A 922746-nucleotide genomic window follows, 5' to 3' on the forward strand; every position below is an offset into this window, starting at 1 on the left:
GTATCTACCCCAACGTAGGCAATCGCTCCACGAATGAGTGTTCCCGCTTGTGGGATGGTGAGTAGGCCTGCTGTATCAACAACATGCTTACGAGTTTCTTCATCAAGCAATGACAGAATGTCTTTATTGAGTTGTAGATCTTGCTTAGCAGGAGATGCACTCAGTGCAACTTGCCAATCCTGCTTCACAATCCACGTCAGTAAAGACTGCCAATAAGCCAGCGGCCAGCGCTTATAGGCAGTCAAGGGTCCAGGATGTACTACTACATAAGGCGAGTGAAGTTGAGCGGCAATGCTAGGGGTAATCGGATCGCCTGCTGGTGCGGTTACTGAGATTGGCTTACTAAACAAATCTCGGGGATTGCGATAAAAGATTTCTATTAAGCGAAGCTTTTCAGTAATGACATGCTGTGCAAAATAATCTACATCAACAGTATGTAAGCTGATGGCCTTTTTCCAGGCATTTTGCTTATCGCTTTTACTTTTCTTGGCTTTGTCTTTTTCTGTGAGGCCTTGAGGGTGTCCGCCCAATACGCCTATGCGTTGATGAGCAGCAATTAAGCCATACAAATAGGCGCGATCACTCGGTTGCGTAACAACAGCTAGGTCGTACCGTTGAAAGAGTCTAAAAAATAAGGAAAGATATTCTTTGAGTTTGGGGCGATCTGAAGTTTCAATTGTCTGAGCAATTTCGGGATTACCTTTGAGCATCTCGAGCTTACCGCGGTAGCCCAAAAAGTGAAACTCAGCATCTGGCCAAAGTTCACGTGCTTGTGAAATAAGTGGCGTAGTTACAAGGACATCTCCAATTTGGCGAGTCGCAATGAATAAAACTTTTTTAGGATTTAGTACAGAGAATGCAGTCATTGGGCTAATGTAACTCAATCCTACTGAGCCTTAGCTAGAATTTTTTCGCGGACGCGACGTGCATTTTCTGCAGCATTGGATTGATCATTGATGCGGTGGTAGAGATGTAGCACTTCAGTTGCCCAGGATCCAGATTTACGAATCAACCCCCGGTTTTGCAGTCTGAAAACAAAATCCGCGTCCTCGTGCCCCCAGCCTGTCATAGTTTCGTCAAAGCCACCAATAGCTTGCGCATCGGATCTCCAGCAGGCCATATTGCAGCCCTTGATACGGCGCCAGACAAATTTTTTATAGTTACGCCAGGCGCCGTCACCTAATTTGATTTTGAGGGGCCAGAACTTATTGATGCCGTCAGAGAGTCGATAGCTCAACAACTTGTCGATAAATTTTTTGAAATCCCAATGAGGCCACAAAAGTAATTGTTTACTGAGTTCATCATTCAGCAAAACGCGACTACCTGTAACCAAGTGGTTTGGCTGGGATAGTTTTCGATGTTGGGCGATAAAGTCTGGCTGTACAAGGCAGTCGCCATCTAAAAATACGAGATAGTCGCCGCGCGCTGACTCGATCGCTTGATTGAGAATACGAGTCTTGCGAAAGCCTTGATCCTCTTGCCAGAGATGCGTGATGTTTACTGGGAAATGTTTCCGAGTTTCTTCGATGAGGCTCTTGGTATCTGAGGTGGAGCCATCATCAGCAATGATGATTTCAAAATTGAGATCTGTTTGAGTGCCAAGTGACTCAAGACAGAGTTTGAGTGCTTGTGGCCAGTTATAGGTCGCTAAAAGTACAGAGATCATTTACTGTGAAGTTGATGTTGAGCAGCTTCTTGATGTAGTTGCCATAATTTCATATAGCGATAGTATGTCCCTTGCCCGTTAGAAATCGCTAAAGCAAAGCCCTGGGGGCCGTCCAAGAAACCAAGGCGAATGAAGTAAGTTCGGGTAAAGGCCCAAATGCCATGAAGTACTGCTTTTAATGGACTACTCTTTTTCCCTTTGGCAAAGGCCTGTTCGGCCGATGCTGTTGAATAGCGATCAAGCTTCTGTAGGACTTGGGAGTAGTTCATGAAGCTGAAGTGCAATAGGGGGTTCTCTAGTCTCGCCACTTGCCCATTCGGAATTAGCCGTTCATGAACAAGGTCATCCGAGAAGCGGGCAGTGCCGCGTTTAAATAATCGATCAACATAATCGGGATTCCAGCCGGAATGGCGAATAAAGCGTCCGCAATACCAAGAAAGGCGCGGGATTGCAAAACAGTCAACATGGGCCGAATGATGGATGGCCGTCAGAATTTCACTTCTGAGGGCAGGGGTCAGGCGTTCATCGGCATCTAATGAGAGAACCCACTCACCCGTTGCAAGGTCTAGAGCGCGGTTCTTTTGAGGTCCAAATCCAGGCCAATCTGCTGGCTGACTAATGATCGCCCCATGGTTTTTAGCGATTTTTAGGGTGCTATCGGTGCTATCGGTGTCGACCACCACGACTTGCTGGGCAATCCCCTCGAGGGAGGCCAAACAATCGGCCAAATTGGCCTCTTCATTGCGAGTGATGAGTATGACGGATAAGGTGGGCATAATTCATTATATGAATGCTCAAGACCGTACCGCCCTAAATCGCTTAATTCAGTATCTCAAGCCCCATATCGGCTTGATTATTGGGTCTTTATTGGCCATGGCACTGGTTGCTGGTGCTGAAACCTCTATTCCGGCCCTAATGAAGCCCTTGCTGGATCGTGGATTCACTGGGCAGATGGATGGCAAGCTTTGGCAAGTACCAGTTTTCCTGGTGGGCTTGGCTTTTGTCCGTAGCTTAGCCCAATTCCTATCAAATTATTTGCTGACTAGAGTCATCAACTCCGTACTGCTGAAGCTTCGTCAACAGATGTTCCAAACATTGCTAAACGCATCAACTACTTTTTTTCAGAAGAACTCCGCATCTAATCTGATTAATGCAGTTGTTTTTGAGGTGAATAATGTTCTCTCTATTATGGGCGGAATGTTGATTAGCTTGGTGCGAGATTCGCTCACTGTGGTTGGTTTAATTGGCTATCTGATTTATTTGAATTGGAAGTTGACTCTAGTAGTGCTGGTGATCTTCCCAATCATTGCCTTCATCATGAGCAAGATTAATAAACGTCTGCGATCTTTAAATCGTGAGCAGCAAACACTTACTAGTGAGCTTGCTTACATAGTTGAAGAATCTGCTGCTGGATACAAGATCGTGAAGGTCCATGGTGCCGAAGAGTATGAGATGCGGCGCTTTATGGAAAAAGCTGACCGTCTTCGCCAATTTGCCATGAAGTCAGCAGTTGCTGGCGGGCTGAATCAACCAATTACGCAACTCATTGCTTCCATGGCATTGTCGATTGTGTTGGTCATTGCCCTGATGCAATCAGCCTCGGAAGGGACTACTGTAGGCGGCTTTGCTGCTTTTATTACGGCGATGATGCTGGTGATTTCGCCTATTAAGCATCTTGCTGATATCAATCAACCATTACAGCGAGGTTTAACTGCTGCTGAGATGATCTTCTCTCTTATGGATCAGCCTTTTGAAGAGGATGAGTCGCGTAAAGAAAATATGAAGTCCTTGGGCAAAGCCAAGGGCGGAATTCGGTTTGAAGACGTCGGCTTCTCTTATCAGCAAGAAGCTGGGCGAAAAGATGCTCTCACTGGTGTGAACTTAAACATCAAATCTGGCGAAGTGGTTGCCTTTGTCGGGCCATCTGGAGGTGGTAAATCTACTTTGGTGAATTTATTGCCCCGCTTCTTCAAGCCAACCAGTGGGCAAATTTTCTTGGATGATATTCCGCTTGAGGATATTGTTCTTGCGGATGTGCGAAGGCAAATTGCATTTGTAAGTCAGGATGTGATTTTATTTAATGACAGCATTGCGGCAAACGTAGCCTATGGTGCTGTTGGTCCTGAAGGCATTGACCGTGGGCGCGTGATTGAGGCGCTTGAGGCGGCCAACTTATCCGCACTCATGAAAGAAATGCCCGAAGGAATTGATACTCAAATTGGAGATAACGGCAACCGCTTATCCGGCGGACAACGCCAGCGTTTAGCAATTGCGAGAGCGATTTATAAAGATGCGCCTATTCTGATTTTGGATGAAGCAACCTCGGCGCTCGATTCTGAATCTGAGCGTCAAGTGCAAGATGCATTAGAGCGATTGATGGCGGGTAGAACTACTTTGGTTATCGCACATCGTTTATCAACTATTGAGCATGCTGACCGAATTGTTGTGCTAGAGCATGGTCATGTGATTGAGAATGGCTCACACGAAGAGTTGATTGCTAAAGATGGGATGTATGCCAACTTGCATCGTATCCAGTTTTCAAATGCTTAATCAATAATTAACTGAGAACGATGTCGTACTGCTCTTGGCGAAAGCTACCTTCCGCCTGGAGTTTAATAGGCTTCCTGATGAAATCACCAAGCTGAGCTAAGAATTGATTTTCTTCCTCTAGGAAGAGGTCAATGACATCGGGTGCAGCAACAATCCTAAATTCTCGGGGATTAAACTGGCGATGCTCACGCACAATTTCTCGCAAAATCTCATAACAAATGGTTTGTGCTGTTTTGACTTCGCCCTTGCCTTGGCAAGTAGCGCAAGGCTCACAGGTAATATGGGCAAGAGATTCGCGCGTACGTTTGCGCGTCATCTCTACCAAGCCTAGCGAGGAAAAGTCGCTCACTGAAGTGCGAGCATGATCACGATCAAAATTGCGATTGAGTTCATGTAAAACTGACTCTTGATGATCTTTACTTAGCATGTCAATAAAGTCGATGATGATGATGCCGCCAAGATTACGTAAACGGAGTTGACGGGCAATGGCCTGAGCAGCCTCAAGATTGGTTTTAAAAACGGTGTCATCAAGATTGCGTGCGCCAACATAACTTCCGGTATTCACATCAATCGTAGTCATCGACTCTGTTTGGTCGATCATTAGGTAGCCACCCGATTTGAGATCCACTCTTCTGCCGAGTGCTTTATTAATTTCAGCGTCTACATCAAATAAATCAAATAGGGCGCGCTCACCGCGATGAAGTGTGAGCTTATCCAAAAGATTGGGCATGTAGAGCGTAGCGAACCCTTTGAGTTTTTCAAAGTTCTCCGCAGAATCGACCCGGATTTGGGTGGTTTCTTCACCAGCAACGTCACGTAATACGCGTTCAGCTAAGCTGAGGTCCTGGTAAAGGAGGCTGGGGGCGGCCTTATGATTTACGCCTTCCCGAATTTTTTCCCAAGTGGTGCGTAGGTAATGCATATCGTGTTGCAGCTCAGCATCACTAGCATCTTGCGCACTGGTGCGAACAATGATTCCACCTTTTTCATCGGCAGGCATGAGTCCTGCTAGGCGAGCTTTGATGGCTTCGCGTTCCTCAGGCTGATCAATTCTTTGGGATACCCCAATATATTTCTCAGTAGCTGCATCAGTACCAGCTGGAGGTAGGTAAACCAAGTTGCGGCCAGCAATACTCAATTGGGTTGTAAGGCGTGCACCTTTAGTTCCTAAAGGATCTTTAAGAACTTGGACTAAAACATTTTGCCCTTCAAAGAGCAGCTTTTCGATTTGGGCTTGAGGATTATTTTGGGTGATATCGGCAACGTGCATAAATGCAGTGCGCTCTAGGCCGATTTCAATGAAGGCGGATTGCATGCCAGGTAGTACGCGTACCACTTTGGCTAAGTAGATATTGCCGACGATACCGCGTTGGCGGGTACGCTCAATTTGTAGTTCTTGAACAGCGCCTTGCTGGATTAATGCCACCCGCGTTTCTTGGGGGGTGATGTTGATCAGAATTTCTTCATTCATATGCGGGCAACTTTAGCGAAATCCAATAATTGCTTAACTTCGAAAATGGGTAACCCCATGATACCGCTATAACTACCTTTAATTGAGGGAATAAAAGCCCCTCCAAGACCTTGAATGCCATACGCACCAGCTTTACCAAAGGGCTCACCACTCTGAATGTATTTATCAATTTGTGATGGTGTGAGGTGGGCAAATTCCACCTCAGACACTTGAACCAGACAAAGAGGCTTAGTTTTAGGATCGATTATCAGAACAACTGCGGTAAGTACTTCATGCACTTTACCGCTCAGCATTTCTAGAATGCGTTCAGCGTCGGCAGCATCGTTTGGTTTTCCCAGAATCTCGCCATCGGAGCTGTTAGGTAAGCTGACAGTGGTATCTGCACACAGAATGGGTGCCCAAGGTTTTCCACTGTTTTGCCATCTTGCTAATGCAATGGCACTTTTGGCAAAGGTGACTCGCTCAACGTATTGACGTGCTTTTTCATTGGGGAGGGGAACTTCAAGGGTCTCCGTATCTTCATCCGGAGCCGCAATCAACATCTCAAACTGGATGCCAATTTGTTTGAGCAACTCTTGGCGTCGTGGACTTTGTGATGCAAGATAAATATAAGAAAACATCAATGACTTACTCGCGGTGGTAGGGGTGGCCTTGCAATATAGTCCAAGCTCGATAGAGTTGCTCAACCAGCAAGACTCTTGCCATGGCATGGGGTAGGGTTAGGCTCGAAAGGCGCCACATTGCTTGTGCATTTTCTTTGAGGCTGGAGTCGAGTCCGTCAGCACCACCAATTAAAAAAGTGATGTCAAATCCTTCTTGACGCCAGTTTGCTAAATGGGTAGATAGATTTTGTGTGGTTTGATCCTTACCGCGCTCATCAAGCGCTATGACACGCGAGCCCTTCGGAATAGCGGCTGCAATTTTGATAGCCTCTTTGGCCGGGTTGAGATCGGGTTTAATCTCTTTGATTTCAATGCTGCAATCTGCAGGCATACGCTTGATGTAATCATGGGTTGCAGTTGCAACCCATTCTGGCATTTTGTGACCAACAGAAACAATCGTTAAGCGCATTGTTAAAACATTAATCTTCGTCGTCGGGTTCGCTGGCCTTCACAAGCCCCTTGTCTGCTGCTAATTTGACCCGAACAGGCTTAGCGCCCCACATACCCTCTAATTGATAGTAAGCGCGTAGTGCTGGTTGCAGAATGTGCACCACGATATCGCCACAATCAACGAGCACCCATTCACCAGTCTCTAAACCTTCGACCGAGATGACTTCACCACCCTTAGCATTGACTGCCTCTTTAACTGACATGGCCAATGATCTGGTCTGTCGATTGGATGTACCGGTGGCAATGATCACGCGATCAAATAACTCACTGAGCTTAGTAGTGTCATAAACGCGAATATCTTGCGCCTTAACATCTTCAAGGGCGTCGATCACGACGCGTTGTAATTTCGTTAAGTCCATAGTTTCTTAAGTATTTTTCTGAGATTTTTGTATATAGGAGTGATCTTAGCCTGATTATTTGTACAGACCCAGATTTGTAATGATTTCTAAAGCATGAGATGGAATGTGCTCTGAAGCAATATCGCTACGAGAGGGGCTTTTAAGCTGATTTCGAAGCTCGGTGGATGAAAGGTCTACTGAAAGACTGTTATCTAGATAGATGCGGCCAAATGGGCTTTTTTCAAGGGTATCCGCATCAATACATTGATGCTTTTCCAATAAAGTTACGATTTCAGCGCCCATTTGCTCTGAAACTTCATAGTGGGGTCTGCTAGCTACGGCGAAATTCACAAAGCTCAGTAATTGATCCCAAGAGTTCCAGGTGGGGAGATTCAGAAGGGAATCGGCTCCCATTAGCCAAGTTAAGCTGACATCAGGCCGAAAACGTTCTCTCAGTGCTTTAGCAGTATCGATAGCATAGCTAGGGCCTGCTCGATCAATTTCGATGCGATCAATGCCAATCTGAGTTGATATCTTTAGATACAGAAATGCTCGAGCTAGATCAATGCCTGCTGCTTCAGTCAGCTGCAGGCGGATTTCCGCAGGAGTGATGCCAAAGTCTTTTTGCCAAGGTTCACCGCTTGGTACGAGAAGTAGGGCATCAAGATGCAAGACCTTTGCAAAATGCGTAGCCAATTTGAGATGACCAAGGTGTGGTGGGTCAAACGTACCACCTAGGATGCCAATTTTTTTTGGAGTATCCAAATGCACTGAGCTCAACTTAGGCTAGCCAGTCACGCGGCTTAAGGTAGTAGTCGTAGAGCTTAGCTTCTGGCGTGCCGGGTTTTGGTTGCCAGTTGTACCACCACTGAACTACCGGTGGCATGGACATCAGAATGGACTCAGTGCGTCCACCAGAGTGCAAGCCAAAAATAGTGCCCCGGTCGAATATTAAGTTGTATTCCACATAGCGGCCACGACGGTATTCTTGAAACGCTTTTTCTTCGGCGGTAAAGCTATCTTTGTAGCGGCGCTCGACAATCGGCAGGTAAGCATCAATAAAGGCATCGCCAACAGCGCGTGTCATGGCAAAGCTCTTCTCAAAACCAAGCTCATTAAAGTCATCATAGAAAACGCCACCAATACCCCGGGGTTCTTCGCGATGCTTTAGATAAAAATATTCATCGCACCATTTTTTAAAGCGTGGATACAGATCCTCACCAAATGGATCTAAAGCATCTTTGGCTGCTTGATGAAAGTGCTTGCAATCCTCATCAACGCCGTAATAGGGGGTGAGATCAAAGCCGCCACCAAACCACCAGACCGGCTCTTTACCAGGAGCTTGCGCAATAAAGCAGCGCACATTCATATGGGTGGTGGGAACCTTAGGGTTGTTTGGATGAAAGACTAAGGAAACACCCATGGCTTCAAAGCTGCGTCCCGCAACCTCTGGGCGATGGTGTGATGCGGATGGAGGCATTTGATCGCCACGAACGTGCGAGAACCCTACACCACCTTTTTCTAAAATATTTCCACCATCCAAAATGCAGGTGCGTCCATAACCTTTTAACTTGCTATCTTCTGGTTTTTCCCAGGCATCCACCATAAAAGTTTTGCCATCAAGTGCACTCATTACAGTCGTGATGCGATCTTGCAGCCCTAAAAAGTAATTTTTTAATTCTGCAATATTGATTTGAGTATGTTCAGTTGATGACAAGGTTCAAAGATCTTCGTAGTGGATGTTATGAATTGCTCAAGTTATTTAACTGCGCGATAGCCAATATCTTTTCGATATTGCATGCCATCAAATTGGATCTTAGAAATGGCGTCGTATGCTTTTTGTTGTGCACCACGAACCGTATCGGACAAGCCTACTACACACATTACGCGACCGCCTGAGGTAATTAGCTTGCCGTCTTGCAGCTTGGTGCCAGCATGAAAGGTCAACTGATCTTCGGTATCGGCAGGAATACCGGTGATGACATCACCATTGCGCGGAGTATCTGGATAGTTATGGGCTGCGAGAACTACGCCTAATGCAGTGCGACGATCCCAATCTAATTCCACTTCATTTAGAGTGCCATCAACTGCATGATCTAATGCGTTGACTAAATCACTACGCAGGCGCGCCATGATCGGTTGTGTCTCTGGATCACCCATGCGGCAGTTGAATTCCAAAGTCTTAATCTTGCCGTCGGGGGAAATCATCAAGCCTGCATAGAGAAAGCCGGTGTAGGGAATGCCATCAGCCTCCATCCCCTTGACTGTGGGCATGATGACTTCACGCAAAGCGCGCGCATGAATTTCTGGGGTAACTACTGGAGCAGGGGAATAAGCACCCATGCCGCCAGTATTAGGGCCTTGATCAGCATCGAGTAAACGCTTGTGATCTTGGCTGGTAGCTAAAGCTAAAACATGTTTACCGTCTACGAGCACAATAAAGCTGGCTTCTTCGCCGGTTAAGAATTCTTCAATGACTACCCGTGCACCTGCATTACCGAGCTTGTTGTCGGCGAGCATCATGTCGACAGCAGCATGCGCTTCTGCTAAATCCATAGCTACAACTACACCCTTTCCTGCAGCAAGTCCATCCGCTTTAATAACGATCGGCGCACCTTTAGCATCAATGTAAGCATGCGCCTCTAATGTATTTGAGAAAGTTTGGTATTCCGCTGTTGGGATACCGTGGCGTTTCATGAATGCTTTGGAGAAATCTTTTGAGGATTCCAATTGAGCTGCCAGTTGAGTTGGTCCGAAGATGCGCAAACCATTATTGCGAAACACATCTACGATGCCGGCAGCTAATGGAGCCTCAGGACCCACTACGGTTAAATGAATTTTTTCACGTTTAGCAAAGTCTGCTAATTCTTGAAGATCGGAGATAGGGAGATTTTCAATTCCGGCTGCCGCTTGTTTTGCGGTGGCAGTGCCGCCATTTCCTGGTGCTACATATACGGTTTGCACTTGTGGGGATTGAGCAAGCTTCCATGCTAATGCATGTTCACGGCCACCGGATCCAACTAAAAGAATTTTCATGACGAGCTAAGAAATAAGTTAATGAATGGGATTTATCAATTCGATGGTTTACAAGGATGCATTCGTAAATACTTCTTGAACATCATCTAAGTTTTCAAGTGCATCCAAAAGTTTTTGCATGCTTTCAGCTTGTTCGCCTTCAAACTCGGTTTCAGTTTCTGGGCGCATAGTGACTGTGGCAAGTTCAGCCTTTAAACCTGCTTGGGTGAGCGCGTCTTGCACTTTAGAAAAGTCAGGAACTGGTGTGAGTACCTCGAGTGAGCCATCATCATGGGTGATGACATCTTCGGCGCCGGCATCCAGCGCGATCTCCATGAGTTGATCTTCATTGGTGCCAGGTGCAAACAGCATCTGTCCGCAGTGTTTGAACATGAAAGCAACAGAACCTTCTGCACCCATGTTGCCACCATTTTTTGCAAATGCATGGCGCACTTCAGCAACGGTGCGGGTACGGTTATCTGTTAAGCAATCAACGATGATGGCGGCACCATTAAGACCGTAACCTTCGTAACGAATCTCTTCGTAGTTCACGCCCTCGAGTGAGCCTGTCCCCCGCTGAATTGCTCGCTGCACATTGTCATTCGGCATATTGGCATCTTTAGCCTTATCAATTGCCAGACGTAAACGCGGGTTCGTAGCGATATCGCCGCCGCCTAATTTAGCTGCAACCGTAATTTCTTTGATAAGTTTGGTCCAAATCTTGCCGCGCTTTTCGTCTTGACGTCCTTTGCGGTGCTGAATATTGGCCCATTTCGAATGGCCGGCCATACGGGTAAGTCCTTTTGAGTAATATCGCTTGAAGACCTCATTTTAAGGGCTTCTGAGGTCAAGAATTGGGAGTAGTACAACTTTTTTGTTACACTCTCACCTCTTAGTAAGCTTCAATGCAGTTTTTCCACTGCAAACACCTGCCCCGGTGATGGAATTGGTAGACGTGCCGGACTCAAAATCCGGTGCCGCAAGGCGTGGCGGTTCAAGTCCGCCCCGGGGCACCATCTCAAATTGGCTGATTTCTACACCTTTGTGATGCTCTCAATCTCAAATCTCATAAGTTTCTGATTCGCTATTCATAGCTTGCTCAACAATTTTCTTAGTGAGCGTTGGTGAGAACAATTCGATAAAGGTGTAGACGAAAGATCGCAAATAAGCACCTTGCTTAACACCCAAATGCGTCACGTTATTGCCAAATAAATGTCCAACCGGAATGACTCGTAGATTGCGATCTCGATCTGTGTCATAGGCTAATCCAGCAACAATCCCTACACCCATGCCTGTTTCAACATAGGTCTTAATGACATCGGCATCAATCGCTTCCAAGATGATGTCGGGGCTGAGATTGCGTTGCGCAAATGCGGCATCAATCTTGCTACGACCAGCAAACGCTTTATCGTAGGTGATAAGTGGATATTTCGCAATCTCTTCTAGGGTGATTGTTGACTGATTCAGTAGTGGGTGACTGAGCGGCACCATCACAACGTGTTGCCACTGGTAACCTGGAAGCGCCAGTACACCAGGAGTATTGGCAATGCCTTCGGTTGCAATTGCGATGTCAGCACGATCATGAATGAGCAGCTCTGCAATTTGCCCTGGGCTTCCCTGTTGAATGCTGACCCGAACCTTTGGAAAGCGTTTAGTAAATTCAGTAAGGACTTTAGGTAAGGCGTAACGGGCTTGTGTATGCGTAGTGGCAATCACAAAATTACCCTGATCCTGGCTGGCAAAGTCTTTGCCAACTCTTCTCAATGTTTCCACTTCGTCCAGAATGCGCTCAATCGAGGCAAGGATGCGTTTACCTGGCTCAGTCAGCGAGCGAATACGTTTGCCATGGCGTCGGAATATTTCTACTCCAAGCTCATCCTCAAGCTCAATAATGGCTTTCGAAACTCCTGGCTGAGAAGTGAAGAGCGCCTTAGCTGCTGAAGTGAGATTGAAGTTCTGCCTTACGGCTTCGCGAACAAAACGAAATTGATGCAAATTCATATGGATTCCATTCTTTATATCAACTGCGATATATCAACAGAATTCTATATGATTTTGGGGTATTAAGCTCTAGATACCCAACGTAAACCCACAATCGCCAAAATGAAATAGAGCAATGGAGGTGTGAGGGCGGTAAGTAGGGTTGGCCATGAACCCAGAAGCCCCACATTCGAGAAGAGGGAGTTGAAAAGCTGGAAGCTCATACCCAGCATGATGCCTCCGAACACCTTGATGCCGACACTACCGGCGCGAACCTTGAGGTAAGCAAACGGCAGGGCCAGTGCCAGCATGACGAAGATCGTGAATGGGTAAATCACTTTTTTCCAGAATGCAATGGAATGCCGCTGCACATCTTGTTTGTTATCTCTTAAGTGAGAAATAAATCGACCCAAACTAAAGATCGACATTTTTTCTGGGCTGACCAACAGTACGCTCAAAATTTGAGGTGTGACTTCAGAATCTAGGCTCACGATTGGGTGCACGAATGTTTGCGCTGAGTAGACTGGGTTTAGGGGGTCAGCCTGCTTAGCTTCTTTAAAGCGAGTTTCTGTGACGTCATCCAGAATCCAGGTTCCAGTTTGATCAAAGCGCCCGGAAACAGCGCTTCGAATAGAGAGCAAGCGGTACGCATCGTCAAACTCGTACATGCGGATATTTTTAATTTCGTTATCTTGCTCAATCTTGCCAACGTTGACATAGCGCACCCCTGGCCTCACTGGCCCGCTACCGTCCTCATCGCGTAAACGATCTTTTACCCACACGCCCGTTTTAAATTGCGAGCTATAGGATGAGCCCAAAGCCTTCATACGAATTTGGTCGGACAAGTTTTCGGTATAAGGCCCTAGCCATTCGCTCATCACAAGCGTAACAATAATTAAGGGTAATGAAATCTTTGCGAGGGTGGTTAAACCTTTGCGCATATCTAATCCAGCAATGCGAAGAATCGTGAATTCAGATTGACTAGCCAACATGGCAAATACATAAATACTTCCAATCAAACCGGCGATTGGAATAATTTCAGAAATGCGACTGGGCGCTTTTAATAAAACATGCAAAAGGGCTAGAGGTAAGGTGTACTGGCCCTTGACTGAACCAAGTTCGCTGAGGATGTCAAAAAATAAAAATAGCGCCACTAAAGCAAAGAGGATGAAACCAAAGGCAGCATAGATCTGCTTAGCTAAGTAGCGTTCATAAATATAAGGGAATAGATATTTCATCTATTTGCCAAGAAGGAGGGAAGTTGACGGCGCCACCATTTCAACGAGGGGTTGATGCGGTTGCGAATCAGTAAAAAAGCAATGCTAAAGGCTAGGGCATGTATAGGCCAAGCTGCAACAAAAACATTCACCTTGCCTTGTGATACAAAGTTTTGAGTGAGATTGAGTAGGTTGCTGTAAATCAAATAAATGAGTACGGCATAAAACATCGCAGTGTAATTGCCTAGCCGGGGATTGACATAGGCTAGTGGAATGGCAATCAATACCAGACCTAAAGCCATTAAAGGTAAACCGATACGCCAGAGTAATTCGGCGTAATTCGCATTGAGGGCAGCTGGATTGGGATCATTCAACAACTCCAAAACAGTTTTTTCTCGGTCACGCGGCGCTGGATCCAGCGCGCTTTTGCTATGAATGTGGGTGCTGTACTCGGCAAATTCTAAAATTCTGAAATCCGGTTGCGTAGGGAGTCCTTCATAGCGACGGCCATTATTCAAGACGATTGATTTTCCGCCACCCTCTGCATTTTCAATAAAGCCGGTGGAAGCAACGGCAACACTCAGTCGTCCATTTTTGGTTTCTGCGGCAAAGATATTTTTCACTTCACTTTTATCTACATCCAACTCTTCAATAAAAAATACGCGCTCTGCTTTAGCTGACTCTCTAAATTGGCCTGCGGCAACCATGGAGACATCGCTGCGTTGTTGAAAGCGCTGACTAATGATGGTCGATTCGCGGTTAGCCCAAGGCCAAACAAACAAAGCTAGGAGGGTGATGATGACGATGAGGGGTGCTGCGAAGCGCAATATTGGTCGAATCAGGCTAGCGATACTAAGGCCGCTAGCAAACCATACAATCATTTCTGAGTCTTTATACCAACGCACTAGCACTATTAAGACGGCGACAAACAGGGAGACGCTCAGTAGAACTGCCATATAGCCAAGGGTGGCCAACGCTATCAAAACTAGAGCATCCTCTGGATTAACAGCCCCATTGGCTGCAAAGCCCAGAATACGGATTACTAGAGTAGTGATCATGATGGTGACCAAGACCAAAAAAACGCCACCAGTCGTAAAACTGAGTTCGCGGCGAAGGGCTTGGTGAAAAATCATGAGTAAATAGTAGGCTGGCTGTTATTGGCTCACTCAAGATGTGAACCTGCATCTCGGAGGATAATGGATAAACACCCATTTTTTTCCGTGAATTGACTTAAAAAATACCTCAAGACATCATGACTATTCAATTTAGCACCAAGAATTTCGCGCAAGCCGATCTGAATAACCCTAAGCAGCTCAAGGCGAGCTTAGCTACGCTATTGGCGCAGAGCTCTGATTGCTTGGTTTTGGCCTATTTAAAGACAGATTTAGGCGCCTTAGCGGCTAGCAAATCCAAGTCTGGACTGTTGGTTGAGTTGGATCGATTGCTTGGTGGTTCGGTCACCCATGCAAATGTGGTGGGTGATCTCGACAGTCAGTTAGCCTCTACCTGTGTAATCCGTGCTGAAAAATCCTGGGCTAGCTCCGGGGTAAAGGTGAAACGCATTCTCTTGGTCTCTTTGGGTGACACTGCTCCAGCTGATGCGCGCAACCTGATCTCCTATTCAAAAATTGCTCGCGCTGCTTTGAAGCAATTAAGTGGCAACTCAATCCAAAATGCATTGTGGTTCATTCCAAGTTTTGCCTTGGGTCATTGCGCTGAGTTTATTGCCGAAGAAGTACGTTTAACAATTCAATATGCTGGTGATCAAGCCTATCGCTTTGGTGTCCGCCAGCCCACCATGAAATTCAAGGCTAAGGACAAGGCTGATACTTTTAATCACCTCATCTTTGCTGGTAATGACTCTTGCGCTAAGGAGCTTAAGCTCGCTGTACCAGAGGGTGCGGCCATGGTTGAGGGGATGAACCTAGCTAAAGACTTAGGTAATTTGCCCCCCAATATTTGCACCCCAACTTATTTAGGTAAAGCAGCGCAAGGCTTAAGCAAGAAGACTAGCCTAAAAGTTGAAGTCTTGGGCCGTAAGCAAATTGAAGCTTTGGGCATGGGCTCCTTTTTATCAGTGGCTCAAGGCTCAGATACGCCGCCACAATTTATTGTCATGCGCCATCAAGGCGGTAAAGCCGGTGAAGCCCCGATTGTCTTAGTTGGCAAAGGAATCACCTTTGATACCGGCGGTATTTCTCTGAAGCCTGGGGAGGCGATGGATGAGATGAAATACGACATGTGCGGTGCCGCCTCCGTGATCGGTGCAATGTACGCGACTGCTTTAATGAAGTTGAAAAAGAATGTCATCGGCGTGATCCCGACTTGTGAAAATATGCCTTCCGGTAATGCTACTCGCCCTGGCGATATTGTGAAGAGTATGTCTGGGCAAACGATTGAGATTCTGAATACCGATGCAGAAGGACGCTTAATTTTGTGTGACGCTTTAACTTACGTTGAGCGTTTCAAGCCTAAGGCCGTGATTGATGTAGCTACCTTAACAGGCGCTTGCATCATTGCATTGGGTCATGTGCATAGCGGGGTGTTCTCTGATGATGAAGGCTTAGTCAGTGCTCTCACTAAAGCGGGCCATGCCTCTTTAGATACTGTATGGCGCCTACCTTTAGACGCTGCGTACCACGAGCAATTGAAATCAAACTTTGCTGATGTAGCCAATATTGGCGGACGTCCAGCAGGCAGTGTTACTGCAGCTTGCTTCTTATCGCGTTTTACTGAAAAATATAAATGGGCTCATTTAGACATCGCTGGTACCGCCTGGAAGAGTGGCGCTGCCAAAGGCTCAACCGGACGCCCAGTGCCATTACTTGTGAACTACTTGTTAGATCAAAAGTAATTACAGAAAGTAATTCATGGCCCGTATCGATTTTCATAGCAACGTGAGCGATAAGCTGGAATATGCTTGTCGCTTAACACGCAAGATCTGGAGTGCTACAGCTGCTGGTGAGTCTGTGCGCAATATCGTGATGGTGGGCGAGAAAGCTGATCTCAAAAGACTGGATGAATTGTTGTGGACATTTAGCGCAACGGATTTATTGCCGCATTGCTTCATTGATGATGAGGCAGCAGCTGATACACCTATTTTGCTGACAGAGCATTTTTTATCGCCTGCGTTGGCTCAACTCCCCCATGCGGATGTATTGATTCATCTGGGAATGCGCATGCCCTCCGATGTTCCAGGATTGCTTGCGCGCTTTCCTCGCATCGTTGAGGTTGTGACTATTAATGAAGCGGAGCGTCTCGCTGGTCGCGAGCGATATAAAGCCTATCGTGATTTAGGTCATGAGCTGCATAACTTCGACCAATCTAAATCTTGATTTTTATTCCCCTCCAAGTATGTTGATTCATCCAGAATTTGATCCTGCTGCAATTCGGATTGGCTCGTTTGCCATTCATTGGTATGGCTTGATGTATCTCTTAGCCTTCGCCCAGTTTTTGTTGCTTGGTCGTCTGCGCATACGTGCTGCCCGATATCAATCTTTGGGATGGTCATATAAAGACCTTGAAGATCTTTTGTTTGCTGGTGTTCTAGGTGTTGTGCTTGGTGGCCGCTTGGGTTACACGCTGTTTTATATGCCGGGCTACTACCTAGCAAATCCTCTCAGCATCTTCAAGATTTGGGAGGGCGGCATGTCCTTTCATGGTGGGCTGCTTGGCGTTTTGCTGGCGCTGCTTTGGTTTGGGTATCGTCGCAAGGTTTCATTCTTTGTGGTGAGTGACTTGGTTGCGCCACTCGTGCCGTTTGGTTTGGCATTTGGCCGACTGGGTAATTTCATCAATGGTGAGTTGTGGGGTAGACCAACAGACTTGCCTTGGGCGATGGTGTTCCCCATGGTCGACGCTATTCCTCGTCACCCATCTCAGATTTACCAGTTCCTTGGAGAAGGCGTTTGCTTGGGCATCATCCTTTGGATCTATTCCAGCAAACCCCGCAGGGTCGGACAGGTTTCTGGGTTGTTTTTGCTAGGCTATGGCATTTGCCGCTTCTTAGCAGAATTTGCTCGCGAGCCCGATGCCTTCTTGGGCCTCTTGGGTCTCGGTCTATCGATGGGGCAATGGCTCTCTGTGCCCATGATAATTTTCGGAATTTACCTTATAGTGAGAGTGAATTCAAAAAAGGTAGGTATCAGTAGTTAAAAATCGAGTTTTCTGGGTCTTTTGTAGTTAATTTCTAGAAATTAACCCAATTCCCTGGAAAAGCATTCATTTTTTACTGAAATTACCCATTTTTTGACTACATTTACTTCAATTGAGGGATATACATGCTGGAGAAGCTCACTAAAGCGCGAAATTTGTCCAAGGCAAATAACGCTATTAAGCGTTTGATATCCGAGCGGGGTGAATCTAATGCGCTCAGCATGGCTGATGATGTGGTCAATAACTATCGCAAATTAGCAAAAGATCAACATGTTTCATTCTTTGCTTTTCTATTCGAGAAACTCAATCCCCAAGCTGACGCGGTGTTAAAGGCGGCACAAAATTTTGTAGCTGATTCTAGTGCTCGAAATTACATCCAGCTTCAAAAGGTTTCTGAGTCACCCCGCCAAGAATTCTTCCGTCGCTTAAATCGCGCCAGTCAAGGAACTGCAGCAGTAGTTCAAATGCGTCGAGACTTACTTCAGTTGCTGGATAAAAAACCAGAATTGGCTGCTGTGGATTTTGATATGCGCCACTTGCTGTCATCTTGGTTTAATCCTGGCTTTCTTAAGATGCATCGAGTTGACTGGAAGTCGCCGGCAGAGGTGTTGGAGAAATTGATTCAGCATGAAGCAGTTCATGCAATTGATGGTTGGGATGACCTACGCCGCCGTCTACAGCCTGATCGTCGTTGCTTTGCCTTCTTTCATCCGCAACTACCTAGCGAACCCCTCATTTTTGTGGAAGTTGCACTCTTGCCTGAGATCCCTACGGTGATCACCCCCTTAGTAGATAAAAAAGCAGAAACAGTAGATCAGGCTTCTCAGTACAAAGTTGCGGTCTTTTATTCCATTAGTAACTGCGAGCCTGGTCTTCGTGGCGTATCTATGGGTAACTTTTTAATTAAGCGGGTAGCCGAGCAATTGCATGCTGAGTTCCCTGGCATCAAAACCTTTGTCACTTTGTCACCTATTCCTGGGTTTATGGATTGGGTGGCTGGTGGTGCAAATTTAGGTGAGGGCGTTCCTGCTGAGCGATTGAAGCCAAACCTCAAGCTAGCGCGAGATACTGCCCTGACAGTTCTGAAGTTGGAGACTCAGTCTTGGAGTGAGCGATTGGCGGGCGGTTGGCATCCTGACCAAGCTACTGAAAAAGAAAAAGAAGCCTTGCTTTCATTGGCAAGCATGTATTTGGGCTTAGCTTCTACTGGTCGCGATGGAAATCCAGTGGCGAAGTTTCATTTGGGCAATGGAGCTAAGTTACACCTGGTTAACTGGGCGGGGGATTTATCCCGCAAGGGGTTGCGTCAATCCGCTGGTCTGATGGTCAACTATCTATATGATTTGGCTAGCGTGGAGGATAATCATGAGCGCTTTGCCAATGGTGAAATTGTTTATTCCAGGGCAGTTGGCCGCTTAATGGCTCCCTAGTGTTTTCCCTTGTGTGGACTTATGCACCAAGTGTTAAGTACCCTTAAAATGATGCGGTAACTATAAAAACGACATCAATCACAGATTGATCAAAAGGAGACGAAGATGTTTAATCAAAAACTTAAGGCATCACTTTTTTCTGTAAGCGCCTTGAAGAAATCATTGTTTCTTCTCTGTGCAGCACCTTTGGCGGTTATGGCACAAGAATGGCCAGCCAAGCCAGTGACTTTTTTGAATCCATTCCCTGCAGGCGGTGGAACAGATGCTTTTGCTAGACCATTAGCAGCTCAGTTAACAGAGCAAATGGGTAAGCAGTTCATTATTGATAATCGTGGTGGCGCCGGCGGCACCGTGGGCGCATCAGTTGCGGCAAAAGCAGCGCCAGATGGTTATACCTGGTTCATTGGTGCAACTCACCACACTATTGCGCCTTCGATGTACAAAAATCTTGATTACGATATTGAGAAAAGCTTTATTCCTGTAGCGATGGTGGCTAACGTGCCTCAAGTCTTGGTTGTTAATCCCCAGCGCGTGAGTGCGCGCAATGCCAAGGAGTTCGTTGCGCTCATGAAGCAAAACCCAGGTAAATATAACTTTGCAAGTGCGGGTAGCGGCACCGTCCATCACTTGGCGGGCGAGCTATTTAAGATACAAACAGGTACCTTTATCACCCACATACCATATCGTGGTGCTGGTCCGGCGATGAATGACTTGTTAGCAGGCCAGATTGACTTGGAGTTTGATGGTCTTGCGACCTCTGCGCCACAAATTAATGCAGGCAAGTTGGTTGCGATCGCTGTAGCATCAAACAAGCGCTCACCTGCGATTCCGAACGTACCCACTTTCAAAGAAGCTGGCTTGCCAGACTATGAAGTATCTACTTGGTACTCGATATTTGCACCAGCCGGAACTCCAAAGCCAATTGTTGACAAAATGATTGTTGAAGTTCAAAAAGCACTGAATACTCCAAAGCTCAAAGCAATTTGGGAGAAAAACGGATCAGATACGCCGAGTCTATATGGAGATGCTTTTGGCAAGCAGGTTCGTGCTGACGTTGCTCGTTGGTCTACTGTAGTTAAGAAATCTGGCGCTTCGTTAGATTAATTAAGTATTTAATGAATTGGTATTTGAGGCTCGAATGAATTTATATTCCTTATTGGAAAAAGGTTTTCCAAAAGATAAGCAAGCATGTGCACTTGAAACGCATGATGGGCTGTACTACTCCTGGAGTGATCTAGAGCGTGCTACGGCTAAGATGGCAAATTTGCTTAAGGGTCTCAAATTACCCGCCGGATCAAGGGTTGCAGTTCAGGTTGAGAAGTCGCCTGAAGCCCTGTTTCTGTATCTGGCTACGGTAAAGGCAGGATATGTTTATCTGCCCCTCAATACCGCCTATCAAGCAGCTGAGATTCAATACTTTCTTGAGAATGCTGAGCCAGCGGTCGTAGTTTGCAGCAGTAAGAATTTCTCTTGGGTATCCAAAGTTGCTTTTAAGGCTGGCACTAAACATGTCTTTACTTTGGATGAAGATCGCAAGGGCACTTTATTAGAGCGTGCAGCCAACCAAAGCGATAAGTTCAAGACGGTCGCCGTTAAGGACGATGATTTAGCGGCAATCTTGTATACGTCCGGTACAACGGGTCGTAGCAAGGGTGCAATGCTGACTCATAAGAATTTGGGTAGCAATGCACAAGTTCTGCAGAAGTTTTGGGGTTGGAAAAAAGGTGATGTTCTATTACATGCTTTACCAATCTTCCATGTCCATGGTTTATTTGTAGCTGCTCATGGGGCCTTAATTAATGGCAGCAAAATGATTTGGTTGCCGCGTTTAGATACTGCGCAATTAATTCATCACATGCCCAATTCCACTGTGATGATGGGTGTGCCAACATTCTATGTGCGCCTCCTTGCAGATAAGAACTTTAATAAGAACGTCACGCGCAATATGCGCTTATTTGTTTCTGGCTCTGCGCCCTTGCTCACTGAAACCTTCAATACTTTCAAAGATGTGATTGGACAACCGATTCTTGAGCGTTATGGCATGAGTGAGACGGTGATGTTGGTTTCCAATCCATATAAGGGCAGTCGCGTAGGCGGATCCGTTGGCTTGCCTTTGCCGGGCGTAAAAGTTCGTGTAGTGAGCGAAAGCAATAAACCTTGTGGTGTTGATGAAATCGGCAGCATCCAGGTTAAAGGACCAAATGTATTCAAGGGTTACTGGCGCATGCCAGAAAAAACCGCTGAAGAATTTACTGCAGATGGTTGGTTTAAGACGGGTGACGTTGGTCGTTGGGGTGGTGATGCCAATGGCGGCAAAGCACCTAAGGATTACCTCTGCATCGTTGGCCGCAGCAAGGATTTAATTATTTCTGGTGGCTACAACGTCTATCCAAAAGAAATCGAAAGCTTCATCGATGACATGGATGGCGTTGATGAAAGCGCTGTGATTGGTATTCCGCATCCAGATTTTGGTGAAGCAGTAATGGCGGTGGTAGTGCCAAAAGCGGGCGCCACACTGGATGCTCAGGCTATGATTGCTACGCTCAAAACTCAGATCGCAAACTTTAAGATTCCAAAGCGTTTAGAGATTGTTTCTGACTTGCCGCGTAATGCAATGGGCAAGGTGCAGAAGAATATTCTGCGTCAACAATACACAAGCTAACGCTAGTAAAAACTACGTTAAAAACCGAATGCCTTGCGGCTTTCATTAAACATGAAGGCTGCAAGCAAAAACAGCATTACTCCAAAGATGCGCTTTAGTTGCGCGACATTGAGTTTCCTGGCCATCTTGGCGCCAAGCGGGGCGGTGAATATGCTGACCACCACAATACACAGCACTGCTGGAAGATAGACAAATCCTAATGAGCCCGCTGGAAGGTTGGGGTTGCCCCAGCTTCCATACATATAGCCGATCGTGGCTGCAGCTGCAATCGGAAATCCTAATCCTGAAGAGCTAGCCATTGCAGTATGCGGTTTGACATTGCACCAAAGCATGAATGGCACGGTAATAAATGCCCCACCTGCGCCAACTAGGCTAGCAATGACACCCGTCAACGCCCCGAAAGAAAATAATCCAAGGGCGCCTGGTAATTCTCGTCCAGCACTAGGCTTTTTATTGATGATCATTTGGATCGAGGTGTAGACAATAAAAATGGCAAAGAATAAAGAAAGCCAAGAAGTATTAATTGCTTCGAAAATTTCGCTGCCACCAACAAGGCTGCCGATGACCAGTCCAGGGCTTAATGCGGCTACCAATTTCCAATCGATGGAGCCATGTTTATGATGTGCCCAGATGGCTGAGGTAGTTGTAAAAAGAATCGTTGCCATACCAGTTGCGATGGCCATATGGACGATGACATTTTGACCAAACCCTAGATGATTGAAAACCACAATCATGAAAGGAACCAAAATCATCCCACCACCAATTCCAAGTAAACCCGCTAAGAAGCCAGATATGCTCCCGCACAACATGAGCATCAGAATATCGGCTATTGACATGAATTCCCCGCCTTAGCCGCTAGGCCGTCATCCTGAACCCTAAGGTTCAAGGTGGAACGGCTACTCTGCTTCGGGTGCATTAAGAAGTTCAGGGAGTGAACAGCTCGAGGCTGCCACTGTGAAGGTTCGAAACGCTCACGCCCACAAGGTAAAGATCGTTCCTGATGCTTGCGCATCGGTTCAAGGAACTATTGGCCTTGGCGAACCAGGCAGGGAAAGGGTTTGCATTAGAGCATCCACTTGATCTTCTAGTGAATGGATTTCATTCTGGAGTCGAGTAATCTCTTCTGTATTGGAGGCAGATGAGGCACTCTGCGCAGCAGAATGCTGAGACGCAGTTTGCAGTTTAATGAGATCACCTGCAATCTTTAATGCAGCCATCATGCTTGCACGTTCAATGCTGCGATTACCACCACTAATTGCAAGTTGGATTTGTTCATCGACTAAGGTGCACGCTGCGCGAAGTAGTGGCTCATGTTCAGCGCTTGTGGCTAAAGTAATTTTTTGACCAGCGAGGGTTACTTCAATGCGTTGTTGGCTCATTGTCATCCTCTGGATTGGTTGGTGGCGCGGGGTCACCAAGTAAATTTAATTGGCGACCATCACTTTGCTCTGGCAGGCGACTCAAAATATGTTGAATCCGTTTTTGCGCATCTTCAATTTTAGTTTCAAGCTGAATACGATCTTGATGCAGTGACTTCACGGCATCGGAGATCAGCTGAATTTTTTTCGATAGCCTTTGCAAAGATTCAGCTACCGAATCGGATTCAGTGGGGTCGCTGGGGACATGAGGGTTGTACTCGGTCATATAGGCATTGTAGCCTCAGGAAAATGCTTTGTGAAACTCCTGATTTTTGGCTTCAATTGGGTAAAGCTATCCAATCATTGCCCAGCTTCTCTAGGCGAACACGGCCATCAAAAAGCGCTATCAGAGCTTGATGAGTTCTGGGATCTTGACTGGGACCTTGGAAATGCAGTTTTCCATCCTTAAGCATCACTACAAAGTCTGCTCGCAGTGCAAAATGAATTTCATGCAAAACCGTCACCAGGGTTTTTCCCTGAGTTAGTAAATTACCTTGCCACTTCAAAAAATCGGCTTGATGAGGGGGGTCTAGATTAGCTAAGGGCTCATCCAGGAGAAGGATATCTGAATCTACTGCGAGAAGACGAGCTAATAGGACCCTCTGACGCTCGCCTCCGGATAGTTGCTGCAGTGGGCGATGGCGTAAATTCCAAGCATCCGTTTGTTGCAAAGCTTGCTCAACCAAGATGTGATCGGTTTTAGAGGGTAGGTGTAGCCATCCTTGATGGGGTAGTCGCCCCAACATAACGGCGTCATAAACGCTGAGAGAGTCGTTCAGTTCATCGGGTGAGCTTGAAGTTTGATCAAGCCAAGCAATTTTCTTTGCCAGATCTTTACGGGCAAATGAGTTGAGATTGATTTCATCAACTGTAATGGATCCACTCCACTTTAGTAAGCCAGCCATTGCTTGGAGTAGAGAGGATTTGCCTACGCCGTTGGGTCCAATAACGCTAGTCCATTTATTCTGCGGAATATCCAAATTGAGGTCAGAGAGGATGGCGCAAGGACCCCTATAGACAGTAAGTTGGCGGGTTTTCATGAGTGCGCCCCAAAAGAGGTTCGCCTCAGTAGGGTTAGTAGATAAAGGCCGCCTAAAACTGCTGTCACGACACCAACAGGAATTTCAATTGGTGCAAAGAGGGTTCGCGCAATCAGATCCGAGCTGAGCAATAAGATTCCACCGCCTAAACAGGAAAATAAAATCTGCACTCGTTGTCGTCCACTGGAAAGCTTTCTTACTAAATGCGGAGCTGCTAGTCCAACAAAAGCCACTAAACCAGTTTGGGCCACTGCGCACCCTGTCGCAAGTGCAAGAATGCCAATCAATACCAAGCGAAGTTGATCTAGTGGCAAACCTAAAGTGCGGGCCGTATTTTCTCCAAGTGATAAAGCATCCAGGACGGGGCTAATGATGAGGGTAATGAGCAGGCAAATCACTAAAGCGATGGCCATGATCGCAACACCAGACCAACTCAGGAGTGTGGTGTTACCCAACATAAAGGATTGAATGCTTTGAAACAGATCAGGGCGAATAAATGTGAATAAAGAGTTTGCTGCTCCTAAGATGACGCTGATGACCACTCCGGATAATAAGAGTCGTAAGGAACTTTTATAGCCGCCTGCCAAGAGTAGGGAGGCCAGTACACCAATCAGAGCCCCAAAAAAAGCACCGCCATTCAGACCAATGATGTCTAGCCAAGAGTTACCAAGATAGGCAAAGCAAAGGATGCTGCCAACACCAAGGAGTGCACCGGATGCGCTTCCTAGAAGGTAGGGGTCGGCCAAAGGATTGCGAAATAGGCTTTGGGCGATACCGCCGGCAAGACCTAATAAAGCTCCCGCAAGATAGGCGCCCAATGAGCGGGGAAGTCGAATATCAAATAACACCGTTTGATCTGATCCTGCCATGTTCCAACTGGCACCGATACTTCCAAGTAAGGTTCCAAGCAATACCAGAACCGCACTCAGAATGAGTAGTCCGGATAACTTGCCTAGAAAATAGTTTTTTTGCATTACCGAGATGATGACATCTTCTCTTGTACGCATTGAGAAATAATGAGTGCTGCTTCTCCCATGCGTGGGCCAGGGCGCACCAGGACATCATTTTGATCGCCATTAAATACACAAATCTGATTTTTAGAAACTGCTGGAATGGAATTCCAGCCCGGACGTTTCTGAATGTAAGCAACAGTTGATTCGGTCAGGAGGATGACATCAGGCTTTGCTTGCACCACAAACTCAGGATTGATTTTTGGAAAAGGCCCAAGTGATTTTGGAATGATATTTACTAAATTCAACTGAGTCAGAATTTCACCAATAAAAGAAGTGCCTCCAGCGGCAAAGGGCGCGGGATTGACTTCAAAGTACACGCGAATATTTCTATTGCCCGAGGATAGCTGTTTACCAGCACGCATGATTTCTTTTTGAATTTGATTCCACACACGAGTGCTCTCAGATGTGCCCAGTATGAGATCTAGTTTCTGAAGGGCGCGTTCCTCGTCAGCTATAGATTTCACATCCAATGAAAAAGTCTTAATGCCTAACCCATTTAGTCGTGCGACCACTGGAGAGGCTTTTTCAAGCAGTACGACATCTGGCTTGAGTTGCACGATCCGCTCGATATTGATATCACCCATTCCGCCAAGCTTAGGCAAACCCTGGATTGATTGAGGCCAATTAGAAAATCGATCAACACCCACCAAAGCGCTGCATTTGCCCAAAGCGCAAACAGACTCAGTGAGTGATGGCAGAAGACTCACAATGCGCTGCGGTGGCTTATCAAAAGCCACCGAAACCCCTCTGTCATCTGTTACAGAAATCGGGGTGTCTGCAAGAATGGCTAAAGAGAAAAAAAGTAAAAATAAAGCAACGCCGATTGTCAGATAGCGAGCGCGCGTTGAGGGCCATATAAGCTTATCCATATTTATTTACTGGATTAGAAGTTGTATTTAGCGCTAAGAAAAATTGACCTAGGGTCATTTGCGTAATAGTAGTAACTATTTCCGCTACTATTGCTTGGGAACTGAACGTAACCGTAACCCCCATAAGTTGAGTACTGTGCATTACCAACATTTTTCACGGTTAAACGAGTATCCCAATTTCCCGTTCTATAGTTCGCATAAATGTCACCTACTGCATATGACGGCATGACGTTAAGACTGCTGTAGTAGGAGGGGGCGGCATCATAGCGCTGATTACTAACGTAATTCACTACACCACCAAGAGACCAATTATTGTTCAGTGCGTAAATAGCTCTAGCATTTAGTAATAGGTTTGGTACCTGTGCAATAGCCTGATTTTGATATGGTCCGTTCGCATAAAAAGCATTCTGCACTGTACCGCCGCCACCGATAGAAAGTTGAGAAGTCACGGCAGAGAGGAAATTTAGATTTGCACCAGTTCTATTGATGTTGTAAGGCGAATTAGAATTGTTATAAGTTGCAGGGTTGTACAAAATTTCATTTTGGGAGACTGAGCTAAAAACTGCTGCAGTCAAATTTGTTTTGAGTAGCTGCCAATTGCCACCAAGTTCATAGGTTTGAGCAGTTTGCGGTTTTAGAATGCCGCCAAATGATGGACTTCCTCCAGCGCTAGACCAAGTCCAAAATTCATCTACATTGGGAAAGCGATAGGATTGATTCCATTTGATGTAAATCCGCTGTCCTTCAAGATATTTGAAATTAAATGCGATATCTCCAGCATTTGCTGAGTATGTTTGATTTGGGTTGGGATTGGCTGAACCATTCCAGATACTTACGCCATTGGCACTGGCGCTCTGTGTTTGATATCTATAGCCTCCAGCAAAATCTATGACTCTAGTTAGCGGATTTCTTTGAATTAAATACACGGATTGGTTGTAAAGGCTTGCATTGGCGGAGCTGGCTATAGGGTTGATTACTGCGCCTTGTGCTTGGGCGGATTGATTCATGATGCTGCTATAGCTAGCAGCAGATGATTGATTTGCTTTATTGAACTCGTAGCCAACAATGCTCGTTCCAAATTTACCAAAGTCACCTTTTATTCGAGGGCTGAAGTTGGCTTGCCATCCCTCATATTTTGTAAAGGATGGGCTTATAGTTGGAAAGGCTCCAACACCCGAAGCGGTAGTGGAGTAATAAGGCTGAGTAAAGAAGGTAGTTTTGGCGCTGTAGAAACTATCAACTTCTAAATTAAAAGTATCGCTTAATGCTTTAGCCAGACCCATTCTGATTCCAGAATTGTCGACAGCAGTGCCCGATCCAATGTTATTAAATTTTGCAAGTTGTGGATTACCTTGCCCTACTTGTCCAAGCGTACCTCCTGGCATTTGCTGATTAGAGTAGCTATAAAACAGATCGGCATAAACATTATCCCTCCCCCCTAATGACTGCGTTACTTTGCCATCAAATGAATAAGCATTAGCAGCCGAGTTTTGACGCCAGCCATTCGTATTGGAGGTATTGGCACTTAATTGGACAGTTGTTTGATCTATGGTATTTCTAAAGATGGCATTATTTACTAGGGTGTTGAAGCTACCATAGCTAGTTGATGCTTGATTAAGAGTTTTACTTCCACCATTTGTGATGATGTTAATGACACCCCCTAAGGCACCATTACCATATTGAACGCTGGCTCCACCCCGCAATATTTCAATACGGTTAATTGAGTCGAGTGGAATTGATTCCCAAGATATCCCCGATGAATCAATGGGATTGATGCGTTGCCCATCAACTAGAATAAGAGTTGTATCTTTAGCTGTGGGACCATACCCACCCATGTCCACGGTTGCGCCAAGGTTTAGTTGCCCGCCTGCAGTACTTCTTATATTCAAGCCGCCAATCTGCGACAAAATGTCTGGAATATTAGTGGACGTAGATTCCGCAATTTCTTCGCGGGTAATCACTTGAACATTCGCAGGAACTTCGTTGAGGTTCTCCTCAAAGCGTGAGCCTGAAACAATGACCGTTGATTGCGAGCCTTGAGCTGCTGAGTTAAGTGTGATGGCTGCACCGCAAAGAAACGCGACTAATGATTTACTGCTGAACTGCTGTTTCATGATGAACCTTCTGCCTTCGAATCACCTAGCTAACTTCCCCGTAAGCTGGGTCGAACAGAATTTCACTTTTTGAGAGTTCAGGCGTCAATTGGGCACCTCGCCAGTTTGGCAGGGGATGCTTCATCGGCGCGCGAAGATCCCCGTCCGCAAAATTCCACCTGTCTTGGCCGGTATCCGGGCTAGTAAATCTCAGAATCTGGCCTTCCCATGCAATTGACTCGCACAGTGGCTTACTCAGACTCCTGACACCTTCACCTTGAAGTTGGGGTGTATTTACTTACCGTTGCGGGGGCAGCACACGTTTAGTGTTTCCCGTTTAACTTTATTGCACTGCAATAAAGCACCACGACCCCGCAATTCTATCTCAGGCTGGACCCAAATCGGCCTAAAAAGCCAAAAAAGCCTACAATAAGGGCTCTAGGATTAAGGATTCATGACAGCATTAGACAAGCACCCCGAAAAAAATCTGATTCGTTTGCAGCTGAGCCAAAACTCGGTGTTAAAAAGCTTGGATCCTGAAGCAATGGCTGATTTAGAGCGCCACCTAGTCATCTCAGACCTCAAAAAATCAGAAATCCTGCTGCATCAAGGTGATCACCAGATGGAGCAGTACTTTGTGCTGGATGGAATCCTGAAGCGTATTGTTTCTAGTGCAGATGCAAAAGAGATGATTTTGCGTTTTGCCATCGAAAAAGATATTGAAACAAGCTATGCAGCTTGGCGTCTCAAAACAGCAGCCCCATATAGCATTGCCTCCGTAACCAAGGCTCGTGTTGCCCGCATGCCCCTCAAGAAGTGGGCTGAGTTTTTGAATGTCCACAAGCCTCTCAAGGAAAGCTTTGAGTTTGAAGTCATGCGCCTCATGAGTGAGATCATGGCCCATACGATTACTTTACATATGCTCGATGCGCCAGGCCGGGTAGAGCGGTTTCTACGTAAATACGAAGACTTATTTGAGTTGCTCCCTAAAAAAGAGCTGGCTGCCTATCTCAACCTCTCTCCAGAGACTTTAAGTCGCCTCAAAACCAAGCACAAAGAGCTTTTTGTCTAGTTAGAAACCCCAGTTGGTTCTAGATTTAAGGGGAAATTGACCGAAGTCAATGATGAACCCCATCCCCAAGCCTAAGATTCATCTCAGCCTCAACGGGAACGTCGATAGTTACCCGTGGCATTACTAATAACTTAATTGGAGACAGTTGGCGAAAGCTAAATTGCACTGAACATGTACTTCGTTCGGGCAGTGTAATTAACTATAAATTTCTATGACAACAGACAATCAAAATACACAAGTTACCGATGGTTTCCATCTCGTCATTGATGCCTTAAAAGCAAATGACCTAGATACTATTTTTGGTCTCGTTGGTATTCCAATTACCGACTTGTGCCGTTTGGCTCAAGCTGAAGGATTGCGCTTCATTGGTTTCCGACATGAGCAGCATGCAGGTAATGCTGCAGCGATTGCAGGTTACATGACTCAAAAGCCTGGTATTTGCATGACTGTGTCAGCGCCTGGTTTCTTGAACGGCTTAACGGCTTTGGCAAATGCCACCGTGAACTGTTTCCCTATGATTTTGATTTCCGGTTCAAGCGAACGTGAAATCGTTGACTTGCAGCAGGGTGATTACGAAGAGATGGATCAGCTTAATGCTGCTAAGCCTTATTGCAAGGCTGCATACCGTATTAATCACATTGAAGACATCGGCATTGGTTTTGCTCGTGCAATTCGTGCAGCTGTTTCTGGTCGCCCAGGTGGTGTGTACTTGGACTTGCCTGCACAACTATTGGCTCAAACAATGCCAGTAGAAGAAGCGAAGAAGTCTATCTTCAAAGTAATCGATCCAATTCCACGTCAAATCCCTGCGGCTGATGCAGTCGAGCGTGCATTGAATGTATTGAAGGGTGCTAAGCGTCCTTTGATTCTCTTGGGCAAAGGTGCTGCTTATGCTCAAGCCGATAAAGAAATTCGTGACTTGATCGAAAAATCTGGCATCCCTTATTTGCCAATGTCGATGGCCAAAGGTTTGCTGCCAGATAACCATCCACAATCTGCTTCTGCAGCACGTTCATTTGTATTGGCCGAGGCTGATGCGGTGATGTTGGTTGGTGCGCGTTTGAATTGGTTGCTTGCGCACGGCAAGGGTAAGACATGGGGCAAAGATCCTAAGAAATTTATCCAAATTGACATTCAGGCAAATGAAGTTGATAGCAACGTGCAAATTGACGCACCATTGATCGGTGATATTGGCTCTGTTGTTGGCGAGCTCCTCAAAGGTATTGCTGCCGTTCCTAAGCCAAGCGCTGAATGGATTGGCGCAATTAATGAGAAGAAAGATAAGAACTTGGCTAAGATGGCCGAGACTCTTGCTAAGGAAGCTTCACCAATGAACTTCCATGGTGCATTGCGCGCTATTCGTGATGTGATCAAGAAGAACCCAGACGTGAACTTGGTTAACGAGGGTGCAAACACACTCGACTACTGCCGCGCAATTGTGGATATGTACAAGCCGCGCAAACGTTTTGACTCCGGTACTTGGGGAATTATGGGTATTGGTATGGGCTACGCTATTGGCGCTGCGGTAACAAGTGGTTTGCCTACAGTTGCAGTTGAGGGTGATAGTGCTTTTGGTTTCAGCGGCATGGAATTAGAAACTATTTGCCGTTACAACTTACCAATCACTACAGTTGTATTTAATAACAACGGTGTCTACCGTGGTACTGACGTTAACCCAACTGGTGGCGCCGACGTTGCTCCAACAGTATTTGTTAAGAATGCACGTTACGACAAGATGATTGAGGCCTTTGGTGGTGTTGGTTATTACGTAACTACTCCTGCTGAATTGGAAGCGGCATTGACTAAGGCAATCGCCGAGGGCAAGCCAGCCTTAATTAATGCGGTAATTGATGAAACAGCTGGTACAGAGAGTGGTCGTTTAACTAACTTAAACCCATCCACTGCTGCCGGTAAGAAGTAATACGCAGGTAATAAACTCGTAATTTTTTAAGAATATATTTAGTAATACACAAGAAAGACTTAAAGGAGAATCAAACATGACTAAACCATTAGACGGCATTCGTATCATTGACTTTACACACGTACAGGCAGGCCCTGCATGTACTCAGCTATTGGCTTGGTACGGCGCTGACGTAATTAAAGTGGAGCGCCCAGGTTCTGGTGACGTAACACGTAGCCAGTTGCGCGATATCCCAGGTGCAGATGCTTTGTATTTCACGATGTTGAACGGTAATAAGCGTTCTTTGACTCTGGATACCAAGACTCAAGAAGGTAAAGAAGTTTTAGAAAAGATGATCAAGACATCTGACGTGATGGTTGAGAACTTCGGTCCAGGCGCTTTGGATCGTATGGGCTTTAGCTGGGCGCGCATTCAGGAATTAAATCCAAAGATGATCATGGCATCTGTAAAAGGCTTTAGCGATGGCCACTCATATGAAGACTTAAAAGTGTATGAGAACGTTGCTCAGTGCGCCGGTGGTGCAGCTTCTACAACTGGTTTCTGGGATGGTCCTCCAACAGTTTCTGCTGCCGCTTTGGGCGATAGCAACACTGGTATGCATTTGGCAATTGGTATCTTGACCGCATTGATGCAGCGTCAAAAAACTGGCAAAGGTCAAAAGGTATCTTGCTCAATGCAAGACGCTGTATTGAACTTGTGCCGCGTGAAGTTGCGCGACCAACAACGTTTGGACAAAGTTGGCTACCTCGAAGAATACCCACAGTACCCACACGGAACATTCTCTGATGTTGTTCCACGTGGTGGTAACGCTGGTGGTGGCGGTCAGCCAGGTTGGGTGTTGAAGTGTAAGGGTTGGGAAACAGATCCAAACGCTTACATCTACTTCACTATTCAAGGTCACGCTTGGGAGCCAATTACCAAGGCTTTGGGCAGACCAGAGTGGGCAACTGATCCAGCGTACATGACTGCAGAAGCGCGTCAAGATAAGATTTTTGATATCTTTGCAACGATTGAAGAGTGGCTCAAGGACAAGACCAAGTACGAAGCTGTGGACATTCTCCGCAAGTTCGATATTCCTTGCGCACCAGTGCTCTCAATGAAGGAATTGGCTGCATCACCTGACTTGCGTAAGAGCGGTTCTATCGTTGAAGTGGATCACAAGGTTCGCGGTAAGTACTTAACAATCGGTAGCCCAATCAAGTTTTCTGATTTGAAGATCGATGTTGGTCCATCACCAGTATTGGGTGAGCACACCGATGAAGTATTGAAAGATCTTGGCTATAACGCTGACGACATTGCTAAGTTACATGCAGCAAAAGCGGTTTAATAACAATAAACAATATTTGTTTTAGTTTCGAAGGCGCTCCTAGTGAGCGCCTTTTTTATTCTTACTGTTTCCGAGAAAGTCTTTAGACTGATAGCATGAAAACAAATATAGATTTAAACCAATTACTTGATTGTGTTGGTGATGCGGTGATTGTTGCTGATGCGTATGAAAAGATCGTGTTATGGAATGCGGCTGCTACCAGAATTTTTGGCTATTCCGAAGAAGAGGCGCTTGGAAAGACTTTGGATTTAATAGTTCCTGAGCGTCAGCGCCAAAAACATAATGAGGGCTATAGCAAGTCTATGGAGACCGGCACTACCCGTTATGGCACTTCATTATTGAAAGTCCCAGCTAAGCACAAAGATGGAAGTACTTTATCGATTGCCTTTACTGTGGGAATGTTATTTGATGAGAAACATCAGGCCAATGGTGTGGCAGCGGTAATTCGGGACGAGACCGCACGTTTTGCTGAAGAACGAGCACTTCAAAAGCGACTTTCAGATCTTGAAAATCAATAAATCTGCACCCAAATAGCGAATATGGGGCATCCCTTGTTGGTTGTGCCCAAAAAATAGGCATGCCATGTTGCACCGCAATCTGTCGCTGGTAAAATTGCCCTAATTCAAAATTTCAATCTTATTAGGACTTTAATCATGGCAAAAGCATTAGAAGGAGTCAAAATCCTTGACTTCACTCACGTTCAATCTGGCCCAACTTGTACTCAGTTGCTGGCTTGGTTCGGCGCAGATGTAATCAAAGTAGAAAAATCCGGTGAGGGCGATGCCACTCGTGGTCAATTGCGCGATATCCCTGATGCAGATAGTTTGTATTTCACAATGTTGAACCATAACAAGCGTTCAATCACTGTGAATACTAAAACTCCAAAAGGTAAGGAAATTCTGGAGCGCTTGATTAAAGAATGTGATGTTCTCGTTGAGAACTTTGCTCCTGGTGCATTAGATCGTATGGGCTTCTCTTGGGAGCGTATTCAAGAGCTCAACCCTATGATGATCATGGCCTCAGTCAAAGGTTTCGGCCCTGGCCCTTACGAGGATTGCAAGGTTTATGAAAACGTAGCCCAGTGTGCTGGCGGTTCAGCCTCTACCACTGGATTTGATGACGGTCCTCCGATGGTGACTGGTGCTCAAATTGGCGATAGCGGAACTGGTTTGCATTTAGCGCTCGGTATTGTGACTGCACTATATCAACGTACTCACTCTGGCCGCGGTCAAAAAGTATTGGCAGCAATGCAAGATGCGGTATTGAATTTATGTCGTGTGAAGTTGCGCGATCAACAGCGCCTAGAGCGCGTTGGTTTGATGCAAGAGTATCCCCAGTTCCCGAATGGTGAGTTTGGCGACTCTGTACCCCGTGCTGGTAATGCCTCTGGTGGTGGTCAGCCTGGCTGGATTGTTAAATGTAAAGGCTGGGAAACGGATCCTAATTCCTATATGTATGTCATCGTGCAAGCTCCTGTTTGGGAAGCCATTTGCAAAGTGATCGGCCGCGAAGATTGGATTACGGATGTGCGTTTCGCATCACCAATGGCTCGCTTGCCACATTTAATGGAAATTTTCGGTGAAATCGAAAAATGGACAATGACAAAGACGAAGTTTGAAGTCATGGATATTTTGAATAAATACGATATTCCTTGCGGCCCAATTTTGTCGATGAAAGAGATTGCTGAAGAGCCGGCATTACGTGCTACTGGGACTGTTGTTGAAGTAGATCATCCAATTCGTGGCAAGTACCTTACTGTGGGTAATCCAATTAAGATGTCTGATAGCCCAACCGATGTGACTCGTTCACCGTTACTAGGTGAGCATACCGACGAGATCCTTCACGAACTTGGCTATTCAACGGATGAGTTGATTAGTCTTCGTCACGATAAGGTGATCTAAGATGCGTGTTGCGCTGATTGGGAGTGCGGATTTTGGTAAGGCGGCATTAGAGGCTTTTTTAGATCGCGGCGATGAAGTGGTAGCTGTGTTTTGCCCGCCGGATAATCCAAAATCTAGTAAACCTGAAGTGCTGAAAGAGGCGGCGATTGCAAGAGGCTTAACTCCCTTGCAGTTTGCCTCGCTTAAAGGTCCTGAGGCGGCGCAAGCAATGATTGATGGCAAGGCCGATATCTGTGTCATGGCCTATGTGATTCAGTTTGTACCGCAAGAGCTTTGCAAGATTCCAAAGCATGGAACTATCCAGTATCACCCTTCGCTTCTACCAAAGTATCGTGGTCCAAGCGCCATTAATTGGGCGATTGCATTGGGCGAAGAGAAAACCGGCTTAACCATCTTCCGTCCATCCGATGGCTTGGATGAGGGTGAAGTGATTCTTCAAAAAGAAGTGCCTATTGCTCCTGATGACACTCTGGGTAAAGTCTACTTTGATAAATTATTTCCATTGGGCATTCAGGCTCTACTTGAGGCTGCCGATCTCGTGATTGCCAATCAACATCAAGAAGTCATTCAAGATGAATCGCAGGCAAATTACGAGGGTTGGTTTGATGCGAATGCTGCTCAAATCCATTGGGCTACTCATATTAGCCAAATCTACAACGTGATTCGTGCATGCAATCCTGCTCCTGGAGCTTGGACTAAGTTTGGCGAGCAAAAAGTGCAGATTTACGATTGCCATAAGCATGTAGCGGCTACCTTTGGATCCGTTAAAGGTAAGCCTGGTGAAGTGACTCAAATTACTTTGGATTCATTCTTTGTCGCCTGTCATGGCGGACAGATTGAAGTCCTCAAAGCAAAGGGTGCCGCTGGAAAAGTAACTGGTGCTGAATTGGCTAAAGAGTTGAACTTAGAAGTGGGTCAGTTCTTTACCTTGTAAATTAGAGCGTATCAAGTACCTAGAAATTAAACCTCTAGGTTATCAATTAAGCGTGTTTTACCAAGCTTGGCAGCCGTGAGAATGACTAATGGCTCGCCAGCTTGCAGACTTTCATTGGAGGCTGGCGCTAAATCACTTTGCTGGCGAATGGCAATGTAATCCGGTTGCCAGCCACGTCCAGTGAGAAGTTCTACTGCTAGTTTTTCAATCTCGATCAATGAATGTGTATTGCGCTCGCTTAAATCTAGTACTCGTGCGCGGACTTCCTTCAAAGCCTTTTGCAGTTCAGGCGCTTCTGCGCGTTCTTCAATGGAGAGGTAGCCATTGCGAGAGGAGAGGGCAAGGCCATCTTCAGCACGAATAGTTTCACCAGGAATGATTTCAACGGGCAATGCAAACTGCTTAGCCATCTGACGAATGATCATCAGCTGTTGATAATCTTTTTTCCCAAATACGGCGACTTTAGGCTGCACGCAAGAGAGAAGCTTCAGTACGACAGTGCAAACACCCTTAAAGAAGCCAGGGCGGAACTCCCCTTCAAGAATATCTCCAAGCTGTTGTGGAGGGTCTACTCGGTACTCTTGGGGCTGCGGGTAGAGGTCTCGTTCAGTTGGTGCAAATAGGATGTACACACCTTCTTTTTCAAGCTTATCAATGTCTGCCTGCATGGTGCGCGGATAGCTATCAAAATCTTCATTGGGGCCAAACTGAAGGCGGTTAACAAAGATGCTGGCTACTACTGGATCACCGTGCTGCCTGGCAAGGCGCATGAGAGATAAATGACCTTCATGGAGGTTGCCCATGGTAGGAACAAAGGAAGCGCGATTCTGTCCACGCAAGTGGTCACGCAACTCTTGTATGTCGCTAATAATTTTCATGCAACAGGGGTGTAGGCGAGACGCACATAAATTGGTGCATATGGTTCAGCCTGGGTAATTTCTACTAATGCTTCACGAGAGAGCTCTAACATCGCGATGAAGTTCACGATCACTATCGGAATACCTTTGCCAGATTTAATGGCTTCCTCGAATAACTCACCGAACTCTACGAATTTAGTGCTTTGCAAGCGACGCAAAATCCGTGTCATGAAGTCACGTACGGAAAGTTCCTCGCGAGTAATGGTGTGGTGCTGATTGAGTTTTGCACGATGCAAGACGTCACGCCAAGCCATTTGTAAATCATCTTGGTTGACCTCGGGCCAAGTGACAGCAACAGTAGTGTCAACATAACCGTGAGCGATTTGGAAGTCACGCCCATGCTGCGGAATTTGATCCAGTTCTTGTGCGGCTAGTTTCATACGCTCGTACTCTAAGAGGCGGCGAACCAGTTCAGCGCGTGGATCTTCTACCTCTTCATCGCTATCAGCCTTCTTCATTGGCAATAGCATGCGAGACTTAATTTCGATCAACATGGCGGCCATCAATAAGTACTCAGCGGCGAGTTCTAGGTTGTGATGACGAATTTGATCGATGTAGCTCAGGTACTGTTGGGTCACCTGTGCCATCGGAATATCAAGTACGTTGAAATTCTGTTTACGAATGAGGTAAAGCAGGAGATCAAGAGGGCCTTCAAACGCCTCTAGAAAAACTTCTAGAGCATCAGGCGGAATATAGAGATCTGTTGGGAGTTTAAATAATGGCTCACCATAGAGCTTGGCGAATGCTGAAGACATCCCATCGGTAACCGACGGGGTGCTATCGAGCAACTCGGTTTGAATGCTTGGCTCAGATCCCAGCGAATTACCAGAGTTAGTCATTCGAGTAAACGTAAGCGCGTTGCTTTAATTTTGCTGCTTTAGCGCGACGTTGATCTTCCGTAGTCAAAGGCTCTTTGTCCCAAAGGAGTGCACGACCAGCTTGCTGGCCTGCTTCGAGGTGTGGCTTCTCGGACTTGAGCTCATTTAAGAACTGGGTGAATTCGGATGTATATCTAGCCATCATATTTCCTAAAATTCTTAATTAATTCAATAACTTAAAAAAATTACTGCGCAGTAAGAAACTGCCTAGCCCATCATTATTAACGATTTTTCCTAAAAACCTGCCGACTTTTTGGCCAATTCCTAGAAATTAGCCTATTTGGACTCGTTTTTAGAGGTTTGCCGCTAATAAAGCCTCGATTTGAGGCGCTTCAACCCGGGTCATAAGGTGTTTATAGGCTTTGATCGGATTTTGGCTGGAGAGCGGTGTTTTAACGTCATTCCAGGACATGGCTGGCACTGAGAGAAAGTCCTCAACTCCGGCTGTAACTTGAGGAAGTACTGGCTTGAGATAGAGGCTCAACAAACGGAATGCCTCCAAGGTGACGCTACAGACTCTCTGTAAGTCAGCTTCACGCTCAGGATCTTTGGCAATTTCCCAAGGTTTGTTTTCATCAACAAAGGCATTGACCCTGTCCGCTAACTCCATGATGGTGCGCAATGCTTTTGCGTATTCACGAGCCTCATAAAGTTCAGCAATCTTTTCGCTTGCTGCTGCAATATCAATGAGCAGTGGATTATTCATGGCCGCATCGGAAACAATGCCACCAAAACGTTTCACCAAGAAACCGGCGCTACGACTGGCGATGTTGATGTACTTGCCCAATAGGTCACTGTTAACGCGTGCAACAAAGTCTTGGAGATTTAAATCTAAATCTTCCATGCTGTCATTGAGTTTGGTTGCAAAGTAATAGCGGAACCATTCTGGATTAAATCCGGATTCAATCACGCTATGCGCAGAAATTAAAGTACCACGTGACTTACTCATCTTCTCACCATCAACGGTGAGGAAGCCGTGAGCAAATACATTAGTTGGTGTACGGTAGCCCGCAAAGTGCAGAGTTGCTGGCCAAAAGAGTGTGTGGAAATACAGAATGTCTTTGCCAATGAAGTGGTACTGCTCGGTAGTGGTATCGGGTCTGACCCATTCCTCAAAGTTCAGACCTTTGCTCTGGCAGTAGTTGAGGAAGCTGGCGTAATAGCCAATTGGCGCATCAAGCCATACATAGAAATATTTTCCTGGTGCATCGGGGATTTCAAAGCCAAAGTAGGGCGCATCACGAGAGATGTCCCAATCTCCAAGCTTGCTATCTCCTGGCTCTCCAACCCATTCCTTCATCTTGTTACGTGCTTCAGGTTGTAACGGGGTTTTGACTTGAGTCCACTCGCGCAAGAAAGTTTCACAACGAGGATCGGATAATTTGAAGAAGTAATGATCAGAAACTTTTTTAATGGGTGTTGCACCGCTTACTACAGAGAACGGGTTCTTCAAATCAGTCGGTGAATAAGTTGCCCCACATTTTTCGCAAGAGTCGCCGTACTGATCTTTGGCGCCACACTTAGGGCACTCACCTTTAATAAAGCGATCTGGCAAGAACATCTCTTTAACAGGGTCGTATGCTTGCTCAATCGAGCGCATTTCAATTAAGCCTGCATCGCGCAACTTGAGATAGATGCTTTGAGAAAGTGCTTCATTCTCAGGGCTGTCTGTGGTGTAGTAGTTGTCAAACGAGATTAAGAAATCATCGAAGTCGCGTTTGTGCTCTTTCCAAACATTGGCGATGAGCTCTTTAGGAGTCAGACCCTCTTTTTCAGCGCGCAACATAATCGGTGTGCCGTGAGTATCGTCAGCGCCGACATAATGCACCTCGTGACCACGCATTCTTTGGAAGCGCACCCAAATATCCGTTTGGATGTATTCCACCAAATGTCCAATATGAATTTGGCCATTGGCGTAAGGCAAGGCGGAGGTAACTAGCAGGCGACGTTTGGGGCTACTCATGCGAACTTAATTAGAAATAATTTCAACAAATGGGAATACAAGATTATGGGGCTTAGGGCCTCACTTCAGCACCAATTTTAGTCTGCGGTTAAAGTAAATACCGATTTGAACCTTTTTAAGAGGCGTTTTATGGCTTTGCCCCACCACATTCAGATGACTCACGCTTCCGTGCCTTTGGTGCACGAAGTGCAGGTCATGGATGAGGCAGGGCGTATCAAGACCACCCATATCCCCGGGGAACGTCCTTTAACCATTTATCTGGATAAGCGGGAAGTTGTCACCCTGATGACCTTGGGAAGCGCCCCCGAAGCCTTAGTACTAGGCTATTTGCGTAATCAGCGTCTGGTTGAGTCGCCAGATGATATTGCCAGTATTCAGGTGGATTGGGAGACGGATTCTGCAGCGGTCAAGACCCATCGCAGCACGGTGGATATCGATGCTCTCACCAGTAAGCGTGTAGTAACTACGGGTTGTGGGCAGGGCACGATGTTTGGTGGCTTGATAGAGGAGATGGCGGAGATTAGATTGCCAGATGGCCCTCAATTAACCCAAGAGGCAATAGTCGCCCTCATCGACAGTATTCGAGTTCATGACACCATCTATAAGAAATCCGGCTCGGTGCATGCTTGCGCTGTATTTGAGCGAGAAGGTAACAACAGCGTCCGCCTACTGCACTTTATTGAGGACGTTGGACGCCATAATGCTGTTGACTCTATCTCCGGTCTCATGTGGCTCGCTGACAAGCCAGGCAAAGATCTGATCTTTTTCACTACCGGACGCCTCACTTCAGAGATGGTCATTAAAGGCGCTCAGATGGGCATTCCTTTTTTGATGACCCGTTCTGGCATGACCTTAATGGGTCTCGAGCTAGCCCGCAAAACCAACCTTACCCTTCTGTCCCGCTGTTCTGGGAAGCATTTTGAGATTTTCAATGCCCCCGAGAGGGTGATTTTTACCTCCCCGCCTGCTGCCTCGTAAATTCGTGGTCATATGGCCTGCGATGGTTTTACAATTCGGCCATGACTATTAAATCTGACCACTGGATCCGCCGCATGGGCGAGCAAGGCATGATCAGCCCATTTGAACCTGGGCAGGTCCGCCAAGACGCCGCCGGACAAAAAATTGTGAGCTATGGCACTTCAAGCTATGGCTATGACATTCGTTGCGCTGACGAGTTCAAGATTTTTACGAATATCAATAGCACCATCGTTGATCCTAAGAATTTCGATGAGCAATCCTTTGTAGATTTCAAGGGCCCAGTCTGCATCATTCCCCCAAACTCATTTGCTTTAGCCAGAACGGTTGAGTACTTCAAAATCCCACGCAGTGTGCTAACTGTTTGCGTTGGTAAGAGTACTTATGCGCGTTGCGGAATTATTGTGAACGTCACTCCATTTGAGCCGGAGTGGGAGGGCTACGTCACACTCGAGTTTTCTAATACAACTCCATTGCCAGCAAAAATTTATGCCGGTGAGGGATGTGCTCAAGTTCTGTTCTTTGAAAGCGATGAAGTGTGTGGCACATCGTACAAAGATCGTGGCGGTAAGTATCAAGGCCAAGTCGGCGTAACTCTGCCGAAGACTTAATCTATTTAATCGCCGTATTGGCGAATTTAAAGGGTACTCATGAAATTTCGTTTTCCAATCATCATTATTGATGAGGACTTTCGCTCTGAAAATATTTCAGGTTCGGGTATTCGTGACTTAGCGGAGGCTATTGAAAACGAGGGCATGGAGGTTATCGGCTTAACCAGCTATGGTGACCTCACATCCTTTGCACAACAAGCCTCCCGTGCCTCTAGTTTTATTGTGTCAATTGACGATGAAGAGTTTGTGTCTGACTCTGAAGACCATGACTTGCCTGCATTAAATAACTTACGCGCATTTATTACAGAAGTGCGTAAGCGCAATGAAGATATTCCAATTTTCTTGTATGGCGAGACCCGTACTTCACGCCATATGCCGAACGATATCTTGCGTGAACTGCATGGCTTTATTCATATGAATGAAGATACGCCTGAGTTTGTGGCGCGTCACATTATTCGTGAAGCCAAGGTTTACCTAGATTCATTGGCCCCACCATTCTTCCGTGCGCTGACTAATTACGCCTCTGAAGGTTCGTACTCTTGGCATTGCCCAGGTCACTCTGGCGGTGTAGCTTTCTTAAAGAGCCCAGTTGGCCGTATGTTCCACCAGTTCTTTGGTGAGAATATGCTCCGTGCTGACGTCTGCAATGCAGTGGAAGAGTTAGGTCAGTTGTTAGATCACACTGGACCAGTATTGCAAAGTGAGCGCAATGCTGCGCGCATCTTTAATGCCGACCATTTGTTCTTTGTAACCAATGGCACGTCGACCTCAAACAAGATTGTTTGGCACTCAACCGTAGCCCCTGGCGACGTAGTGCTGGTAGACCGTAATTGTCATAAATCGGTGATTCATTCGATCACGATGATGGGCGCGATCCCGATCTTCTTGATGCCAACACGTAATCACCTTGGCATTATTGGGCCGATTCCAAAAGAAGAGTTTGAGTGGAAAAACATCAAGAAGAAAATTGATGCCAACCCATTTATTAAAGACAAGAGTGTGGTGCCTCGCGTTATGACGCTCACACAAAGTACGTATGACGGCATTATTTATAACGTTGAAATGATCAAAGAGATGCTTGATGGCAAAGTGGACTCATTACATTTTGATGAAGCTTGGTTGCCACATGCTGCATTCCATCCGTTCTACAAAGACATGCACGCCATCGGCTCTGACCGAAAGCGCACCAAGAAGAGTTTGATGTTTGCGACGCAGTCAACTCACAAGTTATTAGCTGGCCTCTCACAAGCTTCTCAAGTATTGGTACAGGATGCCGAAGAGCATAAACTCGATCGCGACTGCTTCAATGAAGCTTATTTGATGCATACCTCTACTAGCCCACAGTACGCGATCATCGCTTCTTGTGATGTGTCTGCTGCCATGATGGAATCCCCTGGTGGCACAACGCTGGTTGAGGAATCAATTGCTGAAGCGATGGACTTCCGCCGCGCAATGCGAGAAGTGGATGATAAGTTTGGTTCGGACTGGTGGTTTAAGGTTTGGGGTCCAGATCATCTAACTGAAGAGGGTATCGGTGAGCGCTCAGATTGGATCCTAGAGCCGAATGCGAGCTGGCATGACTTCGGCAAGGTTGCCAAAGACTTCAACATGCTTGATCCAATCAAGGCGACTGTTGTCACCCCTGGTTTAGACATCGAGGGCAACTTTGGATCTATGGGCATCCCTGCAAGTATTGTTACTAAGTACTTGGCCGAGCATGGTGTGATCGTAGAGAAATGCGGTTTGTATTCCTTCTTCATCATGTTCACCATTGGTATTACTAAAGGTCGTTGGAATACTTTGGTAACTGAGTTGCAGCAATTCAAAGATCACTTTGATAAGAATGCTCCACTTTGGAAAGTATTGCCAGAGTTTGTTGCTAAACATCCTCGCTATGAACGCGTTGGCCTAAAAGATATCTGTCAGCAGATCCATGAGTTTTATAAGAGTCGTAACGTTGCCCGCATGACTACGGAGATGTACACATCAGATATGGTGCCGGCGATGATGCCATCAGAAGCTTGGGCGAAGATGGCGCACAAAAAAGTGGATCGCGTTCCTTTGGATCAACTCGAAGATCGCATTACTGCAATGCTAGTAACCCCGTATCCTCCAGGTATTCCATTGTTGATCCCGGGTGAGCGCTTCAATAAACGCATCATTGACTATCTCTACTTTGCTCGAGACTTCAATGAGCGGTTCCCAGGCTTCGAGACCGATATTCATGGTCTTGTTAAAGGGGATATCGATGGACGCAGCGAGTACTACGTTGATTGCGTAAGACAAGAGCCGGATATTACTTTGTAATTCCTGTATGCATATCTACTGAATAAAAACCACCTACGGGTGGTTTTTATTTGCCTGGTTTATCTAGCTGAAAGACTACCGGTGCATCTTCATCCACCTTGCTTGGCGATGAGTCTGGTTTTGTTTCTTCACTGCCAGTGAAATTAAAGTCCTGGCTCTGCACTAAGGCTGCAGGCTTATCTAAGAAGGTGGTGACTAGCGCAGGGAAGGCTGCAACCACGACAACCATGATCAGTTGTAGTGCTACCCAAGGTAAGGCACCCCAATAAATATCGCTACTCTTTACTTCTTTCGGTGCAACGCCGCGTAGATAGAACAGCGCAAATCCAAATGGTGGATGCATAAATGAGGTTTGCATGTTCACGCAGAGCATAACTCCGAACCATACTAGTGCAGCGCTGGCTGCAGCTTGAGGATTGCCATTCATAGAGGCAAGCAGCACTGGTGCCAGCAGCTTGACTGCAACTGGCGCCAGCATGGGTACAACAATGAAAGCAATTTCAAAGAAGTCCAAGAAGAATGCCAAGAAGAAAACAAATAAATTCACAACTACCAAGAATCCAACCCAACCGCCTGGCAGATTAGAAAACAACTCTTCTACCCAGTGACCACCGTCAACACCCTGGAAGACGACTGAGAAGCAGGTTGAGCCAATCAAAATGAATACCACCATCGCAGTAATGCGCATGGTGTTTTGATAAGCCTCTTGTATTAATCCTCTCAGGTTGGGAATGCTTGTCCTGCGTATCCAGGCTAAAAGCAATGCACCCATCGCTCCCATGGCACCAGATTCGGTTGGAGTTGCAATGCCCGTCATGATGGTTCCTAAAACCAAGAAAATCAGCACTGCTGAAGGAATAATCCCCATAAGGCATTTTTTCCAGAGTGACCAGCCTGTGAGGGTGAGTTCGTTCTCGGGGGCGGCGGGTAAATAGTCGGGCCTAAAGCGAGAGAGGAAAAAGGTGTAGAGGGCAAAAAGACCAATTTGTAGTAGGGATGGACCCCAGGCACCTAGATACATGCTGCCCACATCAGCGCTACCACTCTGAGTTTTTAGCTGGTCAGCCAGTACGATGAGCACCAAAGAGGGTGGCACCAGTTGTGTAATGGTCCCAGAAGCCGCTAAAACGCCTGTAGCGTAGCGCATGTTGTAGCCGTAACGCATCATCACGGGTAGAGAGATCATCGCCATAGCGATCACCTGGGCGGCCACAGTGCCGGTAATTGCCCCCAGAATAAATCCCACAATAATCACCGAGTAACCAAGACCACCCCGAATGCGTCCAAAGAGTTGGCCCATAGAGTCCAGCATCTCTTCTGCAAGGCCGCAGCGCTCCAAGATGGCACCCATAAAAGTGAAGAAGGGAATGGCTAACAGCAGGTCATTTGCGAGGACGCTACCAAAGATGCGCTGAGGAATGGCTTGCAAAAACGGCATACCAAAGAAATTCTCAGCGATCGCAATGCCGGCAAAAAATAATCCCGCAGCCATCAAAGAGAATGCCACCGGAAAGCCGATTAACATAAACACAATGAGTCCACCAAACATCAGTGGAGGCATCCATTCAAGTGGAATCATTGCATGGGTTTTTCATAATGGAGATCGGCGGCAGGTAATGTCACTTCACCATTGAGGGCGCCAACACGTTTAATGATTTCCGATAAGCCTTGCAGGCTCAGCATAAAGAAACCAAAAGGCACAACAAACTTAATGGGATAGCGTGACAAGCCGCCAGCATTGAGCGAATGCTCTGAGACGAGCCATGAGGGATAAAACAAGGTAGTCCAAGACAGCCAGGTAAATAATATGCAGGCTGGCATTAAAAAGACAATTAAACCAAAAAGATCTATGTAAAGACGCCCGCGATCTGAAAGCTGTGAGTAAATTAAATCAACCCGCACATGTTCGTTGCGTTTGAGGGTGTATGCGGCACCTAGCATCACAGCTGCAGCAAATAGGTACCACTGCAATTCCAGTGGCCAGTTATTGCTCATGTCTAAGCTATAGCGGAGTACGGCGTTGGCAGCAGACACTACACAAGACAGCAAGATCATGACGCTAGCAATCTTGCCCAGGAATTGATTTAGGCGGTCAATTCCTGTTGAGAGCGTTCCCCAAAAGCCCATGCAGTTTAGAGATCTGCACGACCCCGTTTAATTGCAGCAAGCACTTGCGCTGGAGCGGTACCACCAGCGTGTTGACGTGAGTTCACGGATCCATCAACGGTTAACAGGGCAAATACATCATCACCCATCAGTTCGGGGCGATTATCTAAGCCGCAAGCAAAACGTAATTCAGGAAGTGTTAAATCGGTGAGCATACAGTTACGACCAACACACGCCTTCACAGCATGAGCTACTGCTTCATGAGCATCACGGAAGGCCAGACCTTTTTTGACTAAGTAATCGGCTAGGTCAGTCGCGGTTGCGAAGCCTTCTTCAGCAGCAGCCTTCATTACATCGGCTTTCACCTGAATATGTGGAACCATATCAGCGAAGATGCGCAAGGTATCCTGCACGGTATCAACCGCATCAAACAAAGGCTCTTTGTCTTCTTGGTTATCTTTGTTGTATGCCAACGGCTGGCTCTTCATCAAAGTTAACAAAGAAATCAAGTCGCCATACACACGACCAGTTTTTCCACGAGCCAATTCAGGAACATCTGGATTCTTTTTCTGCGGCATGATCGAGCTGCCAGTACAGAAGCGGTCTGGCAAATCAATAAAGCCAAAGCGCGGACTCAGCCACAGCACTAACTCTTCAGATAAGCGTGATACATGCATCATCAAGATGGATGCAAAGGCGCAGAATTCAATCGCAAAGTCGCGATCAGATACGGCATCCAGTGAGTTATTGCAGATCCCATCAAAACCTAGAGTCTTGGCAACTTGCTCGCGATCGATCGGATAAGTCGTTCCGGCTAAAGCAGCTGCACCGAGTGGCAAGCGATTGAAGCGGGCGCGTAAATCAGTCAAGCGGCTGGCATCACGACTAAACATTTCGTAATAGGCCATCAAGTGATGACCGAAAGTAATGGGTTGCGCAACTTGCAAGTGAGTATGTCCAGGCATGATCGTAGCAGAGTGAGTCTCAGCTAGATCAAGCAAGGCAATACGTAAAGTTTTGAGAGTGCTTGCGATTTCATCAACGCTGCCACGTAACCAAAGGCGTAAATCTGTTGCAACCTGGTCATTGCGTGAGCGGCCAGTGTGAAGACGCTTGCCGGCATCGCCAACCAATTCAGTCAGACGAGCTTCAATATTCAGATGCACATCTTCCAGTGCGAGTTGCCAGTTAAATTCACCTGCCTCGATTTCACCTTTGATCTGAGCCATACCCTTTTGAATATCCGCCAAATCTTGAGCGCTAATAATCTTTTGGGTGGCCAGCATTTCAGCATGAGCCAAAGACCCGGCGATGTCGACCAAGGCAAAACGTTGATCAAAGCCAATAGAGGCGGTATAACGCTGAACTAGTTCGTCAACGGGTTCGTTAAAACGGGCCGACCAAGCTTGGGCTTTGTTGGCAAGGGAATTTTTTGATGAGCTCATAAACGCAGTATATTGGTGTAGGTCTTTGATTATTTTAAATGTTATGTCCCAAACCCCCATTTCTAGCTCTACATCCCCTATCTCTGCCACTCCTCAGCGCCTGGTAATCGCCTCCCGTGAGAGCCGTCTTGCGATGTGGCAGGCTGAACATGTCCGGGATTGCCTCAAAAAGCTCTATCCAGCGTGCGACGTACAGATTCTGGGAATGACTACCCGGGGTGACCAAATATTGGATAAAGCCCTTTCTAAAGTCGGTGGCAAAGGCTTATTCGTGAAAGAGCTCGAAACAGCCCTGGAGGATGGTCGGGCTGATTTGGCCGTGCACTCCCTGAAGGATGTGCCTATGGTCATGCCCGAGGGTTTTGATTTGTCCTGCGTAATGCCGCGGGAAGATGCCCATGATGCATTTGTCTCTAATGATTACGCCAGCCTAGAAGATTTACCAAAAGGCGCTGTAGTGGGCACCTCTAGCTTGCGCCGCGAGTCGGTCCTGAGATCCAAATTCCCACATTTAGTGATTCAACCTTTGCGTGGAAATTTAGATACCCGTATGGGCAAGCTCGATCGCGGTGAATATCAAGCCATTATTTTGGCTGCGGCCGGTCTCAAACGATTAGGTCTAGAAAGTCGTATTCGAGCGCTACTACCGATTGATCCATACACGCCAGCTGCTGGGCAGGGCGCGCTTGGCATCGAAACTTTGAGTAATCATCCCAATATTAAAGCGTGGCTTGCGCCACTCAATGATTTGCCAACTCTTTATGCGGTCACTGCTGAGCGCATGGTATCTCGCCAATTAGGCGGTTCTTGTGAAGTGCCTTTAGCGGCTTATGCCACATGGGATCAAGATCACATGAACATCCGCTCTTTTGTTGCTAGCGTTGATGGCACTGCAAGTTGCTTGGCTAGCGCTCAAGGTGCGGTAAAGAGTTTGGAAGATGCAGAGGCTCTGGGTCTCTCAGTTGCACGCGATCTGATTGCTCAAGGCGCTGAGCATTTATTGCCCAACGGTTTGCCGAAATAATCATTAGTAAAGTGATTGGCTAATGAGCAATAAGACCATTGTCATTACCCGTCCAAGCGGACAGGCGCGCCAATTGTCAGAAGCCCTTCAGGCAAGCTTGCTCAAGAGTGGCTTTACTCCAGATGTCACTCCTCAGATTATTTCCTTACCTCTGCTAACGATTGCTCCCAAGGGCGATGATGTTTTGCGGGGGCAGATTGCTACAGCACTCAAAACTGCAGACTTAGCCATTTTTGTGAGTCCAAATGCGATTGAATGCACGATGCGTTTACTCGAGCAATCGTGGCAGGGTTTCTCTGACAAGCCCATGCCTATTGGGGTTATGGGCGGCAGTAGTATGGCAGCTCTCAAAAATCATGGAATCGGTGTTGAGAGCCATCCCACGAAAATCATTCTTCCCCAGAACAATGCGCAATGGGATTCAGAAGGCTTGTGGGCAGAATTGCAAAAGCTGAATTGGGATTGGTCTTCTAAGACAGTCATCATCTTTAAAGGCGAGGGTGGGCGCGACTGGCTAGCTGACACCTTAAAAAACGTTGGCGCACAAGTTGAGACTTTTTCAGTTTATGCGCGCGTTCCATTAGATCTCAATAGCCCCGCCTGGGACGATATTCATGAGATGGATTTTGCTAAATCACTTTGGCTTCTCACATCGTCTGAAGCAGTGCGCTATTTAGGTCAAGCAAAATTACCACTTGATATCGCAACAGCCATTTGTCCGCATCACAATATTGCAGATGCCGCTGAGCAGATAGGTTTTGGTGAGGTATTTACTTGCGAACCAGGTGATGAAGCTTTAATTGCAGCATCACAAGCTTGGTTGTCTATTTAATTACTAGGGTAGTCCAGTAGCGCCGGCAGAAATACTTCGCTTACCAAGAGTGGTCGACCTTTGAGTTGATACAAAGTCCGTCTTGCCCAACTAACCGAAGGCAACTCTGGATATTGCCTGAAACATTTTTTCCATAAGGCGCTTTGCTTATCTAGGCGAGCAATTTCTCGGGGAGGCTTCTTCTTAGAGTGCATGCGTGTTTTAGCAAACAACACTGCCCCTAATGGTTTCTTGCCTAAACGTAAGACCCCATGATTACTTCCGCTTGAGCTACTGCTGGGAATAATGCTGTGAGCCATGACGAGGGGGACACCGTTAGTACATAGGAGCACTTCTCGGATACGACAACGTTTAATCTCGAAATGAAAATAGCGACTCTCGTCGCTATTAAGGTTTTGTCGGCAATCTCGTAAGACTATTACTTCTAGTTTTTGTCCAATTGCACGTTCAATTTTTTGGGTTAAAGAACCGGTATCGCTGAGCCAAGATTGCCACTTACGTGGCGCTTGATGCAATTCACCGGAATCGACTCGATTCCATGCAGAACGGAGACGACGACGGTGAATCATTTTTAGCTACCGCTAAAGTTTCTACGTTGACCGCCAGATTTTGGTTTAGCAAAACGTGGACCAGCGGACGGGCGTGAATCTCCAGAACGTGCTGGACGTGAGTCTGCAGAACGTGGAGGGCGTGAATCAGCAAAACGATTGGCACCGGCAGGGCGTGAGTCGCCAGATGGACGGGAATCACCAGAGCGAGATTCGAAATGATTGCCTGAGCGATTACCACCGCCTCCGCCACCAGAACGAGACTCTGAACGAGCGCCAGATCCATAACGACCACCACCGCCACCAGAGCGATTACCACCACCAAAGCCACCACCAGAGCGACCGCCACCTGGACGACCACCGCCACCACCAAAGCTAGGCTTGGCTTGTGGCTCAAGGCCAGCGATTACAGAGGCAACGATGTCTTGCTGTGTAAAGCGCTCGATGTTGCGAATCTTGGCGCGATCACGATGTTCAACCAAAGTGATAGCAACACCATTGCGACCAGCACGACCAGTACGACCAATGCGGTGCGTGTAGTCCTCTGGTTTCATTGGCAAGCCAAAGTTAATCACGTGACTGATACGTGGCACATCAATACCGCGTGCCGCTACGTCAGTCGCAACCAAGATCTTGGTGTGACCCTTACGCAAAGACTCAAGGCGACGCATACGAACAGCTTGAGGCATGGCACCGTGTAAGGCACTCGCTTCGTAGCCATTAGCACGTAATGTGTCAGCGATCTTTTCGCTTTCAATTTGAGTGCTTGCAAACACTACTGCTTGATCCAAAGAGGCGTCAGCCAAAATGTGCTCAAGCAATTTATGTTTGTGTGACATGCTGTCAGCCCAGTGGAGCTTCTGCTCAATGTTTGCATGCTTTTCGCCAGCATGAGCAAGCTCAATACGTTTAGCGTTAGTCGTCAACTCATTAGCCAAAGACATAATCTTTGGTGCAAAAGTTGCAGAGAACATCAAAGTTTGGGTGCGAGCAGCGCAACGCTTATCAATCGCCTCGAGGTCATCAGCAAATCCCATGTCGAGCATACGATCGGCTTCGTCAATAACGAGTTGTTTGACATCATCTAAGCGAATTGCTTTGCTATCGGTCAAGTCGAGTAAACGACCAGGAGTTGCGACAACTAACAATGCACCTTTCAGCGCTTGGATTTGCTTGCCATAAGGCATGCCACCCATGACGGTTGCAATACGGATACCTTTCATGCCACGAACTAAGTTCACTGCATCTGCGGCAACCTGTTGAGCTAATTCACGAGTAGGGCAGAGCACTAACACTTTAGGTTGTGCGCGGCCTGGTACAGGTGAGCCGTTAGGGTTGTCTTCGATGAGTTGATTAATCAAAGGCAATAAGAAGGCTGCGGTTTTACCGCTACCGGTTTGGCTGCTGACCAATAAGTCACCGCCAGCAAGAGCTGCAGGAATAACCTGAGCTTGCACTTCAGTGGCTTGGGTGTAACCCAGCTCAGCAACGTTTTTAAGGAGTGGCGCCGCGAGGGCGAAATTCTGGAAATCATTTCCAGAGGGATTAGTTTCTTTAGAAAAAGTCATGCAATTACACATCCCCTTTAAGGGATGTCTCCGTGTATACACTCTTAGTTTTTTTGAGTGTGATGGTCAAAGGCATCGACCATCAGACAGGCGGCAGCGCGATTATGAACTTCTGTGTTTATGACTTCTAAACGATGCGCTGAAATATAGCTGGGGGGCGATGAATCAAATTGCTTTAAAAAGCCTCCTATTATGGCATTTCCAGAGGCTTATTACAAGGGTTTTCCCGAATTAATTACAAGTAATGGCATCAACGTAGCCAGCGCAATAGGCGCTGAACATTTTTGCCATAGGGTGGTCTGGCTAATTTAGTGCCTCTTAAAGGGCTCAAGCCAAACAAGCTGCCAACTTGTAAAACAGATTTGCGATGGCTAAAGGCATCAAAGCCTGCTTTGCCATGATAGGCACCCATGCCGCTTGGGCCAATACCGCCAAACGGTAAATCTTCTACTGCTGCATGCAATAGGGTGTCATTGATCGTCATACCACCGGAGCGGGTCTCATTCAGAATGCGCTGCATCACTTTTTTATCTTTACCAAACCAATACAGGGCTAATGGCTTAGGGCGTTCATTGATGTAGCGAATCACTGAATCAATATCACTGATTGCTAGGATCGGCAGAATGGGTCCAAACACTTCTTCTTTCATGATGAGTGCATCTTCAGGAGTATTTAGGAGTGCTACTGGCGTGAATGACGGCGCCGTATTTTTAGATGGGGTAATCAAAGGGATTGCTTGCGCGCCACGGTCTACTGCATCTTGAACTAATTGATGCCATCTTGCCAACTGATGCTCATCAATGGCCCCCGTCAATTCCTCTGGGTTGGAAAATTGCTCTTGGGCTGCATTACGTAGCTCTTGAACAAATGTATTGCAATCACTCGCGTGCACTACTGCGTAATCAGGGGCAATACAGGTTTGCCCGCCATTTACCAACTTACCGTAAATAATGCTTGCAGCAGCATCTTTCAGTTTGGCTGAAGAGTCGACAATTGCTGGGGATTTGCCGCCCAACTCTAGGGTGATTGGTGTCAGGTGCTCTGCAGCTGCCCGCATCACCTTTTTTCCGATGCCCGCTGAACCAGTAAAGAAAAGATGATCAAACGGAAGTGCTGCAAAAGATTCGGCTACTTCGGTACCGCCTGTAGTGACACAAAACTCGCTAGGGTGGAAATATTCTTGAATTAATGTTGCTAAAAATCCAGAGGTACGCGAACTTCTCTCTGATGGCTTGAGCCAAACACGATTGCCGGCAGCAAAAGCGGCGATAGCTGGAACTAGCGCTAGTTGGACTGGATAATTCCAAGGGCTCATGATTCCTATGACGCCCATCGATTGCATTTGGGTCCACGCATGAGAAGAGCCCAGGAATCCTGGTGTTGGGACTAGCTCAGGCTTCATCCATTCTTTAAGGTGCTTGCGAGCATGTTTGCAGGCCTGATAAACCATTTGGAACTCGAGCAACCGACTCTCAACGACATGCCGATTGCCGAAATCAGCAGTCAATACTTTGCAGATTTTTTCTTCATTGGCGCTAATCATGCGTTCGATGCGTCCAATTCGCTCAAGGCGAACCTCTAGCGTAGGGTTGGGTTCTGCGGCATAAGCAGCCTTGATTTCATCTAATTGGAGTGTGAAGCGATTTATCGACATGGTTATTTGTGAGTGGCAAGCAAACGATTGAATAAGGTATTAGGATAAAGGCATGATCGAAACTATCCTTAAAAACTATCCAAGTCTTGAGCGCGCCACTTTAGGAGGCGGGTGTTTCTGGTGTCTGGAGGCTGTTTACCAGCAAATCACAGGTGTGAGTGCAGTGGTTTCAGGGTATGCCGGAGGGGCAATGGCCAATCCTGACTATGAATCTGTTTGCTCGGGTCAAACGGGCCATGCAGAAATCGTTGATGTCTATTTTGATCCAGCCGTAGTGTCCTACCGAGATTTATTAGAAATCTTTTTTGTTATTCATGATCCAACTACCTTGAACTACCAGGGCAATGACCACGGTACGCAATATCGTTCAGTCATCTTTACTCATAGCGATAGTCAAAATGTCACGGCACATGAAGTAGTTAAAGAATTGGAGGATGCAAAGATCTATTCCAATCCAGTGGTGACTCAAATTGATGTTGCACCTGTTATTTATCCAGCCGAGGATTATCACCAGAATTACTTTCGTCAGCACCCAGGTCAGGGCTACTGTATGGCAGTCGTTGCGCCTAAATTAGCGAAATTCAGATCGAAGTTTCAATCGCTCATTTCGCCAGAGTTTCGTTAAGGAAGTCCGATTAAGCCTACCTGAGCTTACTAAGGGGCTAAGCGAGCAATACGCCATTGAGCTCCATCGAGCTGATAGTGAATGCGGTCATGCAAGCGCGAAGGGCGACCTTGCCAAAATTCAATCTCAGTAGGGTGTAGACGATAGCCTCCCCAATGATCAGGTCTTGGAGGTTTATCTCCAAAGTCAGCTGCGAAGCGCTTTTTAGCTTCCTCGAGAAATTCACGATTTGGAATCTCGGCACTTTGTGGCGAAGCCCAGGCCCCAATACGGGAAGCTGCTGGGCGGGAGTGAAAGTATTCATCACTCTCTGTGGGACTGACACGCTCAACCAACCCCTTGATGCGCACTTGACGTTCTAGCTCGTGCCAATGAAATAACAGGGCAGCCTGAGGGCGAACGGCTAAGTCTTTGCCTTTTTGGCTTTCATAATTGGTAAAGAAGGTAAAGCCTGCTTCATCAGCGCCTTTTAGTAAGACAATACGGGCTGATGGATTTCCCGCTGCATCTCCTGTTGCCAAAGTCATGGAATTGGGTTCAGGGCATTCCGCTTTGACGGCTTGATCAAACCAAAGCTGAAATAAGCTCAGTGGATTGGGTGGAACCTCAGTCTCTGAAAGCTGGCCAAAGGTATAGTTTTTGCGGAGTTGAGCGATAGAGTCCATTTTTTCAGTATAAAGAGAAGCTATGACAGAAGACAAGTTGGAAGACAGCGCTGGAGATCGTCGGTTTGGAGGTGTAGCTCGGCTATACGGACCAGAGTTGCGTGAGCGTTTCCGTCAAGCCACTGTCGTCGTAGCTGGATTGGGCGGAGTAGGTTCTTGGGCCGCCGAAGCTTTGGCTCGCACTGCCATCGGACATCTTGTTCTTATTGATTTTGACCACATTGCCGAAAGTAATACCAATCGTCAGCTGCACGCCTTGGAAGGTGAGTACGGCAAGGCAAAAGTACAAGCCATGACTGATCGCATTCGACTCATTAATCCCGAGATCACACTCACTACCCACGATGCTTTTTTGGAGCCAGAAAATCTGGATGTATTCATTCCTCAAGGTGCGATTGTTTTGGATGCTACTGATTCAGTGCAAACCAAAATTGCTTTAGCGGTTTGGGCTAATAAAAATCAGCGCGCTCTTGTGATGTGTGGTGCGGCTGGTGGAAAGTCAGATCCGACTTCCGTGAGATGTGATGATCTATCTCGAACAGAGCAAGATGCTTTACTGGCGAAGGTACGCCAAGGACTCAGGCAGGATCACGGCTTCTCAAGAAACCTCAAGAGAAAAATTGGTATTCGCGCGATCTACTCTCATGAGCCTCGCGCCGGAGTTGCTAGTGGTGGGCTGGCTTGTTCTGGCTATGGCTCAACCGTGATGGTGACTGCGGCCTGCGGTTTGGCTGCTGCTGCTGAAGTCTTAAATCTCATCGCCACTCAGTAGATTTTCTTAAATCCATCAATAAATCCTTAAGGGGAATCCCTGTAGGAAATTACGGATTCTGATGTCATCCCAAATTCATTCATTGCGCCTTGAGTCCATGCTTGGCTAGCTTCCCCATTTTTGACGCATCACATTTATTTGTTTAAGCACTTTGTGCATTTTCATCCCCTAGTGTAGAGGCGCAGTCCTCCCTAGACTTTGCCTCGTTGGTGATTTACCAACGACAAATCGAAAGGAGGTCTCTTTTGCAGACTGAACAAACTGGTTTACAGCGCCACCTCAAGGTGCGGCATATTCGCCTGATGGCTTTGGGGTCTACTATCGGTGTTGGATTATTTCTCGGGTCGGCAAGCGCGATTCAAATCGCGGGACCCTCCATCTTGTTGGGATATTTGCTGGCTGGTATCGTCGCTTTCATCGTGCTTCGCACCTTGGGCGAGATGGCGGTGCATGAACCCGTCGCAGGTTCATTTGCGGCTTATGCCAATACCTACGTCGGACCGCTTGCGGGATACATGGTGGGTTGGGGCTATTGGACTTACTGGATCGTCGTTGGAATAGCTGAAGTCACTGCCGTGGGTATTTATATGGGAATTTGGTTCCCTGAAACGCCACAGTGGATCTGGGCTTTGTCTTCCATTCTCATGATGGGACTGATCAACCTCATTGCCGTCAAAGTATTTGGTGAGTTTGAGTTTTGGTTTGCTCTCATTAAGGTGGTCGCAATTGTTGCCATGATTGCCTTAGGTGGTTCAGTCATTTTCTTTGGCTTTACCAATGACTGGAATCCGATTGGTTTAAGCAACCTATGGCAGCACGGTGGCTTCTTTCCCAACGGTATTAGTGGCATGTTGCTTTCCTTGCAGATGGTCTTATTTGCATACGTTGGTATTGAGATGATTGGTTTATCTGCTGGCGAGGCAGAGAACCCACGCAAAACTATTCCGATGGCAATTGATTCCTTGGCATGGCGCATCTTGATTTTTTACATGGGCGCGATCCTCGTCATCTTGGCGATCTTTCCTTGGAATGAAGTTGGCCAGCAAGGCAGTCCATTTGTCGTGATGTTTGAGCGAATTGGTTTGCGTGAAGCCGCTGGAATTATTAACTTTGTAGTCATTACTGCAGCCTTGTCATCCTGTAATGCCGGCATCTTCAGCGGTGGGCGACTCTTATATGCACTCTCAGTCAATGGCTATGCGCCGTCACCATTTGCCAAATTATCCAAATACGGTGTTCCACATCGTGCGGTGATGGCAACAGTCGCAGTTTGTATGACTGGCGTGGTACTGAACTACTTCGTTCCGGACAAGGCATTCCAATACATCATGGCCGCAGTGACCTTTGTCGGCTTGATGGTGTGGATCGCTATTGTGATTACTCAAATTCAGTTTCGTCGCTCGCTTACTAAAACCCAGGTTGCCGAGTTGGCATATCGAACACCTTGGTGGCCCTATTCCTCATGGTTTGCATTGGCATTCATTGCTCTGGTAGTGGTGTTGATGGGCTTTCATGAGGATTCACGGGTTGCCTTGGTCTTAGGCCCGTGCTTATTGGGCGTATATCTCGCCATGTTTTACATCGTTGGCTTGCATCGCAAAACAAAACTAAGTAGTGAATTCAAATAAGGAGATAGAAATGATTGTTGGCGTACCTCAAGAAGTCAAGAATAATGAATTTCGTGTTGGCTTAACCCCAGGCAATGTAAGGGGTTTATGTAAGCAGGGTCACTCCGTTTTAGTGCAGCGTGGGGCTGGTGAGCAGATTGGTCTGAGTGATGAGTCTTATCGTTTGGCAGGAGCTACTTTAATTAACAGCGCTGCTGAAGTTTTTGCAAAAGCAGAAATGGTGGTGAAGGTAAAAGAACCTCAGCCACAAGAGTGCGCAATGTTGCGTGAGGATCAGATCCTCTTTACCTATTTACATCTGGCTCCAGATCCTCAGCAGACCAAGGCGCTGCTTGCTTCAGGCGCAAGTTGCATCGCCTACGAGACGGTAACTTCGTGCAATGGCGCTCTTCCTCTTTTGGCGCCAATGAGTGAGGTCGCTGGCAGGATGTCGATTCAGGCGGCTGCCGCACATTTAGAAAAAACCAACGGAGGTTTAGGCATCTTGATGGCGGGTGTGCCGGGCGTAGCGCCTGCAAAGGTGGTCATATTGGGCGCAGGCGTAGTGGGGCGTAACGCTTTACAAATGGCCGTTGGTTTGGGTGCAGATGTTTGTATCTTCGATCGCAATATTGATTGCTTAAGACAGATTGACATACTTTATGGCAATCGCGTGAGAACCTTCTATGCCGATCCTCTCTTGGTAGAGTTGGAGGTGTGTGAGGCCGATGTGGTGATAGGTGCTGTGCTCTTACCAGGTGCGGCAGCGCCAAAGTTAGTCACTCGGGAGATGGTGCGCAAAATGAAGTCGGGGGCAGTAGTGGTAGATGTGGCGATAGATCAAGGTGGCTGCTTTGAGACTTCGAAACCTACTACGCACACTGATCCTACTTTTATCGTGGATGGTGTACTGCACTACTGCGTTGCTAACATGCCTGGTGCGGTTGCCAGAACCTCAACCTTTGCTTTGACTAATGCAACTTATCCATTTATTGAGGCATTGGCAAATCGAGGAATGATAAAAGCGCTCTCGCATGATCATCATTTGCGTAATGGCTTAAGCGTGCATCGAGGCAATCTGACTTCTGAGCCAGTTGCTAAGGCTCAGAAAGTGGATTTTGTGTCCGCAGAGGAGTTGTTGGCAGCCTAGTAATTTCCATGAAGTGGCGAAGATGAATGTCTTGGGGGCTTAGGTTCCCAAGCTTTCCTCTATCATTCCAGGAATGGACTTATCTGCATTAGCACTTTCTACCGGCGTAGTCGCTTTGGCCGAGATGGGTGACAAAACCCAATTACTCTCCCTGATGTTGGCTGCCCGTTATCCAAAACAGGCTTTAGCCATTATTGCTGGCATCTTGATCGCGACCATTGCCAATCATGCTTGCGCAGCTTTACTGGGGCACTGGCTCACCATATTTATAAGTCCAGATTTACTCAAGTGGATTTTAGGTTTAAGTTTTCTAGGAATCGGACTTTGGCTCTTAGTGCCTGATCACATTGACGATGCCGCAGGATCCAAGGTGGCCGATAAAGCCTTTCAGGTGTTTATCCTGACCGTTGGACTCTTTTTCTTGGCTGAGATGGGGGATAAGACCCAAATCGCTACGATTGCCCTGGGCGCTAAATATTCGGATGTCTTCTCGGTAACGGTTGGCACCACATTGGGGATGATGTTAGCTAATGCCCCAGCCGTTTGGATTGGACAGAAGTTCACTAAACGTATGCCGATTAAGTGGGTCCATGCGGTAGCTGCTGTGACCTTCATCGCCATTGGTGTCGCTACCCTCGTCTGGGCTTAGGCCAAAATTTTCCTGGGGGCTTAAAATTGCCCTATGAAAACTGATCTGCCACAGAGCTTTCGTAGGCTCGAATACCGCGCTCCCAATTACACCTTTTCACAGGTTGAGTTAGACATCGCTTTAGATCCTGCTAGGACGATTGTGAAGAGTCGTCTGGATGTTCTGCCTGGTGCTGGGCATGAGGCTGGTGCACCTTTGGTATTGCAGGGCCATGAACTCGAGTTTGTAAGCTTGCGCATCAATGGCGAGGCCCATCGCCAGTTTGAGCTCACCCCTGAAACACTGACGATCCATGCGTTACCGCATGAGGGTAAACAGGCTTTCGTGGTTGAGATCATCTGCGTTTGTGTGCCTGAGAAAAATACCTCCCTCATGGGTCTATATGTTTCTAATGGAAATTTCTTTACCCAGTGTGAAGCTGAGGGTTTCAGAAAGATTACCTACTTCCTTGATAGACCGGATGTCATGGCGCGTTATCGCGTTACTCTCCGTGCTCGTGAGGCGCAGTACCCGGTGTTGCTATCCAATGGCAACCTCATCAGCAATGAGAAGTTATCGAATGGCTGGCATAGCGCTGTTTGGGAAGATCCATTTCCAAAGCCTTCGTATTTATTTGCTTTAGTTGCCGGTAAGTTGGAATGTATTGAAGAAACTATCACCACCAGTAGCGGTGCTAAAAAGTTGCTCCAGATTTGGGTTGAGCCGCATGACTTAAAAAAGACCCGTCATGCCATGGATTCCTTGATTGCCTCAATTCATTGGGATGAAAAACGCTACGGCCTTGAGCTTGATCTTGAGCGTTTCATGATTGTGGCGGTAGGTGATTTCAATATGGGCGCAATGGAAAATAAGGGCCTCAATGTTTTCAATACCAAATATGTCCTTGCTCAAGCAGAAACGGCAACGGATGCTGACTTCGCCAATATTGAAAGCGTAGTAGCCCATGAGTACTTTCATAATTGGACTGGTAACCGAGTTACTTGCCGTGATTGGTTTCAGCTTTCTCTCAAAGAGGGTTTAACTGTATTCCGTGATCAAGAGTTCTCCGCCGATCAAATGGGTAGTGAGTCTGGCAGGGCAGTGAAGCGTATTGAAGATGTCCGTTTATTGCGTCAACTACAGTTCCCTGAGGATGCGGGTCCAATGGCGCACCCAATTCGTCCAGACGAGTATCAAGAGATCAATAACTTCTATACCGTGACCGTCTATGAGAAGGGTGCTGAAGTCGTTCGTATGTACCAAACGCTCTTAGGTATAGATGGTTTCCGCAAAGGCATGGATCTCTACTTTAAGCGCCATGATGGTCAGGCGGTTACTTGCGATGATTTCTTGGCTGCTATGGCAGATGCCAATGGTCGAGATCTTACCCAATTTAAAAACTGGTACAGCCAGGCAGGCACACCTAAGGTCAAGGTAGAAGAATTTTACGACGCAGATAAAAAACAATATCAAATTACCTTAACGCAATGCCCTTCAGTAAATACGGCGCACAAAGATAGCAAGCCTTTTCACATTCCATTGAAGATGCGTCTACTAACACCTGCAGATGATCAGGTGGAGACTTTATTGGAGTTAACTCGAGACCAGCAAACTTGGACCTTTGATCAAGTGACAAGTCACCCGGTGCTGTCGATCAATCGTAATTTCTCAGCCCCGATCAATTTAGATTTTGATCAAAGCGAGGCCGATCTACTGACGATGTTCTCGAGTGATGACGATGCTTTCAATCGCTGGGAAGCCGGTCAGACAATTGCAATGCAAATGATTCTGGGCAATCGTTTACCTGATCAGGCGCTAATTGAGGCTTATCGCACTCTCTTGACTGATTCAGAGTTAGATCCTGCATTCAAAGAGTTGGTGCTAACCCTTCCTGCAGAGACGTATTTATATGAACAGTGCACCAGCGTTGACCCTCAGCAGATTTATGCTGCCCGTCGCGCCTTCCGCCACGCTATTGCCAGTGAGCTGCGTATCGAGTGGGCCGCCCTCTATCAACAGATGCAAACGCCAGGACCTTTTAGTCCTGATGCAACAAGCGCTGGTAAACGCGCTTTAAAGAATTTGGCATTAAGCATGCTGCTCGAAGCGGACCCCTTGATCTGGGCGCCCATGGCGGTTAATCAGTATCAGAATGCTGACAATATGACCGATCGTTATGCAGCATTAGCGGGGTTGGTGATTCATGGAAGCAAATCTGCAGCAGCTTGTCTGGAAGATTTTTATACTCGATTTGCGGATGATGCTTTAGTAATTGATAAGTGGTTTGCATTGCAATCAAGCAGGCCTCCAGTAGCGAATGCTGAATCCACCTTGAGTGAAGTCAAACGTTTGCGTGAACACGAAGCTTTTAAGATGAATAACCCCAACCGGGTTCGTAGTGTGATTCATGCTTTCTGTATGAATAATCCCGCCAGCTTTCATCAAGTGGATGGCAGTGGTTATGCTTTTTGGGCTGAGTCTGTTTTAGCCTTAGACCCCATCAACCCACAAGTTGCTGCTCGTTTAGCTCGGGGATTAGATCGCTGGCGTCAGTTTGCCCCGATTTATCAGGAGCAGATGCTGTCAGCCCTAAGGCAGGTTGCTGCGTGCGAAACCCTTTCTGCAGATGTCAAAGAGGTGGTTTCTAAGGCTTTAGGTAATTAGGTTCACTGGAACAAGGCAAAATAGAGCCAATACAGAAATAAACCCATTTCGGAGAAATTCCTTTTGAGCACTTCAAGTACTTTTAATACCAATTTCAAGCAATATCTGACCTCTGCCAAGGTGAAGGGTGCAGATATTCCTGCGGGCCTACAAGAGTTGTTATTGGCGGTTGCTGATACCTGCTCAACTTTGAGTCATGAAGTTGCTCAAGGCGCCTTGATTGGCTTATTAGGTTCTGCTGGTACCGGCAATGTCCAGGGCGAAGTCCAACAAAAGCTGGATGTGATTGCCAATGACTTATTAATTGAGGGTGTACAGGGCTGCAAATCTTTAGCTGGTCTAGCCTCCGAAGAGATGGAGTTGCCGCTTCCAGTACAGGGCGCTGGTGACTACTTATTACTGTTCGATCCATTGGATGGCTCTTCAAACATTGATGTGAATGTATCCATCGGCACGATTTTTTCTGTGCTGAAAAAACAAGATCCTGCGGCGCCATTGCAGACAGAAGATTTCTTATTGTCAGGTCGCCATCAGGTGGCTGCGGGTTACGTTGTCTATGGTCCGCAAACGACCATGGCTTTGACGCTTGGCGATGGTGTAGTGATGTTCACCTTAAATAAGGTGACTGGCGACTTTGTCTTAATTAAGCATGCGGTAGAGATTGCTCACTCAACTAAAGAGTTCGCTATCAATATGTCGAACATGCGCCATTGGGCTGAGCCTGTGCGTCGCTACGTCGATGAGTGCTTAGCTGGCGTGAGTGGAGAGCGTGATAAAGATTTCAATATGCGTTGGATTGCATCGATGGTTGCTGATGTGCACCGCGTCTTGTCGCGTGGCGGCATCTTTATGTATCCCTGGGATCAACGTGAGCCCCATAAGCCAGGCAAGCTTCGCCTAATGTATGAAGCAAATCCCATGAGCTTTTTAGTAGAGCAGGCTGGTGGTGCATCGACTAATGGTAATCAACTGATCATGGATATGGTGCCTACAGAACTACATGAGCGCGTGTCAGTCATGTTAGGTTCTAAGGAAGAGATCGAGCGTTTGCAACATTACCATTCTCAGGTCTAACGCATTTACTGAAATCAGAGTTAGCAGGATTAAAAAAGCCCAATCAGTGATTGGGCTTTTTTGTTTCAGGAGGAGCGCCTGAAAAATACATCAAATGACTAAGGCTGAACCTTTTCTTTAAGGTAGGCCAAAGACTCCTCTACCTGGTCAATCAGAATCAAGCAGATATCTCCAGCAGATAAATCATTGAGAGCGGTATCAATAGCAAGGAATTCACCGGTGATTTCTTTAACTTGTTTAGCCCTCTTGGTGCCCACTAAACCCTCTTGTAGAAGTTTGAGGACCTCTCCATCCTCACGACCACGCTGACACTGGTCTTGATAGAGGATGACATTGTCAAAGGTGTTACCCAGAATACGGGTCAGATCACGAATATCGTCATCACGACGATCGCCTGCACCACTAATGACTACGTGACTTTTCTTGGGTTTCATGGCCTCAATAGCACTTGCTAATGCACGCATAGCGTCTGGGTTGTGACCATAGTCAGCAATCACAGTGGCGCCCTTGTGTTGGAATTGATTAAAGCGTCCAGGCACTGCATTGGCTGAGCTCTCAAATGAATGGAGTCCACGCGCAATCTTTTCAGCATCCAAGCCTAAAGCCCAGCCAGCCCCAATCGAAGCCATGGCGTTTTCAATTTGGAATCCTAAAACACCATTTTGAGTCAATGGAATTTCACTTACGGGGAAGCGGAAAAGTACTCGCGCACCCTTAGAGCAAACAATATAAGTGCCATCAAAGTAGATAACTTTTTTATTCTTAGCGCGATGGGCTGCAATGACAGGGTGGTGTTGATTCTGTGCAAAGAAAATTACACGACCAGTGCAAACATCGCCCATCTTCACGACGATTGGATCGGCAGCATTGAGAACTGCGGCGCCGGTTGGTGCAACGTTCATCACAATGACGCGTTTCAAGATGGCCAAGTCTTCAACGCTGGTAATGTAGTTGAGCCCCAAGTGATCGCCTTCGCCAATATTGGTCACAACAGCAACTTCGCAACGATCGAAGCCGAGACCTTCACGCAACATTCCGCCGCGAGCTGTTTCTAATACGGCAGCATCGACATCGGGATGCATGAGGACATTACGCGCACTCTTAGGGCCGCTGCAATCACCAGAATCAATTAGTCGATGGTTGATATACACGCCATCAGTAGTCGTCATGCCAACGCGTAAACCAGTCTCATTTAATAAATGAGAAATCAGGCGAACAGTCGTAGTTTTACCGTTAGTCCCTGTTACAGCCACTACAGGAATGCGGCCATCTTCACCTAATGGATACATCATGTTGACAATATCTTCACCAACAGGGCGGCTCTTGCCATAAGAAGGCTTCAAATGCATCCGTAGGCCAGGGGCAGCATTGACTTCAACAATGCCGCCACCTTGAGTCTCCAAAGGTTTGTAAATTGCTTCACACAGGATGTCGACACCAGCGATATCTAAACCAATCATTTGTGCAGCTGCGATTGCGCTAGCAGCCACATCAGGGTGAACATCATCTGTCACATCGGTTGCGGTGCCACCAGTGCTCAGGTTGGCATTATTGCGGAGCAAAACCCGCTCACCAGTCTTGGGCACATATTGTGGGCTTAAGCCATTGCTTGCTAAATGGGCAAGAGCAATGTCATCAAACCGAATTTTGGTTAATGCGGTTGCATGGCCATCGCCACGCAAGGGATTTTTGTTTTCTAGTTCAACCAGTTCGGCGACGCTATGCTTGCCATCGCCAACGACTTGAGCAGGTTCACGACGTGCAGCGGCGGATAAGCGATTGCCAACTACTAGCAGGCGATAGTCAGCTCCGGGTAGGTAACGCTCAACAATGGTTTCACGTCCAAAGGCTTGGGTAACTACAAAGCCAGCGCGAACCTCTGCTTCCGTTTGAATATTGGCAACAACACCTTTACCTTGATTGCCATCTTTAGGCTTCAGAACAATCGGGCCACCAATCTTTTGAGCGGCGCGCCACGCATCATCTGCCGTTGTCACGACTTCGCCAATGGGAACTGATACGCCTGCAGCAGCTAACAAGTTCTTAGTAAGCTCTTTATCTTGTGCAATCGCTTCTGCAATCGCACTGGTGTCACTGGACTCAGCAGCTTGAATACGTTTTTGTTTACTTCCCCAACCAAACTGAACCATGCTGCCTTCAGTCATGCGGCGATAGGGAATATTTCTTTGTACGGCAGCATCCACTATGGATCCAGTGCTTGGCCCTAGGCGAACATCTTCATATAACGCTTCTAATTCTGAGAGGGCGGCTGCCAAATCAAATGGCACGTCACTCAGTGTTGCTTGAGTCAGTCCAAAGGCAAAGTCAAAAGCCATGCGCCCAACAACTTCTTCGGTGTATTCCACTACGACTTGATAAACACCAACATCAACAGTTTGTACGGTGCGACTAAAAGTCACTGGACAACCTGCTTGTGATTGAAGACCTAATGCAGCATGTTCAAGAGCGTGTGCGAGGGAGAGGATTTCATTATGTCCACCACGACGCATGCTGCCCAATTGGGGAAAGCGTTCGCGAATCTTGATTTCAAACTGAGGAATGGAATCGATGGAGCGTTCTGTTTCATCGCAAGAAACAATGGCTTCTAAGGCGGTATGGCGGCTCCATAAATTTGGGCCACGCAACATGCGAATACGGGTGATTTCCAATTAAGCCCCTACTGGAATGCTGGCGTCTGAAACAAAGGTTTCGGCACCAGCTTCAATTACGTTGAATGGAATGTCTAAGGCCCATGCTGCAGCAATCGCGGCACCAAGATTCATGGCCTTCCAAGGCTCACTAGCACTAGGCTCGGAATTACGTGGGACCGGAATACTCTTTTGATCATGCTTGGCAGACTTTAGGGTAATTTGTTGATTACCAATCATTACTACACGACCACCTTTCTTGAGGTGTTCTTGAGCAATCAAAGATGCAGAGTCTTGGGTAAAGAAGATGACTTCACCATCACATAACTCTTCCATGCTGGCAACCATGGGGTCATCAGCATTTAGAACAGCAACTCCCGTTGGTAATACGACATCCACTTGAGTTCTGACGATACTAAAGACTTGGTCTTCATCGTAAATAGCATATTCAGGAAAGTTGGCCTTAGGGTCCACATTCAAAACAACGCCCACTTGGCAGCGATCGTAAGCTAGGCCTTCTATCAACATTGATAGATTATTGTTTTCAATGACGGCTGCTTCAACTGCGCGATTTAATAAAGTGCGACGGGCATTTTCCCAGTTAGCAGCATTACTCTTTTGAATTGATCGATGACCAAAAAATAAACCCTTGCTGCAAGACAAGCCTACATACAAATTGGTGAGTCGTAAGAAGTGGGCAATCATTTCGGCAACAGGAGTTTTGCCGCGTGCACCGCAAACCCCAACTACTGGAATGCGGAAATCAGTTCCTGGCGGGAAAAGATGATTTGCAATTTCTTTACCGACTGGTTGAGGTTTGCCGCTAGCAGGTTTGAGGTGCATCAATAAACCAGGACCAGCATTGACTTCCACAATGGCAGCATTCTGCTCGTCTAGTGGCCTGCTAATGTCTTGCGCCACTAAATCAACACCAGCAATTTCTAGTCCAACTACGCGGGCTGCTAACGCAACTTGGCTAGCCACTTCCGGGTGAACTAAGTCGGTGACATCAAACGCAACGTTACCGTTGCTTTGAATCAGTACTTTTTGATCGATAGCTGGAACGCTGCTACCAGTTAATTTTTGACGTGCCAGCTCGAGCTCTACCGCTGAATCAATGCGTACTGGGTTGAGAGGGCACTCTTCCGTAGTACCACGACGCGGGTCAGAATTAATCTGAATTTGAATGAGTTCAAGTACGGTATGTTTGCCATCACCAGTAACCCAAACAGTTTCGCCTTTCGCAGCAGCAACTACTTTATTGCCCACTACTAGCAGGCGATGCTCATCACCAATGACGTGGCGCTCCACCAGTACTTCACTACCTTCATCAATTGCAACCGCATAGGCTGCTTCAATTTCTTGTTGGGTATACAGATTGATAAAGACACCACGACCATGGTTGCCATCAATTGGTTTGACTACTACTGGCAGCCCAATATCTTGCGCCGCTTCCCATGCATCATCTGCGCTGGTGACGGTGCGGCCTTCAGGTGTAGGAACTCCAGCGCTAGAGAGAAGACTCTTAGTGAGATCTTTGTCACGAGAGATCGTTTCTGCGATGGCGCTGGTTTGATCGGTTTCAGCAGTCCAGATACGACGCTGCTTGGCACCATAACCGAGTTGAACCAAATTACCTTCAGATAGGCGAATAGAAGGGATGCCGCGTTCCTCAGCCGCATTCACGATGCAGGCAGTGCTCGGTCCAAGCAATAGATCATCACCAAGCTCGCGCAGTTCTTCAAGGATCTTGCTTACAAGCGCAACAGGATCTTGGGTATCTTGCGCTAAGGCAAGATAAAGATCGCGAGCATATTTGAGGGCAGTGAGAGTAACTTCTTCATTAATTGCGCTCACCATCACCTTGTAAACACCGCGACGATCGCCGTCACGTGCTTTACCAAAGCCGCCAGGGATGCCCGCTAAATTCTGTAATTCGAGGGTAAGGTGTTCAAGGATGTGAGCAGGCCAAGTGCCTTCCTCGACTCTTTTCAGAAACCCACCTGCTTCGCCATAGCTGCAGCGGTGTTCTTGAAGGCTAGGGAGTGCTTTGACTAGGCGGTCATAAAACCCAGGGATGAGGTTAGAGGGAAATTCCTCTAATTCGCCAATATCGAGCCAAACCTCAATCACGGGATGGTAAGTCCACATATTAGGGCCGCGGAGATGCTTGACGCTCAAGATCTCAATGGTTTTATCTAGTAATTGGGGCATATGTGGAATGTGGGTCTCAGCGCCGCATCAAAAGGTGAGGGCGGGAATGTCTCAGACTATCTCTCTGGTTCTAGTAATTATTCAAAATCCACAAAATTAGCAAAAATACACAAAAAAGCCTACTTCAATAATTTAACGGTTTTCTGCCCCGTAAAGTTGACACAGTTACTAAATCTAAAAAATCTAGCTCCACTATACTTTTAGGACTAATGAAGCCAGAAATCTCCCTATCCGCTCCCCCCTCGCCAAGTCATTGGGCTAGCGCTTTAGAGGCCCCTCAATCTCCCGTAAAAGACCTGAACTCCATACTGGCATGGGTTGAGCCCGATTTAGATCGTGACATGCGCTTTGAAAAAAGCCTGCTGTGCTTGATCCCAACGGGTCTATTTTGGACTGATGGCAAGCATTCAGAATTTTGGCCCTTGAGCCCTGGGGCGCATCTTTTACATGGAGATCATGCTGGGGTAGGCCATCTCAAACTGGAGTCTGAGAGTAGTCTGCTGCGACTTTGGTACTTCACTTTGGCTGTTAACCCCCAAGTATTACGCCTGCAGAGTAGTTTTCGGCAGCTGATGAAGGGTGATCAAGTCAGTAATAAGTCTGAAGCTTCTGAGTACGACAAGCAGGTTTGCCCAGTATGTTTGAGCCCAAAACCTGCCAACTCGGATGCTTGCCCGACTTGCGATCCAGATGAAGATGTTCCGCCATCTACCTGGACTTTGTTTAAGTTATGGCGCTTTGCACGCCCTTATAAAAAGGAGCTATTACTTGGCTTTGTCCTGACATTGTTGTCCACGGGTGCCACGCTCATTCCGCCGTACCTGACGATGCCTTTAATGGATCACGTGTTGATTCCATATGAAAAAGGTAATCCGATTGATTTTGCTTTAGCCACTAAATACCTATTGGCTTTATTTGCTGCGGCAATCGTAGCCTGGGGTTTGGGCTGGTGGAAAACCTACCTCCTTGCCTTGGTGAGTGAGCGTATCGGTGCAGATTTGCGTAATACAACTTTTGAACACTTGCTTAAACTGTCCTTAGAGTATTTCGGTGGCAAAAGAACGGGTGATTTGATTGCGCGTATCGGCGCTGAGACTGACCGTATTTGTGTATTCCTATCGCTCTACGCTTTGGACTTCGCTACCGACGTCATCATGATCACAATGACGGCAGCAATTTTGGTGTCGATTGATCCTTTGCTGGCATTAGTCACACTAGCGCCATTGCCATTTATCGTTTGGATGATTCATGTAGTGCGAGACAAACTCCGTTTTGGGTTTGAAAAGATTGATCGCGTTTGGTCTGAAGTAACCAATATCTTGGCCGATACGATTCCGGGTATTCGGGTAGTGAAAGCCTTTGCTCAAGAAGACCGCGAGCTAAAACGTTTTGTCGATTCCAATAAACACAATTTACAAATCAATGATCGCGTCAATCGTGTGTGGGGATTGTTCTCACCAACAGTCACACTCTTAACGGAGACTGGTCTTTTAGTGGTGTGGGGCTTTGGTATTTGGCAGGTCGCACATCAAAAGGTCACCGTTGGTGTATTGATTGCATTCCTTGCTTACATAGGACGCTTCTACATTCGATTAGATTCCATGAGTCGCATCGTTTCGCATACGCAAAAAGCCGCTGCTGGAGCGAAACGCATCTTTGATATTTTGGATCATGTCTCAAGCGTTCCTGAGCCAATCAATCCAGCGCCTTTGAGGGAAGTCAAGGGCGGCATCTCCTTGCGGGGCGTGGGTTTCCGCTATGGTAACCGCGCCGTATCTAAAGGGATTGATCTGGACATCGCCCCTGGAGAAATGATCGGCTTAGTCGGTCATAGTGGTTCTGGTAAGAGCACTTTGGTGAACTTGATTTGCCGCTTCTATGATGTGAGTGCGGGTTCTATTGCATTAGACGGGCGCGACATTCGTAGCATCGGCATTGCTGACTACCGTAAGTGCATCGGTTTGGTTTTGCAAGAGCCGTTTTTATTCTTTGGCACGATTGCAGAAAACATTGCTTACGGTAAACCGGACGCCACTCGTGAAGAAATTATTGAAGCAGCGCGCGCCGCGCATGCCCATGAATTTATTCTGCGCTTGCCGCTTGGTTATGACTCACTAGTGGGTGAGCGCGGTCAATCACTTTCGGGTGGTGAGCGTCAACGCATTTCAATTGCGCGAGCGCTTTTAATTAATCCAAGCATTCTGATTTTGGATGAAGCTACATCTTCTGTTGACACTACAACTGAAAAAGAAATCCAGCGCGCTTTAGATAACTTGGTTAAAGGCCGCACCACGATCGCGATTGCCCATCGACTCTCCACCTTGAGAAAAGCAGACCGCTTGGTAGTGCTCGATAAAGGTGAGATTGTGGAAATTGGCTCACATGATGAGTTGATGGATACGCAGGGCGCGTACTACGCCTTGTATCAGGCTCAACTACGTCATGCTGCCGAATTGGTTGAAGGTGGCGCGATTGGTGAAAGTATTGAAGAGGGTGAACGCGAGCGTGATGAAGAGCGTCTGCAAGTGACCGCTAAAGAAACTGGGGGCGAGGTATGAGTCATTATCAAAAGCCACACACATTAGAGCGTGATGCTCTTGGTCGCCTGGTATTGATCGATGCTAGCGGCACTCGTCATGCAGGCGTCTATCCGGTGAGAGCCTTTCCAATTACAGCTCCAGGCAACGGCATCTCCATCATGGACCAGTCCGGTAAAGAGTTGTGTTGGTTTGATGGTATCAATGTTATTCCCGAGGGTGAGTTAGCCTTGATTGAAGAAGAGTTGGCTGCCCGTGAGTTCATGCCCGTGATTGAAAAAATCACCAAGGTATCTACTTTTGCCACTCCCAGTATTTGGGATATCGAAACCGATCGCGGACCCACCAGAATTCGCCTGAAGGGTGAGGAAGATATACGCCGAATTGCCGGCAATACGCTTCTGATTGCCGACTCCAATGGCCTCCAATTTTTGATCAAAGACTCCACTCAGCTCGATAAAGTCAGCAAGAAGCTATTAGATCGATTCCGTTAAGAATTTACTTGTTAAATCAATACTAGGGTTACTACTAATAAGCTAGTGTTACCCCTAACTAACCATTTGGTAAATATTGATGGTAATCAAGTATTCATGCTCCGAATTGGATAAAAATCCATGCATAACAAAGAGAAGCCAAAGTAATATTGGTATTCAATAATTTTTGGAGGAGCGTTCATGAAGATGAAGTTAAAAGGGGCATTGATTTCCACCGCATTAGTCCTCGGTGCTGCCAGTGTTTCACCCGCATTTGCTGCTTGGGAACCAACCAAGCCAGTTGAGTTCATCATCCCTGCCGGTCCTGGTGGCGGTGCTGACCAAATGGCCCGCATGATCCAAGGCATCATTACCAAAAATAACTTAATGAAACAGGCAGTTATTCCTGTGAACAAGGGTGCAGGCGCTGGAGCTGAAGGCTTCTTGGCAATGAAAGAAGCCAAGGGCGATCCAAATAAGATCGTGATTACACTTTCTAACTTGTTTACAACTCCATTGGCAACAGGTGTTCCATTCAACTGGCAAGACATCACTCCAGTGGCAATGTTGGCTCTGGACCAATTCGTTTTATGGGATAACGCTGACAAGCCCTACAAGACTGCTAAGGAATATATCGACGCAGCTAAAGCAGCCGGTGCCGGTAAATTTAAAATGGGTGGTACTGGATCCAAGTCTGAAGACCAGATCATCACTGTAGCGATTGAAAAAGCAACTGGCGCTAAGTTCACCTATATCCCATTCAAAGGGGGAGGCGACGTAGCTGTGCAACTCGTTGGTAATCACATTGACTCTTCTGTGAACAACCCAATTGAAGCGGTTGCTCAATGGCGTGCAAACAAATTACGTGCATTGTGCGTATTTGATGACACACGCATGCCTTACAAAGAAAAGATCACTACAACTCAGTCTTGGAATGACGTTCCAACATGTAAAGAGGCTGGCGTGTCAACTGACTACGTGATGTTGCGCGGCATTTTCATGGCTCCTGGCGTAACTCAAGAGCAAGTTGATTACTACATCAACGTGTTCAAAAAAGTACGCGAGACAGCAGAGTGGAAGAAGTTTATGGCTGATGGTGCATTCAATCAGACATTCATGACTGGTAAAGAGTTCAGAAATTGGCTCACATTAAATGAAGCATTGCATAAGCAATTAATGGCTGAAGCTGGTTTCATAGCTAAGTAATTTTGGAGAAATGAAATAGGACCCCTAAGAAGTGGGGCCCTATTTTTTGAGCAAGCGTATCTACTAACTTTATTAAAAAATATAAAAATGTCTGAACATACAAACAATTCAAATCAAGACTCAGTCATTAGCGTTAGAGCGATGGATATCATCACATCGATCGTGTTCTTGGCCATAGGCCTGACAGTGATGATTGGTAGTCTGAAGCTGGGTGCTAGCTGGGGTGTTGATGGCCCAGAAGCTGGTTATTTCCCTTTCTATATCAGCTTGATCATCATGTTATCCAGCACGGTTACTTTGTATCAATCTGTAATCGTGAATAAGAATAAGAAAACTGAATCCTTTGTTGATAGCGAGCCAGCCAAGCAGGTGATGGCGGTTTTGTTGCCGGCGATTGTGTTTGTGCTTGGCGTGCAATTGATTGGCATTTATGTTTCTGCCGCTCTCTACATCGCGGTCTTCATGGTGTGGTTAGGTAAATATCCAATTTGGAAGGCGGTTGCCGTCTCTGTTGGAGTGAGCGCGGCTCTTTACCTCATGTTCGAATACTGGTTCCAAGTTCCATTGCCACATGGCGCATGGTTCAATCCACTCGAGTTTGTGGGCGTAAATTAAAAAAACAATAACTATTAAAAAAGATTAAAAAAGGAGTCCAAGTTGGAAGAAATTAACGCTCTATTCAGCGGCTTTGCCGTTGCAATGACACCCTTTAACTTGCTATTAATGCTTGTCGGTGTAACTCTTGGTGTGATTATTGGTGTATTGCCAGGTTTGGGTGGCGCAAACGGTATTGCGATTCTGTTGCCATTGACCTTCACAATGCCACCAACATCCGCGATCATCATGCTGTCCTGTATTTACTGGGGTGCATTGTTTGGTGGCGCGATTACATCCGTGCTATTTAATATCCCAGGTGAACCATGGTCTGTTGCGACAACCTTTGATGGTTATCCAATGGCCCGTAATGGTAAAGCTGGCGAAGCATTGACAGCAGCGTTCACATCCTCATTTGTGGGTGCGTTCTTTGCGATTGTGATGATTACCTTCTTGGCACCATTGGTGGCGAAGTTTGCACTCCAATTCGGTCCGCCGGAGTTTTTCTCGGTCTACCTCCTGACCTTCTGTAGTTTTGTGGGTATGAACAAAGGTTCGCCATTCAAGACAATTTCAGCAATGATGTTGGGCTTTGCATTGGCTACTGTTGGTATGGATACCGTGACAGGTCAGTTGCGTTTAACTTTCGGTAACCCAGAGTTGATGCGTGGTTTTGACTTCTTGATCGCGGTGATCGGCTTGTTTGGTATTGGCGAGATTCTTCTTTCAATGGAAGAGGGCTTGGCCTTCCAAGGTGCTGCAGCGAAGATTCGCGGTAAGGTTGTTTGGGAAACTTGGAAGCAGTTACCTAAGTACTGGGCAACTTCATTACGCAGCTGCTTAATTGGTTGCTGGATGGGTATCACTCCAGGTGGCGCTACTCCTGCATCTTTCATGGCTTACGGTGTTGCAAAACGCGTATCTAAAGAAGGTGACAAGTTTGGTACTGGAAAGATGGAGGGTATTGTTGCTCCAGAAACAGCGGCTCACGCTGCTGGTACAGCCGCCTTATTGCCAATGTTGTCATTAGGTATCCCAGGATCACCAACAGCTGCCGTATTGCTTGGCGGTTTGTTGATCTGGGGTCTGCAACCTGGCCCATTGCTCTTCGTTGAGAAACCAGACTTTGTTTGGGGCTTGATTGCTAGTATGTACTTGGGTAACTTGGCAGGCTTGTTTGTTGTATTAACTTGCGTTCCATTGTTCGCCTCAATCTTGAGAATTCCGTTCTCCATCATTGCTCCAGTCATCATTGTGATTTGTGCGGTTGGTGCATACACCGTCCACAACGCGATGTTTGACGTTTGGTTGATGTTGGGCTTCGGTGTATTGGGTTATGTCTTCAAGAAACTCGATTACCCAATGGCTCCAATGGTCTTGGCCTTGGTATTGGGTGACCGTGCAGAAGATTCTTTCCGCCAGTCCATGTTGTTCTCACAAGGTAGCTTAGATATTTTCTTCTCTAACTACTTGGTAGGTGCGATCACTACTCTGGCTTTGGTATTGCTGTTCTGGCCATTAATTGGCAAGTTCATCGGCAAGAAAAAAGCTGCTGCAGCGTAAGCTAAAGCGCTAAATGAGTAAAGAAAAGGGGGCGCAAGCCCCTTTTTCTATTGGAACAAAAAATCCGATAAAATCACCACATCATGAATTTCCGCAAAAACCGCCTCATTCACTGGATTGCTGCTCTAGCAATCGCAATGAGTGCGCTTGCGCCAGCGGTTTCTCAAGCGGTATCGCTAGCGAAGCATGGTCAAGGTTTTGCCATGGAGATTTGTGCTGCAGATGGTACGAAGTCGCAGGTTAATGTGCAAAGTGAAGATCAAGCAGATCTCGCAGAAGCGCAACCATGCCCGTATTGCATTGCTCACACAGCCATCACACCGGCATTCAATACCAATCTCACATTCCAGGCGCCGCAAACACTTGCTTTGCTGCCACAGCTTTTCTATCAATCACCCAAACCTCTCGCTGTTTGGGTAACACCTCCCTCAGCAGCACCTCCTACACAAGCCTAAATCTTTTTAGGGCATAGCCTTGCTATGTAGTTGGCAACCAAGTTGCCGTGATGTTGTGTGGAGAAGCAAATGTTGTTTAAGCAAAAGAAGATTAGTGCATACATGGGTATGCTATTTGGATCAATGTTGATATCAAGTGGTGCTCAGGCTCAAATTGCACCCCCTCCTGACTATGATCAGAAATTAGCCGATATGGTAGTGACGGCCACAAAATCAGGTACTACCCTCAGGGATATGACTCAGAACACCACAATTTTGACGAAAGAGGAGTTGGAGATTGCGCCAGAGCAAACGATTGATCAGGTCCTCAAGAACCAATCAAGCGTATTTTTAAATGATCAACCTTATTATGAAAAAGATCCAACTGGGCAAAGCATTAATGTTCGTGGCCTAGGAAATGCTAGAACATTAGTTCTGATTGATGGCGTGCCTGCCAATGATGCGATGTATGGGACTGTGCAATGGAATCTTGTGCCAATGTCAGCAATCCAAGATGTTGAGTTTATTCGTGGTGGCGCTTCTAGTCTTTATGGAAATATGGGTATGGGCGGCGTGATTAATATTACAACTAAGCCAATCAGTGATAACAAGGGCGAGGTATCTGGGAGTATTGGATCCTATGCAACTGGTACGGCGGCAGTATCAAAGGAATTTGCAATAAGCGATTCCTTCAAGCTTAGGGCTTCAGCCGATTACTTTAGTACTGAGGGTTACCAAAATATCGCAACAATATCCCCTTCGTCGCAATCTGCCCTAAAGACTGGAATGGGAAATGAAAGTGCGGAGAGTGCCAACTATCGTTTGCAGGGCTCTCTAAAGGTTAGTCAAGATACCGATGGTTTTTTCAATTTCGGACTTCATTCAATGTCAAACCTGCCTACAGGTGGTTATAACTTCGCTAGAAAATCTACCAACGAGACAACAATTTCCGGTGGAACCACAACAAGGTTGAATTCTAGTGAACAGGTTCAAGTTAATGCATTTTATGAAAACACAACTTTGCAACAACAAAATGTGAGCTCAAGTAATCCATACATCAATGCCACTTTCCATAATCCTTACTATCAAGTTGGCGGCTCAGCTCAATATACTAATAATTTTCAAAACTCTCTGATTGATCAGGTGATCCTAAGTGCTGATGCAAAGCAGCTCTCAGCATCGAATTATCAAAATAACTATGCCTCTCCTGGTGCTGCAAATTATCAAACTAGTAAATTGGGAGCTTTAAGCTCTCAGGTTGTGTCAGAGGGCACACAAAACTTCTTAGGAATTTTGGGCCAAGCTAAATCAAACCTAACGGCCATTCCCCTTCAAGCTACGCTATCCGCTAGAGTTGATAATTGGACTAGTCAGATTCCGGTCAACTATACCCAAGCTGTTGGAGGGGCTCAAGTAAGTACGGCTGTTCCCAATCAATCTAAAACAAAATTAAGTCCAAATTTAGGCCTCTTATATCGAGCATCTAGGGAGTTGGATTTTAGGGCTGCTGCTTATCAGGCTTTCCATGCACCAGGGCTGAATAATTCGATACGTAGTTATGGGTCCGGTTCAAGCTATGTAAGTAATAATCCATTTTTAACTCCAGAGAATATGACTGGGTATGAAATGGGATCTGACTATCGCTGGAAATCCGGATTTATTCAAGTAACAGGTTTTAATGCGAATGTCACCAATGCTATCGCCACATACACCATGACTGCCGCCCAAATTGCGAGCACTTGTGCGCCAGTATGTTCGGCTGGAGCGAAATCTTACAGCAACGATCAGTCGCTAAGAAGCACTGGATTGGAGCTTCAAGCCCACTATGACATTAGCTCTAAATGGGCAACAGATTTGGGGTATACGCTCACTAAGGCTGTATTAACTTCAACGTATGGAGCAATTAGTCAGTCATTGAACCCAACGGGGGTTCAGATAGCCGGAACACCCAGAAATATGGGTAGTGCAAGCCTTACATACTTCCCAATACCAAAGGCTAGTTTGACAGCCTCGGTTCGCTATATTGGAAATTCTTGGTATGACACTGCGCACACCTCACCAATACCGGCTTATGCTGTAGTTGGTGCAAGGGCTAACTATGAGGTAACGCCAAATGCAACTGTTTATTTGAGTGCTGTGAACTTATTAAATCGTAATTACATTACATTTGGTTCTGGCTCACAATACACTGTTGGTCAGCCTCAAACAATCACCGTTGGTGGTCGGATAACATTTTGATAGTAATAAAAAACTCGCTTCATTTCAAGCCACATGACGTAGCCAAGGTTTTAATTCTGAGTCTCCTGGTATGGGGCGGGATTGATCTGGCCGTTGCTCAAATGGACCACTCATCCCATTCCGGAGCGAGTGCGCCTGCCAAGCCTTCTTCATCATGCAAGGGGTCGGGTTTAGATTGTGCGAATTCTGCAACGCCATTTTTGGGTAAGGATGGTAAGTTGCTTCTAACCTGGACTGGTGGTGGATTTGTTTCAGTTGCTAAATCTGATGATTTGGGAAAGACCTTTACATCTCCTATAGTTATTGCGGAGCATGGAAAATCTCTAGATGCTGGAAGCGATGCTCGCCCACAAATCGTTTCTGACTCAAAAGGAAATATATTTCTGGTTTATGCATTTTTCAAAGATGGTAATTGGAACGCACAGATTAATATGGCTCGATCATCCGACGGAGGTCTCAGTTTTACGACACCCATGCCGCTGATAAAAAATGGTTCTAGTGAGCGCTTTCCTTCAATGGTGATTGGTAAAGATGACTCCATATTCTTGGCTTGGATTGATAAGCGTTTAGTTGCTGATGCAAAGAAGTCGGGTAATCCGCATCTTGGTGGATCCATCGCTTACTCATTTTCAAATGATGCTGGGAAAACATTTCAGCCTGAGAAAATAGCTAATGAACAGAGTTGTGAATGCTGTCGTATAGGTTCTAGTATTGATCCAAAGGGTGGGGTAGCCATTGTTTATCGAGCTATTTTCCCTGGTGGTATACGTGATCACGCAACGCAGTTAATTAATGAATCCTCGTCAGGAAAAATTCGCAGAGTCTCTGAAGATGAATGGAAGACTGATGCTTGCCCTCACCATGGTCCTGCAATCGCAGTTTCTAGTACTGGAAAAATGCATGTGGCTTGGTTTACTCAGGGAGCTGCTCGATCTGGAGTGTTCTATGCCAACTCTAGCAATCAGGGCGAAAGCTACTCGAATCCAATCAGAATTGGAGGCGAACATGAGAATGTTTCGCGCCCTTATCTCCTCGCTCGGGATAAGTCCATTTGGTTGGTTTGGAAGGGGTTTGATGGGGTAAAGACATCTGTATACCTTAAGAAATCACCGGATGATGGTGTTACATGGTCGCAGGCAATCTTGATTGCGCAGACAAGTGCTTATTCAGATCACCCTCTGTTAATTAGTAATGGGGGCGATGTCTTTTTATCCTGGCTAACCCGAGCCGATGGCTATCAAGTCATTAAACTAAACGGCAAATGATGAAAAAAATACTTCTTACCCTTTCTCTATTTGTTCTGACAATGCACGCTGCCTTTGCGGATGCATCCACTATTCAGGCGTATCAGAAAGGGGATTGGGGCTCTTTATTAAAGAAAAATGCCGGCCAAGCAGTGGTCGTTCATTTTTGGGGCGTCACTTGTGCACCTTGCGCAAGAGAAATGCCTCAATGGGGCACGTTTCTCTCTGAGGATAGAAGTGCGAAGGTGATATTTATTCAGGTTGATGAAGTATCTCTCGAAGCGACTAAAAAAATGTTAGCTAAGGCCGGCTTGGATAAGGCTTCCAGCTATTACTTAAATACTCCCTTCGATGATTATTTTCGCCATGAAATTGATCCGCAGTGGCGTGGTGAAACTCCAATGACTTTGTTGATTGATAAAAATGGAAAGATAATCCGGAAAATAGGTCCGATAAATTTTGTTGAGTTAAAGAAGTGGTTCGCTAAAGGTGTTTATTAATTTAAGGAGAGTAATTTGAAAAATATTGTGATTAGTTTAATTTCTTTGTCTGCGGCAGCATTTACTGCTGGAGCCTATGCGCAAAACGCTAAAGTTGGTAGCGTACAAATTGAAAATGCTTATACGCGTTCTACTGTCCCAGGCCAAATGGCTGCCGGTGGTTTTATGAAGATTGAAAATAAAGGCGCTGCTGATCAACTCATTTCTGCAAGTTCACCAGTTGCCGGTGAAGTTCAGTTGCATGAAATGGCGATGGAAGGCAATGTGATGAAAATGCGTCAAGTAAAAGATATTCCGGTGCCAGCAGGTGGCGCAGTGGAGTTAAAGCCGGGTGGTTTGCATTTAATGTTTATGAACATCAAAGCACCTTTGGCTGCTGGTGAAACTGTTCCAGTTAAATTGAAGTTTGCTAAAGCAGGCGAAGTAGAAGTAAAGATGCCTGTCAATGCGATGGGCAATCCTGGTGCCGGTCACGGTGGAGCGATGAAGCACTAAGCACTCGCTTTAGTAATTTGTAGCAAAGGTATTAAAAAAGCCCCTAGTTTTACTTAGGGGCTTTTGTTTTGCTGTATTGGATTTGTTGTCTGCATTTAATCCAGATTTAGATCCGTTACCGCACCCTTACTTGCAGTGCTCGCAAGGTGTGCATACTTAGCAAGCAATCCACGGGTATAGCGTGGTTTAGGTTGTACCCAAGCAGCGCGACGCTTAGCAATCTCTTCATCGCTCACATTGAGTTGAATAAGTAGCTTATGGGCATCGATCGTGACAGAGTCACCTTCTTCGATGAGGGCGATAGTGCCGCCTACGAAAGCCTCAGGGGCAACGTGACCAACCACCATGCCCCAGGTACCACCAGAGAAGCGTCCGTCAGTAATGAGGCCTACTGTCTCGCCTAAGCCTTGGCCAACGAGGGCAGAGGTAGGAGCCAGCATCTCACGCATACCAGGACCGCCTTTAGGGCCCTCATAACGAATCACCATGACGTCACCGTCTTTGATCTTTTGCGCCATGATGGCAGCCATTGCATCATCTTCAGAATCAAATACACGAGCAGGGCCGGTAATGGATGGGTTCTTGAGGCCGGTAATCTTAGCAACGCAACCCTCAGGGGAGATATTGCCTTTGAGGATGGCTAAGTGACCTTGCTTGTACAGCGGGTTATCTAAAGTGCGAATGACTTTTTGATCAGCGCGCGGTACAGATGGAACATCTTTCAATGTTTCTGCAATAGTCTTGCCTGTGATCGTCATGCAATCACCATGCAAGAGTCCGCCATCTAACAAGATCTTCATGACTTGCGGAATACCGCCAGCTTGGTGAAGATCCGTTGCTAAATATTGTCCAGAAGGCTTCATGTCGACGATGACTGGAACACGCTTACGAATACGTTCAAAGTCATCAATCGTCCAATCAATCTCAGCAGCACTGGTGATGGCTAGGTAATGCAGAACAGCATTAGTAGAGCCACCCACTGCCATGATTACGCTAACTGCGTTCTCAATGGATTTTTTAGTGATGATGTCGCGTGGACGTAAGTTTTTCTTAATAGCCTCAACGAGAACAATGGCTGACTCATGCGCGCTCGCAACTTTCTCAGCATCCTCATTGGCCATCGTAGAAGAGTAAGGCAGGCTCATACCTAAAGCTTCGAATGAAGAGCTCATGGTGTTAGCTGTATACATACCGCCGCAAGAGCCGCTACCTGGGCAAGCATGTTGCTCTACGCCCTTGAGATCTGATTCACTCATGCGGCCGGAGGTGAATTCACCAACGGCTTCAAATGCAGAAACAATGTTCAGATCCTTGCCTTTGAAATGGCCCGGCTTAATCGTGCCACCATAAACATAGATACTGGGTACGTTGGTGCGCGCCATCGCCATCATGCCGCCTGGCATGTTCTTATCGCAACCGCCGATAACCACAACGCCGTCTTGCCATAAACCATTGACACAAGTTTCAATACTGTCAGCAATCACTTCACGAGAGATCAGGGAGTACTTCATACCCTCGGTGCCCATGCCGATACCATCGGACACGGTAGGGGTACCAAACATTTGCGCTTTTGCACCAGCCTCTTCGAGAGCGGTAACCGCGGCATCTGCGAGTTTTTGCAAACCGCTATTGCAGGGGGTGATAGTGGAGTGGCCGTTTGCTACGCCAACCATTGGCTTAACAAAATCCTTCTCTTCGTAGCCCATCGCGTAATACATTGAGCGATTAGGTGCGCGAGCAACCCCTTCGGTGACATTGCGCGAGCGTTCATTGAGGCGTTTCATGCTGATATGGACTCCAGAAAAGAATTTGTCGAAAAGCTCTATTGTGCCGTGAGACAAGGGCGAACGCAGGGGTTTATGCAGCCTTTCCTATGTTCATGTCATGCACTGCCACAAGCAGATATTCCTATTGTATTTGGTGAGTAAGGCTCAGTATTAGCTGTAAAGCTAATATCCTTCCTAAAAAAGCTGCAGTACATTGCCTTATCTATCACTTTTTCCTTCAAATTCAATGACTAAAGTTGGCCACATCTACCTAATTGACGATGATGAATCCATGCGCACCTCTTTAAGTAGGATGCTCAGGGACGTGGGCTATATCGTGGAAGATTTCTCCTCTGCAGTGACGTTTTTAGAGGATTCAATGCCGGTAGCGCCAGCGGTGATCCTGCTCGACATGCAGATGCCAGATATGACTGGGCTAGATTTGCAGGAAAAACTGGTCCAACTGGGTCGTAAAACCCCGATTGTGTTTGTGAGCGGCCAAAGCCACCCCCATCAAATCGTGAAAAGCCTAAAGCGTGGAGCACTTGATTTTCTATTCAAACCTTTCAATTTGGAGGATTTACTAAAAGCGGTTGCCGATGCCTTAGAGTTTGATAGACGTCAGCTCAAACGCATTTCTAAAGAGGTGGAAACCAAGAAAGACTATGCAACCTTGACGCCTAGGGAGAAGGAAGTCTGCTTTTGGCTCGTGAAGGGATTGCTTAATAAGGATATTGCCGTCAAACTAGGGACAACGGATGCCACCATCAAGGTTCATAAGGCTAGAGTGATGGATAAGATGAATGTGGAATCGGTTCAAACATTAGTCGCAAAGTACCTTGAATCTGATCTTGAAAATTTCCAAAATAACTAGCCCTTGGGCTAATTTCCCTAGGCTTGTTTCCTGACTATGATTTGTTATTAATTTATTTTGTTATTTCAAACACTTAAAGTACTTTTGTGAATTCAAACTCTAAGCCACCTGAGATTGTCAAAGAAGCCTTCACAGAGGCTAGGGAAAAGCTAGGCCTCTCTACCAAGGAGCTTGGTGTAAAAGCTTGCCTGTCTACACGTCAGATTGAGCAAATCGAAAGTGGCGAGATGAGCTCCTTCTACGGAGCTCAAATTAAATTTACTGCTGCTAAAAAAGTAGCAAAGCTGCTTAACTTAAGCGATGAGGATGCGTTTGACTATGGCATCCAAACGCAAGAGACATTTACTTCAAGTCCAGATGATCTGCCTATTGCAGAAGCTAAGGTAGTGCCAGCTCCAAAGCTTGAAGATGAGAAGCTGGTCGCACCTGTCAGAGTTGAGCTAGTGGAAGAAGTTGCTCAACCAAATGAATTGGTAAAAGAAGATCAAGTGCCGGCTAAAAAAGTTGAGGGCATAGAGAGCCCATCGCTTAGCGCTGCAGTTGAATCAAAACCTAAATCACAAAAGAACCTGTTTCTTTGGCTCAGCGTAACTGCCGCAGCAGTTTTTGCTGTGATCAATTTGCGCCCAATGTTCTTTGCGGAAAAGCCAGAGGAAATCATCCTTGTAAAAGAAGAGGTTATTGAGCCAGCCCCTGCGGTGGCCCCAGTAGAGCCTGCGCCCGTTACTCCAGCAACTCCAGCGGTCGCCGCACCGGTAGTTGCTTTGCCGGCAGTCGCTGCAGCTAGCACTGAAGCCTCAGCAGCCTGTCCTGCGGAAGAGGGCATTATTAGTTACAAGCCAGATGCGCCTCGTAAGGCTGCGGACATGGTTTATGTGCAAGTTAAATCTAAGCAAGTTATTTGCGTAAGTGATGCTTCTGGAAAGTTGCAGAACAAGATGGTTGAGCCTGGTGTGGGTGCATCCTTTTATGGCAAACCACCATTCAAAGTATTGACAGGTGGCCTTGCTCAGGCGGATGTATTTTTTCAGGGTGCAAAAGTGCGCCTAACAAATCCGAATTACAAAACCATCGTGTTGGAAGCTGCTGAAGTAGTAGTTCCATCCGCAGGGACGGATTCTCAGCAGCGCTAACCCTCTTGAGGATTAGCGCATTGAATTCTGATGCTTAAACTGCTGAGTCGTTAGTTTCGCCAGTGCGAATACGAATAGCCTGTTCGATTGGGCTAACAAAAATCTTACCGTCACCAATCTTGCCTGTACGGGCGGCTTTAGTAATTGCTTCGATTGCTGAATCTACGCTGTCATCGGCAACAACTACCTCTACTTTTACTTTAGGTAAAAAGTCGACAACGTATTCGGCGCCACGATAGAGCTCGGTGTGACCTTTTTGGCGACCAAAACCTTTAACCTCAGTAACAGTGAGTCCGGTAACGCCTACTTCAGCTAAGGCTTCACGAACTTCGTCAAGTTTGAACGGCTTAATAATGGATGTGATTAGCTTCATATATTCCCCTTAATACAGTAATCATACCTAGAACTGAAATCCAATGCCCAGTTACGCCCTAAATTGGGAGGTAATAGGATAGCGCCAGTCACGCCCAAAGGCTCTAGTGGTCACACGAACGCCCGGAGGCGCTTGGCGACGCTTATATTCGTTTAGCTTAATCAGGCGTGTAACTTTTTCTACACTTTCTGGATCAAAGCCGGCGGCAATAATTTGGGCGATGGATTGGTTTTGCTCCATATAGCGCTCTACGATGCCATCTAATACTTCATAGGATGGCAGGCTATCTTGATCGGTTTGATCGGGACGTAATTCGGCGGAAGGGGCGCGCGTCAAAATCCGCTCCGGAATGATTGGGGCAATGCTGTTGCGATAAGCGCACAAGCGATAGACCAAGGTTTTAGCAATGTCCTTAATTACTGCAAAGCCACCGGCCATATCTCCATAGAGAGTGCAGTAACCCACAGCCATTTCACTCTTGTTGCCGGTTGTTAAAACTAGACGACCGGTTTTATTGGAGAGTGCCATTAAGAGAGTGCCGCGGACTCGCGCCTGAATATTCTCTTCGGTGGCATCCAGTTTGAGGCCCTTAAATTGCTCAGCTAAGGCATGTTCTAAAGCATCCACTGGTTCACTAATTGGGATCTCATCGTATTGGACGCCCAAGTTCTGAGCCATCTCTCTAGCATCTATCCAGGAGATGTCGGCGGTATAGCGTGAAGCCATCATGACGGTGCGAACTTTGTCTGCACCTAGGGCGTCTACCGCAATCGCCAGCACCAGTGCAGAATCCACTCCGCCCGAGAGACCAATAATGACTCCCGGAAAACGATTCTTCTGAACATAGTCCCGCACACCTAAAACGAGGGCTTGATAAGCCTGGGCTTCTACGCTGGATGGAGCAACTAAGGCTCCTTGTTCTAAGTCAGCGGATGCATTGACATCAACATAGCCCAGAGCAGTTTCAAACTGCGGCATAGTCATCACCACTTTGCCTGCGCTGTTTAAAGCAAAAGATCCGCCATCAAAAACCAATTCATCTTGTCCGCCTACTGCGTTGACATAGACCAAAGGCATCTTACTTAAGGCAATCTGCTTGCGTAGCACCTCAATGCGTAAAGATTCTTTTTGAAGGTGATAAGGCGATGCATTGAGTACTAGAAGTACTTGGGCGCCGGCAGCATGAGCCTGCTTAGCGGGACCTTCATGCCAAGCATCTTCACACAGAATGAGCCCGTATTTGATACCGGCATTTTCAAAGACGCAAGCCTCATGACCTGGTGTGAAATAACGCACCTCATCAAATACTTCATGATTGGGTAATTCTTGTTTGGCATAGCCCGCAATAACTTTTCCATCACGAATGACGGAAGCATAGTTTTGTAGGCCAGCGGTGGTTTTTTTGGGGTGACCAACAATGACAGTTAGTCCTGGAAATTTCTGGAGCTCCAGCACTAAACAACTGAGCTCACGATCGGCGGCCTCAATAAAAGCAGGGCGCAAGAGTAAATCTTCTGGGGGGTAGCCGGTGAGCGAGAGCTCTGGCGTAAGAACTACAGTGGCGCCTTGTGCATAAGCATCTGCGGCGGCTTGAGAGATGAGCTGCGCGTTGCCAGGCAAATCACCCAAAAGAGGGTTGATTTGCGCTAAGGCGATTTTTTGCGAGCTCACTCCCAATGACTACGAAATTACTTCTGTGACTTAGCGTAACCTTCGATGCCATCCAAAATTTCTTTATGGGCACCAGCAACACCAGTCCAACCTTTAACTTTTACCCACTTACCTTTTTCGAGATCTTTGTAGTGCTCGAAGAAGTGTTGGATTTGAGCGAGGAGTAATTCGTTTACATCTTCAGGTTTTTGCAGATGCTTGTAGATTGGCAAAATCTTGTCTTCTGGAACAGCCAACAACTTCGCGTCTTGGCCGCCTTCGTCTTCCATCTCTAACATGCCGATAGCACGGCAGCTCACTACTGAACCTGGAACTAATGCAAATGGAGTGATCACGAGAACGTCAACAGGATCGCCGTCACCAGCAACTGTCTTAGGGATATAGCCGTAGTTGCATGGGTAGTGCATTGCTGTACCCATGAAACGATCTACGAAGAGGCAACCAGTTTCTTTGTCCACTTCATACTTCACTGGATCCGCATTCATTGGGATCTCAATAATGACGTTGAATGATTCTGGGATTTTCTTCCCTGGGCTGACCTTGTCGTAACTCATAAATACTCCGGTTAGTGATTAATGTGCGTTCGATCTTAGCAAACAGGCAGAGCCATACTGCTGAAGATTGAATCTATTGCCTGCTATTAAAGCCATGAATGCTTTATGGCCTCTAGTTTAAGGCTTTCTCTAGTGATACCTATAGATAAGTGCCCTAGGTTGCTTGACTAATGGTAGCCCATTGGCCTACCATTAGTCAAAAGGAATTGTTATGAAGAAAATCATTCGAATTAGCGTGGATCCAAGTGATCCTAGTAGCTTCCCCAAAGGCTTTGTTGATAAGAAATTGCTAGATGCAACATCAGAGCGTTTGATTAAATTGCATCAACAGCACGATGATGCAGAAGCTATGTTGGATGCCGCTCAATATGCAAAAGGTGTACGAGAGAGAATTGGTTTATCTCAGCAGGAATTTTCTAAACGTATTGAGGTTTCTTTGGAGACCATTCGAAATTGGGAGCAAGGCAAGCGAAGCCCCACTGGTGCGGCTAAAGCTTTACTGAAGATTCTAGACAGAGCACCCGAGCTTGCATTACTAGCTCTCAGTGTTTGATGATTGCCTTTGAAATAAAAATGCCTAGCATCGCTAGGCATTTTTATTTGATTCTGTTGCTTAATCCGGATTAATCCAAAGTCTCCAAGTAACGCTGGGCATCTAAAGCAGCCATACAGCCAGTACCTGCACTGGTAATTGCTTGACGATAAATATGATCCTGCACATCTCCGGCTGCAAATACGCCAGGGATATTGGTGGCGGTTGCATTACCCTCTAAGCCAGAATGCGTCTTGATATAGCCATTGTTCATATCGAGCTGACCTACGAACAATTCGGTATTGGGTTTATGGCCAATTGCAATAAAGGCGCCAGTGACAGCGATATCTTCTGTGCTGCCATCTGCCTTCTTAATGCGTACACCAGTAACGCCTTTTTCATCGCCAAGTACTTCATCAAGTGTCGAATTTAGTTTGAGTTCAACTTTGCCTTCAGCAACTTTGGCCATTAGGCGGTCATTGAGGATGGGTTCTGCGCGGAATTTGTCGCGACGATGAATTACGGTCACTTTCTTCGCAATGCCTGTCAGATAGAGGGCCTCTTCAACAGCAGTGTTACCGCCACCCACTACGCAAACATCTTGATTGCGGTAGAAGAAGCCATCGCATGTCGCGCAACCCGAAACGCCGCGACCCATAAATGCTTCTTCACTAGGAAGGCCAATATATTGAGCAGAAGCACCTGTAGAAATAATGAGGGCATCACAGGTGTAAGTACCAGAATCACCAACCAGACGAATAGGCTTTTCAGTTAAAGCGGCCGTATGAATATGGTCAAAGATGATGTTGGTATTAAAGCGCTCTGCATGCTTTAAGAAGCGATCCATGAGCTCGGGACCTTGAACACCATCTGGGTCTGCTGGCCAGTTTTCCACATCAGTAGTAGTCATTAATTGACCGCCCTGTGCCAGGCCAGTAATGAGGGTCGGGCTCAAATTCGCGCGGGCCGCGTATACGGCAGCTGTGTAGCCGGCAGGGCCTGAACCTAGGATGAGGACTTTGGAGTGTTTTGGGGTATTTGTAGTCATCTCCAAATTATAGGATTGCTTGATTACAATCGGTAGAACATGGCAAGAACCGTATACCCGAAGTCCAAAACCCCTTTAAGCTCCCAGCCCCCTGAGAATCATGGGCAGGGCAGGATGCCCCGCCTCTTGCTTGAGGCCCGCTGGTTCATCTCCCTTGGTCTCTGTTTAGGCTTATTAGCCATTTTGGTGACTTATTCCAAGGCGGATCCAGCTTGGTCGCATGCCAGTTTTGAGGCTCCGAAGAACCTCGGTGGTCGTTTTGGTGCCTATTTGGCCGATTTATTGCTCTACATCTTTGGTATTTCCGCATTTTGGTGGGTAGTGCTGGTTGGGCGTCGCGTCCTAAGTGGCTGGCGTGAGCTCTGGAGCATCCCCTTGCCACCAGATCCAGATGCCAAGCCAGACTCCTTAGTAATGCGTTGGCTGGGCTTTGGACTGACTTTAGTGAGCAGCATGGGCCTTGAGTCCATTCGGATGCATTCGCTCACCTGGGAGCTCCCAAGACCTCCTGGGGGCATTTTGGGCGAACTGATTGGTGACCCACTTCAAATGACCTTAGGCTTTACCGGCTCTACCTTAGTCTTGCTATTTACTCTCTGCGCTGGATTGTCTTTATTCCTTCACTTTTCTTGGTTGGATGTTGCAGAAAAAGTCGGTCGATCCCTAGAGCTTGCTTATGACCGTTTACGCGAACGTCGTGATAGCGAAGAGGACCGTAAATTAGGTGAAGCAGCTGCCGAAGAGCGCGAGGAGTTTGTGGAAGAGTTTCGCGGGCGCGTTGAAATTGCTAAGCCAATACAGATTGTTCGTGCTCCCATAGAGATTCCAAAGAGTGCACGGGTTGAGCGCGAAAAACAACAGCCTTTATTTGTGGATATTCCGGATTCAGAGTTGCCACCCTTGGCATTGCTTGATCCTGTACCAGAAGCGAAAGAAACCATCTCAGCTGATGTATTGGAATTTACTTCTCGTTTGATTGAGCGCAAGCTGGCTGAGTTCAACGTGGAAGTCAAAGTTATTGCAGCCTATCCAGGTCCTGTAGTAACCCGTTATGAGATCGATCCTGCTGTTGGCGTGAAGGGTAGTCAGATCGTCAATCTCTCACGCGACTTGGCTCGTTCACTCGGTGTAGTAAGTATGCGTGTGGTGGAAACTATTCCTGGTAAGACTTGTATGGCTTTGGAGTTGCCAAACCCATCACGTCAATCGGTTTACCTCTCTGAGATTTTGAGTTCGCAGGTATATAACGACAGTCATTCCAACTTGACCCTCTCTTTGGGTAAAGATATTTCAGGTAGTCCGATTGTTGCTGACTTGGCAAAGATGCCGCATTGCTTAGTTGCTGGCACGACTGGTGCTGGTAAGTCTGTTGGCATCAATGCGATGATTTTGTCCATCCTTTTCAAGGCGAAGCCGGATGAAGTTCGTCTGATCATGATTGATCCGAAGATGCTCGAGATGGCGATGTACGACAAGATCCCCCATCTCTTATGCCCAGTTGTGACTGACATGAAGCAGGCCTATAACGCGCTCAATTGGGCTGTGAATGAGATGGAGCGTCGCTACAAACTGATGAGTAAGTTTGGTGTGCGTAACCTCGCCGGCTTTAATAAAAAGATTCTTGAGGCTGAAGAAAAAGGTGAGAAGCTCACCAATCCATTTAGCTTAACCCCAGATGATCCAGAGCCAATTTATAAAGCACCAGTGATTGTGATTGTGATCGATGAGTTGGCTGACTTAATGATGGTCTCCGGCAAGAAGATTGAGGAGTTGATTGCACGTATTGCTCAAAAAGCTCGTGCTGCCGGCATCCATTTGGTATTAGCAACACAACGCCCGAGCGTGGATGTAATTACTGGCTTGATTAAGGCTAACGTCCCAACGCGCATTTCTTTCCAAGTGAGTAGCAAGATCGATAGCCGTACGATTTTGGATCAACAAGGCGCTGAAGCACTGCTTGGTATGGGTGACATGCTGTACATGGCTCCAGGTACGGGCTTGCCGGTCCGTGTCCACGGCGCCTTTGTTTCAGATGATGAAGTACATCGTGTGGTCGAGTGGCTCAAAGAGAAGGGCGAAGCCAATTACATTGATGGCGTTCTGGAAGGTGCCGATGAATCTACGATTGATGCATTGACTGGTGAAGGTGGTAGCGAAGCCGATCCTTTGTACGACCAAGCAGTAGCCATCGTTCTAGAGAACAAACGCCCATCTATTTCATTGGTGCAGCGCCACCTGCGCATCGGTTACAACCGCGCGGCCCGCTTACTCGAGGATATGGAAAAAGCTGGATTAGTTTCAAAGATGGGTAATGGCGGCAATCGCGAAATCCTCCATCGCTCTTCCGAATAAGGCCACCCCTTGCGTAGACTGATTTCAGTAGCAGCCTTAGGGCTCACAATTTTTTTATCTCCAAACATAGTATTGGCGGAAGGTGAGAGCGGTGCAGAGCAGTTGCGTCAGTTTGTGCGTAACTCTAAAACTGCGGAAGGCGACTTTAAGCAACAACAGTTGCGCGCACCTAAAGCAAATGAACCGCAAGACAAAGGTTTAAAAGTAATTCGCCAAACTCAAGGACGGTTTGTATTTCAGCGTCCAGGCCGATTTATCTGGGATACGCAAAAGCCGTATGAGCAAAAACTGATTGCCGATGGCAAACAACTTATTTTGTGGGACAGAGATTTAAATCAGGCGACATTTAGACCTGCCGGCCAAGCCTTAGCGGCTACACCAGCAGCAATTCTTTTTGGTGAGACTTCTTTGGACCAGCATTTTGAGTTAGTTGACGGTGAAGATCGCTTAGGTATGAAATGGGTTGCTCTAGTGCCCAAGAAAAATCCGAATGCAAAGAATGGTAATGACTTGCCTTACACCAAGATCTCAGTAGGCATGGTCAATGGCCTGCCTAAAGCGCTCGAGCTCATTGATGGCCTGGGTAGCGTGGTTCTGGTTACTTTAGACAAGATCCAGCTCAATATCAATTTGCCTGCCAGTCGCTTTACTTTCAATCCGCCGGCTGGCGCAGAAGTCTTACGCTTAAACTAACGTCTATACCCATTAACGAATAGAGCATCACATGATTGATCCGCAATTACTTCGCAAAGATATCGCAGCTGTTGCTGCCCGATTAGCCACTCGTAAATTCCAGCTCGATGTTGATAAGTTCAACACCTTAGAGTCCGAGCGTAAATCTTTACAAACTCGCACAGAAGAATTACAAGCAAAACGCAACCAATTGGCTAAAGCGATTGGTATGAAAAAAGGTAAGGGCGAGGATGCTACTGCTGAGATGGCAGAAGCAACGCAGATTAACGTCGATATGGAATCAGGTGCAGCTCGCTTAGCAGTTTTGCAGGCAGAGATTGCGGATTTCTTAATGGGTATTCCTAACCTGCCGGATGAAGCCGTTCCGGTCGGTAAAGACGAGACAGAAAATAAAGAAGTAAAGCGCTGGGGCGCGATCCCTGGGTTCTCATTTCCCGTAAAGGATCATGTGGACTTAGGCGCACCCTTGGGTCTTGACTTTGAATCCGCTGCCAAGATTAGCGGTTCACGCTTTGTAGTTCTTAAAGGACCTGTTGCCAGATTGCATCGTGCCTTAGCGCAATTCATGATTGATTTACATACAACTCAGCATGGTTACGAAGAGCTTTACGTTCCCCTGATGGTGAACTCAGCCTCCATGCGTGGTACCGGTCAGTTGCCTAAGTTTGAAGAAGATCTATTTAAGGTCCCTCGCCAAATGGGCGGCGAGGATGGAGCGGGCGAAGCCAAAATTGAAAACTTTTATTTGATTCCAACTGCAGAAGTGCCTGTTACTAATTTAGTGCGTGACACGATTACTGCGGCTGAAGAGTTGCCGCTGAAATTTGCTGCCCATACTCCATGCTTTAGATCTGAGGCAGGTAGCTATGGTCGTGACGTGCGTGGCATGATTCGACAACATCAGTTTGAAAAAGTAGAGCTCGTTCAAATTGCCAAGCCAGAAGAGTCAATGCAGTTACTTGAAGAGTTAACATCACACGCAGAAAAAGTATTGGAGCTGCTCGAGTTGCCTTACCGAAAAGTATTGCTCTGCACTGGCGATATGGGTTTTGGTAGTACGAAGACATATGACCTGGAAGTGTGGATCCCGTCGCAGAATGCTTATCGCGAGATTAGCTCCTGCTCCAATATGGGCGATTTCCAAGCTAGACGTATGCAGGCTAGATATAAAGCTGGCCAAGGTAAGCCTGAGTTAGTGCATACCTTAAATGGTTCTGGCTTAGCAGTGGGTAGAACTGGTGTAGCGCTGCTAGAAAACTGCCAACAGGCCGATGGCAGCATAGCCATTCCGAAAGCCTTGCGACCTTATATGGGTGGTTTGGAAGTGCTAAAACCAATTTAATGTTTCAGAAAACCAAAAGCGATCCCGCTCAAATGAATAAGCTCTCGTTGCCTTTATTTTTGCTTTGCTCAGTATTGATTTCTCCAGCTGTTTTGGCGACTGAAAAAACCTATCGCTGCGAGGTTTTGAATGATGCCTATATTAAAAGCAATGGAGAGTTAGATATAGTTAAAGATAGTCCCCGAGTTGGTCAAGAATTTGCAGTAATCAAGAAAACTGGAGAAGTTGTTGGAGATGTTATGGATTCTTTAGGAAAACCTAAGGTCATTGCATCTGGAAGCAAGGGCAACTCTTATAAAGTGATTTGGACGCAAAAGGCTGCAGGCAAAGATGGTGCCTTTGTAGACTATCTCAGCATCGAAGGGTTTGCAAAAGACGGTAAGAAGCCTTTTGGATTCTTTTCTGGTGCACTGCTCATGACAGGCGTTTGCGACCAATAGATTGAAAAGCTTTGGGCAGGATTGGCGTTTAAGTTTTATGCTGGATACACCGGAGAGGTGGCAGAGTGGTCGAATGTACCTGACTCGAAATCAGGCGTAGGGTCAAGCCTACCGAGGGTTCGAATCCCTCCCTCTCCGCCAACTTGCTCCGATGGATCTACTTAGAATTGCTATCTGAGGTTACCCACCACAATCTGAAGTACTTGCAGAATAAGTAGTAAGGCAAGGGGCGATAAATCTAGAGCTCCAAAACTAGGAAGTGTTTTTCTAATTGGTGCGAGTAGGGGTTCTACAAGCAGTGAAACTAAATACTGAATCTGAGAGCCTGCGCCAATCCACGACAGAAGAACGCTTGCAAATACTATCCCAACTAATCCTGAAAGCATTAGATCGGCTAAGTCAATCAAGGCCAGCAGTAGCCATGAGATGTTAGAGAGATCGGCTCCGGAGAGCAATAATAGTATGGCTGTTTTTCCCGCAACCAATAGGTAGGCAGCTAAAAAACTGGCGACATCAAATCGTCTAATGCTGGGGATTAGCCTACGCAGGGGAATCACAATCCAATTGGTGAGTGGAAGCACATATGCACCAATGGTGCGACTTTGGCCTGAACCTAGATTAAATGCAAGCCACTGTAAATAACACCTTAGCAAGCAGGCGCCAGCCACAATACTTACTAAGACCTGAAGAAGGAGATTCATGATTTGTATCAGCATAGGGCTATTGTATGGTCTTTAAGGTTTAATTTCAGGTCTGAATGCTTTGTATTCTAAGGAGGCCTTTTGATCCCTTAAAACAATATCGTTGTTCCATGCTCTAATGCACAGCAATATGATTACTGTCGTTATCGCATCTTATAAGTATGGCCATCTTGCTGCACATTGCATCGAGTCTTTGCTTTCTCAAACCTTAGCGCCCAAAAGAATTATTTTTGTAGATGATGGGGCTCACGACTGTAGTCATCTGCCTGGCCTATATCCTGATATTGAATATATTCTCAGACCTCACAATTTAGGTACTGTCGATAACTTTCACGACTTATTAATGATGGTTGACACGGAGTATGTTCTTTTTCTTGGGGCTGATAATTGGCTCAGATCTGATGCAATAGAGCTGTTGTCTGATTTCAGTGCGGATATTGTCACTTATGACATTGTTGTAACCGGTGAGCTTAAGGAAGAGATTCATGATCGCGTTCCGGGTGAGACCAATCCCTATCAAGGCGATCTGTATTGGGATCGGGAGGGCAAGCATCATGGCTCCATGATGTATCGCACCTCTTTGGGTCAGAAAGTAGGCTACAAGCAAAGGTATGCTGATGGTATTCATCCACAAGAGGATTGGAATCTTTGGGACAAAATGCGAGAGCAGGGCGCCTCAGTGGATAGCTTAAATGAAGGCCTACTGTTTTATAGAAGGCATCGTGAAAACTTTTTGAAGTACGACCACCTTGCAGATGCTCTAGGCGAGCAACCTTAGTTTGATGTTCTCAAGTTAGACCGGATTTCTTTCAGGGTGTCAGCATCGACAGATAGTCTGATACCCAGCATTCCTGAATTCTCAAGCACGGGCGTTTTTCTGAGGCTCGCTTCAATCGATTCCACTTCAGAGTGGCGAGCACAGGCCTCAACAATTCTGGTCAGCAATCTTTCTTGAGTTTCGTACTGGCCATCCTGAGCTAAGCGATTGATTTCAATAACGAGTGGATCGTAATCAAACACATGCTCCATGCCATCGCTTGCAATCAATATCAGGCTTGGATTAATCCATAGAATCAGATCCAGAAGATGTTGATTGGGAATGGTAGCCCCAGGAGCATAGGTTCCAATTGCAGTATTCAGTTGAAGGTCTTTTAGTTCTACACAAGCTATTGATGTCATGTGATGCTTTTCTTGCCTTTTGAGAATGTTGCTTTATTCGCTGAAGGTCACTACGTGATCAGCTACCAGGTGTATACCAATCTTTTCACCAATTGCATGATCATGGTGGCTAGGAACAAAGGCGTATATTTCAGTGCCCGATCCCAGTTTGAGCGTATATAAAAAGTCAGCACCCCTGAAGGTCTTGCGAACGACCTCCGCTAGCAAAGTGCTGTGGTCATCATGTTGAATATCATCGGCGCGCAAGAGCACATCAATTTCTTTTCCAAGATCGTTGCTGCGATCTTCCTCTAATTCCAGTTCACCCAACTCAATTTTGACTTTGTTGTTGGCTTGCACGATGCCCTTCACAAATACTCCGCGGCCAATAAAGTCGGCGACGTAACGATTAACGGGTTTGTGATAGAGCTCATAAGGAAGATCCCACTGAACTACTTTGCCTTCAGACATCACACCAATCTTATCGGCAATTGCAAATGCTTCATATTGATCATGAGTCACGAGCAGGGCAGTAATGTTGTTTGCCTTAAGAATTTCTCGGGTCTCCCCTGCAAGGCGTTCTCTCAGTTCAATATCCAGGCTGGAGAAGGGTTCATCTAGCAAAATTAAATCAGGCCCTGGTGCCATCGCTCTGGCTAAGGCTACACGTTGCTGTTGGCCGCCACTTAATTCATGAGGGTAGGCATTGGCCTTATCGGAGAGAGAGACTCGTTCGAGCCATTCCATTGCAACGCTAGATCTCTGTTGGCTGGGGAGATGCTGCAGACCAAAGGCAATATTCTCAAGAACATTTAAGTGAGGGAAGAGGGCAAAGTCCTGAAAGACCATACCTACTTTTCTTTGGTTGGGTGGGATCTGGATAGAGGCAGAGCTCACAACCTGATCTCGCAGGAGAATTTCGCCAGCTTTTACAGGCTCAAACCCACAGATCGCACGGAGAACCGTAGATTTTCCACAGCCCGAGGAGCCTAATAGGCAACCAATCTCACCTTGGGAAAGATCCAGATTCAGGCCGTTGACGGCTGTTACGCGTCCTTGACCATCTCGACTGGGGTAGTCAATTTCCAGCTGTTTGATAGAAAGCAGTGTGTGAGCGGAGTTCATCCCTATAATTTTCTCATTAATGCTAGTGGTTTAATACATAGCTAGAGTCTAAACGGATTGTGGATTTGATGAATCGTATTGTGGTGCCGCTTGCCCTGTTGTTATTTTTGCCCCTATTCGGCTTGGCAGCGCCATTCCTAATTCCTGGGAATAATCTTTTAGCTAGTGGCACGCTTAGCCATCTATGGCACTTTGTCTTGGGTGGTTACATTGCTTCGACCTTAGTGTTGATTCTTGGTGTCGGCGTAGGTGTATTTATTCTGGGGGTGGGTAATGCCTGGATTATTGCTAGCTATGATTTTCCGGGTAAGAAAATATTTGAGTGGGCTTTAATTCTGCCCTTAGCCGTACCCACTTATGTCATGGCTTATTTGTTTGTCGATCTTCTGCAATTCTCAGGCCCGATACAGAGCACACTGCGCGCCGCACTAGGAATGGATTCGCTATGGTTCTTCCCGGATCCACGCTCCTTGAGTGGCGCGATTTGGTCGTTCTCCTTCTGCCTCTTTCCTTATGTTTATCTCATAACGCGCACTGCTTTTTTGGAGCGCAGCGGTAGATTGATTGAGGTTTCAGAAACGCTGGGTTATAGCCCGCTTCAAGGATTTATAAAATTGGTATTGCCAATGGCAAGACCAGCCATCTTTGCCGGTATGGCTTTGGCGCTGATGGAGGTCTTAGCCGACTTTGGAGCTGTGTCTTATTTTGGTGTTCAAACTTTTGCAACGGGTATCTTTAAGGCCTGGCTTTCTTTTGGCGATCGCGTAGCAGCTGTGCAGCTTGCATTGGGTCTATTAAGTTTTGTTTTGCTTATCTTCTTTATTGAGCAAAGTAGTCGCTCAAAACTACGATATGCCTCCTCAACGCGAAGCAGACCGCTAGCAAAGACTCTACATGGCAAGAAAGCTTATTTGGCATTTGCTTTTTGTGGCGCTACCTTGCTATGCGGTTTTTTGCTGCCAGCATTTGCACTCCTGCAATTACTCTTTAAGCAAGGTCTCACAATCGATATTCGATATCTCGATTGGTTGGGTAATTCTTTATCTGTTTCGTTGCTGACTGCAGTAATTTCCGTTGCACTCGCTGTCTTTTTTGCGTATGCAGTGAGAATGAATACTCGCTTAAGCTGGGTTAATCGATTGCTGGGTTTTGGTTACGCATTGCCTGGCGCAGTACTGGCTATCGGCATCCTTTCCTTCTTGGAAATATTTCACCTTGCTTGGTGGATGTCTGCGAGCATGCTGGTGCTGGTCTACGCTTACTTAGTTCGATTTCTTTCATCGAGCTTGCAAAGCGTGGAAGCGGGGCTGGCACGCATTACGCCATCTATGGATGCCTCGGCGGCGCTACTCGGGCTTACTAAGGGGCAGATTCTGAAACGAGTTCACGTACCCTTGCTTAAGCGTAGCCTAATCACTGCCGGCCTCTTCGTCTTTGTGGATGTGATGAAAGAGTTACCAGCAACACTCCTATTGCGCCCCTTTAACTTTGATACCTTGGCTGTAGCAACCTACCAACTGGCTGCTGATGAGCGCCTCGCTGAACTGGCCTTGCCTTCCTTAACGATTGTTTTAGTGGGGCTATTCCCAGTTTTACTGCTTTCCAGGGTAATTTCTAAATCTTAATTGATAATCATTCGTATTTGTGATACATTGGATGTAATCTAATACTGATCGCAAATACAGCAATGACAAGTCCAACAATACGTAAATTCTTAGTTCCTACTGCTTTGATTCTGGGCACATTTATGGCATTGCCATTGCATGCTCAAGACGCCAAAGAGCTCAATCTTTATTCAGCTCGTCACTATCAAACTGATGAAGCGCTCTACAGCGATTTCACTAAAAAAACTGGTATCAAGATTAACCGTATTGAGGCTGATGACAATGCTCTGGCCGAGAGATTAAAAAGTGAAGGCGCCAATAGTCCGGCTGATGTGATTTTGATGGTAGATGCAGCACGATTATGGCGCGCTCAAATTGATGGATTCTTTAAACCAATTCACTCGAAGTATTTAGAGAGCCGAATTCCAGCAAACTTACGATCTAAGCCTGAGCCAGAGGGCTCAACTTGGTTCGGCTTCTCGACTCGAGCTCGTTTGGTGGTCTATAACAAAGCCAAAGTGAATCCACATGATGTTGATACTTATGAGAAGTTAGCCGAGCCAGTAAATAAAGGTAAGGTGTGCACGCGTTCAGGCGCTCATCCTTATATGCTGTCATTGATTGGCGCCATGATTGAGCGTCGTGGCGAGGCAGCGACAGAAGAGTGGGCAAAAGGTATGGTCAGCAATATGGCTCGCCCTCCAAGGGGTGGCGATACCGATCAAATCAAAGCGGTTGCGTCTGGGGAGTGCGGAGTTGCTTTAACGAATTCGTATTACCTAGTTAGACTTTTGCGTTCCACTAAGCCAGAAGATCAAGCCCTCGTTTCTAAGATTGGTTTTGTTTGGCCAAATCAGCAAACGACTGGCACGCATATCAATATTGCAGGTGGTGGCGTAGCGAAGAATGCACCGCACTCACAAGCTGCCATTCAGTTTCTCGAGTACTTGGCTAGCGATTCTGCGCAAGAATATTTTGCAAACGGTAATAACGAGTGGCCTGTGGTGAAGTCAGTCAAGATTGAAAATGAAGGCCTAAAAATGTTGGGATCATTTAAGGCTGAAAACATTTCTGTTGCTGCTATTGGCAAGAACCAGATTGCCGCTCAAAGATTGCTAGACAGGGTTGGCTACAAGTAAGTTTTATTAGGGAAAACCCTTGACTTTTAGAGGGTTTTCGTTTACATTAAGAATTCGCTGAAAGCCGGCTTTCAGCATAAGAAGCGTACAGACTAGAGTTTTACCGCAGTTGTGGAGACTGTCAGTACGCTTCTTAGAAATATTCCTTAAAAGCAATAGCCAAGTCACAACAGTGACCATCTGAAAATCAGCAATGGGCTGCAGCAAATCAAAAAGCATTTAAAAAGTAAATACCAATAACAGCAGGGTCTCTGCTCGTGTGCAATTTTCACATTGGGTCTTTGGTCGCCAAAGGTGACTAGAATGACTCTATTCCTTAAGAGATATGGATTCCCCTATGAAAATCGTCCTAAGCGCTTCAGTGCTTGCCGCCTCTCTTGTGATGTTGGCATGCGGAACACCGCCAAGTGAGTTTGGGGTCTATCGACAGTCTGATGGAACGGTTGGGGTTCATGCCCCAAAATCCGCTAAAGATACTGAGGCTCAGGCCGCAGCAGCAGAGGAGTGCAAAAAACTAGGAAAGCGAAGCGCCACTATTGTTGAGACTCGCAAAACAGTGAACGACCGCTTTCCTATGACCTACATTTTTGTGTGTAATACCTATTAAGTTACACCTGCTTAGCTAAGCAACCATTTCTTAATCGATTTATTGACACACATTGCATCTAAAGCCAGTCCAAAAAATTCAGAGCCATTGGTAACCATGCTCTCAATGGCCTCAACCTTGCCAGATTTCACGCCACGTAAATACGTAGCAGCGCGATAGCGTAAGAAGTGCTCATTCTGACCTTCCTCATTGTCCGTAGAGCAGATTTCTAAGCTGCCATAGCGGGTCTCTGGGTTGATATTCAGAATAGAGAGGCCTAATGCACCAATCAAATTTTCTGGGACGGGAATAGGAACATAAGAGTAGAGAGAGACCAGCTGCTCTTGTTCGTCAACCTCAATAATGTGGTCAACATCGAACACATCTTTTTCTGTCAACTCAGTTTCACCAGAATCGCCGCCACCAAAGGTGGATTCGAATTGCAGCATTGCTGTATTGCTATCTTTAGAGATATCAATCATGTCAGGATAGCCAAGTAAGCCTTTCCACCAGTACATGAGCGAGAAGGTGCACGGTTTTACTTCAACCAGACCTTTATTGGTTGATTTGGCAAAGTACAGGCCGTAGAACTCATCATCTTCCTCGAGTCCGTACTGATCAACCTTGAGTTTTTTTGGTGCAGCTGTCTTTGAAGACTTCTTGCTAGCTTTCTTAGGCACAGGTTTTTTGGCTGCAGGCTTCTTCGCCGCTACCTTTTTAACCGCCTTCTTCGCCGCTGGTTTTTTAGCAATCGCTTTTTTGGCGATAGGCTTTTTAGTTGCTGATTTTTTCACTACCTTCTTTACGGCCTTTTTAGCTACCACTTTCTTGGCGGCAACTTTCTTAACGGCTTTCTTTGCAGGGGCTTTTTTTACTACCTTAGTAGCTACTTTCTTTTTTGCTGGAGACTTCTTTGTAGCCATGGTCTATTACCCTTCCTATTGGTAGTTAATGTGCTTAGCGCACAAATGGATATTACTTCAGTTCTATCCACTTTTGCTGATACCTATATGGGGATTTACCTAGCAATATCAAGGATCAATCCCTAATTATTCTTTGGGCTTTGGAGGAAGGAGCGTGGTGCTTGAATTTAAATGCGAACTTGCTACACTGGAACGGTGCAGTTATGAATAACCTCAACCTAAAGAGAATTTATGTTCCCTGAATATCGCGAGTTAATTAGTAAGCTGAAAACATCAGATCGTCACTTTTCTCATTTATTTGATAAGCACAACAATCTCGATCAAAAGATTCAAAGAATGGAAGCTCATACTGAGCCTAGTACTCCGGAAGAAATCGAGAATCTGAAAAAGGAAAAGCTTTTACTGAAGGACCAACTGTACACAGTCTTGAAAAAAGCCAGCGCCACCTAATTGGCTCAGACCATCAGAGCCTCTATTTGGGTCCGATGGTCTTTTATTGATACCTACGCTTTCTTTAAAAAGCAGGCTTTGAGCAACATATTGCCTGCCTCTGTCTTGCAGTCCACCTCATGATCGCCAGATACCAGGCGAATACCCTTGATCTTAGTGCCAACTTTCAGGGTAGTGGATGATCCTTTGACCTTTAGATCCTTAATGAGGGTTACGGTATCGCCATCAGCCAGTAGATTGCCGTTGGCATCTTTCACAATCAGAACGCCTTCATCCTCTTCTGCAGTGGCTGTCATCGGCCATTCATGACCGCATTGAGCACAAACAAAGTTCTCACCATCCGGATAAGTCATGTCTTCTTGGCAGGCAGGGCATTTAGGAAGGCTGGCATTCGTGTTCATAGTGGGGCGCTATTAAAAGTGAAGTAGGCGCTAATTTTAGTCCACTACTAGCGGGGTAATTTAGAATCAATAGACAATGAGTAAATCAACCAAGATCATCATCGGTGTATTAGGCGGAGCGTTTATCCTAATTGCCGCCGGAGTTTGGTATGCGGCCTCAACAGTTGACCCTGCACAGCTCACTAAATTGCTCTCCTCTTCAGTCAAGACGGCTACTGGACGAGATTTAAAAATATCTGGGCCAGTTACTCTGAGCTTTTTCCCCAGAATTTCTGTGTCAGCAGAGCGCTTAAGTTTGAGTAATGCATCTTGGGCATCTCATCCTGAGATGCTTAACCTTAATCGCATTGAGTTAGATATTAAGATCTTGCCGCTACTCAGTCAGCGTATTGAGGTTGGAAGCATAAAACTCTCTGGCCTAGAGTTAATTCTCCAGAAAAATACAGCCGGTAAAGTCAATTGGGATATGAGTGCGGATGCATCAAATCCTGTTGCTACTTCTGATAGCGGTCAGGCTGATAGCGCTTCAGTGAGTGATAAGCTGATCTTCATGGATAGCATTGCGATTGTGGATACTCAGATTCAGTATCAAGATCCTTCTGCCTCAATCTCAAGCTATCAAATAAAGCGCTTATCCCTCCAGGAGGGTGGTGATGAGACAAGCATCTCGGTCAATATGCAAGCTCAGGGACAGGCTTTGGACCTCAGTGGAAAAGTTGGACCTCTTTCTCGCTCATTCAAGCAGTGGGATGTTTCTTCGATACGGTTCCCAGTTGACCTTAACCTTAATCTGAACGGTAAAACTCTGTTGATGAAGGGTGAGGTAAGTAAGGCTCCTAAGGCTATACCCACATTCAATTTAGCATTGAGCTCAAAAGCATTTGACTGGACCGGCTCGGGTGAGGCAGTTAACCAAGCCCCTCAATCCATCAGCACTGCTAAGCCGGTGCCAGCCGTACGCCAAACCCAAAAGCCGCAGCCTAATTTCTTATTTAGTAATGACATCATTCCTTTTGATGCGCTACCTCAAGCTAATGGGAAGGTGCTGATTAATATTGCTGAGTTGGGGTTACCAAAACGCAAGCCAATTGAAAATCTTCAGGCTACCTTGCAATTGGATGGCAGCAGTATTGAGATTCCAAGTCTGACGTTTCAAATGGGTAAAGGGAGCGCTGACATCCAGATCAATCTCTCCCAGATTAATAAAGCAAATCCTGAGCTAGCAGTTAAGGGTGTGACAAAAGATTTCGTGCTAGAGAACTTACTGTCCCGGCTTGATCCAAGTTCCAAGGTGAGTGGCGGCGCTATGAAGTTAGCATTTGATATCAAGACATCCGGAAACAGTCTTCACCAGATGGCAGCAAATTCCAATGGCAAGATTCAGTTGAGCATTAATCAGGCTCGTATGGGTACTAACTTTTTAAACGATGCTGGTGATTTTGTGGTCACCTTATTGGATTCCATGAATCCAATGCGTAAAAAAACGAGTGAAACAGTTTTGGAGTGTGCGGTTGCCTATCTGCCAATTAATAATGGCCAGGTCAATATAGCCAATACAGTTGGGGCGGAGACAGATAGATTGGATGTGGTCTTAGCTGGTTCTATCAATCTGAAAACGGAAGCAGTTAATCTGACTATTAATCCACGAGAAAAATCAGGCCTCACTACAGGTCTTGATTTGGCAGGGCTAGTAAAGATGGGTGGCACACTGACAAATCCTAAGGCGGGGATTAATCAGGCCGGGGTCGTCAATAGTGCCGTCTCGGTTGGGCTTGGATTTTTAACTGGTGGCGTAAGCATTTTGGCTGAGAATGCCAGATCAATGACTACAAAAGTGCACCCTTGTAGAGATGCACTGCACCCCTGGTCTGATATCTACCCTGGGGCACAGTAATTCTTAAAGCAGTATTCCGCTGATAAAGAGGCTGAATAGAGAAATAAAGATGCTGGCAAAGAAGGCGGTCCAGAAGCTGGAGATCGTGAAGCCACTAACTACTGCTGAAACCAGTATCAGCACCAAGGCATTCACTACCAGCAGAAACAATCCCATGGTGAGAACAGTTAGCGGCAGGGTAAGGAGAATTAATAAAGGCTTCACAACGGCATTGGCAAAGCCAAGCAGTAGGGCAGCAATCAGTAGTGAGCCGCCATCAGCAAAACGTAAGCCGCTAAAAAGATAGCTGGCGACCCAAAGGGATAAAGATGTTAAACCCCATTGAACTAAAAACGGAACCAAGTTACCCATTAAGAACATCCTTTTTCTTTTTTAGAATTCAGCTTTAATCGTAACTGATTTTAGTGGTGGATTAAGCCGCTATCTTTTGCTTTGAGTTTTTGATAGGTTTAAAGTGAATTTCAATGTGAGTATTGGTAGCGGCTGCAAGTTTTGTCAGGGTTCTCAGGGAGGGCAATCCTGCGCCACTTTCTAGTCTCGCGATCGCAGATTGAGAGGTGCTCATCAGTACGGCCAGCTCCTCTTGAGATAGCCCCCTTTTCATGCGCGCCTCAATAACCTCTTGTGCAATCTCAAATTCCACACGAGATTCATCGTAAGCTTTTTTGTATTCAGGATTCTTGATCCATTTTTTATGTAAATTAGAGATTTTGGTCATATTAAGTTTGCCTGTTTAGCTCTTCTTGTTGCCATTTCTAAAGCTGCCGGTGGAGTTTTCTGAGTCTTCTTAATAAATACATGCAATACGATCATTCTTTTCCCGCTGGCATGGATATAAATTCCTCGTGCAATCCCATCCTTACCGGAAACTCGTATCTCCCAAAATTTTGCACCTAAAGATTTGATGTGAGGCATTCCAACTTCTTGGGGTCCAAATTGCTCGAGTAAACCAGAAACCCTGACAAACCGACTTCTAATATCTGCTGGAAGATCTTCTAGCTCTTGGTCAACTGTTGAGTTTAGGGTGTGAACACTCCATGTTGTCATCCATAAATTATATCAATATTGATATATGTCAAAAATGATATAACTTAATCAGTAATAAAGCAAGGGCTTTAATAGTGGGGAGGGATTTCATCTTTTGGACTGCTGTTGCTTGCGCCGTCAGCACCATTGGCTTGCTCTTTGATGGACTTTAGTTCTCGATATAGAAACTCAATTTGTTGCTGTTGCTTATAAATGGTTTGATTCAGTTGATCAATCAAATCTTCAGTAAAGCTGAGTTTAATTTCAAGGTTGGTGATGCGATCTTCCGTCATTTCAATTCCTCTATTGATATCTTAAGCATCGACCAATTCAAAGCGACCATCTTCCATCTCCGCCTTTGGCCTTATCCAAAAGTCATGCGACTGGAGTGATTCGTAGACATAGGCTGGTTCAAGGTTGGCTTCAACATTGGCAAGTAGCACTACTTTATAAAAGCCACCGGTCTTAATGTGCCTTAGCTTGCTGCCTGGCTTAAAGAGGCCGTCGTCGGCATCTGCCATTTTTGGTTTATTCATGTCAAAAAAGTGCTTTCTCAGTATGATCTACGAATGACAAATGCTGTCCCGTACTCCATTCTAGATATATCTCCAATCCCACAGGGATTTACTGCTGGGGATGCATTGCGTAACTCACTAGATGTTGCTCAGCATGCGGAGGCATTGGGCTATACCCGCTATTGGGTGGCGGAGCACCACAATATGACAGGTAATGCCAGCTCTGCCACGGCAGTCTTGGTCGGATATATTGCTGGCGGTACCAAAACGATTCTTGTTGGATCTGGTGGTGTGATGTTGCCAAACCATGCCCCGTTAGTCATTGCCGAACAATTCGGCACATTGGCGTCCATCTACCCCGGAAGGATTGAGTTGGGCTTGGGCCGTGCGCCAGGTACAGATCAAATGACTGCCAGAGCCTTACGTCGAGATTTGCTCGGAAGCGATGACCGCTTTCCGCAGGATGTACGAGAGTTGCAGCATTACTTTGGCCCCATTCAAGAGGGGCAGGCTGTTAAGGCGATTCCAGGTGCGGATACCGAAGTACCGATTTGGATTTTAGGATCTAGCTTGTATGGCGCTCAATTGGCGGCTCATTTTGGCTTGCCATATGCCTTTGCTTCACACTTTGCACCTGAGCAGTTGCTTGATGCAATGTCGACTTATCGTGAATTATTTAAACCTTCCGATAAGCTAGCTAAGCCCTATTGTGCATTTGTGATGAATGTAGTGGCCGCTGATACTGATGAAGAGGCCGCTCATTTATTTACTACTTTGCAGCAAAATGTCATTCGTATGCGCCGTAATACCCGTGGGCAACTACCACCCCCGATTGATGATTTGGATGACTTCTGCGATTCGCACGAAAAGACTACTGCAGCACACACATTGCGCTGCTCTGCGGTTGGATCTTTGCAAACGGTAAGAAAAGGAATGCAGTATTGGCTCGACCAGACTGGCGCTAACGAAGTCATCATTACAGGTCAAATCTATGACCACCAAGCACGCTTAAGATCATTTGAGATTGCTGCTGAAGCTGCCAAGGGATTGCGCTTTAGCTCTAAAGCTTAAAGGCGTTGTAGTCGCTGGTAATCAGAATATCTTCTTGTGCAGCTCGACTGGCGATATTGAGTACAGCATTGTCTTTGCTGATGAGTATCGCCGGCCTCAGTCGATAGGCTAGATCTAAGAAGATTTGATCATTAGGATCTTGGCATATCCAGGGGGCAGGGGCTAAATCAGAATCATCATATTGCTGTGCTATTGATCGCCATTGGGATAGAACTGCCACTTGAGTGGCCTGGTCTAGCTTGAAGAGGGGGCGAGAGATGACGTCAGCAAACTCAAGCATGGTCTTTTGACTTGCAATCGCGACAATGCCTTCATTTACAGTTGCTTGCTTCAAATGAACGGCCCTTTCGTCATTAAAGACAAAAATATCTAGCAAGATATTGGTGTCTAAGACTACCGGTTTCATTGCTGCTGATTGCGCCAGATTTCTGGGGTAATGGTGACTTGGCCCATATCCGAGGAAACGTAAGCTTCCCCATCTTGAATATTCACATGCAAAACCATGCTGCGTTCCACTAGCTTGTTCAGTTCTTTAGCTTGTTCTGCTGGAATAGAAATCACTTGCAGGTTGCGCGCACGAGTCAGCTTATTCGCAATGCCATCCCACCAGATTTTGCTAGTCTGGCCACCATAGCAATAGACAATGACTTGATCAGATCGACCGCAAGCTTTCAGAATACGTCGTTCATCGGGCTGACCTACTTCAATCCAAAGTTTGATGGCGTCGGTGAGATCCTTAACCCAGAGGTCAGGCTCATCGGTATCACTCAAGCCCTTGGTAAAAGCCAAATCTTCTTGTGCTTGCAAAGCAAAGGCGATGATGCGAATCATCATCCGCTCTTCAGTCTCAGAGGGGTGCTTGGCGATGGTGAGGGAATGACTACCGTAATAGTGGCGGTCAGAGTCTGCGACGTGTAAGTCGGCTTTGTGGATAGTTGCGCGTAGAGCCATGGCGCATTATCGCCTTTAATAGGGGGCAAGTCGGATCTCCCAGTATTATTTAGAAAATTGCCCCGATTTACTGTGTATCGTAGAGTCCCATGATCCGTATTACTGAACTTCGTTTGCCTATTAGCCATGCCCCTGAGGCATTGGAGGAGGCGATTTTGAAGCGCTTGAATATCCAAGCTCAAGACTTGATCCGGACTGATGTCTTCAAGCGTAGCTACGATGCCAGAAAAAATGTTGCTCTAGCGTTTATCTACACCGTCGACTTATCGGTGAAAAATGAAGAAAAATTACTTGAGCAGTTTGCTAATGACATTCACGTAAGGCCATCCCCGGATACGAGTTATCACTTCCTTGCCAATGCCTCGCAATTAAAAAGTCAAAGATTTGAGCGTCCTGTAGTTATTGGATTTGGCCCTTGTGGGATTTTTGCTGCCTTGGTATTAGCGCAGATGGGTTTTAAGCCAATCGTATTAGAGCGTGGCAAACCAGTACGCGAACGCACCCAAGATACTTGGGGTTTATGGCGCAAAAATGTCCTCAACCCAGAGTCCAATGTGCAATTTGGTGAGGGTGGGGCAGGCACGTTTTCCGACGGCAAGCTCTATAGTCAAATCAAAGACCCAAAGTTTTATGGGCGTAAGGTCATCGCGGAATTTATTAAAGCGGGTGCTCCAGAAGAAATTCGTTATGTTGCTAAGCCACACATTGGAACCTTCCGCTTAGTTGGTGTTGTCGAAAGAATGCGCCAAGAAATTATTGAGCTGGGAGGGGAGATTCGCTTCTCGCAAAAAGTGATTGGCTTTGATATTCAGAATGATCACATTGCTGGAGTCAAGATTGAGGGGCATCCAGATTTACCGGCTAACCATGTTGTGCTGGCATTAGGTCACAGTGCTCGCGATACCTTCGAAGCGTTGCATGCTGCGGGCGTCTATATGGAAGCCAAACCATTTTCGGTAGGCTTTCGCATTGAGCATCCGCAATCCTTGATCGACAAAGCTCGCTTGGGCCCGCATGCAGGCAATGAACTGATCGGTGCGGCAGACTATAAGCTGGTTCACCATGCTAAGAATGGCCGCGCGGTTTATAGCTTTTGTATGTGTCCAGGCGGAACCGTAGTTGCCGCCACATCTGAACCTAATCGTGTCGTGACCAACGGGATGAGTCAATATTCTCGCAATGAGCGTAATGCCAATGCCGGTATTGTTGTGGGCATTACTCCTGAAGACTATCCTGGTGGTCCATTAGCTGGTATTGAGTTTCAGAGGGCGTTAGAGTCTAAGGCCTATGAGCTTGGTGGATCCACCTATGAAGCCCCAGGGCAACTGGTAGGAGACTTCCTGGCTGGTACGGCTTCAACCGATTTTGGTTCTGTAATGCCGTCTTATAAACCTGGTGTGCATCTGACAGATCTTGCCGATGCCTTGCCGGCTTATGCAATTGAGGCAATCCGAGAAGCGATCCCCGCTTTTGAAAAGCAGATCAAAGGCTTTTCAATGAAAGATGCAGTGCTGACCGGTGTTGAGACGCGGACATCCTCTCCTTTGCGCATTACTCGTGGCGCAAACTTGCAGAGCCTGAATGTCAAGGGGCTTTATCCAGCGGGTGAGGGTGCTGGCTATGCCGGCGGAATCTTGTCGGCCGGGGTTGATGGGATTAAAGTAGCAGAAGCGGTTGCGCTTGATTACCTATCCCAATAATTCAATAAGCTGATTACTGATGAGTTCTATAGTGTCTGCATCTACCTCCAATGAAAAAGAAGTCCTTTTTCATCCAGAGCTATTGCAGAAGTTCGATATCAATGGCCCGCGTTATACCTCATACCCTAGCGCCGATCGCTTTCATAATGAATTTAGTGAATCTGATTATTTAGGTGCATTACAGCGTGTAGCCAAAGTTGATGAGCCACTATCGCTGTATTTCCATTTGCCGTTTTGTCCAAATATTTGTTATTACTGTGGTTGCAACAAAATTATCACTAAGGACCATGGGCGAAGTGCAAAGTACATCAAGTATTTGGCAAAAGAGATGGCAATGGTTTGTGCTGCCATGGGCGCCCAGAAAAAAATACCCGTAACTCAGTTGCACTGGGGCGGTGGTACACCGACGTTTTTATCTCATGAAGAGATGATGGAGTTGATGCACCATACGCGTGAGCATTTCGAACTTCTTCCTGGCGGAGAATATTCTATTGAGATTGATCCGCGACGTGTCACCGAGGCTGATATTGCTCTGCTGGCTGAGTTGGGCTTTAACCGTATCAGCCTTGGCGTGCAGGACTTTAATCTTGAGGTGCAGCAAGCAGTCCACCGCGTACAGACGATTGAAGAGACCCAGGCGGTGATGGATTGGTCTAGAAAGTATGGCTTTAAATCTAGAAGCGTAGATCTCATCTATGGGCTACCAAAACAAACACCCGAAACCTTTAAAGAAACTGTTGATGCAGTCCTCAAGATGAGTCCTGATCGCCTCTCTGTATACAACTATGCGCATTTGCCGCATATATTCAAGCCGCAACGCAGAATCGCTGAAGCTGATCTTCCGGGTGCTGTAGATAAATTAGATATTTTGTCCAACACTATCGAAAGACTTGGCGAAGCGGGCTATGTCTTTATTGGCATGGATCACTTTGCTAAACCAGATGATGAGTTAGCGATTGCTCAAAAAGAGGGGAAGCTGCATCGGAACTTTCAGGGTTACTCAACTCAAGCTGAATGTGATCTATTGGCTTTTGGGATTTCTTCGATTGGTAAGGTCGACGATAGCTATTCCCAAAATGTTCGCACACTAGATGAGTACTACGCTGCAATTGATGATGGTCATCTACCCACCCTCCGAGGCCTGCAGCTGGATAAAGATGACTTGATGCGCCGCGAATTAATCGGTGAGCTTATGTGCCAATTTGCTTTGGACACCGAAATGTTTGCAAAATCTCATCAAATCCATTTCCCAAGCTATTTCAAGACAGAGATTGCAGAGCTGAAGCATTTAGAAGAAGCTGGCTTGCTGGAGTGGCAGGGCACGAAGTTGTTTGTACCGATCAAAGGCCGCCTCTTGGCCAGACGCGTGGCAATGACTTTTGATCGTCACCTCAGGGAGTCTCAAGCCAAAGGCACTTATTCCAAGGTGCTCTAAGCAGAATTAAGCTGCAATCCAAGTGCATTTGATTTAGATCAAAAACTAATCAAAACAGTGTTGCTTTAAAACCAATAAAAAATTTGCGCAGGCCTTGCATTTGATTTACATCAAATAGCTACCCCATCTTCAATTTGAAAATAGACTCATCAAATTGATAACAGAAAAGGGGTACATCATGCGCATTAAAACTCTAGTAGCTGCTATGGCAGCAGTAGCTTCATTAGCTCCAATCGCCGCTCAAGCTCAATCTTCAAGCGAGAACCCATGGATGATTCGTGTTCGTGCCGTTGATTTACTCTGGGCTAATGGTCAAACTGGCGCGGTTCAAACATTAGATGTGAAAGCTAAAGATCAAATCATTCCTGAGTTTGACGTTTCTTACTTCTTTACTAAAAATATTGCTGCTGAGTTGGTGTTGACTTACCCGCAAAGCATTCAGATTGATGCTGGTGGTAATAAATTGGGCACGATCAAAGCGCTTCCTCCATCATTAGTTCTTCAATATCACTTTACCGATTTTGGTGCCTTTAAGCCGTATGTTGGTGCTGGCGTGAACTATACATTGTTTAGTAGTCGCAATAACTTGGCCAATGGTACATATTCTGTTGATAGCTCTAGCGTTGGTGCTGTTGGTCAAATTGGTATGGACTATATGTTTGATAAGAACTGGGGTCTTAACGTTGATGTTAAATATGCGACTATGTCGACAAATGTTTCTAGTCCTGGATATGGCCCAACCGCAGGTAAGTTAACTCTGAACCCATGGATGCCAGCTGTTGGTGTGACTTATAAGTTCTAAGAATTCAGTTCTTAGTTCTTGAGATAGAGCTCCTGAGGAGCTCTATTTTTTTTTGTCTAGTCTTTACTGAATAAGGTGATCGATTAATTTCTCGAACTTGGCTTCATCAAAGTGAAGATTATCAAAACGTTGTATTGCGATATGTTCTGGCGGATCTACTCTGCGCTTGATGTATTGATCCCAATGCTTGAGCTTGTATTCATCTCTAGGATCTGCGCGCTTCTCCATGCGTCTCTTTGCCTCATCCTCTTCAAGATCAATCCAAGCAATTCTGATGCTGGATGCACTAGGTACTCCTAATTCTTCAGGATTGAACATTCGTCCACTTTGTATCTCGCTAGAAAATGGACCCACCAGGATCACGTTCACTCCTAGTTGTAGATTTTCTTTGGCGATAGCAATCAGTCCGGCATATTCCCAATCCCTGAGATTTTGAAGATAGAAAGGACTATCGCGATCATTGGGGTTATTGGTGGTGAGTTCCATGACATGGGCGCTATAGGCGCCATAGACTGTATCTTTATCTAAAAAGAAAAAGTCTTCACCAGTCTTTTCCACGATTAAGGGAAGTGCCTTTTTAGCCAAAGTACTTTTACCAGTGCCTGCATGGCCTGCAAAGAGGATCAGTCGAGGAGCGCTGGGGCTAAGCTTGCAGGTCATTTATCTCTTTATTTGGAGGTATTGCTTGAGTAAATTCTACTTCTCAATCCCATGTTTATTGGAAATATCACCACTTTGCTTGAAGTGACGATAATGTCGCCATGGCTTTAATCGTACTCACTGATGCAAAACTGGCTTTTGGCCACGTTGACCTCCTCGCAAACACTGCTTTCTCATTGGAATCTGGGGAGCGGGTTGGCTTAATTGGCCGCAATGGCACAGGCAAATCTTCTCTCCTGAAGATCTTGGCTGGCATAGAAAAAATGGATGATGGTTTGCTGCAATATCAGCAAGGCCTCCGAATTGCCTATGTACCTCAAGAGCCTATATTTGAGGCTGAAGAGACTGTATTTGATGCAGTTTCTAAAGGCGTGGCTGAAGCTAAGGCTCTTCGTGAGGAGTATGAGGCTCTTAGTGTCGGGGAGTGGGATGACGCAGCCCACCATCGTCTAGATGAAGTGCAATCCCAACTAGAGGCCTTAAGTGGCTGGAATTGGGAGCAACGTGTTCACGAAACATTAGACCGCCTACATTTGGAGGCCGATCTCAAGATCAATACCTTATCCGGCGGAACGAAGAAGCGTGTTGCATTAGCTCGTGCTCTGGTTGAAATGCCAGACGTTCTCTTACTCGATGAGCCCACCAATCATTTGGATTTGGATTCGATTTCCTGGTTGGAAGATTTGCTTAAAGAATATAAAGGCTCCGTCATTCTGATCACTCATGATCGCGCCTTCTTGGATAACGTCTGTACACAAATTGTCGAGCTCGATCGAGGTATCTTGCGCACCTATCCAGGCAACTTCTCAGCCTACGAAATATTAAAAGATCAGGAAATGAATTCAGAATCCTTGGCTAATGCGCGTGCGGATAAGTTGCTGGCGCAAGAAGAGGTCTGGATACGTAAGGGGGTTGAGGCAAGACGAACTCGTAGCGTTGCACGTATAGCCCGTCTCGAGGCGCTTCGTACAACCCGCTCACAAAGACGTGATGCTGTTGGCCAGGTCAAGCTTGCAGTTTCTGCAGGCGATAGAAGTGGCAAGATTGTTGCTGATCTCCAGAATGTCTCTAAGTCTTACGATCGCCCAATCGTGAAGGATTTCACGGCAACGATATTGCGTGGCGATAAAGTTGGTCTGCTCGGTCCTAACGGCGCTGGCAAGACTACGCTACTCAAATTAATACTGGGGACGATTGCGCCAGACTCAGGCACTGCAACGATGGGTACTCGTATTGAAGTGGCCTATTTTGATCAAATGCGCGAAGGCCTTGATCTCAATTCTTCACTCGAGGATTACATCAGTCCAGGTAGTGAGTGGATTGAAATTAATGGCAATAAGAAACATATCAAGAGTTATCTAAGTGATTTCTTATTCGCGCCAGAGCGTACGAATTCACCGGTAAGCACCTTATCTGGTGGTGAGCGTAACCGATTATTGTTAGCCCGTTTATTCGCGCGTCCTGCAAACGTCTTGGTATTGGACGAGCCAACCAATGACTTGGATATCGATACGCTAGATTTGCTCGAGCAACTACTCCAGGACTATAAAGGTACCGTGTTCTTAGTCAGTCATGATCGCTATTTCTTAGATAACGTAGTGACTAGCATCATCGCGAATGAAGGTGATGGATTCTGGCGTGAGTATGAGGGTGGGTATGAAGATTGGAAGATCCAGAAAGCGCGCTCAGACAAGATCCGTGCAGCTAATGGTGGCGCTAAGCCTGAGCCTAAATCAGAGGTAAAGATTGAGCCAAAGATCGAGTCTAAGTCTGTAGCTGTTAAGAGTGGGGTTCAAAAACTCAATGGCAAAGAGCGTCAAGAGTTAGAGGTTTTGCCGCTGCAGATTGAAACTCTGGAAACGGAGCAGGCGGATATTGGGATTGCAATGAGTAACCCAGATCTCTATAAGAACGAGCCTGAATTAGCAGCTAGCATGCAAGCGCGATTGTCTGAAATCACTGCCGATCTGGATATCAAATTACAACGCTGGGAATTACTCTTAAGTCGCTCAGAATCTTAGGGTAATTTAACTCGCTTGGCTTATGACTTGCTAAGCACCATCGTTAAAAATCTCGAGATATCCACTAGCTCATCTGGATGAAGAGAGTGCTCCATTGGATAGGTATTCCAGTCCACTTGGTAGCCTAATTTTTCTAGGGCATCGGCTGAGGCTTCCGCGCGCTCTGGAACGATCACGGCATCCCAAACCCCATGCGCCATAAAAATCGGAGTCTGGCTGTTAGCCTCACTTCTCTCAGGTGGCAATGACTTTGCTAGTGGCAAGTAGCCTGACAGCGCCATGATCCCGGCCAATCTATGTGGAAAGCGTAGACCGACCTGTAAAGACATAGCGCAGCCTTGCGAGAAGCCGGCTAAAACAATATTGTCATAGGCAATCCCGCGACTAGCCTCTCGTTCAATTAACTCTGAGATGGCTGCTGCTGATTTGTGGATACCAGCAAGATCTTCTCGGGCATTGATATCTCTTTCAGTGATGTCATACCAGGCTGGCATAACGTAGCCGCCATTGACCGTAACAGCAATAGAAGGCGCACTTGGAAAAACAAATCGAATGGCAGGGCACTCAGAAAGATGAAGTTGCGGAATGATGGGCACAAAGTCATTGCCATCAGCCCCTAGCCCATGCAGCCAAATGACGGAAGCGCTTGGATTGGGAGCGGTTTCAATTTCAATACAGGGCAATGCGGTCATTGATATTTCATCCTAGATTCTGACGAAGGAGTTTGCTGCGTAAGCGAGTGATTTCATCAAGGAGATCCAGTGCCAGAGCAACCCCAGGAGTATTGAGTTCGAGATCATGGGTAAGGTGAGCGGCAGTTTTTGCGCGCTTGAGAGAGTCTCCACTAAAGCGCCAATCTTCCGGAGAAGAGCCGGCAGGACTCAGAACACCCTCAGAGACCCAAGACATGATGAGATCTTCTGGTGCACGCGTAGCTTGTGAAATTTCCACAATACTCATATGTACTTCTTCTTCAACAAGACTACCTTCAATCCAGGTGATTTGTGTTTGTGTCATGTTCATCATCCCTTCAGGTGGGTTCTGGGGTTGAAATCAAAAGCTTTCTCTAGTGATTGATAGGCTTCTTTTTGTGCATCGGTTTCAGCAGGAGGTAGAACAATATTAGGTACTACGTATAAGTCGCCAGCCTCTTTACTAGGGATACCTTTTTCTTTAAGGCGCATCTTGCGCCCGCTTGCTGTACCAGCTGGAATCTTTAGCTCCAGAGTCGATCCTGCAGGAGTGGGGATATTGACGGTTGTACCCAGTGCAGCTTCCCATGGAGCTAATGGCAAATCAAGATAAACGTCTTTGCCGTCTACGCGATAAATTGGATTTGGATGGAAATCAATTTCAAGGTAAAGGTCACCCGCGCCACCAGATCCCATACCTGGACCACCTTGGCCGGCTAAGCGTAAATTCTGCCCAGCCTTAATACCCTTCGGAATGCTGACATCGAGCTTACGTTCCTGAGTGCTGACATGACCATTGGCATCTTGCGTTGGCATATGCAAAGCAATAGTGCGTTTCGCGCCGTTGTAGGCATCGGCGAGATCAATCAAGATTTTGGCGTGATGATCTTGACCTTTGAAGTCCATTCCTTGGCGTGGGTTACCGCCGCGACCACCTTGACGATGTCGGCCTCTGCCAAAGAGTGATTCAAAGAATTCGCTTTGATCACCTTCGTAGCCACCACCAAATCCACTATGACCGCCGCCAAAGTTTCCATCAGAATATTCAAATCCTTCATTCCAGTTTGGTGGAGGAGTGAAGTCTTGACCATTCTTCCAGTTGGCACCCATGCGATCGTAAGCAGCGCGCTTTTCAGTGTCCTTAAGAACAGAGTAGGCTTCGCCGACCGCCTTAAATTGCTCTTCGGCACCAGCTTCTTTGTTTACATCTGGGTGATATTTGCGGGCTAGCTTGCGGTAAGCCGCCTTAATTTCTGCTTCGGTAGCGCCACGTGCGACACCAAGTGTTTCGTAGTAGTCCCTGAATTTCATAATCCCAATGAATTCCTGATTAAATCAATAAGCTTAATTCTACAGTCCCTAATGATCATTCTTAGCATCTTTTAGATAAAGTAAAGCGGGCTAGATGCCCGCAAGTTACAGATCTGGATTCAAGGCTCGCTTTAGCTCATAACACCAATTTGCCAGGGCACGAACTCATAATCTCCCAGTCCTAATAGTTCACTTTTAGAGGCTTCCCCCGAGGCGGTTCTGAGGAAGAGCTCGAATATCCGTTGGCCCATCTCCTGAACTGAAACCGTGCCATCTAAAATCTCGCCGCAATTAATGTCCATATCTTCGGTAAGCCGCTCATACATCGGTGTATTAGTGGCAAGTTTGATGCAAGGCGCTGGCTTTGAACCAAACATGGAGCCACGTCCTGTAGTAAAGGCAATCAAGTTTGCGCCGCCAGCAATTTGTCCTGTCGCTGAGACTGGGTCAAAGCCGGGCGTATCCATAAATACAAAACCTTTAGCTGTTACTGGCTCCGCATATCGATAGACTTCCATTAAGGGGCCAGTGCCGCCTTTCATAGATGAGCCAAGCGACTTTTCAAAAATATTAGCCAGACCACCAATTTGATTTCCAGGGCTGACTTGACCATTGATTTGGACATCGCGACCTACTGAGTATTCGTCTTTCCACCAACGAATACGTTGGATTAATTTCTCACCAATAGCCTTGCTTGCTGCGCGACGGGTGAGTGTATGTTCGACACCGTAAATCTCCGGTGTTTCAGAAAGAATGCCGGTACCTCCATGGCGCGACAAAATATCAATAGCAGCACCTAAGGCTGGGTTTGCAGTAATCGAGGAGAAGCCATCAGACCCGCCACACTGCAAGCCAACACAGAGGTGGCTTGCAGAGACAGTCTGACGTTGCACTTTATTAGCCTCAGGCAGGAGTGCTTTCACTGCCTCAATACCCGCTTCAATCGTTTTGCGAGTACCGCCTGTTTCTTGCATGATGAAGGTATGTAGGGTGGAGTTTTCTTGCAGCGCCTCTTGCTCCATTAAGCCCTTGAGCTGATTGCGTTCGCAACCCAGGCCAATGATCAAAGCGGCAGCTAGGTTAGGATGCTGCGCATAGCCTGCCATCGTTCTGCGTAGGAGTTGCATTGGCTCGCCACTCATTTCCATGCCGCAACCGATGCCATGACTAAAGGCGACAACGCCGTCGATATTAGGAAAGTCTTTTAAACGCTCTGGCGTAAACCACGCTGCAATTTTATTGACGACGGTTGCTGAGCAATTGACGGTAGATAGAATGCCAATGAAATTACGTGTGCCTACTTTTCCATTGGCGCGCACGTAACCCTGAAAAGTCGCACGTTCAGCCTCTGGCAAAAGGTTGGTGGGCTGGTATTCGCTGGCATAGGCATAGTCACGATCGAATTCACGAAACTCGGTATTGTGACTATGAACCATCGTGCCAGCTTCAATATCGGTATTAGCAAACCCGACAGTCACGTTGTACTTCAGGATGGGTTCGCCCTTAAGAATTTTCTTAGCTGCAATTTTGTATCCGGCGGGAACTTGGCTACGACTCGTGAAATTTTCACTCGGTACTGCTTCACCAATTGCTACATCAACCCGCGCAACCACAATATTGTCATTTGGGTGGAGGCGAATAATGGGGCCTATCAAACGCTTTTCTGAAATTTCAATCATGGGATGTATTTTTGTATTTACCAAACACTCTTGATCGTAAGACTCTATCAAGCAATTTTTAATGACTCAGGTCAAAGATAATGACTTCAGCATCATTGCCCTTGCTGATAAGTAGCTTAGACTCATTCTCTATCAATAGGGCGTCACCACCAGATAGAGTCATACCATTGACATCCAAGGATCCCTTGATAAGGTGAACATAGGCCTTGCGATTTGGATCTAGATCCAGTTGCTGGTATTGAGACCCATCAAATAGCCCTGAGTATATTTTGGCGTCCGCATGAATTTTGACAGCGTGACCCGCACCATCTGGTGATGCTATCAAGCAAAGCTTGCCTTGCTTGTCTGAATGGGGAATTGATTTTTGCTCGTAACTAGGCGGGATTTCCATGACATTTGGCTCAATCCAAATTTGCAGGAAGTGAGTGGTCTGATCTTTGGCGTGATTAAATTCACTATGGGTGACGCCGGTACCGGCGCTCATGCGTTGAACATCGCCAGGCGGAATGCCTTTAATGTTCCCCATGCTGTCCTCATGTGCTAATTCGCCGGATAGAACATAGCTGATGATTTCCATATTGCGGTGGCCGTGCTTACCGAAACCCATTCCGGCAGCAACTCGATCTTCATTGATTACCCGTAAATTGCCCCAGCCCATAAATTGAGGGTCATGGTAGCCGGCAAAAGAGAAGGAATGAAAGCTTTTAAGCCACCCATGGTCTGCGTAGCCGCGTTCTTGGGATTTTCTGAGGGTCAACATCTTGGTTCCTTTTCGGAAAGCGAATAAGCCTATTATCATTATCTTTTGACCTATTTGCTGATTGGCCTTCCATGGGAAGTATCAAACAAGACATTAAAGAAACCTACTTAGGTATTTACGAGACCGCCCAGGAAAAGTGGAATGATTTCACTCAATTCATGGTGGAAGCGTGGCCCATATTAGCGGTCCTCTTTTTAGGTTTAATAGCGGTGTGGTTGTATGCAGACCCGCCGCCACCAAGACATGTGGTGATGGCAACAGGGCAACCCGGTGGATCCTACGATGTCTTGGGTAAAAAGTACGCTGCGTTTTTTGAGAAAAAAGGAATTACCCTTGAGCTTCTCCCGACCAAAGGCGCCGAAGAAAATATTGAATATTTAGCAGACCGCAAAAATCCTGTGCAAGCTGCTTTTGTTCAGGCAGGGGTCTTTAACCCGCATGGTGTCCATGGAGTTCAATCATTGGGAACGATCTCTTATGATCCTATTTGGTTGTTTTATCGCGGCCCCGAAGTAAAGGAAAATGATTTTCAGGAAATTAAAGCGCGCTCCCGTTATTTTCTGAATTCCAGAATGTCTGTGGGTGAAAAAGGAAGCGGCACCCATGCTCAAGCCATTCAAATTATGAAAGCCAATGGATTTGAAGAGGGCTCTCATTTCCTCTATCTCTCTGGCTCAAAATCAGTGGAGGCTTTGCAAAAAGGACAGATTGATGCTGCATTTATTGTGGATGCTTACGAGGCACCCAATGTTCAGACTCTCTTAGCGGATCCCAATTTACATTTAGCTGCGTTCCCAAGGGCAGAGGCTTACTCTCGTTTATTGCCTTACATGCAAATTCTCAAGGTTCCAAACGGTGGATTTAGCTTGATACGTAATTTCCCCTCTAAAGACATTCAGCTAATGGCATCCACTACCAATTTGCTGATTGATGACAGAATGCATCCGGCACTTCAATTTTTGTTTCTAGAGGCTGCTCGTGAGATTAATGGCAAGGCCACTTTCTTTTCGGAGCATGGTGAATTCCCGGCCTTCAAAAGTACTGGTCTACCGCAAAGTCCGGTTGCTTTGCATTATGAAAAAAATGGCTCACCCTTGCTGATGCTCTATTTTCCATTTTGGCTAGCCGAATTGATTAATCGCCTGGTGTTTGTATTGCTGCCATTCTGCGCTTTAGCTTATCCCGTTCTACTGACCTTGCCAGGCTATCGTAATAAGCGCATGCGTAGAAAGATCAATCAGTTATATGGAGTTTTAAAGACCTATGAACAAGAACTTACTGATAACTTCCAGCCTGAAGCGAAGGATGAGTATCTGAAGAAATTGGATCTACTGGAGTATCAAGCTCTTCAGCTCAAGGTTTCTAAGACTATGGCTGGCGATTACTATGCTTTGCGCACCAGTATTGATTACGTTCGTAACTGTCTAAATCGAGGTGTTCATCCTTACCAAGTCGAGGAGGCTGCTGGAGGCGTATAGTTAGTCGATATCAATTTATAGTAATTCCTATGAAACCTTACGATCATCCTGCTCGAAAACAGTTGCACGAAGAGGTGCACGCGAGGCCCCCAATTGCGCTTTGGCCAAATGAGCGGGTGCTCTCCCAATCCTTTTTGCTTGATGCGCATTCTCGCCAGACTCAAATTGAATGGATTAAAAAGCTTAGCGCTGCATTGAATGTACCTAACGATCTTGAGCAGGATCATTCTTTCAAAATATTGACATTAGCTCCAGAGCCGCAAAGAGTCCTCATTAAATGGGAGTTGCATGGAGAGTTTGCAACCATCGCGGCTATTACCCATAATCCCGTCAAAATTACCGGACCACTACTAGAGTCTCGTCTTGCGCTGGAAAAGAGCTTGGATCAATTATTCCAAAGCTTGGATTGCCCAACGATTGTTGAAGCAGGCGGCGAAAGAATTTCTGCCCTAGATCTTGCATTTGAGCATCGCCCTTTGTTCGCTGAGGCTCAAGAAGTATCGGCTATTTTTAGTGGAAATACCGTACTGGGGAGTTATATCCTTTCAAACAAGAAAGCGCAGCTGTGGACGGATTTGCGTTTGGATGAGGATGGTTATATTTCTTACTTTATTCCGCACGATATTCTCGGTTCACGACAAGCCGGACGCATAGCGCGAGCACTAGCCGAGGCTGAAACCTATCGCATGGCAGCGATGATTGCATTCCCGGTAGCTAAGAGTCTCTCCATGCCACTGAGGACCGCAGAGTCAGAATTAGCGGACTTATCTAAAAAAATCTCGCAGTTACAAACAGAGCCCGGCATTCATACTGAAAAAGACGGCCAGTTTTTAGGTGAACTTTCTCATTTAGCCTCTAGGGCAGAGCAGTGGATATCTGGTTATGGCTTGCGTTTTACTGCCTCCGAGGCCTATAGCCAATTGCTCAGTAAAAACTTATTCGAACTAGCAGAGTCGCCGATTCCGGGAGTGCAGTCTCTTTCAGAATTTATGGATCGCCGTTTTCAGCCAGCCATGGGGACCTGTATTTGGACGCAACGAAGATTAAAAGAATTATCTGATCGGATTTCAAGAACAACTCAAACCCTTAGAACACGCATTGAGTTTGTAAATGAAGAGCAGACACAAAAATTACTAGCAAGTATGGATCAAAGGGCGCGTCTGCAATTACGCCTGCAAGAGACCGTGGAGAGCTTGTCAGTCTTGGTGTTGACTTACTATGCTGTGAGTTTGTTGGCCTACGTTGCTAAGGGTGGCAAAGAGGCTGGCTTCGCTATTCATCCAGAAATTATTGCTGCTATTGCCGCCCCAGTAGTGGCGATCATCTTCCTGTTCATTAGCAAGCGACGACGCAAGCGTATCGTGGAGATGGGTAAATCTTTGTAGATATTAAAAAAGAGGCCGAGGCCTCTTTTTTAATAAGCGTAAATACTGCTTAGCCCAAGCTATCAGCCCAGATGTTGTGCGCCCAGCCCCAAGCATAAACACCCTCAAGGGTAGATGGTGCAGGTGATAAGCCGCCAGAACCTGGAACGGTCTTAAAGGTTTTCTCGGCAGCGTTGTATTGATGAACGCTAGCAACGTGAACCACTTCTCGATCATTTACAAAGCTGTAGCAAGTGTTAGTCAGAACCGGTGCTGGATTGACCTCCCAGCCACTCAATTCCGAGACGATAGCGGCAGCTGCTACTTTGGCGTGCTGGTTGGCCATGTGACCAGATTTCGGCATCGCTGGCGCAATCTGAATAGCGTCACCTAAGACGTGAATGTCTTTGCGTGCAGTTGATTCAAAGTTCAGGAAATTCACATTTACCCAGCGACCATTGGAATTGGCCAATCCAGATTTAACGGCAATTTCACCAGCAGCCATTTGCGGCAAGACGTTTAGAACATCTGCTTTGACATCATCCTCAACTTCGAGTTTGAGAGTCTTGGTTTTTGCATCCACGCCAACGACATTGCTCTTGGGGCGGTACTCAATGATTCCAGCATACTGTTCAGCCCACACCTTCTTGAACAAAGCCCCCTTAGATGTGACATCTTGGTTGGCGTCTAAGATGACGACCTTACCTTTTGGGTTATGGGTTTTGAGGTAGTTGGCAACCTGGCAAGCACGCTCATATGGTCCAGGAGGGCAGCGATACGGAGCCTCTGGAATGCTAATGGCAAAAGTACCACCTTCACGCATCGCGGCAATCTGCTTATGCAGAGCAACAGTTTCTGGACCAGCTTTCCAAGCTTGCAAAGTTACGCCATCTTTGTTCGCTTGTGCGAGGCCCTCAATGCTTTTGAAATTCAGCGAAACGCCAGGGGATACAACCGCTTTGTCGTAACGCAACGTTTTGCCTGAGGCGAGCGTAACTGTTTTCTTATCTGCATCAATGCTGGTGACACTATCTTGAATAATCTTGATGCCATGACGCTTGCTGAGAGTGTCATACGGAGAAGTAATTTCCGCTAAAGTACGTGAGCCACCAATGACCAAATTGGACATTGGGCAGGAGATAAATGAAGTATTCGGCTCAATCAGAGTCACTCGCGCAGTGTTATTCGAGAGCAGGCGCAGATACTTGGCAGCCGTTGCACCACCATATCCGCCACCAATAACGAGTATCTCTGCTTTTTGTAAAGTAGCTGCTTTGGTTTGGGTCGATAGCCCAGCAAGTAGACCTACTGCTGCAGCGCTCTGACCTATAAAATGTCGACGATCCATGGCGCCTCCTTATTGTTTCTTGCCAAGTTGATTGGCAATAGTAGTGAGTTGTTCATCTGTATAGCCTTTTGCTAGCTGGGGCATGATGGTGCCCTCTAGCGCGCCGCTCTTATATGCCTTGAGCTTGGCTAACATCTCTTGACTGGTGAGGTTGTTAATTAGTGGCATGCCACCATCAACCACGCCTTTGCCATCGGTGCCGTGACAATTAGCGCAGGTTGCGGCAAGGCCACGTTTATAGAGTTGGTCAGCGGTTTGTGCAAAACTGAGCCCGCTCCACTGGCTTAAGCCAATGAGGGTGCCGGCCACCAAAATGGGTTTTAAATACTTCACTTGCATAGGAATAGTCTCCGTCATACATGCAGCTGTTTTAAGGATGATGCTAATAAATCCTATCTTAATCAGATAGCGGCGGGATTAGTGGTTTTACTTAGAAGGATTTTCAATATGCTTAGATTAAAAGGCGGGGGTAGTGAGACTGATAGTTTGTAGTCTTTGGCCTCAAGCCCTATAAACTATCGGTATGCGAGGCTCTTTTACTTACCGAAATGCCATTTTCATCCTACTTTTAGGCGTATTTACCTACTTTTATGGTTTAGATAGTCGCTTTGCCCCAAAGAACGGGGATGAGTATCCCTACATGCATATTGTTCGGATGACTGCCGATGCTGGAGCTTGGTTACCCCTTCAGTCTGAGATGGATGGTATTAAAAACACCAAACCACCTTTGGTATTTTGGGAGGGTATTGTCAGTACTGGGTGGGGCAGTGACTGGACACTTTTTGCACTCCGTTGGCCTAGCGTTTTATATACGTTCCTAACGGCATTTTTCTTATTTCTGGCAGTCGCTCGGTATAGCGGAAAAAAACAGACTGGTTTATTAGCCGTCTTAGTGTGGCTATCTTTCTTTGCGACCTATCGCTATGGCCGCCCATTTTTGACCGATCCCCCTGAGGTATTTTGGTTAAGCTTGCCATTCTTTGCGTTGCTATATTGGGGTAGGGCTGCATTTGAATCTAAGCTCTTATTTCCGCTATTGGCAGGCCTCTGTTTTGGCATGGCCTTATTGTCAAAGTCTTTTGCTTATATTGTTCCTGCCACATTTGCCTTGGGCTTGTTCTACTGGCACTGGCGTGAGTGGAGTATTCCGAAGGTCTTGTTACAAGACTTATACAAGGTGATATTGATTGCTGTTCTGGCTCTAGGTGTATTTGCACTGTGGTTTGTGCTGGATCCATTTCCAGAGGCCGTCTGGAAAGAATTTGTTCTAGGTGAGAATGCTGGCAAGTTCGAAGCGCGTAGCTCTAACTATTTTTTAGATCTAGTGCGTGGTGGAGACAGCATTTGGATGTTGGCTCTAACAACTTTAGCTAATGCGGGGCTATTCACCTTCGTATTGATATCTGCCTTGATTCAAGCGTGGCGAGAGCGACGTTTTCTGTCTCTTGAAGAGATCTTGTTGCTATTGTTGGTCTGCGCGTTTTTTATTGTGTTTAGCCTGCCAAGTCAGCGCTCTGGTCGATATCTGCTGCCAGTCATGCCCGCATTGGCAGCTTTGATCGCAATGTACTGGGACCGATTACCTTGGTGGGGATTTCGAATTGCTTTGCTATTGCAGCTGGTAGTGCTTGCAGCATTAGCTTGGGTGGGTGGCAATTTACAAGTGTCGAATTTCTTGGGTCAGCCTGGAATCTGGAACTACTCCTTTTTGCATTGGGGTTTTATGACCTTCTCCTTTGCATTGGTATTACTGGGAATAATCAGTCGAGAGCGCTGCAAGGCAATCGCCTTGGCGGGATGCTTTCTTTGCTATTGCGCACTCACAAGTAGTTTGTCGCCGCTAGAGGGTTCATTGGGTCGGTATTCTCAAACCACGATTCAAGAGTTGGCTGGAAAAGATGTTTGGGTGCCTTGCGACTACCGTGCAAAGGATGAGGAGTACAGACTCTTGCTACCGGGGGCAAGCTTACATGGCTATTCAGCGAAAGATGCCAGCCAAATTGATTTGCTGAGCAGTACTTATCCATTGCTTGCGCTTCAGTCGCCGATAGGCGTTGATCCCAAACTCTGTGAGTCTTGCAAGATCGTAGGTAAGCGCATGGAGATGCGAGCCCGTCATTCTGAGGCAGAGATTCAGGCGATACTGAGAGGCCATATTGGAGAGCACTTATTTGTGAATGAATATCTAGTATCTACACCTGCAACGATTACATTGCCATTAGCAGGCAAGGATGCTTGTCGATGAGTCGTGTCATTGCCTTTTGTTTTTTACTACTGGCCTCAGTATTGGCTTACCTTCACATTGATAGTCTTCCAGCCTGGGCGCCTTTTGCAAGTGACTACCCAGTCAATATTGCCAATCAAGCAGATGATGCGCTGGAACCAACTGAAGGCAGAAGGCCGCTTATGCCCCTGAAAAATACTGCGCCTGTAAAAATGGCTCAACCAACTCTACAAATGGATTGGTTGCCGGATACGGGAGCGCCTTCAGTACATGCCGCGTCATTAATTACGCTGAAGGATGGTGCGGTAAGAGCATTTTGGTTTGCGGGAAGCCGAGAGGGTGCACCAGATGTAGTGATTAATACAGCAGTCTTTGATCCGCGGGCATCAAGATGGAGTGCTACAACTGTGGTGATGGATCGCGTTAGCGCTGAAAAAGGCCTGTCACGTTACATAGCTAAGTTAGGTAATCCCGTTCCAGTAAGAATGGCCGATGGTCGTATGCAGTTATTTTTTGTCACTGTATCGATTGGTGGTTGGGCAGGAAGCTCGATTTCTTCGGTGATTTCAGATGATGAAGGCTTAACTTGGGATCGACCACAGCGACTCATCAGCTCGCCATTAATTAATCTCAGCACTCTAGTAAAGTCCCCGGCCCTGGCGTTTACAGATGGGCGATTGGGCTTGCCGGCGTATCACGAATGGATTGGTCGCTTTGGTGAGTTTCTCAGAATCGATGCGAGTCGGGTGATTGATAAACGGCGCATGAGTTCAGGCAGGAGCGCGATTCAGCCAGTAGTATTTACTGATGGGCCGCAAGTAGCTAGTGCTTTTTTCCGTCAAACTCGATCCAGTTCACAGCTAAAGCAAATTCCCGTAAGTGAAACCAAAGATGCTGGACAGTCTTGGGTCGTATCAAAAGATCTTGAGATTCCAAATCCGAATTCCGCTATCGCCGCACTCACTTTGGCTAATGGTACGAGATTGATGGTGCTCAATAATATTGAGGCAGGGCGCTATCGCTTGGTGATGGTAATGCGTAAGGCAAACTCTGAACAGTGGCAGGTAGTTCAAGTGTTAGAAGATGACGAGTCTCTAATCAATGATCAGCATCGAGAGTTTTCTTATCCCTACTTAATTTCTGCCAATGGTGAAGATGCTCATCTTGCCTATACCTGGGACAGAAAAAAGATTCGACACATTTACTTCTCAGCCGCCTGGTTTAAGGATGCCATAAGCATTCTGAAAGAAAAGGAATCAGAATGATCACACCTTACTTGCAGCTGATTGCCCTTCTCGAGATGTCGTTGACTTGTGCGGTAGTACTTGTCATTCTCGCGCAGAAGCTTTCTTCAATCGACATTCCATTTTCGGTTCGACTGCTTGCAGTCTTGCTATTAGGCAATCTTTTCTTTTGGCCGCTTGGAATGTCGATGGAGCTCCCTTTAGCAGCTTATGTGCGTGGCGTCACTGGTGAGCTCAGTGTTGTGACGATGCTCTTATTGTGGAGCTCCGTGATTCCTTCTAACCAAAAGACGCCGCTCGGTTTTAAAGTTCCCTTAGCACTCATTGCCATTGCGTTTTATCCCTTAGCATTGGGCTTGGGCATGCTTGATCCATATGCATGGGGTTATGGTTCGATAGGGTTGCTGATTGCCGTCATTCTCTTCGCAATCATCTGCGGCCTTGCTGGCTGGATTAAAGGTGTTTGGATCATCTCTTTTGCGATGATTGCCTGGGCAGCCCATTGGCATGAGTCAGCTAATCTTTGGGACTATCTCCTAGATCCTTTCTTGGCCATCTGGGCTCTGATCGCTATTCCTAAAGCAATCTATCAGAAGCGTCGAGAAAAAGCCCAGTCAGGCTACTTGTTCAGAGCGGGTTAATTCTTAAAGTAAATGTTTAGACAACAAAAAAGCCAGCAGATCGCTGGCTTTTTTATTTGTTGCTATTCCGGAATTAATCTGGAATATTTGCTTTACGAATGACTGGACCCCAAACGTTGATTTCTTTCTCAAGGTGATCTTTGAGACCTTTTGCAGAAACCTTCTCTGCTGGAACAATATCAATGTTGGCATCTTCTAAACGTTTCTTCACATCAGGTGTATTCAATGCTTTCTTTAGAGCAGCATTGATTTTGTCTAAGATTGGCTGTGGAACGCCTTTTGGAGTGTAAACACCGTGCCACACTTTAACTTCAAAGCCTTTGAGGCCTTGTTCGTTCAAAGTAGGAACGTTAGGAATTGCAGGCAAACGCTTCATGGTTGTTGTGCCAAACGCTTTTACACGGCCATCCTTGATGTAAGGAATAGTTTGTGTAGTTTGATCGCACAAGAGATCAACCTGACCGCCTAAAAGATCTGTCAAAGCAGGGCCAGTGCCTTTATAAGGAATGTTGGTCAACTTAACGCCCATACGACTTTGGAATAAAAGACCGCACAGTTGTGACACGGCACCAGGACCGGCGTTAGCCATCGTCACTTTGGAGCCGTTTGCTTTGATGTAGGCTTCGAGTTCTTTAAAGTTGTTAGCTGGCAAATCCTTTTTACCGAGCAATACCATTGGTACGTCAGCAACTTGACCGATGTAATCAAAGCTAGTCATTGGGTCATACGGAAGTTTGTCGTACAGTGCATTTGCTGTAGCCATGCCCATATGATGAATATAGATGGTGTAGCCGTCTGGAGCTGCGCGAGCAACTTTAGTGGAGGCAATCGTGCCACCAGCACCAGGAACGTTCTCCACAACTACAGTTTGACCGAGGGCTTGACCCATTGGCACTGCAATTAAGCGTGCAATGGAATCCGTAGGACCGCCAGCAGCGAATGGAACAATCAAGGAAATGGGTTTTGTTGGCCAATCCTTTTGAGCGGATGCAATATTGCTGCCCAATAAAGTAGTGGCGCTAACAACCGCAGCAATTCCAGCGAAAAGGGTTTTCTTTAGTTTCATTTATGTCTCCGTTAATATGTAATGCATGCTGATTTTGCCACTTTTAAATATGATCGACCCTAGGGTTTTCCAGCAATGGCCAGTGTTCTTTGGGCTAATAAGACAACTGGTCGATCAATCATGCGCCCGTCTAACTTGACTGCGCCACCTTTTGAGGACTTATCAGCCTCGATAACGCGATGCGCCCAAGAGATCTCCGAGGCTGTTGGCATAAAGGATTCTTTTACTGGGGAAACCTGTTTTGGATGAATGCACAGCTTGCCCCCAAAGCCCATTCTCTTTGCGCGTTCAGCATCATCTGTGATTCGCTCGATGTCATCTGTGGAGGGAGTAACCCCGTCAATTGGAGGGGCAATTTGTGCCAAGCGCGAGGCCAGCACAATCTGAAAGCGTGCGGTTTGTAGTTCAGTTTCTTGTGCATCACAGACCATACCCAAGTCTGCTTGTAAGTCGATGTTGCCTAAGGCAAGACGCAAGACCTGTTCAGAGTTGGCGATTTCATTGAGGCGATCTAGGCCAATGGCAGTTTCAATCATCGGAATGATTGCTGTATTGGGCAAGATCTGTGCGGCACCATTGATTTGATCGAGAGACTCACTCTTGGGGATTAGTAGGCATGCCACATTGAGCTCTTGAGCCAAGATGAGGTCGGCCGCATAAAAGTGACTGCCTGGTGAGTTTGAGCGAATGATCAGACGCTTTTTTTGTTCCGCAGTAAAGGTAGGCCAAGCAGAACGTATCGCTTGACGTGCGGATTCTTTATCTTCTTCGGCTACTGCATCCTCTAAATCAATGATGACGCCATCGGCACCACTATCTAATGCTTTAGCAAAACGCTCTGGACGCGTGCCCGGAACAAATAAGAAGGTGCTGCTAAAGCCGATGGGTGTATCTAGTGGGTTCATATGTAAGGCTTTATTAGGTGTGATGCAAAAAGAAAATAAATGGCAAGAATTTACGAGATCAACAGGCCTATCTTGGACTGCTTGCGGATATTCCACAGTCGTTCAACGGCAGCGCTCATTTCGCTTGGTGTTGCACCACCACTAAATGCTGCCAGACGCATAGCTTTATCTGTGATTTCAGAGCGACTCAGTGTATTGCCGGGATCCCCTTTGGGCTCGTCAACGCGACCCTCTAATACTTTGCCATCATTTAAGTAGACTTTGACTTTACCAATCCAGCGTTGAGGATAAGCACCATCTACTTCCGGATCTAGGATCATGCTGACGCGATCGCGAAAGCCACAAATGACTTCATCATGAAAGTGCTGATCAAATTCTTGTAGACCGGCAAACTGATAGTGGGCTACTAGTGCAAGTACAGTGCCCATAGAGAATTTGGATTGATGCACTGTTGCAGGATCCGTCACTGGACCAAGCACATCAATTGCGCCTTGGTGAACTAGCGTTTCTACTTTAGCGATATCACTAGGCTTAAGTTGTTGCGCCTGCATGACTTGCAATAAAGCATCAGCGGCAGGATGGGTGTGACGACATGAGGCGTGATACTTGAAGCTGGTCTCAGCAATAGTCCAACGGCTACCTAATCGATCAACCAACTTGCTGGGGTCGGCATCACTCGACATACCAGCAGCTAAGCCTTGTTTTCCTTCTAGGATATGTTCTGCACCAGTAAATCCAGATTGCGCTAGGTAGGCTGACATCAAGCCGGTTGAGGCGGCATGCGCGGTGTGTAATTGCTTGGAGTCTGCGGCATCGCGTAGGAATTCCCAAAGGCCGGCAGATTGCGTGCCTGCTGAACCGAAGGCGTGGAGCATTTGGGTGGGGTCCAGTTTAAGTAGACGACCTACCGCAGCAGCCGCCGCTAAAGTGCCCGCGGTACCTGTAGTGTGAAATGTTTTGTAGTGTGAGCGGCCGAGAAATTCACCAACCCGAATCCCAACTTCATAGCCAGCAACAGCGGCTACCAGAAGCTCTTCTCCTGAGGCGCCAATCGTTTGTGCCGTGGCTAGTGCTGCGGGAAATACCACGGTAGCCGGATGAAAGACGGAGCCGTTATGAACATCATCTTGCTCAGCAACATGTGACGCTGCTGCATTAGCAAGCGCAGCCAAGAAAGGACTGGAGCTCGTGCGACTAATCAAAATTTCGGCCGAACCAGGATGAGCAGTATTAAAGCCGCCCATGTTTTGGGCAAACTGTGTAATGGTTTCTACTGGGCGAGATCCTTTACCTGCGATGGCCGAGCCGAACCAATCTACTAATAAGTCTTCAGCACGTGCAATCACTTCATCGGGGATGTCACCAATCTGTAATTCGGAAGCAAAGCTCGCTAAGGTCTTGGATAAGTGCGGGGTAGTCATTCCTAAATAGGCTCCTAGGCTAGAACTGCAGTAGCTTGCATGGTAAGCCAGCCTTCATGATCTTCAGCCCAAATAGAGATCGTTTTTCCTGAAGGATCTTTCTCTAGATCTGGCTTGGCACTCACCTTAAACAGATTGATATCAAAAGTAGGGCGAATGGCGCGGAACTCAAAGCTTTTTAACTTGCACCCTGGAATACTTTGGCGAACAAGATCAACCAAGAGTGTTGCGATTAATGGGCCATGAACAATTAAGCCTGGATAACCTTCAACTTCTGTAACGTATTTACGGTCGTAGTGAATTCGATGGCCGTTAAATGTCAGGGCTGAGTAGCGAAACAATAAAACATCATCTGGATTAATTGTTTTGGACCAGGTTGCTCCAGTAGGAGCTGGTGTTGGTGCAACTGGCTTGTCATCGGGCCCTGGAGCATCGCGATACACAATGTCATGCTCTTCAATTAAAGCTAAACCATTTTGATTGGAGATCGTATGTTTAACTAAGACAAAAATGAGATCGCCAGTACGGCCTGCCTTATGCGTAACCGATTCAATTTTGGAGACCCGTTCAATTTCATCGCCTACAGAAAGAGGTGCTAACCATTGAACTCGGCTACCGGCCCACATGCGACGCGGTAGTGGAACGGGTGGTAAAAATCCGCCACGCTTTGGGTGACCATCGGGACCGATTTCAGATTGAAGCGCGCATGGTAAGAAATAAAGCCAATGCCAAAGCTCCGGAAGAAAGCTGCCATCATTTGGCGCGGGATCTGGTCGATCGAGTGTTGCTGACAGCGCTCTGACAGGTGCTGCTGTGACGATGTCTTGAAGGGTCTCGGTTTTTCCGAGCCATTCTTGGAGATGGGTGATAGTTTGAGGTTCGATTCGCATAAGTCCCATTATGCCAATTTCAGCCTCAAATGCGGTGGAGCTAGATCAATAAACTCGCCAGTAAATAACTCAGTAAGCCGGCCAGTGCTGAACCAGTCAATACACTAATCACCCCTTTTTGAAACTTAAAGAGCGCTAAGCCTGCAAGAGCGGTGATGGCAATCGAGATCCAAGAGATTGAGCCACCTAGACCATGAGGAAAAAAGACGTGGTACGCAAAGAACAGACCGAGGTTAGCGATAACGCCAACGACTGCTGCAGAGATTGCGGTGAGTGGTGCAGTAAAACTCAACTTGCCATGTGTGGACTCAATCAGTGGGCCACCGACTAGTACTAAGAAAAATGAAGGTAAGAAAGTAAACCAGGTGGCAACGCAGGCTCCAAGCACACCAAACCAAAATGGATTGCTATGACCAATCAGATGTTGGATATGGCCAGCTAGATAGCCAACGAAAGCTACCACCATGATGAGTGGTCCAGGCGTAGTTTCTCCAAGTGCTAAACCATCCATCATTTGACCAGCACTGAGCCAGTGGAATTGATCGACTGCACCCTGATAGACGTAAGGCAGTACTGCATAAGCGCCTCCAAAGGTGAGGAAGGCGGCTTTGGTAAAGAACCAGGCAAGTTGTGGATAAAGCGTTTTCCAGCCAAAAATTAGAACTAGAGCTAGAAACGGAATGAGCCAGAGGGCTGTTACTACCGAACCATGTAAGGCCAATCGCTTTTTGGAAAACTTGGCGTGGTCTGGAGTTGGAGTGTGATCATCAATGATTGCGGGGACATGAGTCTCACTTGTTTGATTGTGAGTAGCAGTTTGCTGAAAATATTCAGGATAGCGTTTGCCACCCCAAATACCAATCAATGTAGCCAGGATCACAATGATGGGGAAGGCTAAGTTAAATACAAAGATCGCTAAAAAGGATGCCAGTGCAAGCCAACGCAAAGCTTGATTGTGAATTGTGCGCTTACCAATCCGCACTGCTGCATGGAGGATGATGGCAGTGACGGCAGGTTTAATGCCAAAGAAGATCGCAGCAATCCAGGGCACTTGGCCAAAGGTGAGATAGATCCAAGAAAGGCCAATCAAAATAAAAAGTGAGGGAAGGACAAAGAGGGTGCCGGCTAAGATGCCGCCCCAGGTGCGATGCATGAGCCAGCCAATATAGGTCACCAACTGTTGGGCTTCAGGCCCAGGTAAGAGCATGCAATAGTTCAGTGCATGTAAAAAGCGCCGCTCAGAAATCCAGCGACGCTTCTCAACAAGCTCTTGGTGAAGGACCGCAATTTGTCCTGCGGGTCCACCAAAGCTAATAAATCCAAGCTTGGCCCAAAACTTCAGGGCCTCGCGCAGCGGAACACTCAAACTTCTTCCATTCCGCCAACAACTTGGCTAAAGCCGTTATCAACATAAATGATTTCAGCAGTAATACCATTTGCCAAATCAGATAGCAAAAAGGCGGCAGTGTTGCCAACATCATCAATCGTGACATTGCGACGCATTGGTGCGGTTTGCTCAACTGCTTCCAAGATCTTGCCAAAGCCTTTGATTCCGGCAGCGGCTAAAGTTTTAATTGGGCCAGCAGAGATACCGTTAGCACGAATGCCCTTAGGTCCCACTGAGCCAGCGATATAGCGGACTGAGGCTTCGAGTGAGGCCTTAGCTAAACCCATAGTGTTGTAGTTAGGAACATTGCGCAAGCTACCGAGGTAGGTGAGCGTCAACAAAGAGGATTTGTCACGCAACATGGGTAAAGCCTCTTTTGCCATCGCAGGAAAGCTATATGCGGAGATGTCATGGGCGATTTTGAAACCTTCGCGAGAGAGGCCTTCTAAAAAATCACCGGCAATTGCTTCGCGTGGTGCAAAGCCGATCGCATGAACAAAGCCATCAAACTGGGGCCAAGTCTTCGCCAAGTCCTTAAAGAGGGCAGAAATCTGCTCATCACTACCAACATCGCAGTCAAATATGAGGTCGGTATTGAATTCTTTAGCGAAATCAACGATGCGGTCTTTAAAGCGCTCACCAACGTAGGTAAAAGCCAATTCAGCCCCTTCGCGGTGACATGCCTTAGCAATGCCATAGGCAATTGAGCGGTTAGAAAGAAGGCCGGTTATCAGAATTTTTTTGCCAGCGAGAAAGCCCATATTGTGTCCTTTGCTTCAAATGTGATTTGCTATCTACAATTGTTGCATATATGCCCATGCTCCCCGCCATCCGCCAAATCTCCAATTTGCTGTTCTTAGCCATTCTGGCTGGGGTGGGAGCCAATTTAGCCCATGGTTCTCAGGGGATCGCTCAGTACGGTAAACCCAAGTACGCCGATGGATTTAGCCATTTTGACTATGTGAACCCCAATGCGCCTAGAGGGGGCACGCTCACTTTACCCAACCCCGATCGCCGGACCAGCTTTGATAAGTTCAATCCATTTACCTTGCGAGGCGTGACTGCCCCAGGTGTAGCGCAGTTGATGTTTGAATCTCTAGCGGTAGGTAGTGCGGATGAGGTCTCGAGTGCCTATGGCCTCATTGCGGAAGATATTGCAGTGGCAGCGGACAAGATGTCGGTGGTGTTTTGGATTCGTCCAGAGGCCAAATTTTCGGATGGTAGTGCAATTTTGGCTGGCGATGTTAAACACAGCTTTGATACCTTGATGAGCTCGCTTGCTAATCCCCAATTTAAAACGGTGTATGCCGATGTGAAGCAGGCAGTAGTAGTTTCTGATCGCGTCATCCGTTTTGATTTTAAGAATCGCAATCCTGAATTGCCGGTGATGGTCGGCACTTTACCGGTGTTCTCGCGCAACTGGGGTAAAAAGCCCGACGGCACGATTACACCATTTGATAAGTTGACCTTTGAGTTGCCAATTGCAAGCGGTCCTTATGTGATTGAATCTTACAAAGCAGGTAAGACGATGATCTTCAAGCGCAACCCAAATTACTGGGCTGATCAAGGCGGCAAGACACTCAATGTTCGCGTTGGTTTTTATAACTTTGATCGCGTGAACTACAAGCTCTATAGCGATGATGCTGTTCGCCTAGAAGCCTTTAAGGCTGGCGAGTTCGACGCATTAGTAGAGTACCGCGCTAAGAATTGGGCGAAGAGTTATGTGGGCCCGAGATTCAATGATGGCACCCTAGAAAAGAAAGCTTTTCTGAATCACAACGGCGCAGGAATGCAGGGTTTTGCCATGAATGTGCGCAAACCGATTTTTCAAGATGCACGAGTAAGACAAGCTTTGGGTTATGCGCTCGACTTTGAGTGGTTAAATCGCCAACTGTTTTTTGAGCAATACAGTCGTATTAATAGCTTCTTTACAAACAGCGATCTCAGTGCGAATTTCGATGGCCCGCGCAAACCTACTGAGGCGGAATTGAAATTGCTCAAGCCTCTAAAAGCGCAATACCCTAAGTGGGTGCCTGATGCAGTCTTTGAGCCCATGCCCGCTGCGCCTTCAACCGTTCCCCCAGATAGCTTGCGTCAGAATCTGCGCAAGGCGCGTGATTTGTTGGCTCAGGCTGGCTGGCAGTACCGGGATGGTGCTTTACGAAATATGAAAGGTGAGCCTTTCCGTTTTGAGATGGTTGAGGATGGCCCCTTTTTCTTACGAGTGATCTCTTCCTACGTGCGTAATTTAGAGAAGCTGGGTATTCAGGTGGATATTCGAACGAGTGACTTTGCTTTGCATCAAAAGCGTATGGATGAATACGATTTTGATATGACGACCATTCGTTTCCCAGACTCACAAAGTCCCGGTAATGAATTGTGGGATCGCTTTGGTAGTCAGGCTGCAAAAGAAAAAGGTTCAGACAATGTGATTGGAGTTCAATCTCCGGTTGTTGATGCTTTGGTAGATGCAGTTGTCAAAGCGCAGACGCGTGAAGAGTTACGTGCAGCCACCAGAGCTTTAGACCGCGTTCTATGGAATAGTTATTACGTGATTCCGCAGTGGTACAACCCAACCCACCGAATCGCGTATCGTAAAGAAATGCGCTATCCAGAACCTCCTCTGTATTACACAGCCGAATCTTGGATTCTGCTCAATTGGTGGAAAGAGGGGGCGCGCTAATGCAAGGGCAAATGTGGTCTTATATCTTCAAGCGTATGTTGTTGATGATTCCGACTTTATTAGGTGTATTGACTCTGACATTTGCAGTGGTGCAGTTCGTACCGGGCGGCCCAGTTGAGCAGTTAATGCTCGAGCTCAAAGGTAAGGGTGATGCTGCAGTGAGCGGGGCAGAGTCCTCTGGCGGCGGAAGTAACTATCGTGGGCGTCAAGGCGTGGATGCTGAACGCTTAGCTGAGGTCAAGGCTTTATATGGTTTTGATAAGCCACCAGTAGAGCGCTACTTCATGATGCTGAAGCGTTTTGCGCAGTTCGATTTGGGTGAAAGTTACTACCAGCATCAAAGTGTTTGGCAATTGGTGGTTTCTAAGCTACCTGTATCTATTAGCATTGGTCTGTGGACCTTTTTTCTCACGTACCTAGTATCAATACCCTTAGGTATAGCTAAGGCGGTAAGGGATGGCTCCCGGTTTGATGCGATCACCAGTACGATGATTCTGGTGGGTTATGCCATCCCCGGATTTGTATTGGGCGTTCTCTTGCTGGTCATCTTTGGAGGTGGTAGTTTCTTGCAAATCTTTCCTCTACGAGGGCTGACTTCAGATAACTGGAGCGAGCTGAGCATGATGGGCAAGGTGATGGATTACATGTGGCATTTGGTTTTACCGATTACCGCTTCGGTCTTGGGAAGTTTTGCTGTGATCACGATGCTCACGAAGAATTCTTTTTTAGAAGAGATTCGTAAACAGTATGTTTTGACTGCGAGAGCTAAAGGTCTTACTGAGAAACAAGTGCTCTGGAAGCATGTGTTCCGCAATGCACTCTTGCCATTAGTAACCGGTTTTCCAGCGGCATTCATTGGCGCTTTTTTCACTGGGTCGCTACTGATCGAAACTCTATTCTCATTAGATGGACTTGGTTTGCTCTCTTATGAGTCGGTGATGCGCCGTGACTACCCAGTAGTTTTCGGAACGCTGTACCTCTTCACCTTAATTGGCTTGTTTACCAAATTGATTTCTGATCTTTGCTATGTCTATATTGATCCGCGCATTCAGTTTGGCGCAGGAGGCGGTTCATGAGTCGCTGGCATCGCTTTAAAAATAGTCGGATGGGTTATGCCAGCCTCTGGATCTTCATGATCTTGTTTGGTCTATCGATGTGCGCTGAACTGATCGCTAATGACAAGCCATTGGTAGTGCGCTACGAAGGTAAATTCTATTTCCCGATTGTGAAATCCCAACCTGAGCGCGTGTTCGGAGGTGACTTTGCGACGCCAACTGATTTTTTAGATCCTGATATTCGCCACAATATTACGAGTAATGGCAATTGGGCCATTTATCCGCTGATTCCCTATAGCTATGAAACACTGAACTACTTTTCAAAAGTTCCCAATCCTGCGCCACCATCTTTTGATAACTGGCTGGGAACTGATGATCGTGGGCGCGATGTCTTATCGCGTTTGATTTATGGATTCCGACTGTCGATTTTGTTTGGCTTGGCACTCACCATTGTTGGTGTGAGCGTAGGGATTATTACTGGCTCTTTAATGGGTTTCTTTGGCGGTAAGTTTGATTTGGTATCTCAGCGTTTAATTGAGATTTGGTCAGCAATGCCAGAGTTATATCTACTCATCATCTTTGCCTCCATCTTTAACCCGAGCATTTGGCTGCTGATTTTTTTGTTGGCTGCGTTTGGTTGGATGGGTTTATCTGACTATGTGCGCGCCGAGTTTTTTCGCAACCGTGCCTTAGAGTATGTGCGTGCTGCCAGGGCATTGGGCTTAACGAATTTGCAAATCATGCGCCGTCATATTTTGCCGAATAGCTTGACGCCAGTGATTACCTTTCTCCCCTTCAGAATGAGTGCAGCGATTTTGTCGCTCACGAGTTTGGATTTCTTGGGCTTGGGTGTTCCTCCGGGAACGCCAAGTCTGGGTGAGTTGCTCTCCCAAGGTAAAAGTAATTTAGATGCGTGGTGGATCTCGCTATCGACCTTTGTGGTTTTAGTGGCCACTTTGCTCTTGCTCACCTTTATGGGTGAGGCCTTGCGTGATGCATTTGACTCTCGTAAGTCAGGCGCCATGAGTGGAGGTCGCTCATGAGTTCAGCAAGCCCGCTACTGCGCTACGAAGATTTTTCAATCTCGTTTGGTTCAGGTCGCCGTGAGAGGTTTGCTGTTAGTCACCTTGATCTCGAGATTGGGGTGGGTGAACGAGTTGCCTTAGTTGGTGAGTCCGGTTCAGGCAAGACCTTGACTGCTTTAGCACCATTGCGTCTTGAGCCTGAAGGTGCAAAAACATCCGGTCGTATTATGTGGAGCGGCAAGAGTGCAGATGCTGGCAATCCACCAGTCAATTTACTGGACCTACCAATACAAGCGATTCGTGAGATTCGGGGTCGTGAGATTGCCATGGTGTTTCAGGAGCCCATGACTGCACTCAATCCATTGTTTACTATCGGCAATCAAATTGTTGAGGCGGTGCAGATCTATCAGCCCTTGATCTCTAAAGCGGATTGCATGTCTGCTGCAATTGATTTGCTCAAGAAGACTGGTATTCCAGAGCCAGAGAAGCGCTTCCATTCCTATCCTCATCAGCTATCTGGTGGCCAACGTCAGCGCGCCATGATCGCAATGGCATTGGCGTGCAAACCCAGATTGCTAATTGCAGACGAGCCAACCACTGCTTTAGACGTTAGTCTGCGTTTGCAAATTCTGGATTTGCTTAAAGAGTTGCAGGAAGAGTCCAAGGATCATGGCGGGATGGCGATTCTGTTGATCACTCATGATCTCAATTTAGTCAAACACTTTGCACAGAGGGTTGCTGTTTTAAATCAAGGCAATCTCATGGAGGTGGGACCTACAAAACAAGTGTTTGAGCATCCAGACAATGCCTATACAAAAGCTTTGGTGAATAGCGAGCCTGTTCGCGATCTAGCGCCAGTAATGCCATTGGCACCAGTCTTGCTCAATACGGTGAGCTTATCCGTATCGTATCCAGGCACCGAGTCTACTTCTTGGTTTAAAAAATCTCCGCGCCATCAAGTTTTGCGTAAGGTGAGTTTTGAACTCAAGCAGGGGCAGACCATTGGCGTCATTGGTGAGTCAGGTTCCGGTAAGACCACTCTAGGCATGGCAGTCTTAGGTTTATTAGGCGACTCTGCCGCAGAAATTACGGGCGATGTAGATGTGCTTGGTCATGAGTGGCAAAAGTTAAAGCCAGTAGAACGCCGAGCCATGAGATCTAGTTTGCAGGTAATTTTTCAAGATCCATTCGGTTCGCTCTCTCCGCGCATGAATGTGATGCAAATTGTTTCAGAGGGATTGGATGTGCATTTCCCCAATTTATCTGCAGCGGAGCGTGAGTCCCGCGTCTTGGATATTTTGAGAGAGGTCGGCATTGATCGCTCCGCTCTGACTCGTTACCCCCATGAGTTTTCTGGTGGGCAGCGGCAGCGTATCGCGATTGCGCGTGCTTTGATTCTGAAGCCGCAGATATTGGTGCTAGATGAGCCAACTTCAGCCTTGGATGTCTCAATCCAAAAACAAGTGCTTGCCTTGCTGACTGAGCTACAGAAAAAATACAACTTAGCCTACTTGATGATTAGCCATGATTTGGCTGTCATTCGGGCGATGTCTCATGAGGTTATGGTGCTTAAAGCGGGCAGAGTGGTGGAATTTGGCGATACCGAGACTCTCATTAAACATCCACGTCAGATCTATACAAAAGAGCTTTTTGCGGCTGCAGAGCTGACTTAAGTCCCGCCTAAATAGGCCACACAAGGCCTTAGATTGGTGCATTTCTGCCCTGTAATACCAAATTTTGCATTGAAAACAATGGCTTAGCCCTTGGTGAAATAGATCTTCTTTGCTAGAATCAAAAGATGTCACTTCAAAAAGACCTCACGTCAAAGTTTGCCAATCCAATGGCAATCGCTTTGTTGATTGCATGCGCACTTGCGATGCATCCAGTATTGGCGGCGGATACGGCGACTGATGCCGCAAAAGAATCCGCAAGTGAAGTGGCTAAAGAGACTCCGAAAGAGACTCCTAAAGAAACCATGTTTCAGGCAGGTAAGTCTTACTTTGCTCGCGTTTCTGATCGCTTGGCAGATTCCGTCACTGGTAAGTCTGATGAATTAATTAACCGCGCCATGGAAGTGATTGGTGTGCGTTATCGCTGGGATGCTGAGTTGCCGCAATCCGGTTTAGATGGCAGTAGTTTTGTTGGCTACGTTTTTAAAGATAAATTAGGTTTTTTATTGCCACGTAAATCTACTCAAATGAGTCGTGTTGGCAAGCCGATTACGCGCGAAGAATTGCAACCGGGTGATTTAGTGTTCTTCAACACCATGCGTTTAACTTTCTCTCATGTCGGCATTTATGTAGGCGACAATAAATTTATTCATTCCCCATCTAAGGGAACCAGTGTGCGTGTAGATGATCTTGGTAGTCTCTACTGGGATAAACGTTTTGATGGCGCTCGCCGTCTAGATGGCAGTGACAACCTGGGTGATGCTGAGCGTCAAGAATTGCTAAACGAAGTAAACAAACTTAAACGCAAATCTCGTAGCCTCTAATCTCCTTGCTTTAGAAGCTAGCGGCTAAGCCAATAGAGGTACCTCGGACGTTCTGTCCAAATTGATACCGGAATACTAATCGTACCCTGCTAAACATAGGGTCAGAAGCACTTCTGTCTATTTCAAATCCTGTGCCCACAGAGGAGAGCGAGTCAAATCCAAGGGCGCCACGGAGTTGCCCTAGAAACTCTGTGTGAGCCAATTCAAAAACTGCCCGCACAGGTCTTTCTAGCGCTGTTAGTCGAGTGGGGTATCTGGCGCGAGCCCACAAACCCAAGCTCTGTGAATCTGCAGATCCTTGAACCGCAGTAGAGCTGTCAAAGGTGTTGATGGCGATATTGGTGTAGCGCAATTCAGCATCGTATTCACGCTCAGGTTTGTAATCCTCATAGTCCAGCATTAATGAGCCACCAGTACCATAAGCATTCATACGGCCACCATTCAAGAACTGCAGGTCTACCCCTGTTTTATTTTCAATGATGCGACCCGCAATAGAGAGGTCGCTCTCTACATGCCCGAGCATGATGTTGGCAATTGGACGAATGCGTAAGTTATCCGTTAGCGGGAAGTCCCAACCAATGCCGCCTGTGCCAGTGATGCCATTCCAATTGACGGGTACCGTAATACTTGAGTTACCTATGCCATCAGTAAACGTTGGGTTGTAGCGATTGAAGGCAATTGTGCCTTCAAGATAGAGTGGAAAGTTGGCGCTAATGCGGTCACCACCCCCAAGAGAAATCATTTGCAAATTTTGATTTTCTCCGCCTTTGTCAGTGATCGATAGTGATCCGGTTGTGACGTCTGGGGTGAGTGAGTAACCCGTGATTGTCATGAACGCATCGGTGCGTTTTTTGAGGTAATTGTTGGCTGCGACTGTAAATTGGCCGCCTGCCTGTGCATGAGCGTAATGCACAGGCACCGTGATTGACATTGCAATCAATAACTTGAGTAGGGCAGGGATGGATTTCATAAACAATTGCACCGAATCCTAAATCAATCGCCTTCTCTTGGGAAGTTAGCTCTAGGGCTAGCCTCGGAGCTTTTCTTTCAAAGCTGTCATTTGTTCTTGGGCTGCCACTTCACCGGCGAGAATTGCTGCATTTCTAGATTTGAAATCACCGCTACTCATTTGCTTAAGGTGTGGGGTGATTACGATATCGGCGCTCTTGAGCTCGTATTGATTAATGCTTCGCTGCATGATCGAAATCGTTTGCTGCATGACACCAAAAGTTCCGCTGGCATCTTGATGCACTGGTTCCGAAGAAATGTTGACAGCAATCACAATGGTTGCGCCCATCTGCCGGGCATAACTAACAGGGACAGGCGCAACTAAGCCGCCATCAACATATTCCTTGCCGCTAATGACTGCTGGCTGAAATACGCCTGGAACGCTGCACGAGGCCCGCACTGCTAAACCTGTATTACCAGAGCGAAACAAAATGCCTTTGCCCGATTGCAGCTCCGTCGCCACAATTCCTAATGGAATGCGCATTTGCTCGATCGATTTATTTTGTACCTCACGGTTCACCATGTTCTGCAGGGCATCCCCTTTAATGAGGCCGCCAAATCTTCCGGCAAAAGGGAGCCCCCAGTCGGCAATGGTTGCCTCATCTAGATTTAATGCAAGCCTATTGAGGTCGTTGCCAGTAGCGCCTGAAGCAAGTAATGCGGCAATAACGCTGCCAGCGCTGCTGCCAACCACGATATCAGGCCTAATTCCTTGCGCCTCTAATGACTTAATGACGCCTATGTGGGCAAAACCTCGGGCTGCTCCCGCCCCCAAAGCCAAGCCAATAACTGGTTTACGACTGCTCATTAAGCTGCAACCGGTAAGGCTTGAACCCCCAATCAGGGCTCCCAAACCAAGACCTAAGCCCAGAAAACGGCGTCTTGTATCGGTTTCAGAGGATATAGCGGGGACTAAGGCTGTATTTTCTTGCATGTGGCTATTGTATTGAGCCTCCCTTATAATGATCAAACGGTGAGCGAAAAAGACTTCGTTTCAGCGCGGGTGGCTCTCCCAGGAGGATTTTCGGAGATGAATTGCCCGTAGTAGCTAAATAGCGCCACCAGAACACCACCAACCCATTACGGAAATACATTTTTATAGCCTCATCAGGTCCTTACCTGATAGCCCGAATTTTATGGATGATCACAATAAACGCGTAATTGAAACAGCCCTCTTGTGCGCGCAAGAACCACTCACCGTTGCTGATCTGACGCGCTTATTTGCTGAAGACATTGCTCCTGGCGAAATAGATGATGCTCTTTTAGAACTTCAAAAAGCCTGGGAAGATAAAGGTATGGAGTTGGTCCACATTGCAACTGGCTGGCGTTTCCAAAGCCGCTTAGCAATGCGTGAATACCTCGACCGCTTGACTCCAGAAAAACCACCGAAATATTCTCGTGCCGTAATGGAGACCTTGGCGATTATTGCTTACCGCCAACCAGTGACCCGCGGAGAGATCGAGGAGATTCGTGGTGTAGCGGTCAGTAGCAATGTGATGAAGCAGTTAGAGGATCGCGGTTGGGTTGAGGTCATTGGCCACAAAGAGACTGTTGGTCGCCCTGGTTTATATGCCACTACCAAACAATTCTTGGATGATTTAAGCCTTACCAATTTACAAAGCTTGCCAATGTTAGAAGATGCTGCGCCCATGGCTGCAGCAGAACACTTAGGTCAGGCAGTTATGGAGTTTGATCCTAGTGCGACTGTAGAAACCGTAATCGAATTAGATGAAAATGGTCAGCCCATTATTCAATCAACAGTTGAAGAATTGGCTAGCGAAGAACTCATCAGCGAAGAGACAAGTGCAGTAGAAGAAGAAATTACTCCAGAGTCTGAAGACAAATCAGACGAACAAAAATAATTATTAATGACAAGTCATAACGAAAACGATTCATCTCCAAGTAAGCCTACTTCGGATAACTCCTCTGGTTCAGAGTCTGCATCCAACCATTCAGAGGGTGCAAAGGGCGAGGGGCGCGAGGGCGGTCCACGTCGCCCACGCCGTCAAGGTGCTGGAGCTGGTAAGCATCCCTTTAATAAGAAACGCCCATTCAACAAAGACCGGCCTCGTCGTGAAGGTGGAGAGTCTAATGGGCCACGTGAAGGTGGCAATCATGCATCTGCCAAGCTCGCACCAAATCCCGCTGAGAGCGAGGCTTTATTTGCATCAGTAGTTTCTGGAGAGTTCGACGCCGCATTGGATGCGCCTGAAGTTCTTGAAGTTAAAAATCCTGATGGTCTAAATGAAAATGAGATTTCTCATCAGACCGGCGCTGAGCGTCGTGCACAGCGTGTGCGTCATGACGAAGACGCGGATACGCCTAGCGACGATGAGATGAGTAGTTTGCAATTTGCAAACATCGATGATTTGCCACTTAGCTTACGTGATGAAGTTTGGTCGGATTTAGATGGTTTAGACGACGACGCTGACGACGAAGACACTGTGAAGTTGCACAAGGTGTTGGCTGATGTCGGCATGGGTTCACGTCGCGATATGGAAGACTTGATTATTCAAGGACGCGTATCCGTAAATGGATTGCCAGCCCATATTGGTCAGCGCATTGGACCTACCGATCAGGTTCGCATTAACGGTAAGCCAGTGCATCGCAAGATTCAGACTAAGCCGCCGCGCGTGATCATGTATCACAAGCCAGCTGGTGAGATCGTGAGTCAATCCGATCCTGAAGGTCGTCCTACCGTATTTGATCGCCTACCAAAGCCACGCCAGGGGCGCTGGATTGCCGTAGGGCGTTTGGACTTTAATACTGAAGGTCTTTTGTTATTCACCACTTCTGGCGAGTTGGCCAATCGCTTGATGCATCCTCGGTACGGTGTGGAGCGCGAATACGCTGTCCGTATTCTGGGCGATTTGAGCCAAGAAAACATGTCTCAATTAAAGAGTGGCATTACCTTAGATGACGGCCAAGCTAAATTCTTGCGTCTTTCTATGGGCGGTGGGGAAGGTGCAAACCGTTGGTACCACGTAGCCTTGACTGAAGGTCGTAACCGCGAGGTTCGCCGGATGTTTGAGGCGGTTGGCCATACAGTTTCTCGATTGATTCGTACACGTTACGGTATTTTCTTGTTGCCTCCACGTTTGAGACGGGGTAAATGGGAAGAGATTGAGGCTGGCGGTATCTACAACTTAATGAAGTTTGCCGGCTTAAAAATGCCGCAGCCACAAGATAAAGGCCGTGGCCCAGCTTCTGGGGCTCACGGACGTGATCGCAACCCTGCGTCAGGTGGAGATTTCCAGCCTGATCCAATGCAAACCTCGGTTTCTTACTGGGGTTCGAGGGACGCCTTAACCCAGGCTAGTGGCCATGGTGCTCTGACCCATCAAAGCAGGGGTGGTAAACCTGGTGGCGGCGCTTCTGGCGAAGGTCGCGGTCCATTCCGGGGTCGTACTCAGGGTGGTCGTCCTGGTGCAGGTGGTCAGGGCGGCGGTCAGGGTGCTCAAGGCCAAAACCGTAATAAAGGTAAGAAAGTCCATCATGGGCAGTCAGCTTTTGTAACGGCAAGCCCTCAAAGTCCCGGTAATGGCCCTAAACGGGGAGCTCCAAAAGGGCGCAAACCTTTCAATAAAGGCCCTAGAAAACCGCGAAATCCTGGCGAAAGCTTCTGATTTTGATGAGTTTTCCTCTAAATCGGCTATAATTTTGGACTTACAGCAGTTCGCTGCTGTTTTAAGTTGTTACCGACTGATGTTGCGATCAACGTAAGTCGGCCTGTTCTGAATTTCGAGAATATGGGCTTTGAAGCCCATTTTTTTTTGCCGTTTTGGATTGAAGGGTGTTCGTGAAGGATCAGCGGATTATTTCTGCAGAGGTAGAAAACCTAGGGTACACGCTAGTTGATATCGAGCGTGAAGCCGGAGGTTTGCTGCGCGTCACGATTGAAAACCCGGATTACGAGCGTTTGATTAACGTCCAGGATTGCGAAAAGGTGAGTCATCAACTGAGCTACACATTGCCAGTCGAAAACATTCCCTTTGAGCGTCTAGAGATTTCTTCTCCTGGTCTAGATCGCCCTGTGAAGTCAGCGGCTGATTACGAACGTTTCTCTGGAATGGAAGTGGATTTGAAGTTGCGTGTTGCCGTTGGCGATCGCAAGAAGTTTCGTGGTGTGTTGCAAGGTTTGCTGAGTGGCGAGTTGGATTCGCCTGATGCGAAATTTGGTTTGTTGTTTGAAGGTGCTGATGGCACTGAATCTCAATTGGAGTTTTCTTTAGCCGAGGTCGATAAGACTCGGTTGGTCCCTGTTATTGATTTCAAAGGAAGAAAGTCATGAGCCGAGAAGTTCTCATGTTGGCAGACGCCTTAGCGCGTGAAAAGAACGTAGATCAAGCGATTGTGTTTGAGGCGCTAGAAATGGCGTTGGCATCAGCCACTAAGAAACGTTATCCAACGGAAGATGTGGATATTCGTGTATCGATTGATCGCGAGTCTGGTGAATACGAAACCTTCCGTCGCTGGTTGGTTGTTCCTGATGAAGCAGGTCTCCAAGAGCCGGATAAAGAAATCCTCCATTTTGAAGCGCTCGAGCAATTTCCCGATATGGAAGTTGGTGAATACATCGAAGAGCAAATCGAATCTTTAGCCTTTGGCCGTATCGGTGCACAAGCCGCTAAGCAAGTGATCTTGCAGCGTATTCGTGATGCTGAGCGTGAGCAGATTTTGAACGACTACCTTGAGCGTGGCGAAAAAGTCATGACCGGTACCGTGAAGCGTGCTGACAAAAATGGTTTGATTATTGAATCTGGCCGTGTAGAGGCATTGTTGCGTCGCGATCAAATGATTCCAAAAGAGAACCTCCGTTCTGGTGACCGTGTTCGCGCCTACATTCTGAAAGTAGATCGTGAAGCCCGTGGCCCGCAGATCGAACTCTCACGTACTTGCCCTGATTTCTTGATCAAATTGTTCGAGAACGAAGTTCCAGAGATGGAGCAAGGTTTATTAGAGATTAAGGGTGCAGCTCGTGACCCGGGTATCCGCGCAAAAATTGCCGTGATTACTTATGACAAGCGTATCGACCCAATCGGCACTTGCGTTGGCGTTCGTGGCACACGCGTTACTGCAGTGCGTAACGAAGTGGCTGGCGAAGCAGTGGACATTGTGTTGTGGTCTGAAGATCCAGCGCAGTTTGTGATCGGTGCTTTGGCTCCAGCTCAAGTGTCCTCTATCGTGGTTGACGAAGAGCGTCATGCTATGGATGTCGTAGTTGATGAAGAAAATTTGGCAATCGCGATTGGCCGTAGCGGACAAAACGTTCGTTTGGCTAGTGAATTGACTGGTTGGCAGATCAACATCATGACTCCAGAAGAGTCTGCTGAGAAAACTGAAAAAGAAGCTGCTTCTGTACGTCAATTGTTTATGGACAAATTGGACGTTGACCAAGAAGTTGCTGACATTTTGATTGAAGAAGGTTTCAATACATTGGAAGAGGTTGCTTATGTACCTCTTTCTGAAATGTTAGAAATCGATTCTTTCGACGAAGACACGGTAAATGAATTGCGTACTCGTGCACGTGACTCCCTCTTGACTATGGAATTAGCTAAAGAAGAGCGCGTTGGCGAAGTCTCACAAGATTTACGTTCCCTTGAGGGAATGACGACTGAGTTGATTGCCAAGCTTGCTGACAATCAAGTTCATACACGTGACGACTTAGCTGAACTGGCTGTTGATGAGCTAGTTGAGGCGACACAAATTGACGAAGAAACCGCGAAAACGCTCATCATGAAAGCGCGCGAACATTGGTTTACTTCATGAGAGGAAGTAGTACATGGCAACAACAGTAAAAGTACTCGCTAAAGAATTGAAACGTACTGCGCCTGACCTTCTGGAGCAATTGAAGGCGGCCGGTATTGAAAAAGGTTCTGAGGACGACAGCATCACTGAGAAGGACAAGACTGTCCTGCTCGAGCATTTGCAAAAAGAACATGGCAGTGCGGATACGGGTAGTCGTAAAAAGATTACTTTAATCAAGCGCGAAAACTCTGAGATTCGTCAGGCAGACTCTGCCGGACGCACTCGTACCGTTCAGGTTGAGGTTCGCAAAAAGCGCGTGCTAGTTAAAGCAGGGGACAAAGCTCCTCAAGAAGCTCCAGCTCCGGCGGCCAAAGAGGTTGCATCTGCGGCGCCTGCAAAACCAATCCTTTCTGCTGAAGAGTTAGAGAAACGCGCAGCTGAGGCGACTCGTCAAGCCGAGTTATTGGCTCGTCAAGAAGCGGAAATGAAAGCGGCGGAAGATGCTCGCCAAAAAGAAGCTGATGCTGTTGCTGCTGCAAGTGTGGCTGAGCCGGTTGTCGAAAAAGCCGCCAAGTCAGATGATGATGGTGTTGCTGCAGCCGCAAAAGCTGCCGACAAGAAAGCTCAAGCTGATAAGGCTGCCAAAGAGATTGCGGATGCCAATAAGGCACAGTTAGCAGATATTACTAAGCGACGTGCCGCTGCTGAAGCTGAAGCTTTAGCGATTCGCGACATGATGAGTACCCCAGCGCGTGTACTCAAGGCACCAAGTGAAATAGCTGCTGAAGAAGCTAAAAAGGGTACCTTACATAAGCCAGCTAAGGCTGAAGGTGCTGATGATAAGAAAAAAGCGGTTGCTAAGGTTGGTGGTAAGACAATTAAGTCTGCAGAGACTTCATCTACTTGGCAAGAAGAAGGTGCCAAGAAGCCTGGTGGCCTCAAGACTCGTGGTGACAGCTCTGGAGGTGTAGGTGGTTGGCGTTCTGGCGGTGGCAGAAGAAAGCAACGTCAAATTGCAGAAGCCAACGTCGATACCAACTTCCAAGTTCCAACAGAACCGGTTGTACGTGATGTTCATGTTCCTGAAACTATTACTGTTGCTGAGTTAGCTCATGCAATGGCCGTGAAGAGTGCAGAAGTAATTAAGCTCTTGATGGGTATGGGTCAGATGGTAACGATCAATCAGATCTTAGATCAAGATACTGCCATGATCATCGTAGAAGAGATGGGCCATACAGCCCATGCCGCTAAGTTAGATGATCCAGATTTAGATCTCGGTATTGCTGGTCACGATGCGGAATTATTGCCACGTCCACCAGTTGTTACGGTGATGGGTCACGTTGACCACGGTAAAACATCTTTGCTCGATAAGATTCGTGCGGCTAAGGTTGCTACTGGCGAAGCCGGTGGTATTACTCAGCACATCGGCGCTTATCACGTTGAAACACCACGCGGCATGATTACCTTCCTTGATACTCCGGGTCACGAAGCCTTTACGGCAATGCGTGCTCGCGGTGCTAAGGCAACGGATATCGTGATCTTGGTAGTTGCAGCTGATGATGGTGTGATGCCGCAAACAAAAGAAGCGATTGCACACGCAGTAGCTGGTGGCGTACCAATTGTTGTGGCTATTAATAAGATTGATAAGCCAGAAGCGAACTTAGAGCGCGTTAAAACTGAGTTGGTTGCTGAGCAAGTCGTTCCAGAAGAGTACGGCGGCGATGTGCCATTCATTGGTGTGTCTGCTAAAACAGGTGACGGCATTGATGCCTTGCTTGAGAACGTACTCTTGCAAGCTGAAATTTTGGAGCTTAAGGCAGCGAAAGACGCTCCTGCGCAAGGTCTCGTTATTGAGGCGCGCTTGGACAAAGGTCGTGGTCCAGTTGCTACTATTTTGGTTCAGTCCGGAACGCTCAAGCGTGGTGATATGTTGTTGGCTGGTTCAACCTACGGACGCGTTCGTGCGATGTTGGATGAAAATGGCAAGCCATGTAACGAAGCTGGCCCATCTATCCCTGTGGAGATTCAAGGTTTATCTGAAGTTCCTGCAGCTGGTGAATCAGTTCAAGTGGTGCCTGATGAGCGTAAAGCCCGTGAGATCGCACTTTTCCGTCAAGGTAAGTTCCGTGATGTGAAGCTGGCTAAACAACAAGCATTCAAACTCGAAACCATGATGGAAAACATGGAAGAGGGTGCGATTGAGGCGAAGTTGTTGCCACTGATCATTAAGGCGGACGTTCAAGGCTCTCAAGAAGCTTTGTCACAGTCATTGCAAAAACTATCTACTGCTGAAGTCAAGGTGCAAATCGTTCATGCGGCCGTGGGTGGCATTACCGAGACTGACGTTAACTTAGCAGTGGCTTCTAAAGCAGTCATCATCGGCTTTAACTCACGTGCAGATGGTGCAGCGCGTAAGTTGGCCGAGAACAATGGTGTAGATATTCGTTATCACAACATTATTTATGACGCGGTTGATGAAGTGAAGGCGGCCTTAAGTGGTATGTTGACACCAGATAAGAAAGAAGAAATCACCGGCATGGTGGAGATTCGTCAAGTCTTCTTGGTATCTAAAGTTGGCGCTATTGCAGGTTGCTTGGTGCTCGACGGCATCATTAAGCGTAACTCTAGTGTTCGCCTCTTGCGTGACAACGTAGTGATCTGGACTGGTGAGTTGGACTCTCTCAAGCGCTTTAAAGATGACGCAAAAGATGTGCGCGCCGGTGTTGAGTGCGGCCTGTCATTAAAAGGCTACAACGACATCAAAGAAGGCGATCAACTCGAAGTCTTTGAAGTGACTGAAGTTGCCCGCACACTCTAAGAGCTATTCAGTTCATGCATAAAACTAGCCCTCATCGTAACCAGCGTCTCGCCGATCAAATTCAGCGAGACCTGGCCGAGCTGATTCCTCGCGAATTACGTAGCCCAAGCCTAGGTTTGATTACTTTACAAAGTATTGAACTCACACCAGATTTGGCGCACGCAAAAGTTTTCTTTACTGTTTTGGGTGCTGAGCCTGAGGTAGCCTTGAAAGCGCTGCAAGATAAGGCGGGCTATTTGCATTCTTTATTGTTCAAGCGTTTGCATATTCATACTGTGCCAACCTTGCACTTCCACTACGACAGTTCTGTTGAGCATGGCATTGAGATGTCGCGCTTAATTGATCAAGCGGTGGATAGCGATCGCAAAGACGAGAACGCGTAAATAGCTATGTCTGTACGTATCGACGGCGTTGTCTTGCTTGATAAACCTGCTGGAATGAGCTCACAAGGCGCAGTCACTGCCGTGAAGCGCGCCTTCAATGCAGAGAAAGCAGGGCATACCGGCACCCTAGATCCCATGGCTACTGGCTTACTTCCCATTTGTTTGGGCGAGGCTACTAAGTACTCCCAGGATTTATTGGAGGCTGATAAAACCTATATCGCTCAAGTGAAATTCGGTCAGCGTACCGATACTGGTGATGCTGAAGGCTTAGTCATTGAAGAACTACCTTTACCTGTATTTGCTGATGAAGCAACTATCAAAGTTGCATTAAACGCTTTATTGCCGGCATTTACTGGTCCGATTAGCCAGGTGCCTCCAATGTATTCTGCGCTGAAGCGCGATGGCAAGCCTTTATATGAATACGCTCGCGCTGGTGTTGAATTAGAGCGTGCTCCACGAGATATTACGATTCATGCAATTCGTTGGACTAATGTTAATTGGCCTGAAGCCACTTTAGAAGTGAGCTGCAGCAAAGGTACCTACATTCGCGTGTTAGCAGAAGATATTGGTAAGGCATTAGGATGCGGTGCACATTTAGTTGGCTTGCGCCGTACCGAAGTAGGGCACCTCACTTTAGAGCAATCTTTCACAATCGAATCTATTCAAAATAGCTCGCAAGATAGCTCTAGTTACATCTTGCCGGTCGATGCCCTCTTGCAAACACTGCCCCACTTAACCGTGGATGAGCAACAGGCTAAACGTTTAGAAATGGGTCAACGAGTCCCGCTTAATATACCTTCTATAGAGGCGCTGGTGCGCATCTATCGCGCAACTGCTGCTCCACATAACTTTATTGGTACTGGTGATTGGCGCTCTGGGGTGTTGCATCCTAAGCGCCTGATTTCTTCGGCACATTAAATATATTTAACCCTCTTATTTATTAACCTTATTCTTAACTTCAGAAGCTTCACATGACTAAACGCGCACTTCGTAATATCGCCATCATCGCCCACGTTGACCACGGTAAAACTACTTTGGTTGACCAACTCTTGCGCCAATCTGGCACATTCCGTTCTAATGAAAAAATGACCGAACGCGTCATGGACTCAAATGACCTGGAAAAAGAGCGCGGCATTACTATTTTGTCCAAGAACTGTGCGGTTGAGTATGACGGCACACACATCAATATCGTAGACACACCAGGACACGCCGACTTCGGTGGTGAAGTAGAGCGTGTGCTCTCCATGGTTGACGGTGTTTTGCTCTTGGTTGATGCAGTTGAGGGCCCGATGCCACAAACCCGCTTCGTAACCAAAAAAGCTTTGGCTCTCGGTTTAAAGCCAATTGTGGTGATCAACAAGGTTGACCGTCCAGGTGCACGTTGTGATTACGTGATCAATGCCACTTTTGAATTGTTTGATAAGTTGGGCGCTACTGAAGAGCAATTAGACTTCCCAGTGATCTTCGCATCAGGCTTAAATGGTTATGCTGGTTTAACAGATGATGTTCGCGAAGGCGATATGCGTCCTTTGTTCGACACTGTATTGAAAAACGTTCCTGTACGTGATGACAATCCAGAAGGTCCATTGCAATTGCAAATTACCTCTATTGAGTACAGCACATACGTTGGTAAGATCGGCGTTGGCCGTATCAACCGCGGTACTGTTAAACCGCTGATGGATGTGGTGTATATCGATGGTCCAGAGGGCACTCCACGTAAAGGTCGTATTAACCAGGTATTGAAATTCCGTGGCTTAGAGCGTGAATTGGTTGATGAAGCACAAGCGGGCGACATCGTATTGGTAAACGGTATTGAAGATTTGGCGATTGGTACAACCATCTGTGCTCCAGATGTTCCAGAAGCATTGCCAATGCTCAAGATTGATGAACCTACTTTGACCATGAACTTTATGGTGAACACCAGCCCATTAGCTGGTCGTGAAGGTAAGTTCGTGACTAGCCGCCAGATTCGTGAGCGTTTAGATCGCGAATTAAAGTCCAATATGGCTTTGCGCGTTAAAGAAACTGATGATGACACCGTGTTTGAAGTGTCAGGTCGTGGCGAATTGCACCTGACTATTTTGGTAGAAACAATGCGTCGTGAAGGCTACGAGTTAGCTGTTTCACGTCCACGCGTGGTTTTCCACGAAGTAGACGGTGTGAAGATGGAACCGTATGAGAACTTAACGGTTGACGTAGAAGATACAACTCAAGGCGCCGTCATGGAAGACTTGGGTAAGCGTAAAGGTGAATTGCTTGACATGGTAAGTGACGGTAAGGGCCGCACACGTCTTGAATACCGTATACCAGCACGTGGTTTGATCGGTTTCCAAGGCGATTTTATGACCATGACTCGTGGTAACGGTTTGATGAGTCATACATTTGACTCCTATGCACCTGCAAAAGACGGTATCTTGGGTGAGCGTCATAACGGTGTATTGATCAGTCAAGATGATGGCGAAGCAGTTGCTTACGCTTTATGGAAATTGCAAGACCGTGGCCGTATGTTTGTAAGCCCGGGCGATCCTTTGTATGAAGGTATGGTGATTGGTATTCATAGTCGTGACAATGACTTGGTTGTTAACCCAATTAAAGGTAAGCAATTAACTAACGTTCGCGCCTCAGGTACTGACGAAGCAGTGCGCTTGGTAACACCAATCGCAATGAACCTGGAGTACGCTGTTGAATTTATCGATGATGATGAATTGGTTGAAGTAACGCCAAAGAGTATTCGTATTCGTAAGCGTTACCTTAAGGAGCATGAGCGTAAGAAGGCATCACGCGACTAAGCTACTCCTAGCTACACAACAAAAGTCACCTCCGGGTGGCTTTTGTTCTTCATTGAAATCCATATTCCAAAAATAATAGTAAAAATAGATCCTCATGCTGCCATCCATTGAACAACGCCTTGCCCAAGAGTTATCCGCTAAACCTGCCCAAGTGGCTGCTGCTATCGCATTGATGGATGAAGGTGCAACTGTTCCCTTTATTGCCCGTTACCGGAAAGAGGCAACAGGTGGTTTGGATGATACGCAGCTACGGTTACTAGAGGATCGCCTGGGGTATTTGCGTGAGCTAGAAGAGCGTCGTAAGGCGATTGTTTCTTCGATCGAAGAACAGGGCAAGATGACTCCAGACTTACTCAAGGCCATCATGTTGGCAGAGGATAAGACGCGCCTAGAAGACTTATACCTTCCTTATAAGCTCAAGCGTCGCACGAAAGCGCAAATCGCCTTAGAGGCTGGATTAGAGCCCTTGGCAAATGATTTATTAGCCAATCCCATGTTGGATCCAGAGACAGAGGCAGCTAATTACCTTAAAGAAGCATTTACCTCGGATCAAGGTGACAATCCCGGCGTAGCAGATATCAAAGCAGCTCTTGAAGGTGCTCGCCAGATTTTGATGGAGCGCTTTGCAGAAGACGCTGGGTTGGTGCAATCGCTCAGAACCTATTTGCAAGAGCACGGCGTGGTGGAGTCCAAAGTCATCGCAGGCAAAGAGCAAGAGGGCGAAAAATTCGCGGATTACTTTGACTACTCTGAGCCGATCTCTGCTATTCCTTCACACCGCGCCTTAGCTCTATTTAGGGGTCGTCGTGAACAGATGTTGATGGTGAATTTGCGATTAGATACTGAAGAAGAAAAGCCTAAGTGGGATGCGCCGCACAATCCTTGCGAATCCCGCATTGCCAATCAATTTAAGATTAAAAATGAAGGCCGTCCTGCTGACCAGTGGTTGGCAGAGACTGTGCGTTGGACTTGGCGCATTAAGTGCTCGATGCATTTGGAGTCTGAGCTGATGAGTGCGCTACGTGAACGCTCTGAGGCTGAGGCGATTAATGTCTTCGCTCGCAATTTAAAAGCCTTGCTGCTAGCCGCACCTGCCGGCCCTAAAGTTACGATTGGCCTAGACCCTGGTATGCGAACAGGGGTAAAGGTAGCTGTAGTCGACGCAACAGGCAAGGTAGTCGATACCGATGTCATTTACCCACACCAGCCAAAGAATGATTGGGACGGCTCATTGCATACACTTGCCAAGTTAGCTGAGAAGCACAAAGCAACGCTCATTTCAATCGGAAATGGCACCGCTTCACGTGAGACGGATAAGTTAGCGCAGGATTTAATCAAAGCTAAGCCTGAACTGAAGCTCACCAAGATTGTTGTATCAGAAGCAGGGGCATCGGTTTACTCCGCCTCTGAATATGCCTCAAAAGAATTGCCTGGTATGGATGTTTCTTTGCGCGGCGCAGTGTCGATTGCTAGAAGATTGCAAGATCCTTTGGCCGAGTTAGTCAAGATTGATCCAAAATCAATTGGAGTGGGCCAGTATCAACATGATGTGATGCAGACTCAGCTGGCTAAGTCATTGGTTGCCGTTGTTGAAGATTGCGTGAACGCAGTGGGTGTAGACGTAAATACGGCCTCCGCGCCATTGTTGGCAAGAGTTTCAGGTCTCAGTAGTACCGTTGCCGAAGGTATCGTGACTTACCGAGATAGCAACGGTGCCTTTCAGACGCGGGCAGACTTACGTAGCGTGCCACGCTTAGGCGATAAGACTTTTGAACAAGCTGCTGGCTTCTTGCGCATCATGAATGGCAAAGACCCATTGGATGCTTCAGCAGTCCATCCGGAATCCTATCCTTTGGTAGAGAAGATTCTGAAAGATATTCAGAAGGGCGTCAAAGAGGTCATTGGCGATGCTGCAATACTCAAGGGGCTTAATCCGGAAAAGTATGCCGATGAGAAGTTTGGTGTTCCCACTGTCACCGACATCATCAAGGAGCTAGAGAAGCCGGGTCGCGATCCACGACCTGAGTTCACAACAGCAACTTTTAAAGATGGCGTGGAAAAAATCAGCGACCTTAAGGCAGACATGATTTTGGAAGGTGTTGTGACAAACGTAGCAGCTTTTGGTGCCTTCGTAGATATCGGTGTTCATCAAGATGGTTTGGTTCACATCTCTGCTTTAGCTAACACCTTTGTTAAAGACCCGCACACCGTGGTTAAAGCAGGGCAGGTTGTGAAGGTCAAAGTGCTCGAAGTGGATGAGAAGCGTAAGCGCATTGCATTGACGATGAGGCTCTCTGATGAGGCTCCAAAAGTATCAGGCGAAAAAGCTGAGCAAAGAGCAAATAGGCCAGGCACCCCGAGAACTCAAGATGCGAGAAGACCACAGGAAGATAGAAGATCTGCGCCTCCAATCAATAATGCTATGGCAGATGCCTTACGTAAACTCAAAGGGTAAAACTCGCTACACTTAAGCAATGATGAGCAAGAGAGAAATTCAATGATCTTTGTTAAAAGTATTCTTATAGGCTTTTTCACTCTGTATGCCTCGATCTCTGTTGCCCAAACTACGCCAACGGTAGCTGCTGCATCCGACTTGAAGTTTGCATTAGAAGAAATTGCTGCTAACTATAAGGCTGATAAAGGTCAAGATGTGAAATTGGTGTTTGGCTCGTCGGGCGTCCTATGGCAACAAGTCAAAAATGGGGCACCATTTAGTTTGCTGATGTCTGCAGACGAAGCCTATATAGATGACTTATCTAAAAATGGCTTAACGGTCGATGGTGGAAGCCTATATGCAATTGGCAGAATTGTTCTTTTACAAAAGAAGGGTGGGCCTATCAAGCTCGGCATCGATAAGGAGAGTCTGGCCAATGCAATTCAAGCTGCCAAGAAGATTGCTATCGCCAATCCAGATCATGCCCCTTACGGTAGAGCTGCGAAAGAATATCTCACCAATATGGGGGTCTGGGATCTAGCTCAGCCTAAGTTGGTCTATGGGGAAAATATTTCTCAAGCAACGATGTTTGCCTTAACGGGCTCAGCTGATTTTGCTATCTCCGCCTTATCTTTAGCTTCATCACCTCAAATTCAGACTCAGTCTACGTCTGTGTCGATACCGGATAAGTTGCATAAGCCACTCAAGCAAAAGATGGCCTTAATAAAAAATGGCGCATCCAGCGCTAAAGATTTCTACTTGTATCTACAGGAGCCCAAGTCACAGCAAGTTATGGTGCGCTATGGCTTTGTCACGCCGTAGTCATTAATTTGTAATATAGTTCCATTATTATCGAATTATAAAAAATACCGAAGCAATACAGGCATTTATCGCCTTAGGACAAGAGTCGCGTTTAAACGTATACCGCCTGATTGTTCAGAAGGGGGATCTCGGACTGTTGCCCTCACAGATCCATGAAATGCTAGGCATTCCTAATGCAACACTCAGCTTTCATCTCAAAGAGCTTTATCAGGCCAATCTCATTACTGTCGAGCGCCAAAGTCGCAACCTCATCTACCGGCCGAATCCGGGAATGGTAGAAGAGTTAAGTCAATTTCTATTGGCTAACTGCTGCGGCGGTAAGTCATGCAAAACCGCAAAAATTATTAAAAAGGTGAATACTCAATGAAACAGTACAACATTCTTTTCCTGTGCACCCATAACTCTGCTCGTTCTGTTTTGGGTGAAGCTTTAGCATCTACCCACCCTAGTGGCAAGTTTGTAGGTTATTCAGCTGGATCAACCCCAGGTACAAGCGTTAATCCTATTGCAGCTGATATTGCAGAAGAGTTGGGTATGGACCGCACTCTGCTGAAGTCAAAAAGTTGGGATGTGTATGGGGAGCCCAATGCTCCAAAAATGGATTTCATCATCACAGTATGTGACAACGCTGCTGGCGAGGTTTGCCCTTTTTGGCCTGGTCAACCAGTTACCGCACATTGGGGTTTCCCTGATCCATCACAAGTCCAGGGGACTGATTTGGAGAAGCGGGCCGCTTTTAATCAAGTGAAGAATGGCCTTAAAAAGCGCCTAGATATTCTAGCGGCGATGCCATTAGAAAAGCTCGACTCCATTAGCCTTAAAGAGGTTCACACAAAAGCATGAGTTCTATTACTAAAAAACTCTCCTTTTTAGATCGTTATTTAACGGTTTGGATTTTTGCGGCAATGGCGCTGGGAATTGGCCTGGGTCATTTCATTCCTGGTATTGAGGGGTTTATTAATTCATTCCAGGTTGGTACAACTAATCTACCAATTGCGATTGGCTTGATATTGATGATGTATCCACCGTTTGCCAAGGTGCGTTACGAAGACTTGCCAGACGTATTTAAAGATAAGCGCATCTTTGGCATATCCATTTTGATGAATTGGATTGTTGCGCCAACTTTGATGTTCTTTTTGGCTATCACTTTTGTTCCTGACCAACCTGAATACATGGCTGGTCTCATTTTGATTGGTATTGCTCCTTGTGTTGCGATGGTCATTATTTGGAATGACCTAGCTAAGGGCTCTACTGAGTATGCTGCTGGTTTAGTGGCATTTAATGCGATCTTTCAGGTGCTGTTCTTTAGTGTTTATGCATATTTCTTTCTCACAGTGTTGCCGCCTTACTTTGGCCTTGCTGGCTCAAACGTCAGTGTAGGCATGGGGCAGATTGCTGAGAGTGTGTTTGTCTACCTAGGCATTCCTTGCATTGCTGGAATATTGACGAGAGTAGTAATGCTCAAGTTCATGACTAAGGAGGATTACCACGAGCATTTTGTGCCGCAAATTGGAAAGATCACTTTAATTGCATTGCTCTTCACCATCATCGTCATGTTTAGCCTCAAAGGCGGAGTAATCTTAACGCTCCCAATGGATGTGGTGACTATTGCGGTACCGCTATTGGTTTTCTTTCTCATCATGTTCTTGCTGACCTTCTTTGTCACTGGCAAGATGGGTATCGATTACAAGCGTTGCTGCACACTTTCATTTACAGCCTCTAGCAATAACTTTGAGTTGGCTATTGCAGTAGCGATTGCTGTATTCGGAATTAATTCTGGGGCAGCTTTTGCAGCCGTCATAGGTCCTCTAGTCGAGGTGCCCATCATGATTGGCCTAGTGACTGTGGCTTTGTGGTTTAAAGAAAGTTTTTTCAAAAAGGATATGGCTTAAGTGTTTGAGTCTCCGTTGCAATTTCCAGCTTTAGTAGAGGGACTATTCCAAATCCCCGGGATTGAAAAACTAAATACAAATTCTAGCGATCATGCACCTCGTTTCCTAATGCTCTATGGCTCACTTCGCGAGAGATCTTACAGTAGGCCTCTTACTTTTGAGGCGGCTCGATTGTTAACTGCCATGGGTGGTGAGGTCAAAATCTTTGATCCTATTGGATTGCCTTTGGTAGATAGCGTGCCTGATAGCCATCCAAAGGTGCAAGAACTTCGTCAACTAGCCATGTGGGCCGAGGGTATGGTTTGGACTTCCCCAGAACGACATGGCGCCATGACTGGTTTATTAAAAACACAGATTGATTGGATCGTTGTCTGAAGGGGCGGTTAGGCCAACCCAAGGTAAGACCTTGGCTGTAATGCAAGTATGCGGGGGATCACAATCCTTTAATGCCGTTAACCAAATGCGTATCTTAGGTCGATGGATGAGGATGATTACTATCCCCAATCAATCTTCAGTTGCTAAGGCTTTTACTGAGTTTGAGGAAGATGGTCGTATGAAGCCATCTGCCTTTTATGATCGGGTAGTGGACGTCATGGAAGAGCTCTACAAATTCACATTACTCACGCGTGGAATTAGTGAATATTTAACTGACCGATATAGCGAGCGAAAAGAGTCTGCCGAGGAGTTATCTAAGAGAGTAAATCAGCGATCAATTTAATCGGCAAATTCATTAGGCTCTGTATGGTCTAACGAGATCCTCTAAGCCAAAAGCATCATTCCTATCCCTAAGGATCTCAATCGATGCTCTGAGCGCTACCACCTCTTTACATTTAAGTTTTTGAAGTTTCTTACGATCCATGCCATAGGTATCGACTAGATAGCGAATTCTAGACAGGCAAATTTGAAGACGGATTAGCCAATAGATGGCAAAAATGCCTGGTGCAAACAAGAGAAGCAAAATACTCATTTCATAGCCCATAAAAAAGGCCGTCGCGATGACGGCCTATTGCATTAATCTAGCTATTAACCAGATTACTTACTTAATTAATAAAACAGGTTGCTTTGCTACGTTACTAATTTTTTGAGCTACTGAACCCATGAGGGTATCAACGATGCCTGTTCTACCCTTTGATCCCATAACGATTAGATCAAACTTCTCTTTATTAGCTAAAGCAATGATCTCATTAGCAACATTGCCGCGCTTAATCACCATGCTATGTTTCACGCCAGCTGTGTCGAGGGCTTTCTGGGCTCCCTTGAGTTCTTTTTCGCTCACTTCACGGAGGTAGTCATCGATTACGCTATTGGCTACGAATTGCTTAACATGACCCAAGCCGATATCGTCATGGACGCTGACCAGGGTTACCGTGCACTTGCTGCGCAAATCTTTTGATAACTTCACAACGTACTTGGCTGCATTAAGTGAAGATTTTGAGCCGTCAACCGGTAATAGAATTTTCATAGCATCCTCATTTTTATAGTAAAAAAAACTTAAATCCGACAAGTTCAATTTACTCTTTAAACACTTATAAAGCTATGAATAACCTACTAATTTATTTATCTATTGATTAAGTGGTCATTTAAGAAAAGCGTCATAGAAGGTTTTGATGATGAGGATGGTGACCAAAATAAAGAAGCCTTTGCGTATAAAGGTATTCCCATGCTTAATGGCAATCTTGGTACCAATTTGACCGCCCACAAGATTGGCGCTCGCCATGAGTAAACCAAGCTTCCAGTCAAAATAACCCAGATAAAAAAAGACACATAGTGCACCGAGATTTGAGGCGATGTTGAGAAACTTCGCAGGCGCTGCAGATCGTAAAAAATCAAATCCTAATATGCGGGTATAGAAGAGCTTATAAAAGGCTCCGGCTCCTGGACCTAGAAAGCCATCATAAAAACCAATGATGCCGGCACCAGTCGATGCGATCGCTTTTTGTTTATGGTGACCATGCTTTGGTGCATGCACTAGACCGGCACTGGATTTGATATTAAATATTAGTAGTGCCAGCAGCAGAAACGGTAGGGCGCCTCTAAGCCACTCGGTTGGTAATTGGGTAACTAGGTAGGCTCCTGCAACTGAGGCAAAGAAAGCAAACGCTGAGGAGATGATCACCAAGCCCCAAGGGCTCTTATTGGCTCGGCTGTACTGAATGGCAGAACCAATCGTCCCTACGATGGAGCCAAATTTATTTACTGAGAGCAGGGTTGCTGGTGGAAAACCTGGCAGTACGGCAAATAGCGCTGGAACCTGAATCATTCCCCCTCCACCAATAATGGAGTCGACTAGGCCAGCAAATAAAGCGCAAGCAAGCAATAAGCCAAGGTCGAATGCAGAGAGTTCAAGCATATTGTCTATTTATTTTTTTAGTTCTTTTGTATATCCCGGCCCATTTTAGAGCGGTTTCTTTCTGGATGCCTTTGGATTCAATTGTTTTCATGGGCGGGAGTGGATAATCTAGTCCAAATGAAAGTCAATTCAGAAGGAGTATCTTCGTCAAGGGTGTATTTGCCTGCTGGGCAAATTCACGCTTGCCTGCTGGATTTCTTTATTGCTACTTTTCCGCATATAGATGCAAGTGAATGGCGCTCTCGTTTTGATGAGGGATTGGTATTCAATCAAGAAGGGGAGGCCCTTCCTGCAAGCCATGCTTATATTCCCAATACGCATTTGCTGTATTTCAGGCGCTTGGCACGGGAACCAGATCTTCCTTTTGAAGAAGCCATCCTATTTCAAGACGAGCACATTCTAGTTGCAGATAAACCCCATTTTTTACCAGTAACACCAAGCGGTCTTTATCTGCATCAAACTCTACTGAATCGACTGAAGAAAAAAACGGGTATTCAAAACTTAAGCCCCATGCATCGCATTGATCGTGACACGGCAGGGCTAGTGATCTTTTCAGTTAATCCGCCTGAGCGGGCGCAATACCAAAATTTATTTAGAGATCGCGCAGTCAAAAAGGTCTATGAGGCGATCGCGCCTTACTCAGAAGAGCTCATCAATAAATTACCGATGACGTACCAGAGTAGGCTAGAGGAGTCTGAACATTTTCTGCAAATGCAGGAAGTGGAGGGCGAAGCTAATGCCGATACCTTCATTGAGTTGCTTGAGGTAAAAAAGCCCTGGGCTAGATATCGCTTAAGCCCTGGTAGTGGTAAGAAGCACCAATTGCGTTGTCATCTAAATAGCTTAGGCATTCCTATTCAGCATGACCAGATTTACCCTATTCTGACACCTTACCAAGGGTATGATTTGGATTTTTCCAAACCTTTGCAGCTCTTAGCAAAAGAGATTTATTTCAAAGACCCGGTAACGGGGCAGGAGAGATCTTTTTCATCCCAAAGAGTATTGGCTTGATATTCGTATGACTGTAAATACACCAAAGCGCTTAGCTGTTGCCCCAATGATGGAATGGACTGATCGCCATTGCCGTTCCTTTCATCGATCTTTAACTCAACAGGCCATCTTGTACACCGAGATGGTGACTACCGGCGCACTCATTCATGGGGATGTGCCACGCCATTTAGATTATTCAAAAGAGCAGCACCCAGTTGTTTTGCAATTGGGTGGATCCGAGCCTTCTGATTTAGCTAAGGCTGCAGAGTTGGCGCAGCAGTGGGGCTATGACGAGATCGATCTCAACTGCGGTTGTCCTTCAGAGCGTGTTCAGCGAGGTGCCTTTGGTGCTTGTCTTATGGCTGAGCCACAACTCGTAGCCGATTGCGTTAAAGCAATGAAGTCTGCTGTTGATACTCCGATTACTGTGAAGCATCGCTTGGGTTTGGATTCGATGGATGCCGCTAACTCTGAAGCGGATTATCAATTTGCACTCAATTTCATTCTTGCAGTGGCGGATGCTGGGGCTAGCCAAGTCACCATCCATGCGCGCAATGCCGTACTGAAAGGCTTATCTCCCAAGGAGAATCGTAGTAAACCACCACTACGTTATGAAGTGGCTGCAAAGCTGCGTTTAGATGCTCAGAAGGAGTTTCCGAAGCTCAAGGTATTGCTCAATGGCGGCTTAGAAACAAATGAGCAAATTGCAGGTCATTGGGATGACTTCGATGGCTTTATGGTGGGCAGAGCAGCCTATCATTTTCCAGCGCTTCTCTTAGGCTGGGATGACATGATCAACACCAATGGGGACGCTGCGGGCTATCTGTTTAGTGAGACCGAATGGCATCGCATCCAGATTGCATTGGTGAAGCAAGTCCAAGCTTGGTATGACGAATGTCGTGCCAAAGATAAGCCTTTTTATATTGGTGCATTTACACGTCATATCTTAGGGCTGGCTCATGGCAGGGCGGGGTCCCGTTACTGGCGCCAGCGTCTTTCTGATCACCATGCTCTAGCTAAGGTGCAAAGTAAGGCTGCGATTGTGGACTTCTTTATTGACGCTAGCTTAACCCTGGGTGATTGGGCTGCCTTTGAATTTGAGGGGGCCTAAAGCCTGTATCTAAGGCATTTTTGACAGGGTTTTGCCTCAAAAGCTATAATCTATGTCTTCAGTGGCGGACGTAGCTCAGTTGGTAGAGTCCCAGATTGTGATTCTGGTTGTCGCGGGTTCGAGCCCCGTCGTTCGCCCCACCGAATACTGCAGTATCCTAAGGCTCCCTGGTGGAGCTTTTTTATTTTCTAGATTTCATTCATGAAAAAATTCGACTTTCTTTCTATCCTCTTTGACTTACTGCTTTCTGTAATCGCGCTGTATTTTATGTTGCGACCATCGACAGCTACTAGCGCCCCTAAATCAACTATTCCTGTTGTGAAAGTGGGAAATCTTTCTTGGGATCAAACCGAGATGACGATTGCGGATGTCAAAACCTTTGCCGATGCTACTGGTTTCATCAGTCAGGCCGAGAAAAACGGCGGCGGTCTTTCTTATGAGTCTGGCTTTGTCAAAAAATCAGGTTGGACCTGGAAAACGCCATATGGTGTTCCTGCAAAAGCCAATGAACCAGCAGTGCATCTCAATCAAGCTGAGGCAGCATCTGTTTGCCGTTTCTACAGCAAGCGTTTGCCTACTGAAGCGGAGTGGACCTCCGCAGCATTTTTGGAGCAAAGAGAGATGCCTCCAGTAGGTTTCACCAAAGGACAACGTTATCCGTTTCCAGGTGGAGCTACACCAGAGGTTTCTCACTGTCTGAATGGTTGTGGCGACTACAAAGGTCTAGCACCCGCAGGCGCTTTAAACCGTGGTGCAGGTCATGTAACAGCAGGTACTACAAAGCCAGGCGTCAACGGTCTATTAGATATGGGTGGCAATGTCTGGGAGTGGACCGCTACTGAGCGCAATGGGGGCTTCATCACTCGTGGTGCTTCGTGGTGGTATGGTCCAGAGAGGCAAAAAGAGTCAGATGTAGAGTCTAAGCCAGCTGATATTGGCGTGGTATACATCGGCTTTCGCTGCGTTAGTTGATCCCATGAAACAATAGGGGATGACCAATTCTGTAGTCGATCCATCTGCCATTGAAATCACCCCTGAATATCAGGATGTAATCGACGCTATCGAGCGACATGACCCTTACATCTTTGTTAGCGGAAAGGCGGGTACTGGCAAGACAACCTTAATTGGTTATCTGCGCGAGCACATTCCTGGCAATGTAGTCGTGGTAGCGCCCACTGGCGTAGCTGCTCTGCAAGTAAAAGGGGTGACCATTCACTCTTTCTTTCGGTTGCCACCTCGCTTGATCTTTCCGGAAGAAGATATCAAGCCTTTAAAAGATAAGCGTCTCTACAAAGATATTCGTTTGCTCATCATTGATGAGATCTCCATGGTCAGGGCAGATGTTGTGGATGCGATGGATTTATTCCTGCGCGCTAATGGTCCCCATAAGAGTCAGTCCTTTGGCGGTATTCAGGTGATGTTCGTAGGGGACTTGTTTCAACTTCCCCCTGTAGTCTCCAATGCCGATATGCAAGTGTTATCTGAGCGCGGTTATGAGGGTCCTTATTTCTTCTGCGCCATGGCCTTGCATCGTAAAGATGTCACGATGGTAGAGTTATCAAAGATCTTCCGCCAAAAAGATGCTCACTTTGCAGGACTGCTGAATCAGATCCGCATCAATCAAGATATCGATGAAGCACTGGATACGTTAAATGCTGTTTGTTACGAAACTAAAAAAGAGGCTGATGAGCAGACTATCACCTTAACTACAACTAACGCACGTGCAGATCAAATTAATGGCGCAGGATTGCGAGCGCTCACCACTGATGCCAAAGTGTATATGGGCAATAGCACTGGTAAGTTCAATGTGGATGATCGTAATCTACCATCGCCTAATCAACTCACTTTAAAAGTGGGTGCAAAAGTCATGTTTACTGCGACCGATAGCAATTTCCCAAAACGTTGGGTGAATGGAACTATCGGAGTAGTTCGCGAGTTACTGCCTAATACCGTAAAAGTCATGGTTCAAAATGGACCTTACTCAAATACGGTTGAAGTAAAGGGTCATCAGTGGGAATCGTATCGCTATGACCATGACATGATGTCTGGAAAGATTTCGCCAAATATCATTGGCACCTTCGTGCAGATCCCGCTCATGTTAGCTTGGGCTGTAACCATTCATAAGAGTCAGGGTAAGACCCTTGATAAGATAAAAGTCGATTTATCTTCGGGGGCATTTGCGTCGGGTCAGGTCTATGTGGCCCTAAGTCGCTGCACCTCCATCGAAGGCATTACTCTAGAGCGACCAATCCAACCCAAGGATGTGAGTTGCGACCAAGAGGTGAAGCGTTTTTATCTCAATTGTTTGCCTGGTTAGCCTTTATCAGGCATTGACTTTGCAATAAAATGGTTATAACATTGTTATTACTATGAAGAAACAGTTGCACCTTCAAATCCGTCAAATAGGTAACTCTCGTGGAGTGGTTATTCCTAAAGCTATCCTTGAGCAGATAGGTTTTGATGATCACGCCGATTTGGTGATTGAGGGCGACAGGCTTGTATTAAGTAAACCCAAAAAAAATCCCCGTGAAGGTTGGGCTGAGGATTCAAAGGTAATCGCTGCGGCCGGTGAAGACCGACTGGTGTTGGGTGACTTGATGAATGAGGCTGATGAGGATTGGGTTTGGTAAAAAGTATCGTTTCACGCGGAGATATTTGGTTAATTAATCTAGATCCAACTATGGGTAGTGAGATTAAAAAGACTCGTCCATGCCTTGTTGTGTCTCCACAAGAAATGCATGACTACTTGCGAACTGTGATTATTGCGCCAATGACTACAAAAGGAAAGTCAGCATCCTTTCGCGTGCCAATTACGCATGATGGTAAAAAAGGTCTGATTCTTTTAGATCAGGTTCGTACTATAGATAAGGCTCGTCTAGTCAAGCGATTGGGAGCAGTCAGCAATAAAACACTGGCGGCTAGCCTCGATATTTTGCAGGCAACCTTTGTGCTTTAGTTAGAAGCCTGCAGCTAATCCATCACGGCGATGATCGCTACCAGCAATATAGGCATCTTTAGTATCTTCACCTAATAGCGCAATAGCTTGAGCACTGCCAAAGTCCAAGCTATTCGCTGGCATTACAGTGACTTCATGCCCCATGGCCTTTAGTCCTTCCACCACTAATGCTGGCATAGAAGCTTCAACAGTCAGCTTGCCCACATCATCAATTCTCCATCGCGGTGCGTCTGAACAAGCCTGCGGATTAAGATATTCATCAACAAAGCGCATGACGAACTGAATGTGACCTTGTGGTTGCATATTGCCACCCATCACACCAAAGGCCATGGCGGGTTGATTGCCTTTGGTAAGGAACGCTGGAATGATAGTGTGGAAGGGGCGCTTGCCTGGCGACACTTGATTGGGGTGACCATCAACTAGGCTAAAGCTCATGCCACGGTTATGAAATGCAATTCCACCTGGGGCCACGACGCCTGAGCCAAAGCCTTTGAAGTTGGACTGAATATACGAAATCATCATGCCGGACTCATCGGCGGCGCAAAGATATACAGTGCCTCCAGCATGCGGATCTCCTGCGCCATATGTTCCTGCTTGATTGTGGTTGATGAGTGCAGCACGACTAGCCAAATAGTCTCTATCCAATAAAGCGCTCGTTGCCACTCTCATTGTGCTGGCATCAGATACATGAGCGTATGCATCAGCAAAGGCAATGCGCATGGCTTCTACTTGAAGATGAATGCGCTGCGCAGAATTAGCAGGGTATTGTTTGACATTGGCGGCTTGCAAAATTCCAAGGGCCATTTGCGCAACGATGCCGGAACCATTGGGTGGAATTTCATGGAGGGTATATTCGCCATAATCAAAGGCTAATGGTTCTACCCATTCAGTTTGATTATTTGCAAAGTCAGCCATAGTGAAGCAACCACCAGTACTTTGCGCAAAGTCGACCATGCTTTGGGCTAACTTGCCCGTATAAAAAGATTCGCCTTCACTTTCCGCAATCTCGCGAAGTGTCTTGGCTTGAGAAGGGTGGCGCCAGATTTGGCCTGCAGTGGGTGCTTTACCTTCAATCAAAAATGACTCACTAAAACCTGGTTGATTTTTTAGAATCGGAATCGCTTCACGCCATTGGCGTGCGATGACTGGAGATACGGGGAAACCATTTTCCGCATAGTCAATTGCGCGTTTAAAGAGTTGCGCAAAAGGCAGCTTGCCAAACTTGCGAGAAAGTTCAATCCAACCAGAAACCATGCCCGGCACTGTGACGGTATTCCATCCAATCAAATCCATTGCCGCTTTGCCAGAAAAGTACTCTGGCGTCCAAGCTGCAGGAGCACGACCCGAGGCATTCATGCCATGGAGTTTCTTGCCATCCCAAATCAATGCAAAGCCATCACCACCAAGGCCATTCATGGTGGGCTCAACTACAGTGAGCGTAATGGCTGTAGCTAAAGCAGCATCAACTGCATTGCCACCATGTTGTAAAACTTCAATGCCGGCTTGAGTTGCTAGAGGCTGTGAACTGGCAACCGCGTTCTTGGCTAGGACTGGGGCACGACCGCCACCAAAAGGAGGGGATATCAACATAATCTGAAATTTTCTTAATTAAACACGTGATACAAAATTGGAATAGCTACAGCACTAATGACACCGTTCATGCCCATCGCAAGACTGGCATAAGTTCCCGCTTCCGGATGAATACTAAATGCGCGCGAGGTGCCAATGCCATGAGCGCCAATGCCAATTGCAAAGCCGCGTTGCCACCATGCTTTCATTCCTAGGGCATTCAGGATAAAGGGCGCCAAAATAGCGCCCAGAATACCGGTAGTCACAGCAAAAATAGCGGTCAGGGTTGGAGATACGCTGATACGTTCGGCAATACCCATGGCAATAGGCGCGGTCACTGATTTGGGATACATGGCCCCAGTAATGCTGGAATCGGCCCCGAATAATTTGGCAACGTTGACTGCGCTAATAATGGAGACCAAGCCACCGGCAAGTAAAGACGCCAGCAGCGGAACGGATCGGCCCTTTAGGCTACTTAAGCCTCTATATATCGGTATTGCCAAAGAGACGGTTGCTGAGCCTAATAAGAAGTGAATAAATTGCGCTCCTTCAAAGTAGGTCGAATAGGGCATTTCAATAAACTGGATGATGCTAGCCACAAGAATGATGGCAATGGCTACTGGATTGGCCAAAGGATTTTGCTTGCTCGTCTTATAAATCCAAAGACCGGTTTGATAAGCTGCCAAAGTAATGAAGAGGGCAAATAGGGGGCTACCTGAAAGGTAAACCCAAATCTCCACAATGGAGTGTTTTTCGCTCATGAATCAACCTCGTTAGGCTTGGCACTCAAGAAGCGGACAACAATTGCTGTTGTGGCGATTGTCAAAATAACGCTAACGACAAGAGCACTCAAGATAGCCAAGGCATTTGCCTTGAGTTGAGGTAGAAATAGAACAACACCGACCGCTGCGGGTACAAATAGAAGGCCAAGGTACTGGCTAAAGCCATCAGCCACCATGGCTAGCTCTTGATTAATGCCTTTACGCAAAACCAGCCAAACAATCAAGAGCACCAAACCAATCACTGGGCCTGGCAGGGTGGGGAGGGCGAACTTGGAAACAAGCTCACCTAGGCTTTGAAATAAGAGGATTTGAACCAGGCCGGAGATCATCCATTGATCTTACTGCCCGGCAATATATGTTGCAAAGCAATAACTTATTTCTTGGTTAAGATAAACACAACAAAAGCAGGGTCTTTGTATGTTTGTGAAGACTTGAATATAAAAACACTTAGGAGAGCGTTCATGGCTGACTTAAACGTCAACGGTAAAAAGTACAAGGTAGATGTTGATCCAGAAACCCCTTTGTTGTGGGTGATCCGAGATCATGTCGGTTTGACAGGTACTAAATATGGTTGTGGTGTTGGTCAGTGCGGTGCTTGTACTGTGCTGTTTGATGGCCAAGCAATTCGAAGCTGCATGATTCCAGTAAGCGCTGCAGAAGGCAAGAAAATTGAAACCATTGAGAGCCTCGAAAAGAATGGTCAACTCTCCAAAGTTCAAAAAGCATGGGTTGATAATCAGGTGCCTCAATGCGGTTACTGCCAGTCTGGCATGGTGATGGCAACTACTGCCTTATTACGCAACACTCCAAAACCTACCGATGCCCAGATTGACGCTGCAGTCACCAATATCTGTCGTTGCGGTACCTTCCAACAAGTGCGTGATGCTATTCATGCTGTGAGCAAGGCATAAGGAGCGATCATGACTAAAAATATAACAACTACCAATACTTCACGTCGCCACTTTATTGTTGGCTCAAGCGCTATTGCGACTGGGTTAGCAATCGGCTTTGATTTCTCTTTCATCTCATCAGCCAATGCGGCAATGGGAACAGGCACTACCTCCATGACACCCCTCGCTACCCCAGAGATTGGTGTTTGGGTAGTAGTGAAGCCAAGCGATGACATCGTTGTGCGTATCGTGCGCTCTGAGATGGGTCAGGGAACGATTACCGGTTTAGCGCAGATGGTTGCCGAAGAATTGCAATGTGATTGGAAAAAAGTTACTTACGAATATCCATCTCCAGCAGAAAGTCTGAAACGTAAGCAAGCGTGGGGAAGCTACTCCACTGGCGGTAGCCGTGGTATTCGTACTTCTGAGCAATATGTTCGCAAGGGCGGTGCAGCTGCTCGCATCATGCTGGTTCAGGCCGCTGCGAACCAATGGAATGTTCCAGCATCTGAGTGCGTTGCTAAGAACAGCGTCATTACACACACCCCATCTGGTCGCAAAACTACCTTTGGAAAAGTGTCTGTAGCTGCATCTCAGTTGGATGTACCAAAAGAAATCACTCTCAAAGATCCTAAAGAGTGGACTTTGATTGGTAAGTCAGTAAACCGTATCGATGGCACTGCTGATAAGGTCACTGGTAAGCAGGTTTACGCTATCGACTTAAAGATGCCTGGCATGCTAGTTGCAACTATTCAGGAGAGCCCAGTATTTGGTGGCAAAGTGAAGAGCTACGACGCTACTAAAGCCTCCAGTATGAAAGGTGTAAAGAAAGTAGTGCAAGTGGGTGACTCGGCTGTTGCAGTCGTAGCGGACACATTCTGGCAAGCCAAGATGGGTCTGGATGCTGTCAGCATCATTTGGGATAACGGCGCCAATGGCGAGGTTTCTAGTGCTTCGATTAAGAAGATGCTAGAAGAGGGCCTTACTGCGAGCGATACATTTGTAGGTAACTCGAATGGCGATGCTAAAGAAGCGATTAGCAAAGCCGCCAAAACTATTGAGGCAACCTACTTCTATCCATTCTTGAATCATGCAACTTTGGAGCCACAAACTGCGACTGCAAAGTGGACGCCAGATTCTTGTGAAGCTTGGGTTCCGACGCAAGATGGTGAAGCCACTCTTGCAGCTGTTATTGCGGCCTCTGGCTTGCCAGCTGAAAAGTGCAATGCCTACAAAGTAAATCTTGGCGGTGGATTTGGGCGTCGTGGAGCATTTCAGGACTACACAACCCAAGCGGTCAACATTGCTAAGCAAATGCCAGGCACTCCAATTAAATTGATTTGGACTCGTGCAGAAGATATGACCCAAGGTCGCTATCACCCGGTCATGATGTGCAAGATGACTGCGGCTATTGACGATAAGAAAAATATCACCGGCCTGAATATCCGCTTATCTGGCCAATCTATTTTGGCAACTGTGCGTCCAGCGGTCGTTGCTGCAAATAAAGGAAAGGATCCAGTGGTATTCCAAGGTTTAGATGCTGCTGGTGAACATGGCATTACCTATAGCTTCCCAAATTTGATGATTGATCATGCAATGCGTAACACCCATGTACCCCCAGGTTTCTGGCGTGGCGTGAACGTTAATCAAAATGCCATTTTTATTGAAACCTTTATGGATGAGATGGCGGAAGCAACAGGTGTAGATGCGGTGGAGTTCCGTCGTAAGCATATGGAGAAATATCCACGTGCGGTGGCTGTTCTCAATGCGGTAGCAGATGGCATTGGTTGGACGAAACCTGCAAAGCCAGGTGTATTCCGTGGTGTGGCTCAGATGCGCTCATTCGGTAGTTATGTTGCTGCTGCTTGTGAGCTCTCCGTCACCAATGGTAATGAGGTGAAAATTCATCGCATTGTGGCCGCAACGGATCCAGGTTATGTTGTGAACCCAGCGCAAGTTGCTCGTCAGGTTTCAGGTTCATTTGTATACGGATTGTCCGCTCTCTTTGAAGAGGAAATTACGATTGAGAAGGGCGCGGTTGTGCAGAAGAACTTTGATACCTTCAACTCCATTCGTTTATCTCAAATGCCTAAGGTAGAGACCATCATCATTCAAGGTGGTGGTAAAGACTGGGGTGGTGTTGGTGAACCAACGATTGCAGTTGCAGCGCCTGCTGTTCTTAATGCAATCTACCGTGCTACAGGTAAGCGTTTGCGCACCGTTCCATTGAAAAATAGTGGCATAAAGTTGGTATAAGTGAGGCAAGCAGGAATGAGGCGAATACTAGCGCCATTATTGCTAGGAATCTCGACTCTGTTCCTGCCTTGTTTGGTGCATTCTCAAACCTGGGTAGGGGATTCGATTGTGAATCCCCTTTCTTCTTCCCCTGGAGATGTAGGGAGGGGGCGAATCATTGTGGCTAGCCGTCAAGTTGGTTTATGTTTGCTATGCCATAGCGGGCCATTTCCTGAGGAGCGCTTTCAGGGCAATCTGGCGCCAGACTTGAGTGTCAGCGTTGCTCACTCCACTCCGGCTCAATTACGGGCGCGATTAGTAGACTCAAACCGCTTTAATCCAGCAAGCATCATGCCAGCGTATTACCGTACCTCAGGTTTGAATCGTGTAGCTTCTAAGTTTGCCGATCAAACCATTCTCTCTGGTCAAGAGATAGAAGATGTTGTGGCTTTTCTGGTGAGCCTTCAAGCTAAACCCCCTCAATAATGAATCGTAGATTAAAAAATTACTATGACTGAGTTAAATCAGAGTTCAAAAACCACTAAGTTAAGCCGGCGCATGTATTTGTCTGCGCTTGGTCTTCTGGGTATATCTGGTTGGATAGTTCCGAGTTTGACGGTAGCCAAAAAGTCAGAGGCTATGGATGCTATCGCCAAGATTGTCGGCTCAAATACTATCCGTGACGGTCGTGTCAAGTTGGTTATCCCGCCTTTAGTAGAGAGCGGTAATTTGGTAGTTTTGAAGCTCTCAGTAGAGAGTCTCATGACGGCAAATGACTATGTCAAAGCAGTGCATGTGATTGCCGAAGGAAATCCACTCCCCAATATCTTTGCTGCGTATTTCACACCCCGCTCCGGTCGCGCTGAATTAACTACCCGCGTGAGATTGGCTGACTCACAACGGGTATGGGCCATCGCGCAAATGAGTGATGGTAGTTTTTGGCAAGGCTATGCCGATACCTTAGTTACTCTCTCTGCTTGTACGGAGATGATATGAGCAAGACCTCTCGAACAGGCATCACCATGCCAACTCAGGCAAAAAAAGATTCCATTATTGAGATTAGGGCAATCGCTCAGCATGATATGGAGACAGGCTATCGATATTCAGAGGATGGTAGACGCATTCCTCGCGACATCATTCGTCTCTTTACCTGCCAATACAATGGCGAAGAAGTATTCAGAGCGGATTTTTATCCAGGCATTGGAGCAAACCCCCTGATCATCTTCACTACTGTGGCAGTAGCCTCTGGCACACTCGTCTTTAAGTGGGTAGGTGACGGCGGTTATGAGGCAGTAAATCAAGCTCAAATTACTGTCTCGTGAACCTGCTGGTTTTCTGCTGCCGCTTATTGGCGGCATGGATAGTCCTCTTGGGAGTGAATCCCTCTCTAGCGCTTGAGGTTTCAAAGGATGCTAGGCAATCAAGTTATCAGTTGATGACCCCTGAGAATCAAGCTATGCAAGATGATCCTAATCTCAATCCCGCCTTGTTCTGGGTAATGGATGGCCATAGCCTTTGGAAGGAAAGCGCAGGTAAAAAGAATGTCTCTTGTGCATCCTGTCATGGTGAAAGTGGGCAGAAGATGGCTGGTGTAGCAACACGCTTTCCTAAGGTCCAAAAAGGAAAGTTGCAGACCCTGGAAGGGCAAATTAATCATTGCCGAACATCAAAGCAGGATGCTTCAACACTTGCTTATGAAAGCAAGGAACTTCTGGCCCTAACGACATTTGTAGCAACCCAATCTAAGGGGCTGCCGATTGCAATTCAAGAAACGGCACAAAATAAAAAAGATTTACAACAAGGCCGACAGTTTTTTAATCAACGAATGGGTCAACTCAATTTGTCCTGCGCTCAATGTCATCAAGATCGCGCAGGATTAAAGTTGGGTGGAAGTCTCATTCCGCAAGGCCACCCTACAGCCTACCCAATTTACCGAATTGAATGGCAGACAATGGGCTCTCTGCAAAGACGCCTGCGTAACTGTATGAGCGGAGTGCGTGCTCAGCAGTTTGATTACGGTTCTTTAGAAATGGCTCAGCTAGAGTTATTTCTGATGTGGAGGGCAAGAGGAATGCCCCTAGAAACTCCAGGGGTCCGCCCTTGAGATACAGCTTAGTCTGAGAAGACTACAGAAGTTGCGCCATTAATCAAAACACGGTCATGCAAGTAGTAGCGCAATGCACGTGAGAGCACGGTGCGCTCTAAATCTCTACCCTTGCGCACCAAGTCTTCTGGTGTATCACCGTGAGTTACCCGAGTCACGTCTTGTTCAATGATTGGACCCTCATCCAAATCGCTGGTCACGAAGTGTGCTGTAGCACCAATTAATTTAATACCGCGTGCATGGGCTTGATGGTATGGCTTAGCACCTTTGAAGCTTGGTAAGAATGAATGGTGAACGTTAATACAGCGACCAGATAACTTGGTAGATAAATCATCTGACAGAATTTGCATGTAGCGCGCCAATATGACCATATCTACTTTTGAATCGGCCACAATCTCTAAAAGCTTAGCCTCTTGAGCTGGTTTGGTTTCTGGTGTTACTGGCAGGTGATAGAAGGGTATATCGGCAAAATCAATGCTGGAGTAGACCTCACGTGGATGATTGGAAACGATCCCGCAAATAATCATTGGCAATTCACCAATACGCCAGCGATAGAGAAGATCTACCAGGCAATGATCTAGCTTTGATGCCATGATCAAGACACGTTTGAGATCCTTGACTGCACGCAAGTCCCAGGTAAGATCAAAGCGCTTAGCAATTTCTACAAAGCCCGCTTTTAATGTTTTGCTATCAGCACCGCAGCTAAAGCTCACACGCATAAAGAAGCGTTTAGAGGCTTTGTCATCAAACTGCTGAGCTTCCTCAATATCGCCACCCAATTCAAAGATATAAGTTGAGACGGCGGCAACAATGCCTGGTCGGTTAGGGCAGGTCAGAGTGAGGTAGTAATTTTCTGTAGTCATGGCTTCGATCGAGGTAAAGATTGCTGATAAGGCTTAATTTTAGACTGCTTATTTGTTAGTGGGCAGGCTATCTGCCGGACCAAAATAGGGCTCGCTCATATCTTTGATTGTGGGAACCGGAATATCGCTACAAATGGGCTTTGGTCCTAGGGCATTTAGAAAATTACAATCTTGCTTGGTTGCCGCTGAGGCGGCATGCTCTAAGGGTGATTTTCCGGTGGTTACCGTAGAGACGGCGCTGGCAGCAGTTGAGGGGTTGGCGGCTGCCACTGATACAGCGGCAGTGCCCGCAGAGCTCGCCACGCTCGTTGCTGAGCTGCCCAGGGCTAATAATGGCGCTGCGCAGCCCGTTATATTCAGGCAAAGAGTGACACCCCCAAGGGTGACGATTAAATAAAAACAAAAAGCAGACCAGCCCGATGGGTTTGGTCTGCTTAGGCGGGTATTCAAGATCTGGTTTTTATTTACGCTGGCAGACAACGTTAAATACTCCTGCTGTCCAAGACTCGCTTATAACGGGTTCAAACTCACTGTCTGGAGTTTTGTTATCTGAAACTACCTTACCGCTACCTTTATTTCCAGCAAACTCTTTGTATTCGATTGGACGATAGCTAAGGGCTGGGCAGTTGTATTCATTAATACCGATGATTGAGCTAACGGGCTGTTTTGTTTTTGGATTAGCCCCAGGCTTTTTAAAATCTAGCATCGACATGATTTGCGCTTTTTCGCCAGAAGTACTGACGGTATCTAGGTCAACATAAACCACCATCACTGCATTCGATCCCAATTCTTTCCACTCAGCGAAACTGCTGGAGAAGGGCAATAAGGAAAGTGAAGCAAAGAGGGTAAGTGCGTGTATTTTTTTCATCATCAATGGCGTTGTCATTAAAAAGGTTAAGCCCGAGCTGGACCTGTAAAGCTTATTCTAAACTCCCCGAGCTCATTTTTCCTTAATATTCAGATCCAGCTGTCGACTAGTCTTTTGGGGTTTCATTTGCAAGGGGAGGTATTCATTACGAGCCCAAAGCGCGCTCATATTGCGGTAGAGCTTGTTCTGTACCCAGCCAGATTGTCCAGTTTGATTGATAAATAGGGATTGATCTAAATCAGACAGGTCGTAGATCGTGCGAAGGCTGGGAGCCTGCTTGGTTTCAAAAGGATTGTCTGCCCTGAGAAGTTCAAGGCGTCCCACATTGACACTAAAGCTATCTCCAGGAAAAGCTTGCGTTAGGTTGAAGAAACTTCCCAGTAGCGGGACCTTGCTCAAAGGACGATGCTCTGAAACTGCAATGTGCGCATTACCCCAAGCCCAATTTTTAGGATTGTTACCAAACTGCCCGCTCAGCTGCTCCAGGGCTTTACCAAATGCAGCATTGGAGGCATCGGCACAACTTTCGATCTGTTCAGTTTGGGGGTCGTTACACCAAGGGCTATTGGGATTTTGTATTTGCAATATCAGTGGATGCCTAAAGCTACGTGCACCATAATTTTCTGTAAACAAATAACCCAAACGTGAAAATAGTTTGCGAGACAACTGATCAGCCCAAGCATTAAAAATCAGGGCGCTAGCGCTGTCGATTTTCATATCGCCATCAAAGTTTTTGCTGAGTTCAATAGCTTCTTGCGCCAGAGGGTGGGTTGATTGAACCGACTTAAATAATTCCAATAATGGCGTTGCACCCAAAGAGAGGGTATCTGCTTGCATGGACTTCATGGAAGCAAAGTCATGTACTGATTTGCCTTTAATTAACTCCACAATTCTGTCGTAGCGAGTTGGTAGATCCCAGTCACCAGTGAGTGGATTTGGATCATTGTGGGCTAATATTTTTTGATTAGCAGTGGCAAGCCAATTTGTGTCTGGGTTATTGCTGCTAGGTAACTGGTCAAAGGGAACGTATCCAGTCCAGTCATATTGCTTCTCCCAGCCCAGTGCTGGTGCTACCCCATATAGCCCATGATGCAAAGTACGCTTGGGTGCAACACCTGCCACCTGAAAAGAAATATTGCCATCGATATCAGCCATCACTACGTTTTGCATTGGCGCGTAGTTTTTGCGGAGTGCTTGCTTGAATGTATCCAAGTCCTTGGCGTGATTCATATCCAGTAAGCCGGCAACGGATTGGTTTTCAACATCCAGCGCAGTCCAGCGCAAAGCCAGGACAAATCGATCAGTATCTATTGCCCGTTTGGCTCGTGCATAAGATTCAGAAATCACTGGGCCATGCCGAGTCTCTTTGACCAAAAAGCGAAGAGGAAGCTCGCCTTTGATATCGATCATTTCTTGGCGAACTTTAAAGGGGAGTGGACCTTCTGGGCCCCGATATAGACCGGGGTTTTTTGCATCTAACTCTTCTATATACAAATCTTGTACATCTGGGCCGGTATTGGTAAAGCTCCATACGAACTTATCAGTTCTGCCCAACACCACAGCCGGAATGCCAGGAAGGGTTGCGCCAATGACATTCAGACCTGGAGCCTCCAAATGAGCCATGTACCAAATTGCAGGTGCCGATAAGCCTAGATGAGGGTCGTTGGCCAGCAGAGGTTTTCCGGATGCGGTCAGCTTGCCGTTCAGAGCCCAGTTATTGGAACCAATGCCGTCCTTTCCACCTGGAACTTCGTTAATAGTCAATTCAGTGGCTGGTAGCTTCTTGGACTTTTGATCTCGTGTCAGTGGATTGGGATTAAAAACCTTAATGTCTTGATACATTTTGGCAAAGTCAACATTGCTCACTGGCTCATCTGGCGTATATGCCGGCATGACTTCCCATACTTGCTTCGTAGTTAAAAACTGGGAGAGCTCTAGACGTTGCAATTCTTTATGCCAATTACCACCCAGATCGAGTGCCATCATCAACATCCACGCTACGCTATCGGTGGGTGACCAATGACCTGGTTTGGATCCAGTTAAAAAGTATTCAACTGGAAGCGCCCACCCAAGGTGATTGTTGCCGGCATTGACCCCATCTGCATAGGATTGCAGCAAGCGCTTGGTAGCAATGGGGTAGCGATCAAACTGTTTCTCAGCGGCATTCTTAATGCCCAGCGTCCGAATAAATCGATCGATTGCCAAGGTTTCTTTTCCAAGAATTTCAGAGAGGCGACCACTTGATAGTCGGCGATTAATTTCCATTTGCCAGGAGCGTTCGCTGGCATGTAAATAGCCTAAGGCAAAGAGTGCATCAGTAGAGGTTTTTGCCTGAATGTGGGGAATATCGCTCTCATCAAAAGTGATCGAGACAGAATCCCCCAAAGTTTTGATAATTCGCTTGCCAGAAGGATTGGTTTGAGCCGAGAGCAAATAAAATAGGCTTACTCCAGCAATGAAGACAAAAGCCACTAAGCTTAGCCAAAAGACGGCTCTAAATAGGGTTTTAAGACCTGGATTTGCTGTGGATATTTTCATGGGAATAGTTTAGTGGGTTTGCCGGCGCAAGAGCCTAAGCTTGATGAAAACAGGCTTCCCGTCTGGGATAGGTCTCGCATGCTAAAATTTTGTTTGTCTTGATTTATTTAGTACGGCTTTATTGCTCGTGCGAGCCCGAGTGGTGAAATCGGTAGACACAGCAGATTTAAAATCTGCCGACTCAAAAAAGTCGTGCCGGTTCGATTCCGGCCTCGGGCACCAATCGATTGATTTCAGGCATCCTTGAAATATCTCCATTTCCTTTTCTTCTTTTTATTTGCTGCCCCCGGTTTGGCTGCAGAACCCTTGAGTTTTGTTTGCGAGCGTTCGGAAAAGAATTACACCGAAACCTACGAATTCAAAGTTATTCCCGCTTCAAAAAATCAGAAGGCTAAAGCCTTTGTTGATGATCGAGATTTGGATCAGTCTAATGAGTTAGGCAGGCAAGCCGTTAAAGGCGTTTTAATCACCGAATCTACAGTCTTGGTTTCTATAGACGCATATTTCCTACCAGAGAGTTTTGATGGTGTGCAGTATGGAGCGGGTACGGTAATCACGGTGATTGCGATCAATCGCGCCACTGGTCAGCTCAGAAAATCGGAGACCATCAAAGGCGGAATTCTCTCGGCATCGCTAGGAGAGGGTACGAAGACCTACCAAGAGCAATGCACAACTACTAAAAAACCTTAGTTAGGCTCTGTTACAAACCCCAACTTTGTTAAACCTGCTCGACGTGATGCAGCTAGGACTTGAGCAACGTATTCATACTTCACAGATTTATCTGCGCGCAAATTGATTTCAGGTTGCGGTTCTTTTTGAGCGGCTTTTTCAGCATAGCCATCAAACGTCTTCAAATCAATCGGCGTGCTATTCCAAAATATTTGACCTTTAGCATCAATCGAGAGTTGTACTGATTCTGGCTTTACTTCGTTACGTACGCTATTTGCTTTGGGTAGCTCAACCTTAACCGCCTGCTGAATCACTGGCAAAGTAATGATGAAAATAATTAAGAGCACCAACATGACGTCCACCATTGGTGTCATGTTGATTTCGGCCATGATGCCGCTTTCCTCTTGATCGTTCTGAAGATTAAAGGACATATTTATTCTCCGGACTTCACGCGGGCGCCAGTCACAAAGTAAGCAAGAAGGTCATTGCCAAAACGATTTAGATCGGCAAGCAATAATTTATTGGCGCGATTAATTGCATTAAAGCCCAGCACGGCTGGGATCGCCACCGCTAAACCCAGGGCAGTCATGATGAGTGCTTCACCAATAGGGCCGGCAACTTGATCAATTTGCGCGCTACCCGAACTGCTGATTGCAATCAAGGCGTGATAAATGCCCCACACGGTTCCGAACAATCCAATAAATGGTGCAGTTGCTCCGGTTGAGCCTAAAAAGGTAAGGCCTTTTTGAAGCTGGGCAGCAATGCCATCAATACTGTTCTTTAAGCTTCTTGCCATCCACTCAGAGTAATTCAATGTTTGCAGGAGTTCGCGATGATTAGTTGATTGGCTTTGATGGTGGGTAGAGGCGCCACTAGCAGCTTTGGCAATCTGGTAATAAGGATTGCTGGCGTGGCTAGTGAATGCACTGAGACCTTGGTCATATGAAGTGGCACGCCAAAATTGCTCGAGCTCAGGCTTCAGTTTTCGCAGATTGCGTAAGTCCCAAAAGCGGGATAGCAAAATTACCCAGGTCACAATCGAGCAAATGAGCAGTGCAATCGCCACAAAGCGAGTAATTGCATCGCCCTCGAGCCAGAGATTTGCTAAGCCAAATGGTGTGTTCATAATATTAATTCTTTAAATTAAATTTAATTAAAAGGTTGGTAGAAATTCTTTGGGGCGAGCCATTTACTACAAATGGTTTAAAGCGATAACGACGACCGATCTCAGTTGCTGCTCGATCCAATCTTGGAAAGGAGCTTGAGCGTAATAAAGCAACATCCTCAACACTACCCGACTCATCAATGATCAATCGAACTACTACTTCACCTTGCTCGCCTGATCTCTTCGAAAAAGAAGGGTAGTAGGCATCTGCGTCAGGCTGATAGACGACAACCAGTTTACCAATGTCAGTCTGAATGGGTGTGCCGCTCGATCCAGAGGTGGTTGCTGGTGCAACGGTGGCATTCGGAGCCTGTGACTCACTTTTAGATTGCTGAGGTGTGGGAGGGGTGGGAGCCTGCTGCTGAGTTTGTGGTGGAGTTGGTGCTTGCGTGGATTTCTCATCCACCGTTTTCTTCTTTTGCTCTTGTTTAGGTTTTGGTGGGGGCGCAGCTGGAGCGGCCTGGGGCTGTTTAGCCGCCTCTGGGCTCACGAGATTGGCCATTACTCGCGCATCATCTAAATTGTTATCAGTGTCCGGCTTCATACCACTTTGAAAGCCGATTAAAAAAAGCAGGTGAAGGGCAATAACAATGCCAATGATGATGCGATCGGTTTTCTCGAATGGTATTCGGGAGTTCAATTGATTTAAGAAAGTGCCCATTAAAAAGTGCTCACCAATTGAGACTCAATAGCGTGCTCATCTAAGTCGGACTGCATGAGCTCTTGCGCCATGTGATGTAAGAGTTCTGCATCTTTACTGCTGATAAATCGAATAGAGCCACATTTACCATCGGCCAAATGGGTGCCTTGTGCCTCCAACCTTCTTTTGAGTTGGCGCACTACCGCATCACTGGTGTCTATCAAATTGATCGAATCCCCTAGCAATTTACGTATCGCTTTTCGTAAGAAGGGGTAGTGTGTGCAACCTAAGACCAGGGTATCTGCCCCAGCATCCTGAATCGGCTCAAGATGTTCAGCAAGCAGCTCCAATGTTGCTTCACCGTTAGCTTGGCCTGCTTCAATTAGGGGAACCAAGCCCGCGCCAGCTTGTTTAATGAATTGACAGTTGGGAAGGGTGGCTAGTAGGGCGCTAAATTTATCACTCTTCAGGGTGGCTTCCGTAGCAAGAACGCCAACTACGCCATTTTCGGACTGCATTGCGGCTGGTTTAATTCCTGGCTCTACGCCGATGATCGGAATATGGCTAAGTTCATTGCGAATATGCGCTATGGCTTCAGCTGTTGCTGTATTGCATGCCACCATAATTGCATCACAACCTTGAGCTGCTAAGTATTGACAGAGCTCCATGCTGCGAGAGGCAATCCACTCGCTAGACTTTTCTCCATAGGGCGCATTAATGGAGTCTGCTAAATAAATATAGTCATGCTCGGGAAGCTGGCGCAGAGCCTCATCCAAAATGGATAAGCCTCCAACCCCAGAATCAAAAACTCCGATGAGTGCCAAGTAAAGTTCGCTTAACTAACGCTAGCCAATGAAATAAACGACTTAAGCAATCTTGACTGGAATTCCGCCAATCTTTGCTTGCCATTCTTTCGGGCCGGTCTCATGCATAGAGATACCTGCAGAGCTCACGGCTACCGTCACCGGCATATCTTTGACATCGAACTCATAAATGGCTTCCATACCTAGGTCAGCAAAGCCAACTACCTTTGCTGTCTGAATCGCTTTAGAAACTAAGTAAGCAGCGCCACCAACTGCCATGAGATAGGCGGACTTGTGTTTCTTAATTGCTTCGATTGCAGTTGGACCCCGTTCTGCTTTACCAATCATGGAGATTAAGCCTGTTTTCGCAAGCATCATCTCAGTGAATTTATCCATGCGGGTGGATGTAGTCGGGCCGGCTGGACCAACGGCTTCGTTGCCCACTGGATCAACTGGACCAACGTAATAGATCACTCGGTTCTTAAAGCTGACGGGCAATTCTTCACCCTTAGCAAGCATGTCCTGAATGCGCTTATGAGCAGCATCACGACCAGTCAAAATTTTGCCATTGAGGAGGAGTGTTTCACCTTCTTTCCAGCCGGCCACTTCTTCGGCAGTCAAGGTATCCAAGTTCACACGCTTGGATTTTTTGGTGTCTGGAGTCCAGGTCACATCTGGCCAGTCAGATAAGGAAGGCTTTTCTAAGATCGCCGGGCCATCGCCATGCAGGTGGAAATGTACGTGACGGGTCGCGGCACAGTTCGGGATCATCGCCACCGGCAAGGAAGCAGCATGTGTTGGGTATTCCATGATCTTGATATCGAGGACAGTAGCTAAACCACCGAGGCCTTGTGCACCAATACCGAGCTTATTGACCTTCTCATATAGCTCTAAGCGTAGTTCTTCGGCTCGAGTCTTGGCGCCGCGTGCGATCAATTCTTGAATATCTACTGGACCCATCAGTGATTCCTTGGCCATCAACATGGCTTTTTCTGGGGTACCGCCAATACCAATACCCAGGATGCCAGGAGGACACCAGCCTGCACCCATGGTTGGAACAGTCTTGAGCACCCAGTCCACGATGGAGTCGGAGGGGTTAAGCATGACCATCTTGGCTTTGTTTTCGGAGCCACCACCTTTGGCGGCGCAAATCACCTCAACATCATCGCCTGGGACGATTTCGTAATGAACGACAGCAGGGGTGTTATCCCCTGAATTTTTACGTTTACCAGCGGGATCCGTCAAAACTGAGGCGCGCAATGGGTTGTCTGGGTTCATATAAGCCCGACGCACACCCTCATTCACCATCTCAGTAACGCTCATGGTGGCGTCACCCCATTGGACATTCATGCCAATTTTGAGGAAAACGACTGCGATACCAGTGTCTTGGCAAAGGGGGCGATGACCTTCTGCGCACATCCGACTATTGGTCAAGATCTGAGCGATTGCATCCTTAGCTGCAGCTCCTTGCTCTAACTCATAAGCCTTACCCATGGCGGAGATGAAGTCCTTTGGGTGATAGTAAGAAATGAACTGGAATGCGTCTGCAACGCTTTGAATGAGGTCGTTTTGTTTGATATTTGTCATGGTTTTAGGCTTAATTTATAAGGTTTCTTCTATTTTAAGGGTTTGCCATAGAGCAAATCCAGCGTGTTTTCACTTATCTTATTAGCTCTTGGGGGTGTATTCCCCTAACTCTGCGCTTTTTTTGCGGAAAAAGACGACTGATTATTGAATAGAAGGGCTGTGAAGTATGGAACCATTGATGCAAGAAAACCGCGTATTTAACCCACCAGCAGACTTTGTTAAATCTGCCGCCATTCCTGGAATGGAAGCTTACAACAAGCTTTGTGCTGAAGCTAATAGTGATTATGACGGTTTCTGGGGTCGTCTTGCAAAAGAAAACATTTTCTGGAAAAAGCCTTTTACTAAAGTTCTTGATGAATCCAAAGCGCCTTTCTACAAGTGGTTTGAGGATGGCACAACCAATGCTTCGTACAACTGTTTAGATCGCCAAGTTGAAAATGGTCTTGGTAATAAGACTGCGATTATTTTTGAAGCTGATGATGGTTCAGTTACCAATGTAACTTACCAAGATTTGTTGGATCGCGTTTGCAAAATGGCAAATGCACTTCGCAAAATGGGCATCAAGTCTGGTGATAGCGTCATTATTTATATGGCAATGACTATCGAAGGCATTGTTGCGATGCAGGCTTGTGCCCGTATCGGCGCAATCCACTCTGTAGTGTTTGGCGGATTCTCTGCTCAAGCCTTGCGTGACCGCATTATTGACGTAGGTGCAGTTGCAGTGATTACTGCTGATGGACAATTCCGTGGCGGCAAGTCATTGCCCTTAAAAGCCATTTGTGATGAGGCACTCTCAACAGGCGAGTGCGGCAAGGTTAAGCATGTCATCGTAAACAAGCGTACTGGCAGTGATATCACCATGACAGCGGGTCGTGATGTTTGGATGCAAGAGATTGTTGCTAATGAATCCACTACTTGCGAGCCAGAGTGGGTTAGCGCTGAGCATCCACTGTTTATTCTTTATACATCAGGTTCAACAGGTAAACCAAAGGGTGTGCAGCACTCTACAGGTGGCTACCTCTTGTGGGCGATTCTCACAATGAAGTGGACCTTTGACATTAAGCCAAATGATGTCTTCTGGTGTACTGCTGACATCGGCTGGGTAACAGGTCACTCCTATATTACTTATGGCCCACTCGCAGTTGGCGCTACTGAGATCGTATTTGAAGGTGTTCCAACTTATCCGAATGCTGGACGTTTCTGGGACATGATCCAAAAACACAAAGCAACAATTTTCTATACAGCTCCAACTGCAATTCGCTCATTGATTAAGGCATCTAGCAATGATCCAGCAGTGCATCCAAAGAGCTATGACTTATCTTCATTGCGTCTCTTGGGTTCTGTAGGTGAGCCAATTAATCCAGAAGCATGGATGTGGTACTACGAGAATGTGGGTGGCTCACGTTGCCCAATCGCAGATACCTTCTGGCAAACCGAAACTGGTGGCCATATGATTTCACCATTACCAGGTGCGACTCCGATGATCCCGGGTTCTTGCACATTGCCATTGCCAGGTATTCAGGCGGCGATTGTGGATGAGGCTGGTGTAGATGTTCCGAATGGTCAAGGCGGCATCTTGGTTGTTAAGCGTCCTTGGCCTTCCATGATTCGTACAATCTGGAATGATCCGGATCGTTTCGTGAAGTCGTATTTCCCAGAAGAGTTGGGCGGCACCTTGTATCTAGCCGGTGACGGCGCAATCCGCAATAAAGAAACTGGTTACTTCACGATTACTGGTCGTATCGATGACGTGTTGAACGTTTCTGGTCATCGCATGGGCACGATGGAAATCGAATCTTGCTTGGTTGCTAACCCATTGGTTGCTGAAGCTGCGGTAGTTGGTCGTCCTGATGACATGACTGGTGAAGCAATTTGTGTATTCGTGGTGCTCAAAGGCGGTCGCCCAACAGGTGATGAAGCCAAGAAGATCGCGACCGAGTTGCGTAACTGGGTAGGTAAAGAGATTGGACCGATTGCTAAACCTAAGGACGTACGCTTTGGTGATAACTTACCTAAGACCCGTTCTGGCAAGATCATGCGTCGCTTGCTGCGAGTGATTGCTAAAGGTGAAGAGGTTACTCAAGATACTTCAACCCTCGAGAATCCAGCAATTTTGGAGCAGCTCAAAGAGTCTGTTTAAGCAACTCAGCATGCTTTTAGAGGCAAACCCTTCCGGCAAACGTATAATCAATGGCTGTACGGAAGGGTGGATGAGCGGTTTAAGTCACACGCCTGGAAAGCGTGCGTAGGTTAATAGCCTACCGCGGGTTCGAATCCCGCCTCTTCCGCCAGTAGTTTGAAACCACCTTCGGGTGGTTTTTTCATTGCTTTTTTCTGATTTTGGCCCTAAATCTGCAGCACTTATTCATTTATTTAAGTCTTCAACCCCCTGTTTTTAATCAAAAAATGGGGTTTTTGATATTTTTGTTGCATTGCCGCAAATAATTCTTGCAGTGCAATAAAAAACTTTTTACAATGGTGCATCGCAATAAATTTTATCAATTTAAAAAGTTAGGAAAAAATCATGTTCCAGAATCAATTAAACGACCAACTCTCACAAGCTCAAGCTAAAGCTGTTGAAAACGCTAAGTACTTGGCTCAAGTAGCTGTTGAAAGCGCAAAAGAATTAGCCGAAATCAACCAAGCTGCTGCTAAAGATGCTTTAGTTGTTGCTCAAGATGCAAGCGCACAATTGTTGGCAATCAAAGATGCACAACAGTTAGCAAAATTGGCTCAGCCAGAAACTGCACAAGAAGCTGCTAAGTACGCTGCTGCTTACCAAGCTAAAGTAAACAAAGTTGTACGTAACGGTAACAAAGAAGTTGCTCAAGTAGTTGAAGCTTCTATTGATGACGCACGTGCTGACATGGTTAAGTTTGTTAAAGAAGCTACTAAGACAGCTCCTGCTGGTTCTGAGGCATTTGTTTCTGCATTCAAAACTGCATTTGAAACTTCACTCCAACAGTTTGACCAAGTTCGCGCTTCAGCAACTGACGCTTTCGCAAACTTTGAGAAAAGTGTTGACGCTGCATTGGCTAACATGCAAGGCCAATACGCTGTAGCTAAGCCAGCTGCTAAAAGCCGTAAAGCTGCTTAATTCGTTTTAAAAGCTTTGCACGAGAAACCGCCTTCGGGCGGTTTTTCTATTTCTACTTGCCGTAAGATCACTGTACTCAATCAAGAATGGAGAAACACATGATCTTTGCAATCCTTTTAATGGATCGTCCTGGTACTGCAGAGTTACGCATCCAAGTGCGACCAGAGCATCGCGCCTATTTAGGTCAGCTGGCCGACAAGATGGCTTTTGCTGGCCCATTAACATCGGAAGATGGCAAGACCACGGTTGGTAGTTTGTTGGTGATGGATTTTCCGAGTAAGGCAGACGTTGAGGCCTGGTTGGCAAATGAGCCCTTCACTAAAGCAGGTGTCTACGAAAAACCAGTCATTCATGCATTTAATAATGGATGGACGCAAAAGGTGGGATTCCCGCCGGCAGTCTAAATACAATTTGGTATTTACTCTTGAGATCTAGGCGATTGCAATGATGATGTCCCCCCGGTTTTTAACAATACGCATTTGCTTACTCCGCATTGCTGGAGCGATGGGTGCGTTGATATTTTTATTCTGGGTCGCTTGCCATCTTTGGGTCCCAGGCGCCATCAGGAGTGCGACTGAGTCTTACAGCAAAAAGATCGGTTATGAAATTGGCTATCAAGATCTCAGTATTTCACCATTGCGATTACGCATTGAGATTGACGGTTTACAGATAGTAGATGGACAGCGGAGGCAGTTACTTGGGATCAAAAAATCAGTGCTCATGCTGAAGTGGTCCCGCCTCGTGATTGGTGAGGCGGGATTTGATGAGATTCTTTTTGCTGAACCCAGCATGCTGCTTGAGAAGCGAGGCACTAAAGGCAATTCATCTCAATGGAATTGGCAAGAATTCATTACTGCTATTACACGCAATTTACCAACAGCAGATCCAACTGCACCTAAAAAGAATCTCAAAATTTCAGTTGATGAATTCATGGTCTCGAACGGCTCATTCGAAGTATCGGATTCCAATTCCAATGTGCATGAGCGATTCAAGTCGTTTTCTATAGAGTTACGTGACATCGCAAACTACGATAAACAGGGCGATGTGAATGGGGTTCGTGGTGAGTATGGCTTAAACCTCGGCGCTCTGAGTTTTACTTTGCCTGGCCTGAATAAGAAGATCTCTTTTGGGCGCGTTGCCATCAAAGGGGCGTTGGATAATCCTTCGCCAGATGCGATCGGAGCTCAGATTGATTTAGAGATTGATCATGGGCGCATTCATTCCCGCTGGGACTTAAAGGCTGATAAATCAATCGTCGGTAAGGTGCAGGTAGAAAATCTCTCGATCACACCTTTTATTGGATTGCTGCCGGCCAATAAAGACCTGCAAGCTCAGGGCGGAGTGATTCAATCTGAATTAGAGGTTAGTTTGAAGGGTGATGAACTAACGATATCTGGATACTTGCACTTGCTGGATGTTGATTTGCTAGAGCAGGGACAAAAACAATCGCTGGTGAAGTGGAAGTCGGGGGATATTAATCAATTTACTTATCGAAGTTCCAAAGCCTCTGGATCTAGTCTTTCAATTAATGAGCTGTCAATAAGAGAGCCGATGCTCCAGTTTGAAATTGATGAAAAAGGCTTCTCCAACTTCAGGCGCTTATTTGCTAAGCCAATCACAGAGAGCCCTGAGGTAGAGAAGTCGCCTTTAGCGGTAAAAGAAAAATCATCTTTCGCTCTTGATATCAAGACATTCAGACTGAGTGAAGGTGAAATGCAATTTGCTGATCTAGCTATGAAGCCTAATCTCAAAATCAATTTGAGGGGCTTCAATGCCAATTTTGCAAACGTCAGCAACCTTCCCAATCATTTGGCGTCGATGGCTGTAAATGGGGTCTTAGCTGGATCTGGATCAATGCGGGGTCATGGTCGGATTGCATTTGATGACCCACGTCGTAACAACGACCTCACTCTGAGCTTTAAAAATGTTCCGCTAAATGCATTTAATCCTGCAGTCATGACCTTTGCTGGCTATCAAATTACTAGCGGTAGAGTGAATTTGAATTTGCATTACAGCGCAAAGGATGCTGAACTAAAGGGTAGCAACCAAATTGTTATCAAGAAGATCCAGCTTGGAGAAGAGGTGGCTGATTTTCAGGGCAAAAAACTACCTCTGGGTTTAGCAATTGCTTTGCTTGAAGATTCTGACGATACGATTGATATCACGATCAATATTGCTGGAAACGTAGATTCACCAGAATTCAGTGCAAGTGGTTTGGTATGGCAGGCAATTAGCAATGTGCTTACCAATGTTGCCACCGCACCATTTAGAGCCTTGGGCGCGCTCTTAGGGATGGGTGCCAATGATGGTGTTAATGCGGTTCAAGGTGAAGCGGTATTTTTGCCGCCAGATCAAGATCGCTTAGAAAAGTTTGGTGATTTTCTGGCTAAAAAACCTCATGCAACTCTAGAGCTCGCAGGAACTTATGATCTCGAGGCAGACAAAGCCGCTTTTGCGCGGGCTACCGCAAATTTTGCAATTCTTAAAGCGGCTGGAATCCCTATTTCTCCTGGTGACGCAATCCCTGCGCCTGATTTCTCTGATGTAAGAGTGCAGTCTGGCTTGAAGTCGGTTTACGCTCAATATCTCGGTAGGATCAAATTGGGTCAGCGTTTAATTACTCTGCCAGATGGTGAGGTACGTAATGAGCAACTGCACACAGAGCTCATCGCTAGCATTCCTGTAACGGATGAGGATTTAAAGGGTTTGGCCACCAAGCGAGCTAAGCTGGCGAAAAGTCTCATGGTGAAAGGCAATCCCGACCTCAACGATCGTATTGGTTTGGGCGAGGTCAAAATTGTTAGCGCGGGGAGGGATGGCATTCCTCTCGAAGTTGAGCTCAGAATCAAGTAGACTTGAGGTATGAATTCAACTACATTGCGCCCTTTAGCCATTCTTGCTACCGTTACCGCCATCTCATTAACTGGATGCGGCTCTATTGAGTCTGCCGCTCAAGATGACTGCACTTCCATTGGTTGGCAAATAGGTAGCAAAGGTTACAACGATTGCTTTAAGGCGCGTGTCTATGAGCGTAAGTTGGACTACTCCCTTCCTCCTGGCGATAAGCCTTCACCATCAGTCATTTAATCTAGGGTTTACCCTTAATAAATTCACTTGAGCTCCGTCAAGGACTTGAGTGTGGAAATAACCCAAAATCGAACGAGATTTTGGGAATTTCCTATATATAGCGCAATCATTCACCGCACGCTATTTCAGGCATTCTCATGCAGGGCCTTGGATATATAAAAACAGCATCATTATTGCGACTAGAAATTAGAGACTAAAACTATGAATCACCCAAAACCTTCCGGAGAAATCAAGGCCGTTGCTGTTGCAACAGCGGATGATTTAAGGGAAACCATTCGTCGCAAAAGCAAACTTAAAGGTCGTCAAGCAGATGACGCGTCATTAGCAGAGGTTCGCCAGTTGATTGGTGCTGCAGCGGATCGTCGCGATTTACTGATTGAAAATCTACACAAGCTGAATGATGAGTACCGTGCATTACATGATCGTCATTTAGTTGCCCTGGCAAAAGAAATGAATTTGCCGATGGCTGAAGTCTATGAAGTTGCCACCTTCTACCATCACTTTGAAGTGGTGCGTGGGAATGATCCTGTGGCTGATATCACTGTACGGGTATGCGACGGTATTGCTTGTGAGTTAGGTGGAGCACAAAACCTATTGGCAAAGTTGCCTGCAATCTTAGGGAATCCCAAGGTTAAAGTAATCGCTGCGCCTTGTGTGGGGCGTTGTGAGCAAGCTCCAGTGGCGGTAGTGCATCAGTACCCAGTATTGTTCGCAACTACCGATAAAGTTGCTGCCGCCGTCAAAAATAATCTGACTACTCAGCCGATGGCCAAGGACAGTGCTAACTTTGATCCTGCAGCATTAGCAGAAAAAGGTGTTTCTCCTCAAGGCGAGAATCAAGTTGTTTCGCCAGACTATGTTGGCTACGAATCCTATCGTGCACAAGGTGGTTATGCATTAGCAAAAGATCTAGCTGAAGGAAAGAAGGATGCTGAGAGCGTCATCAAGGCAATGGAAAGTTCTGGTCTGCGTGGTCTTGGTGGAGCGGGTTTCCCAGCAGGGCGCAAGTGGCGTATTGTGAAAGATCAAGCAGCGCCTAAACTCATGGCCGTCAATATTGACGAAGGTGAGCCAGGAACATTTAAGGATCGCACCTACTTAGAGCGTGATCCACATCGATTTTTGGAAGGCTTACTCATTGCTGCCAATGTAGTGGGCATTGATGCTTGTTATATTTACTTGCGTGATGAGTACCATGGTTGTCGTGAATTACTCGAAGTAGAGTTAGCCAAGCTCAAAGCTAATCCCCCATTTAAATTGCCATTGATTGAATTGCGTCGTGGTGCAGGTGCTTACATTTGCGGCGAAGAATCTGCCATGATTGAAAGTATTGAAGGGAAGCGCGGTGAGCCGCGTATGCGTCCCCCGTACATTGCTCAGGTTGGACTGTTTGGCCGTCCCACACTGGAGCACAACTTTGAAACTCTCTACTGGGTGCGCGATATTGTTCAGCGCGGTCCAGAGTGGTTTAGCTCTTATGGTCGCCATGATCGTAAAGGTTTGCGCAGCTATAGCGTCAGTGGTCGCATCAAGAATCCAGGTGTGAAGTTGGCTCCAGCTGGTATTACTATTCAGGAGCTCATTGATGAGTACTGTGGCGGTATGCAAGATGGCCACAAATTTTATGGCTACCTACCTGGCGGCGCATCAGGCGGTATCTTGCCGGCAACCATGAATGACATTCCACTCGACTTCGATACATTGCAGCCTTATGGCTGTTTCATTGGTTCTGCTGCTGTGATGGTGTTCAGCGACAAAGACAAGGCGCGCGATATGGCGCTCAATGTTATGCACTTTTTTGAGCATGAGAGTTGTGGTCAATGCACCCCATGTCGTGTGGGAACCAGTAAAGCTGCCAAGCTCATGCAATCTCAATCTTGGGATCAAGAAACTCTGGAGGACTTGGCAACTGTGATGGTTGATGCCTCTATTTGTGGTCTGGGCCAAGCTGCACCAAATCCTATTCGCTGTATTGCTAAATATTTCCCGGAAGAAGTTAAGTAAGGAAGTTTGCTTAATAAAAGTACATAAAAATCAGGGAACAACGAGACAAATATGAACGCACCAGTAAACCCAAAAGAACTTGAATTACAAACTGTCGAGTTCAAACTAGACGGACAAACCATCGTTTCTTACGAGGGTGAGACTATTCTCAAGGCTGCTAAACGACATGGCATCGACATCCCACATCTGTGCTTCAAGGATGGCTACCGTCCAGATGGTAATTGCCGCGCTTGCGTTGTAGAGATTAACGGTGAGCGTACCTTGGCTCCTAGTTGCTGCCGTAGCGCAACCCCTGGAATGGATGTGAAGGCGAATAGCGAGCGTGCCCTTAAGAGTCAAAAGCTTGTGCTGGAAATGTTGTTATCCGATATGCCTGACGAAGGATTTAAGTGGGTAGGCGATAGCAAAGAAGAAGAGCAAAAAAATCAACATGGCGAGCTCAGCACCTGGGCGGCTCGCATGGATGTCACAGTACGTCCAGAGTTAAAAGCTCTGCGCCGTGAAAAAGTCAGCAATGACGTCTCTCATCCAGCGATGGCCGTGAACTTAGATGCGTGTATTCAATGCAATCGTTGCGTGCGTGCTTGTCGTGAAGAGCAGGTGAATGATGTGATTGGCTACGCAATGCGTGGCGCACATAGCGAGATCGTATTTGATCTCAATGATCCAATGGGTGATAGCACTTGCGTAGCCTGTGGTGAATGTGTTCAAGCTTGCCCAACCGGCGCACTCATGCCAAAGGGATTAATTGGCTCACAAACTGTAGATCGCAAGGTAGATTCAGTCTGTCCTTTCTGTGGCGTCGGTTGCCAAATTACGTACAACGTAAAAGATGAAAAAATTGTGAGCGTTGAGGGTCGTGATGGCCCAGCTAATCACAACCGTCTCTGCGTTAAAGGTCGCTTTGGCATGGATTACATCCATAATCCACAGCGCTTAACCAAACCGCTGATTCGTAAAGCAGGTGTGGCTAAGGACGAAGCTTTGCTAGAAGGTAAGCAGGATTGGTCTGATATCTTCCGTGAAGCGACATGGGATGAGGCGCTTGAAGTTGCGGGTGGTGGTCTGAAAAAACTCAAAGACCAATACGGTAATAAAGTATTGGCTGGTTTTGGTTCTGCCAAAGGCAGCAATGAAGAAGCCTACTTATTCCAAAAACTCGTACGTACAGGTTTTGGTAGCAATAACGTTGACCATTGCACGCGTCTGTGCCACGCATCATCTGTTGCTGCGCTATTAGAGGGTGTTGGTTCTGGCGCTGTAAGTAACCAGGTGAATGATGTTGAGCACTCTAGCTTGATCATGCTCATTGGTTCTAATCCAACTGCAAACCATCCAGTAGCAGCTACATGGTTTAAGAATGCAGCAAAACGTGGCGCTAAGATTGTTTTGTGCGATCCACGTAAGACCGAAATCAGCAAGCACGCCTGGCGCACCATGCAGTTCAAGCCAGATACTGACGTAGCAATGCTCAATGCCATGATCTTCACGATCATTGAAGAGGGTCTAGTTGATAAAGACTTCATCAAGAACCGATCTAACAATTTCGAGGCACTTAAAGAAAATATCAAAGGCTATAGCCCCGAAGCTATGGCGCCACTCTGCGGCATTCCGGCAGAGACCTTGCGGGAAGTGGCTAGAGAATTTGCTACTACCAAATCCGCCATGATTTTGTGGGGCATGGGCGTCAGTCAGCACGTTCACGGAACTGACAATGCCCGCTGCTTAATTGCTTTAGTTAGCATCACCGGTCAAATTGGTAAACCTGGATCTGGCTTGCATCCACTGCGCGGACAAAATAACGTCCAGGGCGCTAGTGATGCTGGTTTGATTCCGATGATGTTCCCGAACTACCAACGCGTTGACAACCCAGAAGCGCATGCATGGTTTGAGAAGTTCTGGGATACGCCATTGGATAAGAAGCCCGGCTATACCGTAGTCGAAATCATGCATAAGATCACTGCGCCTGATAGCGATCCAGATAAGATTCGTGGCATGTATGTCGAAGGTGAGAACCCGGCGATGAGTGACCCTGATTTGAATCATGCACGCCATGCTCTGGCTTCACTTGATCTCTTGGTCGTGCAGGATATTTTCATGACCGAGACTGCTTTGCTGGCTGACGTCGTATTGCCAGCAAGCGCTTGGCCAGAGAAGGTTGGCACTGCAAGCAATACAGATCGAATGGTACAGATGGGTAAGAAAGCGATTAACCCTCCAGGAGATGCTAAGCCTGATCTGTGGATTATTCAGGAGATTGCAAAGCGCATGGGCTTGAACTGGAACTACCAAGGTCCAGATGATGGTGTTGCAGAGGTGTATGACGAAATGCGTCAAGCAATGCATGCAGCCATCAACGGTATCACTTGGGAGCGCCTAGAAAAAGAATCTAGCGTGACATACCCATGTTTATCTGCAGAGGACCCAGGCCGTCCAATCGTGTTTGATGATAACTTTGCCACCCCAGACGGTAAGGTGAAGTTGGTGCCGGCCGATATCATTCCTGCGAATGAGCGCCCAGATGCAGAGTACCCATTTGTGTTGATCACGGGTCGTCAGTTAGAGCATTGGCATACCGGCAGTATGACTCGCCGTGCCACTGTACTTGATGCAATTGAGCCAATGGCTACTGTGTCGATGCATGGTGAAGATATGACTCAACTCGGTGTATCTGCTGGCGATGTGATTACGGTTCAATCTCGTCGTGGAGAGGTAGGCATTCATGTCCGTAGAGATGATGGCACTCCACGTGGCGTGATCTTTATTCCGTTTGCTTATTATGAGGCTGCAGCCAACCTCATTACTAACTCCGCTTTGGATCCGTTTGGCAAGATTCCGGAATTCAAGTATTGCGCAGTCAAACTCGCTAAAGGCGGTCAGGCAGCTCCAGTAATGGGCTATGGTACCAATGACCCTGAGCGGCAAAAAACTGCCACGGCATCATAAGTAGCGTCTTGGCTAAATCAACAAAGCCCCTATTCCTAGGGGCTTTGTTGTTCTGGCCAGCTAAAAGTACCCATTTATAGATTGCCCTTTAGAATTAACCCTCTATGGCCAGTTCAAAACCCCAAACTTCAGCAGCTAATCCTAAGGCAGAATTACCCGTCCTAATTATTGGTGCGGGTCTAGCTGGCTTAACTGTTGCTCTGCATATGGCGGAGACGCAGCCAGTGATTGTGATGGCGAAGCGGGGGTTGGGAGAGGCTGCAACTGCTTGGGCGCAAGGGGGTATTGTTGGTGTAGTTGATAAAGAGCACGATAGCATCGATGCCCATGTCAATGACACCTTAGATGCAGGTGCTGGCCTTGTGGTGGAATCTACTGCGCGATACATTGCGGAAGAAAGTGCCGAAGCTATTCGTTGGTTGGTTGAGCAGGGCGTCCCGTTTACTGCTGATGAGGCCGGTCCAATGGGCCTACATCTTACGCGTGAGGGTGGGCATAGCCAACGTCGCATTGCTCACGTAGCTGATGCAACCGGTAAAGCGATCCATGAAGTACTCCTGGATAAAGCGCGATCCCATAAAAATATTCAGTTGCTTGAACATTGGATTGCTTTAGATCTGATTACCAATCGCCACTTAGATGCGAAGACGCAACGCACCAAGCCGAATCGTTGCTATGGAGTGTATGCCCTCGATATTAAAAACAATCGAGTAGAGACCATTGAAGCTAAGTCGGTGGTATTAGCTACTGGTGGTGTTGGTAAGGTCTATCGATATACCAGCAACCCTGATACCGCTACAGGCGATGGCATCGCTATGGCGTGGCGTGCAGGTTGCCGTGTCGGTAATATGGAATTTATTCAGTTTCATCCAACATGCTTGTATCACCCCAGTGACCGAACCTTTTTGATTACCGAGGCGATGCGTGGTGAGGGTGGTTTACTCAAGTTACCAAACGGTACTCGATTTATGCCAGAGCATGATGAGCGGAATGAGTTAGCTCCTCGTGACATTGTTGCTAGGGCGATCGACTTTGAGATGAAGAAACACGGCTTAGATTATGTGCATCTGGATGCTACCCATTTAGGTGAAGAATTTATTAAAGAGCATTTCCCGATGATCTATGCGCGCTGTATGAGCTTAGGTCTAGATATTACCAAAGAACCTATTCCGGTAGTGCCTGCTGCACATTACACCTGTGGTGGCGTGGTAACTGATCTCAAGGGGCGCACTGATTTGGCTGGTCTCTATGCAGTTGGTGAGGCAACCTATACTGGGCTGCATGGAGCCAACCGCCTAGCTAGTAACTCCTTGCTCGAGTGTGTAGTGATCGGCAAAGCCGCTGCCGAAGATATCTCATTGCTCAAGACTCCTGTGATGCCCAATTTACCTTTATGGGATGAAAGTCAGGTAGAAGATGCAGATGAGCAAGTGGTGATTGCCCATAATTGGGATGAGCTACGTTCATTGATGTGGAATTACGTTGGTATCGTGAGAACCAATAGACGCCTAGAGCGTGCATTACACCGCATTAAGCTGCTCAGATACGAAGTTCAAGAATATTACGCTAACTTTAAAGTGACGCGCGACTTAATTGAGCTTCGTAATCTTCTGGAATGCGCGGAATTGATTGTGAGATCGGCTCTGATGCGCAGAGAAAGTAGGGGGCTGCATTACAGCCGTGATTATCCAGGTACTTGGGCAGTGTCTTATCCGACTATTCTGACCCCTCAAGCTGAGGGTACATCGGAAAATCCTGAGACTTGATCATTTCTTGATGGCGGGTGCAGCATGAAGGCTTAAGCCCAATGCAGCAATAACTTTCAGTATGGTGTCAAAGCCTGGACTTCTCTCGCCAGAAAGTGATTTATATAAGCTCTCTCTTGTCAGGCCCGAATCTTTAGCAACTTGAGTCATCCCTTTGGCTCTTGCAATGTCACCTAGTGCCTTAGCAATAAAAGCGGCGTCACCATCTGCCTCTTCTATGCAAGCCTCTAGGTAGGCGGCCATTTCTTTTGGGGTGCGAAGATGCTCAGCGACATCATATGGGGTTGTGATTGTTCTTTTCATGATATTTATTTATAAATTTCTCGCTAAACGTTGAGCTAGTTTGATATCTCTGGCTTGTGTTTTCTTATCTCCGCCCAATAAAAGAATGGTGAGTGTCTGACCATGTTTGGTGTAATACACCCGATAACCAGGACCAAAATCAATCTTCATCTCGAATACCTTTTCACCTACAGATTCAGCATTACCTGGATTTCCTTCGGATAGCCTTTTGATTCTTGCCTGCATCTTTGCTCTTGCCAACAAATCAAATAAGTTATCTAGCCAAACTATGAATTCTTCAGTTTTTCTAATTTCGATCATGCGTTAGTGTATCCATTAGGATACACTAAGTCAAAGAATGGTCTTGATGTATACATGGAAATAGGGCGATTGGCTTACAAAACCCTCATTGAGAAATCTACCGCCTTAATATCTTTGGTTAGTTTTCCTAGAGAGATGCGATCAACCCCAGTGGCAGCAATGGCGCGCATTTGATCTAGGTCGATACCACCAGAGGCCTCTAGTAAGGCGCGACCATTGGTAAAAGCCGCAGCTTCTTTCATTTGCTCTGTGGTGAAGTTATCAATCAAGATACTTTTTGCACCTGCATCTAAGGCTTCTTTTAGCTCTGCAAAGTTTTCTACTTCCACCTGAATATCCACACCAGAATTTAAAGCTTGCGCAGCTTTTACTGCAGCTGCAACACCCCCTGCAGCAGCAATATGATTCTCTTTAATCAAGATGCCATGCCAAAGTGCAAGACGTTGGTTTTGACCGCCACCTACCCGTACTGCATATTTCTGCGCCTGACGTAAGCCGGGAATTGTTTTGCGTGTATCGAGCACTGCACAACCATTTGGATTTGGGCTGACACCTGCAATTGCATCAACGTGTTGACGCGCAATACTGGCAGTCCAGGACAGTGTTTGCAAAAAATTAATGCAGGGGCGCTCAGCAGATAGTAGCGCTCGAGAATTTGCTTCAATATCGCAGACCTTGGTATCGGGCTTCATCATGTCGCCCTCTAGATAATGCCAAGTCACTGTTGCCGAGGGATCTAATTTTTTGAGAGTGCCATCAAACCAGTCAACTCCACACAGCACAGCCTGCTCCCGAACAATTAGTTGAGCATGAACAGATTTACTGGGGACGAGTTGGGCAGTCCAATCACATTTACCAATATCCTCCATCAGCGCATCAGCAATATTGCGTTGACGCGCTTGCTCTAAGGTTTCGTTGTAATCAAACATGCTATTCAATCAAAAAAGGCTAATAAGAAAAATCCAGGCCCGCTTAGGCTGCGCCAATGTTCTTAACAAAACCATGTTGGGCTTTAGCAAGTAGGTCAGGATGATTTTGTGTGAAATCTAGCATACGCTCAATGCAGCCTAAGGCTTTAACTCGCACTTTTTCATCAATTGTGATTTCACCGGAAGCATTTTCAAGGCAATCCAAAATTCCTTGCAAGCCATTCATGGCCATCCAAGGGCAATGAGCACAGCTTTTGCAGGTAGCACTGTTGCCAGCAGTAGGAGCTTCAATCAGGATTTTATTGGGTGCGAGTTGGCGCATGCGATGCAAGATGCCATTGTCTGTAGCCACAATATATTCAGTGGCAGCGCCCTCTACTACAGCCTTAATCATTGCGGAAGTAGACCCAACTACATCTGCTAGATCTACCACTGCCTGAGGGGATTCAGGGTGCACCAAAATCATGGCATTGGGATGACCAGCTTTGAGCATTTCTAATTCAACAGCTTTAAATTCATCATGAACAATGCAGGCGCCATTCCACAACAACATATCAGCACCAGTTTGCTCTTGAATGTATCGACCTAAATGGCGATCGGGGGCCCAGAGAATTTTCTTACCCTCAACTTTAAGTTGATGAACGATCGCTAACGCGCAAGAACTAGTCACCATCCAATCGGCTTGTGCTTTAACTGCAGCACTTGTATTAGCATAGACAACGACAGTGCGATCGGGATGCAGAGCTCTAAATGCTGCAAAATCAACGGCATCACAACCTAAATCTAAGGAGCAAGTCGCATCGAGATCTGGCATGAAGACACCTTTTTCGGGACTCAGAATTTTTGCTGACTCCCCCATAAAGCGCACCCCAGCCACAATCAAATTCTTAGCAGGGTGATTCTTGCCAAAACGGGCCATCTCTAAAGAGTCGGCAACAAAGCCGCCAGTCTCCATGGCAAGATCTTGAATATCCCCATCGACATAGTAGTGGGCAACTAATGCGGCATCCTTCTCAATCAGCAATTGCTTGATGCGAGCAATGACAGCTGCTTTTTCAGTGCCATGAAGTTGTGGCGGTGTTTTAGCCCAAGCTTGGGCGGTGCAGGTAAGCCCGGCAGCATCTTGCTGAGGATAATCAAAAGCGATAGGGGAGCTAGCAGTGGAAGTCATGAGTCATTTTATCTTTAGTTGAGCAAGCGCATACCCTCAACTTACCGATCTAAAACGGCAGTTTTGCTTCTGGTTTAGCAGCTAGTAGTACAGCCTTAAATTCCGCCTGGATACGTTTAATAGCCACTTCGCTGTCTGCCTCAAAACGCATCACAACTACTGGAGTGGTGTTAGATGGTCTAGCCAGTCCAAAGCCATCAGCATATTCCACGCGTACACCATCAATCGTATTGATCGACTCTGATGTCGGGAACTTTGCATTGGCTTTAATAGTTTCTAGCAAGGCAAAGGGCTCACCTTCAGCACAAGCCAGTTGGAGCTCTGGAGTGCAAATCGCGTTTGGCAAATGATTGAGAGTATCGCTCGGATTATTTTCCTTACTCAGGATTTCTAGAAGACGAGCACCTGTATATAAGCCATCATCAAATCCAAACCAACGGTCTTTAAAGAAAATATGACCACTCATCTCGCCAGCCAATGGGGCGCCAGTTTCTTTCAGCTTTGCCTTAACCAGAGAGTGACCAGTTTTCCACATAATGGGCTCGCCACCATGTTCTTTTACATAGGTAGCTAAATTACGAGTGCACTTCACATCGTAAATAATTTGACCGCCAGGATTGCGGCTGAGAACGTCTTTTGCGAAGAGCATCATTTGACGGTCCGGGAAAATGACTTGACCATCTTTAGTTACTACACCCAGGCGATCAGCATCCCCATCAAAGGCAAGGCCTAATTCATTATCGGTAGTCTGTAGGTTCTTAATCAGATCTTGTAGGTTTTCGATATGCGCTGGATCTGGATGGTGATTAGGAAAATGACCGTCTACCTCACAGAATAATTCTTGAACTTCGCAACCCAAGGCTCTAAATAGTTTTCCCGCAAAAGCGCCACCCACACCATTGCCACAATCGACAGCAATCTTCATGGGTCGAGCCAGCTTGATATCCCCCACAATGTAATTTAAGTACATCGGGAAAATATCAAATGTGCTACGTGTTCCTTTACCGGTAGCAAATTGCTTGGCTTCAATGCGTTTGCGCAAATCCTGAATCTGTTCGCCGTAAATCGCAGATGTGCTCAGAACCATTTTGAAGCCGTTGTAATTTGAGGGATTGTGGCTGCCGGTAATCATGATGCCGGACTTCGGTGTTTTGCCATCAATAGTGTGATTGGCAGCAAAGTACACCATCGGCGTAGCCACCATACCCAAATCAATCACATTGATACCGGTGGAAAGTAAGCCTTCTGTTAATGCCTCAATCAAGCTAGGACCAGACAGGCGGCCATCGCGACCGATGACGATGTCAGTTTCACCAAGTTCCCGCATTTCAGTGCCAAAAGCTTGACCAATTAATCTGGCGATAGAGGGATCTAAGGTCTCGTCAATAATGCCGCGAATGTCATATGCTTTAAAAATGGATGGAGACAATTGCATTGCAGATCTTTCGGTAAGGATGCCCAAGAATTGCTTGGGTGATAACTAGTTATTTGAATTTAATAAATTAATGCGCGCGGCAGTTACAGCGTCAATATCTGCGCTAGCAGCAATGTCATTCTGATGACTTGCAAGGGCCTTTTCGATTGGCTTGGCCAGAACTTTGCCGTATTCCACGCCGGGTTGATCAAAGCTATTGATATTCCAGAGTGCGCCTAATGTTGCAGTACGGTTCTCGTAAAGGGCAAGCAAGGCGCCGAGATAAAAAGCATTTAGCTTAGGTAGCAATAAAAGGCTGCTTGGGCGCTTGCCTGGATAGACGTCATTTGGATTGCTGGCAGTCTTGCCATTGGCCAATGCTTGAGCCTGTGCCAAGCAATTAGAGAGCAGGATGCGGTGATGAGCTACCGCTTCTGGCCTATCACTCATAGGTTCACGCACAGCAATGAAATCAATCGGAATGATTTCGGTACCTTGATGGAAGAGCTGAAAGTAAGAGTGTTGCGCGTTACTTCCCGCGCTCCCAAATACAACGGGAGAAGAATGCTTAACGGGTTTACCGTCGCGATCAGCGCTCTTGCCATTGCTTTCCATGTCGAGCTGTTGCAACCATTTCGGAAACCAATCTAAAGCATCTGCATATGGAATTGCTGCATAGGCTTTGACATCATGTTTCTCTTGTTGATGCAGCAAAGTGAGCGCCATGATGACGGGCAGGTTTTCTTCTAAGGGGGCATTCTTGAAATGCAAATCCATGGCCTCAGCGCCGGCCAAAAACTGTTTGAATGTTTCAAAGCCATATTGCAAAGCAATGGGTAGGCCTACCGCCGACCACACTGAGTAGCGACCACCGACCCAGTCCCAAAAAGGGAAGATGTTGTCTTCGCTTACGCCGAATTCTTTGGCGGCAGGGATATTGGCAGTGACTGCATATAAGGCATGCTCAATTTGGCTAGCAGTGCAGCCACTCTTTTTAAGCCAAGCAACAACTGCTTTGGCATTCATAGAGGTTTCAAGAGTGGTAAATGACTTCGACACCACAATCACTCGTGTGCTGTGTGGCTGCGCTCGTGCCAGGATCCGCGCTAATTCAGCAGTATCAATATTGGCCAAGAAATGCATGCGCATGCCACGGCTTTCAATGCCGGGAACATGGGCTAAGGCTTCAATAGCTAGGCGAGGGCCAAAGTCCGATCCGCCAATACCAATATGAATGACATCAGTGACGCCAACCCATTTATTGCACAAGGCTTCAATGCGATGCCACACTTCAGAAACGGCAGGCATGACATCCTTGCCATCAATTAAGACTGGCGTTTTACTTAAATTGCGTAAGGCAGAATGTAGGGCGGGGCGATCCTCGCTGTTATTGATATGCTTGCCTGCAAATAAATCCCTAATGAACTGCTCCAAATGGGATTTACGGGCATTCGTAAATAACTTTGCCCAGCTGCTGTCATCAATTCCTTGATAGGCGGTATCGAGCACCACATCAATGGCAGAGTGAACACTTTTATTGGCTAATTGGGCTTGCAAAGACATTCCTAGATTTTATCAATAAGGGCATCAAAATCCCCCTAAAACGCTGAAAATGTTACGATTTCATCAATAACAAGGCTTTAGCTTAGGCAAAAGTCATTACAAAATTGAGACATCTCTGAAATCAGGTCAGGAATAGCGGAATGGAGCAGGTTGATTGCGTAGTCGTGGGCGCCGGTGTCGTCGGTTTGGCGGTTGCTCGCGAGATGGCATTGCAGGGTCGAGAGACCATCTTGCTAGAGCGAGAAGATTCTTTTGGAACCATTAGTAGCGCCCGCAATAGTGAGGTAATTCATGCGGGAATTTATTACCCAAAAGACTCCCTCAAGGCCAAGCTCTGTGTAGAGGGTAATCGTCTCTTGTATGAGTATTGCCGTAGTCATCAGGTGAGCACTCAAGCCTATGGCAAATTGATTGTGGCTACCGATGCAAACCAACTGGATGATTTGCAGGCAATTCTGTATAAAGCCCAAAACAATCAAGTGCCAGATATTAAGATGATCTCGGGTGCACAAGCTAAGTCTCTAGAGCCACAGCTGCATTGTGAGGCCGCAGTACTTTCGAGCTCAACAGGCGTGGTGGATAGTCATGGATTAATGCTGTCATTACTGGGCGGTTTTGAAGATGCTGGTGGCATGGTCGCCTATCAGTCACCACTACTCAGTGCGAAACCCATCGGCAGTAATGCGGAAGGGGGCTTTGAGCTTGCTATTGGTGGTGCTGATGGCATGACGATTCAGACCAAGTTGCTAATCAATTGCGCGGGACTCAGTGCACCAGCATTAGCTCAAAAAATTGAAGGCCTGTCTAAAGATCGGATACCCAAAGCCTATTTCGCTAAAGGCAACTACTTCTCCCTGTCTGGCAAATCCCCATTCAGCCATTTGATTTATCCCATCCCTGAGCCGGGCGGATTAGGCGTTCATCTCACTCTCGATATGGGAGGACAGGCAAAGTTTGGGCCTGATGTGGAATGGCTTGATATTGAAGAGGAAAGTCAGATTAACTACACGGTAGATCCAAAGCGGGGAGAGGGCTTTTATGCTGCAGTAAGACAGTATTGGCCAGGTCTTAAAGATGGCGCATTGCAAGCAGACTACTCCGGGGTCAGAGCCAAAATCGTCCCGCCTAATGTCCCAGCGGGCGACTTTTACTTTGAGGGCCCCAAGCAGCATCAGCTTCACGGGCTTTTTAATCTCTATGGCTTTGAGTCCCCAGGTCTTACCTCTTGTTTGGCTATTGCCCAGCATTTGGAGGCGCAAATCAAAAGTTCTTTATAATCTAGGTCTCAAATCGCAAAGGAAGAGTGGCAGAGCGGTTGAATGCACCAGTCTTGAAAACTGGCGAGGATGAAAGTCCTCCGTGAGTTCGAATCTCACCTCTTCCGCCAAATTAAAGTCTTACCAAAGCCATCCTGCGGGGTGGCTTTTTCTTTGGCTGCATAACCCATCATCAATCAAAATGCTACTCATAGGGGGTATCCCTATATGAACCGAGTTTCTATATTCTGAGTAAATAATTTCTAATAATAAAAACCTCAGGGTTTTATAGGGACTCAGATAAATATGTATGACGATCAATCACGCCTTGATTTGGGGCAACTTAATGTCGAGCGTGGAAGTTATTCTGCTGCATTTGATATCTTTTATGGTCTCGCTAAAGATCGAGCTAGTGAAGATGCGCTTTATGCATTAACTAAGCTGTGTTTTGATGGTCGCCTAAACCCCGAGCAAATCAATACGCTATTTACACTTCAAAATTCCAATAGTAGTTTGGGTAATGGTTATGCGCACTTTAATGTGGGCTTAATGTTTGAGCGCGGCATGGGTGATGTCAAGCAAGACTACAAGACAGCCGTTGAATATTATGAAAAAGCAATTAAAGAAGAAGTGCTCGATGCCTACTGTAATTTAGGCAATATTTACATTCTTGGTACAGGTATTGCACATGGCGTTGTGCCCAACCAAGAAAAAGGTATCGCCTTATTAAAAAAAGGTGCGGAGGAGGGTAGTAGACAGTCTGCTTTTACCTTAGGCTCTTTATATGCAACTGGCGATATTATTGAGCAAGACCTCAAGCAGGGATATCTCTATTTAACCCTGGCTGCATTTGCTAAGCATGACCAAGCAAAGCGAGTTCTTCTGATATTTGAACATGCTCACCCAGGTAACTACCGGGAGGAATTTGATACGGCTCAGCAGCAGTATTGGAAGATTGAAAATATGCGCAGGCTTTATAAGTGCGTTTAATGCCCTTGGACTTGCGCCAAATAAAAAACCCCAGCAATCACTTGCTGGGGTTTTGTCTTTCTAGTAACTAGAAAACGTTATTGCATTACTTCTTAGCCACTGGTGCACTTACTACTGCAGCAATTGCTTCTGTATAAACTACTTTTACTTGGTCGTTTACAGCAATATCTTTCATCAAGTCAGGATTCTGAACTTTAACTTTGAAGATATTTCCTTGTGGGCCTTTTAAAGAAACAGTGTTCTTAGTAGCATCAATCGCTTCAACATTAGCAGTAGCGGTAATGGTGTTAGTAGTGATCATGCCTGGCTTTTCGCCTTGTGGAGCAGTTGTAGTCGTAGTTGTAGTTTGCTCACCAGTTGTACCTGGGTTTTTCACTTTAACCAACTCAATAGCAACCGCGAGTTCGTAAACAACGTCAAAACGATCACCAACTTTAATTTCAGTGAAGTTCTTTACTTCAGGGCCTGCAACGATAGAAGTTTCACCATCCTGATTCTTGAGGGTAACAGTGCGTGTTGCAGGATCAATCTTGGTTACTTCGCCGTCATAAATGAGTGCAGACTCTTGAGCCGCTACAGCAGCTACTGGAGCTTGTGGCTTAGTGAGGAAAAGGTATGCGCCAACTGCGATAGCAGCAATGATGATGGCAATGATGATTTTTTTCATAACAGTAATAGTCCTTAAATATTTGGAGTGCACTACCAATAGGTGGTAAGGCGGTAATTGATAAATGCAGTTGTATTAGCATTTATAGAGATTGTATTACTCATGGGAAAGATTCATGAATTTTCGGGACTCGTCTTCTAAATAGGCCCAATACCTGACTATTTTGCTTATTTATCCAAATTTTGTGAAATATTCATGGCGCATACTAGAGAGATAGTGTTGATGAAGGGGTATATATGTTTTGGAAGTTATTTTCAGGATCAGTCTTAATGAGCTTGGGTCTTGCCGTTCTTGGTGCGACTCCCTCTGATCTACTGAAGACCTATGAATCGCAATCTGGGAAAGCATCTCCCACTCGAGGAGAGCAGTTCTTTAATGCTAAGCATGGAAAAGAGTGGAGTTGCGCGTCCTGTCATGAAAATCCCCCCAATCACGACACGAAGCATATTGTTACTGGCAAGGTCATTAAGCCCCTATCCCCCAACGCTAATTCCATGCGATTTACCGATGAAGCCAAAGCGGACAAGTGGTTTAAGCGCAATTGCAATGATGTACTCGGTCGAGACTGTACTGCGCAAGAAAAAGCTGATGTCCTCGCTTGGTTAATGACAGTCAAATAAATTAATATGAAAATTCAATTTCCTTATCTCTTCCCCCTTTGTTTGTTCTTAAGCGCATCATCCGCCTTCGCAGCAAAGATGCCAATGCCTGCCGATGCGCCAGCTTCTTATGAGGGTGAGTGCGCAAGTTGCCACATGGCTTATCCACCGGGATTATTGAGTGAGCAAAGCTGGAAAAATGTGATGTCTAGTCTTTCTAAGCACTTTGGTACAGACGCCAGCGTAGATGCCAAGACTCAAGCTGAAATTACAAACTGGCTAATTAAGAATGCCGCTACTCGGCAAAAATATAGTGAGACTGCTCCTGAAAATCGCATCACCAAAACATCATGGTTTATTCGGAAGCATGATGAAGTAAGGCCTGATGTTTGGAAGAGGGCTGGCATTAAGAGTCCAGCCAATTGTGGCGCCTGTCATATCGATGCTGCTCAAGGCATCTTTAGTGAGAAAAATATCAAGATCCCAACCAAATGAATAAACCTGTGAATGATGCAGTTGGCGCAACTGGAAAAACCCGGCAGCTGATTTTGGTATGGGATATGCCGGTGAGGGTATTTCATTGGCTATTGGTGATTTGTTTTGCTGGTGCGTGGCTCACTTCTGAGAGTGAGCGGCTTCAGATGATTCACTATGCATTTGGCTATTCGGCATGCCTACTTATTCTCATCCGATTGGTGTGGGGGCTGATTGGCACTCGCTATGCCCGATTTAGTCAGTTTCTGAAAAGCCTTAAGGCAGTCTCAGAGCATTTCCTTGCTATGCTACGCGGACATCCCCACCATGATGTTGGCCATAATCCAGCGGGCGGCTTAGTGATGTTTGCGCTGATGCTACTCATACTGCTGATTGGTTTAACAGGTTATCTTTCTGTTAAAGAGTTTTTGGGCAATTTCATGTCTGAAGCACATGAAGCAGTTGCTAGTCTTGCTTTAGCTGTAGTGATTCTTCACGTTGCCGCTGCAATCGTCATGAGCCTACTTGAGGGGCAAAATCTTGTGAAGTCCATGGTGAATGGCAAAAAGCTAGGCATGCCAGAGCAGGGGATCCGTTACCCACAATACCTTCTAGGCATGGTTTTGCTGTTTGCATCTCTTTATTTTTTCTACCTAGTCCTGTCTGGTGCTTTACCAAGTTTGACGCAATAGACTTGTTGGGCAGGCTGGATTAAGAAGGCGATCGTTGTACGATATCTCCTATGAAGCTGCTGATCGCCCTCTATTTTTATATCCTTGCCACCATTCAGTTGGGCTTGTTGTTGGGTGTCTACCATTACTACCGATCTCAAAACAGAGTAAGACCAAGCCCTTATTGGATGTGGTCTTTGGTAGTGAGTGTTTTTGCCTTGGCGACTTTTGGTACCGGAATTCTGACTATTGAAGATGTCGCAAAACCAGAGTTTAATTTCACAATAGCCAATTCTTTGTTCTATGTTGCTGCTATTTTGCAGCTACTCTTTTGCAGGTCTTTGAACAAGCCTATCAGCCAGCGTCTTAAATATGCCTTTGCTTTATCTGTTTTGATCTTTATTCCTTTTTTTGAGTGGATGCGTATTACTGGCACATTCGAAAGTCGAACCTCTGTGATCTGTTTGATTACTGGATCCTTTTTTATTTGGCAAATTCTTCAGCTACGCGAGAAGAGAAGGGCGACTCCTTCCCGGCAATTAATGTATCTGCAATATGCCACTACCGCAGAATTATTTTTTGCAATTGGTCGACTCTCCGTAGTAATTGCATCGGGATTTACGATACGCCAGGTAGAGCAGATCCCCCAGTTACTTATTCTTCTGACAATTACCCAAATCGTCATGAATACTTTGGCTTATATTGCCATTGGGGGATATTGGTCTGAACGAATTGCATTGGCAAGTGCTAATTCTCAGGTCGAAAATGAGGAAATTAAATCCTTGTTGTTGGAGCGTGAAAATCTCATCTCTAATTTACTCAAGGCTAATAAAACTGCAGCCACCGGCGCGTTGTCAGCTTCCATTGCACATGAGCTCAATCAGCCCTTAGGAGCTTCACAACTCAATATTCAGTTTCTACAGAAGAAGTTTTCAGAAGGTCATTTAAGTAACGAGCAAACCCAAGAAGTATTAAACGCATTGCTTGCAGATAATCGGCGTGCATCCAATATTATTCAATCCTTGCGCTCCATTTTTTCAGATGGAAAGATCGAGGTCGAACGAATTGATATCAAGCTATTAATTGAGGCAGTTCTTCAGATCACCAAGCCAGAAATTCAGGCGCAACATATTCAAGTTGTACTGCGACTGAACTCCAGCGCTTATGTCAATATTAATCGGGGCGAAATCCAACAGGTCCTGCTTAATCTCATCAATAACGCCATACAAGCCTTGAGTATTTCAACAAATGCGTCTCGTTCGCTGGAGATTCAGAGTGAGGATATGCCTGGCGGTATTCAATTCATCGTTAGGGATAGCGGCGATGGAGTTCCGCTTGATGCCCAGCCCCATTTATTCGAATTACTTTCCAGCACTAGTAAGTGCTCTGGCATGGGATTGGGTTTATGGCTATGTCACCACATCGTATCTCGTCATGGTGGCAGCATCCGGTATCAAGATGCCACTGGCGGTGGCGCTGAATTTGTTATCTTCTTACCCTCTAATTAGAATTAAGGTATTAGCTGCGTAGCTAATTGCCTATCCATGGCGCTCTCTTTACATTCATTAACTAGCTTTGCTAATAATTGCAATACCTCTAACTCACTCAGAATTCTATGAAAACCACCATCTCCCTTCTTGTCCTATCCTTTGCCTTCATTGTCGGTAACTCCGCCATAGCTGCTGGCGGTGGTGGGGTGGTAGCTGATCCTGGCGCAATGCGGGGTAAGCACTTTGATCCAAAGGGCAAGGCGCCTTCTACATTTACAGTTGAACTGCAAAATGGTTTGCGTAAAACCTTACCATTTGAAGATATCCGCGATTTTGAAGAGTCCAAGAGGGGATTCATTGCGGCGCCTGCTTATAAAACCATCATGGCTGATGCAGGTAACGTCGCTTGGGATATGGGAAGTTATGAGTTCTTATTGCAAGGTAGGGATTTTGATAGCGTCCATCCTTCTTTACAGCGCCAAGCGATTCTCAATATGGGCTACGGCCTCTATGAAGTTGTGCCTGGGAAGATTTATCAGGTTCGTGGATTTGATTTATCAAATATCAGTTTTGTCAAAACGAATACTGGTTGGATTGTCTTTGACCCATTGACCTCAAAAGAGACTGCGAGAGCTGCCTTGGAGTTGGTTAATGAGAAGTTAGGTAAACGCCCAGTTGTAGCAGTGGTGTATTCCCATTCTCATGCGGATCATTTTGGTGGCGTTCGTGGGGTGGTAGAAGAAGCAGATGTGAAGAGTGGCAAGGTTAAGATTATTGCTCCTGCTGGTTTTATGGATCATGCTGTTGCGGAGAATGTATACGCCGGTAATGCCATGACACGTCGTTTGTATTTCCAGTATGGCGTTTTGTTGCCGCGTAGCCCATTTGGCCACGTTGACCAATCGATTGGAAAAAATACGGCAGCTGGAAACCTCGGCTTAATAGAGCCAACCATTCTCATCAATGAGCCATTTGAAAAAATGACAGTAGATGGCGTTGAGATGGAGTTTCAAAATACCCCTGGTACAGAAGCGCCAGCCGAGATGAATACCTACTTCCCGCAGATGAAAGCATTCTGGGCTGCCGAAAATATTACCGGCACTATTCATAATATTTACACCTTGCGTGGTGCGCTAGTACGTGATGCCTTGGCATGGTCTAAGAACATCAATAATGCTTTGTATCGTTATGGCAATGAAGCACAAGTGATGTTTGCTTCGCATTCTTGGCCGCGCTGGGGTAATGATCGTGTACAAGAGGTGATGCGCACGCAGCGGGATAGTTATGCACACTTAAATAACGAAGTGCTGCATTTGGCGAATAATGGCGTAACCATTAATGAAGTGCATAACGTTTACAAACAACCGGAGAGCTTGAAGTCTCAATGGGCTGCGCATAGCTATCATGGCTCTGAGGAGCATAACAGCCGCGCGGTAATTAATCGTTACCTCGGTTACTGGGACGCCAATCCTGCAACTTTAATTCCGCTTTCACCAAAAGATTCTGCTCCGCTGTATGTGGAAATGATGGGCGGCTCTGCCAAGATTATGGCCAAGGGCAAGCAACTCTATAAGCAGGGTAAATATCGCGAAGCCATGGAGATTGTGAATAAATTGGTTTATGCAGAGCCAAACAACGCATCGGCCAAAGATTTGCTGGCGGATATTTTTGAGCAAATTGGTTATCAAAAAGAAAGTCCAAGTGTGCGCAATAGCTTCCTGGGTGCTGCATATGAGTTGCGCCACGGCATGCCCTCTGGAGCATCGCCAAAGACCAATGGTCCTGACATGATCAAAGCAATGACTACAGAGCTTTGGCTTAATGCCTTAGCCATCAGCATGGATAGCAAAAAAGCTGCCGGCATGAAGTTCACTATTAACCTAATCACTCCGGATAATGGTGAAAAGTTTGTTGTGGAAATGAGTAATTCTGCGCTAAGCAATATCAATGGTTACCAAGATAAAAATCCAAATCTGACGATCACTCTGAACCGTAGCGACTTAGAAAAAGTCATGGGTGGCCAAACTACGTTTGAGAAATTACAAGCTGAGGGTAAAGCTCAGTTTGATGGCGATCGCAAAGCGTTTGAGCAGCTACGCGGCACAATGACTAGCTTTACTCCAGACTTTGAGTTGATGCCTGGCACAAAAGCTAAAAAAGTACCGCCCGCTAAATCAAGTAAAGATCCGTTTGAGGCTCCTCCGATTGCCAATTCAGATGGTGCTTAACTATATTTAACTTGCGTTAACCTACGCAGTACTTAAGTATTTGAAAAATGGGCTCCTTGGAGCCCATTTCTTTTCCATAAAATAGATAAACAACTTAGGCCGCGAATGCCCCACCATCCGTGAGGGCCTTTAAGGCTTCACCATCAATGCCCAATTCTTTGAGCACCTCATCGGTATGCTCGCCGAGTAAGGGTGGGTGACGTGACACCTGCTGTGGTGTCCCCATCATCTTGACTGCAAATCCAATATTGGGAACCTTACCTTCAATTGGGTGATCGATCTCCATGCGCATTTTTCGATGCTGACCATGTTCGCTATCAAATGCTTGTGGGTAGGTATTAATGGGTCCAGCTGGAATACCTGCTGCTAGCAAGAGATCCACCCACTCTGCGCTGGTTTTTCTAACAAAGGTCTTTTCCAGCTCCGCTGCTAGGATCAATCGATTAGCTAAACGGAGTGGATTGGTTCTAAACAATGGATCTTCGAATAATTCCGGGCGATCAATCTTGTCGCAGAGGAGTTTCCAGAGTTTTTGATTGGTAGCGCCCATCACAAAATATCCATCGGCGGCTTTCATGGCCTGATAGGGTGCACTCATGTGATTTGCGGTACCAAGTTTATAGGGCTCAACTCCAGTGCCCCAGTATTGCGCTGTATCCCAGATTGAGAATGCCAATGCAGAATCAAATAGGGATGCATCAATAAACTGACCTTCACCCGATTTAGTCTTGCCGATATAGGCGGACAAAATTCCATAGACTGCAAAGAGGGCGCAACCAATATCCGCTACGGGCACACCTGCTTTTACAGGAGGTCCATCTGGATAGCCCGTTACACTCATGACGCCCGACATAGCTTGTGCCATCAGATCAAAACCTGGGCGGTCTGCCCATGGTCCGGTTTGGCCAAATCCAGAGATGCTGGCATAAACCAATCCTGGGTTGATATCTTTTAATGAAGGGTAATCAATTCCCAGTTTTTTCATGACGCCAGGGCGGTAGTTCTCGACCAAAATGTCAGCGGTCTTCACAAGCTCAAAAAAGACTTTCTTGCCAGCTTCAGTTTTGAGGTTGAGTGTCACACTGCGCTTATTGCGATTCATATTTAGAAAGCCCATGCTGTCAGAGCCCTTCATCTTGAATCCCATTGCCCCACGAGTTTGATCTCCCGTGCCTGGAGGTTCAATTTTGATGACGTCTGCACCCAGATCGGCAAGCAACATGCAGCAGTACGGTCCAGCCATTACTTGACTCACGTCAAGAACTCGGACGCCAGCCAGGGGCAAAGGCTTGCTGATAGGTGTTTTCATCATTGTCTCAATTGTTTTTATATGTTTATATTGCTCTACTAAATACTAGCCTTGAATATAAAACAAAAAATGGAGACCGTATGATCAATCAATCCCCTAAAAGGATTTTGCGTAGATTTGCTTTTTTGGCGCTAGGCATCTGCAGTGCTCTGCCACTCTCTGTAAGTGCGCAACAAGCCTTCCCGACTAAACCGATTCGTTTAATTGTGGGATTTGCTCCTGGTGGTGGAACGGATATCGTTGCTCGCGCTATCGCTCCAAAGATGGGCGAGATCCTGGGTCAAAGTGTGATCATTGAAAATAAATCTGGTGCCGCTGGAACGATTGGGGCAGACCTGGTTGCTAAATCTAATCCAGACGGTTACACCTTATTGATGGGGCACTCCAACTCGAATGCGATTTCCCCTTTTGTGCTCAAAAATGTTCCTTACAACCCTGCAACGGATTTCACGCCCATCACCTACTTGGGTTACGTCCCGAATGTGTTGGTGGTTAAATCTTCGCTACCAGTCAACTCAGTGGCGCAATTAATTTCTTTAGCCAAACAGAATCCCGGGCAGATGACTTATGGTTCATCAGGCATTGGTAGTACACAGCATCTAGCGGGTGCTTTGTTCTCAAAGATTGCTGGCGTAGAAATGAATCACGTTCCCTATAAGGGCAGCGGCCAGGCAATTGTGGATTTACTGGGTGGTCAAATTACGATGAACTTTGATACCTTGCCGCCAAATTTGCAGCAGATTCGTCAAGGCAATTTAAAAGCGTTGGCAATTTCCACGCCGAAGCGCCTGTCGCTCTTGCCTAACGTGCCTACTTTTAATGAGGTGGGTATAGTCGGTTTCGATGTGACTAACTGGTACTCCGTGATGGGCCCTAAAGGTATGGATCCAGCGGTCGTTAATAAGATCGACCAAGCAGTTAAGGCGGCTACGAATGATCCAGAAATTAAAAAGACATTAGATGCCCAGGGTCTTCAGCCTGAGGGCCCCGCAACACCAGCTGCTTTCAATTTGTTCTTGGCTGGTGAGCTGGCGAAGTATCAGCGCTTGGTAAAGAGTCTTAATATCAAGGCTGAATAATCAGAGCCTCTGCAATTCATTAAACTAGCTTATCTAATTCAGCTATAGTGCTTATTAACCCTCTCTCTTGAATGAGGGAGGGTTTTTTACTTTATGACCACAGACAAAGACTCCATTCCAGATCGTATTGCCGAAGTTCGCTTTGAGCTGCGAAACGGCATTGCATTTATTACTTTCGATCACGTTGCCGCTCGAAATGCGATGACGGTGGGGATGTATCAGAGCTTGAAGTCGATTTGTGAAGATTTGTCTAAGAGCTCGACTGCGAGAGTAGTTATTTTGCGTGGCGCTGGCGGCAAGTCTTTTGTCTCGGGTAGTGATATCGCGCAGTTCTCTGACTTTACTTCTGGCGATGACGGGATTCTGTACGAAGAGGGTATCGATGCTTACCTAGCTCCTCTAGCTAACCTGCCCATTCCAACCATAGCCGTCATTGATGGCATGGCAGTTGGCGGAGGTCTTGCGATTGCCAGTTGCTGTGATTTTAGAATCTCCACACAAGATGCTCGCTTTGGTGTTCCCATAGCCAAGACGCTAGGTAATTGCCTATCTGCAGGTAACGTTGCTTGGCTTGTTGCACACTTGGGAGTAAATATCGTTAAGCGCATGTTGCTATTGGCCGAACTCGTAACTGCACCAGAATTGCTCCAGCAGGGCTATCTCTTAGCCATGTATCCCGCCGAAGCACTCGAGAGTGAAGCAAATCAACTCGCTGAAAAATTAATGAAGCTAGCACCCATTACACAAAAATCCACTAAGCAGGTGTTAGCAAGAATCATCAAAAATAACTTACCCGATTGCAGTGATCTGATTCGGGAATGTTATGGCAGCGAGGACTTTAAGAATGGCGTCGCAGCATTTTTAGATGGTAAGCCACCTGTCTGGACCGGAAAATAATCCAGGCCCTCGATCGAAATTCTCAGCCTTACAAAAACATCTCTTGTAAATTATTGAGGTAGCGTAAGCCTTGTACTGTCGCCTTAAGTTGATTTGGGTTTGGATCTAGCAAACCTTTTTTGCTGGCTTCATCCAATCCTTTTGACACCACGCTAAGCGGCAATCCCGTGCGCTCGCTAAAGGTAATGGTATCGACACCATCAGTCAGACGTAATGTATTGAGCATGAATTCAAATGGAAGATCTTTAGCAGGGATTTCTCTAGCTTCAATTAAGGCATTGCCCTTGGTTTCCATGGCCTGCATATAGGTTTCTGGGTGGCGCTCTCGTACTTGGCGCGTAATTCTATCTGGGAAAGAAATCTTCCCATGGGCTCCCGCGCCAATTCCAATGTAATCACCAAAGCGCCAGTAATTTAGATTATGTTTGCACTCCTGAGCCTTTTTGGCATAGGCAGATACTTCATAGCGTCGATAGCCGACCGCCTCCAGAAGGGCTAAGTTCTGCTCAAAGATTGCATCAATTTCATCTTCATTTGGAAGCTTCGGTGGGAAGTTTGCAAAGTAGGTATTCGGTTCTAGCGTTAAGTTATAGAAGGACAGATGCGGAGTGTTAAACGAGAGGGCAGTTTCAATATCCGCTTTAGCGGCGGCAAGAGTTTGATTTGGTAATCCAAACATTAAATCGAGGTTGACGGACTTAAAGTGCTGTAAAGCAATCGCTATCGCGCGCTTGGCTTCTTCACCGTTATGAATGCGCCCCAAAGCTTTAAGCTGCTCATCCTGAAAACTCTGAATACCTAAAGAGACGCGATTGATCCCCGCTTTTGCAAAGCCAGCAAACTTCTCAGTCTCGACTGAGCCAGGATTGGCTTCCATGGTGATTTCACAATCAGGTTCTAAGTTCACACGCGCTCGAATAGCTGAGAGGAGTTCATTCATGCCATTAGCGGACATCAAGCTAGGGGTACCGCCACCAATAAAAATGCTATGAACTTGGCGACCCCAGATGCAAGGTAGCTCTGTTTCTAAATCCGCAATGAGTGCTTTGATATAGCGGGCTTCATCAAATCCCTGAGCTTTACTCTGATCACTGCCGACATCTTTAATTTGATGTGAGTTGAAGTCACAGTAAGGACACTTCTTTTCACACCACGGAAAATGAATATACAAAGACAGTGGCGGTAGGGCAGACAATTTTGGCTGTGTCGCCAAAGCGGGGTTAAGCAGATTGAGCACGGCTTTGAAGTTCTGCAATGAGTTCACGCAATGCTTGGCCACGATGGCTGATGAGATTTTTCTCGGATGAATCTAGTTCAGCGGCGGTGCTACCAAGCTCAGGTAGAAAGAAGTGAGGGTCATAACCAAATCCATGATCGCCTTTAGCCTCATCGATGATTTGACCGTACCAACGGGTTTGAACAATCAGTGGTTCTGGATCATTGGCGCTATCAACCATGACCAGGGCGCAGACATAATGTGCGCCACGATCAGCCTTACCTTGGAGCGCTGCAATCAATTTGTGATTATTGGCTGAGCTATCCCCATCGATACCTGCATAACGAGCTGAGTGGACGCCTGGCGCACCATCTAATGCATGAGCACAAATTCCAGAGTCATCAGCAAGTGCAGGTAAGCCGCTAGCAGCGCTGGCATGCCGTGCTTTTGCAAGCGCATTCTCAACAAAAGTAGGGTACGGCTCTTCTGCTGACGGAATACCAAGCTCGCCTTGGGGGATAACCTGAAAATGAAAGGGCGCTAAGAGCTCCTGAAACTCCCGAACCTTTCCGGCATTGTTAGAGGCGAGAACGAGCTTTTGCACCATCTACCTTTGATCTTTTATTTAAATGCTTCTATTTGTAGTTGGGTGAGGTCCTGAATTCCTTGCTCTGCCAAATCCAGCAGCGCATTTAATTCGGTGCGGGAGAAGGCTGCACCTTCAGCGGTGCCTTGTACCTCAATCATGCCGCCTTTGCCTGTCATCACGACATTCATATCGGTATCGCATGAAGAATCTTCTGGGTAATCTAAGTCGAGTACAGGAACGCCTTGGTAGATGCCAACAGAAATCGCTGCAACACTATCAATGATCGGATCAGTCTTGAGTGCACCACTCTTCAGGAGGGTATTAATTGCGTCACGTGCCGCAACATAAGCGCCGGTAATAGATGCAGTTCTCGTTCCACCATCAGCTTGCAAGACATCGCAATCCAAATGAATAGTTCTTTCGCCCAATACTTTCAAGTCAAAGACGCTGCGCATGGCACGACCGATTAAGCGCTGAATCTCTTGTGTGCGACCAGACTGCTTGCCTCGGGCAGCTTCACGATCACTACGAGTGTGGGTAGATCGAGGGAGCATGCCGTACTCCGCAGTAACCCAACCTTCGCCAGAACCTTTTTTATGCGGAGGTACCTTTTCTAGAACGCTGGCGGTGCAGAGTACCTTGGTGTCACCAAAGGCAATGAGAACTGAGCCTTCTGCATGCTTGGTAAACGCACGGCTAATGCTTACAGGGCGTAATTCGGTGGGGGTACGGCCACTAGGGCGAGTAATGTGGGGCTGAGTCATGGAGTGGGGTCCTAAAGATCTACAATGTCCCTATGATATCGAGCATGACTGGTTATGGCAGCGCTTCTCGCCAAGTCTCCCTAGGAGCTGGCGTTGTAGCTGATCTGCAAGTGGAATGTCGGGCTGTTAATAGCCGCTTTCTGGATTTGGGCTTTCGTCTTCCGGACGAGTGTCGTGGGGCTGAACCTGCCTTGCGCGAGATGGCTACTCAAAGCCTTTCGCGAGGCAAGGTCGAGTTTCGGGCTGCATGGCGCGTTAATTCGGGCGCTGCCGGGGCAGCCAAAGCCAACCCCCATGCCTTGGGAGCACTGAATAAAGATCGCCTAGACGCTCTCTACACCCTTCAAGAACATGCTCAGATAGCCTTTCCGAATGCTGAAGCATTGCGTATAGCTGATATTTTGCGCTGGCCAGGAATTGTTTCTGAGCCACGGGGCGAAGAGGAAGGCTGGCTTGCCGCTACGGTTGAGGCCGGTCGTGCCGCTTTAGCTGCCTTAATGGATAGTCGTCATGCCGAAGGTAAAGCCTTGGTTACGGTACTTACCAATATCACTGGCAAGATGCGTGAGATTGTGAAGACCATTGAGCCTAAGGTGCCGGAATACGTTGCTCAATATCAAGAGAAGCTTACCGAACGCTTGGCTGAGGCATTGGCTGCCCAAGAGCAAGGAAAAGGTAACAGCGGTTCCGGTACAGAGTTGATGGAGCGTATTCGTCAAGAGGTTGTGCTCTACGCAGTACGTATCGACGTGGCAGAGGAGTTTGCCCGACTTAAGACCCATCTTCAAGCTGTTGATACTGCGCTTGCGGGTAAAGGTCCGGTAGGTAAGCGTTTGGATTTCTTGATGCAAGAACTCAATCGTGAAGCCAATACCCTCAGCTCCAAATCTGTTTCTGAAGAGTGCACGCAGGCCGCCTTAGAGCTCAAGCTCTTGATTGAGCAGATGCGTGAACAAGTGCAAAATTTAGAGTAACCGTCATTTCCACCAATTACTATGGCCAGTCCTAAACCTAAAGCTAACTTATCTCCTGCCTACCAAGGCAGTATGTTGATGATTGTTGCCCCATCAGGCGCTGGAAAATCTTCCTTGGTAAATGCTTTGTTACAGGAAGATGCCGCCCTCAAGCTCTCTCTTTCCACTACAACACGTGCGCCAAGACCGGGTGAAGTAGAAGGTAAGGATTACCGCTTTATTCAAAGAGAAGAATTTATAGCTGAGCGCGATCAAGGTCATTTTTTGGAGCATGCTGAAGTGCACGGCAATTTTTACGGCACCTCCAAAGCCTGGATCGAAACCCAAATGAAAACCGGGCGCGATGTGATGTTAGAGATTGATTGGCAGGGTGCTCAGCAGATTCGTCAAATCATTCCTGAAGTCCAGTGGATCTTTATCTTCCCACCCTCATTTGAGGCGCTGGAAGAGCGCTTGCGTAAGCGTGGTCAGGATGATGAGGCAACCATTCAGAGAAGGTTAGCTGCGGCGCATTTGGAGCTCCAGCATGCCCATGAGGCAGATTTTATTGTGATCAATGATGTTTTTGAGCAGGCTTTAGTTGATTTGCGCCATGTCGTTGCTGCCAGCCGCCTGCGCTCAGGGCCGATTATGGCTCGCAACCCTGCGCTTTTAAGGCGTCTCGGGGTCTAATCAGTTATCCTATAGGTATTGAAGCTAAAGTTAAGTGAGTTCAGCATGGCCCGTATTACTGTAGAAGATTGTCTAAAAACTATCCCAAATCGTTTTGAGCTGGTATTGGCTGCGACTTATCGCGCACGTCAATTGGTTCAAGGTCACTCCCCACGTGTTGAGTCCAGAGATAAAGCAACTGTAGTTGCGTTGCGTGAAGTTGCTGCTGGTGTAACTGACCGTGACATGTTGACCAAAGTACCTTTGTAATTCAGGGGTTCCGTTGTGGAGCTCCCCTTAGGCGACTCAAACACATCGGAACACAAAGGCTTGGTCTCGCCTAAAGAGACCGCTAGTAGCGATAAGTCTTCCATCATCGCTACTTTGTTGGCCCAGTCAAGCCGACACTTATTTGGCCCTACCTCTGCGCCAACATTACCTCTAAAGCATCAAGTTGTTTCGATTGATGGACTTATCTCCAAATTGGGCTATCTCAAGCCTGAAGAAGTTAATCTTATTAAGCAGGCCTTTCACTTCGCAGATGCCGCCCATTTGGGTCAGTATCGCCATAGTGGCGAGCCTTACATTACTCACCCCGTATCAGTTGCTGAACTCTGTGCTACGTGGCGCCTAGATGCTTCATCCATCATGGCCGCCTTATTACATGATGTCATCGAAGATACTGGCTGCACCCAAGCAGACCTCGTTGGTAAGTTTGGTAGCAAAGTAGCTGAGCTCGTCGAGGGATTAACCAAGCTCGATAAGTTGGAGTTCCAAAGTCATGCTGAAGCGCAGGCTGAAAGCTTCCGTAAGATGTTTATGGCGATGGCGCGAGATGTGCGCGTCATTCTGGTAAAGCTAGCTGACCGTACTCACAATATGCGTACCCTTGATGCTGTCCCAATGGAGAAGCGTCGCAGAGTGGCTGCAGAAACGATTGAGATCTACGCGCCGATTGCACACCGTCTCGGCCTCAATATTATTTACCGCGACTTGCAAGATTTGAGCTTCCGTTACTCCATGCCAATGCGCTTCAGAGTGATTGAGGGTGCAGTCAAGCGGGCGCGTGGCAATCGCAAAGAAATGGTCGAGAAGATTTTGCAGAATGCACGCATGGCATTTGCAAAGGCCAATCTCGAGGTAGATCTGCAGGGCCGAGAAAAAACACTCTTTAGTATCTATAACAAAATGCGTAGCAAGCATTTGAGTTTTTCTCAGGTGCTTGATGTTTATGCCTTCCGGGTCACCGTTCATTCAATTGATGAGTGCTATCGTGCGCTCGGAATATTGCACGCGCTCTATAAACCTATGCCGGGCAAGTTCAAGGATTACATTGCGATTCCCAAGCTGAACGGCTATCAGTCTTTGCACACAACACTATTAGGACCTTCCGGTGTGCCGGTCGAGTTTCAGATACGAACTGGTGATATGCATGCCGTTGCAGAAGCGGGTGTTGCTGCGCACTGGGCATATAAAGATGGTGGTCCTGATATGAGTGAGGTGCAAAACCGCGCTCATCAGTGGCTGCAGTCCTTAATTGATATTCAAGATAGTAGCGGCGATTCGCAAGAGTTCTTGGAGCACGTCAAAATTGATTTGTTTCCAGATGCGGTGTATGTCTTTACGCCCAAAGGACAGATTAGAGCTTTGCCGCGTGGGGCTACCGCACTAGACTTTGCCTACTCCATTCATAGCGATGTGGGTAATACCTGTGTAGCCGTCAAGATCAATGGCATGCAGTTGCCCTTGCGCAGTGAGCTCAAGAATAGCGATATTGTTGAGGTAGTGACATCGGCGAACTCGCAACCAAATCCAGGTTGGTTGGCATTTGTGAGAACGGGTAAAGCGCGTGCTTCCATTCGTCATTCACTGAAGACCAAGCACTATGCCGAGTCTCTGCAATTGGGTGAGCGACTTTTGGCAAATGCTTTGCGTCAGCAGGGAGTAGATGCTGGGTTACTCTCCCCAGAAATCTGGGAAAAGTTATTGCATTGGACTGGCGATAAAACTCGTGAAGAGGCCTGTGTCAATATTGCCTTGGGACGCAGATCCGCTCAAGAGCTAGCAATTCGTTTAAAGATTTTGATTGATGATGAAGGTGGTTCAGAGCAAATGCGTTTGGGGGCAGCGGACTGGGTTTCGCCTCAGCAAGAGATTGCTTCACATCATCATCAGCGCCAAGCTATTTTGGTGGATGGGCGCGAAGGAAACTCAATTAGCTTTCAAACCTGCTGTCATCCGATCCCCGGTGACAACATCATTGGTTACCTTGGTAAGGGTGAGGGTTTGCAGGTTCACACCAATGACTGCCCGGTAGCGCTCCGTATGCTCTCCAAAGACAGTGATAAGTGGGTGGAGGTCGAGTGGGGCAAAGAGGTTAACCGAGAATTTGAGGTGGATCTTGCAATTGATACGCGTCAAGGTAAGGGCGTACTGGCTAGAGTGGCGAGTAGTGTGACTGCTGCAGATTCCAACATCCTTAATGTATCCATGGATGACCGCTATAAAGAAGATGCCGTCACCATTCGGTTCACCATTCAAGTATCAGATCGTTTGCATCTCTCCAAGGTGATGCGTAGTCTGCGAACCAATCACGATGTGATGCGTGTGACCCGAGTTCGAGTCAGCTAATTACACTCAAGTTCAATTATTGGTACTGAACGTCTAGAATTTCAATCTCGGTAGGTCCGGTTGGGGTCTGAATTTTGACGCAATCACCCAAGCGAGCCTTGATGAGCGCTTTGGCAATCGGCGAGACCCAGCTGACATGACCTAGGTCCAAATCAACTTCATCGACTCCCACAATCGTGATGGTTGTCTCCTTGCCTTCATCAGCGCCTTCTAGACTTGCATAGGTCACAGTAGCCCCAAAAAAGACCTGCTCAGCATCTGCGTCCCCGGTTTTTCGGGCTTGGTTGTCAACGACTACGGCAAATTCAAGGCGCTGATTTAGGAAGCGAATCCGGCGGTCTATCTCTCGAAGTCGCTTTTTTCCGTAGATGTAGTCCCCATTTTCAGAGCGGTCTCCGTTGGACGCAGCCCAGTGAACAACCTTGACAACCTCCGGCCGATCAAGGTTTAGGAGCTGTAAAAGCTCGCTTTTGATGCGTTCATGACCAGCTGGTGTGATGTAGTTCTTCTCTTCCATGGCATAATTATGGCTGTTGCGGCTGTAGCTCAGCTGGATAGAGTACTTGGCTACGAACCAAGGGGTCGTGGGTTCAATTCCTGCCAGCCGCACCAACTCTTATAGGGCCTAGTTGAAAAACTGGGCCCTTTTCTTTTTTTTGGTAGTTCATAGTAGTTTCATCTAGATCCCTTATAGTTTGTCTATGAGTATTTCAGACCCTAATTCCTCGCTTTCAATGGCTCCAGTAGCGGTTTGGTCGCAGGCCGACGCAAGTCATGCTCAAGTTAGCCTGAGTGGGGCAGTCAACGTCTATTCATTAGCTGGTGTCTGGACTGATATTCAGGAAAAACAAAGGCTTTGGCTGGGGCAAGGTAATGCCCAGAGTCATTCGCTTGTTTTCGATGCTTCAAAAGTTAGCTCTTTAGATGGATCTGCCTTTGCATTCTTAATTGATGTGCAGGAGGCGCAGCAAAAAGCAGGCGGGCAGTTTGCTATTCAGGGTCTAGATCCAAAGTATCAGCCGCTCCTGCACGAATTTGATCCAATCACCAATCTCTTCCCGGTTCCGACTCCAAAGCCAAAGTCTAGCTTTGTGGTGAGCGTCGGAATGGCCGCTCAAGACCTGATTGAGGATGCTCGCGGACTAGTGAGCTTTGTCGGCCATTTGTCAGCAGATTTAGCCTGGTCAATACGTCACATAAAACAAGTTCGTTGGGGTGACTTTGTCAATGCGGCTGTAGAAGCGGGGATCTCTGCATTACCTATTGTTGGCCTAGTTGCATTTTTAATTGGTGTGATTTTGTCTTTTCAGGCCGCTATCGGCATGCAGCAATTCGGTGCCGTTTCTTTTGTAGGGCCACTAGCTGCATTGGGCATTGTGCGCGAGATGGGGCCGCTGATTACGGCAATCTTGCTTGCTGGTCGATCGTCTGCTGCATTTGCTGCAGAGATCGGGACGATGACTGTCAACAGCGAAGTAGATGCATTAGTTACTGGCGGTTTAAGCCCGATTCGATTTTTGGTAGTGCCAAGAGTATTGGCAGGCATATTAGTGGCGCCTATATTGACCCTGTTCGCCGATATCGTCAGCATTTTTTCTTCCATGCTGACAATGCAAATTTATGGTATTCCCTTCATTAATTTTTATAACGGTATGTTGGCTGCCGTTGATGTTGAGGATGTGTTGTCAGGCCTTGTGAAGGCGACTCTATTTGGCGTAGTTGTCTCAGCCATGGGTTGCTTGCGTGGAATGCAAACGGGAACCGGTGCAGCTGCAGTTGGAATTTCTGCAACCCGTGCAGTGGTGAGCAGTATTGTCATGATCGTCTTGGTGGACGGCATCTTTGCTTATATCTCTTACAGGACAGGCTTCTGATGGACGCATTAGATAAGGCGATTGACGTTCAAAATCTCACTGTAGGCTATGGCTCTAAAGTGCTGCTTCAGAATTTAAACTTTTCTGTGGCGAACGGCGAAATCTTTGTCATTTTGGGTGGATCCGGTTGCGGTAAGTCTAGCCTCCTCAAGAATTTGTTCGGCCTGTATGAGCCCCTTGCAGGCGATGTATTGATTGAAGGTCAAAACATTACAAGCGCCCAAGGTACAGAGCGTCAAAAAATTATGACGAGTTTTGGGGTGATGTATCAGCAGGGTGCTTTGTTTGGTTCTATGAATCTTCTGGATAACGTAACTCTTTTTATGGAGGAGTACACCCAACTCACTAGAGACCAGATGAATCTATTGGCGCGCTGTAAGCTCGATTTAGTTGGTTTGCTTCCCTATGAAACGTATATGCCCAGCGAGATTAGTGGTGGCATGCAAAAACGCGCCGCAATTGCGCGCGCTATGGCCCTGGATCCAAAGATCTTATTTTTAGATGAGCCTTCTGCTGGTCTTGATCCGATTACCTCAGCCGATCTCGACAGTACGATTCTGGATCTCTCAAAAAATTTGGGATTTACCTTTGTGATCGTCTCCCATGAGCTAGCAAGTATATATTCCATCGCCGACAAGGTGATTATGTTGGATAAGGATGCCAAAGGCATTATTGCTGAGGGTGATCCAAAGACATTAAGAGACACCAGTAAGGACCCACGAGTACATCAATTCTTTAATCGCATCATGAGCAAGGACGCAGCATGAGTAACAACTCCAACCCCAACTATTTCCGCCTCGGTATTTTTGTCTTAGCGGCAATCGGTGCATTACTCACCATCATATTAATTTTTGGTTCCGGACAGCTCTTTAAAAAATCGTTCATGGTGGAAACCTATGTTAAGCAATCGGTGACTGGTCTAGATGCTGGTGCGGCAGTACGTTTTCGAGGTGTAAAAATTGGGCAGGTGACATCTATTGGCCTATCGGGGGACTTGTATGAAAAAGATATCCCGATGATTCAGAAGCAAGAGTATGTCGTTGTGAGAATGCAAATTTTTGGCGATGGTTTAGAGAAGAATCACCTAGAATCATTCGTCAAAGATAACTTACGTGCACGTATCAGATCCATGGGTATTACTGGTGTGAATTATGTGGAGTTGGATTTTTATCCTAAGTCTGATCAGAGTTACACCCTCAAATATTCATGGGAGCCTGAATATCCAGTAGTGCCATCGATGCCAAATCAGGCAGATGAGATTATTTCCGGTATTCAGAAGTTGATTGGCGCCTTAAATGGCCTAGATGTAGATGGAACTCAGAAGAAGTTTGATGCGCTATTAGGTAATTTGAATCATTTGATGGCTGGTGATGGCAAAGATAATGCTGGTCTGATTACTACAGTTAAAGACCTAAATGTTCTCTTAGACCGTATTGCTAAGGTGACCGATAAAGATCAGCTCAATATTCTGATGCGGGAATTGGTTGCCACTATGGTTTCTTTGCGTCAAACCGTGACTAGCGTGCAGGGTGATACCACTGCAACCCTGGAGAATCTGCGTCAAGCCAGTGAGCAGTTAAATGAGTTCACTCGCATCGCAAGCCAATCTCCGTCCACCCTGATTTGGGGTGAGCCACCCGCACGCATTACACCTCCAATGAATGGAGTTCAAAAATGACGCCTAAGAAAATTCAGATGATGAAAAATTCACGCCTGACCCAGTTCGCTGCTTGTGTATTCATCATGACTGCCTTGAGCGCTTGCTCCTTGCCTAAAAGACCGGCTTTGGAGACTACTAGTTGGATGGTTGCACCAGAGCGAACAGGGGCACCTTATAAACCGCGTAGTGATTTGTGGCTCAAGATGGGTTCAGTAACAACAACCCCTCCATTCGATGGCAAGTCTTTGGTTTATCGCTTAGGCGATCAGCGCTACGAAAAAGATTTTTACAATATTTATTCTACGCTACCAAATGAGATGGTTGGTAATGCAACTCGCCAGTGGCTCAATAAGGCGCAAATATTTTCGATGACAGTGGGGCAGGGTAATAGCTTCTTCCCTTATTACAATCTGCAAGTTTCTGTTGAAGAGTTTTATGGTGATTATCGTGTTCGTCCAGAGGCGGTTGTCACAGTAGAGTTTTTCTTGACTGCAACCGATCCTCAAAAGCGTAATCCTGTGATTGGTAAAAATCGTTACACAAAACGAATTGCTCTCAAAGACAATACACCTCAAGCTTTGGCCTTGGGTCAGCAAGAGGCTTTGGCGCAAATTTTGAAGGAGTATGAGGTGGTGGTTTATGGATATGCCGGAAATCTACCGCCGCCTTTAGGGCAATAGTCACTTTAGAATTGCAAAAAATATAAAAGAGTGGAGAAGACATGGATTTAGGACTCAAAGGCAAAGTAGCATTGGTGATGGCGTCTAGTCGTGGATTGGGGCAGGCGATGGCGGTTTCCTTGGCGCGTGAGGGTGTTAAGGTGGCCGTGACTGGTCGCAATCCCGAGGGGTTGAAGAAGTCAGTTGAGTTGATAGAGGCGGCTGGTGGAATAGCTTTGGCTCTCAGTTGGGATCTATCGGATCCATCGGTGATTGATGGCCTCGTTAGCAAAGTAGAAAAAGAGCTTGGCCCAATTGACATTTTGGTTAACAACACCGGCGGACCTCCTCCAACATTGGCCGCCGGCCAAGATCCTGCACTGTGGCAAAAGAGTTTTAATGACATGGTCCTTTCACTCATCAGTATTACTGATCGAGTTCTACCAGGAATGCGTCAGCGTAAATGGGGTCGCATTATTACGAGCACCACATCGGGTGCAATTGCTCCGATCAAAAATTTGGCTATCTCCAATACATTGCGCGCTGCACTGTTGGCCTGGTCTAAAACTTTGGCGGCAGAAGTGGCTGCTGAAGGCATCACTGTGAATGTGATCATGCCGGGCCGTGTGGCAACTGATCGCTTGCGTCAACTTGATGAGGCACGTGCTCAACGAGAGAATGTCAGTTATGACTCGGTTGTACAGGCTAGCCTGAAACAGATTCCGATGGGCCGTTACGGCGATCCTCAAGAGTATGGTGATACTGCTGCATTCTTAGCCAGTCAAAGCGCATCCTTTATCACTGGGTCCGTGATCCGTGTTGATGGTGGCCAGATTCAGGCAATTTAATCGCAGTGCTAGCCAGCTTTCTGCAAAGTATTCGGCGAGACATTCGCTCTAGCGAGCTACTTGCTCTACTGGTTGCCCTGACGCTCTCAGTGGCAGCCTTATCTAGTGTGAGTTTTTTGGCTGATCGGATGCAGCGGGCTTTTCAGTTTGATGCCCGTCAGCTTCTCGCGGCAGATCTCCTATTGGTTTCCGATCAGCCTTTGCCTGAGCGCTTTATTCAAGAGGTCAAGGCGCGACAACTCAATTCAGCTCAAACCATTGTCTTTCCAAGTATGGCTACGGTAGGGACGCAAAGTAAATTAGCCTCCCTAAAAGCTGTCAGTAGTGCCTACCCCTTGCGTGGTTCCTTAGAGGTTTTGCCTTCCCAGGCAAACTTAACTCCGCCGTCTGGTTCAGTTTGGGTAGATCCTGCCATGCTCAATGCCTTGCAGTCTAAAGTCGGCGATCAGATGCTCTTAGGAGATAAGACCTTCCTGATTGGTGGCATCTTGCAGCAGGAGCTTGATCGAGGCGCCGGTTTTATGAATTTCGCGCCTCGCGTCATGATGTCCCTGGATGATTTGCCGTCGACAGGTCTCATTGGTTTGGGAAGTCGCGTAACCTATCGTCTGCTCTTGGCGGGCAGTGACCAAGCTATTGCCGACTATGAAAAGTGGGCAGAGCAATGGATTGAATCTGAAGGTCTCAGGGGTTTGCGTATTGAAACTCTGGAAAACGCCCAGCCTGTAATGCGTAAAACTTTAGAGCGGGCAGAGCGATTTTTGTCTTTGGTTGCCTTGCTGACTGCAATGGTAGCCGCGGTGGCTATCGCCTTATCTGCGCGACGTTATGTATTAAAGCAGGCCGATGTTTGCGCAGTCATGAAATGCCTTGGCGCAAGTCAAAAGACCATCTTAGTAAACCAAATCAAAGTATTGGGTGCCCTGTGCCTATCCGCCGCCGTCATGGGCGCTGCTATTGCTTACGGGGTCCAGGAGATATTGATTCGGATTTTGGGTAACTTGGTTTTTACTAGTCTCCCAGCGCTATCTCTGTGGCCTTTGGCTTGGAGTGTTTTGTTCTCCTCCAGTTTATTAATTGGTTTTGCTGGCCCACCTTTATTCAGCTTGGTTATGATTTCACCGGTTCGACTCATTCGAAAAGAGTTGGGCGCACTAAATATCAAAGTACTTTGGGTTGCACTTTTAGGGTTGATTACTTGCCTGACCTTAATTGCTATCGCAGCTCAGGATTTGAAGTTGGCCTCTTGGGTTGCTGCAAGCTTTGGCTTGGCAGTGACACTTTTCGCTCTGCTGTCTTGGTGCGTTCTGCGTATTCTGAACCTCTTGTTTTCTAAATGGGGGAGTAAGAGCTTCGCTCTGCGTTTTGCGCTCACCGCACAAGCCCGTCGATCTGGATTTGCAGTCATGCAGATTACTGCATTGGGCATTGCCTTGATGGCGTTATTGCTCATTCTTTTGTTGCGACAGGATCTCTTGGCGACATGGCAGGGGAATATTCCAGTAGATGCGCCAAATCGTTTCATGATCAATATTCAGGAAGATCAAAAACAGAGTATTGCCCAGTCTCTAATTGATGCAGGCGTAAGTACGCCTAGCTACAGTCCGATGGTCCGTGCGCGCTTGACTGAGGTTAATGGAAAGGCTGTTGGCCCTAACGACTATGTTGATGAGAATGCCCGTCGCCTGGTTGATAGAGAATTCAATCTCTCTTATACCGAGCAATTACCTGATGGCAATCGCATTACTGCAGGCAAATGGATAGAAGGTAATACTCCGCAAGTTTCACTGGAAGTGGGTATTGCAAAGACTTTGAAGTTAAAGCTGGGGGATCAAATGACTTTTGAGCTCGCTGGAGAGAAAGTCACTGCACCCATCACATCTCTGCGTAAATTGGATTGGAGTTCGATGAAGGTGAACTTCTTCGTTGTCATGCCACCAGCCATGCTTGCTGGAATGCCTCAATCGTGGATTACCTCTTATTATCAAAGCCCTGCAATTGAAGGGCTGGACTACCGACTTGCACAGAGTTACCCCAATCTCACAATCGTGGATGTGGCGACCTCTTTACGGCAAATACAAGATGTATTGGACCGACTGTCCTCAGTGCTTGGTCTATTGTTTGCGTTCACAATCGCAGCAGCGATTCTGGTTCTAGTGGCTGCAATTGCAGCAACCCAAGACGAGCGCTTCAGAAGTGCAGCCTTGCTAAAAGCAGTCGGCGCATCACGCCATCTGCTTAGAAAAATTGCACTGGCTGAACTCGCAATTATTGGAATACTGGCAGGAGCATTGGCTGGCTTGGCTGCCGGTGCAGCTGCATGGGCTCTGGGCCGCTTTGTATTAGAGATTGAGTTCCATGCATTCGCCCAGTCTTTGATGATGGGTATTGGCCTTGGTTTACTTGCTTGTCTCTTGGCAGGCTTTCGCTTCCAGAGAAGAATTCAGACGGCTACTGCCATGGAATGTTTGCGTGAGATTTAGGTCTCATGCATTCTCGTGCTTACGAGAGTGTGACTAAGTTTTTGGGTAGCTCCACCAAGCGGGTTCCACCAAAACGATCTGGCAGGCTTTGACGTAGTAGAGGGCTAACCCGATCTAAGTAAATACTTAAGGGCCACAGAAATAAAGCCACCGCAAACAGCATCTCAATAATTTGCCATTTCTGTAGCTCGAAAAGCCACTGCAGGATAACGCAAGGAGCAAGCCATAATGATCCGTAGAAGTAGCGCCAGATTGCCTGCTTACGAGTCAGCTTAAAACCACCAGGCCCAATCATGCGTACGCGCCATGTTTGCATTGCGAGTGTTTGACCAGATTTGGTCCAGTACCAAACAAAGTAAATGCCCAAGACAGCATAGAGATAAAGAAAGGTTAGCCAACTCGGTAGGGAGATGCCAAACAGAATTCCTAGGCCTAAATTCGGGAGCAAGAAAGTAAAGGCAATGACGCCCAATAAAACTAATTGCTCATATAGGTTGCAAGAGACCCGCCGCCAAAATTGCGGAGCAGGAAGTACATTTAACTCGGCAGGGGTTATCACGACTTAGAAGTGCTTACTGATTGCTTGAGCTACTGTCGGAACTTGTGCTCGGGGCTGGAGCTTCTTGGGTGACGGTACTGCTAGCTGGCAGACTTGGAGAAAGATTATTTTTTTGTGTGATGGGATGTTGTTGCAATGTGGGTGCACTCGCAGCAGTAGGCTTTTTCTTATTCACTTCTGCTTGAGCCAACTTCTTTTTCTGCTCATCACTTAATTTCTGATATGCGCTCCAAGCCTCTGCTTTTTTCTCGGCTGGAAACTTCAAGCTAGTCAGGTAATTTTCTCGTGCAATGCGACGATCTTTTTGGGAGAGCTTGGACCAGCTTGTCATACGAGATTGCAGTCTTTGCTGGTCGACATCACTCATCTTTGGATAGAGGTTGGCAACCTGAATCCATTTTTTACGACTATCGGGCAGCATGTAATCCCAATCGTCCTCAAGGGGCGCCAGGATTTTCTGTTGTGCAGGCTTTAGACTTTCCCATGTACCGTCCGGCTTCTTCTCAGGAATGCCAGTAGCTTTGCTCTGAGCGTTCGATGGTGCTTGAGCCCATACGCTTGTTGTACCTAGGGCGCCAAGAGATAGCGCCAAGGCTAGACTCATGGTCAGTGCTACAACAATAGAGCGTAAGTTTTTTAGCATGCGCTAATTTGGCTCTGGTTTAGTTTTTAGGAGGGTGATTTAGATGAATCCAGACTATCTTGCTCTGCATCAGCTAAAGGCCCATTTTTAAGGAAGCCCATAAAGCCACTGTCAGCATATGCATCTGGCGGTACATCGTCAGTTAAGAGGGCAACATCCAATTCGGCAATATCGTTGATCCGAGAGTCTTGCTGCCATTGGGCAATGCCAATCAGACCAAAAACCAGCACGATTAGTGGGGCAATCCAGCCGACCTTATCCCAAAATGGACGCGAGCCTGAAGACCAGTTTCCGGTGATATTGGCTAAAACATGCTGCTGGATACGCACTTTTTCTGGTTTTTTGACAGAAATAGCCTTAAGGCGAGCTGCATACAGACGATCTTTGATACCTGCTGGCAAGGATTGGGACCCTTCGCGGAGCAGGGCGGCAGCAGTCAGACCAAACTGGTCAACTTCTGTAGGGTTGAGGATGTCTTGATTGCGGTTCACAGCATAATTCCTTTTAATTTCAATGCTTTAGCTAGAGCCTGGGTGGCTCTTGAGCAGTGGGTTTTGACGCTTCCCTCGCTACAACTCATGGCGAGGGCAGTTTCAGTAATACTCAGCTCATCCCAATAACGCATCAGGAAGGCTTCTCGTTGACGGGCGGGCAATTTTGATATTTCTGACTCGAGGGATTCTAAAAGCTGGGTACGCTCGAGCTTAAATGCCCCATCTTGGTGAATTTCACTGTCATCTGGGGCCGAAAGCGACTCTAGGGGGTCAAAATCATCGTTTTCATCCGATTTCTTACCCATATTGGAGAAGAGGGTGACCCAAGTATTGCGGACCTTTTGACGCCTAAACCAGTCATGAATGCGGTTTTGCAGAATTCTAGTGAATACCAGGGGTAGTTCAGATGCGGGGCGGTCACCATACTTTTCTGCCAACTTAATCATGGCGTCTTGAACAATGTCTAAGGCAGCATCATCATCTCGCACAGCATAGACCGCCTGCTTGAAAGCGCGCTGCTCGACACTGCTCAGAAAGTCAGAAAGTTCTTGGGGTGAAGCCATTCAGTAGATTAGACCTGAATCAGATGGAATTCGTCTATTTTAGGGGATTGCTATAGAATATAGGGCTTACTACCTAGAATCTCATTCAAGAAGTGGTTTTTTCCGGTAGCAGCGCCGTTCGAACTCAGGCCACAAGCAGGAGACAGAACAGACCAAACAATTTTTTGCCGAAAATTGCAAAGGACGAAAGAAAATGAATACAAGCAGCGCCGAATTTTTAGCTTCTAAAGCTAACCAAGACACAGCAAATTCCCATTCCACAGCGAATGCACCTGAAATGATTGGTGCAGAAATGTTGGTACAGGCTTTGCACAAAGAGGGTGTTGAATACGTTTGGGGTTACCCGGGCGGTTCTGTTCTCTTTATCTACGATGAAATCTTTAAGCAGGACAAGTTTGAACATATTCTTGTTCGCCATGAGCAAGCAGCAGTTCACGCGGCAGATGGCTATGCACGTGCAACCGGTAAGGTTGGCGTTGCTCTAGTCACATCAGGCCCAGGCGTAACCAATGCGGTTACCGGAATTGCCACTGCCTATACTGACTCCATTCCTATGGTGGTCATCAGCGGTAACGTGCCTACCTACGCAATCGGTGAAGATGCTTTCCAGGAAGCGGATACCGTTGGTATTACTCGCCCAGTAGTGAAGCACAACTTTTTGGTTAAGGATGTGAAAGATCTTCCTTTGGTGATTAAGAAGGCCTTCCATATTGCGCAGACAGGTCGTCCAGGTCCAGTATTGATTGATATCCCTAAGGATGTCTCTGCCGCCAAGGGACCATTTGTATATCCCGATACTTTGGAGATGCGTTCCTACAACCCAGTGATTAAGGGTCATAGCGGACAAATCCGCAAGGCAGTTTCTTTATTGCAAGAAGCGGAACGTCCATACATTTATACCGGTGGCGGCGTAATCTTGGCTGATGCTGCGCCCGAGTTAAAAGAGTTTGCAGATTTGCTAGGCTACCCAGTGACCAATACCTTGATGGGTCTTGGTGGCTTCCCTGGTACTAGCCCACAATTTTTGGGCATGCTCGGTATGCATGGTACTTACGAAGCCAACATGGCGATGCAGCACAGTGATGTGTTGATTGCAATTGGCGCGCGTTTTGATGACCGCGTGATTGGTAATACCACTCACTTTGCAAGTCATCCACGCAAGATCATTCACATTGATATTGATCCATCCGTGATTTCGAAGCGGGTGAAAGTAGATGTCCCTATCGTTGGCAATCTCAAAGAAGTGCTGCAAGAGATGACTGCTCAACTTAAGGCTGCAGGCCCACGTAAGAATGACGCGAAAGTTGCGGCATGGTGGGAGCAGATTAATGAGTGGCGTAAAAAAGATTGCTTGAAGTATGACGAAGCATCACAAATTGTTAAGCCGCAATACGTTGTTCAGAAATTGTGGGAACTGACTGGCGGTGACGCTTTCATTTGCTCTGACGTGGGTCAGCATCAGATGTGGGCTGCTCAGTTTTACAAGTTTGATAAGCCGCGTCGTTGGATTAACTCTGGTGGACTAGGCACTATGGGTGTTGGTTTGCCATATGCCATGGGTATTAAGAAAGCCTTCCCTGATAAGGATGTATTCACCATTACTGGTGAAGGTTCCATTCAGATGTGTATTCAAGAATTGTCTACTTGCAAACAGTACGACACACCAGTAAAGATTGTTTCTTTAAACAACCGTTATCTCGGTATGGTTCGTCAATGGCAGGAGTTGACTTATAACAAGCGCTATTCCAGTTCATACATGGATTCACTGCCAGACTTTGTCAAGTTGGCCGAAGCTTTTGGTCACGTTGGTATGCGGATTGAGAAGAAGTGTGATGTTGAGGGCGCGCTCAAAGAGGCGATTCGTTTAAAAGATCGCACTGTATTTATGGACTTCCAGACAGACCCAGAAGAAAACGTTTGGCCAATGGTTCAAGCGGGCAAGGGAATTACCGAAATGCTTTTGGGTAGTGAGGAACTCTAATGCGACATATTATTTCTGTATTGATAGAGAACGAACCAGGCGCATTGTCTCGGGTGGTGGGCTTATTCTCCGCACGCGGTTACAACATTGAAACCTTAAGTGTTGCACCTACTGAAGATCCATCGCTTTCTCGTATGACGATTGTCACAATTGGCTCTGAGGATGTAATTGAGCAAATCACTAAGCACTTAAATCGCTTGGTTGAAGTGGTTAAAGTTTTTGATTTGACTGAAGGCCCTCATATTGAGCGTGAACTCATGATGATTAAGGTGCGCGCGGTTGGTAAAGAGCGTGAAGAGTTGAAACGTACAACGGATATCTTCCGTGGTCGCATCATCGATGTGACTGATAAGAGTTACACCATTGAATTAACTGGTGATGGTGCCAAATTAGACGCCTTTATTGATTCGATTGATCGTGCATCGATTCTGGAAACTGTCCGTTCGGGTGGTTCTGGCATTGGGCGCGGCGAACGCATCCTCAAGGTTTAATTTTTTTAACTGATTACTGAATTAATTACATTTTCAAAACAAGGAAAGAGCATGAAAGTTTTTTACGATAAAGACGCTGATTTGTCCCTCATTAAAGGCAAAAAAGTAACCATCATTGGTTATGGTTCACAAGGTCACGCACACGCATTGAATCTCAAAGATTCAGGCTGTAACGTGACTGTGGGTTTGCGTAAAGATGGTGCTTCCTGGAGCAAAGCTGCAAATGCTGGTTTGACAGTAAAAGAAGTTGGCGAAGCAGTGAAAGATGCTGACGTAGTCATGATGCTCTTGCCTGATGAGCAAATCGCTGAGGTATACAACAAAGAAGTGCATCCTAATATTAAGCAGGGCGCTGCATTAGCATTTGCTCACGGCTTTAACGTTCACTACGGTCAAGTTCAGCCACGCGCTGACTTGGACGTAATCATGATCGCTCCTAAGGCGCCTGGCCACACTGTTCGTGGTACTTACGCTCAAGGTGGCGGTGTTCCACATTTGATCGCTGTGTATCAAGATAAATCTGGTTCTGCTCGTGATGTTGCGTTGTCATATGCAACAGCAAACGGCGGCGGTCGTGCCGGCATCATTGAAACTAACTTCCGTGAAGAAACTGAAACTGACTTGTTCGGTGAGCAGGCTGTTCTTTGTGGTGGCGCAGTTGAATTGATCAAAGCTGGTTTCGAAACTTTGGTTGAGGCTGGTTATGCTCCTGAAATGGCTTACTTCGAGTGCTTGCATGAGCTCAAGTTGATTGTTGATTTGATCTACGAAGGTGGTATCGCCAACATGAACTACTCCATTTCAAACAACGCTGAGTACGGTGAGTATGTGACTGGTCCACGTGTTGTAACTGAAGATACTAAGAATGCAATGCGTCAGTGCTTGAAAGACATTCAGACTGGTGAATACGCTAAGAGCTTCATCTTGGAAAACAAAGCAGGTGCACCTACTTTGATTTCACGTCGTCGTTTGAATGCGGAGCATGACATCGAGGTAGTTGGTGCTAAGTTGCGCGCCATGATGCCTTGGATTGCGAAGAACAAATTAGTCGATCAAACTAAGAACTAAGTAAGAACTCGCTAATCCGTATTTAGAAATTAATAGTAGTAATTAATAAGGCTCAGAATAAAGATGATGTATCCGCACCCCATTATTGCGAAAGAAGGTTGGCCGTATTTGGCTTTAGTGGGGGCTGTCACTTTGCTAGTCCACTATCTAGGTGGTATTGCATGGTCGTGGCCTTTATGGGTAATTCTTATCTTTGTTCTGCAGTTCTTTCGTGATCCGCAGCGTATTGCTGCCATCGGTCGTGACCTAGTGTTATCACCAGCCGACGGTCGTATCGTTGTGGTGGAAAAAGCCAACGATCCTTATGCAGGTCGTGAGGCTTTAAAGATCAGTGTTTTCATGAACGTTTTCAATGTTCACTCCAACCGCAGCGCAGTTAATGGCTTGGTAAAAGAGATTCAATATTTCCCAGGTAAGTTTGTCAACGCCGATTTAGATAAGGCTTCTACTGAGAACGAGCGTAATGCGGTCGTCATAGAGGCCAATGGCCAAATCGTGACACTGGTTCAGGTTGCAGGACTTATTGCCCGTCGTATTCTTTGCTATATCCATGTTGGCGATAGACTCAAGGCGGGTGAGCGCTATGGCTTTATTCGCTTTGGCTCCCGCGTAGATGTATATTTACCTTTAACGGCAGAACCTTTGGTGAGCGTTGGCGATAAAGTCTTTGCTACAAACACCGCTTTAGCTCGCGTACCCGGCTTAGATTAATTAAGTCGTTTTAACTGGGAATCTTCTTTGAGTACATTTCGTCGTCGTGGCCGCATAGACCGTAGTCGCCTTGCTCCCAAACGTGCCGAGCATTCACAGGCCGAATGGGCTGAAGAGCTGGGCGATGGAATTGATTTCGAGGTGGAAGAGTTGCATGCGGATAAGCCGCGTCAACGTAGCAAAGGCATTTACCTTCTCCCTAACGCATTTACTACTGCAGCTTTGTTCTGTGGCTTCTTTGCCATAGTCAATGCAATGAACCACCAGTTTGAGATGGCTGCGATTGCCATTTTCGCCTCTTTAGTTTTGGATGGTATGGATGGTCGCGTAGCCCGCATGACCAATACCCAGAGCGCCTTCGGGGAGCAATATGATTCTCTAGCCGATATGGTGTCATTTGGCGTTGCTCCAGCTTTAGTGGCTTATGAGTGGGCCCTGAAAGATTTGGGCAAGTGGGGCTGGTTAGCAGCGTTTACCTATTGCGCGGGCGCAGCTTTGCGTCTAGCTCGTTTTAATGTCAACACTGGTGTAGTCGATAAGAAGTTTTTTCAGGGTCTGCCAAGTCCTGCGGCCGGTTCTTTGATGGCGGGTTTTATCTGGTTGGCTGATGACAATAAGATTCCAGTACGAGACAGTGCCATTCCTTGGATTACCTTCTTCTTGGCGGTTTATGCCGGCTTGACCATGGTGTCTAACGCCCGTTTTTATAGCGGCAAAGCTTTGGATGTTCGCTACCGTGTTCCGTTTGGCGTGATGGTTTTGATGATTCTGACCTTTGTCTTGATCTCCTCCAACCCGCCATTAACCTTATTTGGTCTTTTTGTGGTGTATTCGATTTCGGGTTATGTTATTTGGGCATGGGAGCGACTGAGTGGTCGCCGTTTTAGCTAAAACCATATTTTTAGGTTATATTTAATCCATGTTGATGAATTTCTCACTTCTTTCTGGTCTTCTTCTACTAGCACTAAGCCTACAGCTTGGGGCGGGTAAGGCCTGAGTTAATGAGATCAAAGTAATTCATTAGCCACGACATACCAGCCCCAGCAAATTGCTGGGGTTTTTGTTTTTAGATTCGTAATTGAGTAGTGAACATAATTAAGCAATATTGAACCGGAGAGTAGTGATGAGTGACAAAGTAATCATTTTTGATACCACCTTACGCGATGGCGAACAATCGCCTGGCGCTTCCATGACTAAGGATGAGAAGGTTCGGATTGCTCGCCAATTAGAGCGTCTTAAGGTGGACGTGATTGAGGCTGGTTTTGCTGCAAGCTCTGAAGGTGACTTCCAGGCTATCTCTGCTGTGGCAGCTGCGGTAAAAGATTCCATTGTTTGCTCACTCGCACGCGCCAACGATAAAGATATTACTCGTGCTGCAGATGCCTTAAAGGCTGCGAACGCTAAACGCATTCATGCATTCTTAGCAACCAGCCCATTGCATATGGCTGTCAAATTGCGCATGTCTCCAGAAGAAGTATTGGAGCAAGCAAAACGTTCGATTCGTTTTGCCAGAAACTTGGCTGAAGATATCGAGTTCTCGGCGGAAGATGGTTATCGCTCTGAAATGGATTTCTTGTGCAGAGTGGTTGAGGCAGTGATTAATGAGGGTGCAACCACCATTAATATCCCTGACACTGTAGGTTATGCCACGCCAGAACTCTATGGTGAGTTCATCAAGACCTTGCGTACTCGTGTTCCGAACTCAGATAAAGCAGTGTGGTCTGTGCATTGTCACAATGATTTGGGCATGGCGGTTGCTAATTCATTGGCTGGGGTCAAGATTGGTGGCGCTCGTCAAATTGAGTGCACCATCAATGGCTTGGGTGAGCGCGCTGGTAATACGGCCTTAGAAGAAATCGTCATGGCCTTGCGCACCCGCAAAGACTACTTCGACATGGTATGCGGCATCGATGCGACTCAAATTGTTCCAGCATCTAAGTTGGTCTCACAAATTACTGGTTTTGTTGTTCAGCCAAATAAAGCAGTCGTTGGTGCTAATGCCTTTGCGCATACTTCCGGTATTCACCAAGATGGTATTTTGAAGAATCGCGATACCTATGAAATCATGCGCGCAGAAGATGTGGGCTGGTCTGCCAATAAGATTGTGTTGGGTAAGTTATCGGGTCGCAATGCATTTAAGCAGCGCTTGCAAGAGTTGGGTATTGCGATTGAAGCCGAAGCGGATTTGAACGAAGCATTTGTTCGCTTCAAGGCATTGGCCGATCAAAAATCTGAAATCTTTGATGAAGACATTATTGCCATCATGTCAGACTCTGCTGCGGCGGAAGAGGGTGAGTTTTATAAATTCATTTCCTTGAGTCAGCATTCTGAAACAGGTGAGCGTCCAAAGTCTAAGGTTACCTTCCGAGTGGGCGATAAAGAAGCGAGCTCTGAGGCTGAAGGCAACGGTCCAGTTGATGCCAGCTTGAATGCGATTGAAGAAATTGTGAAGAGTGGGGCGGAGCAATTGCTTTACTCGGTCAATGCAATCACTTCGGGTACGCAATCTCAGGGTGAGGTGACTGTGCGTTTGGCTAAGGGCGGCCGCATCGTCAATGGCGTTGGAACTGATCCGGACATTATTGCTGCGTCAGCGAAAGCGTATTTATCTGCACTGAATAAATTGCATGATCCTAGTCAGGCTAAGCTCAATGCGCAGATGACTCCTTAAACCATTCAGGGGCACCTGCAGCACTTCTTAGAATCGCTTATTTATCGAGATCTGTGTTCTTGTAATACTTGGTGCCCTTGCCGGTGATTTCAGCGGCAAGGCCTGAGTCAGTTAATTGGTACATCAGTACTCCTGGCGCAACGACTACTGCATCTTGGTAGGCATCACCATCTTTTTCATATTTGGCTGCCGCGGTCACTTGGCCGCCAAAGGTCCACCCCGAATTCACAAAGTCATTTAAGGCTGCTTTCGTCTGAAATACAAAGATGTTCTGGAATGACTTAATTCCAAAGCCAAGACCAGCTTGTACTTCAGCCATATTCATATAGATCGGCTTAACTCCGTCCTTTTGAATAACAACACCGCTACCCGTACCACCGCCTGCGATCAAAATCTTCATGCCAAAGTTGCTAAAGGTGGCATAGCCAGCTGACTTTTCAATAAGCTCTTTTGCCTTGGGCTGTACTTGGTAGAGCGCCTTTAGGGTGTCATTACTCGATTTAAGGATGCCCTCTTGTTGCTGAGCAACCGTCTGTTGAGGAGCGAAAGGATTGGAAAATTGGGCAAATGCAGTGTTGGTGAGGCAAAAAGCGCCCAAAACCAGGGTAAATATAGAGGGAGCAAGACGATGAATTTTCATAACTTATTGATTTTATTGAATATTTCTATTTTAACTAAGGCGTGATCCCCTAGAGGATAGCAAGCTCTGGGCAGAGTAGTCGATTTTAATGGCCTGCCTCTGCTACAATTCGAGGGCTTTGATTTTTAAAGCTTTTTTGTTTTATTTGATTAATAAATGCACGACACGAATTGGGTGAAAGCTCAGGTGTTCGCAAGTAAGGAGTATGAAAATGGCAGTTGCTGATATTAAAACGGCGGAAATCGTCAAAGAAAACGCGCGCAGCGCAAACGATACAGGTAGCCCTGAAGTTCAAGTTTCATTGCTAACAGCCCGTATCAATGAATTAACCCCCCATTTCAAAGCTAACGCTAAGGATCATCACAGCCGTCGTGGTTTGTTGAAGATGGTTTCACGCCGCCGCCGCCTTTTGGATTACCTCAAGGGTAAGGATTTGGGTCGCTATCGCGCATTGATCGAGAAATTAGGTCTCCGTAAGTAATTCTTATCGGTATTGCAATGCCATCTTTCTTAGGGTTGTTTCGTAACAGAATCAGTCCTAAGCAGATGGCATGTTTTTTGAGCGCTTCAAGATTATTTGTGTAGGGGATCGTGTCATTCCAATGAGTTTCTGGGTTGTGAAATCCAGTGCCTCCCTGGAATGGCATCCCTTGTGATCTTTAATCGCTCCAGTGTTGTCGTGACACTGCTTTATCCCACGACAAGCGTGAAATCCACGTGGCTTTCACGTGAACAATTTGGAGAAGATCAGAATGACGATGTTTAAAAAAGTAGTAAAAACGTTTCAATGGGGCAACCATCAAGTAACAATGGAAACAGGCGAGATCGCTCGCCAATCTGGTGGTGCTGTCATTGTTAATGTGGATGACACAGTAGTAATGGGCACAGTAGTTGCCTCTAAATCAGCCAAGCCTGGCCAGTCATTTTTCCCATTGACTGTTGATTACCTCGAGAAAACTTACGCTGCAGGAAAAATTCCTGGCGGCTTCTTCCGTCGTGAAGGTCGTCCATCAGAAGGTGAGACATTGATCTCCCGTTTGATCGATCGCCCATTGCGTCCACTGTTTCCAGAAGGCTTCTTAAACGAAGTTCAGGTAGTGGTTCATGTGTTGTCTATCAACCCAGACGTTCCTGCTGATATTCCTGCATTGATCGCTGCATCTGCAGCTTTGGCTGTTTCAGGCATCCCATTTGCTGGCCCAGTTGGCGCAGCACGTGTTGGTTACGCTAACGGTCAATACCTCTTGAACCCAACTCGTACAGAGCAAGCTACTAGTGAGATGGATTTGATTGTTGCTGGTACTCAAGCTGCGGTATTGATGGTTGAATCAGAAGCTAATCAGTTGTCTGAAGAAATCATGTTGGGCGCCGTTGTATATGGTCATGACCAAATGCAAACTGCAATCAATGCAATTAACGAATTAGTGACTGAAGCTGGCAAGCCAGAGTGGGATTGGACTGCTGCTCCTAAAGATGAGCCATTCATCGCTAAGGTCACCGCATTGGCTGAAGCGCCATTGCGTGAGGCTTATCAGATTCGTCAAAAAGGTGCTCGTTCAGACAAGCTCAAAGAAATTACTAAAACAGTTGTAGCTAAGTTGCAAGAAGAAGGTGATGTTGACGCTGTTGCCGTTAACGATATCTTGTTTGAAATCGAAGCGAAGATTGTTCGTAGCCAAATTTTGAATGGCGAGCCACGTATTGATGGTCGTGATACACGCACTGTTCGTCCGATCGAAATTCGTAATGGCGTATTGCCACGCACACACGGTTCAGCATTGTTTACCCGTGGTGAAACACAAGCTCTCGTAGTTGCTACTTTGGGTACTGCACGTGATGAGCAGATCATCGATGCGCTCGAAGGTGAGTACCGTGATCGCTTCATGTTCCACTACAACATGCCTCCGTTTGCAACTGGTGAAACTGGTCGTGTAGGTAGCCCTAAGCGTCGTGAAATTGGTCATGGTCGTTTGGCTAAACGTGCATTGATTCCAGTATTGCCAAGCGCTGAAGATTTCGCGTACAGCATTCGTGTGGTTTCAGAAATTACTGAGTCCAATGGTTCTTCATCCATGGCTTCTGTTTGCGGTGGCTGTTTAGCAATGATGGACGCTGGTGTTCCAGTTAAGGCTCACGTTGCTGGTGTTGCAATGGGCTTAATTTTGGATGGCAACCGTTTTGCTGTATTGACAGATATCTTGGGTGACGAAGATCACTTAGGCGACATGGACTTTAAAGTAGCGGGTACTGCTAACGGTATTACTGCTTTGCAAATGGACATCAAGGTTCAAGGTATCACTAAAGAAATTATGCAAGTTGCACTGGCCCAAGCTAAAGAAGGCCGTTTGCACATTTTGAGCAAGATGCAAGAAGCGATGGGTTCAGTTCGCACTGAATTGTCTGCACATGCTCCACGTATGGTTTCTTTCAAGATTCATCCAGACAAGATTCGTGAAGTAATTGGTAAGGGCGGCGCAACAATTCAAGCCTTGACCAAAGAAACTGGTTGCAGCATCGACATTAAAGATGACGGTACAGTAACAATCGCATCTACTTCTGCTGAAGGCATGGCTGAAGCGAAAGCACGCATCGAAGGCATTACTGCTGAAGCTGAAGTAGGCAAGATCTACGAAGGCCCAGTAGTGAAGCTGCTCGAGTTTGGTGCTTTGGTAAATATTCTTCCAGGCAAAGATGGTCTCTTACACATCTCTGAAATTTCTAATGAGCGTGTAAAAGAAGTTAAAGACTATTTGGCAGAAGGCCAAGTGGTTCGCGTGAAGTTGTTAGCTGCTGATGAACGTGGTCGTTTGCGTTTATCTCTCAAGGCTGCAATGGCTGATGAGGGTGGCACGATTGCTCCTTTGGCTGGCGCGTCTGCAAATGCTGAAGCAGCTCCAGCATCTGGCGAATCAGCTTAATTTATTCATTAAGTTATTTAGTCAGCGAGCGGAGTTCATATGCGCGTAATGGAAATCAAAGAATTTGGCGCACCAGAAATGCTGGTGTCTGCCACTCGTCCTGACCCAGTGGCTCCGGCTGCTGGAACAGGTGAGATTTTGATTAAGGTTATTGCTGCTGGAATTAATCGTCCAGACGTTTTACAACGTAAAGGCCATTACCCAGTCCCAGCAGGTGCATCTGATATTCCTGGTCTCGAAGTGGCTGGTGAAATTGTTGGCGGTGATTTAGCTCACGCCGATAATCTGTTTGGTCTTAAAGTTGGCGATAAGGTTTGTGCGCTGGTGCAAGGTGGTGGTTACGCTGAATTGTGTACCGCCCCCATTGCCCAATGCTTACCGTACCCAAAAGGATTTACCGATCAAGAGGCAGCTTCCTTGCCAGAAACTTTTTACACCGTGTGGAGTAACGTCTTCATGCGTGGTGAGTTGTCTGAGGGTGAAACTTTGTTGGTGCAAGGTGGTTCGAGCGGCATTGGTGTCACCGCTATTTTGATTGCAAAAGCTTTGGGCCATAAAGTGTTTGTGACTGCAGGTACCGATGAGAAATGCGCAGCTTGCGTGGCTTTAGGCGCTGATTTAGCGATCAACTACAAGACACAAGATTTTGCAGAAGAAGTGAAGAAGGCAACAGACGGTAAGGGTGTCAACGTTATTCTCGACATGGTTACCGGTGCTTATGTACAAAAAGAGATTGATTGCTTGGCTGATGATGGTCGTATCGTGATCATTGCGATCATGGGCGGATCAAAAGCAGAAGTGAATACGGGTCAAATTTTGCGTCGCCGTTTAACCATCACTGGTTCTACATTACGCCCACGTCCAGTGTCATTCAAGAAGCAAATTACACAGCAGTTACATGCACGTATCTGGCCTTTGCTTGATGCGGGTAAGTTAAAGCCAGTGATTTATAAAACATTCTCCCTAGATCAAGCGGCTGATGCCCATCGCCTGATGGAGTCTTCTGAGCACGTTGGCAAGATTGTGTTAACTGTTTAAGTATTGAGCTAGATTTAATGCGTCCACTCACTGTTATTGGCAACTTGAAAATGAACGGCAGTCTTGCAAGAAATGCAGACTGGTTCAAGATCGTTTGCCGTGGGATGGAGCAAGGTATGCCTGCTGGACGCAAGTATGCGGTGTGTGTCCCCGCCCCGTATTTGTCGCAGTGTAGTGATTTGATTCGTGATTGTTCTTTAGCATTTTTGAGCTTAGGCGCTCAAGATGTATCGGCTTATGCTGCTGGTGCTTATACCGGGGAGCTTGCTGCATCCATGCTCAAGGAATTGAATTGCACTTATGTGATTGTTGGGCATTCTGAGCGTCGCCAGTATCACCAGGAAACTGATGAACAGGTTGCCGAGAAAGCCCTTCAGGCGCTTGATAACGGCATGACTCCAGTCATTTGTGTAGGTGAGTCTGCGGACGAGCGTAACTCAGGTCGCGAAGTTGAGGTGGTGAGAGCTCAAATTTCAAAGCAGGTAGCGATCTTGCAAGACCGTTTAGCTGACTGCCTGATTGCGTATGAACCTATTTGGGCAATTGGCACCGGCAAGGTGGCAAGTGCGCAGATGGCTCAAGATATCCACCGAGCAATCCGCTTGCAGTTGGCGGAGTTTGATGAAGATGTAGCCTCCCATGTGGGAATTTTGTATGGCGGCAGTGTTAAACCTGACAATGCCGTTGAACTGTTTGCAATGCCAGATATTGATGGCGGATTGATTGGGGGTGCTTCTTTGAACCCGCAGGAATTTCTCGCTATTTGTCAGGCCTAGATTTTTTATTTGGAGATAAGCCATGGAATGGTTTAAGACTTTATTGATCGTGTTGCAGGTAATTTCAGCTTTGGCTGTGATCTTGCTTGTGTTGCTTCAGCAGGGTAAGGGCGCCGATATGGGCGCTGCTTTTGGATCTGGATCCTCCGGCAGCCTTTTTGGCGCTAGCGGTTCTGCCAATTTCCTTTCCCACACAACCGCGATTTTTGCGGCAATCTTTTTCGTCTGCACTCTGGGTATTACCTGGATTGGGAATAAGAAGGAAGTTAGCCCTGGTATTTTGTCTGGCACTGTAGCTCCTGTTGTGGCTCCAGCCCCAGCAGCAGCTGAGCCAGCACAGGATCCAACGAAGCCAGCGGTTCCAAAGTAAAAAAGTAGGTTTTAGGCTTTCCTACCCCTATTTTCGGGGTGGTTTAGTGGTGCAATGCGGTAGAATTGACGGGTTTTACAAGATGCCGACGTGGTGAAATTGGTAGACACGCTATCTTGAGGGGGTAGTGGCTTAGGCTGTGCGAGTTCGAGTCTCGCCGTCGGCACCAAATTGTAGGATTTGTAGGGGTTTATGCGGTAAATCAAGGCTTTATGTAGTGGAATAAATGATAATTTGCTGTCTCATTAGTTTTGTTGGACGAACGACTCAGGACCATTTTGAATCTCGCTAATTACTTTCCTGTTCTTCTTTTTATCCTCGTAGGTATTGGGGTGGGATTAGTCCCCATGTTCCTCGGAAAAATCTTGGCTCCTTCGAAGCCAGATGCGGAAAAACTGTCTCCATATGAGTGTGGTTTTGAAGCTTTCGAAGATGCACGTATGAAATTCGACGTGCGTTACTATCTCGTCGCCATCCTGTTTATCTTGTTTGACTTGGAAACTGCATTCCTATTCCCATGGGGTGTGGCTCTGCGTGATATCGGTTGGTTTGGTTACGCCTCCATGGTGATTTTCTTGTTGGAATTCATTGTTGGCTTCGTATATATCTGGAAAAAGGGCGCTCTCGACTGGGAGTGATAGATATGGCATTAGAAGGCGTTCTTAAAGAAGGATTTGTTACCACTACTGCAGACCAGTTAATTAACTGGACGCGTAATGGCTCTCTATGGCCAATGACATTTGGTCTGGCTTGCTGCGCAGTGGAAATGATGCATGCAGGCGCATCCCGTTATGACTTGGATCGATTTGGTGTGGTTTTCCGCCCATCCCCACGCCAATCCGACTTGATGATTGTGGCTGGCACCTTATGTAACAAGATGGCTCCAGCACTTCGTAAGGTTTACGACCAAATGCCTGAGCCACGTTGGGTAATCTCCATGGGTTCTTGTGCCAATGGTGGTGGTTATTACCATAACTCGTATTCAGTTGTTCGCGGTTGCGACCGTATCGTGCCAGTGGATATTTATGTTCCTGGCTGTCCTCCAACTGCAGAAGCGTTGATCTACGGGATTATTCAGTTGCAATCCAAAATCGCTCGCACCAGCACGATTGCGCGGAAGGCTTAAACCATGTCAGATCGTTTAGTTCAACTCGCCGCCAACCTGGAAAAAGTTTTGGGTAAGCGTGCGCAATCTATTGAGATTGCTTTGGGTGAAGTGACTGTAGTTGTAAATGCAGATACCTATTTTGAATCCGCTATGTTGTTGCGTGATGATCCTTCGTTGGCCTTTGAGCAATTAATTGATTTATGTGGCGTGGATTATCAAGATTTCCGCGAAGGGCAGTGGGGCGGTCAGCGTTTTGGCGTTGTAACCCATCTCTTGTCTTTGGCGCACAACTGGCGTTTGCGTGTACGTGTATTCGCGCCAGAAGACGCTTATCCAGTGGTTGCCTCTCTTACTCCAGTGTGGGCTGCTGCCAACTGGTTTGAGCGTGAAGCTTTTGACCTCTACGGCATCTTGTTTGATGGGCATGAAGACCTGCGCCGCATTCTGACTGACTATGGTTTCATCGGTCATCCATTTAGAAAAGATTTCCCAATTTCTGGCAACGTTGAAATGCGTTACGACCCAGAGTTAAAGCGTGTGGTGTATCAGCCTGTCACGATTGAAGCGCGTGAGATCACGCCACGTATCGTGCGCGAAGAGCAGTACGGAGGTCCGGTTTAAGTCATGGCACAAATTAAGAACTACACCCTCAATTTCGGTCCTCAGCATCCTGCGGCACACGGCGTATTGCGCCTAGTGTTAGAGCTGGATGGTGAAGTGATTCAACGCGCTGATCCACACATTGGTTTATTGCATCGCGCTACAGAAAAATTAGCAGAGACACGCACTTGGATTCAGAACGTTCCTTATATGGATCGTCTGGACTATGTATCGATGATGTCGAACGAGCATGCTTACGTGATGGCGATCGAGAAGTTGCTGCAGGTAGATGTGCCTTTGCGCGCGCAATACATTCGCGTGATGTATGACGAGTTAACACGTTTATTGAATCACCTTTTGTGGATTGGTTGTCACGGCTTGGACGTTGGCGCCATGGCCGTGTTCTTGTATGCCTTCCGCGATCGTGAAGATATTTTTGATATGTACGAAGCCGTTTCTGGTGCTCGTATGCATGCTGCTTACTATCGTCCCGGTGGTGTCTATCGCGACCTGCCAACACAAATGGCTCAGTACTCTAAGTCGAAGATTCGTAGCACCTCTGCCATTAAGCATTTGAATGAAAACCGTAGCGGTACTTTGCTCGACTTCATTGAGCAATTCTCAAATGGTTTTGATGCCAACGTAGACGAGTATTGCAATCTTTTAACGGATAACCGTATTTGGAAGCAACGCTTGGTAGGTATTGGTGTTGTTTCTCCTGAGCGCGCTTTGCAACTTGGTTTCACTGGCCCAATGCTACGCGGTTCTGGTGTTGAGTGGGACTTACGTAAAAAACAGCCTTATGAAACCTACGACAAACTCGACTTTGATATTCCAGTTGGCGTGAATGGTGATTCTTATGATCGCTATTTAGTCCGCATGGAAGAAATGCGCCAATCGAATCGCATCATTAAACAGTGCGTAGCTTGGCTCAAAGCAAATGATGGTCCTGTGATGAGCGACAACCATAAGGTATCTCCACCAAAGCGTGTGGATATGAAGACCAATATGGAAGAGCTGATTCACCATTTCAAACTCTTTACTGAAGGTATGCATGTTCCTGATGGTGAGGCTTACTCTGCTGTTGAGCATCCTAAAGGTGAGTTTGGTATCTACTTGATTTCTGATGGTGCTAATAAGCCATATCGCATGAAGATTCGTGCGCCAGGCTTTGTGCATTTGTCTGCAATGGATGAGATGTCACGTGGCCACATGTTGGCTGATGCTGTAACCATTATTGGTACCCAAGATATTGTGTTCGGGGAGATTGACCGCTAATACAGCGCGCCAAGGATTAATTCATGACAACAACCCTTCAACTTTCAGACAAAACGCTCGCAGACATTGCGCGCAATGTCGCGAAATACCCTCCAGAACAAAAACAATCTGCTGTGATGGCATCTTTGATTGCTGCCCAAACTGAAGTGGGTTGGGTTTCACCAGAGGTGATTGAAACAGTCGCACAAATCTTGGAAATGCCAACGATTGCAGTGGATGAAGTGGCTACTTTCTACAACATGTACGACACCAAAAAAATTGGTAAATACAAGTTGGTAATTTGCACAAACTTACCTTGCCAGTTAACCCATGGTGAAACTGCTGCAACGTATTTAAAAGAAACATTGGGCATTGGCTACAACGAGACAACTCCTTGTGGCACCTTCACCTTGAAAGAGGGTGAGTGCATGGGTGCTTGTGGAGATTCTCCGGTGATGTTGGTGAACAACAAGCGCATGTGCAGCTTCATGAGTAAAGATAAGATTGATGCTCTATTAAATGAGCTCCGTGCAGAAGGGAAAGCAGTATGACCAGCTTGCACGACAGACACATTAAGCCTTTGATCCTTGCTGGATTGAATGGCGAGAATTGGCGTTTAAAAGATTATGAAAGCCGTGGCGGATACCAACAGCTGCGTCGCATCATCAATGACAAAGTTGCGCCTGACGCAATCATTGCTGAATTAAAAGCTTCATCATTACGTGGTCGTGGAGGCGCAGGCTTCCCAACTGGATTGAAGTGGAGCTTTATGCCCCGTCAATTCCCCGGTCAAAAATACCTAGTTTGTAACAGTGACGAAGGTGAGCCAGGTACATTTAAAGATCGCGACATCATGCGTTACAACCCGCATGCCTTGATTGAGGGCATGATTATTGGTGCCTACACTATGGGTATTACTGTGGGTTACAACTATATCCACGGCGAAATTTGGGAAGTCTATTCCCGTTTCGAGGAGGCTCTTGAAGAAGCTCGTGCTGCCGGATATCTTGGCGACAAAATCATGGGAAGTGATTTCAACTTCCAATTGCATGCTGCCCCAGGTTGGGGTGCATACATCTGTGGTGAAGAAACTGCGCTACTAGAGTCACTTGAAGGTAAGAAGGGTCAACCGCGCTTCAAGCCACCATTCCCGGCAAGCTTTGGTTTGTATGGCAAGCCAACCACGATTAATAACACTGAAACATTTGCTGCTGTGCCATTCATTATGGCGATTGGTGGCCCAGCGTATTTGGAGTTGGGTAGGCCAAATAACGGTGGTACGAAGATTTTCTCCATCTCCGGTGATGTCACTTATCCAGGTAACTACGAGATTCCATTGGGCACTCCATTTGCGGAGCTGTTGAAGCTTGCTGGCGGTATGCGTGATGGCATTCCTTTGAAGGCCGTGATTCCTGGTGGATCTTCTTCTCCGGTGATTCCTGGAGCTGAGATGATGACGCTCACAATGGATTACGACAGTATTGCGAAAGCAGGTTCGATGTTGGGATCTGGTGCAGTCATCGTGATGAATGAAACACGCTGCATGGTTCGCGCCTTAGAGCGTTTGTCCTACTTCTATCACGAAGAATCTTGCGGTCAGTGCACACCATGTCGTGAGGGTACTGGCTGGTTGTGGCGCATCGTTCATCGCATTGAGCATGGCGAAGGTCGTCCAGAAGATTTGGATTTATTGAATGACGTAGCAGCCAATATTCAAGGTCGTACGATTTGCGCCTTGGGTGATGCAGCTGCTATGCCAGTTCGTGGCATGTTGAAGCATTACATGGATGAATTTGCGTATCACGTAGAACATAAGCGCTGCTTAGATTCTGCTAAACCTTTATAAGACATTGAGCACGGGACATCTTAAAGTGAGCATGGTTGAAATCGAATTAGATGGTAAGGCAGTAGAAGTTCCGCAAGGTTCGATGGTGATGCACGCCGCGAACAAGCTCGGTACTTATATCCCTCACTTCTGTTATCACAAGAAATTATCTATCGCCGCTAACTGCCGTATGTGTTTAGTGGAAGTGGAAAAGGCTCCTAAGCCTTTGCCAGCTTGCGCTACTCCAGTGACCCAAGGTATGAAGGTGTTTACGCATTCTGCTAAAGCAGTTGAGGCCCAGCGTTCTGTCATGGAGTTCCTACTGATTAACCATCCTTTGGATTGCCCAATTTGCGATCAAGGTGGTGAGTGCCAGTTACAGGATTTGGCCGTTGGTTACGGCAAATCGAATTCACGCTATGAAGAAGAGAAGCGTGTTGTATTTCATAAGAATGTAGGCCCACTCATCTCCATGCAAGAGATGACACGTTGTATTCACTGTACCCGCTGCGTTCGCTTTGGCCAAGAAGTTGCCGGCGTAATGGAGTTGGGTATGGTTAACCGTGGCGAGCATTCTGAAATCACTACTTTTGCAGGTCAAACGATTGATTCAGAGTTGTCTGGAAACATGATTGATTTGTGCCCAGTTGGCGCATTGACTAGCAAGCCATTCCGCTATGCTGCGCGCACTTGGGAATTGGGTCGTAAGCGCTCAGTCAGCCCGCATGACAGTCTCGGTGCGAACACCACTATTCAAACTAAAGCAAACAAAGTGATGCGTGTTGTTGCTTTGGAAAATGATGCAGTAAATGAGTGCTGGATTAGTGACCGTGACCGCTTCGCTTATGAAGGCTTAAATAGTGCTGATCGTGTAACCACACCAATGGTGAAGCAGGGTGGTCAGTGGCTTGAGACTGATTGGCAATCCGCAATGGATTATGTTGCCCATTCACTTAAAACCATTTCCGCTGAGAATGGCCCTGAAGCAGTTGCTGCTTTAGCGCATCCAATCTCGAGCACAGAAGAGCTATTCCTGCTCCAGAAAATGATTCGCGGTTTGGGTTCTAAGCAGGTTGAGACTCGCCTACGTCAAACTGACGTGAAGGGTGCGGCTTCTGCTCCCTGGTTAGGTATGCCAATTTCTAAAGTTAGTGAACTTGATCGTGTGCTGGTAATTGGTAGCTTCTTGCGTAAAGAGCAACCATTGATTGCCGCACGTCTACGCACTGCAACCAAGCGTGGCTTGCAAGTGTCACGGATTGATGCTGGTGGCGACGATTGGTTGATTCCAAATACTGCTATTGCTGCGACTCCAAGCACATGGCTCAACACACTGAGTGAAGTGGCATTGGCAGTGGCTAAAGCGAAGTCTGCTAGCGCCCCATCCGGTACGCCTAACTTATCAGTGTCCGCAACTGCGCAAAAGATTGCAGATAGCTTGCTCTCCGGTACATCCACTTCTGTATTACTTGGCTCTGCCGCGATCGCGCATCCACAAGCATCTGACTTGCATGTCTTAGCGCAATTTATTGCTGAGCAAACTGGTGCAACTTTAGGCTTCTTGCCAGTTGGCGGTAATGCTGTTGGTGCTAGCCTAGTGAATGCCAATGGTGTTGGTGTTGAGTCGGTGTTATCGGGTGATCGCCGCGCAGTCATCTTGATGAATATCGAGCCTGATGCAGATTTGCCAAATCCAGAGCAAGCCCGTGTTGCTTTGACTAAGGCCAATACAGTGATTGCCTTAAGTGCTTATAAGAGCGCTGATCTTCTTGAGGTGGCTGATGTGATTTTACCGACCTCGACATTTACAGAGACAGTGTCTACTTTTGTAAATGCAGAAGGTCGTGCGCAAACCATTCAGCCGGCTGTAAAACCTTTGGGTGATTCTCGTCCAGCATGGAAGGTTCTCCGTGTTCTTGGTGGATTATTGAATTTAGATGGTTTCCTTTACAACATGCCTGAAGAGGTGTTGGGTGAAGCGCTTGGTGAAAATTACTGCACTAAGCTATCAAATCAATCAACAGCTTCTGGCTTGACTAATAGCAATGCAGCTCCTTCAACAGGTTTAGAGCGCATATCTGATGTTGGTATTTATGCCGGCGATCAAATTGTTCGTCGTTCATCAGCGTTGCAGTTAACGCGTGATGCTAAGCGTGGCAATCAAGTTGGATTGGGTCAAGCGCTCTTTAATGAGTTGGGCTTGAAAGAGGGCGATGCTGTGCGAGTGACCCAAGGTGGTCATTCAATCGATTTGCCTGCCACATTGGAAGCGAACCTAGCTAAGGCTGCCGTCAGAATTTCTGCGGGCACTATGGCTAGCGCTAAATTGGGATCGATGTTTGGTCCAGTAACCGTTAGTAAGGCATAAGGGACGAGATGGATAATTTCTTGAACCTCGTTACCACCCAAGGTGAGGCCATCTTTGGCTCACTTTGGCCACTCGTTTGGGCTTTGGTGCGCATTGTGATCATCGTGTTGCCGATGTTTGGTGCTGTTGCTTACATGACTCTTTGGGAGCGTAAGTTAATCGGCTGGATGCATATTCGCCTTGGACCGAATCGTGTTGGTCCCTTAGGTTTGTTGCAGCCAATTGCTGATGCCTTGAAGTTATTGATGAAGGAGATTATTTCTCCAACCCAAGCAAGCAAGGTGCTGTATTTCATTGCACCAGTGATGGTGATCATGCCGGCTTTCGCTGCTTGGGCTGTGATTCCTTTCCAAGCCAAAATGGTCTTGGCTGATGTTAATGCTGGCCTTTTATATGTGATGGCAATCTCATCCATTGGTGTTTATGGTGTGATCTTGGCAGGATGGTCATCCAACTCTAAGTACCCGTTCCTTGGTGCTATGCGTGCTTCAGCTCAAATGATTTCTTATGAAATCGCTATGGGCTTTGCCTTAGTTACTGTGTTGTTGACCTCAGGTTCCTTAAATCTCAGCACGATTGTGGCCTCCCAAGAGCAGGGCTACTTCGCTAGCGTAGGTTTGAACTTCCTTTCATGGAATTGGCTGCCTTTACTCCCAATGTTCGTGATTTACTTTATCTCTGGTGTTGCTGAGACTAACCGCCATCCGTTTGACGTGGTTGAGGGTGAGTCTGAGATTGTTGCTGGCCATATGGTTGAGTACTCCGGTATGGCCTTTGCGATGTTCTTCTTGGCTGAATATGCCAACATGATCTTAATTGCTGCTTTGGCTGCCACGATGTTCTTGGGTGGTTGGTTGCCGATTGTCGATTTACCGATTTTGCGCGATATCCCTGGTTTCTTCTGGTTGTTCGCTAAAACATTCTTCCTCCTGTCTTGCGTCATCTGGCTACGTGCCACATTGCCACGCTATCGCTATGACCAAATCATGCGTCTAGGTTGGAAGATCTTTATTCCCATCTCCGTATTCTGGGTAGTTGTCGTTGGCGCATGGGTTGTATCCCCATTGAATATTTGGAAATAAGTTGACTAATCATGTTTAAGAAAATTTCCCAATTCCTCGATAGCTTGATGCTCAAAGATATTTTGACTGGTATGTCTATTACCGGTCGCTATCTCTTTAAACCAAAAATTACTGTGCAATACCCCGAAGAGAAGACCCCGCAGTCTGTTCGCTTCCGCGGATTGCACGCCTTGCGCCGTTACGAAAACGGGGAAGAGCGTTGTATTGGTTGTAAATTGTGTGAGGCAGTTTGTCCTGCTTATGCAATTACCATTGAAACTGCCGAGCGCGATGATGGCACTCGCCGCACTAGTCGTTACGACATTGATTTGACGAAGTGTATTTTTTGCGGATTCTGCGAAGAAGCTTGCCCAGTTGACGCTATTGTTGAAACCAATATTTTTGAGTATTTTGGTGACAAGCGTGGTGATTTGTATTTCACTAAAGAAATGCTTTTGGCAGTTGGTGATAAGTATGAAAAAGATATCGCCGCTAACCGCGCAGCAGATGCGCCTTATCGTTAATCGAATAGAGCACAACGACATATGACATTCGATACTTCTACATTATTTGCGGTCTTCTTCTACGCGTTTGCTGGACTTCTAGTGGTTTCAGCATTACGAGTAATTACTGCTCGCAACCCAGTACATGCTGCACTCTTTTTAGTTTTAGCATTCTTCTGTGCTTCTGGCCTATGGATGTTGCTAAAGGCAGAGTTCTTAAGCTTGGCCCTTATTCTTGTCTACGTAGGCGCTGTAATGGTGCTCTTCTTGTTCGTGGTCATGATGCTGGATCTGGATTTAGAGCATCTACGTCGTGATTTCAAAAAATTCTTGCCCGTAGCTTTTCTGATGGGTGCAGTCATCGTATTAGAGTTATCTATCGTTTTGATTCGTAGCTTTATCGGTACTAGTGCCCCAGTGCAGCAGATGCTTGAGGAAATGGCTACTAGCAATACACAAGCTTTGGGTATGCTGATCTTCGTTGATTATGTTTATGCCTTCGAGGTTGCCGGCGTCATTCTGTTGGTGGCGATTATTGCTGCTGTTGCATTGACACTACGTAATCGTAAAGATTCCAAATCCCAAAATATTCATGAGCAAGTGAATGTTAATTCAGCGGATCGTATGCGTATTGTCAAAATGGGTTCAGATATGGCCGCAAAGCAAGATGCACGCGGAGAGAAGAAATGACTATTACCTTAGCTCACTACCTAGTGTTAGGCGCAATCTTGTTTGCGACCAGCGTCATTGGTATTTTCTTAAACCGTAAGAATGTCATCGTGCTTTTAATGGCTATTGAATTGATGCTTCTCTCGGTGAACATGAACTTTGTGGCCTTCTCCCATTATTTAGGTGATATGGCTGGTCAAGTATTCGTATTCTTTATTCTGACCGTGGCTGCTGCTGAGGCAGCAATTGGCCTGGCAATTTTGGTTGTTCTCTTCCGCAAGGTGGACACCATCAATGCTGAAGACCTTGACCACCTAAAAGGCTAGTCATGCAATTGACCTTAACTCTTCCTGTTCTTTGCGCAATTCCGCTGGCGCCATTATTTGGTTCTGCTATCGCGGGATTCTTCGGTACCAAATTAGGTGGCAATCGCATTGGTAACGGAGCATGCCAATTCGTGACTATTTTGGGTGTGATGATTGCCTTTGTTTTGTCTTGCTTTGTGTTGGTACAAGTCATGGATGGCTTCTACTTCAATGGCACCGTGTATCGCTGGATGCAATTGGGTGAACTCAATTTAGATATTGGCTTCTTAATTGACCCGCTGACAGCTACGATGATGTGTGTGGTGACCTTTGTGTCTTTGATGGTTCATATCTACACCATCGGTTACATGCAGGGTGAAGCGGGTTACAACCGCTTCTTCTCTTACATCTCACTTTTTACCTTCGCTATGTTGATGTTGGTAATGAGTAATAACCTCTTGCAACTCTTCTTTGGATGGGAAGCAGTGGGTGTAGTTTCTTATTTATTGATTGGCTTCTACTTTGAACGTCAATCCGCTGTATTTGCCAATATGAAAGCCTTCTTAGTTAACCGTGTTGGTGACTTTGGTTTCATTCTCGGTATTGGCCTGTTATTGGCTAGCACTGGATCCATGAACTACGATGTGATCTTTGCTCAGAACACGGCTCTTGCTGCACAAACCTTGCCTGGCACTAGCTGGAATTTGGTTACCGTGGCATGTATCTGTCTCTTTATTGGTGCAATGGGTAAATCAGCACAATTCCCACTTCACGTATGGTTGCCTGATTCAATGGAAGGCCCAACCCCGATTTCTGCTTTGATTCATGCTGCAACGATGGTGACGGCTGGTATTTTTATGGTGTCACGTATGTCGCCGTTGTTTGAGTTGTCTGATGCAGCCTTGAGCTTCATCTTGGTGATTGGTTCGATCACTGCACTCTTCATGGGTTTCCTGGGCATAGTCCAAACCGATATCAAGCGGGTGGTGGCTTACTCAACGCTGTCTCAGCTGGGCTACATGACTGTCGCATTGGGCGTATCTGCATATCCAATTGCCATCTTTCATTTGATGACACATGCATTCTTTAAGGCGCTCTTGTTCCTTGCAGCAGGTAGTGTGATTTTGGGCATGCACCATGAGCAAGACATGCGCAAGATGGGCGGCCTCTGGAAGTACATGCCTATTACTTGCCTCATGATGTTGCTGGGTAACTTGGCATTGATCGGTACACCATTCTTCTCTGGCTTCTATTCAAAAGACTCCATCATTGAGGCGGTAGCAGCTAGCCATATCCCTGGTGCTGGCTTTGCTTACTTCGCAGTGATGGCTAGCGTATTTGTAACGGCTTTATATTCCTTCCGTTTGTATTTCTATGTATTCCACGGTAAAGCTCGCTGGGGTCATGCAGATGCTCATGCGCACGATCACCATCATGATCATGCGGAGCAGGGTGATGACCATGCCCATCATGGTTTAGCTCCTGGTCAAAAACCACATGAGTCACCTTTTGTTGTGACCTTGCCCTTGATCTTGTTGGCGATTCCTTCGGTCATCATTGGTTACTTCACGATTACACCTCTGTTGTTTGGTACCTACTTTGGCGATTCGATCTTTGTTGATATTGGCAAGCACCCAGCGATGAAAGAGCTTGCTGAAGAGTTCCATGGTCCGATTGCTATGGCAATGCATTCATTGACATCACCAGTATTGCTCCTAGTGGTACTGGGCGTATTAACTGCTGCGATTGGTTATCTCTGGGCTCCGAAGTTGCCTGGTGTAGTGGCGCAGGCATTCGCACCAATCAAGAAGCTTTTGGATAACAAATACTATCTCGACGATTTAAACCAAGCGGTATTTTCGAAGGGCTTGTTGTGGATCGGCGGCGTACTGTGGCATCGCGGTGATCAACAAGCTATTGACGGCTTCTTGGTTAATGGTAGTGCGCATGCAGTAGGGCGCTTTTCTACGGTTATTCGCCATTTGCAATCCGGTTATCTCTATCACTATGCCTTCGCAATGATTGCGGGCTTGGCGGTATTGTTAGCTTGGGTTTTGTACGCTTACCTGCCTTTTGTTCGCTAGGCCTTTGTTACTTAAGTAGCCATCATGATTCTTTCTTACGCCATCTGGATTCCGATTTGCTTCGGCATCATTATTTTGTTCTACGGTTCGGAGAAGCCGACTGCCGGTGTTCGCTGGTTGGCCCTCGTCGGTTCCGTTCTTGGTTTCATTGCAACTCTGCCACTGGTGATCGGCTTTGATATTGCTAATCCAGGCATGCAGTTTGTTGAAAAACTCAGCTGGATTCCTCGCTACGACATTAACTACCACTTAGGCATCGATGGCATCTCTGTGTGGTTCATTGTCTTGACCGCATTCGTCAATATTATTGTGGTGATTGCAGCCTGGGAAGTAATTGATAAGAAGGTGTCTCAATACATGGCTTCTTTCTTAATCCTCTCTGGATTAATGATTGGGGTATTCGCTGCTCTGGATGCATTGTTGTTCTATGTCTTCTTCGAGGCAACCTTAATTCCGATGTACATCATCATCGGTGTATGGGGTGGCCATAACCGTATCTACGCAGCATTTAAGTTCTTCCTGTACACCTTGCTTGGCTCATTACTTACTTTGATTGCCATGCTGTATCTGTACAACGTAACAAATACCTTTGATATCTTGGCTTGGCACAATGCTCGCCTTGATATCGTTGAGCAAATTCTCCTGTTCTTTGCTTTCTTCATGGCGTTTGCTGTGAAGGTGCCAATGTGGCCATTACATACTTGGCTTCCAGACGTTCACGTGGAAGCGCCAACAGGTGGCTCTGTAGTGTTGGCTGCAATTATGTTGAAGCTTGGTGCTTATGGTTTCTTGCGTTTCTCATTACCAATCGCCCCAGATGCAAGTCAGTATCTAGGACCGTTTGTCATCTTCCTATCTTTAGTTGCTGTGATTTATGTAGGCGCAGTGGCTTTGGTTCAGAAAGATATGAAGAAGCTGGTGGCTTATTCATCAGTAGCGCACATGGGTTTTGTAACCCTCGGTTTCTTCCTCTTTAGCCCACTGGGTATTGAGGGCGGTATTGTGCAAATGATTTCTCATGGTTTTGTAGCTGGCGCCATGTTCCTATCAATTGGAGTTTTATATGACCGCATGCATACCCGTCAAATCGCGGATTACGGTGGTGTTGTCCATCGCATGCCTGCTTTCACGGCATTTGCGGTTTTGATGGCGATGGCCAACTGCGGTTTGCCTGCTACCTCCGGTTTTGTGGGTGAATTCATGGTGATCCTCGCTGCGGTTGATTACGATTTCGTAATCGGCATCTTGGCGGCGACAGCGCTGATCTTAGGTGCCGCTTACTCCTTATGGATGGTGAAGCGGGTCTTCTTTGGCGCTATCACTAATCAGCATGTTGAGGAATTAAAAGATCTCAATGCGCGTGAGTATTTCATGATGGCAGTGTTGTCCATCTGTGTGATTGGTATGGGTGTATATCCAAAGCCGTTTACCGACATTATTCATCCAGCCGTGATTAATCTGCTGCAGCATGTTGCTGTTAGCAAACTCTGAGTAAAAGCTAATGCAAGCATTTGACCTATTCGCCGTCCTGCCGGAACTCGTTTTACTCGTAGTCGCCTGCCTCTTGTTGGTGGCGAGCGTTTATGTTCCTGAGCATCAGCCAGCAACCCCTGGTGTAGAGCAAGATATCTTCCACACACCACGCGGTGTTGGCTTTGTTTACTTCTTCTCCATCATTTTGTTGGTGTATTTGATCTTTGCATTTGTGGGTCGCATCGGTGATGTTTCTGTAGTTGCCATGAATGGCTTATTTCAGTCTGACCCCATTTCAAATCTACTTAAGGCCTGCTCTTGTGGGGCGGTATTGGTGAGCTTGCTGTATTCAAAGCAATACCTCACAGATCGTGCCATGTTCCGTCCGGACTTTATTGTTCTAGCTTTGCTGGCTTTATTAGGGCAGTGCGTATTGATTTCTGGTGCCAATCTCTTAACCCTGTATTTGGGTCTTGAGTTGATGGCTTTGCCTACTTACGCTTTAGTTGCAATGCGTCACAGTAATGAGAAGAGTGTAGAGGCTGCTATTAAGTACTTCATTCTTGGCGCCTTGGCGTCTGGTTTCTTGCTCTACGGTATGTCGATGTTGTATGGCGTAACCGGATCCCTCGATTTAATTGAAATCTTTAGAACCGTTGCCGACCCACGTGTCAACCATTTGGTAATGGCTTTTGGTTTGGTTTTCATCGTTTCTGGCTTAGCCTTTAAGTTGGGTGTTGTGCCATTCCACATGTGGGTTCCTGATGTTTACCAAGGTGCTCCAACAGCAGTGACCTTAATGATTGCCGCTGCACCAAAGATCGCAGCTTTTGCTTTGTTATTCCGCTTATTAGTCAATACCTTATTGCCGCTCTTAGGTGACTGGCAGCCAATGTTGGTCTTGTTAGCTGTTCTATCCCTGGTTGTTGGTAATGTGACCGCTATTGCGCAAACCAATATGAAACGTATGTTGGCTTACTCGGCGATTGCGCAAATGGGCTTTGTATTGTTGGGCATGCTATCTGTATTTGACGACCATGCTTTTAGCGCTTCGATGTTTTATGCCATCACTTATGTATTAACTACATTGGGAAGCTTCGGTCTCCTGATGATGTTGTCTCGCAAAGGTCATGACTGCGAAACTATTGATGATCTCAAAGGTTTAAATAAGCGCCATCCTTGGTTTGCATTTATTGGCTTAGTGATGATGTTCTCTTTGGCCGGTATTCCGCCGACAGTTGGCTTTGCTGCAAAATTGGGAGTGCTTGAGGCATTGGTGGATGGTGAGCACACTTTCTTAGCAATCATTGCCGTGATCGCCTCATTGATTGGAGCCTTCTACTACCTCCGAGTAGTGAAGGTTATGTACTTTGATGAGCCAAAAGAAGAGCATGCTTCTGAGGTCACTGGTTCAGCTTTTGCTCGTGGACTGTTGAGCTTGAATGCTATATTCGTTCTGGCTCTAGGCATCTTCCCAGCCGGCCTCATGGCCGTCTGCCTTGATGCAATGCGTCGCACTTTGCTGGGCTCATAAAACAATAGCTTCTTGGTTTTTGATGAAGGCTCCGAATAGGGGCCTTTTTCTTTTCTGTCATCCAGGTTTTGTATTATGGAAATTCAATCGATGAAAGATGCACTATGACTGAAAAATCATTTAAAGATCTACCTGAGGGTGATACCCACTTGAGGGAAGAGCGCCTATCTGGCGAAGATATTTACGGCGGTATCTTTTTAAATATGAAGCGTGATCAGGTGAGCTTGCCCGATGGCAATCAAGCGGTACGCGAATATTTGACCCATCCTGGGGCTGTCGCTATTGTGGCTATCTTAGATGATGGTCGAGTATTAATGGAGCGTCAATATCGCTACCCAGTCGCAAAAGCCTGCATTGAGATTCCAGCAGGGAAGCTCGATCCTAAAGAGGATCATTTGGTCTGTGCCCAGCGAGAATTAGCAGAAGAAACTGGCTACTCTGCAAGTAAGTGGAGTTTTATTCGACGCATTCATCCTGTGATTTCGTATTCGACGGAGTTTATTGATATTTATTTGGCTGAGGAATTGGTGTCTGGCAAAAGTCATTTGGATGATGAGGAGTTTTTAGATGTGTTTGCCGCCCCTTTGGAGCAATTATTGGAGTGGGTGGAGCAGGGCGAAATTACGGATGTCAAAACGACGATTGCCACATATTGGCTTGATCGCTATCGCCGTGGTTTGGTGAGTCCTACGCCTATCTCGGGCTAATTCCATAATCCTATTAAAATAGGGGTATTGAATTTAGTATTTTTGCCCCTATATAAGTTTTATGAAAGTTTATAACCTCGCTTGTCCACTAGACCATCGCTTTGAGGGATGGTTTGCCTCCGAAGAGGATTGCCTTGCCCAGCAAGACAAGGGGATGTTGGCTTGCCCAATTTGCGATAGCACTGAGATTACTCGGATGCCATCGGCCCCCCATATTGGTAAGTCAAGTTCGGGCAGAGAGGCTTCGACATCTACCGAAATGACTGTTGCTAGCCCTGCTGCAGTGGATAACAGCAGTGTTGGTAACGCCATTAGCGGGGATGTTGTTGCCTTGACTGGAAACGATCACTCCCAATTAGAGGCTCAGGTTCAAGCAGCCTTTTTAAAGGGCATGCGTGAGTTGATGGGGCGATCTGAAGATGTCGGCAATTCTTTTGCCGAAGAAGCTCGCAAAATTCACTATAAGGAATCTCCCGAGCGGAGTATTCGTGGCCAAACGACTGTAGATGAGGCAGAGGCTTTGCGGGAAGAGGGCATTGAGGTAATGGCTATGCCTATGCTGCCTGCCTTCAAAAACACCCTGCAGTAGCCAGTCCCCACCCAATTCCCCTATACTTGTTGTGCACCCAGATTCTGGGTATGACCAACTATCAGGATGGGAGAAGTATCCATGAAACGCTTTTTTCTGGCATTGTTTACCGCTGTTCTAGCGATCACTATTGTGGCTTGCTCCAAGTCCTCAGATACCAAAGAAATTAAGGTTGCCGTATCCCCCGCATCTCCACCAATGCTCTTTGACGCTAAGGGGCAAATTGTTGGTGTAGATATGGATATTTTTCAAGGCTATTGCCAGTCTCGTGGCTGCACCCTCAAAGTCACTCCCTATGACTGGGCTGGAATGTTAGGCGCCGTATCAAGCGGCCAAGCTGACGTTGCGTTTTCTGGAATTTCTATTACCGATAAGCGCAAAGAGGTAATGGATTTTTCACAGCCTTACTATGACAATGCTTGGCATTTGGTGAGCATGAAGAATAAAAATATTCAAATCACCGATTTAAATCAGCTCAAGAAATATTCAATTGGCTACCCACGTGGTATGGCTTACGACGATCTCATTAAGAATGAACTAGAGCCAAAAGGCTATTACTCATTAAGCAAGGTCAAACTCTATCCTTCTTATGCTGAAGTGATTACTGATCTTCAAAATGGCAATTTAGATCTCGCCTTCATTGAGGAGCCGGTATTTCTGAATTATGAAAATAAGATGAATCTACCGATCCAGAGTAGCTATGTATTTAAGGGATTTGATAAGCTTGGATTTGCTTTTGCCAAAGGATCTAAGTTACGTGATGACTTTGATAAATACCTCAATGAACTCGGTCCAGAAAAGATCAAGGCTATTCTGGATAAGTGGATGAAATAAGCGCTTCTCTTAAATACCTCAATCAGTAGTCGAAAGCCTGCCCTGTGACTTTTCTGGATATTCTTGCCCAGTTAGCCCAGGGCATTTCTTATACTGTTGTGGTGACGATTGTGTGTTCGCTCACTGGTTTGATAGTGGGCTTGTTCCTGGCAAGCCTACGTCGTCTTAATATCCCATGGCTTATCCCGATCATTGATTGCTATACCTATGTCTTTAGGGGTGTCCCAGTCTTAGTATTGCTGTTCATGGTCTACTTCGGCTTGCCGGGCATTGGATTAAAGGTGCCACCTCTGATGGCTATGGCACTGAGCTTAGGCTTAGTGGCTTCCGCCTATTTGGCTGAAGTATTTCGGGGAGCGTTTAACTCCGTCGACCCTGCCGAGGTAGTTGCTGCTCAGGCTATGGGCATGACGCGTATACAAGTTCTCCGGTTTATTGAGTTACCGCAGATGTTGCGATTTTCGATTCCAGGCATGGTCAATGAATTTACTTCGGTTCTAAAGTATTCACCATTTGCTTACACAGTTGGAATTCCCGAGATTACCAAGCAGGCCATGACGCTAACATCAACCACCTTGCGTGGCATTGAAGTGTACCTAGCGGTCGGCATTTTATATTTTGTGATTTACCGCATTTGCTTGCTTGGAGTTCAATTACTGAGTAAGCGTTTCCAAATTCCAGGAATGACTCCCGCATGAAAATCAACATAACATTATTTAAAGAGGCGATTTCGTGGCATTAATTCAAGTACGGGATTTAGTCAAAGAGTTCGATGGGCAGACCGTCTTGTCGAATATTAATCTCGATCTAAAAGAGGGCGATGTTCAGGTATTGATGGGTGCCTCTGGTTCTGGCAAATCCACCTTATTGCGCTGCCTCAATCGACTGGTCGAGCCTACCTCTGGATCAATTATTTTCAGAGGGCAAGAAGTATTGGGGCCCGGTGTTGATGTGCGTGAGTTACGTAAGCAAATTGGTTTTGTATTTCAGCAGTTTGCTTTGTACAGCCATTTAACTGTTTTAGATAACGTCGCCTTGGGGCTACGTAAGCTGCATAAGATGGGAAAGGCTGAGGCTAAAGAGAAGGCCTTGCTGGAGTTGTCTCATTTTGAAATGACGGCTCATCAAGATAAATACCCCGCACAACTCTCTGGTGGCCAGAAGCAGCGAGTTGCCATAGCTCGGGCGTTGGCGATGGATCCTGCAGTCCTTGTTCTCGATGAACCAACCTCTGCACTCGATCCAGTCATGTCTAGGGATGTGGCTGATCTCATTAATCGCTTGCATAGCGAAGGCATCACCATGATTTGCGTGACCCATGATCTCAACTTGGCCCGCAATATTGCGGATACCGTCATGTTCTTGGATCGCGGCGTGATTCGGGCTGATGATCGTATTGAGGTATTGAGTAAGCATTCTGATCCAGAAATTAAAGCCTTTTTTGCCTCCGAGGAAAAGCTCTAATGGGAGGGTGGCCATCTTTTATTCGTGATCTCACGGAGCAGATGCCCTTGATTTTGGCTGGGCTGGTGAAGACTCTGCAATTAGCAGGCTTGATTAGCGTATCTGGATTGCTGCTTGGAATTGTGGTGTTCTACCTCACGCTGAGTAAAAACAAGTATGTCAGCAGCGCAATTAATGGCTACATCTCTTTCTTTATTGGAATGCCCTTAATCGTTTTATTGTTCTTGATGTATTACGGCTTGCCGCAGTGGGGCATTCGGCTCTCACCATTTACGGTTGCCTTTATCGGCTTTACATTTAATGTCGCAGCTTATAACGCCGCCTATCTAAAGACTGCCTTTAATGGTTTGGATAATAGTCAATTGGAGGCGGCTAGTGCCCAAGGATTCAGCCCTTTCCAGATTTTTAAGTTGATTACCTTACCGCAAGTGATTCGTCTTTCTATTCCGGCGCTAACTAATCAAGTCATCGCTAACCTCAAAGATAGTTCAGTTGCTTTCTTAATTCAGTACACCGAATTCTTCGCTCGAGTCCAAGAGCTGGCAGCAACCAATTTCCAATTCTTTAAAGCGTATTTAATGGCCGCCTTGGTTTACCTGGCCCTGGTATCTCTGATTGTGTTGTTTGCCCGGGCTATTGAGAGGCGTTACTTCATTCCCGCTTAAGAACAAATGAGCTGGGCAAAAAAAATAGCGACCCGAAGGCCGCTATTTTTATTTGTAAGACTTAGCTCTGCGAATTACTTCGAAGTAGGCATTACAAACTCTGCGCCCTTAGCAATACTCTCAGGCCAGCGCTGCATCACACTCTTTTGCTTAGTGTAGAAGCGAACGCCTTCTTTGCCATAGGCGTGCATATCGCCAAACAGGGATTTCTTCCAACCACCAAAACCATGCCAAGCCATTGGAACCGGAATAGGTACGTTGATACCGACCATTCCAACTTGAACGCGGCGAGCAAATTCGCGAGCGATATTGCCGTCGCTGGTAAAGCAGGCTACACCGTTACCAAACTCACAGGTGTTCACTAGATTCAATGCCTCAGTAAAGTTTGCCACGCGCAAGCAAGACAAGACCGGTCCGAAGATTTCTTCAAGGTAAATCTTCATGTCAGGAGTAACGCCATCAAAGAGGGTGCCACCAATAAAGAAACCATTCTCATGGCCTGGTACTTTTAATCCGCGACCATCTACCAATAACTTAGCGCCTGAAGCAACACCGCTCTCAATGTAGCCGGTAATGCGATCTAAAGAGGCCTTTGTAACGATTGGACCCATTTCTGCATCGAGTTCCATGCCGTTCTTCACTACGAGCGTCTTGGTGCGCTCAATCAGTTTTGGCATGATTTTTTCTGCAACGTCACCAACCAATACTGCAACAGAGATCGCCATGCAACGCTCACCAGCAGATCCGTAGGCAGCACCAATTAAGGCATCGATTGTTTTATCGATATCTGCATCAGGCATGACCACCATGTGGTTCTTGGCACCACCCAAAGCTTGGGAGCGCTTACCGAAGTGTGCGCAACGCTCATAGATATAGTTTGCAATTGGAGTTGAGCCCACAAAACTCACCGCTTTGACATCCGGGTTCTCAATCAAAGCATCAACAGCTTCTTTGTCGCCTTGAACCACGTTAAATACGCCATCAGGTAAACCTGCTTCTTTTAAAAGCTTGGCCATGAACAGGGATGCTGACGGATCAGTTGGGCTTGGCTTAAGAATGAAGGTGTTGCCACAGGCAATAGCTACTGGGAACATCCACATTGGAACCATGACTGGAAAGTTGAATGGAGTAACACCAGCCACAACACCTAAAGGCTGACGCATCACCCAGTTATCAATGTCAGTAGATACCTGCTCGGTGTAATCACCTTTGAGAAGTTCAGGGATACCAGTAGCAAATTCCACGATATCGATGCCACGGCTAACTTCACCTTGGGCATCCGTAAATACCTTGCCATGCTCCGCAGTAATCATGGCAGCCAGTTCATCGCGATTGGCGTTTAGCAGCTCAAGGTACTTAAACATGATGCGCGCGCGTCGCAGTGGAGGGGTCAGACTCCAAGTCTGAAAAGCAGTTTGTGCCACAGCAACGGCATCATCAACCTCTTTACGGCTAGCTAAGGCAACCCGTCTTGCAACCGCTCCAGTAGAGGGATTAAACACATCGGCAAAGCGACCATCTTTTGGGTTGATGACGTTGCCGCCAACAAAGTGGCCAATATCTGCTTTTGAATCAAAGGCTTGTGGTGCGCTCATAGTATTTTGCTTAAATAATTATTGACTAGTTTCAGGTTCAATAGACTTGTGTTGCGACGGAATCGCACAAGTGTATGGTCTCGTTTATTCTACTGAATCTATTTTATCGCTTTCATCACTTTTACGCATTTTAGGATCCAAGGGCCATCCATGAGTCTTCTGTTCTCCAAGTACACGCTTAGCTCTCCTCAGGGCGATTTAACGCTTCCTAACCGCATTGTTGTGGCACCCATGTGCCAGTATTCTGCCGTCAATGGCGAGGCTCAGGACTGGCACTTAATGCACTGGGCTAACCTCCTTAATGGCGGAGCGGGCCTATTCATTATTGAGGCTACTGGAGTTACTCCAGAGGGCCGTATTACCCCTGCTTGCTTAGGACTGTGGGATGACCGTACCGAAGCTGCTCTGAAAGACAAGCTCAGCCGAGCCCGTAAGCTGGCTCCAGAAACCCCTGTTTTCATCCAATTGGCGCATGCTGGACGGAAGGCTTCGAGCGCAACCCCTTGGGATGGCGGTCAATTACTTTCTAAAGAGCAGGGTGGTTGGGAGACGCTTGCCCCTTCAGCCATTCCGCAGCTTAAAGATGAGCGATTGCCGCATGAGCTCTCCAAGACTGAGTTGCTAGAGCTGATTGACGCATTTGTTGTTGCAGCGCAGCGTTCTGAGCGAGTTGGTGTCGATGGTATTGAATTGCATGGGGCGCATGGCTACCTTCTCCATCAGTTCTTGTCGCCGATTGCCAATCAACGTACCGATGAATACGGTGGCTCATATGAAAATCGCATCCGCTTTCCGCTGGAATTATTTGCAGCAGTACGCAAGGCATATCAGGGTGTATTAGGCATTCGGATCTCTGCAAGCGATTGGATTGAGGGTGGCTGGACTCCAGAAGAAACTGCTGACTTTGCATCTCGCCTCAAACCCCTGGGATGTGACTTTGTCCACATCTCATCAGGAGGCATTTCACCACTGCAGAAGATCGCGATAGGGCCAAACTATCAAGTGCCATTTGCCAAGATCGTAAAAGACAGGTCAGGTCTGCCCACAATGACAGTTGGCTTGATTACCGAGCCACAGCAAGCCGAAGATATCTTGCAAAAAGGGGATGCAGATCTGATTGCTCTAGCCCGTGCGTTTTTATATAAGCCAAGGTGGGCTTGGGAAGCGGCTGCAGCTTTGGGTGGTACCGTACCTTCAAATGAGCGCTATTGGCGTTGCTTGCCGCGTGAAGCTCAAGCCATATTTGGCGACGTCAAAGTAGGGCAGCGATAATTCACATCAAACAATAAATAAAATTAAGTTACCGGAGACATATATGAAATCAATCAAACTCATTTCCCGTTCTTTAGTCATCCTTGGTATTGCATTAGGCTCTAACTTGGTTAATGCACAAGCATTTCCGGATCGACCAATCACTTTGGTTGTCCCCAATCCACCTGGAGGTCTTGTTGACACTTCAGCGCGTTTGTTGAGTGAGCCGCTAACTCGAGTGATTGGCCAGCCAGTCATTGTTGATAACAAGCCGGGCGCCAGTGGAAACACTGCTTACCAATATGTTGCCAAGGCTAAACCAGATGGTTACACCTTGCTGATTTCATATTCGGGTTATCACGTTGGCAATCCTTCATTGATGGATAAATTGCCATGGGATCCTATTAAAGATTTTTCTCCTGTAGCGCTCCTCACGGTTTCTACGAATGTGATTGCAGTGCATCCATCTGTACCCGTTAACAACTTAAAAGAATTTATTGCATATGCCAAAGCCAATCCCGGCAACCTCAATTACGCATCTCAAGGCAATGGCTCCGTATCGCATATTGGCACAGAAATCTTTAAGCAAAATACTGGTGTAGATATTGTTCATGTGCCATATAAAGGTTCTGGACCTGCAGTGCAGGACGTATTGGCTGGCCAGGTACAGTTATTTATTACGACTCCACCTTCAGTGATGCAGCACGTTCAGAGCGGTAAGCTCAAGGGTCTAGCTGTTACAGGAAAAAATCGCCATCCTGGTATGCCTAATGTTCCCACTACTGCCGAAGCAGGTTTACCTTCATTCCAGTTGGAATCTTGGGTTGCCCTCTATGCGCCAGCAGGTACTCCAGCGCCAGTAATTACTAAGCTAACTGACTCTGTTAAGAAAAGTCTTGCATTGCCTGAGGTAAAGGAGCGTTCTGATGCCGCTGGAGTTGAGCTACGTTACCTAACCCCAGTCCAAATGGATGCCTTGCTGAAAAAAGAATTGCCATACTGGGATAAGGCAATTAAATCAGCCAATATCAAGTTGGATTAAAGTCCAAATCAAACCACATTTAAATATTGAATTGAAGAAACATTGATGAAGCAACACTCCGTTAGAGAATCCTGGCTGGAAGACGCCGTAAGACATTTAGAACCCGTGTTCTCAAAAGCGGGGTATGCCATTCCGCCAGTGAGAGTGTCTTGTGGCTTTCCAGCTTCCAGCAGTCCTAGAACAACGCTAGGGCAGTGCTGGCCTCGTGAGCGTTCTGGCGGAGGTGTTAATGAGATCTTCATTTCTCCCAAGTTGGATGATCCCGTGCAGCTATTGGATACCTTGGTACATGAGTTATGCCATGCTGTAGATGATTGCTTTAGCGGTCATGGTGAAGACTTTAAAGGTATTGCCCAGACTGTTGGCCTAGAGGGCCCTGCCAGAATGGCACATGCTACCGAAGAGTTGATGGTGCGTCTGATGATGATTAGTCAAGAGCTTGGCCCATATCCACATCAAGCAATTGTTTTTCCGCCGCCAAGACCAAGCAATGCGAGTCGCAATAAAGCTAAATGCGCTCAATGTGGATACGAAGTCACACTGCTAAAGAAGTGGGCTACCTACGGAGCTCCGATTTGCCCTAAAGACAATATTCGGATGCAAGAGGCGGTTATCGAAACGATTGAAAATACGACTGAGCACGATACAGAGTCTGTTACCGGCTCTAAACCCAAGGCAGATGAAATCCGCCGGGCTATTAGCTAGTTAGAATTTAACTGGCAACAGCAGAAAGACTCCAAACGGGGTCTTTTTTACTTGCTTTGGCAATTTCACCCAAAATCTTTTCATGCAGCTCACAATCTTCTGGGCTGGCCGTCATAAGTTTAAGCTTCGTAGGTAGAGCTTTCATTTGGCCGGACGCATCTGTGCCAACGGTGTAATCAATCAGGTCAATCGAGAGATCCTCTTGACCACGTGTCATCGCTACATAGACTTCAGCTAATAGCTGGGCATCAAGTAAAGCGCCGTGCAAAGTACGGTGTTGATTGCTAATAGCAAATCGTTCGCAGAGTGCATCTAGTGAGTTGCGCTTGCCTGGAAACATTTGACGAGCATCCAAAAGGGTATCGGTCACTTTAGATGCAAGACCCCTAAAAGGAGGGCGCTTAAGCAAAGCAAATTCGTTATCCAAGAATCCCAAGTCAAATGCCGCGTTATGAATGACTACTTCAGCGCCATCAACAAACTCAATTAACTCTTCGACAATATTGGCAAATACCGGTTTGTCCGATAAGAATTCACGGGAGAGTCCGTGAACGGCAAAAGCACCCGCATCGATATCACGCTCAGGATTAATGTAGTAATGAAAGGTGCGATCGGTTAATCGACGACCAACCATTTCAACGCATCCGATTTCAATAATGCGATCGCCCGTAGCAGGGTTAAGCCCAGTAGTTTCGGTATCGAGAATAACTTGACGCATTAGGTGCCTTCTAAAACAGATGGGGGGATTTCCATGGGGCCAGTGCCCGCATATTTATCAAGATATAGATAAATAACTGGCGTAATAATCAGGGTCACAAATTGAGAGAAGATCAAACCTCCCGCCACGCTGATACCGAGCGGCTGGCGAAGTTCTGCGCCAGCACCAATTCCGAATGCAATGGGAAGTGCCCCCATTAAAGCGGCAAAGGTAGTCATCATGATGGGGCGGAAGCGCAAGATACAGGCTTCACGAATTGCTTTCTCTGGGGACATGCCTTGATTGCGCTGCGCATCCAAAGCAAAGTCGATCATCAAAATCGCATTCTTTTTCACAATACCAATTAACAGCAAGATGCCAATCGAAGCAATGATGGTGAGTTCAAACCCAAAGATGCGTAGCGCCAGGATGGCGCCAATCGCAGCTGATGGTAGGCCTGCCAGAATGGTGAGTGGATGAATATAACTCTCGTACAGAACACCCAGAAGAATATAAATTACACCCAGTGCAGCAAAAATCAAAATCAACTGACCCGATTGATTGCTCTTAAAGACGGCCGCATCACCACCGTAACTAGTGATGATGGAGGATGGCAGGTTAATTTCTTTGGTATAGGCTTCAATCTTTTTGGTTGCATCTCCCAAGAAGACATCCGGCGCCAAGTTAAATGACAGCGTTACAGCCGGAATCTGTCCTTGATGGTTTACGGCAGTAGGGCCGATTGTTCGTGTGAAGCTGGCCACATTGGAGAGCGGAATAAGCTTATCAGTAGCGCGACCACGCACAAAAATCTTGTTGAGATCGGTTTCATATTGTCGGTCTTCTTCTGCTGCCTCAAGAATTACGTAGTAGGTATTTACTGGTGTGTAGATTGTGGAGACTTGTTTTTCTCCAAAGGAGTTGTACAGGGCGGAACGAATATCGGTAATGGTGATACCGGCGCTCGCAGCTTTCTCGCGATCGATATCAATTTTGACATTCAAGCCTTTTAATTGAGAATCGCTGGTGACGTCGCGGAACATAGGGTCTGCACGTAACTTTTGCATCAGCTTATCTGCCCATTCATTTACGCCTTCAAAGCCAACGCTTTGCAATGTAAATTGATAGCGACTCTTGCTGCTTCTGCCGCCAAGCTGTAAGTTCTGTACGGGGCGCATGTAAACCTGGAGGCCTGGGATTTCTTTGAACTTAGCCCGAAGACCTTCCATAATCTTCGCCATCTTCGCTCTATCACTCTTGGGTTTCAGGATGATGAAGATTCGACCGGTATTGCTGCCCGAGCTATTGCCACCACCTACTATTGAGATGGAGCTGGCCACATTGGGATCTGTATTGACTAGTGCTGCAGCTTGATCCTGGAGTGTCAACATTGCCTTGAAAGAGATGTCTTCGGAGGCTTCGGTTGTTGCGAGGATTTGCCCAATATCTTCCTCTGGAAAAAATCCTTTAGGACTATTAACAAACAGAACAACTGTAATAACAAAGGTAGATAGGGCGCCCCACAATACTTTTTTGCGGTTCAGTAGCGCCAAGTCTAAATAATGAATATAGGTCTTGAGCATCCAATCAAAAAAGATATCAAACTTTTTATTGATCGCATATTCTTTTGCGTGCTGCCCAGGCTTTGGTAGGAAGCGACTGCATAACATCGGCACCACTGTGAGTGATACGAGCGCTGAAACCAGAATTGACAAGGACACGACTACTGCAAATTCTCTAAAGAGGAGGCCGATAGGTCCTGGCATAAAGAAGAGCGGGATGAAGACGGCTACCAAAGAGATCGAGATCGAGATAATCGTAAATCCAACCTCCTTGCTTCCCTTTAGCGAGGCTTTGAGTGGATCCATGCCTTGCTCAACGTAACGCATGATGTTTTCTAAGACTACGATCGCATCATCAACTACCAAGCCCACTGCAAGCGTAATTCCCAATAGGGAAATGTTATCTAGGCTATAGCCTAAGAAATACAGCAAGAAGAAGGCGCCAATCAAAGAGATCGGTAAACTGATCGAAGGAATGATAGTTGCTGAAATGTGCTTGAGGAACAGGAAGATCACTAAAACAACAAGTAATACAGTTAAAGCTAAAGTGACATTGACATCATGGATCGCTTCAATAATAGAAAGGGATCGGTCATTCAAAAGCTGTAGCTTGATGGAGTCAGGCATTTGCTTCTGAAGTTGGGGAAGTAATTCTTTGACTGACTTTACTACCTCAACCGTATTTGCATTTGGCTGACGCAGTACGGCAATCGCGATTGATCTTTCACCATTGGCGCTAGCCAAGGTCTTCACATCTTCATAACTCTCTACAACCTCGGCTACATCTTTGAGGTAAATCGGTAAACCATTTTTCTGGCTAATGATGAGATTGCCAAATTCTTCTGGGCGAACTAACTGGGGATTGGCATAAATAGTGATGGACTGGCGGGGGCCGTCCAACACGCCTACTGGACTATTAGAGTTTGCTTTATTAATTGCTGCAGCAACATCATCCATCGTTAAATTGCGATTGCCTAATGCGTCAGGATGAACGCGAACTCGCACGGCATATCGTTTGGCGCCATAAACTAGAACCTGCGCCACACCGCTAATGGTGGATAAGTTTGGCGATAGTAAATTTTCAGCATAAGCATTGAGCTCAGACAGGCTAATCGAAGGGGACTGCATTCTCACAACCAGAACTGGCGTGTCAGCAGGATTAATCTTCCGATAGGACGGCGGCACCGTCATTTCAATTGGAAGTCGTTTCTGTGCTCGCAGTAAGGCCGCTTGAACGTCAACGGCTGCCTTGTCAATGTCACGATCGTTATTGAACTCCAAGGTAATGCTAGTGCTACCCAAGGAGTTGGTAGAGCTAATAATCTTCACACCATCAATGGTGGAGAACTCTTTTTCTAAAGGCAGGGCAACTGCCGATGCCATATTTTCTGGTGATGCGCCTGGAAGAGATGCGCTAACAGAGATAACTGGCGTATTGAAGCTAGGAAGAGCCGCAACTGGAATATTGAGGTAAGCAACAGTTCCTGCAATGACAGTTGCCACAGAAAGGAGCACCGTCATTACCGGGCGGCGTATACATAATTCGGATAAGGTCATTTCTTGTCTACTGCAGTTGGTGCTGCGGGAGTTGCAGGTGCAGCTGTTGGAGCTGCACCTTTAACTTCTTTAGCCTCTTTGGTTTTGCTGCCTGGACGTAAATTCTGCTTGCCTTCAACCACCACGCGATCACCAGACTCAATCCCAGTGATGACTGAGGAGCCTTGGTATTCATAAACAACCTTAACTGGTTTTGAAACTGCTTTGCCGTCTTTATCTACCGTGTAGACCAGCTTGCCGCGTGGACTAATCACAATGGCCTGGGATGGAACAGCTAGTGCATCTTTCAAGTTATTGGCGACGAGTGACACGCGCGCAAATTGTCCGGGCAGAAGTGTCATTGCATCATTTGGAATTTGCGCCTTAACGCGAACAGCTGCAATTGAGGGGTCTACCTGGTTGTCGATAACTAGGACTTTGCCTTCATAGGTTCTTTTGCTGGCATCACCAACAGCTACTTTTACTGTGAGTGGTTCACCGTCCAATTGATTCTCCAGCAAGACGGGGATATCTTTTTCTGGAATGACGAATTGAACATTGATAGGGTTGAGCTGGGTAATGGTTACCATCGAACCAACGCTCGAGGTGGCGGTAGAGCTTGTAGCTGTTGTGACTACGTTGCTGGCCTGCACCAAGGATCCCGGGAATACGTTAATGATTCCGGCTCGACCGTCAATTGGTGAGCGGATCGAATCAAATGACAGTTGTACCTCAGCAGAGCGAGCAGCAGCTTGGGCTGATTTGGCATTTGCTAGAGAAGTTTCTAAGCCTGCCTTAGAAATAAAGTTTTTTGCTACCAATTCTTTGGCGCGCAAATACTGCTTTTGAGAGTCGTCAGCTAAGGCTTTTAATTTCTCATAGTTCGCCTTGTCATTGCGATCATCAAGAGTAAATAGGAGTTGACCTTGCTTTACCTCTTCACCATCTTTAATGTGAATCTTCGCCACCGTATTGGTCACCATCGGACGAATATCCACGATGCTGTTGCTCACAATCGTGCCTGTGGCTTCAATCACCAAAGATATCTCTTTTTTGTCCACCACGATTGTGCTTACGGTCACAGGGCCACCGGCCTTGTCTGCGGCAGGGAAAAAATAATCAATTGCCTTAGAGCCGGCATACAAAACAACCAACACCATCAAAATGCGCCACTTGTATTTAAGGGTGAATTCTTTCGCTGTCGCGTAGTCTATTTTTTTGACTTTATCGATGTAGGGGGAGAGCTTTTGCCAAAGCTTGCATAGGCGCGCCTTCACCGAATTTTTCAGTGCAGGTAATTTGGCAACTGCTTTGTCTAAGGCTGATTCAATTTTTGACACGGTCTCGGCGTTTTTCTTGGTTCTATATGGGTTTAGCGGTGAATTCTGTACCAGCTTTGAATCCGTTCATTCTCTCATAAGACCGTCAAAAACGGGCTTGCCGACACCCATCCAGCTTAAGGCAGAAATTCCTCAACGCCCTTGTTTGCTAGGAGGTCCGCAAGCTCATTTCCGGGGTGGCCATTGTGGCCGCGTACCCAATGCCAAGAGATCTTGTGGTCAGGGATAAGGGCATCCAATTCTTGCCACAAATCGGCATTCTTGACGGGATCCTTGCTGGCCGTCTTCCAGCCTCTTTTTTTCCAGCCCTCGAGCCACTCAGTGACACCTTTTTGGACATATTGGGAGTCAGTCCACAGCTCAACTGAGCTCGTTTGCTTAAGGGCTCTTAACGCATGAATCACGGCGCTAATTTCCATGCGATTGTTCGTTGTGTGCTCAGCACCCCCATGCAAATGCTTTTCATGACCACCAGAGCGCAAAACTGCACCCCAGCCCCCAGGCCCAGGATTACCTTTACAGGCACCATCGGTATAGATGACGATGTGGGGAAGTGATTTAGTGTGAGGCATATCGTTAATTTACTTGGTCTTGCTGATTCATCAAATTCTGCCGACTTTCAGCTGCAGGGCTTAGCTTAGTCATTGCTGGAATACGTAAGCCTTGAACCTGCCCAATCAGGCGGATGCCTTGCTGGCGTTTGATGGCAGAAACCAAGAAAACAGCCCCAAATATAGGCCACCAGCGGTTACCAGCGGGCTCCATAAAGTCCATTCTGGCCATGCCGGACTCGCTACTCAAGGGAAGCTTATAGCAACCAAAATGCCCTCGGTCTAATGAGAAGTTCAATAGTTGCAACCAATCTTTAATTCTGAGGAGGCCAATAAACTGCCCATCTCGGGGAAGATAGGGGCTACCAATCAAGCGGCTGAGATATTGACGCATACCCCAAAGACTGGCGGGATTAAAACCTGAGATGATTAAACGGCCCTCAGGGCGAAGAACGCGTTCAGCCTCTCGCAGAATTTGGTGAGGATCGGCAGCAAATTCCAAGACGTGTGGCAGCGCTAGGAGGTCGATGGTTTCAGAGGCAAAAGGCAGTTCGTTAGCATTGCCCTCTACCTGATGCCAGTTAAATTGACTAGCTTGTTTTTGGCGATCTTGAGAATGCATTAGCAGGGCATGCAAAGGCATGCGATTTTCTGCCAAGGTATTGATTTGCGGCAAACCGATTTGAACGGCATAAAAACCAAAGACATCAGCTACGATTTGATTGAAGCATTTTTGCTCCCAGGCCAGCACATAGCGTCCAGGAGGCGATTGCAGCCACTTTTCCCATGAACTCCATGGTGGTGCAGGCATCTGAGATGGGGAGGTAGGGATTGGTATCATCGGTCTATGGTGAAGAATACTTTATTGCAAGTTTGGCCGATACCGGCTTTTGATGACAACTACATCTGGTGCATCCATGATGGCCAATCAGCCTTGATCGTGGATCCAGGTGACGCTGCTCCTGTATTGCAATACCTCGAACAAAAAAACCTCACTCTGAAGGGTATTTTAATTACGCACCATCATGCTGACCACACTGGTGGAATCCTGGCTCTTCTGCAGGCTTCGGGTACTGTGCCTGTCTATGGCCCCGCTAATATCGACATACCAGGTCGAACAAATGTCATGATGGAGGGCGACAAGCTTGAGGTCGCTGCACCAAGAATCAGTTTTGAGGTCTACGAAGTGCCGGGTCATACCTTAAGTCACATTGCCTACTTTGCGAATATGCAGGCCAATGTAGTTGAGCCCATGCTGTTCTGTGGCGATACCTTATTCGCATCGGGCTGCGGTCGTTTATTCGAAGGCACACCAACGCAGATGAGCCAATCACTTGCTAAGTTCATTGCCTTACCAAAAAACACCTTGGTGTATTGCACTCATGAATACACCTTATCCAATATTCGTTTTGCATTAGCGGTCGAGCCCAACAATGCGAACCTCATCACTTGGGCTGAAACAGCTAAAGCTCTGCGGGATCAGCACCTGCCTACATTGCCAACTACGATTGGGCAGGAGTTACAAGTCAATCCATTTATGCGTTGTGATCAACAAGCGGTAATCGATGCAGCCCATGAGATCTCTGGTGAAAAAACTTTGCCATCACCAGCCCATGTATTAGCGGTGATTCGGGCTTGGAAGGATCGGTTCTGATGCTGTGGCGCTATGCGGCGATTGTGCTTATTGCCGTACTCTCAGGTTGCGCCAGCACTGGAGATTGGTCTTCTGACACCCCGACACGTCAAGATCCCCGTGCCTCCAAAGCAAAGCGTGTAAATCTTAAAGACCAATCCGTCAGCGATGCGTATGCACCATCAAGCAATCTTTGGATTCGTATTCGGGATGGCTTTCAGATGGAGCCCATGAATACGCCGCTCGAAATTGAACAAGTGCGCTGGTTGAGTGCTCGCCCTGATTACGTCAATCGCTCAATGGCTCGCTCCTCGCGCTACTTGTTTTATATCGTGCAAGAAGTCAATACGCGCAATATGCCAACGGAGATTGCTTTACTGCCTTTTGTGGAGAGCGCTTTTGTCACGAACGCAAAGTCCAGCGCCAAGGCGATGGGCTTATGGCAATTTATGCCAGCAACCGGTAAAGATTTTCGTTTGACGCAAAACGTCTTTAGAGATGAGCGTAGAGATGTATTGCAGTCAACCGATGCTGCGCTCGATTACTTGCAACGTTTGCATAAACAATTTGGTAGTTGGGAGCTTGCATTAGCGGCTTATAACTGGGGCGCGGGCAATGTAGCTAAAGCACAGAAGCGTAATTTGGCAGCAGGGCTTCCAACGGATTACCTGAGCTTGAAGATGCCCAATGAGACACGCAACTATGTGCCCAAGTTGATGGCTTACCGCCAGATTGTGTTGGATCCTCAGGCCTATGGCATTGTCTTGCCTGAATTAGAAAACCATCCTTACTTTGTAGCTGTAGATGTCGGGTCGGATATTGATGTGGCTTTGGTCATTCAGTTGAGCGAAATACCGGAAGATGAATTTCATAGTCTGAACCCATCCTTTAACAAGCCGGTCATTCTCAGTAATGCGAATCAGCAGATATTGCTGCCATTTGGTCATGCTGAAATATTCCAGGCCAATCTCAAGAAGTACACCAAACCACTTTCTTCATGGGCGGCGGTTCAGGTCACCAAGACCGAGTCGGTAGACCAATGTGCCAAGACACTTGGGGTTGACGCTGAGACCTTGCGGCAGGTGAATGGCATTCCAAAGGGGATGAGAATTCGTTCAGGATCTACAGTTTTGGTGCCTAAAACCAGTAGTCGCGTGGGAGACATCTCTGTGGCTATGGCGGAAAATGCCAGTCTGAATCTGGATAAGTCGGCTTCAGCGCCAAAAAAATGTGCAAAAGGGGCTAAATGTCCCGCTGTAAAACCCACGAAAGTGGCGTCTAAGGGTAATTCTTCTAAAAATAATGCTGCATCTCAGCATAAATCCGCATCGACAGACCTTGCAAAATCTGCGAAAAATGGTAGTTCTAAGTCTGCTAGCACTACAGCCAAGACATCCAATGGCAAAGGGGTTAGCAAGATTCAGTAAGTCTAGACACTTTAATTTACTTATTTAGGTTGACCATGTCCTACAAATCAGAACACGAACGCTCCATTAAAGACCCAGATGGATTCTGGGGAGAGCAGGCAAAACTCATTCACTGGGAAAAGCCATTTAATAAAGTTCTGGATTATGCAAACCCTCCGTTTGCGAAATGGTTTGAAGGTGGATTAACCAATCTTTGCTACAACGCAGTTGATCGTCATCTCAAAGATCGTCCCGATCAAATTGCGCTGGTTGCTGTGTCAACAGAAACCAATTTAGAAAAAGCCTATACATTTAAAGAGCTCTACGAAGAAGTCAATCGTATGGCGGCTATCTATAAAGCCAATGGCGTCAAAAAGGGCGATCGTGTTTTGATCTACATGCCGATGATTGCCGAGGCCTGTTTTGCAATGCTCGCTTGCGCTCGTATCGGTGCAATTCACTCTGTGGTGTTTGGCGGCTTCGCATCCCACAGCTTGGCATCACGCATTGATGATGCAAAACCAAAAATGATTGTGACTGCAGAAGCGGGCGCGCGAGGCGGTAAGGCGGTTCCTTATAAGCCTTTGCTCGATGAGGCAATTACTCTAGCTAGCTACAAACCTGAGAAGGTCTTGATTGTGAATCGCGGTCTCACTGAGTTCACCACTGTTGCAGGCCGTGATTTGGATTACGCCACTGAGCGTCAAAAACATCTCAATGATTTAGTGCCAATCGAGTGGGTGGATGCTACTCATACCTCCTACATCCTGTACACGTCAGGAACAACAGGCAAGCCAAAGGGCGTGCAGCGTGACACTGGCGGTTATGCGGTTGCTTTAGCTTCAACCATGAAGCACATCTTCTGCGGCAATCCTGGCGAAACCATGTTCTGTACCTCAGATATTGGCTGGGTTGTTGGTCATAGCTACATCATTTATGCGCCATTGCTTAACGGTATGGCCACCATCATGTATGAGGGCACACCATTGCGTCCTGATGCTGGTATCTGGTGGGAATTGGTAGAGAAGTACAAAGTGTCAGTGATGTTCTCTGCACCAACTGCGGTGCGTGTGCTCAAGAAACAAGACCCTGCATTTTTAACTAAATATGATCTCTCGAGCTTGCGTGCCTTGTTCTTGGCAGGAGAGCCTTTAGATGAGCCAACAGCAACATGGATTCATGATGCGATTAAAAAGCCCATCGTGGATAACTACTGGCAGACTGAAACTGGCTGGCCGATGTTGGCAATCCAACGTGGCGTAGAAGTGATGCCGCATAAATTTGGTTCGCCTGGTGTTCCTTCATTTGGTTACAACATGAAGTTGCTGGATGATGCGACGTCAGAAGAATTGGGTCCAGACAAGAAGGGCGTCATTGCTATTGAAGGCCCATTACCTCCAGGTTGCATGCAAACCGTTTGGGGTGATGACAAGCGCTTTGTCAGCACCTATTGGGAGACTATTCCTGGCAAGACCATTTACTCCACCTTTGATTGGGGTATTAAAGACGAAGATGGTTACTTCTTCATCTTAGGCCGCACCGATGATGTGATTAACGTGGCTGGACACCGTTTAGGTACTCGTGAGATTGAGGAGAGTATTTCTAGCCACCCTAATATTTCTGAGGTAGCAGTGGTAGGTATTGAAGATAAGCTCAAAGGTCAGGCTGCGATTGCCTTTGTAATTCCAAAGGATTCTTCCAATACAGCCACTCTAGAAGCAGAGTGCATGAAAACTGTGGACTCTACATTGGGTGCAATTGCACGTCCAGGCCGTGTTTATGTTGTAACCGCCTTGCCTAAGACCCGTTCTGGCAAGATTGTTCGTCGTGCACTCCAGGCGGTAGCGGAAGGACGCGATCCAGGTGATATCAGCACGATGGAAGATCAGACTGTTTTAGCTCAAATTAAGACCATCATTGAGCAAAGCGCCAAGTAGTAAAACTGGCTAAGTACGAGTCAAAATAAGCCCCTTGGTCGCAGGACTTTGGGGCTTATTCGCCTTCAAGCCTCACCGGCTGGGAATCCAAGGGTTTATACGCAAAACTGGTATCATTACTAGGTTCAAAACTTAATAAATTACCCTAGCGCTTAAAGACACTCACCTCCCGCACAAACAGTCCTGGGTTGGTCTTTTTGGGGTGTTGAGCGTCGGATGGAGCAGGGACTGGAGATGGTTTGTCACCCTTGCTTCCTTCTTTTCCTCCCGCCGTGTTGGCTCTAGCCGACGGCACCGTATTTCCTGGTCTTAGTATTGGCGCCCCTGGCGAAACTACCGGCGAAGTCGTTTTCAATACCGCACTCACGGGCTACCAAGAGATCATCACTGATCCTAGTTATTCACGCCAAATTGTCACTTTGACTTATCCCCATATCGGTAACGTTGGGGTGAATGCTCAAGATGCCGAGTCAGATCAAATTCATGCAGCTGGCTTGGTTGTAAAAGACCTCTCCAAGCGCGTATCCAATTTCCGGTCTGAAGAAAGCCTTGATAGCTATCTCACCACAGCAGGGGTAGTTGGTATCTCCGGCATCGATACCCGTAAGCTCACCCGCATCCTGCGTGACAAAGGCGCCCAGTCTGGTGCAATTGTTGCTGGCAAGATGGGTGATGACGTAGCGGCTCTTGGCAAGAAAGCTCTGGAGCTGGCTAAAGCCTTCCCAGGTATGGCCGGTTTAGATCTGGCTAAGGTGGTTACTGCGAAAACTCCATATCAGTGGCGCGAAGCTGAGTGGGATCTACATGGCCCTGACGGTAAGCCTGCATACCGAACTTTAGATGCCAGTAAGCCAATTAAAAAAGTTGTTGCTTATGACTTTGGTGTGAAGCGCAATATTTTGCGCATGCTTACTGAGCGTGGCTGCGAGTTAACCATTGTTCCAGCGCAAACTAGCGCTGCCGAAGTATTGGCAATGAATCCCGATGGTGTGTTCTTCTCGAATGGTCCTGGAGATCCTGGCCCTTGTGATTACGCGATTGCTGCAGCAAAAGAAATTATTGAAAAGGGTGTTCCAACATTCGGTATTTGCTTGGGCCATCAAATCATGGGCTTGGCTGCAGGTGCTAAAACATTGAAGATGAAGTTTGGTCACCACGGTGCAAACCATCCTGTAAAAGATTTGGATACTGGGCGCGTAGCGATTACATCCCAGAACCATGGTTTTGCAGTCGATGCGAATACTCTGCCTGACAATATTCGTGTCACGCACATCTCTTTATTTGACGGATCACTGCAAGGTTTGGCTTGGAAGGATAGGCCTGCTTTGTGTTTCCAAGGTCACCCAGAGGCCTCACCAGGCCCTCATGACATTGCCTATTTATTTGATCGTTTTGTGGAGCTCATGAATGCTGCCGCTGTTGGTAATAAGGGGGGCAAATAATGCCTAAGCGTAGCGACATTAAGAGCATTCTGATTATTGGTGCAGGTCCAATTGTGATTGGACAGGCTTGTGAGTTTGACTATTCTGGTGCGCAAGCTTGTAAAGCTTTGCGTGACGAGGGATACAAAGTTATTTTGGTGAACAGTAATCCTGCGACCATCATGACTGATCCTGAGATGGCGGATGTGACTTACATTGAACCAATCACCTGGGAAGTGGTAGAGCGCATTATTGCTACTGAAAAACCGGATGCAATTTTGCCAACCATGGGTGGTCAGACTGCCTTGAACTGCGCGCTCGACTTGCATCGCCATGGTGTCCTCAAGAAATACGGCTGTGAATTGATTGGTGCTTCACCAGAGGCGATTGATAAAGCAGAAGACCGCCAAAAGTTTAAAGATGCGATGACCAAAATTGGTCTGGGCTCTGCGAAGTCTGGCATTGCGCATTCGATGGACGAGGCGCATGAAGTTCAGCAACGTATTCAAAAAGAAACTGGCAGCTTGGGTTTCCCGGTCGTGATTCGTCCTTCATTCACTATGGGTGGATCAGGCGGTGGTATTGCTTACAACCGTGAAGAGTTTGAAGAGATTTGCAAACGTGGCTTAGATTTGTCTCCAACACGCGAACTCTTGATCGAAGAGTCTCTCTTAGGTTGGAAAGAATTCGAGATGGAAGTGGTGCGTGACCGTGCCGATAACTGCATCATTGTTTGCTCAATCGAGAACTTAGACCCAATGGGTGTGCATACTGGTGACTCAATCACCGTAGCCCCTGCACAAACATTGACGGATAAAGAGTATCAGTTGATGCGTAATGCATCGATTGCGGTATTGCGGGAGATTGGTGTTGATACTGGTGGTTCAAACGTCCAGTTCTCGATTAATCCAGTTGATGGTCGCATGATCGTGATTGAGATGAACCCACGTGTTTCACGTTCATCTGCTTTGGCTTCTAAAGCTACCGGCTTCCCAATCGCGAAGATTGCTGCGAAGTTGGCAGTGGGTTACACCCTAGATGAGTTGAAAAACGATATTACTGGTGGCGCAACTCCAGCATCCTTTGAGCCATCCATCGATTATGTAGTGACTAAGATCCCACGCTTTGCGTTTGAGAAATTCCCGCAAGCGGATTCTCGTTTAACAACCCAGATGAAGTCGGTTGGTGAGGTGATGGCAATCGGTCGCACCTTCCAAGAGTCATTTCAAAAGGCCTTGCGCGGTCTAGAGGTTGGTGTGGATGGTTTAGATGAAGTTTCTACAGATCTGGATGACATTATTCAAGAAATCGGCGAGCCTGGCCCAGATCGCATCTGGTATTTGGCAGATGCTTTCCGTATGGGCATGGGTCTGGATGAGGTTTATAACGAGACCAAGGTGGATCCTTGGTTCTTAGAGCAGATCGAAGAACTCATTACCATGGAAACCGAGCTTAAGCAACGCAAGATCGATAGCTTGTCAGCTCAAGAGCTGCGCTTTATTAAGCAAAAAGGTTTTTCAGATCGTCGCTTAGCAAAATTATTGGGAGTAGATGCTTCCTCAGTTCGTGCAGCGCGTCATCGTCTTCAGGTTGTGCCTGTGTACAAGCGTGTGGATACTTGTGCTGCTGAGTTCTCTACGAACACAGCATATCTGTATTCAACCTATGAAGCAGAGCATGGCGAGTGTGAATCTCAGCCAACCACCAAAGATAAGATCATGGTACTGGGTGGTGGTCCAAACCGTATTGGTCAAGGTATTGAATTTGACTATTGTTGCGTCCATGCTGCTCTGGCAATGCGCGAAGATGGTTATGAAACCATCATGGTGAACTGTAATCCAGAAACCGTTTCTACTGATTACGACACATCCGACCGCTTGTATTTCGAGCCATTGACTTTAGAAGATGTTTTAGAGATTGTTGCCATTGAAAAGCCTAAGGGTGTGATCGTGCAGTACGGTGGTCAGACACCGTTGAAACTAGCATTGGATCTCGAGGCTAATGGTGTACCAATTATTGGAACATCGCCTGACATGATTGATGCTGCAGAAGATCGCGAGCGCTTCCAGAAGTTATTGCATGAGTTGAACTTGCGTCAGCCGCCAAATCGTACTGCTCGTGCGGAAGATGAAGCGCTGAAGCTTGCTGAAGAAATTGGTTATCCATTGGTAGTGCGACCTTCCTATGTATTGGGTGGTCGCGCAATGGAAATTGTTCATGATGGTCGTGATCTAGAGCGCTATATGCGTGAAGCCGTTAAGGTTTCGCATGACTCACCAGTATTGCTAGATCGTTTCTTAAATGATGCGATTGAGTGCGATGTGGATTGCATTAGCGATGGCCAACGTGTATTCATTGGTGGGGTGATGGAGCATATTGAGCAAGCCGGTGTTCACTCTGGTGACTCTGCCTGTTCATTGCCACCTTATTCCTTATCTGATGAGACTATTGCTGAGATCAAGCGTCAGACAGCGGCAATGGCTAAAGGTCTGAACGTAGTTGGTTTGATGAACGTCCAGTTTGCGATTCAGAATGTCGATGGCAAGGATGTCATCTACGTTCTCGAGGTAAATCCACGCGCTTCTCGTACTGTCCCGTTTGTATCTAAGGCCACTGGTTTGCAGTTGGCTAAGATTGCAGCGCGCTGCATGGTTGGTCAGACTTTAGATCAGCAAGGCATTAAGGCTGAAGTGAAGCCTGCCTACTACTCAGTAAAAGAAGCGGTATTCCCATTCAACAAGTTCCCAGGCATTGATCCGATCTTAGGACCTGAGATGCGCTCTACTGGTGAAGTGATGGGTGTTGGTAAAACATTTGGCGAAGCGCTCTTTAAATCTCAATTAGGTGCCGGCATCAAGTTGCCAAAGAGTGGCACTGTGGTGTTGACTGTTAAAGACAGTGATAAGCCAAAGGCTGTTGAAGTGGCTAAGCTCTTGCATCAATTGGGTTTCCCAATGGTTGCCACTAAGGGTACTGCTGCAGCGATTGAAGCAGCTGGTTTACCCGTGCGTGTAGTGAATAAAGTAAAAGATGGTCGCCCACACATTGTTGATTTGATCAAAAATGGTGAAATCTCACTGGTCTTCACTACCGTTGACGAGACTCGTACTGCGATTGCAGATTCACGTTCCATTCGTACAAGTGCCCAAGCGAATAATGTGACTTACTACACTACGATTAGTGCAGCACGTGCGGTAATGGATGGTTTGATGGCTTCACAAAACGGTAACAAAGAGTCTCTTGAAGTGTATTCATTGCAGAACTTGCATAAGACCCTCAATTAATTTAAGTTAGGTAAGAAGCATGAACACAATCCCTATTACTAAACATGGTGCAGAACTTCTGAAGGAAGAGTTGCATCGCTTAAAGCATGTTGAGCGTCCATCAGTGATTAATGCCATTTCTGAAGCGCGTGCACAAGGTGATCTCTCTGAGAACGCCGAGTACGATGCCGCCAAAGAGAAGCAAGGCTTCATCGAAGGCCGCATTCAGGAGTTGGAAGGTAAGCTCTCTGCAGCACAAATCATTGATCCAGCAAGCTTGGATGTGAATGGCCGTGTGGTGTTTGGTGCGACTGTAGATCTTGAAGATTTAGAGGATGGCACTAAGCTGACCTATCAAATTGTGGGTGATGATGAGGCTGACATTGCCGTTAATAAGATTTCGATTAGCTCACCGATTGCCCGCGCTTTAATTGGCAAAGAAGAGGGCGACGTTGTTGCTGTTCAGGCTCCCGGCGGTAATCGCGAAGTGGAAATTCTTGCGGTTCGTTACATCTAATACAAGCCAGAATCTATATGCAGACTTTAGAGACTCCTAATCATTTAGGAGCTCAAAGACTCTTTATTTTGATTGCAGGTTTATGGGTTGGTAGTTTGCTAACCGTAGGCTACTTAGTAGCTCCAGCAATTTTCAGCACGATGACTGATCGCCAAGCTGCCGGCATGGTGGCTGGTAGCATTTTCAGAATAGAGGCTTACCTTAGCTTAATCGTGTGCATCGGCCTGATGGTTCTATCTAATCTATTGGTTAATCGTGGACTTAATCAGTTCAGATTGATTCGATGGATTTTATTGGCAATGCTGCTGTGTTCTGTTGCCGCTGCCTTTATCTTTATCCCCTGGATGAATACGCTCAGAGATAACGCTCTAGCTCAAGGGATGCCCGTGATGGTTTCTCCCTCAGCCACTTTGTTTGGCAGACTGCATGGTGTATCTAGCATCCTATTTATGCTGCAGAGTCTTTTGGGAATCTTCTTGGTTTGGCGTCTGACAAAGAGATAAAGCAAGGGATAGGTAATAAAAAACGCCGACTAGCGGCGTTTTTACTTGGAAGTAGTGCTTTCACACTGTTTCATTCTCTGTGCATCAAGAGCCCAATGATTTCTTCTTTGTACTGCTCATGCGTACTTTGCGTTTCTTAATTGGTGCAGGTGCTGCAACTGCTTTGCGGTAGCCGGGTGATGACCAACCAATCTTAGATTCGGCAGCATCAGCACGCAGAACACGTTTTTTAGGAGCAGCGCTTTTGACTGCAGCAGCTCTTTCAAAGGGCGACTTGCTAGCAGCAGAGCGTCGATCTGATCTTTCGGAAGTGCTGGTGCGTACGCCGGCTTTTGCCACAACGCGATTCGGTTGACGCTTAGTACGGGGGGCTTGCAATGATTTCTTCGTTTGCTTACTTGATCTTCCTAAGTTGGAGAGAGCTGCATCAACAATATCAATCGGTTTCCACAGCACCAGTAATTTCCCAATGTGCTGAACTGGCGCTGCGCCGAGCTTATCGCAAAGCTCCTCATAGATGTCAACACGTGCATCACGATCATCGCCAAAAACGCGAACTTTTATCAATCCATGATGGGAGATTGCTAATTTAGCCTCTTTAATGACCGCTGGAGTTAGGCCATCGCCACCAATCATGACGACAGGGCTGAGTCCATGAGCGTCGGCTTTAAGAGATTTTCGTTGTGCAGGGGTAATAGTAAGTGCAGTCATGGGCTCGATGATAGAGCATTAGGGCTTGTAAAACAGGGCTTTCGGCCTCATATAGACCCATATCAAGATGTTTTAAGTCGATTCCTTTTGCCTTGTAGGACATAAACAAGGAAAATGGACTCCGAAAGTGGGTAAGTTGTGGCAAAGAATAAATTTAATAAAAGTTGGTTGCAGGATCACTTGAATGATCCGTATGTGAAGATGGCTCAAAAAGAGGGCTATCGAGCACGAGCAGTCTATAAGTTGAGCGAAATAGACGAGCAAGACCGACTCATCAAAGCAGGTATGACCATCGTGGATCTTGGGAGCGCTCCCGGGAGCTGGTCTCAGTACGCCCGTAATCGCCTCACCGAGCTTGGCAAAAGTAATCCCAATATTGAATCCGGTAAGCCGGATGGAACCATTATTGCGATTGATATTCTGCCAATGGAGGATATTGCAGACGTTTCCTTTATTCAGGGGGATTTCCGTGAAGATGAGGGCCTTAAAGCCCTGGAGGCGCTATTGCCGGCTGATGCAGGTGGAAAAGTCGATCTCGTGATGTCCGATATGGCGCCAAATCTATCTGGCGTAGGGGTGGCTGATGCTGCTCGCATGGCCTTTTTGGCAGAAATTGCCCTGGATTTTTCGGTTCAGCATCTCAAGCCCGAAGGTGCATTGTTGATTAAGTGCTTTAACGGTAGTGGCTATAGCCAAATCGTGGAATCTTTTAAAAAGGTCTTCAAAACTGTTGCCTCTAGAAAGCCAAAAGCCTCTCGCGCGAAGTCTTCTGAGATCTTTTTATTGGGTAGAGATCTCAAACCACCTAAATAACCCCCCAAAAGCAGGGGTTTATTAAATAAATTGGCTCTCAGCCCTTGAAAAAGCCTAGTAGTAGAATCAAATACTTAGGTATAGCAATCCGCTTTAACTCCCGGATTAATCCGGCAAAGGTCTCCTTTTGAATAGCAATATGTTGCAAAAAATTGGCGTGTGGCTCATTGTGGGTCTGGTGCTGTTTACTGTTTTTAAGCAGTTTGACAAGCCTAAAGATCAGACACAAGTCACTTACTCTCAATTCATGGACGATGCCAAGGCTGGCAAAGTCAAACGAGTTGATGTGCAAGGCCGCACACTGCAAGTCACTCCAAATGACGGCAACAAATATTCCATCATCTCCCCGGGAGATATTTGGATGGTTGGTGATCTCATGAAATTCGGTGTTCAGGTCACTGGCAAGGCGGATGATGAGCCAAATATGTTGGTTTCTGCCTTGTATTACCTCGGACCAACCTTGTTGATTATTGGTTTCTGGTTCTTCATGATGCGTCAGATGCAAGGCGGCGGTAAGGGTGGAGCATTCTCTTTCGGTAAATCCAAAGCGCGCTTAATTGATGAGAATAGCAATACTGTTACTTTTGCTGATGTTGCGGGTTGCGATGAAGCGAAGGAAGAAGTCTTTGAGATTGTTGATTTCTTAAAAGACCCGCAGAAATTTCAAAAGCTCGGCGGTCGCATTCCGCATGGTGTTTTGCTAGTAGGCCCTCCAGGTACTGGTAAGACTTTGTTAGCACGTGCAATTGCAGGCGAAGCAAAAGTTCCATTCTTCTCAATCTCTGGTTCAGATTTCGTAGAGATGTTTGTTGGTGTCGGTGCATCACGTGTGCGTGACATGTTCGAGAACGCCAAGAAAAATTCTCCTTGCATCATCTTTATTGATGAGATCGATGCGGTTGGTCGCCATCGCGGTGCCGGCATGGGCGGCGGTAATGATGAGCGCGAACAAACCTTGAATCAAATGCTGGTGGAGATGGATGGTTTTGAAAGTAATAGCGGTGTAATCGTTGTTGCTGCAACCAACCGTTCTGATGTATTGGATCGCGCCTTATTGCGTCCAGGTCGTTTCGATCGTCAGGTACACGTTGGTTTGCCAGATATTCGTGGTCGCGAGCAAATTCTTCAAGTGCATATGCGCAAAGTTCCGATTGATCCAGATGTAGATGCTGCTGTATTAGCGCGCGGCACACCTGGTTTCTCAGGCGCCGATTTAGCAAACTTAGTAAATGAGTCAGCATTGTTTGCAGCACGTCGTAATAAGCGTGCCGTAGATATGAAAGATTTTGAAGATGCCAAAGACAAGATCTATATGGGTCCTGAGCGTAAGTCAGCGGTGATGCGTGAAGAAGAGCGTCGTAATACGGCGTATCACGAGTCTGGTCACGCTGTGGTTGCTAAGGTATTGCCTAAAGCAGATCCAGTTCATAAGGTTACTATCATGCCGCGCGGTATGGCTTTGGGCGTGACTTGGCAGTTGCCTGAGTTTGATCGTGTGAACCTATACAAAGATCGCATGATGGAAGAGTTGGCGATTTTGTTTGGTGGTCGTGCTGCTGAAGAAGTCTTCCTGCATTCCATGAGTACCGGCGCATCCAATGACTTTGAGCGTGCTACCAAAATGGCGCGCGATATGGTGACGCGTTATGGCATGAGCGATAGCCTGGGTACGATGGTTTATGTTGATACCGAATCTGAAAGTATGTTCGGTCGCACGAGCTCCAAGACAGTTTCTGAGTTGACCCAACAAAAGGTTGATGCAGAGATTCGTGCATTGGTCGATAGTCAGTACGCATTGGCAAGATCTATTCTTGAACAAAATCGTGACAAGGTTGAAGCCATGGTTACCGCTTTGCTTGAATGGGAAACCATTGATGCCGAGCAGATTACTGACATCATGGAAGGTCGTCCACCACGTGCTCCTAAGCCACCGCCAGCAACTCAGTTTGGCAACTCCGCTGGTACGCCAGGTCCTGCTGCGGGCGCCGCACCAGCGACTGCTTAATTAGCCCTAAGCTAATAGCAAGGTGATGAAGCAAACTCTGCCCGCAACATGGCGTTGCGGGCGTTTTCTTTTTGACTTTAGTAAACGTCAACGCCCTTTAGTCATGGGTATCCTCAATGCCACACCAGACTCCTTCTCGGATGGTGGTAAGTTCAGAACCCCAAGTGATGCGATTGCTCAAGCGCAGCGCATGATTGCTGATGGGGCAGACATGATTGATATCGGTGGTGAATCAACTCGCCCTGGTGCCGAGCCTGTATCTTTGCAAGAAGAATTAGATCGCGTTTTGCCAGTAATAGAAGCTTTAAAAGACTGTGGCGCCGCATTGTCTATTGATACCTATAAAGCTGAGACGATGCGTCAAGCGCTCCAGGCTGGTGTTGATTGTGTCAATGATATTTGGGCATTGCGACAAGAGGGTGCAGTAGATGCTGTCATCGAGAGCGATAAAAGCAATCCAAATAAGCAGTGCGGCATTGTTCTCATGCACATGCAACGTGATCCGCAAACAATGCAGTTTGATCCCGAGTATCAAGATGTGATTGCAGAAGTAAAAGAATTTCTGGAAGAGCGTACTAGTTTGCTAGAGAATCACGGCATCGCTAAAAACAGAATTGCCATCGACCCTGGCTTTGGATTTGGTAAAAGTCTTGCGCACAACCTCAAGATGCTGGCTGATTTTGATCAATTCTCCGAATTGGGTTACCCGGTGTTAGCTGGAATATCTCGTAAATCTATGTTGGGTAAGTTAACCGGCCGTGACACCAATGACCGTGTGGCACCCAGTGTGGCCGCCGCCATCCTGGCTGCTGATCGAGGGGCTCGCATCATCCGCGTCCATGACGTCCAGGAGACAGTCGACGCTCTCAAGCTCTGGGAAGCGATTCAAGGGTAAAAAAGCCCACAAGTTTTATAATCAAACCCATGAAAAAACAATACTTTGGTACTGATGGTATCCGCGGCGAAGTGGGGCAATTTCCGATTGTTCCGGAGTTTATTACTCGCCTTGGTTATGCTGCAGGCAAAGTGCTGAGTAGCCAAGCAAAACCCGGTGAACGTTGCAAGATTCTGATTGGCAAAGATACCCGTATTTCTGGCTATTTACTGGAGGCTGCCTTAGAGGCTGGTTTCGCTGCTGCTGGTGTCGATGTCAAGCTGTGCGGACCAATGCCGACTCCAGGAGTTGCCTACCTTACTAAGGCCTTGCGCTTATCTGCAGGAGTCGTGATTTCGGCATCACACAACGCCTATCAAGATAACGGTATTAAATTCTTCTCTGCTGAAGGCGGTAAGTTAAGCGATGAGTTTGAACTCGCCATTGAAGCTGAGCTTGCAAAGCCGATGGGCTGTGTGAGTTCAAAGGATTTAGGCAAAGCCTTTCGTATAGATGATGCTGCTGGCCGCTATATTGAATTCTGTAAATCCACTTTTCCTGGTGAGCTCAATCTAAAGGGAATGAAGTTGGTTGTCGATTGTGCGCATGGTGCTGCGTATCACACCGCACCCCATGTCTTTCATGAGCTAGGCGCAGAGGTAATTTCTATTGGCGTTCAGCCTGATGGCCGCAATATCAATGACGGCTTTGGTGCCACAGCACCAGAAGCATTGATTGCTAAGGTTAAAGAAACCAAAGCTGATCTTGGCATTGCTCTAGATGGTGATGCTGATCGTCTGCAAATGGTTGATGCCTCCGGTCGATTGTTTAATGGCGATGAGCTTTTATATGTATTAGCAAAAGACCGCATCGAGCGTGGTCAAGCCATCGGTGGCGTAGTCGGCACCCTAATGACGAACCTCGCAGTAGAGAACGCCATCAAAGGCTTGGGGATTGGATTTGAGCGCGCCAATGTAGGCGATCGTTATGTCTTAGAGTTGCTCAAACAAAAAGGCTGGATTATTGGTGGTGAAGGCTCAGGCCATCTCCTCTGCTTAGATCAGCACTCAACCGGTGACGGCACCATTGCCGCACTGCAGGTGCTAGCCGCTATGAGCCAGACCAAGAAGAGTTTGGCCCAACTCTTAGATGCCGTCAAAATCTTCCCCCAAGTGCTTTTGAATATCAAATTTAAGGCAGGTTACGACTGGAAGTCAGATACCAGCCTTAAATCCAAAATAAGCCAGGTAGAGAGTGATCTCAAGGGAACGGGTAGGGTGCTTATTCGTGCCTCAGGCACAGAGCCCGTCCTGCGAGTTATGGTGGAGGCCCAAGATGGCAGTCTAGCCATGAGCTCCGCTAAGAGTATTGCAGACCTGGTTCCAACATCCTAAGCTATTGAATCGTATAGATATTTTTTATATAATAGCATTGTCATAAAAGCGTCATACTCAAGTCGTATCGTTCTGATATCGCAATGTTGCGGTATTAATTTGAGGATCGATCCACATGAAATCTTTCTTGAAAAAAGCGTTAGTTATTAGCGCAATTTCAATTGCCCCAGTTGCTTTTGCAGCGGATATGACTGGTGCTGGCGCAACTTTCCCATACCCAATTTACGCTAAATGGGCAGAGGCCTATAAGGCAAAGACTGGTTCCAATATGAACTACCAATCCATTGGTTCTTCTGGTGGTATCAAGCAAATCAAGGCAAAAACTGTTGATTTCGGTGCAACCGACAATCCAGTGAAATTTGAAGATCTAGAAAAAGATGGCTTAGTACAGTTCCCGGCGATTATCGGTGGCGTAGTACCAGTCATTAATGTTGAAGGCGTTAAGCCATATGAGTTGAAGTTATCGCCTGATACTTTGTCAGATATTTTTCAGGGCGTTATCACAAACTGGAACGACAAGCGTATTGTGTTGAACAACCCTGGCATGAAGATGCCTGATTTGCCAATTACTGTTGTTCATCGTGCCGATGGTTCAGGAACAACGGCAATCTTTACAAACTACTTAGCTAAGGTTAGTCAGAACTGGAAAGATGCTGTTGGCGAGGGTGCTGCGGTTAAATGGCCTGCAGCTTCATCTGTTGGCGGCAAAGGTAACGAGGGTGTTGCGGCAAACGTATCACGTGTTAAAGGTGCAATTGGCTACGTTGAGTATGCATATGCCAAGAAAAATAAAATGACCAGCGTATCTTTGAAGAATAAAGATGGTCAATTTGTGCAGCCTGACGACATTACTTTTGCAGCAGCGGCTGCTGGTACAGATTGGTCAAAGATTCCAGGTATGGGTACATTCATTACCAATGCTTCTGGTGCTAAGTCTTGGCCAATTACTGGCGCATCTTTCATCTTGATTTACAAAAACCCAGAGAACAAGGCTAATGCGGCTGAAGTAATCAAATTCTTTGACTACGCATTCAAAGATGGCAAAAAGATGGCAGAAGAGTTGGATTACGTTCCGATGCCTGATGTGACCACTGATTTTATTCGTAAGAATGTGTTTTCTAAGGTTGTAACCAAGTAAAGTTAGGTTGTTGATTAACTTCACCTGACAATAAAACAGCTCCACTTTGGGTGGGGCTGTTTCAATATTTAAATAAGCGCAATATATGATAGAAACAACCCAGTCCCACTCGGCACCGACGCCACAGGCTCTTCGTATTGCTAAAGTGCAACGTGTTCAGGACTTTCTATTTCATGGAATCACACAGTTCTTTGCATTATCTGTTTTGATTGCACTGCTCGGCATCATGATTTCATTGGTGAGTAATGCTTGGCCTGCATTAAGTACATTTGGCCCAGGATTTTTCTTTACCCAAGAATGGGATATTGTGAATGGTGAGTTTGGCGGCTTGATTGCAATCTATGGCACCTTAGTAACTTCATTGATAGCTTTGCTAATCGCGGTACCTCTCAGCTTTGGTATTGCAGTGTTTTTAACTGAACTATGCCCAAGCCCATTACGTAGGCCATTGGGTACTGCTGTTGAGTTGCTTGCAGCAGTTCCATCCATCATCTACGGCATGTTTGGGCTCTTTATATTTGCTCCATTATTTGCCGATTACATTCAGCCTGCATTGGCTGGAACACTTGGACATATTCCAGGCTTAGGCATTTTATTTTCCGGTGCTTTTAACGGTATCGGCATCTTGTGTGCAGGTCTTATTTTGGCAATGATGATTCTTCCGTTCATTGCTTCTGTAATGCGAGATGTATTTGAAATTGTCCCACCGGTTCTCAAGGAGTCAGCTTACGGAATAGGCTGCACTACTTGGGAAGTGGTCAAGAATGTTGTTCTCCCCTATACCAAGGCTGGAGTAATTGGTGGTGTGATGCTTGGATTAGGTAGGGCGCTTGGTGAAACTATGGCGGTTACCTTTGTGATTGGTAATGCCCATCGCCTCTCCCCATCTTTATTTGCTCCTGGCACATCAATTGCCTCGACTCTTGCTAATGAGTTTGGCGAGGCCGAAGCTGGAAATCACTTATCTTCCCTTTTTGCCCTTGGTCTAGCGCTCTTTATTATTACCTTTGTAGTGCTGGCATGTGCGAAATGGATGTTGAGCAATATGGAGAAGAAGCAAGGATTAAAAACATGAATAACATCTCCAATATTGATCAGGCTATTTTTGCGAAACGTAAGCGAGCCAATAAGATTGGCTTAGCGCTGTCCACTGGTGCCATGGCCTTAGGCATGATCTTCTTGTTGTGGATATTGAGCGTATTGGTATTTAAGGGTTTCTCTGCTCTTAATGTCAGTTTATTTACACAAAGCACTCCAGCGCCAGGCTCGGATGGCGGTGGCTTGGCCAATGCTATTGTCGGCAGCTTAATGCTGGTGGGTTGCTGCACTTTGATCAGTACACCCATTGGGGTATTGGCAGGCTTATATCTCTCTGAGTATGGTGATCGTAGCCGCATTGCTGCTATTACCCGCTTTGTTACTGACATCATGCTATCGGCACCATCGATTGTGATTGGTTTATTTGTCTACGCATTTGTAGTTGCGCAGGTTCGTCATTTCTCAGGTTGGGCGGGAACAATTGCTTTGGCTTTAATTGCTATTCCAGTGGTAGTTCGCACCACAGAGAACATGTTGCGTTTGGTGCCAGGTAGTTTGCGTGAAGCTGCTTACGCCTTGGGTACTCCAAAGTGGAAGGTGGCGTTTATGATCACTTTAAGAGCCGCACAAAGTGGCGTAATGACTGGTATTTTGTTGGCGCTAGCGCGTGTTAGCGGGGAGACGGCACCTTTATTGTTTACAGCACTGAATAACCAATTCTTCTCAACCAATATGAATGCACCAATGGCTAACTTGCCGGTAGTGATTTTTCAGTTCGCAATGAGTCCTTACGATAACTGGGTTGAGCTTGCATGGGGCGGTGCTTTATTAATTACATTTGCAGTACTTGGTTTAAATATCCTGGCCCGAGTAGTGTTTCGTAAAAAGGTTCAGGGTTGATGAGTAATATGAAAACAATGTTTGACTTAAATCAGATTGATAGTCAAGGGGGTAGAGTGGATTTAAACAGTAATCAACAGGCATCAAAAGAGGTTGTTAATGCTCTTGAAGTGCGTAATCTCAACTTCTTCTACGGGGCTTTTCAAGGCCTGAAGAATATCAATTTAAATATTGAGGAGGGTAAAGTAACTGCTTTTATTGGCCCATCGGGTTGCGGTAAATCAACCTTGCTCCGTACATTAAATCGCATGTATGACCTCTATCCTGGTCAGCGTGCCGAAGGTGAGATTAATTTCTATGGCCAAAATATTCTTGAGTCTGGCCAAGATTTGAATTTATTGCGCTCACGTATTGGTATGGTTTTCCAAAAACCGACGCCTTTCCCGATGTCCATCTATGAGAACATTGCCTTTGGCGTTCGTCTCTATGAAAAGCTCTCACGATCCGAAATGGATGAGCGTGTCGAGTGGGCCTTAAATAAAGCTGCGCTTTGGAATGAGGCTAAGGATAAGTTAAATCAGAGTGGCTTATCGCTTTCTGGTGGTCAGCAACAACGTTTATGTATTGCTCGTGGAGTTGCCGTCAAGCCATCCGTTATTTTGCTTGATGAGCCAACCTCTGCTTTGGATCCAATTTCTACAGGCAAGATCGAAGAGCTAATCAATGAGCTCAAGCACGAGTATACGATTGCTATCGTTACTCATAATATGCAGCAGGCTGCGCGCGTATCCGATTACACCGCTTACATGTATCTTGGAAGCTTAATTGAGTATGGCAAGACGGATGAAATATTCATTAAGCCTAAGCGCAAGGAAACAGAAGACTACATTACCGGCCGCTTCGGTTAATTGGAGAAATAAATGCCAGATAAACACCTATCATCACAATTTGATGCAGATTTAAATTCCCTTTCTAGTCGTTTGCTTGAAATGGGTGGTCTAGTTGAGTCTCAAATCTCTACTGCTATGCGAGCATTTACGCAGATGGATATTGAGACCTGTAATGTTGTTATTCAAAATGAAAAACTTGTCAATGACCTAGAAATCCAAATTGACTTGGCTTGTACGGAATTGATTGCACGTCGTCAGCCTACTGCGCGAGATCTTCGCCTGGTGATGGCCGTATCCAAGGCAATCACTAATTTAGAGCGTGCGGGCGATGAGGCTGAGCGCGTTGCCAAAAGAACAAAGCGTTTAATCGAATCTGGTGCAACTCACAATATCAACGTTGCTGAAATTCGCTTATCTGGTCAGATGGCAATTTCATTGTTGCGCCGCAGTTTGGATGCATTTGCACGTCTTGATACTGTGGCAGCAGCGGAAGTGGTTCAAGAGGATCGTCAGATTGATGAGGAATTTAGGGCATTTGTGCGTAAGTTGATCTCGTACATGATGGAAGATCCGCATACTATTACTACTGGCCTTGATATGCTAACAATTGCTAAGGCGATTGAGCGCATTGGTGACCATGCTAAAAATATTGCAGAGTTTGTAATCTATATTGCCAAGGGTTCTGATGTGCGTCACCTCCCTCACGAAGATTTAATCCGTGAGGCGAACAGGGATTAACCATGAGTTTGACTCATCGTATCTTGATTGTTGAAGATGAACCTTCTATTGCAGAGCTTATTTCAATTAACTTAACTCACGCAGGTTATCAGGTTGAAAAGGCAATGCAAACAGATTTAGCTTTAAATATGATGAAGGATGAGTTGCCTAGCCTGCTGATTTTGGATTGGATGCTCCCTGGAAAATCAGGCGTTCAATTTGCTCGAGAATTGCGGGCCAATGAGCGAACTAGAGGCCTTCCTATCTTGATGCTCACCGCAAAAAGCGAGGAGTCAGACAAAGTATTGGGCTTAGATTCCGGCGCGGATGATTATGTTACCAAGCCTTTCTCGCCTAAGGAATTGTTAGCCAGGGTAAAAGCCCTTTTGCGTAGGCAGATTCCAGTTGAAGATACTGGACCCTTATCCGTTGGGCCAATACGGCTTGATCCGGCATCTCATCGCGTTCTTGCGGTATGGCCAAATGTTGAGCCAAAGCCAATTCTGCTGGGTCCAACAGAATATCGTCTGCTGCAATTCTTTATGTCCCATCCCGAGCGTGTTCACTCCCGCGCTAGTTTGCTTGACCAAGTATGGGGTAGTGACGTCTATATTGAAGAAAGGACGGTTGATGTTCATATCAAGCGCTTACGTGCAGCCTTGGCACCCATGGACTGTGATCGCTTTATAGAAACCGTTAGAGGCAGTGGCTATAGGATTACCAAGCTACCTACGGAAGTTTAATTGCCTATTTACTAGGCAGTTTTAAGGATTTTCTAGCAAGGTTTAAGGATGCTCTAAGATTGCACCATGCTATCTGTTTTAACTAGATTTACTCTCCTCATTTGCCTCGCATTCGTGGCAGCCTATATTGCACTTGCCAATTGGGGTCCTGATATTGCCATTCCTGCGGGCTTGGTTGTTTTAGCTATTCCTTTGGTGTACTCCTACATCAATTTAGCGCGCCTACGTAAGTATGTAATCCAGGATTCCGTTGAGAATATGCCGCTACCTAGTGGATTTTGGGAAGAGGTATTTTTTCGCTTGCAGCGTTTAGTTCGCAACCTTAAGCAAGAGATTAGAACAGTCGAAAAACAGCACGATCGCTTTATTGAGGCATTTCAAGCATCGCCAAACGGTATCTTGATGCTGGATGATCAAGATCAAATTGAATGGTGCAATTCGATTGCAGAACGTTTTTTTGGCCTCAATTTCAAACGCGACGTATTACAAAGAATTAATTTTTTGATTCGGCGTCCAGAATTTATTCAGTATCTTGCCAAGCGCCAGTTTGAAGATCCATTGTTATTGGAGCGTATGGGTGCGGATGCCAATCTAAGCTTGATGCTTCAGGCGTTTCCATTTGGGCAAAATAGACACCTTTTGCTGGTCCAGGATGTGACTGACTTGCAAAAAGCGGATGCTATGCGTCGTGACTTCGTCGCAAACGTCTCCCATGAAATGAGGACGCCTATTACGGTGCTGATGGGATTCTTAGAGACTATTCATACCTTGGATCTGGATAAAGCTCAACAAGACCAGTATTTTGAGATGATGATGTCTCAGGCTCAGAGAATGAAAAGCCTAGTTGAGGACTTATTAACGCTCGCAAACCTTGAGGCCAATACTTTGCCAGCGCCTATGCAGTCAGTCCAAATTCCAACTTTGATGGCCTTGCTCAAGAATGATGCTGAGGCACTTTCCCAAGGTCGACATGCATTAAATTTTGAAACTTCTTCACCTTGTGACTTGATGGGTGAGGAGCGTGAGATTCTCTCTGCTTTTAGTAATTTGGTTTCAAATGCAATTCGTTACACCCCAGATGTTGGTGCTGTTACAGCAAGATGGTCCGTTAATGCTCAAGGGCAAGGTGAGTTCTCAGTTACGGATACCGGGCCAGGCATCGCCTCTGAGCACCTATCGCGCTTAACAGAGAGATTCTATCGTGTGGATCGAAGTCGTTCTCGAGATACTGGTGGAACTGGTTTAGGCTTGGCTATCGTTAAGCATATTGCTAATCGTCATCAAGCACAGCTGATTATTGACAGTATGCCGGGCAAGGGCAGCACATTCACATTACGTTTTCCTAAAGATCGTGTAGCCTGTTGATCGGCTTATGGCACATCAATCCTTTTTCTTTTTCTTTTTCTTTTTCGACTCTTTAGGTAATTTTTCTAGTTTGCCATTTGCATAAAGACACCATACCTTGATCTCTTCAAGCAGCTCAACAAGATCCTCATATGGCAGTTTTTTAAAATCCGCCAAGCCTATTGCCCCAGACTCTTGAAGCTGTAGGATGGCGTCTTCATAGTGGTATTTGCTCATTTTTAAGACCCCAGTGATAGATTGAGTTCATCCTAACAAGTTAATGTGACATTCCCATGTCATCTGCGGACATCAAGTTGTCATATTGCTGCTAGATGATGTGGATGTGAACTCAAAAAACAACGAATTTCACTCAACAATTACTTGTCCCTTCTGCCTCCAATCAGAAACCTTGGGTATTCCTGTCGGTGGCTCTCAACACCTCTATCGCTGCAGAGCTTGTAATGCCATATTGAGGCCAAAGTCTGGTGATTGCTGCATATTCTGTAGCTTTGGAAATATTGATTGCTCCAGCTCGGAGCAAAATTTAGCGGCTTAGATATTTACTAGTAGACTAAGGCCTCGTTTCATGAATATGTCACGTAATTTTCATAAAATAGACATATTCAATTAACTTTGCTTAGCCGCTGGAAATATTTTGACCATCTTTAAAGACATCTCCGGAAAAAATTCATCTGACTTGGTTGCTGCTGTTGACCTTGGGTCAAATAGCTTCCGAATGTTAGTTGCTCAGGTGGTGCATACGCCTTCTGGTACGCAATTACGTCCTATTGACACCCTCCGCGAATCGGTTCGCTTGGCGGCAGGCTTAACTGATAACAAATTACTGGGTAATGATGCCTATCAGAGAGGCTTAACGGCTATCCGTCGTTTTGGTGAGCGAATTCGTGGATTTGATCCATCAAAGGTTCGTGCTGTTGCCACCAATACGCTACGGGTTGCTAAAAATGCCCCTAGCTTTGTCAGGGATGCAGAGGAAGCTCTAGGCTTTCCAATTGAAATTATTGCTGGCGTTGAAGAAGCGCGCTTGATCTATATTGGCGCTGCTCATGAAGTTTCGGCAGTCCACGGAAATCGCTTGGTTGTGGATATTGGTGGCGGATCTACAGAGCTGATTATTGGCAAAGGCTATGAGCCAAAGCTGATGGAGAGTCTTTATATCGGCTGCGTTTCTCATAGCCTACGTTTTTTCCCTAAGGGCAATATCGATGCGCATGCTTTTAAAGAGGCCGAGCTAGCCGCTCGTCGTGAGATCCAGGTGATTGCAGGCGCCTATTTAAAAAGCGGCTGGAAGCAGGTAATTGGCTCTTCTGGAACTGCTCGCGCCTTAGCAGACCTGATCTCAGAGAATAATTTCAATGGCCAGCTTGATGAGGGTCTAACTATGGGCCGTGTCAACGGCTCGAGTGGACTCATCACGCGCGATGGTCTCAGAGCCATGAAAAAGCATCTTCTCAAATATGAGCATATTAATGATGTTGAGCTACTGGGCCTGAAAGATGACCGCAGGTCTGTTTGGCCTGGGGGATTGGCAATTATGATTGCCGTTTTCGATGAGCTTGGTATTGATAGCATGGAAGTGACTGATGCCGCCTTACGTATCGGTGTTTTATACGATCTCTTAGGGCGCTCTCAGCATGACGATATGCGTTTTGTCACGGTCGAGCAATTTATGCAACGTTATTCAGTTGATCGAGAGCAGGCAAAGCGAGTAGGTCAACATGCTGCCGATTTTTTAGCGCAATTACCTAAGCCAGATGCCGAGAGTAGATCAGATAATATTGCCTTACTCCAATGGGCAGCAAACTTACATGAGATTGGGCTATCCATTTCTCATAATGGCTATCACAAACATTCTGCCTATATAGCCGGGAATGCCGATATGCCAGGTTTCTCAAAAAACGATCAAGCGAGGTTGGCTGCGCTACTAATTGGACATACTGGCAAGTTAGGCAAGCTGGCAAATAATCCTAGCTTCAAAGATTGGCGCATGCTGTTTTGCTTGCGTTTGGCCCAGGCCCTATGTCGCGGCAGAAGTGACGTTAACTTTCCTAAAGTGAAAGTATCAGAGCAAGATGGATCTTATTTGGTCAGTCTTTCAAAGGAATGGGCAAAGGAGCATCCCTTAACAGAATTTAGCCTACAAAAAGAAGCGGCCGAATGGGAGCGTATCGGCCGTCCTTATAAAGTCAATTTGAAATAATTTCATTAGGAGGTGTATTTCAAGCCTCCTAAACTACCTAGAGTCCCAAGAAGTGCTTAGCGTAGCGTGGGTTAATCTCTGAGAGGCGTAGCATGGTTAGAACATCTGCTGTATTGAAGTCTGGATCCCAGGCAGGCGCACTGCAAATCTTTGCACCAAGCTTTAGGTAGCCTTTAATCAATGGCGGCGGCTCAACTTCTAGGCCACCATTTAAGCGCTCTAGAGGGAGCGGCAGTCGTGGGAAAGCATGATTCTCTACCGGTGCCATTTGTTCATTGGTCAGGGAGTTATAGAGACTCGCAGCAAAGTGGCCGCCATCACCCATAGGGATGCTTGCGCAGCCGAGCATGATCTCATAGTCATGCTTTTGCATATATTGAGCTAAGCCACTCCAGAGCGCCATGATCACTGCACCGGATCGGTAATCAGCATGGACGCATGATCTGCCCAGTTCAACCATCTTTGGGCGCAAATGATTTAAACGGGACAAGTCAAACTCAGAGTCAGAGTACAGGCGACCAATTTCAAGCGCTTTATGAGGCGGAAGGACGCGATATGTGCCAACTACTTTTAATGATTCTTGATCGCGGATTAAGAGGTGGTCACAGTAGGCATCAAATTCATCAATATCCAGATTCTCCGCATTCTCTGGAAGTTTTGCTCCCATCTCTTCAGCGAATACCTTATAGCGCAGGCGTTGCGCTTCTTTGATTTCACTGGCGTTGCTAGCCCAGGTAATTTGAAAAGCAGGGCGCTTAGGTTTTGTCGTTGCCCTATCAATGGCTACAGGCTCAAGTGCACTCAATTCAGTGCGTGTACGTAAAGCAAATTTTTTCCCGAACAGTTTCTTGGCAATCTTTTTAGAGAATAACTTCTTGATTGCTTCGGCTTTATTCTTTTTTAACTTCTTTGGATGACCTTCAAAACGTGAGTTGAAGATATCAAATGCACCTAATGGGTTTGGAATATCAGACATAGTTTTCCTTAATGAATATATCTAAATCGTAAGCCTGCTGTATTACGAATTGATGACAAGTGGAGCGCAGATCGTTACCCAAAATGCTGTTGCTATAAGCAGGGATAGCATGACAGCTGCTGAGCCAAAATCTTTTGCTCTTTTAGATAGATCGTGATGATCAAATGAAATGCGATCGATCGCTGCTTCAACGCTTGAATTTAAAAGTTCAACTACTAGAACCATCACCAGAGAAGAAATAAGGACACATTTTTCTAATGGATTGATAGGCAGGAGTAGGGCGACAGGGGATAGCACTATTAGTAAAGTGAGCTCTTGTCTAAACGCGCTCTCTTCTTTAAAGGCATAAACAAATCCACACCAGGAATTTTTCGCTGCATACCAGGCCCGTGTGAGCCCGCGATTTCCTTTGTGTGGATTCTGATTAATGTTGTAAGGCGTAGTCAAAATAGTCCTTAAGCTAAAGCAGTCACATGCACTTCGGGCGTTGGAACTGGCTTGAGGTGATTAACAAACTGCTCGGATGCCGCACGCCATGAGAATTTCTCAGCATGTGCTCTTGCCACTTCACGAGGAATTTTGAGTGCCTGTAGGCAAGCTTCCCGTAAGTCTTCATTCATTGCGCCGGCTGTTGATTTGCCCAAGACATCAATAGGCCCAGTGACTGGATAGGCAGCAACTGGTGTTCCACAGGCCATTGCTTCGAGTAGTACCAAGCCAAAGGTATCGGTTTTACTTGGAAAGACGAACACATCTGCCGCTGCATAGACTTTAGCGAGCTCGTGCTGTTGTAGTACGCCAAGATAATTAATGTCAGGATACTTTTCTTTAATTCCTGCCATGGCTGGACCATCGCCAACAACCCATTTGGATCCTGGCAAATCAATCTCTAGGAAGGCATTAATGTTCTTCTCAACCGCAACCCGACCCACGTACAGAAAGATAGGGTGAGCCGTATTCAGTGCCTTAGAGTCTTGCATTTTGAAGATATCTAAATCTACGCCTCGAGACCACAATACGACATTGGATAGACCATACTTTTCCAGGTCATCCTTAACCACAATCGTTGGAGCCATTACTGCCATGGAGGGGCCGTGAAACCATCGAATGAAGGCATAAGTGATGGCGAGTGGGATGCCTGTGCGGGCCTTAACGTATTCAGGAAAACGGGTGTGATATGCAGTTGAAAAGGGGAGTTTGTTTTTGACTGCATATGAACGGGCTGATAAACCTAGGGGTCCCTCTGTAGCAATATGCATTGCATCTGGAGCAAATGCTTTAATGCGACGCGCTACTTCTTTACCCGGGAAAAGGGATAGGGCAATATCTGGGTAGGTTGGACAAGGAATAGATTTAAAGCCATTCGGTGTGATCATCTCCACTTCATGACCCATGCCGATTAATTCTTCACGAGTCTGCTTCAGCGTTCTTACAACACCATTTACTTGTGGATCCCATGCATCGGTGATGATCATAATTTTCATAAGGCGGCCTCTTTGATAAGTGATTCAACAGCAGGTTGAAGGGTAATTTCGGGTGTTGTAGCTGGATCACCCTTGATATGGGTCCAGTAAATAATCTTGAGTTCGCCGGTAGTAGTCTCTACTAGGGCAGAGAGGCTTTCTACCCAGTCACCATCATTACAGTAGAGTAGGCCGTCAATCTCTCTGATCTCCGCTTTGTGGATATGGCCGCAAACTACTCCATCACAGTCGCGCAAGCGGGCTTCTCTAGCCATGATGTGTTCAAAGTCGGCAATATAGCTCACTGCATTTTTAACTTGATGCTTCAAGTACTGAGAAAGCGACCAATATTGCAAGCCCATTTTGACCCGCAACATATTGAAGTAGCGGTTGATATACAAAATAAATGAGTAGAGAGAGTCTCCAACATAGGCCAACCATTTGGCGTATTGCATGACCCCATCAAATAGATCGCCATGGGTAACCCAAAGCTTGCGACCATCTAGTGTTGTGTGAATAACTTCTTCTTGAACCTGAATATCCCCGAAGGACATACCAAAATATTGCCTAGCTGCTTCGTCGTGATTGCCGGGAATGTAAATAACTTCAGCACCCTTACGCGCCTTACGTAATAACTTTTGTACTACATCGTTATGGGCTTGGGGCCAGTAGAAGGATTGTTTAAGTCGCCAACCATCGATAATGTCGCCAACTAGGTAGAATTTGTCAGCCTCGTTATGTTTGAGGAAGTCTAGAAGATAGTTTGCCTGACACCCTGATGTTCCTAGGTGTATGTCAGAAATCCAGATAGCTCTGTAATGCATCATGAGTAGACATTTAGCCTGTGCTTTATGAACCGCTCATGACAGTTTTGAGTCAGTTTGATGACATGATTTATATTGATGTCAGTTTATGAATAAATCTTTGCAAAACCACCGCGCCAATCGCATTTCTCGTACGCCAAGAATCTGGCGTTGGATGCAAATATGGATGCATGTCATTTGTGGCGTCTGCACACTTTCTTTTATTTTTCCTTTTTTGACCAGGGGCAATAAAGATAGAAAGATTCAAGACTGGTCAAAGCGTTTATTAAAGATATTTAATATTCAGCTCTCAGTGAGTGGTGCTAAGCTGTTGACTGACACCCCACACCTGATTGCATCCAATCACATTTCCTGGATGGACATTCATGTGATTAACGCCTTCAGGCCGATCCGATTTGTGGCTAAATCCGAAGTTGCAAGTTGGCCAATATTTGGGTGGATGGCTAAGCAGCTCGGCACGGTATTTATCCGCCGGGACAGTTCTCGCCACGCAAGGCAGGTCGTGGGCCAAATGGCTCAGGTTTTGCAGGCCGAGTCTATTTGCATCTTTCCTGAGGGCACCTCGACCAATGGGGAGTCTGTTTTACCTTTCAGGCCTAATTTATTTGAAGGGGCAATAGTTGCCCAGGCCCCTGTCTTTCCAATGGCGATTCGCTATATTGATAGATCGACAGGAATGCGTAGCGAGGCCCCAGCGTTTATAGGAGATATGGGTTTATTAGAATCCATGGCCAATATTCTCGATGCGCGTGATTTAGAGGCAACTTTGACAATTTTGCCTTCCTACCAGCATGATTTAGGGGCTCCCATCGACAGGAAAGTGCTTGCCACTCACGCTCAGGACTTAATAGCAAAGACCATTTAATACATTTGTAATAAAAGTGTCATATCCTTGGGATACAAAGCTAGTAATGGTTCAATGGACAAAATGACATCAAAACACAAAGAGATGGCCGAGTGGTATCGCCGTGCACAAGTAGAAATCTTAGATAGCATGGATGAAGAGCTCGAAATGGAGCTCGATGATGACCGCCTTTCTCCGGACAGTGGTAGTTCCTCAGTAATTCCGCGTCAGGTTTACTTTAAGGAATTATTTCGCTTGCAAGGCGAATTGGTAAAGCTCCAAGATTGGGTTGTAGAGAACAAGCTCAAGGTTGCTGTCATATTTGAGGGTCGTGACTCAGCCGGTAAGGGTGGAGCCATTAAGCGCATTACCCAACGACTCAATCCCCGTGTTTGTAAAGTGGTTGCGCTTACCGCCCCTAGTGAGCGTGAAAAGACCCAATGGTATTTTCAGCGTTACGTATCCAACTTGCCCGCAGGCGGCGAGATCGTTTTGTTTGACCGTAGTTGGTACAACCGTGCTGGCGTTGAAAAGGTAATGGGTTTCTGTACTGATGATGAGTATGAGGAATTTTTACGTACAGTTCCTGAATTTGAGCGCATGATTATCCGCTCCGGAATTATTCTCATTAAATACTGGTTCTCCATCTCCGATGATGAGCAGTACAACCGCTTCATGATGCGTATTCATGATCCTCTAAAACAGTGGAAGTTAAGTCCTATGGACCTCGATGCACGACGTCACTGGGAAGCCTATACAAAGGCAAAAGAGACGATGTTAGAGAGAACCAATATTCCTGAAGCCCGTTGGTGGGTTGTTGCTGCTAATGATAAGAAAAAAGCACGTTTGAACTGTATTACACACCTACTGGATCAAATTCCTTATAAAGAAATTGAGCATCCAGAGATTACTTTGCCTGCACGCGTCCACAATCCAGACTATTTGCGCGGTCCGGTTCCCAAGGATATGTACGTTCCAGAGATCTACTGATCTGCGCTAGAAAGTGTTAACCTCTCATCAATATGAGGGGTTAACCGTATGAAATCTAAGCCATTAATTACCAATCGAGAATTCAAACTTCTCATTAAGCCTCAAGGCCTTGATCGCCGAAGTAGGATCACTGCCTTAAGCGAACAAATCCTAAAGTTTTGTAAGAAAAGTAAAGTCGAGTTTTTCCATCTCGATAATGCCACTACCGGATTACGGAACATCTATTTTTACGATACACCTGGCGAAGACTTTCGACGCAACAACGTCATTCTACGAGTTCGTGAATCGCGACAAAACGTCTGGGTTGATGATTGGTGCGAAGTTACTCTTAAGTGCCGCACAGGGAGTCTTGCCCAATCTCATCAATTTGATCCATCGCCGAAAAAAAGTATTAAATCTAGATTGCGCCTGAAAGAAGAAATCTTAAGAGGTGATGCAGTTGGGTCTGTAAGATCGATCTATTCAAATAACGCCATTCTGGACGCCGTTCCGATTGATAGCTTATTTGATAAGTCTTTAGCTAGCGTTGGAAAATATTTCCCCGGGATAATGGCGCTACCAATTGATAAGAAAGCACCCATTCGGATTGTTGGGGGCCGTACCAATAAGATTCTGGAGGCATGCCTTCCAATCGGTAATTTAGTGTTTGGCGATGGTGTTCAGGCACATTGTGAGATTGCCATCTGGATGAAAAGCGTAGGTGATCCAATTATTGGCGAGCTTGCTTTTTCATATCGAGTGAATGACGCTAATAGAGGTCAAGCCAAGGCCCATAAGCGTGCAGATAAGTTCTTCAAAAAGCTCCAGCTGGAGTTAGCAAGTTGGCTAGAAATTGGCAGTACAAAAACAGCGCTGATTTATGGAAAGCCTGAGTGAGTCAACAGCTTCAATCTGATTCTGAGATGGCGAAGTCTCCGTACTTACGTGATGTCTTCATTCAGTTTTTAATTATTGGTGCTGTTAGTTTTGGGGGCGGCATTATTGCTTACGAACGCATCTTGTTGGTAGAGAAGCGTAAGTGGCTTAGTGCCGATGAGTTCATGGCTTATCTTGCGATTAGTCAAACCATGCCTGGGCTCAATTCAGTCAATATGGCCGTGCTTTCTGGGGATCACCTTAGAGGTGCTCTCGGCGCCATTATTGCTACCCTTGGATTGATATTCCCTGGTGGACTCTTTGTGCTTTGTATTGGCATGATTTATGCCAGTGCTGCCGATCATCCCTCAGTCAATCTGATCCTAGGTGGTATTGCTGCTGCGGCTACAGGTTTATTGGCAGCAATCACTTACAAAATTGGCGATAGTCATTGGCGCCACTTCAAATCCTTGGGCATTATTGTTTGCACATTTGCTCTGATGAGTATTCTCAAGCTATCACTGCCATACGTGATCCTGATTATGGCGCCGATTTCTATTTACCTATATCGACCAGGTAAGCAAGTATGAGTCTATTGATTCACTTAGCCCTGACCTTTGCCTTGCTTTCCGTCTTAGCGGTTGGCGGTGGAACGGCAGTCCTGCCTGAGATGCAGATCATATTGGCACATCAGTTTGGCATTGATCACACTCAATTTGTACACATCTATAGTATTGGCCAGCTAGCTCCGGGTCCCAATATGCTGATGGTCCTGGCAATTGGATATCAAATTGCTGGGCTGATTGGCGCTGGCATTGTCTTGCTGTCTTTCTTCTTACCTTCGAGTGTTCTCTGTTTTTATGTTGGTCGCATATGGAACCGCTTTGGGGAAAGTCCATGGCGACGATCTATTCAAAATGCACTAGAGCCAATTTCGATTGGACTGATGTCCTCCGGAGTCTTTGCTGTTGCAAAAGCATCTGTAGTGAGTGGTATTACTTTGATGCTTGCCCTCGTGACTTTGTACCTCATCCTCAGAACCAAGATTAATCCAGTCTTAGTCATTCTTGGCTCCGGAGGATTGGGTGCTTTATTGATGGCTTACCTAAAATAGTCTAAAGCTTAGAAAGTTCCTCGCAAGCCAACCATGAGACTTCTGCCGGGTTGTGGTGCAAACAGTCTCACAGCCATTGGAGTAGTTGCATATCGAATTTGCTCATTGAGTAAGTTCTTTAAGTTCATATACACAGTCCAATTCACATCCTTAATTTTTTCTGTGTATGAGATGCCCGCATTCAATAAGTTGTAACTCGGTGCAGGTCCAATTTCCCAGCTTGCCAATTTATTCTGTTGATAGCTGTAGATATACGTTGCATTAGTAAGCCAACCATTGCGTTGATGAGCAATTTCAGCGCCTAAGCGAGGAGCAGGTTGTAGGGGTAGATTGCCTCCAGCATCAAATGTACCTTGTGAAGCGTCACCAAATACGCGTCCACCAACACCATGTTGTTGCCAGTTATAAGTGAGCTCACCCTCGACGCCTTTGATGGTGGCCGCTGCTTGTTGCGCAACAACTACTGAGAAATTTTCTACAGCGGGCACATATTGACCGGTGTAGTAACCGTAGATGTAATTATTAAAACGGTTGGCATAGACGCTGGCTTTAGCTCGCATCAAGCCGCTAGTTTTTTGGATATTGAACTCAAGGTTATGCGAGGTTTCTTTATTGAGATTGGGGTTACCAATATCAAATGTTGCCGTAGATTCATGTGCGCCATAAGAGTAAAGCTCTTGAGCGCTAGGAGCTCGCTGAGAAACCGTATAAGCTACTCCAGCACCATGACCTTGCATAAAGTTCCACAAGCCACCGGCTGAGTATGACATTAAATTAAAGCTGCGATTTTGTAACAAAATGCTCGGTGTAGGATTGGCATTATTCATTGTTTGGGTTTCTAGTGCCGTACCGAGGTTAGGATTTTGTGCCACATTGTTGTAACGCAGTCCTAAATTTCCTTGTAGTGAATTCCATTTCCCTTCCTCAATCCAAAACAAGGCGTTGGAATTCGTTTTGGTCGGCGGCACAATTGCATAGCTACCTGACCCAACCTCTGTTGCATTCAAAGAGGCTGCAGATACCTGTGCTCCGAATGTGCCTTTCCATCCGGCAATAGGATTGTGGGCTAATTCAAAGCGGGCTTCATTGGCTATATTTTTCCAAAGGGACTGGGCTACACCAGAATTATTGAACTCAGTGTGGTTGTAATTGGAGTTAGCCGCGCTAAATTTGAATGAAGAGAAGCCTGAAAATGGATCGCGTGTCTGATGCTGTAAATCGTAGCGATTCTGTGACTGATTGATCGAGCCGCCTTCAGGTGTTGGGATGCCGTAATTATTATTCAGGCGCTCAACCGAAACACCGGTATAGCCGTTCTGACCAATATAAGAAACACCAACACCTAAATTATTTTGATTGCTAAAGGAGTTAGGTAGTTTTCCAGAGTATGGAACGCTTTGCGGCTGACCAGGATTTATAGACCACTCTTGATTTGGACCGCCTTGGTTAGCAAACCCTGGAATACGATAGTCATTAGCGTTATTGATGGCGGTATCAACATGCACTGCTACTGAACCAAAAGCGCCATCCACTTCAACTGCTCCAGCTCTACCATTATTTACAGTTTCATAGCTGGTATTGACTGCGCCTGTAGGCCTATCTGGCAGGTTAGTCAGGATACGATCATTAACAACGTTAACAAGTCCGCCACTAGAGCCTGAGCCGTAGAGTAGGGCGGCAGCGCCACGCAGAATCTCGACTTGATGGGTATTTTGCATATTGTTGCCAACAGCATGATCTTGAGAAATGTTCGAAACATCCCCAACTGATAAACCATTTTGCAAGATCTGCACCCGAGCACCCTCAAGACCACGAATCACTGGCCGCGATGATCCTGCGCCATATCCAGTTGCCGATACACCTAATTCATTAGCGAGGGTGGCGCCTAAGGTACTTCCTAATTTATTAAGTAACTCATCGCCTTGCAAAATTTTGGTCGGCGTCAAAATACTTTGGGTTGCTTCTTGAGATCCAGTAGCTGTGATTTCGAGAGAGGGCTGAGATTGCGCAAGAGCGGTAGTGCTAATGAATCCCAAGACTAAAACATAGATCAGCTTGCGCTTACCCAATGGTTTATTGATTTGATGCATGGTGTTTCCTTCTTTCCTAATGCGTGCCACTACTTGAGTGGAGCAATAAATCTCAATCCAAACAATTCAGCTTGGTGTGTCGGACGATTTATAGGATGAGGCTAGGTGGTGCTCTAGATTGATACAGCCCTACATGGATGCGGGCTGGTAAAGAATCATTGGATGCCAATTGCACTTCATGGAAGAAGTTGTTAGCAAGGAAAAGATTGGGTGTCGCTGCAACGAAGCCAGCTAGTGTGAGTGCATCCAGTAGATGGCAACTAGCAGAACTATGGTCGAGGGTGGGCGCTTGATCTGCACAACTCAGCTCAACATGATGAGACTGTAATCCGGAGTGATTAATGCTGTGGGTAAAGCCGATCCAGTGGGTGCCTATTAAGCTGGCAAGCAAAAAGCTCAGGGCGATCCATCCCCGGAATTGCTTGTTCAGTCTGCTTAAAAATAAGGCTTCCATGCACCGAATCTTACAGTATTTGCCCTCCTGGGCCTTCTCGGTGTAGAATATCGATTCCGTCGGAGTGTAGCGCAGCCTGGTAGCGCACCTGCTTTGGGAGCAGGGGGTCCAAGGTTCGAATCCTTGTACTCCGACCACTTTCTCTAAGTTTTACGAATTTTCAGTCCCAGTACACACTGCCTATAGCTCAGCTGGATAGAGCAACGCCCTTCTAAGGCGTAGGTCGCACGTTCGAATCGTGCTGGGCAGGCCAAATCCTCCTGTTGTATGCCATCTAATCAACTGTTCTAGAGCATGTAGGTCTTTACGACTGAACTCACCTAGTTGTCCAATATAGCCAAAACTTGTCCAAAACGCTAGAAACTTGTCCACTCTCTTGTCCAGATGGGGGGAGGGGGAAAATCTAGAAATTAAAAAATATATATAAGGGTGCTTGAGTCGATTACTAAACTTTTCAAATTTGAGAGTTATAGTTATAAGAGGTATAGGAGCTATGAATGGATAAAGACCAAAATATCAATCTAAAAATAGAAAATAAAGAAGTTGCTCAGTTTGGCACCATGGCCAAAATCCAAATGTTCTTTGAAACTATTATGAGCTTTCTTCGCCTAGTTTTTGCAATTATTGTTGTTGGTGTAATTGTTGTAGCTATTGGACTTATCGGGTGGGCAGTTTATACCGATAATCAAGCTAATCAAGTCAAGGCATCAAAGACTGCTCCCGCAAAGATTCAGCCAAGCAAGTCAACATCTTTACCAGCTTCCCAAAAGCCAGCGATTGATTTAACTGGCTGGCGACAGCTTCGTAAAGATTTGTCGCAGCCTGAAGTGCGAGCATTGTTAGGTGAGCCAGTAAGTATTCAAGGGGGTCCATTTACAGTTTGGAGTTTCTCTAAGAATGGTTCGGTGACCTTTTACAAGGAGATTGTCTACTCATGGACTGAGCCACAGTAACCCACTATATAGTGATGTTACTGATTTTCTAGCTGGGCTATGACATTCTCCACAACTGCAATTGCTTTCTCTGGTGGACAACTAAATACCTCTCCAAATGGAGCCTTTCTATCTAGGTAATTCTCCAATTTTAAATGTACATACTCCTCGGCTAAGTAAGCTGAATCAGTTTTGAATGAGGCCCGTAATTCCCAAACGCCTAATCTAGATGGATTTTCTTTATAGTTCTTGAGAATTTTTGTTAAATTTTTAATTCGTTTCGTTGCAAAATTCAAATCGCTATAACTTAGTGATTGAATCTGTTCTTGTAAATCTGCTAGTTGTTCCTCGGCTAACTGGGTGCCGTACTCGAGGGGTAGCTCCCCGCTTCCAGTGCATTGGACATGGTCTGGCATGCGACCATCAACCAGCATTCTCCAGTTAAGGCAAATTTGACAACGACCCTTAATCACACGCCACATCCTGCTGATATCTAAAAGGCGGTCATTGGGATGATTAACGGTCGCACCAATTTTGATGCGTCCTGCAACCTTATTTTCAAGTATATAAACATAAGCCATGAGAAATGATTTTATATGTTCTTATGCAGCTTTAAGATATTACCCAGTTTATGTTTTGAGGTGAAAGTTCGCATATAAATATGCATAGATATCGGGTTCAATTATTTTAATTTTGATTTGACTAAATTTATAGCCCAATTTATCAAACTAGAATTAATATAAATAACAAATTCCTATTTTTATAAAGCAATAACCACTGCTATGAAGAAAAAAACAATTCACGAAATGCAGGAGGTAGCAAACTCTAGGGGTGGATTTTGTCTATCAGATAAATATATAGATGCTAGGACTCCATTAACTTGGAAATGTTCGGCAGGCCATGAGTGGAGTGCATCCCCAGTTAACGTTACGAGTCGTAATTCTTGGTGTCCATATTGCGTTGGACAAAAGGGTGTTACGGCAAGTATTGACTATATGAGAAAAGTTGCCTCTGATAGAGGTGGCAAATGTCTGTCTGATTCATATAAAAATTCAAAAACTAAATTGTTGTGGGAGTGTATGAAGGGGCATCAATGGGAGGCAATTCCATTAAATGTCGTTCATAAAATGTCATGGTGTCCTGAGTGTCATCATCCCAAAATTAAGGAGTCTGAATTAAAGGTTAAAAGAAAAAAGGCCCCAAATGGATTTTGGGACGATTTAGCTAATTGCAAATCTGAAGCGTTGAAATATAAAAGTAGGGTTGAATGGATGAGGGGCAACCCTATGAGTCACAAGAGTGCATCTAAAAATGGATGGCTTGATGAGTGTGCAAGTCACATGATTCAAACAAAAATGCCAGATGGATACTGGACATTAGATAGATGCAAAGAGTACGCACTTAAATATCGCACCAAAGTGGAGTGGAGGGCGACACATAAAACATCATTCTCTAAGGCAAATAAGGAGGGCTGGCTTGAAGAGTGTTGTAAACACATGGAAACAAAAGGTTTATGGTTTGGCCCGGCCTCAATACTAGAAATATTGATTGCATACGATATCCCTTACTCAATGGAGCATCGCTTTAAGGAGTTTCCTGAGGTTGCAAGACGCCCGTTTGACTTTTATTTGCCTGAATTTAATTTAATCATTGAGTTTCATGGTGAGCAGCATTTGGTTGGGTGGGGTAGGCGGGCTGGTGACGCAAAGAGTATTCAGGAGAGAGATGCAATTAAGAAAAATTGGGCTCTCGCAAAAGGGATTGAATTTCTTGAAATTTGGCAAAGGGATGTGGCATCAAAGAAAGATATTCAAGATAAAGTTATCAATACATTGAAGCGAGTGGCCATCGAGAATAGGTTGAGCTTCGAGTTTCGCAAGCGTAGCCTCACATCTGATGAAATTAAGCTAACTAAAAACAGACTGAAATGGACTTTAGACTCTTGTATTGCTGATGCTAAGAAATACAAAACAATAAAAGATTGGTCTACAAATAGTCCTGGCGGATATCAGGCTGCATTTAAAAAAGGATGGCTTGAGTCTTGCTCCTCCCATATGGTGAGAATGTTAGCTCCTAAGAATCACTGGACTCTTGAGCGATGTATTGAGGATGCAAAAAAATATAAAACTAAAACAGAGTGGTCACGGGCTAAGCCTAGTGGTTATTCTGTCGCGGTAAGTAAAGGATGGGTAGTGCAATGTACTGAACATATGATTGATGGAAGAAGTAATCAATCTAAGCGACTTTGGACATATGAAAAATGTATTGAATTGGCTAAAACTTGCAAATCAAGGGCTGAGTTTAAGAAATTATCTGCCTCTGCATATACAAGAGCGAGAGTTGAAGGCTGGCTTGATGACTGTTTCGGTCATATGAATCGCTGAAGTCGATTTCTTTTTGATGATGAGGTTTAGAATTTATCTATCAGTCTCTTCAGCCACTTACTTGGCTCAATCTCAAGGGCTTCACAGTAGGATACAAACTCAATGATGTCTAAATTACGTTCCCCAGACTCAACTTTGGAGATATAGCTCTGTGGCTTCCTAAGCCTCTTGGCAAGGTCGATTTGAAGTAACTTAGCCTGAACCCTGGCACTTTTAAGCTCATCTCTAAGTAGTTCATAGCGTTGTCGTTCAAGCATGACCCCATGCTATGAGTTAACCCCAAATATCCCATATTAGGATATAGAATATCGACATAAGACAAGTAGGGGGGGGTGGTGATGACATTTCATCGATTATTAGGATTGGGATTTCTTGGGTTTGCAGTTTTTGCTGAGGCACAGAGTGGTTGCGGTACGCCTTATACGTCTCCATGTCAGGTGCAAATTCAAAGACAGAACTCTCCTCAGGATATCTACAACATGGTCAATTCATTTGACCCTGGTAAGGCTTTTAACGATGGATTCAACTCCTCTCAAAGATATGACCTTCAAGAACAAGAGCTACAACTTCGAAAGCAAGAAATTGAGCTAAGGAGATTGGAGATTGAAAAGAGAAAAAGGCAGTTGCAACAATGAGACTAATGTGCCTAATAATTACTTTATTGGTTAGCAATGTAGTACTTGCAGAAGATATCTCATTGAATTGCCAAATGAGTGGAACTAGTTCTGATAATGGAAAGCCAAAGCAGATAGTTTCAACTCCTTTTTTGGTGTCACTAACTTCGGGTACAAGTTATCTGACTATCAATGTGGATGACGTCAATGGAAAGGCCTTCATAAGTCTGATAAGTCAAAATTCAGCAGACTCAATTGCCTCAAATCAATCAAATGACAGTCAATACAATTTATCTGTGAGATATGAGAGTTATGGGGTAAAAGGATTTGAGAGGGTTCAAATTAATAGAAAAACAGGGGCGGCAGCCTTCGATAAGGAGCTTGTCTCTAGAGGTAATAAGGTTAATTTTCATCTCTCTGGAATGTGCAAAAAAATAGAGTCAAATAAGTTCTAACAAGAATTTATACAAATAACTTTTGATTGGCCCTATAGAGAATACTAACTGTAGATGTAAAAGGTCTATCTTGTGTAGACATATTTCATAATCATTCCTCTGTTCATATCCAGTCTCTCTCCTCACCTACATCATTAATTCATTATTTACCTTAGAGTTCTTCTCGGCCGCTCTCAAGAGGATGAATGCCTAATGCATCCATAAAGAGGAGGGGGTTAATTTTGAAAGCCCTCTCTAACTCCATCCTTCTTTCTGTTATTAACTCAGGAAATCGAGTAAGTACATCTGCTATGTAGGACGCCCCTTCAGCTCTTTGCTTATAGGACAGATTTCTATCGGCTCGTGGGTTGTAAAGGCCGTACTTACATCCGACATCCTTAAAAAAAGCATTGATTGTTTGATGTAGTTGACCTCTTGGGCCGTATACAGTCTTTGCAGATAATCTCCCATCTTGGTAGGGCACCATCAAAATATGAAGATGAGGGAACTTCTCATCATTGTGTATAACCGCACTAATAATAGGCACCCTAAGGTAACGTCCTATCCACTCGACCGAGTCACGGAATAACTCATCAAAATCACCCTCAAAATCAATACTTGGGGAGAAAACGGCCTCCATTAATCTAACTGCATCTGGTCGAATCTTTCTTTTGTAAGAACTTAGAATTTTTGCAAACTGCAGATTCAATGATGGAATATTATTTCCACCAATCAGAATCTTATTCAAGTTAGTTCTTGTAGCATCAATTCCGCTGTATCCACCCAATTCAGCACTTATCTTTCTTAAGTTATGTTTTAAACAAGTTTCAAGTGGATTTACCCCTTTGATTTTCTTTAGATTAAGTATTAGGCTAGGCATTCAAACTTCTCCCAGCAAGAATTCTTGAGCCTGTTTTTGATGCCTTCTGAACTGCCCTATATAGCTGGGAGTTTAGGTTTGGCCATCTATATATTTCATCCGTAACTCTAGCCATCAAATCATAGAGCTCAATACGCCCAGACCCCTCAAAAGTATCCTTAGAATCTCTTTTTTGGTATTCAAGCAAGTAAAAGCAGGACTTTTCATCCCTTAGTATTTTTTGATTTTGAATTGGTCTCCACAGTGGGCAAACGGGAGCAGAGCATGATTCAAACTTATCACAGTCATATATTTCCATTTATTTCTCACAAGTTGTCTACAAGAAGACTTCATTGTGAAAACTATGAGGAAATTAATAAACTATCCTGCTAGCACGGAGATATTTATTCTTTCTCCCATTGAAGGCAAAGTTTATTTATATACTTTTCGTGAAAAGGGTCGCCATACTTATCATTAACTTGTTTTTTGTTAAATAAATCCAAAATATGATGAACGAATGAAGTCTTATATCTTCCAACAACCTTTCCGCTCGACTTCCATTTCAACCATTCATCATGGACGAATGCTCTCTTCTGTTCGTTAATTGCCGATTTACCTCTCCCGCCTGCTGAAGGGACAAGGCTTTTAAGAATACTATCTCTTAAAATTTGCTCTTCTAGAGTTGGAATTGCATTCTTGAAACGAGATAATTCGACATTTAAGTATGCAACCCAACTTATTAGCTCAGCTTTGGTATGTTTCTTTGCTTGAATTTCTCTAATCCATGACTTTAGAAGGGCTAGACGAGCAGTATCATTTAATTTCCCCGCCATAAACTCTCCCCTTAGAAGTATTACGACCATTTATCAAGGTTTAAAACACTTTATCCAGCTTATTGTAAATAGCTTGATGTGATGGGTGAGTGTAGCGTCCCAACATAGCCAATGTCTTATGCCCGCTGATACTTGAGAGCTCTATTACATTGAGACCTAAATCTGACATACGGCTAATAGCTTCATGCCTTAGGTCGTGGAATCTAAGTCCTATAAATGGGTTGATTCCAAGCTCAATCCAATGCTCTTTTGAATATGCTCTAGCTCGCTCATATTGGTTCCTGAGGACATTTAAAGTCATCGGAAATACTTTGTCTTCATCCCCTTTATTAAGCCCCTGTAAGACCGCTATAGCCATCTTAGTAAGGGGCACTTGTCTTGGCTCTCCATTTTTAGAAGTATGCAAATATGCTCTTCGATTTGGTAGGTCAATATCAGTCCATTTGAGACCCATAAGTTCACCTCGTCTCATGCCTGTTTGAATAGCAAATTGAATAATGGATGAGAGTAGGGGCATCGATAACTCAAGACAAGATGCTAGTAAATGTTCTTCCATCGTTGAACTGACTCGCTTGGTTCTACCAAGAGGCTTAGGCATACGTTTAATACCTCTGATAGGGTTCGCTATAACTATGTCCCAGTCACCCTCAAGCATCTGAAATAACTTTGAGATGGTATTGAAGTAATGGTTTATTGTTTCCCCAGAACGACCCATTTTTAGTAAGTCATCTCTTAGGGTGAGAACTGCTAACTTATCTACCTTTTCAATAGGTAAGTCTCCCCAACGCTTAATGAGGATTTGTAATCGGTAAGTTTCAGAGCGAACAATCTTCTTGTGGATGGAGTGAGTTTTCATGTAATGAATCGCAGCATCCCTAAAGCTCGTCATAAGCGAATTAGATGGAATAGCCGGCTCTTGGTATAAACCTAGCTCTAGTTGAGCCTGGGTAACCTTTAGCCACTGAATTGCATCGGATTCTTTGGTAAACGACTTACAGATTGGATTCTGATTCTTGCGATAAATACGAACTCGATATGACCCGTTACGCCTTGTAATGGATGCCATTTTGTTAACCTCTTGTCCAAATAGTTGTCCAAGAGTTCTGCCGCGTAGCCTCAGTACCCGTTAAATCTTTGATTTATAAGGGTATTGCTATAGCTCAGCTGGATAGAGCAACGCCCTTCTAAGGCGTAGGTCGCACGTTCGAATCGTGCTGGGCAGGCCACCCCCACTTTTTCCTCTTCGTTTACCCTATTGGGGGATATCCATGCCTTCATTTTGATGGCTATGAATATACTGGTGCTGATATTTTGATGTTTATAGACGATAGGAGATATTCGTGAAAAGCAAAAGACTGAGCACTAATTGTTTAATCGCTGCAACATTCTTGTTGGGTGCCGTAAACGCTCATGCTGCAAGCCAGACGATGGATAAAATTAAATCTACCGGCACTGTAACTATGGGTGTTCGTGAATCGTCAATTCCAATGTCATACACAACCGGAGATAGTCGCTTTGATGGCTATCACGTTGAGGTTTGTCGCATGATTTTGGCTGACGTCAAAGACAAGTTGGGTTTAAGTACTCTGCGTATTAACTATCAACCCGTTACATCCCAGAATCGTGTGCCCTTGGTTCAAAACGGCACAGTGGATATTGAGTGCGGTACAACGACCAACAATACAGCGCGCGCTAAGGATGTTGGCTTTGCTAATACTCTCTACGTTGAAGAGGTTCGGATTGCGGTAAAGGCGAACTCTGGCATTACGTCAATTGCTCAGTTGGCGGGAAAGAAAGTGGCGACAACTACTGGTACTACATCAGTACAGCTACTACGCAAGCATGAAAAAGCCAATGGCGTTAATTTTGACGAGGTATTTGGTAAAGACCATGCCGACAGTTTCTTGCTCCTGGAGTCTGGTCGCGCTGATGCGTTCGTAATGGATGGTTCAATCTTGGCTGGCAATATTGCTAACTCCAAGAATCCAAAAGATTACAAGATTGTTGGCGAGGTTCTTGCAACTGAGCCTATTGCGATTATGGTTCCCAAGAATGATCCAGAATTTAAGGCTGCTGTGAATGCTGCTATTGCCAAGATTGTGACTAACGGCAATATGCCTAAACTATGGAATAAATGGTTTTTAGGCCCAATTCCACCAAAAAATATTGTTGTAGGTCTTGAGTTATCTCCAGCCACTAAAAATGCTTGGGCTAATCTCAACGACAAGCCTGCCGAAGATTACAACAAGAAGTAAACGGCAAGTACTCAACAGTTACGAGCTAATGATATGTTTTTAGACTTAGGTGTTTTTTGTAAAAACACCTTGGATGGGGAAGCGGTGGATCACTGCTTCTCCGCTCTTTTCGGCTTAGCCCAAAATAGCGATCCTAGCTACCTTGACTGGCTTATGAAGGCCTGGGGTTGGACCTTAGCTGTTGCTGGTCTAGGTCTGATTATTGCTTTATTTTTGGGGGTGGTGATGGGCACTCTACGTACCTTGCCAATCACTACCTCTCTTAATAGATGGTTAATTCGTATTTCTACTACTTGGGTCGAGTTATTTAGAAATATTCCCATCTTGGTTCAAGTATTTCTTTGGTATCACGTGATCCCATCCTTTGTATTGCCCCTAAAGTCTCTGCCATCTTATTGGTTGGTAAGTATTGCTCTGGGCTTCTTCACATCTGCCCGCATAGCGGAGCAGGTGAGGGCGGGTATCCAGGCATTGCCTAGCGGACAAACCGCTGCAGCAACTGCATTGGGCTTAACCACTGCCCAAAGTTATCGTTACGTGATCTTACCAATGGCATTGCGGATTGTGATTCCACCACTGACATCTGAGAGTATGAATTTAATTAAAAACTCTTCAGTTGCCTTTGCTGTTTCTGTGCCAGAGTTGACTTTATTCGCCATGCAGGCTCAAGAGGAAACATCCAAGGGCGTTGAGATTTATTTGGCAGTGACATTTTTATATGCCCTCTCAGCATTCGCAGTCAATAGAGTGATGACTTTGATTGAAAAGCGTAGCCGCATCCCGGGTTTTATTGTGTCTAATGACGCAAGCTTGGCTCACTAAGTGTTCATTGGGCAGATGACATGTTGAGCTTAGATCTGGGTTTCTATAATTGGGAGTTATTCACAAACTACATCTTGAAGGGTTTGTTGTTTAGTGTGCAGTTGACTGTTTTTGCAACGGTTGGTGGCATTCTTTTTGGAACTTTTCTAGCCTTAATGCGTTTGTCTGGACGGTCAGCCTTGATATATCCGGCTACCTTCTACGTGAACACGATGCGATCCATTCCCTTGGTAATGGTAATCCTGTGGTTTTTCTTGCTAATACCAATTTTGATCGGCAGGCCGATTGGAGCAGACCTTTCAGCAACAATCACCTTTATTGCATTTGAGGCGGCCTTTTTCTCAGAAATTGTCCGCGCCGGCATTCAGTCTGTGCCTAAAGGCCAAACCTATGCAGGAGAAGCATTGGGAATGACTTATGGCCAGAATATGCGATTGGTAGTTTTGCCCCAAGCTTTTAGAAATATGATCCCAGTATTTATGACTCAGACAATTGTACTGTTTCAAGATACTTCTTTAGTCTATGCAATTGGCGCATACGACTTACTCAAAGGCTTTGAGATTGCTGGCAAAAATTATGGCCGACCAATCGAAACCTATATCTTGGCTGCCGCTACCTATTTTTTAATTTGTTTCTGGCTTTCTAAATTGGTTCGCATAATCCAAGCTAAAGTTGCGATTATTCGCTAATTCCATCTAGACAAATTTTATAGATCATCATGATTCAACTTCAAAATGTTTCCAAATGGTATGGCTCATTTCAGGTGCTAACTGATTGCTCCACATCGATTAAAAAAGGTGAAGTCGTTGTGATTTGCGGTCCTTCAGGCTCAGGTAAATCTACGCTGATCAAAACAATAAATGCCCTCGAGCCTTTTCAGGCCGGCGAGATTGTGGTTGATGGTATAGCTCTTCATGATCCAAAAACCAATTTACCGAAACTACGCTCCCGTGTTGGTATGGTGTTTCAACACTTTGAACTATTCCCGCATCTGAGCGTTACTCAAAACCTCACCCTTGCGCAAATGAAGGTCTTGGGAAGGTCGGTCGATGAGGCTAAGGCTCATGGTCTTAAGTATCTTGAGCGAGTCGGCCTCATGGCTCAAAAGGATAAATTTCCTGGACAGTTGTCTGGAGGTCAGCAGCAACGAGTCGCAATTGCGCGTGCTTTAAGCATGGATCCGATTGTGATGCTCTTTGATGAGCCAACTTCAGCGCTTGATCCCGAGATGGTTGGTGAGGTGCTCGATGTGATGGTTAAGCTGGCAAATGAGGGCATGACAATGTGTTGCGTGACTCACGAGATGGGTTTTGCCCGCAAGGTGAGCCACCGTGTGATCTTCATGGATCAAGGCAAAATTATCGAGGACTGCAGCAAGGATGAGTTCTTTGGCAATCCCGAAGCAAGATCGCCGAGAGCCAAAGATTTCCTCTCAAAAATCTTGGATCACTAATTTAGATTCCCATTTCTGCAAAAACTTCTTTCGCACAGCGGAAGCTATCAATTGCTGCTGGAACACCGCAGTAAATTGCGGCCTGTAAAAATACTTCCTGGATATCTTCTTTGCTCAGGCCATTATTAATGGCGCCTCTCACATGAAGCTTAAGCTCATGAGGGCGATTTAAGGCGGTGATCATGGATAGGTTAATGATGCTTCTTGTTCTACGGTCAAGACCAGGTCGGTTCCAAATTTCATTCCAGCAATATTCAGTCACCAATTCCTGCATAGGCATGTTGAATGCATCGGCATTCTTAATGGAGTTATCTACATACTCAGCCCCCAGTACTTCACGACGTGTTTTTAAACCTTTTTCAAATGCTTCCTTATTCACATTGATCTCCTGTAGTGATGACGTATTAAATGGATTCCATATATTGCCACTATTCATGCTCGGCTGTTTAGCCTAGAATAGTTTGCATGAAAATCTCTCACTCGCTTCGCATTACCACTTTTTCTTTTATCATTTCATTGCTGAGCGCCTGTACTGTTGATAAGCTTGAAGCAAGATTACAAGCTGATCCTGAATGTAAACCAGTCATGAATGCCAAGACTGGTGCCTTGATGCCTTGCCCTGGGAGTGACAGGCAATTTTATAAATCGATTCCGGCCTTAAATGCGGCTGCGCCAAAAGTAAAGCAGGGTCAAGAGGTTCAGATGCCTAATGCCGCTGCAAGCTCGGTATCAGATTCAGCGTCAAAGCCCGCCTCAGTCTCGAAAGCTACTAGTGCACCAGTTGAGTGCAAGCCGCAACTCCATCAAAAGTCTGGCAGTCTCATGCCTTGCCCAGGACCATAAAGTAGGGTGGCTCTTAGCCATGAATGAAGCGTATGATCAGCTCAACTAGCTTAAGAGCTAATTCCCCCCACATCACGCATCGGATCTAAAAATGAACAAATTAGGCGCTTTAGTTGCAGCAATTTCTGCAGTAACTTTATTGGCAGCATGTAGCAACACCCCTAAGCTAGCAAGTCAGCCAATGCCAAAGTCTGGTTTCTTACCAAATTACTCCGTGCTCGTACCAATGGCTACTTCTGAAGCAGATACCCGTATTTGGAGATATCGTAAGGCGGGTGTAAATGCAAGCACCTACACTGCAGTAATTTTGGATCCAATTTATTTGAATCAGAATGCGACTAAAGAAATTTCACCGGAAGTAATTAGTCAAGCGCAGGTGGCATTACAGGACTCAATGGTCAATGCAGTCATTAGCCGCGGCAATATTAAGATCGTGAATCAAGCTGGTCCAGGAGTAGCTCGCATCTCTGTTGGTATTACTGGAGCAGAGAGCTCAGCAGATAGCTTGCAACCCTGGAATTTCACACCGATTGGTTTGGCAATGAATGCAGCTGCCTATGCTGGTGGTGTCAACTCCAAAACTCCTGCGATGCTAGTGGAAAGCAAGATTACCGATAGCCAAACTAAAGAAGTGATTGGCGAAGGCCTAGTAACAATTGAGGGTGAATCTTTCCGAACTGGTGGTGGCTCAGTTGAATCATTTGTGGCAATGGCCAAGAAGGTTGTAAGAGTTGCAATGGAAACTTCAGCAGATCCTAGGGCTACCATATCTAAATAAGGCGCCTCAGCCATAATCAAGAGGCGGGAAATGTATGAAAGGATTTGGGCGCAGGCTTGAGGGCTAAATTAGATTTATATATGTATCCAGAGATGGAAAAGATCGCTATGGCTAGTGACAAGCTCTACGCTATCGCCAACCTCACGCACTGCTGTAATGCCCGATGTCTTAGCATTCTTCTGGGCATCTTCTTCCAGATCTCGTTTTCACCTTTTACTTCAGCTAGGTACTCCCGCACAGTGGTGGGTACTTCACGATCTTTGCGATAGATTGAGCACTCGATCCATTCCGGTAGTCCATCAATGAGGGTATCGGCTTGAGTAAAGTGCAAGCCATTAAATTGGGGATGTTGATTGAGTAACTTAGCGCATCCTTCAATCGTAATCAATACTTGCCATTGCCCATCTTCATATTGAGTAAAGCCGATTTCTTCAGACAGGGGGTCTAAGTGCAGACTTTGCATCATTCTGAGTAATGTCAAAATCGACTTGGCAGGCACTTCAATTTGCAGATCTACCCAGGCATGGAGCTCTGCCTCATCAATGCCTAGTCCACTAGCTGCTCTAGCGAGTTCTTTTGTAATCAGGCTATTGAAGAGCTCAATGGATTGAGTGATATTTGTTTGACCGCTAGTTTGAATGACGGATCCTGCGCCAAAGGTGACTATCGTTGGGCTGTTAGCTGGGCTAGTTGCTTGTATCCTCGGCTCAATAAGATCTTCTGCAATATGTTCTAAGCCTTGCTTTTGCAGGATCCTCTTTAAAGCCTGAGAGCGCTTATTGGGTTTACTGGATCTCTCTAAATTGTTTTTCATGTGGGTCTCCTTGTATTGGCTAAGCAATCTGTTTAATAACTAAACGCCTGCTGTTCTGTACTGGCATCTTGTAGTTATTCGCAATCTCTGGATGCTCTAGTTCTAAGCGTTTGCTATCTAACCTGAAGGATGGCTTAGGAGCTTTCCAAGTTGCCAGTACCTTGCCTTGATGGGTAAGGGATTCCGCCTCTCCCATTTGATTCATGATGTTTTGTTTAATGGAGGAGATCTCTTGCTCACGAACATCGATCTCACTATTAAGTACTTGTAGGCGGGAAGTTAATTCCAGCGTTTGCGCTTTGGCCTCTACAGACCTGGCTGGATCGCCTTTACTAAAGAGGGCCTGACAATCGGCTTCGCTTTGTGCTGGTGGTGGTAGATCTTTTAAAACATAGTCATTCCAAAAGAGATTAGCCTTTTGCAATACGGCGCTCTCTAATTCTAGGTCTCTCGCGATCTCATAGATCCTAAAGTCGCTATTACCAAAGAGCACAGCCAGATCAACCTTATCGAGGTTAGTAATGGCCATATACCAAATGCACTGGCATAGATAACTCATAGGCACTTCATCTGATCCGACCTCTCCCCAGTCACCAGAGCTAAAGGGATTGGCTGTTTTACATTCCAAAATACGAGCAGGAGAAGGGGAGCCATTTTCTAATACAAAGCGATCCATGTGTGCGCTCATAAAAGCATGCTCGGGGTGGATGTAGATCGATTCATCGTGAACAAGTTCAAACCCGGTAGCGCGGGCATATTCGCTAGCAACAAACTCTTCGGCAAACGAGCCAAATCTCAAGGGTAGGGAATCTAGCCTCTTGTTTTCTTTGCCGGTCTTTTCCATCCAGACTTGTAATGGCGATCTAAAGCGGGATAGGCCCAAAATTGCTCCAATGTCACTGCCACCTATGTATTTGCTGCGATCTACGCTAAAATCTTGATTAATAAGCATTTATTTACAGTCCTTAAGTATTATTAGTAAGTTTATATAAACTATTAATAGTTCATAATGACTCATTATAAGGTCATTTTAAACTTGATTACAAGTGCTCAAATTCGTGCAGCTAGAGGCATGCTGGAATGGACTAGATCTGATTTGTCTGAGAAATCTGGGGTTGGGTTTTCTTCAATGCAAAGACTTGAGTCGGCCGATGGTGTTCCTGGGGCTCAATTTAAGACTCTTGAAGCAATCAAAGATGCATTCGAAAAAGCTGGGATTGAATTCATTGGTACACCAGAAGACGGCGCTGGAGTGCGCTGGAAATTGAAGTAACCAATTGGGATAGTATGGCCATTGCCAGCCCAAAAAATATTCGCCTTGAAATGCGTCGGCACATCGCTGGCACAAACATGCCATTTACTAAGAGGCGGAAGATCGAAGACCTACTAGTTAGGGCGGTGCGATATTTTCGAATAATGCGCTCTAGTCGACACAAATCAAGCTTTCCACGACCTGGCAATCTCCTAGTTAGACTGCCTTTGGCGCGTGGCCGACAGGATGAAACTCTATTGCGTGCTTATATTTTTTCCGCCTTGTTCCGTGCCTGGATGATAGGTTTTGATCAATACCCAAAGATCAACAACAAGGGCTATCCAGCAACAAATTTTGTGAACTTTGCAGATTATGTTTTAAAGCGGATTGGAATTGGAAAAGCGGAGGATCACCTTGAGGAGTTTCGGTCCTATCGAAAAAAGATATTGATCGCATCTGGGTTTAAGGTTGTGCGTGGCAAGGTGATTTAACGGGGGGTATAAATCCTTTTGTCGGCTTCAGCATGATGGAAGGTTTTCTCGTTGTGAGAAAGCCGTCAATCATCTATTAGGAGTCAGCCATGGCTAATACGAGTAATAAAGTAGTGAATCCGCAAACCGGCCCCAAAACAGCTCTCGGGAAAAGTATTTCTAGTAAAAATGCGCAAAAGGCATCCATTTTTGTTAGGGGTTATCTACCATCTGAAAACCCAGAGCAACGACAAGCTCAGTTTGAGCTGCTGTGCGAGCAATGGGGTGCCTCGGATCCCACTCGCCAGATTTTGTTACGAACAGTTGAGGAGGCCAATTTGGGGTGCGAGCGATTAATGCTTGCTTTACGACAGAAGATCGAAGGAAAAATGCAGTCGCTTGAAATCGCGCAGGAATTTGCCAAGCAAGCAGGGATGAGCGCATTAGACGGGTTGTCATTACCTAGTTGGTTTTTTAAAGAAAATTCTTCACAAAAATCGCATGCTACTAAATTGCTAAATGCTTATTCAGACGTTCTCGTTTTGCGGGATTGCTTCAGTGATCAGCTCACCGCTCAAATTGCACAGCAGTTCCCCAATCTTTATGCATATGTGATGGAAGGGCAACGTCAGGGAATGATTTTTTCAAGTGTTCTCGGTCAGCGCTATCGGCAAGCTACACCCTTACTTAATTACGCAGCTGTCCAAAAAGAAATTGAGGAGAAGTATCGCCATCACTTGACTTGGGCACAAGACGCAGATCGATATGAAGCAATCATTGCAGGCATTCGAGCCTCACAGATGATTGAGGCAATGGAATTGGATAAATATACGCGCTATATGACTAGTTTTCAAAACCGTATCTTTAAGGGCATTCATGGGCTTGCTGTCATAGATCAATATGAGGCCAAAACAGTTCAAACCCTTCCTAATGGCATATCTTTGAGTGAATCCGGCGATGCTGGCGCGGAAGTCACTGAAGAGTCTGATTAATACAGTCGGCATTCAAACTACGTTTTGCAAAACGAAATGGTTTTTACTTCACAAATATAAATAGGATGACTTATACCCGCACTGGCACTCATAAGTGCTAGTGCGGGTATTAAATTGATTTCGGGTTGCTAGCTTAGATGCAAAAAACATAATGCTTCCTAAGAAGATATTATTTTGCTTCTAATACTCCCAATAGGTGGTTACAGGTACAGCTTTGGCAACTTTTTAGAGTTAGCGGCCCATGTGAGGACAATCATCAGGTCGATCTTCAGAATTTTCTTATCTTTATCTGGGTAGTCAACTCGCGTCAATAGATCTGCAATCAGATTTAGGTGCGCAAGCCTCTTATCGTTCGCATTAATCACTGTCCATGGCGCATCTGATGAGCTCGTTTGCTTGAGCATGTTGTCTCTAGCATCGGAGTAGGCATTCCACATCTTCTGGGCTTTTTGGTCAATCGGGCTAATCTTCCACTGCTTTAAGGGATCTTTTGCGCGATCTTTGAGTCTTTTAGCTTGCTCTTCTTTGGAGATATCTAGGTAGTACTTCACTATTTGAATATTTGACTTTACAAGCAGTGCTTCGAAAGCATTGACCGTTGCCATGAACAATTTGTACTGATCATCAGTGCAAAAGCCCATCACCTTTTCAACGCCGGCACGGTTATACCAACTTCGATTAAAGAGTACGGTCTCACCAGCTGAGGGTAGTTGTGCAACGTATCTCTGAAAGTACCATTCATGCTCTTCAATAGATGAGGGTGCTGACAGGGCAACCACTTTAGTATCTCTGGGGCTTAAATTCTCAGTGATACTTTTAATGCTGCCATCTTTGCCTGCAGCATCACGTCCCTCAAAAATAACTAAGAGACGTTTACCTTTTTGAATAAGGTGACGCTGGAGTTTGACTAATTCAATTTGAAGGAGTCTTAAGTCTGCCTCGTAAGTATGTTCGGGAACTAAAGATTTACTCACGGGCAGTTCTTAACAATTTCTCAAAGATTATTGAGCGGGTGTTACTGGTGCAACTTTCTTAGCTACTGCTTTTTTAGCTGGAGCTTTTTTCGCAACTGCTTTCTTTGCCGGAGCCTTCTTGGCAGCAACCTTCTTAGCAACTGCTTTTTTAGCTGGAGCCTTTTTCGCAGCAGCTTTTTTTGCGGGTACTTTCTTGGCTGGAGCTTTCTTTTCCATCTTGTCTAAGGTCTTAGCAAGCTTGTCAATCAACTTCTCTCTTTCGGCTTCCAACTTATCCAATTTTTTCAATAATTGCTTCACTAACTTTTTTTGACTCATGATGTATTCCTTTGAAGAGAGTGCTATTTGTTAAAGCTTGGTAAAAGAGGCTTACGCCCCCTCTGATGCTACGTTTTATTGAGTTCAGTTTCAAGCGATTGTGACAGTCAGAGCCATATTTAATTTGGCGCTAGATTGAGTGAGTATGTTGAATACATTTATTTTCTCCTCCCTGAACCGTGTGGTTAACCGACCTCATTAGTTTTGTATCTGATCGATATAGTCACAAGAACTTTATTCTGATTGCTTGGACTGCTTTTACATGCTTTTATATCGCAATGAGTTTTTCTGGTATCACCTTATGGATGCTTTTTGGACTAGCTGAAATCTATGGATTGTTCAGGCTGCAACTGAAGGAGTGGAGTAGGTGCTGAGGCTTGATCTTGCCCCCAGAAACACAAAACCCCAGATAAAGACATCATCTGGGGTGATTGGCAGGCTAGAGCTCTAGAGCATTATTCCGGGTGGAAATTATTGCTGGCCATGAAGCTAATGGTGCGCTCAAAGCCCAAAATACGGATGTAGCGCCAGGCGATATCGCGGTATTTGCTGTCTAAATAGCCAATAGCGACTTCAGGCGTCCTTTTGGACAAGTCGATCTGTTGAATTGCACGGGCCCAACGTTTGAGTCTTGTTGACATATTTGCCACCTCCATGAGCATACAACGCCTGGAAAAGTGGCTGAGATGACAGGAATAAGTAATATTTTTAAAGAAATTAGCAAAAATCACTCAAATACCGCCCTTTTTGCCTTTTAAGCCTGTTTTTCAGCTGCAGCCTGCTCTTTTTTCAATGCTTTTGCTCTTGCTTTAATGGGTTTTAGGTACATCAGGAGGCAAACAAAGGCAACTGTTCCGATGGTGGTTTCAAACGCAGCCATCCAAAAATTAGCCCCAGTTTCTAGAATGCGGACCAAGCCCTCAGTGATGTAGAGCAGGATCAGCATGGAAGCCCATTGCATGGTGTAAACATTGCCTTTCCATAAGCCTGGAATAGCAAATAACAAGGGGATGGCTTTCAGGATCAGCCATGAGCCACCAGGCCGAAGTGGTGAGATAAACCATTCCCAGGCAATACACAGAATGAATAAATCCACAAAAGCTGCCGTAGCAATCAGTTGGTATGGATTTTTGGTGAGCCAGCTTTTGAACATGAATAACCTTAAACAAGTTTGAGTGCTGTGAGTGCCAGCCTCTTGCCTTGAGCAATTGCTAGGCGTTGCTCTTCAGCGCTAATAGGGGCTCGGCCATCAGCGTGGGCGAGATGGGTTACGCCGTATGGGCTGCCGCCACTCGAAGTGCTCATCAGATCAGGTTCGCTATACGGAATACCCATCACCATCATGCCGTGGTGAAGTAGGGGAATCATCATGGTGAGTAGGGTGCTTTCTTGACCGCCATGCAAGCTGCCGGTACTCGTAAAAACACAGGCTGGCTTGCCGATGAGCGCTCCATTTAGCCACTCTGAGGAGCTGCCATCCCAAAAGTATTTCATGGGAGCTGCCATATTGCCAAAGCGAGTAGGGGATCCGAGTGCTAAGCCGATACATTCTTTGAGATCCGCATATTCAACATAGGGAGCACCATCTGTTGGCACTGCCGCCTCAGTCGATTCGCACACGGTGGAGATTGCAGGGACAGTTCGCAGTCTAGCGTTGGCACCTGGAACGCTTTCAATGCCTTCAGCAATGAGACGCGCTAAGTCACGAGTTGCTCCGTAGCGTGAGTAGTACAAAACTAAAATGTCAGATTGGCTCATATTGATCTCTTATCTCTTATGATATGGGCGATGCGCCTCATTCAGAATCCTCAATTATGGCTCTCTCTTGGAAAAGAGATCTGGGAGCGTAATCGCGGTCAAAATCTTAAGCAAGTTGCGGCTAGTTTGGCCTTTACGACTACGCTCGCTCTGGTGCCAATGCTGACGGTAGCTTCTATTCTGATCGGCTATTTGCCAAGCGTGGTCCGGATTAAATATGCTTTCCAGGCCTGGTTACTTGATACCTACATGCCAGGCGGATTAAATCAGCAGGTCTTCAATTATCTTGATCAATTTTCGACCCAAGCCAAAGGCTTGACCTTAATTGGTTTAGCAGGTCTGGTCATTACTACGATTATGACGATGGCGGTGATCGAGAATGCTTTCAATCAGATCTTCCGCGTTACCCAACGTCGACCTATTTTGAAGAAGATTGCGATCTACTCGGCAGCAACCATTTTGGGCCCCATTCTCTTGGGTATTGGGACCTATTTGAGCGGTCTTTTGTTTAGTGCTGCAGAAGGGTGGACGGAGACCTTGAGCTTTGGCTTGAGCTTATTTGCCACGGTGGTACCGGTGCTTCTAGCGATGTCTGTATTCTCAGTGGCCTACAAGATGCTTCCATACGCCCAAATTCTATGGAGCGATGCCATGAGCGGAGCCTTTTTTGCTGCATTAACTTTTGAATTAATGAAGTTTGGTTTTGGTCTCTTTTTAACTAATGTGGCCTTCTATAAAACCGTCTACGGCGCTTTTGCCATCTTTCCTTTAGCGCTTACTTGGATTTATCTCACCTGGTGGATTACCTTGGCTGGAGCCGTACTGGTGGCCAACCTTCCTAGTATTCGGAGTGGGGTGGTTAGGGTTATTCGTTACTGAAATACCTCAAATGACCCTTGATTCCCTTGGGGCTTGGGAATATATTGTTTCTATAAGAACTCATTGCTGGAGATCAAATGAAGGTTTGTGACATATTGCGCGTAAAGGGCAGCACACTATTTACAGTGGCGCCAGACACTGCCTTGCAAACTGCCGTCATGGTCATGAGTGAGCACGATATCGGCTCTTTGGTAGTGATGGAGTACGACAAGCTCGTTGGCATACTGACATTCCGTGAGGTGATCGCCGCATTAGCTAAACATCGCGGTAAGTTAGACGACCTTAAAGTGCAAAGCGTGATGAATGCTAAGCCGCTGACTTGCAATATGGAAACCGAGATTGATGAAGTACGCCGGATGATGCTTGTTGAGCATGCCCGCTATCTGCCAGTCATTGATCAAAAAATGCTGATGGGTGTGATTTCTTTCTACGACGTAGCCAAATCGGTTGTCGAGGCCCAGGATTTCGAAAACACTATGCTCAAGGCCTATATTCGCGACTGGCCAGAAGAGACTGCAAAGGCGTCCTCCTAGGCAGCCTGACCTGTAGGCCCTGACAAATGACATAATGTCGATATGTCAGGAAATACTTTAGGCCTTCTCTTTACTGTCACCACTTTTGGTGAATCCCATGGTCCCGCGATCGGCGCTGTTGTTGACGGTTGCCCTCCTGGAATGTCCTTGTGTGAAGCAGATTTGCAGATTGATTTAGATCGTCGCAAACCTGGCACATCACGTCATGTGACCCAACGTCAAGAAGCCGACAAGGTTGAAATTCTCTCAGGTGTTTACGAAGGTAAAACTACCGGTGCCCCAATTGGCTTGCTCATACGCAATACTGATCAACGCAGCCAAGACTACGGCAACATTCTGCAAACATTTAGACCTGGCCACGCGGACTACGCATATCACAATAAATATGGTTTGCGTGATCCTCGCGGTGGCGGGCGATCTTCAGCAAGATTGACTGCGCCAGTAGTGGCAGCAGCAGCAATTGCTAAGAAGTGGCTTAAAGAGCAATACGGTACCGAGTTTTATGGCTACATGAGCCAACTTGGTGAGATTGAAATTCCATTTCAAGATGCGGCGCTCATTGAGAGCAATCCTTTCTTTGCTGCGAATGCCGATATCGTGCCTCAGCTAGAGACTTATATGGATTCACTGCGTAAGGCAGGGGATTCTTGTGGGGCAAAGATCGAGGTGAGGGCGCGCAACGTTCCCATTGGATTGGGTGAGCCTTTATTTGATAAGTTGGATGCCGATATTGCGCATGCCATGATGGGTATCAATGCGGTTAAGGGTGTAGAGATTGGTGCTGGCTTTAAGTCCGTTGCACAACGCGGTAGTGAGCATGGTGATGAGTTGCACCCTGATGGCTTTGCTAGCAACAATGCTGGCGGCACTTTAGGTGGCATCAGCACTGGTCAAGATTTACGTGTCTCGATTGCAATTAAGCCAACTTCCAGCATCTTGAGCCCAAAAGAATCGGTTGATTTGGATGGCAAGCCGATTACTGTGCAAACCAAGGGTCGTCATGATCCTTGCGTAGGTATTCGGGCAACGCCGATTGCCGAAGCTATGTTGGCTTTGGTATTGATCGATCACGCATTGCGTCATCGTGCTCAATGTGGCGATGTGAAACATACCGTTCCACCAATACCAGCATCACGTCCTGGCTCAGCTACAGACTAATCTAAGAAAAAGAAAATGACACCTTCAGTGCGTTGGGCCTTCGGGTCCTTTTTCTTTTTATATTTTGCTTACGTTGGTTTGGTTTCTCCATACGCCAGCCTCTTTTTTCTTGAGCGTGGTTTTAGCGTAATTGAGATTGCAGTTTTAATGTCCATGCTGCAAATTACAAGGATCGTAGGCCCATTTTCCTGGGGATGGTTATCGGATTATTTATCCGATCGCATTGGCATTATTCGCTTCTGTGCGTGCTTAGCAGCAGTGACTTTCTTATGCATCTTTTTTCTGCAAAGCTATATCGCATTCTTTATTTGGATGTTTGTGTTGCACACTATCCTCAGCAGCTTGATGCCCTTGGGTGAGTCAGCCACAGTACATGCTCTATTTAAAGATAATTCATTTGATAAGCGCTATGGCCGTTTACGTTTATGGGGTTCAATTGGTTTTATTGCCATGGTTTTATTTGCGGGCGAACTCTTTCAGCGAAAAGGGATTGAGCTCTATCCGATTGTGGGCGCGGTGATATTGACCTTCTTGGCTTTAGTTACCTTTCGCTTACACGAGCCGAAGATGGAACGCCGCAAGATGGTCAAAGGCGAACTTCTCATTGTTTTATTTAATCCGGACGTGCGCTGGTTCTTGCTCTCTGGTTTTTTTATGATCTTTGCACATGCCGCTCTATATGTGTTCTATTCACTCTACTTAGCGGATCTGGGTTACGACAAGTTCCAGATCGGTTTGTTCTGGGCTCTAGGAGTTGGAGCTGAAGTCATTTTCTTTTATTTCCAAAGTAAAGTACTCAGTCGCTTAGATGCTGCAGTGGTTTTACAAATCGCTTTTGGTATCGGTGTCTTCCGATTTATTTTGATCGCTTTTTTCCCAGTGACCTGGGTCCTGATTTTGGCGCAACTCATGCATGCTGGCACTTTTGGCGCGCACCACAGTGCTGCTACCAAGTTATTGCAACGTTGGTTTACCGGCCCGCTACAGGCGCGAGGTCAGGCCTTAATGGCAACCGTATCTTATGGCTTAGGTGGAACGCTAGGCGGCTTAGTTGCTGGCTGGTTATGGGATGCTACTCAGCCACGCAACGTATTTGTGATGTCAGCTTTAGCTTGTGGTCTAGCCGGTATGGCGATTGGGAAACTACGTCCTCGCCACTACCCGGCTAATTAACCAAAGACTTAAAACAACTACCCTTACATTGAACCGTAGTTAGGACCACCACCACCTTCAGGGGTAATCCAAATAATGTTCTGACTTGGATCTTTGATATCACAGGTTTTGCAATGCACGCAGTTTTGCGAATTAATTTGCAACTGTGCTTGACCCTCTTTTTCGACATACTCATAGACGCCAGCAGGACAGTAACGTTGCTCTGGTCCCGCATAGGTTTTGAGATTCAGGTTCACTGGTACCGATGCATCTTTTAAGGTGAGATGGATGGGTTGATTTTCAGCATGATTGGTATTGGAGATAAATACCGAGGAAAGCCTATCAAAAGTAATCTTGCCATCAGGTTTTGGATAATCAATTGCTTGATGTTGTGCTGCTGGTTCGAGGCATTCATGATCTGCATGCTTTAAATGAATCGTCCAAGGCATATTGCCACCTAAGAGCTTTTGCTCCAATCCAACCATCAGGGTACCAATGTAGAGCCCTTTAGACATCCATGGCTTGAAGTTACGTGCTTGATTGAGTTCGGTATGTAACCAACTATTCTTAAAGGCACTGGGATATGCGGAAAGCACATCAGCAGAGCGGTTATCAGCCAGTGCTGCAACAGCAGCTTCTGCAGCAAGCATGCCGGTCTTGATGGCAGCATGACTTCCTTTGATGCGTGATGCATTTAAGAAGCCAGCGTCACAACCAATCAATGCGCCACCCGGAAATACGGTTTTAGGCAAACTATTTAGGCCGCCTGCAGTGAGTGCACGTGCACCGTAGGCCAAGCGCTTACCGCCTTCAAAAGTCTCGCGAATCTTTGGATGTAACTTATAGCGTTGGAACTCTTCAAAGGGCGAGAGGTAAGGGTTCTTATAAGAGAGCCCAACTACAAGACCCACCGCAACCTTGTTATCACCTAAGTGATACAGGAATGATCCACCATAGGTATCACTTTCTAGTGGCCAGCCTGCGGTATGAACCACTAGTCCAGGCTTGCTCTTCGAAGGTTCAACTTCCCATAACTCTTTAATGCCAATACCGTAGCTTTGTGGGTCAGCATCTTTATCGAGCGCAAACTTAGCAATCAGTTGCTTGCCTAAATGTCCTCGTGAACCTTCGGCAAAGAGGGTGTACTTGGCACGCAATTCCATACCAAGCTGAAATTGATCGGTGGGCTGACCTTCTTTATCCAGACCCATTGCGCCAGTAATCACACCACAAACAGCGCCTTGCTCGTTGTAGAGAATTTCTGCTGCAGGAAAACCTGGGAAAATTTCTACGCCAAGATTCTCGGCCTGTTGACCGAGCCAGCGAGTGACATTGGCTAAGCTAACAATATAGTTACCTTCATTCTTGAAGCAATGTGGGAGCATCCAATTGGGTACTTGGAATGCACTTTCTTTGGTCAGAAATAAAAACTCATCTTGAGACACTTCTGTATCGAGTGGCGCACCTAACTCCTTCCAGTTGGGAAAGAGCTCTGTGAGTGCCTTGGGATCCATGACCGCACCAGACAGAATATGCGCACCGATTTCGGATCCCTTTTCAAGAACGCAGACGCTAATCTCTTTGCCGGATTCATTGGCTAATTGTTTAGCTTTAATGGCTGCGGATAGGCCTGCAGGACCACCTCCGACAATGACCAGGTCATAGTCCATGGATTCTCTAGGTCCAAACTGTTCTAGCAATTCTTGGGCAGTCATTTCATTTCTCCGGCATTACTTATCGATAGGGTGCACAAGCTATTTTTAGCATTTCTGCCATTTTCTCAGCCTAAAACTACACCTATAGTTTAGTTCCAAGCTAAATAAACCAAGTTAGTGCCCAATGCCAATGGGCTTAAGAGGCTAAAGCGTTATGATTGCTTTTTTACCCTTTTTGGCAATATTAGGACGAATTTATGAATAAAACTTACCCATCAGCTGTTGATGCCTTACGGGATATCTTGAAGGATGGCCAAAAGCTCGCCGTTGGCGGTTTTGGTTTATGTGGCATTCCTGAGGCTTTGATTCAGGCAGTTAAGGACCTAGGCGCACAAAATCTAACAGCAATTGCCAATAACGCAGGGGTGGATGGCTTTGGTTTGGGCTTGCTCTTGAATTCAAGGCAGGTAAAGAAGATGGTGGCTTCTTATGTAGGTGAGAACAAAGAATTTGAACGTCAGTTTTTAGCTGGTGAGCTTGAGCTGGAATTTACTCCGCAAGGAACTCTTGCTGAGAAGTTACGTGCAGGTGGTTGTGGTATTCCTGCTTTCTATACCAAAACTGGTGTGGGTACTTTAGTTGCAGAAGGCAAAGAAGAAAAAGAATTCGATGGCGAGCGTTACATCATGGAGCGCGCAATTGTCTCTGACATCTCACTTGTAAAAGCATGGAAGGCTGATAAATCAGGTAATTTGGTATATCGCTACACCGCCCGCAACTTCAATCCAGTAGTTGCTATGGCTGGCAAGATTACCGTTGCTGAGGTTGAAGAGATTGTGGAGAACGGAGAATTGGATCCTGATCAAATTCATACGCCGGGTATCTACGTGCATCGTCTAGTACTCAACACTACGCCCGAGAAGCGTATTGAGCAACGCACTTTATCAGTGGCTTAAGAAATATTACTTAGCTGCACTTACAGAATAGTTATTTAGGAAGATCGATATGCCTTGGAATAGAGATGAAATGGCAGCACGTGCTGCTAAAGAGTTAAAAGATGGCTACTACGTTAATTTGGGTATTGGTATGCCAACCCTAGTGGCTAACCATGTTCCAGAAGGAATGGAAGTATGGCTCCAGTCTGAAAATGGTTTACTGGGCATTGGTCCATTTCCAACCGAAGCAACCATTGATGCGGATTTGATTAATGCAGGCAAGCAAACAATTACTACCTTGCCAGGTTCTTCTATCTTTTCTTCTGCAGATTCATTTGGAATGATTCGAGGTGGAAAAATCAATATCGCCATTTTAGGCGCTATGCAGGTAAGCGAGCATGGCGACTTGGCCAACTGGATGATTCCAGGCAAGATGGTCAAGGGTATGGGCGGCGCTATGGATTTAGTTGCGGGAGTAAAGCATGTGGTTGTCTTGATGGAGCACGTTGCCAAGAAAAAAGATGGCACTGAAGAAATCAAGATCTTGCCTAAGTGCACGTTGCCGTTGACTGGCGTAGGTGTAATTAGCCGCATCATTACTGATCTTTGTGTGCTTGATATCACGCCTAAGGGCTTAAAGTTAGTTGAGCTAGCTCCCGGCGTGAGCAAGGAAGAAGTCGTATCCAAAACAGGCGCCCCTGTAGATACATCAGGTTTCTAACCTTTTTCATTGGATAGTGAAATAATGGGGTCGATGACCCCATTTCTATTTCTAAAGACCCTTATATGAGCGTTGTAGATCATTCCCTTCACGCACACAAGCAGGGTGATGCAAAGCACTCCCATGCTAAGGAAGTATCTAATCAGAATCTATTGCTGATTGCTTTAGTTTTGACTCTTGGCTTTTCTGGGGTTGAAGCTGCCGCCGCTTACTTTGCTGGATCGCTAGCCTTAATCTCAGATGCAGGTCACATGGTGACGGACGCAGCCGCATTGGGTCTGGCGCTCTTGGCGCAAATTATTGCTAGAAGACCGCCATCGCCAAAACATTCTTTTGGTTTTGGCAGAGCAGAGGCGCTCGCTGCATTTGTCAACGGTATTGCTATGTTGGCCTTGGTGGCCTGGATTGTTGGTGAAGCGCTAACGCGTTTTTTCACGCCCCATCAAGTAGATGGTTTGACTGTCACGGTAGTAGCCGCCGTCGGCTTGCTCATGAATATCTTAGTTGCGTGGGTTCTCTCACATGACAGAAAGAGTGTGAATACCCGCGCCGCTCTAGTGCACGTGATGGGTGATCTCTTGGGATCAGTTGGTGCGTTGATTGCGGGTCTCGTCATTCAATTTACCGGCTGGATGCCAGCCGATGCTTTACTTTCAATTTTTGTTTCTCTATTGATCCTTAAATCTACTTTCTCGATCTTGCGTGAGTCTTATCACTTCTTAATGGAAGGCGTTCCACTGCATATTGATTACTTGGAAGTTGGTAGTGATTTAAAAAAGGTTCCAGGTGTCTTGGCGGTTCACGACTTACATGTTTGGGAAATGACGCCTAGTTTTCCTGCGCTGATTGGACATATTGAGATTGCTCAGATGTCTGAGTGGCCAGAAATCATGTCGCGCATTAATGTGATGTTGCTTAATAAGCATGGCATTGATCATGTGACTCTGCAGCCAGAGGTTGCGGGTATGGTCGATGAGCATACTCACGATGAGCAGCTCAATGAAGAGATTAAGCAATCAGATGTCATCCATCGGGGCGATACTTTTTTTGTTACCTGCACTAGTCCTGATGGTCCGCATCGAATGGCGTATCACGCCTGGGGTAATCCCGCCAACTCAAAAGTATTAATTTGTGTTCATGGTCTAACCCGTAGGGGTAGTGATTTCAAAACTTTGGCTGAGGCCATGAGTCATGACTACTATGTTGTGTGTCCTGATGTCGTCGGGCGAGGAGATTCTGATCGATTAAAGAACCCCATGCTATACGCAGTCCCACAGTACGTCGCAGATATGGCGAGCCTGATCAAACAGTTGGGTGTTGCGCAAGTAGATTGGTTTGGTACCTCAATGGGTGGTCTCATTGGCATGGTCTATGCCTCGATGCCTAAGAATCCAATTCGTCGTATGTTGATTAATGATGTGGGTCCACGCATTGAACCTGAGGCTATTAAGCGTCTCGGCTCTTACGTTGGTCAGCCATTTGTATTCAAAGAGCGCCCCGATGCTCTGCAACGTTTGAATGAGATTTGCGCATCTTTTGGCAGTCATACTCCTGAAGAGTGGGAGGTTTATAACGGACCAATGCTGGTACAAAAGGATGGTCTCTGGGTTATGCACTATGACCCAGATATTTCTGTACCGTTTGCCTCCGTCAATCCAATCATGGCAAAGGCAGGGGAGATGGCTATGTGGCACGCCTTTAAACAAATTCACATTCCGATGTTGATTGTTCGTGGTGGCGAATCGGATTTGTTGTCAGCCAAGACTGTAGCGGAGATGTGCAGGGTCAATCCTCATATTCGGAGTATTGAAATTCCAGGAGTGGGGCATGCACCTGCTTTTGTGAAGCCAGAACAAGTTGCATTAGCAAAAGAATTCTTTAGCTAAGGATTTTAGTCGCCCATGTCAAATGCTGGTAATGCATCTGAGAGTATCAAAATTATTGATGGCTGGTATGGTGAGCCTTCAGAAGATCATGCTGCTGGCGTACTCAGCATTCTCAAGCAGCTTCACTTGGATGAAGCTACGCTAATCGCCGCAAATAATATTGCTCGTACCCATGGCAAAGAGGCGCTCACTAAGCTCATTGGTGATGAGTCAGCCAAACTCCTGATTGGATATCGCGGTCTCAGGCAAGCACAGGCAAAGCTAGTTCGTAATGATGGTGGTCTGAGCATCTCTGGGCAGGAAGAAATGCTTAGAAAGATGTTGCTCGCTTTTGGTGATGACTTACGTGTAGTCCTTATTTATCTTGCTTCTCGCCTTCAAACACTGCGATGGATTACCCATGAAAAAATGGAGATGCCAAAGGCCTGGGCGCAAGAGATTTTAAATATTGATGCCTCATTGGCTAATCGCCTAGGTATCTGGCAAATGAAGTGGGAGATGGAAGACTTGGCGTTTCGAGTGCTATCTCCAGAAACCTATCGTGATATCGCCAAGATGTTGGATGGCAAGCGTATTGAGCGTGAGTTTTTTATTGAGCAGATAGTCAGAAAACTCCAGGAAGAATTAACTGCTGCTCATATTCAGGGTGAAGTTCAGGGTCGCCCAAAGCACATCTACAGTATTTGGAAAAAGATGCAGGGCAAGTCACTGGATTTTGCCAATCTCTACGACGTCAGAGCATTCAGAGTTTTAGTGGCTGATGTTAAATCTTGCTACGCTATTTTAGGAATAGTGCATAACGTGTGGCAACCTGTCCCACGCGAGTTCGATGACTACATTGCGCGTCCTAAACCTAACGGCTATCAATCCTTGCATGCGGTGGTGATGGATGAGCATGGCACCGCATTTGAGATTCAAGTACGTACTAATGAAATGCATCAACAGGCTGAGTATGGCTTGGCTGCACACTGGCGTTACAAGGAGGGTGCTTATATTGGTGCTGCAACACCGCCAAAAAACAAGCCCACATCGAATGCTTCAAGTTCTCCAAACCCCAGTCATCAAACTGGCACTCATAGTGCAGCAGTAGCCTACGAGCGCCAAATTGCATGGGCTAGACAGCTCATCTCTTGGAAAGAAGATGCTTGGGAGCAGCTCAAACATCACGAGATTGATGATCATATTTATGTTCTCACCCCATTAGGAAAAGTGATTTCCTTGGAGAAGGGCTCATCCCCAATCGACTTTGCTTATGCGGTTCATACCGATCTCGGTCATCGCTGTCGTGGCGCTCGAGTTGATGGCGCAATGGTTCCATTAGATACGCCATTGCAGAATGGTCAAACAATTGAAATCATTGCTGTGAAGCATGGCGGACCCTCACGAGATTGGATTAGCGCGAACCGTAACTACTTGCGCTCGCAGCGTGCCCGCACGCGTGTGCGGACTTGGTTTAATGCATTGGACGATGAAGAGGCTGGCGCTAAATCTGCCGATACCAAAGCCGAGCAAAAGCCTGAAGCCAAGGCGGCTGCTCCAACTCCAGAGATTATTCTCAAGCAAAGCACTCGTAAGCAGGGTCAAGCGGGCGATGTTTTGGTGGTGGGGGTAGATTCTTTGCTCACCCAGTTGGCGCGTTGCTGTAGACCGGTACCTCCCGACGCCATTGCGGGTTTTGTGACCCAAGGTCGTGGCGTGTCTATTCATCGTCGATCTTGCAAAACTTTTAGAGGGTTGCTAGAGCGAGCTCCTGAGCGTGTGATTCAGACCGCTTGGAATGAGTCTGGTGTTGAACCTACGATTGGAAATGACGCTAAGCGTGTCTTCCCTGCAGATTTAGCAGTAACTGGTTTAGACCGTCCTGAGCTCATGCGCGAGTTGTTTGAAATATTGACTCGCCAGGGTGTTCACGTGATTGATTTGCGTAAATCCGCAAAGAGGGGCCTGGCTCAAATCCTATTGACTGTGGAAATTAAAGACTCAGAAGCCTTACGTTTGGTTCAAAACAGTCTTGAAGAGGTCAAAGGCGTGACCCAAGTGCGCCGCCGGTGATAAACTCTATGGCTATATAGGCTCGTAGCTCAGCTGGTTAGAGCACCACCTTGACATGGTGGGGGTCGTTGGTTCGAGTCCAATCGAGCCTACCAACGAATAAAGACCCAAAAAGTGCGCGGTTGCCGAAAAGCTCCCGCGCTTTCTTTTTGGTGGATGTTATGCAGTACATCAGTCAATCGGCTGAATCTTAATAAGATGGGGTGGTCATGCTTGTAGTTACTCTGCCAGATGGATCTAAACGTGAGTTTGATGCTCCCGTGCGTGTTCTCGATGTTGCTCAAAGCATTGGTAGCGGTCTTGCCAAAGCTGCCCTCGGAGGCATTGTCGACGGCAAGATGGTTGATGCCAGCTTCGTTATCGACAAAGATAGTCAACTGGCCATCATTACCGATAAAAGCCCAGAGGCTCTGGAAATCGTGCGTCACTCCACAGCACATTTGCTTGCATATGCAGTGAAAGAGCTCTTCCCAGAAGCGCAGGTCACTATTGGGCCGGTAATCGATAACGGCTTCTATTACGACTTTTCATTTCATCGTGCATTCACACCAGAAGATTTGGTGGCGATTGAAAAGAAGATGGCTGAGTTGGCTAAAAAAGATGAACCAGTCATTCGTACAGTGATGCCTCGTGATGAAGCGGTGAAGTTTTTTAAAGATCAAGGCGAAAACTACAAAGCAGAAATTATTTCCAGCATCCCGCAAGGTGAGGACGTATCTTTATATGCAGAAGGCAAGTTCACCGACTTGTGTCGTGGACCACACGTACCATCTACTGGCAAGCTCAAGGTATTTAAGCTTCTGAGCGTTGCTGGTGCTTACTGGCGTGGCGATAGCAAGAATGAGATGCTGCAACGAATCTACGGTACGGCTTGGTTGAAAAAAGAAGACCAAGATGCCCATTTGCATATGCTCGAAGAGGCTGAGAAGCGCGATCACCGCCGCCTCGGCAAGTTCTTGGATTTATTTCACTTTCAACCCGAAGCACCTGGTTTAATTTTCTGGCATCCAAAAGGCTGGTCCATTTGGCAAGAGGTTGAGCAGTACATGCGTCGTGTTTATCAGCGCGAAGGCTATCAAGAGGTGAAGGCCCCACAAATTCTCGATCGAGGATTGTGGGAGAAGTCTGGTCACTGGGATAACTACAAAGAAAACATGTTTACGACCGAGTCAGAGAATCGTGCTTATGCATTAAAGCCGATGAACTGCCCAGGGCATGTGCAGATTTTTAACTCGGGCTTACATAGCTATCGTGAGTTGCCATTGCGTTACGGTGAGTTCGGTCAGTGTCACCGTAATGAACCATCGGGCGCATTGCACGGCTTGATGCGCGTGCGTGGCTTTACGCAAGATGATGGCCATATTTTCTGTACAGAAGATCAGATTCAGTCAGAGGTAGCTGCATTTGATAAAGCAGTTCGTGATGTCTATAAAGATTTTGGATTTACTGAAGTGGCCGTCAAGCTAGCCTTACGCCCTGTAAAGCGCGTTGGTGACGATGCGATTTGGGATAAAGCCGAGGCCGCCTTACGTGGCGCCTTGACTGCTTCAGGCCAAGAATGGGAAGAATTGCCAGGCGAAGGTGCTTTTTACGGTCCAAAGATCGAATATCACCTCAAGGACTCCATTGGACGCACTTGGCAGTGCGGCACAATCCAAGTAGATTTCTCGATGCCGGCCCGTTTAGGTGCGGAATATGTCACCGAAGAGAACACCCGTAAGGCTCCAGTGATGCTTCATAGGGCAATTGTGGGCTCTTTAGAGCGTTTTATCGGCATTTTGATCGAAAACCATGCCGGAAACATGCCAGTTTGGCTTGCCCCGACCCAGGCTGTAGTCCTGAATATCTCTGACAATTCCGCTGCATATGCACAAAAAGTCCAGCAATCTCTGAAAAAACAAGGGTTTAGAGTCGAATCGGATTTGCGGAATGAGAAAATTACGTATAAAATACGCGAGCACGCATTACAGAAGCTCCCATTTTTGTTAGTTGTTGGGGATAAAGAAGCAGAAAGTAATTCGGTGGCCGTTCGTGCCCGTGGCGGAGTGGATTTAGGCGTAATGCCTCTTGATGCCTTCGTTGCCCGACTCCAGCAGGATATTTCCCAGAAAGTCGGACCCGAGCCTAGCTAGGGGTGGAATGGTTTTTATTGTTTTTTTAAAGGAATTAAGAAGATCGCTACTGATAAATCGCAGCGCATAAACCGGGAGATTACTGCTCCTGAAGTGCGTCTGATTGGACTGGATGGAGAACCCATCGGTGTAGTTAAGTTGAGTGAAGCCCTGGCTTTAGCAGAAGAGAAAGAGACCGATTTGGTTGAAATTGCTCCGACAGCTGTGCCACCTGTAGTCCGGATCATGGACTTCGGCAAATTCAAGTACCAAGAAGCCAAACGTTTGCATGAAGCTAAGCTCAAGCAAAAAGTGATTCAGGTGAAGGAAGTGAAATTCCGTCCTGGCACAGATGATGGTGACTATGGTGTGAAGCTACGCAATCTAATCCGCTTTTTGGAAGATGGCGATAAGACAAAGATTACGCTGCGGTTTCGGGGTCGTGAAATGGCCCACCAAGAAATCGGAGTCAGAATGTTGGAGCGTTTGAAGGCAGACCTGATTGAATATGGTCAAGTAGAACAGTTTCCAAAGATGGAAGGCCGCCAGATGGTGATGGTATTGGCTCCCATTCGTAAGGCTAAGTAACTAGGTTCTACCTGGTTCTTATGTAGGGAGGAGTCGCAAGACTCTGGTAGTTTGAAGTGCTTCTAGGTACAGGAAGCGTAACCGTCGGTTACCACCTATGTTGCACAAGCAATTGAAGGGGTGCTTTATGCCCAAGATGAAGAGCAAGAGTAGCGCTAAAAAGCGCTTCACGGTTCGCGCAGGCGGAACGATCAAACGAGGCCAGGCTTTTAAACGCCACATCCTCACCAAGAAGACCACAAAGAACAAGCGTCACCTCCGTGGTTCCACGGAAGTTGCGAAGGCAGACGTTAAGTCAATTCGCTCCATGCTTCCATACGCTTAACCTCAGACTAGATTAGGAGAAATAAATGCCAAGAGTCAAACGTGGGGTTACAGCAAGAGCCCGTCATAAGAAAATCACCGATGCCGCAACAGGTTATCGTGGACGTCGTAAAAATGTATTCCGTATTGCTAAGCAAGCAGTTATGCGTGCTGGTCAATATGCGTATCGCGACCGTCGCAATAAGAAACGTGTATTCCGCGCATTGTGGATTGCTCGTATCAACGCGGCAGTTCGTCAGCATGACATGACCTATAGCGTATTCATGAATGGCATGAAGAAAGCTGCGATCGAACTCGACCGCAAAGTGCTTTCCGATATGGCCATTGCTGACAAAGCGGCTTTTGCTGCTTTGGTTACTCGGATCAAATCCGTAGTAAGCGCTGCAGCTTAATTCTTAGTTTATTTAATAACTAAGCTGCAATGGTTTCTCTCGACCACATTGTCGAGGATGCTAAACGTGATTTCCTCGGAGCTGCCGATGCGGCGGCTTTAGAGGACGCGAAAGCCAAGTATCTCGGTAAATCAGGTGTTCTCACTGAGCGTCTAAAAGCGCTTGGTGGAATGTCGCCTGATGAGCGCAAGAGTGCTGGCGCCCAAATTAATCAAATCAAAACCCAAGTAGAAGCTGCATTACAAGAGCGTCGCCAAGCATTGGCTGATGCCGTATTGCTACAACGTCTTGCGGCGGAATCAATTGACGTCTCTTTGCCTGGCCGTGGCCAAGCAGTAGGTAGCTTGCATCCTGTGATGCGCACCTGGGAGCGTGTTGAAGAGATCTTCCGCTCCATTGGTTTTGATGTTGCAGATGGCCCTGAAATTGAGACTGATTGGTTTAACTTCACCGCCTTAAATAGTCCGGAGAATCATCCTGCACGTTCCATGCAGGACACCTTCTATATCGATGGTAAAGATTCCAATGGAAAGCCTTTGTTATTGCGCACCCATACCAGCCCGATTCAGGTTCGTTATGCGAGTGAGCATGTCAAGAAGTACGCCAATGCTGATGTGATGCCACCAATCAAAGTGATTGCACCGGGTAGAACATATCGTGTTGATAGCGATGCTACCCATTCACCGATGTTTCATCAGGTTGAAGGCTTGTGGATTGCAGAGAGCGTTTCCTTTGCCGATCTCAAGGGTGTGTATACCGATTTCTTGAGAACTTTTTTCGAGACGAATGAGTTACAGGTTCGTTTCCGCCCATCGTATTTCCCATTCACTGAACCTTCAGCTGAAATTGATATGGCCTTTGGTAGCGGTAAGCTAGCTGGCCGTTGGTTAGAGATTTCTGGGGCAGGGCAGGTTCATCCTAATGTATTACGCAATATGGGCATTGATCCAGAGCGCTATACCGGTTTTGCTTTTGGCTCTGGTTTAGAGCGCTTGACGATGTTGCGTTATGGCGTTGATGATTTACGTCTTTTCTTTGAGAACGATCTCCGTTTCTTAGCGCAATTTCCGGCTTAATTTGCCAACCTTCCAATAGTAGATAGCGCATATGCAATTTTCTGAATCTTGGTTACGCCAATATGTAAATCCTTCGCTCGATAGCAATGCATTAGGTCATGCAATGACTATGGCTGGGCTTGAGGTGGAGGAGCAGCATTCAGTAGCGCCTCCATTTACCAAGATTGTGGTTGCACAAATTCTTTCTGCTGAGCAGCATCCTGATGCAGACCGCTTGCGCGTTTGCAAGGTCGACGCAGGAACTGGCCAAGAGTTACAAATTGTTTGCGGTGCGCCGAATGCGCGTGCAGGTATCAAGATCCCTTGCGCCATGGTTGGCGCTGAATTGCCACCAGCAGAAGTGGGTGGCAAACCATTCATGATCAAAGTGGGTAAGTTACGTGGTGTCGAAAGCCAGGGGATGTTGTGCTCTGGTCGCGAGCTTGGTCTTGGTGATGATCACGAAGGTATTTTGGAGTTACCTGCAGATGCTCCAGTTGGCGAAGATATTCGTCAGTATTTAAGTCTGGATGATCAGATCTTTGTGATTAAGTTGACTCCTAATAAAGCGGATTGTTTGTCTCTAATGGGGATGGCGCGTGAAGTGTCAGCCATTACTGGTGCTCCATTGTGTGTACCCAAGTGGACCCCTGTTGATGTTTCTATGCAAGACAAGCTCAAAGTTACGGTTGAAAGCACTGATCTTTGCGGTCGTTTTGCTGGTCGCGTGATTCGTGGCGTCAATCCAAAAGCTGAAACACCAGATTGGATCATTCAACGACTTTGCAATGCGGGTCAAAGAAGCATTTCTCCTTTAGTGGATTTATCTAACTACGTCATGTTAGAAATGGGCCAGCCAACCCACGTATTTGACATTGATAAATTGACTGGCGACATCTCTGTTCGTTGGGCAAAGTCTGGCGAAAGTCTCGAGCTATTAAATGGCCAGACAGTCACTTTGCAAGGCCCGGATTCTGCTGGCAAGATTCAAGAGGCTGGCGTAGTTGCCGATCAAAATGGTCCCGTAGCATTAGCTGGCATCATGGGTGGCAATCATTGTGCAGTCACCGATGACACTAAAAATATTTATGTTGAAGCGGCCTATTGGCAGCCTGCGGCGATTCAAGGTCGTGCCCGTCGCTTTAATTTCAGTACGGATGCGGCACATCGTTTTGAGCGTGGCGTCGATCCACAAAATACGGCTCATTGCTTAGAGTACTTAACCGCCTTGATCGCTGAGGTGTGTGGTGGTCAAGTTGGCCCAATTGATGATCAGATATTAGCCATTCCTGAGCGTAAACCGGTGAGCATGCGTTTGGCTCGTGCCATGAAGGTTATTGGTATCCCCCTGACTGTTGAAGTTGTGGCAGATGTGTTCAAGCGCTTAGGTTTTGTATACAAACAAGAGGGCGATACATTTGTCGTTACGCCTCCAAGCTATCGCTTTGATATTGAAATTGAAGAAGATCTTATTGAAGAAGTCGCACGTATGTACGGCTTTGAAAATATTCCGGATGTGCCGCCTGTCTCTTCTTTGAAGATGAGTGCTAAAGCTGAAGCAAAACGCGGCGTTCATTTATTGCGCCAACGTTTGGCTCTGCAGGGTTATCAAGAGGCGGTCAACTTTGGTTTTACTGATTTAGAGAGCGAGCAACGTTTAGCTTCTGCTACAGATAAAGATCTCATTGCCGTGCTTAATCCGATTGCCAGTCAGTATGGCGTGATGCGGAGCAATCTCTGGGGTGGTTTACTGGGTAATCTCAAGTCCAATCTGAATCGCGGTGCTGGCCGTGTACGTTTATTTGAAACGGGTCGCGTCTTTAGGCGAGATTCCAATGCGCAAGAAGAGGCCGGCAAGGTGGTGGGCTTTCATCAGCCGCAGCAAGTTGGAGGTTTAGCTTACGGTTCATTTGTCCCCGAGCAGTGGGCAAGCGCTGATCGTACAGTTGATTTCTTCGACGTGAAGGGTGATTTAGAGCGTGTGCTCGATCCATTGCATTTCACGACTGAGGCTGCAGTCCATCCCGCCTTACATCCTGGCCGTAGCGCACAAATTCAATTACTTACCCCATCAGGTAAGAAAAATATTGGCTGGATTGGTGAGTTGCATCCTGGCTTACAACAAGCTTATGAGCTACCTCAAGCGCCAGTACTATTTGAATTGGATTTAGAGGCGATTCGCGATCTGGGTATTCCGCAGCCGGAAGAGCTCAGCAAGTTTCCTGCAGTGCAGCGTGACTTGGCGGTTGTAGTGAAGCAGGCCGTCTCTGCACAAGATTTGTTGGATGCTATGAAGGCAACTAAGCAGAACTTTGTTAAAGCGATTGAGCTATTTGATGAGTTCAAGCCTAAAGCCGGATCAAGTAGCATGGCTGATGATGAAAAGAGTTTAGCCTTCCGTGTAACTTTGTTAAATCCTCAGGAAACCTTGCAGGATGCACAAATTGAGCCAGTGATGGCAGCCTTATTAGCAGCCCTTGAGAAAAAATGTGCAGCTCGTCTGCGCTAGGTTTAATATTAGTCACAGTTAGAGCAAGAAGAGACTTCCGCCATGAATGAATTAGTTAGCAACGATACCGTTACCAAGAATGAGCTCTCGGAAGCCCTCTTTGATCAAGTTGGCCTGAATAAGCGTGAAGCTAAAGACATGATCGATGCTTTCTTTGATCGCATCGGACAGTCGCTAGAGACTGGTGTTGAGGTCAAGATTTCTGGGTTTGGTAATTTCCAGTTGCGCAATAAATCTGCACGACCAGGTCGCAACCCTAAGACCGGTCAAATGATTCCGATTGCAGCTCGTCGCGTTGTAACTTTTCATGCAAGTCAAAAGCTCAAGGACGTAGTTGAGTCACATGCTCGAGAAAACAGCATTTGATGCTGGGTCGGTGCTGCTGAGCTCGCAGCTCCCCCCAATCCCCGCTAAGCGTTATTTCACCATTGGTGAGGTCTCTGACCTCTGCGGTGTCCGCTCTCACGTGCTCCGTTATTGGGAGCAAGAATTTACCCAGTTAAGCCCTCAAAAGCGCCGGGGCAATCGTCGCTACTACCAACATCATGAGGTTGTTCTAATCCGTAAGATTAGGGCGCTTTTATATGAAGAAGGCTTCACCATCAGTGGAGCTAGAAATCGCCTAGAAGAAGCTCGTGGTGAGCTTCGCTTGCGCGATGAGTTGCAGGCTGTTTTGCAAATTCTCTCCAAATAGTTACTGATACAATTTTGTTTCTCGTCGGGGCGTAGCGCAGCCTGGTAGCGTACATGCATGGGGTGCATGTGGTCGGAGGTTCAAATCCTCTCGCCCCGACCATCACCTCAATTTCACACTTGCCATGACATCCAGCTCAAACGACATTACTTATTTTGGTCTAACCATTCCATTTTTAGCTCACTTAGGTGTGGTGCCTGAGTATGCTGAAGGCGGAAAATCTCGCATTAGTTTGGTCATCAAGCCAGAGTTTGAAAACAGTTTCCATATTGCTCATGGCGGTGTTGTGATGACGCTCTTGGATTTTGCGATGGGCGCAGCCGCTCGCAGCACTATAGATCAGCCCCTTGGCGCCATGACAATTGATATGAGCGTGAGTTTTCTGCGTCCGAGCGTGGGCAAGATCGTAGTGGAGGGCAGCGTTTTGAAGTCTGGGAAAACAATTAATTACTGCGAGGCTGTGGTTTTGAATGAGGCGGGTGAGGTTACGGCTAAATCCAGCGGTACATTCATGCTACGGAGATAAGCTTTTTATATCCTCAATAAATATAGTATTTATAATGATTATGTTGATTAATTAAATTAAAAAGGTTTAAAAAGCCTTATTTAAAGGCGGATATAGGCTGTATTTAAATATATACCCTAATAAATTAATATCTGTATATAATAAAGATTCAGGAATAACTAATTCTTTGTTATTCCATAAAACTAATATTCGGAGAAATTAATACATGTCTTCTTATAAAGAGCTTTTAGCCCAACGCGAGTTGTTGGATAAACAGATTAAAGAAGCGGTTCTACGTGAAAAGGCTGATGGTATTGCTAAGGCCAAACTCATTATTGAACAGTACGATCTAACAGCATCAGACCTATTTAGTCGTAAGGCTGGTGCGCGAAGCACTAGTGGCAAGGTTGCCCCTAAGTACCGTAACCCAGCTACTGGCGATACTTGGACAGGTCGCGGTAAGGCTCCAAAATGGATTGAGGGTAGAGATCGTAGTAACTTCTTGATATAAGTTATTGATTTAGTTAGACTTAATTATCAAAAAAAGGCTGCTCAGTACAAATTGAGCGGCCTTTATTTTTTGTGATCGATGAGTGCTGCTACGCGCACTTTCTATTGAGTGCCTGAATAAATATAGGCTCTAAGAGTTCGTGTCGATTTTTGTCTCCTAAGACTGTTTCTAGCTCTGGATTGGTTGCTGGATAGCCAATAATGAGTGGATTTTGATCAATTAAGCCGTTTTCAAGCTCTTCCTGCAGTGCCTCAGGGTATCGCGATCTCACCCCCACTGTATTTTCATCTGCTAGACCCATAACCCCAGGGTGAAGGCGTATAAATCCTTCATCTACTAATATAGGAATACGCTGTGTGTCCTTGTTTTTACTAAGATAATGTATTAAGTGTACCTGCTCAACTGGAGGGATCAGTGCATCTAGGAATATTAAGTCTGGGGTAATAGAAACAGCCTTCATGAGGCCCTCAAGACTGTCTACAGATACCTCCATATCTACTTTTAATTGCCAGTATTGAATAGATTCAATTAATTCATGGCTATTTTCAACTCTCCTGAATATCCCCATGGCAATACAGTTTTGGGTGCTTTTTTGGCGCATAGCCCTTTTGCGGCGGGCGAGCTGTTGATCAAGTGAGCTAGCCAGGATGCGACGATGGCCCCCGCGAGTTTTCCAGGCGATTAATTCGCCTAATTCAACCATTTTCTGGACTGTGCCTAGCGACACCTTTAATACTTTGGCGCTTTGACGAGTACTTAGATATTCCAAATCTGGGGTAATAGCTTTCATATATTCTTAATCTCATTAATTCATTTGAAGATTTAGAGAATACGAATCAAATCTATTGGAATCTGTCGGGAGGGGTTTAAATCTGAGTAGGAAAATTCTTATTCAGCGGCTAAATAGGGAAATACCCCTGAAACCCCCTAAATCAGGGAAAGCCCTTTATGAATCAATGGGTAATCGTGTTAAATTAGCACTGTTGTAAGAGTATTCGCACAGATCAATTCGTAAAGCGGTTAAGCCGCAGAGCGAATGGTTTTAACCACAGTTTTTATTCGGGAAACCCGATGAAAGGTGAGCATCATGATGCAGGATCAAAGAGATAATTCCTATCTCTTCGGTGGAAACGCCCCCTACGTAGAGGAACTCTACGAATCCTATTTGCACGATCCAGCTTCTGTAGCTGATCACTGGCGAGATTATTTTGATAATGTGAAGCAAATTCCTGCGGTCGACGGTTCGTCCAGAACTGATATTGCCCATGGACCCATTGTTGCTTCCTTTGCTGAGCGCGCTAAGCAAGGCCCTATTCGCACAGTCTCTGCTGATTCAGCGGACTCTGCCATGGGTCGCAAGCGTGTAGCTGTTCAGCAGTTGATCGCGGCATATCGTAACGTCGGCAATCGCTGGGCAGATATCGACCCCTTGAAGCGCACTGAGCGCCCCGATATTCCAGAATTAGATCCAGCTTTCTATGGCTTTGGTGATGGCGATATGGATATCGTCTTCAACACCAGCAATACCTTCTTCGGCAAGAACGAAATGACTTTGCGTGATTTATTGCAAGCATTGCGTCAAACCTACTGCGGCACTTTAGGCGCTGAGTACATGTTTATTGCTGACCAAAAGATTAAAAAGTGGTGGCAAGAGAAGTTAGAGTCCATTCGCTCAACCCCGCATTTCAATGTAGATCAAAAGCGCCAGATCCTAGACCGCGTCACTGCGGCGGAAGGTTTGGAGCGTTACCTTCAAGCCAAGTATGTTGGCCAAAAACGCTTTTCTCTTGAGGGTGGTGAAAGTTTCATTGCCTGTATGGATGAGTTGATCCGTGAGGCAGGCGCTAAGGGTGTTCAAGAAATCGTAATTGGTATGGCCCACCGCGGTCGTTTGAACGTACTGGTAAACACCTTGGGCAAGATGCCTACAGATTTATTTGCTGAGTTTGAGCACAAAGGTCCAGAGACATTGCCTGCAGGTGATGTGAAGTATCACCAAGGTTTCTCAAGCGATATTTCTACTCCAGCTGGCCCAGTGCATTTGTCGTTAGCATTTAATCCATCCCATTTAGAGATCGTGAACCCAGTGGTTGAGGGTTCAGCCCGTGCTCGTATGGAGCGCCGTGGTGATTTACTGGGTGAGCAAGTAATGCCAGTGTTGGTTCACGGTGATGCTGCGATCGCAGGTCAGGGCGTAATGCAAGAGACTTTGGCGATGGCAGAAGTTCGCGGCTATTCCACTGGTGGCACGATTCACATTGTGATTAACAACCAAATTGGTTTCACCACATCAGATCCACGCGACTTGCGTTCAAGCTTGTATTGCACCGACATCATGAAAGTGATTGATGCGCCGGTATTGCATGTGAATGGCGATGATCCTGAGGCGGTGGTGTTGGCAACGAAGTTGGCGGTTGAGTTCCGCAGCCAGTTCCACAAAGATGTAGCGATTGATATTGTTTGTTTCAGAAAACTAGGCCATAACGAGCAAGATACTCCGGCGATGACGCAGCCGTTGATGTACAAAATTATTGCCGCTCACCCTGGTACACGCAAGTACTACGCTGATAAGTTAGAAGCTCAAGGTGTATTGCCTGCCGGCACTGGTGATTTGATGGTGAAAGAGTACCGCGCCGCAATGGATGCCGGTAAGCAAACTTCAGATCCTGTATTGAGTAATTTCAAAGGCAAGTTCGCAGTAGATTGGTCACCATTCTTAAATAAGAAATGGACTGACGAAGCGGATACCGCTATTCCATTAACTGAGTGGAAGCGTTTGGCCGAGAAGATTTCTACTATTCCCGAAGACTTCAAAGCGCATCCATTAGTGGCTAAGGTTTATAACGACCGTGCCGCGATGGGTCGTGGTGAAGCGAATATTGACTGGGGTATGGGTGAGCATATGGCTTTCGCATCCTTAGTTGCAAGTGGATATCCGGTGCGTTTGTCTGGCGAGGATAGTGGTCGCGGTACCTTTACCCATCGCCATGCCGTTCTTCATAACCAGAACCGCGAGAAATGGGATACCGGTACTTACATTGCGCTTCAGCATGTGGCCAAAGATCAAGCCCCATTCTTGGTGATTGACTCGATCTTGTCAGAAGAGGCTGTCCTTGGTTTTGAGTATGGCTATGCGGCAGCAGAACCCAATACTTTGACTATTTGGGAAGCTCAGTTTGGTGATTTTGCTAACGGCGCTCAGGTAGTGATTGACCAATTTATTGCTTCAGGCGAAGTCAAGTGGGGTCGTGCAAACGGCCTGGTCATGATGTTGCCTCATGGTTATGAAGGTCAAGGGCCAGAGCATTCATCTGCCCGCTTAGAGCGCTTCATGCAGTTATGTGCTGATACCAATATGCAGGTAATTCAGCCAACGACTGCAGCGCAAATCTTCCACGTATTGCGTCGTCAGATGATTCGTCAGTTCCGCAAGCCGCTGATCTTGATGACACCAAAATCTTTGCTACGAAACAAAGAAGCTGCTTCTCCGTTAACCGAGTTCACGAAGGGTGGTTTCCAAACCATTCTGCCGGAGCGCGATGACAGTATTGACGGTAAGAAGGTAACTCGCCTAGTCATGTGTTCCGGTAAGGTGTATTACGACCTTGCTAAAGCGCGTACCGAGAAAAAACTTGAAGATGTGGCGATTATTCGCTTGGAACAGCTTTATCCGTTCCCACACAAGGCATTGACTGCTGAGTTGAAGAAGTATCCAAACCTAGAAGAGGTCGTGTGGTGTCAAGACGAGCCACAAAACCAAGGTGCCTGGTTCTTTGTTCAGCACAATATTTTGGAGAACATGTCTGAAGGCATGAAGTTGGCATATGCAGGTCGTCCAGCATCAGCTTCACCAGCCTGTGGATATGCCCATCTCCATCAAGAACAACAGAAGTCACTTCTTACTGCAGCATTCGCAAAATTAAAGGGTTATGTCATTACGAAGTAATCGTAGACGTCACTCAATATACAAACACTAAATAGGATTAATCATGGCTATTTTTGAAGTTAAAGTTCCCCAACTCTCCGAGTCAGTAGCTGAAGCTACTTTGTTGCAATGGAAAAAGAAAGTCGGCGATGCCGTCGGTCAAGACGAAATTTTGATTGAAATTGAAACAGATAAAGTGGTGTTGGAAGTTCCAGCACCATCTGCTGGGGTTCTCACAGAAATCGTGATCGCAGACGGTGGTACTGTTGTTGCTGAGCAGTTAATCGCAAAGATTGATAGCACAGCCGTTGCTTCTGCTGCTCCCGCTGCCGCAGCCGCTCCAGCACCTGCAGCAGCTCCAGCAGCCGCGCCTGCCAAAGCTGCGCCAGCTGCTAAATCAACCGGTGCAGCAGCCGCACCTTCAGCCGCAAAAATCCTTGCTGAGAAAAATATCGACGCTGGTCAAGTTGCTGGTTCCGGACGTGATGGTCGTATTACTAAAGGTGATGCGCTAAATGCTTCTGCCGGTGGTGCAAAATCTGCTGCACTGCCAAGTGCGCCAATTCCAATGGGTGATCGCCCAGAAGAGCGCGTACCAATGAGCCGTTTACGTGCTCGTATTGCTGAGCGTTTGCTCGAGTCACAAGCAAACAACGCTATTTTGACTACTTTTAATGAAGTCAACATGGCACCAGTAATTGCTATGCGTAACAAGTACAAAGATCAGTTTGAAAAAGTCCATGGCGTGAAATTAGGATTCATGTCTTTCTTCGTTAAAGCGGCTACTCATGCGCTGAAGAAATTCCCATTGTTGAATGCATCTGTTGATGGCAACGATATTGTTTACCACGGTTACTTTGACATCGGTATTGCCGTTAGTTCACCACGTGGCTTAGTGGTTCCGATTCTGCGTGACGTTGACCAAATGAATTTGGCTGATATTGAGAAGAAGATCGCTGAGTTTGGCGTTAAGGCTCGCGAAGGTAAGTTGTCATTAGAGGATTTAACTGGCGGCACATTCTCAATCTCTAACGGCGGCGTATTTGGCTCTATGCTTTCTACCCCAATTATTAATCCTCCACAGTCAGCAATCTTGGGTATTCACGCTACTAAAGAGCGTGCGGTGGTTGAGAATGGACAAATCGTAATTCGTCCAATTAACTACTTGGCTTTGTCATATGACCATCGCATTATTGACGGTCGCGAGGCAGTGCTTGGTTTGGTTGCAATGAAGGATGCGTTGGAAGATCCTTCACGTCTTCTCCTTGATTTGTAAGAGGGAAGAATATGAGCCAATCATTTGACGTATTAGTTATCGGCGGTGGCCCTGGCGGCTACATCGCCGCTATCCGTGCAGCACAACTCGGCTTCAAGGTTGCTTGCGCAGAATCGAATGCCTATGACGATCCAAAAGGTGAGCCACGCTTAGGTGGAACTTGCTTGAACGTGGGTTGTATTCCTTCCAAAGCCTTGCTGGCCTCTTCTGAAGAATTTGAGAAGATCAGTCATCACGTTGCCGACCACGGTATTACCGTAGGGTCAGTGAAGCTCGACTCCGGCAAGATGATCGCTCGTAAAGATGCGATTGTGACGAAGATGACTGCTGGTATTCAGTTCTTGTTTCGCAAAAATAAAATTACCTTATTGAAAGGTCATGCTTCTTTTGAAGGCAAGGGTGCCGATGGCTACCAAGTCAAAATTGATGGCAAAGATAAAGAAGTGGTGACCGCTAAAAATGTGATCATTGCAACCGGATCTAAAGCTCGTCATTTACCTGGTATTCCAGTTGATAACGTTTTAATTAGCGACAATGAAGGTGGCTTGAAGTTTGATTCCATTCCGAAGAAGCTTGGTGTCATTGGTGCTGGTGTAATCGGTTTGGAGCTTGGCTCTGTATGGCGCCGCGTTGGCTCTGATGTGACTATTCTGGAAGCGCTCCCCACTTTCTTGGGTGCTTGCGATCAAGGTATTGCTAAAGAAGCGCACAAGATTTTCACCAAGCAAGGCCTCAAAATAAATATGGGCGTCAAGATTGGTGAAGTCAAAGCTGACAAGAAGGGTGTTGTTGTTAACTACACCGATAGTGAAGGCAAGGCTCAGAAATTAGAGTGTGACCGTTTAATTGTGTCTGTTGGTCGTGTTCCAAATACTGAAAAATTAGGCCTTGATAAAATTGGCCTTAAGGTAGATGAGCGCGGATTTATTCCAATCGATGATCACACCTGTGCAACAGCAGCACCGGGCGTTTACGCTGTGGGTGACGTAGTGCGTGGACCTATGTTGGCTCATAAAGCTGAAGATGAAGGTGTGCTCGTTGCTGAGACAATCGCCGGTCAAAAACCCCATATTGATTACAACTGTATTCCTTGGGTTATTTACACCGATCCAGAAATTGCATGGGTTGGTAAAACTGAAGAGCAGCTAAAACAAGCTGGTATTGCTTACAAAGCAGGCCAGTTCCCATTTGCTGCTAACGGTCGTGCCCTGGGTATGGATCGTGCTGATGGTTTTGTTAAAGTCTTGGCTGACGAGAAAACCGATGAAATCTTAGGTGTTCATATCATTGGGCCTAATGCCTCTGACTTAATTGCTGAAGCAGCTGTAGCGATGGAATTCAAAGCAGCAGCTGAAGATATTGCTCGTATCTGTCACCCACATCCAAGCTTATCGGAAGTGGTTCGCGAAGCAGCATTAGCGACGGATAAACGTGCATTAAACATGTAATTGAAAGCATTAGAGTATTACCATCAAGAGTTAAAGGCGCGCGGGTATCACAGTGATCCCGCGCAGCTTGCTGCCATTGAGCGCTTACAGCGCTGTGAAGACGAGTGGATTGCTTATAAAGAAATCCGCAGTAATGGCTTAAAGAAGAAGCTGTTCAAACCAAAGTTACCTCGTGGGGTTTATCTATGGGGTGGAGTAGGTCGCGGTAAATCCTTTCTTATGGATTGCTTCTTTGCGGCATCCCCCTTAGAAAAAAAGATTCGCATTCATTTTCATGAGTTCATGCGAGAAGTTCACCGTGAGCTTCATGAGCTCTCTGGAATGGCTGATCCATTAGATGAGCTTTCCAAAAGAATTGCTAAGCGCTATCGACTAATTTGTTTTGATGAGTTCCATATCAATGACATCGCCGATGCCATGATTTTGTATCGCCTGCTCAGTGCGCTCTTTGAAGACCGCGTCCAGTTTGTGATGACCTCAAATTATCAACCTAGTCAGCTGTATCCTAATGGCTTGCATCGCGATCGTCTGCTACCTGCTATTAAATTGTTGGAAGAGCAGCTTGATGTGATGAACGTTGATGCTGGTAATGACTATCGCCGAGTGCAGATGGCTCAAGTTGAGGCCTATCTCACCCCAGTCAATGCAGAGACACATACCGTTCTCATGCAGATGTTTAAAACGCTCATTGGCAATCAAAAAGAAACAGCCAAGCCGGTGCTTCGTATTGAGTCTCGAGAGTTAAGGCCCTTGCACATGGCTGAAGGGGTAGTCTGGTTTGACTTCCAAACGCTGTGCTGCGGTCCAAGATCCCAAAATGACTATTTGGAGATTGCTAAGCTCTTTCATACGGTAATTTTGTCTGGCGTGCCTTATATGCCTCCTAGAATGACCAATGAGGCCCGTCGCTTTATTTGGCTGATTGATGTCCTATATGACCATAAAATCAAGCTAATCATCTCTGCAGAGGTCCCAGCTGTTGATTTGTACACTGAAGGTCAAATTACTAGTGAGTTCTCCAGAACGGTTTCTCGCTTAATTGAAATGCAGTCCCGCGATTACCTAGATGCGCCTCGCCGGGTAATCGATACCAGCTTGACCTAAAATAGGGTCATGACCAGTCATTCCGTCCTCAACGCAGACTTGCACTCCCATTCCGTTGTTTCTGATGGAACCCTTACGCCTGAGCAGTTGGCCGAACGTGCCTATGCGAATGGCGTACGTTTATGGGCCCTAACAGATCATGACGAGCTGGGAGGGCAGGAGCGTGCGCAAGCTGCCGCAAGTTCGCTTGGTATGGATTATCTTTCTGGGGTTGAGATTTCAGTGACCTGGATGGGGCAGACTATTCATATTGTGGGTCTAGGTATTGATGCTGCCCATGCAGGAATTCTCGAGGGATTGCGGATGACTCGCGAGGGTCGCGGTAATCGCGCTAAGCAGATGGCGGAGCAGCTGTTGAAAGCTGGTATCCCTGGCGCATATGAAGGCGCATTGCATTTTGCAGGCAATCACGAACTGATTTCACGTACACACTTTGCACGGTTTTTAGTTGAGCAGGGGGTATGTCGCGACACCGATCAAGTGTTTAAGAATTATCTGGTTGAAGATAAGCCTGGTTATGTGCCACACCTTTGGGCAACATTGGATAATGCCGTTGCTTGGATTAAAGCAGCTGGCGGGGCTGCTGTGATTGCGCACCCCGGCCGTTATAAGCTGAGTGCGATGCAGATGGATGAACTGTATAAACACTTCAAGGATATTGGTGGGATGGCTATTGAAGTGATTACCGGTAGTCATAGCCCGAATCAATATCAAACCTATGGCAAGATTGCCCAACACTATGGATTTATGGCTTCTCGTGGATCAGATTTTCATGATCCAGAAGAGAGTTATATTGATCTTGGTGTCTTACCGCATTTGCCTGACCACTTAACACCAGTATGGTCGCTCTTCCACTAATCGATTTCCTATTTGCTTAACCAGTTTTAATTACCCTTACAGAATAAAGATCAAGATGTTTGAAGAACGCGTTCTCTCTGGCATGCGACCAACTGGTAGCTTGCACCTCGGCCACTACCATGGCGTTTTAAAGAATTGGGTTCGCTTGCAGTCTGAGTATCCCTGCTATTTTTTTGTAGCAGACTGGCATGCCTTAACCACGCACTATGAAACCCCGGATGTCATTGAGCAATCCGTATGGGACATGGTGATTGACTGGTTGGCCTGTGGCGTTGATCCAAACCAAGCTACTTTATTTATTCAGAGCAAAGTCCCTGAGCATGCAGAGCTATTTTTATTGTTGTCCATGGGTACTCCACTGGGTTGGTTAGAGCGTGTTCCCACCTATAAAGATCAAATCGAGAAACTCAAAGAAAAAGATTTGCAGACCTATGGTTTCTTGGGTTACCCCTTGCTACAGGCTGCTGACATTCTCATGTATCGCGCTCAGTTTGTGCCGGTGGGCGAAGATCAGGTGCCACACGTGGAGATGACGCGTGAAGTAGCGCGTCGCTTTAATTATCTTTATGGCCGTGAGCCTGGCTTTGAAGAGAAAGCCCTAGAAGCGGTTAAGAAATTGGGTAGTAAACGCGCCAAGATGTACGCTGAACTACGCATAGCGTTTCAGGAGCGGGGTGATGATGAGGCGCTAGAAGAGGCCAAGGCATTGTTGCAGGAGGCACAAAGTCTCTCGATGGCTGACCGTGAAAGATTATTTGGTTTCTTGGAAGGCGCTCGCAAAATCATTCTGCCTGAGCCACAGGCTTTGCTAACAACAGCATCACGTATGCCGGGTATTGATGGGCAAAAAATGTCCAAATCTTACGGCAATACGATTTCCATTCGTGAAAAGCCTGAAGAGGTGATTCGCTCAATCCGTACGATGCCAACAGATCCCGCGCGAGTCCGCAGAACTGACCCGGGTGATCCTGCGCGTTGCCCAGTGTGGCAGTTGCATACCGTCTATTCGAATGAAGACACCAAGACCTGGGTGCAAAAAGAATGCCAGTCTGCTGGTATTGGTTGCCTAGAGTGCAAACAGCCTGTAATCGACGCTATTCTGGCAGAGCAACAGCCAATGTTTGAGCGCGCTCAGAAGTACCTCGATGATCCTAGCTTATTGCGCTCCATTATTGCGGATGGTTCTGACAAGGCTCGCAAGGTTGCCCAAGAAACCATGCGCGAGGTGCGCGAAGCTATGGGCTTGGCATACGACTAAGGCTGGTTCTTTAATGGCAAATCATGATGTCATTGCGGATGCCTCACCTTGGGTTAGGCGTTTTGCAGCGGCTATTCCAAAAGAAGGGGTCGTATTAGATCTCGCATGCGGAGCTGGCAGGCATGCAGCTTTACTCGCAGCTCAAGGTTTGACCGTTTTGGCTGTTGACCAGGATATTTCTGCACTGCAATCTCTAAAAGATGCCCGCATTCAAGCTCGAGAGCTTGATCTGGAAGGCTCTGATTGGCCCCTGCTAGGCCAGTATTTTTCTGGAATTGTGGTGACCAATTACCTCTATCGTCCATTCTTGGATGAGTTGCCTAATATGCTGAGCGAGGGCGGGGTTTTAATCTATGAAACCTTTGCCGATGGGAATGCTGAATTTGGTAAACCCTCAAATCCCAATTTCTTGCTAAAACCCGCTGAATTACTTGCTTTGGCGCAGCGTTCTGGCCTGAAAGTGATTGCTTATGAGGATATTTACCTTGATCACCCTAAACCAGCTATGGTTCAGCGGATTTGTGCCGTAAAAGGGCATTTAAAAGGGTTCATTCCGTTACAATTTGGTGGTTAACATTCAGATAATTCAGACACATTCAGTGACTACTAAAACATCTTCCCAAGCCAGTAAAAAGCCTATCGCAGGCAGTATGCCTGCCATTGTGACGCCGATGTTCGAGGATGGAGGTCTGGATTTTCCGGCCTTACGTTCTTTGCTTGATTGGCATGTTGCTGAAGGTTCTGATGGCATCGTGATTGTTGGTACCAGCGGTGAATCCCCAACAGTATCAGTTGAAGAACATTGCGAGTTGATCAAAGTAACAGTCGATCATATTGCTGGGCGTATTCCTGTGATTGCTGGTACTGGAGGAAATTCCACCACTGAGGCAATCGAGTTAACGAATTTTGCTAAGTCCGTTGGTGCTGATGCCAGCCTACAAGTAGTTCCTTATTACAACAAGCCAACGCAAGAGGGCATGTATGTCCACTTCAAGAAAATTGCTGAGTCTGTAGACTTGCCTGTGATCCTGTATAACGTCCCCGGCAGAACAGTGGCCGATCTTGCTGGAGAGACAACAGTCCGCCTGGCTGGCGTTCCTGGAGTCATCGGTATTAAAGATGCCACCGGTAGCATCGAGCGCGGTACTTTATTGTTAGCAGATCTCAAGCGCGCAGGACATGAAGATTTTTCTGTATTTTCAGGTGATGATTTGAGTGCCGCAATGCTCATGCTCATGGGTGGTAAAGGTAATATTTCTGTTACCGCTAATATCGCACCCCGATTGATGCATGAGTTGTGTCAGGCTGCAATGTCTGATGATGTTGTGCGAACACGCGCTATTCAATATCAATTACTGGCTGTTCATAAAGCCATGTTTACCGAGGCAAATCCAATACCCGTGAAATGGGCTCTGCACGAGATGGGCAAAGTCACCGCTGGAATTCGTTTACCTTTAACCCCTTTAAGTGTTGCTTTGCGTGAACCCTTGAAGACTGCAATGAAACAGGCCGGCTTACTATGATGAATTTGATGCAACTCTTGCGCCAACACTGCGCAGCTTTATTAATCCTATCTCTAACAAGCCTTGCTTTGCTTGGATGCAAATCATTAGGTACTAACGACACAGTTGATTACAAGACTACAGGTGCAGTGCGTGGTCCGAACTTATCTTATCCGCCGGATCTCATCACAGCGCAGGCTGATCGTCGCTACATCGTTCAGGATGGTTCTGCCACGATGTCTGAGTACAACGCTGCCGTTAAAAAATCAGTCCAGACCCGCAAGAGCGTGATGACCGGTATTCCGGGCATGCGTATTGCGCGTGATGGCGAGCGTCGTTGGCTTGTAGTTGAAAAGCCAGCCCCCGAACTCTACCCGCAAATTAAAGATTTTTGGCAAGAGAATGGTTTCCTATTGGTGATTGACTCACCATCAACCGGTATCATGGAGACTGATTGGGCAGAAAATCGTGCTAAGGTTTCTCAAGATTTTATTCGCAAAGCTCTTGGAAGTGCCTTGGACTCAATATATGATACCGGCGAAAGAGATCGCTACAAAACACGTTTGGAAGTTAGCGGTGCCAATCAGACGGAAATCTTTATTACCCAACGCGGTGCAATTGAGAAGTGCGTTAGCGATAACAGTGGTGCCTGCAACTACACTATCTGGGAGTCTCGACCGAATGATCCTGAGCTCGAGGCAGCATTTCTAGCGCGTTTGATGGAGCGTTTGGGTATGACTCAAGAAATGGCTAAGGCTCAAGTTGCTGCGCCATTGGGCCCTAAAACTCCAAAAGCAAAATTAGTTCAAGAGGGTGTGAATGCTGCCCATATTGAAATAGCCGCTGGCTTTGATCGTGCCTGGCGTGACACAGGCCTCGCCTTGGATCGCTCTAACTTTACTGTTGAAGATCGTAACCGTGCAAATGGTGTTTACTACGTGCGCTACGTGAATCCCAAAGACTTGGGTGATACCAAAGGATTCTTTTCAAACCTCTTTAGTAGTAAAGATGATTCCAGCCTGAAGGCTAAGAAATATCTCGTCCTGGTTAAATCAACTGGGGATAATTCTTCAAGCATCTACGTTCAAGACGCGGATGGTAAGCCAGAAAATACTGCAGCCGGTTTACAGCTCCTCACCTTGCTTACGGAGCAAATGGCTAGGTAAGTTATCGAGTTACACAAACTCTGGACGATAAAAAAGCCGCTATTAGCGGCTTTTTTCTCTTCAAGAAGAAGATTACTTCTTAGCGTCAGCAGCAGGAGCAGCAGCAGGAGCAGCAGGAGCAGCAGCAGGAGCGTCAGCAGCTGGAGCAGCAGCAGGAGCAGCAGGAGCAGCTTCTACAGGTTTTGCTTCTTCTTTCTTACCGCAAGCGGCCAAAGCGATTGCCAACATTGCTACGAGTGCGAGTGACTTCTTCATTTGTAATTTCCTCTAAAAAAAATCATTAATAACCGGTTATTAATACAAGGAAGGTACAGGGTTACCCCTTAAGTACTTTCTAGTATTCATTATAGCTATCTTCCGATCAGAGCTAGAAAACCAGCCAACCAGCTTCAAACGCCTCAAAAAGGCTATTATTTGCCACAATTTCGCCTATGGCACCCTTAAATTCCTTCTTTGCAGCCAGTGATTGCCAAGCCTTTTGTGTCTTGCCGGTTTGTCCGCTCGTTACTTCTTCGCCATTGCAATAAATCTGAGGACCCAAGGCGATCAATCTGGTTTGGGGGTGTGGTCGCAAGGATTGCTTACTCAGTCGGCGCTGAAATTCCTTAGCTGAAAGATCATTTGACGTGCCATCAAAGTAAGCTTGGGGTTTTGGCTCACTCAGATATGCGGCAATGCCAGGCAGAAACGTCTCTACACGATCTAGCTTCAAACCTTTTAATTTTTGTGACAGCTGTTTAATAATTTCTTCTGGTAGTTGCTCAGCTGAATCTGTCGCTCCTTGTTGTGGGTCGGCAAAACGCTTTTCTAGCCCTGGAATATCTTCAAGTGATTCAGCTAATCGCCACAAACCTTCTTGTAAGATTTCTTTATAACTTTGCGCTCTAAATCCAACTGACCAGGTTTGGCAACCAGCGTCTAAAGCAATGCCATCATGAGCAACATGCGGTGGTAAATACAGCATGTCTCCTGGCTCCAGATCCCACTCCTGCTCAACTTGAAAATGTTTTAGGATCTTCAGAGGCAAATCAGGGCTCAGGCTCAAATCCTTTTGTTCTGAAATGCGCCAGCGCCTGCGACCCGACATCTGAATGAGAAACACGTCATAGGAATCAAAGTGAGGGCCAACGCCACCGCCGCGACCTGCAATGCTAATCATTAAGTCATCTAAGCGCGCGTCTGGAATAAAGCGGAACCAGGAGAGAATTGTTGCAGCGGCAGGGTGTCTTGCTTCCATGCCTTGCAGTAGGAGGGTCCAGTCCCGTGACTCGAGTGAAGGGATGGATCTCTTTTTAAATGGACCATCTGAAAAGGACCAAGGATTAGCTTGAATTAATCTGGATTCAACTACGTCATTACCCGATATGTTGAAAAGCTCTTCTGCTGATATTGGGCTAGAGATGGGCTTCCCCGTCTGCTTGGCAAGTTCAAAAGCAGGGATGGCGCCGCGCACTAAAAGCGGTTTTTTATGCCAATAGGTTTTCATGAACTGTTGCGGGCTATTGCCCCCCAGAAGCGCCCATGGCTGATCTAGCAGAAGATTTTGGGGCGCCTGCGGTGGCTCGTAGGGCTTGCTCAAGTAAAATGCTGTCATATAAGTAAAAAGCTGTTTAAAACACAATGTCGAATGAATTACGCATGAAGATCGAAAAAAATACCGTTGTATCCCTGCGCTACAAATTAACAGATGCGCAAAACAATATTATCGAGGAACCGGATTCTCCGATGGTATACCTGCACGGCGGTTATGAGGGCACTTTTCCGAAGATTGAAACTTTGCTCGATGGTCAAGACGTTGGTTACGAAGCAACCATTCAACTTGAGCCTAATGAGGCCTTTGGCGAGTACGATCCCGAGTTATTGAAGATTGAGCCTCGTGCGCGCTTTCCTGAGCCCTTGGAAGTAGGTATGCAATTTGAGGGCGTGCCCGATGCTGAAGAGGAAGAGCTTGATCCTAGCGATGCCGATGATGAACCTTTGATTTATACCGTTACCGATGTGGCTGATAGCCAAGTAGTTTTAGATGGCAATCACCCGCTGGCTGGTATGGCCCTGCGATTTTGGGTACAAGTAGAAGACATTCGTGCCGCTACTGATGAGGAAATTGAAAATCGCCATCCTGAGGGCGCTGAAGCATTCGCATTTGGAATGCCAGATGATTCCGATGATGAAGATGAGGATGATGAAATCCTAGGCGGTATTACTGATGCCGGTAGTTCATCACCAACCTTGCACTAAATTACTCTTTAAGCCACTCTTTTAAGGCACCTAGATCGCGCGTGGTATCGCTTGATCCGCTGGCATCCGATGCTGGCATATTGCTGAGCTTTGCTAGCGCCTTTTCAAGGCTAGCAATTTTGGCCTCTTGCTCCAAAGTTGCATCAATCAAACCTTTTAGTGCCATGGAGACGGGATCATCTACATTTGGCGTTACACCATAAGCTGAAAAATATTCTTTAACTTTGCTGTCAGGCTTGCTTGCCTGAGGTAAGTCAGGATGCAAAATGCGTGCGGGTATTCCGACTGCAGTTGCACCAGCGGGGATTTCTTTTAGCACTACTGCATTTGATCCAACGCGAGCGCCGTCTCCCACGGTAAAGCCACCCAGAACTTTGGCTCCTGCACTAATGACAACACCTTTGCCTAAAGTAGGGTGACGTTTCACCCCTTTGTATAAAGAGGTTCCGCCTAAAGTGACGCCTTGATAGATGGTGCAGTCATCACCGATTTCAGTAGTCTCTCCAATCACAATGCCAAGACCGTGGTCCAAAAATACCCGACGACCAATCTTGGCTCCAGGATGAATTTCAATGCCGGTAATAAAGCGAGCCAGCATCGACAGGAGTCGAGCAATCCATTTCAGACCCATATTCCACAAGCCATGTGAGGCTCGATGTATCCATACGGCATGCAAACCTGGATAGCAAGTGATGACCTCGAGACGATTTCTCGCGGCGGGGTCGCGAACAATAATGGAGTCGACTTGGTCGAAAAGCGAATTAAACATGCATCGATTTTAACGGGTAAAGGCCAAATTTATTTTCTTAAGAGCATCTGCTTGGCAATGCCACGCAGAAGGTCGATTTCTTCTTTGTGAAGACGCGTTCTTGCAAATAGCGCTTGTAAGCGAGGCATGAGCTTCTTTGGATTGGATGGATCAAGGTAGCCAATCGCCTCCAGTCCTTCGCGCCAGTGCTCCAACATGGCAGCCACCGCTGCTGGGTCCGCAAAATCGACCGGTTCTAAATTGCCGCCCAAAGGTGCAGAGTCTGAATCTTCGCTTAGAGACTCTCTAAGTGTGAAGGCGCAAACCATCAGCGCTTGAGCAAGGTTCAGCGAGGGATACAGTGGATTTGCATCAAGCCATACTCGGTGAGTGCAAAGTGATAGATGGCGGTTATCGAGCCCGGTTCGCTCTGGACCAAATAGTAGGGCAACCCTCTGCTTACCTTCAATAGCCGCCTGTATTAGGGGGCGTGCATCTTGCCAATTTAAGGCCGGTGGCCCAAATTCACGATCGCGGCTAGTGAGCCCCAGGACAAGTGCACAGTCTTGCACGGCAGATTCTAGGGAGGCAGATTCTTGGCTAGATTCCAAGATATCAGCAGCTCCGCTGGCCAGGGCTATTGCCTCAGGTGCCTGGGCAACCCCTGTAATTTTTGGGGAAATTAGCCGCAGATCCTTAAACCCCATGGTTTTGAGTGCGCGTGCAGCCGAACCGACATTTCCGGGGTGGCTGGTTTCAACTAGGACCCAGCGAATTAACTGTGCTTGCGCGGTATTCATATCAACAGGAATTCTCTAGAGGCTTTGGAGATCAAATGAGCAATCGTTTAGAATCAGGGTGTTAGCTCCTTATTGTCCTGCAGTTTGCAATTTGGTGAGCTTGTTCTTATTTAATTTGTCCATCAATACTATGCATCCCATGTTAAATGTGGCCGTTAAGGCTGCCCGTCGTGCCGGAACCGTGATTAATAGAGCTTCTCTCAATTTAGAGCGTCTCCAGGTTGACCGCAAACAACATAATGACTTTGTAACCGAGGTGGACAGACAGGCTGAAGCGGCCATTATTGAAACGCTCAGCGAAGCTTATCCAACGCATGGCTTTTTAGCTGAAGAGACTGGTGCTCAAAATGCGGATGCTGAAAACGTATGGATCATCGATCCCTTAGATGGCACAACGAACTTTATCCATGGTTTCCCGCAATATGCAGTTTCGATTGCTCTGTCAGTGAATGGTGTAACCCAGCAAGCTGTAGTGTATGACCCAACTCGCGACGAACTTTTTACCGCTACACGAGGTGCGGGTGCCTATCTAGATCGTCGGCGTTTACGTGTCGCGACTCAAGATCGTCTAGCTAATTCTTTGCTGGGCACTGGCTTTCCTTATCGCGAAGATCAGGACTTGGAAAAGTATTTAAAAATCTTTGCAGACATGTCACGTAATTGCGCTGGTCTGCGTCGTCCAGGTGCCGCATCTTTAGATTTAGCCTACGTTGCAGCTGGTCGTTACGATGGATTTTTTGAGAGCGATCTCAAGCCATGGGATATGGCTGCAGGCGCTTTATTAATTACTGAGGCTGGTGGCCTAATCGGTAATTACCGTGGTGAAGAAGGTTTCTTGCAAAGCGGTGAAGTGATGTGTGCGAACCCACGCATCTTTGCACAAATGGTGCAGTGCCTGTCTAAATACTCAAGCTGCTAAATTCAGTAGGTGATTAAGCTTTAATCAAATCGGTGTAATGCACACCGTTTTGATTAATGAGTAATGCACTTGCGCGTGGTCGCCCACTCTCTGGGTGATCTAAATCCCAATCTGACAGTACCCAGCGTTGCCATGTTTGGTCTATCAGATGTTCCTCATGATGTTTGGGTAGATGGGTGTGACCATGAATCAACTGATTTCCGGCCTGATCTCTTAAGACTGCAGCACAGGCTGCAAGGGTGACATCTGTTTTGGCTTGTGCACCATCGACGGCAGAGTTCATCGCACGTTGGTATTGCACGCCACTATTGCTACGCAGTTGATTGGCAATCGAGCGACGCCAATTCAGAGGCAATCTCAAGAATAGTTTTTGGATCCATGGTTTGCGAACCCACCCGCGGAAAGCTTGATAGCCAATGTCAGCCGTACACAGTGAGTCACCGTGACACAGCACATACTCAGAGCCGGCAACATTGATTTTGCTTGGATCAGTCAATAAGGTCATGCCGGTTTTACTCAAGAAATGCTTGCCGACTAAAAAATCTCTATTGCCATGAAGGTAATAGGTTTTGACTTTGGTAGAAAGTGTTGCGAGCGCATGTTTTACTTCTTGTTGAAAGGGTGAGTGTAGGGCGGCATCGTCACCAACCCAATACTCAAATAAGTCACCCAAGATGAATACGGCTTCTACCTTAGGCGCATCTTTCTCACAAAAATCGAAGAATCGTTGCGCCGTCAAGGGCATTGACGGCGTGAGATGTAAATCCGAAATGAGCAGCGCGCTCGCGTATTGCGGAATCATTACTCGAGAACCGTTGCCTTTTCAATAACAACGTCTTCTGCAGGAACATCTTGATGAAATCCAGAGTTACCAGTCTTCACTTTGCGGATGACATCAACCACATCAAGACCATCAGTCACCTTGCCAAAAACAGCATAACCCCAGCCTTGGGCGTTTGGAGCGGTATGGTTTAAAAAATCATTGTCATTTACGTTAATAAAAAATTGGGCTGTTGCAGAGTGTGGGTCGCTGGTGCGGGCCATCGCCACTGTGCCACGTTCATTTTTGAGGCCATTATTTGCCTCATTCTCAATTTGAGCGCCAGAAGATTTTTCTTTGAGGCCAGCAGTCATGCCGCCGCCTTGAATCATAAAATTATCAATCACGCGATGAAAAATGGTGCCATCGTAGTGACCACTTTTTACATACTCTAAAAAGTTCGCTACAGTCTTTGGCGCTTTAGCCGCATCTAGTGTGAGGGTGATATCGCCCTTGTTGGTTTTGAGTAAAACTTGAGCCATGATGAATTAACTTTCTGGTGAGTTAGTAGATAAAAACAGTAAAAAATTATTTGGATTCTGGTGCCGCTGGAGCGGTTGGTGCGGCTGGCGCAGCCACCTTTTTAGGTGGCTTTAGTATTTCCATTAAAGCTTTTGCACGGTTGGTGTACTGGCGCTGATTCAGTGCTGCATCTTTTGCGGCATTGTCATAAGCCTGTGCCCCAAGCCGAATATAGACTTCGCCTAAGTTGGCTGAGGCAACTGTGTAAGTGGGGCGCAACTTTAAGGCGAGCTCTAAATAATCTCGCGCTTCAATCCAATTGCCTTGATTTGCTGCTAGTGCTGCCAAGTTGTTATAAGGCTCAGGTAGTTCTGGAAACTGCTGGGTAATTTCAATCAAGGTCTTTTTAGCTGGGCCCCACTGGCGGAGTTCAATCTGTATGCGCGCTTTAAGGTAACGAAGTTGAACATTGCCTGGGGTTTTCTTGAGGCGTTGATCAATTTGGTCAATGGCTTCTAGATATTTTTTAGCTTTAACAAGCTTTTCGATATCTGATGGAACACCATTTTTAGTGACCGGATCCGGCTCAATAATTAAAAACGAAAGAAATGGAACGGCTACAGAGTCTGAGAGCTCAGAGTTGAACTGATCATATCCAGCGTCATTCCCAGCTAGTCTCGGGGGGTCATTGGGACCATATGAGCCCAAATAGGGTGCTTGAGTACCTTGTGCTGTAGCAGGAGCGCTATTTAGAGCCTTGATTTCAGCGTCTGCCAGCTGTTGACCAGGGGTGCTGCAGCCCACAAGTGTTATGGCGGTAAATATAGTGCTCAAGCCAGCTAAATGGGCTGGACGTACTGAAAAAAGGTTAACTGGCATAGGGGGTGGGGTGAAAAACGGGCTCATTCGATATACTCAGCGCTCAGTCTAACAAATTGGCGCTACTTGCCCACCTTTATAGCCCCTATGCTGCAAATCTATAACACCCTCAGTCGTTCTAAACAGGCCTTTAAACCCATTGAGCCGGGTAAGGTGAAGATGTATGTCTGTGGGATGACGGTTTACGACTTTTGCCACATTGGGCATGCCCGTGTGATGATTGTGTTTGATATGGTGGTGCGCTGGTTAAGGGCGAGTGGCTACGAAGTCGTTTATGTCCGCAACATCACCGATATTGATGACAAGATCATCAATCGTGCAATTGAGAATGGCGAGCCAATCTCTGCTCTGACACAGCGTTTTATTGACGCTATGCATGCTGACTCAGACGAGTTGGGTTTGATGCATCCAGACCATGAGCCCCGCGCAACCGATTACATAGCGCAGATGCAGGGCATTATCGGCCGCTTGATTGAAAAAGAATTGGCCTATCAAGGCGAGGATGGGGATGTCAATTTCGCTGTTCGGCTATTCCCAGATTACGGTCGCCTTTCTGGAAAATCCCTTGATGAATTAAATGCTGGTGAGCGTGTTGCTGTTGGGGGTGGCAAACGTGACCCCTTGGATTTTGTTTTGTGGAAGAGCGCAAAATCAGAGGAACCTGCTGATACGCGCTTTAAATCCCCTTGGGGTGAAGGGCGTCCTGGTTGGCATATCGAGTGTTCTGCTATGTCTTGTGATTTGTTGGGCGAGCACTTTGATATACATGGCGGCGGCGCTGATTTGCAGTTTCCTCATCACGAGAATGAGATTGCTCAGAGCGAGGGAGCTCTCTATGGCCAAGACCATAAAGCAAGTGATGCACCATTTGTAAATTACTGGATGCATAACGGCCACATTCGGGTGAATGAAGAAAAGATGTCCAAGTCATTGGGCAATTTTTTCTTAATCCGTGATGTACTGAAAAATTTTGATCCCGAGGTTCTACGCTTCTTTATGTTGCGCGCACACTATCGCAGTCCGATTAACTATAGCGACGCTCAGCTTGAGGAGGCTCGCTCTGGTTTAGTGCGTCTTTACACAGCCTTAGCCCAAGCGCCGATTGGTAATCAGGCTGTGGACCCCCATTCATCATGGGCAAAGCGCTTTGCTGATGCAATGAATGATGACTTCAATACACCCGAGGCTATCGCAGCATTATTTGATTTGGCAAGCGAGGTCAATCGTGCACAGGGTGATGAGAAAGCGCATTTGGCTCGTACCCTGAAAGGTCTTGCTGGAACGCTCAATTTCTTGCAACGTGATCCAACTGTATTTTTGCAAGAGGGTTCTCGAGGTGGTGATGCAGCTTTATCTGCCATTGATATTGAGGAGCAGATTGCCGCCCGAATTAACGCCAAGCAGGCCAAAGATTTCGCAAAAGCAGATTTAATTCGTAAAACTTTATTGGAGCAGGGCGTAGTATTGGAAGACAAGCCGGGTGGTCTCACCGAATGGCGTAGAAGTTAAAGTTTAGTAATTCAAATTGTGATTGAGAATGTATTTTGACTAAGGTAGTTGAGCAAGCCATTTTTGAAGAAGTAGCTCCAGAGTATTGGGAGCATGCTTGTGCTGAGTTGATGAAGCATGACCGTATTCTAAAAAAATTGATTCCTAAACATGGTTCTGGTTTTTTGAAAACGCGTGGTGATGCATTTACAACTCTTGCACGAGCAATTGTTGGTCAGCAGATTTCTGTAGCTGCAGCTCAGACTGTTTGGAATAGGGTGTTGCTGGCTTCAAAAAATAAAGTAAACCCCAAAAATATTCTTTCCTTAAGTATTGAAGATTTGCGTGCAGCTGGCTTGTCCGGTCGCAAAGTGGAATATATCCGTGATTTGGCTGAACACTTCGACTCCGGTCGTTTGCATGCCAATCAGTGGAAAGGGATGGAAGACGAGGCCATCATTAAGGAATTGTGTGAAATTCGGGGTATTGGCCGCTGGACCGCTGAAATGTTCCTCATGTTCAACATGATTCGCCCCAATATCCTCCCCCTGGACGACGTAGGCCTCATAAAGGCCATTTCCCTCAATTACTTCAGTGGAGAGCCTGTCAGCAGGCATGAAGCCCGTGAAGTGGCTGCAAATTGGGCCCCTTGGCGCACGGTTGCCACCTGGTATATGTGGAGAAGTATCGACCCCGCTCCCGTTGAATATTAAAATCTAGCTATGAAAACGACTTTCCTGGATTTTGAGCAGTCAATCGCTGAACTAGAGTCAAAGATTGAAGAGCTGCAATTTGTGCAAGATGAATCATCTGTAGACATTTCTGATGAGATCAAAACGCTTACTGAAAAAAGTCAGCAACTAACTAAAGACATTTATGCCAACTTAAGCCCATGGCAGGTCTCGCAAGTTGCGCGTCATCCACAGCGTCCTTACACCCTGGATTACGTGAGTGCATTGTTTACGGATTTTCATGAGCTTCATGGTGATCGCAATTTTGCAGATGATCAATCCATCATTACTGGCTTAGCCCGTTTTGAGAATCAGCCTTGTGTAGTAATTGGCCATCAAAAAGGTCGCGACACTAAAGAGCGTGCTCTCAGAAACTTTGGTATGAGTCGTCCTGAGGGTTACCGTAAAGCAAAGCGGGTGATGCGCTTAGCTGAAAAATTTAAATTACCGGTGTTCACTTTTGTTGACACACCGGGTGCATTTCCGGGTATCGATGCAGAAGAGCGCAATCAATCTGAGGCGATTGGACATAATCTGTACGTTCAGGCTGAGTTAGAAGTGCCCATCATTGCCACCATTATTGGTGAAGGCGGTTCCGGCGGTGCATTAGCAATCGCCATGGGTGACGTGGTGTTGATGTTGCAAAACTCTACTTATTCTGTGATTTCACCTGAAGGCTGCGCATCCATTCTCTGGAAGACTGCTGATAAGGCGCCAGAGGCTGCTGAGCAGTTAGGTTTGACTGCTCAACGTTTAAAGGTACTCGGCTTGATCGACAAGATCGTTGCTGAGCCAACTGGCGGCGCACATCGTGACTATGACACCATGATGAGCAGCATGCGTAAAGCTTTGACTGAGTCACTCAAAACCTTCGATGGTATGAAAGTGGATGCGCTTCTTGAGCGTCGCCATGAACGCCTGATGAGCTATGGCAAGTTCAAGGAAATCGAAGCCAAGTCTTAAAGCAAAACCTAAAGCAGCCAAGCGTATTGGGCTTGCCTTAAGTGGTGGGCTTGATTCGGTTGTGTTGCTCGATACCGTTTGTATGGCAGTTCAATCAAATTCCGTTAAAGAGTCAACTGAGGTTTGGGTATTTCATATTCATCATGGACTTCAAAAGTCCGCTGATCAGTGGCTAGAGTTTTGTGAGAAGCTCGCCAAAAAATACCAAGTGCATTTTGATTTCCGTTTATTGCATTTCGCAGATCAATCGCAGGGCAATATTGAAGCCAGGGCAAGGGCAGAGCGCTATGACGCTTTAACTGACTTATGTGTTGAGCATGGCATTCAAGATTTGCTATTGGCGCACCACCAAAATGATCAAGCTGAAACCGTGCTCTTGCAACTCCTGCGAGGATCAGGTGTAGCGGGTTTATCGGGTATGCCGCTCAATCGTACCAATGCTAAAGACAATCAGTCCATTACCCTCTGGCGACCTTTGTTAAATCAAAGCAAGGCCGAGCTAGAGGCCTACGCCAAAGAGCACAAACTCAAATGGGTGGAGGATCCAAGTAATCAGAATACGCGCTATCGCCGCAATGCGCTCCGTAAAGAAATTATTCCAAGGCTAGAAAAAATTCAGCCGGGCGCAATTGCTAACCTGGCTCGTAGTGCAGATTTACTTGCCCAGTCGCAGTTACTGCTTGATCGCTTGGCGAAGCAAGATGGTAAAAATATCCTTCAAGGTAAGAACATAAAGTTAGAACCTCTTTTATTGCTTGCTAAGAGAGATAAACCCGCTGCTAATAATCTACTGCGTTACTGGCTCAAGTTGAATGATTTAGCCATGCCATCCCAGGAGCGTCTTGAGTCTTGGTGGAAAGATCTGATGGCTGTAAAGCCGGATTCAAGCCTGGAGTGGCGGCATGATGAAGCAAGCATTTATTTGTGGCGCGGCACTTTGCAAGCAACCGAGCGCAGAGTTGGACAATGGGTGTTTCAGAATGTGCCCGCACGAAGCAAGTCACTTGGTTTACCTGTCAACTGGGTTGAAGAGGCCCAAGCGCAAGGCCTTGTTGAGGAGAGATTGCGTCAAGGGGCAGAAAAGATCCAAATTAAGTCCAATACCCCACGCAAAACACTCAAGAATCTTTTTCAGGAGTCAGGCACGCCACCTTGGGAGCGTCAGGCGCCGCTGCTCTATATCAATGATCAGCTTGTAGCGGTTGCTGGAGTAGGGGTGAGCTACCCACATTTAGCGCTTACCGGCAAGCGAGTGCTTCCGGTATATCAATACAAGGCTTAGCACAGCCATAAAACCCTGTAAAATAAGCCCCTTTTAGACCCTAGGGAATGTAATTCCCAATAAATAGACAATACGACGGTTTTTATGGCTCTTATCGTTCATAAGTATGGTGGCACCTCAATGGGCTCAGTTGAGCGCATTCAGAATGTCGCTAAACGCGTTGCCAAGTGGATGCGTGCAGGTCACCAGGTAGTTGTGGTGCCCTCTGCTATGTCCGGCGAAACTAATCGTTTGCTTGGTTTAGCTAAAGATATCAATCCAGATGCAAATCCACGTGAACTCGATCAAATTGCCTCTACAGGCGAGCAGGTCAGCTCTGGCTTATTGGCCTTAGCATTGCTGCGCGAAGGTGTTGACGCGGTCAGTTATGCTGGTTGGCAAGTAACAGTCCACACGGATTCCTCATTTACTAAAGCCCGCATCAAGAGTATTGATGACAAGAAAATTCTTGCCGATCTCAATGCTGGACGTGCTGTTGTTGTCACTGGTTTTCAGGGTGTTGATCCAGATGGCAATATCACCACTTTAGGCCGCGGTGGTTCTGACACATCTGCTGTTGCAATGGCTGCAGCGCTTAAGGCTGATGAGTGCTTAATTTATACGGACGTTGATGGTGTTTATACGACTGATCCACGCGTATGTGAGGATGCTCGTCGCCTAGATAAAATTACTTTTGAAGAAATGCTAGAGATGGCAAGTCTAGGTTCAAAGGTGTTGCAGATTCGTTCAGTCGAGTTTGCTGGCAAGTACAAAGTTAAAACCCGTGTTCTGTCATCACTGACAGATCCGTTGATGCCCCTTGATCAAGAGATGAAGTCGGGCACCTTGATTACATTTGAAGAGGACAGCACTATGGAAGCCGCAGTTATTTCCGGCATCGCCTTTGCGCGTGATGAAGCAAAAATTACCGTTCTTGGGGTTCCTGATCGCCCAGGTATCGCTTATCAAATTTTGGGTCCAATTGCGGATGCCAATATTGATGTGGACATCATTATCCAGAACCAATCATTCGAAGGTAAGACTGATTTTACTTTTACGGTTCCACGCGCTGATTATCAAAAGGCCTTGGACTTGCTCAAGAACAACGTTCAAGCCCATATCGAAGCCAAAGAAATCACGGGTGACCCTAAGGTTTCTAAAGTATCCGTTGTTGGTGTTGGTATGCGTTCTCATGTTGGCGTTGCTAGCAAGATGTTCCGCACCTTATCGGAAGAGGGCATCAATATTCTGATGATCTCCACCAGTGAGATCAAGATTTCAGTAGTGATTGATGAGAAATATATGGAGTTGGCTGTACGCGCTCTCCATAAGGCTTTTGAGCTTGATCAGAAGTAAAAATACGCAGCAAACGCTTTAAAACCGCAGTAAAACCCTGCAGCCAACGGAATCCGTTAAACTGTGGGTCGTTGTAAAGGCATCAAGCAGGGAGACGTGGCCGAGCTGGTCGAAGGCACTCCCCTGCTAAGGGAGCATCGGGGCTAAAACTCTGATCGGAGGTTCGAATCCTCTCGTCTCCGCCAAAATCCTTGTGATTTAACTGCTTGAGCCGCTACGACAAATAACTAAGCCCCTTAACCGGGGCTTTTTTATTGTCTATTTCCTCTTTATGCCCACAGCTTCTTGTAGACGCATTTGCTAAATCCCATCTGATTCAAGCATTCGAGCCTTTTCCTCTGCCCGTTTAAATATTTATTACTAAAGTTCACAACTTCACAACTTCTGTGGTATAGTAGTTTTAAAGGAGGATAAATGAGAAGAGCGATACCAAAAACACATCAAGCTTTAGATTGGATAGGGAAGGGAATGACCGCAGCTCAAGCCGCTAGGAAGATGGAAATTTCAGAATCTAGCGTCTATGCCGCCTTAAGAAAAACAAAAGCAAAAGATTCAGGTTGTTGTCCAACATGTGGTCACAAATTAAGGAAATAAGATGAAAAAGACTCTATTAGCTGTTGTCTCAATCTCAGTAGCTGCATTTGCATATGCAAATACCTCGTCTGATTCTTCTGAATTAGTTAGCCAGCAATGCAAGATTTCAGCTGAAGCAGTTTCAACATTGAAGGATTTGCGTTACGGCAATACCGCTATTCGCAAGGACGTGGCTGGCCTGATCAATTTAAACCTCAAGGTTCAGGAGAATAAAGATGCTGCTCAAATGACCTTAAACCGCATGGTTGATGATCAAGTAAATTCAGCATCTGCTTTGGAAGCGAAATATTGCTCTTAAATTGTGATGAATGGGTTGTTACCCTATCAGCTGTAAAGGCGTTTGATGACCCATTCATTTGAGTGTCCAGAGTGCGGCAACCCTAGGGGTATGTTGGGCGAGTGTCGTCAATGCGGCAGCGAAGAGCTTCCTATTCCATATAGCGATACATTGGTTCTGAATCTAAAGTTTGATAGCCCAAGTGCTGAAGAGGCTTTGGAGCGATTAACTGTTGCACTCCGCCGTGCATCAGAAGTGGGCATCAAAGTAATTATCTTGATTCATGGCTACGGAGCTAGTGGTGAAGGCGGAAGAATTAAGCGGGCTGTCCATGACGCCCTGGAAAATAACTATTTCTCTGACCGTGTGGATGATTATCATTTTGGCGAACAAACAGCATTCGGTAGCGAGGCCTACCATGCACTGCTAGGAAGAAGGCCTGGACTTAAAGCCTATCTTAAGCATTTCAAGGAAGGTAATGCTGGGATGACAGTATTAATACTGTGAGGTTAGGGTGGAATTGCTTAGAATGAGTCTATTCATCCCAAACAAGAGCATTTGCAAGGAGTAGCAATGACTGCTAAAAAAACGACAACTTCACACGAAGAGGCGCAAATCAATTCTGAAAATTTGATTGGCGACTTCAAAGCGCTCATGGCCGATGCCGAAGATCTCATCAAGGCTACTGCAAGTCATGATGATGGCCCCCTTAGCGCTATTCGTTCAAAGGCCTTAGATACTCTTAACAATGCAAAAGAAAGCCTCTCATCTGTTGAGGGTACCGTGACTGAAAAGGCCAAGGTCGTTGCTGAGCGTGCTGATGAGTTTGTTCATCGCAATCCTTGGGAGGCAGTGGGTGTTGCTGCTGGCCTTGGTCTATTGATTGGCCTTTTCATTCGTCGTCGCTAGGTCCTTATGTCACAAGAAAATCTCTTATCTTCTCTTAAGAATCTGGTCTCCACTGGAGCTTCCATAGCCCAGACACGTTTGGAGTTGATTTCTACTGATGTCCAGATTGCGCGCACTAAGTTTCTCGGTTTGCTGGTCATGGCGATCTTCACATTATTTTTCTTATTTTTTGGTTTGATCATGTTGGCATTGCTGATTGTGATTTACAGCTGGGAGACCGATCGCATCTTGGCTTTAAGCTTACTAACAGCTGGCTTCTTAGCGGTTGGTTGCATTTTGGCACTCGTAGTGTTGCGCTCACTGAAGACCATGCCTAAATTATTTGAAGCGACGATTGCTGAGTTGGCCAAAGATCGTCAGGAGCTTGCTAAACGATGAGTCAAAAGCTGTCGGATCTTCAAGCTAGGCAAAAAGTCCTTCAGGAGCGGGCCGCGCAAGAGCGCGCTGATTTTGCCTTGCACTTTGAACCGATAGAAAAGCCGCTATCTTGGGCTGATAAAGGCGTAGACGCATTCAATTTGATAAAAAACACCCCAGTGTTATGGACTAGCGCATTTGCAGTTTTAGCTCACTACAAACCTAAGCTAGCGAGTAAAGTCCTGGCGGTTGGTTGGGGTGCCGTTAAATTACTTAAAAGCGCCAAAAAACTGGTGTAAATCGAGCCTCTAGGCTAGCAATACGGTTTTATTGGCAATGCCTTTTTGAGTTAGAAGGTCGCCGCCATTTAAACCGGCGATCTCTAAAAATGTTAAGGCGCCTGCTACTTCAAATCCTGCATTTTTAAGCAACTGACTAGCTGCAATAATAGTTCCACCAGTAGCCAAAACATCATCCACAATCAATACACGCGCATTTTTTGGTAGGGTAGATTGCTGAATTTCCAGGGAATCAGAGCCGTACTCCAAGCCGTAGGATTCTCGATGGCTAGCCAAGGGTAGCTTATTCGGTTTTCGGGCTAATGCGAGCCCTTTATGAGCCTGATGGGCTAGCGCAGTACCAAAAATAAAGCCGCGCGATTCTATGCCTAAAATGTGGCTATAGTCGAACTGCTTTGCAAGAGCCTCAAGCTGCAGGGTAGCCTCTTTAAAGGCGGCTGGATCGGCCAGAAGGGGGGAAATGTCTCTGAAGAGGATTCCGGGCTTAGGAAAGTCAGGCACTCCAGGTAGATAATCTAATAAATTCATTTTTGACTGATATGAAAACACAATTACTGATTATTACCGCATTAGAGTCTGAGCTCAACAAAAGCGTATTACCAGCTGGCGTGGATATTGTGTATTCAGGGGTTGGCAAGATTAACGCAACGGCCGCAACTATTCGGGCTATTCATGAATTTCAGCCCAAACGCATAGTGAACTTTGGAACTGTCGGAAAAATCAATGCTGGACTTCAGGGTCTGCTCGAGATCGGCAAAGTAATTCAGCGAGACATGATGACGGTGCCACTGGCACCAAGAGGTCAAACACCTTTCTGTCCTAAACCATCTCACTATCTATCTATGGGTGGTGAACATACTTGCGGTACTGGTGATAGTTTTGTAACCGCCCATGATCCTTGGCTGATTTCTCAGGGTGTGGATGTGGTGGATATGGAATTGTTTGCGATTGCAAATATAGCCTATCAATTTAATATTCCGTGGCAATCATTTAAATACGTAACTGACGATGCCAACGAAGACTCCGGTCATGAGTGGACTCATCGTGTTAACCATGGTCAAGATCTTTATTTGAATAAGCTCGGTGAGCTCATGAGAGCTTAAATCTAGCTATCCAATACTCCCCAGATGAATACCCCTAAACCCTGGCTAAAGAATTATCTTGAGGGCGTTCCTCATGAGATCGATTTGGCCGGCCATTCATCGATTGTTGAGCTTATCGAAGAATCGTTTAGGGCTTACCCCAATCGCATTGCAATAGAGTCAATGGGTCACACAATGAGCTACCGTCAGCTCGATGTGCTGTCAAAAGACTTTGCTGCATATTTGCAAACCTTGGGCCTAGATGCTGGCTCCCGAATTGGCATCATGTTCCCGAATGTTCCGCAATACTTGATTGCAATGTTGGGTACTCTACGAGCTGGCTATGTTGTAGTCAACATCAATCCACTCTATACCGCACGTGAGCTCGAGCATCAATTACAAGACAGCGGTGCATCCATACTGGTGATGCTAGAAAACTTTGCACACATATATCAAGATATTGCCAACCAAGATTTGGTAAAGAAAGTGATCGTCAGTAGTTTAGGCGAAACTCTGGGGCCTAAAGGTGTAATCGTTAATCTGATTGCCCGCCACATTAAGAAGCTTATTCCGCATTGGAATTTTCCATGCGTCAAATTCAACCAAGCACTTAAAGTTGGTGCTGGTCACGGCTTTACTAAGCCGCACTTGACGCCAGAGGATATTGCTTTTTTGCAATATACCGGTGGTACTACTGGGGTTTCGAAAGGCGCCGTTTTATTACACCGAAATATCTTAGCTAACCTGATCCAAATTGAGTCCTGGCTTGATCCTGCTTTAAAAAATCGGCAGCAGCAACAACTCGTTTTTTTATGCGCCTTACCAATGACCCATATTTTTGCATTGACTGCTTGCGGTCTTTTGGGGATACGCAAAGGCGCTAAATTACTATTGGTTGCCAATCCACGAGATATTGTTGGTTTTATTAAGCTCTTGATAAAGCATCCTGAAATCAATATTTTTCCGGGTGTTAATACACTTTTCCACGCACTCATTCATCATCCTGAATTTACAAAGGTGAAGTTGCCGAATTTATTGGTAACAATTGGTGGTGGCATGGCTGTACTCAAGAAAACTGCCGATCTGTGGCAAAAGCTCACCGGCGTTCCGATTGCACAGGGCTATGGCCTCTCTGAAACTTCGCCAGTAGTCTGCGTCAATACGCCGTTTGTAAAGGAATTTACTGGATCCATTGGTATGCCAGTGCCCAGTACAGACATCTTGATATTGGATGATGAAGGTGAAGAAGTTCCGTTTGGTACGCCTGGTGAGATTTGCATCAAGGGGCCACAAGTGATGGCAGGCTACTGGAATAGGCCTGAAGAGACCAAAGAATTTATGACCCCTGATGGCTATTTCAAGTCTGGTGATATTGGGATCATGAGCTCCGATGGTTATGTGCAGATTGTCGATCGTAAGAAGGACATGATTGTTGTTGCTGGATTTAAAGTATTCCCAAATGAAATCGAGGAGGTGATTTCTTTAATGCCGGGTGTGAGGGAGTGCGCGGTGATTGGATTCCCGCACCGCAAGCTTGGGGAGATTGTGAAAGCTTATATTGTCAAAGAAAAGTCGGAGCTAACCGAGGTCCAAGTCATTCAGTACTGCAAACAGCAAATGACGAGTTATAAGCGCCCCAGAAAAATTGCTTTTATCGATGAAATGCCAAAGTCCAATGTTGGGAAAATCTTACGCCGCCATCTGCGGGATTTATAAAAGACTACAAGCCGCCACCAAAGCGATATTGCCAAGAAACGCCATACAGGTCATAGCTGTTATTCGTTCTCGAATATGCGCCAGTACTGGCAGATAGTCGAATTGAATTATGTTTATTGACTGGGTAGGACATGGTTGTTCCAAAGCGCCAGTTTTCTTGACTGCCGCTAATGGGATTACCGTTTAAGTAAGATTGCCCACCAGTAAAGTAGGTTGCATCTACGGAGATCCAAGCAGTGTTTTGAAAGTAGTAAATTCCATGAGTTTGTGTAGAGTAAACCGGGTTCTGCGATAAAGAATTGCCACCCATAAAATTGGTATTGCTGGTGTAAAAAATCCCTGCGCCCGCCAGCTCTAACCTCCAGGGACCCAGCGCTTTAGATATACCTAAGCCAGGTTGAATAAACCAACGATTGGCACCCACATTGATTAATTGATTGTCATCATATTTGCCCCATGGCACAGATGCTGCCAGACTGGCGCCAATAATGAGATCTTGTTGATAGCTCTTAAATTGATCCAGTGTTAGTGCGGGCGCGCCATACAAATTAATTGCTGCCTTGATCAGTGGATCGGATAAGCCTTCGGTGCTGGCATTGACTGTGCGACCACCAATACTGCTCGATCCACTTAATTGGCCATAGGGGAGAACTAGGGTGAGCTTTCCGGATTGACCAAAAGCATCAAAGATATGGGTCAGCCCCATTACTTCACTAGTGAGCGTGTAATTTCCGGCTTTAGCTTGAGCAACCCCAGCGCTGATGAAGTTGATACCAATTGGTGCGTTGGAATAGGTGCGAGCCTCAATTTCTTGAGCATGCGTTAGCGTGGAAAAAAGAGTGCAAAAAGCCAGTAATAAATGGGGAAAGACTCTAGGAATCCAGCCATGTGAAATGATGGATGACTTGATCATCAAGACTTTCTTGTAACGGCTCTATTATTTTGATTTTGGCTTATTGCCAAACAAAATCTCCAAGGTGGCATTGCTACCTAGCATTAGTGTCATGCCCATCAATAGTAGATAGGGCCAGACAATTAACCAGTAAACAATCGACACAGCCACAACGCGCAATGGATTGGATCGACCAAACTCAGTCATCGATATAAAGAATTCTTTTCCATGAATAACGCCATCAATGCCGGCCTCCAAGTAATTTAAGCCCAATACAACGAGAAGATAAATCAAGGACTCCATGATGAGCGAACTGACAATGCCATTCTTTTTGTCCACTGTAATTGGAAAAAAAGCCTGGGCAACCAGCATGAACTTGGCACAAACTGCCGCCTTAAATAGGGCAAAGCCAAAGATTGATAAGGGAATAGGTCTTTCATCTAGTGAGGTTGCTGCTAAAAAGGCAAGAGCGCAAAACCAGACCCCAAAGTAAATAGTTAGTTGAAATGCTTTTACAAATTCTTCTTTGGCTTTTTCTTTAAACGTATGCGTGGGAACTGAATTTGAGGAAGTTGTGTTCATGAAAGCTTTCTAGGGAATATGATTAGCAATTGCTGCAAGAGCCGCCAGCTTCAACAGGAGCCGGTTCGTTGGTATACCGTGCAATAAATGCATGCTTGCTCTTCAGTGGTAGCTGAATCCACACAAAGTGACCTGATCCTGGGGCAACGTCAATGGGCTCACCTTTGAGATTCCACATGGCATCAAGCACCATATCCTGATTGCCCTCGGGCTCAATGATTTCTAATTTATCGCCGAGGGAAAATCGGTTCTTAACATCGACCTTGACGCGACCTGAGTCCTCATCAATCTCTAAGGTCTCGCCAACGTAGAGACTTCTACCTGATAGGGAGTGGCCGCGCATATAGAGTTGATATTCTTTATCGTGATGACGCTCATAAAAGCCATCGGTGTAACCGCGATTTGCAAGACCTTCCAAATTACCAATTAGAGACATATTCATGGGTCGACCAGCTACTGCATCGTCAATCGCAGTGCGGTAAGCCTGGCAGGTACGAGAAACATAGTAAGGTGATTTAGTACGCCCCTCAATCTTGAATGAATCCACGCCCATCTTCGTTAAGCGTTCAATATGCTCAATCGCACGTAGATCTTTGGAGTTCATGATGTAAGTGCCGTGCTCATCTTCTTCCATTGGCATCAAATCATCTGGACGACGCGCCTCCTGAAGAAGAACCACATCACCGCTGGTATTTTGTTGACCTGGTTTTACCTTGTAATCCCAGCGACAAGCATTGGTGCAAGCACCTTGATTGGAATCGCGATGTGACATATACCCGGATAGTAAGCAGCGGCCAGAGTAAGCAATACACAGAGCGCCATGAACAAAGACTTCTAATTCCATTTCTGGACAATCTTGACGAACTTCTTCGATTTCGTCAAAAGAAAGCTCACGTGAAAGAATGACGCGACTGATTCCAACGGAGCGCCAAAACTTTGCAGACGCACCATTCACTGTATTGGCCTGAACAGATAAATGAATCGGCATATCTGGCCAAGCTTCTCTAGCCATCATGATGAGACCGGGATCTGACATGATCATGGCATCAGGCTTCAATGCAACAACTGGATCCATATCTTTAATGTAGGTACGCGTCTTTCCACCATGAGGCAGTAGATTCGATACGAGGTAAAACTTCTTACCTAGAGCATGAGCGGTATCAATACCTTCCTTCAGCGTTTCCATTTTTCCGAAGTCGTTATTACGCACTCGGAGTGAGTAACGTGGTTGTCCGGCATAAATGGCATCAGCACCAAAGTCAAAGGCGGTGCGCAGCATAGAGAGGCTGCCGGCGGGGGCTAGAAGTTCTGGAATCTTAGTCATGGTGCTATTTTAGTGAATACAGGCATTCTTGTTGGATTTACGGCGAGATCAAGCTCTGGGAGCTACCAGTCAAGTATTTACCAAGCATTCTAGGTAATCAAACCTCCATGCAGAGTATCCTACGGGGTCTGTGGCCAGCATTTAAAAACGAACAAGGCGTCTTCCCTTGAGCTCTCCACCTGAAATCGAAGGCATTAACTAAAGAATGCAATGACCAAACTCACATCCAAACCCATCCTTAAAAAAGCCAGCGGTATTTTGGCGCAAGAGTTTGCTATTCCCAAAGACATCGCTTGGGCTTGGGTTACTTTGCTACTGTCACAAGAAGAACAAAAGCGCGATAGTGAAGAAAAACGTTATGCCCGTATCGCCGAATTTGAGGCCTGGATTGTGGAGCTCAACTTACCAACTGATCCAAAAAATCCCGGAAGTACTGCAATAAGTCCAGAGTCAGTAAAAAACTCAGCCAGAAATGTATTTGAGTGGCCGCATGAGTACATCTTTGAAGAACCTGTAGCAGCTAAGCATCCAGACTCTAAGATGACTTACAGCGATACGATCACCAAACCAATTTTGGATGCAATTAAGGATGCTGGGGGTTCCGATGATCGTCCTGCACTCATTGCCATTTTGGAGGGCTATGCAAAAGCAGGTAAAGAACCCTTTGCCAATGTCACTCCAGTGGGAATTGAGTGGAAAGGGAGTAATTGGGCTGAAGGTGACAAGCTGAATCTGCTCACCATCAAAACCCTCAATAACCGTCTCGCCAATTTAAGAAAGAAAGGGTTGATCTAGGCTCAATCACTTCACCTAGGTTGCAAAAGAAAAAACCACCTCGCAAGGTGGTTTTCTTATATTTGGCTCCTCGACCTGGGCTCGAACCAGGGACCTACGGATTAACAGTCCGGCGCTCTACCAACTGAGCTATCGAGGAATAAGCCGATATTATAGCAAGATGAAATCATCTACTCCAAGTTCTGTACAGATCCCTAAAGTATTGACCATCGCCGGGTCCGATAGTGGCGGCGGCGCGGGCATCCAGGCGGACCTCAAGGTCATTACAGCCTTGGGTGGATATGGAATGTCGGTCATCACCGCTATTACTGCGCAGAACACTTTGGGGGTGAGTCGCATTCAGGATATTGACCTTGATGTAGTTGAGGCTCAGATCGATGCAGTATTTATGGATATTGGGGTGGACATTGTCAAAATCGGGATGCTTGCCAGTCCAGAAATTGTCCGTACCGTGGCTTCTGCTCTCATGCGTCATGGGGCTAAGAGAATCGTTTTGGATCCGGTATTAAGAGCCACATCAGGGGCCAGTCTAGGTGGAGATGACACTGCCCAGGCAATCATTCAAGAGTTATTCCCGATGGCGACATTGGTAACCCCAAACCTGGAGGAGGCCTCCTTACTTTTGGGCCGAGAATTATTCGGTCCTGCGGATTTCAAGCTTGCCGCTGAGGAGTTGCTTGAGTTAGGTCCACAGGCAGTCTTGATTAAGGGCGGACATCTGGATGCTACCCATACTCAGCTGACGGATTTTCTGATGTGGCGAACGATGGAAGAGGGTCTTGAAGTGGTTCAGTCAAAAGAATTTAAACACTACCGAGTTAATACAGCTAATACGCATGGAACTGGATGCTCGTTAGCCTCTGCCATAGCCACCTATTTAGCGGATGGTCACGATCTCTCGCATTCTGTTGCAAAGGCCATCTCTTATGTAGAGGCCGGCTTAGAGGCTGGGCGTTTCTTGAGTATTGGCGAAGGCCCTGGACCCTTGTGGCATATGCATGATTTTTATCCAACCGCATTACCGAAAGAAGAGGGCAAGTATTAAAGATTCAGGATTGAAGATTAAGGCTTAAGTTTTCATCAGCTCTTGCAGTCGCTTTACTGCTGCTTTAGGATCGCTTGATCCACTGATTGCCCTAACAACGGCAACCGAGCCCACGCCGCTCTGTGCAACCGCATGAATGCTGCCCTCATCAATACCGCCAATGGCAACTAAGGGGTAATGATTCATCAACTGGGCATACTTATAAAGACGACCCAAACCCTGAGGCGCAGTTTCCATCTTCTTTAAGTTCGTTGGAAAAACAGCGCCCATGGCAATATAACTTGGGCAGAAGCGATCTGCGTAGGCCATCTCAGCATAGCCATGCGTGCTCAGCCCTAAGCGCAGTCCTGCAGACCGAATAGCATCCAAATCTGCCGTCTCCAAATCCTCTTGACCCAAGTGGATTCCGTAGGCTTCAGCTTCAATTGCCTCTTGCCAATAGTCATTAATGAAGAGCAAGGTTCTACTGCCCTCAACAGCCTTCACTGATTCTGCAATGTGTTTTCGAATCAGCTTTTTATCTTCGGACTTAAAGCGTAATTGCACCGTTGGAATTTCAGCATCAACCATGCGTTTTACCCATTCGGCATCTGGCATGACAGCATATAAACCTAAACGCTTTGGGCACTCTGCAAAGGCATTGGGATTCATATTCCGAGTCCAAGGCAGCAAATCAAAATGCTCAGGTCTGGATGGCCACTTAAAGGGATTAAATCCACCGTCTTGATGAACCATTCGAGACCAAGCTTTACCTAAGACATTGGCATCACGCTCAATGAAGCCCATTTGAATTGCAGCGACCATGCCAGCAAGTTCGTAATGATCTGCCGCATGCTCGTTATCAATTTTTGGAGGAGGTGATGACATGCTGTATGCCGGTATAGGCAAACACAAGTCATCCTTAATATGGGCTGCAACAATTTGATCTGCAAGATCGCGAACTAAGCTCATTCAGTATGGTTCTTTAAGTTTGATGCCAAAAAGGCGTACCAACCAATGGTGTACTGGCTTGAGCAGATTGCTGGGCTTTCATAGCTCCTGAAAGGTAGGCGGTACGACCGGCATCTACTGCCATCGAAAACGCTTTAGCCATTGCAACAGGATCATCGGCCAATGCAACTGCAGTATTGAGTAAGACGCCATCAAAACCCCATTCCATCACGCTACATGCATGGGACGGTAGACCTAAGCCGGCATCCACTAAAAGCGGAACCTTCAAACGGTCACGAAGTAGTTTTAATGCGTAGGGATTTAAAGGGCCTTGACCAGTTCCAATCGGTGCGGCCCAGGGCATGACAGCCTGACATCCTACATCCACTAAGCCTTGGCACAAAATCAGATCTTCGGTGCAATAAGGCAAGACCTTGAAACCATCTTTTATTAAAGTTTCTGCTGTAGAAACTAGCCGTAATGTATCAGGCTGCAATGTGTAGTCATCGCCGATGAGCTCTAACTTGATCCAGTTAGTTTCAAATACTTCACGAGCCATCTGCGCGGTAGCAATTACTTCCTTTGGGCTATGGCAACCGGCGGTATTAGGTAAAACCGGCACAGCCATTTTCTTTAGGAGATCCCAAAATCCAGAGTGCGCTTCTGTTGTGGAGGTGCCTTGCCTACGAAGACTAACAGTAATCATTCCAGGATTGGATTGCTTGACAGCATTTTCCAAAACCTGTGGTGATGGGTAACGCGATGTTCCTAACAATAAACGGCTAGCAAATGTCTCGCCATACAGCACTAAGGGGTCTGCGGTAGCTACAGGATTTGGTAAAGGGGCGGTCATGTGAATAGATGGATTACGTATTTTTCATTCATTGATAAGTTAGCCGCCAGTGACCGGTGCAATGACTTCCATTTCATCGCCTTCATGCAAGATTTCCTCGGCATGCCTAGTCTTAGGCACGAATTCATAATTGATTGCAACGGCAAAGGGTGGTTGCGCATCAATCATCACCAGTACATCATCAATCGTGCTGTTGTCTGGAACCTCATGAGCTACTTGATTCAACATTATGCGCATGCGCTTAACTCCTGATCGGTGGCGGCTGACACCTGTAAGTCTAAGTCGATTGCTAAAGGACTGGAGCCCGTGTTCAATATTTCTAGTGCGCAGTCCAGAATGGCTGGAGAGATCATGAAACCATGTCGATAGAGTCCATTGATCATCATGAGCTTGGCTTGATGCGGCTTTTGATCAACGCTAATCTCGGGCAAATTATCTTTTAGCGTAGGGCGACATTGGGTTGCCATCTCTAAAATGCGTGCTTCTGCAAAACCACTGTGCACGGTATAGACCGCACTGAGCAATTCCATTGCGGATCGAACGCTCATTGGAGAGAGATCTTCGGATTCAATCTCGGTTGCTCCAACAACATAAACATCATCTTCTTTTGGGGCGATGTAAATCGGGTAGCGCGGATGGATTAGGCGAGTAGGGCGACGCAGCTTCACTTCAGGTGCATGCAGACGAATGACTTCACCACGAACGCCACGTAAATCTTTTGAAGAGTTATCAAGTTGATTCCAGGAATCCTTTGCACCCAAGCCGCGACAATCAATTACCCAATCAAAGCCATTAGTAATATTGCGAAGCTGCTCGGGATCGGTGGATTGATTCCAATGACAAGGCACCTTCATTAAGGTGAGCTCGACTAATAAAGCTTCCAGTAATTGGCGGTTATCGAGCTGACCTTCATTGGGTAGATAGAGGCCTTGCGTAAAGCGCTCAGAAACCCCTGGCTCAATTTCCGCAAGTGACTGACTATCTAAATGAAGCGGATTAGACAACGTCCGATTGCGATCGCAGTTTCTTTCAAGATGGGAGGAAAAACGCTCTGCATCACTAGCATCTTGACGATGCCATAAGATCAAAGTGCCATCTTGTTGAAAGTAAACCGGCTTAGCCAATTCATCGATGAGTTGCTTCCATCGCGGCAGGCTATGAACACCCATACGCACGACGTTATCTTCAGTGATAGCAGATTCCGCCAGTGGTGCCAACATTGCAGCGGCAATACGCGCAGCTGCATTAGCGGCATCTGGGCCGCCTTTCTCAAACAGCTCAACCCGAGCGCCGCGCTTAGCAAGTGCGACCGCTAGCAACCGACCCATGAGGCCGGCGCCAACGATGGCGTATTTGCCGTTTGAGACTGACTTAGTCACTTACTGATAAATCTCGCTACCGCGCTTACGGAACTCTGCTGACATTTCTTCCATTCCTTTTTCTAGATCGGTAGAGGCTTCTGCAGTGATGGGGATTACTTTCGCCTTAGGGTTGCCATCGGCATCCAAGCTTGCCGCGTAATCACGCACTTCTTGAGTGATCTTCATAGAGCAGAACTTCGGTCCACACATCGAGCAGAAGTGGGCAATCTTGGCGCCTTCAGCTGGCAAGGTCGCATCGTGGTATTCACGAGCACGTTCAGGATCTAAGCCGAGATTAAATTGATCTTCCCAGCGGAATTCAAAACGTGCTTTGGATAAGGCGTTATCGCGTACTTGAGCACCAGGCAAGCCCTTGGCCAAGTCCGCACCATGGGCTGCGATCTTGTAAGTAATGATGCCGGTTCGCACATCTTCTTTATCCGGCAAACCTAAATGCTCTTTCGGTGTTACGTAGCAAAGCATTGCAGTGCCGTACCATCCAATTTGTGCAGCACCAATACCGCTAGTGATGTGATCGTATCCAGGAGCAATATCGGTAATCAAAGGACCAAGGGTATAGAAGGGCGCTTCTAAGCAGTGCTTTAGTTCCTCAGTCATATTTTCTTCAATGCGCTGCATTGGAACGTGACCAGGGCCTTCAATCATCACTTGAACATCGTGCTTCCAAGCCTTTGCCGTCAACTCGCCAAGGGTATGAAGTTCGCCAAACTGTGCGGCATCATTCGAGTCTGCAATACAACCAGGTCGCAAACCATCACCCAAACTAAATGACACGTCATAGGCTTTCATGATCTCGCAAATCTCATCAAACTTCGTGTAGAGGAAGTTTTCCTTATGGTGCGCTAAACACCACTTCGCCATAATCGAGCCACCGCGAGAAACGATGCCAGTGATACGGTCGGCTGTTAACGGAACGTAACGCAGCAATACACCAGCATGAATGGTGAAGTAATCGACACCTTGTTCAGCTTGTTCAACCAAGGTGTCGCGGAACATTTCCCAAGTGAGATCTTCTGCAATACCACCGGTCTTATCCAGCGCTTGATAAATTGGAACAGTACCAATGGGAACTGGTGAATTCCGAATAATCCACTCACGGGTTTCATGAATATGCTTACCAGTAGACAGATCCATGATGGTGTCTGCACCCCAGCGGATCGACCACACCATTTTTTCTACTTCCTCATTAATCGATGAGGTCACAGCAGAGTTACCTAGATTGCCATTAATTTTCACGCGGAAGTTGCGGCCAATAATCATGGGCTCGAGCTCAGGGTGATTGATGTTGGCCGGAATGATGGCGCGGCCTGCTGCGATCTCGGAGCGTACAAATTCACCGGTAACGATGTCTGGCAAATTGGCGCCATAGCTCTTGCCAGGATGTTGCTTGAGTAGTTGTTTGTATTCGGGATTCTTGCGTAATTGCTCTAAACCCATAGACTCACGCAAGGCAACATATTCCATTTCAGGAGTCACGATGCCTTTGCGGGCGTAATACATTTGACTTACGTTTTGTCCTGCTTTGGCAACACGCGGAGGATTGATATGAGCAAAACGTAAATTTTGAGTTGCTGCATCTTGTGAGCGGGCAACACCATACTCAGAACTCGGTCCAGCTAATTGCACTGTGTCACCGCGTTCTTCAATCCAGTTTTTGCGCAATAAAGGCAAACCTTTTTCCAGATTGATCACAATATCGGGATCACTATAGGGTCCTGAAGTGTCATAAACCGGTACGGGAGGATTAGGCACCATCTCTTCGCCTACTCGAGTCGATAGTTGCTCGATCATGCGAATCGGAGCTTTGATATCTGGACGCGAGCCCTCAAGATAGGTTTTGGTAGAAGCGGGATAGGCAAATTTCTGGCCAAAGTCACGCTCTAAGCTCTTTAAGCTCGGAATTTCTGGTTTAGATTTAGTGTTGGTATCGCTCATGTCCATCTCCTGACTGTAATTAGATGGACGAAACCGGGTGACGGTCTGATGGAAAACTCCCCACGCCAGCATTACCTGGATCGGGTTCTAGGGTCTTTCTCAGCACCTTGTGGCAAAAAACACCTCAAGGGCACCCCTGTTTCATCCTTAAAGCTAATTTAACCACGAAATGAGCGCAAGCTAGATGATCAACATCAAGCAGTCAAAGTCGGAAGGGTGGATTTAGCCTGTTTTGGTATTTCGCAAAATGAAATCCGCCGTCACAAAGGCAGCATCGCTGGTGAATTCATCAGCCAAAATACGCGCAGAAGCCTCTGAAAGGGAGATTTCGATAAAACCACTGACTTCACCATCATGATTTGTGGGGATAAAATTATCTGCGAGCTCTAGGTCATAGACATAGAGCAACTCATCATGAAAACCCCGCCCAGGAATGGGGCGGCGCATATGAATACGGCCCACCGGCTCAATTTGATCAGAAATCTGGCGCGGTACGCCGGCTTCTTCCCATAACTCTCGACGGGCGTTAACCCAGGGGGTCTCATCCGCTCCAATGCCGCCTGCAGCAAGGTTATCTAGGCGCCCAGGATCTGTGGGTTTGGACTCGCTGCGGCGTCCCAGCCAGAGATTGCCGGCCTTCGTATAGCCATTAATGTGGCTTGCCATGCTGCGAAACCCAAAAGTTCGAAAAGCGGAGCGCTCTAAACGGAAGTATTCGTGACCATTTTGGTCAATCCAAGCAAAATCTTCCTGCCTCCAGCCCGGAATAAACCCGCCTTGGTGCATGCGATCAGCCAATTTAGCCAGGCTTTCGGATAGGGCTAAGGGCCTGGCATGGCTAATACTGATCCGATCGTGCCCCATTTGAATATGAGGGATGGGATTTTTAGTAAGTGATTCTTGTAGGTAGGGGATAAATTCAGGGTTTAGATGACCAATCACTTGCCCAGATGAGGAGCCGCCTAAAAAGTGAATGGGTAAAAAATCTGGTGGTGCAGATCTTGCCGTGTTTTGAAGCATCTCTTCTAGCGCGGCAATTGTGCTGGTGGTGAGCTTGTGCATGCCTTAAGTGTAAGAGAAATTATGAATGCTGAAAAAAAGTAGTCTAAAAATCTATAAATGAATTTCAATTGTCAATAGATCTTTATTTATTTTTTTATCAGAGATAGATGCCCATAATTTAAGCAAGCTAGGTCTCTCTATACAAATCTACGACTTACGAAAACTTTTGGGTATTTATCCACAAAGCCTGTGGATAAGTTTTTCATTTTGAAGTGGTCCCGCCGACAGGAATCGAACCTGTATCCCACGCTTAGGAGGCATGTGCACTATCCATTGTGCTACGGCGAGTAAAAAAATAAAAAACTATTTTTTAAAAAGATGTTAAGGCAAGAAACATTATCCACTGATTACCAACCACACAAGGCCCAAACTGAATTGGTGATTGCCACCATCATATCGGGAGCAAAGTAAGCAGAAAAAATAATGCCTAAGAGTACCAATGAAAATGCGTAAAAAAATAAACGTACAAGTGACATTTTTATCGGTAAAAATTAAACAGAGGCAGCACGATGAATCGCGCGTTCTTTGACTGGTATGTTGACCAAGAATGCAAACAAGCCTAAGGCTATCGCAATGTTCCACACAATCAGATAGGAGCCGGTGCGATCAAATAGGTAGCCACCAAAATAAGCGCCGCAGAAGCTCCCCAATTGATGCGAGAAGAACACTAGACCTGAGAGCATGGTGAGGTATTTCACACCAAAGATCTGTGCCACGATGGCATTGGTAAGTGGGATGGTAGACAGCCACAGGAAGCCCATGATAGCTGCAAAGAGGTAGGTAGACATTGGGCTAAGAGGCAGCCAAATAAAGGCCATGATCGCAATAGACCTACCGATATAGATACCCGACAGGAGGTAGCGCTTTGGAAAACGTTGACCTAATATTCCGGCGCTATAGGTGCCAAAAATATTAAAGAGTCCAATGAGTGCTAATGCCGTTGTCGCGACTGCAGGTGCACCAACATCAGGATAGATCTTGGATAAATCTTTAAGGTAGGGTGCTAAGTGAACGGCAATAAACACTACCTGAAATCCGCACACAAAATAACCTAAGGTGAGTAATTTAAAACTAGGATTGTGGATCGCTTCTTTTAACGCTTCTTTAATAGTTTGATTATTACCTTGCTGCGCATTGGCAACATTTGGTTCGCGCAACATAAACGCAATCGGAATCATCAAGCTAGCCATGAGCGCTAACATGAGCAGTGCATCGTTTGCACCAAAGCTAGTGAGCAAGCCTTGCTCAACTGGAATCATTAAGAACTGTCCGAATGATCCAGCTGCTGCTGCAATACCCATTGCCCACACACGTTTTTCTGCAACAACATTGCGACCTAAGATTCCATAGATCACGCTATAGGTTGTTGCGGTTTGAGCAAGACCAATTAGTAATCCACCAGCTAATGAAAAGTTCAATGCGTCAGTGGAGATCGCCATGCCGGCTAAACCGAGTGCATAGAGTGCACCACCAGCAACCATGATTTTGAATGCACCGTAACGATCAGCTAAAGCGCCAGTGATCGGCTGAACTGCTCCCCAAATAAGATTTTGTAATGCAATAGTGAGTGCAAAAGTTTCGCGACCCCAGCCATTGGCCGAGGTAATGGGAAGATTAAATAATCCAAAACCATGGCGTATTCCCATGGAAAAAGTCACCATTAGCCCGCCAAAAATCAGCACTTGGATTAGTGATAACTTTGGGCTTGAGCTGTTGGATGACATTGGGTTTAGATGATGCCTTTTTCTTGGAGGGTGGCAATAGCCTGGGGGTCTAGATTGAGGCGTTCCCGCAAAATTTCATCCGTATGCTGACCCAAGGTGGGTGGTGCCATGCGCACCTCAACCGGGGTTTCTGAGAGTCGCATAGGGCTGCCAACCAGTTTCATATTGCCCGCGGTAGGGTGTGGAACGTCAATTTGGACGCCGCGCGCCTTAACTTGCTCGTTATCAAAGACTTCTTCGAAGTTATTAATAGGGCCGCAAGGTACGTTTGCCGCCTCTAAAAGCTGGATCCACTCCGCCTTGGTTTTGCGACGTGTCATGACCTCTAGTAATGGAATCAGGGACTTACGATTCTCTACTCGAATAGGATTATTAATATAAAGGGGGTTACTAGCTAAGTGCGCCTCACCACCAGCAGTCACAAAGTGCTTGAATTGACCATCATTGCCAACGGCGACGATCATCCAGCCATCTGAGGTGGGAAAGGTTTGGTAGGGAACGATGATCGGGGAGGCGTTACCCCAGCGACGCGGCACCTTATCAGAGCACAAATAGGCGCTAGAGACATTGGCCATTACTGCAATTTGAGTATCTAGGAGGGCCATATCGATATATTGACCCTGTCCCGTTTTATCTCGATGGACGACTGCAGCCAGGATGGCAGTGCTGGCGTACATGCCAGTAAAGATATCGGCAATCGCCACACCAGCCTTTTGTGGGCTAGCGCCTTCAAAGTCATCAGCCTCGCCAGTAACACTCATAAAACCACCCATTCCCTGGATGATGAAGTCATAGCCAGGGCGCTGAGCATAGGGACCATTTTGGCCAAAACCGGTAATGGAGCAGTAAATAAGGTCCGATTTGACCTTTTTGAGGCTTTCGTAATCCAGACCGTACTTGGCTAAATCCCCAACTTTGTAGTTTTCAATCACTACATCCGACTCTTTGGCGAGTTGCCGAATGATTTCTTGGCCCTCGGGCTTACTAATATCGACAGTAATGGAGCGTTTATTGCGGTTAATACAGATGAAATAAGCTGTTTCTGCAGTGTCATTGCCCTGCGGATCCTTTACAAAGGGAGGACCCCAATGGCGGGTATCGTCCCCAAGGCCTGGACGCTCGACTTTGATGACGTCTGCACCGAGATCAGCGAGGTTTTGTGCGCACCACGGGCCGGCAAGCACACGGCTGAGGTCTAAAACGCGAATATGACTTAAGGCTCCCATCCGGCAATTTTGGCATGAATATAGGGGTAATTCAGGAAAATTCGGGTTTTAGTTCAGACATGACTACAATTTGCGCGCATGGCTACCCGTAAAACATCCGAATACAGCGAATCATCGATTCAGGTCCTAAAAGGACTCGAACCCGTCCGTCAGCGGCCGGGAATGTACACCCGCACCGACAATCCCTTGCACATCATTCAAGAGGTGCTGGATAACGCTTCCGACGAAGCTTTAGGTGGATTTGGTAAGCAAATCATCGTGACTTTGCATACGGATAGCAGCGTGAGCGTGGAAGATGATGGTCGCGGAATTCCAGTGGGAATGCATCCTACGGAGAAATTACCGGTAGTCGAAATTGTATTTACCCAACTCCATGCTGGCGGTAAGTTTGAAAAAGGCACTGGGGGTGCTTATGCATTCTCTGGAGGTTTGCACGGTGTTGGTGTTTCAGTTACCAATGCCTTGTCCAAGCGTCTAGAAGTTACCGTATGGCGTGAGGGCCAGGTATCCACTTTGACCTTTGCAGATGGCAAGGTCATTGAAAAACTAAAAACCAGCGCCGCTGGTAAGGAAGATAAATCCCACGGTACGCGTGTGCGTGCATGGCCAGATGGTAAGTACTTCGATAGTGCGGCCATCCCTATGCCCGAGCTCATTCGCTTATTGCGCTCTAAGGCAGTTTTGCTGCCCGGCGTCAAAGTCACCTTAATTCAAGAGAGGTCTGGCGAGAGTCAAACTTGGCAATATGCCCAAGGCTTACGCGGCTACTTAAACGAAGCAATGGCACAAGCGGGCCATGGCGCAGAAGTTATCCCGCCATTTGAAGGTGAGCAATATGCAACCGGCAATGGTGATGATGACTCCTTTGCTGAAGGTGAGGGCGCAGCCTGGGTTGTGACCTGGACTGAAGATGGCCCTCCAGTGCGTGAGAGTTATGTGAACTTGATTCCAACGCCAGCAGGGGGCACTCATGAAAGTGGCTTGCGCGAAGGCCTCTTTAATGCCGTTAAAGGCTTTATCGAAATGCATGCATTACAGCCTAAAGGTGTGAAGCTTATGCCTGAGGACGTTTTTGCACGCGCCTCCTTCATTTTGTCTGCCAAGGTACTGGATCCTCAATTCCAAGGTCAAATTAAAGAGCGTTTAAATTCCAGAGATGCGGTACGTTTGGTATCTGGTTACGCTAAATCTGCTCTTGAGCTTTGGCTTAATGAGCACGTTGATTACGGTCGCAAACTCGCCGACTTAGTGATTAAGCAGGCGCAAGCAAGAACACGCGCTGGTCAAAAAGTCGAGAAGAAAAAATCCTCTGGTGTTGCAGTGCTACCTGGTAAGTTGACTGACTGTGAAAGCCAAGATATTGGCCTCAATGAAATCTTCCTGGTTGAGGGAGATTCAGCGGGCGGTTCAGCCAAGATGGGGCGCAATAAGGAATATCAAGCGATTCTGCCTTTACGCGGTAAGGTTCTCAATACCTGGGAAGCAGAGCGTGATCGCTTATTTGCGAACAACGAAGTGCATGACATTGCAGTTGCGATTGGCGTTGATCCGCACGGCGCTAATGACACTCCGGACTTATCAAACTTGCGTTATGGCAAGGTTTGCATCCTCTCTGATGCGGACGTGGATGGTGCGCATATTCAGGTATTGCTACTCACTTTGTTCTACAAGCATTTCCCTAAACTGATTGAGTTGGGTCATGTGCATATTTCAAGGCCGCCCTTGTTTAGGGTGGACGCCCCAGCACGCGGCAAAAAGCCAGCGCAAAAGATCTACGCACTAGATGCAAGTGAGCTGCAAGCGATTGAAGATAAATTGCGCAAAGATGGCGTCAAAGAGTCTGCCTGGCAAATTTCCCGATTTAAAGGCTTGGGTGAGATGAGTGCTGAGCAACTCTGGGATACCACTTTGAATCCAGACACCCGCCGCCTCTTGCCGGTGACTTTGGGCACTTGGACTGAAGATGAAACAATTAAGACAATGGATATGTTGATGGGTAAATCCGAATCCGGTGCGCGTCGTGATTGGCTGGAAGAGCGCGGTAATGAAGTGGAGGCGGATATCTAATGGCTATTAAAAAAACTCCAGGTGCTACAGGCCCCACTGATCAAGCTGACCTGTTTGCAGGTGAGCCTATTGAAATGAATATTGTGGAAGTCGATGAGTCCATCACTCCCCAAGCAGGTGGTCCTAGGGATCCACACGATCCCAAAAAAGTTGAGCTAAATGAAGATGATAAAGACAGCTTAACGCTAGCGGTCTACGCAGAGCGAGCTTATCTTGATTACGCAATTAGCGTAGTGAAAGGTCGTGCGCTACCTGATGTATCCGATGGTCAAAAACCAGTTCAACGCCGAATCTTGTTCTCCATGAGCGAGATGGGCTTGCGCGCTGACGCTAAGCCCGTCAAGAGTGCTCGTGTCGTTGGTGATGTATTGGGTAAGTTTCATCCGCACGGTGACCAATCTGCTTATGACGCATTAGTGCGTCTGGCGCAGAGCTTCTCCTTGCGCTATCCATTGATTGATGGCCAAGGTAACTTTGGTTCGCGTGATGGTGATGGCGCAGCGGCAATGCGTTACACCGAGGCGCGTTTAACCAAAATCGCTGGTCTTTTATTAAGTGAGATCGATGAAGGCACCGTAGACTTTGCGCCAAACTACGACGGCTCATTTCAAGAGCCTAAGTTGTTGCCGGCGCGCTTGCCATTTGTGCTCTTAAATGGGGCGTCTGGTATTGCCGTGGGTATGGCGACGGAGATTCCTTCGCATAATCTACGTGAAGTGGCGAGTGCAGCAATTGCTTTAATGAAGTCTCCTAAGATGAGCACTTCTGAGTTGCTCGAAATCATGCCTGGACCAGACTATCCAGGTGGCGGTCAAATTATTTCCTCTGCAGCCGAGATTGCGCAGATCTATGAGGCTGGTCGTGGCAGCTTAAAAGTGCGTGCCCGCTGGTCTATTGAAGAATTAGCTCGTGGCCAATGGCAAATTGTGGTGAATGAGTTGCCACCGTCTACTTCATCACAGCGTGTACTCCAAGAGATTGAGGAGATTACCAATCCGAAGGTGAAGGTTGGTAAGAAGACTTTAACCCCTGAGCAGAGCAACCTGAAATCCACCATCCTGAATGTGCTCGATGGTGTACGTGATGAATCTAGCAAAGATGCTGCGGTGCGCCTGGTATTTGAGCCAAAGAGTAAAAATATTGATGTCAATGAGTTTGCCAATCTTTTGCTTGCTCATACCTCTTTGGAATCCAATGCGCCAATGAACTTGGTGATGATTGGTACGGACGGCCGTCCTCGTCAAAAAGGTCTGAAAGAGATTATTTCTGAGTGGATTTCTTTCAGGGTTGCGACTGTTACTCGACGTACTCAACATCGCTTGGGCAAGGTCAATGACCGCATGCATATTTTGGAGGGGCGCTTAATTGTCCTTCTGAACATTGATAAGGTCATCAAGATCATTCGCAATAGCGATGAACCTAAGGCTGATCTTATTAAAGAATTCAAGCTCAGTGATCGCCAGGCAGAAGATATTCTAGATATTCGCTTGCGTCAATTGGCCCGTCTGGAAGGCATCAAGATTGAGCAAGAGCTAAAAGAACTTAAGTCTGAACGTGACGATCTTGAAGGTTTATTGCAGAGCGATACCGTGCTTCGCAAGCGCATCATCAAAGAAATCGAATCCGATATGAAGGATTTTGGCGATGATCGTCGTACCTTAATTCAGGAAGACAAGCGTGCCGTTGCTGAAACCAAGGTATTGGATGAGCCGGTAACGGTCATCGTGTCTCAAAAAGGTTGGGTGCGCGTACGCCAAGGTCATGAGCATGATGCAACGCAATTTGGCTTTAAGGCAGGTGATGCCCTCTACGGAACATTTGAGTGCCGCACAGTGGATGTGATGCAAGGCTTTGGTAGCGATGGTCGTGTCTATACCGTGCCAGTGAGCGAGTTGCCTGGTGCCCGTGGCGATGGTTCGCCATTGACTAGCTTTGTAAACTTGGCGGCTGGATCCCAAATGGTGGCTTACTATGCTGGCCAGCCTGATGACCTGGTACTCATTTCTACAAGATCAGGTAACGGTTTCCTTGCAAACGTCGCTGACATGACTACCCGTAATAAGGCTGGTAAATCATTTGTTGGCATCGACAGTAAATTCCCAGGCGGTGATGCACCTCTGGGCGCAGCTAAGGTGACGGCCGGCATGAAACAGGTAGCCTGTTTATCCGAAAACTCCAAGTTGTTGGTATTCCCATTAGATGAGCTCAAGCGTTTACCTACAGGTGGTAAGGGTGTGATTTTGATGGGCTTGGATGATAAAGAGAAGCTGGCTTCTGCCATCGCCGTTGGTCCTGATGGTGCTACCTATTCAGGTGCTGGGCGTGCGGGTAAACCTACTGAGTTGAGCCTTGATGCGAAAACGTTGAAATCATTTGCAGGGAATCGCGCTCGTAAAGGTCATTTCGTAGAGCCAAGATTAAAAGATGGGAAGCTGAAGGCCAATTAGGTAGTTGGGCTTGATTTAGGTAAATAAAAAACCCGGTCATCAACTGATCGGGTTTTTTATTGCCTCTTAAACTTTTGCCGGTATCGGCACTCCGTACTTCACGGCGATTACTTCAGCCAAAATGGACACGGCAATTTCAGGTGGGGTTAAAGCGCCAATGAATAAACCTACCGGGCCATGAAGTTGCTCCACCTGTTCCTGACTAACATCGAACTCCAGTATGCGAGCCTTCCGCTTCTGAGTATTGATTCTGCTGCCCAGAGCCCCAACATAAAAAGCAGGTGACTTCAATGCCTCCATTAAGGCCATGTCATCAAGTTTGGGATCGTGGGTTAATGCGACTACAGCTGTATGAGAATCAACGCCAATTTCCAGAAGCACATCATCTGGCATGCCTTTGATAAATTGAATATGTTCGCGATTAATTCCCTCTGCGTACTCTTCACGTGGATCGATCACAATGACCTCAAAGTCAGAGGCTAGGGCAAAATCAGCGGTATAGAGCGATAGTTGTCCTGCGCCAATAATGACCATGCGCCAACGAGGACCATAAGTGGTTTTCATCAGGCGCTCATCGCAAATAAATGCCTCATTACGATTACCAGCTTCTAAGGTAGATTTACCAGTAGATAGATCAACCGTACGAGAAGTAATTTGATGACTGGAGATAGAGGCCAGAATAGCTTCTAAAATCACCAGCTCAGGTTTTGGCTCGACCAGCAGTCGCAGTGTTCCACCACAAGGCAGGCCAAAGCGTGCAGCTTCTTGTTGGCTAACGCCATAGACCACCATTTCTGGAAGCTCTTTAGTGAGGATTTCGGTTTGTACTCGACGAATTAAGTCATCTTCGACACATCCGCCTGAAACTGAGCCGGTAACTTGACCATCATCTCTGATTGCCACCCAAGAGCCAATTGGTCTTGGTGCAGAGCCCCAAGTTTGAACAACTGTTGCGATGGCAACCGAATGGCCTGCTTTAAGCCAATCCACAGCGGCATTTAATACGCTTAAATCAGTACTGTTCATTTCGTGTCTTGAATATTCTTTTATTTATTTTTTTACTGCGAATGTATTTATTATCACTCTAATGACAAGTTCTAGCCCATTACTGCAAGCTTCACAATTGCGCCTAGCTGTATTGTTGCTAGCGGCAGGTGAGGGCAGTCGTCTCGGTAATCATCCTAAAGTCCTGCTCCGCAAGGAGAGTCAGACGTTATTGCAGCGATTTTCAAGCGAGATCCAGGCATTCAGTCCTGTTGAGTACATTGTTGTTACTGGCTTTCATGCCCAGGCAATTGAATTAGAAATCGCAAAGATAAACACCTCAATAGCGCTTCCTATAAAGTTTGCCCGAAATACCACTCCAGAAAAAGGCCAACCCTCGTCAGTTCGTTTGGGGCTTGAATCTCTTCAGGAAAAATTTGACGTCTTGTTAGTTGCGCTCTCAGATCAGCCTGAAATAGGCGCAAGTGAAATTCAAGAATTACTTGAGGCATTCCTCAAGCGAGAGGGTTGTGAAGAAATCATCTTGCCAATAGTGGCAGGGAGGCGTGGTAATCCGGTGCTGTTTTCTTATAAAGCAGTATTAGACGTACTAGAAACTCCCGGTATGGTTTGCCGAGAATATATGGATATCCATCCAGATAAGGTGAGAACGATGCCCACCAGTAATCAGGCATTTGTTATGGATGTTGACACGCCGGAAGACATCCAAGCACACAAATTAAGCCTGACTTAGTTTTTTAAATTTCAGCTATTAACTCGATTTCAACGCAAGCGCCTAAAGGGATTTGCGCGACACCAAAGGCGCTGCGTGCATGTTTTCCAGCATCTCCAAATACCTCAAAGAGCAGTTCTGAGCAGCCATTAATTACTAAGTGTTGCTCAGTAAATTCAGAGGTGGAATTCACTAGCCCCATGACTTTAACAATGCGCTTAACTTTGTCGAGCGAGCCCAAGTGATTTTGTAGTGTCGCTATTAAATCAATTGCAATCGACCTGGCGGCAGCTTTGCCGGTTTCCGTATCCATATCGAGACCAAGCTTACCAACCCAAGGTTTACCATCTTTCTTGGCAATGTGGCCTGATAGAAAAACAGTATTACCAGTCGTGGCAGCCATGACATAAGCAGCAGCAGGTGGTCCGGGTGGTGGTAAATCAATACCAAGGGTTTTCAGGCGATCGCTAATGTGATTTGTCATAGATTGTTAGTAAAAATTTAAAAAGAAAAAAGGAAAGATGGCTGAAGTAAATATTACTAGATTACTTTGAGAGTTGACGCATAGCATTCTCAAGACCGTTCATGGTCACGGGATACATACGATCTTTCATCAGGCCCCTCATGATGTCGATCGATTGGCGATACTGCCAAACTGATTCTGGCTCTGGATTGAGCCAGGCAAAGTGGGGAAAGTGATCAATGAGTCGATTGATCCACGCTGCACCAGTTTCTCGATTGTTGTATTCAACGGAACCATTGGGGCTTAGTATTTCATAAGGAGACATGGTGGCATCGCCAATAAAAATGAGCTTGTAGTCGGGTCCATACTTATTAATGATGTCTTGAGTAGCGGAGACTTGGTCTCGTCTACGGCGATTGCTTTGCCATAGATGCTCATAAACGCAGTTATGAAAATAGTAATACTCCAAGTGTTTAAATTCAGTTTTAACAGCAGTGAATAACTCAGAGATACGTTGAATATGATCATCCATGGATCCGCCAACATCCATTAACAACAGTACCTTGACCTGGTTGTGGCGCTCTGGTCGCATTTGAATATCAAGCATGCCTGCATTCGCAGCGGTGGAGTGAATGGTCTTATCCAGATCCAGCTCTAAATTGGATCCTTCTCTAGCAAATCGCCTCAAGCGACGTAAAGCCATTTTAATATTGCGTGTCCCCAGGCTCAGATCGCTGTCATAGTCTTTAAATTCACGGGCTTCCCAGACTTTGATGGCTGTGCGATTACCAGCGCTTTCACCTCCAATGCGTATGCCCTCTGGGTGATAGCCGCTATGACCAAAAGGGGATGAGCCGCCTGCGCCAATCCATTTATTACCGCCCCCGTGCCACTCCTTTTGCTCCTTCATGAGTTCTTGAAGACGCTTTTGCAATGCTTCGGGCCCGCCTAATTTTTTAAGGGCAGCTTTTTCTTCGTCAGTTAATACGCGCTGTAATTTTTTCTCTAACCAGTCCAAAGGAATATCTGGTGCCAAGGCCATGATTTGCTCTACACCATTAAAGTAGGAGCCAAAGACTTGATCAAAGCGATCAAAGTGTTGCTCATCCTTCACTAGGGTCATGCGCGCAAGTTGATAAAACTCATCAATCGAAGGTTCAATGACACCTTCTTTTAAGGCTTCTAGTAAGGTTAAAAATTCTCGAACAGAAACCGGCACTTTTGCCTCTTTGAGTTTGAGAAAAAATTGAATCAACATGATTCAGCTATTGCAATAGGATGTCGAATTTAGCGGTGATTGCGATTCATCATCACTAGACGTTCAAATAAATGAATGTCTTGTTCATTTTTAAGAAGTGCGCCTTGCAAGGGGGGAATCACTATTTTTTCATCTCCGCTATAAAGCGCTTCCGCTGGAATATCTTCAGCAAGCAATAGTTTTAGCCAATCGATTAACTCTGAAGTAGAGGGCTTTTTTTTGAGACCCGGCAAAGATCGGATTTGGTAAAAAGATTTCAGAGCAGCGTCCAGCAACTCCTGTTTGATATTTGGATGGTGAACATCAACAATGCTTTGCATAGTTTGGGCATCTGGGAATGAGATGTAATGAAAGAAACAGCGGCGTAAAAAAGCATCCGGTAATTCTTTTTCATTATTGGAGGTGATGATTACAAGAGGGCGATGCTTTGCTTTAATGAGCTCACGTGTTTCGTATACGTAGAACTCCATCCGATCAATTTCACGCAGAAGATCGTTGGGGAACTCGATATCTGCTTTGTCAATCTCATCAATTAATAAAACGACTGGTTCATCAGCCTCAAATGCTTGCCAAAGCACGCTTTTAACTATGTAGTTGCGAATGTCATTGACTTTTTCATCGCCGAGTTGGGAGTCTCTCAAGCGACTCACTGCATCGTATTCATACAGGCCTTGTTGAGCTTTGGTGGTTGACTTGATATGCCATTGCATCAAAGGCATATTGAGGGCTGCAGCCACTTCTTCCGCCAACATGGTCTTGCCCGTACCAGGCTCGCCCTTGATTAAGAGAGGGCGCTGAAGTGCAATCGCAGCATTCACTGCCAATTTCAGGTCATCGGTTGCTACATAGCTTTGGGATCCGTCAAAGCGGGATTTTGTCTTGGTCATCGTGAAGTCAATCAATTTGTCTGTAATCAGCGTTTAAGTATAGGTAATAGGGTGCTTATTTTCAGTGTTTTCACTAATTTCAGGGGGTGAAACGAGGTATATCAGTCCGTCTCCGCTATACTCTTCCCAAATTGATCTAAATCAAACTCGTTAATGATGATTTCTATGAAAAAACACCTCATTCTTCCCCAATTGACCCTCTGCGCAGGTCTAGCTTTTGCTGGGTTTGCAGTGCAAGCTCAAGATGTCAAAGGTTCGGCTCAGGCTGGCCAAGGCAAGGTTTGGCTCTGTATTGGCTGCCACTCCATTCCTGACTACCGTGCGGACTATCCTTTGGTTTACAAAGTGCCAATGTTGGGCGGCCAAAATGCTGCCTACATTTCTAGCGCTTTAGCCGCCTACAAAAAAGGCGAAAGAAAGCATCCAACGATGCGTTCTATTGCTGCCAGCTTGTCTGATCAGGACATGGCTGACCTTGGCGAATACTATGCTGCGCAAACTGCCAGCTCACCAAATAACCCATTGAAGTGATATTTAGAGGCACGTTTATGAAATTCGCACTAATTACCGCCATTTTGTTATCCAGTATCGGCGTTGCTCAAGCAGCTAATGCTGAAAAGGGTCAAGCACTCGTTGAGAAGGCCAATTGCGCCTCTTGTCATGGTGCTGGTCTGAATGCACCGATCTTGCCTGCTTATCCAAAGTTGGCTGGCCAGTACTCTGATTACCTCTTTTACGCTTTGAAGGCCTACAAAGTAGGCAACGGTAATGCTCAATACGGTCGCAATAATGCTGTGATGGGATCTCAGGTTCAGCCATTTACTGATGCTGATTTAGAGGATATGGCTGCTTACATCTCCAAATTACCTGGAAATTTCGTTATCAAGAAATAATCCAGAGATTCTGGCTGCAAAAGCAAAAAGGCTTAGGTGATGAACCTAAGCCTTTGTTTTTATGGGTTTATTTCACTCATAGCTGCTAGTTAGCGCTATTTAGTCGCCTCGAGGCCTCTGGTAAGGTGTTTGCGCATGGCCATTTCCGCCCCCAATGGATCTCGCTTAAGAATAGCCTGAAGAATCTCGCGATGCTCCACTAGTGAGCTCAATAGACGTCCATTTCGACTTAAAGAGTCACGCCTTTGAAGCTTGAGAACCTTGCGTAAGTCCTCAATCACACCATTCATCCATTTATTACCTGCGATTTCTTGGATCAAGTCATGAAATTTGACGTTAATTTCAAAGAATTGCTCGGTATCACGGTCGGCTGCAGCCTTTTCTAGTCGGTGATGCAGGTTATCAAGTTGCGTTAGCTGGGCTTCAGAAGCTTTTATTGCCGTCTCCTTAGCTGCTTGTCCCTCGAGCAGAGAGAGAACAGTGAAGATTTGTTCAAGATCACGCCGATCTACTTCTGTTACATAGGCTCCTTTGTTCATTTTGGTCGTCACAAGACCTTCAGAAGCTAATACCTTGATTGCTTCACGCATCGGTGTGCGACTAATTCCAAAGGCTATTGCCAGGCTTTGCTCGTCAAGCCAGCTTCCTGGCGCTAATTCGTGGGCGAAGATCTGCTCGCGTAGGCGCTCAGCTACGTCTTCGTATAAGGGTCGGTTAATTAGTTTTGTATTCATAATTATGTATACAGTATCTAGACAAAATAAAAAATGTCAAGCAAAATAGCCCTACAAATTTAGCAACAATGTAATAAAGCTAACCGGGAGTGCTTTATGAATACGAATGAAAAAAAGTCATCATCGAATGCATCCAATACTTGGCCTAATGTGCCGGATAGCAATTTAGACGCTTGGAAAAAATCAGCCCAAAAATCAGCACCTAATGGTGATGTCGATAAGTTAGGTTGGCAAACACCTGATGGCATCCATCTCAAGGCTTTATATACAGCCGAAGATACAGAAGGCCTTCAGTACACACATTCATTACCAGGATTTGAGCCATTTGTTCGTGGACCTCAGGCAACAATGTACTCAGTACGTCCTTGGACTATTCGTCAATACGCTGGCTTTTCAACGGCGGAAGAATCCAATGCGTTTTACCGCAAGGCGCTGGATGCAGGTGGTCAAGGCGTTTCTGTTGCATTCGATTTAGCAACCCATCGTGGGTATGACTCTGATCATCCACGTGTAACGGGTGACGTAGGCAAGGCTGGAGTAGCAATTGATTCTGTAGAAGACATGAAGATCTTGTTTGATGGCATTCCATTGGACAAAGTATCAGTTTCGATGACGATGAATGGCGCCGTGTTGCCAGTATTAGCGGGTTATATCGTTGCTGGTGAAGAGCAGGGTGTAAAGCAAGAATTGTTATCTGGAACGATTCAGAATGACATTCTGAAAGAGTTCATGGTGCGCAATACCTATATCTATCCACCAGAACCTTCTATGCGCATCATCGGTGACATCATTGAGTACACCGCCAAGCACATGCCGAAATTTAACTCGATATCCATTTCGGGTTATCACATGCAAGAAGCGGGAGCGAATCAAGTTCTCGAATTAGCATTTACATTGGCCGATGGTAAAGAGTACGTAAAAACTGCCTTAGCTAAAGGTTTGGATGTGGACGGCTTTGCGGGTCGCCTTTCATTTTTCTTCGCCATTGGCATGAACTTCTATTTGGAAGTTGCTAAGTTGCGCGCTGCACGCCTCTTATGGTGGCGCATCATGAAGTCCTTTGAGCCAAAGAATCCAAAGTCACTGATGTTGCGTACGCATTGTCAAACATCTGGCTGGTCTTTAACTGAACAAGATCCTTACAACAACGTTGTTCGTACAACAGTTGAAGCCATGGCTGCAGTATTTGGTGGTACTCAATCTTTGCATACCAATTCATTTGATGAAGCGATTGCTTTGCCGTCTGAGTTCTCTAGCCGAATCGCCCGTAATACCCAGTTGATCTTGCAAGAAGAGACTCACATTACTAGCGTGATCGATCCTTGGGCTGGCTCTTACATGATGGAGAACCTCACGCAAGAGATGGCTGATAAGGCTTGGGAAATCATTCAAGAAGTCGATGCCATGGGTGGCATGACCAAGGCGGTCGAAAGTGGTTGGGCTAAGCTGAAGATTGAAGCGGCTGCCGCTGAAAAGCAAGCCAAGATTGATTCTGGCTCTGATGTGATTGTTGGGGTTAATAAATACAAGCTCGGCAAAGAAGACTTAGTTGATGTCTTGATGATTGATAACGATAAGGTTCGTGAAAGCCAAGTTGCTCGATTGAAAGACATTAAGGCGAAGCGCGATTCCAAAAAAGTGGAAGCTGCATTAGAAGCACTAACAAAAGCTGCGGAAGAAAATACAGGCAACCTATTGGAATTGGCTGTGCAAGCAATTCGTTTGCGCGCTACGGTTGGCGAAGTTTCAGATGCATTAGAAAAAGTTTACGGGCGCCATCGCGCCGATACTCAAAAGGTGACCGGTGTGTATGCAGCTGCTTATGACTCAGCAGAAGGCTGGGAAAAATTGAAGGTCGAGATCGCTGATTTCGCAAAAGACTTTGGCCGTCGCCCGCGTGTAATGATTGCCAAGCTTGGCCAAGACGGTCATGATCGCGGCGCCAAAGTGGTTGCAACTGCTTTTGCTGACTTAGGTTTTGACGTTGATATTGGGCCTTTATTCCAAACTCCCGAAGAGTGTGCACGTCAAGCGATTGAAAATGACGTTCATGCTCTGGGCATATCTACTCTAGCTGCAGGTCATAAGACTTTAGTCCCTGCCATCATCGCTGAGTTGAAGAAGCAGGGTTCTGACGACATTATTGTCTTCGTGGGTGGCGTTATCCCTAGGCAGGATTATGACTTCTTATATGAGTCAGGCGTGAAGGGTATTTATGGTCCAGGCACTCCAATTCCAGCATCAGCCAAGGATGTGCTTGAGCAGATTCGTAAATCTGTAAAGCCTGAATAATTCAAAGCCAGAAGATATCAGCATGCTCAATGCAGTTGACCAAGCTTTGGTGAATGATCTCACTGGTGCGCCTTCATTGGCGCAGCGAAGGGCTTTGGCTAAGATTATTACCTTGCTAGAGTCCACACGCATGGATCATCGCAAGCGTGCCGATGATGTACTTAATACTTTATTGCCTAAGACAGGTAAATCCTTTCGTTTGGGTATCTCAGGTGTGCCTGGTGTTGGTAAGTCCACTCTCATTGAGACTCTGGGCTTATATCTGATTGATAGAGGTCATCGCGTTGCCGTTTTAGCCATTGATCCTTCCTCGAGCTTATCTGGCGGATCTATTTTGGGGGATAAGACCCGTATGGAGAAGCTGTCGGTCTTAGACAATGCCTTCATTCGTCCAAGCCCTTCATCTTGCACATTAGGCGGTGTAGCTGAGAAAACCCGTGAAGCGATGTTGGTTGCTGAGGCAGCAGGTTTTGACATTGTGATTGTGGAAACCGTAGGTGTAGGTCAAAGTGAAATTGCTGTGGCTGGAATGACCGATATGTTTCTGCTATTGCAATTGCCCAATGCAGGCGATGATCTACAGGCTATTAAAAAAGGTGTGATGGAGATTGCTGACCTGATTGTGATCAATAAGGTAGACATTGATCCTGATGCTGCAATGCGTGCGCAATTGTTTATTACAAGCTCTTTGCGCCTATTGGGCTTTCAAGGTAATCCTGACCATGCTTCGCACAATCAAGCGTATTGGCATCCTACTGTGATGACCTTAAGTGCTTTAGAGGGTAATGGCGTCCCGGAGTTATGGGAAAAAATTCTGCATTTTCAGAAACTCCAAAATTCAAATGGCTTATTGCAGTCACGCCGCAAACAACAAGCAGGGGCTTGGATGTGGGATCGCATTGATGCCGGTCTTAAGAATGCTTTTCAGAATCACCCAGCAGTACAAACACTTTTACCTGGCTTAAGTGCCGAGGTAAATCAAGGAACCATGGCCGCTTCTGTTGCTGCGAGACGTTTGCTCGAAGCAATGGGACACGAATTTTTCTAAGGGAGTAGTTATGAAGGAAATCATTCAACAGCTAGAAGCAAAGCGCGAGCTTGCCAGATTAGGTGGGGGGCAAAAGCGTATTGCTGCTCAGCATTCCAAAGGCAAGCTCACTGCACGTGAGCGTATTGAGCTCTTGCTAGATGCTGGCACCTTTGAAGAGTGGGATATGTTCGTTGAACATCGTTGCCACGATTTCGGCATGGCCGATCAAACTGTTCCAGGTGATGGCGTTGTTACTGGCTACGGCATGATCAACGGCCGTCTGGTGTTTGTTTTCTCTCAAGACTTTACTGTTTTGGGTGGATCACTCTCTGAAGCCCATGCTGAAAAGATTTGCAAGATCATGGATCAGGCGCTGAAGGTGGGCGCACCTGTGATTGGTTTAAATGACTCTGGTGGCGCGCGTATTCAAGAGGGTGTTGCTTCATTGGGTGGCTACGCTGAGATTTTCCAGCGCAACGTGACTGCCTCCGGAGTGATTCCACAAATTTCTTTAATCATGGGCCCATCAGCTGGCGGCGCTGTGTATTCCCCAGCCCTTACGGATTTCATCTTTATGGTGAAAGACAGTTCTTACATGTTTGTTACTGGTCCTGAAGTGGTGAAGACAGTAACGCATGAGGACGTCACTGCAGAGGAATTAGGTGGTGCCGTAACGCATTCGACAATTTCAGGCGTTTGTGATTTGGCTTTTGATAATGACGTTGATGCCATCATGATGCTCCGTCGCTTCTTTAACTATCTCCCATTATCGAATCGCGAAAAGCCGCCGATGATCAATGGTGCGATGCGCACTGAAGAGCCTGATTTCTCACTCGATACATTAGTGCCTAGCAACCCAAATCAACCTTACGATATGAAAGAGTTGATTGAGAAGATCGTTGATGATGGCGAGTTCTTTGAACTTCAACCTGATTATGCTAAGAATATCTTGATCGGTTTTGCTCGCATGGAAGGCCGTTCAATCGGTATCGTTGCTAATCAGCCTTTAGTGTTGGCAGGTTGTTTAGATATCAAGGCCTCCATTAAAGCGGCTCGCTTTGTTCGTTTTTGCGATGCCTTCAATATTCCAGTAGTTACTTTGGTGGACGTACCTGGATTTATGCCAGGTACATCACAAGAATACGGCGGAATTATTAAGCATGGTGCAAAGTTGCTCTACGCCTACGCAGATTGCACTGTTCCTAAAGTCACTCTGATCACCCGCAAAGCCTACGGCGGCGCCTATGACGTGATGGCTTCTAAACACTTGCGTGGTGACGTTAACTTTGCCTGGCCTTCTGCTGAAATCGCAGTAATGGGACCTAAAGGGGCTGTTGAAATTATCTTCCGCGAAGAGAAGTCGGATCCAGCAAAAATTACTGCACGTGAAGCTGAGTACAAAGCCAAGTTTGCAAATCCATTTGTGGCGGGTCGACGTGGCTACATTGATGATGTGATCTTGCCACATGAGACACGTAAGCGTATCTCACGCTCTTTGGCCATGCTCAAAGATAAAGAACTCACAAACCCACCGCGTAAACACGGCAATATTCCTCTTTAAGGCGCCGATAAATCATGACTACGAAAATGTTTAAGAAAATTTTGATTGCTAACCGCGGTGAGATTGCTTGCCGTGTGATGAAAACCGCCAAGAAGATGGGCATTAAAACCGTTGCCGTCTACTCTGAAGCAGATAAAGAGGCACGTCATGTGCAGATGGCTGATGAAGCTGTTTGCATAGGGCCTGCACCTTCACGCGAATCCTACTTAGTAATGGACCGCATCATTCAGGCATGCAAAGATACTGGTGCGGAAGCGGTTCATCCAGGCTACGGTTTCTTGTCTGAGAATGAGCAATTTGCACGTCGTTGCGAAGAAGAAGGCATTGTTTTTATTGGCCCTAAGCATCAGTCAATTGCAGCCATGGGCGACAAGATCGCCTCTAAGAAGCTTGCATTAGAGGCCAAGGTTAATACGATCCCTGGATTTAATGAGGCAATTGAGAGGGCTGAAGATGCCGTCAAGATTGCTCAAGGCATCGGCTATCCAGTCATGATTAAGGCATCTGCAGGCGGTGGCGGTAAAGGCTTGCGTGTCGCGTTTAATGACAAAGAGGCATTCGAAGGATTTACAGCATGTCGTACCGAAGCTCTCAACAGCTTTGGCGATGATCGTGTTTTCATTGAAAAGTTTGTTGAAGGGCCGCGTCATATTGAGATCCAGGTGTTGGGCGACGCTCATGGCAATGTGGTGTATTTGGGTGAGCGTGATTGCTCTATTCAGCGACGCCATCAAAAGGTGATCGAGGAGGCGCCATCCCCATTTATCGATCCCGCTACACGCAAGGCGATGGGTGAACAAGCCGTTGCATTAGCTAAGGCCGTGAACTATCAATCTGCGGGTACTGTCGAGTTTGTTGTAGGTAAAGATAAGTCTTTCTACTTCCTCGAAATGAACACGCGCTTGCAAGTTGAGCATCCCGTAACTGAAGGTATTACTGGCTTAGATTTAGTTGAGCAAATGATTCGTGTTGCTGCTGGCGAAAAGTTAGCATTTAAACAAGAAGATATTAAGCTCAACGGTTGGTCTATGGAATGTCGTATTAATGCGGATGATCCGTTCCGCAATTTCTTGCCATCTACCGGCCGTTTAGTGAAATATCGCCCTCCGGAAGAGTTAGATGGTGTGCGTGTAGATACCGGTGTCTATGAGGGCGGCGAGATTCCAATGTATTACGACTCGATGATTGCCAAATTAATTGTTCATGGCAAGGATCGTACGGAAGCAATTGAAAAGATGCGCGCTGCCTTGAATGACTTTGTGATTCGCGGCATTCATTCGAATATCCCTTTTCAGGCAGCCTTATTGCAGCATCCCCGCTTTGTGTCTGGTGACTTCACTACCGGCTTTATTGCTGAAGAGTATCCAGATGGTTTCAAAAAGGACTCCGTTCAGCCAGCAGACCCAAAACGTTTGGCAGCCTTGGCAGCATTTATGCGTTATCGCTACCTTGAGCATATAAAGATGATCGATGGTCAATTGGCTGGTCATGAGATGACGATCGCGAAGAAATTTGTCGTGGTGACTGGATCTCGTGTTGGATCAAATGAAGAGATCCAAGAGATTCCAGTTCGCGTTGATCTGAAGGAGGGTGTTTACTCTGTCTACATTGAAGAGGCGAGTGATGTCAGTCGCTACAACATTGTCAGCAATTGGCGCCCAGGCGAACTGTGTTTGCGTGCAACTATTAATGGCACCCATAAGATCACTGCACAAGTTGAGCGTAAGGGTGTTAAATACGCTCTTGTTTTGGATGGTGCGCATTACGAGTGTATGGTCTTGAGCCCCCTAGGTGCAGAGCTTCAACGTCGCATGTTAGTCAAAGTTCCACCAGATACTTCTAAGTTAGTTATGTCCCCAATGCCTGGCCTCTTGACCAATATTTCAGTCAAAGTTGGCGAAGCAGTTACTGCCGGACAGAAATTGGCTGCGATTGAAGCCATGAAAATGGAAAACACTTTAGTTGCCGCTCAGGATGGCGTGGTTGCAGAAATCTGCGCCAATGTGGGCGAAAGCTTAGCGGTTGATCAATTGATTATTCGCTTCGAATAAGGCATGCCATGACCAAACCATTCAAGATATTAGGTATTCAGCAAATTGCGATTGGAGGCGAAAATAAAGATCGCCTCCGTAAGCTTTGGGTTGACATGCTCGGCTTTGACTATAAGAGCACTTTTGTCTCTGAGCGTGAAAACGTCGACGAGGATATTTGCGCAATTGGTACCGGTGCGCATGAGATAGAAGTAGATCTCATGCAGCCTTTTGATATTGAAAAGAAGCCAGCCGTTCATCAAACACCTCTCAATCACATTGGCCTATGGGTGGATGATCTACCAAAGGCGGTAGAGTGGTTATCTGCGCAGGGCCTGCGCTTTGCCCCTGGCGGTATTCGCAAGGGTGCGGCAGGTTATGACATTACCTTCGTACATCCCAAAGGTAATGAAGAATTTCCTCTTTGCGGTGAGGGCGTGTTAATTGAGCTTGTTCAGGCTCCACCGGATATCATTGCGGGTCTGAGTTCATAAGAAGTTAGAGAGTCCAAATTGACACGTATATTGGCCATCGACACCTCCTCAGCTTGGTGTTCGGTGGCTTTATCTTTAGATGATGCGCCACCATTAGTTCGCCACCAAAAGGTGTCGGCTGGCGCTAGCCAACTCTTACTGCCATGGGTTGAAGAGTTGCTGTCGGAGGCTTCGATCGAACTTTCTTCCTTGGATGCGATTGCGATTGGGAATGGTCCTGGAGCTTTTACAGGGGTACGCTTGGGTGTCGCGGTTGTCCAAGGCTTGGCAATTGCTGCCAAGTTACCAGCACTTGCTGTAGCGAGTCTGGATGCAATTGCCAGTCAACTTGTTCTATCGCCTGCGTTTGTTTCTTCTGGTGCTCACTCTTTTGTTGTGGCGCTTGATGCCCGCATGGGTGAGGTTTATTGGGCTAGCTATAGAACTACACAGAATGCATTGCCTCAACGCCAGGGTGATATTCATTTAAGCGCTCCAGAAGGAATAGATCTGGCCAATATCGAATTTCTGGCAGGTAGCGCAATTACAGAATTTGGCGAGCGTGTATTTGCTTCTATACCCAAGACTTTAGCAAGCTCTCATTTGGATTCTGAAATTGGTGTGAATGCTTTGGGCGTACTAGCTTGTGCCCAAGCAATGTGGAGCCAGGGTTTGCAACAAGATGTACACCTACTAGAGCCTCTGTACATCCGCAATAAGGTTGCTTTCACCTCGTTTGAACGCAGTCAACAGCATGGTTAATACCTCTCCATCAGAAAAAGCCAGTACAGAGGGGGTTTCAGAACTCTCCTTTCTTCCAATGACTGTTGCTGATTTGGATTCAGTCTTGGCGATTGAATCTGTTTCTCATATTCACCCATGGACTCAGGGTAATTTCACAGACTCATTGGCTGCAGGTCATTGGGCTTATTGTGTAAGACCACAATTGTCAGATGCGGTAGAGGGAAGTTACTTGGATCCAGAGATTCTCTGGGCCTACTGTATTTTGTTTCCAGCGGTTGATGAGTTGCATCTGCTGAATATCACTGTTTCCCCAAAATTGCGTCGTCTAGGTATTGGTATCAAGATGATGAATGCAATCGAAGGGGTAGCAGCTCAACAAAATATGCCTCGAATCATTCTTGAGGTGCGCCCCAGCAATGCTGCAGCCTTAAAGCTCTATCAAAGCCTGGGTTATGAGCAGATAGGTATTCGTAAGAATTATTATCCAGTTGATGCCGCCAGTGGATTGCGTGAAGATGCTCTCGTATTAGCTAAATCGATTAAGCTTATGGCATGAATATGAGTACAAACTCCACATTTCTGAAAGAGATGGGCATCACCGAATGGACATCGCGTGATGTCGATCCTGAGCAAGCTCATGTAGTGGTTGCCGCTGAGATAGAGCAACATCATGCTAATCAAATGGAAGCTACATCACCGGCTGAGGTTGAAATCCATGAGCGTAGATCTGCTGGGGTATGGTGGTTCTTTGGCAATAAACCTCAAGGTGATGCAGAGGTGCTTTTCCAGAACACCATTCGGGTTCTGGGTTTAACTCCGCAGGAGTGGTCTTGGAAAAATCCTTCGGAAAAATTCAACCCAGAACATTTTCCACAAGATGGAACTCCTATTGTGGCTTTGGCATTTGGCGGGAGTGCTGCCCAGCGATTGTCGGGTGAGCGTGATGCGCTACCTGAACTGCGTGAAACTGTTTTGGCAATCAATGCCGACGGTGCAGAAGATCTCCCCTTGATTGCTACTTTTGAGTTAAATCAACTGATTGCCAAACCACAGGATAAGGCGCTATTTTGGCAAGATCTGTTGCTGGCTAAATCGGTATTGCAAAACATCTAAGCTTTTCGCTTAATGCTTGTGCTCACCAATTAAATGCATTGAGTCATATTCAGCTTGGTTGGCGCGGTGTCGTTTAATCACCAGCCACATGATTGCGCTGACGGCGACACCAAAACCAATGATTACCGCCTGAATAGGTGCATCTAGCCAAATCAATCCAGAGTAAATCAAAAGCATCATCAATACGGAAATATTTTCATTGAAGTTTTGCACTGCAATCGAATGACCAGCTGACATTAAAACGTGTCCACGATGCTGAAGCAGTGCATTCATCGGCACCACAAAGTAGCCAGCAAGCCAACCAACCAATATTAATAAGAAATAGGCTGGCACTAAATTGAGTGAGATTTCAAATTTGCCAATAGTCCAAATGGTTGTGTTGGGAAGCATGTCTGAGTTGTAGATCGCCATAACGCAGACCACTAGGCCCATGGCAATGCCATAAGGTAGGACCTTGAGGGAGTTGCGAAGCGGAATGCGCCAGGCAGCCCATACAGCTCCTCCAGCGACGCCCACAGCAGATATCGCCTGAAGGATAGCTCCTTGCGATAAGGTCATGTGTAAGGCAACCTGAGCCCACTTAATGACAATAAATTGCAAAGTAGCGCCAGCACCCCAAAACAAGGTGGTTACAGCTAATGAGATTTGCCCTAGGCGATCATCCCAAAGCGTCTTAAAGCACACTGCAAAATCCTTAACCAACTCAATTGGATTAGTCTTTTGGGACTCGTAGCGCGCTCCAGTATCTGGAATACGGAGGTTGATCAGGGCTGCCAGTACATAAATCATCATGATGATCAGGATGGCGGATTCAGCAGCAGTATCAATGCTGGTTTCTAGTACAGGCACATCAAAAGCTAAGAGGCTCTGAGATACCGATTTACTAATGAGGACGCCTCCAAGTACCGTGCCCATAATGATGGAGCCAACGGTCAGGCCCTCAATCCAGCCATTAGCTGCAACCAGCTTTTCTGGTGGTAGTAGTTCGGTCAGGATGCCGTATTTAGCTGGAGAGTAGGCGGCAGCACCTAGGCCCACAATGGCATAGGCCAGTAGGGGGTGACTGCCAAACAGCATAACCACACAACCAATAAACTTAATCGTATTGGTAATGAACATCACATTACCCTTGGGTCGCGAATCCGCAAAGGCTCCGACAAAGGCTGCTAGCAATACATAGGAAAGAACGAAGAATAATTTGAGTAAAGGAGTCATCCAGGCCGGAGCGCTAAGCTGTACCAAGAGGGCGATTGCTGCGATCAGCAATGCGTTATCAGCAAGCGACGAAAAAAATTGCGCCGCCATAATGATGTAAAAACTACGGTTCATTCGTACAATCTAGTCATTACTGTAATTAAAACATGAAAGGAGGGGTGGATATGAGTACGTCGGCTAATCGCTTGATTAAAAGGCCAATTCTGGCAACTATACACACTGACGCCTTTCGTCATAATTTAGGCCGTATTCGTGAACTCGCTCCTGAATCCAAGATTTGGTCGGTTGTAAAGGCTAAAGCCTATGGCCACTCTCTGGAGGCAGCTTACAAAGGGCTTGAGTCCACGGATGGCTTTGCTTTATTGGATATTGCGGATGCACAATGGTTAAGAGAGCATGGTTGGGAAGGTCGCATTCTTCTCCTGGAGGGCCTTTTTAGCCAGCAGGAACTGGAATTGGCTATAAAACTTCAATGCGATCTCGTTGTACATAGTGAGAAGCAAGTCGTTTGGTTGGAGTCCACCATGAATCACTCTGGCCATCCCATTAGCGTATTTTTAAAGCTGAATTCCGGAATGAACCGGATGGGTTTCAGGCCAGAGCAGTACCGCACTGCCTTTCATCGTTTGCATGCTGCTGGATATCACCTGCATCACATGACCCATTTTGCCAATGCCGATCAGGTAGATCATGCGCCATCAGTAGGCGAGCAAATGGAGTGTTTTGAGAAGGCTATTGAGGGATTACAGGCGCCGACTTCATTGGCTAATTCAGCGGCAATTTTGTGGCACCGTAATGCGCTAGGGGATTGGGTTCGCCCTGGGATTTTGTTGTACGGAGTTTCTCCAACTGGCGTACATGCTGACATTGTTCGATCTGAGTTTCAACCTGTAATGCAGTTACGTAGCGAAATCATTGATATTCAGGAACTAAAGAAGGGCGATCATGTTGGTTATGGTGGCCGCTATGAAGCTCCGGAAGATATGCGTATTGGTGTGATTGCCTGTGGGTATGCCGATGGCTACCCTCGTCATGCAGAAGATGGAACTCCGGTTTGGGTCGATGCTGCTGATGCCCAAGGTGAAGGCATAGTCTGCCCGGTTGTTGGACGTGTCTCCATGGACATGTTAACGATTGATTTGCGAGAAGCACCCAATGCCAAGATCGGGAGCGTAGTCGAACTATGGGGTCAGCAAGTGCCGGTAGATGATGTAGCTCAGATGAGTGGCACCATTGGCTATGAATTGATTTGCGCCTTAGCGCAGAGAGTGCCAGTAGTCATCAAGTAAAGCAGTGCTACTTGATGACTCTTGAAGTTTACTTATTCCAGATCTGCCACCAGCGACGTTCTTTTTGAACGCGTTGACCAGTAATCATCATCTGGCTGTCTGGGAAATTTAACTTAAATACACGCAGCGAGTCATTACTCAGATCAGTCATGCCCAGCTTCTCGTAAGACTTCGTGAGAAGGTAAAGCGCTTCTTCAACAGCAGGAGCGCGATCATAATCACGAATAACGAGTTGCGCTCTATTGGCGGCAGCAAGATAGGCGCCACGTTGATAGTAGAAGCGGGCTACGATCACATCTGCTTCCGCTAGCGAGTTCACGATATAACGCATGCGGTCTAAGGAGTCGGGCGCATATTTGCTATCGGGGAAACGCTCAACCACTACCTTGAATGACTCAAAAGCTTCTTTAGCTGCTTTTGGATCGCGCTCACTTAAATCTTGCCCAGTAAATTTACCTAACCAACCCAAATCATCATTAAAGCTGATTAAACCCTTGAGGTAGTAGCCGTAATCTAAATTGGGGCTACCTTGATGAAGCTTGATAAAGCGATCAATCGCCACTTGAGCCTGAGCTTGCTCTTGGGCCTTCCAGTAACAGTAGGCTGCATTAATTTGTGCTTGCTGTGAGTAGGGCCCAAAAGGAAAGCGACCCTCGAGTTTTTCAAAGTACTTACCGCACTTTGCATAATCGGCATCTTTAAGCTTGTCGGTTGCCTCTGAATACAGCTTGGTCTCAGACCAAATATCAGCATCATCTTTTTGGCCATCACTACCTGCACATCCACTGAGAACGAGGCAGGCAGCGCCAGCACCAATAAATAATGTAAGCAGGGATTTTTTGGAAGATACCCCAATGCTGGCAGCAAGCCTTAAACTGGCGTCTGTAATAACGTCCGACATAACTAAAAGGCTCTTTAAGCGTGGCATTGCCGCATACTCCCGATTCGAATCCCATTGATTATATCGATGATGAGGATTTCATAGCCTTAGAAGTTCCGCTTGAGGTCAACGGAGAGCGTTTGGACAAATTTCTAGGCGCTGCTTTACCGGATTATTCCCGCAATCGACTCCAAACCTGGGTTGAGACTGGAGCGGTCACGGTCGACGGCAAAGCCACTAAAGTGCGTCATTTACTGCGTGGGGGCGAGAGTATTAAGGTTTTTCCTCAAGAGATGCCTGAGCAATTTACTTTTGGCCCTGAAGAAATCCCCTTGGACGTGGTTTATGAGGATGACTCCATCATTGTGATTAATAAACCCGCCGGGCTTGTCGTTCATCCTGCTGCTGGTAATTGGACTGGCACCTTATTAAATGGGCTCTTGCATCGCTTTCCTGAGCTAAAACTGCTCCCGAGGGCTGGAATTGTTCATCGCTTAGATAAAGATACTTCTGGATTAATGGTGGTAGCCCGCACGGACATCGCTCAAACCTCTTTGGTTAGGCAGTTGCAAGAGCGTACTGTGGGTAGGCGTTACCTTGCTTGGGTATGGGGTGATGCCCCATCTCAAGGTAAAGTTTTGGCTAGCGTGGGTCGCGATCAGCGCGATCGACTCAAAATGGCGGCTGGCTCACCCCAAGGTAAACCTGCGGCCACCTTATTTCGCCGCCTGGCTAAAGGAGCTTTTGCTGAAAGCCAGCTTGCCCTGCTGGAGTGCCGTCTAGAGACCGGTCGTACACACCAAATACGTGTACACCTCGAATCCCTTGGTCTTCCACTGCTTGGTGACCCGGTCTACCGCAAAAGAACACCTGGAGCAGCTAAATCACTACCTTTTAGCCGCCAAGCATTGCATGCATATGCTTTGAGTTTGCAGCACCCAGCAACACAAGACGTCATGACTTGGTTTAGATTGCCCCCGCAAGATTTGATGGACTTGTTGCCGCAAGTTGGCATGAGTCCAGCTGACCTGCCTAAAGAAGAGGCATTAATGGCATCAATTAAAAATGATCAACGCAATTAAAAATATTGAGCCAAGTTGGGTTGTCCCTAAGCAAATTCAGGCTTTATGTAGCACTCGTGAGGGCGGGGTTAGTAAACCCCCATTTAATACTCTCAATCTGGGACTCAATGCTGGTGACAATTTAGAGGATGTTCTGCAAAACCGTAGCATCCTCAGATCACAACTTCCTGCTGAGCCAGTTTGGCTCAAACAGATTCATGGGGCTACTGTTAGTACGCCAAGCTCGAGGAATGCTTTTATAAGCGGGCCAATTGAGGCGGATGCCTCAGTTAGCAATAAACCAAACGAGGTTTTGGCGATTCTGACGGCTGATTGCATGCCGGTATTGTTCGCAAGCAAAAATGGCGACGTCATTGGAGCGGCTCATGCCGGCTGGCGCGGTCTGAGTAGCGGCGTTCTGGAAAATACCATCCAAGAAATGCTCGCATTATCACCAGTCCTGAGGCCGGAAGATATTGTGGCGTGGATGGGGCCAGCGATTGGCCCAAGTAAATTTGAAGTCGGTGATGATGTGTTGGAGGCTTTTAGTCCCCAAGGCCCATCTATTTTATCTAAGGCATTCGAGTCAATGGCTGGGAGTCCTGGAAAGTATTTGGCCAATCTCTATTTGCTCGCTCAAGATCGCTTATGGTCTTTTGGTATCGAGCAAATCTATGGCGGAGACTTTTGCACCTTCAGTGATTCAGACCGTTTCTTTTCCTATCGCAGGGATAAAGAAACCGGACGTTTCGCCTCCCTCATATGGATTTCTGAGCAATCCTAAGCTTGGGGTTACTACTAGCTTAGCCCTAGGGCTAGGGTTAGTGCGTATAACCCTTATAGCCTTATAGATGGAGAATGATCTTAATTAATTAACGAGATCATTATGTTTGCAGGTATGAATACAGGTGTTGCACCATCATTGGCGCCACACCATATGGCATTAATTCCACCAGAGCGTTTGGCGGAAATTCAAAAAGATTATTTCTCTGAGTTTGCTCAACTCGCAACAAATCCTGAAGCAATCGAAGTCAAAGATCGCCGTTTCTCTGGCAAGGCATGGCACTCCTCTTGGAGCAAGATGATTGCAGCAACCTATTTGCTCAACTCGAAGCATCTCATGGCGCTAGCTGAGGCTGTCGATGCCGATGACAAGATGAAGGCAAAAATTTTGTTCACCACTGAACAAATGATTGACGCTTTATCTCCTTCAAACTTTATTGCAACCAATCCAGAAGTTCTTGAAAATATTATTAGCACTCAAGGTCAGTCCATTCAAAATGGAATTGTGAACTTGTTAGGTGACTTGAAAAAAGGCAAAGTTTCACTGACGGATGAAAGTGCTTTTGAGGTTGGTAAGAACATTGCAACTACTGAGGGGCAAGTAGTTTTTCGCAATGAGCTCTTTGAATTAATTCAATACACGCCATTAACGGACACTGTCTATGAGCGACCATACTTAATGGTCCCACCTTGCATCAACAAGTACTACATTTTAGATTTGCAACCCGATAACTCAGTTGTCCGTTACATGGTGGAGCAGGGTCACACTGTTTTCTTGGTCTCCTGGAAAAATCCTGATGCATCCATGACAAAGGTGACGTGGGATGACTATGTTGGCAAGGGCGTCATTAAAGCCATTGAAGTAACAAAAGATATTGGCGGTACTGATCAAATTAATGTACTCGGCTTTTGTGTTGGCGGTACCTTAACCTCTACCGCATTAGCAGTATTGGCAGCGCGTAAAAAAGATTACGTTGCCAGCCTTACCTTACTCACTACCTTATTGGACTTTACTGATACTGGAATTCTCGATGTATTTATCGATGAAGGCATGGTGCAGTTGCGCGAGAGCACCATTGGTGGTGAGGGTGGTCATTTCGGAATGATGTCGGGCTTAGATCTGGGTAACACTTTCTCTTTCCTGCGCCCAAATGATTTGGTATGGAACTATGTGGTCGAGAACTACCTTAAAGGCAATTCACCGCCACCATTTGATTTGCTCTACTGGAATGGTGATTCCACGAATCTTCCCGGCCCAATGTACTGCTGGTACTTGCGTCATACCTATCTGCAAAATGAATTAGTTAAGCCAGGCAAGCTTACCGTTTGCGGTGAAAAGATTGACCTTGGAAAGATTGCGGTGCCAGCATACATCTATGCATCACATGATGATCACATCGTGCCATGGAAGTCGGCTTATGAGTCTACGCATATCTTGAAAGGCAAGAATCGGTTTGTCTTGGGAGCATCAGGTCATATCGCGGGTGTGATTAATCCACCAGCTAAAAATAAGCGCCATTATTTTGAAGGCAATAAGTTGGCTAAAACTGCAGATGAGTGGTTGGCTGCTGCTAAAGAAATTAAAGGTAGTTGGTGGCCCAACTACGCAACATGGTTAGAGCAATTTGGTGGCAAGAAAATTAAAGCCAGCAAGTCGTTTGGTAATGCACAGTACAAAAAACTAGAAGCGGCGCCTGGTAAGTACGTGAAAGAAAAAATATCCGCAGCTGCTCAATAATATTTCCATAAGGGGTAATACATGTCTCAAAAAATTGCATACGTAACTGGTGGTATGGGTGGCATTGGCACTGCTATTTGTCAGCGTCTCGCCAAGGATGGCTTTAAGGTCATCGCTGGTTGCGGCCCGAATTCCCCGCGTAAGGATCGCTGGATTGGAGAGCAAAAAGCTTTGGGTTATGACTTTATCGCTTCAGAAGGGAATGTTTCTGACTGGGATAGCACTGTCGCTGCTTTCGACAAAGTAAAGGCTGAAGTAGGGCGCGTAGATGTACTCGTAAACAACGCTGGCATTACTAAGGACAGCGTATTCCGCAAAATGACCCCAGAGCAGTGGAAGGCGGTGATCGATACCAACCTGAATTCTTTATTCAACGTCACTAAACAAGTGGTCGATGGCATGGCTGATAACGGTTGGGGTCGCATTATCAACATCTCCTCCGTGAATGGTCAAAAGGGTCAGTTTGGCCAATCTAACTACTCCACCGCAAAAGCTGGTCTGCATGGATTTACGATGGCCTTATCTCAAGAGCTGGCCTCCAAAGGTGTAACAGTCAATACGGTTTCTCCTGGTTATATCGGTACAGATATGGTTAAAGCGATTCGTGAAGATGTTCTAGAGAAGATTGTGGCGGGCGTGCCTGTTAAGCGTTTAGGCACTCCGGAAGAGATTGCTTCAATTTGTTGCTGGATTGCTTCTGCTGATGGTGGCTATGCAACTGGCGCAGACTTTTCTCTGAATGGCGGACTGCATACAGGTTAAACACCTCAAAAATGCAGTTTTAGTAGTGTGCTCATCGGCATATTTACCTTTAGGTCAAACTAGAGATAAACTATGCCGATGTTGCATTGCAGTATCGAGAGTTAGGAAAAATACATGGCCACACGTTCCAAAAAAGCAGGCGATAGCCGCTTAATTAAGAAGTACCCCAATCGTCGCTTATATGACACCCAAACCAGCACTTATGTCACGCTGGCTGATATTAAGAATTTAGTGATGGCCGGCGACGCTTTTAGCGTTGTAGACGCAAAAACTGAAGACGACTTAACACGCAATATCTTGCTGCAAATCATTCTGGAAGAAGAGGCTGGCGGAGCGCCGGTTTTCTCAACTCAAATGCTTTCTCAAATCATTCGGTTCTATGGCAACTCCATGCAAGGCTTGATGGGTAGCTATCTTGAAAAGACAATGCAATCTTTTGTGGATATCCACAATAAGCTGGGTGATCAAACTCAGGGCTTAGGCGCAGGTAGCACACCAGAGGCATGGGCCAAGATGATGAATCTCCAAAACCCAATGATGCAAGGTTTGATGGGCAACTACATGGAGCAAAGCAAAGACTTGTTCGTCAAGATGCAGGAGCAGATGCAAAACTCCCCAACAATATTTAAAGGTTTCCCGTTTCCAGGTCAGCCTAACCCAACAGAAAAAGAATAGTTGTGGCGGGTAAAGTTGGTTTTGTTTCCTTGGGATGTCCCAAGGCGCTGGTAGATTCTGAGCTTATCCTCACACAGCTAAGTGCCGAGGGTTACGAGACCGCCAAGGATTATTCTGGCGCGGATCTTGTGATTGTGAATACCTGTGGTTTTATTGACTCTGCTGTAGAGGAAAGTCTTGCGGCAATTGGTGAAGCTTTATCTGAAAATGGCAAGGTGATTGTTACGGGCTGTCTTGGTGCCCGAAAAAATGCTGATGGCAGTGATCTGATTCAGAGTATTCACCCTAAAGTCCTTGCAGTAACAGGCCCGCATGCCACTCAAGAAGTCATGCAGGCTATCCATTTGCATTTGCCAAAGCCCCATGACCCCTTTACGGATTTACTGCCTCCGATTGGCGTTAAGCTCACGCCAAAGCATTACGCCTATTTGAAGATCTCCGAGGGTTGCAATCATCGCTGTACCTTCTGCATCATCCCTAGCTTGCGCGGCGACCTAGTTTCACGTCCGATTGGCGAAGTGCTGCTGGAGGCAAAAAAATTATTTGAGTCCGGTGTAAAAGAATTATTGGTGGTGTCTCAAGACACTAGCGCTTATGGTGTGGACATTCAATACCGTACTGGTTTTTGGGATGGCAAGCCTGTCAAGACGCGGATGTTTGATTTGGTGAATGCTTTGAATCAAATTGCTAGAGAGCATCAAGCATGGGTTCGCCTCCACTATGTTTATCCTTATCCACACGTGGATGATGTCTTACCTCTAATGGCTGAGTTTGCGGACCATGGCTATGGCGTGCTTCCGTATTTAGATATTCCTTTGCAACATGCGCATCCAGATGTCCTCAAGCGCATGAAGCGTCCGGCGAGCGGAGAAAAGAATTTAGAGCGCATTCAGGCATGGCGAGCTGCTTGCCCCGATTTAGTAATTCGCAGTACTTTTATTGCTGGCTTCCCAGGCGAGACTGAAGAAGAGTTTGAGTATCTATTGAATTTTCTGGATGAGGCGCAAATAGATCGTGCCGGCTGTTTTGCTTATTCACCGGTTGATGGTGCAACTGCCAATGCCTTGGATAACCCAGTTCCAGATGCATTGCGCGAAGATCGCAGAGCCCGTTTTATGGCCAAGGCCGAAGCAATCTCAACAAAACGACTTGCTAAAAAAATAGGCAAGCGTATTCAGGTCATCATAGATCGAGTGGATGAATCCGGTGGAATCGGCCGAACAATTGGTGATGCCCCTGAAATTGATGGTTTGGTGAGGGTTTTAGCCCCTAGCAAGCCTTCTAAGCGCTATCGTGCTGGCGAAATCATCAAAGTAACGGTGATTAGCTCCCAAGGGCATGACCTAATAGCCGAAACTTGACTATTGGAATAAAAATAGTGTTTTGGCCTGGTATTGAGGTCAATATTTTGCCTATTTAGGTACCGTAAAGGGGATTGTTATGAGTCGTGATGTCGTCGTTTTAAGTGCTGTACGTTCTGCCATTGGCACATTTAATGGATCGCTAAGCAGCCTAGAGCCATCTGAGCTCGGCGGCATCGTGATGAAAGAGGCGGTTGCCCGCTCTGGCGTAGATCCAGCTTTAATTAATTACATTACTGTTGGTAACACCATTCCTACAGATAACCGTTACGCCTATGTAGCTCGTGTTGCCTCTATCCAGGCTGGTCTACCAATGGAATCGGTTGCAATGGCTTTAAACCGTTTATGCAGTTCAGGTTTGCAAGCGATTGTGACGACTGCTCAACAAATTATGTTGGGTGACTGCGATTACGGTATCGGTGGTGGTGTTGAAGTGATGTCACGCGGTATGTACGGTTCACCAGCAATGCGCAGCGGTGCTCGCATGGGCGATACCAAAATGATTGACTTGATGGTTTCTGTTTTGACTGATCCATTTGGTGTTGGTCATATGGGTGTTACTGCAGAGAACCTCGTTGAAAAGTGGAAGCTCACTCGGGAAGAGCAAGATGCTCTCGCAGTAGAGTCTCATCGCCGTGCAGCACACGCTATTAAAGAAGGCCGTTTCAAATCTCAAATTGTTCCAATCACCATTAAAACTCGTAAGGGTGATGTGGTATTTGATACTGATGAGCATTGCAAGCCAGATACCACTATGGAAACTTTGGCGAAGATGAAAGCAGTCTTCAAAAAAGAGGGCGGTAGTGTTACAGCAGGTAATGCATCAGGCATTAATGATGGTGCAGCATTCTTCGTTTTGGCTGAAGCTGAAGCGGCTAAGAAAGCCGGTCATAAGCCAATCGCTCGCCTGGTTTCATACGCTGTTGCTGGTGTTCCAAACCACATCATGGGTGAGGGCCCAATCCCAGCAACCAAGATTGCTCTTGAGCGCGCTGGCCTGAAATTAGATCAAATCGATGTGATCGAATCCAATGAAGCATTTGCTGCACAAGCTTTGGCAGTGACTAAAGGCTTAGGTTTAGATCCCGCTAAGACTAACGTCAATGGTGGAGCGATTGCATTGGGTCATCCAATCGGTTGCTCTGGTGCTGCAATTGCTACTAAGGCAATCCATGAATTACATCGCGTTCAAGGCAAATATGCTTTGGTGACGATGTGTATTGGTGGTGGACAAGGTATCGCAACAATTTTCGAGCGCCTGTAATCAGCGTTCACTTACTGCTGTAGCTTGAATCGGGTGATTTAAGCAAGCAGCAGTAAAGCAGCATCCAAGCCGACTCGGTCAAAAGCCGCGTCGGCTTTTTCTTTGACGATTGGTTTTGCTCTATAGGCAATGCTGATTCCAGAGCCATGCATCATCGGCAAGTCGTTTGATCCGTCACCCATGGTGATGGAATTTTTCTTATCGCAACCCATCAAGGAGCAAGCCTGCTCAAGATAGGCGGACTTAGCTGCACCATCAACGATATCGCCAATGACTTTACCTGTTAGCTTGCCGTCAATGATTTCTAAAGTATTTGCTTGGGTTTGCTTAAAACCCAATTCCTGTTGGAGCTTTTTAGTAAAGAAGGTGAAACCACCAGAAACTAAGAGCGTGTACAGCCCTCGCGCATTTGCTCCGGAAAGTAATTCAGTCGCGCCTGGGTTAGGTCGCAAACGCTCTTGATAGACTGACTCCAACACATCAGCAGAAACACCCTCTAACAGTGCTACACGTCTGCGCAAGCTTTCTTTAAAGTCTTTAATCTCACCGCGCATAGTTGCTTCTGTGATTTCTGACACAGCGGCCTTTTTGCCTGTGAAATCTGCAATCTCATCAATGCACTCAATATTAATGAGGGTGGAGTCCATATCCATGGCCAATACTTTCACCTCATTAGGTTTGAAGTCTGGCGAAAGAAAAGCCAAATCCGCATCGTGAGCAGCAGCAATATCACGCATGACCACTCTTGCTTCGGGCGGTAGAGCTTGGGAGCAAGTCCAGCGGGCGGTAAAGTATGTTGAGTTCGATTTTTCCGGCTTGCCTTTAGTCAACTCAATACCTAGTACTTTTGCATGTTTGATTAATGCAAGGTGTAGTTCGTCAGATACTACGGTATTAGCAAGGGCAACAAGTGTAAGGTGGCTAGACATAGTTAGTACGCAATAGGAAATTAATTAACTTCAACCGTGCTAAGCATGGCAGATTCATTCAGGCTTCTGAGAATTTTCCGAATATGGTCTAGACGTTGCTCTAGTTTCTCAAAATCCCGCTCTTTTTGGGGAAGAATCTTCAACTTATCTTGTCCATTGAGTTGAATGTATTTGGATGACTGAATTAATTGAATGATCTTCATCGGGTCAATCGGTGGATTAGGGATAAATTGAATCTGAATAGATGCTGGGCTAGCATCGATTTTCTTGATCCCGAAACCAGCCATCTCTAGGCGTAAGCGATGGGTTTCATAAAGTGATTTGGCTTGATCCGGTAAATCACCATAGCGATCTACTAGCTCCTCACGTAATCCCATGAGTTCAGAGAAGTCATTCGTACCAGCAAAGCGTTTGTACATGGAGAGTCGCTCATGGACATCCGGGCAATAGTCATTCGGGAAGAGGGCGGGTACACCTAAATTGACGTCAGTTGTAGCTTGAAGTGGTGATAGGAGATCAGGCTCTTTGCCGCTGCGTAAAGATTTCACTGCGCGATTGAGCATCTCGGTATACAACTGAAATCCAATCTCGTGGATTTCACCGGATTGCTTGTCACCCAAGACTTCGCCAGCGCCACGGATTTCTAAATCATGCATTGCTAAATAAAAACCTGAGCCCAACTCTTCCATCGCCTGAATCGCATTTAAACGTAGCTGCGCTTGCTTGCTGAGTGCTTCAGGATCTGGTACCAACAAATAAGCATAGGCCTGGTGATGTGAGCGACCAACACGGCCACGCAATTGATGCAGTTGCGCCAAGCCAAACTTATCTGCTCGATGCATGATGATCGTATTAGCAGTTGGAACGTCAATACCTGTTTCAATAATGGTGGTACACAATAAGATGTTGGTGCGTTGAGTCACGAACTCACGCATGACAGATTCCAATTCGCGCTCGTGCATTTGACCATGTGCTACGCTAATACTTGCTTCTGGTATCAGTTCTTGTAATGCATGCTTGCGGTTCTGAATGGTTTCAACTTCGTTATGAAGGAAGTAGACCTGCCCACCACGCTTTATTTCACGAAGCACTGCTTCATGAATCACGCCATCACCTTCACGACGCACAAAGGTTTTAATTGCCAAACGTTTCTGAGGTGCGGTCGCAATGATGGAGAACTCGCGTAGACCTTCCATTGCCATACCCAGTGTTCTTGGTATAGGCGTGGCAGTCAAAGTTAGGATATCAACCTCAGCCCGTAATGCTTTGAGCGCATCCTTTTGACGCACACCAAAACGATGTTCCTCATCCACAATCACCAATCCCAAATTAGCAAATTGAGTTTCTTTGGACAGCAACTTATGTGTGCCAATGATGATATCGGCCTCGCCTTTAGCAATCGCTTCTAGTGCGGCATTAATTTCTTTGGTGGTTTTAAAGCGAGACAACTCAACAATCCGAACTGGCCAATCAGCAAAGCGATCCTTCCAGGTGGCGACATGCTGTTCGGCGAGTAGGGTGGTAGGGGCTAAGATTGCTACTTGCTTACCACCCATGACCGCAACAAAGCTGGCACGTAGTGCAACTTCAGTCTTACCAAAACCTACATCACCACACACCAATCGGTCCATCGGTGTACCGCTGGTCATATCGCCAATCACTGCAGCGATAGCATTTGCTTGATCGGGCGTTTCTTCAAAGCCAAAGCTTTCTGCAAATGCTGCGTAATCATGGGCTGAGAATTCAAAAGCATGACCCTTGCGAATCGCTCTTGCTGCATACAGACTGAGCAGCTCTGCTGCAGTATCTCGAATTTGTTGTGCAGCTTTGCGTCTCGCTTTATCCCACTGTCCAGAGCCAAGCTGGTGAAGTGGTGCCGAATCAGGATCCGAACCTGCATAACGGGTTACCATCTGCAGCTGTTGAACTGGCACATAAAGAGTGGCATCTTTCGCGTAAATCAAATGCAAGAACTCTTCGAAAATAGGCTCTTCTTTAGGCGGTGCTAAATTAAGCAGAACCAATCCTTGATAGCGCCCAATGCCATGATCTGAATGAACGACAGGATCACCAATCTTGAGCTCAGACAAATCCTTGAAGAGCATGTCTGGATCAGCACTCTCACTTGCTTTACCTTTACGTCGTTGACGAGCGGTAGTCGTAAAGAGCTCAGCTTCGGTAACCACGATGAGGTTTTCAGCAGGCCAGGTAAAGCCGTTAAAGAGTTGCGCTGTAACTAGGCCAAATAGCGCATCACTCTTAATAAAATCAGCAACACCTTCAAAACCTTCAGGCTTTAATGGGTAGAGTGGCTTGCCGTTTTGGCCGGCAACTGAATTGCTCTCCTCAAATAGCTGGCGAATAGATTCTTTGCGACCATTGCTATCGCTACAAATGAGGATACGTATTTTTTCTTGAGAGACTAAAGCACGCAAGCGATTGATCGGATCAGTATCGCGACGATGCACCGATAAATCCGGAACAGCTAAAAATTGTGGAGCCTCACCATTTTCTTTGTCTGACTCTTTATTCAATGTCAAACGGGCATTGGGTTTAGCTGCCGTAAAGAATTGATCAACATCCAGAAATAAGTCAGCTGGCGGAAGAATCGGACGATCCAGATCGTGCTTTAAGAATTCATATCTCGAGAGCGTATCTTTCCAAAAGCCTTTAATAGATTCTTCAATGTCACCGATGCTTACTAGCCAGACGGGATCACCCGAGCGAGGGAAGTAATCAAAGACTGTCGACGACTCTTCAAAGAAGAGGGGCAGATAAGACTCAATACCAGCGCTGGGGATGCCCAGGTTGGCATCTTTATAAATTGAACAACGCGTTGGATCACCTTCAAATACTTCGCGCCACCTACCGCGGAAGGCCGTACGTGAAGTATCGTCAAACGGAAATTCATGGCCAGGAAGTAGGCGAACCTCTTTGACTGGATAGAGGCTTCGCTGAGTATCAGGATCAAAAGCTCGAATTTGCTCAATCTCATCACCAAATAGATCTAGGCGATACGGAAGGCTAGAGCCCATTGGAAATAGATCAATCAAGCCACCTCGAATACTGTATTCACCGGGGCGCATGACTGCGCTTACAGGGTCGTAACCAGCCTGTTGCAGTTGGAGTTTTAGAGCCGCTTCGTTGAGCTTATCGCCTTGTCGAAAGAAGAAGGTATGGCCAGACAAAAAGTTTGGCGGCCCAAGTCTCTGTAAAGCAGTAGTGATGGGCACCAAGACAATGTCGCAACTGCCGTTAAGTAATTCATAAAGAGTTGCCAAGCGCTCTGAGACCAAATCTTGGTGTGGCGAGAAATGGTCGTAAGGCAGAATCTCCCAGTCAGGCAGTAAACGTGTTTTAAGCTGCGGAGCAAAGGCGGGAATTTCTTCTAAGAGACGCTGAGCTTCTTGTGCCTGGGCACAGAAGATCACCATGACCGAGAATTCAGAGCGGTACCGCAGAGCGGATTGAGCGATTAATGCGGCGTCTGCTGAGCCAACGAGGCCTGAAAAGGTAAAGCGCTGCCCAGCCCGTGGTGCAGGTATGGGGGGTGCTAGTTTTAATGCATCAGACATCGAAGCTCATTATAGAATCAGGTATGCACGCTGGAAACCCATCTTCACAGTCTTTACCTCGATGTCATGCCTTGCTACCCACAGCTGGAACAGGATCGAGGCTTGGTGGAGTTTTGCCCAAGCAGTTTCAGGAGTTGGCTGGTAAGCCAATGCTGGCCTATGCGCTTGATGCCTTTAGGAACACCCCGGAGATTGCCTCCATCTGGGTGGGTATCAGCCCGGGTTTTATTGATCATCCGATCTTGAGCTCGCTCTCCAGTAACTCGAACTCTATTCATTTTTTACCGAGTGGCGGTCCCACCCGGCAGGAAACCGTCAGAAATACTCTCGCAGCGATGTTGCACTCAGGCATCCTCGAGACGGATTGGGTCTTAGTTCATGATGCTGCCCGCCCTGGAATCTCCCCAGAGCTGATTCAAAAGCTCATTCATGCTGTTAACCAAGCAGGCGAGGGCGGTCTCTTAGCGATGCCGCTCGCAGATACGCTCAAGATGGCTGATGCGAACTCTGCGATTGCCGGAAATCCCAATAGAGCCCTAAAGACGATTTCTCGGGATCACCTTTGGCAAGCCCAAACACCCCAGATGTTCGGTTTAAAGCGCCTGCATGATGCCATTGATGATGGTATTCGCCTCGAAGCGGACATTACTGACGAAGCCAGTGCCATGGAGTTGTCGGGTTCTAGCCCACTATTAATAGAGGGTGCAACACGCAACTTCAAAGTAACGCACCCAGCGGATTGGGATTTAATGCAGACCATTTTGCGAGCCTCCAATCAATAAGCCCCTCAGAACAGATATCGACAACTCAATGACCTCAAGCGCTCCTCACATCCCCCAGTTCCGTATCGGTCAAGGTTATGACGTACATGCACTGGTGACCGACCGTAAGTTGATATTGGGAGGTGTTCATGTTCCCAGTGATAAGGGTTTATTGGGGCATTCTGATGCGGATGCCTTATTACATGCTTTAACTGATGCCTTGCTAGGCGCCGCTGGATTAAATGATATTGGACAGCTATTTCCAGACACCGATCCTCAGTTTGAGGATATGGATAGCCGCATTTTGCTGCGGGCCGCTCTTCAAAAGGTCCAGGCAGCAGGGTTTCAGGTAGGTAATGTCGATGCAACGATTATTTGTCAAAAGCCTAAATTAGCCACTTTTTTACCGGAAATGATTCGCAATATCGCTGCTGATTTGGCTGTTACGCCAAGCCATGTGAACCTCAAAGCCAAAACCAATGAATCTCTTGGGCACTTGGGGCGAGGTGAGGGTATTGCAGTCCATGCGGTGGCTTTGCTCTACAAGCCCTAAATATCCTCCAAAACCGCTAAGCATTGTAGAATTACCGTCTTTAGAGTGAAGTTTAAGCTCGGTAGTGTTTGCGGAATTCGCGCGAGGATGGCGAAATTGGTAGACGCACCAGGTTTAGGTCCTGACGCCAGCAATGGTGTGGGGGTTCGAGTCCCCCTCCTCGCACCACAAGATAGCTACTTGGCTTGGGCTTCACATATCCGAATTTCAATTAAGAGACGAGAATGGCTGTGCAGATAGAAAATTTAGGTCAGTTAGACCGCAAAGTGACCTTAGAGTTCGCTCGTGCCGATTTGGCTAAGGCAAGAGACGAGCGTTTGGCTAAATTGGGTAAGACCATGAAGGCTCCAGGCTTCCGTCCAGGCAAAGTGCCTAAGAACATAGTTGAAAAACAATACGGTATGCAAGTAGATTTCGAACTCCAGTTTGATAAAGCTCAAGAGCTGTTCTATGACTTAGCTCAAAAAGAAAAAATTCTCTTGGCTGGTCAACCACGCCTCGACCCAAAATCAGAGCTAGATGCAGACAAAATTGTTTTTGATGCTTACTTTGAAGTATTGCCAGAAGTGAAGATTGGCGACTTCAGTAAAGCCGAAGTTACTAAATACACAACTGATATTTCTGATGCAGAAATTGACCGTGCTTTAGATGTATTGCGTAAGCAGCAAGTGCATTACCATCCACGCGGCGAAGCCGGTGCCCATGGTGATGGCGGCGCAAATACTGCCGCACAATCTGGTGACCAGGTCATTATCGATTTCGTAGGCAAGATTGATGGTGTTGAGTTTGCCGGCGGTAAAGCTGAAAACTTTGAATATGTTCTGGGTGAAGGCCGTATGCTCCCTGAGTTTGAAGCCGCAACATTAGGCCTCAAAGCAGGTGAGAGTAAGACTTTCCCTTTAAGCTTCCCAGCGGATTACCACGGTAAAGATGTAGCCGGTAAAACTGCCGATTTCACTATCACTGTGAAATCCGTAAATTGGGCGCACCTGCCTGTAGTTGATGATGCCTTTGCATTGTCTTTGGGCGTTACAGAAGGTGGCGTTGCCAAGATGCGCGCTGAAGTAAAAGAAAATTTAGACCGCGAAACTAAACGTCGTATTACTTCCTTGTTAAAAGGCGAAGTAATGGAAAAGCTGAATAGTATTTGTGAACTCGATGCTCCAAAATCTTTGGTTGCTCAAGAGCAGGAGCGTTTAGTTGAGTCTGCACGTCAAGACTTAATGCAGCGTGGCATTCCCAATGCTAAAGATGCGCCGATTCCTGCTGAGATGTTTGCTGAGCAAGCCCTTAAGCGTGTTCGCCTTGGTTTGATTCTGAGTGATTTAGTTAAGCAGCAAAATTTAGCCGCTACAGCTGATCAAATTAAAGCTGAGATTGATGAGCAAGCTGCTACATACGAAGATCCAAAAGAAGTAGTGCGTTGGTTCTACAGTAATCCAAGTCGCCTTAAAGATATCGAGAACTTGGTATTGGAAGATAACGTGATTAAGTATTTCACTTCACAAGCTAAGGTGATTGATAAAGCCGTTACTTTCGAAGAACTCAGCAAACTCAATTAAGCATTCAATTAATAAAGGTCTGATCACATGAACCAGAATCATTTCCAGTCTGAGAACCTAGAACCCCAAGGCTTGGGTTTAGTTCCCATGGTGATTGAAACCTCTGGTAGAGGTGAGAGGGCCTATGACATTTACTCTCGCTTACTGAGAGAGCGCGTTGTCTTCTTGGTTGGCGAAGTCAATGATCAAACTGCAAATTTAGTGATTGCCCAGCTATTGTTCCTCGAGAGCGAAAACCCAGATAAAGAAATTTCTCTGTACATCAACTCTCCTGGTGGCTCTGTATCTGCTGGCTTGGCGATCTACGACACGATGCAATTTATCAAGCCCCACGTCAGTACTTTGTGCATGGGTATGGCTGCGAGTATGGGTGCATTCTTATTGTGCGCAGGTGAGAAGGGTAAGCGTTACGCATTGCCTAATTCACGCGTCATGATTCATCAGCCATTGGGTGGCGCACGTGGTCAAGCCTCTGATATTGAAATTCAAGCTCGTGAGATTCTCTACTTACGTGAGCGCTTGAACAAGATTTTGTCTGATCGCACTGGTCAAACAATTGAAACCATTGCTAAAGATACTGATCGCGATAATTTTATGTCTGCAGAGCAGGCTCAAGAGTATGGCTTGATCGACAAAGTCATCGACAAGCGCCCTTAATTCGTACCCTTATTTAGATAGCTATCTTGAGCGATAACACTACCAATAGCGCAGAAAAAGTTCTGTATTGTTCCTTCTGCGGCAAGAGTCAGCATGAAGTGAAGAAGCTGATTGCTGGACCATCGGTATTTATTTGTGATGAGTGCATCGATCTCTGTACCGACATTATTCAAGAAGAGCTCTCTAAACTTCCCAAGGCCGAAGGTGACGACTCTTTGCCAACGCCGCATCAGATTCGTGAAAATCTAGATCAGTATGTCATTGGTCAAGATCATGCCAAGAAGACTTTAGCGGTAGCGGTTTACAACCATTACAAGCGCTTACAGCACTTGCCGAAGCCTAAGAAGGAAAAACTCGATAAAGACGGTAAGCCAGTTGAGGTTGCTGATAAGAAAGAATCTAAAGTTCCAGCTAAAGCAATGGTTGACGGTGTTGAATTGGCAAAGAGTAATATTTTGCTGATCGGCCCAACTGGCTCTGGAAAGACTTTATTAGCTCAGACGCTAGCGCGCATGTTAGATGTGCCTTTTGTCATGGCTGATGCAACCACATTGACCGAAGCTGGTTATGTTGGTGAAGACGTTGAAAATATTATTCAAAAGTTATTGCAGGCCTGCGACTACAACGTAGAAAAAGCACAACGTGGCATTGTGTACATCGATGAGATCGATAAGATATCTCGTAAGTCAGATAACCCATCCATCACACGCGATGTATCGGGTGAGGGTGTTCAGCAGGCATTATTAAAGTTAGTTGAAGGCACTATGGCCTCTGTGCCCCCGCAAGGTGGTCGCAAGCATCCTAACCAAGACTTCTTACAAGTAGACACAACAAACATTCTATTTATCTGTGGTGGTGCCTTTGATGGCCTTGAGAAGGTTATTCAGCAACGCACTGCTAAGACTGGCATTGGATTTAATGCCACCGTTCCAGGTAAGGATGATCGCGGTGTCAGCGACCTCCTGATTGAGGTAGAGCCAGAGGATTTAATTAAGTTTGGCCTCATTCCTGAGTTGATTGGTCGTTTACCAGTTGTCGCTACATTGGCCCAATTGGATGAAACAGCCCTAATCCAGATTCTGACTGAGCCTAAGAACGCATTGGTAAAGCAATATCAAGCACTTTTAACCATGGAAGGCTCTGAGCTTGAGGTTCGTCCAGCAGCCCTGTCAGCTATCGCCAAGAAGGCGATTGCACGTAAAACCGGTGCACGCGGCCTGCGCTCTATTCTTGAGGGGTCCCTCATGGATGTGATGTACAACTTGCCATCTTTGAAGAATGTTCAAAAGGTCGTGATCGATGAAAGTACGATTGCTGAGGGTGGAAAGCCCATTTTGGTCTACAAGCAAGCTGACGAATCCACAGAAATGAGCAAAAAAGCCTAATTTTTGGTATTTTTTGCTGTTTTCACAGGGTTTTTGCTCATTTTTCGCATATTTATCCCTTGTTTTTCACTTAGTGGCACCCATATAGGTAGTATCCTATTCCTAAATAATGTCCGTATCTAGTGGTGCGACATTTTTAGAGATTTTTACGGAATGACTATTTTGGAGGAATTGCCCCATGCCTGGCCACTTATTACTACCCTCTGAACCTATTCAACTTCCACTTCTCCCATTAAGGGATGTCGTGGTGTTTCCGCATATGGTTATCCCATTGTTTGTGGGCCGCCCTAAATCAATCAAAGCGCTAGAAGCTGCCATGGAAACTGGCAAAAATGTGCTTTTGGTGGCGCAAAAGACTGCTGCCAAGGATGAGCCTGGAGTTGACGACCTTTATGAGGTCGGTTGCATCGCTAATATTTTGCAAATGCTCAAGCTGCCAGATGGCACCGTCAAGGTTCTGGTGGAAGGTGTGCAGCGTGCAGATGTAAGTCAAGTTGAAGATAGCCAGAGCTATTTCTGCTGCGAAGCTACGCCCAGCCCCATGTCTGCATTAGATGCCCATGAAACTGAGGCACTACGTCGCGCCATCATGGCGCAGTTTGATCAGTACGTAAAACTAAATAAAAAAGTTCCTCAAGAAATTTTGTCTTCTTTGGGCGGCATTGATGATCCAAGCCGTTTGGCAGATACGATTTGCGCTCATCTCCCTGTTAAGCTCGAGCAAAAGCAACGCTTGCTGGAAATGACGGATGTTGTTCAGCGTCTAGAGAGTCTTTTGGCTGATCTCGAAAGTGAGATTGATATTCTGCAAGTGGAGAAGCGTATTCGTGGGCGTGTAAAACGTCAGATGGAAAAAAGCCAACGCGAGTACTACTTAAACGAGCAAGTGAAAGCCATCCAAAAAGAATTGGGTGAGGGTGAAGAGGGTGCTGACCTCGAAGAACTCGAAAAGCGCATTAAGGCCGCTCGCATGCCTAAGGAGGCGCTCAAGAAGGCTGAGTCAGAGCTGAAGAAACTCAAACTCATGTCACCGATGTCTGCAGAAGCAACAGTAATTCGCAACTTTATTGACACCTTGGTGACCCTGCCATGGAAGAAGAAAACAAAGATCAATAATGATTTGACCAATGCTGAAAAAGTATTGGATGAAGATCATTACGGACTGGATAAAGTCAAAGAACGCATCTTGGAATATCTCGCAGTCCAGCAGCGCGTTGATCGTGTCAAGGCTCCAATCTTATGTTTAGTTGGCCCTCCTGGAGTTGGTAAAACCTCGCTCGGCCAATCCATTGCCCGAGCTACAAATCGCAAGTTTGTGCGGATGGCTTTAGGCGGCGTACGTGATGAGTCCGAAATCCGTGGTCATCGTCGCACCTATATTGGTTCGATGCCTGGCAAGATTTTGTCTAGCTTGACTAAGGTCGGTGTGCGCAATCCTTTATTCCTCTTGGACGAAGTAGACAAGATGGGTATGGACTTCCGTGGTGATCCTGCGAGCGCTTTATTAGAGGTTCTAGATCCAGAGCAAAATCACACATTCCAAGATCACTATGTTGAGGTTGACTTCGATCTCTCGGATGTGATGTTTGTTGCTACATCGAACTCATTGAATATTCCTGGTCCTTTATTGGATCGCTTAGAAATCATTCGTCTTGCTGGCTACACCGAGGATGAGAAGACCAGCATTGCGACCAATTATTTAATTCCTAAACAGATTAAAAATAATGGCCTCAAGAAGGATGAGCTGAAGATTGAGGAGTCAGCTGTGCGCAGCATGATTCGTTACTACACTCGCGAGGCCGGTGTACGTTCCTTAGAGCGTGAAATCAGTAAGATCTGCCGTAAGGTGGTGAAGTTACTTCTTCTGAAGAAAGAGGCTGCTCCAGTCACTGTGAATGCTGACAATCTGGAGAAGTTCTTATCGGTGAAGATGTTTGACTTTGGTCTTGCTGCTAAAGAAAACCAAGTTGGTCAAGTTACAGGCTTGGCTTGGACCGAAGTTGGTGGCGATCTACTGACTATCGAAGCGGCAGTGATGCCTGGTAAGGGCGTAATTACTCGTACTGGCTCCATTGGCGATGTCATGAAGGAATCTGTCGAGGCTGCTAAGACTGTGGTTCGATCAAGAGCGCGTGCACTGGGCATTGCTGATGAGGCATTTGAGAAGAAAGATATTCATATTCACTTCCCAGATGGCGCCACACCAAAAGATGGTCCATCCGCAGGTATTGCGATTACAACTGCCTTGGTGTCGGTCTTTACAGGCATTCCGATTCGATCAGATGTGGCGATGACCGGTGAGATTACATTGCGTGGTGAAGTGTTGCCAATTGGCGGCCTTAAAGAGAAGCTATTGGCAGCTCATCGTGGTGGCATCAAGTTGGCTTTGATTCCCGAGGAAAACGTCAAGGATTTGATTGATATTCCTGACAACGTCAAGAATGCAATTGAAATCGTACCAGTCCGCTGGATTGATAAAGTCCTGGAATTGGCCTTGGAGAGAAAGCCCGTTGCTTTGCCGGATCCGACGCCTGAAGAGCTTGCTAAAAAGGCTGCTGAGGCTAGCAAAGCCAATGAAAAAATTTCTTCTGGAGAGGCCTTGAAGCATTGATGTCTAGTGATATTTGAGGGATTTTGAGTCAAATTAGGCGCTCTATTTAAGCGCTATTTGATGAAGAATCTCTCTTTTGCCTCCGCACTAGGTTACAATCTCGTCTGTATTAATTTGGGGCGCTTAGCTCAGATGGTAGAGCGTCTGCCTTACACGCAGAATGTCGGCGGTTCGATCCCGTCAGCGCCCACCAGTTTCCCGGATTGCATTTGTTTTTCTCCTTATAGGCTTTCTAGTTCCTCTAGACCTCCCGCCTAGTACACTCGCATCATTGACTTTATTTTCGAGCGACTAATTCATGTTTGATTCTGTACGTAAGCACCAAAAAATTCTGCAGTTTGTATTGATGCTGTTCATTGTTCCTTCTTTTGCCTTATTTGGCATATCTAGTTATTCCGAATTTATGGATAAGGAGACTGATATTGCCAAAGTGAATGGCAGACCAATCACAGCGCAAGAGATAGATATAGCTGCAAAGCGCCAAGCTGAGCGTGTTGGTGGAAACGTTCAAATTGCACAAAGCTTGCCGTTTCGTCAGGCCATCTTGAATGAACTGCTTCAAGAACGCATTTTAGGATTTGCAGTCAGCGACTTACGCCTGCAAGTGGGTAAGCAAGAACTTGTTAATAGCCTTCAAAAGATTCCGCAGATTCGTGCTTTATATCGTCAAGATGGCACATTCGATAATGTGCGCTTTAAGCAGTTACTCGCTAGTAACGGGATGAATGAAGAACAGTTTTATGCTAGCCAAAGTTTTGACTTAAAAATTCAGCAGTTGGTGAACTCTGTCGCTCGTACAGAGTTAGCTAGTCCAAAATTATCTGAAATTGTTTCCTCTTTATATGAGACTGAAAGACAGGTACAGACTTTACAGTTCAACGCCAAAGACTACTTATCTAAAGTAAACCCAAGCTCCGAAGAGCTGCAGGCTTTTTACGAAGCTAATGCCAAATTATTTGAGCGCCCTGAATATATTGATGTGGAATATATTGTTCTTAAGGCAGACCCTAAAGAAGACTCAAAAGCTTTTAATGAAAAAGCGGATCAGTTTGCAAATATGACTTACGACCAGTCTGATAGCCTAAAACCAGCAGCTGATAAGCTGAAACTCAGCATTCAATCTCAAAAAGGGGTGACTCGCGGTGGCGCACCTGGTGTTTCTAGAGATCATCCTTTAGCTAACCCCAAGGTAATTCAATCCCTCTACGGTGATGAGGCTCTGAAGAACAAACGCAATACTGAAGCTGTTCAAACCGCTCCAGGTGTATTTGTATCTGCCCGGGTGGTGACTTTGCATCCAGCACAGGTTTTGCCTTATCAAGATGTTGCCTCAGAAGTGAAGCGTCAAGTAACTCAGCGTGCTGCTGAGAAACTGGCGACTGCTGCTGCTGGCGAAAAATTAGCTGCGCTTGAAAAAGATCCTAAGAATGCTGCAGGCTTTGGAACGGCTAGCTGGATCTCACGCAACAAGCCTGGTAGCTTAGTTGGCCCATCTATTGATGAAGTGATGTCTATCAACCCAAGTAAATTACCAGCAGTGATATCCGTTTCTAATCCTGGTGTGGGCAGTACGATTTACCGTATTGATCAGGTTCGCGAGGCTCCAGCAGTGGATGCGAAGGCGCATAAAGCTCAAGCGCAACAGATTCAGGCATTGGCAGCGCAATCTGAATTTGCTGGCTTTATGGGTTACTGGCGCAATAGTGCTGGCGTTAAAGTTATCAATCCCCTGAAACAAGCAAGCTCCAATAGTGCAGGCAGCTAGAGCTAAGGCGCTTTCTTCAGTAAGTTACTGTATGGGGCCATTGAGCCCCATACGTTTTTAAAAATAATGCTTTGCGCTTCAACGTTGGGGTGCAAGCGATCAGCTTGAAATAACTCTGGCTTGGTGGCAACCCCCTCTAAGAAAAATGGCATCAGCTCAACACCTTCTTGATTTGCGATTTGAGGGTAAAGATTCTTAAATTGCGTGGTGTAAGTTTGACCATAGTTCGAGGGGATTTGTATACCGCAGAGCAACACCTTGGCGCCAGAGTGCTTACTCATTTGAACCATCTTACGTAAATTGGCTTCCGTTTGGTTTACTGGCAAGCCACGCAAGGCATCGTTCGCCCCAAGTTCAATAATTACTATTCCCGGTTTTTTTTGGGCCAACAAATTGGGTAAGCGACTGAGTCCGCCTGAGCTCGTCTCACCGCTAATGCTGGCATTAAATACGCTCCAAGGGCTCTTGCTCTTGGATAATTGATCTTCCATCAAGTTGACCCAGCCAGTCCCCCTTGGCAGTCCATACTCAGCCGAAAGGCTATCGCCTAAGACTAGGATGGCTGGTTTAACTTGCGCCCAAGAAGAAATGCTCATTAAGAGGCAAAATAGCCCTGTAATAAATGTATTGGCAGTTACAAGCTGATTCCGCATTTTTCCATTCTAGAAACTTTTTACATGAACAAACAGTCTAATTCCATTGTTGCCGATCAAGTGGGCAAGCTTGTGAATACGGCTGATGGTGATCTCAGCATTTTGCATGACTTGAGCTTTCAGATAGCGCAAGGCGAAAGTGTGGCAATCATTGGTGCCTCAGGCTCAGGAAAAAGCACCTTATTAAGTCTTCTGGCCGGCCTGGATCTGCCTAGCACAGGCCATATTGACTTAATGGGGCAAAGTCTTAATGAGTTAGACGAGGATGGTAGGGCACGTTTGCGTGGCCAGTTCGTTGGCTTTGTTTTTCAGTCGTTTCAGTTATTGCCTCATTTAACAGCTTTAGAGAATGTGATGCTGCCACTAGAAATGGCTGGGGTATCACAGTCGGTAGCAAAACAGACTGCTCTGGATTGGTTGGAAAAGGTGGAGCTGGGGCCTAGGGCTAAGCACTTTCCCAAAACTCTCTCTGGTGGTGAACAGCAACGTGTGGCCTTGGCTCGCGCCTTCATAAATAAGCCTGCAATTCTCTTTGCTGACGAGCCTACAGGTAGCCTAGATGAGGCCAGTGGAAATAGGGTGATTGAGCTCCTTTTTGAGCTAAATCGAGAGAATTCTTCAACCTTGGTTCTGGTGACCCATGATCCAGCCTTGGCTGCTCGGTGTGGACGTCAATTACGACTTCAGGGTGGGCGCCTAGCTTAATCAAAACCTTATAATCTTGGCATGTCATCATTCTGTTGCTTGCCCGGGGCAAACGCCCTTTCAGCCTTCCGCCAACAGCGACTTTTAGCTTCGCTCGCAGCCCAAGGAATTCAGCTTGAGTCCATTGTGGCTCAATACCTTCATTTCATTTGGTCTGAGTCTGAGCTCAATGCCAAAGACAAGGAGGTTCTCGAGAGTCTTCTGACTTACGGGCAGCCTTTTGTATCTCAGCTGAAGAGTGGTGGATTCATATTTAGTAAAGCTGTCGATAAACAATCAGCCATATCTATCCCTCGTTTTGGAACCGTTTCACCTTGGGCTAGTAAAGCAACCGATATTGCCCGTCAGTGTGGTTTACATGTTTTGCGGATCGAGCGTGGCGTTCAATATGCTTGGCAAAGCAAAAAATCACTCAGCCCAGAACAAGAGCAAGTCGTTTTGGCTGCCTTGCATGACCGCATGACTGAAGCAGTGATTTTTGAGGTCAAAGAAGCCAGTGCTTTATATCAATCCTTGCCGGATCAAGCTTTTGTCAGAATTCCCATCTTGACTGAGGGTAGAGCTGCATTAGATAAGGCTAATCAAGAATTGGGTCTCGCGCTTTCTGAAGATGAAGTGCTTTACTTGGTTGAAAACTTCATTCGTCTTAAGCGCAATCCAAGCGATGTTGAATTAATCATGTTTGCGCAGGCAAACAGTGAGCATTGCCGTCACAAGATATTTAATTCAAGCTGGACGATTGATGGCGATGATCAAGAAAAATCCCTATTTGCGATGATTCGCAATACGCATCAGCTTCAACCTGAGGGCACGATTGTTGCCTACTCTGATAACTCAGCTGTGATGGTGGGCGCAGAGTCTGAAACCTGGTCCCCGAAAGGTGAGTGCCGTCTTTACGAAAAAGATACTCGCCTAGTACATACCTTAATGAAGGTAGAGACGCACAATCATCCAACTGCAATTGCACCATTTCCTGGCGCCTCTACTGGTGCGGGTGGTGAGATTCGAGATGAAGGTGCAACTGGAGTTGGCGGGCGTCCAAAGGCAGGTCTTACGGGCTTCTCCGTTTCAAACCTGAATATTCCAGGCACCGATTTACCTTGGGAGTCTGAGAAGTATGGCAAGCCAGAGCGCATTGCCACACCTCTCCAAATCATGATTGATGGGCCATTAGGTGGCGCGGCCTTTAATAATGAATTCGGTCGGCCAATTCTCGGCGGTTATTTCCGTGTATTTGAGCAAACATTAGAAGGTGTTCGTCGCGGTTATCACAAGCCAATCATGATTGCTGGTGGTATCGGTAGTATTGATTCGATTCATACTGCAAAGAAACAAATTAAAGCGGGGCACTTGTTTATTCAATTGGGTGGCCCAGGTATGCGCATTGGTATGGGCGGAGCAACTGGTAGTTCTGTTGCAACTGGAACCAATACTGCAGATTTAGATTTCGATTCTGTGCAACGCGGCAACCCGGAGATGGAGCGTCGTGCACAAGAGGTCATCAATTCGTGTATTGCCATGGGACAAAGCAATCCCATTATTTCTATTCATGATGTTGGTGCAGGCGGTATTTCTAATGCATTCCCAGAACTAGCTGATGGTGCTGGCTTAGGCGCGCAATTTCAATTGCGTAAAGTTCCGCTTGAAGAGAGCGGTATGAGTCCTGCGGAGATTTGGTGCAATGAATCTCAAGAGCGTTATGTACTAGCAATCGAAGCCAAAGATTTAGAGTTATTCACATCACTCTGTGAGCGTGAGCGTTGCCCATTCGCTGTTGTCGGCGAAGCAACTACTGAGCGTCAATTGCAGCTGAATGATAGTAAAGAAGCTATCGGTAGCGATGCTGCCATGCCAATTGATATGCCGATGGAGGTATTGCTTGGTAAACCACCACGCATGCATCGTGATGTAAAACGGGTTGCTCAAGAGTTTGAGGAATTAGATGTTGCTGATGTTGATCTAGCTCAATCCATTGCCTGGGTGTTGCAACAGCCCACTGTTGCTAGCAAATCTTTCTTAATCACCATCGGCGATCGCACTGTCGGCGGCCTCAATGCCCGCGATCCATTTGTGGGCCCTTGGCAAGTGCCTGTTGCTGACTGTGCCGTGACTTTGATGGATTACAAGGGTTATCGTGGTGAAGCCATGGCAATGGGTGAGCGAACTCCATTGGCCGTGATTGATGCGCCAGCTGCCGCCAAGATGGCGGTAGGCGAAGCGATCACCAATTTATTGTCTGCAGATATTCGTCGCTTAGAAGATGTCAAACTCTCCGCTAACTGGATGGCTGCTTGTGGCGCCCCTGGTGAGGATGCCAAGTTGTACGACTCAGTCAAGGCCATTGGCATGGATTTATGTCCAGCCCTTGGAATTTCTATTCCAGTTGGTAAAGATTCTTTATCGATGGCGACTGCATGGCAAGACGATGGTCAATCTAAGAAGGTGGTTTCTCCCGTATCGCTCATCATCTCTGCTTTTGCTTCCGTTCAGGACGTACGTAAAACTACGACACCTTTGCTTAAACTTAAAGATGAGTCTGGCTCTGATCTAGAGACTGAATTAATCCTGATTGATTTGGGTCGCTGTAAGAATCGTATGGCTGGAAGTATTCTGGCTCAAGTGCTCAATCAGTCAGGCAAATCCGCCCCCAACGTAGATCATCCGGAAGATCTCAAAGCTTTGGCTGCCGCCATTATCGAGTTACGCAAGGCAGATCAATTACTCGCCTATCACGATCGCTCTGACGGTGGTTTATTTGCCTGCGTCGCTGAAATGGCATTCGCATCTCACACCGGCATTTCCATCAATGTCGATATGATTGCAGTCGATGTCGGTCAAGAAGCTGATTGGGGTGATGCTAAAAACTGGGCGCAACAAGTATCTGGCCGTCGTCATGAGCAAACATTGCGTGCGCTGTTTAATGAAGAACTTGGTGCGGTAATCCAGATTCATAAATCGGATCGGGATGCGGTCTTTGCTGTTCTGCGTAAATTAGGTCTTAGCGCCTATAGCCACGTGATTGCAAAACCCAATACCAACGGCCGTATTGAAATTTGGCGTGATGCTAAGAACATTTTTGCTGAGCCACGCGAAGTGTTGCAGAAGATGTGGGCCAATACCAGCTATCAAATTGCTCGTTTACGTGATAACCCAGATTGCGCTGATAGCGAATTTGCATTGCTCGAGAACATTGCTGATGCAGGCATGTCACCAAAGCTCACATTTGATATTGCAGATGATATTTCAGCGCCATTCATTAATAAGAACGCTAGACCTAAAGTCGCTATCTTGCGCGAGCAGGGTGTTAATTCTCATGTAGAAATGGCTTATGCCATGAATTGGGCAGGCTTTGATAGCTATGACGTTCATATGTCTGATTTGCTTTCTGGTAAATCTAAGCTTGATGATTTCCGCGGTCTGGTTGCCTGCGGGGGCTTTAGTTATGGAGATGTATTGGGTGCGGGTGAAGGTTGGGCGAAGACCATTCTCTTTAATTCTCAATTGCGTGAAGAGTTCTCCTCATTCTTCAACCGCCAAGACAGCTTTGCTTTAGGTGTTTGTAACGGCTGTCAAATGATGAGTAATCTCGCAGGCATTATTCCTGGAGCTGAGGCCTGGCCTAAATTTACGCGAAACCAGTCTGAGCAATATGAGGCTCGCTTGGTGATGACTGAAGTGATGGCATCGCCCTCCATCTTCACCCAAGACATGACAGGAAGTCAGCTTCCTATCGCTATTGCGCATGGCGAAGGCTTCGCCAACTTTAGCCAACAAGGCAATTTAGATGCTATCCAGAAACAGGGTTTAGCTGCCTTACGTTTTGTAGATCACCAAGGTAATCAAACTGAAACCTATCCAATGAACCCGAATGGCTCTCCTGGCGGATTGACTGGTGTCACAACACACGATGGTCGTTTCACAGTCATGATGCCGCATCCTGAGCGCGTATTTAGGGCCGTGCAAATGAGTTGGTCGCCAAGAGAGTGGCTTGATACTCCTGATGGTGCCAGCCCTTGGATGCGCTTATTCCGCAATGCTCGAGTCTGGGCAAAGTAATTCATGTCAGATTTATCTTTGGCTATGGAGCCAGTAACTTTTTCCGAGAGTGGTGGAGTGCGCTATTTGCACTTTGGTAGCGAATTAATTCAAGGCGCAATGCGTATTCGCGATCCAGATGAGATTTATCTGGAATACAACCAGCAAATGATGGCTTGGTTACTATTTTTGGAGACTAAGCCAGGGATGCGCATTGCTCAACTCGGCCTGGGTACTGGTGCCCTTACAAAGTTTGCGCATCGTTATTGCTCTGCTGTAAAAACGACCGTTGTTGAACTTAATCCTTCGGTCATTGTTGCAGCAAGAAGTATGTTTTTTACGCCTGATGATGATCGTCGCTTAGAAACTCTACAAACAGATGCCAAGGCTTTTGTACAAAGCGGCAAATATCAGAATCACTTTGATGCAGTTCAGGTCGATCTCTATGATGCTATCTGTGATGGTCCAGCTGTCAGCTCTCTCGATTTTTATAAAGGCTGTTACGACATTCTTAAATCGCCTGGCGTACTCACTGTCAATCTTTTCTCACGACACAAGAGTTTTGATGTGAACCTGAATAATATTTGTGAAGCTTTTGATGATAGAGTGCTCCTCTTTCCTGAATCACATGATTGCAATGTCGTGGCAATCGCCTTTAAAGGTCCGCTATTAGAGGTGGAGTGGAAAGAGGTCTCCAAGCGCGCCAAATTAATTATGGAGAAAACGGGCTTAGCGACAAATACTTGGGCTTCTGGTTTACATCGTGAGAATGCCCATCAAGAAAATAAACTGTCTATTTGATAGATGATGAATAAGAAAAAGGCGATCAACCGATCGCCTTTTTGTTGCCCCAAGCTTCAGGGCATATTGCTACTTAGATTGTTACTGTGTCAGCAACATCACTAAATGACTTGATCTTGTCGAAGTTCATGTATTTATAAACTTCTCCAGCCTTGGCATTCAAAGACTCAACTTGTTCGAAGTATTCCTGCGGCGTTGGTAGGCGACCTAAGAGTGCAGCAACCGCTGAAAGCTCAGCAGAAGCGAGGTACACCCGAGTATCAATACCTAAACGGTTCGGGAAGTTACGTGTGGAAGTTGAAACCGCTGTAGAGCCCTTGCGGATCTGCGCTTGGTTACCCATACAAAGTGAGCATCCTGGAGTTTCCATACGTGCACCAGTGGCGCCCAGAATGCCGTAATAACCTTCTTCAGTCAGAATCATTTGGTCCATCTTGGTTGGAGGAGCAACCCACAAACGGGTAGGCATATCCTTTTTACCCTGAAGAACTTGACCAGCAGCGCGGAAGTGACCGATGTTTGTCATGCAAGAACCAATAAATACTTCATCGATTTTCTCGCCAGATACTTCAGATAGGAACTTCACATCATCCGGATCATTAGGGCAAGCTAAGATTGGCTCTTTGATTTCGCTCATATCGATTTCGATAACTTCAGCGTAATCTGCGTTTGCATCAGCCTTGAGTAAATCAGGTTTAGCAATCCAAGCTTCCATTGCTTTAATACGACGACCCAGAGTACGCTTGTCTTCGTAGCCATTTGCAATCATCCACTTCATCAAAGTGATGTTGGAGCGCATGTATTCAATGATTGGCTCTTTGCTGAGGGCAATCGCGCAACCTGCAGCTGAGCGTTCAGCTGAAGCATCAGATAATTCAAATGCTTGCTCAACCTTTAGATCTGGCAAACCTTCGATTTCTAAGATACGGCCAGAGAAAACGTTCTTCTTGTTTTGTTTTTCAACAGTCAACAAGCCTTTCTTAATGGCATACAAAGGAATCGCATTAACCAAGTCACGCAAAGTGATGCCTGGCTGCATTTTTCCTTTGAAGCGTACCAATACAGACTCAGGCATATCCAAAGGCATTACGCCGGTAGCGGCAGCAAAAGCAACTAAGCCAGAGCCAGCAGGGAAGGAAATGCCGATTGGGAAACGGGTATGACTATCGCCACCAGTACCGCAGGTATCTGGCAAGAGCAAACGATTTAACCAGCTGTGGATCACGCCATCACCTGGACGTAATGCAACGCCGCCACGGTTCGTCATAAACGCTGGCAACTCATGGTGAGTGCGAATGTCTACTGGTTTTGGATAGGCAGATGTATGGCAGAAAGACTGCATTACCAAATCAGCAGAGAAGCCTAGGCAAGCCAAGTCCTTCAACTCATCACGAGTCATTGGGCCAGTGGTGTCTTGTGAGCCGACTGTAGTCATGTGTGGCTCGCAATAAGTGTCTGGGCGTACGCCTTGACCTTCTGGTAATCCACAAGCACGTCCAACCATCTTTTGCGCCAAGCTGAAACCTTTTTTGTTATCAGGCGGGCTAACAGGAATACGGAATTCTGTAGAGGCTGGCAAGCCAAGTGCTGCACGCGCTTTAGCCGTAAGACCGCGTCCCACGATTAAAGGAATACGACCGCCTGCACGAACTTCATCCAAAATTACTGGTGACTTAAGTGAGAATGCGGCAACTTCTTTTCCGTTCTTAAATGCTTTGCCCTCGTATGGACGTAATTCAATTTCGTCGCCCATATTCATGTCGGAAACATCCAACTCAATTGGCAATGCGCCAGCATCTTCCATGGTGTTAAAGAAGATTGGAGCAATCTTTGTACCCAAGCAAACACCACCAAAGCGCTTGTTAGGAACGAATGGAATATCTTGACCCGTCCACCACAACACAGAGTTTGTAGCGGATTTACGTGAAGATCCTGTACCAACAACGTCACCAACGTAGGCAATTTGATTGCCTTTCTTCTGGAGAGCCTCAATTTGCTTCATTGGGCCACGAACACCAGCCTCGTCTGGCTCAATGCCTGGACGTGGATTCTTCAACATGATGGTCGCGTGCAATGGAATATCTGGACGGCTCCACGCATCAGGAGCAGGGGACAAATCATCGGTATTGGTTTCACCGGTAACTTTAAATACGGTGAGCTTCATGCTTTCTGGCACGGCAGGGCGGCTTGTAAACCATTCAGCATCAGCCCAACTCTGCAGAACGCCTTTGGCCTCTGCATTGCCTTTTTCCGCTAATTCTTGAACATCATGGAAATAGTCAAACATCAACAAGGTTTTTTTCAAAGCTGCTGCTGCAGTAGCAGCGCACTCAGAGTCAGACAGTAGTTCAACTAAGGGCTTGATGTTGTAACCGCCGAGCATGGTTCCCAAAAGCTCGGTAGCCTTAATGCGAGAAATCAAAGGGGACTTTTCGGCTCCTTTAGCAACCGCATCTAAAAACTCAGCCTTTACTTTGGCCGCTTCATCTACCCCGGCAGGCACCCGGTTAGTAATGAGTTCAACTAATTCCGCCTCTTTACCTTTTGGAGGATTTTTAAGTAAACCAACCAGTTCAGCGGTTTGATCTTTAGTCAGGGGGAGGGCTGGAATTCCAAGGGCTGCACGTTCGGCAACTTGGGCGTTGTAGGCTTCTAGCATCGTATTTCCTATCGGGTAAGAGTTATCAACTTAAGGCTCTGCAGGGTGTAATTCCCTATCCAGTCTATTGTAATTGCTAATTCATGTCTTATATAAGACTTAATTACTGAAATAAGTTAAAAAATGTCCCAAAAAAAGGCTAAATAGGGGTTAATTCGGATCTTATGGTGGCTATATGTAATTCACCACAATCAATGGAGGGGGATTTAACTCCCGCAATGGTTGAATTCAATTGGGGACAAAACGATTCCACATTACAAAAAATGGCCTGTGAATAAGTCAATATTTTGATGATGTAGCCACAAGCCTATGGTTTATTGGGAGAGGCAATTATTTATATTGAAAGAGTCGCTATCGTTATAATTACTTTTTCCAACAGAGCTTAAGCGATGACCAAATACGTTTTTGTCACTGGTGGTGTGGTTTCTTCTTTAGGGAAAGGAATCGCAGCTGCCTCGCTTGCCGCGATTCTCGAATCCCGCGGCCTGAAAGTCACCCTCCTAAAATTAGACCCTTATATCAACGTTGACCCTGGGACAATGAGCCCGCTTCAGCATGGCGAAGTCTTTGTTACTGAAGATGGCGCTGAAACCGATCTCGATCTTGGCCATTACGAACGTTTTGTCTCTGCCAAGATGCGTAAAAGTAATAACTTCACTACTGGCCAGATTTATGAATCCGTCATTAGTAAGGAACGACGCGGTGAATATCTGGGGAAAACAGTTCAAGTTATTCCTCATATTACAAATGAGATTCAGGCATTTGTAGAGCGCGGGGCGAAAGCAAGTCACGATGGCAATGCTGACATCGCTATATGTGAAATTGGTGGGACAGTAGGTGATATCGAATCCCTGCCATTCCTTGAAGCAGCACGCCAGATGAGTATTCGCCTGCCAAAACACAGTTGCGCTTTTGTGCATCTCACTTTGGTGCCTTACATAGCTAGTGCAGGGGAGTTGAAAACTAAGCCCACCCAGCATTCAGTACAAAAGTTACGTGAAATCGGCATCATGCCGACTGTGCTCCTATGTCGAGCCGACAGGCCTATTCCGGAAGACGAGCGCTCCAAGATCTCATTGTTCTCCAATGTACGTGAAGAGGCTGTGATATCTGTATGGGACGTTGATACCATTTACAAGATTCCGGAAATGCTTCAAGCGCAGGGCATGGATGATTTAATTTGCCGTGAATTGGATATCGAAGCTAAGCCTGCAGATTTATCCGTTTGGGCAAATTTAGTTTATGAGTTAGCTAACCCGCAGCACGAAGTCACTATTGGTATGGTTGGTAAGTATGTTGAGCTAACCGAATCCTATAAGTCTCTTATTGAGGCTTTGCGTCACGCAGGTATTCACAATCACACTCGCGTAAACATTAACTATATCGATTCTGAAGTCATCGAAAAAGATGGCGTTGATTGTCTTCAGAATTTAGATGCGATTTTGGTTCCAGGTGGTTTTGGTAAGCGCGGCACCGAAGGCAAGATCGCAGCGATTCGTTATGCCCGTGAAAACCAGGTGCCATACCTTGGGATCTGCTTGGGAATGCAATTGGCTGTGATTGAGTTCGCTCGTCATGTTGCAAATATTGCTCAGGCAAACAGTACTGAGTTTGATCCAGAGACAGAGAGCCCAGTGGTTGCCTTGATCACTGAGTGGGTTGATCGCGAAGGTCGTGTTGAAAAACGCACTAATGATTCTGACCTGGGCGGAACCATGCGCTTAGGCTCACAACGTTGTCCAGTTAAAGCAGGTACTCTGGCTCATGAGATCTACGGCGCTGAGGTTAATGAACGCCATCGCCATCGCTATGAAGTAAACAATGTTTACGTACCGCGTCTAGAGAAATCTGGTCTGATTATTTCTGCTAGAACTCCAAATGAGTCTCTACCAGAAATGATGGAGTTGCCTAGCGCCATGCACCCTTGGTTCTTTGGCGTGCAATTTCATCCAGAATTTACATCAACTCCGCGCGATGGCCATCCATTATTTTCCGCCTTTATTAAAGCGTCATTGATTCATCAAGCTGCTACGCAAGAACAAGTCGCCTAGGAGACATAGATGAGTGCATTTAAATTATGTGGTTTTGATGTTGGTCTAGATCATCGATTCTTTTTGATTGCAGGTCCTTGTGTTATCGAATCCGAGCAATCGGCTTTAGATATTGCTGGCGAACTCAAAGAAATTACCGCTTCACTGGGTATTCCATTTATTTATAAATCCTCTTTTGATAAAGCCAATCGCTCATCTGGAACCTCGTTTCGTGGGCTGGGTATGGAGAAGGGTCTTGAGATTCTGGCGCGTGTAAAGCGTGAAATTGGTGTGCCGGTATTGACCGACATTCATGACATTAGCGAAATTGCGCCAGTTTCAAAAGTAGTGGATGTTCTACAGACTCCAGCCTTCTTGTGCAGGCAGACTGACTTCATTCGCGCTTGCGCTCAGAGTGGTAAGCCAGTGAATTTCAAGAAGGGTCAATTTTTATCTCCACATGAAATGCTCAACGTCATTGATAAAGCACGTGTAGCAGCAGCCGAGGTAAATCTTCCAGATCAGTTTATGGTTTGCGAGCGTGGCGCTTCATTTGGTTACAACAATTTAGTTTCGGATATGCGTAGTTTGGCAATCTTGCGCGAAGCAAAGGCACCGGTTGTATTTGATGCGACCCATTCAGTGCAGTTGCCTGGCGGTCAAGGTAATGCGAGCGGCGGACAGCGCGAGTTTGTTCCTGTATTAGCCCGTGCTGCTGTTGCAGTCGGTATTAGTGGCTTATTTATGGAGACGCATCCAGATCCAGCTAAAGCGCTTTCTGATGGTCCAAATGCCGTGCCGCTCAATCGCATGAAAGAACTACTGGAATCCTTAGTTGCGATTGATTCTGTTGTGAAGAAGCCTGGATCATTTTTAGAAGATAGCTTTAAGTAATACCCCCAAATTCATTTTTACTTAGGAGAAGGTGCATGAGCGCCATTGTTGACATCATCGGTAGAGAAGTTTTAGATTCACGCGGTAATCCCACAGTTGAGTGCGATGTATTGCTTGAGTCTGGCGTTATGGGGCGAGCAGCGGTGCCTTCAGGCGCATCCACTGGTTCACGCGAAGCTATTGAGTTGCGTGACGGTGACAAAGCACGTTACTTGGGCAAGGGTGTTCTTAAAGCAGTTCAAAATATCAATATTGAGATCGCTGAATCTATCCTCGGTCTTGATGCTAGCGAACAAGCATTCCTTGATCACACCTTGATCGAGTTAGATGGTACACATAACAAAGCGCGCTTAGGCGCTAACGCAACCTTAGCCGTTTCTATGGCTGTTGCTCGCGCTGCAGCAGAAGAAGCTGGCTTGCCTTTGTATCGTTATTTTGGTGGCTCTGGTGGCATGCAACTGCCTGTCCCAATGATGAATATTGTGAATGGTGGAGCCCATGCCAACAATAGCTTAGATATCCAAGAATTCATGGTGATGCCAGTTGGCGCACAAAGCTTCCGTGAAGCCCTACGTTGTGGTGCTGAAATCTTCCATGAGTTAAAGAAAATTTTAGGTGCTCAAGGTATGCCAACTACCGTTGGAGATGAGGGTGGTTTTGCACCGAACTTTAAGAGCAATCAAGAATGCTTGCAGACCATCATGAAGGCAATTGAGGGTGCTGGATATCAAGCAGGTGAAGATGTCTTGTTGGCTCTTGACTGTGCAGCCAGCGAGTTCTATAAGGATGGCAAATACCACCTGTCAGGCGAAGGTTTGCAACTCTCCTCTAGCGAGTTTTCAGACTACCTCGGAAATTTGGCTGATCAATTCCCAATCGTATCGATTGAAGATGGCATGCATGAGAGCGACTGGGATGGATGGGCTGACATTACTCAAAAATTGGGTAAAAAAATTCAATTGGTCGGAGACGATCTTTTTGTTACCAACACTCGTATTCTCAAAGAGGGTATCGAGAAGGGTATTGCCAATTCGATTCTGATTAAGATTAATCAAATTGGCACACTGACCGAGACTTTCGCTGCGATTGAAATGGCAAAGCGTGCCAATTACACAGCAGTCATCTCTCATCGCTCTGGCGAGACTGAAGACAGTACGATTGCCGATATTGCCGTTGGCACTAATGCAGGTCAGATTAAGACAGGCTCCCTATCTCGCTCTGATCGTATTGCTAAATACAATCAGTTATTGCGTATTGAAGAGGACTTAGGTGATGTGGCTACTTACCCAGGAAAATCTGTTTTCTACAACCTTAAACGTTAATATTTTTTAACTTATGCGGGTCGTCATCTACTCTATGCTGCTATTGCTGATTGCAATACAGTTCCCGCTCTGGTTGGGTAAGGGTGGATGGCTTAAGGTTTATGAGATGGAGAAGCAGCTTGAGTTGCAGCAGGCTAAAAATAGCCTGCTCAGCTTACGCAATGCCAAGCTTGCAGGCGATGTTAAGGATTTGAAGGACGGTACTCGCGCTATTGAAGAGCGAGCTCGTGTAGAGCATGGCATGATCAAAGAAGGTGAGTTCTTCGTTCAGATTTTGCCAACAGAAAAATCAGCTGCAAATGCTGCGGATGGCGTCAAGCCCTCAGCCGCTAAGTAATTCGCAGGGCTTAATGTCCGCTCGATGGCGGCCTTGTAGCATCTGCCAATAAATCAGTTTTAAATACCTGCCTGCAATCTACTGCATCAAAACGATAGGACTTGGCACAGAAATCGCACTCCGTTTCTACGGAACCTTGTTCGGCAAGAATGCTTTCAACTTCCTCTTCACCAAGCATGCGAAGAACATCAGCTACTTTGGTGCGTGAACAGCGGCATCCAAAGCGCACAGGGCGGGGCGGAAAGCTTCGAACGCCACTCTCGCTCGACTCTTCTAAAAAGAGGCGTCGGAGCGTAGTTCCAGGTGGGAGCGTTAACAACTCTTCATTGGTAATCGTTTCACCCAGAGTCTGAATTCTCGTCCATCCTTCAGCGGCAAGCTGAGGGTCGAGATGGACGTGACCCCCAGAATCGGGTAGGCGTTGTAACAGTAGTCCACCGACATGGGTGTCATTAGATGCCAACCATATACGCGTGTCCAATTGTTCAGAGTTCTGCATGTATAGGGCAATAGCTTCAGCAGCACTAGTAACGGGCTTGATGACGGTGCCACGATGCTCCTGAAGAGCCACAATGCCTTGATAGGGGGGTTGTCCAGGCTGACGGTCAGATGGATCCAGTGTAATGACAAGCCGGCCCGTATTATTCGCATCCAGTAGCTCACCCAGACTTGCATTGGGATCAATACTGTCGGCATCAACAGAAAGCTTTACGGTAGCCCGCATTGTCAAATCTGACTTGCACTCCACTACTAAAAGCTGAATGGGGCCCTTGCTTTGAGCTTGAATTATCAAGGTCCCATCAAATTTAAGGCTAGCGCTTAAGAGGGTCGCTGCACCGACGAAGTCCCCCAATAAGCGGCGCACTACAGGAGGGTCATTACGACGCTCTAAAACCGCCTGCCAGGCGCTACTAATGGAAACTATTTCCCCGCGAACCGGGGCGCCATCACACATAAATACAAGTAATTCGTTCATAGGTGAAAGTATCCACTTTTTTGTGAGTAGAGGTACTAAATGGCGAAATCCTAGGCCGACCTGAGATAATGTCATTTATGCATATACGTACACGTTTCGCCCCCAGTCCAACGGGCTTTATTCACTTGGGCAACCTTCGCAGCGCTTTGTATCCTTGGGCTTTTGCCCGCCATAACAAAGGTGATTTCATATTGCGTATCGAAGATACCGATGTGGAGCGCTCGACCCAGGAAGCTGTCGATGTCATCATCGAAGGTATGGCATGGCTTGGCTTAGATTTGGACGAGGGCCCAATCTATCAAATGCAGCGTATTGATCGCTATCGTGAAGTCGTGAAGCAGATGCTAGATTCCGGCCTTGCTTACCCCTGCTATATGAGCGAAGAAGAGCTCAATAAACTGCGAGATCAGCAGATGGCAAATAAAGAAAAGCCTCGCTATAACGGGCAATGGCGTCCAGAACCCGGTAAAACTTTGCCAGAAGTTCCGGAAGGTGTTTTGCCGGTAATTCGTTTTAAAAATCCCATTGGCGGATCCGTCATTTGGGAAGATGCCGTTAAAGGCAAGATAGAAATTAGTAACGATGAGCTCGATGATTTAGTGATTGCCCGTCCTGATGGCACGCCAACCTATAACTTCTGCGTTGTCGTCGATGACCTAGATATGAATATTACTCATGTGATTCGTGGTGATGATCACGTGAATAATACGCCTCGCCAAATTAACATCATGAAGGCGCTTGGCGGCACGCCGCCGGTCTATGCCCACTTACCAACTGTCCTGAATGACTCTGGTGAAAAAATGAGTAAGCGCAATGGCGCTATGAGTGTGCGTGATTACCAAAAAGCAGGGTATCTTCCTGAAGCTATTCTGAATTACCTGGCAAGACTTGGTTGGTCCCATGGCGATGCAGAGATTTTCACGAAAGAGCAGTTTGTGAATTGGTTTGACTTGGATAGCCTTGGTCGATCACCTGCACAGCATAATCCTGAAAAACTGCTTTGGTTGAACCATCAATATATTCAGAACGCAGACCCAGCTGTTTTGGCTGAGGCGACTAAGCCATTCGCTCATGCCATAGGCATTGATACGGAAAGAGGTCCAGACTTTGTGCAAGTCGTTGCACTTCTCAAAGATCGCGCGAATACCTTGATTGAAATTGCAGAGGGCGCAAAGCTGTTTTATTTGCCAGCACCGGTACATCATGCCGAACAAATTGCTGCAAATATTCCAGCTGAAATCATTCCAGCACTAAAAGATTTAATTGAAGCGGTTAAATCTGCAGAGCATACAAAAGCGGCCTATGGCGCAGCCTTTAAAGAAGTCTTAGCCAAGCATCAGATCAAAATGCCAGCATTAGCAATGCCTGTTCGTTATGCTTTATTTGCGACAACGCAGACGCCCGCTATTGATTCTGTCCTAGTTGTTTTGGGCAAGGCTGAAGCTGTAGAAAGGCTCTCTAAGGTCGTCTAAGGGCAGAATTTGCGTCCTCCTACAAAAATAGGATAAAATCTTGGATTGTTTTGAGTGTCTTGTAGATTTTTAGCGAGATTACGGGGGTATAGCTCAGCTGGGAGAGCGCTTGCATGGCATGCAAGAGGTCAGCGGTTCGATCCCGCTTATCTCCACCAAGCATTTAAAATAGCAGCATTAGTTTTAGTAGTAGTCCAGGTCCCCATCGTCTAGAGGCCTAGGACATCACCCTTTCACGGTGAGTACGGGGGTTCGAATCCCCCTGGGGACGCCAAAATTTTTGGCTAGTTGTGAGCAGTAAGAAGTGACACAAGTAGCATGCGATGTACTTGGAGCGGTAGTTCAGTTGGTTAGAATATCGGCCTGTCACGCCGAGGGTCGCGGGTTCGAGTCCCGTCCGCTCCGCCAAGTAAGTTTAAAAAGCCCCTGCAAAAGGGGCTTTTTTCATTTCAGGGAACTTATTAAAGCCTCTTTGTGGGCGGCGGTTTAGGCGCAGCTTTATACAAAGGCTCCACTGCAGGCATAAGAGCCGTTAACTGCTCAATGCGGGTTTCACCAGAAGGGTGGGTTGATAAGAACTCTGGAGAGCTTTTGTCTTTAGTTGCCTTCAGCATCTTTTGCCAAACACTAATAGCGCCCATGGGGTTATAGCCCGCTCTTGCGGCTAGCTCCAAACCGATTGCATCAGCCTCTGACTCGTTCTCCCTGGAGTTTGGTAAAACAATAGCGTATTGCGCCACTTGATTGGCTGCGTTCACAGCGGAACCATAGGGCCCAGCTACAGCCATAGCAATATTGACCAATACATTTTGCGCTGCAGCTTGAGATACTCGTTCTCTACCATGCTCTCGCAATGCATGAGCGATTTCGTGACCCATGATGGCAGCAATTTCATCATCATTCAGATTGAGTTGTTCAATAATTCCCGTATAGAAGGTGATCTTTCCTCCGGGTGCGCAGGTAGCATTCAGTACGGGAGCATCTATGAGGGTAAGACGCCAATCCCACTGCCTGGTGTCATCACGAAAAGCCTCGGTCTGTGGAATCAACCTATTCGCTATAAACTTCAAGCGATCATAAGTAGGTCCAGACGTAAGCAATATATTTTTTTCCTTTGCTTTTTGGTTTTGCTCGTTATAGCTGGCTGCTGAAAGGCGATTGACATCCTCAGAGGATGCCATCATGAATTGGGAGCGGTTGACGCCCACTGCTCCAGGGCGAGTAGTGCTAGCACATGCTGAGAGCAGTGCTAAGAGGGCAAGGACCCATAGAATACGAAAGCTCAAATGAAGTCCTTGCTAGTACTGCGTGTTGATTTCAGATTACTTCTTTTTAGGTGTTGTAATCGATGCGGCCATGGCATCAAAGTAAATCACCTTTACTTGTTCACCAACATTCACATCAGCTAACAATTGTGGGTTCTTAACGGTAACTACAGTAACTTTCCCGCTAGGACCCTTTACTGAAACTAGTTTCTTAGGGCGATCTACTGCAACGATATCGGCAATGATCGTGGTGGTATTTGTAATGGTGCGAGTTGGTTTTTCGCCTGGCTTGGAAGTAAGTTCAGAAGAAGTTTCAACCTTGCTGCGAATGCCATCACTCTTCGTTTTAATCAACTCAATGGCAACGGCCAATTCATAAGTAACGTTGAGGCGATCACCTTTTTTAATTTGATCAAAGTTTTTAATCTCAGGACCAGCTACAAACTTAGATTCACCTTCATTGTTTTTAAAGAAAATTGTCCGTGTTTTCTTATCAATCTTAGTAACAGTACCCTCATACAATTGATAAATATTATCGGTAACAGCTGCATCAACGACCACGGCATTCGCTGCGCTGGGTGCTTGAGCCATCACAAGTGCTGGACCAGATAATAGGGCGGCCGCTACGAGGCTAATTGGGGCGAATTGAATTTTCATAACTTTCCTTAATGTTGAGTGCTTCCATCAATATTAGCGTATTTTTATGCCCAATTTCGCCTAAAACACGGTCTCCGAGCCCCCAAGGAAATTTATAGGCTTCTTTGATAACATCAGTTCTTTTGCAGCACTTTGAATAAAAGGAATGAGATGCCCCGTTTTGCCGCCAACCTCACCATGCTTTTCAATGAAGTTCCATTCTTGGAGCGTTTTGCGCTTGCCAAGACGGGCGGGTTTAAAGCCGTTGAATTTCTTTTTCCTTACGATTTTGATGTGCAAGCAATTAAATCCGCTTTAGATAACAACGCGCTAAAGCTAGCGCTCCACAATCTACCAGCTGGTGATTGGAATGCCGGTGAGCGTGGAATTGCCTGCTTACCTGATCGTGTGACTGAGTTCCGCGCTGGGGTTGCTAAAGCCATTGAGTGCGCCACGATACTTGGGGTACCTCAATTAAATTGTCTGGCTGGTAAAGCACCATCAGGAGCAGATCCAATAGCTCTCTATGACACCTTTGTTGGCAATCTTCAATATGCGGCGAGCGAACTCAAAAAGGTAGGACTAAAACTGCTGATAGAGCCTATCAATACCTTTGATATTCCTAGTTTTTATTTATCTAAGACGGAGCAGGGCATTGCCATCTTAGATGCAGTTGCTGCAGATAACGCTTTTTTACAATACGACATTTACCATGCACAACGTATGGAAGGCGAATTGGCTAACACCATTCAAAAGTATTTCAGCAGGATTGCGCATATTCAATTGGCTGATAACCCAGGGCGCAATGAGCCGGGTACCGGGGAAATCAATTACGAATATCTGTTTGGACTGTTAGATCGCCTTGGATATGCTGGATATATCGGCTGCGAATATAAACCCCTTAAGACTACTGAAGCTGGTCTTGGGTGGATGAATCAATACGAACAAGAATAAAAAAAGGATTGCATGATGAGTAAATTAAAACTAGGTTTTATTGGTCTTGGAATTATGGGCGCTCCTATGGCGGGGCATTTGGTTGCTGCTGGTCACCAGGTATTTATTAACACTCGTAGCAAGATCCCCGAAGAGCTTGCAAATAGTGCCGCGACTCCATGCTCCAGCCCCGCAGAAGTTGCCAATAAGGCAGACATCATCATTACGATGGTGCCTGATACTCCCGATGTTGAAAAAGTTCTCTTTGGCGAAAGCGGTATTGCATCTGGATTGAGCAAAGGCAAAATTGTTGTAGATATGAGTTCGATCTCACCAATCGCAACTAAAGATTTTGCTAAACAAATTAATACGCTAGGATGCGAGTATCTAGATGCGCCCGTTTCCGGCGGTCAACTTGGTGCTAAAGGCGCAACTCTCACCATCATGGTGGGTGGCAGTGAAGAGACCTTTGCGAAAGTAAAGCCCGTATTTGAGTTGATGGGCAAGAACATCACCTTAGTTGGCGGAAATGGCGCCGGTCAAATCACGAAGGTTGCGAACCAAATTATTGTGGCTTTAAATATTGAAGCAGTTGCTGAAGCGCTGGTGTTTGCCTCGAAGGCTGGTGCAGATCCCGCCAAAGTTCGCGAAGCATTAATGGGCGGCTTTGCTAGCTCCAAGATCTTGGAAGTTCATGGCGATCGAATGATTAAGCGCACATTTGATCCTGGGTTTAGGATTGAATTACATCAAAAAGATTTAAGTCTCGCCCTCAGTAGCGCTAAAGCCTTGGGCGTCTCATTACCTAATACGGCGACTGCACAAGAGCTATTGAATTCTTGCAGCGCCCATGGAGGCAAAGCTTGGGATCATTCGGCGATGGTTAAGGCCTTAGAAAAAATGGCGAACTTTGAAATTGGTCAGAAGGCTTAAAAGAAACTTATGAGAACAACGCTGTTGGTTTATCTTCATGGTTTTCGCTCCTCCCCGAATTCAACTAAGGCAGTGATGACTGGTGAAGCGGTGAAAGCGCTTTCTACGTCTGAACATAGCTATGAATGGTATTGCCCCCAACTGCTGGCATCTCCTGGGCAAAGCGTGGATATGGTCGTTCAACATATCGATCAATCTAAAGCAGATCGCATAGTCATCATCGGATCTTCTTTGGGCGGCTTTTATACCAATTATCTTGCCGAGAAATATCAATGCAAAGGGATTGTCTTAAATCCTGCTGTTTACGCAGCAAGAGAATTAGAGCCTCATGTTGGCATGATGACTGCCTACGACAGTGAAGAGCCTTTTGATTTCAAGGCTGAATATATTGATGAACTGCGCGCATTGCAGGTTGAACGAATTACTGATCCAAAACGGTATTTTTTAATTGCTGCAAAAGGCGATGAACTCCTGGATTGGAAAGAAATGGTTGCCTTTTATCCTGGATCAAAACAGCTCATTCTTGAAGGAAGCGATCATGGCATTGCTGACTATGCCACCCATTTACCAGCTGTAATCGAATTTATCGAGCATTGATGCCTTGATTGAATCGCTAGGCAATTCATTTCACTTCATACGCAGAAGATCTCTGTGGATTCTGATTGCCGCCATTTTTCTATCGGTCCTTGGGCACCTGATTTTATTTTTTGGGATTCCATTTATTTCTTTTGGTAGCGCGCCACCCATAGCGGAAGATCTAATCATCAAAACGGATCTCCGTGTTGAACCCCCCAAGAAGATTCAACTCACTAGCAAACCAAAGAAAAAAACTTCACCCAGAAAAACCAATGCCGTAACAGCAGATCCATTGTCAGATCAAGACAGAGGGGAGCAGGGTGCATTAGGCAATCAATCCGGTCAGGCTTTTCGCCTTCCTGATTCAGGCACCTATTATTTTGATGCCTATGTTGATGGGCAGCTATATCAAACTGCCCAGTTAGATTGGATTACCGAGGGGAATAATTACCGCCTCTATATCAATATTCCTTATGCAGTTGTTGGCCCGTTTGTATTTGAATCGCGGGGTTCAGTTGATGCCTATGGGATAGCGCCATCAATCTACTGGACGCAGCGGGGTGCGAAGCCACCACGTTATTCTCGTTTTGACAGGGATCAGGGTGGAGGAGGGAGGATGTACTTCTCTGAAAAGCCTGAGTTCACACCTGATCTTTTGCCGGGAACCCAGGATCGATTTAGTCTTATGTTTCAATTTGCCTCGCTATTAAATGGTAGCGACAAGATCGACGATGCGGGAACCATCCGAGCGCTTCCCGTTGTTGACTACAACACGCTCGAAATGTGGCAATTTAAAAGCTATGGTGAAACTGAATCTGAGGATATTCCCAGCCTCGGTAAATCTGTGAATCGCCGCTATGCACTCATGCAACGTGAAAATGACCCATACAAGCGCCAGGTTGATATCTGGCTGGCAAAGGATCTTGATTGGCTGCCAGGGAGAATGCGCTCCCTAGAGTCCAATGGGCGTGTTTTAGAGTTAGTCTTTAAGCAGAAGGCACCGATCGATAAGGCAAAGTTCATTAACTAGCTTGGAAATCTGCTTAACTGGGCTTTCTACTAGAATCCGGCCCCAGACTTGGGGTTCTGATTTGAGCGGTTTAGTAAGGCGCCCATCATGGAGTACAAGGCTGCACCAGACATCGACACCGCAAAGATGCCAGAGAATGAAATGATGATGGGCAAGATTCTCCATTGCTCAGACAGGTTATATGTCCCAAATCCTACCGTGGTGTACATCTCGCCAGCAAAATAGAAAGTCTGCGGATTGGTTGGAAATACCTGCAAAGCTACGCAGAGATAGGCCCAAGCGACGATTTCTGCCAAGTGACTACCAATAATTAACAAAATAGCGATGAAATACGACAAGAAATTGGCCCCATAAACCCGTTTGTTTTCTAGCTTTTGATCTAACCAATGAAATGCTCCCGCGATCATCAGAACAGCCACACCATGAAAAGTGAGCATCAGGCAGGCTAGTACCAGCACAATCCAAATCTGGCTATTGCCCATATCCGTATTGATCTCAGCAAATAAGGTATTGAAACTTGGCAGATTTTGAAAGCCGGGGAGTTTGGTAATTTGGTCTAGTAGGTCCATGAAGCGCCTGTTTTAGTCTATTGCTTTACTTTGATTTCTTGTTTGACATAATAATGATTATACGCAATCAGCATATATATTAATTATGTAGGAGACTTCTTCGGACCACCTGGATACGGCTCTTTATAGAGCTTCTGCCATCTGGACTTCAGACCGTCACGAATATCGTCCTTACCAAAAAGCTGAGCAATATCTATGGCCGTGTAGCCTTCATGATTTCTCATACTTAAGTCGGCACCATTATCTAAAAGGTACTTAATCAGAAGCTCATTACCTGATCCAATAGCCATCATCAATGGGGTTGTCTCACTAGGACTTAAGGCATTTACCTGAGCTCCATTAGCCAACAGGAACTCAACAATCTGAAGATGTCCATTAGTAGCTGCGTAATGAATTGGCGACCAGCCAGGCTTATTAACTGCAGCCTTTTTATCTAATACCAAGACCTTGACAAAAGGCAGGTTGCCATCAAAAGCAGCCATCATTAGCGGGTTTTCACCGCTTTTATTGGCCAAATTAACCTGAATGGCTGGATTAGATAGCAATAAATCCGCAACCTTAAAGGATTTATCGCGGATGGCAACTGTCAACATGGGGTTGCCTTTCGGATCGAGTGTATTTGGACTTACTCCATCCTTCAGCAAAGACTTGACCTCAGAAACATCATCAAACTTTGCTGCTTTAGTGAAGTCAGTAATTTGATCGGGGGTTTGGGCAAGCACAACGCTTGATAAGGACAAAAAGGCAATGCTGAATGCCCATGTAAGTTTAAATGAATTTCTCATGAAAGCGATCTATTTATCTGAAAACATTGGAAAAAATTGCTTGAAGTTTGCTCAGCTAGTCTTTCAACTGGAACACCCTTCAAATCAGCAACAAATTCACCCACCTTGGAAACCCAGGCTGGCTCATTGGTCTTGCCACGATATGGAATCGGAGCCAAATAGGGAGAGTCTGTCTCAATCAACATGCGATCCAAAGGCACCTGCTTACAGGTTTCCTGAAGATCCTTGGCACTCTTGAAGGTCACAATCCCTGAAAATGAGATGTAAAAGCCCATTTCCATGGCGGCCTTGGCCACTTCGGTAGTTTCTGTAAAGCAATGCATGACCCCGCCAATTTGATCCGCACCCTCCTCTTTTAGGATTCTGAGGGTATCGGCTGAAGATGATCGTGTGTGAATGATCAAAGGCTTCTGAGAGGCAATAGCAGCCCTGATATGGGTCCTGAAGCGTTCTCTTTGCCATTCCATGGACTCGTAGCTACGATCACCCATTCGGTAGTAATCCAAGCCAGTTTCACCAATGGCAACGATTTTGGGGTGCTTAGCCTCGTTAACTAAAAATTCAAAGCTGGGCTCTTGCGTATCTTCATAATCCGGATGCACGCCAACAGAAGCATATAAATGGGCATGATCCTCAGCCAACTGTCGCACCTTAGGAAAATCAGGTATGTCCACCGATACACAAAGAGCATGACTCACCTTACAGGTGGCCATATTGGCCAGAACCTCAGGTAGACGGGTTTGAAATTCAGGAAAGTCGAGGTGGCAATGGGAGTCTATAAACATGACTCGCCATTTTAATCTTCAAATACCTGCTGGTATTGAGAAAGCAATGCTTCGAGTTGGATGCGCGTGGCTAAGGGGTGGTTTTCATGCCTTCGGGCTTGAATTAAAGACTTCCAAAAACGTAACAACTTCGGTAAACGGGCTTGTTGAGCGAGAGTCTTGATTGCAGACTCATGTTTTGGGTAATAACGAGGCGAACCCATTTGAGCGCAACTTTGCAAGTCTGAGACCCAGCGTTGCATAGTGGCTAATAAAACGGAATAGCGGGCTTTTTGCGTCTTATCTGCTGCATCTAACCAATTGATACGAGCACCTTGAGACATCGCCTGCAATAAATATCGGGATGCTTGAATAGCTATCGTCAGTTCATCTTTTTCATCTTTATTGTGACGGGCGATTAAGGACTCTAAAACTGAATAAGGAGCCCCACCCTGCTCATCGTAAATTGACTCCATATCAGCATCACTGATTTTCAAGTCGGCCATAGAGCTCAGTTGTTTTCGCAACCAAAGTAATCCACTCGCTCGATCTGGCCTTGGCGCTGATAGCAAGCGACAGCGCGAGCGTATGGTTGGCAAAACGCGATCCAAACGATCCGCCAGCAAAATAAAGATGGTATTTTTTGGTGGTTCCTCTAGAGACTTCAGCAAGGTGTTGGCGGAGTCTGGCCTCAGCATCTCTAAGGGATAAACCAGGATGACCCGATTTCCACCGCGGTGGGTTCCAATCGAAAGACCTTCAATGGCACTCCGAGCATCTTCAATTGCAATACTCTTCTTTTCTTTTTTCTCGGGTGCATCACTATCAACATCAGCTTGGCTAACTTTAGATTTTTTAGGTGATTCAGTCTCGGAATCAAAATCACCGTGTGGCAAGAGCTTACGGTGCGTCTCGGGAACGAGTGCAATAAAGTCAGGGTGATTAGCGGAATTGAACCACCTACAAGCTTCGCAGTGATTGCAAGGTTTACTACCTGCCGATGTCTCGCATAAGAGCGCTTTCGCCAATTCAATAGCAAATTCAAACTTACCAATACCAGATTGGCCATGGATCAGAACAGCATTTGGAAATTCATCCAGGCTCATGCCATTCCAAAGCGGCTCTAGCCAGGGGGCAATTTTCTGGCTACTCTCATGCGGAAACATCAGATCACTCATTTAGAGCTGAATCTCCAGGGACTGAATGTCGCTCCAAATAATTTCTGGGGTTCTGGTGGCATCTACTAGATAAAAGCGTTTTGGATCAGCCTTTGCTCTACGCAGATACTCTTGGCGAACCTTTTCAAAAAAATCTAAATCCATCTTCTCAAACTTATCGGGCACCCTCACCTTTGATCTCCTAGACTCTGCAATGGAGCCAGGTAAATCAAATAAGAATGTGAGATTGGGTTGTAGTAATGTGCCATCTGATCGGCCTTGCACCCACCGCTCTAGATCATTTAACTTCTCAAGGCTTAAACCGCGACCTCCACCTTGATAGGCAAAGCTAGCATCCGTAAAGCGATCAGAGATCACAACCTTTCCAGCGCTCAGTGCCGGCTCGATCACCTGAGCAATATGTTCACGACGGGCAGCAAACATCAGCAAGGCCTCGGTTTCTAGATTCATGGGGGCATCAAGCAATAAAGCGCGAAGTTGTTCGCCTAATTGAGTGCCCCCCGGCTCTCGAGTCATAACAACATCACGATCTGGATAACGCTCTTTTAAAAGCTTTCCAAAGGCGTCAATGTGGGTACTCTTTCCCGCACCATCAATGCCCTCAAAACTAATGAAATAACCTGGAAATGGAGTAGTCATAGTAATTACTGAGAAGTCGATTTAGTTTTCGCGTTACGTTTGCGTTGAAATTGATCAACAACGCTTTCATGCTCTTGTAAAGTTTTGGAGAAATGGCTGCTACCATCCCCGCGCGCGACAAAATAGATAGCGTCGCTTTTTGCTGGATGCATCACAGCCTGGAGAGATTCCTTGCTTGGTATTGCAATTGGGGTGGGAGGCAAACCTTTGCGCATGTAAGTATTGTAGGGACTGTCTTTCCGTAAATCTGTTTTTCGGAGATTGCCGTCAAATTGAGGTCCAATACCATAAATCACAGTTGGATCAGTCTGCAAGGGCATATTGACCTTGAGGCGATTCACAAATACTGCGGCTACCAGAGCGCGGTCACTGGAGCGCCCTGTCTCCTTTTCTACAATCGATCCCAAAATCAAAAGGTCGTAGGGTGTTTTTATGGGGGAATCAGGCTCTCGTTGATCCCAGGCAGCAGTTAGCTGCTTCTGCATTGCTTTGGATGCTCTGCGATAAATTGAAATATCGGAATCATCCGGATCGAAAATATAGGTGTCGGGATAAAAAAGGCCCTCGTCTCCAGGATATGAGAGATCAATAGCCTGTAACAGCTCCTTGGAACTCAACCCTTTAGTGTTGTGAATTAATGCTGGGTGACTATCAATCAGGCTTCTCAGCTGCCATATGGTCATACCTGGAATGATGGCCACACTTTCGCGAACCCGATCACCGCGCGCTATTTGCAACAGAATGTTGCCTAGGCTGGCACGGGGCGGTAATAGATAGGTGCCGGGCTTTAGCTTAGAGCCGATAAAAAGTGCTCTTGCTGCCAACTGAAAACTCAGTCCATTAACAGAAATCCCCTGCTCTGAAAGCTGACCTGCAATTGCTGATAGCCCGGATTGTGGATTAATTTTGATCTTGTAAGCTGTGTTTTCTGCAATATTTGATTTAGAGGGCACGACGGGCCATAAAAAGATGGCGCCATATAAAAGGATCAAAAAGACTATAAGGTAGATCGCAAGCGATTTCCACAGGCCGCCTTTTGAATGCTTTATAAAAAGAGTTCTTCTCTGAAATTTTCTGCTCATCAAGCTATGATAAAAGCACATGACCTTAAGCACAGAAAACACCATAATGCCCGCCACTAGCCTGAATCACGGATTGACCGCTTTACCCAATTGGGGGTTGATCCTAGTGGAAGGTCCAGATGCTGCCACCTTACTTCAAAGCCAGTTAAGTAACTCGGTTATTAGCTTGAAGCGCACCCACATAGGCGAAATCGCCCAGAGTTCCGAGGCTGTTCGCCTCGTTGGTTACTGCAACCCTAAGGGGCGCCTCTTAGCAAGCGCATGGCTTGGCCTCTTTCCTGAATCCGATGACTCCGATGATCGCTTCGCCCTTTTTATCTCAAAAGATATTGCGGCCAGCACGGCTAAGCGTCTATCGATGTATGTGCTGCGATCTAAAGTCAAAGTAATCGACGCTTCAAATGACTGGGATGTATTGGGCTCTTATCACAATGAATTTGGTCAACAGCAATTCCCGGCAACAAAGGAATCTATCGCATTACGACTACCGAACGTGCTCAGTCACAATCAAACATATCAGCGCACTCTTGTTGCACAAAGAAAATCTGAAACTAATCCATCTTCAGTGGATGAGAGCGCCCTCCTGCAGTGGAATTCTCTTGAGGTATTCAGTGCAATACCGCGCATTGTGCTGGCCACTCAAGAACAGTTTGTTCCGCAAATGATCAATTTTGAATCCGTAGCGGGTGTGGATTTCAAAAAAGGGTGTTATCCAGGCCAAGAAATTGTTGCTCGCAGCCAGTACCGTGGCGCAGTCAAGCGTAGGCTTCAACTTGCGCATACTGATTTCAGCGATACAGCACTCGACTTTGCAAAACCTGGCGTTGAGTTATTTCATGAAAGTGATGCTGCCCAGCCATGTGGCATGGTGGTTCTTGCAGCCCCCAACCCAGGCAATGGCAAGCGCATCGATCTTCAAGTCGAATGCAAGTTGGATGCCTTAGAGGCCGGAATGATTCATCTGGGCAGTAGCAATGGGCCTGTGTTACAAATAGATACCCTTCCCTACCCCTTATTAGAAATTTAATTTCTCAGTTACCACTTCATTTCTTATGTGCCTCATTCTCTTTGCCTGGAAATCCCATCCAGACTACCCTTTGGTGGTAGCTGCAAATCGAGATGAATTTTATGAACGTGATACTGACCCGATGGGCTGGTGGCCAGAGCACCCCCATTTATTGGCTGGCAAGGACCGAGCTGATGTTTTGGGTAGTCCAGGCACATGGCTTGGGTTTACGAAGACCGGTCGTTTTGCCGCCCTGACTAATGTGCGAGCTCCTAGTGAAAAAAATCCAGACGCAAGAACTCGTGGTGAACTGAGCTTACGTTATTTAACAGGGCAACATAAGCCACAGGATTACGTCCAAGAAAACGCAAAACGTTTTGAGCAATACAACGGCTTTAATTTATTAATGGCAGATCTGAGCGATCCGGAGAATGCCGAAATGCACTGGGTTAGCAATCGACTGATGATGGGCCAACAAATTCGTCAGCGTAAAGTGTTTCCTGAGCAAGCCTTGAGTCCTGGAGTTTATGGCCTATCCAATGCCATGTTAGATACTCCATGGCCCAAAGTGAATCACCGAGTTGCTGCATTTGCTCAAACTTTGGCGATGGATAGCGGCCAACTCAAAAATGCGGATCATTATTTACGCGTACTAGCGGACACACATGAGGCTAGCCCACAAGAATTACCCAATACGGGAGTTAATCCAGATTGGGAAAGAGCTTTATCTGCTGCATTTATCAAAACACCTTCATATGGAACGAGATCCAGCACGATTTTGCGCGTTCGTAAAGATGGACAGTTTGAAATGGTAGAAAGACGTTTTGACGCAAACGGTACCGTTGGTCATGATGTTATCACTGGAGAGCTGAGCGCTGCTCCAGGATCCAACCTCTCTGTTTAGCAAGTCAACAGGCTCGATAATTACTTTTTACGCGAGTCTTCGTTCACCACTCGATCACCATTGGCATCTTTGGCAGCTAGTCGCTTGAGAAACTGAAAAGTCCCAGTTGCCATGCAGCAGATTTCACCTTGATCGTTGTACAGCTTGGCTTCGCAAAATGCCATCGTGGCGGTACGTCTCACAGTATCAGCTTTTACACGCAAGATGCCATTGGCAGCCTGCATAAAGTTATTCTTCATTTCTACAGTGACAACACTACGATCACTTGGATCGCCTGAGCGAGCGGCAACTGCCATCGCTACGTCCATGAGGGTGAGCAAGACACCGCCATGAGCCACATCCCAAGTATTGGTGTGCTCAGGCTTGAGGGCTAGCAGAATTTCACCTTTACCCATTTCGGCGGTAATCAAACGCACGCCAAGGAGCTTTAAAAAGGGAACATTCAGTTCCTCGCCCAGATTGGCAAGCTGAGTTGCCGCATTCAGTTGTACTTTATTTGTCATAGGGTCATTTTAGAGGCTTCTGCGATGCTTGTGAATTACCCATAGAATACAAAACATGCCATTTACCCTCCGCGGCGATGATGTTTGCCAGCCAACGCCACCTACTCCCCTGCCCAATCCCTATTGGGTGGCATTTTCTGCTGATGCTGCAAATTTGATTCACATTAAGCTTGGAGCTAATGGCTTACCCCAAGATGAACACTGGCTTGATGTATTGGCAGGGAATGAATTGCATGTTGGTGAATATACTTTCTCAAACCCCATCTCAACAGCCTACAGCGGTCATCAATTTGGCTCGTGGGCCGGGCAGTTGGGTGATGGACGCGCTATTTTGCTCGGCGACATCCATCATCAAGAGCTCCAATTAAAAGGCGCTGGTAGGACGCACTATTCCAGAATGGGTGATGGCAGAGCTGTTTTAAGATCATCCATTCGTGAGTTTTTATGCAGTGAAGCGATGCATGCACTTGGCATACCCACTAGCCGTGCACTTGCTGTCGTCGGCTCAAAGCAAGCTGTTAGACGGGAAACTCTAGAAACTGCGGCAGTATGCTCGCGGATTGCCTCCAGCTTCATTCGCGTTGGTCACTTTGAGCATTTTGCTTCTCTTCAAAATAATGTCCGCCTGAAAGAATTGGCAGACCTTCTCATATCAGAGTTTTATCTAGAGTGCAGGAAAGAGAAAGATCCCTACTTAAATTTGTTTAAGGCAATTTCCTCTCGTAACGCCAAATTAGTTGCTCAGTGGCAATCAGTTGGATTCTGTCATGGCGTCTTAAATAGCGACAACATCAGTGCCTTAGGCCTCACCATTGACTACGGCCCCTTTGGATTTTTAGACCACTTTGAAATCGATCACATCTGTAACCATAGTGATCAAGGCGGCCGCTATGCCTATCATCGCCAGCCACAAATCATGCATTGGAATATGGCATGCCTTGCAAGTGCAATGCTGCCCTTGCTCGAGTTAGAGCACTCGCCAGAAGAGTCTCAGAATCTTTTGCGCTCAGCCCTCGAGGAGTTTCCCGTAATCTATGCCAAAGAATGGCAGCAGTTATTTCGCCTCAAACTGGGATTGCAATTAGCGCATGATGGTGACACCAAATTAATAGAGCGCCTCCTGCAAGCAATGCATGACTCTCAGGTTGATTTCACCAGCTTCTTCCGAAGCCTGAGTCATATTGGCAAGGACTCCAAGCCATCAGATATTGCCCAACGAGATCAATTTATTGATCGCGACAATATCGATCATTGGTTGAACGATTACATCGATAGACTTCAGCTTGAAGATATGAGCGATGAATCACGAAGAGAGTTGATGAATCACTCTAATCCAAAGTACATCCTGAGAAATCATTTAGCGCAAGCGGCAATTGAGAAAGCCCAGCAAGATGATTTTTCTGAAATAGAAAAATTACATCGGGTACTAAGCAAACCCTTCGATGAGCAGCTGGAATATGATGCGTACTCAAAACCTCCACCTCTCGATATGCAGCGCGTTGCAGTTAGCTGCTCCTCTTAACTTGAAATATTGATTGCCATGACTAAAAAAACAAATCAAGAATATAAAAATGTATTGAACGATATTCAATATCGAGTAACGCGTGAGGCGGCAACAGAGAGGCCATTTTCTGGGGAATATTGGGATCACTGGGCAAACGGTCAATATCGTTGCATCTGCTGTGATACCCCCCTATTTCAATCTACTACCAAATTTGATGCTGGCTGTGGTTGGCCAAGTTATAACGCACCAGAAAATACCGCAGCTATAACTGAAATTCGGGATATGTCTCATGGCATGATTCGTACAGAAGTACGCTGCACTGAATGCGATGCCCATTTAGGACATGTTTTTGATGATGGCCCACAACCAACCGGGCTGCGCTACTGCATTAACTCGGCATCCCTGAAATTTGAACCCTCCGAGAACGCTGCTCCCAGTAAAACTGAATAACTGATAAATAGCTGGATAATCACCGCATGAAATTTCTATTTGACCTTTTCCCCATCATTCTCTTTTTTATCGCCTTTAAATTTGGCGATATCTACACTGCGACTATCGTAGCTATGGTGGCTACCATCGGTCAGATTTTGTGGGTCTATTACCGTCATCGTAAAATCGACGCAATGCAGTGGGTTAGTCTGGTCATGATTCTGGTATTTGGCAGTCTAACCATCTTCTTGCATGACAAAACATTTATTCAATTGAAGCCAACGGCTCTTTACTGGCTATTTGCAGGGGCTCTTTTTATCAGCGCACAGTTTTTTCAAAAGAATTGGATTCAGGTTTTAATGGGTAAGCAAATTACCCTTAAAGAGCACAGCTCTAAATCAGTTTGGCATCAAGTGAATATGGCATGGGCAACCTTCTTCTTCTTTATGGGAGCTCTCAACCTTTACATTGCGTTTGAGTATTCAGAAGAAACGTGGGTCAACTTTAAGCTCTTTGGCAGCACTGGATTGCTCGTGGTTTTCGTCATTCTTCAAGGAGTTTGGCTCAGTCGGCATATGGAGCATCCGGCAGAATGAGTATCAATCAAGACCGAATTGCATTATTTGAGGCTGATCTCAAAACTGTATTTAAGCCGCTCCAGCTGCATATTGAAGATGAAAGCCATCTTCATGCAGGTCATGCAGGCGCGGCATCTGGTGGTGGCCACTTTAAGCTTACGATCGTCGCCCCTGAATTTGAGGGATTAACCAAGGTAGCTCGTCATAGGGCTGTCTATGCCGCCTTGAGTAAGCACTTTCCCGACTCGATTCATGCCCTTACCATCTTGGCATTCACACCTAGTGAAAGCACTAATTAGCCTTAGATTGCTTTAAGATTCTCTTTTACCCATTACTTCTATTGCCAAACTCATGTTGAATACACGCCAAATTTTGACCATTAGCGCTTTTAGTGCTGCACTTCTCTCCTCAGCCGTTTACGCACAAAATGCTGCCATTGTGAATGGCAAAGCAATTCCTAAAGCGCAATTGGATAAATTAGTACAAAAGTCCAACCAACCCGATAATCCGCAAGTGCGAGATCAGGCAAGAGAAATGCTGGTGACTCGCGAACTTATTTTGCAAGAAGCGAATAATCGTGGCGTGATGCAAAAAGAGTCCGTACGCGAGCAACTTGAACAATCCAAAATGGGTATTGTGATTGCAGCAGTATTTGAAGACTTTGTTGAAAAAGAAGGTGTTGCAGAGTCTGAATTAAAAGCCGCTTATGAACAGGTTAAAACTCAGTACACCGGCAAGGAATATCACGTCGAACATATTTTGGTAGAGAAAGAAGCAGACGCCAAAGCTATTACCGCTCAAATTAAAGCAGGTGGCAATTTTGAGCAAATCGCAAAAGAAAAATCCAAGGACCCTGGTTCCGCTCCGAATGGCGGAGATCTCGGTTGGGTAAGTGATAAAGCGCTCGTACCTGATTTCTCTAAAGCAATGGTCCAACTCAAAAAGGGTCAAATTACTGACAAGCCGGTAAAGACTCAATACGGCTGGCACATCATTAAATTAGATGATGTACGTGATGTCAAGGCGCCAAGTATGGAAGAAATTAAAGACCAGCTTAAGCAAATGATCACGGCGGACCAAAATTGGCAAAAAGCCAAATTTTCTGAGCTAATGCAAAAGTTGCGCGCTAAGGCAAAGATCCAATAACAACGAAAAGCTCTACCCCAAAACCCAGGCCAATCCCCTGGGTTTTTTCTTGCCCAACGAGAAACGACATTTACCTTTATATTTGAAAACATGATGATCCTTCACACCATGCTGAGAGTCGGCAATATGACTCGCTCGATTGATTTCTATACCAAGGTTCTGGGAATGAACTTGCTGCGCACTACTGAGCGACCAGAGCAGAAGTATTCGCTAGCATTTGTAGGCTTTGGAAAAGGCAATGCGGATGGCCAATCAGAACTTGAGCTCACTTATAACCATGGGGTCGATAGCTATGACTTAGGTAGCGCCTATGGACATATCGCAATTAGCGTTCCTGATGCTTATGCTGCGTGTGACAAGATCAAGGCCGCCGGTGGCAATGTGACTCGTGAGGCTGGTCCCGTGATGGGTGGTGACACCATCATTGCCTTTGTTACCGATCCAGATGGTTACAAGATCGAATTAATTCAGCATTGAATTTACATCTCAGTTGAAACAAGATGCTATCCAACTTCGAGTCATTCAGAGTCTTTCAGAGATTGGTGAGGATGCATGGGATGCACTACTCACGACTGATGCTGGCCCATTTGTAAAGTATGCGTTTTTAAATGCACTAGAAAAAACGGCTTGTGTTGGTGGTAATACCGGATGGCAAGTTGCTCATCTGCTGGTTGAGGATGCCAATTCCAAGCTTCTAGGTGCAATACCACTGTATTTAAAGCAGCACTCATATGGGGAGTTTGTCTTTGACTGGGCGTGGGCTCAAGCCTATGAGCAAAATAATCTGCCTTATTACCCCAAGGCGCTCTCCGCAATTCCCTTTACTCCAGTACGTGGACCCAGGTTGCTTGTATCGCCAATGGCTGATAAGGGCGCCATTCAAGAACTATTAGTATCTGGCTTAAAAACTTTAGTGACCCAAAACACACTGTCCTCCGCTCACATTCTTTTTCCAGAGGATGGTGAACTAGAGGAACTCAAGAGGCAAGGGTTTATGTTGCGTGACTCAGTGCAGTTTCATTGGCATAACGCGGGATATCAGGATTTTGAGCATTTTCTAGCTGCCTTAACCATGAAGCGTCGCAAGAATATTCGACGAGAACGTGCCGCAGTAGAAAGCCAACGAGTTCACTATCGGCATATTCCAGGTGCAGAAGCCACGACTGGTGATTGGAGCTTCTTTTATCGCTGCTATGAAAACACCTATCTTGAACATCGCTCATCACCCTACCTAACAGAAGAATGTATTCAATTGCTCGGCTCAACCATGCCCGAGAATCTACATCTGATTATTGCCACTCAGGAAGAAAGGCCGATTGCCTCATCATTACTAGTTGTGGATCAGCTTACAAAAACAGCATATGGGCGCTACTGGGGTGCTATTGAACACATCCCCTGCCTACATTTTGAGCTTGCCTACTACCAGACAATTGAGTATTGCATCAAGGCGGGCATTCAACTATTTGAGGGTGGCGCTCAAGGTGAGCACAAGATGGCTAGAGGTTTTTTACCTACTACCCTGCAGTCTGCTCATTGGATTGCGGATGCAGGTTTTGCCAATGCAGTAAAGCGATTCTTGGAACGCGAACATGAAGGTATGGCTGCTTATGTGGATGAGCTCGAACAGCACATTCCTCTGAAATCGACTAAAGTACTGCCATGACATCATCCAATATCAACCCGCCAGAGCAAGCTGGAGCCAATTCTTTAGCGGTTGGTGATGATGCGTCTGATTCTCCATGTATTGGAGTCTGCACTACGCTTTATGACGAAATTTGCCAGGGCTGTGGCCGCACTCTTGGCGAGGTCAGTAATTGGGTCTTTTTTAGCCAAGAAGAAAAAGACTCTGTATGGAAACGCATCCGTGCCGATGGCACTGCAATGCGATTCCAACGACAAGCCAAATAGAATTATTAGCCTGCTAAAGCCTGGCTGCGCAAATACTCTTCATAAGTTCCAGAGTAGTCAGCGATGGTTCCATCCATCTTCACTTCGAGGATGCGATTAGCCAAAGCTGAAACAAACTCGCGATCATGAGATACGAAAATGAGAGTGCCCTCATATTTCTCAAGCGCAATCTGCAAACTCTCAATAGATTCCATATCCATGTGGTTGGTTGGCTCATCCATTGCAAGAACGTTATATTTTTGAAGCATCAATTTGCCCCAAATCATTCTGCCCTTCTCACCACCAGATAGCACTTTGACGGACTTGCCAATGTCATCGCCTGAGAATAGCAAGCGACCTAATGTGCCACGAATTACTTGGTCATCGTCACCGCCATTACGCCAGTTATTCATCCAATCCATGAGCAATTCGTCTTTTGCAAACATCTCCGTATTGTCTTGAGGCATAACACCTACATTGGCGTTTTCTGCCCATTTCACATCACCACTATCCGCAGCAATTCCATCAAAGCGTTTGCTCAAGATGGTTTTCAACAGCGTCGTCTTACCAGCGCCGTTTTGTCCAATGATGGCAATCTTTTCACCCGCACGCACACCTAACTTAAAGTTTTTGAAGATAGTGCGGTCATAGGCTTTAGTGAGTGCATTGCACTCAACAGCCATGTTGTGCAGTTTTTTCTCTGCATCAAAACGAATAAATGGATTCTGGCGTGAAGAAGGTTTAACTTCAACGATCTCAATTTTCTCCAGCTGCTTTTGACGTGAAGTGGCCTGACGCGCCTTCGATGCATTTGCAGAGAATCGAGCTACGAAAGCCGCTAACTCGGCAATTTTTTCCTTGGCTTTAACGTTATTGCTTAATTGTTGTGTTCTTGCTTGAACGGACGCCAGCATGTAGGAGTCGTAATTTCCTGGGTACACCTTCAGTGTTCCATAGTCCATATCCGCCATATGCGTGCACACTTCATTAAGGAAGTGGCGATCATGGGAGATGATGACAATCGTGCTCTTGATTTGATTAAGAATATCTTCAAGCCAATGAATGGAGTGAATATCCAAGTTATTGGTTGGCTCATCTAAGAGCAGAACATCTGGATCAGAGAACAAAGCTTGCGCCAACAATACGCGCAATTTCCAGCCGGGAGCCACGGCGCTCATTGGTCCGTTGTGTTGCTCAATCGGAATGCCGATACCTAACAGCAGCTCCCCTGCTTTTGCCTCTGCCGTATAACCGCCGTACTCAGCATATTTGCCTTCAAGCTCAGCAGCCTTCATGTAATCTTCATCAGAAGCTTCTGGGTTGGCGTAAATAGCATCACGCTCAGCAGCTGCTTTCCACATCTCTTCGTGACCCATCATCACGACATCCAGCACGCGCACATCTTCATATGCGAACTGGTCTTGGCGCAATTTACCTAAGCGAATTCCGGGATCCAAGCTTACGTTTCCACTGGTAGGCTCAAGCTCGCCACCCAAAATCTTCATAAAAGTGGATTTACCGCAACCGTTGGCACCAATCAGGCCGTAGCGATTACCGCCGCCAAACTTTACGGAGATGTTTTCAAACAGGGGTTTTGCCCCAAACTGCATAGTGATATTAGATGCTGACAGCACGGATGTGTTCTTACTTTCTGATAGGTCGATACGAGGGTGCGGATGCAGGTTTTGCATCAAAGACCGTTATTTTAACGGCTAGCGTGCAAAAAAGTCCTAAATTAGACTTTGAGCTTAAATGGTGTGAAATCGGTATGGACGTCAAAGTGATCCTGGTTTTCCTTGCGCTTCAGGAAACCCACCACCCAATAGGTCAATGGGGTAGCCAGAACCTCCCAGGCGGTCTTCAAGACGTATTGAGCGGCAGCTACAGCCAGAACCTCATTAAGTGGCCAGAGGCCGTAAAAAGCCAGCATATAGAACAAGGATGAGTCGACCAATTCACCGCACGCTGTAGAGCCTATTGTGCGCATCCAAAGAAAGCGTCCTTGGGTCAAAATCTTCATTTTGGCTAAGGTATAGCTATTTACAAAACTACCGCACCAAAAAGCGATCATGGAAGCAAGGGCCACGCGCCAGGAGTTGCCAAATACGGTTTCCATTCCCTGCTGATAATTGGCCATATAAGACCCGGAAGCAACCGGTAGGGCAATTACGGCTTGAGCCATGATCGCGGCAAAAGCCAGAGCCATAAAACCTGCCCAAACCGCACGTCGGTCATAGGCATAACCATAGACCTCGGTCAAAATATCGCCAAAGAAATACGCAATCGGAAAAAAGAGGATGCCGGCACCAAAGGTCACTTGGCCAAAATAAGGCAAATCCAAAGTAGCAGCCTTACCAGCGCCAATAAAGTTGGAGCACAAGAGCACTACGACAAAGGCAGTCAATATCAGGTCGTAATAGCGATGGTGACGTCTAGGTGCGTCCATAAGTCGAGAAAAATGGATAATAGAAAGAGAATATCTGCATTCCTGGAAATTCACAGAGTGCACATTAAAAACCTAGACAGGACGACTAAGAACCATGAGCAAAGCTAGCTTCAACTGGGCAGACCCCCTACTCCTTGATACGCAACTGACCGAAGATGAACGCATGGTGCGTGATGCTGCAGCTGAATACGCTCAGGGGCGCCTAATGCCGCGCATTCATGATGCGTTTCGCAATGAAACTACTGATCCAGTCATCTTTCGGGAAATGGGTGAGCTCGGCCTCTTAGGCATCACTATTCCAGAGCAATACGGTGGCGCAAATCTAAATTACGTTTCTTACGGATTAATTGCCCGTGAAATTGAACGGGTAGATTCTGGTTATCGCTCCATGATGAGTGTGCAGTCGTCTTTAGTCATGGTGCCTATCAATGAATTTGGTAGTGAAGCCCAAAAACAGAAATACCTCCCAAAGCTAGCAACCGGTGAATGGATTGGTTGCTTCGGGCTTACTGAACCTAACTTTGGTTCAGATGCTGGCGGCATGATCACCAGAGCTAAGAAGGTTCCTGGTGGTTTTTCATTAACTGGCTCTAAGATGTGGATCTCCAATTCTCCAATTGCAGATGTATTTGTTGTGTGGGCTAAAAATGATGAAGGCTTGATTAGAGGCTTCATCCTTGAAAAAGGTATGAAGGGTCTGTCAGCCCCGAAGATCAGCGGCAAGATGGGTCTACGCGCCTCCATCACTGGTGAAATCGTGATGGATGAGGTCTTTGTCCCGGCTGAAAATGAATTCCCGGAAATTACTGGACTCAAGGGTCCGTTTACTTGCTTGAACTCAGCTCGCTACGGCATAGCCTGGGGCACGCTTGGCGCAGCTGAGTGGTGTTGGTACGCAGCACGTCAATACACCATGGATCGTAAACAGTTCGATCGCCCTCTCGCGGCGAATCAACTCATTCAAAAGAAATTAGCTGATATGCAAACCGAGATCACGCTAGCCCTTCAAGGCTGCCTGCGTTTAGGCCGAATGAAAGATGAAGGCATTGCTGCCCCAGAAATTACCTCCATGATGAAGCGCAACTCTTGCGGTAAGTCTTTGGATGTAGCGCGCCTGGCAAGAGATATGCATGGTGGGAACGGCATCTCAGATGAATATGGCGTAATACGTCATATGCTCAATTTGGAAGTCGTCAATACCTATGAAGGAACGCATGATATTCACGCTCTCATCTTAGGTCGTGCACAAACTGGAATTCAGGCCTTCAGTTAAAGACTGAGTTTTGCGATGAGGTCTCTTGCTGTTTTAGCAAAGGCTTCATCACTGTCATTCTCAAGCTCTACAAAATGATCTTCACGATAGCTTGGAAAATTGCGCACGATTGAGGATTGGTAGGATGGGTCGTAATGCATCACTAGCAACTCCTCGACCAAGCTTTCAAAATCACCTGCATCAATCGCCTCATGCCACTTTCTAATCTGGACTTTGCCATAGCGCGAAGTTAATAAACCCAGCTTTTGCTTAAAGCTTTCTGGGTTAGCTAAAAAGTGACGATACTCGCGCAGCAACCAAGAAACCCGTGTAGCCGTACTGGAGCGCAGTTCAATGCATTGACCTTCGCGAATTCGCTCCATCAGAGGGTCGGGAATATGTAAGCCGCCCACCTTCTTACTCTCAGACTCAACAAAAACAATCTTATTGGGATCCAATTGATTCAATGCATTCCATAGATTAGTCTCAAAGCCTTTTTGAGAGGGTTGCTCAGTATTCGGCTCATTGCCCAATACTGAGCCGCGATGAATCGCTAAGCCCTCAAGGTCCAGAATCTGCTGACCTAATGCGCCAATTTCCTGAAGAATGCGGGTCTTACCGCTCCCGGTCATGCCGGCAATCACCTGAAAAGAAAAATCTTTGGCAGCTTGATCGAGACCATCAATCACAACACGACGAAATCCTTGATAGCCGCTTTGTAGCTGCATGGCTTTCCAACCAACGCGATTAAGAATGTGGGTAAAGGCACCACTGCGTTCACCACCTCGCCAACAGTAGATTAAGGGACGCCATTCCCTTGGAAAATTAATTAGAGAACTTTCTAAGTGATTGGCAATATTGCGTGAGACATAAGCTGCTCCCAGTTTCTTTGCAGCAAACGGCGAGACCTGCTTATACAAAGTGCCAATCTCAATGCGCTCTTCATTATTTAAGACTGGGAGATTGATGGCGCCAGGAATATGATCCAAGGCAAACTCCGCCGGCGACCGAACATCAATAATCGCGTCAAACTCTGCCATCGATGAGGCTAATTTTTCAATACTAAAAATATGGGGATTGCTAGCTTGCAAACAATATCCTAGCGCAGCTTATTGATCACATGATCAGGCCAAGGCGCAGATTTTCCAGTCTTCAACTCAACCCAAACCATGGTTGCGCCTCCGACTGCCGCCATCGTATCGGGCTCAGTAGTCAAAGCCATGGTGGTGTAGACATCCAAGCTTGAACGTCCAATATTGCCGATATAGGTTTTAAGAACCAATTCACCTGGATAGGAAAGCTGTTGATAAAAATTGCAAAAGCCATTCATCATCAACATCGATTCATCGCCAGGAGCAACGCTATAACCAAGAGAGGTAATCCACTCCACCCTAGCCTGCTCCATGTAACGAAAGTACACGGTGTTATTGACATGACCAAATGCATCCATATCTCCCCAACGAATCGGCATGTTCATCTGATGAACAAACTTTTTCTCCTCGGGGATTTCAATACGCATGCGTTGTGAATTAAGGTATTAGCAAACTTGCAAAGCCATTTGATACAAATTGGTAGAGCGCGCACCAGAACGACAAAAAGCCAGAATTGGACCAGGCATTGTTTTTAGTAAACGCGCCATCTCAACAACTTGATCCTGAGTGAATGCACCTGGGATCACTGGCAAGAAGGCATAGTTCAAACCCAGCACTTCAGCTTGCGCCTGAATCTGTGCATTAGTAGGTTGGTCTGGACCACCTTCAAAATCTGGGCGGTTATTGATTATGCTTTTATAACCTTGTTTAACAATTTCGGCTAAGTGGCTTGGATCAATTTGACCCAGGGTACCGAACTGATCGGTATGGCAGGCGATAGGAAGGCTCATCAAAATCTCAAAAAAAGTAAAAGTATTTAAAAGCTAATAGCTTAGATTCTAAAGCAGGCTTACTTTTTGTGGCCCGTAAAGAAGCGATTGCAGAACGCCATGCCGATAAGCATAGACAGTATGAAGACCAAGGCCTTTAGATGGCCAGCGCCAAGAGCAACAATCGCAGGACCAGGGCAAAAACCAGCGATGCCCCATCCAGCCCCAAAAATCAAACTGCCAATCACGAGGGGTTTAGAGATGTCTCTTCGGGTTGGGATGTGTAATGCCCCACCAAAAAATGCTTCGGTACGTTTAGAGACCAAATAAAACCCACCCAAGCCAACCAGAATGGCCCCTAGCATCACAAACATTAAGGATGGGTCCCAGTTACCAGCAAGATCAAGAAAATTCAGAATATTTTGGGGATTGCTCATCCCAGAAATAATCAGACCAATTCCGAATAAAACGCCAATCAAATACTGGCTGTAAAAATTAAAATGTCTTCTCATGATTTATAGACCCAATACATGACGAATGACAAACACGATTAAAAATCCAGCACTCATAAAAGAGACGGTAGCAACTAAAGATCTTGGCGATAGGCGCGATAGACCACAAACACCGTGACCGCTTGTACAGCCGGAACCATAGTGGGCACCAAAGCCTACCAATAGACCGGCAACAATGATGGCAATCCAATCTGCATCAATGACTGTCGTAGTATGCAAATCAAAAAACAGACTCGCCAAAAATGGTGCGCTGAGCAAACCCAATAAAAGGCTAAGGCGCCAGCTCACATCACCTAATTTAGGGCTTAATAAACCTGAAATAATTCCGCTAATACCGAGAATACGACCATGCAAAATGACATACAAAGCTGCCGCTATGCCCAAGAGCATTCCCCCGAGAAATGCAGGTCCAGGTGTGAAGGCCAGCCAATCTATTTGCATATGATTAATCTAATTAAAAAATTTAACTGCAGGGATTAGGTGCATTACGTGACTCTAAATAACGAAGAGCCAAATACGCACCAAAAATGAATCCTGGCAAAGCCAATAAGGAGCCGATTGCCAAAGTTGAGATTCCGCTTAAACCTTGGCCAACTGTACAGCCGAGCGCAGTCACGCCACCGAAACCCATCAAAGTGGCACCAACTAAATGATTGGCTGTATCTTCAGTGTTGCGAAAACTCTCCCAGCGGAAAGACTTGGTCAGCAGAGCAACACAGGCAGATCCTGAAATCATCCCAACAACAGCAGCAATGCCAACAGTGATAATTTTTGAGGTATCGCTATACATCATGAGCCAATCTAAGGAGTAAGCATAAGGAGCAACAAACGATAGACTCTCCATGCGACCAGAATTGGTAACCAAAAAGACTTCCTCCAAAGTGTTTGGATCTTCGGCAACATAACCCAAGCTGCCTGACACCCACCAAATAGTACAAATAGCGAGGCCAACAAAGATGCCGGCAAATAGATTCTCTGCCGTCCAAAAGGCCTTGCTTGCCAATGCATAGGCAATAAAAGCAAAGCCAACAATTAATCCCAGAGCGAGGTGTAAGTTATTGCGGGCAATACCCGTAATTGGACTCAGAATGCTGGGCAAATCCTGTGGTGTATTCAGCGCAATAAATACAGAGTCCAAAGTATTGATACGAATTACGCCCAAGAAACCCCGCATGGTCATGTAAGCAGAAAGTCCCAAAACCATAAACACGATGATGGACTTTAAATTGCCACCACCAATACGAACTAAGGTTTTACTTCCACAGCCAGAAGCAAGCACCATACCAATACCAAATAAGGTGCTGCCTACTATGCTCGATAGCCACAAGAACTTAGTTCCGGTGTACATACTCTTCAATGGGTCAATTACTCCCAAGTAAGACATGAAGGCAAAGCCAACAATAGCAACGCCAATGGCGAGGAACCATTGCTTCAAACGACCCCAACTAGACATAATAAAAATATCGGAAACAGCGCCCATGCTACAAAAACCTGTTTTTTGCATGACAGCACCCAGCAAAAAGGTGATTGCAAAAGTAGCAGCTAAAACTGTTTTGCTAAGCGAGGAAATATCTACCGCATCCATAATCAAAATTCTTTACTGAAATTATTTAAATTTATAAAACTGTTTATTGAGAAAAGCGGTCACATCCGCCTCATCCTCAGGAAAAAGATCAAGACGCAGCTCTGTATTGCACCTAGCGACCATCGACTTTAAATTTTGAAGGTTCTTAACCTTGCTATCGCTACGGGTGTAGATCATATCGCCATTACCAAAACCGGATTTCTTGGCATGACACGCATAGCATTTCTGCTCATCAATTTTTTTTCCATTGGCTAGATCTGGCGTAGCGTATGCGGATAAATGTAGTCCGAGCACAGCAGAAACGGTAAAGCCAAGCTTAATTAATAGTAATTTCATTTGAAATCAGTCATTTAGCGAAGTAAACGACTATTTTAAAGCCCAGATGGCAAATTTGTACTATTCCGACTGAATTGACAGATAGACGTTATAGGCATTCATGCGATTGGCAGCCCTAAATAAGGGCATTCCTTCGTATTCAGACCAATCTGCTTGCTGATAGGCCTCGTCAAAAGGATCCATATTCACGGCTGATTTAGTCATGGATTCTCGTAAATACTTCAGATATTCCCTGGTAAATCGAATGTCTTCAGCAGGATTGATAGATTGGGCGCCATGGCCAGGAATCACGATGCCAGGCTTAAGGGCCTCAATTTCACCCAAGGCTTGCAACCAACCCTTGCTATCGGCATTTCCAACAAAAGGGATGCGTCCACGGAATACCAGATCCCCTGCAAAAAGGACCTTCTCCGAGGGAACATAAATAATGAGGTCTTCAGGCGCATGGGCAGGACCCACTCTACCAATCTGAAATTCAACGCCGCCAATGATGAGCTTATAAGATTGATCTACCCATACATCAGCCCCCAACAGCTTGGTTGAAGCATTGACCCAAGGAGCAAAATCAATTCGAGAAGCAATGAGCCGTTGTTTAGCTGTCTCAGAGGAAATGTAATTCCTACCCTCCCCTTGGGCATAAATTGTTGCACCAATTTTCTTAAACTCTTGAAGACCGTAAACATGGTCAGCATGGTAGTGCGTCACAATGAGGGCAACTATCTTCTGAGGCGTAATCTTTTTAATCTCAGCAATGAGTTTCTTTGCGAGAACAGGGGAACCCAGGGCATCCACTACCACTACCCCTTTTGGGGTGATGACAAAACCAGAATTTGAAATGAAGTTTTGATTCTTGCTGCTACCCATCTCGGCGAAACCCTGCACGAAATAAGTATGTGGCGCTACCTGGATAGGCTTAAGAATTAAATCATCCGAGGCATAAACCGAAGATATAGATAAGAAAATCGAGAACGCGCCAAGAAGAAGCGATCGCATATGAAAGGCCGTCACAGCTAAAAATTATGGCTTTATGTAAGCGAAATGGTTTTGATATTGAAGGTCAGCTACTCGAACAACTCCAGATGGCGTGAAATCAGTATCAAGAATAAATTGATCTTTCTTCAGATTGCGATTCTTCAAAGTAATCTCACAGACCTCAAAACGAACACCGCGGGATTTCAATGCGCCTACTAGGGGAGCATATTCAATTCCATTCTTCTTATCCTTGGCGCCTTCCATCATGATGTCTACGCCATTCGCATGAGTCACCACAATAATTTTTGTTTGCGGAGATACATCTAAATGATTGCGAATGTTACGCAAGCCTTTAATCCCTTGAGACTCAGCATCATCAATGTGATAAACCACTTCAGTCGGCCCGGCAGCATAGGCGCTCAGACCAAAAAGAGCAAAAGAAATTGCAAGACATTGAAGTAATTTTTTCATTATTTATCTCGAATTAAAAAAGTTAGAGTGAAACCATGCCGGGATTATTTTTTACACCCTTAATGATGGGCTCATTAAGCTTGACAGCCTTAACTACCTTCACATCACGTAAATGGCGCTCAATCACATCCCAGATTGGCTCGCCACCTAAATTCCTAGCCTCTTCGCTAACCGGAGCCCAGCCTGCCACTTTGTAGGTTTTGTTTGGATCAATTGCCTTACCGTTTAGACGCATATCGGTAATGCGCTTGCCGGCACTTTCAGCTGGGTCAATCGTATATTGCAGACCACCCACACGCACCATATCACCACCCTGCTGATAATACGGATCTGGATTAAAGAGATTGTCGGCAACGTCTTCCAGAATGGTCTTGATGGTTTCACCACTCATGTTTGTCACTGTCGTGTATGGATAAGTAATTGCCGTTTGATCAAGGAGATTTTCACGAGTAATTGGCTGTCCTGGCAATAAGCTAGTACCCCAGCGGAAACCTGGTGAGAATGCAATCTCTGCATTCTTCTGCGCCATGAGACCACCTAAGATTAACTGGTCAAAGCTACCATTGAAATTACCGCGACGATACAAGAGGCCTTCGGTAGTAGCCAATTTTTCATTCAATTTAGCCTCATACGGAGCCCGAACCTTCGCGATCAATTTATTCATCGCAGGATCTGCAGGAATCATATTGGAGAAGATCGGGAAGAGCTTGTAACGGAAATCAACCGCTTTACCGCCCTTGACATCAAAATCCAATACGCCTAAGAACTTGGTATTCGAACCAGCATTAGTAACCAAAGTTACGCCGCCCGAATTCTTGACCTTCACTGGAATTGGTACGCCATCATGCGTATGGCCACCCATAATCGCATCTAAGCCGGTAACGCGGGAGGCCATCTTCAGATCGACGTCCATACCGTTATGGGATAGTAGTACAACTACTTTTGCACCTTTGGCCTTTACTTCATTGATGGTCTTTTGTAGATTTTCTTCTTGGATGCCGAATGTCCAATCAGGCGTGAAATAACGTGGATTCGCAATTGGTGTGTATGGGAAGGCTTGGCCAATCACGGCAACTTGGATGCCATTCTGCACCTTCATTACGTAGGGGTTAAAGACGGAGTCACCAAAGTCAGCAGTCTTAATATTCTGAGCAACAAAAGAAACTTTGCCCTTGAAATCGCCATTGACGATTTCCATAACGCGCTTTTCACCTAAAGTCATTTCCCAGTGTGGAGTCATAACATCAACACCCAAGAGCAAGGCCGCATCAACCATATCCTGACCATTGGTCCAAAGCGAGGTACCGGAACCTTGCCAAGTGTCACCGCCATCCAATAGCAAAGCGCCTGGGCGACTTGCCTTCATTTGCTTAATCAGCGTTGCCATATGTGCAAAGCCACCAACTTTTCCATAGTTTTGGGCTGCCGCTACGTAATCAAGATAGGTAAAAGCATGGGCATCACGAGTACCTGGCTTAATACCGTTGGCCTTCAAGAAATATTCACCGACTAAGTGAGGTGTTTTCCCTTCTTGGTTTCCAATACCGAGGTTGACATTGGGCTCTCGGAAATAGATTGGCAGAAGCTGGGCATGACAGTCTGTGAAATGCAGAAAATGCACATTACCAAACTTCGGCAAATCATAAAATTTTTGTGCAGTAGTTTGAGCGCTAGCAAAATTGGATTGCAAACTCATACCGCCTGCGGAAGCGATAGCCAAAGCTTGCAAAAACTCGCGACGATTTAAAGACATAGTGTTTCCTTAAGAAAACAGGCCTTTCGGCCTGTTTAGATGTGTTATTTGTTTACAGGTGATTCTGGGTCAAGCAATAAGGCCATGACATCCTGAATTTGTTGCTCGTTTAATAATTTAAAATGGGCAAAACGAGGCATATTGCTGCAAGCGTTGTACGCCTTCGAATTATTAATGCGATTCCAGGTATAAGTCACAACTTCCTTGGAATAGCCGCGTAATTTTCCATAACCCGTCAATGATGGGCCGATATTTCCATAGGAAATTTCTTTAGGATCGATTTGGTGGCAGTTGTAGCAGCCACCACCAATTGGGGTATCTGCTTTATCTGTCCAAGTAGCACCTCGTCCACTTTGTGCAATTTTTTCTCCATTCTTCCAGTCGCCGATATACTTGCCATCAGACGGCTGTTGAATCGAGTCCATATTGATCTTCTGGATTTTCTCGCGCATCGCTTCGCCCTGCTTGCTATTGGCGAATTGAGGATCAGAGCAGAACTTCTGTGTTGCATCTTGATCAATGCGATTCAATCCGGCAATACCTTCAGCTCGGAAACTGTCCTGAATCATCTTATTAAATTTAGGATCATTCTTTTGCTGTGCCAGCGCAGGAGATTGCATCAAGCCAAACGCGGATAGAAATCCAGAAATAGCTAAGAGCTGTTTTAAGTGTGTCTTTTTCATATTCATCATCTCTTATCCATTAACGCTTTAAGCCAGGCGTTTCAACTGTTCCACCATTAGCGTTCTTGGCCATATACATAGACAAGGCCAAGGTAACATCTGAGCCATAAATTGGGAATGGGAAACGCTGTTGACGGAAGCAATCATTTAGACGTTGCTGCATTGTCCAAAACTGACCACTGGATACGCGATAAGCAGGCCAGTAACCCCAACCTAAAGCAGCGCCCTTTTGCTCCGTAATATTCGGCAAATCTTGTAAACGAATTCGTTTTCCAGTTTCGGCATGGCAGGATGCACAAGAAAAATCCATTGGACCACCCTGGTAGAAGAAGGCACGCTTACCGAGGTCATACATTTCTTTTTCTTTTGGATGCGCAGTGCTTACCTTAATCTTGTCACCCTTAGACTGGGTTACAACGAAAGCAACAATCGCTTCCATGTCCTTCTTAGGGCCCTTTTGGAATGGCGCATCGATCATCTCTAGTGGATCACGACCTTGTAGCACCTGCATACAGGTCATCAAACGAGATTCAAGATCCTGAACTTTATTTGTATCTTTAAAGTAGCGCGGCAGTTGTGCCGCAGCACCTTTCACTACGCCAGGGCCTAAACCTAAATTACATTTTTCCAGCGTGGCGTTTTTAGGGCCAGCCGGCTTCTTCCATAAATCTTCACCTGCCGCCTCGTAAAGCTCTGAAGGATTTCCATCGGCGATCATCTCGCGGTATTTAGCAATATCGTCTGTCGCACTTTTTTGTGCTGACACCGAAGATGTCATTGTTAATAAAGTTGCTACTAAACCAGTAGCTAACCCTAAGGTCAATTTACGCTGCATTTCCTACCCTTTCAGAACCACGGAGGCGGTAAAGATCTATTAAAGCAAGAAGCAATTAAGAAGCGGTTGCTTCGTCAGTACGTTTGTCACCCTTGCTATCGTTCCAAGTTACAACAATCTTGTCACCCTTAGCACCCTTGTACTTAAAGTTCAAGAATGGGTCTTTAGAAACTGCGGGGCCAAACTGACCATTGAAGACATCTTTGCCGTTCGCTTTTACATTGATTGTGCTGATAAACCAAGCTGGAATAGTTTTGCCAGAAGCGTCTTTACGCTGGCCAGACTCCATATCATGTTTCATCAAAATTTTTACATCTACAGTACCGCCGTTTTCAGCAGCTCTTACGCGCATTGGATCAGCCATTTTGGTTCCTCTTTTATTCTATATAAGTGAATTGTGTCTATTAAATCGCTTCGGAATTAACCGCCGCAACCACCAAGCGTTACTTTGACTTCTTTAACAGTCATCAGCCACTTGCCATCAGCCTTGACTAAACCATACACATTAGATGTTTGGCCCATCTTGATACGCGTTGTCACAAATGAATCAGTGCCAGCCGGAATGAAGAACTGAGCAGCCAAAGAGCTTGGGTTTTTCTCAACCAAGATAGCCAATTGCTCTGCTTTTAATGTTGTAGTGATGCCAACTGGAACAACAGCACCATTTTCAGCAATATCCGGAGCATTCAAAGTAACTGCAGATGACTTTTCTGGGCTACCAGCGCCCATGATCTTAAACACATCATCGATACCTTTACCTTCAAAGGCTGCTTTATTCCACTCTTGAGCTTGAGCAGTACTAATGAGACCTGCAGAAGCCATCAAGCCAAATACTGCTGAATACTTCAATACACTACGACGCTGCTGATTCATAAAAACTCCTTTATTAATCTTTACTTCTATCAATTTATTGCCTATTTTGCATGAAAACAATGCGCTTGCTAGCTAATAAGTCATTTTATTTGCCACCAGAAAGCACCCAAACAACTAAAGTCTTGCGATCCTCATCTGAAAGCTGAGCTTGTGGGGGCATTGGGATTGATCCCCACACACCTGCACCGCCAGCCTTTACTTTGGCCATCAGCTTATCAACCGCGCCACTTTGACCTTCATATTTCTTGGCGATGTCCGCGATCGACGGGCCAACTAACTTGGCATTTGGGGCGTGGCATGCAGAACAGTTTTCATTCTTGAATAGTGCTGCAGGGCCTTTAGCTGCCGATGAATGGGTATCAGCTGCATGGGCTAAACCAGCGCCTGAGGTACCTGGCAATGCCTTAATGGGAGGCTTGGTGGTGTCGGCACCACGATAGGGGCCATACATGCGATTTTGTTCTGCAATATTTTCATGCGCATTTCTAGCGAAATCAGGCAATGTTGAACCAATTTGCACAAAAGGCACGCAGTTATGCATGCAAGCGTTGCCATTTACATCCGGCTTATCTTTCACATTCCAGAAGCCGTGCTTAGTAGTCATACCATTGCGATTGGGCATTTTGACTTCTGCAATATTTGTATTGCTTAGAACAAAATCATCGGGAACGATCTCCCCAAGGCTCAAGATGAAAGCAACAACGGCATATGTGTCATCGGGTGTGAGTGATCTTGGTGCATTCCAGGGCATTGCACGATAGATGTAATCCCACAATGTTGAAACCGTCGGAACCTTCATTAAGGTTGTTCTCTGCGGCTGCTTCATATCCTTTAGAGATGCAACGCGACCTGTCTTCACATCATCTTTGGTCGTGCCGCCTGCAATAGGCGTAAAGATTTCATTGGATTCACCAAATGTACCGTGGCAGCTGGCACACTTTGCCTCCCAAATTACTTGCCCTTGCTCTACTGAGCCAGACCCCTTTGGTAAGCCTTTAAAGTCTGGACGTACATCAATATCCCAGGCCGCGACTTCAGCAGGCGTAGCTACTCGACCAATACCAGGAAATTTAGCAGAGCCAGATTGTGCAAAAGATGATTGGGCAGTGATGATGATGAGTGCTGCGAGCCCTAAATGGAGACTCAATTTATCCAACTTGAACATTGCTCACCTCGCCGTTTGAATCCAATTTCCATGATTGAATTGCATTGTTGTGATAGATCGATCTAGTGCCACGAACATTGCGCAGAGTCTTGATCGAAGGTTGAATATAGCCAGTGTCATCCATTGCTCTTGATTGCATAATGGCTGGCGAACCATCCCACACCCAATCAATATTGAAACGAGTAATTGACTTTGTCAGTACGGGTGTTTCCAAACGAGCTGTACGCCAGTTATTGCCACCATCAAATGAAACATCTACACGGGTAATTTTTCCTCGGCCTGACCAGGCCATACCGCTCACGTTGTAGAAGCCTTTGTCTAATAACTGCTGACCACCTGACGGTGTTGTGATCACAGATTTGCATTCCTGAATCGATGCGTACTGACGATGGCTGCCGTCTGGCATGAGCTCAATATAGTGAACCGCTTCATCTTTTGCATTCCATGGCATATCGCCTACTTCAAGGCGACGCAACCACTTGACCCAGCTAACACCTTGAACACCAGGTACTACTAGGCGCAATGGGAAGCCATTTTCAGGGCGCAGCATCTCGCCGTTCATTGCCCAAGCCACAATGGTGTCATTAAGACAGCTCTCAAGATTGATAGTGCGGGTCATGCCTGAGCCATCACCACCTTCAGCGAGCAAAAATTTACCCTTCTTCAGATCAGCGCCACACTCATCGAGCAATACCTTTAACGGCACACCAGTGAACTCACAGCAAGATAGCATCCCGTGGGTATATTGAACTGTTGGAACGGCTACGTTGCCCCACTCCAAACCAGTATTAGCACCACACTCAATGAAGTGGGTACGAGAAACCGATGGCAAGCGCATCAAATCATTCATCGTGAAAACACGTGGGTTTTTCACTAAACCATTCACCATCAAACGATGTGTCTCAGGGTTGAGGTTGTACCAACCCTGGTGATGACGCTCGAAATGCAAGCCGTTTGGCGTAATGGTTCCGAACAAACCTTGTAATGGAGTGAAGGCAACAGAAGCCGCAGAAACTCGAGTGAGGCCGGGAGACTCGCGACGAATTAAGTTCGACTCGTATACAGAGGGAAGTCCGTAAGGCATGGTTGCCACGTTCTTGCCGAGAGTTGTTTGCCACTCTTGTTTTTCCAGGATCGCAGGATCACCCTCTCCTGCTGCCATCGCATATGGGGCAACTAGACCTGCCGCCGCACCACCAATTGCGGACATGAATCCTTTGCGCAAGAAACCACGGCGTTTTTCATCTAAGCCGTTGGCATTAATGTCAGCGATAAGCTCCTGAGAAATAAAGTGCTCAGGCGCCTTAACCAGGCGCGCCTGATTAGCTGGCTTCTCGATAGCGCTAATATCCTGCGCACTAATCTCAATTTGTTTTTTGGTCATGTGATCTCTACTTTGATGAATAGATACTTCAAAAATTAATGCAAACTCTCAGCAATTTTGGCGCACACTGTTTGGCACATCTCGACAGTTGCGTTGTCTGCGATGGAATAAAAAACAGTCGTACCTTCTTTTCGTCTGAGCAAAATTCCTGCCTTATGCAGCGCTGTAAGGTGACGTGAAACATTAGCCTGACTGGAGCCGCATAACTCAACAACCTCAGAAACAGACTTTTCACCGCTACACACCGCATACATAATGCGTAGGCGTGCCGGCTCTGACAGGACATTGAAATATTCTGCAACCCGAGTGAAGACTTTCTCCATCTCTTTAGGAGAAAGATCTTTGGTGGCTTTTTTAACTTTGACTTTAAGATTCACTGGCTTTAACTATATATACGCATACGTGCATATATTGGACACCGAAGGCCTGCAGACTTATATAGTGGGATACCCTAGCCCGCAAAGGCAATACAATCAAAAAATGGATATTGATGCAATTCTGCTGTCCTTAAAACTCGCTTTTTGGACCATGGCCCTGATGCTGCCATTTGGAGTATGGGTCGCCCATAAGCTAGTGAAGCTCAATAGAAGTCGCCCCTGGCTAGAAGCTGCCCTAGCCCTTCCTTTGGTGCTTCCTCCCACTGTTTTGGGTTATTACTTTCTAGTTTCATTCAGCAATACCAGTATTTTTGGCACTCCCTTAGTGTTTTCATTTGCAGGCATCCTGCTTGCCTCGCTGATTGTCAATATCCCATTTGCCATTCAGCCCATCCAGAGAGCATTTGAGGCAATTGATCCACAAATTAGAGAAGCTGCACAAGTGAGTGGTTTGAGCAATTGGCAAATCTTCCGTCTTATCGAGCTACCGCTATGCTGGCGGGGCATTACTGGTGCAGCCGCCCTCACTTTTGCCCATACCCTTGGTGAATTTGGTGTCGTCCTGATGGTTGGGGGCGCAATACCAGGGGAAACGAAAACTGCTTCCATTGCCATTTACGACAAGGTTCAAAGCTTTGATACATCCGGTGCTGGCGCTATCGCACTCGTGCTCTTAGGCACATCGCTTGTCTGCATTGCGCTGTCATACGGGATATTTGGGCGCAACCCTAGTCGTCATAGGGGGCAAAGCTGATGCTGAAGGTAAAAATCACTCAAGCAACTCCTAACCCACTACAGATTACTTTGGAGTGCGCTCCCGGGGAATTGCATGCCTTGGTTGGCCCCTCTGGGAGTGGGAAGACTTCAGTTCTGAGAACTATAGCCGGCTTAAACAAACCAGCCAGCGGAAAAATTGAATGCAATAGTGAGGTCTGGTTTGAGTCTAATGACGTTGGTGACACAGTCCAGCAACTAACGCCAGCCGAACGCTCATGTGGGTTCTTGTTTCAGCAGTACGCACTCTTTCCACATTTAACTGCTTTGGGCAATGTATTAATCCCCCTTGAAAATTCTGAACTCAATAAATCAGAACGTAAAGTGATCAGCATGGATTTGCTCGATCGAATGGGTATAGCCAATCTGGCAGAACGCATGCCCAACCAACTATCTGGCGGACAACAGCAACGCGTAGCACTTGCTAGAGCGCTGGCCAGGCAACCCAAAATCCTGCTTCTGGATGAGCCATTTTCAGCAATTGATGCGCCAACACGCCAAGGGCTATACAAAACATTGGCAGAACTCAGATCAGACTTAAACATTCCCATGCTTTTGGTAACGCATGATTTGCGTGAAGCTGATCTTCTGGCCGATCGAATTACTGTCATAGATCAAGGCATTAGTTTGCAAACAGCAGCGCCGCAGGTGTTATTTCAGAAACCTAGAAATTCACGAGTCGCTGAATTGGTTGGGATCAGCAATATGTTCCACGGCATGTTTGATGCCGGCAGTCTAAGCTGGGATGGCTGCAAGCAAGTCTTTCACGTTGCTGATAAAGGCAAGATTCCGCCTAATGCTCGTGTTGCCTGGGTTATTCCGCAGAGCGGCTTAAGTGTGCACAACAACCCCAATGCTGCAAGCGTTCCGGCCGTGGTTGAAAAGATGAGTAGCCTTGGTCAGATAGCCGTCATTCAATTACGCATTCAAGATAGTGAAAATTCGATTGAATGGGAAGCCTCCTCAGCCGAAGTCAGAAGGTTAAACATGAATATCGGCAGTCAAATGCACCTGGAGTTAGATGGGAAGCAAATTCACATCATGCCTTTACGTCCAATTAATGATCCTCGTCGCTTTATTGATCGCTAAGTGAGGCTCGTCCTATGGACACAGCAATATTTCTGAATCACAGATGAGTAGCCCCAAAACCTTTCTCTTGGCTACTAGACCCAACTTCCTACTAATTACACTTTTAGGCTGCTTGATTGGGTTAGCAATTCCCGGCAATACTTACACATCAAATTCGTTTCTTAGCGCGCTAGCAATCTGCATAACTCTCTTTGCCCATGCCGGTGCAAATTTACTTAATGATTATTGCGATCATCGAAATGGGAGCGATGAAAATAACTCTGAACGAATTAGCCCCTATACAGGTGGCAGTCGATTTATTCAAAACAAAATACTAAGCGCTCAGCAAGTCCATACATTTGCTTGGACTTTACTTTTCCTCACTATCACTCTTGGCCTCTATATTTGCAGTCAGACTACTTGGGCACTCTTACCGATCGGCCTAATCGGTGTGTTGATGGCTTGGGGGTACTCATCAGCACCGCTTCAACTGATGTCCAGGGGAATTTGGGGTGTAATCGCAATTGCACTTGCATGGTCGACCGTAGTAGTTGGCATGGCAAGTCTAAAGTTAGGTCAATTTGCAGACAATGCAATTCCCGTGAGCATGGCATTTGGTTTCATGCTGGCGAACGTGCTTCTAGTGAACCAAATTCCAGATATCAATGCCGACAAGGCTGCTGGAAAAATTACCATAGCCGTTAAATACAGGAGTACAAGTGTTTGGGCTTGGTACCTGCTAATCTCCTTAAGCGCATATACCCTTCAACTGATAAGCATTCTTAACGGATCAATACCAAGCTTCAGCGTAATCACCTTGACCTGCATTCCGGGGTTTATCTACTGCGCAATTTTGCTTCACAGAGACCTTAACAAAAGCGGTCGCTTGAAGCTGGCAATTCAAGTCAATCTGATAATCGTGCATTTTTATGCAATCTTGTTATGGATTGGAATGCTGCTGCAGAAATAAAAAAAGGCACCTAGTAGATTTTCATCTAGCAAGGCGCCTTCATACAGAAAGAATTACTAACTGCAACTACTGCCAGTATTGATTCCCAATAATGGGTATGCGGGACAGAATCTAAATAATCCAGTTGCCAAAGGAACAGCCCCGATCCAGGCCCATACACCAGCTGTTCCAGTGATAGCGAGGCCAATCAAAACTAAACCAACAACTATGCGTAATACACGGTCAATACCGCCAACATTACATTTCATATCAACTCCTTTTTAAAATTACTGAAATCATATATTCACAGTAAGGAACAAAAAATCGTTGCTTACTAATTGAGAGGAACTCCTACTAATGGACGACCTTCTAAAGTCCAAAGATATAAAGAGCCATCGTAGAGCCTGGTTGATTTATTACCAACTAACTCAGACATTACAAACCAAGCACCCGCTGCTAAATGGCCGCTATTGCAGTAGCTAATTGCAGGTGACTTCGGGTTAATGCCATTAGCAGTAAGCAAGGCGTTATACGTATTTTTGTCCCAGAAATACAAAGCGCCTTTTGCAGGTTTTGCCAATAACTCAGGAGCCAACTCCTTGGCGCCTGCGATATGTCCATAAGAACCAACATAGTCTCGCTTGTTAAGACCAAAGTACTGAACTGGTTGGCGCGCATCAATCAATATGGATTTACCACTTTTTGAGGCTAAGGCTACTTGTTCGGAGTTAGCAATTAATTCTTTACGCTCCGCTTTGGCAACCCAAGTTCCATTTTGCTTTGTTGAGGCGGAGGTAGAGAATTCACGACCTTCAGAAAGCCAGCCAGCCATACCACCATCCAATACGGCAATGTTATCTTCGCCGTACACCTTAAATTGCCAGTAGGCGCGCAGAGCCTCATCAATATCTGAAATATCAAGACCAACTGGAATCAAGATGATTGGCTTATCTGAACTAATGCCAACTGACTGGATAATTTTTTCAAAGTCCACTTTTTCAGGAATGAGGTATTTAATTTTCTTTCCATCAATCATTCGATCAACGCGAACTTTTTTGAAATCAAGTAGCGTGGAATCCTGAATATGACCACCCACCTCAACTAAAAATTTCTTTCCAGTCTTTTTATCAATTTCAAACTCAGGGGTACGGGTATAGCTAGCCACATCCCCGCGAACCTCAAGTATCTGAACATCCGATTGATTGGATGCCAACCAATCAGAGCTAACTACTGGTCCAGGTAATGTCACAGCCTGAACGCTGGCGATAAATCCAGCGATAAATATAGCCAGAACTAATTGAATATGCTTCATTTGGGCTCCCTAATTAATTTACAAGCAACAAGTGTTGTGAAAGTCGATCCAACAGATCAATCTTGCACTCTGTTAATACATGGTGATTCTTTGACTCCAATGCCATCTCTCTGCTTCCAAGCTCATTTTCTAACCGAGCAATCTTAAGATCTCGGTTAATAATCAGCATTTCCATCTCAATGAAAAAAAGCTTTGTGAGTGCGCTAATCCAGCGGGTAACTGGAGCCATACGTCCTTTGGTAGCCATATCAAAATCCCGCAATTTACTTAGAACCAATTCTGCAGAGATAAACTTTTCTCCAGTTACCCACTGGTTCGTCGTAAATAGACGAACCGGCAGACCTTGTTGGTTTAATGCAATGCCAATGATGTGGTGAAAGCTATCCCCAACTCTTTTAAAAACATGGAAATGGCCATGTTCATCATCCAGCATCTCATCCGCTGAGTGTGCGTGGTAATAAAACTCATAACCACTGACTTCATCCACCAAGTCGTTTGCTGGGTAATGATTCCACTCAATAAACTCCTTGGCGCCACACAGCGCTACCTCGCTAAGAGTTAAACCCTTTTTCGCGTAGCGAGTTTGGATGCTAGCAATTTCTTGAGCAGCCAAACAGAGAGTAGATTGAATCAACACGTTAGTATATTAATCAGCTGATTTACGTTTTTTTGGGCCACAAGGATTGGCTGGTCCACAAGGATTGGCCGCTTTCTTCTTTGCGGGACCACATGGATTGCTTGAATCTTTTTTAGGTCCGCAGGGATTCTTTTGCTCAGCACCAGCTGGTGTTGCTGGAGCATCCGCTGAATTAGCCATTGGGGCTGATGCCAATCCTGCCAACGCCAAAGCTAATGCAACTACAGTTGATTTTTTAGACATTATTTTTTCCTTTTGAAGTATTAAATTTCTTGTGAGCTAACGGGACCGCGTGATTTCTTTTCCATCCAAGACCCCAATGCAAATACACCAACAGCCGCAATCACCATTGCAACATCAATGGATAGGCTGGAAACACTTAATAGCTCTGGCAATGAATCGGCATTGGCAATTTCACCAAGGGTTGTTAGGGATTCAATGCTTGGATAGATGCCAGCAAACATGATGGTTCCAATCAGTAATCCGATTAAAAAGATTCCAGCATCCATCCGACCTGACATGAGTCCAACCACTGAAGTTCCAGGACAATAACCTCCAATAGCAAATCCAGCTCCGACAAGAGCGCCACCCAAGGCCGCTGCACCCAAAAAGGATGGCGGTATAAAAAGGCTTCCACTATCGACAATTCCGAGTTGCTCCAGAATCAAGAGCCCTACCGCAGCAAATACGATGGCAGTAAACATCACTTTGAATACGGACCAATCAGTCAGACGAAATTGGCCGGTTAATTTATTAGGGTTTCCAAAACCGGCACGCTCCAAAACAAAGCCGAAGGCTCCGCCAAGCAATAGACCCGAAAGAATGTCTCCCATCTTATTTTTCCTCTTTCATAAAGCGGCTCGCAACTAAACCAACTGCGAAGAACGCACCTAAAAATGTAAATCCAGCTAGACTTAGCACAGCAGCACCCGATAGCCCTAAGCCGCTAGTACACCCAGCAGCAATCCGCGCACCAAAGCCAGCTAAGATCCCACCAAAGAGAGCTGTAACTGGTCGCTTAGATCCACCAAGAAATTTCTTCCCATCAAGTTTGATAGCAATTCTTCCAGCTAGAAATGCAGAGACTAATGTGCCAAAAGCAACCCCAACGACCTGCCAAGTTATCCAGGCATCCAGAGGCTTACCCTCTTCTACCATCCCACCTAGATACTCATTGGCATTTGTAGCAACTGGAAGCAAGTGCATTCCAAACCAGGCTGTCAGACGAGTTGTGAAGCCCGTTGCCCCTAAGCCATGCCCTGTCACAACAAAAGTTGATAAGAGCACGATTCCTAGCAAAATTCCTGCAATTAATGGATTCCAATATGGTGCTGGTTTGTCCTGCGTTTGCTTATTCATCCGTAATGATCACTATAGTTAATGTATTAATAATATATTTATTTATATATTATTACCTAAATAGCAAGTAGTCAAGAAAGAGATGGAATGTATTTGACATGGATCAAAAAAATGGGGCGATAAGCCCCATTAATCGTCAGGGCGATAAAAAACTCAGAACTCACCCTTAATAGTAGTTAAGCCCAACGCATCCCAATCAAGCATGCCGCCACGGTAGTAGTAGATCTTAGTTGCTGGAAAACCATCACGAGTCATTGCGGCCATCGCCATTGGGCTTTGCGGGCAAACTGGTCCATTACAGAAGGCATAAACCTTCTTGGCTTTAGAGCAATCCCATTTTGTAGATCCTGCAGCAGGCTTCTTGCAGCCCAGCTCATCCATACGCATTGCAACCTCTGTATAGGGAATGCCAACAGAGCCCGGGATAGTGCCCTTAACACGGTCGTCCACTACGCGCATGTCAACAACCATAGAATCTTTGTCATTAAGTGCATTCAATACATCAATCTCATCCACTGGAACTACGCCTCTAATCGGAATGAGCGGCTGCAACCAGCCCTTATTCTTGGCGCAGGATGTCATTACTCGAGTGATCTCAACTGGGCCCTTTGGCGTATTGACGACAAATTTGGTGGAATTGTCGATAATTTGGAGTAATTCAGGGCTTGGTGCCGCTGGTGATTGAGCAAAAACCACACCCGAAACGAACATGAGTGCATATGCAAAAAACTTTTTCATAAAAACCTCTTTTATCAATTTATAGCGAAATGGCTATTTAAATGCTTATATACGCATTAATGCATAGATTGATAGTGTCACCCCAATAGCGAACCAAAATAATACTGAGAAACCCCTATTGTTGGAGGCCACTTCGGTATTATCATGCCAAGAAGCTAGCCTCTAAAGCTACCCAAGATACCCTCAATTATGGAGTTTCAATGAAAAATAGTCGTCGCCAATTTATGATTTTGTCCGCTGCTGGTGCTTGCACCCTGGCTTTGAACGGTAAAGTTCAAGCCCAAGCAATGGTTTCCGAAACAGATCCACAGGCCGCCGCTTTAGGTTACAAGGCAGTTGCAACCGCTGTTGATAAAGCAAAGTATGCAAAATACGCAGCCGGCCAAGAGTGCGACAACTGCGCTTTGTTCCAAGGCAAAGTAGGTGATGCGACTGGTGGCTGCTCTTTGTTTGGCACTAAGAAAGTTGCTGGAAAAGGCTGGTGCTCAGCTTATGCTAAAAAGGCTTAATGCCAAATTAGCTTCTGTATTGAATAAAAAAGCTGCTTCGGCAGCTTTTTTATCGTCTAGCGGTTTATGGGCTAGCTTGTGAGAACGACTTCAGCTTTTCAATACTTGGTATTTGAATGCTCAGGCGCGAAACATTTGAAATGATTCCCTGGTCAGCCATAGATGCAAGAGCCCTACTAATAGTCTCAAATTTCACATCCATCATCAAACCCATATCCTCACGCTTAAATACAGGTGCGACAGCCATGTCACCGGAAACCTTGGCAACCCTTAAAAAGAAACGGGCTAAACGAACTTCAATACGACCGGTATTGATTTCAGAGAACCAAGACTCCGATTGTGCAAGAGCTTCACCCCATTTTTTAACAATCTGGCGATGTAAGCGCGGAGACTCCTCACCTAAGGATGAAATAATCCTTTTGGGAATGCGGCACAGATGAACATTCGACAGTGCAGCAGCTGAATGGGTATAGCTATCACCCAGCAATGATTCCATGCCAAATAAGTCACCAGGAACTACAAGACGTACAATTCTTCCAGAGCCATCTGAGTTGATATGAAGTAATTTGATATACCCATCCCTCAGGGTATAAACATATTCAGCTGCATCGCCTTGTGTATAAATTCCAGAGTTCGCCTCAAATCTCAAATCATCGATTGGCTCATGTATCTTAGAAAAGTCTTCTTCATTGAGTTCAGCAAAAAGAACGGAGCTACGTATTGAGCAAGAATTGCAGTCGCTGTTACCTTGCCAGGCACTCTTAATTTCAATGGTCTTCATGCACTCTTTTTAGCAACCATGCCGAGTAAGGCTGACATACCAGTATGCCTAGCGCCTTCGGACAACTCTTTTTCATAGCACTCTAGTTCGAGGATTTCAAATCCTTGACTGAGTTCACGAATCAGTTCTTCTGTGTAGAGGTGTTCGATCAAAGATGGGCCACCAGTTTTATATTCCAATTGCTTAGGTGTATAGCCTTGCAGGATAAATAGACCACCCGGCTTCAAGGTTTGATGCACTTGGCGGAAGATTCTAGCCCGCATCTCGGGGTCAGCAAATTGAATGAAGATGCCAACCACTGCATCATAAGCATTAACTTGCCAATCAAAGCTGTCGGTGTCACAAAGACTGTATTGGATATTGACATTATTGTCGACTGCAAACTGATTGGCTTTAGCAAGTGCAATGTCAGATACATCAAAACCAGTCACTTGCATATCTTGCTTAGCAAGCCAAACGCCATTGCGCCCTTCCCCATCTGCAATACAGAGAACGGAAGATTTTGGCTTTAGATATTGAGATGCTTGATCAACCAGATATTCATTTGGCTCTTTACCAAAGATGAACTCCTTCTTATCAAAACGCTCATTCCAGAACTGGGTAGCATCTGTAAAGCTCATGTAATTTTGGCCTTAGATTCAGAAATTACTTCTGTAAGCCACCGACGAGGTCATTCTTTAAATCAAGAACATTCTCTAAGCCAACTGCGATCCGCACCAAACCATCAGTAATGCCAGCCGCCTTACGGGCTTCTGGACTGACGCGACAATGCGTCGTGGTTGCTGGATGGGTAATCGTTGTACGAGTGTCGCCCAAGTTTGCAGTAATAGAGCAAAGCTTAGTTTGATTAATCAATTTGAAAGCAGCCTTCTTGCCACCTTTTAAAGTAAACGACAAGATAGCGCCACCTGCTTTTTGTTGTCGTTTAGCCAGCGCATGCTGAGGATGTGATTTCAAACCAGGATGGTAGACACGCTCTACCCCCGGTTGCTTTTCCAACCATTGTGCAATTTCTAAAGCATTCTGACTCTGTTGCTTCATACGCAATTCGAGCGTCTCTAAGCCTTTTAAAAATACCCAGGCATTAAATGCAGAAAGTGTTGGGCCAGCTGTTCGGACATATGGAAAAACTTTACCCATGATGAAATCATTGCTGCCCACAATAGCGCCACCGACAACGCGGCCTTGACCATCCAAATATTTAGTTGCCGAATGGATGACTACATCAGCACCCAGTGCCAGTGGCTTCTGTAAAGCAGGCGTGCAGAAGCAGTTATCTACAGCAAACAGAGCTTTAGCTTTCTTGGCAATCTTAGAAATAGCTTTGATATCCGCAATTTCAGTCAAAGGATTTGAAGGCGTTTCCAAATAAAACAGCTTGGTATTTTCTTGGACAGCATTCTGCCAAGCTTTGGTATCAGCTAAATCCACATATGTCGTTGTAATGCCAAAGCGTCCCAAAATATTGCTAAACAATTGAATCGTTGCACCAAATACTGAACGAGAGCAAATAACATGGTCGCCAGCCTGCAGATGAGACATTGCCATAGTCAAAATTGCAGCCATTCCAGACGAGGTTGCAATGCAAGCCTCTCCGCCCTCTAGGGCAGCGAGACGATCCTGAAACATACTTACAGTCGGATTGGTGAATCGAGAATAAATAAAACCCTGATCTGCATGAGCAAAACCATCGGCAGCTAATTCTGCACTATCAAAGCAGAAGCTAGATGTGAGGAACATCGCCTCAGAGTGCTCTTGATATTCTGCAGTACGACGAGTGCCAGCACGAACCGCCAGGGTTTCGAGCGCCAGCTTGGAGAAGTCAGGTTTTTTGCGTGTAGTTTTGCTCTTCATACCGCTATTTTGACACCGAAATGCAGAATTGCCTCAGACACGGATGCCTGAGGAACTTGATCGTTGTTTTTAGTCTTCTGTAGCGAGATGTAAATGCAGCTGTGAGCGGGCAAAGTCACTAGAGTCACGCTGACGATCCGCTTTCGCCTCAGAGGTATTACGAGCAGCCTCCAAAGCATCCAAATAGGATTCGTTGATATCACCCGTGATGTAGTGGCCATCAAAACAAGATGCCTCAAAGTTCTGGATATTAGGATTGATATCCTTTACAGCCTGCTTCATATCCTCAACGCTTTGATAGATCAACTGATCTGCACCAATCATCTTATTAATCTCTTCATCCGTGCGGCCATAAGCGACTAATTCACTGCGGGTTGGCATATCTATTCCGTAGACATTCGGGAAACGTACTGGAGGCGCTGCAGAGGCAAAAATGACTTTCTTAGCGCCAGACTCGCGCGCCATCTGGACAATCTCAAACGAGGTAGTTCCGCGGACAATAGAGTCATCCACAATCAATACAGTCTTATCTTTAAACTCAATGCGCATCGCATTCAGTTTTTGACGAACCGATTTTTTACGTACGGCTTGTCCAGGCATGATGAAGGTTCTACCGATGTAGCGGTTCTTGAAGAATCCTTCGCGGTAATCTACCCCGAGTCGTTTAGCAACCTGCATCGCTGCTGGACGACTCGAGTCTGGAATTGGCATCACAACATCAATCTCGCCCGGAATCGTTTCTTTACGAATCTTCTCCGCTAGATAGTCTCCCATACGCATCCGAACGTTGTAGACAGTAACACCATCAATTGTGGAGTCTGGGCGAGCCATGTAAACGTATTCAAAGATGCAAGGTGTTAGAACAGCATCAGCTACACATTGACGCGAAGTGAAGTTGCCATCTAAATCAATGTAAATCGCTTCGCCAGGATTAACGTCGCGTACAAATGTAAAACCAAGTCCATCCAGTGCAACAGACTCAGATGCAATCATCCACTCTGGACCCTTGGGTGTATCAATTCGGCCAATACATAAAGGGCGAATACCAAATGGATCGCGGAATGCTAATAAACCATAACCAGCAATTAATGAAACAACCGCATAAGAACCTTTAACGCGTTTAGTGACTTGAGTAACTGCGTTGAACATAGCACTCTCATCTAGTGCAGCGCTATTAGTTTCTTTTTGAAGTTCATCAGCTAAGACATTTAAGAGAACCTCTGTATCCGAACTGGTGTTGATATGGCGACGATCCCGATAGGCCATCTCCACACGCAGGCTAGCAGCATTGGTGAGGTTACCGTTATGCGCCAAAATAATTCCGTATGGTGCACTAACGTAAAACGGCTGCGCTTCCTCTTCACTACTGGCAGATCCAGCCGTTGGATAGCGTACTTGCCCAATGCCAGCATTACCTATCAAGCTGCGCATATTGCGAGTTCTAAATACATCTCGCACCAAACCATTGGCTTTATGCATTGTGAATGAGTTGCCATTCATCGTTGCCATGCCTGCAGCATCTTGACCGCGGTGTTGCAGAAGCAACAATGCGTCATAGATCAGCTGATTAACTGGGGAGTGGGAAACTGTTCCGACGACGCCGCACATAAGCCTAGATCCCTATGGTTAATGAAGGTGTTACTGTAGGATTAATTTTAGGCATTGCATCACCTAATTTTTTTGCCCAGTCAGCAGGTAGCCAACCTTTGATCAAACCAGTTGCCATATCAATTGCTGGACGAGTAATTGCTTTTTGCCAGGCTACACTTTGAGGTATCGGTGTCAGCGCTGCCAAAGTAGCCATCACAACTACAACCAAACCGCCGCGCGCCAAACCAAATACCAGACCTAAAAAACGATCCGTCATGCTCAAGCCAGCAGACAGGATGATTTTTTGAATTACATTCCCCACCAAGCCGCAAACAATCAAGGTCAAAATAAATAGAATCAGAAAGCTCACGCCCAAACTTAATAACTCATCCATGTGAAAGGTAGATAACCATTCAACCGAAAGATAGTTGGTGTAGTGATAAGCAACCCATGCTGCAACAAACCAAGAGGCAAGTGCCAGCACTTCTTTAAATAAGCCTCGAGAAATTCCAACCAAAGCAGAAACCAATAGCACTACCAGGGTGAAATAATCCACCGTAGTTAACTTCAGGGTGGATAAATATTCCATCAAGGCGCTCCAAGCTCAACTAGCTTTGGGGATAGGCCCATAGCTTTGACTTTTTTCTCAGCAGCTTCGGCTGCATCCTTATCAACAAATGGTCCCGCCCTGAGGACGTAAAGCTTAACGCCATCAGCACCCGTTTTATTAATCACGTAATTAGGGATCTTCTGATCCTTCATCTTGGCAATCCAACCCTTGGCACGCTCTTCAGAAGCAAAGGCGCCAATCTGAATGACGTATTTACCAGGGCCTACTTTTTTGGGAAGCTCTTCCGCCTTAGATTTGGAGGCTGCATTAGGTGCAGCAACTACCTCTTCGCCAGCAGCCAAACCAATGGTACTTGCTTTGCTTGGTGCAGTAGTCGACTTGATATCAGACTTAGCCTCAGGCTTTACATCTGGCGATGGCACAACTACCGCTTCCTTGACTTGAGCTGCTTCTTTTTCTTTTGCAGGCACTTCAGAGGTTGCAGCCGGCTTGGGCTTTTCGTCATTCGCAGGCATTGCAGCATTTGGTGCTGGGAGGCTGGTAACGATATTCACAGCAATATCGTTGTTCACAGATTTAGGCTTGTTATCCAAAATACGGGGTAAACCGACCACCGCAATTAAGACTAAGACAGCGGCGCCAATCAGACGATGGCGAGCGCGTTGTTGTTCTGGGTCTTCGGTAAAAGCCAGTTCTTCATTCTCTTGAGCGCGTTGAAAACTACGGGGGGCTAATTTATTAACGGTGCGACGACCCCTCACTGAACCTTGATCAAGGTCTTCAGCATCAGGGTTTCGCTTAAAAAGCTTCGATAAACGAATCATGGATCAATGCGCCTGGTTGTTTCGATATGCCATTACGCCGGCAACGGTATAGAAGGATCCGAAGATGACAATTCTATCACCCTCACCTGCCTTAGAAAGCGCTTTTTGATACGCTGCAGCAGGATCTGAGAAGCACTCGATACCCCCGTCGTCTCCATTTTTAACCGCTACACCAAGCTCAAGCAACTTCTCTGACAATGCCGTAGCGCTTGCGGCTCGAGCAGTCGGTAAATCACTGCAAAACCAGAAATCAACACTATCCAATAAAGGCTTAATGACGCCGGCAATATCTTTGTCCGCCATCGCACCAAATATGGCGTAGGTATAGGGGTGATAACCCATTTTTTCGAGGCCCTGCCCTAAAGTTGCAGCGGCATGAGGGTTGTGCGCAACATCCAAAACAACCGTAGGTTGACCTGGAAGTACCTGGAATCGACCAGGAAGTTCAACTAAAGCAAATCCATTCCGAATATCTTGTGCGCTAACCGGCAGTCGAAGATGTAAAGCCATCAAGGCAGCTATCACTGCCGAGGCATTCAGAATTTGGTTGGCGCCACGTAAAGCGGGATAACCAAGACCGCTAAAGCGCTTTTGACGTCCAGCCCAACCCCACTGTTGTTTATCGCCCTGGAAGTTGTAATCTCGGCCTTGTAGCCATAAGTCACAACCCAGTTCTTCAGCGTAATCAATCAGGGATTGTGGTGGCACTGGATCACCGCAAACGGCAATCGCACCCGCGCGGAAAATACCCGCCTTTTCTCGTCCAATCGCTTCACGAGTGCCGCCCAGAAAATCCGCATGGTCGATATCAATACTAGTCACAATGGCGCAATCCGCATCGACTATATTGACGGCATCCAAGCGACCACCCATACCAACCTCAAGCACCACCGCATCTAAATTCGCCTTGGAAAATAAATGCATGATCGCCAAGGTAGTGAATTCAAAATACGTGAGGGTTGGTGCATCAACCAAGCTAACTCGAGCATGTTCTACAGCGGTGAAATGCTCCAGCAAGAGATCATCTTTTACCTCTTCGCCATTGAGGCGGGCACGCTCGTTAAAGCTGAGCAAGTGCGGAGACATATGGCAACCCACCTTATAACCCGATGCCAACAAAATACTTTCAAGATAAGCGCAAGTGGAGCCCTTGCCATTGGTGCCGGCAACCGTAATTACAGGGCAATCAAAATGCAGACCCAAAGCTGCTTTAACACGATTGATGCGATCAAGCCCCATGTCGATGCCGACCGGGTGAGCCGTTTCGAGGTGACTAAGCCAAGCCTGTAGGCTGGAAAATAGGATGGGGGGTTGGTGTGCGGAACTCAAGCGCTTATACAGCTGCGCTACCCGCAATCGCAGGCTCAGGAAGCTGCTGGAGTAAGGCCAAGAGACGAGCGATTTCACCACGCATTTGGCGACGATCCACAATCATGTCAATACCGCCTTTTTGCATTAAAAACTCAGAACGCTGAAAGCCTTCTGGTAATTTTTCGCGAACCGTTTGCTCAATCACACGAGGACCAGCAAATCCAATTAAAGCTTTAGGCTCGGCCATAACGACATCACCCATAAAGGCAAAGCTGGCGGAGATTCCACCCATTGTGGGGTCTGTTAAGACGCTGATATAAGGCAAGCCTTTTTTAGACAGCAAAGTCAACATGGAATTGGTTTTTGCCATTTGGAAAAGAGAGAGCAAGCTCTCTTGCATACGCGCGCCACCAGTTGCGGTGATACAAATAAACGCACACTTCTTAGCAATTGCTTCTTGCACACCACGGGCAAAACGCTCCCCAACAACAGAGCCCATAGAGCCACCCATGTATTGAAATTCAAAGCAAGCAGCTACAACAGGAATCGTTTCAATCTTGCCACCCAACACGATAAGGGCTTCAGATTCACCAGAAGCATCATTAGCCTCTTTAATGCGATCGGGATATTTCTTAGAATCTTTAAATTTCAGCGGATCAGTTGGGTAGATATCAGCACCAATCTCGTAGCGGCCCTTTTCGTCCAAAAGACTATCCAAGCGTAAACGTGCTCCAATGCGCATGTGGTGACTACATTTTGGGCAAACCGATAAATTGGCCTCGATATCTGTGCTGTAGAGCACGGTTTCACAGCTGGGGCACTTAACCCAAAGACCCTCAGGTACGGATTTGCGATTAGCAGGATCCGTATGTTGGATTTGTGGGGGTAGTAATTTATCGATCCAGCTCATCAGTTTTTAACTATCCAGTGCATTAACTATCTAAAGCGACGCGAATTTCACGTATGAAGTTTTCAAGTGATTGTACCGCCTGGCCAGGGGCAGAATCCTCTAAAAGTCGAATAATTCGACTGCCAATGACGACTGCATCCGCGGTTTTTGATACCGCGCGGGCACTTTCTGCGTCATTAATGCCAAATCCCACTGCAATCGGGATGGCGGTAGCTTCGCGGATCTTAGGGATGATACTGGCCACATCCTGGGTATTAAGGTGAGAGGCACCTGTAACCCCTCGCATCGAGACGTAATAGATATAACCAGAAGCTATTTTGGCTGCATCCTTTATGCGTTCTGGTGATGAAGTGGGCGCTAGTAGAAAAATAGGGTCTACACCTGCCACCTTCATTCTGGCCGCAAAATCAACGCATTCTTCAGGCGGATAATCCACAATCAATACACCATCCACACCGGCTGCTTTAGCATCATTTGCAAAACGCTCTGCCCCCATCTGCTCAACAGGATTGGCATAGCCCATCAACACCACCGGGGTGTTGGCATCAAGCTTGCGAAACTCCTTCACCATATCCAAACAACCATGCAAAGTCACGCCTTGAGTAAGCGCTCTTTCAGATGAGCGCTGAATTACCGGACCATCTGCCATCGGATCAGAAAAAGGAACTCCAAGCTCAATCACGTTTGCGCCACCCCGGACCAATGCATGCATTAACTCGACAGTAAGCTTGGGATCTGGATCGCCTGCGGTAATAAAAGGAATGAGCCCCTTTTTTCCTGAAGCTTTTAGTTCGTTAAAGAGTGCAGTAATTTTTGACATGGGAATTCGTATAGATTGTGTTTTTATTTTTTATATCAGTGCTTGCTTAAGCCTTAGCCTTCGGAGCCAGTAGCTTGTGCAACGGTATGCATATCTTTATCACCACGACCAGACAAGTTCACTAAGATCGTTTTATCCTTAGAAAGTGTTGGCGCCAATTTACATGCATAAGCAATGGCATGAGAAGACTCTAAAGCAGGAATGATGCCTTCAATACGACAGCAATCATGAAATGCCTTCAGTGCTTCTTCATCCGTTACTGCCACGTAGTCAGCACGACCAGAATCTTTTAACCATGCATGCTCTGGACCGACACCGGGATAGTCCATGCCAGCAGATACTGAATGGGTTTCAGAAATCTGCCCGTTCTCATCTTGCAATAGATAAGTGCGATTGCCGTGCAATACACCTGGCTTACCAACACAAAGTGCCGCAGAATGCAGGCCGCTATTTAAGCCATGGCCTGCAGCTTCAACGCCAACCAACTTGACCTCTGGATAATCAATGTAGGGATAGAAAATACCCATGGCATTGGAGCCGCCGCCCACACAAGCCATGACATAGTCAGGCTGACGCCCAGTCATCTCAGGCATCTGTACTTTGCACTCTTCGCCAATCACACTCTGAAAATCTCGAACCATCATTGGGTAAGGATGTGGGCCTGCAACCGTACCGATGATGTAAAAGGTATCTTCTACATTTGTAACCCAATCACGCATCGCCTCATTAAGCGCATCTTTAAGGGTCTTGGTACCAGATTCAACAGGCACCACTTTTGCGCCCAATAATTTCATACGAAATACGTTTTGTGCTTGACGTGCAACGTCAACTGAACCTTGATAAACCGTGCAATCTAAACCAAAGCGCGCGCAAATAGTAGCGGTTGCTACACCGTGTTGCCCTGCTCCGGTTTCAGCAATGATGCGTGGCTTACCCATACGCTTAGCCAGCATCGCTTGACCTATCACGTTATTGATTTTGTGCGCACCCGTGTGGTTTAAATCTTCACGCTTGAGATAAATCTGCGCTCCACCCAACATCTCACTCCAACGCTTAGCGTGATACACCGGAGATGGGCGACCTACAAAATGCTTCAGCTCGTAATGAAATTCTTCTAAGAATTCGGGATCATGTTGATATTTTGCATACGCCGCTTTGAGTTCATCCAAAGCAAACATGAGTGTCTCAGAAACAAATACGCCACCGTAAGGACCGAAGTGTCCTCGTGCATCTGGCTTATCGTACATAAATACCTCTTTTGATTAGTTACAGCAAATAATTAGGGTGATGTGCTTGCATCTGCCGCGCGCACTGCCTCGACAAACTGCTTCATCAAGGCGTGATCTTTTACACCTTTGCTGATTTCAACGCCGCTAGAGACGTCAACCGCGCAAGGATGCAAACGAGCAATAGCTTCGCCCACGTTGTGAACGTTCAATCCACCACTCAAAACGACCCGAGGCGCGTTTGCGCTTATCCATGCTTGTGGAATTCCTGACCAATCAAAAGGAACGCCCCCTCCACCATAGCCCTCAACAAGGGCATCAAGCAAAAAGGCGTTTGCATGCCTATATTGTAGGGAAAAATCATCAAATGCGAAGTCAGCCCCAACACGCGCAGCCTTCATCCATGGCTGGCCTGCGGCAAGGCGCTCACACTCCTGCAAAGACTCATCCCCATGAAACTGCCATAAAGTGATTGAGGCGGCCGCCCGAATAGCCTCAAACTCAGCATCTGTAGCATTGACAACTAAGCCAACGGCATCTACCCCTGCTGGGAGTCTAGATATCAAAGCTGCGGCAATATTGGGGGTAACAGCCCTGGGGCTTGGTGGGTAGAACACGAAACCAACAGCATCAACCCCAGCGGCAATGGCAGCGTCGACGTCTGCGGGCGTCTTAAGACCGCAGATTTTGACCCTAGTACGGCCCGGAGAGTTGGTAAGTAAGCCCATAAGAGAAATGATAAGGCCTTAAGCAGATAAAGACCTGCTTAGGCAAAAACTGCCTTAGGTAACCAAGAATTCGCCAACCAAGGTTTTGGGATTTGAAACTCTTCTGGATACGCAATTTGAGCCAAATATAGGCCGGCTGGTGAGAATGTAGGCGCAGCAATACTCCGATCCTTGGCAGCTAAAACTTGAGCCATCCATTCCGACTTCTGCTTACCAACGCCTATTTGAATAAAGCTACCCACTAAATTACGGACCATGTGGTGTAAAAAAGCATTTCCTTTAATCTTGAAATACAGCCAAGGCTCATCTGAGAAGATCTCGATGGAATACATGGTCTTCACCGGAGTCTTGCTTTGACACTCGGAGGAACGGAATGAAGTGAAATCATGTTCACCAATTAAGCATTGAGCAGCCTGTCTCATGGCCTCAACATCAAACCAACGGTCTGCCGGCAACATGACATAACCAGCGCGATCAACTGCCATGGGAGATCGACATGGTCCAGCGTGTAATGCATAAATATAAGTACGCTCATGAGCAGAATACCGAGCACTAAACTCTTCAGAAACACTCTGAGCCCAATTGACCACGATAGACTCAGGCAAAAAAGTATTGACACCCCTCACCCAAGACCAATTTTCTCGCTCAACATCAACATCAAAGTGAACAACCTGCCCTAAGGCATGGACGCCAGTATCTGTTCGACCAGCGGTAATCACGCGAATGGCTTGGGATTTTGCGGCATCTGTTCCGACAAATGCGGAAATAGCTCTTTCTAGTTCATCTTGAATCGTGTTCTGATTAACTTGAGACTGCCAACCAGAATACGTACTGCCGTCATACTGAAGTCCAAGGGCAATACGCATCAAAGAATTTAGCTATTGCTATTTGAAATCTCAACCAACACACCTTTGGCTTCGACCACAATTTCCGGGTCGATTGATGCGCCAATACGAACAATCTCTTCAAGCGATTTTTTGGCAGCTGGAAAATCTTCAATGGTGATGTAGGCGCGGGCAAGATTTAATCGAACCCTCAACTCGTCAGGCGTTAGATCTGAGGTAGTAGGTTTGGCAACAGGCAGATCTAGGTTAATACTTCCGAAGAGCGCTTTGGCTTTATCGGACATACCATCATGATGATGCTCATGAGGCTTATGCTCAGCTGTGTGATGCACTGGTGATGAAGATTCAGGCTGATCGCTCTCATATGGATAATCGCGGGCTTGAATATCAGGCAAAGCACTTTTGCGAGACTGGCTCATAAAGAACCAGATCAATAGACCGGTTAATAGAACAAAAGCAATCAAGCCCAGAACAGCAGCTTTTACATTAAAGCCGCTCTTGCCAGCATCAATTACTTCGGGAACCCCTTGAACTTCAGCTAATAATTTTTTTAAGTCCGAAATATTCTTCTCTAACTCGAGGGATTTGGCATTGGTTTGTTCGAGGATTTTCTCTTGGGCAACTATTTCTTCTGTAATGCGTTTGGTATCCGCATCCTTGTCACCACTAGAGCCAATCTTTAAACGATTGGCGGGATTAACTACATCATCTACGCTAACCTCAACGCTAGCCTGATCACTCTTTTCCTCGACTAATTTTTGGGCAGCAGAATCTACAAATTTCTGAGCATCTTTTGAGTCAATCGCTTGCACGGCAGCGGGATCAGGAATCACAAGTTCAGCACCAGCCTGCAAGCGGTTGATGTTACCGCCAGCAAATGCATCTGGATTAGCTTGATATAAAGCCATCATTTTTTGATCAAGCGTAAATTCTGGCGAGCCAGGATCCATCTGTGAAGCAATTGAAGACAGCGTTTGTCCAGGCTCCACAATGAACTTGGGAACAGTACCATTTACAAATGTAAATATTCTGGTGATCGAACCCGATGACCAGTTTAAGGTCAGCAGCAAATCTACGAAGATATCTTCAGAGATTGGTACAGGCTTGACTGTTTCTACCAACACCATCAGTCGCTCATCTTTTGATCGATACACCATGACTTGAGCGTTGAAGTCTAATATCTTTGGTGAAATTCCAAGTCGCTCATACGCACTTACCGGCGGTATGGATGCTGATAAGGAGGATAAGAGGCCCTGCTCTTCAGCGGCCAGCTCGATTGGCACTTCAATACGAAGTGATTCTCCAGGACTGGATACCAAGTTTGCTTTGCCTAAACTAATGGCGAAGACACTACTGGATAGTGCTATACCAATGAATCCAGCAAAGATAAATTTGAGCATCGAAGTATTAGGCATTGCTATCCAATAAGATTCTGAGCATGCGGCGCAAGGGCTCAGCAGCACCCCACAAGAGTTGATCGCCTACTGTAAATGCACCAAGATATTCTGGGCCCATAGCCATCTTATGCAAGCGGCCAATAGGAACCGTCAAAGTACCACTGATAGCTGCGGGTGATAGCTCACGCTCAGTAGTCTCACGATCATTTGGAATGACCTTAACCCACTGGTTATCGTTCGCCAATATTGCTTCGATCTCTTGTAATGGAATATCTTTTTTGAGTTTGACTGTTAAACCCTGAGAATGGCAGCGCATTGCACCAACACGTACACACAGGCCATCAATTGGAATGCTTCCTGGAGTTCTAAATGCAGGACGACCTAAGATCTTATTGAACTCAGCGCCACCCTTCCACTCTTCCTTGGTTTGACCATTCTCAACAGGCACATCAATCCAAGGAATCAAACTGCCTGCCAAAGGCGTATTGCGGAAGTTTTTCTTTGGAAAATCGGGTGAACGCAAAGTCTCGGTAATTTTTCGATCGATATCTAAAATCCAAGAAGAGGGATCAGCCAATTCAGTTGCAACGCTGTCGCGTAAGGCGCCCATTTGCAAGAGTAGCTCACGCATATTTTGTGCGCCAGCACCAGATGCAGCCTGATAGGTCATCGCACTGATCCACTCAACCATATCAGCCTTCACTAAACCGCCCATAGCCATCATCATCAAACTGACAGTACAGTTACTGCCAATCCAGTTTTTTCCACCAGCTGCTAATGCTTTATCGATGACCGGACGATTCACGGGATCCAAAATCAGTACCGCGTCATCCTTCATGCGTAAGGCGCTGGCAGCATCAATCCAATGACCTTGCCAACCAGCGGCTCGCAATTGCGGGAAGATCTCATTGGTGTAATCACCGCCCTGACAAGTCAAAATGATGTCGCAACGCGAAAGCGCTTTGATGTCATTGGCATTCTGCAAAGTATTTTCGCTCTTAGTCACCTTTTGACCATTCAAGAGCGGCACTTGACCGCCTGCCTGGCTAGTACTAAAAAATATAGGCTCAATAAAATCAAAATCCTTTTCGGCCAACATCCTCTCCATAAGGACGCTGCCAACCATACCGCGCCAGCCGACTAAGCCTACTAATGGTGTTTTTGTATTTGCCATGATGAGTGATTTATTGAGTGTATTGATTTAAGGTGAGACGTTTTACTTGTAAGAAGTCTTATTTAGAAAGAGCTGCCACTACAGCATCGCCCATTTCAACAGTTGATACTTTTTTAGTGCCTTCGGTATAGATATCTGCAGTACGAAGCCCCTGAGATAAGACTTTTTGTACGGCCGCCTCAATACGATCGGCTTCTGCTGGCATGGCTAGTGAGTAACGCAACATCATGGCAGCAGAAAGAATTGTTGCCAATGGATTGGCAATCCCCTTGCCTGCAATGTCTGGCGCTGAGCCATGGCTTGGCTCATACAAGCCTTTATTGTTTTTATCTAATGAGGCTGATGGCAGCATGCCAATCGAGCCAGTCAACATTGAAGCCTCATCAGAAAGAATGTCACCAAATAAGTTACCAGTCACCACAACATCAAATGCTTTTGGCGCCTTCACCAATTGCATGGCGGCGTTATCTACATACATATGTGATAACTCAACGTCTGGATACTCTTTGCCTACACGAATCATGACATCACGCCATAGTTGGGATGTCTCAAGCACATTCGCCTTGTCGACGCTGCAGACCTTTTTACCGCGCTTACGTGCAGCCTCGAAAGCAACACGGCCAATACGCTCAACTTCTGGCTCGCTGTAATGCATCATGTCATAGCCTTCGCGCGCACCTTTAAATAAAGGAAGTTCAGACGTACGAATGCCTCGTGGTTGACCAAAATAGATATCACCATTGAGTTCGCGAATAATCAATATGTCCAAACCGCTCACAATTTCTGGTTTCAGACTGGATGCAGAAGTTAACTCGTCGTAACAAATAGCTGGCCTGAAATTGGCAAACAATTCCAAATGTTTACGTAGACCCAAGATGGCTTGTTCAGGACGCAGTTCACGAGCTAAGGTATCGTATTTCCAGTCACCAACAGCACCAAACAAAATTGCATCAGCACTTTTAGCAAGCTCTAAGGTTGCAGGTGGCAATGGATGACCAGCAACATCATATGCAGCGCCACCGACTGGAGCAGTCTCTAGATCAAATTTAGGGCCGAGCGCATTTAGCACCTTAACGGCTTCAGCAACGATTTCCGGGCCGATACCATCGCCTGGTAGGACTGCAATTTTCATGAAAGGCCTTTAACTCTGTAAAACTACGGCAGTTGTGTCGCAAGCCAAGGCATCTTGAGGATGCGCTCAGCTTCGTAAGCCTTGATTTTATCTGCATGCTGCAGGGTTAAACCAATATCGTCTAGGCCGTTTAGCAGGCAATGCTTTCTAAATGGCGCTACATCAAAGCTGTAAGCGGTGCCATCATGGGTAATCACTTGCTGGGCTTCCAAATCTACTGTCAGCTGGTAAGCGCTAAAAGCTAGAGTTTCATTAAATAAATGGTCTACCTGCAGCTCGGAGAGAGCAATCGGTAAGAGACCGTTTTTAAAGCAATTGTTGTAAAAAATATCGGCGAAACTAGGTGCAATCACAGCTCTAAAGCCGTATTGATCTAAAGCCCAAGGAGCATGTTCGCGGGAACTGCCGCAGCCAAAGTTCTTACGGGCCAACAGAATGCCAGCACCTTTATAGCGCGGCTGGTTTAAAACGAAATCTGGATTGATTGGTCGAGTGCTGCAATCTTGACCAGGTTCACCATGATCTAAATAACGCCATTCATCAAACAAATTCTGACCAAAACCGGTTTTTTTAATCGATTTTAAGAATTGCTTCGGAATGATGGCATCGGTATCCACGTTCTCACGATTGAGAGGGGCAACCAAGCCTTTGTATACCGTAAATTTTTCCATAATGATCTTTGCTAAATATCGACTGTGCGCTTACTTGACTGGCGTCACAACAACATCTTTCCCCTGAGTTTGGGACTGATTGGATGTATTGGAATTTTTGCTGCCACCCATGGAGTTGCCCATAGTTTGCAAATCTTTACCAACACCCTCCATCGTATTTGCACAAGCAGAAAGAATGATTCCTGCAATAGCAACGATAGTTAACTTTTTAATCATTGTGAAAGAAGACCAATTAAACACTGTATTTCCTTAAGAAATCTTACGAACATCAACAAAGTGACCTTCAATCGCAGCGGCAGCTGCCATTGCTGGGCTAACTAAATGCGTTCTTCCACCATTACCCTGGCGGCCTTCAAAATTACGATTCGAGGTCGACGCGCAACGCTCGCCTGGCTCAAGTCGATCGGCATTCATTGCCAAACACATAGAACAACCTGGTTCGCGCCACTCAAAGCCAGCAGCCTTAAATACACGATCCAAGCCTTCACGCTCTGCCTGAGCTTTTACTAAGCCAGATCCGGGAACCACCATTGCCAGCTTGACATTGGCAGCTACTTTTTTACCCAAGCGGTCTACCACCTTGGCTGCGGCACGAATATCTTCAATGCGGCTATTTGTACAAGAACCAATAAATACTTTATCAATTGAGATATTGCTTAACGGTGTATTTGGGACAAGATCCATGTACTCCAGCGCACGCTCCATTGCAGAACGTTTATTCGGATCACGCTCTTTCTCAGGATCTGGCACTCGGTCACTAATTGCAAGAACCATTTCTGGTGAAGTACCCCAAGTGACTTGAGGAGCAATTTCTTCAGCGCGTAACTCTACAACTGCATCAAATTTGGCATCCACATCTGAATGTAAAGTTCGCCAGTATTGCAGAGCGTGGCGTAAAGCCTCGCCTTTCGGGGCGTAAGGCCTACCTTGGATATATTCGATAGTTGTTTCATCAACCGCTACCAGACCAGCGCGAGCGCCAGCCTCAATTGCCATATTGCAGAGAGTCATACGACCCTCCATAGACAAATTACGGATAGCCTCACCTGCAAACTCAATGGTGTAACCAGTACCACCAGCAGTTCCAATCTTGCCAATCACAGCTAAGACGATATCCTTTGCAGTAGAACCTGGCTGAAGGCGCCCGTCAACCTTGACCAGCATATTCTTGCTCTTCTTCATGAGCAAAGTTTGGGTGGCCAATACATGCTCCACTTCCGATGTACCAATACCAAATGCGAGTGCACCAAATGCGCCATGAGTGCTTGTGTGCGAATCGCCACAAACAACTGTCATACCCGGCAAAGTTGCGCCCTGCTCTGGCCCAATGACGTGAACAATCCCTTGGCGCAGATCATTCATCTTGTATTGAGTAATGCCAAAGGCATCACAGTTTTGATCCAGCGTATCTACTTGTAGCTTTGAGATGGGATCGGTAATTCCCTCGGAGCGATCCGTCGTAGGAACGTTGTGATCTGAAACCGCCAGGTTTGCGGAAATACGCCACACTGGACGGCCAGCTAAATTCAATCCTTCAAAAGCTTGAGGGCTTGTCACCTCGTGCAATAGCTGACGATCTATATAAATCGTGGCGGTGCCATCTTGTTCAGAATAGACGACATGGTCATCCCACAATTTATCGTAAAGCGTGCGTGACATGTAAACCCTCTAAAGCTTTTATTTACGAACAGAAATGTTAGGAACCTTGCGTACAGTTTCTCCAACATATAACTGACGTGGACGACCAATCTTGTACTCAGGATCAGTGATCATTTCTTCCCACTGAGCAATCCAACCCACGGTTCTTGCCAAAGCAAAAATACAGGTAAACATTTCAGTTGGAACGCCTAAGGCGCGCTGAACAATTCCAGAGTAAAAGTCGACGTTTGGATAGAGCTTACGGCTAACAAAGTAATCATCTTCCAAAGCAATCTTCTCAAGCGTCATTGCCAACTTGAACAAAGGATCATTCTCAAGACCCATTTCTTTCAATACTTCGTGGCAAGTTTCCCGCATGAGTTTGGCGCGTGGGTCGAAGTTTTTGTAAACACGATGACCAAAGCCCATCAAACGAACGCTTGAATTCTTGTCTTTAACTTGAGCAATGAATTCATCAATCTTATCGACACCGCCATTTGCTTGAATCTCATTCAACATTTGCAAGCAGGCTTCATTTGCACCACCGTGTGCTGGGCCCCAAAGGCAAGCAATACCAGCAGAAATCGCAGCAAATGGGTTGGTTCCAGAAGAACCGCACAAGCGAACTGTAGATGTTGAAGCATTTTGCTCATGGTCAGCATGCAATGTGAAAATGCGATCCAAGGCGCGAACCAATACTGGGTTCACCTTGTATTCTTCACATGGTGTCGCAAACATCATGCGCATAAAGTTAGCCGTGTAGGACAAAGAATTATCAGGATAGATAAATGGCTGGCCAACAGAATACTTATAAGCCATCGCAACTAAAGTTGGCATCTTCGCAATCAAACGAATTTGCGCTACTTCACGCGCCTTAGGCTGACTGTAATCAATCTCATCATGGTAGAAGGCAGCCATTGCGCCAACCAAGCCAGTCAACACTGACATTGGATGAGCATCGCGACGGAAGCCACGCAAGAAGAACTGCATTTGCTCATGAACCATGGTGTGGTGCATGACCATTTCTTCAAAATCTTTTTTCTGACTAGCGTTTGGTAACTCACCGTTCAAGAGCAGATAGCAAACTTCCAAGAAGTCGCAGTTGTGTGCAAGATCTTCGATTGGGTAGCCTCGATAGAGCAACTCGCCCTTATCGCCGTCAATATAAGTAATCTTGCTATTACATGAGGCTGTAGAAAGAAAGCCTGAATCGTAGGTGAACTTTCCAGTTTGACCGTAAAGCTTACGAATATCAATTACGTCAGGACCAATCGTGCCTTTATAAATTGGCAAGTCGATATCTGGTGTGCCGTCCGAAAACGATAATTTTGCCTTGATGTCCGATTCAATCATTTCTAATCCTTAGTCATTCAAATTGATGATTAATACACTATTTGATCCTGTACCCACTCTGCTTCTACACCAAAATGCTGAATTATTTCTGTCTCAGCTTTTGTAAAACCGCCTTAAATGAGGCTTCTTGTGATTCTTTTTCTAATGCCGCCACAGAATCTTTTCGACCGATTAATAAATCCATCAGGTCATTGTCTTCTAAGGCCAGCAGTTGACTTAATACTATTCCGTCTTCTGCATTGAGTTGGGCACCGTAACGCTCAAAAAAACGCTGCAGAATTAAATCGTTTTCAAGCAAACCCCTGCGGGCATCACTCTTTAGGCGATATAACTCTGCATTGCTGAGGGTCATACTGCCCTGCGGACCATCAATTCCTTGATCTTTCCAATTGCTTTGGTCGGATTCAAATGCTTAGGGCATACGTCCACACAATTCATGATGGTATGGCAACGGAATAAACGGTACGGATCTTCCAAGTTATCCAAACGCTGCGCAGTATCTTGATCACGGCTATCAGCAATAAAGCGATACGCCTGGAGCAAACCTGCTGGACCAACAAACTTATCTGGATTCCACCAGAAAGATGGGCATGATGTTGAGCATGATGCGCACAAGATGCACTCATACAAACCATTCAACTCTTCACGCTCCTCAGGACTCTGGAGACGCTCTTTCTCAGGAAATGGAGTGTCATTAACTAAGTAAGGCTTGATAGATAAATACTGCTTGAAGAACAATGTCATATCGACAATCAAATCGCGCACGACTGGCAAGCCAGGTAATGGGCGCAATGTGATGACTTTTGGCAAGGTCAACATATTTGTTAAGCAAGCTAAGCCATTCTTACCATTGATGTTCATTGCATCAGAGCCACAAACACCCTCACGGCAAGAACGACGATAGGAAATGGTTTCGTCTTGTTTCTTTAAAGAAATCAAGGCATCTAACAACATGCGCTCACCAGTCAATTCAAGCTCGTAACGCTCCATGCGAGGAGCTGCATCGACATCTGGATCGTAGCGGTAAATTTCAAATATACGAATATCACTCATGTTTAATTTCTCTTCGCTTAGAAAGTACGTTCTTTAGGAGGGAAAGACTCAACCGTCAATGGCTTCAAAACAACCGGCTTGTAATCCAAGCGATTGCCTTCGCTATACCAAAGCGTATGCTTCATCCAGTTGTCATCATCACGATGTTGATGGTCATCATGTGAATGCGCACCACGACTTTCAGTACGCGCTGCAGCTGAAATCATTGTTGCGTTTGCTGCTTCAATTAAGTTAGCAACTTCCAAAGCTTCGATACGTGCTGTATTGAAAATCTCTGACTTGTCTTTGAGCCACAAGTGTTTAGCGCGCTCAGTCAGTTTCGCCATTTGACGAACACCTTCATCCATCAATTCCTGATTGCGGAATACACCAGCGTATTTCTGCATGGTTTTGCGAATGTCGTTCGCAACGTCTTGTGCATACTCACCAGATGTAGAGTTATCAAGAGCAGCAATACGAGCCATAGTTTGCTCACCAGCATTCGCAGGCAATGGCTTGAACTCACGATTCTTGAGGTCCATTGCAACGATGTGATTACCAGCAGCACGACCGAACACTAATAAGTCGAGCAATGAGTTTGTACCCAGGCGGTTTGCACCGTGAACGGATACGCAAGAGCACTCACCAATTGCATAGAGGCCATTAATGATTTCATTATGTTTGCCGTTAGCTGGCACCACAACTTGACCATTGATGTTGGTAGGAATACCACCCATCTGATAGTGAATAGTTGGCACAACCGGAATTGGCTCTTTAGTAACGTCAACGTTAGCAAAGTTGATACCGATCTCATAAACAGAAGGCAAGCGTTTCATGATGGTCTCGGCGCCGATATGCGTTAGGTCGAGAACAACATAATCGCCATTAGGACCGCAACCGCGCCCTTCTTTGATCTCTTGGTCCATGCAGCGTGAAACGAAATCGCGTGGAGCTAAGTCTTTATAGGTTGGAGCGTAACGCTCCATGAAGCGTTCACCATCTTTATTACGCAAGATGCCGCCTTCACCACGACAACCCTCTGTTAACAATACGCCCGCACCAGCTACGCCAGTTGGGTGGAATTGCCAGAACTCCATATCTTCCAAAGGAATACCTGCGCGTGCTGCCAGACCCATACCGTCACCGGTATTAATGAATGCGTTTGTAGAGGCATCCCAGATACGGCCTGCACCACCGGTAGCCATCATGACTACTTTAGTTTCCAGGATGTAAACCTGACCGGTTTCCATTTCGAGCGCAGTTACACCAACAACATCACCTGCGTCATCACGAATGAGGTCAAGTGCCAACCACTCTACGAAGAAGTTGGTTTTTGCACGTACGTTACGCTGATACAAGGTGTGCAACATGGCGTGACCAGTACGGTCGGCAGCTGCGCAAGCGCGTTGAACGGCTTTCTCGCCGTAGTTGGCAGTGTGACCACCAAAAGGACGTTGATAAATCGTGCCATCTGGATTGCGGTCAAACGGCATACCAAAGTGCTCGAGCTCATAAACAACCTTAGGAGCTTCACGACACATAAATTCGATCACGTCTTGGTCGCCCAACCAATCAGAACCTTTGATGGTGTCGTAGAAGTGATAGTGCCAATTATCTTCACTCATGTTGCCCAGTGATGCACCGATACCGCCCTGTGCAGCAACTGTGTGTGAGCGAGTTGGGAAGACTTTAGTTAATACCGCAACGTTCAGGCCAGCTTCTGCTAATTGCAAAGAAGCGCGCATACCTGAACCACCTGCACCAATAATTACCGCGTCGAAACGGCGGCGTGGCAATGCTTTTTTAATCGCGGTCATTGAATTACACTTTCCACAAAATTTGTACGGCATAGGCCGCACAGGCTACGAGATACAAAACAGTTAACACTTGCAGTGTTAAACGAATGCCGACAGGCTTGATGTAATCCATCCAAATATCACGGATACCAATCCAAGCGTGATAGAACAAGCTAATAAAGAATAAAAGCGTCAATAGCTTCATGAACTGATTGCCAAACAATCCAGCCCAACCTTCATACGTTGCGCTACCCGTAATGCAATAGTCAACTAGTAAAACGACTGTGAATACCACCATCACAATGGCAGTAGCACGCTGGATAATCCACTCTTTAAGGCCGTAATGGGCGCCAACAACTAAGCGCTTCGGTCCAATTTGATAAATAGGCATTCGATTTCCTTAATGAAGTAGTGCTTAGTACAAGCCAAATAGTTTGAGACCAACAACCGCAGTCAGAGCAAGACCCAAGAAAAATACAAAGATCGCTGAGCGATTTGCATCGGCCTTTTCAACACCAATCTCCAGATCTAACAAGAGATAACGGATCCCGGCGCAGAAGTGGTGCAAGAAAGACCAAATCAAGCCAAGCAGAATAATTTTTACAAGTACGTGACCAGTAATGGCTTGGAACTTTTCGTAACTCATCTCTGAAGCCAAGCTTTGGTCAAGGAGATAAAGCAAGAAAGGCAACATCAAAAACAGCGCTGCCCCACTAATACGATGAAGAATTGATACTTTTCCAGCCCAAGGAAGGCGGTATTTGATCAACTGGGCAAGACCAATATTTCGATAAACCGGTCTATCTTTTTTTACGTTTTGCTGTGCATCAACCATGGGCAATCTCAATCTTTCGGTGGAGGTTCAGTGTGGCTTTGTTGTGTTGCAACATATTCTATTGGAAACCTTGGGGGTGGTGGGGACTTTTTAGCGTTTAAAGGGGTTAAATAATGGTTTTTACTGATTTTTAATGTACCGCTTAGTTCAACTTATTGTCGTAGTGCTGATCAGAAGTGTCATACCTAGCGCGACGAATTTCTACTGGTTTATTCCCGTAGGTAAATGCAACACGTTCAACGGAAAGCAAGGGGGTGCCTTCGGGAAGTTCTAAATACCCAGCAAGCTCTGGATTTGCCAAAACTGCCTTAATCTTCTCCTCCGCCCTCACCATATGGGTGGCGTACTCACTTTCGTAAAAGGCATACATAGGGCCAGGCCAGGCATTGAGGGCATCTAAAGTGAGCCCCTTAAACCGCCCTTCCGGCAACCAAATCTCCTCAAAGACAATTGGGCGCCCTGCAGAGCTTTGAACTCGATCAATGCGAATCACGGGATCGCCCGCCTTTAATTTCAGCAGTTGGGCAATATAGGGGTCAGATTGGGTGTTTTCACAGGCTAAAAACTGGTTTTTTAGGTGTAACTTATCACCAGAATCAGGCTCTAAGCGTAAAAAACGGTACTGAAAGTCTTCCTCTTGGTGGGTAGCCACAAAAGTACCCTTACCTTGACGGCGAACCAGTAAATTTTGGGCCGCCAACTCATCGATCGCCTTACGGACAGTACCCTGGCTTACGGCATACCGAGCTGCAAGCTCCATTTCACTAGGAATAGCGTCACCTGGCAACCATTCGGAGGCCTGCAAACTAGCCAAAATCATGGCTTTAATCTGCTCATAAAGTGGGCTAAATGAGGCAATGGGTTCAGATATCAATGACAAATTAACTCCAGGGCAGCTTCTATTGGATAAAATTCAAGCTTATCTCATATCTTATATAAGACATGATTGACAGTGTAAATGGAAAGTCCATACACTTGAATGGATAATAGAAAAGATTTCATTAATTAACCTCAACTGGAGTTATTAGTAATGGCAAAAGCCCCAATGCGTGTTGCAGTCACCGGTGCAGCCGGTCAAATCGGATATTCCCTCCTCTTTCGCATCGCCAATGGCGACTTATTAGGCAAAGATCAGCCAGTAATCCTCCAGTTACTAGAGATTCCAGATGAAAAGGCTCAAAAAGCCCTGGCTGGCGTGATGATGGAATTGGAAGATTGCGCATTCCCATTGTTGGCCGGTATGACCGCCCATTCAGACCCAATGACTGCATTTAAAGACATTGATGTTGCTCTGTTGGTTGGTGCTCGTCCACGTGGCCCTGGCATGGAGCGTAAAGATTTGCTCTCAGCCAATGCTCAGATTTTCACAGCGCAAGGCAAAGCATTGAATGCTGTAGCTAAGAAAACTGTGAAGGTATTGGTTGTTGGTAACCCAGCAAATACCAATGCTTACATCGCCATGAAATCTGCCCCAGATATTCCTGCGAAGAATTTCACAGCAATGTTGCGCTTGGATCACAACCGCGCTCTTTCACAACTGGCTAACAAGTTGAACAAGCCAGTTGCTGATATTGAGAAATTGGTTGTTTGGGGTAACCACAGCCCAACAATGTACCCAGACTATCGCTTTGCAACTGTTGACGGTAAATCTGTAAAAGACAGCATCAATGATGCAGCGTGGAACAAAGATACTTTCATTCCTACAGTTGGCAAGCGTGGTGCGGCAATTATTGAAGCCCGTGGCCTTTCATCCGCAGCGTCTGCAGCCAATGCAGCGATCGACCACATTCGTGACTGGGTTCTCGGCACAAATGGCAAGTGGGTCACTATGGGTATTCCATCTAAAGGCGAATACGGCATTCCTGCTGAAGTAATCTACGGTTATCCAGTAGTTTGCGAAAACGGCGAATACAAGATGGTTGAAGGCTTGGAAATCGATGAGTTCTCACGCGAACGCATGAACCACACCTTGAACGAATTGCTTGAAGAGCAAGCTGGCGTTAAGCATCTCCTCTCATAAGGATTTATACACATGAAGCAAACTCTTCTCATCGTTAGCTTAGCTGCTGCAGGTCTTTTGGGATCAGCATCAGCGATTGCTAGCGAAGAAGTATCCACTTGGACTTGTAGCGAAAGCAAACAATTCAAAACTTCAGGAACAACGGAAACGGTTCGCCTTACTTGGGAATCCAAAACGTTTGAATTGAAGCGCGAAAATTCTCTTCCGGGAAGCTTACGTTACAAGAACACCAATACTGGTCACGATCTCGTTGTATTAGGTAACAAGGCAATGCTTTTTAATATTAAGTCTGGAACTCGTCTTGCTGATTTTTGCCAAACCGCAGAAATGAAAACAGGCAAACTTCCCCACTTGTTTGCTAATTCAGAGCCTTTTGTACAAAACTGATTGCAACCGCTTCAAAATAAAAAAGCCGAGACATTCTCGGCTTTTTTTATATCTATCTTTTTAAGATACCTGCTTTTGTTTAATGAAAAAGTGGTTGCTGTGTAGGTGCATCATCCGGTAACTCTGCATGCACAGCATCACCAGATCGATCAGGAAATAGTGGCGCGCCGCAATCATCGCACAGCTCCGGATCGAATAGCATTGCATGACGGAATACATCTTCAACACCCGCATCACGTAGTGCATCCGCAATGCGCTTCATCGGGCTCTCATCATCAGAAAGATCATTCAGCGCATCATTCGCAACACTCTCTCTGTCGTATAAGGGCCAAATGACACCATACACAACTTCAGAGGAACCTTTTAAGCTAAATGAGATTCGATACTCGTCAGCTTGATCCTCACCAAACGCTCCCACTACGCAGGACAATCCAGCAGGCAGAACGCCAAGCGTACTCTCGAGAAAGTTCACACCAGCCCGTATGCTTAAGGGACGCACTTGCTTATCCGCCAATCTACAGTTTGTGAAATAGGCCTCAGGCAATAAGAGCTCAAACTCACAGCCGGGTAAAAGTGCGGCAATTGGTTCTTGCATTGTGTTTTGCCACCCAATCAAACTCACGCCACGCTCTTGACGAGTTGGTGCTTCAGCTTGCCAACGGAAAAGCGGTGCACCGGATGGTGCTGCAACAGCGGCAATAATAAAGCGCGGGTCAGCCAATACTGCAATCGTCTCTGACATCTCACGGAGCTCTAACTTCACTTCGCCAGCAGTAATTGCGGCAGTTGCTAAAGCCACAGTCAGTATGCGTGTTTGACAATGTGAATGTGGCATTTGATCAATGCTGTAGAGCCAAGGAACAATTGCTAGGCGTGCATCGGTGGAAGCAATTGAGTTATGCAGTGCGGTAGCAGTAGATTCAATGACATTTACTGGTAAAGCACCCGAAGGAATCTGATAGCGGGTGTGGGCAACGATTGGCAAGGCCAATAAGAGCACATCCCAACTTTGTCCCTCATGCTCCATGGTGAGTGATTCAGCCAGCGTCTCCGCAGAATCAGCCAACACTTCAAAGGCTACAGTATTAATTCGGAAAGTTTGATCCAAGGCAGCATCAATCACGTTTTGATTCTGGCTTTTCAACAGACGCATCAAACGAAGGTTTAAGCGCTCTTCCCAGAAACGATCTTCTATCTGGCTGCCAGAGGCAGCTAAAGAAATCGCATCGGCCACCAAGCGCTCTACATCTGGTGAAGCACGTTGCGAGGATTTAGTGCGATGAACAGCCATAGTGCACTCTCCTATTTTCTTTCTGGACGTCTAAATACGGGTTTTTCTGGCTTCGATTCAGAGGCAACATATTTATAACCATCCAAATTGAAGCCCTTCAAATCCGCTGGATCGGTTATGCGATTCTCGACCAAATAGCGCGCCATTAAGCCCCTAGCCCGCTTGGCGTAAAAGGAAATAATTTTGAACTTACCGTCCTTACCGTCCTGAAAGACAGGGGCAATCACGGGGCAATCCAAATTCTTGGCCTGCAATACCTTGAAATACTCTTCGGAGGCTAAATTAAGCAGGACGGGCTTTTTTTGCTTCTCCAGAACCTTCTTCAGTGAATCAGTCACACGCTCACCCCAAAAAGCATACAGATCCTTACCTCGGGCATTTTGGAAAGAAGTGCCCATCTCTAGGCGGTATGGCTGCATTAAATCGAGGGGACGCAAGGCGCCATAAAGACCTGACAGGATGCGAATATGATCCTGCGCAAAATCCAGGGCTTTGGTATTCAGGGTCTTCACATCAAAACCATCATAGACATCGCCATCAAAGGCATAAATGGCTGGCTTGCTGTTTTCATCGGTAAATTTCTTGGACCAATCGCGATAACGACCTACGTTGAGAGCTGCCAACTGGTCTGACAAGCTCATCAACTTAGCAACATCTTGAGGTGAGAGCTTCTTTAGCTCAGCGATTAACTTTGCCGACTCCGAGGCAAACTCAGGCAAAGTAGGCGCCTTAACCTTAACGGGGGTTTTGTAATCTAGGGATTTAGCGGGAGAAAGTACGATCAGCATGGCACAATTTGAATATGAATTTCTACCATTCTAGCGACTACCTACCTTATTTGCCCTAAACCGCCTGCATGGAACAAAACCCTCCTCTGACTCCAGTATTTCCTAGTCGCCTACCCGAGGTGGGGACAACGGTCTTTACAGTCATGTCCGCCCTAGCAACAAAACATCAAGCGATTAACTTAGGTCAAGGCTTTCCGGATTTCCCCTGTGATCGAGAGCTCATATCCGAAGTCAATGCAGCGATGCTCGCTGACCACAATCAATACCCCCCAATGACAGGTGTTGCTGAGTTACGCGAGGGTGTGGCAGAAAAAATTTCAGATTTATATAGCCATCACTACGATCCTGATACTGAAATTACGATCACCGCAGGTGGCACTCAGGGAATCTTGACGGCAATCTTGTCATGCGTTAGTCCAGGTGATGAAGTTGTCATTATTGAGCCAGCCTACGATAGCTATCGCCCTTCTATTGAATTGGCCGGTGGAATCACCGTCGCAGTATCTTTACTTGCCAATCGCAACGATCATGGATGCGTCACTTCATATTCAATTCCTTGGGATGATTTAGCTAAAGCAATCAATTCAAAAACTCGCCTGATCATCATCAATACGCCACACAATCCAACAGGTATGGTGTGGCAATCAAGCGATTTGGATCGCTTAGCAAATTTAGTAAGAAATACCAGCGCACTCGTCTTGAGCGATGAAGTCTATGAACATATGGTGTTTGATGGACAAAGCCATATCAGCGTTGCCAACCATCCTGAATTAGCAGCACGTAGTTTCCTGATCTCTAGCTTCGGAAAAACCTTTCACGTTACAGGCTGGAAGGTAGGCTATGTGGCAGCACCCGCAGACATGATGAAAGAGTTTCGCAAGGTACATCAGTTCAACGTATTTACAGTCAATACACCCATGCAATATGGGATCGCCAAATACCTTAAAAAGGCAGATCATTACTTAGGCCTACCCTCTTTTTATCAAGCCAAGCGAGATTACTTCAGCAAGGGATTAGAGCAAGTTGGCTTTAAATTATTGCCGGTTGCGGCAACATATTTTCAGTGTGCAAACTATACGACATTAGATATCGCCCAATCCAAAATGAACGAAGCAGAATTTTGCACTTGGCTGACAAGCGAGATTGGCGTAGCGGCTATTCCTGTCTCGGCGTTTTATGCCAAGCCAATGGAGTCTGGCGTCATTCGTTTTTGTTTTGCAAAAAAAGAAGAAACGCTATCCGCAGCATTAGCGCGTTTACAAACCCTATCAAAAAGGAATTAACTATGGCTAGCAATAAACCGAGAAAAGACATCATCGATGTTTATAGTTGGCCAACTCCAAATGGGCACAAGGTCCACATCATGCTGGAGGAGTGTGGCTTTAAATTAGGCAAAGATTGGATAGCTCACCCAATTGATATTGGGGCTGGCGATCAGTTCAAGCCAGACTTTTTGGCAATAAGCCCAAATAACAAAATTCCAGCCATTACAGATCCAAATGGCCCTGATGGCAAAACAATCCACCTCTTCGAGTCTGGGGCTATCTTGCTCTACCTAGCGGCCAAAACTGGAAAGTTTTTACCCAAATCAACCCGAGGTAAATACGAGGTCTTGCAGTGGCTGATGTTCCAGATGGGAGGCTTAGGCCCTCTTTTAGGGCAAAACCACCACTTTAGGATCTACGCACCTGAAAAAATTGACTATGCAATCAATCGCTACACTAATGAAGCTAAGCGCTTATATGGGGTCATTGATCATCAACTGAAAGATAATCCTTATATTGCTGGAAAAACTTACTCCATCGCTGATATCGCCATCTACCCTTGGACACGCAATTGGAAGAACCAGGGCATCGATATCAACGAGTATCCGCATTTCAAGCGTTGGTTTGAAATGATTGGTGAACGCCCTGCTGTAAAGCGTGGCGTAGAAGTCTTAACTGCATTACGCAAGCCCTTGCACGATGACAAAGCAAGAGAACAGTTATTTGGTTCATCACAGTATCAAAAAAGGAAATAGTATGAAGATTCAATCAGTCGGAGTAATTGGTGCAGGCACGATGGGTAACGGTATTGCACAGGTCTGTGCAGTTGCTGGGCTTGACGTTGTGATGGTAGATATTAGTGATGCAGCAGTTGAGCGTGGCTTAGGCCAAATTAGCAAAAGCTTAGATCGTCTTGTTAAAAAAGAAACGCTTACTGCTGAAGGCAAGGATGCGGCATTAAAACGCATTAAAGGCAGCACCTCCTATGCTGACTTTAAGGGCCTTCAATTAGTCATTGAGGCCGCTACCGAGAACCAAGCAGTTAAAGAAAAGATTTTGAAGCAAGTAGATGAGATCGTTAGTAAAGAAACTATCATCGCTACAAACACCTCTTCACTCTCCATCACCAAGCTCGCCGCTTTAGATTCCAATCCAAGCCGCTTCATTGGAATGCACTTTTTTAATCCGCCTCCTATGATGGCACTGGTTGAAGTGATTCGGGGATTACAAACTTCAGATGCAACACACGCAGCCATTATTGAAATGGCCAAACGAATTGGTAAAGAGCCAATTACCGTCAAGAACTCTCCCGGCTTTGTTGTGAACCGCATTTTGTTACCAATGATTAATGAAGCCTTCTTTGTTCTCTCTGAAGGTCTTGCTAGCCCAGAAGATATTGATGCCGGCATGAAGTTAGGATGCAATCAACCAATCGGCCCACTCGCTTTAGCCGACCTCATTGGTCTCGATACCTGCCTAGCAGTCATGGAAGTCTATTTTGAAAACTTCAGTGACTCTAAATATCGCCCTTGCCCACTACTTCGTGAAATGGTTGCCGCCGGCTACCTTGGAAGAAAAACTGGGCGCGGTGTCTATACCTACGATCAGTAATTTAATCAGCACCATTCATTAACCTTAATACAGTAGAAAAGTTTTTGTGAACCCATTGCCACCTCTAGTTCGTAAATTAGCCTATGCCGGCTTAATTCCTTTTGTCGGTCTTGCTTTAATGGTGCAGCTAGCACCAACACCCCTGAATTATTTAAGTGCTGAGTCTCTAGCTGGGTATGGTGCCGTCATTACCGCATTCATGGGTGCATTGCATTGGGGTGCCAATTTACATACGCTGGGCAAAGCGCCCCCGGGTGATCGCTGGGAAGATCGCAATGCCTGGATTTGGGGAGTAATACCCGCCCTAGTGGCTTGGGTAGCTCTGCATATTTATATTCCAGTGGGCCTGGTGATCTTGGCTTCTGCATTGATTATTCAGCGCAATATTGATAAAGAAACGTATCAATATTATTTTTCAAGTGAAGCAGCCTGCGAAGCTTTTATCACCCTACGCAATCGACTCACGCTAGTGTCTGCCGGCTGCTTGATTTGGGCTGCCTTAGTGATCCTGTTTGTGCAGAACTAATCAGCAGCCATGGGCAATCTGTTTGATCAAGCACCTCCGCCACCTTTGGCCGAAGCATTACGCCCCAAAACTATTGAAGAAGTTATTGGTCAAACGCATCTATTGGCTAGCGGTAAGCCGCTCAACTTAGCATTTGCCTCTGGCAAGCCGCACTCGATGATTCTCTGGGGTCCACCTGGAGTTGGCAAGACTACGCTAGCAAGACTATCCGCAAAAGCTTTTGATCGAGAGTTCATTGCAATATCAGCGGTGCTTGCGGGCGTTAAGGAAATTCGCGAAGCAATTGAGCAAGCACAACAGAGCATGTCGCACCAGGGCAAGCAAACCATTTTGTTTGTGGATGAGATTCATCGCTTTAATAAAAGCCAACAAGATGCCTTATTGCCCCATGTAGAGTCTGGTTTATTTACTTTTATTGGCGCCACTACTGAAAACCCCTCTTTTGAGGTGAACTCAGCACTGCTATCACGTGCACAGGTCTATGTTCTGAAGTCGCTAAGCGCTCTAGAGCTCAAGCAATTATTTGATCGAGCACGTGAGTATGCAATGCCTGGCGTTGAATTTGAATCAGCTGCAATCGATAGTCTGATCTTACATGCCGACGGGGATGCACGTAGATTGCTTAATTTAGTAGAGCAAGTACGCAACGCTATCTCCACACCTAATTCTGACATTCAGAAAGTGGATCAGGAATTTATTGAGAATGCTCTCACTGTACAAGCGCGTCGCTTTGATAAAGGTGGCGATCATTTTTATGATCAAATTTCTGCTCTTCATAAATCCGTGCGCGGTTCGAATCCGGATGCCGCTTTATATTGGTTTTGCCGCATGCTAGATGGCGGAGCGGATCCCCGCTATCTTGCCCGCAGAATTATTCGCATGGCCTGGGAAGATATAGGACTCGCTGATCCTAGGGCAATGCAATTGGCCAATGATGCAGCCCAAACTTTTGAGCGGCTTGGCTCACCTGAGGGTGAGTTGGCGCTTGGTCAAGCAGTGGTCTATTTAGCGATTGCAGCTAAAAGTAATGCTAGTTATAAGGCATATAACGCAGCAAGAGCCTATGTAGCTAATGACCAAAGCAAACCCGTACCCAATCATTTACGCAATGCACCAACCAAGCTGATGAAAGAGTTGGGTCACGGCAAAGCATATCGTTATGCCCATGATGAGCCACATGCCTACGCTGCTGGTGAATCCTATCTTCCCGAAGGAATGGCAGAACCCCATTGGTATGAGCCAGTTGATCGAGGTCTAGAGAGTCAGATTGCCGAGAAGATGGCTTTCTTACGCAAGCTTGATGAGGAGTCAAATAAGAAATGATCCAAGATCAAAAGCGCATAGAGCCGGTTGTCGGGACTTTGTATTACGACATCATTTCTCCTTTCTCGTATTTTTATATCAAGCAACGTCATCGCCTTGATAAGCGCGTAGATATTCAACCGGTTCCGATCTTGCTTGGCGGCTTATTCCGAGCAACCGATAATCGCGGACCCGGCGAGATCGAGGCTAAACGCCCTCATACCTATCAATATTGCGTATGGCTTGCTGAAAAGCTGGGCCTGCCATTTCGATTTCCAGAGCACCACCCTTTTCTGACTGTTGCTGCTCAACGTCTACTGGTTCAAGAAGATGCCCAATGGCAAATGGTTGAGCGTGCATTTGAGTATGTCTGGGTAGAAGGCAAGGACCCCAATCTCTCTTGGTCGGACTTTTGCCAATACCTGGGTTTAGCAGCAAATACCCCAAAGCCAGATGCGCCAGAAATCAAGGCGAAGCTTATTAGCAATACTGAGAGGGCAAAGGCTGATGGTGCATTTGGTGTGCCGACTTTGGTAATCAACTCTCACGCATTTTGGGGTCTTGATACGATCGATTGGGCTTTAGATTATTTGGATAGGCCGACGATGTTTGAAGAGACTGCCTATCAATATGCAGGCCAAGTACCTTCAGGCCTTTGAGCAATACAATCAATCATTAGTCTTTTTATTTAAATTTTAAGGGTTCTCTTCATGCGCAAAATCATCGCCTCCCTATTTCTCATCACCAGCTTGCTCGCGAGTGCAACAAGCTTTGCCGGCCCTAAAGTGGAATTCAAAACCACGATGGGTAATTTTGTTGTAGAGCTAGACTCTGTCAAGGCACCTAAGACGACTGCTAACTTTTTGAACTATGTCAATAGCGGTTTTTATAACGGCACTATATTTCACCGGGTGATCGATGGCTTTATGATTCAAGGTGGTGGGTTTACTCCGGACTTAACTCAAAAGCCTACGAATGCTCCAGTGGCTTCAGAAGCTCAAAATGGTCTCAAAAACGATAGCTACACAATTGCAATGGCTCGTACCTCTGATCCTGATTCTGCAACTGCGCAATTCTTTATCAACGTAAAAGACAATGAGGGATTGAATTACCCAAATGCGATGGGCAATGGCTATACCGTATTCGGCAAAGTGATTTCTGGTACTCAAACGATTGATGCTATTCGTAAAACCCCAACTTCGGTTGCATCAGCGCCAAGAATGGGTCGCATGGCTGACGTGCCTAGCAAGACCGTCACGATTGAATCGGCAACTGTTCTCAAATAATTTCTGATGGCTTAATTGAGCTCTGGCGATCAATATCATGATCTTGTTAGATGATGCCCAGAGCACTCGGTCCAATCCCAGTAGCCGGCTTTATGAGCAAGTTTTACAAGACTGGACTGTATACCCTCAGCCCAGCCATGTAGACACTATTGCCGCCGTTGACCAATGTCTTCTCAACATTAAAGAAGCTCTTACCAGAGGCGAATATATAGTTGCTGCGTTTGCTTATGAGTTAGGTCTTTATATTCATCGAATTGAACGGCCTGCACATCGCGTCATCAACAAGCATCCTTTGATACGGGCATGGTCTTTTAAGTCTCATAAGCGCTTGAGCAAAGAAGATGTCGATTCTTTTATCCAGAGTTACATTTCGACCCTCGATCCTGAATCTCACATTGCTGGCGTTGCCAACCTGCACTCTTCTGTCAATCAAGGGCAGTTCACAAAAGATATTGAGGCAATTCAAGAGTACATCCGAAGTGGCGATAGCTACCAAATTAATCATACCTTTCGAATTACCGGCGATGTGTATGGTGACCCACTAGCACTCTATGCCAGATTAAGAGGCCGTCAGCCAGGAAGATTTGGCGCATTTATTGCTGAAGACTCGAGCTACATCCTATCTCAATCTCCGGAATTATTCATTCAGAAACAAGGCAGTACTTTAATAGCAATGCCTATGAAAGGTACTGCCAGCGCATTAAGTGACTCAGCAGAACACTTGTCCGAAGATGCCAAGAATCAAGCTGAGAATGTCATGATTGTGGATTTATTACGCAACGACCTGAGCAGACTGGCATTGCCGGGCAGCGTCACAGTCCCCCAGCTTTTTGAGGTTGCAAGATACGGTGATGTCCTGCAAATGACATCCACAGTGCAAGCCGAGATGAAGCCTGATGCAGATCTTCGGGATGTAATGCATGCTGTTTTTCCCTGTGGCTCAGTCACTGGTGCCCCCAAAAAACGCAGCATGGAAATTATTCAAGAATTAGAGCCGCAAGATCGTGGCTATTATTGTGGTGCGCTGGGATGGCTGGATCCAAATGGAGATTTTGCGTTTAGCGTTCCTATTCGAACTTTAGAAATTGATCGAGATAATCAGTCACATACCAAAACATTTACTTTGGGCATTGGTGCGGGTATTACGATTGACTCTGAGGCTGACCAGGAATGGGAGGAGTGTCAAATCAAGGCGGCATTCTTGAGCAAGATGCCAAGCGAGATTGGATTATTTGAAACGATCTTGGTTCGCGCGGGTAAGCCTCAACATATTCAACTTCACTTGAGCCGTTTAACTCAATCCGCTCTGGCGCTAGGCATCCCCCATTCGATGCCCGATATTATTAAATCCATTGAAGATACTTGCATCAATTGTTCTGGCGATACTGAATATCGATTGCGCTTAGATTTGGATCTATCCGGCAAACCCAGTTGCCAAATTACTGCAATTAATCAATTACCTGAATCAGTAAAGATATTTTGGGCAAAAGACATTCTGCCCGATCCCAGTAAAGCAACTCTGTACTCCGGAAATATCTTGTTAAGACACAAAGTAAGCAGCCGACACCTGTATGACCAAGCCTGGAAGCTAGCAGAGCTTCATGGTGGCTTTGATGCCCTATTTATTAATGAGCAGGGGTTTGTTACTGAAGGTGGGAGAAGCAGTATTTTTATTAAGTCTGAAGATCGCTGGCTAACGCCCCCCGTTTCTGCAGGCCTGCTACCTGGGGTGATGAGATCCATCATCTTGAATGATCCCCAATTCAATGCCCATGAGACTAACCTGACTATTGATGATGTGCGTCATGCTAAAGAGATTATGCTTAGCAATGCATTACGTGGTCTGATCCCCGCCCATTTTTAGAAAGTCTGCATGAAGTTTTGTTCGCACTGCGCAGCGCCTATTAGCATCAAGATTCCTGCGGATGATTCGCGGGAACGCCATGTCTGCGATTCATGTGGGCTTATTCATTATTTCAATCCACGCAATGTGGTCGGCAGTATTCCCGTCTTTGGTGATCAAGTCTTATTGTGTCGTCGCGCCATTGAACCTCGGCATGGCTATTGGACTTTGCCAGCTGGATTTATGGAGCTTGGAGAAAGTACTAGCACTGGAGCAGCTCGCGAAACCCAAGAAGAAGCTGGCGCGATTGTGCAAATCGGTCCTTTATATTCCCTCTTAAATGTGCCCCATGCTGAGCAAGTACACCTCTTTTATCTCGCTAAGATGACTTCACCAGATTTTCATGCGGGAGAAGAAAGTCTAGAGGTTGCCCTTTTTCATGAGAAAGATATTCCGTGGAGTGAGATTGCTTTCCCAACAGTAAAACAAACTCTAGAATGGTTCTTTGCCGATCGCACTGCCGGAGTATTTGATTCGGGTGTTGAGTTTGGTGTTCGCAGCAGAGATATTCTGCCAACAGAAAAAATCTAGTCTTCGTAAGCGCATGAGTAACATCAATTGGCTGGGATCTCAGGATGACTTTCCTAATCCAATGGATTGCCCAGATCCCGATCCCAGTGTTCCAGGTTTGATCGCTGTTAGCGAACGGATTTATCCAGGCCAATTGGCTCGCGCATATCAGATGGGAATCTTTCCTTGGTACTCAGACAATCAACCTGTTCTCTGGTGGTCACCCAACCCCCGAATGGTCTTAAAGCCCACGCAATTTAAATGCCACGACTCACTCAAGAAAACGATTCGTCAATTTTTAGCCGATCCACAGAAAAGCATTTGCGTAGATGATGATTTTGGAGCAGTGGTTCGCTCTTGCGCAACTGCCAGACGCAAAGATCAAGACGGTACCTGGATCACTCATGAAATCATGGATGCGTACACCCAGCTTCATGAGCAAGGTCATGCCCACAGCATCGCTGTAAAAGAGGCTGACAGACTAATCGGCGGACTTTATTGCGTTGCTTTTGGTGGCATGGTGTTTGGAGAATCCATGTTTAGCCATCAAACCGATGCATCCAAAATAGCCCTAGCCGCTCTCGCTGCTTGGTGTGATGGGCATCAAGTCAAAATGATTGACTGCCAGCAGGAGACTGCGCACCTAGACTCTTTGGGCGCAGCCCCAATTTCTCGTGATGAATTTTTAGCTCATCTGCAGATTGCCTTAAAGCAAACTAATATAGAGATTCCCTGGAAATTTGATAAGGCAATTCTGCGTCACTGGCTATGACACTACTAAAAGAGCTTCCCCTAACTGAACTTCAGTTCTACGCAACAGCCCCCTATCCCTGCAGCTATCTGCCGGGAAAAACTGCACGCTCACAGGTAGCTACACCCTCTCACTTAATTCATGCGGATTTATATGGTGAATTAGTGAATGCGGGATTTCGTCGCAGCGGCTTATATACCTACCGCCCTTATTGCGATGAATGTAATGCTTGCACTGCAACCCGTATCCCAGTGAAGCACTTTGTAGCCAATCGCAGTCAGAAACGCTCCTGGAAAAAACATGCTGGCCTGGATATTCGCGTTCTGAACTTGGGTTACCAAGAAGAACACTTCCAGCTGTATCAACGCTATCAAAATGAGCGTCATGCAGGTGGTGATATGGATCAAGATGGACAAGACCAGTACATGCAGTTTCTGTTACAAAGTCGCGTCAATTCCAGAATTGTTGAATTTCGGGATGGTCCCAATGATTCTCAACCTGGGCATTTGCGTATGGTGAGCATGATTGATGTCTTAGATCAAGGCATCTCCTCTGTGTACACCTTCTTTGATACCAGCAACACCTCCGCTAGTTACGGAAGCTTTAGCATCCTATGGCAAATTCAACAGGCTTTGGAATTAAATCTTCCTTACCTCTATCTTGGCTATTACATTGCGGACAGTCAAAAAATGTCCTACAAAGCCAAGTATCAACCTATTGAAGGATTGGTAGATGATCATTGGCAACCCATCGTTGGGCCATAATATCCACCTATGATCGATAGCTACCCCCTTTTTCGCCCTTGGCTTTTCTCTTTAGACCCAGAGCAAGCTCACAACCTTACCCTCAGCACTCTCGATCGTGCGCAGCGTTGGGGCTTATTACCTCTCTTGATAGATAAAGCAGCCAATGATCCAAGGACCATGTGCGGTATTACCGTTCCAAATCCAGTAGGTCTTGCAGCGGGGCTTGATAAAGATGGCAAACATATTGATGCACTAGGCGCATTAGGATTTGGTTTTTTAGAAATCGGCACCGTTACACCCAAACCACAACCCGGCAATCCAAAGCCCCGTATGTTTCGACTTTCTCAAGCTCAAGCAATCATCAATCGCATGGGCTTTAATAACGATGGTGTTGATGCTTGCGTTAAGCGCGTCCGTAACTCGGCATATTGGCAAAATGGCGGCATCGTTGGTTTAAATATTGGCAAGAATGCGAGCACCCCGATCGAGAATGCTGCTAGTGATTACGTCGCAGCCATGGAAGCAGTCTATGAAGTTGCTTCGTACATTACCGTTAATATCTCATCGCCTAATACCCAGAATTTACGTGCCCTTCAAGGCGAAGATATGTTGCGCTCTTTGTTAGGCTCTCTACATTTAGCGCGAGAAGCGCTGAGCGATCAGCATGGTGTTCGTAAGCCTCTCTTTTTAAAAATCGCTCCTGATCTTGATCAACACGATGTCAAGCTGATTGCTGATTTATTACTGGAGTTCAAGATCGACGCAATTATTGCAACCAACACCACTATTGCTCGGGATGCTGTTCAAGGGCTCGAGTTTGGAGAGGAAACTGGCGGACTCTCAGGCGCCCCTGTTCGCCAAGCATCGACGGTGGTTATCAAAAATCTGAAAGAGTATTTGGGTGATGCAATTCCAATTATTGGCGTTGGCGGCATCCTCTCCGGAAAAGATGCGCAAGAGAAAGTGGCAGCAGGAGCTAGTCTGGTGCAGCTTTATAGTGGCCTGATTTACCGCGGCCCAAAACTGATTTCCGAGTGTGTAAAGGCATTAAAAAGCTTTTAATGAGGCTTTAGACATCTTTTTTAGCATTGAAACTGTATTTCATATTGTGCAATTTCAGCAAAAATCGCTACAATTGACGCATGAGTGCAAGCAAACCCGAAAAAATGTCAAAAGTACCCGGCGAGGCTGGTAAAACAGCGATTCAGGTCGTCGAGCGCATGATGAACCTGCTGGATGCTCTAGCCATACATGAAGAGGCTGCTAGCCTTAAAAACCTAGCTGAAGAGACCGATCTCCACCCCTCTACAGCTCACCGCATCCTGAATGACTTAGTGGCCTGTCGCCTAGTGGAACGTGGCGATGGCGGCACTTATAGACTTGGTCTTAAGTTGCTAGAGCTAGGCAACTTAGTTAAAGCCCGTTTATCAGTTCGCGAGGCTGCCCAAGCCCCCATGCGTGCTCTACACAAGCTCACTGGCGAGACTATCAATCTATCCGTGAGACAAGGTGATGAGATTGTCTATATCGATCGAGCCTATAGTGAACGCTCTGGAATGCAAGTTGTTCGCGCCATTGGCGGACGCGCTCCACTACACCTCACATCCGTGGGTAAATTATTTCTAGCAAGCGATGATCCTAGTCAAGTACGCGCTTATGTCACGCGTACTGGTTTAGCTGGTCATACTCGCAATAGCATTACTGAATTGGGTAAGTTAGATTCAGAACTCAATCAAGTTCGCAAATTAGGTCACGCACGTGACAATGAAGAATTAGAACTCGGCGTGAGTTGTGTAGCTGCCGAGATATTTGATGACAGTGGAAAGTTGGTAGCAGGACTATCACTAAGCTCTCCAACCGACCGCATTCAGGCAGATTGGTTAAAGCTATTACAAGATACGGCCTTGCAAATTTCTAAAGGTATGGGCTACAAACCCAAAGTTAGCGAGAGCAATTCCTAAGCATTACTTTCGCTTCAGAGTCTTACATTAAGCGACGAATTGCTACAGGCTCTCCAGAAGGCATACGCTCATACCAATCACGCACCCTCACGGCATCCGCAAAACGCGATTGCGTACCAACTGAGTCCAAGAACACCAATAGCAGTGGCGTGTTGTTAACTCTTGCTTGCATGACTAAGCACTTGCCAGCAGCATTAATAAAGCCAGTTTTTTGTAAGCCGATATTCATATCACCAGCACGCACTAAACGATTGGTATTAAGAAATTTCTGAGGACGCTTGCCGATCATCATCGTCAGATCTGGCCAAGTAGAGAACTCGCGAATCATTTTGTATTGATAAGCAGCGCCCAGCATGCGAGCGAGATCTTCAGCGGATGATACGTTCTCACTCATAAGACCAGTAGGATCGGCGAAGTGAGAGTGCGTCATCCCAATCTCTTTAGCCTTGCGATTCATGGCATCGATAAAGGCTGGAATTCCACCTGGATAATTTCTGCCGAGTGTATATGCTGCACGATTTTCCGATGACATCAACGCCAGCAATAAGGCCTCTTCTCTCGTCAGGACAGTTCCTCCTGAGAGACGGGATGATCGATAAATATGCACGTCATCTGCATTGATGACGAGTGTTTCATCAAGCGGCAATTTAGAGTCCAGTACAACCATTGCTGTCATGAGCTTGGTGATAGAGGCGATCGGCAAGCTTACCGAAGAGTTCTTTTCAAAATACACTTCTTTAGTATCTTGATTTACTACCATCGCTACACTGGATTTCAGACTGAGGTCATCATTCTGACCACGCAATCCCAGCGCAGTTGCAAATGAAGGTCTGGCTGCGACAGCTGGCTCACTAGAGCGGGTAACCGTAGTTCGAACTGCTTTTGATTTCTTAGAAGATTTTGCAGTCTTCTTCACCTCTACCTTGGTAGTAGTTTTAGCAGGTGCATTGGATGTCTTCGCAGCTTTGGTATCCGCATTAGCAGCGCTGACTTGAAAAGAGGTGGCTACGCCAAATGACATGAGTCCAACAAGAGCGATTAGCCAAAATCGATTCAAACGCATCCCCAAATACCTTCCAAAACTTTAAACATACTGAATGATAAATAACTTTTAATTCTATAGACCAATTATCACCCGCCTGGGCAGTCAATTCACTTGTTGGATGGCAAGGTCTATTCTGCAATCGTTGCAACTATCCTTGTTTGCCCGCGATTAACCAATATCACACCCGTCATGGTCAGCAATAAGCCCCCTGCCATCATTAATGTAAAAGGCTCGTCAAATAAGAACCAAGCCATCACTGCGGTAGTCGGCGGTGTTAGATACAAAAGACTCGTTACTTTAGTCGCTGCACCTTTACGAATCATCATGAAAAGCAAGCTGATTGATCCGATCGATAGCGGAAATATTGCCCAGAGCAAAGCGCCGATAACAGAAGCGTTCCACACCATGACTCCAGACTCGAAGTAGTACATGCAGACAAAACAAAGGACAGCAGAGACGCCAAACTGTATAGATGAGCCGGCACGAAGATCAAAGACTGGGCAGAATTTCTTTTGATACAGAGTGCCAAACGTGATGGAAAGTAATGCGGCAAACGCGAGCACATAGCTAAATAGAGGAATGTGTGCAAAGCCAATTTTTTCAGCCACCACCAATGCCACGCCAGCAAATCCAAAGCCCAAACCAATCCATTGACGACCGGTCACTTTTTCAGAAACCCAGGCCGCAAACCAAGCAGTCAAAATGGGCTGTAGACCTACGATGATGGCGACCAAGCCAGCAGTCATGCCCAAGCGAACCGCGAACCAAACACCTAGAAGATAACCAAACTGCAGCAATATCCCAGCAATGGCAATGTGCTTCATTTGAGACCAGCTAGGCCAACTGATTCTCCAGACTAAGCTGAGACATGCCATAGCCATTAAAACCCCTGCAAAGCGCCAAAATAAGAAGGTGGCAGGCTCTACATATGGCATAGCTAAACGTGCAATCACAAAGCCAGTACTCCAAATCAGTACAAATAGCGGTGCAATTAGGCTGTCTAGCTTTAATCTCATGAATAACTTATTGAAATAATGGAGTTTTTTTCTTTAATCTTCGATTTTAGGCTTATTTATTGGCGTTCACTACTTTGCGTAGGCAGGCAACTTATTATGTTGCACTGCATCATAATTAATGTAAAATAGGGAAACTTGAATTGACAATGACCCGATAGAGCTCATAGTGAGCAGGTAGAGCGAGTCAACCAGAAAGGGAATGAAATGAACTTAACGCCAGAACAAATTACAGCAGCGCAAAAAGCCAATTTAGAAACTCTGAGTGGATTGACTAATCAAGCACTGAAGAGCATTGAGAAATTAGTCGAGCTCAATATGCAGATTGCAAAGCAAAGCCTGGGTGACAGCATGAGCAGCGCCAAGAAAGCTTTAGAAGTGAAAGATATTCAGCAACTCCTCGCCCATCAGGCAGAGGCAGTTCAACCGATGGCAGAGAAAATCATGGCTTATAGCCGCCATCTTTATGAATTAGCCCATGAAACACAAGCTAGCTTTACCAAATCTGCTGAACAAGAGTTTCAAGCTGGACAGAAAAAGATGAATGCATTGGTTGAGGATTGGACGAAGAATGCACCAGCAGGATCTGATGCCGCAGTAACTGCAATCAAACAAGCAATTGCATCTGCAACGAACGTGTTCGAAACTAGCCAAAAGGCAGTTAAACATGCGGTAGAGATTGCTCAGACCAATTTGAGCAATACACCGAGCGCTGCTCAGAAAACAATCAAAACAAGCAAGAAGCCAGCAAGCAAAACCACTAAGAAAAAATAATCTGTCTAGTGTCATGCGTGTTTGATCCATCAGAAGCAGTAAGAAAAAGCCCCGATCTCTCGGGGCTTTTTTATTGCAGCAGGTTATTACAGAGAAACTTATTAATGCGCCTTCTTTTTCACTGGCGGCAAATCAGTACAATGGCCGTGTGCAGCCTCTGCAGCCAAGCCAACCGACTCACCCAAAGTTGGATGTGGATGAATCGTTTTACCGATATCAACAGCATCAGCCCCCATCTCAATCGCAAGACACACTTCGCCGATTAAATCACCGGCATGGGTGCCTACAATTCCACCGCCAATAATGCGCTTAGTAGTCGCATCAAAAATCAACTTGGTGAAACCTTCATCCCGACCATTAGCAATAGCCCTGCCACTAGCAGCCCATGGGAATAAACCCTTCTCATAAGCAATTCCTTTGGCCTTGCACTGCTCTTCCGTTAACCCAGCCCAAGCTACCTCGGGGTCAGTATAGGCAACCGACGGAATTTGTTTAGCATCGAAATAAGATTTTTCACCAGCAGCTACTTCAGCCGCAACGTGACCCTCGTGCACTGCTTTATGCGCAAGCATAGGCTGACCAACAATATCGCCAATAGCAAAGATATTGTTTACATTCGTGCGCATTTGATTATCGACGGGGATAAATCCACGCTCGTCCACGATGACACCAGCAGCTGATGCATCGATCTTTTTACCATTAGGCGTACGCCCTACTGCAACCAACACCAAGTCGTAAGTCTGGGGCTCTGCTGGGGCACTCTCACCCTCGAAACTCACCTGAATACCATCAGCCTTCACTTCAGCTTTTGATGCCCGAGTTTTAAGCATGATGTTTTCAAAACGGCCAGCGTTAAATTTCTCCCAGACTTTTTCTAGATCGCGATCTGCACCAGCCATAAGGCCATCCATCATTTCAGCAATATCAATACGTGAGCCTAAAGTGCTGTAGACGGTAGCCATCTCTAAACCAATAATGCCGCCGCCAATAACGAGCATGCGTTTTGGAATGTTCTTAAGCAAGAGCGCTCCAGTGCTATCCACAATACGGGGATCTTCTGGCAAAAACGGTAACTTAACGGGCTGACTTCCAGCAGCAATGATTGCTTTCTGAAAACGAATCACTTCATTTTGGCCAGAAACATCTTGACCATCTCCTGTAGTCAGGTCGACTTCAACGTGATTTGCATCCAAGAAACGACCTAATCCACGCACTACGGTAACCTTGCGCGCTTTAGCCATACCAGCCAAACCACCAGTTAACTTAGCGATGACGGAATCCTTGTAGCCACGCAATTGATCAATTTCAATTTTAGGAGCGCCATAGGTAATGCCATGCTTAGACATTGTCTTGACTTCATCCATCACTGCAGTGGTATGAAGTAAAGCTTTTGATGGAATGCAACCCACGTTTAGGCAAACGCCACCCAAAGTGGAGTAACGCTCAATCAGAATCGTACTCATACCTAAATCGGCACTACGAAATGCAGCGCTATAGCCACCAGGTCCAGCGCCCAAGACAAGCACTTCGCACTCATGATCAATCTTGCCGCTATATTGACCTGCGATTGGTGCACTGATTACCGGAGCCTCTACAGGAGCAGGGGCTGGAGTTGAAGTTGGCGTTGCCGCAGGAGCAGATGCTTGAGGTGCAGCGACGGCACCCGCCTCAATTTCAGCAACAACACTTCCCTTACTGACTTTGTCACCAGCTTTAACTGCAATACTCAAAATAGTTCCGGCAGCGTCTGCTGGAACTTCCATGGTTGCTTTATCGGATTCCAGAACAAGTAAAGGCTGTTCCTTTTCGATAACATCACCTACTTTAATGAGCACTTCAATTACCGGCACATCTGAATAATCACCAATATCTGGAACGAGAATAATTTGCTTAGCCATATCTTCTCCTTATAGCGCTGCACGACGGAAGTCGGACATGAGCTGAGCGATATAGACATTAAAACGCGTTGCCAAGGCGCCATCAATCACGCGATGGTCAGCACTAAGTGACAGTGGGCAAATTAAACGGGGAACAAATTGCTTGCCATCCCAAACCGGCTTCATAGCAGCTTTGCTGACACCCAAAATTGCTACTTCAGGTGCATTAACGATTGGTGAGAAATACGTTCCACCAATACCACCCAAAGATGAAATTGTGAAACTAGCGCCCTGCATTTGCTCAGGCTTTAATTTCCCATCACGCGCTAGCGCAGCTAATTCGGAGGTTTCACGAGCCAGCTCAAAGATCCCTTTTTTATCCGCATCACGAATCACTGGAACAACTAAACCATTCGGTGTATCAGCAGCAAACGCAATATTGAAGTATTTCTTCAATACCAAGTCATCGCCATCGATAGAACTGTTGAATTCAGGGAACTTCTTGAGAGCAGCTACGGCAGCTTTCATCAAGAAAGCCAACATGGTAATTTTGAGGCCCTGCTTTTCATTCTCCTTATTAGTAAGAACTCTAAATGCTTCAAGATCAGTAATATCGGCATCCTCGTGATACGTCACAGCAGGAATCATGACCCAGTTGCGACCCAGATTTGCCGCAGTCAATTTCTTAATGCGATTGAGCGGCTGACGCTCTGTTTCACCAAATTTAGAAAAATCAACTTTTGGCCAAGGAATGAGATTCAGGCCACCTAGGCTTCCGCCTGATGCGCTGGATCCACTGCCAGCACCACCACTCATTGCCGCCTTCACAAAGGCCTGAACGTCTTCCTGAGTGATTCGACCCTTTGGACCAGAACCCTTAACCTGATGAACAGTAACACCAAGTTCACGAGCAAATTTACGCACAGAAGGACTTGCATGACTTGCCGTAGGATCAACCTCAACTGGAGTATTGCTAATCGGCGGAGGTGCAGGAGCACGCACAATTGGTGGCTCTACTTTAGGAGCTGGGGCTGAAGCAGGCTCAACTTTTGCTGGCGCTGCAACGGGAGCAGCTTGTGCAGGAGATGGAGATGCTGCGGAACCACTCTCTTCAAGCACCAAAACAATGGCACCCTCTGAGATTGAATCACCCACCTTCACCTTGACCTCTTTAACAACACCGGTGTGCGATGAAGGAACGTCCATGGTTGCCTTGTCTGATTCCAGAACAACAATCGACTGTTCTTTCTCAACTCGGTCACCCGGCTTTACCAATACCTCGATGACGGGCACATCTTTGTAATCCCCAATATCCGGGACTTTAATTTCAATTAGTTGGCTCATAGTCTGTCTCTTATCAAACCGTCATTGGGTTTGGTTTAGTGATGTCGATTTCATATTTCTTAATCGCTTCGGCTAGCACTTGACGATCAATCTGGCCAGCATCTACCAATGAACGTAAAGCTGTTAATACAACCCAGCGACGATCCACTTCAAAGAAGTCGCGCAACTTTTCACGAGTATCGGAGCGACCAAAACCATCAGTACCTAAGACTTCAAAACGACGACCCATGTGCTGAATAGCTGGACGAATTTGCTCTGCAAATAGACGTACATAGTCAGTAGCAGCAACAATTGGACCGACAGTATCTTTGAGGCATTTCTCAACATGCGATAAAGCAGGTGCCACTGTTGGGTTAAGCAGATTATTGCGATGAACTGCATTCCAGTTGCGACCTAGCTCAGTAAAGCTTGGGCAACCCCACAAATCAGAAGCGATACCCCAATCTTGATGCAAGATCTCAGCCGCTTCAATGACTTCGCGGAAGATCGTGCCCGAACCTAAAAGTTGTACGCGTAGTTTGGCATTGGCATCACCAACGGATTTCAACTTGTACATCCCTTTAATGATGTCTTGTTCAGCGCCCTTTGGCATTGCTGGATGAGCATAATTCTCATTCATCAAGGTGATGTAGTAGTACACATCTTCTTGTTCAGCCAACATGCGACGCATACCATCTTGAATGACTACCGCCACTTCAAAAGAGAATGAAGGGTCATAGCTAATACAGTTCGGAATTGCAGCGCTCCATACCTGACTATGGCCATCCTCATGTTGGAGACCTTCACCATTCAAAGTCGTTCTACCAGCAGTACCGCCTAGCAAGAAACCACGACTACGCATATCGCCAGCAGCCCAGCAGAGATCGCCGATCCGCTGGAAACCAAACATGGAGTAGAAGATATAGAAAGGTAACATCGGTACGCCATGGGTAGAGTACGAAGTTGCGGCGGCGATCCAGTCGCACATACCACCCGCTTCGTTAATACCTTCTTGCAAAATCTGACCAGTCTTATCCTCTTTATAGAACATCAATTGATCATGATCTTCTGGGGTGTATAGCTGACCTAACTGATTCCAGATACCAAGCTGACGGAACATGCCTTCCATACCAAAGGTACGGGACTCATCTGGAACAATCGGAACTACCCTCTTACCCAAAATCTTATCGCGCACAATTGTGTTGAGCATACGCACAAAAGCCATCGTTGTGGAGATCTCACGACCCTCAGTAGTGGCTTCTAGCAATGGTGCAAATACGTCAAGCGCAGGAACTGGCAAGCTTTCCGCTTTCATGCGACGTTGTGGCAAGTAGCCGCCTAACTCTTGACGGCGAGCTTTCATGTAATCAAGCTCTGGACTGCCTTCAGCGAATTTCACCAAAGGCATTTCGTCGAGTTGCTCGTCCTTCACTGGGATCTCAAAGCGATCACGGAAACGACGCACGTCATCCGCATTCATCTTCTTAGCTTGGTGAGCAATATTCATGGCCTCACCTGAACCACCCATACCGTAACCTTTAATGGTATGAGCCAAAATTACCGTAGGTTGATCTTTATGGTTAACAGCCGAATGAAATGCTGCAAAAACTTTATGGGGATCATGACCGCCACGATTCAGTTGCCAAATTTCCTCATCACTCCAATCGCTCACTAGCGCTTTTAGTTCTGGAGTATTGAATACGATTTCACGAACATAAGAACCGCTCTTGGCCTTCATGGTTTGATATTCACCATCCACGATTTCGCCTAGACGCTGCATCAAGATGCCTTTTTTGTCGCGTGCGAATAGCGCATCCCAATGACCACCCCAAACCACTTTGATCACATTCCAACCTGCGCCACGGAACTCACTCTCGAGCTCTTGAATAATCTTGCCGTTTCCGCGCACCGGACCATCAAGGCGTTGCAAGTTGCAGTTCACTACAAAAATCAGGTTGTCTAATTTTTCACGGCCAGCCATACCAATTGCGCCGAGTGATTCTGGCTCATCTGTTTCACCATCACCCAAGAAGGCCCAGACTTTACGACCTTCTGCCTTAATGAATCCACGATCTTGCATGTAGCGCATAAAGCGCGCTTGATAAATTGCCATGATTGGGCCAAGACCCATAGACACTGTTGGGAATTGCCAGAAATCAGGCATCAACCAAGGATGTGGGTAACTAGAGATACCCTTGCCGCCAACTTCTTGACGGAAGTTATTGAGCTGATCTTCCGAGAGACGGCCCAGCATGTAAGCACGGGCATAAATGCCTGGAGCTGAATGTCCCTGAACAAAGATCAGGTCACCACCATTCTCAGGTGAGGGTGCACGCCAAAAATGGTTAAAGCCGACGTCATATAAAGTTGCTGCAGACTGAAATGAAGATATGTGTCCGCCAACGTTGGTATCTTTATTAGCGCGCAGGACCATAGCCATCGCGTTCCAACGGGTATATGAACGAATTCGATGCTCAACGTTTTGATCACCAGGTAGTCGTGCTTGCTGCTCTACTGGGATAGTGTTGATGTAAGGTGTTTCAGCATGGAACGGCTGGTTAACTCCATTAACTCGCGCATGAGAAATTTGCTGATCAATAAGATAGGCAGCACGCTCTGGGCCCTCATTGCGAATAACGCCATCAAGCGCCTGTAACCACTCTTGGGTTTCACCGGGATCCGCATCTTGCTTGCCTGCGCTACCCAAAATTTGATCTGGAACTGCTGCCATAAACTGCCTCCATTATTCACATCGGTTTTATTTATTCACTCTATAGGCAATATTCTAGGAAGGTCTATGGGTGTAAACAAGCAATTTTCCACATAATGATAGTATTTCTCACTATGTGGGATTTTGTTGCATTGCAATCGAATGAAACAGAACAGCTAAATAACGTAGATAAGGCCATCCATCAGGCAAAATAGCTCGATTACATGAAAAATTTCGCATTTTCAATCTGGCAACTCAAGCCTGTGAAGTGGCTCCGTCGAATACGGGGGTTCAAGCTTGTCTACACACCGTTATTAGCAATTGTGTTGTTTACCAGTGTGATGGGCGTCATCATGGGCACCCTACAAATGCAGGAAAAAAGTCAGCAAGAGTCGGCTCTTTTCCGAGAACTCTCGTTTGCGAAACAACGCATCCAATTGCGTTTTGCGAACAACACCGATGTATTGCAATCAATCGGGCGGGACTACGTTAGCGCCGGAGACTCTGCCAAGTTAAGGGAAAACGTGATTATTCAGGCAGAAAATCTTCTGCAGAGTAATCATGAAATTGCGCAAATTGTTTGGCTCAACGAAACCGCTGAGCGTCAGTGGAGAATTCCGCCAGATAATCTGAAAACAGATTGGTTCAATAAAGTGAATAACGCCGGGATCCTTAACCAAGCCCTAAGAAAAACACTTGAACTCAGCGCGGCTACTAATAGGCCCGCATTTAGCCATTTCATTTCATTAGAGGTTCCCAGTGATGAAATGATCTCAAAAGAAATTCGTAATGTGTTTTGGCAAACAGTGCCTCAAATCTCCGGCAATGAAATAAAAGGCATGGTCGCGGTCCTGTACACAACCCAAGGACTATTGGAAATGATCCCGGGTGAACTCAAAGGGCAGTATCGTTTTACCTTGCTGACGGATGACGATAAGGTCTTAGCAATCTCGTCAGATAAAAATACGCCAAAGCGTGCATTTAGCAATCAAACCAGTCTCGACATTGGTGTACTGAGTCCTAATCTCAGCCTCAGAATTGATACCTATCCTCCAGCAACAAATTTGACATTCAGAATGTTGATTGGCGTAGTGCTCGGTTTAAGTGCTTTCGTGATTTGGAGCTTATGGTCAGTCTTAAAACAGATGCAAGTTCGCCAAGAGGCTGAAGCAAATCTGCGGGCAGAGACCAATTTTCGTAGCGCGATGGAAAACTCCACCCCAGTGGGTATTCGTGCGCACGATATGAATAAGAAGATCACCTATGTCAACCCCGCCTTTTGCGAGATGACGGGCTGGTCAGCGGAAGAGCTTATTGGACTAAGCCCCCCTTTTGCCTTTTGGCCAGACGACCAAAAGAGTGCGCTCACCGAAAAAATGAATCATGCTCTCAAGCTGGCAATCAATCAGGAAAAAAAGATTGGTGTCGAGGGCTCAATCCTGCACCGCAATGGATCAATCATCCAGACGCGTACCTTTATTGCCCCATTAATTAATGAAAAAGGCAAACAGACTGGTTGGGTAACATCTTTAATTGATATTTCAGAGCCTAAGAAAATTCGTGAAGAATTAGCTGCCTCGCAGGAACGCTTTGTGACTGTTTTGGAAGGACTAGATGCAGCTGTATCCGTAGTCTCAAACGAGACTGGTGACTTATTGTTTACCAATCGCTTTTATCGCGAACGATTTGGAAATTCTGCCAAAGGCCATTTTGATTTAGCCGGCAGCGATATTAGACCAAACACAACTCAAGCTCTAGCAGAGGGCGCACCTCCCTCCTCCCTATATCCAGAGACAGAGTCCGAAGAAATTGAATTGCTCAATGAATCTACGGGCATTACAAAATGGTATGAAGTCCGCCGACGTTTCGTACCGTGGGTAGATGGACATCTTGCGCAATTACTGATTGCTACTGATATTACGATTCGTATTGAAGCAGAAGATTTAGCGCGTCAGCAAGAAGAGCGCATGCAATTCTCTAGTCGTCTCACCACGATGGGTGAAATGGCCTCTTCCTTAGCTCATGAATTAAACCAACCACTCGCTGCCATCTCCAACTATTGCATGGGCGTTGTTAAACGTTTACAAGGGCAGCTTGATCCTGTTTTGCAAAAAGATATTCTTCCTGCATTGGAAAAGGCTTCTGATCAAGCGCACAGAGCGGGCACCATTATTCAACGGATCAAGGGCTTTGTTAAACGCAGCGAGCCTCAACGAAAATCCTGCGATATCAGTGAAATTATTAATGATGCAGTTGGCTTAGTAGAAATTGAGGCGCATCGCCACCGACTGAACATTGCTACTGAAATTGCAGAAAATCTACCAACGATTGATGTGGATCCGGTCTTAATTCTGCAGGTCCTGGTCAATCTCCTTAAGAATTCTTTGGACAGCATGAGAGAGGTTTACCCTCTTTCCTCGCGCTGGTCCGCTCCCCCAGTTCGAATTTCGGCTGACTTAGATACCAGTACTTTTCCCGCAATGCTACGCATTCAGGTAACAGATACCGGCGCCGGAATCGCTGAATCAGTCATAGAACGCATGTTTGAGCCGTTTTTCAGCACTAAAAACGATGGTATGGGCATGGGTCTAAATATTTGTCGTTCCGTAATCGAGTCTCATCAGGGCCGTCTTTGGGCTAAAAATCAGATGGACGCAGAACATACAAAGCTATCGGGCTGCACCTTTACAATACTATTACCCCTAGAGCCAACAGGTTCAAAGGCCATGAGTTAATTTATGTGTTTTTTTAGATTTATCTGCGAGAGCTAATATGAATATCAGTGCCACCACCAAACCGAATCAAGCTGAAGTAGTTTATGTAGTGGATGACGACGAAGCAGTTCGTGATTCCCTCACTTGGCTATTAGAAAGCAATGGTTACGTTGTGCGCTGTCATGCAAGTGCCGAGCGATTCTTGCAGTCTCTTCAAAGCACTGATAAATCCACGATCTCTTGCGCAATATTAGACGTCCGAATGTCAGGCATGTCTGGCCTTGAATTACAAGAGCGCTTAATTAGTGAAAATCTGCCAATGCCAGTTGCCTTTATCACTGGTCACGGCGACGTCTCTATGGCCGTATCCACTATGAAGCGTGGCGCGGTCGATTTTATTGAAAAGCCTTTTAAAGAAAATGATCTCTGTGGTTTAGTAGATCGAATGCTGGCAAAAGCGCGCATTGACTATTCTCAAGCCAGCCAACGCAAGATTACCCAAAGCCTTTTAAGCAAACTCACTGGCCGCGAGCGCCAAGTTCTCGAGCGCATTGTGGCGGGTCGCTTGAATAAGCAGATTGCAGATGACCTTAGCATCTCCATCAAAACGGTAGAGGCGCACCGCGCCAATATCATGGAGAAACTTAATGTGAATACCGTTGCTGACTTGCTTCGTTTAGCCCTTTCTGATCCACAACCTAATTAATTTGTCATGCCTGCACAGTTACTTGACGGTGTCGCCCTATCTAAAAAATTACGCACTGAGATTGCTGCGCGTGGTGCAATCGTTACCGCCAAAGGCATTCGACCTGGCTTAGCGGTCATCGTTGTTGGAGAGAATCCAGCAAGTCAGGTTTATGTCCGCAATAAAGTGAAGGCCTGCGAAGATGTCGGCTTTCATTCTGTGCTTGAGCGCTATTCTGCCGAGTTAGGCGAAGAAGAATTACTAGCTCGTATCGCCACACTAAATGCTGATCCTGCTATTCATGGCATTTTGGTTCAACTTCCCCTGCCTGAGCATATTGCTGCTGAGCGCGTATTAGAAGCCATCGCACCAGAAAAAGATGTGGATGGTTTTCATGTGGCTAATGCTGGCGCCTTGATGGTAGGCCAGCCTGAATTCAAGCCCTGTACTCCCTATGGCTGCATGAAGATACTTGAGAGTATTGAATACCCTATTCGTGGCGCACGTGCCGTGATCGTGGGTGCATCGAACATTGTGGGCAAGCCCATGGCTATGCTCTTGTTGCAGGCTGGTGCCACGGTCACTATTTGCAATAGCAAAACCCGTGATTTGGCGCACCACACAAAGGATGCGGATATCTTGGTAGTTGCGACTGGCAAACCTAAAATGATTACTGGCGATATGGTGAAACATGGCGCCGTCGTGATTGATGTGGGCATCAATCGCATGCCTGACGGGAAGCTGTGTGGCGATGTCGATTTTGATGCGGCCCAGTATGTGGCTGGCTGGATCACACCGGTGCCGGGTGGCGTAGGTCCCATGACTATCACCATGCTGTTGATGAACACACTAGAGGCTGCAGAAAAAGCAGCTAAGCCATCTAACTAGATATTTAGACTCGGCGTCTTTAGCAATGAAATAGCAAAAGATTGCGTCGTCCATTAAGCTATAGGGATGACCACATCTACACTTTTCAAGCCTTCTGCTGAACTTCAACAAAATCCCTTAATTGCATTTGGAAGAGGTATTTGCACCTACTCTGAAGTAAAGCCCTCAGATATTGGCCCTGCAATTGATTTCCTGCTCCAACAAGCGGAACAAGCAGTAGCTCATGCCATTAGCCCAAGTACTTCGGCAAACTGGAATGACTTGCTTGAACCCCTTGAAGATGCCACTGAATCACTGAGTAGATCGTGGGGTGTTGTATCGCATTTAAATAGTGTTGCAGATACTCCTGAGCTGAGAGCGGCTTATGGGGAGATGATGCCTAAGGTCACCGCATTCTTCTCAAGCCTAGGCCAGAACCTAGCGCTGTATCAAAAATTTAAAGAGCTTAGTCAAAGTGCTGACTATGCAACACTCTCTGCAGCACAGAAAAAAGTGATAGAGAACTCCTTGAGAGATTTTCGCCTTGGGGGTGCAGAGCTCAGTGATGCTGAAAAGCCGCGGTTTTCTGCGATTCAAGATGAGCAGGCTATGTTAGGCAAAGCATTTTCTGATCATGTTTTAGATGCAACGGATAGCTTTGTTCATGTCATCACTAATCAATCTGAATTAGTAGGCTTACCAGAAGACGCCATTGCTGCAGCCGCAGATACAGCTCAGCAAAAAAGTCTTGAGGGCTGGGCTTTTACTCTGCACTTCCCGTCTTACTACCCCGTCATGCAGTATTCCGAGAATCGGCCACTGCGACGTCTGATGTATGAGGCTTATGTCACTCGAGCCTCTGAACTGGCGCCTGAGTTCTCAAAAGGTAAATTAGATTGGGATAACACCAGCAATATGCTGGAGCAATTAAAACTGCGTGATGAAGAAGCGCAAATGCTTGGCTTTAAAAACTACGCAGCCCTAAGCATAGCTCCTAAAATGGCCAGTAGCGTCGAGGAGGTAGATGCCTTCTTATGCAACTTTGCACAGAAAGCAAAACCCTTTGCCCTTAAAGACTGGCAAGAGCTCTCAGAATTTGCCAAAACTGAATTGGCTATTGCGAATGGCTTAGAACCTTGGGATATCGCCTTTGCCTCTGAAAGATTGAAGCAAGAGCGCTACTCATTTTCCGAGAACGAGCTCAAGCAATACTTCCCCTTACCCAAAGTATTGGACGGCCTTTTTCAAGTTATTCAGACTCTGTTTGGCGTCAAGATTGAGAGCGCTGATCTACCAACCTGGCATGCAGATGTTCAATCCTTCTCAGTTAAGAATGCTGAAGGCAAGATTGCGGCTTATTTCTACTTAGATCCCTATGCCCGTCCTGGTAAACGTGGTGGCGCCTGGATGGATGATGCGCGCGGCCGTAGAGAATTGCCCAATGGAGAGATTCAAGTACCGGTAGCCTATTTAGTTTGCAACTTTGCTCCACCAGTAAAAGTGGATGGGGTACTGCGTCAACCAACCATTACCCATGATGATGTCATTACCCTCTTCCACGAAAGTGGTCATGGCCTGCATCATCTATTAACTCAAGTGAGTGCCTTAGGTGTTTCCGGCATCAATGGCGTGGAATGGGATGCCGTGGAATTACCAAGTCAGTTTATGGAAAACTTCTGCTGGGAATGGGAAGTCTTAGAAAAAATGACTGCCCACGCTGAAACCGGCAAGCCACTTCCTAAGGACTTGTTTGATAAGATGCTTGCCGCCAAGAATTTCCAGAATGGCTATATGACACTGCGCCAGGTCGTCATGTCATTAACGGATTGGCGCTTACACGCCAGCTTCGATGCTAAAAAAGCTCAGGGTCATGCAGTACTTGATTTATCAAGAAGTATTGCAGATCAATTCAATGTCATTCCTCAGCCAGCCATCTCACGCTGGATCAACACCTTTAGTCATATTTTTGCTGGTGGGTATGCCGCTGGTTATTACAGCTATAAGTGGGCAGAAGTCCTTTCTGCAGATGTCTACTCTGCTTTTGAGGAAGCAGCAAAACTTACTGGAAGCGTGCTTGATCAGAGAACAGGTGTTCGTTATCGCCAAGAAATTTTGGAGGTTGGCGGTAGTCGCTCTGCAGCTGAATCATTTAAAGCGTTTAGAGGCAGAGAGCCGAGTATTGACGCCCTACTACGTCATGGCGGTTTAGTAACCCAGTCAGAATTTAGACTGTAATTTCTGCAATCACCGGAGCATGATCTGAAGGTTGCTCCCAAGTACGTGGCTCTTTATCGATAATGCTTTTTGTGCATTTTTCTTTGAGGGCCTCGCTTAATAGAATGTGGTCAATCCGCATACCGGCATTTCTTCTAAAACCCATCATGCGATAGTCCCACCAGCTAAAGGTTTTGGGAGCTTGCTCAAACATGCGGTAAGAATCGGTAAACCCCAGATTGAGCAGCTGCTGAAATGCTTCCCGCTCTTGTGGAGATACTAGATTTTGTCCAACCCACTTTGAGGGATCGTGCACATCCTCATCGCTAGGTGCGATATTGAAATCCCCCAACAGGGCTAAGCGTGGACTTTGCTGAAGCTCATCAGCGAGCCAGTTTTGCAGCGCCTTCAACCACGCTAATTTATATTGGAATTTATCGCTAACTGGTGACTGCCCATTAGGGAAATAGGCTGAGATCAGGCGAATGGGTTGCATCCCCTTAAAGCAAACTGTGGCCGCCAAGATGCGCTGTTGCTCATCCGTATTGCCGGGAATATTTCGGATCGGTTTTAGAAAAGTGGTTTCATGATCGGTAGCAATTGGAGCCAATGCGGCTTTGCGAACAATAATAGCCACACCGTTATAGGTTTTCTGACCTGCAGCAATGCTCAGATAACCTGCTGCCTCAAGCTCTTGATGAGGATACTTATCATCAGTAAGTTTGAGCTCTTGAAGGCATAGGGCATCAATAGGTGCTTTAGCCCGCTCTTGGTCTTGCAACCACTTTAGAACATGGGGTAAACGGACCTTCAGAGAATTTACATTCCATGCCGCTATTCGGACCGACTCAGCCATCGATGCCCAGCTCCTGCAATTTACGGGTGATCGTGTTTCGACCAATACCTAGTCGCTGAGCAGCTTCTACGCGTCTTCCACGCGTTACCTCTAGGGCTGCTTGTAGAACAGCTTTCTCAAATTTAGAGCAGAGAACGTCATATACCTCCACATCACCATCCTGTAGCATTTTGACTGCTAAGCGCCCTAAACCACCCTCCCAATCCACTGAGCCAGACTTTGTGACAACTGGAGTCGAGGGATTGGATTCACCTTGCAATAAAACGGGTTGCTCACCCGCCTCAGCCAAAATGTCGGCAGGTAAATCACTGACACCAATGACATTTGATGGCGTCATCACCGTTAACCAGTGACACAGATTTTCTAATTGACGCACATTTCCTGGAAATGGCATGACGCTGATCTCTTTTAAGACATCATCAGAGAGTTTTTTAGACTCTACGCCTAAAGACTTGGCGCAAGACAACATAAAATGTCGTGCCAGAACGGGAATATCTTGAGCACGCTCACGCAATGCTGGCATCCGCAAGCGAATGACATTTAAGCGATGCAATAAATCCTCGCGGAAGACGCCTGCAGCTACTCGAGCTTCTAAGTTTTGATGGGTCGAAGCAATGATACGAACATTGGCTTTAATTGGATCCTGTCCACCAACGCGATAAAAATGGCCATCCGTTAATGCACGCAACAGTCTAGTCTGTAAATCAAAAGGGATATCACCAATTTCATCCAAGAATAAAGTACCGCCATCCGCCTGCTCAAAGCGTCCACGACGTAAGGTCAATGCTCCAGGAAATGCGCCACGCTCATGACCGAATAACTCGGACTCTAGTAAATCCTTGGGTACGGCAGCGGTACTAAATGCTACAAATGGACCTTTAGCGCGTGGACTGTGTTTATGCAACGCTTGTGCAACCAACTCTTTGCCAGTTCCAGATTCACCCGTAATCAACACTGTTGAATGAGATTGAGCCAGGCGGCCAATCGCCCTAAAGACTTCTTGCATTGCTGGTGCTTGGCCAATGATCTCGGTAGAATCTTGCCTCCAACCATTCATCTCTTTATTACCAGATTGATTGCGCTCGCTCTGCTCAATTGCACGACGAATCAACTCGACAGCCTTATCAATATCAAATGGCTTGGTAAGGTATTCAAATGCACCACCCTGAAAAGACGAGACAGCTGAATCTAAATCGGAATATGCAGTCATGATGATGACCGGCAACATAGGATGACTTTCTTTTACGTTTTGCAAAAGATCTAAACCATTTCCACGCGGCATCCGAATATCAGAAATGAGTACTTGCGGAGCATCCTTCTCCAAAGCATCAAGTACATCATTTGGATTAGAGAAGCTTTTATGCGGAATATTCTCCCGAGTTAGGGCCTTTTCTAACACCCAACGAATAGATTGGTCATCATCAACGATCCAAACGGGTTTCATAATACTTTCTCCTGCCTACGATAAGGAATTTGAATATGGAAGTCAGTCCGACCTGGACGACTGTCACAGGCTATGAAGCCTTGATGCTGCTGTACAAAGGTTTGCGCGAGAGTGAGGCCAAGACCGCTGCCACCATCTCTGCCAGAAACTAATGGAAAGAAAATACGCTCACGAATATCCTCCGGAATACCAGGGCCGTTATCAATCACATGTAAGTCCATGGCCATTTTGTAACGGTGCTTTGAGATGGTGACTGAGCGTGCCACCCGCGTCTTCAATTCAATTTGAGCATTGCCTTGGGCAATCTCTTCTGAAAGCGCTTGAGCGGCGTTATGGGCAATATTCAAGACTGCCTGAATCAACTGCTCACGATCACCCAAAACCTCTGGAAGGCTGGTGTCGTAATTACGGATAATCCGCAAGCCCTTCGGAAACTCTGCCAAGACCAAACTACGTACGCGCTCTAAAGCCTCATGGACATTAAACGACTCCATGGCATGTGCTTTACGATGTGGCGCCAACAACCGATCGACTAAATTCTGCAATCGATCTGATTCTTTAATAATGACTTGAGTGTATTCACGTAAGCCTTTTTCTGGAAGCTCAAACTCCAGCAATTGCGCAGCACCACGAATACCACCTAAAGGGTTTTTAATTTCATGCGCTAAGTTACGCATTAACTGCTTATTTGCTTCGACTTGTTGGGTCACGCGCTCATCGCGCTCGCTACGCAACTGTTGATCAATCGGAAACCACTCCATCATGATCAGAGTTGGGTCTTCAAGACTAGCTACGACCACATGCGCAGGAATTGATTCTTGATGAATACTGCCAGGCAAGGAATGTAAAACCATCTCTTGGCGCTGGGCCGATACATGCCCTGCTTTAACCTCTTCAATCATGCGCTTAATGAAGGCATTATCACCAAACAGATTGTGCACAGACTGACCCTCAAGTGATTTGCGTGAGAGATCCAACGCTGACTCTGCAGCGGGGTTCACGTAAACCAATTGTTGGTTCTCAGCCTCAAATACCACGATGGCATTGGGCATCTGATCAAGCAATGTCGGAAAAAAAGGAGCAGCCGAAGCTGCCCCTTTGAACGAATTGCGCAACAGACCTGCGCTCAACATTTCTCCTTCGCTTACAGGGAGTAGTACATATCGAATTCGATAGGATGAGTAGTCATACGGAAACGTGTGACATCTTCCATCTTCAAAGCGATATATGCGTCGATCATAGAATCAGTAAAGACGCCACCACGAGTCAAGAACTCACGGTCTTTGTTCAAGGCTTCTAATGCTTCTTCCAAGCTTGCACAAACGGTTGGGATCTTTGCATCTTCTTCTGGTGGCAAGTCATACAAGTTCTTATCAGCTGCTTCACCTGGGTGAATCTTGTTCTGAACACCATCTAAGCCTGCCATCATCAATGCTGAGAAGCAGAGGTATGGATTGGCCAATGGATCAGGGAAGCGAGTCTCGATACGACGACCCTTAGGGCTAGAAACGTGTGGAATACGAATAGAAGCAGAACGGTTGCGTGCTGAGTAAGCCAACTTCACTGGAGCCTCAAAGCCTGGAACCAAACGCTTGTATGAGTTTGTACCTGGATTGGTAATCGCGTTCAATGCTTTAGCGTGCTTAATGATGCCGCCGATGTAGAACAATGCGAACTCAGACAAACCAGCGTAGCCGTTACCAGCAAACAAGTTCTCGCCGTTCTTCCAAATGGATTGGTGAACGTGCATACCAGAACCGTTGTCTCCAACGATAGGCTTAGGCATGAAAGTTGCAGTTTTGCCATAAGCATGTGCAACGTTTTGAACAACATACTTCTGCCAGATAGTCCAGTCAGCGCGCTCTACCAATGTGCTGAACTTAGTACCCAATTCGTTTTGGCCTTGGCCAGCAACTTCATGGTGATGCACTTCGACAGGAATACCTAAAGATTCAAGGATCAAACACATTTCAGAACGCATGTCCTGGAATGTATCTACTGGAGCAACTGGGAAGTAACCGCCTTTTTTACCTGGACGGTGACCAGTATTACCACCTTCGATTTCAGCAGCTGAAGACCATGGAGCCTCTTCAGAATCTACCTTAACGAAACAACCCTGCATGTCAGCACCCCAACGGACGCCGTCAAAAATAAAGAATTCTGGCTCTGGACCAAAGTACGCTGTATCACCCAAGCCAGTGCTCTTCAAATAAGACTCAGCGCGCTTAGCAATCGAACGTGGGTCACGGTCGTAACCTTTGCCATCAGATGGCTCGATCACGTCACATGTGATCACCAATGTTGGCTCTTCATAGAATGGATCGATATAGCAAGCTGTTGGATCAGGCAAAAGCAACATGTCAGAAGCTTCAATACCCTTCCAACCAGCAATAGATGAACCGTCAAATGCATGACCGCTCTCAAATTTGTCTTCGTCAAATGCAGAGATAGGTACTGTTGTGTGCTGCTCTTTACCCTTTGTATCTACAAAGCGGAAATCAACGAAAGTACATTCTTTCTCTTTAACTAACTTCATCACATCAGCGACGGTCTTCGTCATGCAAATCTCCTCTATTAACTAAATTCGGAATACAAACTTAAGGTGTACACCCTTGTTCATTCCAGGCAATAAACATGCCCTTGGGATGTATCTAATTTACTGAAGCAAACAAATGGGAACAATCATTATTGCACTAATTAAGTGCTCAAATACCCCCGATAAACCTGAAAAATACCCTATATGCACCAAACTAGTGCTTATTTAGGCTTGGCAATATCGTGAATTCCATAACCCAGGGCCTCAGTACCGGCACGCAAAGCAATCCAAGCGCTTTCTAACAGATTGGCATTACCCTTAATCCCCAATTCGATATGGCGTTCAGCGTAAACACCGCCCTTTGAGGGGTCGCCAACCGAAGGAAGGCTAAAGACCTTAACGCCGGGAAAAGATGCTTCAATACGCTCCATTAAGGGTGTCAATGTGGATTCAATTCCTTTCGGAACAATAAAGCTCTGCTCAGCCCAATTTTCACGATGAAACAGGTTTTGATAGTGATGATCAAGACACCAGGCCATCATGGGGGCAGCCATTACCGGAAAGCCAGGAACAAAATAGTGTTCCCGAATGCAAAAACCAGGAATCTGGTTATAGGGATTAGGGATGATGTCGCTACCAATTGGGAACTCACCCATCTTGAAGCGATGTTGATTTTCAGGAGTGCTTAGGTCCGCTTTGATCGGGTCACCCTCTGCCATCGACTGAATACGCCCAGCAATGAGCTCTTGAGCAGTGGGATGCAATTCCGTTTTAGTGCCCAGCGCCAAAGCAGCACACTGTCTCGTGTGATCGTCAGGAGTCGCACCAATTCCGCCCGTACTAAAAACGACGTCGCCGCTAGCAAAACTGTCCTTCAGCGTCGCAGTAATTTGCTCCGGATCATCCGCTACATATTTAGCCCAGGACAAACTCAAGCCCCGCTCATTTAAAAGCTCAATCAATTTACTCATGTGCTTGTCTTGGCGGCGACCAGACAAAATTTCATCACCAATCACAATCAAACCAAAGCGACGTGCCTTGACTTCGGGCACATCAATACTCGCCTGCTTTAATGCCTCAACCATGGTACGGGAGCTCCATATCAATTACACGTGCTTCAATGTTTAAAGATTGATCCAACTCATTTCTACGTAATTCTTTTAGTGCGTCTAGTAAGTAATGCGTAAACCACAAGGCTGCAAATACAAAGATCAAAGAATAAATCCAAAGCGCAACAAAACTGACAATCGGAAATAAAACCAAAGCCAGTGCTGAGGTTGCCCAAAAAAAAGTAGGTACAGCCCCAAGCATCCCAGAAACAATTCCCATGGCTAGCAGTGGCCAACGATGTTGATTTAAGAGCATATCGCGCTCCTCCGAGCTCGCATGCTGAGCGAGAACGTCATACGCCATCAAACGCATCGTCAACCAACCCCAGAGCAATGGGGGTAATACAGCTACCAATGGTGGGATCCACCATACGGGCAGAGTCAACATCACCAATGCCAAGCAGATTAAGGCGGACCAGATGGTGTAAATAAAACTACCGAACAAACCACCACCCTTTTTACGCTCAATATCTTTATAGGCGTGTTGTCGTGTCACTATTTTGACGATTGTTGGCACAGTAGTGAATGCGATGAACACCAATAAACTGATCGAGATTAATGGGATCAACAACATCACGAAAAAGAGTGGCGCGATCCATGCGCGGGCATTTTCAAATCCAGCCCAGATCAAACCATCCTGGATCCAACTTGTAAATATAGAGGTTGTCAGGAAAATGCTGAGCATCTCTAGTGCTGGAGTCCAGGTTAGCCAAATTAAGCATCCCCATAAAACCGAGACAATTAAAAATGGGCGCAAACTTAACCAAAGCATTCTGGGATGCATGGTGCCAACTAAAGCCAAGCCAAAAGACTTAAATACTTGCTGCATGCTATCCATAGATTTCCATTGCCAGCAAACGAACTGCTAGTTTTATTTTGCTCTTGGGAAAATTTCCCGCACTGAATGCATCAGACCCTGCCACTGCTGATGCAATACATTCGGTGAGATAGTCAAATCCCTTACTCCAGTAGGATGAACTTCTTTCGGGAAGATTGCGGTATTAAAAATCATGTCCCACCACGGAAACAAGACGCCAAAGTTGCAGCCACCCAGAACCCCTGGCTTGCCTTTGGCTTCATGCCCATAACCAACCGCATGATGCATCCGGTGATACATCGGCGATACCAATAGGTATTTAAAAGCCCCAAGATGAATCTTTAGATTGGCGTGTTGCCAACTCTGAATAAATTGACTCAATACCACCAGCAAAATAAATTGACTTGGGGATACGCCAAATAACAAGGCAAAAAAGGCAAACACTACTGCGTGCAAGATGCTATCGAGAATGTGATTGCGATCATCTGACCAAGCAGTCATGACGGTTTGACTGTGATGCAAAGCGTGCAATTGCCACCACCAATTAAAGGTATGTGAAGCACGGTGATACAAGTACTCAACAAAGTCTAGCAGCACAAAATAAATGCAAAAGCTGACTAAGGGAATGGAAGTCACTGGAGGCCACCATGACTCCACATTCAACCTAGCAAAACGAAAATCATGGAGTACAGAATCAATCTGAAAGAAAAATCCCGACAAGGCTAAAAAAATCAAGCCGTGAAAAATGCCCAAGCGATGAAAGAGTGTGTAAAAAATATCTGCCCGAGAGTTCTTGGAAAAACGCTCCTGCATCTCGGCTGGAGAGATTCTTTCCCAAGTACGCAGAATAACTGCAATTAGCAGGATTTGAATACAACCGAATAAGAACCAATCAATGCCATCAAAGACATCCTCGGCCATTGACATCAAATCGAACTGGTACAAAATAGGGCCTGCCACATTTGCAAACAAGAACTCCTGCAAGCTAGCGTAGGCTGAGGCAATGGCGGCTAATAAAGGATTGGAATCCATATCCATCATTGTGACTTATTTACTTTGTTTTGGCAGAGTTGCAAAACAAAAGCCACGCTCTTTTAAATTCACTATCAGTTGCTCCAAGACCGCTGGCGCCCAAGGATCTTTGCGCGACCAAATGCCTAGATGGGCCATGGTGATGTCGCCATCTTGAAGTTGCTTACTAGCCTTATCTAATAGCATTTGATTGGGGTGAGTCTGTGAACTCAACTCATCACCCAAAAACCCTGCCGGACTCCATCCAATATGCTGATAGCCGCATTGACTACCCATCCTAATAGAGCGAGGTGAGGTTTTTCCACCAGGCGCCCGCCAGATTTTTTGAATATGGCTTCCAGTGAGCTCTTGAAAGCGATCGTCCACTCGCCTGATTTCTCGGCAATAGCTCGCTTCGTTATATAGACTCATTACCCCCGCCTTAGATCCAAACTGTGGCTTGGCGAAGATCTCTCCGCTAGGGCCGTCTTTGACAAAATATAGGTGGTCAAAGGTGTGACTGCCAAAGTGATGGCCCTCACGAACACGTTCCTGCCAATAGGATTTCCAAGAATCATCTAGAGAAAAATCACCTCGACTGGTTTTTTCATTAGCCAGAAAAAAAGTAGCCTGGATTTTTTGACGATTCAATATATCTGCAACATTCTGCGCAACCGACATATTGCCGGTATCAAAGGTGAGATAAACCGTTTTTTTGCAATGCGACTCTTGCGCAAGCCCAAGCGAAGAGCTTATCGCAAAGGCTATTAATACTGAGAGTTTTGTAAGCGAGACTTTAAAAGGCATTGCCTTAATTATTCCCATCCAGCGCGTGGGGTAAAGAACACACCATGCGGAGATTTTCCGACTGGGATTACAGTCATCAACTTCATGGATGGGATATCTATCACTCCAGCCTTCTTAGAGAAACGGAATGTAACCCACAGCGTTTTTCCATCCGGTGTAATTTCCATATCATCTGGGCCTGCAGGCAAGCCAGTAATGTCGCCCACCTTTTCCAAGGTCTGCATATTGATCATGCTGATAGTCGACGCAATGCGGTTGCTGACGAACACATGCTTTTTATCACCTAATGGGCGGAAGTTATGAGCACCCTTTCCGGTAAAGATGCGCTTCACTTCTTTGCGATTCTTCCAGTCGATCACTTGAACGTTATCTTCACCAGTAATACCCACTAACAGATATTGATCCCCAGGCGTCATCCAAACGCCAGCAGGCACCTTACCTGTCGTCATTTTCCAAATGACAGTCTGAGTATCTAAATCAATTGCTGCCAATTCATTTGAATCTTGCAGCGTAATAAATGCAATCTTGCTATCTGCTGTGAATGCGACGTGACTTGGCGTCTTACCCAACTTAATAGACTTTGCCAACTTCAGATCCGCGCCTTGAGCGTGGTAGACATCCACTCTATCTAAACGATTACCGTTTGCTACAAACCACTTATGATTCGGCGAGTACCCAATTTGGTATGGATCAATAATGTTCGGAATCTTCCCAGTTAACTCACCCGTTGTAGGATTCATGAGAGCAACGTCATTACCTGCTGCATTTGCAATCAGCAGCGTCTTTTGATCGGGGGTAATCATCAAGTGATGAGGTTCCTTGCCGACAGGAACAGTTTTAATCACTTTGCGGGTGGGCATGTCGATCAAGCTCACCGTCGCCTCACCGGAATTCAACACTACCGCCAACTTAGGCTCAGCCTTGGAGTCAGCAGCAGTCGAAGTTTGGGCGCAAGCAATACTTTGAAGCCCCGCAAGGTTAAAAACGATTAAGGCTAAAAAAGTGCCAAATTTGGCTTTATTAATGTAGGTATGCATAGCTCACATTGTAAGCATTTGATGCTTCAAGTTGCACCCTGAACCATCGACCTACTTGACCTAACGCAAGCTAGCCAGGACCTTTTCTAAGCGTTTTAAGGACATTGGGGTCGGAGTCTTTAGCTCCTGGGCATATAAAGCCACCCTCAACTCCTCTAATTGCCAGCGAAAATCGCTTAGAGCTTGGTCTTCTGCCATGGCATAGTTCGCCGATCCACGACTACCTTGAACCAGCTTTTGCCATGGTCTGGCAACAGACTCCCAGTCCTTTTGACACTGGGCATCACGGCTAGGGTTGGCTCGCAGTTTATCGATACGCATAGCGATGGCTTTAAGGTATCGTGGGAAATGCACTAACTGACCATATGGAGTATCAGCTACGAACTTAGGAAAAATTAAGCCTTGAACTTGTGTCTGAATATCGGTGTACGCAGTAGCTGAGGCGGCCTTAGCTTGTGCCAATTTCTTTTGGAGATCCGCATGTGCCTGTAAAGCCGCTAAGGCATGCTTTGAAATCTCTTGAGCAATCAGCGCCAATCGCGGCTTACCTGCTTGTAGACGCTCAGCAAATTGCTCGGCATTTACTGGGAGCGGATCATTCATAAATGCACGCTCTAAGGCAAGATTGAGAATTTGCTCAATCAAGGCATCCACTGAACCTACATTAATAAACAGTAAGCCAATCTCCCGAGTTCCGGGAAGTTGTTTCTGTAATGCCTTGAGCGTGTCTTTATTTGATAAAGCAAATAGTCTTCGCAATCCTTGCCAGTGATATTTTCTAGCCTCGAGCAAATCATCGAATACCTCAAGATCACATGACTCAGTACGATCCACCAGTGCGGGATAGCCAAATAAAGTGCGATTACCCTTTTGTATTTCGAGAGTTTCAGGAAGCTCTCCAAAGTCCCAACTGCGATACCCACCCTGCTCTACATTTTTTACTGAAACGCTATTAGCACTTTGATTAGCCTTGCCAGGAGAATTTGACGCACTTGCAGGGGCTTCAGTCGCCAGCTCTTCTTGAACGGCCTGTTGGGCTATTGCCTGAAATGCGGTACGGGCAGTTTCTCCATATTCAGCTCGCAAGCGGGATAAGTTGCGCTCTAACTCTAACTGGCGGCCATGCTCATCGACAAGGCGGAAATTCATAGACGAATGAAGGGGCAAGGCCTCTGGTCTGAAATCTGTCCGCTTAATTTCTAATCCACGCTCTTTACGAATATCGGTAATCAAGCTATCTAAAAAATCGCCTACTCCAAACTGTTTTTCTGCCAGTGCACGCTCTAAAAAAGATTTTGCGTATTCAGGTAAAGGAACACAGTGGCGGCGTAATTTCTGAGGAAGTGATTTGAGTAGCAGATGGATCTTTTCTTCACACATGCCTGGTACTAGCCAATCACAGCGACGACCATCCACCTGATTCAAGAGCGTCAATGGAACAACTAATGTCACTCCATCCTTAGGGCTGCCCGGCTCAAAGTGATAAGTCAAACTCAGCTCAGTACCACCAACGATCATCTTTTTGGGATACCGGTCTACTGTAATACCAGCAGCCTCATGGCGCATTAAATCTGCTTTGGCTAAACGCAAAAGACTGTCAGCACTCTCTTGCTTAGCATCCTCACCCTTAGACGCTTTCTTGAGCCAGGCTTTCATACTCTCCCTACTGAGAACATCCTTTGGTATGCGTGAGTCATAGAAAGCAAACAGGAGATCATCATCCACCAACACATCGGGTCGACGTGAGCGATGCTCTAAGGCCTCGATCTCTTTAATCAGTCGGCGGTTATGCCAGAAGAATTCAAAGCTACCAGGATATTTCTTTCTAGCATCAGCCTCAGTCTCTCGCATCAAAGCTGGGGTATCCATGCGCCCGAACATTTCTTCTTGAACCAAAGCCTGACTAATAAATAACTCACGCGCCTCTTCTGGATTGTGCGACTCATAGCGCACTCGGCGACCGTGATAAATCGGCAGGCCATATAAAGTGCCGCGCTCAAAGGCCATCACTTCACCTTGACGACTATCCCAAAATGGATCACTTAGGGATTTGATCAGGCGGTGGGCAGCAACCTTCTCTACCCATTGGGGTTCGATCTTGGCAATGGTGCGGGCATACATGCGATTGGTTTCTTGAAGCTCGCCAGCCAAAATCCAAGCGCCGGCTTTTTTACCAATGGTGGAGCCAGGCCATATAAAAGGACGAATACCGCGGGCACCGATATAGCCACCTGTCTTACTGCCACGCTCTTGGGATTTTTCATCCTCCTCTTTTTTGGCTACATAACCTAAGAGGCCTGTTAGCAAGGAAAGATGAATTTGTTCGTAGGTAGCTGCAGATGGATTTTCTTTCCAGCCCTTCTCTCCCAACATCGTATGAAGCTGACCATGGACATCGCGCCATTCACGCAAACGTCTTGGAGATAAAAACTTACTGCGGCACAGATTTTCTAATTGGCGATTGCTATGCTTGTGCTTCAACGCATCTTGATACCAATCCCAAAGCTTTACAAAGCTGAGGAACTCGGAACGTTCATCTGCAAACTGCAGGTGCGCCTGATCAGCGGCAGCAGCTTGGTCCATTGGTCGATCACGAGGGTCTTGCGTAGCCAAGGCGGAAGCGATGATAGTGACTTCACGCAATGCAATTTGTTCTTTAGCAGCTAAAAGCATGCGCCCAATACGGGGATCAAGCGGGAGGTCCGCTAACTGCTTACCTATAGGCGTTAGCTTAAAGCTGTTATTAATGTCCTTCTCATCACCAGCCGCAGCTTCGTCATAAGTAATCGCGCCCAACTCATCAAGCAGTTGCACACCATCAGCAATCGCGCGACCGAGTGGCTTATCAATAAATGGAAATTCTTGAATTCTAGGCAAGCGTAGCGAAGTCATACGAAGCAACACTGCTGCCAATGAACTGCGCAGAATTTCTGGATCCGTAAATTTTGGGCGGTTTAAGTAGTCTTGCTCGCTATAGAGACGAATACAGATACCGTCTGATACGCGCCCACATCGACCTGCTCTTTGATTGGCGGCGGCCTGCGATATCGGCTCTATCTGCAGTTGCTCTACTTTATTGCGATAGGAGTAGCGCTTAACACGCGCTAGACCACTATCAACCACATAACGAATATTGGGAACCGTCAATGAGGTCTCCGCAACGTTAGTTGTCAAGATGATGCGTCTTCCATTGCCAGGATTAAACACACGCTCTTGTTCTGCAACCGATTGCCGAGCAAACAGACTTAATATCTCTGGGTGAAAACGTTGCTGGAGAACATGGTCTTTTCTGAGGGCTTCAGCACAATCCCGAATCTCCCGCTCTCCCGGTAAGAAAACCAGTACATCGCCAGCGCCGGAGGTGCCTTCGCGCCAGACCTTAGCAATTGCCTCTGCAACCGCATCCGGAATTTCTTTAGCCTCTTTGGATTCTTTTTTGCCATCCGGCTTCACATCAGGCTCTAGTGGCTCATAACGCTGCTCAACCGGGAAGAGTCGGCCACTCACCTCAATCACGGGAGCTGACTTACCCTGCAAGGTGAAATGATCAGAAAAACGCTTAGCGTCAATCGTGGCTGAAGTGATGATCAGCTTTAAGTCTGGGCGCTTTGGCAGTAACTGACGAAGGTAGCCCAGTAGAAAATCGATGTTGAGACTACGCTCGTGGGCCTCATCGATGATGAGGGTGTCATAGGCACGAAGCTGAGGGTCGCGCTGAGTCTCCGCCAGCAAAATACCATCCGTCATTAACTTGATAGAGGCGCCCTGACTGTTCTTATCAGCAAAACGGACTTGATAACCGACATCTTGACCAATTGGAGTGCCCAGCTCTTGGGCTATACGCTTCGCTGTAGCAGTTGCAGCTATGCGGCGAGGCTGTGTATGTCCAATGAGTCGGCCGCCGTTGATAGTGCCTCTACCAAGGTCTAGGCAGATCTTGGGCAATTGGGTCGTTTTACCTGAACCCGTCTCACCGCAGACGATCACCACCTGATGTGAACTCAAGGCATCTTTGATGATTTGGCGCTGACCCGAAACCGGCAACTCTTCTGGAAAGCGAATTTCTAGCCTTCGAGGGGTGTTGGAAGCAGGCACAGTCACAGGGCTTGCTTTGGGTTTTTGTTGGTTTATAGGCTCTTGCACCCTATAATTTTCTCACTATGCCAACAAATGCACCAAACCCCGGCTCAAACGCCGAAGAATCAAGCTCCAACTTTCCTTTTGTAGGATGGCTGCGTGATGTTGCGCCCTATATTCATAGCTTCCGTGAGAAGACCTTTGTGATTGCCTTTGCCGGTGAGCTTGCTCAGGAAATCGGCCTCGAGAATCTCATCGAAGATATCGCCATGTTGCATGCCATGGGCATGCGTATTGTTTTAGTTCACGGCATCCGCCCTCAAATTGAAGAGCAGCTTATGCTCCGCAATATCAAGAGTCAGTTTGGTCAAAGCGCCATGCACAGCTATCGCATTACGGATGCCGCCGCTTTGGAGTGCGTTAAAGAAGCTGCCGGCGAATTGCGTCTCGATATTGAAGCAGCATTTAGTCGTGGATTACCGAATACGCCAATGGCAGGTTCACGCATCTCCGTGATCTCTGGCAACTTTATTACTGCAATGCCGGTGGGTGTCGTTGAGGGAATCGATTACATCCATACCGGTTTAGTACGTAAGGTGGATTCCACCTCAATCAAACTCTCGCTTGATAGCAACAAGATTGTGCTGCTCTCACCCTTGGGCTTCTCCCCTACTGGTCAAGCATTCAATCTGGCCTTTGAGGATGTGGCTGCATCTACTGCTGCCGCCCTGAAAGCAGATAAGCTGATTTTCCTCAGCCCTTACACCGGCTTGAAGGATGAAGAAGGTGATTTCATCACCGAGCTCTCGATGCCCCAACTACAAGAATATGTAGCTCAACATCCAGAGCTGGATCTGGGCATGAAGAGTTTGCTTAATATTTCCGGTAGAGCAATTCGTGCTGGTGTCAGCCGCGTGCACTTTCTGCCTTGCAATCAAGATGGCGCCCTCTTAGAAGAGCTCTTTACCCACGATGGTATCGGCATGATGTTGGCCTCATCTGATATTGAAAATTTACGCGAAGCTAATCAAGATGACGTTGGTGGCATTCTGCAGTTGACTAGCCCATTAGAGGAAGAAGGTATTTTGGCCGCTCGCGGGCAAGACGTGATTGAGCGTGATATTCAGCGCTTCTCGGTGATTGAGCATGATCGCGTACTCTTTGGATGTGCAGCCCTCTTCCCCTTCCCTAATGGCGTAGGTGAACTTGCTTGCCTTGCGGTAGACCCAGACGTTCAGGGTTCGGGCGATGGAGAGCGTCTACTTAAGCGGGTGGAGATGCGGGCTAAACGCGAAGGTATTAAGAAGCTTTTCGTATTAACTACGAGAACTGAACATTGGTTTTTAAAGCGTGGCTTTAAGCGCGCCTCAGTAGAGGATCTCCCAGAAGAAAGAAAACAGATTTACAACTGGGATCGCAAATCCATGGTTCTGACCAAAGATCTATAAGCTTTCATCGCTATTTTTGGTTTTACATTAATTAGATTTAGTACATCGTATTTGAAAGGCATTACAAATGGCACGCATGGTTCAATGCATCAAACTCAATAAAGAAGCTGAAGGTATGGACTTTGCTCCATTGCCTGGTGACTTAGGCAAGAAGATTTGGAATCAAGTCTCCAAAGAGGCATGGGCAGCCTGGCTAAAACAGCAAACCATGTTGATTAATGAGAATCGCCTCAATATGGCTGATCCTCGTGCCCGTCAATACCTACTCAAGCAGGTAGAGAAATACTTCTTTGAGGGTGGTGCTGATATGGCACAGGGTTATGTGCCACCAGCAGAGGAATCTAAATAATCAATTAGACTAAAAAGTCAGGCGGTTTACGCCTGACGCATTGCTCACCAGCAAGATGTCGGCTTTCTCTTTTGCAAATAGCCCGACAGTAATCACCCCAGCAATTTGGTTAATTTGCGTCTCAAGCGCAATGGGATCGACGATTCTTAATCCGGCTACATCCAGAATCCAGCCACCGTTATCCGTTACAAATGGCTGACTTGGTGTCTGCCCCAAATCTGTACGAGTCTCTTTAGCCATTCTGAGGCTGACAGTGCCGCCCAGCTTCGCGAGCTCTTGAGTCACAATACTTTTAGACAGGGGAATAATCTCTACAGGCAAAGCGAAATTGCCCAAGACTGGAACTTGTTTTGATGAGTCGCAAATACAAATAAATTGCTTTGCCATCGAGGCGATGATCTTTTCACGAGTTAAGGCGCCACCGCCACCCTTAATCATATGACCAGCTGGATCGATTTCATCGGCACCATCAACATAGGCAGGCAACTCCCCCACTTCATTCGGGTCCAAGACCTTAAAACCGTGCTTTAGGAGGCGCTCAGTTGTGGCGTTAGAACTGGATACCGTTCCAGCAAAATGGTCCTTATGGGGTGCCAGAGCATCGATAAAGCAGTTCGCTGTTGAACCAGTGCCAACACCCAAGATTTGGCCCGCAGCTAGCTTTAACACCTCATCTCGAGCCGCTTCACCTACCAATTGTTTTAGTTGATCTTGATTCATGATCTTGCCCGACATCCTTATTTGAACTGGAACTGCCTTATTTATCCATCTATCATATGATATTCAATCTTATTGATGTATTAATCGAGAGTATTCAAGATCCTGATGACTTCCCCTGCTACCGCACTAAGCCAACTAAAACAACTAACTACCGTCGTAGCTGATACCGGCGATTTTGAGCGTATGCGGGAATACCAACCGCAGGATGCCACCACCAACCCATCCTTGATTCTGAAAGCAGCTCAACAAGCCAACTATCAGGCCTTGGTAAACCAGGTTAAGTCGGCTCACCCCGGCATGAAGCCGGTTGATTTAGTTGACTACATCCTAGTGGCATTTGGCCTTGAGATTTTGAAGACGGTTCCAGGAAGAGTATCAACTGAAGTGGATGCCCGTCTATCTTTTGATACACAGGCAACCATTCACAAAGCAAAACACCTCATCGCCCTGTATGAGTCTCATGGCATTAATCGAAAGCGCGTCCTAATAAAGCTGGCTGGTACATGGGAAGGCATTCAAGCAGCTAAGGCTTTAGAAGCTGAAGGCATTCATTGCAATATGACGCTTCTCTTCTCGCTAGTACAAGCGGCAGCCTGTGGCGCCGTGAATGCCAAATTGATCTCACCATTTGTAGGTCGCATTACCGATTGGTACAAAGCCAAACTCGGCAGTAGTTGGAATGACGCAGATAACGGTGGAGCCAATGATCCTGGCGTCACCTCCGTCAAGCGTATCTTCCACTATTACAAGCACTTTGGCATCGCCACTGAAATCATGGGGGCTAGCTTTCGCAATTCAAGTCAAATTTTAGAGCTGGCCGGATGTGACTTACTCACCATCAGCCCAGAGCTGTTGGGCGATCTCCAAAATAGCGCTGTGCTGGTAGAGAAAAAACTTAATGCCAGCAATGCAGCGAACGCTCTGGCTAGTGAGCATATCTCTCAACTCAAACTGGATGAATCCAACTTTAGATTGCAGTTAAATAATGATGCCATGGCCACTGAAAAATTGGCTGAAGGCATTCGTAACTTCTGTATTGATACTGAAAAGCTAGAGGCTTTATTAAGCAGCTAAGTCTTAAGATGAGCTACTGAGGAATCAACATGATTATTCATTGCCCCCATTGCAGCAAAGGGAATCGAGTTCCTACGGAGAAGCTCAATCAGATTCCTGTCTGCGGAGCTTGTAAACAAGAGCTCCTATCTTTGCCAATCAATGCCACTGCAGCAAACTTTCACGAGTTAGTTGGGCAATCAGTGTTGCCAGTGATCGTGGATTTTTGGGCGCCCTGGTGTGGCCCTTGCAAGATGTTTGGTCCAACTTTTAGGGCAAGTGCTATTGCTCATGCCAATCAAGTGTTATTTGTGAAAGTGAATACCGAGGCAGAACAAATGCTCGGGTCACAATGGAATATCCGTTCCATACCAACTCTGGCAGGATTTAAGAATGGCAAAGAAGTGCATCGCATTAGCGGTGCACTACCGCCAGCCCAATTAGAGCAATTTGTACAGCAACTGGTGAAATAGTCAGATAGAAATTACTTCTTGGCGGTATTGATACCTAAAATACTATAGGCCGGACAATTACCCATCATCCCAGTTAGCAATGGGATGACGCCAATCCAAGCCCAGGGACCAGTAATTCCAAAACCTGCAAGACCCATCAAGGTAACGCCAACGGTCATGCGCAGAACGCGATCAGTGTGTCCAATATTGCATTTCATAAGAACCTTTTGAGTGAATGAAGCGATGCGTTAGTTACTTAGTCTCTTTGGCTAAGCGCTGTCTTAATGCCTCATACAAGCATACGCCACTCGCAACAGAAACATTCAAGCTCTCCACTACGCCCTTCATTGGGATACGCACTAGCTCGTCACAAGTCTCGCGCGTTAAGCGTCTCATACCCTCACCCTCTGCGCCCATGACAATACCAATCGGACCAGTGAGATCCAGATCGTAAATAGACTTTTCAGCTTCATCATCCGTACCAATAAGCCAAACACCCGCTTCTTGCATTTCTTTCATACTGCGAACCAGATTGGTAACCGTAATCACAGGCATCACCTCTGAAGCGCCGCTCGATACCTTACTCACAGTGGCATTAATGGAGGCCGAGCGATCTTTGGGGATCACAACGGCATCGACACCTGCACCATCAGCGACACGCAAGCATGCACCAAAGTTATGGGGATCAGTGACACCATCCAATACTAAGAACATCACCTTGCTTTGATTGCTCTCCGCATCCTCAACTACTTCGGTAATTGTGCGAGCGATGGTCATCCTCTCAGCCAGAGCGACTACACCCTGATGGCGATCATGACCTGCTAGTTTATGCAAACGCTCAGAGTCAGCCGCATGCAATCTTTCGCCCAAGATCTCTTCAGCCTGCTTCAGAAAATCTCCCATGCGGCGATCGCGACGACTGGGATCAAAATATACCGACTTCAGACTTGCTGCATCCACCCTTAAGCGCGCTTGTACAGCATGAAAACCTACTAATATTTGCTTCATGTTTACTTATCTCGATTCTGTATTGCTATTTATTTACGACGCGCTTTAGTGCTACGAACGGGCGGCTTTGTACCAGCAGGCTTGCCAGCCGGCCTATTAGGCTTGCCAGACTTAGCCACTTTACTTGCAGTTCGTCCAGCATGATTTTTTGACTGATTCGCACCAAGATTGCCAGCAGATTTAGCAGCATTGACATTGACGCCAGCATGCTTCTGCGGTTCTTTGCTACCAGGTCGACCTTTTTTAGGAGCGGCTTTCTTATTGGGTCTACCGGTATCGCTAGCCAAAATAATTTGGCGACGATTGGTGGTACCGCCTGGCTCAAGGCCAACGGACTTGACGAGACTAAATTCAATCTTGCGGGCATCAAGATCAACCCGGCTAACTAAGACGTGTACTCGATCCCCTAAGCGATAACGAATACCTGTTCTCTCCCCGCGGAGTTCTTGGCGAGCTTCGTCATACTGAAAATAATCGCCACCCAATTCGGTGACATGAACCATGCCCTCAACAAAGAGGTTCTCTAGCTGAATAAATAAACCAAAAGACGCCACACCAGTTACCGTACCTGCATATTCTTGACCCAAATGATCGCGCATGTAGTAACACTTCAGCCAAGCCTCAACATCACGGGATGCCTCATCAGCACGACGCTCATTAGAGGAGCAATGCACTCCTAATTGACCCCAAATCGGCAAGGAAGCATTTGCGCCCTTCGGCAATTTAGGTAAACGTGAGCCTTTAGCCGCAGCTTCCTTGGCATCGTTATGAGACTTCTTCGCATTGACAGCATTCTCCCGGCCTTTACCCTTGCGAGGCAAAGTCAGGTTCAAGGGAACCAAAGGTGGCAATACTGGTGTGTAGGGCTTCTTAGCCAAAATTGCTTTAATCACCCGATGCGTCAATAGATCTGGATAGCGGCGGATCGGACTTGTGAAATGCGAGTAAGCAGGATAAGCAAGGCCAAAGTGACCTTCATTATCAGGTTGATACATTGCCTGCTGCATAGAGCGTAATACAACTGACTGCAACATGTTTGCATCTGGACGCTCTTTGATTTCACGCATCAGCTTGGCATAGTCTTTTGGTTTTGGCTTTTCACCACCGCCTAAGGACAAGCCAGAGGTGCGCAAGACTTGACGTAGGGTAACCAACTTCTCTTCAGATGGTTCAGCGTGAACACGATACAAACTCAGGTGCTTGTTCTTATCAATAAAGTCAGCAGCGCAGACGTTGGCTGTCAACATGCATTCTTCAATCAAGCGGTGAGCATCATTGCGTTGGCGTGGCTCAATACGCAAAATCTTACCTAGCTCATTACTAATGATTTGGGTTTCAGTAGTTTCAAATTCGATGGCGCCGCGTTTTTGACGTGCATCTAACAAAATTTTGTAGAGCGAGTAGAGGTTGGTCAGCAAAGGTCTGAACTCAGCAAAACGGGTTGCTTCAGGACCTTTGCTATTCGAAAGAATCTCCCAAACGGTATCGTATGTAAAGCGCTGCGCAGAATGCATTACTGCTGGATAAAATTGATAGGCCAGCACTACACCGTTGTTATCCACAACAGAGTCACACACCATACACAGACGATCAACCCCAGGATTCAATGAGCAAAGGCCATTGGAAATCTTCTCTGGAAGCATAGGTATTACCCGTCTCGGGAAATACACTGAGGTTGCACGTAGGAGGCCCTCATCATCCAAAGGCTGGCCCGGCTTAACATAATGGGATACGTCTGCAATCGCTACGATTAAGCGCCAGGCTTTGCTCTTGCCATACATGACTGGTTCGCAATACACCGCATCATCGAAGTCACGTGCATCAGCACCATCGATAGTAACCAAAGGAACATCGCGCAAATCTACGCGGCCCTCAAGGTCAGATTGCTGAACCGAGTCTGGTAACGCATCAGCTTCTTTTTTGACCGCCGCTGAAAACTCATGGGGAACGCCATACTTACGTACAGCGATTTCAATCTCCATACCGGGATCGTCAATCTCACCCAAGACTTCAACAACACGGCCAACAGCTTGACGATAGCTATCTGGATAGTCAATGATTTCGACGCTGACGACCTGACCTAGCTTGGCATTACCCTGACCTTTTGGTGGAATCAAAATGTCGTGACCAATGCGTTTATCTTCCGGCGCAACAATTAAGACACCATTCTCATTTAAGAGGCGGCCAATGACTACTTTATTAGCGTGCAAAATCACGTCGACAATCTGACCTTCTGGGCGACCGCGGCGATCTGTTCCTAATACTCTGACATTGACTCTGTCGCCATGCATGACGCGGGACATCTCTCTTTCGGAGAGGAAAATATCTTCACCGCCATCATCTGGGATTACAAATCCAAATCCATCTCGGTGACCTTGGACTGTACCTAAGCGGTCAGCCTCTCGTGGCACCAAGTTTTTTGCTTTACGCATTTAATTCCTTCGGCAATACATGCCTTATATATCAATGATTATTCTTGCTTAGGCTACTGTATCAAACCACTAAGTCTGAAGGGAAAAAGCCAAAAGGGGTTGGAAAGTGGGCCAAAAGGCGCATACCTTTATAATAACGGCATGCCCAGGTGGCGAAATTGGTAGACGCACCAGCTTCAGGTGCTGGCGATCGTAAGGTTGTGGGGGTTCGAGTCCCTTCCTGGGCACCAAATACACCTACAAATCCTATATGGGGACAAAAAGGCCTATTTCAATAGGCACTTAAATCCCCATAGTTCGATGCAAGATCTTGGGTTTCATTTCATCCCAAAGACTTTCAAACTCTTCCGCCCTATCTTCCGATAACTGAATAGGCTCAAAGAGGCCGCTAAAGAAAATGGTCTTTTTGGGCGCCAAGGTCTTTTCAAACTCGCTTAATCCAACCGGCTTATCGTCAATATCCCGCGTTAACTGGGCAGAGCACACAATGACTTCATCATCATCCTGATCGATAACCGCAAATTCGATCAGCTGCTGGGATTTCTCCAGAATGACTAAGGTGCCGCGCGCATAACAAACGGCCTCATGCTCCTGAACGATGTAAGCCAAGAACTGATCTTCCTCATTCTTCTCCATGCGAAGATCATCTATGAAAAAGAGATATTGATCACCCGCGCCATTTACCAAAGTAAAGACTTTTGGGATCACCCCATGCCCTAAGGCTAGGTTGCGGTAATAAGAAGAAAGTTCAACAGCGAGGTTTTCGGCGAAAAGATGCATAAAAAGTAAACAGTTAAAAGATTATTCGGTGCGAGTTTTAATTGACTCAATAATTTTCAGGAATGGTTCTGCCTTAACCGAGCTTTGACCTTTAAAAGGTTGGTCTGTAATTACCAAAAGAGAGATCAGCGCTCCCATGGTCACTGGCAAAATTTTCAATCCCATGAAAAATGAATCGGATGGTAAGAACAAAGTATTGATACCCAACAAGGCCATCATGCAGATAATGATGACCACCCAAAACAAATTAGGTAGGCGTACTGATGAGCGCTCTATTCTCGCCTCCCTGCTTTCAGCAACCTCTTCCGCCTTTTTAAGAATATCGGTGTACATCGCGGTCTGCCGATTGGTATGAGGCTCAAGAGATAGGAGCTTTCGAGAAATTCCGCGCCACAGCATGTGGGTCTTTGAGCTACCCAGTCCATCCTTTAACAAATCCCATTCGTCGTACACAATCGAGTTCATGTACTCAAATAATTCTGCGCGCACCGGAGCAATCGCAGGATCACCATATCGAACCAGTAAACGATCGAGATTATTAATCTGGCCAGCCTCTCGAGAGACTAAAGATTGCACTTCACGAAAATTGGTTTGCGCCTGATTTAACAAGAAACCAATTAACAGTCCACTTAAAGTAATGATGGATCCGAATAGACTTAAACCCAAGCGAGTGCTATCTTGGGTAGGAGCAAACATCGGAATGGCCTGCAAAATACGGGGCATAACATCTAACAAAACTACAAAGAACAGCACCAGAATAATCAATATCTGAGCATTGCTCCGCTTATAAATCCAATTGAAAAACATGTGAACCTTAAAATGGTTTGTTAATGGCCTAAAGTATTTTTTAAGAAAGTCATAGTGCGATCCCAGGCCAATTGAGCAGCAGCTGGATTGTATTGAAGTGGCGGCAGACCTCTCGAATCCGACTTCGGATTTGCAAATGCATGCTTAGCGTCATAACGCTCGAAGTCATAGGTAACCCCAGCTGCTTTGAGTTTCTCTTCAAGCTGATCAACGCCAGCTATAGAGAAGAAATCATCATGCAAGGCCCAGTGCGCCAGCATCGGCTTTTTAATGGCAGACGCATCAACATACTCTAAGGGAGGGTAACCATACCAAACCACCGTTCCATCACATTCAGGAACCAGGCCAGCTGACAACACGGTAAGTGCCCCACCCATACAGAAGCCAGTGACAGCGACTTTATTGCAGCCGCTAGATTTTAGATGCTGAACTGCGCCGCGTATATCTTGACTAGCGGCATCTCCAAAGTTAAGGTCATTCATGAGATGCTCAGCTTCATTCGCTTCCAAAGCGAGTTTGCCGCGATAAAGATCTGGCACCAAAGCGCGATAGCCTGCATCCGCGAAACGCTTAGCAACCTGCTTGATCTCATCATCAAGTCCCCACCACTCTTGAATCACAACTATGCCAGGAGCATTTTGTGCGTTAGCGGGTTCAATCAAATAGGCATCTACTGAAGTGCCATCAGGTCTTTGAAATGTAATCATGGCAATATTTCCGATCTCGTATTAGAAATGAATTGGGTTTAGCGCGCCTGCTTATCGTTATGAATATAGCCCACCAAGTAGAAGGTAAGCAAGCCACATAGAGCTGCCCCATAACCTACTAGGTTGTAATGTTCCATTTTCCCATCGCTACCGATAGTCACAACTACACCAGCAATTACGGATGCTAGTCCTGAGGCCAGCATCTGCACGGAACCTACTAGACTCATAAAGGTGCCCCGGATTTTGGCATCCACCACTTGACTCACAATCGCCATCGCCGGAATCATGCGTCCTGAAACCAGGACAAAAAATGCAGTGGAATTGATCAACACAACCCAGAGTGGTACTGGCATGAGATTGGTTGTCACCAGCAAAGGAATGAGGCTAATAATCGCGAGCGCTCTAAATACTTTGACCTTACCGTAACGATCAGCCATATGGCCGATGATTCGAGAGCTCATGAGTGTAGCGATCCCCCCGCAAAGATAAATTAGCGAGATATAAGAGTTATCAATCCCGACATTAGAGGTCAGGTACAGGGCGATATAGGGGATCACAGAAAATCCGGTCAACATAATCAAGGCCATAAAAATGAATGCTCGCAGATGTTGATGGGCAACAAAGATGCTCCAGATTTGACTCAGTCGACTACCTTCGTGTGTATGTCCTAGATGGCCAGCGATCTTAGGAATATTGCGATAACCTAAATAAAGTATGAGACTGGAGATCAAAGCGATAAAGATAAATGGCGCACGCCAACCTAAGGAGGGAATGTTATTGGCCAGAAATAAACTTAAGGGAACTCCAGCAACTGTGGATACCGAGAATGCCGACATCACCGTACCTAAAGCTTTGCCTCTACGCTCGAAGGGAATGGAATCTGCAATGATGGTTTGAACTAATGAACCTAGAATGCCGCCAAATGCCCCTGCAAATGCGCGGGCAATAAACAACGAATGGTAATCAGGCGCTAAACCACAAACCAAGGTGGCAATAATGAAGCAGGCATACAAACTCAGTAGCAGCACCCTTCTCTCAAATCGGTCTACAAAGTAGGTAGCAAAGACACCGGCAATAGCGGCAGCAAACGTATAAGAGGAAAGCAATAAACCAAACTCATGAGTATTGATATTGAGCTCTCGAATAAATTCGGGGCCCAAAGGCATCATGATCATGAAGTCCAGAATATGAGTGAACTGAATTCCAGCTAATGAGAATAAGAAAAAACGTTCTTTTCTCTTTCCGCCTGGCATGTGATGCTCGGTCAATGGGTTTCTTTACATGATATTGAGGATGTGCCATTATCAAGGCTTACCGATAAAAATGCTCCTCAGTCTTAGTGCTAAGGCTTAAACAATTTTCGACTGCTCTTCATCCTAGATCCAAATACCCATGCTTGAAGCTCTCATTAATTTCCCCCTAATTCCACTACTAAGGGATGCGCTTTGGGGAATAGTTGGTTTAGTGGCGATTTTGATTTTTCATGGCAGCGCCATTAATCACATCTATATGCGATTTGAACGACACACAGTTAAATACTTGAAATTTAATCAATACAACCGTGTATTCACTCATTTTTACGCTTCATTTGCCTTCATCGCACTCACCCATCTGCTGGAAATTTTCCTGTGGGCCATCTTCATTTTTAGTTTCAGCCTCTTTAAAGAACCCATTGAAGCAATTCTTTTTGCTGGTAGCTGCTACACCACCGTAGGCTTTGAACCCGATGCGTTACCAGATGGCTGGAAAACTTTGGCTTTCTTTATTTCCTTTACAGGGCTGTTCTCCTTAGCGTGGACCACTTCCATCATGTTCGGCATGACCAGCACTTATAAACAAGCTTGGAATTTGAAATACAAAGATCGGTTTGATCTGTAAGTATTTCTAATTTTGTTGCATTGCAGTGAATTTAGAGTATCATTAGGGTTAACCCTTAAGGAGCTCACCATGGCACATTCAAACTCAGTACAGTTTCATCAGGCACCAGCTTTTAGCTTTAAGCCTTTATTTGCAATTAAGGATTTCTTCGCCTTATTGGCAGCAGCGTTTAGCGAAGCTAAAGTAATGGAACAGAAATCCCGCAAAACTAGTGGAAATTGGTAATTTATTGCTAATTTAGCACTGTTTTAGACCATTTTTGGTCATTTTTTAAGAATTAAGCCTCTGATTTTTTCAGGGGCTTTTTTCTTTTCAATTGCATCCCTAGCGCTTGATGTAATACCCATAGACGCAACGTGAACCGCCCCGAGAAGGGTTATGCGTATCCTCAATCACACCATCAATTACCGCCGTTAAGTGCTTAGACACCTTCACAATGAGTCGACCCGAAGGTAACTCACCAGCAAGTAAATGTACCTGGCAACCCGCCCCAACCTTCATGGTGGGAACCCAATCAAAGCCATGTCCCAAAATATAGTCATGAAAGACATTGCGATGGTTGCCATTTCGCGGTGAAGCCCCCTTGGCGTTAAGTCTTCTAGCCAACTTGTCATTTCGTTGTTCTGCATAAAGGGCGTTGGCAGAACGGAGATCCTCGTAGACTTGCAGATAAGGTAACTGGGCAGCAATCGCAATCGCCCGAACCACGCAGTCACCTGCACCGCCTTTAAAGCCAGCCGCTTCCCTACCCCCGTCATTGAGCTGAAAGCCAAGGGCTTGCCTTTGAGAATGAGTACTTCTGGCAAAGGGGTTTAAAAAACTAAACATGGCTTGACTGGGAAATTCAGTAAGTGGCGGTCAAAAGAAAAATGGACTTGCCTTTCGACAAATCCATTTCATCTTGAGACTGATCGGCCGAGCGCTTAAGCGTGCGCCTTTTTAACTTCCAAACGCCATGCATGAAGCAAAGGCTCGGTATAGCCATTAGGCTGCTCTAGACCTTTGAAAATCAAATCGCTAGCTGCCTTGTAAGCATAAGAGTCTTTAAAGTTCGGCATCATTGGCTTGTACAAAGGATCGCCAGCATTTTGACCATCCACCACTTTTGCCATACGCTGCAAAGTCTCGTTCACTTGAGCTTCAGTAACCACACCATGCAATAACCAGTTAGCGATATGCTGACTAGAAATACGCAAGGTTGCACGGTCTTCCATCAATCCAACGTTATGAATATCTGGCACCTTAGAGCAACCAACACCTTGATCGATCCAGCGAACCACATAACCTAAGATACCTTGGCAATTGTTATCCAACTCTTGCTGAATCTCTTCTTTAGACCAGTTGGCTTTTTCGACTACTGGAATAGCCAACAAGTCATCAATTAAAGCTTCGGCTTCAGCAGCGGTATCTAACTGCTCCATCTCTTTTTGCAATTGCGCTACGTTCACTTGATGGTAGTGCAAAGCATGCAATGTTGCGGCTGTTGGCGATGGAACCCAAGCTGTATTTGCGCCGGCCTTTGGGTGAACAATCTTTTGCTCAACCATGGCTTTCATCAAATCTGGCATGGCCCACATGCCTTTACCGATTTGAGCGCGGCCACGTAAGCCGCAATCCAATCCAGCCAAAACATTACGACGCTCATAGGCAGATAACCATTTGCTGGTCTTCATATCACCTTTGCGCATCATTGGACCCGCATGCATTGCTGTGTGCATTTCATCACCAGTACGATCAAGGAAGCCAGTATTAATAAAGGCCACGCGTGCCCCAGCAGCAGCAATTGCCGCTTTGATGTTGGCACTCATGCGACGCTCTTCGTCCATGATGCCCAGCTTTACAGTATCAGCAGGTAAGCCAAGTAACTTCTCAACACGGCCAAAGAGCTCACCAGCAAAGGCAACTTCTTCCGGGCTATGCATTTTTGGTTTAACGATATAGACAGAGCCCTTACGTGTATTACCAATTGTCTGAGTTGCAGGACGATTAATGTCATGCAAAGCAATCAATACAGTCACTACAGCATCCAAAATGCCTTCATAAATCTCTTTACCATCGGCAGTGAGGATGGCTGGGTTAGTCATCAAGTGTCCGACATTGCGGAGGAATAACAAAGAGCGGCCATGTAAAGTCACAACGCCATCTTTAGCATTAACTGCGCCAATACCTGCTGTGTATTTGCGATCCGGATTTAATGCGCGGGTAAATGTCTTACCACCTTTGCTAACTTCTTCAACCAAGGTACCCTTGAGAATACCCAACCAGTTTTCATAGGCAACTACTTTGTCATCGCCATCCACTGCGGCAATCGAATCTTCCAAATCCAAAATAGTAGAAAGTGCGGCTTCGAGCACAACATCGTTTACACCAGCAGCATCGCTGGCACCGATGGTTTTGCTCTTATCAATTTCAATATCAATATGTACGCCGTTATTGCGTAGGAGAACTGAAGAAGGTGCAGAAGCATTGCCCTGGTAGCCAACAAACTGTTTCTCATCAGCAAGACCAGTTTTGCTGCCATCCTTAAGGTTGACAACTAACTTATTGCCATCCACCGTGTAAGCAGTAGCGTCTGCATGCGAACCTTTGGCGAGAGGGGCTGATTGATCTAAGAATTGGCGAGCAAAGGCGACCACCTTGGCACCACGAATCGGGTTATAGCCACCAGCTTTAGTGGCGCCATCTTCCTCAGAGATCACGTCGGTACCATAAAGAGCGTCATACAAGGAGCCCCAACGTGCATTAGCTGCATTTAACGCATAACGCGCATTGAGAACTGGCACCACCAACTGAGGTCCAGCTTGAAGCGCTAATTCATCATCGACGTTCTTGGTAGTGCCCAGAACTTTTCCTGGCACTTCGTCTAAGTAACCAATCTCTTTGAGATGCTTGCGATAAGCAGGCATATCTTTAATAGGGCCTGGATTAGCCTGATGCCACTTGTCCAAATCCAATTGCAGGCGATCGCGCTTAGCCAATAAGGCCTCATTCTTTGGTCCGAGGTCTTTAACGATTTCGTCAAAACCCTTCCAAAAATCAGCGCTCTTAATGCCTGTTCCAGGCAAGACCTTATCTTCGATGAAACGGTATAAGGGTGTAGCCACTTGCAGGCTATTACATTGTGTACGTGCAGTCATTTCTAAACCTCAAAACAGATATATGAATTAATTGTGCAAAAGTTAATTAGTAAAAAGATTAACCCTTGAATGGATGTTGTAGAAGAATCGTTTCATCACGTTCAGGTCCTGTTGAGACCATAGCGATCGGCTTTCCTGCAACTTCTTCGATACGACGCAGGAACTTCTGTGCCTCTATTGGGAGTTTGTCCCATTCACGAATACCAAAAGTCGTTCCCTTCCAGCCTGGGAAATCCTCGTAAATTGGTTCACAGCGAGCAACGGCTTCAGCGCCGCGCGGCAATACATCTAATTTTTGACCGTCAAGGGTATAGCCAACACAAAGACGAATAGTCTCAAAGCCATCCAACACGTCAAGCTTGGTAATGCATAGGCCAGACAAGCCGTTGATCTGAATAGAGCGCTTCAATGCAGCAGCATCTAACCAACCGGTGCGACGTGGACGGCCCGTAACGGAGCCGAACTCTTTACCTACTTCAGCTAAACGGATGCCCACTGGATCTTGTTTTGCTGGATTATCAAAGTCATACAACTCGCTTGGGAATGGTCCAGCACCAACGCGCGTGCAATAGGCCTTGGTGATACCCAAGATATATTGCAATGAATCAGGACCAACGCCAGATCCTGCAGCCGCATTACCCGCAACGCAGTTGCTTGAAGTGACATAAGGATAGGTACCGTGATCGATATCGAGCAAGGTCCCTTGTGCACCTTCGAATAATAAATTTTGTCCAGCCTGCTCTGCTGCATATAAAGCACTAGAGACATCCACCACCATCGGCTTAATACGCTCTGCATATGACATGGCTTCTGCTAATGTCTTTTGATAGTCAACCGCCTCTGCACCATAGTAGTTAGTAAGCATGAAGTTGTGATACTCCAAGTTCTCACGCAGTTGTGCTGCAAACTTTTCTGGATAGAACAAATCTTGGACACGTAATGCGCGACGTGCAACCTTATCTTCATAAGCCGGTCCAATGCCGCGGCCAGTAGTACCGATTTTGGCGTTGCCACGTTTTTTCTCACGGGCATGATCAATTGCTACGTGATACGGAAGAATCAATGTGGTTGCTTCAGAAATCTTCAAACGAGATTGAACATCTAAACCAGCCGCTTCTAATTCACCAATTTCTTTAAAGAGCGCTTCAGGAGAAAGTACTACGCCATTACCGATATAGCATATGACGTTCTTATGCATGATTCCAGATGGGATCAAACGCAGGATCGTTTTCTTATCCCCAATGATCAAAGTATGCCCAGCGTTATGTCCACCCTGAAAACGTACAACCGCTTGAGCATGGTCAGTTAACCAATCGACTACTTTTCCCTTGCCCTCGTCACCCCACTGGGTGCCAATGACAACGACGTTACGACCATGAGCTTGTTGCTTTGAAGACATAATGAAATCCAAAAGGTAATTACAGAATTAGTACGTTATTAATAAAGCGGGTTATTTCTTTTTCACTTCCCATGAGCTGCCTTGCTTTACTAGCTCACGATCACAAATATATTCAGCTGCTTCTACTGCATCGCCACCCATTGCCTGAATGACTACTTCACCAGCATTGCGCAATTCAGCAATCTTGCTAGCCAGGCTTGCGTCCACAATCCAAGGAGCTACGACCGCAGACTTCCTTTGCGCTGTAGGCGCAAGATTGGCAAGAGTCAAAAGGTCCATTGAAAAGCCAGTGGCAGGACGAGGACGTCCAAATGCTTGCCCAACATGATCATATCGACCACCACGCGCAATTGGCTGCGGCAACTTATCAACATAAGCCGCAAACATCACACCGCTGTGATATTGATAACCGCGCAAATCCGCTAGATCAATGCTGAGCTCAACATCATTAGACAAGCCTGCAATAGCGGCAGCGAGTTTTTCTAATTGCGCCAAAGCTTCATCAAGCAACTTGTGTTTTGGTAAAGCTTGTTTGGCACTTGCCAATACGGATGCGCATGGGCCATTTAAGTCAGTAAGCGCCATTAATGCTTCAGCAGATTTAGCTGGCAGGCACTTGGCCCAAATTGCCAAGCGCGGTCTATCCTTACTTTGCAGCAAACCATAGAGCGCTTCAATGTCACCCTTCTCCAGACTTTGCCCATCCAGAATGCCTTCGAGCACACCTGCATGCGAGAGATCCAGGTATACCTTATTCAGGCCAGCTACGCGCAGAGTCTGCAGCAGTAAAGTAACGGCCTCAAAATCCGCTTCCCAACTCGCGCAGCCATAAATTTCAGCACCAAGCTGCAACTCTTCCCGTGCAGAGCTACCAACTGGAGTGCGAGCATGCGCAACCGAACCGGCATAGCAAAGCCGAGTAACCCCCTGACGGTTAAGCAGATGAGCATCAATGCGGGCAACCTGGGGTGTCATATCAGCACGTAAACCCAATGTGCGACCTGACAATTGATCAACCAATTTGAATGTTTGTAAATTGAGATCTGAACCAGTGCCTGTTAGCAATGAATCCAAGTACTCCAAGATCGGAGGTGCAACCAGCTCATAGCCATAGGATTGATATAAATCCAAAATGGCACGGCGCAGAGTCTCTACTTTACGAGCCTCGGCTGGTAAAACATCAGCAATATCTTCAGGTAGTAACCAACGATTCATGATCTGAAATATTCACTCTCAATTTTTCTTGTGCAAGAACTTAAAGAACTCGCCATTGGGTTCAACCACCATGACATCCTTCTTATCCTTGAAGGAGCTACGGTAAGCCTGGAGACTTTGGTAGAACTGTGCAAACTGTGGATCACGACCAAATGCTTCTGCATACAGTGCGGTCGCTTTTGCATCACCAGAACCTTTAATCTTCTGAGCTTCACGATAGGCTTCAGCCAAAATCGTGTCTCGCTGACGTTCAGCATTGGCTCGAATCTTGTCAGACTCTGCGGCTCCCGTTGAACGTAACTCATTAGCTACACGTTTACGCTCCGCTTCCATCCGCCTATAAACAGAGTCACTTATCTCTGCCAATAAATCGACGCGCTTGAGGCGAACATCAACGATTTCTACGCCAATATCAGATGCATCATCGGCAACTTTTTTACGAATACCTTGCATCACTTGCTCGCGCTGATCCGAGATGATTTCTCTAACAGTCCGTTTAGTGAATTCTTCATTTAGAGCTGAACGTACAAGTTGCGTCAGACGATCTTGCGCCAAACGCTCATCACCCTTAAAGCTCACGAAGAATTTTCGGGGATCAACAATGCGCCATTTGACGTAAGAATCCACCAGGAGATTTTTCTTCTCTGAGGTAATAAAACGCTCAGCCTCTGGGGTATCAATAGTCAGAATACGGCGATCGAAGAAGCGAACATTTTCAAAAGGCGCTGGGAATTTCAATTGCAAACCAGGTTGTTCGATGACCCTCACAATTTGGCCAAAGGCAAAAACTACAGCAAAGTTACGCTGATCGACAACAAAAATACTGGAGGCCAAAACATACACCAGGGCAATCAGGCCAGCGATGGCGGCTAAGAGACGATTTGCGTTCATTATCTGGCATCCCCTCTATCACGGCTTCTGAGACCGTCGCGTTTATCGGAAGCACCCATGCTTGGAGTGCTGCTCGCACTTGGGCTAGTTGCATTGTTGCTAAACGGTGCAGCTGGATTGCCGGTTGCACCGCCTACTGTCACAGATCCAGTTGGCGTAGACCCCGCAACTTGACCTGCAGCAACTTGGGCACTTTCTGAGCTCACTTGCGCAATGATCTTATCTAAAGGTAAATACAGCATGCTATTGCTCTTGGTGGTATCGACCAATACCTTAGAGACATTGTTGTACATCTCGCGCATGCTATCGATGTACATACGATCACGCGTTACACCAGGTGCTTTTGCATACTCAGTTAATACTTGTTTGAAGCGATTGGAATCACCCTCGGCAGTTGCAACTACTCTTGCCTTATAACCTTCAGCTTCTTGAATCAGTCGATCGGCTGTACCTTTTGCGCGAGGAATGATGTCATTGGCATATGCCTGACCTTCACTCTTGAGACGCTCCTGATCTTGCCCCGCCTTCACAGCATCATCAAATGCTGCCTGCACTTGCTCTGGAGGTTGAACGTTTTGGACGGTCACGCTCGTAACATAAATACCGGTCTTATAACTATCCAGAATTTTTTGTATCGAGGCAGCCAAATCAATCGCAATTTTTTCACGGCCTTCATACAAGACAGTATCCATCTTGCTACGCGCTACGATTTCACGTACCGCTGTTTCTGCAGCTTGCACCACAGTCGTATCGGGATCACGATTGTTAAATAAATAATCCGTTGGATCTTTTAAGCGGTATTGAACAGCAAAACGCACATCGATAATGTTTTCATCTTCGGTCAGCATCGAGGTATCTTTTTGATTGGTTGCTTTAATCAAAATAGAGCGACCCACTTCGACCGAACGCACTCCAGAAACATTGACAGTTTGCTCAGCCTGCACAGGCCAAGGCATGCGCCAGTTGATGCCAGGTCCCGCGGTGTAAGAATATTTACCAAAGGTAGTCACTACACCAGACTGACCCTCTTGAATAATGTAGAAGCCACTAAAAATCCAAATCAATGCCACGCCACCAGCTGCCAATATCACTGTGGCTTTAGAGCCGAATGGATTGGTGAAGTTGAAGTTGGGCGCACTCATACCGCCGCCGTTTCCACCATTGCCGCCGCTACCACCACCATTACCACGCTGTGATGGTGGAGGAATGTCAGTGCTGTTTGGCTTATTTGCAGGCTTGCTAGATGAACCGCCTGGCTTTTTTTTGCCACCAAACATTCCGCTAATACGGTCGTTGAAATCACGCCAGAGTTCGTCCAAGTCTGGTGGACCGTCAGTTTTAGAAGGTTGACCAGTTGGTCTTGGTGTATTTGGCTGAACTTCTACCGGCTTTTCAGCTTCTGAGCTACCGGGTTCAGCCTGAGGAGATTGCTCACCACCCTGCCCACTTTTGGCATCTTTAGATCCAGCACCTGAGTGGCTATTACCCCAGCCTGGATCATTGACCGAGAACAGCTCGAGAAATTTACGCATCGTTTGGTGAATATTTTCGGTTAGAAATCGGGTTAAATTCAGAAGTCTCTGGTCGTTCGGGTAATGGAGCTAAAAACTCATCTGGGTCCATTTGGACCTTGGCGCGATTCTGCTCGACCCTTATTCTATCAGTCATTTGAGAGCATTCGGCGAGGGCTGAGCGCAATAAATCAAGGCCTAGGCCCGTCCTAGCGGAGAGGAAAACCTGACTCGGGATTCCCTCGGAATCTCGGACCAAAACTGCCCCTTCTGTAAAGGTCTGGGGCATCTGATCAATCTTATTCATGACCTCAATTCGAGGGATGTCATCCGCCCCAATTTCCCTTAAAACCGCCTCTACTTCGGCCTTTTGCTCCCTTGCAACTGGGCTGCAGGCATCAATGACATGCAAAATGAGGTCAGCATGGATGGTTTCATCCAAGGTGGCCCTAAAGGCCTCTACCAGCTGGTGGGGCAATTCCCGGATAAAACCCACTGTATCGGAGATCACAATAGAACCCACTCCATCTAAATGGACTTTTCGGGAGGTGGTGTCAAGGGTCGCAAACAGCTGATCTGCCGCATATGTCCCCGCTTTTGTAAGGGCATTAAATAGCGTGGATTTACCGGCATTGGTGTAGCCCACCAAGGATACGGAAAAGACATCCTTACGATTACGAGCCCTTCTTTGGGTTCTTTGCTGGCGCTGGAGCTTCTCGAGCTCAGTTTCTAAGCGCTTGGCTTTGGTTGCCAGCATCCGTCGATCCAGCTCCATCTGGGTTTCGCCAGGACCGCCACGAACACCAATACCACCACGTTGACGCTCCAAGTGACTCCAAGCGCGCACCAAGCGTGACATGCGATAGCGCACTTGGGCCAGTTCAACTTGGGTTTTACCAATATGACTTTGCGCCCTTTGGCTAAAGATATCCAAAATCAGGCCAGTACGGTCCATGACATGAAAGCCAATATGACGCTCTAGATTGCGTTGCTGAGTGGGAGACAGTGGATGGTTAAAGATGACCAATTCGGCTCCCTGCTCCTCCATCACTTTTTTGACTTCATTTGCCTTGCCCGAACCAATAAATAAAGCAGGATCGGTTTTACCTTTCCGGGCAATCACACTTGCAGTTGGTATAGAGCCGGCACTATCCGCTAAAAGGCTGAGTTCAGCCATGCTGTCCGCAAAGTCCTCGCGGCCTGTGTCGACTCCTACCAGAACGGCCCGCGCCGCATCTACACCTGTTTTATACAGAGCTGACTTCTTCCGTACGGAACTCCACTGCACGAGCAGGAACAATCGTGGAAATGGCGTGTTTGTAAACCATCTGCGTCACGGTGTTGCGCAAGAGAACGACGTATTGATCAAAGGATTCAATATTGCCTTGCAACTTAATGCCATTGACGAGATAGATGGAGACAGGAACATGCTCTTTGCGCAAAGCATTGAGGAAAGGATCCTGTAGTAATTGGATTTTGCTGTTATTCATACTGCTCCTTATTGTTTTTTATACGCTGCTTCTATTTTGGGAGTCTTGCTTTTTTTATTAAATAATCTACCGCCAGGGACTACTCAGAACTGCACACTACAACTGTCTACCTCTCACATAAGGGGGTCTGATGTTTGAAAATCAAGACCCTCCCCTAAAACATAGTTAAAGCACAGTTAAAACTGTACCGCTATTTTTAATTTTTTACTTGCGCTTACCTTTTTTGCCCTTGTCCGCATCAACGTATGGGTTTTTAGCGGTATTCATCTGAATACGCAATGGGGTACCGCGTAACTTGAAGACTTCTCTAAAGCGGCCTTCAAGATAGCGCTTATAACTATCAGTGACACCACTCAAGGATGTTCCATGAATCACCACAATTGGCGGGTTCATACCGCCTTGGTGCGCATAGCGTAATTTTGGACGGCCCATACCCACACGCTTAGGCTGCTGATGCTCAATTGCCTCTTGCAAAATACGGGTGAGTTTTGGTGTTGGCAATTTCGCCATCGCTGCAGCGTAGGCCAAATCAACATCTTTAAATAGTTCTTTTAAGCCAGTGCCTTTTTTCGCAGAAATTGGATGCACGTTTGCAAAATCGAGGAAGCGCAATTTTTGGGCAATCTCTAAACGCGCACGCTCTTTAACGTAAGCATCTAACCCATCCCACTTATTCACAGCAACTACTAGAGCACGTCCTGCTTCCACAATAAAGCCTGCGATATGCGCATCTTGCTCAGAGATATCTTGCTGTGCATCGAGCATCAAAATCACCACATTGCAATCCGCAATAGCTTGTAATGTTTTAACGACTGAGAACTTCTCAATCGCTTCAAAGACTTTTCCACGGCGACGCAGACCTGCAGTATCGATCAAGATGTAAGGCTTGCCATTACGTTCAAACGGAACTTCAATTGCATCCCGCGTGGTACCTGGCATGTCAAATGCAATCACACGCTCTTCACCGATCAACTTATTGATCAAGGTAGATTTACCGACGTTAGGCCGACCCACCACTGCAATTTTCATTGGGCGATTGGGGTCGTTTTCCAATTCTTCTGGTTCTGGCTCTGGAATGCCTAATGAATCCAAAGCATCATCGATTAAACCGCGTACGCCATCACCATGTGCTGATGAAATTGGGAATGGTTCGCCCAGACCTAACTCATGAAAGTCTGCAGTAACTACACCTGCTTGCATGCCTTCAGTCTTGTTGACTGCTAGGATGACTGGTCTACCGGTCTTGCGCAAGAAATCCGCAATGACGCGGTCTTGTGGCGCCATACCTAAACGACCATCTACCAAAAAAATAATGATGTCGGATTCAGCAACCGCTTGTTTCGTTTGTTTGGCCATCTCGGCAACGATGCCGGTCTTGGCAACTGGCTCAAAACCACCGGTGTCAACGCAAATAAATGCACGTTCGCCAATGCGGCCTTTACCGTAGTGACGATCTCGAGTTAGTCCCGAGAAGTCAGCTACCAAAGCATCACGTGAACGTGTTAGACGGTTAAAAAGCGTCGATTTACCAACGTTTGGACGGCCGACAATGGTGATGACTGGATTCATTTTGGACTGTACGCCGCTAGTTTTCCACCTTGAGATTGAACCAAGATGAGGCCATTCACCGCAATCGGTGCGGCTGTGATTGGACTGCTGTCATGACGAATGCGTGCCAGCATTTCACCATTCGCTTGTGAAAGTGCATGCACATAACCTTGTGCATCACCTACGAGTAATACTCTACCAACTGCCATCGGTTCACCCACATCTCTAAATGTCAGTTGGGTGTTTTCCCAAACTTGTGAACCGTCTTTGACCGCAAATGCAGTGACATAAGACTTTTCGTTGGATGAGAAAACCAAGTCAGGGCTTTGTGCCGTACCGGTGTAGCTTGAGTAATCCTTGAACCACAATAAATTACCAGTACGCGCTTGACCGCAACCAACGCGGCCTTGATACGAAACAGCACAAATAATTTCACCGTCCATACTTGGCTTCGCAGTGACATCATTCAGGCGCTCGATTTCAGAGAAACCCTTTGGAAATGAAACCGGGGTCTCCCAAACTAGACCACCATTGGCAATCGCAATCATGCCGAAGCGACCACCCGCAAAACCAGTCACGATCACCTCATTACCAATCGCCAACATTCCGTAGCCTACTCGCAAAGACAAGGCAGATTGTTGACGTTGATAGGTCCATTTACGCACGCCGGTTTGAGCATCAAGACCAACGAAGCGATTATCTAATGTGCGGATGATGACTACTCCACCAGCCACTACTGGCTCTGATAAAACTTCGCTACCAACACTCATATTCCAGATAGGTTTACCAGCATCGTCATAAGCATAGACAGTGCCTTTAGTGGTTACGACTGCTGTAGTACGTCCATCCGATCCAGGACCAATCGAAAGACGATCTGGCACGGAGACTTCCCAAAGCTTATTGCCAGTCATCAAATCAATCTTGACCAAGTTACCGCGATGAGATGCGGCATAAACAGCATCCCCAGCTACTGCAGGATGAAAGTTAAACGGCTCAGATGAACCAACACTAGTTGACCATACCGGAGCCAAATCAAATTGATTACTTACCGGTACGAGCTCAGCAGGCTTGCGAACACGTGAGCTGCCAGAACAAGCTGCCAAGGCCAGTACAACGGAGCCTAATACGAGTGTCGTGCTCGCTAGCTTTACTACACGTTTGCAATCCATCATCACTGAGCTACTCCTCCGACGGCATCCAATTTAACCTTTAAGAGACGACGCGCCTCTTCAGGGAATTCTTTGACATCATTTAACTGTTTCCATGCCGCCTCATAACTCTTGCGCGCATCATCCATATTCTTTTGAGCCAAATACCAATCGCCGCGACGCTCTAACCATAAAGCCTCAAATCCAGAAACAGGTTTATCTTTCAGGATGGCATCGGCTTCGGCAAAATCTTTCTCAGAGCCCTGCTCTATTAATTGCGCTGCTAAACGTAATTTTGCTAATGCTAGATAACCTTGATCAGACGAATTCTTAGTGGCCCAACGTAAATACTCCATTGCCTTTGCTGCGTCACCTGCATCAGAAGCAATCTTTGCAGCAACTAAGCTAGACATTGCTGCGTAAGGCGTACTTGAAAACTGTTTTTGCAAATCATCGGCCGCGCGCAAAGTTTGATCTTTATCGCCTTTATTAATTGCCGCGACCATCGTCTCATATAACTGTGAAGCAGCAGACGCTTGACTAGTGCGCCACCATTGGTAACCGCTATAGCCAGCATAGGCAAATAAAACCACCGTCAACACACCAGTAATGAGGTTGCGATACTTTTGCCAAAATGCTTTAAGTTGATCTAATTGTTCTTGTTCTTCTAGGTCTAAAGGCATGTCAATCCAAGCTAATAAATGCAGTATTAATCATTAATGTCTTAATTCTATTCGGTGGCGCCAACAATGGCATCAATTACCGCTTCTACAACGCTATCTAGCGCTACCGCCTTCTGTTCGCCGCTACTACGCAAATCCTTCAACTGGGCCTCATCCTTCGCCAACTCATCAGGACCAATAATGACGGCATAGGCCGCCCCACTGGCATCTGCCTTCTTCATTTGAGACTTAAAGCTGGCAGTTTGACCGTCTGGAGGACAAAACAAGATGACATCAATACCAGCATTACGTAGACGCTCAGCAATAATCATGGCAGCAGTCAAAGTCTCACCGCCCTGATGAATGACGAAGGCGTCGCACTGGGCTTGCGGCTCAGGCAATGTTCCCGAAACCTTCATGAGCTCCAAAACACGTTCCATCCCCATGGCCCAACCACAGGCTGGAGTAGCTTTACCACCCATGCGCTCAATTAAGGGGTCATAACGACCACCACCAGCAATCGTGCCTTGAGTACCCAACTCTTCGGTAATCCACTCAAAAACAGTCAAGTTGTAATAATCCAAACCACGCACTAAACGGGGGTTGATTTTGCAAGGGATGTTATTCGCCTTCAATAAAGCTTGAACCGCCTCAAAATGTTTGAGCGACTCTTCGCCCAAGAAATCCAATAACTTCGGCGCGCCTTCAATTAAATCTTGCATTGCCGGATTTTTTGAATCCAAGATGCGTAATGGATTGGTCAGCAAACGACGCTGTGAATCTTCATCGAGTTGCGCTTGGTTTTTCTCAAAGTAGGTTACCAAGGCTGCGCGATGCTCTGCACGTTCAGGAGCCTGTCCTAGAGAATTAATCTCTAGACGCACACCCTTGAGTCCAAGCTCATCCCACAGACGTTGACCCATCAAAATGATTTCAGCATCAATATCCGGACCAGCAAAGCCCATTGCTTCAATACCAAATTGATGGAACTGGCGATAGCGACCACGTTGTGGACGCTCATGGCGGAACATGGGACCGGTGTACCAAAGACGCTTAGGTCCTTCGTAGAGCAAATTATTCTCCACCACGGAACGAACGATAGCGGCAGTACCTTCTGGACGTAATGTGAGTTGTTCACCATTGAGGCGATCTTCAAAGGAATACATCTCCTTTTCAACAATATCGGTTACTTCGCCAATACCACGCTGAAATACAGCAGTTGCTTCAACAATCGGGGTTCTCAAAAACTCATAACCATAAGCACGCGTGAGATCACGTAAGACATGCTCTAAATGCGTCCACTGAGCAGCATCTGCTGGCAAGAGATCGTTCATGCCGCGAACGCCATTAATCTTTTGAATCTTTTGTGTTTTAGCTGGGTTAGCCTGGTCAGTCATGGTATGCGCTTCAGTTCTTCTTTATTGTTCTTTTTTGTTGTTCTTATTTTTTACTTCATTTATTTCGGGGCGTAATTCTGATTCACGTACTCGTCCACAATCACCTGAAACTCTTGAGCAATATTGTCACCGCGTAAGGTTTTGACTTTTACGCCATCAACAAATACAGGGGCTGCAGGAGTCTCTCCGGTTCCGGGTAAAGAGATGCCAATATTAGCGTGCTTACTTTCGCCAGGGCCGTTCACAATGCAACCCATCACGGCAACATTCATTGCTTCAACACCTGGATGGGTTTTTTTCCATACTGGCATTTGTTGACGCAGATAAGACTGAATATTGGCAGCCAACTCTTGGAAGGTTGTGCTGGTCGTTCTACCGCAACCAGGACACGCAATCACCATGGGTGTGAAATTACGCAATCCCATCGTTTGTAAAATTTCTTGGGCAACAATGATTTCATTCTCACGTGGCGCACCAGGATCCGGCGTTAAGGAAACCCGAATGGTGTCGCCAATACCTTCTTGCAACAAGATGCCCATTGCGGCTGTTGAAGACACAATACCTTTACTTCCCATGCCTGCTTCGGTGAGGCCGAGATGCAATGGGTAATCGGAACGACGAGAAAGATCGCGATACACCGCGACTAAATCCTGCACATTACTAACCTTACAAGACAAAATAATTTGATTGGGGTTCATGCCAAACTCGACGGCTTTTTCTGCAGACTGCAATGCTGACTGAATCAATGCCTCGATCATGACCTCTTGTGCAGTCTTGGGGACTGGCAATGCCGCATTGTGATCCATGATGCCAGCGAGCAGGTCTTGATCTAAGCTGCCCCAGTTCACGCCAATCCGAATGGGCTTGTCATATTTACAAGCGGCTTCAATCATTTGTGCAAATTGCGGATCACGCTTAGCGCCCTTACCCACGTTACCGGGATTAATGCGGTACTTCGATAAAGCCTTGGCACACTCCGGGTAGTTATTCAACAAGGTATGGCCGTTGTAATGGAAGTCGCCAATCAATGGCACCAATACATCCATCTTGTCTAACTGCTCACGAATATAAGGCACCGCTTCTGCTGAAGCTGGTGTGTCTACCGTAATGCGCACCATCTCTGAGCCAGCACGAGCTAATTCTTTAACCTGTATCGCGGTACCGACTGCATCTGCAGTATCAGTATTGGTCATCGATTGCACACGCACAGGGGCGTCACCACCAATCGTAATGATGTTGGATTTCCAGGCAACCGTAGCTTGGCGCGTCGCCCTCTTTGGCGATGGACCTAAAGGCAACTTGGGGAGATTGTTAGATGAATTACTCATAGGACTTTATAAAATCAGTCGTCTAATCTTTTGAGCCATTGCACTGAGTGCTCAGACTGATACTCTTGCTCTTCTTCTTCATCAAGACTGTCAACATTATCATCTTGATCAAGATTGATCTGCTGGTCATGCACGGCACGCTCTCGCACTCGGGTGCGATCAACCACATCACCTGCTAGCTGACCACAGGCTGCAGCAATATCATCACCGCGGGTTTTGCGAACAGTTGCCACCATGCCAGCGTCTAACAAAATGCTGGCAAAGGCATGGACACGTTGCGCTGTTGAGCGCTTCAATCCAGACTCCGGGAATGGATTGAATGGAATGAGGTTGATCTTGCACTTGATGTTCGCTAATAGGCGCACCAACTCTTTTGCCTGAACATCAGAGTCATTCACACCATCGAGCATGCAGTATTCAAAGGTTAAGAAATCCCGAGGGGCAAACGGCAAATAGCGTTCGCACGCAGCAAGCAATTCTCTTAAAGGATATTTTTGATTCAGCGGAACCAGTTGATCACGCAGTTTGTCATTAGGTGCATGCAATGACACCGCTAATGCCACTGGGCAATCTTGTGCCAAGCGATCAATCATCGGCACAACACCTGAAGTCGATACAGTGACGCGACGACGTGACAAACCATAGGCTCTGTCATCAAGCATTAAACGCAAAGCAGTGACAACGTTGTCATAGTTGAGCAAGGGCTCGCCCATACCCATCAAGACCACATTCGAGATCACACGACCGGTGTGCTCCCAACCTGGTGTTGGGTATTTCTCGATACGGCGAACTGCATTTGGATCAGTGCGCAGCAAGTGTTCTGCAAACCAGAGTTGGCCAATGATTTCACCGGCAGTGAGATTGCGCGAGAAGCCTTGGTGCCCTGTTGAGCAAAAACGGCAATTGACTGCACAACCCGCTTGAGATGAAATACATAAGGTGCCGCGATCATCTTCGGGAATAAATACAGACTCCACGGCATTACCAGCGCCAACATCCAGCAACCACTTACGGGTACCGTCTGCTGCATGCTCATCTTTAATGACTGGGAGAGAAAGGACTTGCGCTTTATCGAGCAGGGTTGCTCTAAAGCTTTTTGCTAAGTCACTCATGTCGTTAATATCAGATACACCGCGTTGGTGTATCCACTGCATGAGTTGCTTTGCCCTAAAGGGCTTTTCATTCAACCCCGCGACATACGCTGCCATTTGGTCAGCGTCAAAATCTAAGAGATTTACGCGCGGGGAGGTCAATGCGCCTACTTATGTATTCAATAGGTTTTTGTTAGCAATCGTGAATTAACGATTGAAAACGTTCATGCCAGCGAAGAAGAATGCAACTTCGACAGCAGCAGTTTCAGGAGCGTCAGAGCCGTGAACAGCGTTGGCATCGATGCTATCTGCAAAATCAGCGCGGATAGTACCTTTGTCTGCCTTCTTAGGATCAGTAGCACCCATCAAGTCACGATTCTTAGCAATTGCGCCTTCGCCTTCCAATACCTGAATCATTACAGGACCAGAAATCATAAAGCTCACCAAGTCTTTAAAGAAAGGACGGGCAGCATGCACAGCGTAGAACTGCTCAGCTTCAGCTTGTGACAAATGCGCCATTCTGGACGCAACAATCTTCAAACCAGCAGATTCGAAACGGTCGTAGATCTTACCGATCACGTTTTTTGCTACAGCATCAGGTTTGATAATAGAAAGGGTGCGTTCAATAGCCATGTAAAACTCCAATAGTGATTTTCAAAGATTTTGCTGAATTGGCGCCAATTGAGACCCAGGGAGAACTTACCCCCCTTAATTCCTATAGCGCGCCAGGAAATCAGCGACCCCCAAATTATACATCGGCTGACCGTATTTACCCTGATCTCAGAGTGCCTAAGCCATTGAATTTACAGGGCATAACCCTATGATTTGTAGTCTTTTTAATGGGGGGCTTGAAATTCACCTATTTTGTCTATACTTACTGTCAACAGCCCCTCGTGGGCTCGTGTATTAACTATGAAAAAGGAGTCAATATGAGTGATCTCAACTCTTACGGCTTTGGGCAAACCAGCTCGATTAGCACCCCACAAATACGCAACCGCGTATTACGCAATACTTACGCCCTTTTGGCGCTCTCAATGGTCCCTACTGTCATTGGCGCATGGCTAGGCGTTGCTTTTGGGCTGAACTTTATGGCGAGCAACCCTTTTATGGGTTTCATCGTCTTTATGGCAATTGCTTTTGGATTCTTCTGGGCGATTGAGAAAAACAAGGACACCGGTGCTGGTGTTCTGCTCTTGCTAGGCTTCACCTTCTTTATGGGCATCATGATGTCCGGCTTGGTGGGTTACACACTCAACAGCTATAGCAATGGTGCTACCTTGATCATGCTGGCTTTTGGCGGCACAGGCGCTATTTTTGCTGTGATGGCAACAATTGCTACTGTAAGCAAGAGCGATTTCTCAGGCATGGGTAAATGGTTGATGGTCGGAGTACTCCTCTTGATCGTGGCTTCATTGGCCAATATCTGGTTGCAGTTGCCCGCCTTGATGTTGACTGTAATGGTTTTGGCAATCGCCATCTTCTCAGCCTTCATCTTGGTTGATGTCCAGCGCATCATCAATGGCGGTGAGACCAACTACATCATGGCTACATTGGCTATCTACTTGGACGTCTACAACGTCTTCACCAACTTGCTCGCACTCTTGGGCATTGTAGGTGGCAATAGAGACTAAGTATTGGCTTCTAGCTTCAACAGAAAAGGCACCTGCGGGTGCCTTTTTCTTTACCTCAATATTCTGATTTGCTGTTCAAGCGAACAATTGAGTTATCAAAGTCTTTCAAACACCGCCATCGACTCGACATGGGATGTGTGAGGGAACATATTGACGATGCCCGCACTCTTGAGAATGTAGCCTGCCTGATGGCAAAGGATATCGGCATCTCTTGCCAAGGTTTTTGGGTTACAGGACACGTACACAATGCGTTGCGGTGGTAGATCACTGCCCTGCTCATACAATAAGGCTAGCGCTCGGCAGATCTCCATAGCGCCTTCACGCGGTGGATCCATTAGCCAGCGTTGGGCTTTACCCCAAGAGGCAATCGTTTCTGTGGTCACTTCAAACAAATTGCTTTGCATGAAGCTGACTTTATCGGCTAGCTGGTTATGTTCTGCATTGGCTTTAGCCCTGGTAGTGAGACTTTCCAAACCCTCAATACCCAGAACATTGCTGGCCTTTCTTGCCAGTGGTAACGTGAAATTACCAATGCCGCAAAATAAGTCGAGCACGCGATTGCTTGCTTGAACCTCTAAGAGACGAATCGCTCTGCTCACTAATGCGCGGTTCATCATGTGATTTACCTGCGTGAAATCCGCTGGCTTAAACGGCATCTCAATCTCAAACTCAGGGAGGCGATAACAAAGCTTACCGGTCAATGGATAGAACGGCGCAACAGTTTCAATGCCCTTGGGTTGCAACCAAACCCAGACTTGATGCTGATCAGCAAAATCCTTGAGGAGTTGCTCGTCTGTCGGAGTTAAAGGGAGAAGGTTTCTGAAGACCAATGCAGTGACAGACTTTAATTTTTTGGGATCATCTGAATTCGGATCTTCAGGCTCGCCAACAGCAATCTCAATCTGCGGCATGCGATCCACAATGGATAAGCCCATGACCAATTTACGCATCTCTGGCAATAAATCAGAAACATGCTGAGGCAAAATCTCGCAAGCAGTCATGTCTGCGACATAGCCACTCTTGCCCTCATGAAATCCAATCAGCACAGTGCCTTTTTTGATCGAGCGATTAACTGCGCTTAGGCGTGCGCGATGACGGTATTCCCAGGCAGGGCCACCCATAGGGCGAAGGATTTCTTCGGGAGCAACTTTAGCAATGTGTTTGAGATCATCTTCTAGTACGCGCTGCTTCATGGCTACCTGCGCCCGAATATCTAGATGCTGCATGGTGCAGCCACCACAAACTCCAAACGCTTTGCACTTAGGTTCAGCTCTGAAGACCGCAGGCTTGAGAATATCAATCACTTTGGCTTTACTGAAGCGGGCTTTGTCACGCGTGATGACATAGGTGACTAGTTCTGTGGGAAGTGCGCCTTGAATAAAAATAACTTTGCCGCTTTGACCTTCAGCGGCTTCTGCCTCATTCGGCGCTAAGCGGGCAATGCCTTGCGCATCTAGATCAAGGGCATCAACTCGTACTGGCTCAGTCACAACGATGTGGACCGGCTTTTCTCCTCTACGCATCGGGAGCAAAGTCCAAGAGATACTCTTGCCACTGTTCGCCATGTGGCTCTTTAGACTCTTTTTCTAAGTAAGCTTTTACGAAGGTAATTTCTTCTTTGTACTCTTCCAATGAAAAACCACCACGCATCAACTGAAAGCGGCAGTACATCAGATAAGTATTGACTACATCCGTTTCGCAATAGCGACGAATCTCATCAATCCTGCCCTCTTGATAGGCAGGCCAAACTTGACTGCCATCCATTCCCATCTTGCCTGGGAATCCGCAGAGTTTTGCCAGCCCATCTAAAGGCGCATTAGCACGACCGTTAAATTTAGCCAAGAGGTCCATCAAATCGAGATGACGCATGTGATAACGACTGATGTAGTTATTCCACTTAAATTCACGGCTATCGTTTTCTTGGCTCTCACCCATTTCCCAGTAGCGCGGTGCTTGAACATGATTTGCTAGAGCGCGGTAGTGCAGTACTGGCAGATCAAAACCGCTGCCGTTCCAAGACACTAACTGAGGAGTGTATTTTTCTACAAGCTCAAAGAAGGTCTGAATCAATACCTTCTCATCATCTTGCGCAGTACCTAGTGTTCCTACTTTAATTTGGGGTGAGCCATCTTTCGTTGTTCTGCGTATGACACAAGAGATTGCGCAGATGCGTTGCAGATACAGCGGTAGAAATTCACTACCGGTTTTTTCGGCGCGCTCCGCCATGGCTTTGGCCGCAACTTCACTATCAGACAGCGTATCGGGATAGTCATTGAGTCGACGCAGACCCGCAACATCGGGAATGGTTTCAATATCAAATACGAGAACCGTTGCCATACTTAAATCGCTAGCAATTGATTAGGTGCAATTACTGCAAGTATGGCGTTGGATTTACTGGCCTGCCATTCACACGGAGTTCAAAGTGCAGCTTTACTGAAGTGGCGTCGGTATCACCCATCTCGGCAATCTTTTGGCCTTTCTTGACCGTATCACCCTCTTTAACCGAGAGTGCGCGGTTGTGGGCGTAGGCTGTGAGATAGGTATTGTCGTGCTTGATGATGACGAGATTACCGTAGCCACGCAAGCTATTACCGGCATAGACAACTTTACCGTCAGCAGCTGCAGTAACGGGATCTCCTAACTTCCCAGCAATATCAATACCTTTGGTCTTTTCACTGAAATCATCTGTGACCTTACCTTTGGCCGGCCATGACAAACGAATACCAGGTTCAGCAACGATTTCTTTAGGGGCTTCTTTGGCAGCATCTACTTTTGGCGCATCCGTTTTAGGCGTATCGCCAGCTGTTTTCGGAATTGGCTTCACCGTCATTTTGTTATTCGCCGGTGGCCTCACCAAAATGAGGTCATCTACTTCAATTAAGTTTGGGTTCGATAAATTATTCCACTGCGCCAAATCGCGTGGAGACTGGCCGTTATCTAATGCAATCCGCGCCAAGGTATCACCACGTTTCACACGATAGTAGCCAGGCGGAGTTGGTTCACTATTGCCACCACTTCGATCTACGACATTGGCTGGTTTTGCCCGAGGCGTTGTTGAGCAACCCACATTGAGCAGCAGAGAAGCCATAGCGGCCAGCAATAGCAGGTATTTAGATAGGAGATTCATAGGCATTTTCATACTACCCCTGATTGTAAGGGGACAAAAAAGACCTCGTCTAGAACGGTTCTTTGATAGCGCTGGGAGCTCATCCGCTCAACCATGATCAATTGTTGTTCTTTCTCATTCTTGGCAACGGGAGCCACCAAGCGCCCACCAATAGCCAATTGATCCAATAAGGCATCTGGAATGCCTAATCCAGCTGCTGCCAGAATAATTCCATCAAATGGTGCTGCCTGCGGAAGACCTAAAATTCCGTCCCCATAGATGAGGCGCAGGTTTTTAATCCGAAATGGACGCAGCTTTTCTCTGGCCATATCGTGCAATGGACGAATACGCTCAATTGAATACACCTCATCGGATAACAAGCTGAGAATTGCTGCCTGGTATCCACAGCCAGTACCAATTTCTAATACTTTGCCTAAAGATTGTTTAGGCTTATGCAAGATCTCAATCATGCGCGCCACTACCGATGGCTTTGAAATCGTTTGTGAATGTCCTATCGGTAAAGCAGTATCTTCATAAGCTTGCGGATGCATGCCCGCATCCATAAAGGCATGACGAGGAACGGTCGCAATCGCTTCCAATGTTTTACCGTGCTTAACCCCGGCTGCAAGTACTTTTGCAGCTAAGGCTTGCCGATGACCGGCATTACGTTCTGCTGCTGGCCTCAACCGCGCGTCCAGCCATTGGCGCGCATGGAAGCCAAGCGAGCATGATGGGTAAGATCCAACTGCATTGGGGTAATTGAAATGCACCCTTCATCAATGGCATGAAAGTCTGTGCCTTCGGAACTATCTTTAGCGTGACCTGCTGCACCAATCCAGTAAATGTCATCACCACGTGGGCTCTTCTGCACCACTACTGGCTGCGAGTGATGGCGATTACCTAAACGAGTAACACGCCAGCGATAGAGATCGGCATAAGGGCGATTCGGAATATTGACATTTAACAAAGTGGCCGCACCATCGGTATGAGCCAATTTAGATACCAGCATTTGTGCCACGATATCGTGAGCCGCTTTAGCCGCATCCTCAATCCGATTCCAACCCTTATCAATCTGTGAGAAAGCAATACCGGGAACACCAAACATCACGCCTTCAACTGCAGCAGCTACCGTGCCAGAGTACAGAGTGTCTTCACCCATGTTCTCGCCTTGATTGATACCAGAGACTACGAGATCAGGTTTTTCATCTAAAAAACCGGTCATAGCGATATGCACGCAATCCGTTGGAGTGCCGTTGATGAATAGAAATCCATCACGCTCACCACCGGCCACTCGATGAATCGACAGTGGTCGTGAGAGTGTTAATGAGTTGGAAGCCCCGCTGTGATTTTGCTCTGGGGCAATGACGGTTACACGACCCAATGGGCGAATGGCATTGACCAAGGCCAAAAGACCGGGAGCAAGATAGCCATCATCATTCGAAATCAGAATGTGTGGCTGCTTTGTATTTTCACTCATGAATATCAATACCTTCTTATTAGCTCTAGGCCTTTGCCACTTGGGTTAATGCGCGTCCTCTAAACCATCCATATATTACTGGCAATACCAAGAGGGTCAAAATGGTCGTCGTCACCATACCACCCACAATCACTAGGGCTAGAGGGCGCTGGGCTTCAGAACCAATTGAGTGAGATAAAGCAGCTGGTAAAAGTCCTAAGCCAGAAAGTGCCGCTGTCATCAGTACCGGACGAACGCGTAAAGAAGCGCCCTCCACCATGACATCCTTCATCTCACCATGCTCGCGAGCGGCAGTCTTATTGATAAAGGAGATCAGGATCACTCCGTCCTGAATCGCAATCCCAAATAAGGATAAGAATCCAAAGAAGGCGGAAATACTGAGAGTCTCTCCAGCAAGATGTAAGGCAATCACGCCACCAATGGCGGCAAACGGCACATTAATCATCACAATCACTGCATCTCGGAAATTACCAAAAGCGCTAACAAGCAATAAGAAGATGCCCAGCAAGGCCAATGGTACGATCAGCATGAGCTTCTTCTGCGCTTGCTTCATTTGATTGAATTGACCATCCCAACTAATCGAGTAGTTTGGTGGCAAGGTAATATTTTTCTCAACCAAGAATTGCGCATCTTCCACGGCGCTACCGAGGTCACGATGACGCACGCTGAATTTAATAGCGATATATCGCTTACCAGCTTCACGATAAATAAAGAAAGGGCCATCGCTTAATTGAACCGTTGCCACCATCGACAAAGGAATTGATGCGCCGTTAGGTGAATCTACTAATAGGTGACCAATATCGGCAATGTCATTGCGACTACCTTCGTTGAGGCGAATGGCGATACCAAAAGTCTTTTCATCCTCTAAAAGGTTAGTAACCGCTGCGCCACCAATTGCATTGGCGACAACTGTTTGAATGTCATTCACATTGATACCGTAACGTGCAGCGCGCTCACGATCAATCTGGATATTCAAGGTTGGCTGACCTAATTCCTTCAGAATGCCCTCATCCGCTACACCGCGTACTTTTTTGAGCTGCTCAATTACCTCGTGGGCTTTTTGATCCAGGACCTCAAGGTCGGTGCCGTAAATCTTGACCGAGTTCTCACCCTTCACTCCAGAGAGCGCCTCATTCACATTATCTTGAATGTATTGCGAGAAGCTATATGTAACGCCCGGGATCTTATCGAGCTCAGTCTCAAGATGTGTAATCAAGTCTTTCTTGCTCGACCCGCTTGGCATTTTGTCAGGACTCTTTAAATACAGACCGTACTCTTGATTAAACACGCCAGTGGAGTCGGTACCATCATCTGGACGACCAATCTGGGCAGCAACTTTATCAATCTCAGGCTGTTTTAAGAAAGTCTCCCGTAACTGATTGGCAATCTTGACGGAGTAATCCAGATCCACTGTATTGGGCAAGGTTACTCGCAGCCAAATATTATTCTCTTCTAGCGTTGGCAAGAAGGCAGTACCCAGGCGAGTCACACTTAATAAGGTTAGGCCCAGAACAAATACGGCAACAGATACAACTGTTAATGGGCGGTCCATCCACTTTCTCAATAGCGGCTTGTAGCCATTCAGAAGCTTAGTAATAAATCCAGGTGGCTTGTGATGCAAGTTCTCACCAAAGACCAAGGAGATCATGGCAGGCAAGAAGGTTAAGCTCAGAATCATGGCGGCTATCAAAGCAAAGCCCATAGTGAATGCCATTGGCTTAAAGATGATGCCCTCTACTCCACCCATAAAGAACAATGGCGAGTAGGCAACAATAATAATTCCAGTCGAGTAAATCATGGCTCGCTGCACTTCACTCGTCGCCAAGATAATGCTTTGATTGAGACGCTTGCCGCCCTCTTCCAAGTGACGCATGACGTTCTCCGTCAGAATCACTGCCGAGTCCACAATTACGCCAAAGTCAATCGCGCCAAGAGAAATCAAATTGGCAGGCACGCTCCACAGATGCATCTGAATAAACGATACGCACAGAGCCAATGGAATTACTGCAGCCACTACTGCTGCTGCACGCAAATTACCCAAGAAGAAAAAGAGTACCGCGAGAACTAAAGAGATACCGAAGAACAATGTGTGCTTCACCGTGCCGATGGTGATATCCAAGAGCACTTGGCGGTCATAGAACGGCACTACTTCAATTCCAGGTGGGAGCACTTGTTTATTAATATTTTCAACAGTGTTGCGGACGCGAGCTAAAACTTCGGTGGCATTCTCTCCACGACGCAAGTAAACGATGCCCTCAACAGAGTCAGGGTTGTCATTGAATTGGAACATCCCCAAACGTGGCGCATTGCCAATCTCAATTCGAGCTACGTCGCCAATTCGGATAGGTACTCCATTGTGAATAGAGATCACCACCCGCTTAATGTCATCAATGTTTCTAAGCAGCCCAACGCCACGAACCACGAATTGCTGTTCACCACTCGGTAATAGTCCGCCGCCGGTATTACTATTGGCATTCGTTAAGGCGGCAATCAGCTCATTAACAGTCACGCCCTTCGATTGCAGACTTTCTGGGCTGACAATGACTTGGTATTGACGTACCCTGCCACCAAATGAGGAGACATCCGCTACGCCAGGAGTTTGCTTGAGCTCTTTATAGATCTCATAGTTCTGCAATGTTTTTAATTGGGTGGATGAAGCGTAATCTGACTTCACCTCATAACGCATGATTTCGCCAGTCGCATCAGAATCAGGGCTAATGCTGGAGGTCACTCCCGGCGGGAAACTCACATTCGCTAAGCTAGTAATAAATGTTTGGCGGGCTTTAAATGGATCCGTTGTGTCATTAAACTTCAGAGTTACAACAGACAGGCCAAATAAAGAGACTGAACGGAAAGCCTGAAGACCGGGAATACCAGCCAAGGCATTTTCTACTGGGATAGTGACTTGCTGCTCTACCTCAGTGGTACTTCTACCTGGCCATTGAGAAATCGCCTGAATCGTTAATGGCGCTACACCAGGGTAAGGCTGTATTGGCAACTTAGAAAGACTGAACATCCCCAAACCGAGGAGCACGATCGAGCCAACGATAACCAGCACTCGTTTCTCAAGTACACCCCGAATAAAGGAAGTAAAAGCGCTCACTTAGTCTTCCTGTTTTGCAAATCGATCGTTTAACAAGACTGCGCCTTCGGCCAAGATACGTGAACCTGGCTCTACACCCTCGGTAATAGCAAAAGTTTTGCTATTAAGGTCATAGCCTTTAACGGGCAGGCGACGGTAAACCTCATCACCGGCCTTCACGATGACGTAGCGCATCTCACGAATACGCACTACCGCGGTTTGCGGCACCACAATTGCATCAGCCATACCAGTAGTAAGCTTGGCTGAAGCGTACATATCTGGACGCAAGAGATCGTCGTTATTCTCAATATCTGCACGAATCAATAAAGCGCGAGTTTGCGGATCAATGGTTGGGGCAACGTAGTTAGCGTAAGCCACGAATTCTTTATCTGGATAGGCTTCCACTTGCAGAACCATTTTTTGGCCCGGCTTGATTAAGCGGAAATCTTGCTCAAAGACATTGCCCAAGAACCAGAGATGCTTTGGATCAGCTAGGGTGGCAATCACATCACCCGAGTTCACGGCAGAACCTGGCTCAACATTGCGCTTCACCACCACCCCTTTTAACGGGGAGCGCATCACTAAATTACTTTGAGTTCTACCAGTAGTTTCAATTGCCCTGATATCGCCATCACCAGCACCGAGATTACGCATGCGGTTTGCAGCAGCTTGCTGGGTAATGCGGGCATCACCTAGCAAATCACTCATGGTCTTACTGGTCTCCAATACTCTAACTGTCTTTGAGGAGAGCAAATACTCTTGTTGGGCAGACAGAAATTCTGGGCTATAGAGCTCCACAATTGGAGAACCAATATTGACTTCGGCACCATCGAATGCATAGATACGCTCTACCCGTCCTGGTGCGCGCGCTGAAAGTACCTTAGACTTTTCTGCATTAAATCCCAAGCGGCCGGTTACTTTGATATCTACCGGTACTTGCACTTTTTCCGCAGTTTGGAAAATATAAATATCTGGATTGAGTTTGATGCCAGGAAGCTTTAGTTCCAAGATGCCACTCTTCTCCACCTTCAGAGCCTTATCAGAAGCTTCAATTTTGACGTTGCGATTCACATTGGTAATACGACCAACAACAATACCTATCGACAGAATGGCAAAAGCAAATGCAGCCAAACGGACGCGATGACGATTTTGAGGGCTGAGATTCCAATAGAGGCCAGCAACACTAGCAAGAGCTACATGCAGTCTATGACCACCAAAGTGCATAGCCTTATCAGTAATAGGCTTGGCTTTATCACCAAGCTGTTTTAGAAAAGAAAGAATTTTGTCTTTCAACACTGCTCCTTAAAAAGGTTCTTTGCCAGATGTCACTAGCAATACTGCTTGCGCTTGCAATAGATTACTCTCCGCTAGCGCTAATTGAACTTCGAGACTTCGCAGCTGGGTTTGCGCTGTCAGCAAATCATTAAAGCCCTGACCGTTGTTCGAGTACTGGGTTAAGCCAACCTTATAGGCAGCATCTGCTTGAGGTACTTGGCGCTCTTTTAAAAATTGGGCCTGACTCTTAGCTTGCTCATATGTGGCATACGCACTATTAACCGCCAACACAATTTGCTGACGATTGGAGATATTGCCTGCTTCAGCCGCTGCCTGGCTGCGCTGCGCCTGCTCTACTCCATACTTCTCCTTGGTGAAGAAATACAGCGGAATAATAAGGTCAAGTTCTAACTGATAAAACATCGCACCGTTGTTGGCCGAGAATGGACCCCGCGGTGTGAATGAAGAACCAATCACTTGGAAGTCAGGTAGGTAGGCTTTCTTGGCAAGATCGACGCCTTTACGGGCAGCCTCTAGTTGTAGTGCTGAGCTCTTTAATGAGGGATGACTGGTTTCGGCATAGTCTTCCAGTTCCAGCAAAGTGGGTACGCTGTTCATCGCGCGGCGCACATCCCCACGCAGTATGAGTTTTTCTCTGGAGTGGCGACCCACCAAAGTATTGATATTGTTCAGAGCAACCGATAGTTGACGCTCTACATTAAATTGATCTGCTTGAGCTGCGCTTTGTGCCACCTGCGCGTTCAGGTACTCAACATAAGCTGCAGCATTATTGGTATAGCGCGCTTTAGCAACGTTTTTAATCATCTCTAAACGCATAACCGATTCTTTGAGAACCTGTAACTGCTTTTGTGATGCTAAGGCGGTGTAATACAAAGTAGATAGCTGGGCACCTAACTGCAAATAGGTGGATTCGCTTTGAGCTAATAAGGCTTCAGCATTCGTATTGGCAATATCGGACGCCAAACTCTTCTTACCCGGAAACTGAAATGGCTGAGCTATTGAGATCGCATTGTTACTACTAATCCCATTTGGATTTTGTGGCGTTGGTGTATTGGCTCCACCCAATGCAAATGGGGAGTTCACTGGCATACCCGACCACACCAAGCCTACTTGCGGATTGGCCGGCGCATTAATTTGCGGCACAGTGGCCTTGGCAGATAAGTAAGACTCACGCAATGAAGATAATTGTGGGTTATTTAATTTGAGTTCATTCCAAAGCTGGCGCAAATCCATTTCTATTGGGCCGGATGGCGCACCCTTGGTATAAATCTTGGGCGTATCACTTTTAGTTACTGGCGCAAATAAAGAGGCGGCGTTGGCAGGATTGGCCGAACTATTACTGTCGTTACTAAGGACTGGCGGTACTGATAAAAAGTCCTTAGACTCGTTCAGTTGCACGGTGACACTAGCTGGAATGGCGGAATCTGATTGCCCAAATACCGAGTTGGCAAAAAATAGAGAGGCTAATGCACAGGCAACCCGTTTAAGTGGGAATGCAATAGTAATACGAATGTCGCTTTTACTCAAATTGCCGTGAATCAAATCGGCTGCCTCTAAATCTGAACTAATGCTGTTTTTATGGCCCCAGATGCAGGTTTCCCTGAATTTATAGGGGGTTTTAAAGATTATAGGTCAGAAATTCCAAAAGTCGAATTATTGGAGTTTTGTATCTTATTGATTCTAAAGACAATAATTATTCTGAACCGCCTTGAAACGCTTAAAACTCAGCATGCACCCTAAAAGACAGGATGTTCACTGGACCGCGGGCAGAGTTATAGGCCGGATTGATGATGTGCTGAAAGTTCAAACCAGCGAGTACGTTCTTAATAACCGTAGCGTTGTAATAGACCTCACCAATCCGCTCCGGTGAGTAAGCAATCGTTTGACTTGGGCTAGCGTAGTCACCAATGAAGTAAGACACACCCCCTGCTTGCAGGTAGCCACGGCGATAGCTCGACAAACCATTTTGCATTGCAGAAATACCAACACTGTCATTGGGACGTTTCCAACTTGTGCCGTTCATACCCATACCAATCGAGATGGAATTGTCCGCTTCTGTAAACGACATCGTTTCGGTATGACCATCGGATGTGAAGGCGCGGCCATAAATACCAAGATCCTTGGTTAAAGCTTGTTCACCATGCAAACCAATACCAGTTTTAATCTGCATATTGTTGCGGACATTATTAATGGCTTGGGTGCCTTGGCGAGCATTGGGATTTTGATCAATGTAATTGGTGGCATCCGAGAATCGCGCCAACATCATCTTGTTGCGATAGGCTAAGACGCTGACCTTGCCCGGAAGATCGGCAATATTGTGCTGGCGCTCTACCTCTACTTGATCACCATAGGTATTAAAGATTTGCCAATTAAGGTCACGGCCATTCGGTGATTTGGGAGCGAGCATTCTGGAAGCGCGCATCACCCAGTTACCGAGATACCACTCCCCCGCTAAGCCCCAGCTGTAACCTCTGGCATCGGCTGCATAGTCATAAGCCAGATAGGTCATATTGCCCCAGTTCATAAACTGAATACGGGGATCTTTAGCATATCGGCTGTCATCAAAAATATCGAGCGTAGAGAACTGACCGCCAGTGAGCACCACGCGATTACTACTTACGGTTTGCGTAATTTGATTGGCTTCATTTTCCAGAACGACTTTATCGCCCTCTTGATTGATGGTTTGACGCACAAAAGCGCGGGCAGAATAATACTTGGCTTGCGCGCCATTGGCTTTAGTTGCCTCACCGTTGGTGAAGCCACCCAAACCATTTAAACCGGAAAAAGGAACTCCAGAAATCACTTCTGGATTGAAGTAGATATCGGTGTCTGGTGCGACACGAGCACCAAAGAACAAAGTACCTGACCAGGTATAACTCATCGCCTTATCGTTAGATAGACTTCGCATACCGGAGTATGAGGACGTGAAGTTGTTATAGCGCTGATTAATGTAAGTTGTTTGCCCGTGAAGATTTACGGGCAATCCAAAGAGCTCTCCCTCAGTTGGAACACCCTCAATTGGAGAAGCAAAACTTGCAATCTGATCTGACCCTGATCCCGCTTTTTGTGCGAGCGCAGTCGTGCTGCTAAAGGCAACAAGCAAGCTCAACAGAAGAAGATAGGATTTGTGGGTCATTCACAATTTCACAATACTTAGCATCAATGACCAATGCGTAGCTAAAAGAAACTAGAAGCAACTAAAGGCCAGATCTACCGGGGTAAAAACAAGACAGCTCGGATAGGCACGGCGTGAGATTGAAGCTCAACAGGAGTGCAGACCAAATTATCCCTAAAAAGGGTTAATTTACCTAGAATTTATGTCGCTTTAGTGACTATTTAGCTGTGGTGATATTAGCGACGATCCATCAGCGCCCTGGCTAATGTACCGGCATCGACATATTCCAGCTCACCACCCACCGGAATACCTCTGGCGATTCTGGTGACTTTGATACCTTTGGATTTGAGCACTTCACCAATGTAATGGGCTGTTGCCTCACCTTCACTAGTGAAATTCGTTGCCAGAACTACTTCTCTCACTGGCACTCCAGTATCTGGCGCTTCAATGCGGCTTAGCAATCGATCGAAATGAATTTCATTTGGGCCCATGCCATCGAGTGGTGAGATGCGACCCATTAATACAAAGTAATTACCTTTGAAACTCAAAGTCTGTTCGACCATCACTTGGTCAGCAGGCGTTTCCACAATGCATAGTAAAGATGGATCACGACGATCATCATTACAAGTAGTGCAAATTTGGGTTTCGGAGAAGGTATTACAACGAGCACAGTGGCCCACCGTCTCCACAGCCTCACCTAATGACTGAGCAAGCACTGCTGCGCCATTGCGATCATGCTGCAGCAAGTAAAAAGCCATACGCTGCGCAGACTTTGGTCCCACTCCAGGCAATACCCGCAAAGCCTCGATCAAACGACCGAGAGCGTCTTGCGGAGCTTCTTGACGTGCCATTAATTAAACAGTTTTTGATTAATCATTAAAACGGCAGCTTGAAGCCAGGAGGCATTGGCATACCAGCAGTAGCCCCAGACATCACTTGTGAGCTAGCAGCTTCTACTTGTTTGAATGCATCTGTATAGGCAGTGACAAGCAAGTCTTCGAGCATTTCGCGATCATCCATTGCACCTGGATCAATCTGCACACGCTTCATTTCGTGTTTGCCAGAGATAGTGACTTTCACTAATCCACCAGCCGCTTGGCCAGTGACTTCTAGCGCAGCTAATTGCTCTTGCGCTACTTTCATCTTCTCTTGCATCTGCTGGGCTTGTTTCATCAAACCCGCAAGGCCACCTTTCATCATCGCTTTATTTCCTTTGTTTACTAATTTTTATATCTATGAATATTGAACTGGGCAATCAAAGAGGCTTTACAGAGCCACCGACTACTTTGGCTCCAAACTCTTTTTCTAATTGCTGAATAAATGGATCCTGCGCAATCATCTGCTCTGCGTTTTGTCTTTTCTCTTGATGAATCTGGGCATCGACTTTAGCGACTGTCTTACCTTCAACTTCACCTTTTTCAATGATGACTTTGATAGGTTTGCCAAAGTGCGCAGTCAGTGCGTCTGCAAGACGACCAACAGAAGCTTCGGATGCCAGTTGCGGCATCGGTGTCACAACCGTGGCACGCACACCTGCTGGTGAATCTTCCCAATCTTGCAACTCGGTCTGAAACGCTAACTGCTGCACTAAACCTTTGACCGGTAACTGACGCATTAAGGCATGCCAGTCTGGGCGATTAGCTGCAGATGCGGTAGCAGTTGGTGCAGAAACTGCTGGAGCCATGGCAGCAGGTTTAGCTGCGGCTGGAGCAGATGCTGCAGGCGCAGACCTGACTGGCGCAGCAGTTTGATTTGCTGGTGCAGACGGTCTTGGCGCTGATGCTACCGAGGCTACTGGTGGCGCTGAGCCCCCTGCTCTGCCGGGAGTTTCATTCCCAGGACGAAAGGCCAACATGCGCAAGAGCGTCATGGCAAAGCCCGTTTGCTCATCAGGTGCCAGTGATAAATCGGGACGGCTAGTAATACTAATTTGGTAGAAGAGCTGCGCTTCTTCTTTTGTCAGCGCACTAGCTAAGCGACGAATCTCTGCTGCCTCTGGCCAGTCTTCTAATACGGACTCAGGAACAATTTGTGCGGCTGCGATTTTCTGAATGAGGCTAGATAAATCGGCAAGCGCTAAAGAGAAAGACATACTGCGCTCGCCCATCTCATTGGAGATATCTAACAATGTTGCGCCATCTTTAGCAATCAATGAATCCAAAATTCTGATGAGATAAGCATCATCTAATGTGCCGAGCATGCCACGCACTGCTTCTTCGGATACTTTGCCTGCGGCATAGGCAATGGCTTGATCCGTCAGTGATAAAGCATCGCGCATAGAGCCTTGCGCTGCTTTTGCCAAAACACGCAGTGCATTGGTTTCACATTCAACTTTTTCTGCGGCGAGTACTTTTTCCAAATGCTCAACGATAAGCGGTACTGGCATTTGCTTGAGATTGAACTGCAAGCAACGGGACAGAATGGTTACCGGGATCTTTTGGGGATCAGTAGTCGCAAGTATGAACTTCACATGTTCAGGCGGCTCTTCGAGCGTCTTGAGCATGGCATTAAAGGCATGATTGGTGAGCATGTGCACCTCGTCAATCATGTAGACCTTGTAACGCGCATTACTTGGTGCGTAGGCTGCTTTTTCTAATAAAGCGGCAATATCGTCTACCCCGCGATTACTCGCAGCATCCATCTCGATATAGTCAACAAAACGACCTGCATCGATTTCTAGGCAAGCCGGGCATTTTCCGCAAGGCTCTGAGGTCATGCGACCTTGACCATCCTCCCCAGTGCAATTGAGGGCTTTGGCCATAATTCGGGCAATCGTGGTCTTTCCGACCCCGCGAGTGCCTGTAAAGAGCCAAGCATGGTGTAGTCGACCTTGGTCTAAGGCATGGGTTAATGCCTTAACCACATGGTCTTGTCCTACCAATTGGGAGAAAGTTTTAGGGCGCCACGAACGGGCTAAAGCCAATGCAGTCATGTACTCCATTCTAACAAGCTAAAATGGAATTGGACGGGCCTCCCCGCATGGCGGTTTGGATAACCTGGTCAGGTCGGGAACGAAGCAGCCAAACCCAATTCTGTCAGTGCCGGGGGTCGGGCTCGTCCACCCTATTTATACAAGTGGTTGATCTAAATGGCTTTAGTTTTTCATATGCCATCAAATTGATGATTTGTAGCACCTAGCTGTAACACCTTGGGTATCTATTGACTAACTAATCAAGGATATTCATGGCAAATCTAACGGGCTTATTCCAACGAGGATCAATCTACTACGTGCGCATTGTTTTGCCACGCGAACATCAATTAAGAAGTAGCTATAAGAATGGGTGCTACGTCGCAACTTTAGGTACATGCACATACCGGGAGGCACTTCTCAAGGGGACAATAAAGAGAGCTGAGATCCTTGGCTACTCAACCATTGGAGCTACCAATACACCTCTACAGGAAAGCCTCAGAAGCCTCACATTAAGTCAGATATTCATTCGGTGGCAAAGAGCTTCACCACGCTCTAGAGACTCTCTAAATGCCTGTAAAAGATCTCTAAGGTTCTATGAAGAGTTTACAAAGAATCCCCCTATTAATGAACTCAGTAGAGAACAGGGGGATGGCTTTAGGGCATGGCTTCAAGCTCCGGATAGAAACACAACATCCAAGACTGCAAGGGATCGACTTGTATGGATCAAGTCCTTAATAAAGTACGCACAAGTAGATCTTGGGTTGCTCCAAAGACATCCATGGGAAGGGATTGATATCAAAACTACCACCACCCATAAGCGCAGACCTTGGGATACATCCGAATTACAAACTCTTTTTGGGCAAGCCCTTCATACAAGCTATTCATTTCCAAGAGATTGGAGGGCTGGTGCTGATGCAAGCTACTGGATACCTCTTCTAGGGCTATTTATGGGAGCAAGACTGGGTGAACTATCCCAGCTCAGAGTAATAGATATTTGTACCGAGGCACACATCCCCGTGATCTCAATTACTGATGAATGCGACTTCCAAAAGGTCAAGACCCCATCAAGCATAAGAAAGATTCCAATCCATAGTGAGTTAATTCGATTGGGATTTTTAGACTATGTTTCCGACTTAAAGACGGACAAAAAAGAGTTGCTTTGGTCGGATCTATCCATACGGAAAGATAAGCCAGGGGGTTACTTCTCAAATTGGTTTGGGGAATACAGAAAATCTATTGGACTTAGCAAATACCCAGACTTCCATTGCTTTAGGCACACGGTAAGGAGTCAATTAGCTGAAGCAGATGTATCCGAGGCGATGATAGATTCAATCCTAGGGCATCAAATTAAAGGAAGTGCTGGCGCAAAGATTTATTCCCATAAGACAGTTGCAATGCTAAGTAAAGCCATCGAGACACTGAGCTATTCCGGACTGCCACTCCAGAGGATTTACAGGGGAAGAATATAGGCTAATAATTGCCCCACTCGGGTAACTCAACACCAACCTGAAGTCATGCCATAGGTTTTCCAACCGGGAAACCCAAGGTAGAAACTTTGGGTTGAATTGCTGACCGTTAAGGACCCAAAGCAGACTTTAGCGAACATAACCTACGCCGAGAAATGCTTGAAACTAACCTAGCGAGGATTTATAAAAAACTTATTTTTTGATACAGGCAAATGAGTCAAAATTTTATCCAAGCCCTTGCACTCCATCAAGCTGCCATCCTCGAAATTGAAATCATTTTTAATAACCTCATGGGTAGCTAGTGAAACTTGGACTCTACCTGGCTTTGATGTCGACTCCACTCTGATTGCAGTATTTACATTGTTACGACATAGGCAATATGATAATTTTGCATATCCTGTAGTAACTGAGGAAATATCCCTTAATTGTTACTTTACTTGTGCAGAAATACATACTCGCCACCCCAATCATGCCCCGGAGGATTATCTTTATATTCTCGACAACGCTCTATAAAAATTTTGCAAGCTTGATCATCTGGGCGTAAACCAAGAAGTTTTTCAAATCTAAAAGTAGCTTTATCCCAGTCTTTTTCTAAATATGAATTTACAGCCTTACTAAACATCTCAAAAAACTCTGCATCCGAGCCAGTAACATCACCTTTACGAGAGACCAATTCATAAATAGGGACTGGCTCTGACTTGCCCTTAACAACAACTATATCTAGCAACCTATAAACAAAATCATCGGGCAATTCATTTAGTACGGATTGGCTAATAATGATAGAGGTTGAATATTCCTTATTGAGTCCTTCAAGCCGACTCGCAAGATTAACTGGATCTCCCATTGCTGTATAACTTAAGCGCTGATCTGAACCAATATTTCCCACAACAACATCGCCTGTATTTAGTCCAATTCGTGTTCTAAATGCGGGACGTCCTTGGTTAGACCATTCTTGAGCCAATATTTTAAGGCGAGCATTGCATTCAATTGCCGCCAGACAAGCTTGAGTTGCATGATCAAGAGTCTTATTTGGGGCGCCCCAAAACGCCATGATTGAATCACCAATATATTTATCAACGGTCCCACCATGTTTTAAGATGATTGAAGTCATCTCAGTTAGGTATTCTGAAATTTGACTAGATAATTCGTTCGGCGTGAGTTTTTCTGAAATTGATGAAAAATCTGCAATATCAGAGAAAAAAATCGTTAGGCGCTGTCTTTCCCCAGAGGCATCAATCTCCTCTCCTTTTCGAATGAGTTGTTGAACAAGTTCGGCTGGAATGTATTTTTTGAAGGAGCGCAATCCTATTTTCATTGCGTTCATAGCTTCAACAAGCCCCTTTAGCTCTTCTAGCTTCGCTGGAATTTTGATTGCGTCATCAAGCTCAAAATTTTTGATTCTTTCCGTCTCAATCACTAAACCCTTAATTGGCAAAGTAATCATCCGGTAGAGCAGGAGTATGATTCCCGAAGACAGTAAAAAGCCTAGTAGGCAAATTAATATTGCATTATTTTTAATTTTTGAAAGAGCGCTAAAGTAATCTGTTGAGCCAACAAATTTCAATAAAATACTATAATCACCTTGAAAATTTTTAACCGGTATGTAGAGAATTTTTACATTTGAGGATTCATCTAGCTCAGCCAAAGGTACACCCGCTTTGGCACTTTTTATTACATACTCCTCGGGCATCAAATTCTTAAAAAACTTTTCTTTAGAATCACCGATCGATTGAATCAATGCGCGATCATCAATAGAGCCTGAACCACGAGCTAGGTTATAGATTGCCCAATTACCTCCATAGCTTTTAACAAATCTGCTTAATAATTCATGACCCAACTCATAACCAGACTCCAGGGTGCCTATATGCTTAGAATCCAAAAATAATGGGAGGGCGGAACGAAACCCGTAGCCGGTTGATCCTTGAGACAAGCCAGACACAATGGATTTAGTTGAATTTACTTTATTTATATTCGGGCGATTTTCAACAGAATCATTGAATTTCTCAGGCGATTGGGCTCTATAAAAGATTTTCCAATCGGGTGACTTTTCAGGTTTGTAAATGAATTGAAGCTGACTAAAGCCCAATGGCTTTATATCCTTCCAAATATTGTCCGCTATAGGACGAATAAGATCGCGATCAGATTTGGAAATTGCATTTATTAGCGAAGTATTTTTTGAAGTAGCAATCGCCACGGCATCAGAAAGCTTTTGAACTTCATCTACCTTGTCGTATACGCCTTCAATTATTACTGCATTAGCCAGTTCTTCTGAATTTTGAAGCAATAAAACAGTTTGCTTATAAAAAATTACCGTTAAAAGAATCAACAAAATTTGAATCCACAAAAATACCAGTACAAATGAATTTTTGAGCTTAAATATTTGAGTCCATTTGGTTAAGTGCATGCTCGCCTTTTTCTTTGCATCATTTTGCAAAAGAATTAATTAAACTCATGGTGTGTAGTCCAGTGGATTTTATTTCTAGTCTAGCCGAGCTAATTTGGTTTAAGCTTGGGCTAATCGCCCGTAGATACTATCAAATTTTTATAGCGTCATATGCCTAAATCCATCCTTAATAAGGCATTAGCCGAACTCAAGACCGCCGGGAAAAAAGATTCTTCGGGGAAACCCTTAGACGCACTAGAGAGTCTGTTTGAGTGCTCGCAAAATTATCAAGGAAATTTTAGAGGCTTTATTAAGGAGTTAATCCATACTACCTTCTGGGAATCCCAAAACTACTCCGCCAACCCTTATCCCAAGATTTGCATTGAGCTAGCAGCACTTATTGATTCTCATAATAGCTCTCTGGGGTACGTAGAACCTGCCTACCACTCACGCAAGCATTTTCAAGACGTCTGTCTCGCGCTTACTGCCTTACTAGATCAACCTATTAAACCTGTACAAAAAAAATATGATTCTCATGATTCATGGGAAATTTCCAGAGAAGATGCCTGGCTCTTGCTATTTTGCGCTATCGCTCATGATTTTGGTCATAACGGATCCACCAATAAAACACCGTCAGAATTAGAAAAGTTCAGCATTGAGAACACTCGAATGTTTTTATCCCAATCCACCCCTGACCCAGCTGAAATAAAAGAGCTGCTAGCGAAGCAAATTGAACCCATCATTTTGGCAACAGATCTCTCCACTTTAAGTCTCTTGTTTGCCAAATTTACTGAACCAACAGCAAACCCTACAAGGGTCGACTGTATGTCTATGCTGATAGTAGAGGCCGATCTGCTAGCAAGTGCATTGCCCATGCGAGGTAAATTATTAGGAATACTACTTGGGCAGGAGTGGGCGTCTAGCAACCCAAAGGCAGCCGTATTAGTATCAAGCGATCAGGGTCGCCTACAGTTCCTGGAATATATTCGGTTTATAAGCCCTCATGCGATCATGTTAAAAATGGAAGATATTCGTAACCAGTCTATAGAGCAATTAAAGGATTAGTGCATGACAGACAACCCCAAAGAAGCCTCGATTGCCACCATCCCCTTTTTCAAAGGCCTTCCAGCACCAGATTTAATGGCCATCCTGGGAATTACTTCAACAAAAAAAATAGAGACTGGTGAAAATCTCTTTACTCAAGACGATCCTTCAGATGGTCTTTATGTATTGCTATCAGGAAAACTTCAAATCTACATCTTTAGCGGATTTTCCGGCGGTGCGCCCAAAGTTCTCGCCGAAATCAATCCAGGGCAATATGTCGGAGAGATGGGTCTATTGGATGGTCAAAATCGCTCTGCTTCAGTCAAGGTATTACAAGGGGGGGAGGTTATGTTTATACCTACGGTCGGATTTGCAGTTCTATTAGAAAGTCATCCGCATATCGCTAAAGAGGTGGTTAACTGTCTTTGCGACATGATTAACAATCAGCCGAAACTTGTCATACGCTCTGAAAAAGCAATCTTAGTTAAAGAAAAACGATTGGCATCAAGTTTGTCGAATATGAAAGCCCTCTGCGCAATTCTACGAGAGCATAATAAATACTTAGCCATTGGGTCCAAGTAGCAATTGTTACTAAAAAAATATAAGTATTAAATTTACTAATATCGTAGTGCAGAGGACCTGAGGTCTTATGCCGCGGGAATTTCTGAAGGGCTCACGATGGCCGTTTTGAGACATTCACCGTAGATATTTTGAAATAAAAATTTGTCCGGGGGCTCGATCAAAGCAAAGGAGAAAGACCCCCGTATGGACCTCCTACTTTTTCCATGAGCAGTAATGATAAATAACGCACACAACGATGATTGCGTAATGTTAATATTTAGCGCCAATGAAACCCCATTTTACGCAAAAAGAACTTAAGGAGTGATTGGCTCCCGTTGCTTCGCAAAGAATAGTAAAACAACTTTCTGGTGAAATTGGCGCATCATCAGGACTCAACATCAAAAAATACTGGCGGTAAGCCGGTCAATACTTCTGCAAGGGATGCAGTAAGCAAGCCAAACGGAGAAAAGTAAAGTCAATAACGGCTAAAAGTAATGTAAAGGCTACGCCAGCAAAATGTAAAACCTGTGAAATTAGTTTTCAAACCTCCATTCATGATCAGATAAATACACTGGAACACAAAGCCAAAAGACTTCTCTCAGTGGGCGCCTAATTCATATGTTATTTAAGGACTTTAGAAAGATCCTTTAGCCTTACTAGGTTCAGCTCCTTCATCCCAACCATAGTAATAATCCCAGCCATCATTAAGGCATCCAGTGCATCAGACATTTCCCTGAGTAAATTATCTGGCTCACCATCAAACGATTGAGCTGCCTCAGATATAAGTACGGATCTTTCCCACCCCAATTCACTTCCTTTAGTTTTTAGCAAGCCATACAAAATCATTGATGGGGTATTGGTTGGTTTCTTAGCCATTCTCATTCAGATATCTCCTTTTGCTCTATACAAGATAAGGATCGGAACCTTTAAAAGGGACTATTAATAAGTCATCACTTTTTCCATAAGCATCACTGAAAAAAATTAAGCTTTGGGTGACTGTTACAGGGTGGAAGTAGTTTCTCAAATGAGAGCAAATAACTATTAAAAATTCCCATATTAATCAATTACTTAAGATTACCTACGACTACAGGACTGAATTAACCCGATCCCAGGGCAATCCAAACAAAATAATCAGACATTGCAGTCTGTATCAATAGTTTTTGAAATATCCAACATAGAAAGCGCCATCCATATGCATGAGCCAATAAGGAAAATCACATCGTTAAATTGCCCTAACGGCACAGTTGTTAATTTAAGGCTGAATCATAGACAGGCATCTGACCTTCAAGGACTTTCTGAGTTGCTTGAAGAAACTCTTGAGACCCCAATCAGCAAAACCTTAGTCATCCGGAGGGCGCTAGCCAGATACCTGAGGGATGCTAACGCTATGACTAAAGAGTTACTGTTTGACGAAGGGCGACTCATCACCACTAATTACCGCAAATAACCAAAGTAAATAACGCCAAGAAAGAGGATGTGAATGGAAAAGAAGAAAAAGAATGATCGTATGTCATGGTTTAAACACGATCCAGCTAAGTTCAATCAAGATACCTATGGACTATCGAGTCAAGCAGTTGGCATCTATATCAAGCTTATGAATCTGTACTGGATCAATCAGCAAAAACTTCCTGAGCAAAAGTCCGTGTGGCTGAGACAGCTTGGAGTCAACAGTGAATCTGAAATGGATGATTTGAATATGCTAATAAATGAGTTAGGTCTTGCGAATGATGGGGATGGCTTCTTAATTCCGGATCTAGATCAACAACTTGAAGATATTCGAGGTTATAGCATTCAACAGAGTTCAAGAGCTAGCAGTAGATACAAGGAGACAAAACAGGTTGAAGTCAGCAATAGTGCAAAGGATTTCTGACCCAATACGAGCGCAGTGCGAGTGCAGTGCCTATAGATAGAGATATAGACGGAGGAGAAATACTAGATACAGGGAGACAAACAGAATAGAAGATATAAATAGTTTTTCTTATTTTTTTCATGGTGGCTCCCTATCTTTGCCTACTTTGTAATTCTCGAATTGGAATTTATCTATAGATTTATCTGTGTACGTCTGGTTTTGGGAGGATGTCGGGAGAATGGATCCTCCAATTAACCTAACTTATATTATTTATCGATTAACTAGTAGGAACTTTAATGAATAAGAAAATTAAAATAATCCACAGAAGCCACAAGAGCCAATACAAGACACCCGAAGGGTTGGTTGCTAAGTGGATAAGAAGGACCATCAAAAGAAGCCTGAGAGACCCTTTACTGGTCTCAAAAGTCAATCTGATTTACTAAGCTCGACAAGTCAGATTATTTGACAATAAATTAATGTTTTTTGTAGCACCCAGTTGTAGCACCTGAGCCATTCTTAGTCACATAGATTTATCGGGATATAAAAATATTTATTGCCCACTAAATCAATACCGGATACGATAGGAGTCAGATACCCAAGGGGTTTCTCCCCGCATGGCGGTTTGGATAACCTGGTCAGGTCGGGAACGAAGCAGCCAAACCCAATTCTGTCAGTGCCGGGGGTCGGGCTCGTCCACCTTCCCCAAGCTAGATTTAGCCCAATTACAGGATCTTTAAGACCCTGAAGATTCCCCAAATCATCCAAATAATCAGTAAAACCAGCATGACCCTTGAATCCAAAGAGATTCGGAATAGCTTTAAATGCTTATGAGAACACTCAATAGAAAGTCGCATCCAAATCCCCGCGTAGTCTGAAAGATTCAGCGTAGAGGTTGGCAAGACCAAATGACAGGCATTAGGGATGATTTGGATGTAGGAAATGGATGGGTTAAAGGTCAGAATATGAGCCAGTCTTGTTATGTAATAGTATGAAATAACATAAATACCAATATCAATAGATCTATTTCATGAGTAAGCCATGCCCCTTCTGCACTCTGCCAGCCGAGCGAATCATTGACTCGAATGAATTTGGCGTGACGATTCGGGATGGCTATCCTGTTTCACAAGGACATACTTTGGTGATACCGAAGCGACATATTGGCTCTTGGTTTGAAATCAAAAGCGATGAACAGCTTGCGCTTCTAGATCTTCTAGCAAGAGCTAAAACAGTCCTGCAAGATGAATTCAATCCAGATGGATACAACATAGGAATTAATGATGGGGCCTCAGCTGGACAAACCGTTCCGCATCTTCATATGCATCTTATTCCGCGCTATATCGGCGATCTTCAAGACCCCAGGGGTGGCGTACGGTGGATTATTCCCGAGAAAGCGAAGTATTGGGAATGATAGCTACGCCATCAGCAGAAGATCAACTCGACTTCCTTACAAAGATTCAACGACTGTTCAATGAGAGCGACTTCAGCTCTACCTATAAGTACGCCTTGCTTATTTCCTTGGCTGATTTAGCAATTGAACATGGAAAAGACGATAGCTCACGGCTGGAGATTAGCAACAAAACAATTGCAGAAAGATTTATAGAGCTTTACTGGCAACAATCGAGCCCCTATAAAACATCTAAGGCAAATGAAAGCGGCGTTCTCTTCCAAAATAATGGGGTTCAAGCTTCGATTGTGAAGTCTATTGATGCATTTAGACAGGGCAACCGCTTCAACTCCCCCTCATCGGCCAAGGGCTCAAAGGAATATGAGAGGCTAGTTGCTACAGTTGCCGCAACAGTTGCAAAGCAACCGATCAATTATCTACAGAATGTTGGCGGAGAAACCCTCCCATTCCTATATGAGCGCAATTCAAGCTCGATCACACTTAAAAATGGAGTGTCTTACTGCTTAAGGCGGTTTCAACCCTTAATTCAGCAATTGGCTAGAAGCCGATGGGCTGACTTCATCAAGAGAAATACTAATAACACCCCCATTCTTGGGGAAAAAGATGACCTTAATAGCTTCTTGTTTGAAACCTCAAGACAGACACTTGCGCTTGTATGCAGGGGACTGAAAGAAGCATATGGAAACAAATGTTTTTATTGCAACAAAGCATCTCCAAAGCTGGATGTTGACCATTTCATTCCATTCTCCCTCTACCCAAGGGATTTGATGCACAACTTTGTTTTAGCCTGCCCTAATTGCAACAGAAGCAAATCAGATGCCTTGGCCGCAAAAATTTATTTAGATCGGTGGGTTAATTTATTGTCAAAGCATTCAAACGAGATTTTAAATATTGGCGAGAAAGCTGGGATTCAAGCCAATCAAGAAACTAGTCTAGCGATTGCCAAATGGGCCTACGGGGCTTGCTCTAGAGGTGAAATATCGACTTGGATAAAGCCAAATCAATACGAAAAATTAAAAGGGGAAACTTGTGTGCATACCTTTACATTTCCTCGCTGATTATTAAATTTAGGTCATGAAGGCTATTAGCTATCTCCATCTCTCAAAAAAGAATAATAAGCACCCCACCCAACTTGTTGAGGTTGCAAATGGCACTCAATTTAAAGCCCTAAAGTTATTGAAAGAAGAAATTAGCAAAGCAATGAATGTTCTCTACATTCATGTAAACCGTCAAAATAAGCAATGTTATGTAGGCATTACAGAACAAGAGGCATGGAAGCGATGGTTCGCAGGAATGGCCTACAAAAATAATCGGCGATTTGGGGCTGCTATAAAAAAGTATGAATGGGATAAATTTGACTCATACATACTTGCTTTCGGAGACTCTAGGGAATCATTAAATCAGGCAGAGAAAGACGCAATAGCAGCAGCTGGTGGGCACAAATCTAAACATACCTACAACCTATCTCCAGGAGGAGATATGGTTGCCGAAAATGACATCCCTATTGTTGGTGTTAATTTAGAAACAGGTTATCACCAAAAATTTAAATCTGGCGCAGATGCGGCTAGAAAAATTGGGTTAAAAAGTGCAGATATGCCCATGGCAGTTGCACGAGGTGAGCGAACTTCAGTTGCAAACTGGTGGTTTCGACATGAAACCGATGAAGACAAGCTTCCACCAACTATATGGGGGAATAAGCTTCGCATTCTTGAGGTTCAGAAAAAACAATCCAAGAACTTAATTGCTATCTCATTTGAGACAAAAGAGCGGAGACACTACAAAACACTTGAAGAGGCGGCTAAAGATCTAGGCGTTACTAAAGGGCTTATCTCAGGAGTAGCTAGAGGCTCAAGTACATCTGCAAATGGTTGGTGGATCCAATTTGAAGAGAGCAAGAAAGAAATGCCCAAGACTTTTGGCTCTGTATTGCGTAGGGAGAAAAGAGATAAAAAGGTTTATGCAATAAATCTATCTAGTGGCGAGAAAAGGGAATTCAGGAATTGCACAGTTGCGGATTTGGAGCTTAATCTATATAAAGGAGCAGCTGCATCGGTTGCCTCGGGTCAAAGAGTTTCTGCGGTAGGTTGGTGGTTTAGCTTGAAAAAGTCAGAAAAGCCCCCAAATCAATTTAAAGGGGCTCTTGTTGCTCAAGCGCGCTCTAAGCCAATTTATGCAATTGAGCAAGCAACAGGTAAAGAAACTTATTTTGATAGCGCTAAGCAAGCAGAAGAAACTCTCAGCATTCATCGCTCATCAATTAGTAACATCATCAAAGGAAAATCAAAGTCTTCAAAAGGATATAGCTTTAGGTTTGCATGAGACTGCATTGTCAAACTTATCGCTAAGAAAGAGTTTTTCAGGTAAATCGACAAAACCACTTAAGCCATGGTTTTTGCATATGACTACAAACCTCAATTAACCAACCCCTTTCTTTTAGCTGCGGCAGCTTGGAATTTGGCATCCTGGTTCTGGTTAGCCTTCTTGCGGCGGACAGCCTTGGGGTCTACCAAGAGGGGTGAATACAACTCCAGACGATCACCCTCATAAATTGGGCTATCCCAGTCCTTGCGCTTGCCAAAGACGCCAAAACAGCCTTTTCTGGCAAGGCTGGGATCTTCCGGGCTTTGGGCTATTCCAGCCTTAATGAGAGCTAGACCCACGGTGGGAGCCTCGGATGGCAAAAAATGGACTGTGAAGGGGCTCAGTTTGGGCTCACCTAAGCGAGCATCGCAAATCAAAATCTCCATAGACTGACTAGCCATAGAGGTCTTCTGCTCGCTTGACGAAACAATCCACAAAGGTACCTGCAATATGGCCGAATACTGGGCCAATGATCTTATCTAGGATGACATTCTTAAACTCCCAGTGGAGCTTGAATTCCACCTTACAAGCATCTTCTTTAAGCGGGATGAAGTTCCACTGCCCAGAAAAATGCTTGAATGGGCCATCCACAAAGACCATATCAATGGTTTCAGGGCGGTGATTGATGTTTCGAGTATGAAAGTATTGATTAATACCCTTGAAGTGGATATTGATTTTGGCATCCAAAACCGTCTCGGTTTGTTCAAAAATTTCCACCCCGCCACACCACGGCAGGAACTCAGGGTATCGCGCAACGTCGGTGACTAAGCCATACATGCGGTCGGCTGATTGGCCAATTAAAACGGTCTTGTAGACGTCTGCCATGATTATTTCGAAAGATAAACACCGATTCTAAGGTAATTCACCGCAACTCCCATAAGCCGGCTTTTGTATGGTAAATATCAATAAAAGTCATAATTGATTTATTAAATTTACCGGGGATACCTATGAATGAATTTGTTTATGTATTAAAACCTCCTACAAACTCCCCTTTAGCTTTGAACGATGTTGGGCATTATGTAAAAAAAGGTGCGACATCGTCTTCAGTATTTTTCTTGAGGGTAAATACAGAAATATTGATTGAGAATGATTTAATCGCTAGCTTTGATATTAATAAAACTGGAGATGATACAAAATTTAAGGTTTGTGACCGTTGTTTTAAGCATTTATTAACTTCAGAGAACTTTGATAACAACAGAATAAAAAAACATAGCATTACAAAACGACCATCATGCAAAGAATGTCGAAAATTAAAAGATGGGATAAGCGTATCACCATCAGATAGAAGAAATTGGGAATTAAAAAAACCACAAAATAGCACCCTTTTTAAATGCCCAATTTGCACAAAAACTACAATTGCTGGAATCAGTAAAATTGTTTTAGATCATTGCCACCATACTGGCAAAGTACGGGGCTATCTCTGCGAGAGCTGCAATACGGGAATTGGAAGATTTGATGATGATCCAAAACTCATAGCCCGAGCAAAAAAATGGATAGAAGATGGAATCCAATAAAACCTTTTAAAAGGAATTGTAAGATTACTTCTTAAGAAATATTTGCTGTTTAATGGCTAGGGCTATATGAAAAGCCAGCATGACAGGCACGGCATTCCCAATCATCTTGTACTTGCTAGGTACCGACTGACCTATGAATTTAAAGTTGTCGGGAAATGATTGAAAACGAGCAATTTCCCTTACTGAATAACGTCTCAACTCCAGCGGATGAATAATTCCAGAGTTTTCTGGGGTTCCTGCAGCTGTAACAGTTCCCATAATTTCGTCCAAATCAAATCTTCTGTAAAAATTTGGGGATCTATATAACTTAATATTGTCACGAATTTTCTTCAACCTCTCTGGAAGTGCTTCATAAGGGACCTGCTTCCATGATCCACCAGGCGGAATGTGTTTTGCAATATCCAATGACTGCGGTGAAAGACCCCAAACTTCTAGCTTTTCACCTCTTGGAGGTTTTTTAGAAATCACGGCGCCAACGGTCTGCTTCTTAGTTTTTGGGATTGGCTCAGGGAATTCAAATTCGCAATCAATGGAATTTTTAATTCCAACAATAACTACACGGTATCTGTTTTGTGGTACACCGTAATCAGCGGCATTAAGCAGTCGGTAGTAAGTCTTATAACCCCTCTTCTTTAGCTCTGACTTAATTCTATCGGGCATTAACACACCATTCTCATCTTTGGAAGAAAGGAAACCCCTCACATTCTCAAAAATAACAACTGATGGCGCCTTTATTTTTAGAACCTGCATAACTTCACCAAATAAATTTCCCCGGTGATCATCTGTAGACTGCCTATTGCCCGCGCTTGAAAATGGCTGGCAAGGAATGCCTGCCAACAAGATATCAAAATCAGGCAATCCTTTTTTATCAACCTCACAAATGTCTTTTATTTCTATGGGGCCAAGATTGTGTTCGTATGTGTCTTTAACATTTGGCTCAATGTCATTTGCGTAAACTAAGTTAAATCCAGCTTTCTCAAAACCAAGATCTAACCCTCCGCAACCAGAGAATAGACCGGCCACCCTGGGTTTAATTTTCGAGTTAACTATCTTTTCAACTGAAATATCATCCTCGAATGAAAGTGTTTTTTGATACGCATTCATTTATTTTTTCTTATCTGCTACTTCGTGTTAAGTACGGTTTATTGTATACGTAACGCCAATAATTTTTATGAGGTATTTAGAAAAATTATGCTAGCTCATTTTATGAGCATTTGGTCAGGATAATTAAAGAACGAATCAAATTATGCACAAGATCATTAATCCAAAATCTTAATTGGTGTACGGCAGCCGTCTCCATGGAGGTATCCAAGTTGTATGCATAGTTCTCAACTGAAATTTCCTCCTCATGGGTTATCGGCCCACCAAATAGAAGCTCAATCTTTGCCATATTCTTTATGCTCACTCATAAAAAATCTGTGCTCTCATATCTTTAATGAACACCTGATAGAAGTCTTTCCATCTCTGTAGTTCTTCCGGCTTGCAGACTGCTCCTGGTCTTTGCACTTCAAGGTTTCTAGTGATGGTGACCTGATTATCTTTCTCTAGGTAGCTTGCGGTGTACTCAATATTGTTTTTCTTGTACGTGATGTTTTGTGGGATTCTGCTGACCTTCACATTTTTTGGGAATTGGATTTGATATTCCTCGGTTACTGATCTGGTGGCACAAGAGTACGGTACGGTGAACTTCTCTGGAGGCCTGCTGCTTGCAATGGATGCCAACTCTCCAGGTGCAAGACCCACCGGAATGGTCATGGCCCCTGGTCCCGGTACATTAGCGACTGCGTCCAAGGTGAAGGTGGTGTCGGTTGTAAATGGTTTGTTTAAGTCGTATACCTCACTAGTATCGATATTCCCTTCGCCTGTTTGTCTAAATTTTGCTAGCTGCCTACTGACCATCCGCTCGGATAAGGTGGTATCTGCTCCTTCGTATCGATAGCGAGCATTGATCTCTGCACTACCAAAGTATTGGGTATGAGCTTTTCCTTTAATCTCGCCATCCTTAGCAATTTGCATGGTGAGTTTTGTGATGGAGCGATTATTTTCTTTGGTTGGCTTGGGGGTGCGCCCCACTTTGCCCAACGCAGTTAGTAATGTAGGTTTATCCAACTCATCATCGGGCAGACTGCCAAATGAAGCCATCTCTGCCGTTGAATCAAGATAGAGATTCCATGCAGGTATATAGGTAATGACGTGATTAAAGGGTCCGAGCACGGGGTATTTGGGTAAGGCGTAAGCATTGCCAGAGTTGATTAAGGCGCTACTGGCTTTTATTCCCTTGGTAGCAAGCAAGGCAATGAGTAATGCATTGTGATCTTTGCAGTCACCATAGCGGTTTTTAATGATGCTATTGGCATCATGCGGAATGATGCCCCCATCGCCCAAATAGATTCCGACATAGCGAATGTTTCTGCTAACCCAGTTGTATAGTGCTCTCGCCTGTGCTTTTTGTTCTTGTTCCTGATTGTCACCCTTGATGCCTTTAGTAATCTCATCAGCAAGCTTTTGCACTTCCGGGGTGACCTTCATCTTTCCCTGTACGCGGTCTTGATAGGCTTTAGCAAAAGCCTCTTGGCTATCAAAGCTGGAGATGTAGATGTGGGGGGCGAAGTCTCCACTAGATACTTGTAACTCCTCTTTTTTCTTCATCTTGAGGTTTTGATAGAAGTAGCTCAGATGGTGCACCCCATCAATTACTTCATCTCTAGTCTGCTTTACTTCCTTGATATCCGTATATAGCTTGAGGCTTTCTGGGTAGCTTAGGGTGTACTCATAGGATTTGACTTCCGCATTAGGAGAAAAGATCAATCGTGTATAGAAGTAGCCTGGTAATAAAGGGGTGTGGGTAGTCAGCCTGGTTTTGTAATATGTTTTTGATCCTGGCGTTACTTTTGGAAAAATAATGATCTTGTGCTTTTGATCTGAAAAGATTGCAGCGCCCTTGCTGTTGTCATCCTCTACCGTACGGATGGCATTACTAGCTACAGGAATCTTTTCTCCGGTGGGGGTAATGGTGTATGCCTCTAGAACCTCCAGCTTAGATAGAGTTGAGTTGTAGGGCAAATCAGCCTGAGACTCTGATTCAATAGCCAATTGCGACTTCACCAGAGTTGTTAGCTCGTTGAGCTCAACCACCGTACCATCAGCTTGAATGGCTTCTGTAATTACCGCTTTCTCAATTAGCGATAGCGATTCCAACTCTCCCCTGCCGGCACTAGTAATGCCTGCATTAGCTAATAGCAAGAATCCCAAAAGAATGGCGCCAAGACTACTAATGGATTTAAGGAAGAATTTCATAAGGGCTTAGCGTTTGACATAGGATTGAATATAAGCTTTTCTGAGACCTGTTTGGTTAAAAGCCATTTGATCTGACGATGTTTGCAAGATGGCTAAGGGTTCTTGCATGATGATTTTTTCTGCTTGATAGCGGTTGCCATTACTATCCCTGAGTTTTAGCTTGGGCAAACCCAGTATGCGAGCGCAATCGACTACCGCAGCCACTATGAGGGGCCTATCGAGCACAAGGGCTGGTTTGCTACTTGGGCTTATCTGTAGCGGCAAGATTGTCATGAATACGAAGGTACTGGTCAGCATGTGGCTCTTTTGTTGATTTATTTAGAGATTTCATTTTCTTGAGCTACTAGCTCATTAGGTGAGCCTTGATCTAGCTATTCTGAAATTTCTGTATAGCTAGGAGCCAATTTCATGACCAAGCCGTTTGTGTATGACGAGAAAACCTCATCCCTGTATTCGCCTGATGGGGGGTTTATTAAGAACGTCTTTTGCCCTAAGGCTTTGAACTGGAATCAGTTAATTGCAAACGATCCATTAGAGCGCTCTAGAGGCTGCCAGCAATGTGGCGATGACGTAATCAATCTTGACGTCATGAGTGTCGCTGAGTCCATGCAACGCTTCGAATCGGGTTACAACACCTGTGCTTATGCATCTAGCAATAGCCCAAATGTGATCTTTATCAAAGATCTCAATAGTCCGGAATTACGCAAAAGCAAAATAGATACGATTAGCTGGGCTAATACCCACCCCATTCCCGATTTACCCAGAATCTCTACCGCGAGAAATATTCAAGATATTCAAAGGGCCTCATCTATTGGATTTTGGCCTGATGTTCGCGCTTTGAAATACAAAGATCGTGAAATTCAAGAAAAGCTTGGTATATATCAAAACAAGCAAACTGGTGAAGTGATGATCGTTGGGGACTATCGCTCGCTCATGGATATCAAAGAAGATGGCCTTTGGGATGAAGTCATCCCCGTCACCTTCTATTACAGCAACTATCAGAAGAGTCCATTTGCAGCCTATCTCATACCAAATGACTTACCTGATGGAAGCGCAGTTTTTATACCGGATCCAATTGAGGACATTCTGGGTTCAACATGGAACCAAGGTGACCGATATCGCGCAATGAATGTCACCGGAACTGTGATCGATAAAAAAGTAGTCATAGACCCTGCCAACGTCGAACAATCTAACTTCATGGGATAAATATGAAATACCTAATCACCCTTCTTCTCGTAGCCTAGTGCATCATATTGGCTCGTAGCGCTTCTGCCCAAGCCATTTATGGTCTCAACGGAAACTATCTTGGTTACAGCCAAACTTCTCCTAGCGGTGTGACCAATATCTATAACGCCACGGGGCAGAATATGCAGTCGTTTCAGACGGATAACGGGCAAACCAATTTCTATAGCCCGCAAGGCAACTATCAAGGCAGCTCAACAACTCCCGTTTATGCAGCGCCTAACTCAAGCATCAATGCCCCACGTCAAGCTCCTCAAACACCCTCAGTGAAAGGTTGGTAATTCAAATGAATCTCTTAAATAAGTGTCTAGTTGTTTTTAGTGCTTGCATTAGCGGCTCAGTATGTGCACAGGTCACCAGCTGGGAAAACAGTCCCATGAATTACCAGAACAGTCCGATGAACTATGAGAATAGCTCGATGAATTACAACAACAGCCCGATGAATTACCACAACAGTCCTATGAACTACAACTCCAATAACGGGGTCTATGACAACAGTGGAAAACGTATTGGCTATGAAGTAACTGCCCCATCAGGCGTTACCAACGTGTTTGATAACAATGGTAATCGGATTGGTTACTCACCCAGCAAAAGATAATGATTGCTGAAATGACCATCGATACCGAGGAGTTTTTAGCGGTATTGAAAAGATTAAAACCTAGAAAAACTACGAAGGCCTCCTTAGCTGAAGAGCTTTATATTGCACACTTTAATGGTGAGGCCATCTTCTGCATAAGAGGAGTCCAAACTAGATGCTTGGTTGAAAAAGTAATCAATTGGAGGGGCTATATTGAAGTCAATTCCGGGGTTGTGCTTTCATTCTTAGCAGCAAGACCTGCGGGGCCGAATATTAAGCTGAGCGTTCGTGGCGATGTATTTCAGATAGAGGGCATTAAAGTGCCCTGCAAGACTATGCAGTCTCCAGAATGGATAACGGCAATGAGTTTTGAGGCCCACCTACATGATGACCCCAAGGCTAAACCTCACACCATCAATCTGTATTGCCCAAAATGCGGCAAGAAGCGCGGGGAATTCTTTAAGCAAATGATTGTGAAGCAAAGAGAGTTGGGTGATCCACCCCCCCCCGAAATACCCAAGCTCAAGAAGATGTGCAGCTTGTAGACATGAGTGGCTAGAATTTAACGACCTATTATGAATAAATTACTCTTCTTGGATTTTGATGGGGTACTTCACCCAACTCACTTCGCTGGGCAAGACCCTTTTAATAGGGTTCATCTGCTTGAGGAAACTTTTGACGGATCAAATATCGGAATTGTGATTTCTTCAAGTTGGCGCTTTACACATAACTTTGAAAAACTACAGAAACTATTGCCAAACTCAATCTCCAGTCTGGTTATTGGCGTTACTGGATCACCAGTAATTGGCAAACATCCGCGCTATCAGGAGATTCTAAATTTTTTACAATCTCATGGTGTTAGCAATTGGAAGGCCTTGGATGACTCATATTGGGAATTTCCAAGCCCTTGCCCAGAGCTCATTCGCTGCAACCCAAATACCGGAATCTCAGAAAAGCAAATGCAGGAATTGAGTCAATGGTTACTTAACTGACAGATAGTTATTGACCGTAAGTATTCCACCCACCAGCACCATTTGGTAGCGTCTGAATCAATTGCCCATTAGGAGTGTAAGTGTTGTAACCACCAGCGCCATTAGGTAATGTTTGAGTTACGCCGCCGCTCAGGCTATAGGTGTTGTAACCGCCAGCGCCATTAGGCAGAGTCTGAGTCACACCGCCACCAGGTCCATACGTGTTGTACCCTCCAGCACCATTGGGTAGGGTTTGCGTTACACCCCCACCAGATCCGTAAGTGTTGTAACCACCGGTACCGTTAGGAAGAGTTTGCGTCACTCCTCCGCGAGGGCCATAGGTATTGTATCCACCAGCGCCATTAGGCAAAGTTTGGATAGGTTGCGCCTGAACGCAGGCAGCACTCATGACAAGCATTGAAATCACGATGGCAGCAGTTTTATTGTTAGTTTGGTTCATGTGGATCTTTATATGTGAGATGTAAGATCAAACTCTGGAAACACCAATTGCATAGGGTGGCTGGTTTCTAGCTCACCTGTAAGGCAGTCCTCTGGTGGAGTTAGCCTCCTAAGATATTTATCTGGTACCGGTCCAACTTTTGATGTTTCTAAATAACCATCAAAGTCATAAGCTAGCCAGCCATGTTCAGTTGCGATCTCACATTCCCAGGTAAAGAGTGGCTCTGTGGCGCCGACCCACTCATCCATTCCAATTGCCGCTTTCACGCGCACGATATTCCCTTGATTCTCTGGCAAATTACAAAAGACGGTAATAGCCAAATCTCCAACGCTGCAGTTGAGTTTTGTTAAGCCATTACTCATCTTCTTCTCCGATATTGGGTGCGCACTTTTTCCCTTTGGACAAACATGAAATGGCTAAATATTCCCTGGCTAAAAATGAGGAATAGTCCAAATAAAAACCAGAGCGCCAAAGAAAGCTGAAAGCCGCGCTCTAGAGATAGTGCGCTAATAAACATTAAGAAGATACCAATAAATTTGATCATTTTTTACCCCTTGGTTCGATATTCATCAGATTAATGACCCACTAGCTCAATAAATGAGCTATAAAGAATCTAAAGTTATAAAAACAATAAGCATGTGAATGTTTGATCTTTAGGGAATTGGGGTTGATATGAGCGATATGGAGCGTTTGCACCGTATTAAGTACATGATTCAGCAGCGTAAATGCGTGCCTCGCGAGGATTTCTTATCCGAGCTAGAGATCTCCCCCGCTACCTTTAAGCGAGATCTGGAGTATCTGCGTAGCCGTATGCAGGCATCTATTGTTTATGACCGCTTTATGGGTGGATATAAGTTTGAGAATTCCTCCTCGATCGAGAGAATTGAGATGCCAGGACTCTGGTTCTCCGAGAAAGAAGCTACGGCATTAGTACTGATGCAACACTTACTCTCCTCCCTCGATCAAGGCGGCTTGATTGGCCCCCATATCGAGCCACTTACAGCCATCATTGATGGCATCTTGGGTCAAAGTGAGGCTACAGCCAAAGAACTACGCAAACGCATCAAAGTAATTGGCATGGGTTCACGCAAAAACTCCATTGAAAACTTTTCAGAAATTGGTGCAGCTCTTCTGAAACGTAATCGTCTGGAGATCACCTACCACTCTAGAGGCAAAGACGAGAACACTGCCCGTGAAATCTCCCCGCAACGATTAATCTATTACCGCGAGAACTGGTACCTCGATGCGTATTGCCACCTACGCAATGGTTTGCGGAGCTTTTCTGTAGATGGCATTCAGAGTGCGGTACTTACCAATAAGAAAGCTCAGGAGGTTTCTGAAAAAGAATGTCAGGAACACTTTGCCGAAAGCTACGGCATCTTCTCAGGCAAGGCAACACAAAGAGCTAAGCTACGCTTTACTCCGGAACATGCAAGGTGGGTATCAGGCGAGCATTGGCATGGCCAACAAGTTGGTAGCTTTGATAAAGAGGGGTATTACAACCTGGAGTTTGATTACAACCTAGATCCCGAGTTAGTCATGGATATCCTGAAGCATGGATCTGGCGTTGAGGTCATTGGTCCAGCTAGCCTCAAGGCAAGGGTGAAGACAGAACTTGGGAAGGCGCTGGGAAATTACCAATAGACGTAAATCTACCGAATACTCCAGTCATAGGCCAGATCAATAAATAGACTGGCCTCCTGGGATAGGTATTGTGGGGATGGGAAGATCCCCACCCTGCCCAGATCCAATCGGTCTGAATCCCAGCAAGTCTGGATGGTGGCATCTGTAGATGTTTCTCCTCCTGAGTGATGCTTCATGGCGTAGCAAAGTTGATCTAACTGCTTTGGCTGCAGAGTATAGAAATCTCCATGAATGCCATGAGCAAATTCTGCAGCTCGTTCACCATGCTGTGGATCACGTCCATCATTGAGTCTGCAGCTGTCATGCAAAAAGCCAAATAGCTCCACAACCATGAGATCGGCCTTACGGATTTGTCCAATGTTTTTGCCGTGATGTAGTACCCTTGCCCAATGATTGGCTCCGTGAATCCCTTGCCAGTCGATCTTGAACTCCGATTTAATTAAGGCAATTAATCCAGAGCGGTCGTATTCAGTTTTCAACGATTGAGCCTCCAACAGGATGCCGTAAATTTAGACTCACGAAGCCATCATTGCTTGGGATCCATAAGAATGCATTTTGCTTATATTTATCTGCCATATGCTCTGCATCATCTAAAGGTATTCCCAAGACTAGAACGCTGGGCTCACTAGACCAAACATGAGATGGATCACTACCCTCTGCAGCAATATTTTTTAACCCAAGAGCATGGATGTCGGCAATCAATGCATTGTGATTGCGGACATTCTCTTCCGCAGTCGAAAGAATGCTATGGGGATTAAATGCCGTGATCAATGCGGCACTGGTTATCCCATGCTTCTTCATCAAAGCAGTTAAGTCCGGATTAGCCTCATCAACCTTGAGAACAATATCCCCTCCATCGCCATAAACTACATAGATGGCCGCACGATAGGCTCTAATTAATTCAGGGGAAATCGTGCGGCTCAGATCACTCATATTAAGAGCTCATTTAGCTTTTCTTGGACCTCCGCCATCGGCGGCTCATCCCCTAAATTTAACAGTGGTCTTAATTTATGCCTATCGGTAATCGCCTCAGTTGAATATCCTTTGACCAACTTACTTCCACGCCACATTTGGTTAAATTTACGGCTTGTCACTGTTTTAATCTCATAAGCATCCTCACGTCCGTCATGCCTACCTAGATGGCAAACCACCTCAACTATCAACCCAAGGTTTTCTGGGCAACCACCAACGATGACACATAAGGTTCCGGGTTTTAAATGTGACATCCTTATCTCCTAACTAGTTCTGTAGATGTGGCGGCCTCCAATGTCCTGCTAATACGATGGTGGAGTTTTAAAGCTGTCGAGAAGTAATATAGCTTTGGGTTCAGTTTGATGTTGGCATACTCACAGTCATTAATTTCCAGACTTACGCCCTTTGCCCAGTAGTAATACTTGCCACCATCCTCTATAGCTATACCGGTATATCGATACTCGGAGTGTCCTTGCTCAGCCGGATCAAACTTCTTGAGTTCATCAGAATGCAGCTCGACATTAATTAACTGAAAATTCATTTTCTTCTCCTATTTAGCCAATTTGACAAATGTCTGGGCTTGGCAATTTGGTTTAACTCCGCCCCTACTACTTTATGAATCTAGTGGATTACCGCCTCCGCTACCTTAGACTTTCCCTCTGGATCTTTTTTTTGGCTTGTCACCAAAAACTCCTTGGTCTCTAAGGCAACCTTGAGATACTGATCGGTAACCGCCCTAAAGTTATCAGCACCATCTTCTTTACTAAAAATATAGGTGAGGCTATAGATCAAGTTGTCCCCGTCCTCTCCATCGACTGTGACCGTATTGATCTCATCGTTATCCACGATCCGCAATCCTCTGCAGAACTCTGGCTTCTCCCCATCCACCCAACTCATATCCAGGCGATCAATATCAAACCGTAGGCTACGAAATAAGTTGATTACAGTAAAACGAGCTCCGCCAAGATATGTGTAATTACGCATAAGACCTCCGAATGAATTGATTAATCTCAATAATTGAATTATCAAGACCGGGAGGCTCAAATAATGAGCTAGAGCTTTTTTATCAAAAAATATCCATAAATAGGATGGGTTTGCCGAGTTTTTCCTCTCCTTTGCCGGACACCATCTTTTAGAAATTGCTAGGTTTAGTCGGCAGGATTAGCTTTTAAGATTATTTCCAAAAGCAAGATAAACGGCGATCAATCCCGGCAGCAAAGTCGTGATAGATCCATTTATTACAAAGGAATTGATCTACCGTAATCAGCACCAAGATGACTACGACCAAAAATATCAACAACCATTTAAGAGAAGCATTCATACGGCAAGATCCATTGAGGTGATTGCAATTGGATTTAAGATATTAAGGCTCAATCTGGATTTTCTTGAACTTACCAAGCAGCGCCAAGCTCGCTAAGATTTGATTAGCCATATCAGCACTCAAATCTCCTTTGGCCAAGGCATACAGAATTTGATCCGCACGCTCAGATTCTGGGGCAGCTAATAAGGCTTTAAAGATTTGCGCCTCAGTCATCGCACTATGAATTTGCAGTGGTGTCAGATTAATCTGAACCTTAGTGCCCTTAATGCCATAGCGTACCTGGGCCATTTCAATGAGTTCACTGCGTTGCTTTTCTTGCAAAGTTGCCAGTGTGGGCAATTGAGAATCAACCCTAGGTGCTAGAGCTGGACCTTTGCGAGGCTTTTTATATACAAGATCATCATCCACAAAAGCCTCCAATCCCTTGATGAATGCAATTCATTTTAGGGAATGGTAGTGCCATAGCTAAGCGATTACTTATTTTGGTAGGAGCAAAATTCGCATTAAGGCAGTGCGAGCTTCTGGCACTTTTAATTGGTCAGCTAAATTGAGTAACTCCGTAGCCTTAGGAATGTTTTTTAAATATTCCATCACAAGACCATAGTTATAAATAGCTACGCCGTTCTTGCGCTTGACTTCAGTATCGAGTTCGTAAAAGAGTCGGTCAATTTGACGCTCTTGTAATTGATTGCTCCACGCCATCTCGCAGCACTTACGGAAGGTGCGCTCATAGCCTGCGCTTTCAATGGTGATGAAAGCATCAAATGCTTGGGGGTATAGACCCAGGTTCTGGAAACGTAAACCTTCAGCAAAATCAGCGTTATTTAACTCGGACATAGTGGGGACTCAATGCAATATAAAGACGTGAAGTCCATATATTACCTTGGATTTCTATAAATAAGCCGGTAATTGCGGCCTTCTTTCAGGTCCATAGGATTTGAGGATCCTGTATTGATAAGCCCCCTTTTCCAGCAAATATCCGAATACTTTGGCTTAAATAATGCGAAGCATTCTGAGGATTTGCCAAATCATAAAAATAATCAATAAGACTGCAACAGTACGCGCGTCCATGACCAATCTAAATAAACGCAATTGCTTATGAGTGCACTCGAATGAAACCTGCATTTCAAACCCCTGTTGGCTAGAAAAGTTCAGCGTAGAGGTTTGGTCTAGGAAAACACAGGGACTGGAGCTGATTTAGATGTAGGAAAGCATTGAGCCTTCCTACACCCAGTTAATAATGATTACTTTTGTGAATCTGAATTTCTGCCTTGAGTAACCTTCTTACGAAGAAACGCAGGTTTGATTACCTCAGAATCAATATCTAGCCCGCATCAAAACTTTAAATTTCTACCTTCGCACCAAGCTCTACCACTCTATTGGTTGGAATCGAAAAGAAATCTGACGGCTTGGCAGCATTTTGATACATCCATGCGAACAGCTTTTCTCTCCATAGTGCCATTCCTGGTATTGCTGAAGGCACCACGGTATCACGAGCCAAGAAGAAAGAAGTTTCCATTGGCTCACATTTGATGTCGTATTGAGTCTTTAGTAAATCCATAATTTGATTAATGTCTGGAGTCTCTTTAAAGCCATACATTGCCCTAACCAGGTAAACCCCTCCACCCATCTCTTTGAGATTGATACGATCCTTATCTTCAACATAAGGAACATCCCAAATACTCATTTTGAGAAAAATGACTCTCTTATGGAGAACTTGATTGTGTTTAAGGTTGTGAAGCATTGCTACGGGAACATAGTCAACATGAGCCGTTAGAAAAACTGCTGTGCCGTTAACTCGAATGGGTTCACTTACAAGCAAAGATTTAATAAATGCTTCAAGCGGAATGCCGCCTTCGATTGCCTTTTGACGCAATAGCATTCTGCCCCTGTACCAAGTAATCAATAAGAGGAAGCACAGAGCACCAAGCAATAATGGGAACCAACCACCCTCAGCTATTTTGAGCGCATTAGCGGCAAAGAAGGCAATGTCCACTAATAGAAAGGCGCCAATAACTGTCGCAACTAATATGGAATTCCACTTCCATACAGCCTTCATCACAACGGCTGCTAGTAATGTAGTGATTACCATCGTGGTTGTTACGGCAATTCCATAGGCGGCAGCTAGGTTACTAGATTGCTTAAAGGCCAACACTACAGCAATGACCAAAGCCAATAACATCCAGTTAATTGTTGGCATATAAATTTGCCCAACTTCTTTATCTGAGGTGTAGGCAATTTTCATGCGCGGAACAAATCCTAACAATATGGCTTGGCTAGTCATTGAATAAGCGCCAGATATCACTGCCTGAGAAGCAATAACAGTAGCCATTGTTGCAAGGATCACGAGGCCAAGCGTATAAGACTCAGGAACCATTAAGAAGAATGGATTGGATATTGCCTCTGGATTGGATAAGAGCATGGCTCCTTGTCCAAAATAATTAATTAGCAAGCAAGGCATTGTTAATAAAAACCATGCATATTGAATCGGCCTAATGCCAAAGTGACCCATATCAGCGTAAAGAGCTTCTGCACCTGTTAAAACCAAAAATACGGCGCCTAAAACGATAAATGCTTGCAGTGAATGCTCCACCAAAAAATTAATAGCAAACATTGGGTTGGCCGCAAGCAAAATATTTGGGTTATCAATGATGTTGTAAGCACCCATTAATCCCAGAGCTAAGAACCATGCCACCATAATTGGCCCAAATAAAAAGCCAACTAGAGCAGTTCCTTTTTTTTGAATCAAAAAGAGAGCGACAAGGATAGTGAGCGTAATAGGAATGACATACCTTGTAAATTGAGGGGAAACAATTTCAAGACCTTCAACCGCCGACAGCACTGAAATTGCGGGGGTAATTACGGCATCCCCATAAAACATGCAGGCACCAAATACGCCTAGCATCATGATCATTAACGCCCTCTTGGAATTTGCTGGCGCAGTTCTGAGAGCTAAAGCCATCAAGGCCAGTATTCCCCCCTCACCATGGTTATTGGCTCTCATCACAAATAGAACATACTTTAGCGATACAACAATTAAAAAAGCCCAAAAGACCATGGATATAACGCCAAACACGGCATCCGTAGAAAAAGGAATGCCATGTTCTGGGCTAAAACATTCTTTAAGTGCATACAGAGGGCTAGTGCCGATATCACCGAACACAACGCCAATAGCCGCAAGAGTTAGAGCAGGAACGCTCCCCTTGCTGTGGTGGCCACTCTTAATTTCTATTGGACGGAGAATATTTGACTGTGAATACTCAGGATTGCTAATAGACATGGGCTTACTCAGTGATTTGAATAAGCCATCAGATCATGTGCGATGTATCAATCGCATAAACAACTATGAAATAGCCAGGCGATAGCCTATACCAAGCTCAGTTAATAGGTACTCTGGCTCAGCTGACACTTTTTCTATCTTGACCCTTAATCTCCCCATATGAATTCTGAGGTAATGGGTGTCATCCACATATTCAGGACCCCAAATCTCTGAAAGTAATTGGCGCTGAGCAAAGATTTTTCCTGGCTTTGAGGCTAGTAACATCAGCAACTTATGCTCTATAGGGCTTAAATGGATTTCATTGCCTTCGAGCTTTACGAGTCCAGTAGAGACATCAATAAGCAAGTCTTTGTATTCATAGCACTGATCTCGCATCGACATCTTTTGAGTACGCCTGAGGCAAACATTAATTCTTGCCAACAGCTCTTGAACATTAAAAGGTTTGGACAAATAATCATCTGCGCCTTCATTTAGGGCGACAATCTTTTCCTGCTCCTCTTGTCTTGCTGACAAAACAATAATTGGAAAATCATATTGCCTTCTTACCTGGCGAATTAAGTCCTTTCCATCACCGTCAGGTAAACCTAAATCAAGAATCATGAGCTTTGGCGTGTTTTCCACTAGGCATTTATTTGCCTCTTCCAAAGATTTGGCTAATTTAGGAACATGCTTTGCAGCGCTCAGGCTTGCCACTAAAAAATGAGCAATTTGCTCATCATCCTCAACAACTAATATGAAATCTGAGATCATTAGTTTGCTCTATAAGGAAAGGCCATACCGACATAAGTCTTCTTATCGTCGTCAAATGGAGATTCGATGATGAGCCATCCCTGATGCTTATCCATCACCGCCCTAACTATAGATAAACCCAATCCAAATCCTTTCTTATTGCGCTGATATGACTGTTGCTGCCCTGCCGATTCCTTATCAAAATCTTTAGGAAATCCAGCACCCTCATCAATTACACCAATCCGAATTTCATCATCTACCCTATCAACCAATATCTGTATTGGGTTACTGCCTAGGTGCGCTTTGTTTGCGTTCTCAATCAAATTGGTTAATGCCAAGACGATTAAGGCCTGATCACCATAGATAAGCTCATCTTTTGCGCTCATTACCAATTCTAATGTGGGCTTTACTTCCCTATTGTTATATCTCGACATGACCGCCCCAATCATTTCTTCAGGCGACTGCCAATCCATTCGAATCTGGTTGCCATCAGACATACCCAGCTTAACCAAAGACAGTATGTTTTCAGTTGAGTCATTGAGATATACGGATTCAGAATGAATGAGCTCCAATAGCTTGATGGATTGCGCCTCCCCCAACTGCTGACCCAGCTTCAATAGCGATGAGCTTGCTCCAATGATGGTGGTTAAAGGAGTTCTCATGTCGTGTGAGATGGACGACAAGAAAGCCTTTTGAATAGACTCACGATGTGCCAATTCACCCGCATCTTTTGCTTTAATTTCCGCCATTCTCTTTTGATAATGAACAGACAGCTGATCAGCTATCGCCCTAATCAGACTCACTTCTATATTCTCTTCGTGCGCCCTCTCAATCACTAAGGCTGGAAGCTCATGGCTTTTGTAAAATCTTCCAAATGGAACACACCAATAATCAATTGCCTCTAGGGTTCCAGTATGTGGGCCTAGCATTGCTCCATACTCAATTGCATGTGATAGATACCAGGAGTCAAACTTAACTTCGCCTGGCCTGGAGCTTGCTAATTCAATGCTGTCTTTAGTAGTGGAATCCAGCTTTAAAATTGCGACCTCACAACCAAGCTCGCTTTTTAGCAATCGGCAGAATTTCTGCAAAGCAACTATTGAGTCCGTCTCGACTGAAAATATTTCAATAATCGCCCTTAAGAGATTTGCCTTAAAGGTTTCTTTTTCGGCAATTTCTTTTTGCCTTCTTAGCTGGTGCACTAAAGAGGTAATCGCAATCGATACCAGTAAAAATCCAAGTAGCGCGCTCCACGACTCAATACTCCCAATGACAAATGTATATCTCGGCTCTACATAAAAGAAATTAATGAGAAGGAAGGATCCTATTGCTACAAAAATGGAGGTTGCTAATTGGCTTTTGTAGGAAACCCAGATGACAAGAATCAAATATAGAAATGACACTCCCGCTAAACCAAGGTACTCATCAACTATATGAGATAGAGTGGTTATAGCAATCATGCCTAAAAAAATACTCATTGCCTCAAATAGGAGCGGGCTTTTTGATGATTTTCTATTTCTCATATGATCAATATACATTCACTGACATATCAATCGTGTATACAAATGAAAAAACCACCCGAAGGTGGTTTTCCGCATTTCCTAGGATTCAAGAAATACTAATTAAGCGGCGATTACCTTTTGCTTCTTTGGAGCAGCCTTTTTGCTCGGTACATATTGATCTTGAAACAAGTTCAATGAGCTTTCAATTGTTTTCTTAAAACTTGTATAAGCATCTTTTGATACAGCATAGGCCTGATCAAAGCCCTGTAAGGTTGCATCAAATACATAGTCAAATGCACTGATAGCTGGCGCTGCACTTGTAGGAACACCGTTAGAAATCTCTTTAACCATCTTTTTTAATTCAAGCTTAGACTCATCCATTGTGGACTCAATCATGTCCACAACTTCTTTGTTGCTCTTGCTAATCACTTCAGATACCTTACCCTGAATAGCTGATACCTCACAGAAGATTGCCTGAGCTTCTTCGGCCGTGAATATCTCCAAAGCTTCTTTGGCATCTTTCATGGTGAGGATTTGAGCAGCCTTGAGTTGAGTGGCGACTACCGCATCTTTAGTTGCATCATAGTGAATATCGGCCATGGCTTTTGCGTTCTCAATAGCCAGTTGGGCCAAAACTTGAGCAGACTCAATTGCTTTGGCTTGGACTGCAATTAATTTCTCAGTTTGAAACATGGTGAATCTCCATAAAAATAGGCTGATAGAAATAACAACAAATGGTGCATTGCAAAAGGTTAAATAAGATATGTGAAGTTTTTATGACAAAACCTCACCCAGCCTGAGATTCTCTAGATTAAGGCTTTAGTTGATTGTCAGCGTTAAGGAGTTTTAGTAATTTTGGGCCGAAAGCCCAGACAGGCAGTGCCCGTATTTGCTAAAACTTGAGCGTCTGGAGTTGTCTTGGATTTAATTTCATAAAGCTTACAGCCATAGGGAAACTTCTTGTCCCAGGTAATGTAGAAAAATTGGCATTCTTTACAGTTCATCCGACAACCATAACATCAAGGTTTAGAAGGCTAAAATACTACCAGTCAAAATGAAAACCACCCGAAGGTGGTTTTGGTGTTTCTTGGTGGCCCGGGGCGGAATCGAACCAAGAGCTAGGATGTCTCATCCAAGCTGCGATGCTTTAAAAGCATCTCTCATATACGCTAGCAAATCTATTGATAACGGCCAGGAGTCTAACTGGAAAAACATATCCCATACTCAGTCGCATAAAGTTAATGTTTGTGATGACTATGAGCAAAATGATTATGAATTGCGTCATGGCTTTCAGCAGCAAGCTGCCGATAAAGTCCCAAGTCATCGGCTTGGAAAAGCGCCGCCTTCATCGCAACACCTTCAATAACTCCATTTGGCTCGAGCTTTATTACTGCACCGAGGCCAGCGTACACATAATGATCCCCGAACGTTTTGCGTAAGGCATTAAACGTAGGCTCCCCAGTGCAATGACCTGGGGCAATGTAATTAACTTTCCATTTATCACGCAAAGCATTTGCTACATTAGCTATTGTTTCATCGGGAGCCGTTACCAAGTGAAATCCTCCGGCTACCAAATGAATTTTAGGATTAATTTTTGCAGCTGCCTGAACAATATTCTCAATGCCAGGATGTGAGCAACCCACAAGAATCACTAGTCCATTGGGTGTATCAATTGCTAAGGAGAGCTCTTTCATTTCTTTAGTGCCCGGAGCATCTGATACCTGTGCAATAGCCCATATTCCTGGGGCAATTTCAGTAGTCTGATCAATTACCTGAAAATTAGCCTTCTCCCAAGCCGAACCAAATTTCATAGTTTCGGGTGGTGATCCATCGTAATAACGATACTCATTAGCTAGCTCAGCATCTTTACGATAGAAGGAGCTGGGCAAGGAAGAGCCGTAGATACCAAACCCTTCTCTCGGAGCATAAATTTTAACTTTCGGATTTGCCTCAAGAACTTTATTCAATCCTGCCATATGGTCACTATGGCGATGTGACAGCACTACAAAGTCTATTTTTGAGAGATCAGCATTGGCAACTTTAGCATTATGTTTGAAAGTTTCGCCGTCATTGCCAGTATCAAAAAGAATGCGTTTTCCACCTATTTCAACAATAGCGGCATAACCCCAATCCTTTTTGTAAGCACTTTGCTTTCCAAAAGCATCATAAATTATTTTAATTTCAGACTTTGATGAGCTTGCTTCCTTAGCAGCGGGTGCCGCAGATACAACAGATGCAGTTAAGAAACCAATATATAAAAGTGCAATTACTTTAATAAGTTTAATCATCTATTTCTCCATTATTTTCATGTACTACAAGTCTTAATTGCTTACACTAAATTAGTACTTGTATGAGGCGCCACTATTAATAAGTAATGTGTATATGTTGAATCCTTTTATGCGACCAATCTCAAGCCACGATAAATTTAAGATTGCCAAGCTTCTCAATGCGCGTTTCAAGCTTATCGCCTGGCTTTAGCCATACCTGTTTTTCTTTAGGGTAGCCTGTAATGACACCCTCTGGGGTGCCGGTAAAAATAATATCGCCTGGCTCAAGGGTAAAAATTTTAGAGGCGTAGCTCACAATCTGAGCACAATTAAAAACCATATCGTTAGTATTGGATGATTGACGAACCTCACCATTAACGTATTGCTCTATCTTTAGTTGATTTGGGTTTCCAACTAAATCTGATGTCAAAATATATGGGCCTATAGGCGCAAAACCATCATTGGTTTTGCCAATCATCCACTGACTACTGCGTTGCTGTAAATCACGTGCCGTAAAGTCTTGCCCTGTAGCATAGCCAAATACATATGACAACGCATCGGCCTCACTAACGTTATATGCGCGCTTACCCATCACAATAACTAACTCTGCTTCATAATCAAACTTTTCAGCGTTGACTAGTGATGCCTTTACAACACCATTATGGCTATTAAGTGTGTTATTGAATTTATTGAATAAAATTGGCAATGTTGGAATGGGATTATTAGTTTCTTTGGCATGTTTTGCATAATTCAATCCCACGCAGATAATTTTCTCGGGGTTGGTAATAGCGGGTGCATATTCGATTTTAGATTCGTCCAAAAACAAATTTGGGCCACCCTTACTCAATGCTAGGCTCACCAGCTTGCCTAGGCCTTGATCGCCATTCTGAATCAAATCATCAGTATTAATTGGCGCCTTAACCTTAAACTGTTTTGCTGCTTTAGCAACATCTAAAATCCCTTTGTCTGTCTTTACGCCTAAAACATATTTATCGCCCTCTTTATAATTTAGAACAGTCATGTTCTTTGCCATTTCAGGATTAGCAATCCTGATAGCGCCTGCGCCAGGTCCAGCTGCCTCAGCCTGATTTGCAATAAAAGGGGTGGTTAGCGCAGCACCGCCTGCTAAGACAGATACTTTTAGGAATTCACGTCTTTGGTTGCTCATAGTCTCTCCACATTTGTCTCTTGTAATTAAAGTTTTTTACTCCGACTAGTAATCTAACATGGGGTTAACATCTCCATCCTAGGGATTACCCGTCTCAGACCAAATAAAAAACCACCCGAGGGTGGTTTTAGTGTTTCTTGGTCGCCAGGGGCAAAATTGAACTACCGATATAAAGATTTTCAACTCTCTCGGCCAACCGCTTCCCAATGGCCAATAGAGCGCCTAGCCTTTATTCTTGTCCTTTTCTCCATCATGGTGCAATAAGAACTGAAGCATGCTGCTCTGGAGTGCAGTGACATTGTCGGGATTGTCGATGTACTTACGCAATTCTTGACGATCCGATACGCTCAAAATTTGCTGCAATTTAGAGATGGTGATCTTGAGTTGTTCGGCGGCAAGCTCAGGATGCTTAGATAAAAACTCCAGGCTCATCTCACCTGTATTAGCCTTACCAGGGTTACCACTTTTGGCATCTTTCTCGTGTGCATGCTCTACACCCATTTCTACCTTGGCTTTTTCCAATAGGCGTGCAAGCTCCCCTTGGGACAGATGCAAGCGTTTAGCCTCCGCCTCAATGAGTTCTTGTTCATCCGCTGAGATCACTCCATCTTCTAGCATGGTGTAGAGCTCAGTCATCATGCTCTCACGCTCAATACGCAATTGATCACTAAGCGCTGAAGACAAAATCGCCGCTGGAATCGCAAAAATACCAATGCCTAGAAGCGCCAACACAATCGTGATCGCCCTACCAGCTGGCGTAACCGGGGAGATATCGCCATAGCCCACACTGGCTAAGGTAATTACAGACCAGTAAATTGCTTGTGGAATATTTTCAAATTTATCGGGCTGGGCTTCATGCTCAAACAAGTAACCCAAGCATGCTGCCAGCATCACCAGCAAAAGCATGATGAAAACCGCCGCCTTCATGACTGGCCACTCTCGCTTAATCACCACGAAGAGCGATTGTGTCGCGCCGGAGTAACGAGCTAATTTGAGCAAACGCATCAATCTGAAGACTCGCAAGAAACGCAAGTCAAATAAGTGATGGAGCAGACTCTCTAGATAGAAAGGCAAGATCGCCAAGAGATCGATGATCCCCGTCGGCCTGGTTGCGCAGCGTAAGCGTCCCTTGAGCCAACCCTGGAACTTAGGATCTTCTGGACTACTGTAGATTCGCATCAAATATTCAGTAGAGAAGATTGCTACCGCAATCGTATCGAGAATCGCAAATTCAGAATGTAGGTGGTAATGAATACTGTGGACTGATTCAAGGATGACGGCTAACACGGACAAAATCACCCAGCTCACAATGAACATATCAAAGATGTGATGCAAATTGCCACTGGTCGGCGTTTCATTTACTAACGCATAAATCTTATATCGGTATGATTTATCTTTATTAAGCTCAAAAAATTCATTTACTGCGGGCGCCAAGGAACGGAAGAGTTTAAATAAACGCAATAAACGCAAGGCCCTGAGAACGCGTAAGTCCGCATCGAAGAAGGCGCCTAAGTAGAACGGCAAAATGGATGCCAAGTCAATCAGCGCAAATGGGCTCTTGCAATAGGCAAGGCGAGGATATTTGGCGGAGCTAAAAGCAGGATCTTCTGGCGCAACATAAAGTCGTAGTACGTATTCAATAGAAAAGACTACTAGTGAAAAAACATCAAAAATATGGAACAGATGCTCCCTAGTCTCATAGATAACCGGAATGTGCTCAAGCACTAGGCCAGCCATGTTGAGCACAATCATGTAAGTAATGAAGTGCTCAAATTGATCGCAGTAATTTTTCTTAATGCGATGATTAAAGAATAAGTTAAAAATACGCTTACGCACGCGCAAGCTCATACTAGAAAGTGAAATAGATTGGAGGCTCATAACTTAAACTCCCCAATTTTGATCAGGTAATAGCCGGTGTCACAAAGACTTAGGCGAACCTGTAAGCCACTCACGAGTTTTTCGCCGGGCTCCATGGGTGACAAGCCGGGAGGTCCTGCAGGATTTGGAGTGAGCTTCTCAAAGATAAAAGATCCGCTCGTCAAAAGATCATGCTTATTGCACTTGCTTGAATATGCTGGCCCATCTGGATTTAAGAGATTGGTGTAGCCCTCAAAGGGGCCCTTAGCACCAAAGAGTGCCTCAACACAATTCTTCCAATGATTTACTTTCGCACCCTTAGCGAATTTATTCTCTTCATCCATAGGTGTACACGCTACCGGCTGAATTGGCTCATTGGCCTCAAGCTTGCTAGCGAGATCACCAAACCATGCCACGATCTCTTCACCATTATCTTGTGAAGTCGCAACTTTTGCGCCGTTCTGATAATTCCCAATTCCCAGGTAGGCTACTAAAAGCAAGTTAGCAAACATCACCCAAAGAAACAAAAAATCCGAAACGCGCATGCCATGAAATAGACTTTGGATATTCTTGCCCAACACGCTCTCCCTGATCTTTCTTAATCCAAGCGACTATCTTGCCGCCTTCAATTACTGTATATTCAAATTTTGAGTCACTACGACTGTCTTTCGGGGATCTTTCATGCTATTTCAAACACTTCTGCAAAGCTTGTTAATGAGAAAGAAGGCAAAGAAGAAACCTGAACCCACTCAAGATTTATCCCCAATGGCTCAAAGCATAATGCAAAAGCTAGCTGAGCACGATAAAACCAAGGGTTTAGCCCAAGAAGCGCCTACCAATTCAGATGACTCATCACCTAAAAATAGCTGAGTAGGCACCACTATGTGTGCGCATTATTGAGCGCATTCGCTTTCCCCTAGCCTCCCCTTTTAAAGACTTTTATGCCCCAAGCGATTATTTTTGATGTTGAAGCAACCGATAAAAAAGATGCCGTCATTATTGAAGCTGCTTCTTTAGATATCACCTCCATTAATCCGCTTACGGTTGGTAATCCCTGGGTACAACGTTATAACCCTGGCAAACCCATTAGCTTAGGCGCCTTAGCGACTCACCACATCATAGATGAGGAATTAGTGAACTGCCCATCTAGTAGCTCATTCAAATTACCCGCTGGCACCAAATACATCATTGGTCATAGCGTGGATTTTGACTGGGAAGCCATTGGTAGCCCTGAAGTCAAACGCATTTGCACCCTTGCGCTTGCTCGTAGCCTTTGGCCTGATTTAGATAGCCATACTCAAAGCGCCCTGCTCTATCACTTTGAACGCGCTACTGCTAGAGAGCAACTGCGTGAAGCTCATAGTGCTTTAGCGGATGTCTGGATTTGCTCCAAGATTTTGGGGCAGATTATTGAGAAGCTCAAACCGACCTCTCTTGATGCTTTATGGGAAATGTCTGAGAAGGCACGTATTCCGACAATCATGCCTTTTGGTAAACATAAAGGCGAATTGATTAGCGATGTGCCGTCAGACTATAAGCAGTGGATGCTGCGTCAAGACAACGTCTCTGAATACTTACGTAAAGCGCTGAATACCAAATAAGCGCCTTTACTAGGGAATAAGGAATCCGTGATTTCCTTATTCCCCTTCCAGGCAGCTGCTGCTTGTTCTGCTGTTTACTTCTAATTACTTACTGATACTTGCGGCCAAATACTTGGGTATTGCTACGCTCATTACGCTTAGTGCTTTTCAATACTGCGCAGTAAGACAAAATCATGATGATTGCAAGTGAAGCGCCGTTAAAGTTATTTAATAGTTCCATTTGATTTCTCCTTGTTTACTTTTTCTTTATTACTTAGTTAGTTGGTTAGTTATTTTTTTATCGTGCCACCGGTAACTCATCCCACTGCGTGGTGTAGTTGGGTGACCTGTTACCAGATCTCATTTGCCAATCTTGTTTAGTTCCCGATGCGGCAGTTTTGATGGCAGCATTACCAAAGCGACTATTAATTGAATCCATGGCCTTCATGAGTCCAGCAGACTTGCCTTTTACTTCCATGTCATCAAATAGCGACTGCTGCATCGTGGGTTTATCAGCTAAGAGATTGAGAATCACTCCCGCTTTCTTATACTTAAAGCCAGCTTTGTAGATTTGCTTTAGCCCTTTTAATGCAGCGCTAGTCAGCGTTAAGGTGTTATCACTAGGATCACTCAGAACGACGGTGATACTTTGGTGGTGTTGTGGCTCGAACGGCTTATGTGGATTGGTTTGCACAAAGATCGTGAGCGCGCCCGTTACTGATTTTTGGCTTCTGAGTTTCTCAGCACCTCGTGCAGCATGCGTAGCAACAGACTCAGCCAACCCTTCCATTGAAGTGACTGGCTTGCCAAAACTTCTTGAAGAAATAATTTGTTGTTTAGCTGGGGCTACTTCTTCTAGCTGTAAGCAAGATACGCCGCGCAACTCATAACAAATGCGCTCGATCACAACACCAAACTGCTGGCGCATGGCTTGTGGTGATATTTGTACTAAATCAAATATGCTGTTGATCTTGAGTTCTTTGAGTTTCTTGGCAGTCTTACCGCCAATACCCCACACCTCACCTACTGCTGTCTCGGCCATCCATTGATAGAGCACTTCTTTAGGCATAGAGCTGATGTCACATACACCAGCAAACTGGGGATTCTTTTTAGCCAAATGATTTGCTAACTTGGCAAGCGTCTTGCTCGCGCCAATGCCAACACATACTGGCAGACCGGTAGTATCTTTGACATCTTGCTTGATGATTTGACCTAAGCTAGTCGGGTCAGCATATTGCTTGAGCACTGTCTCGATTTGCAGAAAGCTCTCGTCAATACTGTAGACCTCTAAATTGGGTGTGAACTTTCTTAAGACTTCTACTACCCTACCGCTCATATCGCCATACAAAGTGTAGTTAGATGAATACGCTTGGATACCATGTTGCTTGGCTAAGTCTTTCATCTGAAACCAGGGTGTACCCATCTTTACGCCGAGCGCCTTAACTTCAGCGCTACGTGCTACGGCACAACCATCGTTATTCGATAGAACGACCATCGGCACATCTTCTAGCTTGGGTGCAAATACGCGCTCGCAAGATACGTAGAAGTTGTTCACATCGACCAACGCAAAGAGTTGATTGGCTTTGCCGGATTGGTTCATGCGGACCTCCCGTTTCTGCTACTAGCATGGCTGTACTTGCGCACTACCCCAACGACTACACCCCAGATTTGGAGTTCGCTGTTCTCGTTAAAGGTAATCGGCTCGTAATTGGGGTTCTCTGGCTGGAGCTCGGTCTTGCCACGTAATTGATAGAGACGCTTGATGGTGTACTCGTCATCCACCACGGCAACCACGATATCTTTATGTTTTGGCTTGAGGGATTTATCGACTACCACCTTATCGCCGTCACAAATGCCCGCACCCATCATCGAATCGCCCTTCACGGTGAACATGAAGGTGGCTGGTTTGTTTTGGACTAAATAGTGGTTTAAATCGAGACCTTCCTCGGCATAATCGGCTGCCGGACTTGGAAATCCCGCTGAAATGCGGTGACTCAGGAGCTTGAACTCATAGGCGCCATTTTCCGCTAAGGCTTGTGGAGCCTGGGTCAGAGTGCTTTCTGAGGAGCTTTTTGGAAGTACGATTAGTGCCATGGGTTCTAATATACTGTATATCCATACAGTATTTCAATACCCGAGCATTATTTTTCCGAAAACGTGGTTTTTACCCCCTTTAAGGGGTGTCAGAAGTGCAAAAGGCACCCATAACCCAAAGAAAGCTTATCCAATAAAAAACCACCCGAAGGTGGTTTTGGTGTTTTTGCTAACTCAAAATCTATTTGCAGTTTTTCTTATCCATGAGATCAGCCAGCCTTGACATTCTTGCATCGGCCGCCGCTATAGCTTCGTTGGCATTGCTATAAGTGGCAATAATGCCAATGGGGAAGAAAATTGCGGCTGCGGTATTCGTGCCCGTCACACCCTTTACATCCTCAGCTTCTTTTTTAGCTTCCTCAGCTCGCTTAAATTCATCCTTTAAAGATTCACAAGACAAGTCCCTGTCAGAAAGCTTGGTTGTCTCAATTACCCTTGGTGTAGAGCAAGCCCCAAGCAAACCCAAAAGAAATACAGCAAGAATTAAACGATTTGTCATTTTTTGAATCTTTTATATAGAAGTTGAATTGAGCTTAGCTCAGAAGAATATCAAAATTAATAGGGGTCTACCCTTCGAACAAAAGCGATGATCTCTTTTGAATCTACTTTTGTGGAGTTTGCAATTGATATCTTGCAAATAGACTACGCATGCTCAGTCTTTTCCATAAAGCGCTGCATATCCTCTTTAGAGGCTGGCAAATTGATAAGCTCAGAGTAATAGGCTGCCGAACCCGAAATACTCTCAACGCTTTTTGGAGTGATTCGACCTACCGGTACCAGATAGCCTCTCCATAAAACGCGCATATGCATACCAAAAACACTGGCCGGAACCTTCATCTCTACTGCACGCTCGACTAGGTGCTGACACAAAGTGCCAGGCTCTTCAATACGAAGATGGTACAGATGGGGGATTTCTGACTCAGCGCGCTTTTCATATTGCTCGACATGGTAATCATGGTAAGTGCGCTGCCCAAAATCAAAAATAAAGTCTGCGATGGCGCGCGAGAACCAATACGCACCCGTATTGTCGCCCCTATGCTCTAGAGCGTCATGTAGCTTGGATTGATAGCGCTCTTTGTGTTTTTGGGTTTTATAGCGATAAAAGGGGTGCTTTTGCATATAGCGTACCACTAGGCCGCCCAACACCAACAGTGATCCTATTACCAAGCCTTCTGTCATTGCGCCAAACTCTTCTAAGTAATGCTATTAATTTTAGTAAATATTCTATCGAAGAAGTAAGTCTATACGAAGATGGCATAGCGTATTAGCGCAGCGGTTCATGATTGCGCCAATATTGTGCACAGGCAAAGCTAACAAAAAGCAAAGGCCAAAATGGCCGGGTCATCAAAGAAAGCATTAGAGGCATAAATGCTTGCCCGATAGATCCAGGCATGCCCCACTTCGATGAGCTCAGCCCAACGATCCATTAGCCGAGATAATCCGTCTTGCCCAACTCAACGCCGTTATGACGCAAGATGTTGTAAGCGGTTGTGATGTGGAAGTAAAAGTTTGGAATAACCCAAGTCAGGACATATTGCTCACCCACAAACTCAAAGCTCCACTCTTTAATGGAGAACTTAATCTCTTTAGTTTCCGTGCCATCAATCTGCTCAGGCTTGATGCTATCCATAAAGGCAATTGTTTTAGCGATCCGCTCTTTTAATTGCGCCAGGGTACTTTCGGTATCGTCAAATTTAGGCGCTTCAACACTGGCCAAGCGCGCCAAACCAAACTTCACTTGATCACAAGCAATTTGCACCTGCTTAGCCAGAGGAAACATATCAGGAAATAAGCGCGCCTCTACCAAGACCTTGCCATCGATTCCTTTTGCGGCTGCGTACTCTTCAGCCTTAGTGAGAATGTTGGTCAAGTTGACCAACATCTTCTTTAGCTGAGGAACCGATGCTTGGTACATGGAAATTGCCATAAAACCTTCTTATCTGAATTACTAAACTGGAAGTGAATTAAACATCACTCATGAAATCGCCACCACCACTGTCATCCCATGAGCTGGCGCCACCATCATCCCAAGAGCTGGCATCACGTACGCCAAAGTTAGGATCTAAAGATGCTGGACCGCCCACTTGATTTAAGTTGGGGTTGGAGCCGGCATTGGAGTGGCCGTTATCGTGACCGCCCATAAGGCTGCTTGCCAATGCTTGACCAGCATACATACCAGCACCTAATGCTGCGCCCGTTGCAAGACTACCCATCAATCCGCTACCCATACCGCCTGCTGCTGGCGCTCCTGGGTATCCAGGGCCGCCAGGACCACCGGGATAGCCAGCTGGACCACCCGGAGTTCCAGGGTAACCAGCGCTTGGTGCGTTATAGACTTGTACCGCCTCAGCCTTACGACGCTTCATCACGATGATGACGCCAATAACTAAGATCGCAATCAAACCCCAGAACAGCGAGTTACTAAAAATAGAGGTCTGACTAGCTGCAGGGATGCCTGCACCACTTGCCAGCTGCACTTGAAGTTTTTGCACAGACTCAGGTTGGGCAAATGGCAAACCAGGCGCTAAGTTTTGCGCTTTGATGAAATGATTACGCGCCGCCTCTAACTTACCTTCTTTGAGGTAAAGCTCAGAAGCCACATAGTGGGCTTTTGCGCTGTTAGGGTGATTTTGCAAAACTTCTTTCATCATGGCATCGGCTTTGGCCATCTGCCCAGATTGCACAGCTTGATATACCTCAGGCAAGGTTGCCTCGGCAAACGCTGCATTGCTAGTTAACAGTACCGCTGCTGCGAGTACGCCAACAAATAAATTGATTACTTTACGAATGTTCATCAAGACTCCTTGTAGGATGTTTCGTGCGAATTTCATTATCCCTAGTTTGGGGATTTTTGCTATTCCCTACTTATATAGGGTCTTTAAGGAGGATTTCAAGGGCTGGGAATTAAGCTATCTCAGCGATCTCACCCTTAGAGGAGATTAAATAGGCCTTAGCTGGCTTATCTGGACGAATTCTGCCCAGCTCTTGTTTGTAGTTATTTAGCTGTGCGCGGTACTTGTCTTGGGCCTCACTACCCACCTCCGGAATGGTGAGCTTGTAATCCAAAATGGCTAAGTGGTCCTCAAACTCTACTAGGCGATCTAGGCGAAAGCTTCTGGCATCCAAACTAACAACATCAATCTCATTCCAAGCCTGCACCCACTGATTATCTGTAAGGTATGACCGGAGCTCTTTAGAAGTGAGAACGGTGTTCGCTTGATCTAGCGCTTTGCTTGCCAGCTCTTCATCAATACCAAGCCAGCGAGCAATTTGATCCGCACTCATCCGTTCTGGGCTCGTTCCCCCAGTTTGAAGAGTGAGATGCTCTAGCAGACGATGGAAGTGCACGCCCTCTTCCAATATTTTTGAGTTATCTGGTGCGCCAGACTCATCCTGGAATACTTCCAGGGTTACGCCACTTTCGATATCTTTTAGCTGCTGCTCATGACTGGCTTTAGCCGCATCCCAGGAAACCTCAAAGTCATCCATCAAGAAATCCGTTGGATTATTTGTCTTCTGACTGCTTGGCGCCTGTGCTTTACTATTTTTGCTAATTGACGCTACAGGTTGATCTTCCAAAATAGCTAACTGACCCACCGTCGCCCTGCCATACCAAGACTTCTCATCTAAACCTATAGGATTTTTTGCAGTAGGTGCCTTTGCCACACCGCTAATCCAAAGGCCCTGCTTTGCTCTGGTCATTGCAACGTAGAGCAGATTCCAGTTCTCATTCTTACCAATGAGTAACTCGCGTTCACGCACTTCACTACGAGGATTAGTTAAGGTGGCTGAGGTATACATCGACAAATGACTTGGACTCTCGCTCTCAGGCGGCCAGTCTAATAAGACACCGCGATGATCTGCCTTACCTTCAGTGTGGTTGGCATCGAGCATGATCACGAATGGAGACTCCAAACCCTTTGCCCCATGAATCGTCATCATGCGCACGCGCTTGTTTTTATCTTCCTCAGATAGCTCGCTCTCTTCATCGAGCTCTACGAGATCAGCATCTGCTTCAACATCACCCTCATCTGGGGTTTCATCATCATCGCCACGACGAATGGTATTGATCTCTTCAATAAAGCGGCCTAGGCTTGGGTAACGGCCGCCATCCTGATTGAGCGCTAATTCGAGGAAGGCATCAAGATTTGCCAAGACCTGCGCCCGCGCAATCTCTTGAGCGGCGCCTGCATACTTGATACGTAAATCACTTTCTTGATAGATGCGGTCGAGCAAGTCATGAACTGGCAGGCGCTCACCTAGCAGACGCCAGTGCTCTAGATAACGCGCCGCCTGCATCAAGCCTGCATCTGGGCTATCTTGTAAAGCATCCCACCAAGAACGATATTGATTTAAGGCCATTACCTTCGCGAGAGACTGCATTTGGCTTTCGGTAAATGCAAAAATAGGGCTTCTCAATACTTGGGCAAGCGGCAAATCATGACGCGGCGTTACCAAGACCGTTAGGAGCGCAATTAAGTCATCAATCTCTAGAGTGTTGAGCAACCCACCGAGCCTTGAGCTCTCGAACGCTAAACCTGCCTCACGTAGTGCACGCTCAAATTGCGGAAGATATTTGCGACGTTTAACTAGTAATAGGAAATCACTCTCTCTAGCCTTGCGCCAGACCTCTTTGCCATTGACGTGATCCACTACAGGACGTGTCTGAATAAGGTGCTGTATCAATGCGCTGACCTGCTGCCCTTCAACGTAGCGCTGCGTAACGTCGGCAGTTTGTCGCGCATCTACAATCGCCTCCTCAAACGCATTGCCTGCCCTTTGCTCTAACTCTTCAGCCTCGTATTTCACAAGAGGCAATAAATAGGCTTCGCCCTCGTTTGAATATGGCGTATCTGTAGTAACTCCTGCTGGCGCTTTCCATAACGTCTTTTGTTGAGTAAACGGATAGGACTCGGGTAATTGCTCAATGCGAAAGATTTGATTGACTGCTTCATTAATTTTCGGCGCGTTACGGCGGGTCGTATTTTGATTTAATGAGGCTGCGTTCATTTCCTTTACCAAGAAAGCCTGCGCATCATTAAATAATCTCGGATCGGCGCGACGGAATCGATAAATTGATTGCTTAGGATCGCCTACGATAAAGACAGTCGGCCTTGATTCATCCTGACCGTAGCCTTCTAGCCATGCGCGCAGAATCTGCCATTGCAAGGGATTGGTATCTTGGAACTCATCCACCAAAATATGCCTGTACTTGGCATCTAATCGAGACTGCAAATAGGCTGCATTAGCTGAGTCCGCCATTAATTGACTGACACCAATCTCCAGATCGTCAAAGTCACGGACACGCATAGACTCTTTGGTGATTTGAACGTGGTCCATCATTGCAGAGCTCATTGCAAACCAAGCTTCATTTAGCGCAAAGGCTTCTAGCTCTTTGTTCCAGGCAACAAATTCTAAGAAGGCCGTTGCCCAAGCTTGCTTATAAGTTACATGCTCCTGCTCACGATCTAGCTCGCCCTCTTTTTTGAGGTATTTTTTGAGATCGCCGGCGGCCTTATCATTCGAGGTGCGATTGGTATCGTCTTGAGTCAAAAATACTGACTGCAATACAGGTGCGATCTCCATCACATCACCGCCGCTAGATTTGAGATTGATGGCAGCTTGAATCATGGGCGCATAGGTCATTTCAGTAGCACTACTATTACTAAAGCAGCGATGCAAAAACTCTAAATCTGCTTTGGCATGAATGGCATTCCAAATTCCATTAAGCGGGTTGTCAATTTTCAGCCTAGGTAGATCTGCTTTGAGTTTCTCAATAGGAGTACTGCCATGAGCTTTACAGGCTTGTGAGAAGAATGTCCAAGCACCTCTTTGTTTAAAGAGACTGTAATTACTCATTAAGAATTTTTGCGTCTCACTTGCACCCAGCGTCTTTAGTAAGGTGTCGTAATGCGCTTGAATCCCTTCGGGCAAATTTCCCCACCAATCATCCAAGCACTCTTCCTGCAAACGCTTTGCATCTTCTCGTAAGCTAAAGCCAGGCTGTATGCCTGTTGAAATTGGCGCTGCACCTAAGAGCCTTCCAAACCATCCATGGAATGTGTCAATCACAATGCCTTGTGGACTTGCCAGAACTTTCGCATAAAGAGACTTGGCTGTTGGTAGCAATGACTTTGCCTCTTCTGCGCTCAGCCCACGATCAGTTAAATGTTGAATGAGTTGCTCATCGCTCGATTGTGAAAATTCCTCTAGCAGGCGATAGAGGCGATCACGCATCTCTTGCGCTGCTTTTCTGGTGAAAGTAAGGGCAAGGATTTCTTGAGGTTTTGCGCCTGCTAACAGGAGACGTGCCATACGGGTAACTAGCAACCAAGTCTTACCGCTACCCGCGCATGCAGAGACAATGACCGAGCGACTTGGATCGCAAGCAATATTGACTGGGAAAGTAGTGTTGCTCACCACATCCCCTTTCTGCAAATGCCTCTGGCTTCGCAATACTGGCAAACGCTATCGGGCGCAAATGCCTTAAGAGGTTTGCCAGACCAGAGTGATTGCACATCCTCAGTCATTTGCTCAGAAAATTCTTGCATGAGTTCTGGCATTGCTTCAATGGCAACGGTGCGCGCAGCTTCATCACCCTCTTTCTTCACATCGGCTTTTAAAGCCACCCACTCGGCCGCATTGACTTCGCGCCCAGAGATCTTCTTGCTCTCATTCGAAGCTCTGGCATAGATTAGTAATTGTGGATCGTCCAATACAGCCTCAGAGCGCCACTCGACCTTAGTGAGATTTTGGTTTTTATAGTCAATAACAGATGCGGCTTTGGAATCATGAATACTGACATCAAAACGGTCTGCATAACCCTCAATCCGAATATGGCGCTCATTGCCATCGACATCGGTAAATGGAAGATCAAAGCCCACTTTAACTTCAGCGTCATGAAACTGCCAACCTTGGGCCTCACGCTCTAACTGCCAATGAATAAAACTCGGAATTTGTTTTTGCCAGTCTCTTAAGACGCCCAAGACCCTAGCATCACCCTCAATCAAACGTTTAAAGACTTGTTCAGAAATCAGTGTGAGTTGATCTTGCATCCAGGCGCGACGCAGCTCTAAATCAGCAGTCATTGGTGAGGAGGATTTTTGCGCCTCACTTTTCATTGCGTGATAAAAATTACGCAAGATCTTATGCAGCGTTTGACCAGCAAGAGAAGCATCAAAACCTTCTTCAAAGCCTTTGAGCTTACGTAAGCCTAATAGGCTACGTACGTAATATTTATATGGACAGTCACGCAATGCTTTATAAGCACTTGGGCTCATCGAAACTGGCATGGGCAAATCTGAATCTATTTTTGCAATTGCCATTTGTGATGGGATTGCCGCACCACTACGAGGTGCAAATAAGGCGCTGGCATTTTGTGCCTGCCAATTGGGCAAATCCATTTGGAGTCTCTGAATCCAAGCAGATGCTCTTAAGGGCTCCCCACTCTTGCTCTTACTTTGCCAAAGAAGATCGACACTCGAAAATGAGGTGAGTAATTGAGATAAATCTCGTGCCTGTTGAACAAATTGCGCCTCAATGCTAGATCCACCTAAGAGTCGATTTAAAGCATCAGAGAAAAATAATGGCGGCTCTGAGAATGCAGGTAGCTGCTGTTCGTCACAGCCTACCATCACAATAGCTTCAAATTCTCTAAAACGAGTAGAGCTCAGAGGCAAGATGCTGAGGGTAGCTGCTGCACTGACACCCATCTCTTCATAAGAGGACTCTTCAATCACCGTCTTTAATAAGCTCAGCCATTCATTTAAGCGCATCGCAATTTGCTGATGCTCTACATCAAAATCAAATGTTTCCAAAAGCTCAAGCAATTGCTTGCCAGCAGAATCTTTTTCTAAACCCTGCGTCATTCCTATTTGGATCAGATCATCTATCAGATACTGATGCGCAAGAGCGCAATTAATCTTGACTCCGCGCCAGCGATTGAGTCGACCACGAATAGATTGCAGGAGTTCTAGTAGAAGTGGATTGGGCGCAACTGAACCATGGGAGACTGATCCCTCAATCGCCATATGAAAAGTTTCCCAACCGGATTTAGCTTGGCTAGCAATCAAAATATCCTCGAGCTGGGCCACCAATCCATTTAAGGACTCCGCATCACGCGTACTGTTCGCGTTAAGACACTTACCAAGATCTAAGAATGGATTTTGTAAAAACTCCAATAGGTCCGCTGCACTCGGACCTTCAGGTGGTGCACGCAATAACTCAAGCCAACTATTGAGCGCTGCTGCCGCTCTAGTGGTGGATAACTTCCAACCAGTTTCATCTTGAATTTTGAGAGATGGTCCAAGGCGCGCCAATAATGCCCGCGCCCTTCTGGCAACCAGACGATCTTGCGCCACCAGAGCGATATTCGTTTTGCCGTCTATTAACTGTTGTTCAATTGTTTTCGCTGTTGCCCATGCCAACTCCTCAAACCGCTTAGCAGCAATCAGATGCCAATCTGCTGAGTGCGCATTATGAAGATTGGTTTGGATAGCTTGCAGCTTTTGCGCTTCAGGCATCTGGGGACCTAATGCTTCCGCCCAGAGTGCGACAGACTCCCAGTTCATTGTCACTTCAACTGCGGGAGCGAACTGCGCATAGTCCGTTAAATACCCTTGAATCAGCTGCTTATCAATTGGAGTTGGGTCTGCTGTTTCTACCCAAATTAATGGCCTGACATTTGCTTGTGCAATTTTCTTGGCAGCCTCAAGATGGGCAGCCATGGCAAATTGTTTTCTGAAGGCCGGATCACTTGGGCTAGTGATATATCGCCAGAAAGTCAGCAGCACTTGCGCTTCTTGATCCACTACTTTTCTAGCGAGGGCTGGATATGCCTGACCAATAGTGCGATCCAAGAATGGTTCAAGAGTCTCGATCCAAGATTCCGTATTTTGGGTGATGGGCTCTTCTTGATTTGTGATCAGCTTGCGTAGTTCTTGCTGAAGACTGGGAGCTATTGAATTAGACAGGGTATCGCAGGCGGCAATAATGGCTTGTGCCAATCCCCAAGATCCTGCCTCAGTTTCCGCTTTAAACCAGGCTTGCAACTGCTTATGTTTACGGAGTGTTGCGTATACAGATAACCAACGCTCGAGATCGGATTGTTTCTTGGGGAACTTCCATGCACCTGGTGCTGCTTCTAGCCAATCGTTAAAACTCATCACCTGGGGTAAGAATGCAATGTGGCTTGGCAGATCTTTAGGTCGATACTTTTCTAATGCAGCTCTCACCCCCATTAGTGGGCCTGCAGTACTGAGCACGACTAATGGGCGTTGATTGGTTTGCACCGCACAATTCCAAATACCCTCAGCGAGCAAGTTCAGGGCACCCGCATTGGGCGCAATTGCCCAAGCATGTGGCTGCTTTTGCTCGTTTAGGAGTGGAAATGGGTGCGGCATGGATAGTAGTTCTGGAGCTGGCTTTAGGGCTAGTTTGTGAGCATTTTTTAGAATTTGGGCAGAAAGTGTGGCTTATTGCTAATATAAGCGTTGTAGTGCAATAACTAAATAAAACTAAATAAGACTAATTAAGGAATTTTCATGAGTGCCGGCATCAAATATGTAACTGACGCTTCTTTCGAGCAAGACGTTCTCAAGTCCGATAAACCTGTTCTTTTGGACTTCTGGGCTGAGTGGTGTGGTCCTTGCAAGATGATCGGCCCTATCCTTGAAGAGCTGGCTGGTGAGTATGGCGACAAGATCCAAATCGCGAAGATGAACGTGGATGAGAACCAAGGCGTTCCTGCCCAGTTCAATATTCGTGGCATCCCTACTTTGATTCTCTTTAAGAACGGCACTGTTGCTGCTCAAAAAGTAGGCGCTTTGGCCAAATCTCAGTTGACTGCATTTATTGATAGTCATCTGTAAATAGTCCCAGGTCACAGGTTCACTGGGTGAGCCTGTGGTTTTTAGCTGTTTTTAGTGTAGTATCTAATTCATCGCACTTTCAGTGCCCCGTTTTCTAGCAATTTTCCCTCCCCTTCTTTTTAGCAAACTCCCCAAAATTCTGTTTTTCCAATCTGTCTGATGTCCATCTAGACAGCGATACCCCAAAACACATTTACATCCTTATCTACACCCGAGAACCACATGCAATTATCTGAACTCAAAGTACTCCACGTATCCGCCCTGCTTGAAATGGCAGCTAGCCTGGAGATTGAAAATACGCAACGTATGCGCAAACAAGAGTTGATGTTTGCCATCCTCAAGAAGCGCGCTAAAGAAGGTGAATCTGTTTTCGGTGACGGTACTTTGGAAGTATTGCCTGATGGCTTTGGTTTCTTACGCTCCCCAGATGCCTCTTATATGGCTTCACCGGACGATATCTATATCTCTCCTGCTCAGATCCGCCGCTTTAACCTGCATACGGGTGACAGCGTTGAAGGCGAGGTTCGCACCCCTAAGGATGGTGAGCGTTACTTTGCTTTAGTCAAAGTAGACAAGATCAACGGTTTGCCTCCAGAGGCCTTGAAGAACCGCATCATGTTCGAGAACTTAACGCCTTTGCACCCAAATCGCGTTGTTCAATTAGAGCGTGATATCAAGGCTGAAGAGAATTTAACTGGCCGCATCATCGACATGATCTCCCCGATTGGCTATGGCCAGCGTGGCTTGATCGTGTCTTCACCTAAGTCTGGTAAGACGGTGATGATGCAGCACATCGCCCATGCGATTTCTGCGAACAATCCAGATGCCATCTTGATCGTATTGTTAGTAGATGAGCGCCCTGAAGAAGTTACTGAAATGCAGCGCTCTGTTCGTGGTGAAGTGGTTGCCTCAACCTTTGATGAGCCAGCAGTGCGTCACGTACAAGTTGCTGAGATGGTGATTGAGAAAGCCAAACGCTTGGTGGAGATGAAAAAAGACGTCATCATCCTGCTTGATTCGATTACCCGCCTTGCTCGTGCCTACAACACTGTGATTCCTTCATCTGGAAAAGTGCTTTCTGGTGGTGTGGATGCCAATGCATTGCAACGTCCAAAGCGTTTCTTCGGAGCAGCGCGTAACGTTGAAGAAGGCGGTTCACTCACCATCATCGCAACTGCCTTGATTGAAACCGGTAGCCGTATGGATGACCTGATCTACGAAGAGTTCAAAGGTACCGGCAATATGGAAGTGCACCTTGAGCGTCGTTTGGCTGAGCGCCGTGTTTACCCATCAATCAACCTTAACAAGTCCGGTACGCGCCGTGAAGAGTTGCTGGTTAAGGCTGAAAACCTCCAGAAAATCTGGGTATTGCGTAAATTATTGGCCGATATGGACGATATCGAGGCGATGAACTTTATCGTTGATAAGCTCAAATCCACCAAAAATAATGGTGAATTCTTCGATTTAATGCGTAAGGGTGGCTAATTTAGCCTCTCAGAGGCGGTAAAAGTGCGCTTTGTTGTTGATTTCATGGCATAATTTCGCCTTTACCGCTTTAATAATTTGCATTTAACTGGGTAAGTATTTAGGTCTTTGGACTTAAACGGCTGCCTGCTAATAGGACTTAATAATGAAACCTGGCATTCACCCCGAATATCGTGAAATCGTCTTTGTAGACGTTTCTAATAACTTCAGCTTCAAGACTCGCTCCACTATGTCTACTAAAGAGACAATCAAGTGGGAAGATGGCAATGAATATCCCTTGGCCAAGATCGAGACTTCATCTGAGTCACACCCTTTCTACACTGGTACCCAGAAGATTATGGATACTGCCGGTCGTGTTGAGAAATTCCGTCAGAAATTCGGTACTAAAGCTGTTGCTAAAGCTACCGGTGATGGCGCTGCAAAAACAGCTGAGAAAAAAGCTGCTGCTGCTGAAGCTAAAGCTGCTGAAAAGCCAGCTAAGAAGAAGTAATAGGCTTACTCAACAAAGGGGCTGGGGTTTGGATATTCAGTATTCACCCTCCCCTGCGAGATAATCAAGGCAGCGTTTGCTGCCTTTTTTATTGCTAGTTTTCTATGGTCAAACTCACCGCCGCTGCCACCACCTCCATTCCACGCATCATTATTTTTGCGTTGACCTTGGTCTATGGTTTTGCCGGTCTTTTTGCGCGCGATCCTTGGAAGAATGAGGACGCCATTGGATTTGGTGGCATGTGGGCCTTGCAGAATAGCAATGCACTCGACTGGATTGTTCCGCATCTTGCAGGACGCGATATTTCTCTTGGCGCACCCTTTCCTTACTGGCTAGGCGCCACCCTCATGGATCTCTTTGGTCCTGTGATTGGCATGGCCAATGCCGCACGTCTATATGCAGCTGTTTGCTTCTTTGCTTCTGCGTTAGCGATTTGGTACGCAACTTATCTATTAGGACGTCGCCAAGAAGTACAGCCCATGGTCTTGGCTGTTGGTGGTCAGCCTGGCCGCAAAAACTATGGCATGACTTTGGCTGATGGCGCACTATTGATTTTCTTGGCATGCGTTGGTCTTGCACAGCGTGCGCATGAGACTACGCCAATGATGGCGCAACTGATGGGTATCAGTATTGTCTTGTATGGCACAGTGCGCGGTTTAGACAAACCTTGGCAAGGTGGCCTGTGGACTGGCCTAGGCATTGCACTCGTTGCGCTCTCGAGCAATCTCACGCTAAGCCTCATCATCGTGATCTCCACCATCATTGCCGTCATTGCAAGCAATGCAAAACTGCGTTTTCGCTGGACTTTAAGCAGCACGGCCTTAGGTCTAATTGGTTTTGCAATTTGGCCTGCGCTTTGGTATCTGGGTAACATCACTCCAGAGTGGCGTCACATCGCCGAAGAAGGCTGGCGCAATATGCCGGAGATGCGTGCAACGCCCTCTATTGAATCCCTCGGATTTTTGAGTGTGAACTTTTGGGCCTATGCCTGGCCAGTGTGGCCCTTAGCTATCATCTCTCTTGCCCACTGGGGTCGAGTCAAAGAAGCGGGTCAATGGCGCGCACCACATCTTTGCATTCCGCTCAGTTTATTTATTGGTTGCTTGACTTATGTTCTGTTCAGACTAGAAGCCAATGAGCATGACCTCATCATTTTGATTCCCAGTTTGTCGATCATTGCCGCATTTAGCCTACCGATCCTTAAACGTAGCCTTATTAGCTTCATCGATTGGTTTGCTATGTTTAGCTTCACCATGATCGCCTTGGCTATTTGGATTATCTGGTTAGCTAAAGTAACTGGCTATCCAGAATCGACTGCTGCGAATTTAGCGCGACTCTTACCAGGCTTTCAGGCTCAGTTTGACTACATTGGTTTTGTGGTTGCCCTTCTCATTACTGGCGTGTGGTTGGCGATTGTGCGTTGGAGAACTTCTCGTGCTCCAAAAGAAATCTGGCGTTGCCTGATTATCTCGGCTTCTGGCACTACATTGATGTGGGTCTTGTTAATGACCCTTTGGTTACCAACGATTAATTACGCAAAAACCTATCGCTATGTGTCCGATCGTCTGGTGCAAATTATTGCCAACACGCCAGGATGTATTGATACTAGCAATCTAGGTCCTGCACAGTTAGCTTCGTTTAGTTACTTCACCAAACTTCCTTTGCGTGATGATCCCAGTTGCAATCTCATGCTGACTCACAGCTCCTTAGAGGCTAAGGCATACGCTAGCCTCAATAAAAAGAAAATTGAATTACTTTGGGAAGACCGCCGCGCATCTGACCGAGATGAGCGTCTACGCCTCTATCAAATTACCCCTGCCGGTAAAGAATAAAACGTGTTGCACTTTAAATTATCGCGTTTGCGCGAGGATGTTCCTTCCCTATTAAAACTCGCTGGACCCCTACTCATTGGTCAGCTTGCAGTCATTACCTTTGGCGTTTTAGATACCGCCATGACAGCGCGCTACTCCGCAGATGATTTAGCTGCCCTTGCGATGGCGTCTGCCATCTTTATTAGCATCTATGTTGGCCTCACCGGTGTAATCTCTGCTCTTGCGCCAATAGCGGGACAACTCTTTGGCGCAAAACGTTTTGGCGAGATTGGTGAAGAGGTGCGTCAAGCTACTTGGTTAGCAGTGGGACTTACCGTATTAGGCGGCGCCATTTTGCTCAATGCGGATCATCTCCTGCAAATCTCTCAAGTCACACCGGATATTGAGGGCAAGGCTAAGCTTTATCTCAATATCCTTGCCATTGGTTTACCTGCCAGCATGGCAATGCGTGTACTGATGGCATTGCATAACGCCGTCTCTAGACCGGCAGTGATTACTGTGGTGCAGCTCATTGGTTTGGGCTTGAAACTACCACTCAATCTTTTATTTATTTATGGCGGTCTTGGTATTGAAGGCATGGGTGGGCCAGGTTGCGCAGTAGCTACGGTCATCATCAATTGGTTTTGGCTCATCATCACTCTGGGCTTTGTGCTCTTTGATGGCTTTTACAGACCTTTTAAGATTTTTGCCCACTTTAGCTGGCCAGATTGGCATCGGATCTGGACGCTCTTGAAATTGGGTGCGCCTATTGGCTTTAGCTATTTGATTGAAGTAACGTCCTTCACCTTTATGTCGCTATTTATTGCGCGCTTAGGCACTACCGCTTTAGCTGGTCATCAAATTGTGGCCAATATGGGAACCGTGATTTATATGGTGCCCTTGTCTCTATCGATTGCGACGATGACTTTGGTGTCTCAATCTATTGGCGCCGATAAACAAGAGCGTGCAGAAGAAATTGGTTGGTCATCGGTTTTCTTCACCACTAGCCTATGCGTTGCCATTGGTGTGGCGGTATGGATTTTTAGAACAGTGCTTCTAGATCTATACGATCCACCAGAAGAGGTAAAAGCATTTTCTATCCCGCTCTTTTTATTTATTGCCTTTTACCAAGTCTTCGATGCCCTGCAGATTACTGCCGCATTTATTTTGCGAGCCTATCGCATCGCTTTTTGGCCGATGGTCATTTACGCGGGTTCCTTATGGGGCGTTGGCTTAGGTGGTGGCTACTTGATGGGCTTTAATGTCTTTGGTAATACACCAGAATTTTTACAAGGAGCCAATGGGTTTTGGGCTGGCAACAGTATGAGTTTGGCTTTAGCGGCAATGCTATTGCTCTACCTCTTCAGAAGAACGGCGGCGCGCTTTGAGAAAACGCATCCGCCGGTCGAGGTGTAAGCGAGACTAAATTTAGTAATGTGATTTACTGAATGGGCTTGAAACCACTTGGCGGCATCGAGGGTTTGCCTTGCGGAATGTTGTATCCGTTTCCGCTACTTGGTGCACTACCATTGAAGCTTTGGGTTGGTAAGCTAGGCACCTGATTGCCTTTGGAATACATGCACTGCTGATAAGCGATGTTGTATTGAACTTGCGCCTGATTTTGTTTGCCAGAGGAATTCATGGCGCCCATGGCGGCACCACCGAGCAGGCCAATACCTGCGCCAGTACCGATATTCTGACTACTTCCACCCTGAATGACTGCTCCAGCAGCTGCACCTAAAGCAGCGCCGATAGCTGCACTAGTAGCGCCTTCTTTAAGAGCTGCATTACTAGTATCTTTAATCGCGTTTGCAGCAAACTCACGACACTGTTGATCGTCCTGCTGAAACACTTCAAAAGGCTTGCCTTCACGCGGCATGATCGCGATTGTTGGACCTGTTGGCGCAGAGACGCAAGCAGCTAAAGAGCTGATGATAGCTAAAGTGAGTACAGCACGTTTCATATTGATTCCTTAAATCAGGTGATGTTCTTAATTTTGAATGCGCTGTTTTGTAGACGCATTGCCGGATGGTGGCATTGCTGCCCGAGTCTGCCAACCAGATGTGCAACTTTGCACGTAAGGAAAGTATTGTCCACTCGCTTCACAGTAATACCAAACCGGAGCTTGGGGTTGAGAGGCCAAAACTAAAGGTTGCTGTGGTGGCGCGTAAGTAACTACCGGGGGGCTCGCGTAAACAACGGGTGGGGCATAGTAACCAGCAGCATAAGGATAGCCATAACCGGGACCGTAATATCCGCCCCGCCAGCCTGGACCCCAGCCACCGCCACCCCATCCTGGGCCATAAGCTGCTGGGCGCCAACCGCCACCATAGCCACCGCCGTAACCACCGCCAACGGAGACAGCCCAAGCAACATTACCTGCTTGCGCCCTTGCTGGAGCAAGAGCAAGGATGCCTGCTGCAGCCAGAAGACTCAGAACTACTTTGGAAAGACTAGATTTAAATTGCCGATGGCTTGTTTTCATAGTGGACCCCATTAATTGGTCGCCTCCTAATACCTTAACGCTTCACACAAATCCAAGCTGACAAGAATTGGCTATTTATATGAATATTTATTACTTTACAGAAATGGCTGACTACTCTAATTTTGCGCCTGATTTATAAACCACTCTACCCCATTTATTGCTCTCAGACTGGATCAACCTGGATAGCTCTTGCGGACTTCCTGGGGCGGGATCTAAGCCACTAGCTAGTAGATTCTTCTTGACATCAGCTTGATTGAGAGTTTGGTTAGTGAGGGCATTTAAGCGCTTTTGCAGAGCTGGGGACAAATTGGCTGGTGCCATGAGCGAGAACCACGATAGCGCCTCAAATCCAGGCAAACCTTGCTCAGCCATTGTCGGAATCTCTGGCGCTGCCGGCGACCGTTTTAAGGTGGTGACTGCTAAAGCCTGCACCTCTCCACCTTTAATCAAAGACAGTGATGAAGAGAGATTATCAAAGAGCATTGAAATCCGACCACTAATCAAATCAGGCAAAGATTGCGCTCTGCCTTTGTATGGAATATGCCGAATCTGCACGCCAGTCATTTCTTTAAAGAGCTCACCCGACATGTGCAAGGAAGTACCGACACCCGAAGAGCCAAACGTGAGTTCATTGGGTTTGGCTTTAGCCAACTCAATGAGTTCATGTAGATTATTCACACCCAACTTCTTATTCACGACCAAGACATTGGGAGTGCTTGCCAAAAAACTAATGGGCGTGAAATCGTTGATCGGATGAAAAGACATCTTTTCATAAAGAGCGCCATTGATAGCATGGATACCTACTGTACCGATCAGAAGCGTGTAGCCATCGGGTTCACTCTTGGCTACCAGATCAGCACCAATGTTGCCACCGTAGCCAGGACGATTTTCAACAAGAACTGGCACTCCTAAACTTTGCTGCCAACTTTCAGCGAGCACGCGCGCCAAAATATCAGGCGCACCACCAGGAGTAAAAGTCACCACAATCCGAATTGCTTGCTTAGGCCAAACAGTATTCGACTTTGCTGATTGTGATTGAGCGGGAATAGTAAAGCTAAATAGAGTGAGCAGAATTGCTAAGCTCTTGAGCATTTGAGAAGTGATCTTCATAAAATCACTGCGGATATCTTAAAAACCAAAACGGTTGCGTAGCCAGATCAATCCATCATATTTAACGGGATCATCAGCGCAAGGGCCAATGCCACACTCTAGTAGTGTGGAGACTAGGTTAGCAAAGACTAAAAAGATGAATACAAGCACCAAAGTATTTGCAAATAAGGAGCGTGAGCGCACATCACGATTAGGCAACATCAACAAAATAGCAAGGCCAGCAATCAAGCCAAGATAACCAACAAAAGCCCAAGTGTAAAAGTGCAACTCTAGAAAGGTTGTACCGAATCCTGTATCACCCGGCAAGATATGAAGCAGTACTTGGCGCAGAGATACCATCATGCCCACCAATCCGCCGATGATGCCCCAACCGTAGTGGGCAGAATGCGCCCCACAACGAATGTTCAGCACCAGCGCAAAACCAATGATCACAAAACCCATGCGTTGCATTAGGCAAAGCGGGCAAGGCAGCTCACCAAAATACAATTGATCTACAAAGGCATAAGACAGCATGCCAATAATGGCAGCTAGAGCGAGTTGATGACCAAGACCTGCTAATGAAGGAAGGGAATGTTTATTCACATTGCCTCACAGACTGATATTGAGGTGGTTGGTAGCGTGAATACGGAACCAGAACATCAGGATCCCGACGGTGATAGCAAGTAGCACTAAACCTGCCATACGCTTCTCAAACCAAACAAGGACAAGGCCGATAAAGGCTGTCAGAAAAGGTAGAAACATGTACATGAATGAATTCTATCGCAGGTAGGTCTTTGCCTTAAAAACAAGCGCATCAAAGGGTCTTTTGTATAGAATGCATCCATGAACTCCTCCCCGCCTTGCATCGACCTCCACCTCGACGGACCCATCGCCCGAATCACCTTTAACAACCCTGCGGCACGCAATGCTCTTACCTGGCCGATGTATGAAGAGCTCAAACGCATTTGCGATGACATAGCAAACAGACCAGAGATCAGGGTGGCTATTTTTAGAGGTGCTGGTGATAAAGCATTTGTATCTGGAAGTGACATTCAGCAATTTGTTGATCTACAAGAAGATGAGGCTTACGAAGTTGCAGTGGATGCCATTTTTCATTCTTTGCAACACCTACCCATTCCAACGATTGCACTGATTGAGGGTTTGGCTGTTGGCAGTGGCTTACTAATTGCCACAGCATGTGATTTCAGAATAGCAACTACGGATGCACGCTTTGGTATTCCAGTCGCCAAGACTTTGGGTAATTGCTTATCCCCCAGCAATCTTTCTTGGATTGCCCATCATTTAGGGGTGCCGATGGTGAAGCGCATGTTGCTCACTGCAGAACTGATTAAAGCACCTGAATTAATGAATGCTGGCTACCTCTATCAAACTACCAGCCCAGAAGAAATTACAGGAGCAGCTGAATTGTTGGCCAGCAAGTTGGCAGCCTTAGCGCCAATTACTCAAAAAGCCAGTAAGGTCACCTTAGCGCGTTTAATGGAAAGTAATTTACCGGATTGCACCGAACTCATGAGGGAGACTTACAACAGCGTCGACTTCAAAGAAGGGGTTAATGCCTTCCTTGAAGGACGCTCACCAAGGTGGCTGGGTAAATAAGCATCGGTGACCAGGTCGATGACCTAATGATTTAGGATTTTGAGTTTAAGAAATCCACTACCGTTTGAACAAAAATATCTGGCACTTCAATGTGAGGAATGTGGCCCACATTATCCAAAGGAACTAACTTGGCATTTGGAATCGTCTGAGCAGCTTTACGACCTAACTCAGGGAAATTACCCAAAGACCTCACTGCCTCAGGTGGAGCAAAGCGACGACCAAACACCGTTCTATCCTTTTGACCAATCACCAACAATACTGGCATCTTCAATTGAGGCAAATCACCTACCACTAGCTTTTCAGCAATCATCTGATAAGTTAAAACAGAAGTCTTGGCATAAGCTGGATAGTCGGGTCCTTTTTGAATTCGGACATAGACCTCAACAAACTGCTCAAAGCTCGGCTGCCATACTGGGAAGTAAGACTGCAAGAAACGACGGTAACTAGTTTCTGTTTGCGCCATCTCCAACTTCAGCAAATTGTCATTGGTTTGCGGCGGAATATCCTTACTGTAGTCTTCAAGGCCTAATGGGTTTTCTAAAACAAGCTTCTGAACAGTTTGTGGATAAAGGCGCGCAAAGCGGATGCCCACCATGCCACCCATCGAGTTAGCGATCACAGAAGTCTTGCTCACACCTAGGGATTTCAGCAAAGCATGTGTATTGCGAGCGAGATCGTCAAAGTGATATGCAACATCAGGCTTAGAGGATTTTCCAAAGCCAATTTGATCTGGGGCAATAACTCGATAGCCTGCCGCAGTTAAACCTTTAATCGTAGGCGCCCAGTAATCGCTTGAAAAGTTCTTCCCATGAAATAAAACAACAACGCCCTTCTGCTTCACTGCCGCAGGTACGTCCATATAAACCATACTGGCGGGCTGACCTTGCAGAGAAGTTTTAAATTCCTTGGTGGGGTATGGGTAAGGCCATGTGCTCAAGCGCAGATCCAAAGGACTTGCATTGGCATAGCGACTAGGGGCTGGGGTTTCAACCTTAGTTTGTTCCACTGAGGTGCAGGCAGTTAGCACTGCACCACCGATGCAAATAATCAAGGATGTTGCTAATCTCTTTAATCTCATACCCACTCCTTTGTCTCTTTGAACTACTTTTTTATTTTTAATATCAAGTGATTCATTTATTGATTTAAATGATCTTGATTTTGAGTGGGGTAAGGCCTTCAACACTACCCTCAAGAACGTCGCCTTTTTTAACGGGGCCAACGCCAGCAGGTGTACCAGACATAATCAAATCACCTGGTTCAAGCGTGAATAGGGTAGAAAGATAAGCGATGGTGTCAGGGACATTCCAAATCAACTGGTTTAAGTTACCTTCTTGGCGCACTTCACCATTGACTAACAGCTTGACCACACCTTTGTTTGGATGACCAAACTGAGCAGCAGGAGTAATCGCCGCGCAAGGAGCAGATTGATCAAAGGCTTTACCGGTATCCCAGGGGCGACCCATTTTTTTTGCCTCGCCTTGCAAGTCACGACGAGTCATATCTAGACCAACGCCATAACCATAGACATGTTCGAGGGCTTTATCCGCCGGAATATTAGCCCCGCCCTTGCCGATCGCAACAACCATCTCGATTTCATGATGGACGTCATTTGACAGGTTTGGATATTGCATATCTTTGCCATCAGCCACAATCGAGTTAGCTGGCTTCATGAAAAAGAATGGCGGCTCACGATCAGGATCATGACCCATCTCACGCGCGTGATCAGCATAGTTACGACCAACGCAATAAATTCGGTTGACAGCAAACCGACGGGTATCGCCCACTACAGGTAGCGATGGGACGATCGGTGGATCAATAACGTATGCGGTGCTCATGAGTAGCCTTTCTAATGGGTGTCTATTTTTTTATAAATTAATGTGTGAATTCATTATGACATTACTTAAAGGAAGGTCATTTTTGATGTTTAGTGCGCAGCTTAAGAACCAAGATGCTAAAGGCCAAGGCAAAGGTCAAGGCGTTTGCCAAAATTAAAGGCCAAGTCTCAATCATGAGTCCGTATACGAGCCACAAACCTACCCCGGTAGTAAATAAGCTGTACATCCCTACCGATATTCCCGAGAGATCTCGGGTGCGCCAAGATTGGATGGCCTGCGGGAGAAAAGCAATCGTCGTCAAAAAAGCAGCGCAGTAGCCAATGATTTCAATCTGATGTGGCTGCAGATTCATGCGATTACGGCTTCTTATTGAGGCTGGCTTTACGTGATTCAATTTCCTTATTAATTGCTGCTAAGGTTTTTGCATCTGGAGTCTTCCAATTGCCGCCCGCCTTGTTGGCCATATAGGCCACAGCATCAGAGAAACCCTCAACTGTGAGATTGGGATTGCCACCCTTAGGAGGCATGCCCCTAACGCCAACGTAAGCATGAGCTGTCAGGGTCGGCTGCCCCTCAGCAATCAAAGGAGCCCACATAGCCTTGTCGCCAAACTTAGGCGCATTTAAGACGCCAGAGGCGTGGCAGGCTGCGCAAACCTGTTTATAGGTATTCTCGCCAGGCTCGGCAAAGGCAGAAAAGCTGAGAACGCTAGCAGCAAGGATCCAGGGGCGAAGAGATAGGGTCATGTCGATACCAATACAAAATGTTGTGAATGACCACAATGTATCTCAATTTTTAACCCAATGTACAGACCAAGCCAAAATCCCGCTCAAGTAGAAAGCTCATTATGGATACCCTAAAGCCAGCCAGCAATCTGCTTCCGTAATCCTATCGACTTATAGCCTGGGCTTGCACCCGAGAGGGCTCTGATTTTTCGAATGAGTTTTGCAATGTCGCTATTGGCACTCAAGTCCTGGTTCATGGCCAGAAAAAAGATCTCATCTTTGAGCTGGATAAAATCCAAACCATTTTCTAGGGCAATACTTTTTACGCCCATACCGACATCAGCTTTTTTAGCCAAGATTGCCGTAGCAATTGCTGAGTGGGTGAACTCTTCGTTTATATAGCCCTTAATGTCATGAGAATCTATACCCTCTTTTGTCAAAATAGTATCGAGCAATAAGCGCGTTCCAGAACCCTTTTGCCGATTGATAAAACGGATCTTCGGTCCGAGCAAATCTTTTACTGAAATAATATTAAGTGGATTTCCTTTGGCCACCAATAATCCCTGCACCCGTTTCATAACAGGAAATATTTGCATCCCCTCTTTTTGCAGGCGCTTGGCAATAGTTTGAGAGCTTTGTGGATCAGAAACATGGAAACCCGCAATATCGACTTCATAGTTGAGCAAGCGCTCTAATGCCTCACCCGAGCCTGCAGTACTTAAGTCAAAGCCGCCAATATCAATAACTGCTTTTTGAATAATAGGATCGCTACTACTAGCAAAACGTAATTGTTTTTTCGTATTCACCCGAAATTGAGCAAAGCCCTCCTCTAGGTGCAATAAGCTAGTTTGACCCAGTCGCATTGTTTTCTGATCAAAGTCCTCGGTAAATTGAATTAAGTATCTGGCGTATTCAGACAACTGAGACCCATGCCCCCTTACTCGATTCATTAACTTAAATCCTAGGGCTAATTCAACATCATTGAGTTTTTGCCAAACATTTCTATACGATAGACCCATTTTTTTACAGGCAGACATGAGTGTTTTGCCATGATCAATATCCTTCAATATGGCAGTCAACCATACCAAATCCACTACAGCTGGATCTTTTGTGTTCTTACTACCAAAAACGAGGGTTGGCCGAATCTGAATTCTCATATGTAATTTTTTGCATATTGATGTTTTGTAATATGACAAATCTTAACCGAACCTACCCAAGGGAAGTGAACTCAAATGAAATCCTCATTTAACCGAATTCTCGTAACCGCCATTACTGCACTTGCGCTGCTGGGCAACTCAGCCTACGCGCAAGAAAAAAGTATTGTGCTGTCCTCAACAACTTCAACAGAGCAATCTGGACTCTTTGGCTTCATGTTGCCAATCTTCAAAATGAAAACCGGCATCGATGTGAAAGTGGTTGCTGTTGGAACTGGGCAAGCACTTGATATTGGTCGTCGTGGTGATGCTGATGTGGTCTTTGTTCATGACAAACCCGCTGAAGAGAAGTTTGTTAACGATGGTTATGCTACTAAACGAATCGAAGTGATGTACAACGACTTCGTATTGATTGGGCCTAAATCCGATCCAGCCAAAGTTGCTGGCGGCAAAGATATTAAAGTTGCATTTCAGAAGCTTGCTGCTGCTCAAGCACCATTTGTATCGCGCGGCGATAAGAGCGGTACACATGCTGCAGAGTTACGCTACTGGAAAGATGCTGGCATCACTGTAGCGCCTAGCGCCTGGTACAAAGAGACCGGCTCTGGCATGGGCCCTGCACTGAATACTGCATCTGCTATGAACGGCTATATTTTGGCTGACCGCGCTACCTGGCTTTCATTTAAAAACCGTGGCGACCTAACAATCTTGGTTCAAGGCGATCCCAAATTATTTAACCAGTATGGCGTGATGTTGGTTAACCCGGCTAAATTCCCACATGTTAAAAAAGCGGAAGGCCAAGCATTTATCGACTGGATTACCTCTAAGAATGGTCAAGACGTGATTGCCAGCTATCAAATTGGTGGCGAGCAGCTTTTCTTCCCTAACGCTAAGAAATAATTCAGATGAAAAATCCACACCTCTTGATCAGCACACTAATCACCTCATTACTAATAGGAATTGGAATGCAAACATCGCTAGCGCAATCCAACCCCCCAAAAGTAGAGGCAACCTACGGTCAAGGTAGCAAGAGCTTTAAATTGGCAACTGGTAGTCCTGGGGAGTTAGGGCTACTGCAGCAACTTGGCGAAGCTTTTGACAAGAAAGAAGGCGCTCGCTTGGTGTGGATTAAAGCTGGAAGTGGTGCTTCCCTCAACCTGCTAAAAACCCAACAGGTAGACATGATCATGGTGCATGCGCCAGATGGTGTGAACAAAGCAATTGCTGAGGGATGGGCGACTGGCAGAACTCTGATTGGTTCTAATGAGTTCTATATTGTTGGACCCAAAGCAGATGCGGCAAAAATTAAATCTGCTACCAGCGGTGCAGATGCTTATTCCAAGATCGCTAAGGCGCAAGCCAATTTCATCTCCAGAGGTGATAAATCCGGCACCCACCAAAAAGAGATGGATATTTGGAAGAAAGCTGGGATTACGCCTGAAGGCAATTGGTATATCGTGACAAATGACTTTATGACAGCATCACTTAAGAGAGCGAATGCAGATAAGGCTTATTTCATGACAGATAGCAGCACCTGGGTTGCGGAGAAAAATATCGCGCCTGACTTGCAAATTTTGTATCGCGGCGACCCCTACCTAGTCAATACCTATGATGCTTTGGTGGCCCCAGTGGGTGCGACGGAGAATCGTGACATCGCCGCCAAGTTCATTCAGTTTGTAGCATCCGATGAAGGTCAGGCGATTATTCGCAATTATGGCAAGACGCAGTACAAAGAAGCCCTCTACAATGATGCTGTCTACGCAAAACAATACGTCCACTAGGAGAAATCATGGAACTTAAAGTCAAACTCAGCGCACGCAATACTCTCAGCGGAAAAGTAGTTGAGCTCAAGATGGGTCAAACCACTTCCCACGTTAAATTAGATATTGGTGCCGGTCACATTGTTACCGCTTCCATTACTAATGAGGCTGTAGATGAACTCAATCTCAAGGTTGGTGATCAAGCCTGGGCTGTAATTAAGGCATCTGATGTCATGATTGCTAAAGACGCTTAATCTTTAGTTGATATGCAAAAGGCCCGCAATGCGGGCCTTTTTTATTTACTACTACAGCACTATTCATGCTGAATTAGTTTTTAATGCTTATTTCTTTGGTGTTACAAATCCAATTGCCGTGTCATCAACAAACTCAACCATCACGTCGTCACCAGCTTTGAATTTCTCAAGACCTAAGACGCTTTGATCTACTTTTACTTTTTGCTTCTCGCCTGATGGCAATGTGAATGTCACAACACGAGTTTTAGCATCGATTGTGCTGATCTTGACAGTTGCATAAACAGTATCAGTAGTCTCTTCAAATGGCTTTGCAGAACCTTTGCCAGCAATCACCACTGAACGAACACCAGAAACACCTGGCTTTGCATCTTTAGGAGCTGCCACCAAACCAACGGCAATCGCTTGAGCATGCTCAACAACAAATACATCACCCTTCTTCACTTTATCCAAATCATTTACTTGCTTGGATACATTCATTTGAGCTAGGTTACCGTTTGCATCTCTCAATACAACGATACGTTTCTTAACATCCACTGAATCAACGGTGGCTGACAATACAACTGCTTCTGCTGCTAAAGGCAACATCTTTGCAGGAGCTTGAGCAAATGCGGAGCCTGCAACAACCAAGCCAAGTGAGGCAACTAATGTAGCTAATAAAGATTTCTTCAAGATTACTCCTAGATAAGGGTTTGTGATGGGAGCCAATCCTCTGGCGCCACCGTTTCATTTTAACCATGAAGCACCCTACTTACGCGCCTTAGAACGCCTATTTAGAGCCTAAATTGCAGCAATTTGCTACATTGAAGCCTTGAAGCCGTATTGAGCTTCTAGGCAAATAGTAGAGAGGAAAAACGTGATCTTGATTCAATCTTGGGCAGATGCCAAGCAAGCAGCCTGGCCAATCCGAAAGCGTGTCTTTATTGAAGAGCAAGGGGTTCCAGAAGAGATGGAGCTAGACGAGTTTGACTTGACCGCCCAACATGCCCTTGCCTACCTGAACTCGCAATGCATTGGTACAGCTCGCCTAGCTAGCATGCCTGAGAATATCGGAAGAATTGGGCGCATGGCGGTACTTCCTGCGCACAGATCAGAGGGTATTGGGAGTCAATTACTCAATGCATTGATAACCAAGGGTAAAGCGCAAGGCATCACTCAGTTTGAGTTACACGCCCAACTATCCGCCATTCCGTTTTATGAGCGATTTGGTTTTATTGCCCAAGGCGATATCTACGACGAGGCAGGTATCGCGCATCGCGATATGATGCTCATTATCTAAAGTTATCATCATCCATATGACTCAGTCCAATCATCCACCCTTCCTTTTTCGTGTCTGCTACTCCGATACCGATGCCGCAGGATTTGTGTATCACGCCCGCTATTTAGAGATCTTTGAGCGCAGTCGCTCAGAATGGCTTCAACAAAGAGGTTTAAGCCCAAGCAAATTGGTTAATGAATTTGGAATCGTTCTGCCCGTTCGTGAAATCACCATGAACTTTCATAGGCCAGGACGCCTAGATGATCTGCTCAGCATTGATCAAGTCATCGAGCATCGTGGACGAACCCAAATCGCAGTAAAGCAAACAGCGAAACGAATTGTTGAGGGACTTGAACCAGAGCTGATTGCTAGCGCAGTTCTTCATATTGTCTGTGTTGACACCACCACCCTAAAACCCAAGGGCCTTCCTGATTGGCTGTTTGCAGCCGATCAATAACATCATTACTAAAGAGACTTCAATGCAAGAAGGTAAGTTGCTCACTTTTGTAAAAGCACTCGCAATACTCTTAGAGAGTAAGCCTAGCGAAGAGATTATTTTTTCCAAAGGGAAAGCGCTTCTGGAAAATCTGATTCGTGTTGATGACTGGCTTCCGGTGGAGTTTTGCAAGCCACACCCACAGTACTACCAGCAATACTTGCTGTATGCAGATCCACTAGATCGATTTTCTGTCGTTAGCTTTGTCTGGGGTCCTGGCCAAAAAACACCCCTTCACAACCATACTGTGTGGGGGATGGTCGGACAATTACGCGGGCAAGAGCGTAGCGCAAACTACTACCAACAAACTGATGGCAGCTTCAAAGCGGATGAATCCTTCCTTTGTGAGCCAGGTCAAGTTGCTACCGTATCCCCCAACACACATGACATCCACGTTGTAGAGAATGCATTAAGCGACCAAACCTCTATCAGCATCCATGTATATGGCGGCAATATTGGTCGTATTCAGCGCGCGGTGTTTGATCCCATTACAGGCGCGGAAAAATTATTTATCTCGGGTTATGCCAATTTCGTAACACCAAATCTTTGGAATGCAGCCTGATAGCTTAAAATAGCGACTCTTTCTGCAAACACTGCAAGTGTGGCAGCTCACCCCATTGACCGGGACAGTCGTTTAATTGAATACGGGTCAATATTTATTTGGCCCCTATGTTATTTACAGATCTCGGTTTATCAGAATCAATTCTTCGCGCGATTAGCGAGGAAGGCTATACCAGCCCTACCCCCATTCAAGAAAAGTCTATCCCTGCCGTATTAAAGGGCGGAGATTTGCTTGCTGCCGCTCAAACTGGCACTGGTAAAACAGCTGGCTTTACCCTGCCAATTCTTCAGCGCTTATGCAGTACTGCTAAAGCTGGTGGCAAACGTCAATTACGTGTGTTGATTTTGACCCCTACCCGCGAACTAGCCGCACAAGTTCAAGAGTCCGTTGTAACCTACGGAAAATATACGGGCCTGAAATCTACCGTGATCTTTGGTGGTGTCGGCGCGAACCCCCAAATCAAAGCTATTGCAGCAGGGCTAGATATCTTGGTGGCAACGCCAGGTCGCTTACTCGACTTAATGTCACAGAACTGTGTTTCACTCGCCAATATTGAAATCCTCGTTCTGGACGAAGCCGATCGCATGTTGGATATGGGTTTCTTGCGTGATATTAAAAAGATTTTGGCAGCACTGCCTAAACAACGTCAGAACCTATTATTTTCTGCAACCTTCTCCACAGAGATTAAGGCCTTAGCTGATGGCTTACTGAATTCACCAGCATTAATTGAAGTGGCGCGTAGCAATAGCACTAATGAAGCAATTGCTCAGCTCATTCATCCTGTAGATAGAAACCAAAAGCATCCTTTGTTGGCACATTTGATTAAAAGTAATCAGTGGCAACAAGTTCTCGTCTTTACTCGTACCAAGCATGGCGCTAATAAATTAGTGACCCAGCTCGAGAAAGATGGCATCACTGCTATGGCCATTCATGGCAATAAGAGTCAAAGTGCTCGCACCAAGGCATTGGCAGACTTTAAAGATGGAAAAATCACCGTCTTAGTTGCTACGGATATTGCGGCACGCGGTATCGATATTGATCAACTCCCCCATGTGGTGAACTACGATTTACCTAACGTCTCCGAAGACTACGTTCACCGTATCGGTAGAACCGGTAGAGCGGGCTCGAATGGCGTTGCAGTCTCCTTGGTCTGCGTTGATGAGCATCAGATGCTCAAAGATATTGAAAAACTCATTAAACAAAAGCTGCCACAAGAAGTCATTGCTGGATTTGAACCAGATCCAAATGCAGTGGCACAACCCATTCAATTGCGTAGTCAACAGCATCAACAATCCAGAAAGCCTAGACCAGGCAATGCTGGAGGGGGCAATGGCGGAGGCAAGCCTGCAGCTAAACGTGGTAGCCCACCAAAGCGTAGTTTTAATCGATAAAATCCCACTAATATTGCACCAATACGATTTGATTTATTGAGTTAATGAACATGAACACTGCACACCCTCAAGAGCCTCGCCTAACTTCTCTTTCACATGGCGGTGGCTGTGGCTGCAAGATTGCCCCAGGGGTGCTTTCAGAGATTCTGAAAAGCGTTCCACAACTACCATTTCCTAAAGAGCTCTTGATCGGTATTGAGACCTCTGATGATGCAGCTGTGTATCAAATTAATGAGTCGCAAGCAATTGTTGCTACAACCGATTTCTTTATGCCTATCGTGGATGATCCATTTGATTTTGGCAAGATTGCTGCTACCAATGCCATTAGCGATATTTATGCGATGGGTGGCACGCCGCTATTTGCTTTGGCACTAGTAGGTATGCCAATCAAAGTGCTATCTAATGCAACTATCGCGCGGATTCTTGAAGGCGGTGCTGAAGCCTGTAGATCAGCCGGAATTCCGATTGCAGGTGGTCATACCATTGATTCAGTTGAGCCGATCTATGGCCTAGTTGCTATCGGCATTGTTGATCCGAAGCGCGTGAAGAGTAATGCTGCAGCTAAGGCAGGAGATGTTCTCATTTTAGGCAAGCCATTAGGCGTAGGCATTTTGTCTGCTGCACTCAAAAAAGATCTATTGGACGATACTGGTTATCAAGAGATGATCGCCAATACGACGAAGTTAAATTCTGCAGGGCCAGCACTTGCTAAGTTAGACGGTGTGCATGCCTTAACCGACGTAACAGGTTTTGGTCTAGCGGGTCACACCCTAGAATTGGCGCGAGGTTCAAAACTTACCGCACAAATTGATTGGCAAGCAGTTCCCCTGCTAACTCATGTTCAAAGCCTGGCTGATCAAGGCATCATCACCGGCGCATCAGATCGTAACTGGCAAAGTTATGGATTAGAGGTTTGCTTGCCAGAGCAATTTACTCCTGCACAACAAGCTCTTCTCACAGATCCTCAAACTAGCGGTGGCCTACTCGTATCATGCAGCGCAGATAGTGTTGACGCTGTTTTAGAAATCTTTCAGAAGCACGACTTTGCTAGCGCGCGCGTCATTGGAAAAATGGTGGACAAGCAAGAACAGCATCTAAAGGTCTTGCTTTAATCTGCGTTTAAATTAAAGACACTCGAGAAATCGAGTTGTCCATTACCCGCTTTACTGTGAACTTCGTAAAGCTTGCGGGCTAAGTCTCCTAATGGAACACTGGCGTCTAGATCGCCTGCATTCTCGGTCGCCAGCCCCAAATCTTTCAACATCAAATCTACGCCAAAGCCTCCTGCGTAAGCTTTAGATGATGGCACATTCTCCATAACGCCGGGGCAAGGGTTGTAGAGTTCCAAGACCCAATTACGTCCCGAGCTCTTGGACATAATATCTGAGAGCACTTTGGGGTCCATGCCATTGGCTATGCCTAAACGCAATGCCTCGCTAGTCCCTAGCATCTGAATACCCAACAGCATGTTGTTGCAGACCTTAACAGTTTGGCCACTACCATTTGCGCCCGCATGAAAGACATTCTTACCCATCTGCTCTAGCAATGGCCTTGCACGCACAACAGCAGCTGAATCGCCACCCACCATAAAGGTCAAGGTGCCCGCTTGGGCTCCTGCCGTTCCACCAGATACCGGTGCATCAATCATGGCAAAGCCCTTAGCTTTTGCTGCCGCAGCCACAACTTGAGAAACCTTCGGAGAAATCGTAGAGCAATCTATCAGCAAGGCCTTAGGGCTCGCCGTAGCAAGTAAACCAGAATCACCTAAATACAAAGCCTCCACATGGCGCGAGGCTGGGAGCATGCTGATGATGACCTCAGCATCTTTAGTAGCTTCTGATGCACTGTGCGCAGAAACGCCACCAGCAGCCTTAAAAGCATCGAGCTGAGCCTGCACCAGATCAAAGCCGTGGACTTGATGCCCTGCCTTAATTAAATTGAGGGCCATGGGCAGTCCCATATTACCCAAACCCAAGAATGCGACTTTCATATATGCCCCTAATGAGATGATGCAGTTCTAAGATCTCACTATAGCTTGCTTATAAACTTGTCGAATAAATTACCGGGGAATGGCATGAGCATCAAAGTGATTGGCCTGATTCAGTTAAATGACCTAGAGGCTTTTGAGGAGTATCGCTCTCAAGTGGGAGATACAGTAGCCCTGTATCGGGGAAAAATTGCATCACGTGGATCTTTTAATGCATTCCTCTGGAATGAATTACATTGTGGCTCCTTTAGCGCCTTTGTGGAGCTCGAGTTTCCTAGCCTAGCGGACTCCCAGGCTTGGGCTAGTAGCCCGGAATATCAAAATTTGCTACCCATCAGAACAAAGGCGATGAAGCTGACGCTATTTTCCATCAGCGAATCAAAATAAAGCCCGGCTCCTTGTGGGGGCCAGGCTGAATTCAACTCGGAGTAAGACGAATTACTTCTTAGCTTCCATCGCTTCTTTAGCGGCTGTAATTTCTTTACGACGCTCTTTACATGCCCCAGCAATCTCTTGTAAAGCTTTGCGAGCACGCGCTGCAGATGCCTTAACGCCTTTTTCAATGAACTTTTCGTTTTCTGCTTTATATGTTTCAAAAGCAGCCAACAATGTATCGTGTTGTGACATCTTGTCTCCTATGTTTCTAATCAAAGTATGAGTATTGAGCTCGGAATTAGTATATCCCCATAAAAACCACTGGATTTCACCGGTAATATCAGGGATAACTCTTAGATGCTATAAAACCCCCAAAATAGAAAAAATATAAAAACTAACGGAGACACACGTGAAATTCAGAAATATCCCTTGTTTTGCCGATAAAACAGGCAGTTACACCCCTTTTAACTCCAGGGCAGCACAAGTCCTGAAATAAAGCGCAGCAGTGCTGCGGCAAAGTAAATCCTGCTGATTGAATCCAATTTCAATCGGTAAATGCAATGAATACAGAGAAAAAGAGATGACTATCAAATATCAAAATTACGCTTTTGTTAGAAACAAGCTGCTTAAAAAAGAAGAAATTGCACTACTAGATGTTCGCGAAGAAGATCCCCATGCTCAAGAGCATCCTTTATTTGCAGCCAACTTCCCGCTATCCCGTATTGAGGTCGATGCATTTAGCAAGCTGCCTAGAAAAGATGTACCCATTGTTACGCTCGATGATGGCGAAGGCGCTGCGCAGCTGGCAGCGCAAAGACTTTCTGAACTCGGTTACTCAGAAGTATTCGTATTTGAAGGCGGAGTTCCAGCATGGAAAGCGGCTGGCGGAGAAGTCTTTAAGGATGTCAATGTTCCCAGCAAATCTTTTGGTGAATTCGTAGAATCCAAAAGACATACGCCCTCTTTGTCTGCACAAGAAGTAAAGAAGTTAATTGATGACAAAGAAGATGTGGTGGTGGTGGATGTGCGCCGCTTTGATGAATATCAAACCATGAGCATCCCGACTGGTATCAGCGTACCAGGAGCTGAGTTGGTCTTACGCCTTCCAGAGCTCGCACCCAATCCAAAGACGAAGATCATCGTCAACTGCGCTGGAAGAACACGGAGCATCATTGGCACCCAATCTCTGATTAATGCGGGCATCCCCAACGAGGTCAAAGCTTTACGTAATGGAACAATTGGGTGGACCTTGGCCGGTCAGGAGTTAGACAAAGGGCAAAGTCGCAAATTTACAGAAGTTAGCGAAAGCACTGCAATCGAGGCTGCTCAACGCGCTCGTGATGTTGCTGATCGGGCTGGTGTGAAGCGTGTCAATCTGACTGACATTGAAAAATGGAAATCTCAATCTGAACGAACCACCTACTTCTTTGACACCAGAACTCCTGAAGAATATGAAGCGGGTCACCTACCCGGATTCCGCTCGACGCCTGGCGGACAACTAGTACAAGAAACCGAAATGGTCGCCCCAGTTCGTGGCGCACGCATCGTGTTATCCGATCCCGGTGGCGTGAGAGCAAATATGCCAGCCTCATGGCTTGCTCAGATGGCTTGGGATGTATATGTCATTGACGATATCGAAGCTGCAGATCTCAGCGAGAAGGGTTCCTGGATCCCTTCCCTGCCCAGCATGCCGAGTATTCAAACGGTGGATGTCAAGACGGCTTCCTCATGGTTGCCGGGAGATGGCAGCACAATTTTCATCGATCTCAGCACACATGCAAATTACGTCAAGGGTCATATACCCGGTAGCTGGTTTGCACTACGTTCACAGTTCTCGCTTGCATTGAACAATCTGCCGCAAGCCAATCGTTATGTACTCACGAGCACAACAGGTGAACTTGCTGTATTTGCTGCACAAGAAATACAGGCGCTCACCACTGCCGAAGTCGTTGTCTTAGTGGGTGGCAATAAGGCTTGGATTGATGCCGGTTTAGAAATTGAAAAGGGTGCTACCCATTTAGCATCACCACCATTAGATCGCTATAAGCGCCCATACGAAGGTACTAGCGTTGATCCAGCAGCAATGCAGGCCTATCTTGATTGGGAGTTTGGCTTAGTTGAGCAACTGGGTAAAGATGGCACGCATCACTTCTGGGTACTGTGATCCAATCTGGTGGCGCTAGTACGCGCCACCAATTTAGAATGCTTATGTATAAAACAATTACTCTTTTAGCCCTATCACTCGGACTTTTGGCCTGCAGCAGGGAGACTTACACCACCTGGACATGCACCGATAGCGCTGGGGCTAAGTCAACCATGATTCTTAAAAAAGCGCAGATGCAGTTTCAGGACCGTCAATTTGATTACTGTGGCAGCCTAGGTACTTTGAGTTACTTTGATTTAAAGTGCCCCGCTCAAATACAGACATCTAGCAATGTTTTTACACCCAGCTCTGGAAAGCTGATTAGCAATACAAATGAATTTCAGTGCAATGCCCTCTAAACAGCAAAATCCTCTAAACCCAAAGAAACTCCTGCTAAGCAAATGGACGGCAGTGAAACCCAGTCATAAGCGAAAACATTTCTTAGTCAGCAAAGTCATTCTTCCTGAACTTCCGGATGCTGCGATTGAATTCATCGAACTAGAGGCCGTCTTTGATAAGAGCACACAAGTGATTCCCTGGCGAGATCTGAAAGAAACTGATATCTGGCTTCAGGGTTGGGTATAAAAAAAAGGCCGTCTTATGTGAAGACGGCTTTTTTACTACAAACTACCTCAGAAATTCTTACTTCGTTTTCTTCTTAGTATCCGCAGAGCTTCTGAGCTCTTCAATGTTTTTTTCAGCAGCATCTGCTACTTGATTAACAATCTTTCGGCCCTCTTTAAACATCTTCTGACCAGCGGTCGACATGTCATGAACTACTTTGGATAACTTATCGGCATGGCCTGGGATCTTACCTTCAACATCCTCAAGCCAGTTCACCAAAGAGCTACGCACTTTTTCTAAATGTTTCTCAGTGCCATCGGCAGCATCGTCACCAATATCCTTTAGGACGGATTTGACTTTCTTCTGATACACCGTCGCACGCTTTGCCGCCTCTTTAGTAGCTGACTCTTGCAGCTCCTTAAGCTTAGTAAGATCATTTTTGGCGGCTGACTTGGCGCTCTCCATGGCATTTTTCATGCCCCACTGAATCTCTTCAAGATGGTGTGCGCTCAGATCTTTTGCTGCATCCAATAATTTATGGGAATACGCAAATAACTCCTTTGCCTTTTCTTGTTGCCAAGCTTGTATATCCTTCTTATCCATTACTTTTCTCCCTTAGTTGAATTTGGATATTGCCTTACATTTCCACTCTATACCCAAATCAGAAACTTGCCAATTCCCTGCTGTATAGGCATTAAAATTAGGATATGAGCGAAAGAAAAAACCCTTACGAGATTATTGGCGGTGCGGCAAAGGTTGAAGAATTGGTCGACCGCTTCTACGATTTGATGGCTCTAGAGGAGCCTTTTGCTGAGTTGCGGGCCATGCACTCCCCAGATCTATCCAACTCCAGAGATAAACTTAAGCTTTTTTTAATAGGATGGATGGGTGGTCCAGACGTTTACTCACCTAAGTATGGTCATCCCATGCTGCGGGCTAGGCATCTACCCTTCAAGATTGGTCTAACAGAGCGCAATCAATGGCTGGCCTGTATGTATCGAGCCATGGAAGACTGCGGCATTGATGGTCAGATTGGCGCGCAGCTAGAGGAGTCTTTTTTTAATACAGCTGACTGGATGAGAAACCAGCCAAACTAATACATTGGCCACTCTAGGGCGGCCCTATATTGCCTGTGCGCAAGCAAAGCCACTGGCCCAGGCCCACTGGAAATTATGACCCCCTAGGTGCCCAGTTACATCAACGCACTCACCAATGAAATAGAGACCAGGATGGTTTCGAGACATCATTGTTTGGCCATCTAACTCTTTGGTATCTACCCCACCTAGCATCACCTCTGCTTTTTTCCAACCTAAAGTTCCAGCCGGCTTTACCGACCAATTGGTGATGAGCTCTTTGAGTGCCTGTCTATCTTTTTTGGAAACCTCAGCCCACTTTTTACCCAAGAGATTTCTTTGTTCGGCAAATGCCTTTGCTAAACGCAGTGGCATCACCGAGGCCAGAATGTTCTCGGTCAACTTAAGGCGATTGTCTTCATGATTGAATAGCTCATCACAACTGAAGCGCCCATTGGCCTCTACTGCACCCAGCCAATCAATATGGATTGCCTCGCCTTCCACCCAGTAACTACTAGCCTGTAAGACAGCAGGGCCAGAGAGGCCTTTATGCGTTAAGAGCAGATCCTCATTAAAGCGACAGGCTCCATAGCGCATGCCTTTTGATCCTGCAGCAATACGAACCGGCAAGCTGAGACCAGACAAGGCCATCAGATGATCAAATTCCCCAGAGGTGAATGAGAGAGGCACCAAAGCGGGACGTGGATCCACCACTTTCAAACCAAACTGCTTGGCAATATCTAGGGAATAGGCTGTTGCTCCAATAGCGGGAACTGGTAAGCCACCTGTCGCCATCACTATCGACTTAGATCTCTCGGTGCCAGTACTGGTCTTTACAATCCATACACCGGCTTCCTGGGAGATTGACTCCACTATCACTGGGTGACGAATATCAACATTCCCTTTAGCGCACTCACTTAATAACATCTCAATAATCTGCTTGGCAGAATCATCGCAAAACAATTGACCTTGATGTTTCTCGTGATAGGCAATGCGATATGACTGCACTAACTTAATGAACTCCCGAGATGGGTAGCGGGCCAACGCACTTTTTACAAAATGTGGATTTAAAGAAAGAAAATTAGCGGGGCTACTGTGTAGATTGGTGAAGTTGCAACGACCTCCACCACTAATGCGAATTTTTTCACATAAGACGTCGGCATGATCTAGCACTAAAACTGTTTTATCTAATTGGCCAGCAACCCCAGCACAAAAGAGCCCAGCGGCGCCGCCACCGATAACGATGGCATCCCATACTTTACTCACAGCTTACTTAAAGCGCTCAATGACTTCAGTCGGCAGCTTGAGTTTTTGCATATGCAAACGGGTATAAGCCTGCCGAAAATTTTTGGTCATGGAGATCATCACTGAAGCAGTCCAAGCAAAGGCAAACATGCCTGAGAAGGCGATGATGATTGCTAACATTTTCCAACCACTAGGCAAGAGATCATCCATAAAACCCATGGCGGTATAGGTGCTGCCACTAAATAAAATACTCTCACCTAAATTGGGCAAGAGATTAAATGCTCTGAGCGAAATTCCCCAAAGAATAATTTCAAAGATGTGCGTCAGAAATAAACACAGGACACTGATATAAAACACGAGAGCTACTGAAGAGTACTTATGCTCCGAAAGATATAGAAATGACTTCACCTCATAGCGCTTAGCAATTTGGAGTAATGCAAGCCCATGTACTAGCATCACCACGAGTAGCATGGCTATCCCAAACAAATAGGCTGGTAGGTCCAGTTCGGAGGTGAGGGTTACGGTATTGGGAATAGTCATAGTATCTGTGCGTGTATTTTACAGTTCTCTCTGGCACTTTAGGCCAACTGATACCAGTCGCAAATCACCTTCCAAGCTTCTGGGGCAGTCTCAACAAAATGGATGAGATCCAGGTCGGCCTGCTCAATAACACCGTGCTCTAGCATTTGTTTGAAATTAATGACCTCTTGCCAGAATGCTTTTCCAACCAGGATGATCGGAAAGTGCTGAACCTTTTTAGTTTGCATTAAGGTGAGCACCTCAAAGAGCTCGTCAAAGGAACCAAAACCCCCTGGGTAGGCCACAATCGCCCTCGCTCTCAACATGAAGTGCATTTTGCGAATAGCAAAGTAATGAAAACGAAAACTAAGGCCTGGCGTTAGGTAAGCGTTAGGATTTTGCTCTCGCGGCAGGCTGATATTAAAACCAATGCTCTTATCACCAGCCTCAAAAGCACCACGATTGGCAGCTTCCATTATTCCGGGTCCACCACCAGTAGCGATATGCAACTTATTTCTATCCTCTGATTGGGTAGCGTTATAGCCAGCCACAATAGCGCCGAACTCTCTTGCTGAATCGTAGTACTTACAGTGCAGCAATGCTCGCTTTGCTTCAGCTATGGCTTCTGGAGTTGTCGCGCTATTTTCTAGCTCTCGGGCTTTTTCACAACTCACAAAACGCGTAGAGCCAAATACCGTAATCGTGTGTTCAATGCCATGCTCATGCAATAAGATCTCGGGCTTCAATAGCTCCAACTGAAAGCGCAGGCCCAAAGTCTCGCGCCGAGCTAAAAAGGCTTGATCATCAAATGCAAATCGATAGGAATCTTCAGAATTATTTTCTTCCAACTGACTTCTCTGAAGATTCAGAAAATCAGTGATAGTTTGAGAGTTATTTACAGGGAGTCTGGGACTCATCTTTGGACCTTTTTTCCAAGCTTTAAAAATGGCTTCATGTAGATTCTGGATATCATCCGCCTGACGATGAGGTCCAGAGATACACCATCAAAATTAGTATTACTACCTAGAATATTGCATTAATTTGGCTTCTAGGGCTTATTCGGATTTACCGCCAGCACTTCAAGCGTTAATATTAGAAGATATTAACCAAACCGAAGGAAAAGCAATGAGCAACCGTTCAATCATCATCATGGTACTAGTATTACTTGGTGCTACAGCCTACTTACTCATCAAAGGCGATGGCGACATTGATATGGGTGGCGAAAAGCATGGTGCTGAGGCAGCACACATGGAAGAGGCTAAGAAGGATGCTCCGGCAGCTCCAGTTGCGCCCGCAGCCGCTCCTGCAGCAGCGCCAGCGGCCGACGCTAAGAAATAATCTCTTCCAGAGAGAAATAAGCCGCGGTTCGCCGCGGTTTTTTTGTAACTTTTTATTTGCGCCCTTTTTAAATGAATCAAGTTAATCCAGCATTACTTAGCTCTTTTGCACCCACCGGTATCTTGCGCGTGGGCATTAATTTAGGCAACCCTCTTTTAGCTAGCGTAGATGGCGATACAGGGAATCCCAAAGGGATTACGGTCGATATAGCCAATCACATTGCCAGCAAGCTAGAGCTACCAATAGTTTTTACTTGCTACCCAATGGCAGGAGCTACTGTTGAGGCTGTCAAATCGGGAGCGGTAGATTTGGTATTTGTGGCAATCGATCCAGTCCGTGGAGCCGATATTAGCTATACACCTGCTTACATTCAGATTGAGGGGGCTTATGTGGTGAAGGACTCTTCGCCACTGCATCAGAATGAAGATGTAGATGCGCCAGGCAATGAAATTGTGGTTGGTAAAGGCAGTGCCTATGACCTTTATCTCACCCGTGAAATCAAACAAGCGAGCTTGCTACGCTCAGCCAACTCTCAAGCAGTAGTTGATGACTTTATGTCCGGAGTCGGGAATGTTGCCGCCGGAGTTAAACAACAATTAGAAAGCGATGCACAACGTTATGAAGGCTTGCGCTTGCTGCCAGGTCGCTTCATGGTGATCAATCAAGCTATTGGCATTCCTAAAGCGCGGGTGGATTTTGAAAAAACCAATGCCTACCTCAGCACTGAGATCGAAGCACTAAAGGCTTCTGGATTTATTAGAGAGGCAATGCAACGCCACCAAGTTCAGGGTGCCAAAGTTGCTGAATAAGTCTTAACAAGAATAAGTATGTAGTCGCTCTGGAATGATGACATTCTTCCACTCAAGCTCATCCCGAATGGATTGAGCTAAAACCGCTGAAGCCTCTGGCTCACCGTGAACCACAAAAACAGATTTGGGCGCCGCTTCAAATCCTTGCAACCAATCCAATAAGCCGGCTTGATCAGCATGGGCAGATAAGCCACCAATCGTATGAACAGATGCACGCACCGGAACCTCTTCACCGAAGAGACGTACTTTAGCTACCCTATCCACTAAACGCCGACCCAGACTACCGTAGGCCTGAAAGCCAGTAATCACAATTGCGTTTTGTGCACGCGGCAAATTATTCTGCAAGTGATGAACAATGCGGCCTGCATCGCACATACCACTTGCAGAAATAATGATCGCCCCACCCTTAATCTTATTCAGCGCTTTAGACTCCTCTACATCCGCGATGAAGCGTAGGTCTACAGCCCCAGGATTTTTCTTAAACCACTCAAAGGTAGATTGGGACTCTATATCCAGCTGCGCAAAGAAGCGCTGAGTCAAATGGGTAGCTGCTGTTGCCATTGGGGAATCCACCCAAATACTGAGATGAGGCAATAAATTGCGCTTGACCAAATCAATTAACAGAAACAGCATCTCTTGAGTACGGCCTACTGCAAATGCAGGGATGACGATATTTCCATGGGCACTCAATGTGCTAGTTACTACTTCAATTAATTCAGCTTCAGTATCGGCTAAAGTTTTATGCAGACGGTCACCATAAGTTGATTCCACCACCACAACATCTGCTTGAGGAATCCTCGCAGGATCAGGCATCAATAACTTACCCTTCATGCCAATGTCCCCAGAGAAAACACAGCGCTTTTTCTTGGCATGGTCTTCCGTGATATCAATCACAGCAATTGCAGATCCCAAGATATGGCCTGCATTCTGAAACTCGAGGTCTATACCCTTGCAAAGCTCTAGATGCTTTCCATAAGCTAGAACTTCACATTGCCCAAGAGCAAGTTCAGCCTCTTCCATAGAGTACAAGGCGACAGGTAAGTCACCGCGCCACTTACCCGCCTTTTGTCTGCGCTCTGCCCGCTCTACGTCGGAGCGCTGTAGATGAGCGCTATCTGGCAGCAAGATTTTTAGTAACTCGAATGTGGCATCCGTGCAATAGATGGGACCAGAGAACCCTTGGGCACAGAGTCTTGGTAATAGGCCACTATGGTCAATGTGCGCATGTGTCAGCACAATGAAATCAATTTCCTTAGGAGAAAACGGTAAAGACTCTAAGTTCTTGGTGGTGGCCTCGCGCCCACCCTGGAACATACCGAAGTCGACCATGAATCGGACCTCACGCCCACCAACATTAGCCTGCACGGAATGTCTTGAACCCGTCACCTCACCTGCCGCACCTAGAAATTGTATTTTCATGGTTTAAGCATACTCCCGATAAAATCCATTGTTAAGCCACTCATAAGAGCGATACTATTTACATGAATGCCCCAGCCGAACTGAAATCTCTTGAGCTCATCACTCGCCTTAAGCGAGCGCCCTCAGAGCACAAGGGTAATGCTGGCAAAGTATTGCTGATTGGTGGTGCGCCTGGCATGGCTGGTGCCTTGATGTTATCTGGCAGCGCTGCACTGCACTTGGGGGCTGGCTGGACGATCTTGGAGATGCTCGATCCAACAGCCGCTCATGCAATGCCGGAGCAAGCTGAACTCATGGTCCGCTTAGCCAGCTTTAATGCCGTAGAGCAATTACAAGCTACAGCACCGGATGTCATTGCGATTGGCCCAGGATTGGGTTTCTCAGAAATTGCACGAGATTGGCTGATGACTGTTCTACGCTACCCAACAGTACCCGTAGTAGTTGATGCTGATGCACTCAGCTTGATTGCTGATACTCCCGAGTATTTGGATCTACTCAAACAACGCAATCAAACATTCCCAGGCAAGACTGTTATTACTCCGCACCCCGGAGAAGCGGCACATCTCCTTAATACTGCAGCGGATAACATTCAAGCAAATCGCTTGAGCGCTTTATCTCAGCTCATCGCACTTACCAACTCCATCGTGGTTCTCAAAGGTCAACATACGCTTATTGCCTCACCCGCACAATCAGCGGTGCAATGTGCACAAGGCAATCCTGGCATGGCCGTTGGCGGAATGGGTGATGTATTAACCGGTAGTATTGCAGCCATTGCCGCCCAAGGCATACGCCACAATCTCAATCTGTGGGAGGCCAGTTGTGTTGGAGTTCAACTGCATGCGTCTGCAGCAGACAGTTTGGTAGATAAGCAGATTGGCCCAATTGGACTTACACCATCTGAGGTCATTTTGGAGATGCGGAGTCTTTTAAATAAGCTGTTATAAAACAGCATGCAATCAGCTAGCGGAATCCTTCATCATCGTCGTTATCTCTACGGCCTCTTCATGGCTGGCTTGGGCTCTGTGCTGTTTTCTGGAAAAGCCATTCTGATCAAACTGGCCTTTGGCTATGGTGCCAATGCAGAAACCTTGATTGCATTACGGATGCTAATGGCCCTCCCCCTCTTCTGGGGAATTTATTGGTGGCAAGCACGTAGACAAGTGATGAGCCCACTGTCTTGGCGAGATCAAGTGAAGATATTTGTCCTTGGCTTTATGGGTTACTTTCTCTCTAGCTATCTCGACTTTTTAGGACTTCAATATATCTCCGTAGGTCTGGAGCGGATTGTGCTGTACCTGACTCCAACCATCGTGCTACTGATTTCTTATTTTGTATTAAATAAATCGATTAGCCGCCTGCAATGGTATGCGCTGCTGGTTGGATATCTTGGTGTCATCGTTGTGTTTATTCAAGATGCTAGCTCCACCGGTTCTCTAGCCGTGCTCGGCATGTTGCTGGTCTTTGCCAGCGCATGCTCCTATGCAATCTATATGATTGGCTCCGGAGAAATGGTCAAGCGTGTAGGCAGTGTGCGCTTAGTTGTCTATGCAAGCTCTGCGTCTGCACTGTTGAGCGTCATTCAAATTCTGATATACGATCCCACAGCAGTATTTGTGCAAGTACAGCAGATTTATTGGTTGAGCCTGCTCAATGCCAGTCTTTGCACTGTTATTCCAATGCTCTTAATCATGATTGCAATCAATCGGATTGGCTCACCCTTAGTCGCCCAAGCCGGAATACTTGGTCCCGTCTCAACACTCTTTATGGGTTGGGTAGTACTCTCTGAAGCCATTACCTGGATTCAGATTGGCGGCATGAGCTTGGTCATGGGAGCAATGTGGCTGCTGGTGCGTAATGATGCGCCCAGCAAGCAAAGGGAATCCGACCCCCTCACTTAAAACTAGGGATAGATTACTGAGCAGCTGCAGGCTGTTGAGCTGCTTTTGCTTTTTTCTTAGACTGTTTCTTGGCTTTTTTCTCTGCCTTTTTATCCTTCTTGGACTTCGCAGTAGTTTTCTTGGCAGCCTTATCTGCTTGGGCTGCTGGAGCCGGAGTAGAAGGCGCTGCTGCTGGAGCAGAGGCCGGAGCCGGATCGGCTGCCATTACACCCAATGGCGATAAACCAAGAGAGGCGGAAATGAGTGTGGCCAATGTTAGTTTTGCAAAGCGGGTGTTCATTTAAAGCTCCATTAGGTTTGTGGATAATTTGATAATACTCAATTATTTCTAACCAATACCCCAATTAAGCAAGGCATCCGCATGAACGCTTTTCCGACTGATATCTACACAGAGCCACAGGGTTACTCAATTAATACTCTAGAAAACCTGGGACCCCTGACATGCCTTGCTGGAATCTGGGAAGGTCAACGGGGTTTGGATATCAAGCCAAAAGCGGAGGGCCCCAAAAAGCAGGTCTACACCGAACGAATTGAGATGCAGCCCATTGACCCACAAACCAATGGGCCGCAATTGTTCTATGGTTTGCGTTATCACCTTCACATCACCAAACCAGATCAAGTTAAAACCTATCATGACCAAGTTGGTTATTGGCTTTGGGAACCCGCTACCGGATCGATTGTCCACACCCTCACGATTCCCAGAGGGATGGTCACTATGGCGACAGGAAAGGCTTCCGCTAACGCAACTCAGTTTGAGTGCGTAGCAAAGATTGATGATCCGACTGCGGGGATTTCTTCCAGCCCTTTTTTAGACTACGCATTCAAAACTATTGAGTACCGCATCATGGTTACCATCTTGGAAGATGGCACTTGGTCTTACGAGCAAGATACGGTGATGATGATCAAGGGGCAAGATGCACCCTTTCATCATCTCGATACCAATGTGCTAACCAAGGTGGCCGAGGCTACTCCAAACCCACTGGCATTAGAGGCAATGAAAAAGCCGTCCTAAGACGGCCTTTTGACTTAAATCTTTTGCTACTTATGCTGGCTGCGCTTCTGTCTCAGTAATCTTTTCTAGAGCAGTTGCAAGATGACCAACTGTACGGTCAACATGAGCCAACTTCTCCAGGCCAAATAAACCAATGCGGAAAGTACGGAAGTCAGGACGCTCGTCACATTGCAGTGGCACACCAGCAGCGGTCTGCAATCCTAGGGCAATAAACTTCTTGCCTGACTGAATATCGGGATCCTTGGTATAGCTCACCACTACGCCAGGAGACTGAAAGCCTTTTGCTGAAACTGAGTGATAGCCATTGGATACCAACAAAGCACGAACCTTGTCACCTAACTCTTGCTGCTTTGCTTTGAGTGCAGCAAAGCCTAAGGCCTGAGTTTCTTTCATAACATTGCGCAAGATTTTGAGCGCGTCTGTTGGCATGGTGGTGTGATAAACGTGACCGCCCTTTTCGTAGGCTTCCATAATTTGCAGCCACTTCTTCAAGTCCATTGAGAAGCTGCTGCTTTGAGTAGATTCAATGCGGTCGCGTGCTCTGTCACCCATAGCAATCAAAGCGCAACAAGGCGAACTGCTCCAACCTTTTTGAGGCGCAGTAATGACTACGTCAACATTGCAGGCTTTCATATCTACCCACATCGCACCTGAAGCAATGCAATCGAGCACAAATAAACCATTAACGGAACGCACTGCTTCACCAACCGCCTTGAGATAGTCGTCCGGCAAAATAATTCCGGCAGAGGTCTCTACGTGAGGAGCAAAAACCACTGCTGGCTTCTCTTTCTTGATGAATGCCACCACTTCTTCAATAGGTGCCGGTGCAAAAACACCCTGCACTGAATCTTCTAATTGCTTACCTTTGATAACAGTAATGTTTTGAGTAATGTTGGCTAAATCAAAAATCTGAGTCCAGCGATAACTAAACCAACCGTTGCGCAAAACCAGGCACTTTTCATTATTGGCAAATTGACGAGCAACTGCCTCCATACCAAAAGTGCCGCTACCGGGAACAATGACAGCTGAGCTAGCGTTGTAAGCATCTTTGAGAACGCTAGAGATATCCACCATGACTTTTTTGAATTCTTCAGACATGTGGTTCAGCGAGCGGTCGGTGTAAACAACCGAGAACTCTAAGAGACCATCTGGATCAACGTTCGGGAGTAAGCCTGGCATAGTAATTTCCTAGTAAATCGTGTGATTAGCCCTAAATGATACTGATTTAGCGCTATTTGGGTATTTAACTCCTCAAAACCAGCTTTTTGAGCAAATGAGATGGGTTAGCTACTTTTTTTCGCTATAGAAGATACCAGTATTCCGATAACAATCAGGGCAAAAGCGAGGCCATGAAAAAGCTGAGGCGGATCACCCAAAATAGCCGCTGAAAGTAGCGCAGTAAATAAAGGAATGAGATTAGCAAAGAATGCCGCCACTGTTGGTCCGGCACCATTCACTCCCAGACCCCAGCAGCGATAGGCAATTAAAGAAGGTCCGATTGCTACAAAGATAATTAATGCTCCAGTCCAGTAGTTGAGATCAATGAAGGCATGCCCTGTGGCAATCTCTGCCCCCTCGAACAACATGGTCCACATAAAACCAATCAGGACCTGAGCCATCAAAAACTCAGCCCAAGGCCATTGCCGTTCTGTGCTCTCTCCGGGGCGACTAATCATCCAACTATAAAAAGCCCACAGGATCGTAGCCAACATAATGAACAAATCGCCCATGACCACCTCCATGCTCAATAGGCTAGTCGGCTCGCCACGCGTTAAGACTACAGTGACCCCGACCAAAGAAACCACGGCACCCAGAAGCTGTAGAAGTGTAGGTCTGACTTGATAAAAGACTGCACCAATGAAGAGCATCCAAATCGGCATGCTGGCCCCGATCAGGGTGACATTAATTGCGGTTGAGGTTTGCAAGGCAAGATAGAGCAGCACGTTATAGCTGCCAACACCCAAGAGCCCCAAGACCAAGAAACGGCCTTTGTTTTGCCATAGGGCACTACCTGGCTTGAAGATCTTCCATCCAAAAGGAAGCAAGATGAGCGCCGCCAGACCCCAACGAACTGCACTTAAGCTGATTGGTGAAATACTCCCTACCAAGACCCGACCCGCTATCGCATTACCCGCCCAAAGAACGGTGGCTAAGCTTAAATAGAAGACAGTCGATAGGGGTAGCTGGGGCATTCAGGGGAATTTAGGTGAATAAGTGGATATTTTGAGCCCCAAGAAGGGCTTTGCCTACGCATTGTAGAAACAAATGCCTGGTATTGCTAAGATAGAGCTTAAATTAGCGTCAGACATCTGACATCAGCACCATGCGAAGGGGTTTTAGTGGCAATCATCACCAATATTGAAGATTTACGAGTTTTGCATCAAAAGCGTACCCCCAAGATGTTCTATGACTATGCTGACTCCGGGTCATGGACTGAATCGACTTACCGGGCCAACGAATCCGATTTTCAGAAGATCAAACTGCGTCAGCGTGTAGCGGTAGATATGACTAACCGCACCACCAAGACCACCATGGTAGGTCAAGAGGTGGCAATGCCAGTTGCACTTGCACCGACTGGGCTCACCGGCATGCAGCACGCTGATGGTGAAATTCTGGCTGCCCGTGCTGCCGAAAAATTTGGCGTCCCATTCTGCTTATCTACCATGAGCATTTGCTCGATTGAGGATGTTGCAGAACGCACCACCAAACCGTTTTGGTTCCAGCTCTATGTCATGAAAGACCGCGGCTTTATTGAGCGACTCATTGAACGCGCCAAAGCTGCTAAGTGCTCCGCTCTAGTTCTAACTCTAGATTTGCAGATCTTAGGACAACGTCATAAAGATTTAAAAAATGGTTTGTCTGCACCTCCAAAGCTGACGATTGCCAACATGATCAATATGATGACTAAGCCACGCTGGTGCATGGGCATGGCGATGACTCCCCGCAGAACCTTTCGGAACATTGTTGGACATGCTACTGGTGTAGGCAATATGTCCTCCCTCTCCTCTTGGACCGCCGAGCAGTTTGATCCAGGACTCAGCTGGGATGATGTGGAGTGGATTAAAAAACTCTGGGGCGGCAAGCTCATCATCAAAGGTATCTTGGATGAAGAAGATGCTCGCTTTGCTGCTAACTCTGGCGCAGATGCCTTGATTGTTTCCAATCATGGCGGTCGTCAATTAGATGGTGCTATCTCCAGTATCAAAGCCTTGCCTGGCATCGTCAATGCGGTTGGCAAAGATATTGAAGTTTGGATGGATGGCGGTATTCGATCTGGGCAGGATGTATTAAAGGCCTGGGCGCTTGGTGCGCGAGGCACTATGATTGGTCGCCCTTTCCTCTATGGCTTAGGTGCTATGGGTGAGGCAGGCGTTACTAAATGCCTCGAAATTATTCACAATGAATTGGACATCACGATGGCCTTTACTGGGCACCGTGATATTCAAAACGTGAGCAAAGATATTTTGTATCCAGGGACTTTTTAAGATTCCACATTTAGTCAACTCACCCGCATTAGTATTTGCTATTTCCACTGTCGCCCTCTCGGGCTCAGTGTGGTTTGGTAATGCCGTTCTGAGCAAGCACCGCACAAAAGATACCGAGACCTCTGCAGATTTAGGAATTATTCAGACTGCAACACTCACCCTGCTTGGTCTGATTATTGGCTTTACCTTTTCTATGGCGATTGCGCGATACGACTTGAGGCAGACTTATGAAGAGGCCGAGGCAAATGCCATCGGTACTGAATACCTCAGGGCCGATCTCTTGCCTAGCAAAACTGCGGAATCAATTAAGGGATTGCTAAACGAATACTTAGATCAACGCATCTTGTTCTACTCAAAGCAAGACCAAGAGACAGCCAAGCAAATTACTCAACGCACTCTAGCTCTGGAAAATGCCATGTGGAATGAGCTACTCCCGGTTGCACGTTCACAAGCCTCCCCCACTATGGCGCTAGTCATCTCCGGCCTCAATGATGTTATTAACTCACATGGTTATACACAGGCCGCCTGGTGGAATCGCATCCCAACTGCAGCGTGGTGGCTAATGGCAGCAATTGCTGTTGGTGCCAATATATTGGTAGGATTTGGTGCAAGAAACTTTAGACGTAATGTCGGCCTCTTCATGATCTTTCCGATAATGATTTCTGTTTCATTCTTTTTGATTGCAGACATTGATAGCCCGCGTGGTGGCGTGATTCGTATCGATCCACGAAATTTACTTGATTTAAAACACAATATGAACTCTGTGCAAAGCCCAGCAATCTCTATAGGTGGTAAATAATGAAACGCGTCGTAGATGTATTTAAAGATAGAGGTCGTGAACTGGTGTGGACGTACGTCATCCACTTAGGTAACCTTGAATTTCATCCAGCTCAAGTTGACTTTGAACAAGAGGCCCTGCGGCTTTCTCAGATTGATAAGCGCGGCGCCCTGAATGAGCTTAGCGCCAAAGCTAGACTAACAATTCGATAACTTTTTACTTGAATTCAGACATATGAAACCCTTAAGCAAAAAAGCCAAGATGGCGGCAGGCTGGACCATCCTCATGACTGTTATCGGCACTGCCATGTTGCACCAATGGGAATTCTTTGCCATGGGTTGCGCGTCCATTGCCATGCTGCTCGTTGCAAACCACTTTGATCTCTTAAAAGATCCTGAAGACAAAAAATAAAGGTCTCCATCTTTCGATAGAGACCCCGTTTTACTTGCCCTTCATTTATCCTTACTCAGCGCTACTGATACGACTACTCTCTCAGAGAGTTGGGTAGTCTGTATAGCCCACCTCAGCGCCACCATAAAAACTAGCGCGATCATATGCATTTAAGACTGCACCTTGCTGAAAGCGCTCAGCCAAATCCGGATTAGAAATATACAAACGCCCATACGCCACTGCATCTGCTAAGCCAGCCTCTAAAACAGCCTCACCCATCGCTTGATCATATCCACCAGCGCTAATAAATTTGCCTTGATACGCAGCCCGGAAAATCTCTGAAGTAATTGGCGCCTCTGCATTGACCTTATCGTTACCACCAGCACTAGTTGAGCGTGGCTCAATCATATGCACATAGGACAAGTGGTAGCCATTGAGTTTCTGAATTACTGCATTAAACAAGGCAATTGGGTCGCTATCAGCCATGTCGTTAAAGCTGCCATAGGGTGACAAGCGCACACCAATACAGTCACTTGGATATATATTGGCAACAGACTCAATCACCTCGCCTAATAAGCGCATGCGATTTTCAATAGAGCCACCATATCCATCGGCACGGTGATTGGTTTTATCTTGTAAAAACTGATCTAGTAAATAGCCATTCGCCGAATGAATTTCCACACCATCAAAGCCTGCTGCTTTTGCATTTGCCGCAGCCAACTCAAAATCTTTTAGCAATCGTGCAATGTCTTCAGCCGTCATTGCTTTGGGCGTCTCATAATCATGCAACTTCCAATCAGCACCATACGTTTGACCAGTAGGTGCAATCGCAGAAGGTGCCTCGGGCAAACCTTGCTCGGGATGTAATGAGGAATGAGAAATGCGACCTACATGCCATAGTTGGGCAACCATCTTGCCGCCTTTTGCATGAACAGCACTCACGATTTCTTTCCACGCAGCCGTTTGCTCAGGAGAATAAATTCCAGGAGTTGCTGGATAGCCTTTTCCAATGGGAGAAATTTGTGTTGCTTCGCTAATGATGAGTCCAGCACTCGCCCTCTGGGCATAGTATGTTTTTGCCAAAGGATTTGGCACGTCACCATCAATAGCGCGCATTCTGGTGAGTGGTGCCATCACAAGACGGTTCTTTAATTCAATAGAGCCAAGCTTGATGGGGGTAAACATGATTTCTTTTCCGGACATGAACTACTTTCTTTGGTATTGGATACGTCAATTGAAGATGAACTTTAGCAGGGATAGCAGAGTCCTGCAGATGCCACACTAGGCTCCCGGCAAACTCTTGCGAGCGCCGCGACTCGTTCTTGGACTAGATTTAAATCTCAACTCAATGCTTTCAGCTAGCGCCTGGAATTCCTCAAGATGTGCAGTGGAAGCCCTGGCGACAAGCGCAATCACTCTATTGGGAGTGGGCGGCGCTAATGGTCGAGCAAGCAATGTCGTTCCATTTAAAAGACCCCCTTTTATCGCCATCTCAGGAAGCAGCGCAATACCCATGCCGGATTCCACCATTTGCAATAGCGTGAGCAAGCTAGTTGCCTCCATACCGTCAACATTGCGAATATCAGAACGCTTGCAAGCCTGCATGGTGTGGTCTCGAAGGCAGTGCCCCTCTTCAAGTAATAGCAGTCTCTCCGCCATTTTGGTAGGTAGATGAATTTCCTTGCCTTTTAGTGCAGGATCATTCGCACCAGCAACTAGCCAAAACTCATCAATAAAGAGTTCCTTGACCAATAGACCGCTTGTGTCATAAGGCAATGCTATCAAAGCAAAATCAAGTTGATGGTCCGCTAAACGTGCCAATAGGTTTGCAGTTAAGTCCTCACGCAAAGCAATTTTGAGATCAGGGTAATGCACCCGAATATCCGGCAATACGTTTGGCAATAAGAATGGCGCAATTGTTGGAATCACGCCCAGTCGGACTGTCCCCGCCATTGATTGGCCAGATGCGCTCGCATACTCCACTAAATCTTGAGAGGAGGCCAAGATGATTTTTGCTCGCTCCAAAATTTCCAGACCAATCGGAGTGATGGCGACATTTTGTCTATCACGCTCTACCAGGCGAACACCCAAGACATCCTCCAGCTCTTTCAAGCCTGCACTAAGAGTGGATTGACCTACAAAGCAGACTTCAGCGGCCCTAGTGAAATTCAGCTCTTGAGCAACAGCCGCAAAATAACGAAGCTGACGCAATGAAGGTAGAGCAGCCATAATTTGGAGATGTCCCTATAATCAATTTATTAGATAAATAATATCATTCCTATCCACCATATAAATCACTATTTAGCCACTCATTGCAAAACATTCGGCTCTCAGCTATTAACTGCATTTGAATTTAAACTGCTCATAATCTTTCTCAGCAAGGAACCCAGATGAAAACTTGGCAATGTATTGTGTGTGGATTTAACTATGACGAAGCAAAAGGTTTGCCAGAGGAAGGTATTCCGCCTGGCACTGCTTGGGCAGATATTCCTGATGATTGGGAATGCCCGGACTGTGGCGTCGCAAAGTCCGATTTTGAAATGGTGCAAGTTTCTTAATTTAAATAAAACGCTATTCAATTAACTGCAGTATTAGGGAGTCCAGCCTTGGATCATCAAAAAGATTTATCTCAATCCGGCATTGTCATTATTGGTAGTGGTTTAGCCGGCTTTACAGTCATTCGCGAACTACGCAAACTGGACAAGACTGCGCCGATCACGCTAGTGACTCGCGAACCAGGCTACTTTTACTCAAAACCAATGCTCTCTACTGCGCTAGCTAGCAACAAGTCTGCGGAGCAATTGGTTTCTACCGATGCTACAGGTATGGCTACTCAGCTAGAGGTGACGATTTTGGGAGAAGCCGACGTATCAGCTATTGATACCGCCTCTCAGACCATTGAGACCTCTAAAGGAAAAATCTCCTATGGCAAGCTAGTGCTTGGCTTGGGCGCAGATCAAATCCGCTTACCGCTACAGGGTAATGCTGCCAAGGAAGTAATCACCGTAAATGACCTTGAGGAGTATGCCAAATTTCGTAAAGCGATTGAAGGCAAGAAACGCGTTGCCATACTAGGGGCCGGTCTGATTGGTTGTGAGTTTGCAAACGACTTGGTATTGGGATCTTACGAGGTAGACGTGATTGATTTGGCTCCACAAGCTTTAGGCCGCTTACTTCCTAATGAAGCAGCGCAAGCACTACAAGCCAAGTTAAGTGAAGCTGGTGTTCGCTGGCACTTTGGCACTACAGTGCAATCGATTGATCGCAATGGTGATTGCCTCACAATTACGCTCGCCAATGGTTCAACTATTACTAGCGATGTATTTCTATCGGCAGTAGGACTCAAACCTCGCATTGATTTAGCTCACGCCGCCGGTATTGCAACGGGCAATGGAATTACGGTTAACCGCCAGCTGGCGACTAGCGCTAAAAATGTTTTTGCTATCGGTGACTGCGCTGAAGTGGAGGGTCTAGTACTGCCGTACGTTATGCCAATCATGCAAGCGGCACGCGCTTTAGCACCAAACCTACTTGGACAAGAAGCCACCCTCACCTATCCTGCAATGCCGGTGATGGTCAAGACCCCCGCACTACCGACCATTGTTTCACCACCAGCCAAAGATGCAGTTGGCACTTGGAAAATTCTCCCCGTCGAAGGTGGGCTTGAGGCCCGCTTTGAATCTGGTGATGGTCAGTTGCTTGGCTTTGCTTTGCTAGGAACGGCAACAGCACAACGTGGCGCCCTCACAAAAGAGCTGCCGCCAATACTGCAATAGGAGAGACTCTAGGTAGGCCACCCCAATGATCTAGGGGATTTTTGGAATAAGAAAAGGCCCGCATCTGCGGGCCTTTTTCATGATCTACTGCGGTCTGTTTATGAAACGATTACAAACCAGGTTGTGTTGTGTGACTGAGCAACCATCAAAAATAACATTGGTACAGAAAGCATAGTGTTAAAGCGTGAGGTCAACATTGCAATGCGTGCAGACTTTGCTTTTACATCTGGCTCAACTGCAACGATACCTAAGGCACGTTTCTGGTTTGGCCAAATAATGAACCAAACGTTGAAAGCCATTACCAAAGCAATCCACATACCTAAACCGATCGCACGGAACGGAGCTTGTAAAGTAAATGCTTGATGAGCGTAACCATTCAATACGGCCAAGATTAAGCCACTTACAACGGTAAATAAGGCTGCCCAACGGAACCAAAATAATGCTGTCGGAGCAATCACTTTTCCAATCGCAGGTTTTTGCTCATCTGGAATTTTTGGCATGGAAGGAATCTGCACAAAATTGAAGTACCAAAGCAAACCAATCCACATCACACCAACCATCACGTGAATCCAGCGGAATAAAAATGGCAATTCAATTGAGCTGAGGTTTGCACCTAAAGCCAAAACAATTAAAACGAGAAGCACAAAGCCAGCTAAAACTGTGCGTCCCAATGAGGTCAAAATGGATGACATAAAGGTATCTCCTATGTATAAGAATTCGGTGTAACTATAAACGATTATGGTGTTTTTGTTTGAAGCTCCAATATGACTGTTTTACTGGGCTGTCCAGCCGCCATCCATATTCCAGGCCACTCCGCGTACTTCAGAGGCGTCAGGACCACAGAGGAACACAGCTAGTGCCGCCAATTGCTCTGGAGCCACAAATTCGCCTGAAGGCTGCTTCTCAGAAACCAGCGCTTTCTTGGCCTCCTCATTAGAAATCCCATCCCGCTCTGCGCGCGCATCTACCTGCTTTTGAACTAGAGGCGTCAAGACCCATCCAGGGCAAATTGCGTTACAAGTAATTCCGGTTTTTGCGTTCTCTAGTGCGGTCACCTTGGTTAAACCAACGATGCCATGCTTAGCTGCTACGTAGGCAGATTTTTGAATGGAGCCAACCAAGCCATGTACAGAGGCGATATTAATAATGCGACCCCAATTACGCTTTTTCATTCCTGGCAGAGCATGGTGAGAGGTATAAAAAGCTGAACTTAAGTTAATCGCAATGATGGACTCCCATTTGTCTGCTGGAAAGTCTTCAACATTAGCGGTGTACTGAATGCCTGCATTGTTCACCAAGATATCAAGTGATCCAAAACGTTTCTCAGTTTGAGCAATGAGATCTTCAATCTCGGCAGGCTTACTCATATCGGCACCGTGATAGTCGACTTCAACACCACAAGCTTTGATGGCAGCAATAGCAGCATCTTTCTCACCAAAGCCATTCACCATAATGTTGACGCCTTGTTTCGCCAATCCAATAGCCATTGCTAAACCAATGCCACTGGTTGAGCCGGTGACGAGAGCTGTTTTACCTTTTAAATGAGACATGTTCTTTTCGCTATATCAAGTTAATCATCAACCCCCAGTGGGGATTGATGTATGGTCAAAACTCGATGTTACAGGATGCGATACGCCCTTCGATACGGGGAATGCACTAATGAAGGCGAACTCTTCTTTACACCTTGCCAAGGGCCTTCAGAATCTTTTCACAGGTAATTGGCTGATCAAATACAGCGACATTAAAGGGCGCCAAAGCATCATTGATGGCATTCTGGACCGCTCCAGGAGCCCCAGCAGTACCAGCCTCACCAGCCCCTTTTGCCCCTAACTTGGATGACTGGGTTGGTGTCTCCACGTGAGCCACTTCAATATCAGGCATTTCATTTGCCATCGGCACCAAATAGTCCGCCATACTTCCATTGCGTAACAAACCGCTATCGTCATAGAGGCACTCTTCGAAAAGCACGCCTCCGATACCTTGAACGATTGCTCCACGTACCTGCTCATCAACCAACATCGGATTTAATACGCGACCGCAATCTTCAACTGCCCAATGCTTTAGCAGCTTCACAAATCCAGTATCAGGATCAACCTCAACGTAAGACGCCTGAACACCATTGGTAAAGATGAATGGATATTCTTTCTGGGTGTAATGACGTGTAACCATTAAGTCAGCAGAGAAACCCACCGGCAAGGTATCAGTACGGAAATAGCCAATCCGTCCGATCTCGCTAAACGGCAACAATTGCTCTCCACTAGACTTATCCAATACATGGCCGCGACGAACTGATAGCTCCTCAGGAGATCTATTCAAAATAGCGCCAGCTAGCTTCAGGATATTTTCTTGAAGCGCCTGGCAAGCGAGCAATACAGCCTCACCACCAACTCCAGCACCGCGAGAAGCCCAGGTGCCACCACCGTATGGAGTGACATCGGTATCGCCAGTAATGATGCGGACGTCTTTAATTGAGAGTCCCACGGCATCGGCAGCAATTTGCGCATAGATGCCTTCGGTACCCTGACCCTGCTCACCAACGCCGATCAAAATGGAAACCACTCCACTAGGATCTAAACGAGCGGAAGCCCCATCCTGAGAGGCAATGCGAGCACCACCCACGCCATAGAAGGCCGGACTTGGATTGGTTAACTCAATTAATGTAGCAAAGCCTATGCCGCGATAGATGCCTTTTTTGCGCAACTCAGCCTGCTCCTGACGCAATGCAGAATAGTCCATCATCTTTTCAATCGTGCGCAAACATTGCTCGTGGGATAGGACCTCTAACTTGATTCCAGAAATTCCAGAGCATGGATATGCGTCATCAGGAATTACATTGCGCTTACGAAACTCCAAGGGATCCATCTTTAACTTTTGCGCCGCCAAATCTACCAAGCCCTCAGTTACAGCGCAAGCAATTGGATGCCCCACTCCGCGGTATTGACATGTAGGCGTTTTATTCTGAAACACCACATTCAGCTTAGCTCTGTAATTTTGATGCTTATAGGGCCCGCCAACTAAGTTGACAACTTGATTGCCCTCAATCGCACTCGTTCTGGGGAACATAGAATATGGACCAATAGCAGTGAGATCGTCGATCTCAAACGCCAAAATATCACCCTCTTTATTTGCCGCAATGCGTCCTTTAATTCGATGCTCACGTGCGTGAATATCACTTGTAAATGATTCGAGGCGATCAGCTACAAATTTGACCGGGCGCTCCAACATCATCGCCAAGCCTACCGTTGCAAAGTCATCAGGATACGCGTGCACTTTAATGCCGAAGGACCCTCCCACGTCTTTACAAATAACATGGACATCAGACTCAGACAAGCCAAACTGACGGCAATATAAATCCTGCATCATATGTGGTGCTTGCTGCGAGTGATACACCGTCAAACGACGATCACCAGGGTTGTAGTCAGCAATTTGACAGCGAGGCTCTAAGGTCACACCAGTATGACGACCAAACCCAAAGGTAGCTTCTGCAACGACATCTGCCGTTGCAAACACCTCGTCAACCTGACCAACATCCAAGCTACGCGTAAAACACAGGTTGTCACCTAATTCAGGATGAATGACTGGCGTCTGGGGATCCAATGCGGTTTCCATAGAAACTACTGCGGGTAACTCTTCCCATTCCACATCAACTAATTGCAATGCGTCTTCTGCCTGTGCACGCGTCTCAGCAACAACGGCAACTACAGGCTCACCCTGCCAGCAAGCCCTATCAATTGCCAAAGCATATTGAGGGGCAGACTTCATGCCAGCGAGATGACCCAAGGTGGCAACCCATGGCTTGCAAAGCTCCGCCATCTTGACGCCGTCCACTATTGCTAGAACACCCGGCATTTTGCTTGCCTGTTCTGTATGAATTTTTCCAATTTTCATATGCGCTACTGGCGAACGCCAATAGACCACATGTCCCATTCTGGGTAATTGAATATCATCCACATAAGTACCCTGACCCTCGATGAGTCGACGCGCCTTATGTCTAGGTTCGCTATTACCAATGTAGCGTTGATCATTGGTAACTGGATCAAGCACTAATCCTTTGAGATCTGCTGGCTTATTCATAATGTTTTCCCAGTCTTCTTAAGCGAGGGCAACAACAGGTTTAATTTTTTCACCTTTGGCACGAGCTTCAAGCACGGCCATGATGGCATCTACTATGGAGTGGTAGCCAGTGCAACGGCAGTAATTGCCAGAGATCCATTCACGCACTTCTTCGCGCGTGGCTTTTGGTTGCTTTTCAACCAACTCTGCAGCTGCAAGCAGCATGCCTGAGGAGCAAAATCCACATTGCATTGCGTTATGACGCATAAAAGCTTCTTGAAGATCTGCCAATGCACCACTTTTAGTCAAGCCCTCAATCGTTTCCACTACACAGCCATCAGCTTGAACAGCCAGATATAAGCAGCCACGAATGATTTGACCATCCACCTTAACAGTGCAGGCACCACAAGCACCCTGCTCACACCCGAGGTGAGGCCCCTTTAAATGCAAATCTTCACGCAGAAAATCTACCAAATGGCGGCGCGGCTCAATTTCAGCATTGACTACCGAACCATTGACGGTCATCGTAATTTTTTTCTTTAAGCTCATCTCAATCTCCGAACTCGATTTATCTTGTATTAATTTTTATTAATTAAGCAATCAAATGCTTTAAGCCACGCTCTAACAAAACACCAATCAAATGCCGCTTTGTTTCTGCACTATTGGTGATATCTGCAATTGCATCAATTTCTGCTCTTGCAGCAGCAACTGCACTAGCAATCAGATCTTCATTCAGAGGCTTACCATCAATTAATGCTTGAGCCCTAGTTGCCATAACGGGTGTTGCACCAACTGAAAAGAAAGTGAAAGTGCAATCGCTCAGAACATTACCGACTTTATTGGCAACCAAGGCAAGTCCTGCAACCGCATAGTCCCCATGGCGACGAGCCAGCTCATGAAAATAAAAAACTTGATTGCTGCTTGCCACTGGAAATTCAGTTGCCACTAGAATTTCATCAGGCTCTAAGGAGGTGGTGTACAGATCAATAAAAAAGTCTTGAGCCGAAATACGACGTTCGCCAGCAGGGCCTGCAATCAACATCGTTGCATTGAGCGCCAAACTACAGGCGGGCCATTCAGCTGCAGGATCTCCGTAAGCCAGGGATCCGCCCCAAGTCCCTAAGTTACGGATCGCTCTGTGCGCAATGTGCGGTACGGCAGCCTTGAGGAGCGGAGCATGTTGTGCAATTAACTTCGAATCCTCAATCTCAGTATGGGTGACTAAAGCGCCAATGCGCAATTGCTCACCGATTACAGAAATTCCCTTGAGTTCATCTAGATGGGTAATGTCAATCAGAACACTGGGCTCAGAAAGACGCAGGTTGAGCGTAGCCAAAAGCGTCTGGCCACCGGCAATCAAACGGGCATCTTCACCCGCCTCAGCCAGTAAAGCTAAGGCTTCGCTCAGGGCCTTTGGTTTTGCATAATCAAATGCGGCTGATTTCATTACGTCTCCTCCACTACTTTTATATTTATATCGCCAAGCTTTATTCAGCCTGTGCGTCCGACTCTAGAGGCAGCACTTCGCCACCCAATTCTTTTGCAAAGCGCTGAAAAAAATCGTCCGCAATCTTTTTGGCTGAAGCACTAATAAGGCGCCCGCCAATTTGTCCCAGCTTGCCTCCAATAGAGGCCTCCGTTGTGTAGGAGATTAAGGTGCCACCATCAACGAGCTTTAATTCCACCCGTGAGCGCCCTTTTGCAAATCCTGCGGCACCACCAGACCCCTCAAATGCCATTGAACAGGATTGATCAGGAATAACGTCACTCAATAAGAGCTTCCCAGCAAATCTGGCTCTTACAGGCCCAATCTTGAACATCACCTTCGCATGGATCTCTTCAGGGGAAATGCGGCTAATCTCTTCACAACCAGGAATCGACTTGGCGAGAACATCGATATCGTTCAACCCTTTCCATACATCAGGGATTGGAGCCGCAATGAGTTGCTCGCCGTTTAATTCCATTACTTCTCCTTGGGGTTTGTACGAATAGAGTCTTATCTACCAATTGTTCAACAATGTACCATTATTTAACTTTTGGTCAATAAGGCCAAATTCGGATAAACCCTGACAACAATGAGTTTGGATCGAGATCGCAGCACCAGCAACAGTGACGCTACTGAAGTAGCTGCAACTGGTGCGCCTACTCGTCGCAGAATGAGTACGGCAGATCGTAAGCGCCAGATACTCGATCGTGCAATTCAGTACTTTGCGAAGCATGGGATTGATGGGCAACTCAGGAACCTCACAAAAGGTCTGGGCGTTACCCATACTCTGCTTTACCACTACTTCCCCACTAAGGACGCTTTAATCAAAGCCGTCTATGAAGATGTCTTTGAGTCCCGCTGGAAGTCTGAATGGGAGCAACTTTTAGACGATAAGACTCTTTCACCAGAAGAAAAATTCAACGCCTTTTATATCGACTACTCCAATACTGTACTCACCTATGATTTCGTGCGCATCCTTATATTCTCAGGCTTGAGTGACCACTCCATCAGCGACAGATTCTTTGAACTATTGCGTGACCGCCTCCTGCCTCGACTCATACGAGAAACCCGCAAACACTGTGGTCGCACCAACCGCGGGAAGCCTTCGCAGCGGGAGTTGGAGTTTTTAATGGGCCTGCATGGTGGCATCTTTTATATCGGGATGCGTCGCTGGATTTATGGCCAAGCAATCTACGACTCCGGAAACCCCAATACAGAGCAAGAAATCATTCAAGATCGAATTAGCTCTTACCTCAACTCAGCAAAAACTTTATTTTCTACTGGTAAAAAATAATATGACGAACCTCAGCCTGAATCATTTCTCAATCCGCAGCCTCGAGATTGAAAAGACCACGCAGTTTTACAGTGAAGTACTTGGCTTGACCGTGGGGCCACGCCCAGAGTTTCCATTTCCAGGAGTCTGGCTTTACAACGGGGATGAAAATGATTGGGCCAATGCAGTATTGCACCTCATTGCGATTGATAAGAATGATCCCAATGGCTTAAAACAATACCTCGGGGAGCGCGACCCTAGTTCACTCTTTGGTTCTGGGGCGGTCGATCACATTGCCTTCTTTGCCAAAGGCTTGGAAGCAAAGCTTATACAGCTTGAAAAGTTAGGCGTTCCTTGCAGACAGCGGACAGTGCCCGTATTGCAGTTACACCAAATCTTCTTAGATGACCCTAATGGGATCGTGATTGAATTGAATTACCCTGCTGCAGAAAAAGTAGCATTGGATGCCAAGACCGTATAAGTCAAATGGCAAAAATTCTAGTCATCGGTGGATCTCTTGGAGGCTTATTTGCAGCCAATATATTGCTGCGCCAGGGTCACGATGTCACGCTACTAGAAAAAGCGGTTGGCTCTCTTGATGGCAGAGGCGCCGGCATTGTGACACACGATGCACTCGCAGATGCTTTGCGTGAATCGGGTATTGCTATTGATGACGGCCTGGGAGTTGCTGTATCGAAGCGCGTTACCTTGGGCGCAGATGGGGAAAGCTTGGGTGAAATGCCACTCCCTCAAATTCTGACTTCATGGAGTCGCCTGTATCACCTACTGAAGGAAAATTTTCCAAGTGAGCGCTACTTACAAGGTAAGAATGTAAAAAAAGTTACTCAGGATTCCAGCGCTGTACAGGTGCTTTGCGAGGATGGTAGCGCTTATGAGGCAGAGCTATTAATTGCATCAGATGGCATACGCTCCGCGGTCAGATCTCAAGTAGCGCCAGAGATTCAGCCTGAATATGCTGGCTATATTGCGTGGCGCGGTGTTTGCGATGAAAGCCATCTCTCGAATTACACGCTTGAAACACTCTTTAATTACTTTGGATTCTGCCTGCCCAATGGCGAGCAAATGCTGGGCTACCCAGTCGCAGGATCTGGTAATGACACTAGACCAGGTAAGCGACGCTATAACTTTGTATGGTATCGACCCGCCTCGGAAGACAATGAGCTCGTCAAACTCTTAACGGATGCAGATGGCCACCACTACCCAACAGGTATCCCACCACTAAAAGTATCTTGGAGGCATATTGCTGAGATGCGAACGATTGCTCGCGAGATTTTGGCACCTCAATATGCAGAAATTTTGGAAAAAACTGCTTCACCATTTTTGCAGGCAATTTACGATGTTCGCTCTGAGCAAATTGTCTTTGGAAGAATTGCCTTAATGGGTGATGCAGCCTTCGTTGGCCGCCCCCATGTCGGCATGGGCGTTACCAAGGCGGGTGATGAAGCTATGGTGATTGCACGGCACATTGCACAACTGGGGGCAACTCCAGCTGCACTTCAAGCCTACAGTAAAGAACGATTGCAGCTTGGGCAACAAGTAGTTGCCAGGGCTCAGTACCTTGGGCGTTACATGCAGGCACAGGGGAGCAAGGGTACCCGAGATAGCAGTAGCCTAAGAAGAAATGCAGATACGGTAATGGCAGAAACTGCTATCGATATCAGCGTGTTACTTGCAGAAGGAAAAGCGGTTCCAGAGTCGTATTAATCATCAGATGTAGATTTAAGCTTTACTAGAAACATTCAGTTAAGATTTATGAAACAAAAAGTATTCTTATTCACAAACTGTTTTAAATGGAGGAGACAACCATGAAACAAAAAGTAACGAATCAAACCAGAAGAAAAATGTTGATCGGCGGAGCTGCGGCAGCAAGCACCCCGCTTTGGATGAATATGGCAAATGCCCAATCGGACACCATTAAGATTGGCTTCCCTACACCGCTAACGGGCCCCTTCTCTGCCGAAGCACAGGATCAAGTTAAAGCAGCTGAATTAGCCATCAAAGAATTCAATGATGCAGGCGGCTTTAATGGACGCAAAGCTGAACTCTTAGTTCGTGATGACAAGCTGAATCCAGGTGAAGCTGCAACACGTACTCTGGAGTTAATTGAAAAAGATAAGGTGAACTTTGTTGTGGGTTCACTGTCAGCCGCAACTCAGCTCTCCATTAATGCTGTTTGTAAAGAGCGCAAGGTACTCTTCAATTCCATCAGCCAGTCTGATGCGATTAACGAGGCGAAAGATTGGAGCGTATATACATTCCATGAAGCGTTGAACCCAACCATGACAGCTGGTGCAGTAGCCCGGTACTCTATTCCCCGTTTTGGTAAGAAGATCGTATTCTTGACGGCTGACTATGCTTATGGCCACGAGATGGTTCGCGCTTTTGAGCGTGCCGGCAAGGAGATGGGCGCCACTACTTTGGCAGATATTCGCCATCCATTAGGCGCATCCGATTACTCTGCATTCTTGCCACGCATCAAGGCATTAAATCCAGATATTTTGGTGCTCTGTAACTTTGGTCGTGACCTTGTGAACGCAGCTAAGCAATGCACAGACTTTGGCTTGAAGTCCAGCATGAAAATTGTTACCCCTGTTCTGCTCTATACAGCACGCTTGGCTGGTGGCCCAGAAGCGTTCGAGGGAATTATCGGCGGCACTTCGTATTATTGGGGTCTCGAGGATCGCATCCCAACAGCCAAAACATTTAATGATGCATTCCGCAAAATGTATAACGGCTCAGTACCTTCCGACTACGGTGCACTAGGTTACGCTGGAGTAAAAACTGTTCTTGCCGCGGTCAAGGTTGCTAAATCTACCGACACAATGAAAGTGGTCAATGCTCTAGAGAATCTCAAGTACGACTTTTACAAAGGTCCTGAGTACTATCGCAAGTGTGACCATCAGGCTGTTCAAACGGTCATCATCGTTGAGTCCAAATCAAAGAATATGAAAGATAAGTATGACGTCTTCAATATTCTGACAATCGAACCAACAACCGAGAAGAATATGCGTAGTTGCGCGGAGCTAGGCCACAAGGCTTAAATCTGAAATTTCAGGACAGATCAACTGATTTGTCCTGGACCCTCCCCCGATGCCTTTGGCTGAAGGGGAGTTTTTCTGAGTACATATATGACCGGCCTTACATTTGAACTTCTCTGCATGCAGTTACTGACAGGTATTGCCCTGGGCAGTATCTATGCACTTCTAGCATTGGGCTTATGCCTTATTTTTGGCATGCTGAATGTTGTCAATTTTGCCCATGGCGCCTTCTTCATGGTTGGTGCATTTATGGGCGTCTATTTCTTAGGTGTAACAGGTAACTTTTGGTTTAGCTTAATTCTTACGCCAATTGCCACTGGAGTACTTGGATTACTGACTGAGCGATTCTTGGTGAGACCACTCTACGGACGTGGCATTGACTATCCGCTACTTCTGACTTTTGGTTTGTCTTATGTGTTGATAGAAGCAATGCGCGTCACCTTTGGTATCGAGGGCCTGCCTTCTGTTACCCCCGATGGACTTAAAGGCACTCTAGACGTTGGTATTGGCTTCTTTCCTAAGTACCGCCTCTTTCTTATCGCTGCTACAGCCCTCATTATTTTCGCAGTTTGGTTTTTTATTCAAAAGACGCGCTATGGTCTGATTATTAAAGCTGGTGCTGCTGACCAAGAGATTGTCAAAGTACTTGGGGTGGATATCGCCAAGGTATGGTTGATGGTGTTCGGACTAGGTTGCGCGATCGCTGGCCTCTCCGGAATATTGGCCTCACCAACCCGCTCCGTAAACCCAGAAATGGGCATTCCAATCTTGGCAGAATCATTTGTTGTCACAGTAGTTGGAGGCATGGGTTCACCAGTAGGTGCTGTTGTTGCCGGCTTGTTAGTTGGCGTGGTTTACAGCATGACTTCGCTGTTTTTCCCCGACCTCTCTGAACTGTCTATTTTTATTTTGATGGCGGTAGTGCTCTTAATACGACCACAAGGCTTATTTGGTAAAGCGGGGGCAATGGGCTAATCCCCGAACTATTTATGAAATCATTTTTCCAACTCATTGCACGTCATCGCGTGCTAGCAAGCAGTCTCTTATTGATGATTTTTCCCTTCATCATGCCGTACGAAGCACTTGCTATCAACATTTTGATCTTTGGCTTATTCGCCATGGGATTTAATCTCTTGTTTGGCTATATGGGCTTACTGTCCTTTGGTCATGCGGCCTTTCTTGGAATTGGTAGCTATCTCACTGGTATCAGCATCGTTCACTACACCTTGCCCTGGGGCACTGCAATTCTGGTGGGCGTTATTGGTGCCGCTATCGGCGGACTGATTATGGGTTTTCTGGCAATCCGCACCAGGGGCATCTACTTCTCCATGGTTACGCTCGCATTAGGTCAAATCGTGTTCTATTGTTTTTACAAGGCTGAAAGCTTAACTGGTGGCGAAAATGGCCTAAGGGGAGTGCGTGTTGACTCCTTCAATATTTTGGGTATGCCAGTTGACTTTCTCAACCCGCTTGTGAAGTACTACATCATTCTCTTTTTTGTAGTCATCGCTATCTGGCTCATCTCTCGAATCCTGAGCTCACCTCTTGGTGCAGTCATGGAAGCGATTCGTGAGAACGAGAAGCGTGCAGCTGCCTGCGGATTTGATGTAGCCCGCACAAAACTGTTGGTATTTGTACTTTCTGCTGCAATCTGCGGCCTAGCAGGTTCATTGCGCGCTCTGCATCTCTCGATTGTTCCAATAGATTCACTCCACTATCTTCAGTCTGGACAGGCAGTCATGATGAGTATCTTGGGCGGTATGGGCACCTTCTTTGGACCATTTGTTGGCGCTGCTGTCATGCTCTATCTAGAGGATGTAGTGACTACCTTCACCAAGCATTGGATGGCAGTCATCGGCCTGATCTTTATGTTCTTTGTTCTGTTCTTCCCTAAGGGAATCTGGGGAACCATCTTGAGCAAGCTAAACCTCAATCAGGATTTGAAATAATGAGTAGCTCAAACCAAACCCCTATTCTTGAGGCTCGCAATGTCAGTAAGAGCTTTGGGAAATTTAAGGCCCTGCAAGATGTTTCCACTACATTTATGCCAGGCTCCCTCACCGCAATCATTGGCCCCAATGGTGCTGGAAAGAGTACATTCTTTAATGTCCTCAGCGGCGCCTTTCCCCCTTCTAGCGGTCAGATCCTATTTAACGGCAAAGATATTACCGGTATGCAGCAATACGAATTTGCACGCATCGGCATCTCTAAGAGTTTTCAAATTACCAATGTATTTAAACAGTTAACCGTTCACGAAAATGTACGGGTTGCTGCGCAAATGGAAACTGCGCGCTATAACTTTTTACGTAATGCACAAAGTTACCCAGGGCCAATAGAGCTTGCAGATCAACTCTTGCGCCGTGTCAATTTAGAACACCTCAGGAATAAAAAAACAGGTGACCTGGCTCACGGTCAACAGCGTGCTTTAGAAATTGCGATGGCCCTTGCTTGCAACCCAAGCCTTCTACTACTTGATGAACCAACTGCCGGCATGTCTCCTGAAGAAACCCTCGTCATGATGGATCTCATTCGTACACTTGCAAATGAGAGAACGGTTATTTTGGTTGAGCACAAGATGAAACTCATCATGGGTTTATGCAAGCGCATCATCGTTCTTCATCACGGTGAGTTTTTAGCTGAAGGCACTCCTGAAGAAATTCAAAATAATGCAGAGGTACGACGTGTGTACCTAGGCCAAGGTTAACGAAGGTTTATATATGTTGCGCATTGAAAATTTAAATGCTTGGTATGACCGAAGCCATGTTCTGCAAGGCGTCTCTTTAGAGGTAAATAAGGGTGAAATTGTTACCTTAATGGGTCGTAACGGGGCTGGAAAGACAACTACCCTTCGCTCATTAATGGGGCTACTCTCAAAAAGAGAAGGTAAAGCCTTCATTGATGGCACCTCTTTTTTAGAGCTTGCAGCCCATGAGCGCTATCACCTGGGTCTAGCATATGTCCCGGAAGATCGACGCATTGTTCCAGGACTTACTGTTAAAGAAAATTTGGAGTTGGGCCTGATTGCGCAAAAAAGCCGTGGTGACCTGAGTGCCATGGTTGATGAAATCGCTGAAACCTTTCCTCGCCTAAAGGAGAGATTGCAACAAGATGGAACCTCCATGTCGGGTGGCGAGCAGCAGATGCTAGCAATTGCGCGCGCCATGATTGCTAAGCCCAAAGTGATCCTCTTGGATGAGCCATCAGAAGGCATCATGCCGGTATTAGTTGAGGAAATGTTTGAACTCTTTGCCAAACTTAAGCAGCAGGGCTTAACAATTCTTTTGGTTGAACAAAATGTTCAGCAAGCGCTCAAGATTTCAGACAGAGCCTACATTCTTGATCAAGGAGAAATTGTTTTCCATGATACAGCCCAGAATCTGTTGAACAATGATGAGATTCAACAAAAGTACTGCGCTGTTTAATCCTTTTTACGACTACTTAAATGATGTGAAGCCAATGGCCTATCTGGTGCCACACGCTTGTAGGCACTAAGGTTAGTAACCAGGTCATAGTGAGATAACGTAATAGCTTGCCAATACACATATAGATCAAGCAAGGCGCCCAAGGCAGCCTAAGCCACCCAGCAGCCAAGCACAGAGGATCACCAAAACCAGGAAGCCAAGACAAAAGAAGCATCTTAGGCCCCCGCTCCTCCAACCAACGCTGCATTCTGCCGCTAGAGGGACCTTTTAATGACTCAAAGCTGTTACGACTGAGTACACCAAGCCACCAGTCCAGCATACCCCCTAAGGTATTGCCAATGGTGGCAACAATGATGGCAATCCAATATAAATGGGGGTTGACTGAAACATAGCCAAATAGGATGGGCTCCGAACCTACAGGCAGTAAAGTTGCTGACACAAAAGCACTAATGAATACCGCTGGTAAACCAACCGATGGCATACCAAAGAAGTCGAAGAACTGGACCAGCATTTGCTCCATTAATTAAGGGATCTCGAAAGGTTGGTAAGCAAAGACTTGGTCATCCCCCAAGTATGCCCCAAGCGCTTTCAAGAACGATAATCAGGAGGCTTGGTGACGCTATTTATGAGTCGCCCGCAATTCTGAATTCTTGCTTAAACTGTGGGTATTAGCCCATTCATTAACCACCATTTTTATAGATATCCACATGAATCACCCGATCCCCAAGCCAGACCAATACCAAGACATGCGCGAGGCCTTACGTGACCTCTGCGGTAGTTTTGACTCCGCCTATTGGCAAAAAGTGGATCATGAACGAGCATACCCAGAGGCCTTTGTAGATGCGATGGCACAAGCTGGCTGGTTAGCAGCCCTGATACCAGAAGAATATGGTGGCTCTGGCTTAGGTCTTGCTGAAGCCTCCGTCATCATGGAAGAAATTAATTTCTCTGGCGGTAATGCAGGCTCTTGTCACGGTCAGATGTACAACATGGGTACCTTGCTTCGCCACGGCTCGGATATCCAGAAGAAACTCTACTTACCCAAGATCGCTACTGGAGAATTACGCCTCCAAAGCATGGCAGTTACCGAACCCACGACCGGTACCGACACCACTAAGCTCAAAACCACTGCTGTCAAAAAAGGTGACAAGTATGTGGTGAACGGTCAAAAGGTTTGGATCTCCCGTATCCAGCATTCTGATTTGATGATTTTGCTAGCACGCACCACCCCACTCGCTGAGGTAAAGAAAAAATCAGAGGGCATGTCAATCTTTATCGTCAATCTCAAGGATGCGATTGGCAAAGGCATGGAGATTCAACCCATTGCCAATATGGTGAACCACGAAACTAATGAAGTCTTCTTTGATAACTTAGAAATTCCTGCTGAGAATTTAATCGGGGAAGAAGGTCAAGGCTTTAAATACATCTTGGATGGACTTAATGCAGAGCGTGTTCTGATTGCCGCTGAGTGTATTGGAGATGCTTATTGGTTTGTAGATAAGGCTCGTCGCTACGCAAATGAACGCGTGGTATTTGATCGACCCATTGGCAAGAACCAAGGCATTCAATTTCCAATTGCAGATTCGTATATTGAAACTGAAGCAGCCAATCTGATGCGCTTTAAGGCTTGCGAGCTATTTGATGCCAAGCAAGCTTGTGGCGCTGAATCCAATATGGCCAAGTACTTAGCTGCCAAAGCCTCGTGGGAAGCTGCAAACGTGTGCCTGCAAACCCATGGCGGCTTTGGTTTTGCTAATGAATATGATGTTGAACGCAAGTTCCGAGAAACCCGTCTCTACCAAGTGGCTCCAATCTCCACCAACTTAATCTACTCTTATGTAGCCGAGCATATTCTAGGGCTTCCGCGTTCTTTCTAATGAGATCTTTTGATTAATACAGTTTTGGATATGTAATTACATGAGTATTCGGCCTCTAGATGGCATTACCGTAGTTTCTTTAGAACACGCTATTGCAGCCCCATTTTGTACACGCCAATTGGCAGATTTGGGTGCACGTGTAATCAAGGTAGAAAGGCCTGGTGCTGGAGACTTCGCCCGCGCCTATGATGAGCGCGTCAATGGGATGTCCTCTCACTTCACTTGGGTCAATCGCTCCAAAGAAAGTTTGACCTTAGATCTCAAACAAGCTTCAGCATTAGCAGCCCTCAAGGCACTCCTCAAAACAGCGGATGTATTAGTGCAGAACTTAGCGCCCGGTGCAGCTGCGCGTATGGGACTGACTGCAGAGCTCTTGCAAAAAGATAATCCAGGTTTGATTTTGTGCGACATCTCAGGCTATGGAAATAATGGTCCTTATCGAGATAAGAAAGCTTACGATCTCCTAATTCAAAGTGAGGCTGGATTTTTATCAGTGACTGGCACTCCAGAAACACCCAGTAAGGCTGGCAACTCGATTGCCGATATTGCTGCAGGCATGTACGCCTATACCAACGTATTGGCTGCGCTACTGCAAAGAGGTAAGACTGGAAAAGGGTCCACTATCGATGTCTCAATGCTGGAGTCTTTAGGCGAATGGATGAGCTACCCGCTTTACTACGCGTATGAAGGTGCTACACCACCCCCTCGCAATGGTGCATCCCATGCCACAATTTATCCCTATGGTCCCTTTAAAGCTGGCGACGGTGGTACTGTAATGCTGGGTCTACAAAACGACCGTGAGTGGGTTTTATTCTGCGAAGTAGTGCTCGAGAATCAAGCTCTAGCCAAAGATGAGCGCTTTGATAAAAACTTTAAACGCAATGAAAAGCGCGATGAACTGCTCTCGATCATTGATGCCTGCTTTAGTCAGCTGACTACTGAACAGGTGATTGCAAAGCTAGATAAGGCCCAAATTGCAAATGCTCGCCTCAACGATATGCTGGGCTTATGGAATCACGAACAACTTAAAGCTCGAGATCGTTGGGTACAAGTTGGTTCGCCTGTAGGCTCCATTCCAGCCATGCTACCTCCTGGCACCAATGACAGCTACGACTACCGCATGGATGAAATCCCATCGGTAGGTCAACACACCAATGCAATCTTAGGTGAACTTGGTATTGCCGCGAGCGAGATTGAGGCTATGCGAGCGCAAGGAGCAATTTAAAGCAAGGGTGAGGCTAAGTGCGCAGCGTTCTCTAGCAAGACGCGCCACCGTGGTCGCTTAGCCCAGCTTACTGGATTCACCATATCTGATTGAGCCAAGTAGGAGTCAATCAAAGTTTCGAGTTTGGCGCAAAACTCATCGTTATATACGATTAAGCTAATTTCAAAATTAAGACGCAAGCTGCGTTGATCGAAATTGACTGAACCAAAGATCGCTACACGCTTATCTATTAATAAGCTCTTCGTATGCAATAGGCCGCCATGAAATTCAGCGATATTGACACCAGCACTCATGAGATCAGCATAAAAGCTGCGGCTACTCCAAGCGACCAATGTGGAATCATTTAATTTAGGAACAATGAGGGTTACATTAACGCCCCGACCTGCAGCTGCCATCAAGGCCTGAATCAAACCATCGTCTGGGCCAAAGTATGGCGTCGTAATAGTGAGCTCCTCACGCGCATCCATGATGGCTGAGAGTAGAACCTGATACAAGATATCGTCGCGATAGACAGGGCCGGATGAAAACTCTTGAGCCAATACCTTGCCTTCCAATTGACTAGAGGCCGGCATAACTTCGGTGAAGTGTGTAATTTTAGGGTTATCTACACTCCAGTCAAATGAGAATGTCAGCTCAAACTGCGATGCAACTGGGCCTTCAATTCTGACCATGGCATCCACCCACTCACCTACGCCCGAGTCCTGCTTGAAAGTGCGCGGATCCACCATATTCATACTGCCAGTCCACACGATGGTGTTATCAATCACGAATATCTTACGATGCAGTCTTAAGTCGGCACGCCGAAATTGAAAGCGGCCAACCTGAATTGGCAAAGCTTCTGTGACCTCGATACCAGATTTTCTGAAGCGACTTGGCCAGGTAGATTTAAACCAGTCTTTACTACCCAAGGAGTCCAATAACACCTTGCAAGCAACACCGCGTTGAGCAGCAGCAATTAAGGCTTCGCCAACCCGATCCGCGTCTCCACCTAAAGCCCATATATAGAACTCTAAATGCAGTGTTTTCTTTGCTTGATTAATCTCATCAATGAAATACTGCAAGATCTTCAGGGAGCTGGTGAATAATTCAATCTGATTACCTGCGATTACCGGCGAGCCATTCATTGACTCGGCTAAGAGACTTAAGGCTCTGCCTTCAGTTGGGAGTAATTGCCTATCAGCCTGATAGCGCTTGCGCATAGTCTCAGTAATGGCAGCGTACTCTTTGTCCATACGAATAATTTTCCGAGTGAGCTTGCGACCAACAGGGCGCTCACCAATCAAAATATATAAACTAATTCCAATCAATGGAAAGAGAATCACAATCAAAAACCAGGCAAGCACAACGCCTACTGGTCTTCTGACGGAGATCAATCTAAATCCGAATAGGATCACAATAATGGCATGTGCTATCGGAACCCAAATGAAGGAGAAGCCAAAAATAGACCCCAGTAGATAATTTAATACGCTCATATGATTTCCAGTTCTGCTGCAATACCTAAGTGATCTGATAATTTCAGCCATTCATGCAACACTTCTGCAGAATGGATTTTTAAACCCCGCACATAAATTCGATCCATCGCAAGCATTGGCTTCACACTGGGGAAGGTTTTTGCGGGGGCGCCAGTAAGTGCTTCAAAGACTTCACTAAAACCAGCCGCTCGCATCGGGGCGCTCACGCGATTCCGCCAATCATTAAAGTCCCCAGCCACAATTGTTGGGCCACCATTCGCCAGTGAATCAATGTAGCGAATGATCTCATCTAATTGACGCTCACGCCCTCTTTCAAATAGAGCGAGATGCACGCAAAAACAATGGATCGGCGTTGGCACACCCTCTAATTGAGTAATGCTGTGAAGTAAGCCGCGCCTTTCAAATCGATAAGCAGAGATATCGTAGTTCTCGCCCTTATGCAAAGGTCTTTTAGAAAGGATCGCATTGCCATGATGCCCATCGGGATACTCGACGTTTTTACCGTAATGCCAATCATGCCAAAAGTCTTCCGAAAAAAAATGAGTTAACTCCGTCAATGGCCACTGACCAAATCGTCGAATGCGGCCGCGATGCTCCTGTTGAAGTTCCTGCAGAAAAAGTAAATCTGGATGGTGGCTACGCATTTTTTGACGAAGCTCGTAAATAGTAGATTTTCTATGTAAGGGAGAAAGACCCTTATGCACATTGATTGTCATGACACTAAATCGACCTAACTGCACTTGCGTCATTAAAACTGCCCCGCAGCGCGTTGTCGCCTTACACGCGCCAAATAAATTTCACCTTCAACTAAATCCTGGCATTGCATGCACTTATTGCAAATCGAGGCCTGCTCACGCAACTCATCAATGGAGTCGATCGGATGCTCGTCGAGATATTCACGAAGATCGACATCGAGGACCTCATTACAGAGGCAAATGACTTCAGCCATGAGTTAAAAAAGGGAAATTGTTTGCATTTATGCCATTTTGCCATTGCCTTGCTAGAATCAAGCCCATGTTTACGACCTTTCAGGACGCCCTCACACTTCTCACGCACTTAGATGCCGGGGTAATTGGGATCGTTTTAGTCTCCCTTCAGGTTAGCTTGTCGGCACTCCTGCTCGGCACCCTCATTGGTCTGCCCTTGGGAGCGGTTTTAGCAACCGAAGAATTCATTGGCAAAAAGACGATCACAGTTACCTTAAATACCCTTATGGGCGTTCCGACAGTCATCGTAGGCGTTGTGGTTTACCTCTTACTCTCCCGAACAGGGCCTTTAGGTGTCTGGGGATGGCTTTTTACGCCCAAAGGCATGATCCTCGCCCAAACACTACTCACAACCCCCTTAATAGCCGCCCTAAGCCGCCAAATTCTGGAAGATTCCTGGAGAATTCATAGAGACTCATTTATGGCTCTTCGCTTGCCCAGACTTTCTTCACTGAAATGGCTGATCTGGGACTGCCGTTTTTCCCTGACAATTGCCGTGCTGGCTGGACTGGCTAGAGCAATATCCGAGGTCGGAGCGGTCATGATTGTCGGTGGCAATATTGACCATTACACGCGCACCATGACCACAGCAATTGCGCTTGAAACTAGTAAGGGCGACCTCCCCCTAGCACTTGCCCTGGGCATTGTTTTGCTTGGCATAGTGCTGTTAGCAAATCTCTTCACATTTGCAGTCCGTCAAGTTGCGGAGCGTCGCTATGGTTAATGCCAACGAACAATTTGCACAATTCATTGAATTAAAAGACATCATCGTCAAAAGTAATGGGCGAGTCATCTTGGATATTCCCCATGCCTTAATCCCTGCTGATCGCATTTGCGCCTGCATTGGGCCCAACGGCGCTGGAAAGACGACCTTATTAAAACTGTTGGATGGCTTGATTAAGCCCGATTCAGGCACGGTGGATTATTCATGTGGGAATAACCGCTCATCTTTGGTGCTGCACCACACACCCATGATTAAAGCCTCAGCAAGAACCAATCTTGCTATGGTGAGGGACTCAGATTCTTCTATTGGTTCAATCCAAATTGATGAAGTCATTGAGCAGATTGGCTTAGGTCATCTTGCCAACAGTCCTGCCCACAAACTATCAGCAGGTGAAAGACAAAAGCTTTGTCTTGGGAGAGCCATTTTGCAAAAACCCAATTTAGTTTTACTCGATGAGCCTACAGCCAATCTTGATCCAAACACCACTGAGCAAGTTGAAGAAATCATTCGTCATTTTCAGAGCAATGGCACGAATGTGATTTTTACTTCACATCAGCTTGCGCAAGTACAAAGGTTGGCTGAATACATCGTCTTCATCGATCAGGGTCAGATAAAAGAAAAAGGACCCGTAGGTCCTTTCTTTGCTGATCCTCAGACTCAAGCAGCTAAGCGCTACTTACATCAAGAGTTACTTTCAGACTAATTACTTTGCTGCTGGTGCTGGCGCAGGAGCTGCAGCTGCAGCTGCTGCCACTGGTGCCACGAATGGTGGCGGAGCTACACAAGCTGCTGGAGCTGGAGTGCCAGGTACTCTAAATTGGTCGGCCACTCGATTTTGCGCCTGGCATAACTTGAATGCACCAACCTTATCTCCATATGCAGTCTTAGCTTTTGCCAAGGTTGCAGCCTCTTGAGCTTCAGGCGTTAAAGGTGGCAAGGCGGCAAATGCAGCCGCGGTTGCAAATGAACAGAGTGTGAAAGCGATGATTTTTTTCATGGCTTTGTCCTTATTTATTAATCTTGTTGTACCAAATTTCATGGTGTTCTTTAGCCCAAGTTGCATCAACGTAGCCAGTCTTCATACCATCGATTGAACCCTGCATACCAACTGTACCGATGTAGATATGACCCATCGCCATTGCTGTCATCAAGATAGCAGCAGAGCTATGAATGATGTTAGCCAACTGCATAGTGCCGCGCAAGTATTGGATATCCATGAATGGAACGATCATGTCGAGCACAAATCCTGAGGCAGAAATAATCAAGCCTAGGAATACCATGCCAAACCAGAACCAGAACTTCTCACCAAAGTTAAAGAAACCAGCTGGCACATGCTTACCAGAGAAGATTCCACCGAATGACATCAACCAAGCCATATCGCCTTCTCCAAAAATGTTCTTACGAACAAAGAGGAAGAAGAAAATGACAATGCTTAATGTGAACAATGGACCAGTGAAATTATGGATGTTTTTGCAAAGCATCAAGAATGCGCCGTAAGCCGCACCACCCATCAATGGCATTGCAAAGAACTTGCCGTACAAAATCAAAAGGCCAGTAAATGCAAGAGCAATAAAGCTAAATGCCATAGTCCAGTGAGTGAGACGATCAAAGCCATTAAAACGCTTAATCTTTGTACCAGATAAAGGCTCATGCAACTTGATTGGGCCTTTAACCATATACATTGCAATCACACCGAAGAATGCAAGTGCAAGCAACCAGCCGCCATACACAGTAATCACACCATTACGAATCAAGCGCCATTGCTGACCAGAGCGCTGAATCAATACACTTGCCTCTTTATCAGGAATGCTGACGTAGTTGTAAGGATCGCTGTTAGCTGTATCCCAGATAGCACCCTCTTTTGGAGCTGTATTTGCTGGCTGTGATTGAGCTTGAGTTCCATTAGGAATCGCATTGAGATTTTTTGGAATATCAATTCCACTTGGTGATGGCAATGGTTGCATTGGCGCGCGATCGGCCAAGCTCACACCACTCAATAAGCTAAGTGATACACCCAGGGCCAGCAACCATGAGCGACTAACACTTGAAAATGATCGATTCATACAAATATCCTTAAACGTTTTCGTTTTATTTATTGTTGTTTAACTGATCACTTAGCGCGTGAATACTCAGATTGTTTCTGATTGCGCTTGTTAATCGCCTCCGTCCAACTAGCTTGATCACCCGGAGTCCAGCCCTTTGTCATAAATCCATTGTCAGCACCCATGTAAGGGGCTACGTCAGGACGCTTTGCAGCTTTCGCTGCAATTTCAGGAGGCTCTGAGCAGGCAACCAAGAAAGCACCAGCCGCTAAACATAAACCGAGAGTTTTGAAATTCAATTTCATGACTTTGCTCCTGGAATTTTGTCAGCAGGTGTTGGTTTAGGTGCAGGTGATCCTGAAGGACCATAAGCTGTTGACCAACCAAAGATGTCGTTACTTGGGTATCTGCCATTCGCTTCACGAACTGATACTCGTTTAGCGTAAATTGAAGAAATCACTTCGTCATCGCCACCAATCAATGCCTTGGTTGAACACATCTCGGCACATAAAGGCAACTTACCTTCAGCCAAGCGGTTACGGCCATACTTCTCAAACTCAGCAACGCTACCGTTTGCTTCTGGACCACCACTACAGAATGTGCACTTGTCCATCTTGCTGCGGGAACCAAAGGCACCCTTGCTCAGGAACTGAGGAGCACCAAATGGGCAGGCAAAAGAGCAGTAACCACAACCGATACAGATGTCTTTGTCATGCAATACGACACCTTCATCGGTACGGTAGAAGCAATCCACTGGACAGACAGCCATACAAGGCGCATCTGAGCAGTGCATACAAGCAACTGATACAGATTTCTCTTGGCCAATTACGCCGTCATTCACCGTTACAACGCGGCGACGAGTAATACCCCAAGGTACTTCGTTATCGTTTTTACAAGCTGTGACACAGCCGTTGCACTCAATGCATCGTTCTGTATCGCAAATAAATTTCATTCTTGCCATGATGTTCTCCTGACTTTATTTTTTAACTTAGGCAAATTTTTCGATTTGGCACATGGTGGTTTTAGTTTCTTGCATCATCGTTACCTGGTCGTAGCCGTAGGTAGTTGCAGTATTCACCGCTTCACCTTGAACTACTGGGGCAGCGCCCTCTGGGTAATATTTGCGCAAGTCATTACCTTGCCACCAACCGGCAAAGTGGAATGGTACGAATGCAGTACCTTGATCAACACGTGGGGTTACCAATGCACGCACTTTGATCTTGGCACCCGTTGGTGACTTAACCCATACGTAATCCCAATTCTTAATGCCACGATCTTCTGCGGCTTTAGGATTGATCTCCACAAAGTTTTCTTGTTGCAACTCAGCCAACCATGGGTTGGAACGAGTTTCGTCTCCTCCACCCTCGTACTCAACTAAACGACCGGAGGTCAGAATGATTGGGAACTTCTCGTAGAGCTTCTCATTCAAGTTCTTATCCTGAACTGTTTTGTAGAGAGTCGGCAAGCGCCAGAAATTCTTCTTGTCCGCAGATGTTGGGTACTTACGCATCATCGGCTCATTGGTACTGTAGAGCGCTTCGCGGTGAGTTGGAATTGCATCTGGGAAGTTCCATACAACTGCACGCGCTTTTGCGTTACCAAATGGATGGCAACCGTTTTTCATTACTACGCGTTGGATACCGCCAGATAAGTCAGTCTTCCAGTTTTTACCTTCGGCAAGCTTTTGCTCTTCCTCAGTCAACTGATTCCACCAACCGAGTTTTTTCACGAGCACGTGATCAAATTCTGGATAGCCAGTGGTGATTGCTGAACCTTTGGAATAAGAACCATCTTCTGCCAATAAATTCTTACCATCTTTTTCAACACCAAAGTTGGCACGGAAATTACCGCCACCTTCCATAACGCTCTTGCTAGTGTCGTAGAGGTTTGGTGAGCCTGGATGCTTAATGGCAGCAGTGCCGTAGCAAGGCCAAGGCAAGCCGTAGTAATCACCCGTTGTGTCGTAACCAGTTACCGGGTCAACGCCACCGCGTGACTTCAATGTCTTCGGATCAAATACTCCCGCCATTCTCATGTGAGCCTTTAAGCGCTCAGGAGTTTGACCGGTGTAACCAATTGTCCATACTGAACGATTAATTTCGCGCAAGATGGATTCAATTTCAGGCTCTTTCCACTGCTTACCAGCAAATTTGGAATTGAGCATCTTGTAGTTCTTTGAAAGCTCTTCACCGAAACCAAGGCGATCAGCAAATGCTTGCATGATGACGTGGTCAGGAACAGACTCAAACAATGGATCAATCACTTTCTCACGCCACTGCAATGAGCGGTTTGAAGCAGTAGCTGAACCGGTTGTTTCAAACTGAGTTGTAGCTGGCAATAAGTAAACATTGCGATTTTTGTTTACTGTCTGACCTTCTGCAGGTGGCATTGCTGCCATTGCGGCTGTAGCACTTGGATAAGGATCAACAACAACCAATAAATCTAACTTATCCATCGCGCGCTTCATATCTAAGCCGCGAGTTTGTGAGTTTGGTGCATGACCCCAGAAGAACAAACCTTTTACGTTGGTTTGCTGATCAATCATGTCATTCTTTTCAAGCACCGCATCAACCCAACGAGAAACCGTAGTACCGGACTTCTCCATCATGTCTGGTGCATAGCGACCTTTGATCCACTCATAGTCAACACCCCACACTGTTGCAAAGTGCTTCCATGAACCTGCTGCAAGGCCATAGTAGCCAGGCAATGAGTCTGGGTTTGGACCTACGTCAGTTGCACCTTGAACGTTATCGTGACCGCGGAAAATGTTTGCGCCACCACCGGACTTGCCGATGTTGCCTAAAGCCAATTGCAGGATGCAAGACGCACGAACCATGGCATTACCAATGGTGTGCTGTGTTTGACCCATACACCAGACCAAAGTGCTTGGACGATTCTTCGCCATTGTTTCAGCAACTTTGTAAACCTGAGCCTCTGGAACACCGCAAGCTTCTTCAACATTCTTTGGAGTCCACTTCTCCATCACTTCTTTGCGGATCTCATCCATGCCGTAAACACGGTCATTGATGTACTTCTTATCTTCCCAGCCATTGTTAAAGATGTGATACAGAACACCAAACAAGAATGGAATATCAGAACCAGAACGAATACGAACATACTGATCAGACTTAGCTGCAGTACGGGTATAGCGTGGGTCAACTACGATGACTTTGCAACCGTTTTCTTTTGCATGCAACAAGCTGAGCATAGACACTGGGTGCGCTTCTGCAGCGTTAGAGCCAATGTACAAAGCTGCCTTGGCATTCATCATGTCGTTATAGCTATTAGTCATCGCACCATAGCCCCAGGTGTTTGCAACACCGGCAACTGTAGTGGAGTGACAGATACGCGCTTGATGGTCTGTGTTGTTAGTTCCGAAGAAAGAAACCCACTTACGCATTAAGTAAGCTTGCTCGTTGTTATGCTTTGAAGAGCCAATAAAGAACAATGAGTCTGGGCTGTACTTGCTACGCAAATCTTTCATCTGCGCAGTAATTTCAGTCAAAGCCTGGTCCCAAGAAATTCTTTGATACTTCCCATCAACCAACTTCATTGGATAACGAAGACGGAAATCTCCATGTCCGTGCTCACGCAAAGATGCGCCCTTAGCGCAATAAGCACCCAAGTTAATCGGGGAATCAAATGCGGAGTCTTGACGAACCCAAACACCGTTCTCAACAGTCGCGTCAGTAGCGCAACCTACGGAGCAGTGGGTACAAATCGTTCTCTTCACCTCAATCTTGCCCTTGCCGTCCAGCATCGCTTTGCTTGGCTCAGCAACCGCTTTTTGCACCAAGCTCAACTGGCTTGCCGCGATACCAGCACCAACGCCAACTCCTGAGCGCTTGAGGAAGGTGCGACGATCCATCGTTGGCACAGCGGATTGAAGTCCACGTGACAAGCTACCGATGAGGCGGGATGCAGGTGTAGAGCGACCGCTCTGTGGGGTATTGGATTTACGAGTCAGACTCATATGTTGTCCCTGAAAAATATTTTTATTTAATTATTTGGAAACGACTTCATTCACAACTGGGTTTAAAGCATGGTGGTTTCGTAATACTTACGAATGTGCGCAGACAATTGATAACCATCGTCTTTGCCCTGAACAGTACTGCCAATTTCTTGAACAACTGCTTTACCGATTGAAGTTTGCGAAGCAACAGCAACAGCACCAACTGTGGCACCCGCTCCGATAAAAAACTTTCTGCGCGAAGGCTTGTTGTCTTCGTTTACTGCAGTTGCGGATTTTGTAGTCATCGCATGCTCCTAATTAGTGCAAATTTGATATGAATCAAAGTGTAATTGGTAATTGTATTTTTTGCATATTTGGAATTATTTTTCTTCTAGGGGTTTTCCTCTTGTGCAACGCAACATTAAATCATGTCGAAACTCTGCCCTTCAATCGCGAGAAATTCTCTAGTTAAAGCGGCGACTGGGTGATACAGATGCATGTCTTGAATATTTTCTATTGCATCGCACAATTCGTCATACCAAGGACGAATGTGGTCATTGAAAAAGACCCTTTGATTTGTGAGGTTTGAAATTTCTACATCATCCCCCGCGATGAGGTATCGCATGACCTCACATAAAGCGGATAGGTGATCCTCAGTCTCAGTAACCTCTTCAGCAGATTCAAGGCCAAAAGTATCTAAAGCCCGGCGGATGTCTACTAAAGGCTTCTCGTTTAAATGGCCCGCCATATAAAAAGAGCCGTTCAGAATCACATTGGGACGACCTACGCTAATGAAGTTGCGATCAAATTCTTCATGCCAAGCCTTGGCAGGATTATTTTTGGCAACCTCTACTACGCTATTCCACACTTTGGCCAGAGGCGCATCATCGGCCTGACTTTCTTGACCATCCGGAATGGAGGCGGCAATTTGATCCAATAACTCTTGATCGGGTGGTTGATGAAAGAGTCTTGCAATTAAGCCGTATAAATCTGCCCTGGCCAAATCCTCAGGCAAACCCACATCGCCCACCTCAGTAGAGGCAGCCTCTTTTATCTGTTCACTCATAGCTCTTTCTTCACCATATCGACAACGCGACAATCCCCACACATCTTGAGTCTATCCAACCCTGCTCCAGCAAAGGCACCATGCGCACCCAACTTAACTAGCATCAGATCTACCATCTTCGCCGTTCCAAAGACCTTGCCACAACTAATGCAATGAAAAGGTTTGGTCTCATTGAGCTCTACCCTTTGCTTGCGCTCCTCTACAGTTTGCAAGCGAGGCGCTAAGGACAAGGCTTTTTCTGGGCAAGTTTGAACGCAGATACCGCATTGGACACACTTCTTCTCAATAAAGGAAAGTTTGGGTTCATCCAGGTTATCCAACAAAGCACCTTCAGGACAACTTCCCACACAAGACATGCAAAGCGTGCAGGCATCCTTATTGATATTCAGGCCACCCAAGAAGGATGATTTTGGCAAAGCAGCGCCACCTGCTGGAAGCGGTGCTTTAGCTTGCTTTTGTAAGTGCTCTAAAACCATTTCAACTGTTTCACGCTTCTGATTACCTAGACCAAAACTGGCAGGCGAACAAATGGCTGGCAGAGCGCCACGCTGACGCAGCTTACCCATTGCTGCTGATATGGGCTGCAGATCATCAGCGGAAGTAAGTTGAATTAGTGAAAGTCTGGCATCAAATCCATACGCCACCAAAATTGCATTACCCAAATCAACTTGTGTTTCAAGTGCTGCGCGATAGGCTGGGTCTTCATCGCCAGTCAGCAGAAGAATCACCTCACCAAAACCATAGCTCAGTGCACCAAGCCACAAGTCCAAACCAGTGGATGCAATGTGCTCGATTCCATAAGGTAGTACGAAAGATGGCAATCCCTCAAACTGCTTTGGTCTTAAATGGGCCAAGCGCCCAAGAGAATCTACAGCTTGAGTTCCAGTCTTAAGTGTATGCAAGAGCAACGCAGGTGCTTGCGCCTGTTTGATCTTGGCGCTCTCGGCAGTAAATACATTCGCGAGAGTTTTAATCTCTTTACCCTGATGACTGACGCTTGGATAGTTGTAGCGCATCGCACCTGATGGGCAAACTGTTGAGCAAGCTCCACAGCCCATACATAAATTAGGATTAACTTCTACGGTGCCCAGTCCATTCTTAAACAATGAGGAGATGGCGCCTGTAGAACAGACATCAATACAAGCACTGCATCCTACTTTGCCATTGCGGCCATGCGCGCAAATCTTTTCGGTATAAGAAAAGTATTTAGGCTTTTCAAATTCACCAACTAAACCCAACAATTGATTTGCTACCAAAGCTTGCTCAAGAGGATCTTTTCCGGGAGCAAAGTAGCCTTGAGGAGTTTGGCTCATACGCATCTTCGGATCAGCACGCAGATCCATAATCAAATCAAACTCAGCATTACGCTGACGTTCTACTCGATCAAAATTAATCGCACCAATACCAGCGCAGGCAGTGACACAAGCGCGGTGGGATTTACATTTATCTAAGTCAATCTGAAATGAATCATCAATTGCACCTTCTGGGCAAACCTCAACACAGGCACCACAGCGAGTACACATTTCTGGATCGATCGGGTTTTGCAAATTCCAATCGACAGAAAATTTACCCAGATAACCATCTAACTTAACGACTTCGCCTGTATAGATCGGGAAGTTTCTTGCAATCGGCAACGCGCCCGGTTCTGTACATAAAACAGATACGTCGAGAGAGTCGCTGAGCTTTTCAGCCCAAGGCAAAGCTTGGTCTCCAGGGCCAACAATTAGTAAGCGACCTTGGCTTTCATAATTTACGACCGGTACAGGCTCTGCCTCCGGCATATCGGCCAAGGCAAGCAATGCAGCGATCTTCGGTGTGGAGGTTTTAGCCTCTTGAGTCCAACCAGCTACTTCACGAATATTGACGAAACGTAATGGTGCTACCAAAGGCTTTTCTGATTGCTCAGCCAACTCACCAAATAAAGCACGTTCTTGAGTACAGGCAATCACGATAGAGTCGCTGCCATCAAATGCCTTAATGACTGAGCCAATTTCCTGCCTACATAAGGAGGTGTGCATGGTGACGCCAAGGACCTTTGAATCCAAAGGCATGGTTCCATTGCAATTACAGACTAATTTTTGACTCATTGATTTCTTCTTAACTGGTTTTCTTATCCACGGGCACGGGGTCTTTATCTCCCGATTCCTGAATGGCTGCTGGTGTGGATGTTAAATCAGTCTGTGGACTTAGGGGTAAAGCCTGTTCTTCCGGCTCAGATTCTTTATTCGCAACAGTTTGGGTGCCCGGGGTCTCATCGTCACTATCCTTGCGGAAAATGTTGAGCATGTCCGATTGCACCATGCGCTTGAGCATTTCCAGTGGAATGGGATCTGGCTTAGAGTAATCATCAATATAAATATCCAGACCATCCATCACATTGAAGTGCGGATCAGAGAACATCTTTTTCATGGCGGCCTGCTGAACTGCAGGATCTACATCTGGCTTCATAAAAGCCGAGAAGTCAGGCGCAAATCGATCAATCTTTTCTACATCCTCTAATGTTGCCGAGGGCGTAAGTTCTTTAGTGTCAGCAGACTCCTGCTTTAATTCAGGAGAGCTTGTTAACTCAGGCTTGGTTTGATCGACTACTTTTTTCTCAGGCTCTAGGTTCTCCCCAGACTTCAGACGCGACCAACGATTAAGAAATCCACCAGCCATTAATCCTCCGTCCCGCGATTAGCACCCTTGAATGATTCGGGGCGATGACGCTTCTTAGGTTCAGGTCGGTAATTGTCATTTACAAACTCTTGCAGCCAAGAAGCATGTTCTGCAGACAAGGGAACGCTATCAACTGATTCGCCACCATCCAACAAGCGCGCTGCTTCGTTATAGCTTACGCAAATGCGATGTGGAACTGCAATTGTTGCTTCAGATTTAGCCAACTCAATAGATTGAGTATCCACGTAGCGCTCAACATCCTCTTCCAGGCGCCACATCACAAACCAACAAGGCTGAACAGCAGAGAGGTTAAGGTAGTAGCCCTCAGCCTCATCCGGGAAAAGATTGAGCTCATAGCCAGTAAATAACCAAGACTCACCTTGATCATCGCGCCCTAAAAACTGCCCAACAATTTTGTTCTCTGCGCTAACTGCGTTGGTAAATTGCCCGAAGTCTGGCATTACCTCTTGAGGTGCCCAACGAAAGGAAACCCAGGGGTTATCAACAGACTGCTTACGCATGAGCACTGCAAAACGCATAAGACCTCAGGTGTTTTGAACCACGATGTTAGGAAATTTACTGCTCATGTCTTTTGAAAGCGCCGCCACCTTAATGGCCACTCGTCTTGCAATCGTCTTATAAATCGCACTGATCGCGCCATCAGGATCCGCTACCACTGTTGGACGACCTGCATCCGCTTGCTCACGAATCGATAAATTCAGGGGTAAGTCACCCAAGAAATCAACGCCATATTCTTTGCACATCTTTTGGCCGCCGCCAGTACCGAAAACATGCTCTTCATGACCGCAACTTGGGCAGACATAGGTGCTCATATTTTCGATGATGCCCACGATCGGAACACCAACCTTCTCAAACATCTTTAAGCCCTTACGCGCATCCAGCAAAGCAATATCTTGCGGGGTAGTCACAATGACTGCGCCAGTAACGGGTACCTTTTGAGCCAGCGTTAACTGAATATCACCCGTACCAGGAGGCATATCCACAATCAGGTAATCGAGATCGCGCCAACGGGTTTGACGCAGTAATTGCTCTAAAGCAGACGTCACCATCGGGCCACGCCACACCATTGGCGCATCGTCATCGATTAAGAAACCAATTGAACTTGCTTGAAGGCCGTGACCTTCCATTGGTTCCATTGTGTTTTCTTCAATGGATTCTGGTCTGCCGGTGATACCCAACATCATTGGCTGACTCGGACCGTAGATATCTGCGTCCAACATACCTACTTGAGCACCTTCAGCTGCTAAAGCTAAAGCCAGGTTAACCGCAGTAGTAGACTTTCCGACCCCGCCCTTACCACTGGCAACAGCAATAATATTTTTTACATTCGGCAATAACTTGACGCCGCGCTGCACAGCATGTGCAACGATTTGACTGCTCACATTAACACTCACATTTTTAACTTCAGGCAATTCACGAAGTACCGCAATGACGGATTTACGAATAGCATCAAACTGACTTTTCGCTGGATAACCCAAAACGATATCTAGGCTAATATCGCCGCCATCGACTTTCAGATTTTTGACGCTCTTTGCCGACACAAAATCGATTTGTGTGTTTGGGTCAATTAAACCCTTTAATGCTGCTTGCACAGCCTCTACAGTAAGCGCCACCGACATCTCCTAAGAAGAACAATCCCACAAGGGGATCCCAATAAAGTCTATTGGGAGGTATTACAAATAATGGAATAGTGGGTAGATTAACCGCACATGCAAAAAATTGCTTAAAACGAGATTGGGAAATCCCGTTGAACCGACTTAAAAAATGAGGAGGCTAAGGTAGTAAACCGCCATAGACATCAAGGCAGTAGCAGGAATAGTAAAGATCCAGGCCCAAACGATATTGCCAGCAACCCCCCAACGAACTGCGCTAGCGCGTTGAGTTGAGCCAACACCGACAATAGCCCCAGTGATTGTGTGGGTAGTAGATACTGGAACCCCAAGAGCCGTTGCCATGAATAAGGTGATTGCCCCGCCTGTCTCCGCACAGAAACCACCGACAGGTTTGAGCTTAGTTAGCTTCTGACCCATCGTCTTAACAATTCTCCAGCCACCAAACATCGTGCCCATCGCAATAGCGATGTAACAAGAAATAATCGTCCAAGTAGGCGGCATACTCGCGCCCGCTTCAGCGTAACCAGTAATGATCAGCAAGAGCCAGATAATGCCGATGGTCTTCTGGGCATCGTTACCACCATGCCCCAAGCTATATGCGCTTGCGGAAACTAGCTGTAAGCGTCTAAACCAACGATCTGTTTTTGAAAGGTTGGCGTTGCGACAAACCCAAGCCACCAACAACATCATTAAGGAGCCGAGTAAGAATCCCACCATTGGTGAAATAAAGATAAACGACACGGTCTTGATAATTCCTGACCACACCAAACCATCAACGCCAGCCTTAGGCAAGGCAGCCCCGACGAGGCCACCAATCAGCGCATGGGAAGAGCTTGAAGGAATGCCGTAATACCAAGTAATCACATTCCAGATGATGGCTCCCACCAAGGCCCCAAAGATCACATGCAAATCTACTGCAGCAGGATGAACAATCCCTTTACCTACCGTAGCGGCAACGCTGAGATGGAAAATGAAGATTGCTAGGAAGTTAAAGAATGCAGCGAATACAACTGCCTGCTGAGGCTTGAGCACCCCAGTAGATACAACGGTAGCAATCGAGTTGGCAGCATCATGAAATCCATTCATGAAATCGAATGCCAACGCTAGCGCTACTAAAAGCGCTACCACCCAAAATGCGACTTCTATTGAGGCCAACTTATTTAACCTTAAGAATTTTCAAGAACGATGCCTTCAACCAAATTGGCAACGTCTTCACATTTATCGGTAACCTCTTCGAGCAACTCATAAATACGCTGCAGCTTAATCAGTTCGCGCACTTCGATATCTTCGCGGAATAATTTAGTAATCGCAGTTGAGAGCAAGCGGTCTGCGCCAGACTCCAAGTGATCAATCTCATCACAGGTCTTTAAAGCTGCTTTAGCAACTTCTGGATCAGAGATGTCTTTAAGCATACCAACAGCGTTTTTCATACCAATACAGCATTGGTTACAGAGCTCAGCCATATGGAGCATCTCATCGGTCATCTGCTTAACGTTATAGAGATGCATTGCTTCGGTGCCGTTCTGAATCAAATCAGCAACGTCATCCATGGTGTTGATTAGGTCAAAAATCTGATCGCGATCAATCGGAGTAATGAAAGTTTTGTGGAGGCGACGGTGCACTTCTTTCACCACATCATCGCAAGCATGTTCTGCGCTATCCACTTCTTGCGTATATTTCGCACGCAATGCTTCATCGTTGTAATGCTCGATGAATTTGAGGAAAGATTCAGATGCTGAGACGATATGCACAGCATGTTCGTTGAACAATTCAAAGAAATTGCCATCGTGAGGCATTAACTTACTGAAGAACATAATTCACGATCCTTTAGAAACGAAAGCTGCGAGATTTAATAAGCTAAGCACATTCTAAACAATGCCTTAATTCGATACGGGAAATCCAGCTTCTGTTATAAGCCCGGCGGCTAATTCAGGGGAAAGAGTTGTTTCAAGCGTCACCAACTGGGTCGCCAAGTCCGCCTGTACCTGAGCCTGGGGGTCTTGGGCTTGTACCGCTCGGGTCACGGCATTAATACAGCCACCACAAGTCATTCCTGATACCTTTAGCGTAAACATAGTCACCCCTTAAAAACTGTCAAAATACTGTTGTTGATGGCCTTTTTTCACCTTACGGTAGATTATCTTCTACATGATCCCCACAGAATCCAGCAATTCAGAGTTTTTTAGCCTTGATATCGGCGGAATGACCTGCGCCTCATGCGTCAGTCGGGTTGAAAAAGCTTTAGATAAGATTCCGGGGGTTGAGGCAGCCACCGTCAATTTGGCTACAGAACAGGCGAGAGTTCGGGTGAAACGTGGTTCTTCTAGCCTAGCTGAGATCATCGCGCTGGTTAAAAAGACGGGCTACGAAGCCAGAGAAAGTTCAGCTCGCGGTAATTTGTATCAGAAAAACGCCAAGTCATTTTGGGCCGCTGACGGCTTGGGTCGCGTCATCCTCAGCTTCTTGCTTTCCGCCCCCCTCTTCTTACCGATGTTCTTAATGCCTTTTGGCATTCATTGGTCTTTATCGGGCTGGTGGCAGCTGGCTTTGGCTACTCCAGTGCAATTTATCTTGGGATGGCGCTTTTATAGGGCGGGCTTCAAATCCTTGATGGCTGGTGCCGGCAATATGGATCTGCTGGTGGCAATCGGCACTAGCGCTGCCTACGGACTCAGTCTATATATATTGCTCACTTCGAGTCATGCGCATGAACTCTATTTTGAGGGATCAGCCGTCATTATTTGCATGGTCTTATTGGGCAAATGGCTGGAGGCACGCGCCAAGCAACAAACCAGTGAAGCTATTCGTGCCCTACAAAAGCTCTGGCCAGAACATGCAAAAGTTTTAAGTGCCGATGTTGATCCTCAAATGAATACAGGCATCGACACAGATCAATACCGTGACTTACCTTTGGATCAAGTGCTTCCAGGCGATCGGGTTTTGGTACTCCCCGGTGAACGCATTCCGGTTGATGGTGTCATTCTGCTTGGCGCTAGCCATGTAGATGAATCTCTTCTTACTGGCGAGAGTGAGCCCGTTAAGAAAGCATTGGACTCAAAAGTGATTGGAGGCGCCTTAAATGGTGAAGGCGTTCTGGTGATATTGGCTCAGGCTGTTGGTGTTGAAAGCGTACTGTCACAAATCATTAACTTAGTAGAGGAAGCGCAAATCCAAAAGGCACCAATTCAAAAGTTGGTTGATCAGGTGAGCGCAATTTTTGTCCCCGCCGTAATTGTTCTTGCGCTCATCACTGGCATCGGCAACTGGCTTTACTTAGACTCCATCTCTATCGCCATCTTACGTGCCGTATCAGTCCTAGTCATTGCTTGTCCTTGCGCACTTGGTTTAGCTACACCAGCGGCAATCATGGCCGGCACTGGCATCGCCGCCCGCTTTGGCATTCTGATCAAAGACCCCCAAGTATTAGAGCTTGCTCATAAACTCAATATCGTTGCCTTTGATAAGACCGGCACATTAACCATTGGTAAGCCACGCATGCTTGCCCTTATTCCATTTGATAATTCACCTGCTGACACTAATCAAATCCTCGCTACCGCTGCGGGCTTGCAATTGGGAAGCGAGCATCCTTTAGCTAAAGCGCTTTTGGGTGCATCTAAGGATGAAGGGATCCCACCAATTACTACCTCATCGAGCAAAGGCTTGCCTGGTATTGGAATTGAGGGTGTACCCAGTGCAGGTCCTTTTATGGGTCAAACACTTCGCCTGCAAAGCGTAGCTTCTCTCGAGGGAAGCTCTCAGCGCGATATTGTTTTGCAAAAAGCACAGGCTTGTTTTGAGCATGGTCAAACTGTTTCCGTTTTAATGAATGTAAGTGGTGAAGGTAGCGAAGTGTCATCACCAATTGCTGTGATTGCCTTTGGGGATGAGCTGAAGCCAAATGCTCAATCAGCAGTCGATGCACTTCATGCATTACATATTCGGACAGTCATGCTGTCTGGTGATAATTTGGCTGCGGCTACCCGCGTTGGAAAAACTATCGGCATTGATAAAGTCTTTGCGCAAATCATGCCGAGCAATAAAGCAGAAATCATCCATAGCTTACAGATTGGCCCTGAAGGTCAGAAACAATTTGTGGCAATGGTTGGCGATGGTATTAACGATGCACCAGCGCTTGCGATGGCGGATGTTGGCATGGCGATGTCCACTGGGACTGATGTCGCAATGCAAGCCGCTGGCATCACCTTAATGCGAGGTGATCCTGCTTTGGTGGCAGATGCAATTGACATCTCCAAAAAGACTTGGAATAAGATTCGTCAAAATTTATTTTGGGCATTTGCATTTAATACGATTGGTATACCGCTGGCAGCCTTGGGTTACCTATCCCCGATGCTTGCCGGAAGTGCCATGGCTCTCTCTAGCTTCTGCGTCTTGAGTAACGCCCTACTTCTCAAGCGCTGGCATCCTCAGCGTTCTTAAACTATTTAGAATTCTTGCGAACTAGCTCAATATCGCCGTAGAGAGCACGTGTCTCTGATTTAGTGTTATCTGTATCGGTGAGAAGTGCAATGCCAATAATATTGCCTGGCGCCTCTCCATAGGCTAGCTTGTAGTCTGCAGCGAGATCTCGCTCATGCTTTTTCCACTCACCCAAACCATCCCAACCAGAGTCAACCACAATCATCTTCACGCGAGACGTATGTGCGTTGTTTAAAACCGTATTCACGGGATTTTTGCCTGACCAGATATACATCACGGTGGCATAAGGCATCTCTTGGCCGCTAATTAAACTAGCCATCTCAAAGGTGAGCTTTTCTTTTAAAGGAAGCTTTGATTTATTGCCGTCAAACGCCACCAAAATACGGAGTGGTGCATCGTCATTCTGACTCTCCGCATTGTCTGCCTGAGGAATGGCACCTACCGCCTTCCACTCCCACTGAAGCATCAAGTTTTGTGCTGAGCGGGGGCGAAGTTTGACTGCAAGACCGGAAGCTGATGTTTTGGAATTGGCCGCCAGGACTGTGCGACCCTGATACTTCTCCAGTCGGTAAATCGTATTCTTCTTATAAGGCGCTATTCGATAGAAATGCCAACCATCCGGCATGCCATCTCGCGGCTTCTCTGCAGAGAATTTCGGTAAATCCTCCTGCGCCGGTAATTGATCAGCATTAAATGCTTGACCAGCCTCATTCTCAAGGGAGTTCCCGGTTAAGCCCGCACAGCCCGCTAAAGCCATAGCCAGTGCAGTCAAGAGCAACAGGGATCGAAGGCGCTTATTTATAGGCATCACTTGAATTGTCCCAAAGAATGGAGCGCTAAGTCTAAAATCATTGCATGCGCCAACAATCACCCTCTAGCTGGGCTGCTATCAGCATCTGTATTGCTGCATTAGTGCATTTAGCTCTTGGCTTCTCGGTTGAGTTTTCCGTGGATGAGGCCCACTATGCCCTCTACGCTAAACATCTCGCTTGGAGTTATTTTGACCACCCACCACTAGTGGGTTGGATTCAGTGGCCATTGGTTTTATTGACCTCATCCGAGGGAATCATTCGCCTAATCCCAGAATTGCTTTGGGTGCTATCTACTTTCTTGGTATACCAAGTAGCTGTAGAAATTCACCACCTCTTGCAGGGGCGCAATGCGGGCTACTTAACCACCACACTGCCGTCTGCCAATCTCTGTGGATTGATGGCAGTTTTAACTATCGTTGTTGCCCCATTACCCCATGTTTTAGCAATCGGTCTTTTGCCCGATACGCTCCTTACCCCCTTAAGTCTTGGCTTGATGTTGATGGCTTTACGCTGGACTCGAAGAGATCACTTCTCCTTGGCCGACTGGATCGTGACTGGTTTGATACTGGGCTTAGCAGGTCTTAGCAAGTACACCGCAGCGTTTACCGCATTTGCCCTGCTCTTTGTTTTCTTGGCCTCACCCAAGAAGGCCTGGATCACCAAAGTCGGTTTTTGGATAGCCGCGGTCATCGCTTTGCTAGTGATTAGTCCTGTCCTGTATTGGAACTGGATCAATGACTGGATCTCATTCAAATATCAAATTGCGCATGGCAGTGGTGGCGCCTGGGCTTGGCGCAGAGTGGCAGCCTTTGTGGGCATTCAGATTGTGAGCTTTGGGCCCTTAGTGCTTTTAGGCGTCTACATCTTTCTTAAATATTGTCTTCATTCGCAAAAGTTGGTTCTGATTGCGCTCTTGAGCTTCTTTGCAATTCCTTTCACAATTTTTGCTGCGCTCTCTGGAGGAGGTAGTCTGCCTCACTGGACCACTCCGGCCTGGTTTTGCCTGGCCCCATTCGCCGGCATTGGCCTAGCTAAAGCGTGGGCTATGCAACATCGCATAACCATTCGCATCCTATCTATTGCGCAGATAGTCATTTGCTTGCTAGGTTTTGGTTTTGTTTTGGCAGGAGGCATCAGCACTGCCGCTATCAAATCCAACCCAATTGCTGACCTCTATGGCTGGAAGCTTGCAGGCCAGAAAGCAGCCCAACTAGCGCAAGCCACCAAAGTAAACGGTATTGCGGTACAAAACTGGACTTTGGGGAGCAGAGCTGCCTGGTATGCCAGCCCATTACCTACTTTTGTATTGGATCAAAGGCAAGATCAGTTTGACCTCTGGTTTGGGCAATTACCAGCCGGTGCAAGTGTCTTGTTAATCAACTGGTCTGGCATGGCATTTAAGCCACCCACCGAAGGGAATACAGCCTTTGAGCGATGCGAACCCTTAGACAGCTTAGAAATCATCCGATTTGGGCAGGTTTTATCTAAATTTGACTATAGCCTCTGCCGGAACTGGCGGGATGCCGGCGCAGCGCGTTAATTCCCCAATTCAAGACCTTAGGCTCTCTAGGCATTATCCTTACGCCTATGAGTTCACAACCCCAAGCCACCCCAAAAGCCACACCTGGGTGGAAAGCAATCCTCAAACGGGCTTGGCCCACAATTCGGATTTTGCTGTCGGTCGCCCTCCTCTGGAAAGCCACCAGCGGAATCGATTGGCACGCCATTTTAGATTCTGAAATTCGGATGCAACCTTGGTGGTTTTTAGCAGCAGGGCTGACCATGCTCTCAGCATTTATTTGCGGTGGACTGCGCTGGGGATTTTTAATGCGCAAAGTAGGGTTTCAAGGAAGCCTCACCAATTTTGTAGCACTCTATTTTGCTGGGGGACTTATTAATCAAGGCTTACCCAGCACGCTGGGTGGCGATAGCTATCGCGCTATAACTGCAACCCATTTAAATAGCAGCGGCAAACTCACTGAAGCAAAGGAGCTCGATGAAGAGCTGCATCACTCAGTTGACTTGGAACATGCCACGCCAAAACTGCGACTGAGTTTTTCTATGGTTTTAGTGGATCGCCTACTCGGCTTAGCGGGGAACAACTTACTAGGTGGACTTGGCCTCATTTTGGGTGGCGCAACTTTAGCTACTTGGGGATCCGATTTAGGTTATGCCGTAACCGGCATTATGATTTTTGCTGGCTTACTTATAGCCGCAATTTTGGCTTGGGGTCCTAGCTGCAACTTGCTGCAAAAATTACTAGACCGCCTCAAAATGAATCACGCCCTGCCTGGTATTAAGCTAGCTTTTTCTTGGCCCATGAATGTGGCACAAGCAGCATTTGCAATTGGGATTCATTCGCTCACCATTTTGACGCTACTTTTCTGCCTCAAGGCCTATGGAGTGGATGCGCCAATTGAAGCACTCATGATTGGTCTGCCTGCACTGAGCCTCCTACTAATGCTGCCAATCAGCATCTCTGGCTGGGGCTTGCGCGAGGCCACTCTCTCCTCTGTGCTGGCATTGTGGGGTGTAAGCCCTTCTATGACGGTACTAGCATCTATTAGCTACGGCGCCATCACCGTCTTATCAGTATTGCCTGGCGCTTACTTTTTATTAAAACGGAAATAATTCTTTTAGAGTCCCACTATGAGTATTAGTGTCAACACCATGCGTGCCATCGACCATTGGGTTGGTGTACCTCTCTGCGCGGTAGCAAGCCCATTAGTAGCTCTAATTGATAGCGTCAAAAATATCTTTAGTCATGGGACAGATGAGCCACGCAAATTACTTTTTATTGAGTTATCTGAAATGGGAAGCGCAATCTTGGTTGACCCAGCTATGCGTAACGCACAAGCTCGTGGCGCTGAATTATTTTTCCTAATCTTTAAAAGCAATCGTGCCAGCCTGACTTTATTAAATACCGTTAAGCCTGAGAATATCTTTACAATTGACTCTTCAAGCCTAGGCGGCTTAATTAAAGACACGCTCAAATTTTTACTGCTAGCCCGCAAGCATCGCATCGATACCGTCATTGATTTGGAATTGTTTTCCCGCTTTACCGCTCTATTGACTGGTCTTTGTGGCGCACGTCGTCGCGTGGGCTATCACATCTTTCACGGTGAAGGCTTATGGCGTGGATTTATGCTGACTCGCAAAGTCCACTACAACCCGCATATCCACATTACTAAGAATTTTCTTTCTCTCATTCATGCAGCATTTGCTAAAGAGATTGAGGTGCCATTTAGCAAAATTCATATTGCAGACTCTGAAGTTCGTTTAGAGCAAGCGGCAATTGATCCTGCGGTATTAAATAAAGTTCGCGAGCGCATTGAGAAGCTTAGTGAGAGTTTTGGCATACGATACAAACAAGGTGCACAACGCCTAATTTTGGTTAACCCCAATGCAAGTGACTTATTGCCACAAAGACGTTGGGCACAACAGCGCTTCTCTGAACTCATTCAGGGATTAAATCAACATTACCCTAATGACCTCATTCTGATTACTGGCTCTCCTGCTGAATTTGAGTATGTTGAAAAAGTACGCTCAGTTGCTAATGTTAAAAATGCTCTGAACTTTGCAGGCCAAGTCAGTTTCGCAGAATTACCACCGCTTTACACGCTATCGGATGTGATGGTTACCAACGATTCTGGACCTGGTCACTTCTCGGCAGTTACTCCTCTGCGCACAGTGGTTTTATTCGGTCCTGAAACTCCAGCGCTCTATGGTTCCGTTGGCAAATCCATTGCAATCACAGCTAATCTTGCATGCTCACCTTGTGTCAGCGCTGCCAATCATCGCAAGACTCCATGCCACGACAATGTCTGTATGCAAGCCATTACAGTTTCTCAAGTGCTAGAGAAGATGTTGCATCAACTCAATGAAGCCGATCAAGAGCGAGCGCGTTAATTCGCATGACGGAGCAGCGCAAATCAGTTTTGGCAATTGCATCAATTTGGGTTTGGTGTATTCCGCTGCTACCCCTTGGTTTAGCAATCGCTATTTACTTTGGTGAATTACAAACCCCGACTTTTTTATTCATCAATCGTTACACCCAGATACTGCCGGATACCCTATGGGCATGGCTTACTTTCATTGGCAATGGTTGGGGTATTTTTGCACTGTGTTTTCCACTCTTGCTGCTCGCCCCTAGATTGCTGAGCGCCGGACTATTGGCATCTCTGATTGGCGGCACTATTAGTCAAATTATTAAACCTTTCTTGGCACTTCCTCGCCCTGCTGGAGTATTGGCCTTAGAGGATTTTTATCGCATTGGTGAGCCTTTGTTACATAGAGCTATGCCCTCCGGACATACGCTCACTGCTTTTGCAGTGGTTTCTGGAATTTACTTCGCTAGCGATCGAGATAAAAGAAACTCTCTGTGGTGGATATTCATCATCGCTGGTTTTGCTGGCATCTCTCGAAACGCGCTGGGCGCTCACTGGCTCACTGATGTTCTAGCAGGTTGCGCTATTGGAATATGGTCGGGCATGCTGGGGGCTTTAGTGGTTCGGTTTATTCCTGATGGTCAGCTATCCCCCAATAAAATCGGGCCTCGCTTGCTGGCCTTGGGAGGTCTTGCGACGATCTATGTCTTACTAACTCAAACTTTAGACTCCGAGTTAAATCAGTCCTTGCAATATGCTTGCGCAGCATTAATCAGCATCACTCTGGCTTTATTTATTAAAGCGCAAAAACCCAGGGCTATCTAAAGATGTTTAGCTATCGTCATGCTTTTCATGCTGGCAGCCATGCCGATATTCTGAAGCATCTCGTGATGATTCATTTGGTCGAATATCTTCAAGAAAAGCCCGGTGCACTCACTATTGTTGACACGCATGCTGGTGCCGGTATCTATAGCCTGATTGACGGGTTTGCGGCGGTCAGCAAAGAAGCAGATCAAGGTATTTATCACCTTGCCAAATTTGCGGAAAATAATTCCGTAAGTTCTGGTATTGATCATTATTTAGATTGCATTCGAGCGGAGAATGCTGACGATGAGATCACGATCTATCCCGGCTCCCCATTTATTTTGGCACGCTTACTCAGAACACAAGATCGCTTAAAGCTCTTTGAGCTACATCCCAAAGAAATTGATATCTTGCGCCACAATATCAGCGAGCTCAAACAATCTAAGCAGATTGATATCTATGCGGAAGATAGCTTTGCAAGATTAAAGGGATTGATGCCGCCACCCAGTAGGCGTGGACTCGTTTTGATTGACCCCTCTTACGAAGATAAGCAAGACTATCGTTATCTTGAAACGACTATGGAGGAAGCGCTACAACGCTTCGCCACTGGATGTTATGCAATCTGGTACCCATGCCTCTCCAGACGAGAATCAGCAGCCCTACCCGATCATATGAAAAAGATTGCTGCGGCTCATAAACGCTCGTGGTTACATGTTGAGCTACGAGTTGAGAATGCCCCTAAAGACCGTCGACTACAGGCTAGCGGTATGTTCATCATCAATCCACCATGGACTCTAGAAAAGCAGTTAGCCGAAAGTCTGCCTATTCTTGTCAAGGCATTAGGACAAGATGGTGGCGCTGGATTTGTACTAAAGAGTTTTGAGGCTTAATCCAAGACTTGGATCATCACCTCATTACGACGCATAAAAGGCAATGTCCAGGGCGGGTTGTAGCGAGCGAACTGAGGCTCACCGCTTGGCTTTAAATTCTTCAGCTTGATCCAGTCCCGCAATGCTTGAGTTTTTTCTTCTACTTTCTCTTGATTATAAAAACCAGAGAAAGTAATTACTGCCCTTTTCTCTGCGGGCACTTCTCTTATTTTGACTCTTGGATCTACTGGTTTTGGCAAGCTCGCCAATGTGTATTCTGCAGGCATCACAAAAGATACCGTCCATTGATTGCCCGCATTTTCAGAAGGATTGCTGTTCTCAATTCCTACAGGGGCAGTCATTGCAATCTTTGCACTCTTATTCTGATCGCTAGACTCAATGCCTACAGGTGCAGTCATAGAAATTTTTTCAGATACCTGATTTTTTCCAAAGATATAGGCTGCAATCAAACGAAACCCTTGATTAGAGGCAGCATCTAAATCACCATCTACTTTGACCTCCGCCACAATCAGTGGCGCATAGGCACGCAATTCAAATGGCTCAGATTTCTCGAGAAGGGTGAACTTTGGTTCTTCGGTTGCCATTGCAGCGCTCGCAATCAATATGCTGGTGAGGAATACTAAAACTCGCAAGGAGATGTCCTTAATTTGAAATAACTACCACTGAGACTGAATAGTAAATCCTGACACATCATATTGAATGTGCGCTTGCGCACCTACTGGCAAAGTCAGCTTCTCGGCTTGGTGGCCGAATGGTAAACCAGTCAGTACAGGGATGTTGTCAGGAAGACGCTGACGAATAGCCTCAATCGCACTTTCCAGTGTGTAACCACGATCATTGTCATATAGACGATAGGCTGAGAACCCACCTAAGAGGATGGCGCTTTGATTGGCCAATATGCCTGAATCCAATAATTGCATCAGCATGCGCTCAACCCGGTAAGGATGCTCATTGACATCCTCTAGAAATAGAATGCCGCCTTGGGTTTGCTCTTTGCTAGGTAAGTAAGGTGTTCCAACTAAGCCTGCGAGTACTGTAAGGTTACCGCCCCAGAGCAATCCCGAAATTTGGCCAGCGGCAGAATTTTTTAAGAAAGCTTGATTGGTTTTAATGGTGCAATCTAATTTACGCTCATGAATAGCTTGTTGGAAATGCGTCCACATCAATGCATTGGGAGTAATTCCCTCGCCCTGCTCACCCTGACAAGCAAAATCAAAATTGAGCATAGGGCCTGCCAAAGTGACTGCGCCAGTCTTTGCCAATAAACCCAATTGAAAGACTGTGAAATCGCTGTGTCCACAAATCTGTAGACCATTCTTGATAGGTTTGGCAATCGCACTCCACTGAATATCTGGGAGCAAGCGATGTAAGCCATAGCCACCCCGCATAGCGACAACAGCAATCTCAGGAGAGAGATTAGCGAGTTGATTGATCTCGGTTAAACGCTCAGCATCAGATCCAGCAAAACGTTGTTCGACTCGATCAACACAGGCAGTATTGAGAACTTCAATACCCTGCTTCTTCAGCCACTCGATTCCAGCCAATGGACTGCGACTATCCAGACTAGCCCCTGAAGGAGCAATCAAATGAATTTGCTTCAACGCCGCTCCTTAAAAAAATCGCGCAGTATTTGTCCGCACTCTTCGCTCATGATGCCACCTTCAACTACTGTCTGGTGATTAATCTGCTTTTCTGAGAATACATTGAGCACACTCCCTGCGGCCCCCGTTTTAGGGTCGGTAGTGCCAAATACAACGCGATCTACTCTGGCATGCAGCATTGCTCCTGCGCACATAGTGCAGGGCTCCAATGTTACATACAAGGTTGTACCAGGTAGGCGGTAATTAGACTCATCCGAGGCGGCAGCACGCAATGCCATCATCTCAGCGTGAGCGCTAGGATCGCTATTAGTAATTGGCTGATTAAAGCCTGTAGAAATCACTTGGCCATCACGCACCAATACAGCACCAACCGGCACTTCACCAGCAGCGGCAGCGAGCTTGGCTTGATCCAAAGCTTGCTGCATAAATTGGCGATCAAGCTCTGCTTGCATATTGCTTTTTATGAGTGAGAAACGTCAGCCCAGCAATTGGGGGTTTCATAAAGACGAATGGATGCTAGCTTGAGTCGACCATCAAACGCTTTTTCAAAAACTGGCTGCAATACCCTAAAGGCGGCACTAGCCAAGTTTTCAACAGTAGGTACATGCTCCATGACTACCGTCTTGTGATTCGGAATGGAATTTAAATACTCTACCAATCCAGCATCCTCTTTAGCTACCAAAAAAGCGTGATCCCAAGGCTCCACTACATATTGATTCGTGAGGCGCTTGATATCCCCAAAATCCAAGACCATGCCATCGTCTGCTTTACCAGGATGATCCGCAATCACACCTGTCAGGGTGACTTCAATAGCATAACGATGGCCATGCAGGTGACGGCATTGCCCATCATGATTTGGAATACGGTGACCTGAATCAAACTCTAGTCGACGGGTAATGGAAATGGCTTCTTGCTTGGCAGTCATGGTTACTTTTCTAAATACTTAAATATCGCTTGGTAGAAATACTATCGAATACCGATCATTTTATGGGTCTGAATACTCAAACGCCATAAAGGTCGCTTTTGACACAGCCGAACTGCCAATGCAAGGTTTTCTTGGAGGCTTGGACCGTCCATGGCCTGCAAGAAACGATTGCGGTAATCCATCTTCTCAAATCGGGCTAGTAAGGTCTCAATGGAACTATGACCTTGCTGAGGGATCACCAGCTTAATTTCATCGGCTTGCAAAACAATCAGCTCAGATCCAGCCTTAGGGCTGACGCACACCCAATCAACGCCTTTAGGGACCTTGATCGTGCCGTTGGTCTCAATGGCAATAGCAAAGCCTTTGGCATGTAAGGCATCAATTAAATCCGCATCGAGTTGCAGTAGTGGCTCACCGCCCGTGAAAACAACATAACGCTGCTGTGGTCCTGCTGAGGTACTACTCCAAACCTCTTCAATAGTGTCAGCTAATAGCGCAGCAGTTTCAAACTTCCCACCGCCTACGCCATCACTACCAATAAAGTCGGTATCGCAAAATTGGCAAACCGCTGAAGCACGATCTTCTTCGCGACCACTCCACAGATTGCAGCCAGCAAAGCGGCAAAATACGGCTGCACGACCTGCGTGAGCACCCTCACCCTGAAGGGTTGGAAAAAGTTCTTTTACGGTATACATAGCTATGTGCTGATTTTAAGCGCTTTGCTTACTTCCAGGACACAAGCTCCCACTCTAAGTAGTCTTCCCAAAGGGCATCACTCCAGAACATGCCTCCCCATAAATAGCGCCCATAGCCACGCCGGATAACCCAACGGCCGACTTCCGGGGCAAACCAAACATCTTCCTGACGATAGTTGGCTACTCGAGAAAAATCATTGCTAGTGAAGAAAGGCGCCTCATTCTGATACTTCAGGACTGGGAATTGCCCCGCGGGCACGCTGACACCCTCCCACTGAAGAGCCGTTACATTTAATCCCCAGTAGTAGTCATTATCGGGATAGCCCACGACTTGATAGCGGTCGCGATAGAAACCAGACCAGCCTGGGACGAGTTGCTCGGGCCACAAGGGAATCGGCTTCAAAAACTTCTGAGGGGGATTCCAGTGGGGATCCTGTAAGACATAACCCCAAGGTTGCTGGATTTCATCGGGGAGTCGCCCGGCTTTTAGTCCACTACGCTCAATCCGAACCTGAGGCCCAATAGAAGCGACTCTCTCGGTAACAATATCCACCAACTCTTGGTTAAAGACATTGCGCACGTTGTAGACCCACTGCTGACCCACTTGTGGCGCCCTTACCTTGGGAGGATTAATAGGTTGAGGTAAAGGCGTTGAAGTTGGATATGGCTGCGAAGCAATACAAGCCACCAACAAAGCTGGCGACAGAAGTAAAAGGAGCCTACGTACAGTATTTATTTGTAAGAACTCAATTGCCATTGGTAGCTACCCTCTAGAATCACCGCACCAATTTGTCCCTGTATTTGATAAGAGCCAGATGCCTCACGTGCAACCCAGCGACCGATCTGCGGAGCAAACCAAACTGTTTCTTTACGAATGCAATCGACCTTGTTGGGATCTTCACTCTCGTAATTAATCAGAGTCTGAAAACGGAGTGCTACAAACTCTCCAGCAGGAACAGTAATTTTTTCCCAGCCTTGCACGCTCATATATTCTTGCCAGTTCATTCGCGAGTCTGAGTAACCAGCAATGCTGTACTTGGTATTGAACTGTTTTGCCCAGGTAGTCGATAGCTGCTCAGGCCAAAGCGGCAAAGATGGGCTGAAGTTTAGCAAGCGCGACCACTGTGTGTCTGTAGAAACCATGCCCCATGAAGTCTGAATTTCACTAGGTAAGCGAAAGCCATCAGCCGTCATGCGATCAATCACAATCGTGGAGCCAATATTAGAAACACGCTCAGTAATCACATCCAGGGTTTTGCCATCAAAGATATTTTTCTTGATATAAGTCCACTCTTGCCCAATTTGTGGGGGGCGAACCACCGGCAGTGGTTTTGGTTGAGCAACCGGAATGCCATGCTCATATGAGAGACCACCACAGGCAACTGGAGCTAAAGCGGCAGAAACGATAAAAGTACGACGAGATAAGTTCATATTGCTACCCACGGTAATTTAAATAAATGAGTTGGATAAATAAAGTTTACGGTTATTTAATTATGCTTCAGTGCTTTAGCTATTTTATTGCGCCCCACTGAGGCTTTTGGAATGCCGGACATATCAAACCACTGATGAGCATCTTCTTCAAAGCCTACGCCATGCATAAAGTTGTAAATTGCTTTTTTAAGGCCCACGCCAAGAAGATCGTGATCGACACCAGAGGGATCAAGAAAAGCAACATCATTCTTGGCAAAGCTAATGGGGGGTAATGGCACAAGCTCAATGCCATAGGCTGCCGGATCAAGCCCAACTGGAGAGTGCACCGTACAAGTAAATCGATGGAAGAAGCCACTCTGGATGCAGCCATTTTCAAAAAGCTGACGAACGTATTCCAGTGAGTCAACAGTCTCTTGGACGGTTTGCGTAGGGAAGCCGTACATGAGATAGGCATGCACGAGTATTCCTGCATCCGAGAATCCTTTAGTCACTTGAGCCACTTGCTCTACTGAAACGCCTTTTTTCATGAGATCAAGAAGCCTGTCAGAGGCAACTTCCAGTCCGCCGGACATGGCAATGCACCCGCTTTGCGCTAACAACTCACATAGCTCAGGTGTAAAGGTCTTCTCGAAGCGAATATTGCCCCACCAAGAAATCACCACCTTACGACGTATTAATTCTTCGGCAAGGGCTTTTAGAATTTTTGGGGGCGCCGCTTCATCTACAAAATGAAATCCACTCTGCCCAGTCTCAGCAACGATGGCTTCAATGCGATCAACCAATAGACTTGCAGAAGCAGTTTCATAACGAGAGATGTAATCTAAGCTGACATCACAGAAGCTACATTTTTTCCAATAGCAGCCATGAGCAACCGTGAGCTTATTCCATCGACCATCACTCCACAGGCGATGCATGGGGTTAAGCATATCCAGCAGCGATAAATAAGAATTGAGTGGTAGACCATCCCAGGTGGCAGTACCAACTTCCTCAAAAGGAATGTCCGGCTCTTGCCAATTGATATAACGAACTTTATTGCTAGCGGTTCGGATAAATGTACGAACGAGTCTTTCCACAGAGCGTTTGCCATTCAAATGTTCCAACAGAGCCAGTAGAGGTCGCTCACCAGAATCTAGGGTGATGAAGTCTACAAAATCAAATATGCGCGGATCGGTCAGCTCACGTAACTCCGTGTTCACGTAGCCACCACCGAGACCAATTTTGATAGCGGGGTAATCTTGCTTGATAGTTTGAGCAATTCGTAATGCGGCGTACATTGCCCCAGGGAATGGTACTGAGAGCAATACCAAGCCAGGTTGATGCTTTTCGATCGAAGACCTTGTCAGCTCCTGTAAATGCACATCCATTAATGTAGGACTTGCAGCCAGAGCGTCCGCTAAAGGTGTAAAGGTAGGCTGACTACCTGCCAGAGACTCTGCATAGCGAACAAACTCAAAACGCTCGTCTACAGCATCCCGCAATACGTCGGATAAATCATTGAGATAGAGAGTGGCTAAATGACGCGCTCGATCCTGAGAACCGAGTGCACCAAATGCCCATGCTAATGAATCACCGCCCTCTTCTTCATCGTAAGCATCTAGAGATGCAAATCGCGGACCTTCAGGCAACAAAGCACGGCTGTTGATTCGGTGAGCCAGAGTGCTGTCACGCCCTTGCAAAAATGCAATCGCTAGAGCAATGGTGCTTTGATAATCTGTAAAGTAATCCAGGAAGAAGTTGACGCTCGCACTGCGATTTTCTTCAGGAAGCTGTAATGCTTGCTCTTGAATTTCTTGCAAACCAGATGGAGTGAAAAAACCTAGGACCAAGGCTAATGCTAAATCCACTTGAACTGCATCGAAACCTCGTGAGCGCAGAAAGCCAGTCAGATAAGCGGTTGATGGATACGGCGTATTGAGCTGCGTCATCGGCGGAATGAGACTGAGGATCTTCATGCCGCTTGGGTCCGTTTCTCACTCAGAGATTCCAATATCTCCAATTCCTCAGAAGTAAAGCCAGCTTGCTCACGCGCATCAAAATTAAACGGCCCCCTCAAAGTGGGCGCACGGTATTTTTCGGCCAACTCTCGATAAGTCGCAATTGGGGATAAGCCCTTGTTGGCACATAAGAAGTTGAACCACCTATTGCCCACAAGCACATGACCAATCTCATCATGGAGAATGATCTCTAGAATTTCTACAGCACGCTCATCTTTGATTTGTTTAAACCGATCCCGAATCTCTGGAACTGCATCAAGCCCTCTTGCTTCCATAGTTCGTGGGACTAGAGCCATGCGAGCAATCACCGAATCTGTCGTTCTCTCAACCATCTCCCACAAACTATTGTGGGCCGGGAAGTCCCCATAACTAAATCCAAAGGTCTTTAAATGGGCATTAATCAAGCTAAAGTGATATGACTCCTCTTTTGCGACCCTAAGCCAATCTTCGTAATACGCCTGAGGCATATTCGGAAAACGCCATATTGCATCTAAAGCTAAATTCATGGCATTAAATTCAATATGTGCCAAGGAATGCCAAAGAATAGCCCTCCCCTCAACCGTATCCATTTTTCTTTTAGGAACAAACTTTGGTGCAACTAAATCTGGATTAGCTGGTCGGCCTGGAAGCCGGATATCCCGACTATCGAGGCTAGAGGAAATATTGAGTGCAATTTTCTTAGTCTGATAGTCATCAAACAAGCTAGCTAGCTGACTAACCTTAGATTGCACATCGGTGTCTGCCAGTATTGCGAGGGCGGCTTCTCGTAATTCAAGCATGGTGACAGAGATGAGACCTCATGGGGTTGATACCGGGGCTAAGCCAAATCTACTCGTTTGAGCCCTATTCCAGTACTCCACATACTCCTGAGGTAAATCTTTTCGCAGAGAAGCGTCAGACCCTGGCAATAACACTCCAGGACTCAGGGTTGTGAGCTGAGATGCTAACGAACTTATCTTTCCAGAACTATCTCTGGACAAAAGATAATCAGGTGTAATTTCAGAGGGATACATTAGACCTGCAGATCCAATTAGATCCGCTAAAGATGCAACCGTATTCTGATGGAATGCAAACACTCGCTCAGCTTTATCAGGAACAACCAATGCTCTCTGGCGAATCAAGTCCTGAGTTGCAACACCTGTAGGACATTTATCCGTATGACATGTTCGTGACTGAATACAGCCCAATGCAAACATAAACCCTCTTGCAGAATTACACCAATCAGCCCCTAATGCAATGGCACGAATAATGTCATAGCCAGAAATAATTTTTCCAGACGCTCCAATTGAAATATCGCTGCGCTTATTGATTCCAACTAAAGTATTGTGAACTAGCCTTAGGCCATCACGAAGTGGCATCCCCACATGATCTGTAAATTCAACAGGGGCAGCACCAGTACCACCCTCACTTCCGTCAACCACAATAAAGTCAGGACAAATACCAGTCTCTAGCATTGCCTTGGCAATCCCAAAAAACTCCCAGGGCTGACCGACGCATAACTTAAAGCCAATTGGCTTGCCGCCACTCAGCTTACGCAAACGCGCAATAAATTGCATCAACTCCACAGGAGAGGAAAATTCAGCATGATGGGCTGGAGAGACACAGTCCTCACCAATCGGCACGCCTCTAGTGGCAGCAATTTCAGCAGTCACTTTAGCGCCAGGTAGTACGCCGCCATGGCCTGGCTTGGCACCCTGAGATAGCTTGATTTCCACCATCTTGATTTGCGGATCGACTACCTGAGCGGTAAATTTTTCCTCAGAAAATCGACCATTCTCAGTACGACAACCAAAATAACCAGATCCTATCTCCCAAATAATATCGCCACCAAACTCACGATGGTATGAGGAAATTGAACCTTCACCGGTGTCGTGAGCAAAACCACCGAGCTTTGCTCCCCTATTAAGAGCCCTAATGGCATTTGGTGAGAGCGATCCAAAGCTCATCGCAGAAATATTAAATACCGATAAAGAATAAGGCTGAAGGCAGCTTGGACCGCCGACTTGAATGCGAAATTGACTTGGGTCTGGATGGCATGGAGAATTTGAGTGCCCTAACCACTCACCCTCAGGACCATACATCGACTTAATTGAACCAAATCCCCGCTTATCATTGTCTTTTTTGGAGCGGCTATAAACCATAGCTCGTTGATTTCTTGAAAAAGGGATCTTCTCCTCATCATCCTCCAAGAAATATTGACGTATCTCAGGGCGGATATATTCAAGCAAAAACCGAAAATGCCCTATCAAAGGGTAATTGCGCAAAATTGAATGTCGCTTCTGAATTGAATCTTTTAGACCAATCAAAAATAATAGAGAAAAGAATATAGCTAAATATGGGCTATACGAAAAAGATAGGGGGGCAAGTATGCCAGTTGAGAGCCAAAAAAAGTATCTGGAATAATGCATTTAAAGACCTCCTGCTTAGGCTTTGATTACCAATATTAAGAAGTTAGATTTCTATTTAAATCTACAGCAAGAAGTACAAAAGCAATAGGCTGATTGCGACCTTATTCCCACTCAATAGTTGCCGGAGGTTTTCCGCTGATGTCGTAGACCACGCGATTGATGCCGCGCACTTCGTTAATGATGCGATTAGATACCTTGCCTAGCAAGTCATGTGGCAAGTGAGCCCAGTGCGCGGTCATAAAGTCTTGTGTTTGAACGGCTCTGAGCGCAACAACATACTCATAAGTTCTACCGTCACCCATTACACCGACGGATTTCACTGGCAAGAACACTGCGAAGGCTTGGCTGGTGAGGTCATACCAGGATTTTTGGCTTGCTTCATCAATCGTATTGCGCAACTCCTCAATGAAGATCGCGTCAGCACGTTGGAGCAAGTCGGCAAATTCTGATTTCACTTCACCTAAGATGCGCACTCCAAGGCCAGGCCCTGGGAATGGATGGCGATAGACCATCTCCCGTGGCAGACCCAAAGCAACACCAAGTTCACGCACCTCATCTTTAAACAATTCACGCAATGGCTCAAGCAGCTTGAGATGCATATCTTCAGGCAGACCACCCACATTGTGGTGACTCTTAATCGTATGCGCGCCCTTCTTGCCCTTACCAGCAGACTCAATCACGTCTGGGTAGATGGTTCCTTGAGCAAGCCACTTGGCATTTTGAATCTTGCCAGACTCGGCTTGAAAAATATCAACGAATTCTTTACCAATGATTTTGCGCTTAGCTTCTGGGTCAGCAACACCAGCAAGCTCAGACATAAATTTGTCTTTAGCATCCACTCGAATCACTTTGACGCCGAGATTACGAGCAAACATCTCCATCACCATGTCGCCTTCGTTTAAACGAAGTAGGCCATGATCAACAAATACGCAAGTGAGTTGTTCACCAATCGCACGATGGATTAATGCCGCAGCCACGCTAGAGTCAACGCCGCCAGATAAACCAAGAATGACTTCTTCATCGCCAACTTGTTTGCGAATATGCTCAACCGCTTCGCTGATGTAATCACCCATGACCCAGTCCGGTTTGCACTGACAGATCTCATGGACAAAGCGAGCCAAGATGGCCTCACCTTGCAAGGTATGCGTTACTTCAGGGTGAAATTGGAATGCATAGAAACGACGCTCTTCATCAGCCATCCCAGCAATTGGGCAAGACTCTGTTGAAGCCATTAACTTAAATGCAGGTGGCATTGTCGTTACTGAATCGCCATGACTCATCCACACCTTCAAAATACCGTGACCTTCGCTGGTAGAAAAGTCTTGTATGCCTTTAAGCAAATTGGTGTGGCCATGGGCACGCACTTCTGAGTAACCAAACTCACGAGCTTTACCCAAAGACTCAGCAGAAGCAACGGCACCACCGAGTTGGGTTGCCATAGTTTGCATGCCGTAGCAAATACCTAAAACGGGAACGCCTAATTCAAAAACGATTTGTGGCGCACGAGGACTTCCCTCTTCAGTAACAGAGCTTGGTCCACCTGAAAGAATGATTCCTTTGCCACCCTGCTCTTGAATAAATTTGCGAATGAACTCTGGATCGCAATCGTAGGGGTGGATCTCAGAATAGACGCGGGCATCACGCACGCGCCTGGCAATTAATTGGGTGACTTGTGAACCAAAGTCGAGAATCAGTATTTTGTCGTGCACGAAGGAGTAGCCTTAATCAATGTGGTAATTCGGGGCTTCCTTGGTGATCTTCACATCATGAACGTGTGACTCGCGTACACCCGCTGAAGTGATTTCCACAAAATTCGCTTTTTCATGAAGTTCATCAATCGTTTTGCAACCTAGGTAGCCCATTGAAGAACGGATGCCACCAGTCAGTTGATGCAAGATAGCAAGGACACTGCCCTTGTAGGGCACTTGACCTTCAATACCCTCTGGAACTAGTTTCTCGGCATTTGCCGCACTGATATCACTCTGGAAATAACGATCCGCAGAACCATCGGCCATCGCGCCCAATGAACCCATGCCGCGATAACTCTTGTATGAACGACCTTGATATAGGAACACTTCACCAGGGGCTTCTTCTGTACCAGCAAACATACCGCCCATCATCACGGAACTTGCACCAGCAGCTAGTGCTTTGGCAACGTCACCGGAATAACGAACACCACCGTCTGCAATTAATGGAATGCCTGTGCCCTTGAGTGCAGCAGCCACATTCACAATCGCACTAATTTGAGGAACACCAACACCTGCAACAATTCGGGTTGTGCAGATAGAGCCAGGACCAATACCCACCTTAACACCATCAGCACCATGATCAGCCAATGCTTTAGCAGCATCGCCAGTAGCAATGTTTCCACCAATGACTTGCACGTGAGGGTAATTTTTCTTAACCCACTTAACGCGATCTAAAACGCCTTGGCTATGGCCGTGAGCGGTATCCACCACAATTACATCAACGCCTGCACGAACTAGGAGTTCAATGCGCTCATCGTTATCTGGGCCAACACCGACCGCAGCACCAACGCGCAATTTACCTTCGCTATCTTTACAAGCATTGGGATGCTCAGTGGCTTTCAGAATATCTTTAACAGTGATGAGGCCGCGCAATTCAAACTTATCGTTCACTACCAACACACGCTCTAAGCGATGCTGACTCATCAAGCGCTTTGCCTCTTCTAGCGAGCAACCTTCTTTGACTGTGATCAAACGCTCGCGTGGAGTCATCTTGGTTTTCACAGGCGCATCTAAGTCTTCTTCAAAGCGCAAGTCGCGGTTAGTAATAATGCCCACAACTTCTTTACCAGTAAGTACAGGAAATCCTGAGAAACCATGCTCGCGAGAAAGTTGGATTACTTGACGAAGCGTGACATCTGGGCTGACCGTAATCGGATCACGCAAAATGCCAGATTCGTAACGTTTGACCTTAGCCACTTCCCTAGCCTGCTCAGCAGGCTTGAGATTTTTGTGAACAATACCAATACCACCTTCGCTGGCCATAGCAATTGCTAAGCGACCTTCAGTGACGGTATCCATCGCCGCGGACACCAACGGTGTATTGAGTGAAATATCTCGAGTTAACTTACTTGCCAAACTGGCATCTCGAGGGAGTACCGAAGAATAAGCCGGTACGAGGAGCACATCGTCAAAAGTGAGTGCTTTTTGAATGAGTCGCATGCAAAACCCCTAGTCGCAAAAACCGATTATAGCCTCCTAGCCTTTCTTTTAGCTGCGGCAGCTTGGAATTTGGCATCCTGGTTCTGGTTAGCCTTCTTGCGGCGGACAGCCTTGGGGTCTACCAAGAGGGGTGAATACAACTCCAGACGATCACCCTCATAAATTGGGCTATCCCAGTCCTTGCGCTTGCCAAAGACGCCAAAACAGCCTTTTCTGGCAAGGCTGGGATCTTCCGGGCTTTGGGCTATTCCAGCCTTAATGAGAGCTAGACCCACGGTGGGAGCCTCGGATGGCAAAAAATGGACTGTGAAGGGGCTCAGTTTGGGCTCACCTAAGCGAGCATCGCAAATCAAAATCTCCATAGACTGACTAGCCATAGAGGTCTTCTGCTCGCTTGACGAAACAATCCACAAAGGTACCTGCAATATGGCCGAATACTGGGCCAATGATCTTATCTAGGATGACATTCTTAAACTCCCAGTGGAGCTTGAATTCCACCTTACAAGCATCTTCTTTAAGCGGGATGAAGTTCCACTGCCCAGAAAAATGCTTGAATGGGCCATCCACAAAGACCATATCAATGGTTTCAGGGCGGTGATTGATGTTTCGAGTATGAAAGTATTGATTAATACCCTTGAAGTGGATATTGATTTTGGCATCCAAAACCGTCTCGGTTTGTTCAAAAATTTCCACCCCGCCACACCACGGCAGGAACTCAGGGTATCGCGCAACGTCGGTGACTAAGCCATACATGCGGTCGGCTGATTGGCCAATTAAAACGGTCTTGTAGACGTCTGCCATAATCGATCTTGAGAAGCTAAATAAATATGAGTATCGTCGATAACAAAAAAGCCTTCTTCGATTATTTTATCGAGGAACGGTTCGAGGCAGGGCTGGTTCTGGAGGGCTGGGAAGTAAAAGCCATCCGCGCTGGTCGAGTCCACATTAAAGAAGCGTATGTTGTCATCCGTCGGGCGGAGCTATTCCTGATCGGCTGTCACATAACCCCGCTACTTTCAGCTTCAACCCATATCGTTCCAGACAGCACCCGCACCCGCAAGCTTCTGCTCAATGCCATTGAGATTAAAAAGCTGATTGGTAAGGTTGAGCAAAAGGGCTACACCCTCGTTCCACTGAACCTGCATTTCTCGAAAGGCAATGTGAAGTGCGAGATTGGGCTTGCTAGAGGTAAGAAGCAGCATGACAAACGTGCCGCGACCAAAGAACGTGAATGGGAAGTTCAAAAAGGTCGTATTGCTCGAGGCGACCTTAACGCCTAATTCCGGAGTAGGTTTCTTAGTCATTAATGCACCAATAAAGTGCATAGAGCACCAAGCTGCTCCATCCGTTAGTTTTTGAAACACCCAAAGGCGTTAGTTTGTAACTATGAAATTGCCTTTTGATGAAATGCTCGACGCCAGCGGAAAAGCGCGTCCCCATTACCAAGTTTTCCATAACTGGCTTAAACAGCAGAGTGACACCCTCATGGGCTTAAAACGCGCTGAGGCTGATCTCATATTCCGGCGAGTGGGGATTACCTTCGCCGTCTACGGAGATGATCTGGGATCTGAGAGAACCATCCCTTTCGATCAAGTGCCCCGCATCTTTACCGCCAAAGAATGGGAGCAATTAGAGGCTGGCTTACGTCAACGGGTCAAAGCACTCAATCGCTTTATTTACGACGTCTATCACGAAGAAGAAATTATCAAGGCCGGGATCATTCCTGCCGAGCAGATTTATAACAACGCGCAATATCGCCCAGAGATGCGCAACGTCAACGTGCCGCGAGATATCTATGCACAGATTGCCGGGATCGATATTGTGCGTGCAGGCGAAGGTGAGTTCTATGTTCTAGAAGATAACTTGCGTGTTCCATCTGGGGTTTCTTATATGGTTGAAGACCGCAAGATGATGATGCGACTCTTCCCCGACCTGTTTCAGAAATATCGAGTTGCGCCGGTAGAGCACTATCCGGATTTTTTATTGGAGTGCTTAAAGTCAGTCAAACCTGATGATGTCAAAAAACCGAATGTTGTAGTACTGACTCCAGGCATGTACAACTCAGCTTATTTTGAACACAGCTACCTCGCTCAACAAATGGGTGTTGAGTTGGTGGAAGGTAAAGATTTGTTTGTGAAGAACGAGCAAGTCTTTATGCGCACCACTCAGGGACCTGAGCGTGTAGATGTCATTTACCGCCGCGTCGATGATGACTTCTTGGATCCTCTCGCATTCCGCTCTGACTCCACTTTAGGAGTTGCAGGCTTATTGTCCGCACATCGCGCAGGTAATGTGACTTTAGCCAATGCCATTGGTACCGGTATTGCTGATGACAAATCGATCTACCCTTATGTACCGGACATGATTGAGTTCTATTTGGGTGAAAAACCCATTCTGAATAATGTGCCGACTTTCCAATGCCGTAAGCCAGATGATCTTGCCTATACCTTGGCTAACTTAGACAAGTTGGTAGTGAAGTTAACCCATGGTGCTGGCGGCTATGGCATGTTGGTTGGACCAGCATCCACTAAAGCTGAGATTGAAGAATTCCGCGGTCATCTAATTGCCAATCCAGATAAATATATTGCCCAACCAACACTCGCACTTTCTACCTGCCCAACTTTTGTTGAGTCCGGCGTTGCGCCACGCCACATTGATTTGCGACCATTTGTGTTGTCAGGAAAAACAATCAAGATGGTTCCAGGCGGCCTTACTCGTGTTGCCCTCAAAGAAGGTTCTTTAGTCGTGAACTCCTCACAGGGTGGTGGCACTAAAGATACCTGGGTTCTAGAAGAATAAAAGGGATAAATCAATATGTTGAGTCGTACCGCTGATTGCCTGTATTGGATGGCCCGCTATACAGAGCGCGCAGAAAATACTGCCCGTATGTTGGATGTCAACCACCAAACCTCACTCCTTCCGCAACCTGCAGAGTTTTTAGAGCAAAGCTGGAAGAAGTTACTCACCATCTCCAAGCTTGAAGAATCTTTCCTCATGAAGCACGATGCAGTCACTCGAGAGAATGTTTTGGATTTCATGATTTATGAAACTAGCAATCCCTCTAGCATCGTGTCCTGCTTATTTGCAGCCCGCGAGAATGCCCGCGTTATTCGGGGAAAAATTACTTCCGAAGCGTGGGAAACCCAAAACACCACTTGGCTAGAATTGCAACGCATTCTGGAAGCTCGCAATCAAGCTGACCCCAGCAGATTGCTTGATTGGGTCAAGCATCGCTGCCATCTATTTAGAGGCGTCATGCATGGCACCATGCTCAAGAATGAAGCCTTCTACTTTATGAATGTCGGCACCCTGCTGGAGAGAGCTGACAACACTGCCCGTATTTTAGAAACTAAATATGAAGGTCAGGCAGCATTGAAGGTATTGCGTACTGATAAAAAAGGTAAGGCAGTTGATGGCGAGGTTGCGGAAGTGATTGAGGGGGCTGATGGTGATTTCTTTGACTTTTATCACTGGGCCGCTCTACTGAGATCAGTCTCCGCTTTTGAGATCTATCGTCAAATCTACTCCGATCAGGTCACACCAAAGCAGGTAGCGCAACTCTTGATATTCAACAAGCAAATGCCACGCTCACTGGTGTGCTGTGTTAATGAACTGATTCCCTTGATTGCAGAAATGAAAAATCAGGAATCAAAAGAAATTGAGCGCCTGCTTGGAAAGCTCAAAGCAAATTTAGACTACTCGGATATTGATGAGGTCTTTTCACAAGGCTTAGAGGAATTTATTGAAGAGTTCTTGGAGCGAATCAATCACATTGCTGATGAATTCAGTAACGCCTACCTTATTCCATTAGCCGTAGCTTAAAGATCCTTATGCACCTCAAGATTCGTCACCGCACAGAGTACCGCTATGAAACGCCGGTTCGCTACTCCATCCAGGAGTTACGACTCACACCTCCCGATGTCGCTGGTCAAACTATTGAAAAGTGGAAAGTGAGTACGCCTATTAAGGCAAGCACCTCGCTAGATGCTTTTGGCAATCTCTATAGTGTTTTTGTGCAAGAGAGTTCATATACCTCAATGATGATTGAGGCTGAGGGTGATGTTCATACTCAAGATGCTTTTGAGTTTATTGATAACCCCAAGGCCGTCTCCCCCTATCACCTCCTACAGCAAACCAATTTGACTGAGCCCACAGCTGAAATGCTGGAGTACTTTGCAGCCTCTCTGCCGAAGACAAACTCAGTTGATGAGGTTTTAGAATTGGCTGCCGCTGTGCAGGGAACTATTCTGTATTTCCCGGGACAAACTAATTCAGCAACCACCGCCGCACAATCTTTTGCCATGAAATCCGGAGTTTGCCAAGATCATGCTCACATCATGCTTGGCCTGTGTCGCGCCTCAGGCATTCCGGCGCGTTACGTCAGCGGCTATTTCTTTGCCGAAGACTCACCCAATTTGGCAAGCCATGCCTGGATTGATTTTTGTGCAGATATCGATAAAGGGCTTTGGCTTAGCATTGATATCACCAATGCCTGTTTTACTGATGCGCGCCACGTTCGCCTAGCGATTGGCAGGGATTACTACTCGGCAGCGCCCGTTAAGGGGGTTCGCTCCGGCGGAGTCGGTGAAGAGTTAAGCGCCAGTATCTCGATAAGCCAAGTCAATTAAATCAGCCCTCAGCAAATGCCAAGTAAGAGATAATTCAAAGAAATAATTAAAGGGGCTGCAGGATGACGTATTGCGTTGGGCTTTGCCTAAAGGATGGCTTGGTGTTTTTATCGGATACCCGTACCAATGCGGGTGTTGACCAGATCGGGACCTTCCGAAAGATGTCCTTATTCCAAAAGGATAAAGATCGGTTTTTTACCCTCATGAGCGCTGGCAATCTTGCCATTACTCAGGCCGTGAAAGAGATTCTGCTGCAAGGACAACTCCTAAACGGAAAAAATCTGTGGAATGTCGAAAGCACCCATGATGCAGCTGTCGTGATTGGCGATGCCATTAAGCAGGTTTATGACCGAGACCACAAAGCACTAGAAAAGGCGGGCATTGATTTCAACTGCAATCTGATCTTTGGTGGGCAGATTAAGGGTGAACGCCCAAGACTCTTTAACATTTACTCAGCTGGTAACTTTATTGAAGCTACGCCTGAGACTTGTTACTTCCAGATTGGGGAATCTAAATACGGCAAGCCAATCCTAGACAGAGTGATTAGCTTTGATACCCCACTCAATTTAGCTACCAAGTGCGCCCTCATTTCGATGGACTCGACACTCAACAGTAATATCTCTGTTGGCCTACCGCTTGACCTGATGGTCTATGAAAAGAACTCACTGCAAGCAAGTAAGTTAGTGACTATGGATGAATCTAACCCCTACTTCCAAATGATTCACCAACTGTGGGGCGAGAAATTACGCGCTGCATTTAATTCCATTGCAGAACCTAGCTGGTCAGGAGCAACGCCATCACGATCGATTGCATCCCCTGCCAAGAAGATGGGTGCGGTGCCCATCCATCGCAATAGCAAGGTCGTAAAAGAGGTGCTTGCACCAGTTAAGGCGACGGCTAAAGCTAGTCCAAAGAAGAAAGTGGCTGCAAAAACTAAGCGTTAATTGAAGTGGTGATCAAAAGATAAAAGGCCTAGATTTCTCTAGGCCTTTTTCACATCTCACTAGTGATTAGCGGGGTCAGCTTAGGCTTCTTTCTTGCCCAACATTTCCCATGTAGCAACTACGCTATCTGGGTTGAGAGAGATAGAGGTAATGCCCTTGGCAACTAACCAACGCGCAAAGTCTGGGTGGTCTGAAGGGCCTTGACCGCAAATACCAACATATTTGTTTTGCTTACGGCAAGCCTCAATGGAACGAGCAATCATGAATTCCACCGCAGGATCGCGCTCATCAAAATCAATTGCCAGCAATTCCATACCGGAGTCACGATCTAGGCCCAGCGTTAACTGAGTCATATCGTTTGAACCGATTGAGAATCCATCGAAATGCTCGAGGAATTGATCGGCCAAAATGGCATTGGAAGGAATCTCGCACATCATGATGAGACGCAAGCCGTTGACGCCACGCTTGAGACCAAACTTCGCCATCATGTCGATCACGCGTTCGGCCTGCTTAATAGTACGAACAAACGGCACCATAATCTCGACGTTATCTAGACCCATGTCTTCACGAACACGCTTCATTGCAGCGCACTCTAAGGCAAAGGCTTCGCCGAAATCAGCTGATACATAACGGGATGCGCCACGGAAACCGAGCATTGGATTCTCTTCATCCGGCTCATAGCGTGAACCGCCGATGAGCTTCTTGTACTCGTTTGACTTAAAGTCAGATAAACGAACGATCACGGGCTTTGGATAGAAAGCAGCAGCAATCGTTGCGACACCCTCAACCAATTTATCTTCATAGAACTGACGTGGGCTTGCATAACCGCGAGCAACACTCTCTACAGCGCGCTTGAGATCAGAATCAATATTTGGGTATTCCAACACGGCACGTGGGTGCACACCAATATAGTTATTAATGATGAACTCGAGACGGGCTAAACCAACACCCGCATTTGGAATTTGGCAGAAATCAAAGGCCAACTGAGGATTACCAATGTTCATGGTGATCTTGACTGGGATCTCTGGCAATACGCCACGAGAAACCTCTGTTACTTCAGTTTCAATCAAGCCATCATAAATATGACCTTCGTCGCCTTCAGCACAAGAAACTGTCACCATCATGCCGTCTTGCAAATGTTCAGTTGCATCACCGCAACCTACTACCGCAGGAACACCTAACTCACGAGCAATAATCGCTGCGTGACAAGTACGGCCACCACGATTAGTCACAATCGCGGAAGCGCGCTTCATTACTGGCTCCCAGTTAGGATCGGTCATATCAGCAACCAATACATCACCTGGCTGAACACGATCCATCTCGCTTGGATCACGAATCACACGAACCGGGCCTGCACCAATCTTTTGACCAATTGCTCGACCTTTAGCCAGAACTTTAGATGTGCCCTTCAGCTTGTAACGCATCTCTACTTGTCCAGCTGCTTGACTCTTCACTGTCTCTGGACGCGCTTGCAAAATATAGATACGGCCATCTTGACCATCCTTGCCCCACTCGATATCCATTGGACGACCGTAGTGCTTCTCAATAATCACGGCATATTTAGCTAGCTCAGTAATGTCAGCATCTTCCAAGGAAAAACGATTGCGCTTTTCTGGAGCCACATCCACAGTCATCACCTTCTCAGCAGAACCAGCTGGGGCGAATTGCATCTGAATCAACTTGGAACCCAGGGAGCGGCGAATAATCGCCTTCTTATCTTGTGCCAAAGTCGTTTTGAATACATAAAACTCATCCGGGTTTACTGCACCCTGCACTACTGTCTCACCCAAGCCATAGCTAGAAGTGATGAATACGACATCTTCAAAGCCAGATTCAGTGTCTAAAGTAAACATCACACCAGCCGCACCCAGGTCAGAGCGAACCATGCGCTGAATACCAGCAGATAGGGCTACTTCAGCATGAGCAAAGCCTTTGTGAACGCGGTAAGAAATCGCACGATCGTTATACAAGGATGCAAACACTTCACGAATCTTCTTCAGAACATCATCAATACCCTCAACGTTCAAGAAAGTTTCTTGTTGTCCAGCAAATGAAGCATCAGGTAAATCTTCAGCGGTTGCAGAGGATCGCACTGCAAAAGAGCCTTTGCCAGAATCATCTAATTTTTTAAATGCTGTACGAATCTCTTCATCCAGACGCGCTTGAAATGGCGCTGTTTCAATCCAGCCACGAATTTCTTTACCAGCTTCAGCTAGAGCACGTACATCATCAATGTTGAGATTTTCCAAACGCTTCTGAATGCGCTCAGTCAAATTGTTGTGCTCAAGAAAATCGCGGAACGCCAATGAAGTAGTTGCAAATCCAGTCGGTACGCGCACACCCGTGGAAGACAACTGAGAAATCATTTCACCAAGTGAGGCATTTTTACCGCCGACTGACTCAACATCAGTCATTCGGAGCTGCTCAAAAGGCAAAACATAGGCATTTGCTACATCGCTACTTTGTTGCTGTTGGTTGGACATAAAATACTCTCTAAAGATAAGGAAACTGGTCGAGCGGCCGAATACAATACGGCATACTTCATTAACTACATATTGTAGTGCTGACCACGACTTTTAGGCCAACCGCATGAGCACCCAAACTCGTATTGTTTTTATCGTTTCCGATGGCACCGGCATTACCGCCGAGAACTTCAGCCAATCGATTTTGGCCCAATTTGAGGCCACTTTTAAGCACATTCGGGTGCCATTTGTAGATAGCCCTGAAAAAGCCCATGATGCGGTTTCCAGCATCAATCAGGCTGCTGTTAAATACGAGGTTCAGCCTATCGTTTTCACCACTTTGGTGAATCCAGAACTGAATAAGATTGTCGGTAAGGCTAATGGCTTGATTCTGGACATGTTTCAGACCTTCGTAGCCCCCTTGGAGCAGGCTTTAGGCGTCAAATCAACCCACGCCATGAACCGCTTGCACCACAATGCGGATACCGAAGCCTACAAAAACCGTATCGAGGCTATCAATTACTCTCTAGCCCACGATGATGGCCAATCCAATAAAAATCTAGCCGAAGCTGATGTCATTCTGGTGGGCATATCCAGGGTAGGTAAAACGCCAACCAGTCTTTACTTGGCAATGCAATATGGCATGAAAGCAGCCAACTACCCCCTCATTCCGGAAGATTTTGAACGTGGGCAGCTACCAAAGGATTTAATCCCTTATCGCAACAAGATTTTTGGTTTGATGATCGACGCCGAACGCCTGTCAGAGATTCGCAATGAACGACGTCCAGGTAGCAACTATGCCAAGCTAGAAAACTGCCGCTACGAGATTAATGAAGCCACCGCCATGATGAAAAAGGAATCGATTCCTTGGGTGGCAACAACCAGCAAATCCATTGAAGAGATCGCTACTACCGTATTGCAATCTATCAAGTCAGATAAAACAATCTTGGGCTAGCCTTTTATTGACTTTGCTTAGCCTGATTTTGTTAACTACGGCGTACTCGAACCGTTTCAAATAAACAGATTGCCGCTGCTGTAGAAACATTCAGGGATTCAACTCTTGGATCAATCGGAATGGATACGCCCTTGGCTTGAACCATGAGGTCTTCAGAGACTCCCTGCCCTTCACTTCCCATCACCCAGGCAACCGGATGGATCAATACATTGGGTATATTGAAGAGATCTAACTCACCGTCAGCAGTCGCAGCTAGCAAAGGTGCTGTTACCGCGCTCAATACCTGCGGGGCTGACCATCCCTCGTAAAGATCGAGCAAGCGATGAGCGCCCATGCCAGCACGCAATACTTTGCTTGACCACAGGTGAGCGCAACCCGCTAATGCAATCACTTGAGTAAAGCCAGCTGCAGCTGCAGTACGCAAAATAGAGCCGACATTACCGGCATCCTGAATGCGATCCAAAATAATGACATCACCAGAAATCGTCGCAACCGACTTTTGCGGATTTAATGCAGATTCAGGGAGATCTAGCAAGCCTGCAATCTGCGGGGCATTCACCAAATCAGATAGCAAATCCCATAAACCTTTATCTAATTGATAAACGCGAGTCTCGGGACAAATTTCGACATGATCGTATACAGTCTGTGCAATCTCTGGATTTTGCAAACCCAATTCCGAGGTAATTAAGGTCTTAAGCGCTGGGTTGCCTACCCAAGTTTGGACCAAATGAATGCCTTCTAGTAAAGCTTGGCCACATGCAAATCTCGCCTTCTGACCTTTAGGGCCAGTAGCTTGCAATTGACGTATCTCCTTAAATAAGGAGTTGTCCTTTGAGCTGATAAATTCCATTTTCATAGCTGGGATTATCGACTATGCAGAGCTAAGACATTGCGAACCGGTGAGAAGCTACGACGATGCTCAGGGCAAGCGCCAAACTCTTTAAGTGCAGCAAAGTGCGCTTCTGTCGGGTAGCCCATATGCTGAGCAAAGCCATACTGCGGATGCAATTCATGTAAGGCCATCATTTGACGATCACGCGTGACTTTAGCCAAGATTGATGCCGCTGAAATCGCCGGCTCTTTGGTATCACCCTTCACAATCGCTTCTGCTGAGATTGGAAGCTCGGGACAGCGATTCCCATCAATCAAGGCTTTGTCTGGCCAAGTACCTAAACGCGTAGTGAGATCTTCAATTGCTCGGCGCATTGCCAGCATCGTTGCTTGCAAAATATTGATCTCATCAATCTCTGCCGGGCTAGCCTCACCAATACCCCAAGCTTTAGCCTTGAGCTGAATTTGCTCAAACAGAAACTCGCGTCTGGCGGCCGATAACTTCTTAGAATCTTTTAATCCAGCAATAGGATTCATGGGATCGAGAACAACTGCACCAGCAACTACCGCTCCAGCCAATGGACCACGCCCTGCCTCATCAACACCACACACCCAAATCACACTCACACGGTAGTCCGATTTTTAGCGGCATTAATCGTTTGCGCCACAGCCTGCGCAACCAATAAACCAGTTGGTCTACGCAAGGTCTCATGCATTTCTGCAAATCGTGTTTTTAGATGGGCAACTTTTCCGGGATTATTTAACCAAACCAATAAGGCATCAGCCAATTTGCTTGGAGTTGCATCATCCTGCAAAAGCTCAGGGACAACGAACTTACCGCAGAGGATGTTCGGCAAACCCACATAAGGTAAGTAGCCCTGTCGCTTCATAATCTGCGCAGTCAACCAAGGCACCTTATAGGAAATCACCATAGGCTTTTTCCAAAGTGCAGCCTGCAACGTTGCAGTACCGCTGGCAATCAGCACAACATCAGCAGCCTCAAGCACTGTATCAGCCTCACCATCAATCAGATAAATTTTGAGACCAGGATTGCTTGCTGCTGTACTTTTAAGTAAAAGCTCAAGCGGTGCGCGCAGGCGCGGAGTTGCAACCGGAATCACAAAATGGAGTGGCTGTCCCGGCATGCGCTTCACAAGCTCAGCCATAGTTTCAAAAAAGACGGGGGCGATCAACTCAATTTCTGAACCACGGCTACCTGGCAGCACAGAAACAACAATTCCATTTAGGGTATTGGGTGTCAGGTTTAAGACTGTCTCTATTCTTTGCTTGGCAGTCGCTGGATTTGGCTCAAGCGGAATCTCGCTCGCTAGTGGGTGCCCAACATAAGTTGAATTGATACCAGCACGCTCATAAATCTCAGTTTCAAAAGGAAAGATGCAGAGCATACGTTCCACTGCTTGCTTGATCTTGGTAATACGCCCTGCTCTCCAAGCCCAAATTGAAGGAGAAACAAAATGCAAGGTTGGAATACCTGCTTTGCGTAATGCCAACTCAACACCTAAATTAAAATCTGGTGCATCAATGCCGAGATACACATCAGGGCGATCTTCACCCAGTAAATTGGCGATGAGTTCCTTACGTAACTTCAGAATAGCTGGCAACTGCTTGATTGCCTCTACGTAACCACGAACACTTAAGGTCTCCATTGGCCAATCTGAGTGCAGACCTTGTTCCTGCATACGTGGGCCACCGATGCCGTAGACCTCCAGCTTTGAGGTATCGGGAATCTGCTTCAGTGCACTCAATACTGGTGCTGCCAGCAAGTCACCCGAAGGCTCTCCGGCAACACAAGCAAGTTTAGACACTCGATGTACTCTACCGAATAATGCCGCGCGTAGAGGCGGCAATAAAGTCATGGAATTCTGTCAGCTTTTCTGCGGTAGCGGCATCAGATGCGCTAGCCAGAGCCATCTTCTGAATCTCCATCTTAGCTTCTTCAAAACTGAGTCCATCTTTGTAGAGAACTTTGTATGCCTGACGCAATGCAGAAATAGTCTCACTTGAGAAACCGCGACGCTTCAAACCTTCCACATTAATACCGTGTGGAGAGGCCTTATCTCCAGCCGCAATCACAAATGGCGGAATATCTTGCACCAATGCAGAAGCGCCGCCCAACATAGCATGTTGACCAATTCGAACAAATTGATGAACGCCTGACATGCCGCCCATAATCGCCCAATCGCTCACCTTCACGTGTCCAGCAATTTGAGCATTGCTAGAGAAAATCGTGCTGTTTCCAATTTGGCAATCATGTGCAATGTGTACATAAGCCATGATCCAGTTATCATTACCAATGCGAGTAATACCCTCATCCTGAGATGTTCCAGTATGAATAGTCGTGAACTCGCGAATCGTATTGCGATCGCCAATAATTAATTGAGTAGGCTCTCCACGGTATTTCATATCTTGAGGAGCACCCCCGATTGCAGCAAAGTGAGCAAAGTTATTTTCTTTACCGATTGTGGTGTAGCCCTCGATCACAGTATGTGAGCCAATCTTGCTACCAGCGCCAATTTTGACATTAGGTCCAATGACAGAATATGGGCCAATCTCTACGTCGCTAGCGATCTCAGCTTTGCTATCAACTACCGCAGATGCATGAATCCGAGTCATTACGCGCCTTTCGTACGAACAGCACAAGTAATATTTGCTTCAGCAGCTAATTCGCCATCGACCGTAGCCTGCACTTGAAACTTGTAGATACCAGCACGTTCACGCTCTAACTTAGCTGTCATGATCAATTGATCACCAGGCAATACTGGCTTCTTAAAGCGGGCACCATCGATGCCGGCAAAGTAGTAAATCGCGTTCTCTTCTCTTACTTCAGAGAAAGTCAGCAATGCTGCAGTTTGAGCAAGCGCCTCGATAATCAAAACACCAGGCATGACTGGAAAATCTGGAAAATGCCCCTGAAAGAATGGCTCATTCATGGTGACATTCTTGAGTGCTGTAATGCTTTGACGAGGCTCAATCTCCAATACTCGATCAACCAATAAAAATGGATAGCGATGAGGTAACAGCTTCAAAATTTGATTGATGTCGATAGCGATGGGTTTGCTCATATGTTTACCTGCTGAATAAAAGTTTCTAGTGTTTTATTTGGTGATGATTTATTTGGATTTATCTAATAATCGTAAGCGTTGGCGTATTTTATCGAGGCCGCGCAGAATCGCTGCATTTTTCTCCCAAGCGCTATGGAGCATTGAGGGGTAAACACCCGTGAAGTGCTGGCCTGGCTCGTTAATGGAGCGAATGATTGAGGTATTACCAGACACAGTAGTTCTGTCAGCAATACTGAGGTGACCCGCAAAGTTAGCAGCGCCGCCAATAATGCAGAAGTTTCCAATCTTGGTGCTGCCTGAGATTGCTGCACATCCAGCAATGACACAGCAATTGCCAACCACTACGTTGTGCGCAATTTGAACTTGGTTATCAATCTTTGTGCCGTTACCAATAACGGTATCACTCATGGCGCCACGATCAATAGTGGTTGACGCACCAATCTCCACGTCATCACCAATAAGCACGGCCCCAGTTTGCGGAATCTTGACCCACTCACCACCAGTAGCCGAAAAATCAGGCGCAAACCCAAAACCATCTGCACCAATTACAGCACCACAATGAATGATGCAGCGTTCTCCAATCTTGGTTTCGGAGTAAAGAGATACATTGGCGTAAATCAAGGTGTCGCTGCCAATAGTGGAATTTCTGGCGACTGAAGTGTTACCCAATACAGTAACTCGCTCACCCAATGTCACACCCGGACCGATTTGTACAAATGGTCCTATGTGACATGAAGCAGGGATAACTACAGAAGGATCAATGGCAGCACTAGGGTGGACTCCAGGCATATACATTGGTGCTGAGACCTTAGCAAAGTGCTGAGCCATTCTGGCAAAAGTCGCGTAGGGGTTCTTAGAAACAAAATACACCCGTCCTACTGAATTACTGCCAGGATTTGCCTGAAGAAAATCCGCATCCGCCTGACTAACAATTAAGCCACCAGCAGCACTATCACTAGCCTGTTGCCGGTACAGCGGATTAGAGAGAAATGAGATTTGGCTTGACTGAGCGCGCTCGAGAGGAGCGAGACCCTGAAGCGCGAGGGAGCCATCCCCCACCAAGCTTACTTGAAACTGTTCGGCCAGCTCGATGGCGGTGGGCATAAAACTTACTTGAGACTATTCAAAGCCTTGATGACATCATCAGTTACGTCAACCTTAGGATTTGCATAGGCTGGATCTTGAATAATGACATCAATTTTTCGTTGTTCAGCAATAAGCTTGAGTGCTTGATTTGCTTTTTCAGCAATCTTGGCGCGCTCTTCAAAGTTACGCTGATTGAGATCTTCTGTGTACTCGCGTTGCTTACGTTGCAATTCACGATCTTGATCTGACAACTCTCGTTGACGACGAACACGATCTGCCTCAGACATTACGGCAGAATCACGATCTAATTTTTCAGCAGCAGACTTAATTTTTTGAGCGCTGTCACGGATTTCGTTCTGACGCTTCATAAATTCATTTTGTAATTTAGTTTGGCTTGCTTTGGCCATATTGGACTCGTTGAATACCTTTTCAACGTTTACAGCAGCAACCCGAGTTCCAGCATCTTGCGCAAATGCTTGCGGCAAGGCAATCAGCGAATAAGCGGCAATTAAGCCGTATTGAATCCATTTAGAAGATTGATTGAGCTTCATGAAACTTTCCTTAAACAATTAAAACGCTGTACCCACTTGGAACTGCAAACGCTGCACGTTATCCGTTGGCAAAGATTTGATCGGAATGCCGTAACTGAATTTCAGCGGACCCAAGGGTGATATCCATGATAAACCTAAGCCATAAGAATATCGCAAGACGAGGTTGATATTCTCGTTATAGACATTACCGCCGTCTACGAAACCAAATACCCGCAAGGTTTTATCAACTCCAGATCCAGGAACCGGCACGGTGTACTCGACATTATTAACAATTTTAGACTGTCCGCCCGTTGGCTGATAACGCCCAATGAAAGAGTTGTAATAAGTAGGGCCAAGGGAACCAGGGGAATAACCACGAACCGATCCAATACCGCCTACATAGTAGTTCTTGGTAATTGGAAATGGATTATTGCCATAAGCCTCGCCATAACCAACTTCTCCGTTATAGGATAGGATGTTGCCCTTTGAAAATGAATGATACTTTTGGTACTGACCAAAAACACGATAAAAGGTCATATTTCCAACCGGCGTGCCTACCTCAGCATTTAGTTGCTCTAAAGATCCGGTAGACGGGATTAATGCACTGTCTCTGCCATCCCTTGACCAGCCTACTGTTATTGGCACGTTGTAAGTAGTTAAGGTTGCAGGATATCCAGGTGCGGCTATGCCATAGCTCTGGGCATAATTTAAGTAAGGCGTAGGAGTGTTGTTGGTGGTCTGAATCTGGAATACCTCAATACCAGTTCCAAAGAAGACTCTATCTACTTCGGTGTAAGGAACACCAAATTTGATGTTTGAACCAACCGACTTAATTTGATAATCCGGATCGCCAACGTAATACAACGGCTTGGAAGATCGATAGAACAAATCGGTATAACGACTAATTCCATCTTCTGTAAAGTACGGGTCGTAATTGGACAAGGCCAAACTTTGATTGATTTTACCGAGGGAGAAATTCAAGCCTACTGCTGTACCAGTACCGAAGGCATTTTCTTGGTTAATACCGGCAGAGAGAATCAATTTTTCAGTAGAGGAGAAACCCGCGCCAAGAGTGACTGCACCAGTTGGCTTCTCAGTAACCTTCACGTTCACATCAACCTGATCTGGGGATCCTGGGACGTCTTGCGTCGACACATCAGTCTCAGTAAAGTAACCCAAACGACCTAAACGTTTTTTGGACAGATCAATCTTTTCGCTATCGAACCATGAGCTTTCAAACTGCCGCATTTCACGACGAATCACCATATCGCGAGTCTTAGCATTGCCAGTAACGTTCACTTGGCGAACGTAGACGCGACGACCTGGATCTACAACGAGTGTTAAATCAACCTCACTCAAGTCACGACGAATATCTGGTTGTGGATTAATGGTTGCAAACGCATAGCCATAGGAACCCAGAATTTCTGCAATCGCTTTGGTGCTCTCAGTCAGCTTGGCTGATGAAAAGGTATCGCCCGGCTTGAGGCTAACTAACTGAATCAACTCAGCCTCTTTGCCCAATAAGTCACCAGCTAAACGAACATCCTTAACGGTAAATTTATTACCTTCACGAATACTGATCGTGAGATAGATACCTTTTTTATCTGGAGTAATAGAAACCTGAGTTGACTCAATGACAAACTCAAGATAACCGCGATTAAGGTAGTAAGAGCGAATGTTCTCTAAGTCGGCAGTGAGTTTTTGCTTGGAATACAGATTATCTTTGCTATACCAAGATAACCAACCACCAGTCTTCAGTTGCATCTCGCTTTTAAGGGTTCCCTCGCTAAAAACGTTGTTGCCAATGAAATTAATCTCTTGAATCTTGGCTACAGGGCCTTCATCAATATTGAAATAGATGGCTACTTGGTTACGTTCCACTGGCGTAACAGTCGCAACTACCTCAGCCGCATACATGCCCTTACCAACGTATTGACGCTTGAGCTCTTGCTCTGCTTTATCAATCAAAGCTTTGTCATAGAAGCGGGCTTCAGCTACACCCACGGCTTTTAAGGATTTACGCACTACCTCTTGGTCAAACTCTTTCATCCCAGTGAATTCAATTCGGGAGATAGTTGGACGCTCTTCAACGATGACAATTAAGACATTACCTTGTGCCTGAATCTGCACATCTCTAAAAAAGCCGGTACTGTACAGAGCTTTGATAGCTTCGGCACTCTTCTCTTCAGTAAAGCTATCACCCACTTGAACTGGGAGATAGCTAAACACCGTACCAGGCTCTACTCGCTGCAAACCCTCAATTCGAATGTCTTTGATAACAAAGGGGTCGGCAGCTTGCGCATTGACACAAAATCCAACAGCAACAATCAGAAGGACTTGAGCGGCAAATCGGGTTACGGAGCGAAAAGAAGGGATCAAAAAATTCAAGGTGAAAGGTAGCGTTGCAAATCGTTAAACAAGGCTAGCAAGGAAATCGATATCAACAGCAAAAAACCCACTTTTTGGAGCTTTTCCTGAAGAGGTACTGCAATTCGCTTACCAGCAACCAACTCCCATGCATCATACAGGAGCTGACCCCCATCTAGCATTGGTAAAGGCACTAAATTCAAGAGGCCAATACTGATGCTCATGAGGGCTAAAAAGGCTACAAATGGCTGCCAACCCACCTGAGCAGACTTCCCAGCCATATCCGCAATACTCAGCGGGCCGCCAAGCTGCTTTAGGGTTGTTTTGCCGGTAAATAAGCCCAACATCAGCCGAGTAGAGACTTTGCTTATCAAATACACCCGCTGAGTAGCAAAGCCCAGGGCATCTATAGGCCCCAATTTGAGCTCTTTCCATTCAGATGATGGGGTCATCTGGGGAAGCAAGCCCAGCGCCTGAAATGGATCTGATTCAGGCGCAATGAGAGGTAAATCACTTTGCTTAAAAGATTGAACATGGCGGGCACCAGAAGCATCCTGGATCTCTAAGGCAAAGCCCTGCTCTCCAGTTAAAGCATCCAAGAGAAGCCAACGCAAGGCATTCCAACTGGGGACTGAATCAAATTCTTCGAGAATCGGGGTGCCCTTGTGCTCGGCTGACAGAGATTGCCAGCCTATGACCTGATCGCCTGCAGCAATACCCAACTTTGCAGCAATGGATTGCTCAGGCGGGGCTTGAAGTCGGGCTGGTAGTTGAGGCACGCCAGAGACATAGATCACCGAGAACAAAATTACTGCCAACAGGAAATTGGCAAATGGTCCAGCAGCGACGATTGTTGATCGTTGCCATAAGGGTTTCACATCGAACGATTGCGAGCGATCTTCTGCTGAAATTTTTTGTTCACCATCTCGGCCATCCAATAACTTGACATAACCACCCAAGGGAATAGAGGCCAGAACCCATTCAGTTCCGTTGTTGGCGCGAAAAGTAAAAAGCGGCTTGCCAAAACCTAAAGCAAAACGAAGTACTTTGACGCCACATAAACGGGCCGCTAAAAAATGGCCATACTCATGAAAGCTGACGAGCACACCTAATGTCACTAAGAATGCAGCAAGAGTAATTAAAGCCTGCAAAAATCCACCAATCTATCTTTTAATATCGCGAATGAATTGATTCGCAGTGTGACGGGCTCGAGCATCGGCCTCCAGAATGACTTCAAGAGAACTTGCAACAACGGGTGACAGAGTATTTAAGCAGTGCCCAACTACGTCTGGAATACTTAAGTAAGGCAAGCCTTCATCCAAAAAAGCTGCAACAGCAATTTCGTTCGCAGCATTTAAGACCGTTGGAGCGGTACCCCCTGCTTTTGCAGCCGCAAAGGCTAAGCTCAAACAAGGAAATTGAGCAAAATTTGGTTCCGCGAAGCTAAGGCCGGTCAACTGCGTCAGATTCAAGGGGGCAACACCGGCATCAATGCGCTCAGGCCAGGCCAAACCATAAGCAATGGGTGTACGCATATCAGGTTGCCCCATTTGCGCTAGCACTGAGCCATCACGATAGCGGACCATCGAATGCACCACACTCTGCGGATGAATCAATACCTTGATTTTTTCTAGCGGCAGACCAAATAACCAAAAAGCTTCAATTACTTCAAGACCTTTATTCATCATGGTTGCCGAATCAACCGAAATCTTTCTGCCCATCACCCAGTTAGGATGAGCACAAGCTTGCTCGGGAGTAATGTCCGCCAAATCCGCAAGCAGCCTATCTCGAAATGGTCCGCCTGAGGCAGTCAACCACAATTCTTCAACACCTAAATGGTCTGATGGATTTTGTGTGTAGCGATTAGGTAAACATTGAAAAATGGCATTGTGCTCGCTATCGATAGGTAGCAGTTCGCCACCACCGACTTTCATGGCCTGCATAAATAAATTGCCCGACATTACGAGGGCTTCTTTATTAGCCAGTAATACGCGCTTACCCGCTTGTGCCGCGGCTAGTGCTGGAACGAGACCGGCAGCACCAACAATTGCGGCCATCACGGTATCGCAATCAGATTCAGTGATAGCACTTACTAAAGCCTCGGGCCCATAGAGGACTTCAGTAGCAACCTTCTTTTCTTGCAGCAGTCGACTCAGTTGAGCAGCACCATCGGCATTGGCCACTACTGCAATAGTCGGCTTAAACTCAATACATTGATCGGCTAGACGCTCAATTTGTTTTGCAGCAGTTAGAGCAACTACGTTGAAGCGCTCAGGATGTGCTCGGATCACATCTAGGGTATTGACACCAATGGATCCTGTAGAGCCTAGGATGGCAACTTGCTGTACAGACATCAAACTAATCCGGCTAGCAAAGCGGCAATCGGCATTGTTGGAATGAGCGCGTCAACGCGATCCAGGACGCCACCATGGCCAGGTAGCAAATGACTGCTGTCTTTGACGCCAGCCAAGCGCTTAAATTGAGACTCAAATAAATCTCCAAAGACACTGAATGCTGTCAATACTGTCACCATCAAGAACATCGGCACCCATCCAAATCGAATAGCCCAGGCACCAAATAAGGTATCAGCTAGAGGTAAATACATGACACACCAGAATGCGTAGAGATAGCAAAGCACGAGACCGCCTAGCGCACCCTCAATAGACTTCCCCGGACTAATATTCACGGCTAACTTATGTTTGCCAAAAGCCTTACCAACAAAATACGCACCAATATCAGCAACCCAAACTAGAGCCATGCTGCTTAATAAAAAGACTAAGCCAAGTTCACGCAGAAATACTAATGCGAACCAAGTGGCTGGAAGAATGATCAAACCCAGAATGCTGTAGAAGGGCTTGAATTTTTGGAGAGAAAGATTCATACCCTTTGCCAAAATAAATGGCGCCAGAAAGAACCAAAACAAAACCGACATCGTAAGCAAAGAAAACTGCCAGGAGATTGCCTGCGTACCCAGTAAAAATAAAATAATGGCCAAGCAGAAAGTGGCGTAGAGCCATGCAGCCTTTTTTGCTTGCGGTGCAATCATGCGACTCCACTCCCATGCAGCAGAAACTAATGCAATTAGAAAAAATCCGCCCAAGTAGATCGGCGGCAATAAAAACAAAATGGGCAATAGCACCGCCATCAAAATAGTGGCAGTAATGATTCGAGTTTTTAGCATAAGGGGATTTGAAATGCTTAGACAGCGTCGCTCAAGGGCTCGGAAGCCAGCTGAGCACTCGTGCGCCCAAAGCGACGCTCGCGCTGACTAAACCAGTCAAACGCTTTGTGTAGTTCGGCTTCATCAAAATCAGGCCAAAGCGTGTCCGTAAAATAGAGCTCCGTATAGGCTAATTGCCATAGCAAGAAATTACTGACGCGCTGCTCGCCACCGGTACGAATAAACAAATCCGGCTCTGGCGCATAGGCCATCGATAAATGGGGTTGCAACAACTCTTCGGATACTTGCTCTGGCGTTAAGCCGGGGTTAGCAGCCAAACATTGACGCATCGCCTGCAAGATATCCCAACGTCCACCATAGTTAGCTGCAATCGTAAACGTCAGCCCTTTGCAGTCTGCTGTTTTTTCTTCAGAGAATTGCACCATCTCCTGAATCGCAGAATCAAAGCGACTGAGATCACCAATCAGACGCAAGGAAATATCGTTTTCAGCGAGACGAGAGACTTCGCTTTTTAATGACTTTAGAAACAATTTCATTAAGAAGCCCACCTCTTCCGGTGGGCGACGCCAATTTTCAGAGCTAAAGGCAAATACCGTAAGGTATTCAACGCCGAGACGGCGGCACTCTTGAACAATCTTTCGTACTGCGCCTAATCCCTCAGAGTGCCCCGCTACTCGAGGCATGAAACGCTTACTGGCCCAACGACCGTTACCATCCATGATGATGGCAACATGGCGAGGGATAGCGCTAACCTCTGGAACAACTAAGGTTGAGCTAGTGTGCTGAGTCATAAAACAAATAATAAGAAATAGATCTGACGATTAAACCGTCATGATCTCTTTTTCTTTTTCAGACACCAGCTTATCGATCTCGATCACCGTGCGATCAGTCATCTTCTGAATATCATCAGTCGCACGACGCTCGTCATCCTCGGAAATTTCTTTATCTTTAGTGAGGCGTTTGAGGTGCTCATTCGCGTCGCGGCGTAAATTACGTACGGCTATTTTGGCATCCTCACCCTCATTCTTAACCACCTTAGTGAGGTCACGACGACGCTCCTCTGTCAAAGCAGGCATTGGTACGCGGATCACAGTGCCTTGCGAGGCTGGATTGAGACCCAAATCTGAGTCACGAATCGCTTTCTCAATTGCGCCAACCATCGTCTTTTCGAATGGCTGCACGTTAATGGTTCTAGCGTCCGCCAAACCTAAGCTAGCCACTTGGCTTAATGGCGTTGGATTACCGTAGTAATCCACTTGAATGTGTTCCAAAATTCCTGGGTTAGCACGGCCAGAACGAATCTTGGCCAAATTGGATTTCAAAGCCTCAAGGGACTTCTGCATCTTTTGATCGGTAGTGGTTTTAATTTCTGCTGCGGACATCAAGCCTCCTATTAAACGTGTACTAAAGTACCTTCAGATTCACCCTGAACCACACGCATCAATGCGCCTGGCTTGAGTATTGAAAATACTTTGATTGGTAATTTACGATCACGACACAATGCAAAAGCAGTTGCGTCCATCACTTGCAAGTTCTTGATAATGGCCTCATCGAAAGTAATCGTTTTGTATAGCGTGGCGGCCGGATCTTTCATTGGATCTGCGCTGTAAATGCCATCGACCTTAGTCGCCTTGAGCACAATCTCCGCGCCCATCTCGGCACCACGCAAAGCAGCCGCAGTATCGGTAGTAAAAAATGGATTGCCTGTACCTGCGGCAAAAATGACGACTTTACCTTCGCTCAATGCACGAATCGCACGTGGACGAATGTAAGGCTCGACTACTTGATCCATTCTCAAAGCAGACTGCACGCGAGCTTCAACACCTTTTTGGCGCAAAGCATCTTGGAGCGCAAGCGAATTCATCATGGTGGCCAGCATTCCCATGTAGTCAGCTGTTGCGCGATCCATACCGGCTGCACCGCCCGCCACTCCGCGGAAAATATTTCCGCCACCGATCACAATAGCCAACTGAACGCCGCTATTTACTACATCAGCAATTTCTTTCACCATGGAATCAATAGTGACTGGATTGATACCAAAAGCATCATCACCCATGAGGGCTTCACCAGAGAGTTTTAAGAGAACACGTTTGTAGGCTGGCATCGTTTTATTTTCCGTAATTTGCCAAGCAATTTACTTGCTTAGCTTATTGATCTTTAAGTACTTTTTAATATCTTGCCCAAATTATAAAGGGCTTGGCACAGATCAAACAAAAGGGCATAGAAACCGAGATTTCCATGCCCTTTTGGGTATGACAGCCTTACTGGGCAAGCCCAGCAGTTTTGGAGCTAATTAAGCGCCTTTAGCAGCGGCAACCTGAGCAGCAACTTCTGCTGCAAAGTCGTCTTGACGCTTCTCAATGCCCTCGCCCACAACAAACATGGTGAAACCCTTGATTGTGGTGTTGGCGGCCTTGAGCATTTGCTCAACAGTTTGCTTATCGTTTTTAACGAAAGTTTGGTTCAACAAAGAAACCTCTTTGAGGTACTTCTGAATAGAACCTTCAACCATCTTCTCAACGATTTCTGGTGGCTTGCCAGACTCAGCAGCCTTTTGAACGGCAACGCTACGCTCAACAGCAATAGCTTCAGCAGGAACATCAGCCATCGACAAAGCCACTGGCTTCATTGCAGCAATGTGCATTGCTACGTCCTTAGCTGCAGTCTCGTCACCCTCGAACTCAACCATCACACCAATACGAGTACCGTGAAGGTAAGAAACCAACTTGTTGCCACCAGCAAAACGCTTGAAGCGACGCGGCATGATGTTCTCGCCGATCTTACCGATCAAGGCGCTACGAACTTCATCAACAGTTTGACCATTCATTGGCAATGCAAGTAATGCAGCAACGTCAGCTGGATTCTTTTCAGAAATCAGATTTGCGCAGGCTTGTGTAAATGCCAAGAAATCATCATTCTTTGAAACGAAGTCAGTCTCACAGTTCACTTCAAGCAATGAACCTGTAGTACCATTAATGGCTGAAGCAACAATACCTTCAGCAGTAACGCGTGAAGCAGCTTTGCCAGCCTTGCTACCGAGCTTTACACGCAAAATTTCTTCTGCACGAGCCATATCGCCATCAGCTTCAGTCAATGCTTTTTTGCACTCCATCATCGGAGCATCAGTCTTGGCGCGTAACTCGCCAACCATTGCAGCGGTAATAGCGGCCATTATTCAGCTTTCCCTTCTTCAACAAACTCTTCTTCGCCTTCTTTAACGGCAGTCAAGATTTCTTGAACAGAGTTTGATTTACCTTCGAGGATTGCGTCAGCAATGCCACGAGCGTAGAGAAGAACAGCTTTGCTGGAGTCATCGTTACCAGGGATGATGTAATCAACACCTTCTGGTGAGTGGTTGGTATCCACAACGGCAATCACAGGAATACCAAGCTTGTTCGCTTCAGTAATAGCAATCTTGTGATAACCAACGTCCACTACGAAAATCGCATCAGGAACGCCGTTCAAATCTTGAATACCGCCAAGCGCTTTTTGTAACTTGTCGAGATCACGGTCATTAGTCAAAGCTTCTTTCTTAGAAAGCTTTTCCCAATCGCCAGCTTCTTTAGCAACTGCCATATCCTTCAAACGCTTGAGGGAACCTTTAACAGTTTTGAAGTTAGTGAGCGTGCCGCCCAACCAACGGCTGTCGATGTAAGGCATACCAGCACGAGCAGCTTCTTCAGCAATGATCTCGCGTGATTGACGCTTAGTACCAACGAATAAGATGGTTCCACGGTTAGCAGCAACTTGTTTTGCAAATTTCAGGGCGTCCTGAAACATTGGCAATGTTTTTTCTAAGTTGATGATGTGAATTTTGTTGCGATGGCCGAAAATATAAGGGGCCATTCTTGGGGACCAGAAACGGGTTTGGTGACCAAAATGGCAACCGGCTTCCAGCATTTGACGCATAGTTACTGACATAACTTCTCCTAAGGGTTGGTTTCTGAGATTGAGTCCTAGCTGCGCTAAAAAGCGCCACCCTGGAAGGCTCAACCCGCGATTTCAGCTCAAAATTGACCTGAGAACAAAATTATAGCTTAAATATCAATGGTCTAGCCAGCTTTACCCCATCCCGTAAGTTGGAGGACCAAGCAAGAAACGGATCCACCCAGACCTTAGAGCCCCAGCAAACCCATACTTTGCCTAAGTTTTGAGCATTGGAGTACTGCCAAAAACTGCCAAGTCGTTGATAATCAAGGCATGAATAGTGTATTTACTGCCGAAAAAGACATCCAAGGGATGCGCGAAGCTGGACGCTTAGCCAGCGAAGTTCTTGATCACGTGGCTCCACATGTCAAAGCTGGTGTGAGTACGGCTGAATTGGACCGTATCTGCCATGAATACATGCGTGATGTCCAAAAGACGATTCCAGCCCCCTTGAACTACCAGCCCCCAGGCTACCCACCCTTTCCAGCATCCATCTGCACCTCTGTGAATGATGTGATTTGCCATGGCATTCCTGGCGAGAAGATCCTAAAAACCGGTGATGTCGTTAACCTCGATATCACTGTTATTACACCTGATGGCTACTACGGTGACACCAGCCGCATGTTTATGGTTGGTGAAGTTTCGGTGCTTGCAAAGCGTCTCACGCAAATTACTTTTGAATGCATGTGGCTTGGCATCGCCCAAGTGAAGCCGGGGGCTTCACTAGGTGATATTGGCCACGTCATTCAAACCCATGCTGAAAATGCTGGCTACTCCGTTGTTCGCGAATATTGCGGTCACGGCATCGGCAAAGTGTTCCATCAAGATCCACAGATTCTTCACTATGGCCGCCCAGGCACTGGTGAGAAATTAAAAGAAGGCATGACCTTCACCATCGAGCCGATGATTAATGCGGGCAAGCGAGATATTCGAACAATGCCTGATCAATGGACTGTAAAGACTAAAGATCGTAGTCTCTCTGCGCAATGGGAACACACGCTCTTGGTAACCGCTACTGGGGTTGAGGTATTAACTTGGTCAGAAGGTAGCAATCCGATTCCTGATTGCGTTAAAGGACTATCCTTTAGGCCAAGTCTAGCAAGCGCATAAATTCATGAATAAGCCCCGGGCAGCCAGCAATATTACTGATGCAGCTAGCCTGCGTGCAGCACGCGAAGTTGCATACGACGAGTTCAGAAAAACACAGTCCGTAGGTAAGTTAACCAAACAGCTCACCAAGATGAGCGATCAAATACTCGCCCATCTCTGGAATAACTGCGGCTTAAATAATCAAGCCAGCTTAATTGCTGTTGGCGGCTATGGAAGGAATGCTTTATTCCCCCATTCTGATATTGATATTCTCATTCTGCTCCCAGCCGAAGAAAAACAAGCACTCGCTTTATCAAAACAAGTTGAACAATTTATTGCCAGCTGCTGGGATATGGGTCTGGAGATAGGCTCTTCAGTACGTAACACTTTGGAGTGCATGTCTGAATCCGAGCAAGATGTCACTGTACGCACATCACTCTTAGAGGCGCGATTCCTGTGTGGAAATAAACAACTATTTAAAGACTTTGAAAAAGCCTTTGAAGCCGCCATGGATCCAAAGGCATTCTTTCAGGCTAAGCAGGCAGAACAAATTCAGCGCCACTACAAATACCAAGATACGCCCTACTCTTTAGAACCTAATTGCAAAGAGAGTCCCGGTGGATTACGTGACCTTCAGGTGATTTCTTGGGTCAGCAAAGCAGCACACCTAGGCAATACATTTAAAGACCTCAGTCTTGAGGGGTTGGTAACTCAACGCGAGTTAACTGAACTCAATCGTAATCAGCGTTTTTTAGAAACCTTACGTGCCAATCTGCATCTACTGGCTAAGCGCAGACAAGATGTATTAGCCTTTGATTTGCAAGCACCGCTTGCAGCAGCTATGGGCATGAAAGAAGAATCCTCTAGATTAGCCAGTGAAGCAATCATGCGTCGCTACTATTGGGCAGCTAAAGCAGTCAATCAATTAAACGACGTACTTCTGCAAAATATTGAAGCACTCCTCTTCCCTCAAGAATCTAAAACCACGCACGCCATTGCTGGTGAGGGTAATGAATGCTTTATTGAGCGTCAAGGCGTCTTGGATATCACCGACCCACAACTATTTCAGAAACACCCAGAACAAATTCTGCGGACCTTCTTGGTATTTGCGCAAATAGCCAATGTCAAGAGCTTATCTGCAACCATCTTCAGAGCACTTTACAACGCCCGCCAGAAGATGGACAGCAAATGGCGTAAGGATCCCGTAAACCGCGCACTCTTTATTGAGATATTAAAAGAGCCCGAGGGAGTGAGTCGCGCCTTTCAACTCATGAACCGTACTAGTGTGCTTGGTCGCTACTTACCTGCTTTCAGAAAAATTGTTGGTCAGATGCAGCACGACTTGTTTCACGTCTATACAGTTGATCAGCACATTCTCATGGTGCTGCGTAATGTGCGCCGATTTATGGTGGTTGAGCATACGCATGAATTTCCCTTCTGCAGCAGCCTGATTGCCCATTTTGAAAAGCCCTGGCTCTTAGTCATCGCGGCGCTCTTTCATGACATTGCTAAAGGTCGCGGTGGTGATCACTCGGAACTTGGCAAAGCCGATATGCGCAAGTTTGCAAAAGACCATGGACTAAATAAAGCCGATACTGAGTTATTGGTTTGGCTGGTTGCAGAGCACCTAAACATGAGCCAAGTTGCTCAGAAACAAGATATTACTGACCCTGAGGTGGTTCAAGCTTTCGCTAAAAAGGTGGGTGATGAACGCCATCTCACGGCGCTATATTTATTAACGGTTGCCGATGTCCGTGGAACCAGCCCCAAGGTATGGAATGCCTGGAAAGGCAAGCTATTGGAAGACCTTTATCGCGTTACCTTACGTGTATTGGGTGGCGCAAAGCCAGACGCCTCCTCCGAGCTCGCGCAGCATCAAGAAGAATCCCGTGCCAAGCTGCGCCTCTACGCCATTGAAGATGCTGCTTATGAAAATCTCTGGAAGCAATTAGATGTTGCCTTCTTCTTACGCCAAGACGCCGCTGACATCGCCTGGTTAACACGCCATCTATTTAACAAGGTTGATAGCGAAACCCCAGTTGTACGTGCCCGACTCTCACCAGTTGGCGAGGGCTTACAAATTGCAGTCTATGTTAAAGACCAAGAAGATCTCTTCGCCAGAATTTGTGCCTATTTTGAACGTCATGGATTCTCGATTTGGGATGCCCGCATCCACACGACAAAGCATGGCTATGCGCTTGATACATTCCAGATCTCAGGCAGTAATTTAGTTGATGAGGGAGGCAGTTACCGTGACCTGATTCAGCTGGTTGAATATGAGCTGACGTCTGCATTACAAAATAATGATCCCTTGCCATCACCGAGTATGGGAAGACTCTCAAGACAGTCTCGAACCTTCCCTATTCAGCCACGCGTGCATATGATTCCAGATGAACGTGGCCACTACTATGCGCTCTCACTATCGGCAAGTGATCGCACTGGCTTGCTCTATGCCATCTCCAGGGTATTGGCTAAGCATCAGGTTTCATTACATACAGCTCGCATTAATACATTGGGCGAACGCGTTGAAGACGTATTCCTCTTAGATGCGGCGAACTTGAGCAAGAACCCCAAACTGCAGATCTTGTTAGAGACAGACTTATTAGAGGCGTTGGGAGCCTAATTAAGCTCTAAGCAGTCAATCTATCAACAGTCTTTCTGGCGACATCTTTAACCCAAGGCTGCTTCTCCCAGTGACTCTGAGCAAATGAATCGATTTGCGACTTGTATTTCAGGGTAAGGCCAATCACATCCAAACCTTCTAGGAACATACGGTGATGTCTGGCTGACATCGTAAATTTCAATTCGTGCTGCTGGGTGCGCACCGTCAGATTCTCAATGTCGATATCAATAGGAATTGGCGCGCCCTCATCATCCGCTTCTTTCATCAAGGACTGCACCTGGTCTTCAGATAGAACAATCAATAGCAAGCCGTTACCCATCGCGTTTGAGTAAAAGATCTCCGCAAAGCTGGAAGCAATTACCGCCTTAAATCCAAACTGCTGCATTCCCCAAACAGCATGCTCACGACTAGATCCACAACCGTAGTTAGGGCCTGCGATCAATACATCAGTTGATGCATATGCTGACTGATTTAAAAAGAAGTCGGGTTTTGATTTTCCATTTTCATCAAAGCGAAGGTCGTAAAACAAACCTGCCGCCAAGCCAGATTTATCGATGCCGCGCAAAAACTGCTTTGGCATCACTTGATCAGTATCAAAATTAGCAATTCGCAATGCGGCAGCATGTCCCTGAATTGTTGATTGCTTATGCATTTTCAGTTCCTTGTAATTTACGTACATCCGTAATCTTGCCTATGACTGCAGCAGCAGCAGCCATTGCAGGACTCATCAAATGGGTAATTGCACCTCTGCCTTGACGCCCTTCAAAGTTACGATTAGTTGTGGAGGCGCAGCGCGTCCCCGAAGTCAGAACATCATCATTCATAGCAAGGCACATAGAACAACCAGGTTTGCGCCATTCAAAACCAGCCGCAATTAATTTATCGGCAATCCCCTCCCGCTCAGCCTGCGCTTTAACGGCGCCAGATCCAGGCACAACCATTGCCCGAACACCAGCAGCCACTTTTCGATTACCGATTACAGCAACCACGTTACGCAAGTCTTCAATACGTCCGTTAGTACAAGAGCCAATAAAGACATGCTCAATTGGGGTGCCTTCCAACGCTTGACCATCAGTTAACTTGGTGTATTTCAAGGCCTGCTCAAGACTTAAGCGGTCAACTAGGTCTTTAATCGAGTCTTTAGTTGGGATGCTGGCGTTGATGGCAATTGCTTGATCGGGGCTTGTGCCCCAAGTAACAAAAGGTGTCATATCAGTTGCATCAAATACATGCTCTTTTTCAAACGGAGCATCTGTATCAGAATACAAACTTGCCCAATGCGCTAAGGCGCGATCTTTAATCTCACCCACAATATCAGGCGAGCGTGCCAATACATAATCAATAGTTGTTTTATCAGGAGCAATCAAGGCACCACGTGCACCAGCCTCTACTGCCATATTGCATAAAGTAAAGCGCGCCTCAGTACTTAAATCCTCCAGCGCAGATCCGCAGAACTCTACTACGTAGCCAATTGCACCTTTGGCGCCAATTTGGCTGATGATATTTAGAATCATATCTTTGGATGTTGTGCCAACTGGTAATACTCCATTGATCTGGATACGCATATTTTTAGCCAAGCGATATACCAAAGTTTGCGTTGCTAAAACATGTTCAACCTCTGAAGTCCCGATACCAAAACCTAGGGCGCCTAATGCACCATAAGTTGTCGTGTGACTATCTCCACAAATAATCACCATGCCCGGGCGAACCATGCCATGCTCAGGTGACACTACATGCTCAATTCCCTGCAATGCATCATCAGTATCGAACAAAGGAATATTGTGCTTTACGCAATTTTTCTTCAGATTTGAGGCTTGCAATGAAGAGGCCGGATCGGCAATCCGTCTAGGCGCTTCGTTATGGGTGGGAATGATGTGACTAACAACGGAGACATTCTGCCCCGGAATCAGCACTCCGCGATCCTTCTCATTCAAGCCCGCAAATGCTTGTGGGCTGGTGTATTCATTCATCAAATGTAAATCGCAGAAAAGCAGTACATTCTCTTCATCTAACTTCACCACTGTATGAGAATCTACTAATTTTTGATATAGAGTTTTCGAGCTCATCAACTATCCTGATGTAAAAATGTTGCGACCTTTTCCAAGAGCATATCCGGAGCCTCTTCCGGAAGATAATGCCCACAAGGCAAGGTCTCGCCAATAACGTTTCGACAAATTGCTTGCCACTCCTCAAGCGGCTTGAAACATTTGTTTACAACTCCATCTGCACCCCAAAGCACCATTGTTGGCATCTCCAATTTCTTGCCAGCAGCGATATCTTCGCGATCATGAATCAAATCTATTCCAGCTGCAGCTCGGTAATCCTCGCACATGCCATGAGCAGCCCCAGGCAAAGCAACACAACGCATATATTCAGCTAAAGCCAAGGGATCAAATGGCTTTAAGCCTGCAAAACGTCTGCCCATGACATCTCGAAGATAGCCGGCAGGATCAGCTTCAATCAGGCGCTCTGGTAAGGGTGAAGGCTGTATCAAAAAGAACCAATGCCAATAGGCCTTAGCAAACGCTTCAGTAGTTTTTTCATACATAGAAAGGGTTGGGGCAATATCGAGCATGATCAATTTGTTTACTGCGTCAGCATGATCCATTGCCAAACGATGAGCCACTCGTGCACCACGGTCGTGAGCTAGCACATCAAAACGATCAAATCCGAGCTGATTCATCACCTCCACTTGATCTTGTGCCATTACTCTTTTTGAGTAATTACTGTGGTCGACATCACCTTGAGGTTTAGAGGAATCGCCATAGCCACGCAGATCTGTCATCACCAAGGTATGGCTCTTCATCAGTGCCGGCGCAAGCTTATGCCAAATGGCATGGGTTTGGGGGTGCCCATGCAATAGCAATAATGGAGATCCACTACCACCTATATGGCCTGCAATTTGAATCCCATTGACCTCAAATACGCGAGGCTCAAAGTCCGGAAATAATTGATTAATCGACACTTATCACCCCTCAGTTAGTCAGCGCCAATGCCGCGCTCTTTAATCAGCCTTGTCTAAACTCTAGAGCAAGTTGATCTACTTCAACAACTCCACCATAGCAGCTTCATCAATCACTGGAACGCCAAGCTCTTCCGCTTTAGTGAGCTTGCTACCAGCATCTGTTCCCGCTACTACGTAATCGGTTTTCTTGGAGACTGATCCGGCGACTTTAGCGCCTGCTTTTTCGAGGAGATCTTTAGCTTCATCTCTCGTCATTGTTGGGAATGTACCGGTGAGCACAAAGGTTTTTCCTACAACTGCCGCACTAATCACTTTTTCTTCAACCGAGAGCTGCATACCTGAAGCTAAGAGTTGCTCAATCACTTCACGGTTATGAGCTTCTTCCATAAAGCTAGTGATGGAGTCGGCAACTACGGGACCAACATCTTTTACCGTCAGTAAGTCCTCAAGGGTTGCATCCATTAAAGCGTGCATTGATTGATAGTGATTTGCTAAGTCCTTGGCAGTAGTCTCGCCCACATGACGAATACCCAAGGCAAAGATAAATCTGGCTAGCGTAGTGTTTCTGGATTCGTTGATTGCGGCAATGAGATTGTCAGCAGACTTTTCACCCATACGCTCAAGATTGGCAATGGCTGTAAAGCCAAGGCGATAGAGATCAGCAGGTGTTCTCACTAAATTATGATCGACTAACTGATCCACAATCTTCTCACCTAAGCCCTCAATATCCAGTGCGCGTCTATGTGCAAAATGAATTAATGCCTGCTTGCGCTGTGCGCCGCAAAATAAGCCGCCACTACAACGCGCCACCGCTTCATCAGCCAGGCGCTCAATATGTGAATCACATACGGGGCAGTTTGTTGGCATAACAAATTCTGTTGTATTGACAGGTCTGCGCTCCTTTACTACCGAAACGACCTCCGGAATGACATCCCCCGCTCTTCGCACTGAAACGGTATCGCCAATGCGCACATCTTTGCGCTTGACCTCATCTTCATTATGCAAAGTGGCGTTAGTGACCGTAACGCCACCCACCTCTACTGGCGCCAACCTAGCAACGGGTGTGATAGCGCCTGTCCGTCCTACCTGCACATCGATACCAAGCACAGTTGTTAAGGCTTCTTGGGCTGGGAACTTATGGGCTAAAGCAAAACGCGGGGCTCTCGATACAAAGCCTAGCTTCGATTGCTCTGCAAAGGAGTTAACTTTATACACGACACCATCAATGTCATAAGGCAACGAATCACGTTTTGCACCAACTTCATTGTAAAAGACCAAAATCTCTTCTACTGATTTGAGTACACGGCGCTCGGAGCAAACGGGCAGACCCAGTTTGACATAAGCATTAAGTAGGTCTTCATGCGTTTTTGGCAGCCAAGACTGTGGCTCTAATGCGCCAAAGCCATAAGCAAAGAATGAGAGTGGTCTCTTGGCGGTGATCTTGGAATCAAGTTGACGCAAACTACCGGCCGCAGCATTGCGAGGGTTAGCAAACTCTTTTTCACCCTGGGATGCTGCTTGGGCATTCATTTTCTGGAAGTCTTTGAGATACATAAAAACTTCACCGCGCACTTCTAATACATTAGGAATAGTGTCGCCAGATAGCTTTAATGGAATTGCACGAATGGTCTTGATGTTCGCAGTGACATCTTCGCCGCTAGCACCATCACCACGCGTAGCTGCCCTAACCAATGAGCCATTCTCATAGCGCAGTGAAATAGCTAAGCCATCAAATTTCAGCTCCCCCGCATAATCCACTTGATCAAGGTGTAAGCCCTCACGACAACGGCGATCAAAAGCGATTAGCTCCGCATCTTCAAACGCATTGTTTAAAGACAGCATGGGTACTGTATGCGTAACTGAATCAAATTCCTTAAGTGCAGTACCGCCCACTCTTTGCGAGAGCGAATCAGCAGTTACCCACTCAGGATGAGTAGTCTCAATATCGATCAACTCACGATAGAGGCGATCGTATTCGCTATCGGGGACTATTGGATTATCTAGAACATAGTAGGCATGCTCTAGGCGCGCTAATTCAGACTGTAAAAATGCGTATCGATCCGCTAAATTTGTCGGACTAGAAGACGACAAAACAATTCCTTAGCTAAAAAGTCTACTAGCAGCAGAAGATCCGGCAGGAACACCGCTTCTCTCAAGGTTTTCATATAAACCATCAAGATGCTGACGAATGCTTTGAATTGAAATTTCAGATAAGTTGATGCCATTGTCATCAACTAAGCGCCCATGAGCAGCTTCTGCAATCTCAAGCCCTTCGGCAAGCATGCGCTCAAATGCTTTTTCATCAAATGAAATTAAGGGCAACTCTAAAAGTAAAGTCAGTTGCTGAACCGGCTTGCCGGGGTTTAGGTCGGTACTACTAAAAATTGGTGCTCGATTACTGAAGTAATCATAAGTCCGGCCACTACGTGACAAAATGAATCCACGTTGACTCATCAGCGAATCCAGCTTAGTCCAAGCACAAGCCTCATCAAATAGCACATTGATACTCAATTGAATATCACTCTCAGCTGCCATCGCATCCAAATCTTTTGCCTTCTCTAGCATCGTGCTAACACTTGGCATATCAATTTGAGCACCTAGCGTTAAAGCTAGTGCCTGAGCCCTAGAACAAAAATCAGACAACTCAAGCACGCCTATCGGCCCACGTCGACTGGCTAACTGAATCGCCAATTGAAGCTCTGAATAGGTGGAATCCGCCTCAAGCAAGCCCCATTGTTCGGAAGAATCCTGATCTACGTTTAAACCTTCGCACATCCAGCGGGCTGAGGATGGGGTAGATAAATCATCCCAAGAATGCATTTCTTTCAGAATTTCTGATCCCGTAATCGGCTGGGAGAAGCGAAGGGTAATTACGCAATCAATTCTTGGATCAATCGCAAAGCCTACCAGGTCAGCCTTTGCTGGCAAGGCTGCTTCCTTAAAGCTGGGCTCAACTTGCTGGCCAGGATTGGGGTCAGCAAAACCAGCTCCAAAAGTGGGTTCACGAACAACACGTTCAGCGAGGTAGTCTTCCGCTTCAGCTCTTGCCTTACGAAGTGCACGAGCGTACTTCACATTCAGAATGGCTACTGCAATCAGAATCAATAGACCAATAACAGCCAAAGCAAACTGCAAGTCAGACAAACCTAGCATTGTCATGAGTTGCTCTAGATTCACTTAAGCCGCCTCCACCATAGAAACTGCAGAAGAAATATCCACCGCCACGATACGAGATACACCCTGCTCTTGCATGGTTACGCCAATCAACTGATGCGCGATTTCCATAGTGATCTTGTTATGTGAGATGAATACAAATTGAGTCTTACTAGACATTTTGGCAACCATCTGCGCATAACGCAAGGTGTTCGCGTCATCTAATGGGGCATCAACCTCATCTAGCAAGCAGAATGGGGCTGGATTGAGAAGGAATAAGGAGAAGACCAGGGCAATCGCAGTCAATGCCTTTTCGCCACCAGAGAGCAAATAGATTGAGCTATTTTTCTTGCCTGGAGGCTGGGCCATCACCTGAACGCCCGCATCCAAGATCTCTTCACCAGTCATCACCAACTCTGCATGACCTCCACCGAATAGCTCAGGGAATAGTTTTCCAAAATGGGTGTTGACTTGATCAAAGGTGCCTTGCAAGAGATCGCGAGTTTCTGCATCAATCTTCGCAATCGCATCAGTCAATGTCTGCATCGCTTCATTTAAGTCCGCTGATTGCGCATCCAAGAACTGCTTGCGCTCACGTGAGCTGGAGAGCTCATCCAAAGCAGCCATATTGACTGGACCTAGAGATTGAATTTCTGTATTCAGACGGTTTACTTCAGTTTGCAAAGCGCCAACTTTGAGATCTGGACTGAAGCTAGCTTCTAATGCAGTTAAATCTGCTTCAGCATCTGATAACAAGGTTGCAAATTGCTCGAAATTCAAACGGGCAGCTTGTTCACGCAACTGCAAGTCAACCACTTTGTCACGCATCGGCTGAAGACTACGCTCAATCTGTAAGCGCACTTCATCAGCTTCACGTAGTTGATGTAGCAAGGCATCTTGTTCGGTGCGGGCATTAGCAAGTGCAGCCTCACGAGCACTGCGGGCTAACAATAGGCCCTGCAATTTATCTTGCGCCTCTTCATCGCTCAGAGTTTCAAGCTCTTGCTCAGAGCTAGCCTGCTTATCCTGAATCTCCATGATCTGCACACGCGCAGTACTTTGATCACGCTGCAGGTCAGCAATACGTTGCTGTAATGAGCGGGTTGCAAATGCAGCCTCTTGAGCTGACATCTCGGATGAGCGCAAGGATTCACGTAGACGATCACGCTCTTGAGTAGCTAACTCGAGTTTTTCTTGGGCAACAGCAAGATTCTCTTGTAGACCTTGTTTAGATTCTTCAGACTGAGTGAGTTCCTCTGCAGATTGCTCTTGAGTTTGAGTTAGCTGCTCCATTTGCTGACGCAACTCACTTAACTCACCCTGAATTTGCTCGGCACGCTGACTGTACTTTTCTTCGGCCTGAGTTAATTGCATTCTCTCCACTTCAAAGCCATGAACTTCTTGCACAGCCTGCTCTGCAGCAATACGGGTTTGCTCAGCGGCTTGATGAGCAGCTTGATAATTAGCAACAGATTGATCTAACTCACCTTGCAACTCGCTTTGAATTAGCTTTTGTGCGCGCAATTGCTTTTCGAGACCTTCCATCTCTTGAGCGCGTGCCAACATACCAGCCTGCTCAGAGTCTGCTGCGTATAACTGCACACCGACACGACTAACCAAATGGCCTTGCTGCGTAACGAAAGCACCGCCAGCAGGTAACTTCTCGCGGCGATGCAGTGCATCTTCCAAGCTATTAGCGATATAGATATTGTCTAACCACTCCTGCAATACGGCAGCAACGCGTGGTGCACCAGCACTTTGAACACGAGTTAACAACGGTGTGAAATCCGCCGGCACAGTAGTATGCGCAGGAGAAATATCCTCCGTTAATAAAATTGCTAAACGGCTTGGAGGTGCATCATTTGCCAAAGCTAAAGTCTCTTGGACACTCTTCGCCGTAACTGCAGCCAAGCGCTCACGCAATACGGATTCCAAAGCAGCTTCCCAGCCACTTTCCACTTTAAGTTCTTGCCAGAGACGCTTGCTCTCTTTTAAACCTTTACTCTCAAGCCATGGGCCAATTTTGCCTTGGGCTTGAACGCTGGCCTGCAAGGCAGTCAGCGCAGTTAATTTAGCTTCAGTTTGAGCCAATTCTTGGTTGGCTGATTGGATCTGCTGTTGCGCAGTACTACGAGCCTCATCAGCAGCGGGAACGCGCTGTTGTGCCTCGCCTGCTTTCTGTCTTGCTTCATCAACCTTGCGCTGAGCCATTGCATGGCGATCAATTGCCATCTGCAATGCTTCAGCATCCGGTCTACGCATACCAGCAAGTTCCGCCTCAAGACGACTATCGCGTCCTTTAAGCTCTTCTACCTGAGTGGTAATTGCTTTAACGCGCTCACCTAAGCTGGCTAAGCGCTGATCAATCGTAGCTAAGTTCTCACGGGCGTCATTGAGTTCACGTGAATGGATTTGATAGGCCTCTTCGCGAGCTGGCATTTGCTCTTGCAAGCCAGATAATTCCGCTATTAACGTTTGTTCTTTTTCTGCAGCCAGACTGAGTTCTTGCTCTGCAGTGCGTTGAGCTTGCGCAGCATCTGTTTCTTGCACAGTCCAGCGCTGTAATTGAGCTAGTAAATCTTGAGATTGTTGCTGGAGACGTTGACGCGCTTCTTGCACATAACGAATCTGTGACTCTACTTGACTGACATCAGCATTAGTTTGATACAAGTCACCCTGCGCTTGAGAAACTTTATCCTGCAATACATATTGCTCGGTACGCATGGTCTCGAGCTCAGTTTCAGCATGACGCATTTTTGCAGTCTGCTCTTCTAAATTCACCTGCGTGTCACGAATGCCATTGGCATGACGCTCTTGCTCTTTACCGGCTTCCGTCTGACGTACGAACCAGAGTAACTGTTGCTGAGACTTCATCTCGGCAGAAAGTTCAGCATGGCGCTCAGCTACAGTAGCCTGCTTTTCTAAACGGGTAAGTTGTTGATCAAGCTCGCGCAAGATATCTTCTACGCGGACTAAATTTTCTTTGGTATCTTCAAGTCGAGAGGCAGTTTCTTTGCGACGCTCTTTGTATTTAGAAACACCCGCAGCCTCTTCCAAGAAAACACGTAGTTCTTCTGGCTTAGCTTCCAAGATGCGATTGATCGTGCCCTGCCCGATGATCGCGTACCCTCTTGGGCCCATACCCGTGCCCAAAAAGATATCTTGAATGTCTTTGCGGCGCACTACTTGATTGTTGACGTAATAACTTGAATTGCCATCACGAGTTAAGACGCGCTTCACACCCAATTCAGTAAAAGCACTCCACTGCCCTTGTGCGCGGCCATCTGAATTATCAAAAATGAGTTCCACACTGGCGCGACCAGAAGGTTTACGCAAACCAGAGCCATTAAAAATGACGTCTTGCATGGATTCGCCACGCAACTCACTGGCACGAGATTCACCTAAAACCCAGCGAACCGCATCAATAATGTTCGACTTTCCGCAACCGTTAGGACCCACAACACCGATCAATTGACCTGGCATTTCAAATTGGGTCGGATCGACAAATGACTTAAAGCCGGAAAGTTTGATGGATTTCAGTTGCACGGCGTACTTTGCAGGGAAAAAAGGGGTTCAAATAAGGGGGTAAAAATTATTACTAAAGTGGGAAGATGATAGCAAGCTTAGGTCTCCCCACACGGGTTTTTGCCCCACCGATATAATGATTAATCTACTTCCAGGGTCAAAACCCCTTAACAATCTGATAGTTAACTGAAAAGCATGAGCCAATCACCACAAAGCATCATCGAACAAGCCTGGGAAAACCGCGCAAACCTATCTCCTGAGGCCGTTTCTGGAGAAATCCGTAACGCCGTGAACGCCGTGCTCGAAGGCCTCAATACCGGCAGTATTCGGGTGGCTGAGCGCCGTAGCGTCGGTAAATGGGAGGTGAACCAGTGGGTAAAGAAGGCGGTTTTGCTCTCTTTCCGCTTAGAAGACAATAAACCCATGGGCGCTGGTGGCTATACCCAGTTCTACGACAAGGTACCGAGCAAGTTTGAGCACTACACTGCTGAAGACTTCGCTAATGGCGGTTTCCGCGTAGTTCCCCCTGCAATGGCTCGCCGTGGCTCATTTATTGGTAAAAATGCCGTTTTAATGCCTTCTTACGTCAATATTGGCGCTTATGTCGGCGAGGGCACCATGGTCGATACCTGGGCAACCGTAGGTTCCTGCGCTCAAATCGGTAAAAACGTGCACCTTTCTGGTGGCGTTGGTATTGGTGGTGTTTTAGAGCCAATCCAAGCTGGCCCAGTCATTATTGAAGACAACTGCTTTATCGGCGCCCGTTCTGAAGTGGTTGAAGGTGTAGTTATTGAAGAAAACGCCGTTCTCTCGATGGGTGTCTACATTGGTCAAAGCACCAAAATCTACGACCGCGAAACTGGTGAAATCCATTACGGCCGTGTACCTGCAGGTTCTGTTGTGGTTCCCGGTTCATTGCCTTCTGCTTGCGGCAAGTACAGCCTATACGCTGCGATTATCGTGAAGAAGGTCGATGCGCAAACTAGAGCGAAGACTGCCATTAACGAACTCCTGCGTGATTAATCTGAATTTATGAGCGCTACCCTCGAGCTAACTGAAGCCCTGATCTCTTGCCGCTCGGTAACTCCTGCGGATGGAGGCTGTCAGGAGCTCATCGCTCATCGCCTACAAGCGATCGGCTTTCATACTGAGAGCGTGGTGAGTGGTCCCGAGAATTTTCAGGTCACGAATCTTTGGGCAATCAAAAAGGGTACTGCCGGTGATCAAGGCGAAGTCTTGATGTTTGCTGGTCACACCGATGTAGTGCCAACTGGTCCGCTCGATAAATGGACCAATGATCCATTTACCCCAACTATTCGCGATGGCATGCTCTACGGTCGTGGCGCCGCGGATATGAAAACCTCACTCGCAGCGTTTGTTGTTGCTACCGAAGAATTCGTAATCACCCACCCCAATCACAAAGGCTCGATTGCCTTCTTGATTACGAGCGATGAAGAAGGTCCGGCTAATGATGGCACTGTCATCATGTGCGAACGCTTACAAAAACACGGTCAGCGTCTAGATTACTGCGTGATTGGCGAACCAACATCAGTTAATCAACTCGGTGACATGATTAAGAATGGTCGCCGCGGATCACTCTCAGGCAAGCTGAGGGTAAAAGGAATTCAGGCGCATATCGCCTATCCTCACCTTGGCAAGAATCCGATTCACATTTCAGCACCCGCAATTCAAGCGCTGGTTGAAACTGAGTGGGATAAAGGTAATCAGTATTTTCAGCCTACCAGTTTTCAGATTTCCAATATTCATGCAGGTACTGGAGCAAATAACGTTATTCCTGGCGAACTAGCAATTGACTTCAATTTCCGCTTTTCAACTGAAAGTAAGCCAGAGGAATTACGTAGTCGTCTAGAAGGAATTCTTACTGCTGCAGGCCTCGACTTTGAAATTGATTGGGTTTTGGGTGGCAGTCCATTCATCACTGGTGATGGCGCACTTGCTGGCGCTCTTCGCAAAGCCATTAAAGATGAAACCAAAATCGATACAGAACTCTCTACTACCGGCGGCACTAGTGATGGACGCTTCATTGCCAAGATCTGCAAAGAGGTCGTTGAGTTTGGCCCACTGAATGCAACCAGTCACAAAATTGATGAGTGCGTAATTGTGGATGATGTTGTGCCACTCAAGAATATCTTCCGCAAGACCCTCGAGCAACTCGTTGCTTAAGTCCACTTAGTCATTTCACTCGAATCTCAATTTCCTCATGGACCCTTCGCCCCAGCAATCCCTAACACTTGATCAATGCATCGATCGCATTGCACAACGACTAGAGGCTGCAGATTTGCATTACGGTCATGGCGCTATCGATGCGCAGAGCGAAGCCCTGTGGATTGCCAGCAAACAATTAGACCTCAGCCCTACCGATGCACTGGATCACTTAGAGCAAGTATTGAGTGCTGAGCAAATTGCTAAGGCATTTGAGGTTACAGAAACCCGTATCTCCACGCGCAAGCCTTTAGCTTATCTTTTGGGTGAAGCCTGGCTGATGGGTGTGCCATTTTTCTCAAGTGAACAAAGTATTGTTCCGCGCTCATGGATAGCTGAGCTCATCGTAGATGGCTCACTCGAGCCTTGGTTACCAGCCGATGGCAAAGCACTTGACCTATGTACTGGTAATGGCTCTCTAGCAATTTTGTTAGCCTTGGCCTGTCCTGATATTCGCGTGAGTGCTTGTGACATTAGCCTGCCTGCATTAGCAGTGGCATCACGCAATCTCGATCGTCATAGTCTTACTTCGCAGATAGAACTCTTTGAGGGCGATCTCTGGGAAGCATTGCCAGAACCGCATGAAGATAATCTTTTTGATCTGATTATTTGCAATCCGCCTTACGTAAATGCCGATTCTATGAATGCATTGCCTGCTGAATACCATGCAGAACCTGCTCTCGCATTGGCTGGGGGTGATGACGGCATGGATCTTATTCGCAAGATTATTGCAGGCGCTCCCGACTACCTCTCTGAGCGTGGCGCCATTCTGATTGAGATTGGTAACGAGTATGAGCACTTTAAAAAAGCGTTTCCACAGATCCCCGTCATTTGGATGGAAGTATCTGCAGGTGACGAGCAAGTCTTGCTCATTCAAGCAGAAGACTTACGCTAAATTTTTATTGCTTTAACTGAGTTCTGCAGCAGCAGAAATAGCCTGATCAATGCGCTCTACAGGTATCACCCTTAAACCTGGAATCTTTGCCTTAGGCATATTGGCTTTTGGAATAATTGCTACAGTGAAGCCTAGCTTAGCCGCTTCTTTCAAGCGCTCCTGACCTCGTGGGCATGGACGAATTTCTCCGGCCAAACCAACCTCTCCAAATACGATCAACTCTTTAGGTAGCGCTTTATTACGAATTGAAGACTGAATTGCCAACAACACTGCTAAGTCAGCAGCCGGCTCTGAGATCTTCACACCGCCTACTGCATTTAAGAAGACGTCTTGATCAAAGCAAGCTACACCTGCGTGACGATGTAAAACCGCCAAAAGCATCGCTAAACGCGCCTGTTCTAAACCCACCGCCAAGCGGCGTGGATTTGGGATGTGGGCCGTATCGACCAGAGCCTGAATTTCTACCAAGAGCGGGCGACTACCTTCTTGGGTCACTAACACACAGGCACCTGGCACCATCTCAGCATGCTGGGATAGGAAAATAGCTGAAGGATTAGCAACACCACGCAACCCTTTTTCAGTCATAGCAAAGACGCCGAGCTCATTGACTGCGCCAAAACGGTTTTTAATCGAGCGCACCAATCTAAATGAAGAATGGGTATCACCTTCAAAGTACAGAACGGTATCAACAATGTGTTCGAGTACGCGGGGACCAGCCAAGTGACCATCTTTAGTAACGTGACCCACCATCAAGACACAAATACCGCTAGATTTAGCTGCCCTAGTGAGTTGCGCAGCACACTCTCGTACTTGGGCAACTGACCCTGGCGCTGAACTCAATACCTCTGAATATAAGGTCTGAATAGAATCCACCACCAAGACCTGTGGCTTCACAGTATCCATGATGGATAAGAGTTTTTCTAATTGAATTTCTGCAAGCACTTCTAATTGAGGCGCATCGAGTGCAATGCGTTTTGCACGTAATGCGATTTGCGCAGCAGACTCCTCACCACTACTGTAAAGAACGTTCATACCTGCAGCACTCATCTCAGCTAGTGCTTGCAATAACAAAGTGGATTTGCCAATACCAGGATCGCCGCCCAAAAGCACAACCCCACCAGGAACTAAGCCGCCACCCAATACGCGATCAAACTCTTCAACCCCAGTACTAAAGCGAGGAAGGTCTTCGGCTGAAATAGCAGAAAGCTTTTGACGCGGTAGTGATTGCGCTAAACCCTGAAAGCGTGTGTTTGAGCTCACCTCAGGCAAGCCCTCCTCAAGCGTGTTCCACGCCTGACAGGAAGGGCACTGTCCTTGCCACTTAGCAGAAGTTCCACCGCATGACTGGCAGATATAAATTGTTTTAATCTTGGCCAAAGTAATTAATCGAGCTGAGTGCCCGCTTTGTTTTCTTGAGCACGCTTAGGGGCGTCTTTACGGCGCTGCTCCACATCGGCTGCACGAGCAGCAGCCGCCTTTTGCTTCTCTTCAAATTCTTTTTGATTAGCTGCGCGCTCGGCTGCTTTTTCAGCAGAGGCGCGTTCAGCAATCTTAGTGGCATCGCGTTGATCTTTAATGCTCGCGCGCAACTTGCGCTGCACTTCATGTAATTCCACTTCTTGCACGCGAATCGGATCAATCTCTTTGCGGTACTCGGCACGAGAGTCTTTTAGGCAGCTATTCACCCAATACTTTTGATAACACTCGGAGTTCGTTTTATCCCAACGATATTTAGCCCACTCACGCTGCAACTCCAGATCACGCTCAATTTTATCGAGCTGCTCTAACTGCGCCTCTTCTGCAGGCGTAGCAAGAACCAAACTACTGAAGGCGCAAGCCAACAGAAATGCTCCGGTAGAAAACAGCGAGCGAAAGGAGAACGGCTTTATCAAATCTCTACTTTCGCACCGAGCTCAACTAAACGATTGGTCGGAATCTTAAAGAAATCTGAAGGCTTGGCGGCATTTTGCATCATCCAACCAAACAACTTCTCTCTCCACAGCGCCATCCCAGGATTGGCCGACGGAACAATGGTGTCGCGGGACACAAAGAAAGAAGTATCCATGACATTAAATTCAATGTTCTCTTGTTTTTGCAGTAACTCTAAAACTTTATTGATATCAGGGGACTCTTTAAAGCCATGTACAGCCCTTACTAAGTACACGCCACCACCGAGATCCTTCATCGTAATACGCTGACTATCATTTACGTAAGGAACATCCCAAGTGCTTAACTTAATAAAAAAGATACGCTCATGCATCACTCGGTTGTGCTTTAGGTTGTGGAGCATTGCGACCGGAACATAGTCCACATGGGCCGTCAAAAAGATAGCGGTCCCTTCAACACGATGTGGTGGATGCGCTAGCAGTCCACTCACAAAGGCTTGCAATGGAATGGAGCCCTCCTCCACTTTCGCACGCAAGAGTTTGCGACCTCGATACCAGGTAATCAAGCAAGTAAAAATAATTAAGCCCAGAAACAGCGGGTACCAACCACCATCTTTAATTTTGATTAGGTTTGCAGTCCAGAAAGCAAAATCTAAGATAAAGAAAGTAATCGACAAGCCCAGCACCAAGAAGATATTCATCTTCCATTCGCGATACATGACTACCCCCAATAAGATGGCGGTAATCATCATGGTTGAGGTCACTGAAATACCATATGCTGCGGCTAGATTGACTGACTCTCTAAATTCAATAATAGTCACTACGACCATAAACAAAAGTGCCCAGTTCACTACCGGAATATAAATCTGTCCTTGCTCTGAATCAGAGGTATGCATGATCGTCATGCGCGGCATAAATCCAAGCAAGATTGCCTGGCTTACTAAAGAGTACGCCCCAGAAATGACTGCCTGAGAAGCGATCACTGTAGCTGCAGTCGCTAAGCCCACTACTGGCCACAGAGCCCACTCAGGAACCATTAAATAAAATGGATTGGAGACTGCTTCTGGGTTTGATAACAAGAGTGCACCCTGACCAAGATAATTGATCAAGAGCGCCGGCAAAACCACGATGAGCCAAGCGTAGCGCACGGGACTTCTACCAAAGTGACCCATATCCAAATACAAAGCTTCAACCCCAGTAACCACCAACACTACAGCGCCCATCACAATATAGGCAGTAGTGGGATGATCAACAATAAAGTTAACCGCATACATTGGATTGATTGCGCCAATGATTTGTGGCGCTGCGCCGATATTAATTGCCCCAAGTACTGCCAGCGTAACAAACCAAGTCAAAGTGACTGGGCCAAAGAGATTACCAACAGCTGCAGTACCGTATTTTTGGATTAAAAATAAAGCCACCAAAATTACTAGAGAGATCGGGATAATAAATTTATGCAAACCTGGTGCTGCAATCTCAATACCCTCGACAGCAGATAAAACTGAAATCGCTGGAGTAATTACGGACTCACCAAGTAGCATGCATGCGCCAAGCATACCCAAAATCATGAGAAAGAAATATTTTTTAGACTTGCTATCAAAAGAACGTAGCGCTAAGGCCATGAGTGATAAAACGCCACCCTCACCTTTATTGTCAGCGCGCATCACAAACAATACGTACTTAAATGTCACAACCATGATCAAAGACCAGATCATCATGGCAATCACACCGAATAATGCCTCTGGTGAAAACGCAATGCCGTGGTGTGGATCAAAACATTCTTTGAGCGCGTACAAGGGGCTTGTACCAATATCACCAAACACCACACCGATAGCAGCAAGCATCATTGCCGCAAGACCTTTTTTATGGTCATTGTGATCATCGTGCAGCTCAACCGGTTTTAACAACGTGGAATTAGAAAACTCTGGGTTACTAATTGACATTTAAAAGGCCTTGGTGAATGTTGCGTGGCAATATATTACTCCTTATGCAACATGACTCAGAAGACTTATTTACCCTCAAAAGCCGCTTTTTTATGCTTAATTTAGAGGTTTTCTCGACAGGGAGGGTCAAAAAATGGTAGAATTCAAGCTTCAGACGCGGGGTGGAGCAGTCTGGCAGCTCGTCGGGCTCATAACCCGAAGGTCGTAGGTTCAAATCCTGCCCCCGCAACCAGTATTACAGCTCTAAGCCCTTATTTTTAAGGGCTTTTTGCTTTTATAGGTTTTAGTAAAACACAAAAACCATCAAACTATTTAAATTGATGGTTTTAAAAAACATCGGCTAGACGTTAAGAGTTCACCTTTTCGATAGAATCAATCTATATGTTTTTCACTTAATACGCCGCAGCCTCACTCTTGACCAATTCAAAGTTGAAAAACTCAGAGCAAACTAGATAAATTTTTATGAGTTTTGAAATAGCAAAAAAGCATTTCTTAGATGGGCTTAATCTCTTAGGCGCAGAGAGTTACGAAGAGGCTGAATTTCATTTTTTGGAATCACTCCACCTAATGCCTGATAGGATTTCAACCCTGATCAATCTGTCCGCTGCTCAAATAAAACTTAAAAAATTCTCTGAAGCCAAAAATTACTCGGAGAAAGCACTCGAATTAGATAAAAACTGTGCCGAAGCATTTCTTAATTTAGGGATCATAAATAGAGAGCAGGGAAAATTTATTCACGCCTTAGAAATTTTTGAGATGGCAGCAAAGCTAAAGCCAGATTACCCTGAAGCAATCTCTAATAAGGGCATCGTCCTTCATGAACTCAAGCGATATGATGAAGCCTTAGCCTCGTATGACAAAGCAATTAGTTTTAAGTCTGATTACTGCGAAGCATGGAGTAATAGAGGCTCTACCTTTAGTGAGCTAAAGCGTTACGAAGAGGCGCTAGCCTCGTATGACAAAGCAATTAGTTTTAAGTCTGATTACTACGAGGCATGGGCCAACAAGGGCATCGTCCTTCATGAACTCAAGCGATATGATGAAGCCTTAGCCTCGTATGACAAAGCAATTAGTTTTAAGTCTGATTACTGCGAAGCATGGAGTAATAGAGGCTCTACCTTTAGTGAGCTAAAGCGTTACGAAGAGGCGCTAGCCTCGTATGACAAAGCAATTAGTTTTAAGTCTGATTACTACGAGGCATGGGCCAACAAGGGCATCGTCCTTCATGAACTCAAGCGATATGATGAAGCCTTAGCCTCGTATGACAAGGCGATTAGTCTTAAGCCTGATCTATACGATGCTTTCTGGGGAAAAGCTTTGATTCAATTGGCACTTGGGAATTTTAAAGACGGGTTTAAAAACTATGAATATCGTTTAGAAAGAACAAGTGCCCATCCAAAACGCCACCAAGCATTTCCATTGCTCACAAATTTAAATCAAGCATCAGGAAAAAGAGTATTGGTATGGAGTGAGCAAGGTCACGGCGATACAATTCAATTTAGTAGACTCATTAAAAATTTGAGCGATTTGAATATTGAGATTATTTTTGAGGTTCAGGCGGGACTTAAAACTCTACTTGAGCAGTCAATAAAGCATGCGAAGGTCATAGGCGAAGGCGCCCCCTTTGGGCAAGTTGATTTTCAAATTCCACTAATGAGCTTACCCCTACTCCTTGAATTAGATATTAATGGCATTCCGAGCGACCCATATCTTGTAGATTCAAAAAAGGATTCAATTGCCTGGAAAAAAAAGCTCAGTGCGGCAAATAATAAATTAAATATAGGAATCGCTTGCTCAGGAAATGAACAGCACATCAATGATAAAAATCGCTCAATCGATTTAGAATTCTTTAAGCCAATTGCCGATCAAGCAAACTTATTTTTAATTCAAAAAGATTTGAGGAAAAAAGATCGGGATTTTTTAAGAACTCATCCAGAAATTAAATTTCTTGGTGAAGAAATCAAGTCCTTTAATGATTCAGCTTCAATTATTCAAGAAATGGATCTAGTTATCACTGTTGATACATCCTTAGCTCATTTATCGGGCGCCCTAGGAAAGTCCACCCTAATCCTTCTTCCGTGGAATCCTGAATGGAGATGGCTTTTAGATAGGCAAGATAGTCCGTGGTATCCAACAGCTAAAATATTTAGGCAGCCGCACTCAGGTCGTTGGGAGTCTGTGATTGAAGATATTGCTCTTCGACTTAACTTAAATCATCCGTGCTAGGAGGTGCTTGAATCAGCGCTAGTAATTACGCCTGATTTTAGAGCTTTTCAGTTTGATGGTGAGTTTGATGCTATTTTTACCACCGACCTTTAAGCCTCTATTTAGATGGCTTCCAGCATTCCGTCACTCGGGAATTACGCACTCATAACCCGAAGGTCGTAGGTTCACATCCCGCCCCCGTAACCATACAAGCAGAGGGCCTCTAGGTCAATTGACTCAGAAGCCTTTTTGCTTATTTGCACAGACAAATGCCCCACATTGGGGACAGGATCTTTTTTCAATGGTGTTGCCCTGTAATATGCTGAGAATGAAGTCCTAACCTGATCCCATGGATTGAATTTTTTGGAGAAACGTATGTCCCTTATCAGCAAGCTCATTGCAATCAGTTGTGGCGCCTTACTCAGCCTTAGCGCTACTGCACAAACATACCCCACCAAACCAATCAAGATCATCGTTCCGTTTGCACCAGGTGGCAGCACCGACATTATTGCCCGTAGCATGTCTGAGCCTTTAAGCAAACAACTGGGTCAATCCGTGATTGTGGAGAATAAAGCTGGTGGCGGTGGCTCCGTTGGCGCACTTGAAGTCGTCCGCGCTCCAAAGGATGGCTATACCCTGGGAATCGCTACCATTTCTACCACGGCATCTAATCCAGCTATTAATGGCAAGATTGGCTATGACCCGCTCAAAGACTTCACACCAATAACAAATATTGCTGCGACCCCAAATGTGATTGTGGTGAACCCATCATTCCCCGCAAGAGATTACAAAACTTTTATCGAAGTCATTAAGAAAAATCCTGGTAAGTACTCTTACGCAAGTTCTGGCACTGGTGGCATCGGTCACATGCAAACAGAGTTATTTAAAAGCCTCACTGGAACCTTTATTGTTCATATCCCTTACCGCGGCGCTGGTCCTGGCTTAATTGATGTGGTAGCTGGCCAAGTGCCCATCATGTTTGATAACTTGCCTTCAGCCCTCCCCTTCATCAAAGATGGCAGGCTTATTCCGATAGTGATTGCAGCGCCAAAACGCCTCGCAATCTTGCCAAACGTACCCACATTTGCAGAGGTAGGGTTAGCGCCAGCAAATAGAATGGCTTACTACGGCCTATTAGGCCCAGCCGGTCTTCCTAAAGATGTTGTAGATAAGATTTATGCGGCGGCTCAAAAAGCAGTTCTTGATCCTGCGGTGCGAAAGCGCATTGAAGATACTGGCTCCATCATTAACGTCAACGGTCCAGAAGCCTTCTCAAAAGAAATGGCTGCTGAGTATGCAACTTATAAAGATGTCGTGACCAAACAGAAATTAGAGTTAGAGTAATTCCTGAATTACGAAATGAAAAAACCGCCCTCGGGCGGTTTTTTTTCTTATGATCACATCATTTAAACATCAGTTTTAAGCAGCTAATGCTAAATGTGCGATAAATGCTGATCTATTTTCCCCGGCTTTTTTTGCCTTTGCATCCAACCTGGCAAGCACTCTTTTGGGTAGGGTAATATTAATTCTCTCTATTTCATCCGAGAGCAATGCTGGATCAATCTCCACGATTGCCCAAACCCATCCTTTAAATTCTTTCTTTTTTTGTAGCTCACTTATAGAGCTTGGCTTTGGGATATCCTGATTTCGATCTAGCGCGACTTCAATCCAAAGCTCTATTGCCTCTTTAGCGTTTTCTATTGCTTCATCAATACTGTTATCACCAGCCGAGAAGCACCCTGCTAAATCTGGTACCACAACACCCCAGATCTCCTTGGCATTACCCGGCTCAATTGCAATCGGATATTTCATTTAAGACCTCCCTCTATATCAGCCTGTTTCAATATCTTTTCCACCAAACCAAGACCTAAATCTTTTTTAGGGTGCGGGATGCATATATGCCCGCTCTTTGTTGTGTGAGTAAAAATATGGTGTGAGCCCCTCGTTCTGCTTAATACCCACCCGTCAACCTTCAGTCGCTCAATTAGTTTTTTACTATGCATTGATCTCCTCTTTAATTATACACACCATACACACAAAAAACTTTCTTATCTTGCCCCTCGATTCCAAAGGCGCCTACTATCTTGACGCCAAAGTAGTGGTTGCCCCTCTTTAAGCTCAAATTTGGATGAAAATTTCCAAACCTGAGCACCAGTATTTGATGTTTGATAAAACGGAATTTTCAAGCTTTCGTATCGGGCAGTGACGCTTGGGTGCGCATGTCCGTAGCGATTGCGATACCCGTTTTGTGCAAATGCTTCATTAGGACTTAATACCCTTAAGAGCTCTTGAGATGAGGATGTTTTACTGCCGTGATGTGGCGCCATGAATATCAGCGCCTTATCTTTTAAATCACTTAGAGCTGATTGAGTTAAGCGCTCGGTGATCTCAGCCTCACCCCGCCTCTCCACATCACCAGTTAACCAAAATGAACTTGTTTGGTTACGAACCTCCAGCACGCAACTAACTTCATTGGGCTTTCTGGGATGCTTATTCTCAAAAACTGTCAGTTCATTTGGATGCCAAATGTAAAAATCCACTCCATCCCATTTCCATTGCTGACCAAAGCGACAGGGAATTGCAGCAATCTCTCTAGCTTGTAAATTAGTAAGTAATGGGTTTTCACTTGGCAACGACCCCATCATGAAGTCGAATCTAATTTCTTTAAGTAGAGTTTCAGCGCCTCCAATGTGATCGCTATCACTATGACTTATCACCATGCGATCAATGTGGGTGATCCCCCTCCCTCTCAAATACGGCAGGATGATTCTTTGGCCAGCATTGTCTTTCCCCTGAATAGGGCCGGTGTCGTATAGCAATCGTTTTGATTTAGTTTCAATCAGAACCGCCGTGCCCTGACCAATGTCGAGCACTGTCGCCCTAAAATCTCCTTTCATCAAGCCGGTATTCGTCAGTGGCTGAATAAATAAAGCTCCACACAATAAAAGACCTGCGATTCTTAATATGAGACTGTCTCGAATGGATCCGGGCCGAATCGCTAGGATGGTACCGATTGTTGATAGTGCTAATGCCCACCAAGCAGGCTGGCCGGACCAAGCAATTGCCCACTTCCAGCTAGCCATCCAAGCCAGCATGATGGCTAGAAAGTCCATCGTTGCATGCGCTGGAATCAACAACCATTTACCAATAAACTCGGGCAATAGAGCGCCAGCAATCGCAAGAGGTGTCACGATGTAACTCACCACAGGAATAGCAACTGCATTTGCTATTGGCGAGACTATTGAAACTTGATAAAACCAATACAAAGTTAATGGCAGAAGTGCAATGGTGACGACAGCCTGTACTCGACAAGCGTCTCTTAGCGCTTGCGCAACTCTATGTCGCCAATCAAGCTCTAGCTCTCTGCCAGTAGGCAGCCCCAATAAACCATCTGAATCTTGCATCGCATACAAGATTGCCGCTACCGCTCCAAACGAGAGCCAGAATCCAGGTGTGTAGGGCGCCATTGGATCAATCAAAAGAACAAAGCCTAGTGCCCACCACCAGATATCGAATGATCGTGGGCTTCTGCCGGACCATAGTGCAAAAGCAACTACCCCCACCATATACATCGTTCGTTGTGCCGGAATTTGAAATCCTGCCAACCAGGCATAGACAAATGCCGTCAGAAATCCTACCGCTGCAGCTAGTTTGCCAACAGGAATAAATAGCGGCAATGTATTGCGGCGCCATATACAGGCAGCAAGCTTGGCACCAAATCCAGCTAACATCGTTACATGAAGGCCTGATATGGATATGAGATGCCCAATACCAGTAGCATTAAATATGCGCCAGTCTTCTTGTTCAATCGCATTTTGATCGCCCATCACCAGCGCTGCAATCACACCACCATATCGCGCTTCTTTTGGGAGTAATCGGTGGATCTTTTTTCTTAACTTCCAACGTTGATACTCCATTGCAAGTACAAATTCAGTAATGCCAATATCTTTCTCAAGAATTAATTTTCCAGATCGTACAGATCCGCTAGCACCAAAGTCTTGATGAAAAGACCAACGCTCGAAATCAAAGGTATGGGGATTGAGAGATCCATAAGGTCTTTTGATTTTGACCATAAATTCCCAGCGCTGACCCGGGATAATTTCAGGCACATCTTGAGGATTACGCCAAGCGGGTTGCCAACTCAAATACACCTGCGGCGGAAACGATTCAAGAGGCTCATGCCCCAAAAATGCCTTATCCACTTCAAATGAAAATTTTGCACCACTGGAGGAGCTCTGTGGCAAAGCATTGACTCGACCAGCAAGAACAAGATCCTTTCCCTCATACTCTGTTGAAAGAATATGATCTAAACGAGTTTGTGCATAATGCGCATTCCATGCAAATCCTAAGACTAAACAACAAACTTTCAGCAGTGCATTGCTGATATGGCGATCTAATGTTAAACAGCTACTTATATATGCGGCGAAGAGTGAAACAACAAAGATTGCAGCACACATCCCATACCAATATTCTGGCACGGCAGGTAAAAATAGAAGAAGCGATCCCCCGGCGATGAACGCCGCAATATTGATGCGCAAGTTCTTAAGAAGCGAATTGTAGGTTTGAGATGCCAGTCATCGATGATGACCAACGAGGCAGTGTCCTCATGGCGTTTTGCCAAATTGCCTTTGAGAAGTCTTCTTCACTAATCCCGCGCATGTCAGCTAATTGCTGAGCAATTCTGGGGAGTAAAGCAGGCTCATTGAATTGACCGCCATCGTCCTTTAGCCATGCCGGTGGAATATCCGGAGCATCCGTTTCGGTGACGATACTTTCAAGCGGCAATTCTTGTAAGAGACGACGAATCTGTAACGCACGCTCGTAGGTTGCCGCTCCACCAAACCCCAGTTTGAATCCGAGCTCAATAAATTGTTCAGCCTGCTGATGACTGCCATTAAAGGCGTGAGCAATACCGCTAGGCACTTTTCTTTTACGCAAGGCTTTGAGGATGGTATCTTGTGAACGGCGAACATGCAAAATCACTGGCAACTGAAATTGCTGCGCCAAGTCTAACTGCTTGTGAAAGAAATATTCTTGGCGCTGGGGATCAAGCCCCTCCACAAAATAATCTAAACCAATCTCACCAATGCCCACAAATCGAGGATCATCCAATGATTGCTCAATTTGTTCCTTAAGAATATCAATGTCACCCTCTTGCGCTTGATTGATATAGAGCGGATGGATGCCCAAGGTATAAACCAAACCTGGAATGTCATTACTGTATTGAGCCGCTAAGTCTCTAGCTTTTTCCCAGTCAGATGCTTGAACAGTAGGTAGTAAGATCGCTTTAACGCCTTTACCTGCCGCTCTTGAAACAATCTCAGAAATGGAGCTTGAGAACTCCGGCGCATCTAGATGACAGTGGGTATCAACCCATGCGAGGCCTTTACTAACCTCGCTCATTGGGCGAAGGTCTTTAATACTCCGCGCTCTAAATGCAAAATCCGGTCACAACGTTTAGCGCGAATAGGATCATGGGTCACAATCACAAAAGCAGTGCCTTGCTCACGTGCAATATCTAACATCAAGTCAAATACGCCATCAGCAGTTTCAGTATCAAGATTGCCCGTAGGTTCATCAGCCAAAACACAAGATGGATTACCTACCAATGCACGCGCTACTGCAACACGCTGACGCTCGCCTCCAGACAACTCACCAGGGGTATGTTGTACACGATTGGCTAAACCCACTGCTTCTAACATTCTGCTTGCCCTGAGTTCACTTTCGGCGCGGCCAAGACCTCGAATACGCAATGGAAGCGCGACATTTTCTAGGGCAGTAAATTCATCTAAAAGATGATGGAACTGATAAATGAAACCCAAGTTCTCATTGCGAAGTCCATCTAATTGCTTGACTGAAAGTTGCGCAAGTGGCAAACCTGAAAGAATTACTGAGCCCGTGCTTGGAGAATCTAATCCCCCTAATAGATGCAGCAAAGTACTCTTGCCTGAACCAGAAGAGCCGACAATCGCCACTTTTTCTGCGGGATCTACCGCTAGGTCTACCCCCTTTAATACCTCTACTGCTGTTGGGCCTTGACCATAAGTTTTACTTAGGCCGCTGGCAAGCAATACGGGATTGGCGTTTTGATTTAGCGGCTTATTCATATCATTACTCATACCTAAGCGCCTCCGCTGGTTGCACTTGAGCTGCTCGGCGACTTGGGTAAAGGGTTGCTAATACCGATAGGCCGAATGCCATCAGGCCCACAGTAACAACATCAGATAAACGAACATCTGATGGAAGCTCGCTGATGAAATACACATCGCGCGGCAAGAAACGCACTCGAAAGATCGCTTCAATGGCGGGAACAATGACATCAATATTGAGCGCAATTAGTAAACCCAAGCTAACGCCAGCGAGCGAGCCTAATAAGCCAATAGCCAAGCCCTGAACTAGAAAGATGCGCTGAATGAGGCCTGGGCTTGCGCCCATGGTTCTGAGAATAGCAATGTCTGCCTGCTTCTCATTAACCGTCATCACTAAAGTAGAAACGAGATTAAAGGCAGCAACAGCAATAATGAGCGTCAAGATAATGAACATCATTTTCTTTTCGGTCTGAACAGCTGCAAACCAATTGCGATTGGAGCGGGACCAATCACTTACCCACAAAGCTTGTGGAACTACTTGAGCTAATTCAGAAGCGATCTCTGGTGCGCGCTGCATATCATCCACCTTCACTCGCAAGCCAGACGGGTCTTGCAAGCGTAGTAAGGCAGCAGCATCTTTCCAATGCATGATGGCTAAGGAGCTATCGTATTCGTAATGGCCGCTATCAACAATGCCGACAACTTGGAGTATTCGCATTCTGGGCATAGCGCCTGCCGGAGTCAGATCGCTTTCTGGGACGATTAAATTGATTCGGTCACCAACACGTGCACCAACGATATTGGCAAGTTGTGCACCTAGGGCAACGCCAAAACCGCCCGGTTTTAAATCATCGATGCTGCCAGCAACAAACTGCTTGGGTAGATCGGAAACCTTGTCCTCTTCACTTGGTAATACACCGCGAATGGCTACACCACGCATGACGTTTTCACGACTGAGCAATCCTTGCGAACTCACCATCGGGGCAACACCCACCACGTGAGGCTGAGCAGCGACTTTAAGCGCAATAGGCTCCCAATTTGCCAAACCATCTGGGGCAGTAATTTCTACATGGGAAAGGACAGAAAGCATCCGGTCGCGCACTTCTTTTTGGAAGCCATTCATGACCGAGAGCACCACAATCAATGCAGCAACACCCAAAGCAATGCCTGCTGTGGAGATTCCGGAGATAAAAGAGAGGAAGCCATCACGCTTACCCACGGTCTTACGACGCTTGGATCGGGTGTAGCGCAGGCCAATTTCTAGCTCAATAGGAAGTCTCAACATACTCACAGTTTAGTGAATTAAATGGGCAAACCAATGGAATCTCTAAATGCCACCTAAAATCAGGGGAATGACTGCCAATTTGACCTCCCAAACAAGCACTTTGAAACGCTTTACCCTGATGGTATCGGGGGAAGATGTTATTGATGCTGGATTAGAGCAAAACGTGCCGCCCAGTGGATTGCCACAAGAGCGCTTTCTATTGGGAGACGGACTACCAATAGCCCCCGTCTTACTGCTGGGTCAAAGTGATGTATCGGTTAATCCAAATGATGTCATCGCCTGCCTTCAGCCAGTACATTTTCACGCCACCCGAGACCATTTGATTTTGATGGCTCAAAGTCAGATTGATCTGACTGCAAATGAATCCACAAAGCTACTCCAGACTGCCCTTCCTTTTATTGAAGAGGATTTTGGTAGCAAAGTCTTATTCCAAGGTCAGCGTGATTGGTTTATTTCAGCAGGCCCATTTGCTAGCTTGGCTACTCACTCGATTGATCAGGCGCATGGTCGCAATATTGATTGGTGGATGCCGCGCGATACGAGTGAGATTGGAATTGCCAAGCTTTGGCGAAAACTCCAAAATGAAATTCAGATGCTTTGGCATATTGATCCGGTCAACGAAGAACGGGAACAACGCGGATATCCCAGCATTAACTCTCTATGGATTAGCGGCATCGGCAAACTCGCTGATCTTCAGACGCCTCAATTACTAGAGAATACAAATCAGATATATGGAAATCATCCCCTCCTTAGTGGATTAGCTAAATACTTAGAAATCCCCCAAGAAAATGAGATCGACTTTTCAAGACTGCAAAATGCCTTTGCATGGATTGATCGCCCGGATAGCATCTGGGGCAACTTAAGCAAAGCGCTTCTCAATCAAGAACTGCATGAAGTTGAAATCATCGACTTTCCAAAGGGTCAAGCTCGACACAGAATCTTTACTGTCAAAGACCTATCTAAAAAATCTTGGGCCTTCTGGAAAAAATCAGAGCCCTTAACTTGGTCAGAAGTCATTTCAGCATGAGCGTGTTTTCTCAGCGCCCCTTCTCTGATCGTACGGCCAGCTGGTTACAGCAAACCGGCTTACACCCATTGCTAGCTAGGCTTTATGCCGCTCGTGGAATTGATAAACCGGATGAACTCTCATTAGATCTTAAGCAGCTACTCTCACCAGTAGAGCTTAAGAGCTGTATTAGCACTGCCAGCCTACTTGCCGATATTCTGGAGCGTAAAGAATCGATGTTGGTGGTAGCGGACTATGACTGTGATGGCGCTACTGCCTGCGCTGTTGCACTCCGAGGCTTAAAGATGTTGGGTGGAGTAGATACACCCATTCAGTTTTTAGTGCCGAACCGTTTTACGATGGGTTACGGACTAACACCAGAGGTAGTGGATTTAGCTGCGCAGCAAATTCCCAAACCCAAATATCTCATCACAGTGGATAACGGCATTGCTAGTGAAGCCGGGGTAGATCGAGCCCGCGAGTTAGGGATGGAAGTGATTGTGACTGACCACCACTTACCGGGTGATCGATTACCAAAAGCGACTGCAATCGTGAACCCCAATCAGCCTGGCTGCACCTTTCCAAGTAAAGCTCTTGCAGGCGTGGGTGTGATGTTCTATTTATTGGTGGCTCTTCGTGCAGAGCTTCGCAAGCGCGGAAAATTTACCCCCGAGACTCAACCTAAAATCGAAAACTTATTAGATCTTGTGGCCTTGGGTACTGTTGCGGATGTAGCGCAACTCGATCGCAACAACCGCATCTTGGTTTCCAATGGCTTAAAACGCATTCGCGCAGGAGTGTCTCAAGCTGGTATTCAGGCACTATTTCAAGCCGCAACACGTGACCCTCGTAAAGCCAATACCTTTGATTTAGGTTTTGCCATAGGACCTCGTCTTAATGCTGCAGGACGCTTAGCAGATATGACTTTAGGCATTCGTTTATTGCTGAGCGATAAACCTGATGAGGCTATTGAGCTTGCATACGAGCTAGATCGCATTAATCGAGAGCGACGCGTCATTGAGGGTGGCATGCAAGAAGCTGCCCTCGCTCACCTCGCCGAAGATCAACTGGCAGGCACCATGGCCGAGCGCTCTAGCATTTGTCTTTGGAATGCAGAATGGCATCAAGGCGTAGTTGGTATCGTGGCATCCCGCCTCAAAGAGCGTTTTAATCGCCCTGCAATTGTGTTTGCCCCTGCTGATGGTGCTAGCGGAGAAGAGTTACGCGGTTCCGGCAGATCATTAACAGGCTTTCATCTGCGCGATGCCTTGGATATTGTTTCTAAACGTGAGCCCGGTCTGATTCTCAAATTTGGCGGTCATGCCATGGCAGCCGGCCTAAGCATTAGAAAAGCGGATTTTGAAAAGTTTGATGCTGTGTTTCAACAAGTTGCCAATGAATTACTGAACGATGAATTATTAGAGCGTCGCCATATTCATGATGGCACTCTCGATCTTTCCGAATTTACCCCTGAAACTGGCGATCTTCTTGCAGAAGAAATCTGGGGCCAAGGCTTTCCTCAGCCCATTTTTTATGGAGAATTTGAGGTTGGGCAGCAAAGCCTCATGAAAGAAAAACATTTACGTTTGCAGCTTCGTCCGATCGGGGATGGTCAACTAGCCAGCAAACCATTTATGGGGGTCTGGTTCAACCGAACACAACCCTTGCCAGCTAAGGCAAAGCTGGCTTATCGCCTAGTAACAGACCGCTTTCAGGGTCAGGCTCGCGTACAACTCATGGTTGAAGCCCACGACGAGGGTTGATCTGTAATAACCCCCTTATAATTAGGGGATGGAAGCCGAACAACTTAATATTATTTCAAATACCCTGTCCGATCTGCTCACCCGTGAGCAAGCACTTCGGGGGTATCTTTGACTTCGAAGTAAAGTCACGCCGCCTTACTGAAGTTAACTCTATTCTTGAAGATCCCACCATTTGGGATGATCAAAAGAAAGCACAAGCCCTCGGCAAAGAAAAGAAATTACTCGATGGTGTAGTTGCTACCCTCACCGATTTAAATAGCAATATCACTGGCGCCATGGAACTATTTGACATGGCCAAAGAAGAAAGTGATTTTGAAACGATTGGCGCTATCGAGCAAGACGTTGAGAGCTATAGCAAGATCATTCATGATCTTGAGTTCCGTCGCATGTTCCATAACGAGATGGATTCTTGTAATTGCTTTATTGATATTCAAGCGGGCGCTGGTGGAACAGAAGCTTGTGACTGGGCTAGCATGCTCTATCGTCAATATCTCAAGTATTGCGAGCGCAAAGGCTACAAAACAGAGATCTTAGAAGAATCGGATGGCGACGTTGCCGGCATTAAGAGCGCCACTATCAAGGTAGATGGTGAGTATGCTTATGGGCACCTTCGCTCAGAGACTGGCGTGCACCGCTTAGTGCGTAAGTCACCATTTGACTCATCCAATGGTCGACACACTTCTTTTGCCAGTATTTATGTATATCCAGAGATTGATGACTCAATTGAGATTGACGTCAATCCAGCAGACATTCGTACCGACACCTATCGCGCCTCTGGTGCAGGTGGTCAGCATATTAATAAGACCGACTCTGCCGTTCGCTTAACCCACCTTCCAACCGGCATCGTGGTGCAGTGTCAGAACGATCGAAGTCAGCACCGCAATAGAGCTGAAGCCATGACGATGCTTAAATCTCGCTTGTATGAGCATGAGATGCAAAAGCGTCGCGCTGAACAAGACAAACTTGAAGCGAGCAAAACCGATGTGGGCTGGGGTCATCAAATCCGCTCCTACGTACTCGACCAAAGCCGCATTAAAGACTTACGCACTAACGTTGAGATCTCCAATACACAAAAAGTATTGGATGGTGATCTTGATGCCTTTATTGAAGCTAGCCTAAAGCAAGGCGTTTGATTCATTCCCCCCTATTTCAGTTATTAATATTGCATATGAACGATCAAGTGAACTCCAATCCCAATCAAGCGGCAGCCACTGAAGCTGTTGATGAAAATCACATCATTGCCGAGCGTCGCGAGAAATTAGCCAAGCTGCGTGAAGGCGGAGTAGCGTTTCCAAATGACTTCGTACCCACCCACTTAGCCGCAGATCTACATACTCACTACGACAGCCTCACTAAAGAAGAGCTAGCTGCCAAGAAGGTACACGTTAAAGTTGCCGGCCGTATGGTGCTCAAGCGCGTAATGGGTAAGGCTAGTTTTGCGACTATTCAAGATCGCAGCGGTCAAATTCAGTTTTATATCAATGATGAAATTAGTGGTGCCGATACTCATGGCGCATTTAAGCACTGGGATATGGGCGACTTTATCTCTGCTGAAGGCAATTTATTTAAGACAAATAAGGGTGAGCTCTCCGTTGAATGTAGCAATCTGCGTTTACTCAGCAAATCTTTGCGCCCTCTTCCAGATAAATTCCATGGCCTCTCTGATTTAGAGACCAAGTATCGTCAACGCTATGTTGATTTGATTGTGAATCCAGAAAGTCGCAATACTTTTAGAGCACGTAGCAACACGATTGCATCTTTACGTCGCCATATGCTTGATGCCGACTTCATGGAAGTCGAAACACCCATGCTCCACCCAATCCCTGGTGGCGCCACAGCTAAGCCGTTTATCACGCACCACAATGCTTTGGACATGCAAATGTTCTTGCGTATTGCACCAGAGCTGTACTTAAAGCGTCTGGTAGTGGGTGGCTTTGAGCGTGTCTTTGAAATTAACCGCAACTTCCGCAATGAAGGTGTTAGCCCGCGTCACAATCCAGAATTTACGATGATGGAATTCTATGCAGCCTATACGGATTACCGTTGGTTGATGGATTTTACGGAGAACTTAATTCGCTCTGCCGCAATGGATGCGCAAGGTACTGCAGTTCTGAACCATCAAGGTCGCGAACTTGATCTGAGTAAACCCTTCCAGCGCCTCACAATTACTGAAGCGATTCTCAAGTATTGCGGTCAGTCAAATAAGAGTTACGAGCCTGCTCAATTGGAAGATGCTGCATTCATTCGCGCTGAATTGAAAAAAGGTGGCGAGAATCCAGATTCCCCAACACTGAAGAATGCGGGTATTGGCGCCTTGCAACTTGCTTTATTTGAATTAGTAGCTGAGTCACACCTGTGGGAACCAACTTACATCATCGATTACCCAATCGAAGTAAGCCCTCTTGCCCGTGAATCTGATACTCGCCCTGGCATTACTGAGCGTTTTGAATTATTTATTACTGGTCGCGAGATTGCTAACGGCTTCTCCGAGCTAAATGACGCAGAAGATCAGGCCAACCGTTTCCGCAAACAGGTAGAGCAAAAAGAAGCTGGTGATGAAGAGGCAATGTACTTTGACCATGACTTCATTCGTGCGCTGGAATACGGCATGCCTCCAACAGGCGGTTGCGGTATTGGCATTGATCGTCTAGTGATGCTACTTACTGATGCGCCAAATATTCGCGACGTGATCTTATTCCCACATCTGCGTCGCGAAGAAGAGTAACTCCTTTGCCCTCGATTCAAACGCTAATTGCTGGCCGGAAATGTCGGTTACTTGACCAACCCAAAAGGAATTGGGTCTCGGTTTGACTTAATCGCCTCTTCTAGTAAATCTAGACGGTCTTGGCCCCAAAACGGCTCATCTCTGTAAAAGAAGAAAGGCGTACCGAATACCTGCCTATCAACAGCTTCGGCGGTCAATCGATTCACCTCAATATCAATCTCTGGGTTGGCGCCTTCCTGAAGGAGTAGCGCCCCATCCAATCCTGATTTATTGGCAACATCCACCATCACTTGTGGATCCTTAATATCCAAATCATCTACCCATAAAATTTTTAAAGAATTGCGAATAAATTTACGAACGTCTAAATTTTTAGCCATAGCCGCAATCAACATCCGATGTCCAATGACCGGGTCAGATGGATGGTGCTTTGGCTTGAGCACCAGCGGAATGTTGCGAGCACTAGCCCATCGCTGCATCTCAACAAATCGATAAGCCTGTCTTTGTGGCGGTCTTTTAGTAACGGGTAAGCCACCACTCGCTGAAAATATTGCATGAAGGTCAATAGGTTTAAAAGTGACGTCAAGGTCATATTTTTCTGCTAGCGCCTCAAATGCTTCATAGCCAATATAGGTATAGAGGGAGATAAAGCTAAAGTAAAAATCTATTTTTTTCGCGCTCATAAACATCCCTTGTTCAATCGACTTTTGCTCCAGAATCCTTAACCAATTTTGCCCACTTAGGCGCTTGAATTGCTAGCTGCTTTGCAAGATATTCAGGTGAGCTGGCAACAATTTCAAATCCTTGCGAAACCAATTGATCTTTTACTGCCGGCTGTTTTAAAGTCTGAACAATCTCTTTATTTAGTCTGTTAATAATAGCTTGGGGAGTGCCTGTAGGAGCTAAAATTCCCTGCCAAGAATTCAGATCGTAACCCGGCAACCCTACTTCAGCAATTGTTGGGATGCTAGGTGCGCCAGTAGATCTTTTTGAATTACTCACTCCAAGTGCAGTGAGTTTTCCAGATCGAACGTATTGCAAAGCAGCGGGCAAGGTTACAAACATCGCGTCCACATGTCCGGCCAATAAATCAGCAACTCCAGGCGCACCTCCCTTATAAGGCACATTAGTAAATTTAATATCGGCCATGCTCTCCAGTAATGCACCAGCCAAATGGCCTGGACTACCACTACCCGCATTTGCTAGCGTAATTTTTCCAGGGTTCAATCTTGCCACCTCAATAAGTGAGCGAAGATTTTTAACGGGAAGTTTTGGGCCCACTAATAAAACTTGGGGAGCAGTAATAGCCATAGTGACGGGTGAAAATTGCTCAAGCTTATACGGGGGGTTGCTGTATAGAGCTGGATTGATCACCAAGCTATCCCAGCCCAAAAGTAATGTATAGCCATCTGGCGCCGCTTTAGCAACGTAACCAAAGGCGATATTGCTACCACCGCCAGCCATATTTTCCACAACAACAGCTTGCCCTACTTTTTCAGAAAGACCTTTTCCAATGGTGCGCGCAAGCGTATCTAGGCTTGCACCAGCAGGTACTGGAACGACGATTTTGATTGGTTTATTTGGCCAAGAATCTTGTGCAATAAGCGGGCTAGAGACAGCAAGAAGACTTAATGCAAAGGCGATGCTTTTTAGGGTCTTATTGTGTAAGGTTTTCATGTGGATGCCGATAATTAAAGATGTAACTTTAAACAGCATTTTGTTTGAATCAAACGATTAAATAATTATTCCAATAGAGCAATTTGCATATAAGGCATGGTTTCATTCTGCTAAGGGGTATTTTTAAAATTTGATTCCTAAATCTAAGCCCATGTCTAACTAGCCGGATATAGCTTTGTATGCTCGCTATCAATTACGGTCACATTGACTGGAATACCCAGACTGACACTAGAAGAGACGGTACAGAAATCCTGAAACTGCGCTAATACGCGCTCTAGATTTTCAAGAGTGTTACCTGGTACGCCAATCCGTATTTCGACATGAATCGCCAGAATGCGTAGGCGGTTTTCAGCGTTCCTTCCAATCTCGCAACTTGCCTTGGTTTCAATTGGATTTGGATTTTGCTTAAACTTTCTTAATGCAAACAGCAAAGAATCAGATAGACAGTTGGCAACGCCTGCTAACAAGAACTGAGATGGCGTGGCGCCTTGAGATCCACCCAAAGGCGGCGGCTCATCACCATAAATGGGATCGCGCTCTTCATTGTAATAAATAGCAAATCGATAATCAGCTTGCTGCACTAGTCTTACAGAAGGTTCGCCACTCATAATTACTCCAATAACTTAAAACACTATATTAATAGATGCCGGGAATTAATTTTTTGACTCGGCTCTGATAATCCCTGTAGGCTGGGAAACGCTCTACCAGCCAGACCTCTTCCCGCTTTGCTTTAATGTCAAATAGTACAAATAAGCTAATGGAGTACGCTAAAACATATATCCCAGGGAATATGAGTAACCATGCGCAAGCTGCTAAGAGCACTCCGAAATAAATTGGGTGGCGAACATGTCGATATAGGCCAGTCTGAATCAATTCGGCATCATCTTTAGGGCAAGGTAAAGGGGTGAGATTTTTACCTAAATTGATTACGGCAATCGCCATAATTAAAAAAGCTAGTAAACCAATAGCAATGCCGCAGGATTGAAGAGTGGTAGTCAGTGGCTCTGAGTTCACTAAATAAGATCCCCGGGGGCCAAACAAGATGAGGCCAATCAGGATCCCCTGAATCACCACATACCATGCGCCTCTCTCGAAGATGGATTTGGCGGTTGATTCATGCATGTTGTGGCCTTATCAAGATAAGACCACAGTCTAGCTTGGTTTAATAATTCAAGGCCTTGTTCAAGTTCTCATCAATACTATCTTGATCCTGACTGAGCACATGCTGGGCAATCAGAAATACACCTGAAATGAAGCTCAGAGAGACTAGCAAGCCAAAGACGTGATATTGATTTAATCCGCTCTGATTCAGCGCATCCAGATAATGGGCGCTTTCCAGAGCAAGATGAGTCGATAAACTCAATAAGGCCAACCCTAAAAAGATCTGGATTACGCTTAAAAACAGTGGCTTTAGGGCTACAGGCTTATTGGACATATGACTCTTTCAATTGGGTATGTAAGGATCATAAGGGGCTAACAGCTATAAGTAAAAGAATCCCTTTTTATAAGCTAAATACTTTTTTATCTATAGCGCGGCCCTCAGAATGAGGATAATTAAGTTTTACACCTCATTATTAAGCGTTTATGGCAGCCTACAACACCGAAACCGTACTCACTGTTCATCACTGGAACGACACACTATTTAGCTTTACCACCACCAGAAATAAGGGTCTGCGCTTTCGTAGCGGTCATTTTTTAATGATCGGCTTAGAGGTTGAAGGTAAGCCATTGGTGCGCGCCTATAGTGTGGCCAGCCCTAACTATGAGGAGCATTTAGAGTTTTTGAGCATCAAGGTTCAGGATGGCCCCCTCACCTCCCGCCTGCAAAAGATTCAGGTAGGCGACCCTATTTTGGTTAGCGAGAAATCGGTTGGCACCCTGGTGATTGATGACTTAAATCCAGGTAAGCATCTTTACCTATTTAGTACTGGCACAGGATTGGCACCGTTCATGAGCATCATTCGTGATCCAGATACTTACGAGAAGTTTGAAAAAGTTGTTCTGATTCATGGTGTGCGTTTAGTCAGTGAATTGGCCTATGCTGATTACATCAAGAATGAGCTCACGCAAGACGAATACATTGGCGAAATCATTCGCGAGAAGCTAATCTACTACCCAACAGTAACGCGCGAGGCATTCAAACACACTGGACGCTTAACAACTGCGATTGAGTCGGGTCAACTCTTTAAGGATATTGGCTTACCTCCATTAGATCCAGCGGTTGATCGCGCCATGATCTGCGGTAGCCCATCTATGCTAAAAGAAACTGCTGAGATGCTCGATGCCAAAGGATTCAAGGTATCCCCCAGCCTGGGTCAATTGGGTGACTACGTATTTGAACGCGCATTCGTAGAGAAGTAACCTACCTTATATAGCTAAAAGTAATTTAGTTATCGCTATATATTTCTTGTGGATATATAGACCCCTTGGTAAATTCTCTTTAACGAGAAATTTACCAAGGAAACGAGATGTCCCCCGTACGTGAGCACTACAACCCAATCATTACCCAACTTCTGCGTCAACATGATCAGCTGCCCCCTGAAAATATCAGTGAGCGCAAAAGCTTTCAACGCAGAATTCTATTCTTGATGACTACCATCAAGATGGAAGAGTTTGAGGACTCTTACGCTTAACGAAACTCAACGCGGATCGCTACTTGATGATTGGAATAAACCCATCCCGATTAGGCATCCTCACCAAGGGCAATGATTTTGCATCCATTACCTCATCCTTTGAAATAATCTTATTCATATACAAGATGTAAGCAGTTAAGGCGTATACCTGATCATCAGTTAGAGATTGCGGTGCTTGATGCGGCATAGCCCGCTTCACATAGTCAAATATGGTTGTAGCGTAAGGCCAAAAACTGCCCACTGTCTTGACTGGCTTATCTGTATTTAGATTACCCCCACCAACCAATCGATTGGCAATTCCGCCCTGCCCCTTATCACCATGGCACGATGAACATTTTTGCTGGTAAATAATTTCGCCTGTCGCTGCTGTACCCGATCCAACTGGCAATCCGGCTCCACTGGGTCCAATATCAATATTCCATGCTTTGATTTGACTTTCAGTCACAGACTTGCCAAAACCAACTGGTCCAGTCGACTGGTACCCGCTAGTGCAGGCTACCAGCACTCCAGAAACTAGCAAAGTTAAAAGGGGCTTCACAAAAGAGTTAACGACCATTTGTAATCTCCCCATTAGCGGCAACTCGCCATGGCTGAATTGCATTGTTGTGATAAAAGCTATTGGGACTTTTTACCTTTAGTAAAGCCTCCATGCTTGGCTGAGTATCACCACTAGAGTCAATCGCACGACTCATGAATACGGTCGGCTCACCGTTCCAAACCCAGGGATAGCGGAAACGCACCAAAGACTTATCCATCACCGGCTCTTGCAAGGTGGCATCGCCCCAAGACTTTCCACCATCAGTTGACACCTCAACCTTTTTAATTTTTCCATTGCCAGACCAAGCAACACCCGAAACCTCATAGAATCCTTTGGACTTGAGTTTCATCATGCCTGATGGCTGGGTTATTACAGACTTCACATCCATTGCAAATGTAAATTGCTGAGCCTTGCCATCATTCTGTAAGTCGGTGTAGGCGGATGTTTCTTCACGTGTTTGCCAAGGCTCAGCTCCTAATTTAATTCGTCTTAGCCATTTAATACTCATGTTTCCCTCGTATCCCGGCAAGAAAAGGCGAAGAGGATATCCCTGCTCCGCACGCAACATCTCGCCATTCTGGGCGTACACCAAGAGAGCATCATCCATCATCTTGCTCATCGGAATACTGCGGGTCATCGCAGCACCATCAGCACCTTCAGCTAAGGCCCATGTAGCGCCAGGCTGAACTCCACATTCTTGAAAAATAGTTGATAGACGAACCCCAGTCCATTCACAGCAAGAAAGTAATCCGTGGATTTCTTGAGCGGTTTTGCCGGTCGCCTTCTTTAACTCAGCTGCGCTATTCCCGGAGCACTCCAAGAAATAAACACGAGACTCTGATGGGAAACGAACAATATCTTCCATCGACAACATCAGAGGTCTATCAACCATGCCATGAATAACTAAGCGATGCTGATCGGGATTGATATCCGGTACACCGGCGTGATGTCTCTCAAAGAAGAGTCCATTAGGGGTAATGATCCCGTGCAAATTTTGGAGCGGTGTGCGTGATCCAGTTAAAAACTTTGGCGCAGGAGATGGCAAAACTCGAACTACGTTCTTCTCATATTTTGAAGGAAGGCCATAGGGTGGATTAATGAAAGTTGAGCCCTGAACCTTAGTCCAAGGGTCCACTTCTAAAAATTCACTTGCCGAGGTTTGACCTAGAGTGGCGCTAGAAACTAGTGCAGCGCCAAGACCTGCGCCAACGCCAGCAGAATTTTTCAGAAATTTACGGCGACTAGAAATCTTACTTTTGTCCGACATAGGTAGTTCACCTTTTTAAAATATACGCACCTGGTAAGAACGCATTTTTTAAGAGCATACCGCTAAAATAATTATTAGCAACCTCGTTAAGACAGATTCAGGATAAAAATAATTCCTATTGAAGCTATGAATAGGGTTTCCACTAGCAACATCACTACTGGCTGCCAGCCTAGCTTGGCTAATTCTTGAAAGTTTGTTTTAAGTCCCGCTGCACCAATAGCAATGACGAGCATCCAACGAGAAATGCCACCGATAGAATGGGTTACGGAGCTTGGCAAAATCTGCATGGATGCAACTACAGAGAGAGCCACAAATCCCAATAAGAATGTAGGGATTAAGCGTAAGCTTCCCCATCCTAAGCGCTGAGCTGATTTATCAGCGCCAAAGAAAATAGAAATAAATAAAACCACTGGCAATAAAAGTGCAACCCGGAATAACTTAACGACAGTTGCTACGTCGCCTGCCTCAGGACCAAATAACATACCAGCAGCAACCACCTGCGCAACATCATGAATGGTGGCGCCTAGAAAGATACCCGCAGGCAAAGCGGTGATATTTAGAAGCTGCAAGGCAAAGGGATATACGACCATTGCAATAGTTGAGAGGACCGTTACGCCAACCACGACTAGTAAAGTAAATCGTTCATTCTCTTTTGTCTTTGGCAAAACAGAGGCTACCGCTAAAGCAGCAGAAGCCCCGCAAATACCAACAGAGCCACCTGCGATTAAACCGAAGTCTGGCGATAGCTTTAATAGCTTGGCTAGAAAAAAACCAAGGCAAACAGTGGCAGCAACAGCAAACATCACCATTAACCCGGTGTTCAATCCAATAGCGCCTATATCAACAAAGGTAATCCGAATGCCTAAGAAAGCAACGCCTAAACGTAGTATTGTTTTTGCACAGAAATCTATTCCTGGTTTTACCGTTTCATTGAGATATAAAAAATGGAGTGATAAACCAATTAGCAGCGCATACAACAACTGAGGGCCGCCATAATTCTCAGAAAGAAAGCTAGTCGACATCGCAATTACCAGGCAGACTAAAATCCCTGGAATATTTTTCCGAATAGTAGTCAACATAAACCTATGCCACTAGCTCACTGAAATACTCATGTTGATTAGTGTTCAGGGTAGAGACGCGCCACTCCAGTGGCTCATCTTGAATTCCTAAGGCGACTCTGCGAATAACCAATACCGGAGAGTCCGGGCTTAACCCTAGCCAATCGGCATGCTGTTTGCCAGCAAGTCCCGCCCGTAAACGCTCACTGCTCCGGACCACTGTTTGACCATACTCCATTTGGTACATCTGATAAATGCTGCCTTTACGCTCTATAAAGTCTGCGCGAGTTAAATTTTTAAATCTCTTTTTATCCAGCGTGATCTGATCGATCATGACGCACTGCCCTTCCAATGAAAGGCGATTAGTAATTCTCCAAACTGGGGATCCCTCTTTAATTTGCAATTTGCTCGCCTCTTCTTTGGTGGCGGCAGCGCTATTCAAGGAAACCAGTTCTACTTTGGGGTAAACCTTTTTTTCAGCATCGTGTTTAACGACATGGAAAAAATAATATAAAAGCCTCTTGAGATCATGCTCAACAACATAGGTGCCCCTGCCTTGGCGCCGGACGACAATGCCTTCGGCGACCAACTCGTCCACCGCTTTGCGCAGGGTACCTATAGATACATCTAACTCTTTCGATAAATCCTTTTCGGCTGGCAATGCCTGCCCCATAGGATAGCGACCCCTGACCAGATCCTCCGTGATCTTTTGCTTAACTTCTTGATAAGCGGTCAGGTTTCTCATACTACAGTCTTATGCTGATTCGTATAAACGAGTTAATACGAATTCACGATGACCGAGAATCTCAGAAGCAGTCAACTCACCATCAGCAGTACGCTTCAAGCAATCTAACAATTTATTTCCTGCTTCATCCATATTCTCTTCGCGACGCAACAATCCAGATACATCAACGTCAATGTGCTCACCCATAGTACGAACAGTCTTTGGATTGGCGCAAATCTTAATTACCGGAAGAATTGCATTACCAATAACGTTACCTTGCCCTGTTGGGAAGAAGTGTGCTGCAAAACCGGCTGCTGCACACAGAGTCACCATTTCAGCGGCAGCTGAGGATGAGTCCATAAAATGCAAACCAGGAATGGTTGGCTCTTCACCCTTATCCAGTACGCTATCCACGATACATTTCTTACCAATTTTTTGGATATTGCCCAAGGCTTTTTCTTCGATGGTTGTTAAGCCGCCTGCAATATTGCCTTTTGTTGGTTGAGAATCAGACAAATCGCTCGTCTTATGACGCTCAATTACATCTTGGTAACGATCAAACATCTCACGGAACTTTTTCTTAACTTCAGGAGTGCGGCAACGTGCTTCAACCAAATGCTCGCCACCGGTTAGTTCAGTAGTCTCACCAAATACTAAAGTAGAGCCAATTTCATAGAGCTTATCGAATGCATCACCGACAGTTGGGTTTGCACCGCAACCAGAAGTCGTATCAGACTCACCGCATTTTGTAGAAACCCACAACTCTGATAGAGGAGCAGAAACTCGCTTTTGTTTGGATGCATGTTTCATCATGCTGTAGGCAGCTTTACTAGCTGAAGCAATTGTTGCTGTATCGCCATTACCTTCAATCCAGAAACCCTCTACTGGCTTACCTGATGCCTTAATGCCATCAACCACAATCTTTGTCCACTGTGGCTCAATACCAATTACCACTACAGCAGCTACGTTTGGGTTGCAACCTGTTCCAATCAAAGTGCGGAAATGTAAATCCAAGTCGGCACCGAACTGCAAACGGCCATAGGAGTGAGGAATCGCCATCGTTCCTTTGATGTTGTTGGCTACCGCTTCACAGGCTGCATTAGATAAGTCATCTAAAGGCAAAATCAATACATGATTACGAATGCCCATGCGGCCGTTTTCACGGCGATAACCTAAAAAGGTCGCGTCTTTCAAATTAGTCATTTTTTCTATCTCTCTCAATGAATGGGTAAATAAGGTGTCGGATTACCAGCGCTTAGTTTTTACGTTTTGGACGTGAAGGTGCTCGCCTTTTTTGATTGGAGCTACTACCTTGCCAATATCCACGCCATATTTCATTACCGTGTCACCTGGCTTGAAATCGTTCAATGAAATTTTGTGACCAATAGGAATATCACTTTCAGACTTGATGTTTAAGGTGAGATCACCATCCATAACCCAACCAATCAAATCAGTTCCGGCTTTTACGCCCTCAACTACTACTACACCTACGCCATCAGCTGGCTCATGCACGACAAAGTGGATCATTACTATCTCCTCAATAATCTCGTTTATAAAAAACTACTTAGTCCATGACTGGCGAATACCAGTCTGAATTTCTTCTACAACAACATCGGAAACTGTTACGCCACCTTTAAACCCTGTAGCGCGCTGTTGAAAACGACGCTGGCCTGGAAGACGGGTTCCAATATCAGAACTCAATACCTGCAAGAAGTCTTGAATGCGACTTGCAAAAATAGTGGGGCCTGGCAAACCAGGGTCAATAGTTAATATCAGCTGACCAATACGTGGGCGATTGCCCTTCGGGTCAAAAAAGGAATCTGCCTCATAGGAAAATCTACTGCCCGAGAGCCCAACTACTAGCAACTCAACAATCAAAGCAAGCAAAGCTCCTTTATCACCCCCCAAAGGAACCATCAATCCTTTGAGGCCCTCCTGCGGATCAGTGGTTGGCTTACCGTCAGCGGTCAACGCCCACCCTTCGGGAATCGGTTGACCATTTTTTGCTGCAACCAATAGTTTTCCACGAGCAACCGCTGAAAGCGACATATCAATTACTAGGGGATCGGCATCGGCAATAGGAAATGCTGCAGCCAAAGGATTGGTTCCAAAAATGGCCTTTGCGCCACCAACCATTGGCATTGCCGCTGGAGTGTTTCCAAACAATAAAGAGATGTAACCCGCCCTTGCTGCAGCCTCAACATAATGGCCCGCAACGCCAAAATGATGGCTATTGGTGACTGCCACTAAACCGAGGCCATTTCTTGAGGCTAAATTTACTGATAGGTCTGTAGCAAACCGAAGTGCTGGAAAAGCCAAGCCATCGCGGGCATCAACTAAAGCGGCTGATGACTTAAATGGCCTAACCTTTAGCTTGGGAGCTAGTTCAATCCGGCCATTTTTAGCATGTCCAGCATATTGAGCCACTCTAGCTAATCCATGTGATGCAAGGCCGTCTAATTCGGCTAAAGCCAAAAATTGAGCCGTTTCATATGCCGCCTTGGCATTTATGCCAGCGGCCCTCAGACCTGAATCAGCCAAGGAAAGCATTTCTAAATAGGTGAGGTTCATATGCGCCCTCCGCCATCAAGAGACTCTAGAATCAGCCTGCCAAAACACAGGGTTTTAGAGGCTTGACTAAGGCGGTTATTAGGGATCAAAATAGAACACATATCTGAATCATATAGATGATTTAGATATCTTGCAAGAATCAATTCATTGTGCGTCGCAACGAATACAAGGTAGCGCAACATAATGAGTGGAAGAGACAGTAGTGATGAATAAGCTTATAACTATTAAATAGCAATTGAGTGTATTTTTTTGATAACTAAGTAACTAAGATACAAAGATCAAATTTCCACTGGAGGTCACCGATGTTTAGAATTAATAATTTCCAATTAAGTAGACGATTTATTTTGTTGGCTGGCGCACTCTCTCTCGCCCTACCCCAACTAGCAATTGCGCAAGCCTGGCCTACCAAGCCCATTAAATTAGTAATCCCATTTGCAGCTGGAGGAACTACCGACATCCTTGGCAGACTTTTAGCGCAGCAACTTACAAAAGACCTAGGGCAAAACGTTATTGTTGAAAATAAAGGTGGCGCTGGTGGCAACATTGCTGCGGAGTTCGTAGCGCAAGCTCCTGCTGACGGCTATACCATCATGCTGGCTTCTGGAAGCATGCTCACAGTCAACCCCAACCTATACAAAAAATTGCCCGTCAACTATGCGAAGGACTTTGTTTACATCACCAATGTTGCAAGCGGCCCAATGCTATTGTCTGTAAGCACAAAGTTGCCTGTTAAAAATTTTGGTGAATTTATTGCCTATGCAAAAACTAAAGACCTTAACTTTGGTTCTGCAGGCATTGGTAGTCAAGTTCATATGGCTGCCGAAAATCTGAATTATTCAGCAAATATTCCTGCTACCCACGTACCGTATAAAGGTGAATCAGCCGCCATCAATGATCTAGTGTCAGGTCAAATTGATTTTATGGTGGGTAACCTTACCGCTGCGACCGGCTTTGCAAAGAATGGTCAGATCAAGCCGTTAGCAGTAACCAGCGCTAAACGCGTTAAACAACTTCCTGATATTCCAACAGTTGCAGAAGCTGGAATTCCTGGATTTGAAAGTACTGGCTGGTTTGGTTTAGTGGCGCCGGCAAATACTCCAAAAGTAATTACCGACAAGATTTATGAGGCTACCGTTAAAGCGGTTGGTTCTGAAGCTATGAAAAAGAGTTTAGACCTTAATGGTTTAACAGCTGTAGTTAACACTCAGAAAGACTTTGATGCTCAAATTAAATCCGAGTCAGCCTCATGGGAGAGAGTGATTAAGGGTCGAAATATTACTGCGCAGTAATAACTGTCAGTCGCAAGAAAAAAGCGAGGACTCGTCCTCGCTTTATTGCTTCTTAATCTGGGAGAGCTTACGTAATTTGTCTTATAAGTAACATTGAACCGGCAAAGACCAAAATAGATCCATAAGCTATGCGCATCGAAGCGTTACTGAGCTTGGTATGAACATGGGAGCCGGTCCATATCCCCAGGAAAGCAACCGGTATTAAGCAAATCGCAAGACCAATCACCTCCCAACTAAGTATGAGTCCGGTGACTAGCATTAAAGTAAGTCTTAAAAAGGTCAGCATAAAAATAGCGAATGCCATTGTCGCCCTAAGTACTTTTGGGTTGTTAATTCTCAAGCCAAGGTAAGAAACATATACCGGCCCACCTGTGGCAAAAAGAGCTGTAAACGCACCACCAAAAAATCCAAACGGGACTGCCCACCATTTATTAATTGGATCTCGAGATTCAACATTCCTCTGAACTAGCACGCGTATGCCATTAATGGCTGCAAAAATTCCAAGAATTAGTAACAAAGGCTCACTGGGGGCTTTCACCAACAAAAAGATACCCAGCACCATGCCAATTAAGCTAAAGGGAAATAGCCATTTCAATTCTTGAATATTGGCATCGCTCGATGACTTTCTGCCGACATAAAGTGAAGCGCAGATATCAATGATGACCATCATCGGCACCACAACCTTAAGCGGATACATCTGCACTAATAGAGGTACTGAAACTATTGACGAGCCAAATCCTGAAACCCCAAAGATAAAAAATGCGCAAAGAACGATCAAAGTCGCTAGCGCAAATGAAGCTGGCTCAATCAACTCAAAAATAATTAGGCCTCAACCAAGATAGTCTCACCAGGCTTAATCATCGTAAATTGAACTGGCCTGTTTTTGATATCCAAACCATCTTTACGAAGTTGAACTGCCGTGAAGTACGACTCCTCCAGAGAGCCGGGCTCTGGAAAATCATCGCGATAGTGAGCTCCTCGAGAATTTTCTCTAGAGAGCGCAGCCTCGGTTACCGACTTACTTACCAAGATCAAATTGTTCAAATTCATCCAGTCCTGCCATGTAATGCTGTATTCCCTTTGGATATCGCCTACACCAATTTGATGCAACTGTTGACCAAGCTGATCAAGCTTTGTGCGAGCACGGAGCAAGCTTTCTTTGGTTCTTGAAATACCTACGTCATCCCACATACACTCCGCCAGAGCATCGCGAATGGATTCAATGTCCCCTGCTGGCCTTTCTAACGGAGCTTCATGTGCTTTGATGCTTGAGCAGACCTCCTCCATATTGCACTCTTGAAGACTTTGAGAGACAACCCAATTTGCCATTTCTTCACCTGCAATGCCACCAAATACAGTTGAGTTAGCCACCCCATTCCCACCAAGGCGATTTGCACCGTGTACTCCCCCGGTATCCTCACCTGCTGCAAATAAGCCTGGCAACTCTGTGCTGCAGTCCGCCTTGAAAATTAACCCGCCCATCATGTAATGTGCGGTTGGAACAACCTCTACTAAATCCCCTGCCAGATCAAAGCCACTATCAGCGCATCTCTCTACCATGCCTTTAAATTGTTTACGGACATTATCAGGACCAAGGTGGCTCATCTGAATGAAAACTCCTCCATTGGGAGTGGCTCTACCCGCCCTAATTTCCGAATTAATAGATCGCGAAACAATATCGCGTGTCGCGCGTTCATTACGGGGATCATAGTTACCCATAAAGCGCTCATGATTGCCGTTGAGCAAATATCCACCCGCGCCACGCAATCCTTCCTCTAGAACAGTTCCAGTCATCCTAGTGCCGGGTCCTGCTAACAAGCCGGTTGGATGAAACTGCACCATCTCCATATCGCGCAAAGTTAGGCCAGCACGAAGTGCCATCGCCAAGCCATCACAACTCTTATCGCCAGAAGGGGTGTGATACTTGTACATTGTGGGTCCACCACCTGTAGCCAATAAGACTGCCTTGGCACGCACCAGGGTGAATTGCCCAGTTTGCATATCTAGCATTAATACGCCAGCGAGCGACTTTCCATCTGCACTGTGAATTAACTCAACCGCCCTATGCTCCTCAAGGCGATGAATTCCTCGAGCCCACACTTGCTCAGCCAGCCGGCTAATAATTTCAATACCCGTTAAGTCGCCCTTATGAACAGTGCGATCAAAAGTTTGTCCAGCAAAGGCTTTTTGATGCACTGTTCCATCTGGATTGCGATCAAAAAAACAGCCAAGCTCATTCTCAAGTTCATGAATACGTTCAACTGCTTTATTAACTAAGGTCCATGCCAGCTCTTGATCCGATAACCATTTGCCGCCTTCGATCGTATCCATGAAGTGACGCTCAACAGAATCACCTTCGGCCAATGCCACGTTATAACCACCCTGAACCATTCGGGTGCAACCGCACTTACCTAGCAAACCCTTCACCGCAATAGTGATGTGAAGATCTGGATTAGTTTGATGAGCATGCAAAGCCGCGAACAGTCCTGCGCCACCAGAACCCAGAATCAGGATATCCGTTTCAAGAGTAGTCATATTCATGAGGCAATTCCTAAACTCTTTAATACCGCCTCTTTATTTCGAGCAACTTCGCCTTTTACCTCTTGATAAATACTGCAACCATAACTATCCATGGCTACAAGCAAAGGACCAAAGTCTTTAATTTTGAAACGCCAAAGAGACTCTGGATTGAGATCATCCATATCTACATCTTCAATCTGCTCAATCCAAGTCGTCTCAAGCGCCGCTGTGCCGCCAATAATTGCAAGATATACGCCACCAATTTCCTGAAAGGCTGATGCAGATCCTTCGCGCATACCGCCCTTGCCGACAATCATGCGCACACCATTTTCAGTCATCAGTGGACGGGTAAAGCGCTCCATACGATCCGATGTGGTTGTACCAATACAGATAGGCTGGTATCCCGCTGGAAATTCTTCACTGACGGGCACCTTGCGCACATTTGGCGCGGTATGAATTACCGCATGCCCATTGAGATCAAAGCGAGTTTTTCTGCCCTTATCAAACATGTGAATCTGCGTAGCATCCCGAATGCCAAACAAGGTATTTTGCAGAGTCACTGTGTCATTTACACGGAGCTTACGAATATCTGCTTCGCTAACAGGAGTTGGAAGGTTGTAGTGAGCCATCTTTATCCCTAGAATCCGTAAGTCACGCCATCAGGCGTAAAAGTTGCTCGCGCTCTACGCGCGGAATGACACTGCATATTGACGGCTACTGGATTTAAGGTGATATGTGTGTGAGCAAGCTCCACATGCACAGCAAATGCCGTTCCATCGCCACCCAAACCTTGAGGGCCAATGCCTAATTTATTCACGGCAGCAGTTAATTCTTGCTCTAACTTTGCACCCTCTTCGTCAGGGCATGCGCTACCCAATGCTCTTGTAGCGGCACGCTTAGCCATCGCAACACATTGCTCAGAGGTACCGCCGATACCAACACCAACGATCGTTGGCGGACAAGTCTTGCCTCCCGCAGAAACAACGCTCTCAATAACAAAGGCTTTAACACCATTAATTCCATCAGCAGGAATAGCCATCTTCAAAAATGAATTATTTTCTGAGCCACTACCCTTTGGAACCATCTCAATCTCAAGCATCTCGTCATCATCACAAAAATCAATGCTAATTGCGGGCATATCAATCCCACAGGATGTGTGATTATTTTTTCTAGTGATTGGATGAACGACTGAGGAGCGCAATGGATATTCGGTGGTTGCACGCTCGCAGCCTTTTCGAATAGCTGCTTTTAACGCCATTCCATCAAGCTGAACATTGCGGCCAATCTTGACCTTATAAATTGGCAAACCGGTGTCTTGGCAAAGTAGATTGTCCTCGCGCTCAGCCACGGAGATATTGGTGATCATCGTTTTTAAAACAACCTGAGCACGGGCATCCGACTCGCCCTGATTTAAACGTTCAATGCCAGCCTTCACATCATCCGGAAGAACTTTTAATGCGCGGATGTAGAGTTCTTTACAGGCCTCTTCAACTGCTTTCATTTGCAACTGCATACATTACCCAATCAATTTGCTAAATACAAAAATAGAAGACCACAAGCAATGCCAAACAAAATGGCTACCTGAGTCCAGGCCTTACGCAGCCCGCGCCATGGACCAAACTCAATCATGATGAGTCGAATTCCACCAACCAAATGAATCGCTAACAAAATAACGAGCGCCCACTCGCCAAATTTAAATACCCAAAAGTCAGTTAAGCCTAGATATCGCTCAAAACCACTGGCACCACGTAAGGACTGGGACAGCATTAAAAAATGTAAGGGGATAAAGCAGGCCAACAATAAGCCAGAAAAACGATGGCATGTGTAAGCAAAGTAAGAGAGATGGGTCTTTGCACGTAGATCAAGTTTTGGTCTAGATCTCATAGCGCGCCTCCAGTAAAGACACCAATTACTGCAGTGGTCCCCAGGACAATAATGAGGGCCGCCAGAATCCAAGATGATGCTTTAGAGATAAATCCTTTGCAAAATGTTTCTTCTAGGATGTTGGCCAAGCCAATGGGCGCATGCACAAAGCAAGCTAAAACAAAAATCTCATAAAAAATAGCGAACGCAATATTGCCTTGGGTGCGACCCAGAATCTCTTCAGCGCTTAAGCCACCGCGTATTGCATAGAAAATAATGATGAGGTGGATGCTTACACAAAGACCTAAAACCATCGCACTAATTCTTTGGGCATACCAAAGCTTGGCCTGTAAAACTGCTTGACTCATAGCTTGCCCCACTTGCTGCCACGTACCGCAGCCCTTGCCACTAATTTTTTCAACCCAGCAATACTGGCAGTGGGCTCAAGCTTTTTCGGGCATCTCTCAGTACAGGAGCCCTGTGTGTGACATGCATGACAACCCTCATCCCCAGCAACAGCTCGCAAGCGATCCAATTGCTGAACATCACGTACATCGTTTGTTAATGTCCAGGCACGATTCAGTGCAGCAGGGCCAAGATAGTTAGGACGCATTTCAACAACCTCACAAGAGGAATAGCAAACTCCACAACCAATACACTCAATACCGGCATTTGCTAATTGACGTTCTGCTGACTCTGGTTCTACTTTGGCAAAATCATCGTGACGAGTTTTATCGCCTTTAAAAAACCCAACTGCACCCTTCCACTTATTAAAAAACTCCCGCATATCCGTAGCGAGATCTTTAATGACTGGGAGATTGTTTAAAGGCGCAATTTCCAGGGAATCTCCCTCAACAATCTGGGAAACGTGAGTTCGGCATGTCCATCGAGCAACTCCATTTACCGTCATCGCACAAGATCCACACATACCGACTCGACAAGCAAAACGATAGCTTAGAGTCGGGTCTAATTTGCGTTGAATATAGGTAACCACATCTAATACCGTTTGGTTTGGGTTACGGGGCACCAAATACTCAATAAACTCACCTTCTTGAGCGCCGCGCCAGACTTTTACTTTGAGATCTTGATTAAACATGGATTGATTATATCTATAGATAGTAAAAAATAAATCGAATATAATTTTCTTCGAGATAAAAAATTACTTTATATTTAATCCCATGTCCAGCATACGAGTACTGAAGAATTTTCTAGCCATTTCAAGGCATAAAAGCGTTGCTGCTGCTGCACGTGAAATAGGCCTTACAGCTGCTGCTGCCGGACAACAGTTGCAACTACTGGAAGCGGATATTGGCGTTGAGCTTTTTGATCGAACCAAGCGCTCGATGACTTTAAACCACCATGGTCGATCCTTGGTTGAACCGATCCAAGAAATCATAGCGCGCTATGAAGCCCTTGGATCTGGTTTCAAATCCGAGCTAAGTGGAACCATTGTTTTGGGCGCACTCGTTTCAACTTTAATGGGTGCATTTGGAAATACACTAAATGAGCTTAAGCAGAATTTCCCAGAACTAGAAATCAAACTCATTGCAGGTCTTTCGAGTGATTTTTTAGAGCAAGTGATTGAAGGAAGTCTAGATGCAGCGATTGTGACTGAATCGCCCTACGCACTACCTCAACATATTCAATGGACGGAGTTATATACAGAGCCAATGGTTTTAATTTCTCCCGCCCGTAATCACAAAAAAGGTTCCACCCCAAAGGACCTTGCTAGTGAACTCCCATTTATGCGCTTCGAGAGAAATACCTGGACAGGCCACCTAGTAGATCAAACGATTCGAGCCAATAAATTACATATTCAAGAGGGTATGGAGCTCAATTCAGTTGAAGCGATTATTGAATTAGTAAGACAAGGACTTGGGTACTCCATCGTTCCTAAGCTAGCGAATATTGCGTGGGATAGCGACCGACAATTAAGAATATCTGAGCTACCTGGAAAAACAATTTATCGAAAAGTGGGCCTACTAGAAAGGCGTAAACACTCTCGCCAAAACATTACTCAAGAGATAAAAAAATATTTCCTTGAGCACAATACAAAAGAAAAAACCACCCCGTAGGGTGGTTTGAAAGAAATTCTATGGAGGTACTACTAAAGAATGAACAACAACTTCATAGTATTCCTCAAGCTTGATGCCCATTGATCGGTTTGCCTACTTTAAGTGCGATATGCTTTAATTTGGTGCATATCCTTGGATATGTAGCATTCTGTAGAATCAAAGCATACTTAACCTAGATAAAGGGGTGCCAATGTTGGCGACAAAGAAGATGGGTATTCCATCTCGTTTAATAGCAAGCCTACTTATGGCTGCACTCATCATTCCTGCGGCAGCTCCTGTGGCATACGCCCAGAGCTCTAGCCAACAGCAGGCGGCAAAGCTGACTCAAGCACAACTAGAAGCCTTGGTAGCACCGATCGCCCTCTACCCAGATGCGCTCGTTTCTCAAGTGCTCATGGCATCGACCTATCCTTTAGAGGTGGCTGAAGCCTCCAATTGGATTAAATCCAATGCCAACCTAAAAGGTGATGCTCTGAATAAAGCATTGCAGCAGCAAAATTGGGATGCCAGCGTTAAATCTTTAGTGTCATTTCCACCGGTGCTCGAAATGATGGGCTCTCAGCTAAGTTGGACCCAGCAATTAGGTAATGCAGTATTGGCTCAGCAATCTGATGCCATGAATGCTATTCAAGTATTGCGCGCCAAGGCGAAAAAGGCCGGCACATTAGAGTCAAACTCTCAGCAGACAGTGAGCACTCAAGGCAGTGGTAGCAGTCAGACCATCATCATTGAGCCTGCAAATCCACAGGTTGTCTACGTTCCAAGCTACAACCCTACAGTTGTTTACGGACCTTGGGCATACCCAGCATATCCCCCATACGCATACTATCCACCTGGATATGTAGCAGGCACAGCACTACTCTCATTTGGTGTTGGCATGGCTGTTGGTGCCGCACTGTGGGGTGGCTGTCACTGGGGAGGTGGTTATGGCGGCGGTTCATTAACTGTCAATAACAATAACTTCAACAACTTCAACAAGAACACTAATAACAAGTGGAACGGTAATCGCAACGGTGGGTCCAGCGACTGGAAGCCAGATCAACAACGCCGCAACGCGAACCTTGGTGGTGGCGCTGGAGATGCGAGCCGAAATGCTGAACGAGATCAACTACGCCAAAACCTGCAGCGCGGCGATCAGGGTGGCAACCGCTCCGGAGACCGGGCTGGCAATGCAGGTGATGACCGCGCCGGTAATCGCGCGAGTGCTGACAGAGCAAGTGGCGATCGTAATGTCGGAGATCGGTCCAGTGGTGGCGATCGATTTGGTGGTGGCGGTGGCTTTGGTGATACACGCAATGCTCGCTTTGATGGCGGCGGTGATCACTTTGGCGGCAGTCATGGTGGCTTTGGAGGCGGTGGTGGTTTCCGCGGTCGCCGTTAATTGCCCATACCCATTAAATAGATATAAACAAATTTGATTAAAGGAATGAATATGAAGAAATTTTTTATTGCCGCTACCTTAGCCCTCGGAATGGCTACGACCATGCAAGCAGCAAATGCAACAACTACGGATGAGCTATTGCAATACTGCAAAGGCGAAGGAAACACCAATATGACTTGCCAAATCTACGGTCAAGCCGTTTATGACACCTATCTTGCAACACGCAATTCTAAAACTGCTCCAAGCAAGATTTGCATTAAGCAACCTGCGCCATCTCGCCTGCAAGTGGTTGATGAATTCATTGCCTGGGTTAATGCAAATCCAGCAAGCGGTAAAAAGCCAGCAGCAGAAACTATGTTGAAATTTTTAGAAGGCGTATTTCCCTGCGCAAAGTAATTGGTTTTCTTAAATTACCCGATCTTGTGATTGGGTAATAAAAAAGCCACCCTGTGAGGTGGCTTTTTTACTTCTTCAGATTTTAGAAGCAGCTTAAATCAATCAGTGATTTTCTTTTGCATGATTAATGGAGTATTTTGGTATCTCAATCACGAGATCTTCACGGGCAACGATAGCCTGGCAAGACAAACGGGACTGAGGGTTTAGACCCCAAGCACGATCTAATAAGTCTTCTTCATTCTCATCAGGAGCATTGAGGCTCTGATAACCCTCTTTCACAATCACGTGGCAGGTTGTGCAAGCGCAGACCATATCGCATGCATGTTCAATCGGAATATTATTTTCTAGTAGTGCCTCGCAAATAGAGGTGCCTGGGGTCACTTCAACTACTGCGCCCTCTGGGCAGTATTCACTATGGGGTAAAACAACAATCTGTGTCATCTTGGTAATTTTCTTTTATTAAATTTCTGCCACATTCTTACCAGCCAAAGCCTTCTGAATGCTGGCGTTCATCCGCTTTTGAGCAAACTCATCGGTAGCCTTAGCTGCATGGTCTACTGCCTTACGAAGAATGTCGCTATCTGTCTCTTCTGTCAGGATCTTTTGCAAAGTAGCCATCTCATGATCGACAGCAGCCTGTTCTTGAGGATTTAACAATCCACGGTCAGCATTCAAGGCAGTTTGAACGGCATCCAGTAAACGCTGAGCATTGACCTGCTCTTCACGCAAGGATCTCGCCAGTAGATCCACCTTGGCCGAAGCAAATCCATCTTGCAACATACGCGCAATCTCAGCATCCGTTAAACCATAAGAAGGCTTGATATCAATTGAGGCTTGTACACCAGAGCCCTGCTCCATTGCACTGACTGATAGCAGGCCATCGGCATCGACTTGGAATGTCACCCGAATACGGGCAGCGCCAGCAGCCATTGGCGGAATACCACGCAACTCAAACTTACCTAGTGAGCGACAATCTTGCGCTAGCTCACGCTCGCCCTGTACTACCTGAATTGCTAAAGCGGTTTGACCATCTTTAAAGGTCGTGAAATCCTGCGCACGTGCAACCGGAATCGGCGTATTGCGTGGAATAATTTTTTCCACTAAGCCACCCATAGTTTCAATACCAAGCGAAAGTGGAATGACATCTAATAGGAGCCACTCATCATCTTTACTTTGATTGCCAGCAAGCAAATCCGCTTGCATAGCAGCACCTAAAGCAACCACTTGATCTGGGTTGAGATTGTTTAAAGGTTTGGTACCGAATAATTCGCCAACGGCACGTTGGACATGGGGCATACGGGTTGCTCCGCCCACCATGACTACGCCTTTAATCTCATCAGCCTTGAGACCGGCGTCACGCAAAGCTTTCTTTACCGCTGTTAGTGTTTTACTGATGAGGTTCTGAGTAATCTCAAAGAACTGAGCCTGACTAATGCCCACATTGACCACTGTGCCATCGGCAAGCGTTTCATGAACACGGGCTAATGGGTTGTGACTGAGCTGCTCTTTTGCATGTTTGCAAGAAAGCAATAGCTTTCGATGATCCTGAATTGATAGTGGGGGCAACTTAGCCTGCTCGATAACCCAGCAATACAGTCGATGATCAAAATCATCGCCGCCTAAAGCAGAATCACCACCAGTTGAGAGCACCTCAAACACACCTCTACTCATGCGTAGGATGGAGATATCAAATGTGCCACCACCAAGGTCATAGACCGCGTAGATACCCTCTGACGCATTGTCTAGACCGTAAGCAATGGCTGCAGCAGTAGGCTCATTGAGCAAACGTAATACTTCGATGCCAGCAAGTTTGGCAGCATCTTTAGTTGCTTGGCGTTGAGCGTCATCAAAATAGGCCGGCACAGTAATCACCGCGCCAACGATGTCATCATTTACCGAGTCTTCAGCCAATTGACGCAAACGCGCCAAAATTTCTGCAGATACTTCAATGGGACTCTTATCGCCAGCTACTGTTCTTAACTTGAGCATGCCCGGCTCATCAACAAAATCGTAAGGCGTGCTCTCGATGTTTTCTACATCGACAATGCCGCGACCCATAAACCGCTTTACAGAAACAATTGTGTTCTTAGGATCAGAAACAATACTTTCGATTGCCTCAAAGCCAGCTTGGGTTCTGCCATTGGGCAAGTAACGCACTACTGAGGGGAGTAATTCTCGCCCTTCTGAATCAGGAAGCACTTTAGGTAAAGCATCCCGAACAATCGCCACCAAGGAATTGGTAGTACCTAGATCAATACCCACTGCAATCCGACGTTGATGCGGAGCAAGGGATTTACCAGGTTCGGAGATTTGTAATAAGGCCATGGGGGACTAGAGTGTAAAGCTATACCAAGACTGAGATAGCATCATCTAACTCAAGTGCAAACTTATCAATAAACAGCAGGCCTCTCAGCAACTCAGCAGCGCGCTCATAATTCTTTGCGCCATCAATCGCTTGTGTAATTTCAGCCAAGGTATCGCGCTTAGATTGCTCAACCTCTTCAGCCAAAGCCTCCAGGGCCCCGAGATCCTCATCTTGATCTTCAAGACTCTCGCGCCATTCCATTTGCTTCATTAAAAAAGCTGCCGGCATTGCAGTGTTCGTCTCTAGACGAGCATCTACTCCATGGAGCTGGCAAAGATAGAGTCCGCGTTGAATGGGATTCTTCAGAGTTTGAAAAGCAGTGTTAGCTAAGGTAGCCATTTGCATGGCCAGTCGTTGTTCGGTATCGCTGCCACGAGCATGGCGATCTGGATGCACTTCTTTTTGAATTGCTAGATAAGCCTGATCTAATGCAGACAAATCCAGGTTGAATTTGTGCTCAAAACCAAAGAAACGAAAGTAATCGTCAGACGCGGAAGGATTCACCACAACCACACTCGTCTTTTACATTCGGATTTTGGAACTTAAAGCCCTCATTCAAGCCTTCACGCACAAAATCCAATTCAGTGCCATCTAAGTAGGCCAAGCTCTTAGGATCAACAAAAATAGTAATGCCATTGGATTCAAACTGCGTATCTTCAGGTGCAGCTTCATCTACGTATTCCAGTTGATAAGCTAAGCCAGAACAACCAGTAGTACGAACACCCAAGCGCAAGCCACAGCCTTTTCCGCGCTTATCTAGATTGCGCTGAACATGTTTTGCCGCTTTGTCGGTTAAGGTAATTGCCATGATGAAGCCTCTTTATCTTTACTTGGCAGGATGCTTTTCTTTGTAATCGGCCACTGCTGCCTTAATGGCATCTTCAGCCAAGATTGAACAGTGAATTTTTACAGGCGGCAAAGCCAACTCTTCTGCAATTAAAGAGTTCTTAATCTCTAAAGCTTGATCCAAAGTTTTACCTTTAACCCACTCGGTTACTAAAGAGGATGATGCAATAGCAGAGCCACAACCATAGGTCTTGAACTTGGCATCTTCAATTACGCCCTGATCATTTACACGGATTTGTAGTTTCATCACGTCGCCGCACGCAGGTGCACCAACCATACCAGTGCCTACCTGGTCATCGCCCTTTTCAAAAGAGCCCACGTTACGGGGGTTTTCATAATGATCAATTACTTTGTCGCTATATGCCATGGTGTTTCCTCGTTATTTCTTTTAACTTACTTTTAATATCGTCAATGCTGCTTAGTGAGCTGCCCACTGGATGGTGCTCAGATCAATACCATCTTTAAACATTTCCCAGAGCGGTGAAAGTTCGCGTAACTTTGCAATCTTCTCTTTCACCAATTTGATTGTGAAATCCACTTCTTGCTCGGTAGTAAAACGTCCCAAGGTAAAGCGAATTGAGCTATGGGCCAATTCATCATTACGACCTAGTGCACGTAAGACATAGGAAGGCTCTAAGGATGCCGAAGTACAAGCAGAACCAGAGGAGATGGCCAAATCTTTTAATGCCATCAACATTGATTCACCTTCAACATAGTTAAAGCTGATGTTCAGGTTGTGCGGCACGCGCTGATCCATGTCACCGTTGACATAGACTTCTTCAATATCTTTCAAGCCCGTTAGCAAGCGATCACGCAATGCACGAATACGCGCGTTCTCTTCAATCATCTCCACACGGGCAATGCGGAAGGCTTCACCCATACCCACGATTTGATGAACCGCTAAGGTACCTGAACGCATACCGCGCTCATGACCACCACCATGAATCTGCGCCTCAATACGGATGCGGGGTTTACGACGAACAAACAATGCGCCAATCCCTTTTGGGCCATACGTTTTATGAGCAGAAAAGCTCATTAAATCGACTTTAGTTTTCTCTAAGTCGATTTCTACTTTGCCAGTAGCCTGCGCTGCATCGACATGCAAAATCACGCCACGGGAACGGCACAACTCGCCAATGCGCGGAATATCTTGCACTACACCAATCTCGTTATTCACATACATCACTGAAGCCACAATCGTACCGGGCTTCATAGCTGCTTCAAGCTGAGCAAAATCAATTAAGCCGTCCGGCAAAACATCTAAGTAAGTAACTTCATAACCTTCGCGCTCGAGCTCACGACAAGTATCTAGAGTAGCTTTGTGCTCAGTCTTTACGGTAATGATGTGATTGCCGCGGTCTTTGTAAAAGTGCGCAGCACCTTTAATTGCTAAGTTAATACTTTCAGTAGCGCCACTAGTAAATACGATCTCTCTTGGATCGGCATGTACTAACTGAGCTACTTCTGAACGCGCCCACTCAACCGCTTCTTCTGCAGCCCAGCCATAGGCATGACTACGTGATGCGGCATTACCAAACTGCTCACGCAAATAAGGCAACATCTTGTCCACTACACGTGGATCAATCGGCGTAGTAGCTGAGTAATCCATATACACCGGGAAGTGCTTTGGACTAAACATCGGTACTGACTGCTGAGGAATGTCTTGTGGTGCGTTCATTTTTTACTTATCAATTAGTAGGTTAAGAAGTTAATCTTTTGGATTAACTTTGTTGAGCCAAATTAAAAACAGAATTCACAAGAGGCCGCTTAGGGGCGGCTTCTTTTACTGCTGCAACTGCGGATGCCGGCTTTTCTGCCTTGACACTTTCAGTCTTCATTTTCTTAGGTCGCAAATCGTGCAATACGATTCCGCGTCCAGATTGCTGTTGCACCAAGTCACGCAATGACACGGAACTGAGGTACTCCACCATCTTGGCATTCAGGTTTGACCATAGGTCATGCGTCATACAGCGACCATGGTTTTCTTCATCACTATGGCAATTGCCTTTGCCACCACATTGGGTCGCATCTAAAGGCTCATCCACGGCCACAATGATGTCAGCCACGCTAATTTCTTCGGACTTGCGGGCCAGGGTGTAACCACCACCAGGACCACGAGTGCTATCAACAATATTGAAACGGCGCAATTTGCCGAACAACTGCTCTAAATAAGACAAGGAAATCTTCTGTCTTTGGCTAATTCCGGCCAAAGTTACAGGCCCATGCGTCTCACGCAGGGCTAAATCGATCATTGCGGTTACTGCGAAACGGCCTTTGGTTGTAAGTCTCATATGTCACCTTGGTAATGGATTGTTATGGACAGCTAACAGTCGGGCGGGTAATACCCGACCATTCCACTCAACTTTACCATATACCCCACTAATCTGCTCAGGATTAAACAGCATCCCTAGATCGCGCCCCAAAGGCCATTTCCTTCACCTTCGTCAGGCGATCGCGGGTGGCTGCAGCCTTTTCAAACTCTAAATTCTTAGCCTCAGAGTTCATTTGCTTCTCCAAACGCTTGATTTCACCCGCCAGGTCCTTTTCGCTCATATCCTCATAGCGAGCCCGCTCCTGCTCTACCTGCATCTCAGAGCGCTTCTCTTTAACGTCATAGACCCCATCAATAATGTCTTTAATACGCTTTTGGACACCTCGAGGCTCAATCCCGTTAGCCTTATTAAAGGCAATTTGTTTGGTTCGGCGACGCTCGGTCTCTCCCATCGCCCGCTTCATAGAGTCAGTAATGCGATCGGCATACAAAATTGCCTTGCCTTTGACGTTGCGCGCCGCCCTACCAATCGTCTGAATCAGACTGCGCTCAGAGCGTAAGAAGCCTTCTTTGTCCGCATCCAAAATCGCCACAAGTGAGACCTCTGGAATATCCAAACCCTCACGCAATAAATTAATCCCCACCAATACATCAAAGACACCCAAGCGTAAGTCGCGCAGAATTTCTACACGCTCTACCGTATCAATATCAGAGTGCACATAACGCACTTTTACACCGTTATCAGACAAGTAATCGGTCAATTGCTCAGCCATCCGCTTGGTGAGCACTGTCACCAAAACGCGCTCATGCACTTTGACTCGCTCATGAATCTGATTGAGCAAATCATCCACTTGAGTGCTTGCTGGCAATACTTCAATTTCTGGATCAACTAAGCCCGTTGGTCTGGCGACTTGCTCCACTACTTGTCCAGTGTGCGTATTTTCGTAATCCGCAGGAGTTGCAGAAACAAAAACGGTTTGACGCATCTTCGTTTCAAACTCAGTGAACTTGAGTGGTCGGTTATCCATTGCAGACGGTAAGCGGAAACCAAACTCCACCAAGGTATGTTTGCGAGACTTATCGCCGTTGTACATGGCATTGAGTTGCCCGATGAGTACATGGCTCTCGTCCAAGAACATCAAGGCATCATTCGGCAGGTAATCCACCAGGGTAGGCGGAGCCTCACCGGGCATTGCGCCAGAGAGATGGCGGGAGTAATTCTCAATGCCCTTGCAAAAACCCAATTCATTGAGCATCTCTAAATCAAAGCGCGTACGCTGCTCTAAGCGCTGCGCCTCTACTAGCTTGCCGTCTTTTACGAATTCATCTAAGCGAATACGCAACTCCGCTTTAATCGTCTCAATCGCTTTGAGTACGGTGTCGCGCGGCGTCACGTAATGTGAGCTTGGATAAACAGTAAAGCGTGGAATCTTCTGACGAATTCTTCCAGTGAGTGGATCAAAGAATTGCAAACTCTCAATCACGTCATCAAAGAGCTCAACGCGTACAGCTAATTCATTATGCTCAGCCGGGAAAATATCAATTGTGTCGCCACGCACCCTAAAAACACCGCGCTTAAAATCAGTTTCATTGCGGTCGTACTGCATTGCAATTAAACGCATCAAAATATCGCGCTGACTCACCTTGTCGCCGGGACGCAAAGTCATCACCATGCTGTGATAGTCGCCTGGATTGCCGATACCGTAAATTGCGGAGACAGTTGCGACGATGATGACGTCACGTCGCTCCAACAAACTCTTAGTGGCAGACAGTCGCATTTGCTCAATGTGTTCGTTGATCGATGAATCTTTTTCAATAAACAAATCACGCGTGGGGACGTAGGCCTCTGGCTGGTAGTAGTCGTAGTAACTCACGAAGTACTCCACCGCATTTTTTGGGAAAAACTCCCGAAATTCACTATAGAGCTGAGCAGCCAAGGTCTTATTTGGGGCAAAAATGATGGCTGGGCGACCTGTTCGCGCAATCACATTGGCCATCGTGAAAGTTTTACCTGAGCCTGTCACTCCCAAAAGCGTCTGAAAGGTCAATCCATCCTCAATTCCAGCTACCAAAGCATCAATTGCGGCCGGCTGGTCCCCAGCTGGCGGAAATGGCTGATAGAGCTGAAATGGCGAATCTGGGAAGGAAACGAACTTGGCTGGATCTAGATCGTGACCTACCTCACCCAAAGGATCGGCTACGGGGGTTTTCTTACTGTCAGCGACTTTGGAATTTGAGGAAGTTTTAGGCAACTTAGGGGGCATCTCAGCTATCATTTCACCTGTGACTTTTAGTTCACAGTGAATTTTGTACAAACGTTGATTTTGCCGTTTTTATTTGGAAATAGTTGAATCTAGCTTCAAAAACAGTCATTTAAAGTAAATTTAACTGAATTTAACGTCAATTAACCCTGAAATACCCACTTTAAACACTTTTACCACCCATTTTTGACCCTCAAATGAACCTTTTTACTTCAGTCCAGCTAGCCCCTAAAGACCCTATTTTTGGCCTTACAGAAGCCTATGTCGCCGATCAACGTGCTGACAAGGTCAACTTAGGTGTTGGCGTGTATTACACCGACGAAGGCAAGGTGCCACTGTTGAAAGCGGTTATCAAAGCGGAGGAGGCGATCGTTGCAAAGCATTCACCACGTAGCTACATTCCAATTGAAGGCCCTAACCCTTATAACAGTGCAGTACAGAACCTATTGTTTGGAGCTGACTCTTCCCTCATTAAAGATGGTCGCGTTGTAACAGCAGAATGCCTTGGTGGAACTGGTGCGTTGCGCGTTGGTGCAGACTTTATTAAGCGTCTTAATTTGAATGCCCCCTGCGCAATTAGCAACCCTACCTGGGAAAACCACCGCGGTATTTTTGAATCCGCAGGATTTGAAGTTGTTGAGTACACCTACTTCGACGGTAAAACGCGTGGCGTTGATTTTGATGGCATGGTGAAGTCTTTGGAGTCTTTCCCTAAGTTCACCACTGTCTTATTGCATGCTTGCTGTCACAACCCAACCGGTGCTGATATTACCGAAGCGCAGTGGCGTCAAGTGATTGAGATCTGCAAAGCAAAACAATTGATTCCTTTTTTAGATATGGCTTACCAAGGCTTTGCTGCTGGTATTGAACAAGACGGCATTGCAGTGCGCTTGTTTGCTGAGTCTGGCATGTCTTTCTTTGTATCGAGTTCATTCTCAAAATCATTCTCACTCTATGGTGAGCGCGTTGGTGCTTTGTCCATCGTGACACAAAGCAAAGATGAATCTACTCGCGTGCTATCTCAATTAAAGCGCGTAATTCGCACTAACTATTCCAATCCTCCAACTCATGGCGCTGCGATTGCAGCTGCCGTTCTGAATTCACCAGAACTGAGAAAGCTTTGGGAAGATGAATTGGCTGAGATGCGTGATCGTATTAAAGCAATGCGTCAAGGACTGGTACAAAAACTCGCTGCGGCTGGCGTAAAGCAAGACTTTGCTTTTATTGAAGCTCAGCGTGGCATGTTCTCTTACTCAGGCTTAAGTGCTGAGCAAGTAGATCGTTTACAAAAGGAAGATGGCATTTATGCCCTCTCTACCGGCCGTATTTGTGTGGCTGCCCTCAATACTAAAAATATTGATAAGGTAGCTCAAGCAATAGCCCGCGTATTGGCGTAAAAGCCCGTAATAACCGGTTACACTGCATTATCAGGAGGCAACATGCTATATCAGTTACATGAATTTCAAAAAGCTTTACTTCAACCAGTAAGCTCATGGGCTCGAGCAGCATCAGAAGCATTTATTAATGCTTCCAACCCTGCATCAAAGGTTCCAGGTTCAGATCGCTTAGCTGCTAGCTATGAGCTTTTATACCGCCTAGGTAAAGACTATAAAAAACCAGAATTTGGCATTCGCTCTGTACAAGCGCATGGTCGCGAAGTAGCAATTCATGAAAGAACTATCGTAGCCAAGCCATTTTGTAATCTGATTCGCTTCAAGCGCTTCTCTGATGATCTTGATGTCATCAAGAAACTCAAAGATGATCCAGTGGTTTTAGTGGTTGCTCCGCTATCTGGACATCACTCCACGCTATTGCGTGACACTGTGCGTACCCTTTTGCAAGATCACAAGGTTTACATTACCGACTGGATCGATGCACGCATTGTTCCAGCCGATGCTGGCGATTTTGGTCTTGATGACTATGTTCACTATGTACAAGATTTCATTCGCGCTATTGGTGCAGATGATTTGCATGTGATCTCCGTATGTCAACCAACAGTTCCTACATTGGGCGCAATCTCCTTGATGGCTTCTGCCGGAGAAAAAACACCAGCCTCCATGATCATGATGGGCGGCCCAATTGATGCACGCAAATCACCGACTGCCGTCAATAATTTGGCTGATCAAAAGTCTTACGATTGGTTTGAAAGTCATGTAATTTACAAAGTACCGCCAAGCTACCCAGGTGCTGGCCGTAAGGTATATCCAGGCTTCTTGCAACACACTGGCTTTATTGCCATGAACCCGCAGAACCACCTGCAGTCACACTGGGATTACTTCCAAAACTTAGTGCGTGGCGATGAGCAGGATGCTGAAGCGCATATTCGTTTTTATGATGAGTACAACGCAGTACTTGATATGGATGCGAAGTTTTACTTAGACACCATCAAGACTGTTTTCCAAGATTATTCATTGCCAAATGGCACTTGGACAGTTGCGGGCGATCTAGTTAAGCCACAAGATATTAAGAAGACTGCACTTCTCACTGTTGAAGGTGAGCTGGACGATATCTCTGGTAGCGGACAAACCCGCTCAGCACATGCATTATGTGCTGGCATTCCAAAAACCGATAAAGACCATTACGAAGTTGCTGGTGCCGGTCACTATGGCATCTTCTCTGGCCGTCGTTGGCGTGAGAAGGTCTATCCAAAAATTAAATCGTTTATTCGTGAGCACCAAGGTGTTCGGAAGCAAACAAAAGCTCGACCCCCAAAGCTAGGAACTAAGAAAGCTGCATAAACTGTCGGCGCGACTTTAGGGTCGCGCTTCTAGTTTTAGGGCTCGTCAATTGCAATGGACATCAAGCAGACGAAAGAGCTTGCTAATCGTCTTGAGGATGCTCTACCTCAAACCCAATGTACTAAATGCAGCTACCCTGATTGCCGCGCCTATGCAGAAGCAATGGCAACGGGCGAGGTCTTGCCCAATCGCTGTCCTCCTGGAGGCGTAGAGGGCATTCAAAGGCTTAGCGCCATCTTAGCGCCCATCTTCCCTCAAGATGCTTTTGAGTTACATCCTACGATCGATCCTGAGTGCGGCGTAGAACGCCCTAGACCAGTTTCAGTGATCGACCCTAAGACATGCATTGGATGCACCCTATGTATTCAGGCTTGTCCTGTAGATGCGATTGTGGGGGCCTCAAAGCAAATGCACGTGGTCTTGAGTAATTGGTGCACGGGTTGCGATCTTTGCATACCCCCCTGCCCTGTAGATTGCATCACCATGATTGATGTCACTGGCAATGATTCAGGCTGGGATGCTTGGTCCCCGGAATTAGCTCAGCTGGCACGCTCACGTTATGAAGCGCGCGATGTCCGACTCGATCGTGAGCAACGCGACAATGATGAACGGCTAGCAAAAAAAGCAGCCGCTAAATTAGTAGCAGTCAACGCCGAGAGCCCAGATTCTGAAGCGGCTTTAAAAGAACAAGAAAGAAAGCGCGCCATCATTGCCGCTGCCATTGCGAGAGCTCAGCAAAAGAAATGATGAATCTCGAAAAGCGTCAGACTTTTTTTGAATTACTCAGGGAAAACAATCCCCACCCAGAAACTGAGTTGGAATACAGCTCCCCATTTGAATTACTCATTGCAGTGTTGCTATCAGCACAAGCGACTGATATTTCAGTAAACAAAGGTACTCGCCAGTTATTTAAGATTGCCAATACGCCTCAAGCACTGTTAGAGCTGGGTGAAGAAGGTGTTAAGCCATTCATTCAGCACATTGGCTTATTTAACTCCAAAGGCAAGCATATTCAAGAGACCTGCCGACTACTCATTGAAAAACATCACAGCGAAGTGCCGCAAAATCGTGAGGACTTAGAAGCGCTACCTGGTGTTGGCAGAAAAACTGCAAACGTCATTCTCAATACCGCTTTTGGCCAACCCACTATGGCAGTTGATACACATATCTTCAGAGTCTCCAATCGCACTGGATTGGCACCTGGTAAAGATGTAGTGAAGGTTGAAGAGCAACTACTGAAGCGTGTACCAAAAGAGTTTTTAATGGATGCTCACCATTGGCTTATTTTGCATGGGAGATATACCTGCAAGGCACGCAACCCCGATTGTGAACAATGTATTGTTGAACCACTCTGTGGCTTTAAACAAAAAACTGGCAAAGGAAAAGTTCGTGGCACTATTTAATCCCACCCGTGAAGAAGTGCGTCGCTTTTTTTGCGACACCTGGAAGAAAAAAACAGAAGAGCATATCCTGACGCCAATAGAAATGATTGCCGGCGACTGGATGGTCCAGCACCCTGAATATCATGCCCTTCTATCTGATCCAGAAGGGGCGGTAGCGCAAGACTACACACCAGAACGCGGAGAAACTAATCCATTTCTGCATTTATCGATGCATCTATCGATTAGCGAGCAAATTTCTATCGATCAACCACCAGGCATTAAGGCAATTGCCGAAAAGCTAGCAAAGAAACTAGGCTCTGAGCATGAAGCACAGCACGCCATGATGGAATGCTTAGGGCAAGTGATGTGGGAAGCCCAACGCGAGGGGCAGGCCCTGAGTCCCGAGAAGTATCTTGAGGCGCTAATGAAATTAAAATAGCAAATAGAATTACTTGCCAATGCCCTTGATGTGCAAATTTTCAATAGCGGCAACCAACTTGTTCAAACGTTCTTTATCGGCAGCTTCTAACGGCTGATCATTTTGTTGAGATTGCAGTGAAATCTCCGCATCCTCAAGATCTAATACCACCTCGGTAGCGCGCTTGCTTTTATCTTTCTCTGTACCATCAATTAATTGGTACAAATTGAAGTAAAGTGCAGATAGGCTTTGATTTTCTAAATCGGGGCTTAAGGGAAACTTGCTTTTAAATACCGCAGCCAAAGCTGTCTTGGCATCGCCAACTGTTTTAGCGTGCCGTAAAAAGTACTTCATATTTTGAATGCGATTGCCAATCTCAAATTGATACTTTAGTAATTGCTCTTTATTTTTTTGCTCAGCCTCATAATGATGTTGGATTTGTTGCAGCATAGTGGCACCGCCGGTAATGACAACTGACGATAAAAACCACATACCAACGGCTGAGTTTAAAAACTCCATTAACTTCGCGCTAAATTTTTTCTCGACCACTTTGATTTCATCGTTGACATCATTTAAACCTGTTTTTACTGAGCCAAGCTCAGACTCAAGTTTTAATTTGACTTCATGACGAAAACGTTCTTCAGTCTCTATCATTTTTTTCACATCATCGCTAAGCATTTATTGTTCCAATTGAGTTGGTAGGGCACTAAGACAGCAAACTAATGACAGCCTTGATAGCAGTCGCTAGCTCTTTGGCTAATTGTTTTCTAGCCTCTAAAATCATTGCGGGAGTTTGCTGCGTCTTTTGCGACCAAGCTGAAGCTGGAAAGTAAGCATCATCTTTGTATCTTGGAATCACGTGCCAATGAATATGTGGAACCATATTACCCAGAGCGGCAATATTGACTTTGTCTGGGTGCATCACGTGTCGCACCGCCTCCTCCACCGCAAATACTAGCGACATCACGTGTTCGCGCTCACCATAGCTCAGATCAGTCATTTCTGCGACATGATGATTCCAAATCACACGGCAAAATCCAGGTAAGTCAGGGTCATTAACAAGGATGACACGGCAATCATCGCCACGCCATATAAGCTGCCCCTCTTCGGGTTTGAGTTCGTCTTTACAAAGTACGCAATTGGTCATGGGGAGAATGTAAACGAAAACGGCATCTAAGTCACCCTTGTGGGGTAATTTAGATGCCGGGACAGTAATGATAGATTTTTACTGTGCTGCTACTACGTACTACTTAGGGATTTCTTAGTGGAACTGCTCTTCTTCTGTAGAACCAGTCAATGCTGTTACTGAAGACTTGCCACCCTGAATCACAGTAGTTACATCGTCGAAGTAACCAGTACCAACTTCTTGCTGATGCGATACGAATGTGTAACCACGATCACGAGCAGCGAATTCTGGCTCTTGTACTTTCTCGATATAAGCAGTCATACCGCGCTGCATGTAGTCTTGAGCTAAGTCGAACATGTTGTACCACATGGAGTGGATACCAGCCAATGTGATGAACTGATACTTGTAGCCCATTGCGCCTAATTCGCGTTGGAACTTGGCAATTGTTGCATCATCCAAGTTCTTCTTCCAGTTGAAAGATGGTGAGCAGTTGTAAGCCAACATCTTGCCTGGGAACTTCGCACGAATTGCTTCAGCGAACTGACGAGCAAACTCGAGATCAGGAGTACCTGTTTCACACCAAACCATATCAGCGTATGCAGCGTATGCCAAACCACGGGAGATCGCTTGATCCAAGCCCTTACGTGTTTTGTAGAAACCTTCAGCTGTACGCTCGCCTGTCAAGAAAGGCTTGTCGTTTGCATCGTAATCAGAAGTCAACAAGTCAGCAGCTTCAGCATCAGTACGAGCCAAGATGATTGTTGGAACACCCATTACGTCAGCAGCTAAACGTGCAGAGATCAATTTCTGAACAGACTCAGTAGTTGGCAACAATACCTTGCCACCCAAGTGACCACACTTCTTAACAGAAGAAAGTTGATCTTCGAAGTGAACGCCAGCAGCGCCCTGCTTGATCAATGCTTTGCTTAATTCAAATGCATTCAATACGCCACCGAAGCCAGCTTCAGCATCAGCAACGATTGGAGCGAAATACTCGATATAACCAGCGTCGCCTTTGTTGATTCCTTTGGCAGTTTGGATTTCATCAGCACGCTGGAATGAGTTGTTAATACGCTCAACCATCTTAGGAACCGAGTCAACTGGATACAAAGATTGATCCGGATACATGGCTGCGTATGAGTTCCCGTCAGCAGCAACTTGCCAACCTGACAAGTAAATAGCTTGTACGCCAGCTTTAACTTGTTGCATTGCTTGCCCACCAGTCAAAGCACCTAAACAGTTAACGTATGCCTCGTTATTAACCAATTCCCAAAGACGCTCTGCACCATGCTTAGCCAAAGTGTGCTCAATCTTTAATGAGCCACGAAGACGTACTACGTCCTCAGCTGTGTAACCACGAGTAATACCTTTCCAGCGTGGATTGGTATCCCAGTCTTTTTGTAGTGCTGCGATTTCTGCTTTGCGATCTGCCATGTTTTTCTCCCTAAGTTAAACAAGTACTTCAAATATTTGGACATTCAAGTCTTATGTCTTATATAAGAGTTTAAGCACCTAGGAAATGCATGCAAGAACTATTTCAGTATTTACTAAAAATAATTAGTTCAATAAATTCAATAGCTTAAAAAATATATTTTGCAATATGAAATGAATCTCCAAGGAGTGAGAGAACCCCTAACTTGGAATGGTGCACTGCATTTTGCGTATGGGAATGTCTTTTCACATTATGAAAAGACAGGAAGACTTTAGGCAGTCTTCGGGGCACTAATAGCGGACACCTTAAATCCAGTCAAAATAATCATGAGCTGAAGAAGGGCAACACCGATAAATAAGAGCTTGGGCAAGCCCACATCCAAAAAGATTCCGAACACCAGCGGGCTTAAAGCCGCGCCTAAGTCAATACCGGAGTAGACAATGCCGTACACCCTACCCGATGAGCCCGAAGGTGTTGCAGAGCGAATCATTAAATCGCGTGATGGAGCAGCAATACCCAAGCCAAGCCCAATCACAATAAAGGCAATCACAATCAATTCGATGGGCACTAAACCAGTGGCCAATATAAGACCCATCACGATATTGACGGTAAAGCAGATCGTAATAATGCGCTCGGGTACTTTTAACTTAGTAGCAAGATAGCCACCCAGAAGCATCCCTCCTGCACCACCCATAGACATGAGTGTTAAGTAGTAATTACCGGAACTTACGGCAATGTCATAGATCTTAAAAAGCGCGGTTGGTGCAAATGACTGCAAGCCTGTAGTTGCCGCCATGCTAAAGAAAAAGAAAATCCAGCAAAGCCATACAACCGGTAACTTCAAAAATCCAAAGGTACTCATTGGCGCGCCACCAGGATTGCTTTGAGCATGACTAGCCTGTGACTCCTCGCGCCTTGCATGAACATCATCAATTAAGCGCGCCCTACCAATCCAGAGAGTCAACAAGATCAACGCTTCAAGCACTGCAGCAGATAAAAAGGCAATACGCCAATCAGCGATAGTAGCCACAGCCACCATAAAGGCTGGCGCTGCCGCCCAACCGATATAGCCTGTTACCCCATGAATGGAATATGCGTAAGGCAAATTAGGTGGTGAAATTTTGTGATTGATCAGCGTGTAATCAACGGGGTGGAAAACGCCATTGCCACATCCAGCTATTACTGCGCCCAAAACTAACATGGCATAGCCATTACTTTGAGAATAAGTGAGTGCTGCCAATGCAAGCAAGCCTACTCCAGCAAACAGCACGGGGCGAGCCCCAATACGATCCACCAAAAAACCAGAAGCTGCTTGAACAATGCAGGAGACCACAAAGAAAATGGTCATGAGCAGACCTAGCTCAGCATAGTTAAACCCAAACTCCGCCTTCAACCATGGGAACATGGGCGGCAGGATTAAATGAAAGAAATGGGAACTGCCGTGAGCCAGACTAATAAGACCAACAGCCCGGACATCACTGGCGCGCCTCATTTTCAGGTCGTCAGTCATGTACCGAGTTTACTGGCGCAGGAAAATTCCTGCTGATATTGCTTTGTCTTACTTGCTAAAGCTAAAGTCGCCGTTCTTATCGACGCCTACAGGAACCGTATCCATAGGGCCAAACTTACCTTCCAAGATCATCTTAGAAACTGGGTTTTCGATATATTGCTGAATCGCACGCTTTAGAGGTCTAGCCCCAAATATAGGGTCAAAACCGACTTCTGCAATCTTGCTCAAAGCGGCATCGCTGACCTCCAATTGCATATCCACCTTTGCCAAACGATCCGACAAGTTCTTGAGCAATATCTTGGCGATATTAGCGATATTGCCTTTATCTAAGCCATGGAACACTACGATCTCGTCAATACGATTTAAGAACTCAGGGCGGAAATGATTCTTCAACTCTTCAAATACCGCATCTTTGATCTCGGACTGCTTCTTATCTGTCATCGACTGGATGAGATGCGAGCCAATATTACTAGTCATCACAATCACCGTGTTTTTGAAATCAACAGTACGACCTTGACCATCCGTTAAACGGCCATCATCCAATACTTGCAAAAGTACGTTGAATACATCCGGATGTGCTTTTTCAATTTCATCAAACAAGATGACGCTGTAAGGATGGCGACGAACTTGCTCAGTTAAATAACCGCCCTCTTCGTAACCGACATAACCTGGAGGCGCACCAATTAAACGAGCCACACTGTGTTTCTCCATGAACTCACTCATGTCGATACGAATTAAATGGTCTTCGCTGTCGAATAAGAAACCAGCCAAGGCTTTGCAAAGCTCAGTCTTACCTACACCTGTAGGACCTAAGAATAAGAATGAACCATAAGGACGATTCTCCTCAGCAAGACCAGCACGGGAACGACGAATTGCATCCGACACCGCACGAATAGCCTCTTCCTGACCAACTACGCGCTTATGCAGCAACTCTTCCATCTTCAACAGCTTATCGCGCTCACCCTGCATCATCTTCGATACCGGGATACCAGTTGCACGAGACACTACTTCAGCAATTTCTTCTGCGCCTACTTGCGTGCGCAAGAGCTTATTCTTCACCGCGCCATCTTTATCGCCCTTTGCTTCAGCAGCAGCGGCAGACTTGAGCTTAGCTTCAAGCTCGGGTAATTTACCGTATTGCAATTCAGCAACTTGCTCTAACTTACCGTCACGCTGTAGCTTTGCAATATCCACTCTTACTTTTTCAATTTCTTCCTTCAGGTGAGCTGCGCCTAATACGGCACCCTTTTCTGCTTTCCAAACCTCTTCCAAATCAGCATACTCAGCGCCAAGACGCTTAATTTCATCTTCAATGAGGCCTAGACGTTTTTTCGAAGCATCGTCCTTCTCTTTCTTAACGGCTTCACGCTCAATCTTTAACTGAATCAAGCGACGCTCCAATCTATCCATCACTTCAGGCTTGGAGTCGATCTCCATCCGAATACGTGAACCAGCCTCATCAATCAGGTCGATCGCTTTATCCGGCAAGAAACGATCTGTAATGTAGCGATGTGATAATTCAGCCGCCGCAACAATTGCTGGGTCAGTAATCTCAATGCCGTGATGCAGTTCATAGCGCTCTTTCAGGCCACGTAAGATAGCAACGGTAGCTTCAACGCTAGGTTCTTCCACCATCACTTTTTGGAAACGACGTTCTAGGGCGGGATCTTTTTCGATGTACTTACGGTACTCATCTAAAGTCGTTGCGCCAATGCAATGCAATTCACCCCGAGCCAAGGCAGGTTTGAGCATATTGCCGGCGTCCATCGCACCCTCTCCTTTGCCTGCACCAACCATTGTATGAATCTCATCAATAAAGATGATGGTCTGGCCTTCGTCTTTAGCCACATCGCTCAGAACAGCCTTGAGGCGTTCTTCGAATTCACCGCGGTACTTAGCGCCTGCTAATAACAAGGCCATATCCAATACGAGGACGCGCTTGTTTTTGAGGGTTTCAGGAACTTCGCCATTAATAATGCGCTGGGCTAAGCCCTCGACGATGGCAGTCTTACCAACACCTGGCTCACCAATCAGTACTGGATTGTTTTTACCGCGACGTTGCAAGATCTGAATCGTGCGACGAATTTCATCATCGCGACCAATGACAGGATCAAGCTTGCCCATACGAGCACGCTCAGTTAAATCGACGGTGTATTTCTTTAAGGCTTCACGTTGACCTTCAGCATCTGCACTATTCACTGACTCTCCTCCGCGTACTAAATCAATAGCCGCCTCTAACGATTTGCGATTTAAACCATTCTCACGAGCAATCTTGCCCAGCTCGCCCTTATCATCGGCTACCACCAGCAAAAACAATTCACCGGCGATAAATTGATCATTGCGCTTATTGGCTTCCTTTTCACATAAGTTGAGCCAGTTACTTAAATCACGGCCGACCTGAACCTCGCCACTGGTGCCCTGCACTTCCGGGAGATTGCTAATTAGCTTCTCGGCTGCCTTCTCAAGACCGGGTACATTAACGCCAGCGCGGGTTAATAAACTCTTGGCGCCACCATCGGAATCACGCAGCATCGCCAAGAGCAAGTGGGCTGGCTCGATGTATTGATTGTCTTTTGCCAACGCAAGGCTTTGCGCCTCGCTGAGGGCCTCTTGAAATTTAGTAGTTAATTTATCTATTCTCATTTTTTAATTCCTATTTACTACAGCTATTTTTTACATATATCTATCTATAGAATATAGGGGCATTCTTGTTAATTTCAAGTCTGTTAGACCTCTTTTTAAGCGAATTTATCCCTATTTTGACCTGGCTTGTTTACCTATTGGAATGCTCTGATGGCAGCTACTATGCTGGGATCACCAACCGCCTAGAACATCGCTTGGCAGCTCATAATTCAGGGGATGGTGCTCGGTATACGAGGGCTCGCAGACCAGTAATCCTTTTAGCCACCCAAGAGCACCCAGATCGATCTGAGGCGTCTAAGGCCGAGGCTAAGTTAAAGAAGTTGCCCAGATCGGAAAAGTTGGGCTTTTTTAAAACCTAAAAGATGGGTTCGATTTACGCAGGGTTCTTAAGCAACTTAACCACGATGATCAGCCCAAACAGGACCTAAGCTCAGAGATAAGCCTTTTAAATTGCTCTGGCCTTAAAAACTGGCCAATCTGCACACTTTGACCAGCCTCCTCAATAAAAAAAACTTTTTCAGCCTCTTGTGGCGAAGAAATCCTAACCCAGCGAGTATTAAATTCAAGCGCGGTCTCTTTATAAGCGATAAATTTCCTCACAATTAAGCGAGTCCCGCTAATTTGAATCTCCTCAAAATCCAAGGCATGTCGACAATAAATCAAAAAACCAGCGGTGACAGCAGTCAACTCAACCGCCGTAAAGATAAGAATAATTTTTACGCCGGCCAATAGAAAACCAGTGGCCACGGTTAATGAAAGACAAACCAGGGCGATATAGAACTTGAGCAGCTGACCTGGGGTCAGCGCGCAATTTCGCCTCATCTTCCATGTTTTCATTCTGGATAATTCTTATCAGGCTTGGGGGTTGAGCTCGAAGAATTATCCGCTTTAGAGATCAGGGGTGGCGCACTCATTTTCTCGCCATCCCATACTTGGCCACACCAACACTCCCCCGCCTCGTTGATGATGCAAACGCCTGAGCCGCAGCAACGTTTATCCGGCGCTTTCATGATTAACCTATTCGTCCTGAACAATTCATAATGAAGTCTATTCTAGAGTTTTTATTGAGATGGCGCACTCACCCCCCAACCAATCAACAGACATGCAGAATCCGCTATTTGACTACCAAGACACTGCAGAACCCTTAGCCATAGTGATAAGGGATGGTCATGTTGAATATTTCAATCATTTTTATGATGTGGATGAATCTGATCATCTTTATAGAATCCTACTCAACTCCCTACCTTGGGAGGTGGACGAGATCAAGATGTTTGGCAAGCTAGTGAAGACAGTAAGAAAAGTGGTCTGGGTGGGCGATCCAGAATGCGCATACACCTACTCTGGAGTTCAAAAAACACCTCAGGCCTGGACTAATGAGTTATTGCAAATGAAGCATAAGCTTGAACAATTCACTGGCCACACCTACAACTCCTGCTTACTCAATCTGTATCACAGCGGCGCTGAGGGCATGGGCTGGCACAGTGATGATGAGAAAGAATTAGATAGCGGGAATCCTATCGCATCAGTCAGCCTAGGTGCTCGACGTAAGTTTGCATTTCGCCATAAGCAAGATAAAAGAAGCTACCCAGTATTTCTGGAGCATGGCAGCCTGCTGATCATGCATCCGCCCACTCAAGAGTATTGGCATCACAGTCTTCTCAAGACAACAACCATTACAAGCCCCCGAATTAATCTCACCTTTCGGAAAATACTTCCCCGAATATGAAAGAGCTTGGTTTTTGTGTCTTGAGCTAGCCTTTAGGCTAAATAGCGGTGCGCCAAATTATTTCCAACGCGCCATTGCAGCATCGTCAGTCACGCGAGCATCAACCCATTTACTGCCTTCTGGGGTTTCTTCTTTTTTCCAAAATGGGGCCGCTGTTTTTAAGTAGTCCATGATGAACTCACAAGCTGCAAATGCTTCACCTCGGTGGGCGCTAGTAACAGCCACCAAAACAATTTGATCTTCAGGCAGAAGTGGTCCCACTCGATGAATTACTAGTGTTTTATAAAGATCCCAGCGGGCTCTAGCTTGCTTGATGATTTCCTCCAGGGACTTTTCTGTCATGCCGGGATAGTGCTCTAGCGTCATACCTTTGACTTGACTGCCGTCATTCATATCCCGGACGGTACCCACAAAAGTCACTACCGCACCCACACGGGGATCATCCTTACGAAGCGCCTTCACTTCAGTCGTGAGATCAAAGTCTTGCTCTTGAACGCGGATGAAATCGTTTTGCATCTTAGCCACCCGTAACCGGGGGGAAGAATGCGACTTCAGCACCCTCTACTAGCGGAGTGGAATCGGCCACCATCTCTTGATTTAAAGCGCAACGAATCACCTTAGTACTAGCGAATACTTCGGACCAAGGATTGCCTCGCTGAGCAAGGTAGCCCCTTAAGTCAGCAATGGTTTTTACTTCCGGCGGTGTAGTAATACTTTCACCAGAAAGTCCAAGACCCTCTCTTAAGGAGGCAAAGAATCGTAATTCGAGTTTCATAAGGGAATCGTAATACGATTAGGCGAGGAGCGCGTTAAACGGGATATACTTCACCAGCTCGCCCGCCTTAAAAGTATGTCCTGGCGGGCAATCCAGCAGGCCATCACCCCATGAAGCGCTTGTAAGAACTCCGGAGCTTTGATTGGGAAATAGATCCAAACCACCCTGCGCATTGATTTTGACCCGTAGGAACTCATTGCGACGATCACCCTTGAGCCAATCAAAGTCAGCACGCATAGGATAAGACTGAGGCATGCCTGCATCTCGTCCCTGCAACTTGAGAATGAATGGCCGCACGAATAAAAGGAAGGTAATAAAGCTAGATACTGGATTACCAGGTAGTCCAATAAACCAAGTTTCCGCATCCTTATTTTGACCTGACTTGCGCACGGCACCGAAAGCTAAAGGCTTCCCAGGTTTAATGGCGATCTGCCAGAGATCTAACCTACCCTCAGCAGTCACCGCGGGTTTGATGTGATCCTCTTCACCAACCGATACACCGCCAGAAGTAATAATCAAATCATGATCTTTACTAGCCTTGCGCAGCGTTTCTTTAGTAGCCTCAAGACTGTCTGGAACAATTCCAAAATCCGTTGCATCGCATCCAAGGGATTTAATGCACGCCAATAAAGTATCGCGATTGGAATTATAGATACCACCCGGTTTCAGCGGCTCACCTGGAAGTGAAAGCTCATCACCGGTAAAAAATGCGGCCACCCTGACCTTACGCTTCACATTTAAATGCGTTAGGCCGGCAGATGCTGCAACACCTAATTCTTGTGGGCGCAGAAAAGTACCCGCGCTGAGAGCCGCTTTACCTGCAGTGAGGTCCTCACCTCTTCTGCGAATCCATTGACCTGATGTTGGTGCAATATTGACCTGCACTTGATCAGTTGAACCCTCTGGAATAGCGCAGTCCTCCTGCATCACAACGGCATCAGCGCCCGGAGGAACTGGGGCACCAGTAAAAATTCTGGCAGCAGTACCTGGCTCTAGCTGCGTACCCATAGATCCCGCCGGAATACGTTGCGCAATCTTGAGAGTATTTCCAGATGTTTGGGTATCAGCAGTACGCACTGCATAACCATCCATGGAAGTGTTATCGAGCGGGGGAACATCAACTAGGCTGTTCACATTCTCTGCAAGCACACGACCAAGAGCGGCTTGCATAGTGACCGTCTCACACTCACCTACAGCTTTTGCATTTGACAGCAGGTGATCTAAAGCCTGCTGAGCAGTCAACATCGGAGGCTTGGTCATAGTGTTTTATTTCTGAGTTAGTTGACGTGGGCAGTGATGAAGTTTTTCACTTGATTCACATCAGCATCGATATTTTCAACGCGCTGTGGCTTTGACTTGATATCTTTAAATGCTGCAGGGCACTCTGCTGGACGGCCCAGCGCCACTTCAATCGTTTCTTCAAACTTAATCGGCAAGGCAGTTTCCAAGACAATCATTGGAATACCTGCCTGCAAATGCTCACGCGCCACCTTCACACCATCGGCGGTATGTGTATCAATCATGACGCCATACTGCGAGTCAATATTGCGAATTGTCTCAAGGCGGTTTTCATGAGTGCTGCGACCAGATTGGAATCCATACTTGGCAATGTCTTTAAAGACAGCATCTTTAGAAATATCAAATCCGCCGGCTTCGTCTACCTGCTTGAACATGCTTGCGGTTGCTTTGCCATCTTTACCCATGAGGTCAAAGACAAAGCGTTCAAAATTACTCGCCTTAGAAATATCCATGGACGGGCTAGAAGTATGCAAAGTCTCAGCAGACTTGCGCGCACGATAAACGCCTGTTCTGAAGAACTCATCGAGTACATCATTTTCATTGGTAGCGGCAATCAAATGCGCAATTGGTAAACCCATCATGCGGGCAATATGACCAGCACAGATATTGCCAAAGTTACCAGAGGGCACGGTAAATGATACTTTTTCTGTGCTTGATTTTGTAGCCAGCAAATATCCTTGGAAGTAGTAAACCACCTGGGCAACCACACGGCCCCAGTTAATTGAGTTCACAGTACCGATTTGATTATTTGCTTTAAAGGCATGATCATTGCTGACTGCTTTGACAATATCTTGGCAGTCATCAAACACACCAGCTACCGCCAGATTAAAAATATTAGGGTCTTGCAAGGAATACATCTGAGCGGATTGGAAAGCGCTCATTTTGCCGCGTGGTGAAAGCATGAATACCTTCACACCTTCTTTGCCACGCATGGCATATTCAGCAGCACTACCAGTATCACCAGAAGTCGCGCCCAAAATATTGAGCTTTTGACCTTTCTTCTTCAAAGCATACTCAAAGAGATTGCCGAGCAACTGCATCGCCATATCTTTAAATGCCAATGTTGGTCCATTAGACAGACTCAACAAGCCGATACGAGTACCCTGCTCCTCGCCCAACCAATGTAATGGCGTGATGTCTTTAGCATTATCTTCGGTACGTCCATTGCAATAGACTTGCTCTGTATAAGTTTTGCGCAGTAATGCGCGCAAATCTGCCTCAGGAATGTCATCACAATAGAGACTTAAGACCTCATAAGCGAGATCGGCATAAGGCAATCCACGCCAGGAATCTAACTGCTCTTTAGTGACTTGCGGATACTCAGTGGGCAAATATAGGCCGCCATCCGGAGCCAATCCGCCGAGCAAGATTTCTAAAAAGGATTGCTGTGGGCTATTGCCTCGAGTAGATTGGTAACGCATGACTTGTATTAGGAGAGATTTTCTAAACGGATCTTCACGACTTCACCGGCAACCGTTTTCAGATTCTGAATTTCAGCAATCGCTGCTAGCATGTGCTTTTCTTTAGTCTCATGTGTCAATGCAACCAAATCAGTTTGGCTTTCACCTTCGTCCGCTTCTTTTTGTAAAAGCGCATCGATTGAAATGCCATGAGCAGCCAGAATCTTTGTGATGTCAGCTAATACGCCAGCCTGATCAGCCACACGCAAACGCAAGTAATAGCTGGTGGTAATTTCACCCATTGGTAATACTGCGATATCGCGCACTGCATCTGGTTGGAATGCAAGATATGGAACACGGTTCTCAGGGCTTGCACCCAATAAACGCGTGATATCTACTAAGTCAGCAATCACAGCAGATGCGGTTGGCTCTGAACCTGCACCTTTACCGTAGTACAAGGTAGTACCAACGGCATCACCAAATACCTGAACGGCATTCATGGCACCTTCTACGTTTGCAATGAGACGTTTAGTAGGAATGAGGGTTGGATGCACGCGCAGCTCTACACCAGTCGTTGTCTTCTTCGCGATACCCAGCAACTTGATGCGATAGCCCAACTGCTCGGCATACTTGATATCGATCGCATCGAGTTTCGTAATTCCTTCAACATGGGCTTTCTCAAATTGCATTGGAATACCAAATGCAATCGCACTCATGATGGTTGCTTTGTGTGCAGCATCTACACCTTCAATATCAAATGTAGGATCTGCTTCTGCGTAACCTAAACGCTGCGCTTCTTTTAAGACAGTCGCAAAGTCCAAGCCTTTGTCGCGCATCTCAGTAAGAATGAAATTAGTTGTGCCGTTGATGATGCCGGCAATCCACTCAATGTGATTCGCAGTCAAACCTTCGCGCAGCGCTTTAATAATTGGGATGCCACCAGCAACTGCCGCTTCAAAAGCGACCATGACACCCTTTTCATGAGCAGCTTTAAAAATCTCATTGCCATGTACAGCGATTAAAGCCTTATTGGCTGTTACCACGTGCTTGCCAGCTGCGATTGCTTCTAGCACCAACTCTTTAGCAATACCGTAACCACCAATCAACTCAACAACGATATCAATCTCAGGGTTATTAATCACTGCACGCGCATCGCTCACCACTTGAGCGCGGTCATTGACCAGTTCTTTGGCACGCTCCACATTGAGATCGGCAACTGTATTAATGCGAATACCACGACCTGCGCGACGTTGAATTTCATTCTGGTTACGCTCGAGTACGGTGAATACGCCACCACCTACAGTGCCAATACCTAATAGACCAACTTGAATCGGTTTCATGATGCCTTTGTTGCAGTTGAGTTAGCCGCTTTACGACTATGTTTTTGACGATAACGCTCTAAAAAACGTGCGAGACGACCAATGGCCTCTTTAAGCACATCCTCATGAGGTAAGAACACTACGCGGAAGTGATCTGGCTTGCCCCAGTTAAAACCGGAGCCCTGCACTAACAACACTTTCTCTTCCTTTAAGAGATCGGCTACAAACTGCTGATCATCTTCAATGGGGTACATCTCGGGATCAAGCTTTGGAAATAAGTACAAAGCAGACTTTGGTTTCACGCAAGTCACACCAGGGATCTCAGTAATGAGTTTCCAGGCGAGGTCACGCTGCTTAGCCAAGCGACCGCCTTCATTGACCAAATCATTGATGCTCTGATAGCCGCCCAATGCAGTTTGAATGGCGTACTGTCCAGGCACGTTCGCACACAGGCGCATTGAGGACAACATATTGAGACCCTCAATGTAATCTCGAATCATCTCTTTATCGCCTGACACGATCATCCAGCCAGCACGGTAGCCGCAAGAGCGATAGTTCTTAGAGAGGCCATTGAAGGTAATGGTGACTACATCAGTAGATAAGGACGCCAAAGAGATGTGTTTCTCTTGGTCGTACAGCATCTTGTCGTAAATCTCATCGGCAAACAGAATCAAGCCATGCTCACGTGCAATTGACGTTAACTCCGTTAGCACTTCTTTGGAGTAAATGGCACCAGTTGGATTGTTGGGATTAATCACCACAATCGCTTTAGTGCGCGGCGTGATCTTTTTACGCAAATCCGCCAAATCAGGAGCCCATTCTTTGGACTCATCACACAAGTAATGAACTGGGGTACCACCGGACAGACTAACGGCAGCTGTCCATAATGGATAGTCAGGGGCTGGTACCAATACTTCGTCGCCATTGTTAAGCAATGCATTCATTGCCAAGACGATCAGTTCAGAAACGCCATTGCCGGTATAAATGTCATCCAAAGTAACGCCTTGAATGCCTTTTTCTTGGCAATACTGCATGATGGCCTTACGAGCCGCAAAAATTCCCTTGGAATCGGAGTACGCTGAGGCATTACCCAAGTTACGGATCATGTCTAACTGAATCTCTTCTGGAGGATCAAAGCCAAAAACACCCACATTACCGATGTTTAATTTGATGATTTTGTGACCCTCTTCCTCCATGCGCTGAGCGAGCTCCAGCACGGGTCCACGTATGTCGTAACAGACGTGATTGAGTTTTTCAGACTTTAGGATCGGTTTCACAATAAATTAAAGGGTAAGTTCTTGAAATCTAGGAAAAAACAGCTAGCTATAATCCTCATAATTATGACAGAGAGTCCACGTGAAGCTTCAATCTGACCCCCATTCCGGAGCCAATACGATCACCGGTTACGGCGATGGCTACATAGAGATCAATAAGATCCCCTACAGTCACGCGGTTTTATTGAGCTCAGATGGTGAAATCCTCGAGTGGCCAGTGAAATCCTTTGAGGAGCTAAGCCCAGCTGATTTCGCTCAAATGGCCTCTCTCAAGCCTGAATTAATCATTATTGGGACTGGCAAACGCCAGCGCTTCCCCAAGCCTGAACTTTTAAAAACCCTCATTGACGCCAAGCTAGGCTTTGAAGTGATGGACTCTCAAGCGGCCTGTAGAACATACAACATTCTTGTTGGCGAAGGTCGCCAGGTACTGCTTGCCCTGATTGTGGAAGCCATCTAATGCAGTTTGGCCAAGTTCGGCAATCCAGCGCCCTCAACCCAGTCTCAATTTTGATTCTGGTTCTTGTCTATGCCTTGCTGTGGTTTGGCACTCTCAATTATCGCCACCTCATTCCCTCTGATGAAGGGCGTTATGCCGAGATTGCGCGCGAGATGCTCGTCACCGGAGATTGGGTTACCCCTCGCTATAACGGCTACAAGTATTTTGAAAAACCTCCTTTACAAATTTGGGCCACTGCCACCGCCTTTAATCTTTTTGGCATCGGTGACTGGCAAGCGCGCTTATGGACTGCGCTCACTGGATTTTTAACAATTGTATTTATTGGCTTTACTGGCGCACGCATCTATAGCGCACGAGCAGGTTGGTTAGCTGCTATCGCTTTGGCGTCTAGCCCTATGTGGGTAATTGGTGGGCATATCAACTCACTCGATATGGGATTGTCGGCATTTTTAGTTGCAGCACTCTGCAGTCTATTATTGGCACAAAATTCTCAGAAGACGAGCGACACTAGAAAGTGGATGTGGGCCTGCTGGGCATTCATGGCCTTAGCCACCTTATCAAAGGGCGTTATCGGCGTAGCTATCCCTGGGATGGTCTTTATTGTTTATTCCATTAGCGCGTGGGACTGGAAGATTTGGAAACAGCTGCACATGATTAGTGGCACGATTTTATTTTTAGCAATTACCTCCCCTTGGTTTGTTCTAGTGGCCCAACGCAATCCAGAATTTTTAGAGTTCTTCTTTATTCATGAGCACCTGCAACGATTTACGCAAACAGCGCACAGTAGAACCGGTCCAATCTATTACTTCGTCCCCCTACTGCTCCTGGGATTTTTGCCGTGGGTTGCACAAACTCCTGGAGCCCTAAGAGATGCCTGGGGAGAGCGCAATCGTGAGTTCTCGAGCGGCTGGTTGCTCACCTGCTGGTTTGCGGTCATTATGGGATTCTTTAGCATCTCTCAATCAAAATTACCTGGCTACATCATTCCTGTCTTCCCAGCATTGGCAATGCTTGTTGGCCATCACTTAGATCGCAATCTGGGCTCAAGCAATTCACTGGAATTGCCATGGAAATTACAAACCCTCTTCTTTGTAATTTTAGGTGGTGTTGGATTTTTCTTTTTAGGCGAGGTTGGCAAACAAGCTAGGCCGGATGAAATTGAATCCTACGCTCAATACACCCATTGGATTGTTGCAGCACTCGTTGCATTAGTTTTATTCAGCCTCTTGGCATTCATGCAAAGCAAGCGTTATGGCTTTAGGAGTATTACGAGTTTTGCAGGTGGTTTTTTTCTCTGCGCAATCATCGCGGGTACAGGCCATGAGACTCTCGGTCGCGCAGTATCGGGCATTGATTTAGTAGAAAAAGTGAAGGCAGGTATTCCGGAGAAGGTGAACTTTTACTCCGTGCGAATCCTAGACCATACAGTGCCTTTCTATTTAGGTAGAACGATGATTATGGTGGAGTCTCCGGATGAGCTGGAGTTTGGCGTAAAGCAAGAACCACAACTGTGGCTCCCCACCTTTGATGCCTTTATCGAGCGCTGGAAAGAGGATCAAACTGCTTATGCCTTAATGGTTCCAGAGCAATATATCCAATTACAGAAACTCAATCTCCCAATGCAAGAAGTTGGCAGAGATTCTCGGCGCGTAATTGTTAAACACCCAGAGTTACAAAGCAGCTCAGCAAAATAAATTCTTAAGGCCACCATGTCAGCCAATTCAAACTCTCTGCCCTTTATTCCGTTTACGCGCCCACACTTTAATCAAGAAACAATTGATGCAGTTGCAGAGGTATTACGCTCTGGCTGGGTAACTTCAGGACCGAAGTTAGCAGAATTTGAAGCCACATTGAGCGAATACTTTGGCGGCCGCCCAGTGCGTTGTTTTGCCAACGGCACTGCCACCATGAAAATCGCATTGCAGGTTGCTGGGATTGGTCCTGGCGATGAAGTCATCACCACCCCGATCTCTTGGGTAGCTACTTCTAATGTCATTTTGAGTGTAGGTGCAACACCCGTATTTGTAGATATTGATCCCGTCACTCGCAATATGGATTTAAGCAAGCTGGCTGCAGCATTTACACCGAAGACACGCGCAATCATGCCCGTCTATTTAGCTGGGCTACCTGTGAATATGGATCAACTCTATGACCTCGCCAAACAATACAAACTCCGCGTAATTGAAGATGCTGCCCAAGCATTTGGATCACAGTGGAAAGGGCAAAAGATCGGCAGCATTGGTGATTTGGTGAGCTTTAGTTTTCAGGCAAATAAGAATTTATCCACGGTTGAAGGTGGGTGCCTTGTTCTGAATAACGCAGATGAAGCAAAGCTTGCTGAGAAGTTTCGTCTCCAAGGTCTTACCCGCCAAGGTATGGATGGCATGGATGTTGACGTACTTGGCGGCAAAGATAATTTGACAGATGTCAATGCGGTCATTGGCTTGCATCAACTAAAACAGTTGCCAGCATTTCAGGCACGTAGAAGTGCTTTAGCAAGACAGTACTTTGATGCCATTCGCACTGAAATGAAATCTGCCGGCTTAGATAATCTGGATTTAGAGTTGCCCGTGGAGAACTTTAGCGATAGTAACTGGCACATGTTCCAAGTGGCACTTCCACTCGAGCAATTGAGTGTGGATCGTGCGCAAGTGATGACCGAACTCAAAGAATTAGGCATTGGTACAGGTGTTCATTACCCTGCCATTACTGGATTCACGCTCTATCAAAACCTGGGTTACAAAGTTGAAGCCACTCCAGTAGCAGAGCGTATTGGCCGCTCTATTTTGACCCTCCCCCTCTTTCCAGGGATGGCGGACGAAGATATTGGCCGCATAGCCAGTGCTTTAGCGGGAATTCTGAAGAAACATCACAAAAACTAGTATCGAGAGCGGAATCAGGCAAAATTGCAGCATGACTGCAAATTTAGCTACCCAAGCCTGCAATCCCGTGCTCAGCGTTGTTATTCCGGTTTACAACGAGGAAGATGGCCTTCAAGCCCTCTTTGATCGCCTGTATCCTGCGCTTGATGTGATGTCTAGCAAGCGCAATATTGCTTACGAAGTGGTATTTGTTAATGATGGCAGTAAAGATCGTTCTGCTGGCATCTTGGCCAAGCAGGTTGAGCTCCGCCCTGATGTGACCCGTGCGGTGTTATTTCACAGTAACTTTGGTCAGCACATGGCGATCATGGCTGGCTTTGAATATTCTCGCGGTGAATACATCATCACCCTGGATGCTGACCTACAAAATCCCCCAGAAGAAATCGACGCCTTGGTAAATGAATTACTCAAAGGTCATGACTACGTTGGCACTATCCGCGCTAATCGTCGCGACAGCTTCTTTAGAAAATTTGCCTCCCGTGCCATGAATCATTTGCGGGAAAAAATTACTCGCATCACGATGACCGACCAAGGTTGCATGTTGCGCGGCTATAGCCGTCGTATTGTTGATCTTGTTCGTCAGTGTGACGAAAGCAACACATTTATTCCAGCGCTAGCTTATACCTTCGCATCGAATCCTACAGAAATCAGCGTCAAACATGAAGAACGTTTTGCTGGTGAATCCAAGTACAGTCTGTATCAACTCATTCGCTTGAACTTCGACTTAGTAACCGGCTTCTCCGTGATGCCTTTGCAGATTTTCTCGATCCTGGGAATGCTCTTGGCCATGGCCGCAGGCAGCCTATTTATATATCTACTAGTTCGCCGCTTCGTTTTAGGAGCTGAGGTTGAGGGAGTCTTCACACTCTTTGCCCTCACCTTCTGCTTGATTGGCGTAATGCTGTTTGGTCTTGGCTTACTCGGTGAATATATTGGCCGTATCTACCAACAAGTTCGTGAGCGTCCTCGCTATGTTGTGCAAACTGTTTTAGAGAAAAAATAATTGCACGCAGTCGTCTTTGCATATCACGATGTTGGCGTTAATTGCCTCAAGGCTTTGATCGCTGCGGGCATCCAGATTGATGTGGTGATTACCCACCAAGATGACCCGAATGAGAATGTCTGGTTTGGGAGTGTTGCCAAACTGTGTGAGGATAAAAAAATTCCTTACATCACACCAAACGCCAATCAGTTAATAGATCTCGTGCCGCAGATACAAAAACTGGCGCCCGATTACCTTTTCTCTTTTTACTATCGCCATATGATTCCGGCCGAGCTCTTGGCTTGCGCCAAAATTGCTGCCCTGAATATGCATGGCTCACTCCTACCAAAGTATCGTGGCCGCGCTCCAGTCAATTGGGCAATCCTTCATGGAGAAACCGAAACCGGTGCCACATTACACGTTATGGAAGTCAAACCAGATGCCGGCGATATCGTGGGGCAATCGGCTGTCTCTATTGGTCCCGATGAAACCGCTACTGAAGTGTTTGGCAAAGTTAGTCAGGCGGCCGTTACGGTAATGAACCAGGTCCTCCCGGAACTTGTACAAGGCCACATCCCCCGAAAGCCAAATAATCTGGCTCAAGGCAGCTATTTTGGAGGTCGAAAGCCTGCGGATGGGCAAATTCTGTGGCAACAGACGGCTCAGCAGGTGCACAACCTCGTGCGAGCCGTTGCACCCCCCTACCCCGGGGCTTTTACCGACTGGCAAGGTCAGCGCAGAATTGTGGCTCGTACCAGCCTAAAAGGGCCATTTCCGGGGCAACTAGATCTTCAGGTTCCCGGCATCCAAGTGGTTGATAATCAGGTATTCGGCGTTTGTGGAGACCAACAAGCAGTAGCAATACTGGACTGGTTCCCAGCAAACAGCTAATAACAAATGAAGTGCAGCACCCTTTAGATTAAAAACGAGGCAGTAAAGATGAAAAAAGTACTCATTCTTGGCGTAAACGGTTTTATTGGCCACCACCTTTCCAAGCGCATCCTAGAGACGACCGATTGGGATGTCTATGGCATGGATATGCAAAACGATCGCCTCGGTGATTTAGTAAATCATCCCCGCATGCATTTCTTCGAGGGCGATATCACGATCAATAAAGAATGGGTCGAATATCACATCCGCAAATGCGATGTCATTCTGCCTTTAGTAGCGATTGCTACCCCAGCAACTTATGTTCAGCAGCCGCTGAAAGTATTTGAGCTCGACTTCGAGGCTAACTTACCAATCGTGCGCTCAGCCGTTAAATACAAAAAGCATTTGGTATTTCCATCTACATCGGAAGTCTATGGCATGTGTGAAGATGGTGAATTTGATCCCGCTAAATCGAATATGGTTTACGGTCCAATCAATAAACCACGTTGGATCTACGCTTGCTCTAAGCAATTGATGGATCGCGTAATTTGGGGTTACGGTATGGAAGGCTTACGCTTTACCCTCTTCCGTCCATTTAACTGGATTGGCCCAGGTCTAGATAGTATCTACACACCAAAAGAAGGTTCTTCCCGTGTAGTGACGCAATTCCTAGGTCATATCGTTCGTGGCGAAGCCATTAACGTGGTCGACGGTGGCGCCCAGAAACGTGCCTTTACTTATGTTGATGATGGTATCGATGCCTTAATGCGCATTATCGATAACAAAGATGGTGTTGCTAACGGCAAAATCTACAACATCGGTAATCCAAAGAACAATCACTCTATTCGTGAACTTGCTAATCAGATGCTGGAAATTGCACGCAGCATTCCGGAGTATGCAAAGACAGCAAATGAAGTGGAGATTGTAGAAACGACTTCTGGCGCTTACTACGGCGAAGGATATCAAGACGTTCAAAACCGTGTGCCTGCAATTGACAACACCATGAGCGAATTAGGTTGGAAGCCAACCACCAATATGAGCGATGCGTTAATGAATATTTTTGAAGCCTATCGTGAAGATGTGGAAAAAGCACGTCACTTGGTTGATAACGAGTAAGCACAGAGGTTCATGGCTAAGATTGCACTCAAGGTAGATGTTGATACCTTACGCGGCACCAAAGAAGGCGTCCCTAATCTAGCGCGTACGCTCGAACGCTTTGGGATCAAAGCTACCTTTCTATTTAGCCTGGGGCCGGACCATACTGGCTGGGCCCTCAAGCGAGTCTTTAGGCCGGGCTTTCTAAAGAAGGTAAGCCGTACTTCTGTTGTTGAACACTACGGCATTAAGACTTTGCTCTATGGAGTCCTGTTGCCCGGTCCAGATATTGGCAAACAAGCCGCTACCGAGATGCGTGCGATTGATGCTGCTGGCCACGAAACTGGAATTCATACTTGGGATCATGTAGCTTGGCAAGATGCCGTACGCAATCGTGATGCCCAATGGACTAAAGTGCAGATGCAAAAAAGCTGGGATCGTTTTGTGGAAATCTTTGGCCATCCACCAATGACTTATGGTGCAGCTGGCTGGCAAATGAATGAAGCTGCTTTTGAGCAACTTGATCTATGGGGTATTAAGTACTCTTCCGACGGCAGAGCAGAACCGAATTTAATGCCTTATCGCTTTGAACTACCCTCTGGCAAAGCGAAGCATGTGCAGTACCCCACCACTTTACCCACTTTTGATGAGTTGATTGGTATTGATGATGCAGATGAGTTTGGCGCCGTGAAGAAGCTGCTTCAAATTACCCAAAGCAATCCGAATGATCAAGTATTTACTCTGCACGCAGAGCTTGAAGGTCAAAAACTACTCCCTGCCTTTGAGCAATTGCTTGCTGGGTGGCTCAACCAAGGTCATGACCTTGTCACAATGGGTGAACTGCATCAATCCTGGGAAGCTACAAAGCAACTCGATAAAATAGCTGTACAGCCGGTAACTTGGGGAGAAATCCCCAACCGAAGTGGCGACCTCATTTTGCAAGCCGTCTAATTAACACTAGAGCAACCAAACTCAAACATAAGCAGTAAAGAAAATTAAACAAGAGAGACCATCATGACAGTAGAAATCGGTAAGCCAATGCCACAGTGCGCAATCCCAGCAACATCAGGATTGACTTTCACACCAGATTCCGCCAAAGGTAAAAAGCTGGTGATTTACTTTTACCCAAAAGACATGACTCCAGGTTGCACGGCTGAGTCTGGCGAATTCCGGGACAACATTGATGCCTTCACCAAAGCCAATACCTTGATCGTTGGTGTATCACGAGACAGCCTTAAATCTCACGATAATTTCCGCAGCAAACTTGAGCTGCCATTTGAGCTTGTTGCTGATACCGAAGAAACCCTATGCCAGCTCTTTGGTGTAATGAAGATGAAGAATATGTACGGCAAACAGGTTCGTGGCGTAGAGCGCAGTACCTTTCTCTTTGACTCCTCAGGCAATCTCGTAAAAGAGTGGCGCGGCCTGAAGGTTCCGGGACATGTGACAGAGGTATTACAAGCAGCTCAAGACACTAAATAATTTTTAAATTAATTTAATCCGAGGTACTTGCAAAGCCCAAAATTTGGGGTAAAGTTGTTCATATGCACCGTAAACGACGGGAAAGTCTAACAATCCGTTTGACTCATCAGCCTGAATATTTAAGAACAGGCTCGGTAAACAACCCCCGCCGTTTTTCTGATCGTTTTACACCCAGTTTCGTTATAGACCGTCAATGCAATCCGCTTGACGGTTTTTTCTTTTAGGAGAGTCTGCATGCCATTGCCCCCAATCCCAACTCAAATTGCTGGCCAAGTCAAAATTAGTAGCAAGGACACTCCCAATTTAAAGAAGCGTCCCGCACCAGCAAAAACTGTTGTGATGGAAAGTCATGCTCCAGATTGGACCTCAGATGCAGAAGAGGATCTATCTGCAGCTGAAGTTGCACTTGAGAAAATTAAAAGCGATCGCCGACCAGTTGCACCTCGTCATGAGCGCAGCGAGAACAAGTTAGCTAGCGTTCCAGAAAAACCAAAACGAATTATTCGTACTGGGCCTCCAAGTTTATTTGTCCTTGATACCAATGTATTAATGCATGACCCCAGCTCCCTCTTCCGCTTCTCCGAGCATGATCTTTTCTTACCAATGACTACCCTGGAAGAATTGGATAACCACAAGAAGGGTATGACTGAGGTTGCCCGTAACGCCCGTACCGTCAGCCGCTCTTTAGATCAATTGGTTGCAGGGACTAGTGGCACATTGGATGAAGGTATTCCGCTGAATAAACTCGGCAACCAGGATGTCTCTGGCAGACTGTTTTTCCAAACAAAACTGACAACTCAAGAATTACCCGAGGGATTACCTGAGGGCAAAGGTGATAACCTAATCCTCGCAGTTGTGAGTGAGCTCCAAAAGACACGTAAAGATCAAGAAGTAGTTTTGGTATCTAAAGATATCAATATGCGCATTAAGGCCCGCGCTCTTGGTTTGCCTGCTGAAGACTATTTCAATGATCAAGTGCTTGAAGATCGTGACTTGATGTATTCGGGCGTTATGGCATTACCAGCAGACTTTTGGCCAAAGCATGGCAAAGATATGGAAAGCTGGGCTGACGGTAAATCCGGAACAATGTTTTATCGCGTAACCGGACCCTCAGTTCCGAGCATGTTAGTCAACGAGTTTGTCTATCAAGAAAATCCAGATGGCTCCACTCCTTTCTACGCTCAGGTAAAAGAAATCAATGGCAAGACCGCCCTCCTCCAAACACTGAGAGACTTCTCTCACCAAAAAAATAATGTGTGGAGCGTCACTGCGCGCAATCGCGAGCAAAACTTTGCCATGAATTTACTGATGAACCCGGATGTGGATTTCATCACCTTATTAGGTCAAGCGGGTACTGGTAAAACCCTGCTGGCCTTAGCCGCCGGCTTGGAGCAAGTGCTCGATAGCAAGCGCTATAACGAAATCATCATTACTCGCGCTACAGTTCCTGTTGGCGAAGATATCGGATTTTTACCAGGCACCGAAGAAGAAAAGATGCAGCCTTGGATGGGTGCATTTGATGACAACTTGGAGGTATTGCAACGCAATGAAGATGGAGGCGCCGGTGAATGGGGTCGCGCTGCCACTCAGGAACTGATTCGTTCACGCATTAAGGTGAAAAGCATGAACTTCATGCGCGGTAGAACCTTTGTGAGCAAGTTTGTGATTATTGATGAAGCCCAAAACTTAACACCAAAACAAATGAAAACTCTGGTCACTCGTGCGGGCCCAGGAACAAAGATTATCTGCTTGGGTAATATTGCCCAAATCGATACACCGTACTTAACCGAAGGATCTTCCGGCCTTACTTATGTAGTGGATCGCTTCAAAGGCTGGCGTCATGGCGGACACGTGACTCTTGCTCGTGGTGAGCGTTCACGTCTTGCGGATCATGCTGCTGACGCACTCTAAAGAAACTCTCTCATGCCGCACTCTAATGGGGTGCGGCATTTTTATTTGCATCCTCACAATGCTGTCGGGTTGCAGTAGCTTTAGCTCGAAAAATAATACAGCTAAAGTTTCTCAGTTCAAACAAGATACGAGTGTAGGTACAGAGGATATTTCTATTGCAGCAGTAGGTTTGGTGGGCGTGCCTTATCGCTATGGCGGCAACAACCCAAAGGGTGGATTTGATTGCAGCGGACTCATTGCCTATGTCTACAGTAAATCAGCCAATATCAAGCTACCGCGGACTATCCAAGAGATGAGTAATCAAGGTCAAAGTGTAGATAACGGCCCTCCTGCGCCAGGGGATCTCGTATTTTTCAATACCACCGGTGCCAAGTATTCACATGCTGGAATTTATGTAGGACAAGGCAGGTTTGTTCACGCCCCAAGCGCTGGAGGAACCGTACGCTTGGAGTACATCACTACACCCTACTGGGCTGCCAGGTTTACTGAGGCCAGAAGGTTGACGCCTTAATTATTAGCCTTTCAGCTGATAGCATTAATACCGTATTCCCAAAACACTAAATTTTGTTTACATTTCGAAATAGAACAATTGGTTCGTTAGATTACTCATTTGGGAGTTGCTGATATGAAGAAAATGATTATTGCATTAAGCATTGCACTCAGTGTTGCAATTCCGTCTGTTGCTTTTGCAGATCAGGCTGCTTGTGAAGCTAAGGCGGTTAGCAAAGATGGTAAGCCGCTGTATGGTGCAGCTAAAGACGCATCTATTAAGAAATGTATGGGTGATGCTAAGCCCAATGATTGTGAGGCTAAAGCTGTCAGCAAAGATGGCAAGCCACTGTATGGCGCTGCTAAAGCCGCATCCATTAAGAAATGTGAAGGCGGAAAGTAAATACCTTTCGCATCAAGTTAAAAAGCCTCGCAATGCGAGGCTTTTTTATTCCTTATTGCTTTTGAATTAGAACGGCTCGTATCCACCAGATGAATAGCCAACCGATCCCACAGCCAAGTTATCGAACTTGGTATACGGACCTTGCCAGCTAACACGCACAGTACCAATTGGTCCATTACGCTGCTTACCAATAATAATCTCAGCTATACCCTTATCCTGAGTTGTATCTGGGTGGTACACCTCATCACGATAGATGAACATAATTAAGTCAGCATCTTGCTCGATTGCACCTGACTCACGCAAATCAGACATGATCGGGCGCTTATTAGGGCGCTGCTCTAGACCACGGTTTAACTGCGACAAGGCAACTACTGGGCACTGCAATTCTTTTGCAAGAGATTTAAGTGAGCGTGAGATTTCGGAAATCTCTGTTGCACGGTTCTCAGAACCAGAGCCACTCATCAACTGCAAGTAATCAATAACTACAAGGCCGAGTGTTCCACCAAAATTACGAGCAATACGGCGTGCACGCGCACGCAACTCTAAACTGGAAAGTGCACCAGTCTCATCAATCAAAATTTGGGTATTACTCAAACGGGCAATGGCATCAGTAACGCGTGGCCACTCATCATCTTGAAGCTTTCCGGTGCGCATGCGACTTTGGTCAACGCGCCCTACCGAACCCAGTAAACGAGCTGCCAGTTGCTCACCTGACATCTCCATAGAGAATATAACGACCGGTAAACCTTCTGCCAAGGCAACATTTTCGGCGATGTTTAACGCCATCGCGGTTTTCCCCATTGACGGTCTTCCAGCAATAATAACTAGGTCGCCTTTTTGCAGGCCACTAGTTTGCTTATCTAGATCAATGAAGCCAGTTGCTATACCAGTGATATCACTTCCGCCTTGACGGTTGTAGAGCTCATCAATACGAGCGACAACGGTTTTAAGTAATGGCTCAATTTCGAGATAATCAGCCTTGCGATTACCCTCTTCACCAATTTGCAGAATGCGTGATTCCGCTTCATCCAAGAGCGTTCTCACTGAACGGCCTTCTGGAACAAATGCAGAATTCACAATATTGTCGGATACCTCAATGAGGCGACGCAGAATACTGCGATCACGAACAATGTCGGCATAGCCTTTGATGTTTGCTGCACTTGGCGTACTTTGCGCCAATGAATTCAGGTAATCAATTCCAACTAAGTCACCTCCCTGCTCAGACTTAACAGCCTCATGAACAGTAATGACGTCAGCAGGATGATTGTCGCCAACTAAACGCTGAATGACCTTGTAGATCAGAGCATGTTCAGGGCGATAAAAATCTTTATCAGTTAAGACACCACCTAGACGATCCCAGGCTGTGTTATCGATCAGTAGACCGCCGAGCAAAGATTGCTCGGCCTCTACAGAATGCGGCGGTACTTTTAAAGCCTGCAAGGCTGCATCCCCAGAACCCATCATGCCAGGATTTGACATAAGGGAGCGTGAGCGGGATTCAGCCATGAGGCTAGCTTACAGATCTAAAACTTACGCTTGCTCGCCAACTACACGGATAGTGATGTCAGCCACTACATCGGTATGAACAGCTACCGCTACAGGGTGATCACCAACCATCTTCAACGGGCCAGTAGGCATACGTACAGAAGCTTTTTCAATCGCAAAGCCTTTGGCTTTCAATGCATCAGCGATGTCATGGTTGGTTACAGAACCAAACAAACGACCGTCAACACCAGCTTTTTGACCGATTTCGAGAACCAAGTCTTTGAGCTTTACGCCAACTGCTTCAGCAGCAGCTAATTTCTCAGCAGCCAATTTTTCCAACTCAGCGCGACGAACTGCAAAATCAGCGATGGCTGTTTCAGTTGCACGACGAGCTTTACGTTGTGGGATTAGGAAATTACGAGCGTAACCGTCTTTAACGCGAACGATGTCACCGAGGTTGCCCAGGTTAATTACTTTTTCTAAAAGAATGATTTGCATTGAGGGCTCCCAATTATTTCTTGTGTTGATCGGAGAATGGCAACAAAGCCAAATAACGAGCACGCTTGATAGCAGTGTCTAACTGACGCTGATATTTCGCTTTTGTGCCTGTCAAACGTGCAGGAGTGATCTTGGCGTTTTCGCCAATGAAGTCCTTCAATGTGTCTACATCTTTGTAGTCAATCTGTTCTACGCCAGCAACAGTGAAACGGCAATAACGCTTACGCTTGAACAATGGGTTCTGAGCTGGTTTCTTTTTGAAATCGGGTTTCTTTCCAAACGCCATGATGATTTCCTCTTTAATTTTTCAATTGAATATGGGTAATGTGGAAAACAAGTCTTTGATTACGTAGAGTCTTGGGTGCTAAGAATCCCTCAAACACTGCCTCGGCTCCTAAATCCATTTGCTCTAAGCCCTTTTGTATCGGACCAATTGCTATGGCTTCAACACTCATCTGAATTTTCCTAGCGTTTCCTACCTCGTTTACTTCGCCGCTATGTTCTAGCTGGCAATGCATCACCGGTATTCCTGCAGGTGTAAATCGAATCGCGTCTTTAGATACCAAGAATGCAGTTAGGGTGAAATGATTCAACGCCGCTCCGTCACTCTGATACGTTTTCTAGTCTCTGTATTCCTCTTCAAATTTCTAACTTAAACCGCTGCTACTGGAGCGTCGGATTGAGCTGATTTGCGCGCTTCTTCACGTTGCACTTCTTTCATCATGATGGAAGGCTCTGTTTCAGCTTTCTTAGTCTTGATGATGAGGTGGCGCAAAACAGCATCGTTAAATTTGAATGCGTGCTCGAGCTCGTCCAGAGTTTTCTGGTCGCACTCAATATTCATACAAACGTAATGGGCTTTAGCAAGTTTGTCGATCATGTAAGCCATCTGACGACGACCCCAATCTTCCATACGATGAATTTTGCCGCCAGCAGCAGCTAAAGTCGCTTTGTAGCGATCGATCATCGCAGGCACTTGCTCGCTTTGGTCCGGATGGACGATAAAGACGATTTCATAATGACGCATCTAACACTCCTTAAGGATAAAGTCACCTGGGCGTCTTGCTAACTTCCGATGGTTTTAAAGTTAGCGCCAGTGTGACAAGGTAGTAACAAATTGTAGGTAAAACTAACTACAGGTATTTACAGCTTTTAAAGCCCTCACCTAATCTCAGGCAAGTCCGCTATTCTAGCAAAAAAATCCTGCCAAGTCAGGGGTTTACCAGCTTTATTTGCCTGCTTTGCTGCATTTAAAGCCAATTGCAACGCGATTCTGGCTCTAGGCGCAGTTAAAGCCCCTGAAGCCCGGCATCCAGGTGGGTCCACTTCCGGAATGTTTCGCAAAGTGGCCCCAGCACCCGTCCTGGTTGTTCTTACCAAAGCAATGCCTTGAGCCATAGCCTGATCCAAAGGATTCACCCAGTCATCATGAAAGCCACCATGCCCCGTGCCAGCAATTACAAGGCCTTTGACAGCACTGCTTAGCCACTGAGTGATCGTTTCTGGACGTGCGCCTGCATGACTAGTCAAGATTTCAACCCAAGGCCACTCACCCTCTTGCGGAATCGGTAAATCCTCATTCCACGCTGCCTCTACTGCTTTGACACCAGATAGCCAGGATGGATTAATCAAGCCCACTGAGCTTGATGGTGCATTTTGTAATGGGGCATTTAGGGCGGTGGCGTGGCGCTTAGCCAAATCGATGGCCATGCATCCACGTCCATCCATTACGGCATAAATGCCACCAGGGCAGTTATCAATGGATGTTGAGGCCCAGCGTAAGGCGTCAAGCAAATTGGAGGGGCCATCGGCTCCAGGTGCATTGCTTGGCAGCATTGCTCCAGTCAGAATAACCCTCTTAGACTGAGTATGAGCTAACTTTCCACAGGTAGCCTGCAAAAATAAGCCCGTCTCTTCAATCGTATCTGTACCGTGGGTAATCACAATCCCCTTGACGGCGGCATCGAGCAAAGCATCCTTGACGGCTAGCCCGAGACTGGTGAGATGGGCATCGGTCAAATTGCGGCTATTGATATTGGCGACCTGGCGCGATACCAGTTTGACCCCCTCGGGTACTACCGACTGAACATGCGCTACCAATGCATCAACCCCCACTTGGCCCGCTTGGTATTGAAGAGGGTTTTCTTCTGGGTTTGGCGCAAGACCTGCAATAGTGCCACCCATACCCAAGATCAGGATATGGGGTGTATTTTCAGAAACGTTCGAAATTGAGCTCATTTCTCCATTATCCGCCTCCAAATAGCTTGAATATTCAAATAGTGCTGTATACAATCCCAGTATGGACATAAATACAGTCGATTTTCCAGAGGAGCTGACTGCCCTCCCTAAACTCACCTCACGTCAAAGTGAGATCTTGGATTTAATTACCAAGGCCATTGATGAAGGCGGCTCTCCCCCGACCCGCGCTGAAATCGCCGCGCAGCTGGGTTTTGCATCCGCTAATGCAGCTGAAGAGCATTTACGCGCATTGGCAAAAAAAGGGTATATCGAACTGACACCGGGAACATCTCGCGGTATTCGTATTCCACAACGCTTTAACCAGACTCACAATCCAAATAAATATCGTCAGATGTCTTTGCCCTCTGGTGCGCTTCAACAACTTACACTGCCACTCATTGGTCGTGTTGCTGCAGGCTCTCCGATCACTGCTATCGAGCATATTGAGAAACAAGTACCGATTGATCCAAGCTTGTTTAGTAAGGGTGCAGATTATCTATTAAAAGTAGTTGGCATGAGTATGCGCGATGCTGGCATTCTGGATGGTGACTATCTTGCTGTAAGAAAAACTTCCGAAGTTCGCAATGGCGATATCGTAGTAGCGCGCTTAGATGATGAAGTCACAGTAAAGCGTTGGAACCAAAAGAAAACTGCAGATGGCATGGTGATTGAGTTGCAAGCCGAAAATCCAGACTTCAAAAATATCTTAGTGGATAGACGTCAACCGAACTTCGCCGTAGAAGGCCAGGCTGTTGGCCTCATTAGGGCTGGCGGTCTATAGGACTTGCCTCATAAAGCAAAAGGCCTCGTTTAGAGGCCTTTTTTTATTCTTTATTTTTTGCTTGGAGCAACTACGTTTGCATTCTTAGGGGATGCAGTAATGGTGATGATGGTCTTTGGCCCAGTAAATGGACCTTCATTTAATTCGATGGTTGATGTGCGGTCACCTTTAGTAAAAACCAAAATACTGGTTTTTGATTTCACAGCACTGATAGTTGTCCAACCAACTTTTGGATATTCGGCCTGAAAGAAGGCGTAGATATCGGTTGGTGTTTGCACGCCAGATAAAACTACACGACCCACCCAGTTATCACCACGACCAATGATTAAAGAATCCGAGCCAATAATTTTGGACGCCGCAGGCAATGGCATATCACCTAAGAGTTGCGTCTGAATTTCTTGCACTTCATTTGGCGTACCTGTTGGAGAATCGCCTGAGGATGCGCAGGCCGCCAAGAGCGCAGACAGCGCTAATGCTGTTGTGATTTTTTGAAGTCGTTTCAGTTGAATCATATTCTTGCCCTGGTAATCAATCTAAATTACTGGAGGCGCGTGAGGGAATCGAACCCCCGTACGAAGCTTTGCAGGCTCCTGCCTAACCACTCGGCCAACGCGCCATATGCTTGAATCAAAAATGGGAAGCTTTTTAGGGCTTCCCATCGAACTTGGAGCGGGAAAGGAGGTTCGAACTCCCGACCTATACCTTGGCAAGGTATCGCTCTACCAGCTGAGCTATTCCCGCATAACAGGGCAGTAGTTTAACAAACAATTTCCAAGAAGGCATTATTTGTCATTCGAACCTAAAAGCTATAAGCAATGAAGCTTAACAAAAGCCTTAATCCATCAGGCTTTGCAGTCTTTATTTCGATTTCTCAACCAGCTGCGGCAATGCCTTTTTCATGTAATAGAACATCGACCAAAGCGTCAAAAAGGATGCAATCCAGATTAACCAAGTACCTACTTGAGCGCAATTCAACCACCCAAATAGAGTGTCATTCAATAATAAAAAAGGAATTGCAATGAGTTGGGTGGTAGTTTTTAACTTGCCGACCATGTGTACAGCAACACTTTTTCCAGCACCCAGGAGTGCCATCCACTCTCTTAAAGCTGAGATAGTAATTTCACGACCAATAATGATTAAGGCCACCCAAACCTGGACTCGATCCATATTGAGTAGAACAAGCAATGAAGCAGCAACAATCAACTTGTCAGCTACTGGGTCTAGAAACTGACCAAATGCTGATTCTTGCTTCATGCGTCTGGCCAAAAATCCATCAAGCCAATCGGTGGCGGCTGCAAAAACAAAAATCACGGTAGCAGTGAGATTTTTATCAAAAGGAGTTAACCAGCTATTGGGCAAATAAAAGACTGCGACGACGAGCGGGATTGCGGCAACGCGCAACCAGGTCAGGGCAATAGGCAGATTAAAGGGCATAACTCAAGCATAAACCAATGTGAGCGCACATGGAAATCAATGTAACTGCCTGTAAATTTTCTCGGCTAATGCAGTGGATATTCCCTCGACGCTGGAGAGCTCTTCAATAGTGGCATTGGAAACACCACGCAAACCCCCAAAACGAGCAAGTAATTTTTGACGGCGCTTTGCACCAATTCCTTCAATCTCCTCTAACTGAGAAACCGTCCTCGCTTTGGAACGCTTTGCTCGCATCCCGGTGATAGCAAAGCGATGTGCCTCATCACGTATCTGGGCTACCAATAACAGAGCAGCACTATCAATACCAAGTTCAAGAGACTTGCGCCCATCCGCAAAAATCAAGGTCTCCAAGCCCACCTTACGCCCCTCACCTTTAGCGACGCCCACGATCAAGCTAATATCCATACCAAATTCAGAGAGAACTTGTCTTGCCATCTCAACCTGGCCTTTGCCACCATCAATCAAAATTACTTGCGGCACCTTCTCAATGGGGAGCTCTTGAAAGTTGGCATAACGGCGTTGCAAGACCTGACGCATCGCTGCATAGTCATCACCAGGGGTGATGTCATTAATATTAAAGCGACGATATTCACTGGGTTGCATTGCATTTTTGGAATACACCACACAAGAAGCTTGCGTAGCTTCACCAGAGGTGTGGCTAATGTCAAAACACTCAATACGCAACTGTTCAAGACTTTCTAACTCCAAAGCCAAGACATCAGCCAACGCTCGAGCTCTTGCTAATTGCCCGCCAGTCTCTACTAAACGCTTCGCTATCGCAATCTTAGCATTGCCCTCGGCCATCGCCAACCAATGCCGTCTCTGGCCCTGTGGCTGATGAAGAAAAGTAATGCGCTTACCAGCTTGTGCATTAAGTAAGTCATGCAAACCTTCAGGGGCTGATTGCTCAGACATATCTACAGCGCTTTCTTCTGGCGCTGCAATGTCGTCAACCAACTTTCTCAGGGGGTAATTCAGAATCAGTACAGGTGGAATTAAATTGGTTGTCGCCTCTCCATCACTAACCTTCTCCTCCAAATAATGTTGAGCAATAAATGCTTCGAGAATTTCAGTTGGTGGCGGCAGTTCTCCAGACGTTGAGCGTAGGCCCTTAGGGAAGTAGGCGCGATCACCCAAATGGCGACCACCCCGAATCATTGCCAAATTGACGCAAACTACACCCTCCATTTGAGCGACAGCAATCACATCCACATCGCCCTCACCATCAGCAACCATATCCATAGATTGCTGCTGCAAGACACTGGAGAGATCAGCGATTCGGTCTCTCAAGACTGCAGCCATTTCAAATTCCATGGCATCGCTATAAACGTGCATTTTCTTTTCAAGTTCGGAAAGGACGCGACTATGATCACCCTCCAAAAAACGAGTTGCCTGCGCTACATCCTGACCATATTGCTCGGCATTCAGACGGCCAACACAAGGTGCGCTACAACGATGAATTTGATGCAATAAACAAGGGCGACTTCGGTTTTTAAATACAGAGTCTTCGCAAGTTCTCAGACGAAAGACTTTCTGCAAAATCTGCACGCTATTACGCACCGCCCATGAATTTGGGAATGGCCCAAAGTAGTGATTACGCTTATCCGTTTTTCCCCGATAAGAGGCTAAGCGAGGAAATTGATGCCCCGTCAACATAACGTAGGGGTAGGACTTATCATCTCGAAAGAGAATATTGAATGGAGGGGCGAGCTCCTTAATCAGATTGTTCTCTAGAATTAAGGCTTCAGTTTCTGAGCGTGTTACTGTTGTTTCGTAGCGGGCAATTTTTCCCACCATCAGCTCTATGCGTGGTGAAAGTTGAGTTCGCTGAAAGTAGCTTGATACACGCTTTTTGAGGTTGCGCGCCTTACCGACATACAGAATATGTCCCGCCTCATCAAAGAAGCGATACACCCCCGGCAATCCGGGTAGCCGTTTAACATCCTGCTGAAGGGTTTCAAAAAGCGAATTGCTCATGCGTTGGGATATTTTCTGTCAAATCGTAGACAACTATGGTGATGCCGGTGTTTGCTGGCGCCTAGCAAGAAGCTTAACAAGTCTTCATGGCCAAGACGTGCGTATTTTCTGTGACGATCTGCCAACCCTTAATTTACTCGCTTCTGGTGTGGACCCTGAAATCAAGCGCCGCCTTGACATTCAGCCATGGGAAGCAAGTCATCAAAATAGCCGTCATCCGGTAGAAACACCAGACGTGGTAATTGAGGCATTTGGGTGCGATCTTCCTGAGCGCTACCTAGCGGGCCTGCTGATTGCCCCTAAAAAACCACTCATCATCAATTTAGAGTATTTGAGTGCGGAGCCTTGGATTGTGGACTTTCATCAGAAAGCATCCCCGCAGGCACATGGAATCCCAAAATACTTTTTCTTTCCTGGGTTTCAGGAAAATGCCGGCGGCATCTTGATTGACCCCATTCCTGAACAGCCATCCCTCACCAAGCAGCTAATCCCAGAGAGCCTCAAGTCAAGCTGGAAATTGTTACGACCGAAAACCAAATGCATCAGCATCTTTTGCTACCCAGGCGTGCCGCTCTTAAAATGGTTGCAGGATCTAGGGACTCTGGGTGAAAACTTCGATGTTGTATTAACACATGGTCAATTGGAGCAATTGCAGTTCAGCTCAGGTCATCCTAACAAAACACCCTCCTTGCCCAATTCCATTCAATTAATCTCCATTCCATTTGTTTCTCAAGATGAATACGATTGGGTGCTTTCTCAATGCGACTTCAATATTGTTCGAGGTGAAGATTCTTTTGTCCGAGCGCAGTTAGCTGGCAAGCCCTTCATTTGGCACATTTACCCTCAGGAAGATCGAGCTCACGAAATCAAGTTGGCTGCATTTTTAGACCTCTATCTTGAAGATGCGTCACAAGGGCTTAAACACACTGTAATCGCTGCCATGACTTGGGCAATGCCCAGTGAGTGGTACCACTCGATTGATGAATGGGGTGCCCATTCCACCGCTTGGCGAGTAGATTTGCTTGGAAAACAAGCTGATGGTGGCTTAGCTGCCCGTCTAATGGGCTTTGTAGCCTGATCTTAAGCGAAATTCGCCTGCGGGCGGTTACAATCTTGTTTTTGATAAAAACCGCAGAAAAATCAACTCTGCACCCAGGAATAGCAAGATGAAAACAGCACAAGAACTCCGCGTTGGTAACGTAGTCATGATCGGCACTGATGCCATGGTCGTTTTAAAAGCAGAATACAGCCGCTCTGGCCGCAACTCTTCTGTTGTCAAAATGAAATTTAAGAACTTGTTAACTGGTGCGCCTAACGAAGGCGTATACAAAGCAGATGACAAGTTTGATGTGGTGATCTTGGATAAGAAAGATTGCACCTACTCTTATTTCGCAGATCCAATGTATGTATTTATGGATGGTGACTACAACCAGTATGAAGTTGAAGCTGAATTCATGGGTGATGCATTGCATTACCTCGAAGAAAGCATGCCTTGTGAAGTAGTGTTCTATGAAGGCAAAGCACTCTCAGTAGCTATGCCAAACTCTTTGGTTCGTGAAATCATTTACACAGAGCCAGCAGTTAAAGGTGATACCAGCTCAGGCAAGGTATTAAAGACTGCAAAATTAGCTACCGGCTATGAATTGCAAGTTCCATTGTTCTGCAACACTGGCGACAAGATCGAGATTGATACTCGTACTGGTGAATATCGTAGCCGCGCTAACTAATTAGCTCGCTTGATAAGTAAAAGCCCGGCATGCCGGGCTTTTTTATTGCTTCGAATTTTTTACTCACAGACAAGTTCTACCATCTAGGCAATGAGCTTTAATTGCTGGAGTAAGCGTTTAGCGTGTTGGTATTGCGCTTCACCTTGTAGCTCATCCCAAGCAGGAGCAGCGGCAGTTGGCATCAAGCGATTTAATCGGATAGCAGATTCCGCCTGTTTTGCTTTAGAAACTTTCAACTGACTGAGTAATTGATCCGCAAGGTCCGGACGATTACAAATCAAGACAGCATCACACCCTGCCTCAAGCGCCATATCGGCACCCTTCACAACCGAGCCAGCAACGCTCGCACCCTCCATTGAAAGGTCATCACTGAAGATCACGCCTTCAAAGCCTAATTCTTGACGGAGAATGGAGTGGAGCCAAATCTTCGAAAAGCCTGCTGGATTCTTATCTACCTTGGGATAAATCACATGGGCTGGCATTACCGATGTCAGACTCAGATCCAACCACTCATAGGGCTTAGCATCATCATTCAGAATTTGCTTCAAGGGACGCTCATCGACCGGAATGGCCACATGAGAATCCGCTTCTGCCCAGCCATGGCCTGGAAAATGCTTGCCGCAGTTCGCCATACCAGCAAGGCGTAAACCTTCGTTCAGACTCTTAGCCAATGCGAAGGTAATTTGTGGATCACGACTAAATGCACGATCACCAATCACACCGCTACGACCAAAATCAAGATCTAGAACAGGAGTAAAACTAAAGTCCACACCACAAGCTCGCAATTCAGCAGCCAAGACATATCCACACGCAGTAGCAGCCGCCATCGCAATAGCAGCAGATTCAGCGGTATGTTTTGATTTATTCTTAGACCCCCAAAGTTCACCAAGCTTACGCATGGCTGGCAAATGGGTGAAGCCATCAGTTCTGCAGCGCTGAACACGTCCACCCTCATGATCAATCGAAATTAATACATCAGGTCTGAGCTTTTTAATCTCCGCAGTCAACTTGGTAAGCTGCTTGCGGTTAGCAAAGTTTCTGCCAAACAAAATTACCCCGCCAGTCAGCGGATGTAAGATTCGACGACGATCTTCTGCGTTTAACTCAAGCCCAACAACATCTAAAGTAATGGGGCCTGGTTTCATAGTCGACTTACTCATATATTCCTCGGTATATAGATGGTGTATTGCTGTATTTATCTTTGTGTAACGATGACATGGGCAATTGCCATATCCTGCTCATCACTAACGGTGACCTGAGCCTCCCAGTTTTTTTCCTGCATAAATTGCGCAAGTGCACCTAAATAGGAAGTAACCGGTTTGCCACTAGGCTCGTTGAGTGTTTGCAAAGAGCGCCAAGTCATTGGCATTCTCATGCCCAAACCAATTGCTTTGGAGAATGCTTCCTTTGCTGCAAAGCGCGTTGCTAAAAATGCAATACCCCGCTTGTGATTTCTGGCTAACCGATGTTTAAAAACCAACATCTCATCTGGCCCAAGAATTTTTTCAGCCAAGCGTCCATTGGTACGATCGTAAGCAGCTTGAAGCCGCTCGATCTGCAAAATGTCTGTGCCTATACCAATGATCATTTGATTTTTAAATATTAAGCGTTAGCTCTACCCTGATTCATCAGAGCTTTCATGTCGGTAATTGCCTTTTGCCAGCCCTTAAAAAGGGCTTCAGCAACAATAGCATGGCCAATATTGAGTTCAGAGAGCTCCGCAATGGCAGCTACCGGCATCACATTACCCTCATGCAAACCATGGCCTGCATTAACCCTCAGACTAATACCCTTTCCAAACTGAGCGGCTTTTCTGATGCGCTCCAGCTCTTGAGTCTGCTGACTCCCTGAGAGATCAGCATAGCGCCCGGTGTGTAACTCCACTACCGTTGCACCAACATCTTTAGCAGCTTGAATTTGCTTTTCTTCGGGATCAATGAAAAGGGATACCCGAATGCCAGCAGCCTTTAATTGCATCGTAGCGGCTTTGACTGCCTCGAAGTGACCGACAACATCCAGTCCGCCCTCAGTAGTGACCTCTTCACGCTTTTCAGGAACAAGGCACACATCGTGCGGCTGAACCCGGCAAGCGATATCGATCATCTCAGGAGTAACAGCGCACTCCAAGTTCATTCGCGTCTGAATCAATGGGCGCAATGCCATTAAATCAGCATCCTTAATATGGCGACGATCCTCACGCAAATGCAAGGTAATCAAATCGGCACCAGCTTCTTCGGCCAAGCGTGCTGCTTTTAAAGGATCGGGATAGACCGTGCCACGCGCATTGCGTAAAGTGGCGACATGGTCAATATTGATACCAAGCTCAAGTTTTGATTGGGTATTCATTAAGTAAGATTACTAGATTTTCTTCAAGTCAATCAAAATTTGACGTGTTGTAAGCACTTGATCCTGAAGGTGCAAGCCCAACAGGAAGCGCATTAACTGTTTGCTTTCAGAAAGCGTCTCTTGATCAGAAAAGTCTCCTGCTGCAATGGCCAACAAGGATTTGCCGCTTAAGACTGGCCAGTGGCCCGGATCATCACCTTGCGCCGGTCTGACGCCGCGCTCGGGCTGATAAACATATTGCTCATTTGCAATGGGGGCACTATTGGTTTCCACGCAACGATCCAGCGCTGCTGCGTATCCAGTCTCTTGCAAAAGTGTTAACTCGAAAGGTCGCAGAATTTCTTCTAAACCTTTGGATTCAAGTTTAAGATTAGATAAAGCAGAAATAGTATCGGTGTAATGGTCGTAAAGTTTTTCATAGTCATCCTCACGAGCGAGAAACTTGACTAACAACTCATTGAGATAGAAACCACAAAGTAATGCATCGCCCACTAAGGAGGGTGTGCCACCTACCCATTCCGACTTCGTTAAAGTCCGTAGTTCAGACTTACCGCTCCACGAAACCAATAGCGGCTGGAAACGCTGCAAGACCGGACGCAATACTGAGTGTGGACGCTTGGCACCCTTAGCAATTAAGGCCATACGACCATACTGCCGAGTAAAGACATCCAGAATTAAACTCGTTTCCTTGTAAGGAATACTGTGCAATACAAAAGCAGGTTCATCAGCAACACGAATGGAGGCCATGAATAATTACTCTAGTCCTTGCGCCCGTAATTCAGCACGATCATCCGCCCAGCCACGTTTGACCTTGACCCAAGTCTCTAGAAAGACCTTGCCGTCAAAGAGCTTTTCCATATCAATACGTGCATCGGTTGAGATCTTCTTCAATCGCTCACCCTTGGCACCAATAATCATCGCCTTATGGCTATCGCGATCGACCAAGATTGTTGCTGCTATCCGACGCATCTTACCGTCCATCTTGAACTGATCAATGACTACTGTGCTGGTGTAAGGCAATTCCTCGCCAGTAAAACGGAAGACCTTCTCACGCAGGATCTCAGCAGCCAAGAAGCGCTCACTGCGATCGGTGATGGTGTCGCCATCATAGACTGCTGGTGCCTCAGGCAAATAACCCTCGAGTACATCTAATAATCTTTCGACATCCCCAGGACTCTTGGCACTCATCGGCACGATTTCGGCGAACTCACACTTCTGATCTTCATGACCACCTAATTCACACCAAGGGCGAGCCATGTCTTTAATAAAGTTGAGTAGCGCTTGATCCCGCTCAGAGGGAGTCTGAAAGCGACTATTAAATAAATCCAATTTATTTAAAACTAAGACAACGGGTAAATCATCCGGCAGTAATTTCAAGACTTTCTTATCATCTTCACCAAAGTAACCAGCCTCAACTACAAAGCACGCCACATTCACATCTTGTAAAGCGGTAGTTACCGTACGATTCAAGGCCTTGTTGAGGGTATTCATCAAACGAGTCTGAAAGCCTGGCGTATCAATAAATATGAACTGCGCCTCTTCACGATTCTGGATGCCTAGAATACGGTGACGTGTGGTTTGTGCTTTACGCGAAGTAATGCTGATCTTCTGTCCAACCAAAGCATTCAAGAGAGTTGATTTACCCATATTGGGACGGCCAACAATGGCGATAGTGCCGCATCTAAACACGATTAGCCCTTCAGCTTAAGATTTAACTGCTCTTCGGTCGCTACTTTTTTCGCTGCATTCTTTTTAGCTGACCGAGTCTTTTTAGGCTTACCTAATGCCTGTGGCAAGGCTTTGAGTGCGGCTATTAAAGCGATCTTCGCGGCCGCCTGCTCTGCTGCACGTCGAGACGCGCCCTCACCCTTAACTGATACCTTGAGGTTTGGTATTAAACACTCCACCTCAAATTGCTGATTGTGGGCTGCGCCACTGGTGCCAGTAACGTTATAGGTGGGTAATGGCAACTGATAGCTTTGCAAACACTCTTGCAGCAAAGTCTTATCGTCTTTACCTAAGGTCTTGGGATCGACATTTGCCAAAATGATGGAATAGAGTTTGCGTAAACAAGCCTTAGCAGCATCAAATCCGCCATCTAGAAATATTGCGCCAGTAACTGCTTCAAGAGTGTCAGCCAAGATGGATGGGCGACGGAAACCACCGCTCTTCAACTCACCCTCACCTAAACGTAGGTAGTCGGACAGCGATAAAGTTTGTGCAATCTCGTAGAGCGCCTGCTGCTTGACCAAGTTAGCCCGTACGCGAGAAAGATCGCCCTCATCTAGATCTGAGTAACGCTCATAGAGCATTTCGGCGACAACGCAATTAAGAATAGAGTCACCTAAAAACTCAAGGCGCTCATTATTCTTCTTGCTATGACTGCGATGCGTAAGAGCTTGATTGAGTAGCTCTAGTTTTTTAAACGTGTAGCCTAGTTGCGCTTGCAGCGGTGCGGTTTCGATAGCGGCGCGGGCGTTCATGGTCTTATTCGAAGCCGCCAATGCGACCTAGATTCCCAAGATTCAACCAAACAAAAAAGGCTCTACCTACGATATTTTTATCCGGTACAAACCCCCAGTAACGAGAGTCAGCACTGTTATCGCGGTTATCTCCCATAGCAAAGTAATGCCCCGCAGGTACAGTGCAGGTGAGCCCTGCATTGATATATTGGCAGCTTTCAAATCCTGGGAAACGCTCTGCAGGAAACATGCCGGCGGGGCGATCAGGATCGTTCAGAATTTCATGTTTATTGCCACCTAAATCTGCAGGAAATGATTCCTCGAAGCGCTTGGCGTAACGCATATTTTCTGGGTCGAGATAAGCCTCTCCACCGCTATATTTCAAGAGCTGACCATTGACCGTTAAGCGCTTGTCTTGATAGGTAATGGTATCGCCTGGCAAAGCTACGACGCGCTTAATGTAATCGACTGACTCATCGCGTGGGTAGCGAAACACCACGACATCACCGCGCTTTGGAGAGCCTAGATCAAGCACTTTCTGATTGATGACTGGCAAACGAATTCCGTAGGTGAATTTATTCACCAGAATGAAATCACCAATCTGTAGAGTTGGGATCATGGAGCCTGATGGAATTTTGAATGGCTCCACAAGAAAAGAGCGCAGCACAAAGACCGCGCAAATTACTGGGAAGAAACCAGCCGTATATTCCAGCCATAGAGGCATACGATCAATACCAGCTACACGTCTTTGCGGAGCAAAGTAATAACGGTCGGCAACCCAAGCAATACCCGAGACTACTACCAAGATAAAGAGAATGAGGGCAAAGTTCATTAGTCGTCTACCTGCAAAATGGCCAAGAAGGCTTCTTGTGGAATCTCCACATTACCTACTTGCTTCATGCGTTTCTTACCTTCTTTTTGCTTCTCTAACAGTTTGCGCTTACGAGAAATATCACCACCATAACACTTGGCTAATACGTTCTTGCGTAAAGCTTTGACATTTTCACGAGCAACGATATTGCTACCGATTGCCGCCTGAATAGCTACATCAAACATTTGACGCGGAATAATGCCGCGCATCTTCGCAACCACTTCACGTCCGCGATGCTGACTATTACTACGGTGAACGATCACAGACAAAGCATCTACGCGCTCACCGTTAATCAAGATGTCGACCTTGACTACGTCAGCTGGACGATATTCTTTGAACTCGTAATCCATAGATGCATAACCACGGGAGATGGATTTCATTTTGTCGAAGAAGTCCAACACAATCTCCGCCATTGGCAACTCATAGGTGAGCTTCACTTGGCGACCGAGGTAATTCATATCCATCTGAATACCGCGCTTTCCAACGCACAGGGTAATGATCGCGCCCACGTACTCTTGCGGCATATACAAATTGACTGTCACGATCGGCTCAAGAATCGTATTGATCTTACTAGCCTCAGGCATCTTTGATGGGTTATCTACAGACAAGATGCTGCCATCAGATTGCTCTACTTGGTACACCACTGTTGGAGCAGTGGTGATGAGATTCATGCCGTACTGGCGCTCTAAGCGCTCTTGCACGATCTCCATATGGAGTAAGCCCAAGAAGCCGCAGCGGAATCCAAAACCAAGCGCTTGTGAAACCTCAGGCTCATATAAGAGTGAGGCATCGTTTAATTGTAGCTTCTCTAAAGATTCACGAAGTTGATCGTATTCACTCGACTCCACCGGATACAGACCCGCAAAGACCTGAGGCTTTACCTCTTTAAAACCCGGTAACGGTTCTGTAGCGGGAACTCGACCTTGCTGTCCAGGGGTATGCGTAACGGTGTCACCCACCTTTGCAGCCTTTAACTCTTTAATGCCAGCAATCACGAAGCCTACTTGACCAGCAGACAACTCAGGACGATCTACAGACTTTGGACTAAATACGCCCACGTGTTCAACCAGATGGCTTGAACCATTGGCCATCAAAGTAATTTTTTCTTTTGGTTTTAATGTGCCGTTTACAACCCGCACCAACATCACGACGCCAACGTAGTTATCAAACCAAGAATCAATAATCAAGGCTTGCAAAGGATCTGCTGCATTGCCTTTAGGTGGAGGCACTCGTGCAATCATCTCTTCGATGACATCTTGCACGCCTAAACCCGTTTTAGCTGAACAGGTCACCGCTTCAGAGGCATCAATGCCAATAACATCTTCAATTTCTTTTTTGGCACGATCAGGATCTGCTTGTGGCAAATCAATCTTATTTAGTACGGGCACTACTTCAACACCCAACTCCAGCGCCATGTAGCAGTTAGCCACTGTTTGAGCTTCAACACCTTGACTGGCATCCACCACTAACAATGCACCTTCACATGCTGACAAGGAGCGACTCACCTCATAGGAGAAGTCAACGTGCCCCGGCGTGTCAATCAAATTGATGTTGTAGGTTTTCCCATCTTTTGCTTTATAAGTCAGCGCTGCTGTTTGCGCCTTAATGGTGATGCCACGCTCTCGCTCAATATCCATTGAGTCCAGAACTTGTGCTTCCATTTCACGATCAGAGAGTCCGCCACAGAGTTGAATAATCCGATCAGCGAGCGTTGATTTGCCGTGATCTATGTGGGCGATGATAGAAAAATTGCGGATTAAATCCATAGCGTCTTATGTGGTCTTCAAAAAACGCCTTGTCAGAACGCACCACGATGATGCGCTGCAAAAAGCCGTCTTAAAGGGATTGTAATGGGTGGCGCCAACTTAGTGCCAAACCCGTTTATTTCACCCAAAAACCCCGGTTTTGGCTTATTTCGGCCTTACTGGAATAATCATGGTGCTATCGGCTCTACGGACAAAAACTGGCACCGACTTATTGGTATCCAAGCCCTTCACCAGGCTTTCAAACTGCTTAATCCCGGTAATATCCACGTCCGCAATCCGGATGATGACATCCCCAGGGCGAACGCCAGCACGTACCAAAGGACCTTCCCCAAGACCAGTAACCTCAACGCCACCGCGGATATTAAGCTCCTTTTTCTTACTATCTGAGAGCTCAGACACTGCTACCCCCAGAGAGTTGGCGTTTCCGCCGCCTGAACCGGGGTTATCCGACTTCTTCACAGCGGCCTGACCTGCTTCGGTATCCACAACTGAAACCATTAAGTCTTTGGTGGAGCCTTTACGCCAAACTTGTACGCTGGCACTAGTACCCGGCTTAGTATCACCAACCGCTCTAGGAAGATCTGTGGATTTACCAATATCACGGCCATTGAAACTGAGAATGACGTCGCCTGACTCAATCCCACCTGCAGCTGCTGGACCGCCTGGCTCAACATTACGAACATAGGCGCCGCGTGGCTTACCCAGCCCAAGGCTCTCAGCAATTTCTTTAGTCATCTCACCTAAAGCCACACCAATACGACCACGTGTCATTTTTCCGTTGGTGCGCAATTGATCCGCCACACGCATTGCCTCATCAATCGGAATAGCAAAGGAGATCCCCATGTATCCACCAGAGCGACTGAAGATTTGTGAGTTAATGCCAATCGCCTGCCCAGCAGTATTCAATAACGGCCCACCCGAATTACCTGGATTTACCGCTACGTCAGTTTGAATAAAAGGCAAGTAGTCACCAGTGTCACGACTCTTAGCAGACACAATTCCTGCAGTCACAGTATTTTCTAAGCCAAATGGGGAGCCAATAGCTAGTACCCATTCACCCACTCTCACCCGAGAAGAGTCGCCCAGAGGCAGCTTCGGCAAATCACGCGCATCGATTTTGACAACTGCCACATCAGTACGCTTATCCATGCCCAATAACTTGGCCTTGTACTCCCGCTTGTCAGTCAAGGTAACGTAAATAGTATTTGCACCCTCAACCACGTGCGCATTGGTCAAGATTAAGCCGTTGGATTCGATAATGAAGCCGGAGCCTACACCGCGATCAGCCTCTTGAGGTTTGCCCGAGTTTGGTTGAGCTTGTTTAGGCCCGCTAGGTAACCCTGGAATAGGCACACCGAAGAAGCGACGAAAGAATTCAGCCTGCTCTTCCGGCATACCAGGAAAGCCGCCCTGAGCTTGTTGCTGCATTACTTTTTCAGTAGTGCGGATATTGACCACGGCTGGACTAGCTCGCTCAACTAAATCAGCAAAATCCGGAATAGAGACGCGTGGGCTCTGGGCATAGGCCTGAGAAATCATTGCGAATTGCCCCAAGCTAAGGATAGCCAAGAGCGCAATAAGGTACTTTTTCATAATGCTATAGACCTGCTTGGTAAAAACCAATAATTGAAGAAACGAAGAAAGGAAAAACCTAATCTGTATATTAGGTCAGTTTGCCAAAAATCAAGGTACCGTTAGTACCCCCAAAGCCAAAGTTGTTTTTGACGGCATGGTCAATCTTCACATCACGAGCTGTATTGGCGCAGTAGTCCAAATCACACTCAGGATCTTGATTAAAAATGTTGATTGTTGGCGGAGACTTCTGGTTATGTAAAGCCAGAATAGTGAAAACAGACTCCAAGCCACCAGCACCGCCTAAAAGGTGGCCAGTCATTGACTTGGTGGAGTTAATCAAAGTCTTCTTAGCATGATCGCCAAGAGCAGCTTTAATCGCACCCGTTTCGTTCTTGTCGCCCAAAGGTGTCGAAGTGCCGTGGGCGTTAATGTATTGAATCTGATCGGCATTCAAACCAGCATCGCGCATTGCGTTAACCATGCAACGACGTGGGCCATCCATATTTGGGGCAGTCATGTGATACGCATCACCACTCATACCGAAGCCCAAGAGCTCACAGTAGATTTTTGCACCACGGGCTTTAGCGTGCTCGTACTCTTCCAGCACCACAACACCAGCACCCTCACCTAGAACGAAACCATCGCGGTCTCTATCCCATGGACGTGAAGCTGTTGCAGGATCGTCGTTACGAGTCGATAGTGCGCGTGCTGAAGCAAAGCCACCAACACCTAGTGCAGAAATCGTGGATTCAGCGCCGCCGGCAACCATCACATCAGCGTCACCGTACTGAATTAAGCGTGCTGCCAATCCAATGCTATGCAACCCAGTAGTACAGGCAGTAACAGCAGCGACGTTTGGACCTTTAAGACCAAACAAGATGCTCAGATGACCAGAAATCATATTAATGATTGAGCCTGGTACAAAGAATGGGGAGATACGACGTGGACCGCGAGCTAACAACTCAGCGCCAGTCTCTTCAATCATTGGCAAACCGCCAATGCCTGAGCCGACCATCACGCCAACGCGCTCAGCGTTCTCTTCAGTTACTTGTAAACCGCTATCGCGAATAGCTTGCGTGCCAGCAGCGATACCGTAATGGATAAAGGTATCCATGTGGCGCGCCTCTTTGGCAGAAACATATTCTTCGACATTGAAATCTTTCACCTCACCAGCGAAATGCACGCTCAGTGGAGTATGGTCAAACTTCGTGATGGTAGCGATGCCTGATTTGCCCGCAAGCAAATTAGACCAAGCTACATCAACCGAGTTACCAACTGGTGAAATAAGGCCTAAGCCGGTAACGACAACCCGGCGACGGCCATTTGATGCTGACACAGTAAGAGCTTTTAACTAAGCTAGGGAATTAACCCTGAGCTTTAGACTGAGCAAAATCGATAGCGAGCTGAACAGTAGTAATTTTTTCAGCTTCTTCATCCGGAATTTCAATTCCGAATTCGTCTTCCAAAGCCATTACCAATTCAACAGTGTCAAGAGAGTCTGCGCCCAAGTCATTCACAAAAGAAGATTCATTTTTGATATCTGCTTCTGCGACGCCTAATTGCTCAGCGACGATCTTCTTAACGCGTTGTTCGATGTTATCCATTAATTCCCCCAAGGGTTGTAAAAAAACGATGAAAAGAATTTTATCAGCTTGGCGGGCCGAATTAGCAAATCCGCCAAAAAATGATCAAATTTCTGCTGTATTTTTAGGCTAAATAGAGGCCGCCATTGATATGTAGGGTGTTACCCGTAATGTATCCAGCCGCCGGAGACGCCAAAAAGGCTACTGCCTGGGCCACATCTTCTGGACTACCCAGACGTGCCAAAGGAATATTCGCTTTTAGGGCATTTTGCTGTTCTTCGCTCAAAGCACGTGTCATATCGGTATCAATAAATCCAGGTGCAACGCAGTTCACAGTGATATTACGGCTACCAATCTCGCGAGCCAAAGCGCGGGTCATGCCGGAAACCCCTGCTTTTGCGGCAGCGTAATTGGCCTGCCCAGGGTTACCCATATGACCAACGATTGAAGTGATATTAATAATGCGGCCACCACGTGCTTTCATCATTGGGCGCATAACTGCCTGTGACAAACGGAAAACCGCACTTAAATTGGTGTCGATAACATCAGTCCACTCGTCAGTTTTCATGCGCATGGCAAGGTTATCGCGGGTGATACCGGCGTTATTCACCAAAATATTGATGCCACCAAAATCCTTGACGATCAAATCAATAATGTCTTCGCAAGCCTTTGGGTCAGTCACATTCAACACTTCACCGCGACCACCGCTCGCTTGTAAACGTGCATTGATTGCTTTGGCACCATCTGCAGAAGTCGCAGTACCAATCACCTTGGCACCACATTTCACTAGCTCATCCGCAATGGCTTGACCAATACCGCGTGATGCGCCGGTTACCAATGCAATTTGTCCGCTTAAGTCGAGATTCATATTTGTCTTCCGTTGTTTCTCTATTGATTCTTACCAGTTTCTTGCTTGTTTCTTACTTATTGCTTATTTGTATTTTTACTTTACTGTAGCCAAAGCTTCGGTGAGGCTGGCTTCATCAAAAATAGGAATGCCAACAACATGCTCATTGATGCGCTTAGTCAATCCAGCCAATACCTTGCCAGGACCACATTCCACTACCTGAGTGATGCCCTGTTGAGCCATGGCATTGATCGTCTCTTGCCAACGCACAGGTTTTGCAGCTTGGCGTACCAAAGCATCTTTGATAGCTGCCGGGTCATTCAACACATTGACATCAACGTTATTCACTACAGAAATAGTAGGAACCTTAAATTCAATATCGGCTAAGTAACCTTTAAGTTTTTCAGAAGCAGGTTGCAGCAAGGATGAATGAAACGGTGCAGACACGGGCAATGGCAGAGCGCGTTTTGCGCCAGCTGCCTTGAGAAGCTCGCAGGCCTTAGTCACCGCATCGCTACCACCAGCAATTACTACCTGTCCTGGCGCATTGAAGTTCACCGCCTCAACTACACCGCCCGAGGCTGCAGCAGCTTCAGCACAAACTGTCTTCACAATCGCGTCATCCAAACCTAAGATCGCAGCCATGCCACCCGTACCAACTGGTACAGCTGTCTGCATGGCTTCAGCACGAAAGCGCACTAATGGCACAGCATCTTTAAAAGAGATGACGCCGGCAGCAACTAGAGCAGAGTATTCACCCAAGCTATGGCCAGCCATCATCTGAGGAACCGCACCACCAGAGGCCAACCAAGCGCGATAAAACGCAATCGCCGCAGTCAACATCACGGGCTGTGTATTGGTTGTTAAAGACAATGCCTCTGCAGGGCCCTCAGCAATCAGTTTTGCAACATCCTCACCCAAAGCTTCTGAAGCTTCTTGTAAGGTCGCGCGAACTTCAGGGCGATCGGCAATCGAATTAAGCATCCCAACAGATTGGGAGCCTTGGCCAGGGAATACAAATGCAAATGTCATAGGAATAATCGCTGAATAATAGTTGTGAATGTATTTTTAGCTTTAGTACTTCGCTTTATTACTTCGCTTTAGTACTTAATAGCTGCCGCGCCCCAAGCAAAGCCACCACCCACACCCTCCAACAAGAGGTGTTGACCGCGTTGAATTTGACCAGAGCGTACGCCAACATCCAAAGCAAGTGGAATGGATGCAGCAGAAGTATTGCCGTGCTCATGCACAGTCACAATCACTTTATCCATCGACATACCCATCTTGCGGGCTGTGCTCTCCATGATGCGAATATTGGCTTGGTGTGGCACCAGCCAGTCAATTTGTTCTGGCTTAAGATTGGCTTTTTCTAAAGCCTCATGCGCAACTTGTTCAAGCACTTTGACGGCCAGTTTAAATACCGCAGGCCCGTCCATAGTTAGGTAAGCGGAGCCTTCTACACCACCCTGCTTTGCGCGCCCCGGAACACAGAGGATATCGCGTTGACTGCCGTCAGCATGCAAGGCTGTTGCCAAAATGCCCGGCTCCTTCGAAGCCTCGAGAACCACTGCGCCAGCACCATCGCCAAACAAAACAGAAGTAGTGCGATCTTGGAAATCCAAAATGCGGGAGAAAGTTTCTGCGCCGAGAACCAATACTTTTTTGTAAGTACCAGTACGAATAAATGCATCCGCAATCGCAAGGGCATAAGTAAATCCAGCGCATACCGCCTGGACATCAAATGCTGCGCAATTGGTGTGAGCGCCCAACTTATCTTGCACTACACAAGCTGTACTGGGGAAGCCACCCAAATGATCCGGCGTTGATGTTGCCAAAATAATGAGGTCGAGATCTTCCGATGTGCAGCCAGCTGCTTCTAATGCGGCTTCTGCAGCTTTGACTGCCAAGTCACTAGTGAGTTGATTTTCTGCAGCGAAGTGACGTGCAGAAATTCCGCTACGAGTCACAATCCATTCATCACTAGTCTCAAGACCAATCTTCGCTAAACGTTCAACGAGATCTTGATTGCTTAAGCGTTGCTCCGGAAGATAACTTCCCGTTCCCGCTATCCGTGAATAAGTACTCATGATTATTTTGTCTCCGCCACAAAAGCTTGTGCGATACGTTCTACCATACGATTTTTTGCTGCTTCATAAGCGCGATCAAGTGCAAAACCAAATGCAAAACGATCCGCTGAGCCGTGACTCTTGATTACACAACCGCGCAAACCTAAGAGTACCGCACCGTTATAGCGACGATGGTCAACACGCTTACGCACACGCAACAATGGCACCATGGCGCAGATGGCCATTAACTTCGTAAGCCATGATCGATTGAACTCTTCTTTGATCAAGCCACTCATCATCTTGGCCAAGCCTTCGCTTGCTTTGAGAACAACGTTGCCAACGAAACCATCGCACACCACGATATCTGTGGTGCCCTTAAAAATATCATTACCTTCTACGTTGCCATAAAAGTTTAAATTTGTTTGACGCAGCAGCTCACTCGTCTGCTTAACGACTTCATTGCCCTTAATCACTTCCTCGCCAATATTGAGAAGACCGATTGAAGGGTTTTGCGTGCCATCCACCACCTGCACCATCACGTTAGCCATTTGCGCAAACTGCACTAGGTGCATCGGTTCGCAATCGGCATTCGCACCGAGATCGAGCATCGTAGTACCACGCCCTTTTTCATTAGGGATCGCAGTGGCAATCGCAGGACGATCCACGCCTTCGAGTGTTTTGAGAATGTAGCGGGAAATCGCCATTAAGGCGCCCGTATTGCCAGAAGAGATGATTGCATCAGCCAGACCTTCTTTGACCTGCTCGATAGCAACACGCATGGAAGAGTCTTTTTTACGACGTAATGCCACCTCAATGGGGTCATCCATCAACACAACTTCACTAGCGGGAATAATTTGAATGCGCTCTAAGGGCGCCTTTGGAAATTGACTCAAGGCTTGCTTGAGTGCTTCCGGATTGCCAACCAAAGCAATCTTCACATCAGCATGTTTTTCGAGAAAATCGCAACAAGCGGGGACTGTAACAACTACCCCGTGATCTCCGCCCATGGCATCGATAGCAAGAGTGACGCTCATAAAATAATGTATTGCTGCGAGTGGTATTTTTCAAAGAAAAAAGCGGCTTTTACTGGAGCCGCTTCTATCTTTTAGACTAAAGAATTAGTCGTTTTTGGTTTTAACAACTTTACGACCACGGTAGTAGCCGTTTGGTGAAATGTGGTGGCGCAAGTGAGCCTCACCAGTTGTGGCTTCAACAGCCGTAGCAGGTGCGGTCAAAAAGTCGTGCGCACGATGCATGCCACGTTTGGATGGGGATTTTTTATTCTGTTGGACGGCCATATTGAACTCCTAAGCAAGGCGACATTCTAGCATGTAAATTGAGCTAAATGCTTGATTAATTGATAAAACCCGTTTGAAATGGCGCGCCCAATAAAGCAGGTCAAATCAGTTTTTCTTCATATTTTTCAATATGTTAAAGGGATTCTGAGGCTTTTCAGTGGGATCTCCAGCATCACCGCCCTCCCCGAATGAAGAAGCATGTGGCTGGCAAGTCCCGTCTGGATGCTTAGGAATCAAGGGCATAGACAAGAGAATTTCATCTTCAATTAGACCTAAAAGGTCAAAGTGCTGGCTTGCCACCAAAGGCTCCTGCTGATCATCCTCTATCGGAAAGGCATCCGCCTCAGCTTCTGTCGCCACCATCACAAATCGACTCTCTTGCGCCAAATCGAGGCCACAATCCTGCAAACAACTCTGGCAGACCACGTGAATATGACCTTTAACAGCCAATTCCAGAATTTGTTGCGGCTCAGAACCCGGAGAATCTGCAAAACGGGTCTTGACCTGCCAACGGAAGCCATCGCCCGGCTCGATGCTAGAGGCCTCCTCAGCCAGTCTCGGCAAAGCAGAAATCTCTAAAAAACCGGTACCTTGATAGGATTGGGGGGCACAAAAATCAATCCGACTCAAAGCCTTAGGATCGGTGGATAGCTCAACTTGAGGTAAAACTTGATTACGATTCATGACATCAGTCTAAATGAAGGCTTCAGCGAAAGTACAAGTAGTGATGAGCAATTCTGCAAAAAAACTAATTCTGGCATCTACCTCGGTCTATCGTCGGGAGCTCTTAGAGCGCCTACGCATCCCTTTTGATGTCATCTCGCCCAAGGTTGATGAAACCCCCCTTTCTGGTGAAAGCACTGTGGATCTAGCCTTGCGCTTAGCTAAGGAGAAAGCTGCAGCAGTGGCTAAAGATCACCCTGAAGCTTGGGTCATTGGCTCCGATCAAGTAGCGGACCTTTGTGGTGCGGCGATTGGCAAGCCAGGAAACTTTGAGCGCGCCATGGCACAACTACAGCTAATGCGTGGTGCAACAGTCACTTTTCAAACAGCGCTATGTCTAATGCATGGCGCTGTCGAAACAACAATCAATATTCCTACGGAAGTTACCTTTCGCAAACTGGGCGATGATGTTCTAGAGGCATACCTCCAGGCTGAAGAACCCTATGACTGCGCTGGTAGCGCCAAGTCTGAAGGCTTGGGAATCTCACTATTGGAGTCCATCAAGAGCGATGACCCTACTGCATTAATTGGCTTGCCGTTAATTGCGCTGAGTGGACTCTTACGTGACGCTGGTTTTGTCATTCCAGCAAAGAAATAAAAAGTGAAACTAAGTCAATGAGTTCAACCTTAGGCACCCTCTTTTTAATTCCCAATACTTTGGGCGATGATTCACGTGTAGAGCAGTTGCCTTGGGTTTTGCCAAGTGAAACCATTGTCCAGACTGCCAAGCTCACCAACTGGATTGTTGAGGATGCAAAAACAGCCCGTGCTTTTTTAAAAGCAGTCGATAGCGTTTCACCTTTAGCCTGCACTATTCAAGAAATGCAAATGAGTGAGTGGCGTGGCGTGGCGCGCAATGCTAAATATGGTGATGCAGTTAAACCCCTAGATTTACTTAAGCCACTGATTGCTGGGAAAGACATGGGTCTCATGTCAGAAGCGGGTGTTCCCGGCGTTGCAGATCCCGGTGCAGAGCTCGTACTGGCTGCTCATAAGTTGGGCGCCAAAGTAAAGCCAATGGTCGGACCAAGCTCTATTTTGTTGGGCCTGATGGCGAGCGGTTTGAATGGTCAGCGCTTTGCGTTTCAAGGCTATGTTCCGCATGATGCGCAAGATCGTATTGCACGACTGAAGCAGCTGGAAGTGGAATCTAGAAAATTACAACAGACGCAAATTTGGATTGAGACACCCTATCGCAATACTGCGATGCTGATGGCCTGCCTGAATGCGCTGTCCCCGCAATCATTATTGTGTCTTGGAATGGATCTCAGCCTGCCAAGTGAAACGATTACAACGCTATCAATTGCAGATTGGCGTAAGCGCTTCCCCAACGAAGCTGCCTGTGCTTCATTACAAAATAGGCCAGCAGTATTTCTATTGCTGGCCTAAGCGTTTTAATTGTTACCCAATTGATCTATCGTTTTTTACTTTAGATCAGGCGTCTTAATTAAGGCCTTGCCAGCTGCAGCGCCAACTTCAGCACCAAAACGTTTAGCTACACGCTCAGCAAAATTCTCTTTCATGGTGTAGTCAAGAATATCCGGCGCTTTAAAAATGTCGCGCGCAACGGTCTCTACCGTTCCATAGCCGTCCACTAAACCAATTTTGATGGCTTGCTCACCATTCCAAACGCGGCCCGAGAACATCTCTGGGGTTTCTTTTAGACGGTCGCCACGACCTGCTTTGACCACGGCAATAAATTGCTGATGAATCTCATCGATCATCTTTTTAATCATTTCGACTTGCTGAGGATTTTCTTTAGAGAACGGATCCATCATTCCCTTGTTTGACCCTGCCGTAATCATGCGACGAGTTACACCCAACTTATCCATCAAGCCAGTGAAACCGAAGCCTTCCATGATCACGCCAATAGATCCAACTAAGCTAGCCTTATCCACCAAAATTTGATCACCAGCAACTGCGACGTAGTAACCACCCGAAGCGCAGATATCCTCCACAACAACATAAAGTGGTTTGCTTGGATAGAGTTTACGTAAGCGATGTATCTCATCATTCATCATGCCCGCCTGCACTGGAGAACCGCCGGGACTGTTAATTCGCAAAACTACGCCAGCACTGTTTTCATTTTCAAATGCAGCAGTGAGTGATGAGTTGATATCCAAGGCATTGGCCATTGAGCTTGAAGAAATCTCCCCTTCTAAGGTGACCAAGGCAGTGTGCTTCTCCATGCCCATACCGCGCCCAGGCAGGTGAAAATCAAATACTGCAAGCACTACGCCAATAAAAGTAATGAGGGTGAGGATGCGAAACACTGCTTTCCAGCGACGCGCCTTGCGAGTCTCTTTTAAATTCTCTAGCAATAAATGCTCAAGCGCTTGACGCTCCCAATTTTGATTGGCGTTCTCGGATTGATTTTGATCCATCTTTTTAATCCTTAGTTACTAACTAGTTTTTAACAGTGAGGTTCTCATTAAGCCATTGACTCAGTTGCATAACGTCATCCACATGAATTAATGATGGTGCCTCTTTTAAAGTGCTTGGAGGGTGCGCGCCATAAGTCACTGCTACCGCATCAACCCCGGCATTAGCTGCCATATCCAAATCATGCGTGGTGTCCCCAATCATGAGCATCCGACGCATCGGCACTTGCATCACATCTGAAAGCTCTAGAAGCATTCCAGGGTGAGGCTTAGAAAAAGATTCATCTGCGGTACGGGTTTCATGAAACATCTGCTCTAGCTGATGATGCTTTAAGGAGCGATCTAATCCAACACGTGATTTACCTGTAGCGACGCCTAGCAAGTAACCATCCTCGCGCAAGCTTTCTAACAGCTTACGAATTCCCGGAAATAAATCAAGCTCATGATCCTTGGATAAGTAGTGGTAACGAAAGCGCTCAGTGAGCTTGGGGAAGTGGGCCGGCTCAATCCACGGCACCGCCCTTCTCAGCGAGTCCTGAATACCTAAACCAATCACTGAGCTCGCTAGGGCGTCATCAGGCTCTTTAAAGCCCAAGTCGCGACAAGCTTGCTGTATGCAGTTCACGATCGTCGGCGTGGAATCCATGATGGTTCCATCCCAGTCCCACACAATCAGGTCGTAACGTCTATCGGGTTTTTGTTCTTTAATCATTCTCAGCAGTGTGAATCACTTAGCTTTTTTCTGCAGGCACTTCAAAGTTTTTCATCATTGCCGTAAATTCAGAGGGCAATGGTGACTCAATTCGCATCTTCTCGCCAGAACGTGGATGAGTAAAGCCAGCCAAGTGGGCATGTAGATACAAGCGTTTTGATTTCACAAGCTTGTCTTGATCTTCAAAGCCATATTTATCGTCACCCAAAATGGAGTGGCCCAATTTTTGAAGGTGTACACGAATTTGATGAGTGCGCCCGGTTTTCAGCTGGGCCTCGGCCAAGGTGATTGCCACATCACCGCGCTTCATGACTTTAGTGACGCGAAGAGCGGTATGGCTTGGCAAGCCATCTGGATCAACGCGCACTCGGCGCTCACCATTAGCCAACAGGTATTTATGTAAAGCAAATTTCAACTGCATGGTGCCAGCACCTTGAGCGATCTCCCCATGTGCCAGCAAGTAGTAGCGCTTGTCAGTTTGACCTTCGCGGATTTGGCGATGCAACTCCACCAAAGCGCTACGCTTTTTAGCCAAAAGTAATACGCCCGAAGTATCTCGATCTAAACGGTGAACTAATTCCAGAAACTTGAGCTCTGGACGGGTGATGCGTAATGTTTCAATAACGCCTAAAGCAATACCAGAGCCCCCATGGACCGCCAAACCTGCCGGCTTGTTCACTATTAATAGAGCTTCGTCCTCGAACAAAATGGGCATTTTGTCAGAATAGCCTTGCGCCCGATTCTTGGTTTGGGCGGTATTGACTGCCGCCATTTGAGCGGGCTCAGCGATCCGAACCGGAGGGACTCTGACCACATCACCCTCAATCAGGCGGGTAGTCGGCTCAGCCCTTTTCTTATTCACCCGAACCTCGCCAGACCGAATAATCCGGTAAACATGGCTTTTGGGGACCCCTTTGGCCCAACGCAAGAGGTAATTATCCAATCGCTGGCCAGCCTCTTCAGGACCAATGGTCTGAAGCTGCACAGCAGCTGGAGGGGCGGTTTTTACCGGTGAAGGCTTGGAAATGGGTTCGGATTTCATGATTTATCTCTCTTGCCACCTCGACAGAGGTCGACAAGGGACTCAACAATACCCCATTGTCGTTCAACTTGTGCCGTATAATCAACGCTCTAGCCAATTTATTGGCTTGATCCCAACCTGAACTCAGGTTTGAATCGTGGAGCTTGGAGTCGCCCTTAATAGACTCCCGGGGTTGCCCCTCCCCCGTTGTAATGAGGCGCAGGGTTGGTGTGCCGTATGCCGCGACCCGCGATTAGAAGACAGTTTTCAGGCGCGCGCCTGCATTGATGACCTAAAGGAGGTCTCTGCGGCGATCGTCAAGTGTGGCACCGGTTTAACAACATTTGAACTTGGTGTACCAGGCAGTAAATGTCTGGATTTGTTTGATCCACACTCCAAAGCCGCCAATGGGCTATGCCCCAAGCGGTATATAACTTGTCCCCTAACGCAGCGCGCAGCGACACACTCCCAATAGGAGAGTGTTATGAAACGCATGTTATTTAATGCAACTCAACAAGAAGAGTTGCGAGTTGCCATCGTCGATGGTCAAAAACTCATCGATATCGATATCGAAGCTGCCGGTCGTGAACAACGTAAAGGCAATATTTACAAAGGTGTTATTACCCGCATTGAGCCTTCGCTCGAAGCTTGCTTTGTAAATTACGGCGAAGAGCGCCATGGCTTCCTGCCATTTAAAGAAGTTGCACGCACCTACTTTAAAGAGGGTATTGATGTCCGTAATGCCTCAATTAAAGATGCTTTGCGCGAAGGCCAAGAAATCATTGTTCAGGTAGAAAAAGAAGAGCGCGGCCAAAAAGGCGCTGCCCTAACCTCTTTCGTCTCTCTAGCCGGCCGCTATTTGGTATTAATGCCAAATAACCCACGTGGTGGTGGTGTTTCTCGCCGCATTGAAGGTGAAGACCGCCAAGAACTCCGTGAAGCAATGTCCCAATTACAAGTACCGGATGGCATGAGCATCATTGCTCGTACAGCTGGTATTGGCCGTGACGCCACTGAATTGCAGTGGGATTTAAGTTACCTCATGCAGTTGTGGACAGCGATTGATGAAGCCGCCAAAGGCAATTCAGCGCCACTATTGATCTACCTCGAATCCAGCTTAGTGATTCGTGCGATTCGTGACTACTTCCAACCAGATATCGGCGAGATCCTCATCGATACGGATGACATCTACGAGCAAGCTGCAGCCTTTATGTCTGTAGTAATGCCGGATAACTTACCTAGAGTGAAGCGTTACCAGGACGATGTTCCATTGTTCTCCCGCTTCCAAATCGAGCATCAGATTGAGACTGCTTACTCACGTACTGTGCCATTGCCATCTGGCGGCGCGATCGTGATTGACCACACTGAAGCTTTGGTTTCAGTGGACGTTAACTCTGCACGTGCAACTCGTGGTTCCGATATTGAAGAGACTGCTACTCGCACTAACTTAGAAGCCGCCGATGAAATCGCCCGTCAAGCACGTTTACGTGACTTGGGTGGCTTGATCGTGATCGACTTTATTGATATGGAATCGAGCAAGGCACAGAAGGATGTTGAAAATCGCCTGCGCGATGCTCTGCGTCACGACCGTGCTCGCGTTCAAATGGGCAAGATCTCTAAATTTGGCTTGATGGAAATGTCACGCCAGCGTTTGCGCCCTGCCCTCTCTGAAGGTAGTCACGTAACATGTCCTCGTTGTAATGGCACAGGTCATATCCGTGATACCGAATCTTCTGCATTGCAAGTCTTGCGAATTATTCAAGAAGAGGCAATGAAAGAAAACACTGCCGCTATTCATACCCAGGTTCCAGTCGAAGTGGCTGCATTCTTGCTCAATGAGAAGCGCGCTGAAGTCATCAAGATTGAGACACGTTTCAAAGTCAATGTCTTGATGATTCCAAACAAGCATTTAGAAACCCCACATTACAAGCTTGAGCGTTTGCGTCATGACGATCCACGTCTTGATGACCAAAAGGCGAGCTATGTGATGGCTGAAGAAGCTGCTGCCGAACTCGAGACCGATACTGCGGTAAGCCGTAAAGATGCCGACGTTAAAGTTCGTCCTGAAGCTGCTGTAAAAGGCATTACACCAAATGCACCAGCACCAGTAAGTCAGCCACGTCCTGCACGTTCCGATAAAGCTAACGCTGACACTGCAAGCACCGGTGGATTCTTTGGCTTCATTAAGAGCCTATTCTCTTCAGCGCCTGCACCAGAAGTGAAGCCTGCATCTAGCGCACCACGTGGTCGCAATCAAAATAATCGCAACGGCAATAACCGCAATCGCGGTCGTCGTGGCGAACGCAATGATCGCGGTGAGCGCCCAGCTGAAGGTGCCGAAGGTACAAACGCTCCACGCGAGGCAGGCTCAGGTAGAGGCCGTCAAGATGGCCGTAACCGCAATGGCAATAACGGTAATCGCAACCAGAACAATCCAAAACCAGAAAACCCAGCTGCGGTAACTCCAGCCACTGAAGCTGCGCCTGGAACCGATGCAGCTCCTAGCGCAGATGGTGAAGAGCGTCGTGGTCGTGGTCGCAACCGTCGTGGTCGTGGTCGTGGTCAACGTGGCGAGCGCACTGAGTCTAATGGTGATGCGGCAATTGCTTCTGTTGTTGCTGTAGCAACTTCATTCTCAGGCCCACCAGTTGGAATGGCTGGAGCATCTGCTTCAATGCCAATTCAGAATATTGCTCAAAGCTTTGGAAACACAGTTGCGCCTGCATCTTCGAATGAAGTGAAAGATCGTGCACCCCGCGCACCTAGAGAGCCAAGAGAGCAACGTGCACCGCGTCAAAGCAATCGCACTGATAATGCTACTGCACCTGCCCCACAGGCAGTAGCAAGAGCAGCAGCAGCTCCGATTGAGGTGATCGCTAAGCCAATGCCTGAGCTTCCTAAAGTTGCCTTCCAGGCGCTCGAGGAGACTCCATTGCATAGCGTTGTTCAATCTGCCGGCATGGTCTGGGTTGCAACTGACTCTAGCAAGCACCAAGAAGCGCAATCGCAAATCAAAGCGGAGCCAGAAGTTTTGCCAATGGGCAGAGCCCCTAAGGCTCCTGTTAGTTTGCAAAATGGTCCAATGGTTTTAGTTGAAACCGGCGGCCAAGAAAAAACGGTTTAATTGAATTTCTCCAGACTGCTATTTATCCCACAAGGATATTTGGCAGTTTGGCAGAAACACCGTTTCACAGCCATAATTAGACATGGTTGAAAAAGTAATCCCCATACGTTTAGATGAAGGCAAAGGCCTGACGCCGTCCATTCCTGGACAGCTTGTTGCCGCCAGTACTTCAACTAAAGATACTCGGGGACGTCCTCTACGTGATTTACGAATCTCCGTAACGGATCGATGCAATTTCCGCTGCACCTATTGCATGCCCAAGGAAATTTTCGATAAAGACTACCCCTACCTTTCTCACAAGGAATTACTTAGTTTTGAAGAGATCACTCGCTTAACGAATATCTTTTCCTCTCTAGGCGTAGAAAAAATTCGTCTGACTGGCGGCGAACCTTTGCTGCGCAAAAATCTTGAAGTGCTCATTGAAATGTTGGCCAAAATTCGCACTACAGATAATCAACCCCTTGATCTAACACTCACTACCAATGGCAGCATTTTGCGCAAGAAGGCGGCTGCATTAAAAGCGGCAGGCTTGCAGCGCCTGACTATTAGTCTTGATGGGCTGAACGATGAGATCTTTAAGAAAATGAATGATGTCGACTTTCCCGTCACGGATGTACTCGATGGAATCGCTGCAGCTCAAGAAGCTGGCTTTACCAACCTCAAAGTGAATATGGTTGTGAAGAAGGGTACAAACGATCAAGAAATTATTGGCATGGCCAAGCACTTCAAGGGTAGTGGCGTCACGCTACGCTTTATAGAATTCATGGACGTAGGTAGCTCTAACGGCTGGGATATGTCTCAAGTACTTCCCTCGCAAGAAGTGGCCAATCGTATCAACGCGATCTTTCCGATAGAGCCTGTTGAAGCTAACTATCCGGGTGAAGTGGCTCAGCGCTGCCGCTACGTAGATGGCTCAGGTGAAATTGGCTTTATATCTAGCGTGACACAAACCTTCTGTCACGAGTGCACGCGTGCTCGCATCTCTACCGATGGTCAACTCTATCTTTGCTTATTTGCAAATGAAGGTTTTGACTTCAAAACTCTCCTGCGTTCTGGCAGAAGTGATTTGGAAATTGCTAATGCCATTATGTCCACATGGTCTGGACGCAATGATCACTATTCAGAGATTCGAGGATCTAACACCGCTGGATCGAACTCGTCACGAAAAGTAGAGATGTCTTACATCGGCGGCTAATGATTACTTCAGCACAAATTACCGGACTCATTCTGGCGGGCGGGCGTGCCCAAAGAATGGGTGGCATAGATAAGGGCTTAATTCCGTTTCACGGCAAACCCCTGATTGAATCTGCCATTAGCAGACTCAAGCCTCAAGTCAGCACCATTTTGATTAATGCCAACCGCAGTATTACGAAATATGCATGCTACGGATATCCAGTACTCATGGATGAAACCCCCGACTTCTCTGGACCATTGGCTGGATTTTCAATCGGGCTAAAGCATTGCAAAACACCCTATTTACTAACATCGCCTTGTGACTCCCCCTTACTGCCAATCGATCTCGCCCAAAATATGGCGGCTGAACTTGAGGAAAATAATTTAGAGCTTGTCTTTGCCTCCTCAAAAGAAGATGACGGAAAAGTATGGGCGCAACCTGTTTTTTGTTTGATGAAGAACAGTTTGCAAGATTCTTTAGATGCCTTTTTGAGTAAAGGAGATTTAAAGATTGACCGCTGGTTTAAGGAATTGCGATCCGGCACGGTCGTCTTTGAAAACCCCCAAGTCTTTGCCAATGTCAACACACCCGATGAGTTAGCGGCCTTAGAAAGAATATCTCCATGTCCGACCTAAAGCGTCTTCCTCCAAGCGATCCGATTTATATCAGTGGCTCACTGCACGTCGACCAAGCTCGTATAGCGATTTCGGATTTAGTGAAGGACCTGCTCGCAGAATCTCACGGGAGATCTGAGCCTGATGCCATTGAATGCATCACCCTAGATCAAGCAATTAATCGCATTCTGGCGAAAGACCTACTCTCGCCGATTGATGTTCCGGTTGCTGATAACTCAGCCATGGATGGATTTGCATTTCATGGTGATTGTCTTGGCAATAGCGAAGATCTTGTTACTTTAAAAGTTGTGGGCACTGCGTATGCTGGCAAGCCCTATGAGGGCAGCATTGCTTCTGGCGAATGTCTCAAAATTATGACCGGCGCCCTGATGCCGAGTGACTGCGACACCGTGATTCCCCAAGAATTTACAGAACTCTCAATCCCAAGTGATAGCTCGGTGGTTTCATTCAAACAAAACCAAGTGAAGCGCGGAGAAAATCGCCGCTTACGTGGAGAGGACTTACAAAGTGGCAAACCTGCCATTACTGCAGGGCGTTTATTGCGACCTTCCGATCTGGGTCTAGCCGCCTCCCTTGGCATCTCCGAACTACACGTCCATCGCAAGTTAAGAGTGGCCATACTTTCTTCAGGCGATGAATTGCGCCCACTAGGACAAGCTTTAGAGGCTGGCAATATTTATGACAGCAATCGCTACAGCTTGATCGGACTACTCAAACGTCTTGATCTAGAAATCATTGATTGCGGGATTGTGCGAGATGACCCAGCATCACTGAAGGCTGCATTTATAGAGGCGGCCAGCAAAGCCGATGTACTCATCTCATCTGGAGGAGTTTCCGCCGGCGAAGCAGACTTCACCAAGCAAATCATGCAAGAACTCGGTGATGTAGGATTTTGGAAGATTGCGATGCGTCCAGGTCGACCCATGGCTTTTGGAGTACTCAAGCCAGTTCAGGAAGCTAAGCATAAGACGCTCTTCTTTGGCTTGCCCGGCAACCCAGTAGCAGTCATGGTGACTTTCTACCAGTTTGTCCGTTCTGCTCTACTGCAACTCAACGGCGCAAGCCAGACAGAGCCCCCAATGATGCAGGCGATTGCAGAGACCCCCATTCGGAAACGCCCTGGACGGACAGAGTATCAACGCGCCATCTTGGTGCGCGGCCCAGACGGAAAACCCACAGTCAAACTAACTGGCAGCCAAGGTGCTGGAATTCTACGATCGATGAGCGAAGCTAATTGCTTTGTCATTTTGTCTCACGAGCAAGGAAATGTTGCTGCTGGTGACTGGGTAGATGTGGCGCTTTTCGATGGACTGCTTTAAGATTGCACCTCATGAAACTCACCAAAAAAGAAATTGCCTTCGTAGATCCAATGCATACCGCCAAAACTCTGGTTCTGGTTTACCTCTGCTTCTCTGTACCGATTGTGTTGCTGGCTTTGTTTGTAGCCTTCATTCGTGACGGTGCCATTCCTGGATTTACCGTTCTCTCCGCATTAATTCTTAATGCCTTACTTGGTTTCGCTTTGCTCTGGATTGCCTGCAAGGTTTACAACTGGGTAGCAGGTAAATTTGGTGGTATTGAATTAGCACTGCGCGAGCTCCCAGAAGAAATCGAAGCAGACTAAGTTTTAAACACTTCAGCATTAATTAAGCTGGGCGGCCTCTTTCCGTCAAGCGCTGCTCGTAAATTATCTATCGCAAGATCCACCATCGCTCTACGTGTTTTTTCTGTAGCACTTGCAATGTGCGGTGCCAACACGATATTGCTGCACTTCAGCAACTCTGGATGCACTTGAGGTTCACCTTCAAACACATCTAATCCAGCTGCAAATATTTTTTTGCTTTGCAATGCTTGCGCTAATGCCGCATCATCCACAATACCGCCACGGGCAATATTAATCAGAGTTGCGGTGGGTTTCATCATGGCAATTTCTGCAGCGCCAATCGTGTGATGGTTTTGAGCCGTATAAGGCAGCACCAAGACAACATGGTCGGCAGTGCGAAGTAATTCTTCTTTAGAAACGTAAATGGCACCACAAGCTTTTTCATCAGCATCCGAGAGATGACTGCGGTTGTGATAAATCACCTTCATACCAAAACCAAGCGCACGTTTAGCAATACCTTGGCCAATGCGACCCATTCCAATAATACCAACGGTGCTGTGATGTAAATCCATACCTAATGGATTATTCACAATCGACCACTGATCCCACTTGCCCGCTCTAACCCAATGTTCTGATTCTGTAATACGCCTTGCAGTTGCCATCAATAAAGCAAAACCAAAATCTGCTGTTGTATCCGTAAGAACATCAGGGGTATTTGTAGCCATGACACCGGCTGCAGTAATTGCTGGGACATCAAAATTGTTATAGCCAACAGAAATATTAGCCACCACCTTTAAATTTTTCGCTTGAGCAAGGGCCGACGCATCGATCCGCTCACTGCCTGCTACCAAAGCCCCCTCCACCTCTGAAAGCGCCTTTTGTAGCTCTTCTGGGGTGAGAATTTTGTCGGACTGATTAGATCGAACCTCATAAGATTCCTCCAATTTGGCTAGCGCCTCAGGAAAAATCGCTCTAGCGACCAAAATCTTTGGCTTAGTGGAAAGTGTGGAGGTATGTGCTGGAGTATTCATAGCGTGACTTTACCTCAAGTAAATTGGCGCTTTTGAGTGAAAAATAGGCTGATTCGGCTAAAATTGGTGTTTTATAACTTTGCAGCCTATTCATATGGGCTCCTTACCTGTAAACCATCATGACTTACGTTGTTACCGAAGCCTGTATCCGTTGCAAATACACCGATTGCGTTGATGTCTGCCCAGTCGATTGTTTTCGTGAAGGCCCCAACTTTTTAGTAATCGATCCGGATGAATGTATTGATTGCGCAGTGTGCGTACCTGAGTGCCCGGTAAATGCGATTTATGCAGAGGATGATGTTCCAGGGGATCAACAAGCATTCATCAAATTGAATGCAGATTTGTCGCCTTCATGGACATCCATCACCAAATCCAAAGCTGCATTGCCAGAAGCCGAAGAGTGGAAAGACGTTAAAAATAAACTCGACCAACTGGTAAAGTAAATTGCACTCCCCCATTGAAACCGATGCAGTCATTATTGGCGCCGGTCCAGTGGGACTCTTCCAAGTCTTCGAGCTTGGACTCCTAGAAATTAAAGCGCATGTCATTGACTCATTACCTGAAGTAGGCGGTCAATGTATTGAACTCTATCCAGACAAACCAATCTACGACATTCCAGCGATTCCGGTTTGTACTGGTCGCGAGCTCGTTCGCAATCTGCTCAAACAAATAGAGCCGTTCAAACCACAGTTCCACCTCAATCAAGAGGTTTCCACTTTCGAGAAGCAGGCCGATGGCCGCTTTTTGATTCGCACATCCCAAGATCAACAATTTTTGAGCAAGGCTATTTTTATTGCTGCTGGCGTTGGTGCATTTCAACCACGCATACTCAATTTAGATGGCATTGAGGCATTTGTAGATAAGCAGGTCTTCTATCGCATCAGAAATCCTGAGCAATTTGTAGGCAAGCGTGTGGTGATTTGTGGTGGTGGAGATTCTGCTTTGGATTGGGCATTACATTTTGTTGATCAAGCGGCAAGCGTGACACTCATTCATCGCAGGGATGAATTTAAAGCGGCACCTCAATCGATTACAAAAATGCACGCTCTTTGCGCGGCTGGCAAGATGGAACTCATCATCGGGCAAATTACCGGACTTGAATCCTCTAATGGCAAGCTCACGGAAATTGCTCTCACCAATATTGATGGTGAGATTCAAAATGTTGACTTAGATGCGCTCTTATTGTTTTATGGCCTCTCGCCTAAATTGGGCCCTATTGCTGACTGGGGTCTCGATATCGATCGCAAGCAAATTGCTGTGGATACGACTTGCTTTCAGACTAGTACGCCCGGTATTTACGCCGTTGGGGATATCAATATCTACCCTGGCAAGAAAAAACTGATTCTTTCAGGCTTTCATGAGGCAGCCTTGGCGGCTTTTGCAGCAGCGGCCTATCTAGCCCCTGAAAAGCAGATTCAACTCCAGTACACCACCACCTCCCCAAAGCTTCATAAAGCGCTTGGGGTAAGTCCACCGACATTCGAGTAAGCTCCTAATATCACCGAATCATTTAGCTGAATATACCTATGCGCCAATATCACAACCTCATGAAGGAAGTCCTCGAAAAAGGCATCCAAAAATCCGATAGAACCGGAACCGGAACTATCTCGATCTTTGGTCATCAGATGCGCTTTAATCTGGCCGAAGGCTTTCCGATGGTCACCACTAAGAAGCTCCATCTCAAGTCCATCATCTTAGAATTGCTTTGGTTTCTTAAAGGCAGTACCGATAACAACTGGCTCAAAGAGCGTGGTGTTTCTATTTGGAACGAATGGGCAGCCCCAGATGGCGACTTGGGCCCAATTTATGGCTACCAGTGGCGTTCATGGCCAGCTCCTAATGGTGAGCATATTGACCAAATCGCTGAAGTTGTAGAGACCCTCAGAAAGAATCCTGACTCACGTCGCATTATTGTTTCTGCGTGGAACGTAGCTGATATTCCTCGCATGGCTTTGGCGCCTTGCCACGCCTTCTTTCAGTTCTATGTTGCTGATGGAAAATTGTCTTGCCAACTATATCAACGTAGTGCGGATATTTTCTTAGGCGTACCTTTCAATATTGCTAGCTATGCCCTACTGACGCACATGATGGCTCAGCAGTGCAATTTAGAAGTGGGTGACTTTGTATGGACTGGTGGTGATTGCCATCTCTACAGCAACCACTTAGAGCAAGTTGATCTTCAGCTATCTAGAGACTTCTTCCCGCTGCCTAAGCTGAATATTCTACGTAAGCCAGATTCCATCTTCGATTATGAATTCGAAGATTTTGAAATCGCCGGCTATGAATCCCATCCTGCCATTAAAGCTCCTGTAGCTGTTTAAGAAATTAGATCCTCATGACTGCAGCTAAGCATCCCGCTATCTCAATGATTGTTGCCCGTTCACGTAATCACGTGATTGGCCGTGATAATCAAATGCCTTGGAAGATTTCTGCTGATTTGCAGTTCTTCAAAAAAGTGACCATGGGCCACCCCGTCATCATGGGTCGCAAGACTTGGGAATCCATTGGTCGGCCACTTCCTGGACGCCGCAATATCGTGGTGAGTCGCAATGCGGATCTCAAGTTGACTGGTGCGGAAGTAGCCAACTCACTTGATGCAGCACTCGCCACTTTGAATGAATTCACCCGCGTATTTGTGATTGGTGGAGAACAACTCTTTACTCAAGCTTTTCCCAAGGCAGATCGCCTTTACATTACCGAGATTGATATCGATGTAGATGGTGGCGATACCTTCTTCGAAGTTCCTAATCAATCCGAATGGAAAGAGATTGAGCGCACTCCAGCATCCGAAGGTGAGATTACGTTTAATTTCATTACGCTTGAGCGTAAATAGAAAAATTACATCCCATTAAAAGCCGTTTTATTCAATTACCCTCAACACTAGGGCTACAAAATGCATCTCTTAAGCTGCATCACTCTCGCATCAATCTGCTTACTTTCCGCCAGCCAAATAGCTAATGCCGCCGGGAATGCCGATACTATTTTTTATGGTGGCGATATTGTCACAATGAATAAATCTCAGCCTGCAGCGGAAGCTGTTGCCATTCAGGATGGAAAAATCATCCAAGTTGGCTCACTAGCTAAGCTCAAAGCTGTTCAAGGTAAAGATACCAGGCTAGTTAACTTAAATGGTCAAACTTTAATGCCAGGTTTTGTTGAGCCTCATGTACATATCTTTGGTACGGCGTTCTCTGAAGAACTTTGGCAAAACATGTCGAACTTCGAGATGCCACATGACACTTTAGATAGTTTAGTTACAAAGCTGACAGCGAATAGCAAGAATGTTAAAGATGGGGAGTGGATTACTGCGTTTGGCGTTGATCCCTCAAGGACCGACCCATTTATGGCTGAGTTGACGGCTGATATCTTGGATAAAGTATCCACAACTAAGCCAATCTTTGTCATGAACCAAAGTATGCATATTGCCTATGTAAACCATAAGGCTTTGGAAATGGCGGGGATTACTGACTCCACTCCAGATCCTAAGGGTGGCAGATTACTTAAAGATAGCAAGGGACGTCTAACGGGTGTAGTTTATGAGGTACCAGCCTTTTATTTGTTCTTAAAAAAGATGCCTGTACCTAACCAGAATTTAATTGAACAAGCGCTTGCAAAGGTTGGTCAGAAAATGGTGCGCAAGGGTGTTACCACTTCAGCAGAAATTTCTCTCGGCGCTTACCTTGGTGTTGACAAAGAAAATGCTTTATTAAACGACATGACTCACAGCGGTAAGCTGCCTGTTCGTGTCAGAGGCTATATGTATTCAAACGCATATCCACTGACTAACAATAGCTATAAGCCAGGTCAAGGCGATGATGTCTATAAACTTATTGGCGTCAAGATTGTGTCGGATGGATCCGACCAAGGCCTCACTGGTGCGATGACTAAGCCATACAACTATCCAGCTGGCACCACCAATACCGGCAGCCTCAACTTTACTGATCAAGAACTCTATGATCTTGCTAAACCAAGATTTGATCAGGGTTGGCAAATCTCCGTACATTCCAATGGCGATAGAGCAATTGAGCAGACTCTCAATGTGTTTCAGAAATTAGTTGCTAAGCCAAGTGACGCTAAGAGTAGATTAAGAATTGAGCACTTCACAGTTCCTACTGAGGCACAGATTGCAAAAGCAGCAAAACTAGGCGTTGTTCCTGGTTTTACGATTGGACATACGGATTATTGGGGTGAAGCATTCCACGATCATCTGCTTGGGCCAGAGAGGGCTAATCGAATTGACCCAAGTGCAAGCCTGATTAAGAACGGCATGCATTTTGCATACCATAGCGACTCTCCAGTTTCTCCTATCCACCCATTGAAGTACGCCTCCGAGGGCGCTTCACGACTTTGGCAAGTAGCGCCGCAAAAGGTGTTAAACGTAAAGGAAAAGGTATCCATTAATGATGCTTTAAAGGCGGTCACTATTGATGCAGCCTATCAGCTCAAGATGGATGACAAAGTTGGATCTATCGAGACTGGTAAGTATGCTGACTTTGCCATCGTTAATAAAAATCCTATGAAAACAGATGCCTATAAGATTAGAGATATTGAGGTGAATGAGACTTGGGTTAATGGAAAACAGGTATTCAAGAAGCAGTAAATTTTCTACATCTGCCTTGTAAGAAAAGCCACTCTAGGGTGGCTTTTCTTTATCTACAATTAATGCCCCGCCCTCAGACTCTGATCATCATAGCTTCTTCGCAAAACTGTATTGCGCAAATGCCTGCTCTGCCACGTTAAACCACTGCGCCTCCATGTTTCTGAAGGCTCGATAGTCATCAAAAATTTTCTTGAACTGGGGATTCTTAGCAGACTCTTCAGCATAAGTTTCTTGACTAGCCTTAAAGCAGGCATCCATGACTGAGGTATTGAACTTGCGCAAAACTGCACCACCTTGAACAAGGCGCTGCAATGCCGGTGGATTCAAAGCATCGTACTTGGCACACATATCAGTATGGGCTTCAAAACACGCTGCCTGCCATGCCGCTTGGTATGAAGGCGGCAGTGCATCCCACTGCTTCTTATTCACCAAGAATGAAAGCCCGGCCGCACCTTCCCAAAATGCAGGGTAGTAATAATTTTTAGCTACTTTCGCTAGACCTAATTTCTCATCATCATATGGGCCCACAAATTCAGCAGCATCAATTGTGCCTTTTTCTAGAGCTGAATAAATTTCACCGGCAGGTAATTGTTGTGGCACTACACCTAACTTAGCAAGTACCTGTCCAGCAAAGCCAGCGATACGGAATTTAAGCCCCTTGAGATCCTCTGGAGACTTAATCTCTTTGCGGAACCAGCCACCCATCTGAGTCCCGGTTTGCCCGCCCAAGAAGTTCACGATGTTGTAACTTGCATAGAGCTCACGCATCAACTTCATGCCATTGCCATGCAACATCCAAGCAGATTGCTGGCGTGCCGTCATACCAAAAGGTGCGGCAGTATCAAAAATAAATGCACTGTTCTTGCCTAAGTAGTAATAGCTAGCGGTATGGCCACACTCCACTGTACCGTTTTGAACTGCATCTAATACCTGCAGAGCAGGAACTACTTCACCAGCAGCAAATACTTTGACATTGAACTTGCCATCCGTTGCTTTGCGCAAGGCATTAGCAAAAACTTCTGGCGTACCAAACAAAGTATCTAAAGATTTAGGAAAGCTCGAGACCAAACGCCAATTGAGGGTTGGCAAGCTCTGCGCAATGGATGGGGCGGCTAACGCTGCTGCGCCTGCGCCGATAGTGGCTTTCTTTAAAAAGGAACGTCTTTGCATCTTCTTCTCCTCCAAAAAATTATTTATTTCTTTTTTATTTATGTTTTTATATTTTTTACTATTGCTATCTTATTTACCACCAACCGTCATGGATCTAATCAGAATAGAGCCCGTTTCTTTGGTTCCGCGGATTAATGAATCGCTACCAATCATCTGAATATCCATCAGCATATCGCGCAGATTACTAGCAATCGTAATTCCTTCTACTGGGTACTGGATTTCGCCATTCTCCACCCAGTAACCAAATGCACCGCGAGAGTAATCCCCAGTGACGTAATTCACACCCTGCCCCATGAGCTCGGTAACCAACAAACCAGTACCCATTTCTTTTAAGAGTGCGGGTAATCCGCCTTTAGGCGTCTTACGACTTTGTAATGTCAGGTGATGGGAGCCACCAGCGTTGCCAGTAGTTTTCATGCCAAGTTTTCTGGCGGAATAGGTAGACAAGAAATAACCTTGTAGTACACCCTTATCGACCACCGTCCTTGCGCTTGTTTTTACGCCCTCCTCATCAAAAGGAGCGCTACCTGTCATTGACTTCAGGTGAGGGTTTTCAAAAAGACTAACGTGCTTTGGTAAAACTTGTTTACCCAAACTATCCAATAAAAAACTGGAGCGACGATATAAGGCGCCGCCAGAAACAGCCTGCACTAATCCACCCAATAAGCCGGCAGCCAAAGGTGCCTCAAAAATCACCGGGCAGCGACGAGTAGTGAGCGATCTTGCTTTAAGACGTGAGAGAGCACGTTCTGCCGCGTATTTACCAATCGCGGCTGGATCAGCCAATTCTTCAGGAATACGCGAACTGGAATACCAATCATCACGCTGCATAAGTGCCTTTTTGCCACCCTCATTTGCAATCGGTGCGCAAGAAATATAGTGGCGTGAGAATGGATAGCCGCCCATAAACCCATGGCTGGTCCCCATCATGAAATGCGCATGATGTGCCGATACTGAAGCACCATCGCTGTTTTTAATTTGTTTACTCACTGCAAAGGCAGCACCTTCAGCAGTACGTGCAATATCAATTGCTGTTGCCGAGTCTAAATCCCACGGATGAAATAAATCTAAGTCACGTGGATGTTTTTCAAGCAGCTCTTTTTCAGCAGGCCCCGCACAGAGATCTTCAGCCGTATGCTGGGCAATATGGTACGCAGCCTCAACAGTAGCCTTTAAGGAATCTTTAGAGAAATCACTCGTACTGGCATTACCGCGACGATGACCCAAAAAGACCGTTACGCCAACCTGTTTATCCAAGCTTTGCTCAATCGTCTCGACCTCGCCTTTGCGAACGGTGACAGATAAACCTTGACCTTCAGAGACCTCAGCTACAGCATCGGAGGCACCCCGCTTTTTGGCCTCTGTGAGCATGAAATCAATGATTTCTTGAAACTGATTTGATGAGTATGTAAACATGCCCTAATAATAGCTAGAATAGAAACATGAAGCATACCGAAGCCTGGAAAAGATCCACCCCCAACGAAATCAAAATTGGCCTGATCTCCATCTCCGATAGAGCAAGTAAGGGCGTCTATACCGACGAAGGCATTCCTGCCCTGCAATTGTGGCTACAAACTGCCATTAGCACCCCCTGCGTCTTTCATGAGCGCCTCATTGCTGATGAGCAAGAGGTTATTACTGAAACCATCGTAGAACTGACCGATGATCTGGGTTGCGATTTAGTCCTCACCACAGGCGGTACAGGCCCCTCTCGCCGAGATGTAACCCCAGAGGCCACAATGGATGCTGGAACGCGGGAAATGCCCGGATTTGGCGAGCAAATGCGTCAAATTAGCCTGCGCTTTGTACCTACTGCAATTTTGTCCCGCCAAACAGCTGTTTTACGAGAAATCGAGGGGCATACCGCCCTTGTGATCAATTTGCCTGGCCAACCTAAATCCATCAAAGAAACGCTTGAGGGACTCAAGGATGCTGAGGGCAAATCCATTGTTCCAGGCATTTTTGCTGCCGTGCCCTATTGCATCGACCTGATCGGCGGACCCTATATCGAGACAGATGAATCTATCGTCAAGGCTTTTAGACCCAAGAGCGCAATTAAGAAATAAGGCGAGCAATCATTCAAGAAAGCAAAAGGGTCTAGTAATAGACCCTTTTTTATTATTGATTACCCATTCCTCGATACAGAATTACTCCGGCAAAGGAACAATAAACTTTTCCCGGTAGTACTTGAGCTCCTCAATAGATTCCTCAATATCCGCCAAGGCGGTATGAGCCTGCTTTTTAGTAAAGCCCTTAACAAGCTCCGGATGCCAACGCTTGCAGAGCTCCTTAAGCGTTGAAACGTCAATATTCCGATAATGAAAGAATGCCTCTAGCTTTGGCATGTACTTGGCCATAAAGCGCCGATCTTGACCAATCGTATTGCCACACATTGGGGCAATACCAGGCTTAATGTATTTCTTCAGGAAGGCAATGCATTCGGCTTCAGCAGTGGCTTCATCAGTTGTTGATGCCTTGACCTTATCAATCAGGCCAGAGCGACCGTGGGTACCTTTATTCCAGGCATCCATCGCATCCAATAAGGCGTCGTCTTGGTGAACCACCCAAACAGGGGCGGTGGCAATGGTGTTGAGGTGTGCATCGGTCACGATTACAGCAATCTCCAAAATACGCTCTTTTTCAGGGTCTAAACCTGACATCTCCATATCCACCCAAATCAGGTGCTCATTGGCTGGCGCCGCCTTTACTGCCGGGGTAACTATTTTTTCACTCATATCTATAATCATCTCATGACATTCACAATTGTTTTTCTAATCGCCTTCATCGCCAGCTTTGGTCTACGCCACTGGTTATCCCAACGTCAAATTCATCACGTTGGGATCAACCGTAGTGCGGTGCCCACCGAGTTTGCTTCCCAAATCTCTTTAGCTGAACATCAAAAGGCTGCCGACTATACGATTGCAAAACTGCGCCTTGGTATTTTAGAGAATGGTGTCAGTGCAATTATTTTGATAGGTTTCACGCTCTTAGGTGGATTGCAGATTTTAAATATTGCACTTCTACAATTATTAGGCGAAGGCATTGCGCAGCAAATGGCCTTGCTGATTTCCATCGTCATCATCTCCGGAATTATTGACCTTCCCTTCTCTTGGTACAAGCAGTTTTATTTAGAAGAGCGCTTTGGTTTCAACCGCATGAATGCCAAACTCTTTTTTAGCGACATGGTCAAAGGCTTGGGTGTTGGTGGGGCAATTGGCGTACCTCTTCTCTGGGTGATCCTGAGCCTAATGGCGCAGGCAGGCGACTTTTGGTGGCTTTGGGCTTGGGGTGTTCTGACTGTATTTAGTCTATTAATGCAGTGGATACTTCCGACCTTTATTGCGCCGATTTTTAATAAGTTTGAAGCACTTGAAGAAGGCCCACTCAAGACACAAATTGAAGCTTTGTTAACGCGTTGTGATTTTGCAAGCCAGGGCCTGTTTGTCATGGATGGTAGCAAGCGTAGTGCGCACGGCAATGCATTTTTTGCTGGTATGGGTAAAGCCAAACGCATCGTATTTTTTGATACCTTGATTGAGAAGCTCAATCCCGGTGAAGTTGAAGCCGTACTGGCTCATGAGCTGGGACACTACAAATGCAAACATATCCGCAAACGTTTGCTAGTTTCGTTTGCTTTGAGCTTTGTGACATTTGCGCTATTGGGCTGGGTGAGCACACAGCCTTGGTTCTACAGCGACCTCGGTGTGATGCCCAACCCAAATGGCTACAACGGTGGCCTAGCCTTAGCACTCTTCATGCTGGTATCCCCTGTCTTTAGCTTCTTCTTAACTCCGCTATCGAGCCTAGCATCACGTAAACATGAATATGAAGCAGATGGTTTTGCTGCAGATAAATCTTCTGCAAGCGATTTGATCTCTGCCTTAGTCAAACTCTATCAAGACAACGCTTCAACTTTGACTCCGGATCCAATCTATACGGCTTTTTATAGTTCGCATCCTCCCGCTCCATTACGCATCGCCAATCTCAAACGCCTTAGCTAAGGAGCATTTGATTTAATGGAACAATTTCATGCGCTACTTACTGCCTCTTACGGAAGGCATTATTTAGCGCAGCGCTTAACAAAAGATGAGCGCGGCAATGAATCCCCTGTCGGTGAATTAATTCAGGTCAGCACTCCAGCAAAACAGCATATTGGCGCGGTAGGCGATCGGATGCTGCTGGAGATGACTTCGGTTGATCAAGCGCGCATTATTCGCATTGAGCCACGAGAAAATTTACTCTACCGATCTGATGCTTTTAAGAGCAAACTCATTGCCTCAAATGTCGATCAAATATTAGTAGTGCTAGCTACGCAACCCGCTTTCTCACCCGATCTTTTGGGCAGAGCGGTTGTTGCTGCAGAAACCAATCAAATTGGTCTACACATTCTTCTGAATAAGTGTGACCTCAAAGATAATCTAGAGCATGCACGCAAGATCATTGCGCCCTATGCGCGCATGGGTTATCCCGTTACCGAGGTGTCAGCCAAATTTGATGAAGCCTCCATCGAAGCATTGCGCCCTGCTATTTGCGGCAAGGTTTCAGTGTTTGTGGGTCAATCGGGCATGGGCAAATCTAGCCTGCTCAATGCCTGGGTTCCGAATGCAGCAGCAATTACGCAAGAGTATTCAGTACGCCTAGATACCGGCAAACACACCACTACGGCATGCCGCTACTTTGAACTGCCCGAGGCGTGGGGGCGAGATGCAAACGGCAAATTGGGTGCTTTAATCGATTCTCCAGGCTTTCAGGAGTTTGGCTTGGCACACATGTCGGTTAGCGAGCTAGAACATGCCTTTAGAGAGTTTCATGATCTATTGGGCAAGTGTCGCTTTCATAACTGCGCTCACCAATCTGAACCGGATTGCGCAATACGCGAAGCTGTCGACAGAAATGAAATAGCGCCAGAAAGACTGGCGCTATTTAGGCAATTACGTTCTGACTCAAAAACGGCCGATACGCAGATTCAAGGAATTAGCCAAGCCAAAGAGCGATGGTCAGCATTAGCAATAAAGCCATCCAAGCGATAACCAAACGCCACACCAAGCCAATTGCAGAGCGCATGGTGCGCTCATTTGGTTCCAAACCTACTTCGTAAACAACCGGCTCGCCGGCTTCAGCCATACGTAAAGCTTCATCGCTGTTAGGCTCGCTCATAGGCTCACCCAAACGAACACCTAAGGCGCCACTACCTGATGCCAAGATCACTGCCGATAAAGAGTCGGGCCACTTACCAGTTAAGTGACGCCATGCATAAACTGCGCCCTCAAAGTTGCCGACAATTGCAAAGCCCATTGCGGTAATACGTGCAGGCACCCAATCCAATACGTAGAAGAAATGGCGCGCTGCTTCACTTAAGTTGAAATCACCTTTTTCCGACCAGCGCTGAGAAGCTGTGTCAGCCAAGCGGTACAAGACCACGCCCGCTGGGCCCATAGGCATCAAGAACCAGAACAACACACCAAATACATGGTGATGTGAGCCAATAATGGCGCGCTCTAGTGCAAGAGAAATTACTTCAGTCTCTGAGAGATTGGAAACATCTAAATCAGGGCCATACCATTCGCTGAGTGCCAAGCGGGCCGCTGGCAAATCATGGTTTGCAATCGCCTCATGAACCAAGGTAAAGGAATGACTAAATTGGCGAAAGCCAAAAAATAGATAAGCAATTAATACATTCCACAGAAATCCCAAGATCGGGAAAGTCACCATGAATACAACATAAAGCACGAACACAAGAAAAGTTGGCAGAATGAAAGCAACCAAGCAGGCCATACGAGCACCGACTGGACTCGCGCCTTCTTCGGTCTTGCCACCGAATTCACCGGCAACCCAATCCAACCAGCGAGCACTCATGCGCGCGATCCAATGAGTCGAAGTCACTGGGCGATATTGCTCAGCAATGAGGGCGAAGAGGATAGAAAAGAAAGTCATACTTTTAATAAATGATAAAGGTTACGCAACATACCCGCAGTAGCACCCCAGATAAAACGATTTTCATAGGGCATTGAATAAAACCGACGACTACCCTGATCACTCTCCCAGACCCGCACTTGATGATTTGCTGGGTCCATTAAAAAATGTAAAGGCACTTCAAAAACATCTGCCACTTCAAAGGCATCTAATGCATATTCTGCCTGAGGTTTTACCAATCCCACAACTGGCGTCACACTATAGCCTGAAACCGTTAAATACTGAGGCAAATGACCGATGATCTCCACCCCATGCCGATTCAAGCCAATCTCCTCCTCACTTTCTCGTAAAGCGGTGTCATTGGGACTGGAATCGCCTGGATCCATGCGCCCACCTGGAAAGCTAATTTGACCAGCATGGTCGTGCAAATGATCGGTTCTTTGGGTTAACAACACCGAGAGGCCTTCGCTCTTTAGAAGCAGAGGAATAAGCACTGCCGCCTGGGTAATTTTTCCAGCAGCTTGGCGATTTTGAATAATGCCCGCTGCAATCACCTGTCGATTCTCATCGGTAATCTCTGGCTGCCAAGCCGGGGGGTTTTGGAAACGATTCTTCAGATTCGTCGGATGCAAATGATCATAGGCCACTGCAGGCTGACCAGCGCATACCTCATGAATCGGAATGGCTTGCGCATCAAAACCCAAAGGAGCTGCAGCGCTCAATTTTTGCTCTGGGGGATTCGGGTTTTGAGTCATGCGTTTATTTTAGGGCAATAAAAAAGGCGACCTAGGCCGCCTTCTTTTTGGATTAAAGCAAACCTTATTCCGCTGTAGCCTCAGCAACTGCTTTAACTTTACGTGCAGGAAGTTTTTCTTTAATACGTGCAGACTTACCTGAACGATCACGCAAGTAGTACAACTTCGCGCGACGAACATCACCGCGACGCTTCACTTCAATGCTAGCAATCAATGGTGAGTAAGTTTGGAATGTACGCTCCACACCTTCGCCAGATGAAATCTTGCGAACGATAAAGCTAGAATTCAAACCGCGATTGCGCTTAGCAATCACAACGCCTTCAAAGGCCTGGGTACGCTTACGTGTACCCTCAACTACGTTTACACCAACAACTACTGTGTCGCCAGGAGCGAAAGTAGGAAGTACTTTGTTAGCACTTAAGCGAGCAATTTCTTCTTGCTCAATTTTTTCGATCAAATTCATTATTAATCCTTAAACATCTTGTCAGCGTTTAATCCCGAGACATTCATCAACGGACCAGACAGAGGATGCAGTTAAAACCATTTCACTAAATCAAAACACAAACACTTCATTCAAAACCATAATTACTTACAGCGTTCGAAGAAATTGCTCATCTTCTTTACTTAGCAACCCATTAGCTCTTGCTGATTTAATTAAATCAGGTCTAAGCTTTAGCGTCAGCTCTAAAGACTTCTGCCGACGCCAATCCGCTATTTTAGCGTGATGTCCGCCTAAAAGCACGTCTGGGACAGATAAATTTTCATATATTTCGGGGCGAGTGTAGTGCGGATAGTCCAAAAGACCATTGATAAAGCTGTCCTGGACCGCTGATTCCCCATCCCCCAGCGCTCCTGGAATGAGGCGAATGACCGCATCCATCATGGTCATAGCAGGCAATTCACCACCTGAAACCACAAAATCACCCATAGAAAGCTGTAAATCAACGTTTCGATCGATAAAACGCTGGTCAACAGCCTCATATCGACCACAAATAAAGGTTAAATTACCGTAATTGAGGATATCTTTCGCTATCTTCTGAGAAAAGACCTCTCCTTGGGGCGCTAAGAGACAAATTGGCCCGGAAGCGACATGCTGAGCTTGATGGGTTGCTTTAAGAGCGGATAACGTATCTTCCAAGGGTTTGGCCATCATGACCATACCAGGACCACCACCATAGGCGCGGTCATCCACAGTCTTACGAGGATCAGAACAGTAGTCACGGGGATTCCAGAGATTGATGCTGGCAAGACCTTGCTCACAGGCGCGTCCGGTAATGCCCCACTGGGTTAAAGCGGAGAACATTTCAGGAAATAAGGTGACTACATCAAAGCGCATATTTACCAACTACCAATCAGCTTGCCAATCAAGGGTAATGAGCTTACTTGGCAAATCAACGTTGCGTACTACTTCTTTTACGAAAGGCACTAGCTGTTTTACTGTTTTAGTTTCGGAGTCACCAAGAGCAATGATCCCGTGGGCACCGTTATCGTTTACGTCAATCACCTCACCCAGACTCTCGCCTTGAAGATTCATTGCCTTACAACCAATCAGATCAACCCAGTAATAACTATCACTCTCTGCTTTTGGAAATACTTCACGTGCAACTAAGATACGAGCACCCTTTAAAGCCTCGGCCTGGTCACGATCGGTGATGCCATCTAAGGCAATTACTACGGTACCGCTATGCATCTTGGCCTGCCTCACCTTGTAAAGCTTTAATGAAGCCTGCTCATGAGACGCAGCGACACCCGCACTCCGACGAGGAATGAGAGATAACCAAAGTTCTTTGCTAGATAAGAGCGCTACGGGATCGGAAGAATGAGGGCGAACCTTAATCTGACCCTGTAAGCCTTGAGCGTCCTGAACTGCACCGAGCTCAATCAAATCATCTAGGGAAGGTGTATTCATATTGAAGCCACCTCAACTCCCCAAATAACACTACAAGTAAATTCCGCTACCAAAGACTTCATCACTAAGAAAAAGTCTTTGGATTTGAAGTCTTTAGACCGCAGGATTGTTTTTGATCAAACGAACTACTGTTGGAGAGATCTGCGCGCCAACACCAGTCCAATAGGTCAAACGATCTTGAGCAATGCGCATTGCTTGCTCTGTCGCTGCTGCCTGTGGATTGAAGTAACCAATACGCTCGATAAAGTTCGAGTCGCGACGATTGCGCTTGTCTGTAGCCACGATGCTATAAAAAGGGCGCTTCTTTGAACCGCCGCGTGCCAGTCGAATGACGACCATACTTATTCCTTAAAATCTAAAATGAAAACAGGTTGATTACAACCCAATGAAATTAATACAAAATCTTGGGCTCCAACTAACTGGGCAAATTAACAAAACAAATGCACGGTATAGCGGAAAACCTCATATTCTAGACGAAAACCCCTACTTGATCCACCTATTTAAGTGGGCACCCTTTTGGCTTCAACAGTAGAATAGAACCCAGTAGTTCATAAAATAATTATTAAAAACAATAGCTTACATAAATACCAACATGAAAACTGCCTTTTTTAGCCCTTCCAGAGGCCCTATAAAGCGCTTTTTTCTCATTCTTTCTTGCCTTGGCTTAGGTTTTTTGACTGCCTGCGCCAATGTGATTCCACCTTGCAATGCCAAAACTAGCCCTCCAAGTAGTGAGTTCCGAAATACTAAATGGGAGTTAGTCCGCTGGAATCTAGCACCCAATGCCAAAGGCGAGGTGCGTTCCCGACAGATTCCCCAGGGTGACACCAGCAATCCCATACAGATCATCTTTGATGCCAACGGCGAACGCCTCAGTGGTTCAACCGGATGCAATCGCTTTACAGCACGCATTACCGAAGATTCCAGAGGCTTTACGCTAGATCAAATCGCCAGTACTAAGATGGCTTGTGCACCGCAACGCATGGAACTAGAAAATGACTTCCTTTACGAATTAAATGATTACCGCTCGATTGTTCGCAATGGCGATCAACTCCTCATGATTGGCGCAGACCGTGAAGTTTTAAGCTTCATGCAAAAAAATAATTCTGCAAAATAACCTATTACTTCTATACAAGCTCATCACTGAAAGTCAGCATGAAAAAATACAAACTCCTATTCTGCTCACTCGGATTATTTTTCCCAGGGACTGGCTTGAACTGTTTTTATTTGCAAGGACTTAAATCTTTCTGGGCTTGGGCTCAACTATTTTCATTTATTGGTGGAATCGCTGGTTGGTTGATTTTGAAAGATGCGCACTTTCACTCTGCACCAGGTTGGGTGCTGATTACATTCGGCTTCATCACACTGGAAGCGAGCTGGTTAACCACCATCGCTTACGGCTTACGCGCAGATGAAAAATGGGACGCGCAGTTTAATCCAGGCTTAGAACCTAGTCGAGCAACTCAGTCCGGCTGGCCGGTTGTGCTGACGGTGATTTTTTCTTTAGTGTTTGGGGCAGGCGTCATGATGACCTTCTTGGCAATTGCATTTGAGCAATTCTTTATCTCCCAACTTCAAGAAGCAAGAAAGCTATCCCAGTAATGCGGATAGCTTTTTGAATGGCGGTGGCAGTTTTTTAAATCTTAAAACTGCTCCGCCGTCAGCGCATTCGTGGAATGCCCACTCTCTAAAATCGATGTTGCAAGAGCTTGCGACTGTGGCAATAGATTTTCTGCAAAGAAGCGTGCAGTAGCAATCTTGGCATCATAGAAATTAGGATCACCGGCACGCAACTCTTGCGCAGCCAGTAAAGCGCGCGCCATTTGCCAAGCACCCAATACCAAGCCACATAAACGCAAGTAGGCAAAACTGCCTGCATACACAGCCTTTATATCTGTTTTGGCATTCGCCACAATGTAAGCTACCGAGACTTCAAATGCGTCGCGTGCTGAAGTTAATTGCTTTAACACTGCTTTTGCATCTGCAGTGCCGCTGCTTGCAAGATCTTTTTCAGTTTGCTGAATTTTTTCTGAGAACAGCTTGGCAGTTGCACCGCCATCACGCACCGTCTTTCTACCGATCAGGTCATTTGCCTGAATCGCTGTGGTGCCTTCATAGATCGTCAAAATACGGGCATCACGATAGTGTTGTGCTGCACCGGTCTCTTCAATGAAACCCATACCACCATGAACCTGCACACCTAAGCTTGCAACCTCAATCGACATCTCAGTCGAAAAGCCTTTCACAATCGGGACCAAAAATTCATATACCGCTTGGTTCTGCTTGCGAGCCGCCTCGTCAGGAGATGCATGCTGCGCATCGTATGCAGCTGCGGCGTAATAAGCCAAGGCTCTAGATGCCTCAATATAGCCACGCATCGTCATTAGCATGCGCTTCACATCGGGCTGATGAATAATTGCCACCGGGCCTGGGGAGCCGGCCAGATCGCGACTTTGAACTCGGTCCTTCGCATACTGCACTGCCTTTTGATACGAACGCTCTGCAACTGCAATGCCTTGCATGCCAACTGCAAAGCGAGCAGCGTTCATCATGACGAACATGTATTCAAGGCCGCGATTTTCTTCGCCAACCAAGTAGCCGATTGCACCACCATGATCACCAAACTGCAAGACTGCAGTTGGACTGGCCTTGATGCCCAGCTTGTGCTCAATCGAAACACAATGAACATCATTACGCTCGCCAAGTGAACCATCCGCATTCACCAAGAACTTCGGCACTACAAATAAAGAAATACCCTTCACACCTTCTGGTGCATCCGGTGTTCTAGCCAATACGAGATGGACAATATTCTTTGCCATGTCGTGCTCACCATAGGTGATGTAGATCTTGGTGCCAAAAATTTTGTATGTGCCATCAGCATCAGGCACTGCGCGAGAACGCACCATTGATAAATCAGAGCCTGCCTGAGGCTCAGTGAGGCACATGGATCCAGTCCACTCTCCGGAGATCATCTTGGGCACATAACGCTCTTGCAACTCAGGACTTGCTGCAGTCAACAAGGCCTCAATCGCACCATCAGTCAGCATTGGGCACAAGGCAAATGACAAGCTAGCTGAATGCACCATCTCAAAGCAGGCAGTAGCAATGAGTTTAGGTAAGCCTTGACCACCAAATTCTGCAGGATGCACAACACCCTGCCAACCTGCTGCAGCAAATTGCTCAAAAGCTTCTTTAAACCCAGGAGTAGTGGTGACGACGCCATCCTTTAATGAGCTGGGTTGCTGATCACCTGGCCAATTGAGAGGCGCCACAACATCTTGATTGAATTTGGCAGACTCCTCCAAAATCGCTGGCGCCAAATCCACATCAGCACCGGCCTCAGCATAGGAGGGGTAGGAAACAACCTCAGATAGCCCCGCTAGTTCATTCATCACAAATAGCATGTCTTTTACTGGGGCTACATACGGCATAAGTATTCCTATAAATCAGAGGTGAAGATAGTTAAAAAGATATCTTGAATCGCCTTAACCGAGTAAGTTAGTCAATTCAGGAACGGCAGTATTCAAATCTGCAACCAAACCATAGTCAGCAACGCTAAAAATTGGCGCTTCAGGATCTTTGTTAATCGCTACGATTACCTTAGAGTCTTTCATGCCAGCCAAATGCTGAATCGCACCAGAGATACCTACTGCGATATACAACTGTGGAGCAACAATCTTGCCAGTCTGGCCAACTTGATAATCGTTTGGAACATAACCAGCATCCACTGCAGCGCGCGATGCGCCAAGTGCAGCACCGAGCTTATCAGCCAAAGGCACAACGATCTCTTGATACTTCTCGCCAGAACCTAGGCCACGACCACCAGAGACGATAATTTTTGCGGCAGTGAGTTCAGGACGATCTGACTTAGTAAGCTCGCGACCCACGAAAGAGGATTTACCAGAAACTTCAATAGCGGCTTGCTTTTCTAATGGAGCTGATCCACCACTCGCAGCGACCGGATCAAAACCAGTGGTACGAACAGTGATGACTTTCACTGGATCCGCACTTTGCACTGTTGCAATCGCATTACCCGCATAAATGGGACGCTCGAAAGTGTCGGGTGAAACAACCTTGGTGATATCTGACAACTGCGCTACATCTAACTTGGCGGCAACGCGTGGTAATACGTTCTTACCATTGGCAGTTGCTGGCGCCAGGATGTGGCTATAACCATTAGCAATCGAAAGAATCTGCGCAGCTAAAGGTTCAGCAAGTTGATCTACTAAAGCTGGGGCGTCCACTTGAATCACTTTGCGTACTCCAGCGATTTGAGCTGCGGCGGAAGCTGCGGCATCAGCACCGCTACCTGCCACTAATACATCCACCTCAGGGGAGCATTGAAGGGCTGCAGCTACCGCATTGAGCGTAGCAGCCTTTAAGGATTGATTGTCGTGTTCAGCAATAACGAGTGCGGCCATTTAAATCACCTTCGCTTCATTTTTAAGTTTTTCTACCAAAGCCGCTACATCGGCCACCATCACACCAGCAGAACGCTTTGGCGGCTCCTCAACTTTGAGCGTTTTAAGGCGCGGGGCAATGTCAACTCCCAGTTCTTCAGGCTTCACAATTTCCAAATTCTTCTTCTTGGCCTTCATGATGTTTGGCAAAGTCACATAACGTGGCTCGTTCAAGCGCAAGTCAGTTGTGATAACTGCAGGCAAAGTAATTGCAATGGTTTCTAAACCACCGTCTACCTCACGCGTTACGCTCGCTTTACCATCTGCAACTACCACTTTGGATGCAAAAGTTGCCTGAGGAATATCCATCAAGCTAGCTAACATCTGACCAGTCTGGTTGCTATCGTCATCAATTGCCTGCTTACCTAAGATCACGATCTGCGCTTGTTCTTTTTCAGAAAGCGCCTTGAGAATTTTTGCCACTGCTAAAGGTTGCAATTCAGCATCGGTTTCTACCAGGATGGCACGATCAGCACCAATCGCCAATGCAGTGCGCAAGGTTTCTTGACATTGAGTTGGCCCAGCGGAAACAACAACTACCTCAGTAGCTACACCAGCCTCTTTTAATCGAACAGCTTCCTCAACTGCAATCTCATCAAATGGATTCATGCTCATTTTGACGTTTGCCAGATCGACACCGGAGTTATCTGACTTCACCCGAATTTTGACGTTGTAATCAACGACACGCTTTACTGCCACTAAGATTTTCATGCTGAATTCTCTATTTTTGAGTAACTTATCTATTTTATCTGCCTAGCCCCAACTAGAGCTAGACGTCGATTGCTGAAGCGGATCCCGCCTGCTTGCGCAATTCAAACTTCTGAATCTTGCCAGTAGAGGTTTTTGGGAGTTCACAAAATACAATAGCTCTTGGAACCTTAAATCCAGCTAGATGCTGCTTGCAATGGGTAATGATGTCAGTAGGGGTCACTTCCATACCAGGCTTAATTTCCAAGAAGGCGCAAGGCGTTTCACCCCACTTAGGATCAGGTTTCGCAACAACCGCAGCGGCTATTACTGCAGGGTGGCGATAGAGAACATCTTCAACCTCTACGGAAGAAATATTTTCGCCGCCGGAAATAATGATGTCTTTGCTACGGTCTTTCATCTTCACATAGCCATCGGGGTTCATTACTGCCAAGTCCCCTGAATGAAACCAACCTCCCTCGAAGGCCTCTTTAGTTGCCTTCTCATTCTTGAGGTAACCCTTCATGGCGATGTTGCCCTTAAACATAATCTCGCCCATCGTCTCGCCATCTGCAGGAACGGGTTTGAGAGTCTCTGGATCAAGAACGGCAATCGCTTGTTGCATGTGATAACGAACACCTTGGCGAGCATTAAGGCGAGCTCTCTCACCAATATCCACTTCATTCCACTCATCCTGCTTCACACAAACTGCTGCAGGACCATAGACTTCAGTTAATCCGTAGACGTGCGTCAAATCAAAGCCTAGCTTCTCCATACCCTCAATAATCGAAGCCGGAGGTGCGGCTCCAGCAATCAGGCCTTTTACACCAGCAGGTACGCCCTCTTTTAATTCATCGGGAGCATTAACTAGTAAGTTATGCACAATCGGGGCAGCGCAGTAATGGGTAACCCCATGCTCTTTAATGGCAGCAAAAATATGCTGCGCATCCACGCGACGTAAACAGATATTAATGCCTGCACGAGCCGCTACTGTCCATGGGAAACACCACCCATTGCAATGGAACATTGGCAGCGTCCAGAGATAAATGGGGTGCTTGTTAATATCCCAATCCAAAATATTGGATACAGCATTAATCGCTGCGCCACGATGGTGATACACCACACCCTTAGGATTGCCAGTAGTTCCCGAGGTGTAATTGAGGCAAATGGCTTGCCATTCATCTGCAGGGACTTGCCAAGCGAACTGAGGATCGCCTTCAGATAAGAGCTGTTCATAAGTCAATTTACCGAGCTTTTCACCAGGAACATCAAATTCCTTTTCCTCGACATCAATTACCAAGAACTCGCGCCCACTTTCTTTCTTAGCGATCTCAAGGGCTTTTTTCATTACCCCAGAGAATTCTGGATCCACGATCACTACTTTTGCTTCGCCATGATTCAACATAAAAGCAACTGACTCTGGGTCTAGGCGAGTGTTCAATGCATTCAATACCGCACCAGCCATGGGAATTCCGAAATGCGCCTCTACCATTGGTGGCGTATTAGGTAACATCACCGCAACCGTATCGCCCAGGCCAATGCCATGCTTTTGCAGTGCGCTTGCGAATCGACGGCAACGCTCATAAGTTTGACTCCAAGTCTGACGTAATTTGCCATGAATGATTGCTAGGCGATCTGGGTACACTTGGGCTGATCGCTCCAGAAATAATAACGGGGTGATTGGAGTGAAGTTCGCTGGGTTACGCTCTAAACCCTGCTCAAAAATATTAGCCATGCTTTCCTTGGATATTGATCTTGTTTGATTCTAGATTGCTAATTTCACTTAAATGTCGGCAAGTGCTTTAACATGCGCCACTACACTACGACCCAATGCAGAAAGGTTATAGCCGCCCTCTAAGCAGCTCACGATGCGGCCTTGAGCATATTGATTGGCAACGCCTTTAAGCTGCTTAGTGATCCAGGCATAGTCGTCTTCTACCAAGCCCATCTGCCCTAAATCATCCTCACGGTGAGCATCAAAGCCAGCAGAGATGATGATGAGCTCTGGCTCAAAATCCCTCAGACGTGGCAGCCACTGCTCTTCTACGATAGAGCGCACCACATCTCCTCGAGTGGAGGCTGGCAAGGGGACATTCACCATATTGTTTGCCCCATCCAAACCACTATATGGATAAAACGGATGCTGAAAGAAGCTGCACATCAAAACATTAGGGTCGTTAAAAAATGCTGCTTCAGTACCATTGCCGTGATGCACATCAAAATCGATGATGGCCACACGTTCGATACCGTATGTCTCCATCGCATAGCGCGCAGCTACTGCGACGTTATCAAAGACACAAAAGCCCATTGAACGGGTAGGCTCTGCATGGTGGCCTGGGGGGCGAACTGCACAAAACACATTTTCGACTTCGCCTTTCATTACTGCATCAACACCCGCAATAGCAGCACCCGCTGCACGTAGAGCAGCACTCCAAGTATGGGGGTTCATGATGGTGTCACCATCGAGCATGAAGTAACCGCTGGCTGGTGAGCGCTCTTTAACAAAGGCAATGTGATCTGGACTATGGACCAACTCCAGTTGATCTTCAGTGGCCAAGGGCGCATCGAGATGGTGCAGAAAGCGATCGATGCCACTGCGGATGAGTTGATCATTGATTGCCTGAATTCGCTCAGGGCACTCGGGATGATGGCTGCCCATCTCATGTTTTAGAAAATCTGGATGAGTTATGTATCCTGTTGTCATTACTAGAAATCCTCGATAGTAAAACTGTAGTTTTTATAATGTAATAAAACCTGCCAAGCCCTCAAAAACCCATTTACTTATCTATGAATTTTCGCGTCTCCCACCTCACTTCAACACTATTCATAACGCTACTGCTTGGGGCCTGCTCTAGCACCCCCACTCAGCAAGTTAGCCCTACAGAGACTATCGTAAACCAGTCTGAGGATGCCGCGACAGAAGCCCGTTTTAGCCAAAATCTCAACCAGTTAATTATTCAAGTTGCCCAAATTCAGGGAATCCCTCAGTCAAGCCTTGAATCAGGCTTCTCAGATGCTAAAACGATTCCTTCCATACGCAAATTGGTGTTACCCCCATCGGGCACCTTTAAAAAGAACTGGGTAGCCTATCGCAAGCGCTTTATAGAGCCAGTGCGCCTGAAAGCCGGCAAGGCCTTTTGGGAGCAAAACCAGGCCTTCTTGAGTAAGGTTGAGCAAGAGTCGGGGGTTCCAGCCGAAGTTATCGTCTCCATTATTGGGATCGAAACCATTTATGGCCGCCAAACCGGCAATTTTCGGGCAAAGGATGTGCTTGCTACGCTAGCTTTCAGCTACCCAGATACGCCTAATAAAGTGAGTCGTGAACAGTTGTTTAAAGACCAGCTACAAGAACTCATCCTCATGTGCTGGACCGAAGGAGGCGGCAATTTGCCTGCCAAAAACTCTAGTCATGGATTAAACCCTGCACGCTTTAATGCCTGCCTCAATCAAAATAGCTCCTACGCTGGCGCGATTGGCTTACCGCAGTTCATGCCAAGCAGTATTCGTAGCTTTGCAGTGGATGGTGATGGAGATGGGCGTATTGATCTCAAGCAAAGTCCTAAGGATGCAATTGCTAGTGTGGCCAACTTTATGAATAAGCATGGCTGGCAACCTGGAATGCCGATCTACTTCCCCGTGCAAGATGGAGGCATCAGTGAAGCGAGAGACTTGGCTGATGGCGAACCTCAACTGAAATACTCCGTTCAAGAACTCATCACAAAGGGGATCTTGACCAAGGAACAGGGCGATCTTCAATCTGGTGGTGTTGAGCCACAAAGTAAGGCGCTCATTGTTGACCTCCCCTACCCCGATAAAGATGGCAGCGATCAAATTCGTTATGCAGTTGGTTTAAATAATTTCCTGACAATAGTGCAGTACAACCGAAGTTACTTTTATGCGCAAAGTGTTGCAGAGTTTGCAGAGGCCTTGGGATATAAGAACCAAAGCGTAGTGCCCATGACAACAACTAAAGAAAAGTCAGAACTAAAGTCAGGAGCAGCAATTAAATCCAAGCCCAAGAAGGCTGCTGGCAAGAAAAAACAAAAGCAGACTTAATTTACCCTCGGCTGAATGTCTTACGCTGGAAAAACTCCAGTGGAAAGATAGCGATCACCACGGTCGCAGACGATGAAGACAATCGTCGCATTCTCAACCTGGCGAGCGATTCGCAAGGCAACTACTAAAGCACCACCAGCTGAAATGCCGCAAAAAATACCCTCTTCTGCAGCAAGGCGGCGGGCCATTTCTTCTGCATCCGCCTGGCTCACATACTCAATGCGATCAACCTTATCACCTTGATAAATCTTCGGCAGATACTCTGGAGCCCATTTACGAATACCTGGAATCTGCGAACCCTCTTCGGGTTGCGCACCAATAATTTGAATATTGGGATTCATAGACTTTAGATAGGTAGAAACTCCGGTAATTGTTCCGGTAGTTCCCATCGCGGAAATGAAATGAGTTACTTGACCATCTGTATCGCGCCAGATTTCTGGACCAGTAGTCTCGATGTGGGCGCGTGGGTTATCCGGATTCGCAAATTGATCAAGCAATCTGCCGCGGCCCTCTTTCTGTAATTGCAGCGCATAGTCACGGGCAAACTCCATACCCCCAGAGGCTGCCGTCAAAATTAACTCGGCACCATAAGCAGCCATACTTTGTCGACGCTCAATGCTTTGATTCTCAGGCATTACCAAAACCATCTTGTAGCCCAACATCGCAGCAGTCATTGCCAAAGCAATGCCAGTATTACCACTGGTAGCTTCAATCAGCGTATCGCCAGGCTTGATTTCGCCACGCTCTTGTGCGCGCAGAATCATCGACAGCGCAGGCCGGTCTTTCACCGACCCCGCTGGATTATTACCCTCTAACTTTCCTAAGATCAGATTATTTTTGGAATCGTTCTCTGCGCCAGGAATGCGTTGCAAACGAACCAGGGGTGTATTACCCACGGTCTGTGAAATAGTTAAGTAAGAAGGTGTGCTCATGAAACCATTTTAGCCATAAGCCGGACTAGACGTAAAAGGGTTTAATTTCGGCGGCTTGGTTCCGCACGATCCGGATTATGGCGAGAGCTACTCTGACCGCGTGAGCCACGCCTGCTAGCCTTGGAGCCCTCTTTATTGGTCCTGCCGTGCGGCTCACGAAAAGAACTGGGTGCCTCAATAGTTAAACCGTTATCCACCATCTTTTCTACAGATCTCATACCAATGCCACGCACACGCTTTTGTAAATCATTAGCATCCTGAAAGTGCCCACCATCCAAGCGTTCGGCAATAATTGTTTTCGCTTTAGATGGTCCGATACCTTTAATGCTTTCTAACTCAGACTGAGTTGCGGTATTGACGTTGACTGGTGAAGCAGCAGTCAATCCTGAGACAGCTACAAATACTGAAAATACTAAGGACTTTAATAATTGATTCATTTAATCTCCATCGGTTAATAAAAAATCCACTTACACGAAGTGCAAGTGGATTAGTTACAACGAATGGAGATTCAGTCGGTTGACTGTTTTTAACTGCCTATAGTGGGCTTGCCAAGAAATCAGCATTGGCCGATAGCCACTCGATATACCTTCCTACACCCTGCTCAACAGTTAGGAAGGGTTCTGTATATCCAGCAGCTCTTAGCTTAGTCAAATCAGCTTGTGTGAAACACTGGTATTTGCCTTTGAGCGCGTCCGGAAATGGGATGTATTCAATCGCCTTTTCTTTGACCAACTCTTCCAAGCTAGCAGGGTTGGCATTATCGATTTTGCGCATGGCATTGGCTAACGCATGAGCAACGTCATTGAATGGCTGCGCGCGACCACTACCGAGATTGAAGATGCCGCTGATTTCTGGATGATCCAAGAAAAAGAGGTTCACCTTCACTACATCTTCTACCGAGACAAAGTCACGACTTTGTTCGCCAGCGCCATAACCACCATATTCACCAAAAAGCTTTACCTTGCCATTAGCTTTGTATTGATGATACTGATGAAAGGCTACCGAGGCCATGCGACCTTTGTGGGATTCACGTGGGCCATAGACATTGAAGTACCTAAATCCAACCACTTGAGCGGCATTGGATTTTTCAGCAAAGCGCTTACGCATTACTTGGTCAAATAAGAACTTCGAATAACCGTAAATATTTAATGGCTTCTCATGCTCGCGGCTTTCTACAAAAACATCAGATCCACCGTAAGTTGCTGCAGATGAAGCATAGAGTAACTGCACTTTTTGTTCTGTACAGATATCAAGCAAGTCCATGGTGTAGCGAAAATTATTCGCCATCATGAAGATGCCATCCGTCTCCATCGTATCGGAGCACGCCCCTTCATGAAACACTGCCCTTACCTTACCAAAGCGACCGCTTCTAAATGCCTTCAGAAATTCGTCTTTATCAAGATAATCAATGATATCTAAGTCCGCAAGATTGCGATACTTATCAGCGGGACGTAAATCATCGACCGCAATAATATTTTTCTCGCCTCGTGCATTGAGCGCCTGAACAATATTGGCGCCAATAAACCCAGCGGCGCCGGTTACGATAATGGTCATTGCAATTCCTCTGAAGTAACGGTAGCCGTTCCTAACTTGCCTACCACTATGCCACCCGCACGATTAGCTAAGGCCATCGCTCTTTCAAGTGGCCAACCTGCTGCCAATGCCAC

At 46.3% G+C, this 922746-nt stretch carries 923 protein-coding genes, 25 tRNA genes, 3 other RNA genes, 6 pseudogenes and 2 riboswitches (2 of these 959 running past the window's edge); of the genes and pseudogenes, 462 read left to right on the top strand and 495 right to left on the bottom strand.

Annotated features, from left to right (window positions below; genetic code table 11):
• The 3 genes in view from FD971_RS02735 to FD971_RS02745 are tightly spaced (at most 20 nt apart) and all read right to left on the bottom strand, a layout consistent with a single transcriptional unit that may run on beyond the window.
• On the bottom strand, positions 1-866 hold the 5' portion of the coding sequence (locus FD971_RS02735; protein WP_215334591.1) for a glycosyltransferase family 9 protein. 292 nt of this gene lie to the left of the window's left edge; 866 of the gene's 1158 nt are visible here — the first part of the coding sequence; it begins with the start codon at positions 864-866; the stop codon falls past the left edge of the window.
• Positions 867-886: 20 nt separating this feature from the next.
• Positions 887-1666, bottom strand: coding sequence for a glycosyltransferase family 2 protein (locus FD971_RS02740; RefSeq protein ID WP_215334592.1), 780 nt, complete (start codon positions 1664-1666; stop codon positions 887-889).
• Positions 1663-2442 (bottom strand): glycosyltransferase family 2 protein, encoded by a 780-nt coding sequence (locus FD971_RS02745; RefSeq protein ID WP_215334593.1) that lies wholly within the window; start codon positions 2440-2442, stop codon positions 1663-1665. The genes FD971_RS02740 and FD971_RS02745 overlap by 4 nt, the downstream gene beginning before the upstream one ends.
• A 10-nt stretch (positions 2443-2452) precedes the next feature.
• On the opposite strand from FD971_RS02745, the gene msbA reads away from it, so the two are divergent.
• Positions 2453-4216 carry a lipid A export permease/ATP-binding protein MsbA gene (gene msbA, locus FD971_RS02750; RefSeq protein WP_215334594.1) on the top strand — a complete coding sequence of 588 codons (1764 nt, stop codon included), beginning with the start codon at positions 2453-2455 and terminating at the stop codon, positions 4214-4216.
• Positions 4217-4223: 7 nt separating this feature from the next.
• On the opposite strand, the gene rng is transcribed toward msbA, so the two are convergent.
• From rng to FD971_RS02790, 8 genes and pseudogenes are all read right to left on the bottom strand, one after another.
• Positions 4224-5687: a ribonuclease G gene (gene rng, locus FD971_RS02755; RefSeq protein ID WP_215334595.1), complete on the bottom strand. Its 1464-nt coding sequence runs from the start codon at positions 5685-5687 to the stop codon at positions 4224-4226.
• Complete coding sequence (locus tag FD971_RS02760) at positions 5684-6307, bottom strand: nucleoside triphosphate pyrophosphatase (RefSeq protein ID WP_215334596.1); 624 nt, start codon at positions 6305-6307, stop codon at positions 5684-5686. Before FD971_RS02760 ends, rng begins: the two co-directional genes overlap by 4 nt.
• A gap of 7 nt (positions 6308-6314) precedes the next feature.
• Positions 6315-6758, bottom strand: a complete 444-nt coding sequence (rlmH, locus tag FD971_RS02765; RefSeq protein ID WP_215334597.1) for a 23S rRNA (pseudouridine(1915)-N(3))-methyltransferase RlmH — start codon at positions 6756-6758, stop codon at positions 6315-6317.
• Positions 6759-6771: 13 nt separating this feature from the next.
• Positions 6772-7158, bottom strand: a pseudogene (gene rsfS, locus FD971_RS02770) (ribosome silencing factor); the annotation flags it as partial.
• A 54-nt stretch (positions 7159-7212) separates the two neighbouring features.
• Complete coding sequence (locus tag FD971_RS02775; RefSeq protein ID WP_251368697.1) at positions 7213-7908, bottom strand: adenylyltransferase/cytidyltransferase family protein; 696 nt, start codon at positions 7906-7908, stop codon at positions 7213-7215.
• Between the two features lie 10 nt (positions 7909-7918).
• Positions 7919-8830, bottom strand: coding sequence for an oxygen-dependent coproporphyrinogen oxidase (gene hemF, locus FD971_RS02780; protein WP_215335129.1), 912 nt, complete (start codon positions 8828-8830; stop codon positions 7919-7921).
• A 65-nt stretch (positions 8831-8895) separates the two neighbouring features.
• The gene (gene purD / locus FD971_RS02785) at positions 8896-10173 is read right to left on the bottom strand and encodes a phosphoribosylamine--glycine ligase (RefSeq protein WP_215334599.1); all 1278 of its coding nucleotides are present in this window, start codon (positions 10171-10173) and stop codon (positions 8896-8898) included.
• Between the two features lie 48 nt (positions 10174-10221).
• Positions 10222-10941, bottom strand: a complete 720-nt coding sequence (locus tag FD971_RS02790; protein WP_215334600.1) for a YebC/PmpR family DNA-binding transcriptional regulator — start codon at positions 10939-10941, stop codon at positions 10222-10224.
• A gap of 142 nt (positions 10942-11083) precedes the next feature.
• On the opposite strand from FD971_RS02790, the gene FD971_RS02795 reads away from it, so the two are divergent.
• Positions 11084-11168, top strand: a tRNA-Leu gene (locus FD971_RS02795).
• Between the two features lie 43 nt (positions 11169-11211).
• Here the strand turns inward: FD971_RS02795 and FD971_RS02800 are convergent.
• The 3 genes from FD971_RS02800 to lptF form a co-directional block, all read right to left on the bottom strand.
• Positions 11212-12153, bottom strand: a complete 942-nt coding sequence (locus FD971_RS02800; protein WP_215334601.1) for a CysB family HTH-type transcriptional regulator — start codon at positions 12151-12153, stop codon at positions 11212-11214.
• Positions 12154-12215: 62 nt separating this feature from the next.
• Positions 12216-13370 (bottom strand): LPS export ABC transporter permease LptG, encoded by a 1155-nt coding sequence (gene lptG, locus FD971_RS02805; protein ID WP_215334602.1) that lies wholly within the window; start codon positions 13368-13370, stop codon positions 12216-12218.
• Complete coding sequence (lptF, locus tag FD971_RS02810; RefSeq protein ID WP_215334603.1) at positions 13367-14482, bottom strand: LPS export ABC transporter permease LptF; 1116 nt, start codon at positions 14480-14482, stop codon at positions 13367-13369. The genes lptG and lptF overlap by 4 nt, the downstream gene beginning before the upstream one ends.
• 125 nt (positions 14483-14607) lie before the next feature.
• Here lptF and FD971_RS02815 point away from each other — a divergent pair, with 125 nt between their 5' ends.
• The 6 genes from FD971_RS02815 to FD971_RS02840 all read left to right on the top strand — a co-directional run bounded on the left by FD971_RS02815 (position 14608) and on the right by FD971_RS02840 (position 21596).
• Positions 14608-16203 (top strand): leucyl aminopeptidase, encoded by a 1596-nt coding sequence (locus FD971_RS02815; protein WP_371743070.1) that lies wholly within the window; start codon positions 14608-14610, stop codon positions 16201-16203.
• A 16-nt stretch (positions 16204-16219) separates the two neighbouring features.
• Entirely contained in the window at positions 16220-16684 is a 465-nt protein-coding gene (locus FD971_RS02820) for a DNA polymerase III subunit chi (RefSeq protein WP_215334605.1), read from the top strand.
• A gap of 19 nt (positions 16685-16703) precedes the next feature.
• Positions 16704-17504, top strand: coding sequence for a prolipoprotein diacylglyceryl transferase (gene lgt, locus FD971_RS02825; protein ID WP_215334606.1), 801 nt, complete (start codon positions 16704-16706; stop codon positions 17502-17504).
• A 125-nt stretch (positions 17505-17629) separates the two neighbouring features.
• Entirely contained in the window at positions 17630-18934 is a 1305-nt protein-coding gene (locus FD971_RS02830) for a malonyl-CoA decarboxylase (protein WP_215334607.1), read from the top strand.
• 105 nt (positions 18935-19039) lie between these two features.
• Positions 19040-20038, top strand: coding sequence for a tripartite tricarboxylate transporter substrate binding protein (locus FD971_RS02835; RefSeq protein WP_215334608.1), 999 nt, complete (start codon positions 19040-19042; stop codon positions 20036-20038).
• A gap of 34 nt (positions 20039-20072) precedes the next feature.
• The gene (locus FD971_RS02840; RefSeq protein ID WP_215334609.1) at positions 20073-21596 is read left to right on the top strand and encodes a malonyl-CoA synthase; all 1524 of its coding nucleotides are present in this window, start codon (positions 20073-20075) and stop codon (positions 21594-21596) included.
• A gap of 17 nt (positions 21597-21613) precedes the next feature.
• Here FD971_RS02840 and FD971_RS02845 read toward each other — a convergent pair whose 3' ends face one another.
• The 8 genes and pseudogenes from FD971_RS02845 to FD971_RS02880 all read right to left on the bottom strand — a co-directional run bounded on the left by FD971_RS02845 (position 21614) and on the right by FD971_RS02880 (position 28050).
• Entirely contained in the window at positions 21614-22432 is an 819-nt protein-coding gene (locus tag FD971_RS02845; protein WP_215334610.1) for a sulfite exporter TauE/SafE family protein, read from the bottom strand.
• Positions 22433-22651: non-coding RNA, 6S RNA (gene ssrS, locus FD971_RS02850), on the bottom strand.
• Positions 22652-22750: 99 nt separating this feature from the next.
• Positions 22751-22981: pseudogene (locus FD971_RS09970) on the bottom strand (cell division protein ZapA); the annotation flags it as partial.
• Positions 22956-23240: a hypothetical protein gene (locus FD971_RS02860; protein ID WP_215334611.1), complete on the bottom strand. Its 285-nt coding sequence runs from the start codon at positions 23238-23240 to the stop codon at positions 22956-22958. The gene FD971_RS02860 and the pseudogene FD971_RS09970, both read right to left, overlap by 26 nt.
• 52 nt (positions 23241-23292) lie before the next feature.
• Positions 23293-24054 (bottom strand): ABC transporter ATP-binding protein, encoded by a 762-nt coding sequence (locus FD971_RS02865; RefSeq protein WP_215334612.1) that lies wholly within the window; start codon positions 24052-24054, stop codon positions 23293-23295.
• Complete coding sequence (locus FD971_RS02870; protein ID WP_251368666.1) at positions 24051-25061, bottom strand: iron ABC transporter permease; 1011 nt, start codon at positions 25059-25061, stop codon at positions 24051-24053. The genes FD971_RS02865 and FD971_RS02870 overlap by 4 nt, the downstream gene beginning before the upstream one ends.
• Entirely contained in the window at positions 25028-25936 is a 909-nt protein-coding gene (locus tag FD971_RS02875) for an ABC transporter substrate-binding protein (protein WP_215334613.1), read from the bottom strand. Before FD971_RS02875 ends, FD971_RS02870 begins: the two co-directional genes overlap by 34 nt.
• A 14-nt stretch (positions 25937-25950) precedes the next feature.
• On the bottom strand, positions 25951-28050 hold the full coding sequence (locus tag FD971_RS02880) for a TonB-dependent receptor (RefSeq protein ID WP_215334614.1): 2100 nt from the start codon (positions 28048-28050) through the stop codon (positions 25951-25953).
• Between the two features lie 147 nt (positions 28051-28197).
• Positions 28198-28413, bottom strand: a riboswitch (cobalamin riboswitch).
• 70 nt (positions 28414-28483) lie between these two features.
• Between FD971_RS02880 and FD971_RS02885 the strand changes: the two genes are divergently transcribed.
• The 6 genes from FD971_RS02885 to FD971_RS02910 all read left to right on the top strand — a co-directional run bounded on the left by FD971_RS02885 (position 28484) and on the right by FD971_RS02910 (position 35184).
• Positions 28484-29101, top strand: coding sequence for a Crp/Fnr family transcriptional regulator (locus FD971_RS02885; protein ID WP_215334615.1), 618 nt, complete (start codon positions 28484-28486; stop codon positions 29099-29101).
• A 211-nt stretch (positions 29102-29312) separates the two neighbouring features.
• Positions 29313-31022, top strand: coding sequence for an oxalyl-CoA decarboxylase (gene oxc / locus FD971_RS02890; RefSeq protein WP_215334616.1), 1710 nt, complete (start codon positions 29313-29315; stop codon positions 31020-31022).
• Positions 31023-31098: 76 nt separating this feature from the next.
• Positions 31099-32349: a formyl-CoA transferase gene (frc, locus tag FD971_RS02895; protein WP_215334617.1), complete on the top strand. Its 1251-nt coding sequence runs from the start codon at positions 31099-31101 to the stop codon at positions 32347-32349.
• Positions 32350-32444: 95 nt separating this feature from the next.
• Positions 32445-32867: a PAS domain S-box protein gene (locus FD971_RS02900; RefSeq protein ID WP_215334618.1), complete on the top strand. Its 423-nt coding sequence runs from the start codon at positions 32445-32447 to the stop codon at positions 32865-32867.
• A 135-nt stretch (positions 32868-33002) separates the two neighbouring features.
• On the top strand, positions 33003-34250 hold the full coding sequence (frc, locus tag FD971_RS02905) for a formyl-CoA transferase (protein ID WP_215334619.1): 1248 nt from the start codon (positions 33003-33005) through the stop codon (positions 34248-34250).
• 1 nt (position 34251) lies between these two features.
• The gene (locus tag FD971_RS02910) at positions 34252-35184 is read left to right on the top strand and encodes a methionyl-tRNA formyltransferase (protein WP_215334620.1); all 933 of its coding nucleotides are present in this window, start codon (positions 34252-34254) and stop codon (positions 35182-35184) included.
• Between the two features lie 26 nt (positions 35185-35210).
• Here the strand turns inward: FD971_RS02910 and panC are convergent, their stop codons facing one another.
• The 4 genes from panC to metG form a co-directional block, all read right to left on the bottom strand.
• Positions 35211-36062 (bottom strand): pantoate--beta-alanine ligase, encoded by an 852-nt coding sequence (panC, locus tag FD971_RS02915; protein ID WP_215334621.1) that lies wholly within the window; start codon positions 36060-36062, stop codon positions 35211-35213.
• Positions 36059-36856 carry a ScpA family protein gene (locus FD971_RS02920; protein ID WP_251368698.1) on the bottom strand — a complete coding sequence of 266 codons (798 nt, stop codon included), beginning with the start codon at positions 36854-36856 and terminating at the stop codon, positions 36059-36061. The genes panC and FD971_RS02920 overlap by 4 nt, the downstream gene beginning before the upstream one ends.
• A gap of 76 nt (positions 36857-36932) precedes the next feature.
• Positions 36933-37124, bottom strand: a complete 192-nt coding sequence (locus FD971_RS02925) for a DUF3460 family protein (RefSeq protein WP_371743052.1) — start codon at positions 37122-37124, stop codon at positions 36933-36935.
• 147 nt (positions 37125-37271) lie between these two features.
• Positions 37272-38942: a methionine--tRNA ligase gene (metG, locus tag FD971_RS02930; protein ID WP_215334623.1), complete on the bottom strand. Its 1671-nt coding sequence runs from the start codon at positions 38940-38942 to the stop codon at positions 37272-37274.
• A 135-nt stretch (positions 38943-39077) separates the two neighbouring features.
• Here metG and FD971_RS02935 point away from each other — a divergent pair, with 135 nt between their 5' ends.
• Genes FD971_RS02935 through FD971_RS02945 form a run of 3 tightly spaced genes read left to right on the top strand, consistent with a single transcriptional unit; the run spans position 39078 to position 42835 of the window.
• Positions 39078-39920 carry a formate dehydrogenase accessory sulfurtransferase FdhD gene (locus FD971_RS02935; protein ID WP_215335133.1) on the top strand — a complete coding sequence of 281 codons (843 nt, stop codon included), beginning with the start codon at positions 39078-39080 and terminating at the stop codon, positions 39918-39920.
• A 41-nt stretch (positions 39921-39961) separates the two neighbouring features.
• The gene (gene dcd, locus FD971_RS02940; RefSeq protein ID WP_041484826.1) at positions 39962-40528 is read left to right on the top strand and encodes a dCTP deaminase; all 567 of its coding nucleotides are present in this window, start codon (positions 39962-39964) and stop codon (positions 40526-40528) included.
• A 39-nt stretch (positions 40529-40567) separates the two neighbouring features.
• Positions 40568-42835 carry an arginine/lysine/ornithine decarboxylase gene (locus FD971_RS02945; protein ID WP_215334624.1) on the top strand — a complete coding sequence of 756 codons (2268 nt, stop codon included), beginning with the start codon at positions 40568-40570 and terminating at the stop codon, positions 42833-42835.
• 46 nt (positions 42836-42881) lie between these two features.
• Here FD971_RS02945 and FD971_RS02950 read toward each other — a convergent pair whose 3' ends face one another.
• The 3 genes from FD971_RS02950 to argH are packed head-to-tail and all read right to left on the bottom strand — an operon-like array spanning position 42882 to position 46386.
• Complete coding sequence (locus FD971_RS02950) at positions 42882-44414, bottom strand: TRAP transporter large permease subunit (RefSeq protein WP_215334625.1); 1533 nt, start codon at positions 44412-44414, stop codon at positions 42882-42884.
• Positions 44411-44962 carry a TRAP transporter small permease subunit gene (locus tag FD971_RS02955; protein WP_215334626.1) on the bottom strand — a complete coding sequence of 184 codons (552 nt, stop codon included), beginning with the start codon at positions 44960-44962 and terminating at the stop codon, positions 44411-44413. Before FD971_RS02955 ends, FD971_RS02950 begins: the two co-directional genes overlap by 4 nt.
• Before the next feature lie 5 nt (positions 44963-44967).
• A complete protein-coding gene (gene argH, locus FD971_RS02960) occupies positions 44968-46386 on the bottom strand; it encodes an argininosuccinate lyase (protein ID WP_215334627.1) in 1419 nt (472 codons plus the stop codon).
• Positions 46387-46429: 43 nt separating this feature from the next.
• On the opposite strand from argH, the gene hemC reads away from it, so the two are divergent.
• Both hemC and FD971_RS02970 read left to right on the top strand, forming a co-directional pair.
• Entirely contained in the window at positions 46430-47410 is a 981-nt protein-coding gene (gene hemC / locus FD971_RS02965) for a hydroxymethylbilane synthase (RefSeq protein WP_215334628.1), read from the top strand.
• A 22-nt stretch (positions 47411-47432) separates the two neighbouring features.
• On the top strand, positions 47433-48242 hold the full coding sequence (locus tag FD971_RS02970; RefSeq protein WP_215334629.1) for a uroporphyrinogen-III synthase: 810 nt from the start codon (positions 47433-47435) through the stop codon (positions 48240-48242).
• On the opposite strand, the gene FD971_RS02975 is transcribed toward FD971_RS02970, so the two are convergent.
• From FD971_RS02975 to FD971_RS02985, 3 genes are all read right to left on the bottom strand, one after another.
• Positions 48239-48811, bottom strand: a complete 573-nt coding sequence (locus tag FD971_RS02975) for a chorismate lyase (protein ID WP_215334630.1) — start codon at positions 48809-48811, stop codon at positions 48239-48241. The two genes, FD971_RS02970 and FD971_RS02975, sit on opposite strands and share 4 nt — an antisense overlap.
• A gap of 2 nt (positions 48812-48813) precedes the next feature.
• On the bottom strand, positions 48814-50358 hold the full coding sequence (locus tag FD971_RS02980; RefSeq protein WP_215334631.1) for a DEAD/DEAH box helicase: 1545 nt from the start codon (positions 50356-50358) through the stop codon (positions 48814-48816).
• Positions 50359-50608: 250 nt separating this feature from the next.
• Positions 50609-52012 (bottom strand): coniferyl aldehyde dehydrogenase, encoded by a 1404-nt coding sequence (locus FD971_RS02985; protein WP_251368667.1) that lies wholly within the window; start codon positions 52010-52012, stop codon positions 50609-50611.
• A gap of 52 nt (positions 52013-52064) precedes the next feature.
• Here FD971_RS02985 and msrA point away from each other — a divergent pair, with 52 nt between their 5' ends.
• Entirely contained in the window at positions 52065-52637 is a 573-nt protein-coding gene (gene msrA / locus FD971_RS02990; RefSeq protein ID WP_215334632.1) for a peptide-methionine (S)-S-oxide reductase MsrA, read from the top strand.
• 29 nt (positions 52638-52666) lie between these two features.
• On the opposite strand, the gene pdxH is transcribed toward msrA, so the two are convergent.
• A complete protein-coding gene (gene pdxH / locus FD971_RS02995) occupies positions 52667-53302 on the bottom strand; it encodes a pyridoxamine 5'-phosphate oxidase (protein ID WP_215334633.1) in 636 nt (211 codons plus the stop codon).
• 22 nt (positions 53303-53324) lie between these two features.
• Between pdxH and FD971_RS03000 the strand changes: the two genes are divergently transcribed.
• The 6 genes from FD971_RS03000 to FD971_RS03025 all read left to right on the top strand — a co-directional run bounded on the left by FD971_RS03000 (position 53325) and on the right by FD971_RS03025 (position 61197).
• Positions 53325-54074 (top strand): ThiF family adenylyltransferase, encoded by a 750-nt coding sequence (locus FD971_RS03000; RefSeq protein ID WP_215334634.1) that lies wholly within the window; start codon positions 53325-53327, stop codon positions 54072-54074.
• A 302-nt stretch (positions 54075-54376) separates the two neighbouring features.
• Positions 54377-55702, top strand: coding sequence for an amino acid permease (locus tag FD971_RS03005; protein ID WP_305848904.1), 1326 nt, complete (start codon positions 54377-54379; stop codon positions 55700-55702).
• Between the two features lie 10 nt (positions 55703-55712).
• The gene (gene ald / locus FD971_RS03010) at positions 55713-56831 is read left to right on the top strand and encodes an alanine dehydrogenase (RefSeq protein ID WP_215334636.1); all 1119 of its coding nucleotides are present in this window, start codon (positions 55713-55715) and stop codon (positions 56829-56831) included.
• Between the two features lie 73 nt (positions 56832-56904).
• Positions 56905-57480, top strand: a complete 576-nt coding sequence (locus FD971_RS03015) for a TMEM165/GDT1 family protein (RefSeq protein WP_215334637.1) — start codon at positions 56905-56907, stop codon at positions 57478-57480.
• A gap of 33 nt (positions 57481-57513) precedes the next feature.
• A complete protein-coding gene (pepN, locus tag FD971_RS03020; protein WP_215334638.1) occupies positions 57514-60123 on the top strand; it encodes an aminopeptidase N in 2610 nt (869 codons plus the stop codon).
• Positions 60124-60186: 63 nt separating this feature from the next.
• Positions 60187-61197, top strand: coding sequence for a class 1 fructose-bisphosphatase (locus tag FD971_RS03025; protein WP_215334639.1), 1011 nt, complete (start codon positions 60187-60189; stop codon positions 61195-61197).
• A 98-nt stretch (positions 61198-61295) separates the two neighbouring features.
• Here FD971_RS03025 and cphA (FD971_RS03030) read toward each other — a convergent pair whose 3' ends face one another.
• Complete coding sequence (cphA, locus tag FD971_RS03030; protein ID WP_215334640.1) at positions 61296-63866, bottom strand: cyanophycin synthetase; 2571 nt, start codon at positions 63864-63866, stop codon at positions 61296-61298.
• Between the two features lie 24 nt (positions 63867-63890).
• Positions 63891-66059: pseudogene (cphA, locus tag FD971_RS03035) on the bottom strand (cyanophycin synthetase); the annotation flags it as partial.
• A gap of 209 nt (positions 66060-66268) precedes the next feature.
• Here cphA (FD971_RS03035) and FD971_RS03040 point away from each other — a divergent pair.
• The 10 genes from FD971_RS03040 to FD971_RS03085 all read left to right on the top strand — a co-directional run bounded on the left by FD971_RS03040 (position 66269) and on the right by FD971_RS03085 (position 77343).
• Positions 66269-68617 carry an ABC transporter ATP-binding protein gene (locus FD971_RS03040; protein ID WP_215334642.1) on the top strand — a complete coding sequence of 783 codons (2349 nt, stop codon included), beginning with the start codon at positions 66269-66271 and terminating at the stop codon, positions 68615-68617.
• Positions 68614-69090 carry a DUF1854 domain-containing protein gene (locus tag FD971_RS03045; RefSeq protein WP_215334643.1) on the top strand — a complete coding sequence of 159 codons (477 nt, stop codon included), beginning with the start codon at positions 68614-68616 and terminating at the stop codon, positions 69088-69090. Before FD971_RS03040 ends, FD971_RS03045 begins: the two co-directional genes overlap by 4 nt.
• A 186-nt stretch (positions 69091-69276) precedes the next feature.
• On the top strand, positions 69277-70275 hold the full coding sequence (locus FD971_RS03050; RefSeq protein WP_251368701.1) for a tripartite tricarboxylate transporter substrate binding protein: 999 nt from the start codon (positions 69277-69279) through the stop codon (positions 70273-70275).
• 87 nt (positions 70276-70362) lie between these two features.
• The gene (locus tag FD971_RS03055) at positions 70363-70890 is read left to right on the top strand and encodes a tripartite tricarboxylate transporter TctB family protein (RefSeq protein WP_215334645.1); all 528 of its coding nucleotides are present in this window, start codon (positions 70363-70365) and stop codon (positions 70888-70890) included.
• Between the two features lie 42 nt (positions 70891-70932).
• Positions 70933-72432, top strand: a complete 1500-nt coding sequence (locus FD971_RS03060; RefSeq protein ID WP_215334646.1) for a tripartite tricarboxylate transporter permease — start codon at positions 70933-70935, stop codon at positions 72430-72432.
• 83 nt (positions 72433-72515) lie between these two features.
• A complete protein-coding gene (locus tag FD971_RS03065; RefSeq protein ID WP_215334647.1) occupies positions 72516-72887 on the top strand; it encodes a DUF2946 family protein in 372 nt (123 codons plus the stop codon).
• A gap of 69 nt (positions 72888-72956) precedes the next feature.
• On the top strand, positions 72957-75104 hold the full coding sequence (locus tag FD971_RS03070; protein ID WP_215334648.1) for a TonB-dependent receptor: 2148 nt from the start codon (positions 72957-72959) through the stop codon (positions 75102-75104).
• Positions 75101-76369, top strand: a complete 1269-nt coding sequence (locus tag FD971_RS03075; protein ID WP_215334649.1) for a sialidase family protein — start codon at positions 75101-75103, stop codon at positions 76367-76369. The genes FD971_RS03070 and FD971_RS03075 overlap by 4 nt, the downstream gene beginning before the upstream one ends.
• On the top strand, positions 76366-76848 hold the full coding sequence (locus FD971_RS03080) for a TlpA disulfide reductase family protein (protein ID WP_215334650.1): 483 nt from the start codon (positions 76366-76368) through the stop codon (positions 76846-76848). Before FD971_RS03075 ends, FD971_RS03080 begins: the two co-directional genes overlap by 4 nt.
• 15 nt (positions 76849-76863) lie before the next feature.
• Complete coding sequence (locus FD971_RS03085; RefSeq protein WP_215334651.1) at positions 76864-77343, top strand: copper chaperone PCu(A)C; 480 nt, start codon at positions 76864-76866, stop codon at positions 77341-77343.
• Between the two features lie 95 nt (positions 77344-77438).
• On the opposite strand, the gene ilvD is transcribed toward FD971_RS03085, so the two are convergent.
• Positions 77439-79127 (bottom strand): dihydroxy-acid dehydratase, encoded by a 1689-nt coding sequence (gene ilvD, locus FD971_RS03090; RefSeq protein WP_215334652.1) that lies wholly within the window; start codon positions 79125-79127, stop codon positions 77439-77441.
• Positions 79128-79356: 229 nt separating this feature from the next.
• On the opposite strand from ilvD, the gene FD971_RS03095 reads away from it, so the two are divergent.
• Both FD971_RS03095 and FD971_RS03100 read left to right on the top strand, forming a co-directional pair.
• On the top strand, positions 79357-79983 hold the full coding sequence (locus tag FD971_RS03095) for a response regulator transcription factor (protein WP_215334653.1): 627 nt from the start codon (positions 79357-79359) through the stop codon (positions 79981-79983).
• Between the two features lie 86 nt (positions 79984-80069).
• Entirely contained in the window at positions 80070-81116 is a 1047-nt protein-coding gene (locus tag FD971_RS03100; RefSeq protein WP_215334654.1) for a helix-turn-helix transcriptional regulator, read from the top strand.
• A gap of 34 nt (positions 81117-81150) precedes the next feature.
• Here the strand turns inward: FD971_RS03100 and glnK are convergent, their stop codons facing one another.
• The 3 genes from glnK to ppa are packed head-to-tail and all read right to left on the bottom strand — an operon-like array spanning position 81151 to position 83714.
• Positions 81151-81489, bottom strand: coding sequence for a P-II family nitrogen regulator (glnK, locus tag FD971_RS03105; RefSeq protein WP_215334655.1), 339 nt, complete (start codon positions 81487-81489; stop codon positions 81151-81153).
• Positions 81490-81540: 51 nt separating this feature from the next.
• Positions 81541-83160 carry an NAD+ synthase gene (locus tag FD971_RS03110; protein WP_215334656.1) on the bottom strand — a complete coding sequence of 540 codons (1620 nt, stop codon included), beginning with the start codon at positions 83158-83160 and terminating at the stop codon, positions 81541-81543.
• Positions 83161-83177: 17 nt separating this feature from the next.
• Positions 83178-83714, bottom strand: a complete 537-nt coding sequence (gene ppa, locus FD971_RS03115) for an inorganic diphosphatase (protein WP_046329807.1) — start codon at positions 83712-83714, stop codon at positions 83178-83180.
• Between the two features lie 211 nt (positions 83715-83925).
• Here ppa and FD971_RS03120 point away from each other — a divergent pair, with 211 nt between their 5' ends.
• Positions 83926-84267, top strand: a complete 342-nt coding sequence (locus FD971_RS03120; protein ID WP_215334657.1) for a DNA-binding transcriptional regulator — start codon at positions 83926-83928, stop codon at positions 84265-84267.
• 70 nt (positions 84268-84337) lie between these two features.
• Here the strand turns inward: FD971_RS03120 and trxB are convergent, their stop codons facing one another.
• Entirely contained in the window at positions 84338-85294 is a 957-nt protein-coding gene (trxB, locus tag FD971_RS03125; RefSeq protein WP_215334658.1) for a thioredoxin-disulfide reductase, read from the bottom strand.
• Positions 85295-85333: 39 nt separating this feature from the next.
• Here trxB and FD971_RS03130 point away from each other — a divergent pair, with 39 nt between their 5' ends.
• From FD971_RS03130 to FD971_RS03150, 5 genes are all read left to right on the top strand, one after another.
• Positions 85334-87646: a DNA translocase FtsK gene (locus tag FD971_RS03130; protein WP_215334659.1), complete on the top strand. Its 2313-nt coding sequence runs from the start codon at positions 85334-85336 to the stop codon at positions 87644-87646.
• Positions 87647-87655: 9 nt separating this feature from the next.
• Positions 87656-88339: an outer membrane lipoprotein carrier protein LolA gene (locus FD971_RS03135; RefSeq protein WP_215334660.1), complete on the top strand. Its 684-nt coding sequence runs from the start codon at positions 87656-87658 to the stop codon at positions 88337-88339.
• 31 nt (positions 88340-88370) lie between these two features.
• Positions 88371-89681 carry a serine--tRNA ligase gene (gene serS, locus FD971_RS03140; RefSeq protein ID WP_215334661.1) on the top strand — a complete coding sequence of 437 codons (1311 nt, stop codon included), beginning with the start codon at positions 88371-88373 and terminating at the stop codon, positions 89679-89681.
• Positions 89682-89713: 32 nt separating this feature from the next.
• A complete protein-coding gene (locus tag FD971_RS03145) occupies positions 89714-90121 on the top strand; it encodes a hypothetical protein (RefSeq protein WP_215334662.1) in 408 nt (135 codons plus the stop codon).
• A gap of 51 nt (positions 90122-90172) precedes the next feature.
• Positions 90173-90262, top strand: a tRNA-Ser gene (locus FD971_RS03150).
• A gap of 29 nt (positions 90263-90291) precedes the next feature.
• Here the strand turns inward: FD971_RS03150 and FD971_RS03155 are convergent.
• Positions 90292-90837 carry a YggT family protein gene (locus tag FD971_RS03155; RefSeq protein ID WP_215334663.1) on the bottom strand — a complete coding sequence of 182 codons (546 nt, stop codon included), beginning with the start codon at positions 90835-90837 and terminating at the stop codon, positions 90292-90294.
• A 115-nt stretch (positions 90838-90952) separates the two neighbouring features.
• Between FD971_RS03155 and FD971_RS03160 the strand changes: the two genes are divergently transcribed.
• A complete protein-coding gene (locus tag FD971_RS03160) occupies positions 90953-91600 on the top strand; it encodes a glycosyltransferase family 2 protein (RefSeq protein WP_215334664.1) in 648 nt (215 codons plus the stop codon).
• Here the strand turns inward: FD971_RS03160 and FD971_RS03165 are convergent.
• Both FD971_RS03165 and FD971_RS03170 read right to left on the bottom strand, forming a co-directional pair.
• Positions 91597-92001, bottom strand: a complete 405-nt coding sequence (locus FD971_RS03165) for a dihydroneopterin aldolase (RefSeq protein WP_215334665.1) — start codon at positions 91999-92001, stop codon at positions 91597-91599. The two genes, FD971_RS03160 and FD971_RS03165, sit on opposite strands and share 4 nt — an antisense overlap.
• 33 nt (positions 92002-92034) lie before the next feature.
• Positions 92035-93105 (bottom strand): ABC transporter ATP-binding protein, encoded by a 1071-nt coding sequence (locus tag FD971_RS03170; protein WP_215334666.1) that lies wholly within the window; start codon positions 93103-93105, stop codon positions 92035-92037.
• Between the two features lie 68 nt (positions 93106-93173).
• Between FD971_RS03170 and FD971_RS03175 the strand changes: the two genes are divergently transcribed.
• From FD971_RS03175 to FD971_RS03185, 3 genes are all read left to right on the top strand, one after another.
• Complete coding sequence (locus tag FD971_RS03175; RefSeq protein ID WP_215334667.1) at positions 93174-94730, top strand: iron ABC transporter permease; 1557 nt, start codon at positions 93174-93176, stop codon at positions 94728-94730.
• Positions 94731-94852: 122 nt separating this feature from the next.
• Complete coding sequence (locus FD971_RS03180) at positions 94853-95848, top strand: extracellular solute-binding protein (RefSeq protein WP_215335137.1); 996 nt, start codon at positions 94853-94855, stop codon at positions 95846-95848.
• A gap of 337 nt (positions 95849-96185) precedes the next feature.
• The gene (locus FD971_RS03185) at positions 96186-96455 is read left to right on the top strand and encodes a hypothetical protein (RefSeq protein WP_215334668.1); all 270 of its coding nucleotides are present in this window, start codon (positions 96186-96188) and stop codon (positions 96453-96455) included.
• An 11-nt stretch (positions 96456-96466) separates the two neighbouring features.
• Here FD971_RS03185 and FD971_RS03190 read toward each other — a convergent pair whose 3' ends face one another.
• Positions 96467-97357: a hypothetical protein gene (locus tag FD971_RS03190; protein ID WP_215334669.1), complete on the bottom strand. Its 891-nt coding sequence runs from the start codon at positions 97355-97357 to the stop codon at positions 96467-96469.
• A gap of 231 nt (positions 97358-97588) precedes the next feature.
• Here FD971_RS03190 and FD971_RS03195 point away from each other — a divergent pair, with 231 nt between their 5' ends.
• On the top strand, positions 97589-97807 hold the full coding sequence (locus FD971_RS03195) for a YdcH family protein (RefSeq protein WP_215334670.1): 219 nt from the start codon (positions 97589-97591) through the stop codon (positions 97805-97807).
• Positions 97808-97860: 53 nt separating this feature from the next.
• Here FD971_RS03195 and FD971_RS03200 read toward each other — a convergent pair whose 3' ends face one another.
• Positions 97861-98208: a zinc ribbon domain-containing protein YjdM gene (locus FD971_RS03200; protein ID WP_215334671.1), complete on the bottom strand. Its 348-nt coding sequence runs from the start codon at positions 98206-98208 to the stop codon at positions 97861-97863.
• Between the two features lie 76 nt (positions 98209-98284).
• On the opposite strand from FD971_RS03200, the gene FD971_RS03205 reads away from it, so the two are divergent.
• On the top strand, positions 98285-100102 hold the full coding sequence (locus tag FD971_RS03205) for an AsmA family protein (RefSeq protein ID WP_215334672.1): 1818 nt from the start codon (positions 98285-98287) through the stop codon (positions 100100-100102).
• A 3-nt stretch (positions 100103-100105) separates the two neighbouring features.
• On the opposite strand, the gene FD971_RS03210 is transcribed toward FD971_RS03205, so the two are convergent.
• From FD971_RS03210 to FD971_RS03230, 5 genes are all read right to left on the bottom strand, one after another.
• A complete protein-coding gene (locus FD971_RS03210) occupies positions 100106-100453 on the bottom strand; it encodes a phage holin family protein (RefSeq protein WP_215335139.1) in 348 nt (115 codons plus the stop codon).
• Between the two features lie 61 nt (positions 100454-100514).
• The gene (locus FD971_RS03215) at positions 100515-100820 is read right to left on the bottom strand and encodes a helix-turn-helix domain-containing protein (protein WP_215334673.1); all 306 of its coding nucleotides are present in this window, start codon (positions 100818-100820) and stop codon (positions 100515-100517) included.
• The gene (locus tag FD971_RS03220) at positions 100817-101149 is read right to left on the bottom strand and encodes a type II toxin-antitoxin system RelE/ParE family toxin (RefSeq protein ID WP_215334674.1); all 333 of its coding nucleotides are present in this window, start codon (positions 101147-101149) and stop codon (positions 100817-100819) included. Before FD971_RS03220 ends, FD971_RS03215 begins: the two co-directional genes overlap by 4 nt.
• 68 nt (positions 101150-101217) lie before the next feature.
• Entirely contained in the window at positions 101218-101421 is a 204-nt protein-coding gene (locus FD971_RS03225; RefSeq protein ID WP_215334675.1) for a SlyX family protein, read from the bottom strand.
• A gap of 21 nt (positions 101422-101442) precedes the next feature.
• Positions 101443-101664 carry a hypothetical protein gene (locus FD971_RS03230; RefSeq protein ID WP_215334676.1) on the bottom strand — a complete coding sequence of 74 codons (222 nt, stop codon included), beginning with the start codon at positions 101662-101664 and terminating at the stop codon, positions 101443-101445.
• Positions 101665-101697: 33 nt separating this feature from the next.
• On the opposite strand from FD971_RS03230, the gene FD971_RS03235 reads away from it, so the two are divergent.
• Positions 101698-102714 (top strand): LLM class flavin-dependent oxidoreductase, encoded by a 1017-nt coding sequence (locus FD971_RS03235; RefSeq protein ID WP_215334677.1) that lies wholly within the window; start codon positions 101698-101700, stop codon positions 102712-102714.
• Here FD971_RS03235 and FD971_RS03240 read toward each other — a convergent pair.
• Together FD971_RS03240 and FD971_RS03245 are read right to left on the bottom strand one after the other, a co-directional pair.
• Positions 102704-103120, bottom strand: coding sequence for a putative toxin-antitoxin system toxin component, PIN family (locus tag FD971_RS03240; protein WP_215334678.1), 417 nt, complete (start codon positions 103118-103120; stop codon positions 102704-102706). The two genes, FD971_RS03235 and FD971_RS03240, sit on opposite strands and share 11 nt — an antisense overlap.
• Positions 103117-103665, bottom strand: coding sequence for a YaeQ family protein (locus tag FD971_RS03245; protein ID WP_215334679.1), 549 nt, complete (start codon positions 103663-103665; stop codon positions 103117-103119). Before FD971_RS03245 ends, FD971_RS03240 begins: the two co-directional genes overlap by 4 nt.
• An 89-nt stretch (positions 103666-103754) precedes the next feature.
• Between FD971_RS03245 and FD971_RS03250 the strand changes: the two genes are divergently transcribed.
• The 3 genes from FD971_RS03250 to FD971_RS03260 all read left to right on the top strand — a co-directional run bounded on the left by FD971_RS03250 (position 103755) and on the right by FD971_RS03260 (position 107602).
• Positions 103755-105365 (top strand): NAD(P)/FAD-dependent oxidoreductase, encoded by a 1611-nt coding sequence (locus tag FD971_RS03250; protein WP_215334680.1) that lies wholly within the window; start codon positions 103755-103757, stop codon positions 105363-105365.
• A 19-nt stretch (positions 105366-105384) separates the two neighbouring features.
• Entirely contained in the window at positions 105385-106800 is a 1416-nt protein-coding gene (gene hemN, locus FD971_RS03255; protein ID WP_215334681.1) for an oxygen-independent coproporphyrinogen III oxidase, read from the top strand.
• Positions 106801-106978: 178 nt separating this feature from the next.
• On the top strand, positions 106979-107602 hold the full coding sequence (locus tag FD971_RS03260; protein ID WP_215334682.1) for an OmpW family protein: 624 nt from the start codon (positions 106979-106981) through the stop codon (positions 107600-107602).
• Between the two features lie 63 nt (positions 107603-107665).
• Here the strand turns inward: FD971_RS03260 and FD971_RS03265 are convergent, their stop codons facing one another.
• The gene (locus FD971_RS03265; protein WP_215334683.1) at positions 107666-108262 is read right to left on the bottom strand and encodes an ATP-binding protein; all 597 of its coding nucleotides are present in this window, start codon (positions 108260-108262) and stop codon (positions 107666-107668) included.
• A 101-nt stretch (positions 108263-108363) separates the two neighbouring features.
• Between FD971_RS03265 and FD971_RS03270 the strand changes: the two genes are divergently transcribed.
• A complete protein-coding gene (locus FD971_RS03270; RefSeq protein WP_215334684.1) occupies positions 108364-110283 on the top strand; it encodes an ATP-binding cassette domain-containing protein in 1920 nt (639 codons plus the stop codon).
• A gap of 20 nt (positions 110284-110303) precedes the next feature.
• Here the strand turns inward: FD971_RS03270 and FD971_RS03275 are convergent, their stop codons facing one another.
• From FD971_RS03275 to FD971_RS03295, 5 genes are all read right to left on the bottom strand, one after another.
• Entirely contained in the window at positions 110304-110975 is a 672-nt protein-coding gene (locus FD971_RS03275; RefSeq protein ID WP_215334685.1) for an alpha/beta hydrolase, read from the bottom strand.
• 7 nt (positions 110976-110982) lie between these two features.
• Positions 110983-111300 carry a chaperone modulator CbpM gene (locus FD971_RS03280; RefSeq protein WP_215334686.1) on the bottom strand — a complete coding sequence of 106 codons (318 nt, stop codon included), beginning with the start codon at positions 111298-111300 and terminating at the stop codon, positions 110983-110985.
• Between the two features lie 5 nt (positions 111301-111305).
• Entirely contained in the window at positions 111306-112286 is a 981-nt protein-coding gene (locus FD971_RS03285) for a DnaJ C-terminal domain-containing protein (RefSeq protein WP_215334687.1), read from the bottom strand.
• 131 nt (positions 112287-112417) lie between these two features.
• On the bottom strand, positions 112418-113965 hold the full coding sequence (locus tag FD971_RS03290) for a UxaA family hydrolase (RefSeq protein WP_215334688.1): 1548 nt from the start codon (positions 113963-113965) through the stop codon (positions 112418-112420).
• Positions 113966-114023: 58 nt separating this feature from the next.
• Positions 114024-114725 (bottom strand): pirin family protein, encoded by a 702-nt coding sequence (locus FD971_RS03295; protein ID WP_215334689.1) that lies wholly within the window; start codon positions 114723-114725, stop codon positions 114024-114026.
• A 71-nt stretch (positions 114726-114796) separates the two neighbouring features.
• On the opposite strand from FD971_RS03295, the gene FD971_RS03300 reads away from it, so the two are divergent.
• Complete coding sequence (locus FD971_RS03300; protein ID WP_215334690.1) at positions 114797-116203, top strand: TAXI family TRAP transporter solute-binding subunit; 1407 nt, start codon at positions 114797-114799, stop codon at positions 116201-116203.
• Positions 116204-116232: 29 nt separating this feature from the next.
• The gene (locus FD971_RS03305; RefSeq protein ID WP_215334691.1) at positions 116233-117588 is read left to right on the top strand and encodes a DUF3422 domain-containing protein; all 1356 of its coding nucleotides are present in this window, start codon (positions 116233-116235) and stop codon (positions 117586-117588) included.
• Positions 117589-117637: 49 nt separating this feature from the next.
• Here FD971_RS03305 and FD971_RS03310 read toward each other — a convergent pair whose 3' ends face one another.
• The gene (locus tag FD971_RS03310) at positions 117638-118915 is read right to left on the bottom strand and encodes an NAD(P)/FAD-dependent oxidoreductase (protein ID WP_215334692.1); all 1278 of its coding nucleotides are present in this window, start codon (positions 118913-118915) and stop codon (positions 117638-117640) included.
• A gap of 9 nt (positions 118916-118924) precedes the next feature.
• The gene (locus tag FD971_RS03315) at positions 118925-119272 is read right to left on the bottom strand and encodes a c-type cytochrome (protein ID WP_251368668.1); all 348 of its coding nucleotides are present in this window, start codon (positions 119270-119272) and stop codon (positions 118925-118927) included.
• Between the two features lie 166 nt (positions 119273-119438).
• On the opposite strand from FD971_RS03315, the gene FD971_RS03320 reads away from it, so the two are divergent.
• Genes FD971_RS03320 through FD971_RS03330 form a run of 3 tightly spaced genes read left to right on the top strand, consistent with a single transcriptional unit; the run spans position 119439 to position 123024 of the window.
• Positions 119439-121160, top strand: coding sequence for a glycosyltransferase family 39 protein (locus FD971_RS03320; RefSeq protein WP_215334693.1), 1722 nt, complete (start codon positions 119439-119441; stop codon positions 121158-121160).
• Positions 121157-122404: an exo-alpha-sialidase gene (locus tag FD971_RS03325; RefSeq protein WP_215334694.1), complete on the top strand. Its 1248-nt coding sequence runs from the start codon at positions 121157-121159 to the stop codon at positions 122402-122404. Before FD971_RS03320 ends, FD971_RS03325 begins: the two co-directional genes overlap by 4 nt.
• Positions 122401-123024 carry a hypothetical protein gene (locus tag FD971_RS03330; RefSeq protein WP_215334695.1) on the top strand — a complete coding sequence of 208 codons (624 nt, stop codon included), beginning with the start codon at positions 122401-122403 and terminating at the stop codon, positions 123022-123024. Before FD971_RS03325 ends, FD971_RS03330 begins: the two co-directional genes overlap by 4 nt.
• A gap of 73 nt (positions 123025-123097) precedes the next feature.
• Here the strand turns inward: FD971_RS03330 and FD971_RS03335 are convergent, their stop codons facing one another.
• The 6 genes from FD971_RS03335 to fabI are packed head-to-tail and all read right to left on the bottom strand — an operon-like array spanning position 123098 to position 129454.
• The gene (locus FD971_RS03335; protein ID WP_215334696.1) at positions 123098-124090 is read right to left on the bottom strand and encodes a tripartite tricarboxylate transporter substrate binding protein; all 993 of its coding nucleotides are present in this window, start codon (positions 124088-124090) and stop codon (positions 123098-123100) included.
• A 59-nt stretch (positions 124091-124149) separates the two neighbouring features.
• Entirely contained in the window at positions 124150-124995 is an 846-nt protein-coding gene (locus tag FD971_RS03340; protein ID WP_215334697.1) for a CoA ester lyase, read from the bottom strand.
• Positions 124996-125045: 50 nt separating this feature from the next.
• Positions 125046-126416 carry an MmgE/PrpD family protein gene (locus tag FD971_RS03345; protein ID WP_215334698.1) on the bottom strand — a complete coding sequence of 457 codons (1371 nt, stop codon included), beginning with the start codon at positions 126414-126416 and terminating at the stop codon, positions 125046-125048.
• 14 nt (positions 126417-126430) lie between these two features.
• Positions 126431-127315, bottom strand: coding sequence for a MaoC family dehydratase N-terminal domain-containing protein (locus FD971_RS03350; RefSeq protein ID WP_215334699.1), 885 nt, complete (start codon positions 127313-127315; stop codon positions 126431-126433).
• 31 nt (positions 127316-127346) lie between these two features.
• Positions 127347-128672, bottom strand: coding sequence for a chromate efflux transporter (gene chrA / locus FD971_RS03355; protein WP_215334700.1), 1326 nt, complete (start codon positions 128670-128672; stop codon positions 127347-127349).
• Positions 128669-129454 (bottom strand): enoyl-ACP reductase FabI, encoded by a 786-nt coding sequence (gene fabI, locus FD971_RS03360; RefSeq protein ID WP_215334701.1) that lies wholly within the window; start codon positions 129452-129454, stop codon positions 128669-128671. Before fabI ends, chrA begins: the two co-directional genes overlap by 4 nt.
• A gap of 50 nt (positions 129455-129504) precedes the next feature.
• Here fabI and FD971_RS03365 point away from each other — a divergent pair, with 50 nt between their 5' ends.
• The 5 genes from FD971_RS03365 (at position 129505) to FD971_RS03385 (ending at position 135950) form a co-directional block, all read left to right on the top strand.
• The gene (locus tag FD971_RS03365) at positions 129505-131376 is read left to right on the top strand and encodes an extracellular solute-binding protein (protein WP_215334702.1); all 1872 of its coding nucleotides are present in this window, start codon (positions 129505-129507) and stop codon (positions 131374-131376) included.
• Positions 131377-131387: 11 nt separating this feature from the next.
• A complete protein-coding gene (locus FD971_RS03370; protein ID WP_215335143.1) occupies positions 131388-132452 on the top strand; it encodes a microcin C ABC transporter permease YejB in 1065 nt (354 codons plus the stop codon).
• Positions 132449-133474 (top strand): ABC transporter permease, encoded by a 1026-nt coding sequence (locus FD971_RS03375; RefSeq protein ID WP_215334703.1) that lies wholly within the window; start codon positions 132449-132451, stop codon positions 133472-133474. Before FD971_RS03370 ends, FD971_RS03375 begins: the two co-directional genes overlap by 4 nt.
• The gene (locus tag FD971_RS03380; protein ID WP_215334704.1) at positions 133471-135129 is read left to right on the top strand and encodes an ABC transporter ATP-binding protein; all 1659 of its coding nucleotides are present in this window, start codon (positions 133471-133473) and stop codon (positions 135127-135129) included. The genes FD971_RS03375 and FD971_RS03380 overlap by 4 nt, the downstream gene beginning before the upstream one ends.
• 125 nt (positions 135130-135254) lie before the next feature.
• Positions 135255-135950: a C40 family peptidase gene (locus FD971_RS03385; RefSeq protein ID WP_215334705.1), complete on the top strand. Its 696-nt coding sequence runs from the start codon at positions 135255-135257 to the stop codon at positions 135948-135950.
• Positions 135951-135960: 10 nt separating this feature from the next.
• Here FD971_RS03385 and FD971_RS03390 read toward each other — a convergent pair whose 3' ends face one another.
• Positions 135961-136920: a hypothetical protein gene (locus tag FD971_RS03390; protein WP_251368669.1), complete on the bottom strand. Its 960-nt coding sequence runs from the start codon at positions 136918-136920 to the stop codon at positions 135961-135963.
• A gap of 57 nt (positions 136921-136977) precedes the next feature.
• Positions 136978-137892 (bottom strand): patatin-like phospholipase family protein, encoded by a 915-nt coding sequence (locus tag FD971_RS03395; protein WP_215334706.1) that lies wholly within the window; start codon positions 137890-137892, stop codon positions 136978-136980.
• Between the two features lie 202 nt (positions 137893-138094).
• Between FD971_RS03395 and scpB the strand changes: the two genes are divergently transcribed.
• From scpB to arsH, 14 genes and pseudogenes are all read left to right on the top strand, one after another.
• Positions 138095-138820 carry an SMC-Scp complex subunit ScpB gene (gene scpB / locus FD971_RS03400; protein ID WP_215334707.1) on the top strand — a complete coding sequence of 242 codons (726 nt, stop codon included), beginning with the start codon at positions 138095-138097 and terminating at the stop codon, positions 138818-138820.
• Positions 138821-138826: 6 nt separating this feature from the next.
• A complete protein-coding gene (rluB, locus tag FD971_RS03405; RefSeq protein WP_215334708.1) occupies positions 138827-140584 on the top strand; it encodes a 23S rRNA pseudouridine(2605) synthase RluB in 1758 nt (585 codons plus the stop codon).
• A gap of 173 nt (positions 140585-140757) precedes the next feature.
• The gene (gene rimP, locus FD971_RS03410; protein ID WP_215303141.1) at positions 140758-141249 is read left to right on the top strand and encodes a ribosome maturation factor RimP; all 492 of its coding nucleotides are present in this window, start codon (positions 140758-140760) and stop codon (positions 141247-141249) included.
• Complete coding sequence (gene nusA / locus FD971_RS03415) at positions 141246-142727, top strand: transcription termination factor NusA (RefSeq protein WP_215334709.1); 1482 nt, start codon at positions 141246-141248, stop codon at positions 142725-142727. The genes rimP and nusA overlap by 4 nt, the downstream gene beginning before the upstream one ends.
• Before the next feature lie 13 nt (positions 142728-142740).
• Positions 142741-145524: a translation initiation factor IF-2 gene (gene infB, locus FD971_RS03420; protein WP_215334710.1), complete on the top strand. Its 2784-nt coding sequence runs from the start codon at positions 142741-142743 to the stop codon at positions 145522-145524.
• Positions 145525-145538: 14 nt separating this feature from the next.
• On the top strand, positions 145539-145907 hold the full coding sequence (rbfA, locus tag FD971_RS03425) for a 30S ribosome-binding factor RbfA (protein WP_015420788.1): 369 nt from the start codon (positions 145539-145541) through the stop codon (positions 145905-145907).
• A gap of 6 nt (positions 145908-145913) precedes the next feature.
• Positions 145914-146825 carry a tRNA pseudouridine(55) synthase TruB gene (truB, locus tag FD971_RS03430; RefSeq protein ID WP_215334711.1) on the top strand — a complete coding sequence of 304 codons (912 nt, stop codon included), beginning with the start codon at positions 145914-145916 and terminating at the stop codon, positions 146823-146825.
• A gap of 53 nt (positions 146826-146878) precedes the next feature.
• Complete coding sequence (typA, locus tag FD971_RS03435; RefSeq protein ID WP_215334712.1) at positions 146879-148696, top strand: translational GTPase TypA; 1818 nt, start codon at positions 146879-146881, stop codon at positions 148694-148696.
• Between the two features lie 94 nt (positions 148697-148790).
• Complete coding sequence (locus FD971_RS03440; protein WP_215334713.1) at positions 148791-151151, top strand: Tex family protein; 2361 nt, start codon at positions 148791-148793, stop codon at positions 151149-151151.
• Between the two features lie 42 nt (positions 151152-151193).
• Positions 151194-151952, top strand: a complete 759-nt coding sequence (modA, locus tag FD971_RS03445) for a molybdate ABC transporter substrate-binding protein (RefSeq protein WP_215334714.1) — start codon at positions 151194-151196, stop codon at positions 151950-151952.
• A gap of 67 nt (positions 151953-152019) precedes the next feature.
• Entirely contained in the window at positions 152020-152319 is a 300-nt protein-coding gene (locus FD971_RS03450) for a helix-turn-helix transcriptional regulator (RefSeq protein ID WP_256442907.1), read from the top strand.
• Positions 152316-152795 carry an arsenate reductase ArsC gene (locus tag FD971_RS03455; RefSeq protein ID WP_215334715.1) on the top strand — a complete coding sequence of 160 codons (480 nt, stop codon included), beginning with the start codon at positions 152316-152318 and terminating at the stop codon, positions 152793-152795. Before FD971_RS03450 ends, FD971_RS03455 begins: the two co-directional genes overlap by 4 nt.
• Complete coding sequence (gene arsB, locus FD971_RS03460; protein WP_215334716.1) at positions 152792-153844, top strand: ACR3 family arsenite efflux transporter; 1053 nt, start codon at positions 152792-152794, stop codon at positions 153842-153844. The genes FD971_RS03455 and arsB overlap by 4 nt, the downstream gene beginning before the upstream one ends.
• A 51-nt stretch (positions 153845-153895) precedes the next feature.
• Positions 153896-154562, top strand: a pseudogene (gene arsH / locus FD971_RS03465) (arsenical resistance protein ArsH).
• A gap of 12 nt (positions 154563-154574) precedes the next feature.
• Here the strand turns inward: arsH and FD971_RS03470 are convergent.
• From FD971_RS03470 to FD971_RS03480, 3 genes are all read right to left on the bottom strand, one after another.
• The gene (locus FD971_RS03470) at positions 154575-154811 is read right to left on the bottom strand and encodes a hypothetical protein (protein ID WP_215334717.1); all 237 of its coding nucleotides are present in this window, start codon (positions 154809-154811) and stop codon (positions 154575-154577) included.
• 69 nt (positions 154812-154880) lie between these two features.
• The gene (locus tag FD971_RS03475; protein WP_215334718.1) at positions 154881-155306 is read right to left on the bottom strand and encodes a universal stress protein; all 426 of its coding nucleotides are present in this window, start codon (positions 155304-155306) and stop codon (positions 154881-154883) included.
• A gap of 114 nt (positions 155307-155420) precedes the next feature.
• Complete coding sequence (locus FD971_RS03480; protein ID WP_215334719.1) at positions 155421-156194, bottom strand: TSUP family transporter; 774 nt, start codon at positions 156192-156194, stop codon at positions 155421-155423.
• A 117-nt stretch (positions 156195-156311) separates the two neighbouring features.
• Here FD971_RS03480 and FD971_RS03485 point away from each other — a divergent pair, with 117 nt between their 5' ends.
• The 7 genes from FD971_RS03485 (at position 156312) to FD971_RS03515 (ending at position 161251) form a co-directional block, all read left to right on the top strand.
• On the top strand, positions 156312-157205 hold the full coding sequence (locus FD971_RS03485; protein WP_215334720.1) for a pseudouridine synthase: 894 nt from the start codon (positions 156312-156314) through the stop codon (positions 157203-157205).
• A 7-nt stretch (positions 157206-157212) separates the two neighbouring features.
• Entirely contained in the window at positions 157213-158295 is a 1083-nt protein-coding gene (gene dusA, locus FD971_RS03490) for a tRNA dihydrouridine(20/20a) synthase DusA (RefSeq protein ID WP_215334721.1), read from the top strand.
• 64 nt (positions 158296-158359) lie between these two features.
• Positions 158360-158435, top strand: a tRNA-His gene (locus FD971_RS03495).
• Between the two features lie 61 nt (positions 158436-158496).
• Positions 158497-159267, top strand: a complete 771-nt coding sequence (locus FD971_RS03500; RefSeq protein ID WP_215334722.1) for a formylglycine-generating enzyme family protein — start codon at positions 158497-158499, stop codon at positions 159265-159267.
• A 19-nt stretch (positions 159268-159286) separates the two neighbouring features.
• Entirely contained in the window at positions 159287-160612 is a 1326-nt protein-coding gene (locus FD971_RS03505) for an ATP-dependent RecD-like DNA helicase (protein WP_215334723.1), read from the top strand.
• 52 nt (positions 160613-160664) lie between these two features.
• A complete protein-coding gene (locus FD971_RS03510) occupies positions 160665-160925 on the top strand; it encodes an AbrB/MazE/SpoVT family DNA-binding domain-containing protein (protein ID WP_251368670.1) in 261 nt (86 codons plus the stop codon).
• Positions 160926-160930: 5 nt separating this feature from the next.
• Positions 160931-161251 (top strand): type II toxin-antitoxin system PemK/MazF family toxin, encoded by a 321-nt coding sequence (locus FD971_RS03515; RefSeq protein ID WP_215335151.1) that lies wholly within the window; start codon positions 160931-160933, stop codon positions 161249-161251.
• On the opposite strand, the gene FD971_RS03520 is transcribed toward FD971_RS03515, so the two are convergent.
• The 3 genes from FD971_RS03520 to FD971_RS03530 are packed head-to-tail and all read right to left on the bottom strand — an operon-like array spanning position 161252 to position 163931.
• On the bottom strand, positions 161252-162841 hold the full coding sequence (locus FD971_RS03520; RefSeq protein ID WP_215334724.1) for a gamma-glutamyltransferase family protein: 1590 nt from the start codon (positions 162839-162841) through the stop codon (positions 161252-161254).
• A 14-nt stretch (positions 162842-162855) separates the two neighbouring features.
• Complete coding sequence (locus FD971_RS03525; protein ID WP_215334725.1) at positions 162856-163581, bottom strand: LrgB family protein; 726 nt, start codon at positions 163579-163581, stop codon at positions 162856-162858.
• Positions 163578-163931: a CidA/LrgA family protein gene (locus tag FD971_RS03530; protein ID WP_215334726.1), complete on the bottom strand. Its 354-nt coding sequence runs from the start codon at positions 163929-163931 to the stop codon at positions 163578-163580. Before FD971_RS03530 ends, FD971_RS03525 begins: the two co-directional genes overlap by 4 nt.
• Positions 163932-164063: 132 nt before the next feature.
• Here FD971_RS03530 and FD971_RS03535 point away from each other — a divergent pair, with 132 nt between their 5' ends.
• The 6 genes from FD971_RS03535 to soxA (FD971_RS03560) all read left to right on the top strand — a co-directional run bounded on the left by FD971_RS03535 (position 164064) and on the right by soxA (FD971_RS03560) (position 168831).
• Positions 164064-164513 (top strand): (2Fe-2S)-binding protein, encoded by a 450-nt coding sequence (locus tag FD971_RS03535; protein WP_015420849.1) that lies wholly within the window; start codon positions 164064-164066, stop codon positions 164511-164513.
• A gap of 9 nt (positions 164514-164522) precedes the next feature.
• Positions 164523-166748, top strand: coding sequence for a xanthine dehydrogenase family protein molybdopterin-binding subunit (locus FD971_RS03540; RefSeq protein WP_215334727.1), 2226 nt, complete (start codon positions 164523-164525; stop codon positions 166746-166748).
• Between the two features lie 159 nt (positions 166749-166907).
• On the top strand, positions 166908-167213 hold the full coding sequence (gene soxX, locus FD971_RS03545; protein ID WP_251368671.1) for a sulfur oxidation c-type cytochrome SoxX: 306 nt from the start codon (positions 166908-166910) through the stop codon (positions 167211-167213).
• Between the two features lie 24 nt (positions 167214-167237).
• Positions 167238-167723: a SoxY-related AACIE arm protein gene (locus tag FD971_RS03550; protein ID WP_215334729.1), complete on the top strand. Its 486-nt coding sequence runs from the start codon at positions 167238-167240 to the stop codon at positions 167721-167723.
• On the top strand, positions 167720-168049 hold the full coding sequence (locus FD971_RS03555) for a thiosulfate oxidation carrier complex protein SoxZ (RefSeq protein ID WP_215334730.1): 330 nt from the start codon (positions 167720-167722) through the stop codon (positions 168047-168049). Before FD971_RS03550 ends, FD971_RS03555 begins: the two co-directional genes overlap by 4 nt.
• A gap of 53 nt (positions 168050-168102) precedes the next feature.
• On the top strand, positions 168103-168831 hold the full coding sequence (gene soxA / locus FD971_RS03560) for a sulfur oxidation c-type cytochrome SoxA (RefSeq protein ID WP_251368703.1): 729 nt from the start codon (positions 168103-168105) through the stop codon (positions 168829-168831).
• 8 nt (positions 168832-168839) lie between these two features.
• On the opposite strand, the gene purU is transcribed toward soxA (FD971_RS03560), so the two are convergent.
• The 4 genes from purU to FD971_RS03580 all read right to left on the bottom strand — a co-directional run bounded on the left by purU (position 168840) and on the right by FD971_RS03580 (position 173100).
• Entirely contained in the window at positions 168840-169694 is an 855-nt protein-coding gene (gene purU, locus FD971_RS03565; RefSeq protein WP_215334732.1) for a formyltetrahydrofolate deformylase, read from the bottom strand.
• A gap of 48 nt (positions 169695-169742) precedes the next feature.
• Positions 169743-170144 (bottom strand): hypothetical protein, encoded by a 402-nt coding sequence (locus FD971_RS03570; RefSeq protein WP_215334733.1) that lies wholly within the window; start codon positions 170142-170144, stop codon positions 169743-169745.
• A 10-nt stretch (positions 170145-170154) separates the two neighbouring features.
• Complete coding sequence (locus tag FD971_RS03575; RefSeq protein ID WP_215334734.1) at positions 170155-170565, bottom strand: surface-adhesin E family protein; 411 nt, start codon at positions 170563-170565, stop codon at positions 170155-170157.
• A gap of 69 nt (positions 170566-170634) precedes the next feature.
• Positions 170635-173100 (bottom strand): penicillin acylase family protein, encoded by a 2466-nt coding sequence (locus tag FD971_RS03580; protein WP_215334735.1) that lies wholly within the window; start codon positions 173098-173100, stop codon positions 170635-170637.
• Between the two features lie 133 nt (positions 173101-173233).
• On the opposite strand from FD971_RS03580, the gene FD971_RS03585 reads away from it, so the two are divergent.
• Both FD971_RS03585 and FD971_RS03590 read left to right on the top strand, forming a co-directional pair.
• Positions 173234-173322: transfer RNA gene (locus tag FD971_RS03585), tRNA-Leu, on the top strand.
• A 21-nt stretch (positions 173323-173343) separates the two neighbouring features.
• Positions 173344-173790: a hypothetical protein gene (locus FD971_RS03590; protein WP_251368672.1), complete on the top strand. Its 447-nt coding sequence runs from the start codon at positions 173344-173346 to the stop codon at positions 173788-173790.
• On the opposite strand, the gene FD971_RS03595 is transcribed toward FD971_RS03590, so the two are convergent.
• From FD971_RS03595 to FD971_RS03615, 5 genes are read right to left on the bottom strand one after another with little or no spacing between them, the layout of a single operon-like run.
• On the bottom strand, positions 173787-174200 hold the full coding sequence (locus FD971_RS03595; RefSeq protein ID WP_215334736.1) for a biopolymer transporter ExbD: 414 nt from the start codon (positions 174198-174200) through the stop codon (positions 173787-173789). The genes FD971_RS03590 and FD971_RS03595 overlap by 4 nt on opposite strands.
• A gap of 2 nt (positions 174201-174202) precedes the next feature.
• Positions 174203-174895 carry a MotA/TolQ/ExbB proton channel family protein gene (locus tag FD971_RS03600; RefSeq protein WP_215334737.1) on the bottom strand — a complete coding sequence of 231 codons (693 nt, stop codon included), beginning with the start codon at positions 174893-174895 and terminating at the stop codon, positions 174203-174205.
• 4 nt (positions 174896-174899) lie between these two features.
• Complete coding sequence (locus FD971_RS03605; protein ID WP_215334738.1) at positions 174900-175595, bottom strand: energy transducer TonB; 696 nt, start codon at positions 175593-175595, stop codon at positions 174900-174902.
• Positions 175595-176398, bottom strand: a complete 804-nt coding sequence (gene murI / locus FD971_RS03610) for a glutamate racemase (protein WP_215334739.1) — start codon at positions 176396-176398, stop codon at positions 175595-175597. The genes FD971_RS03605 and murI overlap by 1 nt, the downstream gene beginning before the upstream one ends.
• Before the next feature lie 42 nt (positions 176399-176440).
• Complete coding sequence (locus FD971_RS03615; RefSeq protein WP_215334740.1) at positions 176441-177964, bottom strand: fumarate hydratase; 1524 nt, start codon at positions 177962-177964, stop codon at positions 176441-176443.
• A 166-nt stretch (positions 177965-178130) separates the two neighbouring features.
• On the opposite strand from FD971_RS03615, the gene acs reads away from it, so the two are divergent.
• From acs to nadB, 9 genes are all read left to right on the top strand, one after another.
• Positions 178131-180104, top strand: coding sequence for an acetate--CoA ligase (gene acs, locus FD971_RS03620; RefSeq protein WP_215334741.1), 1974 nt, complete (start codon positions 178131-178133; stop codon positions 180102-180104).
• A gap of 60 nt (positions 180105-180164) precedes the next feature.
• Positions 180165-180255 (top strand) — tRNA-Ser (locus FD971_RS03625).
• Positions 180256-180488: 233 nt separating this feature from the next.
• Positions 180489-181061: a phasin family protein gene (locus tag FD971_RS03630; RefSeq protein WP_215334742.1), complete on the top strand. Its 573-nt coding sequence runs from the start codon at positions 180489-180491 to the stop codon at positions 181059-181061.
• A gap of 98 nt (positions 181062-181159) precedes the next feature.
• Positions 181160-181465: a YciI family protein gene (locus tag FD971_RS03635; RefSeq protein ID WP_215334743.1), complete on the top strand. Its 306-nt coding sequence runs from the start codon at positions 181160-181162 to the stop codon at positions 181463-181465.
• Between the two features lie 40 nt (positions 181466-181505).
• Positions 181506-183914, top strand: a complete 2409-nt coding sequence (locus FD971_RS03640; protein WP_251368673.1) for a DUF748 domain-containing protein — start codon at positions 181506-181508, stop codon at positions 183912-183914.
• 9 nt (positions 183915-183923) lie between these two features.
• Positions 183924-184148: a hypothetical protein gene (locus tag FD971_RS03645; protein ID WP_215334744.1), complete on the top strand. Its 225-nt coding sequence runs from the start codon at positions 183924-183926 to the stop codon at positions 184146-184148.
• A 201-nt stretch (positions 184149-184349) separates the two neighbouring features.
• On the top strand, positions 184350-186152 hold the full coding sequence (locus FD971_RS03650) for an NADH-ubiquinone oxidoreductase-F iron-sulfur binding region domain-containing protein (protein WP_215334745.1): 1803 nt from the start codon (positions 184350-184352) through the stop codon (positions 186150-186152).
• Positions 186153-186203: 51 nt separating this feature from the next.
• Entirely contained in the window at positions 186204-189098 is a 2895-nt protein-coding gene (fdhF, locus tag FD971_RS03655) for a formate dehydrogenase subunit alpha (protein ID WP_215334746.1), read from the top strand.
• Between the two features lie 104 nt (positions 189099-189202).
• The gene (nadB, locus tag FD971_RS03660) at positions 189203-190864 is read left to right on the top strand and encodes an L-aspartate oxidase (protein WP_215334747.1); all 1662 of its coding nucleotides are present in this window, start codon (positions 189203-189205) and stop codon (positions 190862-190864) included.
• Here nadB and FD971_RS03665 read toward each other — a convergent pair whose 3' ends face one another.
• From FD971_RS03665 to pgi, 6 genes are all read right to left on the bottom strand, one after another.
• Positions 190865-191167 carry an addiction module antidote protein gene (locus FD971_RS03665; protein WP_215334748.1) on the bottom strand — a complete coding sequence of 101 codons (303 nt, stop codon included), beginning with the start codon at positions 191165-191167 and terminating at the stop codon, positions 190865-190867.
• Positions 191168-191176: 9 nt separating this feature from the next.
• Positions 191177-191467, bottom strand: a complete 291-nt coding sequence (locus FD971_RS03670; protein WP_215334749.1) for a type II toxin-antitoxin system RelE/ParE family toxin — start codon at positions 191465-191467, stop codon at positions 191177-191179.
• A 74-nt stretch (positions 191468-191541) separates the two neighbouring features.
• Positions 191542-192396: a carboxylating nicotinate-nucleotide diphosphorylase gene (nadC, locus tag FD971_RS03675; protein WP_215334750.1), complete on the bottom strand. Its 855-nt coding sequence runs from the start codon at positions 192394-192396 to the stop codon at positions 191542-191544.
• A 43-nt stretch (positions 192397-192439) separates the two neighbouring features.
• On the bottom strand, positions 192440-193567 hold the full coding sequence (gene nadA / locus FD971_RS03680) for a quinolinate synthase NadA (RefSeq protein ID WP_215334751.1): 1128 nt from the start codon (positions 193565-193567) through the stop codon (positions 192440-192442).
• Between the two features lie 49 nt (positions 193568-193616).
• Positions 193617-195002, bottom strand: coding sequence for a phosphomannomutase/phosphoglucomutase (locus FD971_RS03685; protein ID WP_215334752.1), 1386 nt, complete (start codon positions 195000-195002; stop codon positions 193617-193619).
• Positions 195003-195047: 45 nt separating this feature from the next.
• Positions 195048-196544 carry a glucose-6-phosphate isomerase gene (gene pgi, locus FD971_RS03690; RefSeq protein ID WP_215334753.1) on the bottom strand — a complete coding sequence of 499 codons (1497 nt, stop codon included), beginning with the start codon at positions 196542-196544 and terminating at the stop codon, positions 195048-195050.
• A 140-nt stretch (positions 196545-196684) separates the two neighbouring features.
• Between pgi and FD971_RS03695 the strand changes: the two genes are divergently transcribed.
• The 3 genes from FD971_RS03695 (at position 196685) to FD971_RS03705 (ending at position 198790) form a co-directional block, all read left to right on the top strand.
• Positions 196685-197821, top strand: coding sequence for an NAD(P)/FAD-dependent oxidoreductase (locus FD971_RS03695; RefSeq protein WP_215334754.1), 1137 nt, complete (start codon positions 196685-196687; stop codon positions 197819-197821).
• Between the two features lie 20 nt (positions 197822-197841).
• Positions 197842-197931, top strand: a tRNA-Ser gene (locus tag FD971_RS03700).
• A gap of 175 nt (positions 197932-198106) precedes the next feature.
• Positions 198107-198790, top strand: a complete 684-nt coding sequence (locus FD971_RS03705) for a tetratricopeptide repeat protein (protein ID WP_215334755.1) — start codon at positions 198107-198109, stop codon at positions 198788-198790.
• 85 nt (positions 198791-198875) lie between these two features.
• On the opposite strand, the gene FD971_RS03710 is transcribed toward FD971_RS03705, so the two are convergent.
• Complete coding sequence (locus tag FD971_RS03710; protein WP_215334756.1) at positions 198876-199457, bottom strand: hypothetical protein; 582 nt, start codon at positions 199455-199457, stop codon at positions 198876-198878.
• A 236-nt stretch (positions 199458-199693) separates the two neighbouring features.
• Between FD971_RS03710 and FD971_RS03715 the strand changes: the two genes are divergently transcribed.
• The 5 genes from FD971_RS03715 (at position 199694) to FD971_RS03735 (ending at position 204919) form a co-directional block, all read left to right on the top strand.
• On the top strand, positions 199694-200077 hold the full coding sequence (locus FD971_RS03715; RefSeq protein WP_215334757.1) for a DUF1924 domain-containing protein: 384 nt from the start codon (positions 199694-199696) through the stop codon (positions 200075-200077).
• A 6-nt stretch (positions 200078-200083) separates the two neighbouring features.
• Positions 200084-200551 (top strand): diheme cytochrome c, encoded by a 468-nt coding sequence (locus tag FD971_RS03720; RefSeq protein WP_251368674.1) that lies wholly within the window; start codon positions 200084-200086, stop codon positions 200549-200551.
• Positions 200548-201222 carry a cytochrome b/b6 domain-containing protein gene (locus tag FD971_RS03725; RefSeq protein ID WP_215334758.1) on the top strand — a complete coding sequence of 225 codons (675 nt, stop codon included), beginning with the start codon at positions 200548-200550 and terminating at the stop codon, positions 201220-201222. The genes FD971_RS03720 and FD971_RS03725 overlap by 4 nt, the downstream gene beginning before the upstream one ends.
• Positions 201223-201272: 50 nt before the next feature.
• Positions 201273-202709, top strand: coding sequence for a sensor histidine kinase (locus FD971_RS03730; protein ID WP_215334759.1), 1437 nt, complete (start codon positions 201273-201275; stop codon positions 202707-202709).
• 107 nt (positions 202710-202816) lie between these two features.
• Positions 202817-204919: an alkyl/aryl-sulfatase gene (locus FD971_RS03735; protein WP_215334760.1), complete on the top strand. Its 2103-nt coding sequence runs from the start codon at positions 202817-202819 to the stop codon at positions 204917-204919.
• A gap of 94 nt (positions 204920-205013) precedes the next feature.
• Here FD971_RS03735 and FD971_RS03740 read toward each other — a convergent pair whose 3' ends face one another.
• Complete coding sequence (locus FD971_RS03740) at positions 205014-206228, bottom strand: CaiB/BaiF CoA transferase family protein (protein ID WP_371743054.1); 1215 nt, start codon at positions 206226-206228, stop codon at positions 205014-205016.
• 80 nt (positions 206229-206308) lie between these two features.
• Between FD971_RS03740 and FD971_RS03745 the strand changes: the two genes are divergently transcribed.
• Positions 206309-207307 (top strand): tripartite tricarboxylate transporter substrate binding protein, encoded by a 999-nt coding sequence (locus FD971_RS03745; protein ID WP_215334762.1) that lies wholly within the window; start codon positions 206309-206311, stop codon positions 207305-207307.
• Positions 207308-207400: 93 nt separating this feature from the next.
• Positions 207401-208204, top strand: coding sequence for an enoyl-CoA hydratase/isomerase family protein (locus FD971_RS03750; protein WP_215334763.1), 804 nt, complete (start codon positions 207401-207403; stop codon positions 208202-208204).
• Positions 208205-208232: 28 nt separating this feature from the next.
• Here the strand turns inward: FD971_RS03750 and hemW are convergent, their stop codons facing one another.
• The 3 genes from hemW to rph are packed head-to-tail and all read right to left on the bottom strand — an operon-like array spanning position 208233 to position 210773.
• Complete coding sequence (gene hemW / locus FD971_RS03755; RefSeq protein WP_371743071.1) at positions 208233-209459, bottom strand: radical SAM family heme chaperone HemW; 1227 nt, start codon at positions 209457-209459, stop codon at positions 208233-208235.
• Positions 209425-210024: an RdgB/HAM1 family non-canonical purine NTP pyrophosphatase gene (gene rdgB, locus FD971_RS03760; RefSeq protein ID WP_215335161.1), complete on the bottom strand. Its 600-nt coding sequence runs from the start codon at positions 210022-210024 to the stop codon at positions 209425-209427. The genes hemW and rdgB overlap by 35 nt, the downstream gene beginning before the upstream one ends.
• 17 nt (positions 210025-210041) lie before the next feature.
• Entirely contained in the window at positions 210042-210773 is a 732-nt protein-coding gene (gene rph, locus FD971_RS03765) for a ribonuclease PH (RefSeq protein WP_215334764.1), read from the bottom strand.
• Positions 210774-210805: 32 nt separating this feature from the next.
• On the opposite strand from rph, the gene FD971_RS03770 reads away from it, so the two are divergent.
• Genes FD971_RS03770 through FD971_RS03785 form a run of 4 tightly spaced genes read left to right on the top strand, consistent with a single transcriptional unit; the run spans position 210806 to position 215029 of the window.
• Positions 210806-211747 carry a YicC/YloC family endoribonuclease gene (locus FD971_RS03770; RefSeq protein ID WP_215334765.1) on the top strand — a complete coding sequence of 314 codons (942 nt, stop codon included), beginning with the start codon at positions 210806-210808 and terminating at the stop codon, positions 211745-211747.
• 21 nt (positions 211748-211768) lie between these two features.
• Positions 211769-212419: a guanylate kinase gene (gmk, locus tag FD971_RS03775; RefSeq protein ID WP_215334766.1), complete on the top strand. Its 651-nt coding sequence runs from the start codon at positions 211769-211771 to the stop codon at positions 212417-212419.
• 45 nt (positions 212420-212464) lie between these two features.
• Positions 212465-212668 carry a DNA-directed RNA polymerase subunit omega gene (gene rpoZ, locus FD971_RS03780; RefSeq protein ID WP_011902918.1) on the top strand — a complete coding sequence of 68 codons (204 nt, stop codon included), beginning with the start codon at positions 212465-212467 and terminating at the stop codon, positions 212666-212668.
• Between the two features lie 60 nt (positions 212669-212728).
• Positions 212729-215029, top strand: coding sequence for a bifunctional (p)ppGpp synthetase/guanosine-3',5'-bis(diphosphate) 3'-pyrophosphohydrolase (locus FD971_RS03785; RefSeq protein WP_215335164.1), 2301 nt, complete (start codon positions 212729-212731; stop codon positions 215027-215029).
• Between the two features lie 16 nt (positions 215030-215045).
• Here the strand turns inward: FD971_RS03785 and greB are convergent, their stop codons facing one another.
• Entirely contained in the window at positions 215046-215546 is a 501-nt protein-coding gene (gene greB / locus FD971_RS03790; RefSeq protein ID WP_215334767.1) for a transcription elongation factor GreB, read from the bottom strand.
• A gap of 18 nt (positions 215547-215564) precedes the next feature.
• Here greB and FD971_RS03795 point away from each other — a divergent pair.
• From FD971_RS03795 to FD971_RS03825, 7 genes are all read left to right on the top strand, one after another.
• Positions 215565-215641, top strand: a tRNA-Arg gene (locus FD971_RS03795).
• A gap of 89 nt (positions 215642-215730) precedes the next feature.
• Positions 215731-216903, top strand: a complete 1173-nt coding sequence (locus FD971_RS03800) for an ABC transporter permease (protein ID WP_215334768.1) — start codon at positions 215731-215733, stop codon at positions 216901-216903.
• Complete coding sequence (locus FD971_RS03805) at positions 216903-217670, top strand: ABC transporter ATP-binding protein (protein WP_215334769.1); 768 nt, start codon at positions 216903-216905, stop codon at positions 217668-217670. Before FD971_RS03800 ends, FD971_RS03805 begins: the two co-directional genes overlap by 1 nt.
• Positions 217667-218581, top strand: a complete 915-nt coding sequence (locus FD971_RS03810) for an MlaD family protein (RefSeq protein ID WP_215334770.1) — start codon at positions 217667-217669, stop codon at positions 218579-218581. Before FD971_RS03805 ends, FD971_RS03810 begins: the two co-directional genes overlap by 4 nt.
• Entirely contained in the window at positions 218578-219243 is a 666-nt protein-coding gene (locus FD971_RS03815; protein ID WP_251368675.1) for a membrane integrity-associated transporter subunit PqiC, read from the top strand. Before FD971_RS03810 ends, FD971_RS03815 begins: the two co-directional genes overlap by 4 nt.
• Positions 219244-219284: 41 nt before the next feature.
• Entirely contained in the window at positions 219285-220070 is a 786-nt protein-coding gene (locus tag FD971_RS03820) for an SDR family oxidoreductase (RefSeq protein WP_215334771.1), read from the top strand.
• Positions 220071-220075: 5 nt separating this feature from the next.
• The gene (locus FD971_RS03825; protein WP_251368676.1) at positions 220076-222553 is read left to right on the top strand and encodes an ABC transporter permease; all 2478 of its coding nucleotides are present in this window, start codon (positions 220076-220078) and stop codon (positions 222551-222553) included.
• A gap of 19 nt (positions 222554-222572) precedes the next feature.
• On the opposite strand, the gene FD971_RS03830 is transcribed toward FD971_RS03825, so the two are convergent.
• Genes FD971_RS03830 through FD971_RS03845 form a run of 4 tightly spaced genes read right to left on the bottom strand, consistent with a single transcriptional unit; the run spans position 222573 to position 224812 of the window.
• Positions 222573-223112: an RDD family protein gene (locus tag FD971_RS03830; RefSeq protein ID WP_256442904.1), complete on the bottom strand. Its 540-nt coding sequence runs from the start codon at positions 223110-223112 to the stop codon at positions 222573-222575.
• A 13-nt stretch (positions 223113-223125) separates the two neighbouring features.
• Positions 223126-223755 carry a DUF3106 domain-containing protein gene (locus tag FD971_RS03835; RefSeq protein ID WP_215334772.1) on the bottom strand — a complete coding sequence of 210 codons (630 nt, stop codon included), beginning with the start codon at positions 223753-223755 and terminating at the stop codon, positions 223126-223128.
• A gap of 26 nt (positions 223756-223781) precedes the next feature.
• Positions 223782-224246, bottom strand: coding sequence for a DUF3619 family protein (locus FD971_RS03840; protein ID WP_215334773.1), 465 nt, complete (start codon positions 224244-224246; stop codon positions 223782-223784).
• Positions 224243-224812: an RNA polymerase sigma factor gene (locus tag FD971_RS03845; RefSeq protein ID WP_215334774.1), complete on the bottom strand. Its 570-nt coding sequence runs from the start codon at positions 224810-224812 to the stop codon at positions 224243-224245. Before FD971_RS03845 ends, FD971_RS03840 begins: the two co-directional genes overlap by 4 nt.
• A gap of 193 nt (positions 224813-225005) precedes the next feature.
• Here FD971_RS03845 and FD971_RS03850 point away from each other — a divergent pair, with 193 nt between their 5' ends.
• From FD971_RS03850 to FD971_RS03875, 6 genes are all read left to right on the top strand, one after another.
• The gene (locus tag FD971_RS03850) at positions 225006-226793 is read left to right on the top strand and encodes an acetolactate synthase 3 catalytic subunit (protein ID WP_215334775.1); all 1788 of its coding nucleotides are present in this window, start codon (positions 225006-225008) and stop codon (positions 226791-226793) included.
• Positions 226793-227284 (top strand): acetolactate synthase small subunit, encoded by a 492-nt coding sequence (gene ilvN / locus FD971_RS03855; protein ID WP_015420909.1) that lies wholly within the window; start codon positions 226793-226795, stop codon positions 227282-227284. The genes FD971_RS03850 and ilvN overlap by 1 nt, the downstream gene beginning before the upstream one ends.
• A gap of 51 nt (positions 227285-227335) precedes the next feature.
• Complete coding sequence (gene ilvC, locus FD971_RS03860) at positions 227336-228352, top strand: ketol-acid reductoisomerase (RefSeq protein ID WP_215334776.1); 1017 nt, start codon at positions 227336-227338, stop codon at positions 228350-228352.
• 63 nt (positions 228353-228415) lie between these two features.
• Complete coding sequence (locus FD971_RS03865) at positions 228416-229063, top strand: phosphatidylserine decarboxylase (protein WP_215334777.1); 648 nt, start codon at positions 228416-228418, stop codon at positions 229061-229063.
• A 27-nt stretch (positions 229064-229090) separates the two neighbouring features.
• Entirely contained in the window at positions 229091-229954 is an 864-nt protein-coding gene (gene pssA / locus FD971_RS03870; RefSeq protein WP_215334778.1) for a CDP-diacylglycerol--serine O-phosphatidyltransferase, read from the top strand.
• 232 nt (positions 229955-230186) lie between these two features.
• On the top strand, positions 230187-231734 hold the full coding sequence (locus FD971_RS03875; protein ID WP_215334779.1) for a 2-isopropylmalate synthase: 1548 nt from the start codon (positions 230187-230189) through the stop codon (positions 231732-231734).
• Between the two features lie 37 nt (positions 231735-231771).
• Here FD971_RS03875 and FD971_RS03880 read toward each other — a convergent pair whose 3' ends face one another.
• On the bottom strand, positions 231772-232374 hold the full coding sequence (locus FD971_RS03880; protein ID WP_215334780.1) for a YSC84-related protein: 603 nt from the start codon (positions 232372-232374) through the stop codon (positions 231772-231774).
• A gap of 211 nt (positions 232375-232585) precedes the next feature.
• Here FD971_RS03880 and rpsO point away from each other — a divergent pair, with 211 nt between their 5' ends.
• The 26 genes from rpsO to FD971_RS04010 all read left to right on the top strand — a co-directional run bounded on the left by rpsO (position 232586) and on the right by FD971_RS04010 (position 256522).
• Positions 232586-232855 (top strand): 30S ribosomal protein S15, encoded by a 270-nt coding sequence (rpsO, locus tag FD971_RS03885; protein ID WP_015420915.1) that lies wholly within the window; start codon positions 232586-232588, stop codon positions 232853-232855.
• A 271-nt stretch (positions 232856-233126) separates the two neighbouring features.
• On the top strand, positions 233127-235292 hold the full coding sequence (gene pnp / locus FD971_RS03890; protein ID WP_215334781.1) for a polyribonucleotide nucleotidyltransferase: 2166 nt from the start codon (positions 233127-233129) through the stop codon (positions 235290-235292).
• Between the two features lie 39 nt (positions 235293-235331).
• Positions 235332-236330 (top strand): NAD(P)H-quinone oxidoreductase, encoded by a 999-nt coding sequence (locus tag FD971_RS03895; protein WP_215334782.1) that lies wholly within the window; start codon positions 235332-235334, stop codon positions 236328-236330.
• A gap of 17 nt (positions 236331-236347) precedes the next feature.
• On the top strand, positions 236348-237106 hold the full coding sequence (gene tpiA / locus FD971_RS03900) for a triose-phosphate isomerase (protein ID WP_215334783.1): 759 nt from the start codon (positions 236348-236350) through the stop codon (positions 237104-237106).
• Between the two features lie 22 nt (positions 237107-237128).
• Positions 237129-237476 (top strand): preprotein translocase subunit SecG, encoded by a 348-nt coding sequence (gene secG / locus FD971_RS03905; RefSeq protein WP_215334784.1) that lies wholly within the window; start codon positions 237129-237131, stop codon positions 237474-237476.
• Between the two features lie 84 nt (positions 237477-237560).
• Positions 237561-237645: transfer RNA gene (locus FD971_RS03910), tRNA-Leu, on the top strand.
• A 109-nt stretch (positions 237646-237754) separates the two neighbouring features.
• Positions 237755-238114 carry an NADH-quinone oxidoreductase subunit A gene (locus FD971_RS03915; RefSeq protein ID WP_215303332.1) on the top strand — a complete coding sequence of 120 codons (360 nt, stop codon included), beginning with the start codon at positions 237755-237757 and terminating at the stop codon, positions 238112-238114.
• A 5-nt stretch (positions 238115-238119) separates the two neighbouring features.
• Entirely contained in the window at positions 238120-238602 is a 483-nt protein-coding gene (locus FD971_RS03920; RefSeq protein WP_011902891.1) for an NADH-quinone oxidoreductase subunit B family protein, read from the top strand.
• A 3-nt stretch (positions 238603-238605) separates the two neighbouring features.
• Positions 238606-239205 (top strand): NADH-quinone oxidoreductase subunit C, encoded by a 600-nt coding sequence (locus tag FD971_RS03925; protein ID WP_215334785.1) that lies wholly within the window; start codon positions 238606-238608, stop codon positions 239203-239205.
• A 3-nt stretch (positions 239206-239208) separates the two neighbouring features.
• Positions 239209-240462 carry an NADH-quinone oxidoreductase subunit D gene (locus FD971_RS03930; protein WP_215334786.1) on the top strand — a complete coding sequence of 418 codons (1254 nt, stop codon included), beginning with the start codon at positions 239209-239211 and terminating at the stop codon, positions 240460-240462.
• Positions 240463-240485: 23 nt separating this feature from the next.
• Positions 240486-240992 carry an NADH-quinone oxidoreductase subunit NuoE gene (nuoE, locus tag FD971_RS03935; RefSeq protein WP_215334787.1) on the top strand — a complete coding sequence of 169 codons (507 nt, stop codon included), beginning with the start codon at positions 240486-240488 and terminating at the stop codon, positions 240990-240992.
• Positions 240989-242287 carry an NADH-quinone oxidoreductase subunit NuoF gene (gene nuoF / locus FD971_RS03940; RefSeq protein WP_215334788.1) on the top strand — a complete coding sequence of 433 codons (1299 nt, stop codon included), beginning with the start codon at positions 240989-240991 and terminating at the stop codon, positions 242285-242287. The genes nuoE and nuoF overlap by 4 nt, the downstream gene beginning before the upstream one ends.
• Before the next feature lie 31 nt (positions 242288-242318).
• The gene (gene nuoG / locus FD971_RS03945; RefSeq protein WP_215334789.1) at positions 242319-244634 is read left to right on the top strand and encodes an NADH-quinone oxidoreductase subunit NuoG; all 2316 of its coding nucleotides are present in this window, start codon (positions 242319-242321) and stop codon (positions 244632-244634) included.
• 8 nt (positions 244635-244642) lie between these two features.
• The gene (gene nuoH / locus FD971_RS03950) at positions 244643-245716 is read left to right on the top strand and encodes an NADH-quinone oxidoreductase subunit NuoH (RefSeq protein ID WP_215334790.1); all 1074 of its coding nucleotides are present in this window, start codon (positions 244643-244645) and stop codon (positions 245714-245716) included.
• An 11-nt stretch (positions 245717-245727) separates the two neighbouring features.
• Positions 245728-246219, top strand: coding sequence for an NADH-quinone oxidoreductase subunit NuoI (nuoI, locus tag FD971_RS03955; protein WP_215303350.1), 492 nt, complete (start codon positions 245728-245730; stop codon positions 246217-246219).
• A 21-nt stretch (positions 246220-246240) separates the two neighbouring features.
• Positions 246241-246888: an NADH-quinone oxidoreductase subunit J gene (locus FD971_RS03960; RefSeq protein ID WP_215334791.1), complete on the top strand. Its 648-nt coding sequence runs from the start codon at positions 246241-246243 to the stop codon at positions 246886-246888.
• Positions 246885-247193 (top strand): NADH-quinone oxidoreductase subunit NuoK, encoded by a 309-nt coding sequence (nuoK, locus tag FD971_RS03965; protein WP_062308407.1) that lies wholly within the window; start codon positions 246885-246887, stop codon positions 247191-247193. Before FD971_RS03960 ends, nuoK begins: the two co-directional genes overlap by 4 nt.
• A 2-nt stretch (positions 247194-247195) precedes the next feature.
• Positions 247196-249256, top strand: a complete 2061-nt coding sequence (nuoL, locus tag FD971_RS03970; protein ID WP_215334792.1) for an NADH-quinone oxidoreductase subunit L — start codon at positions 247196-247198, stop codon at positions 249254-249256.
• Positions 249257-249280: 24 nt separating this feature from the next.
• On the top strand, positions 249281-250747 hold the full coding sequence (locus FD971_RS03975) for an NADH-quinone oxidoreductase subunit M (RefSeq protein WP_215334793.1): 1467 nt from the start codon (positions 249281-249283) through the stop codon (positions 250745-250747).
• A 10-nt stretch (positions 250748-250757) separates the two neighbouring features.
• Positions 250758-252263 (top strand): NADH-quinone oxidoreductase subunit NuoN, encoded by a 1506-nt coding sequence (gene nuoN / locus FD971_RS03980; RefSeq protein WP_215334794.1) that lies wholly within the window; start codon positions 250758-250760, stop codon positions 252261-252263.
• A 104-nt stretch (positions 252264-252367) separates the two neighbouring features.
• Positions 252368-252970 (top strand): NUDIX hydrolase, encoded by a 603-nt coding sequence (locus FD971_RS03985; RefSeq protein ID WP_215334795.1) that lies wholly within the window; start codon positions 252368-252370, stop codon positions 252968-252970.
• 61 nt (positions 252971-253031) lie between these two features.
• Complete coding sequence (locus FD971_RS03990) at positions 253032-253559, top strand: DUF1178 family protein (RefSeq protein ID WP_215334796.1); 528 nt, start codon at positions 253032-253034, stop codon at positions 253557-253559.
• An 81-nt stretch (positions 253560-253640) separates the two neighbouring features.
• A complete protein-coding gene (locus tag FD971_RS03995) occupies positions 253641-254393 on the top strand; it encodes a transporter substrate-binding domain-containing protein (protein WP_215334797.1) in 753 nt (250 codons plus the stop codon).
• 44 nt (positions 254394-254437) lie between these two features.
• Positions 254438-255091 (top strand): amino acid ABC transporter permease, encoded by a 654-nt coding sequence (locus FD971_RS04000; RefSeq protein ID WP_215334798.1) that lies wholly within the window; start codon positions 254438-254440, stop codon positions 255089-255091.
• Positions 255092-255125: 34 nt separating this feature from the next.
• The gene (locus FD971_RS04005; protein WP_215334799.1) at positions 255126-255857 is read left to right on the top strand and encodes an amino acid ABC transporter ATP-binding protein; all 732 of its coding nucleotides are present in this window, start codon (positions 255126-255128) and stop codon (positions 255855-255857) included.
• Positions 255857-256522, top strand: coding sequence for an amino acid ABC transporter permease (locus FD971_RS04010; RefSeq protein WP_215334800.1), 666 nt, complete (start codon positions 255857-255859; stop codon positions 256520-256522). Before FD971_RS04005 ends, FD971_RS04010 begins: the two co-directional genes overlap by 1 nt.
• Before the next feature lie 74 nt (positions 256523-256596).
• On the opposite strand, the gene FD971_RS04015 is transcribed toward FD971_RS04010, so the two are convergent.
• Positions 256597-258117: a CoA-acylating methylmalonate-semialdehyde dehydrogenase gene (locus FD971_RS04015; RefSeq protein WP_215334801.1), complete on the bottom strand. Its 1521-nt coding sequence runs from the start codon at positions 258115-258117 to the stop codon at positions 256597-256599.
• A gap of 150 nt (positions 258118-258267) precedes the next feature.
• On the opposite strand from FD971_RS04015, the gene FD971_RS04020 reads away from it, so the two are divergent.
• From FD971_RS04020 to FD971_RS04030, 3 genes are read left to right on the top strand one after another with little or no spacing between them, the layout of a single operon-like run.
• Positions 258268-259389 (top strand): NADH:flavin oxidoreductase/NADH oxidase, encoded by a 1122-nt coding sequence (locus FD971_RS04020; protein WP_215334802.1) that lies wholly within the window; start codon positions 258268-258270, stop codon positions 259387-259389.
• Between the two features lie 43 nt (positions 259390-259432).
• The gene (locus tag FD971_RS04025) at positions 259433-260410 is read left to right on the top strand and encodes a Bug family tripartite tricarboxylate transporter substrate binding protein (RefSeq protein WP_371743057.1); all 978 of its coding nucleotides are present in this window, start codon (positions 259433-259435) and stop codon (positions 260408-260410) included.
• Positions 260411-260455: 45 nt separating this feature from the next.
• Entirely contained in the window at positions 260456-261115 is a 660-nt protein-coding gene (locus FD971_RS04030) for a SprT family zinc-dependent metalloprotease (RefSeq protein WP_215334803.1), read from the top strand.
• A 7-nt stretch (positions 261116-261122) separates the two neighbouring features.
• Here the strand turns inward: FD971_RS04030 and dnaQ are convergent, their stop codons facing one another.
• The 5 genes from dnaQ to FD971_RS04055 all read right to left on the bottom strand — a co-directional run bounded on the left by dnaQ (position 261123) and on the right by FD971_RS04055 (position 267642).
• A complete protein-coding gene (gene dnaQ, locus FD971_RS04035) occupies positions 261123-261833 on the bottom strand; it encodes a DNA polymerase III subunit epsilon (RefSeq protein ID WP_215334804.1) in 711 nt (236 codons plus the stop codon).
• A complete protein-coding gene (locus tag FD971_RS04040; RefSeq protein ID WP_215334805.1) occupies positions 261833-264931 on the bottom strand; it encodes an efflux RND transporter permease subunit in 3099 nt (1032 codons plus the stop codon). Before FD971_RS04040 ends, dnaQ begins: the two co-directional genes overlap by 1 nt.
• Complete coding sequence (locus FD971_RS04045; protein WP_215334806.1) at positions 264928-266250, bottom strand: efflux RND transporter periplasmic adaptor subunit; 1323 nt, start codon at positions 266248-266250, stop codon at positions 264928-264930. The genes FD971_RS04040 and FD971_RS04045 overlap by 4 nt, the downstream gene beginning before the upstream one ends.
• 116 nt (positions 266251-266366) lie before the next feature.
• The gene (gene rnhA / locus FD971_RS04050) at positions 266367-266822 is read right to left on the bottom strand and encodes a ribonuclease HI (protein ID WP_215334807.1); all 456 of its coding nucleotides are present in this window, start codon (positions 266820-266822) and stop codon (positions 266367-266369) included.
• Positions 266823-266826: 4 nt separating this feature from the next.
• On the bottom strand, positions 266827-267642 hold the full coding sequence (locus FD971_RS04055; RefSeq protein WP_215334808.1) for a class I SAM-dependent methyltransferase: 816 nt from the start codon (positions 267640-267642) through the stop codon (positions 266827-266829).
• A 6-nt stretch (positions 267643-267648) separates the two neighbouring features.
• Between FD971_RS04055 and gloB the strand changes: the two genes are divergently transcribed.
• The 7 genes from gloB (at position 267649) to FD971_RS04090 (ending at position 277481) form a co-directional block, all read left to right on the top strand.
• Positions 267649-268455, top strand: a complete 807-nt coding sequence (gloB, locus tag FD971_RS04060) for a hydroxyacylglutathione hydrolase (protein WP_215334809.1) — start codon at positions 267649-267651, stop codon at positions 268453-268455.
• Positions 268437-269861 (top strand): transglycosylase SLT domain-containing protein, encoded by a 1425-nt coding sequence (locus tag FD971_RS04065; RefSeq protein WP_251368678.1) that lies wholly within the window; start codon positions 268437-268439, stop codon positions 269859-269861. Before gloB ends, FD971_RS04065 begins: the two co-directional genes overlap by 19 nt.
• Positions 269862-269896: 35 nt before the next feature.
• Positions 269897-271777, top strand: coding sequence for a propionate--CoA ligase (locus tag FD971_RS04070; protein ID WP_215334810.1), 1881 nt, complete (start codon positions 269897-269899; stop codon positions 271775-271777).
• A 248-nt stretch (positions 271778-272025) separates the two neighbouring features.
• Positions 272026-273219, top strand: coding sequence for a glutamine-hydrolyzing carbamoyl-phosphate synthase small subunit (carA, locus tag FD971_RS04075; protein WP_215335176.1), 1194 nt, complete (start codon positions 272026-272028; stop codon positions 273217-273219).
• Complete coding sequence (gene carB, locus FD971_RS04080) at positions 273219-276482, top strand: carbamoyl-phosphate synthase large subunit (RefSeq protein ID WP_215334811.1); 3264 nt, start codon at positions 273219-273221, stop codon at positions 276480-276482. Before carA ends, carB begins: the two co-directional genes overlap by 1 nt.
• A 19-nt stretch (positions 276483-276501) precedes the next feature.
• Positions 276502-276978: a transcription elongation factor GreA gene (greA, locus tag FD971_RS04085; RefSeq protein ID WP_215334812.1), complete on the top strand. Its 477-nt coding sequence runs from the start codon at positions 276502-276504 to the stop codon at positions 276976-276978.
• 17 nt (positions 276979-276995) lie between these two features.
• Positions 276996-277481, top strand: coding sequence for a DUF4149 domain-containing protein (locus tag FD971_RS04090; protein ID WP_215334813.1), 486 nt, complete (start codon positions 276996-276998; stop codon positions 277479-277481).
• A gap of 84 nt (positions 277482-277565) precedes the next feature.
• Here FD971_RS04090 and FD971_RS04095 read toward each other — a convergent pair whose 3' ends face one another.
• Positions 277566-278192: a YhbY family RNA-binding protein gene (locus FD971_RS04095; protein WP_215334814.1), complete on the bottom strand. Its 627-nt coding sequence runs from the start codon at positions 278190-278192 to the stop codon at positions 277566-277568.
• 138 nt (positions 278193-278330) lie between these two features.
• Between FD971_RS04095 and FD971_RS04100 the strand changes: the two genes are divergently transcribed.
• The 11 genes from FD971_RS04100 to phoR all read left to right on the top strand — a co-directional run bounded on the left by FD971_RS04100 (position 278331) and on the right by phoR (position 290009).
• On the top strand, positions 278331-279005 hold the full coding sequence (locus tag FD971_RS04100) for an RlmE family RNA methyltransferase (protein ID WP_215334815.1): 675 nt from the start codon (positions 278331-278333) through the stop codon (positions 279003-279005).
• Between the two features lie 127 nt (positions 279006-279132).
• Positions 279133-281010, top strand: a complete 1878-nt coding sequence (gene ftsH, locus FD971_RS04105) for an ATP-dependent zinc metalloprotease FtsH (RefSeq protein ID WP_215334816.1) — start codon at positions 279133-279135, stop codon at positions 281008-281010.
• A 25-nt stretch (positions 281011-281035) separates the two neighbouring features.
• Complete coding sequence (folP, locus tag FD971_RS04110; protein ID WP_215334817.1) at positions 281036-281905, top strand: dihydropteroate synthase; 870 nt, start codon at positions 281036-281038, stop codon at positions 281903-281905.
• Between the two features lie 29 nt (positions 281906-281934).
• The gene (glmM, locus tag FD971_RS04115; RefSeq protein WP_215334818.1) at positions 281935-283278 is read left to right on the top strand and encodes a phosphoglucosamine mutase; all 1344 of its coding nucleotides are present in this window, start codon (positions 281935-281937) and stop codon (positions 283276-283278) included.
• A 115-nt stretch (positions 283279-283393) separates the two neighbouring features.
• The gene (gene pstS / locus FD971_RS04120; RefSeq protein WP_215334819.1) at positions 283394-284416 is read left to right on the top strand and encodes a phosphate ABC transporter substrate-binding protein PstS; all 1023 of its coding nucleotides are present in this window, start codon (positions 283394-283396) and stop codon (positions 284414-284416) included.
• A gap of 85 nt (positions 284417-284501) precedes the next feature.
• On the top strand, positions 284502-285491 hold the full coding sequence (pstC, locus tag FD971_RS04125) for a phosphate ABC transporter permease subunit PstC (protein ID WP_215334820.1): 990 nt from the start codon (positions 284502-284504) through the stop codon (positions 285489-285491).
• Positions 285488-286354 carry a phosphate ABC transporter permease PstA gene (pstA, locus tag FD971_RS04130; RefSeq protein WP_215334821.1) on the top strand — a complete coding sequence of 289 codons (867 nt, stop codon included), beginning with the start codon at positions 285488-285490 and terminating at the stop codon, positions 286352-286354. Before pstC ends, pstA begins: the two co-directional genes overlap by 4 nt.
• An 8-nt stretch (positions 286355-286362) precedes the next feature.
• Entirely contained in the window at positions 286363-287202 is an 840-nt protein-coding gene (gene pstB, locus FD971_RS04135) for a phosphate ABC transporter ATP-binding protein PstB (protein ID WP_251368706.1), read from the top strand.
• Positions 287203-287214: 12 nt separating this feature from the next.
• Positions 287215-287922 carry a phosphate signaling complex protein PhoU gene (phoU, locus tag FD971_RS04140; protein ID WP_215334822.1) on the top strand — a complete coding sequence of 236 codons (708 nt, stop codon included), beginning with the start codon at positions 287215-287217 and terminating at the stop codon, positions 287920-287922.
• Positions 287923-287924: 2 nt separating this feature from the next.
• The gene (gene phoB, locus FD971_RS04145; RefSeq protein WP_371743059.1) at positions 287925-288644 is read left to right on the top strand and encodes a phosphate regulon transcriptional regulator PhoB; all 720 of its coding nucleotides are present in this window, start codon (positions 287925-287927) and stop codon (positions 288642-288644) included.
• A gap of 66 nt (positions 288645-288710) precedes the next feature.
• Positions 288711-290009: a phosphate regulon sensor histidine kinase PhoR gene (gene phoR / locus FD971_RS04150; RefSeq protein WP_215334823.1), complete on the top strand. Its 1299-nt coding sequence runs from the start codon at positions 288711-288713 to the stop codon at positions 290007-290009.
• Between the two features lie 15 nt (positions 290010-290024).
• Here the strand turns inward: phoR and FD971_RS04155 are convergent, their stop codons facing one another.
• The gene (locus FD971_RS04155) at positions 290025-290225 is read right to left on the bottom strand and encodes a hypothetical protein (RefSeq protein ID WP_215334824.1); all 201 of its coding nucleotides are present in this window, start codon (positions 290223-290225) and stop codon (positions 290025-290027) included.
• Between the two features lie 106 nt (positions 290226-290331).
• On the opposite strand from FD971_RS04155, the gene FD971_RS09950 reads away from it, so the two are divergent.
• Both FD971_RS09950 and FD971_RS04160 read left to right on the top strand, forming a co-directional pair.
• Positions 290332-290544 (top strand): GDCCVxC domain-containing (seleno)protein, encoded by a 213-nt coding sequence (locus FD971_RS09950; RefSeq protein ID WP_305848903.1) that lies wholly within the window; start codon positions 290332-290334, stop codon positions 290542-290544.
• Positions 290545-290724: 180 nt separating this feature from the next.
• Positions 290725-292209 (top strand): Ppx/GppA phosphatase family protein, encoded by a 1485-nt coding sequence (locus tag FD971_RS04160; protein ID WP_215335182.1) that lies wholly within the window; start codon positions 290725-290727, stop codon positions 292207-292209.
• 37 nt (positions 292210-292246) lie between these two features.
• Here the strand turns inward: FD971_RS04160 and FD971_RS04165 are convergent, their stop codons facing one another.
• The 4 genes from FD971_RS04165 to FD971_RS04180 are packed head-to-tail and all read right to left on the bottom strand — an operon-like array spanning position 292247 to position 295475.
• Positions 292247-293185 carry a GNAT family N-acetyltransferase gene (locus FD971_RS04165; protein ID WP_371743060.1) on the bottom strand — a complete coding sequence of 313 codons (939 nt, stop codon included), beginning with the start codon at positions 293183-293185 and terminating at the stop codon, positions 292247-292249.
• Positions 293186-293227: 42 nt separating this feature from the next.
• Positions 293228-293632: a diacylglycerol kinase gene (locus tag FD971_RS04170; RefSeq protein WP_215334825.1), complete on the bottom strand. Its 405-nt coding sequence runs from the start codon at positions 293630-293632 to the stop codon at positions 293228-293230.
• Positions 293633-293640: 8 nt separating this feature from the next.
• Positions 293641-294669, bottom strand: coding sequence for a glycosyltransferase family 1 protein (locus FD971_RS04175; protein WP_215334826.1), 1029 nt, complete (start codon positions 294667-294669; stop codon positions 293641-293643).
• Positions 294666-295475, bottom strand: coding sequence for a UDP-2,3-diacylglucosamine diphosphatase (locus tag FD971_RS04180; RefSeq protein ID WP_371743062.1), 810 nt, complete (start codon positions 295473-295475; stop codon positions 294666-294668). The genes FD971_RS04175 and FD971_RS04180 overlap by 4 nt, the downstream gene beginning before the upstream one ends.
• A gap of 85 nt (positions 295476-295560) precedes the next feature.
• Between FD971_RS04180 and FD971_RS04185 the strand changes: the two genes are divergently transcribed.
• The 5 genes from FD971_RS04185 to FD971_RS04205 all read left to right on the top strand — a co-directional run bounded on the left by FD971_RS04185 (position 295561) and on the right by FD971_RS04205 (position 299275).
• Positions 295561-296337 carry a 1-acyl-sn-glycerol-3-phosphate acyltransferase gene (locus FD971_RS04185; RefSeq protein ID WP_215334827.1) on the top strand — a complete coding sequence of 259 codons (777 nt, stop codon included), beginning with the start codon at positions 295561-295563 and terminating at the stop codon, positions 296335-296337.
• A gap of 63 nt (positions 296338-296400) precedes the next feature.
• Positions 296401-297306, top strand: a complete 906-nt coding sequence (gene ppk2 / locus FD971_RS04190) for a polyphosphate kinase 2 (RefSeq protein WP_215334828.1) — start codon at positions 296401-296403, stop codon at positions 297304-297306.
• Positions 297307-297354: 48 nt separating this feature from the next.
• Entirely contained in the window at positions 297355-298182 is an 828-nt protein-coding gene (locus FD971_RS04195) for a hypothetical protein (protein ID WP_215334829.1), read from the top strand.
• Complete coding sequence (locus FD971_RS04200; RefSeq protein WP_215334830.1) at positions 298179-298751, top strand: chromate transporter; 573 nt, start codon at positions 298179-298181, stop codon at positions 298749-298751. Before FD971_RS04195 ends, FD971_RS04200 begins: the two co-directional genes overlap by 4 nt.
• Positions 298748-299275: a chromate transporter gene (locus tag FD971_RS04205; RefSeq protein ID WP_215334831.1), complete on the top strand. Its 528-nt coding sequence runs from the start codon at positions 298748-298750 to the stop codon at positions 299273-299275. The genes FD971_RS04200 and FD971_RS04205 overlap by 4 nt, the downstream gene beginning before the upstream one ends.
• Positions 299276-299283: 8 nt before the next feature.
• Here FD971_RS04205 and FD971_RS04210 read toward each other — a convergent pair whose 3' ends face one another.
• Together FD971_RS04210 and FD971_RS04215 are read right to left on the bottom strand one after the other, a co-directional pair.
• The gene (locus FD971_RS04210) at positions 299284-301365 is read right to left on the bottom strand and encodes a TonB-dependent receptor (RefSeq protein ID WP_215334832.1); all 2082 of its coding nucleotides are present in this window, start codon (positions 301363-301365) and stop codon (positions 299284-299286) included.
• 88 nt (positions 301366-301453) lie between these two features.
• The gene (locus FD971_RS04215; RefSeq protein WP_215334833.1) at positions 301454-301819 is read right to left on the bottom strand and encodes a hypothetical protein; all 366 of its coding nucleotides are present in this window, start codon (positions 301817-301819) and stop codon (positions 301454-301456) included.
• A gap of 60 nt (positions 301820-301879) precedes the next feature.
• On the opposite strand from FD971_RS04215, the gene FD971_RS04220 reads away from it, so the two are divergent.
• The 3 genes from FD971_RS04220 to FD971_RS04230 all read left to right on the top strand — a co-directional run bounded on the left by FD971_RS04220 (position 301880) and on the right by FD971_RS04230 (position 302772).
• Positions 301880-301956 (top strand) — tRNA-Pro (locus FD971_RS04220).
• 39 nt (positions 301957-301995) lie between these two features.
• Positions 301996-302072 (top strand) — tRNA-Arg (locus FD971_RS04225).
• A gap of 244 nt (positions 302073-302316) precedes the next feature.
• Positions 302317-302772, top strand: a complete 456-nt coding sequence (locus FD971_RS04230) for a hypothetical protein (protein ID WP_215334834.1) — start codon at positions 302317-302319, stop codon at positions 302770-302772.
• A gap of 17 nt (positions 302773-302789) precedes the next feature.
• On the opposite strand, the gene FD971_RS04235 is transcribed toward FD971_RS04230, so the two are convergent.
• Positions 302790-303332: a hypothetical protein gene (locus tag FD971_RS04235; RefSeq protein WP_215334835.1), complete on the bottom strand. Its 543-nt coding sequence runs from the start codon at positions 303330-303332 to the stop codon at positions 302790-302792.
• A 201-nt stretch (positions 303333-303533) separates the two neighbouring features.
• Here FD971_RS04235 and FD971_RS04240 point away from each other — a divergent pair, with 201 nt between their 5' ends.
• The gene (locus FD971_RS04240; RefSeq protein WP_215334836.1) at positions 303534-305135 is read left to right on the top strand and encodes a zinc-ribbon domain-containing protein; all 1602 of its coding nucleotides are present in this window, start codon (positions 303534-303536) and stop codon (positions 305133-305135) included.
• A 26-nt stretch (positions 305136-305161) separates the two neighbouring features.
• On the opposite strand, the gene FD971_RS04245 is transcribed toward FD971_RS04240, so the two are convergent.
• The gene (locus FD971_RS04245; RefSeq protein WP_215334837.1) at positions 305162-305392 is read right to left on the bottom strand and encodes a helix-turn-helix transcriptional regulator; all 231 of its coding nucleotides are present in this window, start codon (positions 305390-305392) and stop codon (positions 305162-305164) included.
• An 81-nt stretch (positions 305393-305473) separates the two neighbouring features.
• Between FD971_RS04245 and FD971_RS04250 the strand changes: the two genes are divergently transcribed.
• Positions 305474-305770 carry a hypothetical protein gene (locus FD971_RS04250; protein ID WP_215334838.1) on the top strand — a complete coding sequence of 99 codons (297 nt, stop codon included), beginning with the start codon at positions 305474-305476 and terminating at the stop codon, positions 305768-305770.
• Between the two features lie 74 nt (positions 305771-305844).
• Positions 305845-306204, top strand: coding sequence for a hypothetical protein (locus FD971_RS04255; RefSeq protein WP_215334839.1), 360 nt, complete (start codon positions 305845-305847; stop codon positions 306202-306204).
• Between the two features lie 151 nt (positions 306205-306355).
• Here FD971_RS04255 and FD971_RS04260 read toward each other — a convergent pair whose 3' ends face one another.
• From FD971_RS04260 to FD971_RS04270, 3 genes are all read right to left on the bottom strand, one after another.
• Positions 306356-307063, bottom strand: coding sequence for a plasmid recombination protein (locus FD971_RS04260; RefSeq protein ID WP_215334840.1), 708 nt, complete (start codon positions 307061-307063; stop codon positions 306356-306358).
• 383 nt (positions 307064-307446) lie between these two features.
• Complete coding sequence (locus tag FD971_RS04265; RefSeq protein WP_215334841.1) at positions 307447-307875, bottom strand: hypothetical protein; 429 nt, start codon at positions 307873-307875, stop codon at positions 307447-307449.
• A 40-nt stretch (positions 307876-307915) separates the two neighbouring features.
• Positions 307916-308941: a site-specific integrase gene (locus FD971_RS04270; protein WP_215334842.1), complete on the bottom strand. Its 1026-nt coding sequence runs from the start codon at positions 308939-308941 to the stop codon at positions 307916-307918.
• A gap of 84 nt (positions 308942-309025) precedes the next feature.
• Between FD971_RS04270 and FD971_RS04275 the strand changes: the two genes are divergently transcribed.
• From FD971_RS04275 to FD971_RS04295, 5 genes are all read left to right on the top strand, one after another.
• A tRNA-Arg gene (locus FD971_RS04275) sits at positions 309026-309101 on the top strand.
• Between the two features lie 129 nt (positions 309102-309230).
• Positions 309231-310130 (top strand): amino acid ABC transporter substrate-binding protein, encoded by a 900-nt coding sequence (locus tag FD971_RS04280; protein ID WP_371743072.1) that lies wholly within the window; start codon positions 309231-309233, stop codon positions 310128-310130.
• Between the two features lie 33 nt (positions 310131-310163).
• Positions 310164-310952, top strand: a complete 789-nt coding sequence (locus FD971_RS04285) for an amino acid ABC transporter permease (protein ID WP_215334843.1) — start codon at positions 310164-310166, stop codon at positions 310950-310952.
• Between the two features lie 20 nt (positions 310953-310972).
• Positions 310973-311641, top strand: coding sequence for an amino acid ABC transporter permease (locus FD971_RS04290; RefSeq protein WP_215334844.1), 669 nt, complete (start codon positions 310973-310975; stop codon positions 311639-311641).
• Between the two features lie 29 nt (positions 311642-311670).
• Positions 311671-312405, top strand: a complete 735-nt coding sequence (locus tag FD971_RS04295) for an amino acid ABC transporter ATP-binding protein (protein ID WP_215334845.1) — start codon at positions 311671-311673, stop codon at positions 312403-312405.
• Position 312406: 1 nt separating this feature from the next.
• On the opposite strand, the gene pcaC is transcribed toward FD971_RS04295, so the two are convergent.
• Entirely contained in the window at positions 312407-312784 is a 378-nt protein-coding gene (pcaC, locus tag FD971_RS04300; protein WP_215329790.1) for a 4-carboxymuconolactone decarboxylase, read from the bottom strand.
• 86 nt (positions 312785-312870) lie between these two features.
• On the opposite strand from pcaC, the gene FD971_RS04305 reads away from it, so the two are divergent.
• Positions 312871-313248: a hypothetical protein gene (locus FD971_RS04305; protein WP_215334848.1), complete on the top strand. Its 378-nt coding sequence runs from the start codon at positions 312871-312873 to the stop codon at positions 313246-313248.
• A 91-nt stretch (positions 313249-313339) separates the two neighbouring features.
• Positions 313340-314026, top strand: coding sequence for a DUF3313 domain-containing protein (locus FD971_RS04310; RefSeq protein WP_215334850.1), 687 nt, complete (start codon positions 313340-313342; stop codon positions 314024-314026).
• 124 nt (positions 314027-314150) lie between these two features.
• Here FD971_RS04310 and FD971_RS04315 read toward each other — a convergent pair whose 3' ends face one another.
• Positions 314151-314840 (bottom strand): recombinase RecT, encoded by a 690-nt coding sequence (locus FD971_RS04315; protein WP_215334852.1) that lies wholly within the window; start codon positions 314838-314840, stop codon positions 314151-314153.
• A gap of 19 nt (positions 314841-314859) precedes the next feature.
• Positions 314860-315792, bottom strand: a complete 933-nt coding sequence (locus FD971_RS04320) for a YqaJ viral recombinase family protein (protein ID WP_215334854.1) — start codon at positions 315790-315792, stop codon at positions 314860-314862.
• An 84-nt stretch (positions 315793-315876) separates the two neighbouring features.
• Here FD971_RS04320 and FD971_RS04325 point away from each other — a divergent pair, with 84 nt between their 5' ends.
• From FD971_RS04325 to FD971_RS04335, 3 genes are all read left to right on the top strand, one after another.
• On the top strand, positions 315877-316113 hold the full coding sequence (locus FD971_RS04325; RefSeq protein WP_215334856.1) for a helix-turn-helix domain-containing protein: 237 nt from the start codon (positions 315877-315879) through the stop codon (positions 316111-316113).
• Positions 316114-316127: 14 nt separating this feature from the next.
• Positions 316128-316583, top strand: a complete 456-nt coding sequence (locus FD971_RS04330; protein ID WP_215334858.1) for a hypothetical protein — start codon at positions 316128-316130, stop codon at positions 316581-316583.
• Positions 316584-316672: 89 nt separating this feature from the next.
• Positions 316673-317554 (top strand): hypothetical protein, encoded by an 882-nt coding sequence (locus FD971_RS04335; RefSeq protein ID WP_215334860.1) that lies wholly within the window; start codon positions 316673-316675, stop codon positions 317552-317554.
• Positions 317555-317754: 200 nt separating this feature from the next.
• Here FD971_RS04335 and ppk2 (FD971_RS04340) read toward each other — a convergent pair whose 3' ends face one another.
• The 5 genes from ppk2 (FD971_RS04340) to wrbA form a co-directional block, all read right to left on the bottom strand.
• A complete protein-coding gene (ppk2, locus tag FD971_RS04340) occupies positions 317755-318528 on the bottom strand; it encodes a polyphosphate kinase 2 (protein WP_251368679.1) in 774 nt (257 codons plus the stop codon).
• Positions 318529-318555: 27 nt separating this feature from the next.
• A complete protein-coding gene (locus tag FD971_RS04345; RefSeq protein WP_215334862.1) occupies positions 318556-318846 on the bottom strand; it encodes a serine/threonine protein kinase in 291 nt (96 codons plus the stop codon).
• Positions 318847-319301: 455 nt separating this feature from the next.
• Positions 319302-319487: a hypothetical protein gene (locus FD971_RS04350; protein WP_015420997.1), complete on the bottom strand. Its 186-nt coding sequence runs from the start codon at positions 319485-319487 to the stop codon at positions 319302-319304.
• A 113-nt stretch (positions 319488-319600) separates the two neighbouring features.
• Positions 319601-319999: a DUF2069 domain-containing protein gene (locus FD971_RS04355; protein WP_215334864.1), complete on the bottom strand. Its 399-nt coding sequence runs from the start codon at positions 319997-319999 to the stop codon at positions 319601-319603.
• A gap of 8 nt (positions 320000-320007) precedes the next feature.
• The gene (wrbA, locus tag FD971_RS04360) at positions 320008-320604 is read right to left on the bottom strand and encodes an NAD(P)H:quinone oxidoreductase (protein WP_215334866.1); all 597 of its coding nucleotides are present in this window, start codon (positions 320602-320604) and stop codon (positions 320008-320010) included.
• Positions 320605-320634: 30 nt separating this feature from the next.
• Between wrbA and FD971_RS04365 the strand changes: the two genes are divergently transcribed.
• From FD971_RS04365 to FD971_RS04380, 4 genes are all read left to right on the top strand, one after another.
• Complete coding sequence (locus tag FD971_RS04365; protein WP_215334868.1) at positions 320635-321483, top strand: YihY family inner membrane protein; 849 nt, start codon at positions 320635-320637, stop codon at positions 321481-321483.
• Positions 321484-321560: 77 nt separating this feature from the next.
• Positions 321561-322016 (top strand): CBS domain-containing protein, encoded by a 456-nt coding sequence (locus tag FD971_RS04370; protein WP_215334870.1) that lies wholly within the window; start codon positions 321561-321563, stop codon positions 322014-322016.
• A gap of 42 nt (positions 322017-322058) precedes the next feature.
• The gene (aroC, locus tag FD971_RS04375; RefSeq protein ID WP_215334872.1) at positions 322059-323174 is read left to right on the top strand and encodes a chorismate synthase; all 1116 of its coding nucleotides are present in this window, start codon (positions 322059-322061) and stop codon (positions 323172-323174) included.
• 15 nt (positions 323175-323189) lie between these two features.
• On the top strand, positions 323190-324347 hold the full coding sequence (locus FD971_RS04380; protein WP_215334874.1) for an MFS transporter: 1158 nt from the start codon (positions 323190-323192) through the stop codon (positions 324345-324347).
• 23 nt (positions 324348-324370) lie between these two features.
• On the opposite strand, the gene FD971_RS04385 is transcribed toward FD971_RS04380, so the two are convergent.
• Positions 324371-326041, bottom strand: coding sequence for an electron transfer flavoprotein-ubiquinone oxidoreductase (locus FD971_RS04385; RefSeq protein WP_215334876.1), 1671 nt, complete (start codon positions 326039-326041; stop codon positions 324371-324373).
• A gap of 197 nt (positions 326042-326238) precedes the next feature.
• Here FD971_RS04385 and FD971_RS04390 point away from each other — a divergent pair, with 197 nt between their 5' ends.
• From FD971_RS04390 to FD971_RS04465, 16 genes are all read left to right on the top strand, one after another.
• The gene (locus FD971_RS04390) at positions 326239-326937 is read left to right on the top strand and encodes a CoA transferase subunit A (protein WP_215334878.1); all 699 of its coding nucleotides are present in this window, start codon (positions 326239-326241) and stop codon (positions 326935-326937) included.
• Between the two features lie 49 nt (positions 326938-326986).
• A complete protein-coding gene (locus tag FD971_RS04395; RefSeq protein ID WP_215334880.1) occupies positions 326987-327637 on the top strand; it encodes a CoA transferase subunit B in 651 nt (216 codons plus the stop codon).
• Positions 327638-327702: 65 nt separating this feature from the next.
• Positions 327703-329523: an alpha/beta fold hydrolase gene (locus FD971_RS09975; protein ID WP_215334882.1), complete on the top strand. Its 1821-nt coding sequence runs from the start codon at positions 327703-327705 to the stop codon at positions 329521-329523.
• A gap of 15 nt (positions 329524-329538) precedes the next feature.
• Entirely contained in the window at positions 329539-331575 is a 2037-nt protein-coding gene (locus FD971_RS04405; RefSeq protein WP_215334884.1) for a bifunctional (p)ppGpp synthetase/guanosine-3',5'-bis(diphosphate) 3'-pyrophosphohydrolase, read from the top strand.
• 18 nt (positions 331576-331593) lie between these two features.
• Positions 331594-331670: transfer RNA gene (locus FD971_RS04410), tRNA-Val, on the top strand.
• Positions 331671-331784: 114 nt separating this feature from the next.
• Positions 331785-333707 (top strand): threonine--tRNA ligase, encoded by a 1923-nt coding sequence (gene thrS, locus FD971_RS04415; RefSeq protein ID WP_215334886.1) that lies wholly within the window; start codon positions 331785-331787, stop codon positions 333705-333707.
• A 42-nt stretch (positions 333708-333749) separates the two neighbouring features.
• Positions 333750-334274 carry a translation initiation factor IF-3 gene (infC, locus tag FD971_RS04420; protein WP_215335192.1) on the top strand — a complete coding sequence of 175 codons (525 nt, stop codon included), beginning with the start codon at positions 333750-333752 and terminating at the stop codon, positions 334272-334274.
• Between the two features lie 127 nt (positions 334275-334401).
• Positions 334402-334599 carry a 50S ribosomal protein L35 gene (gene rpmI, locus FD971_RS04425; RefSeq protein WP_011902674.1) on the top strand — a complete coding sequence of 66 codons (198 nt, stop codon included), beginning with the start codon at positions 334402-334404 and terminating at the stop codon, positions 334597-334599.
• Positions 334600-334624: 25 nt separating this feature from the next.
• A complete protein-coding gene (rplT, locus tag FD971_RS04430) occupies positions 334625-334990 on the top strand; it encodes a 50S ribosomal protein L20 (RefSeq protein ID WP_015421011.1) in 366 nt (121 codons plus the stop codon).
• Between the two features lie 29 nt (positions 334991-335019).
• Positions 335020-336066, top strand: a complete 1047-nt coding sequence (pheS, locus tag FD971_RS04435) for a phenylalanine--tRNA ligase subunit alpha (RefSeq protein ID WP_215334888.1) — start codon at positions 335020-335022, stop codon at positions 336064-336066.
• 31 nt (positions 336067-336097) lie between these two features.
• Complete coding sequence (gene pheT, locus FD971_RS04440; protein WP_215334890.1) at positions 336098-338554, top strand: phenylalanine--tRNA ligase subunit beta; 2457 nt, start codon at positions 336098-336100, stop codon at positions 338552-338554.
• A 42-nt stretch (positions 338555-338596) separates the two neighbouring features.
• Complete coding sequence (locus tag FD971_RS04445) at positions 338597-338920, top strand: integration host factor subunit alpha (RefSeq protein WP_215334892.1); 324 nt, start codon at positions 338597-338599, stop codon at positions 338918-338920.
• Complete coding sequence (locus FD971_RS04450; RefSeq protein WP_215335194.1) at positions 338898-339248, top strand: MerR family transcriptional regulator; 351 nt, start codon at positions 338898-338900, stop codon at positions 339246-339248. Before FD971_RS04445 ends, FD971_RS04450 begins: the two co-directional genes overlap by 23 nt.
• Positions 339249-339273: 25 nt before the next feature.
• Positions 339274-339350 (top strand) — tRNA-Pro (locus FD971_RS04455).
• A 22-nt stretch (positions 339351-339372) separates the two neighbouring features.
• Positions 339373-339774, top strand: coding sequence for a PaaI family thioesterase (locus FD971_RS04460; RefSeq protein ID WP_215334894.1), 402 nt, complete (start codon positions 339373-339375; stop codon positions 339772-339774).
• Positions 339775-339979: 205 nt separating this feature from the next.
• Positions 339980-340264, top strand: coding sequence for an H-NS family nucleoid-associated regulatory protein (locus FD971_RS04465; protein WP_215334896.1), 285 nt, complete (start codon positions 339980-339982; stop codon positions 340262-340264).
• Positions 340265-340352: 88 nt separating this feature from the next.
• Here the strand turns inward: FD971_RS04465 and FD971_RS04470 are convergent, their stop codons facing one another.
• A complete protein-coding gene (locus FD971_RS04470) occupies positions 340353-341054 on the bottom strand; it encodes an excisionase family DNA-binding protein (RefSeq protein WP_215334898.1) in 702 nt (233 codons plus the stop codon).
• Positions 341055-341351: 297 nt separating this feature from the next.
• Between FD971_RS04470 and FD971_RS04475 the strand changes: the two genes are divergently transcribed.
• The 9 genes from FD971_RS04475 (at position 341352) to bamC (ending at position 352801) form a co-directional block, all read left to right on the top strand.
• Positions 341352-344210 (top strand): 2-oxoglutarate dehydrogenase E1 component, encoded by a 2859-nt coding sequence (locus tag FD971_RS04475; protein WP_215334900.1) that lies wholly within the window; start codon positions 341352-341354, stop codon positions 344208-344210.
• 43 nt (positions 344211-344253) lie between these two features.
• Positions 344254-345465: a 2-oxoglutarate dehydrogenase complex dihydrolipoyllysine-residue succinyltransferase gene (odhB, locus tag FD971_RS04480; RefSeq protein ID WP_215334902.1), complete on the top strand. Its 1212-nt coding sequence runs from the start codon at positions 344254-344256 to the stop codon at positions 345463-345465.
• 11 nt (positions 345466-345476) lie between these two features.
• Complete coding sequence (gene lpdA, locus FD971_RS04485) at positions 345477-346913, top strand: dihydrolipoyl dehydrogenase (protein ID WP_215334904.1); 1437 nt, start codon at positions 345477-345479, stop codon at positions 346911-346913.
• Positions 346914-348017, top strand: a complete 1104-nt coding sequence (gene zapE / locus FD971_RS04490; RefSeq protein ID WP_215334906.1) for a cell division protein ZapE — start codon at positions 346914-346916, stop codon at positions 348015-348017. It begins immediately after the preceding gene.
• A gap of 9 nt (positions 348018-348026) precedes the next feature.
• On the top strand, positions 348027-348875 hold the full coding sequence (locus FD971_RS04495) for a 3',5'-nucleoside bisphosphate phosphatase (protein WP_215334908.1): 849 nt from the start codon (positions 348027-348029) through the stop codon (positions 348873-348875).
• Between the two features lie 55 nt (positions 348876-348930).
• Positions 348931-350133, top strand: a complete 1203-nt coding sequence (locus tag FD971_RS04500; RefSeq protein ID WP_215334910.1) for a tryptophan--tRNA ligase — start codon at positions 348931-348933, stop codon at positions 350131-350133.
• A 13-nt stretch (positions 350134-350146) separates the two neighbouring features.
• Entirely contained in the window at positions 350147-350707 is a 561-nt protein-coding gene (locus FD971_RS04505; protein ID WP_215334912.1) for a bifunctional 2-polyprenyl-6-hydroxyphenol methylase/3-demethylubiquinol 3-O-methyltransferase UbiG, read from the top strand.
• Between the two features lie 76 nt (positions 350708-350783).
• On the top strand, positions 350784-351656 hold the full coding sequence (gene dapA, locus FD971_RS04510) for a 4-hydroxy-tetrahydrodipicolinate synthase (RefSeq protein WP_215335196.1): 873 nt from the start codon (positions 350784-350786) through the stop codon (positions 351654-351656).
• The gene (bamC, locus tag FD971_RS04515; RefSeq protein WP_215334914.1) at positions 351653-352801 is read left to right on the top strand and encodes an outer membrane protein assembly factor BamC; all 1149 of its coding nucleotides are present in this window, start codon (positions 351653-351655) and stop codon (positions 352799-352801) included. Before dapA ends, bamC begins: the two co-directional genes overlap by 4 nt.
• A gap of 72 nt (positions 352802-352873) precedes the next feature.
• Here the strand turns inward: bamC and FD971_RS04520 are convergent, their stop codons facing one another.
• Together FD971_RS04520 and FD971_RS04525 are read right to left on the bottom strand one after the other, a co-directional pair.
• Positions 352874-353056 (bottom strand): hypothetical protein, encoded by a 183-nt coding sequence (locus FD971_RS04520; protein ID WP_215334916.1) that lies wholly within the window; start codon positions 353054-353056, stop codon positions 352874-352876.
• A gap of 112 nt (positions 353057-353168) precedes the next feature.
• The gene (locus FD971_RS04525) at positions 353169-354395 is read right to left on the bottom strand and encodes a cupin domain-containing protein (protein WP_215334918.1); all 1227 of its coding nucleotides are present in this window, start codon (positions 354393-354395) and stop codon (positions 353169-353171) included.
• 44 nt (positions 354396-354439) lie between these two features.
• On the opposite strand from FD971_RS04525, the gene FD971_RS04530 reads away from it, so the two are divergent.
• Positions 354440-355039 carry a peptidylprolyl isomerase gene (locus tag FD971_RS04530; protein WP_215334920.1) on the top strand — a complete coding sequence of 200 codons (600 nt, stop codon included), beginning with the start codon at positions 354440-354442 and terminating at the stop codon, positions 355037-355039.
• 1 nt (position 355040) lies between these two features.
• Here FD971_RS04530 and cysE read toward each other — a convergent pair whose 3' ends face one another.
• Positions 355041-355808 carry a serine O-acetyltransferase gene (gene cysE, locus FD971_RS04535; RefSeq protein WP_215334922.1) on the bottom strand — a complete coding sequence of 256 codons (768 nt, stop codon included), beginning with the start codon at positions 355806-355808 and terminating at the stop codon, positions 355041-355043.
• A 29-nt stretch (positions 355809-355837) separates the two neighbouring features.
• Positions 355838-356587 carry an RNA methyltransferase gene (locus FD971_RS04540; protein WP_215334924.1) on the bottom strand — a complete coding sequence of 250 codons (750 nt, stop codon included), beginning with the start codon at positions 356585-356587 and terminating at the stop codon, positions 355838-355840.
• A gap of 130 nt (positions 356588-356717) precedes the next feature.
• Between FD971_RS04540 and FD971_RS04545 the strand changes: the two genes are divergently transcribed.
• Complete coding sequence (locus FD971_RS04545; protein ID WP_215334926.1) at positions 356718-357506, top strand: inositol monophosphatase family protein; 789 nt, start codon at positions 356718-356720, stop codon at positions 357504-357506.
• Between the two features lie 13 nt (positions 357507-357519).
• On the opposite strand, the gene FD971_RS04550 is transcribed toward FD971_RS04545, so the two are convergent.
• The 3 genes from FD971_RS04550 to FD971_RS04560 are packed head-to-tail and all read right to left on the bottom strand — an operon-like array spanning position 357520 to position 359667.
• A complete protein-coding gene (locus tag FD971_RS04550) occupies positions 357520-358308 on the bottom strand; it encodes a UDP-2,3-diacylglucosamine diphosphatase (RefSeq protein ID WP_215334928.1) in 789 nt (262 codons plus the stop codon).
• Positions 358308-358808, bottom strand: coding sequence for a peptidylprolyl isomerase (locus FD971_RS04555; RefSeq protein ID WP_215334930.1), 501 nt, complete (start codon positions 358806-358808; stop codon positions 358308-358310). Before FD971_RS04555 ends, FD971_RS04550 begins: the two co-directional genes overlap by 1 nt.
• Before the next feature lie 46 nt (positions 358809-358854).
• Positions 358855-359667 (bottom strand): lipopolysaccharide assembly protein LapB, encoded by an 813-nt coding sequence (locus tag FD971_RS04560; RefSeq protein WP_251368680.1) that lies wholly within the window; start codon positions 359665-359667, stop codon positions 358855-358857.
• A gap of 87 nt (positions 359668-359754) precedes the next feature.
• On the opposite strand from FD971_RS04560, the gene cysS reads away from it, so the two are divergent.
• The 11 genes from cysS (at position 359755) to FD971_RS04615 (ending at position 367902) form a co-directional block, all read left to right on the top strand.
• Positions 359755-361176, top strand: a complete 1422-nt coding sequence (cysS, locus tag FD971_RS04565; RefSeq protein WP_215334934.1) for a cysteine--tRNA ligase — start codon at positions 359755-359757, stop codon at positions 361174-361176.
• Between the two features lie 35 nt (positions 361177-361211).
• On the top strand, positions 361212-361868 hold the full coding sequence (locus FD971_RS04570) for a DNA-3-methyladenine glycosylase (protein WP_251368681.1): 657 nt from the start codon (positions 361212-361214) through the stop codon (positions 361866-361868).
• A gap of 9 nt (positions 361869-361877) precedes the next feature.
• The gene (locus FD971_RS04575) at positions 361878-362849 is read left to right on the top strand and encodes an acetyl-CoA carboxylase carboxyltransferase subunit alpha (protein WP_215334936.1); all 972 of its coding nucleotides are present in this window, start codon (positions 361878-361880) and stop codon (positions 362847-362849) included.
• Complete coding sequence (gene tilS, locus FD971_RS04580) at positions 362815-364131, top strand: tRNA lysidine(34) synthetase TilS (protein ID WP_215334938.1); 1317 nt, start codon at positions 362815-362817, stop codon at positions 364129-364131. The genes FD971_RS04575 and tilS overlap by 35 nt, the downstream gene beginning before the upstream one ends.
• Positions 364132-364215: 84 nt before the next feature.
• Complete coding sequence (locus FD971_RS04585; protein WP_215334940.1) at positions 364216-365466, top strand: aspartate kinase; 1251 nt, start codon at positions 364216-364218, stop codon at positions 365464-365466.
• Between the two features lie 90 nt (positions 365467-365556).
• Positions 365557-365651, top strand: a tRNA-Ser gene (locus tag FD971_RS04590).
• A gap of 410 nt (positions 365652-366061) precedes the next feature.
• The gene (locus FD971_RS04595; RefSeq protein ID WP_215334942.1) at positions 366062-366358 is read left to right on the top strand and encodes a hypothetical protein; all 297 of its coding nucleotides are present in this window, start codon (positions 366062-366064) and stop codon (positions 366356-366358) included.
• A 45-nt stretch (positions 366359-366403) separates the two neighbouring features.
• Complete coding sequence (locus FD971_RS04600) at positions 366404-366844, top strand: Smr/MutS family protein (protein WP_215334944.1); 441 nt, start codon at positions 366404-366406, stop codon at positions 366842-366844.
• 66 nt (positions 366845-366910) lie between these two features.
• The gene (locus FD971_RS04605) at positions 366911-367246 is read left to right on the top strand and encodes a YqjD family protein (RefSeq protein ID WP_215334946.1); all 336 of its coding nucleotides are present in this window, start codon (positions 366911-366913) and stop codon (positions 367244-367246) included.
• A gap of 6 nt (positions 367247-367252) precedes the next feature.
• Positions 367253-367624 (top strand): phage holin family protein, encoded by a 372-nt coding sequence (locus FD971_RS04610; protein WP_215334948.1) that lies wholly within the window; start codon positions 367253-367255, stop codon positions 367622-367624.
• A complete protein-coding gene (locus FD971_RS04615; RefSeq protein ID WP_215334950.1) occupies positions 367621-367902 on the top strand; it encodes a YqjK-like family protein in 282 nt (93 codons plus the stop codon). The genes FD971_RS04610 and FD971_RS04615 overlap by 4 nt, the downstream gene beginning before the upstream one ends.
• Positions 367903-367911: 9 nt before the next feature.
• Here the strand turns inward: FD971_RS04615 and FD971_RS04620 are convergent, their stop codons facing one another.
• On the bottom strand, positions 367912-368430 hold the full coding sequence (locus FD971_RS04620) for an adenine phosphoribosyltransferase (RefSeq protein WP_215334952.1): 519 nt from the start codon (positions 368428-368430) through the stop codon (positions 367912-367914).
• 11 nt (positions 368431-368441) lie between these two features.
• On the opposite strand from FD971_RS04620, the gene FD971_RS04625 reads away from it, so the two are divergent.
• Together FD971_RS04625 and FD971_RS04630 are read left to right on the top strand one after the other, a co-directional pair.
• Positions 368442-369005 carry a 5'-methylthioadenosine nucleosidase gene (locus FD971_RS04625; RefSeq protein ID WP_215334954.1) on the top strand — a complete coding sequence of 188 codons (564 nt, stop codon included), beginning with the start codon at positions 368442-368444 and terminating at the stop codon, positions 369003-369005.
• A 24-nt stretch (positions 369006-369029) separates the two neighbouring features.
• Complete coding sequence (locus tag FD971_RS04630; protein ID WP_215334956.1) at positions 369030-370700, top strand: AMP-binding protein; 1671 nt, start codon at positions 369030-369032, stop codon at positions 370698-370700.
• 4 nt (positions 370701-370704) lie between these two features.
• Here the strand turns inward: FD971_RS04630 and FD971_RS04635 are convergent, their stop codons facing one another.
• From FD971_RS04635 to FD971_RS04645, 3 genes are read right to left on the bottom strand one after another with little or no spacing between them, the layout of a single operon-like run.
• Entirely contained in the window at positions 370705-371613 is a 909-nt protein-coding gene (locus FD971_RS04635) for a transporter (RefSeq protein ID WP_215334958.1), read from the bottom strand.
• Between the two features lie 24 nt (positions 371614-371637).
• The gene (locus tag FD971_RS04640; protein WP_215334960.1) at positions 371638-372174 is read right to left on the bottom strand and encodes a hypothetical protein; all 537 of its coding nucleotides are present in this window, start codon (positions 372172-372174) and stop codon (positions 371638-371640) included.
• 22 nt (positions 372175-372196) lie between these two features.
• Positions 372197-373498, bottom strand: coding sequence for a U32 family peptidase (locus FD971_RS04645; RefSeq protein ID WP_215334962.1), 1302 nt, complete (start codon positions 373496-373498; stop codon positions 372197-372199).
• A 210-nt stretch (positions 373499-373708) separates the two neighbouring features.
• Between FD971_RS04645 and FD971_RS04650 the strand changes: the two genes are divergently transcribed.
• Positions 373709-374293: a hypothetical protein gene (locus FD971_RS04650; protein WP_215334964.1), complete on the top strand. Its 585-nt coding sequence runs from the start codon at positions 373709-373711 to the stop codon at positions 374291-374293.
• Between the two features lie 63 nt (positions 374294-374356).
• On the opposite strand, the gene FD971_RS04655 is transcribed toward FD971_RS04650, so the two are convergent.
• A tRNA-Asn gene (locus tag FD971_RS04655) sits at positions 374357-374432 on the bottom strand.
• Between the two features lie 21 nt (positions 374433-374453).
• On the opposite strand from FD971_RS04655, the gene thiD reads away from it, so the two are divergent.
• Positions 374454-375338 carry a bifunctional hydroxymethylpyrimidine kinase/phosphomethylpyrimidine kinase gene (thiD, locus tag FD971_RS04660; protein WP_215334966.1) on the top strand — a complete coding sequence of 295 codons (885 nt, stop codon included), beginning with the start codon at positions 374454-374456 and terminating at the stop codon, positions 375336-375338.
• Positions 375339-375362: 24 nt separating this feature from the next.
• Here the strand turns inward: thiD and FD971_RS04665 are convergent, their stop codons facing one another.
• The 10 genes from FD971_RS04665 to FD971_RS04705 all read right to left on the bottom strand — a co-directional run bounded on the left by FD971_RS04665 (position 375363) and on the right by FD971_RS04705 (position 384450).
• Entirely contained in the window at positions 375363-376289 is a 927-nt protein-coding gene (locus tag FD971_RS04665; protein WP_215334968.1) for a thiamine phosphate synthase, read from the bottom strand.
• A gap of 13 nt (positions 376290-376302) precedes the next feature.
• Positions 376303-377121, bottom strand: coding sequence for a thiazole synthase (locus FD971_RS04670; RefSeq protein WP_215334970.1), 819 nt, complete (start codon positions 377119-377121; stop codon positions 376303-376305).
• A gap of 39 nt (positions 377122-377160) precedes the next feature.
• Positions 377161-377358 carry a sulfur carrier protein ThiS gene (gene thiS / locus FD971_RS04675; protein ID WP_215334972.1) on the bottom strand — a complete coding sequence of 66 codons (198 nt, stop codon included), beginning with the start codon at positions 377356-377358 and terminating at the stop codon, positions 377161-377163.
• Positions 377349-378500 carry an FAD-dependent oxidoreductase gene (locus tag FD971_RS04680; protein ID WP_215334974.1) on the bottom strand — a complete coding sequence of 384 codons (1152 nt, stop codon included), beginning with the start codon at positions 378498-378500 and terminating at the stop codon, positions 377349-377351. The genes thiS and FD971_RS04680 overlap by 10 nt, the downstream gene beginning before the upstream one ends.
• Complete coding sequence (gene thiC, locus FD971_RS04685) at positions 378501-380438, bottom strand: phosphomethylpyrimidine synthase ThiC (protein ID WP_251368682.1); 1938 nt, start codon at positions 380436-380438, stop codon at positions 378501-378503.
• 40 nt (positions 380439-380478) lie between these two features.
• A riboswitch (TPP riboswitch) is annotated at positions 380479-380586 on the bottom strand.
• 74 nt (positions 380587-380660) lie between these two features.
• Positions 380661-381500, bottom strand: coding sequence for an NUDIX hydrolase family protein (locus FD971_RS04690; RefSeq protein WP_215334976.1), 840 nt, complete (start codon positions 381498-381500; stop codon positions 380661-380663).
• Between the two features lie 213 nt (positions 381501-381713).
• Positions 381714-381788: transfer RNA gene (locus FD971_RS04695), tRNA-Arg, on the bottom strand.
• A 59-nt stretch (positions 381789-381847) separates the two neighbouring features.
• Positions 381848-381976 (bottom strand): hypothetical protein, encoded by a 129-nt coding sequence (locus FD971_RS09930; RefSeq protein WP_256442905.1) that lies wholly within the window; start codon positions 381974-381976, stop codon positions 381848-381850.
• Positions 381977-381991: 15 nt separating this feature from the next.
• Positions 381992-383161, bottom strand: a complete 1170-nt coding sequence (locus tag FD971_RS04700; RefSeq protein ID WP_371743065.1) for an MFS transporter — start codon at positions 383159-383161, stop codon at positions 381992-381994.
• Positions 383162-383229: 68 nt separating this feature from the next.
• Positions 383230-384450 (bottom strand): CaiB/BaiF CoA-transferase family protein, encoded by a 1221-nt coding sequence (locus FD971_RS04705; RefSeq protein WP_215334980.1) that lies wholly within the window; start codon positions 384448-384450, stop codon positions 383230-383232.
• A gap of 78 nt (positions 384451-384528) precedes the next feature.
• Between FD971_RS04705 and FD971_RS04710 the strand changes: the two genes are divergently transcribed.
• The gene (locus tag FD971_RS04710) at positions 384529-386517 is read left to right on the top strand and encodes a DNA topoisomerase IV subunit B (RefSeq protein ID WP_215334982.1); all 1989 of its coding nucleotides are present in this window, start codon (positions 384529-384531) and stop codon (positions 386515-386517) included.
• A 74-nt stretch (positions 386518-386591) separates the two neighbouring features.
• A complete protein-coding gene (gene parC / locus FD971_RS04715; protein ID WP_215335202.1) occupies positions 386592-388964 on the top strand; it encodes a DNA topoisomerase IV subunit A in 2373 nt (790 codons plus the stop codon).
• Between the two features lie 66 nt (positions 388965-389030).
• Here the strand turns inward: parC and FD971_RS04720 are convergent, their stop codons facing one another.
• Positions 389031-389990, bottom strand: a complete 960-nt coding sequence (locus FD971_RS04720) for an XdhC family protein (protein WP_215334984.1) — start codon at positions 389988-389990, stop codon at positions 389031-389033.
• Positions 389991-390051: 61 nt separating this feature from the next.
• On the opposite strand from FD971_RS04720, the gene FD971_RS04725 reads away from it, so the two are divergent.
• On the top strand, positions 390052-390702 hold the full coding sequence (locus FD971_RS04725; RefSeq protein WP_215334986.1) for an NTP transferase domain-containing protein: 651 nt from the start codon (positions 390052-390054) through the stop codon (positions 390700-390702).
• A gap of 4 nt (positions 390703-390706) precedes the next feature.
• On the opposite strand, the gene FD971_RS04730 is transcribed toward FD971_RS04725, so the two are convergent.
• The 3 genes from FD971_RS04730 to FD971_RS04740 all read right to left on the bottom strand — a co-directional run bounded on the left by FD971_RS04730 (position 390707) and on the right by FD971_RS04740 (position 393289).
• Positions 390707-391165 (bottom strand): RidA family protein, encoded by a 459-nt coding sequence (locus tag FD971_RS04730; protein ID WP_215334988.1) that lies wholly within the window; start codon positions 391163-391165, stop codon positions 390707-390709.
• A gap of 61 nt (positions 391166-391226) precedes the next feature.
• Complete coding sequence (locus FD971_RS04735) at positions 391227-392402, bottom strand: VWA domain-containing protein (RefSeq protein ID WP_215334990.1); 1176 nt, start codon at positions 392400-392402, stop codon at positions 391227-391229.
• Positions 392403-392431: 29 nt separating this feature from the next.
• A complete protein-coding gene (locus FD971_RS04740) occupies positions 392432-393289 on the bottom strand; it encodes a MoxR family ATPase (RefSeq protein WP_215334992.1) in 858 nt (285 codons plus the stop codon).
• Positions 393290-393454: 165 nt separating this feature from the next.
• On the opposite strand from FD971_RS04740, the gene FD971_RS04745 reads away from it, so the two are divergent.
• Both FD971_RS04745 and FD971_RS04750 read left to right on the top strand, forming a co-directional pair.
• Complete coding sequence (locus FD971_RS04745; RefSeq protein WP_371743067.1) at positions 393455-393820, top strand: cytochrome c; 366 nt, start codon at positions 393455-393457, stop codon at positions 393818-393820.
• Between the two features lie 17 nt (positions 393821-393837).
• Positions 393838-394182, top strand: a complete 345-nt coding sequence (locus FD971_RS04750; protein ID WP_215334996.1) for a c-type cytochrome — start codon at positions 393838-393840, stop codon at positions 394180-394182.
• Positions 394183-394277: 95 nt separating this feature from the next.
• Here FD971_RS04750 and FD971_RS04755 read toward each other — a convergent pair whose 3' ends face one another.
• Positions 394278-394916 carry a GntR family transcriptional regulator gene (locus FD971_RS04755; RefSeq protein WP_215334998.1) on the bottom strand — a complete coding sequence of 213 codons (639 nt, stop codon included), beginning with the start codon at positions 394914-394916 and terminating at the stop codon, positions 394278-394280.
• Positions 394917-395012: 96 nt separating this feature from the next.
• Between FD971_RS04755 and scpA the strand changes: the two genes are divergently transcribed.
• Genes scpA through FD971_RS04795 form a run of 8 tightly spaced genes read left to right on the top strand, consistent with a single transcriptional unit; the run spans position 395013 to position 404159 of the window.
• The gene (gene scpA, locus FD971_RS04760; protein WP_251368683.1) at positions 395013-397208 is read left to right on the top strand and encodes a methylmalonyl-CoA mutase; all 2196 of its coding nucleotides are present in this window, start codon (positions 395013-395015) and stop codon (positions 397206-397208) included.
• A gap of 22 nt (positions 397209-397230) precedes the next feature.
• A complete protein-coding gene (meaB, locus tag FD971_RS04765) occupies positions 397231-398256 on the top strand; it encodes a methylmalonyl Co-A mutase-associated GTPase MeaB (RefSeq protein WP_215335000.1) in 1026 nt (341 codons plus the stop codon).
• Between the two features lie 10 nt (positions 398257-398266).
• Positions 398267-399799: an acyl-CoA carboxylase subunit beta gene (locus FD971_RS04770; RefSeq protein ID WP_215335002.1), complete on the top strand. Its 1533-nt coding sequence runs from the start codon at positions 398267-398269 to the stop codon at positions 399797-399799.
• A gap of 26 nt (positions 399800-399825) precedes the next feature.
• A complete protein-coding gene (accC, locus tag FD971_RS04775) occupies positions 399826-401850 on the top strand; it encodes an acetyl-CoA carboxylase biotin carboxylase subunit (RefSeq protein ID WP_215335206.1) in 2025 nt (674 codons plus the stop codon).
• A gap of 8 nt (positions 401851-401858) precedes the next feature.
• Positions 401859-402323 carry a VOC family protein gene (locus FD971_RS04780; protein WP_215335004.1) on the top strand — a complete coding sequence of 155 codons (465 nt, stop codon included), beginning with the start codon at positions 401859-401861 and terminating at the stop codon, positions 402321-402323.
• 18 nt (positions 402324-402341) lie between these two features.
• The gene (tsaB, locus tag FD971_RS04785; protein ID WP_251368684.1) at positions 402342-403064 is read left to right on the top strand and encodes a tRNA (adenosine(37)-N6)-threonylcarbamoyltransferase complex dimerization subunit type 1 TsaB; all 723 of its coding nucleotides are present in this window, start codon (positions 402342-402344) and stop codon (positions 403062-403064) included.
• Entirely contained in the window at positions 403057-403602 is a 546-nt protein-coding gene (gene rimI / locus FD971_RS04790; RefSeq protein WP_215335006.1) for a ribosomal protein S18-alanine N-acetyltransferase, read from the top strand. Before tsaB ends, rimI begins: the two co-directional genes overlap by 8 nt.
• On the top strand, positions 403599-404159 hold the full coding sequence (locus FD971_RS04795; protein WP_251368685.1) for a hypothetical protein: 561 nt from the start codon (positions 403599-403601) through the stop codon (positions 404157-404159). Before rimI ends, FD971_RS04795 begins: the two co-directional genes overlap by 4 nt.
• A gap of 9 nt (positions 404160-404168) precedes the next feature.
• Here the strand turns inward: FD971_RS04795 and lplT are convergent, their stop codons facing one another.
• The gene (gene lplT, locus FD971_RS04800; protein WP_215335008.1) at positions 404169-405488 is read right to left on the bottom strand and encodes a lysophospholipid transporter LplT; all 1320 of its coding nucleotides are present in this window, start codon (positions 405486-405488) and stop codon (positions 404169-404171) included.
• A gap of 74 nt (positions 405489-405562) precedes the next feature.
• On the opposite strand from lplT, the gene alr reads away from it, so the two are divergent.
• Positions 405563-406663 (top strand): alanine racemase, encoded by a 1101-nt coding sequence (alr, locus tag FD971_RS04805; protein WP_215335212.1) that lies wholly within the window; start codon positions 405563-405565, stop codon positions 406661-406663.
• Positions 406664-406691: 28 nt separating this feature from the next.
• Here the strand turns inward: alr and FD971_RS04810 are convergent, their stop codons facing one another.
• A complete protein-coding gene (locus FD971_RS04810) occupies positions 406692-407564 on the bottom strand; it encodes an outer membrane protein assembly factor BamD (protein WP_215335010.1) in 873 nt (290 codons plus the stop codon).
• A gap of 20 nt (positions 407565-407584) precedes the next feature.
• On the opposite strand from FD971_RS04810, the gene FD971_RS04815 reads away from it, so the two are divergent.
• The 7 genes from FD971_RS04815 (at position 407585) to FD971_RS04845 (ending at position 415187) form a co-directional block, all read left to right on the top strand.
• Positions 407585-408625, top strand: a complete 1041-nt coding sequence (locus FD971_RS04815; protein ID WP_215335012.1) for an RluA family pseudouridine synthase — start codon at positions 407585-407587, stop codon at positions 408623-408625.
• Positions 408609-409388 carry a peptidoglycan editing factor PgeF gene (gene pgeF / locus FD971_RS04820; RefSeq protein WP_215335014.1) on the top strand — a complete coding sequence of 260 codons (780 nt, stop codon included), beginning with the start codon at positions 408609-408611 and terminating at the stop codon, positions 409386-409388. Before FD971_RS04815 ends, pgeF begins: the two co-directional genes overlap by 17 nt.
• Positions 409389-409490: 102 nt before the next feature.
• On the top strand, positions 409491-411125 hold the full coding sequence (phaC, locus tag FD971_RS04825; protein WP_215335016.1) for a class I poly(R)-hydroxyalkanoic acid synthase: 1635 nt from the start codon (positions 409491-409493) through the stop codon (positions 411123-411125).
• Positions 411126-411146: 21 nt separating this feature from the next.
• Entirely contained in the window at positions 411147-411887 is a 741-nt protein-coding gene (locus tag FD971_RS04830) for a 3-ketoacyl-ACP reductase (protein WP_215310207.1), read from the top strand.
• 114 nt (positions 411888-412001) lie between these two features.
• A complete protein-coding gene (gene phaR / locus FD971_RS04835; protein WP_215335018.1) occupies positions 412002-412562 on the top strand; it encodes a polyhydroxyalkanoate synthesis repressor PhaR in 561 nt (186 codons plus the stop codon).
• Between the two features lie 2 nt (positions 412563-412564).
• Positions 412565-413923, top strand: a complete 1359-nt coding sequence (gene rimO / locus FD971_RS04840) for a 30S ribosomal protein S12 methylthiotransferase RimO (RefSeq protein WP_215335020.1) — start codon at positions 412565-412567, stop codon at positions 413921-413923.
• A gap of 79 nt (positions 413924-414002) precedes the next feature.
• Positions 414003-415187 (top strand): acetyl-CoA C-acyltransferase family protein, encoded by a 1185-nt coding sequence (locus tag FD971_RS04845; protein WP_215335022.1) that lies wholly within the window; start codon positions 414003-414005, stop codon positions 415185-415187.
• A 38-nt stretch (positions 415188-415225) separates the two neighbouring features.
• On the opposite strand, the gene serB is transcribed toward FD971_RS04845, so the two are convergent.
• Together serB and mfd are read right to left on the bottom strand one after the other, a co-directional pair.
• A complete protein-coding gene (gene serB, locus FD971_RS04850; RefSeq protein ID WP_215335024.1) occupies positions 415226-416116 on the bottom strand; it encodes a phosphoserine phosphatase SerB in 891 nt (296 codons plus the stop codon).
• Positions 416117-416136: 20 nt separating this feature from the next.
• Positions 416137-419691, bottom strand: coding sequence for a transcription-repair coupling factor (gene mfd, locus FD971_RS04855; protein ID WP_215335026.1), 3555 nt, complete (start codon positions 419689-419691; stop codon positions 416137-416139).
• Between the two features lie 23 nt (positions 419692-419714).
• Between mfd and ispD the strand changes: the two genes are divergently transcribed.
• The 9 genes from ispD to FD971_RS04900 all read left to right on the top strand — a co-directional run bounded on the left by ispD (position 419715) and on the right by FD971_RS04900 (position 428985).
• On the top strand, positions 419715-420473 hold the full coding sequence (gene ispD, locus FD971_RS04860; protein ID WP_215335028.1) for a 2-C-methyl-D-erythritol 4-phosphate cytidylyltransferase: 759 nt from the start codon (positions 419715-419717) through the stop codon (positions 420471-420473).
• Between the two features lie 28 nt (positions 420474-420501).
• Entirely contained in the window at positions 420502-421005 is a 504-nt protein-coding gene (gene ispF, locus FD971_RS04865; RefSeq protein ID WP_215335030.1) for a 2-C-methyl-D-erythritol 2,4-cyclodiphosphate synthase, read from the top strand.
• Positions 421006-421086: 81 nt separating this feature from the next.
• Positions 421087-421173, top strand: a tRNA-Leu gene (locus FD971_RS04870).
• A gap of 56 nt (positions 421174-421229) precedes the next feature.
• A complete protein-coding gene (tig, locus tag FD971_RS04875) occupies positions 421230-422567 on the top strand; it encodes a trigger factor (protein ID WP_215335032.1) in 1338 nt (445 codons plus the stop codon).
• Between the two features lie 27 nt (positions 422568-422594).
• On the top strand, positions 422595-423224 hold the full coding sequence (gene clpP / locus FD971_RS04880) for an ATP-dependent Clp endopeptidase proteolytic subunit ClpP (RefSeq protein ID WP_215335034.1): 630 nt from the start codon (positions 422595-422597) through the stop codon (positions 423222-423224).
• A 26-nt stretch (positions 423225-423250) separates the two neighbouring features.
• Positions 423251-424609 carry an ATP-dependent Clp protease ATP-binding subunit ClpX gene (gene clpX / locus FD971_RS04885; RefSeq protein ID WP_215335036.1) on the top strand — a complete coding sequence of 453 codons (1359 nt, stop codon included), beginning with the start codon at positions 423251-423253 and terminating at the stop codon, positions 424607-424609.
• Positions 424610-424787: 178 nt separating this feature from the next.
• Positions 424788-427220, top strand: coding sequence for an endopeptidase La (gene lon, locus FD971_RS04890; RefSeq protein ID WP_215335038.1), 2433 nt, complete (start codon positions 424788-424790; stop codon positions 427218-427220).
• A gap of 117 nt (positions 427221-427337) precedes the next feature.
• Positions 427338-427413, top strand: a tRNA-Val gene (locus FD971_RS04895).
• Positions 427414-427518: 105 nt separating this feature from the next.
• Positions 427519-428985 carry a peptidylprolyl isomerase gene (locus tag FD971_RS04900; protein ID WP_215335040.1) on the top strand — a complete coding sequence of 489 codons (1467 nt, stop codon included), beginning with the start codon at positions 427519-427521 and terminating at the stop codon, positions 428983-428985.
• Between the two features lie 2 nt (positions 428986-428987).
• Here FD971_RS04900 and FD971_RS04905 read toward each other — a convergent pair whose 3' ends face one another.
• Positions 428988-429638: an arylesterase gene (locus tag FD971_RS04905; protein WP_215335042.1), complete on the bottom strand. Its 651-nt coding sequence runs from the start codon at positions 429636-429638 to the stop codon at positions 428988-428990.
• Between the two features lie 24 nt (positions 429639-429662).
• Between FD971_RS04905 and FD971_RS04910 the strand changes: the two genes are divergently transcribed.
• The 3 genes from FD971_RS04910 to FD971_RS04920 are packed head-to-tail and all read left to right on the top strand — an operon-like array spanning position 429663 to position 435179.
• Positions 429663-430343 (top strand): ABC transporter ATP-binding protein, encoded by a 681-nt coding sequence (locus FD971_RS04910; RefSeq protein WP_215335044.1) that lies wholly within the window; start codon positions 429663-429665, stop codon positions 430341-430343.
• 21 nt (positions 430344-430364) lie between these two features.
• Positions 430365-434399, top strand: a complete 4035-nt coding sequence (gene purL / locus FD971_RS04915; RefSeq protein WP_215335046.1) for a phosphoribosylformylglycinamidine synthase — start codon at positions 430365-430367, stop codon at positions 434397-434399.
• Between the two features lie 3 nt (positions 434400-434402).
• Positions 434403-435179, top strand: a complete 777-nt coding sequence (locus FD971_RS04920) for a spermidine synthase (protein ID WP_251368686.1) — start codon at positions 434403-434405, stop codon at positions 435177-435179.
• Between the two features lie 73 nt (positions 435180-435252).
• On the opposite strand, the gene FD971_RS04925 is transcribed toward FD971_RS04920, so the two are convergent.
• Positions 435253-437838, bottom strand: coding sequence for a bifunctional aconitate hydratase 2/2-methylisocitrate dehydratase (locus FD971_RS04925; RefSeq protein WP_215335048.1), 2586 nt, complete (start codon positions 437836-437838; stop codon positions 435253-435255).
• A gap of 389 nt (positions 437839-438227) precedes the next feature.
• Here FD971_RS04925 and FD971_RS04930 point away from each other — a divergent pair, with 389 nt between their 5' ends.
• The 4 genes from FD971_RS04930 to ftsB are packed head-to-tail and all read left to right on the top strand — an operon-like array spanning position 438228 to position 442421.
• Positions 438228-439889: a CTP synthase gene (locus tag FD971_RS04930; protein ID WP_215333184.1), complete on the top strand. Its 1662-nt coding sequence runs from the start codon at positions 438228-438230 to the stop codon at positions 439887-439889.
• Between the two features lie 9 nt (positions 439890-439898).
• Complete coding sequence (gene kdsA, locus FD971_RS04935; protein WP_215333185.1) at positions 439899-440762, top strand: 3-deoxy-8-phosphooctulonate synthase; 864 nt, start codon at positions 439899-439901, stop codon at positions 440760-440762.
• Between the two features lie 35 nt (positions 440763-440797).
• Positions 440798-442084: a phosphopyruvate hydratase gene (gene eno / locus FD971_RS04940; RefSeq protein WP_215333186.1), complete on the top strand. Its 1287-nt coding sequence runs from the start codon at positions 440798-440800 to the stop codon at positions 442082-442084.
• A 13-nt stretch (positions 442085-442097) separates the two neighbouring features.
• The gene (gene ftsB, locus FD971_RS04945; protein ID WP_215333187.1) at positions 442098-442421 is read left to right on the top strand and encodes a cell division protein FtsB; all 324 of its coding nucleotides are present in this window, start codon (positions 442098-442100) and stop codon (positions 442419-442421) included.
• A 10-nt stretch (positions 442422-442431) separates the two neighbouring features.
• Here the strand turns inward: ftsB and FD971_RS04950 are convergent, their stop codons facing one another.
• The gene (locus FD971_RS04950; RefSeq protein WP_215333188.1) at positions 442432-443397 is read right to left on the bottom strand and encodes an Hsp33 family molecular chaperone HslO; all 966 of its coding nucleotides are present in this window, start codon (positions 443395-443397) and stop codon (positions 442432-442434) included.
• Positions 443398-443465: 68 nt separating this feature from the next.
• Between FD971_RS04950 and gltX the strand changes: the two genes are divergently transcribed.
• From gltX to FD971_RS04970, 4 genes are all read left to right on the top strand, one after another.
• The gene (gene gltX / locus FD971_RS04955) at positions 443466-444869 is read left to right on the top strand and encodes a glutamate--tRNA ligase (protein WP_215333189.1); all 1404 of its coding nucleotides are present in this window, start codon (positions 443466-443468) and stop codon (positions 444867-444869) included.
• Between the two features lie 82 nt (positions 444870-444951).
• A tRNA-Ala gene (locus FD971_RS04960) sits at positions 444952-445027 on the top strand.
• A gap of 40 nt (positions 445028-445067) precedes the next feature.
• Positions 445068-445143, top strand: a tRNA-Glu gene (locus FD971_RS04965).
• Positions 445144-445200: 57 nt separating this feature from the next.
• Positions 445201-445277, top strand: a tRNA-Asp gene (locus tag FD971_RS04970).
• A 53-nt stretch (positions 445278-445330) separates the two neighbouring features.
• Here FD971_RS04970 and FD971_RS04975 read toward each other — a convergent pair.
• On the bottom strand, positions 445331-446155 hold the full coding sequence (locus tag FD971_RS04975; RefSeq protein ID WP_215333190.1) for a M48 family metallopeptidase: 825 nt from the start codon (positions 446153-446155) through the stop codon (positions 445331-445333).
• Positions 446156-446191: 36 nt separating this feature from the next.
• Positions 446192-446791, bottom strand: a complete 600-nt coding sequence (locus FD971_RS04980) for a hypothetical protein (protein ID WP_215333191.1) — start codon at positions 446789-446791, stop codon at positions 446192-446194.
• Positions 446792-446941: 150 nt separating this feature from the next.
• Here FD971_RS04980 and hyi point away from each other — a divergent pair, with 150 nt between their 5' ends.
• From hyi to FD971_RS05000, 4 genes are read left to right on the top strand one after another with little or no spacing between them, the layout of a single operon-like run.
• On the top strand, positions 446942-447724 hold the full coding sequence (hyi, locus tag FD971_RS04985) for a hydroxypyruvate isomerase (protein ID WP_215333192.1): 783 nt from the start codon (positions 446942-446944) through the stop codon (positions 447722-447724).
• Positions 447725-447736: 12 nt separating this feature from the next.
• Complete coding sequence (locus FD971_RS04990) at positions 447737-448636, top strand: 2-hydroxy-3-oxopropionate reductase (RefSeq protein ID WP_215333193.1); 900 nt, start codon at positions 447737-447739, stop codon at positions 448634-448636.
• 9 nt (positions 448637-448645) lie between these two features.
• The gene (locus FD971_RS04995; protein ID WP_215333194.1) at positions 448646-449233 is read left to right on the top strand and encodes a YqiA/YcfP family alpha/beta fold hydrolase; all 588 of its coding nucleotides are present in this window, start codon (positions 448646-448648) and stop codon (positions 449231-449233) included.
• A gap of 4 nt (positions 449234-449237) precedes the next feature.
• Complete coding sequence (locus FD971_RS05000) at positions 449238-450242, top strand: DUF3108 domain-containing protein (RefSeq protein WP_251368579.1); 1005 nt, start codon at positions 449238-449240, stop codon at positions 450240-450242.
• Positions 450243-450271: 29 nt separating this feature from the next.
• On the opposite strand, the gene FD971_RS05005 is transcribed toward FD971_RS05000, so the two are convergent.
• The 6 genes from FD971_RS05005 to mltG all read right to left on the bottom strand — a co-directional run bounded on the left by FD971_RS05005 (position 450272) and on the right by mltG (position 455259).
• Positions 450272-450811: an ion channel gene (locus FD971_RS05005; protein WP_215333195.1), complete on the bottom strand. Its 540-nt coding sequence runs from the start codon at positions 450809-450811 to the stop codon at positions 450272-450274.
• An 83-nt stretch (positions 450812-450894) separates the two neighbouring features.
• Positions 450895-451596 carry an ankyrin repeat domain-containing protein gene (locus tag FD971_RS05010; protein WP_215333196.1) on the bottom strand — a complete coding sequence of 234 codons (702 nt, stop codon included), beginning with the start codon at positions 451594-451596 and terminating at the stop codon, positions 450895-450897.
• Positions 451593-452381 (bottom strand): TatD family hydrolase, encoded by a 789-nt coding sequence (locus FD971_RS05015; protein ID WP_215333197.1) that lies wholly within the window; start codon positions 452379-452381, stop codon positions 451593-451595. Before FD971_RS05015 ends, FD971_RS05010 begins: the two co-directional genes overlap by 4 nt.
• Positions 452382-452392: 11 nt before the next feature.
• Positions 452393-453538, bottom strand: coding sequence for a DNA polymerase III subunit delta' (locus FD971_RS05020; protein ID WP_251368580.1), 1146 nt, complete (start codon positions 453536-453538; stop codon positions 452393-452395).
• Positions 453539-454177 (bottom strand): dTMP kinase, encoded by a 639-nt coding sequence (gene tmk, locus FD971_RS05025; RefSeq protein WP_215333198.1) that lies wholly within the window; start codon positions 454175-454177, stop codon positions 453539-453541.
• Positions 454178-454182: 5 nt separating this feature from the next.
• Complete coding sequence (mltG, locus tag FD971_RS05030; protein WP_215333199.1) at positions 454183-455259, bottom strand: endolytic transglycosylase MltG; 1077 nt, start codon at positions 455257-455259, stop codon at positions 454183-454185.
• A gap of 19 nt (positions 455260-455278) precedes the next feature.
• Between mltG and FD971_RS05035 the strand changes: the two genes are divergently transcribed.
• Positions 455279-456286: a folate-binding protein YgfZ gene (locus FD971_RS05035; RefSeq protein ID WP_215333200.1), complete on the top strand. Its 1008-nt coding sequence runs from the start codon at positions 455279-455281 to the stop codon at positions 456284-456286.
• Between the two features lie 25 nt (positions 456287-456311).
• Positions 456312-457169, top strand: coding sequence for an NRDE family protein (locus tag FD971_RS05040; RefSeq protein ID WP_215333201.1), 858 nt, complete (start codon positions 456312-456314; stop codon positions 457167-457169).
• Between the two features lie 20 nt (positions 457170-457189).
• Here FD971_RS05040 and FD971_RS05045 read toward each other — a convergent pair whose 3' ends face one another.
• On the bottom strand, positions 457190-457672 hold the full coding sequence (locus tag FD971_RS05045) for a PaaI family thioesterase (protein WP_215333202.1): 483 nt from the start codon (positions 457670-457672) through the stop codon (positions 457190-457192).
• Between the two features lie 55 nt (positions 457673-457727).
• Between FD971_RS05045 and FD971_RS05050 the strand changes: the two genes are divergently transcribed.
• The 8 genes from FD971_RS05050 to FD971_RS05085 all read left to right on the top strand — a co-directional run bounded on the left by FD971_RS05050 (position 457728) and on the right by FD971_RS05085 (position 463237).
• Entirely contained in the window at positions 457728-459194 is a 1467-nt protein-coding gene (locus FD971_RS05050) for a YdiU family protein (RefSeq protein ID WP_215333203.1), read from the top strand.
• Positions 459195-459212: 18 nt separating this feature from the next.
• Positions 459213-459626, top strand: a complete 414-nt coding sequence (gene msrB / locus FD971_RS05055; RefSeq protein ID WP_215333204.1) for a peptide-methionine (R)-S-oxide reductase MsrB — start codon at positions 459213-459215, stop codon at positions 459624-459626.
• A 26-nt stretch (positions 459627-459652) separates the two neighbouring features.
• Entirely contained in the window at positions 459653-460201 is a 549-nt protein-coding gene (locus FD971_RS05060) for a septation protein A (RefSeq protein ID WP_215333205.1), read from the top strand.
• The gene (locus tag FD971_RS05065) at positions 460198-460482 is read left to right on the top strand and encodes a BolA family transcriptional regulator (protein WP_215333206.1); all 285 of its coding nucleotides are present in this window, start codon (positions 460198-460200) and stop codon (positions 460480-460482) included. Before FD971_RS05060 ends, FD971_RS05065 begins: the two co-directional genes overlap by 4 nt.
• A 52-nt stretch (positions 460483-460534) precedes the next feature.
• Positions 460535-461329 carry a peptidylprolyl isomerase gene (locus tag FD971_RS05070; RefSeq protein ID WP_371743012.1) on the top strand — a complete coding sequence of 265 codons (795 nt, stop codon included), beginning with the start codon at positions 460535-460537 and terminating at the stop codon, positions 461327-461329.
• A gap of 90 nt (positions 461330-461419) precedes the next feature.
• The gene (gene gloA, locus FD971_RS05075; RefSeq protein WP_215333207.1) at positions 461420-461806 is read left to right on the top strand and encodes a lactoylglutathione lyase; all 387 of its coding nucleotides are present in this window, start codon (positions 461420-461422) and stop codon (positions 461804-461806) included.
• Between the two features lie 13 nt (positions 461807-461819).
• On the top strand, positions 461820-462992 hold the full coding sequence (locus tag FD971_RS05080) for a GNAT family N-acetyltransferase (protein WP_215333208.1): 1173 nt from the start codon (positions 461820-461822) through the stop codon (positions 462990-462992).
• On the top strand, positions 462989-463237 hold the full coding sequence (locus FD971_RS05085) for a DUF1289 domain-containing protein (RefSeq protein ID WP_215333209.1): 249 nt from the start codon (positions 462989-462991) through the stop codon (positions 463235-463237). Before FD971_RS05080 ends, FD971_RS05085 begins: the two co-directional genes overlap by 4 nt.
• A gap of 5 nt (positions 463238-463242) precedes the next feature.
• Here the strand turns inward: FD971_RS05085 and FD971_RS05090 are convergent, their stop codons facing one another.
• Both FD971_RS05090 and FD971_RS05095 read right to left on the bottom strand, forming a co-directional pair.
• Positions 463243-464850, bottom strand: a complete 1608-nt coding sequence (locus tag FD971_RS05090; RefSeq protein WP_215335222.1) for an ABC-F family ATPase — start codon at positions 464848-464850, stop codon at positions 463243-463245.
• A 101-nt stretch (positions 464851-464951) separates the two neighbouring features.
• Positions 464952-465662 (bottom strand): queuosine precursor transporter, encoded by a 711-nt coding sequence (locus FD971_RS05095; protein ID WP_215333210.1) that lies wholly within the window; start codon positions 465660-465662, stop codon positions 464952-464954.
• Positions 465663-465756: 94 nt separating this feature from the next.
• Between FD971_RS05095 and FD971_RS05100 the strand changes: the two genes are divergently transcribed.
• The gene (locus FD971_RS05100) at positions 465757-466935 is read left to right on the top strand and encodes an acyl-CoA dehydrogenase (RefSeq protein ID WP_215333211.1); all 1179 of its coding nucleotides are present in this window, start codon (positions 465757-465759) and stop codon (positions 466933-466935) included.
• Here FD971_RS05100 and mnmH read toward each other — a convergent pair.
• The 17 genes from mnmH to FD971_RS05185 form a co-directional block, all read right to left on the bottom strand.
• On the bottom strand, positions 466932-468005 hold the full coding sequence (gene mnmH, locus FD971_RS05105) for a tRNA 2-selenouridine(34) synthase MnmH (RefSeq protein WP_215333212.1): 1074 nt from the start codon (positions 468003-468005) through the stop codon (positions 466932-466934). The genes FD971_RS05100 and mnmH overlap by 4 nt on opposite strands.
• An 8-nt stretch (positions 468006-468013) precedes the next feature.
• Complete coding sequence (locus FD971_RS05110) at positions 468014-468433, bottom strand: thioesterase family protein (protein ID WP_215333213.1); 420 nt, start codon at positions 468431-468433, stop codon at positions 468014-468016.
• 18 nt (positions 468434-468451) lie between these two features.
• Positions 468452-468796, bottom strand: coding sequence for a TIGR01244 family sulfur transferase (locus FD971_RS05115; RefSeq protein ID WP_215333214.1), 345 nt, complete (start codon positions 468794-468796; stop codon positions 468452-468454).
• Between the two features lie 59 nt (positions 468797-468855).
• Positions 468856-469254 carry a DUF6691 family protein gene (locus FD971_RS05120; protein ID WP_371743013.1) on the bottom strand — a complete coding sequence of 133 codons (399 nt, stop codon included), beginning with the start codon at positions 469252-469254 and terminating at the stop codon, positions 468856-468858.
• Positions 469255-469290: 36 nt separating this feature from the next.
• Positions 469291-469728: a YeeE/YedE family protein gene (locus FD971_RS05125; protein ID WP_215333216.1), complete on the bottom strand. Its 438-nt coding sequence runs from the start codon at positions 469726-469728 to the stop codon at positions 469291-469293.
• A 22-nt stretch (positions 469729-469750) separates the two neighbouring features.
• Entirely contained in the window at positions 469751-470872 is a 1122-nt protein-coding gene (locus FD971_RS05130; protein ID WP_215333217.1) for a YeeE/YedE family protein, read from the bottom strand.
• 21 nt (positions 470873-470893) lie between these two features.
• Positions 470894-471208 (bottom strand): hypothetical protein, encoded by a 315-nt coding sequence (locus FD971_RS05135; RefSeq protein WP_251368581.1) that lies wholly within the window; start codon positions 471206-471208, stop codon positions 470894-470896.
• 60 nt (positions 471209-471268) lie between these two features.
• Entirely contained in the window at positions 471269-472201 is a 933-nt protein-coding gene (locus tag FD971_RS05140; protein ID WP_215333218.1) for an MBL fold metallo-hydrolase, read from the bottom strand.
• Between the two features lie 24 nt (positions 472202-472225).
• The gene (locus FD971_RS05145; RefSeq protein WP_215333219.1) at positions 472226-472651 is read right to left on the bottom strand and encodes a DsrE family protein; all 426 of its coding nucleotides are present in this window, start codon (positions 472649-472651) and stop codon (positions 472226-472228) included.
• 22 nt (positions 472652-472673) lie between these two features.
• Positions 472674-474404 carry a thiosulfohydrolase SoxB gene (gene soxB / locus FD971_RS05150; RefSeq protein WP_215333220.1) on the bottom strand — a complete coding sequence of 577 codons (1731 nt, stop codon included), beginning with the start codon at positions 474402-474404 and terminating at the stop codon, positions 472674-472676.
• Between the two features lie 44 nt (positions 474405-474448).
• Positions 474449-475087 carry a sulfur oxidation c-type cytochrome SoxX gene (gene soxX / locus FD971_RS05155; RefSeq protein WP_215335226.1) on the bottom strand — a complete coding sequence of 213 codons (639 nt, stop codon included), beginning with the start codon at positions 475085-475087 and terminating at the stop codon, positions 474449-474451.
• A gap of 19 nt (positions 475088-475106) precedes the next feature.
• Positions 475107-475922, bottom strand: a complete 816-nt coding sequence (gene soxA / locus FD971_RS05160) for a sulfur oxidation c-type cytochrome SoxA (RefSeq protein WP_215333221.1) — start codon at positions 475920-475922, stop codon at positions 475107-475109.
• A 55-nt stretch (positions 475923-475977) separates the two neighbouring features.
• The gene (gene soxZ, locus FD971_RS05165) at positions 475978-476286 is read right to left on the bottom strand and encodes a thiosulfate oxidation carrier complex protein SoxZ (protein WP_015421154.1); all 309 of its coding nucleotides are present in this window, start codon (positions 476284-476286) and stop codon (positions 475978-475980) included.
• Between the two features lie 56 nt (positions 476287-476342).
• The gene (soxY, locus tag FD971_RS05170; protein WP_215333222.1) at positions 476343-476795 is read right to left on the bottom strand and encodes a thiosulfate oxidation carrier protein SoxY; all 453 of its coding nucleotides are present in this window, start codon (positions 476793-476795) and stop codon (positions 476343-476345) included.
• A gap of 85 nt (positions 476796-476880) precedes the next feature.
• The gene (locus FD971_RS05175) at positions 476881-477960 is read right to left on the bottom strand and encodes a c-type cytochrome (protein ID WP_215333223.1); all 1080 of its coding nucleotides are present in this window, start codon (positions 477958-477960) and stop codon (positions 476881-476883) included.
• A complete protein-coding gene (soxC, locus tag FD971_RS05180) occupies positions 477944-479299 on the bottom strand; it encodes a sulfite dehydrogenase (RefSeq protein ID WP_371743073.1) in 1356 nt (451 codons plus the stop codon). The genes FD971_RS05175 and soxC (FD971_RS05180) overlap by 17 nt, the downstream gene beginning before the upstream one ends.
• 80 nt (positions 479300-479379) lie before the next feature.
• Positions 479380-479721: a metalloregulator ArsR/SmtB family transcription factor gene (locus FD971_RS05185; RefSeq protein ID WP_215333225.1), complete on the bottom strand. Its 342-nt coding sequence runs from the start codon at positions 479719-479721 to the stop codon at positions 479380-479382.
• 103 nt (positions 479722-479824) lie between these two features.
• Between FD971_RS05185 and modB the strand changes: the two genes are divergently transcribed.
• Genes modB through FD971_RS05200 form a run of 3 tightly spaced genes read left to right on the top strand, consistent with a single transcriptional unit; the run spans position 479825 to position 482533 of the window.
• The gene (gene modB / locus FD971_RS05190) at positions 479825-480475 is read left to right on the top strand and encodes a molybdate ABC transporter permease subunit (protein ID WP_215333226.1); all 651 of its coding nucleotides are present in this window, start codon (positions 479825-479827) and stop codon (positions 480473-480475) included.
• Positions 480475-481584 carry an ABC transporter ATP-binding protein gene (locus FD971_RS05195; protein WP_215333227.1) on the top strand — a complete coding sequence of 370 codons (1110 nt, stop codon included), beginning with the start codon at positions 480475-480477 and terminating at the stop codon, positions 481582-481584. The genes modB and FD971_RS05195 overlap by 1 nt, the downstream gene beginning before the upstream one ends.
• A gap of 43 nt (positions 481585-481627) precedes the next feature.
• Positions 481628-482533, top strand: coding sequence for a prenyltransferase (locus FD971_RS05200; protein ID WP_215333228.1), 906 nt, complete (start codon positions 481628-481630; stop codon positions 482531-482533).
• 56 nt (positions 482534-482589) lie between these two features.
• Here FD971_RS05200 and FD971_RS05205 read toward each other — a convergent pair whose 3' ends face one another.
• The 7 genes from FD971_RS05205 to FD971_RS05235 all read right to left on the bottom strand — a co-directional run bounded on the left by FD971_RS05205 (position 482590) and on the right by FD971_RS05235 (position 486558).
• Positions 482590-482781 carry a DUF2892 domain-containing protein gene (locus FD971_RS05205; RefSeq protein ID WP_215333229.1) on the bottom strand — a complete coding sequence of 64 codons (192 nt, stop codon included), beginning with the start codon at positions 482779-482781 and terminating at the stop codon, positions 482590-482592.
• 65 nt (positions 482782-482846) lie between these two features.
• Positions 482847-483824 carry a sulfurtransferase gene (locus FD971_RS05210; RefSeq protein ID WP_215333230.1) on the bottom strand — a complete coding sequence of 326 codons (978 nt, stop codon included), beginning with the start codon at positions 483822-483824 and terminating at the stop codon, positions 482847-482849.
• 13 nt (positions 483825-483837) lie between these two features.
• Positions 483838-484461: a hypothetical protein gene (locus FD971_RS05215; protein WP_215333231.1), complete on the bottom strand. Its 624-nt coding sequence runs from the start codon at positions 484459-484461 to the stop codon at positions 483838-483840.
• A gap of 9 nt (positions 484462-484470) precedes the next feature.
• The gene (locus FD971_RS05220; RefSeq protein ID WP_215333232.1) at positions 484471-484704 is read right to left on the bottom strand and encodes a hypothetical protein; all 234 of its coding nucleotides are present in this window, start codon (positions 484702-484704) and stop codon (positions 484471-484473) included.
• A gap of 20 nt (positions 484705-484724) precedes the next feature.
• The gene (locus FD971_RS05225; protein ID WP_215333233.1) at positions 484725-485294 is read right to left on the bottom strand and encodes a YeeE/YedE thiosulfate transporter family protein; all 570 of its coding nucleotides are present in this window, start codon (positions 485292-485294) and stop codon (positions 484725-484727) included.
• 1 nt (position 485295) lies between these two features.
• Positions 485296-485820 carry a YeeE/YedE thiosulfate transporter family protein gene (locus FD971_RS05230; RefSeq protein ID WP_215333234.1) on the bottom strand — a complete coding sequence of 175 codons (525 nt, stop codon included), beginning with the start codon at positions 485818-485820 and terminating at the stop codon, positions 485296-485298.
• A gap of 153 nt (positions 485821-485973) precedes the next feature.
• On the bottom strand, positions 485974-486558 hold the full coding sequence (locus tag FD971_RS05235; protein ID WP_215333235.1) for a rhodanese-like domain-containing protein: 585 nt from the start codon (positions 486556-486558) through the stop codon (positions 485974-485976).
• A 200-nt stretch (positions 486559-486758) separates the two neighbouring features.
• Between FD971_RS05235 and FD971_RS05240 the strand changes: the two genes are divergently transcribed.
• A complete protein-coding gene (locus FD971_RS05240; RefSeq protein WP_215333236.1) occupies positions 486759-487067 on the top strand; it encodes a high-potential iron-sulfur protein in 309 nt (102 codons plus the stop codon).
• A gap of 64 nt (positions 487068-487131) precedes the next feature.
• Here FD971_RS05240 and FD971_RS05245 read toward each other — a convergent pair whose 3' ends face one another.
• The 25 genes from FD971_RS05245 to FD971_RS05365 form a co-directional block, all read right to left on the bottom strand.
• Positions 487132-487848 carry a Crp/Fnr family transcriptional regulator gene (locus FD971_RS05245; RefSeq protein WP_215333237.1) on the bottom strand — a complete coding sequence of 239 codons (717 nt, stop codon included), beginning with the start codon at positions 487846-487848 and terminating at the stop codon, positions 487132-487134.
• Complete coding sequence (locus tag FD971_RS05250; protein ID WP_215333238.1) at positions 487845-488468, bottom strand: bifunctional 2-polyprenyl-6-hydroxyphenol methylase/3-demethylubiquinol 3-O-methyltransferase UbiG; 624 nt, start codon at positions 488466-488468, stop codon at positions 487845-487847. Before FD971_RS05250 ends, FD971_RS05245 begins: the two co-directional genes overlap by 4 nt.
• A 25-nt stretch (positions 488469-488493) precedes the next feature.
• Positions 488494-489702 (bottom strand): O-succinylhomoserine sulfhydrylase, encoded by a 1209-nt coding sequence (locus FD971_RS05255; RefSeq protein WP_215333239.1) that lies wholly within the window; start codon positions 489700-489702, stop codon positions 488494-488496.
• A 69-nt stretch (positions 489703-489771) separates the two neighbouring features.
• Positions 489772-491310 carry an amidophosphoribosyltransferase gene (gene purF / locus FD971_RS05260; RefSeq protein ID WP_215333240.1) on the bottom strand — a complete coding sequence of 513 codons (1539 nt, stop codon included), beginning with the start codon at positions 491308-491310 and terminating at the stop codon, positions 489772-489774.
• Between the two features lie 4 nt (positions 491311-491314).
• Positions 491315-491881 (bottom strand): CvpA family protein, encoded by a 567-nt coding sequence (locus FD971_RS05265; protein WP_215333241.1) that lies wholly within the window; start codon positions 491879-491881, stop codon positions 491315-491317.
• The gene (locus tag FD971_RS05270) at positions 491881-492687 is read right to left on the bottom strand and encodes an SPOR domain-containing protein (protein WP_215333242.1); all 807 of its coding nucleotides are present in this window, start codon (positions 492685-492687) and stop codon (positions 491881-491883) included. The genes FD971_RS05265 and FD971_RS05270 overlap by 1 nt, the downstream gene beginning before the upstream one ends.
• A gap of 3 nt (positions 492688-492690) precedes the next feature.
• A complete protein-coding gene (gene folC / locus FD971_RS05275; RefSeq protein WP_215333243.1) occupies positions 492691-494016 on the bottom strand; it encodes a bifunctional tetrahydrofolate synthase/dihydrofolate synthase in 1326 nt (441 codons plus the stop codon).
• Between the two features lie 4 nt (positions 494017-494020).
• Entirely contained in the window at positions 494021-494908 is an 888-nt protein-coding gene (gene accD, locus FD971_RS05280) for an acetyl-CoA carboxylase, carboxyltransferase subunit beta (protein WP_215333244.1), read from the bottom strand.
• A 22-nt stretch (positions 494909-494930) separates the two neighbouring features.
• Entirely contained in the window at positions 494931-495728 is a 798-nt protein-coding gene (gene trpA, locus FD971_RS05285; RefSeq protein ID WP_215333245.1) for a tryptophan synthase subunit alpha, read from the bottom strand.
• 53 nt (positions 495729-495781) lie between these two features.
• Positions 495782-496975: a tryptophan synthase subunit beta gene (trpB, locus tag FD971_RS05290; protein WP_215333246.1), complete on the bottom strand. Its 1194-nt coding sequence runs from the start codon at positions 496973-496975 to the stop codon at positions 495782-495784.
• Positions 496976-497007: 32 nt separating this feature from the next.
• Entirely contained in the window at positions 497008-497682 is a 675-nt protein-coding gene (locus FD971_RS05295; RefSeq protein WP_215333247.1) for a phosphoribosylanthranilate isomerase, read from the bottom strand.
• 38 nt (positions 497683-497720) lie between these two features.
• Entirely contained in the window at positions 497721-498551 is an 831-nt protein-coding gene (gene truA, locus FD971_RS05300) for a tRNA pseudouridine(38-40) synthase TruA (RefSeq protein WP_215333248.1), read from the bottom strand.
• 5 nt (positions 498552-498556) lie between these two features.
• On the bottom strand, positions 498557-499942 hold the full coding sequence (locus FD971_RS05305; protein ID WP_215333249.1) for a FimV/HubP family polar landmark protein: 1386 nt from the start codon (positions 499940-499942) through the stop codon (positions 498557-498559).
• The gene (gene asd / locus FD971_RS05310) at positions 499935-501098 is read right to left on the bottom strand and encodes an aspartate-semialdehyde dehydrogenase (protein ID WP_215333250.1); all 1164 of its coding nucleotides are present in this window, start codon (positions 501096-501098) and stop codon (positions 499935-499937) included. Before asd ends, FD971_RS05305 begins: the two co-directional genes overlap by 8 nt.
• A gap of 58 nt (positions 501099-501156) precedes the next feature.
• On the bottom strand, positions 501157-502230 hold the full coding sequence (gene leuB, locus FD971_RS05315) for a 3-isopropylmalate dehydrogenase (RefSeq protein ID WP_215333251.1): 1074 nt from the start codon (positions 502228-502230) through the stop codon (positions 501157-501159).
• Positions 502231-502253: 23 nt separating this feature from the next.
• Positions 502254-502901, bottom strand: coding sequence for a 3-isopropylmalate dehydratase small subunit (gene leuD / locus FD971_RS05320; RefSeq protein WP_215333252.1), 648 nt, complete (start codon positions 502899-502901; stop codon positions 502254-502256).
• Positions 502902-502931: 30 nt separating this feature from the next.
• Positions 502932-503117, bottom strand: coding sequence for a hypothetical protein (locus FD971_RS05325; RefSeq protein WP_251368583.1), 186 nt, complete (start codon positions 503115-503117; stop codon positions 502932-502934).
• 33 nt (positions 503118-503150) lie between these two features.
• Positions 503151-504560 (bottom strand): 3-isopropylmalate dehydratase large subunit, encoded by a 1410-nt coding sequence (gene leuC / locus FD971_RS05330; RefSeq protein WP_215333254.1) that lies wholly within the window; start codon positions 504558-504560, stop codon positions 503151-503153.
• Positions 504561-504578: 18 nt separating this feature from the next.
• On the bottom strand, positions 504579-505892 hold the full coding sequence (gene gltA, locus FD971_RS05335) for a citrate synthase (protein ID WP_215333255.1): 1314 nt from the start codon (positions 505890-505892) through the stop codon (positions 504579-504581).
• Between the two features lie 82 nt (positions 505893-505974).
• Positions 505975-506244, bottom strand: a complete 270-nt coding sequence (locus FD971_RS05340) for a succinate dehydrogenase assembly factor 2 (protein ID WP_215333256.1) — start codon at positions 506242-506244, stop codon at positions 505975-505977.
• Positions 506241-506945, bottom strand: coding sequence for a succinate dehydrogenase iron-sulfur subunit (locus FD971_RS05345; RefSeq protein ID WP_215333257.1), 705 nt, complete (start codon positions 506943-506945; stop codon positions 506241-506243). Before FD971_RS05345 ends, FD971_RS05340 begins: the two co-directional genes overlap by 4 nt.
• 17 nt (positions 506946-506962) lie before the next feature.
• Positions 506963-508741 (bottom strand): succinate dehydrogenase flavoprotein subunit, encoded by a 1779-nt coding sequence (gene sdhA / locus FD971_RS05350; protein ID WP_215333258.1) that lies wholly within the window; start codon positions 508739-508741, stop codon positions 506963-506965.
• A gap of 4 nt (positions 508742-508745) precedes the next feature.
• Complete coding sequence (gene sdhD, locus FD971_RS05355; RefSeq protein WP_215333259.1) at positions 508746-509111, bottom strand: succinate dehydrogenase, hydrophobic membrane anchor protein; 366 nt, start codon at positions 509109-509111, stop codon at positions 508746-508748.
• Positions 509112-509135: 24 nt separating this feature from the next.
• Entirely contained in the window at positions 509136-509555 is a 420-nt protein-coding gene (gene sdhC, locus FD971_RS05360) for a succinate dehydrogenase, cytochrome b556 subunit (RefSeq protein ID WP_215333260.1), read from the bottom strand.
• Positions 509556-509697: 142 nt separating this feature from the next.
• The gene (locus tag FD971_RS05365; RefSeq protein ID WP_215333261.1) at positions 509698-510435 is read right to left on the bottom strand and encodes a GntR family transcriptional regulator; all 738 of its coding nucleotides are present in this window, start codon (positions 510433-510435) and stop codon (positions 509698-509700) included.
• A gap of 150 nt (positions 510436-510585) precedes the next feature.
• On the opposite strand from FD971_RS05365, the gene FD971_RS05370 reads away from it, so the two are divergent.
• On the top strand, positions 510586-511575 hold the full coding sequence (locus FD971_RS05370) for a malate dehydrogenase (protein ID WP_215333262.1): 990 nt from the start codon (positions 510586-510588) through the stop codon (positions 511573-511575).
• Positions 511576-511587: 12 nt separating this feature from the next.
• On the top strand, positions 511588-511962 hold the full coding sequence (locus tag FD971_RS05375; protein WP_215333263.1) for a hypothetical protein: 375 nt from the start codon (positions 511588-511590) through the stop codon (positions 511960-511962).
• A 79-nt stretch (positions 511963-512041) separates the two neighbouring features.
• Here the strand turns inward: FD971_RS05375 and FD971_RS05380 are convergent, their stop codons facing one another.
• On the bottom strand, positions 512042-513253 hold the full coding sequence (locus FD971_RS05380; protein WP_215333264.1) for a DUF2863 family protein: 1212 nt from the start codon (positions 513251-513253) through the stop codon (positions 512042-512044).
• Positions 513254-513264: 11 nt separating this feature from the next.
• The gene (yaaA, locus tag FD971_RS05385; protein WP_215333265.1) at positions 513265-514041 is read right to left on the bottom strand and encodes a peroxide stress protein YaaA; all 777 of its coding nucleotides are present in this window, start codon (positions 514039-514041) and stop codon (positions 513265-513267) included.
• A 68-nt stretch (positions 514042-514109) separates the two neighbouring features.
• Here yaaA and FD971_RS05390 point away from each other — a divergent pair, with 68 nt between their 5' ends.
• The 13 genes from FD971_RS05390 to FD971_RS05450 all read left to right on the top strand — a co-directional run bounded on the left by FD971_RS05390 (position 514110) and on the right by FD971_RS05450 (position 525902).
• Positions 514110-515324 carry a methionine aminotransferase gene (locus tag FD971_RS05390; RefSeq protein ID WP_215333266.1) on the top strand — a complete coding sequence of 405 codons (1215 nt, stop codon included), beginning with the start codon at positions 514110-514112 and terminating at the stop codon, positions 515322-515324.
• Positions 515325-515353: 29 nt separating this feature from the next.
• On the top strand, positions 515354-516061 hold the full coding sequence (locus FD971_RS05395) for a glutathione binding-like protein (RefSeq protein ID WP_215335228.1): 708 nt from the start codon (positions 515354-515356) through the stop codon (positions 516059-516061).
• 1 nt (position 516062) lies between these two features.
• Entirely contained in the window at positions 516063-516917 is an 855-nt protein-coding gene (locus tag FD971_RS05400; RefSeq protein WP_215333267.1) for a 3-hydroxybutyryl-CoA dehydrogenase, read from the top strand.
• A 46-nt stretch (positions 516918-516963) separates the two neighbouring features.
• Complete coding sequence (locus tag FD971_RS05405) at positions 516964-517443, top strand: DUF3429 domain-containing protein (protein ID WP_251368584.1); 480 nt, start codon at positions 516964-516966, stop codon at positions 517441-517443.
• Positions 517444-517452: 9 nt separating this feature from the next.
• Complete coding sequence (locus FD971_RS05410) at positions 517453-518766, top strand: replication-associated recombination protein A (protein WP_215333268.1); 1314 nt, start codon at positions 517453-517455, stop codon at positions 518764-518766.
• Positions 518763-519404 carry a 2-hydroxychromene-2-carboxylate isomerase gene (locus FD971_RS05415; protein ID WP_215333269.1) on the top strand — a complete coding sequence of 214 codons (642 nt, stop codon included), beginning with the start codon at positions 518763-518765 and terminating at the stop codon, positions 519402-519404. Before FD971_RS05410 ends, FD971_RS05415 begins: the two co-directional genes overlap by 4 nt.
• Before the next feature lie 51 nt (positions 519405-519455).
• Positions 519456-520031: a peptidylprolyl isomerase gene (locus FD971_RS05420; RefSeq protein WP_215333270.1), complete on the top strand. Its 576-nt coding sequence runs from the start codon at positions 519456-519458 to the stop codon at positions 520029-520031.
• Positions 520032-520068: 37 nt separating this feature from the next.
• A complete protein-coding gene (locus FD971_RS05425) occupies positions 520069-521895 on the top strand; it encodes a bifunctional chorismate-binding protein/class IV aminotransferase (protein WP_215333271.1) in 1827 nt (608 codons plus the stop codon).
• Between the two features lie 9 nt (positions 521896-521904).
• Complete coding sequence (locus tag FD971_RS05430) at positions 521905-522465, top strand: NUDIX hydrolase (RefSeq protein WP_215333272.1); 561 nt, start codon at positions 521905-521907, stop codon at positions 522463-522465.
• A 13-nt stretch (positions 522466-522478) separates the two neighbouring features.
• Complete coding sequence (aat, locus tag FD971_RS05435; protein WP_215333273.1) at positions 522479-523216, top strand: leucyl/phenylalanyl-tRNA--protein transferase; 738 nt, start codon at positions 522479-522481, stop codon at positions 523214-523216.
• Positions 523213-523959: an arginyltransferase gene (locus FD971_RS05440; protein ID WP_215333274.1), complete on the top strand. Its 747-nt coding sequence runs from the start codon at positions 523213-523215 to the stop codon at positions 523957-523959. The genes aat and FD971_RS05440 overlap by 4 nt, the downstream gene beginning before the upstream one ends.
• A gap of 9 nt (positions 523960-523968) precedes the next feature.
• Entirely contained in the window at positions 523969-525003 is a 1035-nt protein-coding gene (locus FD971_RS05445; protein ID WP_215333275.1) for a quinone-dependent dihydroorotate dehydrogenase, read from the top strand.
• Positions 525004-525083: 80 nt separating this feature from the next.
• Positions 525084-525902 (top strand): IclR family transcriptional regulator, encoded by an 819-nt coding sequence (locus FD971_RS05450; RefSeq protein ID WP_371743015.1) that lies wholly within the window; start codon positions 525084-525086, stop codon positions 525900-525902.
• A 22-nt stretch (positions 525903-525924) separates the two neighbouring features.
• On the opposite strand, the gene FD971_RS05455 is transcribed toward FD971_RS05450, so the two are convergent.
• On the bottom strand, positions 525925-526965 hold the full coding sequence (locus FD971_RS05455) for a serine hydrolase (protein ID WP_215333276.1): 1041 nt from the start codon (positions 526963-526965) through the stop codon (positions 525925-525927).
• A 110-nt stretch (positions 526966-527075) separates the two neighbouring features.
• Positions 527076-527963: a DMT family transporter gene (locus FD971_RS05460; protein WP_215333277.1), complete on the bottom strand. Its 888-nt coding sequence runs from the start codon at positions 527961-527963 to the stop codon at positions 527076-527078.
• Positions 527964-528167: 204 nt separating this feature from the next.
• On the opposite strand from FD971_RS05460, the gene FD971_RS05465 reads away from it, so the two are divergent.
• A complete protein-coding gene (locus FD971_RS05465) occupies positions 528168-528734 on the top strand; it encodes a phasin family protein (protein WP_215333278.1) in 567 nt (188 codons plus the stop codon).
• A gap of 101 nt (positions 528735-528835) precedes the next feature.
• On the opposite strand, the gene lpdA (FD971_RS05470) is transcribed toward FD971_RS05465, so the two are convergent.
• The 3 genes from lpdA (FD971_RS05470) to aceE are packed head-to-tail and all read right to left on the bottom strand — an operon-like array spanning position 528836 to position 534665.
• Positions 528836-530632 carry a dihydrolipoyl dehydrogenase gene (lpdA, locus tag FD971_RS05470; protein WP_215333279.1) on the bottom strand — a complete coding sequence of 599 codons (1797 nt, stop codon included), beginning with the start codon at positions 530630-530632 and terminating at the stop codon, positions 528836-528838.
• Between the two features lie 9 nt (positions 530633-530641).
• Positions 530642-531955 carry a dihydrolipoyllysine-residue acetyltransferase gene (gene aceF, locus FD971_RS05475; RefSeq protein WP_215333280.1) on the bottom strand — a complete coding sequence of 438 codons (1314 nt, stop codon included), beginning with the start codon at positions 531953-531955 and terminating at the stop codon, positions 530642-530644.
• A 13-nt stretch (positions 531956-531968) separates the two neighbouring features.
• Positions 531969-534665, bottom strand: coding sequence for a pyruvate dehydrogenase (acetyl-transferring), homodimeric type (gene aceE, locus FD971_RS05480; protein ID WP_215333281.1), 2697 nt, complete (start codon positions 534663-534665; stop codon positions 531969-531971).
• Between the two features lie 203 nt (positions 534666-534868).
• On the opposite strand from aceE, the gene FD971_RS05485 reads away from it, so the two are divergent.
• The 4 genes from FD971_RS05485 (at position 534869) to FD971_RS05500 (ending at position 541145) form a co-directional block, all read left to right on the top strand.
• On the top strand, positions 534869-537379 hold the full coding sequence (locus FD971_RS05485) for a PAS domain S-box protein (protein ID WP_215333282.1): 2511 nt from the start codon (positions 534869-534871) through the stop codon (positions 537377-537379).
• 37 nt (positions 537380-537416) lie between these two features.
• Positions 537417-538064 (top strand): response regulator transcription factor, encoded by a 648-nt coding sequence (locus FD971_RS05490; protein WP_215333283.1) that lies wholly within the window; start codon positions 537417-537419, stop codon positions 538062-538064.
• A 6-nt stretch (positions 538065-538070) separates the two neighbouring features.
• Positions 538071-538931 (top strand): bifunctional methylenetetrahydrofolate dehydrogenase/methenyltetrahydrofolate cyclohydrolase FolD, encoded by an 861-nt coding sequence (folD, locus tag FD971_RS05495; protein WP_215333284.1) that lies wholly within the window; start codon positions 538071-538073, stop codon positions 538929-538931.
• Between the two features lie 66 nt (positions 538932-538997).
• Complete coding sequence (locus tag FD971_RS05500) at positions 538998-541145, top strand: M3 family metallopeptidase (protein WP_215333285.1); 2148 nt, start codon at positions 538998-539000, stop codon at positions 541143-541145.
• Here FD971_RS05500 and xth read toward each other — a convergent pair.
• The 10 genes from xth to hrpA form a co-directional block, all read right to left on the bottom strand.
• Entirely contained in the window at positions 541135-541980 is an 846-nt protein-coding gene (gene xth, locus FD971_RS05505; protein WP_215333286.1) for an exodeoxyribonuclease III, read from the bottom strand. The genes FD971_RS05500 and xth overlap by 11 nt on opposite strands.
• Positions 541973-543424 carry a nitrogen regulation protein NR(I) gene (gene ntrC / locus FD971_RS05510; RefSeq protein WP_215333287.1) on the bottom strand — a complete coding sequence of 484 codons (1452 nt, stop codon included), beginning with the start codon at positions 543422-543424 and terminating at the stop codon, positions 541973-541975. The genes xth and ntrC overlap by 8 nt, the downstream gene beginning before the upstream one ends.
• Positions 543421-544557 carry a nitrogen regulation protein NR(II) gene (glnL, locus tag FD971_RS05515; protein ID WP_215333288.1) on the bottom strand — a complete coding sequence of 379 codons (1137 nt, stop codon included), beginning with the start codon at positions 544555-544557 and terminating at the stop codon, positions 543421-543423. The genes ntrC and glnL overlap by 4 nt, the downstream gene beginning before the upstream one ends.
• Before the next feature lie 11 nt (positions 544558-544568).
• A complete protein-coding gene (gene glnA, locus FD971_RS05520) occupies positions 544569-545984 on the bottom strand; it encodes a type I glutamate--ammonia ligase (protein ID WP_215333289.1) in 1416 nt (471 codons plus the stop codon).
• A 197-nt stretch (positions 545985-546181) separates the two neighbouring features.
• Complete coding sequence (locus tag FD971_RS05525) at positions 546182-547045, bottom strand: molybdopterin-binding protein (RefSeq protein ID WP_215333290.1); 864 nt, start codon at positions 547043-547045, stop codon at positions 546182-546184.
• Positions 547038-547898, bottom strand: a complete 861-nt coding sequence (locus FD971_RS05530) for an EI24 domain-containing protein (RefSeq protein ID WP_251368585.1) — start codon at positions 547896-547898, stop codon at positions 547038-547040. Before FD971_RS05530 ends, FD971_RS05525 begins: the two co-directional genes overlap by 8 nt.
• Positions 547899-547940: 42 nt before the next feature.
• On the bottom strand, positions 547941-548918 hold the full coding sequence (locus tag FD971_RS05535; protein ID WP_215335234.1) for a sterol desaturase family protein: 978 nt from the start codon (positions 548916-548918) through the stop codon (positions 547941-547943).
• 15 nt (positions 548919-548933) lie between these two features.
• Positions 548934-549704: a polysaccharide deacetylase family protein gene (locus FD971_RS05540; RefSeq protein ID WP_215333292.1), complete on the bottom strand. Its 771-nt coding sequence runs from the start codon at positions 549702-549704 to the stop codon at positions 548934-548936.
• Positions 549705-549712: 8 nt separating this feature from the next.
• Positions 549713-550741, bottom strand: coding sequence for a cytochrome D1 domain-containing protein (locus tag FD971_RS05545; RefSeq protein WP_215333293.1), 1029 nt, complete (start codon positions 550739-550741; stop codon positions 549713-549715).
• A 60-nt stretch (positions 550742-550801) separates the two neighbouring features.
• Positions 550802-554836: an ATP-dependent RNA helicase HrpA gene (gene hrpA / locus FD971_RS05550; protein WP_215335236.1), complete on the bottom strand. Its 4035-nt coding sequence runs from the start codon at positions 554834-554836 to the stop codon at positions 550802-550804.
• Positions 554837-554901: 65 nt separating this feature from the next.
• On the opposite strand from hrpA, the gene argA reads away from it, so the two are divergent.
• Together argA and FD971_RS05560 are read left to right on the top strand one after the other, a co-directional pair.
• Positions 554902-556266: an amino-acid N-acetyltransferase gene (gene argA / locus FD971_RS05555; protein WP_215333294.1), complete on the top strand. Its 1365-nt coding sequence runs from the start codon at positions 554902-554904 to the stop codon at positions 556264-556266.
• Positions 556267-556333: 67 nt separating this feature from the next.
• On the top strand, positions 556334-556615 hold the full coding sequence (locus FD971_RS05560; protein WP_215333295.1) for an oxidative damage protection protein: 282 nt from the start codon (positions 556334-556336) through the stop codon (positions 556613-556615).
• Positions 556616-556624: 9 nt separating this feature from the next.
• Here the strand turns inward: FD971_RS05560 and rpiA are convergent, their stop codons facing one another.
• Positions 556625-557335, bottom strand: a complete 711-nt coding sequence (rpiA, locus tag FD971_RS05565; protein ID WP_215333296.1) for a ribose-5-phosphate isomerase RpiA — start codon at positions 557333-557335, stop codon at positions 556625-556627.
• 105 nt (positions 557336-557440) lie between these two features.
• On the opposite strand from rpiA, the gene tal reads away from it, so the two are divergent.
• Complete coding sequence (gene tal / locus FD971_RS05570; protein ID WP_215333297.1) at positions 557441-558409, top strand: transaldolase; 969 nt, start codon at positions 557441-557443, stop codon at positions 558407-558409.
• Between the two features lie 29 nt (positions 558410-558438).
• Positions 558439-558861, top strand: a complete 423-nt coding sequence (gene trxC, locus FD971_RS05575) for a thioredoxin TrxC (RefSeq protein ID WP_305848900.1) — start codon at positions 558439-558441, stop codon at positions 558859-558861.
• 11 nt (positions 558862-558872) lie between these two features.
• Here trxC and FD971_RS05580 read toward each other — a convergent pair whose 3' ends face one another.
• From FD971_RS05580 to rnr, 3 genes are read right to left on the bottom strand one after another with little or no spacing between them, the layout of a single operon-like run.
• Positions 558873-559058 (bottom strand): DUF2892 domain-containing protein, encoded by a 186-nt coding sequence (locus FD971_RS05580; protein WP_215333298.1) that lies wholly within the window; start codon positions 559056-559058, stop codon positions 558873-558875.
• Positions 559059-559092: 34 nt separating this feature from the next.
• Entirely contained in the window at positions 559093-559848 is a 756-nt protein-coding gene (gene rlmB, locus FD971_RS05585) for a 23S rRNA (guanosine(2251)-2'-O)-methyltransferase RlmB (protein ID WP_215333299.1), read from the bottom strand.
• Between the two features lie 29 nt (positions 559849-559877).
• The gene (gene rnr, locus FD971_RS05590; RefSeq protein ID WP_215333300.1) at positions 559878-562280 is read right to left on the bottom strand and encodes a ribonuclease R; all 2403 of its coding nucleotides are present in this window, start codon (positions 562278-562280) and stop codon (positions 559878-559880) included.
• A gap of 143 nt (positions 562281-562423) precedes the next feature.
• Here rnr and FD971_RS05595 point away from each other — a divergent pair.
• A tRNA-Leu gene (locus FD971_RS05595) sits at positions 562424-562510 on the top strand.
• A 52-nt stretch (positions 562511-562562) separates the two neighbouring features.
• On the opposite strand, the gene FD971_RS05600 is transcribed toward FD971_RS05595, so the two are convergent.
• Genes FD971_RS05600 through FD971_RS05615 form a run of 4 tightly spaced genes read right to left on the bottom strand, consistent with a single transcriptional unit; the run spans position 562563 to position 565827 of the window.
• On the bottom strand, positions 562563-563060 hold the full coding sequence (locus tag FD971_RS05600) for a hypothetical protein (protein WP_215333301.1): 498 nt from the start codon (positions 563058-563060) through the stop codon (positions 562563-562565).
• Positions 563061-563081: 21 nt separating this feature from the next.
• Positions 563082-563867 (bottom strand): DUF4239 domain-containing protein, encoded by a 786-nt coding sequence (locus FD971_RS05605; protein ID WP_215333302.1) that lies wholly within the window; start codon positions 563865-563867, stop codon positions 563082-563084.
• 20 nt (positions 563868-563887) lie between these two features.
• Positions 563888-564574, bottom strand: coding sequence for a dienelactone hydrolase family protein (locus FD971_RS05610; protein ID WP_215333303.1), 687 nt, complete (start codon positions 564572-564574; stop codon positions 563888-563890).
• A gap of 38 nt (positions 564575-564612) precedes the next feature.
• Positions 564613-565827 carry an MFS transporter gene (locus FD971_RS05615; RefSeq protein WP_215333304.1) on the bottom strand — a complete coding sequence of 405 codons (1215 nt, stop codon included), beginning with the start codon at positions 565825-565827 and terminating at the stop codon, positions 564613-564615.
• Positions 565828-565966: 139 nt separating this feature from the next.
• Here FD971_RS05615 and FD971_RS05620 point away from each other — a divergent pair, with 139 nt between their 5' ends.
• A complete protein-coding gene (locus FD971_RS05620) occupies positions 565967-566452 on the top strand; it encodes a hypothetical protein (RefSeq protein WP_215333305.1) in 486 nt (161 codons plus the stop codon).
• 69 nt (positions 566453-566521) lie between these two features.
• Complete coding sequence (locus tag FD971_RS05625) at positions 566522-566677, top strand: hypothetical protein (RefSeq protein ID WP_215333306.1); 156 nt, start codon at positions 566522-566524, stop codon at positions 566675-566677.
• Between the two features lie 99 nt (positions 566678-566776).
• On the opposite strand, the gene FD971_RS05630 is transcribed toward FD971_RS05625, so the two are convergent.
• The 15 genes from FD971_RS05630 to ndk form a co-directional block, all read right to left on the bottom strand.
• Positions 566777-567280: a hypothetical protein gene (locus FD971_RS05630; protein WP_215333307.1), complete on the bottom strand. Its 504-nt coding sequence runs from the start codon at positions 567278-567280 to the stop codon at positions 566777-566779.
• Positions 567281-567375: 95 nt separating this feature from the next.
• Positions 567376-569589, bottom strand: coding sequence for a malate synthase G (locus tag FD971_RS05635; protein WP_215333308.1), 2214 nt, complete (start codon positions 569587-569589; stop codon positions 567376-567378).
• Between the two features lie 58 nt (positions 569590-569647).
• Entirely contained in the window at positions 569648-570988 is a 1341-nt protein-coding gene (locus FD971_RS05640) for an adenylosuccinate synthase (RefSeq protein ID WP_215333309.1), read from the bottom strand.
• A 51-nt stretch (positions 570989-571039) separates the two neighbouring features.
• Positions 571040-572203 carry an ATP phosphoribosyltransferase regulatory subunit gene (locus FD971_RS05645; protein ID WP_215333310.1) on the bottom strand — a complete coding sequence of 388 codons (1164 nt, stop codon included), beginning with the start codon at positions 572201-572203 and terminating at the stop codon, positions 571040-571042.
• An 18-nt stretch (positions 572204-572221) separates the two neighbouring features.
• Entirely contained in the window at positions 572222-573094 is an 873-nt protein-coding gene (hflC, locus tag FD971_RS05650; RefSeq protein ID WP_215333311.1) for a protease modulator HflC, read from the bottom strand.
• On the bottom strand, positions 573094-574626 hold the full coding sequence (hflK, locus tag FD971_RS05655; RefSeq protein ID WP_215333312.1) for an FtsH protease activity modulator HflK: 1533 nt from the start codon (positions 574624-574626) through the stop codon (positions 573094-573096). Before hflK ends, hflC begins: the two co-directional genes overlap by 1 nt.
• Positions 574619-575824, bottom strand: a complete 1206-nt coding sequence (gene hflX / locus FD971_RS05660) for a GTPase HflX (RefSeq protein ID WP_215335240.1) — start codon at positions 575822-575824, stop codon at positions 574619-574621. The genes hflK and hflX overlap by 8 nt, the downstream gene beginning before the upstream one ends.
• Positions 575825-575852: 28 nt before the next feature.
• A complete protein-coding gene (gene hfq / locus FD971_RS05665) occupies positions 575853-576095 on the bottom strand; it encodes an RNA chaperone Hfq (protein WP_114653200.1) in 243 nt (80 codons plus the stop codon).
• A 204-nt stretch (positions 576096-576299) separates the two neighbouring features.
• Complete coding sequence (gene der, locus FD971_RS05670) at positions 576300-577664, bottom strand: ribosome biogenesis GTPase Der (protein ID WP_215333313.1); 1365 nt, start codon at positions 577662-577664, stop codon at positions 576300-576302.
• Positions 577661-578815: an outer membrane protein assembly factor BamB gene (gene bamB, locus FD971_RS05675; RefSeq protein WP_215335242.1), complete on the bottom strand. Its 1155-nt coding sequence runs from the start codon at positions 578813-578815 to the stop codon at positions 577661-577663. Before bamB ends, der begins: the two co-directional genes overlap by 4 nt.
• Entirely contained in the window at positions 578815-579474 is a 660-nt protein-coding gene (locus tag FD971_RS05680) for a tetratricopeptide repeat protein (RefSeq protein WP_215333314.1), read from the bottom strand. Before FD971_RS05680 ends, bamB begins: the two co-directional genes overlap by 1 nt.
• A gap of 47 nt (positions 579475-579521) precedes the next feature.
• Positions 579522-580850, bottom strand: a complete 1329-nt coding sequence (gene hisS, locus FD971_RS05685) for a histidine--tRNA ligase (RefSeq protein ID WP_215333315.1) — start codon at positions 580848-580850, stop codon at positions 579522-579524.
• 59 nt (positions 580851-580909) lie between these two features.
• The gene (gene ispG / locus FD971_RS05690; protein ID WP_215333316.1) at positions 580910-582178 is read right to left on the bottom strand and encodes a flavodoxin-dependent (E)-4-hydroxy-3-methylbut-2-enyl-diphosphate synthase; all 1269 of its coding nucleotides are present in this window, start codon (positions 582176-582178) and stop codon (positions 580910-580912) included.
• Positions 582179-582192: 14 nt separating this feature from the next.
• Positions 582193-583386 (bottom strand): 23S rRNA (adenine(2503)-C(2))-methyltransferase RlmN, encoded by a 1194-nt coding sequence (rlmN, locus tag FD971_RS05695; protein WP_215335244.1) that lies wholly within the window; start codon positions 583384-583386, stop codon positions 582193-582195.
• A gap of 90 nt (positions 583387-583476) precedes the next feature.
• Positions 583477-583902, bottom strand: a complete 426-nt coding sequence (ndk, locus tag FD971_RS05700) for a nucleoside-diphosphate kinase (protein ID WP_046330292.1) — start codon at positions 583900-583902, stop codon at positions 583477-583479.
• 296 nt (positions 583903-584198) lie between these two features.
• On the opposite strand from ndk, the gene FD971_RS05705 reads away from it, so the two are divergent.
• The gene (locus FD971_RS05705) at positions 584199-584900 is read left to right on the top strand and encodes a Bax inhibitor-1 family protein (RefSeq protein ID WP_215333317.1); all 702 of its coding nucleotides are present in this window, start codon (positions 584199-584201) and stop codon (positions 584898-584900) included.
• Positions 584901-584995: 95 nt separating this feature from the next.
• Here FD971_RS05705 and rlmD read toward each other — a convergent pair whose 3' ends face one another.
• The 12 genes and pseudogenes from rlmD to dnaX form a co-directional block, all read right to left on the bottom strand.
• Positions 584996-586423 (bottom strand): 23S rRNA (uracil(1939)-C(5))-methyltransferase RlmD, encoded by a 1428-nt coding sequence (gene rlmD, locus FD971_RS05710; RefSeq protein WP_215335246.1) that lies wholly within the window; start codon positions 586421-586423, stop codon positions 584996-584998.
• Positions 586416-587237, bottom strand: coding sequence for a 3'-5' exonuclease (locus FD971_RS05715; RefSeq protein ID WP_215333318.1), 822 nt, complete (start codon positions 587235-587237; stop codon positions 586416-586418). The genes rlmD and FD971_RS05715 overlap by 8 nt, the downstream gene beginning before the upstream one ends.
• 31 nt (positions 587238-587268) lie before the next feature.
• The gene (locus FD971_RS05720; protein WP_251368588.1) at positions 587269-588027 is read right to left on the bottom strand and encodes a peptidoglycan DD-metalloendopeptidase family protein; all 759 of its coding nucleotides are present in this window, start codon (positions 588025-588027) and stop codon (positions 587269-587271) included.
• Between the two features lie 8 nt (positions 588028-588035).
• A pseudogene (locus tag FD971_RS05725) lies at positions 588036-588659 on the bottom strand (protein-L-isoaspartate(D-aspartate) O-methyltransferase); the annotation flags it as partial.
• Between the two features lie 29 nt (positions 588660-588688).
• Positions 588689-589483, bottom strand: a complete 795-nt coding sequence (surE, locus tag FD971_RS05730) for a 5'/3'-nucleotidase SurE (protein WP_215333321.1) — start codon at positions 589481-589483, stop codon at positions 588689-588691.
• 25 nt (positions 589484-589508) lie between these two features.
• A complete protein-coding gene (locus FD971_RS05735; RefSeq protein ID WP_215333322.1) occupies positions 589509-592586 on the bottom strand; it encodes an efflux RND transporter permease subunit in 3078 nt (1025 codons plus the stop codon).
• Complete coding sequence (locus tag FD971_RS05740; protein ID WP_251368589.1) at positions 592587-593861, bottom strand: efflux RND transporter periplasmic adaptor subunit; 1275 nt, start codon at positions 593859-593861, stop codon at positions 592587-592589.
• Positions 593862-593867: 6 nt separating this feature from the next.
• Complete coding sequence (locus FD971_RS05745; RefSeq protein ID WP_215333323.1) at positions 593868-595388, bottom strand: TolC family protein; 1521 nt, start codon at positions 595386-595388, stop codon at positions 593868-593870.
• A gap of 190 nt (positions 595389-595578) precedes the next feature.
• Positions 595579-596997 carry a carbohydrate porin gene (locus FD971_RS05750; protein ID WP_215333324.1) on the bottom strand — a complete coding sequence of 473 codons (1419 nt, stop codon included), beginning with the start codon at positions 596995-596997 and terminating at the stop codon, positions 595579-595581.
• A gap of 215 nt (positions 596998-597212) precedes the next feature.
• Positions 597213-597827: a recombination mediator RecR gene (gene recR, locus FD971_RS05755; RefSeq protein ID WP_215333325.1), complete on the bottom strand. Its 615-nt coding sequence runs from the start codon at positions 597825-597827 to the stop codon at positions 597213-597215.
• Between the two features lie 25 nt (positions 597828-597852).
• Positions 597853-598176 (bottom strand): YbaB/EbfC family nucleoid-associated protein, encoded by a 324-nt coding sequence (locus FD971_RS05760; protein WP_215333326.1) that lies wholly within the window; start codon positions 598174-598176, stop codon positions 597853-597855.
• A gap of 55 nt (positions 598177-598231) precedes the next feature.
• Complete coding sequence (gene dnaX, locus FD971_RS05765; RefSeq protein ID WP_215333327.1) at positions 598232-599908, bottom strand: DNA polymerase III subunit gamma/tau; 1677 nt, start codon at positions 599906-599908, stop codon at positions 598232-598234.
• A 32-nt stretch (positions 599909-599940) separates the two neighbouring features.
• Here dnaX and ffs (FD971_RS05770) point away from each other — a divergent pair.
• Both ffs (FD971_RS05770) and FD971_RS05775 read left to right on the top strand, forming a co-directional pair.
• An RNA gene (gene ffs / locus FD971_RS05770) (signal recognition particle sRNA small type) lies at positions 599941-600038 on the top strand.
• 121 nt (positions 600039-600159) lie between these two features.
• On the top strand, positions 600160-601356 hold the full coding sequence (locus FD971_RS05775) for a site-specific integrase (protein WP_215333328.1): 1197 nt from the start codon (positions 600160-600162) through the stop codon (positions 601354-601356).
• A gap of 167 nt (positions 601357-601523) precedes the next feature.
• Here the strand turns inward: FD971_RS05775 and FD971_RS09980 are convergent, their stop codons facing one another.
• Both FD971_RS09980 and FD971_RS05785 read right to left on the bottom strand, forming a co-directional pair.
• A complete protein-coding gene (locus FD971_RS09980; protein ID WP_371743017.1) occupies positions 601524-601694 on the bottom strand; it encodes a hypothetical protein in 171 nt (56 codons plus the stop codon).
• Between the two features lie 92 nt (positions 601695-601786).
• Positions 601787-603757, bottom strand: a complete 1971-nt coding sequence (locus FD971_RS05785) for an adenylate/guanylate cyclase domain-containing protein (protein ID WP_215333329.1) — start codon at positions 603755-603757, stop codon at positions 601787-601789.
• Between the two features lie 150 nt (positions 603758-603907).
• Between FD971_RS05785 and FD971_RS05790 the strand changes: the two genes are divergently transcribed.
• Complete coding sequence (locus FD971_RS05790; protein ID WP_215333330.1) at positions 603908-604801, top strand: 3',5'-cyclic nucleotide phosphodiesterase; 894 nt, start codon at positions 603908-603910, stop codon at positions 604799-604801.
• Between the two features lie 3 nt (positions 604802-604804).
• Entirely contained in the window at positions 604805-605362 is a 558-nt protein-coding gene (locus FD971_RS05795) for a cyclic nucleotide-binding domain-containing protein (protein ID WP_215333331.1), read from the top strand.
• A gap of 600 nt (positions 605363-605962) precedes the next feature.
• Here the strand turns inward: FD971_RS05795 and FD971_RS05800 are convergent.
• Positions 605963-606217, bottom strand: coding sequence for a hypothetical protein (locus tag FD971_RS05800; protein WP_215333332.1), 255 nt, complete (start codon positions 606215-606217; stop codon positions 605963-605965).
• Between the two features lie 631 nt (positions 606218-606848).
• Between FD971_RS05800 and FD971_RS05805 the strand changes: the two genes are divergently transcribed.
• From FD971_RS05805 to FD971_RS05825, 5 genes are all read left to right on the top strand, one after another.
• Positions 606849-607211, top strand: coding sequence for a DUF1376 domain-containing protein (locus tag FD971_RS05805; protein ID WP_215333333.1), 363 nt, complete (start codon positions 606849-606851; stop codon positions 607209-607211).
• 578 nt (positions 607212-607789) lie between these two features.
• Positions 607790-607886, top strand: an RNA gene (ffs, locus tag FD971_RS05810) — signal recognition particle sRNA small type.
• Positions 607887-608217: 331 nt separating this feature from the next.
• On the top strand, positions 608218-608598 hold the full coding sequence (locus tag FD971_RS05815; protein WP_215333334.1) for an HIT family protein: 381 nt from the start codon (positions 608218-608220) through the stop codon (positions 608596-608598).
• Between the two features lie 107 nt (positions 608599-608705).
• On the top strand, positions 608706-609653 hold the full coding sequence (locus FD971_RS05820; RefSeq protein WP_251368590.1) for an HNH endonuclease: 948 nt from the start codon (positions 608706-608708) through the stop codon (positions 609651-609653).
• Between the two features lie 16 nt (positions 609654-609669).
• Positions 609670-610914 (top strand): hypothetical protein, encoded by a 1245-nt coding sequence (locus tag FD971_RS05825; RefSeq protein ID WP_215333336.1) that lies wholly within the window; start codon positions 609670-609672, stop codon positions 610912-610914.
• A 92-nt stretch (positions 610915-611006) separates the two neighbouring features.
• Here the strand turns inward: FD971_RS05825 and FD971_RS05830 are convergent, their stop codons facing one another.
• Positions 611007-611357, bottom strand: a complete 351-nt coding sequence (locus FD971_RS05830) for an RnfH family protein (protein ID WP_215333337.1) — start codon at positions 611355-611357, stop codon at positions 611007-611009.
• A complete protein-coding gene (locus FD971_RS05835; protein ID WP_215333338.1) occupies positions 611350-611781 on the bottom strand; it encodes a type II toxin-antitoxin system RatA family toxin in 432 nt (143 codons plus the stop codon). The genes FD971_RS05830 and FD971_RS05835 overlap by 8 nt, the downstream gene beginning before the upstream one ends.
• 122 nt (positions 611782-611903) lie before the next feature.
• Here FD971_RS05835 and FD971_RS05840 point away from each other — a divergent pair, with 122 nt between their 5' ends.
• Positions 611904-612470 carry an endonuclease VII domain-containing protein gene (locus FD971_RS05840; protein ID WP_215333339.1) on the top strand — a complete coding sequence of 189 codons (567 nt, stop codon included), beginning with the start codon at positions 611904-611906 and terminating at the stop codon, positions 612468-612470.
• Positions 612471-612494: 24 nt separating this feature from the next.
• Here the strand turns inward: FD971_RS05840 and FD971_RS05845 are convergent, their stop codons facing one another.
• The 3 genes from FD971_RS05845 to FD971_RS05855 all read right to left on the bottom strand — a co-directional run bounded on the left by FD971_RS05845 (position 612495) and on the right by FD971_RS05855 (position 616064).
• The gene (locus FD971_RS05845) at positions 612495-613574 is read right to left on the bottom strand and encodes a DNA cytosine methyltransferase (protein WP_215333340.1); all 1080 of its coding nucleotides are present in this window, start codon (positions 613572-613574) and stop codon (positions 612495-612497) included.
• Positions 613575-613871: 297 nt separating this feature from the next.
• Positions 613872-615767 carry a DUF3857 and transglutaminase domain-containing protein gene (locus FD971_RS05850; RefSeq protein ID WP_215333341.1) on the bottom strand — a complete coding sequence of 632 codons (1896 nt, stop codon included), beginning with the start codon at positions 615765-615767 and terminating at the stop codon, positions 613872-613874.
• 6 nt (positions 615768-615773) lie between these two features.
• A complete protein-coding gene (locus FD971_RS05855) occupies positions 615774-616064 on the bottom strand; it encodes a hypothetical protein (protein ID WP_215333342.1) in 291 nt (96 codons plus the stop codon).
• Between the two features lie 111 nt (positions 616065-616175).
• On the opposite strand from FD971_RS05855, the gene FD971_RS05860 reads away from it, so the two are divergent.
• The 5 genes from FD971_RS05860 (at position 616176) to FD971_RS05880 (ending at position 618578) form a co-directional block, all read left to right on the top strand.
• On the top strand, positions 616176-616973 hold the full coding sequence (locus FD971_RS05860; protein ID WP_215333343.1) for a hypothetical protein: 798 nt from the start codon (positions 616176-616178) through the stop codon (positions 616971-616973).
• 47 nt (positions 616974-617020) lie between these two features.
• Positions 617021-617290, top strand: a complete 270-nt coding sequence (locus tag FD971_RS05865) for a hypothetical protein (RefSeq protein WP_215333344.1) — start codon at positions 617021-617023, stop codon at positions 617288-617290.
• 95 nt (positions 617291-617385) lie between these two features.
• Positions 617386-617607: a hypothetical protein gene (locus FD971_RS05870; RefSeq protein WP_215333345.1), complete on the top strand. Its 222-nt coding sequence runs from the start codon at positions 617386-617388 to the stop codon at positions 617605-617607.
• An 11-nt stretch (positions 617608-617618) separates the two neighbouring features.
• Positions 617619-618131 carry a hypothetical protein gene (locus FD971_RS05875; protein ID WP_215333346.1) on the top strand — a complete coding sequence of 171 codons (513 nt, stop codon included), beginning with the start codon at positions 617619-617621 and terminating at the stop codon, positions 618129-618131.
• A gap of 30 nt (positions 618132-618161) precedes the next feature.
• Positions 618162-618578: an HAD domain-containing protein gene (locus tag FD971_RS05880; protein WP_215333347.1), complete on the top strand. Its 417-nt coding sequence runs from the start codon at positions 618162-618164 to the stop codon at positions 618576-618578.
• Between the two features lie 7 nt (positions 618579-618585).
• Here the strand turns inward: FD971_RS05880 and FD971_RS05885 are convergent, their stop codons facing one another.
• Positions 618586-619017 (bottom strand): hypothetical protein, encoded by a 432-nt coding sequence (locus FD971_RS05885; RefSeq protein WP_215333348.1) that lies wholly within the window; start codon positions 619015-619017, stop codon positions 618586-618588.
• Positions 619018-619025: 8 nt separating this feature from the next.
• Positions 619026-619379: a hypothetical protein gene (locus FD971_RS05890; RefSeq protein ID WP_215333349.1), complete on the bottom strand. Its 354-nt coding sequence runs from the start codon at positions 619377-619379 to the stop codon at positions 619026-619028.
• 310 nt (positions 619380-619689) lie between these two features.
• On the opposite strand from FD971_RS05890, the gene FD971_RS05895 reads away from it, so the two are divergent.
• Positions 619690-620661 carry a YafY family protein gene (locus FD971_RS05895; RefSeq protein WP_215333350.1) on the top strand — a complete coding sequence of 324 codons (972 nt, stop codon included), beginning with the start codon at positions 619690-619692 and terminating at the stop codon, positions 620659-620661.
• Between the two features lie 8 nt (positions 620662-620669).
• Here FD971_RS05895 and FD971_RS05900 read toward each other — a convergent pair whose 3' ends face one another.
• From FD971_RS05900 to FD971_RS05975, 17 genes are all read right to left on the bottom strand, one after another.
• Complete coding sequence (locus FD971_RS05900) at positions 620670-621140, bottom strand: hypothetical protein (RefSeq protein ID WP_215333351.1); 471 nt, start codon at positions 621138-621140, stop codon at positions 620670-620672.
• The gene (locus FD971_RS05905; RefSeq protein ID WP_215333352.1) at positions 621130-621594 is read right to left on the bottom strand and encodes a DUF3293 domain-containing protein; all 465 of its coding nucleotides are present in this window, start codon (positions 621592-621594) and stop codon (positions 621130-621132) included. Before FD971_RS05905 ends, FD971_RS05900 begins: the two co-directional genes overlap by 11 nt.
• Positions 621591-621887, bottom strand: a complete 297-nt coding sequence (locus FD971_RS05910) for a hypothetical protein (RefSeq protein WP_215333353.1) — start codon at positions 621885-621887, stop codon at positions 621591-621593. Before FD971_RS05910 ends, FD971_RS05905 begins: the two co-directional genes overlap by 4 nt.
• A 2-nt stretch (positions 621888-621889) precedes the next feature.
• Positions 621890-622174 carry a hypothetical protein gene (locus FD971_RS05915; RefSeq protein ID WP_215333354.1) on the bottom strand — a complete coding sequence of 95 codons (285 nt, stop codon included), beginning with the start codon at positions 622172-622174 and terminating at the stop codon, positions 621890-621892.
• 80 nt (positions 622175-622254) lie between these two features.
• Positions 622255-622617 carry a hypothetical protein gene (locus tag FD971_RS05920; protein WP_215333355.1) on the bottom strand — a complete coding sequence of 121 codons (363 nt, stop codon included), beginning with the start codon at positions 622615-622617 and terminating at the stop codon, positions 622255-622257.
• 190 nt (positions 622618-622807) lie between these two features.
• Positions 622808-622954, bottom strand: coding sequence for a hypothetical protein (locus tag FD971_RS05925; protein WP_215333356.1), 147 nt, complete (start codon positions 622952-622954; stop codon positions 622808-622810).
• A 42-nt stretch (positions 622955-622996) separates the two neighbouring features.
• Positions 622997-623362, bottom strand: coding sequence for a hypothetical protein (locus FD971_RS05930; protein ID WP_215333357.1), 366 nt, complete (start codon positions 623360-623362; stop codon positions 622997-622999).
• A gap of 69 nt (positions 623363-623431) precedes the next feature.
• The gene (locus tag FD971_RS05935) at positions 623432-623791 is read right to left on the bottom strand and encodes a hypothetical protein (RefSeq protein WP_215333358.1); all 360 of its coding nucleotides are present in this window, start codon (positions 623789-623791) and stop codon (positions 623432-623434) included.
• Positions 623792-623947: 156 nt separating this feature from the next.
• The gene (locus FD971_RS09935) at positions 623948-624079 is read right to left on the bottom strand and encodes a hypothetical protein (RefSeq protein WP_256442856.1); all 132 of its coding nucleotides are present in this window, start codon (positions 624077-624079) and stop codon (positions 623948-623950) included.
• A gap of 217 nt (positions 624080-624296) precedes the next feature.
• Positions 624297-626234 (bottom strand): potassium transporter Kup, encoded by a 1938-nt coding sequence (locus FD971_RS05940; RefSeq protein WP_215333359.1) that lies wholly within the window; start codon positions 626232-626234, stop codon positions 624297-624299.
• Positions 626235-626297: 63 nt separating this feature from the next.
• Positions 626298-626984, bottom strand: coding sequence for a response regulator (locus FD971_RS05945; protein WP_215333360.1), 687 nt, complete (start codon positions 626982-626984; stop codon positions 626298-626300).
• Complete coding sequence (locus tag FD971_RS05950; protein WP_215333361.1) at positions 626984-628441, bottom strand: DUF4118 domain-containing protein; 1458 nt, start codon at positions 628439-628441, stop codon at positions 626984-626986. Before FD971_RS05950 ends, FD971_RS05945 begins: the two co-directional genes overlap by 1 nt.
• Before the next feature lie 144 nt (positions 628442-628585).
• Complete coding sequence (locus tag FD971_RS05955) at positions 628586-629158, bottom strand: phasin family protein (RefSeq protein ID WP_215333362.1); 573 nt, start codon at positions 629156-629158, stop codon at positions 628586-628588.
• A 545-nt stretch (positions 629159-629703) separates the two neighbouring features.
• On the bottom strand, positions 629704-630753 hold the full coding sequence (locus FD971_RS05960) for an MBL fold metallo-hydrolase (RefSeq protein WP_215333363.1): 1050 nt from the start codon (positions 630751-630753) through the stop codon (positions 629704-629706).
• A gap of 121 nt (positions 630754-630874) precedes the next feature.
• Positions 630875-631900, bottom strand: a complete 1026-nt coding sequence (locus tag FD971_RS05965) for a fumarylacetoacetate hydrolase family protein (protein ID WP_215333364.1) — start codon at positions 631898-631900, stop codon at positions 630875-630877.
• A 222-nt stretch (positions 631901-632122) separates the two neighbouring features.
• Complete coding sequence (locus FD971_RS05970; protein ID WP_215333365.1) at positions 632123-633778, bottom strand: ion transporter; 1656 nt, start codon at positions 633776-633778, stop codon at positions 632123-632125.
• Positions 633775-634335, bottom strand: coding sequence for a hypothetical protein (locus tag FD971_RS05975; RefSeq protein WP_215333366.1), 561 nt, complete (start codon positions 634333-634335; stop codon positions 633775-633777). The genes FD971_RS05970 and FD971_RS05975 overlap by 4 nt, the downstream gene beginning before the upstream one ends.
• A 103-nt stretch (positions 634336-634438) precedes the next feature.
• On the opposite strand from FD971_RS05975, the gene FD971_RS05980 reads away from it, so the two are divergent.
• Together FD971_RS05980 and FD971_RS05985 are read left to right on the top strand one after the other, a co-directional pair.
• Positions 634439-634627, top strand: coding sequence for a hypothetical protein (locus FD971_RS05980; protein ID WP_215333367.1), 189 nt, complete (start codon positions 634439-634441; stop codon positions 634625-634627).
• A gap of 71 nt (positions 634628-634698) precedes the next feature.
• On the top strand, positions 634699-635358 hold the full coding sequence (locus tag FD971_RS05985; protein WP_215333368.1) for a putative quorum-sensing-regulated virulence factor: 660 nt from the start codon (positions 634699-634701) through the stop codon (positions 635356-635358).
• A gap of 88 nt (positions 635359-635446) precedes the next feature.
• On the opposite strand, the gene FD971_RS09940 is transcribed toward FD971_RS05985, so the two are convergent.
• The 9 genes from FD971_RS09940 to FD971_RS06025 all read right to left on the bottom strand — a co-directional run bounded on the left by FD971_RS09940 (position 635447) and on the right by FD971_RS06025 (position 646832).
• Positions 635447-635578, bottom strand: coding sequence for a hypothetical protein (locus FD971_RS09940; protein WP_256442857.1), 132 nt, complete (start codon positions 635576-635578; stop codon positions 635447-635449).
• Positions 635579-635635: 57 nt separating this feature from the next.
• Positions 635636-636937, bottom strand: coding sequence for a Y-family DNA polymerase (locus tag FD971_RS05990; RefSeq protein WP_215333369.1), 1302 nt, complete (start codon positions 636935-636937; stop codon positions 635636-635638).
• On the bottom strand, positions 636934-637431 hold the full coding sequence (locus tag FD971_RS05995) for a LexA family transcriptional regulator (protein ID WP_215333370.1): 498 nt from the start codon (positions 637429-637431) through the stop codon (positions 636934-636936). Before FD971_RS05995 ends, FD971_RS05990 begins: the two co-directional genes overlap by 4 nt.
• Positions 637432-637612: 181 nt before the next feature.
• Positions 637613-637930 carry a hypothetical protein gene (locus tag FD971_RS06000; protein WP_215333371.1) on the bottom strand — a complete coding sequence of 106 codons (318 nt, stop codon included), beginning with the start codon at positions 637928-637930 and terminating at the stop codon, positions 637613-637615.
• A 143-nt stretch (positions 637931-638073) separates the two neighbouring features.
• Positions 638074-638610 (bottom strand): hypothetical protein, encoded by a 537-nt coding sequence (locus tag FD971_RS06005; RefSeq protein WP_215333372.1) that lies wholly within the window; start codon positions 638608-638610, stop codon positions 638074-638076.
• A gap of 247 nt (positions 638611-638857) precedes the next feature.
• Complete coding sequence (locus tag FD971_RS06010; protein WP_215333373.1) at positions 638858-639358, bottom strand: DUF1993 family protein; 501 nt, start codon at positions 639356-639358, stop codon at positions 638858-638860.
• Positions 639359-639395: 37 nt separating this feature from the next.
• On the bottom strand, positions 639396-640226 hold the full coding sequence (locus FD971_RS06015; RefSeq protein ID WP_215333374.1) for a tetratricopeptide repeat protein: 831 nt from the start codon (positions 640224-640226) through the stop codon (positions 639396-639398).
• Between the two features lie 109 nt (positions 640227-640335).
• Positions 640336-643851, bottom strand: a complete 3516-nt coding sequence (locus FD971_RS06020) for an exodeoxyribonuclease V subunit beta (RefSeq protein WP_251368591.1) — start codon at positions 643849-643851, stop codon at positions 640336-640338.
• Positions 643848-646832, bottom strand: a complete 2985-nt coding sequence (locus FD971_RS06025; protein ID WP_215333375.1) for a PD-(D/E)XK nuclease family protein — start codon at positions 646830-646832, stop codon at positions 643848-643850. Before FD971_RS06025 ends, FD971_RS06020 begins: the two co-directional genes overlap by 4 nt.
• A 141-nt stretch (positions 646833-646973) precedes the next feature.
• On the opposite strand from FD971_RS06025, the gene trxA reads away from it, so the two are divergent.
• The 5 genes from trxA (at position 646974) to FD971_RS06050 (ending at position 652502) form a co-directional block, all read left to right on the top strand.
• A complete protein-coding gene (trxA, locus tag FD971_RS06030; RefSeq protein ID WP_062309025.1) occupies positions 646974-647300 on the top strand; it encodes a thioredoxin TrxA in 327 nt (108 codons plus the stop codon).
• Between the two features lie 222 nt (positions 647301-647522).
• The gene (gene rho, locus FD971_RS06035; RefSeq protein ID WP_015421283.1) at positions 647523-648785 is read left to right on the top strand and encodes a transcription termination factor Rho; all 1263 of its coding nucleotides are present in this window, start codon (positions 647523-647525) and stop codon (positions 648783-648785) included.
• Between the two features lie 145 nt (positions 648786-648930).
• Positions 648931-649275: a type B 50S ribosomal protein L31 gene (locus FD971_RS06040; protein WP_015421284.1), complete on the top strand. Its 345-nt coding sequence runs from the start codon at positions 648931-648933 to the stop codon at positions 649273-649275.
• A gap of 104 nt (positions 649276-649379) precedes the next feature.
• Positions 649380-651107 carry a glycosyltransferase family 39 protein gene (locus FD971_RS06045; RefSeq protein ID WP_215333376.1) on the top strand — a complete coding sequence of 576 codons (1728 nt, stop codon included), beginning with the start codon at positions 649380-649382 and terminating at the stop codon, positions 651105-651107.
• 3 nt (positions 651108-651110) lie between these two features.
• Positions 651111-652502 carry an MATE family efflux transporter gene (locus FD971_RS06050; RefSeq protein ID WP_215333377.1) on the top strand — a complete coding sequence of 464 codons (1392 nt, stop codon included), beginning with the start codon at positions 651111-651113 and terminating at the stop codon, positions 652500-652502.
• Between the two features lie 25 nt (positions 652503-652527).
• Here FD971_RS06050 and FD971_RS06055 read toward each other — a convergent pair whose 3' ends face one another.
• The 5 genes from FD971_RS06055 to FD971_RS09985 form a co-directional block, all read right to left on the bottom strand.
• Positions 652528-653049, bottom strand: a complete 522-nt coding sequence (locus FD971_RS06055; protein WP_215333378.1) for a glycine zipper family protein — start codon at positions 653047-653049, stop codon at positions 652528-652530.
• Between the two features lie 27 nt (positions 653050-653076).
• A complete protein-coding gene (locus FD971_RS06060; RefSeq protein ID WP_251368592.1) occupies positions 653077-653571 on the bottom strand; it encodes a hypothetical protein in 495 nt (164 codons plus the stop codon).
• Between the two features lie 111 nt (positions 653572-653682).
• Positions 653683-654681, bottom strand: coding sequence for a tripartite tricarboxylate transporter substrate binding protein (locus FD971_RS06065; RefSeq protein ID WP_215333379.1), 999 nt, complete (start codon positions 654679-654681; stop codon positions 653683-653685).
• Positions 654682-654699: 18 nt separating this feature from the next.
• A complete protein-coding gene (locus FD971_RS06070) occupies positions 654700-655263 on the bottom strand; it encodes a disulfide bond formation protein B (protein WP_215333380.1) in 564 nt (187 codons plus the stop codon).
• 6 nt (positions 655264-655269) lie between these two features.
• On the bottom strand, positions 655270-655428 hold the full coding sequence (locus FD971_RS09985; protein ID WP_371743022.1) for a DUF5993 family protein: 159 nt from the start codon (positions 655426-655428) through the stop codon (positions 655270-655272).
• Positions 655429-655503: 75 nt separating this feature from the next.
• Between FD971_RS09985 and FD971_RS06075 the strand changes: the two genes are divergently transcribed.
• Positions 655504-656277: an enoyl-CoA hydratase/isomerase family protein gene (locus FD971_RS06075; RefSeq protein WP_215333381.1), complete on the top strand. Its 774-nt coding sequence runs from the start codon at positions 655504-655506 to the stop codon at positions 656275-656277.
• Positions 656278-656308: 31 nt separating this feature from the next.
• Here the strand turns inward: FD971_RS06075 and FD971_RS06080 are convergent, their stop codons facing one another.
• The 5 genes from FD971_RS06080 to FD971_RS06100 form a co-directional block, all read right to left on the bottom strand.
• On the bottom strand, positions 656309-657355 hold the full coding sequence (locus FD971_RS06080; protein ID WP_215333382.1) for an alpha/beta fold hydrolase: 1047 nt from the start codon (positions 657353-657355) through the stop codon (positions 656309-656311).
• 64 nt (positions 657356-657419) lie between these two features.
• Positions 657420-658112 carry a fumarylacetoacetate hydrolase family protein gene (locus FD971_RS06085; protein ID WP_215333383.1) on the bottom strand — a complete coding sequence of 231 codons (693 nt, stop codon included), beginning with the start codon at positions 658110-658112 and terminating at the stop codon, positions 657420-657422.
• A gap of 76 nt (positions 658113-658188) precedes the next feature.
• Positions 658189-658464, bottom strand: a complete 276-nt coding sequence (locus FD971_RS06090) for a SemiSWEET transporter (RefSeq protein ID WP_215333384.1) — start codon at positions 658462-658464, stop codon at positions 658189-658191.
• Between the two features lie 4 nt (positions 658465-658468).
• On the bottom strand, positions 658469-658858 hold the full coding sequence (locus tag FD971_RS06095; protein ID WP_215333385.1) for a cytochrome c5 family protein: 390 nt from the start codon (positions 658856-658858) through the stop codon (positions 658469-658471).
• 110 nt (positions 658859-658968) lie between these two features.
• Entirely contained in the window at positions 658969-659994 is a 1026-nt protein-coding gene (locus tag FD971_RS06100) for a substrate-binding domain-containing protein (protein ID WP_215333386.1), read from the bottom strand.
• Between the two features lie 75 nt (positions 659995-660069).
• On the opposite strand from FD971_RS06100, the gene FD971_RS06105 reads away from it, so the two are divergent.
• The 3 genes from FD971_RS06105 (at position 660070) to FD971_RS06115 (ending at position 662005) form a co-directional block, all read left to right on the top strand.
• Entirely contained in the window at positions 660070-660891 is an 822-nt protein-coding gene (locus tag FD971_RS06105) for a substrate-binding domain-containing protein (RefSeq protein ID WP_215333387.1), read from the top strand.
• Positions 660892-660956: 65 nt separating this feature from the next.
• A complete protein-coding gene (locus FD971_RS06110) occupies positions 660957-661772 on the top strand; it encodes a substrate-binding domain-containing protein (protein ID WP_215333388.1) in 816 nt (271 codons plus the stop codon).
• A gap of 8 nt (positions 661773-661780) precedes the next feature.
• The gene (locus tag FD971_RS06115; RefSeq protein WP_046330336.1) at positions 661781-662005 is read left to right on the top strand and encodes a molybdopterin-binding protein; all 225 of its coding nucleotides are present in this window, start codon (positions 661781-661783) and stop codon (positions 662003-662005) included.
• Positions 662006-662092: 87 nt separating this feature from the next.
• Here FD971_RS06115 and FD971_RS06120 read toward each other — a convergent pair whose 3' ends face one another.
• The gene (locus FD971_RS06120) at positions 662093-662674 is read right to left on the bottom strand and encodes a hypothetical protein (protein ID WP_251368593.1); all 582 of its coding nucleotides are present in this window, start codon (positions 662672-662674) and stop codon (positions 662093-662095) included.
• A gap of 184 nt (positions 662675-662858) precedes the next feature.
• On the opposite strand from FD971_RS06120, the gene FD971_RS06125 reads away from it, so the two are divergent.
• From FD971_RS06125 to selD, 5 genes are all read left to right on the top strand, one after another.
• Positions 662859-663281, top strand: coding sequence for a GNAT family N-acetyltransferase (locus FD971_RS06125; protein WP_251368594.1), 423 nt, complete (start codon positions 662859-662861; stop codon positions 663279-663281).
• A gap of 16 nt (positions 663282-663297) precedes the next feature.
• The gene (locus FD971_RS06130; RefSeq protein WP_215333389.1) at positions 663298-663717 is read left to right on the top strand and encodes a YbgC/FadM family acyl-CoA thioesterase; all 420 of its coding nucleotides are present in this window, start codon (positions 663298-663300) and stop codon (positions 663715-663717) included.
• A 22-nt stretch (positions 663718-663739) separates the two neighbouring features.
• Positions 663740-664318 carry a hypothetical protein gene (locus FD971_RS06135; RefSeq protein ID WP_215335256.1) on the top strand — a complete coding sequence of 193 codons (579 nt, stop codon included), beginning with the start codon at positions 663740-663742 and terminating at the stop codon, positions 664316-664318.
• 107 nt (positions 664319-664425) lie between these two features.
• Positions 664426-665709, top strand: coding sequence for a DEAD/DEAH box helicase (locus FD971_RS06140; RefSeq protein WP_215333390.1), 1284 nt, complete (start codon positions 664426-664428; stop codon positions 665707-665709).
• 50 nt (positions 665710-665759) lie between these two features.
• Complete coding sequence (gene selD, locus FD971_RS06145) at positions 665760-666821, top strand: selenide, water dikinase SelD (RefSeq protein ID WP_215333391.1); 1062 nt, start codon at positions 665760-665762, stop codon at positions 666819-666821.
• Here the strand turns inward: selD and mmsB are convergent.
• Positions 666818-667699: a 3-hydroxyisobutyrate dehydrogenase gene (gene mmsB, locus FD971_RS06150; RefSeq protein ID WP_215333392.1), complete on the bottom strand. Its 882-nt coding sequence runs from the start codon at positions 667697-667699 to the stop codon at positions 666818-666820. The two genes, selD and mmsB, sit on opposite strands and share 4 nt — an antisense overlap.
• An 84-nt stretch (positions 667700-667783) precedes the next feature.
• Between mmsB and FD971_RS06155 the strand changes: the two genes are divergently transcribed.
• Positions 667784-668083, top strand: a complete 300-nt coding sequence (locus FD971_RS06155) for a DUF1330 domain-containing protein (protein WP_215333393.1) — start codon at positions 667784-667786, stop codon at positions 668081-668083.
• A gap of 51 nt (positions 668084-668134) precedes the next feature.
• On the opposite strand, the gene FD971_RS06160 is transcribed toward FD971_RS06155, so the two are convergent.
• Complete coding sequence (locus FD971_RS06160; protein ID WP_173942993.1) at positions 668135-668323, bottom strand: hypothetical protein; 189 nt, start codon at positions 668321-668323, stop codon at positions 668135-668137.
• 328 nt (positions 668324-668651) lie between these two features.
• Here FD971_RS06160 and FD971_RS06165 point away from each other — a divergent pair, with 328 nt between their 5' ends.
• Both FD971_RS06165 and FD971_RS06170 read left to right on the top strand, forming a co-directional pair.
• Positions 668652-670235: a rhodanese homology domain-containing protein gene (locus FD971_RS06165; RefSeq protein WP_215333394.1), complete on the top strand. Its 1584-nt coding sequence runs from the start codon at positions 668652-668654 to the stop codon at positions 670233-670235.
• 312 nt (positions 670236-670547) lie between these two features.
• Positions 670548-670799 (top strand): TIGR02450 family Trp-rich protein, encoded by a 252-nt coding sequence (locus FD971_RS06170; protein ID WP_251368595.1) that lies wholly within the window; start codon positions 670548-670550, stop codon positions 670797-670799.
• Positions 670800-670856: 57 nt separating this feature from the next.
• Here FD971_RS06170 and FD971_RS06175 read toward each other — a convergent pair whose 3' ends face one another.
• On the bottom strand, positions 670857-671381 hold the full coding sequence (locus tag FD971_RS06175) for a phasin family protein (RefSeq protein WP_215333395.1): 525 nt from the start codon (positions 671379-671381) through the stop codon (positions 670857-670859).
• A gap of 104 nt (positions 671382-671485) precedes the next feature.
• Here FD971_RS06175 and FD971_RS06180 point away from each other — a divergent pair, with 104 nt between their 5' ends.
• Positions 671486-671875, top strand: a complete 390-nt coding sequence (locus FD971_RS06180; protein WP_215333396.1) for a group II truncated hemoglobin — start codon at positions 671486-671488, stop codon at positions 671873-671875.
• Between the two features lie 24 nt (positions 671876-671899).
• On the opposite strand, the gene FD971_RS06185 is transcribed toward FD971_RS06180, so the two are convergent.
• Genes FD971_RS06185 through FD971_RS06195 form a run of 3 tightly spaced genes read right to left on the bottom strand, consistent with a single transcriptional unit; the run spans position 671900 to position 674532 of the window.
• Positions 671900-673117, bottom strand: coding sequence for an NAD(P)/FAD-dependent oxidoreductase (locus tag FD971_RS06185; protein ID WP_215333397.1), 1218 nt, complete (start codon positions 673115-673117; stop codon positions 671900-671902).
• A gap of 3 nt (positions 673118-673120) precedes the next feature.
• Positions 673121-673636: a hypothetical protein gene (locus FD971_RS06190; protein WP_215333398.1), complete on the bottom strand. Its 516-nt coding sequence runs from the start codon at positions 673634-673636 to the stop codon at positions 673121-673123.
• 38 nt (positions 673637-673674) lie between these two features.
• The gene (locus FD971_RS06195; RefSeq protein WP_215333399.1) at positions 673675-674532 is read right to left on the bottom strand and encodes an LOG family protein; all 858 of its coding nucleotides are present in this window, start codon (positions 674530-674532) and stop codon (positions 673675-673677) included.
• A gap of 208 nt (positions 674533-674740) precedes the next feature.
• Here FD971_RS06195 and FD971_RS06200 point away from each other — a divergent pair, with 208 nt between their 5' ends.
• Both FD971_RS06200 and FD971_RS06205 read left to right on the top strand, forming a co-directional pair.
• Positions 674741-674953, top strand: coding sequence for a hypothetical protein (locus FD971_RS06200; protein WP_215333400.1), 213 nt, complete (start codon positions 674741-674743; stop codon positions 674951-674953).
• Between the two features lie 71 nt (positions 674954-675024).
• Positions 675025-675762, top strand: coding sequence for an ABC transporter substrate-binding protein (locus tag FD971_RS06205; RefSeq protein WP_215333401.1), 738 nt, complete (start codon positions 675025-675027; stop codon positions 675760-675762).
• Between the two features lie 3 nt (positions 675763-675765).
• On the opposite strand, the gene FD971_RS06210 is transcribed toward FD971_RS06205, so the two are convergent.
• Complete coding sequence (locus tag FD971_RS06210; RefSeq protein WP_215333402.1) at positions 675766-677181, bottom strand: MBL fold metallo-hydrolase RNA specificity domain-containing protein; 1416 nt, start codon at positions 677179-677181, stop codon at positions 675766-675768.
• A gap of 62 nt (positions 677182-677243) precedes the next feature.
• Between FD971_RS06210 and FD971_RS06215 the strand changes: the two genes are divergently transcribed.
• A complete protein-coding gene (locus FD971_RS06215; RefSeq protein ID WP_215333403.1) occupies positions 677244-678125 on the top strand; it encodes an NAD(P)H-hydrate dehydratase in 882 nt (293 codons plus the stop codon).
• 6 nt (positions 678126-678131) lie between these two features.
• The gene (locus FD971_RS06220; RefSeq protein WP_215333404.1) at positions 678132-679079 is read left to right on the top strand and encodes a DMT family transporter; all 948 of its coding nucleotides are present in this window, start codon (positions 678132-678134) and stop codon (positions 679077-679079) included.
• A 13-nt stretch (positions 679080-679092) separates the two neighbouring features.
• Here FD971_RS06220 and FD971_RS06225 read toward each other — a convergent pair whose 3' ends face one another.
• Positions 679093-679359, bottom strand: a complete 267-nt coding sequence (locus FD971_RS06225; RefSeq protein WP_215333405.1) for a protein tyrosine phosphatase — start codon at positions 679357-679359, stop codon at positions 679093-679095.
• A gap of 81 nt (positions 679360-679440) precedes the next feature.
• Here FD971_RS06225 and FD971_RS06230 point away from each other — a divergent pair, with 81 nt between their 5' ends.
• Positions 679441-680091, top strand: a complete 651-nt coding sequence (locus FD971_RS06230) for an FABP family protein (RefSeq protein ID WP_215333406.1) — start codon at positions 679441-679443, stop codon at positions 680089-680091.
• Between the two features lie 30 nt (positions 680092-680121).
• Here FD971_RS06230 and FD971_RS06235 read toward each other — a convergent pair whose 3' ends face one another.
• Positions 680122-681270 (bottom strand): aminotransferase class V-fold PLP-dependent enzyme, encoded by a 1149-nt coding sequence (locus FD971_RS06235; protein ID WP_215333407.1) that lies wholly within the window; start codon positions 681268-681270, stop codon positions 680122-680124.
• A gap of 104 nt (positions 681271-681374) precedes the next feature.
• A complete protein-coding gene (locus FD971_RS06240) occupies positions 681375-682283 on the bottom strand; it encodes a DMT family transporter (RefSeq protein ID WP_215333408.1) in 909 nt (302 codons plus the stop codon).
• Between the two features lie 147 nt (positions 682284-682430).
• Here FD971_RS06240 and FD971_RS06245 point away from each other — a divergent pair, with 147 nt between their 5' ends.
• The 4 genes from FD971_RS06245 (at position 682431) to FD971_RS06260 (ending at position 684765) form a co-directional block, all read left to right on the top strand.
• On the top strand, positions 682431-683576 hold the full coding sequence (locus tag FD971_RS06245; RefSeq protein ID WP_215333409.1) for an alpha-hydroxy acid oxidase: 1146 nt from the start codon (positions 682431-682433) through the stop codon (positions 683574-683576).
• A 67-nt stretch (positions 683577-683643) separates the two neighbouring features.
• Positions 683644-684375 (top strand): hypothetical protein, encoded by a 732-nt coding sequence (locus tag FD971_RS06250; protein ID WP_251368596.1) that lies wholly within the window; start codon positions 683644-683646, stop codon positions 684373-684375.
• The gene (locus tag FD971_RS06255) at positions 684375-684566 is read left to right on the top strand and encodes a hypothetical protein (protein ID WP_215333410.1); all 192 of its coding nucleotides are present in this window, start codon (positions 684375-684377) and stop codon (positions 684564-684566) included. Before FD971_RS06250 ends, FD971_RS06255 begins: the two co-directional genes overlap by 1 nt.
• Before the next feature lie 22 nt (positions 684567-684588).
• Positions 684589-684765: a hypothetical protein gene (locus FD971_RS06260; protein WP_215333411.1), complete on the top strand. Its 177-nt coding sequence runs from the start codon at positions 684589-684591 to the stop codon at positions 684763-684765.
• Positions 684766-684846: 81 nt separating this feature from the next.
• Here FD971_RS06260 and FD971_RS06265 read toward each other — a convergent pair whose 3' ends face one another.
• On the bottom strand, positions 684847-685947 hold the full coding sequence (locus FD971_RS06265) for an alkene reductase (protein WP_215333412.1): 1101 nt from the start codon (positions 685945-685947) through the stop codon (positions 684847-684849).
• A gap of 78 nt (positions 685948-686025) precedes the next feature.
• Entirely contained in the window at positions 686026-686973 is a 948-nt protein-coding gene (locus tag FD971_RS06270) for a hydrogen peroxide-inducible genes activator (RefSeq protein WP_215333413.1), read from the bottom strand.
• Positions 686974-687134: 161 nt separating this feature from the next.
• On the opposite strand from FD971_RS06270, the gene FD971_RS06275 reads away from it, so the two are divergent.
• A complete protein-coding gene (locus tag FD971_RS06275; protein WP_215333414.1) occupies positions 687135-687302 on the top strand; it encodes a rubredoxin in 168 nt (55 codons plus the stop codon).
• A 48-nt stretch (positions 687303-687350) separates the two neighbouring features.
• Positions 687351-688520: an NAD(P)/FAD-dependent oxidoreductase gene (locus FD971_RS06280; protein WP_215333415.1), complete on the top strand. Its 1170-nt coding sequence runs from the start codon at positions 687351-687353 to the stop codon at positions 688518-688520.
• A 98-nt stretch (positions 688521-688618) separates the two neighbouring features.
• Here the strand turns inward: FD971_RS06280 and FD971_RS06285 are convergent, their stop codons facing one another.
• From FD971_RS06285 to FD971_RS06310, 6 genes are all read right to left on the bottom strand, one after another.
• Positions 688619-689212: a urate hydroxylase PuuD gene (locus tag FD971_RS06285; protein WP_215333416.1), complete on the bottom strand. Its 594-nt coding sequence runs from the start codon at positions 689210-689212 to the stop codon at positions 688619-688621.
• 81 nt (positions 689213-689293) lie between these two features.
• The gene (locus tag FD971_RS06290; RefSeq protein ID WP_215333417.1) at positions 689294-690070 is read right to left on the bottom strand and encodes a 3-hydroxybutyrate dehydrogenase; all 777 of its coding nucleotides are present in this window, start codon (positions 690068-690070) and stop codon (positions 689294-689296) included.
• A 127-nt stretch (positions 690071-690197) separates the two neighbouring features.
• The gene (locus FD971_RS06295; protein WP_215333418.1) at positions 690198-692594 is read right to left on the bottom strand and encodes a xanthine dehydrogenase family protein molybdopterin-binding subunit; all 2397 of its coding nucleotides are present in this window, start codon (positions 692592-692594) and stop codon (positions 690198-690200) included.
• Positions 692595-692612: 18 nt separating this feature from the next.
• Positions 692613-693122 (bottom strand): (2Fe-2S)-binding protein, encoded by a 510-nt coding sequence (locus FD971_RS06300; protein ID WP_015421339.1) that lies wholly within the window; start codon positions 693120-693122, stop codon positions 692613-692615.
• A 43-nt stretch (positions 693123-693165) separates the two neighbouring features.
• Positions 693166-694020, bottom strand: coding sequence for a xanthine dehydrogenase family protein subunit M (locus FD971_RS06305; protein ID WP_215333419.1), 855 nt, complete (start codon positions 694018-694020; stop codon positions 693166-693168).
• 40 nt (positions 694021-694060) lie between these two features.
• Complete coding sequence (locus FD971_RS06310; RefSeq protein ID WP_215333420.1) at positions 694061-694537, bottom strand: CoxG family protein; 477 nt, start codon at positions 694535-694537, stop codon at positions 694061-694063.
• A gap of 111 nt (positions 694538-694648) precedes the next feature.
• On the opposite strand from FD971_RS06310, the gene FD971_RS06315 reads away from it, so the two are divergent.
• From FD971_RS06315 to FD971_RS06350, 8 genes are all read left to right on the top strand, one after another.
• Entirely contained in the window at positions 694649-695353 is a 705-nt protein-coding gene (locus tag FD971_RS06315; protein ID WP_215333421.1) for a TetR/AcrR family transcriptional regulator, read from the top strand.
• 1 nt (position 695354) lies between these two features.
• Positions 695355-695813 carry a VOC family protein gene (locus FD971_RS06320; RefSeq protein WP_215333422.1) on the top strand — a complete coding sequence of 153 codons (459 nt, stop codon included), beginning with the start codon at positions 695355-695357 and terminating at the stop codon, positions 695811-695813.
• Between the two features lie 5 nt (positions 695814-695818).
• Positions 695819-697057, top strand: a complete 1239-nt coding sequence (locus FD971_RS06325; RefSeq protein WP_215333423.1) for an FAD binding domain-containing protein — start codon at positions 695819-695821, stop codon at positions 697055-697057.
• A 101-nt stretch (positions 697058-697158) separates the two neighbouring features.
• Complete coding sequence (locus FD971_RS06330) at positions 697159-698394, top strand: ABC transporter substrate-binding protein (protein ID WP_251368597.1); 1236 nt, start codon at positions 697159-697161, stop codon at positions 698392-698394.
• Between the two features lie 87 nt (positions 698395-698481).
• The gene (locus FD971_RS06335) at positions 698482-699366 is read left to right on the top strand and encodes a branched-chain amino acid ABC transporter permease (RefSeq protein ID WP_215333424.1); all 885 of its coding nucleotides are present in this window, start codon (positions 698482-698484) and stop codon (positions 699364-699366) included.
• Between the two features lie 14 nt (positions 699367-699380).
• Complete coding sequence (locus tag FD971_RS06340; protein WP_215333425.1) at positions 699381-700340, top strand: branched-chain amino acid ABC transporter permease; 960 nt, start codon at positions 699381-699383, stop codon at positions 700338-700340.
• Positions 700340-701095 (top strand): ABC transporter ATP-binding protein, encoded by a 756-nt coding sequence (locus FD971_RS06345; protein WP_215333426.1) that lies wholly within the window; start codon positions 700340-700342, stop codon positions 701093-701095. Before FD971_RS06340 ends, FD971_RS06345 begins: the two co-directional genes overlap by 1 nt.
• 13 nt (positions 701096-701108) lie before the next feature.
• Positions 701109-701813 (top strand): ABC transporter ATP-binding protein, encoded by a 705-nt coding sequence (locus FD971_RS06350; protein ID WP_215333427.1) that lies wholly within the window; start codon positions 701109-701111, stop codon positions 701811-701813.
• 16 nt (positions 701814-701829) lie between these two features.
• Here the strand turns inward: FD971_RS06350 and FD971_RS06355 are convergent, their stop codons facing one another.
• Positions 701830-702333, bottom strand: a complete 504-nt coding sequence (locus FD971_RS06355; RefSeq protein WP_215333428.1) for a YqaA family protein — start codon at positions 702331-702333, stop codon at positions 701830-701832.
• 187 nt (positions 702334-702520) lie between these two features.
• On the opposite strand from FD971_RS06355, the gene FD971_RS06360 reads away from it, so the two are divergent.
• Positions 702521-703690, top strand: coding sequence for an acyl-CoA dehydrogenase family protein (locus FD971_RS06360; protein WP_215333429.1), 1170 nt, complete (start codon positions 702521-702523; stop codon positions 703688-703690).
• Positions 703691-703730: 40 nt separating this feature from the next.
• On the top strand, positions 703731-704915 hold the full coding sequence (locus tag FD971_RS06365; protein WP_215333430.1) for a CaiB/BaiF CoA-transferase family protein: 1185 nt from the start codon (positions 703731-703733) through the stop codon (positions 704913-704915).
• Here FD971_RS06365 and cls read toward each other — a convergent pair.
• Genes cls through FD971_RS06380 form a run of 3 tightly spaced genes read right to left on the bottom strand, consistent with a single transcriptional unit; the run spans position 704912 to position 707336 of the window.
• The gene (gene cls / locus FD971_RS06370) at positions 704912-706387 is read right to left on the bottom strand and encodes a cardiolipin synthase (RefSeq protein ID WP_215333431.1); all 1476 of its coding nucleotides are present in this window, start codon (positions 706385-706387) and stop codon (positions 704912-704914) included. The two genes, FD971_RS06365 and cls, sit on opposite strands and share 4 nt — an antisense overlap.
• Positions 706384-707136 (bottom strand): endonuclease/exonuclease/phosphatase family protein, encoded by a 753-nt coding sequence (locus FD971_RS06375; RefSeq protein WP_215333432.1) that lies wholly within the window; start codon positions 707134-707136, stop codon positions 706384-706386. The genes cls and FD971_RS06375 overlap by 4 nt, the downstream gene beginning before the upstream one ends.
• Positions 707136-707336: a hypothetical protein gene (locus FD971_RS06380; protein ID WP_215333433.1), complete on the bottom strand. Its 201-nt coding sequence runs from the start codon at positions 707334-707336 to the stop codon at positions 707136-707138. Before FD971_RS06380 ends, FD971_RS06375 begins: the two co-directional genes overlap by 1 nt.
• A gap of 65 nt (positions 707337-707401) precedes the next feature.
• Here FD971_RS06380 and FD971_RS06385 point away from each other — a divergent pair, with 65 nt between their 5' ends.
• The gene (locus tag FD971_RS06385) at positions 707402-708097 is read left to right on the top strand and encodes an ABC transporter permease (protein WP_215333434.1); all 696 of its coding nucleotides are present in this window, start codon (positions 707402-707404) and stop codon (positions 708095-708097) included.
• The gene (locus FD971_RS06390) at positions 708090-708800 is read left to right on the top strand and encodes an ATP-binding cassette domain-containing protein (RefSeq protein ID WP_215333435.1); all 711 of its coding nucleotides are present in this window, start codon (positions 708090-708092) and stop codon (positions 708798-708800) included. The genes FD971_RS06385 and FD971_RS06390 overlap by 8 nt, the downstream gene beginning before the upstream one ends.
• Here the strand turns inward: FD971_RS06390 and FD971_RS06395 are convergent, their stop codons facing one another.
• The 14 genes from FD971_RS06395 to FD971_RS06460 form a co-directional block, all read right to left on the bottom strand.
• A complete protein-coding gene (locus FD971_RS06395; protein ID WP_215333436.1) occupies positions 708801-709094 on the bottom strand; it encodes a hypothetical protein in 294 nt (97 codons plus the stop codon).
• Positions 709095-709104: 10 nt separating this feature from the next.
• Positions 709105-710160: a formate dehydrogenase subunit gamma gene (locus FD971_RS06400; protein WP_215333437.1), complete on the bottom strand. Its 1056-nt coding sequence runs from the start codon at positions 710158-710160 to the stop codon at positions 709105-709107.
• A 47-nt stretch (positions 710161-710207) separates the two neighbouring features.
• Positions 710208-710444, bottom strand: coding sequence for a hypothetical protein (locus tag FD971_RS06405; protein ID WP_215333438.1), 237 nt, complete (start codon positions 710442-710444; stop codon positions 710208-710210).
• Positions 710441-711100 (bottom strand): formate dehydrogenase FDH3 subunit beta, encoded by a 660-nt coding sequence (fdh3B, locus tag FD971_RS06410; RefSeq protein ID WP_215333439.1) that lies wholly within the window; start codon positions 711098-711100, stop codon positions 710441-710443. Before fdh3B ends, FD971_RS06405 begins: the two co-directional genes overlap by 4 nt.
• Before the next feature lie 27 nt (positions 711101-711127).
• Positions 711128-714112, bottom strand: a complete 2985-nt coding sequence (locus tag FD971_RS06415) for a formate dehydrogenase subunit alpha (RefSeq protein WP_215333440.1) — start codon at positions 714110-714112, stop codon at positions 711128-711130.
• 62 nt (positions 714113-714174) lie between these two features.
• A complete protein-coding gene (locus tag FD971_RS06420; protein ID WP_215333441.1) occupies positions 714175-714396 on the bottom strand; it encodes a formate dehydrogenase in 222 nt (73 codons plus the stop codon).
• A gap of 116 nt (positions 714397-714512) precedes the next feature.
• Positions 714513-715157 (bottom strand): molecular chaperone, encoded by a 645-nt coding sequence (locus FD971_RS06425; protein ID WP_215333442.1) that lies wholly within the window; start codon positions 715155-715157, stop codon positions 714513-714515.
• Positions 715154-717244 carry a 4Fe-4S binding protein gene (locus FD971_RS06430; protein ID WP_215333443.1) on the bottom strand — a complete coding sequence of 697 codons (2091 nt, stop codon included), beginning with the start codon at positions 717242-717244 and terminating at the stop codon, positions 715154-715156. Before FD971_RS06430 ends, FD971_RS06425 begins: the two co-directional genes overlap by 4 nt.
• Positions 717245-717254: 10 nt before the next feature.
• Positions 717255-717815, bottom strand: a complete 561-nt coding sequence (locus FD971_RS06435) for a DUF3306 domain-containing protein (protein WP_215333444.1) — start codon at positions 717813-717815, stop codon at positions 717255-717257.
• A complete protein-coding gene (locus tag FD971_RS06440; protein WP_215333445.1) occupies positions 717815-718354 on the bottom strand; it encodes a DUF3305 domain-containing protein in 540 nt (179 codons plus the stop codon). The genes FD971_RS06435 and FD971_RS06440 overlap by 1 nt, the downstream gene beginning before the upstream one ends.
• A gap of 6 nt (positions 718355-718360) precedes the next feature.
• Positions 718361-719455: an iron-sulfur cluster carrier protein ApbC gene (apbC, locus tag FD971_RS06445; RefSeq protein ID WP_371743025.1), complete on the bottom strand. Its 1095-nt coding sequence runs from the start codon at positions 719453-719455 to the stop codon at positions 718361-718363.
• Between the two features lie 138 nt (positions 719456-719593).
• Complete coding sequence (locus FD971_RS06450; protein ID WP_215333447.1) at positions 719594-720604, bottom strand: inorganic phosphate transporter; 1011 nt, start codon at positions 720602-720604, stop codon at positions 719594-719596.
• A gap of 11 nt (positions 720605-720615) precedes the next feature.
• Positions 720616-721263 (bottom strand): DUF47 domain-containing protein, encoded by a 648-nt coding sequence (locus FD971_RS06455; protein WP_215333448.1) that lies wholly within the window; start codon positions 721261-721263, stop codon positions 720616-720618.
• A 66-nt stretch (positions 721264-721329) separates the two neighbouring features.
• Positions 721330-721524 carry a heavy-metal-associated domain-containing protein gene (locus FD971_RS06460; protein WP_215333449.1) on the bottom strand — a complete coding sequence of 65 codons (195 nt, stop codon included), beginning with the start codon at positions 721522-721524 and terminating at the stop codon, positions 721330-721332.
• A gap of 73 nt (positions 721525-721597) precedes the next feature.
• On the opposite strand from FD971_RS06460, the gene FD971_RS06465 reads away from it, so the two are divergent.
• Positions 721598-723886, top strand: coding sequence for a cation-translocating P-type ATPase (locus FD971_RS06465; protein ID WP_215333450.1), 2289 nt, complete (start codon positions 721598-721600; stop codon positions 723884-723886).
• Position 723887: 1 nt separating this feature from the next.
• Here FD971_RS06465 and FD971_RS06470 read toward each other — a convergent pair whose 3' ends face one another.
• The gene (locus FD971_RS06470; RefSeq protein ID WP_215333451.1) at positions 723888-724694 is read right to left on the bottom strand and encodes a DUF3047 domain-containing protein; all 807 of its coding nucleotides are present in this window, start codon (positions 724692-724694) and stop codon (positions 723888-723890) included.
• Positions 724695-724741: 47 nt separating this feature from the next.
• On the opposite strand from FD971_RS06470, the gene FD971_RS06475 reads away from it, so the two are divergent.
• The 5 genes from FD971_RS06475 to FD971_RS06495 are packed head-to-tail and all read left to right on the top strand — an operon-like array spanning position 724742 to position 730279.
• Positions 724742-726238, top strand: a complete 1497-nt coding sequence (locus FD971_RS06475) for a glycosyltransferase family 39 protein (RefSeq protein WP_215333452.1) — start codon at positions 724742-724744, stop codon at positions 726236-726238.
• A gap of 47 nt (positions 726239-726285) precedes the next feature.
• Complete coding sequence (locus tag FD971_RS06480; RefSeq protein ID WP_215333453.1) at positions 726286-727329, top strand: lysylphosphatidylglycerol synthase transmembrane domain-containing protein; 1044 nt, start codon at positions 726286-726288, stop codon at positions 727327-727329.
• An 18-nt stretch (positions 727330-727347) separates the two neighbouring features.
• A complete protein-coding gene (locus tag FD971_RS06485) occupies positions 727348-728607 on the top strand; it encodes a glycosyltransferase family 9 protein (RefSeq protein ID WP_215333454.1) in 1260 nt (419 codons plus the stop codon).
• Between the two features lie 5 nt (positions 728608-728612).
• Complete coding sequence (locus FD971_RS06490) at positions 728613-729410, top strand: phosphatase PAP2 family protein (protein WP_215333455.1); 798 nt, start codon at positions 728613-728615, stop codon at positions 729408-729410.
• Between the two features lie 2 nt (positions 729411-729412).
• Positions 729413-730279: a 23S rRNA (adenine(2030)-N(6))-methyltransferase RlmJ gene (locus FD971_RS06495; RefSeq protein ID WP_215333456.1), complete on the top strand. Its 867-nt coding sequence runs from the start codon at positions 729413-729415 to the stop codon at positions 730277-730279.
• Here FD971_RS06495 and FD971_RS06500 read toward each other — a convergent pair.
• The 14 genes from FD971_RS06500 to FD971_RS06565 form a co-directional block, all read right to left on the bottom strand.
• A complete protein-coding gene (locus FD971_RS06500) occupies positions 730276-730911 on the bottom strand; it encodes a heme-binding protein (protein ID WP_251368598.1) in 636 nt (211 codons plus the stop codon). The genes FD971_RS06495 and FD971_RS06500 overlap by 4 nt on opposite strands.
• 24 nt (positions 730912-730935) lie before the next feature.
• Entirely contained in the window at positions 730936-731880 is a 945-nt protein-coding gene (locus FD971_RS06505; protein ID WP_215333457.1) for an LD-carboxypeptidase, read from the bottom strand.
• The gene (gene tadA, locus FD971_RS06510) at positions 731877-732332 is read right to left on the bottom strand and encodes a tRNA adenosine(34) deaminase TadA (RefSeq protein ID WP_215333458.1); all 456 of its coding nucleotides are present in this window, start codon (positions 732330-732332) and stop codon (positions 731877-731879) included. The genes FD971_RS06505 and tadA overlap by 4 nt, the downstream gene beginning before the upstream one ends.
• A gap of 8 nt (positions 732333-732340) precedes the next feature.
• Positions 732341-732805, bottom strand: a complete 465-nt coding sequence (gene queD / locus FD971_RS06515) for a 6-carboxytetrahydropterin synthase QueD (protein ID WP_215333459.1) — start codon at positions 732803-732805, stop codon at positions 732341-732343.
• A 41-nt stretch (positions 732806-732846) separates the two neighbouring features.
• Positions 732847-733500: a 7-carboxy-7-deazaguanine synthase gene (gene queE, locus FD971_RS06520; RefSeq protein WP_215333460.1), complete on the bottom strand. Its 654-nt coding sequence runs from the start codon at positions 733498-733500 to the stop codon at positions 732847-732849.
• Positions 733501-733528: 28 nt separating this feature from the next.
• Complete coding sequence (locus tag FD971_RS06525) at positions 733529-734257, bottom strand: hypothetical protein (protein ID WP_215333461.1); 729 nt, start codon at positions 734255-734257, stop codon at positions 733529-733531.
• Complete coding sequence (locus FD971_RS06530) at positions 734233-734931, bottom strand: hypothetical protein (RefSeq protein ID WP_215333462.1); 699 nt, start codon at positions 734929-734931, stop codon at positions 734233-734235. The genes FD971_RS06525 and FD971_RS06530 overlap by 25 nt, the downstream gene beginning before the upstream one ends.
• A 56-nt stretch (positions 734932-734987) precedes the next feature.
• Complete coding sequence (locus FD971_RS06535) at positions 734988-736883, bottom strand: radical SAM protein (RefSeq protein ID WP_215333463.1); 1896 nt, start codon at positions 736881-736883, stop codon at positions 734988-734990.
• Positions 736880-737704 (bottom strand): ferritin-like domain-containing protein, encoded by an 825-nt coding sequence (locus FD971_RS06540; RefSeq protein WP_215333464.1) that lies wholly within the window; start codon positions 737702-737704, stop codon positions 736880-736882. The genes FD971_RS06535 and FD971_RS06540 overlap by 4 nt, the downstream gene beginning before the upstream one ends.
• Positions 737705-737722: 18 nt before the next feature.
• A complete protein-coding gene (locus FD971_RS06545; RefSeq protein ID WP_215333465.1) occupies positions 737723-739333 on the bottom strand; it encodes an FMN-binding glutamate synthase family protein in 1611 nt (536 codons plus the stop codon).
• A 101-nt stretch (positions 739334-739434) separates the two neighbouring features.
• The gene (gene guaA / locus FD971_RS06550) at positions 739435-741042 is read right to left on the bottom strand and encodes a glutamine-hydrolyzing GMP synthase (protein ID WP_215333466.1); all 1608 of its coding nucleotides are present in this window, start codon (positions 741040-741042) and stop codon (positions 739435-739437) included.
• 12 nt (positions 741043-741054) lie between these two features.
• Positions 741055-742521 carry an IMP dehydrogenase gene (gene guaB, locus FD971_RS06555; protein ID WP_215333467.1) on the bottom strand — a complete coding sequence of 489 codons (1467 nt, stop codon included), beginning with the start codon at positions 742519-742521 and terminating at the stop codon, positions 741055-741057.
• 26 nt (positions 742522-742547) lie between these two features.
• Positions 742548-742898 carry an RnfH family protein gene (locus FD971_RS06560; RefSeq protein ID WP_215333468.1) on the bottom strand — a complete coding sequence of 117 codons (351 nt, stop codon included), beginning with the start codon at positions 742896-742898 and terminating at the stop codon, positions 742548-742550.
• On the bottom strand, positions 742891-743322 hold the full coding sequence (locus tag FD971_RS06565; RefSeq protein ID WP_215333338.1) for a type II toxin-antitoxin system RatA family toxin: 432 nt from the start codon (positions 743320-743322) through the stop codon (positions 742891-742893). Before FD971_RS06565 ends, FD971_RS06560 begins: the two co-directional genes overlap by 8 nt.
• Positions 743323-743348: 26 nt before the next feature.
• On the opposite strand from FD971_RS06565, the gene smpB reads away from it, so the two are divergent.
• The 5 genes from smpB (at position 743349) to FD971_RS06590 (ending at position 748093) form a co-directional block, all read left to right on the top strand.
• Positions 743349-743801, top strand: a complete 453-nt coding sequence (gene smpB, locus FD971_RS06570) for an SsrA-binding protein SmpB (RefSeq protein WP_015421400.1) — start codon at positions 743349-743351, stop codon at positions 743799-743801.
• A gap of 106 nt (positions 743802-743907) precedes the next feature.
• The gene (locus FD971_RS06575; RefSeq protein ID WP_215301256.1) at positions 743908-745320 is read left to right on the top strand and encodes a circularly permuted type 2 ATP-grasp protein; all 1413 of its coding nucleotides are present in this window, start codon (positions 743908-743910) and stop codon (positions 745318-745320) included.
• A 15-nt stretch (positions 745321-745335) separates the two neighbouring features.
• Positions 745336-746343: an alpha-E domain-containing protein gene (locus FD971_RS06580; RefSeq protein ID WP_215333469.1), complete on the top strand. Its 1008-nt coding sequence runs from the start codon at positions 745336-745338 to the stop codon at positions 746341-746343.
• 8 nt (positions 746344-746351) lie between these two features.
• Positions 746352-747149 (top strand): transglutaminase family protein, encoded by a 798-nt coding sequence (locus tag FD971_RS06585; protein ID WP_215333470.1) that lies wholly within the window; start codon positions 746352-746354, stop codon positions 747147-747149.
• Between the two features lie 62 nt (positions 747150-747211).
• Positions 747212-748093: a proteasome-type protease gene (locus FD971_RS06590; RefSeq protein ID WP_215333471.1), complete on the top strand. Its 882-nt coding sequence runs from the start codon at positions 747212-747214 to the stop codon at positions 748091-748093.
• Positions 748094-748173: 80 nt separating this feature from the next.
• Here FD971_RS06590 and ppsA read toward each other — a convergent pair whose 3' ends face one another.
• Positions 748174-750576: a phosphoenolpyruvate synthase gene (gene ppsA, locus FD971_RS06595; RefSeq protein WP_215333472.1), complete on the bottom strand. Its 2403-nt coding sequence runs from the start codon at positions 750574-750576 to the stop codon at positions 748174-748176.
• A gap of 106 nt (positions 750577-750682) precedes the next feature.
• Between ppsA and FD971_RS06600 the strand changes: the two genes are divergently transcribed.
• Entirely contained in the window at positions 750683-751510 is an 828-nt protein-coding gene (locus FD971_RS06600; protein ID WP_215333473.1) for a pyruvate, water dikinase regulatory protein, read from the top strand.
• A gap of 31 nt (positions 751511-751541) precedes the next feature.
• On the opposite strand, the gene FD971_RS06605 is transcribed toward FD971_RS06600, so the two are convergent.
• From FD971_RS06605 to rpsB, 16 genes are all read right to left on the bottom strand, one after another.
• Positions 751542-752366 carry an RNA methyltransferase gene (locus FD971_RS06605; protein WP_215333474.1) on the bottom strand — a complete coding sequence of 275 codons (825 nt, stop codon included), beginning with the start codon at positions 752364-752366 and terminating at the stop codon, positions 751542-751544.
• An 8-nt stretch (positions 752367-752374) separates the two neighbouring features.
• Entirely contained in the window at positions 752375-752968 is a 594-nt protein-coding gene (gene rnhB, locus FD971_RS06610; RefSeq protein ID WP_215333475.1) for a ribonuclease HII, read from the bottom strand.
• Positions 752965-754218, bottom strand: coding sequence for a lipid-A-disaccharide synthase (gene lpxB / locus FD971_RS06615; RefSeq protein ID WP_215333476.1), 1254 nt, complete (start codon positions 754216-754218; stop codon positions 752965-752967). The genes rnhB and lpxB overlap by 4 nt, the downstream gene beginning before the upstream one ends.
• Positions 754178-754975, bottom strand: a complete 798-nt coding sequence (gene lpxA, locus FD971_RS06620; protein WP_215333477.1) for an acyl-ACP--UDP-N-acetylglucosamine O-acyltransferase — start codon at positions 754973-754975, stop codon at positions 754178-754180. The genes lpxB and lpxA overlap by 41 nt, the downstream gene beginning before the upstream one ends.
• Positions 754975-755424 carry a 3-hydroxyacyl-ACP dehydratase FabZ gene (gene fabZ, locus FD971_RS06625; RefSeq protein WP_015421422.1) on the bottom strand — a complete coding sequence of 150 codons (450 nt, stop codon included), beginning with the start codon at positions 755422-755424 and terminating at the stop codon, positions 754975-754977. Before fabZ ends, lpxA begins: the two co-directional genes overlap by 1 nt.
• A 48-nt stretch (positions 755425-755472) precedes the next feature.
• Positions 755473-756528 (bottom strand): UDP-3-O-(3-hydroxymyristoyl)glucosamine N-acyltransferase, encoded by a 1056-nt coding sequence (lpxD, locus tag FD971_RS06630; protein WP_215333478.1) that lies wholly within the window; start codon positions 756526-756528, stop codon positions 755473-755475.
• Positions 756529-756533: 5 nt separating this feature from the next.
• A complete protein-coding gene (locus FD971_RS06635; protein WP_215333479.1) occupies positions 756534-757061 on the bottom strand; it encodes an OmpH family outer membrane protein in 528 nt (175 codons plus the stop codon).
• An 18-nt stretch (positions 757062-757079) separates the two neighbouring features.
• Positions 757080-759428 carry an outer membrane protein assembly factor BamA gene (bamA, locus tag FD971_RS06640; RefSeq protein WP_371743027.1) on the bottom strand — a complete coding sequence of 783 codons (2349 nt, stop codon included), beginning with the start codon at positions 759426-759428 and terminating at the stop codon, positions 757080-757082.
• A complete protein-coding gene (locus FD971_RS06645; RefSeq protein ID WP_215333480.1) occupies positions 759425-760558 on the bottom strand; it encodes an RIP metalloprotease in 1134 nt (377 codons plus the stop codon). The genes bamA and FD971_RS06645 overlap by 4 nt, the downstream gene beginning before the upstream one ends.
• Positions 760559-760570: 12 nt before the next feature.
• Positions 760571-761761, bottom strand: a complete 1191-nt coding sequence (gene ispC, locus FD971_RS06650) for a 1-deoxy-D-xylulose-5-phosphate reductoisomerase (RefSeq protein WP_215333481.1) — start codon at positions 761759-761761, stop codon at positions 760571-760573.
• A complete protein-coding gene (locus FD971_RS06655; RefSeq protein ID WP_215333482.1) occupies positions 761761-762588 on the bottom strand; it encodes a phosphatidate cytidylyltransferase in 828 nt (275 codons plus the stop codon). The genes ispC and FD971_RS06655 overlap by 1 nt, the downstream gene beginning before the upstream one ends.
• Positions 762589-762605: 17 nt before the next feature.
• Positions 762606-763379 carry a polyprenyl diphosphate synthase gene (gene uppS / locus FD971_RS06660; protein ID WP_215333483.1) on the bottom strand — a complete coding sequence of 258 codons (774 nt, stop codon included), beginning with the start codon at positions 763377-763379 and terminating at the stop codon, positions 762606-762608.
• Between the two features lie 30 nt (positions 763380-763409).
• Positions 763410-763970 (bottom strand): ribosome recycling factor, encoded by a 561-nt coding sequence (gene frr, locus FD971_RS06665; RefSeq protein ID WP_215333484.1) that lies wholly within the window; start codon positions 763968-763970, stop codon positions 763410-763412.
• Between the two features lie 11 nt (positions 763971-763981).
• A complete protein-coding gene (gene pyrH / locus FD971_RS06670) occupies positions 763982-764692 on the bottom strand; it encodes a UMP kinase (RefSeq protein WP_215333485.1) in 711 nt (236 codons plus the stop codon).
• A 189-nt stretch (positions 764693-764881) separates the two neighbouring features.
• Entirely contained in the window at positions 764882-765760 is an 879-nt protein-coding gene (tsf, locus tag FD971_RS06675; protein ID WP_215333486.1) for a translation elongation factor Ts, read from the bottom strand.
• Positions 765760-766509, bottom strand: a complete 750-nt coding sequence (gene rpsB, locus FD971_RS06680; RefSeq protein ID WP_015421433.1) for a 30S ribosomal protein S2 — start codon at positions 766507-766509, stop codon at positions 765760-765762. Before rpsB ends, tsf begins: the two co-directional genes overlap by 1 nt.
• A 279-nt stretch (positions 766510-766788) precedes the next feature.
• Here rpsB and map point away from each other — a divergent pair, with 279 nt between their 5' ends.
• Positions 766789-767625, top strand: coding sequence for a type I methionyl aminopeptidase (gene map / locus FD971_RS06685; RefSeq protein WP_215333487.1), 837 nt, complete (start codon positions 766789-766791; stop codon positions 767623-767625).
• A gap of 4 nt (positions 767626-767629) precedes the next feature.
• On the top strand, positions 767630-770227 hold the full coding sequence (locus FD971_RS06690) for a [protein-PII] uridylyltransferase (protein ID WP_215333488.1): 2598 nt from the start codon (positions 767630-767632) through the stop codon (positions 770225-770227).
• 7 nt (positions 770228-770234) lie between these two features.
• On the opposite strand, the gene leuD (FD971_RS06695) is transcribed toward FD971_RS06690, so the two are convergent.
• From leuD (FD971_RS06695) to smc, 6 genes are all read right to left on the bottom strand, one after another.
• Positions 770235-770879, bottom strand: a complete 645-nt coding sequence (gene leuD, locus FD971_RS06695) for a 3-isopropylmalate dehydratase small subunit (protein WP_215333489.1) — start codon at positions 770877-770879, stop codon at positions 770235-770237.
• Positions 770872-772293 (bottom strand): 3-isopropylmalate dehydratase large subunit, encoded by a 1422-nt coding sequence (gene leuC / locus FD971_RS06700; protein WP_215333490.1) that lies wholly within the window; start codon positions 772291-772293, stop codon positions 770872-770874. Before leuC (FD971_RS06700) ends, leuD (FD971_RS06695) begins: the two co-directional genes overlap by 8 nt.
• Entirely contained in the window at positions 772293-773192 is a 900-nt protein-coding gene (locus FD971_RS06705) for an alpha/beta fold hydrolase (RefSeq protein ID WP_215333491.1), read from the bottom strand. The genes leuC (FD971_RS06700) and FD971_RS06705 overlap by 1 nt, the downstream gene beginning before the upstream one ends.
• A gap of 75 nt (positions 773193-773267) precedes the next feature.
• Entirely contained in the window at positions 773268-775283 is a 2016-nt protein-coding gene (ligA, locus tag FD971_RS06710; RefSeq protein ID WP_215333492.1) for an NAD-dependent DNA ligase LigA, read from the bottom strand.
• Positions 775284-775292: 9 nt separating this feature from the next.
• Positions 775293-776351: a cell division protein ZipA C-terminal FtsZ-binding domain-containing protein gene (locus FD971_RS06715; protein ID WP_215333493.1), complete on the bottom strand. Its 1059-nt coding sequence runs from the start codon at positions 776349-776351 to the stop codon at positions 775293-775295.
• Between the two features lie 18 nt (positions 776352-776369).
• Complete coding sequence (smc, locus tag FD971_RS06720; RefSeq protein WP_215333494.1) at positions 776370-779891, bottom strand: chromosome segregation protein SMC; 3522 nt, start codon at positions 779889-779891, stop codon at positions 776370-776372.
• Positions 779892-780065: 174 nt separating this feature from the next.
• Here smc and dapD point away from each other — a divergent pair, with 174 nt between their 5' ends.
• The 3 genes from dapD to prmB are packed head-to-tail and all read left to right on the top strand — an operon-like array spanning position 780066 to position 782988.
• On the top strand, positions 780066-780893 hold the full coding sequence (dapD, locus tag FD971_RS06725; RefSeq protein WP_215333495.1) for a 2,3,4,5-tetrahydropyridine-2,6-dicarboxylate N-succinyltransferase: 828 nt from the start codon (positions 780066-780068) through the stop codon (positions 780891-780893).
• Between the two features lie 9 nt (positions 780894-780902).
• A complete protein-coding gene (dapE, locus tag FD971_RS06730; RefSeq protein ID WP_215333496.1) occupies positions 780903-782054 on the top strand; it encodes a succinyl-diaminopimelate desuccinylase in 1152 nt (383 codons plus the stop codon).
• A gap of 37 nt (positions 782055-782091) precedes the next feature.
• The gene (prmB, locus tag FD971_RS06735) at positions 782092-782988 is read left to right on the top strand and encodes a 50S ribosomal protein L3 N(5)-glutamine methyltransferase (protein WP_215333497.1); all 897 of its coding nucleotides are present in this window, start codon (positions 782092-782094) and stop codon (positions 782986-782988) included.
• 12 nt (positions 782989-783000) lie between these two features.
• Here the strand turns inward: prmB and radA are convergent, their stop codons facing one another.
• The 3 genes from radA to FD971_RS06750 are packed head-to-tail and all read right to left on the bottom strand — an operon-like array spanning position 783001 to position 786721.
• Entirely contained in the window at positions 783001-784365 is a 1365-nt protein-coding gene (gene radA / locus FD971_RS06740; RefSeq protein ID WP_215333498.1) for a DNA repair protein RadA, read from the bottom strand.
• A gap of 5 nt (positions 784366-784370) precedes the next feature.
• On the bottom strand, positions 784371-784829 hold the full coding sequence (locus FD971_RS06745; protein WP_251368599.1) for a hypothetical protein: 459 nt from the start codon (positions 784827-784829) through the stop codon (positions 784371-784373).
• A 47-nt stretch (positions 784830-784876) separates the two neighbouring features.
• Positions 784877-786721, bottom strand: coding sequence for a potassium transporter Kup (locus FD971_RS06750; protein WP_251368710.1), 1845 nt, complete (start codon positions 786719-786721; stop codon positions 784877-784879).
• 251 nt (positions 786722-786972) lie between these two features.
• Here FD971_RS06750 and FD971_RS06755 point away from each other — a divergent pair.
• The 3 genes from FD971_RS06755 to FD971_RS06765 all read left to right on the top strand — a co-directional run bounded on the left by FD971_RS06755 (position 786973) and on the right by FD971_RS06765 (position 790366).
• A tRNA-Met gene (locus FD971_RS06755) sits at positions 786973-787049 on the top strand.
• Positions 787050-787279: 230 nt separating this feature from the next.
• Positions 787280-789043 carry a tetratricopeptide repeat protein gene (locus FD971_RS06760; protein WP_215333501.1) on the top strand — a complete coding sequence of 588 codons (1764 nt, stop codon included), beginning with the start codon at positions 787280-787282 and terminating at the stop codon, positions 789041-789043.
• 354 nt (positions 789044-789397) lie between these two features.
• Positions 789398-790366, top strand: a complete 969-nt coding sequence (locus FD971_RS06765; RefSeq protein ID WP_215333502.1) for a tripartite tricarboxylate transporter substrate binding protein BugE — start codon at positions 789398-789400, stop codon at positions 790364-790366.
• Positions 790367-790441: 75 nt separating this feature from the next.
• Here the strand turns inward: FD971_RS06765 and FD971_RS06770 are convergent, their stop codons facing one another.
• The 6 genes from FD971_RS06770 to FD971_RS06795 are packed head-to-tail and all read right to left on the bottom strand — an operon-like array spanning position 790442 to position 796393.
• A complete protein-coding gene (locus FD971_RS06770; RefSeq protein ID WP_215333503.1) occupies positions 790442-790834 on the bottom strand; it encodes a type II toxin-antitoxin system HicB family antitoxin in 393 nt (130 codons plus the stop codon).
• Positions 790831-791025 carry a type II toxin-antitoxin system HicA family toxin gene (locus FD971_RS06775; RefSeq protein WP_215333504.1) on the bottom strand — a complete coding sequence of 65 codons (195 nt, stop codon included), beginning with the start codon at positions 791023-791025 and terminating at the stop codon, positions 790831-790833. Before FD971_RS06775 ends, FD971_RS06770 begins: the two co-directional genes overlap by 4 nt.
• 45 nt (positions 791026-791070) lie before the next feature.
• Positions 791071-793560 carry a DNA internalization-related competence protein ComEC/Rec2 gene (locus tag FD971_RS06780; RefSeq protein WP_251368600.1) on the bottom strand — a complete coding sequence of 830 codons (2490 nt, stop codon included), beginning with the start codon at positions 793558-793560 and terminating at the stop codon, positions 791071-791073.
• Between the two features lie 4 nt (positions 793561-793564).
• Positions 793565-794425, bottom strand: coding sequence for a TatD family hydrolase (locus FD971_RS06785; RefSeq protein WP_215333505.1), 861 nt, complete (start codon positions 794423-794425; stop codon positions 793565-793567).
• On the bottom strand, positions 794422-795129 hold the full coding sequence (locus FD971_RS06790; RefSeq protein ID WP_251368601.1) for an ABC transporter ATP-binding protein: 708 nt from the start codon (positions 795127-795129) through the stop codon (positions 794422-794424). The genes FD971_RS06785 and FD971_RS06790 overlap by 4 nt, the downstream gene beginning before the upstream one ends.
• 4 nt (positions 795130-795133) lie before the next feature.
• Positions 795134-796393: a lipoprotein-releasing ABC transporter permease subunit gene (locus tag FD971_RS06795; protein WP_215335270.1), complete on the bottom strand. Its 1260-nt coding sequence runs from the start codon at positions 796391-796393 to the stop codon at positions 795134-795136.
• A 49-nt stretch (positions 796394-796442) separates the two neighbouring features.
• On the opposite strand from FD971_RS06795, the gene FD971_RS06800 reads away from it, so the two are divergent.
• The 4 genes from FD971_RS06800 (at position 796443) to lysS (ending at position 801890) form a co-directional block, all read left to right on the top strand.
• Positions 796443-797423: a hypothetical protein gene (locus FD971_RS06800; RefSeq protein WP_215333507.1), complete on the top strand. Its 981-nt coding sequence runs from the start codon at positions 796443-796445 to the stop codon at positions 797421-797423.
• Positions 797420-799165: a single-stranded-DNA-specific exonuclease RecJ gene (gene recJ, locus FD971_RS06805; protein WP_215333508.1), complete on the top strand. Its 1746-nt coding sequence runs from the start codon at positions 797420-797422 to the stop codon at positions 799163-799165. Before FD971_RS06800 ends, recJ begins: the two co-directional genes overlap by 4 nt.
• Before the next feature lie 28 nt (positions 799166-799193).
• Positions 799194-800298 (top strand): peptide chain release factor 2 gene (gene prfB / locus FD971_RS06810; protein ID WP_215333509.1). Its coding sequence is split into 2 segments (ribosomal slippage): positions 799194-799274 and positions 799276-800298, totalling 1104 coding nucleotides; the frame shifts between segments, so codons are not numbered across the junction.
• 35 nt (positions 800299-800333) lie between these two features.
• A complete protein-coding gene (gene lysS / locus FD971_RS06815) occupies positions 800334-801890 on the top strand; it encodes a lysine--tRNA ligase (protein WP_215333510.1) in 1557 nt (518 codons plus the stop codon).
• A 47-nt stretch (positions 801891-801937) separates the two neighbouring features.
• Here the strand turns inward: lysS and FD971_RS06820 are convergent, their stop codons facing one another.
• The 5 genes from FD971_RS06820 to FD971_RS06840 form a co-directional block, all read right to left on the bottom strand.
• On the bottom strand, positions 801938-802570 hold the full coding sequence (locus FD971_RS06820) for a 2-hydroxychromene-2-carboxylate isomerase (RefSeq protein WP_215333511.1): 633 nt from the start codon (positions 802568-802570) through the stop codon (positions 801938-801940).
• Between the two features lie 13 nt (positions 802571-802583).
• A complete protein-coding gene (locus tag FD971_RS06825) occupies positions 802584-803564 on the bottom strand; it encodes a tripartite tricarboxylate transporter substrate binding protein (RefSeq protein WP_215333512.1) in 981 nt (326 codons plus the stop codon).
• Between the two features lie 155 nt (positions 803565-803719).
• Positions 803720-804172 (bottom strand): OsmC family protein, encoded by a 453-nt coding sequence (locus tag FD971_RS06830; RefSeq protein ID WP_215333513.1) that lies wholly within the window; start codon positions 804170-804172, stop codon positions 803720-803722.
• Between the two features lie 28 nt (positions 804173-804200).
• Positions 804201-804686: an isoprenylcysteine carboxylmethyltransferase family protein gene (locus tag FD971_RS06835; protein ID WP_215333514.1), complete on the bottom strand. Its 486-nt coding sequence runs from the start codon at positions 804684-804686 to the stop codon at positions 804201-804203.
• A 40-nt stretch (positions 804687-804726) separates the two neighbouring features.
• Entirely contained in the window at positions 804727-804999 is a 273-nt protein-coding gene (locus tag FD971_RS06840) for a hypothetical protein (RefSeq protein WP_215333515.1), read from the bottom strand.
• Positions 805000-805148: 149 nt separating this feature from the next.
• Between FD971_RS06840 and FD971_RS06845 the strand changes: the two genes are divergently transcribed.
• Positions 805149-805925 carry a ferredoxin--NADP reductase gene (locus FD971_RS06845; protein WP_215333516.1) on the top strand — a complete coding sequence of 259 codons (777 nt, stop codon included), beginning with the start codon at positions 805149-805151 and terminating at the stop codon, positions 805923-805925.
• Between the two features lie 107 nt (positions 805926-806032).
• Entirely contained in the window at positions 806033-806197 is a 165-nt protein-coding gene (locus FD971_RS06850; protein WP_215335363.1) for a hypothetical protein, read from the top strand.
• 19 nt (positions 806198-806216) lie between these two features.
• Here the strand turns inward: FD971_RS06850 and FD971_RS06855 are convergent, their stop codons facing one another.
• The 7 genes from FD971_RS06855 to FD971_RS06885 form a co-directional block, all read right to left on the bottom strand.
• Positions 806217-806753 carry a c-type cytochrome gene (locus FD971_RS06855; RefSeq protein WP_215333517.1) on the bottom strand — a complete coding sequence of 179 codons (537 nt, stop codon included), beginning with the start codon at positions 806751-806753 and terminating at the stop codon, positions 806217-806219.
• Entirely contained in the window at positions 806743-808002 is a 1260-nt protein-coding gene (soxC, locus tag FD971_RS06860) for a sulfite dehydrogenase (protein WP_215333518.1), read from the bottom strand. The genes FD971_RS06855 and soxC (FD971_RS06860) overlap by 11 nt, the downstream gene beginning before the upstream one ends.
• 86 nt (positions 808003-808088) lie before the next feature.
• Entirely contained in the window at positions 808089-809081 is a 993-nt protein-coding gene (locus FD971_RS06865) for a YeiH family protein (protein WP_215333519.1), read from the bottom strand.
• A gap of 4 nt (positions 809082-809085) precedes the next feature.
• Complete coding sequence (locus FD971_RS06870; protein WP_215333520.1) at positions 809086-809805, bottom strand: GntR family transcriptional regulator; 720 nt, start codon at positions 809803-809805, stop codon at positions 809086-809088.
• Between the two features lie 9 nt (positions 809806-809814).
• On the bottom strand, positions 809815-810987 hold the full coding sequence (locus FD971_RS06875) for a UxaA family hydrolase (protein ID WP_215333521.1): 1173 nt from the start codon (positions 810985-810987) through the stop codon (positions 809815-809817).
• 42 nt (positions 810988-811029) lie between these two features.
• On the bottom strand, positions 811030-811311 hold the full coding sequence (locus tag FD971_RS06880; protein ID WP_015421504.1) for an SAF domain-containing protein: 282 nt from the start codon (positions 811309-811311) through the stop codon (positions 811030-811032).
• A 33-nt stretch (positions 811312-811344) separates the two neighbouring features.
• A complete protein-coding gene (locus tag FD971_RS06885; RefSeq protein WP_215333522.1) occupies positions 811345-812355 on the bottom strand; it encodes an Ldh family oxidoreductase in 1011 nt (336 codons plus the stop codon).
• 302 nt (positions 812356-812657) lie between these two features.
• On the opposite strand from FD971_RS06885, the gene FD971_RS06890 reads away from it, so the two are divergent.
• Positions 812658-813644: a tripartite tricarboxylate transporter substrate binding protein gene (locus FD971_RS06890; RefSeq protein ID WP_215333523.1), complete on the top strand. Its 987-nt coding sequence runs from the start codon at positions 812658-812660 to the stop codon at positions 813642-813644.
• A 67-nt stretch (positions 813645-813711) separates the two neighbouring features.
• Here the strand turns inward: FD971_RS06890 and FD971_RS06895 are convergent, their stop codons facing one another.
• From FD971_RS06895 to FD971_RS06925, 7 genes are read right to left on the bottom strand one after another with little or no spacing between them, the layout of a single operon-like run.
• On the bottom strand, positions 813712-814455 hold the full coding sequence (locus tag FD971_RS06895; RefSeq protein ID WP_215333524.1) for a sulfite exporter TauE/SafE family protein: 744 nt from the start codon (positions 814453-814455) through the stop codon (positions 813712-813714).
• Between the two features lie 11 nt (positions 814456-814466).
• Positions 814467-816179, bottom strand: a complete 1713-nt coding sequence (locus FD971_RS06900; protein WP_371743074.1) for an L-aspartate oxidase — start codon at positions 816177-816179, stop codon at positions 814467-814469.
• A gap of 2 nt (positions 816180-816181) precedes the next feature.
• Positions 816182-816793 (bottom strand): fumarate hydratase C-terminal domain-containing protein, encoded by a 612-nt coding sequence (locus tag FD971_RS06905; RefSeq protein WP_215333526.1) that lies wholly within the window; start codon positions 816791-816793, stop codon positions 816182-816184.
• 8 nt (positions 816794-816801) lie between these two features.
• Positions 816802-817677: a fumarate hydratase gene (locus FD971_RS06910; RefSeq protein WP_215333527.1), complete on the bottom strand. Its 876-nt coding sequence runs from the start codon at positions 817675-817677 to the stop codon at positions 816802-816804.
• 11 nt (positions 817678-817688) lie between these two features.
• Positions 817689-818048 carry a succinate dehydrogenase, cytochrome b556 subunit gene (sdhC, locus tag FD971_RS06915; RefSeq protein WP_215333528.1) on the bottom strand — a complete coding sequence of 120 codons (360 nt, stop codon included), beginning with the start codon at positions 818046-818048 and terminating at the stop codon, positions 817689-817691.
• Positions 818045-818395 carry a succinate dehydrogenase gene (locus FD971_RS06920; RefSeq protein ID WP_215333529.1) on the bottom strand — a complete coding sequence of 117 codons (351 nt, stop codon included), beginning with the start codon at positions 818393-818395 and terminating at the stop codon, positions 818045-818047. The genes sdhC (FD971_RS06915) and FD971_RS06920 overlap by 4 nt, the downstream gene beginning before the upstream one ends.
• Positions 818392-819123 (bottom strand): succinate dehydrogenase/fumarate reductase iron-sulfur subunit, encoded by a 732-nt coding sequence (locus FD971_RS06925; RefSeq protein ID WP_215333530.1) that lies wholly within the window; start codon positions 819121-819123, stop codon positions 818392-818394. The genes FD971_RS06920 and FD971_RS06925 overlap by 4 nt, the downstream gene beginning before the upstream one ends.
• Before the next feature lie 82 nt (positions 819124-819205).
• Between FD971_RS06925 and FD971_RS06930 the strand changes: the two genes are divergently transcribed.
• The 3 genes from FD971_RS06930 (at position 819206) to FD971_RS06940 (ending at position 821879) form a co-directional block, all read left to right on the top strand.
• Positions 819206-820102: a LysR family transcriptional regulator gene (locus tag FD971_RS06930; protein WP_215333531.1), complete on the top strand. Its 897-nt coding sequence runs from the start codon at positions 819206-819208 to the stop codon at positions 820100-820102.
• 190 nt (positions 820103-820292) lie between these two features.
• Positions 820293-821483, top strand: coding sequence for a DUF3300 domain-containing protein (locus FD971_RS06935; RefSeq protein WP_251368602.1), 1191 nt, complete (start codon positions 820293-820295; stop codon positions 821481-821483).
• A gap of 51 nt (positions 821484-821534) precedes the next feature.
• Positions 821535-821879, top strand: coding sequence for a Rap1a/Tai family immunity protein (locus FD971_RS06940; RefSeq protein WP_215333532.1), 345 nt, complete (start codon positions 821535-821537; stop codon positions 821877-821879).
• 102 nt (positions 821880-821981) lie between these two features.
• Here the strand turns inward: FD971_RS06940 and fdx are convergent, their stop codons facing one another.
• The 8 genes from fdx to uvrB all read right to left on the bottom strand — a co-directional run bounded on the left by fdx (position 821982) and on the right by uvrB (position 829638).
• A complete protein-coding gene (gene fdx / locus FD971_RS06945) occupies positions 821982-822320 on the bottom strand; it encodes an ISC system 2Fe-2S type ferredoxin (RefSeq protein WP_215333533.1) in 339 nt (112 codons plus the stop codon).
• A gap of 18 nt (positions 822321-822338) precedes the next feature.
• The gene (gene hscA, locus FD971_RS06950) at positions 822339-824204 is read right to left on the bottom strand and encodes a Fe-S protein assembly chaperone HscA (protein ID WP_215333534.1); all 1866 of its coding nucleotides are present in this window, start codon (positions 824202-824204) and stop codon (positions 822339-822341) included.
• A 19-nt stretch (positions 824205-824223) separates the two neighbouring features.
• Entirely contained in the window at positions 824224-824751 is a 528-nt protein-coding gene (hscB, locus tag FD971_RS06955) for a Fe-S protein assembly co-chaperone HscB (RefSeq protein ID WP_215333535.1), read from the bottom strand.
• Positions 824729-825052, bottom strand: a complete 324-nt coding sequence (gene iscA / locus FD971_RS06960; protein ID WP_015421521.1) for an iron-sulfur cluster assembly protein IscA — start codon at positions 825050-825052, stop codon at positions 824729-824731. The genes hscB and iscA overlap by 23 nt, the downstream gene beginning before the upstream one ends.
• An 18-nt stretch (positions 825053-825070) precedes the next feature.
• Complete coding sequence (gene iscU / locus FD971_RS06965; RefSeq protein ID WP_215333536.1) at positions 825071-825457, bottom strand: Fe-S cluster assembly scaffold IscU; 387 nt, start codon at positions 825455-825457, stop codon at positions 825071-825073.
• A 51-nt stretch (positions 825458-825508) separates the two neighbouring features.
• Positions 825509-826768, bottom strand: a complete 1260-nt coding sequence (locus FD971_RS06970; protein ID WP_371743028.1) for an IscS subfamily cysteine desulfurase — start codon at positions 826766-826768, stop codon at positions 825509-825511.
• A gap of 43 nt (positions 826769-826811) precedes the next feature.
• A complete protein-coding gene (locus FD971_RS06975) occupies positions 826812-827381 on the bottom strand; it encodes a Fe-S cluster assembly transcription factor (protein ID WP_215333537.1) in 570 nt (189 codons plus the stop codon).
• 103 nt (positions 827382-827484) lie between these two features.
• A complete protein-coding gene (uvrB, locus tag FD971_RS06980; protein WP_251368711.1) occupies positions 827485-829638 on the bottom strand; it encodes an excinuclease ABC subunit UvrB in 2154 nt (717 codons plus the stop codon).
• Between the two features lie 182 nt (positions 829639-829820).
• Between uvrB and FD971_RS06985 the strand changes: the two genes are divergently transcribed.
• The 5 genes and pseudogenes from FD971_RS06985 to FD971_RS07005 all read left to right on the top strand — a co-directional run bounded on the left by FD971_RS06985 (position 829821) and on the right by FD971_RS07005 (position 834182).
• A complete protein-coding gene (locus tag FD971_RS06985) occupies positions 829821-831020 on the top strand; it encodes an amino acid aminotransferase (protein ID WP_215333538.1) in 1200 nt (399 codons plus the stop codon).
• A 42-nt stretch (positions 831021-831062) separates the two neighbouring features.
• On the top strand, positions 831063-832361 hold the full coding sequence (locus FD971_RS06990; protein ID WP_215333539.1) for a polyhydroxyalkanoate depolymerase: 1299 nt from the start codon (positions 831063-831065) through the stop codon (positions 832359-832361).
• Between the two features lie 54 nt (positions 832362-832415).
• A pseudogene (gene rsxB / locus FD971_RS06995) lies at positions 832416-833105 on the top strand (electron transport complex subunit RsxB); the annotation flags it as partial.
• A gap of 2 nt (positions 833106-833107) precedes the next feature.
• Positions 833108-833764 (top strand): endonuclease III, encoded by a 657-nt coding sequence (gene nth / locus FD971_RS07000; RefSeq protein WP_215335278.1) that lies wholly within the window; start codon positions 833108-833110, stop codon positions 833762-833764.
• Positions 833751-834182 (top strand): DUF1841 family protein, encoded by a 432-nt coding sequence (locus tag FD971_RS07005; RefSeq protein ID WP_251368603.1) that lies wholly within the window; start codon positions 833751-833753, stop codon positions 834180-834182. The genes nth and FD971_RS07005 overlap by 14 nt, the downstream gene beginning before the upstream one ends.
• 9 nt (positions 834183-834191) lie before the next feature.
• Here the strand turns inward: FD971_RS07005 and FD971_RS07010 are convergent, their stop codons facing one another.
• The 5 genes from FD971_RS07010 to clpB form a co-directional block, all read right to left on the bottom strand.
• Positions 834192-834824 carry a hypothetical protein gene (locus FD971_RS07010; protein WP_215333542.1) on the bottom strand — a complete coding sequence of 211 codons (633 nt, stop codon included), beginning with the start codon at positions 834822-834824 and terminating at the stop codon, positions 834192-834194.
• A gap of 43 nt (positions 834825-834867) precedes the next feature.
• A complete protein-coding gene (locus FD971_RS07015; protein WP_215333543.1) occupies positions 834868-835308 on the bottom strand; it encodes an HIT family protein in 441 nt (146 codons plus the stop codon).
• Between the two features lie 114 nt (positions 835309-835422).
• Positions 835423-836721 (bottom strand): isocitrate lyase, encoded by a 1299-nt coding sequence (gene aceA / locus FD971_RS07020; protein WP_215333544.1) that lies wholly within the window; start codon positions 836719-836721, stop codon positions 835423-835425.
• 269 nt (positions 836722-836990) lie between these two features.
• Positions 836991-838229 carry an MFS transporter gene (locus tag FD971_RS07025; protein WP_215333545.1) on the bottom strand — a complete coding sequence of 413 codons (1239 nt, stop codon included), beginning with the start codon at positions 838227-838229 and terminating at the stop codon, positions 836991-836993.
• A gap of 48 nt (positions 838230-838277) precedes the next feature.
• Positions 838278-840872, bottom strand: coding sequence for an ATP-dependent chaperone ClpB (gene clpB, locus FD971_RS07030; RefSeq protein WP_215333546.1), 2595 nt, complete (start codon positions 840870-840872; stop codon positions 838278-838280).
• Between the two features lie 116 nt (positions 840873-840988).
• On the opposite strand from clpB, the gene FD971_RS07035 reads away from it, so the two are divergent.
• Positions 840989-841231 (top strand): GIY-YIG nuclease family protein, encoded by a 243-nt coding sequence (locus FD971_RS07035; protein ID WP_215335280.1) that lies wholly within the window; start codon positions 840989-840991, stop codon positions 841229-841231.
• Positions 841232-841280: 49 nt separating this feature from the next.
• On the opposite strand, the gene FD971_RS07040 is transcribed toward FD971_RS07035, so the two are convergent.
• Positions 841281-841709, bottom strand: coding sequence for a DUF2244 domain-containing protein (locus FD971_RS07040; protein ID WP_215333547.1), 429 nt, complete (start codon positions 841707-841709; stop codon positions 841281-841283).
• The gene (locus tag FD971_RS07045; protein ID WP_215333548.1) at positions 841706-841882 is read right to left on the bottom strand and encodes a hypothetical protein; all 177 of its coding nucleotides are present in this window, start codon (positions 841880-841882) and stop codon (positions 841706-841708) included. Before FD971_RS07045 ends, FD971_RS07040 begins: the two co-directional genes overlap by 4 nt.
• A gap of 59 nt (positions 841883-841941) precedes the next feature.
• Between FD971_RS07045 and FD971_RS07050 the strand changes: the two genes are divergently transcribed.
• A complete protein-coding gene (locus FD971_RS07050; RefSeq protein ID WP_251368604.1) occupies positions 841942-842598 on the top strand; it encodes an alpha-ketoglutarate-dependent dioxygenase AlkB in 657 nt (218 codons plus the stop codon).
• Between the two features lie 57 nt (positions 842599-842655).
• Here the strand turns inward: FD971_RS07050 and moaE are convergent, their stop codons facing one another.
• Genes moaE through FD971_RS07080 form a run of 6 tightly spaced genes read right to left on the bottom strand, consistent with a single transcriptional unit; the run spans position 842656 to position 848668 of the window.
• Positions 842656-843114, bottom strand: coding sequence for a molybdopterin synthase catalytic subunit MoaE (gene moaE / locus FD971_RS07055; RefSeq protein ID WP_215333549.1), 459 nt, complete (start codon positions 843112-843114; stop codon positions 842656-842658).
• 1 nt (position 843115) lies between these two features.
• Entirely contained in the window at positions 843116-843373 is a 258-nt protein-coding gene (gene moaD / locus FD971_RS07060; protein ID WP_215333550.1) for a molybdopterin converting factor subunit 1, read from the bottom strand.
• 18 nt (positions 843374-843391) lie between these two features.
• The gene (gene glp / locus FD971_RS07065; RefSeq protein WP_215335284.1) at positions 843392-844618 is read right to left on the bottom strand and encodes a gephyrin-like molybdotransferase Glp; all 1227 of its coding nucleotides are present in this window, start codon (positions 844616-844618) and stop codon (positions 843392-843394) included.
• Positions 844619-844650: 32 nt separating this feature from the next.
• Entirely contained in the window at positions 844651-846093 is a 1443-nt protein-coding gene (gene thrC, locus FD971_RS07070; RefSeq protein ID WP_215333551.1) for a threonine synthase, read from the bottom strand.
• Positions 846094-846101: 8 nt separating this feature from the next.
• Positions 846102-847412 (bottom strand): homoserine dehydrogenase, encoded by a 1311-nt coding sequence (locus FD971_RS07075; protein WP_215333552.1) that lies wholly within the window; start codon positions 847410-847412, stop codon positions 846102-846104.
• Complete coding sequence (locus tag FD971_RS07080) at positions 847409-848668, bottom strand: pyridoxal phosphate-dependent aminotransferase (protein ID WP_215333553.1); 1260 nt, start codon at positions 848666-848668, stop codon at positions 847409-847411. The genes FD971_RS07075 and FD971_RS07080 overlap by 4 nt, the downstream gene beginning before the upstream one ends.
• Positions 848669-848747: 79 nt before the next feature.
• Between FD971_RS07080 and FD971_RS07085 the strand changes: the two genes are divergently transcribed.
• From FD971_RS07085 to FD971_RS07135, 11 genes are all read left to right on the top strand, one after another.
• Positions 848748-849125, top strand: a complete 378-nt coding sequence (locus tag FD971_RS07085; protein ID WP_215333554.1) for an Mth938-like domain-containing protein — start codon at positions 848748-848750, stop codon at positions 849123-849125.
• The gene (locus FD971_RS07090; protein ID WP_215333555.1) at positions 849125-850819 is read left to right on the top strand and encodes a glycosyltransferase family 39 protein; all 1695 of its coding nucleotides are present in this window, start codon (positions 849125-849127) and stop codon (positions 850817-850819) included. The genes FD971_RS07085 and FD971_RS07090 overlap by 1 nt, the downstream gene beginning before the upstream one ends.
• A gap of 15 nt (positions 850820-850834) precedes the next feature.
• A complete protein-coding gene (locus FD971_RS07095) occupies positions 850835-852007 on the top strand; it encodes a DegT/DnrJ/EryC1/StrS aminotransferase family protein (RefSeq protein WP_215333556.1) in 1173 nt (390 codons plus the stop codon).
• 31 nt (positions 852008-852038) lie between these two features.
• Positions 852039-853010, top strand: a complete 972-nt coding sequence (locus FD971_RS07100) for a glycosyltransferase (RefSeq protein WP_215333557.1) — start codon at positions 852039-852041, stop codon at positions 853008-853010.
• The gene (locus FD971_RS07105; RefSeq protein ID WP_215333558.1) at positions 853011-853880 is read left to right on the top strand and encodes a formyltransferase; all 870 of its coding nucleotides are present in this window, start codon (positions 853011-853013) and stop codon (positions 853878-853880) included.
• Positions 853881-853928: 48 nt separating this feature from the next.
• The gene (locus FD971_RS07110) at positions 853929-854975 is read left to right on the top strand and encodes a bifunctional UDP-4-keto-pentose/UDP-xylose synthase (RefSeq protein WP_215333559.1); all 1047 of its coding nucleotides are present in this window, start codon (positions 853929-853931) and stop codon (positions 854973-854975) included.
• A 12-nt stretch (positions 854976-854987) separates the two neighbouring features.
• Positions 854988-855905: a polysaccharide deacetylase family protein gene (locus FD971_RS07115; protein WP_215333560.1), complete on the top strand. Its 918-nt coding sequence runs from the start codon at positions 854988-854990 to the stop codon at positions 855903-855905.
• A 63-nt stretch (positions 855906-855968) separates the two neighbouring features.
• Positions 855969-856436, top strand: a complete 468-nt coding sequence (locus tag FD971_RS07120) for a peroxiredoxin (protein ID WP_215333561.1) — start codon at positions 855969-855971, stop codon at positions 856434-856436.
• Positions 856437-856670: 234 nt separating this feature from the next.
• On the top strand, positions 856671-858347 hold the full coding sequence (locus FD971_RS07125; RefSeq protein WP_215333562.1) for a PhoH family protein: 1677 nt from the start codon (positions 856671-856673) through the stop codon (positions 858345-858347).
• Entirely contained in the window at positions 858328-858858 is a 531-nt protein-coding gene (locus FD971_RS07130; RefSeq protein WP_215333563.1) for a C40 family peptidase, read from the top strand. The genes FD971_RS07125 and FD971_RS07130 overlap by 20 nt, the downstream gene beginning before the upstream one ends.
• 114 nt (positions 858859-858972) lie before the next feature.
• Positions 858973-859239, top strand: a complete 267-nt coding sequence (locus FD971_RS07135) for a hypothetical protein (protein ID WP_215333564.1) — start codon at positions 858973-858975, stop codon at positions 859237-859239.
• 66 nt (positions 859240-859305) lie between these two features.
• Here the strand turns inward: FD971_RS07135 and dnaB are convergent, their stop codons facing one another.
• The 6 genes from dnaB to FD971_RS07165 all read right to left on the bottom strand — a co-directional run bounded on the left by dnaB (position 859306) and on the right by FD971_RS07165 (position 863460).
• On the bottom strand, positions 859306-860745 hold the full coding sequence (dnaB, locus tag FD971_RS07140) for a replicative DNA helicase (protein ID WP_371743029.1): 1440 nt from the start codon (positions 860743-860745) through the stop codon (positions 859306-859308).
• A gap of 24 nt (positions 860746-860769) precedes the next feature.
• Entirely contained in the window at positions 860770-861222 is a 453-nt protein-coding gene (rplI, locus tag FD971_RS07145; protein WP_215333565.1) for a 50S ribosomal protein L9, read from the bottom strand.
• A 13-nt stretch (positions 861223-861235) separates the two neighbouring features.
• Complete coding sequence (gene rpsR / locus FD971_RS07150; RefSeq protein ID WP_011902267.1) at positions 861236-861508, bottom strand: 30S ribosomal protein S18; 273 nt, start codon at positions 861506-861508, stop codon at positions 861236-861238.
• 13 nt (positions 861509-861521) lie between these two features.
• Positions 861522-861815, bottom strand: coding sequence for a primosomal replication protein N (gene priB, locus FD971_RS07155; RefSeq protein WP_215333566.1), 294 nt, complete (start codon positions 861813-861815; stop codon positions 861522-861524).
• A 59-nt stretch (positions 861816-861874) separates the two neighbouring features.
• A complete protein-coding gene (rpsF, locus tag FD971_RS07160; RefSeq protein ID WP_046330543.1) occupies positions 861875-862249 on the bottom strand; it encodes a 30S ribosomal protein S6 in 375 nt (124 codons plus the stop codon).
• Between the two features lie 134 nt (positions 862250-862383).
• Positions 862384-863460, bottom strand: a complete 1077-nt coding sequence (locus FD971_RS07165; protein WP_215333567.1) for an asparaginase — start codon at positions 863458-863460, stop codon at positions 862384-862386.
• A gap of 61 nt (positions 863461-863521) precedes the next feature.
• Here FD971_RS07165 and lexA point away from each other — a divergent pair, with 61 nt between their 5' ends.
• Positions 863522-864241: a transcriptional repressor LexA gene (gene lexA, locus FD971_RS07170; protein WP_215333568.1), complete on the top strand. Its 720-nt coding sequence runs from the start codon at positions 863522-863524 to the stop codon at positions 864239-864241.
• A 50-nt stretch (positions 864242-864291) separates the two neighbouring features.
• Here lexA and FD971_RS07175 read toward each other — a convergent pair whose 3' ends face one another.
• From FD971_RS07175 to uvrC, 5 genes are all read right to left on the bottom strand, one after another.
• Entirely contained in the window at positions 864292-864753 is a 462-nt protein-coding gene (locus FD971_RS07175; RefSeq protein ID WP_215333569.1) for a hypothetical protein, read from the bottom strand.
• A 30-nt stretch (positions 864754-864783) separates the two neighbouring features.
• A tRNA-Cys gene (locus FD971_RS07180) sits at positions 864784-864857 on the bottom strand.
• Between the two features lie 49 nt (positions 864858-864906).
• Positions 864907-864982 (bottom strand) — tRNA-Gly (locus FD971_RS07185).
• Between the two features lie 117 nt (positions 864983-865099).
• On the bottom strand, positions 865100-865675 hold the full coding sequence (pgsA, locus tag FD971_RS07190; RefSeq protein WP_215333570.1) for a CDP-diacylglycerol--glycerol-3-phosphate 3-phosphatidyltransferase: 576 nt from the start codon (positions 865673-865675) through the stop codon (positions 865100-865102).
• Positions 865676-865711: 36 nt separating this feature from the next.
• On the bottom strand, positions 865712-867652 hold the full coding sequence (gene uvrC / locus FD971_RS07195) for an excinuclease ABC subunit UvrC (RefSeq protein WP_215333571.1): 1941 nt from the start codon (positions 867650-867652) through the stop codon (positions 865712-865714).
• On the opposite strand from uvrC, the gene earP reads away from it, so the two are divergent.
• On the top strand, positions 867651-868730 hold the full coding sequence (earP, locus tag FD971_RS07200; protein ID WP_215333572.1) for an elongation factor P maturation arginine rhamnosyltransferase EarP: 1080 nt from the start codon (positions 867651-867653) through the stop codon (positions 868728-868730). The two genes, uvrC and earP, sit on opposite strands and share 2 nt — an antisense overlap.
• 88 nt (positions 868731-868818) lie before the next feature.
• A complete protein-coding gene (gene efp / locus FD971_RS07205; protein WP_215333573.1) occupies positions 868819-869379 on the top strand; it encodes an elongation factor P in 561 nt (186 codons plus the stop codon).
• Between the two features lie 83 nt (positions 869380-869462).
• Here efp and nagZ read toward each other — a convergent pair whose 3' ends face one another.
• The 17 genes from nagZ to FD971_RS07290 all read right to left on the bottom strand — a co-directional run bounded on the left by nagZ (position 869463) and on the right by FD971_RS07290 (position 884877).
• Positions 869463-870539, bottom strand: coding sequence for a beta-N-acetylhexosaminidase (gene nagZ / locus FD971_RS07210; RefSeq protein ID WP_215333574.1), 1077 nt, complete (start codon positions 870537-870539; stop codon positions 869463-869465).
• Between the two features lie 35 nt (positions 870540-870574).
• Positions 870575-870967, bottom strand: coding sequence for a holo-ACP synthase (gene acpS / locus FD971_RS07215; protein ID WP_215333575.1), 393 nt, complete (start codon positions 870965-870967; stop codon positions 870575-870577).
• Between the two features lie 14 nt (positions 870968-870981).
• On the bottom strand, positions 870982-871725 hold the full coding sequence (gene pdxJ, locus FD971_RS07220) for a pyridoxine 5'-phosphate synthase (protein ID WP_215333576.1): 744 nt from the start codon (positions 871723-871725) through the stop codon (positions 870982-870984).
• Between the two features lie 12 nt (positions 871726-871737).
• Complete coding sequence (gene recO / locus FD971_RS07225) at positions 871738-872472, bottom strand: DNA repair protein RecO (RefSeq protein WP_215333578.1); 735 nt, start codon at positions 872470-872472, stop codon at positions 871738-871740.
• Positions 872473-872478: 6 nt separating this feature from the next.
• Positions 872479-873414 (bottom strand): GTPase Era, encoded by a 936-nt coding sequence (era, locus tag FD971_RS07230; RefSeq protein ID WP_215333580.1) that lies wholly within the window; start codon positions 873412-873414, stop codon positions 872479-872481.
• A gap of 2 nt (positions 873415-873416) precedes the next feature.
• Positions 873417-874208: a ribonuclease III gene (rnc, locus tag FD971_RS07235; protein ID WP_215333582.1), complete on the bottom strand. Its 792-nt coding sequence runs from the start codon at positions 874206-874208 to the stop codon at positions 873417-873419.
• 4 nt (positions 874209-874212) lie between these two features.
• A complete protein-coding gene (gene lepB, locus FD971_RS07240) occupies positions 874213-875019 on the bottom strand; it encodes a signal peptidase I (RefSeq protein WP_215333584.1) in 807 nt (268 codons plus the stop codon).
• On the bottom strand, positions 875019-876824 hold the full coding sequence (gene lepA, locus FD971_RS07245; protein WP_215333586.1) for a translation elongation factor 4: 1806 nt from the start codon (positions 876822-876824) through the stop codon (positions 875019-875021). Before lepA ends, lepB begins: the two co-directional genes overlap by 1 nt.
• Positions 876825-876968: 144 nt before the next feature.
• Positions 876969-878417, bottom strand: coding sequence for a DegQ family serine endoprotease (locus tag FD971_RS07250; RefSeq protein ID WP_215333588.1), 1449 nt, complete (start codon positions 878415-878417; stop codon positions 876969-876971).
• A 70-nt stretch (positions 878418-878487) separates the two neighbouring features.
• Positions 878488-879735: a beta-ketoacyl-ACP synthase II gene (fabF, locus tag FD971_RS07255; RefSeq protein WP_015421595.1), complete on the bottom strand. Its 1248-nt coding sequence runs from the start codon at positions 879733-879735 to the stop codon at positions 878488-878490.
• A 28-nt stretch (positions 879736-879763) separates the two neighbouring features.
• Complete coding sequence (gene acpP, locus FD971_RS07260) at positions 879764-880003, bottom strand: acyl carrier protein (RefSeq protein WP_015421596.1); 240 nt, start codon at positions 880001-880003, stop codon at positions 879764-879766.
• Between the two features lie 103 nt (positions 880004-880106).
• Positions 880107-880850 (bottom strand): 3-oxoacyl-ACP reductase FabG, encoded by a 744-nt coding sequence (gene fabG, locus FD971_RS07265; RefSeq protein WP_215333590.1) that lies wholly within the window; start codon positions 880848-880850, stop codon positions 880107-880109.
• Between the two features lie 75 nt (positions 880851-880925).
• On the bottom strand, positions 880926-881861 hold the full coding sequence (gene fabD, locus FD971_RS07270; RefSeq protein WP_215333592.1) for an ACP S-malonyltransferase: 936 nt from the start codon (positions 881859-881861) through the stop codon (positions 880926-880928).
• A gap of 68 nt (positions 881862-881929) precedes the next feature.
• The gene (locus FD971_RS07275) at positions 881930-882916 is read right to left on the bottom strand and encodes a beta-ketoacyl-ACP synthase III (RefSeq protein WP_215333594.1); all 987 of its coding nucleotides are present in this window, start codon (positions 882914-882916) and stop codon (positions 881930-881932) included.
• Positions 882917-882918: 2 nt separating this feature from the next.
• Positions 882919-883929 carry a phosphate acyltransferase PlsX gene (plsX, locus tag FD971_RS07280; RefSeq protein WP_215333596.1) on the bottom strand — a complete coding sequence of 337 codons (1011 nt, stop codon included), beginning with the start codon at positions 883927-883929 and terminating at the stop codon, positions 882919-882921.
• Between the two features lie 84 nt (positions 883930-884013).
• Positions 884014-884193 carry a 50S ribosomal protein L32 gene (rpmF, locus tag FD971_RS07285; protein WP_011902241.1) on the bottom strand — a complete coding sequence of 60 codons (180 nt, stop codon included), beginning with the start codon at positions 884191-884193 and terminating at the stop codon, positions 884014-884016.
• Positions 884194-884298: 105 nt separating this feature from the next.
• Entirely contained in the window at positions 884299-884877 is a 579-nt protein-coding gene (locus FD971_RS07290) for a DUF177 domain-containing protein (RefSeq protein WP_215333598.1), read from the bottom strand.
• A 43-nt stretch (positions 884878-884920) separates the two neighbouring features.
• Between FD971_RS07290 and FD971_RS07295 the strand changes: the two genes are divergently transcribed.
• Entirely contained in the window at positions 884921-885514 is a 594-nt protein-coding gene (locus FD971_RS07295; protein WP_215333600.1) for a Maf family nucleotide pyrophosphatase, read from the top strand.
• Between the two features lie 17 nt (positions 885515-885531).
• Positions 885532-886305, top strand: coding sequence for an SAM-dependent methyltransferase (locus tag FD971_RS07300; RefSeq protein WP_215333602.1), 774 nt, complete (start codon positions 885532-885534; stop codon positions 886303-886305).
• A 35-nt stretch (positions 886306-886340) separates the two neighbouring features.
• On the opposite strand, the gene FD971_RS07305 is transcribed toward FD971_RS07300, so the two are convergent.
• Genes FD971_RS07305 through FD971_RS07315 form a run of 3 tightly spaced genes read right to left on the bottom strand, consistent with a single transcriptional unit; the run spans position 886341 to position 889051 of the window.
• Positions 886341-887300, bottom strand: coding sequence for a S49 family peptidase (locus tag FD971_RS07305; RefSeq protein ID WP_215333604.1), 960 nt, complete (start codon positions 887298-887300; stop codon positions 886341-886343).
• A gap of 22 nt (positions 887301-887322) precedes the next feature.
• Positions 887323-888009 carry an HAD-IIIA family hydrolase gene (locus FD971_RS07310; RefSeq protein ID WP_215333606.1) on the bottom strand — a complete coding sequence of 229 codons (687 nt, stop codon included), beginning with the start codon at positions 888007-888009 and terminating at the stop codon, positions 887323-887325.
• Positions 888010-888028: 19 nt separating this feature from the next.
• Positions 888029-889051 (bottom strand): RluA family pseudouridine synthase, encoded by a 1023-nt coding sequence (locus tag FD971_RS07315; protein WP_215333608.1) that lies wholly within the window; start codon positions 889049-889051, stop codon positions 888029-888031.
• Positions 889052-889514: 463 nt separating this feature from the next.
• Between FD971_RS07315 and FD971_RS07320 the strand changes: the two genes are divergently transcribed.
• From FD971_RS07320 to FD971_RS07340, 5 genes are all read left to right on the top strand, one after another.
• Positions 889515-892154, top strand: coding sequence for an Rne/Rng family ribonuclease (locus tag FD971_RS07320; protein WP_215333610.1), 2640 nt, complete (start codon positions 889515-889517; stop codon positions 892152-892154).
• A gap of 82 nt (positions 892155-892236) precedes the next feature.
• Positions 892237-893349 (top strand): GTP 3',8-cyclase MoaA, encoded by a 1113-nt coding sequence (moaA, locus tag FD971_RS07325; protein WP_215333612.1) that lies wholly within the window; start codon positions 892237-892239, stop codon positions 893347-893349.
• The gene (gene mobA, locus FD971_RS07330) at positions 893349-893963 is read left to right on the top strand and encodes a molybdenum cofactor guanylyltransferase MobA (RefSeq protein WP_215333614.1); all 615 of its coding nucleotides are present in this window, start codon (positions 893349-893351) and stop codon (positions 893961-893963) included. The genes moaA and mobA overlap by 1 nt, the downstream gene beginning before the upstream one ends.
• Positions 893951-895282: a gephyrin-like molybdotransferase Glp gene (glp, locus tag FD971_RS07335; RefSeq protein WP_215333616.1), complete on the top strand. Its 1332-nt coding sequence runs from the start codon at positions 893951-893953 to the stop codon at positions 895280-895282. Before mobA ends, glp (FD971_RS07335) begins: the two co-directional genes overlap by 13 nt.
• Positions 895283-895293: 11 nt before the next feature.
• Positions 895294-895587 (top strand): hypothetical protein, encoded by a 294-nt coding sequence (locus FD971_RS07340; RefSeq protein ID WP_015421612.1) that lies wholly within the window; start codon positions 895294-895296, stop codon positions 895585-895587.
• Here FD971_RS07340 and FD971_RS07345 read toward each other — a convergent pair.
• Positions 895584-896597 carry a D-glycerate dehydrogenase gene (locus FD971_RS07345; protein ID WP_215333618.1) on the bottom strand — a complete coding sequence of 338 codons (1014 nt, stop codon included), beginning with the start codon at positions 896595-896597 and terminating at the stop codon, positions 895584-895586. The genes FD971_RS07340 and FD971_RS07345 overlap by 4 nt on opposite strands.
• Positions 896598-896716: 119 nt before the next feature.
• On the opposite strand from FD971_RS07345, the gene fdxA reads away from it, so the two are divergent.
• The 5 genes from fdxA to FD971_RS07370 are packed head-to-tail and all read left to right on the top strand — an operon-like array spanning position 896717 to position 901197.
• Complete coding sequence (gene fdxA / locus FD971_RS07350; protein ID WP_215333620.1) at positions 896717-897040, top strand: ferredoxin FdxA; 324 nt, start codon at positions 896717-896719, stop codon at positions 897038-897040.
• Between the two features lies 1 nt (position 897041).
• Positions 897042-898085, top strand: coding sequence for an NAD(P)/FAD-dependent oxidoreductase (locus tag FD971_RS07355; protein ID WP_215333622.1), 1044 nt, complete (start codon positions 897042-897044; stop codon positions 898083-898085).
• A 38-nt stretch (positions 898086-898123) separates the two neighbouring features.
• A complete protein-coding gene (locus tag FD971_RS07360; protein ID WP_215333624.1) occupies positions 898124-898918 on the top strand; it encodes a thymidylate synthase in 795 nt (264 codons plus the stop codon).
• A gap of 14 nt (positions 898919-898932) precedes the next feature.
• Positions 898933-899430 carry a dihydrofolate reductase gene (locus FD971_RS07365; protein WP_215333626.1) on the top strand — a complete coding sequence of 166 codons (498 nt, stop codon included), beginning with the start codon at positions 898933-898935 and terminating at the stop codon, positions 899428-899430.
• A gap of 60 nt (positions 899431-899490) precedes the next feature.
• Complete coding sequence (locus tag FD971_RS07370) at positions 899491-901197, top strand: amidohydrolase (protein ID WP_215333628.1); 1707 nt, start codon at positions 899491-899493, stop codon at positions 901195-901197.
• Between the two features lie 87 nt (positions 901198-901284).
• Here FD971_RS07370 and FD971_RS07375 read toward each other — a convergent pair whose 3' ends face one another.
• Together FD971_RS07375 and pmbA are read right to left on the bottom strand one after the other, a co-directional pair.
• Positions 901285-902367, bottom strand: a complete 1083-nt coding sequence (locus FD971_RS07375; protein WP_215333630.1) for a TRAP transporter substrate-binding protein — start codon at positions 902365-902367, stop codon at positions 901285-901287.
• A gap of 69 nt (positions 902368-902436) precedes the next feature.
• On the bottom strand, positions 902437-903738 hold the full coding sequence (gene pmbA, locus FD971_RS07380; RefSeq protein ID WP_371743075.1) for a metalloprotease PmbA: 1302 nt from the start codon (positions 903736-903738) through the stop codon (positions 902437-902439).
• Between the two features lie 71 nt (positions 903739-903809).
• On the opposite strand from pmbA, the gene mog reads away from it, so the two are divergent.
• Complete coding sequence (gene mog, locus FD971_RS07385; RefSeq protein ID WP_215333634.1) at positions 903810-904433, top strand: molybdopterin adenylyltransferase; 624 nt, start codon at positions 903810-903812, stop codon at positions 904431-904433.
• Between the two features lie 81 nt (positions 904434-904514).
• Here the strand turns inward: mog and orn are convergent, their stop codons facing one another.
• Positions 904515-905102 (bottom strand): oligoribonuclease, encoded by a 588-nt coding sequence (orn, locus tag FD971_RS07390; RefSeq protein WP_215333636.1) that lies wholly within the window; start codon positions 905100-905102, stop codon positions 904515-904517.
• Between the two features lie 15 nt (positions 905103-905117).
• Here orn and FD971_RS07395 point away from each other — a divergent pair, with 15 nt between their 5' ends.
• Together FD971_RS07395 and rsgA are read left to right on the top strand one after the other, a co-directional pair.
• Positions 905118-906368: a M48 family metallopeptidase gene (locus FD971_RS07395; protein ID WP_215333638.1), complete on the top strand. Its 1251-nt coding sequence runs from the start codon at positions 905118-905120 to the stop codon at positions 906366-906368.
• Positions 906369-906383: 15 nt separating this feature from the next.
• Positions 906384-907397 carry a ribosome small subunit-dependent GTPase A gene (rsgA, locus tag FD971_RS07400; RefSeq protein ID WP_215333640.1) on the top strand — a complete coding sequence of 338 codons (1014 nt, stop codon included), beginning with the start codon at positions 906384-906386 and terminating at the stop codon, positions 907395-907397.
• On the opposite strand, the gene FD971_RS07405 is transcribed toward rsgA, so the two are convergent.
• The 6 genes from FD971_RS07405 to rpsP form a co-directional block, all read right to left on the bottom strand.
• Positions 907342-908301: a CobD/CbiB family protein gene (locus FD971_RS07405; protein WP_215333642.1), complete on the bottom strand. Its 960-nt coding sequence runs from the start codon at positions 908299-908301 to the stop codon at positions 907342-907344. The genes rsgA and FD971_RS07405 overlap by 56 nt on opposite strands.
• Positions 908298-909035 (bottom strand): CoA pyrophosphatase, encoded by a 738-nt coding sequence (locus tag FD971_RS07410; protein WP_215333644.1) that lies wholly within the window; start codon positions 909033-909035, stop codon positions 908298-908300. Before FD971_RS07410 ends, FD971_RS07405 begins: the two co-directional genes overlap by 4 nt.
• Before the next feature lie 64 nt (positions 909036-909099).
• Positions 909100-909498: a 50S ribosomal protein L19 gene (rplS, locus tag FD971_RS07415; protein ID WP_215333646.1), complete on the bottom strand. Its 399-nt coding sequence runs from the start codon at positions 909496-909498 to the stop codon at positions 909100-909102.
• 126 nt (positions 909499-909624) lie between these two features.
• Complete coding sequence (gene trmD, locus FD971_RS07420; protein ID WP_215333648.1) at positions 909625-910371, bottom strand: tRNA (guanosine(37)-N1)-methyltransferase TrmD; 747 nt, start codon at positions 910369-910371, stop codon at positions 909625-909627.
• A 9-nt stretch (positions 910372-910380) separates the two neighbouring features.
• The gene (rimM, locus tag FD971_RS07425; protein WP_215333650.1) at positions 910381-910944 is read right to left on the bottom strand and encodes a ribosome maturation factor RimM; all 564 of its coding nucleotides are present in this window, start codon (positions 910942-910944) and stop codon (positions 910381-910383) included.
• A 93-nt stretch (positions 910945-911037) separates the two neighbouring features.
• Positions 911038-911283: a 30S ribosomal protein S16 gene (rpsP, locus tag FD971_RS07430; protein WP_011902362.1), complete on the bottom strand. Its 246-nt coding sequence runs from the start codon at positions 911281-911283 to the stop codon at positions 911038-911040.
• A gap of 253 nt (positions 911284-911536) precedes the next feature.
• Here rpsP and FD971_RS07435 point away from each other — a divergent pair, with 253 nt between their 5' ends.
• Positions 911537-912061, top strand: coding sequence for an META domain-containing protein (locus FD971_RS07435; RefSeq protein ID WP_251368605.1), 525 nt, complete (start codon positions 911537-911539; stop codon positions 912059-912061).
• Positions 912062-912099: 38 nt separating this feature from the next.
• Entirely contained in the window at positions 912100-912546 is a 447-nt protein-coding gene (locus FD971_RS07440) for a hypothetical protein (protein ID WP_215333652.1), read from the top strand.
• 41 nt (positions 912547-912587) lie between these two features.
• On the opposite strand, the gene FD971_RS07445 is transcribed toward FD971_RS07440, so the two are convergent.
• The 5 genes from FD971_RS07445 to FD971_RS07465 are packed head-to-tail and all read right to left on the bottom strand — an operon-like array spanning position 912588 to position 918795.
• Positions 912588-914375 (bottom strand): acyl-CoA dehydrogenase, encoded by a 1788-nt coding sequence (locus FD971_RS07445; RefSeq protein WP_215333654.1) that lies wholly within the window; start codon positions 914373-914375, stop codon positions 912588-912590.
• A gap of 54 nt (positions 914376-914429) precedes the next feature.
• A complete protein-coding gene (locus FD971_RS07450) occupies positions 914430-915365 on the bottom strand; it encodes an electron transfer flavoprotein subunit alpha/FixB family protein (protein WP_215333656.1) in 936 nt (311 codons plus the stop codon).
• Positions 915366-916115 carry an electron transfer flavoprotein subunit beta/FixA family protein gene (locus tag FD971_RS07455; protein ID WP_215333658.1) on the bottom strand — a complete coding sequence of 250 codons (750 nt, stop codon included), beginning with the start codon at positions 916113-916115 and terminating at the stop codon, positions 915366-915368.
• A gap of 58 nt (positions 916116-916173) precedes the next feature.
• Positions 916174-917826 (bottom strand): acyl-CoA synthetase, encoded by a 1653-nt coding sequence (locus tag FD971_RS07460; protein WP_215333660.1) that lies wholly within the window; start codon positions 917824-917826, stop codon positions 916174-916176.
• 48 nt (positions 917827-917874) lie between these two features.
• Complete coding sequence (locus FD971_RS07465) at positions 917875-918795, bottom strand: histone deacetylase family protein (RefSeq protein WP_215333662.1); 921 nt, start codon at positions 918793-918795, stop codon at positions 917875-917877.
• Between the two features lie 83 nt (positions 918796-918878).
• Here FD971_RS07465 and FD971_RS07470 point away from each other — a divergent pair, with 83 nt between their 5' ends.
• Positions 918879-920147, top strand: a complete 1269-nt coding sequence (locus tag FD971_RS07470) for a lytic transglycosylase domain-containing protein (RefSeq protein ID WP_215333664.1) — start codon at positions 918879-918881, stop codon at positions 920145-920147.
• 20 nt (positions 920148-920167) lie between these two features.
• Here the strand turns inward: FD971_RS07470 and cysM are convergent, their stop codons facing one another.
• The 4 genes from cysM to rfaE1 all read right to left on the bottom strand — a co-directional run.
• Complete coding sequence (gene cysM / locus FD971_RS07475) at positions 920168-921079, bottom strand: cysteine synthase CysM (protein ID WP_215333666.1); 912 nt, start codon at positions 921077-921079, stop codon at positions 920168-920170.
• Between the two features lie 41 nt (positions 921080-921120).
• Positions 921121-921516 carry a helix-hairpin-helix domain-containing protein gene (locus tag FD971_RS07480; protein WP_215333668.1) on the bottom strand — a complete coding sequence of 132 codons (396 nt, stop codon included), beginning with the start codon at positions 921514-921516 and terminating at the stop codon, positions 921121-921123.
• A gap of 97 nt (positions 921517-921613) precedes the next feature.
• Positions 921614-922633: an ADP-glyceromanno-heptose 6-epimerase gene (gene rfaD, locus FD971_RS07485; RefSeq protein ID WP_215333670.1), complete on the bottom strand. Its 1020-nt coding sequence runs from the start codon at positions 922631-922633 to the stop codon at positions 921614-921616.
• Positions 922630-922746: the 3' portion of a D-glycero-beta-D-manno-heptose-7-phosphate kinase gene (gene rfaE1, locus FD971_RS07490; protein ID WP_215333672.1), read on the bottom strand. The gene runs 813 nt beyond the window's last position; the window shows 117 of its 930 coding nt (coding positions 814-930); its start codon lies off the right edge, out of view; it ends in the stop codon at positions 922630-922632. The genes rfaD and rfaE1 overlap by 4 nt, the downstream gene beginning before the upstream one ends.

The organism is Polynucleobacter sp. AP-Ainpum-60-G11, from assembly GCF_018688375.1.
Lineage (GTDB): Bacteria > Pseudomonadota > Gammaproteobacteria > Burkholderiales > Burkholderiaceae > Polynucleobacter.

What these genes read in the sequence shown, in the direction of transcription:
- nuoI (WP_215303350.1), top strand. Translation starts at nt 245,728, where the DNA reads ATGTTTAAGAAAATTTCCCAATTCCTCGATAGCTTGATGCTCAAAGAT.
- FD971_RS05720 (WP_251368588.1), bottom strand. Translation starts at nt 588,027, where the DNA reads ATGAATCTCCTATCTAAATACCTGCTATTGCTGGCCGCTATGGCTTCT.
- FD971_RS04270 (WP_215334842.1), bottom strand. Translation starts at nt 308,941, where the DNA reads ATGGCATCCATTACAAGGCGTAACGGGTCATATCGAGTTCGTATTTAT.
- mfd (WP_215335026.1), bottom strand. Translation starts at nt 419,691, where the DNA reads ATGTCTGATGCATTAAAACTAGCACCCCCCATACCTGCACCACGGGCT.
- fdxA (WP_215333620.1), top strand. Translation starts at nt 896,717, where the DNA reads ATGACTTACGTTGTTACCGAAGCCTGTATCCGTTGCAAATACACCGAT.
- FD971_RS04295 (WP_215334845.1), top strand. Translation starts at nt 311,671, where the DNA reads ATGATTCAACTTCAAAATGTTTCCAAATGGTATGGCTCATTTCAGGTG.
- pmbA (WP_371743075.1), bottom strand. Translation starts at nt 903,738, where the DNA reads ATGCTCACAGAGGCCAAAAAGCGGGGTGCCTCCGATGCTGTAGCTGAG.
- FD971_RS06305 (WP_215333419.1), bottom strand. Translation starts at nt 694,020, where the DNA reads ATGAAATCAGCCGCATTTGATTATGCAAAACCAAAGGCCCTGAGCGAA.
- FD971_RS09940 (WP_256442857.1), bottom strand. Translation starts at nt 635,578, where the DNA reads ATGGAACTATTAAATAACTTTAACGGCGCTTCACTTGCAATCATCATG.
- thrS (WP_215334886.1), top strand. Translation starts at nt 331,785, where the DNA reads ATGCTTGTAGTTACTCTGCCAGATGGATCTAAACGTGAGTTTGATGCT.
- FD971_RS05910 (WP_215333353.1), bottom strand. Translation starts at nt 621,887, where the DNA reads ATGTCACATTTAAAACCCGGAACCTTATGTGTCATCGTTGGTGGTTGC.
- FD971_RS06295 (WP_215333418.1), bottom strand. Translation starts at nt 692,594, where the DNA reads ATGAATAAGCCAGCAGATCTCAAAGGATTAGTGCTTGATCCAGTTACC.
- rpsP (WP_011902362.1), bottom strand. Translation starts at nt 911,283, where the DNA reads ATGGTCGTCATTCGACTGGCACGCGGCGGTTCAAAGAAGCGCCCTTTT.
- FD971_RS04070 (WP_215334810.1), top strand. Translation starts at nt 269,897, where the DNA reads ATGTCCTACAAATCAGAACACGAACGCTCCATTAAAGACCCAGATGGA.
- FD971_RS06890 (WP_215333523.1), top strand. Translation starts at nt 812,658, where the DNA reads ATGTTTAGAATTAATAATTTCCAATTAAGTAGACGATTTATTTTGTTG.
- FD971_RS05965 (WP_215333364.1), bottom strand. Translation starts at nt 631,900, where the DNA reads ATGAGCAACCAAAGACGTGAATTCCTAAAAGTATCTGTCTTAGCAGGC.
- rho (WP_015421283.1), top strand. Translation starts at nt 647,523, where the DNA reads ATGCAATTATCTGAACTCAAAGTACTCCACGTATCCGCCCTGCTTGAA.
- folP (WP_215334817.1), top strand. Translation starts at nt 281,036, where the DNA reads ATGAAGCAAACTCTGCCCGCAACATGGCGTTGCGGGCGTTTTCTTTTT.
- FD971_RS06580 (WP_215333469.1), top strand. Translation starts at nt 745,336, where the DNA reads ATGTTGAGTCGTACCGCTGATTGCCTGTATTGGATGGCCCGCTATACA.
- rlmN (WP_215335244.1), bottom strand. Translation starts at nt 583,386, where the DNA reads ATGGCAGCGTATGTCGCGGGGTTGAATGAAAAGCCCTTTAGGGCAAAG.
- FD971_RS07375 (WP_215333630.1), bottom strand. Translation starts at nt 902,367, where the DNA reads ATGCAAAGACGTTCCTTTTTAAAGAAAGCCACTATCGGCGCAGGCGCA.
- mltG (WP_215333199.1), bottom strand. Translation starts at nt 455,259, where the DNA reads ATGAGCAGAAAATTTCAGAGAAGAACTCTTTTTATAAAGCATTCAAAA.
- FD971_RS06825 (WP_215333512.1), bottom strand. Translation starts at nt 803,564, where the DNA reads ATGAAAACCTTACACAATAAGACCCTAAAAAGCATCGCCTTTGCATTA.
- soxB (WP_215333220.1), bottom strand. Translation starts at nt 474,404, where the DNA reads ATGTCTTTAAATCGTCGCGAGTTTTTGCAAGCTTTGGCTATCGCTTCC.
- FD971_RS05985 (WP_215333368.1), top strand. Translation starts at nt 634,699, where the DNA reads ATGCCCCAAGCGATTATTTTTGATGTTGAAGCAACCGATAAAAAAGAT.
- aceF (WP_215333280.1), bottom strand. Translation starts at nt 531,955, where the DNA reads ATGAGCCAACTAATTGAAATTAAAGTCCCGGATATTGGGGATTACAAA.
- FD971_RS06530 (WP_215333462.1), bottom strand. Translation starts at nt 734,931, where the DNA reads ATGAACTTATCTCGTCGTACTTTTATCGTTTCTGCCGCTTTAGCTCCA.
- FD971_RS04610 (WP_215334948.1), top strand. Translation starts at nt 367,253, where the DNA reads ATGTCACAAGAAAATCTCTTATCTTCTCTTAAGAATCTGGTCTCCACT.
- FD971_RS03975 (WP_215334793.1), top strand. Translation starts at nt 249,281, where the DNA reads ATGATTCTTTCTTACGCCATCTGGATTCCGATTTGCTTCGGCATCATT.
- FD971_RS06785 (WP_215333505.1), bottom strand. Translation starts at nt 794,425, where the DNA reads ATGAGCGAGGTTAGTAAAGGCCTCGCATGGGTTGATACCCACTGTCAT.
- FD971_RS07395 (WP_215333638.1), top strand. Translation starts at nt 905,118, where the DNA reads ATGACATTCACAATTGTTTTTCTAATCGCCTTCATCGCCAGCTTTGGT.
- FD971_RS06095 (WP_215333385.1), bottom strand. Translation starts at nt 658,858, where the DNA reads ATGACCCTATCTCTTCGCCCCTGGATCCTTGCTGCTAGCGTTCTCAGC.
- FD971_RS05440 (WP_215333274.1), top strand. Translation starts at nt 523,213, where the DNA reads ATGACACTACTAAAAGAGCTTCCCCTAACTGAACTTCAGTTCTACGCA.
- FD971_RS04010 (WP_215334800.1), top strand. Translation starts at nt 255,857, where the DNA reads ATGGGAGGGTGGCCATCTTTTATTCGTGATCTCACGGAGCAGATGCCC.
- FD971_RS07050 (WP_251368604.1), top strand. Translation starts at nt 841,942, where the DNA reads ATGGCGCACTCACCCCCCAACCAATCAACAGACATGCAGAATCCGCTA.
- dnaQ (WP_215334804.1), bottom strand. Translation starts at nt 261,833, where the DNA reads ATGCGTCAAGTTATTCTCGATACCGAAACTACTGGGCTTAACCCTGCT.
- FD971_RS02820 (WP_215334605.1), top strand. Translation starts at nt 16,220, where the DNA reads ATGGCCCGTATCGATTTTCATAGCAACGTGAGCGATAAGCTGGAATAT.
- FD971_RS04750 (WP_215334996.1), top strand. Translation starts at nt 393,838, where the DNA reads ATGAAATTCGCACTAATTACCGCCATTTTGTTATCCAGTATCGGCGTT.
- fabD (WP_215333592.1), bottom strand. Translation starts at nt 881,861, where the DNA reads ATGACATTTGCATTTGTATTCCCTGGCCAAGGCTCCCAATCTGTTGGG.
- FD971_RS03120 (WP_215334657.1), top strand. Translation starts at nt 83,926, where the DNA reads ATGAAGAAAATCATTCGAATTAGCGTGGATCCAAGTGATCCTAGTAGC.
- ispF (WP_215335030.1), top strand. Translation starts at nt 420,502, where the DNA reads ATGACCTCAAGCGCTCCTCACATCCCCCAGTTCCGTATCGGTCAAGGT.
- FD971_RS06690 (WP_215333488.1), top strand. Translation starts at nt 767,630, where the DNA reads ATGAATAAGCCCCGGGCAGCCAGCAATATTACTGATGCAGCTAGCCTG.
- FD971_RS06225 (WP_215333405.1), bottom strand. Translation starts at nt 679,359, where the DNA reads ATGAACACCCGCTTTGCAAAACTAACATTGGCCACACTCATTTCCGCC.
- FD971_RS03670 (WP_215334749.1), bottom strand. Translation starts at nt 191,467, where the DNA reads ATGATCGAAATTAGAAAAACTGAAGAATTCATAGTTTGGCTAGATAAC.
- FD971_RS03195 (WP_215334670.1), top strand. Translation starts at nt 97,589, where the DNA reads ATGTTCCCTGAATATCGCGAGTTAATTAGTAAGCTGAAAACATCAGAT.
- FD971_RS03040 (WP_215334642.1), top strand. Translation starts at nt 66,269, where the DNA reads ATGAAGCCAGAAATCTCCCTATCCGCTCCCCCCTCGCCAAGTCATTGG.
- tpiA (WP_215334783.1), top strand. Translation starts at nt 236,348, where the DNA reads ATGCGTCCACTCACTGTTATTGGCAACTTGAAAATGAACGGCAGTCTT.
- FD971_RS03070 (WP_215334648.1), top strand. Translation starts at nt 72,957, where the DNA reads ATGTTGTTTAAGCAAAAGAAGATTAGTGCATACATGGGTATGCTATTT.
- FD971_RS04690 (WP_215334976.1), bottom strand. Translation starts at nt 381,500, where the DNA reads ATGCACAAGCTCACCACCAGCACAATTGCCGCGCTAGAAGAGATGCTT.
- FD971_RS06265 (WP_215333412.1), bottom strand. Translation starts at nt 685,947, where the DNA reads ATGTCCGGAAAAGAAATCATGTTTACCCCCATCAAGCTTGGCTCTATT.
- FD971_RS05760 (WP_215333326.1), bottom strand. Translation starts at nt 598,176, where the DNA reads ATGATGAAAGGTGGCCTTGCGGGTTTGATGAAACAAGCCCAGCAGATG.
- FD971_RS06820 (WP_215333511.1), bottom strand. Translation starts at nt 802,570, where the DNA reads ATGAGCGCGAAAAAAATAGATTTTTACTTTAGCTTTATCTCCCTCTAT.
- pstB (WP_251368706.1), top strand. Translation starts at nt 286,363, where the DNA reads ATGAAAACAATGTTTGACTTAAATCAGATTGATAGTCAAGGGGGTAGA.
- lexA (WP_215333568.1), top strand. Translation starts at nt 863,522, where the DNA reads ATGGACATAAATACAGTCGATTTTCCAGAGGAGCTGACTGCCCTCCCT.
- FD971_RS03630 (WP_215334742.1), top strand. Translation starts at nt 180,489, where the DNA reads ATGTTCCAGAATCAATTAAACGACCAACTCTCACAAGCTCAAGCTAAA.
- FD971_RS02920 (WP_251368698.1), bottom strand. Translation starts at nt 36,856, where the DNA reads ATGTCTTCAGCATTCGCCAAGCTCTATGGTGAGCCATTATTTAAACTC.
- FD971_RS04770 (WP_215335002.1), top strand. Translation starts at nt 398,267, where the DNA reads ATGAAGGAAATCATTCAACAGCTAGAAGCAAAGCGCGAGCTTGCCAGA.
- FD971_RS05635 (WP_215333308.1), bottom strand. Translation starts at nt 569,589, where the DNA reads ATGACTGCACGTACACAATGTAATAGCCTGCAAGTGGCTACACCCTTA.
- FD971_RS03180 (WP_215335137.1), top strand. Translation starts at nt 94,853, where the DNA reads ATGGCATTGCCATTGCATGCTCAAGACGCCAAAGAGCTCAATCTTTAT.
- FD971_RS06335 (WP_215333424.1), top strand. Translation starts at nt 698,482, where the DNA reads ATGACCGGCCTTACATTTGAACTTCTCTGCATGCAGTTACTGACAGGT.
- FD971_RS04745 (WP_371743067.1), top strand. Translation starts at nt 393,455, where the DNA reads ATGAAAAAACACCTCATTCTTCCCCAATTGACCCTCTGCGCAGGTCTA.
- serS (WP_215334661.1), top strand. Translation starts at nt 88,371, where the DNA reads ATGATTGATCCGCAATTACTTCGCAAAGATATCGCAGCTGTTGCTGCC.
- rsgA (WP_215333640.1), top strand. Translation starts at nt 906,384, where the DNA reads ATGGAACAATTTCATGCGCTACTTACTGCCTCTTACGGAAGGCATTAT.
- FD971_RS02800 (WP_215334601.1), bottom strand. Translation starts at nt 12,153, where the DNA reads ATGAATTTGCATCAATTTCGTTTTGTTCGCGAAGCCGTAAGGCAGAAC.
- xth (WP_215333286.1), bottom strand. Translation starts at nt 541,980, where the DNA reads ATGGCTGAGTCGGTCCGAATAGCGGCATGGAATGTAAATTCTCTGAAG.
- FD971_RS07300 (WP_215333602.1), top strand. Translation starts at nt 885,532, where the DNA reads ATGAGTTCAACCTTAGGCACCCTCTTTTTAATTCCCAATACTTTGGGC.
- argH (WP_215334627.1), bottom strand. Translation starts at nt 46,386, where the DNA reads ATGAGCTCATCAAAAAATTCCCTTGCCAACAAAGCCCAAGCTTGGTCG.
- FD971_RS05455 (WP_215333276.1), bottom strand. Translation starts at nt 526,965, where the DNA reads ATGCGTTTGAATCGATTTTGGCTAATCGCTCTTGTTGGACTCATGTCA.
- modA (WP_215334714.1), top strand. Translation starts at nt 151,194, where the DNA reads ATGATCTTTGTTAAAAGTATTCTTATAGGCTTTTTCACTCTGTATGCC.
- tig (WP_215335032.1), top strand. Translation starts at nt 421,230, where the DNA reads ATGGCTGTGCAGATAGAAAATTTAGGTCAGTTAGACCGCAAAGTGACC.
- FD971_RS03740 (WP_371743054.1), bottom strand. Translation starts at nt 206,228, where the DNA reads ATGAAAACACCTATCAGCAAGCCTTTGCCCCTGGCTGGCGTCCGAGTT.
- FD971_RS04505 (WP_215334912.1), top strand. Translation starts at nt 350,147, where the DNA reads ATGGCAAATCATGATGTCATTGCGGATGCCTCACCTTGGGTTAGGCGT.
- FD971_RS04450 (WP_215335194.1), top strand. Translation starts at nt 338,898, where the DNA reads ATGCTCGAGAAAACAGCATTTGATGCTGGGTCGGTGCTGCTGAGCTCG.
- thrC (WP_215333551.1), bottom strand. Translation starts at nt 846,093, where the DNA reads ATGCGTTACCAATCTACTCGAGGCAATAGCCCACAGCAATCCTTTTTA.
- FD971_RS04665 (WP_215334968.1), bottom strand. Translation starts at nt 376,289, where the DNA reads ATGAGCTTAGTTCGCGATCTTGCAGATCAAATTGTTGCAGCCCATATT.
- rpoZ (WP_011902918.1), top strand. Translation starts at nt 212,465, where the DNA reads ATGGCCCGTATTACTGTAGAAGATTGTCTAAAAACTATCCCAAATCGT.
- frc (WP_215334619.1), top strand. Translation starts at nt 33,003, where the DNA reads ATGGCAAAAGCATTAGAAGGAGTCAAAATCCTTGACTTCACTCACGTT.
- FD971_RS06940 (WP_215333532.1), top strand. Translation starts at nt 821,535, where the DNA reads ATGAAGAAATTTTTTATTGCCGCTACCTTAGCCCTCGGAATGGCTACG.
- FD971_RS07365 (WP_215333626.1), top strand. Translation starts at nt 898,933, where the DNA reads ATGACTGCAGCTAAGCATCCCGCTATCTCAATGATTGTTGCCCGTTCA.
- FD971_RS05325 (WP_251368583.1), bottom strand. Translation starts at nt 503,117, where the DNA reads ATGATTAAAAAGTTAACTATCGTTGCTATTGCAGGAATCATTCTTTCT.
- FD971_RS06565 (WP_215333338.1), bottom strand. Translation starts at nt 743,322, where the DNA reads ATGGCAGACGTCTACAAGACCGTTTTAATTGGCCAATCAGCCGACCGC.
- FD971_RS06215 (WP_215333403.1), top strand. Translation starts at nt 677,244, where the DNA reads ATGAATGCCCCAGCCGAACTGAAATCTCTTGAGCTCATCACTCGCCTT.
- FD971_RS05955 (WP_215333362.1), bottom strand. Translation starts at nt 629,158, where the DNA reads ATGTTTCAAACTGAGAAATTAATTGCAGTCCAAGCCAAAGCAATTGAG.
- smpB (WP_015421400.1), top strand. Translation starts at nt 743,349, where the DNA reads ATGAGTATCGTCGATAACAAAAAAGCCTTCTTCGATTATTTTATCGAG.
- FD971_RS03645 (WP_215334744.1), top strand. Translation starts at nt 183,924, where the DNA reads ATGAATTCAACTACATTGCGCCCTTTAGCCATTCTTGCTACCGTTACC.
- FD971_RS05525 (WP_215333290.1), bottom strand. Translation starts at nt 547,045, where the DNA reads ATGGTTGAGGCATTAAAGCAGGCGAGTATTGATGTGCCCGAAGTCAAG.
- rph (WP_215334764.1), bottom strand. Translation starts at nt 210,773, where the DNA reads ATGACTCAGCCCCACATTACTCGCCCTAGTGGCCGTACCCCCACCGAA.
- frc (WP_215334617.1), top strand. Translation starts at nt 31,099, where the DNA reads ATGACTAAACCATTAGACGGCATTCGTATCATTGACTTTACACACGTA.
- FD971_RS03200 (WP_215334671.1), bottom strand. Translation starts at nt 98,208, where the DNA reads ATGAACACGAATGCCAGCCTTCCTAAATGCCCTGCCTGCCAAGAAGAC.
- rfaD (WP_215333670.1), bottom strand. Translation starts at nt 922,633, where the DNA reads ATGACCATTATCGTAACCGGCGCCGCTGGGTTTATTGGCGCCAATATT.
- FD971_RS06395 (WP_215333436.1), bottom strand. Translation starts at nt 709,094, where the DNA reads ATGAAAAAAATCATCGCTTTCACACTCTGTTCATTTGCAACCGCGGCT.
- FD971_RS02950 (WP_215334625.1), bottom strand. Translation starts at nt 44,414, where the DNA reads ATGATTCCACTTGAATGGATGCCTCCACTGATGTTTGGTGGACTCATT.
- FD971_RS04335 (WP_215334860.1), top strand. Translation starts at nt 316,673, where the DNA reads ATGGCTAATACGAGTAATAAAGTAGTGAATCCGCAAACCGGCCCCAAA.
- FD971_RS03165 (WP_215334665.1), bottom strand. Translation starts at nt 92,001, where the DNA reads ATGACATCAATAGCTTGTGTAGAACTAAAAGACCTTCAACTGAATACT.
- FD971_RS05885 (WP_215333348.1), bottom strand. Translation starts at nt 619,017, where the DNA reads ATGAACCAAACTAACAATAAAACTGCTGCCATCGTGATTTCAATGCTT.
- FD971_RS06005 (WP_215333372.1), bottom strand. Translation starts at nt 638,610, where the DNA reads ATGACAGAAGGCTTGGTAATAGGATCACTGTTGGTGTTGGGCGGCCTA.
- FD971_RS04265 (WP_215334841.1), bottom strand. Translation starts at nt 307,875, where the DNA reads ATGGCGGGGAAATTAAATGATACTGCTCGTCTAGCCCTTCTAAAGTCA.
- FD971_RS06900 (WP_371743074.1), bottom strand. Translation starts at nt 816,179, where the DNA reads ATGACTACTCTTGAAACGGATATCCTGATTCTGGGTTCTGGTGGCGCA.
- FD971_RS06765 (WP_215333502.1), top strand. Translation starts at nt 789,398, where the DNA reads ATGTCCCTTATCAGCAAGCTCATTGCAATCAGTTGTGGCGCCTTACTC.
- FD971_RS05645 (WP_215333310.1), bottom strand. Translation starts at nt 572,203, where the DNA reads ATGAATCGTTGGTTACTACCTGAAGATATTGCTGATGTTTTACCAGCC.
- FD971_RS06255 (WP_215333410.1), top strand. Translation starts at nt 684,375, where the DNA reads ATGAAACGCGTCGTAGATGTATTTAAAGATAGAGGTCGTGAACTGGTG.
- FD971_RS04810 (WP_215335010.1), bottom strand. Translation starts at nt 407,564, where the DNA reads ATGTCGGACGTTATTACAGACGCCAGTTTAAGGCTTGCTGCCAGCATT.
- FD971_RS06175 (WP_215333395.1), bottom strand. Translation starts at nt 671,381, where the DNA reads ATGGATAAGAAGGATATACAAGCTTGGCAACAAGAAAAGGCAAAGGAG.
- FD971_RS04980 (WP_215333191.1), bottom strand. Translation starts at nt 446,791, where the DNA reads ATGAAAATTCAATTCGCCCCAATTAGCCTCGTAGCGGCCGCCCTATTA.
- FD971_RS06235 (WP_215333407.1), bottom strand. Translation starts at nt 681,270, where the DNA reads ATGCCAGGCTTACTCCCGAACGTTGATCCAGATGGTCTCTTAGAGTTC.
- FD971_RS05375 (WP_215333263.1), top strand. Translation starts at nt 511,588, where the DNA reads ATGAAGCAAACTCTTCTCATCGTTAGCTTAGCTGCTGCAGGTCTTTTG.
- hisS (WP_215333315.1), bottom strand. Translation starts at nt 580,850, where the DNA reads ATGACTGACCAGGCTAACCCAGCTAAAACACAAAAGATTCAAAAGATT.
- FD971_RS03280 (WP_215334686.1), bottom strand. Translation starts at nt 111,300, where the DNA reads ATGACACAAACACAAATCACCTGGATTGAAGGTAGTCTTGTTGAAGAA.
- FD971_RS06110 (WP_215333388.1), top strand. Translation starts at nt 660,957, where the DNA reads ATGCAAACATCGCTAGCGCAATCCAACCCCCCAAAAGTAGAGGCAACC.
- FD971_RS06325 (WP_215333423.1), top strand. Translation starts at nt 695,819, where the DNA reads ATGGCAAAAATTCTAGTCATCGGTGGATCTCTTGGAGGCTTATTTGCA.
- FD971_RS04635 (WP_215334958.1), bottom strand. Translation starts at nt 371,613, where the DNA reads ATGATCAAGTCATCCATCATTTCACATGGCTGGATTCCTAGAGTCTTT.
- lon (WP_215335038.1), top strand. Translation starts at nt 424,788, where the DNA reads ATGCCTGGCCACTTATTACTACCCTCTGAACCTATTCAACTTCCACTT.
- FD971_RS07120 (WP_215333561.1), top strand. Translation starts at nt 855,969, where the DNA reads ATGACAGTAGAAATCGGTAAGCCAATGCCACAGTGCGCAATCCCAGCA.
- FD971_RS03605 (WP_215334738.1), bottom strand. Translation starts at nt 175,595, where the DNA reads ATGGGCACTTTCTTAAATCAATTGAACTCCCGAATACCATTCGAGAAA.
- FD971_RS05305 (WP_215333249.1), bottom strand. Translation starts at nt 499,942, where the DNA reads ATGCCTAATACTTCGATGCTCAAATTTATCTTTGCTGGATTCATTGGT.
- FD971_RS06425 (WP_215333442.1), bottom strand. Translation starts at nt 715,157, where the DNA reads ATGAGTGAACAGATAAAAGAGGCTGCCTCTACTGAGGTGGGCGATGTG.
- FD971_RS06075 (WP_215333381.1), top strand. Translation starts at nt 655,504, where the DNA reads ATGAACTCCTCCCCGCCTTGCATCGACCTCCACCTCGACGGACCCATC.
- metG (WP_215334623.1), bottom strand. Translation starts at nt 38,942, where the DNA reads ATGAGTAGCCCCAAACGTCGCCTGCTAGTTACCTCCGCCTTGCCTTAC.
- tilS (WP_215334938.1), top strand. Translation starts at nt 362,815, where the DNA reads ATGGCAAGTTCAAGGAAATCGAAGCCAAGTCTTAAAGCAAAACCTAAA.
- FD971_RS04905 (WP_215335042.1), bottom strand. Translation starts at nt 429,638, where the DNA reads ATGCGGAATCAGCTTGTAACTGCCAATACATTTATTACAGGGCTATTT.
- purU (WP_215334732.1), bottom strand. Translation starts at nt 169,694, where the DNA reads ATGACTACAGAAAATTACTACCTCACTCTGACCTGCCCTAACCGACCA.
- FD971_RS03470 (WP_215334717.1), bottom strand. Translation starts at nt 154,811, where the DNA reads ATGAGTATTTTGCTTCTCTTGTTTGCACCAGGCATTTTTGCCATCTAT.
- rnhA (WP_215334807.1), bottom strand. Translation starts at nt 266,822, where the DNA reads ATGCCTCACACTAAATCACTTCCCCACATCGTCATCTATACCGATGGT.
- FD971_RS03095 (WP_215334653.1), top strand. Translation starts at nt 79,357, where the DNA reads ATGACTAAAGTTGGCCACATCTACCTAATTGACGATGATGAATCCATG.
- nuoN (WP_215334794.1), top strand. Translation starts at nt 250,758, where the DNA reads ATGCAAGCATTTGACCTATTCGCCGTCCTGCCGGAACTCGTTTTACTC.
- FD971_RS04240 (WP_215334836.1), top strand. Translation starts at nt 303,534, where the DNA reads ATGAAGAAAAAAACAATTCACGAAATGCAGGAGGTAGCAAACTCTAGG.
- FD971_RS06985 (WP_215333538.1), top strand. Translation starts at nt 829,821, where the DNA reads ATGAACCTTTTTACTTCAGTCCAGCTAGCCCCTAAAGACCCTATTTTT.
- FD971_RS06880 (WP_015421504.1), bottom strand. Translation starts at nt 811,311, where the DNA reads ATGATCCACTTTGTCGTGCATGAGCCAGCTGATGGCGTAGGTGTAGTA.
- cysS (WP_215334934.1), top strand. Translation starts at nt 359,755, where the DNA reads ATGCTGCAAATCTATAACACCCTCAGTCGTTCTAAACAGGCCTTTAAA.
- asd (WP_215333250.1), bottom strand. Translation starts at nt 501,098, where the DNA reads ATGGCAAATACAAAAACACCATTAGTAGGCTTAGTCGGCTGGCGCGGT.
- FD971_RS05200 (WP_215333228.1), top strand. Translation starts at nt 481,628, where the DNA reads ATGAGTAGCCCCAAAACCTTTCTCTTGGCTACTAGACCCAACTTCCTA.
- FD971_RS04030 (WP_215334803.1), top strand. Translation starts at nt 260,456, where the DNA reads ATGAAGCAACACTCCGTTAGAGAATCCTGGCTGGAAGACGCCGTAAGA.
- FD971_RS06800 (WP_215333507.1), top strand. Translation starts at nt 796,443, where the DNA reads ATGCCACCTAAAATCAGGGGAATGACTGCCAATTTGACCTCCCAAACA.
- FD971_RS04175 (WP_215334826.1), bottom strand. Translation starts at nt 294,669, where the DNA reads ATGAAAATTATGATCATCACCGATGCATGGGATCCACAAGTAAATGGT.
- FD971_RS05195 (WP_215333227.1), top strand. Translation starts at nt 480,475, where the DNA reads ATGCTGAAGGTAAAAATCACTCAAGCAACTCCTAACCCACTACAGATT.
- FD971_RS03815 (WP_251368675.1), top strand. Translation starts at nt 218,578, where the DNA reads ATGACGCCTAAGAAAATTCAGATGATGAAAAATTCACGCCTGACCCAG.
- FD971_RS06585 (WP_215333470.1), top strand. Translation starts at nt 746,352, where the DNA reads ATGCACCTCAAGATTCGTCACCGCACAGAGTACCGCTATGAAACGCCG.
- FD971_RS06115 (WP_046330336.1), top strand. Translation starts at nt 661,781, where the DNA reads ATGGAACTTAAAGTCAAACTCAGCGCACGCAATACTCTCAGCGGAAAA.
- FD971_RS03535 (WP_015420849.1), top strand. Translation starts at nt 164,064, where the DNA reads ATGGCTGACTTAAACGTCAACGGTAAAAAGTACAAGGTAGATGTTGAT.
- FD971_RS03065 (WP_215334647.1), top strand. Translation starts at nt 72,516, where the DNA reads ATGAATTTCCGCAAAAACCGCCTCATTCACTGGATTGCTGCTCTAGCA.
- lpxA (WP_215333477.1), bottom strand. Translation starts at nt 754,975, where the DNA reads ATGACTCGGATTCATGCATCTGCGGTAGTTGATAGCAAAGCTGAGATC.
- FD971_RS03190 (WP_215334669.1), bottom strand. Translation starts at nt 97,357, where the DNA reads ATGGCTACAAAGAAGTCTCCAGCAAAAAAGAAAGTAGCTACTAAGGTA.
- rbfA (WP_015420788.1), top strand. Translation starts at nt 145,539, where the DNA reads ATGCATAAAACTAGCCCTCATCGTAACCAGCGTCTCGCCGATCAAATT.
- FD971_RS05870 (WP_215333345.1), top strand. Translation starts at nt 617,386, where the DNA reads ATGAATTACCAGAACAGTCCGATGAACTATGAGAATAGCTCGATGAAT.
- trxC (WP_305848900.1), top strand. Translation starts at nt 558,439, where the DNA reads ATGATTATTCATTGCCCCCATTGCAGCAAAGGGAATCGAGTTCCTACG.
- FD971_RS05220 (WP_215333232.1), bottom strand. Translation starts at nt 484,704, where the DNA reads ATGTCTAAAAAATCAACTGTAGTTGCATTAGCTTTGGCGTTGGCAGGA.
- FD971_RS05490 (WP_215333283.1), top strand. Translation starts at nt 537,417, where the DNA reads ATGAATATCAGTGCCACCACCAAACCGAATCAAGCTGAAGTAGTTTAT.
- rpsB (WP_015421433.1), bottom strand. Translation starts at nt 766,509, where the DNA reads ATGTCAGTAACTATGCGTCAAATGCTGGAAGCCGGTTGCCATTTTGGT.
- FD971_RS04615 (WP_215334950.1), top strand. Translation starts at nt 367,621, where the DNA reads ATGAGTCAAAAGCTGTCGGATCTTCAAGCTAGGCAAAAAGTCCTTCAG.
- gltA (WP_215333255.1), bottom strand. Translation starts at nt 505,892, where the DNA reads ATGATTGAATCGGACATCAAGGCAAAATTATCGTTTTCGGACGGCACA.
- trmD (WP_215333648.1), bottom strand. Translation starts at nt 910,371, where the DNA reads ATGCGCTTTGATGTAGTCACCTTATTTCCTGAAATGTTCTCCGCTTTA.
- FD971_RS05070 (WP_371743012.1), top strand. Translation starts at nt 460,535, where the DNA reads ATGTTGAATACACGCCAAATTTTGACCATTAGCGCTTTTAGTGCTGCA.
- rimM (WP_215333650.1), bottom strand. Translation starts at nt 910,944, where the DNA reads ATGAATACACCTTCCCTAGATGATTTGATTGAGCTCGGTGCAGTTCAG.
- FD971_RS07275 (WP_215333594.1), bottom strand. Translation starts at nt 882,916, where the DNA reads ATGAGTACTTATTCACGGATAGCGGGAACGGGAAGTTATCTTCCGGAG.
- FD971_RS07360 (WP_215333624.1), top strand. Translation starts at nt 898,124, where the DNA reads ATGCGCCAATATCACAACCTCATGAAGGAAGTCCTCGAAAAAGGCATC.
- iscA (WP_015421521.1), bottom strand. Translation starts at nt 825,052, where the DNA reads ATGGCAATTACCTTAACCGACAAAGCGGCAAAACATGTTCAGCGCAAT.
- FD971_RS04195 (WP_215334829.1), top strand. Translation starts at nt 297,355, where the DNA reads ATGAAATCTAAGCCATTAATTACCAATCGAGAATTCAAACTTCTCATT.
- FD971_RS04845 (WP_215335022.1), top strand. Translation starts at nt 414,003, where the DNA reads ATGAGTCGTGATGTCGTCGTTTTAAGTGCTGTACGTTCTGCCATTGGC.
- FD971_RS06485 (WP_215333454.1), top strand. Translation starts at nt 727,348, where the DNA reads ATGAGTATTAGTGTCAACACCATGCGTGCCATCGACCATTGGGTTGGT.
- secG (WP_215334784.1), top strand. Translation starts at nt 237,129, where the DNA reads ATGGAATGGTTTAAGACTTTATTGATCGTGTTGCAGGTAATTTCAGCT.
- moaE (WP_215333549.1), bottom strand. Translation starts at nt 843,114, where the DNA reads ATGCAAAACGATTTCATCCGCGTTCAAGAGCAAGACTTTGATCTCACG.
- FD971_RS03130 (WP_215334659.1), top strand. Translation starts at nt 85,334, where the DNA reads ATGGCAAGAACCGTATACCCGAAGTCCAAAACCCCTTTAAGCTCCCAG.
- fdhF (WP_215334746.1), top strand. Translation starts at nt 186,204, where the DNA reads ATGAACGCACCAGTAAACCCAAAAGAACTTGAATTACAAACTGTCGAG.
- FD971_RS06420 (WP_215333441.1), bottom strand. Translation starts at nt 714,396, where the DNA reads ATGACTACAAAATCCGCAACTGCAGTAAACGAAGACAACAAGCCTTCG.
- FD971_RS03225 (WP_215334675.1), bottom strand. Translation starts at nt 101,421, where the DNA reads ATGACGGAAGATCGCATCACCAACCTTGAAATTAAACTCAGCTTTACT.
- FD971_RS04540 (WP_215334924.1), bottom strand. Translation starts at nt 356,587, where the DNA reads ATGAATACCGCGCAAGCACAGTTAATTCGCTGGGTCCTAGTTGAAACC.
- clpP (WP_215335034.1), top strand. Translation starts at nt 422,595, where the DNA reads ATGAACCAGAATCATTTCCAGTCTGAGAACCTAGAACCCCAAGGCTTG.
- aceA (WP_215333544.1), bottom strand. Translation starts at nt 836,721, where the DNA reads ATGGCAGATCGCAAAGCAGAAATCGCAGCACTACAAAAAGACTGGGAT.
- yaaA (WP_215333265.1), bottom strand. Translation starts at nt 514,041, where the DNA reads ATGCTGATCGTACTTTCTCCCGCTAAATCCCTAGATTACAAAACCCCC.
- FD971_RS03930 (WP_215334786.1), top strand. Translation starts at nt 239,209, where the DNA reads ATGGCACAAATTAAGAACTACACCCTCAATTTCGGTCCTCAGCATCCT.
- FD971_RS02980 (WP_215334631.1), bottom strand. Translation starts at nt 50,358, where the DNA reads ATGACTTTTTCTAAAGAAACTAATCCCTCTGGAAATGATTTCCAGAAT.
- FD971_RS06090 (WP_215333384.1), bottom strand. Translation starts at nt 658,464, where the DNA reads ATGAATCTGCAGCCACATCAGATTGAAATCATTGGCTACTGCGCTGCT.
- FD971_RS05465 (WP_215333278.1), top strand. Translation starts at nt 528,168, where the DNA reads ATGAACTTAACGCCAGAACAAATTACAGCAGCGCAAAAAGCCAATTTA.
- FD971_RS02875 (WP_215334613.1), bottom strand. Translation starts at nt 25,936, where the DNA reads ATGGATAAGCTTATATGGCCCTCAACGCGCGCTCGCTATCTGACAATC.
- FD971_RS03045 (WP_215334643.1), top strand. Translation starts at nt 68,614, where the DNA reads ATGAGTCATTATCAAAAGCCACACACATTAGAGCGTGATGCTCTTGGT.
- gltX (WP_215333189.1), top strand. Translation starts at nt 443,466, where the DNA reads ATGTCATTTATGCATATACGTACACGTTTCGCCCCCAGTCCAACGGGC.
- FD971_RS03500 (WP_215334722.1), top strand. Translation starts at nt 158,497, where the DNA reads ATGAAAAAATTCGACTTTCTTTCTATCCTCTTTGACTTACTGCTTTCT.
- nuoF (WP_215334788.1), top strand. Translation starts at nt 240,989, where the DNA reads ATGACCAGCTTGCACGACAGACACATTAAGCCTTTGATCCTTGCTGGA.
- FD971_RS05430 (WP_215333272.1), top strand. Translation starts at nt 521,905, where the DNA reads ATGAAGTTTTGTTCGCACTGCGCAGCGCCTATTAGCATCAAGATTCCT.
- soxA (WP_215333221.1), bottom strand. Translation starts at nt 475,922, where the DNA reads ATGCAGCGTAAATTGACCTTAGGGTTAGCTACTGGTTTAGTAGCAACT.
- FD971_RS07165 (WP_215333567.1), bottom strand. Translation starts at nt 863,460, where the DNA reads ATGAGCTCAATTTCGAACGTTTCTGAAAATACACCCCATATCCTGATC.
- FD971_RS03990 (WP_215334796.1), top strand. Translation starts at nt 253,032, where the DNA reads ATGAAAGTTTATAACCTCGCTTGTCCACTAGACCATCGCTTTGAGGGA.
- glmM (WP_215334818.1), top strand. Translation starts at nt 281,935, where the DNA reads ATGAAAAAACAATACTTTGGTACTGATGGTATCCGCGGCGAAGTGGGG.
- hyi (WP_215333192.1), top strand. Translation starts at nt 446,942, where the DNA reads ATGCCCCGTTTTGCCGCCAACCTCACCATGCTTTTCAATGAAGTTCCA.
- FD971_RS05140 (WP_215333218.1), bottom strand. Translation starts at nt 472,201, where the DNA reads ATGCGATCGCTTCTTCTTGGCGCGTTCTCGATTTTCTTATCTATATCT.
- msbA (WP_215334594.1), top strand. Translation starts at nt 2,453, where the DNA reads ATGAATGCTCAAGACCGTACCGCCCTAAATCGCTTAATTCAGTATCTC.
- FD971_RS03575 (WP_215334734.1), bottom strand. Translation starts at nt 170,565, where the DNA reads ATGATGAAAAAAATACACGCACTTACCCTCTTTGCTTCACTTTCCTTA.
- FD971_RS05135 (WP_251368581.1), bottom strand. Translation starts at nt 471,208, where the DNA reads ATGAAATTACTATTAATTAAGCTTGGCTTTACCGTTTCTGCTGTGCTC.
- soxC (WP_215333518.1), bottom strand. Translation starts at nt 808,002, where the DNA reads ATGTCGGACAAAAGTAAGATTTCTAGTCGCCGTAAATTTCTGAAAAAT.
- FD971_RS05015 (WP_215333197.1), bottom strand. Translation starts at nt 452,381, where the DNA reads ATGTTTATAGACTCCCATTGCCACCTCGACTTTCCTGAATTTCAAACC.
- pstA (WP_215334821.1), top strand. Translation starts at nt 285,488, where the DNA reads ATGAATAACATCTCCAATATTGATCAGGCTATTTTTGCGAAACGTAAG.
- FD971_RS03350 (WP_215334699.1), bottom strand. Translation starts at nt 127,315, where the DNA reads ATGGGACTTATGCGAATCGAACCTCAAACTATCACCCATCTCCAAGAA.
- FD971_RS05250 (WP_215333238.1), bottom strand. Translation starts at nt 488,468, where the DNA reads ATGAGCTTTACAGATGCTACCCAGTTCTGGAATGAGCGTTTTGATAAG.
- FD971_RS03385 (WP_215334705.1), top strand. Translation starts at nt 135,255, where the DNA reads ATGTCACTTCAAAAAGACCTCACGTCAAAGTTTGCCAATCCAATGGCA.
- FD971_RS05125 (WP_215333216.1), bottom strand. Translation starts at nt 469,728, where the DNA reads ATGCAAATAGATTGGCTGGCCTTCACACCTGGACCTGCATTTCTCGGG.
- FD971_RS03380 (WP_215334704.1), top strand. Translation starts at nt 133,471, where the DNA reads ATGAGTTCAGCAAGCCCGCTACTGCGCTACGAAGATTTTTCAATCTCG.
- FD971_RS05060 (WP_215333205.1), top strand. Translation starts at nt 459,653, where the DNA reads ATGAAATTTCTATTTGACCTTTTCCCCATCATTCTCTTTTTTATCGCC.
- FD971_RS04025 (WP_371743057.1), top strand. Translation starts at nt 259,433, where the DNA reads ATGAAATCAATCAAACTCATTTCCCGTTCTTTAGTCATCCTTGGTATT.
- FD971_RS05950 (WP_215333361.1), bottom strand. Translation starts at nt 628,441, where the DNA reads ATGAGTATTTTTTTAGGCATGATTGCTATAACCACTCTATCTCATATA.
- FD971_RS05935 (WP_215333358.1), bottom strand. Translation starts at nt 623,791, where the DNA reads ATGTCCGAGTTAAATAACGCTGATTTTGCTGAAGGTTTACGTTTCCAG.
- recJ (WP_215333508.1), top strand. Translation starts at nt 797,420, where the DNA reads ATGAGCGTGTTTTCTCAGCGCCCCTTCTCTGATCGTACGGCCAGCTGG.
- phoU (WP_215334822.1), top strand. Translation starts at nt 287,215, where the DNA reads ATGCCAGATAAACACCTATCATCACAATTTGATGCAGATTTAAATTCC.
- FD971_RS04285 (WP_215334843.1), top strand. Translation starts at nt 310,164, where the DNA reads ATGTTTTTAGACTTAGGTGTTTTTTGTAAAAACACCTTGGATGGGGAA.
- FD971_RS06920 (WP_215333529.1), bottom strand. Translation starts at nt 818,395, where the DNA reads ATGAGTCAAGCAGTTTTACAGGCCAAGCTTTGGTATGCCCAAAGAATT.
- FD971_RS06340 (WP_215333425.1), top strand. Translation starts at nt 699,381, where the DNA reads ATGAAATCATTTTTCCAACTCATTGCACGTCATCGCGTGCTAGCAAGC.
- FD971_RS03510 (WP_251368670.1), top strand. Translation starts at nt 160,665, where the DNA reads ATGAAGAAACAGTTGCACCTTCAAATCCGTCAAATAGGTAACTCTCGT.
- FD971_RS06600 (WP_215333473.1), top strand. Translation starts at nt 750,683, where the DNA reads ATGAGCACCCAAACTCGTATTGTTTTTATCGTTTCCGATGGCACCGGC.
- orn (WP_215333636.1), bottom strand. Translation starts at nt 905,102, where the DNA reads ATGAGTGAAAAAATAGTTACCCCGGCAGTAAAGGCGGCGCCAGCCAAT.
- FD971_RS05100 (WP_215333211.1), top strand. Translation starts at nt 465,757, where the DNA reads ATGAGCAAAGCTAGCTTCAACTGGGCAGACCCCCTACTCCTTGATACG.
- FD971_RS04925 (WP_215335048.1), bottom strand. Translation starts at nt 437,838, where the DNA reads ATGCTAGAAGCCTACAACGCCCAAGTTGCCGAACGTGCAGCCCTTGGA.
- FD971_RS03880 (WP_215334780.1), bottom strand. Translation starts at nt 232,374, where the DNA reads ATGAAAATTCATCGTCTTGCTCCCTCTATATTTACCCTGGTTTTGGGC.
- glp (WP_215333616.1), top strand. Translation starts at nt 893,951, where the DNA reads ATGTCCGACCTAAAGCGTCTTCCTCCAAGCGATCCGATTTATATCAGT.
- FD971_RS04545 (WP_215334926.1), top strand. Translation starts at nt 356,718, where the DNA reads ATGCATCCCATGTTAAATGTGGCCGTTAAGGCTGCCCGTCGTGCCGGA.
- FD971_RS03685 (WP_215334752.1), bottom strand. Translation starts at nt 195,002, where the DNA reads ATGCAATTGTCTCCATCCATTTTTAAAGCATATGACATTCGCGGCATT.
- FD971_RS04555 (WP_215334930.1), bottom strand. Translation starts at nt 358,808, where the DNA reads ATGGCTCAAGTTTTACTCAAAACCAACAAGGGCGATATCACCCTCACA.
- FD971_RS02740 (WP_215334592.1), bottom strand. Translation starts at nt 1,666, where the DNA reads ATGATCTCTGTACTTTTAGCGACCTATAACTGGCCACAAGCACTCAAA.
- FD971_RS04755 (WP_215334998.1), bottom strand. Translation starts at nt 394,916, where the DNA reads ATGAATACAAAACTAATTAACCGACCCTTATACGAAGACGTAGCTGAG.
- hscA (WP_215333534.1), bottom strand. Translation starts at nt 824,204, where the DNA reads ATGGCCTTATTACAAATCTCCGAACCTGGTAAATCCCTTGCTCCGCAT.
- FD971_RS03745 (WP_215334762.1), top strand. Translation starts at nt 206,309, where the DNA reads ATGATCAATCAATCCCCTAAAAGGATTTTGCGTAGATTTGCTTTTTTG.
- FD971_RS06345 (WP_215333426.1), top strand. Translation starts at nt 700,340, where the DNA reads ATGAGTAGCTCAAACCAAACCCCTATTCTTGAGGCTCGCAATGTCAGT.
- FD971_RS05880 (WP_215333347.1), top strand. Translation starts at nt 618,162, where the DNA reads ATGAATAAATTACTCTTCTTGGATTTTGATGGGGTACTTCACCCAACT.
- glnL (WP_215333288.1), bottom strand. Translation starts at nt 544,557, where the DNA reads ATGTTGAGCGCAGGTCTGTTGCGCAATTCGTTCAAAGGGGCAGCTTCG.
- pheT (WP_215334890.1), top strand. Translation starts at nt 336,098, where the DNA reads ATGCAATTTTCTGAATCTTGGTTACGCCAATATGTAAATCCTTCGCTC.
- FD971_RS05680 (WP_215333314.1), bottom strand. Translation starts at nt 579,474, where the DNA reads ATGCCTTTAGACCTAGAAGAACAAGAACAATTAGATCAACTTAAAGCA.
- FD971_RS07465 (WP_215333662.1), bottom strand. Translation starts at nt 918,795, where the DNA reads ATGACAACAGGATACATAACTCATCCAGATTTTCTAAAACATGAGATG.
- FD971_RS04330 (WP_215334858.1), top strand. Translation starts at nt 316,128, where the DNA reads ATGGCCATTGCCAGCCCAAAAAATATTCGCCTTGAAATGCGTCGGCAC.
- FD971_RS04405 (WP_215334884.1), top strand. Translation starts at nt 329,539, where the DNA reads ATGTCAAATGCTGGTAATGCATCTGAGAGTATCAAAATTATTGATGGC.
- pstC (WP_215334820.1), top strand. Translation starts at nt 284,502, where the DNA reads ATGATAGAAACAACCCAGTCCCACTCGGCACCGACGCCACAGGCTCTT.
- FD971_RS06285 (WP_215333416.1), bottom strand. Translation starts at nt 689,212, where the DNA reads ATGTCATCCATTTTGACCTCATTGGGACGCACAGTTTTAGCTGGCTTT.
- FD971_RS06055 (WP_215333378.1), bottom strand. Translation starts at nt 653,049, where the DNA reads ATGAAACGTGCTGTACTCACTTTAGCTATCATCAGCTCTTTAGCTGCT.
- FD971_RS04595 (WP_215334942.1), top strand. Translation starts at nt 366,062, where the DNA reads ATGAAAAAGACTCTATTAGCTGTTGTCTCAATCTCAGTAGCTGCATTT.
- gmk (WP_215334766.1), top strand. Translation starts at nt 211,769, where the DNA reads ATGGCCAGTCCTAAACCTAAAGCTAACTTATCTCCTGCCTACCAAGGC.
- FD971_RS04215 (WP_215334833.1), bottom strand. Translation starts at nt 301,819, where the DNA reads ATGGAAGCCTTATTTTTAAGCAGACTGAACAAGCAATTCCGGGGATGG.
- moaD (WP_215333550.1), bottom strand. Translation starts at nt 843,373, where the DNA reads ATGAAACTCGAATTACGATTCTTTGCCTCCTTAAGAGAGGGTCTTGGA.
- cls (WP_215333431.1), bottom strand. Translation starts at nt 706,387, where the DNA reads ATGAGCGTATTAAATTATCTACTGGGGTCTATTTTTGGCTTCTCCTTC.
- FD971_RS04560 (WP_251368680.1), bottom strand. Translation starts at nt 359,667, where the DNA reads ATGCCAGTTAACCTTTTTTCAGTACGTCCAGCCCATTTAGCTGGCTTG.
- FD971_RS03175 (WP_215334667.1), top strand. Translation starts at nt 93,174, where the DNA reads ATGAATCGTATTGTGGTGCCGCTTGCCCTGTTGTTATTTTTGCCCCTA.
- FD971_RS06100 (WP_215333386.1), bottom strand. Translation starts at nt 659,994, where the DNA reads ATGAGAATTCAGATTCGGCCAACCCTCGTTTTTGGTAGTAAGAACACA.
- FD971_RS05790 (WP_215333330.1), top strand. Translation starts at nt 603,908, where the DNA reads ATGCCTAAATCCATCCTTAATAAGGCATTAGCCGAACTCAAGACCGCC.
- FD971_RS02925 (WP_371743052.1), bottom strand. Translation starts at nt 37,124, where the DNA reads ATGATGGCTAGATATACATCCGAATTCACCCAGTTCTTAAATGAGCTC.
- FD971_RS05625 (WP_215333306.1), top strand. Translation starts at nt 566,522, where the DNA reads ATGGCACATTCAAACTCAGTACAGTTTCATCAGGCACCAGCTTTTAGC.
- thiC (WP_251368682.1), bottom strand. Translation starts at nt 380,438, where the DNA reads ATGAGCGATACCAACACTAAATCTAAACCAGAAATTCCGAGCTTAAAG.
- mobA (WP_215333614.1), top strand. Translation starts at nt 893,349, where the DNA reads ATGATTACTTCAGCACAAATTACCGGACTCATTCTGGCGGGCGGGCGT.
- FD971_RS04445 (WP_215334892.1), top strand. Translation starts at nt 338,597, where the DNA reads ATGAATGAATTAGTTAGCAACGATACCGTTACCAAGAATGAGCTCTCG.
- FD971_RS06065 (WP_215333379.1), bottom strand. Translation starts at nt 654,681, where the DNA reads ATGAAGATCACTTCTCAAATGCTCAAGAGCTTAGCAATTCTGCTCACT.
- eno (WP_215333186.1), top strand. Translation starts at nt 440,798, where the DNA reads ATGAGCGCCATTGTTGACATCATCGGTAGAGAAGTTTTAGATTCACGC.
- FD971_RS03555 (WP_215334730.1), top strand. Translation starts at nt 167,720, where the DNA reads ATGAGCAAGACCTCTCGAACAGGCATCACCATGCCAACTCAGGCAAAA.
- der (WP_215333313.1), bottom strand. Translation starts at nt 577,664, where the DNA reads ATGAATCCAGTCATCACCATTGTCGGCCGTCCAAACGTTGGTAAATCG.
- FD971_RS09935 (WP_256442856.1), bottom strand. Translation starts at nt 624,079, where the DNA reads ATGCAGGTTTCATTCGAGTGCACTCATAAGCAATTGCGTTTATTTAGA.
- FD971_RS03320 (WP_215334693.1), top strand. Translation starts at nt 119,439, where the DNA reads ATGCGAGGCTCTTTTACTTACCGAAATGCCATTTTCATCCTACTTTTA.
- FD971_RS03015 (WP_215334637.1), top strand. Translation starts at nt 56,905, where the DNA reads ATGGACTTATCTGCATTAGCACTTTCTACCGGCGTAGTCGCTTTGGCC.
- FD971_RS05945 (WP_215333360.1), bottom strand. Translation starts at nt 626,984, where the DNA reads ATGATCTCAGATTTCATATTAGTTGTTGAGGATGATGAGCAAATTGCT.
- FD971_RS03750 (WP_215334763.1), top strand. Translation starts at nt 207,401, where the DNA reads ATGACCACAGACAAAGACTCCATTCCAGATCGTATTGCCGAAGTTCGC.
- FD971_RS04600 (WP_215334944.1), top strand. Translation starts at nt 366,404, where the DNA reads ATGACCCATTCATTTGAGTGTCCAGAGTGCGGCAACCCTAGGGGTATG.
- FD971_RS03710 (WP_215334756.1), bottom strand. Translation starts at nt 199,457, where the DNA reads ATGAAAAAAATCATCATTGCCATCATCATTGCTGCTATCGCAGTTGGC.
- FD971_RS02790 (WP_215334600.1), bottom strand. Translation starts at nt 10,941, where the DNA reads ATGGCCGGCCATTCGAAATGGGCCAATATTCAGCACCGCAAAGGACGT.
- FD971_RS04735 (WP_215334990.1), bottom strand. Translation starts at nt 392,402, where the DNA reads ATGTTGATTCAATTTTTTCTCAAACTCAAAGAGGCAAAAGTGCCGGTT.
- purL (WP_215335046.1), top strand. Translation starts at nt 430,365, where the DNA reads ATGTCATCATTCTGTTGCTTGCCCGGGGCAAACGCCCTTTCAGCCTTC.
- FD971_RS06190 (WP_215333398.1), bottom strand. Translation starts at nt 673,636, where the DNA reads ATGACTATTCCCAATACCGTAACCCTCACCTCCGAACTGGACCTACCA.
- FD971_RS07015 (WP_215333543.1), bottom strand. Translation starts at nt 835,308, where the DNA reads ATGACCAATTGCGTACTTTGTAAAGACGAACTCAAACCCGAAGAGGGG.
- rplS (WP_215333646.1), bottom strand. Translation starts at nt 909,498, where the DNA reads ATGAATTTGATCGAAAAAATTGAGCAAGAAGAAATTGCTCGCTTAAGT.
- glp (WP_215335284.1), bottom strand. Translation starts at nt 844,618, where the DNA reads ATGTTGACTGCTCAGCAGGCTTTAGATCACCTGCTGTCAAATGCAAAA.
- lgt (WP_215334606.1), top strand. Translation starts at nt 16,704, where the DNA reads ATGTTGATTCATCCAGAATTTGATCCTGCTGCAATTCGGATTGGCTCG.
- FD971_RS07115 (WP_215333560.1), top strand. Translation starts at nt 854,988, where the DNA reads ATGGCTAAGATTGCACTCAAGGTAGATGTTGATACCTTACGCGGCACC.
- accD (WP_215333244.1), bottom strand. Translation starts at nt 494,908, where the DNA reads ATGAGCTGGATCGATAAATTACTACCCCCACAAATCCAACATACGGAT.
- fdh3B (WP_215333439.1), bottom strand. Translation starts at nt 711,100, where the DNA reads ATGGCAAGAATGAAATTTATTTGCGATACAGAACGATGCATTGAGTGC.
- glnK (WP_215334655.1), bottom strand. Translation starts at nt 81,489, where the DNA reads ATGAAGCTAATCACATCCATTATTAAGCCGTTCAAACTTGACGAAGTT.
- trxB (WP_215334658.1), bottom strand. Translation starts at nt 85,294, where the DNA reads ATGACTACAAATACCCCAAAACACTCCAAAGTCCTCATCCTAGGTTCA.
- FD971_RS03340 (WP_215334697.1), bottom strand. Translation starts at nt 124,995, where the DNA reads ATGAACCCACTAGATACACCCATCGGCTTTAGCAGCACCTTCTTATTT.
- ndk (WP_046330292.1), bottom strand. Translation starts at nt 583,902, where the DNA reads ATGGCTATTGAACGCACCCTTTCTATTATCAAACCTGATGCTGTAGCA.
- FD971_RS04020 (WP_215334802.1), top strand. Translation starts at nt 258,268, where the DNA reads ATGAGTCTTCTGTTCTCCAAGTACACGCTTAGCTCTCCTCAGGGCGAT.
- FD971_RS07340 (WP_015421612.1), top strand. Translation starts at nt 895,294, where the DNA reads ATGAAACTCACCAAAAAAGAAATTGCCTTCGTAGATCCAATGCATACC.
- FD971_RS07125 (WP_215333562.1), top strand. Translation starts at nt 856,671, where the DNA reads ATGCCATTGCCCCCAATCCCAACTCAAATTGCTGGCCAAGTCAAAATT.
- FD971_RS05040 (WP_215333201.1), top strand. Translation starts at nt 456,312, where the DNA reads ATGTGCCTCATTCTCTTTGCCTGGAAATCCCATCCAGACTACCCTTTG.
- FD971_RS04585 (WP_215334940.1), top strand. Translation starts at nt 364,216, where the DNA reads ATGGCTCTTATCGTTCATAAGTATGGTGGCACCTCAATGGGCTCAGTT.
- FD971_RS06360 (WP_215333429.1), top strand. Translation starts at nt 702,521, where the DNA reads ATGAATCACCCGATCCCCAAGCCAGACCAATACCAAGACATGCGCGAG.
- serB (WP_215335024.1), bottom strand. Translation starts at nt 416,116, where the DNA reads ATGTCTAGCCACCTTACACTTGTTGCCCTTGCTAATACCGTAGTATCT.
- FD971_RS05340 (WP_215333256.1), bottom strand. Translation starts at nt 506,244, where the DNA reads ATGACCCTCAGCAATGCAGAGTTATATCGCCTAAAGAGTGATGCCCGC.
- FD971_RS04795 (WP_251368685.1), top strand. Translation starts at nt 403,599, where the DNA reads ATGAATATGAGTACAAACTCCACATTTCTGAAAGAGATGGGCATCACC.
- FD971_RS06790 (WP_251368601.1), bottom strand. Translation starts at nt 795,129, where the DNA reads ATGAATAAGCCGCTAAATCAAAACGCCAATCCCGTATTGCTTGCCAGC.
- efp (WP_215333573.1), top strand. Translation starts at nt 868,819, where the DNA reads ATGAAAACAGCACAAGAACTCCGCGTTGGTAACGTAGTCATGATCGGC.
- FD971_RS04305 (WP_215334848.1), top strand. Translation starts at nt 312,871, where the DNA reads ATGAAAATCTCTCACTCGCTTCGCATTACCACTTTTTCTTTTATCATT.
- pdxJ (WP_215333576.1), bottom strand. Translation starts at nt 871,725, where the DNA reads ATGAATACCCAATCAAAACTTGAGCTTGGTATCAATATTGACCATGTC.
- FD971_RS07450 (WP_215333656.1), bottom strand. Translation starts at nt 915,365, where the DNA reads ATGGCCGCACTCGTTATTGCTGAACACGACAATCAATCCTTAAAGGCT.
- FD971_RS05750 (WP_215333324.1), bottom strand. Translation starts at nt 596,997, where the DNA reads ATGACCCACAAATCCTATCTTCTTCTGTTGAGCTTGCTTGTTGCCTTT.
- FD971_RS06350 (WP_215333427.1), top strand. Translation starts at nt 701,109, where the DNA reads ATGTTGCGCATTGAAAATTTAAATGCTTGGTATGACCGAAGCCATGTT.
- FD971_RS04155 (WP_215334824.1), bottom strand. Translation starts at nt 290,225, where the DNA reads ATGAGCAAATACCACTATGAAGACGCCATCCTACAGCTTCAAGAGTCT.
- FD971_RS04725 (WP_215334986.1), top strand. Translation starts at nt 390,052, where the DNA reads ATGACAAGTTCTAGCCCATTACTGCAAGCTTCACAATTGCGCCTAGCT.
- FD971_RS04290 (WP_215334844.1), top strand. Translation starts at nt 310,973, where the DNA reads ATGTTGAGCTTAGATCTGGGTTTCTATAATTGGGAGTTATTCACAAAC.
- rpiA (WP_215333296.1), bottom strand. Translation starts at nt 557,335, where the DNA reads ATGAATCAAGATCAACTAAAACAATTGGTAGGTGAAGCGGCTCGAGAT.
- FD971_RS06260 (WP_215333411.1), top strand. Translation starts at nt 684,589, where the DNA reads ATGAAACCCTTAAGCAAAAAAGCCAAGATGGCGGCAGGCTGGACCATC.
- panC (WP_215334621.1), bottom strand. Translation starts at nt 36,062, where the DNA reads ATGAAAATTATTAGCGACATACAAGAGTTGCGTGACCACTTGCGTGGA.
- FD971_RS07090 (WP_215333555.1), top strand. Translation starts at nt 849,125, where the DNA reads ATGCAGTTTGGCCAAGTTCGGCAATCCAGCGCCCTCAACCCAGTCTCA.
- FD971_RS02745 (WP_215334593.1), bottom strand. Translation starts at nt 2,442, where the DNA reads ATGCCCACCTTATCCGTCATACTCATCACTCGCAATGAAGAGGCCAAT.
- rluB (WP_215334708.1), top strand. Translation starts at nt 138,827, where the DNA reads ATGACAAGTCATAACGAAAACGATTCATCTCCAAGTAAGCCTACTTCG.
- FD971_RS03540 (WP_215334727.1), top strand. Translation starts at nt 164,523, where the DNA reads ATGACTAAAAATATAACAACTACCAATACTTCACGTCGCCACTTTATT.
- msrB (WP_215333204.1), top strand. Translation starts at nt 459,213, where the DNA reads ATGACTAAAAAAACAAATCAAGAATATAAAAATGTATTGAACGATATT.
- bamC (WP_215334914.1), top strand. Translation starts at nt 351,653, where the DNA reads ATGATGAATTTGATGCAACTCTTGCGCCAACACTGCGCAGCTTTATTA.
- FD971_RS05560 (WP_215333295.1), top strand. Translation starts at nt 556,334, where the DNA reads ATGGCACGCATGGTTCAATGCATCAAACTCAATAAAGAAGCTGAAGGT.
- acpS (WP_215333575.1), bottom strand. Translation starts at nt 870,967, where the DNA reads ATGATCATTGGTATAGGCACAGACATTTTGCAGATCGAGCGGCTTCAA.
- FD971_RS03440 (WP_215334713.1), top strand. Translation starts at nt 148,791, where the DNA reads ATGCTGCCATCCATTGAACAACGCCTTGCCCAAGAGTTATCCGCTAAA.
- FD971_RS04395 (WP_215334880.1), top strand. Translation starts at nt 326,987, where the DNA reads ATGCCTTGGAATAGAGATGAAATGGCAGCACGTGCTGCTAAAGAGTTA.
- acs (WP_215334741.1), top strand. Translation starts at nt 178,131, where the DNA reads ATGGAACCATTGATGCAAGAAAACCGCGTATTTAACCCACCAGCAGAC.
- modB (WP_215333226.1), top strand. Translation starts at nt 479,825, where the DNA reads ATGGATATTGATGCAATTCTGCTGTCCTTAAAACTCGCTTTTTGGACC.
- FD971_RS03485 (WP_215334720.1), top strand. Translation starts at nt 156,312, where the DNA reads ATGAAAGTCAATTCAGAAGGAGTATCTTCGTCAAGGGTGTATTTGCCT.
- FD971_RS06205 (WP_215333401.1), top strand. Translation starts at nt 675,025, where the DNA reads ATGAATCAAGTTAATCCAGCATTACTTAGCTCTTTTGCACCCACCGGT.
- FD971_RS04180 (WP_371743062.1), bottom strand. Translation starts at nt 295,475, where the DNA reads ATGATGCATTACAGAGCTATCTGGATTTCTGACATACACCTAGGAACA.
- FD971_RS03865 (WP_215334777.1), top strand. Translation starts at nt 228,416, where the DNA reads ATGATGTATCCGCACCCCATTATTGCGAAAGAAGGTTGGCCGTATTTG.
- FD971_RS05415 (WP_215333269.1), top strand. Translation starts at nt 518,763, where the DNA reads ATGATCCAAGATCAAAAGCGCATAGAGCCGGTTGTCGGGACTTTGTAT.
- FD971_RS07440 (WP_215333652.1), top strand. Translation starts at nt 912,100, where the DNA reads ATGAAAAAATACAAACTCCTATTCTGCTCACTCGGATTATTTTTCCCA.
- FD971_RS03260 (WP_215334682.1), top strand. Translation starts at nt 106,979, where the DNA reads ATGCGCATTAAAACTCTAGTAGCTGCTATGGCAGCAGTAGCTTCATTA.
- FD971_RS04520 (WP_215334916.1), bottom strand. Translation starts at nt 353,056, where the DNA reads ATGAAGAAGTCACTCGCACTCGTAGCAATGTTGGCAATCGCTTTGGCC.
- FD971_RS04830 (WP_215310207.1), top strand. Translation starts at nt 411,147, where the DNA reads ATGTCTCAAAAAATTGCATACGTAACTGGTGGTATGGGTGGCATTGGC.
- FD971_RS02970 (WP_215334629.1), top strand. Translation starts at nt 47,433, where the DNA reads ATGAGCAATAAGACCATTGTCATTACCCGTCCAAGCGGACAGGCGCGC.
- FD971_RS04210 (WP_215334832.1), bottom strand. Translation starts at nt 301,365, where the DNA reads ATGCATCAAATCAATAAACCATTGGGTAAGCGCAAGCTGATCTATGTT.
- FD971_RS05230 (WP_215333234.1), bottom strand. Translation starts at nt 485,820, where the DNA reads ATGAATAAGCAAACGCAGGACAAACCAGCACCATATTGGAATCCATTA.
- FD971_RS04345 (WP_215334862.1), bottom strand. Translation starts at nt 318,846, where the DNA reads ATGAGTCAAAAAAAGTTAGTGAAGCAATTATTGAAAAAATTGGATAAG.
- recR (WP_215333325.1), bottom strand. Translation starts at nt 597,827, where the DNA reads ATGGCACGTCAAGAAGCTCCGCAAGACGCTCTCGGTCGTTTGATCGAG.
- FD971_RS06460 (WP_215333449.1), bottom strand. Translation starts at nt 721,524, where the DNA reads ATGTTTACGCTAAAGGTATCAGGAATGACTTGTGGTGGCTGTATTAAT.
- rplI (WP_215333565.1), bottom strand. Translation starts at nt 861,222, where the DNA reads ATGCAAATCATTCTTTTAGAAAAAGTAATTAACCTGGGCAACCTCGGT.
- ilvN (WP_015420909.1), top strand. Translation starts at nt 226,793, where the DNA reads ATGCGACATATTATTTCTGTATTGATAGAGAACGAACCAGGCGCATTG.
- FD971_RS03185 (WP_215334668.1), top strand. Translation starts at nt 96,186, where the DNA reads ATGAAAATCGTCCTAAGCGCTTCAGTGCTTGCCGCCTCTCTTGTGATG.
- FD971_RS06925 (WP_215333530.1), bottom strand. Translation starts at nt 819,123, where the DNA reads ATGTTTAATCAAGATCTCAAAGTAAAAGTCTGGCGCGGCGCTCAAGAA.
- FD971_RS06525 (WP_215333461.1), bottom strand. Translation starts at nt 734,257, where the DNA reads ATGGCAATTGAGTTCTTACAAATAAATACTGTACGTAGGCTCCTTTTA.
- FD971_RS04625 (WP_215334954.1), top strand. Translation starts at nt 368,442, where the DNA reads ATGAAAACACAATTACTGATTATTACCGCATTAGAGTCTGAGCTCAAC.
- FD971_RS05890 (WP_215333349.1), bottom strand. Translation starts at nt 619,379, where the DNA reads ATGAGTAATGGCTTAACAAAACTCAACTGCAGCGTTGGAGATTTGGCT.
- lpdA (WP_215333279.1), bottom strand. Translation starts at nt 530,632, where the DNA reads ATGGCTAAGCAAATTATTCTCGTTCCAGATATTGGTGATTATTCAGAT.
- tmk (WP_215333198.1), bottom strand. Translation starts at nt 454,177, where the DNA reads ATGACTACTCCATTTCCAGGTTATTTCATTAGTTTTGAGGGCATTGAT.
- FD971_RS05205 (WP_215333229.1), bottom strand. Translation starts at nt 482,781, where the DNA reads ATGAAATGTAATGTTGGCGGTATTGACCGTGTATTACGCATAGTTGTT.
- FD971_RS06000 (WP_215333371.1), bottom strand. Translation starts at nt 637,930, where the DNA reads ATGACAAATCGTTTAATTCTTGCTGTATTTCTTTTGGGTTTGCTTGGG.
- pgeF (WP_215335014.1), top strand. Translation starts at nt 408,609, where the DNA reads ATGATCAACGCAATTAAAAATATTGAGCCAAGTTGGGTTGTCCCTAAG.
- FD971_RS04700 (WP_371743065.1), bottom strand. Translation starts at nt 383,161, where the DNA reads ATGGTGACTTTTTCCATGGGAATACGCCATGGTTTTGGATTATTTAAT.
- FD971_RS04705 (WP_215334980.1), bottom strand. Translation starts at nt 384,450, where the DNA reads ATGGGAGCCTTAAGTCATATTCGCGTTTTAGACCTCAGCCGTGTGCTT.
- FD971_RS04365 (WP_215334868.1), top strand. Translation starts at nt 320,635, where the DNA reads ATGCGCCTCATTCAGAATCCTCAATTATGGCTCTCTCTTGGAAAAGAG.
- FD971_RS04950 (WP_215333188.1), bottom strand. Translation starts at nt 443,397, where the DNA reads ATGAACGAATTACTTGTATTTATGTGTGATGGCGCCCCGGTTCGCGGG.
- FD971_RS05050 (WP_215333203.1), top strand. Translation starts at nt 457,728, where the DNA reads ATGCCATTTACCCTCCGCGGCGATGATGTTTGCCAGCCAACGCCACCT.
- leuB (WP_215333251.1), bottom strand. Translation starts at nt 502,230, where the DNA reads ATGAAAATTGCAGTCCTACCAGGCGATGGTATCGGCCCGGAAATCGTT.
- scpB (WP_215334707.1), top strand. Translation starts at nt 138,095, where the DNA reads ATGGATGATCACAATAAACGCGTAATTGAAACAGCCCTCTTGTGCGCG.
- FD971_RS04255 (WP_215334839.1), top strand. Translation starts at nt 305,845, where the DNA reads ATGAGTGGAACTAGTTCTGATAATGGAAAGCCAAAGCAGATAGTTTCA.
- FD971_RS07025 (WP_215333545.1), bottom strand. Translation starts at nt 838,229, where the DNA reads ATGACTGACGACCTGAAAATGAGGCGCGCCAGTGATGTCCGGGCTGTT.
- FD971_RS05095 (WP_215333210.1), bottom strand. Translation starts at nt 465,662, where the DNA reads ATGGACGCACCTAGACGTCACCATCGCTATTACGACCTGATATTGACT.
- FD971_RS07405 (WP_215333642.1), bottom strand. Translation starts at nt 908,301, where the DNA reads ATGACTTTCTTTTCTATCCTCTTCGCCCTCATTGCTGAGCAATATCGC.
- thiD (WP_215334966.1), top strand. Translation starts at nt 374,454, where the DNA reads ATGAAATCATCTACTCCAAGTTCTGTACAGATCCCTAAAGTATTGACC.
- FD971_RS06040 (WP_015421284.1), top strand. Translation starts at nt 648,931, where the DNA reads ATGAAACCTGGCATTCACCCCGAATATCGTGAAATCGTCTTTGTAGAC.
- gloA (WP_215333207.1), top strand. Translation starts at nt 461,420, where the DNA reads ATGATGATCCTTCACACCATGCTGAGAGTCGGCAATATGACTCGCTCG.
- FD971_RS03235 (WP_215334677.1), top strand. Translation starts at nt 101,698, where the DNA reads ATGACAAATGCTGTCCCGTACTCCATTCTAGATATATCTCCAATCCCA.
- FD971_RS06320 (WP_215333422.1), top strand. Translation starts at nt 695,355, where the DNA reads ATGACGAACCTCAGCCTGAATCATTTCTCAATCCGCAGCCTCGAGATT.
- FD971_RS06465 (WP_215333450.1), top strand. Translation starts at nt 721,598, where the DNA reads ATGATCCCCACAGAATCCAGCAATTCAGAGTTTTTTAGCCTTGATATC.
- FD971_RS03005 (WP_305848904.1), top strand. Translation starts at nt 54,377, where the DNA reads ATGGCTTTGGGGTCTACTATCGGTGTTGGATTATTTCTCGGGTCGGCA.
- FD971_RS02830 (WP_215334607.1), top strand. Translation starts at nt 17,630, where the DNA reads ATGCTGGAGAAGCTCACTAAAGCGCGAAATTTGTCCAAGGCAAATAAC.
- pnp (WP_215334781.1), top strand. Translation starts at nt 233,127, where the DNA reads ATGACGATGTTTAAAAAAGTAGTAAAAACGTTTCAATGGGGCAACCAT.
- FD971_RS05705 (WP_215333317.1), top strand. Translation starts at nt 584,199, where the DNA reads ATGAGTGATCTCAACTCTTACGGCTTTGGGCAAACCAGCTCGATTAGC.
- FD971_RS06405 (WP_215333438.1), bottom strand. Translation starts at nt 710,444, where the DNA reads ATGAAATTGAATTTCAAAACTCTCGGTTTATGTTTAGCGGCTGGTGCT.
- FD971_RS06990 (WP_215333539.1), top strand. Translation starts at nt 831,063, where the DNA reads ATGCTATATCAGTTACATGAATTTCAAAAAGCTTTACTTCAACCAGTA.
- kdsA (WP_215333185.1), top strand. Translation starts at nt 439,899, where the DNA reads ATGAGTGCATTTAAATTATGTGGTTTTGATGTTGGTCTAGATCATCGA.
- FD971_RS05240 (WP_215333236.1), top strand. Translation starts at nt 486,759, where the DNA reads ATGAAAAATAGTCGTCGCCAATTTATGATTTTGTCCGCTGCTGGTGCT.
- accC (WP_215335206.1), top strand. Translation starts at nt 399,826, where the DNA reads ATGTTTAAGAAAATTTTGATTGCTAACCGCGGTGAGATTGCTTGCCGT.
- FD971_RS04230 (WP_215334834.1), top strand. Translation starts at nt 302,317, where the DNA reads ATGGATAAAGACCAAAATATCAATCTAAAAATAGAAAATAAAGAAGTT.
- FD971_RS05990 (WP_215333369.1), bottom strand. Translation starts at nt 636,937, where the DNA reads ATGAACCAATCCGGCAAAGCCAATCAACTCTTTGCGTTGGTCGATGTG.
- FD971_RS05425 (WP_215333271.1), top strand. Translation starts at nt 520,069, where the DNA reads ATGATCTTGTTAGATGATGCCCAGAGCACTCGGTCCAATCCCAGTAGC.
- FD971_RS05380 (WP_215333264.1), bottom strand. Translation starts at nt 513,253, where the DNA reads ATGGCTGTTCATCGCACTAAATCCTCGCAACGTGCTTCACCAGATGTA.
- queD (WP_215333459.1), bottom strand. Translation starts at nt 732,805, where the DNA reads ATGACTGCCAAGCAAGAAGCCATTTCCATTACCCGTCGACTAGAGTTT.
- FD971_RS03875 (WP_215334779.1), top strand. Translation starts at nt 230,187, where the DNA reads ATGAGTGACAAAGTAATCATTTTTGATACCACCTTACGCGATGGCGAA.
- FD971_RS04740 (WP_215334992.1), bottom strand. Translation starts at nt 393,289, where the DNA reads ATGACCAAGACAAAATCCCGCTTTGACGGATCCCAAAGCTATGTAGCA.
- FD971_RS06165 (WP_215333394.1), top strand. Translation starts at nt 668,652, where the DNA reads ATGACTATCAAATATCAAAATTACGCTTTTGTTAGAAACAAGCTGCTT.
- FD971_RS03995 (WP_215334797.1), top strand. Translation starts at nt 253,641, where the DNA reads ATGAAACGCTTTTTTCTGGCATTGTTTACCGCTGTTCTAGCGATCACT.
- FD971_RS06935 (WP_251368602.1), top strand. Translation starts at nt 820,293, where the DNA reads ATGTTGGCGACAAAGAAGATGGGTATTCCATCTCGTTTAATAGCAAGC.
- FD971_RS03275 (WP_215334685.1), bottom strand. Translation starts at nt 110,975, where the DNA reads ATGACCGCATTGCCCTGTATTGAAATTGAAACCGCTCCCAATCCAAGC.
- FD971_RS06475 (WP_215333452.1), top strand. Translation starts at nt 724,742, where the DNA reads ATGCGCCAACAATCACCCTCTAGCTGGGCTGCTATCAGCATCTGTATT.
- ntrC (WP_215333287.1), bottom strand. Translation starts at nt 543,424, where the DNA reads ATGAAACCCGTTTGGATCGTTGATGATGACCAATCTATTCGTTGGGTG.
- FD971_RS06270 (WP_215333413.1), bottom strand. Translation starts at nt 686,973, where the DNA reads ATGGCTGCTCTACCTTCATTGCGTCAGCTTCGTTATTTTGCGGCTGTT.
- FD971_RS03265 (WP_215334683.1), bottom strand. Translation starts at nt 108,262, where the DNA reads ATGACCTGCAAGCTTAGCCCCAGCGCTCCTCGACTGATCCTCTTTGCA.
- rimI (WP_215335006.1), top strand. Translation starts at nt 403,057, where the DNA reads ATGGTTAATACCTCTCCATCAGAAAAAGCCAGTACAGAGGGGGTTTCA.
- FD971_RS05410 (WP_215333268.1), top strand. Translation starts at nt 517,453, where the DNA reads ATGGGCAATCTGTTTGATCAAGCACCTCCGCCACCTTTGGCCGAAGCA.
- uvrB (WP_251368711.1), bottom strand. Translation starts at nt 829,638, where the DNA reads ATGATAGCTGAGATGCCCCCTAAGTTGCCTAAAACTTCCTCAAATTCC.
- FD971_RS05940 (WP_215333359.1), bottom strand. Translation starts at nt 626,234, where the DNA reads ATGTCTATTAGCAATCCTGAGTATTCACAGTCAAATATTCTCCGTCCA.
- ald (WP_215334636.1), top strand. Translation starts at nt 55,713, where the DNA reads ATGATTGTTGGCGTACCTCAAGAAGTCAAGAATAATGAATTTCGTGTT.
- FD971_RS03365 (WP_215334702.1), top strand. Translation starts at nt 129,505, where the DNA reads ATGCCCATGCTCCCCGCCATCCGCCAAATCTCCAATTTGCTGTTCTTA.
- FD971_RS06850 (WP_215335363.1), top strand. Translation starts at nt 806,033, where the DNA reads ATGTCCCCCGTACGTGAGCACTACAACCCAATCATTACCCAACTTCTG.
- soxZ (WP_015421154.1), bottom strand. Translation starts at nt 476,286, where the DNA reads ATGGCTGATCCAATGCGCGTAAGAGCTGCTGAAAACGGCGGTACTGTA.
- rnr (WP_215333300.1), bottom strand. Translation starts at nt 562,280, where the DNA reads ATGCGTAAAGCAAAAAACTTGGTGCCACGAGAGGCTGACCGCTTAGGT.
- dnaB (WP_371743029.1), bottom strand. Translation starts at nt 860,745, where the DNA reads ATGGCTGAATCCCGCTCACGCTCCCTTATGTCAAATCCTGGCATGATG.
- FD971_RS02865 (WP_215334612.1), bottom strand. Translation starts at nt 24,054, where the DNA reads ATGAAAACCCGCCAACTTACTGTCTATAGGGGTCCTTGCGCCATCCTC.
- FD971_RS05860 (WP_215333343.1), top strand. Translation starts at nt 616,176, where the DNA reads ATGACCAAGCCGTTTGTGTATGACGAGAAAACCTCATCCCTGTATTCG.
- FD971_RS04160 (WP_215335182.1), top strand. Translation starts at nt 290,725, where the DNA reads ATGTTAGTTGCTCAGGTGGTGCATACGCCTTCTGGTACGCAATTACGT.
- FD971_RS06200 (WP_215333400.1), top strand. Translation starts at nt 674,741, where the DNA reads ATGAGCAACCGTTCAATCATCATCATGGTACTAGTATTACTTGGTGCT.
- aat (WP_215333273.1), top strand. Translation starts at nt 522,479, where the DNA reads ATGAGTAACATCAATTGGCTGGGATCTCAGGATGACTTTCCTAATCCA.
- FD971_RS06495 (WP_215333456.1), top strand. Translation starts at nt 729,413, where the DNA reads ATGTTTAGCTATCGTCATGCTTTTCATGCTGGCAGCCATGCCGATATT.
- FD971_RS04900 (WP_215335040.1), top strand. Translation starts at nt 427,519, where the DNA reads ATGTTTGATTCTGTACGTAAGCACCAAAAAATTCTGCAGTTTGTATTG.
- FD971_RS03330 (WP_215334695.1), top strand. Translation starts at nt 122,401, where the DNA reads ATGATCACACCTTACTTGCAGCTGATTGCCCTTCTCGAGATGTCGTTG.
- FD971_RS05775 (WP_215333328.1), top strand. Translation starts at nt 600,160, where the DNA reads ATGGCAAATCTAACGGGCTTATTCCAACGAGGATCAATCTACTACGTG.
- FD971_RS04605 (WP_215334946.1), top strand. Translation starts at nt 366,911, where the DNA reads ATGACTGCTAAAAAAACGACAACTTCACACGAAGAGGCGCAAATCAAT.
- FD971_RS05840 (WP_215333339.1), top strand. Translation starts at nt 611,904, where the DNA reads ATGAATGAATTTGTTTATGTATTAAAACCTCCTACAAACTCCCCTTTA.
- FD971_RS03285 (WP_215334687.1), bottom strand. Translation starts at nt 112,286, where the DNA reads ATGAAATTCAGGGACTACTACGAAACACTTGGTGTCGCACGTGGCGCT.
- FD971_RS05630 (WP_215333307.1), bottom strand. Translation starts at nt 567,280, where the DNA reads ATGTTTAGTTTTTTAAACCCCTTTGCCAGAAGTACTCATTCTCAAAGG.
- recO (WP_215333578.1), bottom strand. Translation starts at nt 872,472, where the DNA reads ATGGCCTCCATTCGTGTTGCTGATGAACCTGCTTTTGTATTGCACAGT.
- FD971_RS07455 (WP_215333658.1), bottom strand. Translation starts at nt 916,115, where the DNA reads ATGAAAATCTTAGTGGCAGTAAAGCGTGTCGTTGATTACAACGTCAAA.
- FD971_RS03810 (WP_215334770.1), top strand. Translation starts at nt 217,667, where the DNA reads ATGAGTAACAACTCCAACCCCAACTATTTCCGCCTCGGTATTTTTGTC.
- FD971_RS06365 (WP_215333430.1), top strand. Translation starts at nt 703,731, where the DNA reads ATGAGTATTCGGCCTCTAGATGGCATTACCGTAGTTTCTTTAGAACAC.
- FD971_RS06930 (WP_215333531.1), top strand. Translation starts at nt 819,206, where the DNA reads ATGTCCAGCATACGAGTACTGAAGAATTTTCTAGCCATTTCAAGGCAT.
- aroC (WP_215334872.1), top strand. Translation starts at nt 322,059, where the DNA reads ATGTCAGGAAATACTTTAGGCCTTCTCTTTACTGTCACCACTTTTGGT.
- FD971_RS04990 (WP_215333193.1), top strand. Translation starts at nt 447,737, where the DNA reads ATGATGAGTAAATTAAAACTAGGTTTTATTGGTCTTGGAATTATGGGC.
- infB (WP_215334710.1), top strand. Translation starts at nt 142,741, where the DNA reads ATGGCAACAACAGTAAAAGTACTCGCTAAAGAATTGAAACGTACTGCG.
- FD971_RS06455 (WP_215333448.1), bottom strand. Translation starts at nt 721,263, where the DNA reads ATGTTCTTCAGTAAGTTAATGCCTCACGATGGCAATTTCTTTGAATTG.
- hemN (WP_215334681.1), top strand. Translation starts at nt 105,385, where the DNA reads ATGAGTTCTATAGTGTCTGCATCTACCTCCAATGAAAAAGAAGTCCTT.
- ppa (WP_046329807.1), bottom strand. Translation starts at nt 83,714, where the DNA reads ATGAGTTACGACAAGGTCAGCCCAGGGAAGAAAATCCCAGAATCATTC.
- fabI (WP_215334701.1), bottom strand. Translation starts at nt 129,454, where the DNA reads ATGGGCTTTCTCGCTGGCAAAAAAATTCTGATAACCGGCCTTCTTTCT.
- typA (WP_215334712.1), top strand. Translation starts at nt 146,879, where the DNA reads ATGACTAAACGCGCACTTCGTAATATCGCCATCATCGCCCACGTTGAC.
- fabG (WP_215333590.1), bottom strand. Translation starts at nt 880,850, where the DNA reads ATGAATCTCGACTTAAGCGGACAAATTGCATTGGTAACCGGCGCATCA.
- FD971_RS06130 (WP_215333389.1), top strand. Translation starts at nt 663,298, where the DNA reads ATGACTCAGTCCAATCATCCACCCTTCCTTTTTCGTGTCTGCTACTCC.
- fabZ (WP_015421422.1), bottom strand. Translation starts at nt 755,424, where the DNA reads ATGAGCAAACCCATCGCTATCGACATCAATCAAATTTTGAAGCTGTTA.
- FD971_RS05225 (WP_215333233.1), bottom strand. Translation starts at nt 485,294, where the DNA reads ATGGGAGACATTCTTTCGGGTCTATTGCTTGGCGGAGCCTTCGGCTTT.
- FD971_RS05795 (WP_215333331.1), top strand. Translation starts at nt 604,805, where the DNA reads ATGACAGACAACCCCAAAGAAGCCTCGATTGCCACCATCCCCTTTTTC.
- odhB (WP_215334902.1), top strand. Translation starts at nt 344,254, where the DNA reads ATGGCTATTTTTGAAGTTAAAGTTCCCCAACTCTCCGAGTCAGTAGCT.
- mmsB (WP_215333392.1), bottom strand. Translation starts at nt 667,699, where the DNA reads ATGAAAGTCGCATTCTTGGGTTTGGGTAATATGGGACTGCCCATGGCC.
- FD971_RS04055 (WP_215334808.1), bottom strand. Translation starts at nt 267,642, where the DNA reads ATGATACCAATCCCTACCTCCCCATCTCAGATGCCTGCACCACCATGG.
- sdhD (WP_215333259.1), bottom strand. Translation starts at nt 509,111, where the DNA reads ATGCCTATTTATCAAATTGGACCGAAGCGCTTAGTTGTTGGCGCCCAT.
- FD971_RS03390 (WP_251368669.1), bottom strand. Translation starts at nt 136,920, where the DNA reads ATGAAATCCATCCCTGCCCTACTCAAGTTATTGATTGCAATGTCAATC.
- FD971_RS04670 (WP_215334970.1), bottom strand. Translation starts at nt 377,121, where the DNA reads ATGACCGCCCCTTTACCAAATCCTGTAGCTACCGCAGACCCCTTAGTG.
- FD971_RS06905 (WP_215333526.1), bottom strand. Translation starts at nt 816,793, where the DNA reads ATGGCTCACTACAACCTTCCAACTCCTGTTAGCGAAGCAGATATTCGT.
- nadA (WP_215334751.1), bottom strand. Translation starts at nt 193,567, where the DNA reads ATGACTTCCACTGCTAGCTCCCCTATCGCTTTTGATTATCCTCAGCAA.
- FD971_RS04320 (WP_215334854.1), bottom strand. Translation starts at nt 315,792, where the DNA reads ATGCTTATTAATCAAGATTTTAGCGTAGATCGCAGCAAATACATAGGT.
- FD971_RS06240 (WP_215333408.1), bottom strand. Translation starts at nt 682,283, where the DNA reads ATGCCCCAGCTACCCCTATCGACTGTCTTCTATTTAAGCTTAGCCACC.
- FD971_RS04355 (WP_215334864.1), bottom strand. Translation starts at nt 319,999, where the DNA reads ATGTTCAAAAGCTGGCTCACCAAAAATCCATACCAACTGATTGCTACG.
- FD971_RS03480 (WP_215334719.1), bottom strand. Translation starts at nt 156,194, where the DNA reads ATGCTTGAACTCTCTGCATTCGACCTTGGCTTATTGCTTGCTTGCGCT.
- FD971_RS06870 (WP_215333520.1), bottom strand. Translation starts at nt 809,805, where the DNA reads ATGAGAAACCTGACCGCTTATCAAGAAGTTAAGCAAAAGATCACGGAG.
- FD971_RS03050 (WP_251368701.1), top strand. Translation starts at nt 69,277, where the DNA reads ATGAAGTTAAAAGGGGCATTGATTTCCACCGCATTAGTCCTCGGTGCT.
- phoR (WP_215334823.1), top strand. Translation starts at nt 288,711, where the DNA reads ATGCTATCTGTTTTAACTAGATTTACTCTCCTCATTTGCCTCGCATTC.
- trxA (WP_062309025.1), top strand. Translation starts at nt 646,974, where the DNA reads ATGAGTGCCGGCATCAAATATGTAACTGACGCTTCTTTCGAGCAAGAC.
- FD971_RS05845 (WP_215333340.1), bottom strand. Translation starts at nt 613,574, where the DNA reads ATGAATGCGTATCAAAAAACACTTTCATTCGAGGATGATATTTCAGTT.
- FD971_RS07110 (WP_215333559.1), top strand. Translation starts at nt 853,929, where the DNA reads ATGAAAAAAGTACTCATTCTTGGCGTAAACGGTTTTATTGGCCACCAC.
- map (WP_215333487.1), top strand. Translation starts at nt 766,789, where the DNA reads ATGAATAGTGTATTTACTGCCGAAAAAGACATCCAAGGGATGCGCGAA.
- iscU (WP_215333536.1), bottom strand. Translation starts at nt 825,457, where the DNA reads ATGGCATATAGCGACAAAGTAATTGATCATTATGAAAACCCCCGTAAC.
- FD971_RS05115 (WP_215333214.1), bottom strand. Translation starts at nt 468,796, where the DNA reads ATGAGCCTTCCTATCGCCTGCCATACCGATCAGTTCGGTACCCTGGGT.
- earP (WP_215333572.1), top strand. Translation starts at nt 867,651, where the DNA reads ATGCGTTGGGATATTTTCTGTCAAATCGTAGACAACTATGGTGATGCC.
- FD971_RS03695 (WP_215334754.1), top strand. Translation starts at nt 196,685, where the DNA reads ATGGAGCAGGTTGATTGCGTAGTCGTGGGCGCCGGTGTCGTCGGTTTG.
- FD971_RS03335 (WP_215334696.1), bottom strand. Translation starts at nt 124,090, where the DNA reads ATGAAACTAAAGAAAACCCTTTTCGCTGGAATTGCTGCGGTTGTTAGC.
- FD971_RS05980 (WP_215333367.1), top strand. Translation starts at nt 634,439, where the DNA reads ATGCTATTTCAAACACTTCTGCAAAGCTTGTTAATGAGAAAGAAGGCA.
- FD971_RS05085 (WP_215333209.1), top strand. Translation starts at nt 462,989, where the DNA reads ATGACATCATCCAATATCAACCCGCCAGAGCAAGCTGGAGCCAATTCT.
- FD971_RS06300 (WP_015421339.1), bottom strand. Translation starts at nt 693,122, where the DNA reads ATGAGCTTAAAGAAAAAAATTACGATGACCGTCAATGGTTCGGTAGTC.
- FD971_RS06315 (WP_215333421.1), top strand. Translation starts at nt 694,649, where the DNA reads ATGAGTTTGGATCGAGATCGCAGCACCAGCAACAGTGACGCTACTGAA.
- FD971_RS03770 (WP_215334765.1), top strand. Translation starts at nt 210,806, where the DNA reads ATGATATCGAGCATGACTGGTTATGGCAGCGCTTCTCGCCAAGTCTCC.
- FD971_RS06835 (WP_215333514.1), bottom strand. Translation starts at nt 804,686, where the DNA reads ATGCATGAATCAACCGCCAAATCCATCTTCGAGAGAGGCGCATGGTAT.
- FD971_RS06590 (WP_215333471.1), top strand. Translation starts at nt 747,212, where the DNA reads ATGACGTATTGCGTTGGGCTTTGCCTAAAGGATGGCTTGGTGTTTTTA.
- dapA (WP_215335196.1), top strand. Translation starts at nt 350,784, where the DNA reads ATGCCTGCCATTGTGACGCCGATGTTCGAGGATGGAGGTCTGGATTTT.
- rplT (WP_015421011.1), top strand. Translation starts at nt 334,625, where the DNA reads ATGCCAAGAGTCAAACGTGGGGTTACAGCAAGAGCCCGTCATAAGAAA.
- FD971_RS03290 (WP_215334688.1), bottom strand. Translation starts at nt 113,965, where the DNA reads ATGATTGAAATTTCAGAAAAGCGTTTGATAGGCCCCATTATTCGCCTC.
- FD971_RS06310 (WP_215333420.1), bottom strand. Translation starts at nt 694,537, where the DNA reads ATGGAATTAAACGGCGAGCAACTCATTGCGGCTCCAATCCCTGATGTA.
- FD971_RS02985 (WP_251368667.1), bottom strand. Translation starts at nt 52,012, where the DNA reads ATGTCGATAAATCGCTTCACACTCCAATTAGATGAAATCAAGGCTGCT.
- FD971_RS04470 (WP_215334898.1), bottom strand. Translation starts at nt 341,054, where the DNA reads ATGAAAGCTATTACCCCAGATTTGGAATATCTAAGTACTCGTCAAAGC.
- FD971_RS03080 (WP_215334650.1), top strand. Translation starts at nt 76,366, where the DNA reads ATGATGAAAAAAATACTTCTTACCCTTTCTCTATTTGTTCTGACAATG.
- FD971_RS02835 (WP_215334608.1), top strand. Translation starts at nt 19,040, where the DNA reads ATGTTTAATCAAAAACTTAAGGCATCACTTTTTTCTGTAAGCGCCTTG.
- FD971_RS06970 (WP_371743028.1), bottom strand. Translation starts at nt 826,768, where the DNA reads ATGAACGCACCACAAGACATTCCTCAGCAGTCAGTACCGATGTTTAGT.
- FD971_RS05580 (WP_215333298.1), bottom strand. Translation starts at nt 559,058, where the DNA reads ATGAAATGCAATATTGGACACACTGATCGCGTTCTGCGCATGACCGTT.
- FD971_RS05530 (WP_251368585.1), bottom strand. Translation starts at nt 547,898, where the DNA reads ATGCAGCAAGTATTTAAGTCTTTTGGCTTGGCTTTAGTTGGCACCATG.
- FD971_RS05800 (WP_215333332.1), bottom strand. Translation starts at nt 606,217, where the DNA reads ATGGCTAAGAAACCAACCAATACCCCATCAATGATTTTGTATGGCTTG.
- FD971_RS06080 (WP_215333382.1), bottom strand. Translation starts at nt 657,355, where the DNA reads ATGAGATTAAAGAGATTAGCAACATCCTTGATTATTTGCATCGGTGGT.
- FD971_RS05420 (WP_215333270.1), top strand. Translation starts at nt 519,456, where the DNA reads ATGCGCAAAATCATCGCCTCCCTATTTCTCATCACCAGCTTGCTCGCG.
- FD971_RS04525 (WP_215334918.1), bottom strand. Translation starts at nt 354,395, where the DNA reads ATGACAGCATTTTACTTGAGCAAGCCCTACGAGCCACCGCAGGCGCCC.
- fdx (WP_215333533.1), bottom strand. Translation starts at nt 822,320, where the DNA reads ATGACACAGATTGTTGTTTTACCCCATAGTGAATACTGCCCAGAGGGC.
- FD971_RS06715 (WP_215333493.1), bottom strand. Translation starts at nt 776,351, where the DNA reads ATGACAATGCTAGGTTTGTCTGACTTGCAGTTTGCTTTGGCTGTTATT.
- FD971_RS06845 (WP_215333516.1), top strand. Translation starts at nt 805,149, where the DNA reads ATGGCAGCCTACAACACCGAAACCGTACTCACTGTTCATCACTGGAAC.
- FD971_RS05235 (WP_215333235.1), bottom strand. Translation starts at nt 486,558, where the DNA reads ATGAAAAAGTTTTTTGCATATGCACTCATGTTCGTTTCGGGTGTGGTT.
- FD971_RS04245 (WP_215334837.1), bottom strand. Translation starts at nt 305,392, where the DNA reads ATGCTTGAACGACAACGCTATGAACTACTTAGAGATGAGCTTAAAAGT.
- FD971_RS04575 (WP_215334936.1), top strand. Translation starts at nt 361,878, where the DNA reads ATGAAAACGACTTTCCTGGATTTTGAGCAGTCAATCGCTGAACTAGAG.
- FD971_RS04090 (WP_215334813.1), top strand. Translation starts at nt 276,996, where the DNA reads ATGCAGACTTTAGAGACTCCTAATCATTTAGGAGCTCAAAGACTCTTT.
- FD971_RS06170 (WP_251368595.1), top strand. Translation starts at nt 670,548, where the DNA reads ATGAATTTCAGTGCAATGCCCTCTAAACAGCAAAATCCTCTAAACCCA.
- FD971_RS07305 (WP_215333604.1), bottom strand. Translation starts at nt 887,300, where the DNA reads ATGGATCAAAATCAATCCGAGAACGCCAATCAAAATTGGGAGCGTCAA.
- nagZ (WP_215333574.1), bottom strand. Translation starts at nt 870,539, where the DNA reads ATGAGTAAGTCGACTATGAAACCAGGCCCCATTACTTTAGATGTTGTT.
- nadB (WP_215334747.1), top strand. Translation starts at nt 189,203, where the DNA reads ATGGCCAGTTCAAAACCCCAAACTTCAGCAGCTAATCCTAAGGCAGAA.
- FD971_RS03475 (WP_215334718.1), bottom strand. Translation starts at nt 155,306, where the DNA reads ATGAAAATTCTATTACCGGTTGACGGCTCAAAATCTTCACTTAATGCA.
- lplT (WP_215335008.1), bottom strand. Translation starts at nt 405,488, where the DNA reads ATGAACCGTAGTTTTTACATCATTATGGCGGCGCAATTTTTTTCGTCG.
- FD971_RS06560 (WP_215333468.1), bottom strand. Translation starts at nt 742,898, where the DNA reads ATGGCTAGTCAGTCTATGGAGATTTTGATTTGCGATGCTCGCTTAGGT.
- rlmD (WP_215335246.1), bottom strand. Translation starts at nt 586,423, where the DNA reads ATGCGTAGAGGAGAAAAGCCGGTCCACATCGTTGTGACTGAGCCAGTA.
- FD971_RS05500 (WP_215333285.1), top strand. Translation starts at nt 538,998, where the DNA reads ATGACCACATCTACACTTTTCAAGCCTTCTGCTGAACTTCAACAAAAT.
- FD971_RS03055 (WP_215334645.1), top strand. Translation starts at nt 70,363, where the DNA reads ATGTCTGAACATACAAACAATTCAAATCAAGACTCAGTCATTAGCGTT.
- FD971_RS07130 (WP_215333563.1), top strand. Translation starts at nt 858,328, where the DNA reads ATGCTGCTGACGCACTCTAAAGAAACTCTCTCATGCCGCACTCTAATG.
- soxX (WP_215335226.1), bottom strand. Translation starts at nt 475,087, where the DNA reads ATGAAAAAGACACACTTAAAACAGCTCTTAGCTATTTCTGGATTTCTA.
- FD971_RS03395 (WP_215334706.1), bottom strand. Translation starts at nt 137,892, where the DNA reads ATGCAAGAAAATACAGCCTTAGTCCCCGCTATATCCTCTGAAACCGAT.
- FD971_RS02945 (WP_215334624.1), top strand. Translation starts at nt 40,568, where the DNA reads ATGAAATTTCGTTTTCCAATCATCATTATTGATGAGGACTTTCGCTCT.
- FD971_RS04460 (WP_215334894.1), top strand. Translation starts at nt 339,373, where the DNA reads ATGACATCCAGCTCAAACGACATTACTTATTTTGGTCTAACCATTCCA.
- FD971_RS03000 (WP_215334634.1), top strand. Translation starts at nt 53,325, where the DNA reads ATGACAGAAGACAAGTTGGAAGACAGCGCTGGAGATCGTCGGTTTGGA.
- FD971_RS06390 (WP_215333435.1), top strand. Translation starts at nt 708,090, where the DNA reads ATGGTTAATGCCAACGAACAATTTGCACAATTCATTGAATTAAAAGAC.
- FD971_RS05825 (WP_215333336.1), top strand. Translation starts at nt 609,670, where the DNA reads ATGAAGGCTATTAGCTATCTCCATCTCTCAAAAAAGAATAATAAGCAC.
- pgsA (WP_215333570.1), bottom strand. Translation starts at nt 865,675, where the DNA reads ATGCCCTTTAATCTGCCTATTGCCCTGACCTGGTTGCGCGTTGCCGCA.
- hemC (WP_215334628.1), top strand. Translation starts at nt 46,430, where the DNA reads ATGTCCCAAACCCCCATTTCTAGCTCTACATCCCCTATCTCTGCCACT.
- FD971_RS06290 (WP_215333417.1), bottom strand. Translation starts at nt 690,070, where the DNA reads ATGTCTCATTTAAAAGGTAAAACAGCTCTCGTCACCGGCTCAACCAGT.
- rlmH (WP_215334597.1), bottom strand. Translation starts at nt 6,758, where the DNA reads ATGCGCTTAACGATTGTTTCTGTTGGTCACAAAATGCCAGAATGGGTT.
- FD971_RS03550 (WP_215334729.1), top strand. Translation starts at nt 167,238, where the DNA reads ATGACTGAGTTAAATCAGAGTTCAAAAACCACTAAGTTAAGCCGGCGC.
- moaA (WP_215333612.1), top strand. Translation starts at nt 892,237, where the DNA reads ATGGTTGAAAAAGTAATCCCCATACGTTTAGATGAAGGCAAAGGCCTG.
- FD971_RS05265 (WP_215333241.1), bottom strand. Translation starts at nt 491,881, where the DNA reads ATGGAATATTTATCCACCCTGAAGTTAACTACGGTGGATTATTTCACC.
- nuoL (WP_215334792.1), top strand. Translation starts at nt 247,196, where the DNA reads ATGCAATTGACCTTAACTCTTCCTGTTCTTTGCGCAATTCCGCTGGCG.
- tal (WP_215333297.1), top strand. Translation starts at nt 557,441, where the DNA reads ATGACTTCCCCTGCTACCGCACTAAGCCAACTAAAACAACTAACTACC.
- FD971_RS06750 (WP_251368710.1), bottom strand. Translation starts at nt 786,721, where the DNA reads ATGATGCTTGCTGCTATCGGTGTGGTGTTTGGTGATATTGGTACAAGC.
- dapD (WP_215333495.1), top strand. Translation starts at nt 780,066, where the DNA reads ATGAGCCAATCACCACAAAGCATCATCGAACAAGCCTGGGAAAACCGC.
- FD971_RS04620 (WP_215334952.1), bottom strand. Translation starts at nt 368,430, where the DNA reads ATGAATTTATTAGATTATCTACCTGGAGTGCCTGACTTTCCTAAGCCC.
- FD971_RS03665 (WP_215334748.1), bottom strand. Translation starts at nt 191,167, where the DNA reads ATGAAAAGAACAATCACAACCCCATATGATGTCGCTGAGCATCTTCGC.
- greA (WP_215334812.1), top strand. Translation starts at nt 276,502, where the DNA reads ATGAACACAATCCCTATTACTAAACATGGTGCAGAACTTCTGAAGGAA.
- FD971_RS06840 (WP_215333515.1), bottom strand. Translation starts at nt 804,999, where the DNA reads ATGTCCAATAAGCCTGTAGCCCTAAAGCCACTGTTTTTAAGCGTAATC.
- FD971_RS05445 (WP_215333275.1), top strand. Translation starts at nt 523,969, where the DNA reads ATGATCGATAGCTACCCCCTTTTTCGCCCTTGGCTTTTCTCTTTAGAC.
- nuoK (WP_062308407.1), top strand. Translation starts at nt 246,885, where the DNA reads ATGACTATTACCTTAGCTCACTACCTAGTGTTAGGCGCAATCTTGTTT.
- trpA (WP_215333245.1), bottom strand. Translation starts at nt 495,728, where the DNA reads ATGTCAAAAATTACTGCACTCTTTAACGAACTAAAAGCTTCAGGAAAA.
- purD (WP_215334599.1), bottom strand. Translation starts at nt 10,173, where the DNA reads ATGAAAATTCTTTTAGTTGGATCCGGTGGCCGTGAACATGCATTAGCA.
- lpdA (WP_215334904.1), top strand. Translation starts at nt 345,477, where the DNA reads ATGAGCCAATCATTTGACGTATTAGTTATCGGCGGTGGCCCTGGCGGC.
- FD971_RS03145 (WP_215334662.1), top strand. Translation starts at nt 89,714, where the DNA reads ATGAATAAGCTCTCGTTGCCTTTATTTTTGCTTTGCTCAGTATTGATT.
- rpsF (WP_046330543.1), bottom strand. Translation starts at nt 862,249, where the DNA reads ATGCGTCATTATGAAATCGTCTTTATCGTCCATCCGGACCAAAGCGAG.
- FD971_RS04650 (WP_215334964.1), top strand. Translation starts at nt 373,709, where the DNA reads ATGACCAAACTCACATCCAAACCCATCCTTAAAAAAGCCAGCGGTATT.
- FD971_RS05390 (WP_215333266.1), top strand. Translation starts at nt 514,110, where the DNA reads ATGGAACAAAACCCTCCTCTGACTCCAGTATTTCCTAGTCGCCTACCC.
- FD971_RS06865 (WP_215333519.1), bottom strand. Translation starts at nt 809,081, where the DNA reads ATGTTGACTACTATTCGGAAAAATATTCCAGGGATTTTAGTCTGCCTG.
- FD971_RS06160 (WP_173942993.1), bottom strand. Translation starts at nt 668,323, where the DNA reads ATGTCACAACACGATACATTGTTGGCTGCTTTTGAAACATATAAAGCA.
- truB (WP_215334711.1), top strand. Translation starts at nt 145,914, where the DNA reads ATGTCTGTACGTATCGACGGCGTTGTCTTGCTTGATAAACCTGCTGGA.
- FD971_RS05875 (WP_215333346.1), top strand. Translation starts at nt 617,619, where the DNA reads ATGACCATCGATACCGAGGAGTTTTTAGCGGTATTGAAAAGATTAAAA.
- phoB (WP_371743059.1), top strand. Translation starts at nt 287,925, where the DNA reads ATGAGTTTGACTCATCGTATCTTGATTGTTGAAGATGAACCTTCTATT.
- FD971_RS05540 (WP_215333292.1), bottom strand. Translation starts at nt 549,704, where the DNA reads ATGCCTTTTAAAGTCTCGCTTACAAAACTCTCAGTATTAATAGCCTTT.
- soxY (WP_215333222.1), bottom strand. Translation starts at nt 476,795, where the DNA reads ATGAATCAGCAGCGTCGTAGTGTATTGAAGTATTCAGCAGTATTTGGC.
- tsf (WP_215333486.1), bottom strand. Translation starts at nt 765,760, where the DNA reads ATGGCCGCTATTACCGCTGCAATGGTTGGCGAGTTACGCGCCAAGACT.
- FD971_RS03325 (WP_215334694.1), top strand. Translation starts at nt 121,157, where the DNA reads ATGAGTCGTGTCATTGCCTTTTGTTTTTTACTACTGGCCTCAGTATTG.
- FD971_RS02845 (WP_215334610.1), bottom strand. Translation starts at nt 22,432, where the DNA reads ATGTCAATAGCCGATATTCTGATGCTCATGTTGTGCGGGAGCATATCT.
- FD971_RS03160 (WP_215334664.1), top strand. Translation starts at nt 90,953, where the DNA reads ATGATTACTGTCGTTATCGCATCTTATAAGTATGGCCATCTTGCTGCA.
- FD971_RS03230 (WP_215334676.1), bottom strand. Translation starts at nt 101,664, where the DNA reads ATGAATAAACCAAAAATGGCAGATGCCGACGACGGCCTCTTTAAGCCA.
- FD971_RS03600 (WP_215334737.1), bottom strand. Translation starts at nt 174,895, where the DNA reads ATGAACACACCATTTGGCTTAGCAAATCTCTGGCTCGAGGGCGATGCA.
- rpsR (WP_011902267.1), bottom strand. Translation starts at nt 861,508, where the DNA reads ATGGCGTTTGGAAAGAAACCCGATTTCAAAAAGAAACCAGCTCAGAAC.
- FD971_RS07045 (WP_215333548.1), bottom strand. Translation starts at nt 841,882, where the DNA reads ATGAAAGCGCCGGATAAACGTTGCTGCGGCTCAGGCGTTTGCATCATC.
- FD971_RS06015 (WP_215333374.1), bottom strand. Translation starts at nt 640,226, where the DNA reads ATGAACATTCGTAAAGTAATCAATTTATTTGTTGGCGTACTCGCAGCA.
- FD971_RS05535 (WP_215335234.1), bottom strand. Translation starts at nt 548,918, where the DNA reads ATGGATTCCAATCCTTTATTAGCCGCCATTGCCTCAGCCTACGCTAGC.
- sdhA (WP_215333258.1), bottom strand. Translation starts at nt 508,741, where the DNA reads ATGACCGCGATTAAAAAAGCATTGCCACGCCGCCGTTTCGACGCGGTA.
- FD971_RS05835 (WP_215333338.1), bottom strand. Translation starts at nt 611,781, where the DNA reads ATGGCAGACGTCTACAAGACCGTTTTAATTGGCCAATCAGCCGACCGC.
- FD971_RS06180 (WP_215333396.1), top strand. Translation starts at nt 671,486, where the DNA reads ATGAGCGAAAGAAAAAACCCTTACGAGATTATTGGCGGTGCGGCAAAG.
- lpxD (WP_215333478.1), bottom strand. Translation starts at nt 756,528, where the DNA reads ATGCCCACCGCCATCGAGCTGGCCGAACAGTTTCAAGTAAGCTTGGTG.
- FD971_RS03245 (WP_215334679.1), bottom strand. Translation starts at nt 103,665, where the DNA reads ATGGCTCTACGCGCAACTATCCACAAAGCCGACTTACACGTCGCAGAC.
- prmB (WP_215333497.1), top strand. Translation starts at nt 782,092, where the DNA reads ATGGACCCTTCGCCCCAGCAATCCCTAACACTTGATCAATGCATCGAT.
- FD971_RS04710 (WP_215334982.1), top strand. Translation starts at nt 384,529, where the DNA reads ATGGCTACCCGTAAAACATCCGAATACAGCGAATCATCGATTCAGGTC.
- glnA (WP_215333289.1), bottom strand. Translation starts at nt 545,984, where the DNA reads ATGACGAAGACCGTCGCTGATGTGATGAAGTTAGTTAAAGAGAAAGAA.
- FD971_RS06770 (WP_215333503.1), bottom strand. Translation starts at nt 790,834, where the DNA reads ATGAAATATCCGATTGCAATTGAGCCGGGTAATGCCAAGGAGATCTGG.
- FD971_RS05345 (WP_215333257.1), bottom strand. Translation starts at nt 506,945, where the DNA reads ATGAGTGATATTCGTATATTTGAAATTTACCGCTACGATCCAGATGTC.
- nuoG (WP_215334789.1), top strand. Translation starts at nt 242,319, where the DNA reads ATGGTTGAAATCGAATTAGATGGTAAGGCAGTAGAAGTTCCGCAAGGT.
- pdxH (WP_215334633.1), bottom strand. Translation starts at nt 53,302, where the DNA reads ATGGACTCTATCGCTCAACTCCGCAAAAACTATACCTTTGGCCAGCTT.
- FD971_RS03705 (WP_215334755.1), top strand. Translation starts at nt 198,107, where the DNA reads ATGTATGACGATCAATCACGCCTTGATTTGGGGCAACTTAATGTCGAG.
- FD971_RS03615 (WP_215334740.1), bottom strand. Translation starts at nt 177,964, where the DNA reads ATGACAAATATCAAACAAAACGACCTCATTCAAAGCGTTGCAGACGCA.
- FD971_RS06135 (WP_215335256.1), top strand. Translation starts at nt 663,740, where the DNA reads ATGCAAGAAGGTAAGTTGCTCACTTTTGTAAAAGCACTCGCAATACTC.
- nuoE (WP_215334787.1), top strand. Translation starts at nt 240,486, where the DNA reads ATGACAACAACCCTTCAACTTTCAGACAAAACGCTCGCAGACATTGCG.
- ispG (WP_215333316.1), bottom strand. Translation starts at nt 582,178, where the DNA reads ATGAGTAATTCATCTAACAATCTCCCCAAGTTGCCTTTAGGTCCATCG.
- FD971_RS05600 (WP_215333301.1), bottom strand. Translation starts at nt 563,060, where the DNA reads ATGCATCTTTTCGCCGAAAACCTCGCTGTTGAACTTTCTTCTTATTAC.
- pheS (WP_215334888.1), top strand. Translation starts at nt 335,020, where the DNA reads ATGGTTTCTCTCGACCACATTGTCGAGGATGCTAAACGTGATTTCCTC.
- FD971_RS06470 (WP_215333451.1), bottom strand. Translation starts at nt 724,694, where the DNA reads ATGCCTATAAATAAGCGCCTTCGATCCCTGTTGCTCTTGACTGCACTG.
- FD971_RS03805 (WP_215334769.1), top strand. Translation starts at nt 216,903, where the DNA reads ATGGACGCATTAGATAAGGCGATTGACGTTCAAAATCTCACTGTAGGC.
- lptG (WP_215334602.1), bottom strand. Translation starts at nt 13,370, where the DNA reads ATGAAATATCTATTCCCTTATATTTATGAACGCTACTTAGCTAAGCAG.
- FD971_RS02975 (WP_215334630.1), bottom strand. Translation starts at nt 48,811, where the DNA reads ATGATTCACCGTCGTCGTCTCCGTTCTGCATGGAATCGAGTCGATTCC.
- aceE (WP_215333281.1), bottom strand. Translation starts at nt 534,665, where the DNA reads ATGGCAGCAGTTCCAGATCAAATTTTGGGTAGCGCAGGCAAGCAAGAT.
- FD971_RS06540 (WP_215333464.1), bottom strand. Translation starts at nt 737,704, where the DNA reads ATGCTTGAATTACGAGAAGCCGCCCTCGCAATACTGGCAGACACCGAT.
- parC (WP_215335202.1), top strand. Translation starts at nt 386,592, where the DNA reads ATGAATATTGTGGAAGTCGATGAGTCCATCACTCCCCAAGCAGGTGGT.
- FD971_RS06480 (WP_215333453.1), top strand. Translation starts at nt 726,286, where the DNA reads ATGAGTTCACAACCCCAAGCCACCCCAAAAGCCACACCTGGGTGGAAA.
- FD971_RS07175 (WP_215333569.1), bottom strand. Translation starts at nt 864,753, where the DNA reads ATGATTCAACTGAAACGACTTCAAAAAATCACAACAGCATTAGCGCTG.
- FD971_RS06105 (WP_215333387.1), top strand. Translation starts at nt 660,070, where the DNA reads ATGAAATCCTCATTTAACCGAATTCTCGTAACCGCCATTACTGCACTT.
- FD971_RS06025 (WP_215333375.1), bottom strand. Translation starts at nt 646,832, where the DNA reads ATGCCGCACCCATTTCCACTCCTAAACGAGCAAAAGCAGCCACATGCT.
- FD971_RS06775 (WP_215333504.1), bottom strand. Translation starts at nt 791,025, where the DNA reads ATGCATAGTAAAAAACTAATTGAGCGACTGAAGGTTGACGGGTGGGTA.
- FD971_RS03925 (WP_215334785.1), top strand. Translation starts at nt 238,606, where the DNA reads ATGTCAGATCGTTTAGTTCAACTCGCCGCCAACCTGGAAAAAGTTTTG.
- FD971_RS05010 (WP_215333196.1), bottom strand. Translation starts at nt 451,596, where the DNA reads ATGAGAAATTCATTTAAACTTACATGGGCATTCAGCATTGCCTTTTTG.
- FD971_RS03505 (WP_215334723.1), top strand. Translation starts at nt 159,287, where the DNA reads ATGACCAATTCTGTAGTCGATCCATCTGCCATTGAAATCACCCCTGAA.
- FD971_RS06440 (WP_215333445.1), bottom strand. Translation starts at nt 718,354, where the DNA reads ATGCGTTTTGCAGTGCTCATGCGTAAGCAGTCTGTTGATAACCCCTGG.
- cysM (WP_215333666.1), bottom strand. Translation starts at nt 921,079, where the DNA reads ATGAGCACACCTTCTTACTTAACTATTTCACAGACCGTGGGTAATACA.
- FD971_RS06430 (WP_215333443.1), bottom strand. Translation starts at nt 717,244, where the DNA reads ATGAGTCAAAAATTAGTCTGTAATTGCAATGGAACCATGCCTTTGGAT.
- carB (WP_215334811.1), top strand. Translation starts at nt 273,219, where the DNA reads ATGCCTAAGCGTAGCGACATTAAGAGCATTCTGATTATTGGTGCAGGT.
- FD971_RS02860 (WP_215334611.1), bottom strand. Translation starts at nt 23,240, where the DNA reads ATGACCGAGTACAACCCTCATGTCCCCAGCGACCCCACTGAATCCGAT.
- FD971_RS06155 (WP_215333393.1), top strand. Translation starts at nt 667,784, where the DNA reads ATGAGCATCAAAGTGATTGGCCTGATTCAGTTAAATGACCTAGAGGCT.
- FD971_RS04390 (WP_215334878.1), top strand. Translation starts at nt 326,239, where the DNA reads ATGAATAAAACTTACCCATCAGCTGTTGATGCCTTACGGGATATCTTG.
- FD971_RS04370 (WP_215334870.1), top strand. Translation starts at nt 321,561, where the DNA reads ATGAAGGTTTGTGACATATTGCGCGTAAAGGGCAGCACACTATTTACA.
- FD971_RS05545 (WP_215333293.1), bottom strand. Translation starts at nt 550,741, where the DNA reads ATGCATACCTACATTAATAAAGCCAAATTTGGCACTTTTTTAGCCTTA.
- bamB (WP_215335242.1), bottom strand. Translation starts at nt 578,815, where the DNA reads ATGATGGATTGCAAACGTGTAGTAAAGCTAGCGAGCACGACACTCGTA.
- FD971_RS05615 (WP_215333304.1), bottom strand. Translation starts at nt 565,827, where the DNA reads ATGCCAGGCGGAAAGAGAAAAGAACGTTTTTTCTTATTCTCATTAGCT.
- mog (WP_215333634.1), top strand. Translation starts at nt 903,810, where the DNA reads ATGAAGCATACCGAAGCCTGGAAAAGATCCACCCCCAACGAAATCAAA.
- pyrH (WP_215333485.1), bottom strand. Translation starts at nt 764,692, where the DNA reads ATGCCAGCCTACAAACGTGTTCTCTTAAAACTCTCTGGTGAAGCCCTC.
- FD971_RS04500 (WP_215334910.1), top strand. Translation starts at nt 348,931, where the DNA reads ATGTTTGAAGAACGCGTTCTCTCTGGCATGCGACCAACTGGTAGCTTG.
- FD971_RS06275 (WP_215333414.1), top strand. Translation starts at nt 687,135, where the DNA reads ATGAAAACTTGGCAATGTATTGTGTGTGGATTTAACTATGACGAAGCA.
- FD971_RS05620 (WP_215333305.1), top strand. Translation starts at nt 565,967, where the DNA reads ATGCTTGAAGCTCTCATTAATTTCCCCCTAATTCCACTACTAAGGGAT.
- FD971_RS04250 (WP_215334838.1), top strand. Translation starts at nt 305,474, where the DNA reads ATGACATTTCATCGATTATTAGGATTGGGATTTCTTGGGTTTGCAGTT.
- FD971_RS05110 (WP_215333213.1), bottom strand. Translation starts at nt 468,433, where the DNA reads ATGCGTATTGAAATCCCCGAGGAGAAAAAGTTTGTTCATCAGATGAAC.
- FD971_RS06355 (WP_215333428.1), bottom strand. Translation starts at nt 702,333, where the DNA reads ATGGAGCAAATGCTGGTCCAGTTCTTCGACTTCTTTGGTATGCCATCG.
- FD971_RS02885 (WP_215334615.1), top strand. Translation starts at nt 28,484, where the DNA reads ATGACAGCATTAGACAAGCACCCCGAAAAAAATCTGATTCGTTTGCAG.
- FD971_RS06375 (WP_215333432.1), bottom strand. Translation starts at nt 707,136, where the DNA reads ATGACGCAAGTGCAGTTAGGTCGATTTAGTGTCATGACAATCAATGTG.
- FD971_RS06830 (WP_215333513.1), bottom strand. Translation starts at nt 804,172, where the DNA reads ATGAGTGGCGAACCTTCTGTAAGACTAGTGCAGCAAGCTGATTATCGA.
- folD (WP_215333284.1), top strand. Translation starts at nt 538,071, where the DNA reads ATGCCTGCACAGTTACTTGACGGTGTCGCCCTATCTAAAAAATTACGC.
- FD971_RS03580 (WP_215334735.1), bottom strand. Translation starts at nt 173,100, where the DNA reads ATGAAAATATCCACAGCAAATCCAGGTCTTAAAACCCTATTTAGAGCC.
- FD971_RS03530 (WP_215334726.1), bottom strand. Translation starts at nt 163,931, where the DNA reads ATGATCTCCGGCCTGGTTCAAATCCTCTTATTTCAAAGCCTAGGTGAG.
- FD971_RS05895 (WP_215333350.1), top strand. Translation starts at nt 619,690, where the DNA reads ATGAGCGATATGGAGCGTTTGCACCGTATTAAGTACATGATTCAGCAG.
- ispD (WP_215335028.1), top strand. Translation starts at nt 419,715, where the DNA reads ATGCACGCTGGAAACCCATCTTCACAGTCTTTACCTCGATGTCATGCC.
- FD971_RS04310 (WP_215334850.1), top strand. Translation starts at nt 313,340, where the DNA reads ATGAACAAATTAGGCGCTTTAGTTGCAGCAATTTCTGCAGTAACTTTA.
- arsB (WP_215334716.1), top strand. Translation starts at nt 152,792, where the DNA reads ATGAGTTCTATTACTAAAAAACTCTCCTTTTTAGATCGTTATTTAACG.
- pepN (WP_215334638.1), top strand. Translation starts at nt 57,514, where the DNA reads ATGAAAACTGATCTGCCACAGAGCTTTCGTAGGCTCGAATACCGCGCT.
- rpmI (WP_011902674.1), top strand. Translation starts at nt 334,402, where the DNA reads ATGCCCAAGATGAAGAGCAAGAGTAGCGCTAAAAAGCGCTTCACGGTT.
- rpsO (WP_015420915.1), top strand. Translation starts at nt 232,586, where the DNA reads ATGGCAGTTGCTGATATTAAAACGGCGGAAATCGTCAAAGAAAACGCG.
- sdhC (WP_215333260.1), bottom strand. Translation starts at nt 509,555, where the DNA reads ATGGTTGATGCACAGCAAAACGTAAAAAAAGATAGACCGGTTTATCGA.
- FD971_RS03250 (WP_215334680.1), top strand. Translation starts at nt 103,755, where the DNA reads ATGATCCGTATTACTGAACTTCGTTTGCCTATTAGCCATGCCCCTGAG.
- FD971_RS04015 (WP_215334801.1), bottom strand. Translation starts at nt 258,117, where the DNA reads ATGAGCGCACCACAAGCCTTTGATTCAAAAGCAGATATTGGCCACTTT.
- FD971_RS05640 (WP_215333309.1), bottom strand. Translation starts at nt 570,988, where the DNA reads ATGTCTTCAAAGCAACAAGCTCATGGTCGTAACGTCGTTGTCATTGGC.
- FD971_RS05450 (WP_371743015.1), top strand. Translation starts at nt 525,084, where the DNA reads ATGAGTGCAAGCAAACCCGAAAAAATGTCAAAAGTACCCGGCGAGGCT.
- tadA (WP_215333458.1), bottom strand. Translation starts at nt 732,332, where the DNA reads ATGCAAGCAGAGCTTGATCGCCAATTTATGCAGCAAGCTTTGGATCAA.
- rng (WP_215334595.1), bottom strand. Translation starts at nt 5,687, where the DNA reads ATGAATGAAGAAATTCTGATCAACATCACCCCCCAAGAAACGCGGGTG.
- FD971_RS02840 (WP_215334609.1), top strand. Translation starts at nt 20,073, where the DNA reads ATGAATTTATATTCCTTATTGGAAAAAGGTTTTCCAAAAGATAAGCAA.
- FD971_RS03835 (WP_215334772.1), bottom strand. Translation starts at nt 223,755, where the DNA reads ATGCTAAAAAACTTACGCTCTATTGTTGTAGCACTGACCATGAGTCTA.
- FD971_RS07445 (WP_215333654.1), bottom strand. Translation starts at nt 914,375, where the DNA reads ATGCCGTATGTAGCCCCAGTAAAAGACATGCTATTTGTGATGAATGAA.
- FD971_RS07295 (WP_215333600.1), top strand. Translation starts at nt 884,921, where the DNA reads ATGAGCAATTCTGCAAAAAAACTAATTCTGGCATCTACCTCGGTCTAT.
- FD971_RS03220 (WP_215334674.1), bottom strand. Translation starts at nt 101,149, where the DNA reads ATGACAACATGGAGTGTTCACACCCTAAACTCAACAGTTGACCAAGAG.
- lepB (WP_215333584.1), bottom strand. Translation starts at nt 875,019, where the DNA reads ATGAACTTTGCCCTCATTCTCTTTATCTTGGTAGTAGTCTCGGGTATT.
- FD971_RS05610 (WP_215333303.1), bottom strand. Translation starts at nt 564,574, where the DNA reads ATGATTACATTTCAAAGACCTGATGGCACTTCAGTAGATGCCTATTTG.
- FD971_RS03300 (WP_215334690.1), top strand. Translation starts at nt 114,797, where the DNA reads ATGGGAAGTATCAAACAAGACATTAAAGAAACCTACTTAGGTATTTAC.
- FD971_RS04165 (WP_371743060.1), bottom strand. Translation starts at nt 293,185, where the DNA reads ATGTCTGATATTCCAAACCCATTAGGTGCATTTGATATCTTCAACTCA.
- FD971_RS02955 (WP_215334626.1), bottom strand. Translation starts at nt 44,962, where the DNA reads ATGGGCTTTTGGGGAACGCTCTCAACAGGAATTGACCGCCTAAATCAA.
- FD971_RS06140 (WP_215333390.1), top strand. Translation starts at nt 664,426, where the DNA reads ATGTTATTTACAGATCTCGGTTTATCAGAATCAATTCTTCGCGCGATT.
- FD971_RS07410 (WP_215333644.1), bottom strand. Translation starts at nt 909,035, where the DNA reads ATGACTCAAAACCCGAATCCCCCAGAGCAAAAATTGAGCGCTGCAGCT.
- FD971_RS04235 (WP_215334835.1), bottom strand. Translation starts at nt 303,332, where the DNA reads ATGGCTTATGTTTATATACTTGAAAATAAGGTTGCAGGACGCATCAAA.
- FD971_RS05925 (WP_215333356.1), bottom strand. Translation starts at nt 622,954, where the DNA reads ATGAATGCTTCTCTTAAATGGTTGTTGATATTTTTGGTCGTAGTCATC.
- FD971_RS05065 (WP_215333206.1), top strand. Translation starts at nt 460,198, where the DNA reads ATGAGTATCAATCAAGACCGAATTGCATTATTTGAGGCTGATCTCAAA.
- FD971_RS05785 (WP_215333329.1), bottom strand. Translation starts at nt 603,757, where the DNA reads ATGCACTTAACCAAATGGACTCAAATATTTAAGCTCAAAAATTCATTT.
- FD971_RS02760 (WP_215334596.1), bottom strand. Translation starts at nt 6,307, where the DNA reads ATGTTTTCTTATATTTATCTTGCATCACAAAGTCCACGACGCCAAGAG.
- FD971_RS04185 (WP_215334827.1), top strand. Translation starts at nt 295,561, where the DNA reads ATGAATAAATCTTTGCAAAACCACCGCGCCAATCGCATTTCTCGTACG.
- wrbA (WP_215334866.1), bottom strand. Translation starts at nt 320,604, where the DNA reads ATGAGCCAATCTGACATTTTAGTTTTGTACTACTCACGCTACGGAGCA.
- FD971_RS06490 (WP_215333455.1), top strand. Translation starts at nt 728,613, where the DNA reads ATGACGGAGCAGCGCAAATCAGTTTTGGCAATTGCATCAATTTGGGTT.
- FD971_RS06195 (WP_215333399.1), bottom strand. Translation starts at nt 674,532, where the DNA reads ATGAGTCCCAGACTCCCTGTAAATAACTCTCAAACTATCACTGATTTT.
- FD971_RS06010 (WP_215333373.1), bottom strand. Translation starts at nt 639,358, where the DNA reads ATGGCAATTTCCATGTACCAAGCATCGGTTCCTCAGCTAAAGAAGATG.
- FD971_RS03310 (WP_215334692.1), bottom strand. Translation starts at nt 118,915, where the DNA reads ATGGATCGTCGACATTTTATAGGTCAGAGCGCTGCAGCAGTAGGTCTA.
- FD971_RS04730 (WP_215334988.1), bottom strand. Translation starts at nt 391,165, where the DNA reads ATGACAAATCACATTAGCGATCGCCTGAAAACCCTTGGTATTGATTTA.
- leuD (WP_215333489.1), bottom strand. Translation starts at nt 770,879, where the DNA reads ATGCATAAGCAATCAACAATTCAGGGACATGCTGCCGCATTGCGAATT.
- FD971_RS03375 (WP_215334703.1), top strand. Translation starts at nt 132,449, where the DNA reads ATGAGTCGCTGGCATCGCTTTAAAAATAGTCGGATGGGTTATGCCAGC.
- lpxB (WP_215333476.1), bottom strand. Translation starts at nt 754,218, where the DNA reads ATGACTTTATTGCCGCCTCTACGCGCGGCATTATTCGGTAGAGTACAT.
- dapE (WP_215333496.1), top strand. Translation starts at nt 780,903, where the DNA reads ATGAGCGCTACCCTCGAGCTAACTGAAGCCCTGATCTCTTGCCGCTCG.
- FD971_RS03635 (WP_215334743.1), top strand. Translation starts at nt 181,160, where the DNA reads ATGATCTTTGCAATCCTTTTAATGGATCGTCCTGGTACTGCAGAGTTA.
- FD971_RS03525 (WP_215334725.1), bottom strand. Translation starts at nt 163,581, where the DNA reads ATGAGCGAAAAACACTCCATTGTGGAGATTTGGGTTTACCTTTCAGGT.
- FD971_RS06045 (WP_215333376.1), top strand. Translation starts at nt 649,380, where the DNA reads ATGGTCAAACTCACCGCCGCTGCCACCACCTCCATTCCACGCATCATT.
- clpB (WP_215333546.1), bottom strand. Translation starts at nt 840,872, where the DNA reads ATGAGAATAGATAAATTAACTACTAAATTTCAAGAGGCCCTCAGCGAG.
- FD971_RS05485 (WP_215333282.1), top strand. Translation starts at nt 534,869, where the DNA reads ATGAAAAATTTCGCATTTTCAATCTGGCAACTCAAGCCTGTGAAGTGG.
- FD971_RS03305 (WP_215334691.1), top strand. Translation starts at nt 116,233, where the DNA reads ATGAAACCTTACGATCATCCTGCTCGAAAACAGTTGCACGAAGAGGTG.
- FD971_RS03735 (WP_215334760.1), top strand. Translation starts at nt 202,817, where the DNA reads ATGAAAACCACCATCTCCCTTCTTGTCCTATCCTTTGCCTTCATTGTC.
- FD971_RS03845 (WP_215334774.1), bottom strand. Translation starts at nt 224,812, where the DNA reads ATGGCTTCACCCCAAGAACTTTCTGACTTTCTGAGCAGTGTCGAGCAG.
- FD971_RS04465 (WP_215334896.1), top strand. Translation starts at nt 339,980, where the DNA reads ATGTCTTCTTATAAAGAGCTTTTAGCCCAACGCGAGTTGTTGGATAAA.
- FD971_RS05295 (WP_215333247.1), bottom strand. Translation starts at nt 497,682, where the DNA reads ATGGGCTTACTTACCAACTCTCCGGGCCGTACTAGGGTCAAAATCTGC.
- FD971_RS03455 (WP_215334715.1), top strand. Translation starts at nt 152,316, where the DNA reads ATGAAACAGTACAACATTCTTTTCCTGTGCACCCATAACTCTGCTCGT.
- FD971_RS04205 (WP_215334831.1), top strand. Translation starts at nt 298,748, where the DNA reads ATGAGTCTATTGATTCACTTAGCCCTGACCTTTGCCTTGCTTTCCGTC.
- FD971_RS05270 (WP_215333242.1), bottom strand. Translation starts at nt 492,687, where the DNA reads ATGATTCGTTTATCGAAGCTTTTTAAGCGAAACCCTGATGCTGAAGAC.
- FD971_RS06210 (WP_215333402.1), bottom strand. Translation starts at nt 677,181, where the DNA reads ATGAAAATACAATTTCTAGGTGCGGCAGGTGAGGTGACGGGTTCAAGA.
- FD971_RS04385 (WP_215334876.1), bottom strand. Translation starts at nt 326,041, where the DNA reads ATGACTGCCCAAGAATTGCTAGAACAGTTTGGACCTAGAGAATCCATG.
- FD971_RS05245 (WP_215333237.1), bottom strand. Translation starts at nt 487,848, where the DNA reads ATGAAGACCATTGAAATTAAGAGTGCCTGGCAAGGTAACAGCGACTGC.
- rnc (WP_215333582.1), bottom strand. Translation starts at nt 874,208, where the DNA reads ATGAACGCCCGCGCCGCTATCGAAACCGCACCGCTGCAAGCGCAACTA.
- uppS (WP_215333483.1), bottom strand. Translation starts at nt 763,379, where the DNA reads ATGACTCAGCACACTAGCTCAACCTTAGTTGTTCCAGAGGTTAGCGCT.
- phaR (WP_215335018.1), top strand. Translation starts at nt 412,002, where the DNA reads ATGGCCACACGTTCCAAAAAAGCAGGCGATAGCCGCTTAATTAAGAAG.
- hflC (WP_215333311.1), bottom strand. Translation starts at nt 573,094, where the DNA reads ATGAACGCAAATCGTCTCTTAGCCGCCATCGCTGGCCTGATTGCCCTG.
- oxc (WP_215334616.1), top strand. Translation starts at nt 29,313, where the DNA reads ATGACAACAGACAATCAAAATACACAAGTTACCGATGGTTTCCATCTC.
- FD971_RS09985 (WP_371743022.1), bottom strand. Translation starts at nt 655,428, where the DNA reads ATGTACATGTTTCTACCTTTTCTGACAGCCTTTATCGGCCTTGTCCTT.
- FD971_RS05255 (WP_215333239.1), bottom strand. Translation starts at nt 489,702, where the DNA reads ATGAAGAGCAAAACTACACGCAAAAAACCTGACTTCTCCAAGCTGGCG.
- FD971_RS04645 (WP_215334962.1), bottom strand. Translation starts at nt 373,498, where the DNA reads ATGACTAAGATTCCAGAACTTCTAGCCCCCGCCGGCAGCCTCTCTATG.
- leuD (WP_215333252.1), bottom strand. Translation starts at nt 502,901, where the DNA reads ATGGAAAAATTTACGGTATACAAAGGCTTGGTTGCCCCTCTCAATCGT.
- ftsB (WP_215333187.1), top strand. Translation starts at nt 442,098, where the DNA reads ATGCGGGTCGTCATCTACTCTATGCTGCTATTGCTGATTGCAATACAG.
- pgi (WP_215334753.1), bottom strand. Translation starts at nt 196,544, where the DNA reads ATGTCTTTGCAAGCCCAATTAGCCAATAAAAGTGTTCACTCTGCCATT.
- ppsA (WP_215333472.1), bottom strand. Translation starts at nt 750,576, where the DNA reads ATGTCCAACCAACAGCAACAAAGTAGCGATGTAGCAAATGCCTATGTT.
- FD971_RS03820 (WP_215334771.1), top strand. Translation starts at nt 219,285, where the DNA reads ATGGATTTAGGACTCAAAGGCAAAGTAGCATTGGTGATGGCGTCTAGT.
- FD971_RS05370 (WP_215333262.1), top strand. Translation starts at nt 510,586, where the DNA reads ATGGCAAAAGCCCCAATGCGTGTTGCAGTCACCGGTGCAGCCGGTCAA.
- nadC (WP_215334750.1), bottom strand. Translation starts at nt 192,396, where the DNA reads ATGTTTGATTACAACGAAACCTTAGAGCAAGCGCGTCAACGCAATATT.
- FD971_RS04930 (WP_215333184.1), top strand. Translation starts at nt 438,228, where the DNA reads ATGACCAAATACGTTTTTGTCACTGGTGGTGTGGTTTCTTCTTTAGGG.
- dusA (WP_215334721.1), top strand. Translation starts at nt 157,213, where the DNA reads ATGACTGTAAATACACCAAAGCGCTTAGCTGTTGCCCCAATGATGGAA.
- guaB (WP_215333467.1), bottom strand. Translation starts at nt 742,521, where the DNA reads ATGCGACTCATTCAAAAAGCACTCACTTTTGACGATGTGCTCCTCGTA.
- FD971_RS05460 (WP_215333277.1), bottom strand. Translation starts at nt 527,963, where the DNA reads ATGAGATTAAAGCTAGACAGCCTAATTGCACCGCTATTTGTACTGATT.
- FD971_RS06385 (WP_215333434.1), top strand. Translation starts at nt 707,402, where the DNA reads ATGTTTACGACCTTTCAGGACGCCCTCACACTTCTCACGCACTTAGAT.
- FD971_RS03640 (WP_251368673.1), top strand. Translation starts at nt 181,506, where the DNA reads ATGATGATGTCCCCCCGGTTTTTAACAATACGCATTTGCTTACTCCGC.
- FD971_RS06060 (WP_251368592.1), bottom strand. Translation starts at nt 653,571, where the DNA reads ATGAAAACAAGCCATCGGCAATTTAAATCTAGTCTTTCCAAAGTAGTT.
- FD971_RS03800 (WP_215334768.1), top strand. Translation starts at nt 215,731, where the DNA reads ATGAGTATTTCAGACCCTAATTCCTCGCTTTCAATGGCTCCAGTAGCG.
- argA (WP_215333294.1), top strand. Translation starts at nt 554,902, where the DNA reads ATGCCAACAAATGCACCAAACCCCGGCTCAAACGCCGAAGAATCAAGC.
- FD971_RS07095 (WP_215333556.1), top strand. Translation starts at nt 850,835, where the DNA reads ATGTCAGCCAATTCAAACTCTCTGCCCTTTATTCCGTTTACGCGCCCA.
- FD971_RS04640 (WP_215334960.1), bottom strand. Translation starts at nt 372,174, where the DNA reads ATGAACACAACTTCCTCAAATTCAGTTCCCACGCATACGTTTAAAGAA.
- nuoH (WP_215334790.1), top strand. Translation starts at nt 244,643, where the DNA reads ATGGATAATTTCTTGAACCTCGTTACCACCCAAGGTGAGGCCATCTTT.
- FD971_RS05960 (WP_215333363.1), bottom strand. Translation starts at nt 630,753, where the DNA reads ATGATTAAACTTATTAAAGTAATTGCACTTTTATATATTGGTTTCTTA.
- FD971_RS05715 (WP_215333318.1), bottom strand. Translation starts at nt 587,237, where the DNA reads ATGGCAACGGTTCTCGTATTTGATATTGAAACCATTCCCGATGTTGCG.
- FD971_RS04780 (WP_215335004.1), top strand. Translation starts at nt 401,859, where the DNA reads ATGACCAAACCATTCAAGATATTAGGTATTCAGCAAATTGCGATTGGA.
- FD971_RS03315 (WP_251368668.1), bottom strand. Translation starts at nt 119,272, where the DNA reads ATGACGGAGACTATTCCTATGCAAGTGAAGTATTTAAAACCCATTTTG.
- ilvD (WP_215334652.1), bottom strand. Translation starts at nt 79,127, where the DNA reads ATGAAACGCCTCAATGAACGCTCGCGCAATGTCACCGAAGGGGTTGCT.
- surE (WP_215333321.1), bottom strand. Translation starts at nt 589,483, where the DNA reads ATGAGTGAAAATACAAAGCAGCCACACATTCTGATTTCGAATGATGAT.
- acpP (WP_015421596.1), bottom strand. Translation starts at nt 880,003, where the DNA reads ATGGATAACATCGAACAACGCGTTAAGAAGATCGTCGCTGAGCAATTA.
- FD971_RS07480 (WP_215333668.1), bottom strand. Translation starts at nt 921,516, where the DNA reads ATGAATCAATTATTAAAGTCCTTAGTATTTTCAGTATTTGTAGCTGTC.
- FD971_RS07435 (WP_251368605.1), top strand. Translation starts at nt 911,537, where the DNA reads ATGAAAACTGCCTTTTTTAGCCCTTCCAGAGGCCCTATAAAGCGCTTT.
- FD971_RS07075 (WP_215333552.1), bottom strand. Translation starts at nt 847,412, where the DNA reads ATGAAACCGATTCAAGTTGGTCTATTAGGTATTGGCACTGTAGGTGGT.
- FD971_RS06085 (WP_215333383.1), bottom strand. Translation starts at nt 658,112, where the DNA reads ATGAGCACCGCATACGTTATTGATCCACCGATCGTCCCATCGCTACCT.
- ispC (WP_215333481.1), bottom strand. Translation starts at nt 761,761, where the DNA reads ATGTCTGTACAGCAAGTTGCCATCCTAGGCTCTACAGGATCCATTGGT.
- FD971_RS06230 (WP_215333406.1), top strand. Translation starts at nt 679,441, where the DNA reads ATGAACGCTTTTCCGACTGATATCTACACAGAGCCACAGGGTTACTCA.
- phaC (WP_215335016.1), top strand. Translation starts at nt 409,491, where the DNA reads ATGTTTGCAGGTATGAATACAGGTGTTGCACCATCATTGGCGCCACAC.
- FD971_RS03170 (WP_215334666.1), bottom strand. Translation starts at nt 93,105, where the DNA reads ATGAACTCCGCTCACACACTGCTTTCTATCAAACAGCTGGAAATTGAC.
- FD971_RS07470 (WP_215333664.1), top strand. Translation starts at nt 918,879, where the DNA reads ATGAATTTTCGCGTCTCCCACCTCACTTCAACACTATTCATAACGCTA.
- hflK (WP_215333312.1), bottom strand. Translation starts at nt 574,626, where the DNA reads ATGCGTAAATTTCTCGAGCTGTTCTCGGTCAATGATCCAGGCTGGGGT.
- FD971_RS06535 (WP_215333463.1), bottom strand. Translation starts at nt 736,883, where the DNA reads ATGAAGATCCTCAGTCTCATTCCGCCGATGACGCAGCTCAATACGCCG.
- FD971_RS06635 (WP_215333479.1), bottom strand. Translation starts at nt 757,061, where the DNA reads ATGAAGCTCAATCAATCTTCTAAATGGATTCAATACGGCTTAATTGCC.
- FD971_RS05970 (WP_215333365.1), bottom strand. Translation starts at nt 633,778, where the DNA reads ATGAGCCTCCAATCTATTTCACTTTCTAGTATGAGCTTGCGCGTGCGT.
- lptF (WP_215334603.1), bottom strand. Translation starts at nt 14,482, where the DNA reads ATGATTTTTCACCAAGCCCTTCGCCGCGAACTCAGTTTTACGACTGGT.
- uvrC (WP_215333571.1), bottom strand. Translation starts at nt 867,652, where the DNA reads ATGAGCAATTCGCTTTTTGAAACCCTTCAGCAGGATGTTAAACGGCTA.
- FD971_RS03985 (WP_215334795.1), top strand. Translation starts at nt 252,368, where the DNA reads ATGACTGAAAAATCATTTAAAGATCTACCTGAGGGTGATACCCACTTG.
- pstS (WP_215334819.1), top strand. Translation starts at nt 283,394, where the DNA reads ATGAAATCTTTCTTGAAAAAAGCGTTAGTTATTAGCGCAATTTCAATT.
- FD971_RS06855 (WP_215333517.1), bottom strand. Translation starts at nt 806,753, where the DNA reads ATGGTCGTTAACTCTTTTGTGAAGCCCCTTTTAACTTTGCTAGTTTCT.
- FD971_RS06655 (WP_215333482.1), bottom strand. Translation starts at nt 762,588, where the DNA reads ATGCTAAAAACTCGAATCATTACTGCCACTATTTTGATGGCGGTGCTA.
- FD971_RS03730 (WP_215334759.1), top strand. Translation starts at nt 201,273, where the DNA reads ATGAAGCTGCTGATCGCCCTCTATTTTTATATCCTTGCCACCATTCAG.
- FD971_RS05605 (WP_215333302.1), bottom strand. Translation starts at nt 563,867, where the DNA reads ATGTTTTTCAATTGGATTTATAAGCGGAGCAATGCTCAGATATTGATT.
- FD971_RS03920 (WP_011902891.1), top strand. Translation starts at nt 238,120, where the DNA reads ATGGCATTAGAAGGCGTTCTTAAAGAAGGATTTGTTACCACTACTGCA.
- FD971_RS06910 (WP_215333527.1), bottom strand. Translation starts at nt 817,677, where the DNA reads ATGCAGTTGCAAATGAAAGCAGTTGAAGAGGCCTGTAAAGAACTCTAC.
- FD971_RS05020 (WP_251368580.1), bottom strand. Translation starts at nt 453,538, where the DNA reads ATGAGTGATCTGATGTTTCCGCATGAGAGTAGCCAGAAAATTGCCCCC.
- FD971_RS03720 (WP_251368674.1), top strand. Translation starts at nt 200,084, where the DNA reads ATGAAAATTCAATTTCCTTATCTCTTCCCCCTTTGTTTGTTCTTAAGC.
- FD971_RS04095 (WP_215334814.1), bottom strand. Translation starts at nt 278,192, where the DNA reads ATGACTGCACTTACTATTACCCCTGCACAACGAAAATCTCTTAAAGCC.
- FD971_RS05920 (WP_215333355.1), bottom strand. Translation starts at nt 622,617, where the DNA reads ATGCGTAATTACACATATCTTGGCGGAGCTCGTTTTACTGTAATCAAC.
- ppk2 (WP_215334828.1), top strand. Translation starts at nt 296,401, where the DNA reads ATGACATCAAAACACAAAGAGATGGCCGAGTGGTATCGCCGTGCACAA.
- leuC (WP_215333490.1), bottom strand. Translation starts at nt 772,293, where the DNA reads ATGAGCTCGAAAACTCTATATCAAAAATTAGTAGATTCTCATACAGTG.
- FD971_RS04495 (WP_215334908.1), top strand. Translation starts at nt 348,027, where the DNA reads ATGACCAGTCATTCCGTCCTCAACGCAGACTTGCACTCCCATTCCGTT.
- FD971_RS05045 (WP_215333202.1), bottom strand. Translation starts at nt 457,672, where the DNA reads ATGACAAATAAAGTACAACTGAATGCGGCAACTCAGCTTGCCAATCTG.
- FD971_RS03725 (WP_215334758.1), top strand. Translation starts at nt 200,548, where the DNA reads ATGAATAAACCTGTGAATGATGCAGTTGGCGCAACTGGAAAAACCCGG.
- FD971_RS05815 (WP_215333334.1), top strand. Translation starts at nt 608,218, where the DNA reads ATGAGTAAGCCATGCCCCTTCTGCACTCTGCCAGCCGAGCGAATCATT.
- FD971_RS04315 (WP_215334852.1), bottom strand. Translation starts at nt 314,840, where the DNA reads ATGAAAAACAATTTAGAGAGATCCAGTAAACCCAATAAGCGCTCTCAG.
- FD971_RS04530 (WP_215334920.1), top strand. Translation starts at nt 354,440, where the DNA reads ATGAAGATCGAAAAAAATACCGTTGTATCCCTGCGCTACAAATTAACA.
- hfq (WP_114653200.1), bottom strand. Translation starts at nt 576,095, where the DNA reads ATGAATAACAGCAAAATCCAATTACTACAGGATCCTTTCCTCAATGCT.
- FD971_RS05830 (WP_215333337.1), bottom strand. Translation starts at nt 611,357, where the DNA reads ATGGCTAGTCAGTCTATGGAGATTTTGATTTGCGATGCTCGCTTAGGT.
- FD971_RS04350 (WP_015420997.1), bottom strand. Translation starts at nt 319,487, where the DNA reads ATGTCAACAAGACTCAAACGTTGGGCCCGTGCAATTCAACAGATCGAC.
- scpA (WP_251368683.1), top strand. Translation starts at nt 395,013, where the DNA reads ATGAATACGAATGAAAAAAAGTCATCATCGAATGCATCCAATACTTGG.
- gloB (WP_215334809.1), top strand. Translation starts at nt 267,649, where the DNA reads ATGGTGAAGAATACTTTATTGCAAGTTTGGCCGATACCGGCTTTTGAT.
- FD971_RS06400 (WP_215333437.1), bottom strand. Translation starts at nt 710,160, where the DNA reads ATGAATCGATCATTTTCAAGTGTTAGTCGCTCATGGTTGCTGGCCCTG.
- FD971_RS07250 (WP_215333588.1), bottom strand. Translation starts at nt 878,417, where the DNA reads ATGAAAAAGTACCTTATTGCGCTCTTGGCTATCCTTAGCTTGGGGCAA.
- meaB (WP_215335000.1), top strand. Translation starts at nt 397,231, where the DNA reads ATGCTCAATGCAGTTGACCAAGCTTTGGTGAATGATCTCACTGGTGCG.
- FD971_RS07290 (WP_215333598.1), bottom strand. Translation starts at nt 884,877, where the DNA reads ATGAATCGTAATCAAGTTTTACCTCAAGTTGAGCTATCCACCGATCCT.
- FD971_RS05035 (WP_215333200.1), top strand. Translation starts at nt 455,279, where the DNA reads ATGACCTTAAGCACAGAAAACACCATAATGCCCGCCACTAGCCTGAAT.
- FD971_RS03155 (WP_215334663.1), bottom strand. Translation starts at nt 90,837, where the DNA reads ATGCTGATACAAATCATGAATCTCCTTCTTCAGGTCTTAGTAAGTATT.
- FD971_RS06415 (WP_215333440.1), bottom strand. Translation starts at nt 714,112, where the DNA reads ATGAGTCTGACTCGTAAATCCAATACCCCACAGAGCGGTCGCTCTACA.
- FD971_RS05400 (WP_215333267.1), top strand. Translation starts at nt 516,063, where the DNA reads ATGAAGATTCAATCAGTCGGAGTAATTGGTGCAGGCACGATGGGTAAC.
- FD971_RS03270 (WP_215334684.1), top strand. Translation starts at nt 108,364, where the DNA reads ATGGCTTTAATCGTACTCACTGATGCAAAACTGGCTTTTGGCCACGTT.
- FD971_RS05805 (WP_215333333.1), top strand. Translation starts at nt 606,849, where the DNA reads ATGTCATGGTTTAAACACGATCCAGCTAAGTTCAATCAAGATACCTAT.
- FD971_RS07310 (WP_215333606.1), bottom strand. Translation starts at nt 888,009, where the DNA reads ATGATTAAAGAACAAAAACCCGATAGACGTTACGACCTGATTGTGTGG.
- FD971_RS02870 (WP_251368666.1), bottom strand. Translation starts at nt 25,061, where the DNA reads ATGCGTACAAGAGAAGATGTCATCATCTCGGTAATGCAAAAAAACTAT.
- FD971_RS04550 (WP_215334928.1), bottom strand. Translation starts at nt 358,308, where the DNA reads ATGATTCCGCAATACGCGAGCGCGCTGCTCATTTCGGATTTACATCTC.
- FD971_RS09975 (WP_215334882.1), top strand. Translation starts at nt 327,703, where the DNA reads ATGAGCGTTGTAGATCATTCCCTTCACGCACACAAGCAGGGTGATGCA.
- FD971_RS05175 (WP_215333223.1), bottom strand. Translation starts at nt 477,960, where the DNA reads ATGTTCAAGTTGGATAAATTGAGTCTCCATTTAGGGCTCGCAGCACTC.
- FD971_RS03715 (WP_215334757.1), top strand. Translation starts at nt 199,694, where the DNA reads ATGTTTTGGAAGTTATTTTCAGGATCAGTCTTAATGAGCTTGGGTCTT.
- plsX (WP_215333596.1), bottom strand. Translation starts at nt 883,929, where the DNA reads ATGAGCGTCACTCTTGCTATCGATGCCATGGGCGGAGATCACGGGGTA.
- sdhC (WP_215333528.1), bottom strand. Translation starts at nt 818,048, where the DNA reads ATGAGATCTAGACCAAAACTTGATCTACGTGCAAAGACCCATCTCTCT.
- FD971_RS03595 (WP_215334736.1), bottom strand. Translation starts at nt 174,200, where the DNA reads ATGTCCTTTAATCTTCAGAACGATCAAGAGGAAAGCGGCATCATGGCC.
- FD971_RS06330 (WP_251368597.1), top strand. Translation starts at nt 697,159, where the DNA reads ATGAAACAAAAAGTAACGAATCAAACCAGAAGAAAAATGTTGATCGGC.
- FD971_RS07040 (WP_215333547.1), bottom strand. Translation starts at nt 841,709, where the DNA reads ATGAAAACATGGAAGATGAGGCGAAATTGCGCGCTGACCCCAGGTCAG.
- rpmF (WP_011902241.1), bottom strand. Translation starts at nt 884,193, where the DNA reads ATGGCCGTCCAACAGAATAAAAAATCCCCATCCAAACGTGGCATGCAT.
- FD971_RS06760 (WP_215333501.1), top strand. Translation starts at nt 787,280, where the DNA reads ATGAGTTTTGAAATAGCAAAAAAGCATTTCTTAGATGGGCTTAATCTC.
- FD971_RS07100 (WP_215333557.1), top strand. Translation starts at nt 852,039, where the DNA reads ATGACTGCAAATTTAGCTACCCAAGCCTGCAATCCCGTGCTCAGCGTT.
- FD971_RS03370 (WP_215335143.1), top strand. Translation starts at nt 131,388, where the DNA reads ATGTGGTCTTATATCTTCAAGCGTATGTTGTTGATGATTCCGACTTTA.
- FD971_RS03850 (WP_215334775.1), top strand. Translation starts at nt 225,006, where the DNA reads ATGAATACAAGCAGCGCCGAATTTTTAGCTTCTAAAGCTAACCAAGAC.
- FD971_RS04040 (WP_215334805.1), bottom strand. Translation starts at nt 264,931, where the DNA reads ATGACCTTATCCGAATTATGTATACGCCGCCCGGTAATGACGGTGCTC.
- FD971_RS06220 (WP_215333404.1), top strand. Translation starts at nt 678,132, where the DNA reads ATGCAATCAGCTAGCGGAATCCTTCATCATCGTCGTTATCTCTACGGC.
- lepA (WP_215333586.1), bottom strand. Translation starts at nt 876,824, where the DNA reads ATGGATTTAATCCGCAATTTTTCTATCATCGCCCACATAGATCACGGC.
- FD971_RS03520 (WP_215334724.1), bottom strand. Translation starts at nt 162,841, where the DNA reads ATGTTGATATCCCCTCCTTTTGGTGGCGGTCGTGCCCCAGTCCTAGCC.
- FD971_RS02910 (WP_215334620.1), top strand. Translation starts at nt 34,252, where the DNA reads ATGCGTGTTGCGCTGATTGGGAGTGCGGATTTTGGTAAGGCGGCATTA.
- FD971_RS07320 (WP_215333610.1), top strand. Translation starts at nt 889,515, where the DNA reads ATGAAACGCATGTTATTTAATGCAACTCAACAAGAAGAGTTGCGAGTT.
- FD971_RS05915 (WP_215333354.1), bottom strand. Translation starts at nt 622,174, where the DNA reads ATGAATTTTCAGTTAATTAATGTCGAGCTGCATTCTGATGAACTCAAG.
- ilvC (WP_215334776.1), top strand. Translation starts at nt 227,336, where the DNA reads ATGAAAGTTTTTTACGATAAAGACGCTGATTTGTCCCTCATTAAAGGC.
- FD971_RS06380 (WP_215333433.1), bottom strand. Translation starts at nt 707,336, where the DNA reads ATGGCTGAAGTCATTTGCCTCTGTAATGAGGTCCTCGATGTCGATCTT.
- leuC (WP_215333254.1), bottom strand. Translation starts at nt 504,560, where the DNA reads ATGTCACGCACGCTTTACGATAAATTGTGGGATGACCATGTCGTCTAT.
- FD971_RS07460 (WP_215333660.1), bottom strand. Translation starts at nt 917,826, where the DNA reads ATGGCTAATATTTTTGAGCAGGGTTTAGAGCGTAACCCAGCGAACTTC.
- FD971_RS04260 (WP_215334840.1), bottom strand. Translation starts at nt 307,063, where the DNA reads ATGCCTAGCCTAATACTTAATCTAAAGAAAATCAAAGGGGTAAATCCA.
- purF (WP_215333240.1), bottom strand. Translation starts at nt 491,310, where the DNA reads ATGTGCGGCGTCGTCGGAACAGTTTCCCACTCCCCAGTTAATCAGCTG.
- FD971_RS05005 (WP_215333195.1), bottom strand. Translation starts at nt 450,811, where the DNA reads ATGGACCTACTAGACCAAATTACCAAACTCCCCGGCTTTCAAAATCTG.
- cysE (WP_215334922.1), bottom strand. Translation starts at nt 355,808, where the DNA reads ATGTTTAATTCGCTTTTCGACCAAGTCGACTCCATTATTGTTCGCGAC.
- FD971_RS02900 (WP_215334618.1), top strand. Translation starts at nt 32,445, where the DNA reads ATGAAAACAAATATAGATTTAAACCAATTACTTGATTGTGTTGGTGAT.
- thiS (WP_215334972.1), bottom strand. Translation starts at nt 377,358, where the DNA reads ATGCGCATAATGTTGAATCAAGTAGCTCATGAGGTTCCAGACAACAGC.
- FD971_RS05210 (WP_215333230.1), bottom strand. Translation starts at nt 483,824, where the DNA reads ATGAAGCATATTCAATTAGTTCTGGCTATATTTATCGCTGGATTTATC.
- FD971_RS03210 (WP_215335139.1), bottom strand. Translation starts at nt 100,453, where the DNA reads ATGGGTAACTTGGTTCCGTTTTTAGTTCAATGGGGTTTAACATCTTTA.
- FD971_RS05850 (WP_215333341.1), bottom strand. Translation starts at nt 615,767, where the DNA reads ATGAAATTCTTCCTTAAATCCATTAGTAGTCTTGGCGCCATTCTTTTG.
- FD971_RS03215 (WP_215334673.1), bottom strand. Translation starts at nt 100,820, where the DNA reads ATGACCAAAATCTCTAATTTACATAAAAAATGGATCAAGAATCCTGAA.
- lysS (WP_215333510.1), top strand. Translation starts at nt 800,334, where the DNA reads ATGAACGATCAAGTGAACTCCAATCCCAATCAAGCGGCAGCCACTGAA.
- FD971_RS06885 (WP_215333522.1), bottom strand. Translation starts at nt 812,355, where the DNA reads ATGAACCTCACCTATTTAGAAATGCTTTCCTTGGCTGATTCAGGTCTG.
- FD971_RS02880 (WP_215334614.1), bottom strand. Translation starts at nt 28,050, where the DNA reads ATGAAACAGCAGTTCAGCAGTAAATCATTAGTCGCGTTTCTTTGCGGT.
- FD971_RS07370 (WP_215333628.1), top strand. Translation starts at nt 899,491, where the DNA reads ATGCATCTCTTAAGCTGCATCACTCTCGCATCAATCTGCTTACTTTCC.
- FD971_RS03205 (WP_215334672.1), top strand. Translation starts at nt 98,285, where the DNA reads ATGAGTAAATCAACCAAGATCATCATCGGTGTATTAGGCGGAGCGTTT.
- FD971_RS06545 (WP_215333465.1), bottom strand. Translation starts at nt 739,333, where the DNA reads ATGCATTATTCCAGATACTTTTTTTGGCTCTCAACTGGCATACTTGCC.
- greB (WP_215334767.1), bottom strand. Translation starts at nt 215,546, where the DNA reads ATGGAAGAGAAGAACTACATCACACCAGCTGGTCATGAACGCATCAAA.
- FD971_RS05855 (WP_215333342.1), bottom strand. Translation starts at nt 616,064, where the DNA reads ATGCTGACCAGTACCTTCGTATTCATGACAATCTTGCCGCTACAGATA.
- msrA (WP_215334632.1), top strand. Translation starts at nt 52,065, where the DNA reads ATGATCGAAACTATCCTTAAAAACTATCCAAGTCTTGAGCGCGCCACT.
- nth (WP_215335278.1), top strand. Translation starts at nt 833,108, where the DNA reads ATGAATCTCGAAAAGCGTCAGACTTTTTTTGAATTACTCAGGGAAAAC.
- FD971_RS03240 (WP_215334678.1), bottom strand. Translation starts at nt 103,120, where the DNA reads ATGAAACCGGTAGTCTTAGACACCAATATCTTGCTAGATATTTTTGTC.
- FD971_RS06975 (WP_215333537.1), bottom strand. Translation starts at nt 827,381, where the DNA reads ATGAGACTTACAACCAAAGGCCGTTTCGCAGTAACCGCAATGATCGAT.
- FD971_RS03650 (WP_215334745.1), top strand. Translation starts at nt 184,350, where the DNA reads ATGAATCACCCAAAACCTTCCGGAGAAATCAAGGCCGTTGCTGTTGCA.
- FD971_RS07135 (WP_215333564.1), top strand. Translation starts at nt 858,973, where the DNA reads ATGAAGAAAATGATTATTGCATTAAGCATTGCACTCAGTGTTGCAATT.
- nusA (WP_215334709.1), top strand. Translation starts at nt 141,246, where the DNA reads ATGAGCCGAGAAGTTCTCATGTTGGCAGACGCCTTAGCGCGTGAAAAG.
- FD971_RS04910 (WP_215335044.1), top strand. Translation starts at nt 429,663, where the DNA reads ATGAACAAACAGTCTAATTCCATTGTTGCCGATCAAGTGGGCAAGCTT.
- FD971_RS04720 (WP_215334984.1), bottom strand. Translation starts at nt 389,990, where the DNA reads ATGAACAGTACTGATTTAAGCGTATTAAATGCCGCTGTGGATTGGCTT.
- rlmB (WP_215333299.1), bottom strand. Translation starts at nt 559,848, where the DNA reads ATGAAGCAAATATTAGTAGGTTTTCATGCTGTACAAGCGCGCTTAAGG.
- FD971_RS07345 (WP_215333618.1), bottom strand. Translation starts at nt 896,597, where the DNA reads ATGAATACTCCAGCACATACCTCCACACTTTCCACTAAGCCAAAGATT.
- trpB (WP_215333246.1), bottom strand. Translation starts at nt 496,975, where the DNA reads ATGTACGATAAGCCAGATGCACGAGGACACTTCGGTCCTTACGGTGGC.
- FD971_RS06605 (WP_215333474.1), bottom strand. Translation starts at nt 752,366, where the DNA reads ATGAAAATGGAATTTATCAGCTCAAAGGACAACTCCTTATTTAAGGAG.
- FD971_RS03960 (WP_215334791.1), top strand. Translation starts at nt 246,241, where the DNA reads ATGACATTCGATACTTCTACATTATTTGCGGTCTTCTTCTACGCGTTT.
- queE (WP_215333460.1), bottom strand. Translation starts at nt 733,500, where the DNA reads ATGTATACCGTAAAAGAACTTTTTCCAACCCTTCAGGGTGAGGGTGCT.
- FD971_RS04475 (WP_215334900.1), top strand. Translation starts at nt 341,352, where the DNA reads ATGATGCAGGATCAAAGAGATAATTCCTATCTCTTCGGTGGAAACGCC.
- FD971_RS05905 (WP_215333352.1), bottom strand. Translation starts at nt 621,594, where the DNA reads ATGAGTGATCTGAGCCGCACGATTTCCCCTGAATTAATTAGAGCCTAT.
- FD971_RS06575 (WP_215301256.1), top strand. Translation starts at nt 743,908, where the DNA reads ATGAAATTGCCTTTTGATGAAATGCTCGACGCCAGCGGAAAAGCGCGT.
- dnaX (WP_215333327.1), bottom strand. Translation starts at nt 599,908, where the DNA reads ATGACTGCATTGGCTTTAGCCCGTTCGTGGCGCCCTAAAACTTTCTCC.
- FD971_RS06875 (WP_215333521.1), bottom strand. Translation starts at nt 810,987, where the DNA reads ATGACTAATTTGAAAGACGCGACCTTTTTAGGTTATCGCCGTGAAAAC.
- apbC (WP_371743025.1), bottom strand. Translation starts at nt 719,455, where the DNA reads ATGTCGGTGGCGCTTACTGTAGAGGCTGTGCAAGCAGCATTAAAGGGT.
- FD971_RS04920 (WP_251368686.1), top strand. Translation starts at nt 434,403, where the DNA reads ATGTCAGATTTATCTTTGGCTATGGAGCCAGTAACTTTTTCCGAGAGT.
- FD971_RS04630 (WP_215334956.1), top strand. Translation starts at nt 369,030, where the DNA reads ATGAATACCCCTAAACCCTGGCTAAAGAATTATCTTGAGGGCGTTCCT.
- FD971_RS03345 (WP_215334698.1), bottom strand. Translation starts at nt 126,416, where the DNA reads ATGACTACCCCGCACTTATCCAAGACCTTAGCGAGCTTTGCTTCCGAA.
- FD971_RS07315 (WP_215333608.1), bottom strand. Translation starts at nt 889,051, where the DNA reads ATGAAATCCGAACCCATTTCCAAGCCTTCACCGGTAAAAACCGCCCCT.
- FD971_RS04380 (WP_215334874.1), top strand. Translation starts at nt 323,190, where the DNA reads ATGACACCTTCAGTGCGTTGGGCCTTCGGGTCCTTTTTCTTTTTATAT.
- FD971_RS03895 (WP_215334782.1), top strand. Translation starts at nt 235,332, where the DNA reads ATGCGCGTAATGGAAATCAAAGAATTTGGCGCACCAGAAATGCTGGTG.
- FD971_RS09930 (WP_256442905.1), bottom strand. Translation starts at nt 381,976, where the DNA reads ATGTCACTTGTACGTTTATTTTTTTACGCATTTTCATTGGTACTCTTA.
- FD971_RS05130 (WP_215333217.1), bottom strand. Translation starts at nt 470,872, where the DNA reads ATGGATGCGGTAGATATTTCCTCGCTTAGCAAAACAGTTTTAGCTGCT.
- frr (WP_215333484.1), bottom strand. Translation starts at nt 763,970, where the DNA reads ATGTCCGCAGCAGAAATTAAAACCACTACCGATCAAAAGATGCAGAAG.
- FD971_RS04995 (WP_215333194.1), top strand. Translation starts at nt 448,646, where the DNA reads ATGAGAACAACGCTGTTGGTTTATCTTCATGGTTTTCGCTCCTCCCCG.
- dcd (WP_041484826.1), top strand. Translation starts at nt 39,962, where the DNA reads ATGACTATTAAATCTGACCACTGGATCCGCCGCATGGGCGAGCAAGGC.
- selD (WP_215333391.1), top strand. Translation starts at nt 665,760, where the DNA reads ATGAACACTGCACACCCTCAAGAGCCTCGCCTAACTTCTCTTTCACAT.
- FD971_RS03295 (WP_215334689.1), bottom strand. Translation starts at nt 114,725, where the DNA reads ATGTTGACCCTCAGAAAATCCCAAGAACGCGGCTACGCAGACCATGGG.
- FD971_RS05995 (WP_215333370.1), bottom strand. Translation starts at nt 637,431, where the DNA reads ATGGCACTAATCGTACTTCCAAAAAGCTCCTCAGAAAGCACTCTGACC.
- FD971_RS06435 (WP_215333444.1), bottom strand. Translation starts at nt 717,815, where the DNA reads ATGGCTGGTGGATTTCTTAATCGTTGGTCGCGTCTGAAGTCTGGGGAG.
- FD971_RS05145 (WP_215333219.1), bottom strand. Translation starts at nt 472,651, where the DNA reads ATGAAAAAATTACTTCAATGTCTTGCAATTTCTTTTGCTCTTTTTGGT.